The organism is Caballeronia sp. 11_S32 (assembly GCF_056930355.1).
Genome location: NZ_JBXOWH010000001.1, coordinates 849,492 through 1,772,237 on the forward strand (window position 1 = coordinate 849,492; position 922,746 = coordinate 1,772,237).

Sequence of the window (922,746 nt, forward strand, 5' to 3'; positions counted from 1 at the left end):
GCCGCCGCGATCCCGCATCTAGAGAAGCTTCACCTCAAGCTCGAATTAAGTCTGGCCGACACCGCAGTGGATGACGTCGATTCGCTGAAGGAACTGGACGATGTGGAATCGCTCGACCTCACGGGAACGCCGGTCTGGAACATCGACGCGCTAAAGGGAATGGGTTCCCTGAATAGACTCGTGGTACACCGCACCCAGATCGAGAACATCGATGCGCTTAAAGCATTGACTCGTCTGAAGTCACTCAATCTCTGGGACACCCGCGTCTCGAATCTCGATGCGCTGAAGGACTTGACCGAACTGCGGCAACTCGATCTTCGGGATACGCAGGTTCGGGACCTCGATGCCTTGGCGAAACTGCCTCACCTGGAAACACTCAAGCTGGGTGGCGCGAGGAATGTCAGGGACATCAAGCCGCTCGGCCAGCTGACCACGTTGAAAACGCTCGATCTCAACGAGACGCAAGTCGAGCGCCTCGATCCTTTGAAGAAGCTGCACGAACTTCAGGCGCTCTATCTCGCGAACACTCCAGTCCGCGAGATCGACGCGTTGACGGACATGCCCGAGCTGAAGACACTCGTGCTCGACGGCTCCAAAGTCGAGAATATCGATGCGACGCGGGGATTGCTCAAGTTGGAAACACTCGTTCTTGCCCGCACGCAAGTCACGAATATCGATGCGCTGAAGGGCCTGACGGGCCTGCAACGGCTCAATATCTCCGATACCAGCGTCAAGAACATCGATGCACTGAGCAATCTCAAGGGCCTTCGAACGCTCAATCTCTTTCGCACCGAGGTTCAAGACATCGGCGCGTTGAAGGGGTTGAAGGGTCTGCAAGAACTCTATCTCGCGAACACGCCGGTCAAGGACGTCGACGTATTGAAAGGCCTGACTGGGCTGCGGGAACTCGTTCTCTACGGCACCTTGGTCAGGAACGTGGATGAGCTCAAAGCAGCGTTACCAAACACTCGAGTTGTTTGGTGATCACCCCGGTTCGCCCCGACCTGTCACTGGCAATTACCAATCTGGTTTAGGGGAACTTCAGGGTAGCGGGACCGCGAGAAAAGCGAAACCCGGAAATGACGCCGGGCTCGTACCTGCTGTGCGCGTAACGGGACGAGGAGCCTGCTTAGCATTCGCCTTTCTTGGCGTGTCCGGGCGGGCAGTGCCAGCCCTTATCGTGATGATGGTGTTTTTCCCAGTCGTCGCGGCCCCAGTAGCGATGGCCATCCCAATAGCGGTCGCCATGCCAGCCCGGCGTAACGACGATGGCGGCAGTAGGCGGCGCGACCACAACAGGGGTACCCACGTTAATGCCTACGTTGACATCGGTCGCGTGTACCGCGCTGGTCAGGCCGATTGCAGCGGCAGCGAGTGCCAACTGTGCGAGTGCTGGTTTCTTCATGGAACAGTCCCCAAATTCAACGCGTGCTCTTCGGAGTTCGCTGGACAACAAAAAACCCACTCGAAGGCGGGTTTATTGGCACGGCGGATTCGCGCAGGGTTTGCCCAACTGTTGCCCAAAATCGGGAAGGGAAGGCATTCCCTAAAACTCCTGGAATCGCGGAAAGCCTTAGCGGGCTTTGGTTGCGGGGACAGGATTTGAACCTGTGACCTTCGGGTTATGAGCCCGACGAGCTGCCAGACTGCTCCACCCCGCGGCGCGGAGTGTACCCGCACCACTGCGGCGCGTCAATCATTGGAGCTCGGCGCGGGACTAGCACAACGCGCTCTCGTGGCACTCCTCGAAGAAATACAGCTGAGGTAGATGCTGCACGTGCAAGGTTCCACAACATAGAGGCGCCATTCCACTTCTGGCGCATCTAAACATAAGGATTGCATAGAGAAAGTTCGATAATCTGATAGACCACCGTGCAACATCGGGCCCGATTCACCATAACTATTCATATCAGAGCCGCACAGACCTCTCGCTGAATAGCGGGAGCTCTCCGTCATCTCGCAACGGCATTCCCCAACCGGTAGAGTTTTCGTAACGTCGTCGCTATCCGGATATACCGGCGCCCGCCGCCACTCACCCAGCAACGGACTTTACATGTTGTTACCGTCGCGCGGCGCACGTCCGGGCGGGCTTTCCGTATACTGCCGCGCAACCGACTTCCTCTTCGCGCTTGCCATGCCCGGCGCTGCAGCAATGCAAACCATACCGTGATGCCCATGCTCTCTACCAGGTCCGCTCTCACCGCCGCGCTTGTCGCTGCAGCAAGTCTTTCGTTGTCGGCATGCGTTGCCCCGGGCTACACCCCGTACGGCGCGCAGCAAGGCTACCAAGGCCAGTACGCAGCGCCCGCGTATAGCCAGCCCGCCTACGCGCAACCGGGCGCCGTGCAGCAATACGCCTACGCGACGCCTGCGCCGCAACAGCCCTATGACACGCAAAACAACGGCCAGTACGGTCCGCAGTACAACTCGCAATACGGCACCCAAAATGGCACTCAGTACGGCACGATTTCAAACATCCGGTCCTTGAGTAGCGCCACGGGTACTTCGGGTATCGCCGGAACCGTGGTCGGTGCGCTGCTTGGCGGTGTTCTGGGGAATCAGATCGGAGGTGGCCACGGTCGCGACGCCGCGACCGTCATCGGCGCGCTCGGCGGAGCCTACGCAGGAAATCAGATTGGCCAACAGATGGGCCAGCCCGCAGGATTCCAGATTGACGTGCAACTGAGCGACGGCTCAGTGCGCGCGTTCAACGTGCCGACGCCCGGCGACCTGCGCCCAGGCGACCGCGTGCAGGTCAACGGCAGCCAGCTCGCGCGCTACTGATTCCGGATGCTGTCGAAGAGCGAAAGCGACGAGACCTCTTGACGACGAAGCCCGCGCCGAACTGCTGTGCTACCTCACAGTCGGCCAGTTCTTTGCCTTCGGCCCCGAGGGCGTGTGGCTGCGCACCGATTACTTGATCGAATTGGCGCAGATCTGGCTGGCGTCGAACGTAGCGGAAGGTATCGGGCTAGCGCGCGCCCGACTGTTGGCGGCATCCCGTGCGATTGCTGGGGTGGAGAGCGGGCCGCCCTTTTCGAAGGAAGACGCAGATCTCCACCGGCGTTTCAACCTGCGCACCATTTGGCTTCTTGACTACCGGTCACCGGCCGTAGAACGCATCATTCGCACCGCGCGCTCTGGCCGATAGAAACGTTGCGCGCAGGCACTCGGAGTTTAAAGGGGCGAACAACGATTCAAGCCGTGCGCGCTCAAATAGCACAGCTTGAGTATCCCAGCCCGCGAGTCTCCCCATAGCACGTCTATGAAGTCGTTTCGACTACGGGCGTCGATTTTGCCGTTGATCGGGGCGCATGCTCCGCAATCTGTCCTCGCAGCTTGATGAGCGCCAGTACCGTATCGATTGTTGGCGTCGCTTGCCCGACAAGACGCCCCATTTCCTGGACGACAGTGAGGAGCGGATCGATCTCCATCGGCCTGTTTGCCTCGAGATCCTGGAGCATCGACGTCTTATGAGCGCCGACTGCCCCCGCACCGTCGATACGCCTTTCGACGTCGACACGAAAATGCACGCCAAAGCGATCGGCAATTGCTTTCGCTTCCAACATCATGGCCTTTGACACGGCTCGCGTAGCCGGATTACTCGTAATGACATCGAGCGTTGCATGGGTCAATGCGCTGATGGGGTTGAAGCAGAGATTACCCCAAAGCTTCAGCCAGATTTCATCACGGATAGACTCTCGGATGGGCGCATCCAGATCCGCCGCGCTCATGATTTCATGCAACTTTTGAATGCGATCGCTGCGCTCTCCATTGGGTTCGCCGATGGGGAATTTCTTGCCATATACATGGCGGATCACACCCGGTGCCACGACTTCCGCCGCCGGGTACACCACACAACCAATCGCACGCTCAGGTCCGAGCGCATTCCATTGCTTTCCCCCGGGATCAACGCTATCGAGCGTGGAACCTTCCAGATCGCCTCCGTGCTTGTAGAAGTACCAATAGGGAATCCCGTTGACCGCCGTGACGATTGCCGTTTCCGGCCCGAGCAAAGTCTGGATCTGACCTACGACACCAGGCACTGAATGCGCTTTCAATGCGATGATCACGTAATCCTGCGGACCTAGCTCTCGCGGATCCGACGCGCATCGGACCTTGACGACACGTTCCTCGCCATCGATTTGCAACCGTACGCCATTCTCCTGCATCGCTGCGAGGTGCGGACCACGCGCAACGAAGCTCACGTCAGCGCCAGCAGACGCTAGCTGTGCGCCAAGATATGCACCGATTGCACCGGCGCCATAGACACAGATCTTCATCGTTACTCCCGTCCCACGTCAAGAATGCTGAGAGCTGAAACACCTTTTCGTTTCAGCCGCCAAGGCCAAGCCGTTCCTATATGCAGTGCTCCGTCCGCGCAATCGACCAGTCTCAAGCGCCAAGATGACTGAGCAACGCATCGACACTGCCCTTCGCATCGCCGAAGAGCATCCGCGTGTTTTCTTTATAGAAAAGAGGGTTGTCGACACCAGCGTAGCCTGCTGCCATGCTTCGTTTGGACACGACTACGGTGCGCGCCTTCCACACTTCGAGCACAGGCATGCCGGCGATCGGACTGCCCGGGTCCTCGAGCGCGCCAGGGTTCACGATGTCGTTTGCGCCGATCACGAGCACGACATCCGTGTTGGAAAAGTCGTCGTTGATCTCCTCCATCTCGAGGACGATGTCATAGGGCACCTTCGCCTCTGCCAGCAGTACGTTCATGTGCCCTGGCAAGCGGCCCGCCACCGGATGAATGCCGAATCGCACGTTCACGCCTTTGCTGCGCAGCTTCTTCGTGATCTCGCTGATCGTCGCCTGTGCCTGCGCCACCGCCATGCCGTAGCCGGGCACGATGACGACCTCCGACGCATCGCGCAGCAGCGAGCCGACTTCGTCGACAGTGACCGGCGCGACTTCCCCCTCGATTGCCTTCGCTCCGGTTGATGTCGCCGTGCCGAACCCGCCCAGAATCACGGCGAGGAATTTGCGGTTCATCGCGCGGCACATGATGTAGCTCAGAATCGCCCCGCTCGATCCGACCAGCGCTCCGGTCACGATCAACAGATCGTTGCTGAGCATGAAGCCGGTCGCAGCTGCGGCCCAGCCCGAGTAGCTGTTCAGCATCGACACGACCACCGGCATGTCCGCGCCGCCGATCGCCATCACCAGATGCACGCCGATCAGCGCGGCGATCGCGGTCATCGTAAGCAGCGAGCTGATGCCCACTTCCGCGTCGGGCGCTGTGAGGAACACATAGCCAAGCGCAATGCACGCGAACACGCCCACGAGATTCAGCGTGTGCCGCATCGGCAGCAACAGCGGCTTGCCTCCCACCACACCCTGCAACTTCAGGAACGCAGCGATAGACCCCGTGAACGTCACCGCGCCGATAAACACGCCGAGATAAATCTCGACATTGTGGACCGATTGCGCCACGCCATCCGACTCCCCTCCGACTGCCGGCGACAGGTAGCTCGCAATGGCGACCAGCACGGCCGCCAGGCCCACGAAACTATGCAACGCCGCGACGAGTTGCGGCATCTGTGTCATCTCCACGCGCCGTGCAAGTATTGCGCCGCCCGCTATGCCCACCGTCATCAGCACGACTACGACGGGCAACGCGGCCCCGCCGTTGAGCCACAGCGTGGTGACGATTGCGATAGCCATGCCGACGACGCCATAGAGGTTGCCGCGCCGCGCGGTCGATGGATGGCTGAGCCCGCGCAGGCTCAGGATGAACAGCACGCTCGCCGCCAGATAGGCGATGCTTCCGATTCCATTCTGCATGTCGATCTCCTTTAGCGCTGGAACATGTTCAACATGCGTTGAGTGACGAGAAATCCACCAGCGATATTGATCGTCGCGACCAATATCGCGAGGCCGGCGAGAATCGCGACCAGATGATCCGGCGTGCCGACCTGCAGCAGCGCGCCCGTCACGATGATTCCACTGACCGCGTTTGTCACGCTCATCAGCGGCGTGTGCAATGCGGGCGTCACGTTCCACACGACCTGGAAGCCTACGAAGATCGCCAGCACGAACACGGTGAAATGCGCGACGAACGCAGGCGGAGCAACGGCGCCCAGCGCCGCAAGCAATGCAGCTGAAATAACGAGCCCGGCCACGCCGATCCATCCCGCGCGGCGCTTCTGTTCAATGGTCACGGCAATCGTTGCTGCGGGCTTTGCGGCAGCGGGCGGGGCAACCGCGGGCGCGGGCTTCTTGGGCGGCGGCCACTTCACCTCGCCGCGTAGGACAACCGTCACACCGCCGATCACCTCGTCATCGGTATCGAGCATGATCTCGCCGTTCTTCTGGGGCGTCAGATCGGTCAGAAGATGCCGCAGATTCGTGCCGTACAGCTGGCTCGATTGCGTTGCCATGCGCGACGGGAGATCCGTATAGCCAACGATCGTGACGCCCTCCACGGATGCCGCCTCGCCCGGTCGCGTCAGTTCGCAGTTGCCGCCCTGCTCTGCCGCCATGTCGACGATTACGCTGCCCTGGCGCATGCTGCGCACCATATCTGCGGTAATCAGTTTCGGCGCGGGCTTGCCCGGAATCAGCGCAGTCGTCACGATGATGTCGACATCCTTCGCCTGCGCGGCGAACAGCGCCATTTCGGCAGCGATGAATTCGGGGCTCATCTCTTTCGCGTAGCCGCCGCCGCCGCTGCCGTCCTCGACGTAGTCGAGCTCGAGGAACTCGGCGCCCATGCTCTCGACCTGCTGCCGCACTTCGGGCCGCGTATCGAAAGCACGGACGATCGCGCCAAGACTGCGCGCCGCGCCGATCGTCGCCAGTCCCGCCACGCCGGCGCCAATCACCATCACTTTCGCCGGCGCGATCTTGCCTGCCGCCGTGATCTGGCCCATGAAGCCACGGCCGAACTGGTGCGCAGCTTCGATGACCGCGCGATAGCCCGCCATATTGGCCATCGAACTCAATGCATCGAGCTTTTGCGCGCGCGAGATACGCGGCACGCAGTCCATCGCGAGCACGGTGACGTTGCGCGCGCTCAAGCGCGTCAATAGCGCCGCGTTCTGCGCCGGCCAGACAAAGCTGATCAGCGTCGATCCTTCGCGCAGCCACTCGACTTCATCGCCCACAGGTGCAATGGAAGGCGCGCGCACCCTGACGACGATGTCCGCGCCGGAATAAAGCGATGCCGCGTCCTGTGCAATATGCGCGCCCGCGGCGCGATATGCGTCGTCGGCGAATGCGGCAAGTTCACCCGCGCCGGACTCGACGGTAACCTCAAAACCGAGCTTCAGCAGATGTCCGACTACTTCTGGCGTCAACGCGACGCGACGCTCCCCGGGATAGCGCTCCCGTGGCACAGCAATCATCATTGGCATGACTGTGTTCCCAATCGACGGTTTGTATTCTTGAGTGGCGCACGCCTGCATGCGCCTGACAAGCCTTATCGTGCTTCAGCCGTCGCGAGGACTTCCGACACGTGGTTCGTCAATGTACCGATGCCTTCGATCGAGACCTCGACCGTCGCGCCATCGCGCATCGAACCCACGCCCAGCGAAGTGCCGCATGCGATGACGTCGCCTGGCAGCAAGGTCATATCGCGGGAAATGCGGCTCACCTGTTCCAGTGGCGAAAACGCCATATCGGCAAGTGGGTAGTTCTGTCGTTCGACGCCGTCTAGCGTAGTCACGACATGGGCGTTTTGCCAGTCGAGTCCGGTTGCGATCGCAGGGCCGATGCAACCGAAGGTGTCGTAGCCTTTCGCGCGGCACCATTGCGGAAAATTTGCATCTTCGAATAGCAGCTCGGCGGCTGTGACGTCGTTCACGCACGTATAGCCGAACACGTAATCGGCCGCTTCATCAATGCTCACATTGCTGCAGCGCTTTCCTATCACGATGCCGAGCTCGCCTTCATAGACGATCTTGCCGCCGTATCCCGCGGGGCGCTGAATCGTGTCGCCGGGTCCTGCGAGGGACGTCGAAGGCTTGATCAGAAACAGCGGGTGTGTGGGCAGCGCCTTGCCCAGCTTCGCGGAAAGCGCATGAAAGTTGTTCCATAACGCGACGATCCGGCTTGGCACGCACGGACTCGTCAGCGAAATCTCTTCGAGGTCGAACACCTGCCCTGTCCGACGCGGCGAAGCGAACATGTCTCCTTCGTATTCGATCACGCGCCCGTCCTCGAGCAAGCCAAAACCAGTGCGGCCGTCACCCTTGGCCGTCGCGCGCGTATAGCGGATCCACAAGCTCATAATCGTTTTTTCCCGATGTCGCAAAACCTTTCGCGCTGATGCGGCGATGTCATATGCACGCACGCAGCCGCTTGCGCCTCGCATCAGCGCAAAGCTGGCGCGAGGTACGAATAGTGGTCAGTTTCCTGGTCGGTCAGCCGCGAATACGGGCATCGAGTGAAGCGGCCGGTGGGATGAGTGGCCGCTTCCTTACTCAGCTACGTCCGTGCGCATTTTTTGGTGCGCGGAGGTGAGCTGTATTCTCCTGGTTGCTTTTTGGTTCTCGGAATCAGTGCATGCTCATGCGTTGGCGTTTGCCTCCAGCTCGGCGATACGCTTGCGCAGCGCACGATCTTCCTGAAACCGTGCAGTTTCATCGCGGATGATCGCGACGATGCCGTTCAATTCGCCTTGCGGCGAATGCAGCAGCGCGACGGTGAACGCAATCGACATGGCGCGTCCGGCTTTATCGACGGCGGGCACCTTGAGCAGATCGTGTCCGTAACGCGTCTCGCCAGTCGCCATCGTCTTGTGATAGCCGTCCCAATGACGACCGCGCAGGCGTTCCGGAATGATCAGATCCAGCGACTGACCCAATGCTTCGCTTTGGGTGAAGCCGAACATGCGTTCCGCCGCCGGATTCCATAGTGTGATCGCTCCGCTTGCATCCGAAATGATTACGGCGTCGCCGATCGCATTGACGAGTTGTTCGTAGTCGATGGTGTGGGTCATGGTGCCATCCGGATCGTGGGGTATCGATTGAAGCTCGGGCTCGAATCGATCCAGTCTATTTGAAGGGGCGCTGCCGTTCTTTCACCTTTGCTTTTTTGCCCACTGCCGCGAAAAAGAAAGATAGTAGAAGGCAGCGCTCACCTTTACCTGCCAGGACGACTACGTCAAACGGCGCCCGTGTTCTGCATGTGCGCAACCTGCTCCGTGCTATAGCCAAGCTCGCGCAGCACTTCTTCGGTGTGCTCGCCGAGGAGCGGCGAGCTCTTGATTTCCGGCTTCAGGTCCGAGAACTTGATCGGGCTGCCGACCGTGAGGTACTTGCCGCGCACCTTGTGATCCACTTCGACGATGGAACCGCTCTTGCGCAACGATTCGTCGTTCGCGAGTTCCTTCATCGTCAGTACCGGCGCGCACGGAATATCGAACTTGCGCAGGATATCGACTGCTTCGTACTTGGTCTTGTCGGCGAGCCATTCTTCGATCTTGCCGAAGATATCGAAGATGTGCGGCTGACGTGCTTCGGCCGTGTTGTAGTCCGGGTCGTCGATCCATTGCTCCTTGCCGATTGCGCGGCAGATCGGCGCCCATGCGTGGCCCTGAATCGTGAAATAGATGTAGGCGTTCGGATCGGTTTCCCAGCCCTTGCACTTGAGCACCCAGCCTGGCTGCCCGCCGCCGCCCGCATTGCCGCCACGCGGAACGACGTCGCTGAACGTGCCGTGCGGATATTGCGGATATTCCTCGAGATAGCCGATGCGATCCAGACGTTGCTGATCGCGCAGCTTCACGCGGCACAGATTGAGCACGCTGTCCTGCATCGACACGGCGACCTTCTGCCCCTTGCCCGTTTGCTGACGGCCGATGATCGCCGTCAGAATGCCGATCGCGAGGTGCATGCCGGTGTTGCTGTCGCCGAGCGCCGCCGCGCTGATGGTCGGCGGGCCGTCCCAGAAGCCCGTCGTCGACGCCGCGCCGCCCGCGCATTGCGCGACGTTTTCGTAGACTTTCAGGTCGTCGTAGTGGTGGCCGTCGCTGAAGCCCTTGACGGACGCCACGATCATCTTCGGATTCAACTCCTTGATGTTCTCCCAGGAGAAACCCATCCGGTCCAGCGCGCCCGGCCCGAAATTCTCGACCAGCACGTCCGATTCCTTGATCAGCTTGGTGAGCACTTCCTTGCCTTCGGGCTTCTTCGTATCGAGCGTCAACGAGCGCTTGTTGCTGTTGAGCATCGTGAAGTACAGCGCATCCGCGTCGGGAATGTCGCGCAACTGGTTACGCGTGACGTCGCCCGATCCGGGACGCTCGACCTTGATCACGTCCGCGCCGAACCATGCCAGCATCTGGGTACATGCGGGACCGGCCTGCACGTGCGTGAAGTCGATGATCTTGATGCCTTCGAGGGGTTTGTTGCTCAAGGGAGTTCTCCTGGGTAGCTCGTCTTGGTTACTTTTTCGATGCTGCGCTTTGCGGGTTCAGATTCGTCAGGCGACCGCTCTCCGTGCCGGCCGTTTCGTCGATCACTGCGTTGATCAGCGTCGGCTTGCCGGATTTGATCGCTTCTTCCAGTGCATGCGTGAGCTCTTCCGGCGTCGTCGCGTTGAAGCCGATGCCGCCGAATGCCTCGATCATCTTGTCGTAGCGTGCGTTCTTCACGAACACGGTCGGCGCGACATCCTTGCCGCCGGTGGGATTCACATCGGTGCCGCGATACACGCCGTTGTTGTTGAACACGATGGTGCAGACCGGCAAGTCGTATCGGCAGATGGTTTCGAGTTCCATGCCGCTGAAGCCGAACGCGCTGTCGCCTTCGATCGCGACGACCTGCTTGCCGCTCGTCACCGCCGCGCCGATCGAGAAGCCCATGCCGATGCCCATGATTCCCCACGTGCCCGAATCGAAACGCTTGCGCGGCTCATACATGTCGATGATGCTGCGCGCATAGTCGAGCGTGTTCGCGCCTTCGTTCACGACGTTGATGTCCGGGCGCGTCTTCAATACGTCGCGGATAGCGCGCAGCGCGCTGTGGAAGTTCATCGGCGACGGATTCTTCGCGAGTGTCGCCGCCATCTTTTCGAGGTTCTTGTTCTTGCGCTCGTTGATCGCGCCGGTCCATTCGCTCGACGGCTTCGGAAAGCCCGCGCCGATGCCCTCGACGAGCGCCGACACGCACGAGCCGATATCACCGATCACCGGTGCGGCGATCGCGACGTTGCTGTCGATTTCGGTCGGCGAGATATCGATCTGCACGAACTGCTTGGGCGCCGAGCCCCAGGTCTTGCCCTTGCCGTGCGCGAGCAGCCAGTTCAGACGCGCGCCGATCAGCACGACACAGTCCGCTTCCTGCAGCACGAACGAACGCGCTGCCGACGCCGATTGCGCATGCGTGTCCGGCAGCAGGCCCTTGGCCATCGACATCGGCAGATACGGAATGCCGCTCTTCTCCACCAGCTCGCGAATCTGCGCGTCGGCCTGCGCGTAGGCTGCGCCCTTGCCCAGCAGGATCAGCGGACGCTTCGCGCTCTTGATCACATCGAGGGCGCGCTTCACCGAATCCGGCGACGGCAACTGACGCGGCGCGGCATCGACGACCTTGATGAGCGATTGCTGGCCCTTGAGCGCGTCCATCGTCTGTGACAGCAGCTTGGCGGGCAGGTCGAGATACACGCCGCCCGGACGGCCCGACACGGCTGCACGGATCGCACGCGCGATGCCAATACCGATGTCCTCCGCATGCAGCACGCGGTAGGCAGCCTTTGCATACGGCTTCGCCGCGTTCAGCTGGTCCATCTCTTCGTAGTCGCCCTGCTGCAGGTCGACGATCTCCCGCTCGCTCGAGCCGCTGATGAGGATCATCGGGAAGCAGTTGGTGGTCGCGTTGGCGAGCGCGGTCAGGCCGTTCAGGAAGCCCGGCGCCGACACGGTCAGGCAGATGCCCGGCTTCTGCGTCATGTAGCCGGCGATCGCGGCCGCGTTGCCCGCATGCTGCTCATGGCGAAAACCAATGAAGCGCATGCCTTCCGCCTGAGCGAGTCGCGCAAGGTCGGTGATAGGAATCCCGACGAGGCCGAAGATCGTGTCGATGTCGTTCAGCTTCAGGGCATCGATGACGAGATGGAAACCGTCGGTCAATTGCGGCGCCTTCACTTCAGCGGCTTCCTGTGTTCTTGCCTCGAGTACGTCTGCCATTTGTCTCCCCCAGAGGGCCGGTTATGTTGGTGATATACTAGATACCAGATACGGTATTTGTCAAAGCTTTATTGTCTGTTTGGGATAGGGATGAACCATTAGAGGGGGTGTCCAGGAGGCGGCGTGCGGAGTGATTCGGTCGCAAGACACTTGGGGACCTGCCAACGAGCCGCAGAGCCGTGGGGGCACGGTTAGGTATGTCTTTTGCCAGCGAAGATCTGCGCGACGCATGACAAGGCCGCGGACACCTGTCACGCGGCCTTTCCTGTCCCGGGCGAACGCGTACCTCAATCAAGAAAATCGCAATTTGCTTCGACGAACGCGGCAAGGTCGAGAGAGTGATGCTTCACGAGCCGCTCGGCCAGTTCCGTATCTCGGGACTCGAGCGCCTCGATGATCCGTATGTGATCGACGATCGAACGCGACGCGCGGTCGCTCTGTGGGAGCGTCATCTTCCGAATGGCGCGCACGTGCGCGAAGATATTCTTGATCGTGTCGAAGATGACTTCCGACTTCGAAAGCCTCACGACGGCCGAATGGAACGCGATGTTCGCTTCCGAATACTCCTCGATATTCTCGGCAGGCGTCGAATCGCGGAAATCGTCGAACATCTGGCGAAGCTGAGCGATTTCCTCGTCGGTCGCACGCTGGATCGCGAGTTGCGCTGCGGCACTCTCGAGTGCGGCCCACATGTGAATCATCTCGACGATCTCGCGCTTGGTTTTGCGAAGGATGTACACACCGCGGCGGGATCCGGTGCGCAGAAAACCTTCCTGCTGGAGCAGCGCCATGGCTTCGCGGATCGGTGTACGCGACACCCCGAGCGCTTCCGTCAGCTCTCTTTCGTCAAGGCGAATTTCACTTCGCGAATGGTAGATATCTGCTTCGTCAATCACTTGGCGTAGTTTCACGTAAGCCTGATCGCGAAGTGAGACGGTTGCGCTGATAGGCTCCAGCGACAGCGTCAATCCGCCGAAGCAAGTCTCGGCCCCTTCCGGGGCTTGCGTTTCAGATCGCATGGATTGCTTGATTCCCAATTGCGCACATGCCCTGATTGATGGGTGTGCATCGACCGCTTGTTGGATCTCCCCGTGCGGCGGAGCATGTCCTGCTGCTCCTATCACTGTCCGCGACGGCACTTGAACAGCTTTTAGTCAGGGCTTTTCACGCACATGCGGCTGAGGCGCCCTCTTTTTCGTTCAGTACAGGCTGATCCGCATACCAGGTTCACCTAGGAAACGATTCGAATACAGCACCGTGATATACAACATACTACATTTAACATTTGTTCGAAACAAAAAGCGCTTCGGATGTCCGGCTTCAATGCTGGACGGGACGTCAGACGGCCGTTTTGCTCAGGCGTGACCACAGCGCGCCTGACACGCAGGAACGTGCAGCCACGCCAACGCGCGCGAAGTGCGAAGCTTCGGTGTGAGTTAGAGGGGAGCGCACAGAGAAGTCACACTGGCGGAGCGCATGCCTGCGTCGGCGATTGCGCACGCCAGATCTCGCTTGTCATCGACGCCTCGTCGAGGCCTCGATGACAGTGAGATTGACGGTGAGGTTATGCGGCATGACAGCCGAACGGCACTGTTGCCAGAGGATGCGCTGCCCGCGCGATGTGCGCGGGCAGCGTCCGCCATCGGTCAGTGCCTGACGCATGATGCGATTGAACGGCGTTGGCGAACGATTACCAGGTTCATTGCCCGCTCGCATGAAGCCGCGATGCTGCGCCGACGTTACAAGCAACGTCAACGGCTACGACCAAGCACACGCGTGCGGGGCGCCTTCATCGAGTTGACGACTTGCTCGGCGCATCCGTCCAGTCGGACTGAAAAGGCAAGTCGATATATGGCTGCGACGAAGTCTGCGTGACCGTGTTCTCTATCCAGCGGCGGCGCATTGGTGCGAGTACGAACTTCGCGCACACGCCCGCCGCGATCGACGTGATCGCGGTAGTGATAAACACGGTGTTCCACGAGCCGAGCGACGCCAGCACCGAAGCGATCGGCACTAGCATCGAAGCCGTCCCCTTGGCTGTGTACAGCGTACCTGCGTTGGCGGCGGCGTACTTGCTTCCGAACGTGTCCGCGCAGGTTGCCGGGAAGATCGAGAAAATCTCGCCCCAGCACAGGAACGTCAGCGCAGCGAACAGCATGAACAGGTAGGGACTCTGTCCGAACTGCATCAAGCCGAGTAGCGCGACGCCCTCGCCCAGAAAGATGATGAACATGGTGTTCTCGCGGCCGATCTTGTCCGAGATGAAACCGCACAGCGGGCGCGTGAAGCCGTTGCACAGGTTATCGATGGACAGCGTCATCGCGAGCAGCGGCAAGGTCGCGCCGAAAAGGCTGACTGGCAAGCTTGCGAAGCCGTATTCCTTGGCGATCGGCCCGAACTGCGCAGTGGCGATCACACCGCCCGCCGCCACCGCGACGAACATCAGATATAGCACCCAGAAGATGGGCGCTCGCACCATCTGCCCGGTCGTATAGTCGATTTTGGTCGCCACGATGCGCTTGGCCGGCACAATGTTCGCAGGCGGATTCGGCCGCACGAGCAACAGCGCCAGCACGAAAATGACGGCGCCTTGCAGAATGCCGAAGAACATGAACGCGCTTTCGTAGCCGGAGTTCTGGATCATGTTGGAGATCGGAATCACGGTCACGGCTGCGCCCGCGCCGAAGCCCGCCGCCGTCAGACCGGCCGCGAGACCACGCTTGTCCGGAAACCACTTCAGCGCCGTGCCGACGCACGTGCCGTACACGCAACCCGCACCGATACCTGCGACCACCGCGGCGATGTATAAATGCATGAGCGTGGTGGCATGGGCGTCGATGATCCAGCCAATCGCAGCGCAGATCGCGCCACCCATCACCACCGGGCGCGGTCCGAATTTATCGACGAGCCAGCCCTCGACCGGCACGAGCCACGTCTCCGTGACGATGAAGATCGTGAAGGCGGTTTGAATCGCCGCCTGCCCCCAATGGTGCTTTGCATCCATCGGCATGACGAACAACGTCCACGCGTACTGGAAATTGGCAACCAGCCCCATGCAGATGATACCGATCACCAACTGCACCCACCTGTTTTGACGCCGCCCGAGCGGCTGCCCGGCTACCGTCGTATCTGCGCTCACCATGTCTGTCTCCGTTATGTGTCATTGCGCTCGTTCGGCGCTTGATGTGGTGCTGAAAAACCGGTGCGTTACGTCGCTCGCGAGATGGTCGTGCAGGGGAAAGCCCAGTCGCCGCGCGCGAGTGCTGAGCCAGCGAGGCACCGATTTCTCTCAACGGGCAATGCGCCACTGTCGTGCCTTGCTCCCTCACGTGCACTCTTCCAGGCATTACCGATAGGGAAGATGGGAGCATCGTGCGGGAGAAAAGGTATAAGGGAAAATTATAAAAAATTACGGTTTGAATTCACTATCGTGAATGGATGATGGCTTTTCCGGGTACAGCACGACCTCTTTATTGCCGCCGAGGCGCCTATTTCTCGGATCAACTCGCTGTCCGAAGCGCCTCATTTCGGCGCGGCTATTGATGAGTTGTTTCTTATAGCTGGAGCGCATTCAAAATTGTGCATCGCACAATGAATTTTGCCGATACCACGCCTTTCTTGTCCCCGAAACCGCTTTCCCCCCATGGCCGCAGACTATCTTGTACCTCCTTAGGGCACAAAACTCGGCTTGACAGACGCTCTTACGATATATATCTTTAGATATGTTTTACGACATATCTGGAGTGCACCTATGAAATCTCGTTGCTTTCAACGCGCGCGTGAAGCCGGTTTCCGCGCATTCGGTTTCGATTCCCCCTTCGGCGCCCCCGAGTGGGCCGAACGCTTCGCCTTCGAACGTTGGGGCATGGTCGGCCGTCATCGCCACGGCGGCGGCGGACGCTTCGGCGGTGGACCCGGGGGAATGGGCGGCATGGGCGGCTTCGGCGGCGAAGACGGCATGCCGCGCGGCCGCAAGTTCTCGTCGGACGATCTGCAGCTGCTGCTGCTCGCGATGCTCGCCGAAGCACCACGTCACGGCTATGAACTCATCAAGGCGCTCGAAGACCGCTCGAACGGCTTCTACGCGCCGAGCCCGGGCATGGTCTATCCGGCGCTCACCTATCTCGAAGAGCTGGGCTATACGACCGTGGAACTGGAAGGCAATCGCAAGCGCTATGCGCTGTCCGATGCCGGCCGCGAATATCTCGCGTCGAATCGCGAGCGCGTGGACATCATGCTCGCAAAGCTCACCCACTTCGCCCGCAAGATGGATCTCGTGCGCCGTGCCTACATGGGCGAGGAAGCCGATGACACATCAGGCGACACCGGCTGGGTGCCCGAGCTGATCGCCGCGCGCCGCGCCCTGAAGAAGGCGCTGCTGTTGCGCACCGATGCATCGCAGGATGAGCAACGCCGCATCGCCGCGATCCTGGCCCGCGCGACGGCGGAAATCGAACAGAATCCGGCGCCCGGACAGGCGTAAGAAGGAGCCATACACGATGACAGATTCCATCCTGCAAGACCGGCCCGATCTCGAAGTCACGCGCGTGCGCCATGCGCTCAGGTTCCGGCTGCTGCAAGTCACGCGCGTCGAGGCGCTCAACCCGCATCTCGTGCGCGTGACCTTCACCGGCGATGCGCTCGAAGATTTCGTGAGCGCATCGTTCGACGATCACATCAAGGTGTTTTTCCCGCAACCGGGCGAGTCGATGCCCGCGATTCCGCAAGCCGGCCCCGACGGCCCCGTGTTCGATCCGTCGAAGCCGCGTCCCATCGCGCGCGATTTCACGCCGCGCCGTTTCGATCCTGCGGCGAGAGAGCTCGATATCGAATTCGCGCTGCACGAAGCCGGCCCCGCGACGGCATGGGCCGCGCAGGCCGTGCCGGGCCAGCATCTCGGCATAGGCGGGCCGCGCGGCTCGTTCGTGATTCCCACGCAGTTCGACTGGCATCTCATGATCGGCGATGAAACCGCGCTGCCCGCTATCGCGCGGCGTCTCGAAGAGCTACCGGAAGGCACGCGCGTCGCGACGCTGATCGAAGTGGCGGATCAATCGGCGCGCATCGAATTCGATACGCGCGCCGATCTCTACGCGCAATGGCGCTATCGCAACGAAAGCGAGCATCCGGGCGGCGCGCTGTTGCTCGCGTTGCGCGAAACCTATTTGCCCGATGGCGAAGGCTACGTGTGGGCCGCGGGCGAAGCCACGCTGATGCGCGCGGTGCGCAAGCTGCTATGCGAAGAGCGCGGCATCGACAAGAAGCGCATTCGCGCGTCCGCGTACTGGAAGCGCGGCGAGCAAGGCGTGCACGAGACGATCGACGGCTGATGCATCGTCGCTCAGCTCATGATGCCGATTTGCCAGGGCACGAACTCGTGATCGCCGAGACCGAGCAATTCGCTCTTCGTGCGCTGGCCTGAGGCTGACGCGAGCATCGCATCGAAGATCGCGCGGCCGGTGCTCTCGACGGATGCGACGCCATCGAGGATGCCGCCGCAATTCAGGTCCATGTCTTCGATGAGCCGCTCGTACATCGGCGTGTTGGTCGCGAGCTTGAGCGACGGCACCGGCTTCGCGCCGAACATCGAGCCGCGCCCCGTCGTGAACGCAATGAGATTCGCGCCGCCCGCGATCTGTCCGGTCGCGGAGACGGGATCGAAGCCGGGCGTGTCCATGAAGACGAGCCCGCGCTGCTTCACCGGCTCGGCATAGCGATAGACTTGCATCAACGGCCCCGTGCCGCCCTTCATCGACGAGCCGATCGACTTCTCGAAGATGTTCGCGAGCCCGCCCACCTGGTTGCCCGGACTGACCTTGCCGTTGATCTGCACGTCGCGTCCGACCGAATACTCTTCCTTCCACCAGCGAATGCGCTCGAGCAGCTTCTCGCCGACTTCGCGGCTCACCGCGCGTCGTGTCAGCGTATGTTCGACGCCATAGATCTCAGGCGTTTCGGAGAGGATCGCGGTGCCTCCATGCCGCACGAGCAGATCGACGGCGGCGCCGAGCGCGGGGTTCGCCGTGATCGAGGAAAAGCCGTCCGAGCCGCCGCATTGCAAACCGATCTTCAGATGACTCGCGCTGACCGTCGTGCGCTGCACGCGGTTCGCGTCGGGCAACAAGGCGCGCACGGCGTCGATGCCCGCCTCGATCGTCCTGCGCGTGCCGCCGCTCTCCTGCATGATGAAGGTATGCAGACGCGAACCCGCGCGCAAGCCTTCCTGCTCCATCAACCCGGCCAGTTGATTGCGTTCGCAACCCAGTCCGATGACAAGCGCCGCCGCGAGATTCGGATGCCGCGCATAGCCTGCCATCGTGCGGCGTAAAAGCGCCATCGGTTCGCCGCTCATCTCCATGCCGCAGCCGATGCCATGCGTGAACGCGACCACGCCATCGACGTTCGGATACTCGGCGAGCCGCTCAGGCGTGAACCATTCGGCGATCTTGTGCGCGACGGTGGCCGAGCAATTCACCGTCGACAAGATGCCGATGTAATTGCGCGTCGCGACTTCGCCGTTCTCGCGCACGATCCCTTCGAAGGTTGCGCGGTCCCGCTCCGCGATCATGTCCACCGCGCGATAGTCCACGCAGAACGCATGATCGCGATCGAACTCGCGGAACTCGACGTTATGGCTATGCACCATCGTGCCCGGCGCGATATCGGCGTTCGCAAAGCCGATCGTCACGTTGTACTTGCGCACGGCATCGCCTTTCCTTATCGCACGCGCGGCGATCTTGTAGCCCGCCGTGACCTGGCTTCTGCATACGAAGTCTTCGGATGGAACCGCGGTGCCGATCGCGACATCGGTGCGCGCTATCACGACGTTATCTTCGGGATGCAGGCGAATAACCGGTCCCGCGATTACTTTGTTCACTGTATCTGACATGGCTCGAACTCAGGCGACGCGTTTCCATTGACCATACTTGGCGACTTCCTTTTCGTCGAACGAGAAGCCGAGACCGGGCGCGTCGTGCAATTGCACGCGGCCATCGCGATGCGAAAGCTGCCGGTCGATCAGCCTGCGGAAGTTGAGCACCTGATCGTCCCAGAAGAACTCGACGTAGCGCGCATTGGGCGTTGCGGCGACGAGCGGCGCGTGCAGATCGTGGAACCAGTGCGGACACATCACGACGCCATGACTCGCCGCGGTCGCCGCGATCTTGCGCCATTCGGTGATGCCGCCGCATACGGCCGCATCGGTTTGCAGAATCGCGGCCGCGCCCTTGTCGAGCAGTTCCTTGTGATACCAGCGGCCGTAGCCGATCTCGCCGGTCGCGATCGGAATGCGCGTTGCTTTCGCGAGCCGTGCGTGATTCTCGACATCGTCGGGAGAGAAAGGCTCTTCGATGAAGTACGGGTCGAATTGCTCGAAACGCCTCACGTGCTGCAGCGCCTGCGTGACATCGGTCCAGCCGTTGTTCATGTCGATCATGAGTTCGACGTTCGGCCCCACCGCTTCACGCGCGGCCTTCACACGACGCTCCTCTTCCTGCGGCGACAGCCTGCCGCCCTTCATCTTCACCGCGCGAAAGCCCTTATCGACATAGCTTGCCATTTCTTCGCCGAGTTTCTCCGGCGTCTTTCCATCGAGGTAATAACCGCCGCTCGCATAAGCAGGCACAGACTCGAGTTCATTCGCGCCGAGATACTTATGCAGCGGCAGCTTATGCGTGCGCGCATTCAGATCCCATAGCGCGACATCGAGAATGCTCAATGCGCGCATCACGGTGCCCGCGCGTCCCTGAAGCAGTGCTTCGTTGTACATGGCCTGCCATAGCCCTTCCACCGCATACGAATCCTTGCCGATCAAGACCGGCGCGAGCAATTGCTCGACCGCGACCGTGAGCAGGTCGCCCGCCGCGCTGCCGATATAGCAAAAGCCGATGCCTTCCACGCCATCCGTCGAGCGGACCTTGACGAGCCCATAGTGACGCGTGGAAACCGTGCGCGTGGAAAACGATGTGACGCGATCGAGCGGCACCGCCGCCGCGCAAACCGCGATCGATTCGATGATGGGCATGAGGTCGTCTCCGTTGATATTCATTCATTGCGAATGCAATCAGTTTGATGGCGCGAGTGCGCAAGAGGAAGTATCCTTTGGCTTCTTCAAACCCAAAAATTTTTATCGATGGACTCGCGCTATCTGCAGAGCTTCGTGTTCGTCGTCGAGCTTGGCTCCATTGCCGAAGCCGCGCGCAGACTGGATCTCACGCCCGCCGCCGTGGCGCAGAGGGTGAAGATGCTGGAGGCCGAACTGGGCGCGACGCTCGTGCGGCGCTCGGGCCGCACGGTCGGTGCGACCGAAGCCGGCGAGCGCATCCTGGCGCGTGCGCGCGCCGTGCTGCACGACATTCGCGATCTGCGCGCGGATATCGACGATACGGATCAACTCGGCGGCCAGTTGCGCCTCGGCGGCATGGCAACCATGATGGCCAGCCTCATCCCGGACGCGCTCGCGGTCCTTCTGAATCGTTATCCGCAAATGGATTTCTATCTGGAGCCGGGCACCTCGCTCGATCTCTATCGCAAGGTGATAAGCGGCGATCTCGATGCCGCCGTGATCGCGCAGCCGCTCTTCAATCTGCCGAAGAGTTGCGACTGGCATACGTTCAGAAAGGAATCCCTCGTTCTACTGACGCCCGCTTCGATGCACGTCACGGATGTGCACGCCACCCTGCAAACCGAGCCGTTCGTGCGTTATGACCGCAATGTCGTCGGCGGGCAGCTTGCGGATGCCTATCTGCGGCAACACGGCATCAAGCCGCATCAGCGTTGCGAGCTCGATGGTCTCGCGGCCATCGCGACGCTCGTCGATCGCGGCCTCGGCGTGTCGCTCATACCGGACTGGGCGTCGCAGGAATTGAGCGGTCTCTCGCTGAAGAGATGGGCGTTGCCACATGCCGCGCCCAAGCGCCTGGTCGGCTTGCTGTGGGGACGTTCGTCCGCGCGGCTTCGTCTGGTGCAGGCCTTCCTCGCCGCCGCGGAATCCGTCGGACGAAATTGATATAGCGACGACCCATTAGCGTTACTCCCTTCCGGAAGCAAAAATCTCTATCGTTTGAAGCAAGCGGCGAGCGCGCTCAAAGTTATCGCAAAGCCGCGATAATCAAGGCACGGAGACATTCAACGCTCATCGGACGACAGTGCAACCATGACCGACACATTCAAGAAAAAGCCCAGCGACGGTTCCACCCAACCGAGCGGCCTGCGCAAGTCGCTGACAAGCTACGGAGACAACGGCTTCTCCCTCTTTCTGCGCAAGGCGTTCATCAAGGGCGCGGGTTATACCGACAGCGCGCTCGATCGCCCCGTAATCGGCATCGTCAACACGGGCAGCGCGTATAACCCGTGTCACGGCAACGCGCCGCAACTCATCGAAGCCGTGAAGCGCGGCGTGATGCTCGCGGGCGGCCTGCCGATGGACTTCCCAACGATCTCGATCGCCGAATCGTTCTCGCAGCCCACGAGCATGTACCTGCGCAATCTGATGTCGATCGATACGGAAGAGATGATCCGCGCGCAGCCCATGGACGCCGTCGTGCTGATCGGCGGATGCGACAAGACCGTGCCCGCGCAACTGATGGGCGCGGCATCGGCGGGCATTCCCGCGATTCAACTCATCACGGGTTCGATGCTCACGGGCTCGCATCGTGGCGAGCGCGTGGGCGCGTGCACCGACTGCCGCCGCTATTGGGGCCGATTTCGCGCAGAGGAGATCGACGAAGCGGAAATCGCCGCGGTCAACAATCAGCTCGTCGCGAGCGTCGGCACATGCTCGGTGATGGGCACGGCGAGCACGATGGCGTGCATCGCCGAAGCGCTCGGCATGACGGTGCCGGGCGGCGCATCGCCGCCGGCGGTGACATCGGATCGCATGCGCATCGCCGAGATGACCGGCACGCAAGCCGTGCAGATGGCGCGCGATAACCTCACCATCGACAAGATCCTCACCGCCGAAGCATTCGAAAACGCGATGCGCGTGCTGCTCGCCATCGGCGGCTCGACGAACGGCATCGTGCATCTGACTGCTATCGCCGGACGCATGGGTTATGACGTCGATCTGAAAGCGCTCGATCGCATGGGACGCGAGACGCCCGTGCTCCTCGATCTGAAGCCTTCCGGCGCGCATTACATGGAGGACTTCCACAAGGCCGGCGGCATGGCCACGTTGCTGCGCGAATTGAAACCGCTCCTGAACCTGAACACGCTCACGGTCACCGGGCGCACGCTCGGCGAAGAAATCGAAGCTGCCGGACCCGCGTTCGTGCAGGACGTCGTGCGCCCGTTCGACAAGCCGATCTACCCGCAAGGCGGGATCGCCGTGCTCGAAGGCAATCTCGCGCCGGGCGGCGCGATCATCAAGCAATCCGCGGCGAACGCAAAGCTGATGGAGCATGAAGGCCGCGCGGTCGTCTTCGAGAACGGCGCTGATCTGGCGGCGCGCATCGATTCCGAAGACCTCGACGTCACGCCCGACGATATTCTCGTGCTGAAGAACATCGGGCCCAAGGGCGCGCCGGGCATGCCCGAGGCGGGCTATATCCCGATTCCGCGCAAGCTCGCGGTGAAGGGGGTGAAAGATATCGTACGCGTCTCGGATGGACGCATGAGCGGCACGGCGTTCGGCACCATCGTACTGCATGTGACACCGGAGGCGGCGGTGGGCGGTCCGCTCGCGCACGTTCGATCAGGCGACCGCATTCGGCTCAGCGTGTCGAAACGCGAGATCAGCTTGCTGATCAGCGATGAAGAGCTTGCCGCGCGCGCGAAAGCATCGCCGGTCAGCGTGCCGAGTGCCGACCGCGGTTATCGCAAGCTGTTCTATGACACGGTGACGCAAGCGGACAAGGGCGTCGATTTCGATTTCCTGCGCGCAACGCAGATTCGAGGCGTGACACCGCGCCGATGAACGCGCTTTGCCAGGCACACCGTCAAGGCCACTTTCGAGTGGCCTTTTTTTCGTCCATCGCCATCCAAACACAAGACATAAAAAATTTTTGAGTTTGAAGCAAGCGGGCCCCTGTTCTTCCATCTTTTGCGCGCGGCGATACTGGCCTCCATCGCAAAGAACCTGAAAGGAGACGCTTCATCATGACCTCGCCGCATGGCTTTCACGGCGCATTGTCGCCAGTGCTCACGCCGTTCAACGAAGACGGCTCGCCTTCGGCCGAGCGCTTCATTCGGCACTGCCGCGCGCTGCTGAATGACGACGTCGGCCTCGCGGTCTTCGGCACCAATTCGGAAGCGAATTCATTGAATGTCGCGGAGAAGCGCGGCCTGCTCGATGCGCTCCTCGAAGCAGGCTTGCCCGCCGCACGCATGATGCCGGGCACGGGCGCATGCGCGCTGCCCGATACGATCGAACTGACGCGCCACGCGGTAGCGAACGGATGTGCGGGCGTGCTGATGCTGCCGCCGTTCTACTACAAAGGCGTGAGCGACGAAGGACTCTTTCGCGCGTATGCGAGCGTAATCGAAGCAATCGGCGATGCGCGCCTGAAGATCTATCTCTATCACATTCCGCCTGTCGCGCAGGTCGGCCTGAGTCTTGCCCTGATCGAGCGCCTGCTCAAGGCGTATCCCGGCGCGATCGCGGGCATCAAGGACAGCTCGGGCGACTGGAGCAATACGGCCGCGCTGATCGATGCGTTCTCCGCATCCGGCTTCGAAGTCTTCGCGGGCAGCGAGACCTTCCTCTTGCGCACGTTGCAGGCAGGCGGCGCGGGCTGCATCACCGCGACGGGCAATGTGAACGCCGCGGCTATCTCCCGTCTCGCGCGGGACTGGCAAGCCGTCGATGCACCCGCGCAGCAGCGCCGCCTCGACGAAACACGCGCAGTGTTCCAGCGCTTCCCGATGATCGCCGCGATGAAGTCCGCGATCGCGTGGCAATCCGGCGACGAAGGCTGGGCCACGTTGCGTGCCCCGCTCGTGGAACTGGATGCATCGCAACGCATGCAACTGGAAAGCGCGCTGACGGCGATCGGCTTTCGCATTCCGCATGCGGCGGAACTCGCGATATCGACCGAAGCCGCGCACTGAAGGCGCACACAAGCGAGCACATAAACAAAACAACGCTCTGCCCCAATCAGGAGACAAACTTGTATAACAGTACATCCCTGCCCGCGTCGATCGAAACGAACGATGCCGATTCGATCTTCAAGCGCGTCGCGTTACGCTTCATGCCGCTGCTGTTCGTCGGCTACGTGGTCGCGTATCTGGATCGCGTGAATGTCGGCTTCGCGAAGCTGCAAATGCTCAATACGTTGCATTTGAGCGAAGCGGTGTATGGCCTCGGCGCTGGCCTCTTCTTCGTAGGCTATTTCTTCTTCGAGGTGCCGAGCAATCTGCTCTTGCATCGCATCGGCGCGCGACGCTGGATAGCGCGGATCATGGTCACATGGGCCCTGCTTTCGATGGCCACCGCATGGGTCTCCACGCCGATGCAGTTCTATGCCGTGCGCTTTCTGCTCGGCGTCGCGGAAGCGGGCTTCTTTCCCGGCATGGTGCTCTATCTGACGTACTGGTTTCCATCGCATCGGCGCGGGAAGATGGTCGCGCTGCTGATGGCGGGCAATCCGGTGTCGGGACTCATCGGCGGCCCGGTGTCTGGCTACATCATGCATGCGATGCAGGGCACGTGGGGCTTGGCGGGCTGGCAGTGGCTCTTTATCATCGAAGCGCTGCCCTCGATCGTGCTGGGCTTCGTGATCCTGCGTCATCTCGACGATCGCGTAGCCGACGCAACGTGGCTCTCCGAACGCGAAAAGAGCGTGATCCTCGATGAAATCGCCGCCGACACCGCCACGCACACGCATGGCTCGGTGCGCGCCGTGTTCACGTCGGGCCGCGTGTACCTGATGTGCCTGATCCTCTTCGGCATCGTGATGGGCTCGTATGCGATCGGCTTCTGGCAGCCGACCATCCTGCGCTCGACGGGCATCGAGGACGCATTCATCATCGGTCTGCTCACGATGATTCCCTACTCCGTCGCGCTCGTTTCGATGATCGTGACAGGCAGGCACGCCGATCACACGCGCGAGCGGCGCTGGCATGTGGCAATACCCGCGCTCATCGCAGGATCGGGCTTCGTGTTGTGCGCGCTGTTCGGTTCGTCGTCCGCGATCTCGGTGCTCGGGCTCACGCTTGCGACGGCGGGCGTCATCACCGCCTTGCCGATGTTCTGGGCGCTGCCCACCGCGTTTCTAGGCGGCACGGGCGCGGCCGCGGGGATCGCGCTCATCAATTGCACGGGCAATCTCGCGGGCTTCATCAGCCCTGCTGTGATCGGCTGGCTCAAGACGGTCACGCATTCGCTATCATCGGGACTCTTCGTCGTCGCGGCATCGCTTGTGGTGTCGGCGCTCCTGATCCTGGTGTTCGTGCCCGCGCGGCTCGTCAATAAATGAGGCATCGATGTCTGATTGCATCGACATGAAAGTGAGCTTGCCGCCGGTGCTGCGCATCGGCGATTTTCCGGCGAACGCGCATGCACTGCTGCAAGCGCGCTTCGCGCCCGTCTCGCTCGCGGCTATCGACGCGGATGACGCGTTGCGCGAGCGCGTCGGCGCGATCGTCACACGCTCGAACTACGACATCGACATCGCGTTGATCGAGCGGCTGCCTTCGCTGAAGATCATCGCGACGAGCGGTGTGGGCTTCGATCGCATTCCCGTCGAGTTCGCGCGTGAGCGTGGCATCGTGGTTGCGAACACGCCGGATCTGCTCAACGCGGCAGTTGCCGAGCTGACCATCGGGCTCATGCTCGCACTGTTGCGGCAATTGCCGCAGGCCGATCGCTTCGTGCGCTCGGGCGCGTGGTCGAAGGGGGCGTTTCCTCTCGGGTCGAGCCTTGCGGGCAAGCGTGTCGGCATCTTAGGCATGGGACGCATCGGCAAGGAGATAGCGCGGCGGCTCGCGCCCTTCGATGTCGATATCGCGTACTACGGACGCACGAAGCAGGCGCTAGCGCATGAATGGTTCGCGCATCCGAATGAACTCGCGCGCTGGTCAGACATTCTCATCGCGGCGTGTCCCGGCGGCAGTGAGACGCGGCATCTCGTCGATGCCGCCGTGCTCGACGCACTCGGCGCGAAGGGCATGCTCGTGAACATCGCGCGCGGTTCCGTCGTCGATGAAGCCGCGCTCGTGCAAGCGCTGGAACGCAAAGCCATAGCGGGCGCGGCGCTCGATGTGTTCGAATGCGAGCCGCTCGAAGCGTCGGCGCTATGCGCTTTCGATAACGTCGTGCTGAGTCCGCATATCGGCAGCGCGACGCACGAAACGCGGCTCGCGATGGCGCAACTCACCATCGATAACATCGTGTCCTTCTTTGCAAGCGGAAAGGCCATTACGCCCGTTGTATCGGCTTGACGCGAGTGACCGTGCGTCGAGAGGCGTTACCATGCGATAAATCAAACTGATAGCTATCGCATTCACGCGCCCTTCGCACATGGACAATCGAGAACTGCTCAACCTCGCCTACCTGCGCGCATTCCGCCTCGTCGCGCAGACGGGCAGCGCCACGCGCGCCGCCGCCGCGCTGTTCCGTGCGCAATCGGCGGTCACGCGTTCGCTGCAGGAACTCGAAGCGGCGGTCGGCGAGACCTTGCTGGAGCGGCGTTCATCGGGCATGTTGCCCACACCCGCGGGCCGCGCGGTGCTGTCGAGATGCGAGCGCATCTTCGGAGAACTCGAGGAACTGGCGCAATGGTGCGCAACGCGGCAGTCGCGCCGCCGCAGCGCAGCGGGCGGCACGCTTCCCGCCTTTCTGCTCAATACGCGGCGTCTGCAACTGTTCTCCGCGCTCGCGCGCCATCGTCATATGCCGAGCGCCGCGCAGACCTTGGGTCTCAGTCAACCCGCGGTATCCAGCGCCATTCGCATCATGGAAACGGGCGCGGGCATGCAACTGTTCTACCGCAGCCCGCGCGGACTGCTGCTCACGAGCGAAGGCGAAACCCTCCTCCTGCATGTGCGTCGCGCGCTGAACGAACTGCGCCACATTCCCGACGATCTCGCGGCCCTGCGCGGCACGATTCAAGGTTATGTCACGGTGGGCGCGCTGCCGCTCGGACGAACGCTGATTCTGCCGGGCGCAATCGCGCGCGTGGCCGCGCAATATCCGGGCGTGCGCATCGTGACGGACGAGAGTTCATATGAAACGCTCGTCGCGGGACTGCGTGCGGGCGATATCGACTTCGTGCTCGGCGCGCTGCGTCAGAACGATGCATCGAGCGGGCTCGTCAACGAACGGTTGATGTCGGAGGACATCGTCGTGATCGCGCGGCGCGGGCATCCGCTTGCTGGCGCGAGCGGCTCGACGCTCAAGGATCTCATTGACGCGCAATGGATCTTGCCGCGCAGTCAGGCGCCCGCGCGCGGCATGTTCGAGGCGCAGTTCAAACGCTGGAAGCTCAAGCCGCCCATGCCCAGCGTCGAAACGGCGGATCTCGCGGTCATTCGCGGTCTTTTGATGCACACGGATATGCTCGCCGCCGTGTCCGCGCAGCAGTTGCACTACGAGTGCGAAGCGGGCCAGCTCGTGGTGATGGACATTCCCCTGCAAAACACGCAACGCGAGATCGGCCTCACGATGCGCGCGGGCGGCACGCCGTCGCCGGCAGCACGCGCATTGATCGATGCGATACGTCTGACCGTCGATCAGCTCGGCCATGACATGCGCCGCGGATCATCCGTGGTGTCCAAAACCGCTATCGGACGCGCCGAACAGAAGAGTTTATGACACTGAATGTGTCACCCCGATTGCGAAGTACTTACGAGGCCATCTAAATCATTTATCGCAGCAACGGCCCTTATTCGTGCTGTATCGTGTCGTTGACGCGACCACGGCAACGGCGAGGAGATGCGATGAACGAGCAGCAATGGATTGCGATGGACGAGTACTTGTGCAAGCAGACACAAACTCCCGACGAATCGCTCGAAGCAGCCTTGAAGTCCAGCGCGGAAGCGGGCTTGCCCGCGATCAACGTCGCGCCGAATCAGGGCAAGCTGCTGCAGATGCTCGCTGGCCTGTGCGGCGCACGGCGCATTCTCGAACTCGGCACGCTCGGCGGCTACAGCACGATCTGGCTCGCGCGCGCCCTGCCCGCCGACGGCACGCTGCTCACGCTCGAAGCCGACGCGCATCATGCGGATGTCGCGCGTAAAAATATCGAGCGTGCGGGCTTGTCGGGCGTCGTGTCGGTGATCGTCGGCGATGCCGCCGACACGCTCGAAGACTTCGCGCGCGACGGCATTCCGCCTTTCGATTTCATCTTCCTCGATGCCGACAAGCAAAGCTATCCCGAGTACCTGCGCCTCGTTTTGCGCCTCAGCCGTCCAGGCACGGTGATCGTTGCCGACAACGTAATACGCGGCGGCCGCGTCGCGGACGCCGGCAGCGCCGATCCGGACGTCATCGGCGTGCGCCAGTTCTTCGATATGCTGGCCAAGGATTCCCACGTGTCGTCCACGGCGATTCAGACAGTCGGCAGCAAGGGATGGGACGGATTCTCGATCTCGATCGTCTCCTGAGCGGCGTCTACAACGATTTGCGTTCAGCGACAATAAAAAATAATTCCCGGGCGGTTCCGGACTTTTTTTTCGCCCGAGAAAATAAATCGGATCGCCGATGGAATAAAACGCTCGTCCTGAAGGTTAGCGCATCGAGAGCTTATGAACATCGATGCCCAACATGGACGACCCGCTGACCTTCTCCGATAACGGCCTTTCGCCGGGCAGGTGCCTGAGAAGTGTCCTGCGGCACGTGTTCATCGGCACATGCGCTGCGATCGCCGTTGCAGGCTGGTGCACGCCAACTCACGTATCCGCCGATATGCTCGATGCCGCCGCCGTGATGGCGCTGATGGAAACCTCGAGCCAGCGCGGCACGAACGTGCGGCCGCTGGTATCGCACGATCCGCATTTCGTCGAACTGACGCCCGTCGGCCTCGAACCGATTGCGACCAGGGCGCGGCGTGCAGGCGAACTCACGCATATCGACGAACTCGACTACCGCAACGCGGCGGGCGATGCCGTGATCCTCCTGATCGCGTCCGCGCCATTCGCGAGCGACGAGCCGCAATGGAGCGCGCAGCGCGTGGGTGATATCCGTCTGCTTTCGTGGACCACGCAAGGTAAGCGCCACGTGCTCGCAGGGCGCGCGGACACGCGCGGACTCATGCGCGCCGCCGACGCGTTGACATTCGCGGCCCGGCAGGCGGAATAAAATGCGCTCGGTCTTGTTCATATATCCATAGGCGCGGCGGCGAATGCTCGCGCCATTCGATAGATGACGGATAAAACGATGGACATCCGCGACGAATTGATGGACCACGTTCCGAGATTGCGCCGCTATGCGCGCGCGCTCCTGACCAACCGGGATCTCGCGGACGACCTCGTGCAGGACACGATCGAGCGCGCTCTGTCACACACGAAGAGGTTCGAAGCGGGCACCGATCTGCGCGCGTGGCTATTCACCATCATGCATAACGTATTCGTGAATCAGGTGCGCAAGGCGTCGGCGCGCGCGATGCATGTTTCCATCGACGACGATGATGAGATAAGCGAACGCGAGTTCGCCGCGCCGGGCAACCAGATCCGCTCGCTCGAGGTGCGCGATCTCGACTACGCGTTGCAGCGTCTGCCCGCCGAGCAGCGTGAAGTCGTTCTGCTCGTCGGGCTGGAAGAGATGAGTTATGCGGAAGTGGCGAACGCGCTCGATATTCCCATCGGCACCGTGATGTCACGGTTATCGCGCGGACGCGAGCGCCTGCGCGCGTTGATGGCGGGCACGCAGCCCAGTGCGAAACTGAAGGTGGTGCGATGAGCGATCGACAAACCCCGATCAGCGAAGAAGATCTCCACGCGTATGTCGATGGCGCGCTTTCGGCCGAGCGCCGCGAACAGGTCGAGCGCGCGATCGAACTCAATCCCGCGTTGGCCGCGCGCGTGAGCGATTACTTCTCGCTCAACAACATGTTCCATGAGCGCTACGACCGCGTGCTCAACGAACCCATGCCCGCGCGCTTGCGCACGTTGAAGAAGCGGCCCGTACTGAGCGCGCCGAACTGGCCGCAATTCGCGGGCATGGCGGCGGCGCTCGTGCTGGGCATCGGCATTGGCATCGGCACGAACATGGCGCGCGATCCGGCGCCGCTGTCCGGCGTGAATGCATCGAACACGCGTAACGTGAGCGCCGAGGGCATGGAAAGCATGGCGCGTCAGGCCGCGATCGCGCATGTCGTGTACATGCCTGCTGTCGACCGTCCGGACGATATCGGCAAGGACCGCGATCAGGACTTCGTTCAGTATCTGTCGAACAAGCTCGGCACCGACGTGCATCCGCCTCTGCTCACGAAGAGCGGTTTCGAATTGATGGGCGGGCGCATTCTTCCCGACGAAAACGGCCCGACCGCGCAGTTCATGTATCGCGATGCCAAGGGCGAACGCGTGACGCTCTGCATCTCGCATCGCAAGACGCGCACGAACACCACAGCGTTCAAGCTGTATCAGGACGGGCCCGTGAACGTCTTTTACTGGATCGATGGCGATTTCGGTTATGCGGTGTCGGGCGGCATCGATCGCAAGGTGATGCTCGAGCTCGCGCACGATGTCTATGCCCAACTAACGCCATCGACGCCGGGTTGATCTCGCGCGCTCGCCTACTCGGATGTCATGCCTTGCCTCGTCAGTCCGAGCCATCGTCCGCGCACGGCAGGCATGCCCGCTTGCGACTGCGCACGCGGCAGCTTCCTGCATTCGACATGCATGCCGCGCGAAGGCGCCGCCGCCACGAACTTTTCGATCTCCTCGCGCACGTCGGGATCGATATAGTCCGCGCGCGATGCATCGAAGATCACCGTCGCGCCATCGGGAATTGCGCGCAGATGATGCTTGAGCGTCACCTTCGCGAGAAACGACACGTCCTTGCGGAACGAGAGCAGGTAGTGATCGTCATGCTGCGCAATCGTGATCGGACGCTTCAGATTCGCGCTGATCGCGAGCAGGAGACTGCACGCGATGCCGAGCAGAATACCCATCAGCAAATCCGTCAGCAATACGCCGGCAATGGTCACGATGAACGGCGCAAAACGTTCGATGCCTTGCTTCGCGACCGCCGCGAACAACGAAGGCTTGGCGAGCTTCAGCCCCGTGAAGATCAGGATGGCCGCGAGACAGGCGAGCGGAATCAGGTTGATCACGCTCGTGAGCGCGAACACGCTCACGAGCAGCAGCGCCCCATGCACGAAGGACGACCAGCGGCTCTGCGCGCCCGCATGCACGTTTGCCGAACTGCGCACGATGACCGACGTGATCGGCAACGCGCCGATCGCACCGGCCATCATGTTGCCGATGCCTTGCGCCTTCAGTTCACGGTCCGGATGCGCCGCGCGCTTCTTCGGATCGAGTTGCTCCACGGCTTCGAGGCTCAACAGCGTTTCGAGACTCGCGACGATAGCGAGCGTCAACGCAAGCCGCCACACATCGGGATTCACGAACTGCGAGAAGTTCGGCAATGCGAGCGCATGCGTGAACGCGGCGAACGACTCGAGCGACGGCAGCGCGACGCGATGTTGCGCGGGCGGTGCGAAGCCCGGCGCGAGCAGATCGAGCAGCAGCGTCACGCCGATGCCGAACGCGACCACCGCGAGCGGCGCGGGCACGGCACGCACGAGCGCGAAACGGCGCATCGCGCGTGTTTCCCAGCCTGCCAGCATCGCGAGCGATACGACGGCCACCATGCACGCCGCCATCGATATCGGGCCGAAGGGCGTGCCGAACATGCCGGGACCGCTCGCGGCCGGCGCGCCGTGATTCGCGAATCCGGCGGCCAGCGGAATCTGCTTGATGACGAGCAAGAGGCCGATCGCGGCGAGCATGCCCTTGATCACCGACGAAGGCACATAGGCAGCAAAGCGCCCTGCCTTCAGCATGCCGAAGCCGAACTGGATCGCGCCTGACAGCAGCACGGCGAGCAGAAACGCGGAAAAGCTGCCGAGTCCCGCGATGCCGTCGACGACGATCACGATGAGACCCGCGGCCGGGCCGCTCACGCTGAGTTGCGAACCGCTCAGCAGTGCGACGACGAGGCCGCCGATGATGCCGGACAGCAGCCCGGCGAACGGCGCGACGCCCGATGCATTGGCGATGCCTAAGCATAGCGGCATGGCGACGAGAAACACGACAGTGCCCGCGAATACATCGCGCGGGAAAGTGGCTAGACGGTTACTTGAGTTCATGATTTTTTCGAACGAGTTGGGGCCTGCGAAGGTCGCGAAAGCGACATCGCATCAGGAAGCGATCGATTGGATTGAGCCGCTCTAAGCGGCCTGAAGCGACGAGACCTGCACGCGTTCGGCGTCTTGCGTTTCGCCTTCTTCCGAGTAGCCGGAAGCGAGCACTTTGATGAGGCCGTCATGAAGGCCGAAGATCCATCCGTGAACGAGCGGCGGCTCGTCGCGGTCGCACACGACGGCGTGCTGCCGCAACAGACGCACCTGCTCGAGCACGTTCAGCTCGGCGAGACGATTCGCGCGTGCATCGAGCTCCGAGAATGCATCGAGCTCGTTGCGATGCCGCTCGCCCAATGCGCATAGCGGCGCGATACGGCGATTCACGTGCGGCAAGTCGCTCGATTGCGGCAGGAGCGAGGCGCGCACGCCGCCGCATCCGTAATGGCCGCATACGATCACGTGATCGACTTTCAGCACGCGCACCGCGTATTCCAGCACGCTCATCGTGTTGTCATCCGAAGGAGAAAACAGGTTCGCGATGTTGCGATGAACGAACAGATCGCCGGGATTGGCGTTCGTCACCGTTTCGGCCGGCACGCGGCTATCCGCGCAGCCGATCCACAACACCTTGGGACTCTGCCCTTGCGCTAGACGCGGAAAGAATTGCGCATCGGCATGCGCGGTCTCGCGTGCCCAGGCAATGTTTTCCAATAGCATTCGTTTCGGTCTATTCATGCATTTCTCTCCGGGATCAAAAAGGGCCGCATCTGCGTTGCAGCGCGGCGAGTTCCTTACGAATCACTTTCGCAGAAAAAGTTCGGCGGCGTCCAGAGAAAAAAATCAGTCGAATGGATCGCGCTTTTTCAGTTGAACCGATCAGCATTTCGTGGCATGCCTGACATCGAAAATGATGCATTCGATGGTCGGGTTTTATCGCTCTTTGGATTGAGCGTGCACCGCGTCTGTTAATCTCTATCGCTCCATGCTCAGCCCGCACGCAACATGAACAATCCAGCAGCAAGCAGCGACACGACACGGTTCGTCGAATTGAATGACGGCGCCAGTGCGCTGCGCATCGAGTATCAGTGGCTGAATGCCGAACGCGCCGATGCGCCCGTCGCACTATTCCTGCATGAAGGACTGGGATCGATCGCGCTGTGGAAAGACTGGCCGCAAATGCTGTGCGATCGCCTGAAGTGCCGGGGTCTTGTTTATTCGAGACCCGGCTATGGGCGTTCGACGCCGCGACAGCAGGGCGAAAAATGGCCGGTCGAGTTCCTGCATCTGCAGGCACATGATGTTCTGCCCGCACTGCTCGATGCGCTCGATATCAGCGCCGAAGAACGCTCGCGCATGTGGCTCATCGCGCATAGCGATGGCGGCACGATCGCGCTGCTCTATGCAAGCGCCTTTCCTGAAGCGCTAGCCGGTCTCGCCGTCATGGCGCCGCATGTGTTCGTCGAGCCGATGACAGTCGAGGGCATCGAAAAAGCCCGCGTCACCTATGAGACGACTTCGTTCCGAGAGAAGTTGAAGGCTTACCACTGCGACGTGGATTCAGCCTTTTATGGATGGAACGATGCGTGGTTGAATCCCGCGTTCCTGCATTGGGACATCACGGACGAGATAGCATCGATCAGCCGTCCCTTGCTCGCCATTCAAGGTTACGACGACGAATACGCATCGATGCTGCAACTCGACAAGATCAAAGCGGCGGTCGATCATGCGCAACTCGTGAAGCTCGCGCAGTGCCGCCACTCGCCGCATCGCGATGCGACCGATGCGGTGAACGATGCGATTGCCGCTTTCGTGCAGTCGCATCGCCGTTGAATCAACGCTTCATGCTTAGATAAGCGCGGCTGATCGCGGGCCGCGTATGCACCCATAAGCGCGACGCCAGCCATGACGCCGGCCGATCGCGCACTTCCAGTCGCTTGATGCTGTGCTCGGCATCGGAGGATGCGGAGCGATCCAGCGGATTCGCTCCGACATTCGTGCCGGTATGGCAGGTATAGAAGTGCCTGAAGCCCGCGTTCAATGCGACTTCGCGATAGTCGTCGTCGTAATAGCCTTGCGGCCAGCACAGATGATCGGATACTTCTCCGAGACGCGTGCGCAATGCGGCACGCGCCGCGCTCAGATCTTCATGCAAGCGCTCGCGTTTCTCGCCTGACGTGCCCGTGACCTGATCCCATCGCACATGCGTGTGCGTGTGGCTATGAAACTCGAAAGTGCCGGCTTCGCGCATCGCTTCGATTTCGGACCAGCGCAGAATGACATCGTCGGCGCGGCCGTTTTCTATGGCGCGTTCGCCCGCGTGATGATCGAGCAATGGCGGAAGCCCCGAACTACCATTCGTTGCATTCGGACGCACACCGCCTTCGCCGGGCCAACTGCTCACGAGAAAGCACAGCGCGGTGAAGCCGTGGCGCTTCAATACCGGATGCGCATGCACCCAGTTGTCGAGATAGCCATCGTCGAATGTTATGACAATGGATTTTGCGGGCACGTCCTCGCCGCTCAGGAAAGCCGCGAGCTCGGCCGAGCCGATCGTGCGATAGCCCGCGCTCGCAAGGTAATCCATTTGCGCCGCGAAATTCGCGGGCGTCACGGTGATCATGCCGGGCGACGTGCTGACGTGGTGATACATCAACACGGGCACGGCGCGCGCCTGCCTTTTGCTCATCGGCGATGTCCTCGCTCCTGCAACGCGCGCCGATAAAACAGCGCCGTTTCATACGCCATGTCACCGACAGTGAAGCCGCGCTCGGTGATGCGCAGACCTTCACGCTGAAGGCGCTGCCGCAACACGGGATCGTCGATCATGCGAGCGATAGCCGCGCGCAATGCAGCCGGATCATGAGGCGGAACGAGCAGCCCGTTCACGTTGTCTTCGATGAGTTCCGGCACGCCATCGACATGCGTGCCGATGACCGGCAAGCCCGCCGCCATCGCTTCGATGAAAGCCTGGCCCAGCGCTTCCTGATGCGTGGGCAGCACGAAAAGATCGGAGCCGCGGAAAATGTTGGGCACGTCGGTGCGAAAGCCCAGTACGTGAATGCGCTGCGCGAGCCCGAGGCTATCGACCATGCCCTTGATGCGCCCGAAGAGCGGACCATCGCCAGCCATCACGATATGCAGGTTCGGATGCGTGTCGAGCAGCGGGCGCACCGCGGCGATCAGATCTTCATGACCTTTCTTGTCGCGCATGATCGCAACCATGCATGCGATGAACGCGTCCCGCCCGAGGCCGAGTTCCTCGCGCAAGGTCGAATGCGCGACCGGCTGCGGCTTGGGTATGCCGTCATAGATCGTTTGCACGCGCTTCTCCGCGACGCCCGCGGAAATCAGATAGCGGCGGACGTAGTGGCTCACCGCGATCACACGATGCGGGATCCACGTATAAGTCGCAAGCGAGGAAATAGGCAATGCGAGATGACGTGTGCGCACGATGAGCGGTGTTCGCGCGAGACGCGCCGCCGTGCCGGCGACGAGACTGTCGTGACCGCTATGCGTATTGAGCACGTCGAATGCGCCGCGCCGCAGGAGCGCTTTGACGCGCAGCATCGACTGCATGTCGCCGCCGCCGCGCATGCGTGCGTGATGAACCGCGAAACCGAGTTCCGAGCATCGCTGTCCGAGCCGCGCGTCGCTCGGGCAAATCAGTTCGACGGTATTACCGCTTTCGCGCAAAGCCACCATCTCCTTCAGGGTGCGGATCTCCTGACCGCCCCATCCCGTCGACGACTCGCTATGTAAGATCTTCAAATGCCCGGTCTCCACACTCCGGCAGCAATATGCCGGAAATTTTTGGTAATAATTCGAATGCCTTTCTGCCCTTAGCCGTTCGTAAAGAAAAAGCAAGGGATTTGATAAACCTTGAAGAAGGTTTATCGATAGGGACGCCAGATTTGCAAGCTTGGTGAAAGCGCGTAGCCGGCAATGCTCGACAAGACCAATCGATATTTCTCTTGAGGTCGATTGGCGTGGTCCGCAAGCGACCGGATGACCTGACGAGCTAACGGCTAAGGAAAGAGATTGGTTGACGCGTAACTGGCGGTTTTGTCAGTTTCGGTCATTGTGATCTTATCGTGAAAGCGGGTTAGGCGAGCGTCTAATCCCTGCCAAGCGCGGGCCCTTAAGCCGGTGATAAGAAATGCGAAAGATGCGCAAACGTTTGTGCCTTGCTTCACTAAGAACTTGTTCGTAGCGGCGCCATGATACATGCCAATGACGGACGCACTTCCTCAATATTTCGAGTAAGGCTTACCACTGATTTCCCCGAGGCAAGAATTTGCTTCGCGGTGCCGAAGCGATTCATCGGTCAACTTTTCCCGGCAGCAAGCTGCGGCTCTAGCGTGATAACTTGTATCGATGTCCATGGAGAAAACTCATGCTGCTCTCCGATGAAGAACTGGCTCGCCTGCAATCCGTTGCGCCCTTCCTGCGAAACGAAGCGCATGCGGCGCTGCAGGCGGAAGCAAACTATGACGTGACGATGGAACTCGAATCGCATCTGCAACCGGGCCTGCGCATTCGCGCGCCGGATTCGCCGCAAACGATCGCTGACGTCGATGCGCCGCCGTATGCACTCGATCTGTTCGTCGGCTTGCCATTGCGTGAATTGCGCGCACTCGCCCATGCCGACGACGCTGCGCGCGAAGCGGAGCTTGCGCGATTCGGCGCGCGCTTTTCCCCGCGTCTCTTACGTGCGATCGCCAAGATGACGCCGCATGAAATCGATCTCGTTGCTGGCGTGCAGAGCGCAGCGGGCACGCTGTCCGTCATGCTCGACGAAGACTAGACAGTCTGCGTTTCGATTAGGTTTTGCGGCCAGACGGCAACCCTCAGACAGCGTCCTGCGCTTTCGCCGACGCTTCTTGCGCACGCCGCAAGCGCTCGCGGCTGTTCGACAGATGCATGCGCATCGCCGCGCGGGCCGCTTCGGGATCGCGACGCTCGATCGCATCGTAGATATCTTCGTGCTCGCGGTTCACCCGGTCCAGATAGCTGCCCGGATCGTTATGCGCGAGCGCCGCCGAATTGACGCGCGTGCGCGGAATGATCGTATTGCCGAGCTGGCTCAGGATGCTGTGGAAATAGCGGTTGCCGGTGGCCTTCGCCAGCTCGAGATGGAACGCGACATCGGCGGCAACCGCATTGCCCTCGCCCGCTTCGACTAGCCGCTCGAAATCGTCGAGCGCGCGGCGCATCTGCGCGAGGTTTTCATCGGTGCGGCGCATGGCGGCGAGACCGGCAGCCTCCGCTTCGAGGCTGATGCGCAGCTCGAGAATAGCCATCACGTCGCGCACGGTGAGGTCGCCCGCGGAATCGATCTGGAAGCGGTCCTGATCGCCCGCTTCGAGCACGAAGGTGCCGATGCCATGCCGCGTTTGCACGAGACGCGCCGCCTGCAGCCGGGAGATCGATTCGCGCACGACCGTGCGGCTCACCCCGAGCTGCGCCATGATCTCCGATTCCGTCGGCAGCTTGTCGCCGGGCTGCAGCGCGCCGCTGCGAATCCGCTCCGACAACTCGGCGACCACTTCCTCGGTGAGATTACGGGAACGGCGAAGCGCGCCGGACGCGAGTGCTTGGGACATTGGAAGGCCGATCTTTGTATGCTCGATGGCCCATTATAGGGCGCGCGGCAGCTTGTACGATGACTATTGACCCGGCCGGTATTTTGAATGCCAGATTCTCGGCCCGTTTTGCGATCTTTAGAATCTGCACTCGCTCCAATCCAGCGATGACGACACGCCAATCTTCAGTCGTCGAAACATGCTTGAAAATCATTGGATTGGGGCCAAAACAAACCGTTGATAATCCGTTTGTTGGGGCGTAAAGTTCAAGTACCGCATGAAGTGAAGACGCGCAAGCCAGACGGCATCAGCCTGCATCCGGCGGTGCCTGTTCGTCTGGAAGAAGCGCAGTTCGCTTTATCGTCCGGCTCGCGAATCCATGCCGCATCCGTTGGATTCGCCATCATCTCGCGCAGTCGCGGGCCTGAGCGCAGCGGTTCACCGGCTCGTCGCCGCGCGTGTCTATGCGCTCGATCACGTAATTCGGCGCGCGCATCGCGCTCACTCGTCATTCAGGCGGCAGCCGGGGCAGACCCGGCTTCACATTCGTCGGATTCACGGCGATACTGAGGCGCGGCATCGAGGGTTGCAGGCAAGGAGACGAGCAAATGATGCGTGAAGTCAGCGGAGCGTTCTTTGGCTCCCGTAAGCTGGATGAAGCACTGGAAGATCTACGCGCGGAAGGCATCGCGGGCGACCGGGTCCGCCTGGCGAGCATGAGCGGTTTCGCCGATTTCCATTCCTCGCAATCACAGAATGCCAGCTCGCAGACGCAGTGGATCGCGGCGGAGTACGCCGGCCACGGAGAGCATCTCGGGGTGGTCGATACGCACGAATATCCATTCGGCCTCGACGTTTCCGGCGACGACATCCTCCCGTCATTCGGCGCGGACGTGGGCGATCCCGACGCGGGTTGCAGCATTACACGCGTGATCGTCAGCATTCGCGACGAAGCCGAGATGCGCGCGGTCTGCGACATCTTCTCCCGCCTCGGCACCGACGATATCGACGTGGAAGGCGCCCCGGCCTGATCGGCGATATACGAAGTCCACACGATGGCGCTCGCGCGCCATCGTCTCAGCGCGTCATTGCGCAGGCGATGCGGGCTTCACCTTCTTCTTGTGCTTGAAGTGAAAGCCGCCCTTGTGCGTGCTGCCGGGTGCGGACGTGTTATCGCCACCCACGGTGGGCCCGGCCGTCGCCGCTCCGTGCGCGTTGCCGCCTCCCGAGCCGCCATTGCCGTTGCCGCCCGATTGCGCCATCGCCACGCCCGCCGTGCCCGACACGCCTATCGTCGCGCCCGCCGTCAGCGCGAGTACGAGCCTCCATCCAGCTGTCCTCATTTTTTCCCTCATCGATCGGTTGATCACGTCCGCGTGCATTTCGAATGCAAGATGCATAACGCAAAATGCCATCTGGTATCTGGCATGCTGCATGCACGCCCTCATCTCCGTCGCCGCACGCGGCCCTTTCGAACCGCTACTCACCCTGCCCATGGATGTCCGCAAAGCCCGATCACAGTCCGTCGCACGCGACGATGCCGCACCCGCATCGCGAGCAGGTTTCGTGCGCGTTCGCGGCGCGCGCGAGCACAACCTGAAGAACGTCGATGTCGACGTGCCGCGCGACGCGCTCGTCGTATTCACCGGCGTGTCGGGTTCGGGCAAGTCGTCGCTGGCGTTCGGCACGCTCTACGCCGAGGCGCAGCGGCGCTACTTCGAGTCGGTCGCGCCGTATGCGCGGCGGCTCATTGAACAGGTCGGCGTGCCGCAGGTCGATTCGATCGAAGGTTTGCCGCCCGCTGTCGCGCTCCAACAGCAGCGCGGCGCGCCGAATGCGCGTTCGTCGGTCGGCAGCGTGACGACGTTGTCGAGCCTCGTGCGCATGCTGTATTCGCGCACCGGCAGCTATCCGCCAAAGCAGCCGATGCTCTATGCGGAGGATTTCTCGCCGAACACGGTTCAGGGCGCGTGCCCCGTGTGTCACGGCCTCGGGCGCGTCTACGGAGTCACGGAAAAGTCGATGGTGCCGGACGACTCGCTCACGATCCGCGAGCGCGCCGTCGCAGCCTGGCCGCCCGCGTGGCACGGACAGAATCTGCGCGACATCCTCGTGACGCTCGGCTACGACGTCGATACGCCCTGGCGCGACTTGCCGAAGAAGGACCGCGACTGGATCCTCTTCACCGAGGAACAGCCGACGGTGCCCGTCTATGCGGGCCTCACGCCTAAGGAAACGCAAGCCGCCTTGAAGCGCGGCGCCGAGCCGAGTTACCAAGGCACGTTCACCGGCGCGCGCCGCTACGTGCTGCATACCTTCGCGCACACTCAAAGCGCGCTCATGAAAAAGCGCGTGTCGCGCTTCATGATCGGCAGCGATTGCTCCGCTTGTCACGGCAAGCGGCTCAAGAAAGAAGCGCTGTCCGTGACGTTCGAAGGACTCGATATCGCCGAGTTCGCGCGGCTGCCGATGAACCGCCTCGCCGATCTGCTCGCGCCAATCGCACGCGGCGAATGGCCGGCCCAAGACGACGCTCCGGGCGCGGCGCTCGCGAAGAAGCATCGCATCGCGGCGACAGCGAAGCGCGTCGCGGCAGGCGGCTCGGCGCACAAGGCCGCGCCGGACGTGCGCCGCACGGCCAATCTCTCCGATGAGAAACGCGCGGCCGCCGAGCGCATCGCCGCCGATTTGCTGGAGCGGCTCGCCACGCTGATCGATCTCGGTCTCGGCTATCTTTCGCTCGATCGCGCGACGCCCACGCTATCCTCCGGCGAACTGCAGCGGCTGCGGCTCGCGACGCAGCTCGCGTCGCAGCTCTTCGGCGTCGTGTACGTGCTCGACGAGCCATCGGCAGGCCTGCATCCCGCCGATAGCGAAGCGCTCTTCGCCGCGTTGCAGCGCCTGAAGGCCGCGGGCAACTCGCTCTTCGTCATCGAGCACGACCTGAACACGATGCGGCGCGCGGACTGGCTCGTCGATGTCGGTCCGGCTGCCGGCGAACGGGGCGGCCATGTGCTCTACAGCGGGCCGCCGGAAGGACTTGCATCGGTGGAAGAATCGCAAACGCGCAAGCATCTGTTCGCGCCGATGCGTACTATCGACCGTGCCGCGCGCGCGCCGCGCGGCTGGCTGCGGATCGAAGGCATCACGCGCAACAACCTGCATGGCATCGACGCGGCATTTCCGCTCGGCGCCTTCACCACGGTCACCGGTATCTCGGGCTCGGGCAAGTCGAGCCTCGTCAGTCAGGCGTTGCCCGAACTCGTCGCGCAACGGCTCGGGCGCGCGCTGGATGACCCGGAAGAAGACGAGCAGGACCCCCTCTTTGCCCAGGCCGATGCATCGGCGGGCGGACGCATCGTCGAAGGCATGGAGACGATCCGGCGGCTCGTGCGTGTCGATCAGAAACCGATCGGCCGCACGCCGCGTTCGAACCTCGCAACCTACACCGGCCTCTTCGATCACGTGCGCAAGCTGTTCGCCGACACGCCCGCCGCACGCAGACACCGCTACGGCGCGGGGCGCTTTTCGTTCAACGTCGCGCAAGGGCGTTGCCCGACTTGCGAGGGCGAAGGTTTCGTGAGCGTCGAATTGCTGTTTCTGCCGAGCGTCTATACGTCTTGCGCGACGTGTCACGGCTCGCGTTACAACCCGCAGACGCTCGAGATCGAATGGCACGGCAAGAACATCGCGGACGTGCTCGGCATGAGCGTCGACACGGCATGCGAGTTCTTCGCCGACGAGCCGAACGTCATGCGCGCGCTCACCGTGCTGCGCGACATCGGCCTCGGCTATTTGCGGCTCGGACAGCCCGCGACGGAGCTCTCGGGCGGCGAAGCGCAGCGCATCAAGCTCGCGACGGAGCTGCAACGCGCGCATCGCGGCGACACGCTCTATATCCTCGACGAACCAACGACCGGCCTTCATCCCGCCGATGTGGACCGGCTGATGGCGCAACTGCAAGGGCTCGTCGATGCGGGCAATACGGTGGTCGTCGTGGAGCACGACATGCGCGTGGCATCGCTCTCCGACTGGGTGATCGATATCGGCCCCGGCGCGGGCGAGGATGGCGGGCGGATCGTCGTGGCGGGCACGCCGCAATGCATCGCGGATCATGCCGCGAGCCGCACGGCGCGTTACCTGAAGGAAGCGCTGGATTCAGGCCGCGCGCTCTGACGGCGCGCCTTGCCGATACGCGTCGTCGAACACGGCTTCGAGGCCCGCATGCGCGCCTCGCAGTTCATCGATGACGCGCTTCGCCCAGTCGAAGTACTCACGCTTTCTTTGCTCGCTCCAGTCCGAAGGCGGCATCGCGAGAATGTCGCGCAGATTGCAGATCTTGTCCGCGAGCTTCACGAGTTGCGCGGACCGACTGATATGCGCCGCATGCTCGATCTGCAGGCGCTTTCGCTCCGCCTTCGGCAAGGACTTGTCGTCCGTCACTTCATCGACGATGCGCGCGACGTCCTCTCCGAACCATTGCACGAGTTCATCGCGCGATGTGTCGGTATCCTCGATCGTGTCGTGCAGCACTGCCGCGAGCAGCACGCGCTCGTCGTCGATGCCGCCTTCGTTGGCGAGCACGTTCGCCAGCGCGATCGGATGATTGATGTAAGGCGACGCCTCCGCGTCCTTGCGGCGTTGATTGCGATGCTTGTCCGCGGCGAACGCGATGGCCCGGATCAGCTGATTCATCGGATGGTCTCTCGTGTGGAATACACGAAGTATATGTCCCGCCCCGACGGCTCAGTCTCAATACAAGCCGATCCATCGCCACACATGAAAGCGCATGATCCCGACCAGTTCATGCAAGGCATTGCTCGAATCGAACCAGCCTCTCAGACGCGGCACCCACCACGTTCTCGCCTGGCGTACGGTCGCGACCGCCGGCTGCGGATGCAGATCGAAAGCATCGAACGCGAGCAGCGCGCGGCGCATATGCAGCGACGATGTTACGAGCACCGAAGTGTCGTATTGCCGCGACCGTAGTAGCTTCTCCGTATTGCGTGCGTTTTCGTATGTGTCGAGACTCGTATTCTCGATGATCAGATCCGAGCGCCTGACGCCGGCATCCACGAGCAAACCTCCATACAAATCCGCTTCGCTTTGTTCATGATGCTGAGGATTGCCTCCGCTCATGATAACGAAGCACGCCTTCTCCGTCTGAACGCAGCGCTTATAAAGCGATGCCGCGAGATCGATGCGCGTCATGGAATCGCCCTTGGGCACGAGACGCCGGTCACGGTCGTAACCGGTTCCACCGCCAAGCACGATGATCGCCGTGCGCGTTTCGAAGCGCGGCTCGTTCATCGAGTCGTAGCCCCGGCTCGCGAGCTGCACGAGCGGTCCCGCGAGCAAACTTCCGAGCAGCCAGAACACCGTGCCCGCGACGAGAACGATTGCGATGCGGCGCTTCTTCCAGACGACGAAGAACGCGAAAAATATCACCAGCAAAGCGATCAATACCAATTACCACACTCCATTCGACAAGGTTTCAAAACGCTTTCATTTAAGCATAGTTTTTGCAAGGTGTATCGCAGGCACAGGCATAAGTTACCTGCATGGCCGGACATGCCACGGCAGGCGTGAGTTTGAACGATTGCAGCGAATCGATGCGTGCTCGATAGCGCACAAAAAGCCGCATCGCTCATCGGAGCACACCGTGCGCCATCGCACGGACGTGTAGCCCTCGTAATCCGTTAAATACGATCAAACAAAAAAGAACGTCAGCGAGTGCGAGGACTTTCGTGAAATGGTCTTCACGAATAGAAGAACACCGCTGTCAATTCGCCCCGGAGCAATGCGACATTCGACAAAAACTCTTCGTCGTGCTCCGGATCAATCGCACCGCTGGCCGGGTACAAGGGAAAACACAGACAATGAAAACTGAATTGCGCCGCATCCTCGCTGAGTCCGCTCGTCTCGACGTGCCCATCGACACGCTTGCCGACGGCGATGATCTCTACGCCGCGGGTCTTTCCTCGCTCGCCACGGTTCACGTGATGCTTGCGATCGAAGACGAGTTCGGCATCGAGATTCCCGATCACATGCTCACGCGCCGCCTGTTCTCGAGCGTCGATTCGCTCGCGTCGGCTGTCGACGAACTGCGTCGCACGCAGGCGGCAGCATGAACGCGCCCGCACAGGAGCTGGAAATCGCCGAGCTCGCGCAAAGCGTGAGCGCGCGCAGCGAAAGCGAGTTGATCGAAGCCGCGAAGCGTGTCGCCGCCATCGCCGCGAAGCACGCCGATGCGGTCGACAGGGAAGCGCGCTTTCCCGCTGAAGCGGTCGCCGCGATGCGCGAGGAGCGGCTCTTCTCCGCGATGATCCCGAAGATTCACGGCGGCGACGGCCTTTCGCTCACCAGCGTCGCGCGCCTGTGCGAGGCGATGGCGCACGGTTGCGCGTCTTCCGCGATGATCTATGCGATGCATCAGAGCCAGGTCGTGTGCATCGTCGATCATGGCGTGAACGTGCCGTGGCAGCGCGACTTTCTCACACGCATGGTGAACGAGCAACTGCTGCTCGCATCGGCTACTTCGGAAGAGAACATTGGCGGCAACATGCGCACGAGCGCCTGCGCGGTCGATCTCGTCGACAACGCGTTCCGCATCGAAAAGCTCGCGCCGACCATTTCATACGGCAAGTATTCGGATGCGATTCTCGTGACGGCGCGCCGTCATCCGGATGCGCCGCCTTCGGATCAGGTCCTCATCGTCGCGCCGCGCGACACGTTCACGCTGGAGCAGCGCGGCACGTGGGACACGCTCGGCATGCGCGGCACGTGCAGTGAAGGGCATCGGCTCGTGGCGAGCGGCGTGGCCGAACAGATCCTGCCCACGCCGTTCTCGAAGATCGCCGACGAAAGCATGCTGCCCGTATCGCATACCTTGTGGTCAGCGGTATGGTGCGGCATCGCAAGCGACGCCGCGAATCGCGCGCATCAGTTCTTCCGCAATCAGGCGCGAGGCAAGCCCGCGTTGCCGCCTTCGGCCGCACGGCTCTCGCAAGTGCTCACGCTCATCAAGATGATGCAGGCGCGCCTGCGCGAATCGCTCGCCAATGTCGAGGCGGCGAGCGCGGCACGCAAGGCGAGCCAGAGCAATGACGACGACGCGCCGCTCGCGGCGTCGATCGGCATCAACGCTGACCTCAACATGCTCAAGCTGGCGATCTCGCAGTCGGCCGTGCATGTCGTGCAAGAGACGCTGATGATCTGCGGCATGGCGGGCTACAAGAACGACACGCCGTTCAGCGTGGGACGCCATCTGCGCGATCTGCATTCGGCGCCTCTCATGATCAGCAATGACCGCATCGAATTGAACACGGCGAATCTGCTGCTTGCGCAGCGCGCCGCAACGGGGACCCTTTGACGCTATGAACATGCCGACAGAACAGGCCGCCATCATGCAGGCCGACGAACAAGCACAATCACAAGAGACTCGGGCACCGTACGACAAATCGGACGTGACGTTGCGCGATCGCCTCATCGAGGCGGGCATTCTGCTCGACACGGGCGAAGACGGTCTCTATGGCCGCAGCGAAGTATTCGAGGATGTCGTCGAGCGTCTGAATCAGGCGATCACGATGCTCGGCGCCGACCAGCACGCGGAAGTGCTGCGCTTTCCGCCCGCGATGCGCCGCCGCGATTTCGAGGACAGCGAGTACCTGAAGAGCTTCCCGAATCTCGCGGGCACGATCCATTCGTTCCAGGGCAACGATCGCGGGCATCATCGCCTGCTCGAAGCGCTCGACAAGATCGTGCATATCGGCGAGGAAGAAGAGCGTTCCGACGACTGGATGGATCAGCAAAAGCCCACGCGCCTCGTGCTGACGCCGGCCGCATGCTATCCGATCTATCCGCTGGTCGCGAAGCGCGGCAAGCTCGCGGAAGAAGGCGCGATCTTCGACGCGTTCTCGTACTGCTTCCGTCACGAGCCGTCCATCGATCCGGGCCGCATGCAGATGTTCCGCATGCGCGAGTACATTCGCGTCGGCAGCCCCGAGCAGGTGATGGCGTTCCGTCAGAAGTGGATCGAGCGCGGCTCGCTGCTCGTGAATCTGCTCCAGTTGCCCTTCGAGATCGATCTGGCCAACGATCCGTTCTTCGGGCGCGGCGGCATGATCGTCGCGGACAGCCAGCGCGCGCAGCAGTTGAAGTTCGAACTGCTCGTGCCCGTCGCGACGCCCGATCGCCCGACCGCGTGCCTCTCGTTCAACTATCACCAGGATCACTTCGGCGAGCTCTGGCATATCAATCAGGCGGACGATCAGGTGGCGCATACGGCGTGTGTCGGCTTCGGCATGGAGCGCACGACGCTTGCCCTCTTCCGTCATCATGGTCTCGATGTCAAGGCGTGGCCCGAGCAAGTTCGCCAGTTGCTCTGGGGCGACAAGGCGCCGCTCATCGAAGCAGGCCTCGCGAACCTGGGAAACAACGCATGAACGCGCGATCGCCGGCGGAAGCCATGACGGAAACGCCCGCGCCTCTCGACAACGCATCGCGCCAGCACGCGCTGCATCGCGAAGAGCGCGTGTGGCTGGAGACGAACTGCTACGTCGATCTGTGGATCGAGCTGCTGCATCACTACGGCTGCGATCCGCGTGCGGCGCTCAGCTTCACCGTGACGCAGGCGTTCGAGGGCGATCAGTTCACGTTCCCGAAGTTCTCGCTCGACGATATCGCGCGGCTCTACGGCCTGCAGGCGCAAGAGCTCGCGATCTACGACACGGTGGAAGCGCACGTGCGCGAGCAGACGCGGCGCGGGCAGATGGTGGTGGTCGAAGTGGATTCGTACTATCTGCCCGATACGCGCGCAACCGCGTACAGGCAGACGCATACGAAGACGACCATCGCCATCGACAGGATCGACACCGACGCGAAGCGCATCACGTACTTCCATAACGCGGGCTACTTCGCGTTGTCGGGCGAGGACTACGACGGCATCTTCCGTCTCATGCCGAACCTCGCGGGCGATGTGCTGGCGCTCTTCCCGTACGTGGAGTTCGTGAAGCGCGCGCGTGCTCCGCTCGAAGGCGATGCGCTCGTGCAACGCTCGGTCGAGCTGCTCGCGCTGCGGCTCGTGGATCGTCCGGCGACCAACCCGGTCGCGCAATGGCGCGCGGCGTTTCCCGAGCACTTGAGCGCGTTGCTCGAACGCGACCCCGCGTACTATCACCTCTACACGTTCAACGTGATGCGTCAGCTCGGCTCGAACTTCGAGTTGCTGTCGAAGTATCTCGGCTGGCTGAACTGTCATGGTGTGGAGGTGCCGAGCGAGATTCAAACGAGCGCGCAGGCTATCGCGAGCGAAGCGATGGTCATGCAGTTCCGTCTCGCTCGCGCCCGCATGCGTTCGCGCACCGATCCGTGCGACGATTGCCTCGAATCGATGCAGGCTTCGTACGACAAGGTCATCGAGCCGCTCGCCGCGCGCTTTCTCTGAACGCCGAAGCCGCGCATTCGATGCGCGGCTTTGGCGTCTCTCTTCCGAATTCATCGACAAGGAAGTCTCATGCACGTCCTGACCGCGCACGCGCCGCGGCGTCTCGCCGAAGGCTGGCAGTGCGTGAGCACACCCGCGGGCGCATGCGCGACGCCCTCATCGCTCGATACCTTCACGCAGTGGATCGACGCGCCCGTGCCGGGCACGATCGCATCGGCCTTGCGCGCGTCGGGTGTCGGCGATGAAGCGCTCGCGCAGCCGTTCGCGCAAGCGGATCACTGGTATCGCGTGAGGCTATCCGGGAAGGGGAAGCGGCGCTTGCGCTTCAATGGGCTCGCGACCATCGCAGAGATATGGCTCGACGATCGCAAGCTGCTCGATACGGACTCCATGTTCATCGCGCATGATCTCGACGTCGATCTCGATGGCGAACATACGCTTCATCTGTGCTTTCGTTCCATTGCGCCCGCGCTCGCCGCGAAACGCGGACGTGCGCGCTGGCGTCCGAAGCTCGCACAACCGGCGACGTTGCGCAACGTGCGCACGACCCTGCTCGGGCATATGTCCGGCTGGTGCCCGACGATACAGCCAGCGGGACCGTGGCGCGCGGTGGAGCTGATCGGCGAGTCGCGTGCGTGCATCGACAATATCGACATGCGCACGAGCGTCGATGGCAGCGACGGCATGCTCGATGTCACCGTGCGCTTCTATCATGCGCAAGAGCCAACGGCGCTCACGCTCGAATGCGGTGGCGCACAGAGCGCGATGCAATGGCAGGACACACATACATTGCAGGGCCGCGTGCGCGTGCCGGACGTGCGCCTGTGGTATCCGCACACGCATGGCGAGCCATCGCTTCATGCGGCGAAGCTCGGCGATATCGACCTCGGCGAAGTAGGCTTTCGCACGGTCGCAGTCGATCGCGGCGCTGACGGCAAGGGCTTTCAGATCGTCGTGAACGGCGTGCCGGTGTTCGCGCGCGGCGCATGCTGGACTTCGGCGGATATCGTCGCACTCGATGCGCCTCGCGAGAAGCTCGACGCCATCTTCGCGCTGATCCGCGAAGCGGGCCTCAACATCGTTCGCGTGAGCGGCATCACGCTCTATGAATCCGACACATTCTACGAACTCGCCGATAAGCACGGCGTGCTCGTGTGGCAAGACTTCGCATTCGCCAACTTCGACTATCCCGACGACGAAGCCTTCCGCGGCAGCGTGCAACGCGAAGCCGGACAATTCCTCGCACGCACGCGCCGCTTCGCATCGCTTGCGGTGATGTGCGGCGGAAGCGAAGTGCATCAACAGGCGGCGATGCTCGGCCTGCCCTTCGACGCTTATCAGCAAAGCCTCTTCACCGAGCTATTGCCGGGCGCAGTCGCGGCGCAACGTCCCGATGTCGCGTACGTGGTGAACTCGCCGAGCGCCGCGCCCGGCGATACCGAATCGATGCCCTTCGGCACGCGCGGCGGCATCACGCATTACTACGGCGTGCCCGCGTATCAGCGTTCGTTCGACGATGTGCGCCGCGCGCAGGTGCGTTTCGCATCGGAATGCCTCGCGTTCGCCAACGTGCCCGACAATGTCGCATTGCGCGCGTTGCCGAATGCGCGTGCGCATGAACCGCGCTGGAAAGCGGGCGTGCCGCGCGATCCCGGCTCCGCGTGGGACTTCGACGATGTGCGCGAGCACTACATGCAATCGCTCTATCGCGTGGATGTGCCGCGCCTGCGCTATGAAAACCCCGAGCGCTATCTGGAGCTATCGCGCGCCGTCGTCGTAGATGTGATCGGCGCGGTGTTCTCCGAATGGCGCCGCGAAGGATCGACATGCGCGGGCGGCATCGTATGGAATCTGCTCGATGTGCGGCTGGGCGCGGGCTGGGGTGTCATCGATGTACTCGGTGCGCCGAAGAGCGCGCTGCATGGACTCGCGCGCGTGCTGCAACCGGTGCAGGCATTGATACTCGATGAAGGACTCGATGGCCTCGACGTGCATCTCGTCAACGACACCGCGCAAGAGATTCGCGCGCGCGTCGAGCTGGCGTGTCTGCGTGAAGGCTCGGTCAAGGTCGCGGGCGGTTCACGCGATGTCGTGTTGCGGCCGCGCAGCGTGCAACGTGTGTCGTCGAATGCGCTGATCGGCGCGTTCTTCGATATCGCCTATGCGTACCGCTTCGGTCCGCGCGCGCATGATGCGACGCATGTCGTGCTGCGCGATGCCGATACCGGCGACGTGCTCTCGGAAGCGTTCCACTTCCCCGATCCGTCGCCAGGCGAGCGCCGCGATATCGGCTTGAACGTGTCTGTCGAACGGGATGATCAAGGCTGGAGTCTCATCGTGGAGACGGCGCAGCTCGCGCGCTGGGTGCATGTGGACGATCCCAACTACTACGCGCGCACCGACTGGTTTCATCTCGCGCCGGGCAGAGCGCGACGCATTCCGCTCGTCGCGCGGCACGCTGACGTGCGAGCCGCGCCCGAGGGCGATGTATGCGCGGTCAACGCATCGCGCAGCGCGGCATACCGCGCTTCGTGAAAGCGCCCGTCACACCGCGCGCTTGCTGCGCCGGAACTGATCGAACAGCACCGCGAGCAGCAGGATGCCGCCGCGAATCAGATATTGATAGAACGTCGGCACGTTGAGCAGGCTCATCGCGTCCTGCACGGCGCCCATGATGAGCACGCCAACGAGCACGCCGGAAATCGTCGCGACGCCACCCGTCAACGATACGCCGCCGAGCACGCACGCCGAAATCACGCCGAGCTCGAGACCGACCGACGTCTTCGGATCGCCGAGACTCATGCGCGATGCGAGCATCACGCCCGCGAACCCCGTGACGAGCCCCTGCAGCACGAACACGGTGATCTTGATGCGCGTGACGGGCAGGCCCGCGAGCGTGGCCGCTTCGCTATTGCCGCCCACGGCCAGCACGTTCTTGCCGAACACGGTCTTCTTCAGCAGAAAGCCGAACACGACGAAGCCGATGATGTTGCTCCAGATCGGAAACGAGATGCCGAGGAACGAGCCGCCGCCGAGGTCGAAGAAGCTTTCCTCGGAGATCATCACGGCATCGCCGTTCGATGTGAGGAACGCAAGGCCGCGCACCGCTTCCATCATCGCGAGCGTCGCGATCAGCGAGTTGATCTTGAAGCGCGCGATCAGCACGCCATTGACCAACCCCACCGCGCCGCCCGCGAGCACGCCCGCCGCGATGCCGAGCGTCACGCTGTGTGTCGCCGTGATGACCGTCGATGCCATCACGCCCGCGAACGCGACGATCGACGCCACGGACAGATCCACCTCGCCCAGCGCGAGCACGAACATCATTGTCACGGCGATGGAGCCGATCAAGGTCACCGAGAGCAGCAAGCCTTGAATGTTTCGCGGCGTGAGAAAGCCCGGCACCGTCACGGACAGCACCGCGAACAGCACGAGGAACACCACCACGATGCCCGACTTGTTGATGAGATCCCACATGCGCGCCTGCGAAGGCGTGATCGGGGCGGCGCTATCGCTCGCGGAAGAAGTGCCTGGAGTTTGCATGAGTTGACTCATATCGTGTTCATCCTTCTGTGCGCGGCCGTCAACGCGGCAGCGCGAGCTTGATCAGTTCGTCGGGGGTCGCGTCGGTCTTGGGCAATGCACCGGCAATGCGCCCTTCCTTCATCACGATGATGCGATCCGCCACGCCGATGACTTCAGCCAGATCGCTCGACACCATGATCACCGTGCGCCCTGCTTCGGCGAGCTCGTACAGCAGGTTGTAGATTTCGGCACGCGCGCCCACATCGATGCCGCGCGTGGGCTCGTCCATCAGAAAGACGTCGATGCGCTCGGCGAGCCAGCGCGACAGAATCACCTTCTGCTGATTGCCGCCCGATAACGTGCCGATAGCCGTCTCGCCGCTCCTCGTCTTGATCGCGAGCTTCGCAATGTATTCCTGCGCGAGCGCGCGTTCACGCCGTGCATCGAGCAGAAAGCGGGCGGGACTGAAATGACGCCGCGCGCTGATGTTGAGGTTATCCGCCACCGATGCGATCGCGACGATGCCTTCCTGCTTGCGATCTTCCGGGCACAGCGCGATGCCGGCGCGCACCGCGTCGCGCGGACTCGCAAAGGCCACGCGCTTGCCCTTGAGTTCGACATGTCCCGCGCTCGGCTTCGTCGCGCCGTAGATGAGCTTCATCAGCTCGGAGCGGCCCGCGCCGACAAGCCCGAAGAAGCCGAGAATCTCGCCGCGCCGCGCCTTGAACGAAACCGGCTCCGACAGTCCCGGCCCGAGCAGTCCCTTCGCTTCGATCATCACATCACCCGCTTCACGCGGACGATAGCCGTAGACATCCGTGATCGAGCGGCCCACCATGCAGCCGATCAGGCGATCGCGATCGAGATCCGCGACGGACTCGAACGTCTCGATGCGCTTGCCATCGCGAAACACCGTCACGCGATCGCATAGCTCATACACTTCGTCCATGCGATGCGTGACGTAGATGATCGCGCGGCCATCGGCACGCAGCGCATCGATGATGCGAAAGAGCTGCGCTGTCTCACGTGCCGATAGCGAAGACGTCGGTTCATCGAACGCGATCACGCGCGCATCGCGCATCAGCGCCTTGCCGATCTCGATCATCTGACGCTGGCCGATGGAGAGGTTCTTTACCGGCGTGCGCGGATCGATGCGTTCTCCGAGCCGCTCCAGCTCCTTCATCGCGCGTTGCACGAGCGCGCGTTCATCGAGCACGCCGCCGCGATTCGGCAACTGCCCGAGCATCAGGTTCTCCGCGACCGTCAGCTCGGGCACGAGATGCAACTCCTGATAGATGATCGCGATGCCCGCTGCGATCGCCTCGCGCGTCGACGTGAAGCGCTGCTCGATGCCGTTCAGCATGAGCGTGCCCGAGAGGGGCTTGTTCACGCCGGATAGCACTTTGAGCAGCGTCGATTTGCCGGCGCCGTTCTCGCCCATCAAGCCGTGCACTTCGCCCGCGCGCACCGACAGCGATACGCCGTCGAGCGCGCGCACGCCGGGAAAGCTCACCGTGATGCCGTCGAGTTCGAGATAGCCGGCGGATGTCGCCGGCGCGCGCGTTTCATCAAGCGTCGTCGTATCCATGACGCCTTAGATGCCGAGTTCGGTTCGCACCGACTTCCAGTTTTCGCGCGTCATCAGCTTGCCGGTGGTTTGCGTGTCGGCGGCCGGCTGCTTGCCGTTGCGAATCCATTCGACGAGGTTCTGCGCGCTGTCCTTGCCGTGATTCGTCGAACTGACAGCGATCGTGCCGAAAAAGCCCGTCTGCTCCTTCTTCTGGAACTCCGCGAACGCTTCTCCCGCACCGTTGATGCCGACGCCGATCACATCCGCCGAGGGAATATGCAGTTGTTCGGTGGCGCGCACGCCGCCCAGCACGCTTTCTTCGTTCAGCGCGAAGATCACCCACTTCTTGATGTTCGGATGCTGTGCAAGCACCGGCGATGCCGCGTTGAAACCGCCTTCGTCGTCCGTGGTCTTCTGCGGCGCATCGAAGATGTTCTCCTTCTTGAAGCCGCCCGCGATGAGCGATTGCGTCGCGCCATCGGTGCGCAGTTTCGCGGTCGGCAATTCATAGTCGGTGATGCGCAATGCGCCCACTTCTTCCGGCTTCCAGCCGCGGCGTTTCATTTCGCCCGCGATCGCATCGCCGACCTGATTGCCGATCTTGAATGCCGACATGCCGAGATGCGGCACATTCGAAAGCGGCTTGCCCGACGAATCGACGAGCTGATCGTCCACGGACACGAACTTCATGTTGTAACGCTTCGCGCGCGCCTGAATCGCCGGTCCGAGACGCACGTCGGGCGCGCAGATCACGAAGCCCTGCGCACCTTGCGCGCCGAGGTTATCGATTGCGGCCAGCACTTTCTCGCCGTCCGGCGTGCCGATGTTCACCGACGTGAAGTTCTCCTTCTTGCCGAGCGCGGAAGCGGCCTTCTGCTCGTTGATGAACCATGCCTGCTCGGGCATCTTCACGAGAAAGCCTATCTTGAGCGGCTCGTCGGCTTGCGCGGCGCCGTGCATCGCGAACGGCGCGGCGAACATCGCGGCCATCATGGCGCGCAGGGTCAGGCGGCGGAAAGTGCTGGTCATGTCGTATGTCTCCTTCTATGCTGGATTTTGTGGTGGCGATAGTTGCATTGCTAACGGCCGAACGCCTCGGTTTCGACGAGACGCCCCGTGAGGAACGCATCGGCGACGAGACGCAGCGGCCGGACATCGACGTCGCTCTGCTTCGTTTCGATGAGTTCGTGAAAGTGCTCATACAGCGCGGGATATTCGCGTTCGGGGCCGAGCGCGATGTCCTTTCCCACGATGGCCAAACGCTTGCCGCCTTCGCGAATCGAGAGGCGGCCCGCATCCGTATCGACATCGATAGCCCATTCCTCGACGGGGCCATGACGCCAGTCGAACACGGCACGCACCGGCGCGCCGTTCGTCGCGATGCAATCGAGTTCCGCTGCGATGGGCGTGGACGTATCGCTCGGCGTGGTGAGCGTCGCCGCGCGCAACGCGATTTCGTGCGGCAGGATGCGCGTGACGATCGACAACGCGTTGATGCCCGGATCGAACACACCAAGACCGCCCGGCTCCCAGATCCATTGCTGTCCCGGATGCCAGCGGCGCACGTCCTCTTTCCAGCGCACTTCGACCGAGCGGATCGCGCCTGCATCCTTCGATGCGAGCCATGCGCGCGCAGGCTCGACGGCGCTGGCCGCGCGCGAATGCCATGAAGCGAAGAGCGTGCAGCCGCGCGAGCGCGCGATATCGTGCAAGGCATCCACTTCGCTCACGCTCGCGCCGGGAGGCTTTTCGAGCATGACGTGCTTGCCTGCTTCGAGCGCGGCGAGCGCCTGCGCATAACGCACTTGCGGCGGCGCGCACAGCGAGATCGCATCGAGCGAAGGCTCGGCGGCGAGCAGCGCATCGATATCCTGATAGTTGCGCACGCCTTCGACGCTCGCGTTGCGGCTTGCGCATGCGACGAGTTCGAATCCTGGCTGCGCGGCGATGGCGGGCAGATGCTGATCTCGCGCGATCTTGCCGATGCCGACGACGCCGAGCTTATAGACGGGTTTCATGCGATGCCTCCTTTTGGCCCAAGGACCTTCTTGTTCGAGCGAGAGCGTCAGGTTCCTGCGCCGTCACGCCGAAACAGCTTGGCCCAGTCTCCTTTAGGTTCATGCTTCGTTGTTTCCACAAACAAGCCGTCCAGGCGAATTTGTGTCAAGCGATTTTCTGACCCTACGCCTAGTGCCAGGCGCGGAGCAACCGCACACCAGGTTGATGTATTGCCCCACGAGAGATAAAACGTGCCGCGTCGAGGCTCGTAGAACACATCCGGATCCATCATCGTCGCGGCGTGTCCGTTTTCATCGAATATCGCTTCGATGTGCGGCGTTCCTGGAACGGCATCGATAAATGGAAATGCACATTCGACCCATTTCTCGGGATTGGTATAGAGATCGAACTCCTTGAGTCGCCTCTCCGAGTCAAGCAGCATCGATAACGTTCCTGCGGTAATAACGTACGTGCGAGGAACGATGTCGAAACGCCGCTCGAGTTCTTCACTGAGGTTCCGTCCCGTTTCAGTGGAAGGCGCAGACGCAACGTATTCGACCGCGCAACGAACGGTAAAGCTCTCGCTGTCCCATTGCACCGTCTGTCGGGAATCGACATGTGCCGAGGTATAAACGGTCGGAAGCGTCATTCGATGCTCTTATAAGCGAAGTGAAGCACTGTGTAATCACGTTCTCGAACAACCACATCAAGCATATACCGGGTGCCGTTAAGTATCATTGGACAGGTATATTGCAAAATTCCCGAGTTGAAGTGACGAACAGAATACTTCGCTTTCCGAACTAGAATTGTCATAGAGAGTCAATCCGACGGATCATTAGGAAAGGATCTCCGCGCGCTCGCTTTTCCATGCTTCGCCATGAGCTCCCCCCATCACCCCCAACGCAACACCATCGCATCGAGACGCCGTGCAATCGCAATCAACTCCTCCCGCGTCTCCCGCCCCATCGCAGGCAGCGGATGACGCGGCAACTCGCATGCGATAACACCGCCCTCTTTCATCAGTGCCTTTGCCGCGAGCAGTCCCGCCTGCCGGTTCTCGTGATTGATGAGCGGAAGCCAGCGCTGATACAGATCGAATGCATCATCCATGCGCCCGTTGCGATGCGCCTCGATGATCGGCCGAATGCCATCAGGAAAGCCGCCGCCCGTCATCGAGCCGGTCGCGCCCGCGTTGAGATCGGCGAGCAGCGTAATTGCTTCTTCACCGTCCCATGGCCCTTCTATTGCATCGCCTCCGAGCCTGATCAACTCGCGCAGCTTGTTCGCCGCGCCCGGCGTTTCGATCTTGAAGTACGACACCTGTTCGATCTCGCGAGCCATGCGCGCGAGAAACGCCGCCGACAGCGGCGTGCCCGCGGCCGGCGCGTCCTGAATCATGATGGGGATCGTCAACGCATCCGAAAGGCGCGCATAGAACTCGTGAATCGATGCCTCCGGCACGCGGAACGTCGCGCCGTGATACGGCGGCATCGCCATGATCATCGCGGCGCCGAGTTCCTGCGCACGCCGGCTGCGCTCGATGCATACGCGCGTGCCGTAATGCGATGTCGTGACGATCACCGGCACGCGGCCTGCCACATGTTCGAGGATCGTGCGCGTGAGCGTGTCGCGTTCGTCGTCGGCGAGCGAGAACTGCTCGGAGAAGTTGGCGAGGATCGCGAGGCCATCGGAACCTGCATCGATCATGAAATCGACCGCGCGCTTCTGGCTGTCGAGATCGAGTTCGCCCGATTCGGTGAAGGTCGTCGGCACGACCGGGAAGATACCGCGATAGCGTGGATTGGCGAGACTGGTCATGCTGTCGTCCGGAGTGAATTGAATCGAAGGCTCATGCTCAGTGCGAATGTCTCGGCACCGCCGCGCCGCGCTTGCCGACGAGAAAGTCCAGATCGCAACCTTCATCGGCCTGCAATACGTGATCGACATAAAGCCGCTGATAACCGCCTTCGCCATGCTTGCGCGGCGGCTCTCGATCGCTCATGCGGCGCGCGAGCTCTTCGTCGCCGATGTCGAGATGCAAGGTGCCCGCGTCGCAATCGAGCTCGATCCAGTCGCCGTCGCGCACCGCGGCAAGCGGCCCGCCCGCCGCCGCTTCCGGCGCGACGTGGAGCACCACCGTGCCGTATGCGGTGCCGCTCATGCGCGCGTCCGAGATACGCACCATGTCCTTCACGCCCTGACGCAGCAGCTTTGGCGGCAAGCCCATGTTGCCGACTTCGGCCATGCCCGGATAACCTTTCGGCCCGCAGTTCTTCAGCACGAGCACGGAGTCCTTGTCGACATCGAGTGATTCATCGACGATGCGCTCCTTGTAATGCTCGAGGTTCTCGAACACGACCGCGCGGCCGCGATGCTTCAACAGCTCGGGACTCGCCGCCGATGGCTTGAGCACCGCGCCGCGCGGCGCGAGATTGCCGCGCAGGATGCGAATGCCGCCATCGTCGATGAGCGGATTGCTTAGCTTGCGAATTACTTCGTCGTCGGTGATGGGCGCGGTCTTCACGTTCTCCCACAGCGACTTCCCGTTCACCGTCAGTGCATCGGGATGCGGAATCAGATTCGCTTCACCGAGACGCCGCAACACCGCAGGGAGCCCGCCCGCGTAATAGAACTCTTCCATCAGGAAGCGGCCCGAGGGCATCAGATCGACGATGGTCGGCGTATCGCGGCCGATGCGCGTCCAGTCCTCCAGCTCCAGCGGCACGCCGATGCGCCCCGCGATCGCTTTCAGATGGATGACCGCATTGGTCGAACCGCCGATGGCGGCATTCGTTCGGATCGCGTTTTCGAAGGCCTCGCGCGTGAGAATCTTCGAGAGCGTCAGACCTTCGAGCGCCATCTCCACGATGCGAATGCCCGACATATGGGCAAGCACGTAACGGCGCGCATCGACGGCGGGAATCGCGGCGTTATGCGGCAACGACGTGCCGAGCGCTTCGGCCATGCAGGCCATCGTCGATGCGGTGCCCATCGTGTTGCACGTGCCCGCCGAGCGCGACATGCCGGCTTCGGCCGAAAGAAACTGATGCAGATCGATCTCGCCGGCCTTGAGCGATTCATGCAGTTGCCAAACCGCCGTGCCCGAGCCGATGTTCTTGCCGTCGAGCTTGCCGTTCAGCATTGGGCCGCCCGTGACGACGATCGCGGGCACATCGCAGCTCGCCGCGCCCATCAGGAGCGCGGGCGTGGTCTTGTCGCATCCGGTGAGCAGCACGACGGCATCGATGGGATTGCCGCGTATCGCTTCTTCGACATCCATCGCCGCGAGATTGCGCGTGAGCATCGCGGTCGGACGCAGGTTCGATTCGCCGTTCGAGAACACCGGAAACTCGACGGGAAAGCCGCCCGCCTCATACACGCCGCGTTTCACGTGCTCCGCTATCTTGCGAAAGTGCGCGTTGCAGGGTGTGAGCTCCGACCACGTATTGCAGATGCCGATGATCGGCCTGCCGTCGAACTCGTGATCCGGAATGCCTTGGTTCTTCATCCAGCTTCGATACATGAAGCCGTTCTTGTCGTTAGTGCCGAACCACTGCGAAGAGCGCAGCCTGGGCTTCGATGCGGACATCGTTCTCATCCCCGTCAAATTCGATTTGGCGAAGTCTAAAAGCCCGCGCGATAATCGACCAATGAAAAGTTGGACGTTATCGATATACAAACCAGCATTCGTATAAACCCTTAAATGCTGAATCCAAGCCCTTGGTATGTGCGCAATCGCCTGAAGACACGGCAGCTTCTGCTCGTCGTGGCGCTTGCGGAAGAAGGCAATGTTCATCGCGCGGCGGCGGTGCTGAACATGACGCAGCCCGCCGCATCGAAGCTATTGCGCGAACTGGAAGAGACGCTCGGCGTCACGCTGTTCGAGCGCGAGCCGCGCGGCGTGAGGCCCACGCTGTATGGCGACGCGATCATCCGTCATGCGCGCGCGGTGCTCGGCAGTCTCGATCAGGCGCAGGAAGAACTCGTCGCGCTCGCGTCGGGGCGGCTCGGGCATGTGGCGATGGGCGCGATCACGTCCCCCGGCGTGCGGCTATTGCCCGCTGCGGTCGCGGCGGTGAAACGCGCGCATGCGGATATCCGTATTTCCGTCGAGATCGATACGAGCAATGTGCTGCTCGAAAAGCTCGCACAAGAGAAGCTCGATATCGTGATCGGCCGTCTTTCAGCCGAGCATGACAAGGTGCGGTTGCGTTACGAACAGCTTGCGGGCGAGCCGGTGCGCGCGGTCGTGCGCGCGGGGCATCCGTTGCTGAAGGAGAAAGCGCTCACATTGAGCGATGTGCGCGATGCCGCGTGGCTCGTGCCGCCTGCGGGCAGCGTGCTGCGGCATCGCTTCGAGCTGATGTTTCAGCGCGCGAGCCTCGCGCCGCCGTCCAACGTCGTCGAGACGGCGGCGATTCTCTTCGTCACGCAATTGCTGGAACAGAGCGACATGATCGCGGTGGTCGCGGAAGATGTCGCGCTGTATTACGCGCGGCATGGCATCGTCGCGATGCTGCCGCTGCCGATGGATTGCCAGATGGACGACTTCGGCATCGTCACGCGGGCGGACCGGCTCTTCACGCCCGCGACCGAAGTCATGGTCGATGCGTTACGCGCCGCCGCCCGCGATGTGTACGGCGCTCAGGCCGTCGCCGCCACTTCCACCGGCGCGCGATAACGCTCGATCAGACGCTCGCGCTTCTTCGCCGCCGCCGCCATGTTGCGCTCCTTCACGTGGCCGAAGCCGCGAATTTCGTCGGGCAGCTTGGCGAGTTGCAACGCGGTGTCGAGGCGGTCCGCGTCGAGCGTGGCGCAGAATTCATCGACGAGCGCGCGGTAATCCGCGATCATCTGGCGTTCGGTGCGGCGCTCTTCCGTCTTGCCGAACACATCGAGCGACGTGCCGCGCAAGCCCTTCATCTTCGCGAGCATGCGGAACGCGGGCAGCATCCATGCGCCGAAGCGCTGCTTCACGAGATGACCGTGCTCGTCGCGCTTGGCGAAGAGCGGCGGCGCGAGATGGAACATCAGCTTGTAATCACGGCCCGGCTCGCCTTCGAATTGCCCACGCAGCTTGTCGAGATACGCGGGATCGGCATAAAGGCGCGCGACTTCGTACTCGTCCTTATACGCCATGAGCTTCGCGAGATTCACGGCGACCGCGCGCGTCAGCGGCAGTTTCGCATTCAACGGCTTTTCCTTCTCGCGCATGCGCTCGATCACGCTGCGGTACGAACGCGCATACGCTTCGCTTTGATACGCGGTCAACAGCGCTTCGCGCGTTGCGATCACGTTTTCCAGCGACTCGGGCATCTTCATCACGATCGCATGCTGCGCGGGCTTGATCAGATCGCCGACGCCATGCTGCGCAACGTACCGTCCCCAGTCGAACGCGAGCAGGTTCTTCTCCACCGCCACGCCGTTCAGTTCGATCGCGCGCCTCAGGCTCGCCAGTTCGAGCGGCAGCCAGCCCTTCTGCCATGCGAAGCCGAGCAGGAGCGGATTCGAATAGATCGTATCGCCGAGCAGCTTCAATGCGAGCGCATTGGCGTCGATGAATGCGCAGCCCGCGCCGATGCTATCCGTCAGCGCCTGCTCCGTCTGCTTCGCGGGGAAGGTCCATTGCGCATTGGTGACGAACTCGGCGGTCGGCGTCGCGCCGCTATTGATCGCCGCCTGCGTGATGCCATTGCGCGTGCGAGACAGCACATCGTTCGATGCCGACACGATCGCATCGCAGCCGATCACGAGCCGCGCTTCGCCTGTTGCGATGCGGGTCGCATGCAAGGCTTGCGGCTCGGGTGCGATCTGCACGTGGCTCAACACCGCGCCGCCCTTTTGCGCGAGACCGGCCATGTCGAGCACGGTCACGCCTTTGCGTTCGATGTGCGCGGCCATGCCGATCAAGCCGCCAATCGTCACGACGCCCGTACCGCCGACACCCGTGACCAGAATGCCGTAAGGTTTCGACAGCACGGGCAAAGAAGGCAAAGGCAGGTTATCGAAATCGGGCTTCGCGCCGCCTGCCGCTTTCGGCTTGCGAACCTGCGCGCCTTCGGCAGTGACGAAGCTCGGGCAAAAACCCTTCACGCACGAGAAGTCCTTGTTGCAAGACGACTGATTGATCTTGCGCTTCGTGCCGAGCGGCGTGTCCATCGGCTCGACTGACAAACAATTCGATTGCACCGAGCAATCGCCGCAGCCTTCGCACACAGCATCGTTGATGAACGCGCGGCGCGCCGGATCGGGATACGTGCCGCGCTTGCGGCGGCGGCGCTTTTCGGTCGCGCAGGTCTGATCGTAGATGAGGATGGTCGTGCCTTGCGTATCGCGCAGCTCGCGTTGAATGCGGTCGAGCTCATCGCGATGATGCACCTTCACGCCCTGAGGCAATACGATATTCGCGTCGTATTTCTGCGGCTCATCGGTCACGATGACGATGCGCTTCGCCCCTTCCGCAAACACCTGATGCGCGATCTGCGGCACCGTCAGCACGCCGTCGACGGGCTGGCCGCCGGTCATCGCGACCGCATCGTTATAAAGAATCTTGTACGTGATGTTCGCGTTGGCCGCGATGGCCGCGCGCACCGCGAGCAGGCCCGAATGGAAGTACGTGCCGTCGCCGAGATTGACAAACATGTGCTTGTCGCCCGAGAAGTGCATCTGGCCGATCCAGGCGACGCCTTCGCCGCCCATCTGGCTGAAGGTCTCGGTCTTGCGATCCATCCACATCGACATGTAATGGCAGCCGATGCCCGCGAGCGCGCGCGATCCTTCCGGCACGCGCGTCGAGGTGTTGTGCGGACAACCCGAGCAAAACCACGGCTTGCGTTCCACATCCACACGCGGCTTCGCGGCCTCGCGCTCCTTCGCTTCGATCGTTTCGACGCGCGCAAGCATGCGTGCGCGGACGTCTTCAGGAAGATCCGCACGCGCGAGACGCCGCGCGATGGCTTTCGCGATCAGCGCGGGCGATAGCTCGTAATGCGCGGGCAGAAGCCAGTTTCCGCGCGGCACGGACCATTCGCCGCCTTCGTTGTCGCGTTCGTCGAACTTGCCGTAGATGCGCGGGCGCACGTCCTCGCGCCAGTTGTAGAGTTCTTCCTTCAGCGCGTATTCGAGAATCTGCCGCTTTTCTTCGACGACGAGAATCTCTTCGAGACCCGTTGCGAAGGCGCGGGCGTCTTGCGCGTCGAGCGGCCACACGCAGCCCACTTTCAGCACGCGCAAGCCGATCTGCGCGCAGGTTTCATCGTCGAGACCGAGATCGACGAGTGCCTGACGCACATCCAGATACGCCTTGCCCGCCGTGATGATGCCGAAGCGCGGCTTGTCCGAATCGATCACCACGCGGTTCAGCTTGTTCGCGCGCACGTAGGCCAACGCGGCGTACCACTTCTCGTCGAGCAGACGCGCTTCCTGCGCGAGCGGCGAATCCGGCCAGCGAATGTTGAGGCCGCTTTCGGGCATCGCGTAATCGGTGGGCGTGACGATCTCCACGCGGTCCGGATCGAGATCGATCGACGCGGTGGATTCGACCACGTCGGTCACGCATTTCATCGCGACCCACAGGCCGGAGTAGCGGCTCATCGCCCAGCCATGCAGGCCGTAGTCGAGATATTCCTGCACGTTCGACGGATACAGCACCGGAATGCCCGCCGCGATGAACGCATGATCCGACTGATGCGCCACCGACGACGATTTTGCCGCGTGATCGTCGCCCGCGAGCACCAGCACGCCGCCGTGCTTGTCGGTGCCCGCTGAATTCGCGTGCTTGAACACATCGCCGGTGCGGTCCACGCCCGGCCCCTTGCCGTACCACATGCCGAACACGCCATCGCGCGTCGCGCCCGGCCATAGATTCACTTGCTGCGTGCCCCAGATCGACGTCGCAGCGAGATCTTCGTTCACGCCCGGCTGGAACACGATGTCGTTGTCTTTCAGATGCTGCTTCGCCTTCCACAGCGACTGATCGAGCGCGCCGAGCGGCGAGCCGCGATAGCCCGATATGAAGCCCGCAGTGTTCAGCCCCGCCTTGCGGTCGCGCGCCTTTTGCAGCATCGGCAGACGCACGAGCGCCTGCGTGCCGCTGATATAGACGCGGCCTTTCTCCAGTGTGTACTTGTCGTCGAGCGAAACGTCTGCGGCGGATAGCGCGGCGCGATCGGGTGCATTCATGAGGGGCATGTCTCCAGGATTCGGAAATTGTTTTTTGCCGAGTATAGGAAGCCGATTTGCTATCGTAAAATCATGAATAAACAACTCTGGTATTCGAAAATCAGATGGCCTTCGATCTCACGCTCCGGCAATTGCGCTATTTCGTGGCCGCCGCGCAAACCGGCCAGTTCTCGATGGCGGCGGCGAACGAGCACGTTTCGCAATCGGCGATCACGAATGCGGTTCTGGCACTCGAAAGCGCGCTCGGCACGAAGTTGTTCGAGCGCCTGCCGCAAGGCGTCGCGCTCACGCCCGATGGTCAGGATTTTCATAACCACGCGCGCCGCGTGCTCGACGCCGCCCGTGACGCGATGCACATGCCGCCGTTTCGCGCACACGATATGCGCGGCGTCGCTCGCATCGCGGCGTCTTACACGGTGCTCGGGTATTTTTTGCCGGAACTGCTCGCGCGCTTTCGTGCGACGTATCCGTTCATCGATTTCGATCTGCGCGATATGGAACGGCCGCAGATCGAGGAAGCTGTCGCGAATGGGGATGTGGATATCGGCGTCGTGCTGCTATCGAATCTGCAGCGCCCGCAGCGTTTCGACAGTCAGGTCTTGATGCGCTCGCGGCGGCAATTGTGGGTTGCGCCTTCGCATCCGCTCGCGCAGCAGCATGCGGTGTCGCTGAAGGATATCGCCGCGCATCCCTACATTCTGATTACCGTCGACGAAGGCGAGCAATCCACGATGCGCTATTGGCACAAGAAGCGCCTCGAACCGAACATCGCATTTCGCACGAGTTCGATGGAGGCGCTGCGTGGACTGGTGGCGCACGGCTTCGGCGTCACCGTGCTATCGGATATGGTGTTTCGGCCGTGGTCGCTCGAAGGCAAGCGAATCGAGGCGCGGCCCGTCAACGATGCCATTCCTCATATGGAAGCGGGCATGATCTGGCGCAAGGGCGCCGTGCTGGACGCCCCCGCCACTGCCGTGCAGCAATTCCTGATTCACGCCTGCGGCGCTTAGGTCAATGAGAAATGCTTTCGAGCGATCTGCCGAGCGTGCGCGGACCCATCAAACCGATGGACAGCATCACGAGCAGCATCGCGCCCGCGATGAAGCCGAACACGCCGGTCACGCCCGCCTCCTTCAGCACGAACGCGATCACGAATGAACTGAACACCGCGGACAAGCGGCTCCATGAATACACGAAGCCCACTGCGCGCGCGCGTATCGACGTCGGATAAAGCTCCTGCTGATACGTGTGATACGTGAACGAAATGATGTTGCCCGCGAGCGTGAGCGTGATGCCGAGCACGACGATCATCGCGGCCGCCGACGCCTGACTGAACAGCAGGCCCGCGACGATATTCACGCCCGCCATGAACACGATCACATGCTTGCGTTCGAAACGATCGGCGATCCAGTAGCCGAGCAAGGGCCCGATGGGCGCTGCCAGCCCGATGACGGTCGTATAGAGCAGGCTCGACGTCACCGTCACGCCCTGCTTGACTAGCAAGGTCGGCACCCAGTTCGCGAAGCCGTAGAAGCCCACCGTCTGGAAGATATGGAAGATGATCAGCATTACCGTGCGCTTGCGATACGGCGGCTTCCACATATCGGCGAAACCGGCTTTCCTCGCGATGGGATCGGACGGCCCCGGCGCGGGCAGCGGCTTGCCGTATTGAAGCGCAACCTTGTCTTCGAGCTTGCGCAGGACCGCATCGGCTTCATCGACGCGGCCCTTGCTCGCGAGCCAGCGCGGGCTTTCCGGCAGATTGCGGCGGAAATACCAGACGAATAGCGCGCTCACGCCGCCCGCCAGCGCGACCCAGCGCCAGCCGTCGAAACCGAACGGCGCGCGCGGCACGAGCAGATAGGAAAGGAACGCGACCACGGGCACGGCGGAGAAGCCGATGGCCTGACACACCGCGAACGCCCTGCCGCGCAGATGCTTTGGCGCGAGTTCCGACATGTACGTGCCGATGGTCACGAGCTCCACGCCAATGCCCAGCCCCGAGACGAAGCGCCAGAAGTTGAGCCAGTGCGCGGTGTCCTGAAACGCCATCACCGTATTCGCGGCGACATACCAGAGCAGCGAATACGTGAAGATCGCGCGGCGTCCATAGCGGTCCGCAAGAAAGCCGCACGCGATCGTGCCGATGAACAGCCCGCAGAACAACGCGGCGATGAAGCTCGCGACGCCGGTCGTGCCGAACAGGCCCGCTGTCGTCGAGGTGAGAATGCCGCTCTTCACGAGCCCCGGCGCGATATAGCCTGTGAAGAGCAGATCGTAGAGCTCGAAGAAGAATCCGAGGCTCAAGAGAAACACGAGCTTCCACACCGCGCGCGTCGCGGGAAGCCGGTCGAGCCGTGCCGAGATTCCTGCCGTATCCGCGATGGCGGGCGCATCCGTTAGCGCGCGGCCGGCTGCGTCGTGCAGACGCGAAGTGCCCTGCATGATGGCCATTGCTGTCTCCTGTATGTATTTTGATGCCGCATCGATGGCGGCTCGATCGTGCTTAATTCATGAAGCGCTGCTGCAGTTCCTCGAACGATGCGATGCTGCCCAAAAGCGCGCTCGCCGCGACCGTGGGCGGGCTCGCGAGCCACACTTTCCCCGGCCCCGAGCGGCCCGGAAAATTTCGATTGATCGCGCTGATGGTGATCTGCTCCGCGTCCGTCGATGACCCCGGCCCGCAGTTCGCGCACGCACCGCACGAAGGCTGAAGCAGGATCGCGCCGACGCGCTCGAAGGCATCGACATAGCCTTGCGCGATGCAATAGTCGCGCACGTCCTGCGTGCCGAATTGCAGATACAGCTTCACGTGATCCGGCACGCGCAGGCCGCGCGCGGCGGCCCACGAAAGCACGTCATGATAGTGATCGAAGTCCTCGCGCTTGCCCGCCGTGCATGAGCCGCCGTACGCGATATCGATGCGCGGCCGGTCATCGAGCGACTGAAGCGCGATGCCGTTGCCCGGATCGCCGGGCGCCGCGAGCATCGGCGTGAGACGCGCGCAATCGATCTCGATCACATCGGCGTAGCGCGCGCCTTCGTCGCTGCGCATCCACGGCTCGACCGTGAAGTCGATGCCGCGACGTTCCTTCAGGAAGCGCACGGTTTCATCGTCTGGCGCGACGATGCCCGTGAAGCCGCCGAGTTCCGCTGTCATGTTGGTGAGCGTCGTGCGCTCGTCGGTCGAAAGGCGTGCGATGGCCGTGCCCGCGAACTCGAACACCTTGCCCACGCCCGCGCCGGCGCGAATGCGCGCATCGGCCAGAAGATGCAGCACGATGTCCTTTGCCGTCACGCCCGCGGGAATGGGCCCATGCAACTCGATACGCAAGGACTGCGGCACCGTCATGCGCACCGCACCGGTGACGAACGCATTCGCCATGTCCGTCGTGCCGACGCCGAACGCGACGCATCCCAGCGCGCCGCTATGCGGCGTATGCGAATCCGTTCCGGCGACGACCTGCCCCGGCAACGCGTAACGCTCGGCCATCATTGCGTGCGAGATGCCTTCCGAGCCTTCGTCGATCGTGCTTTCGGTCTCGTTCAGATAGCCGTGATTGCGCACGTCGTAGTCGCGCGCGAATGCGCGATGCGCCTCCGACAACTCGCGCACGTTCGGCAGCAGGCCGTTCCTGATATGCAGTTCGCTGCGATGCGAATACGAAAGATGATCCTCGAACGCGAGCATGCGGCGCGGCTCGTGCAGCGTCAAAGGACGGCCGAAGGTCGCGTGCAGCATATGCGCCGCCATGCCGGTGTAATACTCGTGGACGAAGCGCCAGTCCGCGCGCACGAAGATGCCGTTGCCCGGCTCCAGCGATGCGTTCGTCACATCGGTCGTCAATGCATGGCGCGCGAGAATCTTTTCGACGAGCGTGCGCGGCGTGTCATCGTTCGATGCTTGGCCGACATTCACTCGCTGCATATGCAACTTGCCGTAGCGAAGCAGGCCGCCGCTCTTCAGGATCGCGGCGGCCAGCGGATCGCGGCCCGCGACGAGCTCATCGATATCGATCGCCTCGCCGCGCCGGATGCGCGCGATCAAACCGAAATCCGTCGATGTGAACAGCCCGAGATTGTCCGCGTTCTGCCGATAGATGCGCTCGAAGCTGCGCGCGATCACGAGACGAATGCCCGCGTGATATTCGGCGAGCGGACTATGTTCGCGCGACGAACCCTTGCCGTAGCGATTGCCCGCGACGGTCACCTGAAAGCCGCCCGCGCGCACCGCGTCATGGCCGATGGGGTTGCGCCCGCCCGCATGAAAGCCCACATACGGACACTGGCCGAGCCGCTCGTCGAAGCGCGTGAGCACGCTGATCGGCGTGATCTCGTCAGTGGAAACGTCATCGCGCAGCGCGCCCGCTTCGTCGAGCCTCAGGTCTTCGCCCGCGAGCTGACGCTCGACTTTCGCCGGGTCGGCGCACAGAAACAGGATTCGCCCGCTCACATCCAGATTGGCCATCGCATTCTCCTTCGATGTCAATCTAGACGCACACCCGCGCGTGCACGAAGTGTTGCTTCGACACGGGGGGCATCGCGAGACGCGATGTCCGCGTTAACCCTCGCTATCGATAGGGGGATCGATAAGGGTATCGATCAGCGCCTGCACCGCCTTCAGACGCGAGGACTTGCGCGGCGCATGCACATGCAGGCATCGGCCGCTGCCCCACGTCTCGCGCAAGGGAACGCGCACGAAGCTGCGCGAGCCCGCGAACGCGGAAGCCGCGCTTGTCGGCACGATGCCGATGCCGAGACCCGCCTCCACCATGCGGCACTGCGCGTCGAAGCTGTTGACGGTGACCGTCACGTTGAGCGGCAGGCGCGCGGCATCGGCGTGTTCCTTCAAAGTCTGATCGAGCGAGCCGCCAGCCTGCAACGCGACGAGTGGAAAGCGCGTGACTTCCGCGAAGCTCAACGCATCGGCTTGCGCCAGTTCATGGCCGGGCGGCAGGACGACCATCAGCGGGTCGTCGGCGAAATGCCATGTATCCAGGCCCGCGGGGGTCTTGCTGCTCGCCGATATGCCAACGTCCGCGCGATCGTCGAGACAGGCGCGGATCACTTCATCGCTGATCTGCTCGGTCAGCGCGATCTCGACGAGCGGATAACGCGCCTTGAACAACGTCAGCCGCTCGGGCAAGAAGCCCACGATAGCCGAAGCGTTCGCATGCAGGCGCACGACACCCGCGATCTGCCCGCTCATCGACTGAACTTCACGCGCCATGCTTTCGAGCTGGCCGTGAATGGAACGCGCGCTCGCATACGCATGCTGTCCCGCTTCGGTCAGTTGCACGCCCGAAGGCGAGCGAATGAGAAGCGCGACGCCGATGGCCGCTTCGAGATCGGCGATGCGCCTGCTCAACGCCGAAGGCGCAATATGGCTGCGGCTCGCGGCGCGCGCGATCGATCCCTCCTCGACGACCGAGATGAAAAGTTCGAGACTGTAGGGATCGATTCTCATCGCGCGTTATCTATCGCGCGCCGGCCAGCGACGTGATGATCGCGTACGCGGCCTGCACGCGCGCCTCGTTCGGGATATTGCGATTCGCCAGCATCACGATGCCCACGCGCTGCTTCGGCACGAACGCGACATACGCGCCGAAGCCGTTGGTCGAGCCGGTCTTGTTGATCCACACGTCATCGCGCGGGGCTTGCGGCGGATCGATCCGGGTGACGGGCGTCGCGTTCAGGATCATCGACGCAGAGTTTCCATCCAGCAGCGACTGCAACGCGACGGGATACGGATACTGCTCCCAGATCAGGTCCTGCGTCAGCGGACCGGCCTTGAAATAGCCGGTATGCGTGGCATCGACAGCGCGCTGGAACACCGGATCGATGCGGACCATGTGCATATTGATTTGCAGAAAGCGCGTCATGTCGGCGGCCGTCGAGCGCACGCCGTAGGCCTCCGAGGACAGCACGCCGCCTTTCATGCGAATCGGCGCATCGTCCTTCGCGTAACCCTGCGCATAGTCGCGCTGCTTCGACGCGGGCACGTGCATATAGCTGCGCTTCAGGCCTAGCGCGGGGAAGAGACGCGTCTCCATCAGCGCGTCGAAGTCCTGCCGCATGCTCTTCGCCGTGATCAAACCGAGCGTGCCGATACCGGGATTCGCATACGTGCGGATCGTGCCGGGCGGTTGCGCCGCGCGCCACGTTTTGAAGTACCGCATCAGCTCGTCTTCGTTATGGACATCATCGGGCACCTGCAACGGCAGACCGCCCGGCGTGTGCGTGCCGAGATCGAGCAGCGTCACCTTGCCGAAATCGCTTCCCGCAAGTGCCGGAAGATGTTTGCCCACCGGATCGCTCAGCGAGAGATCGCCCTTTATTTGCGCATAGGACGCGAGCGTCGCGGTGAAGGTCTTGCTGATCGAGCCGAGCTCGAAGAGCGTATCGCGCATGACGGGCTGCTTCGCCGCCTTCGACGCCACGCCGTAATCGAACACATAAGGCTCGCCGTTCACGACGACGCCCACGGCCATGCCCGCGATATTGTGCTGCGCCATCAGCGGCTTGATAGTCTGATCGACGGTCGCCCTGATCGCCGTTGCATCTTCTGCATGAGCGGCGCCGGACATGACGCCAAAAGAAAAAATGGCTGCCGCCAAAAGAATCGGCGCACGAGACTTCATCGAATCGATCCTTCGCTTCTGATTGGTTTGATTGGAAGGAGACCGGCAGCTACTGCCGCGCGCGACGCCTGCCCGCGGCGAGATCGTCCGCGAGCGGCACGGACGAGAACAGCAGGAGCAGCGCGGCGAGCGGCACGGTGGTCGCGAAACCCAGGTGCGCGAAGCCGATCGCGCCCGCGAAGCCGCCGAGGATGAACATCGCGAAGAGCGAGCTCAGCAGCGCGAGACGCGCGTGATTGGCGCGCACATAAGCGGCGTCATCGCGCGCGATGCCACGGTTCCAGTAAAGACTCTTGCCGATCTCGATGCCGATATCCGTGACGAGCCCCGTCACGTGCGTCGTTCGGATCTCGGCCTTCGAGATCTTCGTGATCATCGCGTTCTGCAGGCCCATCACGAAGCACAGCAGTGCGACGGTCAGCGGCACGTCCCACACGCGATGCGCCTCCAGATTCGCGCCGAGGACGCCGAATACGAGCAGAAGCAGCGCTTCGAGAAGAAGCGGCGTGGCGAAAACGCTATGCGCGCGCCGCTGCCGTCCCCAGTTGATGAGCATCGCGGAAGTCGCCGCGCCGCAGAGAAATGCGCCGACCGCGCCGATCGCGGAGAAGACGAACGCCATCTGGCCGAGCACGAGGTTATCGGCGATCGACGAGACGAGCCCCGACATGTGCGACGTATATTGGCCCACCGCGAGAAAGCCGCCCGCGTTGGCCGCGCCCGCGACGAAAGCAAGCGCGCAGCCCAGGCGCCGGTTGGCGGAATCGGTGCGGCTCGGCGAGGTCAGTCCTCGAAGATAGGTGATCGGCATGGCGGCGCGTGCGGAAGGGTCCAGCCGAAAAGATAGCACGACAATTCGCGTACCCGGCCGCCTGTAACGTACGCAATCTGAAAGAAAAATCATAGGTCGATAGGATGCTAACGAATAAGCTTCTCGTTATAATCCGGCCGCATGACCCATCTCGACATACTGCGCCGCTCCGTGAGCAGCACGCTCGTGCTGGCCGCGCGACGCTGGCGCCGCACGAGCCACGGCGTGCTCGCCTCTTACGGCGTGTCGGAAGCATGCGCCGTGCCATTGCTCACGGCCAACCGGCTCGGCGAGGCGGTGCGTCAGGTGACGCTCGCGGAGCATGTCGGCATCGAAGGGCCGTCGCTCGTGCGGCTGCTCGATCAGCTTTGCGCGGCCGGCCTCGTGCGCCGCGACGAAGATCCCGAAGACAAGCGCGCCAAGACCATCACGCTCACCGATGAAGGCCGCGCCGTCACGGCGCGCATGGAAGAGCGCCTCGTCACGCTGCGCGCGCGGCTCCTGAAGGGCGTGTCACGCGAAGATCTGGAAACGACGCTGCGCGTGCTCAACGCGTTCAGCGCGTCGCCGGATGCGAAACTGCTCGCCGCCCTCGAAGCGGTCGACGAATCCGCGAAGCCGGTCCGGTCCGCCGGAAAGCGCGGAGCATAGCGCCATGTCCTTCCCTTCCGCGCGCGAGTGGCTCTTTTCCGCCAAGACCTTCGCCGCCGCGATGATCGCGCTCTATATTGCGCTCGCGCTCGAATTGCCGCGTCCCTACTGGGCCATGGCGACCGTCTATATCGTCTCGAATCCGTTCGTCGGCGCGACGCGCTCGAAGGCGCTCTATCGCGCGCTCGGCACGATGATCGGCGCGGCGGGCGCCGTGCTCATCGTGCCGCCTTTCGTCGAGTCGCCGTTTCTGTTCAGTGTGATCGTCGCGCTGTGGACGGGCACGCTGCTCTATCTCTCGATGTTCGATCGCACCGCGCGCAGCTACGTGTTTCTGCTGGCGGGCTACACGCTGCCGCTGATCGCGCTGCCCACCGTGACCAATCCGGCGAGCGTGTTCGATCTCGCGATCACGCGCACCGAGGAGATTCTGCTCGGCATCATGGTGGCGAGCATCGTTGGCAGCGTGGTGTTTCCGAGCCGCCTCGCGCCCACGCTCATCGCACGAACGGACGCGTGGTTCCGCGACGCCTCGTTTTACGCGAGCGAGACGCTTTCGGGGCATATCGCGGGCGCATCGATCTCGGCGGCGCGCCAGCGGCTCGCGGCGACCGTCAACGGTCTGGAGCTTCTGCTGAGCCAGCTGACCTACGATCACACGCGGCCCGATATCGTGCGGCGCGCGCGTGCGTTGCAGGGCCGCATGCAGATCTTCCTGCCGCTGATTTCGTCGATGGCGGATCCCCTGATCGAACTGATCGACAAGCACGGCAAGCATCCGGAAGGTCTGGAGGCGCTGCTCAAGGATGTCGCGGCATGGGTGAGCGCGCCCGTGCCGCGCAGTGAAGTCGACGTGCAGAACGCACCCGAACCGGACGCGCTGCGTGAGCGCATCGCGGCGATGCGGCCATCGGTCGAAGCGCTCGCGACCATGGACGGTGCGCTGCTGTCGAATGCGCTGTGGCGTCTCGGTCAGGTTGTCGACGTATGGCAGGACATTCGCGCGCTGCGCGCGGCCATTCTCAACGAGTCGAGCGAATGGCGTCCGCACTTTCGGCACTGGCGTCTCGGCGGCACGGCGCGCTTCTTCGATCGCGGCATGATGCTGTTTTCGACGGCCGTCGCGGTGAGCGCGATCATCGTCGCGTGCGGGCTTTGGATCGAGTCGGGCTGGAACGACGGCGCCTCCGCCGTGGCGCTCGCCGCCGTGTCCTGCTGCTTCTTCGCCGCGCTCGACGAACCGGCGCCGCAGCTCTTCAAGTTCTTCGTGGCAACGTGCATGAGCGTGGTGCTCGCCGGGCTCTACGTGTTCGTCGTGCTGCCGAACGTGCATGACTTCGCGATGCTCGTCGTGATTTTCGCGGGACCGTTCCTCGTCATCGGCACGCTGACCACGAACCCGCGCTTCAGTCTCGTCACGATGCTCGTCGCGGTGAACACGGCCACGTTCATCAGCATTCAGAGCGCGTACGAAGCGAACTTCTTCGTGTTTCTCAACAGCAACCTCGCGGGCGTCGCGGGCCTGCTCTTCGCTTATCTGTGGACGCGCACAACGCGTCCCTTCGGCGCGGAACTCGCCGCCGAGCGGCTCACGCGTTCGGCGTGGGCGGATATCGTGCTGAGCGCGTCGTCGTCGGTCGTGATCGAGGATCAGCGCAATCTCTATGCGCGCATGCTCGACCGTCTGATGCAATTGCTGCCGCGTCATGCGGCGACGGACTCGCATCGTCATCCGTCGATCGAAAGCTTCCGCGATTTCCGCGTCGCGTTGAATGCGCTCGATCTGCGCCGCACGCGCTCCAAGCTTCCCGCGGAATTGCAGACTTCTATCGACGATGTGCTCGACGCGTTGCGCCGCTACTTCGAGCAATGCATCGCGCGACGCACGCGCCAACCCGTGCCGCCCGAACTGATCCGCCGCATCGACGCGACGAGCGCCCAGGTCACGTCACGCGCGATCGCGCAATCGCCGAGCGCCGATGTCGTCGCGCAGAAGTGGCTGCGCGATACGCTGCATGCGCTCGTCGGCATGCGTCTGTCGCTGCATCCGCCCGCGACGCAAGCGCAGCCGGACACCGCCAACGGAACGCCACCGCGCGCGGAGCCGGCATGATGCTCGTCTCTCTTCATTCATCGGAACGCCACACATGATCGGCGAAATCGACATTCTCGGCGTGTTCGTGCCCGCCGTGCTCGTACTGATGTTCATTGCCTATCTCGTGAATCTGGCGATCCGCACCGTGCTCGCGCGCGTCGGCTTTTATCGTTTCGTGTGGCACCGTTCCATTTTCGATCTCGGCATCTATGTTCTGGTGCTGGGCGTTGTCGTCATCGTTTCGCAGCGGCTCATCTCGTGAAAAAAACCTGGTTCTCTCTCGGGCAGATATTGCTTACGCTCATCGTCGTCGCGATCGCGGCGGTCGTGTTGTGGAAGCTCGTCGACTACTACATGTTCGCGCCGTGGACGCGCGACGGCCACGTGCGCGCCGATGTGATCCAGGTCGCGCCCGACGTATCCGGTCTCATCACCGAGGTGAAGGTCGTCGACAATCAGCAGGTCAAAAAAGGCGATGTGCTCTTCGTGATCGATCCGGCACGCTATGCGCTCACGTTGCGCAACGCGCAGGCCACCGCGCAGCAACGCCGCGCGACGCTCGATCAGGCGCGCCGCGAAGATGCGCGCAATCGCGCGCTCGGCAATCTCGTCGCGCGTGAAGTCGTCGAAGAAACGCATTCGCGCGTCGAGCAGGCGACGGCCGCGCTCGCCGATGCCGAAGTCGCGATCGATACCGCGCGCCTCAATCTGCAACGCACGGAGATACTCAGTCCCGTCGATGGTTATCTGAACGATCGCGCGCCGCGCGCCGGCGAATACGTCGCGGCGGGACGCGCGGTGCTCTCGGTCGTCGACATGCATTCGTTCCGGGTGGATGGCTATTTCGAGGAAACGAAGCTGCGCGGCATCGATATCGGCCAGCCCGTCGATATCCAGGTCATGGGCGAGCCGAACATCCTGCGCGGTCATGTGCAGAGCATCGTCGCGGCAATCGAGGACCGCGACCGTCAGCAAAGCCCGAGTCTCCTGCCGAACGTGAACCCCGCGTTCAGTTGGGTGCGTCTCGCGCAGCGCATTCCCGTGCGCGTGACGCTCGATGAAATTCCGGCGGACTTCCGCATGATCGCGGGCCGCACGGCGACGGTGTCGGTGCGCGGCATCGGGCCGAAGATCGGCAGGCGCGCGGCGTCGGAGACGTCTCCCGCGTCCGCGCCCGCGCCGACTTCCAGCGTGTCGGGCGTACGGGGCGCATCGCAATGAACGGCCTGCGCGTCATGAAAGCGATCGCCATCGCGGCGTCATCGGCGTTCGCGCTCTTCGGCTGCACGACCGTCGGCCCCGACTACAAGCTGCCCGACAGCGCCGCCGCCAACGCGCCGTATGCGAACGCGGCCATCGACGGCGTCGATCAGGCACCCGTCACGCAAGGCGCGGTGCCCGCGAAATGGTGGCGTCTGTATGACGATCCCGTCGTCGATCAGCTCGTGACGCAGGCGCTCGCATCGAACACGGATCTGCGCGTCGCGGCGGCGAATCTCGCGCGCTCGCGCGCCGAAGTCGAGTTCGCGAACAAGCAGGGCGGATTCTCCGGCAAGGCATCGGCTGCGTTTCAGCGCGCGCAGGAATCGGCGGAACAATATCTGTTGACGGAGAAGCTTCCCGTCGTCAACGAAGGCGCGCTCGATCTCTCCATCTCGTATGAGATCGATCTCTTCGGCAAGCTCAGGCGCGGCGTGGAAGCGGCGAACGCGGACGATGAAGCCGTCGAGGCAGCGCAGGATCTCGCGCGTGTCACGGTGGTCGCGGATGTCGTGCACGCGTATGTCGAATCGTGCTCGGCGGCGGAAGAGCTCGAGATCGCGCGGAAGTCGCTCGCGTTGCAGAAGGAGCGCGTGAAGCTCACGCAGCGTCTGCGCGATGCGGGCCGCGGCAATCAATCGGAAGTCACGCGCGGACAGACGCAAGCCGATACGCTCGCCGCCGATATCCCGCGCTTCGTCGCGCGCCGGCGTGTCGCGCAATACCGGCTCGCGATGCTGCTCGCAAGTGCGCCATCGGACTTGCCCAAAGCCGCCCTCGCCTGCCAGAAGCTGCCGAAGCTGCGCGCGCCCATTCCCGTCGGCGATGGCGCCGCGCTGCTCAAGCGCCGCCCCGATGTGCGGCAGGCCGAGCGCCAGCTCGCGTCGTCGACGGCGCGCATCGGCGTTGCGACAGCGGCGTTGTATCCATCGGTGAGCATCGGCGCATCGGTGGGATCGGTCGGTATCGCGGAGGACCTGTTCGGCGCGAATACGAACCGCTGGGCATTCGGGCCCCTCATCAGCTGGACCTTTCCGATCAACGGTCAGCGCGCGCGCGTGCATCAGGCCGAAGCGGCGACGAGCGGCGCGCTCGCGCGCTTCGACGGCGTCGTGCTGAAGGCATTGCAGGAAACGCAGAGCAGCCTCGCGGTCTACGCATCCGACACCACGCGCGCCGATGCATTGCGCACCGCGTACAAGTCGGCGATCCAATCGGCCGATGAAACGAACCGGCTGTATCGCGCGGGACGCGAGTCCTTCCTCAACGATCTCGATGCGACGCGCACGCTCACCGGCGTCGCGGCGCAAGTCGCGGCCGCCGAAGGACAAGTCGCCGTGGATCAGGTGAATCTCTTCCGCGCGTTGGGCGGCGGCTGGGAAACCGACGAAGCCATCGCACAGAACTCGAAGACGAAATAAGCGATCGGGAGGCGATCGTGCGCGCGAGCGAATATCGATTCGTTACCGTCTGGAAGATCGAAGCCCCGCTTCACGAAGTATGGGACGCCATTCACGATCCGGCCGCATGGCCGCAATGGTGGACGTGTGTCGAGCGCGTGATCGAAGTGGAGAGCGGCGCGGACGATGGCGTCGGCGCGTTGCATCGTTATACGTGGAAGGGGCGCTTGCCGTATCGCGTGCGCTTCGACATGCGTGTCACGCGCGTCGAGCCGCTCGTGCTGCTCGAAGGCGAAGCGAGCGGCGATGTGCAAGGCTCGGGGCGCTGGCGGTTTTCATCGCGCGATGAGGTCACCATCGTGCGATACGAGTGGCGCGTGCGCACCGGACGCGGCTGGATGAACCTGCTTGCGCCCGTCGCGCGTCCACTCTTCAGATGGAACCACGACTACGTGATGCAGCAAGGCGGCGAGGCGCTGGCGAAGCGGCTTGGCGCGCGGCTCGTGGGCGTCGATCATCGTGAACCGAATAGCTGAGACACCACGCCGCGCAGCCAGCGATTGCCTGCTTCATGGTGATAGCGCGCGTGCCAGTGCTGACGCACGGCGAAGCTATCGACGGGAATCGGACAAGTGTGCACGGCGAGATCGTTCGCGCGCGCGAGCGTTTCGCCGATATGGCGCGGCAATGTGGCGATCAGATCCGTCGTCTGGATGATTGCGCCCAATCCAAGAAACCCCGGCAATTCCAGCACGACGCGCCGCTCGACGTGCTCCCGCGCGAGCGCCTGATCGAGCAGTTGCGCGCCCGTTCCCGCCGCGATGCCCACATGCCCTTCCGCGCGATATTGCTTCGCGCTCAATCTCGCGCGCAGCCGCGGATGATGCCGGTTCGTCAGGCACACCCAGTCCTGCTCATACAACTGCTGCTGATAGATGCCGCCGGAAAGCCACGGCACATAGCCGATGGCGAGATCCGCCTCGCCCGATTCCAGCGCGCGCTCGGTGTTGCCGTCGATGCGCGCGGCTTCCAGACGAATGCCCGGCGCCTGCGCGCGCATGTGCGCGAGCAGACGCGGCAATAGCGTGACGTGGCTCGCATCGGTCATGCAAATGCGGAAGCGCCTCTGTGCGGTGGCTGAGTCGAAGGCGATTTCCCACGCCGTGAAGCGCCGCAGCGATTCGAGAATTTCGCGGCACGTGCCGATGAGCGCATCGGCTTGCGGCGTCGGCGCCATGCCGCCCGGCGTGCGGATGAAGAGCGGGTCCTGCAAGTGCTCACGCAGCCTGCCGAGCCAGATGCTGATGGTCGGCTGGCTCTGGCCGAGCTGCTCCGCCACGCGGGTGACGCTGCGCACGTCGTAGAGAAGATCGAAGAGCTGCAGAAGCTTGATATCGGGGAGTTCTGTCGTATCCACGGCGCTTTCTCATTATTGCGTATGGCAATGACGCCATTGTAGCCATTGCATTGCCGGAATGATGCCACGCCCGTATCGTGATCTTCATCTCAAGGAGACGCCATTGAAGATCGCAATATTGGGAGCAGGCGCGCTGGGTTGCGCCATCGGCGCCGCGCTGACCGAAGCCGGAAACGAAACCTGGCTGCTGAACCGCGATGCGGAGCACGTGAACGCAATGCGCCGCGAAGGTCTGCGAGTCGACGACGCCAACGGTTCGCGAACCATCGCCGTGCGTGCAACGACGCGCGCCGAGGAAGCCGGACCTGTCGATGTCGTCGTCGTGCTGGTCAAGTCCTTTCACACCGAATCGGCGATGCGCGGCGCGCTCGCGCTCGTCGGTCCTGAAACGGTCGTGCTTTCGCTGCAGAACGGACTGGGGCACGAGGACGTGCTCGCCGATATCGTCGGACGTGAACGCGTGATGGCGGGCAAGACTTATGTCGGCGGCGTGCTGCTGGGCGCGGGGCATATTCAGTCGGGCGTCGCGGGCAAAGCGACCTACATAGGCGAACTCGATGGCCGCGTCTCGCAGCGCGCGAACGCTATCGCGCGCGTCTTCAACGATGCCGGGCTCATCACCACGGTCAGCGACAACATCGTCGGCACGATGTGGGACAAGCTGCTCGTCAATGTCGCGACCGGCGCGCTGACGGGACTCACCGGTCTCACATACGGACAGCTCTATCGCGAGCCGCTGCTCAAGGCGACCGCGCTCGCCGCGGTCGAAGAAGCGATGACGGTCGCGAAATCCGCCGGCGTCACGCTCGCGACGCGTGCCCCCGAAGACGCATGGACGCTCGCCGCCGATGGCCTGCCGTCCTCGTTCAAGACCTCCATGCTGCAGAGCCTCGAACGCGGCTCGATCACGGAAATCGACTTCATCAACGGCTCGGTCGTGCGCTGGGGGCAGCGTCACGGCGTGCCGACGCCTGTCAACGCGACGCTCGTGTCGTGCATCAAGGGCGTCGAGCGCGCGATGGCCGATAGACAACAACAGGAGACAGCGGCATGAACGCGCCGAAGGCTTATCTGGAACACGTCGCGATCTGGGTGAAGGACATTCACTGGCACATCCGTTTCTTCGAGGACGTGCTCGGCATGACGATGCGCGAAGTCGACGGCACGCGCGAAGCGCCGCGTCAGTACTGGACGCTCGGCGGCATGCAATTCATTCACGACCCGCAATACACGGCGCCCGAAGGACGCCTCGCGCATCTCGGCGTGATGTGCGAAGACCTCGAAGCCGCACTGAGCGCCGCGCATCGATACGCCGTGAGCGAGATGCCGCAAGGACGCAACTGGCTGCGTCTTCCCGATGGCCTTGCCATCGAATTCATTCAGGCCAGACCTGCCGCGTGTGTCGCGCGGGCACTGGCCATCGACCCGCGCGCGGAGGCGTGAACGTGACGATCATCGAAAAGTACTGGGACGACGCCACCGAAGGCGACGTGTGCGTGAGCCCGACCTACACCGTAACGAAGGCGCGCATTCTCGCGTATGCCGAGCTGACCGGCGACCACACGCCGGTTCACGTCGACGAGGACTATGCCAATGCGAGTCACTTCGGTTGCATCGTCGCGCATGGCTTGTTCGGTCTTTCCATCGCCGATGGGCTCAAGACGCAGAGCGATTATCGCTTTCTGCCGGGCATGTCGCTCGGCTGGACGTGGGACTTTCTTCTGCCGATCAAGGTGAACGACGTGCTGCATGTGAAGTTTCGCGTCGGCGCAATGCGCGCGAGCAAGAGCCGTCCTGGCTGGGGCATCGTCGTGCTGCCGTCGGAGCTGATCAATCAGAACGGCGAGACCGTTCAACGTGGCGAACATCGTCTGATGGTGCCGCGCCGTCCGGGAGCGCTCTGATGCAGGCACGTCCACTCGAAGGCATTCGCGTCGTCGACTACAGCCACTTTCTCGCGGGTCCGTATGTGGGCCGCTGTCTCGCCGCGCTCGGCGCGGAAGTGATCAAGGTCGAGCGTCCCGGCAGCGGCGATGCGGGACGCCAGCACGCCACCGTGCTCGATGACGAACAAAGCGGCTACTTCCTCCAGCTCAACATGGGCAAGCGCGGCGTGAGCGTCGACATGAAAGACCCACGCGGCAAGGCGTTCATGCAGCGTCTGTGCGATTCTGCGGATGTGTTCATAGAAAACTACCGGCCGGGCGCGCTGAAGAAGCTCGGGCTCGGTTATGAAGAACTGTCCGCGCGCAACCCGAAGCTCGTCTATTGCTCGATCTCGGCTTATGGACATACCGGCCCGGACGCGCATCGCGCGGGCTTCGGCCTCATCGCGGAGGCAAAGAGCGGCATCATGCAGATGATCGGCACGCCGGGCGAACGTCCGCCGCTGCTGCGCATTTCGCTCGGCGATATGTACACCGGCATTCACGCGGTCGCGGCCATCAATGCGGCGCTGCTCGGCCGCGAGAGGAGCGGCCGCGGTCAGCATATCGACATGGCGCTCTACGACACGCTCGTGTCGATGCACGAATACGCGGTGCAGTGCTACACGCTGCAAGGCGTGTTGCCCGAGCAGACGGGTCACGACATGCCAACATCCACGCTCTACGGCGTGTTCCGCGCAGCCGATGGGGATCTCGTGATCGCCGCGCAAGTGGACGATGCATGGAAGCGCTTTGCCGCATTGATCGAAACGTATGGCGGACCGAAAGGCTTCGGCGCGGATACGCGTTTGCATCATCTCGATGGCCGCAATACGAATCGCAAGGAGATTCTCTCGGTCGTCGAACCGTGGGTCGCAGGCCGTTCGGTAGCGCAAGTGCTCGAGTTGCTCGATGGCATCGACGTGCCATGCGCGAAGGTGCAACGCATCGACGAAGTGATCAACGACCCGCAGATTGCCGCGCGCGGGATGGTGATCGAGCAGGAGCATCCGCGATACGGCAAGCTGCGCATGCCCAACCTGCCGTTCCGTTTCTCCGACTGCGACACGACGATTCGCGATGTCGCGCCCGACCTCGGTCAACACAACGCCGAGATCGCGCGCACGCTCGGTTTCAGCGAGGCCGATATCGACGCGATGCAGACCGAAGGCGTGCTTTATTCGAAGCGAGGCCAATCATGACTGACCGCTATGCCGTGATAGGCAATCCGATCGGACATACGAAATCTCCCCTGATTCATGGGCTTTTCGCGGAGGTTACGCAACAGGATATCGCGTACGAAGCAATCGAAGCGCCGCGCGACGGCTTCGGCGACACCGTGCGCGCGTTCATCGCGAGCGGCGCGAAAGGCATCAACATCACCGCGCCCTTCAAGCTCGAAGCCTTTGCTATGTCCGATGAACGCAGCGAACGCGCGACGCTCGCGGGCGCGGCGAATGCGCTCAAGTTCGAGAACGGGCGCATCGTCGCGGAGAACTTCGACGGCGTGGGGCTGCTGCGCGATATCGAAGTGAATCTGAACATGCCGCTCGCCGGCAAGCGCGTGCTGCTGCTCGGCGCGGGCGGCGCGGCGCGCGGCGCATTGCTGCCGTTTCTGTCAGCGGGTCCGAAGGAGCTGGTCATCGCGAATCGCGACTACGGCAAGGCGAAGCGCCTCGTGTCGCAAGTCGGCGCGAACGTGCCGCTGCGCGCCTGCGGCTACAACGAACTCGAAGCCATGGGCAGTTTTGATCTCGTCGTCAACGCGACTTCGGCGAGTCTCACGGGCGAGCTTCCGCCGGTCGCTCCGAGCGTGTTCAGTCCACGCGGCACGGCGTACGAACTCGCTTACGGCAAGCGGCTCACGCCGTTCCTGCGCCTCGCGCGCAATGCGGGTGTGCTCGGCATCGCCGATGGCGTCGGCATGCTGGTCGAGCAGGCCGCCGAAGCGTTTGCATGGTGGCGCGGCGTGCGGCCCGAGACGCGATCCGTGATCGACCGTCTCACCGTGCCGCTCGAATAAGTATCCGAGGAACACACAGATGAAAAAAGTCCTGATGCTTCACGGCGTCAATCACAACATGTTCGGCAAGCGCGATCCCGTGCAATACGGCACGATCACGCTCGGACAGATAGATGAGCGTTTGCAAGCGCTTGCGGCCGAACTCGGCGTAACGATCGAATCTTTTCAGACCAACAGCGAAGGCGCAATGTGCGAGCGCATTCATCGCGCGTTCGAAGAGCAGCAAGACGCGGTGCTGATCAATGCGGGCGCGTGGACGCATTACAGCTACGGCATCCGCGATGCGCTCGCCATACTCGAGTGTCCCGTTGTCGAGATCCATATGTCGAACATTCATGCGCGCGAGCCGTTCAGGCATCACTCCGTCTTCGCGGAAGTCGTGAAGGGGCAGATTTGCGGGTTCGGCGTGGAAAGCTATCTGTTGGGTCTGCGCGCGGCGATCGCGTTGTGCTAAGTCTCGCATAAGGTTCGCCCGCTACGATTGCCCCATCCTTCGTAGCCCGCGAACCTGCCGCATGAATACACTCGAAGCGCTGAACCAGGCGTGGTTTCTCTCGATCAACGCGACGCCCGATACGCCGCAATGGCAGATCGATATCGCGCTGGCCATCGCCAACGACTTCCTTTATCTGATCCCGGTGCTGCTCGTGCTGCTGTGGCTGCTCGGCGATCGCCATCAGCGAAGCGCCGCCGTTCGCGCATGTTGCGTCGCGCTCCTCGCGCTCGGGTTCAATCAGCTGATCGGCCTGGTGTGGATGCATCCACGGCCGTTCATGATCGGTCTTGGCCATACGTTCATCGAACACGCGCCGGATTCGTCGTTTCCGAGCGACCATGCGACCTTGTTCGCGAGCGTCGCGCTGACATTTCTGCTTGGCGGACTGTGGCGTTGCGGTCTGCTGGTCACGCTCGCGGGCGTGGCAATCGCATGGGCGCGTGTGCGTATCGGCGTGCATTTTCCGCTCGATATGCTGGGCGCGGTAGGCGCCGCGTGCGTGGCCTATGCGTTCATTGCGCCGCTCTGGGCACGTGCGGGCGATGCGTTGATGCGCCTGCTGATCGCGCTTTATCGCAAGCTGCTGTCGTGGCCGATCCGGCGCGGCTGGCTCGCGCCGTAATAGACGACGGAGCCGACGCAGCCGACACAGCCGACGTCTTCAGGCCCAGCCTTCCAGCCGCAATGTCGAGCGCACGAGCCGTTCTTCCTCGCGCTCGATCTCCGCGAGACTCTCGCGCACGCTCTTGACATGCTGGCTCGCTGCACGGCGCGCCTGCTCCGGCAGCTTGCCCGTCACCGCGTTGTAGAGCCGCGCATGCTGACGATCGATCAGCCGCTTCTGCGGCTCGCGGTGATATAGATTGTTCACCGACGCGAAGACCGCGCTCAGCATCAGATCGTTCAACATGCCGAGCGTATGCACGAGCACCGCATTGTGCGACGCCTCGCAGATCGCCAGATGAAACGCGTGATCGAGCCGCGCGTGCGTCGATGCATCCGTGTCGTGCGTATCCGCCGCGACGAGTTCTTCATAGCGCCGCCGGATCATGATGTGATCGGCCTGCGTGCCGCGCAGCGCGGCGAGGCGCGCCGCCTCCGCTTCCAGCATCTCGCGCACTTCCAGCAGATCGTAGAGCGTGCGCGGCTGCGATCCGAGCAGATGCATCATCGGTGTCTGCGCGGGCTCCGCCGTCAGCCTGGCGACGAACGAGCCCTTGCCCTGCGACGTTTCGATCAATCCTCTCGCTCGCAGTATCTTCAGACCTTCGCGTAGCGCGGTGCGGGACACGCCGAGCTTTTCCGTCAGCCGCCGCTCAGACGGCAGCGTCTGTCCCACCTTCAGCACGCCGTCGACGATCAACGCCTCGATACGCTCCACGACCACATCCGCCAGTTTTCGTTTGCTCTCATCCGCTTCGTTCATGGTGCTCACCACTGGTATTACCAGCTTTAAATGCTAGCACGAGAGGCGCGAATTTTCTTTCTCCACGCCCAACAGCACGGACGATTCCACCGTATCTCGCAATTTGGACGCAACACAAAAACTGGTAATACCAGTGCGAAAATCATCGACATCCCGTCTACGAGCCGGAAGAATCGCCAAAAAGCACACGTGGGCACGAACCCGCGCCCCACCGGAGACACCGCATGACCTACGCCTACGACGAAAGGCTCGACGGGCCGCTCGCCGATCACGACAAAGCCGCCATCGTGCGCGATCTGATAGCGCTGCTTCCCAATCTGCAACTGCTGCATTCGAAAGAAGACCTGCGTCCCTTCGAATGCGACGGCCTCTCCGCGTATCGCATCACGCCGATGCTCGTCGCGCTGCCGGGCACTATCGACGAGGTTCAGGCGCTCCTGAAGTACGCGCACGCGCATGGAGTGCCGGTCGTCGCGCGCGGCGCGGGCACGGGGCTGTCGGGCGGCGCGTTGCCGCTGGAAAAAGGCATCCTGCTCGTGATGTCGCGCTTCAACCGAATCCTCGAAATCGATCCCGAAGCCTGCATCGCGCGCGTGCAGCCGGGCGTGCGCAATCTCGCGATTTCACAGGCCGCCGCGCCGCATGGTCTCTATTACGCGCCCGATCCTTCCTCGCAGATCGCGTGCTCGATCGGCGGCAATGTCGCGGAAAACGCGGGCGGCGTGCACTGCCTCAAGTACGGGCTCACGGTCCATAACATTCTTCGCGTGGAGATCATCACGATCGACGGCGAACGTCTCACGCTCGGCGCCGAAGCGCTCGATGCGCCCGGCTTCGATCTGCTCGCGCTCATCACCGGATCGGAAGGCATGCTCGGCGTGGTGGTGGAAGTGACGGTCAAGCTGCTCACGAAGCCGCAGAGTGCGAAGGTGCTGCTCGCGAGCTTCGACGACATCGAGAAAGCCGGCGACGCCGTCGCGCAGATCATCGCGGCAGGCGTGATTCCCGGCGGCCTCGAAATGATGGACAACCTCGCGATCCGCGCCGCAGAGGACTTCATTCACGCGGGCTATCCCGTCGATGCGAAAGCGCTGTTGCTCTGCGAAGTCGATGGCGCGGAATCGGACGTTGAGGAAGATTGCGCGCGCGTCGAAGCGCTGCTGCGCGCAGCCGGCGCGACGGACATTCGCCTCGCCGCGAACGAGGCGGAACGCCAGCGCTTCTGGGCGGGCCGCAAGAACGCGTTTCCGGCGGTGGGCCGCATTTCGCCCGATTACTACTGCATGGACGGCACGATTCCGCGCCGTGAACTGTCGCGCGTGCTGCGCGGCATCGCGGACTTGTCGGCGCAATACGGGCTGCGCGTGGCGAACGTATTTCACGCGGGCGACGGCAACATGCATCCGCTCATTCTTTTCGATGCCAACGCGCCCGGCGAAATGGATCGCGCCGAAGCCATCGGCGCGCGCATCCTCGAATTGTGCGTCGAAGTGGGCGGCAGCATTACGGGCGAACATGGCGTGGGCCGCGAGAAGATCAATCAGATGTGCGCGCAATTCAACGGCGACGAGCTCACGTTCTTTCATGCCGTCAAGGCCGCTTTCGATCCCGCCGGGCTGCTGAACCCCGGCAAGAACGTGCCGACACTGCATCGCTGCGCGGAGTTCGGCGCAATGCACGTGCATCACGGCGCGTTGCCTCATCCCGAACTGGAGCGCTTCTGATGCGACGCGACCTCATCTCCATCGACGACAGCGAACGCCTCGTCGACAAAGTGCAACGCGCAATCGCACGCAAGCAGCCGCTGCGCATTCGCGGCGGCGACAGCAAGGCGTTTCTCGGCAGAAGCGTCGAAGGCGAAGACATCGACACGCGAGCGCATCGCGGCATCGTGAGCTATGAGCCGAGCGAACTCGTGATCACCGCGCGCGCGGGCACGCCGCTCGCCGAATTGAACGCGATCCTCGACGAAGCCGGTCAAATGCTGCCGTGCGAGCCACCCGCGTTCGGTGACGCCGCAACGATCGGCGGCGTGGTGGCCACGGGGCTGTCCGGGCCGCGCCGTCCGTGGGCCGGCTCGGTGCGCGACTTCGTGCTCGGCTGCCGCATCGTCACGGGCGAAGGCAAGCATCTGCGATTCGGCGGGCAAGTGATGAAAAACGTCGCCGGTTACGACGTATCGCGTTTGATGAGCGGCAGCTTCGGCTGTCTCGGCCTCATCACGGAAGTCTCGATGAAAGTGCTGCCGAAGCCGCGCGAAACGCGGTGCCTTTCGCTCGCACTCGAAGCAGGCGAAGCCATGCGCGAACTTGCATCATGGCGCAAGGCCGCATTGCCGGTGAGCGGCGCATGTCATGTGGATGGCCGTCTGCATGTGCGTCTGGAAGGCGGCACGGGCTCGGTGCGCGCTGCGGTGGACCGCATCGGCGGGGCGCATCTCGAAGCGCAGTTCTGGTCCGATCTGCGCGAGCAGCGTCTCCCTTTCTTCAGGGATGAACGCCCGTTGTGGCGACTGTCCCTGCCGAACGCTACGCCGCTTATCGATATGCCCGGCGATGTCATGCTCGATTGGGGCGGCGCGCAGCGCTGGCTCAAAAGCGATGCGAGCGCCGATGTCATTCGCGGCATCGCGAGCGCGGCGGGCGGACACGCGACATGCTTCACGCCATGCCGCGCAGCCGATCCGTTTCATCCGCTCGCGGCACCGCTCGTGCGCTTTCACCGGCAACTGAAGCAGCGCCTCGATCCGCACGGCGTGTTCAATCCAGGCCGGATGTACGCCGACTACTGACGCTATCGACAGGCACCGCCATGCAAACGAATCTCAGCGACGAAGCCAGAACGCTCGCACGCGCGAAGGAAGCCGAAGACATCCTGCGCTCATGCGTGCATTGCGGCTTCTGCAATGCCACCTGCCCCACGTACCAGTTGTTGGGCAACGAGCTGGATGGTCCGCGCGGACGCATCTATCTCATCAAGCAGATGCTCGAAGGCGAGCCGGTCACCGACAAGACGCAACTGCATCTCGACCGCTGCCTCACGTGCCGCAATTGCGAAACGACATGTCCTTCGGGTGTCACGTATCACGCGCTGCTCGATATTGGCCGCGCGGAGCTGGAACGCCGCGTGCCGCGCCCCGTGCGCGAGCGCGTGTTGCGCAACGGCTTGCGTCACGTGATCCCGCGCCCCGCCGTGTTCGATGCGCTGCTTACGGCCGGACGCATCGCGCGTCCGTTGATGCCGGCATCGCTCAGGCAAAAGATTCCGGCGCGCACCGTCGCGGCGAAAGCGAGACCGGCCGTTCGTCATGCGCGCCGCGTGCTGATGCTCGAAGGCTGCGTGCAACCGTCGCTGTCGCCCAATACGAATGCGGCGGCCGCGCGCGTGCTCGATCGTCTCGGCATCAGCGTGATCGGAGCGCCTCGCGCGGGCTGCTGCGGCGCGACCGACTATCACCTCAACGCACAGGAAGCGGGTCTGATGCGCGCGCGGCGCAATATCGATGCATGGTGGCCCGCGATCGAAGCCGGCGCGGAAGCGATCGTGCAGACCGCGAGCGGCTGCGGCGCATTCATCAAGGAATACGGGCACTTGCTGCGCGACGATCCGCACTACGCCGCGAAGGCGGCGCGCGTTTCCGAGCTGGCGCGCGATCTCGTCGAGGTGCTCGGCGCGGAACCGCTCGATGCGCTCAAGTCCGCCGATAGAACGCGTATCGCGTTTCATTGTCCGTGCACGCTGCAGCATGCGCAGAAGCTCGGCGGCGCGGTTGAAGCGATCTTGACGCGTCTCGGCTACGACCTCACCGCGGTGCCCGATGCGCATCTGTGCTGCGGCTCGGCGGGCACCTATTCGATCACGCAGCCCGAACTGTCGACGCAACTGCGCGACCGCAAGATGGACGCGCTCGAAAGCGGCGCGCCCGAGATGATCGTCACGGCGAACATCGGCTGTCAGACGCATCTCGCGGGCGCGGGACGCACCGGCGTGCGTCACTGGATCGAACTGGTGGAAGACGCGGTGCGCTGAGGTTCACGTCTGGAATCGCGCGTCGCGATCGAGCAGCACGCTGCGCATGAAATGCAGACGCGCAAGCATCCGCCGCATGGGCACGCGCTCATGCGGCGACCCGCGTATGTCATCGATGATATGGATGGCCTTTGCGGTGCGGGCGTCGTGGCAATCGTGCTCGCACATGCATCGCTTGCAGACGCGAGGGCCAAGCGCAATAACGTCGATGGCACCGCGCGGGATCTGCGAAGAGACGCGCGCCGTGCCCGGCTTGCATTTCGTGTCCGCATGATGTGCTCCTTGCATCGCGGGACAAGGAAATCGCACGCCAGGCCCCGCCGATGCCCCGGCGGGGGCCGCATCGCCCAGCACTGTCACGCGCGCTTGAGACGTCCGTACGTGATGCTTCCGCTAAGCAGCGAATTGCGGGCGGACAGGTCGCTCAGTATGTCCACCTTTGCCGCATAGCCTAGATAGCCGTGAAGATCGCGGCCCGCGAAGTCCAGCGTGATGTAGGACTTGAACAGGATATCGGCGGACTGCGTTCTCGCCGGCCCGGAAAACGACTCCACCGAATAGAACCTGTGGTCGTGGAACGTGAAGGGATCGGACCAGTTGGAGACGGGAATGCGGGTCTTCTCCGGGGGCTCGTCCTCGTTGACGAGCGTGAGCAGAAAATCGGTGATGCGGTCGCCGAGCATCTTGCGGACCGAACCGTCCGAGCCCGTCATCTCGGCGATCGTCTGATCCACTTCGGTCTGCAACTCCTGCACCTGAATCAGCGCCGCCTGTATCTGCGCGCGATACTGCGCGGCGCTCGGTTTCTGCAACGCGTTCCTGAGCGCCTTTTCCAGTTTCGCGAGGTAGCGGCGAATGCCGATCACATACATGACCGGCTTGAGGACGCTGCCCAGGTCCTTCTTGTGCGTGTCGCCTTCGTACTTGTAGACGGCAGTGAGATTGCGATGATCCTTGAACTCGAAGAGCATCGCGACATCGTCCGTGATCACGAATTCGGTGACGAACGTAAGCATCCTGAGTTCCGGAATTTCATTGGTCAGCTCCGTGATCTGAGACATGAGCTTCTTTTTCAGCTTGCCGATGATTAGCTTGATCGCGAACTTCGCGGTCGCCGTCCCGAAATTGCCGACTGAATGTTCGATCTCGTCGAGCTTCTGCTCCAGCAGATTGCCGGGAACCTTATCTTTCTTGAGGCCGAGCTCATAGAGCTCACGGCATTGATAGCTGAAGTATTCGGGCGTGATTTTCTCGGAGACGCGCAACGGAAGCCACACCGAGCGGAAGCCGCCCTGGAAGTTTTCGACATCCGCATCTGAATATGTCTTTCTCGCCTCCGCCTCCGCCTTCTCGCGAACCGTCTTGGCGAACGTGTAGCCGTTGCCGTGGGGCAGCTTGACGACGCCGAAGTCCCGGAGGAGCGCGCTCTTCGTCTTCTGTTCGTTGAACGCGCGCTCCACGACATCGCAGACGGCCTGCGCGCGCTGCAGGGACAGTACGTCGTTGTGGGGCTTGCTTCCCGTCGCGCTGGCCCACCCGAAGGCTTTGACCTCCAACGCCACGAGGTTCTGATCGTTGAACGATTCGAGGCACTTGATGTAATGCGGCACGACGAAGTTTCTGATGAAGTCGATATGCTCCTGTCTCGGCTTGCTCACGTCGATGCGAAAATCATTCAGTAAGACGAACTGCTCGTCCCCGGAGACGGCGCAATGGGGCGTCGGAATAAAAAAGAAGGGAATCTGCGGAATGATGCCGTTGGCCATTTGCCTCGCTCCTCGGTGAAGATGCCGTCCATTCGGGATGGCTCGCGCAAAGAACGGGCGAGCGGGCGGATTTTTCAACGTCGCGGCACGCGCGCCGCGCCCCGCTTCACTCCGCCGCGTCCTCTTGCCCGATGCGCCGCTCGAGCCGCCGCGTCAGCTCCATGATCGAGACCGGCTCTGCTCCGGTCACGTCGCCGAGCGGCATGTAGCGCGCGGGCGTATGCAGCAGATAAGCCTGCATCTCGTCGATCGCGATGCTGTCGCGCGCGTCGTAGCCCAGGTCCCGCAACTGCCGCGTCAGCGCCGCGCGCTGGCCGAGCGTCAGGTCGCGCCACCAGAACTGCCGGCATGCGCCGGCGTACGCGGGATCCGAGAAGTACCGCCAGTGTCCGAGCTCGTGACTGAGAATGGCGGCGCGCAGCGGCGCATCGACGGCGTGGCGCGCAGGCTCGCCGCCGAGTCCCGGCAAGGTGATCAGGAAGTCGGCTTCGTCGGATGCGCGCCACGCGCTGCCGTCGTGGCGCAATATCTTCCACGCGACCAGCAGCATCAGCAGGCTGCGCTCCGGCTCCGTCAGAACGATGCGCTGACGCCGGCCCAGATCGAAGAAGCGCGCGAGTTCGATCGCGCTGAAGTTGTTGCCCGCCGTGAACGCGTCCGCATCGACACCCATGCGCCGCGCCTGCGCGAGCAGTTCGGTCTGGCTCAGCACCGCGTCGCGCGGCATGTCGCGCTGCTCGAACAGCGCGACGATGCGCGCGAACATGCGCCCCTGCTCGGCGATGCTGCGCGTTTGCAGCACGTGCAGCCCCGGCTGATCGACGACATCGATCAAGCGCTGCGTGCCATCGTCGGGCAGCGCCTCGGGCAGGCGCGCAAGCGATACGCGCACGACCGCCGGCGGCGTTTCGGCATCGATGTCGATGTCGGCATCGATGCCGGTGTCGTCCTGCAGGAGTGCCAGCCCGGCGCGCGCGGTCACGAGCCGCCCCGCGAGCCCCGCCGCCATGCCGAAGAAAGCGAGCCTGCGCAACGCGTCGCGACGCCGGATGCGCATGATGCGATTCTCCCGGCGCACGAACGCCTAGTCCCTGAGCGTCACGATCGTGACGCGGCGATTTTCGGGCGCGGCCGGATTGCGCAGATTGAGCGGCTCCGAAGCCCCCCTGCCCACCGAACTGAGCCGCTCCGCCGCGATCCCGTGGCTCGTCAGATACGCGACGACCGCCGCCGCGCGTTGCGCCGAAAGCTTGAGGTTGACGTCCTGCGCGCCGCGCGGATCGGCATGCCCTTCCACGCGGAAGCGATACGCCGCGAGCTGATCGGATTGCAGCGCGCGCTCCACCTTGTCGAGCGCCGCCATCGCGCTCGGCGTCAGCACGGCGGAGCTGCTCGCGAACGTGATCAGCATCGAGGCCGATGCGCGCCGCGGCGCGGCCTGCGGCGCGCCGAAACCGGCCTGCTCCTTGAACACGAAGCCGCGTTGGATGTCGTGGTCTTCGGGCGTGAGCGCCTGCTCGATCGCGATTTCGTCGACCTGCTGTTCGGTCATTACGGTCTCGGCGCGCGCCATCGGCGCATGCGGGCCGCAGGCCGCGGCGGCGCACAGCGCGAGGCGCACGGCGAGTTTCACAGGGAGGCGCATGGCCGTGTGGTCGATCGGTAGCGTGAGCATCGCGCATCTCCTGTTTCCGGTTCATCAGGATGACGAATGAGCACGCGCCCGTTTGAACGTTCAAGGCACGGACGCATCGACGATGAGCGGGAGCCATGCGGCGCCATGGGCGGGCGCGGCGCCATCGAGCATCGGCGCGAAACGGCCGGCGTCCGGCAAGCCATCCGCGCGGAATGCCACGGCGGGACGACGCGCCGAGCCCTGCGTCCACCACGCGCTCTCGCCGCGCGCGACGGACGCCGTCAGCCAGCCAGCGAAGCACGCGCCGTCGGCGGGACGCACGCGGTACGCGCGCGCATCGGGCGCGAAGGGCAGCGCGGTGAGCGCCGCGTCGAAGGCGCCGAAGGCGTCGCGGCGGCTCTCGCCGGCCAGTGTCGAGAGCGCGAGCGCGGCTGCGTCGTCGTACCAGCGCTGGGCGGCGCACAGCCAGGCGCAATCGTCGATGCGCGCCGCCACCGTGAGCGGAAAGAGCCGCCCGACGCGGTCCACGCCCGGCATCAGCACGCCCGCCCACGCCGGTTCGCCGCATACGCCCGCGCCGAGCGCGAACATCCACACGGGCGCGGTCAGATAGGCGTCGAGCCAGCGTCCGTCGAGCGTGTCGCGCGCGTGCAGCATGCCGCGCTGGATGCACGCGTCCCACGGTTCGATGAACTCGGCCGGCAAGCGCCGCGTGACGAAATCGCCATGCGTGCGCAGCTTGCCGAAGAAGCCCGCGGGCGCGCTCATCGCGGGTCCGTCACAGGTGATCCGGGCAGCGGAACTGCTCCGCCAGGCCCGGCGTGAAGGGGTTGTTCACGCTGCTCGCGCTCAGCTCCAGCACGGCCCTGCGCCCTTGCTCGCCGAACGTGACGCGGAACCGGTCCATTTGTCCGGCGGGCTTCAGATGCGCGCCATCGAGCAGTCTCAAAAGCGCCCACGGACCCTGCGCGCTCGCGCCGCCCGCGTCCTGCTGCGGCAGGAACTCGACATGCGCCTGCCCGGTGCCGCGTCCGCTCGGCCACTGGAAGTCCATCCAGCGCGCCTGCGCGGGCGTGGCCACGAACTGTTGTCCGTCGATGTCGAGCGTGAGCTGGTCGATCGCCGGGTCCATCGACACGGCACGCACCGCGAAGCGCACCGACACTTCGCGGCCGCCCGCGTGGAAGAAGGCGTCGCGGATCTGCGCGGCGCGCTGGAACTGCGCCAGCACGCCCTCGCCGATGCCGAGCGGCGCCACGCCCAAACGCCAGCGCCACTTCGCGCCGGACATGTCGGCGTAGGCGGCGAGGTTCTTCTGGAAGAAATCGTCGATCAGGCCGCCGGGCGCGAGGAGGCGCCCGAAGTCGTCGGGCGCGGCGTCGCGCACCGACGTGCGCACGAACGGATAACGGCCGTCCAGCGCCTGCCTGCACAAGCGGCCGACGTTCGCCTGCCAGAGCGCGTCGAGCCGCGCGTGCTCGCCGCCCGCAAGCAGCGCCGATGCGTCGCCGGCGAGGCGCGTGCCGATCGCGCTGAACGGCGGCGGCGCGTTTTGCGCGGCGGTCGTGAGGCGCGCGAGGGCGTCGCCGGGCGGCGCGGGCTGCCCCTGGCGGCGTGCGGCGTCGGCGGCGTTCAGATACGCGGCCGCGTCGCGCAGTACCGCCAACTGGGCTTCGAGCGCGGGTGCGCCGCCCGCGCCCGGCTCCGCGCCCGAGTCGGCGCCTTTGGCCGCGCCAGTCCATTCGTGCAGCGCCTGAAAGTGTGCGTCCACCGGATTGACCTGCGGCGGCGCGGGATCGGGCGCGGGGTCGGCTGGCGCATCGCCGAGCCCGCGCGCCACACGCTGCCTGAGCGCGTCGAACTGCTTGCCGAGCCCCGCCGCCTGCGAAGACGCCGCTTCGCCTACACTCGCGCCCACACTCGCGCCCGCCGTGCCGAGCGTCGTCTCGGCCGCCGCGCGCCGCATCAGCGCGCGCAGCGGCGAATCCGTCCCGGACAGCACGCTCGCCGTGCGCGCGGCGCGCTCGACGCTGTCCGGCGCGACGATGGTCAAGTCCGCGAGGAAGTCGTCCCAGCGGCGGATGTAGTCGTCCTCATAGAGACGCGTGACGGACGCGCGCAGATCGTCGGGGCCGCCGCGCGTTTCTACGGACTCCTGGCGCGCCAGCACCCAGTCGTCCTGCACGATGGCGCGCACGGCCGCATCGCGCAGTGCGGCGAAACGGCGCCAGCCCTCGCGCGTCCACGCGCCCGGCACGCCACGCGTGAGCGGCTGGCCGCTCACGCGCGCGAACACCAGCGGCGCGCTGCGGCCGCCCGCATCGACCACGCTCAGTTCCGCGAGACCCATCTGATCGAGATCGCGCCGCACATGGCTGTAGGCGCGCTGCGCGAGCGGCAGGCGCGCGAGCGTGGCCCGCGCGCGTGCGACCAGCTCGCGGTCCAGCGGCAAGTCCGGCTGGAACAGCGCGGGCGAGAACAACGCGGCGAGATGCGCGTCGAGGGAGGCGCGCTGCGCATCGGACGCATCCGCGAGCGGGCCGCGCCGCCAGTCGGCGTTCGCCCACTGGCGCACCGCGCCGGCGTCGAAGTGAGCCGGATCGCCGAGCATCAGATATGCGCGCAGCACGCCGTACTGATAGTCGAGCGCGTTGGCGTCGCCGCGGCGCAACTCGTCGGTCATGCGGCCCACGACGAGCGGCAGCAGCGTCGCTTGCAGCAGACGCCGATACACCGCCTGCGCCTCCATGCCGAGCTTGTCGCCCTGAAAAAGACCGAGGCGCTCGAGCCAGGGCACCGGCTCGTCGCGCTGCGCGTAGCCGCGCGGCAGATTGCGCGCGGCGTCGAGCAGCGGCAGGACGGAGCGAGGATCGTCGCTGGGGTTGACGGTCTTCGCCAGCGCCTGCACGCGGGCCGCCTGCTGGCGCGCATCGTCGATCAATGCCTGATTGCGCTGATAGCTGATCGCGAAGCCCGTGAGCGCCAGCGCGAACCCGGCGCCGATCGCCGCTATCGATGCGCGCTTCAGCCACGCATGACGGCGCTCCTGCCGCGGACTCGCCCCGACCAGCCCGGCTTCGCGGAACACCACCTCGCGCATGAGGCGCGTGATGAAGTACGAACGCCCTTGCGCGCGTCCCGGCACGACGACCCGCCGCTCCATGCCGAGCGCCAGTGCGATCGCGCTCAACATGCGGTCGATGGGCCGGCCTTCCTGCGTGCCGCTCGTGAAATACACGCCGCGCACGAGCGCGGGCCGGTCGAAGCGCGACGCGCCGAACGCTTCGGCGAGAAACCCCGTGAGCGCGCTGCGCAACCCGGCGAACTGTTGCGGAAAGGCATGAATGAGCGCGCGGCGCTGAACGTCCGGCTCCTGCTGCAAGCGCCGCAGCAAGTTGGCCTGCAACTGCTGCTCGAGCGCATCGAACTCGGCGGGAAAGCGCGCGATGGCGTCGTCGGCCCCGACGGGAAAGGTGGCGCCCCAGACCTGCTCGCGCTCGTCGCTGCCCAGATCGGCGAAATATTCCGTGAAGCCCGCCAGCAGGTCGCACTTGGTCACCATCACGTAGACGGGCAGGCCCGTGCCCAGCTCCGTCTGCAACTCGTTGATACGATCGCGCACCGAACTCGCGTGCCGGATCCGCGCGGGCTCGTCGAGACACAGCAGATCCGGCACCGACAGCGCGGCGATCACGCCATTGAGCGGCCGCCGCGGCCGGTACTTGCGCAAGAGCCGCAGAAAGCCGGACCACGCGGCGCGGTCGGCGGGGGCGTTGCTGTCCTGCGTCGTGAAGCGGCCGGCGGTGTCGAGCAGCACGGCTTCGTCGGTGAACCACCAGTCGCAGTTGCGCGTGCCGCCGACGCCGCCGATCGCCGCGCGCGCCGCCTGCCCGAGCCGTTCGGCGAGCGGAAAGCGCAGGCCCGAATGCTCGAGCGCGGTGGTCTTGCCGGTGCCCGGCGCGCCGACGAACATGTACCACGGCAACTCGTACAGATACTGCCGGCCGAAGCGTCCTTTCACGCGCGCGGCGCGCAGTACGCCCAGCGCTTCCTCGAAGCGCTGCTTGAGCGCGGCGAGATCGGCCTGCGATTCCTTCTGGCCGGCTGGCGGCTCCGGCATGTCCTCGACCGCGCGCACGAAGCGCACGTTGGCGAAGCGCCTCGCGACGCGGCGCGTGATCCAGTAAAGCGCCCAGACCAGCGCGAGCGCGAGCGCGACGCAGAGGCGGCTCTTGCGCGAGGCGAGCGGCTCGGCGCCGCCGAACGCGAGCATCGGCCCTTCGATCCAGACGATCGCCGCGAGCGCGAGCACGCCGACGAGCGACAGGATGACGGGGCGGCACAGCCAGCGGATGAGTTTCATGAGCCACCTGCTTCCAAGGAAAGATGTGGTGTCAGGGCGCGGCGCCCGGCGCGAGCAGCACGATCTCCACGCGCCGGTTGCGCGCCCGGCCCTCGGGCGTGTCGTTCGACGCGGCCGGCTCGGTGTCGCCGCGCCCCTCGGCGGAGAAGCGCTGCGGCGTGCCGGTGCGCGCGGCGAGCAGGGCCGCGACCGCCTCGGCGCGCGCCTGCGACAGATGCCAGTTCGAAGGAAAGCGCGCCGACAACATGCGCTGGTTGTCCGTATGACCGGCGACGATCACCCTGCCCCGCGCCTGCTTGAGCGCATCGCCGATACGCGCCATCAGCTCGCCGAGCGCGGCGTCGGGCTGCGCGCTGCCCGACGCGAACAGGCCGTCGCCGTTGATCAGCACCGTCGTGCGGCCGGGCGCCGCGCTCACGCGCACGAGCCCGCGCGCGATCTCCGGCGCGAGAAAGCGCGCCAGCTCCGGCGCGCCCGGGCTCGCCTGCGTCGGCGCCTGCGCCGGCGCCGGCGTCGATGCGAGCCGCGACGGCGCCCGCGGCGCGAGCCGGATCGCGTGGAGCGCATCGAAGACGGGATCCGACGCGGCATTGAGGCGCAAGCTCAGACCCAGGTCCAGCGCGACCAGCGCCACCGCCGCGAGCGCGCCGCCCACCCATACCGGCAGCAAATGCGTGAGCGCCTTCTGTTCGCGCGCCTGCGGCTGCCAGTGCGGCGACAGCGCGCGTTCGGGTGCGCCGCGTTCCTGGCGGATGAGATCGGCGAGCCGTTCGCGCACGCTCGCGAGCTGCGCGCGCCCGTCGCCGAGCAGCCGGTAGCGCCCTTCGAAGCCGAGACTGAGCATCACGTAGAGTTGCTCGAGCAAGTCCGCATGCGCGCGCGGATGGCGGGCGAAGCGCTGCAGGATCAGAAAGAAGCGGTCGCCGCCCGCCGTGTCGTTGTGAAAGAGCACGAGCAGGCTCTTCGCGCCCCACACGCCCGCGCCCCACGGCGTGCTCGCCACGGCCTCATCGACGAACGTGCACAGGCAATAGCGCGATGCGCCGAGCGTCTCGTCGTCGTAGCCGCTCGCGCCGGCCTGCGTCTCGAACGCGCGCACCATTTGGATAAGCTGCGTGCGCAGATCCTCGACATCCGGATGCGTCGGCAGCGCGCGCAGCATCAGCGCGACTTCGAGCAGCGGGTTCGACGCGCGCAAAAGCGGATTGAGCCCGCTCGCGAACGCCGCGAGCGGCGGCGCGCCCGGCGAACTTCCGGCGCCCGGCGCGGCGCTCGCGAAGCCGGCCGCGCGCGCCGCGCCCGGCCTCGGCACGAGGATGGTCGGACCGGAATCGGAATCGGGATCGAAACCGGCGGGCGCCGCCGCGAAGTCTTCAGTGCTCACGATCAGGCTTCCTCATCGAGCTTCCTCATTAGCCGCTGCGCGGCTTCCGTGACGAGCGGGCCCGCGCGCCGTCAGTTGCGGATCGCCCACATCTGCATGGCGAGCCCCGGAAAATCGCCCGCGACGAACAGCGCGAGCCCCGCCGACGCGGGCAGTTGCTTCCACAGTTCGCTACCGCCGTCGAGCGCGAAATAGGTGTACCCCGCGTGAAACGGCAGCTCGCGCGGCGCGACCGGCAGCGCGCGCAAGCCGATGCCCGGCAGATGCAGATTCACCAGATCGCGGATGCGCTCGATCGGCCCGATCTGCACCTGCGGCGCGAAGCCGCTCAGCATCGCTTCGGCCGGCACGTGCGCGTGCACGGCCAGCACGAAAGACGCGTTCGCGTACAGCGTCTTGTCGGCGACATCCGCGACGCGCACACCGTACTTGCGCTGCTCGAGCGGAATCGCCACCGCGCGCGCGTCCTCGGCCATGCGCAGCGACAAGCGCAGGTCGTCGATCACGGGCGCGAAGGTCTCTTGCAGATGGTCGTGGCGATACACCGGATAAGACGGCGGACGCCTGGCGGTTTTGGAAAACGTCGACAGATCGCCCGCCAGCTGGACGAACACGCGATACAGCAGCTCGGGATGAGTCGGCGCCGTCCGCGCGAGATGCGCGACGAGCGGCTCCGCGCGGTTGATCGCCTGCAGGAACAGCAGCTCCGCCACCTCGGCCGCGGCGGTCGTTCCGGGCTGCGCGAGGCGACCGGCGAGCGCCTCGGCGCGCTGATGCAGCATGCCGGCGAGATCGTCGGCGAAGGCGGCCAGGCGCGGTGCGACATGAAAGCCGAGACACGGCGGCGCGTAGTCGTCGTCGAGGAGCACGCGGTTGTCCGCGAGGCGCTCCGTCACCTTCGCGACGCCGAGCGACGTGTAGGCGTTCGCCACGTCCGGCGCCAGCGCGAGCCGCACGCGCAGCCGGCCGACGCGCAACAGCGCCGCGCCGCCATCGACGGCGCTGCTGTCGCGCACCTCCAGATCGAGGCCGTGATGCCGCGCGAAGCTGTCCGCGAGCGGCGCCTCCTCGCTCTCGGGCACGTCGGGGCGCGCGAGCGGCAGGGCGAGCACCACGAGCGCGTCGCGGGCGGTTTCGGGAATGTCGAGCGGCTCGGGCAGGCTGTCGTCGGCGGGCATGTCGAATGGCGTGCCGTCGGGCAGCACGCCGGACGCCGAGCGCAGCGCGAGCTTGCCCAGCGCGAGCAGCGGCGCATCGATTTCGAGCGACGTGAAGCCCCAGCCGAACGGCCGCAGCCCCACGCAACGCGCGGCCATCTGCGCGCGCAGATAACGGTCCTGCTGCTGCAGATGCTGCGGCTGAAGGAACATGCCTTCGGACCAGATCACCTTGTTGTTGAGCGACATATGCGGATTCATCCTTGCGGGTTGCGGGCGTGGCCGCGGCCCGACAGCGCGGCGATCTGCTGCTGATAGCCCTCGTTGAACGCCTGCTCGAGCAGGGTCTCGCCGCGCTGCGCGCCGTCGCGCCCGTTGCGCGCGTACAGCGCGACGTAGAGGTCCCACAGGCGCGCCTTGCGCCCCGGCAGCAAGCGCCGCGTGCGCGCGCCGCCGGCCTGCGCCTCGATGCGCGCGGGACTGAAGCGCGCCTCTGTGTCGTCGAGCGCGGCGCGCATGCCGGCCATCACCGCCAGTTCGTGCGCGGCGAGATCGGCGAAGGCCTGGCGCACCGCCTCGCCCGGCGGCAGATAGCCCGACGCGCGCCCGGAGAACATCTGCATGAGCACGCTGTCGACGTCGGGGAAAAACTTGAGCGGGTTGTTGCTGTGCGGCGCGATGACGGTCGGGTCGAGCCGCGCCTCGCGCTTGGTGCTGGTGCGCGAGCGCAGCGCCGTCATCGCGCCCGCGAGCGCTTCGCGCAGCATTTCGCCCGCGAGCCGCGCGAAGGCTTCGGCGCCCGATGCGAGCGCGCGGCTCGCGTCGAGGCCGAGGCCCTCGAGCAATGCGGCGAGCACCGCGTCGCCGCTGGCGGGGTGCGGCGCGCGCAGCGATGCGTCGCGCTCCGGCGGGCGCGCAGGCGCATCGGCGCGGAACTCGCCGCGTTCGGGCGCACCGATGTCGCCGATGTCGCCGATATCGCCGATATCGCCGATGTCACCGATGTCGTCCGGCAGCCCGCGCGGACCGCCCGGCGCGAGCTTCGGCAGCAGCACGTCGGCATCGTCCGGGGGCGCGGCGGGTTCGTCGGCGAGCGGATCGAAGGCCTCCGGCAGCAGCGCGCGCGGCGCGGCGGCGCGCACGAGCCGCGCCCCGAAGGACGGCGGCAACGCGTGCGAGCCGGGCGGCGCGTGATCGCTCATCGAACCGCCAGGTCCCGAAGACACATCGGCGGGCGCGCGGCCGAACAGATCGGCGCCGAAGAGCGGCGCGTACGCGGCGGCAGCGGCATCCGCGCGGGCATCGCCGTAAGCATCCCCGTGGGGCTGCGCGCCCGCGCGCCACGCGTCCTGGGCGCCGGGCACGCCGCGCCGCGCGCCCGGATCGTCACGCTCGGCGACGTCCGCGACCAGCGCGTACGCGCCGATCCGGATGCGGTCGCCCGGCGAAAGGCGCGCCTCCCGCGTGCCGCCGAGCGCGCGCTCGTTAAGGAGGCTCGGATTGCCGCCGAGATCGCAGAACAGGAACGCATCGCCGCGCCATTCGATGCGCGCCTGCTCGCGCGAAATCATCTTGTCGGGATCGGGCAGCACCAGCGCGCAGTGACTCGCCCGCCCGATGATGCCGCCCGCCGGCCCGAACTCGACGGCGATCGGGTCCGCGACCGGCTGGCCCTTCGAGGTCAGAACACGCAGCGAAAGGATGGTCTGGCTCATGATGGTTCTCTACGCGAATGGCGCGGCCGCGGTGGCATCAGGAACGCAGCCGCTTCGTGCCGTCGTCGGCGTCCTTCGGCGCGGTGGGCGCGGCCGGCGACGCGCCTTCCGCCGATTGCGCCGCGCCGCCCGAATTGAGCAGGATCGGCGTGCCCGACACCGCGACGCTCGCCGGGCCGATCACCACGAAGCCGCCGCCCGCCTTGAGCGTGATGCTCACGCCCGCCTCGATCACCACGTTCATGCCCGCCTTGATGTGCACGTTCATGCCCGCGTCGATGACGTGATCGGTGCCGATCTTCTGCTGCATCTTCTGCGCGACCTTCAGCGACGCCGCGCCGTCCACCTGCGCGTTGCTGTCGCCGCCGACGGCGTCGTGGCGCGTGCCCGTCACGGCGAAAAACTCGTCGCCGCTGACCTTCATGTGCCGGTCGCCGCCGATGTTCGCGAGCGCGTCGTGCCCGATCCACGTCTCCTCGTCCTTCTCGGCGTGGAAGAACATCTGCTCGGCGCCCTTGGTGTCGTCGAAGCGCAGCTCGTTGTAGCCGTCGCCGCCGCGCGTCGAATTGCTCTTGAGCGTGGAGATGGCGGCGTTGGCGGGCAGCTTGTACGGCGGCATCGTGTTGGCGTTGTAGACGCAGCCCGTCACGAGCGGCCGGTCCGGGTCGCCCTCGATGCACTCGACCAGCACTTCCTGGCCGATGCGCGGCAGAAAGAAGCTGCCCCAGCGCTTGCCCGCCCAGCCCTGCGCCACGCGCACCCAGCAGCGCCGTGTGCGGGCGGCGGCATCGGCGGGCGGGTCGAACTGCTCCCAGTGGAACTGGACCTTCACGCGGCCATACTTGTCGGTGAGAATTTCCTCGCCGTCCGGACCGACGACGACGGCCGTCTGCGGCCCCGCGACGAGCGCGCGCGGCGTGCTGCGCTCGCTGCGAAAGCAATATTCCTTGCGCAGCGCCGTGAACGCGCAATCGAAGAACGGCCGCACGGGCGCGCCGGCGGACGTCGAGGCGTTCTCGTCTGAATGGATCTCGTAGGTCGTGCCCGTCACGAGATATTCGCGGTTGAACGCATCGCACGGATGGCCGCGCAGCTTGAAGAAGCCGCCCGGCACGATGCCGCGCGCGCTCGAGCGCGCATCGATGCTGTCGTTGCGCGCCTGCGCGATCTCCATGCCGATGCGCGCATGACGTTCGCCGTCGCCCGGCTGAGCGTGGCCCGCGAGATGCTCCTGCATCGCGTAGACGGGCGGATCGTGCGCGGTGCTGCGCGTCGCGCGCGACACGAGACCCTGTTGCGCGCTGGCCGAGGGCTTTTCGAAGTCGTAGTCGTTGACTTCGTAGGTGCCGGTCTGCAACTGCCCGCCACAGGACCATTCGTACACGCATTCCTTTTCTTCGCCCGACGCGTGCCACGGATCGTAGGCAATCGCCGGGTAGCGCGCGAGCGGCGCGTGGACGTCGGCGGAATCGGCGAGCACGAGGAGGTGCCTGCCCTCGGCGTGCTCGAAGAAATAGAAGATGCCCTCGCGTTCGAGCAGCCGGCTCACGAAGTCGAAATCGCTTTCGCGGTATTGCGCGCAATGCTCGAGCGCCGGATAGGATGCCGTGCACCGGTCGACGAAATCGATCTGATAGTCCTGCAACAGCTTGCAGACGATCTGCGGCACGCTTTCGCCGGCAAAGAAGCGGCTGTGCGACGCGCGCGTGAGCAGCCACAGGCGCGGATGCACGTGCGCCTCGTAACGCGCGGGCCGGTTCTTCGTGCGATCGCCGGGCGCAGCGAGCCGCCACGCGGTGACGATGCCGTTCATCTGCCGCTCGCCGCCCGCGGGCAGATCCACGGCGACGGAGATATCGCGGCCGAGCATGTCCGCGGCGGCGATATCGGCGCTCGTGCTGTACAGCTCGATCCGGTACTCGCTCAGGCGGCCGAGCGCCTCCCGCCCCGACAGGCTCGCGAGGCTGACGGGCTTGCCCGCGCAGCGGACGGCGACATGGCGATGTGCGTCGATGGTCGTCATGGCGGGCTCACGGAATCATGGTCTGCATGGTCGCCGGATTCAGCACCGACACCACGCCGCCCCAGTTGCACATGCACTTCGACACGTTGTCGAGCGACGGCATGCCGTCGAGCAACACGGTCGGCGCGCCGGGCATCCAGGGCGTCATCGTCGCGGGGATGCACGGCATCGGCGTGAGCACGCCCAGCGCGGCGGCCGTCGCTGACGCCACCACCGGATTCGCCGGCGACGTGCACATGCCGAACGGCAGGATATTGACCATCGGCTGATGGTCGCCGATGTTCGCGGCGGGCGGCCCTTCGGCCATCACGCGATGAACAGGCAGCACGGCGAGGCTCGAGGGCGCGAGTCCGAACGAGCATTGCAGCATCGCGCCCATGGTGACTTGCTGAGGCATCGTGAGATCTCCGTCTGGCGGTCGTGGAACGGAAGCGGCGCGCGGGCTCAGTCGAACGCATAGCTGAACTCGCCGTCCTGCACGCCGATCTCCACGCGCGTGAGCGGGCGCTTGTCGATCATGCGGGTGAGGAACTCGGCGCTGATGCGCGGCAACAGCGTGTTGGTGACGATCGCGTCGATCATGCGGCCGCCGCTTTCCAGCTCGGTGCAGCGGCTCGTGATGAGCCGCACGACCTCGTCGCCATAGAGGAACGGCACGCCGTGGGCCTCGCGCACGCGCTTCTCGATGCGTCCGAGCTGGAGCCGGACGATCGCGCCGAGCATCGCGTCGGACAGCGGAAAGTACGGCACCACGACGAGCCGCCCGAGCAGCGCGGCGGGAAACGCGTCGAGGAGCGGCGTGCGCAGCGCGCGTGCGAGCGCGTCGGGTTCGGGCACGCGTTCCGCGTCCCGACACAGATGCGCGATCAGTTCGCTGCCGGCGTTCGTGGTGAGCAGGATCAGCGTGTTGCGAAAGTCGATCACACGGCCTTCGCCGTCTTCCATCCAGCCCTTGTCGAACACCTGAAAGAAAATCTCGTGGACGTCCGGATGCGCCTTTTCGACTTCGTCGAGCAGCACGACGCTGTAGGGGCGCCGCCGCACGGCCTCGGTCAGCACACCGCCCTCGCCGTAACCGACATAGCCCGGCGGCGCGCCCTTGAGCGAGGACACGGTGTGCGCCTCCTGGTACTCGCTCATGTTGATGGTGATGACGTTCTGCTCGCCGCCATAGAGCGCCTCGGCGAGCGCGAGCGCAGTCTCGGTCTTGCCGACGCCCGAAGTGCCCGCGAGCATGAACACGCCGACCGGCTTGCCCGGATTGTCGAGCCCGGCGCGCGAGGTCTGGATGCGCCGCGCGATGGTCCGCATCGCATGATCCTGCCCGATGATGCGCCGGCCGAGCGTATCCGCGAGCTGCAGCACGCTGGCGATCTCGTCGCGCACCATGCGGCCGACGGGAATGCCAGTCCAGTCCTGCACCACGGCGGCCACGGCCTGACGGTCCACGCCGGGCAGGATCAGCGGGTCTTCGCCCTGCGCCTCGTCGAGTTGCGCGTGAAGCGCGCGCAGCTCGGCGCGCGTGCAGTCGTCGGCGGTGCGGTCGTTCTCCGGTTCGACGGTCTGATCGCCGGTCTGGTCGTCGTGCAGGCGCGCGCGCAGCGCCAGGATGTCCTTCACGAGCGACTTCTCGCGGGCCCAGCGCGTCTCGAGTTCCGCGAGCCGCGTCCGTTCGGCATCGATGAGCGCGCGGGCCTGCGTCTCGCGCGCCGCCGCATCGACGCCGAGCGCCGTCTCGCGCGCGATGATCGCCAGCTCGGTTTCGAGCGCCGCGATGCGCTTGCGTGCATCGTCGACGCGCGCGGGCGTCGCGTGCTGGCTCACGGCCACGCGCGCGCAGGCCGTGTCGAGCAGGCTCACCGATTTGTCCGGCAACTGCCGCGCCGGAATATAGCGATGCGACAGCCGCACGGCGGCCTCGATCGCTTCGTCGAGCACCTGCACGCGATGATGCCGCGCGAGCGTCGCGGCGATGCCGCGCATCATCGTCACGGCGCGCCCCTCGTCCGGCTCGCCGATCTGCACGACCTGGAAGCGCCGCGTGAGCGCCGGGTCCTTCTCGATATGCTTCTTGTACTCGGCCCAGGTGGTCGCCGCCACGGTGCGCAGCGTGCCGCGCGCGAGCGCGGGCTTGAGCAGGTTGGCCGCGTCGCCGGTGCCGGCGGGACCGCCCGCGCCGACCAGCGTGTGCGCCTCGTCGATGAACAAAACCACCGGCTTCTCGGAGCGCTGCACTTCCTCGATCACCTGCCGCAGGCGGCTTTCGAATTCGCCCTTCACGCCCGCGCCCGCCTGCAAAAGCCCGACATCGAGCGTGCGCAGCGCGACGTTCGCGAGCGCCGGCGGCACGTCGCCGGCCACGATGCGCTGCGCGAGCCCTTCGACCACAGCCGTCTTGCCGACGCCCGCCTCGCCCGCGAGCAGCGGATTGTTCTGCCGGCGGCGCATGAGGATATCGACGACCTGGCGGATCTCCTCATCGCGCCCGACGATGGGATCGAGCCTGCCGTTGCGCGCTTCCTCGGTGAGATCGACGGTGAAGCGCCTGAGCGCCTCGCCCTGCCCCAGCACGGCGGGCGGCATCGCGTCGTGGCCGCCGTCCGCGGGCTGCCGCGCGGCGCTCGCGCTCATCGCCGTTTCGGGCGAGGCGGCGAGCAGCGTGCCGAAGCGTTCCGCGAGCTCGTCGAGGCGCACGCGCTCGAACTGGCGCGAGATGCCGCGCAGACTGTTGCGCAGCGACGGCGTCTTCAGCGCGCCGACGATCAGATGGCCGGTGCGCACGCGCGTCTCGCCGAACAGCAGCGAGCCGTACACCCAGCCGCGCTCGACGGCTTCCTCCAGTTGCGGCGCGATATCGATGACCGACGCGCCCCCACGCGGCAGCGCATCGAGCGCGCCGGTGAGATCGCGGGCGAGCGCGGCGGGCTCGATGTCGAAATGCGCGACGATGCGGTGCAGGTCCGAGTCCTGCAGCTTGAGCACCTGATGCAGCCAGTGCGCGACTTCGATATACGGATTGCCGCGCAGCTTGCAGAACAGCGATGCGCTTTCCATCGCGCGATAGCTGAGCGGGTTGAGCTTGCCGAACAATGCGGCCCGGCTGATTTCGGCCATGAGCGTGTCTCCTTTGAATGCAAACCTGGGTTTCAGCCGCCCGGCGAGGGATCGGGCGCGAAGACGAGATCGTCCGCGTCGCGCCGCGCCGGGCCGCTCCCGATCCATGTCGTGTGACCGAGCCGCGCCTGCCGCCCGAGCGCGAGAGGCGGCACCTCCGCGCGCTTCAGGACGAGGCGCACGTCCCAGTCGAGCGGATCGCGCAGATAGCCGCGCACCCATTGCACGAGCCGCGCGAGGCTCGCGCCGCCCGGCAGAAAGCGCAGATAGTCGGCGAGGCCGAGCGGCCCGATCACGATGCGGAACTTGTGCTGCCGGTCCCACGCGCGCGCGCCGAGCACCGTGGAGCGGCCGAGCAGGCATGCGCCGTCGGGCAGTCCCAGGCGCGAGCGTGCCGTGTGCGGCAGGCGCATCCAGTGCCCGACGCATTCGTCGATACGCACCGGCGCGTCGAAGAAGCGCGCGAGCACCTGCTGCAATCCGGCGGCGGGACGCGTCGGCAGCGCGAGGAGGCCGGCGAAGTGGAGCCGCGCGAAGTCGGGAACCGCGCCTTCGTTCGCGCCCGCAGCGGCGTGCGGCACGAGGCCGAACGTGCTGCCGACATACACGGAAAAGCGGTCGTGGCCCGCGCGGTCGAGCGACACGGCGGGCTGAGCCTGCGCCCACGCGCGATAGAACAGCGCCACCATGCGGTGATGAAACACATCGAGATAGCGGGCGAAAGCGGCGTCGCCCGCGAACCGGGCGCGCTCGCGCGCATATTCGGTGAGATGGATCGGCAGCGGACCGTTCGGCCCGAACAGCCCCATGAAGTTGACGAGGAGACGGCCGCTGCCGGGCGCGGGGCCCGCGCGAAAGCCGCCGAGCGTCGTCGGCGCGAAGCATAGTTCGGGTTCCTGAGCGAAGCGCACGAAGTCGTCGCGCGGATGCGGCGATTCGCCCACGCGCGGCTTCGGCGCGTGCGCGCATTCGAGCAGCCGCACCGCCTGGAAGAAGTCGAAGCGCGGCGCGGCGGCTTCGAGCACGCGGCCGATTTCTAGAGCGTCCGGCATCCGCCTCTCCTCGCGGGCCACCGCATGATCTCGCCGCGCCCCGATGTCTTCACGACGGTTTCGGCGAAGGAATTGAGCGACACGTACTGCGCGAAGAACCGCGCGAGCACCGCGCCGAGCAGGAAGGCGCCCGAAGCGCCGCCGCTTTCGTCGAACAGCAGCGTGACATCGATGCCGCGCCCGAACGCGATCGCCCGCGCATCGGGCAGCCGCCGCGTGACGGCGCGCGAGCCGACCGCGCGCAGCGCGTCGATCTGCCTGCGCGCGGCCGCGTGATTCGCGGGGCAATAGAGCGTGAGCAGCTCGCGCAGCGGCCGCGCGCTGTCCGGCTCGTCCGGATCGCCCGGATCGACCAGCGATGCATAGTTGAGTGCGAGATGCCCGAGCAGGCGCCACGCCACGGCGCCATCGGCGAGCGAGGGCTGCGGCTCGCCGGGCCCTTCGAGGCAGCGCACGCTTTCGACAGGCGCTTCCGCGTCGAGCGTGAAATCGGTCGCGCCGCGGCCGTGGGCGATCATGACCGGCAGGTCGCGATTGGTGCAGCGGACCGTGACGCCCAACTGGCGCAGATCGCTGCGGTACGGCGCGTTGCGCGTGTCGACCAGCGCGATGAACGTCTCGCTGCCGAGATAGCTGCTGCGCGCGCCGCGCTCGCGCTGGCTCGCCGACGGCAGGCGCTTCTCGCGGCGCACCTGATACCACGCGCCGCCTTCGTGCGCGTCGCCGAGATCGCGCGCGCGATAGAACGGCTCGAAGTGCTGCTCCGCCTCTGCATTCGACCGGTAGCCCGTCACCTGCATCACCTGATGCACTTCGAAGTCCATCGGCCGCGCGCGGTCGGGCAGGACGTGATATTCGAACTGCTCGCCGGTTACCGCGATGCGGTCGGCGCGCCGCTCGAACAGGTTGATCACCGGCGTGCAGTGCAGCGCGAAGTTCGATACATCGACGATCCGTTCGAGCGCGTCGTCGGAACCGGACAGCAGCACGACGACATCGATTTCCTTCGCCGCCGCGCGCCGCAGCGCGGGCTGCAGCCCGTCGATGGCGAAGAACAGGAAACGCTGCGGAAAGGCGAAGTATTCCTGCAGCAGCCGGTAGCCGGGGAACGACTGCGCGCTCACCGGCAGCAACGCCTCGTTCTCCTCGAAGCCGACGGTCGCGAGCGCCGAAGCCGGCAGCAGGACGCGCGTGCCCGGCTCGCCCGGGCGCTCGACCGACACGCCCGCCACGCTGCCGAACAGACGCTCGTGGATGCGCCGGGGGAGATCGTCGGCGCCGCGCAGAAACACGACGAGCCGCCCGAGCGTGATCTGGTCCAGGGTCAGCCCGGCGGTTGCGCGCAAGCGCAGGCGCAGCCCGCCTTTCACTTCGCTCGCACGCCCGACACCCGGCTGCATGCCCGCCGCGTCGCGCGAGCCGCTCAGCGTGAAGAAGCGCGCCTCGGCGATCTCGAGAGGCGAAAGCGTGAGCTCGTGCGCGGTGCGGTATTCGCAGCGTGTGGAGCCGGCCTTGTCGAGCACGCTGAAGAGCGCCGCGCCGCGCTCGACCTTCACGCCCGGCGCGAGCGCCGGATTGGCCAGATCGGGCTGGATCTGCACGACGGCCATCGACGGCGTCGGCGCGAGATAGTGCGGATACACCAGCTCCGCGAGATGCTGCGTGAAGCGCGGGAACTCCGCGTCGAGCTTCACCTGCACGCGCGCGGCGAGAAAGCTGAAGCCTTCGAGCAGGCGTTCGACATACGGGTCCGCGCATTCGAAGCCGTCGAGGCCGAGCCGGGCCGCGACGTTCGGGAAGTCGCGCGCGAATTCCGCGCCCATCTCGCGCACGTGCCGCAGTTCCTGACTGTAGTGGCGCAGCAGATCGGGCGTCATGGCGTGGCGCGCGCAAGTTCGTCCGAGATGCGCACTTCGCCGGATTCGAGATCCAGATCGGTGCGCAAATACAGGCGCTCGGGAAACGGCTGTCCCCACAGATCGCCTTCCAGCAGGAACGACAGGGTGTTCTGCCGCGCCGGCCGGTCGCGGCCGAGCGCCGTGACCCGCAGCGTGTCCGGGACGATGCGCGGCTCGAAGACCCGCACGAGCCTGTGGATCGCCTCTTCGAGCGCGGCGGCGTCGATGCCGTCCGCCGTCTTGCCCGCGATGTCCGGAAAGCCGAAGTTCAGCACCGAATCCGCGACGTGCGGATAGCCCGCCACGTCCTGCGCCGAACACAGCGCGCTCGCGTTGAAGAGCCACGCGAGGTCGCGCTCCACGCTGCGGCGCAGCGCGCGCATCGACAGCGGGCGAGGTTCGCGCGCCCCCGGCTTTCCGGCGGAATCGGGCTCGGTCAGGCGGTCGAGCAGCGACGGCAGCAGCCGGTCCTTTCTGGCGACTTCACTCATGGCGAGGTTCCGTTCGACGATGATCCGGCGCAGGCGCGCGGGCAGTTGCGGCGTGCCCGCGCGCCCCGGCCGCTTCAGCTTTGCGCGTTGGCGGGGATGTTCCAGGTGGCGTGCACGGGGCCGCCCTCCTTCGCTCCCTTGGCGTTCTGCGGCTGATACATCACCTTGAACTTGGCGAAGTTGAGCGTGACGTTCTCGGTGAAGCGCTCCTCGCCGCCCGAGCCGCCCGTCGAAAAAGAACTGACGAGCACGTCTTCGAGCGTGACGGTGTAGTACTCGAGCGCATCGCCGCCGGCCTTGCGCACCGTCAGCACGGCCTTGTCCATATGGTCGCCCTTGGTGCAGAACTGCATGATGGTGGGACTCGCCTTGTCCGCGTACTTCGTGAACGACAGGTCCTGGACCGTCACCTTGCCGGTGCCGCCGCCGGAGCCCATGTGCATCGTTCCGGTCTGATGCAGGCCCCAGTTCCACGCCAGCACTTCGATCTCGCCCTTGTGCTTCGTGTCCTGCGCTTCGCCCGAGATGTCGCCGAGCTTCATGAACATGTCGATTGCCATGACTTTCTCCGATTGATGAGTAGCGTTGATTCAGTGAGACCAACCATCAGGCCGCATTGCCTGACGGAAGCTTCGACACCAGCCGAAGCGACACCGTGAGTCCTTCGAGCTGATAATGCGGACGCAGATAGAACTTCGATGCGTAGTAGCCGGGATTGCCCTCGACTTCCTCCACCACGACCTTCGCCGCCGCGAGCGGCAGGCGCGCCTTCACTTCCTCGGGCGAGTGCAGCGGATCGCCGTCGACGTACTGGAGAATCCAGTTGTGGAGCCAGCGCTCCATCGCTTCCTTGCTCTTGAACGAGCCGACCTTGTCGCGCACGATGCACTTCAGGTAATGCGCGAAGCGGCTGCACGCGAACAGATACGGCAGGCGCGCGGCCAGGTTCGCGTTGGCGGTGGCCTCGGGGTCTTCGTAGACGGCGGGCTTGTGCAGCGATTGCGCGCCGATGAACGCCGCGAAGTCCGAGTTCTTCTTGTGCACGAGCGGCATGAAGCCGTTCTTCGCCAACTCCGCCTCGCGCCGGTCGCTGATGGCGATCTCCGTCGGGCATTTCATGTCGACGCCACCGTCGTCGGTGGGAAACGCGTGCACCGGCAGGTCGGGCACCGCGCCGCCCGATTCGATGCCGCGAATCCGCGAGAGCCAGCCGAATTCCTTGAACGAGCGGTTGATGTTCACCGCCATCGCATAGGCGGCGTTCGCCCAGGTGTACTTGCTGCTGTCCGCGCCCGCCGTGTCTTCCTCGAAGTCGAAACCTTCGACCGGGTTGGTCTTCGCGCCGTAGGGCGCGCGCGCGAGAAAGCGCGGCATCGCGAGACCGACGTAGCGCGAGTCCTCGGATTCGCGCAGCGAGCGCCACGCGGCATGCTGCGGCGTCTGGAAGATGTTGGTCAGATCGGTCGGATTGGAAAGCTCCTGCCACGAATCCATCAGCATGACGGCCGGGTCCGCGCTCGCGATGAACGGCGAGTGCGCCGCCGCCGCAATGCGGCTGATCTGCGTGAGCAGATCGACGTCGGGACCGCTGTTGTCGAAGTAGTAATCGGCGACAAGCGTGCCGTACGGCTCGCCGCCGAACTGGCCGTATTCCTCTTCATAGAGCTTCTTGAAGATCGGGCTCTGGTCCCAGATGGCGCCCTTGTACTTTCTGAGCGACTTGTGCAGATCGGCCTTCGAGATGTTCATCACGCGGATCTTGAGCAGCTCGTCGCTCTCCGTGTTGCTGACGAGATAGTGCAGGCCGCGCCACGCGCTTTCGACTGCCTGGAACTGCTCCGCATGGATGATCTCGTTGACCTGATCGGTGAGCATCCTGTCGATGCCCGCGATGAGCTTCTCGATGGTGCCCAGCACGTCGCCCGAGATCGTGTCGCTGTCGCGCAACGCCTGTTCCGCGAGCGTGCGCACCGCCGTTTCGACGGCTTCCTTCGCCTTGTCGCTGCGCGGCTTGAATTCCTTTTGCAGAAGCGATTCGAACTCGTTCGCCGCGAGCGTGCTGCTTTCGGCCCGATCCGCCTCTTCCGCGACCTGCTCCGCCATTTGCTCTGACATAGTGAATGTCTCCGGTTTGTCCACTCATGCGCCGTTCGATGACGCCGCGCCGTCCGCGCCGTCCGCGTTGCCCTCTGCCCCGTCCGGCGCGTCGCCGGCCGGCTTCGGCGCGCTGGCGAGCGCCTGGAGCAGCGCGGGATCGTTCAGGAGGCGCGCGATCAGCTCCTCGGCGCCGGTCTTGCCGTCCATGTAGGTGAGCAGGTTCTTGAGCTGGCCGCGCGCCTCCAGCAGCTTCGCGAGCGGCGCGACCTTGCGCGCGACGGCGTCGGGCGAGAAGTCGTCCATGCTCTCGAAGGTGATGTCGACGGCGAGATTGCCCTTGTCCGTCAGGCGGTTCGGCACCTGCATGGCGGCGCGCGGCTTCATCGACTTGAGGCGCTCGTCGAAGTTGCCGTTGTCGATCTCGAGAAACTTGCGGTCGGCGACGGGCGCGAGCGGCGCGGTCGCCTGCCCGCTCAGGTCGGCCATCACGCCCATCACGAAGGGCAGATTGACCTTCTTCTCGGAGCCGTTGACCTCCACGTCGTATTCGATCTGCACGCGCGGCGCGCGATTGTTCCTGAAGAACTTCTGGCTGCTTGGTTTGCTCACGGCCATTCCCCTTCTCAAAGTGTCTGCACGACGAAAATTCGCTACTCCTGCACTTCCCCGCTCACTTGCCGGGCCTGTCCGACGCCATCGGGCGCGAGGTCCAGCAGGATCTCCATGAAGCCTTTGTCGACGAGACGCCGGGCACGATGCAGGAGCAGCGGCACCGGGCTCGACGGTTCGTGTCTGCGGTAATAGGCGCAGATGCGCTCGATCGCCGCGACCACGTCCTTGCGGCTTTCGACCTCGCCCGGCGCCGCCGCGCGCGCGGCGCGCGCCGCGTCCGCGGCGGGCTCGCCGTCGGGCCCGGATTCGGGCGGCGCGGCGTGCGCGTCCGGCAGGCGCTCGCGGATGAACGCGGCCGCCTGGCGCAGCGGCGCGGCGAGCGCCGAAAGATCGAGCGCATACGCGGCGCCCGCGTGCGCCGTGAGCGCCGCTTCGATGCGCCTCACGTTCGCGGCGGCGGCATCGAGCGCGGCGAGCGTGGCGGCGGCGGCTTCGGCGTCGTCGGCGAGCGCCGCCTCCATCGATGCGATCGGGACCGGCTGCGCGTCGGCGGGCGGCGCGACGCCGGCCGCGCATTGCACGTCGCGCAGGCAGAAGCGGCCGTGGCGGCGCGAATCGGCGAGCGGCGCGTCGCGCAGATCCTTTAGCAATCCGAGCGGATCGGCGAGCAGCGCGAGCGCGCTGACACGCGCGGTCGGATCGTCGCCGTCGTCGGGATCGAGCCGCGGATACAACGCGCTCCAGCTTCGTTCGATCAGTCCCGCGATGATCGCAAGGCCATCCGCCAGCCCTTGTGCACGATGCCGCGCGAGCAGCGCGCGCGTCAGATGCACGGCCACGCGCAGATCGCGGCTCTTCGCCAGCAGCTCGCTTGCGAGCGCCAGCGCGGCGCGCCAGTCGGGCGGCGTCGGGGGCACTTTCGTGTCGCCGTATTCCGCTTCGGGCTTGCCGTCGACGGCGTCCTCCAGCGCGCGGAACGCCGGGTCGTACTCCACGTCGTCGCCGCACGGCGCGTCCGGCGAGATGTCTGCGGTGAAGGCGTCGATGTCGAGCGTGGTCATGGCGGGTTCGTGGCAAGCGGATCGATGGCCGCGGGCGCTTTGCAACGGCATCGGGCGATGCGCGGCGATGCGCCCGGCTTCGACAGAACGAAGCTGCCGCGCCTTTTTTAAAAGCGCTGCGCGTTTTTCGGCGCGCGCGTTTCAGCCGCGGCGGACGACGCCCGTCTTATGGACAGCGCCCGCGTGCGTGAACGCGCGGCCGGCGGAAGATCAGAGGCATAAGGAGGCCAGCGTGCAACTCGAAAGTGCCAGTCTCACCGAGCAGGGCGGCCGCGCGCGCAACGAGGATGCGCTCGGCGAATGGATCAGCGAGCGCCTCTACTACTGCGTGCTCGCCGACGGCGCGGGCGGTCACGGCGCGGGCGATATCGCCGCGCGCATCGTGATCGACACGACGCTCGCCGATCTGCGCTTTCTCACGGTGGCCGAATTGCCGCCCGACGGCGAGCGCCTGAGGCGCGCGCTGCTGCACGCGCACGCGAACATCGTCGAGGAGCAGGCGCGCGGCGGCGAACTCGCGGACATGTGCTCGACGGGCCTCGTGCTCGCCATCGACCGCGAGAGGCGCACGGCGGCGTGGGCGCATAGCGGCGACACGCGGCTCTACTGGTTTCGCGGCGGCGCTATCGGCGCGCGCACGCGCGATCACAGTCTCGCGCAGGAGCTGATGGACGCGAGCCTTGTGCCGTTCGGCGACGCGCGCCGCGCGCCGCATCGCAATGTGCTGGTGGCATCGCTCGGCACGCGCGACGGCGCCCGCATCGACTGCGTCGAGGGCACGCGCCGCGTGCTGGCGCGCGACGCCGTGCTGCTCTGCACGGACGGCCTGTGGACCTACGTCGACGACGCCTTCATGCTCGAAGCGCTGCGCGACGCGGATTCGCCGGCGCAATGGATCGGTCGCATGTCGGCGCGGGTGCGGGCAAGCGCGCCCGCGCGTCACGACAATTACTCGGCGCTCGCCGTATGGATCGGCGGCGAAAAGAGCGCGGCAATGAGCACGGAAGCGGGCACGGAAGCGGGCACGGAAGCGCGCGGCGGATCATGACGAGCGAGGACGAGGACAAGACGCTCATCGTCGGGCACATGCCCCGCGAGCGCGCGGACGCAGCGAGCGGCAACGCATTGCCGCCCGGCACGCAGCTCGCCGAGTTCACGATTCTCGATCTGATTGGCGCGGGCGGCTTCGGCATTGTCTATCGCGCGTGGGATACGCGGCTCGAGCGCACCGTCGCGGTGAAGGAATACTTTCCGGGCTCGCTCGCGGCGCGCGGCGGCGCGGGACGCATGACGGTGCGCTCCACGCGCCTCGAAGAGACGCTGGCCGCCGGCCTCGCGTGCTTCATCAAGGAGGCGCGGCTGCTCGCGAAGTTCAATCATCCGTCGCTCGTCAACGTGTTCCGCTACTGGGAAGCGAACGGCACGGCCTATATGGCGATGCCCTTCTACGAAGGCCTCACGCTCAGGGACACGCTGCGCGACCTGACCGAGCCGCCTTCGCAGGCCTGGCTGCTCGCGCTGCTCGGGCCGGTGCTGGAAGCGCTCGGCGTGCTGCACGGCGCGGGCTGCTGTCATCGCGACATCGCGCCCGACAATATTCTGCTGCGGGCCGGCAACGGCAGGCCGGTGCTGCTCGATTTCGGCGCGGCGCGGCGCGTCATCAACGACATGGGACAGGCGCCGACGGTGATTTACAAGCCGGGCTTCGCGCCGCTCGAACAGTTCGACACCGTCGCGACGATGCAGCAGGGACCGTGGACCGATCTCTATGCGCTCGCCGCCGTGGTGCACTGGGCGATTCGCGGTACGACGCCGCCGAGCCCGGTCGGACGGATGATGCACGACAGTCATGTGCCGCTCGCGCGGACCTTGGCGGGACGTTACTCCGAGGCCTTTCTGCGCGCGATCGATCATGCGCTCGCGGTGCGCCCTGAGCACCGGCCGCAGAGCGTCGAGGCGTTCGCGAGCGAGCTCGGCCTGAGTCTCGAAGCGCAGCGCACGCACGGACCGACGGTCGATATGCGCACGGGCGCCGCGTCGAGCGGCGCGTTGCCGTCGCGCCTCGCTCACGTCCGCCCGATGCGCTCGCGCGCGCCTTTGCTCGCGTCGGTCGCGATTGCGGTCGCGGCGCTAGCCGGCGGCGCGGCGTGGCATGCGCTGCGGCCCGCGCCGACGCCGCCCGCGAGCGGGCCGCTCAAGCCGGCCGAGCCGGAAAAGCCGCTTCAACCGGTCGAGCCGAAGAAGCCCGCGCCCGATATCGCGACGAGCGCGAGCGCAAGCGACACGACGCCGGCGTCTTCGATCGAGCCGCCGCCCGGCCCGGCTGCGTCGGCGTCGGCTTCGGCATTGGCGTCGGCATCGGCTTCAGCTTCGGCGTCGGCGTCGACTTCAGCTTCGGCGACGAACATCGCGCCGCCCCTCGCCGACTACACCGCCGCGGACGAGCTCGCGCGCATCGTCGCGCTGTCCGATCCATCGATCGCCGTCGTCGCGACGCCGCTGCGGGCATCGGTCGAAAGCGGCGAAGATCTCCAGTTCGAAGTGCGCAGCGCGATGGCGGGCTATCTCTATATCTTCAGCGTCGATCCGCTCGGGGAGTATCAGTTGCTTTTTCCCAACCGGCATCATCGCGGCAACCGGATCGAGGCGGGCAAGACGCTGCTGCTGCCGCATACCGACTGGCCGATGGTAGCCGACCATACGCCCGGCCGCGTGCGCTTCCTCGCGCTCGTCTCGCTCGCGCCGCGCAGTTTCGCGCGCGCGGGGCTGCGGCAGGGAAAGGATGTCGACACCTTCCCGAAGGATGCGCAAAAGCGAGCCGCATTGCTTCGGATGCCGGATTATTCACCCTTCGCGGGAGATGCGCGGTGCAAGCCGGGCGCGAACGCCTGTCCGGGCGCGTTCGGCGCGGCTGAATTCGGCATCGACGTGACCGTGCACTAACGCGCTTTCGGCGCCATGTCGCCGAAAGCGCGGCGGCCCCCGTCCGTTCAGAAATCGTCGCAGCCGTGCTTGCGCGTCACGCTGATGCAGTGATTGAGGTTCGGCTGCGCGCGCACCCGCTTCCACTCGAGCGCCAGCGGATCGGCCTTTTCGCCGGGCGCGTTGGTGAAGAACTCCGGCTGGTTCGAGCCGATGCAGATTTCCGCCTGGCCCTGGAGATTGTTCTCGTAGACGAAGGTTTCCTCGCGCGAGGAAAAAAGCGTCTGCAATCCGGCCAGGGCGGAGGGCCGGCTCGGGTCTGTGTCCGGGTCCGTCCTCGGCAGTGGGTCCCGGTCCGGAGGCGGGAAGCTCGGCTCGCGTTTCGGACGGATGGCCGGCGGATCGGACTCTTTCGCCTTGTCCACGTGCAAAGCGCCCGGCTTCGCCTCGATCTTGTACCCCACCTGCGACGTATAAGCCGGCGTGATCGTGTATGCGCCCACGGCCGACTGCTCCGTCGCGTTGGTCGTGAATCCCCGCGTGAGCGCGCCGGCTTCCGTGTCGCCGTTGACGAGCCCGCTCACCGTCGCCGTGAACGGCGGATTCTGCTCGCCCACGAGGCGCGTCTTGTCGTCGGCGGTGACGGTGATGGTCGGCTGCTGGGCGTAGACGAAGTGATTGCCCGTCGCCGGCACCGTGCCGCCCCACGAGCATCCGCCGCCGAGCGTGCAGCCATAGAGGTTGGGCTTGTCCGGCCCCGGCCGCACGGCGCCGCGCACCTCGCCTTGGCTGTTGAGCGCGTAGATGCGCCACGCATCGTCGGACGCGATCGTGCCCGTGCCGGCGTTGCGGAACTGGCCGCTCTCCATCGCCAGTTCAATGGTCCCTTTCGCGCGCAGGCTGGTGTTCGCCGATCCGTTGGCCGAACCGTTTTGCGCGCCGGCGCCGCCGCCCAGCGTAATGCCGCCCTGCTCCGCGACCGCCCGCAGCCTTCCGGTGAGCGTCGAGTCGGCCGCGTTCAGGGCGACGAAGCGGCCCGACGCGGGATCGAAGATGCGCGACGTCATCGAGCCGATGGTGAAGCCGTGCGCGTCGGTGAACGTCACGTTGCCCGCACCGGCGAACGACACCACGTTGACGTCGTTGGCCCGGTCGTCGAGCGTGAAGGTGCCCGGCCCGCCGAGCATGAGCCCGTTGGCCGCGATGCCGCCCGGATCGGTGACGCTGCCCGCCGATTGCAGCGTCAGCGTCTTGCCCGGCGTCGCGAGACCGGAGCCGAGCTGGATGCCCTGGCTGCCCGCGCCCGGATTGGCGAGCGTCAGGTTATTGGACAGCGAAGGCCGGCACGCCGGTCCGCCGCCCGGGCAGTCGCGGTTCACGGTGATGCGCCCGGTCTGTGTCGGGCTGCCGATCGCAATGGTGTCGAAACCCGCGAAGGTCTGCTTGAGCGTCGTGGCGTCCAGGCTCAGGCCCGATCCCATGCTGAAGAGATTGATCGGCGTGGCGTCGGCACGCGTGAGCCCGAACTTGTCGTCGATGCCGCCCGGCAGGATCGCCAGCGCGCCGTTCGCGCCGGTGGTGAACTTCACGTCGCCGAAGAACGCAACGCTGTTGCTCGTGCCGTTGTTGAGCGCGCGCAGCACGACGGTGCCGTTCCTGCCGGTCGCGATGGTCGGGCCGCCGCTCTGCACGCCGTCGAGAAAGCTGCTGAACAGCAGGCCGTAGTCGTCGTTGCTTGCCGCGCCGGTCAGGGAAATGGTCGCGCCGTCGCCGGTCGCGCGCAGCGTCGCCGCGTCGAGCGCGAGGCCGCGGTCCGCGAAGGGTGTCGGCGTACCGGCGGGGCGCGCGAGGCTGCCGCGAATATCGATGGAATTCGTGTCCGACTGCACCGTCGTCTCGCTCATGACGCGCACGCCGGCGATCTCGATCTTCGCCGTGCCGGTGGGGTCGGTGCCGATGCCATAGATGCGCACCGGCCCCGACACGCTGCGCACGAGCGAGCGCCGCGCGTCGGCGGGAAGCGGGCCCGGCGCCTGCGCCCGCAGCGCGCCGATCACCACGCCGCTCGTCGGCGCCGAGGTGCCGCCGCCGGGCGAGCCCTCGATCTCGATCGCGCCGCTGGACGTGCGCAGCGTCGAGCCGAGCAGCCTCACCGCCGCCGGTCCGCGCGAGTCGTTGGGCCCGGACGAGCCGAGCGTCGCGCCCGCGCCCTGGCCGTGAATCGTGATCGCGCCGCTCTTCTCGATATCGGAGCCGGTCGCGGGATTGGCCGAGCCGCCCACGCGCGTATCGATGATCGAATTCGCGATTTCCACCGCCACGCGCTGCTGCCCGGGCCGCGTGTTGATGCGCACGTCGCCCCCGTTGCTGAAGATGTTGGCCGATGTCTCCTGCGTGCCGAGGCGAATCGACTGCGGCGTGCCGAGATCCTCCACATTGGCGTCGAGCACGACATCGAGCTTGCCGCCGGTCGCGCCGATGGCCGCCGCGCCGTCGCGGATCGAGCCGGCGGCCTGTAGCTGCAAGGTGGCGTCTGCGCTGCCGTCCTTCGCGATCGGCGCATTCACGTTGATGTCGCCGGGCGTGCCGCGGCCTCCCTGCGTCCAGCCGCTCGTCGAGACCGTGACGGACGTGCCCCGGCTCAACTGCTCGCCGATCTTCGTGCCAGCCAGCAGGCTCGTCGCGGGCCCGGCCGAGAAATCGGGCGGCGTGCCAAGCGGCGGCGCGCTCGTGCCCGGCGTGCCCGACGCCACGATATCGATCGCCGCCGCATTGATGCGCCATGTGCCGCTCTTTCCGTCGCCCATCGCGCCCAGATTGACCCGCGCGCTCGATGCGTCGAGATAATGCGCCGATGTGTAAAGCGCGCCGCCGTTGCCGCCGCCCTCCGCCGCCGTCGCATCGAAACTGCCGTACAGGCGCGCCGCGTTGCCCGCGTTCACGAAAATCTGTCCGCCGTCGCCGCGTCCGCCGAACGAGCCCAGCCCGTACGCATCGACGAACGCGCCGGGCGCCATCCACACGGCGTTCGAGCCGCTCACGTTCACCACGCCGCCCGAGGTGCCGCGCGCGTTCACGCGGCTGCCCGTGAGCAGCGCGACGTCGCGCCCCTGTACGTCGATGCGCCCGCCGGGCTGAAACGAGCCGCCGCTCGCATCGACCTGGCCGGCGATCTGCGTGACGCCGTTGGCGCCGCCGTCGAGCAGCACGCGGCCGTTGCGCTCCTGAATGCTCAGTGCGCTGATGTAGCCCTGCTGGTTCAGCACCGCGCCCGTGAACGCCTCGGCGTCGTGCGCGCTCATCACGATCTGGCCGCCTTCGGCGAGCAAGCGCCCGGCCGGGCCGTTGGTCGCGAGCGCGCGCGCGACGCCTTCGCTCACGGTGATCTTCGTGAGCCCGTCGCCCGCGAAGTCGAGCGTGACCGCGTTGCCCGACGCGAGCGCCACCGTGCCCAGGCGCGCGCTGATCGTGCCGTCGTTGCGCACCTGGCCGCCGAGCAGCGCGATCGTGCCGCCCTGCGCCGCCGTCAGCACGCCCGCGTTGGTGACGGCGGCGCCGTTCTTGCCGGAGAAGGTGAAGCCCGTTTTCGCCGACATGAAGGTGTCCGGGTCGATGTCGAGCGACGAGGCGACCATCGAGCCGACGTTCACCGAGGCCGTGCGCGTGAAGGCCACGCCCGCCGGATTCACGAGGATGAAGCCGCCGGTCGCCTGCAGGCTGCCGGCGATCGTGCTCACCACCGGATCGAGGTTGACGACCCGTCCGAGCAGCATCGACGACTTGCCGGGCTGCACGATCCGCACGCTCTCCCCCTGGCCGATCGAGAAGGTGTCGAACTGCATCGCCGCGCGGTCGCTGCGCTGGTTGATCACCATATTCGACGTGTTCGCGCCCGAGACGCTGACGTCGCCCCGCACCGCCACGCCGCCCGACGGATTGCCGATGGCGTCCGAAATGAATGTGATGGCGCCGGCAAAGAGGCCGGCCGCCGCGAAGATCGCGTGGCGCAGCGTGCCGCTGCGTCTTCTGCGTGACGTGGTGCGCATCGTCGCCTCCTGTCCGATGGCGTTGCTCAGAATGCTTTCGAAACCTGCACGTAGAAGCGCGGGCGGTGATCGTTGCCGGTCGTGTCCGGCGACGACGTGCGCCACGCGAGCGTGCCCTGCACGGTGATGCCGCCCGGCGCGGCCCAGAACGCGCCGATGCCCGCCCCGCTTCTCGTGATGCTGTTGACCTGCTGGCCCGGGATCGGCTGCGCGTTGTACCAGCCGCGGCCGATGTCGTAGAAGGCGAACACCGTGAAGCCCGGCGTGACCGCGTAGCGCCCTTCCACCGTGGCGATGAAGCCTTCGTCCACCAGCGCCTCGTCCGGCGAATAGGCGCGCACGGCCTGCGGGCCGCCGAGCAGGAGCCGCGACGAGTTGTCGAGATTGCTGTTGGCCCACTGCCCGGACACGCCGACGAACAGATTGACGTGATCCGTGATCCGGTTGAGCCGGTTCGCGCTGAAGACGGCGTGCAGATTCGTGCCCTGCGTGTGCCGTCCGACGGGACTTTGATCGAGCGCCTTGGCCTCGCCCGAGCGGATATTGAGCGTGCCGAACACGAGGCTCGCGGACGCGCTGTTGAAGCCGCCGCCGAACAGCCCGTCGCGGCTTTCCCATGCGAGCCCGGCGCTCACGTCGGTGAGCGACTTCGGCGTGTCGAGGCCGAGCGAGCCGATCTTGTCGACGAGATTGCGATACTCGATCCCGCCGCGCAGCAGCAGCGTCTGATTGCGCGCGCGGATCAGCGGATGCGACACCGCCAGATCGATGACATCCGCCTCGCCGTGCGCGCCGAGCGCGCTGAAGTTCTGCCCGACGTTGTAGTAGAGATGCGCGTAGCCCACGCCGAGGCGCGTGCCGTACGCGTTGATCGGCGCGTCGTAGCCGATGCGCCCGTACATCGTGTCGAGCCGCTGCGTGCCGAGCAGCCGCAGGTCGAGGTTGTCGCCGATGCCGAATGGCGAGTTCAGCCGCGCGATCATGCCGAGACGCCCGGTGCCGGTGGACGGCGCGCCGTAGTTGTCGCCGCTGATCGCGAAGTCCCAGCGGCGCGCGGGAGCCACGTCGACATCGAGAATCACGCTGCCCGGCTCGTTGCCCGGCTCGAGCGCCGAGCCGACCTTGATGCCGGGAAGATCCGAAAGCAGCAGCATCGCGCGTTCGAGATCCTGCTCGCGCAACGCGCGGCCCTTTTCGATCGACGCGAGCCGGGCGCGCACGCTCGCCTCCGGCAGCGGCGTGCCCGGCGCCATGTTCACCTGGATGCGCTCGACGCGTCCTTCGATCGCCGTGAAGGAGACGTACCCGTCGGTCGCGTCCTGCGGCGGCACGATCACCTGCGCGAGCGGATAGCCGCGCCGGCGATACAGCGCGGTCATGCGCCGCGCGATGTCGTTCAGGTCCGCGAGCGTCGCCGGCTTGCCGATGCGGTCCTGCGCCAGCGCGGCGAGCTCGTCGGCGGGAATCGAATCGTTGCCGACGAGGCGAACGCCTCGCAGATCGACGGTCGCGGCGCTCGCCGCCGCCACGCCGGCCTCAGCCGGCGCGGATGACGGCAGCGCCGGCAGCGCGGTCGGCGGCGGCGGCTCGGACGGCCGGTTCTCGCGCGGTTCGACCTGATTGAGCACGGCGCCCGCGTTCGGCGCCTGATTCAGGCCGCCGCCGATGCCCGCGCCGGGAACCGGCTGCGTCTGTGCGGCGGCGCCGCCCGCAGCCAGCGATGTGACGGCGCAGAGCGCGGCGGCGACCGCGCGGCGCGGCGTGCGAAGGCGAAGCGCGCGGGGAGCGTGTAGCGCGTTCATTGCGGCACCGTCGCGCTTGCGATGCTGAGCCGCCAGTTGCCCATCAGGTCGAAGGGCGCCCAGTAGAACGGATGCGCGAAGCGCGGCGTGCGCAGCGCGGCGAGCTGCGCGTCGCGCATCGCGTCGGCGGCCTGCGCGCCCTGCGTGAGCTGCTTGTAGAAGGTGCGCATCATCAGCGAGGTCGAAGCGTCCGAGACCGGCCACATCGACACGATCAGGCTCGATGCCCCCGCCGAAAAGAACGCCCGCGTGAAGCCGGTGATCTCGTCGCCGCGCTCCACGCGCCCGAGCCCGGTCTCGCACGCCGACAACGTGACGAGCGCGGTGCGGTCGAGGCGCAGGTTGTAGATGTCCTTCGCGAGCAGCGAGGACGGACCGTCGGCGGGTTGCAGCGACGGCGCGAGCAGGATCCGCGAGTGCAGCGGATCGATGGCGTCGGCCTGCGCGTGCGTCGCGACGTGCAGCACGCGGCCGGCATCGGCGCTGCCGGTGAAGTTGTCGCGCGTCGCCTGGGTGCGCAGGAACACGGACTTGTCGGCGAAAAGCGGCGCGATCGTGCTGACTTCGGCCTCCGCGCCCGGCAGCGCGAAACCCCGCCCGATCTGCGGATTGCCGAACGCCACGAGACTGCTGCCCACGTCCCGCCCGCGCCCCGCGAGCTGCACCGCGATGCCCGCCGACGGCTCGATCGCCACCGCGTGCGTCTCGATGAGAAAGCGCCCGTCCTCGCGCAGCGCCTGGAACGGCAGATAGTGCAACGCATCGTGCGGCACGATGATGAGCCTTTCGCCGGGGCGCAGCGCAAGCGGCTGCAGCAGTTGCGCATGCAGGTCGCCTGCGAGCGCGAGCGCCGTGGGATTGCGCGCGACGATCGCATCGCGCAGCGCGCTGACCGCCTGCTGCAAGCCGGCCCGCGCGAGCGGGAGCGTGTAGCCCTTCAGGCCATCGGTGCGGATCACCCAGACGATCAGGCGATCCTGGAGGCTCTGAAACTCGATCAGCGCGTCGTCCGCCGCGAGCACGCCGCGCACTTCGTCGAGAGCCGGCGCGCGGCCCGCGAGCGCCGCCGCATCCGTGCCCGTGGCGACGCGGCCGCGCACCGTGTCGAGCAGCGCCCGGGCGCGGCCGCGCTCGGAGAGATGCCACGCTTCTTCGTAATCTCCCGACGCGGCCGCGAGCGAGATCGCCTGCTCGAAGACCGTCTGGATATTGCCGAACAGACCGGTCTTGAACTCGTCGCTGCGAAAGCGCGCGCGAATCCGTTCGGAGTCCTCGATGGCGGCCAGATAAGCCTTGCGCGCCGCCGCCGGTTCGCCCGCGGCCAGCGCCGCGCGGCCCAGGCCGTCATGCGCCCACAGACGGTCGTAGCTCGCGTCTTCCGCCGATGCCTGCGCGAGCGCCGCCTCGAAGGTGCGCGCGGCGTCCTGCGGCTTGCCCTGCGCGAGCAGCAGATTGCCCTCGATGCGCCGGACCATCGGCTGCAGCGAGGGCGCGGGCGTGCCGGCCTGCGCGAGCGCGTCGCGCGCGCCGTCGGTGTCCCCGGCGGCGATGCGCGCGTTCGCGAGCGACAGCAAAACGAGCGGCCGGAAGCGCTCCGATGCCGTGTCGAGCGCGCGCGCGTAGGCCGCGGCGGCCTCGTCGGATTTGCCGCGCCGCGCCGCGACGTCGCCCAGCACCTTGTTCGACGGCGCGTACACCTGCTCGGGATGACGCGGCTTCGCATCGAGCGCCTCGCGGGCGTAGCGCTCGGCGTCGTCCAGATCGCCCGCGTAGCTGTAGGCGATCGCGAGATCGCGCTTGGACAGCGCGACGAGATCCTGATTGTCGTTTTGCTGCGCGAGCACGAGCGCGCGCGACGCGGCCTCGATGCTGTCGCGGAAATCGCCGCGTTCGGCCGCCGCGACGCTCAGGCTGCAGTACTGATATTCCGGCAGCTTCACGCGGTCGCGTCCCAGCAGGAGGCGGCCTTCCGCCGTCAGCGACTTGAGCGATTCGGCATCGCGCTGGAATTCCTGCGCGGCGTGGAACGCTTCGTAGGAATCGGGGGCGGCGCTCGCGCCTTGCGCGCGCACGGCCAGCGGCGCGGCGAGGCTCGCGCAGCAGGCCAGCGCGAGCGTCCAGCGCGTCAGCGTGGTGGTTCTTTCGAGGTGAAGACGGCGGATGCTCACGTGACCTCCCGTTGCGGATCAGCGCCGGCGGCGGGACGCGTCATGGTCTATCCGGCGGCACCGGCAAAACGAGCGGTACGGCGCGTTTTTGAACGCATTGGCGTGGCGCGGGCGCGTGTGCATCGGCGTTCATCGGCGTTCGGCGCGGCCGGTTTCAGTTTCGCCGGCGCATGATCGTCTCAGTGACAGCGACCGGATCGATAAGGAGCCGCTCATGAGCACGCTGTCGGCATCGGTGGGATGGCAAGGCAGGAACCTCGCGCCGGACGTCGTCACGGTGCAGGATCTGCTGCGCGCTAAAGGCTACGATCCCGGCGCGCTGCGCGGCGTGTGCGGGCCCGAGACGATCGACGCGATACGGCGCTTTCAGGCGAGCTTTCTGCCGGTGCCCGATGGCCGCATCGATCCCGGGCACGCGAGCTGGCGCAAGTTGAGCGGCGCCGCGGCCGCCGCGCCCGGGGCCGCGGCGCAATGGAGCGGCGACAGTTCGCAATGGCCGCTCGAAAAGAAACTGCAAAGCCTGACGCCCGCGCTGCGCCCCAAGGTGCGCAACCTGCTGGCGGCGCTCGGGCAGCGCGGCTATCAGCCGAAGGTCTTTTACGGGTGGCGCTCGGTGCAGGTGCAGGAGCGGCTCTTTCGCGATGGCAATAGCAAGGTGAAGTTCAGCTTTCACAACGTGCAGCATCCCGATGGCACGCCCGACGCCTATGCCGCCGATATCATCGACAGCCGCTACGGCTGGAGCGCCCTCGCCGCGCAATCCGGCTTCTGGCGCGCGCTCGGCGAGGAAGCGAAGAAGCAGGGCCTTTTCTGGGGCGGCGACTGGTCGAGCTTTCGCGACTGGGCGCATGTGCAGCTCGTCGCGAATTCGCAGCTCGCGCGCGTGAAGCGGGAGAGCGGCTTGTGAGGCGCGCGCGCGTTCGCGGGACCGTCTGCGGGATCGCCGCGATGGCGGCGTGCTCGATGACTTGCGCCGCGCCGCTCTGGCTCGTGGTCGGCGCGAGCGATGCTTCGCCGGCCGGCATCGCGCGGCAGGGCGCGGCGCTGTCGGCGCGCTTTCCCGGCGGACTCATCGTGAACACGGCCGAGTGCGGCGACGCGCCCGGCCGCTTCGTCTGGGCCGCTGCCGTCGACGCTTCGCGGCGCGCGGCGCTCGCCCTGCGCTCGCGCATCGGCGAGCACCTCGCCCAGGCGTACGTGAAGCGCTGCGATGCGCGGCCGGACTCGCTCGCGGCATGGCGCATCGATGCCGTCGACCCTTCGATCGCGCGCGTGCCGGACGATGCCGTCAACTGGTCCGACGCGGATCGCGTGTCGCAAGTCGAGCGCATCGGCGACGGACGCGGCATCGTGCTCGCGCGCCGCTACGCGCCCGAGCCCGGCGATCCGCTCGAAGGCCGGCGCACGCGCGTGACGCTGATCGCGAACGGCGCGCGCACGGTGCTGAGCGAAGACTGCACGGATGCGTCGGGGTTCGGCGTGGCGGGCGCGCGTCTCGCGTTCCAGTGCGCACGCGAACAGGCCGGCGATCACGTGTTGCACGACGTTCTGGTGTTCGATGCGGGCCGCGCGGGCGCGACACTGCATCGCTGCCGCGATCCGCGCTGGATCGGACAGCGCGTGATCGCGTGCGACGCGGAATCGGTGGATGCCTCAGGAAGGCTCGTCCTGCGCGAAACGCGCGTGGAGCCGGGCGGCGCGCCGGCGGCGAAGTAGCGCGGCCGTTTCATTCGGGCCGGCCGAACTTGTCCTCGATTCGTCCGCCCGCGCCCAGCCTGATGATGCTCCTGCACTTCCCGCAGATGTACGAGCACGAGCCGGCGTCGCGCGGCCTGAACTTGCCGACCACCGCGCAACTCCACCGCAGTGCGCGTCCGCCGACGGCATTCAGATAGATCACCATGTTTTCCTCGGCGTGCAGATCGCCGCCGTTCTCCCGCCTGATCTGCCCGCTGAACAGCGACGGCACCGGCGTGACGTTCCAGGCGTGCAGCATCTCGCGCTGCCGGCGCGTCCATTGCGACGACGAGTTGATGCCAGCGAGAAGGAACACGCGCCCCTTCACCTCCACCTGCGCGATGTTGACCGTGGCGCCCGCCTGCCGCCCCGCGCCCTTCAACTGATTCGCCCAGTACGTCAGGCCCTGGGGATGGCCGAGGAAGTTATCGAGAAAGCTCGCCATGCCGCGTCTCCCGTCGCGATTCGCTGTCGCGCGGGACGTCCGCGCAGCGGGTTCATCGACAAGACGAGCGGCGCCGCCCGCGATTGCACGAACGCACGGCCCGACGCGCGCCGATGACAAACGCGCGCCGCCGGTTCGTCTCTTTACTGACGCTCTCCTGGCGTGTTCCTCCTCCCTACGACTTTCGATGTAGATCGTTCGGCCGATGTTGCAGCGCCGGCGCATTCCCTACCTTTGAATCACGGACCCGCCGCGCATCGCGCAACCGGCTCCGACGACTCGCGACAAGCCGCGCCGGGCCGCGAGCCGGATCGATCACCGGCGCTTCCTTCACTGAATCAAAGGCCGTGGAGGCGCCATGTCGACGTCCGCCGAAGTTCTTCGCTCCGTCCGGCCCGAAGAGGCCGAGCCCGCCCCCGGCGCGCCCGGGCAGGAGGCGCCGCCCCGCTCCGTCTTGCCGATGGCGCTCGTCATGCGCGCCATTGCGCGGCATCACAACGTGTCGCGCGCTCTCAGGATGCCATCATGGACGCGCTGAATCTCGCCGGCGCGGCCCTCATGCCCGACACCCCGTCGCTGCCCGACCTGTGGCACCGGCGGGCGAGCCTCAGCCGCATCGAGATGGAACGCATCTACGTGCTCGTGCGGGCGGCGCTGCACGGCTACCATCCGACCGAGCTGCGCGCGCTGCACGAAGACAAGGAAGAGCTGATCGCGCAGTTCATCTTTTCGCGCGTGCTGCGGCTCGAGCCCGAGCGCGCCGTGTCGCACGCCTGCCCGGAAAGCGCGCCGTCGAGCGGCTTCGCGCTGTGCGCGTATTTCCGCCGCTATCTGATCGATTGCCTGCGCAGCGCGAGCCATCAGCGCAATGTGTCGCTCGAAGTCGACGGCATGGCCGATCAGATCGATACGCAGGCACATTCGATCGACGATCCGGTCGAATGCCCGCTCGCGGAGCACGGGCTGAGCGAAGCCGCGGTGCGCGTGGCGGCGCGCGTGTTCGTCGCATCGCTCGACGACGCCGATCGCGTGATTCTCGCCGGCACGCTCGGCGCATACCGCGACCGCGACGGCGGCCTGAAGGGCGTCGCGGACGAACACGGCGTGCCGTCGTATCACTATCGCGCCCGCAAGCTCGGCGTGACGATGAAGAAAACCGCGACGCCCGCCGATTTCGCCCGCACGAAGATCGGCGGCTGGATCGAGGCCGCGCTCGGTATCGAGATCGCGCCGGACAACAGCGACGTCATCCTGGTCGTGCTGAACCTGCTCGCGCTCGAAGCAAACGTCTGACGTCGCTGCACCTCGCTCACGGCGGCGGCGGCGGGGGCGGAACGTTGCCCGCGCCGACGTTCGCCTCACTTGTGCGGCGCAGGATTTCATAGAGGTCGAAGGTGCGCCAGCGCAGCGCGGTCGTGCCGGGGATATACACCGCGCCCTGCTTCGTCGCGTAGCTGCGTACGGACAGGCGCGCGGGTGAAGTCGGCATCGGGAAAACAGGCGCGGCGGGCACGGCGGCGGTGAACGGCGCGGCGAGACGGCGCACCGCCTGAGGCGCGGCGGAACTCGTGCCGAGGACCGGGATCGTGCTGCCGCTGCGGGTGCCCGTTGCCAGCACGCCGGTCTGCACGGCGGAGCGGTCCGTGACCGCCGCCGCATCCGGCCCCGCGCGCCTGGGCATGCCAAACGTCACCATGTCGATGCCGGTATTGGAGTAGCGCGCCGTCGCGTAGTCGCTGCCGCGGTATCCGGCGATGACCGCCGGGCCGGAGCCGGTGCCGATCGAATTGATCGTATCGCCGCGCATGATCCAGGAGTTGCCGGGCTTGTCGACGTCCTGCTCCTCGGTGAAGGTGTTGAAACGCTGGTAGGGGACGTCGTCGAAGCGCGATTGCCGGCCGCGCGGCGGCAGGCCGTCGGGCGTCTCGTTGCGCTGAACCCAGGCTTTCGCCAGCAGGTGCGACGCGCCCTTGTTCTTCAGCCGGATGATCCAGTTGCCGTTCGGCGCGAGCTGGCGCGTGCCGCCGCGCGCGGCGGTCGGCGCGAGCGCGACAAGGATCATCGGCCCGCTGCCGCGCGCGCCGCGGCCGCGATGCACCACCGTGCAGAGCGTGTCGCCCGCGCGGGTCCAGGTCGCCACGTTGCCGACGGCGACCGGCGGGCTCTTCGCGCCGCCGGGCAACTCCAGCGTCAGTTCGACGTCCGGGTCCTTGCCGTCGTCCGTCGAGAGCCAGATTTCGACGAAGCTCGGCGTGTGGCAATCGGGAAAGACGCGCCAGAGCATCGTCTCCGCGTGTCCGGCCGCGATGAGCCGCCGGCCGTGGCAGCGAGCGAGATTGCTGTTGCCGGCCGGCACCACGATCGAGCACGCATCGGTGTCGACGAGCTCGTCCATCGCCGCCTCGATGAGCGAGCTGCCGTCGTGCGGACCCGCGATATAGCCATAGCTCAGATTGATGAACAGCCGGCAGTCCGCCCCGGCGATGCCTTGCGCGCGATCGACCACATAGCGGAAGGCGTCGAGCGCCTGCGCGTCGAGCCACAGCCCGGACGTGTCGCGGATATTGCGCCCCGGCAGCCGGAACTGCACGCCGATCAGCGCGGCCACCGAGGGCACGTCCTGCTCCATCTTGCGCGGATTGACCGGATGCACGCCGGCGGCGAGATCCAGCATGGACGTGCCATGCGCCCAGTAGGCGCCGACGTTCGCGTATTTGGCCTCCCGATAGACACGGTTCTCGTCGAAGCCGCCGCCGCCCCGCGCCGCCTGCATCAATGCGTCCATGTCGGCTTCCAGCAACTCGCTGCCATAACCGATGCCCGCCGCCGGCGTCGACGGGTCGTCGTCCTGATTCCAGAAGCAGCGCACGCGCGTTTTCGCGTGCGTGGCGTCCTCGTGAAAACGCTGATTCGCGAACGCGATGCCGTCGTCACACACGGCGACGACCGTACTGCCCATGCCGCTGCCCGGCGTGATCGGCGTGAGCCCGCCCGGCGCCGGTTTGGGCGCCTGATTGCGCGGCGCCCAGCCGGAGACGACCGGCAGCGCGAGCGTGAAGCGCTCGATCCGCGCCCGCACCGCCGGGTCGAGATGCTTGATGAAGTCGAGCTTCACGTGCGCGGTGCAAAAGCGCGTCTGCGCGAGCCCGGACGGCGGCGATCGGTAGAACGCCGACATCCAGATGAAGCTTTCGTTCTTGATCGCCTCGGCCAGTTCCTGCGCGGTCGCCGGGTCGCCGGGATTCGTCGCGGCGTCCCTCTTTTTGACTTCGATCGCGATCGGCACGAAGCCGTCCTTTCCGGGCACCTTGCCGAGGTCCGCGAAGCGCGTCGCGGCGGCCCAGATCAGATACGGATCGAGGCGCGCGAAACTGTTTTCGTCGAGTCCTTCGAAGATGCCGATCCATGCTTGCGTCGGGTGGACGTCCCACACGCCGGCGGTGGCCGCGCTCGCGGCCGTCGTGGTGCTCATGCGCGGTCTCCTTCAAATGCGGCTTCCCTTCAGCGCTTCGCCGTTCCATTCGTTTTTCGCCTGCTTCCACATCCACGCGAGGATGGGCGAGCGCACGACGCTCGTCACCTCCGGCTTCAGCACGACGTGCGGCGGAATCGTACCCGGGGTCGGCGGCGGCGGCTCATAGACCGGATCGAGTCGTTCGTTTGGATCGAAGTCGTTGTCGCCGACGAACAAGTCGCCCTGGAACACGCGCGGCATGTAGGCCGCGGGCTCCGGCAGTCCAGGCGCGCCGCCGATGCAGCGCGCGACGAAGTACTCGCCGAGCGTCGTGCCGAGCAGGTGTCCCGCCGCGCTGTCCACCGGAAAATGCACGCCCGCGATGGTGCGGTTGATCGCGACGCGGCTCGCCTGATAGAGCAGTTGATTGCGCAGCGTGAGCGACACCTGCGGCACCCCTGCCGCCGCCGGGCTCGGCGGCTCCTGCAGCAGGTCGCTGAAAAACGCCCACATGACCTCGGCGACGATGTACGCCTGCGTCGAATGCCCGCTCGGCAGCGTGCCGTGGCCGGGCGTGGCGATCATCGGCTGCACCTGCGGCGAGTAGTCGACGGCGCGCGTGCACGCGAGCGCGTGCTTGAAACGCATTTCCACGAAGATCGCGAAGCGGATCACGGTGGCGAGCATTTCGAGCGTTTTCGGCGTGCGTATCGGGCTCAGGTTGACGATCGATGCCCAGAACGCCGTCTGCGGCCCCATCTGGACGAGCGTCTCGTTGGCGCGCTCGGCCCGCAGGTCCGAATAGCGGTCCATGAAGGCGAGCTGCTTGACGAAGGTCTCCGTGCCGGGACGGTACATCTCCGCGATCGGCTCGATAGCGGGCGCCGCTGCGGCGGCCGGATCGAACGGCCGATGCCACAGCGAGACACCTCCGAGCTTCTTGGCCTCGGTGCCGGGCGTGCGCGCGAAGGCGAGATTCGTTGCGAGCTCGAAATCGTAGACCGACGCGCGCACCCAGTCGTCCCAGCGCCACATCTGCCCTTCGTCCTCGATGTGGTTGTTATCGTCCTGCTGCGCCTGAAGGATGAAATGCTTGTCCAGCCACGGCCCGACGATGCCATCGCGATGCACGATCAACGCCTGCGTGAGCAATTCGGTATCGCCGAGCACGCTGGGCTCCGTGCCGGCCACCCCCGCGCCCCCTGCCCCGCCTGCGCCTCCGGCCCCGCCCGCGCCACCCGCACCACCAGCGCCACCCGCGCCGCCCGCCCCACCCAATGCACTCATGTTGTTCTCCCCGCAAGAAGGCCGCCGATGCACGCCGCATCGGGCTTACGCCGATTCGAACGCATTCCAGGCAAGGCGCGCCGCCGCCGCACGCGGCAGGAACGCCCACGTCAACGCGCCGGCAGTCCGGCGCGCCGCAACGCCTCCGACCAGATCCGGCCGGTTTCGTAGCCTGCGCACGGCGAGCGCTCCAGATAGCGCTTCACCGTGAGATTCGGCTCGATCTCGAGCACGCGCGCCACCGTCGCGCGGGCGGCATCGAGCAGACCCAGTTCGGACTGGGCGATCGCCATCGCGCGCAAGGTCGACGTGTTGTTCGGCCCGCCCCTGAGCGAGCGCCGCGCAAGCTCGATCGCGCTGCGCCATTCCTGCGCCGACAAGGCGGCCGTCGCGGCGAGCGAATCGAAGAAGTTGCGCATCGGATCGAGCGGCGAGAGCGACAACGCGTAGCCCGTCGCCGCGACGGCTTCGTCGCCCTCGCCCTTGAACGCGTGCAGCGCTCCCTTGAGCAGCCACGCGAGCGAGTCGTTCGGATTCACTTCGAGCGCGCGCGCATAGCGTTCCTCGCCGATATCGAGCCGCTTGAGCAGATTCGTCTGCACAAAGCCTTCGACCGCGAGTGCGATGGATGACTGGGAATCGTTGTCGAGCGCGGCCTTCGCGCAATCGAGCGCCGCCTGGGCTTCGCCGAGCCGGTCGGTGGTCCAGCCGCGGTTGTAGCGGAGCACGTGCCATTTGCCGAGCCACGCGTGCGGAGTCGACTGCCGCCGCGCGCGCTCGGCGAGCACCTCGAGCATCTGGCCCGCGCGCTCGAACTCGTCGTAGACGCCGCGATGCATCAGCGCGATCGCATTGAGCAGCAGCGTCGAGCTTTCGAGCGTCGGCAGCGATTGCGAGCGGGCGCGCTCGAGTTCATGCGAGACGATCGCCGTGCCGACGCCCTGCCTCAGTTGCACGGCGAGATCGCTCTCGCCCAGCACGATCGCGCTGATGGCTTCGCTCAGGGTTTGCGCCCAGACGACGCGGTCTTCCTTGGCATCGGCGAGCTCGACCGTGAGCAGCAGCCGCTCGCGGCTCGTGCGATACGCGCCCGAGAGCACGTAGCGCGCGTCGAGCAGCGCGCTTGTTTCGCGCGCGTTCAGCCCGCGCTCGCGCAGCGCACTCGTCGACAGGCGCGAGATGACCTGAAGCCGGTCGGAACGCGACAGCGCGCCGATGATCTCGTCGGCGAGAATCTCCCCCAGCGCTTCGTGACCCGGCTCGACCACGCGCGCCGCGAAGGGAATCACCGCGATCGAGGACCGCAGCGTCTGAGCGTTAGCCGCCGCGCCCGGCGCGATCAACGGACGCGGGCCGGGGCCGCCGAGACGATACGCGCGCACCGGTTTCGCAAGATGCCGCAGATGGCATTCGCCGAGGTCTTCCATCTGCTCGTCGTAGCTGCCCGCGAGCCGCGCATGAATGCGCTCGGAGATGACGATCTCGCCGGGGCCGGCCAGATTGTAGAGACGCGCGGCCAGATTCACGCCGCAGCCGTAGACGTCGCGCTGATCGGCGAGCAGATCGGTTTCGTGCAGGCTCTCGCGCAGCATCAGCGGCTCGGCGCCGCCCTGCGCGGGCGTGGTGAGCCGGCACATGCGCTGAATGTCGAGCGCGCAGTGCGCGGCCGCGAGCGAATCTTCGAAGACGATCATGAGGCCGTCGCCCTCGGTGCGGATGAGCCTGCCGCGATGTCCCGGCACGATGCGCGTCTCGATCGCCATGCGCAGCCCGCGCCAGCGCGATACCGTGCCTTCCTCGTCTGCTTCGGCGAGGCGGCACGATTCCACCAGATCGGCGAAGAGAATCGTGCGCGTCACGCGTTGCAGATCGCTGGCCGTGGCGGCAATTTCCGTGTCCATGTCCTTGCACCGTGGCGACGACTACGGCGCGCCAGCACGCGCACGTCCGTTTCGACAAGAGAATAGTGCTGAAGAATATATAAGGATATCGAAGAATTATGGCCGTTTTTCTATTGATCCATTTTGACGGACAGATTCTTCAGGGCCCCGCGTTCCGACGCCGTTCAGATGCTTCGGGAAGCGAAATGACTCGTGTATGGCCTGGGCCGCATCTAATAACGTACTCACTGGCGCGGAGAATAGCAAGCAGTTTGCAGCGCGGGAATCAGGCGCGGCGCGCCTTGTCTGCCTGCAAGCGGCTCGCGAGCAACTGGATCAGATACAGCGCGAATTCAGGCTCCTGATAATAAAGCCGGATGGCATCGGCGGCCGAAACGGTGCGCAATTCGCAATCGGTCTTGCAGACCGCCGTCGACGTGCGCCTGTGCTCCGGCGAGAACAGCCCGATCTCGCCCAGCACGGCGCCCGCGCCGAGCTCGATGCCGAGATCGGAGAGCCGTATCGTGCCGTGCTCGACATAGAACAGCGCGCCACCCGCATCGCCCTTGTGAAACAGGATCTCGCCCGGCCGGAAGCGCTGGCTCTCCATGCTCGCGAGAAAACGGCCAACCGGCGCAGCGCCGTTGACCGCCTTGCTGACCTGCGCTTCGCGGATGCTTTCGAGGCGCGCGGCGGCCGCGCTCGCCTCGCCGCGGCTCGTGACATTGAGCGCCTTGTAGATGGTCGTCAGATGCGTCTTCACCGTGGCCTCGGCCATATCGAGCTGACGCGCGATCATCTTGTTGGAGCGTCCGCGCGCGACCAGCGCAAGCACTTCGATCTGGCGCGGCGTGAGGCGCAGCGCGACATCGGGCGCGGGCGCGCCGGCTCGCGCGGCGGCCTCGGGCCCTGCGAGCGTCTCGTGCAGCCCGGCGGATACCAGCGAGCGCGGCAGGTACACGCCGCCCGCGAGCGCGAGCCGCAACGCGCCGAAGAACAACTCCGTCGAAGCCGATTTCTCCACGCATCCCGATACGCCCGTGGCCATCAGCCGGTCGACGAGCGACTGCGTCGTTTCCGCGAGCAGGACTACGACCGGCGTCGCCCGCGCGCAGGCGCGCAGCGTCTCGATCTCGGCGGCATCGTGGCGCAGCATGGCGCCGTCGATCACCACGCAGCCGGGCGCGCGATCGCCGGGCCATTGCGCGCGAAGCTCGCCGCTCACGTGGACCGCGGCATCGGGCGCGAAGTCGCGCAGCAATCGTGCGATGCCGTCGCGGCACAGTCCCGCCGGCGCTGTGAGCAATATGTCCATTCGCCATCCTTTCCTGCGACGCTGCCGCAAGGCTGTTACGTGCGATGAATCGTGCGCGCGTCGCCGATCTCATCCTATACCCGCCTCACGCGCGCGCGCACGCGTTTGCGCGCCCGATGCTTCCGCGCCACAAACGAACGTTCGACTCGCGCCGCCGCGCGCGGCGGCGCCTTGGTATGGCTAAGTTTCGGCACCTATACTGAAGCCTCGCCGAGTTGCTGCATCGGCGACGCATGCGGCCAGCGCATGCCGCTTAAGCTTCGACCTTCGAGCGATGACGACATGAACGGCCTCTTCGCGCAATGCTTTCGTGCCGGCGCCTGGAAGGCGCTGCTTCACGCGATCCTGTTGACCGGCATGCTCGCCGCCGGCCCGTGCGCCGTGGCGAAGAGTCCCGGCAAGATGCTGGTCTATTGCTCGGAAGCAAGTCCCAAGGGTTTCGACGACGCCCGATATCAGTCGAGCGTCGAGGTCACCGCCGCTGCCTATACCTTGTATGACCGCCTGGTCGAGTTGAGGCTCGACGGTTCGGATAAAACCGATCCCGGTCTCGCGGAGAGCTGGGATCGCTCGGACGACGGCCTTCAGTACACCTTCCATCTGCGGCGCGGCGTGAAATTTCATAAGACGGCCTGGTTCACGCCGACGCGCGACTTCAACGCCGACGACGTGGTCTTCACGTTCAAGCGCATGCTCGATCCCGAGAACGCGTTTCAGAAGGCTAATCGCGTCTCCATTCCATATGCCGCCGGTGTCGGCCTCGTGAAGAACGTCAGGGAAGTCGAGAAGATCGATCCGTACACGGTGCGCTTCACGCTCAACAGCATCGATGCGCCCTTCATCCAGAAAGTGGCGATGCCGTTCACGTCGATCCTCTCGAAGGAATATGCCGACGCCCTGCTCGAGAGCGGCACGGCGGACAACATCGATAAGGAGCCTATCGGCACCGGCCCGTTCGTGCTGGATGAATTCACGAAGGACGCGCAAATCACATTCCACGGCAACCCGGATTACTGGCGCTCGAATACCGTGCTCGTGAACCAGCTCAAGTTCGTCATCACGACCGATGCCAACGTGCGCCTGCAAAAGCTCAGAGCGGGCGAATGCCACGTGATGAGCTATCCGCAACCCGCAGATGTCGCGGCAATTCGCGCGGACCCGAAACTGCAGATGCCGAGCCAGGCCGGCTTCAATCTCGGTTATCTCGCCTACAACACGTCGAAGAAGCCGCTCGACGATCCCGCGGTGCGCCGCGCGCTCGACATGTCGATCGATAAGCGGGCGATTCTCGCTTCGGTGTATCAGGGCGCGGGGCAGATCGCCACCAACCCGATGCCGCCCGCGCAATGGGGCTACGACGATACGCTGAGGGATGCGCCGTTCGATCCCGCGCGCGCCAAGGCACTGCTCGCCGAAGCCGGATACCCCAACGGCTTCTCGATCAAACTCTGGGCGATGCCGGTGCAGCGCCCATACAACCCGAACGCGCGCCTCATGGCGGAAATGATTCAGGCGGACTGGCTGAAGATCGGCGTGCGGGCGGAGATCGTCACTTTCGAGTGGACGAAATACCTGAGCGGTGCGCGTGCGGGCGAGCACGAAGCGCTGCTGATCGGCTGGAGCGGAGATTACAGCGATCCCGACGACTGGCTCGGCGTGCTGCTCGGCTGCGACGCGGTGCAGGGCGGCAACTTCGCCAAGTGGTGCTACAAGCCGTTCGACGACCTGGTGAAGCAGGCGCGCGCCACCTTCGACACGCCGTTGCGCACGGCGCTGTACAAGCAGGCGCAGCAGATCTTCAAACGAGAGGTGCCGTTCACGCCGATCGCGCACGCGACCGTTTATCAACCGCTCGCGCGCAACGTACATGGTTTTCGGATCGATCCGTTCGGTCCCACGCTCTTCGGGGGCGTGTCGCTCGAATAGCGCGGCGCGTCGCTCGCCCGCCGCCGCGGCGCTTCGCGCGCATGTGGCCGGCGCTTCAAAATTCCCTCGCGGGATCGTTCTGCTCATGATGGGCGCGCGTGCCGCGCCTGCCTCTCGGGGCTTTCTGCTTCAAGCGGAGGATGTCATGAGCAAGTCCGTGATCCGCAATTTTCGTTCGTTGCGCGCGCAGGCGGAAAAGTGGCTCGCCGCGGGCAGCGACACGCCCTTGCATGTGCTGCTGTTCGGCCGAACGCCCGTCGACGGGCGGCGCTTCGTCTGCATCGAGGCGCGACAGCCCTCGGGCGCGCGCGCGCTCTTCTTCTTTCGCCATGATGACGGCGACTGGCGCGTCTTTCCTCGCCAGTCGCCACAGCCGATGATGGCGGGAGACCCGCGTCACCCGCGTTCGTGGTGACGAGCGCAGGCCGGCACGTTCCAGACGATGCGAAGTCAGCGCGCCCCTGCGCCCGGCTTGCCCGTATGGTCGCGTTGCGGGATGTCGATCGGTTTGACCTCGACGAGCGCGGTGCGGTCTTTCTTCATTTCCAGCTTCTTCGCTGTTCCCGGCGATACATCGACGATTCGATCCCGCGCGTAAGGACTGCGTGCTCGATATCGAGTTCGTCGAAGCTCATATGCATGGCATCGATGCGCTGGGACGCGATCGAGCGGCACGCCGGCCTCACGCGCGCCCGAGATCACCAACGCGGCGAACATTTATATGCGCGCCGAAAACGCGATCCTCGTGTACGGAATGAGCATCACGCAGCATTGGCGCGGCACGAAAGCCGTGCAGCAGATTGCGAATCCGGCGCTGCTGCGCGGCAATGTCGGACGGCCGGGCGCAGGCATTTGTCCGGTGCGCGGACATTCGCAGGTGCAGGGCAATCGCACGGTGGGCTTCACGCCGCCCGCAAATCATGGCAACGATGTAGCCGCCATGCGCTTCAACACGGGAACGCTCACCATGCTTGATCACATACTCGACCTGTCGCGCGTGCAGTTTGCGATGACCGCGATCTTTCACACCCTCTGGCCGATTCTCACTATCGGCCTTTGCGCCTTTCTGCTCGCGCCGGACTTCGCGGTCGGCGTCGTGAGCGGCATTCCGATGAAGTTTCAGTTCGGCACCAACCGGACGGGCTTTTCGCAATACAGCGGGCAATTCATCGGCGATATTCTCCGCTTCGCTTTAATCCCGCCACGGTGTGGGGCGTGTCGCAGTTGTGGGTCGCGGCCATCGAAACTGGCATGTTCGGGTCGCACGGCGCCGGCTGCGCGCCGGACCCGATCACACCCTCACGCCGCCCGCGAACATGGCCGGACAAACAAAGGCGACGAACACCATCGCCGGTTATTGAACTCTAAAGTTCAACGCATGTTTTATGGCCCTTGGACCCTTCACAACGACGCCGCCTGATCCAGCACCGACGCGAGAATCATCGCACCGGCATTACCCGGCACGGGCCGCGGGTTCGGTCCATACACCTGATCGCCCGGACGGATCTCACATCCGCTCATCGCGCACACGCCAGCGGTGCGCGCGCGCATCGCGCGCCACACCTGGTCGCCATAACAACAGCGCGTCGAGTCGCGCCATTCGATCGTCGCGGTCGTCGTGGACGGACGTTCGATCAGCTTCACGGCGACGCGGCGATCGCCGGCCTGAACGAAGGGACGCCTGAGCGACGGCGCCTCGAAGGTCACACCCTCACTCAACGCGGTCAATTGGAAGATCGTTTGAGCCCACGGATCGAGGGCGATTGCAGCTTCAGCCATGTTCGGCTCCTTATCGAACGAATGCGTGCGATCGATCCGCCCGGAACGCCTCGAGCGTCGTCGTTTGCCAGTGCTTCGGCGTGGCGCCGACCGGGCGTTTGAAGACCGTGGTGAAATGCGTCTGTGAGCGCAAGCCGCAGCAGAACGCCACGTCGAACATGCTGTGGTTCGATGTGGGCGAAAGCAGGTTGAGAGTCATGATCGGTCCATGGCAAACAATGAAGTTGTGCGCCGATCGAAAGACCGGCATCGCGATGACTCAAAGTTAATCAACCGCAAACACCCCGCCTAGCCGTACATACGGTTGACGACCCCGCCCAATGGTTGAGTCAACCTATATCAAGGTTTAATTCCCGCGTTCAGAGCGCGCTCGACACGCTCGCCAACGAAGCGCAAAACCAGCAACGCGCCACAGCGACAGCGGAGCTTTCTCATCGCGCGGAGATAACACCTTCGTATGAGCCTTTCAGCCACGCGCATGAGGCAGCTCATGCGCGCGTCCCATGCGACACAGCCGGACGGTCAGGCAATCGATGCGAACATCATGCGAACGTTTGGCGGATGCACCGATGGTTGGTGCCGGCACCCTCCTTCGTAGGTGTATTCGACGCGCGATCGAGCTTATACAGTGTCATCAAGGTCGCGATACGAATACGGACCAACGGCCTTAACCATGGAATTCGAAGAAGCGATTTTATTTCGGATGCCAAATTATGAAGCTATCTCAATCCACCTTGGAGTCGATCATGAACAAGTATCTCGTCAGCCTGACCCTCGTTGCCGCCACGCTCGCCGCTCCCGCTCTCGCCTTCGCGCAGTCGAACGGTCCCGTCACGCGTGCACAGGTTCGCGCCGATCTCGTCGCTGTCGAAAAGGCGGGCTACAACCCCGCGGTCGCGAGCGATCCGTACTACCCCGCCGACATTCAAGCGGCCGAAGCGAAGGTCGCCGCGCAACATGCCGATGCCGCGCAAGCCTATGGCGGCGCGCAAACGGGCACGAGCGCATCGGGTGTCTCGAAGCATGCCGCGATGAAGAACACATGCGTCGGGCCGATCGAATTCTGCCAGCCGTATTTCGGCAGCTAATGCGCGCATCCGGATCGCTGATTTCTCATTCGCATAAGCGGAGCTTTTCATGAAGCGAATCTTGCAAGCAGCTTCCGCCCTGGCGTTGTCCGCCGGTGTGTTCGCATCGACGGGCGCGATGGCTCAGGATGCCGCTCATGCGCCGGTCAGGAACATCGTTCTTGTCCATGGCGCGTGGGTCGACGGCTCGGGCTGGAAGCCGGTCTACGACATCCTGACAAGGGACGGCTATCACGTCACGATGGTGCAGGAGCCCCTGACCTCGCTCGAAGCCGATGTCGCCGCGACCAGGCGTGTGCTCGACCTGCAGAACGGCCCGGCGATTCTCGTCGGCCACAGCTACGGCGGGTCGGTCATCACGGAGGCCGGAGTGCATCCCAACGTGGCTGGCCTCGTCTATGTCGCGGCGCATGCGCCGGACGTGGGCGAGGACGAAGGCACGCTCGGCAAGAAAACGCCCAGCTTCCTCGCGAAGCAGACGGGCGCCGTGGAAAAGACGGCGGACGGCTACACGTATCTGAACCCCGCCGTCTTCCCGAAAGACTTCGCCGCGGATCTGCCGCTCCGGCAGGCCCGCTTCGAATCGCACTCGCAGATGCTCACTTCGGCGCAGGTCTTCACGACGCCGCTGACGGCCGCGGCGTGGACCTCGAAGCCGAGCTGGGGCATCGTGGCGGGCAGCGACAAGATCATCAATCCGGATCTCGAGCGCTGGTACTACGAGCGCGCGCACAGTCACATGACGGTCATTCCGGGCGCGAGCCACTCCGTGTATGAATCGAAGCCGCAGCAGGTCGCGGCGGTGATCGAAGATGCCGCGAAGCATGCGGTTCAGTAAGTGACGCATACGCGGCTGTCGTGCATCGCGCATGACGGCCGCGCACATTCGTCTGCGTAATCAAACGCGCCCGCGCTTGCCGCTTCATCCGTCAATGCCTTAAATAGTGTGTGACCGCGCATGTCCCGCTTCAGGCATCGAACGATCAGACGGAGGAAGCAATGGTTCGTCTCGTGATGATTCTCCTCGGCGTCGACTACCTGCGCAGCCGCTGGCGCTCGGTGATGACGCTCGGGCTGCTCAGCATCGCGCTCGGCGTGGTCATCTTCACCGACGCGCTCGACGGCGCGCTCTACTTCCCCATCGTGCCCTTCGCGCTCATCATGCTGCTCGAAGGTCTCGCCACGCTGGCCGTCGCGTGGACCGGCATCGGCGGACAGCGCAAGCTGCGCCACGTGAAAGGCGCGACGTTCTGCGTCTCGGCGCTGCTCGTGCTGATCGGCGGCGAGCATGGCAACTTCGTGCTGTCGCTCATCTTCGGCACGCTCTTTCTGGTCGATGGCGCATTGCAGATCGTCTCGGCGCGCGTGGTCCGCTTTCGCCGATGGCGGCTCGCGACAGCGGGCGGCGTGCTCGAAATCGCCATCGCGATCTTCTTCTATCAGCCGTATCCCGATCACTATGCGGGCACCGTCGCGTACTGCGTCGCGTTCGGGCTTTTCTTCGGCGGCTGGAACATGATCCTGCTCGCAGCGCGCGTGCGGCGCCTGGCGGCGAATCCGGCGGCGGAAGACCCGGCGGATGTGGCTGCATCGGAAGTCGCGATGCGCGCCGCATCGTCATTTTCCGGCGCCGTCTGGGACGGACCGCCCGCGCCCCATGAAGCCGCGTTGACCGTGCATGTGTGGACGCCCGTCGGCACGGCGAAGTCGCAGCCGCGCAGGCAATTGATCGTCGACCGCTATATCGCCGCGGTCGATAGAAACGGCACCATCTCCACCGGCCACGCCGCGCTGGAAACGCCCGAGGGCGTGTATATCAGCCTCTATCCCGCCGTCGAGATCGACCGTTCGCCGAACGAATTCACGCGCACGCTGCGCGCGACACGCGAGAACGATGTGCCCGGCCTCTTTCAGCCGGACTATGCGACCGAATCGAAGGCCTGGTGTCCGTCGACTGAGCAGGTCCGCATCCGCAACTATGATCCGGTACGGCTCGAACGTTTCTGGCAGGAATATCGCCGCGACGCAACGTATAACCTCACGTATCGCAACTGTTCGAGCTCGGTCGCGCGTGCGCTGGAAGCGGCGATCGAGGGCGCGTCGGCGCGCGTGTGGGGCAAGGGCGGCGGATGGAAGCCGCTCCTGCGCATCATGGCGACGCCCGAGCTGTGGGTCGCGGCGCAAGTGAGGAAGCGCGCGGCGACGATGGCCTGGACGCCCGGCCTCACGCTCGATTACGCGCGTGCGCTCAGCATGCTCGCGGACCCGCGGCATTCGGGCTGGGTGAAGATGGCGCGCATCGCGGTCGCGACGATGTATCGCTCGCGGCAACGCTGGCGCGCCGAAGAGCATGCGGCGGCGCACGCGCGGGACGCCGCTTCGGTGACGGCGGAGCAAGGTCCGGGTTGAACGGCGTCGGCCTCTGCGCGTGACGCGGCTCGCGCTGCTTACTGCTCGCTTGCCTTATCGACAGCCTTGCGCGAACGGCTGCCGCGCGAAGACGGCTTGCGCGGCGGCTTTGCCGCTTCCGCTTCGACGACCGCTTCGCCTGCGGCTTCCTGCTGCACATCGAGTGCACTCGGTTTCGGCGCCGTCTTGCGCGCGCGACGCGGCGCGGCGGCCCGTTTCCGCGCGGGCGCGGGCGCGACTTCGGCTTCGGCTTGCGGCTCGGCCATTTGCTGCTCGGGCATGTGCGGCTCGACGATCGCCGGCGCTTCTTCCATGGCGGCTACGGGCTCCGGCGCGGGCATGGGCGCCTGCTTGCGTGCGCCGCGCTTGTTGCGACGGTTTCCGTTCCCCGTCGCCTCGTGTTCTCTTGTAGCCGCCGCCTCGGCTGGCCTGACATCCACCGCCGCGACCTGCGCGGAGCGGAACACGAACGCGCCGGATTTATCGTCGCGGCCAACTTCCAAAAGGCCGCGCGATTGCGCTTCGTCGAGCAGATTGCCGAACGCGCGAAAGCCGTATTGCGTTTCGCTGAAGCCCGGCTTGCGCCGCTTGATCGCGCTTTTCAATACCGATGCCCAGATCTTGCCGCTTTCGCCGCGCTCCGATGCGAGCGCCTCGAAGGTTTCGACCGCGATCGCAATAGCCTGCGACTTGCGCGACTCCGTCTCCGGCTTCGGCTGCCGCTCTTCATCGGACGCGCGTTTCGCTTCGCGCTGCTCGCGCTTGGCGATGGCGCGTTGCTGCTCGCGCACGAGGTCGTCGTAGAAGATGAATTCGTCGCAGTTCGCGACGAGCAGATCGGACGTCGATTGCTTCACGCCCACGCCGATCACCTTCTTCGCGTTCTCGCGCAGCTTCGACACGAGCGGCGAGAAGTCGGAATCCCCGCTGATGATGACGAAGGTATCGACGTGCGACTTGGTATAGCAGAGATCGAGCGCATCGACGACGAGGCGGATATCCGCCGAATTCTTGCCCGACTGGCGCACGTGCGGAATCTCGATCATCTCGAAACTGGCCTCGTGCATCGCCGATTTGAAGCCCTTGTAGCGGTCCCAGTCGCAATAAGCTTTCTTGACGACGATGCTTCCCTTCAGCAACAGGCGTTCCAGCACGGGTTTGATATCGAACTTCTCGTACTTCGCATCGCGAACGCCGAGCGCGACGTTCTCGAAATCGCAGAACAACGCCATGCTGACGCTTTCCTGAGGTCCAGCCATATGATTCTCCAGCTCGTGCGGCATGTTTGGAATGCGCACATGATAGCTTGTCGGCGCGTGGGCGAAGGTAATGCGCGCGTCAGGGCAAGTGTCTCGCCAGCAGATCGTCGAGTGTTTCGTGCGCTTCGCGCATGAGTCGCTCGACGACTTCGCCCGCCGAGATCCGCTCATTCACCAGCGCCGACGATTCCCCCGCGAAGAGCGCCATCTTTTCCAGATCGCCGGTGGTCGAGCGCAGCGGCGAAACCGTGCTGTACTTTTCGACCGCGCCCCATTCGTCGTGCGCAACGATCTCACGCGGCAGCGCATACGGATCGTTGCCGAAGAGATGATCGCTCGACGCATCCGTCACGCTGTTGGCAAGCACGCGCACCGGCGAACCGGCAGGCCAGTTGATCGCGTAGATATCGGTGTGGACGGTGTCGCCCGCGCGCGCGTCGATCACGCGTTGCTTGTGATACTCATGCGCGTACGATTCGTGCGTCGTGAGGAAGACGGTGCCGCAATGAATGCCGCTCGCGCCCAGTGCGAGCGCCGCGACGAGTCCCGCGCCCGTCGCGATGCCGCCCGATGCCGCGACCGGCACGCGCGTGTGCGCGGCGATTTCGGGCAGCAGCGTCATGATGCCGGTCGAGCCGCGCACGTGCCCGCCCGCCTCCACGCCCTGCGCGATGATCACATCGGCGCCCGCCTTTTCCGCGCGCAGCGCGTCCTCGAGCGAGCCGACCTGATACAGCACGAGCGCGCCGCTGTCCTTCACGCGCGCAACAATATCGGGGTACACGTCCCAGAAAAAGCACAGCGCCGGCACGCGCAATTCGAGGCATGCGTCGAGTTCGGCGGCCAGCAGTCCGGGCTTCGTGCCCGCGGGAATCAGATTCACGCCGAATGGCCGATCCGTCGCGGCACGCACCGCGGCGACTTCGTTCGCGATCGTCTCCGGCGATTCGCGCACCATGCCGAGCAGGCCGAAGCCTCCCGCATTCGACACGGCCGACGCGAGCTCGGCGCGCGCGGGCCCGCCCATTCCGGCGGAGATGATCGGATAGCGGCAGCCGAGCACACGGCTCAGCTCGGTATCGAATGGCGCAGCGTTCGCGGTCATATCGGCCTCGCGCGGATGAACGGTCCGAACGCGGGTGACGGACCCTCGCCAAGCCTAGTCCCGCCGCGCCCCGCTTTCAAGGTGGCGGAAACCTTGGCCGGGCCGCGCTTGTCCATCATGCTTGCGCCGGGATGCGGGACGATTGTCCGCCCGGCACGCTTTTCGTGCATGCGCTCGCGCGTCTCAAGCATCCCGTCAGCGCGCCGATAAGCACGACAACAGCCTTTGAAGCAAGGATGCGGGCAATGAAACTGCTGGCCCTTTTGATGAGCGCACTGGCCGCGCTCGCTCTCGCGCCGCACGCGCAAGCCGCGGGCGCGCAGCTGAGCTACACGACCTCGTGGATCGGCAACACGTTCGGCAACGGCGACGGCAAATGGATGCAGCAGGACATCCAGGCGCTGCACGTCGCGCCGGACGGCACCGTCTACACCAACTCGCCGTGGGACGAAAGCGGCGCCGAGATCGCCGCGTATCGCAACGGCGACCGTATCGCGGTCGCGGGCGCGACGCATGGCTGGGGCGCGGCGGGCGGCGATGCGGTGACATCGAACGGCGCGTATCTCTATGCCGCGATGTCCATCGGCAATCAGAACGGCGGTCTCGTCGGCGCGGACTATCCGCCGAACGGCTATACATGGTTCGGCATCACGCGGCGCGCGATCGGCAATATCGCACAGGGCGCGCCGTTCACGGGCGGCGCGGGCAACAGCGCGAACGCGACGAAGAACAGCTTCCTGATCGTCGATACGGTTCCCGCGGGCACCGATGCCGGCATACGCGGTCTTGCCGCGAACGACAGCGAGCTATTCGTCTCGGACCAGTACGCGAACCGCATCATCGTGTTCGATGCCGCCACGATGCGGCGCAAGCGCGCCTTCGATGTCGCATCGCCGGGGCGCATCGAGCTCGACCGCGATGGCTCGCTCTGGGTCATCGCCGGCGCGCTGACGGGCCAGCCGCGCGTCGCGCATTATTCGGCGGCGGGCGCGCTGCTCGGCGGCGCGCCGGTTCTGCCCGCCGGCACCGTGCCCGCCGACATCGCCATGTCGGCGGCAGGCGATCTCTACATCGCCGATACCGGACCCGCGCAGCAGATCCTCACGTACAGGAAGACGGCCGCATCGGCATTGCAGGCGGGCACGCCCATCGGCACGCTGAACGGCGTGAATCACGCGCCCGCGGGCATGATCGACGCGGGACGCTTCAACTTCGTGACAGGCATCGGTTTCGATGCGGCGGGCAATCTGTATGTCGGCCAGAACGGCGAAGGCCCGCGCGGCCTGAACTCGGCTTCGGTCGGAAGCGGCGCGGTGCTGCAGGCGTTCAAGGGCGCGTCGCGGTCGCTGCTGTGGGAGCTGGACGGCCTCGTGTTCGTCGATGGCGCGGCCACCGACCCCGGCGCGCCCGACACGGTCTACACCGGCTCGAAAATCTTCACGATGGACTGGACGAAGCCGCCCGGCAAACAGTGGACCTACAGCGCCTATACGGTCGACCGCTTCACCTATCCGGATGATCCCGAACTGCACATCGGGCGCGGCGTGCGCGGCGAGCCGATGGTGCGGCGGCTCAACGGCAACCGCCCATATCTTTACACGCTCGATCCGTACTCGCACGAGTTGTACGTGCATCGCTTCGATACGGCGCACGGCAGCATCGCGATTCCGTCGGGAATGTTCGCGCAAGGCAACATCGGCGGCGGCTTTCCGGCGAATCAGCCGGGTTGGGGCGAATGGATGTGGCGCGACATCGACGGCGACGGACGCCTCGGCGACAACGAATACACCGGCAATCCATCGACGGGCAGCACGGTCGGCAACAGCTTCATGTGGGTGGATTCGGCGGGCGCCGTCTGGTTCAGCACGCCGACGAGCGGCATTCGCCAAATGCCCATTCAAAACTTCGATGCATTCGGCAATCCGGTCTATTCGTACGCCGCGTCGAAAACTTTCGCGATGCCCGCGCCCTTCACGCGCATCGGGCGCGTGCTGTACGTCGCCGAGACGGACACGATGTACGTGTCAGGCTTCACGCAGTCGATTCCGTACGACGCGGCCCGCTGGAAAGAAGCCGGCCCCACGCTCGCGCGCTACGACAACTGGAGCACGGGCGCGCCCGTGATGACGTACGCGATCGCGCTTCCGTGGGACACGGCGAGCACGCCGCCGGTGACGACAGTCGGCGTGGCCACGGCGGGCGACTATCTGTTCGTCGCCGAGCTCTTTACGCAGAAAGTGAATGTGTACGATGCGCGCACCGGCTCGGCCGTCGGTTATATGACGCCGGGCGCGAATGTTGGCGGCACGAGCGGTTATGTCGATGTGGAACTCGGCATCAGCGCGACGCGGCGCGCGAACGGCGAGTATGTCGTCCTGCTGGAAGACGACGCGCGCGCGAAGATCCTGATGTATCAGTGGACTCCGTGAGCCGTCGGTTCAGGGCTTGGCGTAACGCGCGGCGAGCGTGGCGAGGTCGCGGCGGACCCAGTCGGCATCGGCGGCGAACTTTATTTCGGTCATGCCGGGTTGACGGAACAGCGTGAGCGCCACTTCAGCGCCCGCGCCGTTCTGATAGACGCGCAATGGAACGTAGACTTCCGCGCCATCCGGCAGATACACGCGATGATCCATGATGCCGAACGCGTTATGGTCCGTGAAGCGGATCGTCACGTCGCCTTCGGGACCGTGCGCGCGCCAGTGATCGCCCATGTCTTCGAGCGTCGACCGGGCAAGCCCCGACGCCCACGTCGGAAAGACTTCAGGACGCCAGATGGCGTCATAGAGCTCGCGCCAGTCGCGATCGATCGTCACGGTGATGGTCTGCGTTTCCATGTCACATGAGCATTGTCACATGAGCGTCACGTTTCGATCTTCGACATGACCGCGGTGGCCGGATCGTAGCGATAGCCCTTCTGCGCGAGTTGCTGCGCCATCTTGTCGCCGATCACCTTTTGCTGCGCCTCGCGGAACACGAGTTCATGATCCGGCTTCAGGCGCTCCAGTTCGACCGCGAGCCTGCGCATCAGCGCGACTTCGCCGGTGCTGCGGGCATCGATGAACAGGTTCTTCTCGTTGGCCACGTCGAGGCGCTGGCGCAGGTCTTTCGCATACGTGACCCATTGCTCGGCGTTGGCGCGCAGGTCGTCGTAGGCCTTCGAATGCGCCTTGGCCTGCGCCGAGACCTGACGCTGCAACGAAGCGAGTTCCGACTCTTCGCCCTGCTCTTTCTCGACGAGACGCTTCGCGAGATCGGTCGCGTTTTTCTCCGCGGACTCGGCACGCTCGCGCAATGCGTTGATATCGTTCGATACGCGCGCGAGTTCGGCGCCTTGCTCGGCCTTTTCTTCCATCAACGTGCTGATGCGCTTGCGGGCTTCGTCCAGTTCGCCGCCGACGCGGCCTACGTGATCGCGCTGCGCCGATATTTCCGCGCTGCGCGCCGCCGCGTTTTCGCGCTCCATCTCCAGCGCGCCGCGAGCCTCGTTCAGTTCGGCTTCCAGCGCGGCCACGCGCGCGAGGCTTTCGCTCGCCTGCGCCTCGGCGGCCTGCGCGCGCGACTGCGCGGCGCTCGCATCCTGCGACCAGCGCTCGGCTTGCGCCGACTTGTCCTGCGCCGCCAGGCTCAACGCCTCGTGCTGCTGCCGCGCCTCGTCGCGCTCGCCAGCGATGCGCGCGAGTTCATCGTCCTTGCCCGACATCAGCGCGTGCAGTTCTGCGTGATCCTGACGCGCGCGGTCCCGCTCCTCTGCGATGCGCGCGAGCGCTTCGTCCTTGCCCGCGATCGATGCGTGCGCCTCTTCGTGCTGCTGACGCGCCTGCTCCAGCTCCGCCGCGACACGCGCGAGCGCTTCGTCCTTGCCCGCGATCGATGCGTGCGCCTCTTCGTGCTGCCGACGCGCCTGATCCAGGTCCGCCGTGATGCGCGCGAACTCTTCGTCCTTGCCCGACATCAACGCATGCAGTTCCGCATGCGCCTGACGCGCGTGATCGCGCTCGCCAGCGATGCCCGCGATCGACGCGTGCGCCTCTTCGTGCTGCTGGCGAGCGTGATCCAGTTCCGCCGCGATCCGCGCGAGCTCTTCATCCTTGCCCGACAGCGCCGCGTTCGACGCCTCGTTCGCATGACGCTGCTCCTCGAGCGACGCCTTCACGGCGGCAAGCTCGGACTGCTCCGCCGCCGCGCGCTGCGCCGCTTCCTCGACGCGCGTCTCGGCGGTCTGCGCGCGCGCCGTGGCCGTGCCGAGTTCGTCACGCAGGCGCGCCGCAGACTCTTCCGATGCACGCAGCGCGCTCATCGTGTCCGTCATCTGCTGACGACTCTTCGCGGCCTCGTCGCCGGTCTTCTCGAATTCGGAGAGCGCCTCGTCGCGCTCCACGAGCGCGGTCGAGAGCCGCTGGTTGAGGGCGGAAAGCCGCTGGCCGGAGAACCGTTCGGTTTCGTCGCGCGAGACCGTCCAGAGACGGCGCGCGACGTTCACGAGTGTTTCGGCGAGGTCGTCGGGAAGTCCCGTGGGCGCCTGCTGCTCGGGCACGCCCGGTTGACGCGCTTCGCGCCAGCGCTGCAGGCCGGCCGCGATGGCGACGATCGAGCCGCCTTTCGCTTCCGTCCAAACGGTGACGGGGGAAACCTTGCGGCCTTCTTCGGTCAGGCGATCGGCAATCGATGCGATCTGCTCGTCGGTGATGTTGTCTACGTCTGGGGGCATAAGCGCCTCGAAAATCAATGGCGTCGCACGCAAAAAACTGCGATACGCTGTTACATTCCGCGGAATCCGCGCATGGCGGAAAGGGATGATACCCATTTTCCGCGCTCCCACATTCGCAGCACGTCATATACCGTCAAAAATGGGCTTTTGCAGGCGAGAGTGTATCGCTTGCATGGCCATGATTTCGGGGTGCAACACGTTATTAACAAAAACGTATCGGCCATGAGCAGAGCGCCCGGACGGCCGATCCGTCCGGGCGCTCCGGGCAAGCAGGTCCGCGCGTTCAGGATTTCGCAAAAATCGGACCGAGGCCGATGACGTCGCTATCCGCCGCGCGCGTGCCGGACGAGGCGCTGCCGCTCACCGAAGCGCCGTACGCGCCGATGCCCTTCGCGGCGTTCAGGCGCGCCTCCGCGGCCTGGATGTTTTGCGGATATTGCGTCTGGTCGCTCGCGGGGTTGTAGCCGGCCTTCTGCAGTTCGACGAGTTGCGCGCGCACGTCGGCACGGGTGAGCGGCTGGTTCGCTTGCGCGAACGAGAGCGCCGGCAGCGCGACAGCAGCAGCAACGATGAGCGATCGAATGACTTTCATGATGTACCTCCAGAGAATGGGATGAGAGGCCGTTTTGACGATCCGCCGTGTGTTGCAAATCGTTCGGGCTTGGAGGTATTAAAACCAGACGACGTATCTCGCGTGTTTCGCGAAAGACGGTTTATGCAACGCCGTGTGTCGCCCGGCGATGCCGATACGTTGCGATACAAACGCCCCGCGGTGCCGCGCGCGCGGACTACAATCGGCGTGGCCGTATCGCGGCGAGAAACGATCGGGACCACAGGGAGAAGACCATGCAGACGCCGCGCCCGTCGCTCAACGCCCTGCGCGCGTTCGAAGCCGTGGCGCGCCTGCGCAGCATGACGCTCGCCGCGCAGGAGTTGTGCGTCACGCATGGCGCGATCAGCCGCCAGGTGAAGGCGCTCGAAGATACGCTCGGCCTTACGCTGCTCGTGCGCTCGGCGCAGTCGTCGGAACCGACGCCCGAAGGCCGGCGCCTCGCCGAAGGACTCACGGCCGCGTTCGGTCTCATCGACGCGAGCATCGAGCAACTGAAGCCCGAGCCGCTCACGCTGTCTTGCTCGGCGACCATCATGATGAACTGGCTCATTCCGCGCATCGCGGGGTTTCATCGGCGCTATCCGCAGACCGAGCTGAAGTTCAACATGAACTACGACCAGATCGACTTCGTGCGCGACAAAATCAGCGTCGCGATACGCGCGAGCACGATCGAGCCGCCTAAGGACGCGATCACGCGCAAGCTGATCGACGAATGGATCGGGCCGGTCTGCTCGCCGCAGTATGCGCAGTCGGCCGGTCTCGCGGCGCCCGCCGATCTCGCGCGCGCGAAGCTGCTGTCCGCGCGCACGCGCCCCGAGGCGTGGCCAGACTGGTTTCGCGCGATGCACATCGCGCCCGTCTCCGGCGCGAGCGCGGATAGCTACGATCACTTCTATCTGCTGATCCAGGCGGCCGTGTGCGGGCTCGGCATCGCGCTCGTGCCGCAGATGCTCGTCATGAACGATCTCGTCTCCGGCAAGCTCGTCGCGCCGTTCGGCTTCGCGCCGGGGCCGCGCGAACTCGTGCTGTGGGTCGCGCCGCATCTGCGCGCGCATGCCGATGTCGCGCAGCTGGAGCGCTGGCTGATCGAAGAGATGAACGAGAGCCTGAAGGAAATGGCCGCGTTCCCGCGCACGCGGGACGGCGCGGCGCTCAGGACGTGATGAGCTTGCCGTAGAGCGCGCTCGCGCGCGAGAGATGCGCGTGCATCGCGTCCGCGGCGGCGTCGCCGTCGCGCGCGGCGATCGCCTCGACAATGCGTTCGTGCTCCGCGAGCGTCAACGCTTCGGCGCCCGGCGCGCGCACCATCGGCCGATAGTACTCGGATGCCCAGTTGAAGATCGATTCCACGATCGACGGATAGATCGGATTGCCCGCGATTTGCGCGATCTCGCGATGAAACGCCATGTCGCAGGCGAGGAACGCGTCGCGGTCGTGCACGGCTTCACGCTGCGCTTCGACGCGCTGCACGAGCCTCGCGATGTCATCCTCCGACGCCTTTTCCGCCGCCATGCGCGCGGTGCCGGTTTCGAGAAAGAGCCGCGCCGCTTTCAGATGCTCCAGCATGTCCGGCTGCGTGCGCAGGAGGTGCATCGTGCCGATCGCGATCTGCGCGATGAGGCTCTGCGCCGTCGGCACGACGACGCGCGCCCGCTCGCCATGCGCGATCTCGACGATGCCGGAGCGCTCCAGGCTCTGCAACGCCTCGCGGATCGCGGGACGGCCCACGCCATACGCTTCCATCAGCTCGCGCTCGGAAGGCAACTGCGCGCCGGGCGCGATCTCGCCCGAGCGGATACGGTCCATCAACCGGTCCAGTACGTCCTGATACAGCTTGCGCCGCTGAATGATGTCAGCCATCGGAATTGCCTGTCTTCGATGATTCTTTGCGCTGACCTTATCACGAAGCGTGCCGCTCACGAAGCGCCGTCGCGCACGTTTCCGAAGAAGGACACGCCGCCGATCTGCCCGCCTTTCAGCACGATTTCCAGCCCGTCGCGCGCGGGATCGCCGGACCATGCGCGGCACAGCGGCGCGCCCGGCGCCATGCCCGCCGCGACGCTCAATGCCGTGATGCCGAGCCGGCTCGCCACTTCGCCCGAGCTGTCGCCGCCCGCGACCACGACACGGCGCAATGGCGTGCGATCGAGCAGAAGGCGCATCACGTCGGCGAGCGTTTCGCCGACGCGGCGCGCGGCTTCGGCGCGATTCAGCGCGGCCTGCGCGGCGATGTCGTCGAAGCCGAGCACGGCGGGATCGTCGGGGCCTTCGGCGCTGAAGACGAGCGGGCTTCTGCCCTCGCTCACGGCGTGCGCCGCGAGGCCGACCACGCGTTCGATCTCGGCTTCGCGCGAGCTGGCATCGAGCGCGCGGCGCAAGTCCAGGCGCTCGACGCAAAAGCCATTGTCGCGCGCCCAGCGGATCTGCCCCGCCGTCACCGGCGAGCAGCTTCCGCTGACGGCGGCGATCACATCGACGGGAGATGCCTGCGGCAAGCCCGGCGTTTCCGGCACGAGCCCGTTGGCGCGCCAGTGCGCCGCGAGCGCGTATTGCAATCCCGATGACGACGCCGTGAACACGCCCTCACCGCGCGCTTCCCAGACGAGTTTTCCCGCCGCGGCGAGCGTTTCCTCGTCGAGGACGTCGATCATGACGATGGGCGTATCGTCATTCTCCAGCGCGTTCAGGCGCTCGCGAACATCGGGCGAACGCAATTGCACGAAGTCGATCAGGCCGATGCGCCGCTCCGTCTGCCGCGCGAGATGCACGCGCAGGTCCGCCTCGTTCATCGGCGTGACGGGATGGCGCGACATCGTCGGATGCCGGTCCAGCCGATAGCCCTCGCCCTCCACCGCCGCGAACAGATTGCCGAACGCCTGATAGCGCTTGAGACGCGGCGCGCCGACGATCATCGGCGACCACGCGCCGCGCATGTGCGTGACACCGATATCGATCGCGCGTCCGATCGAGCCCGTCTGCGGCGATGAATCGAACGTCGAGCAGACCTTGTATTGCAGGATCGGCGCGCCCAGTGCGGCGAGGTTCGCGAAGGCGCGCGGCAACTCGTCGTCCATCCATTGCGGACTGCGCCCGCGCGACGATCCCGCCAGCCCCACGCAGCGCACGTCCGGAAAGCGCGCGAGCAGTTCGGGCGTGGGCGGCTGCAGGCAGAGCAGCGTCGGCACGCCGGCGGCGGTCATCGCTTCCATTGCGTCGGTAGAGCCGGTGAAGTCGTCGCCGTAGTAGGCCAGAAGAAGGCCGTCGGGCCATGCAGCCTTGTTCCCGCCGCTCATTTCCAGAACCCCAGCGCAGCCTTCAATGCGGGATTGCGTTCTGCATGACGCGCGAGCGGCACACCTTCCATAGCCGCGACCCACGCCTCGCGCAACGCCTCGACGCCCGCCGCCACGCCGCCCGGATGACCGAAGATGCCGCCGCCCGCCGTGTGGATCAGATCCGCGCAACCGGTGGCCGCATACGTGTCCGCCGCCTGCAAGCCCGCCTGGCCAGAACTGAAGACGGGCATCGCGGTCATCGGCGCGGCGTCCATTACAGGCGTCAGCACCGCGCGCGCCGCCGCGATCACGCTTTCATCGGATTCGCTGAACTTGTTGCGCAAGCCGTTCACGTGCAGATGGTCCGCGCCCGCGAGACGCCACAGCATTTGCCACGGCGCGTAATCCCAGCCGAGCGCTTCGCTGCGCGTCAGATAACCCCAGCCCGCGCGATGCGCGTGAATCGGCAACTGGCTATGCTTGCGCAGCTCGGTCATGCCGACGAGACCGATAGAATTGAGCACCGCCATCACGCAGGTGCCGCCCTGTTCGAGCACGAGATCGTGGCGGCGCTTCATCTGGTCGAGATCGCCCGTCACGTTGAACGCGACCATCACCTTCTTGCCGGTGCGCTCGGCGTGATCGTTCACGACGCGCATCACCGCGCGCACGCGTTCGTCGAACGGACAATGCGAGCCGTCCGCTTGCAGTTCGTCATCCTTGATGAAGTCGATGCCGCCCGCGACCAGCGCCTTCACCTGTTCCGCCGTTTCCTGCGGCGAAAGCCCGACGCTCGGCTTGATGATCGTGCCGATGAGCGGCCCATGCGTCACGCCCGACAGCTTGCGCGTGCCTTCGATGCCGAACGCGGGCCCCGGATACGCCGCCGCGAACGATGCGGGCAGGCGCAAGCCGGTGAGACGCAAGCCCGACACCTGCCGCAGTTCGAACAGATTGCCCGCGATCGTCGACATCAGATTCGGCAGCGATGGCCCGAAGTTCTCGATCGGCCACGAGAGTTCCAGCAGGCATTGCGTATAACACTTCGATGCGGCGCCGCCCGTCAGACTCGGCGCCTCGCCATGGCCCAGCACTTCGAGCCGCTCGACGCGCGCGCCCGAGCGCGCCTTGAGTTCGGGCGTCTCGCCGGGCAGCGCGATGAAGGTGCCGCTCGACTGCTCGCCCGCGATCGTCTCGGCGGCAGTGCGCGGGTCGACGCCGGTTTCGAGCCAGTAAGTGGCGTGGATGCGTTCGGTCACAGTCATTCCCTCAAAAGTCGATTTCAACGATTCAGCCGCGCGATGCTCACGTGATCCGGCGAATGCTCTCCGCGATTTCCTCGCGATCGAACACGTTCTTCCAGTCGTCGCGCATGAGACGCGGCTTGCCGAACTCGATGGCCTTGTTGCACGCATCGGAGAACGCGCCGGGAATCTCGTTGAAGATCACCGCGCCGAGAATGTTCATGTGGCCGAGCAGGAAGTCGCGCGCCGCCTGTTCGGGCACGCCGCGCTTGATGGTTTCGTCCATCGCTTCGCGCATCACGTAGAGCAGCGTCGCGCAGATCGTCTCTGACAGGCCGGGCTCCAGGATCGCCATCTGATCGACGGTCAGGCGGTACGAACGCAGGATCGGCGCATAGATCACCTTCGCGACGGCCTCGCCGAGATCGAACGCTTCCTCCGGGCCTTGCATCAGCGCGCTGACGATCGACTGCTTCGCATGTGCGCCCCCGAAGTGATCGTGCAGCGACTTTTCGTCGAGGTCGTAGTTGAAGATGACCGGATGGCACGGATGCGCGACGAAGTACGTCAGGTCCTTGCGGTCCGGAAGATGGCCCGCGAAAGGCGCGGCGGCATCGAGCGTCATGACCATCGTGCCGGGTTTGAGCTTCGGCGCGATGTCGTGCGACAGCTTGCCGATCAGCGTATCGGGCACGGCGAGGATGACGACTTGCGCGCCGTCGAGCGCGGCATCGGCGGACACACATTCGATGCCCAGTTCGTCCTTCAGCCGCTTCTGTCCCGCCGCGCCCGGCTCGACGTGCGCGACGCGATAGTCCGACTTCAACAGATTGCTCGAGAGGCGCACGCCCATCTTTCCGCCTGCGCCGAACAGTGCGATCTTTTCCTTCATGTCGATATCTCCGATGTGGGATGAATGTTCAATGTGCGTTCGCGGCGACGGCATCCGGCGTCCGCTCCTGACTCGTGCGTCCGATGGCGAAAGCGAGCGCGGCGGACATCAGCATCATTGCGCCGACGATCAGCATCGGCAGTTGATACGAGCCTGTCATGTCCTTCGCCATGCCGGTGACGTACGGCGCGACGAAGCCCGCGAGATTGCCGACCGTGTTGATGAGCGCGATGCCCGCAGCGGCCGCCGCGCCGGACAGGAAGCGCGCCGGCAGCGCCCAGAAGTTCGGCAGCGCGGAGAAGATCGCGCAGGCCGTCACGGTGATCACGGCGATGGTCGCGGCGGGCGAACCCATCTGCAGCGCGAGCGGCACGCTCACCGCGCCGACCAGCGCCGGCACGCCGATATGCCACGAGCGCACGCCGCGTTTTGTCGCGTCACGGCTCCACAGGAACAGCGCGATGGCGGCGGGCAGATACGGAATCGCGGTGATCAGGCCCTTCTGGAACACGTTGAAGTGCGTGCCGAAGCGCGTCTCGAAGCCGCCGATGATCGTCGGCAGGAAGAATGCGAGCGCATACAGACCGTAGATCAGGCCGAAGTACATCAGCGCGAAGAGCCACACGCGGCCGCTCATCAGCGCGGCGACGGGACTGCCGTGGCCCTTCGCCGCCGATGCGCCCTTGGCGCGGTCTTCTTCGTCGAGACGCGTCGTGAGCCAGTCGCGTTCGGCGGGCGTGAGCCATTTGGCGTCGGCGGGTGTGTCGGTCAGATAGAACCACGCGATCACGCCGACGAGAATCGCCGGAATCGCGACGCCGAAGAACATGATGCGCCAGCCGGCGAGACCGAAGAGACCATGTGCTTCGATCAGCAGCGCAGCGAGCGGCGCGCCGATGACGATCGTGAGCGGCTGCGCGAGATAGAACAACGCGAGGATATGGCTGCGATGCTTCGCGGGCACCCACATGCTGAGAAAGAGAATCGCGCCGGGAAAGAAGCCCGCTTCGGCGACGCCCAGCAAGAAGCGCAGCGTATAGAGCCCGCTCACGCTGCCGACCCACGTGAACAGCAACGCGACGATGCCCCACGTGACCCTGATGCGCGCGAGCCAGCGGCGCGCGCCGAACTTGTGGAGCGCGAGATTGCTGGGAATCTCCAGCACGATATAGCCGATGAAGAACACGCCCGCCGCGAAACCGAACTGCGCGGCGGTGAGACCGAGATCCTTGGTCATCCCGTTCGGGCCGGCGAAGGAGATCGCGGTCCGGTCGAGAAAGTTGATGAAGAACATCAGCGCGACGAACGGCACGAGCCGCCACGACACTTTTCTGATCGCCGATTGCTCGACGGACTGCGTTTCTGCAACGTTCATGTCTCCTCCAGGCGTAGCGCACGGGTGTGGTCAACTGGTGTGATGAGTAGACCACCGAGCGCGGGAGGCGAGACATAGGGGGAAACGCCGAAATCGGTCGATTTTTTCTCACAGGGGTGTGTAAGAAAATCACCGCTCGATGAATCAAATCGCCGTTTCTGCGTGCACAAATCTCACGTCATGGCGCGAAACTCGACGGCACGACCCTGATCTCATCGTGTTGATTTCCGACGCCGCCACCTGTATAGTGTTGCTATACACTATACGCCGGCCGAATGTCCAGCGGACATTTCGAAGGGCTTTCCGGCCGGACGTCGCCAACATCCCTTGGAGTGACCCAAATGGCAAATCTTTTCAGGTATCGGGAGGACCATGATCAAGTCATGGCGACACAAGGGGCTCGAGGAATTCTTTTTCAGCGGAAGTAAGGCCGGCATCAGGCCCGACCACGCGTCGAGACTAAGACGTCAACTGGCTCAACTCGACATCGCGCAGTCGGCACAGGACATGAACCTCCCAGGCTGGAAGCTTCACGGACTCGATGGCTCTCTGGCGGGCCACTACTCCGTGAGCGTGAACGGAAATTGGCGAATGACGTTCAGGTTCGAAGGCGTCGACGTCGTCCTGGTGGACTACCAGGACTATCACTGAGGCTAAGGCAATGACTCAAATGTTCAATCCGCCGCACCCGGGCGAAACCCTTCGGGAGGACGTCCTCCCGGAGCTTGGCTTGACGGTGACCCAAGCAGCCGAGCAGCTCGGCATTACGCGCGTGGCACTATCGCGCGTATTGAACGGGCGCGCCGGAATCTCGCCGGAAATGGCCCTTCGTATCGAAGGCTGGCTCGGCGTGGAGAATGGTGGGCGCGCCGATCTCTGGTTGGCCCAGCAGGCCGCTTACGACCTATGGCAAGCACGATCCAAGGGCGCGCCCAAAGTCGAGCGCGCGCACGTCTGAGATCCTGTCAAAAACATCAAAGGGCGCCGCGGCGCCCTTTGTGTTTCCTGAAGTTCGTCGCGCAGCCCCGAACCGCAAGAAAGTTCCGTCGAAAAGCGCATCACGCCGCAACCCGCATCTCCCTCGTCCCGCCCTTCCCCCGGCTCACCGCCGCCAGCGCCGCGAGGCTTATCACCGCCGTGAACATCATGTAGAAGCTCGGCGCCGCCTTGCTGCCCGTCGCGCTCAGCAGCCAGATGATGATCGCCGGCGTGAAGCCGCCGAACACCGTCACGCCGATGTTGTAGCCGATCGACATACCCGTCGCGCGCGTCGAAACCGGAAAGATCTCCGACATCAACGCAGGCAGCGCGCCGAAGTAGATCGCCTTGAGCAGCGCGAGCCACGCGACGAGCACGAACAACGCCGGCACCGACACATGCGACACGACATACGCGAACGCCGGATACCCCGTCACGAACAGCAGCAACGCGGCCGTCGACATCTGCTTCACGCGGCCGATCTTGTCCGAGAGATGACCCGCGAACGGCGTGACGAGCGTCAGCATCAAGCCGGCGACGGTGCTCGCGGCAAAGCCCGTCGACGCATCGAGATGCAGTTCGCGCATCGCGAACGTCGGCACGTACTGCAGCAGATAGTTCACCGCCGTCGATACCGTCAACGCGCCGATCGATATCAGCAGCAAGGTCTTTTGCCGCGCGAACACATCGCGCACGGGCGTCGCGGTGTGCTGCGCTTCGGTGTAATCGGCCGCGTCTTCGAGATAGCGGCGCAGGAACAATCCCGCCGGCCCGATCAGCAAGCCGAAGAAGAACGGAATGCGCCAGCCCCACGCGGCAAGTTCCGCTGCCGGCATCAGCTTGGCGAGCGCGAAGCCGAAGATCGATGCGAGCAAGGTCGCGAGCCCTTGCGTCGCGAATTGCCAGCTCGCGAGCAGGCCGCGCCGGTTGGGCGCGTGCTCGATCAGCATCGCCGTCGACGGACCGAACTCGCCGCCCGCCGAGAAGCCCTGAATCAGCCGCGCGATGAACACGCCCGCGGGCGCGATCAGCCCGATCGACGCATACGACGGAATCACCGCGATGATCGCCGTGCCGATCATCATCAGGCCGACCGACATCATCAGCGCGGCCTTGCGACCGCGCTTGTCGGCATACGCGCCGAGCACCATGCCGCCGATCGGGCGCACCAGATACGACGCGCCGAACGAGCCGAACGTGAGCAGCATGGAAGCCGTCTCGTTCGCGGCCGGAAAGAAGTTCTTCGCGATGTAGACCGCGAAGAACGCATAGATCGCGATATCGAACCATTCGAGCGCGTTGCCGACCGAAGTCGCGAGCACGATCTGCGTCAGGCTCAGGGGCTTTTTGTTCATGATGTCAGCGTGTCATGGATAGCGTTCGATTAATGCGCGTTGCGCGTGGCGACGATCGCCGCGCCCGTCTCGCCGAGATCCCACCAGAGCCCCGCCATCAGGCAGAGCGATTCGCGCATCACCGGCGCGAGCACGTGCTCGTTCGCCGCGTGCTGGTTGCATGCGGGATACGAATGCGGCACCCACAACGTAGGCAGGCCGAGCGTCTTCGCGAAGACATCGTTGGGGACGGTGCCGCCGAGATTCGGCAGCAGCGCGGGCTTCTTGCCCGTGGTCGCGCGCATCGAATCGAGCGCCCAGTGAACCCAGGGATCATCGAGATCGAGGCGCGTCGCGGGCGAGGCGCGCGTCACTTTCACGCTGACTTCCGTAAAGCCGAGCTCCGCGAAGTGCCGTTCCAGATGCGTCTGCACGTTCTCCCAGTCCGTGCCGACCACGAAGCGCAACTGGCACACGGCCTTCGCGGAAGGCGGAATTGCGTTGACGGGCGCGTCGGCATTGCCGGATTTCATCGCGAGGACTTCGAGCGCGTTCCAGCCAATCACGCGTTCGGTCGGCGTGAGGCCGGGCTCGCCCCAGGTCGGATCGATATCGGGCGAGCTATCGTCGCGGCCCAGTTCGATATCGGCGAGCGCTTCGCGCACGGCATCGGAAATGGGCGGCGGCCGCAATCCGTCGACGGCGATGCGCCCGTGTCGATCGACGAGGCTCGCGAGCGCATGCGACAGCACGACCGCCGGATTGCGCAGCACGCCGCCCCAGTTGCCCGAGTGATGCCCGCCTTCGCGCAGATTCACCGTGAGCTCGAACGGCACGCCGCCGCGCGAGCCGAGAAAGAGCGTCGGGCGCTCCGCCGATACACGCGGGCCATCCGAAGCGATGAACACGTCCGCCGCGAGCGCGTCCTGGTGCGCGGCGCAGACTTCGCTCAAACCCGGCGAGCCGATCTCCTCGCCTGTTTCGAAGATCACCTTGACGTTGTAGCCGAGCTTGCCCTTGCGCGCCTGCAACACGGCCGCGAGCGCGGCGAAGTTGACCGAGTGCTGGCCTTTGTTGTCGGCGGTGCCGCGTCCATACCACCGGTCTTCATCGACGACGATATCCCACGGCTTCAGGCCCGTGCGCCACTGCTCGTCGTAGCCGCGCACGACGTCGCCGTGGCCGTAGGTCAGCACGGTCGGCAGATCGTCCGCTTCGTGGCGCTCGGCGATCAGAAACGGCGGCCCGCCCGCGACGGCATTTTCCACGACGCGCGCCGTGAAGCCGAGGCGCGCGAGCGTGTCGCTGACTTCATCGGTGAGGTAAGCGTCCAGCGCGGGATTCGCGCCGTTCTGGCTCTCGGTGCGAAATGCGACGCGGCGCTGCAGGTCCGCGAAAAACGCGCCCGAATCGAAGGCTTTGCACGCGATGGCGATGGCGGTCTCGCGACTGTTCTGAGGTTCTTTCACGACGTCTCCGGAAGATGGCTCACTGCAATTGCGGCCAGTCTAGAAACGCCAAAAATTCGCGACAATTTCAAAATTTGCGACTAGCATTGCCAAAAAGGCAAGGCTCGAGGAAAGCACCGTGCTGCATGGCATCGCACTCAAATACTTCGTGGAGGTCGCGCGCGCGGGGTCGCTCGCGGCGGCATCGGAACAGCTTCATGTCGCGGTATCGGCGATCAGCCGGCAGATCGCGAAGCTGGAGGAACAGGCGGGAACGCCGCTATTCGAGCGCATGCCGCGCGGCATGATCCTGACCGAAGCGGGCGAACTGCTCGCGCAGCACGCGCGCCGCGCGCTGATGGATGGCGACGCGGTGCTCGACGAGATATCGGAGATGCATGCGCTCGGGCGCGGAATCGTGCGCATTGGCTGCACGGAGGGCTTCACGCGCTGCTTTCTGCCCAGCGTGATGGCGTCGCATTATCGCGAGCATCCGCGCACGCGTTTCGTGATGCGCTCGGGCACGCCCGGGCAGGTGGAACATTGGGTGGCGAGCGGCGAAATCGATGTGGGGCTCGCGTTCTCGACATCGACATCGACGGCGTTGAGTGTCGAATACAGCGTGAAGGCGCCGGTCTGCGCGCTGCTGCCACCGACACATCCACTGGCCGGCAGGACGAGCATCACGCTCGACGACGTGCTTCAGTACCCCACCGCCGTGCTCGATCGCGGGACCACCGTGCGTCAGTTGATCGACTGGTGCTGTTCGGCGCGCGGCGTGCATCTGGAGCCGGTTTTAACGAGCAACAATTCGAGCGCGATGCATCACTTCGCCGCGCTCACCGGCGCGATCACGCTCGGCAGCGCGGTCGCGCTCAAAGGCGACCCCGGGCCGCCGACGCTCGTCGCCACGCCCATCGACGAGCCTTTATTGAACGAACGTCTGCTGCAAGTGACGGTGATGCGCGAGCGGCGTCTGCCGCCCGCGGTCGATCAGTTTCTCAAGACGCTGACCAACGCGTTGCGCGAGAGTCTGGGCGCGCCGGCGATGCGCGCAAAAAGGAAAAAGCGGTAACGGGTTACTGAGTCGCGACCCACCACGTCGTGCCGGCGGCATCGCGGAAGCCGCCGCGGAAATCGTCGTCGGCGCGTTTGCGCGTTGGGGCCTGCACGCTTTGCGCGCCGTGCTGCATCGCGCGGTCGTAGACGGCCTGGGCATCGCGCACATAGACGTGGATGTGCGGCCCCGCCGATTGCTGACCGGTCGCGCCGCCGCCTATCATCACGATACTGTCGTCTATGCGCACTTCGGCATGCATCAGCGAGCCATCGGGACGGTCGAAGCGACGGACCAATACGGCCTCGAAGACGCTTTGCAGAAACGCGATGATGGCTTCGGCGTTCTCGCAAATGAGATAGGGGCTGATGGAGGGATAAGTCGCGGGTTTCCATTCGCTCATGACGTGCCTCGAATCCTCGTGACGAGATCAGCCAGAGTAAATGAATCCCGCGACGGCTTCAAACGCCTTCCACCAAATCCACATCGTCCAGCTTCTTCGACACCGCCCTCGGCATGTCCGCCGTCGCCTTAGGCGCAGGCTCATACCGATGCACATCGTGCGTGACGAACCCGAGATCGTGACTCGGAATCTCGAACCACTCCGGATGTGCGAACGAACGGCGGATATCCTCGAGCCCGCTCGCCCAGTGCTCGTCCATCGTGTCGTTGCTGAACTCGTAGTCCTTGTAGTGCCCTTCGAAGAACTTGTTCTTGTAGATGAGATGCACGACATTCACCGCGCCGCCATCCGCGATCTTCTGCGCCTCGCGCAACAACGGATGCGAGCGGCGCGTCTTCTCGGGAATATGCTCGAGCAGCTCCTTGATGAGCCGCGCATGCTTCTGGTAACTCGACGCGAAATCCGTGATCGCGCGCGTTCTGCTCGAATACTGAATGTCCTTCGTACGCTCGCTCACGTCGAGAAAATCGCCGGGCAGCGTGCCGCGTGCGCTCCACAGATCCACCTGAAACACGAGCGAGTCCTTGTGCTGGCATTCGCTGATGATCTCCGTCAACGGCGTATTCGATACGAGGCCGCCGTCCCAATAGAACTCACCATCGATCTCGACAGCCGGAAAACCTGGCGGCAGCGCGCCCGACGCCATGAAATGCTCGGGCGTGAGCCGCATCTTCGTGTTGTCGAAGTAGACGAGATTGCCCGTGCGCACATTCACCGCGCCCACCGACACGCGCATGCCGCCATCGTTGATGCGATCGAAGTCCGCGAAACGCAAAAGCGTCGCACGCAATGCCGACGTGTCGTAATAGCTCACCTCGCTCGGGCGTTTGCTCTTCGTGCCCGGTGCGAAATTCGGCACCTGCACGCGCGGCGAGAAGAAGCCCTTTTGCCCTTCGGTCAGCGCGCGCGCGGCCGCCCACATGCTCGAGAACTTGCGGCCGAGATTGGCGAAGCCGAAGGTCGCGGGCAGAAACGCGCCCACGTGCCCGATCAGATCGGCGGGCTGGCAGATCGTGTCCCAGAACCCGCGCAGCGCGGCCACGCGGTTCTCGGGCGCATTGCCCGCGATGATCGCGGTATTCAACGCGCCGATCGATATGCCCGACGTCCAGGTCGGATCGATGCCGACCTCGGCAAGCCCTTCGAACACGCCGGCCTGATACGAACCCAGCGCGCCGCCGCCTTGCAGCACGAGGCAAACGTCGTCGTAGTCCGGCAGCGCGACGTGATTCGCCTGCGTGAGTGTGTTGCGTCGACTGCGGCGCATGGATTCTCCTTATCCTTATTGCATGAACCAGCCGTGGCTCACGACGATCGACTGGCCCGTCAGCGCATTCGATTCGAAGCCCGCGAGGAACGCGACCGTATTCGCGACATCGGCGACGGTCGTGAACTCGCCGTCGACCGTTTCCTTCAGCATGACGTTCTTCACGACATCGGCTTCCGAAATGCCGAGCGCCTTCGCCTGCTCGGGAATCTGCTTCTCGACGAGCGGCGTGCGCACGAAACCGGGGCACACCACGTTGGCGCGCACGCCGCGCGGACCACCTTCCTTCGCGACGACGCGCGCAAGACCCAGCAGGCCATGCTTCGCCGTGACATACGCCGACTTAAGCTTCGACGCTTCATGCGAATGCACCGAGCCCATGTAGATGATCGAGCCGCCCTTGCCCGAGGCATACATGTGCTTGATTGCGGCCTTCGTCGTGAGGAACGCGCCGTCGAGATGGATCGCGAGCATCTTCTTCCAGTCGGCGAATGCGTATTCCTCGATCGGCGCGACGATCTGGATGCCCGCGTTGGACACGAGCACGTCGATCCCGCCGAGCTTCGCGACCGCGTCTTCGATGCCCGCGTTCACGGCGTCTTCGCTCGTCACGTCCATCGACACGGCGATCGCCTTTCCGCCCGCGGCGACGATGCTGTCCGCAACCTGCTGCGCATTCGCGAGATTCAGATCGGCGATGACGACCGCCGCGCCGTCGGCCGCGAGCTTGCGCGCCGTCTGTTCACCAATGCCGCTCGCGGCGCCCGTCACGAGCGCGACTTTTCCTTGCAGTGCCATTTGCCTGTTCCTTTGTCGAAGTTATCGAAGTTGTTGAGTTTATTGATTGACGGCGAGCTTGAGGCCGTCGGCGGGGGCGAGATAGTCGTAGGCGACTTCGCCGATATCGAGCGTGAGGTTCGCGATCACATGCCGCGCGCCCACGATCTTGCGCACCGGCAGATCCGCTACTGGCGCGAGCGCGTGCGCGTGCAGTTCCAGCGCAGCCGGGCCTTCCCATGCGCCGAGCACGGACACGTCGCGCAGGAAGAAGCGAACCAGTTCGCACACGCGCGCGGTTCCGTCGACGTGCGGCAAGACTTTCAGCAGATAGTTGGGCGTGTCGGCGAGCTTCTTGCGCTCGGCTTCGAGATCGAGCGGACGATACTTGTAGCCCATCGTGCCCGTCGCGATGCGTTGCGTGCCGTAGTCGAGCGTGCCGAGCAGCGTGTCCTTGCCATCGACGGAAAGGCGCGGCGACGCGAGCTTCTTCGGAAAGCCCCAGATCTCGCGGCCGCCTGCGATCGGGCCTTCGTCGTCGAGATACATCGCGTGCGTGTAGCCGCCCTTGTTGCCGTCCGGGTCGATGACGGAAATCACCTGGCCGCTTTCGGTGTAATCGCCGAAGCCGGATGAATCCGGCATGCGAATGAATTCGTAATGTACGAGACCGCTATCCACCTTCAGCGGCTCCGGGACCACGGCGCGCAACGCGTCGAGGTCGGTTTCATAGGAGATGATGAAGTACTCGCGATTGAGAAAACGGAACGGGGGACGCGGGTAGGCGGGATTGTGCACCGGCATGGCGAAGGCATTCCTGCGGATGTCGTCTTCTTTCATCGGGTCGTCCGTAGTTGAGAACAGGCCCGATAGTAGACGGAATCGATGACACTTGTCGTCGACGTCAGGCAGCATGGGCGCGCCTCGCGCAGCACTGCGAACCGACAAAAATGCCGATGCATCAAGGCCTTATGCACGGCCACTGACGGATTGCATTTTTTTGTGCAATATACTGTTGCTTCAGCGGCCCGCATGCGGAGAAGGGCCGTGAGGCCGTACGGCTTGCAAACACATGAACCCGATCGAGCCGGCGTTCCTCTGGTTGCACCGAAGTATCGCGTCGTGCATGTGTCGCGATGCAAAGCGGCGCCAGCGTCGCTTTGCCTTTTCAGGCCCTCTCCTCCAAGCGAGTCTCCGATGAAAACGTCCTTGAAGAAATTCCTCGTGCTTCTGGTGCTGGCGGCTTTCGCGGCGCCGACGCTGTCGTTCGCGGCGGCCGAGTACCCGGACAACAAGCCGCGTCCCGCTTACAAGAAGAAGCACAAGTCCAAGAAGTCCTCGACGACGACAACCACGCCGCCCGCCACGCAATCGCAGTAAAAACGGCGACACTCACCCGGTCATTCATTCAGGCACGCCCTTCCGCTCAGGACGCGCGTGCTTTTTGATGTGCGCCGCCCGGCGCGCGATCAGACCGCATCCATGCGCTGCGCCGCGAGACTCAGCACGCGCTCGAGCACTTCGATATCGACGGGCTTTACGAGGTGCTCGTCGAAGCCCGCTTGCGCGGTGCGCCTGCGATCCTCCGCTTGCCCCCACCCCGTGACGGCGACGAGCATCACACTGTCATGCCGGCCCGATGCGCGGATCCGGCGCGCGACCGCATAGCCATCCATCTCCGGCATGCCGATGTCGAGCAGCACGAGCGCGGGCGCGACCCGATCCATCGCGTGCAGGGCCTGCGCGCCGCCGTAGAAAACCGAAGCCTCGCAGCCGAGCAGATTCAGCACGGAGCCGAGACTGTCGGCGGCGTCGCGGTTGTCGTCGATGACCATGACCCTCAGGCCGTCGCATGCGCTGACGGCGGCGCGCCTGCCGTCCGGCTTCACGGCTTCGTCGTTCGTCACGAGCGGCAGCGAAACGGCGAACGCGCTACCCGAGCCCACGCCTTCGCTTTCGACGGAAATCGCACCGCCATGCATTTCGACGAGATGCTTCGCGAGCGCGAGCCCGACGCCCAGGCCATCGCCGATGCCGGCCGACTGCCGCAGCCGCCCGAAGAGCGTGAAGAGCCGCGCCTGATCGCCCGCCGAGATGCCGATGCCGTGATCGGTGACGCGCACGACCGCCGTGCCGCCCTCGCTGCCGAGCGAGACCTGAATGAGGCCCGGTGTCGGCGAATACTTCGCGGCGTTGTTGATGAGATTCGAGAACACTTGCGCGAGGCGCACGCCATCGCCATCGACGATCAGGCGCTCCGGCGCGAAACACACTTGCAGCGCATGGCCGCCCGCTTCGACCGCGGGACGGCTCAGTTCGAGCGCGGCCTTCAGCGCATCGGCGAGATCGAGGCGATCGCGCTGAAGCGCGAGCGCGCCGCTCGTCACACGCGCGACTTCCATCAGATCGTCGACGAGTCGCACCATGTGATCGACCTGACGATCGAGCATCGAGAGCACGCTGCCCGCCTGCTCCGCGTTCCTGCTCACGCGCAGAATCTGCAGGCCGTTGCGGATCGGCGCGAGCGGATTGCGCAGCTCGTGCGCGAGCGTCGCGAGAAAGCGGTCCTTCATGCGATCCGCTTCGATGAGCCGCGCCTCGCTCTCGCGCAGCGCGCGCTCGGCATCCTTGCGCGCGGTGACGTCGCTCGCGGCGCCGAACCATTCCGTGAGCTGCCCCGCGCTATCGAAGATCGGCACCGCCCGCGACAGTGTCCAGCCGAACGAGCCATCGGCGCGCAACACGCGATGCTCCAGCTCGAAGAGACCCTGCGATGAAATGGCCGCATCGATCGCGCGCAGCACGGCCGGCTGATCGTCGGGATGAATGTACGTGTTGAGCCATTCCTCGCTGTCGGACAGGGTATCGGCGAGAAAGCCCCGGCCATCGAGGGCGCGCATGCTGGTCCAGTCGGCGTTCATGCGATACACCGAATACGACGCCGACGTCACGAGCGCCCTGAAGCGCGACTCGCTCACGCGCAAGGCTTCTTCCTGCACGGCGCGCTCGACGAGATCGGCGGCCTGACGCGCGATCACGTCGAGCAGACGCAGCTGCGTCACATCGGGCTCGTGCACGGTACGCCAATGTGTAGAGAGCATGCCGAGCAGCACGCCGCTGCGCGAGCGCAAGGGCGTGGTCTGCACTGCGCGGATGCCGGTCTCGCGAAAGATCATGTAGTCGATCGTGCCGCGCACCAGCTCGCTTTCCTCGATGTCGGGAATCACGACACGTTCGCTCTTCGCCCATGCAGCGCCGCAACTGGTCGTCGAATCGGCGTTCACTTCGCGCCAGCGTTCGCGCGCAAGCGGCGTGAAGCCGTGTTGCGCGATCAGTTGCAGCACTTCGCTGCCGTCCTCGCGCTGGCTCAGCAATTGAAGACTGCCGAAGTCGGAGCGAAGCAGTTCCTTCGCGGCATCCACGGTGCGCTGATATAAGCCGGCGGCGTCCTGATTCACGAGCAGATGAAGACACAGCTCGTGCAAAACGCGGCTTTCGCTCAGGTCCGCTTGCAGGAGATCGATGACGTCCTGCTGCGATTCAGTCTGCGCTGCGCGCCGCGAGGACGCGAACAGCACAGATGAATCATTGGCGAGCGGCTTCATGGCTGATTCGGGGACGAAAGCTATTAGAAGGCTGGCATTCTATAGCGAATATCGTTGCCGAAAATTGCTTCATGCGGCGACAGCGTGCTTCCCTTCCAGGGATCGGCAAAATAGACCGGATCACGGTTTGTCGTTTAAGTGGAAACCCTGCACGCGCGCATGGCGAAAGCAGTATTTGCCGGCGATGAATCAAGCACGAAGCAATTATTGCGCGCCTGACAGCAGACGCGCGCGCATCGCATCTAGACGCGCGGCGTCGATGTGTCCGCGCATCGCCATTGCTTCCAGTGCCGCAAGCGCCGATGCCGGACCGCATATCGATGCGGCTTTCGCATCAGCATCGAGTTCGAAGGCGGCTGCGCGCTTCGCGCCTTGTGCTCGCCACATCTTCGAGCAAGCAATGAACGCGAACACGAAGCCGAGGCCGGGCACGCACACGCGCCACAGGTCTTCATCGGGCGAAGTCGCGAACATGAAGCATGGGATGGTTAGCAGCGCCGCGACGCAGAGACCCGTCCACGCGAAGTCGAGCAGCATCGCTTTGCGTTGCGTCGCATGACCGACTTCATGCGCGACGACGATGCGCAGCAACGGTTCAGGCAATACAAGCGTCGCGCGATCGATCTCGATGCGGTTGAACAGGGCTTCGTAGCAAGGCCCACGGGATGTGTTGACGAAGCGCACGCGTGGCGGCGCAACGTGCAGCAGCGTCGCGTCCTGGGCCACGAGGGAGAGAATGTGTTGTTGCGCGCGGAGTTGCATCACATCGGACGGGCGAATCGTTGATGCCGTTCGATCATTTTGATCGAAATGCGCGCGCGTGTCTTTCGCGTCAATGCCGCCGGCTAACGCAGCACAGGCATCCGAATGGCCCGATGATTCCGCGGCTCGAACACAACTGTCTGCTCGATGCGCGCGGCAACCAGTTTCCATCCAGTGAGTTCCTCTTCGAGCACGGCAAGCGTCAGAAGCATGCGTTCGCGGTCGTGCTTCGTGGGCGCGCGCGTCGCGCTTTCGCGCAGGGACGCGAGCGCGACCTCACGCTCCGCGATCTGCCGCGCGACTCTATTCATCAGAAGGTTGAGCGATTCGTCCATTTTCAAATGACAGGATGAGGTCGCCGACCTCTGCGCAAGACCCGCGCCCGGGCCGGCGGACCATATAACGCCGCATGCGTGCAAGCCGATGTCGCCCCCGTGCTACAAGCCTCCGCTTGCCCGTCCGTATAGTGAGCCGTCGATCCGGCGCGCAAACTTTCGAGGCGGACAGCGTGAGCACTGAAGAACTGGGCAGCATGAGTCCGGCCAACGAGCGCGAGAAGCGCGACGACGCCGGGCTTCCCTTCGGCAGCATCGTTTCGTCCATCGCCAGTCTGCTGCTCGGCTTCGCGCTGCTCGTCATGGGCAACGGCTTGCTCGGCACGCTCGTCGCGTTGCGCATGGTGCATGCGAATTTCCCCTCGTCGACGATCGGCTTCGTCCAGGCCGCCTATTACGCCGGCTTCATGCTCGGCGCGTGGCACGGCTCGGCGTTGATCGCGCGCGTCGGGCATCATCGCGCGTTCGCGGCCTTCGCGGCCCTCGCCGCTTGCAGCGCACTCGGCTATGCCGTGAGCGCGCAGCCGCTCGTCTGGATGACGCTGCGCTTCATGACGGGCGTATCGCTCGTCGGCATCTTCGCCGTGATGGAGAGCTGGCTCAACGGTGTCGCGCCGAATGCCTTTCGCGGGCGCATCTTCTCGATGTATCTCATCACCACGTATCTCTGCGTGGGCGCGGGCCAGTTTCTCATCGGCATTGCGAGTCCGAATGGCTTCGAGTTGTTCAGTCTCGTGGCCGGGCTCTTCGCGTTGTCGCTCGTGCCCGCAAGTCTCGCGCGCGTATCCGTTGCTGCCGACGAGCGCAGCACGCCCGCCGGTCCGCTCGAATCGCCGCCGAAAACGAAGCTCAACGCATTGCCGACGCTCTGGCGCGACGCGCCGCTCGCGTTATGGGGATGCTTCGCCTCGGGCCTGCTCAACAGCACGTTCTATGCGCTCTATCCGGTGTACATGCGCGGCGCGGGCTATAGCGTAGAAGAGGTATCGCGCTTCATGGGCGTGGCGTTGATCGCAGCCCTTCTGCCGCAATGGCCGGTCGCGCAACTGTCCGACAGGCTCGACCGCAAGCGCGTGATCTGCGCGATCGCATCGACGCTGATGCTCGCGAGCGCGGCGCTCTTCGTCTTTCACGGCGCAGCGCTCGTTCAGCCTGTCGCGTATCTGCATGTGAGCCTCATCTTCACGATCTACGGTGTATCGGTCGCGCACGCGAACGACTGGATCGCTTCACATCAGCGCGTAGCCGCCAGCGCCGGGCTGTTGTTGACATTCGCGCTCGGCGGCAGCATCGGCCCGATCGCCGCTTCCTTCGTGATGAGTTGCGTGGGCCCCGCCGGCATCTATCTCTTCTCGATGATCGTCACCGCCGCGCTCGTCGCCTTCGCATGGCGCAGCCTTCGCGCACGCCGCAGCGCAGCATTGCAATGACCAGAGCGTACAGTCGAACTACTTTCATAGCTCACTGATTTAAAAAGAAAAAACATGATCACGCGTACGCCATGCCGCTTTTGTGACAAACAATGTCGGGTCGATGTTAGCCCTTTGTCCCCGCTCCGCTCTATCGTTTAGGCCATGGCAGCACAAACATAAACATGGCTCTCAACGAAGAGCTCAGGAGACATAGTGGAAACCCTTGCCTTTATCTGGGACAACCTGGCGAGCATCGCCAGGATGACCGGCGAGCACATCGAGATCGTCGGAGTAGGCGTCGGACTCGCGATCTTCACCGGCGTGCCGCTCGGCATCGCCATCACGATCAACGAACGCCTCGCGAAGATAGTGTTGTACGTAGCCGCGATCATCATGACGATTCCCTCGGTCGCGCTCTTCGGCCTCATGATCCCCATCCTCTCCGTGATCGGCCAGGGCATCGGCTTTTTGCCGACGGTCATCGCCCTCTTCCTCTATTCGCAGTTGCCGATCGTGCGCAATACCTACACCGCGATCACCAACATCGATCCGGCCTTGCGCGAAGCCGCGCGCGGCATGGGCATGACGACCGGCGAGCGTTTGCGCAAGGTCGAGATTCCCATCGCGCTGCCGATCATCATGGCCGGCGTGCGCATGGCGGTGGTGATCAACGTGGGCATCGCGGCGATCGCGGCGTATATCGGCGCGGGCGGTCTCGGCAAGCTCATCAGCCGCGGCATTTCGCAATCGGATCCGCGTCAGCTGATCGCGGGCGCGATCCTCGTGAGCGTGCTCGCCATCGCCGCCGATATCGGTCTCTCGTGGGTGCAGCGCTGGCTCACGCCGAAAGGACTTCGCGCGCCTTCGCGCACCGCCAGCCTCGCGCTGCGCCTCTCCGCCATGACGGGCTTTCGCAAACAAACCGGACACGCGCAATAAATCATGATCAAGCTCTCCAACCTTACCAAGCGATATGACGGCGCGGCGAGCGCGGTCGTCGACGGCATCAACATGGAAGTCGGCGCGGGCGAAATCTGCGTGCTGCTCGGGCCATCGGGATGCGGCAAGACCACGACGCTCAAGATGATCAACCGTCTCGTGCGTCCTACGTCCGGCAAGATCTATCTCGAAGGACGCGATACCGACGAATTCGAAGTGGTCGAGTTGCGCCGCCGTATCGGTTATGTGATCCAGCAGATCGGGCTCTTTCCGAACATGACGGTCGAAGAGAACATCTGCGTGGTGCCCACGCTGCTCGGCTGGGACAAGACGAAGGCGCGCCGCCGCGCGGCGGAGTTGCTCGAGATCGTCGCGCTCGATCCGGCCACGTATCTGACGCGCTACCCGAAGGATCTGTCGGGCGGGCAGGCGCAACGCGTGGGCGTGGCGCGCGCGCTCGCCACCGATCCGCCGGTCATGCTGATGGACGAGCCCTTCGGCGCAATCGATCCGATCAACCGCGAGCTGATCCAGGATGAATTCCTGCGCATCCAGAAGCAGGTGAAGAAAACGATCATGTTCGTGAGCCACGATATCGACGAAGCCGTGAAAATGGCCGACAAGATCGCGATCTTCCGCAACGGTCATCTCGAACAGTTCGATTCACCCGACAACATTCTCGCGCGGCCCGCGACGCCGTTCATCGCGGGCTTCGTCGGCACGGACCGCGCGCTGAAGCGTCTGCGCCTGCTGCGCGCGCACGATGCGCTCTCGGCCTGCGATTGCCTCGTGCGCGTCGGCGAAGACAGCACGCGCGCCAAGGCGATGATGGAGAAGCACGGCGTCGAACAGATCGTGCTCGTCGATGCAGCGGACAAGCCGCACGGCTATCTCACGATCGACCGTCTGCTCAAGGTCGAAGGCCCGATCACCGCGGCGCATGCGATTCCCGTTCAAGCTACCGCGAGTCAGAAGGACGATCTGCGCACCGTCGTTTCAACGATGTTCGCAAGCGGCGCATCGTGGATGCCCACCGTCGATGACGATGGCCGCTTCGTCGGCTATGTGAGCCAGGAGCGCATCGTCGACATGTTGAAGCTTCCCGCAGGAGAGCACGCATGAAACGCGTCTTGTCAGTCGCGCTGCTTGCCGCATCGAGCACGCAGGCGCATGCGGATAGCTGGTGGGAAAGCATCAGCCAGTATCGCAGCGACATCGTTTATCAGGGCTTGCACATGATGATGATGGTTGCGGTGGCGGGCGTGCTCGCGATCATCGTCGCGATTCCGGCAGGCGTCTATCTGAGCCGTCCTTCGCAGAAGCGCGGCGCGGCCATCGTCATGCAGTCGCTCAATGCCGGGCAAGCCGTGCCGAAACTCGCGCTGCTCGCGCTCGCGATGAGCGTCATGGGAATCGGCGCGGTGCCCGCGATCTTCGGCCTGTGGGTCGCGACGCTTCTGCCGATCGCACTGAACACGTACGAGGGCTTGCGCGCGGTGCCGCCCGCGCTCATCGAAGCCGCGACCGGCATGGGCATGACGCCGTGGCAAATCCTCTGGCGCGTCGAGCTTCCCAATGCGCTCTACGTGATCTTCGCGGGCATTCGCACGGCATTGGCGATCACGGTCGGCACGGCGCCGCTCGCGTTTCTGATCGGCGGCGGCGGCCTAGGCGAGCTGATCTTCACGGGCATCGACCTGAACGACTTCGGCATGCTGCTCGCGGGCGCCGTTCCCACCGCGCTGCTCGCGATTTTCACCGACGCGTTCATCGGTCAAATGCAGCGCATGCTCGTTTCACGCGGCGTGAATCCACAGGCCTGATTTTTCAATCATGAGAGAGACCATGAAAAAGTTATTCGCGGTATGGTTCGGCATCCTTATTTCGATGTTCGCAAGCGTTTCCGCAAGCGCTGCATCGGTTGTGGTCGGCGGCAAGAACTTCACCGAACAGCAGTTGATGGCCGAGATGACCGCGCGCTATCTGGAAGCCAAAGGCTTCACAGTGACGAAGAAAGACGGCATGGGCAGCGCCGTGTTGCGTCAGGCTCAGGAAAACGGTCAGGTCGATGTGTACTGGGAGTACACCGGCACGTCGCTCATCACCTACAACAAGATCAATGACCGTCTTTCGGCCGAGGATACCTACAAGAAGGTCAAGGAGCTCGATGCAGCGAAGGGCCTCGTATGGCTGAATCCTTCGAAGGCGAACAACACCTATGCGTTCGCGATGAATCAGGACGAAGCGAAGAAACTCGGCATCGTCACGATGAGCGATCTCGCGAAAGCGATGAAGGGCGGCAAGACGCTCACCTTCGCGTGCAACTCCGAATTCTATGCGCGCCCTGACGGTTTGCGTCCGCTGCAGAAGCAATACGGCTTCGAGTTCAGCCAGGGCGATGTCAAGCGCATGGACACGGGCCTCACGTATCAGGCGCTGAAGGATCATCAGGTCGACGTGGCGTTGGTCTTCGCCACCGATGGCCGCGTGCCCGCGTTCAACTTCGTCTTGCTGAAGGACGACAAGGGCTACTTCCCTTCCTACGCGTTGACACCCGTGATCCGCAAGGCGACGCTCGATGCGAACCCGACGCTCGGGCCGCTGCTCAACGCGCTGTCCGCGAAGCTCGACGCGCCCACCATGGCGCGCCTCAACGCGAGCGTCGACGTGCAGAAGAAGTCGTTCTCCGATGTCGCGAATCAGTTCCTCAAAGAGTCCGGGCTGATCTGATTCACGCCTGCGCAAAACAAAGGACCGAACTCATGACCACGATCAAAGTGGCCGCCGCGCAAACCGACACGGCGTACGGCGACGTGCAGGCGAATCTCGCGCGGCATCTCCATCACATCGCAGATGCAAGGCAGCGCGGCGTGCGTCTGCTCGTCTTTCCGGAACTGTCGCTGCATGGTCATAGCGGCGGCAAGGACGCGCTGCGCCTCGCCATGACCCGCGACGATCCCGTGATCAGGCAACTCGCCGAAGCGAGCGCGGGCATGCATGTCGTGTTCGGCTTCATCGAGGAAGCGCCGGGCGGACAGTTCCACAACAGCCAGGCGACCGTCGCGAATGGCACGCTGGTTCATGTCCATCGCAAGACGATGCTGGCCACATACGGCAAGCTGCGCGACGGTCTCTACTTCGCGGCAGGCCCGAAGCCGGAAAGCTATGCAATCGACGATGAATGGCGCATCGCGACGCCCATCTGCAACGACCTGTGGAATCCGGCGGTCGTGCACGGGCTCATGTGCGACGGCGTCACGCTCCTCGCCGCGCCGATCAGCTCGGCGCGCGAGGCGGTGGGCGAAGGCTTCGATAACCCGTCGGGCTGGGACATCAACCTGCGCTTCTATGCGCTCACTTACGGCGTGCCTATCGTGATGGCGAATCGCGTCGGCACCGAGGGCATGATGACCTTCTGGGGCGGCTCGCGCATTCTCGATCCCTTCGGCAAAACCATCGCGCAGGCGGAATGCGAAGAGGAATGTCTCGTCGTCGGCGAGCTCGACTACGAAGCAATCCGCCGCGCGCGCTTTCTTCTGCCGACGGTGCGCGATGCGCGCATCCATGCGCAGCGAATCCAGTCAAACACACAAAACGACCATGCGTGATTTTCTCTTGAACGATGCGGACCGGGCCTTCCGCGCCGAAGTCCGCGACTTCCTGCATCGCGAGCTTTTGCCGCGTGCCGGCGATATCGAAGACCGTCAGGATTGGGATGCGGTCAAACATGTCGTGCGCGCGCTAGGCGCGGCAGGCTATCTGAAGCTGATGTTCCCGGACCTCTATCGAGGCAAGCTGGAGCATCCCGGTCTCACGCACGCAACCATTCTTTCCGAGGAAGCGTCGTACATCAACTACGCCTTCGAGACGACGATCGCGACGGCCCTGTCATGCGCGTATCCGCTGCATCGTCATGCAGGCGAGCGTCTGCGGGATACCTATCTCACGCCGATTCTGGAAGGCACCGCGATCGGCGCGATCTGCGTGACCGAACCGAATGTCGGCAGCGATTCGGCGGGCATGGAGACGCGCATCGACTTCGACGAGACCCGTAACGAGTGGGTCATCAACGGGTTCAAGCGCTATATCTCCAATGCTTCCGTCGCGGACGTTTATATCGTGTATGGACTGACCGGTGACGGCATGACCGCGGTCGCGGTGCCGAAGCATGCGCGCGGCATGAGCTTCCCTCGCAACTATACGTTCATGGGACGTCGCGGCTGCATCGTCGGCGAAGTCCGGTTCGACGATTGCCGCGTGAGCGCCGATCATCTTCTCGGCGAAAAAGGCGGCGGCTTTCGCATCATGCGCGGCATGTTCAACTTCGAGCGCGCGATTCTCGGCGGCTCGGGCCTCGGCGTCGCGCGCAGCGCCTTCGATATCGCCACGGCGCACGCGCAAACGCGCAAATCCTTCGGTCAGCCGCTCGGCTGCAAGCAGCTCATCTGGGACAAGATCGCGCAGATGAGCTGGCGCATCGATGCATCGGAGCTCATCACCTATCGCGCGACGAAGATGTATGACGCAGGCGCCGACGGCAAGGCGCTGATGAAGGAAGCCGCGATGGCCAAGCTCGTCGCGACCGAAACCGCGAACTATTGCGCGAACGAAACCGTGCAGATTCTCGGCGGCGACGGCATCACCAAGGAATATGGCCGCGCCGAGCAGCTCTATCGCGATGCGCGGGCGCTCACCATCGTCGGCGGCACGTCAGAGGTCGCCAAGTATCTGATCGCGGGCCGCGATCTTCCCGACATCCGGATCACCCTCTAGAGAGCAACATCACGCATCATGCTCACGATCACGTCGCTTTTCGAAAACACGGTTGCCAAGTATCCGGACCGTCCCGCGCTCACCTGCGGCGCCGTTTCACTCACGTATGCACAGTGGAGCGCGCGCGTGCGCCGTCTCGCACAGGCGCTCTTCGATCTCGGCGTGCGCCAGATGGACCGCGTCGCGATCCTGCAGAAGACCTCCGATGCGACGCCGACCGCCTATATGGCGTGCCAGTTGCTCGGCGCGATCGCGGTCCCGATGAACTTTCGCCTCTCCGCCAACGAAGCCGCGTTCATTCTGCGCGACGCGGGCGCGCGCGCATTGATCTATGACGACTCGATGCTGCCCGTCGTCGCAAAGATCGAGCAGGCGTTGCCGGACCTGCGCACGTATGTATGCGTGAACAACGGCGTGGAGATGCCGTTGCATCATCACGCGTTCGAAGCGTTGATCGAAGGTGTGGCGCAACTCGATGCCCCGCTGCCGCGCCTTCAGCCAAACGACATTTCCGCCCTCGTCTACACGTCCGGCACCACGGGCCGCCCGAAAGGCGCGATCCACACGCACGGCAACGATGTGTCCATCGCGACGAACTGCGTGATGGAGTACAGCCTCACGAGCACCGATGCCGCCTTGCATATCGCGCCGCTCTATCACGTTGGCGGCATGCAGGCGTACTTCGTGCCGCATCTGATGGTCGGCGCGCATAACGTGATCCTGCCGCGCTACGAGCCTCTGGCGACCCTGCAGGCCATCGCGCATTACGGCATCACGACGCTCTTCGCCGTGCCCACGCAGATTCAGGACATGCTGTTCCATCCGGACTTCGCGTCGATCGACACGCACAGCCTGCGCATGATCACGACCGGCGGCGCGGCGATTCCCGCGAAGACGATGCAGCGCGTGATCGACGAGTTCTGCCCGAACATCTTCAACGGTTACGGCATGACCGAAGCGAGTCTCACGCTCCTTCTCCATCCGCGCGATGCGCTCACGTATCTCGGCTCGTGCGGCAAGCCCACGCTCATCAGCACATGCCGCGTGATCCGCAACGACCCCGAGCGCGTCGTCACGCCGAACGAAACCGTCGCGGCGGGCGAAGTCGGGCAGTTGATCGTGAAGGGACCGCAACTCGCATCGGGCTACTGGAACAATCCGGTCGAGACCGACAAGAAGTTCAAGTCGGGCTGGCTCTATACCGGCGATCTCTTCAGCATCGACGAAGCAGGCTATTTCCACTTTCAGGGCCGCGCCGACGACATGATCGTGTCGGGCGGCGAGAACATTTATCCGCGCGAAATCGAGGAAGTGCTGTACCACTGCCCCGGCGTGCAGGAAGCTGCCGTGATCGGCGTGCCCGATGACAAGTGGGGGCAGGCGGTAACAGCCTTCATCGTGCGCAGCGTGTCGACGTTGACGGAAGACGACGTGGTCGCGTTCTGCAAGTCCGGCGACGATCTCGCGCCCTACAAGCGGCCCAAGAAGATCTTCTTCGTCGAGAAGCTGCCGCTGAATCCGAGCGGCAAGGTGCTGCGTCACGTACTCGCCGGACCTGTTTATCAAAGCATGCTTTCAGGAGCCTCGCAATGAACGAACCCGTACTGTACGAGCAGGACGGCCATATCGTCACGATGACGCTGAATCGTCCCGAGACGCGCAACGCCATCACCGAAAAAGAAGTTGTCGACGCAATCATCGCGTGCCTGGAGCGTGCGCAAGGCGACATGTCCGTCCGCGCGATCGTCCTGACGGGCGCGGGCCCGGCGTTCTCGTCGGGCGGCAACATCAAGCATATGCGCGATGAAGTCGGCACGTTTTCGGGCACGTCCGCGCATATCCGCGAGAACTATCGGCGCGGCATTCAGCGCATTCCGCGCGCGTTTCATGAACTCGATGTGCCGGTCATCGCCGCCGTCAACGGTCCCGCGCATGGCGCCGGCTGCGATCTCGCATTGATGTGCGATATCCGCATCGCGGGCGAAAGCGCGCTCTTTGCCGAGAGCTTCGCGAAGGTCGGCATCATTCCCGGCGATGGCGGCGCGTGGCTATTGCCGCGTGCCGTAGGGCTCTCGCGCGCGAACGAGATGATCTTCACCGGCCGCGCGATCGATGCGAAGCGCGCCGAGGAATGGGGACTCGTGTCGCGCGTCGTGCCCGATGCCGAGTTGATGGACACCGCACTCACGCTCGCACGCGAGATCGCAGGCAATGCACCGGATATCCTGCGCATGTCGAAGCGCCTGGTGCGCGAAGGTCAGCGCATGGACCTGCCGAGCCTGCTGGAGATGTCGGCGGCATTTCAGGGCATTGCGCATCGCACCGCGGATCATCGCGAAGCAATCGCCGCCACGTTCGAGCGCCGCGCGCCGGTCTATACGGGAGACTGATGGATGGGCACATCCGCCATCGCGTTCATTCATGAATTGACGTTCGATGTGCTGCCTCCGAAGATCATCGAACAGGCGAAGCTCTGCGTGCTGGATCTGCTCGGCGTCGCGCTCGCGGGAAGACAGACGGCGTTGTCGCGCATCGCGAGCGATCATGCTGCGGAGTTCTTCGCTCCGGCCACGCTGCGCTCGCGCATTCTTTTCGATGGCCGCGCCGCCAGCCCTATCGGCGCGGGTCTCGCGGGCGCCATGATGATCGACAGTTGCGATGGCCACGACGGCCACGCGCAAACCAAGGGCCATGTCGGCGTGACCGTCCTGCCCGCGCTGCTCGCGCTCGCCGATATACGGCCTGGCATGACGGGCCGCGAATTTATCGCGTGCATGGTGCTCGGCTATGAGCTCGGCACGCGTGCGGGCATTGCGCTGCACGCGAGCGCCTGCGATTATCATACGTCGGGTGCATGGAATGCTCTGGCCGCCGCGGCGCTCGCCGCGCGCGTCTTGCCGCTCGATATGCGGCAGACGCGCGAGGCGCTCGGCATCGCGGAGTATCACGGGCCGCGCAGTCAGATGATGCGCTGCATCGATCACCCGACAATGGTGAAGGACGGTTCCGGCTGGGGCTGCATGGCGGGCCTCTCCGCGGCGTTTCTCGCGCAACGCGGCTTCACGGGCGCGCCGGCCCTCACTATCGAACAGGAAGAAACCCGCGGCATCTGGAGCGATCTCGGCGAACGCTGGCGCATCATGGAGCAATATTTCAAACCGCAGCCCGTCTGCCGATGGGCGCATCCCGCCATCGACGCGGCGCTCGCGCTCAGGTCGAAGCACCGTTTCACGAGCGAGCAGATTCGCGCGGTGAAGGTGCGCACGTTTCATCATGCGACGCGCCTGGCGCACGCCGCGCCCGTATCGACCGAAGAGGCGCAATACAGTCTGCTCTTTCCCGTGGCGGTTGCATTGAAGCACGGCGCGGTTCGTTTCGATGCGCTGAACGGCGACGCCCTTCGCGATGCGGAAGTCCTTCGCCTGAGCCATCTCATCCGTACCGAGGAATGCGCGGACTACACCACGCGCTTCCCGGACCAGCGCTTCGCCGAAGTAAGCATCGATTTGTTCGACGGAAGACGTTTCGATTCGGGTCCCACGCAGGCGCTGGGCGATCCCGCCTTACCACTCGATGCAAACGCGATACGCGCCAAATTCCGCGCCTTCGCCGACGCCGCCTGTGGCGCGAACATGGCGCGTGAACTGGCGCGCACCATCGATGCACTCGACGCCAAAGACGCGAACGTGACCCCGTTGCTCGATCTCGTGCTCGAGGCCCACGCCTGACCCATGAACGCGAACGACATTCCTCCGGCCACGCGCTCGCTCAAGACCGGGCGCGCGGCCGCTTCCGTCGGCGACGAGCAAACGAAGCCCCAGCGCATGGGCTTCTTTCTCGTCCCGCATTTCTCGATGATGGCGCTCAGCTCAGTCACCGAGCCATTGCGCGCGGCCAACCGCGTGAGCGGCAAGGAGCTCTATAGCTGGCATCTGATCAGCGCCGATGGCGAGCCGGTCTCGTCGAGCTCGGGCTTTGCGCTGCTGCCCGACTTCGCGGTCACGTCGTCGCCGGAACTGAGTCATGTGTTCGTCGTCGCGAGCATCGGCGTGTCGAACTATCGCAACGCGCAGGTCTTCGAGTTCCTGCGGCGCTATGCGGCAAAGGGATCGACGCTCGGCGGCATCAGCCTCGGCACGATGATCCTCGCGCGCGCGGGCCTGCTCGACAAGCGCCGCTGCACGATTCACTGGGAAGCACTCAAGGAACTCGCCGAAGAGTTTCCGTCGCTCGACGTAAGCCGCGATCTCTACTGCATCGAAGGCGACCGCATGACATGCAGCGGCGGCACCGCCGCCATCGATATGATGCTCGATCTGATCGCGCGCCAGCACGGGCATCAGCTCGCAGCCGAAGTCGCCGATCAGTTCATCCACACGCGCATGCGCACCGCCCAGGAAAGCCAGAAGATGGCGATTCAATGGCGCTATGGCGTGGAGGACAGACGCATCGTGCATGCCGTCACGCTGATGGAACAGAACATCGAGCGCCCCATTCCGATGAAAACCATCGCCTCGCTCGCGGGCATCTCGCCGCGCACCTTCGAGCGCATGTGGATCAGGCATTTCAACGTGCGGCCATCGCAGTTCTATCTCGAACTCCGGCTAAAGGCCGCGCAAAAGCTGATTCGCGAGTCGTCGCTTTCGCTGCTCGATGTCGCGATGCAATGCGGGTTCGCGAGCGCGTCGCATCTTGGCCGCTGCTACAAGCAGTTCTTCGCGAAGACGCCCGGACAGGAGCGCGCCGCAAGCGACGCGCGCTGAGTCTTCTATCCCGCGTCGCCCGCACTGATCACCGATTGCATGCTCGTGAGGAGCTTCACGAGATAGCGCATCAGGCCGACCGTATCGCCGAATTCCATGAAGCCGGGTTTGACGCCATCGCTGAATAGCAGCGTGCCGTCGAGCGTGTGATCGACGATCAGGCCGGCGTAAGCGGCGTGCGGCATGTATTCGTCGGCGGCGATGCGAAACACGTTGCCATTCACGGCCGCATCGCGCACGCGCATGAGGAACTGGACTTCCGGCGCACGCGAAGCCGAGAAACGATGAATGTCGAAGTATTCCGCGACCGCGAGAATCGCGTTCGTGCTCGGGACGATCAACGCGAACGCGATGCGTTTCTCGGCCGTATCGAACGAAGGCCAGGACAGGTCGCCTTCGGGCGGCGGTGCTTTCATCGGCGTGCCGGCTTCGCTATGCATGTGCGCTTCCGGATGCGAACGCCTGCGCGCCAAAAGCGGCTGCGCCTTGGCGAAATCGGGCGGCGGCGCGCCGCGCTCGATCCAGTCGGACAGCAAGCTTGCGTAAGCGACGAGCGCCTTCGATTGCGCTTCGATGAAAGCGACGCCGATCCTGCAGGCGTCCGGATGTCGGCTTTCGGGCATGGCATCTCCTGTGCGTTTTGTTGTGCTCGCCGAGCAATGATCGCGCCTGTTCCGCTCGAAGGCGAGGGAAATTATTGACCGTTAGTTGCGAGACGATCCAAGACGGTGGGCAAAACGAGTCAGGCTCGTATCTCATGAGCACGCCCGCGCCCTCACCCATTAATTCGGATGCCGAATCTTATATTGCACGATGAAACCATCTCCGGCCATTCATCGCGGCACCGCGCGACTTGCACGACATTCAACTTGAGCTTGCAACAACTTCGCTTCTGGCGCGCCAATGGATGTGGCATCGTCATTCCACGCGCCAGTCACAACCCAAATGAAGGAGAGCAATCGATGTCCCCGATTCAAGCCGCACGCATCAGCAAGGAAGAACTCATCGCGCGATGCCTTCCCTTTCTCGAAGAAGTCAAGGACATGACGACGGACTCGAACGTCGAGCAATGGCTCAACACGAAATACGGCGTCGAAAGCGCGCTGTACAAGGACTTGGCCCGGCTGATCAGGCTCGGCGTCGAGGAAGGGTGGGCGGCGGATGTGGAGATATCGGGGCCGCGATATCGGCGTGCGCGACTCGTCGCGCCATGCCCGGAGACCTTCTTCTTCAGCATCACGGCCGTATTGATGGACAGCACCGGCAACCATCAGAACAATCCAGAAGGCACCTTCCGCGGCGATTACCACGGGCATCCGTACGGCGAATTCAACATGGTCGTGCCGCTCGACGAAGGCGCGGCGCTCGCGGGTCCGAACGGATGGTGCCATGGCGGGTGGACCGCGCCCGCGCCGGGCAGTCATCACTATCCGGAAGCGAAGGGCGGCGCCGTGATCGCGCTATTCTTTCTGCCCGCGGGACGGATTGCCTACGATCTCCAACCGCCCGCGCATTGAGACGCTGTGCGCTCGATGAACCACGTCGCGGGCTTTACTTGGCGGGTTCCTCGGCCTTCGGAGAGGAAGCCGAGCGCGCCGCGCGATTGGCTTCCAGATGAACCGCGCGCGCCGCATCCGCCGACGACACGGCGCCCGCGTTGCCGCCTGCGAGATCGATTCGCGGCGCGCCCTCGACGAGGGAAGTCCAATACCGGTTGCCGCGGCACCAGATTTTGATCGCGCTACGCAGCTCGCGCTCGCTCAGGCCGAGCTCTTGCGCGTGCTTCATGAGATCGTCGAATATACCGACCTTCAGCGGCACCTTGGGCGCGGGATTCTTCGGGAATGCTAGTGGAAAGCGCTTTTGCAGCTTGCCTATCGTATGCACGACAGGGTCCACCGGTTTCGCCGGTGCGGCCGGCGCAGGCGCCGGACGCCGCGCGCGCGGCGGCTTTTTCTTCGCTGCGTTGTTTGCAGCCTGTTTTGCGAGTTGCTCTTTCAGTCCGGCGAGTTGTTCGAAGCCCATCAGATCGTGCCCGTGAAATACGTTTCGGGGATTTTAACAGCCTCCGATGACGACCTCATTGCGGGCTGCGCCCGGCAGCTTGCGAAAGAGGCCGCCGGGCGCACACAGGGCGCTCATTGTCCGCCCGAATAGACGTTGCAGAACGGTTGCGGCGTGCAATTGGTTGCCGCGCCGCCGGACCACTTCGAAGCTTTCCCGCTGGCACTCTGGCCCATGGCCGTGCCGCCGTAAGCGGTCTCGCCGGAAGCTGCGGCGCCTTGCGCGTTCTGTTGCGCGGGCGCGGGGATGGACTGCAAGGTGTCCGTGTGCTCCTGTGCCTGCGTGATGCTTCCGAGCGAAAACGCGGACACGAGCGCGGCCGAAACGAGAACGGTCTTCATGTTTACCTCCTTCAACGAAGGCTTGCTACTACCTGACGAGAGAGCCGTCAGGTCAACCCGATGAATCGAGTGCGCGAAGAATCGCGCACTCTTAGACCTTATACCTAAGGCACAGCGAAGTTAATCCCTTCGCCTGGTTTTGAGCATGAACGTTCGCACGAAGCCGCTATTGCGGCTCATGCTATTGAACGCCGCGCCTCAGCGGCTTCGTACTTGCCGCGATACGTCGATGAGTTGCTGCCGGAGCCATTGCAGCCCGGGGTCTGCGTCGTTGCGTTCGTGCCAGACCGCGCGCACGCTGACATCAGGACAGGCATAAGGCGTTGCGCGCATCTGGAGCTCGCCGCCGCGTTCCAGTTCGCGGCCAAGCGACGACGGCACCAGCGCGAGCATGTCGCTATGACGCAGCAGGGCCGGAATCGCGAGCGAATGCGCGACGGCCATGCGTACACGCGGCACATCGGCGTGATCGGCGAAACCACGATCGAGCGCCTCGCGATCGAACATCTCCGATTGCCGAGCGAGTCCCCGCTCGACGATGAAGCCGCTCACCGCGCCCTCCTCCTCGCCACCCTGCGAGATGGCGACGAGCGGATAGGTCAGCAAGTCCATGCGCGTGAGCGGCCGGTTCGCGATCGCGTGCTCGCGATGCAGCAGCAGCACATCCGTCTGATCCCATACGCCGATCGAGCGAAAGCGCCGCGGCACATCCGCGAAGATGCCCACCGCGAGATCGATGCGGCCGACATCGATCTGGCCCGCGAGATCGAGACGCGTCGACGGCCTGACGACGAGATCGACGAGCGGCGCGTCCACACGCAGCCGCTGACTGAGCCGCGCGAGCAGCAGCGCCGTGATGTAGTCGTTCGCGGCCAGCACGAACGTGCGTCGCGCCACGGCCGGATCGAAATCATCGACGCCCAGCGCCGCCGCGATCTGCGCGAGTGCGCCGCGCACCGGCGTCGCCATGGCTAGCGCGCGCACGGTGGGTTCCATGCCGCGTCCGGTGCGCACGAAGAGATCGTCGCCGAGGACGTCGCGCATGCGTCCAAGCGCGTGACTGATCGCGGATTGACTGAGATTCAGGCGCTTGCCCGCGAGCACGAGATTACGGTCTTCGAAGATCGCGTCGAACACGCGCAACAGATTGAGATCGATGCGGTCCGCCGGCATGGCATCAATCCTCGTCCCGCATCGCATAGCGCCTGCAGCTCGCGCCGAACGACTCGAACAACGCGCGCGAAAGTGTGTCGCTCGCGACCATCGCTTCGGGATGCCACTGCACGCCGAGCGCGAACGCCTGGCCATCGAGACGGATCGCTTCGATGAGGCCATCCGGCGCGCGCGCCTCGACAGCAAGACGTGCTCCGAGCTTCGCCACGCCCTGACGATGCAGCGAGTTCACGCGCACACGCTGCGCCCCGCCCGCGAGCTTCGATAACGCGCCGTCATCGACGAGCTCGATTTCATGACGATAGCGATAGCGCGTGAGCAGATCTTCGCTCGGGTCTTCGAGATGATCTTTCGAATGACCCGACACATGAATGTCCGAATACAGGGTGCCGCCGAACGCGACGTTCATCTCCTGAAAGCCGCGGCATATGCCGAGCAAGGGCATGCCGCGCGCCGCCGCGCCGCGCATCAATTCCAGCGCGACATGATCGCGGTCGGGATCGACGAGCATATCGGCGTCGGCGGCAGCGCCGTATCGCATCGACTCGACATTCGAGGCGCCGCCGGGAAACAGCAGGCCGCTCACGCCATCGAGATAGTCCGTGACCGACTCGATATCACGCGACGCGGGAATCAAGACAGGACTCACGTTCGAGCACGTCATCAACGCGCGCACATAACTGTGCTTCGCGCTATGCAGGTCGTAATCGCCGACGAAGAACCGGTCGCAAACGACACCGACGAGCGGTTTCATTGCACCACTCCTTTCAAATCGAACGCTGGATCTTGCGCGTCCTGCGGCGAAATGCGTGCGCCCTTCGCAAGCAGCTTGCGCGCGAGCATATGGTCTTGCGGACGATTGATGCTGTCCACCGCCATCAGCGCATCGTCGCGAAAGTAGAAGATCGAGAACTTCCGTTCTTCCACGGAGCCGCGCAACGCCTGATGCGTGAAGCCCGCGTTGATGCCCGCCATCTGCAGCTTCAGATCGTATTGATCGGACCAGAACCACGGCACCGCGCGATATGGCTGCGGCCGCCCTGCGATCGCGAGCGCCGCCACTTTCGCCATATCGTTCGCGTTCTGCACCGATTCGATGCGGCAGGCGCGCGCGTCCTGCGCCCAATGCGGCACGAATGCAGCGCAATCGCCCGCGGCGACGATCGCCGGATCGCTCGTGCGCGCGCATTCATCGACGACGATGCCGCCCGCCACCGTCAAGCCGCACTCCGCGGCAAGCTCCGTGTTCGGTATCACGCCGATGCCGACCACGACGAGATCGCACTGCAGGTGAGTGTCGTCATCGAGCACGACGGACACCGCATCATGCAGCGGCCGCAGCGCGACGACCTTGCGCCCGAACTCGAACGCGACGCCTTTGTCGGCATGCGCGCGCTGCATGTACGCCGATATCCACGGCGACGCGACGCGCGCGAGCAGGCGCGGCTCCGTTTCCACGACCGTCACGTCGATGCCCTTCTGACGCAACGAAGCCGCCGCTTCGAGACCGATATATCCGCCGCCGATCACGACCGCGCGCCGCGCGGTGCATGCCGTTTGCGCGAGCCGCCGCGCATCGCGAAGATCGCGCAGATAGTGCACGGCATTGAGCATCGCGCCGGGGCAATCGAGCTTGCGCACGCGCGCGCCCGTCGTCAGCGCGAGATGATCGTAGGCGATACGCATGCCGTCATGCATTTCCACCTCACGACGCGTGCGATCGATATGCGTCGCGCGCATCGACGGCATCCATTCGATCTTCTCTTCGTCGAAGAAAGCTTGCGAGCGCAGAGGCAAACGCTCCTCGCTGAAACCGCCCGTGAGAAAGCCCTTCGACAAGGGCGGGCGTTGATAAGGCGCATCGGCTTCGTCGCCGACGAGCACGATGCGCCCCGCGAAACCGGAATCGCGCGCGGAGGCCGCGAGCTGAACACCCGCATACGACGCACCGACGATCACGAGCGTGTCATTCATGTCTTCACCCTTGCCTTTGCGGAATCTGCACGACGAGGCCGTTCATCGCGGCGCTCATCACGAGCTGACAACTGAGACGGCTTTCAGGACGACGCGCGGCCGCGACGCCGTCGAGCAATTCGAGTTCCGATTCGTCGGGCGATGCAAGTTCCGCCGTCGACGATGCATCGATATAAACATGACACGTCGCGCAAGACAAGCATCCGCCGCATTCGGCGTCGATGCCGCGCACGTTGTTATGAATCGCGGCTTCCATGACGCTCGTGCCGTCGGGCACCTCGATCTCGCGTCGTTCACCGTCGCGCAAAATATAAGTAACGATAGGCATGACATTTCTCCTTTGCGGGCGCACCGTCAGAACGCTTCGAAATACTCGCGGTGTTCCCACTCGGTGACCTCCAGATTGAAGCGGTCGATCTCCGCCTGCTTCAGCTTGCAGAAATAATCGATGAACGCGCTGCCGAAGCCTTCGCGCAGACACTCGTCGGCGCGCAAGGCATCGAGCGCATCGCTCAATGTGCGCGGCAGTGCGTCGGCTTGTGCTTCATAGGGTGTATCGGCTGATGGCGGCAACTCGAGCTTGCGCCGTATGCCATCGAGACCCGAGATGACCTGCGAGCCGAAATACAAATAAGGATTCGCAGTGGGCTCGCCCACACGGTTCTCGATACGGCTCGCGGGATCGTTCGCGCCACCGAGCACGCGCAGCATCACGCCGCGATTGTCGCGTCCCCAGATCGCGCGATCGGGCGCGTTCGAATAAGGCCGATATCGCCGATAGCCGTTGATGGTCGGCGTCGACAATGAAGTCGCGCCTCTGGCATGGGCAAGCAAGCCCGCGAGATAGCGTTGACCGGTGATCGACAAAGGATGCGATTCATCTTCCGGCATGAACGCGTTCCTGCCGTCGCCCACATGCACGAGCGATTGATGCAGATGCCATCCGCTCGACACCACATTCGGAATGCGCGGACGGCACATGAAGGTCGCGTGATAACCGTTGCGCTGGCAGATCTGCTTCACCGCGCTGCGAAAGAGCACCATGTCGTCGGCGCTCCTGATGCCCTTCGTCGGCGCGAACGTGAACTCGAACTGGCTCGGTCCGTATTCCACTTCGAGCGAACGCACGTCGAGGCCAAGTCCCTCGACATTGCGGCGAAGCAATTCCATCACATCGTCGACGGCGTCATAGCGCAACTCCGTCAGATATTGATAACCATGCGACAGCAGTTCGACATCGGGCGGCACACCAGGCTGTCCCGAATGCTCAGGCTTCATGTGCGGGTCCGTGACCTTGAATACGTGGAACTCCACTTCCAGACCCGAGATGAATTCATAGCCGTGATTCGAAAGCTGATCGAGCGCGCGGCGAAAGAGATGCCGCGTGCCGAACGGCACGGGCATGCCGTTGGCGAAATGCACATCGCATAGCACCCACCCCGTATGCGGCGCCCACGGCAGCACGCGGAACGTTTCGGGATCGGCGACCATCAGCGTGTCGCACGCGCCCTGCATCTCGGGCATGTCGAAGCCGCCGCCCGCCGTGAACACAGGAAACACCGTGCGATGCGACGTGTCCTTGGCAAAGAGCGTCGTCGTCAGCGTGACGCCGCTTTTCATCGCCTTGATCGCCTCGTCGACGACGAGCGTCTTGCCGCGCAGCAAGCCATGTTGATCGGGAAAGGAGAAGCGCACGACTTTCACAGCGCTTTTCTTCAGTTGCTCGATGAGTCCGGCGTACGCGGCATGCTGCGCGTCCGTCCACAAACCATGAGTTTCTACGAAAGACATATCCGTTCCGCGCGGCCGCGTGATGCGCCGCGCGCTCCATTCAGGTTGCGGGTCGGTTCGTTCAGGCCTTCGGCGCGGGCCACGGCGAACTCACGCGGCGCTTTACGTCGGACTCTTTCCAGTATTCGTCCCAGCGATCCGCTGGCCCGATGCCGTCGATCGATGCGGGACCGGTGAGATGCGCGGCGTCTTCCTGGTCGATCAGCATCAGCGTCTTCTCGCCCGCTTGCGTCTTTTCGATCGCATCGACGAGCAAGCGGCGATACGCGATGATTCCCTTGTCGGTCGTGCCGAGATGCTCGCGCGTGCGGTCCTGAATCGCGCCCTGCGATTCGACGGCCCATTGATCGTGCACGTTGATGTCGAAGCCCATGCCCGTGTAGGTCTCGCTCAACTGCTCCTTCGGATCGAAGCCGTAGTTGTTGCGCTTGTTCTTGCGCGACGTGTAATCGGGCAGCTCGTACAGTTCGAGCCGCTGCTCGCGCATCTGCGCCTTGTCGGTCGGCGCGCCGAAGCTCGTGAAAATCGCGTACCAGTAACAGTTTTCATCGTCGACAGGCACGTGCCATTGCGTGATCGTCATCTCCGAGCTCATCGGAATCACGAAGGCTTGCGGGAACACCACGTTGGTTACGCGCACATGGGTATGCGCTTCGTCGAGGGCGCGCTTCGCGATGAGACGCAGCCCGTAATCCGCCGGGCTCACGAGAATCTCAGGCGATTCGAACTCGCGCAGCACCTTGGTGATCGGCATGCTCGAATCCGCCGACGCGCCGCGAAACTGCTTGCCGTAACTCTCGCTCACATCCTCGTCCTCGAAGAAGCGATGCAGAAACGACGCGTGAGCCGGATCGATGCCCACTTCGAGCGCCTGCAGCCAGTTGCATTCGAAGAGGCCCTTGAATGCGAAGGTGTAGGCATCGGGCGCGGCGAAGCAATCGAAGTTCGGAAACGCCGGCGGCTCGTCCTTGCCGATATAGCCGAACAAAACACCGGCCTTCTCGATGACCGGATACGCCGACTGGCGCACCTTGTTGCAGAGCGTGCTGCCGACAGGTTCGCCCGGCGTCGAGAGACAACGGCCATTCACATCGAAGAGCCAGCCGTGGAAAGCGCAACGCAGGCCGCCGCCTTCGAGACGGCCCGCCGCGAGATCGGCGCCGCGATGCGGGCAATCGCGGTCCAGCATGCCGTAATGGCCTTGTTCGTCCTTGAACACGACGAAGTCCTGACCCATCAGGCGCACGGCTTTTACAGGGCGTTCGGCTGGCAATTCCTCGACGAGCGCCACGGGCTGCCAGTACCGGCGCAGCAGTTGGCCGGCGGGCGTGCCCTTGCCGACGCGGGTGATCGTTTCGTTTTGCTGCGAACTCATCATGGCTTTGTCTCCAGTTCGATTGAATTCACGCGTCGGCTTCTTGCATGCAGAGCAGCGTGTTCTTGGATTGGAGAATAGGCCTAATGAGCACATATGCACAAGCAATGTATGCAGCACGCTCGTTCAAGCTTAGTCGTTCGGCGGGATTAAATAACGCTATCTAATTGTTTTAATTATATTTTATTCAATTTATCCGGATTTACCCTAGATGCCCGGAAAGGCGGACAATCGTGGTCGTTGCATACATCGAAAAACACTAGCTCAATCAAATGTACATATCCACCGCACGGCAAGCGCCCGATCGCCTAGAATCATCCACAACGGCGAACGGAGAGAAAGCGATGGAATCCCTGCAAGAGCGCGTATTGGTGCACCTGCGCGACCTGATCCTGAAAGGCGAATTCGCACCCGGCGAGCGCCTGGGCGAAGTCGCGCTCGCCGAGCGGCTGAAAGCGTCGCGCACGCCGGTCCGGCTCGCGCTCACCACCCTGGAGCAGGAAGGGCTCGTCGAGCCGTCGCCGGGAGGCGGCTATGTGATGCGACGCATCACCGCCGCCGAAATCGCCGATGCCATTGCGGTGCGCGGCCATCTCGAAGGCATGGCGGCGCGTCTCGTCGCGGAGCATGGCGTGCCGCGCCAGTTGTCGAATGCGCTCGCGGAATGCCTGCGCGCGGGCGATCGTCTGCTTGCGAAGCCCGAGCTGGATCTCGACGACTACGCGGCCTATACCGACATGAACAACCGCTTCCACAAATTGATCGTCGAGGGATCGGGCAATGCGGCGCTGATGCGCGCCATCGATATGAACAATCGCCTGCCGTTCGCCGCCGCGAGCGCAATGCTGCCGATGCAATCGGCCATCGAGGAAGGACGCGACTGGCTCTTCATGGCGCATCAGCAGCACCATAGTCTGGTCGAAGCACTGGAGCGCGGCGAAGGCACGCGCGCGCAATCGCTCGCGACCGAGCACGTGCAGATAGCGCAGAAGAATCTGGCCTATGCGCTGGAGCGCCCCGAGGTCTGCGTGAAACTCGCGCCCGCGTTGCAACTCGTGGCGGAAGCCGTCTTATGAAGGTTTCGATGCGGCGCGTTCATAGCGTGCGAGGAACATATCGGTGGCCGCTTCCGCCACCTTCTTCTGTTCGTTCCTGGTGAGCGGCGGCTGGCCCATCGTCACTTGCGGCCAGAACGCGAAGCCTTTCACGATGCCATGCAACTGCTGTCCGGCGAAAACCGGGTCCTTGACCGCGAGCCGGCCATCCGCGGCGGCTTTCCTGATCCACACCGTCACGTCTTCCTCGCGCTCGCCGATGCGCGCGACCATGTCCCGCGCGCGTTCGGGCGAGTGAATGCCGGCCGCGATCGCCACGCGCGCGAGCGATAAGAACGCCTCGTCATTCATGAGGCGCAGCTTGCGGCTGAGCAATGCGAGCAATTGCGCGCGCAGCGGTTCATCGGCGTCATAGACAGGCGCGTCGCCCGTTTCACTCGCGTCCCACAGACGATGCAGGATCGCGGCGAACAGCGCTTCCTTGCTCTCGAAGTGGTTGTACACCGTGCGCTTCGACACGCCCGCGCGCGCGGCGATGCGGTCCATGCTGGTGGCGTCGTAGCCCGCCGCGATGAACTCCTCCACGGCCGCGTTCACGATCGCGGCGCGCTTGCGGTCGGTAAGGCGCTGGGGAATGGCGCTCATGTCGTTCGAATCCATTCCCATATTTTACACCGTCCGGTTTACTTTTTTCTCGAAATTAAACTACACTGTACAGTCTACTTTCTGCTCCGGGCTCGCCTCCCGTCACGTCCTATGACTTCGTTTGCCGATCGCATCAGCCGTGCCCTGGGTCTCGCCGCTGCAAAGCGTGGACGCGCGTTGTCGAGTGCTTCGCCGCAGCATGACGGCGAGCGCTTTCGCAACGTGAAGCCGCGTCCGGCCGAGGGCTTCGGCAAAACCCTGCGCATCATGTGGAACGTGCTTCTGAACAAGCCGCGCAACACGGTGCCCGTGCAGACGCCAATCGTCGATACGCTCACGCGCGCGCAACTCGATGCCGCGCCGGATCGCAGCCTCTATCGGCTCGGCCATTCGACGATGCTCTTCAAGCTGCGCGGCGAATACTGGCTGACCGACCCGGTCTTCGGCGAGCGCGCGTCGCCGTTCAAACGCGTCGGGCCGAAGCGCTTTCACGCGCCGCCCATCTCGCTCGGTGATCTGCCGCCGTTGCGCGGCGTGATCCTGTCGCACGATCACTATGATCATCTCGATCGCGACACCGTGCTCGCGCTCGCCGCGACGACGCAGGTCTTTCTCACTCCGCTCGGCGTCGGCGACCGGCTGATCGAATGGGGCATCGATGCTTCTCAGGTGCGTCAACTCGACTGGTGGCAAAGCGCGCAGATCAACGGTCTCTCGTTCACCGCGACGCCCGCGCAGCATTTTTCCGGCCGCAGCCTTTTCGACGGCAACAGCACGCTGTGGGCGTCGTGGGTCATCATCGACGATGATGTGCGCGTGTTCTTCAGCGGCGACACCGGTTATTTCGACGGCTTCAGGACCATTGGCGAGCGCCTCGGCCCGTTCGACATCACGCTGATCGAAACCGGCGCATACGATGCGCAATGGCCGTACGTCCACATGCAGCCCGAGGAAACCGTGCAGGCGCATATCGACTTGCGCGGACGCTGGCTCGTGCCGATTCACAATGGCACGTTCGATCTCGCGATGCATCCGTGGCAGGAGCCTTTCGAGCGCGTGACGGGCCTCGCGCTCGCGCGCGGCGTCGCGGTGGCGACACCGCGGATGGGCGAAAGGCTCGATGTGGAAGCGCCGCATCGCGGAGAACGTTGGTGGCGCGACGCGGCCGAGGTGCAGAAGGCTCCTTCGTCGTGGCGCCTGTGCGCGTCGCGCGCGTCGGGACCGCTATCGCATGACGCCTAGCGCGTGACAAGCGCGCGGATCACATCGACGAGCGGCGTCGTGCCTTTCACACTATCTTCGCGACGCCCTTCGAAATCGATCCAGCCTTCGTTGAAACCATCGAGCATGCGGATGCGCGGCGTCGGATGCTTCATGCCCTGACTCACGAACAGCGACTCCCATGATTCCCGCGGCACCGCCTGCGCACGCACGGGTTGGCCGAGCACTTCGGCGAATGCGGCGGCAATATCATTCGGGCTCGTGCGCTGCGGCCCTTCCAGTTCGACGATGCGCGTGCCGCTCCACTCTTCCTGCAAGAGCCTCGCCGCAAGCTCGCCGATATCGTCGGTGGCAATCATCGGAATCGCGCGATCGAGCGGTTGCAGGAACGATCGAACGATGCCTTCGTTGCGCGCCGAATCGACATCCCACGCGCAGTTTTCCATGAACCAGCCAGGCCGCAGGAAGGTCACCGGCACCGGTTGCTTCTTCAGTGCTTCTTCCAGCAACGTGCGCTGCGTCAGAAGATTGGTCTGCGTGGCCTGAGCGCCGATGGTCGAGAGGCACACGATCTTGCGCGGCCTGGCTCGCGTCACCGCCGCGACGATCGCATCGTTCACTTCACGCGCTTCGGGAAAGCCTGGCGCCGGATCGAACTCCGGCGGCGGCAGAATGAACACGCCTTGCGCGCCTTCGAACGCGCGTGCAAGCGCGTTGGCATCGGTCATGTCGGCGAGTGCGATCTCGCAACCGCGCGCCGCCCACGCCACGCCCTTTTTCCCGTCGCGCATGACCGCGCGCACGGGCTTGCCCGCTTCCAGCAGCACTTTCGCGAGCGCGCCGCCGACTTGTCCTGTGATTCCGGTGATGACATACATGGTCCGACTCCTATGTGCAATTCGTTGAGCTGCGATGGATTGCATGTTAGTGAACGGACCGCATCGAAAACATGGCTTACGCGTCATGAGATCGATGACGCGATGTCATCCACGGCGCAGCATTGATGCGTCACGCGACGGGCGGAAGATTCTCCTGAAGATAGATGGATATCGGTGTTTGCAGCGGCAGCCCCGAAGACGCCCCACGGTTGTAGTGCCCGAGTATGACCTCGACCGCACGCACCGCTTCAACAAACGGGCTCTGATCGAGCACCGCATCCATCACGCCTTCGACGAGCAGCGAGCGGCTGATGTCCGTGAGTTCATGGCCGATCAGCACAGTCGAATGTTCTCGTTTCATCGCCCTCAACGCGCGCGCGATGCCTTCATCGCCTACCGAAATGTTGTAGATGCCGCGCAACGCGGAATGCTTCCTGAACGCGTCGCGCGTGAGACGTTCGGTCGAATCCGCGTCTTCGCGGCTCTCCACGGTAGCCACGACTTCGCACGCGGGAAAGCGGCGGCGCAGTACCGAGCGAAACGCGCCGTCGCGTTCCTCGTGACCGAGAAACGTGCGCAGTCCTGCGATCACCATCACTTCGCCGCCCTGGTCGCCGAGAAAGCGGCCCATCAATTCACCGGCGATGCGGCCCGCGCAGCGATTGTCGATGCCGACATACGCCGTGCGGCCCGTATCGGGCAAATCGCTCGCGAGCGTCACGACAGGAATGCGGCGCGCGATGCGCGACACCGCATCGACGACGACGGGATGCTCATAAGCGACCACGATCATCCCATCGGCTTTCTGCGACGCGCGATTGATCACCGTGGCGAGCGACTTCGGCTCGAGGTCATCGAAGAACGTCAGATGACACACCACGCGATGCGTCTCGAACGACTTTTGCGCAAGCTCGAAACCCTGGCGCAGCGCGACGTAATAAGGCGAAGTGGGCTTCTGCGTGAGAATCGCGATACGCAGCCAGCGCACGGACACTTCGTCGAGCGCACGGTCGATCTTCAGCTTGCGCGCGGCTTCCAACACGCGCGATTCCTTTTCTCGCGCCACGCCGCCGCGCCCGTTCAGCACGCGCTCGACGGTCGAATAGCTCACGCCCGAGGCTTTGGCCACATCGTCCATCGTCGGCTTTCGTCGATTGTTCACCGGGCCGTCCTTTTGAAGAAAAGTCCTCAAGAAACCGTTTGAGAGCGGAAAGTCGATCAACTAAATTCTAGCCATCGAATGCGAATAGAGGCGCAAAAGAAACGACCATGCTTCGATCAACAAGGATTCAGGAGACAACCCCATGAACGTGAATCGCTTTCGTATCGCTCATCGCGTGTCCGCGCTCTTCGCGGCCATCGCGCTCGTTTCAGGTTTCGCAGCTTCATCGACGGCATCGGCGGACGAGCGCTTCGTGATGGTCAGTCATGGATCGGACTCGAACGTCTGGTGGAACACCGTGAAAAACGGCATGCGCGACGCGAGCGAGGACTTCAGCGTGCCCGTCGATTACCGCAACCCGCCTTCGGGCGATACCGGCGACATGGTCCGCATCCTCGAACAGGCTTCCGCGCGCAACTATGCTGGCGTGATCACCACGGTGCCGAACTACGAGATGATCCAGAAGGGCCTGACCGGCGTGAAGGCGAAGCACATTCCGCTCGTGACGATCAACGGCGGCCCCGAGCTCGGCATGAAGCTCGGCGCGATCATGCATATCGGACAGCCCGAATACGATGCGGGCAAAGCCGCCGGCGAGCGCGCGAAAGCAGCGGGCATCCATGACTTCCTGTGCGTGAATCATGGCGCGGACATTCAGGCCTTATGGGACCGCTGCAAAGGTTTCGCGGATGCGATCGGCGCGGACTACAAAAAATCGACGATGGATAGCGGCGAAGATCCCACCGTGATTCAAAGCAAGGTCGCGGCGTACCTGCGTTCGCATCCTGACACGAAGGCGGTTCTCGCGCTCGGGCCCGATCAGGCGAGCGGCGTGCTGCGCGGCATCAACGACGCGGGCATGACGGGCAAGATCTATGTCGCGACCTTCGATCTTTCGCCCGACATCCTCAAGGCGATTCAGGCCGGAAAGATCGCATTCGCAATCGATCAGCAGCCGTATCTGCAAGGTTATCTCTCGGTCGCCGCCATGGCCATTTCCATTCGCGACAAGACGACGGACCCGGCGCGCATCGTCGCCGCATTGAAGGACGACAAGAAGGTCGCCGCACGTCTCGCCAAGTACGACCTGAAGCCGGTCTATACAGGATCGACAGTCAGCTCTGGGCCGAGCTTCGTCACGAAGGACAACCTCGCGCCGGTGCAGAAGTATGCCGGCTCCTACCGATAATCAGCATCGCGGCGGAGTAACTCAATGAATATCGACATGAATTCGTGGCATCGCGTCGACATCGATCGCAAGGCGCTCAAGGAGCTTTCCACACGTACCGATGCGCGCGGGCTCGTGCAGGTGGGCGGCTTTCTCGCGCTCGTCGTCGCAACGGGCGTGCTTGCGTGGTTCTCGCTCGGCTCGGTCTGGATGATTCCCGCGTTTCTGCTCTACGGCACGGTGTTCGCGTTCAGCGAGGCCGCCGCGCACGAACTGGGCCACGGCACCGCGTTCAAGACGCGCTGGATGAACGAGGCCGCATACTGGATCATCTGCTTCATGTCGTGGCGCGAACAGGTCTATAGCCGCTGGCTGCATGCGAAGCATCATACGTTCACGCATATCACGGCCGCGCCTTATAAGGATCCGGAACTCGCGTTCAAGCGTCCGCATAGCTATATCAAACTCATCACAGACTTCGTGCGTGTTTCGCATGGCATCCAGTTTCTCGGCGCGATCGTTCTGCATAGCTTCGGTGTTATCACGAAGGGTGCGAAGGAAGTTGTGCCTGAAGCCGAGTACAGAAAGATGTGCGCGAATTCGCGCATACTGCTGGCGTGCTATGTCGCGATCTTCGTATGGGCGATCCTCGCGCAAAGCTGGCTGCCGGTGATGTTCCTGTTCCTGCCGCGCGCCTACGGCACCTGGCTGCATGAGCTGTGCGCCCTCACGCAACACACGGGCCTGAAGGAGAACGTGCTCGATCATCGCGTGTCGAGCCGCACGGTGAAGCTCAATCCGGCCGTGCGCTTTCTGTATTGGAACATGAACTATCACATCGAGCATCACATGTTTCCGAGCGTGCCGTTTCATGCATTGCCGAAGTTCCACACGGCCGTCGCAGAGCAGATGCCGACGCCTTATGCGGGATTGTGGCCCGCATGGCGCGAAATACTGACGATCTTCGCGAAGCAGCGGCGCGATCCCGAGTTCGTCGTCGTGCGCGATCTGCCGGCAGGCAAGCGCGGCAACGTGGTCGCATGAAGGAGCACGCGATGAACATCCTGCAATGGCATCCGGTTTGCGCGTGCGACGAGATCGACGAAGAAGACGTGCGCGAGTTCGAGCACGAAGGCAAGGTCTACGCGGTCTATCACACACTGACAGGCTTCTACGCGACCGCGGGCTTCTGCACGCATGAAACCGCACGCCTCGCCGATGGCTTCGTTTTCGGCGAGATCATCGAATGCCCGATGCACATGGGCCGCTTCGATATCCCGAGCGGCAAGGCGCAAGGCGCGCCGGTATGCGTGAATCTCGTCACCCATCCGGTGAAGACCGAGGACGGTCAGATATTCATCGGGCTGGAGGCGGCATAGCGGAAGTGCCGGGCGCCATAGCTTCATCCCATGCCCGGCACATTGAAGCTGGTAGTTCCATTCGGCGGAACATTTCCCTAAGGTCTCCCTATCCAACCCGGATTCGCTGGCTCATCCCGGCAACGGGGACGACAATGAAGCTCGACTACGATGACGCGCTCCCGCCCTTCTGGCACTGGATATTCTTCAGACCGGTCGTCAGGCAGTCGCTCATCGCCGAAGACGGTCATCCGCGCAAAGGCGGACGTCTGCGCTTTCCCGCGCCGGTGATCGTCGGCAAGAACATCACGCGCGAATCGACGGTTCTCGATATCAGTGAAAAACAGGGCCGCACGGGCAAGCTCGGCTTCGTGACGTCGGGCATCGCATGATGTGCGACGATACGGCCGCGATCGAGAAAGAGCACGATGCCGTGCATCGCGAGCGGGGCACGGCCGCTCAATGCCCCGGCCCTTTCTGCTCGATGCAACTCAGCACGAGGGTGCTGTTCGCGCCCGCCTCGGGGCTCAGCATCGCGGTATGAAATTCGCTGTCCGTGCAGCGCCAGTCGGCTTGCAGATCCTTTCTGCACACGCGCCTGGCGTCGCTGATGCGCTTTCGGTCCGGCACATACTCGCATGTGTCGCGGCCATCGCATTGACGCGTGAGATCGCGCGTCGCATTGCCGCTCACGGCGCCGCAGTTCGCGCCATACGTTCCGGATATGATCTTGATCGTCCTTGCCTCAACGCTCGAAGCGCCGGCCAACAGGACTATTCCAGCTATCGCGCAATATGTGACTCGCGCTACCGCCCTATCCTTGTACATGGCGCGCCCTCCTTCCGATACCGGCTGCGGGAAAAGCTATGCCGTACCGTTTCCGAATACCTTCGATAGTACGCTCGCCACGACCCGATCGCACTGTGCGCCGCCGAATTCGAACACATCGCGTTCGGCGAGATCGAATGCCTGCGCCAGCGATTCACGCAGCAGGCTGCGCGCGCGAAAATGCCGGCTGCGCACCGTCGCCTCGGGTATGTTCAAACACTGCGCGGTCTCCTCGACGCTCATCTCTTCGATCGAGCGCAGCACGAACACCATGCGAAAGAGTTCGGGCAATTCGTCCAGCTTGCGTTCGAGCAGCGCGCGAACTTGCGAGCGCGCGAGCGCCTCGTCAGGGGCATCATCGTCGTGCGTGGTCATTGCATCGGCATGTTCGATGTAGTCGGGCGCGTCCACGATCGGAATCACGTTCTGACGCCGCGCCGAACGCCGCATGCGCGCGAAACATTCATTCAGCACGAGCCGCGAGAGCCATGTAAAGAGTTGCGAATCCCCGCGGAACTGGCTCATCGATCTATACGCGTGCAGATACGCATCCTGCAGCGCATCCTCGGCTTCGGCGTCGTTGCGCAAGGTCGCGCGCGCCAGGCGATAAAGACGCCGGTTATGCCGACGCATCAGCAATTCGAACGCGGAGCGATCTCCCGCGACGACGCGGCGCGCAATGCTCAGATCGTCATCGGAGGCATTGGCTGTGGTGGTTTGCGCGGGCTCGCTCATTGTCGTCTCATCGAACGTTCAGAATCGCGTGCATCGTCGGATGCAGCGTGCACGAATACGCATAACTTCCCGCATCGCCCGCGATATAACTCCACGACGCATCCGGCGCGATGTCGTGCGAATCGAATGACTTCTTGTCAGCGGTCGCGGTATGAGGAAACAGGTCCTTGTTGACCCATACGACGCGATCGCCGCGCGCCACCGTCAGCGCGGGCGGCTCGAAACGCATCTGCTCGATCACGACGACATACGTCGCGGCCATTGCCTCCGCAGGCAGCGCGAGCACCCCCGCCAGCAGGAGGAGCAAGCGCCGGTCACGCACCGCTCTTTCCCAGTTCAGCCTGCACGTGCCGCGCGTGTTCCAGATGCGCGACGAATGCGGGCCGCACCTTCACGAGCAGCGCCTTCAACTCTTCGTTCTTCGCGCTTGGAATCAAGGTCTTGTCGAGCGCATCGAGCACGCTTTCATGATAAGCGACCTCGTGATCGATATACGACTTGTCGAAGCCGCCATCCGAAAGCGTCTTCAGCTTCGCGAGATTCGCGTCGCCGCCCTGCTTCAGGCTCTGGCTCGTCGGGTTGTCCTCCGGCGTCACCTTGAGCTTCTTCACGAGATCGGTCGCGGCCTTGTTAACGCCGCTATGATCCGTGACCATCTGCTGCGCGAATGCCTTCACGTCCTTCGATCTGCTCTTCGATTCCGCGAGCTTGCCCGCATCGAAATCGACCTGATTGGCCGTCACGACGATCGACGCGATCTGCGGATCCGTAGGTCCGGAATTTTGCGCGTAAGGCGCGATGCTTGCACACGCAAGCATCGCCGCCAGTGCGGTGTGGATGAGTTTCATGTGACGTCTCCCGGCATCTGGTTGCGGATACCGGCTTGGATGTCACGTCGAAAGCCTGCGTTCCCGGCGTTCCCGGCGTGCGTGCGCGGCGCTCAGCCTTGCGAGCGCTTGAGGCGCATCGACACCGAAAAGCGCTCGGCCGGATGCACCGTGACCGACACCTCGAAGGTCGCGCCGGTTGCATCGAGATAGCGGCGCACGATCTCCAGGGCCGCCGTGCCCGCTTCCACGCGCAGGCGCTTCGCCATCTCCGCCGTCACGGTAATGGCGCGCACGTCCTGCTGGATTTCATCGATACAGCGGCCATAACGCGCCTCGATCAGCGAACTGATGAGCGTATCGGGGTTCTCCTTCGCGGCCGCGGCAACATCCTCGTACTCCGGATCGATATACACGTCCGTCCAGCCGACAGGCGGGCTGTCCTTGTCGCCATCGATACGCAAGCTCGAAACGCGCAGCCACGGCGCGCCCGCCGCGCACCGCAAGGTCTTCGCCAGTTTTGCCGATGCAACGATCTGCTGCGTCGACTGCACGAGGCGCAAGTGCTCGGAGCCGAATTGCACGAGATCGTCGACGGATGCGAGCGAAGGACGGAAATCGTTGCGCGGCTGCATCGACTCGACGCGCGTGCCCGCATTCTTGCGCCGCGAGACGAGCCCGAGCTGCTGCAGCTCGTGCAGCGCGGCGCGCACCGTATGCCGGCTCGTCTGATAGTGGTCGCGCAATTCGAGTTCGGTCGGCAGATAAGAGCCGACGGGAAAGCGGCCCGACGCGATTCCCTCGGTCAGTTCGCGTGCGATATCGGCGAAATGCGGTCTGTTCATTGCTGCGTGGATGGTGGTTTTCGGTGGTCAGGGTAAATCATAGCTTGCCCGATATGTTCGAACATATTAATCTGCATATGTCCGGACATATTAAGCGTCCCGTTTCAATCAAATCTGCTTCCCAAGAGGTCGTCATGACGAGTTCCGTTTCTCCCCTGGCCAGCACCGTGTTCGATTCCGTGCTGTTCCGCGATGCGTTCGGCACCGCGAAAATGCGCGCCGTGTTCTCGGACCGCGCGCTGGTGCAGCGTTATATCGAAGTCGAAGTGGCGCTCGCGAAGGCCGAGGCGCGCACGGGCGTCATTCCGCACGAGGCGGCCGACGTGATCGCGCGCGAATCGAGCATCGAGCGCATCGACTTCGATCACATGCGCGAGGAAACGGACATCGTCGGCTATCCGATTCTTCCGCTCGTGCATCAGATGGTCGCGATGTGCGGCGACGCCGGACGTTATGTTCATTGGGGCGCGACGACTCAGGACATCATGGACACCGCCGTCGCGCTGCAAGTGCGCGATGCGCTCGATTCGATCGACGGCGATATCCGTGAACTGCGGGCGATTCTCGCGGATCTGGCGAAGAAGCATCGCGATACGCCGATGGCCGGCCGCACGCACCTGCAGCAGGCGCTGCCCGTGACGTTCGGCTACAAGGTCGCGATCTGGCTCGCGATGTTCGATCGTCATCAGGAACGCGTCGCGCAAATGCGTGAGCGCGTGGCCGTCGTCGAGTTCGCGGGCGCGGCGGGTACGCTGGCATCGCTCGGCGATAAAGGCTTCGCGGTGCAGAAGGCGCTCGCCGAAGAGCTGAAGCTCGGCGTGCCCGCGACGACATGGCATGTCGCGCGCGACGGTTTCGCAGAAGCGGTCAACCTGCTCGCGCTCGTCACGGGTTCGCTGGGCAAGATCGCAATCGACATCATGATCATGGCGTCGACCGAATTCGCGGAAGTGTACGAGCCCTTCGTGAAGGGACGCGGCGCGAGCAGCACCATGCCGCAGAAGCGCAATCCGATTTCGAGCGAACTGATGCTGGCCGCGGCGAAAGCGGTCCGCCAGCATGCGGGCCTGATGGTCGATGCGATGATCCAGGACTTCGAGCGCGCCACCGGCCCATGGCACGCCGAATGGATCGCGATTCCGGAGAGCTTCATTCTCACGTCGGGCGCGCTGCATCAGGCGAAGTTCGCGCTGGGCGGGCTTATCGTCGATGAAGCGCGCATGAAGCACAACCTCGGCATCAGCAAGGGTTTGATCGTCGCGGAAGCCGTGATGATGGGCATGGCGCCCTACACCGGGCGTCAGCAGGCGCACGACATCGTGTACGACGCATGCCGCACCGTGAACGAACAAGGCGGCACGCTCGCCGAAGCGCTTGCGGCATTGCCCGAAGTGACGAAGCACTTCGACCGCGCCGCGATCGACCGCATGACCGATCCCGCGAACTACCTCGGCCTCGCGCCGCAGATGGTCGATCGGGCCATCGCTTTGTCGAACGAGATCTGATTACCGAAAGTCATGGAGGAGCATGCGATGCATAACGAACACGCATCACACGACGACGCGACCGTCGCACCGCCGAAGAAGCTGCCGTGGTATCGCAAGCTCGGCATGCAGGTGCTGCTGTCGCTCGTGATCGGCATTGCCGTCGGTCTCGTCTTTCCGAAATTCGGCGCGCAACTCAAGGTGCTCGGCGATATCTTTCTCGCGCTCATCAAGGCCGGCGTCGCGCCGCTCGTGTTTCTCACGATCGTGCATGGCATCGCTTCGGCCGGCGATGTGAAAAGCGCGGGACGCGTCGGCTGGCGATCGATCGTCTATTTCGAAGTCGTATCGACGATCGCGCTCGCTTTCGGCCTGCTCGCGGGCAATCTGCTCCAGACCGGCAAGGCGATGACGTCCGTCACGGTCGGCGCCGTGCCCGCGACAGCCGCCAAGGCCGCGCCGCAAGGCTTCACCGAGTTCGTCATGCATATCGTGCCGGACAACTTCGTCGGCGCGTTCGCCAGGGGCGAGTTGCTGCAGGTGGTCGTGCTCGCGGTCATGGTCGGCATCGGCATTCTCGCGATTCCCGAGCGCCGCCGCGTGCGCATCAACGAAGGGCTCGATCTCATTTCCGAAGTGCTGTTCTCGTTCATCAATCTCGTGATGAAGCTTGCGCCGCTCGGCACGTTCGGCGCGGTCGCCTATTCGGTGGGAAGCAACGGCACGGCGGTGCTGATCGCGCTCGCGCAGCTGGTTCTGAGCTTCTATGCGGTGGTCGTGCTGTTCATCGTCGTGGTGATGGGCATTATCGCGAAGCTCGCGGGCTTCAGCCTGTGGCGCTTCCTGCGCTACATCAAGGACGAGATTTTCATCGTGCTCGGCACGGCTTCATCGGAAAGCGCCTTGCCGCGTCTTTTGATCAAGCTCGAGAGACTCGGCTGCGCGAAGCAGACCGTGGGGCTCGTGCTGCCGACCGGCTATGCGTTCAATCTCGACGGCACGTCGATCTTCATGTCGATGGGCGTGATGTTCATCGCGCATGCCTACGGCGTGCCGATCACGATCGATCATCAGATCGGCATCCTGCTGCTGATGCTGCTGACTTCGAAGGGCGCGGCCACCGTGTCCGGAGGATCGTTCGTGGTGTTCGCGGCGACGGTCACGTCGACTGGCATCCTTCCGGTCGAAGGCCTCGCGCTCATCTTCGGCGTGTATCGCTTCATGTCGATGGCGATCGCGACGTGCAACACCATCGGCAACAGCCTCGCGACGGTGGTGATCGCGAAGTGGTCCCGCACCTTCGATGCCGCGGTGAGCGAACGGCATCTCTATCCGGAGCGTTATCCGGAGATCGCGGAAGCGGACGAGCGGCTCGCAGACGGCAATCTTCTGCCAGAAGACATGAACGACGCGAATCCTCATCCCGACGGCATCCCGCTGAGAAGCGCGGGTTCGCGTTGAAACCGGCGCGATGAGTTTTGCAGCGCGGCAATCGCCGCGCTTTTTTTTTCACTTCGCTTATCATCGGAACACCGCGCATCGAACGCTATTGGATGGTCATCCGGTCGGAGGTCTCATGCCACCGCTACGCGCAATCCATCTGCTGCAAACGAAGGAAGGCTCCCGCCTGCACGGCCCAGAACTCGACCGCTGGCGCCGCTGGGGGCCGTACCTGAGCGAACGTCAATGGGGCACCGTCCGCGAGGATTACAGCGAATACGGCACCGCATGGGACTACTTTCCGCACGACCATGCGCGTAGCCGCATGTATCGCTGGGGCGAGGACGGCATCGCCGGCTTCGGCAACGATCCGCTCGACTGGTGCGTGTCGCTCGCGCTGTGGAACGGGCGCGATCCGATTCTCAAGGAACGGCTCTTCGGGCTGACGAACGAGCAAGGCAATCACGGCGAGGATGTGAAGGAGCTGTACTTCTATCTCGACGGCACGCCGACGCATTCGTACATGAAGATGCTGTACAAGTATCCTCACGACGCGTATCCGTATCAACAGCTCATCGACGAAAACAGGCGGCGCGGCCCGGCGCTGCCTGAATACGAAGTTCTCGACACAGGCGTGTTCGACAACGATCGTTACTTCGATGTCTGCGTCGAATATGCGAAGAACACGCCGGACGATATCGTGATGCGCGTCACGGTCGAAAATCGTGCGGACGAAGCCGGGACGCTGCATGTGCTGCCGCAGTTGTGGGCCCGCAACCGATGGTCATGGTCGAGCAAATGGGGCAAGCCGTCGCTTGTGCTGGAACAGGACGAGAAGGAAGGCGCGCGGGTCGTCGCGCACAATCCGTCGCATGGCACGATGTTCGTCACGGCTTCAGCGCGCGCGCCTGTCGAATGGATCTTCTGCGAGAACGAAACGAACGTTCGTCGCATCTTCGGAATCGAGGGCGCGGGACCGTTCAAGGACGGCTTCAACGACTACCTCGTCGAAGGCGATGAACAGGCGATCCGGCGAGACCGCGGCACGCGCGTCGCCGCGCATGCGAATCTGCAACTCGCGCCGCATGAGCGCTCGGTGATTTATCTGCGCTGGCGTCCCGCGTCGGTTTCGAATGATCCGCCGCTCGATATGGAACAGCTTTTCGCGCGCCGTGAAGCGGAAGCCGACGAATTCTATGCGACGCTGCAACACGATATAGACGATGCCGACGCGCGCCTCGTGCAACGTCAGGCGCTCGCCGGCATGTTATGGACGAAGCAGTATTACCAGTTCGACGTCACGCGCTGGCACGACGGCGATCCGGGCCAGCCCACGCCGCCGAAAGGACGCAGGCACGGACGCAATGCGGACTGGCGCCATATGTGCAATGGCGACATCGTGTCGATGCCGGACAAGTGGGAGTATCCGTGGTACGCATCGTGGGACCTCGCGTTTCATGCTGTCGCGTTCGCGACGATCGATCCGGACTTCGCGAAAAAGCAGTTGCTGCTGCTCGTTAAAGAGCGCTACATGCACCCGAACGGGCAATTGCCGGCCTATGAATGGGCATTCGGCGATGCGAACCCGCCCGTTCATGCATGGGCGACGTGGCGCGTGTACGAGCTCGATCGCGAGATGACGGGCATAGGCGATCACGCCTTTCTCGAAGTCATGTTCCACAAGCTGCTGCTCAACTTCGCATGGTGGGTCAACCGCAAGGACGCCGACGACCGCAACATCTTTCAGGGCGGTTTTCTGGGGCTCGACAATATCGGCATCTTCGATCGATCGCAGCCGCTGCCGACGGGCGGCCGCATCGACCAGGCCGACGGCACCGCGTGGATGGCCTCGTATGCGCTCGATCTCATGCAGATCGGACTCGAACTCGCGATGACGAACGAGTCGTATGTCGAGATCGGCGTGAAGTTCTTCGAGCACTTTCTGTATATCGCCGAAGCGGTCAGTTGCGGCGAAGGCTGCAACACCGGCTTATGGGACGGCAAGGACGAATTTTTCTACGACGTGCTGCATCTTCCGAACGGCGCGCGCGTGCCCATGCGCATTCGCTCGATCGTCGGGCTGATACCGCTCTTCGCCGTGCACGTGCTCGAAGAGCGCGTGTATGGCGACTTGCCGGGACTGCGCGAACGGCTCGTGTGGTTCCTGGATCATCGGCCGAATCTCGCGAAGCTCGTGTCGCGCTGGACCGAGCCTGGCAAGGGCAATACCACGCTGCTTTCGCTGTTGCGCGGACATCGCATGAAATCGCTCTTGCGGCGCACGCTCGATCAGAGCGAATTCCTATCCGATTATGGCGTGCGGGCGTTGTCCCGCGTGCATTGCCATGCGCCTTATATTTTCGATCGCGACGGCGTGAACGTCTGCGTCAAATACTTGCCCGCGGAATCGGACTCGCGTGTGTTCGGCGGCAATTCGAACTGGCGCGGGCCGATATGGATGCCGGTCAATTACCTCTTGATCGAATCGCTGTACGAGTTTCATCGCTACTACGGCGACGAGTTTCGCGTGGAGCATCCGACGGGTTCCGGCGAGACGCATTCGCTGAGCGAGATCGCCGACGATCTCTCACGGCGCATCACGCGTATCTTCATGAAGGATGCGGACGGCAAGCGTCCGGTGATGGCCGCGTATCCGATGTTGCAGGCCGACCCGCGCTCGCAGGACCTGATCCTCTTTCACGAGTACTTTCATGGCGACAACGGACGCGGTGTCGGCGCTTCGCATCAGACGGGATGGAGCGGGCTCGTCGCGCTGCTGTTGCAGCCGCGTCTGATGAAGCTGTCGCACGTGGGCCCGGAAGCGCCGGTCATGAGCGTGCGCCTGCATGAGGAAGCTGCGGCGGCGATGGGGCGCTAGCGCGTTGCGCTGTCGCGGCGATTGAACGGACCGCTTCATGCGTTGACCGTGTGGCGAATCTTTCATGCGCTCGCCTATACTGGGATTGTCGGTTCGACTCTTTCTTTCATGTCCCCAGAGAGCCGGAGGACGTCATCATGTTCAAGCATCTGCTGGTTCCCACAGACGGTTCGCCGCTATCCGAGGCGGCAATACACATGGCGGCGGCGCTCGCCAAGGAGAATGGCGCGCGCATCACCGGCCTCTACATGGTGCGGCCGTTTCATATGACCGTTTATAGCGCCGAGATGGTGGGCGCGGATCAGGATGAATTCCAGGCCGCGGATCGGGCGCGCGCGCAGCAGTATCTCGAGAGCGTGAAGAAGATCGCCGCCGAGGCAGGCGTGGAGTGCGATACGGAAGCGCCTTCGGGAACGCATCCTTATGAAGCTATTCTCGACACCGCGAAGGTGCGACGCTGCGATCTCATCGTGATGGCGTCGCATGGGCACGGCGGGATTCGCGGGATGTTGCTCGGCAGCGAGACACAGAAGGTGCTGACGCATAGTCATTTGCCGATTCTGGTGGTGAGGCCGCCGGAGTGAGGGGGTGGTCGATTCGCCCGGCTCGATCGCACGCTTCACTCAGCCGACGCCCTCTCATCCGCCACGGCCGATCGCACACGCGGACGCAGAACGTTCACGAAGGTATTCGTCCGCTCCGCTAACCAGGCGAACGCTGCTTTGCGCACTTCAGACTGCTTCAATGGTCCGAACACGCGACGGTCTCTGATGCTTGGCCGACTGTCCCTGTCGATCAAATCCGCGGTTCCGCCCAGCTCTGTTTTGACAACATCCCACTCGTTGGTGATCGTCTGCACCGCCCGCTCACCTGCCGTGTTCTGGCGCGACGAAAGGAACACCCCGACCATGCCACGATGCACATCGCGATAGGCCGTGATCCAGGCACTTCCGCCGGGCGCCGGCAACGTGAAGCTGATATAGCCTTGCCGCGCGGGCTTCGGGATCGGCTGCTCGGGATCGTCGAGTTTGAGTATGCCGAGAAACTCTTTCCAGAAGCTTTGCTGTTCATCCGAAAGCGCAAGCCGATCGCGGTCGACGTCTTCCTCGCCGTCATCGTCCGCTTCCGCCAACCTGTGGCCATCAGGTACGGTGACGACAGTCCGCGTAATCAGCGTGGTGCGCGCGAGCACGCGAGGTACGATCAATCGTCCGCCGTCGGGCATCAGGTAGATGGGCATCTCCACGAGACCCAGCGAGAAATGCAGTCCGGCGTGCGCCTGAAGATACTCCGCGAGCGCCTCGACACCCTCGCGTATGCCATCGCCGACGATCAGAAGAAGAAAACGCCCACGGCGTAGATTACTGGTAAGCGCATCGTTGAACGCGATTTCTTCGACACCCGGATCGACAGCACGCACCATGTCGAGAAGAGGATTTCCGTCACACTTCAGACACTGCTTGACTGCCCGTTGCAAATCCGACGATGACCAGCGACTGAGCTCTTTCGCGTAATCGAGAATCTGTCCAACCACTTCACGCCGCGCCTCCGGATTGCGCCATAGTTTGCACTCGACCAGCACGGGCAATCCCGAAGGCGTGACCATGAAGACATCGATCGGCCCGGCGGATGTGTATAGCTCGCGGCAGACAGGCACGGGCCCGGAGAAGATTGCGTCGATCTCCGCGATGGGAAGGCAGGCGGGATGTGCATGCACATACGCCTGAATATCGGCTTCACTGACGTCCGCCGCGCCGCTTCGGCGGCGGTCGGGTTGCAAGCGGATGGCGGTATTCGAGCCAGGGGAAATCAGAAGAGGAGACGCAGTTTGCCTTGACATTCGTTTCGTTTTCTTGGGCGCGCTACTGTCTGCTTCAAAGGGCTAATGCGCGGTGCGGCGACTATAAATGTTCGCAAATCAACTCTCCTCACAAGCCGGCCAACCGCGCGCCCTACCCCTCCAGATTCCCAAAACAAACATACTTCGCCTCGAGATACTCCTCCACCCCCGACGACGCCCCTTCGCGCCCCATCCCCGATTCCTTGATCCCGCCGAACGGCGCGACCTCGTTGAACACGAGACTATCGTTCACGCCGACGACGCCGCATTCCAGCGCCTCCATCACCCTGAACGCGCGGCTGATATCCGCCGTATAAAAGTAAGCCGCGAGCCCGGTGCGCGTGTCGTTGGCGAGCGTGATGACGTCGTCCTCGTCCCTGAACTGCAGCACGCTCGCGATCGGTCCGAGGATCTCGTCGCCGCACACGCCCATCGACGGCTCGACATCCGTCAGAATCGTCGGCCTGAAAAAGTTCGATCCCGGCTCCACGCGCGTGCCGCCCGCCGCGATCGTCGCGCCGAGCCTCACGGCTTCGTCGACGAGACTTTCGATCCGCGTCACCGCGGCCTCGCTGATAAGCGGGCCGATCTGCGCGCCCTCGTCCAAGCCGTCGCTCACCTTGAGCAACGCCACCTTCGACACGAGCTTCGCCACGAAGGTCTCGTACACGTCCTCATGCACGAAGAAGCGGTTCGCGCACATCGCCGCTTGCCCCGTGTGACGGAAGCGCGCATCGAGCGCGCCTTTCACGGCGAGGTCGATGTCCGCGTCATCGAACACGATGAACGGACAGTTCCCGCCCAGCTCGAGCGACATCTTCTTGACGGTGGGCGCGCACAAGGCCATCAGCCGCTTGCCTTCGTCGATGGAGCCCGTGAACGATACCTTCCTCACATCCGGATTCGCGAGCAAGGTGCTTCTGACCGGCTCGCCCTCGCCCGTCAGCACCGAAAGCACGCCGCGCGGCAATCCGGCGTTCTCGCCGAGCACGCACAGCGCGAGCGCGGAGAAAGGCGTCTGCGGATCGGGATGGTGAATGACCGTGCAGCCCGCGGCGAGCGCCGCGCCGACGCGCCGGGCGACCATCGACGAGGGAAAGGTCCATGACGTGATCGCGCCGCACACGCCGACCGGCTGATGCAGCACGCGGATACGCTGATTGCGACGCGGCGCGGGAATGTTGTCGCCATAGATGCGGCGCGCTTCCTCCGCGAACCAGTCGAGGTAATTCGCGGCCTGCGTGATCTCGGAGCGCGCTTCGTGAAGCGGCTTGCCTTGCTCGCTGCAAAGAATGATGGCGAGATCATCGCGATGATGTTCGACGAGGCGCGCCCACTCTCTCAGCACCGACGCGCGCTCGCGGCTGCTCCAGCTGCGCCAGTCCTGCAAGGCCGCGTTCGCGCATTCGATGGCTTGCGCCACCTGCTCCGCCGTGACCTGCGGCACGGTGCCGATGATCGCGCCCGTCGAGGGATTGGTGACAGGCACGCGCGGCAGCGAAGTGTTGTCGACCCACGCGCCGCCGATATACGCCGATTGCTCGAAAAGACTTGGGCACTGCAATTCCATGGCTCGCTCCATGCGTTCTGCGCTTCGTGCATTCCGGTTGCACCGAGCTTAACGCATTTTCTGGGCCATTCGATAACGCAGGGCTTCGCTGTCGTATCAGTGCTGCCGCATGTCGCGCCGGCGATGAATCGAGTAAAGAAAAACGACCGGTCGGTCGACCGGTCGCCGAGGGCGGCGGCGCATCATCGATGCGCGCGCCACCGCGCCTTCCTCAATGGCTCGCGCCCTCCACCGCGCCGATGCCCGTCTCGGAGCGTACCGTCTGCGCTTCGAAGCCAGCCTGATCGATGCGCGCACGCGCCGACTTGTCGGTTACCGAGAAGAGCCAGATGCCGAGGAAGCCGATCGCCATCGAGAACAATGCCGGCGATGCATACGGGAACGGCGCATTCGCGTAGTGGAACACATCGACCCATACCGCCTTCGAGAGCACCGTCATCACGACCGCCGAAAGCAGGCCGAGGAAACCGCCGACCGCCGCGCCGCGCGTCGTGCAGCCGCGCCACAGCACCGACATGAAGAGCACCGGGAAGTTGGCCGACGCGGCGACAGCGAACGCGAGCGACACCATGAACGCGATGTTCTGCTTCTCGAACACGATGCCGAGCACGACCGCGACGATGCCGAGCACGATCGTCGTGATGCGCGAAACCTTCAGCTCGTTCTTGCTCGACGCCTTGCCCTTCTTGAACACGGTCGCATAGAGATCGTGCGACACCGCCGATGCGCCCGCGAGCGTCAGACCCGCGACCACCGCGAGAATGGTTGCGAACGCAACTGCCGAGATGAAGCCGAGGAACACGTTGCCGCCGACCGCGCTCGCCAGATGCACCGCCGCCATGTTCGTGCCGCCGAGGAGCTTGCCGCCCGCATCCTTGAACACCGGGTTGGTGCTCACCAGCACGATCGCGCCGAAGCCGATGATGAACGTGAGAATGTAGAAGTAGCCGATCCACGTCGTCGCCCAGAACACCGACTTGCGCGCTTCCTTCGCATTCGGAACGGTGAAGAAGCGCATGAGGATGTGCGGCAGGCCCGCCGTGCCGAACATCAGCGCGATGCCGAAGGAAATCGCCGAGATCGGGTCCTTGATGAAGTTGCCCGGACCCATGATCGACTCTTTCTTCTCGTGCACCTCGACGGCCTTCGCGAAGAGCGCCTCGGGGCTGAAGTGGAATTGCCACAGCACCATGAACGCCATGAACGAAGCGCCCGCGAGCAGCAGACAGGCCTTGATGATCTGCACCCATGTGGTCGCGGTCATGCCGCCGAAGAGCACGTACACCATCATCAGCGCGCCGACGATCACTACCGCGATCCAGTATTCGAGCCCGAACAGCAGCTTGATGAGCTGACCCGCGCCCACCATCTGCGCGATCAGATAGAACGCCACCACGACGAGCGTGCCCGACGCGGCGAATGCGCGAATGGGCGTCTGCTTGAAGCGGTACGCGGCGACATCGGCGAAGGTGAAGCGGCCGAGGTTGCGCAGGCGCTCCGCCATCAGGAACGTGATGATCGGCCAGCCGACGAGAAAGCCGATCGAATAGATGAGGCCGTCATAGCCGTTGCTATAGACGGCCGCCGAAATGCCGAGAAACGAAGCCGCCGACATGAAGTCGCCCGCGATCGCGAGACCGTTCTGGAAGCCCGTGATGCCGCCGCCCGCCGTATAGAACTCCGCGGCCGAGCGCGTCTTCTTCGCGGCCCATTTGGTGATGAAGAGCGTCGCGATCACGAACGCGATGAACATGCAGATGGCGGTCCAGTTCGTCGCCTGCTTGACGGCCTGGCCGAGATCGCCGCCGGCGGCGAAGGAACTGGCGGATGCGGCGAAAAGCGCGCCGGCCGCGAGGAAACGTTGTGGCTTCATGCGGCCTCCCGCTTGATCTTGTCGGTGAGTTCGTCGTACGTGCTGTTTGCGTGACGCACATAGAGGCCCGTGATGACCACGGTGAAGACGATCACGAAAAGGCCTATTGGCATGCCCCAGGTCATCACGCCCGCGCCCATCTTCGCGGCGAGCAGATCCTTGTTGAAGGCGATCAGCAGCACGTAGCCGTAATACACGATCAATACGAGCGCCGTCAGCGTCCAGCCGAGCTTCGAGCGCTTTCGCACGAGTTCGTGATATGCGGCGCTCGACTTGATTTTTTCCACGATCTTGAGGTCCATCTCCGTCTCCTGCATGAAGGTCTTCTCTCTGCCTGCAAATGCGCCCGCGTTCGGCGCAACGCACGAACGATCAGCGAACCATAGAATTAAGGAAATCCCCGAGCGGGGACATCATGCGATGCTTTCGCGCATGCTGTTTCAGGCAAGTTGTGCTTTCGATGCGCTGGAGACTAAGGTAAGAGCGTCCGCTTACCCGTTTCTTACGTGAGGCGTTTTCTTTGGGCGGGGTTTACGCGAAGCAATGGGCGTCGCTATTCGTTCGATAGCCGATCGATCGTTCGCTGAGGCAAGCTGAGCGGGCTGTCGTCCTTCAAGCCGACACCCGTCAGCTTGCGTGCGCGCGCTTCGTTCAGCAGCCAGGCTAGCTTGAACGCGGCCGTGTCGTAGTTCAATCCTTCGGGCCGCACGTTCGAAATGCAATTGCGCGCGGCATCGCTGCGGCCCGCAGCAGGATCGTAGGTCACATACACGCCGAGACTCGCGGGCGAAGTGAGCCCCGGCCTTTCGCCGATCAACACCGCGACGATGCGCGCCCTCAATATGGACCCGATGCAATCGCCGAGCGCGACGCGCGCCTGGGTCGCGATGACGACGGGACCGATGCGCCATCCATCGAGCCGCGCGATCGTACTTTCTATGAGCGGTATCGCATGCATCGATGCCGCGTTCGACGAAAGCCCGTCCGCGATCACGAACACGAGGTCCGCGTCTTTCGCCTGCGACTCCAGGCTCGCCGTGCTTTCGTCGCTCAACATGCGGCCGAGATCGGGACGGCGCAGATAGACATCGCGCGTGGGCGCCGCGCTACGAACCTCCGCCGCTTCATATCCCTTCGATATCAACTGGCCCCGCAACGCATCGACATCGAGCGGCCGATGCACCGCATCGCGCGCTTGCGCATGCGCGAGACCGAAGGCGAGCAACGGCGCGGTCGGCACGCTGCTGCCCGCCCGTCCCAACGCGATGCGCGCATCGGTGAAGCGGCGCAGCGCTTCCCACGGATTCACGCTGACGCTCATCACGCCCTCATCCAGTCGACCAGCGCGGGCCATTCCGCGCGCGCCTGAAGCATCCCTCGTCCATTCGTGATCTGGATCGCGCGCAGCCACGCTTCGAACTCCGGCGCTCGTTTCAGGCCAAGCACCTCTCGCACGTAAAGCGCATCATGAAACGACGTGCTCTGATAGTTGAGCATGACGTCGTCGGCGCCGGGCACGCCCATGATGAAGTTCACGTTCGCCGCGCCGAGCAGCGTAAGCAGATTGTCCATGTCGTCCTGGTCAGCTTCGGCGTGGTTCGTGTAGCAGACGTCGCATCCCATCGGCACGCCGAGCAGCTTCGCGCAGAAGTGATCTTCGAGTCCCGCGCGAATGATCTGCTTGCCGTCGTAGAGATACTCCGGACCGATGAAGCCCACCACGGTATTCACGAGAAAGGGCTTGAACTTGCGCGCGACCGCATAAGCGCGCGCTTCGCATGTCTGCTGGTCGACACCATGATGCGCATTCGCGGACAAAGCGCTGCCCTGCCCCGTCTCGAAGTACATGAGGTTATCGCCGATGGTCCCGCGCTTGAGCGACAAGCCCGCTTCATACGCCTCCTGCAGCAACGCGAGCGATATGCCGAACGACGCATTCGCCTTCTGCGTGCCCGCAATCGACTGAAACACGAGATCGACGGGCGCGTCCTTCCCGATCGCCGCGAGCGTGTTGGTCACATGCGTCAGCACGCAGGTTTGCGTCGGCACGTCGTAGCGTTCGCGGAATGCGTCCATCATCGCGAGCAGTTTGCCGATGGCCTGCGGCGAATCGGATGCGGGATTGATGCCGATCATCGCATCGCCGCAGCCGTACATGAGGCCATCGATCATGGATGCCGCAATGCCCTGTACATCATCGGTCGGATGATTCGGCTGCAGCCGCACCGACATATGGCCCGGCAAACCCACGGTATTCCTGAAGCGCGTGACGACCGGGCGCTTTTTCGCGGCGAGGATGAGATCCTGATTGCGCATCAGCTTCGATACGGCCGCGACCATCTCGGGCGTCAATCCCTGCGATACCGCGACGAGCGCGGCGGTATCGGTCGAATCGGCGAGCAGCCATTCGCGGAACTCGCCGACCGTGAGATGCGACACGGCAGCGAATGCATCCATCGAATGCTCGTCGATGATGAGCCGCGTGACTTCGTCGTCCTCGTAGGGGATCAATGCTTCGTCGAGGAAGGCGCGAAGCGGCACCGCAGCCAGCGCCATCTTCGCGACGGCGCGCTCTTCCTCGGTCGCGGCGGCGATGCCCGCAAGCTCGTCGCCCGAGCGTCGCGGGCTCGCCTTCGCGAGCAGCGTTTTCAGATCGCCGAAGCAATATGTTCGAGCGCCGGCGGTTTCCCTGAAGCTCATACGCCGTTCCCGCCGACCGTTCTCAAGCTCTTCCATTGCCCCTGCTCGACCTGAAAGAGCGTATAAGGCGGCTTGATCAGATCGCCATAGGGATCGAAGGAAATCGTGCCGGTCACGCCGTTCACATTGACCTTCGCGAGCGCTTCGACGATCCTCGCGCGATCGAGCGAATTCGCATCGTGGATGGCCTTGATCATCGCGAGCGCGGCATCGTAGGCGAAAGGCGCGTACAACTCGACATCCTGATTGAAGCGCGCCTTGTAGCGCTTGCCGAACTCCTGCGCGGAAGGCAGCTTGTCGAGCGCGGGACCGGGCTCGAGATCCTGCGTGCCGTTGCCCGACGCACCCGCGATCTGCAGAAATGCATTGCTCTTCAGCGCGCCCGCGCCGAAGAGTTGCGTCGTCATGCCGAGCGAGCGCATCTGCTTGACGAGCATCGCGCCCTGTTCATCGAGCCCGCCGAAGAAGATCAGATCGACGTTCTGGCTTTTCATCGTCGTGAGAATCGCGCGGAAGTCCACGGCCTTGTCGTTCGTGTACTCACGCGCGACCACCTTGCCGTTCGCTTCTTTCACGCCTTTCTCGAAGGCATCGGCGAGACCCTGCCCGAACGCGGTGCGATCGTCGATGATGCCGATGCGCTTCGGCTTCATCTGCTCCACGACGAAGCGCCCCGCGACCACGCCGCCCACGCCATCGTGGCCCATCGTGCGGAACACGTTCTTGAACCCCTGTTTCGTGAGTTGCGGGTTGGTCGAGCCGGGCGTGATCATCGCGACATTCGCCTGGTGATACACGGTCGATGCCGGAATGCTGCATCCCGAGTTGTAATGCCCGATCACGCCGACGATGCCGCTATCCACCGCTTTCTGCGCGACCTGAATCGCAACGCGCGGATCGGCCTGGTCGTCATACACTTCGAGCTCGAACTTGACGGGCTTGCCGCCAATGGTCGGATGCTTCGCGTTCTCTTCATCGACGGCGAGTTGCGCGCCGAACTGCAAATCCTTGCCGACACGCGCGACCGGCCCGGTCAACGGCCCCACGAATGCGATCTTCACGACTTCGGGATCGGCGGCCCACGACATCGGCACATACGCCGCAAGCACGCAGGCGGCGACACTCGAAAGCAAAAAGCGGCGGTTCATTTTGTCAGCTCCATTCGGATAAACGTCGCGCCACGGTCGGACGGCCTGCTCGCGGCGCGACACCGCGCAGCCGGCCTCAAAGGTTGCGTCCCGCTCAGTGAAAGCGCGACGCGCGATAACTCGCGAGATCGAGCGGCGGTGCGCGCCGCGCGACCAGATCGGCGACGATGCGTCCGCTCACGCCCGCGAGCGTCAAGCCCAGATGCTGATGCCCGAATGCATAGATCACGCGCTCGCTCGCCTTCGATGCGCCGATCACGGGCACGCCATCGGGCAGCGTCGGACGAAAGCCGAGCCATTCGCGATCGGGCGTGCCGAGCAGAGGCAACGCGCGCTTCGACGACACCGTGACGAGATCCAGCAACGCGCGGTTGCGATGTTCCGTGAAGCCCGCGAGCTCGACCGTGCCCGCGACGCGGATGCCGTCGCTCATGGGCGTCATGTAGAAGCCGCGTTCGGCCCAGCCGCATGGCCGCGAGATCAGGTTCGATGCGCACGCATAGCGCACGTGATAGCCGCGCTCCGTGTCGAGCGGGACGTCGTCGCCGCATTGGCGCGCGAACTCGCGTGAACGTGCGCCCGTTGCGATGACGACGTGATCGAAGCGGCGCGCATCGCCGTTCGAACGCAATGAAACGCCTTGCGCGCCCGGTTCGACCGCGTCCACTTTCGTGCGTTCGAGCTTCGCGCCGCGCGCCGCGAGCCGCTCGTGCAGAGCCAGAAGAAAGCCAGCCGGATCGGTGAAATGCCAGCTATCGCGAAACAGCACGCCGCGCGCGAAGATCGGCGCGAGTTGCGGTTCCAGTTCGCGGATCGCGCCGCTTTCGAGCACGTCGAAGCCGACGCCGAGCCGCTCGCGCAATGCGAGCGAATCGCGCGAGGCATCGAACGAGGCCGCGCTCGAATAGAGATACAGGCACTCGCGCGGCTTGACGAAACGCGCGAGGCCGTCTTCCGCCAGCAAGGGCGCATAGCCTTCCTGCGCACGCGAAAGCAGCGCCGATAAAGCCTTCGCGCTCGCTTCGTAATTCGCGCGCCGCGAGCTCATCAGAAAGCGCGCGAGCCACGGCGCGAGTTGCGGCAGATAGCGCCAGCGCAATCTGAACGGGCTGTCGTTCGATAACAGAAAGCGCGGGATATCGCGGAATACGGACGGATTGTTCACCGGCACGCATCCGTAAGGCGCGAACGTGCCCGCGTTGCCGAACGACGCGCCCTGCGCCACGCCCGACGGATCGAAGAGCGTGACGTCGTGCCCGTCGCGCACAAGCCAGGCCGCGCTCGCCATGCCGATGAACCCCGCGCCGATGATCGCCACATTCGCCATCAGTCACGCCCCTTCCATGCCAGATTGCTTTCGTTCGACAGAAAGCCCGTCGCGCAATCGCGCGCTTCATCTCGATGATGACGCTTCGCCGTGAAGACATACGCCGCCGACGCCACCGCGAGGCTCGCGAGACTCGCCATCAGTTGCGGACGAAGATCGCTATCCGCGCCCATCGCCGCGAGCACGCCGACTATCGCAACGACGACCGCATACGACAGCCACGGAAAGAGCCACATCTTCAGCGTGAGACGCTCGGGCGCTTCCTGCTGAATGCGCCGGCGAATGCGGATCTGCGCGAGCGCCGTCGCGAGATAGACGAACAGCATCACAGCGCCCGATGCGTTCACGAGGAACAGGAACACGCCCTGCGGCGACACGATCGCCGCGATGATCGCCACATAACCCACGACGCTCGACAGCACCACGGCAAGACGCGGCACCTTGTGCGGCGTGAGCCTGAGCAGCGACTTGGGCGCATCGCCGCGTTCGGCGAGACGGAACAGGATGCGCGACGACACATACAGGCCCGAATTCAGCGCGGACAGCACGGCGACGAGCACGATCGCGTTCATGATGTCGGCGGCGTAGGGAATGCGCATCGTCTCCAGGGCGGCGACGAACGGCGAATGCCCGGTCACGATGCTGCCCCACGGCACGATGCACGCAATCAGGAACAGCGAGCCGACATAGAACGTGATGACGCGCAGGATCACCGAGCGCGTCATCGCGGCGACGCTCTTCGCGGGATCGTCGGATTCCGCCGCGGCGATGGTCGCGATCTCCGCGCCGCCGACCGCGAAGATCACCGTCGGCACGGCGGCGAACACGGACATCGTGCCGAACGGCAGGAAGCCGCGATTGCCGACGAGATGCGTCACCGCGCTGCCCGTGTGCCCGAAGCCAAGCAGATAGCCCGCGCCGATCGCGATGAACACGATGATCGCCGCGACCTTGATCGACGCGAACCAGAACTCGAACTCGCCATACGACTTGACCGAGAGCAGGTTGATCGCGGTCATCACGGACAGCAGCACGAGCCCGATGGCCCAGACGGGCGCGGGTATCCAGCGCTGCAGGATCGCCGCACCGGCGACCGCCTCCACCGCGACGACGATCACCCAGAAATACCAGTAGAGCCAGCCGCTCGTGAAACCGGCCCAGTTGCCGAGGCCGATGCGCGCGTATTCGGTGAACGAGCCGACGCCGGGCACCGCAAGCGCCATTTCGCCGAGCATGCGCATGACCATGAGCACGACGATGCCCGCGACGAGATAGGACACGCACGCCGCCGGGCCGACGGTGGCGAGCGTCGCGCTGCTGCCGACGAATAGTCCCGCGCCGATGATGCCGCCGAGCGCGATCATCGTGACGTGACGCTGGCGCAGCGCCGAGCCGAGTTTCGCGTGACTGCCGGATGCGGTCGATCGAGTGGATTGAGGCAAGGACATCAAGAATCTCCTGCGGACAAAGATCGGATGAAGCGGACGTGCGCCCGACGCAAAAATCGGACACACACCATACAAACTCTGAATCTAGAATCACACAATACTTTTTTGTATGCAATTAAAAGCGCGATTGTGTGGCGCCGGGATTTTCCCTAGGTGTCGACTGGATCGGTACTTGCAGAGTGACATCAGGCCGCAGCCAGGCCTACGACGGCATTGTGCGAGGCCAACTCTGGGTTAGAATCGGCACACTTCCGCACAAATTGCGGACAAAGCACGGTTTGTATGGAGACAGAGATTCATGGCCTCTGACAAGGATCAGACGCTGGCCACAAACGGCGAAGCCGACGGCGCGACGAAGCGCTCGACGTACATCGAGGTGTCCAGCTCCATCGAAAAGGAAATTCGCAGCGGCGTGTATCCGCCGGGCAGCCGCCTGCCGCCGCAGCGGCAACTGGCGAGCGAACTGGGCATCAACGTGTCCACGGTGTCGCGCGCGTATAAGGAACTGCAGTTGCGCGGCCTCGTCATCGGCAGCAAGCGGCGCGGCTCGCTCGTGACCGGCGGCGCGATGCCGAGCGTCGAGACGCCGCCCGCGAGCACGGCAAGCTCGGTCATCGACCTGACGGTCAACCGGCCCGCGACCGGCGAATTCCTCGCGTGCCTCGCGCGCACGATGGCCGAGCTGCCGCGCGACCCGCGCTTTGCGCAGGTGCAGGAATATCAGCCGCCGCAGGGGCCGTCATGGGCGCGGGCGGCGGGCGCGCGCTGGATGAGCGCGCCGGGCTTCACGCCGACCGCCGATCAGGTCGTCGTGACGAGCGGCGCGCAGCATGGGCTGTATGCGGTGCTCAACAGCCTGATCGGCACGGATGGCGTGATCCTCGCGGACCAGCTCACCTATTACGGGCTGAAGGCGCTCGCGCCGGTGTTCCAGTTCGAAATCGTCGGCATTCCGAGCGACCGCGACGGCCTGCTGATCGACGAAGTGGAGCGCGTGTGCCGGCGCGTGCCGGTGAAGGCCATTTTCACGGTGCCGAACCTGCAGAATCCCACTGTCATCACGATGAGCCTCGAGCGGCGCATGGCGCTCGTCGATGTCGCGCGCCGGCATGGCGTGGCGATCATCGAGGACGACGTCTACGGCCCGCTCGTCGCGCAACGCTTGCCGACGCTCGCGAGCCTGTGTCCCGAACTGACGTTCCATATTTCGGCGACGTCGAAGATTCTCGCGCCCGGCTTGCGTCTCGGCTATCTGCTGAGCCCGAAGGACAACGCCGCGCTGTGTGCGGAGGCCGTGCGCACGACGGCGTGGATGCCCGCGCCCCTGTCCATGCTGATCGCCACCGTATGGATGGAAGACGGCACCGCGCAGCACATCATGAACGCGCAACTCGCCGAGATTCGCGCGCGGCATGATCTCGCGCGCGAGCTGCTGCCGCAGGAATTGTTGCAGTCCGATCCGGCCTGCATGTTCGTGTGGCTGAAGCTGCCGCTGCCCTGGCGCGCCGACGACTTCGCCGCGAATGCGAAGGCGCGCGGCGTGGTGGTGATGCCGTCGTCGGCGTTCGCCGTGGACAGGTCGGAAATCGAGCACGGCGTGCGCATCAATCTCGCTTGCGCGGAGAGTCGCGATCAGCTCGTCAACGGATTGCGGACGCTGGCGAGCACGTTGCGGGACCGGCCGAGGGCGTTGTTCGGTCATCTGTGAAACACATGACACCGGCATGACGGCATCGATCCGAAAGCTGCGACGTTTCCCCTCAGTGTTTCATAAATCGGCATGACGAATCGGGCGGACTGGTAAGCGATCCATAGCTTCCGCCGCCGACAACGCTCCGCAAGGCCGGTCGCGGCAATTCAGTAATTGCTGCGCATGCCGTTCCTGGCGTCGAGTCAAAATGGCATTAAAGGCTATGGCGTTTTCAGCCGAGTTCAGCTATTACTAGACTCGTCACGCACGTCACGTTAAGCGACGGCGAAGCATGAGCAGCTCTCTCGCTAAAAATCGACCGTCAAAACCGGAGGCAGCTACGACACACCACAAGCATCAGGCTCGCGCTCGTTGACGTCGCCAAAGAGTCCTGTCCCGCGCGATTTCATCGCATGGCGAACACGCTCCTGGAAGACCCGCGTTTTCCAGACGCGCATTCGCTGAAACGCACACCGCGAGCATGTCGCGGCGAGGCGCCTTAAGGCGCGCTCGCTCATCAACGATCGGCCATCCCAAGAGGGAGGCGCCTATGGCGTTCGTGTCGGAACTGGTACTGGACTGCTGCTCGTTCGTTCAACCGTCGCGCCCCATGCGCGCACTGCGTCTTTTCGCAGTCGCCGCAGCCGCGTCGCTCGCGCTCGCCGCGTGCAAGAAGCAGGCTCCCGAAGCGCAGAAGCCCCCCGTCGATGTCACCGTCGTGACGGTGGCCGCGCAATCGACTTCCGTCGACTTCGAATTCACCGCGCAGACGCAAAGTTCGCGCGAAGTGGAAATACGGGCGCGCGTCGACGGCTTTCTGGAAAAGCGCATGTACACCGAAGGCTCGCTCGTCAGCGAAGGCCAGGTGATGTTCCTCATGGACAAGCGCCCGTTCGAGGCCGCGCTGCAAACCGCCAAGGGCTCGCTCGCGCAGCAGCAGGCGCGGCTCCTCGTGACGCAGCAGAATCTAGCGCGCGTGAAACCGCTCGCCGCGATGAACGCGTTGAGCAAGAAGGATCTCGACGACGCCGTCGGCAACGAGAAGAGCGCCGAGGCCGCCGTGATCGCCGCGAAAGGCGAAGTGCAGACCGCCGAACTGAACCTCAGTTACACGACGATCCGCTCGCCGCTCAAAGGGCTCTCGAGCTTCGCGCGCGTGCAGGAAGGCAGCTACGTGACGCCGACGCAATCGGGCCTGCTCACCCTCGTCTATCAGCTCGACCCGATGTGGGTGAACTTCAGCATCTCGGAGAACGAGTTGCTGACCTACCGCGAGCAGATCCATAAAGGCCAGTTGCGCTTTCCGCCCGACGACAAGTTCGACGTGACCGTGATTCTGGCCGACGGCTCGGTCTATCCGCAGACGGGCCGCATCGACTTCACCAATCCGGCGTTCAACACGGAGACGGGCACGTTCCTCGTGCGCGCGGTGTTTTCCAACCCGAAGGGCACGCTGCGGCCCGGCCAGTTCGTGAAGGCGCGCGTGGCGGGCGCGGTGCGGCCCAACGCGATACTGCTGCCGCAGCGCGCGGTCTTGCAGGGCGCGAAAAGCCATTTCGTCTGGGTGCTGGACAACGAGTCGAAGCCGCGCCAGCGTGTCGTCGAAGTCGGCGAATGGCACGGCGACAACTGGTTCATCACGGATGGCCTGAAAGCGGGCGAACGCGTCGTCGTCGATGGCGCGATCCGGGTCGGCGCGGATTCGCATATCCGCATCGTCGCCGCCCCCGCCCCCGCCGCGGGCGCGGCGCCGGCGTCGGGCGCGCAGGAGGCGTCGCTCGACAAGACCAAGACCGACAGCGGCGGGACCGGCAAGTGAAGTGATCTGATCAGACGACTATCGGAAGCACGCGCGGAAGAGGCCAATGAACATTTCACATTTCTGCATTGACCGTCCGATTTTCGCGTCGGTCATATCGATTGTCATCACGCTGGGCGGCGCGCTGACCATGCTCGCGCTGCCCACTGCGCAATATCCCGACATCACGCCGCCGCAGATCACGATCTCCGCGACCTATCCGGGCGCGAGCGCCGACGTCGTCGCGAACAACGTGGCCGCGCCGATCGAGCAGCAGGTCAACGGCGCGGACAACATGATCTACATGAGCTCGTCGAGTTCGTCGACGGGCAATCTGACGATCAACGCGTACTTCCAGATCGGCACGAATCCGGAGCTCGCGCAGGTCGACGTGCAGAACCGCGTGAACCTCGCGCTGCCGCAACTGCCGCAGTCGGTGACGGCGCAGGGCGTGCAGGTGCAGAAGAAGTCGCAGGCGTTCATGATGGTGCTCGCCATCTATTCGCCCGACGAGCGCTATGACGCGACCTACATCGCGAACTACGCGAACGTGTATGTCCTCGACGCGCTGAAGCGCATTCCCGGCGCGAACCAGTCGAGCATCTTCGGCACGCCCGATTACGCGATGCGCATCTGGCTCAAGCCCGACCGCATGGCGCAGCTCGGCATCACCGCCGGCGACGTGCAGCGCGCGGTCGCGAACCAGAACCAGCAGTTCGCGGTCGGCCGTCTCGGCCAGTCGCCGACAGGCTCGCCCGTCGAGCAGTCCTTCGCGGTGACGACCACGGGACGCCTCACGGAGCCAGCGGAGTTCGAGAACATCATCATCCGCGCGCAATCGGGCGGCGCCGCGATCGTGCGTCTGAAGGACGTGGGCCGCGCCGAGCTCGGGCAGAAGGACTATTCGATCCGCAGCCGCTTCCAGGGCAAATCCGCGACGGTGATCGCCGTGTATCAGCAGCCGGGGGCGAACGCGCTCGACGTGTCGAAGGCGGTGCGCGCGACGCTCGCCGAGATGAAGAAAACGTTCCCGGAGGGCATCGACTACGAAATCGCGATGGACACGACCGAGTTCACGCGCGCGTCCATCTCCGATGTGATTCACACGTTCTTCGAGGCGGTCGTGCTGGTCGTGATCGTCGTGTTCGTGTTCCTGCAAAGCCTGCGCGCCACGCTGATTCCGGTTATCGCGGTGCCGGTGTCGATCGTCGGCACGTTCATGGGCATGGAAGCGCTCGGCTTCTCCATCAACATGCTGACACTGTTCGGCATGGTGCTCGCCATCGGGATTGTCGTGGACGATGCGATCGTCGTGATCGAGAACGTCGAGCGCAACATGACAGTGTTCAAGCTCGATCCGAAGACCGCCGCGAAAAAGGCCATGGACGAAGTAGCCGGGCCGGTGGTGGCCATCGTGCTCGTGCTGTGCGCGGTGTTCGTGCCGGTGGCGTTCCTCGGCGGCATCACCGGGCAGATGTACAAGCAGTTCGCCATCACGATAGCGATATCGGTGGTGTTATCGGGCATCGTCGCGCTGACCTTGTCGCCTGCCCTCGCGGCCTTGCTGCTGAAGCCCGGACACCACGAGAAGAAAGGCTTCTTCCGCTGGTTCGATAACCAGTTCGCGCGCATGACGCGCGGCTACACGAGCATGGTGCGGCTCATCATCAAGCGCTTCGTGATCGCGCTGCTGCTATTCGTCGGCATGATCGCGCTCGCCGTCGTGATGATGAAGGACATCCCCACCGCGTTCCTGCCGCCGGAGGATCAGGGCTATCTGCTCGGCGCGGTGATCATGCCCGATGCCGCCTCGCTCGACCGCACCGGCCAGGTGTCCGATCGCGTCACCGAGTATTTCATGAAGCAGCCGGCGGTCGGCAGCATCACGACCGTCGATGGCTTCAGCCTGCTCGACAGCCAGAACAAGAACAACTCGTCGACCTTCTTCGTCGGCTTCAAGAGTTTCGACGAGCGCTACAAATCGGCGAATATCCGCACGCAGAACGCGCGCGCCGTGCTCATCGACGCCTACAAGCATTTGTCGCAGATCAAGGAGGGCATCGTCGTGCCGCTGAATCCGCCGTCGATTCCAGGCCTCGGCACGACGGGCGGCACCGAGATATGGATCCAGAGCAAGGGCGACTCGACCATTTCGCAGTTCGCGGCGGTCGTCGACGATTTCGTCGCGAAGGCGAAGGCGCGGCCCGAGCTGACGGGCGTGACCAACACCTTCAACGCGTCGTCGCAACAACTGCTCGCCAGTGTCGACCGCGACAAGGCCGAAACGCTCGGCGTGCCCGTCGAGGACGTCTATAGCGCGATGCAGACGATGTTCGGCTCGCTCTATGTGTCGCAGTTCAACCGGTCGAGCCGGCTGTGGCAGGTGATTCTTCAGGCGGAACCGCAGTATCGGCTGAAGCCGGACGATCTCACGCAGATCTTCGTGAAGAGCAAGACCGGCGAGATGGTGCCGCTCAAGTCCGTGGTCACCACACGCTACGTCACCGGGCCCGATCTCATCACGCGCTTCAACAACTTCCCGGCGGTGAAGATCACGGCGAACGCGGCGCCCGGCTATGCGTCGGGGCAAGTGATCCAGGCGCTCGAGGAAGTCGCGGCGGGCCTGCCGTCCGATTACGGCATCGGGTGGAGCGGCGAGGCGTACGAGGCGAAACAGGCGGGCGGCACCTCGGGGCTCGTCTTCGTGTTCGGCCTGATCATGGTCTTCCTGATCCTCGCCGCGCAGTACGAGAAGTGGAGCCTGCCGTTCGGCGTGCTGATGGCGGTGCCGTTCGCGATCTTCGGCGCGCTGCTCGCGATCCTGTTGCGCGGCCTCAACAACGACGTCTACTTCCAGATCGGCCTCACCATGCTGGTCGCGCTCGCGGCGAAGAACGCGATTCTCATCTTCGAGTTCGCCGTGCTGAACCGCGAATCGGGCAAGTCCGTCTACGACGCGGCGATGGTCGCCGCCGAAGAGCGCCTGCGCCCGATCGTGATGACCTCGCTCGCGTTCATTCTCGGCTGCGTACCGCTCGCGATCGCGACGGGCGCATCGGCCAACAGCCGTCATTCCATCGGCACGGGCGTGATCGGCGGGATGCTCGGCGCCACCGCCATCGCCGTGTTCTTCATCCCGATGTTCTTCTGGGGACTCGAAACGCTGTCTGGGCGCTCGAAGAAGAAGAGTGGCGAAAAGAGCGCCGAAGCGCCCGCCACCGCCGCCGACACCAAGCAGGCCCAGAACGCATCGGGAAGCGGCCCGAATGCCTCGCCGTCCGCTCCGGACAAGGGAGACTGACATGCGGCGCGCCCGGCTCATTCCCTCTTTCGCGAGCGTTGCCGCCGCGCTCTCGCTGAGCGGCTGCCTGCTCGGCCCGGACTACTCGCGGCAACCGGTCGAGACGCCCGCGACCTATCGCTTCGCCGCGGCCGAAGTCTCGGACACCGCGAACACCGAATGGTGGAGGCAGTTCCAGGACCCGGTGCTCGACGATCTGATCTCGACCGCGCTCGCGAACAACAAGGACGTGAAGATCGCGGCGGCGCGCGTCGAACAGTTCATGGGCCAGTTCGTCACGACGCGTTCCGCGCTGTTCCCACAGGTCGGGGCGGGCGCCATGGCGTCGCGGCAGCGCGCGTCGGCGGCGGGGCCGCAGCCGCTGAACGGCTTCGGGCCGGTCTACAACAGCTTCGAACTGTCCATCTCGGCGGCGTGGGAGATCGATCTCTTCGGGCGCAACCGGCGGCTGACCGAGGCCGCGCGCGCGAACCTGCTGTCGAGCGAGGAAGGACGGCGCGCGACGATCCTGTCGCTGGTGGCGTCGGTGGCGTCGTCGTATCTGAATCTGCGCAGCCTCGACAAGCAGCTCGAAATCGCGAAGGCGACGACCGAGAGCCGCGCCGAATCCGTGCATGTGTTCACGCTGCGCTTCGAAGGCGGCGAAGTCTCGCAGATGGAGCTCGCGCAAAGCCAGTCCGAATACGAAGCGTCTCTTTCGACGATCCCGCAGCTCGAAACGCAGATCGCGCAGCAGGAAGATGCGCTCTCGGTCCTGCTCGGCGCGAACCCCGGACCGATCGTGCGCGGCCGGACGCTCGGCGAGCTGGCGACGCCCGTGATTCCGGCGGGCCTGCCGTCGGATCTGCTGGAGCGCCGGCCGGATCTGCTTCAGGCGGAGCAGGATCTGATCGCGGCCAATGCGCTGATCGGTGCGGCGCGCGCGCTGTACTTCCCGCAGATTTCGCTGACGGGTCTGCTCGGCACCGCGAGCGGCCAGTTCTCGTCGCTCTTCACGGGGCCGGCGCGCGTGTGGTCGTTCGCGGGCCAGGTCACGCAGCCTATCTTCACGGCGGGCAACATCTCCGGCCAGGTGCAATCGGCGGAGGCGCAGCAGCAGGCGGCGCTGCTCACGTACCAAAAGGCGATACAGGTCGCGTTCCAGGAAGTCGACGATGCGCTGATCTCGTCGCAGAAACTGCATGAGCAATTCGAAGTGCAAGGCCGTCAGGTGACGGCGCTCTCCACCTATTCGCGTCTCGCGCGGGCGCGCTATGAAGGCGGCTACACGAGCTACATCGAAGTGCTCGACGCCGAGCGCAGCCTCTTCAACGCGCAACTCTCGCAGACGCAGACGCAGGCCGCCGCGCTCGCATCGTTCGTCACGCTGTACAAGGTGATGGGCGGCGGCTGGGTCGTCACGGCGGACAAGATGACGACGCAGCAGACCGCCGCGCCCGCCGACGCAACCCAATCGGGCCAACCCGCAGGCCAACCCGCATCGCAGACAGTGCAATGAACACGGTGACATCCGACGATCGCAACAAGCGCGCGCTGATTGCCTGCCACGAGTGCGATCTCATGCAGCGCGAAAGCGACGTGCCGCCCGGCGGCACGCTGCGCTGCTGCCGATGCCGCGCGGTGCTGTACCGCCGCCGCGGGCGCGGCTTCGACCGCGCGCTCGCCTACGCGCTCGCGGCCTGCGTGCTGTGGGTGATCTCGAACGCGTTTCCGATCGTCGGCCTTGCGGTCAACGGCGATCTCGTCGAGACGACGCTCATCGGCGCGGTGCGCGTGCTCTACCGCGACGGCATGTGGCCGCTCGCCGGCCTCATCTTCATCACGACGGTCCTGATGCCCGCGCTCCAGGCGCTCGGCATGGTGTGGCTGATCCTGCCGCTCCATCTGAACCGCAGGCCGTGGCACGCCGACGTCGTGTTCCGCCTCCTGCGCATCGCACGCGACTGGGGCATGACCGAAGTGCTGATGCTCGGCCTGCTCGTCGCGGTCGTGAAGCTCGCGCATATCGCGTCGGTGGTGACGGCGCCGGCGCTGTGGTCGCTCGCCGCGCTGATGCTGCTGCTCGTCGCGGCGGCATCGGAATTCGACGAGCGCGCGTTGTGGATGCGCCTCGAAGGCGCGCCGCCCGGCATGCCCGCCGACACGCCGCTCTCCGGGCGCACGGCGGCGGAGAGCGGCATCTGCGTCTGTCACGATTGCGGCCTGTCCACGCGCGGCATCCAACGTCATGAACATTTGTGCTGCCCGCGCTGCGGCGCGCGCCTGCATCTGCGCAAGCCCGCCAGCCTGTCGCGCACGTGGGCGTACCTGATCGCGGCGGCGATCCTCTACATCCCCGCGAACCTGCTGCCCGTGATGAACACGAGCTCGCTCTTCGGCGCGCAGAAGGACACGATCATGAGCGGCGTCGCGTATCTGTGGCATTCGGGATCGTGGCCGCTCGCGATCATCGTGTTCATCGCGAGCATTGCCGTGCCGATGCTCAAGATTCTCGCCATCGGCTATCTCGCCACGACTGCGAATCTGCGCATGTCGATGCGCAACGTGCAGCGCGCGCGCATCTACCGCATCGTCGAGCTGGTGGGACGCTGGTCGATGCTCGATATCTACGTGATCGCCGTGCTCGTCGCGCTCGTGCAGTTCAGCGCGATGGCGACGATCGAGGCCGGGCCCGCCGCGATCGCGTTCGGCGCCGTCGTCGTGTTGACGATGTTCGCCGCGATGTCGTTCGATCCGCGCCTGATCTGGGATTCAGCGCCACCACGGGACGAACGACAATGAACACACCCGGCGATATCCCCGAGGCGGAAGTCGCGCCGAAGAAGCGCTGGCGCATTCCATGGGTCTGGGTCGTGCCTGCGATCGCGGTGGCGGTCGGCATCTGGCTCGCGGTGCAGGCCGTGCTCGCGCAGGGCCCGACCGTCACCATCAGCTTCAAGACCGGCGAAGGGCTCGAGGCGGGCAAGACGAAGATCAAGTTCAAGGACGTGGACATCGGCCTCGTGAAGTCGGTGGCGCTGTCGAAGGACTACAAGCACGTCATCGCCACCGCCGAACTGACGCGCGATGCGTCCAAGATGCTCGTCGACGACACGCGCTTCTGGGTCGTGCGCCCCCGCGTGGCGGGCGGCTCGGTGTCGGGCATCAGCACCTTGCTGTCGGGCGCGTATATCGGCATGGATATCGGCCGCACGAAGCAGGACCGGCGCGATTATGTCGGGCTCGAAACGCCGCCGGTCTTCGCGAGCGACGTGCCCGGCCGCAAGTTCGTGCTGAAGGCGCCGGACCTCGGTTCCGTCGATGTCGGCACGCCGGTCTATTTCCGCCGCCTGCAGGTGGGCCAGGTCACGTCGTTCGAACTCGACAAGGATGGCAGCGGCGTCACCCTGAATGTGTTCATCAACGCGCCCTACGACCGTTACGTGAACGCCGATTCGCGTTTCTGGCAGGCGGGCGGCATCGACGTGACGCTCGGCACCGACGGGCTCAAGGTCAACACGCAATCGCTGGTGTCGATCCTGATCGGCGGGCTCGCGTTCGAGACGCCGGCCGTGTCGCTGAACTGGGCCGAGGCGCAGCCCGACACCGTTTTCAGGCTCTACCCGACGCGCGGGGAAGCGTTGCGCGTGCAGGAGCGCATCGTCGAGACTTACGCGTTCAACTTCCAGGGCTCGGTGCGCGGGCTCGCGATCGGCGCGCCGGTCGAGTTCCGCGGCATACAGATCGGCGAAGTGTCGGCCATCTATACGCGCTTCGATCCGGTGACGAAGCAGATCAGCATTCCGGTCGAAGTGAAGCTCTATCCGGAGCGCTTCACGTCGCGCTTCGCGAAGGAGCCGAAGGGCGGACGCGTGGCGAGCGATCCGAAGGCGCTCGCGGATCTGCTGGTCTCGCGCGGCTTGCGCGGGCAGTTGCGCACGGGCAGCCTGCTGACGGGCCAGCTGTATGTGTCGCTCGATTTCTTCCCGACCGCGCCGAAGGCGAGCGTCGACTGGAACCGCACGCCGCCCGAACTGCCGACCACGCCGAGCGGCCTCGATTCGCTGCAGGATTCGATCAACCGCATCATGACGCGCATCGACAAGCTGCCGATCGAGGAACTCACCGCGAGCGCGCGGCAGACCCTCAACAGCACGACCGCGCTGATGCAGGGCATCAACTCGCAGGTCGTGCCGCAAGCCGCGACGACGCTCGCCGCCGCGCGCGCCGCGCTCGATGCCGCGCATTCGACGCTCATGCCGGATTCGGGCCTGCAGCAGGACACGACCGAGGCGATCCGCGAGCTGACGCGCACCGCCGTTTCGTTCCGCAGTCTCGCGGATTATCTGCAGCAGCATCCCGAAGCGTTGCTGCGCGGCAAGCCGGAGGACAAGAAGTGATGCGGCCTTTACTCCTGTCTCTCCTGCTCGCTGCCCTCGTCGCCGGCTGCCGTTCGCCGAGCACGAGCTTCTATCGCCTGAGCGCCGATCCCTCGCTCACGGCCACGACCCCGCGCGCGGTCTCGCGGCCCGTGATCGTCGGACCGGTGACGGTGCCCGATCTCGTCGATCGTCCGCAGATCGTCACGCGCAACACGAACAACGAGGTCGCGCTCAACGAATACGCGCGCTGGGGCGAGCCGATCAAGAGCAGCATCGCGGACGCTATCGCCGGCGATCTCGCGCTCCTGCTCGGCTCCGACAAGGTGACGGTCGCCTCGCGCGCGATATTCGACCCGGAGGCGCTGCGCGTGCGCGTCGATATCCAGCAGTTCGAATCCGTGCCCGGCGATGCCGTCGTGATCGACGCGCACTGGGCCGTGCGCCGCTTCGGCGACGAAAACGCCGCGGCGAGCGGCCGCTCGCTCGTGCGCGAGCCGGTCAGCGGGCAGGACTGGGATGCGCTCGCGGCGGCGCACAGCCGCGCGCTCGCGAGCGTGAGCCGCGACATCGCGACCGCGATCGCCCGCAACGCGTCGCCTTGAAACGCGCGGTCACAGCACCCAGTGCTCCGCGCCGTCGAGGGCGGTGCCCGCGGGCGGCATGTCGCGCCGCGCGATGCGCACGAACTGGACCGCGCGCGTTTGCGGCGGCTGCATCGGCATATGCGCGAGGTTGATGGTCACGTTCGCGCCGCATTCCTCGCTGCCCTCTTCCACGAGCAGGTTCATCTGATTGATGCAGAGCGTGCGCGTGTCGACGCTGATGAGCGCCGAAGGCTCGGCAAGCAGATCGACGAGCGTGCGCAGTTGCACATCGACGGCCTCGGCGCGCGAGCCGAGCGCGGCGAGCGCCGCTTCGTTTTCGGCGACATCGCGTTGCAGGCGCGCCATGTCGCCGGACGCCTCCCCCGAATTCACGAGACCGCTCATGCCCGCGCCGCGCCGGCCGAGCATCTGCATTCTCGCGTTGAGCAGCGCGCGATGTTCGTTGAGCGCGTCGCGCTGCGCTTCCTGCGCCGTGAAGCGCGACAGGGCTTCTAGCGTGAGCTGCTCGACGATGCGCAGCACGATGTTGCTGCGAAGCGCGTCGTCGGTTTCATCGCAGATGCGGATGCGCTTGTCCTCGAAACCGATCGTCGTGCGCGCGACGTCCGAGCGCATCACGCCGCCTTCGAGCGCCGCGCCGAGCACGCGCCGCTCGACCATCCTGCTGCTCAGCACCGCATGCACGTGATCCGCCGCGAAGTGCTCGTCGAACCAGCCGCGCACTTCATTCGACAGGCCGATGACGCTCACGATATCCTCGGGCGTCGCGAACATCGCGCGCAGCATAGGATCGCCGGCCCAGGCGCCGGGCGTCGCGTCGCGCGCTTTGGGCAGCGCGCCAACGAGCTCGCGCGCATAGCCGAGCGTCTTGCCGATGACCGGCGCAAGCCGCGCTTCATAACGATTCGCGAGCCTCACCTGCGGCGCGATCGCGACAATGCGTTCGAGCGCTTCCCGCACGTCTTCACGCGACGCGCCGTGGTCGCCCGTATCGCGATGAAAGAGCCAGCCGAAGAGATTCATCCCATGATGTGCACGCCGCCGTCCACGTAAAGCGTTTCTCCCGACAGGCGCCGCGCGAAAGGCGTCGCGAGGAAGGCGCACGTGAAGCCGACGTCCATGATGTCGACCAGCTCGCCGAGCGGCGCGCGCTCCGCGGCCTCGGTCAGCAGCAGATCGAAGTCCTTGAGTCCCGATGCGGCGCGCGTCTTGAGCGGCCCCGGCGAGATCGCGTGCACGCGCACGCCCTGCGGGCCGAGCTCGTAGGCGAGATAGCGCGCGCACGCTTCGAGCGCGGCCTTCACCGGGCCCATCACGTTGTAATTGGCGACAACCTTGTTCGCGCCGTGATAGCTCATCGTGAACATCGTGCCGCCGTCTTTCATGAGCGGCGCCGCGAGCCGCGCCATGCGCACGAACGAATGACAGGAGATGTCCATCGCTTTCGCGAAGCCTTCCGCCGAGCAGTTCAGAAGGCCGCCTTGCAGATCCTCCTTCGGCGCCCATGCGATCGAGTGCACGAGGATATCGAGCTTGCCCCATTCGCTGCCGATGCGCTCGAACACCGCGTCGAGCTCGTCCTGGCTCGACGCGTTGAGCGGCATGAAGATCGGCGCTTCGAGCGCCTGCGCGACCGGCTCGACATAGGGCCGCGCTTTCTCGTCGGCATACGTGATGGCGAGATCGGCGCCCAGCTCGCGAAACGCCTTCGCGCAACCGTAGGCGATCGAATGCTCGTTGGCGATGCCTGTGACGAGTGCCTTCATGCCCTTCAAAACAGGCTGCGGAACGTTCAGCGTCATGCGGATGCTCCTTCGATCAGCGCCAGCGCATGGCGCGCGATCATCAGTTCCTCGTTGGTCGGAATCACCCACGCGCTCAGCTTGCTCGACGCCGTGCTGATGCGCGGGCCGCCGCTGTCGTTGGCCTGCGCGTCGAGCTCGATGCCCCACCACGCCGCCTGTTCGCACACGCGCTGCCGTATCTCTTTCGAATGCTCGCCGATGCCCGCCGTGAACACGATCGCATCGAGCCCTTGCAGCGCCGCGCTCATCGAGCCGAGTTCGCGGCCGATGCGATACACGTACAGATCGATGGCAAAGCGCGCGCGTTCGTCGCTGCTCGCGAGGAGCGCGCGCATGTCGCCCGAGATGCCGGAGACACCGAGCAAACCCGACTTGCGATACAGCAGGTCTTCGATGTCGCGCGCGTTCATGCCCAGCTCGTCGAGCAGATAAAGAATCACGCCCGGATCGAGATTGCCGCTGCGCGTGCCCATCATGAGGCCGTCGACGGCGGTGAAGCCCATCGTGCTCGCGACGCTCTTGCCCGCGTGCATCGCGCAGAGGCTCGCGCCATTGCCCAGATGCGCGACGACCGTGCGCCCTTTCGCCGCATCGGGCGCGATTCCCGGCAGCGCGCTCGCGATGTATTCATACGAGAGACCATGAAAGCCGTAACGCTTCACGCCGTTCTTCGTGATCGATTCGGGCAGCGCGAACGCCTGCGCGAGCGGCGCCTGTGTCGCGTGGAACGCGGTATCGAAGCAGGCGACTTGCGGCAGCCCCGGATTGCGCTCCGCGATGATGCGGATGGGCTTCAGGTTATGCGGCTGATGCAGCGGCGCGAGCGGCGTGAGCGTGTCGAGTTCGTCGAGCACCGCGTCGCTCGTCAGCACCGGTTTCGTGAAACGCGCGCCGCCATGCACCACGCGATGCCCCACGCCGATCAGATGATGCCCCGCGCCGTGTCCGCGCAGAAAAGCCCCGAGATGCGCGATGGCATCGGCATGTTCGAGCTTCGTGCCTTCGCCCCACGCGTGCTCGCCGGTCTTCTCGCCGTTCGCATTGAACGCGACGAAGTGCGGCGAGCTGAACAGACCTTCCACCTGCCCATGCGTGACGAGCTCCAGCGCGCCGCCCTCCACGTCGAAGGCGCTGAACTTGATGCTCGACGAACCGGCGTTGAGAACGAGAATGACATCGGCCATGGGCTCACCCCGCCACTTGCGCTTCTTCGCGGCGCTTCGACGCCACGAGCGATGCGATCGCGCACGACGCGAGCCGCGATTGCAGCGAATCCGCGCGGCTCGTCAGGATGATCGGCACGCGCGCGCCGAGCACGATGCCCGCCGCATCCGCGCCCGCGAGAAACGACAGGCTCTTCGCGAGCATGTTGCCCGCTTCGAGATCCGGCACGATCAGCACGTTCGCGCGGCCCGCGACGGGCGAATCGATCTTCTTCGTCTGCGCCGCTTCGAGATCGATCGCGTTGTCGAGCGCGAGCGGACCGTCGACGAGCGCGCCCGTGATCTGATGACGGTCGACCATCTTGCAGAGCGCCGCCGCCTCGATCGTGGAGGGCACTTTCGGGTTCACCGTTTCCATCGCGGAGAGAATCGCGACGCGCACCTGCTCCAGACGCAACGCATGGCCGAGATCGATCGCGTTCTGCAGGATATCGACTTTATCGGCGAGCGTCGGCGCGATGTTGATCGCCGCGTCGCTGATGATGAGCACGTTCTCGTGTCCCGGCACGTCCATGATGAAGCAGTGCGACACGCGCCGCTGCGTGCGCAGTCCGCCGTCGCGCTTCACGACCGCGGCCATCACTTCGTCGGTGTGCAGGCTGCCCTTCATGATCGCCTCGGCCTTCGCCTCGCGCACGAGCTCCACCGCCTTTTCGGCGGACGCGTGACTGTGCGGCGCATCGACGATGGGAAAGCCCGCGATGTTCAGCCCGCATTCCGCCGCGACCTCGCGGATGCGCTCTTGCGGCCCGACCAGAAATGGCGCGATCAGACCCATCTCGTGCGCCTTCACCGCGCTTTCGAGCGATGTCCGGTCGCAGGGATGCGCGATGGCCGTCGCGAGCGGCGGCAATGTCCGGCAAACCTCGATCAGCCGCTCGTACTTCTCATGCTTGTGATCCATAACGTCTCCCGTGAAAACGTGAGATGCGCCGCCGGTGTCTCAATGCGCGGGCGCGGAACGTCTTGCCGTGCGCGCGGCCTTGAGGGGGAGCGCCGCGCGGATGCGCGCGAGCATGTCCTGCTGCGCGGCCGTCGGCTCGAAGCCTTGCAGACGGCTATCGGCGTGCAGCTTGTCGATGAGCGTGAGGAGCTTCTTGCGATCGTCGTTGTCGTCCAGAAGATCGGGCAGGGTCGAGAGCGCCTGCTCCGGCTCGTAGCGCACGACGATCTCCTGCTCGCCGCGCATGCGCCGCCATTCATCGCGCGGCATCTGCGGCAGGTATTCCGCATAATCCGCCGCGAGTTCCTGACGAAGCACCATGCGCGCGAGCGGCAGCGGTTCGTCGTGACGCACCAGCAGGCACGCGACACGCGCCACGGCTTCCGCATAGCCGCCATGCGCGATGGATTCGAGCGCTTCCTGAACGAAAGGCAGTTCGCGCGGATCGGCCGGCTGCGCATCGGCCTGGTGGGCCTGCGCTTCATGCTCTTGCGCCCGGTGCACGGAAAACATGTTGCCGTACACGGAGAAGAACATCGCTTCGGTGGCCGCATCGCGCATCGCGCGATAGAAGTCGAGGCCCGCGCTGATCATGTCGGAGCCGCAATGTTCCGCGCGGCGCAACACGTCGCGTTCGGTATCGGGCTTGCGCGCGGCCCTGACCGCATCCGCCGCCGGGCCGAGCCATGCGAGCCACGGGTTGTAATCGGAGAACATCCAGCGTTGCGCGCGCAATGGATGGAACGCGCGCAGCATCTTGGCGGTCGTGTCGTTCGCCATCGCCTGCACGAAGGGTTGCGCGAAGAGTTCATATGCGCGCTGATTGAAATCCGATACCTGTTTCACCGCTTCGAACGGCAACTCGTCGACCCGCTCGAAGCGATTGAAGCGCTCGGTCACATCCTCGAGACGGCGCTCGTGGAAGCTCACCTCGTATTCGATCTTGCCGTCGTCGCCCTTTCGTTCGGCGATCTCCATGCCATACAGCCCCGGCGGAAACGATTCGATCGCCTCCAGCACCGATGCGATCTGCGTGTATTCCTTCTTCGCGACCTTGCCGCTCACGAAGATGCCCAGGTGGCCGATGCTCTTGTGCATCAGCCCGACGATCACCTGTCCGCGCGCCTTGATTTCATCGGTGCTGCCGTAGACATCGGCGACCCAGTTGAATGCCTGCTGCGGCGGCGTGATGTTGTCGCCCATCGACGCGAAGAGAATGATCGGCGTCTTGATCGCGCGCAGGTCGAACGACGTGCCCGACACGCCGCGCACTTCGCCCGACCACAGCTTGTTGCCGACGAAGAGATTGCGCGTGATCCATTCGATCTCTTCGCGGTTCATCAGGTAATAGCCGCCCCACCAGCGCTCGAAGTCGAGAAAGCGCGGCGGCTCGGTATCGATCTTGTCGAACAGCGTGTAATACTTGTCCCAGAAGCTGTTCGCGGGATTGAGGTTCTCGAAGTTCTCGACGAGATACGCGCCGTCGAACTTGCCGTTGCCGAGATCAGCCGTCAGCGACGCGAGCCACGTGCCGCCCAGCATGCCGCCCGAATAGCGCATCGGGTTGTCGCCCTCGCCTTCGCTCCACGCGCCGCTCCAGTACGACATCGGCGCGCCGTTGATGACGAGCGGTCCGGTGTCGTCGGGCTGCGAGCTCGCGAGCATCATCGCGGCCCAGCCGCCCTGGCAATTGCCGACAATGGCAGGCTTCGGGCTGTCGGGGTGCAGTTCGCGCACGTGCTTCACGAACTGCTGCTCGGCCGCGCAGACATCGAGCAAGGTCTGGCCCGGCTGCGGATCGCGGAAGAACGTGACGAAGTACACCGGATGCCCCGCGCGCAGCGCGACGCCCACTTGCGAATCGTCCTTGAAACCGCCGATGCCGGGACCGTGCCCCGCGCGCGGATCGATGATGAGATAGGGCCGCTTCAGCGGATCGATGCTCACGCCTTCGGGTGGCACGATGCGCAGCAGCGCGTAATTCACGGGCCGCGCGAAGGTGCGGCCATCGATCAGCATTTCATGTTCGAAATGCAGCACGGGTTCGAGGCCGCGCTTCGTCTGCTCGATGAAATTATTGCCGCGCTGACGCAGCGTGTCCCAGAAGAGGATCGAGCGCTGCATGAGATCGACCGCATAGCCGAAGCCGTTGTACTGGCCGAGTTCGCCTGCCACGGCATCGCCGAATTGATTCGCGCCGCCGTTGCCGTAGAGACGCATGCCCGCATCGCGTGCGCGCTCGCTGAATTGCTGCTGCGCCAGTTCCGCGCGCTTCTGAAACACGCGTGTGACCTTCTCCGCGATTTCCTGGCTTTGCGCCAGTTGACTTGCATACGTCATGACGTTGACCTCCGTGACGGGAACGTGCAAGGGATAACGCTGGAAGCGAATGAATCGACCGGCCTGACGAACGCAGGGACCGATGATTTGAATACCACCATTAAAATATATGCGCAACGTGCGACAGGGAAGTGGCAAAAATTCGCGACTTATCGACGCGTGACGTTATCGTCAGCAACGTGACGATTCCCTGATATTTCGCAACACCCGTTGAGATTGCGAAGCGTGCGCGCTTCGCCGTGCGGCAAGCGCGAGCGTGCCGCGCGCGCACGGTTTCCGGCAGCGAAACGGCCATCCGGAACCAATGCACGCGCGCCGCGCGCGCTCAGAAGCGCTCGGGCACGTACCTGAGCGGCCGGTCGCTCTCGCGATAATCCCCCGGCTTTTGCCGCTTCGGCAGCTTCACTTTCTCTCGCGGCACGGCCTTGTAAGGAATGCTCGACAGCAAGTGGCTGATGAGATTGAGGCGCGCACGGCGCTTGTCGTCGGAATGCACGACGTGCCAGGGCGCGATATCGGTATCCGTGGCCTCGAACATTTCGTCGCGGGCGCGCGAATAGTCGTACCAGCGGCTATACGAGCGCAGGTCCATCGGCGAAAGCTTCCAGATCTTGCGCTCGTCGTGAATACGCGCCTCGAGACGCCGCGTCTGCTCTTCCTGACCAACTTCGAGCCAGTATTTGAGCAGAATGACGCCCGAATCGATGATCGCGCGTTCCACGAGCGGCACGCCTTTCAGGAAGGTCGTCGCCTGCTCCTCGGTGCAGAAACCCATCACGCGCTCGACGCCCGCGCGGTTGTACCAGCTCCGGTCGAACAGCATGATCTCGCCCGCCGCCGGCAGATGCGGCAGATAGCGCTGCACATACATCTGCGTTTTCTCGCGCTCGGTGGGCGCGGGCAGCGCGACCACGCGGAAGATGCGCGGGCTCACGCGCTCGGTGATCGCCTTGATCGTGCCGCCCTTGCCCGCGCCGTCGCGTCCCTCGAACACGACGCAAATCTTCGTGCCGGAATAGACGACCCATTCCTGCAATTTCACGAGCTCGACATGCAGGCGCGCCAGTTCCTTCTCGTACTGCTTGCGGCTAAGGCGTTCATGCGCGGCCTTCGGCTCCTTGACAGCCTTGTCTTCCTTCATCGCGGTCTCCCCATGATTCACGATGCGCTTGCGCGGCCACGGCAGGGCGGCCGTCGCTACGATCGCGCGCGGCATGCGCTTTCAGGCATGTAACGACGCCGTCAGGTTTCGTTGCGCTCGGGCATGACCTGCACCACGAGCGTGCGATTCTTCCAGAACATGTTGTGGATGCGCGGCTGGAACGTGCGCAGCACGTGCGGCTCGATCCCATCGAAGCTTACGACCGCGGCCGGATGCTCGCCGGTGCCGGGCACGCGCTGGATCGAATCGTACGGGGGAAAGCCGTAGTTGCAGAGAAAATCCCGGATTTCGTCGTCGGTCGTCGACTCTTCTACATTGCCTAGCCAGAGTTCACCCATTGCGAAGTTCTCCATTGAGTCCTGCGATGCTTCCAACGCCTGGCGCATGAACGAGCGGTCAGGCCGATTTGTCGCGCTTTCCCGGCTTGCGCTGCGCAAGCGGATTCAGCGCGACGACGAAGGTCACGATGCCGATGCCGAGCGCCCACATGCCGTAGCGGAATTCGGGCTTCACCTCATACAGGAGGCCGTGAATCGTGAAGTAAAGCCCGGCGAGCCAGATGAAGACGCCGATCGAGGCTACCACCATGCGCGGCTCGTTCAGTCTCATCGATTACCCCCGGATGCATTTGGCGAGATAGCTTCAGTTTAGGAAATCCTTGGCCGCCTTGTGAACACTCTCGTACGGAACGTGCTTGGCGCGCGGCGATCGGTACGATACATTTGCTGCGTGTCACCGTGGAACCGGGCAACGTCTCCGTTCATGCGACCGAAGGCGGCCAAGTGGCCGAATGAACCATACGACCAACCAGCCGTTCAACGTTCAAGCAGACGCCGGACCATGCGAAAGCCGATACTCTCTCCGAGCCGGTTGCGTATCTTCTCGACGCTCGTCATTCTGCTCGCCATGACAGCAGGCAGCGCGCGGGCGCAAGGCTCGCCCGATCGCACCGTCGTCGGGACGAACGTGCAGCGGTACGCGAACGCCGTGCTCGCGGTCATGTCGTACACCGCGGTGCCGGACGTCACCACAAGCTCGCTTTCCATCAACAGCGGCGCGAGCGGCAATCCGGGCTTCGGCCAGACGCAGCTCGGCGGCGGATTCACCCTCAGCAAGTCGTTTCCGCTCTATCTCGAAGGCACGGTCGCCTACAGCCGCTACGATCCGACGTTCATCGCCAGCGACGGCGACGTGGAGCGCGCCGTGCCGGCCAAGTGGAACACGGTCAGCACGACCGTCGGCGTCGGCTGGGACTTCCCGATCACGAGCGAGCTGCGCCTGCGGCCGATCATCAACGGCATGATCGGGCGCGTCGCGAGCGATCTGCGCGTCGCGCAAACGGTTTTCAATCACGTCGCCGATGCCAATCTGCAGTTCCTCGAAGACGGCGCGCTCAACGCGTACGGCGTCGGCGGCTCGCTCATGCTCGACCTGGAACATTACCGCGAGCACTACGAGATCGATCTCGAACTTCGCGCCACCGATATCTATATACGCAGCTTCGGCGGGTCGTCGCCGGCCGTGCAGGGTTCGGCGACCGCGCAGCAGTTCAGCCTGTGGGCGCGCTGGCGTGCGCCGACGGGGCTCGCCGCGCTCGACCGGCCCGTGCGCTACGTGCTCGAAACCGCCTACTCGCATTACTTCGGCGACAGCGCCGGCGTGCTCGGCTTCAACGATCTGACATCACTCGGGGTCGGCCTGGAACTGGACAGCAGCCGGTATCCGGTCATCGTCACGCGCACGCGCGCGATGGTGCGTTATGTGTTCGGCCATAACGTTCACGGCGTGTCGTTCGGCTTCGCGGTGAGCTTCTGAACGGCGCGCGTCACTGCTTCTTGCTCACTGCTTCTTGCTCACTGCTTCTTGCTCACTGCTTCTTGATCTGCCACTGAGCGCCGCCTTTCTTGCAGGCGGTCGGCGTCCAGGTCTGCGTCTGTCCCTTCGCGACCGCGGTGAGCGTGACCTTGCGGCACGTCTCGCCCTCGCCCTGGACGGTATCGCGCGGCGTGACCGTGCCCTCGATATGCACGGTGTTACCCGTGCCTTCGTTGCTCCATTTGAGCGTTTCGCCGTCCTTCTTGGTGTCGAGCGCCTGCTGGGCCGCGCGATTGAGCGCTTTCCGGTCAGCGGGCTTCATATAGCTGATCGGCGTGTCCTTGAGGAAATTCAGGTTCGCGGCCTGCGCGCACGTGCATGACAAGAAGAGCGCGGCAAGCACGCCACCGGTGAGACCGCCTGGTTTGGCGCTCATGTGCCTCTCCGTTCAGAACTTGTTGCGCTGGCTGGGATCGAATTTCGGGTCCGGCTGTTTCTGCGTCTGCCTGAGCACGCCCTGCGGATCGAAATAGAAATTGAAGATCATGTGGTTGATGTTGTTCTCCATGTATCTATACGACCACACCTCACGATCCATCCGCTTGAAATACGCCGTTTCGAACGGACGGCCGAACGTGGTCATCACGTCGTTGCGCGTCCACTTGCCGACCTCGGCGCGATAAAACTCGTTTTCCTGAAGCACCTGCCGCACACTGACGGCGTTGCCCGACGCATCGAGATCGACGGCGGTGGTCGTCGATCCCATCGGCTGCGTGGGCCACATCAGACGCTTGCCGCCGTTGGGCAGATCATAGGTTTCCTTCGGGGGCCCGAGCTTCGCGATGACCGCCTGCTGGTCCATGCCGGTCTGAACACGCTGCTCGGGCTGCGCGCAGCCCGCGAGCGCGAGCGCGACGGCACACGCGCCGTGCGTCAACGCGAATGCAAAGCGTTTTTTCATTGGTCTCTCCCGCGTTGCCCTCGGCGGCGTCCCCGGCTATTTTGTCGCGGCCGGTTCGACGGAAATCGCGAACGCTTCCGTGTAGACCGCTTTCACCTGATCGCCCTTCTTCACGCGCTTCAGGCGCTCCGGGTCCTGCACGTGCAGGTCCACCAGCTCGCCCTTCGGCCCGCGCAAGGTGACGGTTTTCGTGTGCTTGTCGACGGCCACCACGTCCGCGATGATCGTCACTTCGCGCCCGACCTCGCCGCCCGGCTTCGCGCCCTGCGGCGCGCGCTGCTCCGTCTCGCTCTCGGAGCGCGACGCCTGCGTCTTCTTGTCGAGGAGGCTCAATGTGAGCGATTCCCGATACTGCGTGGTGACGACATCGCCGATCTTGAGCTGATCGAAGTTGCGCGCCTCCTTCGTGACTTCGAGCTCGATCACCTTGCCCGCTGTGGTTTTCAGCGTGACGGTGCGGGTCGCTGGATCGATGCCGACGATCGTGGCCGTCACCTTGGCGACGCCCTGCACCGTGGCGCCGCTGGCATCGCGCGTGACGCTCATGTCGGTCACGGGTTCAGCGGAAAACGCGCTTGCGGAGATCGCAAGGCACGACAGGACAGCGAGGCTCACGCGCTTCATGTTTGCGCTCCCTTTGTTATTGACGGCGAAAAGACGCTACTGGATCGTGTAGCCGCGTCCCTGCATGCAGGCCGCCCACGCGCGATAGTACGTGGACATCGCGCCCTGGCTCTGCGCCTGCGCATTGGCTTCCTGCGTGCGCTTGTTCTGCCGCGCGCGCGCGCCGCCCGCCATGGTTCCGGCTGTCGCGCCGATGGCCGCGCCCTTGCCCGCATCGCCCGCGATCGCGCCGATCACCGCGCCGCCCGCTGCGCCGCGCGCCGCGCCGCCCACACGCTCGCCGCCGCCCACGGCCGGTCCGCCTTGCGGAGGCGGCGCCGCCGATGCGGTGGCGGGGTCGATTCCCGTGTTGCTCTTTGCCCAGCTATAGCACGCGCCATCGTCGCTTTGCTGCTTCTGCGCACTTTGCCCTTTGGCGGGATACGCGATCGGCTTGCTCTGCGCGATGGCATCGAGCGCCATGACGGCGATCACGATGGCGCAGCCCGCACGCAATTTCGTTGCATTCATGGGGACTCCTTGCTTGATTTGATCGGCAAATGACTGTATCACTCCCGGGATCGCTCGAGATCTGCGCCCGTTCATCATTCATCAAGGCTCCTGCACGCGCGTCCAGGATGCGTCGGGATCGAATTCGCTGAGCGGCGGCGCCGAAGCGCCACGATTCTTTTGATACACGACCCCGTTGTTATTGACAATGAAAGTCATCACGCCGCTTGCGCCATATTGCGCGGGATACGCGGCCATCGCGAAACCCGCCAGCATGCGCCCGTTGATGATATAGCTGAACGCGCCGCCTGGCGCGTGCTTTCCCTGCTTCGTGAGGATGCGAAAGTAGTATCCATGATAAGCGTCCCCCGGGTTTCGATCCCTGAAATAATTCGCGCTCGCCGCGATCAAGGGCCCGAAGGGACTCGGCTCCTCGCCCTTCGATTCATCGGCGGGCCAGTAGAGCCCGTCGCGCTTGCCGGGCGAACTGCCGAGCTTGCGCGCGTACTGCAGCACGCCGTCGCCCAGGCGATCTCGCGTCGCGTACTCGCGTTGCGCATCGAGATAGGCGCGCAGCACCTTGATCGCCTCACGCTCGTTCGCGCCGATACGCCTGTCCAGCACTTCCTGCTCGCCCTCTTCCGTCGCGAAGCGCCACGCACCTTTCTCGCGCACGAGCGGAATCGGCATCGGCCACGCTTCGTCGCCGATACGCAAAATGCGCCGGTCCGGCGATGTTTCTTCCAGCATGTGATACGCGTTGAATTCCGCGAGCGCATTGGCGCGCAACGCGCGATTTTCGGCTTCGTCGGGCGTCACGACGAGCGTCTTGTGCGCGTTGCCGAAGATCGCGATGAGCGCAGCATCGTCGTTCGATTTCAGCGCCTGTTCCAGCGCGCTGACCGCTTCGTCGGGCGTCGCGAAGGTCTGCTGCCGGTCTGCGGCAAAAATGCGCGGCGGCGCGAGCAGCATCGCAATCGTTGCAAGTGCAAGCAACAGACGAGTCGGTCCGTTCATGACCCGCTCCTATCGACGACCCGCGCGGCCGCCGCCGCCGCCGAATCCGCCGCGGCCCCCGCCGGAGAAGCCTCCGCCGCCCTGGAAGCCGCCGCCTCCGCCGCCCTGGAAACTGCGGCCTCCCTGACCGCCTGACATCGACTGCCGGCTTGCCGCGCCGCGCGCGCTGTCCGCACGCGCGCTTTGCGCGGAGCCGTACCCGCTGAACGCATCGCCGCCGCGTCCCTGATAGTTGCCCGTGTTCTGCGCACGCGGCGTGTTTTGCGTCGCCGTCGGCGTAGGCGCGGCGGCGCGCTGCGTGCCGCCGGATGCGCCGGGACTGCCGCTGCCCGCGCGCGATGGCGCATCGCCCACACGTTGCGTCGATGCGCGCGCGCCGGTGCCCGACACCTGCCCGGGCTTTTTCTCCGAGCGCCACGTGCTCGACTGCTGCGTCCCAGTTCCGCTGCGGTTCGCCGCGCGATTGCTCAACTCGTTCCTGACTTCAGTGCGATTGACGTTGCTCTCGCGATTGATGTTGATCGTGTTGTTGCCGCCGTTGTAGTTGGTCTCGTAGTGCCCGCCATGCCACGCCGCCGTGATCGCCGCGCCCCAGATCAGGCCGGTCGCGAAAGCCGCGCCGGGCGCGTACGGATAGTAATAGACGGGATACGGCGCGGGCGCATAGGTATAGACAGGCGTCGGGCTGCTCACGATCACCGTCGACGGGTTGTACTGCGGCACGTAGATGACTTCCGGATTCGACGGCACGATCTTGATCACTTCCTTCTCGACGACCACCGTCTGCTTGTCATCGGTCTTCAGATTGCCCACCGATTGCGTCTGCCGGCGAAAGCGCTGCACCGCCTGAAGGACGGCGCTCTGATCCGCGACGACCGCTTCGCCCAGCGCGACGGTCCAGTCGAGATCCGTGCTCATCTTCTTCACGACTTCCGGGTAATTGAGAAGCGCTTTCACCGGGTCTTGCCATGCTTCGTTCACAGGCAGATCCTTTTGCGTTTTTCTGCGATCGAGAAAACGGTCCGCCTGGACGACTTCCACCGGATAAGTGGATGCGGGAAGAATGATCGCGATGAGATCGTCGGGATAGAGCGCGATCGGGCCGACGAGCTTGTCGAGGTCGGCGGGATTCATCGCAACGGGCACGTCTGCGCTCGCCGCCGGCGCCTGCGCGCGCACGCTTTCGCCGCACGCGAGCGCGGACGCCACGAGAAGCACAACGATGAAGCTGCGCATCATCTTGTACTCGCCCCGAACCGTAGTGCGGCTGATGCAACACCGCGTTTTTTCGGCTATCCGGATCACGGCAGAACCGGGAATCGAATGCGTGCGGAATGCCGTGACCGTAACAGCGTCTTAGTATTTTCGTATTGCCGATTGCAGCGTGATGCGCGTTGAAAGACCGATCGTGCCAAGGACAATGATTGGAAGATATGCGAACCCTGTAGCGATTTCAAGAATCGGGGCGTAGGTGTTTATTCGATCTCGAGCCGCGCGCCCGTGCTTTTAATTACCCGCCTAAAGCGATGATCGCCATGGTCAGGAGCACGCCCAGCGTCATCATCGAAAGGCCGGCTTTCCAGCCGCGCCAGCCCGCATAACCGCCCAATGCAAAGCCGCAGATGAACAGCATCGCGAGTGTCAGGATGCGCGAAATCAGCAATGCGGTGGGAACATGCTCGAAGATGACGAAAGGCACGGCTACAGGAAAAGTGGACAGCACGATGATGATGAAAATGGCCAGCGCCGCGAGAAAGTCGTCGCGCATGAAGCGCGCATGCTCCGGCAGGGGGGCGTTCGCGGCTATGCGCTTGCGTATCGATTCGAGATCGGCGTCGGAGAAGAAGCTGTCGAGCGCCGCGGGCACCCTGTCGCGCAACGCGCGCACGCCTGCCGCCGCATCGTGGTCGCGCTGTATCGCGAGTGCGAGCGCATGCCTGCGCCCGCGGTTCACGATCGTGCGCACCAGATACATGACGGCATCGGCGAGGCCCCACGCCAGGTTGCAGCCGAGCGCCGTGTAGAGCATCTTGCGCCCGGCGTCCTCTCCGCTCGTCGCCGCCGACACCGTGCCGACGAACGTCAACGCCATAAAGAGGCCGAAGCACAACTCCGACACGCGATCAACGGTATCGAGCACGGGCTCTCGCGCGCGCTCCTCGGGCGACGTCTCCGCAGGCATGGGCATGCTCCGCTATCGGACCTTGACTTCGTTTTCCAAAGGCTGATTCTTCTCGAACGCCGTGACGCTCTGCAATGTGGTCTCGCAGATCGTCGTCAACGCTTCGCGCGTCAGATAAGCCTGATGCCCGGTCACGATGACATTGGGGAACGAGACGAGCCGCTGAAAGATATCGTCGGTGATGATCTCGCTCGACAGATCGCGGAAGAAGAGATCCGCTTCCTGTTCGTAGACATCGATCGCGAGGCCGCCCAGCTGGCCGCTCTTCAACGCTTCGATGACGGCTTCCGTGTCGATCAGCCCGCCGCGGCTCGTATTGACCAGCAACGCGCCGGGCTTCGCGCGCTTGAGCGACTCCGCATTGATGATGTGATGCGTCTGCGGCGTCAGCGGACAAAAGAGCGCGACGATGTCCGCGCGCTCGCCGATCTCGCCGGCCGTCGCATACTTCAGCCCCAGCGCCTCGAACTGCTTCGACGGATAGGGATCGTAGCCGAATACGTGGCAGCCGAAGCCCTGCATGATCTTCGCGAACACGCAGCCGATCTTGCCGGTGCCGACCACCGCGACCGTCTTGCCGCACAGATCGAAGCCGATCAGGCCGTCGAGCGAAAAGTTCGAATCGCGCGTGCGGTTGTATGCGCGATGCACCTTGCGGTTGATCGCGAGCAACAGCGCGACGGCATGCTCCGCCACCGAGTTCGGCGAGTAGTTGACGACGCGGACCACCTTCATGCCGAGCTTCGCCGCCGCTTCGAGATCCACGTTGTTGAAGCCCGTGCAGCGCAGCGCGATGAGCCGCGTGCCGCCCTTGTGCAGCGCTTCGAGCACCTCGGCATTCGCCTTGTCATTCACGAACACGCACACGGCGCCATAACCCGCCGCGAGTTCGACGGTATCCATGTCCAGCGACACGTCGATGTACTTGAGCTTGTGATTCTCTGCCTTGTTCGCTTCGTCGAGATACTGCCGCTCGTAAGGCGTCGAACTGAATATCGCCACTTCCATGGTGTGCTCCTCCTCAACTGTCGTTCGGGCGCCGCGCGGCAAAGTTTAGCCAGCCGCGAGCGATATGGCGATCTGCACGAAAAGGACCTTGACGATGGTCATCGACGGGAAAATCATCGCGTACATGATGTCGGGCTGATCCGTCGGCGCAATGCGATTGGCGAAGGCGAGAATCGCCGGGTTGCCGGTCGCGCCGCAGATCACGCCCACTGACGTATCGAAGGGCAGCCTGAAGATCCATAGGCAACACACGGCGGTGACGCCGACGAGAACCAGCAGCGTGATCACGCCGTAAAGCAGCAAGAGCGGCCCGGCGGTGCCCACTGTCGCGACGAACTTCGGCCCGCACGATATGCCCACCTGCGCGAGAAAGATCGTGAGGCCGAGATTGCGCAGCACGAGATTCGCCGAGAGCGGCATCACCCAGACGAACGGGCCGTTGCGCCGCGCCTTGCCGAGACACAGCGCGACCAGCAGCAGCGCGGCGAGCCCCAGGCTGAAGGCGGAAAGCCCGGGCACGGGCAGCGGAATCGCGCCGGCGAGCAGGCCCACCGCCGCGCCGATGCCGAGGCAGATGAAGCTCAGATCCGCCGTGCCCTTGATCGAATCGCCGAAGAACGCGCGCATGGTCGCCTGATGCGCGCGGTTGACGAGCAGGCCCACGCGGTCGCCCGCTTCGAGGATCAGATCGGGCGTCGAGAGCATGTCGGCGTCGCCCCGGCGCACATGCGCGATCGCGCAGTTCACGCCGTCGGGGAAACGTATGTCGCCGAGCGCCATGCCGACGACCGCCGGATTCGACGCGAACACGCGCATATAGTCGAGATCTTCCCGATGGCTCGCCATGCGTCCCGGCTGAAGTTCGCCGCACAGCGCGGTGGCTTCGTCGAGCAGACGCCGCTCGGTGGCGGTGGCGAGCAGCACGTCGTCGGCGCGCAGCGTGAAATCGGCCGTGGGAAGCTGATTGTGATGCGCGCGCCGCACCGCCGCGATCACGACACCCGAAGGCAAGCGGCTCGTGAGCTCGGCCATCTTGAGACCGAAGAGGTTCGCGTTTTTCAGCGCGATCTCCGCCGTTTCGAGAATCTTCGCGGGCGGCTTCTGAATCTTCATCTTCAGCGCAACGTTCAGCATGTAAAGGAACAGAATCGGCCCGGCGACCCCGAATGGATAGGAGACGCTATAGGCGACGGCGGCATCGTTGCTCTTCATCGATGCGATCGCGACCTGCAGGCTCGCCGTGCTGGTGCCGCTGCCGGCGAACATGCCGAGTGAATCGGCGAGCTTGATGCCGAAGTGAATGAACGCGCACGACACGAGACCCGACGCGATCACGCCGATGCACGCGGCCACGTTCGCCTTCATGCCGTCGCGGCTCGTGAGCCCGCGGAAGAACTGCGCTCCGTACTGGATGCCGATGCCGTAGAGAAACAGCAGCAGCCCAAGCGTGCCCAGCAACGCGGGCGGCGCCGATTTCGGCGCGAATGCACCGATCGCGAGCCCGACGAACAGCACTGCGCCGGAGCCGAGCGCCACGCCCTTGATGTTGATCTCGCCGATGAGATAGCCCAGCGCGATCGTCAGAAAGAGCGCGAACAGCGACTGATTTTCGAGGAAGGTTCTGACTGCATCCATGCCGCCTCCTGTGGATGGACAAAGCAACTCAGCAGTACACGAACATTAAAGGCGCTTTGTGGCGCGCAGTCCAGCACCACCGTGCACATTCATGACGATTCGAGCACGACGACGCTGCGCGCCTGCACCCGGCATGCGCCGCGCTCGACATCCGCTGTTTCTGCATCCGGCACAATATCCTGCGGCGATTCACGAGCCGTATCGACGATGCGCCGCCAGCTCCGGTTGTCGAGGACGGGCAGCGCGGCATCGCGCGCATCGTCGTGCATGTTGAAGACAATGTGCAGCATCGGCTCGCCCGGCGCCTGCCCCGCGAGCGTGAAGGCGACGAAGCGCGCGCCGGGATCGTGCCACGCAGGCGCGTCGAGCCGCTCGCCATGCCACGCGACATCGGGATGAACCTGCCCGTTCGCCGGGCGTCCCGTGAGAAAGCGGCGGCGGCGCAGGCTCGCGTGACGCTTGCGCAGCGCGATCATCTCGCGCACGAAGCGCAGCATGTCGAGCGCATCGTCCGAGAGATGCCAGTCCATCCACGAGAGCGCGTTGTCCTGACAGAACGCGTTGTTGTTGCCGCGCTGGCTGCGCAGGATTTCGTCGCCGGCGAGGAGCATCGGCACGCCCTGGCTCAATAGCAGCATCGCGATGAAATTGCGCGCCTGCCGCAGACGCAGCCCGAGGATCGCCGGATCGGCCGTGTCGCCCTCCGCGCCGCAATTCCACGAGAGATTGTCGTTGCTGCCGTCGCGATTGTCCTCGCCGTTCGCCTCGTTGTGCTTCGTGTCGTAGCTGACGAGATCGTTCAGTGTGAAGCCGTCGTGACAGGTGACGAAGTTGATGCTGTTCGTGGGCAGCCTGCCGTCGTCCTGATAGATATCCGCGCTGCCCGCGATGCACGTGCACACTTCGCCGACGAGGCCCGGATCGCCGCGCACGAAGCGCCGGATCACATCGCGGTAACGTCCGTTCCACTCGGTCCACGCCATGCCCGGAAACGCGCCGACGTGATAGAGGCCGCCCGCGTCCCACGCTTCGGCGATCAGCGGCACGCGCGCGAGCACGGGCGACGCCTCCATCGCCCAGGGCAAGGGCGGCGTGCGCAACAGCTCGCCCTCTGCCCCGCGCGCGAAGACGCTCGCGAGATCGAAGCGGAAGCCGTCGACGCCCAGCTCGCGCACCCAGTATTCGAGGCAGCGCATGATGAACGCCGATACGAGGGGATGATTGCAGTTGACGGTGTTGCCGCAGCCCGTGAAGTCGCGATAGTGCCGCGCATCGTTCTTGTCGATCTGATAAAAGGCCTCGTTGGCGAAGACCTTGAAGTGGATCACCGGCCCGTTGTTGCCGGCTTCCGATGTGTGATTGAACACGACATCGAGCAGCACGCGGATGCCCGCCGCATGCAAGGCATCGACGAATTCGCGGAACTCCTGCGGCGCGCGCGCGGGCTCCACGCAATAGCGCGGATGCGGACTGTAGAAGCTGTGCGTGCTGTAGCCCCAGTAATTGCAGAGGCCGCGTTCGGCGGCCACGACGGGAATGTCCTGCTCGTCGAAGGCCATCACCGGCAGCAGTTCGACATGCGTGACGCCGAGCGCCTTCAAATAAGGGATTTTCTCGATGAGACCCGCGAACGTGCCCGGATGCCGCACGCCGCTCGACGAATGCCGCGTGAAGCCGCCGACGTGCAGCTCGTAGATGATCGCATCGTCGAGCGTGCGGATGTCGATATCGTCGTCGCGCGGATCGAGCGGCTCCGTGACGATGCCCCTGAGCGACGCATGTTCGGCCGCATCCGGCGCGGTGGCTTGGCGGCGGTCATAGAAGCGGTCGCTCACGCCGCGCGCGTACGGATCGAGCAGTTCCTTGCGGCTCGCGGCTTCGTCGCTCATCTGCGGCACGCCGAGCGGACCGTGCGCGCGCCACGTGTAGCAGCAGCGCAGCGGAAGATCCTCGACGAGCACGTGCCAGAAGAAGAACGTCCGGTGCTCTTCGGCGGTGAGCGTGACGACCTGAAACGGCTCCGTGCTTTCCGGACCGTCGTAAAGCAGCAGCTCCACGCGCGTCGCGTGCCGGCAAAAGGCGCAGAAGTTGACGCCGCCCGGCACGACCGTCGCGCCGATAGGAAAGCGCGAGCCGGGCTTCGTGCCGTAGCGGCGCTGAAAGTGCGCGTCAGGACTGAGCAAGATCGATCCTCACGGGACGCGTCTTCCAGATGCGCTCGCAATACTCGCTGATCGCGCGGTCCGACGAGAACTTGCCCGAGCGCGCCGTATTCATGATCGACATGCGCGTCCATTGCCGCGTGTCGCGCCATGCTTCGCTCACGCGGTCCTGACACGCGACGTAATCCGCGAAATCGGCAAGCACGAGGAAAGGATCGTGTTGCAGAAGGTTATCGAGCAGCGGGCGGAACATGTCCTTATCGCCGCGCGAAAAGCGGCCTTGCGCAATCTGATCGAGCGCATCGCGCAAGTCGTCGTTTCCCTGCGCGTATTGCGCCGGATGATATCCCGCGCGCTTCGACTCTTCGACCTGCTGCGCGGTGAGGCCGAAGAGAAAGAAGTTCTCCGCGCCCGCCTCTTCGCGAATCTCCACGTTCGCGCCATCCAGCGTGCCGATGGTCAGCGCGCCGTTGATCATGAACTTCATGTTGCCCGTGCCGGACGCTTCCTTGCCCGCGGTCGAGATCTGCTCGGAGAGATCGGCGGCGGGATAGACCCAGTGGCCGTTCTTCACATTGAAGTCCGGATAGAAGACGACTTTCATCCGGCCTTTGATCGCCGCATCGTTGTTCACGACTTCCGCGATGCCGTTGATGAGCCGGATAATGAGCTTCGCCATCGCGTAGCCGGGCGCGGCCTTTCCGCCGAAGATGAAGCAGCGCGGCGCGGTGTCGAGATCCGGATTGCGGCACAGACGCCGATAAAGACTGATGATGTAAAGCGCATTCAAATGCTGGCGCTTGTACTCGTGGATGCGCTTCACCTGGATATCGAAGAGCGCGTCAGGATCGACGTCGATGCCCGTCGTGTTCCTGATGCGCGCCGCGAGCGCCGTCTTGTTGCCGCGCCGTATCGCGCGCCATGCGTCGTGAAAGGCGGAGTCGTCGGCGTGGGCGGCGAGCGCGTCGAGGCGTGCGAGATCGCGGGTCCAGTCGTCGCCGATCGTCTGGTCGAGCAGGCGCGCCAAGCCCGGATTGCTCAGCATCAGGAAGCGGCGCGGCGTGACGCCGTTCGTCACATTCGTGAAATGCCCGGGAAACATCTCGGCGAAATCGCGCAGCACGGTTTGCTTCAGCAGGTCGGAATGCAGCGCGGCCACGCCGTTGACCGCATGACTGCCGACGGTCGCGAGATTGGCCATGCGCACTTTCCTGTCGCCGGTTTCGTCGATGAGCGACATGCGCTTCACGCGCGCTTCATCGCCCGGGTATGCGCGGCGCACTTCATCGAGAAAGCGGCGATTGATTTCGTAGATGATTTCGAGCGGACGCGGCAGCAGGCTTTGAAAGAGCGGCAAGCCCCATGTTTCGAGCGCCTCGGGCAACAGCGTGTGATTCGTGTAAGCCAGCGTGCGCTGCGTGATGTCCCACGCGGCATCCCATGAAAGCAGGCGCTCGTCGATCAGGAGACGCATCAGCTCCGCCACCGCGACGGACGGATGCGTATCGTTGAGCTGCGCGGCGAAGAGGTCCGCGAAGCGGTCGATCGGCGTGCCCTTCGCATCCATCAGACGCAGCATGTCCTGAAGCGAGCACGAGACGAAGAAATATTGCTGCGCGAGCCGCAGGCGCTTGCCGGCCTCGGGTTCGTCGTTCGGATAGAGCACCTTCGAAAGCGTCTCCGAAACGACCTTTTCCTCCACGGCCTCGTAATACTCGCCCGCATTGAAGTCCTGGAAGTCGAAAGACTCGACGGCCTCGCTCTTCCACAAACGCAGGATATTGCACGTATCGACGCGATAACCCTGCATCGGCATGTCGCACGCCACGCCTTTCACCTGTCGCGCCGGAATCCAGCGCATGCGCAGCCTGCCCTCTGCATCCGTCGTGCTTTCCGTGTGCCCGCCGAAAGAGACGTAATAGCTGACGTCCGGACGCACGATCTCCCACGGATTGCCCTTCTGCAGCCATTTGTCCGTGCTTTCCGCCTGCCAGCCGTCTCGGATCTCCTGATCGAAGATGCCGAATTCATAACGGATGCCATAGCCGATCGCGGGTATTTCCAGCGTCGCCAGCGAATCCAGATAACACGCGGCGAGACGTCCCAGGCCGCCGTTGCCGAGGCCCGGTTCTTCTTCGATTGCGAGCAGATCGTCGAGATGCTGGCCAAGCGCGCGCATTGCGTCGTGCGCTTCCGCTTCCATGCCGAGATTCAGGAGGTTATTGCCGAGCTGCGGCCCGATCAGAAACTCCGCGGAAAGATAGCAGGCGACCTTCACGTCCTTCGCCGCATAAGTCTTCGTCGATGCGGCCCAGCGCGCGAGCATGCGATCCCTCACGCTGAACGCGAGCGCCATATACCAGTCCTGCGGCGTGGCGATGTCGGGATAGCGCGCCTGGCGGCAGATCAGGTTCCTCACGACATCGTGCTGAAACGCATAACCGGGCACATCGCTCGCGGCGGCTTTGGCGTTCGCGACTGCTTCGGCTGCAGGAACATCGCCCATGGTCGTCCCCCGTTCGGCTGATCACTCTGAGCAAGAATATGTTAGGCGCCGGGGAATACAAGCAGCACGCGCGATCGAATATTGCATCGATGCGTCTTAAGCGCTTCATTATTTTTACCCGCGCAACGATCGCGATGTGTGCGTCGCGCACTTGGACCCCGATCCAATTCCATGTACAACGGAATCAGTGCACACGCCGCATGGATCGCTCATGTCATCCGATCAAACCGTTCGATCAGCACAGCGCGCCGGCGGCATCGCGCAGGGCTGGCTGCGTTATCTGCCCGGCGTCGCGATGCTCAGGGAATATCGCGTGGGCTGGCTTCGCAACGACATCGTCGCCGGTCTCGTGCTGACGACGATGCTCGTGCCGGTCGGCGTCGCGTATGCCGAGGCGTCGGGCGTGCCCGGCGTATGCGGCCTGTACGCGACGATCATCCCGCTCATCGCGTATGCGATCTTCGGCCCGAGCCGGATTCTCGTGCTCGGCCCCGATTCGGCGCTCGCGGCGCCCGTGCTCGCCGTCGTCGTGCTGAGCGCATCGGGCGATCCATCGCGCGCGATGGCCGTGGCGGGCATGATGGCGATCGTCTCGGGGCTGGTGTGCATCTTCTTCGGCGTGCTGAAACTCGGCTTCGTGACGGAGCTGCTGTCGAAGCCTATCCGGTACGGCTATATGAACGGCATCGCGCTGACGGTGCTGATCAGCCAGTTGCCGAAGCTCTTTGCGATATCCATCGACGATCACGGCCCGATTCGCGATCTGCTCAGCCTCGGCAAGGCGCTCGCTGCGGGCCAGGCGAACTGGTATAGCTTTGCCGTCGGCGCGGGCAGTCTCGTGCTCATTCTTTTGCTCAAGCGCTTCGACAAGGTGCCGGGCATCCTGATCGCCGTCGTGCTCGCGACGCTGTGCGTGTACGTGTTTCAACTCGACCGCATGGGCGTGAAAGTGCTCGGGCCGATTCCGCAAGGGCTGCCCGCGTTCTCGTTGCCGTGGCTGAGCGATGCCGATTTCGTCCGCATCGTGCTCGGCGGCTGCGCGGTCGCGCTCATCTCCTTCGCCGATACCAGCGTGCTGTCGCGCACCTTCGCCGCGCGCGCCAACACGCGAGTCGATCCGAATCAGGAGATGATCGGGCTCGGCGTGGCCAATCTCGCCACCGGGCTGTTTCAGGGCTTTCCAATCAGCAGCAGCTCGTCGCGCACGCCGGTGGCCGAAGCGGCGGGGGCGCGAACGCAGGTGACAGGCATCGTCGGCGCGCTGGCCGTCGCGGCCGTTCTGCTCGCGGGGCCGAACCTGCTGCGCCATCTGCCGAACAGCGCGCTCGCCGCCGTCGTGATCGCCGCCGCGATCGGCCTGTTCGAGTTCACGGACCTGAAGCGCATTTACCGCATTCAGCAGTGGGAGTTTTGGCTGTCGATCTCCTGCTTCGTGGGCGTGGCCGTGTTCGGCGCGATTCCCGGCATCTGCATCGCCGTGGTGATCGCGGTCATCGAATTCCTGTGGGACGGATGGCGCCCGCACTTCGCCGTGCTCGGGCGCGTGGAAGGCCTGCGCGGCTATCACGACATGAAGCGCTATCCGCATGCCGCGCAGATTCCGGGGCTGCTGCTGTTTCGCTGGGACGCGCCGCTCTTCTTCGCGAACGCGGAGCTGTTCCAGCAACGTGTGATGGAAGCGGTGGCGCAAGCGCCCACGCCGGCGAAGCGCGTCGTGGTGACGGCGGAGCCGGTGACGAGCGTGGACGTCACTTCCGCCGACATGCTGCGCGAGCTGCATCGCGCGTTGAAGGAGCGCGGCATCGAGCTGCATTTCGCCGAGATGAAAGACCCCGTCCGCGACAAGCTCAGGCGCTTCGAACTGACGCCGATCTTCCCCGACGCGTGCTTCCATCCGACCATAGGCAGCGCGGTCGATGCGTATATCGATGCCGCGCGCGGCGATGAGGCGCTGGCCGACTGAAGGCAGCTTACTGCACGCCCTCGAGAAGACCGAGCGCGATGGCGCGCCGCACCGCGTGCTTGCGCGAGCTCGCGTCGAGCTTGCCGAACAGATTCTTCAGATGCCACTTGACCGTACCCTCGCCGACCGCCGCCGCGAGCGCGATTTCCTTGTTGGTCAGGTTGCGCGCGAGCAGTTCGAGAATTTCGCGCTCCTTCGGCGTGAGGATCACGCTCGGCAACGCGCGCGGGCCGCCCTCGCCCGAGCGCGGCGGCACGCGCACGACATGCGGCGGCACGATCGGCCGCTCGCCCGGCCCAGTCGCGCCCGCCTCGCTGACGCGCCGGGCCCAGTCGGCGAGCGCGGGATGCGCGTCGATCAGCACGCGCCCGAGGCGATACGCCCGCGAAAGGTTCAGCGCTTCGACGAACAGCGTGTGCCCGTCGCCGCTCGCGCGCTCGAGCGCGAACGCGCGCAGGGCCATCAGTTCGATGCGCTGGCGGCCGAGCTTCATCGTCGTGGCGATCTGCTCGGCGCGCTCGAACGGCTCGATCGCGGCCTGCCAGTCCTGCCGGGCGAGCGCGGCGCTGCCGTGCGCCATCGCCTGGAGCGTCTGCACCGACTGACGCCAGATGGGGCCGCGCGCGCCGATGTGTTCATCGACGATCGCATCGATACGCTCGACGAGCGCGTCGCAGGTTTGCGCGCGGTAGCGGCCCGCGTGCGCGCTCACCTGCTCGCCGAGGCTCGTGAGGCAAAGACGCGGCAGATTGCGCGCGACGCCCATCGCGTGGAGCATTTCGAGCAGATCGAGCGCGCGATGCTCGTCGCCGCGCAAGGCCGCGATGCGCGCCGCCGTGCGATACGCGAGCACGACGGTCTCGGGCATCGCCGCGCGCTCGAGCACGTCGAGGCGGTTGGCGAGCAGCGCGCCGGCCTCGTCGATGCGATCGTCCTCATACGCGATCGATGCGCACGTCGCCGCGAACATGCACGTGAGCGGATGTCTGCGCCCGAGGTCCTCTTCGGCGCTCGCGAGCGCGGGCAGGAGGACGCTTTCGGCGAGCTTCACCTGGCCTTCCCGCATCCACGTGAGGCCGACCATGTGATCGCCCCAGCGCGCGAGATAGCCGAGGCCCTTGCCGATCTGCGCGCGCGTCACCGCCTGCTGCAGACGCCTCGCCTGCGCGGGCTCGCCGAGCAGCATCGCGCGGGCGGCGAGGCGGTTCGCGTGCGCCTGCGCGAGCCACGAGTCCTTTGGAGGCGGCTTCTGCGCCCACGGCTCGAAGAGCGCGAGGAAGCGGTCGGGATCGTCGGCGTACCAAGCGGCCGCGCTCAGAATCAGCGCGCATTCGTAGCGCAGGGCATCGTCGGCGCCCGGCGATGCGAGCACGCGCTCCACCTGCACTTCCGCCTCCTGATGACGCTCGCCGAGCGCGAGCGCCCACGCGACGGCCAGGCGCAGCCGCGGCCGCTTTTCCAGCTCCGGCTCCGGCAGGCGCTCCAGCCAGTCGAGCACGGTGCCGAGCTGGCCCTGTTTCACGGCATCGTGCAGCGATTGCTCCGCGAGCTCGTACGCATGCTCGCGATCGCCCGCCGCGTGCGCGTGACGCGCGGCCTGTTCGAGCATGCCGCGCCCGGCGAGCCAGTGCGCCGCGCGCCGATGCAGTTCCGCGCGTTCCGGCTCCGGGAGCGCGGCGAAGCGCGTTTGCAGCACGTCGCGCACGAGCGGATGCAGGCGGCACCACTCGCTTTCCTCGGCGGTGACGAACACCGGCGTGTCGCGGGTGAGGCGCGCGAGGTGTTGCGGGGCGTCGTCGTCGTCGGTCAGGGCGGCGCACAGGTCGGGATGCAGCACGTCCGCCACGCTGATGCGCGTGAGAAAGCGTTCGTCCTCGCGCGAGAGCTCCTTGAGCAGCGCCGCGACGAGCGGTTCGCGCAGGCCGCGCGGCCCCGCCGCGAGATTGTCGAGCGCCGCGCGGGGATCGTGCGCGCGTGCCATCGCGGTGAGCGCGAGCTGCAGGCCGAGCGGCCAGCCATCGGTGATTTCGAACAGGCGCGCGCTGGCATCGGCGTCCACGCGCGCGCCGAAGCGCTGCGTGACGAGCGCGATGGTCTCGTCGACGCGAAAGCGCAGCGCCTCCGGACCGACGAGCTCGGCCTGCCCGTAGGCCAGCAATTCCGCCGCCGGCTTGTCGAGACCCTGCCGCCCCGCCGCGACGATGCGCAGATTCTGCGGCGCGTTGTGCATCACGTAATCGAGCAGTTGCGCGCCGGAAGGCGGCAGCCTGTCGGCCTCATCGACGATCAGCACGACATCGAGCGAAAGCTGCGCGAGCTCGGCGAGCCACGCGGTCGCGAGATCGAACGCCCCGGCGGGCGCGCCCGGGCTTTCGGCGATCCCCCGGCCAAAGGTAGGGCGCGCGCAGCCCGTGCGGACCGCGTGGACGAGCGCGCGCAAAAAGCGCTCGGCGTCGTCGCGGTCGTCGGCGAGCAGCCATGCGACGGCCGCGCCGCGCGCCAGAAACTCGCGCCGCCATTGCGCGAGCAGCGAGGTCTTGCCGTAGCCCGCGCCCGCCTGCACGAGCACGATCTGGCGGCCGGCGCCCGGCGCGCCGGCCGTGCTTTCGGCGGTGAGGCGCGCGCGCGCGAGCAGGCCGGATGGCGCGCGCGGGGCCATTGTCTTCAGTACGAGTTCGGTGGATGGGGCGTCGTTGGGCATAGTGAATTTTTGTAATTCGCTCAAGGATGGTTCGTTTGGCGCGCCTGCGTCAAGCCCCTCCCGACGCGAGAGGGGCGCGGGGGCGCTCCCCGCACTACGATGCATCCAATCGTGCAACTGTAAGCGGAAGGATCATCATGTACCGACACCTGCTCGTGCCCGTCGAGCGCAGCGACGCGTGCGTCGAGGCGATTGGCCATACGGCCGAGCTCGCGCGTTCGCTCGGCGCGCGCATCACGTTCGCCTGCCGGACGGCCGCAAAAGGCGGCGATGCGGCGCAGCATCGGCATGCCGAGGCGCTGCTCGCCCGCGCTCAGGCCGCGGCGCGCGCCCAGGGCGTGGCGGCGTCGGTGCTCGCCGTGCCTGGCGGCGCGACCTTCGGCGATCTGGGCCAGGAGGCATCGCGTGATTACGACCTCGTTTGCATCGCGCAGGGCAGCGCCGTGCCGCCGGTTCCGGGCGTCGCCATTCTGGTCTGCCCGAGCGACGCGCGCCCGGCGGTGGCCAAAGTGGTCGGCGCGCTGCTCGCCGCGCATCGCCTGCAATCGGATGCTTACGACGACGCGCTCGCCGCGCTGCGCACGAAGCGGTTCGATCCGCGAACGATTGAAGGACTTTGCGAAGAACACTGCGAGGAAACGGCATTGACGTCGGCATTGCGCGAGCGCACCTCCGCGCTCGATGCCGAGCTCGACGAACTCGCGCGCCTCGCCGAACGCGAAGCGGCGCTGCTCACGGGTATCGCGGCATCGCCCATGAGCGACGTGGTTATCGAAGATGCCCTGCATGCGTGCGCGCGCTTCGCGTGGGAACGCATGGGACGTATCGAAGGCGCCGTGCTGCCGGCAGCGCGCCGCTATCTGCGCGACGCCGACTGGACCGCGCTCGCCCACAAGGCGCGCTGACACTACCGCAACGAAATTCTGGAGATGAAAACCATGGCACATGCAATCCGCTTTCACGAAACCGGCGGCCCCGAAGTCCTGCGCTGGGAAGAAGTCAGCGTCGGCGAGCCCGGCCCGACGGAAGTCCGTCTGCGCCACGAGGCGGTCGGCCTCAATTTCGCGGATACCTACTTCCGCTCCGGCCTGTATCCGGTGCCGCTGCCCGCGGGCATGGGCGTCGAGGCCGCGGGCGTCGTCGAGAAAGTCGGCGCGAACGTCACGCATCTGAAGGAAGGCGATCGCGTGACCTACACTGGTTTCGTCAACACGCTCGGCGCGTACAGCACGGAGCGCATCATCTCGGCCGCGCCGCTCATCAAGCTGCCCGATGCGATCGACTGCACGCGCGCCGCCGCGATGACGATGCGCGGCCTCACCTCCGCGTATCTGATGACGCGCATCCGCCGCTTCGAGCGCGGCGACACGCTGCTCTTGCACGCGGCGGCGGGCGGCGTCGGACTGATCGTGTCGCAATGGGCGAAGCTGCTCGGCGTGACGGTGATCGGCACGGTGTCGAGCGAAGAGAAGGCGCGCGTCGCGCGCGAGCACGGCGTGACGCATGTGATCGACTACAGCCGGGAAGACGTCGCCGCGCGCGTGCGTGAGCTGACCGACGGCAAAGGCGTGAACGCGGTGTTCGACAGCGTCGGCAAGACCACCTTCAACGCATCGCTCGATTCGCTCGCGCGCCGCGGCCTGATGGTCTGCGTCGGCACGGCATCGGGGCCGATTCCGCCCTTCGATCCGCAACTGCTCGCGATCAAAGGCTCACTGTTTCTGACGCGCCCGGCGCTCGCGGACTACATCGCCGATCCGGCCGAAAAGGACGCGCTCGCCGCCGAACTGTTCGATCACGTCGCGAACGGGCGCATTCGCATCGAAATCAATCAGCGCTACGCGCTCGCTGACGCACAGGACGCGCACCGCGATCTCGAAGCGCGCAAGACCACGGGTTCGTCCGTGTTCGTCGTCTGAGGAGACATCATGCGTATTGAACAACTCACGTGCGCCATCGGCGCTGAACTCAAGGACGTCCGGCTCGCGGACGCCATTCACGACGATTCGCTCTTCGCCGAGATCCGCGCCGCGCTGCTCGCGCACCGCGTGCTGTTTCTGCGCGATCAGGAGATCACGCGTGCCGAGCATGTCGCGTTCGCGCGCCGCTTCGGCGAGCTGGAGGATCATCCGGTCGCGGGCAGCGATCCGGAGAATCCCGGGCTCGTGCGCATCTACAAGAATCCGGATCAGCCCAACGACCGCTATGAAAACGCATGGCACGCGGATGCCACGTGGCGCGAAGCGCCGCAATTCGGCGCGGTGCTGCGCTGCGTGGAATGCCCGCCGGTCGGCGGCGACACGATGTGGGCCAACATGGCGCTCGCATATGAAAGACTGCCCGCGCAAGTGAAGGAGCAGATTGCGGATCTGCGCGCGCGGCACAGCATCGAGGCGAGCTTCGGCGCGGCCATGCCCATCGAGAAACGTCTCGCGCTCAAGGCGCAGTTTCCCGATGCCGAGCATCCGGTCGTGCGCACGCATCCCGAGACCGGCGAGAAAGTGCTGTTCGTCAGCGCGTTCACGACGCACTTCACCAACTATCACACGCCCGAGCGCGTGCGCTTCGGCCAGGATGCGAATCCGGGCGCGGGCCAACTGCTCGCGTATCTGATCAGCCAGGCGTATATCCCCGAATATCAGGTGCGCTGGCGCTGGTCGAAGAACAGCATGGCGATCTGGGACAACCGCAGCACGCAACACTATGCGGTGATGGACTACCCGCCGTGTCATCGCAAGATGGAGCGCGCGGGCATCATCGGCGACGTGCCTTTCTGACATTCGGTGCCGGCCTTCAGGTCCGGCATGGCTGACCGTTTAATTCGCATACCTTAGCGGAGTACAACATGCAATTCTTCGATGATTCGCTGCATCCCGAGAATCAGGATAAGGTCGTGATCACCGTCGCGCCGTATGGGCCGGAGTGGATGCCCGCGGACTTTCCCGAAGACATTCCCGTGACGATGGACGAGCACGTGCAGAAGGCCGTCGACTGCTACAACGCCGGCGCGACCGTGCTGCATCTTCATGTGCGCGAGGAAGACGGCAAGGGCAGCAAGCGTCTCTCGAAGTTCAACGAGCTGCTCGGCCGCCTGCGCGAAGCGGTGCCCGACATGATCCTGCAAGTGGGCGGCTCGATTTCGTTCGCCCCCGAGGACGACGGCGCCGCCGCCAAATGGCTTTCCGACGATACGCGTCACATGCTCGCCGATCTCACGCCGGCGCCCGATCAGGTGACCGTCGCGATCAACACGGTGCAGATGAACATCACCGAGCTCATGAACCGCAAGGACATCGCGGGGACGTCGCTCGCCGAGCCCGCGTACTGGGAAGCGTATCGCGAGATGACGGTGCCGGCCGGTCCCGGCTGGGTCGAAGAGCATCTGCGCCGCCTGCAGGAAGCGGGCATTCAGCCGCACTTCCAGCTCACGGGCATGCACTCGCTCGAAACGCTCGAGCGCATCATCCGGCGCGGCGCGTATCGCGGGCCGCTCAACGTGACGTGGGTGGGCATCGGCGGCGGCTTCGACGGCCCGAATCCGTACAACTTCATGGAGTTCGTGCGGCGCTGCCCGGATGGCTCGTGCATCACGCTCGAATCGCTGATGAAGAACGTGCTGCCGATCAACACGATGGCCATGGCGATGGGCCTGCATCCCCGCTGCGGCATCGAGGACACGATCATCGATCAGCACGGCAACCGCATGACGTCCGTGCAGCAGATCGAGCAATGCGTGCGCATCGCGCGCGAGCTCGGCCGTGAGATCGCGAGCGGCAAGGAAGCGCGCGAGATCTACAAGATCGGCGTGCAGTACGACAGCGTCGACGAGACGCTCGCGAGCCTCGGCATGAGCCCGAACCGCCGCGCGGGTCAGCTCAACGTGCCGCTGCGCGCCGCGTAAAACGCGGTCCGGCCATGCGCCGGACCGCGTTTTCGGAGGACGGTTTATCGCGGAGATTGGCCGGCCAGGTGCCGGAGGATATCGGCGGCCGCCCTGGCCGCCACTTCGCAGCCCAGTACGATATGCGCGTCGGCCGTATCTTCGATGAAGTCGTGGCTGACTCCGCCGATGCTCGGCACGAACAGCATGCACGCCGGCACATGATGCGCGATGACCTGCGCATCGTGCGACGCGCCGCTCGGCATGCGCTCCCATTGCCCCGGCGCGAGCGCTTCGGCGGCGCCGGCGATATGCGCCTGCAATGCGGCGTCCATCATCACCGGTTCTTCGGGCGGCTCGCTGTCGGTCATGGCGACGCTCACTTTCCCTTCAGCATTGAAGTCGCGGATGAGCGCCGCGAGCGCGGTCTCCATCGCGCGCAAACGCTCGGCGTTGGCGTCGCGGAATTGCAGATACATATCCGCCGCGCCCGGCACCACGCTGAATGAGCCCGGATCGAGGTCGATGCGTCCGACGGTCCACACCGTATCGGCATCGGCGATCTGACCGAAGGCTTCGTCCATGCGCGCGATGAACGCGACGAGCGCTGCGCCCGCATCCCGGCGAATCGACATCGGCGTCGTGCCTGCGTGATTGCGCTGGCCCGTGAAACGCAGCTTGAGTTCGCGTATGCCGACGATCGTCGTCACCACGCCGATCGACTTGCCATGCGCCTCCAGACGCCCGCCCTGCTCGATGTGCGGCTCCATGTACGCCTTGTGCCGCGTCTTGTCGAGGCGCACGCGCGGCGCTTCGGCGAGTCCCGCCTGCTTCAGTGCATCGCCGAGCAGCACGCCTTCGCGATTGCGCGCGCTGCCGATGGCTTCATCGACCGGTTCGCCGACGAAGCTGCGGCTGCCGAGAAAGCCTGAGAACGTGCCCTCTTCATCGATCCACGATGCGACGTCCAGCGCGAAATGACGCGTCGCCTCGCATTCGGCGAGCGCGCGTGCGATCTCCAGGCCGTAGATGACGCCGAGCGCGCCGTCGAGCCAGCCGCCGGTCGGCTGCGTGTCCGTGTGCGAGCCGATCAGAAGCGCCGGGCCCGCGTTGCGCGAGCGGCCGAAGACCGTTCCAACGCCATCGATCGCCGCGCGCAGGCCCGCGTCGTTCATGCGCTCCGCGAGCCAGCGGCGCGCGTCCATATCGACCGGCGACAGCGAAAGGCGCACGACGCCCGGTCCTGTCGCGCCGAACGTGCGCAGATGTTTGAGGTCGTTCAGCAAGCGGTCCGGATCGATCTTCAACACGGTGTGTCCTTGTTCTGCGTGAAAAAGGCGTAAGTTATCAGACCTGCGCCCGAGCTTCGCGCCGCACTTCCTGCGGCGGCACGCCGAAGCCGCGCATGAACGCCTCGCGCATGTGACGCCGGTCCCTGAAGCCCGTCTCGAGCGCGATGGTTTCGAGCGAATGCCGGCTCTTTTCGATCATCAGCCGCGCCGCTTCCAGCCGCAGCCCCTCGATGGCCTTCGCGGGCGATTGCCCCGTCTCCAGCGTGAACACGCGGCTGAATTGCCGCGGGCTCAGATGCGCTTCGCCCGCCAGTTCCTCGACCGTCAACGGACGGTTCAGGTTCTCGCGCGCATAGTTCAGCGCGTTCTGGATGCGATCCGACTTCGGCGCGAGATCGAGCATCTCGGAATGCTGCGACTGACCGCCCGCGCGACGCTGATACATCACGAGCTTGTGCGCGACCGAGCGCGCCACGTCCGCGCCGAGATCCTTCTCGACCATCGCGAGCGCGAGATCGAGGCCGGCCGTCATGCCCGCCGACGTCCAGACCGGGCCATCGACGATGAAGATGCGGTCCTCCTCCACGCGCACATCCGGAAAGCGGCTCTGCATCTCGCGCGCGTAGGCCCAGTGCGTGGTCGCGCGCCGGTTCGCGAGCAGGCCCGCCTCCGCCAGCACGAAGCCGCCCGTGCAGATGCCCGCGATACGCCGTGCGCGCTTGCCCGCGCGGCGGCGCAGGAACGCGAGCACGTCGGCGGGCGACGGCGTGGTGAGCGGCTCGTTTACGCCCGCGACTATCCATGTGTCGATGGCGGTGCGCGGCGTGACCGGCTTTGTGTCGACCTTCATGCCGAGCGACGAGCGCACTTCGCCGCCTGATATCGAATAGTTTTCGATGCTGTAAAACGCCTCGCGCGCGGTGACGTTCGCGTACTCGAACACCGACTGCGACGCGAGCGCCATGATCTGAAAGCCTTCGCTCAGCAAGTATCCGACGCGATGCATGTCCGTTCACCCACCAATGTCTTGAATCCGTACCATATACGTCATTTGCGCCACCGTCAAACGCGCCGACAATTCACTCACGCAATCACCACTTTCTTCGAACGGAGTGAAATCATGACGCAGGCACACCTCGGCACGGCGCTCGTCACGGGCGCGTCTTCCGGCATCGGCGCGGTCTATGCGGAGCGGCTCGCGCGGCGCGGCTACGACCTGATTCTCGTCGCGCGCAATCGCGACCGCCTCGCGACTCTCGCCCGGCGCATCACGAACGAGACGCGCCGCAGCGTCGAAATTCTCGACGCCGATCTGAACGACCGCCAAGCGCTCGCCGCCGTCGAATCGAAGCTGAAGGAAGACGCGAGCATCACGCTGCTCGTGAACAACGCGGGCATCGGCACGCATACGCCCTTGCTCGACAGCGACGTCGACGCGATGACGCGCATGATCGCTCTGAACGTCACGGCGCTCACGCGCCTCACCTATGCGGCGGTGCCCGGCTTCGTCGCGCGCGGCAAGGGCGCGGTCATCAATATCGCGTCGATCGTCAGTATTGCGCCGGAGATTCTCAACGGCGTGTATGGCGGCACGAAGGCTTTCGTGCTCGCGTTCAGCCAGTCGCTGCATCGCGAACTATCGGGCAAGGGCGTGCGCGTTCAGGCCGTGCTGCCCGGCGCCACCGCCACGGACTTCTGGGAAACGGGCGGCCTGCCGCTCGACAAGCTCGACAAGGCGATCGTGATGTCCGCGACCGATATGGTCGATGCGGCGCTCGTCGGTTTCGATCGCGGCGAGCTCGTGACGATTCCGTCGCTGCACGACGGCGCGAAGTGGGATGCGTATGAAGCCGCGCGGCAGGCGATGGCGCCCGAGCTTTCGACAAACTCGCCCGCTGCGCGTTACGCCGCGTAGCCGCTTCAATCGCCGGGCGTGAGCGTGCGTGGCGTCAGCACGCACATGATGAGCGGTATCACGGCGATCGCGGCGCCCGCGAAGAATGTCATCGAGGCGCCGTGGCGGTCCCAGATCCAGCCGGCGATCACGCTCGACAGCACCATGCAGACGCCGCTCGCGAGATTGAACACGCCGAACGCGGTGCCGCGCAGCGCGGGCGGCGCCGATTCGGCGACCATCGCCGCGAGAATGCCCTGCGTGAAGCCCATGTGCAGCCCCCACACGGCGACGCCCGCGAACAGCGCGATCATCGAGTCGCGGGCGCCGAGCAGCACATCGGCCGCGATCAGCAGAACGAGGCCGCAGGCGAGCAGCGCGCGGCGGTCCCAGCGATCCGACAGCACGCCGGCCGGATAGGCGCTGAGCGAATAGGCGAGGCTCATCACGACCATCACGCCGGGAATCCAGGCGATTTCGAGCCCGGCCTGCTGCGCGCGCAGCACGAGGAACGCCTCGCTGAAGCGCGCGAGCGTGAAGGTCGCGCCGATGCCGACGACATACCAGTAGCGTCCGGAAAACGCGCGCATCGACTTCCAGTGCAGCGGCGAACGGAACGCGCGTTGCGCGGGCGCGGATTCGGGTTCGCGAACGCCGACGAGAATGATGCCGACCGCGACGAACGCCGGAATGGCGGCGAACCACAGCACGGTGCGGATGTGATCGGAGAACGCGAGCATCAGCACGATGGCGAGGAGCGGCCCGGCGAACGCGCCGATGGTGTCCATCGACTGGCGCAGGCCGAAGCACGCGCCACGGATCTCGGGCGGCGCGACATCGGCCACCAGCGCATCGCGCGGCGCGCCACGGATGCCCTTGCCGAAGCGGTCCAGCAGGCGTGCCGTCGCGACCAGCGCGGGGGTTTCGGCGAGCGGGAACAGCGGCTTCGTCAACGCGGCGAGGCCGTAACCGAAGAGCAGCAAGCCCTTGCGGCGACCGAGCCAGTCGCTCAGCGAGCCGGAAAAGACCTTCACGATCATCGATGTCGCTTCGGCCGCGCCTTCGAGCGCGCCGAGCGCGGTGACGCTCATGCCCATCGTGGTCACGAGGTAGATCGGCAGCAGCGCATGAATCGGCTCGGACGACAGATCCATGAAAAGGCTGACGAGGCCGAGCGCCCAGATGGTTCTGGGCATGGGAGGACGTCGTGGCGATGTGGCACGGGATGGCATCGGCTGAGACTCGGAGGGCGAGTTGATTCGGCTCCATCGTGCCAAAAAAATGCCCCGCTCGAAGCGGGGCATGTCGATCTTACGGCCAGCACGGTTCGAATCAGGTCACCGGCGCCGGATTGAACAACACGAGCGCGTTATGCAACTTCAGCGCCTCGGCCTTCGTCTGCGTCTTCCCGCTCGCGACATCGAGCATCAGGCGGAACAGCTCCCAGCCCACATCCGCGATGGTCGCTTCGCCCGTCGCGATGGTGCCCGCGTTCACGTCCATCAGATCGTGCCAGCGGCGCGCGAGATCCGAGCGCGTCGCGACCTTGAGCACCGGCACTTCCGCGAGGCTGTACGGCGTGCCGCGCCCCGTCGTGAACACATGCAGATTGATGCCCGCCGCGAGTTGCAGCGTGCCGCAGATGAAATCGCTCGCGGGCGTGGCCGCGTAGATCAAACCCTTCTGCTTCACCTTCTCGCCCGGCGACAGCACGCCGGAAATCGCCGAGCTTCCCGACTTGACGATGGAGCCCATCGCCTTCTCGACGATATTCGAAAGCCCGCCCTTCTTGTTGCCCGGCGTCGTGTTCGCGCTGCGGTCCGCGCCGCCTCGCTTCAGGTAATCGTCGTACCACTGCATCTCGCGGATGATGGCCTGCGCGACCTCGCCGTTCGCTGCGCGCGCCGTCAGTTGCGCGACGCCGTCGCGCACTTCCGTGACTTCCGAGAACATCACGGTCGCGCCCGCGCGCACCAGGAGATCGGTCGCGAAGCCGACAGCCGGATTCGCCGTCAGGCCCGAGAACGCATCGCTGCCGCCGCACTGCACGCCGACGACGAGATCCGCCGCCGGACACGTCTCGCGCCGGCGATTGTTCAGCCGCTTCAGGTGGGTCTCCGCCATGCGCATGATCGACTCGATCATCGACGCAAAGCCGACGTGCGATTCGTCCTGCAGCACGACCGTGCCGCCGTTGTCGTCGTGCGTGTTGTCGCCAATGTCCGCCACGTCTTCCGTTTCCGCCGAAGCCGAAGCGATCGGAATGGTGCCCGGCGGCATCAGGCGCTCCGGCTGCAGCTTCTCGCAGCCGAGCGAAACCATCATCACTTCGCCGCCGAAGTTCGGGTTCAACGCGATGTTGCGCACGGTGCGGATGGGCACCATTGCGTCGGGCGCGTCGATTGCCACGCCGCAGCCGTAGGTGTGGCCGAGGCTCACGACATCGTCGACATTCGGGTATTGCGGCAGCAGCTCCCCCTTGATGCGCGTGACCGCATGCTGCACGACATCCGCGACGCATTGCACGGTGGTCGTGATCGCCAGGATGTTGCGCGTCCCGACCGAGCCGTCCGCATTGCGATAGCCCTCGAACGTGAAGCCTTCGAGCGGCGATTCGTCCGGCGCCTTGATCGTCGCGATGGGCAGGTCGTGCAGTTCGGGCGGCGTCGGCATGCGCGTGACGTGCTCGTTGATCCAGCTTCCCTTCGGCAGCGCCTTCGTCGCATAGCCGATCACCACGTTGTAGCGGATCACCGCGTCGCCTTCCGCGAGATCCTTCAGCGCGACCTTGTGACCTTGCGGCACGCGCTCGCGCAGCACGAGGCCATCGGCGAACGTGGCGCCTTCGCCGAGACCGCCGTCGTTCACGACGATCGCGACGTTGTCGTCCGGATGGACGCGAATATAGAGAGGGGACTGATTCATTCTGACGAATCCTTGAGCGAACACCGCGTGGCTGCGGCTTGGAGTTATGTCATCCTACAACATAGACCGTCACAATTGGTAAGTATTTACCCGTAGCGCTTGATCTTATTGGCTTAAATCGATTGTACGACGACTGTCTATGTTGTACGATGACTTATAAGCTCGGCAACCGCCGGTCGCTGACCAACGAGATACACACCATGACGACACCGCAAGAACTGAAGCAAATCGTTTCCGAAGGCCTGCTCTCCTTCCCCATCACGGACTTCGACAAGCAAGGCAACTTCCGCGCGGATACCTACGCGGAGCGCCTCGAATGGCTGGCTCCGTATGGTGCTTCGGCGCTGTTCGTCGCGGGCGGCACGGGCGAGTTCTTCTCGCTGACGCAACCCGAATATTCGCAGATCGTGAAGACGGCCACCGAAGTGTGCCGCGGCAAGGTGCCGATCCTCGCGGGCGCGGGCGGCCCGACCCGCACGGCCATCGCGTTCGCGCAGGAAGCCGAGAAGCAAGGCGCGCAAGGCATTCTGCTGATGCCGCACTATCTGACGGAAGCGTCGCAGGAAGGTATTCGCGCCCACGCCGAAGAGGTTTGCCGCGCCGTGCCGAACATGGGCGTCATCATCTACAACCGTGCGAACTCGAAGCTCAACGCCGACATGCTGGAGCAGTTGGCGGACTCGTGCCCGAACCTGATCGGCTTCAAGGACGGCGTGGGTGAAATCGAGAACATGGTGACGATCCGCCGCCGCCTCGGCGACCGCTTCTCGTACCTCGGCGGCCTGCCGACGGCCGAAGTCTACGCCGCCGCGTACAAGGCGCTGGGCGTGCCGGTGTACTCGTCGGCGGTGTTCAACTTCATCCCGAAGACCGCGATGGAGTTCTACCGCGCGATCGCCGCGGACGACCACGCGACCGTCGGCAAGCTGATCGACGACTTCTTCCTGCCGTACCTGAAGATCCGCAACCGCAAGGCAGGCTATGCGGTTTCGATCGTCAAGGCGGGCGCGAAGCTCGTGGGCCACGACGCGGGTCCGGTGCGCGCGCCGCTGACCGATCTGACCGAAGAAGAGCTGGAGCAGCTCGACGTGCTGATCAAGAAGCTCGGCGCGCAGTAAGCGATACGACAACCGGAGCAAGGCGCTGAAGCGCCGGCTCCAGTCGCAGGAGACAAGCGAAGCGGGGGAACGCGTGGCGCTGCAACGGCGCCGTGCGTCGCTTCGCACATGAGGGCCGCTCGAGCGGCCCTCCGTGCATCAGCACGTTCGAGTTCAAGGGGAAGTCCATGTCGATGAGCCGCACCGCGAATCCCGCGGACGTCATGAAGCGCACCAAGGTGCGCTATCTCATTCTGTTGCTGATCTTCGTGATCACGACGTTCAACTACGCGGACCGCGCGACCCTGTCCGTGACCGGCTCGGCGATGCGCGCCGAATTCGGCTTCGATGCGATCCGCATGGGTTACATCTTCTCGGCCTTCAGCTGGGCGTATGTGCTCTCGCAAGTGCCCGCGGGCTGGCTGCTCGATCGCTTCGGCGCGCGGCGCGTGTATGCCGCGAGCATCTTCCTGTGGTCGCTCTTCACGCTGCTGCAAAGCTCGATCGGCCTGCTCGGCAGCGCGGCCACCGCGGTGACCGCCCTCTTCGTGCTGCGTTTCGCGATGGGCGCGGCGGAAGCGCCCGCCTTCCCGGCCAATGCGAAAGTCGTCGCGAGCTGGTTTCCGACGAAGGAGCGCGGCACGGCATCGGCTATCTTCAACTCCGCGCAGTACTTCGCGGCTGTCGTGTTCACGCCGTTGATGGCCTGGCTCACGCACGCATTCGGCTGGCATCACGTGTATATCGTGATGGGCGTCGCGGGTCTGGCGCTCGCGCTCACGTGGCTCTCCGTGATGAAGAATCCGGCGGATCATCCGCGCGTGAACAGGCAGGAACTGGCGTACATCGAGGAAGGCGGCGGTCTCGTGCATGGCCATCATCGCGCGGGCGGCGCATCGCGTGCGTCGGGCAGTCGCGTGGGCTGGCCGGTCGTCAAGCAGCTGCTCACCAATCGCATGCTGCTCGGCGTGTATCTCGCGCAGTACTGCATCAACGTGCTGACGTACTTCTTTCTCACGTGGTTCCCCATCTACCTCGTGCAGGCGCGTCACATGACGATTCTGCAGGCGGGATTCGTCGCGTCCCTGCCGGCGATCTGCGGCTTCACGGGTGGCGTGCTCGGCGGCGTGATCTCCGATGGCCTCATCCGCCGCGGCAAGTCGCTGACCGTCGCGCGCAAGGTGCCGATCGTCGGCGGCATGCTGCTGTCGTCGTGCATCATCGGCTGCAATTATGTCGATACGGACTGGGTCGTCGTCGCGCTGATGTCGCTCGCGTTCTTCGGCAAGGGCATCGGCGCATTGGGCTGGGCCGTGGTCGCGGATACGTCGCCGAAGGAAGCCATCGGCCTTTCCGGCTCGATCTTCAATATGTTCGGCAACGTGGCGGGCATCGTGACGCCGATCGTGATCGGCTATCTCGTCGCGCAGTCGGGCTCGTTCAATGGCGCGCTGGCGTTCGTCGGGATCAATGCGTTGATCACGGTCTTCAGTTATCTCGTGATCGTGAAGGACATCAAGCGCGTCGAACTGCGCGTTTGATGAGCCTGAACTGAGACGAGCCCGTTGCGTCGATGACGCAACGGGCTCGTTTCATTTGGGCGGCCGCTCAGCTTGCCTGAATCACGTCGATGCGCAGCGCCTCGCCGCCATTGACGATCCCGAGCAGGCGATCCACATTCGGATGCGCGCCCGGACGATTGCGCGCATCGGCGGTATGTTCGGCGAACACCGCGAGCGCGTGTTCCGCTGCGTTGGCGTCCAGCGTGCCGAACGCCTGCTTCAGATAGTTGTAGACCGCGAGCGAGCCTTGCTTGCCCGGCTTGTTCTCGATGCTGGCGACCACTTCGCCTTTGCCGTCGATGAGATCGATGCGCTCGATGCCTTCAATGGCGGGCAGTTGCGCCAGGTTATCCTTGAATACATTGCTCGGCTGGATCACGAAAAGCACTCCATGTTATGAGTTGATGATGCGGGGCGCAGTATCTTAGCCCATCAGCGCAAGGGTTCGATCAGGCTCGCGAGTTCGATTCTTCCGCCTTCGATCACGCGCGCCGTGATGCCGCCGAAGCCGCGCACCGCGTTGTAGCCTCCCACGCCGAAAGTCTCTTCCATGCGCGAACACGGATGACATTCGCCGCTCGCTTCGAGCACGGCATCCCCGATGCGAAAGCGCCGGTCCTTCAGCGCATTGAGGTTGATGCCCGACGTGACGATATTGCGCCGCAGATCGCCGGGGAATATGCCATCGAGACCGAGATGACTCGCGATCGCGCGCAGGCTTTCCGCTTCGATCAGCGTCACTTGCCGGCTGCCGTCCTTGCGGCTGTAGTGATCGCCATCGAGACCGATGCCCGCCAATGCAAGCGCCGAATCGACCACCTGAAGCGCCGCGCGCCGCGACACGCGCAAGCCGATCCAGACGACACGTCCCGGCTTCGCGGGTGCGTTCATGAGCCGGGCAAGAGGAGAATCGGGATTGAGCGGCATGAGTTCGAATGGAGAATGAACCGTTCGATTCTACGCGCGCTGAAACTTGGCCCAGTCCAAAGATCATTTCTTGGCCCTTCAGCCTGTGTCATCGCACCGATATCGTACGTGTCATGCAACGGAGAACACGCATGGACACATCGATTACCTTCCGGCATCTCGACACGCCCGACGACTGGACGCTCGCCTTCGACGTCATGAAGGAACTGCGTCCGCATCTGACGGACGCCGCCGCCTTTTGCGAACAAATGCGCCGTCAACGCGAGGAAAGCTATCGTCTGCTCGCTGCATGTGATAGCGAAGGCGCGATTCTCGGCCTCGCCGGTTATCGCACGCAGACGAACACGCTGTATGGGCGCTTCGTCTATGTCGACGATCTCGTCGTCACCGCGCGGCTGCAAAGCGGAGGAATCGGCGCGCGCCTGCTCGACAAGGTCCGCGAGATCGCGCGTCATTCGCGCTGCGCGCATTTCGTGCTCGATACCGGCCTGCACATGGCGCTCGCGCAACGCTTCTACTATCGCAACGGCCTGCTCGCGAAGGGCATGCACTTCGTTCAGCCGCTGACTGAAAACGACAAGGAAGCCGCGCGATGAAAGTCCTCTTCATCAACGCCAGCCCGCACGGAGAAGCGAGTCACGGCTACCGGCTCGCGCTGGACATGATCGACACGTTGCGCAAAAAAACGCGCGTAGATATGGTCGAGCGCGATCTCGCCGCCATGCCGCTGCCGCCCATCACGCGGAACTATGCGCGCGCGATCACCTCGCGTCATCCGGATGCGAGCCAGTTCGACATCTCCGAGCAATTGGTCCGCGAAATCGAAACGACAGACGCGCTCATCATCAACACGCCGATGCACAACTTCACCGTGCCCGCCGCATTGAAGCTATGGATCGACTATGTGCTGCGCATTCATCGCACGTTCGCGTCGACGCCCGAAGGCAAGGTCGGTCTGATGCGCGACCGGCCCACGTTCGTGATCGTCGGATCGGGTGGCTTTCATTGCGGCGAGCACGCGCGTCAGCCTGATTTCCTCACGCCATATCTGCGTTACGCGCTCGGCTCGATCGGCTTGCAAAGAGTCCACTTCCTGTTGCTGCAAGGACTCGTTCGCGGCGATGACGCCGTGGCCGAAGTGTTGCAGGCCGCGCGCGACGAGATCGCGCGTCACGCGCTCTTCGCATCCGACGACGACACCGTCATGCTCTAACCGTCGTAGGCTCGCCGCAGCATGCGCGCGAGACGCGCGGCTTCGGCGGCATCGGCGACATTCGCGAAGCCGGCGACGATCCCCCGCAACGTATGCTTCGTGCGCCCGCCCAGATACCACGCCGATAACGCGATCACCGCGAGACCCGCTTCGCGCGCGCGGGCGGCTATCGCCATGTCATCGATGGGGCCATCGCGTCCCGCCTGAAAGATCGCGACGAGATGCATGCCGCCCGTCGGCAAGTCGATGCTCGCTTTGTCGCCGAATGCCTTCAGAATCGCATTCGCGAGCAACATGCGGCGCTCGGCATACAGTGCGCGCATGCGCTTCAGATGCCGCGCGAAATGCCCTTGCGCGATGAAGTCCGAGACCGCCGCCTGGTAGAGATAAGGCGATCCCGCATTCATGCTCTTCGTGAGTTGCGCAATGCGCGCGACGGCCCGCTCGGGCGCGACCACATACGAAAGCCGCAAGCCCGGAAACAGCACCTTGCTGAAGGTGCCGCAATAGATCACGCGATCGTCGCGATCGAGACTCTTCAGCGCGGGCAAAGGACGGCCCGCATAACGGAACTCGCTGTCGTAATCATCTTCGACGATCCAGCTTCCCGAACGGCTCGCCCAGTCGAGCAGTTTCATGCGCCGCGCGAGCGAGAGCGTCACGCCGAGCGGACTCTGATGCGCAGGCGTCACAATGGCGAAGCGCGCGTCGCCGGCGAGCGCGATGCCGGCATCGACGTCGAGCCCTTCGTGATCGACGGGCACGGGCACGAGCTTCATGCCCGCATCGACGAGAAAGTTACGCGCGAGCAGATAGCCCGGCTCTTCGAACCACGCGCGGTCTTGGGGCTTTGCGAGACCGCGCAGGACGAGCTCGAGCGTTGCGCGATAGCCGTTCGTCACGAAGACCTGCTCCGGGTCGCACTCGACGCCGCGCGACAGGCCGAGATAAGTCGCGATGCGCTCGCGCAACGGGCGATATCCCGATGGCTCGGGATACGTGAGCGTGGCGAGATCGCCGCTGCGCGCGCGATAGGCGACGAGCCGGCTCCATAGCTTGCGCGGGAACGCATCGAGCGCGGGCAGGCCGGGGCGAAGCGGTTTGGCGTCGTTGCCGATATCGGCGGCCGGTTCAGTTCGCGTGGCGCGCGGCGCCGCTGCGCGCTCGCGGCTCTTGCGCGCCGCCGACAGCGTGACCGCGCCCGGCAGCGACGACGACACGAACGTGCCCGCCGCGCCGCGCATCTGCAAATAACCCTCATCGACGAGAATGTTATAGGCCATCTCGACGGTGCCGCGCGCAGTATTCAGTTGCGTCGCGAGTCCGCGCAATGCGGGCACGCGATCACCCGGCCTCAAATGCCCCGCCGCGATCGCCGACTTGAAACGCTCGCATATCTGCAGATAAATCGGCGCGGCCTCACGCCGGTCGATTTCAATTTTCAACGCAAGGTCGGCTGTGGGCATGGCGCGGCTCATGGACTAGTTGGATCGACGATTCTTGTCCCTTTCTGCTAAGCCATGATTGTCACACAATGACTTCACTTTCACTTGATTAGCGAGGTGCATCATGAAGATCGTCGTCATCGGTGGTTCGGGCCTGATCGGCGCGAAAACGGTCGCGATTCTGCGCGCGAAGGGTCACGAGGCGCTCGCCGCGTCGCCGCGCAACGGCGTCGATTCGGTGACGGGCGCGGGACTGAATGAAGCGCTTCGCGGCGCGCAGGTCGTCATCGACGTGAGCAACGCGCCTTCGTGGGCGCCCGACGATGTGATGGCGTTCTTCCGCGCCTCGACCACCAATCTCGTGAAGGCCGAAGCGGCGGCGGGCGTGAAGCATCATGTCGCGCTGTCCGTGGTCGGGACGGATCGCATGCCGGACAACGCCTATTTCCTCGCGAAAGTGGCGCAGGAAAAGCTGATCGCGGAATCGGGCGTGCCGTATTCCATCGTGCGCGCGACGCAGTTTCTCGAGTTTCTCGGCGGCATCGCGGATGCGGGCATGGAGGACGGCAAGGTGCATCTGTCGACGGGACAGTTCCAGCCGATCGCAGCCGACGATGTCGCGGCCAACGTCGCGGATGTCGCGCTCGGCGCGCCGTTGAACGGCATCGTGGATATCGCCGGGCCGGAGCGCGCGCCGCTGCATGAGATCGTCGCGCGATATCTGAAGGCGCAGGGCGATGCGCGCGAGGTCATTGTCGATCCGAAGGCCACGTACTTCGGCGGCACGATCGACGAAGATTCGCTCGTGCCCACAGGTGAAGCGCGCCGTGGCAGCATCGGTCTGGAACAATGGCTGCAACGCGCGCGCGCGTGATGAAGATAAGCGGGCGCACTCGTCTACCGCCCATTGCACACGAAATATCGCCACGACTCGACGCAGGGCCGGCCGTCCATTTGGCTTAAGGGCGAGCACCAAGTATCGCGCGGTTCATACGGATGCCTAATATTCATCCGATGTCATATGACACCCGCGACTCGGTCGCTCTCCCCAGAGGCCTAAAAATTGAACAGGAATTCCGCCCTATCCACGCTGGTCCGCTCCGGCGCCGCGTGGCTCCCCGCCGTTTCGCTCGCGCTGGCGCTCTCCGCTTGCGGCGGCTCGGATGCAACGACTTCGTCGACTCAGACTTCCGACGCGGTGCACAACGTCACGAATAGCGACGACGACGGTGCCGCCGCATCGGGCGCATCGGGCGCATCGGGCGCATCGGGCGCATCGGCGGCGTCGGACGCATCGGCCGCATCGAGCCCGTCAGCGGCGTCGGAGACATCCGCCGCGCCGGCCGATCCCGCGTCCGGGGCATCCTCGCCTTCGACGGACACGGCCGCCACGCCGCCGGACCAGACCGCGTCCGCCGTCACGCCAACGGGCTTCCAGGTCGGCACGACGACCTACGACCCCGCCCTGCCGCCCGAGCCGACGCTACCGCTCGCCGCGCAACTCTGCGCGACGCTGCCCGCCGCGCTGACGGCGCAATCGAACGGCCTGCTGCCCGACAGCGCCGACGCCACCGATACCGCGCCCGACACCGCGCGCATTCAGGCCGCGCTCGATTCATGCAAGAACCCGTCGAGCACCGGTCTCGCCACGAACAAGGCCGTGCGCCTCGTGCCGGGCTCGAACGGCGCGAACGCGTTCATCGCCGGCGCGCTGAGCCTGCCGAGCGGCGTCACGCTGTGGATAGACAGCGGCGTCACGCTCTTCGCATCGCGCGATCCGCGTCAGTACGACAAGGTCAAGGGCACCGCCAGTTGCGGCATGATCACCGCGAGCGACAACGGCTGTCTCGCGCTCATCAACGCGAGCAAGATCGCGTATGGCGCGGTCGTGGGAGATGGCGTCATCGACGGGCGCGGCGGCAGCCCGCTCATCAGCAGCGTGCCGAACGACCCGAATCTGATGAAGCGTCCCGACGGCAGCGGCACGATGAGCTGGTGGGATATCGGCTGGATGGCGAACAAGGTGCTGAATCAGGCGCAGAACAACCCGCGCCTCATCCAGATCAGCAATGGCCGCAACTTCACGCTGTATCGCGTGACGCTGCAGAATGCGCCGAAGTTTCATGTCGTGCCGAGCGGAGTGGAAGGCTTCACGGCGTGGGGTGTCAAGATCTACACGCCGACCGCCGCCTACGAGGCGATGAAGAACTATCTCGGCATGGCTTACAGCCCGGATACCGCGAAGAACACGGACGGCATCGATCCAGCAAGTTCCGGCCCGATCACGAGCAATGCGGGCAATCCGGGCAAGCTCACGGGCGACGCGAGCAACATGCTGATCGCGTACACGTCTATCCGCACCGGCGACGACAACATCGCGATCAAGGGCGGCACCGGCACGGTCAACGGCCGCACCTACGACATCACGGTCGCGCATAGCCATTTCTATTCGGGGCACGGCATGTCCATCGGCAGCGAGACGGCGGGCACGGCCAACGGTGCGACGAACCCCGGCGTGACGCCGGTGGACGGCATCCTGCCGAGCGTGAGCAATGTCAACGTCTACGATCTCGTGATCGACGGCGCGGACAACGGCCTGCGCATCAAGTCGGACTGGAGCCGCAGCGGCCTCGTCTCCGATATCCGCTATTCGAACGTGTGCATTCGCACGCCGGACTCGTCGGCGGACGGCAAGCCGCAAGCGCTGATCTTCTCGCCGTACTACAGCCCGACGAAGAACGGCGGGCTCTATCCGAACTTCAGGAACATTGCCCTCGACGGCGTGCGCATCGTCAATGCATCGAGCTACACGTTCCAGGGCTTCAACACGGCGAGCCCGGTGCTGCAGGGCTCGGGATGGTCGGCGGGCACGATCGGCTGGCCGAATCCGGCTGTCGTCAATCCGCTGACGATCTCGCTCAGCAATGTCGTCGCGGATGTCGCGCCGCTCTCCTTCACTGCCGCGGATGCGCTCGTTTCCATCGGCGAAGGCGGCACCTCGCTGCCGTTCGCGAACGGAGGCAATGTGAGCGTCACGCGCGCGGCGTTGAACCAGGCGATCGCGCCCGTCGATTGCAGCAAGGCATTCGTGCCGTTCCCTGGCTCGACTCGCTAGCGCACGTTCTCATCCAGCACGAGCAGGTTGTCGTGCGAAAAGCCGAGCGCGACCGGCTGGCCGCGCTCCGGCAGGATCCGGTTGGGATCGTTGAAGAGATCGAGCGAAACCACGGCCCCGCTGACCCGCGCGCGAATGCGGACCACGGCGCCAAGAAAGCTGATCTCTTCGACGGTGGCCGCCAGCGAGTTCCGGCCGTGCGCTGGCGGCTCAAGCAGGATCGCCTCGGGCCGCAGCGCGAGCAGCCGCTCCTTGCCCGCATCGTCGGGAGGAAGCGGCCTCGAGGTCACGAGCTCTTGTCCTTCCACCGCAATGCGCCCCGTCGCAGGATCGATCACGCGGCCAGCGAGAATGTTGAGCGTTCCCACGAACGACGCGACAAAGCGTGTGCGCGGAAAATTGTAGATATCGAGCGGCGCGCCGATCTGCTCGACGCGCCCGTCGTTCATCACGACGATGCGGTCCGAGATCGACAGCGCTTCTTCCTGATCGTGCGTGACGAAGATCGACGTGATGCCGAGTTCACGCTGCAGCGCCCGAATGTCGTCGCGCAGCGAGACGCGGATTTTCGCGTCGAGCGCGGACAGCGGTTCGTCGAGGAGCAGCACCTGAGGCTTGCTCGCAAGCGCCCGCGCCAGCGCCACGCGCTGTTGCTGCCCGCCGGACAACTGCCACGGATAGCGCGCGGCGAGATGCGGCAGCTTGATGAGTTCGAGCATGTCGGCGACGCGCGCATCCATCTCCTTTTGCGAACGCTTCGCCACCTTCAGCGCGAAACCGATGTTCTGCGCCACCGTCATGTTGGGAAACAGCGCATACGACTGAAACACCATGCCGACCGCGCGATCGCGCGTGCGCACATGCGTAACGTCGCGTCCGTCGAGACGGATGGTGCCGTGCGTGGGCGTTTCGAATCCGGCGATCATGCGCAGCACCGTGGTCTTTCCGCAGCCCGACGGCCCGAGAAAGGTGATGAATTCGCCCTTCTCGATCTGCATGTCGAACCGATGCAGCGCGACGTTCGTCCCGAACGCCTTGTGAAGATTGTCGATTTCGAGGAATGCCATGGGTCGCGGCCTCATCGGCTCAAGTTTTATGGCCGGCCAGTGCGCGCGCCGAGCCGAATACCTGGATCAATCCCATCGATGCCCACGTGATGATGAAGGCGATGATCGCCAGCGCCGAGGGCTCGTAGGCGCGATTCGCGCCGATCAGTTGCAGGTACGGTCCGAACGCCGGGCGATCCAGCAGGCTCGCGATCGTGAATTCGCCGATCACGACAGCAAACGTCAGAAACGCGCCCGACAGAATGCCCGAGCGCACGTTGGGAAAGATCACGCGGAACAGGATAGTCGTCCAGCCCGCGCCGAGACACTCGGCGGCCTCGGTCAGCGAGCGGACATCCACGGCGCGCATGCCCGCATCGACGGCACGGTACATATAGGGCAGCGACAACGTGACATAACCGAACACGAGCAGCAGATCGGTCGCGCGCTCGTTGCTGGTGAGCGGCAGTATCGAGCTGCTGTTGTAGATGCGCAGATAGCCGAAGACGATCACGATGGCCGGTATCACGAGCGGCAGCAAGGTGATGAACTCGACGACAGGCCGCAGCTTCGGCAGACGCAGTTGCACCCAGTACGCCGTCGGCACGACGAGCAGCACGCCGATCACGATGGTAAGCAGGCCCATCAGCACCGAATAGCCGAACGACGCCTGAAAATGCGGATCGCCGAGCACGACCCGGTAGGCATCCAGGCTGTATGTATCGCGGCGCATGCGCAGACTGAATTCGAAGGTCGCGGCGAGCGGGATCAGGAAATACAGCGCGCCGACGATCACCGCGATCCAGGCCCCTGCGCGCGATTGCGTGGTCATCGGCGCCCCCTTTCGGCGCGCGCGCGCAGCCAGATGTAGCCGCCGTTCGACAGGCCCGTGACCACGATCATGCCGAGCGCGAGCGCGTAACCGAGATTCTGGTTATGCAGCACGTCGCCGCGAATCTGCGCGTACAGCAGGATCGGAACGATGTTGAGCGAACTGCCCGTCAGCGCGTAAGCCGTGGCGACCGCGCCGAACGCGTTCGCGAACAGGAGCAAGGCCGCGCCGAGCAGACTCGGCCACAAAACCGGCAAACCGACATACCGCCAATACTGTGCCGCCGTCCCGCCGAGACAGTCGCACGCTTCACGCCACTCGCGTTTCAGACCATCGAGCGCCGGCGTGATGATGAGCACCATCAACGGAATCTGGAAGTACAGGTAGGTGATGGTCAGCCCGAAGAAGCTGAGAATGCTGAAGCCGGTGGAATAGAGATTGAAGCCGAGATACTTGCGCGCCAGCACCGTCACGAGTCCCACGCGCCCCAATGTGCAGATGAACGCGAAAGCAAGCGGCACGCCCGCGAAGTTGGACGCAACGCCCGAGAATGTCATGAGCGTGGGCCGGATCCATTCGGGCAGCCGGCCGTGCACCGCGGCCCAGGCGAGCAGCGCGCCGAAGAGCGTTCCCCCGGCGGCGGATGCGACGCTCACCTTCACGCTGATCCAGTAGGCATCGAGCACGCCTGGCTGAAACAGCTCGCGAAGATTGGCCAGCGTGAAGTGGCCCTGAGCGTCCTGAAACGCGCCGATCATCAGAAAGGCGGTGGGCAGCAAGAGAAACAGCAGCGCGAATCCGAAGAACGGCGCGACGCCCGCATAGGCCAGCCAGCCGGCCCCGCTGCCCGCGCGCGAAGGTCCGGACTTTGGCGCGGGCGCGGCCGGGGTCAGCAAGTCCGGGCCGGATGCGCCCGGCTGCGGAGAGGCGCTCATTTCGGCGATCCAGGCACGGCTACTTCACGTTCGCCCCAACGACCTGATCCCAACCTTTGGTCACCGCGTCCTTCGTGGCATTCTGCTGCTCGAGCGTCGGGAAGACCGCGTTGCTGTATGCCGATGCGGGCGGCAGCTTCGCGAGCAGCGCCTGCGGCACCTTTTTCTGCGCGACGAGTTCGTTATAGCGCATCGGGTGACAATAGCCGGCCAGCCAGCCGAGCTGCCCTTCATCGGAGTAAAGGAATTCCATCCATAGCTTCGCGGCGTTCGGATGAGGCGCATAGGCGCTGATCGCCTGGACATAGACGCCCGCCACCACGCCTGTCTTCGGCACGATCACCTGCACTTTCGGATTGCCCTTGAGCGTGTCCCGATCGGCGAGCGCGTTGTAGTCCCAACGCACGATGATCGGCGTCGTGCCCTGCGCCAGCGAAGCGGCCTTGCCGATCACCGGCACGAAGTTGCCGCTCTTGTTCAGATCGGCGAAAAACTTGAGGCCCGCCTGGTCGGCTTTGCCTGCATCGCCCTTGCTCTGCGAGAGGCCGGCCGCATAAACGGCCTGAATGGCCTGATTGGCCGAACGCGGATCGCCGGCGAGGGAGACTGCGTTGCGGTACTCCGGCTTAAGCAGGTCGCCCCAATCGGCCGGCGGCTTGTCGATCATGTCCGCGTTGACTTCGAACGCAAGCACGCCGTAGTAGTCGCCATACCAGTAGCCGTCCGCATCCTTGGAAGCGGCCGGAATCGAATCCCACGTCGATACCTTGTAAGGCTGCAACAAGCCTTCTTTCTTGGCGGACGGCCCGAACGAAAGGCCGACGTCGATGACATCGGGCGCTTGCGGTCCCTTGTTGCCCTTGTTCGCCTTGATCGCTTCGATCTCGTCGCCCGAGCCGGCATCGGGGTTGAGCTCGTTGACGCGGATGCCGTACTTCTTCTGGAACGCGGCGATCAGCGCGCCGTACCCGCACCAGTCATGCGGCAATGCGATCGTCGTCAACTGACCTTCCTGCTTCGCGGCGGCAACGAGCGCGTCAGGTGGCGCAGCCGACGCCGGACCGATGCCGCCCCCCGCCAGTGCTGCCGCTGCGGAGATAGAAAGGACACGGCCCGCCCAGATACGCTTCATCGTCATCGCTGCTCCCCGTGAGGAAGGTAGTGCGTTGAAGAGATCCGCCGATTGCTGATGCAGGCTAGATTTAAATCCCTAAATTTGCAAGCCGTCAAAAAGTAGCGCCGCGCCAGGGAAATTCGTGTCCGTCGATACCACGATTGAGCATTCCATATGCGGCGGAAAAACCGTCATCGGCGCATGTCACCCAGGCTCATCTGCCTGCGAAGCAAGGGAAAACCCTCGCTAACCGAAGCGCCCCGCCCCGCGCGGCGTGCAGGGCAAGGCGGAAAGGATCGTTAGCCTGGGGATAACGAACGCATTCCGAGTGTCATTGAACGCCCATCTCCCGCTCTCTAGACTCGCCTCAAGTCCTGAGCGAGAGCATCCATGTCCAGTCAAAGTCCTTCCCACTCCCGTTGGGCCACGCGCCGCGCGGAAAAACATCGCCGGCTTGCGCGGGTTGCGTCGATCGCGGACGGCAACGTGCTGCCCGCCGGGCGCATCGTCGATATCCTGCAAAACCTGATCGCGCCGGGCGACCGTGTCGTCGTCGAGGGCAACAATCAGAAGCAGGCGGATTTTCTGTCGCGCTCGCTCGCGAAAGTCGATCCGGAAGTCATTCACGACCTGCACCTCATCATTCCGAGCGTGAGCCGGGCCGAGCATCTCGATCTCTTCGAGCGCGGCATCGCAAGAAAGCTCGACTTTGCCTATGCGGGCGCGCAAAGCCTGCGCATCTCGCAGTTCCTGCAGGACGGCATCCTCGAGATCGGCGCGATTCATACCTACATCGAGTTGTATGCGCGGCTCTATGTCGACCTCACGCCCAACGTCGTGCTGATTGCCGGCTTCAAGGCGGATCGCGACGGCAATCTCTATACGGGCGCAAGCACCGAAGACACGCCCGCGCTCGTCGAAGCCGCCGCGTTTCGCGACGGCATCGTGATCGCGCAGGTCAACGAGATCGTGGACGATCCGAAGGACCTGCCGCGCGTCGATATTCCGGGTTCGTGGATCGACTTCGTCGTGCAGGCGGACAAGCCGTTTTTCATCGAGCCGCTCTTCACGCGCGACCCGCGCCTCATCACGCCGATCCAGATCCTGATGGCGATGATGGCGATTCGCGGCATCTACGAGCGGCATCGGGTGCAGTCGCTCAATCACGGCATCGGCTTCAACACGGCGGCGATCGAACTGATCCTGCCGACCTACGGCGAAAAGCTCGGCCTGAAGGGCAAGATCTGCCGCCACTGGACCCTCAACCCGCACCCGACACTGATCCCCGCGATCGAAACCGGCTGGGTCGACAGCGTGCATTGCTTCGGCGGCGAACTGGGCATGGAAGCCTACGTCGCGCAACGGCCCGATATCTTCTTCACGGGTCGCGACGGCTCGATGCGCTCCAACCGCGCGATGTGCCAGCTCGCGGGGCAATACGCGGTCGACATGTTCATCGGCTCGACGTTGCAGATGGATGGCCTCGGCAACTCGTCGACGGTGACGCACGGGCGGCTCACCGGTTTCGGCGGTGCACCGAACATGGGCCACGATCCGCACGGCCGGCGCCACGCGACACCCGCATGGCTCGATCTGCTGCAGACGGACAACCCGCTCGAACGAGGCCGCAAGCTCGTCGTGCAGATGGTCGAGACATTCCAGGCCGGTGGCCAGCCGAGCATCGTCGAGTCGATCGACGCGGTCGAAGTCGGGCGCGAATCCGGAATGCCGCTCGCGCCCGTCATGATCTACGGCGACGATGTCACGCACGTGCTGACCGAGGAAGGCATCGCGTATCTCTACAAGGCGCGCTCGCTCGAACATCGCAAGCAGATGATCGCGGCGGTGGCGGGCGTGACGCCGGTCGGTCTCGCGAACAGCGCGGACAAGCTCGCCGAGCTGCGCCGCGATGGCTTCGTCGCGTTGCCCGAAGACCTCGGCATTCATCGCGGCGAAGCGAGCCGTTCACTGCTCGCGGCGAAGAGCGTGGCGGATCTCGTCGACTGGTCGGACGGGCTTTATGACCCGCCGGCGCGCTTCCGGAGCTGGTGATGCACGAGAACCTCGCCATGAACGCGGCGCGGCCTTTACGCCACGCGCCGGACTTCGCCGATCGCCTCGGCGCGCATGTGGTCGAAGCGCTGATCGACGAAGTGACGCTCGCGCCGAAGCCCGGACTCGTCGATATCCGCAGCCGCGGCGCGCATCACGATCTCGACTGGAAACTGATGTGCGTATCGGCGCTGGCGCTGCAGCCGACCTTCGTCGAGCTGGCGCGCGCGGGCATCGAAACGAGGCCGATGGTCGCGCTGCGCGAGCGCATCGGCGCAATTGGCCGCGAAGGCGAAGCGCGCATGCTCGACGCGACGGGCGGCGTCAATACGCATCGCGGCGCGATCTGGGCGCTCGGGCTGCTCGTCACCGCCGCGGCGCGCGAGCCGTCGGACCTGGCAGCCGATGCAGTCGCCCGGCGCGCCGGATCGATCGCGTGTGTTCCGGATCGCCATGCGCCCGTCCTGACGGGCAACAAGGGCGAGCAGGCGTGCCGCGACTACGACGTCGGCGGTGCGCGCGGGCAAGCGCAGGCGGGCTTTCCGCATGTTGTCGAGATCGCCCTGCCGGAACTGGAACGCTCACGCGAACGCGGCGACAGCGAAACGGCCGCGCGACTGAACGCGCTGCTCGCGGTAATGGCGAGTCTCGACGACACCTGCGTGCTCGCGCGCGGCGGACGAAGTGCACTCGCCGAGATGCAGGACGGCGCGCGGCTCGTGCTGGCGCATGGCGGCGCGGCGCACATCGACGGCCGCCGCCGGCTGAAGACGCTGGACCGGCGGCTCGTCGAACTGCATGTATCGCCCGGCGGCGCGGCCGATCTGCTCGCCGCCGCCCTCTTTCTCGACCGGCTTGGAAGCGAAGCCGGTCATCCGACGAAGGCATAGGAACGCATATGGAAACCATCGTCCTCGAATTCCCGGCGGGCCAGCCCGCGCAACGCCGCGCGCTGGCGGGCGTGGTCGCATCGGGGGACCTCGAAGTCCTGCTCGAAGCGAACGCGGCGCACCGCACCGTGGTGAACATCACGACATCCGTCGACGGCAAGGAACATCTCTGGCAGTCGGTGCTGGAACGCATTCTCGGCGACGGCTCGCTGCCCGCCGCAAAGCTCGAAATCAACGACTCGGGCGCGACGCCCGGTGTCGTGCAGATGCGCATCGGGCAAGTCTTCGAACAACTGAAATCGACCGGCGGAGCGTGAAACATATGGATGCGCAACAACTGCTCGAACGCCAGAGCTTCATCGAACTCGATGCGCGCGGCCGCGCGAAAAAGCTGCTGGACGAAGGCACCTTCAGCGAACTGCTCGATCCGTTCGAGCGTGTGAGCTCGCCCTGGCTCAAGCGGCAAGGCATCGTGACGCAGGCCGACGACGGCACGGTCGTCGCGAAGGGAACCATCGACGGTCAACCTGCTGTCGTGCTCGCCATCGATGGCGGCTTTCAGGGCGGCAGCATGGGCGAGGTGTCGGCGGCGAAGATCGCGGGCAGCCTCGAACTCGCCGCCGAGGACAACCGCAGCGGCATTCCGACGCGCGCCGTCATCCTCTTCGAAACAGGCGGCGTGCGCTTGCAGGAAGCGAATCTCGGGCTGGCGGCCATTGCGGAGATCCACGCGGGCATCGTCGATTTGCGGCGCTACCAGCCGGTGATCGGCGTCACGGCGGGGCCGATCGGCTGCTACGGCGGGATGTCGATCGCGGCGGGTCTTTGCAGCTATCTGATCGGCACGCGCGAGGCGCGGCTCGGGCTCAACGGACCCGCTGTGATCGAGCAGGAAGCGGGCATCGCGGAATTCGATTCGCGCGACCGCCCGATGATCTGGAGCTTCACGGGCTGCGAGCAAAGACATCGCACGGGGCTGGTCGATGTGTACACCGCCGACGACGCCGATGCGATCCGCGCCGCCGTCATCGAGCGGTTTCGCGCCGGACGTCCCGCGGCATGCCGCAGCGAGCGCGTCACCGGCTTTCTCGCGCGGCTTTCCGAAATCGATCCGGACGTGCAGGCCACGCCGGAACATGTGGCCGCCATCTACGGCAAGGGGTTCGGGTCATGAGCACACAAGAGCTTTCGAAGCGCGGCGCGGTCTGGCTGGATGCACTCACTGCCAGCGCGCCGTTGCAGGCGGGCTATCCGCCTTCGGTGCGGGTTGCCGATGCGCGTATCGGCAATCATCCCGCGCGGTTCATCGCGGTGGTGCCGGACCCGGACAACCCGTTTCCGCGCGCACGCAGCGGCGAGGTGGGCCTCGTGGAAGCATGGGAGATCGCGCGGGCGGTGCGTGAAGCCGTCGATGCCGATGCACAGCATGATGAAAAGCGCGCGATCGTCGCCGTCATCGATGTGGCGAGCCAGGCCTACGGACGCCGCGAGGAAGCATACGGCATCCATCAGGCGCTCGCCGCCGCCGCCGATGCCTACGCGAGCGCCCGTCTCGCCGGCCATCCGGTGATCGGGCTGATCGTGGCACGCGCGATGTCCGGCGCGTTTCTCGCGCACGGCTATCAGGCCAACAGGCTGATCGCGCTCGCCGATCCGAAGGTGATGGTTCACGCGATGGGCAAGGAATCGGCCGCGCGCGTCACGCTGCGCTCGGTGGCCGAGCTGGAGGCGTTCACGGCGCGCGTGCCGCCGATGGCCTATGACATCGACAACTACGCGTCGCTCGGATTGCTCTGGAAGCTGCTCTCCGTAAGCAACGCCGACGCCCCCACCGGCGCCGACCAGTCGACGGTCGAAAAGGCGCTGCAAGCCGCCTTCGACGACATTCGCGCCGACCCGTCACGCGGCCTCGAAAGCCGCCTTCGCAGCGAGCACCGCGCGGCCTCGTCGACGGTTCGCCGCAAGCTGCGGGAACAGTGGCGCTAAAGCATCGGAAACCAAACAGACAAATACAGGAGACACGAAATGATCATCTATGGAACCGCGCTGCTCGCGTTCTGCCATCTGGCGGGACTTTTTCTCGGCGACCTGCTCGGGGTCGCGATCGGCGTCAAGACGAATGTCGGCGGTGTCGGCATCGCAATGCTGCTCCTGATCTTCCTGCGCCTCTATCTGCACGGAAAGGGCTTGCTGCCGAAGGAAACCGAAGCGGGCGTCGGCTTCTGGGGCGCGATGTACATCCCGGTCGTCGTCGCGATGGCGGCGAACCAGAACGTCGTCGCCGCGCTCAAGGGCGGACCCGTCGCGCTGCTGTCGGCATTGGGCGCCGCGGCTGTCTGCGCGGGCTGCATCGCCGTGCTGTCCCGCACCGGTCACGACAGCACGTCGTTCGTGAACGCGCCGCATCTCGAAGAAATCTGAAGCAGGAGTCAGCCATGTTCCAAATGATCGACAAGGTTCTGATGCATAACGGCCTCATCACGGCGTTCGCGCTGGTGGGGCTCATCATGTGGGTGTCGTCGCTGATCTCGCGCAAGCTGACCTTCGGGCGCGTGCACGGCTCGGCCATCGCCATCGTGATCGGCCTCGTGCTCGCCTATTTCGGCGGCGCGTTCACCGGAGGACAAAAAGGTCTCGCGGACTTGCCGCTCTTTACCGGCGTCGGCCTGATGGGCGGCGCTATGCTGCGGGACTTCGCCATCGTCGCGACGGCGTTCGAAGTGCAGGCCAACGAGGCGCGCAAGGCCGGGCTCATCGGCGTGGTGTCGCTGCTTCTGGGGACCGTGCTGCCGTTCATCGTCGGCGCGAGCATTGCGCATGCGTTCGGCTACACCGACGCCGTGAGCATGACCACCATCGGCGCGGGCGCGGTCACATACATCGTCGGACCGGTGACGGGCGCGGCGATCGGCGCAAGCTCGGATGTGATCGCACTCAGCATCGCGACGGGTCTCATCAAGGCGATCATCGTGATGATCGGCACGCCGCTCGCAGCGGGCTTCATGGGGCTGAAGACGCCGCGCTCCGCCATGATCTTCGGCGGGCTGGCCGGCACGGTGAGCGGCGTCAGCGCGGGACTGGCCGCGACCGACCGGCGGCTCGTTCCCTACGGCGCGCTGATCGCGACGTTCCATACGGGCGTCGGCTGCCTGCTCGGGCCGTCGCTGCTGTTCTTCGCGACCAAAGCGCTGATGGGCGCGTGATGCGAAGGAGAGCCACTGTGCCGATCGCCGATGAAGTCATTCGCCCGCACGATCTTCTGTGGATCGCCGCGCCAAAGGACATCCGCACGGCATCGAAGCTGCCTGCGTGGGCTTCGTCCGAGTGGCTCTCGATCGCGCCGGCCGTGGTGCGGCGCGAAGCGGTCGGCGAGCAGGACATCGTGCCCGTGGGGCTTCGGGGGCGCACGCGCAGCGAGCGGTTCGCGGCGTTCGTTACGCGCGAGCGGATCGCACGGCGCGTGACACCCGAGGCGCTCGCTCAGGCGCGTGCCTGGCGCATCGATACCGCGATCGCGAGCCTGCCCTGCGTGCGCGCCCTCGCCAGCATCGCGCCCGAACTCGACCGGCTTCAATTGTCGTGGGGCATCATCGGAAGCGTGGGCTTTGCGCTGGCGAGCGGCGTGAGCACGTTGAGACAGGACAGCGACCTCGATCTGCTGCTGCGCGCCACGCGGCCGCTGCCGCGCGATGAAGCGCAGGTGCTCCTGTCGATGCTGACGCGCATGCCCGCACGCATCGATATGCAGGTGGACACCGGTCACGGCGGGTTCGCGCTCGCTGAGTGGGCGGGTCGAGCGGACCGCGTGCTGCTGAAGACGGGACGTGGCCCTCTGCTCGTAGCCGATCCCTGGGCCGAGCACGCATCATGAGCGTGCTATTCACGTTCCCCGGCCAGGGCTCGCAGCGCGCCGGCATGCTGCACGCGCTGCCGGATCACATCGACATTGCCCGCACGCTCGAAGAAGCCAGCGACACGCTCGGCCATGACGTCCGATTCATCGACGATGCAGTGTCGCTGCGCTCCACCGTCGCCGTGCAGCTTTGTCTGCTGATCGCGGGCGTCGGTCAGGCGCGCGTCATGCAGGCCTATGGCCATGTGCCCGACATGGTGTCGGGGCTTTCCATCGGCGCATATCCCGCCGCGGTGATCGCGGGCGCTCTGTCCTTTTCCGATGCGCTCAGGCTCGTCGCATTGCGCGGCCAGTTGATGGAACAGGCCTATCCGCGAGGCTACGGCATGACGGCGATCGTCGGCCTGACGCAGCGCCCGCTCGAACGGCTGATCGCGCAACTGAGCAGCGACGCCGAGCCCGTCTTCCTTGCAAACATCAACGCGGAAACACAGATGGTCGTCGCGGGCAGCGACGCCGCGATGAATCGTCTCGCGGCACTCGCAAGGGACCACGGCGCGCAACGCTGCGAGCGTCTCGATGTCGCGGTGCCGTCGCATTGCGCCCTGCTCGACGCGCCCGCAGCCGCGCTCGCCAAAGCCTTCGCTCCGGTCGAGGTGCGCGCGCCGCGCATCGTGTATCTGAGCAGCAGTGTCGCGCGGCCGCTTTTCGACGGCGCACGCATTGCCGCCGATCTTGCGGGCAACATGGCGCGGCAGGTGCGCTGGCACGACACGATGAGACTCGCGTGGGAACGCGGCGCGCGCCTCGCGATCGAGATGCCGCCCGCCAATGTCCTGACGCGGCTGGCCGGTTCGGTTTTCACCGAAGGCATCGCGGTGTGTTGCAGCGAGACCTCGTTGCCTGATCTCGGCGCGCTCATCGACAGGGCATGCGCAAGCGGCGAGCAGTGAAGCGTCAGTCAGCGCTTCTCGTGCGCAGACGACAGACGGCCATCAGCGCGAGCAAATTCGGATCGCGCTCGCGCGCGCGCAGGAAACTGACGCCGATGGTCTGGCGCATCAGATATTGCGGTTTGAGCGGAATGAATTGCACCTTGTCACCGAAGACGCCGCGCACGCGCCCGGGAAGGAGCGTATAGCCGACTCCGCCGCTCACCAGATTCATCAGCGAGAAGATGTCGCCGGTTCGCATCGTCACGTTCGGCGTGAAGTCCGCGACGCGAAACGCCTCGACGAAGCCGTGATATGTCGCGAAGCCTTCGCCCAGCGAAACGAAGGTCTCGTCGCGGCAATCCCGAAGATCGACCGCTTCCTGCTTTGCATAGGGCGAACCGGCGGGCGCGGCGAAAAAAATGTCGTCTTCGAAAAGAGGAATGGATTCGATCTCGGGTTCGCCGTCGGGCACCGCCATCAGCGCCGCATCGATTTCGCTTCGCTTCAGCTTGTCGAGCAGTTCGACATTCGGGCCGAGCACCAGCTCGACGTGAAGCGCGGGCCTGCGCACTTTGATATCGACGACGATGCCGGGCACGGTCTTGATGGTCAGCGAGTAAAGCGAACCGATTCTCAGGCGGTCTGACGAATAGCCCGCGGCCTCGCGCGTCGCACGAATGCCATCGGACAGCAGCGTCATCACCTCCTGCGCGACATCGGCGAGTATCTGCGCCGCTTCCGTCGACTTGAGATTGCGGCCCTCATGGCGGAACAGCGCACATCGCACGCCTTGCTCGAGGGAATGCAGCGCGCGGTGCACGCTGACGGTGCTCACGTTCAGCGCCTCGGCCGCCTTCGCCAGGTTGCCGGTTTCCATGAACGCGAGCAGAACTTCGAGCTTGCGGAAGGTGATCTCATCGTCGATTCGGTCGCGCATCTTGGATCATGGAACGGTCGAAATTTTCGATTATCGCCCTCCAGTTGCGCCGGACGAATAGCGTTTATCCCTCATCCCTCCGGGTTCACGCGGCGTCGCCTTGCATCATGCGCCCGGCGACGCGCACGCGAGTACGCTCCCGACGCCCGAGCCACTGCGCGATTTCCCCGACGATGCCGCGCCGGAACAGCAGCACGCAAGCGACGAACATCGCCCCGGTCACGATGCTGACCGATTCGCCCAGCCCCTGAAACCACGCGATATGCGTGACCTCCGCGAGCCACGTCCCGAACGCGGCGAGCTTCGTCTCCAGCCCGACGACGATCACCGCGCCGACCGCCGGCCCGAGCCGCGTGCCGAGACCGCCGAGCAAGGTCATGAGGATGACGGTGCCCGACATCGTCCAGTGCACGTCCGAGAGGGTGGCGAAGCCGAGCACGAGCGTCTTCATCGCGCCCGCGAGACCCGCGCACGCAGCCGATATGACGAACGCCAGCAGCTTGAAGCGATCGACATCGTAGCCGAGCGAAACCGTGCGCGCCTCGTTCTCCTTCAACGCGCCGAGAATGCGGCCGAACGGTGAATCGATCACCCGGCCGATGAACGCAAACGCCATCGCACCGATGAGCAGCACGACGTAATAGAGCGTGAGGTCGTCGTCGAGCGGCAGCGCGCCGAACAGCCGCCCGCGCGGCACGCCCTGCATGCCATCCTCGCCACCGGTGAACGGCGCCTGCACGCAAAAGAAATAGATCATCTGCGCGAGCGCGAGCGTGACCATCGCAAAGTAGATGCCCTTGCGGCGGATCGCGAGCAATCCCATCACGAAGCCGAGCGCAGCGCCTACGCCCGCGCCGAGCAGCAACGCGGCTTCAGGCGGCAAGCCGTGATCGCGCAACGCGCTGCCCGCGACATAGGCCGCGACGCCGAAAAACGCCGCATGACCGAACGACAGCAGACCGACATAGCCGAGCAGCAGATTCAGCGATGTGGCGAAGAGCGCGAAGCACATCAGCTTCATCAGAAAGACCGGATACGCGCCGAGCCACGGCGCGGCCGCGAGCACGGCCAAGACGGCGAAGAATGCAAAACGCTTATGCATGAGACACCTCACTTCGATTGACCGAACAGCCCGGCGGGACGCACGAGCAGAACCAGCGCCATGACGGCGAACACGACCGTCGCAGACGCTTCCGGATAGAACAGCTTCGTCAGGCTTTCGAGCACGCCGAGCGCGAGGCTCGTCAGCACCGATCCGGCGATCGATCCCATTCCGCCGATCACGACGATCGCGAACACGGTGATGATTACGCTCTGCCCCATCAGCGGCGACACCTGCATGACCGGCGCGGCGAGCACGCCCGCAAACGCGGCGATCGCGACGCCGAAGCCGTAGCTCAGCGAGACCATGCGCGGCACATCGACGCCGAACGCCGCGACGAGCCGCGGATTCTCCGTCGCCGCGCGCAGCAACGCGCCGAGTTGCGTACGCTCGATCGCCCACCATGCCCCGCCACACACCGCGAGCGATGCGACGACGACCCATGCGCGATACGCCGGCAGCATCATGAAGCCGAGATCGACGGCGCGCGTGAGACTATCGGGCGCGGCGTACGACATGCCGGAAACGCCGTAGACGGAACGCGATGTCCCTTCGAAGATCAGCGTGACGCCGAGCGTGAGCAACAGTCCATAGAGATGATCGAGCTTGTAGAGCCGGCGCAGCATCGAGCGCTCGACCATCACGCCCACCGCGCCCACGGCCAGCGGCGCGATGACGAGCATCAGCCAGTAATCGAGGCCGAAATAGTTCGTGCCCATCCACGCGAACAGCGCGCCGAGCATGAAGAACGCGCCGTGCGTGAAATTGATCACGTTCAAGAGGCCGAAGATGAGCGACAGGCCCAGACTCAGCACGGCATAGAAGCAGCCGTTCATCAGCCCGAGGACGAGCTGGCCCGATACCGCCTGCAGCGGCATACCGAAGATTTCCATGACGTTCGCTCCGATCAGATGTTGAGCAGCGCTTGCAGCGTGGCCGCTTTTTCCGCAAGACGCGCCGACTCGAAGGCATCGACGATGCGGCCGTGCTCCATCACATAGAAGCGATCGGCGAGCGGCGCGGCGAAGCGGAAGTTCTGCTCGACGAGCAGAATCGTGAAGCCGCGCGCCTTGAGCAGCCTGATGACGCGCGCGAGTGTCTGCACGATCACGGGCGCGAGCCCTTCGGAGATTTCATCGAGCAGAAGCATGTTGGCGCCCGTGCGAAGAATGCGCGCGACCGCGAGCATCTGCTGCTCGCCGCCCGACAGACGCGTGCCCTGGCTCGCGCGACGCTCGGCCAGGTTCGGGAACATCGCGTAGATTTCCTCGAGCGACATCGGCGTGCCCTTCGCATCGGGCAGACGCGGCGGCAGCAGCAGGTTCTCCTCGCACGACAGCCCCGCGAAGATGCCACGCTCCTCCGGGCAATAGCCGACACCGAGGCGCGCCACGTCCTGCGGTTGCCTGCCGATCGTCTCCCGGCCATCGATGCGAACCGAGCCGCTGCGCGTATCGGTGAGTCCCATGATCGCCTTCAGCGTCGTGCTGCGGCCCGAGCCGTTGCGCCCGAGCAGCGTGACCACTTCGCCGCGCGCCGCGCGAAGGTCCACGCCGTGCAGAATGTGCGATTCGCCGTACCACGCTTCGAGGCCGGTCACGCGAAGCGCGTCTTCGTCTTCGCATGCCACGGCCATGTTGCCATCGTCATGCAGGTCTTCAATGTGCGAGCGATTCATTCTCGGTCCCCATGTACGCTTCCTTCACTTGCGGATCAGCGGAGACGGACGCGTAATCGCCTTCCGCCAGAATCTCGCCGCGCTGAAGCACGGTGATGGTGTGCGCGATGCTCGACACCATCTTCATGTTGTGCTCGACCATCAGGATCGTTCGTCCGCTCGATACCTTCGCGATGAGCGCCGTCACGCGATCCACGTCCTCGTGTCCCATGCCCTGCGTCGGCTCGTCGAGCAGCATGAGCACGGGGTCCATTGCGAGCGTCGTCGCGATTTCGAGCGCGCGCTTGTGGCCGTACGACAACTCGACGGTTTTCACGTCGGCGTATGCGGCAAGGCCGACTTCATCGAGCAATTCGAGCGCGCGTTCGCGCAGGCGCGCGAGCATCGCGCTGCTCTTCCAGAAGCGGAACGACACGCCGAGCGGCCGTTGCAATGCAATGGTCACGTTCTCGACGGGCGTCAGATGCGGGAACACCGCCGAGATCTGAAACGACCGGATCACGCCGCTTCGCGCGATCGTCGCGGGTGCCGCCTTCGTGATCTCACGGCCATCGAAGAAGATCTGTCCCGAGCTTGGCGTCAGGAACTTCGTCAACAGGTTGAAGCAGGTGGTCTTGCCGGCGCCGTTCGGCCCGATCAGCGCGTGGATCGTGCCTCGCCGCACGCGCAAGTCGATGCCATTGACGGCCGTGAAGCCGTTGAACTGCCTGGTCAAGCCCTTTGTCTCCAGAATCATGTCTGCATGCGTCATCGCGGCTCTCCTCATAGGGTGATGCAAGGCGTCAGCCGACCACCGGCAGCGTCTCGATCTCATACGCGTGCCGCAGCGTGCGCCCGAGAACGGGGTCTTCGAGCACGGTCTCGAAGCGCTGCGCCGGACGAATGCCGCCGATGGCCGCGAGCGTGCCGCACAGCATCGCGGTGCCGTCGGCGAACGCGCCGCCGCGTTGCGCGAACTGATCGAGCAGGTCCTGCGGCGAGCGCATCGCGGTCACCTTGCCTTCCTGATAGAGCACGCGCTCGCCGCCGATCGTCGCGTACGAACGCAGCAGCAACTGGTCCCAGTGACCGGCCACATCGCTCAGGCGCCAGAGCGTCTTCGAGCACGGCTTGTCGCACATCTGCTTCGACACCGTGATGCCGTAGGCTTCGACCTGCCGGTCCGTGTGATCCGATGCCACGCCCACATACACCTCGCCGCCGTCCTTCACGAGCACGAACTCCGCTTCGCCGCTGCTCTCCTCGCCCGTGACCTGCATCATCGGCGCGGGACCCAGGCGATCCGCCGCGACGCGATAAAACACCGGCGTATACGCGGGCCGTTTGATGCCCAGCTCTTCCAGCTCGCGGATGTGCTTCTCCATCGCTTCGGTGTCGCGTCCGGTCCAGCCCGCGATGACGAGCGTATCGATTGAAATGGCGCGCTCGATGCTGCCGTCGCGGTCTTCGATGTTGAATGTGATGGCTTTCATGTCTGGCTCCTTTATTTCCCGGCGGCGACTTTCCCCGCGACGAACGGGCAATGGCTCGCGCCGAGCGGCGCATAAGCGTCCTGCGCGGAAATGGTCTGCTTGATCGTGTAGTAATCCCAGGGCTTCTTCGATTGCTCAGGGCTCTTGACCTCGGCGATGTACATGTCGTGCACCATGAGGCCATCCGCGCGAATCACGCCGTTCTTCGCGAAGAAATCGTTCACGGGCGTGTTGCGCATTTGCGCGAGCACGGCGTCGGATGCATCGGTGCCGCTCACCTGCACGGCCTTCAGGTAATGCAGCGTCGACGAATACACGCCCGCCTGGATGAACGTCGGCATGCGGCCGGTTTTCGCGTAGAAGCGCTGCGACCAGGCGCGGCTCGCGTCGTCGCGGTCCCAGTAGAACGGCGTCGTCAGCATCATTCCCTGCGCGGACTTGAGGCCGAGACTGTGGACATCGCTGATGAACATCTGCAGGCCGGCGATCTTCTGCTTGCCCGGCGCGTTGATGCCGAACTCGCGCGCCGTCTTGATCGCGTTGACGGTGTCCGCGCCCGCGTTGGCGAGGCCGATCACCTTCGCGTGCGACGCCTGCGCCTGCAGCAGATTCGACGACAGATCCGCCGCGTGCATCGGGTGCTTCGATTCGCCGAGCACCTTGCCGCCCGCCGCGTTCAATGCCGCCGCCGAATCGTTCTTCAGCGACGCGCCGAGCGCATAGTCGACGGTCAGGAAGTACCACGAGTTGTCGCCGGCGCGCGCCATCGCCTTCACGAGGCTCGTCGTCAGCGCATAGGTGTCGTACGAGTACTGGATCGTGTACGGCGAGCATGCTTCGTTGCTCAGCTTGGTCGTGCCCGCGCCGCTCGCAATTGCAATGCGATGCTTATCCTTCGCCACGTTCGACACCGCAAGCGCAACCGACGATGGCAACAGGTCCTGCACCATATCGACCTGCTGGTTGTCGAACCATTCGCGCGCCACGGTCGCGGCGACATCCGTCTTGTTCTGATGATCCGCGCTGATCACCTTGATGGGCGCGCCGAGCACCTTGCCGCCGAAATCGTCGACGGCCATCTGCGCCGCGACGACCGAGCCTTTGCCGCCGATATCCGAAAAGATCGACGACATGTCGGTGAGCACGCCGATCTTCACCACGCCGTCGCTGATATCGGCCGCGCTGGCCGTCATCGAGACGGCGGCGGACAACGCGGTGCACGCGAGTTGCCTGAACATGGAAGTCTCCTTGATATGTATTTGGATGTGCGTCGCGTCAATGCGAACGCACGACTGCTTCGACACCGGCGCCCATCGCGAGCAACTGGCGGTCGCTCATGTGCCGGCCCATCAACATCAGTCCCACGGGTGCGTTGCCGTTCGCGTGACACGGGATCGAGAGCGAGCACAGGTCGAGCATGTTGGCGATCGACGGATTGCGCAGCAGCAAGCGATTCGTCACCGTGTAGGCAGGCTCATCGTCGAGATCGGCGATGCGCGGTGCGACGATCGGCACCGTCGGGCAGACGATGGCGTCGAAGGGGCGCAGTTCGTCGTCGGCTTGCAGGCATAGCTGCTCGCGCAGCGCGCGATTGCGCAGATACTCCGCGGTGCTGTGCTCGCTGCCGAGCCTGATGCGAGCAATCACGCGCGGGTCGTATTCGTCGGCATGACGTTTGATCATCCCGACGTGCCATGCCCACGCCTCAGCCGCGACAAGGCCGCCATGCTGGCCGAGCGCCGCGAGATGCTTCCAGCTGTCGAACGAGACTTCACGCACGATCGCGCCCGCCGCCGTCAAACGTGCGACCGCACCCTCGAACGTAGCGGCGACGTGAGCATCCATCTCGTCGAGCACGATGTCCTTCGGCATGGCGAGCCGCAGCCCGCTCAACGGCAGCGGCGCCATCGAAGCGGGTTCAGTGTCGCCTGCCATGATCGAATCGAGTGCCGCGCAGCACGCCACGCTGCGTGCGATCGAACCGATCGAGTCATAGCTCGACGACAACGGCAACGCGCCTTGCAGCGGAATGCGCGCGGCTGTTGGCTTGAAACCGGCGAGTCCGCACAGCGCGGCGGGAATGCGGCACGACCCGCCGGTATCCGATCCGATCGCGGCAGCTGCCATGCCATCCGCCACCGATACCGCCGCGCCCGACGACGAGCCGCCCGGAATGCGCGCCGCGTCCCGGTCGAACGGATTCGCGGGCGTGCCGTAATGCGGATTGATGCCGAGGCCCGAGTAAGCGAACTCCGTCATGTTGGTGCGGCCCACGAACACGGCGCCCGCTGCACGCAATCGGCCGATCGCGAGCGCGTCGCGCGTGGCGGCCCGCTCCGGCAGAATCCGGCTGCCGGAGCGCGTGATTTCGCCTTGCACGTCGAAGAGATCCTTCACCGAGATCGGAATGCCCGCGAGCGGACCGGCGACACCATGAAGGCGCAGCGCATCGCTTGCCGCCGCCTGTGCCTTCGCCGCGGCACTCACGCCGTAGGGAAAGACGCGCTGACCTTCGCCCGCGTCATCGCCGATTCGTTCGATGCACGACGCGAGAAGCGATGTGGCATCGACACGGCCATCGGCGAGCTGGGCGCGCAATGTTTCGAGAGTGGGCAGCATGATCAGGCCGGATCGTAGTAGTGCACTTCGAGGAGCACGCAGCCGCCGTTCGACTTGAACGGCCCATGCCACGCGCCCGGCGGACGCACCGCATACGTGTAGCCTTCGAAAGGCTTGCCGCCCTCGCCTTTATCGTCATTGCCGACCGTGAGATCGCCTTCGACGAGAAACACTTCCTCCCAGTAGTCGTGCACGAACGGCTTCGTCGTGTACATGCCCGCGGGCAAGCGCAGAAGACGCGTGCGGCTGCCGCGCTTGTTGCCGGTATCGAGCGCGCCGGACAGAATCAGCTCCTGTGCGCCGGAACCGGGCGCATAGCCTTCCGGCAGTTGCCAGCCGTCGGCCATGTCGAGCCCGTGGAACTCGTCGTGAAGTTTGTTGATAGCCATGTGTGCTTCTCCTTTGGGAAAGTCTGGATTCAGGCGGCCTGGCGCGTCTTTGCCAGTTCGGCATCGAGCGAATAGCTCGACAGCATGTTGTCGACGAGACCGGTGGCGCGGCGCCAGTCGTAGCTGCGATACGCGTGACCCTTCGTCACGAACGACGCGCCCGCATAGAACAACTCGTATTGGTTGTGACGCGATGCGAACTCCGAGCCGACCGCGTCCCACGCGAGCTTGAAGAACTTCACGCGTTCTTCGGCGCTGCAAACGGGCGACTTCTGCGTCTTCTCGATGATGCGTGCGAGATCGGGATTCTCGAAGTCGTGCACGCTCGACGGCAGCATGATCATTCCGCCGCCCGCGAGTTCGCGCAGCGTGGTGAGGATCTTCGAATAGAGTTGCTGTGTCAGCACCTGCGAGCTGTAAAGCATGTTTCGATCGGGCACGTAGTAACCGTTGACGATGCTGCCCTTCGCTTCCATGCCGTACACATAAGCTTCGACCATCGACGCTTCCGAAGCGAGCTGGCCCAGCGTCTCGCGCACTTGAGGAAACGCATTCGTGCCGTTGACTTCCGAGATCTTGAGACCGAGACCGACGAGGAAGCGCAGCTTCGTCATCAGGCGCACCTGACACTGATAGTTCTGGTAGACGTGCGCGGGCGTCGCATGAAACTGCTTCGCGCACATCGAGACATCGCCCGCGACGAAAATCCGCTCCCACGGCACCTTGACGTCGTCGAAATAGAGCACTGCGTCGTTCTCGTCGTAGCGGCTCGACAGCGGGTTGTCGAACACCGATTGAGCATGCTCTTCGTACGACTTGCGAGACATCACCTTCATGCCCTTCGCGTTCATCGGAATCGCGAACGAAAGCGCATACATCTCGTCGCCTTCGCGCAGCGGCTGAATGCAACTGCAGAAGACTTCGTTCGCCATGATGCCGCTCGTCGCGAGCATCTTCGCGCCGCGCACCGTGATGCCTTCCGCATCCTGATCGACGATGCCCACCGCGAGATACTTGTCTTCCTGTTCGTGCGCCGATTTCGACTGATTCGCCTGCGGATTCACGATCACGTAGGTCAGGAAGAGATCGTTGTCGCGGGCGTACTTGTAGTAGTCGCGCAGCGCGCCGGCGCGGGCCGGGTCGTACTGCTCGAACAGATCGATGCCCATGACCATGCCCGAGATGCACGAGGCGACGTGATCCGGCGAGCGGCCCATGAAGCCGAAATGCAGTTCCGTCCACGCTTCGAGCGCGGAGCGCCGCTCGACCAGTTGATCGTAGGACGTCGGCAGTTCCCAGATGCGGCTCACGTGATTGCCCGAATCCGGCGAAACGAACGTCATCTTCTCGACGTTTTCCGGGCGCGCCTGATAGTCGTAAAGACTCGCGTAGCTGCGAATCGAATTGCGGAACGCGGGGTGCGCGGTGACGTCACCGACTGCCTTGCCGTCGAGATAGACCTGACGTCCGTCGCGCAATGACGCAATGTGTTGAGTGCCGTTCTTGATCATGGTGTTCTCCAGGATGAGTTCGTCCGCCGTTTCAGGCCGACGCTGCGTGTACGCCGTTGAGCGTGTGATAGCGGCCGCCGAAGAAAATGAGCGGACGTCCTTGCGAGCGCGTCTGATGACGCGTCACGCGGCCGACGAAGATCACGTGGTCGCCGCCGTCGTATTGCGCATAGGGCTCGCATTCGAAGGTCGCGAGACTGTCGGGAAGCAGGACCGGCTCGTCGCACGGGTCGTTTGCTGCATCGCGCCAGCTCCATTTGTCGCCGTTTGCCTTCGCGAAGCGGTTCGACAAGTCCTGCTGCGACTCTTCGAGCACGTTGACCGCGTAGCTGCCGGCCACGCACAGATCGGCGAGGCTCAAGCTTCGGCGGTCCACCGAAAACAGAATCAGCGGCGGATCGAGCGACACCGAATTGAACGACGCGACCGTCATGCCGATCGGCGCTCCTTCGCGCCTCGGCGCCGTGATGACCGCGACACCCGTCGCGAACATGGACAACGCGGACCGGAACCGACGCTGCACTTCCGGATCGATGCTCGCCCGTACGATGCTGTCTTTCATCTCGCTCTCCTTCGCGCCGCGCCGCCGGCGACGCTTTCGTGAAACCACACAAAGCCTTGTTATTTAGCTTTGTTTCTTAGCTTTCATTAAATGTCAATGAATCGCGTCGTTCAAGCTATCGTTTACCCTCGGCAAAAAAGCTTTGTATGAAAGACAACCCTACTCGACGAATGGGTGTTGACCCGAGGAAGCAAGGGGCCGGGCTACACTTCGGCGAACTTCCTGAAGATGGCCCTGCACTGGAGCACGATCGATGACCTCACGCCCCATCTACATGGACTACAGCGCGACGACGCCCGTCGATCCGCGCGTGGTCGAAAAAATGGTTCCGTACCTTTACGAACGCTTCGGCAATCCGGCATCGCGCAGCCACGGTTATGGCTGGGAAGCGGAAGAAGCGGTGGAGACAGCGCGCCGCCATGTCGCCGGACTGCTGCATGCGGACCCGCGCGAAATCATCTGGACTTCGGGCGCGACCGAAGGGAACAATCTCGCAATCAAGGGCGCGGCGAACTTCTACAAGGCGCGGGGCCGTCACATCGTGACGGTGAAGACAGAGCACAAGGCAGTGCTGGATACCTGCCGCGAGCTGGAGCGGCAAGGGTTCGACGTCACGTATCTGGACGTCGGGCAGGACGGATCGCTCGATGTCGCCACGGTGCGCGCGGCGTTACGCGCGGATACGGTTCTCGTGTCCGTCATGATGGTCAACAACGAGACCGGCGTGATACAGCCGATCGCCGACATCGGCGCGATGTGCCGGGAGAAAGGCATCGTGTTTCATTGCGACGCGGTGCAGGCGGCGGGCAAGATCGCCATCGATGTCGGCGCGCTCAACGTCGATCTGCTGACGGTCACCGCGCACAAGGTCTATGGTCCTAAAGGCATCGGCGCGCTGTATGTGCGGCGCAAGCCGCGCGTGCGGATCGAAGCGCAGATGCACGGCGGCGGTCACGAACGCGGCATGCGATCGGGCACGCTGCCGACGCATCAGATCGTCGGCATGGGTGAAGCGTTTCGGCTCGCGAAAGAAGAGATGGACGGTGAAAGCCGGCGCATCGGTGCGTTGCGCGACCGGCTGCTCGCGGGCCTTCTGCAACTGGACGAAGTCTATGTCAACGGCGACATGACGCGGCGCATCGCGCACAACCTGAACGTCAGCTTCAATTTCGTCGAAGGCGAATCGCTCATCATGGGCATCAAGGGTGTCGCGGTGTCGTCGGGGTCGGCGTGCACGTCGGCGTCGCTGGAACCGTCATACGTGTTGCGCGCGCTCGGCCGCAGCGATGAACTGGCGCATAGCTCGATCCGCTTCACGCTCGGCCGCTTCACGACCGAGGCGGAAGTCGACGAGGTGATCCGCCAGGTTCAGGAGACCGTGATCAGGCTGCGCGCGCTGAGCCCGCTGTGGGACATGCATCTGGAAGGCATCGACCTGAACACGATCCAGTGGGCCGAGCACTGATCAGCCGGGCCGCGGCACGGTCACGACTTTTCCTGCCGCGCGATCAGATGCGAGAGATCGAGCGTCGCGCGATCGCCATTGGCGACGAGCCGGTCGACGACCGAGCACAGGGCCTTGAACTCGGTCTTCGTCACGCCTTCGAACAGCACGTTGTTGATGCGCTGCTGCGTCGCGGCGAGTTCGCGAAGCAGCTTCAGCCCGTTCGATGTCACGGTGAGGCGCATCTTGCGCTTGTCGTCGGGGTCCGAGCGTTTGTCGATGAAGCCGAGCTTCTTGAGCTTGCCGGTTTCTATCGTGACGAAAGCGCCGCTCAGATGCAGATGGTCCGCGAGCCGGTTCACCGTCACCGACTCGCCGTGCGAAAGATGCGCGACGGAGACGAGCAGCGAATACTGGATGCCGGTCAGGCCGATGAGCGTCCCGAAGCCGTCGCGCACGGACAAAAGCCGGGCCGCGAACGGCAGGAGACCGTTGATCAGATGGCGGAATTCCGTGTCCGTCCCGTCAACGAGACACGCTGGATTGGTTATTGTCAGAGCGGATTCGTCGATCTGCTTCGGCATGACACTCAAACTCCTGGATGCTAATGTAGTTACCTTTTAAAAATAATTATACGGCAAAGCTTGGAAAAGGAGATTTTAGCCATGAACCCTGCAATATCGGCCGATTCTGTCCGGCCGCTGCTCGAGTGTTATATCCGCGCGAAAGACCAGAACCGGCCCGAGTTGATCTTCGACTGCTTCGCAGCCGACGCCGAGCTGACGTTCGACATAGCGACCGATGCAATCGATTTTCCCCGCAGCGTGACCGGCGCCGCCGCGATCGCCAAGACGCTGGTCGTTGACTTCGGCGAGCGGTTCGATCGTTGCCGCACTTATTATGTGTGTGCCGCGCCGGAAGTGGATGCGGATGGCGTCTGCACGATGCCGTGGCTCGTCGCGATGCGGCAGAAGGACAACGGCGCGCTGCGGCTCGGAAGAGGCGAATATCGGTGGCGCATCGCGCGCATGGGCGACGGGTCCGACAGAATCGCCGGGTTGCACATCGCCATCGAGCGCATGGATACGATCGACGATCCGGGCTCGGCCAGGCTTCGGTCGTTGCAGGACGCGCTGAGTTATCCGTGGCTGACGCCAGCGGAACTGTTGGAACAAGGAGCGTTGCAGATTCCGCCCATCACGCCGGCGAAAACCGCGCTTGTCGTCATGCATTACCAGACCGACATTCTCGGTCTGTTTCCATCCGTCGCGCCGGACTTGGTCGCCAATACACGCAAACTATGCAACGCGGCGCGGAGCAAAGGCGTCTGCGTCTACTTCGCCAACCTGCGCTTCAGTCCGGGCTATCCAGAAGTCAGCTCATTGAACAAGAATGGGCAGGGAATCAAACGGCTTGGTCTCTTTGTGGAGGACCGGACCGCGCCGGAGTTGGGCCAAAGGGCCGATGAACCGGTCATTCTCGCGCACCGCGCCAGCGTTTTCTTTGGCACCGATCTGGAGGCGCAACTCTCCGCACGAGGCGTCGACTCGCTGATCATGGTTGGCATTGCATCGACCGGTGTCGTGCTGTCGTCGGTCTCGTATGCGAGCGACGCGGACTTCCGCCTGTACACGGTCAAGGATTGTTGTTACGACCCGGATCAGGTGGTACATGAGCATTTGTTCTCCACCGCATTCGATTCGCGCACGACGGTGCTGTCGCTCGCGGAGGCGTTGCGCTTGCTCGCCTAGCGGTTCGAAGTCCGCTTTGAAGCAGATCCGGGGCAGAACGCCGCTGCGCTCGAATCACGCCTGAATGGCGAGCGGCTCCTCCGTCGATGGGCCGAAGCGGCCTCACGACGCAGGCCATCGCGCCATTCGACATCGCGCTCTGGGACTTGAAGGCCAAGCGCGCGGGGCTGCCGCTCGCGAATGCGAACCAGCAGTGGGATCACCTCAAGGCGCAGCGCGCGTGCCGCAAGTTCGAGCCGCTCGATCTGACGTGGATCGAAGAGCCGCTCGACGCTTATGATTTCGATGGCCACGCGGCGCTGGCGGCATCGCTCGATATGGCAATCGCGACCGGCGAAATGCTCACGAGCTTCGTCGAACATGCGCAACTCATCGAGAAGAACGGCGCCTACTTCGTGCAGCCCGATGCGCCGCGTGTCGGCGGCATCACGCCGTTCCTGCAGATCATGCATTGCGCGAGCCTGCGCGGACTCAAGCTCGCGCCGCACTTCGCGATGGAAATCCACCTGCATCTCGCGGCGGCCTATCCGGAAGAGCCGTGGCTCGAACACTTCGAATGGCTCGAACCGATGTTCAATGAGCGGCTCGAATTGCGCGGCGGGCGCATGCATGTGCCGAATCGGCCGGGCCTCGGCTTCAGCCTCAGTGAACAGGCGCTGAAGTGGACGGTCGGCAGCGAGGAATTCGTGCGGAGCTGATGTTCGTATCGGAAGAAATGCCGCGGCCGAAGGCACTGCACCGATTACCTAGGTAATTGACACGTATGGACCTACGTAATTTGAGCCTCTACTCTCGTTTCGATACCGGAAGGAACCGAAACTTCAGAGGAGAGGAACAATGTCACGTCAGGGCACTCAGGAAGTCGACACCAGGACGTTACGGCGCGTCATCGCGGCGGCGTCCATTGGCAACTTCGTCGAATGGTTCGATTTCGCCGCGTACGGATTTCTCGCAACCATTCTGACGCGGGAGTTCTTTCCGAGTGGCGATCCTACCGTCGGGCTTCTGAAAACGTTCGCGGTGTTTGCGGTCGCGTTCGCGTTTCGTCCGCTTGGCGGACTCTTCTTCGGCATCGTCGGCGACCGGATCGGGCGCAAGCAAACGCTCGCTTTCACCATCCTGCTGATGGCCGGTTCGACGACGTTGATCGGCCTTCTCCCCACTTACGCGAGCATCGGCTATTGGGCACCGCTCCTGCTCACGATCATTCGCTGCGTGCAAGGGTTTTCCGCAGGGGGCGAATACGCGGGGGCCTGTGCTTATGTGATGGAACATGCGCCGCGCCGCCGCCGTGCGTTCTTCGGCAGCTTCGTTCCGGTTTCGACCTTCTCGTCGTTCGCTTGCGCAGCCGTCGTTGCCTATCTGCTCGAATCGTCGCTGTCTCCGCAAGCGATGGTGGACTGGGGCTGGCGCATTCCCTTCCTGGTCGCGGCGCCGGTCGGTCTCATCGGCGTCTATCTGCGCGTCAATCTGAATGAAACGCCCGCGTTTCAGGCGCTCGAAGGCAAGCACGAAGTCGCGCATGCGCCCTTGCTGGAAACCTTGCACTCGCAGTCGTGGAACATCCTGAAGCTTGGCGCTTTCGTATCGGTGACGGCGCTGTCCTTCTATACGTTCACGACCTATTTCGCGACCTATCTTCAAATCGCCGGGCACCTGACTCGCGGCACCTCGCTCCTCGTGACCGTGCTCGCCCTCGTCTTCGCAGCGGCCTTGTGCCCGCTCGCTGGCCTCTTCTCGGATTTGGTGGGCCGCCGCGCGACGATCGCAAGCACCTGCATTTTCATCATCGCGTCGGTTTATCCGGCGTTCTCGCTGGGTGGATCGGGTGCTTTGTCGCCGTCGCTGCTCGGCGTCGCGCTCCTCGCGATCGGCGCCGTGCTCTCGGGCGTGGTGACCGCACCGCTCATGTCGGAAGTATTCGCGACGAAGACGCGCTACACGGCGTCCGCGATCACCTACAACCTCGCATACACGATCTTCGGCGGCACCGCACCGCTGGTCGCGACATGGTTGATCTCCGCCACCGGCACGAATCTGTCTCCTGCGTATTACCTGATCGCCGTCTCGATCTTCGCGATGATCGGTGGTCTCGCGCTGCCTGAAACGTCGAAGACCGCGCTCGAGGAAGCCGGCCCCGCGACCGAGAGCGATGCAACGCCGGCCAAGCGCAGCTTCGAACGAACCATTTGAACGCGTCACGCCTCTCCTTTTTCCCGCGAAACCGAACGGACATGCAATGAGTAGCCTCCACGATTCGAGCATCATCATCGACGGCCTGAACATTTCGAAGTTCGAGCGTTCCGTGTTCGAAGACATGCGCAAGGGCGGCGTCACCGCCGTGAACTGCACGGTCTCCGTGTGGGACGACTTTCAGAAGACCATCGACAACATCGCGGAGATGAAGCAGCAGATCCGCGAATACAGCGAAATTCTCACACTGGTACGCACGACCGACGACATCCTGCGCGCGAAGAAGGAGAACAAGACCGGCATCATCTTCGGCTTCCAGAACTCGTATGCGTTCGAGGACAACCTCGGCTATATCGAAGTGTTCAAGGAACTGGGCGTGAACGTGGTGCAGCTCTGCTACAACACGCAGAATCTCGTCGGCACCGGCTCTTATGAACCGGACGGCGGATTGTCCGGCTATGGCCGCGAAGTGATTCAGGAGATGAATCGCGTGGGCATCATGGTGGATCTATCGCACGTGGGCGCGAAGACTTCTTCCGATGCTATCGCGTGCTCGAAAAAGCCCGTCACCTACTCGCATTGCTGCCCCTCCGGATTGAAAGAGCATCCCCGCAACAAGACAGATGATCAACTGCGCGAGATCGCCGAAGCAAACGGCTTCGTCGGCGTGACGATGTTCATGCCGTTTCTGCGGCGCGGCGCGGATGCGACCGTCGACGATTATCTCGAAGCTATCGAATATGTGATCGATGTGATTGGCGAAGACAAGGTGGGCATTGGCACGGACTTCACGCAGGGCTACAGCACCGAGTTCTTCGACTGGATCACGCACGACAAGGGCCGTTATCGCCGTCTGACGGATTTCGGCAAGGTCGTCAATCCTGAAGGCATTCGGACGATCGGCGAGTTTCCCAATCTGACTGCTGCGATGGAGCGCGCGGGCTGGAGCCAGTCGCGCATCAAGAAGGTGATGGGCGAAAACTGGCTGCGCGTGTTCGGCGAAGTGTGGAACGGCTGAATCGAACGGAGAAAACGAGCACGCCATGCAGCCTCAATTGCCTATCGACGTCGATCCGCAAACCGGCGTCTGGACCACCGATGCGCTGCCGATGCTTTACGTGCCGCGTCATTTCTTCACCAACAATCATGTTGCAGTCGAGGAAGCGCTCGGCCTCGAGACGTATGCCGGGATTCTTTACAAGGCCGGCTACAAGTCCGCGTATCACTGGTGCGATAAGGAAGCGGAGAAGCACGGCATCACCGGCATGGCCGTGTTCGAGCATTACCTGAAGCGTCTGTCGCAGCGCGGCTGGGGCGTGTTCAGCATCGTCGAAGCCGATCCGGCGACGTCGACCGCGCGCATTCATCTGCATCACTCATCCTTCGTGCTCGCGCAGCCAGGCAAGCACGGAAAGCTTTGCTACATGTTCGCAGGCTGGTTCGCCGGTGCGATGGACTGGGTCAACGACACGGCGCCCGACAGCACGAGCAAAGGTCCGCGCGCGCATTCGACCGAAACACAATGCGCAGGCGAAGGCCACGATTGCTGCGTCTTTCACGTCGTGTGACCGTTCGCACACGCGCTACACTTGGATAGGAGCCGACTACTACAAACGCTGTCAAGCGCGATGGAACATGCCGAACATGACCGACACGATGTCCAGTCTCGACTACGAGGATCTCTTCAGGCATTTGCCCGTCGCGGTCATCGTGGCACGTGAGCGCATCATGGTGGACTGCAATACGCGAGCGCTGGAACTGTTCAGGGCGCAACGCAGCGATATCATCGATCAGTCGTTTTCCAAGCTCTATCCGCAGCAGAAAGACTTCGCGACGACGGGCCGGCGCCTCGCACCGCTCATCGCGAAGCGCGCGGTATTCAGCGATGACCGCATCATGCGCCGCATCGACGGCAGTCATTTCTGGGTCACGGTGTGCGGCTTCGGCTATAACCCGAAGCGGCCTTTCGAACTGGCAATCTGGACTTTCACTGATCTGTCGGAGAACGCGAAGCAGACGGATGTCGCGAGCACGTTGACGGAGCGCGAGCGCGATGTCGCCGCGTTTCTCGTGCACGGCCTGACGAGCAAGGAGATCGGCAAGGAGCTGAACATCAGCCCGCGCACCGTCGACATCCATCGCGCGAGCCTCTTGCGAAAATACGAAGTGCGGGCGACCCCCGATCTCATCGCCCGGCTGCTGGCGTGAACCGTGGCTAGCCTATATGCAAAGTCGGACGGGACACGAGATGCACTTATCACGATGTTCATCGGAAAATTTATTGTCATGAAGCTTGCGCGCCTCGCATTCGTACTGCTCGGTCTCTTCTGGGGATCCAACTTCATCTATATGAAGTGGGCTTCATCGACGATCAGCCCGATGCAGATCGCCTTTCTGCGCGTGTTATTCGGCTTCCTTCCGTTGGCACTGGTCGCCTGGCGAAGAAAGGTCATCCACGTTCGGCAGATACGCCATCTTCACCACTTCATCGTGATGGGGTTCATCGCGACGGCGTTCTATTACTTCGCCATCACCAAGGGCACGGCACTCCTTCCGTCCGGTATCGCTGCCGTGCTAGGCAATGCGGCCACGCTGTTTACCGCGATCTTCTCTGCGTTCTTCCTTCGAAACGAGAAGATGAACAGCATGATGACGTTCGGCGTTCTGCTGGGATTTTTCGGCATCACGCTGATCGCCCGGCCATGGGAAGGCGCCAACGGCTCGATTGAGTTGTCCGGTGTGTTCTGGCTCGTCACGAGCTCGCTCGTGCTCGGGCTCTCCTATGTCTACGTACGTGTGTTTCTGAGTCCATTGGCGCTGCCTCCGCTGGCGCTGGCAACCTGGCAAATGGGGCTCGCGGTGCTGGTGCTCGCCGCGGTGACGGATTTCGGCGGCATCACACACATCCTCGATGATCCCGTGGCGGCGACCGGCCTCATTGTCGGCGGCGGGATTCTCGGTACTGGGGTTTCCTTCTTCCTGTATTACTACCTGCTGGACCAGTTCGGTGCAGTTGCGTCATCGGGCGCGACCTACATGGCGCCGGCGGTCGCGCTGTTGATCGGCTGGGCCGTCGGCGAAAAATTCGGTCTGTTGGAGTTCGCGGCACTGGTACTCATCATCTCGAGCGTGATGATTCTGCACGTTGGCCGTCAACGTACGTTTCGACGTGCCGCCGGATAGAGGCTCCTGTCGTCGCATCCCGGTCAGCGCTAGAGACGAGCGAGTGCTCCGCCTGCCCAAGAACACCTCACAGCAAGGCGGGTCCCTCACTATATTTCGCTTACGAAGGGCTAAGGCACGTCGCTCATGCGCGTAAAGCTTCGCAACTCACTCGCTCGTCGCGTCAACCAGGCCGATGGCTTCGACGAAAGCATCGCGACAGCCCTTCCTCTGAAAGTTGGAAAGCGCCTGCATCTTGTCGAGAACGCACCGCCAGGCGTCCAGCAATGCGCCGCGCGACCTGTCCCACGCTTCGGGCTTGTGATACACCGCTACAAAGCGATATCTGTTCTGCCATGTAAAAACACTGCACTCGTCCGTAAAACTGCCTTCCCAGGCGTCACAGCTATGCGGAAACTGATTGAGTGCGGACATCGGCAGGCTGGGTTTTTGTCCCTTCGAATTAGGGCTCGCGGCCAACTCCCAGAGTATCTTCGATCCGCCGGGCAGCCCGTTGCCTGTCATCGCTCCATTCAGATCGAGAAAGGCCTGCAGGCTGAAATGTTCCTGGCCCGAGGTGCTTAGGCACAGCACGCCTCCGTCCAGAAATTCCAGCGGATTGCGTACCAGCCGTCGATCCGACATATCATCCTCGCGCTGGTAGAGCGCGTCGAGCACCGCATCGAACGCCTCGGTGAACCAGTCAATCACTCCGGTGAGCACTTGTCCGCACACGATCAGATCTTCGGTCTTCATGGTCGTAATATTGATTTTGTTTGCCGCTTGCGGGATGAACGCGTCACGATCGGCGCGATGATGCGCACTCAACGACTCCAGCGCGGGAAATGCGCTCGGTGACCGGTAGCTCATGCCGTTCCACGCCGATGCGTTCGCAACGAGACTGCGGTAATACAACGCGAGGCGCGCCACATCGCGGGATAGCCTGGTGAGCAGGCGCCATTCAGCGCCGTTGGCCTTGCGCACCATCACCGCGAACCAGATAACGCGATGATCTTCCAGCATATAGCCCCAGCGCCGCTTTCGGTTGTGTCCCGAGAGCCATCGCGGCAAGTCCCGGCCATCGGGTTGAGCAAGTATCGCTTCCTTCGCGCACACCGCCGACCGCAACAACCAGAACTCGTCTCCGATCGACTCGAGCATGACCTTACCGTCCGCGCCCGACGCCGCCGTGAGCGCATACGACACATCGACCTCGCAAACGAGCGTGTTCAGGGACGCATCGAAGACGAAGCCCGGATCGCGCACGCCAGGTACGGCAGACGGTGGCGCATCGGCGAGCAGCGCAGCGGGCGAACCGTCCACATCGCCCGGCATCGGCGCCAGAAACTCTTCCGTGAGCCGCACCTGAGCCGCTTGCGCCGCTTGCACCGATGCTGTGTCATAGCGCAGAAGATTCGGCCCGCCGTGGATTACGCGGCGTGCGCGCACGCAGTCGAGTGCAGGCAGCGGGACGACGGCGTCCCCATCCACACTTAGCGTGGATGCGTCCGGCTGATTCGGCCGCTTATGTGGGATTTCGATCCGCACACACGACGAAGCCGCCTCCGTAATCCGGACAAACCTTGCGCTTTCGGGAAAGAACACTGCATCGCCCTGGGTTCGCGTGGCCTGCGTCGACGCGGCGATGAGCACGGAGTCGTCCACACCCAGCTTGCCCACATCAAGTTCACCGATCTCTTCCTTGCGCTTGCCAAGGTCCATTCGCAAGTCGCTGGCAATCTTGTCCCTGATGACCCGCTCGACCTGATACCGGTCGAGCGTACCCTCCAGATACGGAAACGATACGTTCAGGCGAGGAACGTCTTCCGCCGTCCCTTGTCCTCTTGCGTATCGGGCTATGCGCCTTCCAATCAGGCTGCCGAGACGGTCGATACGCCCGGTGCGCTGTTCGAGATCGCCCGACGTCCAGGCGACGCCGTAATGCATCACCTTGTCGCAGAAGAGATGCAGGTTGACGCCTTCCTTGAGCACGTCGGTACAGATGAGGACGTTCGGATGAACCGGCAGGTTGAATTGCGCCACTGCATTGGCATGCTTCAGCCGGCCCGAGCGGCCGACAACCGGCGACATGAACCTGAACACGGCATGTACACGTTCGCGGCAAATGGCTTTCCAGTCGGACGCCGCGCCCGCGCGAATCGCTTTATCCACGATCAGGTCGAAGTGCTCGATCCAGCGGCGAAACTTCTCTTTCCAGTTGCCGATGTAAGCCGCCAGTCCGCGCACGAGCGGGTCATCGCCATGCTCGAGCAGCCATATCAGCTTGTCGGCAAGTTCGGTCTCGCCGTCGCCGGTCCTTAGAACATGTGTATGGAGGATGTACAGATCGACGATGAAATCGGTCTGACGCATGGATTGAAGCAGACACAGCTGCAGCGCGGCGAGCTTCCACGCATCGGCGCACGACTCTTTCGTATCGGCGAAGAGCCATGCGTGCGCAGGGCTTACGAGCAATTCATTCACGCGCGCCTCGCCGAGCACCGCAACGAGAAATCGATTCCAGCGCTGAGCGTTGTCGGTCCAGTATCTTGAAGTGGCGACGCGCGCGCCGTCGTCGAGGTCATCAGGACGCTTGAGCAGAAAGGCCCGCAGCGGATTCTGCGACGGATCTTTCGCGCTCAGCAAGCGCGACCAGAACGACACGAGCTTGCCATGCCCCTCGTCGGCCCCCGATGCGCGTTTCAGCGCTTCGAAGTAAGGCAGATTCGGCGTTTCATGCAACGCACTCGTGTCCGGCTGGCTCTGCTCGTCGCCCTCGTCTTCGTCATCCGGCATCGCAACCGGGAGGTCGTCTTCGCCGGTCTCGACCGGGCTCGTGTGGTCGTCGCCGCGGCTGCGCCAGAATGAGTCGGCGTCCCATAACTTACCGCGAAGCGGCATGTGTCCATTGTCGAGCAGCGTCCGCCATTCGCCGATACGCCGATCGACGGCATCCTGAAACCGCGCGTGCATCAGATCGCGCAGTTCCTCCACCGAGTCGATACGGCGTACGAAGACGAGCGTCTTGTCGTTGCTGGCGTCCACGAGGCTGCGGTCAAAGAGCGCCTCGGCCGCGCGGTTGAGTTTCGCATGCGGCAACGTCACGCCCTGGCGGGAGCCTCCCGCTTTGCCGGAACCGGTCATCGCACTCGCAAAACTGGCGGCCAGCTTGTCGATTTCCGTGCGATCCGGCGCGGCATTCGCTTCGTCCCCGGGACCGGCGTTCCTTACCTTCGGCGCGTCCTTCATGGGCTCGAATTCGGGTTCCGGCGCGGCGCCCTCCTTCTTCGGTTTCCTCTTCGCGGTGAGGCGCCGCACGGACGCCGACAGCGACTCGAACGACGCGCACTCGCCCTGCCGAAACCTGTTGTTCCTGCCCGCCAGCACGCCGGCGAGCCGCTTCTGGACAAGCGCCATCGTCATCGAAAGGAACGGGTCATCATTGCCGGAATAGGCAATCCGCTCGTACTTGCGATACTGAACCTTGCCGTGGTGATGACCCGACAGGTCCGCATAAGTGCGCGTCCGGCGAATCATGATCTTGCCGAGCAGATCCACCACCTCGAGCGGCGTGCCGCTCTTCGGGTCGAGTTGCACCGTCGCGCGGCTGCATCCATGCTGGTCGCACGTACGGCAATCCACGGGGATCTTTATCGGCCGCTTGCTGCCATCGGCTTCGAGAACCGTCGTCCTGCGGCAAAGATACGTGTCGAGACTCTTGATGTCGCCGGGCCGGGAATGCAGTGGCGTGGCGCTCATGAACAGCCAGCGGTTCGCGTTGTGCCTGAAGATTGCGGCGATATGCGTGTTCTGCTGATTGTCAATGTGACGCAGATACTGCGATTCGTCGAAGATGACGAGATCGACCGGCCGGTTCGGCGTTGGCTCGAGCGTTTCGCGGATGGCCTCGCCCTCCGTTAGCAGCCTTCCGATACGAAGACTGTATGCATGAGCGAGCCTGTGCGTCGCCTTCTGTTTCCAGTCCTTGATCTCGTCGCGCGAGGCATTCGGTTTCGACGGAAAATCCCGCCCGATGTCGAGCTCCGCATCGTTCAGCGCCTCGGGACTCCTTCCGCCGATCAGTTCGGCATATTCATCGAGAAGCGACTGCGGGTTGGCGCCGTGCAGCGTGAGCGGCCTGCTGAACGACGAATAGCGCAGGAGATGGATTCGTGCATCGCCGACCCGCAACGCGCCGACGAAATCGCGCAAATTGTCGTGCGCATGCAGTCTTTCGATTTGCCGTGCACCGGCGTCGATCAGCCGGTCGTCGAGAAGGCGGTAACAGGTACGCAGGAACTCGGACCACTCGCTCTCCCACTGCCGTTGCATGGTCGCGCTCGAGCAGACGATGACGATGCGCGAATCCGGCCGCGCAAGAAATTGCGTTGCGATGACGCCCATCGCCTGACGCGTCTTTCCCATGCCGACCTCATCGCCCAGATAAGCGAAGCCCGTCGTCACGAGCAGATGCCAGAGACCGGCCACGCCTTCGCTCTGGATTCTCGCTTGCGGGCTGACGACGCCCGGCTGCGTCATGTCGTGGCCGTCGAAATCGATGTACGAGCGAACGATGTCCGCGGTCAACTGCTTCGGGACGCGATTCCGGTCATTACTCATGCGTGGCACCTTTCGCATGTTCCGCCTTGTTTCTCAACTCATCATGGAACCACTCGAGGAACGCCTGGCTGCGCTCGGGTGTGACCTCGCCGAACATCGACCTGAAGGAAGACGAATTTCCAAGCAACTCGGTCATGCCGACTGTCAGAGTGTCGATTTCAGTGTTGAGACCACGGCGCGAATCGTCATCCAGCCTGTGCCGGCCGCTCGCTTCCAGTCGCTCCACCACGTCGCGCAGTTCCGCGAGTTGAATGTAACGGCCAATTTTTTCTTCGGGCGTCTCCGCCGCCTGCAGCGTGATCGCGCGATAAAGCGTTGTTGCTCCGTAGGGCGCGAGCGAGTCGAACGGATTGCGCCAGTTTCCCGCGCTGTCGGGTGTGCCGTAGTACTCGAGCATCTTCCATGTCCCCTGAAACAGGCCGAAGAAATCGAAGGTAGGTTCCGCCGATTCTTCTTCGCCGTCGCCGCCCTCCGTGCCGAGCGCGGCGCGCTCGCGCATCCTGCTCTCCGGCAGAGCGGGATTCAGCTTGCGCAGCAGTTCCAGCACCTTCTTCAGACGCGGACGCGCCTGATAACCCAGTTCGTCGTCGAATGCGCGCAGTTGCGTAACGAGCCCGCGAAACGTGGCATCGACCTCATTCGCATGGGCATAGGACACATGGAACGAACGCACGGGATGGACTCCGGAAAACGGACCGAGCGACGCCACCTGCGTCTGCCCGCGCGTCGCCGTGGCGAACAGGTGCGTGAAGCCATCCACGCGAAGCACGATGTCGCGGACTGTCTCGTCGCTCGTCACCGTCAGTTGGGCGTGGAACCGCTTTGTCCTCCAGTCGCATGTCACGATGGCCTCGAACGGCGGAAGCGGCGGCGCGCTGTCTTCTTCGTCCCGTTCGCCGGACGATGTGAGTTCGGTTTCGCCGAGGTTTTCGAAGGCGCCGTGCCAGGGATCCGCGTGGGGCGCCAGCGAATAGCGAAGCATCGCTTCGACGTTGAACAATGTCTGGTCGCGATCCGCGAGCATGGCGGCCCGCGTGAAGTTGGCCGATCCGATGCACAGCACGCGCGCGTCGTCGTCCTCGAGCATCAGCGCCTTGGCGTGCGTATAGCGTTCGCGCTCCGTCGCGAAGCGCTCGAACGACCGCGCGTAGCTCCGCGGAGGTGCGAGCGTTTCAATGGGAAAGCGGTATTTCCCTTCGGCATCGACGGAAGGCGTAAAGACACACTGCTCCACGCCGAGTCTTGCGACGATACGATCCACGCCGCTCCAATACGGCGATACGACTCTCGCCTTGCGCCATCGGCGAGCGCCTTTCAGATCGTCGATCATCGCGCGTGACGCACGTCCTTCGAATGGCAAGGACAGATGCAGAGCGGGCATGTCCGGCGTGTCGGACGCGAGCTGACCGGGTTCGCCCAGCGCGTAATGCAAGTGGTCGAGGATCTCGCGGATCTCGCCTTCCTCCTTCCCTTTCTCTGCATCGGGTCCCGACACGGCAACCTGCCTTTGCGCCTGCACGGCGAGCCACGCGATGAGTGGGCGCAACGCCGACGCATGCTGTTGCGCGACCATGGTCCGGCCGATCACCTCGCGATTGATTGCCCAGCCCGAGAGCGTGAGGTTGCCACTGCCTACCGAGAGCCACATGCCTCGCTGGCCTGTGTCTTTCAGCGTGCCGGCCATCAGCATGAGCTTGGGATGGAAGCGGCCCTCGGGCAAACCAACCGGCAACAGTCCATAACGAAGGTCGCCTTTGGGCTCGGGACCCGTCGAGCGATCGCAAACCACGAGGCAGCGAAGCTGTTTCAGATCCTCGTTGATCGCGTAGCGCGTCTCGGATGCGCCCTTGAGTTCATCGACGCTATCGCCGAGAAGCAGCGGCAATACATTGGCTTCGAAGAACTGCGACGCGAAGTTGAACGTCGTGAACAACACGTAGCGCGTCTGATCAGTGTCGAAGCGATCGCGGATGTTCTCCAGCGTGGCGCGCATCACGCGGTCGATGCGGACGGAACCGTGACTCATGCGGCTGCTCCGAAGGCCTGGCCGTACAAACTCGACGCCGCGTTGAGATAGTAGTCGTTCATCCAGGGCGTCCCTGCCGACAAGCGCTTTTTTGCGCTCCTCGGGTCGCGATCGCCAGCCACGGGCAATACGATCACATCGCCTTCAATTAGCACGAGCGGCTCGCGTGCGCGCTCGGTCATGCAGCGCTTGTGATAGTCCACCAGCTCCCGCACGAATGCGATCAAGGAGGCACCTCGTCCGGCGCCTTCATCGGACGCGAGAAGAGCGGCGAGCGTCTGCATCTGTTTCATGCGTGGCGTCAGCAGCACGGCGCCGAGCGGCAGAAAAGCAGTCGCGCGCTCGCGCATGGCATCGAAGTCGCCGCCCAGATCTTGCGCAATCGCTCCGACCTTCTTGCCCGGCGATCCGCGCAACACGTCGAACACATCCTGCATCACCAGAATGAACGGCTCGCAGCGGCGCACATAGTCGAGGTCCTGATCGAGTTCGTCGGAACCAAGTGCGCTGAACAGCGCATGGAAGTCCGAAGCGTTCTCTGCAACCGCATTCCTGATCGTGCGGAAATCGTCGAGCAGCTTGAGCTGGCTGGTCTTGCCGAACAGGCTCCTCTGCAACAGCGTGCGCAGCGTGTTGCCAGCGAAAAGCTTCTCCAGTGCCTTCGACACGTGCGTTCCCTTCAGATGCGCTTCAGGCACGAGCGGAACACTCGCTGAGGCGAGCGGCCCGGTCAGAATTCTGATCAGCTCGTCGCTCGCCTTCGCCGTCCAGCAGCATTTCAGCTCCGCGACGAGCTCGGGTACGACCTTCCAGTCGTCATCCACGAGGCCAGCCCGACGGCACGTGCCACGATAGTACTGGTAGAGGCCGTTGGCCACCGTCTTGCCCGTCTTGATCGTCACGCGAAAATCGTGTTTGTTGGTGCTGAGTGCGTTACGGCCGAAGCAGAAACGCAGCTCGTTGCTATACAGCCAGTATTCGATCAGCCCTTCCATCAGCCGGAAGAAATTGCGCGGCGCATCCCGGCCTGAGAGCAAAGGCTGGAGTGTTTCCTCGTTCGCGAGCCATTGGATGAGCACGACGGCCTTGATGCCATTGATCTGCCAGACTGGCGATGCGATATGCGGCACCAGCCGTCTGCCGAACGCGCTCCACACCGGCAGCAGTCCGAGCGGATCGCGTCCTCCGGATGATCGGCTCAGCGCGGGATCGGGGTCCGTGAAATAGGGCAAGTCAGCGTTGCTGGCCAAGGCGCCGCCGCGATCGACTTCGGTCATGCTGGATCTCGTTTGCAAGTATTGATTGGTGATGTCGCGACTCGCACTCAGTGCGGCCAGCTACGTAACACGTCAGCGACCAGCACGATGACGGCGATCGTCGATATTCCCAGCGCGGCGAAGGCGAGCTTCGTAAGCTTTTTCTGGCCCTGCCCAATGACGGAGATCGCGGTCGTGTCGCGGTCGGATGCGATCGTTCTAGTCTGATACGTCGGGGACGAATGCACATTCGGACTCGATGCGCGGAATATGCCGCGCCTGACTGCGCTCATGCGCTGCGTGCCCCATCGGCGAGCCGTGTAGCCGTGCCGCCGGTTTGTCGAAGGCGAGAATGAGCGCCTCGAAACATATGCCCATATAGCGTCGTGGAATTTTCTTATTGATCAAGTGCACGGTCCAGGGCATGACCGATGTGTCCGGCCAGCATTCGTTCATTGCCGATAAACTTGTTTTCTCTCTTTATCGGCAGAGAACCTAATTTCTTTTGTGCTTGGTACGGCCGGGCTTCAGGGCCGATGCGGAAAAAGCAAACGGTCGCCGGACATCGTCACGTGCCCTTCCTCGACGAGAATGGCGGCCAGATACGACGCGACCTGTCGTCGACGACCGCGATTTTCGATCAGCCATGCGCCGAGCGAACCTGCCGCCGGCTTGTCGCGCGAGGCCCCGACGAGGACCGGCTCCTGATTGCGGCCGAAGTGCTCCATCATGTGCTTCAGCGTTTCCGGTTTCACCGTATCCGGCGTCAGGCTCTCGCCCATGACAATCCGATAGCCCGTCGCCAGCGTGCCCTCGTATCTGAAACGCGCTTCTTTTACAAGCGTGCAAAGTTCTTTCATACGTTCTCCCTGTGCTTTCTATCTTTCGAATGTGGTAGCTGGCAGCGCATCGCAAAGGCAGTTCATCCGCGTTACCCCGGACATCTCATGTCCGGATGCGTTGAAGCCTTCGATGTGTCTCCCGGCTTCACGATGCGGTCCGTATCGATGCGTTCGCCGGCGCCCTTCAGAACTGTCAGCGCGCGTGCGGCACGGCCGAATTCGCGCCGCGCACGAAGGAAAGGGAGGATGAATTGCCCGATGAAGCACGCAAGCGCGAGGCCAAGCGTCGACAAGACGAGCACATGAAGTACGAAGGATGACGAAACAGAAGCGATGCTCATGAGCACATGAATCTGAAAATGGCCAAGTCAAAGCGAATCTGGACGCGCGAACGTTCGGATGTGATGACAGCGTCGTGATTGGCGCAACAGTCGACCGATGAGTAACCGGCGCGCGCGACGGCAAGAGAACGAGCGGACCGGCGTCAGCCAGACGAAGACTAACTGGACTGATTCACGCTTTATATCTCTCAGTGTTTTTTTCTATCTTGTGCGCTCGACAGAAATCGAAAAGCAAAGTCTCGAGCAGGTTTGTTTGGCTCCGGTTTTCATGTTTAGCGGCAGCCTCGAGCAATTCCTTGAAGCGTGCCGATACACGATAGCTAACCGATATTCTTTTTGTGAGCATATAGGTCTCCAAACGCAACGCTACGTACTATACATGAGATGTTTCAAAGTGTAACGTGATGTAAGGAAGCTGACGTTCAACTCGACGTGGCCATGTATGCGAAGGGATCAGCAGCGAAGCGGATCGGCAATGGGCGATCGAACGTATCGATACGACTCGAGCGGTCGAGTCGACAACTGGGTAAGCGTGTTTTCAAGGACTGTCGACGCTGCTGCTAGATAAGCAACGGAACACTGTCGCGCGCAGAATCAAATATCGACGCTACTCACGCGCTCGTCCTGGCCACAATAAAACGGATGCGCCTGATACCTGGCGAGGCCGCTCAAATGGCCGGCGGTTTGTCGAGATTCGTCTCCATCGTTCTGACTGCTTCCACGCATTGCGCGAAAGCCTGCGCATACATTGCGGATCTCCAGAGACAGATGTTCTCGCGCAGTCACGCTGTCGCTTCACAGCGAGAAGGTTGAATTCGAGCCTTCGCAGGCCACTTCCCCTACAATACGGCGACTAATTCCACGTGAGCAAGCGCGGTGGACCGACTAGAAGCCATGGAAATGCTGGTGACCGCGGTGGACGGAGGCAGCCTGTCGGCGGCGGCTCGCGAACTGAAAATCCCTGTCAGCACGCTTACCCGCAGGGTCGCCGATCTTGAAGCGATGCTCGGAACCCGGCTGCTCATACGAACCACCCGCAAGCTCACGTTGACCGACGCGGGCATGTCCTACGTCGCGGCGGCGCGGCGCATCCTCGAACTCGTGCGTGAACAGGAGCACGAAGCCACCGGCGAATTTGCAACCGCACGAGGCGAACTGGTCGTCACCGCGCCCGTGCAACTTGGCCGTCTGCATGTGCTGCCGGTCATCAACCGGTTCCTCGCACAGTATCCGGACATTACGGTTCGGCTCCTTCTCTCCGACCGGAACATCGACCTCATCGACTCGCATGCCGATCTCGCCGTGCGCATCGGCGAGCTACCGGACAGCAATATGATCGCCACGCGCATCGGCTCACTGCGGCCGATCGTGTGCGCAAGTCCGGCCTTCCTCGCCAGGAACACGCCGCCGCGCGAACCCGACGAACTCGTGAAGTATGCGTGCGTCGTCTTCAATAGCCCGTACTTGTCCCCTTGGCGGTTCCGGCTTCCGTCGACTCAAAAGGTCTACCTGCTGGAAGTGAAGCCACGGCTCGAAGTCACGTCACCCGACGCTGCAGTGAGTGCCGCAGCGGACGACGCGGGCATCACCTACGTGTTCGAGCACGACGCCGACGAGGCGCTTCGCAGCGGACAGCTCGAAATACTCCTGCCACAGTTCGAGATCGAGCCCGTGCCCGTGCATCTGGTTCATGTGTCCCGAAACCTGATGGCGATCAAGCTGCGGCATTTCATCGACTTCGCAGCGCCGAAACTCAGGGAATCCTTGTCCCGCTTCGGCAAGCAAAAGCGGCTCTGATCCTCAGTCGTAAAAGCTCACGACTCCTCGTTCGGGTCGCCGAGCACGCGATCATTGCGGTTTTGGATGACATGCCGCGTTTTCTTCGTTGCGCCGGGACCGGCAGCGAAGCGGACGTCCCGATAGCCCAGCGCACGCCCGCCCGCTCCGCGAACCTCCAACGTCTCGACGGGATCTCCGCTCGCATGCTCGACCAGTTCGATAGGCGGCTTGCCGTTTGGCCTCAGCCATCTGTCGCCCCACTGCATGAGCGCGACCAGCACTGGATACAAGTCCGCCCCTTTCGAGGTTAACCGGTAACCGAACGTATTCGCGCGTTCCGCAATCGGGAAGCGTTCGAGAATGTCCAGCTCGATCAGCCGCTCGAGCCGTGCCGTCAGAACGTTTCGGGCGATACCAAGCCCGCTCTGGAATTCATCGAAGCGCCTGCTGCCCTGCGTGCACTCGCGCACGATCAGCAATGTCCACCACTCGCCCACTTCGTCAAGAGCGCGAGCGATCGAGCAATCCATTTCGTCGAAGCGTTTTCTGTACATGATGGGCACATCCTAACTCAAGTTTCATCACGCAACTTAACCATTTTTCGGGGAACAGCTTCCCACTTCCGGTCGGTAGTGCGATCCAGCTGGCTTCCCTATAGTTTCATCACGCAACGCAATTTGCAATCTCTATCTTTCGGGAAGTTGAAAATGGATCGACGCCTACTCACACTTGCACTCGGTATGTTCGCGCTGGGTACCGATAGTTTCGTCTTCGCGGGCATCCTGCCCGAAATTGCCCATTCGTTCGGCGTGAGCATTGGCGCAGCGGGTCAGTTGATCAGCGTCTATGCACTGAGCTATGCGCTGCTGGGTCCGACCATCGCCGCGCTTGCTGCAAACGTAGGACGTAAGCGGTTGCTTCTGAGCGGTATCGGCCTCTTTGTTATTGCCAACCTCGGCACCATCGTGGCGCCGAACCTTGGCATTGCATTAGCTACGCGTGCATTAGCCGGCCTCGGCGCGGCAATGTTCTCGCCGACAGCCAGCGGCACCGGCGCGGCACTGGTGCCGCCGGAGCGACGCGGATACGCGTTGTCCATCATCGTGGCAGGCCTGACCACCGCTACCGCGCTCGGCTCGCCCATCGGCGCGGTCATCGGCGGCCTCGCCGGCTGGCACTGGACGCTGGTTCTCGTCGCCGCGCTCGGAGCTGCGGCGTTCTTCGGCATCCTCGCGTTCATGCCCGACGTGCCGCTGCCGCCGGCCATCTCGCTGCGCGCGCGTCTGTCGCCGCTGACCGATGCGCGGGTCGGACTGACGCTCGCGACGACGGTGCTGGCTCAGATCGGCACCTTCATCATCTTCAGCTACTTCTCCGTGGTGTTCGACCGTGCAACCGGCCACAGCCCCGTGGTGCTGGGCGCGCTGCTGGTGCTGTGGGGCCTCGCGGGGACGTTCTCGAACCTGCTGACGGGACGCATTCTCGACCGGATCGGTTCGCACAGGGTCGTAATGATCAAGCTGGCCATCGTCGCGGTCGTCATCTTCACGATGCCTATCACCAGCGCACACCTTTGGAGTGCGGCTATCGCAGTGACCATCTGGGGCGCATGCGCGTGGGGCGTCCTGGTGCCGCAACAGTTCCGCCTCGCAAGCCTGAATCCGCCGATGACCGCGGTGCTGGTCGGCCTCAACACGTCAGCGACGTATGTGGGCGTATCCATCGCCGGCACGCTCGGCGCCGCAGCAATCCCGCTCACCGGCAGCCACAACCTGGGCTACCTCGCCGCCATTCCCGTCTTGATCGCGATCCTGGTTTCCGGGCTTGCGACGCGCCGCATCGCCTCGTTCGCAAGCTCAAAACGCGCGATGGCGGCCTGAGTCCGGTCATCGCACTGCGCAGCTCCCATTCATTCGAGATTCAAGGAAACAGTCATGTCCAAAGCAAGCACGTTCCGTCAGTTGCACGACCATTCGACACCGCTCCGTTTGCCGAATGCCTGGGACGCCGGTAGCGCGCGTCTCATCGAGGCGCAGGGCGCATCCGCGATCGCCACGACGAGCGCAGGCTTTGCGTGGGCGCTGGGTTATCCCGACGGGCGCATGCTTCCGTTCGATGAAGTCGTCGCCTCGGTTCGGCGTATCGTGCGCGTTCTTGAAGTGCCCTTGTCGGTCGACGTCGAAAACGGCTACACCGACGATCCCAAAACCGTCGCGGACCATGTTATGCAACTCATGGATCTGGGCATTGCCGGCATCAATATCGAAGACGGCCCCGACGCCGCGTCGCTGCTGGCCGCGAAGATCGAGGCGATCAAGAACGCCGTTGCCAAAGCCGGCCTGGACCTCTTCGTCAACGCGCGCAGTGACGTCTTCCTTGCCAACCTCGTCGAGCAAGCGAAGCAGCCGCAAGAGGCAATTGCTCGCGGGAATCTGTATGCATCGGCGGGCGCGGATGGTCTTTTCCTTCCAGCGCTCGTGCAGCCGTCCGACATCCAGACGATAGTCGGCGCAACCCGGCTGCCTCTGAATGTCATGGCGCTCCCAGGCCTGGCCGATGCCGCGACCCTCGGAAAACTCGGGGTGCGCCGGCTCAGTGCGGGCAGCGGCATCTCGCAGGTCGTGCTCGGCAAGGCGAAGGCAATGGCACAAGACTTTCTGGCGCATGGTCGTTCCGATGCACTCAATGACGGGCCGTTGCCGTACTCCGAAATTCAGCATCTTTTCGCCTGACTGGCCGCACTGCAAGCGGCAGGCGTGTTTTCGAAGCCCGATCTCTGCATCGATAGACCGACATGTACGGATACGAGTCGCTTCTATTTTGTATCGATCAACACACAATGGAGAGTATCATGATGCTTAGTGGAAAACGTGCTCTGGTCACCGGAGCAAGTCGCGGTATCGGGGCTTCGATCGCCAAGGCTTTGGCGGCTGCCGGCGCGGATGTAGCGATCACGTATGAAAAGTCGTCTGAACAGGCCGCGGGCGTTGTGAAGGCGATTGAGGCCGAGGGCCGCCGCAGCATCGCGATTCAGGCCGATAGCGCCGATGCATCGGCGGTTCATGCGTCCGTGCAAAAGACGGTCGAAGCGCTGGGCGGCCTCGATATTCTGGTCAACAACGCAGGCATTCTTCGGATGGGCACTGTGAAGGAAATTTCCATCGAAGACATCGACGCGACGCTCAACGTGAATGTGCGAGCGCCGATCCTCGCCGCAAAAGCGGCCATTCCTCATCTCAAAGCGAATGGGCGCATCATTTCCATCGGCAGTTATTTTGCCGACCGCGTCCCCGCGCCGATGCTCGGCGTCTACTCCGCTTCCAAGTCCGCGCTCGTTGCGCTTACCCAGGGCCTGGCGCGAGAACTCGGCCCGCACGGGATTACGGCGAACCTCGTGCAGCCCGGCTCCATCGATACGGACATGAACCCTGTCGAAGGCCCATTCGGGGCGACGTTGAAATCGCTGACGGCCACCGGTGATTACGGAAAAGGCGAGGACATCGCGCAAGCCGTGGTCTTCCTTGCGAGCGCCAATGCCAGCTATATCACCGGTGCGACGCTAACTGTCGATGGCGGTGCCAACGCCTGAGGGCGTGGACGGCACGCGTACGAGTTGTCGCTAATGTTCGACGGCACGTACCGCTGGTACGAGAGCTGGATGAGGCCGCTTTACTGCACGTTGCGCGGCCTCCTCACTCAGAAGGGCAGTTGACCTGCCGGCATACGTTCCTTAGATGATTTGCATCGCGCTTAGCGGCAATCAAGTCCGCTTGACGACCAGACGGCGCACGCAAGCGCGCGCCGTCTGTCTGCGCTATCGACGATTACTGAATCGGCGTCAGGTTATCACCCGACACTTTGTAGACCGTCACCGGCGCATCGATCCATTCGCCCGTCTTGTCGAAGCTGACGTTGCCGACGAGCGTCGAGAACTGCGTCTTCCTTAGCACTTCGACGAACTTCCTGGGATCGGTCGAGTTCGCCGACTTCATCGCCTGCGCGACTACCATCGTGGCCGAATAGAAGGCAGGCGAATAGACGTCGTTTTTTACGCCGAACGTCTTCTCGTATCGCGCGGCAAACTCTGGTCCTCCTTTGAGAGTGGCCAGCGGCGCGCCTCCTTCCGCACAGTAGCCCCGACCGTCGAGCGTACCTGCAGCAAGCTTCGGCATGTCGACCGAGCAGATCCCGTCGCCGCCGAGCACAGGCACGTCGAGTCCAAGCTGCCTGGATTGCCTTCCGATGGATGCGGCCTGCGAATAATAGCCCCCGTAGAAAATCGCATCCGGACGCGCCGCCTTAATATGCGTCAAGATGGCGTTGAAGTCGGTCGCTTTGTCGTTCGAGTACTCACGTGCCACGACATTCATGCCGTGCTTCTTGGCGGTGGCCACGAAGACGTCGGCTACACCCGATCCATAAGCGGTACGATCGTCGATTACCGCCACCTTCTTCGCGCGCAGAGTCGTCGCGGCGTAGTCCGCGATGCGTGCACCCATCACGTTGTCATTCGCCGCGAGGCGAAAAACATAGGGGAAGTTTTGCTGGGTGATGGCCGGGTTGGATGCCGCACCGGTTATCATTGGTATATTCGCGCCGTTGTATATGCGCGAAGCGGGGATCGTTACCCCGGAATTGTAGTGGCCGAGCACTGCCTTGACGCCGCTATCGACCAGCTTCTGCGCAACCGACACTCCGGTTTTCGGATCAGCCGCATCGTCTTCGGAGATGATCTCGAAGGTCACCGGCTGACCGTTCACTACGATTGGATTCTTGTTTAGTTCTTCGACCGCGAGGCGAACACCGCGCTCGTCGTCCTTGCCAAAGTTCGATTGGCCGCCTGTCAATGGGCCGGCAACTCCAAGCCTCACGACCTCCGCGCTGACCGTCGTACAGAACGTCGTTAAAGCCAAGGCAATCGCTGCGGTCAATTGAGTTCTTTTCATAAAACGCTCTCCAGTGAAGGGCCCTGCGTCTGATCGGAGCGTCATCGGTCGTCGCTATCGTTGGCCGCGGACCGTGCAACGCCGAACGAATTTTTCTCGTCCAATATTTGCGTCGACATCCACACTTGCTCAGGCAGCGCCTGTGCTGTATAGGTCCCGCCACCCATACACTATTCAAAGGTCCAGCCGCGAGAGAAGGCTTTTTTCCTACGACCGCAGCCGAAATGTGCGGTAAGGGCGAAGCCGAGCGGCCTCGCGGACATCACCGAGGTAAGCGGTCACGCCTCGCAAGGGCGTCCCGTCATCATGCCCACGCCAGACCGCGGTGCACGACAGCTACCCGCCACGATACCTGTACGGGCGCGCGTGAATGCACAGTCTCGAGTGGTGCGCTCAGCGAGAAGCGCTTCAACCGCCGAGGGAATCCGCAAGAAAATTGAACAGACGATCGAAGTTGCAATGGGCCACGTTGAACCGAAGCCAGCTCGTTTTGACGCGGCCCGCGAAGAAGAGGTGGCCGGGCGCGAGCAGTATCCGCTCCTTCAAGGCCGACTCCGCAAGTTGCGCGGAGTCGCGCTCGTCGCCGGTGGGTTTCGCCCACACGAACATGCCGGAGCGTGGTTCGCAAAAGACCTCGAAACCGGTTGCTTCGAGCCTGCGGCATGTTTTCTCCTGCGCGGCGGCGAGACGGTCCCGCAGTTGCTCGGTCTGCTTGCGGTAGTGCCCTTCGGACAGGATTGAACTGACGAGCCGCTCAGTGACGGTCGGTGTCGACATGCCCGACACCAGCTTCTGATAAAGCAGGCCTTCGAGAATGGCGTGATCAGCGACGACGAAGCCTACGCGTAATCCCGCTCCAATGGTCTTCGAAAAGCTTCCGACATAGATCACGTTCCTCAACTGATCCATTGACGCCAGCGTGAAGTGAGAGCCCTGCACGAGGTCGGCAGATACATCGTCTTCGACGATCAGGCAGTCGTGGCGCTCGGCCACTTTCAGCACCTTGTAGGCTGCGGCCGAACTATAGCTCGCGCCTGTCGGGTTATGCAGACGGCTGTTCGTGAAGTAGAGTTTCGGACCATGGGTGGCGAACGCCGCTTCCAGCGCGGCGATATCGGGTCCCACGGGCGTCATCGGAATGCCGATGGTTTCGACGTCGCGCATGCGCAACGCGACCAGAAGGTCGCTATAGCACGGTTCGTCCACCATCACGACATCGCCCGGTTGCGTGAACTGGCGGATGACCAGATCGAGTGCCTGATTCGCGCCCAGGGTCGTCATGACACCGGCGACATCGGTTTCGATTTCGTATTCCGCCAATTGCCGCACGATCTGCTCGCGCAAGCGATCGAAACCGCGCGCCTGACCATAGCCCAGCAGTTGTTCCGGGTGCAACGCAAGTTGCCTCAACGAACGCGCGATACCTTCGCCATCGAACCAGGTTTCGGGAAGCCAGCCGGCGCCAGCGTGGATCGCGCCCTCGTTCGCGCCGAGAAAATTGCGCACCAGCCAGCCGTTCGTCACTTTCTCGTCAAGCTTCTCCGCGGCCTTCTGCGGCGTGCCCGGACGCCTGTCCGACACGTAAAAGCCCGACCCGCGCCGCGCGACCAGCACACCTTGCGCGACCAGCCGGTCGTACGCCTCCACCACCGTGAAGGTCGACACGCCATGCGCGCCGGCGAATGCGCGAATGCTCGGCACGCGCGCACCGGGACGCCAGCGCTTCTCTTCGACTTCGTGAATGATGCCCGCCACGATTTGCATCGTGAGCGAGGTCTCCGAACTGGGATCCAAGGTCAGAACCGGCTTCATACGCGAACTCGAGAGCAGGAGGAAAACAGCGATGACGTGTGCAGGTCGCGACGCCTGTACAGCGATTCGGCGTCTCGATCAAGTGTACATGTATCTGTGCAGGGTGATTGCCTAAATTGCAGATCAGTTCGTCGCCTTCGCTGCTGGCGGCGTGGCAACCCTCACCGATCTCCCGTATGAACAAGATACGCAACTCCGAAGAGATTCTGTCGCACGGCGACGTGCGTTCCCGTCAGATCGTGCTCGACATCGCCGACCGCACGCTCAAGCGTCTGGACAGCTATCGACGCATTCAAAGCATCATGCGTCTCGATGGCGACACGTTGCACATCGGCACGCGTTCGTGGGATTTGTCGAAGAAGCGCAACGTGTATCTGATCGGCGCCGGCAAGGCTTGCAATCACATGGCGATGGCGGTCGATCACGTGCTCGGCGACCGGCTGACGTACGGCATCGCCATCGTCAAGATTCACGAGCAGTCCGACCGCTTCAACAAGACCGAGGTGTTCGTTGGTGGACACCCTTTGCCGAACGAGGAAGGCCATCGTGCGTCGAAGAAGATCATCGAGCTGGTGGACCAGGCCGGCCCGGACGATCTCTTCATCGCGGTGATCAGCGGCGGCAGTTCGGCGCTGATGTCCTGTCCGATCGAAGGCATCACGCTGCAGGATGAAATCGACACGACGGACGTGCTGCTCAAATCGGGCGCGGGCATCTACGAGATCAACGCGGTGCGCCGGCATATCTCGGCGCTCAACGGCGGCATGCTCGCCAAACGCATTCAGGTGGTCGGCGCGGAACTGATCGGCTTCGGCATCAGCGATGCGGTCGGCTCTCCCGCCACGGGCGATATCGCCGTGCCCTATGCCGCGTACAAGAGCACGCCGATTGGTCCCGACATGACGACGCTCGACGACGCGCGCGCGACGATCGTCAATCGCGACGTGGCGCATCGTTTGCCCAAGAGCGTCGTCGATTATCTGACGAACGCGGGCCCCGAAGGCGAAACGCCCAAGGCATTTCCCGACAACACTTATTTCCTGCTCAACACGCTGCCGGACTCCTGCATCTATGCCAAGGAAGTCTGCGAGGAAATGGGCATTCCGGCGATGATCGTGTCGTCGTTCCTCGAAGGCGAAAGCCGCGACGCCGGGACTTTCTTCGCCTCCATCGCGCGCGAAATCCAGACTTACGGCAATCCTGTCAAGCCGCCTTGCGTGCTGTTGAGCTCGGGCGAGGTGACGACGCATATCGGTGATAACAGCGTCATCAAGGGTCATGGCGGACCGGGCCAGGAAATGACCGTGGGCTTCGCCATTGCGGCTGAGAAAACGAAAGGCGCGTGCCTGCTGTCGATCGATAGCGAAGGCACGGACGGCACCGCACAGGTTGCGGGCGGTATCACGGATTCGACCAGCTTCAAGGCTGCTGCCGCCAAGGACATCAGTCTCTATCAGGCGTTGCGCGAACACAGTTGCTACGAAGCGCTCTCCTCCATCGGCTCCGCCGTTTTCACGGGCAACACGGGAACGAACCTGTGTGACCTGAACATTCTCTACGTTCCGGCATCGAAGGAGAGCGCGTAAATGGACAACAAGATCGTATCGATTCGCGCGCAACAGATCATCGATTGCAAATGCCGGCCCGCGGTTGAAGTCGAAATTCGCACCGGGAGCGGCGCGATGGGTCGTGGTGCGGCGCCTACCGGGACTTCGGTGGGCATGCATGAGTCATTCGTCCTGCGCGACGGCGATCCATCCACGTACAAAGGACTGAGCGTGCACAAGGCCGTCGATTACGCGGAGAACGTGATTGGCCCGGCGCTCATCGGCATGGACGTGTCGGATCAGCGCGCCATCGACGAGAAAATGATCGCGCTCGATGGCACGCCGGACAAACATCGTCTGGGCGGCAATACCATTTATTCGGTGTCTATCGCGGCGTTCCGCGCCGCCGCCGCTGCGCGCGCCATTCCGCTTTATGAGCATATTGCCGGCAGAGACATCAGGACGGTGCCGGTGCCCTGTTTCAATGTCGTCAATGGCGGGCGTTACGAAGGCTTCACGCAAGGGTTCAACGAGTTTCTGATCGTGCCCTACGGTACCGACAGCATCGACTTCTCGATCGAAATGGCGGTCACGGTGTTTCAGAAACTCGGCGAGGTGCTGACGTCGTATCTCGGACACAAGCCGCAGGTGGCCAGCTCGTATGGTTATGCCGCGCCATCGGAAGATCCGGAGATGATCCTCACGCTGATGCAGAAAGCCATCGACGAATGCGGTTATAGCGACCGCATCGCGTTCGCACTGGATTGCGCATCGAGCGAAACGTACGACAAGCCGACGGGGCGCTATCTGCTCAAGGGAGAGCGAGTGTCTTCCGACGAGCTGATTGCGTACGCAAAGTACCTGACCGAGCGGTTCAACCTGGTCTTCATCGAAGACTTGCTCGACGAGAATGACTGGGCGGGCTACAGCAAAGCCGTGCGTGAGCTCAAGCGGACGATCGTGCTTGGCGACGATCTCACCGTGACGAATCTCGAGCTGCTGCGTCGCGCGCATGACACGCACGCCGTGGATGGTTTCGTTCTCAAGCCGAATCAGGTGGGCACCATCACCGAAGCGATGGACGCGTATCGGTTCGCGCAAGAGCACGGAATGATCGCGGTGCCGTCGGGCCGTTCGGGTGGCGTCGTCGACGACGTGGTCATGGATTTCTCCGTCGGCCTGGAAGTCCCCTTTCAGAAAAACGGCGCACCGCGCTCAGGCGAACGCATCGAGAAGCTGAATTTCCTGATGCGCGCCAATGCACGAAGCTCCGCTTGCCGTCTTTACGACATCGCTCCGCTGCTGCGGTTCTGATGGACCTTTCACAACAGAATGCTTCCTGCCAACAAAGGTATTCCCATGTATCCGAAGATCGACTTTCTTTATCTTTCCGAGCCCGACATGGTCGCTGCGGGCGTTCTCGATGCCGCGCGTTGCGTGTCCGTTTGCGAAGAGACATTCAGCCTGCTCGGCAAGGGCGACTATTTGATGGGTGGCGCCAATCACAATAGCCACGGCATGAACATCGTTTTCCCGAAAGAGACCAAGTTCCCGAATATGCCTGTGGCGGGACCGGATCGCCGCTTCGCCGCCATGCCCGGCTATCTGGGTGGCCGCTTTGATGTGTGCGGCAACAAGTGGTACGGCTCCAATCACGCCAACGCGCAGAAAGGCCTGCCGCGTTCGATCCTCACGATGATGCTCAACGACAAGGACACGGGCGCGCCCCTGTCGCTCATGTCGGCCAACCTGTTGAGCGCCGCGCGCACGGGCGCCGTGCCGGGCGTGGCGGCGAAGTATCTCGTGAACAAGGATGCGAAGACCGCTTCGGTCATCGGCTGCGGGCCGATCAACAAGGCGTGTTTCGCCGCGATCATGACGCAGCTCGCTGGCATCGAAAAGGTCATCTGCTTCGACGTGTTTCTCGACAAGGCCAACGAGTTCGCACGCTGGGTCGAGGCGACTTATCACATCGCCGCCATCGGCGTGGATGAAGCCGAGAAAGGCTTCCGCGACGCCGACGTCATTACTGTCGCTGCCTCGCGCCTGAAGCCGCTGTACTTCAAGGACGAATGGATCAAGGAAGGCGCCGCGCTCCTCGTGTCCGGCCCGTTCAATACCGACGAATCGTTCCTCACGAACTGCAAGATCGTCTTCGATCACACGCCGCTCCAGGAAGCTTATGTCGAGGATGCGATCGCGTCGGGCAACAAGGAGGCGTATTACAGCGGCGTTATCGGCGGTCCCTTTTATCGCCTCATCGACGCCGGTAAGCTGCCGTCGCTCGCCGACTCGACCGGTCTCGGCGATGTTGTCAACGGTGTGAAGCCCGGCCGCGAAAGCGCGAAGGACAGAGTTATCTTCATCGCTTGCGGCATGGCTGTATTCGATATCAGCTGGGGCTTCGAACTGTACAAGAATGCGACCGACAAGGGAATTGGGCAGTCGCTCAACCTGTGGGAGAAGCCGAGTCAAGCTTGACGTATTCACCCAGAGGCCTCCGCGATAATCGGGGCTCTCGATATCGTTCATGACGCAGTATTCATCAGCAGCCCGGATTCGCACTCCGGGCTGCTTCCACATCAATGTAGCGTGCAACGCGAACGTCGCACGCTACGCACATGAAGAGAACTTGAATGACAAGATATCGCTTCGAATGCATTGAAGGTCACACAGAGGGAATGCCCGTGCGGATGGTGACGGGCGGCGCGCCGGCAGTGAAGCGCTCGTCGATGTATGAAGTCCGCGAAGCCTTCATCGCCGATTACGATTGGGTTCGTCGTGCCCTGATGATGGAACCGCGCGGGCATGCTCATATGTCCGGCACCATCCTGTATCCGCCGATGTCGCCCGATGCAGACATGAGCCTGCTCTTCATCGAAACATCGGGGTTTCTGCCGATGTGCGGACACGCGTCAATCGGTTCGATCTCGTTCGCGATCGAAGCGGGTCTGGTGCGGCCACGCGAGTCGGGCAAAATAGTCGTCGACGTACCCGCTGGCAAGCTGACGGCGAGCTATCGGATGGAGGGCGAGCGCGTCAAGACGGTGCGCTTTACGAACGTCCCCAGCTTCCTGCTTCACCGCGACGTGGAAGTGAATCACCCGGTACTGGGCAAGCTCGTTGTGGACATTGCCTACGGCGGAAACTTTTACCCTATCGTCGAAGTGCAGCCCAACTTCCCCGGTTGCGAGCACTTTTCGCCTGCAGAGCTGCTGGAATACGGGCGACAGATGCAGGACGTGGTCAATCGGACCATCGATGTCGTTCATCCGGACAAGCCCGCGATTCGCGGCGTGAAGCACTGCATGTGGACGGGCGCGCCGCAAGCGGACAACGCAGATGGTCGCGCGGTCGTCATTGCCGGGGCGACGCTCATCGATCGATCGCCGTGCGGAACCGGAACTTCTGCGCGTGTCGCCCAACGCTACGCCCGCGGACTGCTGCAAGAAGGACAGACGTTCACGCATCAGAGCCTGATCCTGAGCGCCTTCGTGGGCCGTGTCGAAGCGGTCACCACGCTGGAAAGCGGTCTCGACGCAGTGTTGCCGAGTGTTGAAGGACAGGCGTGGATTACCGGGCGCGGGGAACACTACGTGGATGAATCCCAGCCCTACGCTCACGGATTCACGCTCGAGGATTTCGCGCGCTAGAGACGTGTTCCCCTGGAAACGAAAACCGGGATGGGCGCTGCGGCGAGCAGCGCCCATCCCGGCATACGGCACCCATCGCGCCGGCTCATCGATCCGCTTAGACCGGCGCGCGTCCTGCAACTGCCTCGCCCTCATCCTCGATGTCGCTGAGGCTATCCAGGCGATTGATGTCGATGCCTGCCGTCTCCGGTCCGATAGCGATCATCGCCAGCGCAATGAGGTTCACCGTGCCGCACATCACCACCACGCCCCAGGGCGACCCGTGGCAGAGCTTCAACAGCCAGACCGCCAGCACCGGAACGGAGCCACCGGCCAGCAGACCAGCACCGGTCAGCGCGAGCGCGGACGCCGAGTAACGCACATTGGTCGGGAAGACTTCCACGAAGGTCGCAGCCTGAACGCCCGTCTGCGCCTGCGTGAAGCCCATGAACAGCCCCATGGCCAGCGCCATCACGACAAGATTCTTCGTTGCGAGCATGGGATAGAAACACAGGAGCAGGATGAAAGTGGCGCTCAGGGCGAACAGCAGGACCGGCTTTCGCCCGAATCGATCGCTGAGGCGGCCGCCGATGATCGAACCGGCCACCGCGCACACATTGCCGATCATCAGCAGCAGGAAACTCGTCTGCTTCGACACGCCGAGTGTGTTGTTCAGATAGCTGAGCGTGAAGACCACGGCAAGAAAGAAGAGCGCCGTCGGGCCGCAGAAGAACAGCATCATGCGCACGATGGTCTTGTAGTGCAGACGAACGGCGTCTTGCAAGGGCCGCCCGCGGCTGGCAATGCCCAAACGCTTCATCTCGATGAAGGCCGGCGTCTCGCTCACGCGCAGGCGGATGTAGATGCCCACCAGCACCAGGACCACGCTGGCGATGAACGGAATACGCCAGCCGTAACTTTCGAAGGCGGCAGGTTCCATCGTCGCGGACAGCGCCAGCAGCACCCCATTTGCGACGATCTGGCTGAGCGGCGCGCACATGCCGATCAAGCCCGAGTATCGGCCACGCCGGTCCGCTGGCGCGTGTTCGAGCGCCATCAACTGGCCGCCGCTGGTTTCACCGCCTAGGGCAAAGCCCTGGATCACGCGAAGCAGCACCAGCAGCAGCGGCGCGTAGATACCGATTTGTGCGTAGGTCGGCAACAGCCCCATCAAGACCGAAGTGATGCCCATTGCGGCGACGGTTCCCAGCATCAGGTTCCGGCGCCCGATCTTGTCCCCGAAGTGACCGCAAATCACGGCGCCCAGCGGACGCGCCGCCATGCCGACGCTAAAGGTCGCAAGCGACGCGAGAACCGCCACCGTCGAATCCAGCGCAGGAAAGAACAGGTTTGGAAGGACCGTGGCGGCAATCGCACCATAGAGCGTGAAATCAAACCATTCCAGTGCGCTACCCAGCGTGGCCGCCCTGACGGCCCGATTGGCCATGGCGAGCGTCGAGCGCTCGGACGTCTTGTCTTGCATGAGTGCTAGTCTCGTGGCTTGAATGGATGATGTCTTTGGCAAGCCCTCCGATGCATCGAGGGCTTGCATATATGAAGCGCCGACGCTCAGGCAGCGCGTTTGACGAGATCCCGAAGCTCTGCCGGGAACAACAAGTCACGCGCAACGGAATCGTCAGCGCGAAGCAATTCCGCCGCTTTGTGCGCGCCGAAGAAGTCCAGGAAGAGTGGCGTTTGCAGAATCAGCATGTCGAAGCCCGGAAGCACCGTCATTCCCTGATTCATCGCGGCTCTGAGCAATGGCGTCGGCTGGTTCTTCATCAGAATGTCGCAGACCTGGGTGCCCGGTTCGAGGCGATCAGTCGGAACAGGCAACGGATCGTTTGCCTTGAGACCAAGCGGCGACGCATTGATGACGACTTCAAAGCCAGCGGGGTCATTGCTGTCCTTGACCGACACTGGCACGCCATACTGTTTCTGGATGGACTGAGCCAGTTGGCGGGCTTTGGACGTTTCAGGATCGTAAAGGCCAATCTTCGACACAGCGCCTTCCGACAACGCGGCCGCAATCGCGCTTGCCGCGCCGCCTGCACCGACCAGGAACACTGATTTGCCGCGATAGTCCATTGCGTATCGCTCCATCGACTTGACGAAGCCCAGTCCGTCGAACAATTCTCCTTCGAGCTCGCCTGACTCATTACGTCGGATCGCATTGACTGCGTTTGCGACCTGCGCACCCTTCGAACAACGATCGACGATCGACGCGGCGGCCGTCTTGTGCGGAATCGACAAGACCATGCCGCGCGTATTCGCCGAACTAAACAGCGAACGGATCGTCGCCTCCAGGTTTTGTGGAGAGACCTGGAGCGGGACCATTACCGCGTCATCACCGGCGAGCGGCAGCACTTTGTTGAAAATCTCGGGCGTGCGCACCTGTTCGATCGGGTCCGCCACCATGAAGAAAACGCCAGTTTTTCCGGTGATCATGAACGTCCTTTTCTATTCTGTAATGCTAACCAACCTATCAGGAGATGCAGCAGGAAATGCGCCTCGCCATCGCGAGGCGTGAACGCACTACTTCTTCGGGAAGCCTTCGCCCCACGTGTCGCTGAGCATGAAGCCAGCAGCCAGCGGATCATCGGGATCCACGCCAATCTGCTCGATGCCATAGATCCATGCGCGTCCGCTGATCTTAGGAAGCACAGCGGGCCTGCCGCCGACTTCCGTTTTCCCCAGCAACTCGACTCCGAACTCGCTGCCGATCGTCGAACGAGACTTCAGCTTTCCACCCACATCCACCTTTCCGCGCGCGGCGAGCGTCGCAAGATTCGCCGAACTGCCCGTGCCGCACGGCGAACGGTCGATGCGCCCGGGCGGCAGCGTCGTGCAGGTCTGATACTCTGCATCGCTAACCCGGTTGCGGAACATCACGTAAGCGATCTGATTGATCTCCGGATAGAGCGGATGCTGGATGCTCACCTGTTCGTTGATGATGTTCCGCAACTTGACGCCAAAATCCGCCAGCTTGCGAGCGTTCTCCGGTGCAATCGTGAGGCCCACCTGTTCTACATCGACAAGTGCGTAGTACACGCCACCGAAAGCAACGTCGACCTTGATCCTGCCGAAATCGGCCGTCTCGACCGGCAGGTCCAGGTGCTCGACAAACGCCGGCACCATGTTCAGCGAGACGTCAACGCAGCGGCCATCGCGGCACGTCGCCCGCGCTGTGACGAGACCTGCGGGCGTGTCGAGCACGACGGTCGTTTCCGGCTCTTGCATGGGTACGATCCCCATCTCGAGCAATGTCGTCACCACGCAAATGGAGTTGCTGCCGGACATCGGGTGAGCCTTGTCGGACTGAAGCACGATGAATCCTGCATGCGCTTCGGGTCTCGTCGGCGGCAGCAGCAAATTGACCGACATCTGCAGGCAACCGCGTGGTTCGAGCACGACCAGTTTTCGAAGGCTGTCATCGACCTCATTGATGTAGTTCATCTTGTCGAGCATGGTCGCGCCCGGGATGTTCACGACGCCGCCCGTGATGACCTTTCCGATCTCGCCCTCGCAATGTACGCCGACGAGTTGCAGTGTCTTTTTCCAGCGCATGGTTCACACCTTCCTGAAATGTTCGGCCGTCTGGCCTTGCTCGTCAGCGTTCCGCTGACTCATGATTTGATCCGCTCGGCTTTCCGTGCTCAGAATCGGTAAGCGCTGAACGGCGCGAGATCCTGTTTCGGCGTTCGCCCGGTCGCCAGGTCGGCAATCAAACGTCCCGTCGTGGCGCCGAGTGTAAGTCCCAGTTGTCCGTGGCCAATCGCCATCAGCACATTCGGAAGACGCCGTGACCGGTCGATGATCGGTTTCGTGTCCGGCAGAAACGGGCGATAACCCACGCCGAATTCGTGTCGCTGAACGTTCAGTTCAGGAAGAACGCGACGCGCCTTGGCAAGAATGATTTCCGCGCGCTTGAAGTTCGGCTTGGCGTTCTTTCCCGAGAACTCGATCGTGCCACCGATTTGCAGCCCGCGGCGCATCGGCGTGAAGCAGAATCCGCCATCGGCGTAGATCACCGAATGCCGGAACTCGACGCCTGGTTCGGGCAACAGCGCCTGATAACCTGCGACGCCTTCGAGCGGGACATCGATGCCGAGTTGGGAAAAAAAGCGCGTCGCACTCGCGCCCGCCGCAACCACGACTTGATCTGCGGCAACGCGCTCGCCGTTTGCCAGCGTGACGCCCGTGGCACGTCCCGAGTCTTCGTCGATCGACAGGGCTGTTGTTCGGATCCGTCGTCCACCGTTATGCTCGAAGCTATCGGTGAGCGCCGCGATGAAGCCCTCGGTGTCGCTCACAAAACGCCATTGCGGCAGAAGAATGCCATGCGAGAAGCGTCCGGCCAACGTTGGCTCGAGATCGCCGATTTCCGCTGCGTTTAGCACTTGCGACGAGAAGCCGAGCGACTGCCGAAGCTCCATATGCCCACGCTCGCGTTCCACACCTTCTGGGCCATCGAACACCTGCATGATGGGCCGCTGAAGAAGGAGCGCCTTGTCATCGCATTCATCGAGCAACTGCGCGTAATCCGCGAATACGTCCTTCGTCAGCGAGGCCATCGCCTGGGCAATGCTCTCGATCCGGGAATGGCGCGCGCAGGCCATGAACCGGAGGAGCCAGGGGATGATGCCCGGCAAGGCGCTCGGACGCAAAGCCAGCGGACCGGTCTGGTCCATCAGCCATCCTGGCACCTTCATGAGAAGTCCGGGCTTCGAGAGCGGAATGATCTCGCCGACCGAGATCTGGCCACAGCTCCACTTGGCCGTACTGTCGCCCGGCGCGGCGGGGTCGATCAGCGTGACCTGAAACCCGTTGCGCTGAAGGTAAAGCGCACAACAGGTGCCTACGATGCCGCCGCCGATCACGACCGCCTGCTCACTGGATGCGGGCGACGGCATGGGGCTCGGGAAACGCTCGCGGGGTACAGAATTCATCTTGGATTTCGTCCGTGCTGCGGAAAGAACGCGCTTTTATATTGAATACCTTCCGCTTTCAATAAGCAAAGCGGCGAAGGAACCTTGTCTCGATCAGGCCGACCAGCCGGGTCAGCGGAAACGCCACCAGGAAGTAAATGATCCCGACGGTCGTGAGGAATTCAAGCGGACGCGCGGTCGAGTTCGAGATGCTTTGACCAACGTACATCAGGTCCGCGACACCCACCGACGAGATCAGCGCGCTCTCCTTGAACAGACTGATGATGTTCGACAGAAGCGGCGGAATGGCGCGCAACAACGCCTGCGGAAAGATCACATGCACGATTTTCGTCTGCGGTGAAAGGCTCAACGCGATGCAGGCATCGTGCTGCTCGCCCGAGATCGACTTAAGCGCGCCGCGAAATGTCTCGCTGGTGATCGCGGTCATATAGAGCGTCAGCGAGATAATGACCGAAAGATACGGGGGGATCGGCAAGCGAAACACCACGGGAAAACAGAAGAAGATCCAGAAGAGCTGGATGAGAAGCGGTGTTCCGCGAAAAAGCTCCACATACAGCCATGTCGGCGCCTTGATCCAACGCGATGGCGATAGCCGAAGCAGGCTGAGAAAAAAGCCCAGCAGGCTTCCCAGCACAGCACAGCCGCTCGTGAAGGCGATGGTAAGGCCCAGCCCCTTCAGCAGCACGAGCCAGTATGACGCCACAATGCCGAGATCCAGATTCATTCCAATCTCCTTAACGCGTTACGGCGGCGTCCTGCCGGCGCTCGATAACATGAACAAGTCGCGAAATCGGAAGCGATAGCGCGAAGTAGATCAGCGCGACGACTGTATAGGTTTCCAGCGGCCGATAGGCTTCGGTTGCCAGGCTCTTCGCGATATACATGAGGTCCGCCACGGCAACGATCGCAACCAGCGCACTTTGCTGGAGCGTCCCGATACCGTTGGTCATCAGGACCGGCAGCGCACTGCGCAATGCCTGAGGCAGGACGACGTAGAAGGTTCGTTGCCACGGCTTCAAACCCAACGCAACGCAAGCATCGAGGTGCTCCTTCGGAACCGCCTGCACCCCCGCGCGGTAGGCTTCCGCGTTGAAGGCCGTCAGGTTCAGACCGAGTGCGAGCACGCCCATTGCGATGGGATCGATGAAGAAATCGACCAACATCGGAATGCAATAAAAGAACCAGACGATCTGAAGCAGCGCCGGCGTGCAACGAAAGAACTCGATGAAAAGCTGAGCCGGCCAGCGCACGAACTGCCAGCGGCTCATGACCATCAGGCAAAGAAAGAAGCCCAGCACAAGCCCCATGACGTTGGCAGCCAGCGCCAGCTCAAGCGTGACCTTCAGGCCTTGAAGAAGAGCGGCCGCGCTTCCCTGAAGAAAACTGAAATTGAATTGGTAGCCCATGTCCGCTCCCTCAATCCAGATGAAGGACTTTCTCGAGGAACTCGCGAGTACGCGCTTCCTTCGGGCATTTGAACATCTCGGCCGGCGCGCCTTCCTCGACCACCTTGCCGCTCGCGCAGAACACGACGCGCGTCGCGATGTCACGGGCGAAGTGCATGTCGTGCGTCACGATGATCATCGCCATCTTCTGTTCGGCGAGCTGGAGCATCACGTTCTGCACTTCAATCACCATTTCGGGATCGAGCGCCGATGTCACTTCATCGAAGAGCATCAGTTTTGGCTCGAGCATCAGCGCGCGCGCAATCGCCACACGCTGTTTCTGACCGCCCGAGAGCTGGCTGGGATAAGCGTGCAGCTTGCTTTCGAGACCGAGCCGCGCGAGGTACTTGCGTGCACGCTCCGTCGCCTCGGCCTTGCTCAGACCGAGCGTCTTCACCGGCGCGAGGATCAGGTTGCCCAGCACGGAGAGGTGCGGAAAGAGCGTGTAATGCTGGAACACCATGCCGATCTGCTTTTGCAGCTTCGCATCGATCCGTTTGCCACCGACGTCGGCGCCACGGATGTATGGCTTTCCCTGAAACGTGATCTCGCCGCCCTGAACGCCTTCCAGGCCCATCATGACGCGAAGAAGGGAGCTCTTTCCGCTGCCGCTGGGTCCGATCACGACCAGCCGGTCGTCGGCGCGCATGTTCAGGCTCATCCGATCCATGACGACCAGATTTTCGCCGTATGACTTGTACACGTTCTTCAACTGTACGAAATCGCCCGACAACGACGACAAAGACGCGATGGTTCCGTGATGCGTCGGGGCCGCCAGCGGTTGTGCTTGTGTCTTAGATAACATGATGAGGACTTCCTCCTGCGAAGCGCAACGCTGGCGCTCGGGACTCCATTCAAATGTACGAAAGCCGACAGCACACTTCCGTGTCCTGAATCCGATGACGAAGCCGCGGCACGCACGGCTCCGTCCACGGACACCAATCACTTGGTGGCGGCTACCGTCTCTTTAACCGAGGCTTCTACCAGTTTGTTCACCGTGCCCGCCTGCTTCTGCTGCTCGATGAATTGATTGAGAACGGCGACGTCGGCGGCCGGCGTATCCTTGCGAATACCGAAAGCGATTCCTTGCTGCGCCAGCAGTGGATTCGGCTTGAAAGCGACTGCCCAGTCCGGATGAGCACGCGTCAGCAAGAGGTTCGTCATGTTGTCATCGGCGAGCAGGTCCGCGCGCTTGGACATCAGCGCGAGGCGCGTTTCGTCGAAGCCCGGCAGGCGCATGATCGTCGCCTGCTTCAGGACGGCGGAGATCGCCTTGTCCTGCGCCGTGCCCGACATCACGGTGACCGTCATGCCCGGCTTGTCGATGTCGGCAATCGTGTTGATCGACTTCGGCACCTTCGGGTTGTTCTTGTTGTAGGCAAAGGTCACGCTGTAGTCGACAACCGGTGCCGAGAAGGAGATGGCCTTCCTGCGCTCGGGCGTATCGTTGAGCGACAGCGAGATGTCCCACTTTTCCGATTGAAGCCCGGCAACGATATTGTCCCAGGTCGTGTCGACGTACTCGACCTTCACTTTCAGGACCTTCTCGCCGAACTGGCGGCAAAGATCGGGGAAGATGCCGCTGTAAGACTCCGTCTTCGGATCCTTCATCGTGTACGGCGGCGAGGTCGCGATACCGCAGCGCAGAACGCCGGCCTTTCGCACGCTCTGCCAGGTATTGGCATCCTGCGCATGGGTTGTCGAGCTCGTTGCAAGCGCGCCCACAGCGGTCGCACAGACGAGTGCGCGACCAAGCATTTGAGAAATCCGCAGCATTTTCAACCTCAGCAATTTAGGGGTTCAGTCAATACAGTGATCGGGTCTTGCTGGTTTTTGCCTACTTGAGTTCGAAAATTCCATCGAGCTCGACTGCCACGCCTCGCGGCAACGAAATGCAGCCCACTGCGGCCCGGGTATGCCCGCCGGCATCGCCCAGGACGGCAATCATGAGATCGGATGCGCCGTTGATGACCTTCGGGTGATCGGTGAAGTCTTCGGCCGCGTTGACGAACCCGCCGAGCCGAACGCAGCCCGCGACGCGACTGAAATCGCCCTCAACCGCGCGATCTACCTGCGCGAGCATGTTGACGGCGCAAAGCCGCGCGGCGGCCTGTCCTTGTTCGATCGTGACGTCTCGTCCCAGCTTGCCGACGTACTGATCGACGCCATCGAGCACCGGCACCTGGCCCGACACGTACAGGAGATTCCCCACCTTCTTGACCGGAAGAAAATTCGCTCCCGGCTTCGGCGCGGATTGAGGCAACTCGATGCCCAACTCGCGCAGGCGATCTTTCAGACTTTGATTCATCGGGTCGTCTCCTGAAGTCACTTCGTATTGCGCGCGGCGTCCGAGCGCACCCGGTCGATCCGGTCGCCGTCGAACACGACCTTGTGACGTTGCTCCGCGTATTCGCGCGAGATCTTGCCGTTCGCGAGGTCCGCTTCGATCTTGTCGAGGGTTCGCGTCATCGGATCGCCATAGCCGCCGCCGCCGGCCTGCTCGTGGCGGATGATCGCGCCGCGATGCAGCGTCCGCGTGAACTTGCTGGGAAGCGGGGACAGCCCTTCGTCCGAACGAAGGTAGTTCGCCGAGCAGGCTCCCGAACCGCCGCCGAACAGGCCATAAGGTGCATGGTTGGCGCGGTCCGATCGAATTTGCGCGACCACTTCGTCGGCTTCGATCCGATACTCGCGCACGAGTCCGAGACCACCGCGGTATTCGCCCGCGCCACCCGAATCGGTTGCAAAGCCGTAGGCTTCCATCACAATCGGATAACGTGCTTCGAGCGTTTCGATCGGCATGTTCGACATGTTCTGCGACGGGTTCGTCACGCCTTCCACGCCGTCCTTGTTGAAGCGGCCGCCCCATGCACCGTTGATCATGTCGACCAGGATGAACGGCTCGCTCGCGCCCTTCGCATAGCCGCTCAACGCGATGACCGTGTTGCCACCCTCGCCCGCCGCCATGACCTTCTTCGGTGCGATCTGCGCAAGCGCGCCGAGCACGCAGTCGACCACGCGATAACCCGTCAGTGCGCGCGCGGCCACCGGCGCCGGCATGCGCGGATTGAGAATCGAGCCTTCCGGCGCGGTGATCTCGATGCAGCGATAAACACCCGCGTTGTTGGGCACGTCGGCGTCGAGCGCGCAGCGCACACTGAGATACGTCGCTGACTTCACGAACGAGAGCGTCGAGTTGATCGCCCCGCGAACCTGCGGCGACGAGCCCGCGAAGTCGACGCTGACCTTCGATCCCGCAACCGTGATCGCGCACTTGATGGGGATCGCGTCCTCGGTGAAGCCATCGTTGTCGATATAGTCGGTGAAGTGATACACGCCGTCGGGCCATGCTTCGATCGCCTGGCGCGTGAGTCTTTCACCATAGTCGAGCAGCTCGTCGAAGTAGCCTTGCAGGTTCTCTTCGCCGTAACGGTCGATCATGCGCAGCAGTTCACGTTCGCCGATGTTGCAGGTGGCGAGCTGCGCATCGAGATCACCGAGCACGAGATCCGGAAGCCGCACGTTCTTCTTGATGATGTTGATGAGCGTCTCGTTCGGCTCGCCGCGGGTGTAGAGCTTGGTCGGCGGAATGCGAATGCCTTCCTGGAAGATCTCGGTGGAGTCGGCCGCGTTCGAACCCGGCACGCGCCCGCCCACGTCGCAATGGTGCGCGATGACGACGGAGAATCCCTGCAGCCGCTTCTCGTGAAAGATCGGCTTGAACATGAAGATATCCGGCAGGTGCATGCCGCCTTCATACGGATCGTTCAGGATGATGACGTCGCCGGGTTCGACGCTCGCTGCATACTTGCTGATGATCACGTCCACCGCGTCGGGCACCGCGCCGAGATGCAATGCAACCGTCTTTGCCTGCGCAAGGATGCGTCCCTTCGCGTCGCACATGGTCACTGAATAGTCGAGCACGTCGCGAATGATCGGCGAGCGTGCGGTTCGCATCACGGCGAAGGCCATGTCGTCGACGATGGTGTCGAGCGCGTTTTTGACGACCGCGAAGGTGATCGGGTCAACGTTACGTTGGGTCATGGTTACTCCTGTGAAATCAGTCGAGCGAGGCAATCACGCTGCCTACCTTGTCGGTGCTCACGCGCCAGCCCGGCGGGATCACAATCGTGGTGTCGGAGCTTTCGAGAATCACAGGCCCCGTAATCGGCTTGTCCAGTTTCGAGCGCGGAACGATCGGCGTTTCGATCCAGCCGGTCTTGCGGTCGAAGTAGACCTGGCGCGTGCTCGCCGTCTGCGCGCCGCTCGCGGATTTCGAGCTGCGGATGTCGTTGAAGTCGAGCGTGCTCGTGGCCACGCCGCGCGCGAGCAGCCGAACGTTCGCGCATTCGATCGCATCGTTCGACGCGTATCCGTAGATGGCCGCGTAGGCATCACGGAAACCCTTGCGCAGCGCTTCCCGCGCGCTTTCGCCACGCGCCTCGGGAATCCGCACAGGGATCTCGTAGTCCTGACCCTTGAAGCGCATGTCGAGATCGAACACGTACTCGATGCGATCCGCCGAATAGCCTTCTTCCGCGAGTGCGCGACGCGCGTCCTCGCGCATGTCAGCGACGACGCCCGCGAGCGCGTCGATATCCAGCGTGTCGAGCAGGCTCAGCGACGGGCGCACGAAGTAACGTTCCACCGCGCCGGCCAGCATGCCCATCGCGGTGAAGACGCCCGGCGCTGCCGGGAACACGACGCGCTTCATGTCGAGCGCGCGAGCCAGATCGCACGCGTGCACCGGACCCGATCCACCGAAGGCAACCAGAGCGAAATCGCGAGGATCGACACCGCGTTCGACCGTCACGGCCTTGATGGTCCGCGCCATGTTGACGTTGACGACCTCGCGAATGCCGACCGCCGCCTCCTCCACGCCGATGCCCAGCGGCGTCGCGAGCAGCGTGTCGACAGCTTCACGCGCTGCCTGAATGTTGAGCTCCATCGTCCCGCCAGCCAGCTTCTGCGGCAGGAAGCCCAGAATCGCGTTCGCATCGGTTACCGTCGGCTTTTCACCGCCGATGCCGTAGCACACCGGTCCGGGAAACGCACCGGCTGAAACGGGGCCTACGTTGAGCAGGCCGCCAGCATCGATCCACGCGATCGATCCCGCGCCGCTGCCGACTTCGGCCACGTCGATCGTCGGCACGCGCATCATGTAACCGCCCGCCTTGATGAAGCGGCTAGGCGTCGAGATGCCCGCCCGGAATTCGTATTCGTTGGTGCGCGCGAGCTGCCCCTCATGGATCAGCGAAGCCGATGCGGTCGTGCCGCCCATGTCGAACACAACGAGTTCCTGCTCGTTGATGGCGTCGCCCAGGCGTCCCGCGCCGACCACGCCAGCCGATCGGCCAGATGAGATGAAGAAAACCGGCGTGTCCTGCGCGATGCGAGCGCTCGACAACCCGCCGTTCGAGTTGCTCACCAGAAGCGGAGCATTGACGCCGATACGCTTGAGCCCCGACTCCAGCCGCTGGAGATACGTCCGCAACGCCGGCAGCACGTAGGCGTTGACAACCGTCGTCGAAGTGCGTTCGTATTCGCGCAGCTCGGGAAGCACCGAAATCGACGCAGTCACGCTGATGTCAGGGAACGCTTGCTGGAATGCCTCCAGCGCCGCCTTCTCATTGGCGCCGTTCTTATATGAATTGATGAAGCAGATCGCGACGGATTCAACGCCTTCGCTCTGGAAGAACTTGCCCGCCTCGATCACCTGATCGACAGGCGTCGGGCGCAGCACGTCGCCGGAAGCCAAGACCCGCTCATCGATCTCCAGGCGATAGCGGCGCTCGACGAGCGGCACCGGCTTGTCCCACGAAAGATCGAACATGGTCGGCGTACGCACACGGCCGATTTCGAGCACGTCCCTGAAGCCCTTCGTCGTGATGAGGCCGCACTTCGCACCGACCTTTTGTAGCATGGTGTTCGAACCGACTGTCGTGCCATGCAGCACCTCGGTGACATCGGACGTCTTCATGCCCGCCTGCTCGAGAATGCGCTGCACGCCCGTCAGTACCGCTTCCTCCGGCGCCGCGGGCGTCGAAGAGACCTTGGTGAAAGTCACATAGCCCTTGTCGTCGAGCAACACAAGGTCCGTGAAGGTGCCGCCGATGTCGACGCCAATTCTCGCGCTTGCCATATCGATTCCCGATCGTTCTCGAGCCAGCATCGACGTCGGATGTTGATGCTGGCTCGGGTTACCAAGTTGAAGGTGCACACCGGATACCGTCTGCAGATTGAAGCCAACGGTGATCAGGCTCAAATGGAATTGATGATTGGCGACAATTATCGGTTGGGTCGGTCGACACAGCCTCTACAAACTTATTGTCGCGATGAACGCATCACATCCATGCCTCGCATTGTCGATCAAAAAACGACAATGTCAACGTGAAAAAAAAACGCGGCACTGCGAGAATTGCGGAAAGCTCCACTGGGCGGGCTTCTTGGCGTCATCTCGGGGTAAACATGAATGCGAAACCGGCGGCAGAATTTCTTGACAGTTCAGTCTGTCGATGTGACGATTGTCGGCATTAGATCGACTGAAATTTGACAGAATTTCGAGCCAACTTCGGCGCATTCGTGAGGTGAATATGGAGAAGAATCGGGAGGTCGTCGTCGTAACCGGCGGCGCCAGTGGAATTGGCGAAGCCTGCGCGCGTCGCTTTGCGCATGCCGGGTATCGCGTGGTGCTGGCGGACGTGAACTCAGACGGTGGCAATCGTGTAGCCAGTGAGTTGCGGCATGCAGAGTGCGACGCTCATTTCCATCACGTCGACCTTGCGAGCGAGGAGTCTGTCGCGGCATTCGCGTCCAAGGTGATTGCGCAATCTGGCGCGCCCGTCGCCCTCATAAACGCGGGAGGCATCCTTCAGAACGCCGTGCGCGTTCTGGATATGGATCTTGCCGAGTTCGATCGTCTCTTCCAGATCAACGTTCGTGGAACTCTGATCGCATCGCGTGCCTTTGGCGCCTTCATGTGTGAAGCAGGTCGCGGATCAGTCATCAACCTTTGCTCGATGACGACGTTTCGCTCCTCTGCACAAGTCGCCTACACCGTCGGAAAGTCCGGACTGAAGGCATTGACCGAGACGATGGCAGCCGAGTGGGGGCCGCGCGGCGTCCGGGTCAATGCGGTTGCGCCGGGCTACACCTTGACTCAGGCCATGCAGGCCCGTATCGACAGCGGGCAGCGTGATCCGGCGGCGGTTATCGAGCGCTCGGCCCTGCGCCGTTTCGTCAAGCCGTCAGAAGTCGCTGATGCCGTGTTCTTCCTCTGTTCGAACGAAGCAGCCGCGATTACGGGCGTGACATTACCCATCGATTGTGGATGGCTTGCCTCCACCGCCTATCTCGCCTTTGCATCACAGCCCGATTAACGACCGCCTGGAATTCGCTGAAGGAACCGCAATGCCTATCATCCATGTACAAATGCTCGCAGGCAGGACGCTCGAGCAGAAATCTGAACTCGCCGACGTACTCACGCGCGAAACCGCACGCATCGCCCGATGTACGGCGGCCGACGTGCAGATTGTTTTCGACGAGGTAGCACACGCGAGTTGGGCGGTCGGAGGCCGCCTGGTTGCGGTCAACGCGAATGCGCGCGCCGAACAGACCTGAGAGACGACGCCGGCTTCGACGTCATATTTCGCGGCCGGCTCGCGTTTTCGCCACAACCGGCCGACGAGGTCTTCGTGAGGTAAGCATGTGCCTCGAGCCGCCTTACTTGGCGGGGTAGGCAACAGGCATTTCCGCCGTCAGGTTCCTGTCAAGAAACTGCATGAAACGCCCCTTGAATTGCACGGCGTGCTGGTGTGCCGCGGCCTCGGCTGCATTGGCATCGCCCGCTTCGATTGCGGCCACCATATCCGTATGATCGCTCGCCATTTCCTCGGAACTGACGTTTGCCAACGTCTGAAATTGAAAGTGCAGATTGAGCATGCGTCGTCCTTCTTCGAGGAGCCTGCGATACAGGTCAGCGAAGTAGACGTTGCGGCCAGCCTTGGCAACCGCCATGTGAAATTCGTAGTTCGTCTCGATCACATCCAGACTGTTGCGCTTCTTGATGCTGAGTGCCGCGGCCTTCTCGTAGGCCTTCGCCGCAAGCTGGATCTTCCGAAGATCCTCATCCGTCCGGTGCAAAGCGGCGAGACGGGTGGTAACGCGCTGCAACAGATCCAGAGCGTCCAGAAATTCAGGTACACGTCCGAAGTCCATGGGAGTGACCACGTTGCCTCGATTGGGCAAGATCGTGACGAGACCTTCCGCGGACAAGCGCACGAGTGCCTCACGCACCGGCGATCTAGAAACGCCGAAACGCTCGGCGACGCCGAGCTCGTCGAGATGCGTGCCCGGCGCGAGTTTCATCGTCAGAATTTCATTGCGCAAAGTGACGTACACACGCGCCGTGCCCGTCTCCCTGGGGCTTTGAACCTCTCCTGCCGTCGCTTTTGTCATTTCGTCCTTCCACCGTGTCTGTCGCAGAGCAGGGATTGTTCGCACTCTTGTCGACGTAATGCCGACAATTGTACTCTTCTTTCTGAACGAGTCGAGCAGACCGATACGGGTTCCAAGGGCAGCACCGCTAGTTGTCGATTGGCTACAATGATTGGCGGCGGCCGGTGGCGGCGTCATGTCGATGAAAAGCCCAACGTGCCCGACGAAGTCGCGTATTTAATCGGTGAGTCCAAGCCTTATGTCTTCAGTTCTAAACGTGCGCAAGGTTGTGAAGCAGTCGATGGGATCTCAAGCTGTCGATATTCTTCGCGAGTCGATCATCAGCGGGGATTTGCCAGCCGGCGCCCGCATCACCGAGATTCAGCTTTCCGAGGAGATGGACCTATCGCGAGCGACCGTTCGTGCCGCTCTCCATCAATTGGCGAAGGAAGGACTGACAACGCTCGTCCCGTACACAGGATGGACCGTCATCAAATTGGCGCCGAAGGACGTATGGGAGCTTTATACGCTGAGATCGAGCCTTGAGCGTCTCGCGGCTCAACTCGTTGCGTCCACGCTGAATGCCCGCAAGCGTGAGAAGATCCGCGCCTGCTTCGCCGCGCTCGAGCGTAGCTGCGCATCGTCGAACAGGCGCGTCATTGCGGAAGCGGATTTCGCGTTTCACAAGACGATCATCGACCTCTCCGAGCATGGGCGACTGAAGGACCAATATGAAGTGATCGAGCGGCAAATCCGCATCTACATTCGTTCCAGCGATTCACTCGTCGAGACTGGTGATGCCATCATCGAACAACATCGGCCGATCACCGTCGCCATTCTAGCCGAAGACGCCGAAGAGGCTGGCAAGCTATCCGAAGCGCACAATATGACGGAAGGAAAGAAGCTTATCGCTCATCTGCTGAGTCTCGACAGCCCGGAAATCGGCACGAACCCGTTAAGTCCCACAGGGCGCCTCAAGAACCTGAAACCACGTCGCGGCAGACTGGACTGATCGGTCTTTGGCAAAGCTAGAACAACGTTCCCGGAGGATCGATGTATCGTCGTAATGTACTGGTAGCGTTTGCTTATGTTCTGATCGCGGGCGTAAGCGTGGCGAGGACCGCGCAGTCCGAAGAGATCAAGTCTGTGAAGATCGGAATCGCTGCGCCTCTGACTGGGTTCTCGGCGTCCAACGGAAAGGATGAAGAGAATGCCGCTCGTCTCGCCTTCGAGGAAGCGAACGCGCAAGGACTCGTCATTGGCGGCGCGAAAATCGCATTCGAGATCGACGGCCAGGACGATGCCGCCGATCCCAAGACAGCCGTGCTGGTCGCCCAGCGTTTCGTCGACGAAGGTGTGAGTGGCGTCATTGGTCACTACAATTCCGGATGCTCCGTAGCGGCATCGTCAGTGTACCGGCGCGCTGGCATTCCACAGATTTCGCCGACGTCGAGTTCGCCGTCGTACACCGCGCAAGGGTTCGAGACCACGTTCCGGACGATCAGCAACGACGATCAGATGGCGTTGCTTGCCGCGAACTACTCAGTGGAACAGTTGAAGGCGAAGCGTATCGCGGTTATCGATGACAGCACCGACTACGGCACAAACCTTGTCACGGAATACGTCAAGGCTATCCAGAAGCGTGGCGCGAAACTCGTCTCGTGGCAATACACCACAGCAAACTCCATCGACTTCCGGGCGTTGCTCACAACGATCAAGGGCTTGAACCCCGACTTGATCTTCTATGTCGGTCAGGACATTCAAGCCGCCGGTCTGGCGAAGCAGATCCGCCAGCTTGGCATCAAGGCCAGATTCATGGGAGAAGGTGGATTCACGAACGAGCATTTCCTTCAGCTTGCCGGGCAAGGCGCGAAAGGAATGCTCAGTTGGGAATACGGGCTTCCGCGGGACCGGATGCCTCGGGCGGCCGAACTCGACGCCAAGCTGAAGGCTCGGTTTGGCGTGGGAATCGTGCAGTTCGCTCCCCTCGCCTACGACGCCGCATGGGCAATGATCAACGCGATGAAAGCGGCCGACTCCACCGACCCCAAGATATACATCAAAGCTTTGAAAACGAATTCCTTCGGTGGAGTGACCGGGACTATCGCTTTTACTCAGACCGGTGATCTCAAGAATGCCTCAGCAACGCTCTATGAAGAACAGGGCGGACAATGGGTCGTCTTAGCGGTCGAGAAGACCTCTGCGAAGTAATCCGCAGTCTGCCTGCAGAGCACCGACGCTCTGGCTTCCAACAGATATGGCGTTATCAGCGCCTAGGTGCTGAGACAACTGTGAACGACATCAATGTCGCTGTGGCGAGTGTAGCGGCCGCTTCGACGTCGCGAAGTCGAAGCCGGCCAATGGCAGACAACGGTCAATTCCCCGCCTGCTAGCCGCTTTGACTTCGCTCGCGTGCCGAATCCCAATACGCCTTCGTGACGCTATTGTGCGGCGAGACGATTGCCCGCGCCTCGAGCCGGATTTGGATTCCCGCGCCGGGATCGCATGCGAGCAGCGCAACACGGTCATCGCGCGATTTCTGAGCGCTTGGTCGAGCACGCGTCGGCGTAGAACACGACGGTGACAGCGACGGCGCCGACGCCCCGTAGCACCACGGTACGCGTCCGGGGCTACCGTCGATACCAATGGCCGCGAGACCCAGCATCGTGAACGGCGAACGCGGCGTTAGCGGGTTCGCCGTAGCGGCCAGCGTAGACCACGCTGCTCGCAATACCTGCTCGATCGCCGATGTTGACACGGCCCCGTCCGCAATCAGACCGACCGGGTAACGCCGCCGTCCACGCGGATGTTCTGACCGGTGATGTAAGCAGCCCCGTCCGATGCGAGGAACGCGACTGTCGCGGCGATTTCTTCCGCCTTGCCATACCGCTTCAGTGGGACGCTGTCGCGGCGTTCATCGGTGGCCGGCAGGCTGTCGATCCAGCCCGGCAGAATGTTGTTCATCCGGATATTGAATGCCGCCTGTTCGGTCGCAAACAGCTTGGTATAAGCGGCAAGACCCGCGCGAAACACTGTCGACGTCGGGAACAGCGCGCTGGGCTCGAACGCCCAGGCAGTGGAGATGTTCACGATGACCCCGCCGCCCTGCTTTTGCATGATCGGGGTCACGATACGCGTCGGGCGGATCACGTTCATCAGGTACGTGTCCATGCCTTTATGCCAGTCGTCGTCGGAGATCTCCAGCAGCGGCGCGCGCGGACCATGACCGCCGCCGTTGACGAGCACATCGATGCGCCCCCAGCGCTCCATCGTCAGCGCCACCAGGCGCTCCAGGTCCGCGTTCGACTGGTTCGATCCAGTTACGCCGACACCCCCCAATTCGTTGGCCAGTGCTTCGCCCTTTCCGGAAGAAGACAGGACCGCAACCTGATAGCCGTCGGACGCCAGCCGACGGGCGGTCGCAGCGCCCATGCCGCTGCCCGCGGCCACGATAACAGCCACTTTTTCTATCGTCATAATGGAAGCTCCTTTAGCGCGGTGGTATTGTGACCGCGTGTGCGCGAATGCAGACCCGATAGAAGCGTAGCACTTACTTCCTACCCATAAGCGATAGTTTTTCTGGCGACTTGCAGGAGAAAAACTACTACATGAACGATTCGAACGCCCCCCTTCCTTCGCTTAATGCGTTGCGCGCCTTCGAGGCGGCGAGCCGACACTTGAGCTTCCGGCGCGCGGCGGAGGATCTCGGCGTGACCGAAGGCGCCGTCGGCCAGCATATACGCGGTCTGGAAAGCGATCTTGGCGTGAAACTATTCGAGCGCCGCCCTCGCGCGCTGATCCTGACGGAGAATGGCCAGCTCTATGCGTCGACGGTGCGGCGCGCGTTCGACCTGCTGATCGACGCGACTCGCGCAATCCGTCCGCAGTCGCTGAAGATCGCAATCAGTGTGACGCCGACGTTTGCCGCCAAGTGGCTCATCCCGCGACTGCCGGGTTTCACGAACGCGCACCCCGGTATCGATCTGCGCATCGTCGCGTCGGACCGGTTGTCCCACTTTCACGCTGACGGCGTGGACATCGCGGTGCGCTACGGTTCGCCGCCGTTCGGTCCCGGTCTTACGGCGGACCTGCTGTTCGAGGACGTGCTCATCGCGGTAGCGCATCCGGAACTGGTGCGAGGCCACCCGCGAGATCACAATCGGTTTCCTGACGACGTTGCCCTGCTTCACGATGCGCACCCGATGTGGCCGCAATTTCTCGCACGTGTGAACGAACAGCAAAGCACCTCGCGCCGAAAGAATATCCGCTTCAATCAGACGTCGCTCGCCGTCGACGCAGCAATGGAAGGACAGGGTATCGCGCTCGCGCATCCGGCTTTCGTTTCGCGGGATATCGCCGCCGGCCGCCTGATACGCGTGGGCGATGGAGAACTGTTCACTGGAGCGGGGTTTTACATCGTGACGCCGCGCAAGCCGCTTCATCCTGAGCCGGTCGCGACGCTGCGAAGGTGGCTGCATGGTCAGGCAGCCTCGGCACTCTCATCCTTCTCGGGTTGATGCCGATCCCTCCAGGTTCAACCGAACGGCATTACGGTCACTGGGCGGCATTTTTTCGAACAAAAGAAAACTACCTTTCGGCGGCGGTCTGCACACCGAGCTCGGCATCTATCCGGGCGAATCTTTCGGACTCCGGTGCAAACGACTTTCTTCGCCTCCACCGGGCGCGCGGCCCCGTCTTAGCTTAGCCGAGCATCTGCGCTCCCCGCCATATCTGACACTGCTGTCGGACAACTTCATGCAACGAGTCATGCGCACCGTAAACGCGGCGCAACCAGTCAGCATCGCTCAGGCCGGAGGTCAGATTGCGCCTGATGATTTCGAGGCCTTCCTCTGCGCCGAGAACCTGCGCATGACCTTCGATCGCGTCTAGCGTGGCGACAATCTCGCTTCGAATCGAACCGCGATGCCGCGTCTCCGGGTTCACGCAGGTTCCGTCCAGACCAAAGCGACATGCCATGAACCGATTCGTGCGATAGACTTCGTAATCCCGCTCGCTAAGGCGCGCAGGCCTGTCGACCAGAAGATACCGAGCAAGCGCCTGAATATAGGCCGCGATCGCCGCTGCCCATTCAACGCGCAGCGGCGTATCCATGACACGAACTTCGATCGTGCCATAACCTGGACTCGGACGAATGTCCCAGTAGAAGTCTTTTAGACTTTTGACGAGACCCGTGTTCGTCATGCGATCGAAGTATTGTTCGAATTCGGACCACCTCGTTACGAAGGGAGCCTGGCCGGCCAGAGGGAATGGTGCGACCGAATTGAGCCGGGCGCACTGAAACTGCGTGTCGCTTCCTTGTACAAAAGGAGAAGAGGCGGCCAAGGCTATGAAGTGTGGAACATAACGCGAAAGCGAATGCAGTAGAACGAGCGCCGAGTCAGCGTCGGGACAGCCTACATGCACGTGCTGACCGAAGATCGTGAATTGCTGGTAAAGGGCCCCGTACAGTCCCATCAGGTACTCGGAGCGCTCGCGTCCGTCCGAACGCTGGTCGAACCAGTTCTGGAAGAAGTTTGTCCCTCCTCCGCAGACTCCGACATTCAGAAAGTCGGCGGCCCGTACCAGCGTGTCGCGAAGAACCTGCAACTCGCTTCTCGCCTGATCAAAGCTCCTGCACACTCCAGTGGACAACTCGATCATCCCTTCTGTGGTCTCCGGATTGATCGCCCCCGCAAAGCTTTCCTCTTTTACTCGACCCAGCAGTTCCGTGGTTGCCTTCGTCAGATTGTAGTCATGCGTATTAACGACCTGAACCTCGAGTTCGACGCCAATGGTGAACGAATCTGAAGACGCGAATGGCTGCAGCATGAGATGTCCTGTTGAACGGGAATGAAGAACAAGAGCAGCGTAGCCATTCTACGCATGTTGGCTCGCAAGGAAGAGTGGGGGCCTCTCCGCCGCTGCCGCCGAATGGCTGATCGATACACTTCGCGCACAAAGTCAGTGCATGCATTACCTGCTTACCTGAGAATGCCGCAACCGATGTTTCGATGGCGCTGGTGGCGTGATCTGCTCGAGGATTCACTCACGCGCGTGCGGAGCAACGATCCGTGGAACACTCGATTGACCGCGATCTCAAGAGTCAGTTCGCGTTGCAGACGAATGCAAACCAGCGACTACTTCGTATGATGCTATGGATACCCAATCAATAGAAGGTTACAGAGTGCAAGGTTCATCCTTACCTGTGCGCTGTCCGGTCTTCGAGCCATCATCGATGCATTCGCTACACAGCGAGATCACCATTCACATCATGCGATGCGTAACGCCCTGTGACTTTCCCGAAATCTGATTGGCACTTCCGAAGATCGTGGATTACACTATTTTTTGCTATGCGCCCTTGATGCATGGCTGACTCACGAAGTCACACTTGCGCGGACTTTCGTGCACGTCTTCTGCGCGTGTCCGCCGACGCCGAGCGAAACTAACGGCTCGGTGAGGCGTTTCGCCGTTCATTACCGATCCCGCGCCTCGGCTCTGGCCTCGACACGTCAGAACGCCCGGCCACAAACTACCGCCACTCGTTCTCATTGCTTCCTCCGCAAACGGCGGCAGCCGGGATTCACTGCGGCATTCTTTTATTCACTTTGAATTGGGTGCTGAACCGAGCTCGACGACATTCTTCTGCGCCGTGATCTCGAGCGCCCGATTCGCTGGCAAGGAGATGACCGTGAAGATCAAGCATTCAAGCATTGCTTCGGCAGCAGCCATTGTCCTTCTCTCGCTGAGCGGCGCGGCGCATGCCGACGGCGGCCATTGTTCGAACGAAACGCTAAGGGGCGCGTATGGTTTCATCGGTCACGGAGTGATTCTCGGATTGATAGGCGATGATGGTTTGGTACATCCGTACGCTTCCCCGTCGATACTCGATGACGTCGCCCTGGTGACATTCGACGGTGTTGGCCATTTCACTCGCACCGACTTCGGGGTTATCGGCGGGCTGCCGAAGGGCGGGCAGACCACGTTCAATCCGAACCAGATGGGCGCCTACACGGTGCACCACGATTGCACGGGCACCATGAAGATCATCTATACCGCCGGGGGAGCCGTGCCGGCCGGTGTGGAGACGGATCTGAACATCGTCGTCGCGTCGGACGGGACGCTCATCGAATCCGTTGTCTACAGAGCGGTCACCGTGGCAGGCTCCAGCGCGGACGGCAGCGTAAAGTGTCCACCGAATTGCCAGCAAGGCGTGCAAGAGAGCTTCGAGGGGAAGAAGGTCTCAGTCTTCGGCTTTCGTTAGTCGAGGTTAGTCGAGACCCGGATGGGTGCTCTTCGAACTGGCGATTCGCCCGCGATGCCGACATCGAATCTAACGACTTCCGCTTATTCAAGTCGGCATCGCAAGGCACTCGCGATATCAGCGGTCGGCATGACCGCGGCTTGCTGAGGCAACACCTTCTCTATCAGAAAGGTGTGAGCCTGTTCGTCGCCATCCGCGCAGGCGTCATTTGCCACCACGAGCTGGTAGTCCAGATCGAACGCCTGCCGAACCGTGGACAGCACTACGCCAGAAGTTGCGACGCCCGCGAGGATGATCGTCTCGATCCCTCGCGCGCGCAGCATCAATTCGAGATCGGTTCCACTGAAGGCTCCAATACGGTGTTTCAAAACGACCGGCTCCGCACTCTGCGGCGTCAAATCAGGGTGAATCTTCGTGCCTTCGCCATCGGGATCGACCAGTCCGCTCTCCTTGAGCATGGAAAACAGCTTGTTGCGCGGGCTGATCTCGGGATAGCCCGGGCGAAAGGAGACCTTCACGTGAGCGGTGAAAACGCCGACGGAGCGCGACGCGTCGAGAAGTTTGGATGCATTGCTCACGACCTCGCTGGCGGCATTTGGCTTCAGAAAATTGTCGAGAACAAATCCTTGAAAATCCATCAGCAGCAAGGCGGACGTCTTCGGATTGATGGATAGCAATTCCGACATCGAGACCTCTTTCAGTAGAATTAAAAAAGAATGCGCTAGTCACATACGCGCATTCCAGCGACTTTCCAATTGCACATGGCGCCAAGAAGCAGGAGAAGGCTAGTTCCAAGGAACACCGCCTTCAATCCGATTTGTCCGCCGATGAATCCGCCGATCAGCGGCCCCGAGACCTGCCCTGCGAATTGCGACGACAGCGAATAGCCCATGGCGGTCCCCACGAAGCTATCCGGGACGTCAGCAGTCCCGCAGCCGTGAGCGCGAAGATGATGACCTTTGAATGCCCGATACTATCGGCAACCTTACCGAGCTGGGAGGCAGAGACAATACTTCCGGGCGCGGCAGTCGACATCACAAGGCCTGAAACGAGGGTGATGTGAGCCGGGTCCTGAACCAGAGTCGCGACATAAACCGTGATGATTGGCTCAATCGACATATTGGCCACCATGAGAAGGAGGCCGGTGCCAAGCATGGCGACGACCACGCCCTTTTGCGGTACTTGCGACCGTCCGCCCTTGCGCTGTTCCTTCGATACCCGAGGCTTGCGCGGTAGACGGTCTCAAACGAACCAAAGAGGCAGATCGCGAGATTGCGCAGCCAATGCACCTCGGGTTGGTCAGAATCCATATACTTGGCGGTCACGGAAGGGTTTCAACCCAGCATGGTACACTGATTTGGTACACCAAGTTGGAGCACAACAGTTCAACGAGATTTCGGCGATGCGCAAGAGTGGAGGTGCAGGTTGACGACGCAGACACAGCTGGTCGAAGAGCAGCTTCGAAGGATGATCCTGGATATGGATATTGGCCCAGGCGAGCGCTTGACCGAACGCTGGCTGGAAGCGCAGTTTCAGACATCGCGGACATCCGTTCGCACGGCGCTGCTTCGGCTCGAGGCAGAGGGGCTCGTCAGTCGCAATGGACGCGCGTGGATGATCCCGCCCATCGACCTCGATGAAGTCAGACAACTGTTCGTCTACCGCGAGATTCTGGAGGTCGCCGCACTGCGCCTCGGCGGCCCTTCAGCGACTTCCGCGGAACTGTCCGAGATCGAGGCTATCCTCGATTCGATCGGTCCGACGTCCACGCCGGAGGAGCGGGACAATGCGGCGCGACAGTTTCACCTCAGGATCGGCGGACTTGCGCGCAATGAGTTCGTGACGCGTGGCATCGCCGATTGCATGACCCGCTTGCTGCGCGTGCGCTGGATCGAGAACGATGCCTTGCACCCCGGCACGACCGAACATCGGGCAGTGTTGAAAGCGCTGCAGAAGGGTCAGGTGGACAAAGCAATCGAGCTTACGCAGAAGCACATCAGTGCGGCGCGTGACAGGTTGCTGGACTCGCTGACGGCCGGGCGAAGAAGCCTTCGGGCGCGGGGAATAGTCGTTTCGTGAACAGGTAATGTCAGAAGCCGGGAGCGTCGTTCTTTATCCGCCGCTTCCTCGCCGGACGGCGCTCGAGCATATGCTAAATTTATCGTTTTGACCACGCTGCGTTCCAACAAGAGCGCCACGCAACGGAAAGTCTTATCAAACATGCTGAAAAATCGGGATTCGGTTGCGGAACTCGCGTTCGATCTTCGCGAGACTTTAGGACGGGGCGCCAGACTCATTCGGGTCGAGTCTGGTCCGCCGCTCTCGCAGCTTACGGTGCTGGGGCACCTTCAGCGCCAGGGAACGATGAGCATCAACGACCTTGCAGCGGCCGAGCGCGTGCGCCCGCAATCGATGTCTCTCACCGTCCAGGCGCTGGAAAAAGCAGGCTTGGTAGGCCGCAAGCCCCACCCCACTGACGGTCGAGCGACGATCATTCAACTCACGAAGAAAGGCAGCAAGACACTCGAGAACATATTCGCGGTGCGGGAAGACTGGTTGAACGCCGTGATCCTCGAAAAGCTATCCGCGGATGAGCGGCAAGAATTGCAGAAGGGCTTATCGCTCATCAAGAGAATCATCGAGACGCGTGAGTAATTCGCACCTGTGCGAATGACTCACCTGGCAACCGCTCAAACCTGAAGGCACATATATTTGATGACGACGTAGTCATCGATACCGTAACGCGACCCCTCTCGGCCAAGACCGGATTGCTTCACACCGCCAAACGGTGCGACCTCATTCGACAACAAGCCGGTATTGATTCCGACCATACCGTATTCCAGGGCTTCGGCTACCCGGTAGACTCGCGCAACATCGCGGCTATAGAAATAGGCGGCCAGTCCGAACTCCGTATCGTTGGCCAGGCGCACGGCTTCGTCGTCGGTCGTGAACTTGAAGATCGGCGCGAGCGGGCCGAAAGTCTCTTCCTTCGCCACCTTCATGTCCGATGTAACGCCCATGAGCACGGTCGGCTCGAAGAAGCCGAATCCGAGTGCATGTCGCTTGCCGCCCGTCGTGACGCATGCGCCTTTCGAAACCGCATCTTCGATGTGCATCTCCACCTTCTCCACCGCCCTCTCGTCGATGAGCGGTCCAAGCATGACGCCGTCGTCCGTGCCCCGGCCGATCTTCAACTTCCTGACCGCCTCGGATAACTTTTGTCCGAAGGCCTCGTAGACGCGCTCATGCACGTAAAAGCGGTTCGTGCAGACGCAGGTTTGTCCGCTGTTGCGATACTTCGATGCCATCGCGCCCTGCACCGCGGCATCGATATCGGCGTCCTCGAACACGATGAATGGCGCGTTGCCGCCAAGTTCGAGCGTCACCTTCTTGACCGTGGGCGCGCTTTGCGCCATGAGGAGGCGCCCGACCGCTGTCGATCCGGTGAACGACAGTTTGCGCACGACCGGATTGCTCGTCATTTCCTGACCGATTTCCTTCGGGTCGCCCGTGAGGATGTTGAGCACGCCCCTGGGTATTCCAGCGCGCTCGGCCAGCGCGGCTAGCGCGAACGCCGAGAAGGGCGTCGCCTCGGCGGGCTTGACCACGATAGGACAACCCGCGGCAAGCGCCGGACCGACCTTGCGCGTAATCATCGCAGCGGGAAAATTCCACGGTGTGATGGCCGCGCAAACGCCTATCGGCTCCTTCGTCACGATGATGCGCTTGTCGGACGCGGGCGTGGCGAGGGTATCACCGGCCACCCGCTTGCCCTCTTCCGCGAACCATTCGATGAAGGACGCTGCATAGGCGATCTCGCCCTTCGCCTCGGCAAGCGGCTTGCCCTGCTCGGTCGTGAGAATGAGGGCGAGGTCGTCGGCGCTCTCGATCATCAAATCGTACCAGCGGCGCATGATGACGGCCCGTTCCTTGGCCGTCTTCTTGCGCCATGCCGGCCAGGCCGCGTTCGCGGCATCGATGGCACGACGCGTCTCGCTCGCCCCCATCTTCGGCACCGGGCCCAGCGACGCTCCGTTCGACGGATCGCGCACGTCGAACGTTGCGCCATTGTCGGCCTGCTGCCATTCACCGTCGATGTAGGCTGCATGACGCAACAGTGCCGGGTCCTTGAGTTGTTCCTTCAGGCTCATTTTCTTGAACGTCCCTGATTAGCTATGGCGCAACGTCGCGAGGATGCTCTCAGCGTCGCTGACCTCAAACTTCCCCGCGTCTTCGACATTGAGCGTCTTGACCACGCCGTCGTCGACTATCATCGCGTAGCGCCTGGACCTGAGTCCCATGCCGCGTTCGGTCAGATCCTGAACCAGTCCGAGCGCAGTCGTGAAGTGCGCACAGCCGTCGGCGACCATCTTCACCTTGCCCGCGGCTCGAAGATCGCGTCCCCATGCGCCCATCACAAACGCATCATTGACCGAGACACACCATATTTCGTCGATACCGGCCGCGAACAGCGCCGACGCCTTGTCGACGTAACCCGGCGCGTGTCTGGCCGAGCACGTTGGCGTGAACGCACCGGGCAATCCAAAGATCACCACGCGCTTGCCAGCGCTCCGTTCGCGCGTCGAGAACGCGTTGGGTCCAACCGGGCAGCCGTCTGACGCCTCTTCGATGAATTCGAAGAGTTTCGCATCGGGCAACATGTCGCCCACTTTGGTCATGTTTGATCCTTTCCTGATAAGACAGCGGCGGATTTAGCTATCGCGGTCTGAACTTTCGCAGACAACGATGCGGAACCTGCGGTCTGCCGGTGTAGCTCGAAAACGACTCGGGCACTTCGGCAACGTAGATCGCACCTGTCGAGTCGACCGCAATCGCGTGTGGCGCGAGAAATTGCACGCCAGGACAAGTCAAGAACGTTTTGATGGAGCCATCCGCCGAGCGAATCGTCACTCGCCCCGGCAACTCTTCCTCCGCCCGCCCGAGCCGCCAGGACTTCAGATCTTTGGGGCCTCGCGGGAGCTCGGTCATGTACACATATCCACGCTGATCGAAGGCCACGTCGGTCGGTCTCTGAACGTTGGTCCATATCTCGAGCAGTTGGCCCTCTCGCGTAAAGATCTGGATCCGGTCGTTTTCCCGGTCGCAAACGACAACGCGACCTGCGCTATCGATCACGACGCTGTGCGGAATCACGAAACACCCTGCCTCCGCTCCAGCCTCTCCCCAGGAACAAACATGTCGGCGGTTCGCGGAGAAGCGGTGAATCCGGCAATTGCGATAGCCGTCGCTGATGAACAATTCGCCATCGCTTGCCGGCGCGACCTTGGTCGGCCTGTTGAACGGCGGGCCACCCTTCATTCGTTCGTAAGCGGCCTCCGCGCCCGGCGCTGTCGCGTCATAACCGGTTTCCGATGGGACGCCGCTACCGATGGCCTCGAGCAGGCGCCCAGAGAGGTCGAACACGAAGACTCGGTGGGCGCCATCGTCAGCGATGTAGATCCTGTCATCGCTGCCGATCGAGATAAGGTGGGGACGGTTCGAGAAGCAATCGTTGCCCCAGCGATTCAGGACGGTTCCATCGGGGCTCAAGACGGTGATGGCATCTGCGCCACGTCGCAACACATACACGCGGTCTTCAGAATCGAGCGCGACGCCAGTGACGTCGTGCTCCCAACTCTCCGCGCCCCAGCCCGCGACTTCCTCGAAATCCATCACTATTCATCCCTTCGATGCTTGCACCCAGTTCGGAACATGCGGTGGGACTTCATCAGGCGCGCCTTCGAGCAGCGCGGGTACCGGATCTTCGTCCATGAGCCAGTCCGAGAAGTCGTACGATTGCCATGCTGTGTCCTGCGAATCGAAGGACGAGATTTCCAGCGGGTTGCCGCTGGGGTCCGCGAAGTAAATGGAGGAAATGAATCGATGGGTGTTGTTCACACCGCGTCGTTCCGAGACTTCAGACACCGGAATGCCGCTGGCGAGCAAGTGCTCACGAAACCACTCCACGTCGGCATGCTTCGGCACGTCGAAGGACAGATGATCCAGCTTCTGCGGCTCGACCGGCTTGCTCCATCGCGCCTTCACCGCGGCGGGCCACAGCACTGAGCTCACGGGTGCCGGCGGACGCTTCGCGACACCGGGCGCCTCGTAAAGCGAAAAGAGCTCGCCGTTGCCCATTTCGAAGAAAACCTGCCGCAGCGAGATATTCACCGCCACGGGCGACGAATCGGCCGGCTTGACGGCTGAGCCGCTCGAATGATGCGCGGCCGAACGCAGGCCTTCACCCGTGGTGGTGAAGCGAACGGTTCGAACGACACGCATGCCCAAGATGTCCCGATAGAATCGCACGCCTTCGTTCATGTCATGCGTGAAGAGGACGAGGTGATTGATGCCCTTGATCCGGCCTGCGGCCGGCCCCGACTCTTGCAGGACGCGACGGTGGCGCGGCAGTGTCTCACCGCTCGACGTTTCAGTTTTTTCAGTCGTCAAATCAGCCATTGATAAATACTCCAATCTTTTGTTGGTCCGTGCGCAACTCGAATTAAAGTCGCCATGTTCCCGGGGTTACGCGTCAAGCACGAGGCGAGCCGAGCACGATCTCGAAACACACACTATGATGGTCTGTCCCGCGGCCCGCTCTTTCGCGCTCAGCACCGAGTCGCGGTGATCAGGCGCGCCCGAAATCACTCGGGTCTCACACGAGCCGCACACACCTTCCTGGCAAGAGGAGTCGATCTCCACGCCAAGCTCCTCGGCCTTTTCCAGGATCGAGCAACCCGGCGGCACCGTCGCTATGACGCCGGAACGGGCAAATTCGACTTCGAATGAAGTGTCTTCGTCGATGGACCCGTCGGCTCGGGCAGAGAACCGCTCGTAGTGGACGCGTTCGCTCGGCCATTCGGCGCAGCCCTCATCGATCGCGTTGAGCATTGGCTCCGGGCCGCAGCAATAGAGAACCGTGTCCGGATCGGACTGAGCGATGAGCGCGCTCAAGTCTGCCTGTCCACGGCTATCGCTTTCGTGAAGCGAGACCCGGTCGCCACCGATCGCGCGAACGTCGTCCACAAAGGCCATCGACTCGGCCGAACGTCCGCAGTACAGAAGGCGCCAGTCCGCGCCTGCTGCGGAGACGTCGGCGATCATGGGCAGGATGGGCGTGATGCCGATTCCACCCGCGATGAACAGGTAGCGCTTTGCAGGCACGAGCGGAAAGTTGTTGCGCGGTCCCGATACACGAATCGTGTCCCCTTCCGCGATGCCTTCATGGATATGAGCCGATCCTCCGCGGCCGTCCGATGCGAGCCGCACGGCTACCTGCCAGTGGCCTCGGTCGCTGGTTTGCCCACACAAGGAATACTGCCGCACATACTCCACGCCTTTGGAAGCGAAATGGAGGTCCACATGTGCGCCGGGCTCCCAACCCGGGAGATCGGCGCCGTCCTGGCGCGCAAACGTCAGACGATGGACTCCATCGGCCACCACGTCCTTGCGGGTGATCACAAGTTCGAAGTCGCGTTCAGACATGACAAACCCTCAGTGAATGGACGAGCCTCATGAAATCGATGAGCCTCGTCCGTCGAGAAGTGCTCGCGATCCTTGCCGGATCGCTCAGACTTCGAGAACGACCGTGGCGCCTTCAATCGAAACGGGCACCGTTTCCACACCCGCTTTCAACCGCTCGAGTTCTTCCGGCGACTCGACCTTCACCGGATAGCTGCGCACTTTCTGCCTGGACTCGAAAATCGTGCGGCCGGTTTTGATTTCGAATTCCCAGTGATGCCACGGACAAGCCACAATCTCGCCGTCGCGCACCCAGTGCATTTCAGGCAAGCCATCCGCCGGCAACTCCGCCTGTGAAGTACCGCGCACCCTTCCCTTGCACAACGGACCACCCATGTGCGGGCAGGTGTTCTTCAATGCGTAGAACTGACCGCCTACATTAAAGACACCGATACCGCTCTTCACTTTGTCCGGATAGACGATGGTCGATGAACCCGGCGGAAAATCACTCACTGGACCGACTACGTACCGCATGATCTTGTCTCCTTTTCACTCGTGCTGGTCACGAGCTCAATTCAGCTGAAACGCGCGTTGCCAGACGCGGATAGAACCGTGCCGCGTTGTCCGCGAGGACACGAGCGCGCTCCGTTTCGGACCAGTTCGGGAACACGTCATTCGCGTTCACTCCGTCCCAATAGGGATGGCGGCTGCCGAACACCACCAGCGAAGCGTTGTCACCGCCAATGGTTCCGCTTGCAGCCACGCTGTGCGGCGAAATTTCGTCGTCAGCCTGAGTGACAAAGCGGGCTTGACGTTCGAGATACGTCGTCGGGTCCTTGCTCACCCAGGGCACCTCGACACGATCCGACTGCCAGTCCTTATCGGTTCGGATCACCAGTGAGCGCGCGGCGTGCACGCTGACATCGCCGAACACGACACGAAGTTCGGGCAGTCGTTCGAAGACGCCGGCAACGATGAAGCTGGTCAGTTGAACAATGGACGACATCGGGCGAATCGCGTGATTCTCAGCGAAATAGCTCGGGAAACCCACTTGTGACGGCGGCGGTTCCACGAGCGTCGCGAAGTCATCGTGGACGAAGACGACGAGGCCTCGCTCGGCAGCCGCACGCCAGATCGGGAAGAAGCGCTGCTCACCGTAAGTCGCCAACGCACGAGCGGGAACGACAAGCTGCACGAAGCGGTCATCATCGGCATAACGATCGATCTCACGCAGCGCGGTGTCCGTATCGTTCAGCGAGACGCGGATAGAGCCAAGGAAGCGGCCTTCAGCTTCCGGCGCGTTCAACCACTTCTCCGTGAGCAATCTGTTTGCGGCGCTCGCAACTGCCGCGGCCTGCTGCGGGTTCGGCCAGTAACCGCGCGTCGTCGGGCTCAGTACCGCGTAATCGACGCCGCGGCGACGCAAGTCAGCAGCTACGGCTGCCGGACTCGATGCCTCTTGCGCCGGCACCGAGAACTGATCGAATGGTGCGCGGTACTTCTCACCGAAAAGCGGCGGCAATTTCAGCAGGTTCCACGGTGCGCCTACTTCCTTGTTGAACTCGATGTTGTCCAGAACCGGATGGACTGCGCAATCGATAATCATCGTGCACCTCCGGCAGCCACGTCGAAACGGTCCACCGGACGCGTCGTCGGAAGGTCATAAACCAGGCGGGCGTTCTCTGACATGATTCGCTTCTTCACCTCGGCGTCGATCGAGCGCGGGAGCGCCTTGCTCGGCGGGTCGTAGTCATAGTGGGGATAATCGCTCGAGAACATCACGAGTTCTGCTGCGTTCGCCTGCTCATAGAGCGCGGCGATCTTGTGCGGGTCCGTGTTCTCTTCGATCGGCTGCGTTGCAAAGCGGCAGTGGTCGACGACATATTGATGCGGCGTCTTCTTCAGGCCGAGTTCCTTCGACGTCGTCGCCCAATGGCGCTCCATACGATCCACGAACGGCTGATACCACAGGAAGCCGCCCTCGACGAAGAGGACCTTCATGTCGGGATGGCGGTCGAACACGCCGTTGCAGATCCAGCTCGCCAGGTGCGTGGCATACGCCATCGGCGCAATCAGCGAGTGATATTCGACGAAGTATTGCAGCGGCCCCGTCGAGGTCCAGCCGAGCGGCTGCGTGGCGCCACCGCGGAAGTGCATCGAAATGGGCAGGTTGTGGCGTGCAGCTGCTTCCCAGATCGGGTCATACATCGGATGACCGAAGGGACGCGGACCATAGTGGCCGATCATCACCTGACGAAAGCCGGGATGACCACCCCATTTGTCGATTTCCCTGGCCGCGCCAATGGGGTCATCCACGGAGATCGAGATCGAGCCCACATAGCGCTTCTCGGCGTTGTACTTGGACAGCCAGGTATCGGCCATCCAGCTGTTCACAGCGCCGGCCAACGCGGTATCCAGTTTCGGGTCGGTCGTGAAGCCGCGGAAGCTCCACGGCAGCAAGATCGCATAGTCGGTCGGGTCATCGACAAACATTTGCTGCCCGACCATTTCGGGGTCCGAGCCGATGTCTCCGATCGACGGATACGCGTCCTTGCGGCCACCGCCGTCGAGCGTCTTGTACGTCGAGCGGCTGAAGGGCACGCTGTCGATAAGATTGGGCATATCGCGCCAGGGCGCGTCCAGATAGGGAATCAGCTCTTCGAACGAGCGCGGTTCGACATGGACATCCGTATCGATCACTTTGATTTCAATATGCTCGATTTGCCTGTCCTGCGATTCCGGCCGCTCAAGTGTTGCCGTCGTCATCATGTTTCCTCCCGACAATGGGTTGTCGTCGTCAGTTCGTTACCTTGCGACGATGTGGGGTTCGTCGTGATATTCAGTCTGCCTGTATATTTTTATCCTGTCAACGAAACCCGTTTAGGGAGAACCCTCAGGGAGCTCGCAAGGTATACAGTCAGACTGATTACCAATAAAAAATGCCTTGGCCCGCGCGAGGACACGGACCAAGGCAAAAGCGCCGCGCTGTGGTTGCGCGGCCCTGAGAGACGGACGTTGCAGGCGCTCCGGCCGAGCGCCCCGTTTCGACCTGTCGCGAACTAGTCCGGAAGGCGTCGCGCCCGGTAGGCGTAGTAGATCTGGACCGCCGACGAGACAGCGAGGAAACCAAAGCTCACCGCTCTTAGAAACTCCGCGCCCGTAAAGCGATCCGCTTGGTGGGTGAGCACCCAGCCTGCCAACGCCGGCCCCAACGAGATGCCGCCGACTGCGACGATGTAATAGACCCCGTTCATTTGCCCGGTCCTGTCCAGCTTCGACATGACGCCAAGAATCAACGGATTGATGACCCAGTATGAGAAGGCGAAGAGCAGCACTGAGCAGATGAACACGGCGAGCGATCGTGGAAACGCGAGCTGCAGGACGATCGCGCTGCACAGTGCGACGAAGAAGAGCGAGATGATCGGAGCAGACGCTTTCCGGTCTCCGGCAACGACCGCCATGGCAGACCCTAGCGCGCTGACGATCGCGGCCCAGCCCAGTACCGCGGACATCTGCGATCGTCCAATTTCGGCGGTTTCGCCCAGCACGGCGATGAATGGATAGAACGTGCCGATGCCGAGATAAAAGACAAAGAAGGTGGTCGCGAGGATCACTTTTTCCGGTAGCCCGAGCGTTCGCACGCCCTCGACCGCCACCGCCTTCTTCTTCTCGACTCGCTCATGGCTTTCCGGAACATATCCGATGAGCACCAGGGCAAGAGGAACCGTGCCTGCCAGAATGACGAAGATCGAATTCGCCCCGCAGATTCTGTCGATAAACGGCATGGCAAACGCGGCGGCGGCACCGTACAGCTGGGTAGTCGTCGAATAGAGTGCCGCTGTCTTCCCCGGACGCCCGGAGAGTGCAATAAGAATCCCGAGCCGTCCAAGGCCGAAGCCCGCCCCTACGCCAGACAGGCAGCGCAAGGCGTAAAGCAAGATGCCAGGATCAGCCTTGAACGGGATGCTTGCTACGTTAGCCAGCATCATCAAGGCCAGCGCACCGAATAAATAGCCCCGTCGCCGCAGGGCGAAGGGAAAAGCTGTCGCGAGGACAGTGCCGGCACTGGTGGAGATCATCTCGGCCGTCAGCAGATAACCAGATGTCGCCTTATCGAAGCCAACAGACTGAACGAAAGCCTGGATGATAAGCGGCTTGAGAGAGGAAGCCGCATGTCCGGCAACGCCGACCATCACGATTGCGATGATTGGCAGTGTCACCCAAAAGGCGGCGCGCGAGAAGAGTCCTCTGTCGTCAGTCGGTAGCGCGGAAATCGACTCCGCTTCGCGTAGATTGGTTGCTGCAGGGTCGCTCATTTGAACTGTCTCCTGTTCGTTAAACAACTAGTCAAACTGCATTCGATCAAGCTTTCAGATATCGTGGGCAATGCCGCTCTTCGGTCCGAAGGACAATATTTTGTTACGTAGGATGTCGAAATTATTCCTATGCTTGAAGACACTGTTAGGCGCTTACCGTGTCTCTATTCCCGCATCGTTTGATCAGTCTGCCTGTATACTTTGAGCGCGTATGTAAGGGCATTTACTTAGGGATCGGTCGCGCGGACTACGTCTCGCGCAATGCATGTGAAAATGCTGGCGACGGCCGCGCGCGAGGCCTGACATCCACTTTTTCTGGTCGATTTAACGGGGTGTTCAGGCTGCTTCAAGAAAGTTATGCGGCCATTCTTGCGACCACTTGTCCACGAGTGACCGCAATGATTATTCGCGATAGCTCATTCAGTCTCCAGTCGCGCATGCGTGAGGCTCAATGGGCCATCAGTTGCCAAAGCAGCGCCAAATTCAGCGCCACGATAATCCCGGCACACAACCACGCCAGCGCAAGCGGAATTCCCTTGACGCGGAACCGGCCCATGAGCGCGGCATCCGATGCAAAGCTCACTAAGGGAATCACGGCCAAAGGCAATTGCACGCTCAGCACCACTTGACTCGCAACCAGCAATTGGTTCGATCCATGTTCACCAAAAGCGCCCACGGCAAGCAGCGCCGGCCCTATAGCGAGCACTCGCGTGAAGAGCGCACGTGCCCAGCGCGCACTCTTTAGCCGCAGGAAGCCCTCCATGACCGCCTGACCTGCAAGTGTGCCCGTGACAGTCGCGTTGAGTCCGCAAGCAAGCAGCGCCGCCGCGAAGATGACCCCTGCCCACTGGTTGCCAACGAGAGGTGCGATCAGCCGATGAGCGTCGGCGAGATCGCTCACATCGTAATGACCGCTCGCGTGAAACACGGCCGACGCGACAATCAGCAGGGATGCGTTGACAGTGAACGCCAGACCGAGCGATGCGAACGTGTCTACATTGACCGCTCTCATGGCGTCTGCGGTCGACTGTTCGTCTCTGTCGTTCGCGTGTTCCTTCACGAGCGCAGAGTGTAGATAGAGATTGTGGGGCATCACCGTTGCGCCCAGTATGCCTGCAGCGAACCAGATCATGCCCGCGTCCCGCAGCAATTCGGTCGATGGTTTGAGACCAGCGAGCGCTGCATGCCACGAGGGATTTGCGAGAGCGAGTTCGACGATGAAACACAATCCAACGAAGAAGATCAGCAAACTTACGACGACCTGCAGCGGGCGTTGGCCGCGGCTCTGAAGTGCCAGCATGGCGAATGTGGCGAATCCCGACATCAGCACGCCTACAGTCAGCGAAACACCAAGTAACAGTTGCAACGCCACTGCGCTGCCTACGACTTCCGCGACATCGCAAGCGATGATCGCGATTTCACAAGCGATCCAAAGCAGGATCGTGGTTCGACGGCTATAACGCTCACGGCACAACTGAGCGAGGTCACGTCCGGTTACGACACCGACTCTCGACGCTACCCACTGCAACAGCAATCCCATCAGGCTCGCTGCGAGGACGACGCTCAGCAGTTGATAGCCGTATTTCGCCCCGCTGCCGAGCGCGGTGGCCCAATTTCCCGGGTCCATGTATCCCACGGCAACCAGGGCTCCCGCACCGATGAACGACATCCATCGCCCGCGAGCGTCGCGTGAACCGTCAGGCGGCTCGCCCCGTCGCGCACCACCGCTTTCCGGGAGGTTATTGGACGACGGGAGCTCGACCGCCCCAGAGTGATTCAATACAAGCGAGTTCATATATCTGCGATGTTCGTCTCACAAGACCATATACTCAGTCTGCCTGTATACTTTTGAGGTGTCAATAACACGGTGGATAGGGAAGAACCCGGGATGCCTACTTCGTGGAATTGGCGGCAGCGTCTGGCGGAAAGAATGAGCACCCGCCAGGCTGCGAAAGAACCTCTTATGCCGGAGTGGACGCGATTATTCGACGGAGGGATCCGTCATTAGATTGAAGATCCCCGGCGTGTGCCCGCACCGCTTCGCAACACGACGAAGCGATGCAAGCGTGGACAAATCACGTCAAAGATCTGGCCTGATCTTTCCGACGCAACGATCTCCGTCCCGGACGATTTCAACGCTCGCACCGAATGGTTTGGAAAGACCATCGAGACGGGACAAGATTCGTGCAGCTTCGTCGCCGGACGCTAGCTGTGGGCAACCGCGCCGGCTCCTCGGCGCATCTCTTCCAAGCGTAATCGGATGGAGTTCGCTGTCAGCGAGAACACCGTTCTCATAGGTGAAGCGCGCCACAACCGACTCCCAGAAAAGCGGCTGCTTGCCGTAGCCCGTTACCACGTCGAACAGATCCGCGGGCGTCGATGTCAGGGGCATGCCCTGCTGCTCATAGACCTCGAGCGGAAACGAAGAGAACGTTTCCACGTTGAAAATGAAGTTGCCGAGCGAGTAACAAATGGGCCGGCCGGCATAGAGCTCGACACCGCGGAGCATATGAGGGCCATGCGCAAATACGCCATGTGCGCCGGAATCGATCAATTTATGCGCGAGCGGCTGGAGGAACTCCGCGGGGGTGTCGCTGTTCCAGCGCCCCTGAAGGCCCTCGTGACAATGAAGACCAACGAACACGAGGTCTGCCTGACGAGCGGCTTCCCGCACGGAGGCAGTGAGCGCTTCGACATCCCGTTCCAGCGCGTCCGTTACCACTCGGGACGTCTCGCCCGGCGCAAAATTGACGCCCTCCACTGCGAAGCCGCCGGGCGGCGGCGGGTCATATACGTTCTTGTCGGGATAGGGAAAATGTATTCCCGGCGCAGTTGTCCCTGTCGCCGTGACATTCACGCCCGCCTCGGCGAGGATGTCGCGCAGTTCGTCGAAACGTTCCTTCTTGATGTAGTGAGTCTTTTGAACGCGAACCGGCGCAATGCCAGGGCGCCCGACGTCACCAACGCTCGGGTCCGCTGCAAGGTTGAGACGCGCATTGCTCGAGCCCGCAGCGATGTAGGCAACGCGGCAGCCCGGCGCACTGAAATAGCGCGGCGCCCGCGCCTCGCGCAGCGTGCGCCCTACCCCGGCGTAAGTCAGTCCGCGAGCCTCGAGCGCCTCGATCGAGGAAACCAGTCCGGAAACGCCGTAATCGGTCGCGTGATTGTGCGCCATCCCGTAGATGTCAATGCCGAGCCACTCGAACTCCGACAGAAGCTCCGGCTCGACACCGCACGGAATGCCGTGCATGGTCGTCGAAGCCATCCGGCCGCGGCCCGGAAAGACCATCTCGACGTTCGTGATCGCAACATCGGTATTGCGCAGCATTTCGACGAGAGCCAGGAAATCGGCATCGGGATTAGGCGATATGCGCTGCGTGAGCATGGCGTCGCCCGTGGCGAGAACACTTACTTTTGACACGAAGAACTCCTTTTGGTGTACCAACTCGGGATACATTGATCTCGACGTCGCCGAATGTCAACGCAAAATTTGGGGGTGTCAGGCGGTAGGTAGATTCCCTTACATACGGGTCCAATATATACAGGCAGACTGAGAATATATAAGCAGGGAGACTGATTATTGTGTCGACGCCCCGGCGGGGATGCATCGTGGGCTGTCCGGTGTGGCCTTGTCGGCGTCGCGGCAATCGAGCCCCATGTCCACATCGGCTTGTTCGCGGTGGCAGGTGGTGCTTCGATCGTCAGGCCTGTCACAATAGGGAGAGACCTTTGAAATGAGCGATCCTGCAACGGGCAGACTTCAGAAGGCGGAGGCTCACTCCGTTGACCTTATGGGAAGCAATGGCATGTCCCGCGCCAGCCTGTGGGTGGCATTGCCCATCGTCGCGATCGTTGTCGTGGGCGTTGCGGGACATGCGGCGTCCTCGCTCAAGCCGCTCATCATTCAGGCCTTCGTTCAATCTGTCGGATTCGACAAAGCGACCTCCGGCTATCTTCTGACGGCCGAGATGATCTCGACGAGCGCCGGCACGGTGCTGGCGACGGCTTTTCCGTTCGCCCTGCGTAGGCGAGAGTACCTGTTCGGCGCCCTCGCGTTGATGATGCTGGCGAACGTAGCAAGCATCGCGTTCAAGACTGACCCGGGCTTCATTCTTTACGCTCTGCGTTGCCTGTCGGGTGTAGGCGCGGGTTTCGGCCTGGGACGGCTTGGCATCTTGATTGCCCTGTCCGGGCGACCGGGCAAGACCGCCGCGCTGTATTCGACGAGTACCCAGCTATATGGCGCGGCGGCTGCGTTTGCCATGCCGTTCATGGATCGGCTCTGTGGATCGAACTCGATTTTCCTGATCCTGGCTGGCACGGTCCCGCTCGCGCTGGCGCTCATTGGCTTTATTCCGGAAAGTCACGACCGCGTCGAAAAAAAGAAGACGGCGGCGGTCGAGGGAGCACGAGCCCTCGGGCTTGGCGAGAAAGCAATTCTCGCCACGACCTTCGGTGTGTTTTATCTCGGTGTGGGAACGTTTTGGCCCTTCATCTCGGTTCTCGGCGAAACGTCCGGTATTGCTCGTACAACGATGTCCGCGGTCCTCGGCTGGTCCGCCATTGTGAGCGCGTTGGGGTCGGCCATGGCGGTGTTCGTCGGCGACCGCAAAGCCTCGGCTCCGATCATCAGCCTTTTCTTCGTCGTGCTGTGCTGCTCCGTAGTAATCCAGCTCATCTTCCCTCGGTCGCTTGTCGTTTTCATCTCATCGGTATTATTTTTCGCCTTTGCGTATTGGGTCATCAATCCAATGATCCTCGGCGTGATGTCGAAGCTGGATAAGACCGGGCAGATGAACGGCGTCTATTACATCGTCGCGGTCGGAGGCATCGCGTTGGGCCCGGCGTTGGCGGGTTGGATTCTCACTCACGAAAGCAACCGGTTCATGAGCGTGGAGTTCCTACGAACCGCGAGCCTCTCTCTGCTTGCGGTTTCTTCGGCGGTACAGATCTACTACGCCTTCCGCGCCAGGCGCCTGCCAGACTGAAAACCGAGCCCCCGCTGAAAGAGATGGATCGCGAGGCGGTCCAGCCCGAATTCGCGTTTCATCCGATCGTTGTCTGGAGATTTTCGATGCACAAACTATCCGCAGGCGCATTGCGTGTCCGTATCAGGATCATTCTGGGTGTGACCTTTATCGTCGCGGGCGTCGCGCTGCAATTGCTGCACGCTTCCAACTGCCTTCGTGCTGGATAGGGTCGATCATCCATCAGCATGGCTCTCTCGAACGGTCTCTCGCCGGCATGACGCATTGCTCTGACTGAGACCGCTGGTTTCAAAGCGCGAGCGGATTACTGACCACCCTTATAGACGTCACAGTAAGATGCCGGGCCGACGCAAGCTTGCTGCGGTGTCCCGGTTGTTCTCGCCATCGCACCGGAAGCGGATTTACCGGCCGCGCCCCCGTAGCCGGACGCGTCGCCGGAAGGGGCGGCACTGCCGTAAGTTTGCGATGCGGACGCGGACTGGTTGTCCGTCGCATCCTGAGCTTGCGCTACGCTTACGGAGAGCGCGGCCACGAGCGCGGCCGCTAAAAGCAGTTTATTCGACATGGCAAATCTCCTTGACTAGTCAAAGCAAAGCGTGACCGTGCTGCTGCATGGCGCTCGGTCCATGCCTTTGACGCGGTCGGACGTCTCGCTGCTCGCGCGAGTCGAGCGTCGCTGATAAAGCGGGGGACCGTGTTAGAGAGACGGGCGTCAGTCAAACGGCTTCTTCGCAGAGGAATGACAGGGACGTTCCGGGTGCCACGTACGCCCAAAGAGTGCAGCCAGATCGACATGGCAAGCGCACGAAAAAAGATTGGTGCACACTTAAAACGATCCAGCTCTGCCGGAAATGAAATGGCCTCGATTGGCGTGCGGCCGTAGAGCGCCAGAGTGCGTGACGAGCGAGGACGGCATCGGCGTCATCGGAGTCGATCATGAAATGGGGATATCTGCGAACGCCCGATAGTCGGCCGTATTGCCTGTCCCTGGCTCGTGACGCGCGCTATGCATGGTGCAAGGATGCCGCGCATCCCTAGAGGCATGACTCACGGAGCCGGCGGCTCGCGCCTTGCCGCGCTGCTCCTCCCCGAAGGCGTCCAGCCCGGCGCCCTGAGCCTGCTGACTGCCCGTGGGCTGCGTGGCATGTGCGACGGCTTTATCGCGGTGCTGCTACCGGGCTATTTGCTGGCGCTCGGCTTTGGACAACTGGCTGTTGGCCTGATCAGCACGACGACGTTGTTCGGCTCCGCCTTCGCGACGATCGTAGTGGGCTTCGTGGGCAATCGATTTGCGTCGCGCGTCCAGTTGCGTTTTGCGGCCGCGCTGATGATGGCCACGGGTTTCGCGTTTGCGGGCCTGTCATCGCTATGGCCGCTGCTCATCGTTGCGTTCATCGGCACGCTGAATCCGAGTTCGGGCGATGTCAGCCTGTTTCTCCCGCTCGAACATGCGAGCCTGGCCGAGTCCGCAACCGGTGACGCACGGACCACGGTGTTCGCGCGCTATAGCCTCGTTGGCGCGTTGTCCGCCGCACTCGGAGCACTGGCCGCCGGCGTGCCGGATTGGCTCGCCGCCCGCCACGCGGCCTCACCGCTCACGGCGATGCGCATCATGTTCATCGTCTACGCGATGTCGGGAGCGATTATCTGGCTGCTCTACCGGCACATGCCGGCGCGCCAGTCCAGCGGCGACACGCGACGCATACCGCTCGGTCCATCGCGCGCAATCGTCACGCGCCTTGCGTTGCTGTTCAGCGTCGACGCCTTTGCTGGCGGACTGCTCGTCAATTCGCTGCTGACCTTGTGGCTGATTCAGCGGTTTGGACTTTCGCTCGGCGCCGCGGGTCGGTTCTTCTTCTGGGCCGGTCTGCTCAGCGCGGGTTCGCAGCTTGCCGCGGCGCCCTTGTCACGTCGCATCGGCCTGCTCAACACCATGGTGTTCACGCATATTCCCTCGAGCATTTGCCTCATTGCGGCAGCATTTTCGTCGTCGCTCATGCTGACCCTGGCGCTGCTTCTCGTGCGCAGTGCGCTCTCGCAGATGGACGTACCCACGCGCAGCGCTTATGTGATGTCGGTCGTCACACCGGGCGAGCGCCCCGCTGCCGCGAGTTTTACCGCGGTTCCGCGAAGCCTGGCAGCCGCGCTCGCGCCCACCCTGTCGGGTGCACTGCTGGGGCTCGGGTGGCTTGGCGCGCCGCTCGTCGCGTGCGGCGCGCTCAAAATTGCCTACGATCTTTCGCTGCTCTTCCTCTTCCGTCGCGTCAAGCCGGATCGCTGATTTCCCTGGATGACAGGAAGCATTCGAGCGAACCCGGTAAAGAAACGTTTACCGTTGCCGATAACCTGAACCATGGGTAGCCGGACGACCGTTCGGGCCGATTACATCCGACAGAGAGAGAAATGGTCTTCAGCTACAGGGACATGATGGTCACGCCGGCAGCGGTCCGGCAGGGCAATATGTTTGCCGCGACGGCGCGAATCCAGGATTTGAACGGAGCGGAGCGTTCCGTGCGACTGCCGGGCGAGTTCGCCAACGTGGAAGAGGCGATCCGCTTCGCGATCGCGGCGGGCTTCGAATATATCGATTGCGAGCAGCGCTGCTGATTCGCCCCGCAGCGCGCCCGCGCGCTTTCAATCGGGTAAAATACCGACGCCGCGACATGTGCTCGCGGCGTTTCTTTTTCCAGCCCACGCAAAGACACCTATGTAGCGCTCCGCGACACTCCTTCGTCACACACATCTGACCGACAGGGGTTCGCGGACCTATGGCGCGTCGCCCGCGTTTCGCCTTTGCGATGCGCCGCGACGCCGCATCCGACTTTCACGCGCATCGAATCGCCGCCTCGTTCGGCGAACCGCGAGATGCCACGCGTCCGGTCTTTCCAGCAATCGATTCAACGACACCCTATCCATGAAGACACACACACTGCGCGAAGAGTGGTTCTCGAACGTGCGCGCCGATGTGCTCGCCGGCATTGTCGTCGCGCTCGCGCTCATTCCCGAAGCGCTGGCCTTTTCCATCATCGCGGGCGTCGATCCGAAAGTAGGGCTCTACGCCGCGTTCAGCATCGCGGTGGTATCCGCGATCGCGGGCGGGCGTCCCGGCATGATCTCGGCGGCGACGGGCGCGGTCGCGCTGCTGCTGTCGTCGCTCGTGAAAGCGCACGGCGTCGAGTATGTGCTCGCGGCGGGCATGCTCGCGGGCCTGTTGCAGATCGGCGCGGGATTCGCGAGACTCGGCGCGCTGATGCGCTTCGTGTCGCGCTCGGTCATCACGGGCTTTGTGAATGCGCTCGCGATTCTCATCTTTCTCGCGCAGTTGCCGCAATTGCACGCACAGCCGTGGTACGTCCACGCGATGGCCGCGGGCGGCCTCGCGATCATCTATCTGCTGCCGCGCCTGACCAAGGCGGTGCCGTCGCCGCTCGTCTGCATCGTCGTGCTGACGATCATTTCGATGGCGCTGCATCTCGAACTGCGCACCGTCGGCGACATGGGCTCGTTCCCCGATCGCCTGCCGGAATTCGCGTTCCCGCGCGTGCCCTTCTCGCTCGACACGCTGCGCATCATCTTTCCGTATTCGGTGGCGATCGCGATTGTCGGCTTGCTGGAATCGCTGATGACGGCCGCCATCGTCGACGATTACACCGATACCCCGAGCGACAAGAATCGCGAATGCCGCGGCCAGGGCTGCGCGAATATCGTCGCGGGCTTTCTCGGCGGCATGCCGGGCTGCGCGATGATCGGCCAGACGGTCATCAACATGAAATCGGGCGGACGCCAGCGTCTTTCGACCTTCGTGGCCGGCGCGTTCCTGCTTGTGCTCGTCGTGTTCCTCGGGCCGTGGGTCAAGCAGATTCCGATGGCCGCGCTCGTCGCCGTGATGATCTTCGTGTCGATCAGCACGTTCAGCTGGAAATCCATTGCGAATCTGCGCACGCATCCGAAGAGCTCGTCGGCCGTGATGCTCGCGACGGTGATCGTCGTCGTGGCGACGGGCAATCTCGCGATCGGCGTGGGCGTCGGCGTGCTGCTCTCGGCGCTCTTCTTTACGTCCAAGGTGCGCCGCGTGCTCGCGGTGGAGTCCACGCTCGATGAAGCCACGGGCGAGCGCCGCTATGCGGTGCGCGGACAGGTGTTCTTCGCGTCGTCGGAAGCCCTCGTTTCGGAGTTCGATTTCAAGGAAAACGTGCGCTCGGTGCGGCTCGATCTGTCGCACGCGCACTTCTGGGACATCACGGCAATCGACGCGCTGGATCGCGTCGTGCACAAGTTCCGCCGCAACGGCATCGCGGTCGATGTGACCGGCCTGAACCGCGCGAGCGCGACGATGATCGAGAAATACGCGACGCACGACAAAACGTCCTCGACGCACTTCGAGCCGACGCATTGACGCTGCGTCATCGATGCGGGCATCCGCGCGTATCGCGCGCGGGTGCATGCGCGCTTACAACTTTCCTCGCATCTTTGGAAAATATTTCAAATAGCCGTCCGTTGCCTTTCCTTGATCTTGGAATGTTCGTCTCCTACTCTGATTGCATGGTTCCTACGGATAGCTAAAGAGCCTCATGCAATCCGACGAACAACCGAATTAAAAGAACGATAAGCCTCTTCAGCAAATCGCCGATGCGCAAAGCATCGTTCGCGCCCCTCATGCGTCGTCGGAGCTCGCTTCGGGAACGGCAATCTGAACATTCGATCCGGAGATCAGCATCATGAGCGATTCGGCCTTGGCCTCGCCCATCGGGCATGTGCGTCTGTTCTTTCGCCACGATGAAAAAACAACGGCCCCGACGAGCCTTTCCGCGGTTGAGCAGATTGGCAAGTCGCTCTGGCTGGCCGGCGACGAGTCATCGTCACTCGAGCGTCTTATCAGCGAGGATGCCGCCAACTATGACGACCATGTGAGCATTCCACTCGGTTCGCATTTCCCCTTGCCTGTCGCGGTGGATCAGGAAATCGATCTCGAAGCGCTGTCCTGGGACAAGAGCACCGGCCGTCTGTGGCTGGCCGGTTCGCATAGCTGGCGCCGCAAGCAGCCCAAACCTGACGACAGCAGCGAAAAGGCCTTCGATAAGCTGGCGCATATCGACCAGCAGAAAAACCGTTATTTGCTCGGTTCGATCAAGTTGGCGGAAGCTCCAGGAAAGGACGGAATCTGGGAGCCGGTGCCAAACAGCGGCCTCGCATTGCCCTTCACTGCAAGCGGCAATTCCTTGACCGACTTGTTGAAGAACGATCGACTGCTCGGCCCGTTCATGCCGATTCCATCGAAGGACAATGGCTTCGATATCGAGGGCATGGCCGTGAAGAACGATGAGGTCCTGATCGGTTTGCGCGGCCCTGTTCTGCGCGGCTGGGCCTCCATTCTGCACTTGAAGTTCGATTCAGCCGCAGCCAGGAACAACGCGCTCGCATTCGAGCCCTCGAACGGCCAGAAGTACCTTCATCACGTACTGGATCTCGACGGTCTGGGCGTGCGCGATCTATGCGTTCTGGACGACGATGTGCTGATTCTGGCCGGTCCCACGATGTCACTCGATGGCCCCGTTCGCGTGTTTCTTTGGCGCGCGCCGTTTTCGCTGAGCGGCAATACGCGTGTCGATGGCGCGCAACTGGAGCGCTTGTTCGACGTGCCTTGGGGAAATCGAATGGACCACGCGGAAGGACTGACGGTCTTCAAGCGAGACCACGACCAGCCGCGTCTGTTGGTGGTCTACGACAGCCCCCGCGAAGGGCGGCTGCATGAAGGAAAGTACTTCGAAGCCGATCTCTTCCGCATTCCCTGAAAGAACACGGAGCGCGATTGCCCGCACTCCGTGTGAGGCGCATCAGCTCAGCTTGATCGACGTGGGGTCGGCGGTCAGATAACCGACCGACGCGCCGAAGCGATCCTTATAGTTCGCGCGCACGAGCGGATCGAGCGTCGACTGCACTTTCGCGTGCAGGCTGCTGCTCCAGTCGCCCGCGTGCTGGAAGTTGCTCATGATGTACGTCCAGCCGTTGATCTCGTCGACGGCATGCAGGCCAGTCGATTCCGCGCCCGACGGCGCCGACAGAATGCGCGACAGCGACTTCGTATCGACGTTGTACGCCCACAGGAAATTGTTGACGTGCATGCCGCTGTCCTCGCCGATGAAGAGCGTGCGCAGCTTCTCCGAGAACTTGATGTTGTCCGGATTCGCGATGCGTTCCGGATTCGCGGTATTGCCGAGCGCATCTGCCGCGGCGAGGTCTTCGCCGACGAGCGCGGCGGGCGCGGCCATATCGACGGGCACCCATTCGCTGTTGATCGCGGCGCCCGCGATATCGCGCTGGCCTGCCTTCATGTTCAGCGCATACACCGCGCCGGAGTTGATGGACTTGTCGAGCGCGATGTCGGTCGAATGCGCGTTGCCCTTCACCATCGACGAAACGATCTGCGACATCGCCGAGTAAAGCACCTTGTCCTTCGCGTTGACGGTCGTGCCTTCGAGCTTCGTGAAGCCCATGCTCGCGCCCTTCAGTGCGGCATAGCGGTGCGTCTCGAGGAATGCCGCGGCCTTTTCCATGCCCGGCTTGATGCGGATCCAGTTGAACTTGCCGCCGTAGTGGATGCGTGTGTACGAAGGATCGGTCGGCGGATTCTTCTCGTCCGTGACGATATCCATGATGTCGGCGATCGTCAGCGTGTTGGCGAGGTTCTCGATTTCATCGCTCGTCGCGTGGCCTATGTTGAGCCACGTGAGCGTCGCCGAGCCGGCGCCCGCCGATGACGTCTGCGTCCACTTCGCCACATAGAGCGTGCCCGCCGAGAGATCGGCTTCCTTGTCCGCGACGAACATGAAGAGGCCGCCGTTGGTTGCGTCGTCGCCCATCAGGACGGTGCGCTTGTCGGGCATCACCTGAATCAGCTCGTGCGAGATGCGGCCGAGGCAATAGTGCTTCTTGATCGTGCCGGTGCCGTCCGGATGCACCGTCACTTCCGGCAAATGGCCATAGTGATAGGCACGGGCTTTGGTCTCGTCGCCATAGAGGTTCTTGCTGTATGCCTTGAATTGCGAGTTGGTCGCGAGCGTGGCCGCATCCGGCTCGTACTCTTCGCTCGACAAATGCGTATTCCAAGGCGACAGGCTCGCGCCGCACGTGATCCAGAGTCCGTTCGCTTTCGACGTATCGACGTTCGCGTAGCTCACGAGCGTGAGCTTGCCCGTCGCCGGGTCCTGGTCGAGCGTGAGCACGGCGATCGGCGAAGGAAGCCGGCCGTACATGTCGGCATCGGCCTGATCGCGCGACGTGTATTCGAACTGCACCACGGCGAAGACCGCGTTGCCTTTCACGCCCTTCACGGCCGGATTGTCGATCTTGATGAGCGACGTGCCGTCCGGGCAGTCGGAGAAGAACTGGCGCTCCTTGCCCGACGACGAACGGTCGATGATCGGCTGATTATCGATGTCGAAGTAGCCGCCCGCGACGATCGTGCCGCCCGTCGTGTTCGTCACGGTATCGCCGGTCATGAAAAACGGCTGATACGCGAGCTTGTACGTGCGGCTGCTGCCGTCGCTGAAGTTCGCGGTCATCGTCGAGGCTACCGTGGTCTTGGCCATCGCGTTGGGATCGGCGAGTGTGGGCGCGGCCATGCTGCCGAACGCGGCCGTCGTGAAGGCGGCCTTCGTCGTGGAGGTGGGCGTAGCCGCGTTGCTGTCGCTGCCGCCGCATGCGGTCAGCAAGGAAGCTGTGGCCGCGCCGCCAAGCGGCAGCATCGGTGCGCCGGCGAGGATCTTGAGGGCCTTGCGGCGGGAGAGGTCGAGTGGCTGCGCCATGTGTGGTTTCGAATCCTTGATTGTGGGTTGTGTACCGGCGAACGAAGTCCCCGCCTCGGGCCGTTGCGGCCTGACGTGCCGGTTGACGCGCTACTGTAGGAAATGAATGTGAAATGCGTTTGACAGGCGTGTGTAATTAGATTGTTCATGGCCTGAAAGCGGCAATGCGGGTGTCGGCGCGGCCACGACTTCACGAGTTCGCAGACATCCCAAAATTTCCCCGTGCTAGCATCTCGATCCCGTCAGTTTGCTTACAGTCAAGCTCCCGGGAATACATGAGCATCAGCAACAGGAACAACATGTTTTTGAACAAAAAATCACAAACAATTCCCGCAGTAGTCCTTGCAATCTTTTTGGCGGCATGTGGCGGCGGTGGTAACGACAGTTCGTCGGATTCCGCCCAGCAACCGCAGGACTCCCAGCCATCGGCGCAGACGCCTGCCGCCAGCGCTGACTGGACGTATCAAGGCTCCGTTCCGATGGTGACCGGATCGAACGACCAGGTCGCTGTGCTGCGAGCACCCGCGACCATGACCGCGAACAGCATCGTCAGCCCGACCTTCAGTGCGTCGGCCGCGCCGCTGTCGGTTCAGGTGCAACAGGCAGGCGGCGCCTTCACGACGCTGGGTTCGTCGGCCAGTTCCGTGACGCTCACGCAGAAAGGCACGGTTGCCGATATCGACGGCGCGGGCGGATATATCGCGATCGGCCGCTGGACCAACGGCTCCGATTCGAGCGGCGCAAGTTTCAATTCAAACCAGGGCGCGCATTACATCGTCGGCAATCCGCTCCAGGTGACGAAGTCCACCGGCACGCTCGCCTGCACGAACCTGATGGCCACGTCGCCGACGTCGGTCACAGGCAACACGGCACCCGGCAAGCTCGTGTCCGCGAGCGCCACGCTCGATCTCTCGACGCTTAGCCTGAGCGGCTTCACGACGACCATCACGATTGGCTCCGACGCCAACGCGAGCGTCGCGAAGGGAACAGTCATGAGACAGTTGATGGGCAACGACGAGGCGCATCCGCTCGTCGCCGTCCTGTATGCCGTCAAGTTGCCGAACACGGGCGACGTCAACGGCGCCGTCGTGTTGTCCTGCAACTAATACCGCAGAAATTCTGACGGTATCGCAAGAAAAAAGGCCACGATTCGTGGCCTTTTTCGTCAGTCTCCCTTCTCCCACAGGTCTCGGACCCACTCCCGCATCATCAACGATTCGGCCCATCGGTCCGTCATGTCATTTCCATCCCGCCCGATGATCGCGTAAGGCTTCGGCCCCAGCTCGCAAGTGAACGCGAGCGTCTCATCCGGCCCGGCGCGCTTGCGCCACGACGCAAACCCGTACCGCCACCAGTCGAGAAACAGATCCACCCACATGCGATGCGGCTCGAAAGAGACTTCGATCTGCACCTGCTCCCGGCTCGCGACGCGCCCATGAAACGCCCACGAATGATCGAGGATGCGATGAATCAGCGCATGATTCTCCTCCGACACCGGCCACGCGAACTCACGCCCGACGAGGTAATGCGAAAGATCCGCGAGCAGCCTCAGGTCCGGAAGCGCATCGAGCAGATCGAGCGTGAACAGCAGATCCGTCGTCATGCGGTCGCGATGCGTTTCGATATACATCGGCACGCGCGCTTCTTCTGCGAGCCGCTGCCATCCTTCGAGCAAGCCGATGCATTCGCGCACCGTGCGCGGCCGCACGTCGGGCTGCACGTCGATGTGATGCACGCCGAACTCCACCGCGTTCTCGAGCACGGGCTTCAGATCGTCGACCGTGCGAGGAAAGCACTGCCCTTCCGCCGATAATCCGTATTCCGCGCGCAACTGCGCGAGACGCTTCACGTCCTCGCGTTTCGTGTAGTGCGCGCTCACGCCATCGAAGCCCGCGTGCGCGATCATGCGCACGTTTTCTTCGAGCGTGCGTTCGTGACCATCGGTATGACGGCGCTCCATCGCCCAGAGCGACTGAAAGATCAGCAGCCGTTGGCTCATTGCATCGCCGCCGTCAAAAGCGAGCGCAGCTTGATGGATCGATCCGCGAGCACGCTGGCTTCAACGCGCGCACGCCGGGCGATCAGTTCCTGCGCGATCCGCACGTCGCGCGCGATCTGCCCTGCCTGTCCAATGCCGCTCGCGCCGACGATCACGCCCTCGCCATCCAGCGCGAAATAGACACGCGCGTCATCGCCCGCTTCGCGCACGACGGTCGTCGCGCCTTGCGCGGGCATGCCTGCGATCTGTATCGTCGTGTCGTATTGATCGGACCAGAACCACGGCACCGCGTCGAACGTTTCCGCATGGCCGAGCATGTTGCGCGCCGCCGTGCGCGCCTGATCTTCCGCGTTGCGCCAGCATTCGAGCCGGATGCGGCGATTGAACAACGGATGAGGAAACGAGCACACATCGCCCGCTGCGTAGATATGCGGGTCGCTCGTGCGCAGCGTTGCATCGACGGCGATGCCATTGTCGATATCCAGCCCCGCCGCCTGCGCGAGCGCCGTGCGCGGGACGACGCCGATGCCCGCGATCACCGCATCGCATGCGATGAACGCGCCGTCCGCGAGCATCACGCCTTCCACCCGCGATGTTCCCTCGATACGCTCGATCCTCACATCGAAACGCACATCGACGCCCATGCGCACGTGCCGCTCGATCACGGCGTGCGCCACCGCTTCGGGCACGGCGCGCATCAACGCGCGCGGCGCGGCTTCGAGCACGCACACGGAACAACCCCGTGCGATGGCCGTCGCAGCGACTTCTAGCCCGATGAACCCCGCGCCGATCACGACGATGCGCTTGCCCGCGCCCAACTCTCCCGCAATGCAGAGCGCGTCCGGCACGTTGCGCAGCACGTGTACACCTTCGAGCGTCGCGCCGGGCAGATCGAGCTTGCGCGGCGCGGCGCCCGTTGCGATCAGCAGGCGCTCGTAAGCGATCTCACGGCCATTGCGCAGCATCACTTCCTTCGCAACGCGATCGATGCGCGCAACGGGTGCATCCACACACAAGTCGATACCTTGCTCATCGAAGAACGCGTGGCTGAAGATGCCGCATTCCTCGACGCTTTTCTGCCCGAGCAACACCGCCTTCGACAGCGGCGGCCGTTCGTACGGCGCGATGCCTTCATCGCCGAGCAGCATGATGGAGGCGGCCCATCCGTTCTCGCGCAGCGCATGCGCGGTGCGCGCGCCGCACTGCCCCGCGCCGATGATGACCATCGTTTTGGTCGGTTGACGTTCGGACATCGTTGCCCTCGGCTGATGTGGTTTGGCGAGATGATCGGACGCGCCGCATGGAACATCCTGACCTGCATTTCAGTCTCGAATTGAGCACGCGTCAAATGAAGTTTTGCCTCATTTTGAGCATTAAAGGGTTTTTACGGGGTCATTCAGGTGGATTAGCCGATCTTGCAGCCTCAAAATGAGGCATCATTCGACAAACAAGGACGCCGACGAGACCCACGATGAAAGGCAAGCCGACGCTCAAGCAACTCATGGAAGCGACGCAACTGAGCCGCGCCACCATCGACCGCGCGCTCAACGGCCGCCCCGGCGTGCATCCGCGCACCAGAAGCGCGGTCGCGGCGGCGCTGGAGCAGTTGGGCGGGCGCGAGCGCACGATCTCGACATCGCCGGAAGGCGCGCGCAAGACGCGCGAGTTCAGCCTGATCGTCCAGGCAGGCGACGCATTCACCGACGAATTCACGCGCTGCGCATCCGCATACCAGCGAGAAGGCGTGCGCGTGAAGGTCGTGCGCTGCGTGGGCATGTCGGAAGCGGACGTCGCCGCGGCGATCCGCGAGGAAGCCGGGCATGCGCACGGCATCGGCATTACGTGCGTGAACACGGATGCGACGGCGTCCGCGCTGCGCGAATGCATGGCGGCGGGCAAGCCTGTCGTGACGATGATCACCGACGTCGACGCCGACGCGCGTCATGCCTATGTCGGCGTGAACAATCGCGCGGCGGGACAGTCGGCGGCATTTCTGATCGGGCGGCACTTGCAGGGGCAAGCCGCGCCCGCGGTCGCGGTGGTGGTCGCGACCTTCTCGTACACGTGTCACGAAGATCGCGAGATCGGCTTTCGCTCGCTCTTGCGGCAACGCTTTCCGAATGTGAATCTCGTCGAAGTGATCAAGGGCGCGGACTCGGGCCCCGCGACCTTCGAGGCGACGAAGCGATTTCTCGACACACACGGCGAGCTCGCGGGCATCTACAACGTCGCGGGCGGCAACGAAGGCCTCGCCGCCGCGCTGCGCGAACACGGGCTCGTGGGCCGCACGCTTTACGTCACGCACGAAGTCAACCGCATTACCGAGCCGTTGTTGCGCTCGGAAGTCATCGACTATCTGTTGACGCAGGACATGACGCTGCTCATCGATACGACGGTCGAGCATCTGAGCGCCGCATGCGAAGCGCGCCGTGCTCAGGCGCAGGCCATTCTGCCGATACGAACCTACAGCAAGTATTCGCTCTAGCCCGCTTCGCGCCTACATGCGGTCCGCTTCGATCACCGCATCGGCGAAGGCCTTCGGCGCTTCCTGCGGCAAGTTATGCCCGATGCCGCCCGCGACGTTCCGATGCTTGTACTTGCCGGTGAACTTCTTCGCATACGCGGCAGGATCGGGATGCGGCGCACCGTTGGCATCGCCTTCCATCGTGATGGTCGGCACGCTGATCGTCGGCGCCGTCGCGAGACGTTGTTCGAGCGCGTCGTATTGCGCTTCGCCCTTCACGAGCCCCAGCCGCCAGCGATAGTTGTGAATCACCACCGCGACGTGATCCGGATTCTCGAAGGACTTCGCGGAACGGTCGTACGTGGCGTCATCGAAGTTCCATTTCGGCGATGCCAGTTGCCAGATGAGCTTGTTGAAATCGTGGCGGTTCGCTTCATAGCCGGCCTGGCCGCGCTCCGTCGCGAAGTAGAACTGATACCACCACGCGAACTCCGCCTTCGGCGGCAGCGGCGCGCGATTCGCCTGCTGGCTGCCGATCAGATAGCCGCTCACCGACACCATCGACTTCACACGCTCAGGCCACAGCGCCGCGATGATGTTCGCGGTGCGCGCGCCCCAGTCGAACGCGCCGAACGTGGCCTGCTGGATCTTGAGCGCGTCCATCAGCGCGACGATGTCCACCGCGACCACCGCCTGCTGACCGTTGCGCGGCGTGTCGGCGGACAGGAAGCGCGTCGTGCCGTAGCCGCGCAGATACGGCACGATCACGCGATAACCCTGCGCCGTGAGCATCGGCGTGACTTCGGCGAAACTGTAGATGTCGTAGGGCCAGCCGTGCAGCAGAATCACGACTGGACCATTCGCCGGCCCCGCTTCCGCATAGCCGATATTGAGCGCGCCCGCGTCGATCTGGCGGATATCGGCGAAGCCGGCGGACGAAGACGAGCGTGGGGCGGTTTGAGCGCGAACCATATCGCTCAGGCCGAGTTGCATGACGCCGACGCTCGCGACAGCCGTGCCGAGAAAACGGCGGCGCCACGCGTTGATCTGATCATCCGGCATGTTGGCATTCTCCTTTTTCGATGTTTTCAATAAGCGCAAAAGAACCCGAAACCGTCATGCAGCCGATGCGCGCAGCGCGGAAAGCGTCGGCCCCATCGGGCGCACGCGCATGCGCGCATCGAGATTGCGCCACGGCAGGTCGGCCGGATCGGCGGCCATCGGACCGGGCGCCTTCGCGACGAGAATCCGCTCGGCGATCGGCTCGAAATCCGCGCGAAAATGCACCGAGCTCTTGTTCACCAGAATCTTCATGCGCTCCGGCTCGATGCCCGCGACACGAAAGAGGTTGCGGTCGAATACCTGCATCTTGATGCTGCTCACTGCGATACGCACGCCGCCGATGCGCAGGCATGCGGTCGGTCCCAGCTCGCCGGTCATGCCGTTGAGCATCGGGCCGTCGAAGCGAAAGCGTCCGTCCGACAGATACTCGACTTCGAATTCGCCTTCAAGCGGCGAATCGCCCGGCACGTTCGAGCCGCCGCCGAGCGCGAGCCTGATGCGCGCGCCAACGCCCGCGCGGTGCGCCGCCCGCGCCGCCTTTTCGTCCCAGATCACGCCGACGGCCGCGTCGCGCGCGCCGTTGCGCAAGAGCGCGCGGACCATGCCCATCGTGTTCGAATCACCGCCGACGCCCGGATTGTCCTGCGTATCGGCGATGATCACGGGCTTCGTCGCGGCGCGGCTCGCATCGATGGCTTCGCGCGCGGCTTCGTCGGGAGACAGGAACGGCACGTCCCAGCGCGCTTCTTCATCGACGAGTTTCGACCAGAGCGCAGCGACGGCTTTGTCCGCCGCTTCCTGATCGAGCGCATAGCCCCAGAACACGGGCCCGCATTCATCGAAGTCCGACGCCGGAAAGCCCGGCGCGAACGACAGCGACACCGCATCCTTTTCGAGCGCTTCGAGCATGCCGTACATGCCGCGCGCAGGCTCGACGAGCGTGCACATGCCGTTCACCGGAATCAGGAACGGCACGCGGCGCATCGCGCGTTTGAACGGCCTGCCATGTTCGATACGCTGCGCCAGCAGATGCGCCGCGCGCAATCCGGTCTCGGCCATATCGACGTGCGGATACGTGCGATACGCGACGAGCGCATCGGCGAGTTCGACCATGCGCGCCGTGACGTTCGCGTGCAGATCGAGCGAGACGACGAGCGGCATGTCATTACCGACGATGTTGCGCACGCGCGCCAGCAGTTCGCCTTCGCCATCGTCGAGATGCTCGGTGACCATCGCGCCGTGCAGATCGAGATAGATCGCGTCGAAGCCGCCTTTGCGCACATGATCGACGATCGCGCCCGCGATGCGCTCATACGCATCTTCCGTCACATGCGCCGATGCGCTCGCGCCCGCCCAGATCACCGGAATCAATTCATGTCCTTGCACCTCGGCCCACTGAATGAAGCCGCCGATCGGCACGTTCACGTCGCGCAGCTTGAGCACATCGTCGCCGTGCGCCATCGGCGGGAAGCCTTCGCCCTGAATGAAGCTCTGGTAGCTCGCCTTCGTCGGCGCGAAGGTGTTCGTTTCGTGCTGGAATCCTGCGATCAAGATCTTCATGATCCTTGTCCTTTCGATGGTCGATTGATGTTCAGGCCGTGCGTGCCTTGGCCGCCGCAACCGTGCGCTTGTTCGTGAGAATCAGCACGCATGAAAGCGCCGCCATGCACGCCATCACGAGCAGCCCGCCGTTCGTGCTGCCGGTCGCGGACTTCACCCAGCCGATCACCGCCGGACCCCAGAAGCCGCCCGACAGGCCGATCGTGTTGATGAGCGCGATGCCGCCCGCCGCGGCGGGGCCGGATATCGTTTCGGAGGGAATCGCCCAGAAGACCGTGTAGGCCATCCACATGCAGGCGGTGGCGAGCGTGAGCAGCGCGAGCGTCGCGACGAGATTGCCGGATGCGTACGGCGTCATCGCCAGGAGCGCCGCGCTTGCGAGCGCCGGCAGCGCGCTGTGATAGCGCCGCTCGCCGACCTTGTCGGAGCGCCGGCCCGCGGCGTACATCGCGATCGCGGCGGCGACATACGGAATCGCGGCATACCAGCCGAGACGGATCGTGTCGGTCACGCCCTGCTCTTTCAGCAGCGTCGGCAGCCAGAAGCTGATCGCATAGATCGGGAAGATGATGCAGAAGTACGCGAGCGCCAGCAGATAGATGCGCGGGTTCCTCGCGACCTCCCTGAACGATTCGATGCGATGCGACGAGCCGCCATGCGCGCCCACTTCCGCTTCGAGGAGGCGCTGTTCGTTCTGCGTGAGCCACTTCGCATCGGCGGGACGGTTCGCGAGCACGCGCCACACGAGCACGCCCAGCGCGATGCACGGCAGGCCTTCGACGAGGAACATCCATTGCCATCCCGCCAGACCGCCGACGCCCGCGAGCGATGAAATCAGCCACGCCGAAAGCGGCCCGCCGACGACACCGCCGAGCGGCCCCGCCACGAACACGAGCGCGATCGCGCGCGCCATGCGCTTCGGCCCGTACCAGCACGAGAGGTAATAGATCATGCCCGGCGCGAAGCCCGCTTCGAACACGCCGAGCAGGAAACGCATCCCGTAGAACGCGGGCACGTTGCGCACGAAGAGCATGCACGCCGACGTGATGCCCCACAGCACGAGAATGCGGCTGAACGTGATGCGCGCGCCGATCTTCGGCAGCAGCAGGTTGCTCGGCAATTCGAACAGCACATAGCCGATGAAGAAAATCCCGGCGCCGACGCCATACGCCGCGTCGGAGAAGCCGAGATCGCTTTGCATCTGAAGTTTCGCGAAACCCACGTTCACGCGGTCCAGATACGCGAACATGTAACACACGATGAGCAGCGGCAGGAGCCGCCAGTTGATTCTGCTGTAGAGCGCCGAAACGGCATCGCCGCCTCGCAGGGTCTGAATCGTCGACATGCGCGTCTCCTTGTTTGTCTCGCCCGTCTTTCCGGGTGAGGCCATGTTGAGCGCGTGCGACCGTGCGAGCAAGAGCAACTAAGTTCACGTATCGTTGCCCTGTGAGCAACACAACATCCTTTCGATACGGACGGCCACCATGCGCGAAATCAACCAGCAACGCCTGCGTTACTTTCATGAAGTGCTGTCGCACGGCACGATTCGCGGCGCGGCGGATCATCTGAATACATCGCCGTCCGTCATCGCGCGGCAGATCAAACTGCTGGAAGACGAACTCGACACGACGCTCTTCGAGCGCGAGCCGCGCGGCGTGCGCCCGACCGAGGCGGCGTTTCATCTGCTCGAATTCTGGCGCGGCTATCGCTCGCAACAGGAGAAGCTGGAAGACCAGTTGCACGCGCTCAAAGGCCTGCAGCAAGGGCAGATTCGCCTCGCGGTGAGCGAGGGTTATGTCGATACGCTCGTCGATGACGTGCTCGCCCCGTTCTGCGCGCGTTATCCGCGCCTCGAAATCGACGTGCAGATGCTCGCCGTCGACGATCTGCTCGAAGAAGTCGCGCAAAGCCGCGCGCATATCGGGCTCGCGTACAACCCGCCGCCGCACGAGCGCATCGAGATTCGCGCGAGTTCGCCGCAGCCGGTCGTGCTGCTTGCGCGGCGCGATCATCCGCTGGCGCGGCGCGGCGGCGTCGCGCGAATTCGCGATCTGCTCGACTATCCGCTCGCGCTGATGCCGCCCACTTTCGGCATTGGCCATGTCGTGAAGATGCTGGAAACGACCGACAACCTCGCCATCCGTCCGACGCTCACGACGAATTCGCTCGGCGCGTTGAAGCGCTTCGTCGCGGCGGAGAATTTCATGACGCTGATCGGCGAGTTCGCGGCGTACCGCGAGCTGGCGAGCGGCGAGCTCACGACAATCCCGATCGCGCATCCGTTATTCGAAAGCGCGCAGGCGAAGCTGCTCGTGAAAACGGGACGGCCGCTCGCGGCGGGGCCGCAGGAATTGCTCGACTGGATTCTCAGCCGGATGCCGATGTTCGCGCAGCCCGCGCCCGTCGCGGCGAAACGCCGTCGATCACGCCGATAAGGCGCTGTCCGGCACATCCGCGAGGCGCGCGGCGGGCGATGCCGCGATGATCCACGCCTGCACGACAAACCCCGCCGCCGCCGCGACCAGACACGGCCCCATGCCGAGGCGCGCGCTGATCGCCGCGCCGAGCAGCGCGCCCAGCGGACGCGCGCCGTAGGTCGCCGTGCTGTTGAGCGCCGACACGCGGCCCATCATGCTCGCGGGCGTGATGGCCTGGCGCAGCGTCGTCGAGCCGACGGTCCACAGGATCGGCCCCGCGCCCAGCAGGAAGAAGCTCGATACCGCGAGCCAGAACGACGGCGCCGCGAGCGTCGCGACCATCGCGAGCGATGCAGCGAGCCCGCAAAACGGCCCGACGAGCAGCATCCGGCCGAACGCGATGCGCCGCGCGACGGCGGGCGCAGCCAGCGCGCCGCACACCATGCCGACGCCGTACGCGCCGAGCGTCACGCCGACGGCCGACGCGCTCAGGCCCAGCCGCTCAACCGCATAAGGCACGTAGACCGACTGCAGCGTGAAGAAGCCGAGGTTGAAGAACACGGCGGTGGCGAGCATCGGGCGCAGCAGCGCATCGCGGGCGACGAAGCGCGCGCCTTCGCGAAGCTCTGTCAGAAAGTGGCGCGCGGCGGCGGGCGGGCGCGCCGGTTCGCGCAATCCCGCAAGCAACATCGCCGCCGATGCCGACAATCCCGCCGCGCAGCCATACGCCCATCCCGCGCCGATCCATCCGACGATCAGCCCGCCCAGCGCCGGCCCCGCCGAGTACGCGACGCTGCGCGCCAGCTCGATGCGCCCGTTCGCGGCGGGCAGCGCGGCGCGCCCGACCAGCGCCGGGACCAGCGCGGGCGCGGCCACGTTATAGGCGACCGTGCCCGTCGCGCCGAGAAAACCCAGCAGCGCGAGCAGCGGCAAGGTCAATGCATGCGCGAGCACGAGCAGCAGCACGCAGAGCATCGCGAGCGCGCGGGCGCATTCGGCCACGGTCATCAGCGTGCGGCGCGAGCGGCGGTCCGCGATCACGCCGAGCGGCATCGACAGCAACAGGAACGGCAGCGTCTGCGCGCTTTGCAGGAGGCCGATATCGACGGCGGACGCGCCGAGCGCGAACACGGCGACAAGCGGCGCGGCGGCGAGGCCGATCTGCTCCGCCGATTGCGCGAGCAGGTTCGACCAGGCAAGGCGTTGGAAGGAAGGCGGGAAGCGCATCGGAGGTGCTCCGTGACGGATGGGGATGGTCCATCGTCGCGGCGATGACGCGCGGCGGCACTCCAGATCTTGCGCTGTGATTCGGTTGGATGACGCCGGTTTCCTCGCGCTATGGCGCGCCGCCGTCGAGCTTCGCCTTTTCGGCGGCGATCTGATCGGCGATCTTCGCGGCCAGATCGTCGAGCGAAGTGATCGATTCGGTCTGGTTGATGATGAAGCGCGCCGCCGCGCCGTAGGGCTTGGGCGCGGCCGCGGACTTCTGCCCTTTCAACTCGCCGCTCGTGTCGATCTGCGTGGGCGGCGCGCCGGGGTTCGCCGCGAGATCCGCGAGCTGTACGGCGACGTGCGTGTTGGGCGTCTTGTCCGATGAACCCATCGACGGCAAGGTGGCGCCGAATCCTGTCGACAGCGTTTCATCGAACTCGCCGGTCACCAGCCAGCCCGACGCGGGCCGCGCCGCTTGCGCCGTCACATGACACGCGGCGATGCCCTTCGCATTCAACGCCTTGACGATGCCATCCGCCAGCGCCGAAGCATTCTCGTGAATCTTCATGGAATTGCGCGCGGCGCGCAGGCGCGAGCCGGGGAAATGCGAGGAGCCGCCCTGCTGGCTCACGGGCGTGAAGTCGGTCACATACACCGGCTTGCCCGCGCCCGGACTCGCGCACGGCGTCGCGTCCTGGCCGAACGCGAGCGTGCTGATCGCGAAACCCATCGCGGCCAGTGAAACGCGCAACGAAGATGTCTTCATCGGTTCTCTCCGTGATCAGCGGGCGATCCTGGCCTGCAAGGTCACGCGCGCAGCGCTATCGGATTGCGTCCATCGCGATGATAACGCCGGCGGAAAAAGACGCGCGGCTCACTGCGCCGTCGCGGCTTCGTTCGCTTCGGCCCGTTCCACCAGATCTTCGAGCGGAACCGGACGGCTGAGCAGAAAGCCCTGCACCTTGTCGCATCGCACGTCGCGCAGCGTGTCGAGCTGCTCCTCTGTCTCGACGCCTTCCGCGACCACCGTCACGCCGAGCTTGTGCGCGAGATCGATCACGCCTTCGACCACGGTGCGCACCATCACATCGGTCGCGATGTTGTCGACGAAGGATTTGTCGAGTTTCAGCACGTCCGGACGAAAGCGCGCGAGATAGCTGAGACTCGAATAGCCGGTGCCGAAATCGTCGATGGCGATACGCACGCCCATCGCGCGGACGCTGGACAGGACGTCCTGCGCATCGTCGACATTGTCGATCAGCGCGGACTCCGTGATCTCGAGCGTGATGCGGTTCGAATCGATGCCGCCACGCTTGATCGCGTGTCTCAGCACGGACACGAGACGCGGATCGCGGAACTGCTTCGGCGACACGTTGAGCGCCACCGAACTCGAGGCAGGCAGCGCGAGCGCCAGTTGCGACGCCGCCAGCACCGCCTCGCGGATGACCCAGTGCCCCGCCTCGACGATGAGCGCGCTCTCTTCCAGCACCGACACGAACGCGCCGGGGCCGAGCAGGCCGAGTTGCGGATGATTCCAGCGCAGCAGCGCCTCGACGCCGACGAGCGCGCCCGAATCGACGCGATATTGCGGCTGATAGTGCAGCACGAACTGATTCTCGCGGATCGCGCCGTGCAGCTCCGCTTCGAGATGCGCGCGCGCGAGATCGTCCTTCTCGCGATCGCCGAACACGCGGAACGTGTTGCGGCCCGCGCGCTTGGCGGCGTACATCGCCATGTCGGCGCTGATGAAAAGCGCTTCGGGCGTGCGCCCATGCTCGGGATAGAGCGCGACGCCGATCGAGCATGTCATCGTCAGGCTCTTGCAATCGGTCTTGATCGGACGATGACACGCGAGCGAGAGCTTGCGGCATGCGCGCGCGATGCTCTCCTGTTCGAACGTGCCGGGCAGGATCACCGTGAACTCGTCGCCGCCCGGACGCGCGGCCACGGCGCCATCGGGCAGCGTCTCGTGAATGCGCTTGGCGATGGTGCGCAGCACGGCGTCGCCGGCGATATGGCCCGCCGTATCGTTGATGGACTTGAAGCGATCGATATCCACGAAGAGATACGCGAAGGGCGCGTCGGATTCGCAGCGCTTCACGAGCGCATCCATCATCGCGTTGCGGTTGCTCAGGCCCGTGAGGCTGTCGGTGTTCGCGAGCCGATGCAGTTCCTGAAGACGCTGGCGTTCGTCTGTGGCATCGACGCATACGCTCACGACGCGCGACACCGCGCCATCCTCGGTCACCGGATAGATATCCGCGCGCACCCAGCGCGTGCGGTCATGCGGCAGGCACAGGCGGAAATAGCTCTGCGTCGCCGCGCCCGTGTTCACGGCGGTGCGCATCTCGTCGCGCAATGCGGGCAGATCGTCGGGATGCACGCGCTGCGACCATGCGGTCTGATCGGCTTCGAGCGCGGACACCGGCATTTCCCACATGCGCTCGAAGGCCGAGCTCACGTGCAGGAGTTCGCGAAAATCGTGCGTCGCGGTCCAGAAGACGGCATCGACATGATCTTCCATGTCCTTCTGCACGCGCGCGTTGCCGCGCAACTCGTCGATGAGCTTCACTTCCGCGGTGATATCGCGGGATTTGCACAGCACGGCCGTGATCTTGCCGTGCTCGCCGTAGACAGGCGCGAGCGTGGACGTCCACGACTTCAGCGTGCCGGTCATCGTGCGGCACGCGCCGGAGAACGACGTCGATTCGCCGCGTTTCGCGCGTTCGAAAGCCTCGCGACCATCGGGGCCGTCCCACAGCGCGAGCCAGTCGATGCCGACGACATCGTCCGCGGATTCCGCTCCGATAAGGCGCAGGCCGACATCGGAGACGCACATGATCCGGCCTTCGAGGGAAAGCAGCTTGAGGCAATCCTCGGCGATGGACAGCAGGCCATGCGCGACCTGATGCGCCACGAAGATCTTGCGCTTCGCTTCCCGCATGCGATGCATGACGAGCGTCGCGCCGAACACGAGCGCCGCGAGCAGCACGTTCCATGGAAGCGGCATGAAGAAGGTGCCGCACGCCGCGATGAGCACGCCGAGCGGAGCGAGACCGAGTCCATCGAAACGGCGGGCGTAGTCGATGTACGGCAAGTTTCTGGCGACACTCTCGCCAATGGTCCCGAGAAAATCGGTCGCTCTGCTCTGCACCGCTGCTACCCTGTTGCGCTAAATGTTCGTTGGGTGTTTATCGGCGGGCGGGCACAAAGCTTTAGTAAGGCGAAGGCGGTAGATTTTGCAGAGCGCGCCTACCCCGCGCCTTTCAACGCCCCCGCGATCTCCTTCGCCAGCGCCTCCGCCCGATAAGGCTTGGCCAGCAAGGTCACGTTCGGCCGCAACACGCCATCGCGCGAAATGATGTCGCGCGTATAGCCCGACGCGTAAATCACCGGCACCGGGCGCCGCTGCGAAAACGCCCATTCCGCGAGATCGGCGCACTTCACTCTTCCGGGCATCACGACGTCCGTCAGAATCACATCCACGTTCACGCCGCTTTCGAGCACGCTCATCGCGGCATCGCCGTTCGCTGCGCGCAGCACCGTGTAATGCATCGCTTCGAGAATCGCAACGGTCGATGTCAACACCGCCGCGTCATCATCCACGACGAGCACGGTCGCGCCGCCCGCATGTTCCGCCGGCGCATCGCCTCCGGGCTGCGCGGTTTCGTCGCCGAAGCTGCGCGGGAAAAACATCTCCACCGTCGTGCCCACGCCGACCGAGCTCGACACCGCGATATGCCCGCCCGACTGCTTGACGAAGCCGAACACCATCGACAGACCGAGACCCGTGCCGTGGCCTTCGGGTTTCGTCGTGTAGAACGGCTCGAACGCGCGCTCGAGCACTTCGGGCCCCATGCCCGCGCCGGTATCCGATGCGGACAGCTTCACATATTCGCCCGGATGCAAGTCCTTGCCTTCGCACGCTGCCGCGTCCAGCACTTCGTTCGAGCACGCGAGCGTGAGCTTGCCGTCGCCGCGCATTGCGTCGCGCGCATTGATCGCGAGATTGAGCAGCGCGTTCTCGAGCTGATTGCGGTCCGCGCAGAAGTTCCACGCGCGTTCGGCCAGCAACGCGCCGATGAGCACCGACGGCCCCACCGCATGCTGCAAAAGCTCGTGCATTTCATCGAACAGACGCCGCGGATTGATCACGACGGGCGACTGCGGCTGCCGCCGCGCGAACGACAGCAATTGCGACGCGAGCTTCGCGCCGCGCTGCACGGCTTCCATCGCGGCCTGCACGCGCTCGGGCACGCGGCTGTCGGTCGGAGGAAGATACTGCAGCAATTGCAGGTTGCCGCTGATCGCCTGCAGCGTGTTGTTGAAATCATGCGCGACGCCGCCCGTCATCGCGCCGAGCGCCTCCATCTTCAGGCTCTGACGCAGTTGCGCTTCCACGGCGATGCGCTCGGCCACCGCTTCCGAGATCTTGTCCTCGAGGCCGCGCGTCAGTTCCTTGAGGCTCTCCTCGGCGATCTTGCGATCATGTATGTCGATGATCACGCCCGTGAAGCGCACCGGCCGGGCGGCTGCATCGTATTCGCATCGTCCGGTGGCGAGAATCCATGTCCAGCCCGAATCGCCCGAACGGATGCGATATTCCGCTCGATATGGCTCGTTGTCGCGCACGGTCCGCGCGACGAGCGACATGATGCGCTCGCGGTCCTCCGGATGAATGACCGCGAACGCGGCCGCGATCGGCACGCCGACCGTGACCTGATCGAGCGAAAACGAAAACGTCCGTGCGAAGCGTTCGTCGCCCTTCACGCGGTCGTCGGCGATCTCCCAGACGAACGTGCCGAGCACCGCGCCCGAATTGAGCGCCAGTTGCAGCCGTTCATTGGCTTCCCGAAACGCCGCTTCCGCCTCGGCGCGCGTGCGTTCGAGCACTACGCGCCCGGTCGTGTCGACGACGATCGCCAGCACGCCGACCGGCACGCCTTCATTCGATGCGACCGGGCTGTAATGCAGATCGAGCCACACCTCGGCATCGCGTCCGTCGCGCGGCAGCACGAAGCTGATGTCGCGATAGGACAGGGATTCGCCGCGCAGCCCCGTATCCACCACGTTGCGGTTGAACGCGGCCGCTTCCGGCCATGCTTCTTCGATCGGCAGGCCGAGAATGCGCGGATGCCGCCCGCCGGAGAAGCTCGCGTAGGCGTCGTTATAGAGCAGCGTGCCTTCCTCGCCCCACAGCACCGCCATCGGCAACGCGTTGCGCAGCATTACCTGCACGACGGAGCGCAGCACTTGCGGCCATGCGTCGATGGCGCCGAGCGGCGTGGCGCTCCAGTCGAAATCGCGAATGGCGCGTGCCGTCTCGCCGATCCAGGAATCGAGCTGACGATGGTCGGAGATATTCGAGGTCAATGCCTGCCTTTACGTATCGAAAGAATCGTACCGCGCTTGGCGGATTCGACAGCATAAAGGCTAATCGCAGCGGCTCTAAGCGCTTTCGGCCTCGGCGTCGCATCGATGCATCGATGCATCGTGAGTCAAAGGGCAGTTCGTCCGCCATGCGCCTCGCATCGAAGGGGCGGACGAAAACTGGACGCTGGCGAAATCAAACGCGCTTGGGCTTGCGCACGGCCCGCACCTTGCCCGTGCGTCCGCCGCCGCAGAAGAAGCGCTCGTGACCGTCCGATTCGAGTCCCGACACGCCCACGCCTTCCGGCATCTCCAGCCGCTCGATGACATCGCCCGATTGCGGATCGATGTGCCGCAGCTCGCTCTCGTCGCCTTCCCACGTGGCGTGCCACAACTCGCCGTCGATCCACGTCACGCCCGTGACGAAGCGGTTCGACTCGATGGTGCGCAGAATCGCGCCATCGCGCGGATCGACCTGATGAATCTTGCGCTCGTTGTATTGCCCGACCCACAGCGTGCCCTCGGCCCACGCGAGACCCGAGTCCGCGCCGCCGCCGGGCGCGGGAATCGTCGACAGCACGCGGCCTGTCTTCGGATCGATCTTCTGGATGCGGTCCTCGGCGATCTGAAACAGATGCTCGCCGTCGAAGGCCGTGCCCGCGTGCGCGGCGACATTCAGCGAGCGCTCTTTCTCGCCGCTCTCGGGATCGAAGGCGTTGAGCGTGTCGCCGGCGGCGAACCACACACGCTCGCCGTCCCAGGTGACGCCGTGCACGCCTTCGATATCCGCAAAAGGCCCGTATTCGCGGATGATTTCCGCCTTTGCGCGTTTCATGTCGCCGTCCTCCTGATGTGGTCGTGACTTCATGCTAATCACTCGCGAGCTCGACGGGGAGTAACAAGGCCGTCGTGAATCCCGGCATCGGCGGCGTGGTCCAGCGGCGCGCGCGGCCCCGTCCGAACGATTGCACCTTGCCGCTCGCGGCGAGCGCATCGAGCGAGCGCTGCACCGTGCGCTGACTCGCGCCGAGCGCGATCGCGAGCGCCGAGCTCGACCACGATTCGCCATCGGCGAGAAACGCGAGCAGCGGCGCGTATTCGTCCTCGACGGGCAGCGCGAGCACGGCCACGCCGCGCGCATGACGCGGCTTGAGTGCGAAGCCGCGCGGCGTCGCATCGATGTCCGCGTGCGCGCGCAGCATCGTGCGCAGCCTGCCCACCTCGACGCGCAGCCGCGCGCGATGCGTCTCGTCGGCTTCCCTGATGCGAAACGCGCGCAGGATCAGCGCATCGCGCGGCACATCGCCGGGCCACGCCTGTGCAAGCTGGCGCGCGAGCGTGAAGAGCACGGGGCGCGTCGCGAGCGAAATCGACGTGCCGTTTTCGCGCACGCACAAACGACACGCATCGACGACGAACGCATTCAAAGCGAACAGCGTCTCCACTTCGTCGAGCAGCAACAGCCGTTCTTCTCCTTGCGCGATGACACGCGCGGCGGGTGCGCGCAGGATGCGCCACGCGCTGTCCACTTCGGCGGCCAGCGCGGGAATGCCCGCGTGCCGCGCGGCATCGGTCGCGCGATCGAGCGCGGCGCGCGCCGCTTTTGTCTGAAGACGCCGCATCGCGATGCCCGCGACGATCAGCTCATGCGCCGTCCGCGACGCGGCCGGGAGCGCTTCCGGTTCCAGCTCGGCGAGCATGCGCGCGGCATCGTCGATCCGTCCGATGAGAAGCGCGCGGCGCACTTCCAGATAGCGCGCATGCGCGGCGTTCACGCGGTCGCCGTGCGCTTCGAGAATGGCGCGCGCGTGATCGAGCGCCTTCGCGGGCCACGCGAGATCGCGCGATGCCAGCGCAATCTCCGCTTCCGCGACGATGCAGCGCGAGCGCGCCAGCGCCTCCTTCGCGCCGAACGCGCGCGCTGCGCTTTTGACGAGCGCGCGCGCCCGCGCGAAGTCGCCGAGCTGCGCCATCGCGATGCCGCGCAACGCGAGCGCGCTCGCGTCGTCGCGCAGCGCGATACGGTTCAGCGCGCCGAGCGGATCACCCGCCGCGAGCGCGCGCGCCGCCGCCGTGATCAGCGAATCCATGCGAATCCCGACACACTTGTCACTCCTTTGCGAAGGATGCCCGCGACTAATCTAACACCGTACCCGACGCGCGCCGGACGGACGCAAAGGAGCAAGAGCATGAACGCGCTGACCGACATCATCGAACGAGAGGACGCGCGTGTTGCGCGCCGCCGCTTCTTCGCCGCCGCCGCGCTCGTTTTCACGGCGAGCGTGCTCATCACTTATGCGATGCACAGGTCGATGTCACCGATGAGCGACATCCCGATGCCCGGCGGCTGGATGCTCTCGCCCACCTTCACGCCGATGTGCGGCCGCTCGTGGCTGCGCGCGGCGGCATCGTTCACCGGCATGTGGATCGCAATGATGACGGCGATGATGCTGCCTTCGTTCGCGCCGCTTCTGTGGCGTTATCGCGCGATGCTCGAACGCGCGGGATCGACGCGCGCCACGCGGCGCTCGCTGATCATGGCGACGGCTTACTTCGGTCTGTGGACGGCGCTCGGCATAGCGGTCTTCGCGCTCGGCGCGATGTTCACCGAACTCATGATGCGCGCGGCATCGATCGCGCGTTGGGTTCCCCATGCGAGCGGCGCCGTCCTGTTGCTGGCGGGCGCTTATCAAAGCTCGAAGCGGCATGCGCATCTGCTGGCATGCTGCCGCAGCGTTGCCAGCGTTGCGGGAGCGCACGCCGCCTCATGGCGCGACGGCATGCGTCACGGTCTTCATTGCGTCGCGTGCTGCGCCGGCCTGACCGCCGCGCTGTTCGTCTTCGGCGTGATGGACCCGCGCGCGATGTTGCTCGTCACGCTCGCGATCACGGCCGAACGCGTGCTGCCTTCGACCATGCGCGTGGGGCGAGTCATCGGCATCGTGCTCGTGCTGCTTGGTTCCATGACGATCGTCGCTGCGGCAATGACTCGATAACTTTCCCGCAATCGCCTCGCATTTTTTACTTAATTTTTTCCAATTAATTTTCTTCTAACTTGCTGACATCCACACAACATTTCGAAACATGAAGCGTCTTCTGAACAATAGACGCAATAACAAAGAGACAAGCGAGAAGAAGACATGACGAGCGCATTGACGGTCTCGATTTGCCTGCCGACTTGCGATCGGCCTGAACTGATCGTCGAATGTCTGAACTCGTGCATCGCGCAAAGCTATCCGCACATCGAGATTCTGATCGGCGACGATTCGCACGACGATCGCACCGAACGCCTGATCCGCACGCGGTACGCGCACGATGCGCGCATTCGCTACGTGCGTCACGATCCGCCGCTCGGACAGGCGCGCAATGTCGCGAGTCTTTTCGCGCGCGCGGCAGGCACGCTCATCATGCTGATTCACGATGACGATTACCTCGTCACCGACGGCGTCGCGCGTCTAGTCGCGCTGTGGCGCGCGCATCCGCATCTGGAAGCCGCATTCGGCGATCAATATGAAGTCGATGCCGCGGGCCGCGTCGATCCGCGGCGAAGCGCGCGTCTCAATGCCGCGTTTCATCGCACCCGGCACACGCAAGGCATGCAGGCGCTGCCCGGACGAACCGGCCTCGTGCAGATGTTCCCCAACAACGGATGGATCGCGCTCGCGACACTCGTGCGGCGCGTGGGTTATCGCGACGATGCGGGCGCCTGCTGCGATTTCGTATTCGGCGTCGAATTGTGTCTCGCGGCATCGCAGGTTTTTTATACGCACGAATATGTGTCGTATTACCGCAAGACGCCGCGTTCGATATCGAACAGCACGCGCGTCTCCACGTCCGCCGCCGCGCTCACGGCGTATTCTTTCGTGCATGGCCTGTCGCTCGATGCGTCGCTCGAAGCCGCGCGCCGCGCCGCGTTGCGCAGGCTCGCGCCGATCGTCGTGTCGCTGCACGCGAAGCACGATGCGCCGTTCGCCGCGCTGCGCGTCGCGCTCGATCATCCCGATGCCTACGCCTACGGCCTCAGCCCGAGGCTCTGCTATCACCTGTCATTGATCGCGCGCGCACTGCTCCCGCCACGCCTTCATCGCGACAGACGGCTCGCCACGACATGCACGCCCAGCACGCAAACAATGCCGATGACGCCGCCCGCGAGCACATGCGTGAGCCGTTCGAAGGCATCGGCGGCGGACTGATTCGCCAGCATGATGGCGAGCGCCACGAACATGCAGCGAAAGAAATACGCGACGATATAGCGCTGAAACGCGACGAGCGTGAGAAATACGGCGAGCGTCGCGAGCGTGACGGCCATGCTCGAATGCGGCACCACGTAGCGCCCGAGCGCGACGCCGACAGGCACGCCGGCCACCACGCCGATCGCACGGTTCGTAAGCTTCGCGCGCGCCGTATCCACCGCGCCCGTCACGATGCTGGCCGCGCCCCAGATCACCCATTGCGCGTTCTCCATGCGCCAATAGACGACCATCACCGCCGCGATGCCGACACCCGCGAGCATCGCGGTGAGATCTTCGCCGAAGGGCGCGCTCGAGCCGAAGTCATCGAGATTGGACCAGCGCGACGCCGGCTTGCCGCGCGAACGGATATAGGCCGACAGAACGGCGGGCCCCAGCGCGACGATCAGATAAGGCAGCCACGCGGGCGCCGCGCGCATCAACGCATCGACGGTGCGCCCGCCGTGAAGCTCGTTCGCGAGGATCAGCACCGGAATGAAGGTCCAGTTGCCGAGCGCGCGCAACTTCTTGCCCCGCGCTGCAAGCAGGATCACGCCCGCGGCGAGCATCATGCATGCGATGACGAAGAACGCCGGCACCAGCTCGGCGAGCAGCATCAGATACGTGCCCGCGATGATCGCAAGCCCGTGCGCGGCAACGCCCAACGGCCTGAGCGCGAGCTTGTCTTCCGCGATGATGGTCGCGATCGCGAGCAGCGACGCCTTCATCCACAATGCGTTGCCCGTCGCCAGGGCGAGCACGACGAAGGGCAACAGCGCGGCGGCCGCGCGCAGGAGCGGCCAGATATTGATCTCGCTGGAGGGACGAAATTGCTGCGGCGCGTCGGCGGGCATGCGCGGATTCCCGGGTGAGTCCGCATGAAGTGTAGGACGGTTTTCGGCATCCTCTAAAGGACGTCGCTTTCATTGCAGCGTAATAACCGCTGGTAATCACCCCATCAGCGGAATTCAATAGACGGCTATCGCACAGTTTGCGAGACTGCGGTGTGGCATTGCGGCGTAGGCTGAGACGGCCCCACGCAGGCTTGTTCCGCGTCCAGAACAATCACAGGAGACACACTTCGATGGCTGCACCGACTTATCGCGGCGTTTTTCCCGTCGCGCCGACCATCTTCGACGATCAAGGCCGGCTCGATCTCGAAGGCCAGAAGCGCGCGATCGACTTCATGATCGACGCCGGTTCGCACGGCGTATGCATACTCGCGAACTTCTCCGAGCAGTTTGCGCTATCGGACGCGGAGCGCGATACCGTTCAACGCACCGTGCTCGAACACGTGGCGGGCCGCGTGCCTGTCATTGTCACGACGACGCATTTCAGCTCGCGCATCTGCGCCGAGCGCAGCCGTGCCGCGCAGGACGCGGGCGCCGCGATGGTCATGATCATGCCGCCGTATCATGGCGCGACCATTCGCGTGGGCGAGCGCGGCATTCACGAGTTCTACCGCGAAGTGTCCAATGCGATCGACATTCCGATCATGATTCAGGACGCGCCCGTCGCGGGCACGCCGCTCTCCGCATCGTTTCTCGCAAAGCTCGCGCGCGATGTCGAGCACGTGTCGTACTTCAAGGTCGAAACGGCGCAGGCCGCGTCGAAGCTGCGCGAATTGATCGAACTCGGCGGCGATGCGATCGTCGGTCCGTGGGACGGCGAGGAAGCCATCACGCTGATGCCCGACTTCGACGCGGGCGCAACCGGCGCGATGACGGGCGGCGGCTATCCGGACGGCATTCGCAAGATCGTCGACGCCTATTTCGCGGGCGATACCGAAAAGGCCGCCGAGTTGTATCAGCAGTGGCTTCCGCTCATCAACTACGAGAACCGGCAATGCGGTCTCGCCGCGTGCAAGACCTTGATGAAGGAAGGCGGCGTGATTCGCTCGGACGCGGTGCGTCATCCGCTCGCGCCGATGCATCCCGCCGTGCGAGAAGGGCTGCTGAAAGTCGCGCGCAGGCTCGATCCGCTCGTGTTGCGCTGGGGGCACTGACTAACGGCGGGTTGCGGTCGAACGTTTCTTCTTCGGCTCCGCCTTCATCGCGGGAACGCCCACGCGCTCCCGCAAATACTCCACGGTCCGCGCGCAACGCGCGGGCAGCGGCCATTCGGCGCGGCGAATGAGCCACATCGTATCGTGCACCGGCGCGCCGCACTCCACGACGGCGATCGCTTCCGGCCTGCCGAACGCGATGCGCGCATAACGCGGTATCACGGTAAAGCCAAGCCCGCGCGCGACGAACTCCAGAATGAGGCTGATCTGATTGCTATAGCCTTGCCGCCGCAGGCTGCCGACACCCGGATTGCCCGGAAACCGCCGGCTCAAGAGACGAATCGCCGTGGCATGCCCTTCCGGATAGTCGATGAAGCCGAGCCGTTCGAGATCGCTCCACTCATGCACCTCCACGTTCGCGGGCACGACGAGTTCGAGCGGCTCCTCGATGAACTTGGTCGCCGCAAGACGCGGATCGTCCGGCTTCAGTGCCACGATGCCGAGATCGTAGCGGCTCTCCAGCACGGCTTCGAGCACTTCCGCATCCGGCGCGAAACGATGGCGCATCTTCCATTCGGGGCGCTGCTGCTGCAGATCGAGCAATAGCGGAAACAGCACGAGCCCGATGCTGCCCCGCGTGATGAGGCCGATCTCTCCCGCTTCGTCTTCGCTGTCTGACAGGCGCGACGCGAGACGCTTGCCCGCCAGCTCCATTTCATCGCAGTAGTCGATGAGCGCCCTGCCCGCCGGCGTCAGCTCGATGCCGCGCGGACGGCGAACCACGAGCAGTCCCAGTTCGTCTTCGAGATGGCGGAGATGCTGGCTCACGGCGGCCTGCGTCAGATCGAGCCGTTCAGCGGCACGCGTGAAGTTGCCGAGATCGGCGAGCGCAAGAAAGGTGCGCAGCCATTGCGGATTGAGTATCACGAAAATTTATTGAATCGATAATCTGCGGATAGTTTTCATTATGACACTGACGGTTTATTCTCGAGCCCTCAACTCAATTCGACTTCGGTCATCCGAATCAGAGAATCTCAGATGTCAGCACTCTTCACTCCTTTCAAGCTGAAGGACGTCACGCTGCGCAACCGCATCGCCATTCCGCCGATGTGCCAGTACAGCGCCATCGACGGCTTCGTCAACGACTGGCACCTCAGCCATTATGCGAGCCTTGCGCGCGGCGGCGCGGGCCTCGTGATCGTCGAGGCGACGGGCGTGTCGCCGGAAGGCCGCATCACGCCGGGCTGCACGGGCCTCTGGGACGACGCGCACATCGAAGGCATGAAGCGCATTGCCGCGGTGATCAAGGCGGCGGGCGCGGTGCCCGGCATCCAGATCGCGCATGCGGGCCGCAAGGCGAGTGCGAACCGTCCGTGGGAAGGCGACGATCACATTTCCCCCGACGATGCGCGCGGCTGGGACACGCTCGCGCCTTCGGCCGTCCCGTTCGGCGCGGGCCTGCCGAAAGTGCCGAAGGCGATGAGCCTCGACGATATCGAGCGCGTGAAGGCGGACTTCGCGGCGGCCGCGCGCCGTGCACGCGAAGCGGGCTTCGAATGGCTCGAACTGCACTTCGCGCATGGTTATCTCGCGCAGAGCTTCTTCTCCGTCGATGCGAACCAGCGCGACGACCAGTACGGCGGCGATCTCGCGGGACGCAGCCGCTTCCTCGTCGAGACCTTCGATGCGGTGCGCGAAGTGTGGCCTGAAAACCTGCCGTTGACAGCGCGTTTCGGCGTCGTCGAATACGATGGCCGCGATGAAGCCACGCTGAAGGAATCGATCGAACTGACGAGGACATTGCGCCGCAAAGGCCTCGATCTGATGAGCGTGAGCGTCGGCTTTTCCACGCCTGCTGCGCGCATTCCGTGGGGTCCGGCGTTTCTCGGCCCGATCGCCGAACGTGTGCGGCGTGAAGCGGAGATTCCCGTTGCGTCGGCATGGGGATTCGATTCGCCGCCCAACGCGGAACACGCTGTCGAATCCGGACAGCTCGACCTCGTGATGATCGGCCGCGCGCATCTTTCGAATCCGCATTGGCCGTATCAGGCGGCGAAGCAGTTGAAGGTCGAACGGCCTTCGTGGGCCTTGCCCGCGCCGTATGCGCATTGGCTCGAACGCTACGCCGTGGCGGAATGAGCGTGTGATGTGAACAGGCGCGCGGCGGCCAACTCAGCCGCTGCGCGCCTTTCTAGTTGCGATCGCAACTACTTCGCAGGCTCCATGCCGCGCGATGTTTTTGTGGCGTCAGCTTCAGGCGAGGCCGTGTACGCGAGAAACGAGCGCGCCAACTCCGGCGCATTGGCGTTCGCACATACCGCGCCCTCGAACACCGTCAGCGTCTGAATCTCCGGTGGCAGCATGCCGAGCACGTCGATGCCCGTCACGCCGATCATTTCACTCATCTGCTGAAAGCCCAGCTCGACCTCGCCCCGCGCGATCAGCGAGCCCACCGCGACACCCGGCGGCGCCTGCACGATGCGCGAAGCGATGCTTTCCGCAATGCCCCAACGCTCGAACAAACGCGTCAGATAGACGCCGCTCGGCCCCGTCGAATAACCGATGCTGCGCGCTGCCAGCACTGCCTTGCGCACGGCGGCTTCATCGTCGATGGAAGGATGCCGCGCGCCGGATGCGACCGCGATCGCAATACCCGAGCGCGCGATGCGTACGCGGCTTCCCGCATCGATACGTCCCGAAGCCGCGAGACGTTCGATCGCATCGGATGCGAGCACGACGATATCGAACGCCTCGCCTTCCCCGATACGCTTTCCCGCCGCGACCCCGCCCACCGATTCGATCGCGACACGTTGCCCCGTTTTCGCTTCGAACGCGGCGGCGAGATCGTTGAGCATCTGGCGCGTCGCCATCGACGAAATGCCGGTGAGTGTCATCGCCGTATCAGCCATCAGTCGATATAGCGCAGACCCGCTTTTGCCAGCGGCTCGCGCATCTTGTACATATCGAGACCGAGCACGCCGCTCGCGAGTTTCGCGCGCTTCTCTTCTTCGAACGCCTCGCGCGCGATAGCCTTGTCGAGCACTTGTTGCGCCGATGCGCCCGGAACCACGACGACGCCATCGTCATCCGCGACGATCACATCCCCGGGCGTGACCATTGCGCCCGCGCACACGACCGGAATGTTCACCGAGCCGAGCGTCGCTTTAACCGTGCCCTTCGCGGAAATTGCCTTGCTCCACACGGGAAAGTTCATCTCGGTGAGCACGCGCACATCGCGCACGCCGCCGTCGATGATCAGCGCACGCGCGCCGCGCGCCTTGAAACTCGTCGCGAGCAGATCGCCGAAGAAGCCATCGGTGTTGTCGGTCGTGCATGCGGCCACGACGACATCGCCCGGCCTGATCTGTTCGGCTGCCACATGCAGCATCCAGTTGTCGCCCGGTTGCAGCAGCACGGTCACGGCCGTGCCGCTTGCCTGCGCGCCTACGTAGATCGGCCGCATGCAGGTCTTCATCAGGCCGACACGCCCCATTGCTTCGTGCACGGTCGCCGAGCCGAGCGCGCCGAGCTTGTCGGCAGCGTCCGCGTTCGCGCGATCGATGTTGCGATACACCACGCCCAGTTCGTACATGTTCACCGCCCCTTCGCTTTGAGCGCCGCATCCAGTCGCGGATATACGCGGCGCGCGTTACCTTCGTAAATCTTGTAGCGCGCTTCGGGCTCGATCTGCGCAGCCTCGACATAGCGCTTCGTATCGTCGAAATAGTGTCCCGTTTCAGGATCGATGCCACGCACCGCGCCGATCATCTCGCTTGCAAACAAAATATTGTCGACGGGAATCACGCGCGTCAGCAGGTCGATGCCCGGCTGGTGATACACGCAGGTATCGAAGAACACGTTGTTGAGCAAATGATCCTTCAGCAAGGGCTTTTTCAGCTCCTGCGCGAGACCGCGGAAACGCCCCCAGTGATACGGCACCGCGCCGCCGCCGTGCGGAATCACGAACTTGAGCGTCGGGAAATCGCGGAACAGATCGGACGTGAGGCACTGCATGAACGCGGTCGTGTCCGCATTCAGGTAATGCGCGCCCGTCGTATGAAAACACGCGTTGCAGCTCGTGCTCACGTGAATCATCGCGGGGATGTCGTACTCGACCATCTTCTCGTAGACCGGATACCAGTAGCGGTCCGAGAGCGGCGGGCTCGTCCAGTGCCCGCCCGATGGGTCCGGGTTCAGGTTGATCGCGACATTGCCGTATTGCTCGACGCACTTCACGAGTTCGGGAATGCACGTCGATACATCGACACCCGGGCTTTGCGGCAGCATCGCCGCGGGCACGAAGCTATCCGGAAACAACTGGCTCACGCGATAGCAAAGCTCGTTGCAGATCGCGGCCCACGTGCTCGACACTTCGAAGCCGCCAATGTGATGCGCCATGAAGCTCGCGCGCGGGCTGAACACGGTGAGATCGAGACCGCGTTCGCGCATCAAGCGAAGCTGATTGCTTTCGATCGATTCGCGCAGTTCATCGTCGCTGATATGCAGCTCCGATGCCGCCGGCATCGCCGAAGGATTCGTGATGCCGGCGATCTGCCGGTTGCGCCACGCTTCCAGCGCTTTTGGCGCGGTGGTGTAGTGGCCGTGAATGTCGATGATCATCCTTTACTCCAGGTACTAGTGTGCTGCGGTCGTTTGTGCGTGCGCTTCGTCGGCATGCGTGCGTTGTGCGACGAGAATTGCGATGGCGGCGAGCGTCGCGGGCACGGCGAGCATCGCGAGAATGGCGCCGAACTCCCAGCCGAGGCCGAGCAGCGCGCCGCCGAACGCGGAGCCGAAGATGCTGCCGAAGCGGCCCATGCCGAGCATCCAGCTCACGCCGGTTGCGCGCGCTACAGTCGGATAACGCCCCGGCGCGAAGGCGTTGAGGCCCGTTTGCGCGCCGCTCATGCAGAAGCCCGCTGCGAACACGAGCACCGCGAGCGAAGACGACAGCGCGCCGATCCACGCAAGCCCGAGCACGCACACCGCGCCGCCGAGATAGGCCGCGCTAATGACCGGCGCGGGCCGTGCCTTGTCCATGATCCATCCGACGATGATCGCGCCGATCGTGCCGCCGATCTGGAACATCGCCGTGACGTTGGCGGCTGCCGAGACGGTGAGGCCCGCGTCCTTCATCAGCGTCGGCAACCAGCCGGTCAGCAGATAGATCACGAGCAGGCCCATGAAATACGTGGCCCACAGCGCGGCGGTCATCAGGCCGTAGCCATGCGAGAACAACACGCCGATGGGCCTTTTGGTGGGCAGCGGCGGTTCGTTCGACACGAAGGTTTCGCCACCGTCGAAGCGCGCGCCGCACACGCGTCCGAGCACCTTGCCGATGCGTTGCGACGTCGCACCCCGCACCGCGAGCAGACGCGCCGATTCGGGCAGCAGCCAGATCTGCAGCGGAATCAATGCGAGCGGCAGCGCGCCGCCAAAGATCAGCACCGAGCGCCAGCCATGCACGGGAATAAGCCAGCCCGCGACGAAGCCAATCAACGCCGAGCCGAGATTGAAGCCCGTGAACATGATCGTGATGAGCAATGCGCGCTTGCGTTGCGGCGCGTATTCGGAGAGCAGCGTTGTCGTGTTCGGCATCGCGGCGCCGAGGCCGATGCCCGTCAATACACGCAAAAGCGCCATGCTCGACGGCGAAGTCGTGAACGCGGTCGCGATCGTGAACACGCTGAAGAGGAACACGGAGGTGATCAACACCCACTTGCGTCCGATGCGATCCGATGCCGGACCCGCCGCCAATGCACCGATCACGAGGCCGATGGGCGCCGCGCTCATCACGAGCCCGAACGCGGGCCGCGAGATATGCCAGTCCGCAATGATCGAAGGCGCGACGAAGCCCATGATCGCGACGTCCATGCCGTCCGCCATCACGATCAGAAAGCACAGCGCCACCAGCAGCCACTGGTACGCGGAAATGGGCCGTTCGTCGATGAAGCCCTTGATGTCGATCGTTTTACCGCTTTTCATGTTTGTCTCCGTCCCCTTTGTTGACCTATTGCTTGCCCTTTTCCGCCTTGTCCCAGTCGAGCTTGCCCGCGCCCTTGCCCGCGACCGAGTACAGCGCGCCGGGCGCATTGCGTGTCTTCTGGAATTCTTCGAGCGTTTCGCCGCGCATCGCGGCATAGATATGCAGGTTAGATACGCCCGTCACCGCGCCGAGCTTTTCGAGCATGAAGAAGATCACGCCGTAATGAAGCAGCCCGCGCCAGTCGCGTCGGCGAATGAGGTCGCGCTCTTGCTCACTGAGGCCTGCAGCCTCGAAGCTCGCTTCCTCGTCCTTCTTGAACGCCTCGCGATGCGCGGGCTCGACCATGCGATGCAGATAATCGTTGATGCGATATGCGCGGACCGCCGTTTCGATAGAGAACGGATATGTGCCTTCGAGCTTCTCGACATCGGTCAGTTGCACGGCCATCTTCTGACGATGCCGCTCGACGATAGCGGGCTTCGTCTCGCTGTCCTCGCCTTCGTAGATCGCGGTCGCGATGCCGGCCATCGACGGCAGGTAATAGCTGCGATGCTTGCACACGACATTCGACGACAATGCGCCGCGCATCGTGAGCCACATGATCACTTCGGCGCCTTCGTAGCCGCCGAGCGCCGCGTATTCGGCGATGGTCATTTCCGCGAGTTGTTCGGGATCGCGCTCGAAGAGATCGAGGAAGCGCGCATCCCATTCCGTGTTGTTGAAGCCCGAGCGCTCGCCGTGCACCTGATGCGAGAGACCGCCCGTTGCGAGAATCGCAACCTTGATATCTTCCGGATAACTTTCGATTGCGCGGCGCAGCGCCTGGCCGAGCTTGTAGAACCGTCGTGCGCTCGGCACGGGCAATTGCAGCACGCCCATTTGCAGCGGCACGAGCTTGACCGGCCATTCGGGCTTGTGCGGGCACAGCATCGAAAGCGGCGAGAAGCAGCCGTGATCGAGCGGCTTGTTCTGGAAGAACGACATATCGAACTCGTCGGTCATGAGCGACGTGCCGATATGCGCCGCGAGCGCCGGATCACCTTTGATCGGCGGCAGATCGCGCGCGCCGCCGCCTTCGTCCGCGACGCGCCATTCCGGGCCCACGCCCAGCGCGAACGCGGAGTAGTGGTCGAAAAAGAACGACGTGACGTGGTCGTTGTAGATCGTGACGATGACATCGGGCTGCTTCTCCGCGAGCCAGTTCGCGACGGGCGCGAAGTTCTCGAAGATCGGCGCCCAGACGGGATCGTCGCGCTTGTTCTTGTCGAACGCGAAACCGATGGTCGGTGTGTGCGAGGCGGCGATGCCTCCGATGATCCGTGCCATGTGCGCTACTCCTTCAGAATGCGTGGCCGAGCGGGCTTGCTATAGGGAAACTGAAGCCGAAGGGTAGCGGGGAATGGCGCGTGGCGGGTGCTACGTGTTAACCAGAGGTTTGCCTGTCTGGACGGGGTTCCAGCATGGGGAAAGGCCGCTGGGGCGCGGCGGATCGAGCGATGTGCCGTGACCGCGTGACGGTCAGGCCGATAAATAAAACCGATGGCTCGTGAAGCAGGACGCAAGATGGCCGGTCCAACCCATGAGACCATGCGCGATACAGGGTCTATAACCGGAGCTATCGATATGAACGGAGCCGAGCTTACGGATATCTATCGCGGCTACATTGCCTGCCTTAACGCGCAAGACTGGCCGCGGCTCGGCACGTTCGTTCATGACGCGCTGCGCTATAACGGGCGGGCGCTGACCGTCGATGATTATCGCGAGATGCTGAGGAAAGACTTCCGGGAGATTCCCGATCTCTTCTTCGATATTCAACTGCTGATTGCCGAGCCGCCGCATGTGGCGTGCCGCCTTCGGTTCGACTGCACGCCGAAGGCGGACTTCATGGGTTTGCACGTCGATGGGAAACGCGTTGTGTTCTGCGAGAACGTGTTCTATGCGTTTCGCGAAGGGCGGATCGAGAATGTGTGGTCGGTGATCGATAAGGCGGCGATCGAAGGGCAGCTTTAGCTCACTTCCGTAAAGAACGTCCCCACGATATCGTCGCGCAACTTACCGACACCGCGATCCCCCACCTTCCGCGGCCTCGGCAATCCCACCTCGATTACCTCGCCGATTCGTCCCGGCCGCGCCTGCATCACCACGATCCGGTCCGAAAGCAACACCGCCTCTTCCACGTCATGCGTGACGAGCACCATCGTGATCCGCTCGTGCTCCCATATCCGCTGCAATTCCACCTGCAAACGCGCGCGCGTGAGTGCATCGAGCGCGCCGAACGGTTCATCGAGCAAGAGCAGGCGCGGCCGGTTCACGAGCCCTCGCGCAATCGCGACACGCTGCGCCATGCCACCCGACAACTGATGCGGATAATGCCGTTCATAACCGTTCAACCCGACGAGCGCGACATGCTCCGCCGCCGCACGCGCCTTCTCCGCCTTCGATAGCGGCGCGTTGCGCAACGCAACGGCCACGTTCTGCTCCACGTTCAGCCACGGAAACAGCCGATGATCCTGAAACACGATCCCGCGCGACAGGTCCGTCGTCACGACGCGCTCGCCGCCGAACTCGATCTCGCCTTCATGATCGCCATCGAGTCCCGCGATGAGCCGCAGCAACGTCGACTTCCCGCAGCCGCTCGCCCCGACGATGCTCACGAACTCGCCGCTCGCAATCGAAAGATCGATACGATCGAGAACCGGCGGCGCATCGTCGCCATTGAACCGCTTGCCAACATGCCGCAGCGTCAATCCGCTGTCTTGCTCGATTACAGTTACCATCGTCATCTGGATTCTCCTCAAGCTGCGCGCGATGCATCGAACCAGCGCCGCTGCACGCCACGCGCGAGCGCATTCAACGCCCACCCCGTCAAACCGACCACGATCACGCCGAACACGACGAGATCCATTCGAAACTGCTCGCTGCCATCGACGAGCGTATTGCCTATGCCACTGCCCGCGACGAGCAGATATTCCGCGCCCAGCGTCGCGAGCCACGAATAGATGAGCGCGAGATAGACGCCCGTGAAGATCGAAGGCAACGCGGCGGGCAACACGACATGCGTCAAGGTCTGCAACTTGCCGTAGCGATATGCGCGCGCCACGTCGAGCCAGTTCGCCGGCACCGCGCGAATGCCGTCGCTCGTATGCATCACGACAGGCACCAGCGCGGCGAGCGACAGGAACACGACCTTCGCGACATCGCCCAAGCCGAACCACACGGATATCAGCGGAATCCACGCGAAGAGCGACACTTGCTTGAACGTATTGAAGCTCGGGGCAATCGCGCGATTCGCGAGCCGCGATATGCCAAGCAGCGCGCCGAGCACGAGGCCGAGCGTCGTGCCGATGGCAAAGCCCGTCAACTCACGCGCAAGCGACGCCGACAACGCGCGCAAGAGCGCCCCGCTTCGAACTTGCGTCACGGCGGTATCCCAGACCTGCGCGGGCGAAACCATCACGCCGTGCCCCACTTGCGCGCCGCGCGACACGAACCACCACACAGCGAGCGCGGCGATCGGCGGCACGAGGCCGCGCCACGATCCCTTGAGGGTGCCCGCTTCCCAATCCAGTGTCGACATGATGTTTTCCTCAGTGGGTCCGGCCGCGCTGCAGCTTGCGCTCGAACGCATTGAGCAGACGATCCGCGGCATAACCGATCGCACCGACGATCAGCACCGCGGCGAGCACGAGATCGAGCTGAAACAGCTGACGTCCATACACGATCAGATAACCGAGCCCTTCCGACGACGCGACCAGTTCGACGACGACGAGCGTCAGCCACGCCTTCGTGAACGCGAGCCGCACACCTGTGCCGATGACCGGAATCGCCGAAGGCAAGGTCACGCGCGTAATGACTTGCCAGCGCGTATAGCGATACACCGAAGCCACTTCCTGCAATGCGCGCGGCGTGCCGCGAAAGCCTTGCAATGTCGAGAGCGTGACGGGAACGAGCGCGGCATGCCCGATCAGCAAATACTTCAGCGGCTCGCCGATCCCGACGACGATCATCAGGAACGGCAGCCAGCCGAGCACGGGCACCTGCACGATCGCGTTGAAGCTCGGCAGAACGTACGCCTCCAGCGTGCGCGACAACCCGAGCAAACCGCCCAGCGCGATGCCGAGCGCGACGCCGCCACCGAACCCGACCGCCGCGCGTGTCATGCTCGCGGACAAATGCATCCACAATTCGCCGGACTTCACGAGCGCGCCGAGGGTTTCGAAGACGAGCGCGGGCGGCGGCAGCACTTGCGCCGAGATCCAGCCATAGTGCGAACCCAGGACCCACAGCAACGCGCACACGAAAGGCACGATCCACGGCAACGCGGTCCAGCCGATCGCGCGCAGCGTATCGTTCGATACGGGCTTGCGTGCGCGATCCGCAGGCAGGAAAACACGAGTCAGGGCATTGGCCATTTACCGATTCTCCGCAAGACTTTGAGCGACGGCCTTGCCCGATGCGTCGAAACGCGGCCAGTACGCTTCGAGCTTCAGCGACTTCAACGCCTGATTCAAATACTTCGGCTCGAACCAGCCGTTCACGCTGACGGGCTGACGAATCAGGTTCAGGCGCAATGCATCATCGGCGACGGATTGATAACGTGCGACCAGAAACGGATCGATGAGCGGCGACATGCGGTCCTTCAACGGCTGGTTCGCATATTCGGACGCCCACGATTCCGTAGGCACGCCGCTCTTCGCCCACAACGCAAACAGCGCATTGCGATTGGCTTCGTCGGAAGACCATTGCGCTGCCTGAACGACCGCTGTCACGACCTTCTGCACCGTGTCCGGATGCGCACGCTCGAAATCTTCGAGCACCAGCAGATGCGCCTGTCGCGTGAGTTGCAGGCCATCGTCGCGCGATGCATAGACGATCTTCGCGAGCCCTTGGCGTTGCAGCTTGAACAGCGAGTAATCGAGGAACACGGCGTCGACGCCCTTCGATGCGAGCGCGGCCTGTGCGGCAGCGGTGTCGAGATTGATCACGCGCAGATCGCGCTCGGTGAGGCCGTTCTGCTTGAGCACGTTATCGGCAACGAGTTGCAGATTCGTGCCGCGAAAAATGCCAACGCGCTTGCCCTTCAGATCCTTCACGCTCTTGATGTCGGAATCGGGCGGCACGGCGAGATACACGCCCGTGCGCACATTCGACGCCAGCAGCAAATGCGTCTTCAGGCCATTCGCGCGGCCGAGCACGGAAGGCAGATCGCCCTGATACGCAAAGTCGAGCTGCTTGTTCGCGAGCGCCTCGTTGACCGCCGGCCCCGCACCCTTGAAGAAAATCCATTCAACCTTGACGTGTTCTGACTGCAACGCATCTTCGACACGATGCTGCAATAGCGCGGTCGCCGCGGGCGAGCCGCCGAAAACAGGCGGATCGCCGCTGCCCTGTTGCGCGACGCCAATGCGCACGACCGAAGGATCGGCGGCATGCGCCGGACCGATGAGCGCGGCAACGAGCGCCGCCGCGCCGACGAGGAGCTTGAATCGTAGTGTCATCGTGCAATGAAGAAGAGTGGACCGCTGACGATGACGCTTCATCGCCAGTGCGTGCGATGCAAAGCGCTTCAGGACGCGCGCGTCTCCTGCCTGACAATGCGGCTCCTGCGTCCGTCGATGCCCACGGGAACATCGCCATGCACGGTCGCGCGGCGGACCACGCGATGTGCGTCGTCGTAATCGGCCACCGCGTAGTGCTGCGTCGCGCGGTTGTCCCAGATCGCGACATCGCCTTGCGTCCAGCGCCAGCGCACGGTGTTTTCGAGGCGCGTCACATGGTCGTGGAAGAGCTCGATCAAACGATCCGAATCGCGCTGCGAAAGGCCTATGAAGCGCTGTACGAAGTGGCCGAGCACGAGCGTGCGCTCGCCGGTTTCAGGATGCACGCGCACGACCGGATGCTCCGTTTCATAGAGCGTCGAGGTGAACTGCTTGCGATACTCGCGCTCGGATTCGGTGTCGGGCACGTTGCGTGTCGCCGCATAGTCGTAAGCGTTCGAATGCAGCGCCCAGAGCTTGTCGGCGAGATCGCGCAGCGCTTCCGGCAGGTTCGCATACGCGGCGGCCGTATTGGCCCACACGGTATCGCCGCCGGCGGGCGGAATCACTACGCCGCGCAGGATCGAGATTTTCGGATACGCATCGACAAAAGTGACATCCGTATGCCAGGAGTTCGCGCGCGTGCCATGCTTCGAATCGAGTTCGAGCAGACGGCTGCCGCTCGAAAGCGATGGCACGGTGGGATGCGCGACGGTCTCGCCGAAACGCGCGGCGAATGCTTCCTGCGCGGCGTCGTCGAGATGCGACTGGCCGCGGAAAAACAGCACCTTATGTTCGAGCAGCGCCTTGTTGATCGCGTCGATGGCGGCATCGTCGAGATCGGCGGAAAGCGTCACGCCGCGCACTTCCGCGCCGATTCGCCCGCCTATCGGGCGCACCTGGAACGGCTCATTCGATGTGACGGGCTGAAGCGTGGAATCGGCGGCAAGCGTGGGGGTATGCGACATCGAAAACTCCGTTGGTGTGCGTTTGTCGGATGCAGGCCGCATTCAATGCGACGGAAACATTGAAGCATCGACAGGACGTTCGACCAACGAAGCGTTTCGACTAAGCTTTACAGCGATCAGCGCGATGCATATTGCTGCAGGACCGCGATGCTTTCGCGCAGTTCCGCTTGCAGACGCGCCATCAACTCCGCCGCGGGCAATTCACGCACGAGCGCGGCTGCTTGTCCGGCCCATTGCGCGCCGTAACCGAACTCGCCTTTTGCCTTTGCCGCCGCGTGCAGCGACTTGCCGGCGTCGTAGGTGATGGGATAGGCGGGAATCGCGGGCGCTTCCTCGCTGCGGCCCAGTTCCGTGAACTTGTTGACGAGGCTGCGCGCCTTGCGGCCCGAGATTGCCGATGTGAACGTCGTGCGGTTCGACGCATCGCTCATAATCGCGCGACGGTATCCCGCATCGATCGATGTCTCCGTGCACGGCACGAACGCGGTGCCGAGCTGTGCGGCCTGCGCGCCCAATGCGAGCGCCGCGGCAATGCCCGCGCCGTCCATGATGCCGCCGGCCGCGATCACGGGTAAGTCGAACTTGCTCGCGAGAAGACGCGTGAGCGCGAAGGTGCCGAGATTGTCGTCGTCGGCTTCGGTGTCGAAGGTGCCGCGATGCCCGCCCGCTTCGATCCCTTGCGCGACGATCGCATCCATGCCCGCCGCCACGACCTGCTCCGCTTCACGCACATTAGTTGCAGATGCAATCAGTTTGATGCCCGCTCCGCGCAACGCATCGATATATTCCTTCGACGGCAAGCCGAAATGAAAGCTCACGATAGCCGGCTTCTCTTCGACGAACACCTCGAGCATGGCTTCATCTACGACGAAGCTCGTATAGATCTCGCTCAGCTTTTCGGGCGGCGTCGCGCCGTATTGCGCGAACACGGGCGCGAGCCAGTCTGTCCACGCCTTCTCCACGGCGCCATTCGCGGTCGCGGGCGCATGACAGAACACGTTGATGTTGAACGGCTTGTCGGTAAGCTCGCGCGTTTCGCGGATCACCTTGCGCGCGCCTTGCGCGTTCATCGCGCCGACGCCGAGCGAGCCGAGCCCGCCCGCGTTCGATACGGCTGCCGCCAGCGCGGGCGTGCTCACGCCTGCCATCGGCGCCTGAATGATGGGCGTGTCGATGCCGAGTAGCGATGTCAATGCGTTCTTGCTCATGGAGTTGCGTCCTTTAAACGTTGCATGGTTCAACGCGTGACGAGCTTCTCGACGATGAAATCGACGAAAACCCGCACGCGCGACGACAAATGCCTTGCATGGGGATACAGCAGGATGAACGGCCTGCTGCATCCACCGAAATCGGGCAGCACTTCGGTGAGCGTGCCCGCGCGCAAATGGTCCTCGACGGTGAAGCGGTAGATTTGAAAGAGGCCCGCGCCGTTGATCGCGAGCGGAATGCCCGCGAGCGCATCGCCAGATGTGCCGTAGCCGCCTTGCGTCGTCATTTCCACGGGCTCGCCGTTCTGCATGAATAGCCACGGCACGGGACGCCCGGTGCTCGGCATATCGAACTGAATGCATTCGTGCTCGAGCATGTCTTCGATCGTCTTCGGCGTGCCCTTGCGCTTCAGATAAGCTGGCGATGCCACCACGACGAGTTCCGCATCTTCGAGCTTGCGCGCGATGAGACCGGAGTCGCGCGGCGCGCGTCCGCGTATCGCGAGGTCGAAGCCTTCATCGGCGAAATCGATGTTGCGGTTGCTCAGATGCGCTTCGACCGTCACATCGGGATAACGCTTGCGAAACTCCGCAAGCAGCGGCAGCACGCGATAGTGGCCGTAAGGCGTCGGCATGCTGATGCGCAGCACGCCCTTCGGGCTGGCCTGCTGGCCGGTGGCTTCGCGCTCCGCTTCGGCAAGACGATTGAGCGCGTCGCGGCATTGCTCGAAGTAGCGGCGGCCCGCATCGGTCAGGCGAATCTGGCGCGTCGTGCGCACGAAAAGCCGCACGTCGAGGCGCTTTTCCAGCCGCGCGACGGAACGGCTCACCGCGGCGGGCGTCACGCTCGCGGCGGTGGCCGCGAGCGTGAAGCTGCCGAGCTCCGCCGCGAGGCAGAATAGCTCGATGCTGCCGAGAAGAAGATCGTCGAATTGCCGCTGCATGTCGGATGACCTGGCGTCATTGTCGGTGAATCTTCGCCGCTTGGAGTGGCGCGGTCAACCGACACCATTTCATTTGAGTTGTGACGCGCGGGAATGGATCGGCCATGCAAGGGCCCCAAAACGAATCGCCCGCTTCTTCCATTCAGGAAAAAGCGGGCGATATTCACACACTCAGCGCACCAGCAGCGATCGACGTTTTACTTTGCCGTCGGCATCGCGAACTCCGCGCCCTTCTCCGTGCTCTCCGGCCAGCGCTGCATGATCGACTTCTGCTTCGTATAGAAGCGCACGCCTTCCTCGCCATACGCGTGCATGTCGCCGAAAAGGCTGCGCTTCCAGCCGCCGAAGCCGTGCCATGCCATCGGCACCGGAATCGGCACGTTGATGCCCACCATGCCCACTTCGATGCGCCGGCCGAATTCACGCGCGACATGGCCATCGCGCGTATAGCATGCAACGCCGTTGCCGAACTCGTGCTCGTTGATCAGATCCACCGCTTCGCTGAAGTCCTTCACGCGCACGCACGCGAGCACCGGACCGAAGATTTCTTCCTTGTAGATGCGCATTTCCGGCGTGACGTGATCGAACAACGTGCCGCCCGTGAAGAAGCCGTCTTCGTGGCCCGGCACCTTGTAGCCGCGTCCATCGACAACGAGCTTCGCGCCTTCATCGATGCCCAGCTGGATATAGCCTTCGATGCGCTCCAAAGCCTGGCGCGTGACGATCGGGCCCATTTCCGCATCGTCTTCCATGCCGTTCTTGATCTTGAGTTGCTGCGCGCGCTCGGCGAGACGCGGCACGATCTTGTCGGCGACATCGCCCACCAGCACCGCGACCGAGATCGCCATGCAGCGCTCGCCCGCCGAACCGTAGCCCGCGCCGATCAGCGCATCGACAGCCTGATCGAGATCGGCATCGGGCATCACGACCATATGATTCTTCGCGCCGCCAAGAGCCTGCACGCGCTTGCCGTGCTTCGCGCCCGTTTCATAGATGTAGTTCGCGATCGGCGTGGAGCCGACGAAGCTGATCGCCTTCACTTGCGGATGCGTGAGCAGCGCATCGACGACGACCTTGTCGCCCTGCACGACGTTGAAGATGCCATCGGGCAAACCGGCTTGCTTCAACAATTCGGCCATGAACAGCGACGCCGACGGATCGCGCTCGCTCGGCTTCAGGATGAACGCATTGCCCGCCGCGATCGCCACGGGGAACATCCAGCACGGAACCATGCACGGGAAGTTGAACGGCGTGATGCCCGCCACGATGCCGAGCGGCTGGCGGGTCGTCCAGTTGTCCATGCCCGTCGAAACTTGCTCGGTGTAGTCGCCCTTCAGCAGTTGCGGAATGCCGCACGCGAATTCGATCACGTCGATGCCGCGCGACACTTCGCCCTGCGCATCCGAAAAGACCTTGCCGTGCTCGGCGGTGATGATCGCGGCGAGCTCGTCGCGATGCTTGTTCATCAGTTCGAGGAACTTCAGCATGACGCGCGCACGGCGGATCGGCGGCGTGTCGCGCCAGGCCGGGAACGCGGCTTTCGCGCTCGCGACGGCTGCATCGACATCCGCGGTCTCACCCAGCACGAGCTTGCGCGGACGCTCGCCCGTCGCGGGATTGAACACCGGCTGCGTGCGCGTGGCCGAGCCATGCGTGCGCTCGCCGTGAATGTAGTGGACCACGTCGGCCGTATCGTTGAACGCTTGCATCTTGTCTCCTTCACTGAATGATCTATCGATGGACACAGTGTAGGAAGCATCGCGTCCCGTGCAAAGACGCTATGATTGAACTCATTGTTTATATCGGCAAACAATCGGCTCATGGACGAGCAAAAGATCGAGGGACTCTGGACCCATTTGCACTGGCTCACCGTGCTCGCGGAACAGGGCAGCTACACGGCGGCTGCGGCGCGTCTGAACGTATCGAAAGCCGCGATGAGCCAGCGCATCGCCGAACTGGAGCGCGCGGCGGGCGTGCCGCTCGTCACGCGCACGACGCGCAGCGTGCGTTTTACCGAAGCGGGCCGCAGGCTCGTCGACGATACGCGCGAGCAGTACGAGCGCATCGCATCGAGTTTCCTGAGCGTGAAGGAGACGGCGGGCGTCGCGCGCGGCCTGATCCGCGTGACGGCGCCGATGGCCTTTTCGCGGCAGCAGCTCGTTCCGAGAATGTCGGGGTTTCTGCACGCGCATCCGGACGTGCGCGTGCAACTGGAAGCGTCGGACAAATTGAGCTCGATCGCGACCGAAGGCTTCGATCTCGCGGTGCGGCACAGCGCGCAGGTGCCTGACACGCATGTCGCGTGGAAGCTGTGCGATACGCATTCGGTGATCGTCGCGACGCGCGCATATCTGAAGCGGCGCGGCACGCCCGCGACGCCGAACGATCTCGCCACGCACGATTGCCTCGTGTATCCGCGGCCGCAGGCGTCGAGCATCTGGTCGTTCGAGAGGAAAGGCGGCCGCAAGAGTTCGACCGGCCCTTATACGCTGGCCGTGAGCGGGCCTTTCTCGGCGAATAACAGCGAGGTTCTGCGCGACGCCGCGCTCGACGATATCGGCATTGCGCTGCTGCCGGATTTCACCGCGCAGGCCGCCGTGCAGGCGGGCAAGCTCGTCGTGCTCTTGCCGGAGTGGCGCCCCGTTGGCGCGTTCGCGGATCAGCTCTTCGTGGTGCGGCCCTATGCGCCGCATGTGCCGCGCGCGGTCGCGCTTTTCATCGGATATTTGCGCGAGGCTTTTGCGGGCGGGTTTCCGCTCTAGCCTGCACGGCCGAAGGCATAAAAACAAAACGCGCCCGCTGTCTCGCGGGCGCGTCTTCTCAGACCCCTTGCTGCTTAGTGATGCGCAAACGTCGGGAAGACATCGGCTTGAACCGAGCGCGCGCCCGATTGCGCCGAACCTGCCGACACGCCGCCGTACGCGCTTTGCGCGGTGCCGTTCTGCGCCGCGACGCGCGCTTCAGCCGCCTGAATGTCAGCGGGATACTGCGAGTCGCTCACGAAGGCGGGGTTATAACCGGCCTTTTCCAGTTGAACGATCTCGGCGCGGACTTGCTCGCGCGTCACGGGTTGATTCGATTGCGCGAACGATGCGACCGGTGCGGCAAAAGCAAGGGCGACCGCTGCAATACCAATGAGCTTGTTCATGATTATTTCCTCCGTACTGAAGTTATCGAGTTGTCGCCCACGCTGCTGTGGTTGCTCGTTTGCGACCGTTAGAGAGAGTTTAAGTAGCGCTCTTCTTAGGGTAAATACCTAAATCACGAAATCACTTTTGGCGAAAACCCGACTAATCCAATAACGAACGGACAGAACCGAATTTGCATGTATCGGCTATAACCAAGAGGAAAGCACCACTGTTTACAGTATTGGTGACACGAACGATCGTTCATTCAGGGGAATGACCTTGAAACGAATCCTTGTGATCGGCGCGGGTTTCGCCGGTCTGTGGAGCGCGCTTTCGGCGGCGCGCAAGCTGGATGAACTCCATCGCAGCGATGAAACCGAGGTCGCCATCGTCAATCCGGCGCCCTTTCATAGCGTGCGGGTGCGCAACTATGAGCAGCCGCTCGATCCGACGCTCGTGCAGCTCGACACCGTGCTCGGGCCCGCGGGCGTGCGGCTGATCCAGGCGAAGGCGACGGACATCGACAGCGCGAACCGGCGCGTGACGATCGAACGCGAGGGCGCGCCTGAAGCGCTCGATTACGATCGGCTCATCCTCGCCGCGGGCAGCGTGCTCGTGCGGCCGCCCATTCCTGGCCTCGACCGCTTTTCATTCGATGTCGATACTTACGCGGGCGCGTGCAAGCTGCAGGCGCATCTGCTCACCTTGCCCGCGCTGCCCGACTCGCCCGGCCGCTATACGGCGGTCGTCGTCGGCGCGGGGTTGACGGGCATCGAGCTCGCGGCGGAGCTGCCCGCGCGGCTCTCCGAGATCGTCGCGGAAAGCGATCGCGGCCGGGTGCGCGTCGTGCTCGCCGACCGCTCGGCGACGATCGGCCGATCGATGGGCGGCGCGCAGCCTGTCATCGAAGGCGCATTGAAGACGCTCGATGTCGAGATGCGGCCGGGCGTGTCGCTCGAATCGCTCGACGGGCAGAGCGTGACGCTCACCGATGGCGCCGCGAGCGAGCGCATCGAGGCGGCAACCGTGGTCTGGTGCGGCGGCATGCATGCGAACGCGCTCGCGGGGCAATTGCCGGTCACGCTCGATCCGCTCGGGCGCGTGCCGGTCGATGCCTTCCTGCGTGCGGAAGGCGTGCCGGGCGTGTTCGCGGCGGGCGATTGCGCGCGCATCCTGATCGACGGCACGCGGCCATCGGTCATGTCGTGCCAGCATGGCCGGCCCATGGGACGTTACGCGGGAAACAACGCCGTTTGCGATCTATACGGCATCGAGATGCTGCCGCTTTCGATCGACTGGTACACGACCATCTGCGATCTCGGGCCGTGGGGCGCGGTGTACACGGAGGGATGGGACAGGAAGCTCGTCTCCCAGGGCGAGCAGGCGAAGGCGACGAAGCGCACGATCAACGCGGACCGCATCTATCCGCCGAACACCGGCGTGCGCGAGGATATCTTCCGGGCGGCGGCGCCCGTCGTGCAGACACCGCCGCCTACCGAACGCGCAGACAAGCGATAAAGAATCAGACCTTTTCGACGGACGCCGTATAGATTTCGCTGATCGACTCTTCGAGCGTCTTGTCGAACTCGCTTTCGCTCATCGGCTTCTTCAGCTCGTTGATGAGCGCACGCGAAAAGCTCGCGATCATGCCGTGGTTCTGCGCGAGCTTCTTGCACGCGTCGGTGCGCGTATAGCCGCCCGACAGCGCGACGACACGCACGACACGCGGATGCTCGATCAGCGGACGATAGAAATCCGGCTCGTCGGGGATGGTCAGCTTGATCATCACGCTGCTCGATTCCGGCAGCGCGTCGAGACCCTTCAGCAATTCGTCGCGCAGAATCTTTTCCGCGCCCTTCTTGTCCGGGCTCTTGATCGAGACTTCCGGCTCGAGAATCGGCACGAGACCATGCTTGATGATCTGCGCGCCCACTTCGAACTGCTGCTTCGCCACGGCGGCAATGCCCTTCTCGTCGGCCTTGTGGATCACCGAGCGCATCTTCGTGCCGAACACGCCGAGCTTCACGGCGCGCGCGAGAAGATCATCGAGGCCGGGAATCGGCTTCATGATCTGGACGCCGTCCGCTTCGGCTTCGAGACCCTTGTCGACCTTCAGGAACGGCACGACGCCGCGATCTTCCCAAAGGAAGGTGGGAACCGGCTTGCCGTCCGCTTCGCCGTCCATCGTGCGCTCGAACAGAATCGCGCCGATCACCTTATCGCCCGTGAACGAAGGCGCGGTCATGATGCGCACGCGCATTTCATGCATCAGCTTGAACATCTCGGCGTCGCCGTTATAGGCGTCGTCCGGAATTCCATATTGCCGCAGCGCGCCAGGCGTCGATCCGCCGCTCTGATCCAGAGCAGCGATGAAACCATTCTTCTCAGCCATCTGCGCGAGCATCTTTTCGTTAGCCACGAACATTTCCTCCTCGAAGTTCAAACACCGGACTGTGTGCGTGCACGGTCCGGGCTTATGGTTCAGCTTTTGCAAGTGTAATGGTTTTGATGCGTGCTCAAGTCGTGCAAATCCGCCATTTGCGCGCAAATGGGGCGTTATCGTGCGTTGGCGCACGGCCCGGCATGGAAAAAACTCATGAAGCGGCGGAGTTGAGATCCCCCGCATTTCCGGAGCGCCAGACGATGTTCAGCGCGCGGCGCATAAAAGATGGCGCGCGTTCGAAGTCCGTGGCTTGCGGCATTTGCGCATGATCGTTCGATGTTTCCGCCACGGCTTCGAAGGTCTCGACGACCTCCGTCTCTCGTGAGGGCGCAAGCTTCTCTCGCGCATCGCCGCAGCGCTGGTTCAGCACGCGGCGCATCTCGGGGTCGTCGATGAGCGCTTGCGCTGTCGCCATGCCGCGCTCGAATTGCAGCGCATAGGCGATATCGGTGAAATCCTCATAGCGGCCGCTATCGGCCAGCTCGTACGCCAGTTCGAGTGTGCGCTGGCGTTTCCATGCGTCGAGATCGTCGTGGCTTGTGCTCACAGATGCCCTCTTCTTCGCGATGAGGTGCCAAAGATGTTAGCCCGTGCCGCAGCGAATCGGCGTTGTCCCGCCACAACATGCGCAAGAAAGACGCGCGAGAAATCGTACAAAAAGCGCTTGCCTAAAGCACTCGATTCGCGATAGTCCTTGCTTGACACGGCTCGTCCACGGTATTTAATTCACTCACCCGCGGCTTTCAAGAAAGCGCGCGGCCGCCGACATTTCCTGTCTGCGCTGTGAAGCTGTCCCGACGTATGGATGTTCGCTCCATGCGGAGCGCGATGTGCCTTTATCGGAGCCGCGTCATGAACCCGCTTTCAGGAAGTCCGGCACGCCTTGCCGCTCTCGTCATTCCGTGCGCGCTCGCCGCGCTGATGGTATCCATCGCCGCATGCGGCGGCTCGGATTCCGACAATACTTCCGTGCCCGACGAAATCACGCAGGTAATGCAAAAGCCCATGTATCAGGGCTCGACGTGGGCATTGCGCGTCGTCGACGTGAATTCGGGCGATGTCGTCTACGACATGAATTCGAACGCGCAGCTCTATGTCGGTTCGGTGCGCAAGCTCTTTTCGCTCGGCGCACTGCTCGATCAGTATGGCGCGGCACATCAGTTCCAGACGCCGGTGTATCGCACGGGCGCGGTCGATTCGAGCGGCACGCTCAACGGCAATCTGGTGCTCGTCGCGAGCGGCGATCTCTCGATGGGCGGACGCACGAACGCCGACGGCACGCTCGCCTGGACAAACTTCGACCACAACGAAGCAAACAATCTCGGCAACGCGCAGATCACCGCGCCCGATCCTCTCGCAGGCTACGCCGGGCTCGCAGCGGAGGTGGCGTCAAAGGGCATCAGGAAGATCAACGGCGACGTCGTGATCGACGACCGCCTTTTCGAGCCCTTCAATTTCCGCGACGAGTTCTTTGTGCGGCCGATCTTCGTGAACGACGACGTGGTCGATGTGCTCATCGGACAAGGCGGCGCGGGTTCGTCGACGCCGGTGAGCTATCGGCCGATGTCCACCGCGTTCACCGTGCAGTCCACGCTGATGACCGGCGCCGCCGGCACAGCCGACACCGTCAAGCTCACGCCGGAATTCCCCACCTGCTTCGGCGCGCTGAACTGCAGCGGCCTGCTCAGCGGGAACATTCCCGCTGATTTCGTTCCGCCGATCGTGCCCAGCTTCCCGCTGGTCCAGACGTTCCGCATCACGCAGCCATCGAACTATGCGCGCACGGTGTTCATCGAGGCGTTGGCGCGCGCGGGCGTGACTGTCGCCGCGCCCGCCGTCGCAAACAATCCGGTGCAACTGCTGCCCGCGAAGAACGCGTATTCCGCCGATACGCGCGTCGCGCAGCTCACGTCGCAGGTGTTCAGCGAGTATTCGAAGTGGATCCTGAAGGTCAGCTACAACATCGGGGCGGACACGAGCCTGATGCTGTTCGGCCTCGCGAGCAACGGCTCGACCACGCTGACCGCGGCGCTGGCGGCGGAAAATGCCACGCTTTCGAATTCGCCATTCAACGTGCCGATGAGCCAGACGCATTTCATCGACGGCAGCGGCGGCGGCGAGACCACGGCGACGCCGGTCGCGGTCATCGCGATGCTACGCGCGATGAACAACCGCCCGTCCTTCCCGGCGTACCGGGATTCGCTGCCATTCCTGGGTATCGACGGCTCGCTCGCGAGCACGACCGCCTTCGAAAGCGATCCGACGCTAGCGGGCGCGAAAGGCAAGGTCTACGCGAAGACGGGCACCTACGCGGCGGGCACGATTGGGCCGAACGGCCAGCCGCAGATCACGCTGAAGGGACAGGCGCTCGCGGGCTATGTCGATGCGAAGAGCGGCCGGCGGCTCGCGTTCGCGCTCGTCGTGAACAATGTGCCGATCGCCAATGTGCCGCAGATCGTCAATGTGTTCAACGACCAGGGCACGATCTCCGCGATCCTCTGGAAGCTGCAGTAGTAGACAGCTTTCGCCGGCCCGCGCTCACCACGCCCCGGCAAACGCCTGCACGGCGCGATTGAACGCGCCGGGGCTCGCGGCGTTCATCCCGTGCGATGCGCCGGCGATCGTCTGGCGCTCCGCGAACTCGATCCACTCTTCCAGCTTTTCGACGTTGTTGCGGAACATGCGCGGGCTCTTTTGCCCGTCGATGAGCAGCGTGCGGCACTTGATGTCGCGCGCCGCTTCGCGCGTGTACGCGGGCAAGGGATCGCGGAATTGTTTCGGCAGCGTGAGCGCGTTGTCGAGCGCCATGCGGCGGAAGCTGTCCGTGCTCTTCTTCCAGAAGCCCGGCATGCTCACCGAATCGACGAACATTTCCAGACCCTTGTCGAACTCGCCCTGCTCGATCAGTTCCGCGACGCGCGCGCGCAGTGCGTTGGTCGCGGGCGGCAGCGTCGCGGGCACGGCCTGCGGCGTGGATTGCAGCGGGCCGCCCGGATCGGCGAGCGTGAGCGTCTTCACGAGCCGCGGATACTCACGCGCCAAATGAAACGCGACACAGCCGCCGCGCGAATGCCCGACGAGATGCACCGGCGCCAGATCGAGCGATTCGATGAACTCGGCCATTTCCGCGACATGCGCTTCCCAGCCGAACTCGCCGCGCACGAAGGCATCGACGGCGGGCCAGTAATGCGAGAGGCTCGGCGCGATGCAGCGGAACTGCTTCGCGAGCGGCAGAATCTGCGCGTCCCAGTAGCGGTAATCGCACAGCGACCCATGCACGAAGACGAGCGGCTCGCCTTCGCCGCACTCGATGAACGGCACGGAGATACCCGACGCCGTCGTTGCGAACGACGGTTCAGGCAAGCCTTGCACTGCGGTGAGGACGGAAAGATCGGTTCGCGCGTTCATGGATTCGCTCCTTTGATGCGACTATGCGCCGCGCCGAAGCAAAAGAAAAACGCATAATTTTGATAGAATCGTTCAGAATTTCTGATAGCAAACGGTCGTTCGACCATGAAAGCACTCGATCTGGACGTTCTTTCGATGATCATCGCCGTCGCGGATACCGGCAATATCAGCCGCGCGGCGGAGCTCGTGCATCGCTCGCAATCGGCCGTGAGCATGCAGATCAAGACGCTGGAAACCGCGCTCGGCAAGGAGCTGTTCGTGCGCAAGCCGCGCAACGTGGTGCCGACGCAGGACGGCGAAGTGCTGCTGACCTACGCGCGCCGCATGATCGCGCTGCGCGACGAGGCGTGGGCCGCCGTCGTGAGGCCGGACGTGACCGGGCGCGTGGTGATCGGCGTGCCGGACGATTACGCATCGTCGCTCTTTCCGCCGATCCTCAAGAAATTCTCCGCGACCTATCCGAAGGTCGAGATTCAGGTGGTCGGCCTGCCGAGCCTCGCGCTCGCGCCAATGGTCAAGGACGGCACCGTCGATCTCGTCTGCGCGACGCGCGTGAAAGGCCTTTCCGGCGAGTTCCTGCGTCACGAACCGATGGTCTGGGCCGCCGCGCCGGGCACCGAAATATGGAAGGAGCGGCCCTTGCCGATCGCCGTGTTCCTGCCGGGCAGCGTCGCGCGCGAGAACGCGATCCGCAGCCTGGAGCGCGCGCGCATCGGCTATCGCACCTCGTATGAAAGCCCGAGCCTGCTCGGCCTTTTGACCATGGCCGAGGCCGGTCTCGCCGTGACGCCGCTCGCGAAGTGCGCGGTGCCCGCGCATTTCACGCTGCTCGGGCCGGCGCAAGGCTTGCCCGACATCGGCACGCTCGAAGTCGTCCTGGCGCGCAGCGCGGCGTCCAAACGCCCGCCTTGCGACTTTCTCGCCGAGCGCATCATCGCGGAGCTGCGGCGCTGATTTCCGCTTCGATCGCGCGCATGCGGCGCGACGTCCACGCGCGCAGCATGGTGTTCGATGCGACCATCGGCAACGATGCCGCCATGATGCGGTACACGTCGTTGCGCCGGATCTTCGAGATCTTGCCGGGATCGAGCCATGCATCGTTACGCGCGAGCAGCACGAGCGTATCGAGGCCGATCATGATCGGCCACAGGCATGCGAGGCGCAGGCGGATTGCCGTCGATGGAATCGCGAGCGTGTAATCGACCGCGTCCTGAAACAGCGCAAGCGAGGTGCGCAGCAGTTCGAAGAGCACGGTCCGCGCACGCACCGATTCCTCCGGACGCAAGAGGTCGTGCGGCGTCAGCCCATGACGCGCGAGCATTGCTTCAGGCAGATAGCATCGGCCAATGCGCAGATCGCGCGCGCAATCGCGCAACACGTTCGTCATCTGCAGCGCCTTGCCGAAGCGCACGCCGAGCGCGAGCATTGTTTCGGGCGCGGCCTTCAACGTGCCGGGCATATGCGCGTAAGTCATCTTCGTCCAGAACTCGCCGACGCAGCCCGCGACGAGATACGTGTAACGGTCCAGCTCGCTGAATTCCCGCAGCGCGACGATGCGGCCCGACGTTTCATCGGGGAACGTGCGCAGGTCGAACTCCATGCCGGTGCTGAGCGTCGTGACGATGTCGCGAACCGCGGCCTGATCCTGCGCGCCGAGTTGCGGCAGGATCGCGAGCGCGGCGCCCAGGCGTTCGAGCAATACGCCTTCATCGGGCTGCGCCTGCTGACCCGCAACTTCATCCGCGATGCGCGCGAGCGCGCCATCATCGGGCGCGCCATTGACTTGCGCGCGCAGTGAAAGCAGCAGTTCGAGACGGCGTTGCGGCGAGATCAGCGACGTATCCGCGATGGTATCCGCCGCGCGCGCGAGCAGATAAGCGAGCCCGATGGGATCGCGCATCGCCGTCGGCAAAATGCGCAACGTGAGATAGAACGACCGCGACACGCTCTTGAGAAGCGGGCCCAGAAGAAAGGCCCGGGGCGAATTGTTCATGTTGGATCGGATAGCTTCGGCGAGAAGCGCGATGATCGCGCGCCGCCGCATTGTATCCGTCCGCGTGAAATCGCGGCTGTGCCGCGCGCTATCGGCGATGCGTGTGCTTCTTGTGGCGCCGTGGATGAGGCGCGATGCGCAGCATCATGCGCTCGGGCGTTTTCGGCTTCGCGGCTTGTGCGAAGGATCGGTCGACCGGTTCGAGAATGACTTCCGCACTGCCCGCGTGCTGCAGACCGAGCTCCGTCGCCGCGGCGAACGAGAGGTCGATCATGCGGCCCTTCACGAACGGACCGCGATCGTTGATGCGCACGACCACCGTCCTCGTCCTCGCGAGATTGCTGACGCGCACGTACGATCCGAGCGGCAATGTGCGATGCGCCGCCGTCATCGTGCGCATGTCGTAGCGCTCGCCGCTGGCCGTGCGGCGCCCCTGAAACCTGCTGCTGTAATACGACGCCCGGCCGATCTCCGGCGCGACGTTCATTCTGGCGCTGCGATAGTCGAGCGGTTCGCTCTTCAGCGAGTTGTTTTCGTGACCGCTCATCGAGCTCGCGACACGTGCGCCTTCGGCCAGAACCGCCGATGCGTCCGCTGCTTCCGACGGCGCCGCTTCAGTCTTCTGGACCGGCGGCGCGCCCGCGTGTCCCGCGCATGCGCTCAATGTCGCGCACGCTCCGGAAGCAGCGGCGGCCGCGAGCCCGACCGCGCGCCACTGCATGATGATTCGGTTGTCCTGCATGAGCGAGCTTCTCCATGTATTGCCGACCCATCGAGACCGGCTCGCTCAAAACGTCCTCCTCGCCCGAAAGTTGACGCAGACGCCGAAGATATGACCCATCTTTACAGAAGAAGTCTCAGCTTACGGCGCGCGCTTCATTTTCTTACGCTTCTTCCCGCTTACATCGCATTCGACATCGCTTCCAGCTCGGACCTCTCCGGGCCGATCAGTTCCGGCATGAGCGCCCACACTTCCGCGCGCAAATATTCCTCGAAGTGCTCGCGCACTTCGGGATGCCGCAGCGCGAACTGCACCGTCGCCTTCAGATAGCCAAGCTTGCTGCCGCAGTCGAAGCGCGTGCCGTAATAGCGATAACCGAGAACCTGCTCGACCGCGAGAAGCGAGCCGATTGCATCGGTCAGCTGAATCTCGCCGCCTACATTGGGCTTCGTCTTGCGCAAGTGCTCGAAGATGCTCGGCATCAGCACATAACGTCCGACCACGCCGAGATTCGAAGGCGCGAGCGCGGGCTGCGGCTTCTCGACGATGCCCGACATCTTGATGACGTCCTCTTCCCACTCGCGCCCTTCGATCACGCCATACGACGCGCTGTCTTCACGAGCGATGCGCTCCACGCCGATCACCGAGCTGTGGTAATGATCGAAGACTTCGACGAGCTGCTTCATCACGGGCTGCGCGCCGTGCAGCAAGTCATCCGCGAGAATGACCGCGAATGGCTCGCCGCCGACGAGACGCTGCGCGCACAGCACGGCATGACCGAGGCCGAGCGCTTCGGGCTGGCGCACGTAAAAGCAATCGACATTCGCGGGCTTGATGCTACGCACCGCGTCGAGCAGCACGGCCTTGTTGCGCGCTTCGAGTTCCGCCTCCAGCTCGTATGACTTGTCGAAGTGATCTTCGATCGCGCGCTTGCCGCGGCCCGTGACGAAGATCATCTCCGTCATGCCAGCCGCAATGGCTTCCTCCACCGCGTATTGAATGAGCGGCTTGTCGACCACTGGCAGCATTTCCTTCGGGCTGGCCTTGGTCGCCGGTAAAAAGCGTGTGCCGAGACCCGCGACTGGAAACACCGCCTTGGTCACTTTAAGCATGACTGCTCCCTCCAGATCGAAACCGGTAATTGAAGTGTCCCCGCCTTGCTGAGAACCGGCACTGTCGGCCGGTTTGATCGATCGCTGCGTGTTATTCCGCTTCTTCCATCTGAGGCGCGGAAATGCGATTCGAACCGAGCTTGCGCAACGGACTCAACGGGTCGTTGCGCAGCGCGTCGCGATAAGCCGAGGCAGCCACGAGAACCAGCAGCACGGCCATGCCGGCGATTGCATGCATATCCATGATCGACATCCATTCGGCGTTTAGATGAGAATCAAACGTATCAGAAAAAAATCGATAAATAATCGGCGGCGCGAACGCGAATTTTTTAGTTGGGCACCGGAAAAATGCCTGCTCTAAGATGCGCTGATCCAATCTCGCGGGCCATGGCTTTCCGATGAGCGATTCTTCCGTATTCGCGGCATCCACCGCGCGTGAATCGAGTGCAACCCTCGATGACAAAGATGTGGCAATCAACGCATGGCGCGGTGTCGCCGCTTTGCTCGTCGCCTATTTTCATTGCCGCCAGGTAACGTGGATCGGCATGCAGCAGTTTCATCGCTTATCGCCCGCGATCGACGCGAATACTGTCCTTAGCTATCTGACCTTCCCGATTGCATGGGGATCGGCGGGCGTGCCGATATTCTTCGTCATCAGCGGCTATTGCATTCATCGTGCGATGGCGCGCCGGTTGATTGCGAATCCATCGGCGCCGCTCGATACCGGCAATTTCCTGCTGCGCCGATTCGCGCGCATCTATCCGGTGCTGTTGGCCGCCTTGTTACTGACGCTGGCGCTCGATTCCCTCAGCACGACGTTCTTGCCCGTCAGCCGGAAGATCAATCCGTTCGACTTGCACGCGTTCGCCGTCAATCTGCTTTCCCTGCAAGGCATTGCGGGCAAGACGTACGGCTCCAACGGCGCACTCTGGACGCTCTCCATCGAAGTGCAGTTCTATCTCGTCTATCCGCTCTTGCTCGCGTTGCGCAGGCGGATCGGAATGCGCGGTGTGCTGATCTTTGTGGGGCTGGTGAACATCGCGTCCGCGCTGCTGTTCGAGCGGAATCAGATTGTGTTGTTCGCGTCTTACTGGTTCGCGTGGACGATCGGCGCATGGATCGCCGAAGCAAAAGCGCTTGGCACGCGTGCGTGGCCTCGCATGGGCATCGCCGCCGCCGTGATCGCGCTCGCGGGATGCGCCGCGTTCAGCCTCGCGCAATATGCGGCGTTCCAGCTTTGGGCCATTGCATTCGCGGTGTATCTCTTCTCCGCGCTCGACAAACCCATGCGCGATACGTTCGCGGTGCGCGGCCTGTCGTGGCTCGGCGAATTCAGCTTCTCGCTCTATGTCGTGCATCTGCCGGTCTTCGTGCTGCTTGCGTCCGTGTTCTTTCGCTCGGCTTTGCAGACTCAGATCTGGGCTTCGATTGCCTTTACCGCAGTTGCGGTGGGCGTTGCCTTCGTTTTCTACTTCCTCGTGGAGCGGCCCGCGATGATGTGGTCCGCCGCGCTCAAGCGCACGCGGCGCTGAGCGCGTCGGCCCTCTTCAGCGCTTGCGCGCTCTTTGCGCCACATCGGTCAGGATCTTTTCGACGCTTTCGACATACCGTTGCGTCCCGAAGCGGCTCGTCGCGTTGACATAACCCTGCTCGACGAGCCGGTCGCGCAAAGGCGCATTACTCTTCAACCTTTCAAGAACGCGCGCAAGCTCGGCGGCATCGCCCGGCGAGCAGAGAATGCCGTTCTCGCCATCCTCGACGATATCCATCACGCCGCCCGCGCGCGTCGCGACGACGGGGCGCTTCGACAGCATGCCTTCGATAATCACTCGGCCGAAGGGCTCCGGCATGATCGACGTATGCGTGACGATATCGACGGCCTTCATGCACGCGGCGATATCGTTCTGAAAGCCGAGGAAATGCACGCGATCCGCGAGATCGTGTTCCAGCACGAAGGCACGGAGTTCGGCTTCATAGTCGTTCTCGCCGAAAAGCGCGGCCCCAACGAACACCGCGTGCATGTCAGGAGACTCGCGCAGCGCTTCGAGCAAAACGTGCTGGCCCTTCCATCGCGCGAGCCGGCTGAAGCAGCCCACGAGAAACGCATCTTGCGGCAAGCCAAAGCGCGCGCGCAGTTCATGCTGCTCGACCGATTCCAGATCCGCGAAAGGCTCCGCCGATATGCCATTGAACACTACGTCGAGCCGCTCTTCCCGCAAACGCGTGAGCGCGGTCACCGCCGCCGCCGATGCGGTCGAATTGGCGATCACGTGCTCCAGCATCAGCTTCGTACACCACTTGATGATGGCGAGCTGCGTGCGGCCGAAATGCTCCTCGCTGACGATATCGCGCAAATGCCAGACGACGGGCCTGCGTGAAATGAGCCCCGCGATCGCTCCGATCACCATGGCGCGCTGCGTATTGACGTAAATGACGTCCGCGTTGCGCGACTTTTCGAGCGTGCCGCGCAAGAGTCTGAGCACGCCGCGAAGCATGCCCGCGCCGGGACGCGCCTTGCCGTCCTTGCGCAGATCGCCGAGCGATTTGCCATCGAGCACATCCACCTTCACGCCGACCGCCTCGAGCGCGATGCGAAACGGACCATCGTCGAAGAGCACGGTCTGCACGTCGCCGCGCATGTTCTTCACGACTTCGAGCATCGATAACTCCGCGCCGCCCAGTGCGCCGCTTTGATCGACAGCGAGCACGCGCAGGTCGCTTTGCGGTTGATCCTTGACTGGCTCGAGCGGCTTTTCTTCGTCACGCAAGGGCGGCAAGACGAACTGCGGCGCGATGCGCGCCACATGCGCGCGCAACTCTTCGCGAAAGCGTGCATTCGAAAATCGCTCGGCGTTCGTGCGGCAATCGGCGGGCGTGAACGTGAACACGCCGGTCTCGAATGCATCGACCACATCGATGATCGCTTCCGGCGTCTGCGTTGCAAAGAACATGCCGGTGGGTTGCGCGCTCGACACATCGCGCACCGTTTCGAGCGCGCCGCCCTTGCCGAACGCGATCACGGGCGTGCCGCACGCCTGCGCTTCCACGACCGATATCCCGAAGTCTTCCTCGGCGGCAAATACGAACGCCTTTGCGCGGCGCATCCGGTCGTGCAGCACGGAGAACGGCTGATAACCCATGATCTCGACATTGGGCGTCGCCCTGGCGCGAATCTTCGCCATGTCGGGACCATCGCCGATCACGACGAGCTTGCGCCCCGGCATGCGCGCGAATGCTTCGATGATCAGATCGATCTTCTTGTACGGCACCATGCGCGATGCGGTGAGATAGAAATCCTCCTTCTCCGCGCATAGCTCGAACGAAGCCACATCGACCGGCGGAAAGATCACCTTCGACGAACGCCGATACACCTTGTGAATGCGCCGCGCAATGAACTCCGAATTGGCGATGAAATGATTCACCGAGTTGGACGTGCGGATATCCCAGTTGCGCATGTAATGCAGAATGAGCCGTGCGAAAAGCGACTTCGCACCCGCGGTCAGATTCGATTGCTGAAGATATTGATGCTGCAAGTCCCACGCGTAGCGTATCGGTGAATGCACATAGCTCACGTGAACCTGATCGGGTCCGGTGAGCACGCCTTTGGCCACGGCATGACTGCTCGAGATCACGAGGTCATAGCCGGAAAGATCGAGTTGCTCGATGGCGAGCGGCATTAGCGGCAGGTATGCGCGATAACGCTTCTTCGCGAACGGCAGTTTCTGGATGAACGAGGTTGTCGCGCGCTTGCCACGCAGGAACGCGCGATCCTCCAGAAAATCGACGACGCTGAAGATATCCGCATCTGGAAAGCACGCGATGATCTGTTCCAGCACGCGTTCCGCGCCCGCGTAGGTGACGAGCCAGTCATGCACGATCGCGACGCGCGGCGTGTTGTCATCGAGAGACGTGCTGCGCTCGCGGTCTGGAGCGGGCGTCATTGCGGGCGCGCTATCGCGCAGAAAGTGACGGGTTTTTGCGCGTCCGATGAACGCGTCTTCGAATTCCAATGTCATGCGTCACTCCTCGCCTTCAGAGGTGATTGAATGCGTTCGATGAACTTGCGTGTGAAAGCCGAGGCCAACGCGCGCAATGCGGGACGCGTCAGCAAGGACCATCCCGCGTCGGCGAGCGCAAGCAACAGCGCTGCCGCGATGGCCTGGAACGGGTGATTCATCGCGTCGATCAAATAAGCGAGGACGAGCCCCGCGATCAGGAACGCGAGATGCGCGAGCATGTCGAGGGCGATCGGTTTCGCGCGAATGCGTGACATCCATAGCAACACCGCGTAGTCCGCAAGGGAGCGCAGTGCAACGACGCTGGCTGCACCCACGGGCCCGAATCGCTCGATGCCGTACCAGAGCAGCGCGACGAAGAACGGCAACTGACAAAGCCCCGCACGCGCCGCCGTCGCCGGGTCGAGCTGCGACTGAATCAGGATGCGCGTGACGCTCGCCTGGCCAACGAGCCACACCGCGATCACGAGAATCCGCCCCACGGGCGCGCTCGCAATCGCGAGACCGGACCCGATCCATACATGCAGGAACGGTTCGAGCGCGAGCATGGCGAAGAGCGCGAGCGGCGTGAACACGCCGTTCAGGAACTCGAGCGATGTCGCGGCCATGCTGTGGGCATCGCCGCGTTCAATAGCTGAAAGACGCGGGAAAAGCGTGCGCACCATTGCATTGGGCAGCATGTTCAGGCGCGTGACGAGATTCTGCGGCACCGTGTAATACGTGACGAAGCGCGCGCCGAGATGCGCGCCGAGCAGAACCCGGTCGAGCGAATCGGTGAGCATCGTGGTGATAGACGATATGAGCATCCAGCCGCCGAAGCGGAACAGTCCGCCCGCTACACGGCGTTGCGGCCCATCCACGCGGCGAATGCCGAGCAGCCTGAAGCTCGCTCTCGCAAGCAACAGCGCCGCGAGCAGGCGCGCGACAACGGCCGCCGCGATCACCGTTTGCAGATTCGGCGCGATGAACCATGCCGCGCCCAGCGGCAACAATTGAAAGAGAAACGTGCCGAAGGTCTGATTCGCGTTATAGACGCCGAAGCGTTCCATTGCGTTGATCGCGCCCGCGAACACCCATGACACGTTCGCAACCGGAATCGCGAGCGCGAGCCAGGGCAACGCGCGATAAACCTCATGCTGCAATGCAGGCGCCGAATGTGCCACATACGCCGTATAGAGAAACGCGCCAAAGTAGATTGCAAGGCCCCCGATCACGCCGGTCGCGAAGTTGAGCCACACGGCGCTCCAGAACACGCGCGCCCTTTGATCGGCGTCGCCCGCCGCGTGTGCCTTCGCGATCTGATGTTGCGCGGCCATGCTCATGCCGAGATCGAGAATGCTGAAATAGCCGATGAGCGTCCATACGAGACTGATCACGCCATAACGCTCCACGCCCACGAGCCGGATATACGCCGGCACGGTCGCGAGCGATACGAAAGTCGGCAGAATCAACCCGATGAAGTTGATCGCCACATTCCTGACCATGCTCTTTTCCATCGACTCTCCTCGCGCGCTCAGGACTTCGGTGTCCAGCGGTACATCATCACCTTGCCGCGCGCGTCTTCTTCGACGAACACGAGGTATTCGCCATTGCCGCGCCGATGCGCGCTCACGCCGTGGGGCACATCCACCCAGCCCGATGCGCGGCCCACTTCCGGACCCGGCCTGATCACGCCGACTTCCTTGCCCGAATCCTTGTCATATACGTGGACGTCGCCGACCGGCTCGACCGCGAACACGTATTGCCCTTCCATCGTCACGCCGATGATTGTCGAAAGAGGCTTTGCCTGCGTATCCCACGGAAGATCGATCGAATAGCGCATGCGCGGAGTGTTCGACCAATGGTCATAACGCACCAGCCGACGCCCGACTTCCTTCCAGTAGCGGCCGTCATACGGCGCATCCGATGTGTAGCCGGTCACGTACATCGTGTCCGATGCCGCGTCGTACACGGCGCGACGCAATTCCGTGAAAGGCGCCGGAATCGCATACGTCTGCATGTTCGCGTAGTCGTAAATGGGATTGCGTTGCTTGTCGAGGCCGCCGAAGCGCAAGCGATGAATGCCCTTCACATCGCTCGTGCGCCAGATATCGCCTTTCGTATCGACCCACCATCCCCAGCCGCCGGTGATGCGCGCCGCGCCCGGATTGCGCGTGAACTCGCCGTCATCGAAGCGGCCGTCCCCGTTGAGATCGCGCCAGATCCATTCGCCGCCTTCGGGCCGATTCGGTATGTTCTGCACGGGTCGTGGCCGCCCCGAGATAAAGCCCGATGGAATCGCGAGCTCGCCGTCACGCTTCTCGTCGAAGCGATAGATCTTCAGGTGATCCGCGTACATGTCCGTCAAGTACAGGAACGTTCGGCCTTCGAGCCTGCGCGCTATCGGCAGGCCGGGCCATTGATCGACGTGAAAGACAGGATCGTCCGGATACTTGAAACGCCCCGACAGAAACCCGGCGTATTTCCATTCCTGCCCAGTGGGTTTCGACAAGTCGAGCTCGAACCGCTTGTTGCCCGTATAGACGCTATTGGGTCTCCCCGGATCGATCCATGCGCCATCGACGAACAGCAGGCCCAGCATCTGCCAGCGCAAGGCACCGCCCGGCGAATAGCTTTCGAGCGTCGCGCCGAGCCCCGCGCCTATGGGACCATCATGAACGCCGATGCCATTGGTGGACACATACACGTTGCCCGCCGCATCCACGCCCACGCCCGTCAGTCCGTTGAAGCGCTTCGGCCCGGGCTTGCCAGCAATGCCCGAGAAGATGCCGCCGCGCTCGCCCAACGCGCCCGATTCGCGATACGCGCTGCCTTCCTTCGTGAAGAAGAGCACCTGCTGCCGCGGTCCGTTATCGGCGATCAACAAGCGTCCTTCCTTGTCCCGCGCGATATCCACCGCAACGCTATCCGCCTGAAGATGTGGCGCATCGTTTAGAAGCTCGCCCGAAGCGCTGTAATGCGCGATACGCGGATGATCGCCATGACTCTCGACGATCGCCCACAGCGATCCATCCGATGCGAGCGCGATGCGTCCCGGCTGCGGCGCACTCCATTGCGCCTGCTTTTGCATCGATTGTGCGCCGTAGCGCTCGATGCGATCCTGCTCCGTGTTCGCCACGTACAACAACGAATCGCTTGCGGCCAGCCCGCCGATTTCCTGACGCGCGTCGCCGGGCGTATCGTTGATCGTCAGAAAGCCGCGGGCGAGCATCGCGCGCGGATCTTTATCGCTTGCCAGGGCTTTTCTCGCTACGCCGACATCGAACGGAGCGGGACGCTTCACATCGTCGATATCGCGTCGCGACACGCCTATCCAATGCCGCCCCGAAGGCGGCCAGACGCCTTCCTTCACGAGCCGCCCCTTCTCATTGCCGACACCGGCGGCGATGAACACATGGTGCGAATTCACAGCGACCGCGTTGCCGCCCGATCCGCCCCAGCCATGCGTGCCGCCCGCGAAACCGAGCATCTTTCCATCGCGGTATACGCTGGCCTCCGCGCCACTTTCATCCCACGGCGAATTGGTGAAAACGCGTCCGTCCGGCGCGACCGCGATGGCTGTGATGTTGATCTGCGTCCAGGTGCCATCGCCGAAACCGGATGTATTGCCGATCCACGACGATTTCGCGTCGAGCACGCGCACCGGGGCCGCTTCGACATTTGCCGCGACCAGCGCGAACGCGATGCACAAACATGTGCAAGCCGATTTCAACGACACGATGCGCCGCAAGTAATCCTCCAGAGTGCCGCTCAAGCAGCCACGTTCCGATGCAATCGAGGTTAGGGGCCAAATAAAACTAAAAAAACCGAAATTAATTTCCCGATTTTTTAAAGCCCTGGCCTTCGCACATGCGTGACGCGTAAAGATCGTCGGCGCGGATATTTTTCCGTTTTCTTTTCCCTAGAATCGGCTCACGACATCATCGACGAGGCATAACTCATGGCCACTCAACTCAAAGCGATCATCACGGGCGTATCGGGACAGGACGGCGCGTATCTCGCGAAGCTATTGCTCGACAAAGGTTATGAAGTGGTCGGCACCTATCGGCGCACGAGCTCGGTGAACTTCTGGCGCATCGCGGAGCTGGGCATAGAGCGTCATCCGAAGCTCAGGCTCGTCGAGCACGATCTGACGGACCTCGGCTCGAATCTTCGCCTGCTCGAAACCGCCGAAGCCGGCGAGCTGTATAACCTCGCGGCGCAAAGCTTCGTCGGCGTATCGTTCGACCAGCCGACGACCACGGCGGGCGTCACCGGTCTGGGCGCGCTCAATCTGCTGGAAGCGATCCGCGTGATCGATCCGGCGATCCGCTATTACCAGGCATCGACATCCGAGATGTTCGGCAAGGTGCAGGCAATTCCGCAATGCGAGGAAACGCCTTTCTATCCGCGCAGTCCTTATGGCGTCGCGAAGCTTTTCGCGCACTGGACGACGATCAACTATCGCGAGTCGTACAACATCTTCGGATGCAGCGGCATTCTGTTCAATCATGAATCGCCGTTGCGCGGACGCGAATTCGTCACGCGCAAGATCACGGACACGGTCGCGAAGATTCGCCTCGGCACGGAAGAACTGCTCGAACTCGGCAATCTCGATGCGAAGCGCGACTGGGGCTTCGCGGCGGAGTACGTTGAAGGCATGTGGCGCATGCTTCAGGCAAGCGAGCCGGATACCTATGTGCTCGCGACCAACCGCACCGAGACCGTGCGCGATTTCGTGCGCATGGCGTTCAGCGCGGCGGGCTATCAACTCGAATGGACCGGCAAGGGTGAGCGCGAACGCGGCATCGATGTCGCGACGGGCCGCACGCTGGTGCGCGTGAACCCGAAATTCTACCGGCCGGCGGAAGTCGAGCTGCTTATCGGCAGCGCGGAAAAGGCGCGCGAAAAACTCGGCTGGGTGCCGACGACGACCCTCGAAACGCTGTGCAAGATGATGGTCGACGCCGATCTGAAGCGCAACGAACTTCAGCCGACCTTCTGAGCGCGCCATGGCACGACGCGCACTCATCACTGGGCTTTCGGGCTTCACGGGCCGCCACATGGCGGTGGAATTGACGCAAGCGGGCTATGACGTGTGGGGCACGACAACGTCATCGCCCGATGACGAAGTGACGGATGCCATTGGCATTCCGGTCGATCTGCTCGACGCCGATGCGCTCAAGTCCTTCGTCGCGGATGCGCGCCCCGATGTCGTCGTGCATCTCGCGGGCGCCGCGCACGTCACGGGCAATGCGCCGGGCAGGACGTATCTCGTGAATATCGTGGGGACGCGCAATCTGCTTTCAGCGCTCGCGGCACTCGACAATAAACCGCGTGCGGTTCTGCTTGCCAGCACGGCGAACGTGTATGGCAATGCTTCGGTCGAGATCATCGACGAAAACGTGACCGTTCAGCCGGCGAACGACTATGCCGTGAGCAAGCTCGCGATGGAGCATGCGGCGCGGCTCTGGCTCGATCGTCTGCCGCTCTTTTTCACGCGGCCATTCAACTACACGGGTGTCGGGCAGAGCGAGGACTATGTTTTGCCGAAGATCGTCGGGCATCATGCGCGGCGTGAGGCGCGCATATCGCTCGGCAATCTTCAAGTAAGCCGTGACTTTTCGGATGTGCGCGATGTCGTCGCGATCTATGCGAAGCTGCTGGAGGCCGCGCCCGTCGGCGAGACGTTCAACATTTGCTCGGGGCGCGGCCATTCGCTTGGGCAAATGCTGCAAATGCTTGCGCACATCGCGCGATATGAGATCGATGTTATCGCCGATCCGAAGTTCATGCGGCGCAATGAGATCGAGCGGCTGGTCGGATCGAATCACAAGTTGCGGAACGTGATCGGGCTGGTGCCGTGTACGCCGATAGAGGATACGCTCGCGTGGATGCATGAAGCTATGCGTGCTCGTGTGGCGGAATGAAGCTTCATGGTGCGTTCAACTGCCGAACGCACCATGAAATCAGCTTAATGCACCGGCCCCACCTCGATCGCTTCCTCATAAACCGCGGCCACTCTTCTGGCAATCACGGAACGATCGAAGTTCTCCCACGCATACCGCTTGCATGCCGCTTCATCCGGCAAATCGAGCGTGCCGTCGAACGTGGCGATAAGACCATCCGCGATGGCAGCCGCGCCCGTCGATTCCAGCACGAGATCTTCCGATAACCCTCGCACCGCCTCCGGCAATCCGCCTACTGGCGTCACGAGCACGGGCGTCCCCGAAGCAAGCGATTCCACGGTGATCAAGCCGAACCCCTCCAACGCGACAGTCGGCACGATACTCACATCCGCCGCGCGATAAAGCGATGCAAGCTGCTCATCGGGCACGAAGCCGAGCAGACGCACGTTGTGATCGAGACCGGCTGCATCGATGCGTGACTGCAACTCATCCGCCAGACGCCCCTTCCCCGCGATGAGCAACAACACGTCCGGCACTTTCTGCTTGACGCGCTCGATTGCCTCGATGAGCGATTCCAGCCCCATGCGTCTGACGAGCCTGCGCACCGCGAGCACGATCGGCCGCCCGAGCGGCAATTGCAGGCGCCTGCGCGCTTCGGAGCGCGTCATCTTCACATCGAACTGCGCGACGTCCACGCAACCCGGCACGACGCGAATACGCTCCTCCGGCACGCCATAGCGCGCGTTCAATATCTGCCCGAAGGCTTCCGACAACACAATCAAACGCGACGAGCGCGCATACACGCGCCGCTCCAGCATGAACTTCGCGCGCTGCCCGAGCGAATCCGATCCTTCGACATGACTCTCATCCGCCCACGGCCCCTGAAAATGCGAAACCTGCGCGATGCCGCGCGTCACATCGAGGGCCGGAAACGTGTAAAGCGCGAAATGCGAGGACACGACATCGGGCCGCTCGTCACGCAAGGTCTCGCGCAACGCACTGCGGGCATTCATCAGGCGGCGCGGCAACGACTGCGCCGCCGGGCCGAAGCCGCGAATCGCGCCGCCCGTATCGGCAGCCACACGCGGCGAGCCCGCGACCACGCCACGCACTTCGACACCCGCCGCCGGCAATGCGCCGACCAGCGTGTAATACATGCGGTCGAGTCCGCCCGCGCGTTCGGGAAACCAGTGCATTCCGATTTGCAGCGACTTGATGGATTGCGTGCTCATAGATGTTCTTGCTCTCCGAAAGTGATCAGGCGCGCGATTGCGCCGAAGCGGCATTCAAAGGCGCAGTTGAGTTGTTGCGCTCGCGCTGCGCGAAGTTGCGGTAAAGATCGAGATAGCGCCGCGCCATGCGCGCCCAGTTGAAGCCCGCTGCAAGCTCGCGCGCCGCCTCGCCCATGCGCGCGCGCCGCTCGGGCGACGAGGCCAGCGCGCCGATCGCTTTCGCGAGCGCGTTCGCATCGTCGGGATCGGCGAGCACGATGCCGCACTCCTCACCGATGATCTCCGCGCCGCCCGCCGTACTCGCCGTGATCACGGGCAAGCCCGCAGCGAGCGCTTCGAGCAGCGAAAGACTCATCGCCTCATAGCGCGACGGAAAGACGAAGGCATCGACGGAGTGCATCAGCGTCGGCATATCCTTCACGAGCCCGAGAAAATGCACGCGATCGGCAATGCCCAACGCGCGCGCCTGATCCGGATAAGGACTGCCCGGCAGATAACCGGCCACGACGAGTTGCACATGCGCCGGAAGCGAAACGAGCGCATGCAGCACCGTTTGCAAGTTCTTGCGCGGCGTGCGCAAGTCGCCAACGAAGAGCAGAAGGAACGCATCGCTCTTCAGCTTGAACGCATCACGATCAGGCTTGGCCAGGCTGAAGGCATTGGTATCCACGCCGTTATAAACGACCTCGACGCGATCCTTATCGATGCCGCCGGCGCGAATCTCCTGCGCCACTTTCTCCGACACCGCCGCGACCACACGCGTTCGCCGATATGCCCAGGCTTCGAGCCATGCGTTCAGACGGCTATAGACCACCTGATAGGCGGACCACGCGCCGCCGCTCAGGCGGAACGGATAGTAAGGGCTTTTCATCCAGCCGCCATGCACGAAATGCGCGGTGTTCACATCGGCGCGCGACCAGGTGATGAAGCCGTTCACGTGCAGCACGTCGTATTCGTCGCGATGCGTGCGCAGCCAGATCGCGCTCTTGATCGCGAACACCTGCTGCTTGACGAGGCGCGTCGGCCATGCGCGGCCCGCGATCACGCGCACCCAGCGCAGGCGCGCGTGCTCCAGCAACTCGGGCGCGACGTGCGATGCAACGAGCGTCACCTCGTGCCCTTCGGCAAGCGCCGCGCGCGCGATTTCGTAATTGACGCGCCCTTGTCCGTCGTTATGTCGCACGACGTGCGTGACGATCGCGATTCTCATTGGCTGGCCCTTGAATGTGAAGGAAGAAAGCATTGCGGCGACGCGTGAGCTTCGAATGATGGCGCGCGGCGATGATCGAGAACAGGGACGTGAAGAGCAGCGATCCGCCCGTGCTCACGAACGTGTTGGCGAAGAGCAGAATGCCGATCATCGAAAAGGCAAGGCTCAAGGCGGCTTGCGCGAACTTGTCGTCGCGTAGCGAGAAGGAAGCGCGCAATGCGCGCACGAGCAACAGCGCGACGCCCGCCGTGTACAGCAGTCCGCCCGGCCAGCCGAGCACGAACGGCACGTTCATCACGCCGCTATCGAAGCTGCCGTATTTGCCGAGATCGCCGTTCGCGCTCGCGAGTTTCGTCGATGTGCCCGTCGCGCCGAAACCTTCGCCGGTTACATCGGTGAAGGCCGTGACCATGAACGTCGTATAGAACTCGTTGCGCGCCGCGTAGCTGCTGTCGTCGCTCAGGTTGGTCATGGTTTGCAGGCGCGTACCGAGCCGATCCGCGATGGGCCCGATCGTCATCAACGGCACCGACAGCACGACGAGCACGATCGCGCCGAGCAGAATGCGCAAGCGCACGCGATTGCTCGCCTTGATAAGCTGCAGCGCCATCGAGATGATCCATCCGCCCCACGCGGAGCGCACGAGCGACAGCCCGAACGACACGAAGCCGAGGCCGCCCGCGATCCATCGGGCGCGCTGCGTGCCGGCCATGACGAAAGTGAGCGCGGCCATCGCGACGAGCGCGAACGGGCCCGACGAATTCATCGTGCTGAACACGCGCACGCCGAGTGGCACGGGCTCGCCTTGCGAAGCCATCTGCGAGCCGATCATCCAGAGCGAATCCCACGGCGGCATGATGAAGAACTGCACGATGCCATACGCGCCCATCACCAGCAGACCGTAAATGAAGGTATCCAGCAGCACCTTGCGATACTTCGGATACTCATGCGCGTTCACCATGATGTGAAAGCCGATCAGCACCGGATACAGCCAGTTCGCGAGATCATAGGTCGCGGCCATTGGTCCGCTCGACGCAACGCCGATCATGTACGCATACGCGATGCCGAGCAGCATCAGCAGCATCGGCAGTCCGCGACGTTGTGCGAGCACACGGTATTGGCGCAACAGCGTGATGCCGCAGATCATCGTGACGACGAGCGGCGCGATCTGGATCAGGCTCGTCGGCGTGAACGCGCCTTTGCCCCAGTCCGCGAGACGCCGCACTTCGGGGCTCAGGAACCAGACCCACCACATGAAGCCCATATAGCGCGCCGGGCTTCTGAAATAGAGCCACAGCGCGGCAAGCGTCGACATCAACGGGAATGCGAGCGTGAGCACGGTGCCCTGGCGCGCGAGCACGAGCAACGCGGTCAGGCCCCAGACGATAGCCTGCGCGGTCCACTCGGGCGGACCCTTGCGCGCCGCGCGCATCGTGCCGATGCGGCCCGCCAGATCGCGCGGTGCGCGCGGCAGCGACGGTGCGTTCATCGCGTCAGCTCGCGCGAGGCGAATACGGCACTTCCCGCGGACGCCGCATCGCTCGCGCCGTGGCCGCGTTCGAGCGCCTCGCGTGTCAGCCGGACGTGTTGAAGCGCGAATTCGCGCGTCGTGTAATCGCGCGCGATGAAATGCCTGAGTGCCGCCTGCGCGCGCGCCAGTGCAAGCGATGGATTCGTGCGCAATTCATCGAGCGTATGTCTGAGCGCGACCGCATCGTGCGCAGGCACGTACGAAACGTGCCCTGTGCCGAAGTAATCGCGCAAGCCGCCTACGTCCGTGACGATCACCGGTTTGCCGAGCGCGACCGATTCGAGCAGCACCGTGAGTCCCGATGCATGCGTGTTCGCCCGCAACGGCACGACGATCACATCGGCCCATTCGTAGAGCTCACGCGCCGCGTTCAGGCCGATGGCAGGCGCCACGTGGACATTCGATGCACGCAACGAGGCCGGCACACGGCGGCGCGTCGCGATCCGCACCTCGTAGCGCTCGTCATTGCGAAACGCGGCGGCGAGCGTCGTCCAGTCCCGGTCGCGGTCATTGCCGATCGCGCCGATCCGCAGTGGCGCATGCGGCGTCCATGCTCGCGGCTCGCTGAGCGCGAAGTCCTGCGTGTTCAGGCCATAGAAGACCTGTGTCGCGTCACGGCCGAAATATTCGCGAACGAGGGCGGCATTCACGCTGGAATGGGTCGTGAGGATATCGGCGCGCGCGATCAGCTTGCGATAAAGCCAGCGCCGCAATGCGCCGTATTCCGGCCATTTGTCGAGCAGCCAGATCGATTGCGCGAGCAACAGCGGTTGGCCCTTGCGCTTTCCCTTGAGCAGCAGCAGGAGCGCCGCCGAAAGATACTCTTGCTCCGTATGCGTCCACACGGCATCGCAGGAAAGAATCGCCTCTCGATTGCGCCATGTATGAATGAAGTCGAAGCCCATTGCCGCTTTCAATGCGCGTCGGAGGAAGCGCATCGGCTTCAACTCGTCGGTATCGTGCGAATAGGAAAGCTCGAAACCCGGCGACTCCGCATGGTGATAGCCATACAGACAGCCGATGCCATCGCCCTTGCGATAGTGCCGTGGGTCCGCGCCATGAAAGAGATGCACGTGCACATGCGTCATAGCGTCCTCGCAGCGGGAATCGTCGGCGTGGATGAATGGCTCGTGCGGCGTGCCTGCCACGCGCCCTTGCGTACCGCGCGCCAGCGATCCCACGCGAGCCGCGCGCCGCCGCGCATCGCGATGAACGCATGAAGCACGCCCGGATAGACGCGCGTGCCGATGAGCGCATACCGCAGCCACGCGATCTCGCGATCGAACGACTCGAGTTCTTCGTTCAGAATCAGGTGGAAGTTATAGGCGGCATCGGTCAGTGCACCGAGCGTTTGCGCATCGCGCCGATCGTCGTCGAAACGCTCGGCCGGGTAATGATCCACGGCAATGAGCGGGTCGTACATTACGTTCCAGCCCGCGCGCCGCACGCTCATGCTGAACGCCATGTCGTTGTGGACCTGCGCGCCCGCGCCGCGCAAACGCGTATCGAAGCGCAGCGCCGATACCGCCGCGCGACGATAGCTCATGTTCGCGCCCTTCAGCATGCGCACGGGCCGCGCCGCGCCGACACCGAGATGATGATTCCCCACCACGCGTCCCGTGCGGCTAATAACGCCGACCTCATGACGCGATGCATCGAGCACGCGGCCTTTCTCATGCACCCAGTCGCGTCCGCCGATCGCACCCAGACGTTCATCGGCTTCGAATGCGCTGGCGATGCGCTCGATCCACTCGGGACGCGGCGCGGCATCGTCGTCGGTGATTGCGATGATGTCCCCATTGGCCGCGTCCAGTCCGCGATTGAGCGCCGCAACCTGACCGCCCGCGCCGGTATCGATCACACGCAGCACGAAACGGTTCGCGCTCTTCAGCTCGATCGCAAGACGCCGCGCGGTCGCTTCATCTTCTGGGCGCGCGATCACCAGCACTTCGTCAGGCATGCGCGTCTGTGCGCGCAGCGCGGCAAGACAGCGCTTCAGGTCGGCTGGCCGCCGATAGGTCGGCACTACCACGGAGACTTTCATCGTCATTTATCCCTCTCCTCTGACACGCGTCATGTGCCGGCGTACTCTTCGACCGCCGCATAATGGGCGCGGCCATAGCCACGCGCGCGCTGCGGCGTGCCGTTGAGAATCGCGCCCTGCACCGCGATGCCCGCCGTGCGCAAGCGGCGCGATGCCTCGGTGATTTCCGCTTCGTTATGCGCGCCCGAACGCAGCACGAGGAAGTTCGTGCCCGCGAGCTTGCCGACGATCAACGCATCGGTCACGGCGAGCACGGGCGGCGTGTCGATGAGAATCGCGTCATACGTGCGTCCGAGCGCATCGAGATATTGCTGAAGGCGCGGCGACATCAATAGCTCCGACGGATTCTCGGGACGCTTGCCCGCCGAGATGAAATCGAGCGAGGGAATGCGCGTCGTACGGATCGCTTCTTCGAGGCCGATCGAGCCCGCGAGCAATTCCGCGAGACCCGGCACGCGTTCACCGTCGAACGAGCGTTCGAGCTTGCCGCGTCGCATATCGCCGTCGATAAGCAATACCTTCTTGCCTGTCGCTGCGAGCAGCACCGCGAGGTTCATCGTGAGAAAGCTCTTGCCGACGCCCGATGCCGGACCCGTCATCATCACCACGCGATTGCGCGCTTCCATCAACGAGAACTGAATCGACGTGCGCAGGCTGCGCATGATTTCGACGCAGACATCGTTGGGGCGCATCGTCGCGAGAATCGGCGCTTCGTGGTCGCGCTCGCGGCGGCGCTTCGCATCGGTATCGAACTTCGTCTGTTCGATGCTTTGCGGCACGAGGCCGAAGATCGGCAACGCCGAGACGCGTTCCAGGCGTTCGGGATCGTCGATACCCTTGAAGATCGCGCGGCGCGCGAACACGAAGCCCGTGCCGAGAATGAGACCGAGTATCACCGCCGCCGACATGATCAGCACTTTCTTCGGCTTGACCGGATCGCCGGGGCGAAGCGCCGCATCGACGATATGCACGTTGCCGCCCGTGCCCGCGCGCTGCACCGAAAGCTCCTGCACGCGGTTGAGCAGCAGCACATAGATGTCTTCCGCCACTTTCGCATCGCGCTGCAACGCGACGGCCTTTACTTCCGATTGCGGCAGATCACGGAAACGCGATGCGTACCGCTCGCGTTGCGCTTCGAGTTGCGCGAGCTGCTGACGTGCCGTCGTCAGCGACGGATGGAGGTTGCCGTAGCGCTGCTCCAGCGTCGCGATCTGCAGGCGCAATGCGGACACCTGCGCTTCGTAATTGATGCTGCCTTCGAGATAGACCTTCGCTTCGTCGCTTGCATTGATGACGCCCGCCTGCCGCTGATATTCCGTGAGCGCCGCTTCCGCATGCTGCAAATCGGCCTTCAGACGCGGCTCTTCGGTCCTGAGGAATTCGAGCATCTTGCTGGCGTCGGCCTGTTTGCTCTCGATATGCTGCCGAAGATAAGACTGCGCCAGCGCATTCGCGATTTCGGCGGCCTTATCGGGATTCTGATTCTCCAGCGAAATCTGAATGACGCCTGTTTGCTTGCCCTGCTCCGTCACGGTGATGCCCGACTGAAAGCTCGCAATAGCCGTGAGATCGTTCGCGCGCATCACTTTGAAACGCGTGCCGTTTCGCGCGACGAGCTTCGTCACGAGCAAGGTCACGCCATTGCCGCTCGCGGATTCGCCGGCTTTGCCTTGCAGAAGCACACGTCCTTGTGGATCGGCGAGTGAATAGCGCGAATCGCCGAGCGCCGTGAGAATGAGATTCTTGCCTTCCCATTGCGGCTCGACATCGATCGAATCGACCTCCGCGATCTCGCCGCCCCACGCATACGACGACAAGCCGAACCACGGCTTCGCCGGTTCGCCCGGTGTCGAAAAGCGCGCGGCGAGGCTGCCGAGCACGGGCAGCGTCATCGGCGAAATGGAGAAGTTGAGCTTGCATTGCGCGACGACAGGCGCGACGACGCCGCGGCTCTTGATGATCTCGATCTCCGCATCGGTAGGCAGCGCGCTCGAACCGGAGTTGATCGCCTGGCCCGTTTGCGTCTGCGTCAACGCCTGCGACGTGTTGTCGTTCGTTTCGACGCGCACGTGGGCATCGGCGGAATACACCGGCTTCGCGATATAGCAGTACACGGCGGCGGCCAGCACCACGAATGCGAAGACGCCGATGAGCCACCAGATATCGTCGATGACGGCCTGAATCAGATTGCCGAGAACGACGTCCTCTTCATCCGGCTTCGGCAAATAGGGATGATCCTGCATGTTCACGATTCGATTCCCCTTATCGATTCCCTTAGCGCGTCAACTGCTTCATATAGAAGAGCGTCTGCAAGGTCGGCAACACCTGGTTGATCAGGCGGTTGAACTGCACCGCGCCCGCCGTGCCTACATAAACCACATCGAGTGGGCGAAGCTGAAACTGCGTGGAAAGCAACAGCGAATCCGGCTGGGACATGTCGAGGCGATAGATATCGGGCCGCGACGGGTTGCTGCGCACGCCGCGAACGATATAGATCTGGCGCACGTTCGCATCGGTATCGAGCACGCCGCCGGCTTGCGTGAGCGCATCGGCAACCGACGCGCGGCCGCGCACCATGTTCACCGGCATCGGCGTCTTTACTTCGCCCATTACGAAGATGCGGCTGTCGTAGCGGTCCGGAATGTTGAGGATGTCGCCCGCCTGCAGCATCACGTTCTGGCTGATATCGCCGCGGTCGAGCATGCCGTTCGCATCGAGCACATAGAGCTTGCCGTTGCGCGTGAGGCGCACGCGCTGCAAGTCGGCTTCAGCTGTCGTGCCGCCCGAGCGCGTGATCGCATCGACGAGCGTGAGCGGCACGTCGCTCACCGCGAGCGGACCGGGTTGCTTCACTTCGCCCGTCACCGCGATCTTCTGGCTGCGATACGCGAGCACGCGCACGTCGAGTTGCGGATTCTTGATGTACGGCGATAGCGCGGCAGCCATTTCATCGCGGATCTCGCCCGTCGTCTTGCCCGCGACGCGCATCTTGCCGATGAACGGAAAGAAGATCGTGCCGTTGGCGGACACGGTCTGTCCGTAGGGATCGGCCTGGCCCGGCAATGCCTGCGTATAGGGCTGCTGCAACGCGCCCGCGACGGTCTGCGTGGTGTTGCCGCCCGTCGATAGGGTGCTGCCTTGCGGCGTCGTGAGCTCCGGGTGATCCCATAGCGTGACGCCGAGAATGTCCTGCGGCGCGATGCGATACACGTATTGCGCGGCATCGGCGAAACGGGCGGGCGGCAGCGGCTGCGCGGCTTCGGGCGACGCCTCTTCCTGCGCGATGGTGTCGGCCGTGATGAGGTGAACGGGGTACGTGGCCGTCGGTGTCGGGTCCTTGTCTTCAAGTCGCGAGGTATCGAGGAAGTTGCCAGGTGCGGTGCTGCACGCGGACAAGAGCGCCGACATAAAGAACGTCAGCAAAAGAACACGGGAAATCAGCATATTTTGTTGAGCCATCCGAGCACTAGCCGTTCGATGAGTCCAAAGCTCTCGCGATACGCGGCCTCATGACCGCCATACGGGTCCATCACTTCCGAGTCTTCCCACTTGCCGAGCAGGTGCACCTTGCCGCGCGTCGTCGGCGCGAGGCGCGCGATTGCGTCGATCTGTTTGCGCTCGGGCACGAGGATCAGATCGGCATCGCGCGCCATGCGCCGATCGAGCCGCCGCGAGCGATGCGACGACGAATCGAGTCCTTGCTCCGCGAGCAGGCGCTGCATCGTCGGGTCGATGTCGTCGCCTTCCTGCGCATAGAGACCGGCCGAGCGGAACTCGATCGGCCTCGCACCGCGCTTCGATAAATGCGCGCGAAACAACATCTCCGCAGCCGGACTGCGGCAGATGTTCGCGTGACAGACGATCAGAACGCTTCCGAACATAAGCGGCTTTATGCAACGTTCGCCGCCACGTTCGCGTCGATCCGCCGCACGCCGCGCCCGATCGCGTGATACTCGATGCCCATTTCGTGCATCGTGTCCGGCTCGTAGAGATTGCGGCCGTCGAAGATCACGGGCGCTTTCAGGCGGCGCTTGATCGTGTCGAAGTCGGGGCTCTTGAACAGCTTCCATTCGGTGACGATCACGAGCGCATCCGCGCCATCGAGCGCTTCCTTGTGATTCGCCGCATACGAAAGGCGTGCGCGCGCTTCGGGCTGACCTTGCAGATCGATGGCGAAGACGCGCCGCGCTTCATCGACGGCGACGGGATCGTACGCAACCACCTTCGCGCCGCGCGCAAGCAACGCGGCGGCCAGCACGCGGCTCGGCGCGTCGCGCATGTCGTCGGTGTTCGGCTTGAACGCGAGGCCCCACATCGCGAACGTGCGGCCCGAAAGATCATCGCCGAAACGCTCGACGATCTTGCGCGTGAGCGTGTCCTTCTGCGCTTCGTTCACGTTGGACACGGCCTTCAGGATGCTCATGTCATGGCCGAACTCGGATGCGGTCTGAATCAGCGAGCGCACGTCCTTCGGAAAGCAGGAACCGCCATAACCGCAGCCCGCATAAAGAAAGTCATAGCCGATGCGCGGGTCCGAGCCGATGCCGCGCCGCACCGCTTCGATATCCGCGCCCACGCGATCCGCGAAGTTCGCGAGCTCGTTCATGAATGAGATGCGCGTGGCCAGCATCGCGTTCGCGGCGTACTTCGTGAATTCGGCCGATTGCACGTCCATATAGAGCGTGCGTTCGTGATTGCGATTGAACGGCGCATAGAGACGCTTCATGCGATCGCGCGCGCGTTCGCCGGGCACGTCGTCGTCGCAGCCGATCACGATGCGATCGGGCCGCGTGAAGTCTTCGATCGCCGCGCCTTCCTTCAGGAACTCGGGATTCGACACGACCGAGAACATGTGGCTCACACCGCGCGCGTTCAACTCGCGCGCGATGGTTTCTTTCACGCGCAGCGCGGTGCCCACCGGCACGGTCGATTTATCGACGACCGTCCTGAAGCCATTCATGTAGCGGCCGATATCGCGCGCGGCGGCGAGCACGTATTGCAGATCCGCCGAGCCGTCCTCATCGGAAGGCGTGCCGACCGCGATGAACAGCATCTCGCCATGCTCCACCGCATCGCGCACGTTCGACGTGAAGCCGAGCCGTCCCGCGTCGCGATTGCGATCGATCACATCCTGCAGGCCGGGCTCGTGAATCGGAATGCCGCCGCTGTTGAGAATGGCGATCTTGCGTTCGTCGACATCGAGGCACAGCACGTCGTTGCCGATATCCGCGAGGCATGCGCCCGTCACGAGTCCCACGTAGCCGCTGCCGATGATCGTCAGTTTCATGATCCAACTCCCGGTGTGTTTTCCTGCTCGGTTTCAATAAGCGTTCGCGCCCGCGAATCCCTTCCACAGCGTCATCGCGACGATCTTCATGTCGAGACCGAAGGTCCAGTGCTGCATGTAATAGAGATCGAGCTTCACGCGGCCCGACATCTTTTCGATGCGGTCCGTCTCGCCGCGATAGCCGTTCACTTGCGCCCATCCAGTGATGCCCGGCTTGATGCGATAGCGATGCATATAACCTTTGACGAGATCCTTGTAGATGTCGTCGTGCTCGAGCGCATGCGGGCGCGGCCCGACCACGGACATTTCGCCCTTCAGCACGTTGATGAATTGCGGCAGCTCGTCGAGACTCGTGCGCCGCAGGAATGCGCCGACCTTCGTCACGCGCCTGTCGCCACGCCGGGCCTGCGTGATTTGTCCCGCGACTTCCTGATGCACTTTCATCGAACGGAACTTGTAGATCTCGAACTCGCGGCCATCGATGCCCTTGCGCTTCTGCCTGAAGAACACCGGCCCCGGCGATGAGAGCTTCACGCAGACGGCGATCACCGCAAGCAGCGGAGACATGCCGATGAGCACGCACGCGGCGAACACGCGATCGAACACGCGCTTCGGCAGGACCTTGATATCCGTGATCGGAGATGCGGCGAGATTGATCGCGGGCACGCCGAGCAGATCGACGAACGCGTGGCCGAAGAACGAGAGGCTGCGCACATCGGGGATGAAGCGCACGTTGACGAAATCGTCCCGAAACTCGGTGACGATGCGGTGAATCGTTTGCTCCTGCGAGATGGGCAAAGCGAGCCACAATTCGCGGATCCGGCGCTCGCGCACCTGCTCGGCGAGCGTCTCGAAGTCACGCTGAATGCGCACTCCCGCAAGCGAGTCACCTTCGATCGCGCCGGAGTTCACATCGATATCGAACACGCAAACGGGACTGAATCCCGCATCGGGACGTCCGCGCATCTGTTCGATGAGAAAGTGCGCATAGGGCGCGGAGCCGACGATCGCCACCGTCTTCTGATTGAAACCCTCGCGCCGCAAGAGCTTCAATGCCGTATGGATGAGCGCCTTCGATACGATCAGCAGACCGACCGTGCATGCGGCCCAATACATCAGCCATAGACGCGACAGCGATTCCGCGCGATGGATGCTGAAGGTAAGCAGCACGCCCGCGCTTTCGACGAGCATCCACGCAACCGTCACGCGCAACAGCAGGTCGTAGACCGGCTTGCCGCGCCATGATTGATAGATGCCGAAAGACGGAAACGTCATGATCATCAGCACGCAGGAGAAGCCGAGCATCGTGCGTTCGGCGTCATCGAGCCAGACGAATTCGCTTGCATTCAGCGCCGCGCCAAGCGACGCGCCCAACACCGCCATGGCTATGTCGACGACTCTCGATATCACGCTCAGCATCGCATTCACCCCGGTTAGAAGAAAGCAGCACGATTTCCGCGATCGCTCACTGCATGGCATATGGAACTTGAATAAATATGTCACTGCAACCGCGAAAATATCTCTGCACGATCGAGCGGATTTTTTTTCTCTTTTTTTATGGATGAAACGCTTGTTCGGCGTAGCTTTCGCGCACGTCTCCCTAAACCGGGGAAATAATTCGAGCTTCTTGAGATCACTCGCTTAGCGCTTTATTCGGCTAAGAAAGTCCGCTTTTTTTAGCGCTTATTTCTTTTATCGTCGCATTTGCTCCGTGCTAAAAATTGGCAAGTCCGCTTATGCGTTTCTTGCGCCAGGAGGCACTTCATGAATGCGTCAGACACCGCGCTTTCGAGCGCATCCACGCTCGCCGCCGAACCCGGCGTGCGCCTCGGCATCCAGCCGGTGATTCTCGCGGGCGGCTCGGGCACGCGCCTGTGGCCGATGTCGCGCGAGCACTTTCCGAAGCAGTTGATCGGCTTGATCGGAGAGCAGTCGTTGCTGCAAGCGACTGTCAACCGGCTCGATGGTTTGTCGGCGCCAAAGAAGGACATGCATATGGCCGATGCCATCGTCGTGTGCAATGAGGAGCATCGCTTCACCACCGCCGAGCAATTGCGGCAGCATGGCCGTCGCGCGCGTCTCGTGCTCGAACCCGTGCCCCGCAACACCGCACCCGCGCTGACCGCCGCCGCGATGCACGCATTGCGTGAAGGCGAGGACAGCGTGCTCGTCGTGATGCCCGCGGATCATGTCGTCACGGACAAGGACGCGTTTCATCGCGCCATTCGCGCCGGCGCGCAATGCGCGGAGGAAGGCGCGATCGTCACGCTGAGCGTCGTGCCCTCGCATGCGGAAACCGGCTACGGCTATATCAAGACCGGCGCGCCAATGTTCGGACGCGGCGCGTTCACGCTCGAACGCTTCGTCGAGAAGCCGCATTTCGAGCTGGCGCAGCAGTATCTCGGTTCGGGCGAATATGGCTGGAACGCGGGCATTTTCATCGTGCGGGCATCGACGTGGGTCGCGGCGATCGAACACTATCAGCCAGCGATTCATGCGGCCTGTCTAGCAGCGTTCGAACGCGGCATCGACGATGGCGAGTTCTTCCGCCTCGATCACGAAGCGTTCGCGTCGTCGCCGTCCGATTCGATCGACTATGCGGTGATGGAGCACCTCGCAAGCGAACGCGGCGACGAAAGGTTCGCGGGCGCGGTCGTGCCGCTCGATGCGGGCTGGTCCGAAGTCGGTTCGTGGGATGCGATCTGGAACATCATGCCGAAGGACGATGCGTCGAACGTGGCGCGCGGACGTGTGATGTTCGAAGGCGCGTCATCGACCTACGCGCATTCGGAAGGGCGGCTCATCGCGTGTGTGGGAACGCGGGATCTCATTGTCGTCGAGACGGTGGACGCGATTCTCGTCGCCGATAAATCACGCGCGCAGGACGTGAAGGCGATCGTCGGGCGCATCAAGTCGGAGCGCGGCAGCGAAGCGGCGGATCATCGCAAGGTGCATCGGCCGTGGGGACATTACGATTCGGTGGATCAGGGCGATCGCTTTCAGGTGAAGCGGATCGTCGTGAAGCCGGGCGCGAGGTTGTCCTTGCAGATGCATCATCATCGCGCTGAGCACTGGATCGTCGTGCGCGGCACCGCGCTCGTCACGCGCGGCACGGAGACGTTCATTCTCGCGGAAAACGAGTCGACTTATATTCCCATCGGCGTGCAGCATCGGCTGGAAAATCCGGGGAAGATGCCGCTCGAGATCATCGAGGTGCAGTCGGGAACGTATCTCGGCGAAGACGATATCGTGCGCTTCGAGGATACCTACGGGCGCAGTTGAACGTACATCGCCTCCAGGGAGGCGATGTACTACTTCATCCACGCAGATCAGCCGCCGCGTGTACTTCCGAGAGTGCCTCGCGCGCGGCCATCACCACTTCGCCACGCGTCGCCTGCGCGGCGATCCAGCGCTTCGCCCATTCGAGCGCATAGATGCGCGCTTCTTCCGTCGATGCGAAGCGCGGCCCGATCAAACCCGAGCGCTCGACGCGGCGCCCATCCTTCACGATCTCGGCCCAGCCGCGAAACATGCTGCCCGACACGGGGCGCGCAATGGGATAGATGCTATAGCCGCGCGCATCATTGACGGGCGCGCAGACCGTCTCGAACGGCAGCGGCGTCTCAAAGGGCCGCGCGGGACGCGGCATGCGCGTGCGTGCCTGCGCCGGCGCCGATGCATTGGCCTGCGCGACGTCGCGTGCCTCGGGCAAGCGGCGCGGCGCGCTCGCTGCGCGACTGAACGGCGACGCATCCGGCGATTGCCACGATTCCGGGTTCTGCCAGAACACGCCTCTCAGGCGGTCGCAATCATAGACGGGCTGCTGCGGCCGCGGCGCCGGCTCCGCCACCGGCTGACGCGGCACATAAGCGAACGAACGTCCGGCGGCCGCCAGTACTTTCACCATTTCGATGAGCGTGCCGTTCATTTGCCACTCGACGAAGCGGCGGCGGCAGGTAGGCACGGTCGGATAGTGACTCGGCAATCTCGACCAGGTTTCGCCGGTCGTGAGGATCCACAAAACGGCATTGACGATGGTGCGCGGATGGGCTCTCGGACGGCCGCGACGATGCTCCCGCACCTCGCTCTCGCCGATCAACGCTGAGACCATCACCCACTCTTCATTGCTGAGTTCGCTGAAAAACATTGCTTTGCTCCATGCAGTCGACTTCGCTGCGGATATTGGACGGCGCGCTAACGAACATCAAACGGCAAGCCCTCCCAGGGGCTTCTTTGCACACCCGATCCAAGGATCTCGAGGTACTCGCAAACGTTTGCTCAAACAACAAAATGGTGCATCCGGCTGGTTTTGCATCGGTCTAGTGCAACGATCGATCCAAATCAGCGCACGATGCCTCTGGTCTCACTCGTGTATGAAGATATGTGCACGAAGCATACCATTACTATGGTTTGCCCGAATATGACAGCAACAGACATTTCGCGCGACACTTAGCAGTTTTTCCGCTAACGCCCGCAGCTAGCGCGAAAGCGCGCTCTGGCTGGCCTCGGAGGACTCGGTTTTGCGCGTGAAGCGACGGTTCTTCAGGCGCAGAATCGGCTCTTCGATAAAGCGCCATGACAGCTTCGCGAGTGTCAATGTCAATATGAACGATGCAATTGCGCTCAACGCATGCGCCCACCACGGAATGCCGGACGCGCCGAACATCGCGATTATCCTGTTGCTCTTGGTGAAGTTCGGAATGAAGCCGTGGTAAAGATAGAAGCCATAGCTGATTCTGCCGAGCGCGGCGAGCGGCGCCCATTCCAGCGCGCGGATCAACGCCGCGCTTTCGCTGCTCGCGATCGAACACACGAGCGCCGCAATGCACGCCCCATAGAGCACATACAGGCCCGCGAAGCGCATCGGGCTCGCGATAGCTTCCCAGGCCGGCTCCACGCTGCATAGCATCGCGACGCATGCGCCGAGCGCGAGCGCGACGGGAAGCGGCTTGACGCAACGCCTGAACGCGTCACCCCTTCGAAGCAGCGCGCCGCCTATTCCACCCAGCGCAAGCAGCCAGAAATTCGTGAGCGGATGCGTGTATATGACGATCGCGGGCTCATCCGCGGCTTTCATCCATATGAGCGCGGCGATGCCCATCACGCAGAGCGCGCAGCAAATGCGAACGTGCCATTTCGCTCGCACGGCAAGCAGAAGCGGTGCGAACACGAGGTAAAACTGCTCCTCGATCGACAGGCTCCACAAATGGGAATAGCGTCCGGGCCAGTAATGCAGCACGTCCGCGATCCAGAAGTTCGACAGATAGGCGAAATGGAACGGCACGCCGGCCAACAGATCGGGGCCCGCGAAGCCGATCGATATCATCAGCGCGAGCGTGGCGAGCAGCAGATAGTAGATCGGGAAGATTCGCAGCGTGCGCCGGTAAAGAAAGCGCTTGAGCTCGGCGGCGAAAGAACTCGTACCGGCATCGATATAACGCCGTTGTGTCGTCAGTATGTCAGTGATGAGAAAACCACTCAGCGCGAAGAATATCCATACGCCGAGATGTCCCAGGCCGCTGCCTTCCGCCATCGCCTTGTGATGGATGAAGACCAGCAGGACGGCAAGCGCGCGCAGGCCGTCGAATCCGCGAATTCTTTCGTTCATGAGGCGCGTCGCCAATGCGGTGAAGCGCAGCCTGAGGCCGCACGATGTCGGCTCATCATAAAGGCGAGAAAAAGAAAAAAATCCTTTAGCGATTTCCGGCGATACCGCTCTGCTTTATTAGCGCGGCACATCGTGGGCGCAAGAAATATTTCCTAACAACGCAAATTATTTATTGCCTATTTTTTTAGCCGATGCTTGGGTCCTCAAGCGCGGCGACGGCATGCCGTCCTCGACTCACATCGAGAGGACCTTTTCATGAAGCATCATGTGCGGGAACTGACCGGCTTGCGCTGCGTCGCGGTGACCATGGTCGTCATCGGGCATGCGCAGCACATGATCGACGGCGGCTATACGGGCTTCCTGACGCCGTTGCGACTGATATCGGACGGGCGGCTCGGCGTGCTCATCTTCTTCGTGCTGAGCGGCTATCTGATCACCGGCATCCTGAACGCCGAGTGGAAAGCGAGCGGCTCCATTCGGCTGCTTCCGTTCTATGCAAGGCGCGCGCTGAGAATATGGCCCGCGTTCTATAGCTATCTCGGGATCGTCGCGATGCTGTCGTTTGCCGGTCTCGTCGATGTCGATCATCGGCAGATCGCGGTGGCGGCGCTGCATCTCTGGAATTATTCGGGCATCGCGGGGATGAGTTCGTTGAATGCGGCGCATGCGGAAGGCGCATGGTATCTCGGCCACTTCTGGACGCTCGCGCTCGAAGAACAGTTCTACTGGTTCTGGCCGCCCTTGCTGTTCTATATCCTCAAACGCGGCGATCAGCGCGCGCTCGTCGCATTGATCGTGCTCGTGCCGCTCGTGAGAATCGCGACTTATTTCGCCGCGCCGGGCCTGCGCGGGCAATTGAGCATGATGCTGCACACAGGTATCGATCCGATTCTGATCGGCTGTTTCGTCGCGTTGAACAAGGACGCGCTCAAGGCGCGAGTCGAGGCGCTGCCGTGGGGAACATTCATTTCGTCCGCGATTGTCCTGCTTCTGCTCTTCGCCATGCCGCCCTTGCAGGCGAAGCTCGGCGGACTCTGGCGCGCCACCTACGGCACGACGATCGAATCGGCAATGGTCGGCTTCGTCATCGTCGTCCTGGTTTCGTGGAGGGACTTCTGGTTTTCGCGCCTCTTGCGCACGGCGCCTTTCGTTTATGTCGGCACGATCTCGTTCAGCCTCTACCTCTGGCAGCAGTTGTTCAGCAACGTGCATTCGCCGGTTGCGTACCGCTTTCCGCTTTGCGTGATCGGCGCGCTCGTGGCCGCGACTGCGAGCTACTACCTGATCGAAGCGCCGTTCGTGCGCATCAAGGATCGCTTCGACGCGCGCCGGCGCGGGCTCGCCGATGCGTCGATGCAGGCGGAATAGGCCACACCGCGCGCATCGCCGCAAAGTACTTCCTGCGATCAGGTCCGCGGACCATAATCGAGCCTCGGATACCAGTCCGTCCCGCGCCCCTCGGGCGTCATGTCGAGCACGGTCCAAAGCGGCATCAGATCCGGCGCGCCGCGCGGATCTTCGCCGGGGTCGGCGGTACCGAAGTCCATCTCGCCGCTCCAGAAATGACGAATCGCGCCATCGCGGCGTGTGAACACGTTGAGCGCGGGCTCATCTCCGCCTTCCGAAGAAATCGCGTGATAGTCACGGCTGAAGTTGCCGTTGGTATCGGAAAAGAGCCTGAGGTCGCGCCAGCCGCGCTCCTCTTTAAACCCGACGAGCTTCGCGAGCGGCGAACGCGCGATCACCGCGAGCGCCACGCGCTGCTCGATATCGCGCGCCTCGCCTTCCCACGCCGAAAGCAGCGAGGTGCACATAGGACAAGGCCGTTCGCGCTGCGGCCCGAACATATAGCTATACGTGACGAGCGTGTCCTTGTCGCCGAAAAGTCCCGCGAAATCGACCGGACCGCGCTCGCCTTCGAAGCGGTAATCGCCCGTCACTTCCCCGCCGGGCGGCAGCGCGCGACGCAATTGCGCGACGCGTTCGATATGCCGCCGCAATTCGATCTCCTCGGCCAGCAGTTCGGTCCGCGCGCGCCGGTACTCGGCGCTCTCGTTGGGAAACCTCATCGTGGCGCGCTTCGCGAGTTCATCGGCGGGAACGTAAGTCTTGACTGTGCTCATTCTCGATCTCCTGTGGCAGCAACTCAATCGCGATCCGGCGCACCGAGCGGAAACAATGGCCGATACGGCCGCGCTTCATCGACCGCGCGCGCGAACGAAGGCCGCGCGAGCAGGCGCTTGCGATACGCGATCACATTCGGATACGCGTCGCCGATGCGATGCGACCAGTCCGCATAGAACAGGAACGGCGCGGCGCCGCAGTCGGCGAGGCTGAACGTGTCGCCCGCCGCCCATTCGCGCGCGGCCATCAGACGTTCGAGGAACGCGTAGGACGTGTCGAGCATCGCGCGGGCATCGGCGACGCCGCGTGCATCGCGCTCGGAAGGATCGCGCATGGCATCGAACACGATCTTCTGCTGCGGCGTCGACACGTAGTTGTCGAAGAATCGATCCATCCAGCGCGTTTCGAGCGCGGCGCGTGGATCGTCGGGTATGAGGCGCACCGGGCCAGGGTGATGCAAACCCAGATATTCGATGATCACGGTCGATTCGATCACGGGCCTTCCGTCATCGACGAGCACGGGGAAGCGCTTCATCGGCCATATTTCGGTGAGCTCGCGCATCGATTGCGGCGTCTGCGGCGTGAGCGCGCGCCATTCGAACGGCGTGCCGTTCTCGTACAGCGCGACGAGGACTTTCTGGCAATACGAGGAAAACGGGTGCGCGTACAGTTGCAAGGTCATCTGACAGCCTCCGGTGTTCGAGCGGGTTCAGGAGCGCGGCGCGACGGTAATATGCCGATTCACAGCGCCGCTTATTTCCTCGACGAGCGACACGCGTGCCATTCGACAGGGAATCCGACATTTTTTGTTGTGCGGCGCAGCGTGGGAGCGGCCGATTTGCTAACGTGCGCGGTCCGAGGCATTCGCAAGAAGGGCCATCTCCCCTCAATTGTCCGTCGAGTCCGGCCGAAGAGCATGAAGCACGAATACAAGATCAGGATCGTCGTAGCAGACGATCGCCCCGTGGTCCTTTACGGGCTGCAAAGCTGGTTCGAGTCGCACGAGCGCTTCCAGGTCACGGCCTGCGTCAGAAACGCCGATCAATTATTCGCGCGGCTGAAATCGGCAAACTATGACCTGATCGTGGTGGGCTGCGGCATCGAAGGCTCCGGCGCGGACGATTTCGCGCTCATGCCCGCGCTGCGGCAAACGTTCCCCGACACGCCAGTCATCGCCCTCACCGACGAAGCCGCCACGCCCGCGCTCGCCGCGCTGCAGCGCTCAGGCGTGTTGGGTATCGCGAGCACGCGCGATGAAGCGCGCGTCTTCGAGCGCGTATGCGAACGCGTGCTCTCCGGCGCGAAAAATGTCGTCTCGCCGCGCATTGCGGCGTGGCTCGGCTCGCGCGAGGCACCCGCTTCCGCCGTCGATTCGAGCCCGGACTATGGCGCCACGCGCATACGCGTCAGGCAATTCATCGCACCGGCCTGAACACGGCGCCATCCCCGGCCGGGCCTTTGGAAAGCGCGAGGTGACTCTTCACCTTTGGAAGCCCGAGGTCTTGCCCGTCCTCGAATCCCTTCTCGTATGAGCGTTGATCGAGCGCCTCGAAGAGCGGTTCGAGTTCATCTACGTGTGTGCGGATCAGTTCCATCAGCGGCCTGACGAGCGCCGCGTTGACGGGTGTCGCGCCCTCGTCCGTTCCTCTCGTACCGCTGACCACTTGCACGAGGGCGCGCAGCGATCTTGCCCGCTGCATGCAGTAGTCGCTCAATGGCATTGAATAAGTGACGACTGCATGACCTTTGTCATTCACCGCGACGCTTACCTTGGACTCCATTGCCTCTCTCCGTCTGGAAATTTTGGGAAGTCCTACTCTAGAAGCGGCCGCGCGGCGCAAACCACTAGAGAAATCCGATTCAGGTTGACGCATATTGCGCGCGGTGACTAAAATCGCGCATCTCAAAAACGGGGCGATCCTTTGGACACCTGCAGTAGTCAATCTTCGAACTGTTTCGCTGCCTGACCGGCAGGACGCCGCTCCCCGCTTCCTTTCAAGCTCATAGCCGCCGTCCCGCCATCAGGCAGACGGTGCGCGCCGCAGTACTTTCTCTCGTGCACCCTTCGTTGACGCCATTCGGGCGATGACGCATCACGCGTTCGCCTTCGTGCGTCCTCGTTCGCGCTCCCCGGTCGTTTCCGGGCCGGGCGCGGGCGCGTTCATCATTCGACCGACGAGGAAATCGCCATGTCCGACAGCGACTGTTGCCCCTTGCGCAGCCCCTTAAGCAGCCCATCACGATCCATAGCCGAGGCAGGCCCTTAGCGCGTCGACCCCGCGTCGATCGTGCGCCGGCCCGCCGCCATCGCGCCGCCCGGCGCACCGAGAACACGCATGAACTTCCTCCTCTTGTCACAACTGCCGCGCGTCGATGAATCGCGCATCCACTACGACGCCATGCTCAACCTCGACGAACCCGCCACGCGCGGCGGCATGCTCGCGCGTCTAAGGCATCTCGTGCGGCGTTTCATCGCGATCTTTCACGCGAACGACATCTGCGCGTGAGACGCTTATCCGTTTATTTCCGGAAAAGGTCTCGCCTCTGACCCGATGAGCGTCGATTTCGCCTTGCGCCTGTTCGCCGCCTTCGCCTGCGGCGTCGCGATCGGTCTCGAACGGCAGTTGCGCCAGCGCACGGCGGGATTGCGCACGATCACGCTCGTCGCGAGCGGAGCGTGTTTGTTCGTCACGCTCGGCATGCTGACGGGCAACGGCGTCGCGGGCGTCACGCAGATCGCCGCCTACGTGGTGTCGGGTGTGGGCTTTCTCGGCGGCGGCGTGATCATGCGCGACAAGGGCTCGATTCAAGGCATCAATACGGCGGCGACGCTGTGGTGCGCCGCGGCCGTCGGCGTGCTGTGCGGCACGGGTCATTACGGTCCGGCGGTCGCGGGTACGGGCGTCGTGCTCGTCACCAACACGCTGCTGCGCGAAGTGAGCCGCGCGATCAACGCGACGCCCGTATCGAGCGCGGACCTCGTGCGCGAATACGTGCTGACCGTGATCGGACGCCAGGAGGACGAAATCCACATTCGTACGTTGCTCTCGAACGCGATGGAATCGCAGCCGCTGTCGTTTCTGAGCCTGACGAGCGAGGATACCGACGGCGAGGCTCCGCGGATCAAGGTGATCGCAACGGTGCGCATGCATCCGAAAGACCAGGCGAAGCTCGAGCGCATGGCGAGCCGCATGAGCATGGAGCGTGGCGTATCGAGCATAAGCTGGTCGGCGGCGGAGGTGGAGACGGCGCCGGAGTGAGCTTGCTTGCGCATCGCGGTGCGGCGGCCCTGCCTACCTCGGTTCGCAAAACGCCTTCGCATAGAGCTCGGCGCTGCGATCGAGATTGCCCGTCGCCGAATACAGCAACGGCTGGCCGTCCGCATCGAGCACCGCGCCATCGACTACTCGTCCGAGCATCAGCCGATGATCCCCGGCCTCGATCTCGCTGATGACCTGGCAGTCGAAATAGGCAAGCGCGTCCCGCAATAGGGGCGCTCCCGTCAGACAGGCGCGCCATGGCGTCGACGATAGCTTGTCGACCGTGCGGCCCGATTGTGTGCCGAAGTGGTCGGCCAATGGCTGCTGGTCCGCGCGCAATACGTTTATCGCGAAGACGCGGCCGCTGCTCAGGATCGGATACGACGCATGCTCCGGGTTGATGCAGAGCGCGACGAGCAGCGGGGAAAACGATACCTGTATCACGGAGCTCGCCGTGAACGCATTCCGCAGATCGCCGTGCGCGACGCCGATCACATATACGCCTGCCGTCAGACGCCGGAAGAGGTTTGGCATGTCATCGGCCATGATCGCACCCTTTCGATTCCTTGCTGCTGCGACTTCCACGCGACAAATGGAACGCCATGATGCGTTCGTCAAAGATTCCCCGCATACGATGATATTCCGTTAGCGAACGGCCCATCGCGGCCCGGTTCAGACCGGATGCGGCAGTGTCTTTTCGAAGCGTACGGCTTCACCCTGCCGAAGACAGTCGTCGCCGGCGGACATTCGGCGATACCCGCTGGCCTCGCAAACACGCGATGCACATCGCTCGGCGGGCATGGTCGCAAGCCACACCGTTTGATAGCCAAGCAGGCGCGCCTCCTCTTCGAGATACGACAGCAGCGTCGCTTCCAGACCGCAATATTGCGGGCGGACATAGAGCAGGCGCACCTCGGCGATCTTGTAGCTTTGCCGTCGAATGGCGCCGCATCCCATTGCTTCGCCCATGGCGTTTCTCGCGATCACGAAGCGCGCGCGGATACCTCGCAGGTCGCCGGGGTCCATGCTGTGCTGCCCGCTCTCGCCCGTCATCGCCGCAAGATAAGCCGCCCGTTCGTCGCACAGGATGCGTGCCTCGAGCGAGTCCGGGTCCTCGCTGCCGATGTAGACCGTCTGTGAGTCACTCATGTTTGCCTCGAAATGGAAGGAACCGGAGACGGTTCCTCTTAGCTATTCCAGCAACGAACATTCCCCTGCAAAAACCGCTCGCACGCAGGCCAGGTTCCGCTCATCGAGAGGTCGAAAGCCGCGCCTTGCGTCCGCACTCCGTTGCGGCGAACGCGCGAGATTTTCGCGGATGAAACGGGAACCGCCACGCGCGTCCTTCGTCTGAGACGTGAGATGCGGCATGGTCCGCCGGTCAGCGCGTATCGCCGGATTTTTTATCGCGCATGCACGCAGCTGTCATATCGCAGTGAGCTAATCAGACGTACGAAAGCAAGCCTTTTCTTTTTACCGATTTACTTTCGACTTCCAGGAGTGCGGTCAATGTTCCACTATCCCGGTTATTTCGCTTACCAGATTCCGTCGCTCGCGCGTGCCAACTTGCAGGCGTTTCTCAATGTGACCGGACGCTTCGCGAGCGGTCTGCAGGCGCTCGCCGAACTGAACGTACAGACGGTTCGTAAGGTGGCCGAGGAAAGCAATGCGCTTCTGCGCGCGGGCGATGAGGCCGGCGCGGGAGACGTGCTCGGCTGGCAGTCGGTCATGCTCGCGCAATTTCCTCAAAAGGCCGCTTCTTATGGACAGCATGTGCTGTCGATCATCACGTCGACGCAAGACGACATGATCGGCGAAGTGCGCAACCAGTTTGAACGCAACGGCATCGACTTCAATGACATGGCGAACGCCGCCGCCGATGATGTCGAAACGGCCGCGCAATCGTCGGGCGAACTGGTCACGAATCTCGCCGACACCGCGAATGACGCTGCGCGGCAAACGAACGCTGTCGTGCTCGATGCGAGCGGTGAAGTCGTGAAGACTTCGCGTGCGTCTGCGAGGCGTTCGCTCTGATCCGGCGATGATGCGCGACACGCGCTCACTCATCCTTCTGAATATGCGTGGCGAGGTGGTCGATCAACAACCGCACGGCAGGCAACAGGCCTCTGCGTGACGGAAACACGGCATGGACCAGCCCGCCTTTGGGCGTCCAGCCTGGAATCACATCGACCAGCTCGCCTTTTTCGAGCGCATCTTCGACGACCATATACGGCAACTGCACGATGCCCACACCCTTTAGCGCGGCTTGCCGGAGCACGGTCATATCGTCGGTGATATAGCGGGGCGCGTGAGCGACGCGCGCCTCCGCTCCTTCCGGGCCAATCAGAGCCCATGCATGATCGCGCTGCGGTCCCCAATCGAGGCTAGGCATGCCGACGATCTCCGCCGGATGCGCAAGCTTTCCGTGCTCCTTCACAAGCGCCGGAGCCGCAACGAGACGCTGCGGACTTCCGGACAGCACGCGCATGACGAGCCCGCTGTCTTCGAGCGGCGGGAAACGCACGCGTAGCGCGAGATCGAGGCCTTCTCCGAGGACATCGACCCTGCGATTGGTTGCATCGAGAAGGACTTGCACCTTCGGGTACTGCATCATGAAGTCGGCCACGAGTTGCCCGATGCGATATTCGAGCAGCGTCGTGGGGCAACTCATGCGCACGGTGCCCTGGGGTTCCGAGAGTTTGCGCTCCATGACTTCGCGGGCGGCATCTGCTTCGACGATGACTGCGAGGCAGCGCTCGTAGAATTCCCGTCCCGTCTCCGTCACGGAGAAATGCCGCGTGGACCGGTTGAGCAGGCGAACGCCGTATCTTGCTTCGAGATCGGCGATGCGCCGGCTCAGCTTGGACTTGGGCATGTTGAGCGCTCGGCCCGCTTGCGTGAAACCGTGGTTATCGACCACTTTGACGAAGTAGAAGATGTCGTTCAGATCATCCATTACTGTCCCTTCGGCAGAACAATAAAGGCATCTTAAGGCATTGACTGCCAAGAAGACGTTCGTTGTTCTGCTCATGGAACACAGTCGGCATTTTTCGGGACTGGAAGCCGAGTGGTCGCTCGCATAGCATTCCCTTTGCATGCAGATCCGACGCATCGCGCATCGATCATCGGCATCGCCTTTTCACTTCCCGCACTGTTTCCGGAGGCAAACATGGCAAGCGAACCCATTCGCGACCCCGCGAACGATCATCTTCTGACGCCGCAGAATGCAGCATTCATCGTCATCGATTACCAGCCGGTTCAGGTGAACTCCATTGCGTCGATGGATCGTCAGCAACTGGTCGATAACATCGTGGGCGCTTCGAAGGCCGCGGTCGCCTACAAGCTGCCTATCATCCATTCCACGGTGAACGTCAAGACCGGCCTGAACAAGCCGCCCATTCCGCAACTGCGCGCGGCCCTCAGCGACTATCCGACCTACGATCGAACGAGCATCAACTCGTGGGAAGACGTCGAATTCCGCGCTGCCGTCGAAGCGACCGGCCGCAAGAAGCTCATCATGACTGCGCTGTGGACGGAAGCCTGCCTGACGTTCCCCGCACTCGATGCGTTGAAAGCCGGCTACGAAGTGTATGTCGTCGTCGATGCGGTCGGCGGAACGTCGGTGGCGGCGCATGAAGCTGCATTGCGCCGTATCGAACAGGCAGGCGGCAAGATGATCAGCGTCGCCCAGCTATTCTGCGAGCTTCAACGCGACTGGGCGCGCAGTGAGACCGTGCCGGCCTTCATGAATCTTTTCATCGAAACGGGCGGCACCGCGGGCATCCAGTTCGCATACGACAAGAACTGACTTCCACCACGCGACGGCCGGCTTCGCTGCCGGCCACGCGTGATGTGCCACGCTATCTGGAGCCGCCTGTCTCAACGGGCGCGGCGGGCAATGCGGCGGGCAATGCGTCGATCAACCTTGCGAGAAACGTCTCGTGATCCCACGATTTCTCGGGACGCGAGAGACCCATACGGACCACGACGAGCCTGCGGCTCGGCACCACACTCACGAACTGGCCTTCGTGACCAACGAGGTGGAACGCGTCGGGCGGCAGCGTTGGCGGTGGCGATGCGTGACTGTCGAAGGGCTCCGGCACCTTGACCCAGATATGAGCGCCGTAATCGCGGCGCGGCGACTGCAACGTGACCTCGCGCATGTAGCGCACCCAGCCTGGCGGAAGTATTCGCTTGCCGTCCCATACGCCGTCCTGCAGCAGAAGTTGCCCGAAGCGCGCCCAATCGCTTGCGCTCGCGCACATGAACGACGCACCGACGAGCATGCCCGCCGCGTCCGCCTCGAACACAGCCGTGCGCATGCCGAGCGGCTCGAACAACGCACGACGCGGGAATTCCAGATAATCGCGCTCGGTGCCGCCAAGCGCCTGCCGAATCACCCGCGAGAGGATCTCGGTCGTGCCGCTCGAGTATTCCCATCGTGCGCCGGGTGCGAAAGCGAGCGGCTTTCGCGCGGCGTAGGCGCTTTGATCCGCTTCGGCGAACAGCATGATGGCGACGTCCGAGAGCGGGTCGTCGTAGTCTTCGTTGAACTGCAGACCGCTCGTCATCCGTAGCAATTCATCGAGCGTGATGCGCGCGCGTGAGTCTTCATCGCCGCGCCACTCCGGCAGCAGCCCGGTGGCGTCCGGCGAGAGCTTGCCTTCACCTACCAGCACGCCGATCAACGCCGCAGTGACGCTCTTGCTCATGGACCAGCCGATGAGCGGCGTTTGTGCCGAGAAGCCCGGTGCGAACCGTTGTGCAATGATCCTGCCGTCTTGCATCACCACCAGTGCGCGCGTGCGCCGGGGATTGAGCGGGTCGGGTTCGTCGAACGCGCTGTCCACGACGGCATGCAGCGCGTTGTCGTGGACATGCGCTGCGGGCTGCGCATCGGGCTGCGCATGGGGCAGCGCCCGGTTCGATGTCGGCTCGATCATCGTCGCGGGGCCGGCGAGTGCGTCACCGAGCTTCAGCGTGCAGCCGAGTCCGGGTCTGAACCACGCTTCGCGCGCAGCCATGCCGAGAAAGGTCGCGCGGGCGCGGCGCGCCTGCACATCGATTGTCGGATGCACCAGATGCAGAAGCGGATGGACCCCGGCCTGAATGTCCTCGTCGATGACCTGGCTCGCGGGGCGCCCCGACACGAACACGCCGGTACAGAGAATCTTGGCGGCATAACCGGTGCCGATAGGTGCAATGCGTGAAAGTGTGAAGCCCGCGTACGCCAGAGATGCGATCAACGCGAGACCGAGCGTCCACCAAAGAATCGCGATTCGACCGACCGATCTGATCATGGCACGAAGGGTTCGCTCCGGGGCTAACGATGAAACATCGTCGCTCCGATTCTAGCGGCAACTGAAGTGCCAATGTTTCTGCAAGCGCGTACATGCTATGCCCGCGCTTCTGCAACCCTCATACCACATCAATGCGACAGGCGACGCCGCGTGATGCGCCCGCGTTCGTAATGAATTTTTCACACAATTTCGGCTGCCGCGACCTAGTGTGTTTCTGTACACGAATCGGTGTACCTCCCGGCGAGCGATAGCAAGCGTTCATTTTGCGGCGGGGCAAGTCATTGCCATATGCATTGGAGGATCACAGTACGAAGGTCATCGTGGTGGTGATGTAAAGCTGGCGGTGCCAACGCGTTTCCCCCTTTTTCGCGAGGCAAGAAATGAAATCCAACTTCAGACGCCTATCCCTTTTACTATCCCAAGGAATCGCAGGCGGCGCTGTCATCGCGCTCACGTGCGGCATCAGCCCAGGCGCTCATGCACAAGCGCTAGGCCCACTCGTCCAGGTGACCTTCGGCGATCCGTTCAGCGGATGCACCGCAGACCAGGTGCATGCGCAGCAGTCGGCATTCGGGAGCGGCCTCTTCCCGGACACGTCGATCGAGCCTTGGGTGGCGGTCGATCCGACCAACCCGGATCGCCTGCTCGTCGGCCATCAGCAGGACCGCTGGGATGACGGCGGCTCGCGCGGACTCGTCGGCGTCGTCTCCAACGATGGCGGCACAAACTGGGCCAATACGATTCCGTCCGGCGTTACCGACTGCAGCGGGGGCAAATATCGACGCGCCTCCGATCCGTGGGTCGACTTTACCCCGGCCGGGACGGCCTTCTTCTTCTCGCTGGTCCTCGACCCCATGAAGCCGACGACTCCGTTCGGCGCACGCAATAGCGCGATGCTGGTCAGCCGCTCCCTCGATCACGGCGCGACGTGGCAAACTCCCGTTACGCTGATCCGCAACAACTCGCCGCATGTGCTCAACGACAAGAACTCCCTCACCGCCGATCCGACAGCGAACGGCAATGTCTATGCGGTGTGGGATCAGCTGAGCGTGTTCCCGCCGACCAAGGACGCCGCCCAGTTGCTGGCGGAAAACGATGGTGTCCAGATCGCGCGCAAATTGCGGAAATCCGCCGCGTCCGCAGCGGGCGGCGCGCCCTTCTTCACCTTCAATTACACCGGCCCGAGTTTCTTCTCGCGATCCGTCGACAATGGCGTGACCTGGAGCACGGCCACCCCGATCTATCAGCCGGGCACGAATGCACAGACGATCAACAACATCGTGCGCGTGTTGCCGAATGGGACACTGCTCGATTTCTTCACAGGGCTCGGTGTCACGCCAGCGGGTTCGAGCATCGGCTACGTGAAGTCCACGAACAAGGGCGTGAGCTGGACCGCGCCGACGTTCCCCATCAACATCCAGTCTGCCGGCGTGGTCACTCCGAACAGCGGCCAACCGGTGCGCGATGCTTCCATTCTCTTCAGTGTCGCTGTGAATCCGACGTCGGGGGCCCTCTATCTCGTCTGGCAGGACGGTAGTCTTTCGACCGCTTCATGCACCACGCCCACCGGGACGATCTCGAAGATAGACGCGATCCTCTTCAGCGAGTCGGTTGACGACGGGGCTAACTGGTCGACACCCGTGAAGATCAACAAGACCCCGGCGAATGCCGCGAACCCGTGTCGACAACAAGCCTTCATCCCTGCCGTGGTGGTGGCGGGCGACGGCACGGTCGTGGTGACCTACTACGACTTTCGTAACGACACGAACACACCCGGCTTCGAGGGCACCGACTATTTCGCGCTCTTCTGCTCCGTCGGGTGCACGAACCCCGCCAACTGGGTCGCTGAGCGAAGGCTGACCACGGCCTCGTTCAACATGCTCGACGCTCCGTTCGCAGGCGGTCATTTCCTCGGCGATTACATGGGCCTGGCTGCGAGCGGACCGAAGACCATTCATCCCGTATTCGGCATAGCCACCGCCCCCAATGTGACGGCCGAATTCACGCGCAAAATCACCCTGCCGTGAGCGCAAACCGGGGACTGGCGGCGCTCGGCTCCAGTCCCCGGGACCAAGCGCGCCACGGTGTCAGCGGCGACTCGACGACTGCGCGATCCGGCCAGCCAGCTCGGCCAGCGACACGGCGCGCAGACCGTAGTTCGTCATGTCGATGTCCTCGTGAATGCCGCCGCCGACATGACGCGTCAGCGTCACGCCGATCTTATGGGCCTCTATCGGTCCGTTCTCGCTGTCGAGCGAGCGATTCGCGAGCAAGACCTGCATCGCGAAGGGCTCGACTCAGCCGGCCTCGCATCGCCTGAGCACACAGCGGATAGACACGCCCGGCGCCGGCGCACCGCGCCTATCAATGAGCCGGTCTCGCGTGGCCATGCTTCTGCATCGGCTCGTCATATTCGCGCGAGATGTCCTTGTTCGTGTAGTCGCCCATGCGCCAGGCCGCGGCAAGACTGAACAACGCGCATACGAAGATGTAGCCCGCGATCGCATAGCCCGAGTGGTAGTACGCGAAAAGCGCGGTGGCGATCAACGGCGCGGGACCGCCCGCGATCAACGAAGCCAGTTGATATCCTAGCGATGCGCCGCTGTAGCGCAGCCGTCCCGTGAAAGACTCGGCAATCAAGGCCGCTTGCGGCCCGTACATCATCGAATGCGGCACCAGTGAGAGCACGATGGCGGCGAAGATCCACGCCGAAGCCCTGGTGTCGACCATGGCGAAGTAGACGAAGCCGAACAGGCCCGCGAACGCCGCGCCGATCATATACATCCGTCGCCGCCCGATGAGATCGGATATGTGACCGAACAACGGGATCGTGAAGAATTCAAGAACCGATGCGGCCAGGACGGCCGTGAGCAAAAGGTCGCGTGTCGCGCCGAGCGTCCGCACGCCATAAGTGAAGACGAAGGCCGTGAAGATATAGAAAGGCGCCTGTTCGGCCATTCTCACGAAAGCGGAGAGAAGGATATCTTTCGGCTGCCGGCGTATGACTTCGAGCATCGGCGTCTTCTCGATCTTCTGCTCGGCCAGAAGTTTGGCGAAGATCGGTGTCTCGAGGATATTCAGGCGGATATAAAGACCGATCGCGACCAGCACGATACTGAGGACGAACGGCACTCTCCATCCCCACGTGAGAAATGCGCTGCCGGAAATCTCGCTCATGGCCAGCACGACGAGATTCGCGATGAACAGCCCCGCGGGCACGCCGAATTGCGGCCACGAAGCGACGAAGCCGCGATGCGAGTTCGTGCGCGCCCATTCCATCGACATCAACACGGAGCCGCCCCATTCGCCGCCGACGCCCACGCCCTGGATGAAGCGCAACACGGTCAGAATGACAGCACCCCAGATGCCGATGGTCGCGTAGGTCGGCACGAACGCGACTGCGAACGTGGCGAGCCCCATGAGCAGCAGCGTGACGATCAATGTGGCCTTGCGTCCAATGCGATCGCCGTAATGGCCGAAGATCGCCGCGCCGACCGGCCTCGCGACAAAGCCGACGGCGTAAATCAGAAAGGCCTGCAAGGTGCCGACGAGCGGGTCCGATTCCGGAAAATACAGTTTGGCGAAAATGAGACCGGTGACAATGCTATAGAGAAAGAAGTCGTACCATTCGATCGTCGTTCCGATCGTGCTGGCAATGACAGCGCGGCGTAGCTGGCGGCGGTAATCGTCGTCGGAAAGGGGCATGGCCCCTGGTTGATTGGCAGCCATTTTGGATCCCCACATGTGGGCAAGCGCTCAGCGAGCGGTTACGGCATTACGGCATAAATCATTCCGCAATAGTATGAATTTTTCCAGCGGTACAGCCTGAGCGGCTATAACCCCCAAAGGATGTCTGCGTCATGCTGATGCGCCAGCCTCAACATGTCGAGGAACGGAAGGGCGCGGTGCCGTAATCCCTCACTGGTGCTTCGCCCCTTGTCCCCAACCGATGCATGGAAATTCGCACCGTGCTCGTCAGCGGTTTTTGCATCGCTTTCGAGGGCCGCTTCGAGGCGAGCGATCGCCGCGGGCATTTCGTCGTGCATGATGACGCCCCTCTCGTCGAGGCGCTTGCCAATGGCCCCAAGAAGGTATCCCGCCAAATCACGCAGCATCATAACGTCAGGTGTTGCTTTCGATTGAAATGTAACCAGCATGGCCGTCCTCCCTGCTTCTTCGCGCTGCCCCAGCCCGGTGTCCAAATTTCAATATATCACGTTGTGACATATATTGAATGTTCGTAAATACGGCAGCCGGCGTGCTGGATCGAATCCAACGGCAACGCTCCCTATGTCACACGCGCATACGCCCGGATGTATGCGCGCAACATATCCTCGACGGTAGTTTGCAGATTCGTCAGTTCGGGCCGCTCGCCGAGCGCGGCAAGGGCATCACACAAAGTTCCTCGCGTAAGCTCACGATTCCCTTCTTTAAGTATAAGAAGTCCATTGAGTGCCAGCGTTGCCGAAAAATGACGTGATCCCACGGTTTCAGAGATTTCCATTGCTTCCTCCGCTCTCTTGCCTCGGCTCTATCATTTCCATCATCTGCGCGACATGATGAGAATGATCGTCCGATGAGCGTCGCGTCGCAATCGATGGGCCGACTCCGCGTGAAAGATGCGGGCGTCCACGAGGGCGGTCGCTTCGCGCATTCGTCCTCGACATCACGTATTGCGGCGATCCGCTCGAGGCATCGCCTGGTCTTCACGGCTTTGCCCTCCGCTGATACGTTCGACGTGCTCGAGTATCACTTTTCTATGGTCAACCAGAGCTTGCCGGGTTCCTTGCATGGTCATCAGCAGTTCGAGCGCCAATGAGGTGTCGTGGCCGTCCCTCTTGAGCTCCTGGATCAGGTCTTTTTGACGTTGAATCCGCTGGTTGGCCATCAGGATGTCGCTGTCAGCCTGGTGCAGCCTCTCGATTTCCCCCTGAAGACTCATCACGCCCTCCCATTCTGAAAACCGGACGCCGACCGCACGGCACAGTCTGCACGATATGCGGTTGCATACCTCGTGCCACGCCTGACGCGCGGACGCGTGCGCGAGCAGGGCCGCGCGCCGTGCGCAACGCGGGGGCACCCGTCAGGCGATGCGCGCATTCTGCACGATGATCCACGCGGACCACGCAATCAACGCGACGCCGAGCGGCTTGCCGATGACCCCGCCCCAGCGCAGATTCTTTTCGGCCGCCATGATCGCGCCCAGCGCCAGCATCCAGCCGACGCTCCCCGTGCCGACAGCGAACATCAGCAGCATCAACGCCCAGCAGCAGCCCACGCAAAATACCCCGTGGCTCATGCCGAGCAGAAAGCTCTCGCGGCGCGCGCTGCGGCCACGCCAATGCTCGGTGATGAACATCAGCGGCGAGCGGCATTTGTCGAGACATCGATGCTTGAGGCTGCTGAACTGATACAAGCCCGCGAGCGCGACGATCCCAGCGCCGATCAGCCAGCTGTCCGCGAGCATCATCGGCGATTGATCCGCAAGTCGATGGAGCGCCGCGTCGAAGCCGTGCGCGACGAAGCCGAACAGCGCCCAAGCCGTCGCGTAACCGACGATCAAAAGCGCCATGAGCGCATTCCGGTTTTCGCGCGCGATTGTCATTCGCCGGAAGGTGTCGAAGAGCGGGAAGGCGGTCGGCAGCATCATCGCCGCGATCATCAGGAGCCATGCGATGCTATGCAGCAACGCGGCGAGCGTGAGGCTCGCGCCGGGCACCGCGCGGCATATCGCGCCGACGACAGGCAGTTCGGCCCAGCTCGCGTGACGCAGATAGCGCGCATAGGGCCCCGCGTCCCACATCCATAATGCAATCCACGCGCTGATCGTCAATGCGACGAAGAGCGGCGCGAAAAGCCGGGAGCGCAGACGCATCTTCACGACGCGAAGCTGAACGATCCCTGAATGGCGTTGTGCCCCGTCAATGACAGGTCGAGATTGAGCTTCTCGTGCCGCAGCCGAAACGAACTCGCCTTGCCAACGAAGGCGGGCGATCCGGGTATTGTCGAAAAGATGCTTTCGACCAGTTTGGTCGGCTCGCCGGTCGGTCCGCGATAGGGCTCCAGCTCGGCCTCGATCGTATCGCCGACCTTCATCCGGCCCTTGCCTTCGACGACCGTGTATTCGATCGAAGCGCGTTCGATGGACACCATCTCGCCGATCAGCTTCACGATATCCGCGAGCGGTCCGCCGCGCTCCCCGCGGTGAACGCTGACCAGCGCGTCGAATTGCGCGTCGCTCGCACGGTCGTCGACGAACATCGCCACGCGCCAGTCGCCTTTCAGCACGTTGCCGGGGATGAACGCCGCGAACGCTACGGTCACGCCCGATACATCGACACCATCGATCGTGCCTTTCTCGTAGTGGTAAGCAATCGCGCTGCGGCACGTCCCGTTATCGGGATCTTCCCCGATCCAGCACGGACACAATACCTTGCATTCGCACACTTCGAGGATGCTGCCCATCAGTTGATAGCTCATTCGCGCCTCCTCTGCCGGTTGAATCCGGCCGGGAAGAACATCGCCGGACATCCTTCGTTGTAGGCGTTAAACGGACAGGAATCAAAGCGTCCGCGTCCGCGCGCTGGTGCTCTCCACGCAACATTAAAACGGCGACAGCCGCAGCTTTTTGAAAGGCATCGATGGCCTCATCGGAACTCGATAATCGAGAATCGATGCGTTCGCCGAGGAGGCTCGCATTCGTGAAAGCCCAGTCCTATAACAGTGGTGATGACGCCGGGTCTTTCTGCTGCGGAGGTTTGTATGAAGCTGCTTACCTCATTGCTCCTCGTCGCGCTTTTCACGTCCGCAGCGCATGCGGAGGAAGGCGATGCGGAAGACCGTGCGCTCATCGAAAAGTGGACGGCTGAACAAAAGAATACGCCGCGCGCGGAGCGTGTATCCGCTCAGGCGCAGGACAAAGCGCCGCCTGGCGACGCACGCGCCGCCAAGGCTGCTTCAAGCCCGTGAGTCTATCTTGCGCACGTCTCAACTCAGGCCGTGCGCCCGATGCCACGAGCCGACAAAGCTCCCAAGGCCACCCCACCGCATTGACCTGCGCAAGCACGATGGCAGCAGCAAGCGCAAGGCGACGAACGATGCCGTGCCTGCCACGAACGCCAATGCCGCGGTCACCGCAGGTGATCATGATTTCGGGCAATCCAGCGCCACGCACCGAATCGCTCTAGCAATAGATTGCTTCGCATGACAAAGCGCGATAACGGGCAGTGATGTACTGGGCGCAAAACCGGCAACTGTCCCGCAGCGTGACTAGGGCTATGAGCAAGTTCTCCGGTCGAAGCGGATGAAACACAGCTAGGCCAGGCCGACGAACATCTAGCGCTTGCGGAGCGCCAAATACAGCACCAAGAACTGATCATTCAACAACTGGACAAGGACAGTCACGATACTTCCTTAGCCCTCAAGCTCCTGCGCACCATGCGCGATACTCGAAACGTCATGCAGAGCCACAAGGCTTGCATGAGCACGCAGTATCCGCCCCAAAGACGCATGGGAAGCTTTCAAGCGCTCCCTGGGGATCGTCAGGTAGACAAACTTCAATACGAACGGACGCACTATTCAAAGTCAGTTGCCGCCTGTGGTGAGCATACGAAATCGAGGTACTCGTCAGCGCTGCGGCGAGTGGTACGACTGTTCTCCAAGCACGAATGTTTAGCACTGTTCTTCGCACAGGGCTTAAAAATCAACACACTAAAGCTTGATGCTCGCGCGTCAAACTGTGAAATTTTCAGGGCGCTAAACTAGGCGTAGATCGTCGAAAGGGCTGCTATGACGAAGCATCCAGTCCAGCGTGCTGCGGGCTCTGAGTTTCGAGTGGTAGGTGTTGGCGCGTCGGCCGGCGGCATCTCGGAACTGCAGACGTTTCTGAGTTCCCTACCGGCTGAAGCTGGGCTGAGCCTGGTGCTCGTGCAGCACCTGGCGCCTGGACAGCATGACCGGCTCCTGGATCTTCTCTCGCAGTGGTCCGCGCTGCCGGCGAGTCGCGCCTGCGACGGGGAATCTCTGCGCCCGGGTCGTCTCTATGTGGCCAGCGCCGATGAAGTGCTCACGGTGGAAGGCGGCGTCTTCCATTCACCGCCCGCACAAGGCGGGCATCGCGGTCCCGGAATCGATAACATCGACGCGTTTCTCGACAGCCTTGCCCGGGACTACGGTCCGAGCGCAATTGCCGTCATCCTGTCCGGCATGGGGAACGATGGTGCCGCGGGTGCATCGAGCGTTCTGCAGGAAGGCGGAATGGTGATCGTTCAGGACCCGCTTACAGCCATGCATGACAGCATGCCGCGCGCCGTTCTCGAGCGCAGCGCCGCTCACTATGTCCTTCCAGTCGGCGAAATCGGACCGCTTCTGCTGCAGTGCGCTTCGCCGGGATACATGCGGCCCATCAAAACGGTCGATCCGGCAGACGCGACGTTCGACACCCTCGACGGAATCGTCGGGTTGATCCGCTGCCAGGAAGGGATCGATCTGGGTGGCTACAAGGCGTCCCCGCTGCTCTGGCGTATCCGCAAACGCATGAACGAGCGTCGCGTGACCGCGCTGCGCGACTATGAATCCCTGTTACGCGACGATCCCGCGGAACTGCACACCCTGATGCGCCGTTTGCCGATCCATGCCACCGGGTTCTTTCGCGATCCTGACGCCTGGGAGGCACTGAAACACGACGTGATTCTGCCGCTCATGGATAGCTGCAAGCGCAAGCCTTTGCGCGTATGGACCACGGCGTGCGCGACAGGCGAGGAGGCTTACTCCATCGCCATTCTGCTGACAGAAGCCATGGCAATTGGGAGAGGACGTCCGGGGTTTCAGATCTTTGCGACTGACGCATCGCCGGAAATCGTCGCGCGCGCAAGCCAGGGCATTTTTTCACAGCAGACCATGCAGCATATCTCCGAAGCGCGCAGGTCAGCGTTCTTTTATGGAGCGGATGGCATCTTTCGCGTCAAGCGGCACCTGCGCGAGCGGATGGTATTCGCACCGCACGATCTCCTCGCCGATCCGCCCTTGCCCGATATCGATCTCGTCACATGCCGCAACCTGCTTATCTATCTGAACGGCGACGCAATCGACCGCGTTATCGCCCTGCTCCATGCAGGGCTGCGTATCGGCGGCTATCTTTTTCTCGGCAATAGCGAAGTTCTGCCCGCGCACCAGCAGGGTTTCGAAGCGGTCTCCAAACGCCTGGGAATTTACCGGAAGATCGGCGCCGCGCCCGGCGTCGATATCCGCTTCACGACGCAGCACGAGGCGCTCGGCGATCGTGCGGCCGCCACCGCCATTGCGCACCGCGCGGCGATTGAGCAGTTCGACCTGCCATCGGTGTTGATCGACCATGAATTCCGCGTTCTGCAATTCTACGGAGACACCGGTGACTATCTGCGTCAGCCTACTGGTCGTCCCACCGACAATTTGCTTGATCTGTTGGAAAGCAACGTCGTCGCCGAAGTCAAAGCCGCGGCGGCGGAAGCCATCGCTGGCAGCCGGTCCGTGACTCTCCAGAGCATGCCCGATCGAATCACCGGCGAGTATTTGTCGAGCTTGCGGATGACGCCAATGCGAACCGTCAACGGCGCCGCTGAGCCCCGGTTGCTGGTCTCGTTCATCCCCGCCGGAACCGACCTCGCGAGCCAGGGCCACGGCGATGTCCTTTCGTTCCGTGGCACAGGCAGCATTCGGGGAATGGAATTGCAGAGCAGCGCGCTGCGCGTGTCGTACGCAGAACTCGACGCTTCGCGCGAAGAACTTCAGGTACTCAACGAAGAGCTTCATGTATCGAACGAACAACTCAAGGAGAAAGTTGCCGAACTCGAAATGCAAAGCCGCGTGCTGAGTGCCGGCGCGGTGATGACGCTCTTTCTCGACGACCGGCTGGGCATACAGTGGTTCACTCCCGCAATCACGGCGTTGCTGCCGCTGATGTCAAACGATGTCGGCCGCCGCGTAACCGATCTGAATGCCAGGTTCGATGATCCTGCATTCCTCGACGACGTGCGCTCCGTGCTGGGCACGCACGAGCCGCGCGAAGCGGAGATCAGCAGCCACGACGCGCGGTGGTATCTGCGGCGTATTCGCCCGTATCTCACGTCGGCGGAGTCGGTTGCTGGTGTTGCGATCACGTTCACGGACATCACGGAGCGCAAGTGCGCGGAGGAGGCGCTGCACGAGAGCGCCAGGCGCAGCGCCTTTCTCGTCCGGCTCGCCGATGCGTTTCGGTCGCTATCCCTCTCCAGCGACATGCAACATACCGCGGCGCGCGTGTTGCGCGAGCAGCTGGATGCGTCCCGTGTCATCTGGGTCGAGAGCGACGCCGACGGAGCCCTGAGGATCGCGGCCATCGACAGCGCACCGGACGCAATCGATCCCGATGAGCGATATGTGATCGGCGGCGATCCGGGCCACATGCCGGGCGAGTTGCTCTCGGCCCGAAAAAACTGGAGCGACGGGACTGCTGCCGTGCGCACCGCAGAAGCGGCGCACGGCATCGTGGACGGCAACCCAGGAATCGGCGCGTGGGCCAACGTACCTTTGACGTACGCTGGATGCGTCACGGGCACGCTTATCGTGCATCTGCGAGATGCACATCCATGGTCGGGGGAAGAGTTGACCTTCCTGGAACTCGTCGCCGAGCGGGCCTGGGCCGCCGTCGAGCGCGCGCGGGCAGAAGAAGAGGTTCGCGCGCGCAATGCCGAACTCGAACGCTTCGATGCGGTAACGGTGGACCGCGAGCTGAGAATGATCGAACTGAAGGAAAAGGTCAACGCACTGCAGCGGCGCCTCGGCGAAGCGGCCGACTATCCTTTGGACTTCGGCCCCATTGGAGGATTCGACGATGCGTGATGCACTGAGCAATGGCGGCGAGATGGGTGCGCGCACGCGCGCGTTCGACTGGTCGACGACGTCGCTCGGACCGGCTGAAAGCTGGCCGCAGAGTCTCAAGACGGCCGTGTCGATCATGTTGGGCTGCCAGTATCCGCTACTGATCTGGTGGGGGCCGGAGCTCCTTCACTTTTACAACGACGCCTACCTGCCGGTGCTTGGCAAGCGCCATCCAGGCGCGCTTGGCCGACCGGCCGCCGAAGTCTGGTCCGAGGCGTGGCCGCTCGTTGGACCTCAGGCCGATGCCGTGATGCAGGAAGGCCGCTCTTACTGGAACGAGGAGCTGCTCATCGTCATGACGCGCAACGGTTATCCCGAGGAGGTTTTCATGACCTTCTCGTACGGTCCGATCATGGACGACGACGGTCGCGTGGGCGGCGTGTTCTGCGCCTGCACGGAAGAGACACCGCGCGTGCTCGGCCGACGCCGTCTGGCCACGCTGCAGGCGCTCGCCGATCGCTCAAACCGAGCAAAAACCGAAGTCGATGCGTGCAAAATGGCGGCCGCCGAAATGTCGCGCAATGCCAACGACCTGCCGTTCGCGTTGCTGTATCTGCTCTCCGACGACGGCAAGTCGCTCCGTCTCGCGGGACATTCGGGCCTTGACGCGGGTGGGCCGGCAAGCCCCCTGACGATCGACCTCGCGCACGCCGACGCGCTTTGGCCGCTACTCGAGGCGTTAACGTCCGGCAAGGCCGTCGCAGTGGAAGACCTGGAAGTTCGGTTTGGCCCGCTGCCCGGCGGGCCTTGGCCTGAGCCAACTCAGCGGGCGCTCGTCTTGCCGATGCCCCGGCCGGGACAGCAGCGGCTGGCCGACTGCTTCATCGCTGGCCTCAGTCCGCGACTTCCGCTCGACGAAGAATATCGCGCATTCCTCGGTCTCGTGGCGGCGCAGTCGGCGACCGCGATCGCCAACGCGCACGCATACGAAACGGAACGTCAGCGCGCCGAGGCGCTGGCGGAAATTGATCGCGCAAAGACCCTGTTCTTCGCGAACGTCAGCCATGAGTTCCGCACGCCGCTGACCCTCATGCTTGGTCCGCTCGAAACGCTCCTCGGCGGCCAGGAGCCTTTGGCGCCATCACAGCGGGACGACATCGAGATCGCGCATCGTAACGCGCTGCGGCTGCTCAAGCTCGTCAACACGTTGCTCGACTTCTCGCGCATCGAGTCCGGGCGTGCGCAGCCGGGGTTCGAGCCGGTCGACGTCGCGAGTTTCAGCGCCGAACTCGCGAGCAACTTCCGCTCGGCGATCGAGCGCGCAGGCATGCGGCTCGTGATCGATTGCCCGCCGCTCGCGGAGCCGGCGTGGATCGATCGGGACATGTGGGAAAAGATCGTGCTCAACCTGCTGTCGAACGCGTTCAAGTTCACTTTCGATGGCGAGATCGCGGTGCGCGTCGCCCGAAGATCCCGCGATGAGCTCGTTCTGACCGTCAGTGATACTGGCACAGGCATCCACGCGACCGAACTGCCGCACCTATTCGAGCGCTTTCACCGCATCCGCGGGGCGCGCGCCCGCTCTCACGAAGGCTCGGGAATCGGACTGGCGCTCGTCATGGAACTGGTAAAGCTGCATGGCGGAACCATCGGCGTGAACAGCGAAGTCGATCGCGGTACAACCTTCGAGGTTCGCATTCCAGCAGGCGCTCGGGGGCAGGCCGCGCATTCCCCGGTGACGGCGCCTGTTCGCGGGACCACGGCCATCGGCGCCGGCCCGTTCGTCGAAGAGGCGTTGCGCTGGCTGCCGGACGGCACGGCTACCGTTACTTCCATCACACGCGAAGCCGAATCTGGGCGGCAGGATCGCCCCCGGCTCGCGATCGACCCTCAAACGGGTGGCGGACGGCGCATCACCATCCTGGTCGCGGACGATAACGCCGACATGCGCGACTACGTGAGGCGTCTGCTCGCCGACGATTACGACGTTGCGACCGTGCCGGATGGCGAATCCGCGCTGCGCTTCGTGCGCGCTCATCCACCCGGCCTCGCGCTCGTCGACATCATGATGCCAGGCATGAATGGCCTGGACCTGCTGCGCGCAATGAGATCCGAACCTCGAACACGACATATCCCGATAATTTTGCTGTCGGCGCGCGCCGGCGAGGAGTCGAAGATCGAAGGGCTCGATGCTGGCGCCGACGATTACCTGGTCAAGCCGTTCGCGGCGCGGGAACTGCGAGCACGGGTTCAGGCTCACGCGAACCTTGCCGGCGAACGCCGCCGCACGGCGGACGAGCTCAACGCGCGCTTCGGCGACCTTCAGCGCGCGAACTCTAAAATTCGCGATGCGCGGCGCGCGACGCTCAACGTGCTGGAAGACGCGGTCGAAGCACGCAATCGCGCGGAGCAGCTATATGGCGAACTGCGTGAGCAGACCATGTGGATCAACGGTCAGCGCGAGGCACTCGAGGCGGCAGTGAATGGCGAACCGCTCGCGACGTCCCTGGGCATTCTCGCCCACGTCGTCACCGCCTCGCTCGGAGACGGCACGCGCGCTGCCTTCTACCTCGCCGACGACACCGGCAAGGTATTGCATCACATCGTCGGCATGGGATCCGAATATGCCGCGGCAGTCAACGGCTTCGCGATCGGGCCGGAATCGCTTGCGTGCGGGCTGGCCACGCACATCGGCGAACCCGTCATTACCGTCGATGTGCTAAAGGATCCGCGTTGGGAAACATGGCGATGGCTCGCTGAGCGCTTCGACTATCGCGGCTGCTGGAGCTTCCCAGTCAACACGGCTGCGGGGAAATTCATCGGCACCATGGCGCTGTATCATCCTCAACCTCGTGACATGACGAGCCGGGACCTGCAAATGGCCGCACTGCTGACGAGTACTGCGTCGATCGTAATAGCGCGGCACAAGGAAGCCGAGACACGAAAGTTTGCCGAATTGGCGTTTCGCCGCAGCGAGCAGCAATTGCGCGCCTATCTGGCTGGGAGTTTCGACGTCGTCTACCGCATGAGCGCCGACTGGCGCGTGATGTGGCATCTCGAAGGAAAGGCCTTGATCGCCGACACCGCCGAACCCAACGATACATGGCTCAACCGGTATATCCATCCCGACGACCGGAAAGTCGTGATGCAGACGGTCGATCGCGCGATACGGACCCGATCCGTGTTCGAGCTGGAGCATCGGGTCATTCGCGTTGACGGCACGCTCGGACGGGTTCTCTCCCGTGCGATTCCGGTGCTCGACGAGCATGGCGAAATCGCCGAATGGATCGGGACGGCCGCGGAAGTCAACGCGGCTGGACATGCGGAATAGCTCCACTTGGGACAGAGCCGCATCACTGCACGGGAGGCGGTCCAAGACACGAACGCCGATGCTCAATCGCTCGACACTCAACCTCTTCTTGCGCACTGGGCGTCAGTTGTAGCGCAAAAAGCTGAGCAAAAAGAGCAGCACAGACGAGCGGCTCTGTTGCGCCATCGATCGATGGTAGCCAGTCGCGCAGTCGCTCGGCGCCGCCAAAACGTCGAGCTTATGATTAACAGCGACGAAACGAGATCAGCCTCGCAATTCGAGCTTGTAGAAGAAGTTTTCGATGGCGTATCGCGACCGATTGAACAAACCGAGATCGGTTACCCGGTTCTTGATGTACACGTAATGCCGACAGTTCTTTTCTTTGCTGATGCGATCGATTCCTTGCATCTCCGATGAAAACTGTGCCAGCGACACCGTCGTCGGCTGCTTGAAGCGCGACGCTCCGGGCAGGGCCATCGCATCGGGCTGGCGCTTTTCCGGCCACGCAGGCGTGACGCGCAAGCCGTCTGTACCGATCTCGATGGTGAACAGGAACTCGGCCTTTCCTGTCTGCTCGTCGGCCCAGCAAGGCGGATAGTCGCGTCCGCCGCGCGCGTCGAGCCTCGCTTTGAGAAACGCGACCTGGCCGCGAAGATCCGCGTTCTCCTTCGTCACGCGAATCACGCCGCCACTGCTGGACGCGCCCATCATTTCCTTTCGCGCCGCTACGAGATCGCGGGCAAGCATCTGCTCCTCGCCTGACGCGTAAGACTCGCCCATCTGCTCCTGAAGCTGCTTTTCGACTTCTTTCTTGAGCGCGACGCCGGCTGCGGCCTCGGCGGCGATATCTTTGTCACCGATCTGCTGTTCGAGTGTCGCCTTCAACGCGAGTGCGTCGGTCACAGCCTGACGCGCGTGTTCGTTGACGGCAGCCTTGTCTTGTACCGCGTCGAGCGTCTTCTTCAGTTCGGTCAGCGCGCTCAGCGCCTTGTCGAGATCGTCGACTCGTCGTTTCAGCGCTTCGCGTTCGTCGATCAGTTTCGATTCGGCGATGAGCGACGTGATCACCTCATCAGGTCTCATGCCCGATCTGGACAGCGCCTCGCTCAGTTTCCTGCGTGCTTCGTCGAAGGCTTTGCGGTGCATATCGAGTTGCCCGGATCGATCCAGCGAAAGCTGCAGTTTCGCTGCGTGCTCGTCCGCCTGCACGAGCATATAGCCGAGCAATAGCATCAGGATGAAGGCGAGTGTGAATGCGATCTCCGTTAGCGATAATTGGAAGATCTGATCGGATTTGGCGCGCACGGCGATCTCTCCGGTTCGCTCAGGCGGAAGCCGCGCCGTTGAGCAGCGTGATCTCCGGCGCGTGTCCGTTCGCGCGCGCCACGCCGCCCGTCGCAATGTGTCGCTCCGGCGCTTCCGAAACGTGCGCCGCCGGGCTTCGCCCAAGCTCCGATAGTTGCGCGACGAGACTCTGGACCTCGCGCACGAGCCCGTTCATTCGCTCCGTCGTCGCGACTATGGCGTGCTCTGCCGCGCCCGTGGATGCGGCCTTGAGCGCCTCCCGTTCCACCTTCCAGTCGCGCGCCGCCAGTCCGATGGACTGATCGACAGCCTGAAGCGCGGCGACGACCCGTTCCATGCGTGTTGCATGTTCGGCGAGCATCCGTATGGCGGCCGACGTTGCGTCCTTGTGCTCGCCGACGTTCGCATGCAATGCCGACAGGCCCCGTTGCGTGGCGTCGAGCGTGGCGATGTGCGTCGTCGAGGTGTCCAGCATGCTTTGCTGCGTGCGGGTCAATTGCGCGAGCACGGCGGCGGCGGAATGCACATCGCCGTTGAGCGACTTCACGGAAGCGAGAAGGCCATGTGTCGATTCGAGTGCGGTATCGATCTGTCCCGATACCGCCGTGATTCGATGGGTAACACACTCTGTCGCATCGCCGAGCTTCTTCACGGGTTCGGCGAGGCCCTTGGCAAAGTAGTCGTCCGGAAAAGTCGTGCGTTCGAGACGCGCCTCTACGGCATCCGCGAACTGCACCACTCGGTCTTCTATGCTCTGAATGTTCTGCAGCATACCGAGCGAATAGTTGTCGAAGAGACGCGTGAGCCTGCCACTCGCCTCCTGCACGTCTCGTTGCGATTGTGTGAAGGCCTTCGTGTGCGCGTCGGTGAGCTGCTCGAAAAATTCCGACAACTTCGTGCCATACGATTTCGATAACTCTTCGATGCCCGACGCGACGCAAGCGACGGATTGTGTCGTCGTATCGTCCACTTGCCGCTCGAAGACCCGAAGCTTCTCCAACACGATCGTCAATTGGTCTCGAAGCTGATACGTGGCATCGACGACCTTATTTTCGGCGAGCTTCATCGCATCGTCCATGTCCAGCCGAAAGCTGACGAGCACGACACGCACGGCGAGTCCGAGCACCGTGCTCGTCATGGCGGCGCCGAAGCGGACAGCGATGGCGGACATCTGCGTGCCGATGTTGGGCAGATCGAACAGACTAAAGATGATCGACGTGATCGTGAAGATGAAGCCGAGGTAATAGCAACTGTCGGCGAATTTCTCGGGTGTCAGCGCCGGATCGGGGCTGATCACGCCGATCAGCACGTATAACAACATGATGGCGATCGGCACCGCCAGCCCGAGGATCCACGGCGAATGCAGATACCAGCCCAGCGTGGACGACGCGAGCTTGAACATAAGCGCAACAGCGAACAAATTTCGCGCGCGCACGGCGGTGAGACGGTCCATCGTAGTCAGCCCTCCAGAGGTGTGACGGCGACGATGCGCGCACCGGCCGAAGCGAAATAGTCTTCCCAGAACTTCAGGTTGCGGCGCGTTTGCAGGCGCGGCGTGTTGATCAGATAGTCGAGTTCGACATCAACGCCGCTGAGATTCGTGCTCACCTTCCGGCCATAATCGGAATCACGAAACGATGCGAATTCAGGCGTCTCGCGATACATCGAAAACTCCGGTGTGTTGTGCAGCATGTCGGATACGACGATCAACTTGCGCGGACCCTTGACATCTTCCTTTCGAAATCCGTTGATCGAGGTCATCTCGAGCATCTCGAAGATGGGCGAATACTTTGCGGACTTCGTCGTCTGCAACTGATCGGCGAGTGCAAGCATCGGTTCGCGGAAGCTCGTTTCGAATCGCTTTTCCAGGTGCGCCTTATTCGCCGTATATTCGCTTGCGCCGGCTCCGTCGCCGGGATTGCACTGGCTGAAGACCGGCTTCGGCGACGACTTGTAGTCCTCGCCGAGCACGAACACCGAGAGCAGGTAACCCGCGGGCACACGCTGCGCGACGAGCCGCTCCAGCAGTCCTTCGAAAGCCTGCTTCTGCGTGAAGCTGAGCGGATCGGTCCTGTCGACGAGGAGCACGATCTGCCCCGCCGGCCCGTTTGCGGGGCAGAGTCGCTTGTCCAGTCCGGCGGGACGCAAATGCACCCAGAGCGCTGCAGCGGCGAAGACAACAATGACAAAGAGCCCGCCGAGAGCGGCCCACAGATAGCTTCGCCCGCTGGATTCTTCCAGCGCGAACAGATCGTCTTTCATGCGGCCGCCTCCGCAACAGGCGCGCGTGCGGCTGCGACCGGTCCACGGAACTGTTCGTCGATCGGCCGAAGTCCATCGGACTTCCTGACGAAAGCAGTCTGGATCGCTGCCTTGATCGAGGGTAGCGCTTCGATCAGTTCGTCGACGCGCGCATGCTGCGAAGCGTACGTCGCCTGGCATTCGGCAATGCGGAAGTCGGGCAGCGGGATGTCCTTGAACTCCGGCAAAGGCGGGAAATCAGGCAACGCTGCATGGCCTTTCCAGTGCATGCGTAGCTCCGCCTGAAATATGCGCACGAGTGCTTCCTTGCATTGCGTCGCTTCGATCAGAGCGAAGTCGAGTTGATGCTGCGCCATCTTCCGTTGCTCGATGTTCGCGTCCTGGTAACAGACGTGGATCTTTGCCTCGCTCACGGCCTTGTCGAGTGCGTCCGTTATGCCGCATTTGATCTCTTCGATTTTGCGACGCACCGCCGAGAGGCGGGTTTCATATGCGATCTTCGCCGTGAGGAAGTCGCGATCGCGCTTGCCATAGCCGGGATAGCGGTCGTCCATCCAAAATCCTTCGACGAGTGCGAAGCCCGCGAAGAACAGGCTGACGCAGACGAGCACCCACGACTGCATATCGTCGAGACCGAACGGGGTCTGCACCAGTGAAGCCAACGCCGCCTTCTCGGGAGATGGCAGATCGGCAACCAGCGCACCGCGAACATGTGCAATCGCGAAGCTCACACATGACATCGAGAGCAACGCGGCCACGAGGGACGCGATGCCCAGGAGCTTGCGAGCGGCCTTCCGATGAAACAGGTTGCGAATGAGCGCAAGACCGAACATGAACGCCACACCCACATTGAGCAATGCCAACACCGCCGCCTGAAGGAACCCGCCGATCAAGCCCGTGTCGAGTCCGGTCGCGAAAAACGATGAGTTGAACACGGCCTCGGCCGTGACCAGGACGGGAACGAGAACGATGTGCAGCACTTTCTGGCCGCCCTTCGGATAGTTCGCGCCCCACGTAATGCCATGCTTCTCCCGGAAGCTCTGCAGGTCGGCCTCGGCGCGGCTCGCGCGGTCGCTCAGCAGGTTCAGCGCCGGACGTGCCCGGTCGAGAAGCACGTCGGCCTTGGCGGCGAACGTGGTCTCCGATTGCAGTGCATCTTCGACGAGCATCGTCACGTCATGCGAGGCGAACTGCTCGCCGAGATAGATCGCCCGGCGTCCCGCATTCTCGATGTGCACGTGGCGACCCTTATCAACGCGCGCAACAATGGCCGCTTCGACGCCGGAGCCCAGCATTGCCGACGAGCCCGCTTCCGCGAGACGGCGCGCCTCGCTGCGCAGGTTCAGTTCCTGTGCGATGGGCTCGACGGCGAATTGTTCGATCGCGACAGGCTGCTTTTTGCTTCGGCCGGCACAGAGCAACCGCCACAGGCGTTTCCATAGACGCATGATTGGTCTTTGTTCTCTTTTTATTAGACCGCCCGACGCGAGAAGCCGTCGAACTCCCGTAGTAAGAGCCGAGCTTATCGAAGCATTCCTTTACGACGATGGTCGGTTCCCAACACTCGAGAGAACTTCTTTATTGGTTTTGATGAGTCCCGCACACTTGTCTTGATCCTCGGCCGTTGCCACGGCATTCACACCCGGAACTTAAGCGTTGCTCCGTTGTAGATCCAGGCGCAATGGGCGTTAGTCCAGGTCCACTACTTCGTCGAGACGGTAGCGCGGCGATCTATGTTCTGATCGTCGGCGACACGCTGTCAGTGCATTTACGGCATCGCTTTAATTGACGCCGCGATCGACGACCGGTCTCGCTCGTCGAAGAACCGTTCCACTGCTAACCGCGTAGGCCGAACCATACGCGTAGCTCAAGCGTCAAGCTTCAGAAAACTGCGGCCGTTCCAGCGGAACGGAAGATGGTGGTAAGCCCTGCCGCACGAGCAGGACGAGCACTTCGGCCTTTTTGCCGACGTTGGACGAGGCTTCCTTAGACTTCGGCAATATGGCGGGTTGCCGCCGCTAAGGGTTTCGCGCAGCGGACGGCCTATTCTTGCATTCGCCAACTCACAGTTTGGACCCTCTTCGGCCGTCGAAGCTTCGGGACGCTGAGGGTCCCTTGTGCAAGTACAGCAGCCGCTAGCTCTCGGAGTCGTCGACGCGTCGTCGGCCATAGCCGAAGCTCGCCCTTCATCCGCCCTGCGGCTGCAACGCGCCGCTTCGCTGACGTTCATGATCCGGCGTGGTCGAACGTCGGCTTCCGGGAACGGCGAACGAGTGTTGACGACCTTGCGCGGGCGTTGTCTATCTTTGGCTGGTTGCCCTGGAGCAGACATCGGCGCAACATTGGACTGAGCGTCTCCCTGGCACCGACCCTATGGCAAGGGTGGACACGGCTCTTGGCGACACGAATGAACTGCGCAGCAGTGATTCACTGATTCGACATTGACTGGGAAGCGAATGGACTGCACCGATGGCTCCCTGCCGGACTTTCAAGCTATTTTTCAGGCAGGTCCCGATCCGTACCTCGTCGTGGATCGCGACTTTCGCATCGTTGCGGTCGCCGATGCGTACCTGAAGGCGACGATGACGCGTCGGCAGGACATCCTGGGGCGTCACATGTTCGACGTCTTTCCGGACAACCCTGACGAGATCGCCGCGACCGGAGTGAGCAATCTCAGGGCCTCGTTCGCGCAAGTACTGCGCAGCGGCGTGGCCCACTTCATGGCCGTGCAGAAGTACGACATCCGCGAGCCGAACGACACCGGCTCGGGGAGCATCTTTGCGGAGCATTATTGGCAGCCCGCCAATTTCCCGGTGCTCGACGATCGCGCACGCGTGCGCTACATCATCCATCGCGTCGTCGACGTCACCGAGCTCCACCGGCTGAAGTATTCGAGCCGGGACGTCCAGGAACGCCTGGAGCGCGACCTGTACTTGCGCGCACGAGAGATCGAGCACGGCAATGAGCTGCTGCGCGAATCGCTCCTGCAGAAGGAGACGCTGCTGCGCGAGATCCATCACCGCGTGAAGAACAACCTGCAAGTCATCGCCGCGTTGCTCCGATTGCAGGCCCAGCACGTTACGGACGAGGCCGCGCAGACCGCACTCTCGGAGATGGGCGGGCGCATCCGCGCCATTGCCGACATTCACCAGACGCTCTATAGCTCCTTTGATCTCGCGCGTGTCGACATGTCGGAGTTCGCCACCCAGCTCGCGAAGAACCTCCTGGCCGTGTACGGGGTCGACCGAGAGCGGGTGCGCCTGCAGTTGGAGATTGCATCGTCGAGCCTGGACATCGGGCTGGCAGTGCCGTGCGGGCTGATACTGAACGAGTTGATCAGCAATGCCCTGAAGCACGCCTTTCCGTTCGGCCGCAGAGGCACTGTCGTTGCAACGCTAGACGAGCATGCGGAGTTGCTGAGCGTATCCGACGACGGCGTCGGCCTTGGGGGAGGACCGGCGAAGGTCACCTTGGGTATGCAACTGGTGCACCTACTCGCGGAACAGATCGGAGCGCAAGTTCGCGTCGAGTCGGAGCGCGGAACGCGGGTCACCGTGACACGCGCCGCTACGTGATCTGTTCCCGGTCGCGCCGTTCGAGCGCCAGTTGCAGCGCAACGTGCACTTCAGCAGCCTCATAGGGCTTCATCACGTATCCGTAGGCGTTCGTGCGCTTGATGCTCGCGAGCGTTTCGGCATCCGCGTAGGCGGTCAGGTAGACGACGGGAATCTGCAACCGCTCCCAGATCAGCGACGCGGCCTGCGTTCCGTCCATCGCACCGGAAAGGCGGATATCCATCAGGATCACGTCGGGAAGGGTTCGCCCGGCCGCTTCGACCGCCGCCTCGCCCGTCATGACCGACGCGCAGACCTCGTAGTGCAGCGCGTGAAGATCGTTCTCGAGGCTCTTCGCGACGATGCGCTCGTCTTCGACGATCATCACCCGCGCCTGGAAATCGCCGGCCACTGGAGGCGCGCGGCGCGGGCGGGTGGCGAAGTCCAGCACCAACTCCGCAATGTCGGCCAACCGCGCCGTGTAGTCCACGGGGACTGTCTCGCGGACGCGCGTTGGCAGCTCCGGCGATTGTGCCTCGGTCGGGTCCTGGACGACGACGAGGCCGCCTCGACGCCAGATCTCCCACGCCCCCGCGACACCGTCCTCCATCGTGCCAGTGAGCACGACGCCGACGACGCGCCGCCCGTAGGCCACCGCCGCGGATCGAAACAGAGCGTTAATCGAGGGACGGTGGTAGCTTTCGCGCGGGCTCGGCTGAATGACGACGCGGCCCCGCTCCAATGTCATGTTCGCGTCGGGCGGCGCGACGTAGACCCGGCCGGTATCAACCAACTCGCCGTCTGCCGCGAAGCTCACCGGCAAGCGACTGCGTCGCCCGATCAGGCGGTCAAGCTCCCCAGGGTACCCCGCTCCCAGGTGTTGGACGACAAAGAACGCGGCGGGAATCTTCGCAGGGAAGTGAGAGAAGAACTCCGGCAGCGACGCGACGCCACCCTGAGAGGAACCGACCACGACGATGTCGCGAGCGCGAAGAGGTTTCGGGGAGTCGGGGGTCGGCTCAGCGTCCGCTAGTTTCATGACGTCAGCCCTGTGGGCGCGTCGTGCGGTTCACGTGCACGCGACGCCATCATGTCATGGCCTTCATTGCGGGTCAGGCCAGCCGGACCTTCATGCGACGTGTTCTCCAAACGTGCCAGGTTCGTCTTGAATATTGCAAGCGTTGCCTTCATGGTCTCCGGTAGCTCCTTGGCTAAGCCAATCAAAGCGCCGTTCAGGTCCATGCGAGCGATCCGACGATTGGCGCACCGGTCACTCGTTCGTCCAGCGCTTGGATGTTAGCCATAGCCCGCTCCTCTGATACTGATCGATGTCGCGGCCGTTGTGAAGGGGCCGCCGCGAGTTCGTGCGATCAGCGCTAAAGCGCCGTAAATTGGCGCACCTCTCGGGTCCAATAGCGGATGGAGCACCAAAGTTCTGCCCAATCGGGCGTCTGATTGCGGGCAAGATCCGGCCATCTGAATGCCGGATCGGCGATGGTTGCGAACGTCAGCTTCTTGCCGACTCCGGAAAATTTGGCACTCGCCAATCTTGCATTGTCTGCAGAATGCGACTTGTCCACCGCTTCCGCGAATAACTGTGTAGATAACGTGCCCATCTACGCGCTATGTGCTCCATGTTGCACACGCAAAGCCTCAGTGATGCGACCAACGACGTGGAGCGTTACGTCGATGCCGCTTCCCGCGTGCGAGCGATGGGCATCAGCAACTCGCTCGTCAGGATCGAGACGACTAGCGCGCCGCCCGGTCTTGCGCCAACTGCTGCACTAATGATCGTCGCCCTCGTGTGCTGAAAATGGAGTCAACATTACATTTCAGCCTATCTCATGCCGATCTTCCCCAACCCGCCGACCATATTCTCCATTTCATCCTGTCGTAAGGTTTACCCCGATTTAAACGCAAACCAACAAAAGGGACATTTTGACTGCAGCACGTAATCCATGCGAAACCCAATTGACGCCACCTTGAAGCGCCGCCTCTGCGACTGGCGTCGCGCACGCCGCAAAGGAGAGCGATTTGGTCCTGGAACTGGAGCAAGTCAGTGTCGTTTCTGGCGGGCAACCGTATTTGTACGGCGTGGATTTGCGCCTCGTCCCAGGCGCCATCAATGTGCTTCTCGGACCCACGCAGGCCGGTAAAACCACGCTGATGCGCGTGATGGCGGGTCTGGACAGGCCGAACGACGGCCGAGTGCTTGTCGACGGCCAGAACGTGACAGGCGTCAGCGTGCGCCAGCGTAATCTCGCGATGGTCTATCAGCAGTTCATCAACTACCCGGCCATGACGGTGTTCGAAAACATCGCCTCGCCTTTGCGCCTGCAAAAGACCGACCCTGCTGAAATCCGCCGGCGCGTGCGGGAAGTCGCAGCCAAACTGCATATCGATCATTTGCTGGAGCGGCGGCCAGGCGAACTGTCAGGCGGCCAACAGCAGCGCTGCGCGCTCGCGCGTGCACTCGTGAAGCGTACGTCGCTGGTTCTGCTCGACGAGCCGCTCGTCAATCTCGATTACAAACTGCGCGAGGAATTGCGCATGGAATTGGCTACGCTTTTCGCTGACGGCAACACCACCGTCGTCTACGCGACCACCGAACCTCTCGAAGCGTTACTGCTGGGCGGCTATACGGCGATCATCGATAAAGGCCGAGTTCTGCAGTTCGGTCCCACTCTCGATGTCTATAACGCACCGGTCAACGTCGCGGCCGCAGCCGTTTTCAACGACCCGCCGATGAACATGCTGACGTGCGACTGCGGCAACGGCCGCGCGCGTCTGCCGATCGGCGTGGAGGTTCCAGTCCAGCACGGTCCCGCTGTGAGCGGCGCATGCCGCATCGGCATCCGGCCAGGGCATCTGCGTCTTCAGGCGAAGGCCTCTCATGCGATCGCCGTTCCGTGCCGGCTCGAACTCGCAGAACTGAGCGGCTCCGAAACGTACCTGCACTTGCGCACGCTGACCGGCGCGGTCAACCTGGTTGCGCAGTTGCAGGGCGTGCATCAGATCGAGCTTGGCACGCAGCTCGACGTTTTCATCGACCCTCAAGAACTGTTTGTGTTCGGCGCAGAGACCCAACTGGTGTCCAGCCCGGAGGCAGCGCATGGCGTGCATTGAGTTTAGAAATCTCGCACACGCGTACAGACCGAGCCCCGCGACGGTCGACGACTACGCGCTTCAGCCCATGAGCATGGTCTGGGACGACGGCGGCGCTTATGCATTGCTCGGTCCATCGGGTTGCGGCAAGACTACGCTGCTGAATATCGTTTCGGGGCTCGTCAAGCCGTCGGAGGGCAAGGTCTTGTTCGACGGACGCGACGTGACGGCGCTCGGCGCACGTCAGCGCAACATCGCCCAGGTGTTCCAGTTCCCCGTGGTCTACGACACGATGACCGTGTTCGATAATCTCGCGTTTCCGCTGCGTAATCGCAAGTTGTCAGCCGCCGAGGTCACGAAGCGCGTGCACGAAGTCGCGGATATCCTCGATATGACACGCGACCTGCCGCTCAAGGCGAGCAATCTGGCCGCCGACGCCAAGCAGAAGATCTCGCTCGGGCGCGGCCTCGTTCGCAAGGACGTCGCGGCGATCCTCTTTGACGAACCGTTGACTGTGATCGACCCCGCGATGAAGTGGATGCTGCGCCGCCAGTTGAAGAAGATCCACCAGCAACTCAGGCTCACGCTTATCTACGTGACGCACGATCAGGTAGAAGCGCTGACTTTCGCCGACGAAGTCGTGGTCATGACCAATGGCCGCATCGTTCAGAAGGGAGGAGCCGATGCGCTTTTTCTGCGGCCGGACCACGCTTTTGTTGGCTACTTCATCGGCAGCCCGGGCATGAACCTTTGTCCGATCGAGCTCGACGCCGACGGCGCAACAATCGGCTCGCAGCGCCTGCCGCTCGACGCCGGCACGCTTGCGACGCTACGGGACGCGCATCAGCAGACAAACGGCGCGCTCAAACTGGGGATTCGCCCGGAGTTCGTCCGCCTATCGCAGGAAGGAGGAGCCGGCGCGGTGCACGCGCGGGTGCTGCGCGCGCAGCAGCTCGGCAACTATCAACTGGTTACCTTGCAATGCGACGGCCATGTTTTCAATGCGAGGCTCGAGCCGCATTTGCGGATTGTCGACGGACCTGCCTGGCTGCATCTCGTTGCGCCTGAAACGGTGTACTTCTGCAACGACGAAAGAATCGAAACGCGCATCGTCGAAGGGGCCGCGCGATGAACAAACCCGTCAATCAGAAGGCATGGTTGCTGGTCATTCCGGTGTTCATCTGCGTCGCGTTCTCCGCGATCCTGCCGCTGATGACGGTGGTCAACTATTCGGTGCAGGACATCATCGGCCCGACGCAGCATGTGTTCGTCGGTACGGAGTGGTTTCGCAACATCATGACCGATCCGGATTTGCGCGAAGCGCTCGGCAGACAGGTCATTTTCTCCGCGTGCGTTCTGCTGTTCGAGATTCCATTGGGCGTGGGCCTCGCGCTTTCGATGCCGGCTTCGGGATGGCGCGCATCGGCCACACTCATCGTGCTTGCCATGCCGTTGCTGATTCCGTGGAACGTGGTGGGCACGATCTGGCAGATCTTCGGGCGCCCGGATATCGGACTGCTCGGCTACTGGCTCAATAGTCTTGGCTTCGACTACAACTACACGGCGAGTCCCACGGCCGCATGGATCACCGTGCTGGTGATGGACATCTGGCACTGGACCCCGCTCGTCGCGCTGCTGTGCTATGCGGGCTTGCGCGCGATTCCGGACGCCTTCTATCAGGCCGCGGAAATAGACGGCGCAAGCCGCTTTGCGGTATTCCGCTACATCGAATTGCCGAAGATGCGCGGCGTGCTGATGATCGCCGTGCTGCTGCGCTTCATGGACAGCTTCATGATCTACACCGAGCCGTTCGTGCTGACAGGCGGCGGTCCCGGCGATTCCACAACATTCCTCAGTCAGTATCTGACCCAAAAAGCGGTCGGTCAGTTCGATCTTGGCCCGGCTGCGGCTTTCTCGCTGATCTATTTCCTGATCATTCTGCTGCTGTGCTTCATTCTCTACAACTGGATGAGCCGCGTAGGCAAAGGTGGACCGGCCGCGCAAGGAGACGACCATGCAGGATAAGCGCCGCTGGCCGCGGACGTTGATGCTCGTCGTCTATATGCTGTTCGCGCTGATTCCGCTTTACTGGATGTTGTCGATCTCTCTGCGCACGAACGAGGAGACCATGTCGACGTTCGCCACGCTGCCGCAGCACGTGACGTTCGACAACTACAAGGTGATCTTCACTGATCCTTCGTGGTACTGGGGCTACATCAATTCGATCATCTACGTGCTGATGAACACGGTGATGTCGGTGTTGGTCGCGCTGCCTGCCGCGTACGCGTTCTCACGCTATCGCTTTCTCGGCGACAAGCACATGTTCTTCTGGCTGCTCACCAACCGCATGACGCCGCCCGCCGTATTTTTGCTGCCGTTTTTCCAGCTCTATTCGAGCGTCGGCCTGACCGACACATACATTGCCGTCGCACTTGCGCACATGCTGTTCAACGTGCCCCTTGCCGTGTGGATTCTCGAAGGCTTCATGTCGGGCGTCTCGCGAGAAATAGACGAAACCGCGTACATAGACGGTTATACCTTTCCCGCTTTCTTCGTGAAGATCTTCCTGCCGCTCATCAAGTCGGGAGTCGGCGTCACGGCTTTTTTCTGCTTCATGTTCAGCTGGGTCGAACTGCTGCTCGCGCGCACGCTGACTTCGGTCAACGCGAAACCTATCGCTGCCGTGATGACGCGGACCGTGTCGGCGGCCGGTATGGACTGGGGCGTGCTGTCGGCGGCGGGCGTGCTGACTATCGTTCCCGGCGCGCTGGTGATCTACTTCGTGCGCAACTACATCGCGAAGGGCTTCGCGATGGGGAGGGTGTGATGTTCACCTGGATGTACTGGACTCCTGAGGTGGCGATCTTCTTCGCCTGCATCGTCGTCATGCTGGGCGGCATGACGGTATGGGAACTGCGCTCGCCAACTCATGAACGCAAGGGCTTTCTGCCTATCGCGACAACTCGCGGTGATCGCCTGTTCATCGGCCTGTTGGCTGCCGCGTATGTCAATCTCGCGTGGCTCGCCATCAGTGCCGAGGGCTCGAGTTCCTGGCCGGGCTTCACAGTCTCGGTGCTGATGGTGCTCGTGATCATGTGGAAGGGCTAGAAAGCAGATGCATGCAATGAAGACTGACAACTGCCGGTTCCGCTGATGCCCCCAGCGGGCGCCGACAAGATCGAAGGGGCACGGAAGACACAGGAGAAGACCATGCATCAGAGGAGACGGACCGTCGCGCTGGCATTGGCAAGCATCGTGTCAGGCGCCTTCGCGAATCAGGCTCTGGCGGGCACGCCTGAGGCGCAGAAATGGGTGGACAGCGAGTTTCAACCAAGCACGCTTTCGAAACAGCAGCAGATGGACGAGATGAAATGGTTCATCGACACCGCGGCGAAACTCAAATCGCAAGGCGTCAAGGAGGTTCATGTCGTGTCGGAAACAATCGACACGCATACCTACGAATCCAAAACGCTTGCCGCCGCGTTCAGTGAAATCACCGGCATTCAGGTGAAGCACGACATCATTCAGGAAGGGGACGTCGTCGAGAAATTGCAGACCTCGATGCAATCCGGGCAAAGCATTTACGACGGCTGGATCTCGGACTCGGACTTGATCGGCACGCACTATCGCTATGGCGTGATCGTTCCGCTATCCGATTACATGGCGGGCGAAGGTAAGGAATACACCAACCCCGGACTTGACCTGAAAGACTTTATCGGCACGAGTTTTACGACCGCGCCTGACAAAAAACTCTATCAGCTTCCCGACCAGCAGTTCGCGAACCTTTACTGGTTCCGCGCGGACTGGTTCGCACGCAAGGATTTCCAGGACAAGTTCAAGGCGAAGTACGGCTACGATCTCGGCGTGCCGGTCAACTGGTCCGCGTATGAAGACATCGCCGAATTCTTTACGAACGATGTGAAAAACATCGACGGAGAGAAAGTTTACGGTCATATGGATTACGGCAAGAAAGACCCATCGCTCGGCTGGCGCTTCACGGACGCATGGCTTTCCATGGCCGGCGAAGCCGACAAAGGGATTCCGAACGGCATGCCCGTCGACGAATGGGGCATTCGCGTGACGCCTGACGGCTGTCATGCGGTAGGCGCGTCGGTGTCGCGCGGCGGCGGCACCAACAGCCCGGCAGCAGTCTATGCGACGACCAAATACATCGACTGGCTCAAGAAATACGCGCCGCCAGAAGCGTCGGGCATGACCTTCAGCGAGGCTGGCCCTGTGCCCGCGCAAGGCAGGATCGCGCAACAGGTGTTCTGGTACACCGCGTTCACGGCTTCGATGCTCAAGCCGGGCAACGTCACGAATGCGGACGGCACGCCGAAGTGGCGCATGGCGCCGTCCCCGCACGGCGCTTACTGGAAGGACGGCATGCAAAACGGATATCAGGACGTCGGCTCGTGGACGTTCTTCAAGTCGACGCCGCCGAATCAGCGGGCTGCCGCGTGGCTGTACGCGCAGTTCGTGACGTCGAAGACCGTGTCGCTCAAGAAGTCGATTGTCGGTCTCACGTTCATTCGAGACTCCGACATTCATAGCGACTACTTCACGAAGAACGCGGACAAGTACGGCGGCTTGATCGAGTTCTATCGCAGCCCGGCGCGCGTCGCGTGGACGCCGACCGGCAACAACGTGCCCGACTATCCAAAGATGGCGCAACTCTGGTGGAAGAATGTCGGCACCGCTGTCGCCGGTGAAAAAACGCCGCAAGCTGCAATGGACAACCTCGCGAAAGAAATGGACCAGGTGTTGTCCCGTTTGCAGCGGGCCGGGATGAAGGTTTGCGCGCCGGAGCTCAATGCGCAAAGCGATCCGTCTAAGTGGCTGTCCGACCAGCACGCGCCGTGGAAACGGCTCGCCAACGAAAAACCGAAGGGCGAAACAGTGAAGTATGAGCAACTGCTGTCGGCTTGGAAGGCGGGCAAGGTGCGGTAACAATTCCGACGGCCCTCGGCGCTCTTATGAATGGGCGGCGCTTGATAGCGCCGCCTTTTTTATGTGTTGCCGAACTTTCGGCATGCGGCCGGAACCATCATCAACGAGCCCATGCCTACCACGAGCTGGTATGAGGCAGCGGGTGGAGACAGGGAACTTCGGGACGGCGAAGCGGCATCGCGAGGCAGGGCATCCGCGCATCACTCGCAGCATCTCCGGTTGATTGCAGCGCGACATAGCAGGTCGGTGTCGTCATGCTGCAGATACCGCCGCCCGATGCATCGGGACCGTACCGTCTGGAACTGGCGCGCGAGTATCTGGTCGAGCCGCTGAAGGGCGGGAACATCGGCCAAGTACATCGCGATGTCGCTTGGACGAATGGCGATCCGTGTTTGCATGATCCGGGTTTCGACCTGCTCGTGGAGTCGGATGCTGCATTTCCCGATACGCCCGCCAGTGCGCCTGGTCTCGTGGAACCAGCCATCGGCAGGCATGTGCGAGTCTCATCGAGGACGGCGCGATTTTGCAGACTGGCATCGGCGCGACTCCGGAGGCGGTGCTCGCGCAACTTGGCGAGCAGCGCGATCTTGGCGTGCATACGGGCAGCATCGGCGACGGAATCGGCGTGGCAACCTCGAGCGAGCGCACGGATACTTGTGCGCCACTCACGCGTGCGGCGCTTCTCGCGATCGTCAAGGACGCTTTCGCGGGCGCCGCGGCTCGCTTGCGCGCAGGCGACGACGCCTTCCGCGCGCGTGCTGATCTACTTGAACAGGCCTCCGCGCATTGGCTAAGGCACAGCGCCGGATCACATATGGCCGACCAGAAAGTCCATCTACGCATGGTCCGCGAAATTCTTCCGCATGCATCCGTGACCACAGCGAGCATCTACCTACATGTCGACGATGATCGGCGCCATCAAGAGACCGCCGAAAAGCACCGCTTAGACTGGTAGCGGAGCAGTGGATCGATTCCGAGTCGCCTCTCGTCCTCCCGCCCTCTTATCCTTTATCTGATTTTGCAACTGCAAGACCGACCTGGCCGTGGAACCACATGTCTTCCAACCTTAGTTCACCGCTGACAAGCGAAGCCTTACGTTCATTCTGCATTGGCGTGGAAAAGCTGCGACCTGCGTCGTCGCACGCTATGCCTTCAAAGCGTATTTCTGGCTTTCGCCGGACGCGGACGAAGCTCGAACATTCAAGGTATCTAGCGGCGGATTTTCTCGGATTGAAGCAGTCGCCCGTCGCAAAAGTTGCTGACCCGTATGACCTCAGACCTTGATCTAACGGGCGTTGAATTCTCAAAGGAGTGATCGTCGGCCGTGATTGGAGACTACGGGTGCGATCTTTCGTGAGACGCTCAATGAATCTGAAGCGAAATTTGGGGCTCGCCATTAGTTGCGAATGATCCATATCCGTCAACTCACAGTTTCGACCCGTTGCCGTCCGTCAAGCCGACTACACCTTTGGTGCCGCCTTAGAGTGCACAACATCCGCTCATCGACTCGTGCAAGGTGACGCTTTTTTTTTGCAGCTTGGCGGACGTGTCCCAGATCGGTGCTAAACGACAACTGGCGCTACGGCGGACATCAAGCTCTGGTAATGAGCAAACGCCGCACTTATGTTTGCCAACAACGGATGAAAACCAGTCCAATCCAATTCTTTCGCTCTCGGCGCGACGAACTCATACGCAAACGGAGCTTTGCCGACAGTTGTCGAATTGTCAGCGTCTTTTGAAAAATCAAATTTCTTACCATTGAGCCCTTTTCCCAGGTCTAATGGTGAAAATAAGCCTTCTGTGTCCCTTTTCTCCGATCCATTACGAGGTACCAAAACTACGTAAAGATTTTCGAACACATGGATAAACGCATCATCTCGATTACACGCTTTACTCGAACAATCTTTTATCGCCTTTAAGATTTCATTAGCGCCGCTGTCATTGTCCACTACAAATATAACGGGTTTGTTGCCGCGAGGAGACTGGAATTTTTTCGACTCTTTGTAGTATGCTCGGATTAAATTGCTAAGATTTGGCCCGCCGCCACTCGCCACGCCAAGTATCGCTGCCGTTGAAAAGTTCGGCATGTACACTTGCCCTTTCCTTTTATGTTTTCTGTCGTATTTGAAAAATTGAAATGCTAAAACATCCTTTCCAGCATCATTCTTTCTTACGAGTTGCGGAAACGCCGCCTTGCTTTGATGAACGGCATTACTTATATAGACAATGTCTGTTTTTCCCTCGCAAACCACAAGTGGCGTAGCAGCTTTATAAAAGCGAGTGTAAAGCAAGAATTTACGATATATTGTCAGATTTCGCAACGGCAAAGGCTCAGGTGTCGTCTTCGCAGATAGTTGATACGGAGGAAGATGATTGTGCGGATTGTCTTTTAGCTCGGTTCGAAAAACGCTGTCAACGGAATGAATGAATCCGAGCATTCCATGTAGTTGCGCAGAGGTCCCATCCTTCTCAGTAATAACTTCATTTCCGTCATCGTCTTTCGATATTGTTTTGATTTTGTAACTTCCGCGATTGACGAGAGAAAAAACGTAAGCACGAACTAAGTGTCGATATTCTGCTACCACATTTACTTTCTTATTAACGACGAGCCCCGTTACCTGCTGTCGGGAGTTTTTGTGTTGCATTCGCGTCTTGCTTTCATTAATTTCGAACCCGCACAGCCCAATTAATCTACGAAGCTCTCGCCCAAGGATCCATTCGTCCGAAGTTGATTCATCAAGAAGCGCGATTTGCTGCGGGAAGTCTTTTTTATTTGTGGAAAACGTGATGTCATCCGCGTATCGCGTGTAGTAACATCCATTTTTTTGGGCAAGACGAGCGAGATGAGAATCCAAGATTCCAGCGATAAGATTTGAAATGACTGGCGAGCAGGGGCTTCCCTGTGGTAAGACTCCGTCAGCGCACGCGATATGAGCTATTGTGGTCGCAACATCCTTGTGAAATTTGAAATTTCTGTCATTTATGAGGAACCCACGAATTCTTTGCCCTGTGATGGTGGGAAAAAAATTTTTTAAATCAAGATTAAAAACATATCGCTTATTGCGATGTACCGAAGCGTTGGTTAATATGCTTTTGTCTGGGTAAAAACCATGGGAGGATTTATTCTCGCGTCCAGTGACTTTGGTAATATCAGATATGCAATTCTGAAGGTGGTTCGCAAGTCTTCGCTGAAGCGATTTAAGCTCTTTTATTGGCGCCCGAATCTCACGCATCCCGCCACTTCGCTTGAGCACGGAGAATGTGGTGTATTTGTCCGCACTTTTTTTAGCGTACAGAAGATATGTAAGATGTTGGTGTTCGATATCGAGCAATCTTGCGACTGCTTCGCGTGAATGCGCCGCTTGAAAGCGCTCTAAGGTTGTTGCTTCGGGAATCAGCATCGAGAAGATGGCCTCGCAGACACTCAATCGCCATTTGGCGATACCGTACAATCATCGTTTTCCCGCTATGTTGCATATACGGGCATAGGTCTTCACATTGTTGCCAAGGGCCACGATTACATGGCATAAATTCTGTCCGCGAGGCCGGCCAGAATTGTAGCGCATTATTCGACAGACATTCTATTCGGGTTCAAATGAGTGACTCGTGCGGTCGAAGCGTATGGCGGCTCCAACTTTTTGAGGATGGAGCCGTCAATCTCAAGCACGTTTCTTCTGGATGGGCAAGAGTGCACAGTGCGTCCGGTAGATGAGCTTCACGGCTCCGAACCGACGGAAGCAGACCTTCGAATGTTCGACTGCGGCGCTGACCAATGACCGCTATTGGCCGTTCGCAGACGTCTTCTCATGCAATTAACCCGATCCGTGCTAGAAGGAGCGCCCATTCCCGCGCCAATCGCCAGCATTACTTACTCGTATATCTCTGTGCGAGCGCCTCATACAGCGGCGGCGCGAACAGCTTCGACACCTGACTCGAAATCAATGCGGTGGCCATCAGTGACAGCACGAGCGCGTGTCCATTGATCATCTCGATGACGATCACGAATGCCGTGATCGGACTCTGCGTGACGGCGGCGAGATAGCCGACCATGCCGAGCGCGATCAGCATCGGCAATTCCATGCCGCCGAACACGAGATGAAGCGCGTTGCCTATGCCCGCTCCTATCGCGAGCGACGGCGCGAAGAGTCCGCCCGGCGCGCCGGGAAGGTAGGAACCGACCATCGACGCCATTTTCAGTATCGGGTAGCTCACGCCGAGCTGCGAGTTGCCTTCGAGCATGCCGCGCGCTTCCGCATAACCGCTGCCGAATGTGTGACCGCCGGCGGCAACGCCGACCACGGCGATGAACAGGCCGCACGCCGCGCCGAAAGCCACCGGATGAGACAGCCGCCAGTCGATCAGCCGCGCCGGCATCCAGCGCTGCGTATTCAGCAGGAGCCAGCAGAAGATGCCGCCCGCGACGCCCGTCACCGCGCCGAGCAGGACGACGGCAAGCGCGAGCGAATCAGGGAAATGCCCGCTCAGATCGATCGTGCCGAAGTATGTGTAGTTGCCCTGCAGCGCGAGCGAGACGACACCCGCGAAGATGATCGCGGTGATCAGCACGCCGCTCGTGCGCTGCTCGAAGCTGCGCGTAAGTTCTTCGATGGCGAAGACCACGCCCGCGAGCGGCGCATTGAACGCGGCCGATAGTCCGGCCGCCGCGCCGGCGAGCGCCAGATTACGTTCGAGCGCGCCCCCACGCATGCTGCGCAGCCGCGCGGGATAAAAGCGACGCAGGCTGAACATGAGCGCCGCGCCCACGTGAATGGTCGGCCCTTCCCGCCCGATGGTGAAGCCACCGAGAATCGAAAGGAACGACAACGCGATCTTGCCGATGAGAATGCGGATGGTCAGCAGCCGAGGTCCCAGTTCGCGCCCGTCATGCAGCATCGCGATGACTTGCGGAATGCCGCTGCCTTCGGCGCCCGCGAAGAAGCGGCGCGTCGCCCAGACGCAAAACGCGGCGATGGCAGGGGTGATCAGCAACGGCAGCCACCAGTAGGTGGCCGTGATGCGCAGAAAGGCGTCGTATCCGAAGTCGATCAGGCGCGCGTACATGACCGCGACGAGCCCGGTCGCGACCGCGCCGAGCCAGAACACGCCATAGTGCAGCCAGAGCCGCCTGCCGCGCAGGATCGTGCGTCGGTCGATGAATCCAGGAATGCGCATCGAGAATGGTCGAAAAAATTTAAGGCACATTGTGACATAAATTCTCAGCCGCCCTCCTCCGTGGCCGGCAAGGAAGACCAGCCACTCAGTCTTCGTTTGCGCCGAACACCCAGCCGAACGAGCCGTAATGAGCCTTGTGTTCGGCCGCGAGCTTGAGGAGACATCGCTCGCCTTTTGCCGTCAGATGAACCTGCACCTGCCTGCGGTCGGTCTTGTCGGTTTTGCGTCTGACCAGCCCCGAAGCCTCGCAACGCGACACCAGCGCGGCCGTGCCATTGGGCGCCGCCTGCAAGCGCTCCGCGAGTTCGCCGACCGTGGCCCACTCCCGCTCGGGAAAGCCTCGCACGTGCAGAAGCAATTGATATTGAAGCGTCGTGATTCCCGCTGCATTCGAGATTTCCTCCGACACGCGCAGGAACTTGCGCAGTTCGTAGCGGAAGACGGACATTGCTTTCAAGTCCTGTTTGTCCGGGAGGCTGACTTTCTTTTCGCTGTTCGACGACATTGACGATTTCGACTCGACGTAGGTATGACGATCCGCGTCCGATCATACCTAGTTTAGTGCTCGAGGCGGGATACGCATCGTCCGTCAACGGGAAAGCCGGGCGCGTGCTTCGCCCGGTCCCGGCTCCCAATCGACGTTACTGCGACATCGCGCCCGATGCCGGGTGATCCATGCCCATCGCATCGTGCTTCTTCGTCTTGTCGCCCTTGCCCATGGAGTCGTGCGACATGGCGCCCTTGCTCATCGAATCGTGTGACATGCTGTTCTTCTTCATCGTGTCGTGCGACATCGCGTCGTTCGACATCGCGCCGCTCGCCTGCGCGAAGACGCTGGTCGCGCTCACCGCGAGCGCTGCTGCGAGTACTGCCGTCATCAATCGTTTCATGGCTAATCTCCTTGGTGGGTCAAACATGGCGTCCGGACAATCCGGAACCGGTGGATGGCGCGGCGCTCACGAGCCGCCGAACCAGTTGTATCCCTGGTCGACCCAGTAGCCGCCCGGATACGTATTGGTCACAAAAATTTCGACGATATGCTTCGGGTTCTTGTAGCCGAGCTTGGTCGGCATGCGCAGCTTCATCGGATAGCCGTATTTCGCGGGCAGGCGCTGGCCGTCGTACTCGAAGGTCAGCAGCGTCTGTGGATGCAGCGCCGTCGGCATGTCGATGCTTTCGTAGTAGTCGTCGGCGCAGCGGAAGCCGACGTACTTCGCCGTCGTATCCGCGCCCACGCGCCGCAGAAATTCGGCGAACGGCGTGCCGCCCCAGCGCCCGATCGCGCTCCAGCCTTCGACGCAGATGTGTCGGGTGATCTGCTCCGCATGCGGCAGCGCGTACAGTTGCGGCAACGTCCACACGCGCTGTCCCGTCACGAGCCCGCTCACTTTCAGGCGATAGTCGTCGCCGTTCACCTCGGGCACGTCTTCGATCCCATAGAACGCGTTGAACGGAAACGGACGCGTGAGCTGCGCCTCCGTGTACGTCGGCGCGGGGCGCTGCGGATCGAACAGAAGCGCTTGCGCACGATCGTTCAGGCGCGACACCGCGGCGAGAAATTTGCTGATCGAGTCCTCATCGGTGATCGAGCAGCCTGCGAGCAGCGAAAGGCCGCCCAGGGTCAACATGCGTTTGCCGAACAGGCGGCGCGAGGGCATGTCCAGTTCGCGGCGCGCATCGGCCAGCACGGCTGCACGATCGACCTTGATGATTCGTTTGTCTTCGGTTTTCATGGCGTATTCCCGAGCTGGATCAGCGGCCGCGCAGCATTGTCAGCAGCGAGCGCGGCACGAGCGCGACCATCGCCACATGCACGACGACGAACGCGGCCATCACCGCCATCGCGCAGAAATGCACGATGCGCGCGTTGTCGTAGCCGCCCATCAGTTCGCGCAACAAGGGGAATTGCACGGACTTCCAGATTGCGAGCCCCGAGAGCACGAGCACGATCAGGTCGACGACGACCGCGAGATAGGCGAGCTTCTGGACCGCGTTGTACTGACGCAAATCGGCATGTGAGAGCCTGCCGCGCAATGCGGCGATGAGGTCGTGCAACACCGCGCGCGGCGATAACGGAAAGAACTTCGAAATGAAGCGGCCGCTCGCGATGTTCAGCGCGACATACACGATGCCGTTGAACACCAGCAGCCACATGGCCGCGAAGTGCCACTGCAACGCGCCGCCGAGCCAGCCGCCGAGCGTGATCGACGGCGGAATGACGATCTGCCGGAACACCGGTGACGCGTCGTATATGCGCCAGCCTGAAAACATCATGATCAGCGCGGCGAATGCGTTGAGCCAGTGCGTGATGCGCAGCCAGAGCGGATGAACCGGTTCATCGCGGGTCTGGGCTAGTGGTGGTGCTTTCATCGTTTCCATGGCGGTCACCTTGATGGCGGGTCTCAAGTTCGTTGAGTGTTAATTCGCCGCGGATGCATCGCCGGTTACAGCGGTTTCGTCGAATGAACGTCTTCGTGTGATGAGTTGGCCAAGTGCCCGGGAAAAGTTGCGGATCGCGTTGTAACCAGAGACGGCGCAACAGCGAATTAACCAGGAACAGGAAATGGATGGCGACCATGGATCAGGAAGGCGCTATTGCAGCGCATCACGGCTTCGGCTACGCTCGACTGGTCGATGTAAACAACGGTGGCCCCTTCGCATCTGAAGCTATGGGCGCCTCTCCCGTTTCTTCGTCCCGCAGCATCCGACCCACAGGAACCATGTCGCAAGATGCGGAAAGCCGGCTGAAAGCGCTGTTCACCGCCAGCCTCGATGGCGATCAGAATGCGTATCGCAGCTTCCTGCAGGCGCTCACGCGGCATCTGCGCGGCTACCTGCGAAAGCGCATTGCGCATCGTCCCGATGACGTCGAAGACCTCGTCCAGGAGATCCTGCTGGCGGTTCATAATGCGCGCCACACGTATCGCCCTGACGAGCCGTTGACGGCGTGGCTGCATGCGATCGCCCGCTATAAGCTCATGGACTTCTTTCGCGCCCATGCGCGCCGTGAGTCGCTGAACGTTCCGCTCGACGATCACGAGGATCTGCTCGCCGCGACCGACGACGAACCCGCTCAGGCGCGCCATGACATCGGCACGCTGCTCGAGCATCTGCCGGATAAACAACGCTTGCCTATCGTTCACATGAAGCTCGAAGGTCTTTCGGTGACCGAGACCGCACGAATCACGGGTCTTTCGGAATCGGCCGTGAAAGTGGGCGTGCATCGCGGTCTCAAGGCACTTGCCGCCAAAATCCGGGGACTACGATGAAAACCGATGAACTGATCACGCTTCTGTCGAATCAGGTCACGCGAGTCGACCGCGCGGCCGTTTCCCGCCGCTTCATTCAGGCACTGCTGCTCGGGGCGGCGGGCTCGCTGGTTCTGATGAGCATCGTGTTCGGCGTGCGCCACGATATCGCCAGCGTCGCACGCACGGGCATCTTTTGGGCGAAGCTGGCGTTTCCGCTGGCGATCGCCGTCGGCGCGATGCTCACCATCGGCCGCATCGGCCGGCCTGGTGCGCGCATTGGGTATTCGTGGATGATCGTGGCGCTGCCCTTCATGGCGGTCTGGATCGCCGGCTGGATGCTTCTCGACGGAGTGGATTCCACTGCGCGCTGGGCGCTGGTGCTAGGTCAGACGTGGCGAACCTGTCCGTTCAATATCCTGCTTCTCTCGGTGCCCACGTTCCCCGCGGCGATCTGGGCCATGCGCGCGCTCGCGCCGACACGGCTGCGGCTCGCGGGCGCTGTCGCCGGGCTATTGGCGAGTTCGACAGCGACGATCGTCTATTGCCTGCATTGCCCTGAAATGAGTCCCGCATTCTGGGGCGTGTGGTACGCCACCGGCATGTTGATGCCGGCGCTCATCGGTGCATGGCTGGGCCCGAGGCTTTTGCGCTGGTGATGCACATTCAGTACCGGCGATATCGGTCTACCCGAACACCCGTGCCCATGCCGTCCGGATGCGGCGCGCGCGGTCTTCGAGAAGATAAGAAGCCGCGAGCGCCAAAAGCCCTGAAACCGCGCCTGTAAGAACATGCTCGACGTAAGGCAAACGGTAGTGGCTTGCATGTGCATATGTATCGCCGATTGCCGTCAGCACGCCGACCAGCGCGGCGTTGCCATAGCGGTTGCCATAGAGCTTTGCAGCCGGGGTGAAGGTCAGAAGCACCGCCAGGAGCGCGGTAAGGAATCCGGTCTTGAACGCTATCGCCCAATGCGCAACGCTCGCGATATTGCCCCAGCTGCCCGGCATGCACGTCATGCAGGCGCCGGTCGGCTGCCAGAAGCGTTGAATGATCAGTTTGACCCGGCGTTTCCACTCGCTTGACATGATCGACCTCCTCACCGGCTTCAATGAAGATATGCCTGGCTCGAAAGCGCGCCGTTGATCGCCTCGAGCGCGTAGAGGAAACCAGCCTGCGCGCCTTCTTGCCGGAGCCGCTGGAGCTCTTTCACCACTGCCTGGTCCCGATTTCCGCTGCCATATGAGACCAGAGCGCGTGCGCGCGCCACCACGAATGCGGAAAAGGGGGATGGCTCACGGCGTGCGTAATCCTCGAGAGCCGCAGCATGATGCGCGGCTGCACTCCAGCGTTTCCGGTCGAGGCATGCGTCTATCGCGTCACGGCGGAAGAGAAAGTGGTTGTGGCTGACCGCGCCGGCGGCGAGCACGGCTTCCCCCTCCGCGAGCGCGCTTTCGAAGATATCGACGTCCTGCGTCGCCCGCGCGAGTACGCCGAGATACGCTGCGCCCAGATACGCCATGCCCGTTTCCCGGCTGATGGACAACGCCTCTCCGATATCGTCGAGCGCCTCGCGCCGACGCCCCGCGACACGATTCAATTCCGCGCGCAACGCGAGCGCCTCGCCTTCGAAACGCCTCGATTTCAGCTCACGTGCACACTGTAGTGCCGGGGCGACATGCTCCCAGGCACGATCCCATTCCGCGAGATCGTGCAGGCAGTGCCAGGCCGCGTGATGTGCAACCGCAAGCGCCCGAAGATGACCGACCTTTTCCGCTGCGGCGGCGCTGGCGAGCGCGGCATCGAGCCCTGCCTTCGCCTCGCCTGCAAACCACGCCGTGATGGCGCGCATCGGCAGATTGGCGACCTCGATCCGTCCGAAACCGTGGCGCTGGCAGAGTTCGATGCAGCGGCTGAAGGCGTCGCGCGCGCTGATCATCCGGCCGCGCATGTACTCCGCATCTCCGAGACCGCCGAGCGCGGCCGCCTCCTGTTCCGAATCGCCCGACTCCTGCGCGAGCACGAGGCTGAGTCCGTGCTCGCGCGCGCAGCCGTCGATCTCGCCGCGCGGAAAGCACAGATTGCCGCGCAGGAAATGAATACGCGCCTTTTCGCGCTTTAGCCCCTCGGCGGCGGCGTCCGTGGCGGCGCAGTCGAGATCGGCCCATGCACCGTCCAGATCATCCAGGACCCGCTTCACGGTGGCCCGCCCGATCCATGCCTGACAACGCTCCGCGCCGGTCGTGGCGAACTCGAAGGCTGATTCGAACGCCGCGAGTGCCGACGTCATGTCGCCGGTGTCGTGCAGGATAGTGCCGCGCAGGCATTCGAGCACGACGCGCTCGCCATGCGCTTGCGCGAGTTCGAGCCCTCGTCCGACGAGTTGGAGCGCGGATTCATAGCGGTACGAGGATGCCTGCGATCGCGCCGCGTCGCAATAAGCGAGCGCGGCTTCGCGGTCCATCGCACGGTCGAGATGTTCGGCCCGCAGGACGGGATCACGCTCGCCGTACCATTGCGCGGCGCGGCGATGCAACGCACGGCACCGACTCTTGAGCAGCCCGTCATAGATGGCATCACGAATGAGTGCGTGGTGGAATATGAATCCCGCGCTCTGCCGTCGCAGCAGGCGGCTTGCGACAAGAGGTTCCAGAACGGCGCCTGCGCCGGTTCCATCGACGAGACAATCGACCGCCTCCTCTTCGAAGATCTGGCCGAGCACCGAGGCGGCCTGCAGAATGGCTTTTTCGGCGGAATCGAGCCGATCCAGCCGCGCCTGCACCAGACTTCGCACCGAGCCCGGCACGCCAGTCTCCGTCCCGCTCGCGGCGCTGTCGAGCAACTGCTCGAGAAAGAGCGGGTTGCCCGCGGCACGCGCGATGCAGCGTTCGGCCAGATCTGCTTGTGCATTGGGAAACGATTCGGCCATGATCCGAGCCTCGCCGGCGCTCAGCGGACCCAGTTCGACAAGCAAATATGGCGCACCGTCTGCGGCGAGCCACGAATCATCGAGCGCTTCGCCGGAAGGTCGCGCCGTCAGTAACAACACGGCGGGACACTCCGCTGCGGTTGCCGAAAGCGCCGCGAGGTCTCGTAACGTCGAACTATCCGACCAGTGAATATCTTCGACAGAGAGGAGCCGCGGCTGCCGGCGGCTCGCGCGCTGCACAAGCCGTTTCATGACGTTCCGGCGGCCGCGAATGCGCATCGCGTTGTCCATTGCCTCGTAGACTGCCCGGTCCGCGAACGCCACCGGAAGATCGACGAGGTCGTTTAGAAAGAGTGCGTCGCCGGCGTCGATCAGACCGTCGTTAAACGCGCGGTCAACGTCAGCCATAGGGGTGCCGCCATCGTTTGAACCGCCGAATGCCAACAGGCCGCGCACGAGAGACTGGATCGCACCCTGTCCGTTCCTCGCGCCGAAATCGAGCACGAAACCGCCATGGCAAGCGAATCCCGAGTCCCGGGCTTCGCGTTCGAATTCCTCGAGCAGGCGCGTCTTGCCGATCCCGGCCTCACCGCGTATCAGAACCGTGCGACCGCCGCCGGTCTCGCGGCACGATCGAAGCACTGCTCGAAACACCCGCAACTGATCGCTCCGGCCAACGATCGGCCGGCCTAACGTCGAGCGTCGAAGCCCGGCAATACACCAGGCCGTAACCGGATCTGTGAAGCCCTTGACGGATAGCGCGCCGCGTTCGACGCAGTCGAGCCGGTTCGCCAGAGCGCGCCGTACCGCATCAGATACCAGAATCTCCCCTCGTCCAGCCGCGTCGGTGAGACGCGAGGCCAGGTTGACGGTCTCGCCGGTGACGGTGTACTCCCTGTGCATGGCGCTACCCGTGCCGCTTGCAATGACCTCGCCGCTGGCAATGCCGATATGCACGAATACCGGGCGTGCGAGGGCGCGTGAAAGGCCGGGCATGGCCTCGCCGATCGCGAGCGCTGCCCGCACTGCACGCTCGACGTCGTTTCCATGTGCGACCGGCGCGCCGAACAGTGCCATGACGGAATCACCGACATGCTTGTCGACGTGGCCGCCGTATTGCCCGATGATGCGATCGACCTCCTCGAAATATCGCTCGAGCACGGCGAGCACTTCTTCCGCATCGAGATGCCGGCTCATATCCGTGAAGCCACACAGATCGGCGAAGAGCACGGCGACCTGCCGCCGCTCTCCTTGCGCGTCGCCCAGACTCACCGCCGCGGGCGCGGGCTCGACTTTCGCCCGGAGTGCCGCCAGTGCATCGAGCAGTTTGCGGCGATGGCCCACCGAAGCGACCCCTAGTTCCTTCAGATCGTCAGCGGAAAGCTTGCGCAGCACGTCGGCATCGATGGCGTTCTCGCGAAACGCCCGTTCATATCGCTCCATTCCGAGGCTGCGCAACCAGGCGGCAACGTCCACGATCTCTCCCGGTCGGAAGGTCTCCAAACCACTGAAAAGATAGCATGCGGCCAGATTCGTGCAGCGTTTAGAGCGACTGTGCGCGATGTCGAGCGATGCAGTCGTTCAGGTGCGATCGGTCCACTGCGGGCCACCTTGGCCGACGAGAGGAACTTCAGTGCGGATTGCATCGAGCTCCTTGCCGAGCGGCGCGACATTGCCCATGCGACGATCGATTATAGCGACGCCGATGAATCGGAACCGGCGCTCTTCTAAACACGATGGGATTCCGCTGCGGTCAGCAAGCGCGGCGATCGCATCGGCTTGCAGTCGATGAGTCAATAGGCCAACCTCTGGCAGGTCCAGTTGGACACGGCTACAGCCAGGTCGCCGGCGCAACCAATCGCGTCCGAGTCTGGTTGAGGACATAGGCGGGGAAATCCTGGCCGGGCATGCGGAATAAAGTGCCCGTCGCCGCGCTCAATGCTGGCTTGCTCCGTCCCGCCTACGTATCAACTCTATGTCCCACAGGGCGTCATTCCGCAGCGCGTATAGCGCACTTAACGACTCTTGATAGTCGCGGATGGATTTCAACGCATTCTCGTGCACGGGTCCATCGTCGTCCGCCGGAAGCCGCCCCATGTAAAAACGAAGGCGTGTCAGCGCCTGTTCAATGGCGGCTATCGAGGTTTCGAGTCTCCCTAAACGCTCCTGTGCTTCCTCCAAGGTTCGCATAAGCGCCTCTCTAACCAAAAGGGGCTCTCTGAGAGGAAGACGCCTCATGTAACCCCTTACTTCCTCGGTTATGGTTCCACGATTGCTTCCTTGATTCATGAGGCTACTCAAGGGAGAAATGATGAACCTCGAACCCGAAGAAGCACAACTACGTCAGGCTGACGAACATCTTGCGCTTGCGGAGCGCCATATACAGCACCAAGAATTGATCATTCACGAACTGGAGAAAGACGGTCACGATACTTCCTTGGCTCTCAAGCTGCTGCGCACCATGCGCGATACTCGAAATCTCATGCGGAGCCACAAGGCTTGCGTAGTTGCAAGTATCGAACGTATCAGAGGCCGTTAAGGCGCGCTTAGGAGCGTTATGAAGTGCGACCCTTGGTAGAAGATCTGCTGTATCCGCCTCGGAGACGCATGAAAGCGATTTCTGGTGATCGTCGGTCAGACCGATTTGAAATGCGAACGGACGCATTATTTGTCGGCATCCAGATGCATTCATCAGCTTTTCATTCACGCCACTGAGAGACCTCCCCGGACAGATTTTGGGCATTCGCTGCACCGCCTGGGCAATCACGCGGAATATCGTGGCGCAACAGCGCATGCGCTTGCTGCAATCGCTTGGCATGTGCATGGAATAAATAGCACGCAATCAGGAACGGGACGATACGAAGTTTCGCCATCCCGATGACGCGCTTTTCGATTTCCCCCACCTGGATTCCTGTTATCCATCTCGACGATTTACATTTCTCGGCTTGCTCTCACGCCGGCATTGCGGTCCGTGCGCGCTCATGCGTCCTCGTCGATGGCATGAGCACGCTTTCGGCTCTCGATTTCCCGGCTCAGAACTTGTGGCGCAGACCGACCCGAATCAGTGCCTGATGATCGTTGCTGGACGGTGAGCTTTGGTTGTTGATCGATGCCACCGCCTCACGATTGCGCGAATCCGTTCCCGACGCCTTCTGATAAACGCCGATGAAATACACATCGGTGCGCTTCGAAAGGAAGTAATCGACGCCGACCTCGCCCTGATGATACGTCGCGCCTTCGTTGCGGCCGGTGGCGCTCGACACGCTGCTCCCGTCCGTATAGCTATACGCCGCGCCGATCAACAACGCTGGCGTCAACTGGTACTTCAGGTTCAGCTCGGCGCTGTTGAATGTCGCATTGCCGCTGTATCCCGACGGACTCGGGCCACTCGATGTATCGCCGAGCCCCTTGAACGCGATGTTCGAGTACACGCCGCCGACGGTCAACGCGCCGATGTTGTACGCCGCGCCCGCGCTGATCGCCTGATACGTGTGTGCCGACAGATAGCCGCTGAACACCGGATAAACCGAGTTCGCGACCGTTGTCGATGGCGTGCCCGATGTCGAATTGCCGAAGAAGCTCACGTTCGGATTGCGTGCATTGATATAGCCGACGCCTAGCGTCAGCGGGCCGCTCGCGTATCCCGCGCCCAGCGACCAGATCTGATTGCGTGTTGCATCGCCCGCCACGCCGCCCAGACTATACATGCCGCCGAATGAAAATCCTCCGTACGACACGCTCTTGAGCTTGATCGCGTTGTTGGTCCGGCTCGCATTGTTGAGGTTGTCCAGATCGGCGGGATGGGCGCCGATATTGCCCGCCCATTGCGATGCCGCTTCGAGCGGCCCGACGAAATCGACGTTGAGATCGTATTGCCGTCCCAGTGTCACCGTTCCCCACGCACTGGAAATGCCGACAAACGCCTGGCGCCCGAATTCGAGTCCGCCCTGTCCGAGCTTGCCGTTGCTCGGATCGAAACCGTTCTCCAGCGTGAAGATCGCCTTGAGGCCGCCGCCCAGATCCTCCACGCCCTTCAGTCCCCATCGGCTGCCCGACAGCACGCCGCTTTGCATCGCATAGGAACGGTTGCCGTTCATATTGGTATTGAAGGTGAGGCCTTCGTCGATTACGCCATACAAGGTCACGCTGCTCTGCGCATTGGCCAAAGCGGACAGGGTCATACATGCCGCACCGAGCATAAACTTCTTGTTCATATAAGTAATCCTAATTGCATTGATGAGAACGGTGATCCGAAAAAACCGCGCGCACTCAGCGCGCGGTTTCGAGACGGCGAATCTTTCCGGTGATGAAGAGATACGCGAACGCCCCAACCAGCCCATGCGCCGCGACGAAGTACATCGCGCCGGTGAACGTGCCCGTCAACTGCAAGGCATACCCGATCACGATAGGCGTCACGATCCCCGAGATGCTGCCGAACAGATTGAACAGCCCGCCCGCCAGGCCGACGAGATGCGGCGGCGAAGTATCGGAGACGACGGCCCAGTTCACCGCCGCGAGACCCTTGCCGAAGATCGCGAGCGACATCAGCGCGACGACGGTATAAGGCGATTCGACGAAGTTGCACAGCGCGAGACACGACGCGAGCAACATGCCGACGACGAACGGCGTCTTGCGCGCGACGCTGACACCCAGGCCACGACGCAGCAGCCGATCCGACAGATACCCGCCCGCAATGCCGCCGATGAATCCCGCGATCGCCGGCAGTGTCGCGAGAAAGCCCACTTCGACAATATTCATCCCGCGTCCCTTCACGAGATAGATCGGGAACCACGTGATGAAAAAGTACTGCAACGAGGTGAGGCAATACTGGCTCAGATACACTCCGATCATCAAGCGGCTGCGCAGGAAGAACCGTACCGCGCTAAACTCGATACGCGGCTTGCCGACCGTTTTCTTCTCGTCGGCTGCGACATTCGCGCCGCCTTCGCGCAGATAGTCGATCTCGGCGGCGTTCGCACGCGGATGCGCGAGCGGCTGGCGCATCACCTGGAACCAGAAGATCGCGAGCACGAGGCCAAGCGCACCCATGATCCAGAAGACGCTCGGCCAGCCGGCGCGGTGCGTGAGAAAGCCCATCATCGGCACGAAGACGACGACCGCGATGTATTGCGCCGAGTTGTAGATGGACGTCGCGAGCCCGCGTTCACGCACCGGAAACCACGCCGCGACGATGTAGCTGTTCGCGGGCGATACCGGTGACTCGACGAGGCCCAACAGAAAGCGCAACACGAACAATCCGGCGATGGCCGCCGCCGTCGACAGCGAGCCGAGAAAGCCTTGCGCGACCGTGCACAGCGACCACAGGACGAGGCTGATGCCGTAGACCTTGATCGAATCGAAACGATCGAGCAGCCAGCCCGCGGGCAACTGCGCCATCACGTATGCCCACGCGAACGCCGAAAACACATAGCCCAGCGCGACCGGTCCGATTCCGAGATCCGCTGACATCGCCGCGCCGGTGATCGACAGGTTGGCGCGGTCGCCGAGATTGACGGCACTCGCGATGACGAGCATCGCCAGCACCCAGTACCGGACCGACGTGCGCTGCGTCACCGCGCTGCCGGCGGCGACGCTTTCGCTCTTCATTTGCATGTCTCCTCTTCCTTATTCTGAGCGTGTTATCCGCGTCGCGCCGCGAGCCTTCTTTCGAGCCGCGCCTGCAAGCGGTCGAGTTCGCCCACATCGGCGGCGGAAAGCTTCGGGCCCGGCGTGCGCATCGTCGCGCAGCGGATCGCGCCGCGGCGGCGCATCATTTCCTTGCGCGCGCAGACGCCCCAGAAGCCCATCGCTTCGTAACGCAGCAGCGGCAGATAGATGTCGAACACATCGTCGGCTTCATCGAGCTTGCCGGCGGTGTGAAGTGCGTAGACTTCGGAGAGCATCTCGGGGTACGAGAAGCCGGCCATCGGGCCATCGGCGCCGCGTCCGAGTTCGAGGGGCAGGTACATTGCGTTGTTGCCGGTCAGGATCGCGACGCGGCGTCCGCCGCCCGCGCGCAGCCGCGAAATCTTGTTCAGATCCGGAAGATCCTCTTCCTTCACCAGTTCGATTTCCTTGTGCGTCTCGGTGAGCTGAAGCATGGCCGGCACCGACATCGCCACTTTCGATGCGAACGGGAAGTCCTGAAGCACCGTCGGCACGCCCTCGTTGCGGCGGAACACTTCGGCGAAGTAGCCATGCAGTTCTTCATCGGTCTGAATGCCGGACGGCGGCGCGATCATCACGCCGGCCGCGCCGAGATCCATCACGCGCGCGGACAGATCGGTCAGTTGCGCGAGGCTCGGATTGCTCACGCCAACCACGCACGGCAGCGAACCCGCGCGCTCGATGAAACGCTGCGCCACTTGCAGCGCTTCGCCGGCGTTGAGCTTGCCCGCTTCGCCGCTCACGCCGAGCACGGTGAAACCCTGCGCGCCGTGCCTGATATAGAAATCGACGAGCGTGTCGATGCTTTCCAGATCCACGGCACCGCGCTCGTCGAACGGCGTCTGCGTGACGATGAAAACCCCTTTTGAATCGCGCAACATGAGTGACTCCAATGTCAAATGAATGATGATGTTCAGGCGATGCGTGCGACGGGCATCGTCAGATCGAGTTTGTCGGACCAGCTATTCATGCGGGCGATGACGTCATCCGCGAGCGAGATGCCCTCGCTCATCTGCTGGCGGCGCAGCGCGAGCGCGCGTTCGCCGGGCAGGCGCACGGGCGGTGAACCTTCGCGCACGCGGCTTGCGTGACAGGCCTCGGCGAGATACGTAGTTTCGTCGAGAAATGCGTCGAGTCCGCCGAGCAGGCGCGGATTCAACACCTGAAGAAACACGCCCTGGCCGAACTTGTCGGGCTTCGTGCGGCGGCCCGAGCCCGGCAGCGCGAGCGTCAATGCTTCGACGGCAAGACCCAGACCGAAGCCCTTGTAGCCGAACTCCAGTCCGCCGAGCGGCAGCACCGTGCCCGGCGGATTCTGCGTGAGCACGTTGGGATCGTTGGTCGGGTTGCCGTTCGCATCGAGCAGCCATTCACCGGGCAAGGATTCGCCGCGTTGCGCGAACGCCGTGAAGAACGTGTTGCTGCCGAGCGACGTGCATTGATCGATGAGAATGGGATCGCCGCGCGTCGGAATGCCGTATGCGATCGGGTTCGTCGTCAACACGGGGTCCATGCCGCCGAACGGCGCGACCGATGCGATGCCCGCATTCGTCGCCGACAACGTCACGAAAAGATGGCGTTCGACGAGCGGCAACAGATAGCTTTGCAGGCAGCCGATATGCGAGCACTCGGCGATAGTCGCGACCACCACCGCACGCGACGCCGCGCGTTCGATGACCTCTTCGATCGCGCGGTGCATCACCCATGCGCCGGGCAACCGGTTCGCGTGCCAGGAGAACGCGCTGTCGGTATCGGACAGCACGCGCACGTCGCCTTCGGTTGCGATGTGGCCCGCCTGCAGGCGTTCGAGGTATGTCGCGAGCAGCCAGAGGCCGTGACTGCGATGCCCGAGCAATTCGGCATCGACCATTCTTGTGGCGACCTGATCCGCATGTTCCGCGCGCATGCCGCAGCGCTGCAACGCGTGGGACGCGTACTTCGTCAAATCGGCGTGCGAATACCGCGCGCCGCTACTCGTTGCGGTTGTTGAGCTTGCCATGGCGTTCGTGTCTATCGTGCTTGCTGAATGACGAGCGCATCGGCGGCGGGCCGGCCGTCGAGCACTGCGAGGATATTGTCGAGACCGCGCAATCCGAGATCGTTTCTCGTCTGCACGGTGGCCGATCCGCTGTGCGGCGTGAGGAACACTTGCGGCAGGTCGAGAAAGCGCTTGTCGAAGCGTGGTTCGTTCTGAAACACATCGAGACCGGCGGCGGCGATGTGTCCGCTCTTCAATGCATCGATGAACGCGTCTTCGTCGATCAGCGATCCGCGCGCCGTGTTCACGACGATGGCACCGCGCGGCAACATCGCGATCTCCCGCTCGCCGATCAACGGCGATGCGCCCGGACTCGCGGGAAGATGCAGCGAAAGAATCTGCGTGTGCGGCAACATCTCGCCGAGCGATGCGAAATAGCGCGCGCCTTGCTCGACCTCCGGCGCGGCGCGTCGCCGGCTGTGGTAGAGAATCGTCATGCCGAACGCGCGCGCACGCTGCGCAACCGCCTGCCCGATGCGCCCCATGCCCACGATGCCGAGCACGCTTGTGCTCACGCGATGCCCGAGCAGTTCGCTCAGGCCGAGCGAACGCCCCCAGCCATCGTGCATGACCTGAAGATGCTCCCGCGCGCGGCGGCATGCGGCGAGGATATGCAGCATGGTCGCATCCGCCGTGCATTCGGTCACGACAGGCGCATTTGTCACGACGATGTTCGCCTTGGCCGCCGCTTCGAGCTCGACATGATCGAAGCCCACGCTGGTCGTCGCCGCCACGCGCAGGCTGCGCGGCAAGCGTTCGATCAGCGCGCGATCCAGACGCAATGCGCCCGAGAACAACAAGCCTTGCGCTTCGTGCGCATGCGCCTGGCTCACGAGTTCATCGACGGAAAGCGCGTGTTGCGGAACGATTGCATCGAACATGAACTTCGCGCGTTCCTCGACGGCGGGCTGCATCGGCCGCGAAAGGATGATCCGATGCTTCATGCCTTCACCGTCTCAGGCAGCTTGAGCCGCTTCAATTTCCCGACGATGAAGATGTAGCTCAGCGCGCCGACCAGCGCATGGGTGCCGACGAAGTACATCGCGCCGGTGAACGAACCCGTGATCGCGAGGATGTAGCCGATGGCGATCGGCGTGACGATGCCCGCGATGTTCCCCGCCACGCCGAACAGCCCGCCCGCGATGCCGACGATTTCGGGCGGCGCGGTATCGACGACGACAGCCAGACCGATCTGCGCGAGACCCTTGCCGAAGAGCGCGAGCGACATCAACGCGACGATCACGGCGGTCGAATCCGTGAAGTTGCAGAACACCAGCATGCTCGCGAGCAACATGCCCGACACGAACGGAATCTTGCGCGCCGCCGTCACACTGCCGCCGCTCTTGAGCACGCGATCGGAAATCGCACCGCCGAGCACGCTGCCGACGAATCCGCAAATAGCGGGCAATGTGGCGACGAAGCCGACATGCAGCAGATCCATGCCGCGCCCTTTGACGAGGTAAATCGGGAACCATGTGATGAAGAAATACTGCAGCGACGTGATGCAGTACTGGCCGAGATACACGCCCGCCATCATGCGGCTCTTGAGCAGCACCTTGATCGAGCCGGCTGGCGCGTGCGTCTTCTTGCGCTTGTTGGCTTCGATGTCGATCATCGCGCCGTTGTCGCGCAGATAGTCGAGTTCCTCGGACGTCACTTTCGTATGCTTGTCCGGCGCGCGCATCACGGCGAACCAGAACACGGCGAGCAGCATGCCGAAGCCGCCCATGAACCAGAAGACCCAATGCCAGCTCAGCGCGTGGCTCAGCATGCCCATCAGCGGCACGAACAGCACGACGGCGACGTATTGCGCCGAACTGAAGATCGATGTCGCGAGGCCGCGCTCACGCAATGGAAACCACGCCGCGACGATGTAGTTGTTGGCCGGATAGATCGGCGCTTCGACGAGGCCGACCAGAAAGCGGCACGCGAACAGTGCGCCGATGGCGAGCGTCGTCGGTAGAAAGCCGACATAGCCTTGCAAGAATGTGAAGAACGACCAGAGGAAGAGCGCCGCGCCGTAGACCTTGATCGAGTTGAAGCGGTCGAGCAGCCAGCCGCCGGGCAACTGACCGAGCACGTAAGCCCATGCGAACGCCGAGAATACATAGCCCATCGTCACGCTGCCGAGGCCGAGTTCCTTGGCCATCGGCGCGCCTGCGATCGAAAGGTTCGCGCGATCGCCGAGATTGACCGCGGTGACGAGCAGAATGAGCGCGAGCACGTAATAGCGCACATAGCGGTGCCGCGCGCGCACGGCGCTGAGAACAGCCTGCGTTGACATCGAATGTCTCCTGAGTGTCGAGCAGCGACGCCGCTCATCGATGAGGCGGCCTCGATGCGGCCGCCTTTGCCTTGGCTGCTGATGCAGCTCTAGTGCTTCTCTCGGGAATCAGCGCTTGTTCAGTTCGAACACGTGATGCTGCTTCGTATGACGCTTGATGTAATCCCAGTCGTAGGTCACGCCGAGACCCGGGCCGGCCGGCACCGGCACCGTGCCGTCGCGGTCGATACAGTCGATCTGATCGCTGTAATCGCACGCATAGACTTGCGGAATGTTGTTCGCGCAGTCCGGGCCGACGAGCGCGACCTCGTAGTAGTTCGAGTTGCGGATCGCGCCCATCACGTGGCGATGCGCCGGGCCGACCGCGTGCACTTCGACATCGAGGCCGAAGGCTTCCGCGAGACGCGCCGTCTTGATCGCGCCCGTGATGCCCATGTCGTATTCCGGATCGACGCGCAGAAAATCCGTGCCGCCCGCGATGATGAAATCCGCCTTCGGTTCGAGGCCGCGAATGTGTTCGGTGATGAGCAGCGGCGTCTTCAGCATCTCGCGCAGCTTCTTGTGCGAGAACGCGGAAAGACCGGCATCGCGATACGGATCCTCGAACCAGAAGTAGTCCGCTTCGTCGCACGCGCGGCCGACGTAGAGCGCATCGGCGAAGGTCTTCAGATCGCACGCGCCGTCGTACATCAGATCCATCTCGTTGCCCACAGCCTTGCGCGTCGCGAGAATCGCGGCGGCTTCCTCGCGCGGATTGCCGTCGAACCAGCCGTGAATCTTGTAGCCGCGATAGCCCATCTCGCGGCATTGCACGGCGAATTCGCCGTACGCTTCGGGGCTGTCCAGGCCGCCGTTGCGGTCGCCGTGGAACGTGCTCGCATACGCCTTCAGACGCGAGCGATAGCCGCCGAGCATGTTCGCAATCGACGTGTTCAGCTGCTTGCCCGCGAGGTCCCACAGCGCGATGTCCACCGGGCCGTGACCCATGTGATCGAAGTGATGCAGCTTGCGCTTGAACTCGTCGTACAGCGCCTCGCGCATGGCCGGATCGCGGCCGAGCAGATCGGGGGCGAGCATGATCGATTGCGCCAGCGCCGGGCGCGTGCCGCCCCACATCGCGACGTATTCGCCACGTGCGCCGTCGTCCGTTTCGATCACGATGGCGTACTTCGACAGCTTCATCCGGCCGCCCTTCTTGTAGGCAACGTGGTTGTGCGTGTGCTCGGACGCGGCGGCGAGGTTTTCGACCTCATATTCAAAGTCGAAGATCTCGACGCGGTTGATTTGGGTCATTCCAGTCTCCGGGTGTTCAGCGCAAGATAGCGCTATCTGATGCGTAAGATAGCGCTATCTCAGACGGATGACAAGCGGAGTTTTCGCGGAAGGCGGCGTGTGTTGTTTAGTGGGGGAAAGGGTTTACGCGGATGCCCGGCGGACGATCGAGAAGCCGACGTCGACGACGCGTTCGGCCACATCCTTCGACGCGCGCTCGAAGATCAGGCGCGCCGCTTCCTGCCCGATGACCTTGCCATCGGCGCGGATGGTGGTCAGCGGCGGGTCGGTGTCGGCGGCGAAGTTCATGTCGCCGTAGCCCATCACGGCGAGCTCTTCCGGCACCTTCATGCCGCGCGATTTCGCCTCGGTCAGGACGCCGAGCGCGACCATGTCGGACGTGCAGAACACGGCGTCCGGGCGCGTCGTGCGCGACAAGAGGTCGACGAGCGCGCGCCGCCCTTCGCCCAGCGTGCTCGGCGCGGGGATCAGGACCGATTCCACGCGCGCGGAGGCATCGCGTTCCTTGACGGCTTCGAGGAAGCCTTGCGCGCGCATCGCGGCCCGGTCGTCGTTCGCGCTGATGATCGCGACGTGCCGCCGCCCTTCGCCCAGGAGATATTCGGCGGCGGCGCGGCCCACCGCGGGCTGCGAGAATCCCACCACCATGTCGAGCGATTGCGCGGGCATGTCCCATGTTTCGATGACCGGAATCGCCGACGCGACCAGGCGCTTGCGGCCTTCCTTCGACCGCACCGCACCGACGGTGACGATGGCATCGGGCCGGCGCGCGATCAGCGCATCGAGCAGCGCGGGCTCCAGTTGATGCTCGTAATCGCTCTCGCCGAGAATCACCTGATAGCCTTTGCTCGCGAGCGCGCCGCGCAGCGACTGCACGAACTCGAGATAAATCGTCGATGCGATGCTCGGCACGATAACCGCGACGAGCAGACTGCGCGCCGACGCGAGCGCGCCCGCAAGCAGATTCGGCACATAGCCCGTTTCGATGACGGCGAGGCGCACGCGCTCCACCATATCGGGGTTCACGGTCTCCGGCGAGTTGAGCGCGCGCGACGCGGTCATTTGCGCCACACCCGCCGCACGGGCGACATCGGCCAGCGTCACGCGTCCGCTGCCCCGGCGCACGCGGCGTTTGACCGTCGATGAAGGATTGTCCTCTGGCAAAGCTCGTGTCCTCGAACTGACGCGGAATCGGTTGCGTTCGATGTGTTGCGTCGAACGTGCATCAAGTTCGAGAGTATGCCTTAGGCGTGCGAGCCCACGTGATCAGACGGCCTGACGGATTCGGCACAGACTGCCGAAGAGTCATTTCTCACTCATCCCCGTCAACCATTTTGCTTTCAGTCAAATATGACCCGTTGACTAACGTTGCACAGTTGAAAGCGTTCGCTGAACACGCATTCAAGCGCGGGCTCTATAAGATCCCATCGGCCTTGGTCCGACCACTTTCCCCAACCCCCACCCTCTCCCGCACCATCGTCGGCGGACATCACAAACGTCGCGCCCACCTCAACGCCCCATTTCAACAAACAGTGCCCCACACCGATCGCACCGGAGGATCGACATGGATACCCTCATCGCCACATCCCGAGCCCTCAAACTCCACGCAACCGACGACGTCGCCATCGCCCGCGACGCCCTCACAGCAGGCACCGCCCTGCCCGAATTCAACGACATCGTCCTGCTCGACGATATCCCCGCCGCCCACAAGATCGCATTGCGCCCGATCACCAAGGGCGACGCGGTGCGCCGCTACGGCCAGGTGATCGGTTTCGCCACCGCCGACATCGCACCCGGCCAGCACGTGCATACGCAAAACGTCTCGATCGGCCCATTCGACCGCGACTACGCCTACGGCAGCGACGTCAAACCCGTCGACGCCCCCGAGACGCCGCTCACCTTCATGGGTTTTCTCCGCGCCGACGGGCGCGTTGCAACGCGCAATTACATCGGTGTGGTCAGCACGGTCAACTGCTCGGCCACCGTCACCAAACGCGTCGCCCAATATTTCGCGGCACCGGGCGCACTCGCGAACTATCCAAACGTCGACGGCGTCGTGCCCGTCACGCACAGCTTCGGCTGTTGCATCGATCACAACGGCGAGGGCATCGCGCAACTGCGCCGAACCATCGGCGGATATGTGAAGCACGCGAATTTCGCCGCCGTGCTCGTCATCGGACTTGGCTGCGAAGCCAATCAGATGGGCGCCATGTTCGTCGCCGAGAACGTGCAGAGCGGACCGCGCATCGTTCCGCTCGTGATGCAGGAGCTGGGCGGCACACAAGCAACGATCGACGCCGCGATCGAGGCGGTCCACGCGCTTCTCCCCGCCGCGAACGAAGTCACGCGCGAACCGGTGCCGGTGTCGGAGTTGAGCATCGCCCTGCAATGCGGCGGCTCGGACGGCTATTCGGGCATCACGGCAAACCCCGCGCTCGGCGCAGCCGTCGACCTGCTAGTGCGGCACGGCGGCACCGCGATCCTGAGCGAAACCCCCGAGATCTACGGCGCGGAACATCTGCTCACTCGCCGCGCGATCTCGCGAGAGGTCGGCGAGATGATCGTCGAGCGCATTCATTGGTGGGAAGGCTACGCGGAACGCGAGAAAGGCAGCATCGACAACAATCCGACGCCGGGCAACAAGGCAGGCGGCCTGACGACGATCCTCGAAAAATCGCTGGGCGCCGTGGCCAAAAGCGGATCGACGCCGCTCATGGGCGTGTATCGCTATGCGGAGCACATCGAGACGCACGGCCTCGTCTTCATGGATGCCCCCGGCTATGACCCGATGGGCGCGACCGGCCAGATCGCAAGCGGCGCCAATCTCGTGCTCTTCACGACTGGACGCGGTTCGTGCTTCGGCGCGAAACCCGCACCATCGATCAAGCTGGCGACCAACACGAAGATGTTCAACCGCATGCGCGACGACATGGACATCAACTGCGGCGACATCATGGACGGCAGCGCCACGGTGCAGGAGAAAGGCGAAGAGATCTTCCGCGCGATCCTGCGCGTCGCGAGCGGCGAGAAGAGCCGAAGCGAGGCACTGGGCGTGGGTGACGACGAGTTCGTGCCCTGGATGATCGGCGCACAGATGTGAGCGCCCCGCGCACGCCGCGCCGCGCGTGGGGCGTGGCGTGCGCGATATCGACTTGCCAGTCATTGCACCACCAGTCTGGACGGCAATTCCACGACGAACGCCTTCGACTCGATCTACCGCGTCTCCGACGATAGACGTGGATGGCGCGAGCGGTCCGCTCTCGTTGCACTGCTCAGCGCCCCGCTCTTCACCCTCCACCGCTCCGCCAATGACACCTGCGCCCTCTAGCAGACGGCAACACTTTATAAAATGCAAATTATAAATTATATTATCTGCGAGCCACCGGCAGACGTACCGAGGTTTCCACGTACCGCGTGCGCCCCACTCGTCCAACCCATGCGGGAGAGATTCCGATGTCCTATCCACTCAGGCCTGACTTCCGGCTTGATTTTTCCGACTTACGCGCATCCGCTGCCGGGCTCACCCGTCCCGAGTGCGTGCTCGCGCTTCAGACGGGCGAACTGATCGCAGCGCACGGCTCAGGCGGCTACACGCACTGGCGCCCCGGCGGCTCACCGCGTCATGTCCTGCCGGCCGACGGCAATCCACGTTGCTACGTCCCCAACGGCATCGCGCTATCGACGCGCGGCAAGGTGCTGTTCGCCAACCTCGGCAGCGAGCTCGGCGGCATCTTCAGCATCGATGGCAATGGCGCGGTCGAACCCGTCGTCGAGACGGTGGACGGCGCGCCCATGCCGCCGACGAACTTCGTTCTCGAAGACGACAGCGGCGCGATCTGGTTCACGGTCAGCACGCGCATGCGTCCGCGTGCGCGTGCGTGGACGCGCAACGTCGCCGACGGTTTCATCGGCGTGGCGGACGCGAAGGGCTCGCGCATCGTGGCGGACGGGCTCGGCTATACGAACGAAATCGCCTTCTCTCCAGACGGCAAGTGGCTGTACGTGAACGAAACCTACGCGCAGAGGACGAGCCGCTTCCCACTGCTGCCGGGACCGGCGCTGGGACCGAAGGAAATCGTCTGCCAATACGAAGGCGCCGACTTTCCGGACGGCCTGTGCTTCGACGCATTCGGCGGAGTGTGGGTCACGTGTGTCGGCAGCAACCGGGTCATCGTCGTTCGGCCGGACGGGTCGACCCAGATCGTGCTCGAAGACCTCGACGCGGAATACACGGATTACCTCGCATCGCGCTACGCGGCCATTTCGCTCACGCCCGGCGACATGGCGACCACCGGCAAATCGCGGCTGAAAAGCGTATCGAGCCTCGTGTTCGGCGGCCCCGACAGAAAGACCGCCTACCTTGGTTGCCTGCTCGGCGATGCGGTATTGAGCTTCGAAAGTCCCATCGCTGGCGCGCCAACGACGAACTGGAACCGCTCGCTGCGCTGAAGCGCGGGCTGCATCGTTGCACGACCTGCATACAGAACCAGACAAAACCGGAGACTGAATTGAACACGACGAACGACGGCCCCAAGGCCGACATCTCGACTCGCAGAAGGCGCGCGGTCATCGCGACGCTGATCGGCAATTTCATGGAGTGGTTCGACTTCGCGGTGTATGGCTTCGTCGCGGTCAACATCGGTCACGCGTTTTTCCCGGCGGGCAACACGACAGTGGCGCTGCTCTCGTCGCTCGCGGTGTTCGGCATCGCCTTCCTGCTTCGTCCGCTGGGCGGCATCGTGCTCGGCATGATCGGCGATCGTGTCGGCCGCCGGGAGTCGCTCGCCATCGCGATCATCGTGATGAGCGCGGCGACGTTCGTGCTCGCGATCCTCCCGACCTATGAGCGCATCGGCATGTGGGCCACCGTCGCGCTCCTGCTCACGCGCTGCGTGCAGGGCATGTCCGTCGGCGGCGAATGGATGGGCGCCGGCACCTTTCTCGTGGAATATGCGCCGGCGAACCGGCGCGGCATCGCGGCCAGCGTGATTTCGGCGACGGCCGCGTTCGGCGTCGCCGCGGGCAGTCTCGTGGTGTTCGCCATATCGAGCAAGCTCGATGCGCAAGCATTCGATGCGTGGGGCTGGCGCATCCCGTTCGTGCTCGCGGTGCCTGTCGGACTGGTCGGCCTCTATATGCGGCTGAAGCTCGAGGACACGCCGGTGTTCGAGGAAATCAAGGCGCGCTCATCGGGCGGGGTCGCCAGAACGCCGTTCCTCGCTTCGCTGAAGGAGGATATCCGGATGATCGGCATCGCGTTTCTGTTCGCGAGCATCACCGGACTCGGCTTTTACTACTTCGTCACGTACATGGTCAACTATCTGCCCGTGACCGGTCATCTGGGGCGCACCGAATCGGTGATGGTGAGCGGCGCGAGCCTCGTGCTGTACGGGCTGTTCTGTCCGCTGGCCGGCTGGCTGTCCGATGTGATCGGCCGTCGCAAGACTTTCCTCATCGGCATCTTCGGGCACATGGCGTTCGGCTTGCCGGTGTTCTTCATGCTGTCGTCAGGCAGCCTGCTGATCGCTTTCGCGGGACTCGTGATCTTCGCGTCGTTTCAGGCGCTCATCAACGTGATGAATACGGTCGTCGTGGTGGAACTGTTCCCGCCGCGCACGCGGATGACGAGCGGCGCGCTCGCGCTCAATCTCGGCGCCGGGCCGGTCGCGGGCACCGGTCCGCTGATCGCGGCGGCACTGGTCGCAAGCACGGGCATCGCGGTTTCGCCGGCGTTCTATCTGTGCGCGATCGCGCTGATCGCGTTCGTCGTCCTGTATTTCACGCTTCCGGAGACCTGCCGCCGCTCGCTGGTCGAGGAGGAGCCGATCGCCCCGCTCGCCGCTGAAACGGGACAGCCGCTGAGCCCGGCCCGCGCGGGACATTGATCGCGGCGATCGCGCCATCCGGTCAGCGCCGATACAGCGCGCTGGCCGGTCGGCGTCGTCAGGCGGCAGTCGAGGGCGTCGTCAGATTTTTCTCGACACGGACCCAGCCTGCCTCGATGTGCTCGGCCATCGCATCCGCCACGCCCTTCGCGTCGCCTTCTTCGAGCTTGCGCAGGATCTCGACGTGCTCGTGCGGCAACTGCTTGAACCGCCCGGCCTGATCGTAATGGAAGTTGAACGGAAATTTGGCCCACAGCACGCGGACGAACTGCAACGTCTGCTGACAGTCCGCGATCTCGTAGAGCCGGAAGTGAAACCGCACGTTCGCGGCGCGGATCGCGAAGCGCTCCCCGCTCTTGACCAGCGCGACGAACTCCTTGTGCATTGCACGCAGCTCGGCGATGTCCTCCTTGGTCGCGCGCTCGGCGGCCCTGAAGGCAAGCATGCGCTCGAGCACGACGCGCAATTCGAAGATCTCGCGCGCGCGCAACGGATCGATGTCGGGCACTGACAGGCCACGATGCGGTTCGCTGACGACGAAGCCTTCCATTTCGAGGGCCTTGAGCGCCTCGCGCACCGGCGTGATCGATACGCCGAGCTCGGCGGCGATATCCGCCTGCTTCAGCTTGTGGCCGCGCGGGTACTCACCCGAGATGATCCGTTCTCTCAAACGTTCTGCCACGTGATCGAGTTTTGTGAGGAAAGCCATGATTGTCCAGAGAAGGTGCGATCGCGCTTCGCCCCCGCCGCTTGAGCCGACACGCTCAGCCCGCAAGGCAACGCCAGGCCGTATTGTACGACGCCGCCGCCCCCGCGCCGATGCCGATGCATTTTGTGCGCGCGCCGGCACACGTCGAGGCTCGGCGCACGTTGGCCGCGCCGGATTCGCGGCCTGAGCATCCACATCGAAAGACGTGACTGCGATATAGAATATATTTTATAATTTGCATCGACAAATTCGGGTAACACGGCCCCGCAAAGGAGAACCATGTCGCATCACACCGCTTCTGGACCCACCATGCCCGACCCCGGTACGCTCCCCGGCATGCTGACGGGCCTCAGGGTCATCGAAGTCGCAGACGAAACCGGCGAATACTGTGGTCTGCTGCTGGCAGGACTGGGCGCCGAGGTCATCAAGATCGAACCGCCTCAGGGCAATTCGACACGCGGCATCGGGCCGTTTTACGAGGACGTCGAAGATCCCGAGCGCTCGCTTCACTTCTGGGCCTACAACCGCGGCAAGAAATCGGTTGCGCTCGACACGGCGAGCCCAGCGGGCCGCGCGCGGCTGCTCGAACTGCTGGCTCACGCGGACATCCTGCTCGACAGCACATGCGGCCGCCTCGCGCGCGACCTGGAACTCGGCGAGCCGATGACGAAGCGATTTCCCTCGCTGATCCACGCGCGCATCACGCCCTTCGGCGACACCGGCCCGTGGAAGGAGTACCGCGCATCGGACCTCGTTCATCTCGCGCTCGGCGGTGTGATGATGAACTGCGGCTACGACCGGAATCCGGACGGCACCTACTCCACGCCCCCCATCGCTCCGCAGGTCTGGCATGCGTATCACATTGCAGGCGACCAGACGGCGGTCGCGATTCTCGCCGCGCTGATGCACCGCTTGCGCACCGGCGAAGGTCAGGATGTCTCGTGCGCGATCCATCAGGCCGTGTCGATCAACACCGAGCTCGACCTGATGTCGTGGGTAATGCGGCATGCGCCGCTTTATCGGCAGACCGCGCGGCACGCATCCGAGACGCCGAGCGACGTGCCGAACATCAGCCGCACGTCGGACGGCCGCTGGAACATGACATGGGGCGTATCCGCGCGCGACAAGGCGCGGCTCGTGCCGTTCCTCCAGCAGTTCGACAAGGCCGAGGACCTGCAGCCGCCCCCGAGCGACACCGACATGACGGCCCGCAACACGCCCGGTTCGACCGAGGTCGACGCCGATACGCGCCACATGCTCGAAGTCATCCAGCGCTTCGTCGGGTCGTACGACTACGAACAATTGCCGTGGCGCGAAGCTCAGGACTCGGGGCTGCTGTGGGCGCCGGTGCGCAAGCCTCACGAGAATGCCGAGGACGAGCACTGGCTCGCGCGCGCTTCGTTCAGCGACATCGAGCATCCGGAGATAGGCCGCAGCTTCCGCTACCCGACCAGCAAGTGGCTCGGCACGGCAACCGCATGGCAGCCGGGCGCGCGCGCGCCGTTCATCGGCGAGCATAACGACGACGCCACGTTCGCGAAGCCGCTCGCGCGCGCCGAGACGGCGAAGCTGCCCGCGCGGCCTCGCGATCCTTCGCCGTCCGGCGTGACACTCTCGCGGCATGGCAAGCCTTTTCCGCTGCAGGGCGTGCGTATCTTCGATTTCTCGTGGTTCCTCGCCTCGGCGGGCGGCACGCGCTTCCTGAACGCGCTCGGCGCGGAAAGCATCAAGGTCGAATGGAAAGAGAATCCCGATACGCGGCTCGCCGCGATGGCGCCGGTCGGCGGCCGTGAGGCGCGCGAAAAGGCCACCGGCCCGCTGCCGGGCGTCACGGACCCAGACATGGGCGGGCAGTTCAACAACAAGAACGCGGGCAAGCGCGGCATGTCGTTGAACATCCGGCATCCGAAGGGACTCGCTATCGCGAAGGATCTGATCCGCCAGTGCGATATCGTCGCCGAAGGTTTTTCGCCCGGCGTGCTGCAACGCCTCGGCCTCGGCTACGACGTGCTGAAGTCGATCCGTCCGGACATCATCTATGTGCAGCAGTCGGGCATGGGCACGATCGGCCGCTATGGCCGGTTCCGCACGGTCGGGCCCGTCGCGGCGTCGTTCGCGGGCAGCACCGAGATGTCTGGCCTGCCCGATCCCGCGATGCCCGCCGGATGGGGCTATTCGTATCTCGACTGGATCGGCGCATACGGCTTCGCGCTCGCCGCGCTCGGCGCGCTCTATCACCGCGAGCGCACCGGCGAAGGCCAGTGGATCGACTCGTCGCAGTGCGAATCCGGCATCTTCCAGACCGCGTCGTCCGTGCTCGACTGGTCGGCCAATGGCCGCGTCTGGACGCGCTACGGCAACCGCTCTCCGTACAAGCGCGCCGCGCCGCACGGCGCGTACCGCTGCGCGGGCGATGACGCGTGGATCACGATCGCCTGCTTCGGCGATGCGCAATGGAACGCCTTCATAGACGCCGCGCAACTGCCGGCCCTCGCCGACGACGCGCGCTTCGCGACGCTCACGGGCCGGCTCGCTCATCAGGACGAACTCGACGCGCTCGTCGGCGCGTGGACGTCGAGTCAGGAGCCTTATGCGTGCATGCAGCGGCTGCAGCGCGCGGGCGTGCCGGCCGGCGTGTGCCAGACGGCCGCCGGCCGCTGCGATACCGATCCGCAACTCGCCGAGCTCGACTGGCTGACGGAAGTGACCGGCACGCGCATCGGCCGCTGGCCGGTCATCGAATTCCCGGTCAAGCTCGCCGCGACACCCGCGTACAGCGGCGGCGTGATCGACCGCGGCGCGCCGTGCTACGGCGAGGACAACGCACACGTCCTCAGCCAGTGGCTCGGCTACAGCGCGTCGGACATCGACGCGCTGCGCGAGGAAGGCGTGATCTGAGCGCCTCTGCCCCGAACATCCCATATTGAACGGAGACACAGCATGAATCCGATGCAGGGCCTCAGTAACCGGATCGCCGTCGTCGGCGTCGGCAACACGCCTTATGGCGACTTCCCCGCCGTCGACGATTACGCGCTCGGCGCCGAGGCATTCAAGGCCGCGATCGCCGATTGCGGGCTCGACAAGAACGAGATCGACGGCTTGCTCACCTGCCGCGTGCCGTTCTATGCGCGCATGGGCGAGATCCTCGGCCTCAATCCGCGCTGGACGATGACGCTGCCAGGCCATGGCCGCATGTCCGGCATGGCGATCGCCGAAGCGATGCTCGCGCTCGAAACGGGCGCGGCGAAATATGTCGCGCTCATCTATACGAACATCGGCCGCTCGCGCCGCATGAACTATGGCGGCGACGAATTCGCATCGTTCTGGGACCCGTGGGGCCTCACGTCGCCGGGCGCCTCGCATGGGCTGATGTTCCGCATGCATATGGAGCGCTACGGCACGACGACGCGCCAGCTCGGGGAAGTGTCCGTCGCGTTTCGCAACAACGCGATCCTGAATCCGGACGCGGTGATGCGCAAGCCCATCACGCTGGACGATCACGCGTCGATACGCCGGATCGTCGAGCCGCTCGGCCTGCTCGACTACTGTCTCATCAACGACGGCGCCGTCTGCATGATCCTCACGACACGCGAGCGCGCGAACGATCTCAGGAAGCCGCCGGTGCTGATTTCGGGCGTCGGCGCGCGCGACGCGTTCGAGCGTTCGGCAATCGGCAACTTCGATCCCGAGTTCTGGTATGACGAAGTGCGCGAGGCAGGCACTCAGGCCTACGAGATGGCCGGCGTCACGAAGGACGATGTCGATGCATTGATGTGCTACGACAACTTCACGCCGACGGTGCTGTTCAGCCTCGAAGGGCTCGGCTTCTGCGAACGCGGCGAGGCTGGCGCGTTCGTCGAGAACGGCGCGCTCGGCGTGCATGGCCGGCTGCCGACGAATACCGACGGCGGTCACTTGTCCAATTCGTACATGCAGGGCTGGGCGCTCAACGTCGAAGCGGTGCGGCAGCTGCGCGGCGAATGCGGCGAGCGACAGGTGAAGGACTGCGAGGTTGTCCAGTACGTCGCGGCCACGCCGTGCACGCGATCGATCATCTACACGAAGGGATAAGCCATGACGAACCCCTATGACAAGCCGTTACCGGCGATCGACGAGTATTCGAAGGGCTACTGGAACTTCGCGCGCCAGCATCGGCTCTCGGTGCAGGTGTGCCGGCAATGCGGCCATCGGCATTTTCCGGCATCGCCCGTGTGCCCCTCGTGTCTGTCCGATGCGCAGGCGTGGGAAGCGGTCAGCGGCCGCGGCACGCTCGTATCGTGGGTCACGTTTCATCGCGCGTACTGGGACGCCTTTCGCAGCGAGCTGCCGTATCACGTCTGCCTCGTTCAGCTCGACGACGGCCCGATCGTGGTCGGCAATTTCGGCAACGGCATTCCCGAGGACGTGAAGATGGGCATGCCGATGAAAGTGCAGTTCGAGGACGTGACGCCCGAGGTATCGCTCGCGCGCTTCGTTCCCGCATGACGCACGCGCTTCGCTGGAGGAACGCATGAAGAAACTGATGAACGAACCGGGCGCGTATGTCGACGAAATGCTCGACGGCTTGTGCGCCGCCCATCCCGAAACGTACCGCCGCGCCGGCGAAAGCGGCCGCGTGATCACGCGCGCGACGCCGGGCTTCGAGGGCAAGGTCGGCGTCGTGTCCGGCGGCGGCTCGGGTCATATGCCGCTTTTCACGGGCTACGTCGGCGAAGGGCTGCTCGACGCCTGCGCAATCGGCAACGTGTTCGCCGGTCCGACCGTCGGTGACTGTATCGACGCGATGCATGCCGCCGACCGCGGTGCGGGCGTGCTTTGCCTGTACGGCAACTATGGCGGCGACCGGATGAACTTCGATATGGCCTGCGAGCTGACCGGACTCGACGGAATGCAAAGCGAGACGGTGCTCGCCACCGACGATGTCGCGAGCGCATCCGCCGAGGAAAGCGGCAAGCGCCGCGGGGTCGCGGGTATCGTCTACGCGTACAAGATCGCCGGCGCGCGCGCGGAGCAACGCGGCGCCACGCTCGACGACGTGGCCGGCAGCGCCCGCAAGGCCATCGCCGGATGCCGCACGATCGGCGTTGCGCTGACGCCTTGCATCGTGCCGGAAGTCGGCACACCGAACTTCACGATCGGCGAAGGCGAGATCGAAATGGGGATGGGCATTCACGGCGAGCCCGGCATCTGGCGCGGCGAGCTGAAACAGGCCGACGCGCTGGCGGGCGAAATGCTCGAACGCGTGCTCGCCGATCTCGACGTGGGCGCGGGCGAGCGCGTTTCCGTCATGCTCAACTCGCTCGGCGCGACGCCGCACGAGGAGCTTTACATCCTCTATCGCGCGGTGGCGCGGCTGCTCGATGCGAAGCGCGTGAGCATCGTCGCGCCGCTCGTCGGGCGCTATGCGACGTCCATGGAAATGACGGGCGCATCGCTCACGATCCAGCGCCTCGACGCCGACCTCGAAGCGCTGCTGCGCGCGCCCGCGCACTGCCCGTTCTGGAGCAACTGACGATGTCTCTCACGACTTCACAGATGGAAGCCGCGCTGCGCCGCTGGGCGGACCGGATCGGCGAAGTGGCGCCCGAGCTGAATCGGCTCGACGGCCAGCTCGGCGACGGCGACCTCGGCGCGACGCTCGAAAAATGCGCCGCGCGCGTGCGTACGGCGCTCGACGCGGGCCCGTACGCGGATCTCGGCCTGCTGTTCAAGGCCTGCGCGCAAGCTTGCGCGCGTGCGTCGGGATCGAGCTTCGGCACGCTTCTGACCGTGGCATTCCTGACGCTCGCGCGTAGGCTCGATAACCAGGCGACGCTCGCCTGGCGCGACCTGCCGGCGGCGCTGCAAGCCGCGCTCGATGCAATGTCCCAGCGCGGCGGCGCGAAGCTCGGCGACAAGACCGTGCTCGATACGCTCGCGGCCGCTCACGACGCCATCGACGGTCTCGACGATCCTCGTGCGCAGTATGCCGCCGCGAGCGCGGCTGTGGACGAGACGATCGCGTCGTTCAGAGCGCAGCCGAACCGGATCGGGCGCGCGCGGATGTTCGCGGAGCGCTCGATCGGTCTCGACGATCCGGGAATGATCGCGTTTCGGCACATGCTCAGCGCAATCGCGCCCGCTGCCAGCACTTGAAACTCGCGGCGATATGCGCGGGCTTGCGCCCGCGCCGCTGTCAGGCGTTCAGATAGATCGTCTTCGTGCGAACGTAGGCTTCGAGCCCGTACTTGCCGTCCTCGCCGCCCAGCCCGCTATCGCCGTAACCATGATGGAAACCTTGCGGCGATTCGCCGAGCGAGCGGTTCACGTAGATCTCGCCGAAGTTCAGTTCGGCGGTGGTGCGCATCAGCACGCCGAGATCCTTCGTGAACAGATAGGCGGAAAGACCGTAGCTGGAATCGTTCGCGAGTTTGAGCGCCTCGTCGAAATCGCGCACCTTGAGCACCGACATGACCGGACCGAATACCTCGCTGCGCACGATGTCCATCTCGTGCGTCACGTCCGTCAGCAGCGTAGGGCCGTAGAAATGGCCGCGCTCGTACACGCCGCCGCTCAGCCGGGCGCCGCCGATCTGCACGCGTGCGCCCTGATGCACCGCCTTCGCAACCATCGCCTCGACCTTTTCGAGCTCGGCGGCGCTGATCTTCGGGCCCATCGTCGTCTCTTCGAGCGAAGGATCGCCGACCTTGATCTCGCCGATCTTCCGGCTCACGAGTTCGAGGAAGCGGTCGTAGACGGCTTCGTGCACATAAGTGCGTTCGTTGCAGGTGCAGACCTGGCCCGCGTTGAGAAAGCGCGCCTCGACGGCGGCACTCGCGGCCGCTTCGAGATCGGCGTCTTCGAGCACGATGAACGGCGCCTTGCCGCCGAGTTCGAGACGCACTTCCTTCAGCGTCGGTGCGGCCGCGGCCATGATCTTTTTGCCGGCCGCGGTGCTGCCCGTCATCGTGACCATTTTCACGGTCGGATTCGCGACGAGGCGCTGTCCCGCCGGAATGCCGCCGCTCACGATGTTGACGACGCCTGCCGGGAACTTCGCTTCGGCGACGAGCCTGGCGATTTCGAGCGATGTAACCGGCGTCAGTTCATGCGGCTTGAGCACGATCGTATTGCCAGCCGCGAGCGCAGGCGCGACCTTGCGCGCGAGCAGCCCTGCCGGGAAATTCCACGCCGAAATGCCGGCGATCACGCCATGCGGCTGCTTGTCGATCAGGATCTTTTCGCCCGGACGGCTCCCCGGCACGATGTCGCCTTCGAGGCGGCGCGCGTTCTCGGCGGCGAAGCGAATCAGCGAGATCGCGAAATCGATCTCGCCGCGCGCCTCGCGAATCGGCTTGCCGACTTCCTGCGTCAAGAGCCGCGCGAGGCGCTCGTGGTCACGCTGGATCAGCGTGTTCAGGCGCAACAGGAAGTCCGCGCGCTCCACCGCCGTGCGGCGGCTCCATGCGGGAAATGCCGCGGACGCGGACTGGACCGCGCGGTCCACATCCGCGTCCGTCGCGTCGGCAACCGTGGCAATGGGTTCGCCTGTCGCCGGATTGCGCACCGTCAGGCGCGCCGTGCCGCTCGACGGAACCCAGTCTCCATCGATGAATAGGGAATACTGATTGATCTCGTCCATTCGTTCTCACCTGTAAGCAGACGCGCGACGCGCGCCGAAATTCGCGGGGAAGCGAAGCGCGACCCCACCATGTTGAAACAACCCTGGGCAACCACCAAGATGGTCAGACCACCGATGCAGCAGCCACACACGACCGAGCACATGGCCGGGCGGCGCGAGACGCTCGCGCGCGTCACCCGACAGCTCGAAAGCGCCATCGAAGAAGCCGGCTTGCGCAACGAGCCGCGTCTGCCGCCGGAGCGCGAACTGGCGCTGACGCTCGGCGTATCGCGATCGACGCTCCGGGAGGCCATCCAGCGGTTGATCGCAAAAGGCGCGATCGATGCGCGTCACGGCCGCGGCCTGTTCATTCGCCGCGCGACGCCCGCGTCCGACATGCTGGACCCTTCCATGTTCGGCGAAAACGCGGCTTCGAGACGCGACACGCTCGAGTTCCGGCTCGTCGTCGAATGCGCCGCTGCGAGGCTCGCCGCGACGCGTGCGGCCGATAGCGAACTGCACGAGTTGCAGACGCTGCTCCAGCGCATGAGCGACGCCGTGCACGCGAGAGACGTGGAGGCCGAAGCGCTCGCAGACGCGCAGTTCCATCTGGCGCTGGTCCGCGCTTCGCACAACCGGATGCTGGCCACGCTCTGCCTGAACGCAGGCTCGACGTTGCGCAGCCACATCGCGAGAAACACGCTGCTCGCGTCGGCTTCCGAGGACGAATCGCATCGGCTCGCGACGGCGCGGCTCGCGCAGCATCGCGCGATCTACGATGCGGTCAGCGCGCACCGGCCTCATACGGCCGCCGAAGCGATGAAAGCGCATATCGAGGAGGTCGGCCGGCAGTTCGAAGACTGCGATTGAGGGACACGCAGCGAGACATTCGCGCATCAATACGACCGCGGCAACCCGAGAACATGCTCGCCGAGATACGCAAGAATGAGGTTCGTCGAGATCGGCGCGGTTTGATAGAGCCGCACTTCGCGCCACTTGCGTTCGATGTCGTACTCCTCGGCATAACCGAAGCCGCCGTGCGTCTGCAGCGCCGTATCGGCGGCGTGCCATGTCGCTTCGGAAGCGAGCAGCTTGGCCATGTTCGCTTCGGCCCCGCACGGCTGCCCCGCCTCGAATAGCGCCGCGGCCTTGCGCGCCATCAGATCGGCGGCTTCGAGCTCCATGTAGGCGCGCGCGAGCGGGAACTGCACACCCTGGTTCTGTCCGATCGCACGGCCGAACACCTTGCGCTCATTCGCATAATCGACGGCCTTTTTCAGCAGCCAGCGGCCGTCACCGATGCACTCCTGCGCGACGAGAATCCGCTCCGCATTCATGCCGTCGAGGATATAGCGAAAGCCCTTGCCTTCCTCGCCGATCAGGTTTTCGACCGGCACTTCGAGATTCTCGATGAAGATCTCGGTCGTGTTGTGATTGATCATCGCGGGAATGGGCCGGATATCGATGCCCTTGCCTTTCGCCTCGCGCAGATCGACGAGCAGCGTCGACAAACCGTCGGTGCGCTTCTGGCACTGCGCCGCCGGCGTCGTGCGCACGAGCAGCAGCATCAGATCCGAATGGAGCGCGCGCGAAGTCCATACCTTTTGTCCGTTCACGACATAGACATCGCCGCGCCGTTCCGCGCGCGTTCTCAGTTGCGTCGTATCGGATCCGGTGGTGGGCTCGGTCACGCCGAACGCCTGCAGCCGCAGCGCGCCCGAGGCGATATCAGGCAGATAGCGGCGCTTCTGCGCCTCGCTGCCGTGCCTCAACAGCGTGCCCATGATGTACATCTGGGCGTGCGCGGGACTCGCAACGCAGCCGCTTGCGTTGATCTCCTCGAGAATCACGGCGGCCGCGCGCAACGGCATGCCGGACCCGCCGTACTCCTCGGGGATCAGTGCGCCCAGAAAACCGCCAGCAGTCAGCGCATCGACGAATTCGGTCGGATATCCGCGCTCGTTGTCGAGCTTGCGCCAGTATTCGCCCGGAAAATCGCGGCAGATGCGGCGGACCGCATCGCGCAGATCCGCGTAATCCTCGCGTGTGACGGAAATGCTGATGTCCTTGCCTGATTCGTGATTCGCGTCTGTCGTCATCGAAATGTCCTTCGTGAGAAACGTGAGAGGGATGCCGGGGTGCCGTGTGCCCTACCGGTTGACGAGCGCCCGTGGCAGACGCAGCACCAGCGCCGCGCCGAGCACGAGCCACGCGGCCAGCATGGCGACGCCGTACCGCGCGTCATGCGTGAAGTCGTTCAGCAAGCCGGTCAGCAACGGGCTCACGAAGCCGGCCAGCGCGCCGACCGAGTTGATGAGCCCTATGCCCGCCGCGCCGGATGCGCCTTTCAGAAACGACGTCGGCAGACACCAGAACAGCGGCAGCGTCGCCATGACGCCACCGGTCGCGATAGTCAGCGCGGCCAGCGCGAGCGTCGTGTCGTGCTGGAGAAACGTGCTGAGCACGAAGCCAGCGGCGCCGACCAGCGCGGGCGCGGCGACATGCCAGCGGCGCTCGCGCAGCCGGTCTCCGGTGCGCGAGAGCACCAGCATCGCGATGACGCCCGCCAGATAGGGAATCGCGCTGAGATAGCCGATCTGAAAGTTGTCGTGCAGACCAAGACGCTTGATCAGCGTCGGCAGCCAGAAGCTCACGCCGTACTGCCCGGTCGCGATGCAGAAGTTGATCAGCACGCAAAGCCATACACGCGCGTCGGTGAACATCTGGCGCAGGGAGGCATCGGGCTTTGAATCGTGCTCGGCGTCGAGTTGCGACTGCACCCACGCTTTCTCGCCCGGGTTCAGCCAGTCGACATCCGCCACGCGGTCGGGAAGCGCTTTCCAAAGTACGCCCGCGAGCACAACGGACGGCATCGCCTCGATCAGAAACAGCCATTGCCACGAAGCGAGGCCGCCGGTTCCACCCATGCTGCTCATGATCCAGCCCGACAGCGGTCCACCAAGCACGCCCGATACCGGAATGCCGGTCATGAAGATCGCAACGACGCCAGCCCGCCGACGCGACGGAAACCATTGCGTCAGATACAGCACCACGCCAGGAAAGAAGCCCGCTTCCGCGATGCCCAGCAGAAAGCGCATTGCGTAGAACGCTCCTGGCGTGCGGACGAACAGCATCGCCGCCGAGATGACGCCCCAGGTCACCATGATGCGGGCGAGCCACCGCCGCGCGCCCACGCGATAGAGAATCATGTTGCTCGGCGTTTCGAATGCCAGATAGCCGATAAAAAACATGCCGGCGCCGAGCCCGTACACCGTATCGCTGAAGCCTAAGTCCGACGCCATCTGCAGCTTCGCGAAACCGATGTTGACGCGGTCGAGGTAGCACGCGACATAACAGATGAACAGCAAGGGCAGAAGCCGGCGCGTGATGCGCACATAGATCGAGACACTCGGTGCCGCAGCGTGATGCGAAGACACCGCCGAAGCGGGATCGACAGATTGCATGCTTGTCTCCTGATTGACGACGATTTAGTCGGCTTGTGGGCTTTGGTCTCGTCTCCGACGCGATCCTTCTATGGGCTTCGTTGACGGATGCAACTAATATAATGCAATATATAATCTATATTTACACGGGATGCAATGCGATGCCGGTCTCGATCGCACCCGCGCACTTGCCGAAGGAGCGTCATGTATTTCGAGTTCTCCCGATTCAAACCGCTCGAGCGCTACAAGCTGCTGTCATCGACCGTCACGCCGCGCCCGATCGCATGGGTGTCGACCATCGACGCGAACGGCAAGCCCAACGCCGCGCCCTTCTCGTTTTTCAACGTCTTCGCCGAAGACCCGCCGACACTCGGTTTCGCGATCAATCACCGTTCCGATTCGGACCGCAAGGACACCGGCGAGAACGTGCGCTTGCAGAAGGAATTCGTCGTCAACCTCGTGAGCGCGGACTGCATCGAACAGATGAACATCACCGCGATCGAGTTCGGCCCGGCCGTGGACGAGTTCGCTGAAGCCGGGCTCACGCCGGCGCCGTCCACGCTGATCCGCACGCCGCGCATCGCTGAAAGCCGCGTGTCGTTCGAATGCCGGCTGATGCAGATCATCGCGCTCGGAACGCGGCGTTCGCTCGTGCTCGGCGAAGTGCTCGCAATGCATGTCCCCGACGAAGCAGTGCTCGACGCGCAACGCTGCTGGATCGATACGGAGCGGCTGCAACTCGTCGGCCGCATGCATGGCCACCATTACTTGCGCATGGCCGACGTCTTCGAGATGCCCACGATTCCCGTCGACACATGGAATGCGAAAGGCGGCAGCCGCTAGCCGCACTTCGATACGACCGATTCGATCATCGCGCGGCCGGGACGTCCCGCGCGAACCAGCCAGAGGAAGGAGACAAACTTGAGTCCAGAATTCGAAATAGTCGACTACGAACGCTTTCGCCTGAGCATCGTCGCGAATGCGCGTATCGAAGTGCTGCACACCGGCATGCGCTGGCCCGAAGGTCCGGTGTGGTTCGCCGACAGCGAATGCCTACTGTGGAGCGACATCCCGAACAATCGCATCATGCGCTGGGTGGAAGGCGCGCCGGCAACGGTGTATCGCTATCCGTCGAACAACGCCAACGGCAACACGCGCGACCGCCAGGGGCGTCTTCTGACCTGCGAGAGCGGCGGCCGCCGCGTCACGCGCACGGAGCACGACGGCACGATCACGGTGCTTGCGGACCGCTTCGAAGGCAAGCGCCTCAACTCGCCGAACGACATCGTCGTGAAGTCCGACGACAGCATCTGGTTCAGCGACCCGGACTACGGCATCCTCAGCGATTACACCGGCGACAAGGCGAAGAGCGAGATCGGCGCGAACCACGTGTTCCGGCTCGATCCGAAGACGCGCGAACTGACTATCGCCACCAGCGAGCTTGTGAAGCCGAACGGGCTCGCGTTCTCGCCGGACGAGTCGATTCTCTACATCGCCGATTCGGGCGTCTCGCACGATCCGGACGGCCCGCATCATATCGTCGCGTTCGATGTCGTCGATGGTGTGCGGCTCGCTCGTCCGCGCGTGTTCGCGACGATCTCCCCCGGCGTGGCGGATGGCTTTCGCGTGGATACCGAAGGCAACGTGTGGACCACGGCCGGCGACGGCGTGCACTGCTATGCACCCGACGGCGCGCTGCTCGGCAAGATCCATCTGCCGGAAGTCGCGACGAACCTCACGTTCGGCGGTCCGAAACGCAATCGCCTGTTCGTGACGACCGCGTCATCGCTGATCGCGGTCTATGTCGGCCAGCGCGGCGCGCAGTGGCCCTGATCCTTTCATCGTCGTAATTGATACGGGCTGCCCGCGGCAGCCCGTATCGCATGCAACCATTGCCGCCCTCAGATGCCGAGATACGCGCTTTGCACGGCGGGGTCCTTCATCAACTGCTCGGTCGGGCCGGTGTTGACCGAACGGCCCAGTTCGAAGATCACCGCGCGCGACGCGAGATGCATCGCCCAGTGCGCGTTCTGCTCCGCGAGGATCACGGTAAGCTGCTCCGCGCGCCGGATTTCATCGAGCACATCGCCGATTCTTTCCACGACGATCGGCGCAAGCCCGAGCGAAGGCTCGTCGAGCAGGAAGAGCTTCGGCTTCGACATCAACGCGCGGCCGATGGCGAGCATCTGCTGCTCGCCTCCGCTCAGGCTGGCCGCATGCTGTTTCCAGCGTTCCTTCAAACGCGGAAAGTAGGCATAGATCTGCTCGATGCGCTGATCGGCCTCGTCGCGCGAGCGTGTGAACGCACCCATGCGAAGGTTCTCGGCGACCGACAACTGCCCGAACACGCGCCGCCCTTCGGGCGAAATCGCGATACCGCGACGCACGATCTCGCTCGTCTTGAGCCCGCGCATATCCTCGCCTTCGAAGGTAATCGAGCCAGACGCATAGTGCGCCATGCCGAGAATCGCCTTGATCGCGCTGCTCTTGCCGGCGCCGTTGCTGCCGACGAGCGCGAAAATCTCGCCGGCCTCGACCGAGAATGACACGCCATGCGTGCCGATCACGCGCCCGTAACGGACGTTCAAATCAGATACCGTGAGCTGCGGCATGTCCCCTCCCCAGATACGCTTCGATCACCTTCGAATCGGCCAGCACTTCGAGCGGTGCGCCGGTCGTCAGCTCATGGCCCTGATGCATCGCCATCACGCGATCGCACAGGCCCTTCATGAATCGGATGTTGTGATCGATGACGATCACGGTGATGCCGCGGTCGCGGATTTTCAGGATCGTGTCGCGCACGTGATCGGCCTCCTCCGCGCTCAGCCCCGCGACCGGCTCGTCGAGCATCACGATACGCGGCTGCGCCGCAAGCGTGATGACCATGCCGAGCGTCTTCTGATAGCCGTACGGCAGGCTGCCGGCTTGCAAGGAGGCGACGTCGGCGAGGTTGAGCCATTCGAGCAGCTCGGCTACGCGATGCTCGCTTTCGGCGCGCATCGCACGCGCACGGCGCGTATTGAAGAACGCCGCCATCGCGCCCGGATACATCCCGAGGAAAGCGCCGCGCACGGCGTTTTCATAAACCGTGCGCCCGCCGTACACCGTGGTCGACTGGAACGTGCGCACGAGCCCCTTGCGCGCGAGCACGTGCGGCAACAGTCCTGTCACGTCCTCGCCGTCGAGCCGGACGTGACCGCTGCTCGGCCGGATCATGCCGCTCACGAGATTGATCGCCGTGGTTTTTCCGGCGCCGTTCGGCCCGATGATGCCGAGTATCTCGTGCTCGTTCACGTGAAACGTCAGTTCCGACACCGCAGCGAGTCCGCCGAAATGCCGCGACAGCTTTTCTATCTGGAGCAGGCGCGCGCTCATTGCTGACCTCCGCGTCCGAAGCCGAGGCGTTTGAGCAGCACGCCCGCATCGGCAATGCCGCCTGAAAAGAACGCCATCACGAGGATCAGCACGATGCCGAAGACCACGTGCTGCAGTTCCACGTAACCACGCAGGAATTCGGGCAGCAGCACGACGAACACAGTGCCGACGATCGGCCCGATCAGCGTGTACATTCCGCCGATGACGTTGATGACCACGAGATTCAACGACTGCTCCACCGCGAACGAAGTCGGATCGATGTAGTGAACGAAATGCGCCTGCAGCGCGCCCGCGACGCCAACGATCCCGCAGGCGAGCACGAACACCGCGACCTTCGTGCTGAGCACGGGCACGCCCGAGCAGCGCGCGAGCGATTCGCCTTCCCGCACCGAATCGATCATCCGGCCGATTTCGGACGCAAGCAGCCGGCCGACGATCCCGATGATGACGACAGCAAAGCCGAGCGCGAGGTAATAGAACGGCACCGCGTTCGAGAAGAACTCGCTCGGCGCCGGCACGCCGGAGATGCCGTTCGAGCCGCCCGTCACGCTCGTCCAGTTGACGAACACGGTGCGCACGATCTCACCGAAGAGCAGCGTGACGAGCACGAAGTACTTGCCCGTCAGGCGCAGGAGGATCGGGCCGACTATCAGCGCAAGCACAGCGGGCGCGAGAAAGGCGAGGCACACCGACACCGGGAACGACAGGCCGAAGTTCATCGTCGAAATGGCCGATACATACGCGCCAATGCCCATGAATGCGGCATGACCGAGCGACACATGACCCGTGCGCACGATGAGGTGCAATGAACTGGCGGCGATGGCGGTGATGAACGTGGTGACGGCGACCGAGAGGACGAACTTGTCCTGCCCGAAAAGCGGCAAAGCCACGAGTGCGATGAGCACGATGACGATCACCGCGGGATGAGCGAGCCAGCGGCGCGCCGGCCGCATGGCGGCCGCCTGTGGCGGCGGCTGCATCGCGAGCCCGGGCCGCAGCGCGGATTGAAGAACGGATGGTTTGTTCATGCTTCTTTCGCTCCAAGCAGGCCCCACGGGCGGAAGATCAGCAGCAGGATCACAGCGCCGAAAGACACGAATATCGAAGTAGCGCTGCCGTAGAAGGTGCCGAGAAAGCTGTTTGCGAGACCGAGCAGCAGGCCGCCGAGCGCAACGCCGGGGATACTGCCCATGCCCCCGAGAATCACGACGATGAACGCGATCATCAACTGCGGCTCGCCGACGAACGGCGACAGCGCATAGGTCTGCGCGTAAAACCCGCCCGCGAGCGCGGCCATGAAGATGGCGATGAAGAAGGCGAGACGATAGATCGCGGTGCTGTTCACGCCCTGCGCTTCGGCGATATCGACGTCCTGCGCGGCCGCCCGCATCGCGAGACCATAACGCGAATAGTGGGTGAACACGTAGAAGGCGAGCAGCGCGACCGCCGCGATGCCGGCGATGATGAGCTTCTGAGCGGGAAACACGAGGCCGCCGAACTGCAGCAACGCATCGGTGCTCGGCGGAACCGAGCGTTCCTCGGCGTTCCAGACGATCACCGCCGTGTACATGATCGCCATGTCGAGCCCGAGCAGGCCGATCATGCTCTGGAACATCCGCTGGTAGAAGAAGCGGTACACGATGCGTTCGAGCAGCAGCGCGACGGTCGCGACGATCAGCGCCGAGAGCGGCGCCGCGATCAGATACGGCAGGCCGAAGCCGCCGTACAGGTAATACAGTGCATAGCCGCCGAGCATGGCGAACGCGCCGTGCGCGAAGTTCACGACGCGCATGATGCCGAACAGCAGGGTGAATCCGAGCGCAATGAGGATGTAGATGGCGCTCAGGCCGATACCGTCCACGAATACCTGGCCAAGAACTGCGGGAGAGAACATGAAACGCTCCTGAATCTCGTCAGCGATGAAACCCGGCACGCGCTTGCCGGCGGACCTTGCCGGCCAGCGCGCAGGGGCGCCTTTACGGCGTGATGACGGCCTTCACCGATGCCTTGCCGTTCGTCACCTCCTTGATGACGAACGTGTGCAGCAACTGATGATCGACGCCGTAGTCCTTCGCGCCGGTCCACACGACCTTGCCGAAGATCGGCGCGTCGTAGCCCGTCATCTTCTCGAGCTGATCGCGGATCTGCGTGGTGTCGGTCGAATCCGCGCGGCGCATTGCTTCGAAGAGCACGTTCGCCGCGTTGTAGTACACCGGGGCCAGGCCGTTCATCACGCCGCTGTATTTCTTTTGATAAGCGGCGACGAACGGCTTCACGCGCGGCAGCGATTCGTCGATCACGTCGTACTTCATCATGCCGTTGGCGAGCGGACCGGCAATCTGGATCAGCTCGTCGATACCCGCGCCGCCCGACTGGATGATGATGCCCTTGTAGCCCACCTGCCTCGCCTGCTTGACGAGCAGCCCCGCCTCACCCGGCGCATTCGCGTTGAGATCGAACACATCGACGTTCTGCGCCATCATGCGAAGCAACAGGGGCGTGAATTCCTTCGTGCCCCGCTCGTACGCATCCGTCCACACCTCGAAGCCGTTCTTCTTGTACGCGTCGGTGAGAATCGGCACGCCCGACTGGCCCGTCGCGTCGTTCGGCGCGATCATGCCGATCTTCTTCGCGTTCGGCGAGTTCTTGTGCAGCCATTGAACGATCGGTCCCGAGAACTCCTGCGTGCTGTTGTTGACGCGGAATACGTACGCGCCCTTCCACTGATTGCGCAGGATCTGCGGCGCATAACCATCGACGAACTGCAGGACCTTCGCGGGCTGCGTGACCGGCAGCGAGCCGAGCGCGCCCGGCGACCCTACCGGCCCGAAAATCACCTTCACCTGGTCGCGGTTCACCAGCCGGTCTGCGGCCGTCTTCGCTTGCGCGGCGTTGTACTGGTCGTCGTACGCGATCAGTTCGAGCTTGTAGGTCTTCCCGGCGAGCTTCAGCCCGCCTGCCGCGTTCAACTGGTCGATCGCGATCTGCACGCCGCGCTGGAGCCCGAGGCCCCACGCGGTCCCGCCCCCCGACAACGACGCGATCACGCCGATCTTCATCGTCTCCTGGGCGTGCGCGACGCACGCGGCGCCGCTCATGGCCGCCGCGCACAGCGCGCGAATCGCGATGGTCTTCAGCGTCTTACTGATCATACGGATATCTCCTTATAGATTTCGTACCGCCTGCTCGGCGGCTGCGTTTGCCGCGCGACGGGGAACGCGCCGTTCCACGGCCGCTGCGGTTCAGGCCGTTCTTGATGTCATTCGCCGTCGAAGGCAAAACGGAACTGGTCGCCGTGCGTGACGATGCGGCCCGCCGTCGGCGATGGGAAATGCCCGGTCATCAGCAGCGTGTCGGTATCCGCATAGCGATGCATCAGCGCGAGCCGGGTGTCGTGAGCCTGCTTCGCGTCGAAATCGGCGAGATTCGTCAGCGATGGGTCGGCGAACTGGATCGCGTGATGGATAACGTCGCCCGTGAACACGGCGCGCTCGCGGCCGCGATCGCCGACATTGACGAACACGTGACCCGGCGTATGGCCGCAGGCGGGCGACAGCCAGACGCCTTCGCCCAGTTCGCGTTCGACCACATGATCGAGCTCGACCAGATCGGCGCGTCCGTGCTCGTGGATGGGCAGCACGCTGTCCTCGAACGAACCGCGATTGACCGGCGTTTCCGGATGCTTGCAATGCTGGTCGAACAGATATTCGAATTCGACGCGCGCCATCAGGTAACGCGCGTTCGGAAAGGTCGGCACCCAGCGGCCGTTTTCGAGCCGCGTGTTCCAGCCAACGTGATCGGCGTGCAGGTGCGTGCAGAGCACGATGTCGATCTCTTCCGGCCTCACGCCGATCGCGGCGAGATTGGCGAGATAGGGCGTGTTCAGATCGTTCCAGGCGGGCATCGACGGCCGCTGCTTGTGGTTGCCGTTGCAGGCGTCCACGAGGATCGTGTGGTGTCGCGTGCGGATGACATAACTATGAAAGCTCATGTACAGCCGGGTCGAGCCCGGTTCCACGAGGTTCGGTCCGAGCCAATCACGATTGGCTTCGACGAAGGCCTCGTCGATAGACGGGAACAACCAGCGCGCTTCGAGCGGCAGCCGGCTGATTTCGTCGAACTTGCGGATTTCGGTGTTGCCGATTCTCTGCACTTGCACTGCTGTCTCCTGGTATTTCGGTTTTCGGTTCACCAGCATGGATGCATTATATATTTTGCAATCGCCTCGTAAATATTTTTTATATTCTGCATTTTATGAAAACTCGCCATGCATCGCGAGTGGCGACTCTTTCAACTTATATATAGTGATCCTTATCGTTTCATGCAGAACGTGAGATCTTCACGCGCCGCCCTGCTGCGCGGCGCGAGAGAACCCGGCTAACCGGCGATGCGGTAGAAGCGGGCTGCGGTGTCGTGAAACAGCGCGGCCCGGTCGGACTCAGGCAGATTCGCTGTCACCCGCTTGTAGGCATTCCACGCAACGCCATAGCCGAAACAGCCCTTGTCGACCGGGAAGTTGCTCTCGAACATGCAGCGCGAAGCGCCAAACGCCTCGATGCACGTCTCGACATATGGCCGGATCGCCTCCGCCACTGACGCGGAATCAGGGGGCAGCGCCGCCCTTTCAAAGTCGAAGCCGAAAAGCGGCATGCCGAAGCCGCCCAGCTTCACGTGCACGTTCGAGTAGCGCGACAGCCGCGAGATGTCGTCGCGCCATGCGGCGAATACTTCGTCGCGATGCCCGCGATAAGGTCCGAGCGCCAGCGGGCCACCGACGTGATTGAGCACGATCGGCGTATCGCCGAATTTGTCGGCGAGCTGGCATAGCTCGGGCAGTTGCGTGTGAATCAGCCATGCGTCGAATGCAAGCTGACGCGGCGCCAACTGCGCGATGCCGGCCTGGAACGACGGATCGAGCAGCAGCCGTGCTGGCGGCGTCGCCGCCGATGGACGCACGTCCGGGTTTGCGTGCCACACGGCGATATTGCGGATGCTGCGCAAGCGCCCTTCCGACGCATCGATCAGATGATCGAGCGCCGGCCCCGCCGCCGCGCCGAGCGTCAGATCGACGTTGCCGACGAACGTCGCCCCGACGCGCGTGAAGGTGCCCAGCGCCTCGGCTTCGCGCGCTTCGGCCAGAGCAAAGCGCATTTCGCCCGCCGAAGCTCGTTCCGCCGGTGCATCCATGTCGTAGTGCGTCTTGCATTCGACGAACACCGTCGCGCGGACGTTGTGGCCGCTCGCGAGATCGTCGATCAGATCCCGCGATCGATAACGCTTGTCCGGAAATTCCCAGAGATGATGGTGCGCATCGATGATCGGCAGGTCGGGTTCCAGCGCCGGTTCAGTGCGAAGCGCCAGCCATTCCGGACGTATCGCAATGTGCGGCGCGGCCTTCGCGGTATCGCGTGGCGCGGTGAGCGGTTCGTTCATGTCAGCCTCCGATCTGCCCCGTCACGTCGCCTTGCAGCGCCGCGCCGGGACGCTCGCCGATCGGCGAACGCGTGAGAAACCACGACGACAGCGCGCCCATCACGAGCAGGCCGCCCGCCGCCGCGAATGCGGTATCGAACCGCCCCGTCGCCTGCACCACGTAGCCGGTCACGATCGGCGCGAGGAAGCCGAACACGTTTCCGCCGATCAGCAGCAGCCCGGTTGCGCGGCCGAGGTCGGCCTTCGAGCGCAGCAGGTCGCCGAGCAGCGTGATGTTGAGCGCGTTGCCCGTCGCGACACTGCCCAGCGCCATCGTGATGAGCAGCAGGATCCCTTCGATGCTGGACACCCACGGCACGAACAGGATGACCGCGCCGCCAAGCACGACCGAGCCGAGCACGATGCGCCGGCGGCCGGCTTCCACCGCGCGCGGGGTCAGCAGGCGGTCGCTCATCATCCCGAGCGCCACGGAGACGACGATCGAGCCGATGTACGGCAGCGCCATCACGGTGCCGCTCTTGAGGAGGGTCATGCCTCGTTCAGCCTGCAGATAGTTCGGCAGCCAGGTCAGAAACAGGTATTGCGTGTAGGCGCCCGCGCCCTGCGTGAGCATGAGGCCCCACATCGTGCGGCTCGCGATGATGCGGCTCAATCCGATCGGCTGCGCCGCGACCGCCTGCGTCTGCGATGTGGTCTCGCGCTCGCGGCGAATCGTTTCACGCTCGTCTTCCGAGATCCACGTGGCCTCTTCGGGCTGACGGAAGAAGGCGAGCCACACAGCCAGCCACACGAAACCCACGAGGCCGCAGATGGCGAAAGATATGCGCCAGTCCAGCACCGATACGAGCCACGACAAGCCCACCGCGCCAAGCGCCGGACCGAAGTAGGCGCCCGAGTTGAACACGGTCATCGCCGTGCCGCGCTCGCTGCTCGGCACCCATTCGCGGATGATGCGCGAAGCCGCCGGATAACAGCACGATTCACCGACACCCATCACCACGCGCGCGGCGATGACGCCGCCCATCGATGTGGCCGCGCCTGTCAGCGCGGTCGCGGCGGACCAGAGCGCCATGCTGAAAGCTGTCACCGAACGCGAGCCGAAACGATCGACGAGCAAGCCCATCGGAATCAGGCAGAGCGTGTAACCCCAGAGAAAGGAAGAAAACAGATAGCCGAGCTGAACCTTGTCGATGCCCAGCGCGGCCTGGACGTGGCCAGCCGAAACGGACAGCGCAACGCGATCCAGATAGTTGATCGCAGCAAGCGCGAACAGCATCAGATACACCCAGTAGCGAGATCTCCAGCGCACATTCGTCTCCTTTTATGGTCGCCGGGCTTCGCTGGCCGGCAACGCGATTCCTGAAAGTAATGTGTCAAATATAAATTATATTTTCCATCCGGACAACGCGCTTCTTTTCGATCGAGGGTTTGCACCGACGCTCGTGTCGTCGTCCAGGCGAAGCAGAAAGTTTGTTATCCGAAGAAGGTCGGCTACCGGCCGCCCGATACCAGCAGGTTGGCGCTCAACACATAACCCGCGTCGTCGTTCAGCAGCCAGAGAATCGCGTTGGCGATTTCCTCCGGCGACGCGCCGCGCCCGAGCGGCACTTCGTCCGCCAGACGCTCGATCCGCCCGGGTTCGTTGAAATCGGTGAACGTGAGGCCCGGAGAAACCGCATTGACGCGGATGCCCTCGCGCGCCACTTCTTTCGCGAGACCCACGGTCAGCGAATTGACGGCGCCTTTCGATGCCGCATAGTGGACGCGCCGCCCCGCCGATCCGTGCGTGGCCGCCACCGACGACACGTTGACGATTCTCCCGCCCGCGCCGCCGCGCTCCGTCGACATGCGCCGCACGGCCTCACGGCAACACAGGAAATAGCCCATCACGTTGACGGCGAGGGTTTGCTGCAACGCGGACACGTCGAGGTCCGCGAGACGGGTCGAACCGCCGCTCACGCCCGCATTGTTGACGAGATCGGTGACCGGGCCATAGCGTCGCGCAACCTCATCGAACATGGCGACGACGGCGCTTTCGTCGGCTGTGTCGGCTTGCCAGGCGAACGCTTCGCCGCCGGAAGAAACGATCTCGTCGGCGAGCCGTTCGGCGGTCTCGACCCCATTGCGATAATTGATGCAGACGCGATAGCCGCTGCGCGCGGCGCCACGCGATACAGCCGCGCCGATTCCGCGCGAGCCGCCGGTCACGATCAGCGTGCGGCGTCCGTCCGTATCGGCGGAAGATGAAGCGGGATTACGAGAAGTGCTCATGGTTGCCCTGCGTCTCCTGGAAAAGGTCCGGCTTCCCGTCCCGGCGCGGTCATTCGTTGGCCGGTTCCGTGGCGTTCTTCTCCACACGATGCCAGCCGGCCTCGATGTGCTCGACCATCGCCGCCAGCGCGCCAGCGCGATCGCCCGCTTCGAGCCGGCGCAGGATCTCTTCGTGCTCGTGCAGCAGTTGCTTGAAGCGGGCTGCCTGGTCGTCGTGGAAGTTGAACGGATACTTGGCCCATAACACCCGGACGAACTGCAGCGTCTGCGGGCGATCGGCGATTTCATAGATTCGAAAGTGAAACCGGACGTTTGCCGCACGCACCGGGAACGGCTCGCGCGCCTTCGTCAACTTGCTCAGCTCGCGGTGGATCGTGCGCAGCTCGGCGATCTCGTTGTCCGTGATCTTTTCGAGCGCCCACTCCGTGAGCCGGCGCTCGAGCACCACGCGCAGCTCGAAAATCTCGCGCACGCTCTTGCGATCGATCTCCGGCACGAGCAGCCCCTTGTGCGGGATGCTCAACACGAAGCCTTCCATTTCGAGCGCCTTGAGCGCCTCGCGCACCGGCGTGATCGATACGCCAAGCTCCTCGGCGATCTCCGCCTGCTTGAGCTTCTCTCCCCGCCGGTACTCGCCCGAGATGATCCGCTCTCTCAGCCGCTCGGCCACCTGATCCAGCTTTGTTCGAAACACCATATGAACCCCAGAGTGTCCTGCCTTGTCCGCTCGCGGCCGCGCCGCCGGATCGGCGGCTGGCCTGAGCCTGTCGTGTCTGCCGGAGCGATTCACCGTCCGGCAAGGAGGACATTGTAAGGGGCAAATAAAATATATGGCCCTCGGCCAGCCGAACCGGGCGCGCGCCAGAACGCTTCCGAACCGCCTTGCCAGACGCTCGAATGCGCGCTCGCTCAGGAGCGGGTGCCGTCCTCATCCAGCACGAATCTGGGCAGCACGAAACCGTCGGGCATCGGCTTGAAGATCATGCGGACTTTCTTGCCGATCCAGCTTCCCTCGGGCAGCGGCGCTTCGAGGTTCGAGACGAGCACGGCGCCTTCATCGAGACGCACGGCAATCACGTTGTACGGCGCCGGATACGCATCCAGATAGGTCTTGTGAAAGACCACCCAGGACAGCACCGTGCCCCGCCCCGACACGGCGCGCCATTCGAGCTCGCTGGACAGGCAGTGCGGGCAGACCGGCGCGGGCGGGTAAAGCACGCCGCCGCACGAGGTGCAGTGCTGGAGCTTGAGCGCGCCGTCGCGGATGCTCTGCCACATCGGCGCGTCGTACATGCCCATCACCGGTTGCGGCGTGCGCGGCACTTCAGCGGGTGTTTCAGTCATGTGGAATTCCTATCGGCTATAGATGATCGAAACGGCCTTGCCCGCGACATCGGACGTGTAATGCGCGTGCCGGCAGTCGTCGATCTGACGCTCGCCGCACTCGCCGCGCACCTGGCGTACGCATTCGATCTGATGCGCCCAGCCCTGCATATACGTTTCAGACAGGTGCCCGCCACCGGTATTGGTCGGCAGCTTGCCGCCGGGACCGATGCCCTCTTCGCGCAGAAACCGCCCGGCGTCGCCGACGGCGCAGTAGCCGTAGCCTTCGAGCGCGAGCGGCACATGCACGGAGAAGCTGTCGTACACCTGGAACAGGTCCATGTCCTTGGGACCGAAACCCGCCATCTCGTACGCCTGACGCGCGCAGTCCTGCTGCGCGGACAGATAGAAGTCGGTCAGGCGCGGCTCGAGGCTGGTGGCGCCGCGGTTCAGGTCGCGCCGCCCGATCGCCTCGATGTACACCGGCGGCTTCCTGAAGCGCGCCGCCCGCTCGGCCGTCGTGACGATCAGCGCGACGCCGCCGTCGTTGATCATGCAGTAGTCGTACAGGCGCAGCGGTTCGCAGATGTGCTTCGACTCGCGATACTCGTCGAGCGTGATCCGCTTGCGCATCACGGCGTTCGGATTCATCGAGGTCCACGCGCGCTGCGCGACCGCCACGTGCCCAAGGTCATCGGGCTCGAAGCCGCGTGCTTCGCAGAACGCGCGGAACGTCAGCGCATATAGCGCGCCCTGCGACGTGAGGCCCCACGGCGAGTGATACACATAAGAGAGAAACGCATCGCCGCCCATGGCCTGCGGGCCGCCGTACTGGATCTGCGCCGAACGCTGATCGTTGCCGTACACGAGGGCGACGGTCTCGGCGAGGCCGGCCTGAATCGCCGTCACCGCCTGAGCGACCGACAGCACGGCATCGGCCTGATCGCCCCAGCGCGGATCGATGCCGAGCACTTCCGACATCCGCTCGTATGCCGTGGTCGGACCGACGATAAGACCGTCGATTTCATCCTTGCCAATGCCCGCGTCGTCCAGCGCCTGGCGAAGCGCGATGGCGCCGTAGCCGTAGCTGTCGGTGGGCTTCTCGCCGCCGCGCACGCGCTTCCAGTCGCCCACCCAATCCGAATGGCCGACGCCGACCACCGCTGCCGCCCGGCGCAGCGCTTTCGACGGGCTTGCCGCTTTCCATTCGCTCACGAAAACACTCCTTGATCGTTCAGTTCGTCCAGTTGCTTCCCGGACATGCCGAGCAGGCGGCCGAGCACCTCGCGCGTATGCTGGCCGAGCAGCGGCGGCGGCTGGAGCTCGACGCGCTCGCCGTCGATGAGATACGGCGGCGAGTTGAGCAGCACCGCGCCGATCTCCGGGTGCTGCACGTGCTGCCAGTAATTCCGATGAGCAAGCTGCGGATCGGCTTCGATGAGCCTGCGCGAATGCGCGACCTCGGCTACGGCGATCCGCTGCGCGCGCAAGGCCGCGACGATCTCCTCGGGCGAATGCGCCGCGCACCAGTCGGCGACGGCCTGCTCCACGCGAGGCAGCGAGGCCAGGCGACCGGTTGCGGTGGCGAGCGACGCATCGTCGGCCAGTTCCGCGCGCCCGATGATCGCGGTGAGCGCGCGCCACTGCGCGTCGTCCGTGACGGCCACAGCTACCCACTGGTCGTCGCCGCGCGCGCGGAAGATATTGTGCGGCGCATGGCTGCGGCTGCGATTGCCGATCTGCGGCGGCTCGCGTCCCGTGGCGCTCGCCTCGACGATCGCGGGGCCGACGAAATTGATCGTCGATTCGACCTGCGAGAGGTCGATCTTCATCCCGCGCCCGGTCTTGCGCCGGTGCGCGAGCGCGGCGAGCACCGCGAACGCCGCGTGATACGGGTTCGCGGCATGATCCGGATAGTGCGTGCCCGGACCAACGGGATCGGCCGGGCCGTAGGCGGTCTGCCACATGATGCTAGTGACGGCGCTGATCGTCATGCCCACGCCGAGCAGGTTCGCGCGTGGGCCGTCCTGTCCGTACATCGGCATCGACAGATAGATGATGTCGGGCTTGATCTCGCGAAGCGCTTCGTAGCCGAAGCCGAAGCGGTCCATCGCGCCGGGGCCGAAGTTATTCGACACGACATCCGAATGCGCGACCAGCTCGCGCACGATGCGCTTGCCTTCTTCGGTCTTCAGGTTCAGAGAGATGCTCTTCTTGCCCGTGTTGCGCGACGCGAAGTAGCCGCTGCGGTTCAGCCCGAAAACGCCATCCTTGTACGGACCGGCCGTGCGCACTGAATCGAGGCGCGTGGTGCTTTCGATCTTCAATACTTCCGCGCCGAAGTCGGAGAACACCTTCGTGCCGAACGGTCCTGCTCCGGCCCATGTGAGATCGGTAAAGCGAACGCCTTTAAGGAAGTCAGGCTTCATGAAATCTCCTCTTCTTGTGTCACGCCGGCTGCGGCTGTTCGGTGCCGGCGATGGCGGGCCTGAGCTTCCATACGGGCTCGGACAATCGGTAAGGTGCGCCGGGAAAGCTCACCCGGGCGCCGGCGAGCGACAACTCGACTTGCTCGAAGTACTCGCGGTGCCTGAGCTGAGGATCGTCGAGCACGTCGGTCACCTTGGCCACCGGACCCATCACGATCTTGCGTTTCAGCGCCTCCTGCGTGAGCTCATCCTTCGTGTAGTTCCGCGTGAACGACTCCAGCGTCTGACGGAATATCGACTTCGCTTCACCCGTGAGCCGCCACACGCGATCCGCCCAGCGCTCCTTCGTGAGCTCTTCCGCCGACGGATGTCCCGTCTCCTCGATCCAGCCCACTAGCGCGTTCCACGACACGCCCAGCGAGCGCGGCGCCGCCAGGAAAATCAGCCCATCGCGGCAGGCGAACATGTCTTCGCTCGCGTCACGCGTGCCTTCGCCGCCGCGCATCGACACCTTGCGCTCGAAGTCCCACATCTGGATGGAGTTCTGCAACGAGTGGGCGATGCACTCCTGCGCCGATACGTCCACCTCGTGGCCGCGGCCCGTGGCGAGCGTGTCGTACAGCGCCAGCGATGTCGCCGTTGCCGCGTATACGCCAGTGACCATCGTCGCCTGCAGGCCCGGCAAGCGCAGCGGCGCGTCGGTCAGCCGGCCCGACAGCCATGCGATGCCGCCCGCCGACTGAAGCGTCAGATCGGTCGCGGGCGCATCCGCCCACGGACCCGTGCGTCCGAAAGGCGAGATCGACGTCACGACGGCAGACGGCGCCTGCTGCCGAACCCACGACAGTTCGTCATACAGCGGACCGCCGCGCTCGAGCAGAATCACTTTCGCCGCCTGCGCGAGCGCCGCGAAGGCTTCGCGCCCTTTCGCGGAAGCCAGATCCAGCGTCACGCTCTCCTTACCCGCGTTCAGAAACTCGAATTCATAGACGGCCGGCTCGCGTTCGATCGCGTCCGCCGATGTCGACGCCCGCCGGTCCGGCAATCCGCCCGGCGGTTCGATACGCGTCACTCGCGCACCGAGATCCCCGAATAGCCGGCCCACGTAGCGGCCGAATTCCCACGTCAGGTCCAGTATCCGGATGTCTTCAAATGGACTATTCACTGCTCCTCCTTGGTTCCCCGTGCGCAAAATATAATTTATATTCTATATGCGCGCAAGCGGGATCGATGGAAGTCTTCGCTCGCGGATGCATTGCGATACCGTACGCAACTGGCGGACGCATCGACTCGATGCAGTCGCCTCCTTCACACGCGAAGCCGGCTCGCTCCGGCTTCGCCCTTCGTCGAGTTTGCTGATGCCACTGTCCACTATTGAAGAGCGGGAATTGCTGCACACGCGGCGTATCGAAGCGAATGGCTATGCGAGGCCGGGCGGTCTCTACGACCTCGAAGCTCGCCTCGTCGATGTCAAGACGCACGACAAGACTGGACCCGCCGGAACCCGCCGCGCCGGCGAGCCGATTCACGACATGTCGCTGAGAATCACGATCGATACCGATATGCATATCGTCGCGGCCGAGGCGTGCTTCGACGCGCTTCCTTATGAGAACGTGTGCGACCGCATTGCGCCCGATTACGGAAAGCTCGTGGGATTACGCATCGCGCCAGGGTTGAGCGCGGCGGTGAAGGAACGTCTTGGCGGCACACGCGGCTGCACGCATATGACGGATCTGATCGGCGTGCTGGCTACGCTCGCATTCCAGACCATGGCGAATCAACGCGCGCGGGACGCGCAGCAACACAAGCGGCCGTTTCAACTGAACCGGTGTCATGCGCTCGCGACGAGCGGCGAAGTCGTGCGGCGCTACTATCCGCGCTGGTTCGAATCCGCAAACAAGGAGGATTGAGCGGGTTCACTCCCGCGAAAAAACACCTGCCGCTCATGTGATTTTTTCTCCGCGCGCGCGGAGATCATTTCGTTTGATGCGTGCCGAATGGAAGCCTATATTTCTGGTCACCCTTCACGACACGCAAAGACCAGAACAATGACGAAAGAGACACCTGTTGCGATCATCACGGGCGCGGCCAGCGGCATCGGCCAGGCTACCGCGCACATGCTGGCGAGCCGCGGTTATCGCGTGGCGATCGCGGACTTGCGCGAACCCGCCGCCGACGACGCCGCGCAATCCATCCGCGCGGGCGGCTTCGAGGCGATGCCCGTCAAGGTCGATGTCGCCGACGAAGCCAGCGTGAAAGCGATGGTCGAGACCGTGGTCGCGGAGTGGGGCCGCATCGACGTGCTCGTGAACAGCGCGGGACTCGAAAGCGCGAAGCCGTTTCTCGACATCGCGCCGGACGAATTCCGCCGCGTGCTCGACGTGAACACCACGGGCACGTGGCTGTGCTGCCAGGAAGTGATCCGTCAGATGGTCGCGCAGAAGAGCGGCTCGATCGTGAATCTCAGTTCGATCGCCGGACAGAAAGGCGGCGGCATGCTCGGCACCGCCGCGTACGCGACATCGAAAGGCGCCATTCTCGCGATGACGAAATCGCTGGCGCGCGAGTTCGCGAAGTCGGGCATACGCGTGAACGCGGTCGCGCCTGCTTTCACGCTGACGGACTTCGTGCGCCGTCAACTCGCGACGAAGCCCGAAGGCTTTATCGATTCGATCTACGCCGTCACGCCGATGGGGCGCGGCGCGCAGCCGGAGGAAATCGCATCGGTGGTGGCGTTCCTTGCGTCGCCCGACGCATCGTTCGTGACGGGCGCCGTCTATAACGCCGACGGCGGCAGCGCGATGTAAAGCGGCTAGGCTGACGTCTGCCCTTCCGCGCGCTGCAGCTCGTCGCCGATCCAGCTTGAAAGCGCGATTGTCTGCGGCCGCGCTTCGAGATGCGGCGCGACCCACAGCACGAGCTTGCGCGGTCCCGTCACGAAGCCGAACGGCGCGACGAGCGCGCCCGAATCCAGTTCGTCGCGCACCAGCATGCGCGGCACCGTCGCTACGCCAAGCCCGCATTTCGCGGCCTGAATCAACAGATAGAAGTGCTCGAACGATTCCGCTATCTGCGGCCGGCGCGCGGGCGTGTGACTGCTCGCCTCGAACCAGTCGTCCCACGCGCCGGGGCGCGTCGCGGTCGCGAGCAGACGCGCGCGTTCGAGATCGTCCGCGCTGGTGATGCGTGTCTCGCGCATGTACTCGGGCGAGCACACGACGCCGATCCATTCATCGACGAGCGGCTTCGGCACGATATCCTTCGGCGGCTTGATGGTCGAGAGGCGAATCGCGACGCTGATGTTGTCGCGCGCGAAATCCACTTCGCCCGATCCCATGCTGAAACCCAGCTCGATTTGCGGCTCCTTGCGATGGAGCCTGGAAAGCCGAGGCAATAGCCAGTACATCATGATCGACTGCGAACACGACAGCGTGAGCGGGCCAGGCCGCACCTGATCGACGCTCGACTGAATCAGGTCGAACCCGCGCGAGAGTCCTTCCGCGAGACGCGCGCCTTCGGGCGTGGGTTCGGTCGCATGCGCATTGCGCAACAGCAGCAGCACGCCGAGCGTGTCTTCGAGCGAACGGATGTGACGGCTGATCGCGCCATGCGTAACGGACAGTTCCGCGGCCGCTTCGCCGAAGCTGCGCAGCCGCGCGGTGGCTTCGAACGCGCGCAGCGCGTTGAGGGAAGGACGGGGCACGTGCAGATGACCTCGCGATACGAAGCCCGCGCGCTTCGAGGTGAATCGAAACGAACGCGAAGCGTGATGAACATGCGAACCAGAGACGTGAAGCAATTGAGCGCGTTGCTATTGTGAGTTTTTTGCAGCGCGCGCAGAAATCATATCGTTTGATGCTTTCGAGCGTCAATCTTATAGTCGATCGACAGTCCACAAGCGCGCTTCGCCGCACGATACGTCGTGCGGCAAGCCGAAAACGGAGACATCCGGCGCACTCCTTTCCTATCGCGCCTGCCGCAACGTGAACCCATAACATGTCCAAAAACCCCCATTCGCGCGCGGAATTCACGGCGCGTTATTTCGTGGAAAGCTCGGTGCCTATTGCGAAGGCCGCGGAGGTTATCGCGGGCGAGCAGTCGAGCGGCACTTTTCTCGCGCTGCCCGGCGAAACCGATGCACTGAAGGAACGTGCGCGCGCCCGCGTGGTCCGCGTGGATTCCTTGCCGCCGGTGCTCGAGCCTTCTTTGAAAAGCGCGTACGTCGAACGCAAGGAACCGGCGAAGCTCTACTATCGCGGCGAGATAGACATCGCGTTTCCCATCGACAATGTGGGGGCGAATCTGCCGGCGCTGTTGTCGACCATCGCGGGCAATCTCTTCGAACTCGGGGAAATCACGGGCTTGCGTCTGCTCGATATCGACATGCCCGAGAATTACACGCAGCGCTTCGCCGGGCCGGCATTCGGTATCGAAGGCACGCGGCGTCTTGCGGGCGTGCATGCGAGACCGCTGATCGGCACCATCATCAAGCCGAGCATCGGGCTCTTGCCTGACGAAACCGCGAGGATCGTCGACGATCTTTGCGCCGCCGATATCGACTTCATCAAGGATGACGAACTGCTCGCCGACCCTTCCTACGCGAGCTTCGACGCGCGCCTCGCCGCCGTGATGCCGGTGCTGCGCAAGCACGCCGACCGGCTCGGGCGCATGCCGATGTACGCAATCAACATCTCCGGCACGATCGACGAAATGCTGCGCCGTCACGATCAGGTGCTCGAAGCGGGCGGCACGTGCGTAATGGTGTGTGTGAACTGGGTGGGCTTCGCGGGCGTCGAGCATGTGCGGCGTCACGCGCGATTGCCGATACACGGGCATCGCAACGGCTGGGGTGCGTTCACGCGCTACCCGCAGCTTGGCTTCTCGTTCACTGCGTATCAGAAGCTGTGGCGGCTCGCGGGCGTCGATCATCTGCATGTGAACGGCGTGCGCAGCAAATTCTGGGAGCCGGATGCATCCGTGATCGATTCCGCGCGTGCATGCCTCGCGCCTTTCGCCGGCGTGAAGCCGGTGATGCCGGTATTCTCGTCGGGCCAATGGGCATCGCAGGCGCCGGACCTGTTCGGCGCGCTGCGTTCGGTGGACCTGATGCATCTCGCGGGCGGCGGCATCATCGGGCATCCGCAGGGCATCGCGGCGGGCGTCGCCAGCATGCGCGAAGGCTGGGAAGCCGCCGTCGAAGGCGTCGATCTGAACACGTATGCGAAGACGCATCCCGCGCTCCTCGCCGCCCTTTCCCACTTCAAGGCAATCTGAACCGACGATGACCGCTGCCAGGCTACGCCTCGCCTTCTATGGCGACGATTTCACCGGCTCCACCGATGCGCTCGAAGTGCTGGCGTTCGCCGGCCTGCGCTGCGCCTTGTTCCTGAAACCGCCGACGCGCGAGCAACTGGCCGCGCTCGGCGGCTTCGATGCGATCGGCGTTGCCGGCGACAGCCGCGCGATGACGCCCGCCGAAATGGATTCCGCGTTGCCGCCCGTATTCAAGGCACTTTTCGCATTGAACGCACCGATCATCCATTACAAGGTGTGCTCGACCTTCGACAGCGCGCCGGGCATCGGCAGCATTGGACGGGTGATGGAGCTTGCGCGCGCGTCGTTCGGGCCCCGCACGATTCCGATCGTCGCGGGCACGCCTGCGTTGAAGCGCTTTTGCGTCTTCGGCAATCTGTTCGCGCGCTCGGGAACCGATGGACAGATCTATCGCATCGATCGTCATCCGATCATGAGCGCGCATCCCGTAACGCCGATGGACGAAGGCGATCTGCTTCGCCACTTCGCGCGGCAAACGGAGCTACCGCTTTCGGGCTTTCATCTGCCGAACTTCGAAGGTACGCGCGCGCAGATCGATCAGGCGTTCAAGCAAGCGCTCGATGCCGCGCCCGCGGGCTTGCTGCTCGATACGGGATCGCCCGCGCATCTGACGGAAGTCGGGCGTTTGCTCTGGCAGGAAGGGCAACGGCATGGGCCCGTGTTCGCGGTCGGTTCCTCGGGCCTCGAATACGCGCTTACGCAATGGTGGAATGAAACCGGCGCGTTGCAGGCGCAGACGCACTCTCACGATCGCATCGAGGCCGCCGCGCCGATTCTCGCGCTGTCGGGCAGTGCATCGCCGTTGTCGGCGGCGCAGATCGATGCGGCCATCTACGCCGGTTTCGCCGATATCGAAATCGATGCGCGCGCGCTCATCGATACGCAAGACGGCGCGCGCACGTTCGACGCCATCGTGAGCCGCGCGCTGCATGCGCTGCGCGATGGACAGAGCGTGATCATGCACACGGCGCGCGGGCCACGCGATCCGCGCATCGGCGGCATGCTGGATGCGCTCGTGGCACAAGGCATGTCGCTCGACGATGCACGTCATCGCGGCGGACGTCTGCTCGGTCAGCGGCTCGGCGCAATCGCGGATGCCGTGCTGCGCGCGATGCCGCTGCGTCGTCTGATTCTTTCGGGCGGGGATACGTCGAGTCAGGTCACACAAGTGCTCGGGCCGGATGCGCTGGAGATCGATGCGCGTTTGACGCCGGGCGCGCCGCTGTGCCGCGTGATTTCCGGCAAGCCGCATCTGCGTGATTTGCGTGTGGCGCTGAAAGGCGGACAGATGGGCGATGAGAAGTTCTTCATCACGGCGCGGGATGGCAATGTAGCTTGAGTTCTTGTGCGGGAAGCGAAAGGGGCGGCGATGAAAACATCGCCGCCCCTTTCACTTTTCATGGCCGGAATAAGAAGCGGCGATGCCCTGAAGCATCGCCGCTTGCCCCTCACCACTCAAACCCTCAAGCCGTCTTCAGGAACCCGATCGAGATCCACGGCACCAGCGCAATCACGATAATGCCGATGAACAGCGCGATCATATAACCCACGATTGGCCGAATCCCCTCATCCGGATGAATCTTGCTGACCGCGCACGCGCCGTAATAACCGACACCGAACGGCGGCGCAAACAGCCCGAGACCCATCGACAGAATCACGACCATCGCGTATTGCACTTCGTGAATGCCGACATCGCGCGCGATCGGGAACAGGAGCGGCCCGAACAGCACGATCGCCGGAATGCCTTCGAGCACGCTGCCGAGCAGCACGAACATCACGATGGACACCGCCATGAAGCTCATCGCGCCGCCCGGCAGATGTTCCATGAACGACGCGAGGCTATGCGAGAAGCCCGACTGCGTGAGCGACCAGGCCATCGCCGTCGCGGTGCCGATGATGATCAGGATCGCGCCCGACAGCGCCGCCGTTTCGACGAGCATCGGCATGATGCGCTTCAAATCGAAGCGCCGATAGATCAGCAAGCCCGCGATCAGCGAATACACGATGCCGACCGTCGACACTTCCGTCGCCGTCGCCACGCCTTCGACCACGGCGAAGCGGATCACCACCGGCAACGCGAGCGCCGGCAGCGCGATCACGAGCGTCTTGCCGATCTCCGCGCCCGTCGCGCGTTTCGCCGACGCCGGCTTCACGCCGCGCGCGCGCCACCATACGAGCACGCACAGCGCGATCGCGAGCACGAGGCCTGGCAGCAGACCGCCCGTGAAGAGCGCGGATATCGACACGCCCGTCACCGAGCCGATCGTGATCAGCACGATGGAAGGCGGCACGGTTTCCGTCTGCGCGCCCGTCGCCGACAGCAGAGCGACCAATTCGCCCGGCTTTTCGCCGCGCTTTTTCATCTCGGGAAAGAGAATCGGCGCGACGGCGGCCATGTCCGCGGCCTTCGAACCGGAGATGCCCGAGATCAGATACATTGCGCCGACCAGCACGTACGACAAACCACCGCGCACGTGACCGAGCAAGGACGCGAGGAAGTTGATCATCGCGCGCGCCATGCCGGTCATTTCAATCAGCAAGCCGAGGAAGATGAACATCGGCACCGCGAGCAGCAGCAGTTGCGACATGCCTTCGTCCATGCGGCTCACGACGATTTCGAGCGGCATCGACGTGGACAGCGACAGATACGAGAACACCGCGAGCCCGAACGAGAATGCGATGGGCATGCCCGAGAGCACCGTGAATCCGACCACGCCGACGAAGAAGATCAGCAGGTTCAGATTGCCGAGCGATTGCAGCACGGGACCGGCCGTATGCAGCACGGTCACGACCGCCGCCGTCACGGCAATGCCGATTGCCGCCGTTTTCCAGCCGCGCGCGAGCAGCTTGACGAGCGACATCAGCAGCATGCACACGACCCCGTACACGATGGCCGCGACGCGCAAGCCGTCGTTGATCTCCAGCGCCGGCGTAACGATGCCCCATTGCTGGTTGATGAACGCGTACACGGGCGCGGCGATCATCGCGAGGAACAGCAGGCTCGCGATGAGCGCGACGTTGTCCCAGATCGCGCCCCACTCCTCGCCCGCGCGATTGACGATCGCCGTCATGCGCATGTGCGATCCGCGATGCAGCGCGGTCGCGGCGCCCGTCATCGCGAGCCAGAGAAACAGTATGGCCGCGAGTTCATCGCCCCAGACGAGCGGCTGGTGAAAAACGTAGCGCGCAACCACGCCGCTGAAAAGCAGCACGATTTCCGCGAGCACGAGCAGCGCCGCGGGAATCGACACGATCAGCCCGAGGACATGATCGGCGAGCGCGAGGCCACGCGGCATCGACGGAAGGCTGCGCAGCGCTTCACTGCCGTCGTTCGGGCCTTGCGCGAATTCATCGGCCATATGCGTTCTCATGCGAGTTTCCCGGTGACTTTCTCGAGCAGCGCCCACTCCTCTTCGCCGAAGAACTTCTTTTGCTCGGCGTAGAAGCCCGATTTCTGCAAGACCTCGCGGAAGCTGTTCAGGTCGGGCGCATTGAATTGCAGGCCCTTGCTTTCCAGCGTCTTTTGCAGCGATGCGTTCAATTGCGCGACGTCCTTGCGCTGAAGCATGGCGTACGCATTCAAATGCTTCGAGGTGATGTCGCGAACGTTCGCCGGCAGCTTCTCCCACGCCGCGCGGTTGCCGAGGAACCAGAAGCCGTCCCACATGTGGCTCGTCATCGAGCAGTACTTCTGCACTTCGTAGAGCTTGGCCGTGTCGACCACCGCGAGCGCGTTCTCCTGACCTTCGACCACCTTCGTCTGCAGCGACGAATACACCTCGTTGAAGCTGATGGATGTCGGCGCGGAATTGAGCGAGCGGAACAGCGAGATCCACAAGCGGCCCGGCGGCACGCGGATCTTCAGGCCTTGCAGATCGCCCGGCGTCTTGATCGCCTTCGAGCTCGTGGTGATCTGGCGAAAACCGTTGTCCCACACCTTGTCCTGCACGATGAGACCGGCCTTCGTGATGAGGCCGCGCAGATGCGCGCCGAGTTCGCCGTCGAGCGCGGCGAACACCTGGTCGTAGTCCTTGAACGCGAAGCCCGTGCCCGTGATCGCGGTCTTCGGCACCAGCGACGACAACGCGTTCGCGCCCGACAGCGTGAAGAATTCGAGCGCGCCCGCGCGCAGTTGCGCGAACATGTCCGGATCGCCGCCGAGCTGGTTGTTCGCGAACACGCGAATCTCCATGCGGCCGTCGGTCTCCTTCTTGATGGCATCGGCGGCTTGCTGGATACGCACGTTCAGCGGATGCGAAGCCGGCAGATCCGTGCCGACCTTGTAGCTGAATTCCGCCGCCTGCGCGCGCCTGATCCACGGCGCGCCCATCATGCCCGAGGCGGCTACCGCTGCGGTTCCTGCGCTCGTGACGAGGAAGCTGCGACGATCGAGTTTCATGGGTTGTCTCCTGTTGTGTGATATTTGTATGGACGCCGGTTTCATCGTTGGAACCGGCGTATCTGCTGCGAGATTTCCTGCGGCGCTGCTGCGTGCTATCGGGTCAGTCGACCGTGATGACGGGCTTCACCTCCTCGAAATTCTTCATGCGCGTGAGCGCGGTGTTGACTTCATCGAGCTTGTATCGGCCCGTGATCATTTCGTGGAACGGGAACGCATGCTGATGCTTTTCGAGGAACTGGAGCGCGAGCGAATAGCTGCGGGCATCGCCTGAAAAGGAACCGATGACCTGCAGGTTCTTCTTCACGATCATCGAAGGCGCCATCGTCGTCGATGCCTCGCCGAGCTGGCCGACCACCAGATAACGTCCGCCCTTGCGCGCGAGCGCGAGGCCTTCCGCGAACGCCGCGGGCACGCCGGTGAACTCCATGACGATGTCCGCGCCGCGTCCTTCGGTTTGGGCGAGCACGGCATCGAGCCGCTCTTGCGGCGTGGTGCCTTCGACGGGAATGCACACGTCCGCGCCGAAGCGCTCGGCCATCTTCAGACGCGCCGAAGGCGAGCCGATCACGATGATCTTCTTCGCGCCGCGCACGCGTGCGTTGGCGGTGGCGAGCAGGCCGAGCGGACCGGCGCCTTGAATCAGCACGGTATCGGTCGGCTCGATTTCACCGATTTGCGAGAACGCGTTCATCACCGAGCGCAGCGCACAACTCGACAGACTCGCGAGTTCGTTCGGCACCGAATCCGGCACACGCAGGCGGCCCGCCTGCGGCAGCACATAGCCGTATTGCGAGAAGCCGCCGAGCAGATATGGCGATTCCTCGATGTTCTCGTACATGTATGCGCGGCGATTCGTGCAGAGCGTCGGCTTGCGCGCGGTTGTGCAGAAGTAGCAGCCGCCGCAGGACGTATGCGTATAGACGACGCGGTCGCCGACCTTCAGCGGCGTGCCGACGGAATCGGTCGTCACGCCCGCGCCCGCGCGCACCACGCGCCCGACCATCTCGTGACCGATGATCACCGGCAGATTCACCTTCAGCGAGAGCGAGCCTTGCCACAGATGCACATCGGTGCCGCAAATCGAGCACATTTCGATCTTGACGAGCGCGGCGTTCGGCTCGGTATCGCGCGGCAGCGGCACTTCCTCGATCTTCAGCGGCGCCTTGAATTCGCGCAGCACGGCCGCGCGGGAGAATTCGGGAACAGCGGTCATGCGCTTGTGTCTCCTCGTTTGATTGACGTGAGCCTCATCAGCCGTGCTTCAGCACGACGGTCTTCGCGACGGTGTATTCCTTGAGCGCTTCGAGGCCCTTCTCGCGGCCATGACCGCTGCGCTTCACGCCGCCGAACGGCAGTTCGATGCCGCCGCCCGCGCCATAGTTGTTGATGAACACCTGGCCCACGCGCAGCTTCTTCGCGACGCGCATCTGCCGTGCGCCGTTCTCGGTCCACAGGCCCGCGACGAGTCCGTATGCGGTGCCGTTGGCGATCGCAATGGCTTCGGCTTCGTCCTCGAACGGAATCGCCGCGAGCACCGGGCCGAACACTTCGTCCTGCGCGAGCTCGTGCGTCGTCGGCACCGGGCCGAAGAGCGTCGGCGTGACGAAATAGCCGGTTTCTACGGCACTTTCGTCGAGCGAACCTTGCGCGATCACCGCTATGCCGTCGGCGCGCGCGCGATCGATGAAGCCCTTCACCTTGGTCTGCTGCGTGCCGTTGATGACCGGCCCGCACTGAAGATCCGCCGCCGGCGCGCCGACGCGCACCTCCGCCATCTTCTCTTTGAGCATCGCGACGAAGCGGTCATACGCCGAGCGTTGGATCAGCACGCGGCTGCCTGCCGAGCACGTCTGCCCCGCGTTCTGCGTGATGACGCCGATGATGGTCTTCGCCGCGTTCTCGAAATCGGCATCGTCGAACACGATCTGCGGCGACTTGCCGCCGAGTTCGAGCACGCACGGCACGTGATTCTTCGCGGCCGCCGTCTGGATCAGCGTGCCGACTTCGGGCGAGCCGGTGAACGAGAGAAAATCGACATCGGAATGCTGCGACAGCGCCGCACCCGCTTCCTCGCCGAGACCGGTCACGAGGTTGATCACGCCCGCAGGCAAGCCCGCTTCGTGTGCCAGCGCGGTCAGGCGCGCGCAGCTCATGCTCGCGTCTTCGGCGGGTTTCAATACGACTGTGTTGCCCGTGGCGAGCGCCGGCCCGATGGTGCGGCCGAACATCGACGCGGGATAGTTCCACGGAATGATCAGCCCGCACACGCCGCGCGGCTCGCGCTGCACAGTGACCTGATAGCCGTCGAGGAACGGCAGCACATCACCGAGAATCTTGTCGGCGGCGCCCGCGTAGAACTCGAAATAGCGTGCGGTCGCGCGGATATCCGTGCGCGCCTGCGTAATCGGCTTGCCCGTGTCGCGCGCTTCGAGCTGCGCGAGTTCTTCGAGATTGTCGAGAATCAGCGCGGACAACCTGCTCATGATGCGGCCGCGCTCGAAGCCGGCCATCGTGCTCCACGGCCCGGCGAGCGCATCGCGCGCCGCCGCTACCGCGCGATCCACTTCCGGCTTGCCGCCGCGGGAAATCGAAGCGAACACTTCGCCGTCAATCGGCGAGCGTACTTCGAGCGAAGCTTGCGATTGAGCGGCGCTCCACTCCCCGCCGATGAAAATGGTCCTGGCCTCCGTTGGCATTGCTATGTCTCCTGTTCGATTTAACGGTTAGCGATCGAGTGATACGTCATTGCTTAGTGAAAAAAAGTATAGGGAGATCGCTTCGACCGCTACAAATACGAATTGGCAATAGAGGATATAATTCACGCCTATATCCAGTGGCAAACCATGCAAGCCACGCATAACGGAGACAAGCACGATGGACATTCGCCAGATGCGCTATTTCGTGGCTTGCGTCGATGCCGGCAGCCTCTCGAAAGCGGCGCTCGCGCTGTCGATCTCGCAGCCCTCGCTGAGCCAGCAGATCGCGGAAATGGAAAGCGATCTGGGCGTCCCGCTTCTGATGCGCAGCTACTCCGGCGTCGCGCCCACCGAAGCCGGCGTGACGCTGTACCGCCACGCGCAATCGATCATCAAGCAGATCGCGCAGATGCGCGGCGACGTGAAGCGCGGCGAGCACGCGCTCTCCGGCCAGGTTGCGGTGGGACTGCCGACGAGCGTCGCATCCGTGCTCGCGGTGCCGCTTTTCGAGCGCATGCGCGCGACCTATCCCGGCATCCAGCTGCAGATTTTCGAGAGCATGAGCGGCTACCTGAACGAGCTGCTCGCCAATGGCCGGCTCGATATCGCCGTGCTCTTTCGCGAAACGGAAACCCGTGGCGTCTCCGTGATTCCGCTCTTCAACGAGCGCCTCGCCGTGCATGGCGCGGCGTGGGTCGGCAATCCGCGCGCGAAGACCGTGCCGCTCGAACTGCTTTCCGGCGTGCCGCTCGTGCTGCCCGGCAAATCGCATGGCCTGCGCCTGCTCGTCGAGCGGGCATTCGACAGCGCGGGCCTCGATCTGAACGTCGTCGCCGATATCGATTCGCTGCCGACCATGCTCGAGATCGCGCGGCGTGGCGAAGCCGCGACCATCCTGTCGAGCTATCTCGGACGCGAACGCGCCGGGAAGGCACAAGGCGCGCACAAGGACCTGCTCACACGCTTTCTCGTCAAGCCGACACTCGAACGCTCCGTCGCGCTGTGCCGCCTCAATGCGGTGCCGCAGACGGCGGCATCGCGCGCGGTGCAGGAATGCATGCAGCAGATCGTCGCGGAACTGGCGCCCGGCATCGAGACGGCCGCGAGCGAGAGATAGGTCCCGAACGCGGGCATATTGGATTCGCCTATACCCCATAGTTCCAAACAGTATTTCCTCCTGATGCGTCACGCGCGCTACGATTTTTCGCACGGTGGCTGAAGCGCCGCCGACGTGACCGACACAATCAGGAGACAACGCATGTCGCTTCCGCTTTCGGGCATCACCGTGGTGTCGCTCGAACAGGCCATCGCCGCGCCGCTCGCGTCCCGCCATCTCGCGGACTGGGGCGCGCGCATCATCAAGATCGAACGGCCCGGCAACGGTGATTTCTGCCGCGACTACGACACCGTGATGAACGGCATGTCGAGCCAGTTCGTCTGGACCAATCGTTCGAAGGAAAGCGTCGCGCTCGACATCAAGAGCGATGAAGGCGCCGATGCGCTCTTCGCGCTGCTCGAAACCTCCGACGTGTTCCTGCAAAACCTCGCGCCGGGCGCGGCCGCGAAGCTCGGTCTCGACGCGAAGTCGCTCGTTGCGCGCTTTCCGCGCCTGATCGCGTGCGATATTTCCGGCTACGGCAGCGGCGGCCCGTACAGCAGCAAGAAGGCCTACGACCTGCTCGTGCAATGCGAATCCGGTTTCCTCGCGATCAACGGCAGCGAAGCGGAGCCGGCCAAATGCGGCCTCGCGATCGCCGATATCGCCACCGGCATGTATGCGCTGAACGGCGTGCTGATGGCGCTTTATCATCGCGAACGCACGGGCAAGGGCACGGCGTTCGAAGTGTCGCTCTTCGATTCGATGACGGAATGGATGAGCTATCCCGCGTACTACGTGACGGGCAGCGGCAAGCCCCTGAAGCGCAACGGCATGCGTCACGCGACCATTGCGCCCTACGGCCCGTTCCGCACCGGCGATGGCCGCAGCATCTTCTTCGGCATTCAGAACGAACGCGAGTGGCTGTCGTTCTGCGATGTCGTGCTCGGCGACAAGGCGATCGCCGTCGATGCGCGCTTCAACAGCAATCCGCAGCGCCTCGCCAATCGCGACGCGCTCGAAGCGCTGATCGAGGCGCGTTTCTCCGAGTGGACGAGCGACGAAGTGCTCGCGCGCCTCGACCGAGCCGCGATCGCCAACGCGCGCATGAATTCGGTGGAAGAATTCGTCGATCATCCGCAAGTCAATGCACGCAAGCGCACGCGCGAAGTCGGCTCGCCGACCGGGCCGCTCACGATGTTCCTGCCCGCCATCACGATTCCCGGCGTCGAACCCGTGATGAAGCCGATTCCCGCCGTCGGCGAACACACGCAAAGCGTGCTCGATGAACTGCGTCTCGACAAACGGAGCAACGCATGAGTGATGCGAATGAATATCGCCTGACGCGCACCGTGCTCGCTGTGCCCGCGAATCGCAGGCGTCATGTGGAGTCGGCTGCGCGCTCTTCGGCGGATGCGGTGTTTCTCGATCTCGAAGACGCCGTGCCCGAGTCGGAAAAGGCGGAAGCGCTTCAAGGCGCAACGCGTGCGCTGCGCGAACTCGACTGGGGCACGAAGACCGTGCTAGTGCGCGTGAATGCATACGGCAGCCGTCATATCGAGGAAGAGATCCGCGCGCTCGCGCCCATCGCGCGGCTCGATTCCATCATCGTGCCGAAGGCCGAGCGTCCCGCGCATATCGAAGCGATCACGCGCATGATCGACAGCGCCGAAGGCAATGCACGCACGGCGCCGCTCGCCATCGATCTGCTGATCGAAACCGCGCTCGGCCTCGTGATGGTCGAAGCGCTCGCGCAAAGCAGCACGCGCATCGCGGCGCTGCATCTGGGCGTCGGCGATTTCGCGGGTTCCATCGGCGCGCGCAGTGCGGAGATCGGCGGCTCGCCGGCGGGTTATCGGCAGACGTCGCTCGTGCATGAACGCCATGTCGAAACGCCGCTCGATCTCTTCGCCTATCCGATGATGCGCGTGCTCGTCGCCGCGCGCGCCTTCGGGCTGCGCGCGATCGACGGCCCATGCGGCGCGTATCGCGATGAAACCCTCACGCGCGCGTGGGCCGAGAAAGCGGCTGCGCTCGGTTTCGACGGCAAGCAAGTGATTCACCCCTCGCAGATTGATGCGACGCGCGGCGCGTTCACGCCGTCGCCGGAAGAACTCGCGTTCGCTGCCCGCGTCGTCGACGCGATGCAGCAGGCGGAAGCCGACGGACGCGGCGCGGTATCCGTCGACGGCAAGATGATCGACTATGCGAACCTGCGCATGGCGCAGCGCATTCTGATGCTCGGCGCCGCGGATCGGCGCTGAGCGTATTGCTCGCCGTCCGAAGTGCGGCAGAACCTTCGGACGGCGTGTCTCAGGCTCTTTAAACCGCGCCCGCGCCCCACGACAGGAAGCCGCCGTCCACCGGCAGCACCACGCCGTTGGTGTAAGCCGCTTCATCGGATGCGAGATAGCAGATCGCCGCCGCGATTTCCGATGTCGTGCCGTAACGGCGCATTGGGATCGCGCGTGAGTATTCCTCGCGGAACTGATCGCTGTGCAGGACCTTGGTCATCGGTGTATCCACGGGACCGGGCGCGACCGCGTTCGCCGTGATGCCGTAATCGCACAGCTCGACGGCCATCTGACGCGTCAGCGCGATCACCGCGCCCTTCGACGTGCCGTATGCGGTGCGGCCCTTGCCGACCGCGCGCATGCCCGCCACCGAAGCGATATTGACAATGCGCCCCCAGCGCCGCTCGACCATCAGCCGCGCGGCATGCTGCGCGCACAGCAGCGTGCCGGTCACGTTGACCTGCATCGTGTTGAGAAAAGCGTCGAGCGGATAGTCGATGAACGGAACCAGCTTTGCGATGCCCGCGCCGTTCACGAGCACGTCGCAGCGCCCATGCGTCTTCGCGATGTGCTCGAACGCCGTGGCGATCGACTCGGGCTTGCCGGCGTCCATCTGCACGGCCGAAATCGATAGCTCCTGCGCATTGAGACGCGCGGCGGTTTCCTCGGCGCTTTCCTTGTTGAGGTCGGCCAGCACCACGTGATAGCCGCGCTTGCCAAGCTGCTCCGCCGTTTCAGCGCCAATGCCCATTGCGCCGCCCGTCACGACCGCGACGCGTCCGTTCGTCTTCTCCACGTTGTCTCCAGTTTGTAGTTCGCCGTGTATGTGCGACCCATTATCGGAGACGTGTCAGAGCGGCTCAATGGATATTAATGCAGCGTATTGTGAGGAAAGGTCACTCAACCGGCACGCGGGCATCGTGTGAGATTCAATGGTCCGGCGCCACGCTCTGCCCCATGCGCTCACGCATCGCGCCGCAATGCGCGACGAGATTCTCCCGCGTGCCGACGAATTCCTTGAGCGGCGTATCGATGTCATAAAACCAGATGTTCGCGACGAAGCCATACAACGCGGCATCGGTGCTCACGGGCGCGGCGCCGAACATGAACGGGCCATCGCCCAGTTGGTTCGCGATCGCCTGAAGACTCGCGATGCCGCGCGCATACGCGGCATCCGGCTCGTATCGCCCGATGCCCTGATACCGATAGCGCTCGAAGTTGTATTTGCGCGCGCCTTCGAGCGCTTCCCCGCCGATATCCGGATGCTGCGCGAGCAGCGCATCGCGAAACCGCGGCCAGTAGCGGTCGTCACGCCAGCGCGAATAGGACATCACCCAGTAGAGATCGTCGAGCGTGCGGCGGATCAGCAGATCGAGATCGCGTTGCGGGGCGCTCAGCGCGTGGTCGAGCGTGAGTGCGTATTTGCGCGTCAGATGCGCGATGATCGCATCGCTGTCGCCGACGGTTTCATCGTCATCGACGAGATACGGAAGCTGGCCGCGTGGCGCCGCGCTCGTGTCGAGCACATGACGATGCTCGAATGGCAGGCCCGTCAGCTTCAGGAACGCGAACACCTTCAACCCGAACGGATTGTTGTCTTCGAGGCCGAACAACTGAGGATAGGAGTAGAGCGTAATCATCGACACGTCTCCGCGCACACCGCATTGATCGATCGAACCGGCGAAGCGTCGCCCTGCAAGGACGCGCCAACTTCGCTACGATTCCCGGTTGGCCTTGCATCTTCCCGTCACACACGAAAAATACTATGCCCACGCCGCCTCATGCCATCGGTTTTACGCTCGATCCGCTCGATCGGGTGTCTGAAAAGCGCGACGACGAAGCCTTCGTCGCCGGTCTGCGCGACGATCCCTCCACGCGCTTTCTGCTCTTCGTGAACAACGTGCCGCTGTTCAAGCGCGCCGGTCGCGCCGAAGGCGGGCACGATCCGCTTTTCGGCGCAGCGGAAGCCGCCGCGCTCGGCGCGCCTTCGCAAACGGTGTTTCTCGGCCGCGACGCGGATCAGCGCGCGCTTTTCGCGCATTCATTCGATGCCGAACCGCCGGCGCTGCCCGATGTGGAAGCGATCGAGCTTCGTCCCATCGCGATGCAAGGTCTCGTGCCCCCGCCGATGGTCAGCGCGCTCGGCGAAGCACGCTCGATGCTCGACTGGCATCGGCGGCATCGCTTCTGCGCGAACTGCGGCCAGCCGACCGATTCCGCCGGCGCGGGCTGGCGGCGCATCTGCCCGAGTTGCAAGGCGCAGCATTTTCCGCGCGTCGATCCTGTCGTCATCATGCTCGTCACCGATGGCGAGCGTTGCCTCCTCGGCCGTCAGCCGCAATTCCTGCCGGGCATGTATTCGGCGCTCGCGGGCTTCGTCGAGCCGGGCGAGACCTTCGAGCACGCGGTGTATCGCGAGGTGCTGGAGGAAGCGGGCATCCGCTGCACGGACGTGCGCTATTACGCATCGCAGCCGTGGCCGTTTCCGTCGTCGCTGATGATCGGGTGCTTCGCGCGCGCAGCGAGCGTCGAGATCGTCATCGACAAGAACGAGCTGGAAGATGCGCGCTGGTTCACGCGTAAGGACGTCGCCGCGATGCTCGACGGCACGCATGAAAAAGGGCTTTCGGCGCCGAAGCCGTTTGCGATCGCGCATCATCTGCTGAAAGCTTTCGCGACGGGCGAGCTCGACTGAGCGGCAGCTTCGCGGCGCGCGTGCGGCAAACGGTGCAGAATCGCAAGCTGTGCCGCGGCTGGGTCGTGGCTGGGTCGTGGCGGCGGGCGGGCGAATTCTTCAGACACCGGGTGAACGACATGAACTCGAAAGTTGGCGTCCATATCTGGCTGATCCGGCATGGCGAAACCGAATGGAGCAAGTCGGGCCAGCACACCGGCACCACCGACGTGCCGCTCACCGATGTCGGCCGCAAGCAGGCGGCCGCGCTCGCGCCGATTCTTTCATCGCAATCGTTCGATCTGGTGCTGACGAGCCCGATGGGCCGCGCGATAGAGACCTGCCGCCTCGCCGGTCTGAGCGATCGCGCGCAGATCGAGCCGGAGTTGCACGAGTGGAACTACGGCATCTACGAAGGGCTGAAAACGCCGGACATCCGCAAGGAGATTCCGGACTGGTCCGTGTGGACGTCGCCGATTCCCGAGGGCGAGAATCTCGCCGATGTCGGCAGGCGCGCGCAGGCGCTCATCGACAAGCTGATCGCGACGAACGCGACGAACATCGCGCTCTTTTCGCACGCGCATTTCTCGCGTGTATTCGGCGCGCAATGGGCGACGGGCTCGCCGTCGCTCGGGGCGCATCTCGCGATGGACACCGCCGCGATGAGCGTGCTCGGCTTCGAGCGCGACGTGCGCGCGATCATCAAGTGGAATCTTCTGCCCTGACGGGGCGCGTCGTCACAGCGTTTCGCGCTCGACCAGTTCGAAGCCCACGTCGACGAGCGTTCGTTCCGTTGCGCCGTCGAGCCTGTCGATCAGACAGCGCGCCGCCGTCGCGCCGATGCGCTTGCCGTCCACGCGCACGGTCGTGAGCGCGGGCATGGCGTCGGCGCTGAATTCGAGGTCGCCGAAGCCGCACACGCAAATGCGCCCGGGGATGTCGATCGCGAGCCGCCGCGCTTCGGAGACTACGCCGAGCGCGAGCAGATCGGAGCTGCAGAAGATCGCATCGACGCCCGCGCGTGTTTCGAGCACGCGCCGCAGGCCTTCCTTGCCGAGCGCGACGGAACTAGGCGCAGGCATCAGCATCTCGGCGACATCGTTGACGCCGTGTTTCGCGAGCGTTTCGACGAAGCCGCGCCGCCGCACGAGCGCGCGCTGATCGTTCGCGGATACGAGTGCGGGGCGGCGCGTGCCGCGTGCGACGAAGCGTTCGGCGACCGCCACGCCGATCTGGTAATGCGAGAAGCCTACGAGCATATCGATGGGGTCGTCGCTCATGTCCCACGTTTCGACGATCGGAATGCCGATCTTGCGCAGGCGTTCCCTGAGCGTCGACGTGTGCGCGACGCCTGTCAGGAAGACGCCTTCGGGGCGGCGGCTCAGGATGGCGTCGAGGAGCTGGTCTTCGTCTTCGTCGCTGTAGCCGGAGAGGCCGAGCAGCACTTGATAGCCGGCGCGCGACATCGTATCGCTGAAGGCTTGCACGGTTGCGGAGAAGAGCGAATGCGCCAGGGTCGGCACGATCGCCGCGATCAAACGCGATTTCGCCGATGACAAACCGCCGGCCAGGCGGTTCGGCACATAGCCGAGTTCGGCGACTGCGCGTCGCACGCGGGTCAGGGTTTCCGGTGCCACCGTGTGGGGGGCGTTGAAGACTCGGGAGACTGTGATGGGAGAGACGCCGGCGGTCGTCGCCACGTCGGTGATGCGGACGGTTTTTTGCCCCGTCCGGGGGCGGCGGTTTTTGAGTTTGTTAGGCTGCATTTTTTCGTTTCGCCGGATCCCGGTTTCGCGTCGGTTTATTAGCTCTGCCCCTGTGCGGGGCGGCAGACGGTTTTTTGCCCCGTCCGGGGGCGGCGGTTTTTGAGTTTGTTAGGCTGCATTTTTTCGTTTCGCCGGATCCCGGTTTCGCGTCGGTTTATTAGCACTGCCCCTGTGCGGGGCGGCAGACGGTTTTTTGCCCCGTCCGGGGGCGGCGGTTTTTGAAGTTTGTTGGGCTGTATTTTTTCGTTTCGCCGGATCCCGGTTTCGCGTTGGTTTATTAGCACTGCCCCTGTGCGGGGCGGCAGTCACTTTCTTTGCTGCTGCAAAGAAAGTAACCAAAGAAACAGCTATCCCCATCCAAAGTGCTTCATGCCGGCCCCGGCACAGAACGGCGCACGTGGTCCGGCAGTAGCGAGTGCCCTCATAGGCCTAACCGGGCTTGGATCGCGCACGGTCTGTCACATCGCAACGCTCAACTGACTGGTAAGGCGCCAAATAGCTCCGGCCCGCTTCGCGGCCGACCGGTCAATCGGGTCGGCGCGCGCTTCTTTGCTAACTCTGCCATCTCACTGCATTCGCCCACCGTTGGTTTCCCTTGCATACCCAGCGGCAGCGCGTAGCGCTGTGCCGGAGCTATTTCGTGCTGAACCAGCGCGCCAAAACAACTAGCTCGTCAGATCGTGCGCGGTCCACGCCCGGTTAGACCTACGAGGGCACTCGCTATTGCCGGACCACATACCATCTTCTGTGCCGGGGCCGGCATGAAGCACTTTGGATGGGACAAGCTGTTTCTTTGGTTACTTTCTTTGCAGCAGCAAAGAAAGTGACTGCCGCCCCGCACAGGGGCAGAGCAAATAGACCAACGCGAAACCGGGATCCGGCGAAAGAAAGCACAGGCAAACCACCCGCCACCCCGCACAGGGGCAACGCAAATAGACCCACCCGACCACGGGATCCGGCGAAAACAAAGACATCAGCCGCCGCGCCGCCCGCGCCACTCTTTATAAGCAGCAAGCGTCCCCTCATCCGGCGGATAGGTACCGCGCAAGACAGCGCCGCCCTCCACACGGGAGGACAAAAACTCCTCCATGATTTCCTGCTCGGTCGCATCGCGGGCGACTTCCTCCGCCATATATCGCGGCACGATGACGACGCCATCGACATCCCCGACGACGATATCCCCCGGATACACCGCGACACCGCCGCAAGCGATCGGCACATTCATATCGACAGCGTGATGCTTCGCGAGATTGAGCGGCGCGCTCGCACCCGCGCAGAACAGCGGCAATCCGATATCGCCGATCGTGCCGCTATCCCGCACGCAGCCGTCCGACACCATGCCCGCGACACCGCGAACCCTGAGACGCATCGTGAGGATCGATCCCGTCGACGCAACGCCGCGCTCGCCGCGGCAATCCTGCACGAGCACGCTGCCCGGCGGCGCGGTCTCCACGGCCTTGCGCTGCGGATGATCCGGGTCCTGAAACACGCCCACATGATCGATATCCTCGCGCGCCGGAATGTTGCGCAGCGTAAACGCCGGCCCGACCATGTTCGGCGCGCCCTTCGCGGGCTTCACGAGCGGCGCGACGCCTTGCAGGAACACGTTGCGCAGGCCGCGCTTGAAAAGCTGCGTCGTGAGCGTCGCTGTGCTGACGTGGCGCAGCAGTTCGATGGTTTCATCGGAAATGGCGATGTCTTGTGTCGTCATGATGTTGCGCTTCTCAGTGAATGTCCGGCTCGCCGCCGGTCGCGGTTTTCTCTTCGAGGAAATCGAAATCGCAGCCCTTGTCCGCCTGCGTCACATGCAGTTGATGCATCACGCCGAATCCCCGTTCGAACGGACGCTTCGGCCGCGTCCACGCGGCACGTCGCGCGGCGAGTTCTTCGTCGCTGACATCGAGATGCAAACGCCGCGCAGGCACGTCCAGTTCGACGGTATCGCCATCCCGCACCAGCGCAAGCGGCCCGCCTACGAACGATTCCGGCGCCACATGCAGCACGCACGCCCCGTAGCTCGTCCCGCTCATGCGCGCATCGGAGATGCGGACCATGTCGCGCACGCCCTGCTTCAAAAGCTTCTGCGGAATCGGCAACTGGCCCCACTCCGGCATGCCCGGCGCGCCAACCGGCCCCGCGTGCTGAAGCACGATCACCGAATCGGCCGTGACATCGAGGGCTTCATCGTCGATGCGCGCGGCCATATCGGCGTAGTCCCTGAACACGACCGCCGGCCCGCGATGCTTCAGCAAATGCGCTTCCATCGCCGCCGGTTTGATCACAGCGCCGTCCGGCGCGAGATTACCCGTCAGCACGGCAAGCCCATCGTTCGGAACCAGCGGATTGTCGCGACGGCGAATCACGTCGTCGTTGAAAATCTCGGCGCCCTCGATGTTCTCGCCGAGCGTCGTGCCATTGACAGTTAGTTGCGAGCGATCGATCAGATCGCCGAGTTCGGCGAGCAGCGCGCGCAGGCCGCCCGCATAGAAGAAGTCTTCCATCAGATACTTGCCGGCCGGGCGGATGTTGCCGATCACCGGCGTCACGCGCGCGAGCTCATCGAAGCGCGCGGTCGTCAGCGGCACGCCCGCGCGACGCGCCACCGCCACCAGATGCACGATCGCGTTGGTCGAGCCGGACATCGCGAGCACGGTCGTCACCGCGTTGTCGAAGGACTTCGGCGTGAGAATGTCCGACGGCTTCAGGTCCGTCCATACCATTTCGACGATGCGCTGCCCCGTCAGCGACGCATACTGCGCATGCCGCGAATCCACCGCCGGAATCGACGCGAAGCCCGGCAGCGTCATGCCGAGCGCTTCGGCGGCGCTCGTCATCGTCGATGCCGTGCCCATCGTCATGCAATGTCCCGGCGAGCGCGCGATGCCGCTTTCCACGCCCTTCCATTCATCCTCGGTGATCCTGCCCGCGCGCAACTCCGCCCAGTATTTCCACGTGTCCGAGCCGCTGCCGAGCGTGCGGCCGTTCCAGTCGCCGCGCAGCATCGGGCCGGCGGGAAGGTAGATCGCGGGCACATTCATGCTGATCGCGCCCATCAGCAGGCCAGGCGTGGTCTTGTCGCAGCCGCCCATCAGCACGCAGCCGTCGAACGGATACGAACGCAGCACTTCCTCGACTTCCATCGCCAGGAAGTTGCGGTAGAGCATCGTCGTCGGCTTCTGGAACGGCTCGGCGAGCGTCATCACGGGCATCTCGACGGGAAAGCCACCCGCCTGCCAGATGCCGCGCTTCACCTCCTCGACGCGCTGCTTGAAATGCGTGTGGCACGGGTTGATCTCGCTCCACGTGTTGAGCACCGCGATGACCGGCTTGCCCATGTAATCGGACGAGTGATAGCCCATTTGCGCGGTGCGTGAGCGGTGGCCGAACGAGCGCAGATCGTTCACGCCGTACCAGCGGTGACTGCGCAGTTCTTCCGGCTTCTTGCGATTCGAAGTCAAGCAGCGTCTCCTTGATGGTAGCGTTACCATTCGAAGCGAAAATGGTAGCGCTGTCATCGGGGAGCGTCGCTTAGGGTTTTTCCGGGGAAATGGCGCTACTTGGCATCGAAATGAACCGTCGCGATCAGCTCGGACAGCCCGAGCCACAGAATCTCCACGCCGATGCAGAAGATGACGAACGCGAAGAGACGCATCGCGACCTGCGTGCCGGTGGTGCCGAGCAGCCGTTCGAGATGGCCGGCGAAGCGCACGCACAGATAGATGCTCGCGCACACGAGCACGAGCCCGATACCCACGCCGGCGAGATGCACCGGCTGAAGTCCGTGACGCGGCGAGCCGGTGCCAAGCGCGATGGCGACCGCGATCGCCCCCGGCCCGACGGTGATCGGCAGCGTCAGCGGATAAAACGCCTTCGCCCGCAGCGATGCGCCGCTGCGCGGCCTGGGCGCGGATTCGGGGGCGTCGTCGTCATCGGGCGCCTGGAGCAGCGTCCAGCCCGCCATCGCCACGACCAGGCCGCCCGCCACGCGCAGCACCGGAATCGAGATGCCGAAGAACGACAGCACGTACGCGCCGATAGAAAGCGACGCCAGCAGGATCGCGAAACTGTTGATGCAGATGCGCCGCGCGAGCTCGCTGCGCTCATCATCGCTCATGTGCGGCAGCACGCTCAGCACGACGAGCGCCACCGCGGGCGGATTGATGATCGGGAACAATCCGGCGACGATCACGAGAACCGTCTTGGCGAATTCGTTGAGCATGCGCGTCGTTGTCCGTTCGTCGTTGGCCGCGTGGCACGCCTTGAGCAAGCCTGGACATTGTGCACGCGAAGCCCGACGGCGTGCGCGGGAATCGACGCCGCGTGAGTGTCAGCGCGACGAATCAGGCGAACGGCACCGTGAGAATCAACGCGCATTCCGTGAGAAACGAGCCGAGCCCGACGCCGATCAGCACGCGCGCGACGACCGTCCATATGCGGTTATTCACATTGCCGGAACAGCGCCAGGCGAGCGTGCACCACAGCAGATACAGCACCGAGCAGGCGGCGAACAGGCCCAGCATGCCGGGCCAGAACCAGACGGTGATCAGCAGGAATGTTTCGGGAGCGATGCCGCTCGTCCAGAGGTCGAGGTAGACGAACCACCATGCGAGGTGAATCGGCACGCCCAACAGCCACCAGACTTTCCAGAAGCGTTCTTCTCCGCGCCAGGCCTTGCGCAACATGCGTCGTCATCAGAGGAAAGAGGCACGCATTCTACTCCACGCGTGCCCCGTTTCAGGCTGGCTACGCCGACAGGCTGCGGCGCTTCGCTTCCATGCGCGTGATGAGCCGTTGCAGCACGTTCTCCGCCGCGCCCGAGAGCCGCACGAAGCGAAAGCCGACGACATGGCGCACATCGCCGCGTGGCGTGGTCACGGTGCGCGGCGACACGAGTTCGAGATCGACGGGCAAGGCCGCGCCCGGGCCGAGATGCAGAACGACATCGTTGAACACGGTGCCGATCTCCGTCTCCGCGAGACGCGGCGACTCCATGCGCAGCGCGATGCCGCCGAGCGACAGATCGTGCACTTCGTAGCGGAAGGACTCGCCGTCTGCGAATGCGCCTTTCGCGTAGAAGGGATCGAGAATCGGCGCCGGCACACGGAAATATTCTCGGCGCTGGAACTGGTAGAGCTTCTCGGGAAACGGCGCTTCGAACGCCGGCCGCCCTTCGTGCGTCACGGCATGCGCGGCGGCCGTCGTGAATTCGACGCGCACGCCGTCCGGCGCGCCCTTGAAATACAGCTGCCGCGCATCGAGCAGCGCGCGATTGTCCGATGCGTCGCCGCCCCAGTCGAACACGATGCGCGCCCCGCGCACATCCACTTCCAGCAATTGCGTGACGATCTGCCCTTGCGCGCTCGTCACTGTCAGCATGTCGCGGCGCTGCGCGAGAGTGCGCAGGCAAATGGAAATTTCAGATGGCGTGTGACGCGCGAAGCGCTCCTGGTCCTCGGCGAATTTTTCAATATCGCATGCGTGCGGCAACGGTTCGGCGAGCATGATGGTCCAATCTATTTATCAGTTTGGGACAGCGAACGGCGATTACGTATGACCCATATGTTGCACCAAAAAAATCGGGTTCAGTACGCCGGTATCGACTAGATTTTCACGGTAATTCAGCGTTTTGCAGAGCAGCAAACCGATTTTGCTTACGCGTTGCTTTCGAAAATGAAGAAGGCCGGGTGTCATGACCCGGCCTTCTTGCGCTTCACACCGGGCGCTTCACACCGGGCGCGTCACGCAAGCGCATCGGGCTCGCTTGCGAGTGTGCGGCGTCTCATCGGCGCGAGCGCGGCGCCGAGCCGCTCGCCCTGGCGCTCGTTGATCACGCTCATCAGGATTTCGCCGAAACGCGGCTCGTCGACGCCCGAGATGATGTACTGCCAGCGATACGCATCGACCAGTCCGGCATGCAAGCGCGCTTCTTCTTCGTCGGACAGCGCGCGGTCGAGCAGCGTGACGAAGTAATGCGCGTCGGCGGCGGCCTGCGCCTGCATCATTCCGTCGATGGCCGCGACGAGGTCGATCAGATCGCCGACCGCGGCATCGCGCGCGGCGTCGTCCATGCGCGCGTCCTCGCGCAGCCACTCCAGTTCGTCGATGATCGCGTGCTGCGACTCTTCCTTCCAGTGGAACAGGAAGATGTCCTTGAAGAGCGGCGACAGGCTGCTGTCGCTTTCCATGCTCTGCCGGTAATGCACCTGCGTGACGATTTCGATGCAACAGGTCAGCGCGAGAATCGACCAGGTGGCTTTGCCGAGCACGAAGGCGGCCACTTCGTCGGCTTGCGGAATGAAGCGGTAGCCCGGCGGCAGCGCTTCGGCCGCGAGCTTCTCCACGCGGCGGAACAACTCCTGATGCTTCAGTTCCTCATCGGTGAAACGGACGATCGCTTCCAGCGCGCTCTGATCGCCGAGCGCGTGACCGCGGCCCACTTCGAGCATCTTCGCGCCGATGAATCGCTCGATCATGCCGAACATGTTCGCGTAAGTGCGGCCCTGAACCTGCGACATCAGGCGGCGTTCGCGCGCGTCCAGAAACGGCAGGCGGTTCACTTCGGACAGCCCGTCGGGCATGAACTTGTGCGCGGGATCGAAGTGACGGCCGCGCAATACGTCGCGATCGATGTCCCAGCGGATGCGGCGGGACACTTCGATGCACTTCGCGTAGCGCTGTTGCTGGCTCGATTGGGTGGACTCGTGCTGAACGGCTTTCATGTGCGAACTCCGGGATGACTCTGCGTCGATGACTGCGATGAATGTGCGCCAGAGAGGCGGCGCTTCGTCGAACAGGTCGGCGTAAAAGTCAAGCATCGAGGTCATGCATCGCGTCACCGTTCTGCGATGCATTCTCGGGAGAAGCACGCGCGTTCGCATGAGGCGCATGTCCCGGTTGCGGGCCTGAAAGCTGGCTTTTGGCGGATAGAAAGGGGGACTTTTGTCCCGAAGCGCGTGAACGAAACGCTTCAGACGGCGGGCGCGTCGAAGCCCGCGCGCCGCGCGAGCACGATGGCCTGCGCGCGGTTCTCGACTTCCAGCTTCGCGAAAATGCTGGTGATGTGATTGCGCACGGTCTTCTCGCTCAACGCGAGACGCGCGGCAATTTGCGCGTTGTCGCGGCCGCCCGCGAGCAACTCGACGATATCGCGTTCGCGCGGCGTCAACGCGGAGAAGGCGCCGTCGGTCACCTGCGCCGACGACGGCACGAACGCGCGCACTTCATCGCGCCAGCGCTGCCACGCGGGCTCGGATTCGAGCACGAGGTGATTCTCGCTTTCGAGCGGCACGAAGCGCGCGCCAGGAATCTGGCCGGCGAGCAGGCGGCTTTCGTCGAACGGCACGCGCGCATCGCCGTTCGCGTGCAGCACGAGTGTCGGACATTGCACGCGCGGCAGCAGGTCCACCACGTCGATCTCGTTGAACACGCGCATGATGCGCGCGGCGTTGCGCGGCGTGGTCGTGAGGCGCTCGAGCTCGTTGAACCAGTGATGCTGCTCCGGCGTGCCGCCCGGAATGAACTGCGTCGTGAAGAACTGGCGGAACGCCGGATTCTGCTTGCCCCAGCCGAGTTCCGCGAGCTTCACGAGCATTTCGGCTTCCTCGTGCAGCGCGGGATCGCACGAGCGCTTGAGCCGGCCGCGCGCGTAGCCGCCATGCAGCACGAGATGCGTGACACGCTCCGGATGCGCGACCGCATACGCAATGGCGATCGACGCGCCCTGCGATATCCCGAGCAGCGGAAAGCGTTCGAGCCCGCTTGCATCGACGACGGCTTCCAGATCGCGCAGCCACGCGGCGAAGGAGATCTCGGCGACATCGCGGTCCGAGAGGCCGCAGCCGCGCTGATCGTAGCGAATCAGCGTGTGCTGGCTGCTCAGCTCGAGCATCAGATGGCTCCATACCGGGCTCGTGAAATCCAGATCCAGATGACTGAGCCAGTTCGCAGCCTTGATGAGCGGCGGCCCGGAGCCGCACGTCGCGAACGCGATGCGCACGCCATCGCTCCCGGTGCACAGGCGGATCTGCTGCCGTGGTGTGGGCGGACGCGTCACCATCGAAGTGATGTGTATGTAGGGACTACGTACAAAGACGATGACCGCGCAAAAGCACCGCGCGATCACTCATGCTCGCGCGCAATCGATTAGAAAGTCAAGAACGCAAGCGCGTTGCGCGTGCTCATGATCGACGCGCACAGCGGCGCTGGCTCGCGAGATCGCCACCATGCATCGCGAGCGCGCGCAGCGACGGCCACATATGCATGTAATGCACCATGAAACTATCGCGGCTCTGATGCTGATATGGCGTGTTGAGCGTCGTGCAGTCGAGCAGATCCCGATCCTCGGCCATGCCGTGCCGCTGTAGAACCCTGATGAACACGTCCTGATCGCCGCCGCTCGCATAGATCGACGATTTGTCCGCGACCGCGCCGATGCTCTGCTCGATTTCCGTCAGCACGGCGAGGTTCTGCGGCGTATTGCGAAAGCCCATGATGCCCGAGTTGAACTGCCAGCTCACATCCATGGCGATCACGCGGTCGCGGTTCTTCAGCAGCGGTTCGAGCGGCTTGTCCTGATCGATGATGAGCACGTCGGCGTCGATCCAGAAAAGCCACTCGTGATCCGCGAGATGGCGGCGCAGCACCCACGGCTTGAGCCAGTTGCCGCTCGCGCCGGGGCCCGCTTCCGCCGGCACGTCGCGATAAAGATGAAGCGCATGGCCGTGCCGCTCGCAGTAACGGCGCAGGTTGCGCTCGGCGATCGCGCCGTACTCGCGGATATTCGGCGTGTAGAGCATCGCAAGCGCGACGGGCGCATGACGATTCAGCGCCTCGTAGCTCGCGGCGGCGGCGCTGTCATCCTGCGGCGGCAGCGCGAGATACGGCACCCCTTTCGCCTGGCAATCGTTGATGTGCTCCGCGAGCAGATCGCGCAAATCCGCGAAAACCGGGTGATTCTTCGGCGCGTCGGGAATGTCCTCCAGCGCGATCGCGAACGCGGACCATTCGGTCCAAACCGGATGCACGTGCAGCGCCGCCGGAATGACCGGGACGATTCCGCCGATCGATACGTTGAACGGCAGCGGTTCGAGCGCGCGCAGCAGGTCGGACTCGCTCGCGAGCGCACCGCCAAACTTCGCGCCGTGACAGATGCGCTCCACCTGCTCGCGAGCGGCGGCCGTGTTGCGCCAGAGTTGAAACGCCGCCATCACGTAACTGGCGTCGCCATTGCCGGACGTCATGACGATCCAGTCGCGGCCCGCATTCGCGATCAATGTCTCGCATGAGACGTCGCGCAACAGCAGGCAGTCCTGCGTCAGGAGCAAGACGAGATCGCCTTCGGCGCAGGCGCGCAGCGTACGCAAGAGAATCTGATATTTGCGCTGCATGCGCAGATGCTGCCAGCCGGTGCCGCTCGTATCGACATATTCGTGCGCATAGGACCGGCGCGCACAATAGCGGCGATGATTCTCGAACGACGCACGCGCGTGGTCCTCCGCGAAAAAACTGATGACGTGGGTTGACATGTCGATGCTCCGTGATGCGCGTGTCGCGTCCTGCGAACAGGCGTTCCAGCCGGAGAATTTTGTCTCGCCGCTCGGTGTGCGGGCAAGCGCGGGGACAGTTTGTTTCATCCCCGTTCGCGTGGATGGCGATCGTTTCGCGTAACGACGCAAGCGACCGATGCTAGTGCATTGCATCATTGAATTGGCACCCCAAGTGTGTTCAGATGCGGGTCATGGGCAAAATGAATCTGACCGATACCGAACGCGAGCAACTGCTGTCGGCGGCGCGCAGCCGAACGGTGCGTGCGGCGGACGTACGACGCGCGAAGTTGATCCTGATGCTCGAGGACGGCGAATCGCGCGACAGCATCATGCGCACACTGGGTTGCGACTCGCGCTTCATCGCGCGCTGGTCGGGGCGCTTTCTTAGCGAGCGACTGTCTGGCATGTACGCCCGACATCCCGGGCGCGCTCCCAAGCAGCCGCCAGCCAGACTTGAGGCGCGTGTGCTCAACCGTACTCTCAAGCACAAACCCACCGACGGCTCGACACACTGGAGCAGCTATAAGCTTGCGGCAGAGCTCGGCGACGTGTCGGTCTCGACCGTGCAGCGCATCTGGCGCAAGCATGGGGTCAAGCCGCAGCAGTTGGAGCGGCACATGGTCTCCAACGACCCGGACTTCGAGGCCAAAGCAGCCGACGTGATCGGGCTTTACCTGAACCCGCCGGCGCACGCAGCGGTGTTCTGTGTGGACGAGAAGACCGCGATTCAGGCACTCGACCGCAAGGACCGGATGCTGCCGCTGTCGCCGGGGCGCGCCGAGAGTCACGGCTTCGAGTACAAGCGCAACGGCACGCTCAGCCTGTTCGCGGCGTTCAATACTGCGACCGGCGAGGTGCTGGGCAGAACAGCGCCGCGCCACACCAGCGAACAGTTTGTGGCCTTCCTGACCGACGTCGTGGCCAGCCAGCCCAAACGCAGAGAAATCCATGTCATCTGTGACAACGTGAGTAGCCATAAGACGGAGCGGGTGGCCACCTTCCTCAACGCGCATCGCAACGTACGTCTGCACTTCACGCCGACCTACTCGTCGTGGCTTAACCAAGTGGAAAACTGGTTCTCGCGCATCCAGCGTGATGTGATCGCCCGGGGCATCTTCACTTCAGTAAAGGATCTGAATCGCAAACTCATGCGCTACATCCGCGAGCACAACAAAAATCCGAAGCCGATCAAGTGGAAGTATGACGATCCTTCGCGTCGAATCCGCCAGGTGCCAAATCAATGACGCAGTCGACTAGCAACCGCGATGCGTGGTTTCAGCGCTTCGCGCGCAGCGGCAGTGTCCCGATGAACTGATCGATTGCCGCGAAGAGCGCTGTCTTGCGCACGCCGTCCTGCGCCTGGATCGACAGGCCCGCGAAGAGCGTCATGCACAGCGCGGCGAGCGCCTGCGTGTCGGTGCGCGCGTCGAGCTCGCCGCTTTCGACGCCTTTCGCGAGCCGCGCCGCGACGATCGACGCCGCCTTGCGCCTGAGCTTCTTCATCTCGGCGCGCAATTGCGCGTGCTCGGCGCCGACGGACATCGCGCCCAGAAAGATCATGCAGCCGCGCGGACTCGATGTGCCGGTGTACAGATCGACACTCGCGCGAAACATCGCGCGCAGGCCGTCGCGCACCGATTCGTGCGCCTGCAACTGCCTGAGCGACGCGCCGCCTTCCGCATCCGCGTAAAGGTTCACCGCCTCGCGATACAGGTCTTCCTTGCTGCCGAACGCCGCGTAGAGGCTCGGCGAATTGATGCCCATTGCATCGACGAGGTCGGACATGGAGCAGGTGTCGAAGCCCTTGGCCCAGAACACTTCCATCGCGCTTCGCAATGCGGCTTCGCGATCGAACTCGCGCGGCCGGCCGCGCGCCCTGTGCTGCGTCTCCCGCACTTCCGACGACATGTCTCGCTCCTTCGTGCACGCCGATTGATGCGCGCATTGCAATTCTGAATTATGTGTCGATCGTAACAAAATATCTGGATTTTGTCCTCCGCCGATGGTTAAATATCTGTATCGATCGTTATATAAATAACGGAACCTTCCCGGGAGTATCGTCATGAAATCGACTTTGTCCGCGCTCGCCGCCGCTTTGTTACTGGCCAGTCCGCTCGTCGCTCTCGCGCAAACCAGCGCGCAAGCGGCTTCACCCGCGCCATATTCCGTGTTCGTCGATCAGCCGACCGGCTTCACGTTCGTGAAGATGCCGTCCGGATGGAAGTTCGTCGGTGCGGTGTCAAAGGAAGAGGCGCAGCATGTGCCGGCGAATGTGCTGACGTCGGTGCTGCCCGCTGAATCCGCGCGGGCGATGAATACCGCGTCGGTAAAGTAAGCGCCGCCGCGATGCGTCGAGGTATGTGTCAACGCATCGCGGCAGCGCGCCTAAGCATCGATCCGCCTTGGCGCTCGGGCGCATCAATTTTGCGGGCGCGTCGAGCGGCAGCGAGGCTTGGTATACCTCGCAGGCATCTTTAGAAATCAATGAGCAGTTGCTACAAGCAACATGTTGCTGTCGTTCTGCGGCGGCGAAACGCATGTAGAGCCAATCGAACTGTCTACCCCAAACGACGCAAGCGCAGCAATGAGACTCTCGACCGCAGCATCGGTACTCGCCTGACTCACGCTATCCGCAGTAGTCGTCGGACTCGCATCTTGAGAACTCTCATTCGTCGGCATTGTCCTCGGCTCGATGGACGGTGAACCTTCCATGGCCTCGGAATCGCCACCACCCTGCAAGTCAACCGGTGCACGGGACAGAGCGGCCCCTAGCCCCCCGCCGGTTACGCATACGTTCAAATCTCCATTTTCGTCGATGTAAGAGGCGCAACCACTTGGGGGATTATTGAAGGAGTTTTCGGCGTACCACGGATCTATGATGGGTGGGTACGATCCTCCGGTTCCAGGATAGATGTCTGCGCCGCCTCCGCTACTGCCGCCGCCACCCGTCGCAGTCGAGCCGCCGGAAGATGGGGGCAGTATCGGGCCATAAGTCCCCGCCATGCCGGCTCCCGTTCCGCGCGTATAGCCATTGACCGTGTCGCAAAAGACTGGGACAGAGGCGCCGGCAACGAAATTTCCAGTGGTGCCGTTGAGATCGATGATCGTATTGGGATTTGCGTTAATTATATTGCCTGTGCCTCGAACATAAATCCTTGCCTGAGTAAGCGGGTCCGCTGTGCGCAAGGCTGAAGCATCGATGTAATTGTTGTCCCCATAGACGTAGATCACCTTGCCGATATTCTGGCTCCCAAGCTGTATCACGCTTTGACTTGCGATCATCTTGTTGTTGAGCCCGTTGTCGACTATGACAGAGTTGAGTCCAACACCGACCGTATTGTCGCTGCCGTTTAATGCCACGGCGCTGTGCGCGCCAAGCCCTAACGAATTGCTCGATCCGTTGACGAGGACACTAGTATTGTCCAACGCGCTAATCGTTGCTCCTTGTGCGTTATTGACGGTGTAGCCGGTTCCACCCAACAGTCCAACGTAGGAACCAGTTCCCGAAAGGTTTATCTGGTTTGAGCCGCCCGAGATATTGCCTGAAAATCCTGACGCGCAATTGATTACCGCTCCGTAACCGTTGATGTGCTGGCCTCGTCCACCGATGTTCACCGTCCCGCTCGAACCAATGTAGGCCAGGTTGTTGTCGTTGCCGCTTACCGTGGTGACACTGTTCGCGCCGTTGGTTACCAGTGCCATGAGCCCATGGTCTTGGTCTTGGTCTTGGTCTTGGTCTTGGTCTTGGTCTTGGTCTTGGTCTTGGTCTTGGTCTTGGTCTTGGTCTTGGTCTTGGTCTTGGTCTTGGTCTTGGTCTTGGTCTTGGTCTTGGTCTTGGTCTTGGTTGGCTTCCAACGCGTTATCGTTATTATGTTTCAAGCAAAACACCTTCCTTTACTTCCAGAACAGATTGATACATCAGACGCTTGGGCACACTCCGTCATCCAATAATATCGTCGATTTCTTTACACTACTGACAAGTCGCGATATTCCGTTTGAAGCGGCCGTCTGACCGGACACGGAGGATAAGGCAAGCGCCCACAAATCCACTTCAAGCATTCGTCAAATTTCGTTGATCTTTGCAACTGATTGAACATGCGCGGACCGCAGCGATACCGCTCAAGATGAGTGAGTGCATCGACCTGTCTTGCTCGCTAGCGCAATTGCGCTAGATTCAATGCTGCTAGGAAAGTGCCGGGCTACGATCTCCAGCAAGTCATGACGGCAATCCGGCATTCAGGTGCCCGGGCGAGATCGAGAAAACGCCGGCCGGATCTTTCCCGCCGTGATAGAGGCGCTTCTCGATAAACCGCGTTGGAGCTTTCCCGGCCTCAACCTAAGACTTACCTTGCATGTCCCAGAACGGCCCCAGATGGCTCCTGCTGCACCCGGCACGGTGCTCAACGAAGACAGGCGCTTCGCTCAGGCTCATATCGGCAGGATGACGAACAGCGCAGAAGCTGGCTGGGGCGGCGAGGCATATTCGGCGCGTTCACGATACTTGCCGCGTTCTGTTGTGTTCACCGCTAAGGCTCGAGTGCTCCAGTCTCTTTTCGTCATGGTGGGCAACCGCGCGGGAGACCCAACCAGGATCAAGCATCAATGCTTGATGCTCGCCCCTTCAACCGCCGCATCCGCGGCGGTTTTACTTTTGCTCGAAACTCGGATCAACGCTCCATCGTCGCCATATCGATCACGAAGCGATACTTCACATCGCTCTTCAACATACGCTCGTAGGCCTTGTTGATCTCGTCCATGCGGATCATCTCGATGTCGGACGTGATGCCATGCTTGCCGCAGAAATCGAGCATTTCCTGCGTCTCCGCGATCCCGCCGATGAGCGATCCCGCGAGCGAGCGGCGCTTGAAGATCATGTTCATCACAGAAGGCGACGGATGCGGATGCTCCGGCGCGCCGACGAGTGTCATCGTGCCGTCACGCTTGAGCAGCGCCATGAACTGATCGAGATCATGCGATGCGGCCACCGTGTTCAGAATGAAATCGAAGCTGTTCGCGTGCGCGGCCATCTGATCCGGGTCCTTCGAGATCACGACTTCGTGCGCGCCCAGACGTTTCGCGTCGTCGATCTTGCCCGGCGAAGTGGTGAAGAGCACGACATGCGCGCCCATCGCCGCGGCGAGCTTCACGCCCATGTGCCCAAGACCGCCGAGCCCCACGATGCCGACCTTGTGCCCCTTCTGCACGTTCCAGTGACGCAGCGGCGAGTAAGTCGTGATGCCCGCGCACAGCAACGGCGCGACCGCCGCGAGCTCGAGGTTCTCGGGAATGCGCAGCGTAAACGCCTCATCGACCACGATGCTCGTCGAATAGCCGCCGGCCGTGAAGCCGCCGGACTTTTTATCGGGCGAGTTGTAAGTTTGAATGAAGCTGTCGGGGCCGTCGCAGAACTGTTCGAGTCCTTCCTTGCAGGCATCGCAGACGCGGCACGAATCGACCATGCAACCGACGCCCGCGAGTTCGCCGGCCTTGAACTTCGTCACGTCGGACCCGACCTCGACGACGCGCCCGACGATCTCATGCCCCGGCACGACAGGATAGTTCGTGCCGCCCCATTCGTTTCTCGCCATGTGCAGGTCGGAATGACACACGCCGCAGAACAGAATGTCGATGCGAACATCGTTCGGACCAACATCGCGGCGCTGAATTTCCAGCGGGCCGAGCGGTTTGTCGGCTGCGGATGCGGCATAGGAATACGCTTTCAGCATGGTTTGCTTCCCTCTTGATTTCGAATCGTGTGAACAGGATCGGCACTTGCTCCCGAAGGAAAAGCGCAGCCGATGAGACATGCCTGATGGTGTTTTATGTGCGGCATCGAACGGCTGGCGTCGTGCTTCGCACAGGTTGCGGATGACTTGCCGTGGTCGCCGATGTTTCGGCGGCAACGCGCAACGCCGTTACTGTATGCCTATCAGTGAATCTCTGCCGAGATGACGGCGCGCTTCTCGCGTCGCTGGAGAATTTGACAATCCGGCACCCTTCCATCGGCTCCCTGCCTTATCGGGATTGTTCGATTGAAAGCTCGCGTCATAAGCTTGTCATGCGCGCGGAGATGACGAATCTTTTCGCGCGGCGCCGGGCGTCTCGCGTGCCCGGCGCCTTCCCGCGAATTCATTCGAGCGGCGCAATGGCGTGCGTCACGCGGCGTCCCAGCACCGGCACCTTGAGAGAGCGAGACCATGAAGGCGAAGGCAATCACGGCGAGCATCGATTTGCCGGGCGGCGCGGTCAGCGCCGAATTCCATACCGATACGGGGCGGCTCAGGATCTTCGAACGCGGCGTGTTGCGCGCTGAATCGTTTCCGCCGCACTCGTGGTTCACGGTGGCTTCGGTCGCGGGCAGTAGCCGCTGGGGAACGCGTCCGCGCGAAGCAGATCTCTATCTCGTGGTCGAGAGCTACATCCTGCAGCGCTTCGGCAAGACGGCCTATGACAACGAGGCGTCCTGCGCGCGGTAAGGCGCGCATCAGTGCGCATGCGCGCGATTGATCAGGACTTCGTATATCTGCTTGGCGGACGGTAACCCGGAATCTGACGCAACGCGCGGTCGCATGCCGCTGAAAGCCCCGACATTCGCTCCACGTTCGCGCGCATCTCGACTTGCGTCCGCGTAATGGTCTCGCGAAGCTGCTCCAGCCGAGGCATGATACGCTGCGCGAGCTCGAGGCACTGCTCCTCGTTATCCATCGATGCTTGCGCTTCCTCGCGCGCTTCACGCAACTCCATCACCGACACTTTGTTCTGCGCAAGCAGGCGCGCGTATGTCTCCGCAAGTTCGCCGAATCCTATGGACCGCATGCGCTCGACGAAATCGCGCGTCGACTGCATGGCGAGTTCGCCCGCGTCGTAGGCCATGAACTGAACGTCGTTGATGCACAGAGAGAGGCGCCCTTCCGGTGTCGCGAATTCGAGCTTGGTCGGCATGATGCGTGTCACACGTTTTTGAAGTTGCCCGGATTTTATCCATCTGAAGGAAGGGCGACTTTCAGATCACGGCTAAAGCGCGCTCCAAAGCATGAAACGCCAAGTTGCACGCCGCGCGCTCACGCGCTCATTGCATTGCAACACGTTCAATAACGCGAAACGACGCGCGCGCATTGCACCGGATTCCGTTACGTTCGTCTGACCGGATCTATTCGACTGTTCCACGAGCCGCGTGACATCGATCGTCATTTTGGACTTGAAAAGATGCATTCCTTATACCAACAATGAAGTCATCTTTCGAGCCGGCCCCACCCATGCCAACCGAGATCTGACGCGCCCCATGGATGAGAAAGAGGAAATACGGAAATCCGAAGAGTTGCGCAGCTTTTTGTTTCTGACCGTCGTCATGGTTCCCGTGCTCACGGTCATGATCATTGCCGCTTACGGATTCGCGGTCTGGTTCTACCAAATGCTGATTGGCGGCCCGCCACATCATTAACGAGCGTCGCGATTATTTAAATTAAATGGAGCACATGCCCGTCAATGCCAACGACCGTTACAACGATGAGACGGACACGTCTTGCGAGTTTCATATCGCAGGGGTCGTTGTATACGCGCGAATAGAAGCCTTGCAACGCGTCACCGACGCGCTCGCGGCCTTACCCGGCGCCCAGGTGCACGGCTCGAGCGAAGGCAAGATCGTTCTCACGCTCGAAAGCGATCGCTCCTCCTGCGTCGCCGAACAACTGCAAGCGGTGCAGTCGATACCCGATGTCGTGAGCACCGCGCTCGTCTATCAGCATCACGAACACGCCGATTCGCTCAACGAGGACATCGCCGATGAAACTGACTCGTCGCGCGTTCATTAAGCAGACGGCCGCCGCCACGGCCGCCGCGTCCGCGGGCATCACGCTGCCCGGCATGGAAGCCGTCGCGCAGAGCGACGACATCAAGTGGTCGAAGGCGCCCTGCCGCTTCTGCGGCACCGGATGCGGCGTGCTCGTCGGCGTGAAGGGCAATCAGGTCGTCGCGACGCAGGCGGACCCGCAGGCCGAGGTCAATCGCGGGCTCAACTGCGTGAAAGGCTACTTCCTGTCGAAGATCATGTACGGACAGGACCGTCTGACCACGCCGCTCATGCGCATGAAAGACGGCAAGTTCGACAAGAACGGCGAGTTCCTGCCCGTTTCGTGGGACGTCGCGTTCAACGTGATGGCCGATCAGTTCAAGCGCGTGCTGAAAGAAAAAGGGCCGACGGCCATCGGCATGTTCGGCTCGGGGCAATGGACCGTGTGGGAAGGCTACGCGGGCGTCAAGCTGATGAAAGCGGGCTTTCGCAGCAACAACATCGATCCGAACGCGCGGCACTGCATGGCCTCGGCCGTGACGGGCTTCATGCGGACCTTCGGCATGGACGAGCCGATGGGCTGCTACGACGACATCGAGGCAACCGATGCCTTCGTGCTGTGGGGCTCCAACATGGCCGAGATGCATCCGGTGCTGTGGACGCGCGTCACGGCGCGGCGGCTTTCGAGCCCGGACGTGCGCGTCGTCACGCTGTCGACGTTCGAGCACCGCTCGTTCGATCTCGCCGACGAGACGATCGTCTTCACGCCGCAGTCCGATCTCGCGATCATGAACTACATCGCGAATTACATCATCAAGAACGGCAAGGTGAATCGCGAGTTCGTCGACAAGCACACGGTCTTCAAGAAGGGCAACACGGATATCGGCTACGGCTTGCGGCCCGATCATCCGCTGCAGAAGGCGGCGAAGAACGCGGGCGATCCGAACGGCTCGCAGCCGATCACGTTCGACGAATTCGCGCAGTTCGTCTCGCGCTACGACGCGGCCTACGTGACGAAGCTCTCGGGCGTGCCGAAGAACAAGCTCGACCAGCTCGCGCAGTTGTACGCGGACCCGAAGACGAAAGTCGTGTCCTTCTGGACAATGGGTTTCAATCAGCACACGCGCGGCACGTGGGCCAATAACATGGTCTACAACCTGCACTTGCTGACGGGCAAGATCTCCACGCCGGGCAACAGTCCGTTCTCGCTGACCGGACAGCCGTCCGCATGCGGCACGGCGCGCGAAGTCGGCACGTTCTCGCACCGTCTGCCCGCCGACATGGTCGTGACCAACCCGAAGCATCGCGAGGAAGCGGAGCATATCTGGAAGCTGCCGGAGGGAACCATTCCCGACAAGCCGGGCTTTCATGCGGTGCTGCAAAACCGCATGCTGCGCGACGGCAAGATCAACGCCTACTGGGTGATGGTCAACAACAACATGCAGGCCGCCGCGAACATGAACAACGAGGGGCTGCCGGGGTATCGCAAGGACTCGAATTTCGTCGTCGTGTCGGATGTTTATCCGACGGTCACGGCGGTCGCCGCCGACCTGATTCTGCCGTCCGCGATGTGGGTCGAGAAAGAAGGCGCGTATGGCAACGCGGAGCGGCGCACGCAGTTCTGGCATCAGATGGTGCAGGCGCCCGGCGGAGCGCATTCGGATCTCTGGCAGATCGTCGAATTCTCCAAGCGCTTCAAGGTGGAGGAAGTCTGGCCCGCCGAGCTGATCGCGAAGATGCCGGAATACAAGGGCAAGACGCTCTACGACATTCTTTATCGCAACGGCCAGGTCGACAAGTTTCCCGCGTCGCAAGTGGACCCGAAGTACCGCAACAACGAAGCCGCGGCGTTCGGCTTCTATATCCAGAAGGGATTGTTCGAGGAATACGCGAGCTTCGGCCGCGGGCACGGCCACGATCTCGCGCCGTTCGACGACTATCACCAGGCGCGCGGCATCCGCTGGCCGGTCGTCAACGGCAAGGAGACGCGCTGGCGCTACAAGGAAGGCACCGATCCCTACGTGAAGGCCGGCACCGGGTGGCAGTTCTACGGCAATCCGGATGGCCGCGCGGTCATCTACGCGCTGCCCTACGAGCCGCCCGCCGAATCGCCGGACAAGGAATATCCGTTCTGGCTCGCGACCGGGCGCGTGCTCGAGCACTGGCATTCCGGCTCGATGACACGCCGCGTGCCCGAGCTCTATCGCGCGTTCCCGAATGCGGTGTGCTTCATGCATCCCGATGACGCGAAGGCGCTCGGCATCCGGCGCGGCGTGGAAGTGCGCGTGATCTCGCGGCGCGGCGAAATGCTCACGCGCGTCGAAACACGCGGCCGCGACAAGCCTCCGCGCGGGCTCGTGTTCGTCCCGTGGTTCGATGCGAGTCAGCTCATCAACAAAGTGACGCTCGACGCCACCGATCCGATCTCGTTCCAGACCGACTTCAAGAAGTGCGCGGTCAAGATCGTCAGGGCCTAGGAGCACGCCATGCGCACGTTCATCGCCGTCGTCATCGCATCGCTCACCGCGCTGGCCGCGCTCGCGATCGCGCAGCCCACGGTCCCCGATGTGCCGTTCCACGACGCGCTGCGCGGCACGGCGCCGCTCGACACGGAGCCGAAGCCGCCGCTCATCGCGCCGACCGAAAACAAGGACGTGATACGCGGCCTCAACTACGCACAGCAACCGCCGACGATCCCGCACAAGATCGACAACTACCAGGTCGACAAGAATGCGAACCGCTGTCTCGCGTGTCATGCGCGCAGCCGCGTCGAAGAGAGCGGCGCCGTGCCCGTCGCGATTTCGCATTACATGGACCGCGACGGCGCCGTGTCCGGGCATCTGTCGCCACGCCGCTATTTCTGCACGCAATGCCACGTTCCGCAGGCCGACACCAAGCTGCTGATCGGTAATACGTTCGTCGCCGTCGAAGACATCAAGCAGCAGCCGGCATCCAAGAAACAGAAACGATGAGCGACCATCATGTGGGCACTGATCAAGCGCTACTGGATCACCATCCGAAGGCCGAGCCTGTACTACAGCCTCGGCTTTCTGACGTTGGGCGGATTCGTCGCGGGCGTGATCTTCTGGGGCGCCTTCAACACGGCGATGGAGCTCACCAACACCGAAGTCTTCTGCACCGGCTGTCACGAGATGCGTGACAACACCTATGCCGAGCTGAAGAACACGATCCACTTCAGCAACCGCACGGGCGTTCACGCGAAGTGCTCGGACTGCCACGTGCCGCATAACTGGACGGACAAGATCGCGCGCAAGATGCAGGCGTCGAAGGAAGTGTGGGCGAAGATCTTCGGCACCGTGAACACGCGCGAGAAGTTCCTCGACAAGCGGCTCGAACTGGCCGAGCACGAATGGTCGCGCTTCAAGGCCAACGATTCGCTCGAATGCCGCAACTGCCATTCGTTCCAGTACATGGACTTCACGCGGCAGAGCCCACGCGCGCAGGAGGCGCATCAACGTTTCCTGGAGACGGGGGAGAAGACGTGCATCGATTGTCATAAAGGTATCGCGCATGAACTGCCGGACATGGCGAAGGCTCAGGATATCGAGAACCGCAAGAAGCAGTGAGCGCGGCGGCCAGCGCTATCGACGAGAGAGGAGGCATCGATGCTCAGCGCCCGGCAACTCGACGTGATGCGCGGCAGCCGCACCATCGTGGCGGGCGTGGATCTATGCGTCGATGGCGGCGCGGCCCTGCTTATCCACGGCGCGAACGGCAGCGGCAAGAGCTCGCTTATCGCCGCACTCGCGGGACTGCTGCCGCCCGCGGCGGGCAACGTGTCGTGGCGCGGCGTGAACGTGCGCGACGATCCCGCGCGCTTTCGGCGCGACCTCGCGTATCTCGGCCACGCCGACGGCTTCAATGGCGAGCTGACCGTCGCGGAGAATCTTCGCTTTGCCGCCTTGCTCGGCGCGCACGCGGCGCCTATCGACGAGTGCGACGTGCTCGGCCGCGCCGGCGTGCTGCCGCTCATGCACACGCGCCTGAACCGTCTGTCGCAAGGCCAGAGAAGGCGCGTCGCGCTCGCGCGGCTCGTGCTCGCGGGCAAGCCGCTCTGGCTTCTCGACGAACCCACCGACGCCATCGACGACACCGGGGCGCTCTGGTTCGCCGCGTGCATCGACGATCATCTGCGCGAGGGCGGCACGCTCGTCGCGACGACGCATCGCCCGCTTGCCGTCGATGCCGCGCGCACGCGGCATCTGCATCTCGAGCGGAGCGCCGCATGATCGCACTGGCGCTGCAGGTGATCCGCCGCGAGCTGATCCTCAACTGGCGCTCGCGCACGGTGACGCTTTCCGTGCTGCTCTTTTTCGTGTTGGCATCGAGCCTGTTTCCGCTCGGCATCGGTCCCGATCCGAAGCTCCTGCATGCGATCGCGCCGGGCGTGCTGTGGGTCACCGCGCTGTTCGCGGCGCTGCTATCCGCCGGCCAGCTCTTCAGCAACGACTTCGCGAGCGGCGCGCTCGAACAGATGCTGCTTTCGCCGCAGCCGCTCGCGGGCATCGTGCTCGGCAAGATCGCCGCGCACTGGCTCACGACGGGCCTCGCGCTCGTCGTGCTCGCGCCGGTTGTCGCGCTCGAATACGGGCTCGATGCGCGCACGATCGTCATGCTGATGGCGTCGCTGCTGATCGGCACGCCCCTGCTCTCGCTCATCGGCTCGATGGGCGCGGCGCTCACGCTCGGCGTGCGCGGCGGCAGCGTCGTGCTCGCATTGCTGATTCTGCCGCTCTATGTGCCCGTGCTCGTGTTCGGCGTCGGCGCGGCCGATCCGGCCGCAAGCGCCGCGTGGTCGAACGCGAACTTCTCGCTGCTCGCGGCGGCGCTGTGCGTCGCGCTCTGGCTGTGTCCGTGGGCGAGCGCGGCGGCCCTGCGTCTGTCGATGGAATAGCGCCTATGAACTGGTTCCGCTACGCGTCTCCACGCAACTTCGAACGCTTCGCCGCGCGCGCGACGCCGTGGTTCGGCGTCGCGTCGGTGGTGTTCATCGTGGCGGGGCTCGTGATAGGCCTCGCCATCGCGCCTGCCGATGCGCTGCAGCGCGACATCTACCGCATCATGTTCGTGCACGTGCCCGCCGCGTGGATGTCGATGTTCATCTACCTCGTGATGGCCGTCTACAGCGCGCTGCATCTCGCGATGAACGCGCGCCTTTCCGCGATGATGGCGCGTGCCCTCGCGCCGACGGGCGCGCTCTTCACCGTGATCGCGCTGATCTCCGGCGCGCTGTGGGGCAAGCCGACATGGGGCACTTGGTGGGTCTGGGACGCGCGCCTCACGTCCGAGCTGATCCTGTTCTTTCTCTACGTGGGTTTTCTCGCGCTGCACGCCGCGATCGACGGCACGCGCCGCGCCGACCGCGCGTGTTCGGTGCTCGCGCTGATCGGCGTGGTGAACATCCCGATCATCTATTTCTCGGTGCAATGGTGGTACACGCTGCATCAGGGGCCATCGCTCGGCTTCGGCAGCGGCGTGGCGATGGAGAAGTCGATGGCATGGGGCATCGTCGTGATGACGGCGGGATTCTGGTCGTATGCGATCGCCGTGTCGCTTGCGCGCGTGCGCGTCATCATGCGCGCCGCCGAACGCGTGCGCGCGAGCGATGAACGTCCGTCGCGAATCGAGGAGCACATCGCATGACCAGCATGAACATCCTGACGATGCTCATCGCCAACCCGATCCTGTCCACCGCGCTGGCGATCACGTTCCTGCTGATGGGCGCGGAAGCCTGGCTCGTGCATCGCGCGCTGCGCGAGCCGGAGGTACGCCGATGAAGACGCGGCATCGGCGCTTCGCGTTCATCGCGCTCGGCATCGCGAGCGCGGGGCTTGCGTGCGCGTTCGTGCTCAATGCGTTTCGCGCCAATGTGATGTTCTTCGTGAGCCCGAGCCAGATCGCCGCGCACGAAGAGACGCGCACGCAGCGTTTCCGGCTGGGCGGGCTCGTCGAACGCGGCTCGATCGCGCGCGATGCCGATGGCCGCACCGTGCGCTTCATCGTCACGGACGAGCGCGCGTCGATTCCGGTCACCTACACGGGCGCGCTGCCCGATCTCTTCCGCGAAGGCAGCGGCGTGGTTGCGCAAGGCAAGCTCGGCGCCGATGGCCGCTTTCTCGCCGACGAAGTCCTCGCGAAGCACGACGAAAAGTACTCGCCGCCGCAGCTCGAACGCGCATTGCGCGAAGTGCGCGCCTCGGCGGACACGAACGCGGGAACGCGCCGATGATTCCCGAGCTCGGCCACTTCGCGCTGATTCTCGCGATGCTGCTCGCGCTCGTCGCGGGCATCGTGCCGATGCTCGGCGCGCGTCTTCGCATCGAGCGATGGATGCGCGTCGCCGCGCCCGCCGTGTGCGGGCAATTCGGCTTCGTCGCGATCGCGTTCGGCTGTCTCGCGGCGTCGTTTCTTCGTGACGATTTCTCCGTCATCTATGTCATTGGCAATTCGAATTCGGCATTGCCGGCGATCTATCGCTTCACGGCGGTCTGGGGCGGCCACGAAGGTTCGCTGCTGCTCTGGGCGCTGTTGCTGACGCTCTGGATGATCGCGGTCGCGGCGTTCGGCCGCCGCCTGCCTCTTCCGTTCGCCGCGCGCGTGCTCGGCGTGATGAGCTGGATCAACGCGGGCTTTCTGCTCTTCATGCTGCTGACGTCGAATCCGTTCACGCGCATCATGCCGCCCGCGATGAACGGCCGCGACCTCAATCCGCTCTTGCAAGACCCCGGCATGGTGATTCATCCGCCGCTCCTGTACATGGGCTATGTCGGCTTCTCGGTCGCGTTCGCGTTCGCGATCGCCGCGCTCTTCGAAGGCAAGCTCGATGCCTCGTGGGCGCGCACATCGCGTGCATGGACGCTGGCCGCGTGGATGTTCCTCACGCTCGGCATCATGCTCGGCAGCGCGTGGGCGTACTACGAACTCGGCTGGGGCGGATGGTGGTTCTGGGACCCGGTCGAGAACGCGTCGTTCATGCCGTGGCTCGTCGGCACCGCGCTGATTCATTCGCTCGCCGCCACCGCGAAGCGCGGCGCGTTCCGCGCGTGGAGCGCGCTGCTCGCCATCTGCGCGTTCTCGCTTTCGCTGCTCGGCACCTTCCTCGTGCGCTCGGGCGTCGTGACGTCGGTGCATGGATTCGCGTCCGATCCCGCGCGCGGCGTGTTCATCCTCGCGCTGCTCGCGCTGTTCTGCGGCGGCGGCCTCGCGCTCTTCGCGTGGCGCGCGCCGCGTGCGGCATCGAGGGCGGTGGGCTTCGAAGCGGTGTCGCGCGAGGCGCTGCTGCTGTCGAACAATCTGCTGATGCTCGTCGCCGCCGCGTCGGTGATGCTCGGCACACTCTATCCGATGGTCCTCGACGCGCTCGGCCTCGACAAGATCTCCGTCGGCGCGCCGTACTTCGACAGCGTATTCGTTCCGCTGATGACGCCCGCCGTCTTCCTGATGGGCGTCGGGCCGCTCGCGCGCTGGAAAGTCGCGCGTCTGCCCGAGATCGCGGTGCGCCTGCGCTGGGCCGCGCTCGTGAGCGTGGCGACGGCGTTCCTGCCCGGCGTGTCGCGTCCTTTCGTGAGCCTCGGCTTCCTGCTCGCCGCATGGACCTTCACGACGATCGCGACGAGCGCGTATGAGCGCATCGCGAAGGGAAGACAGCGCGTGCGGCTCGCGACCGTCGGCATGTGGCTCGCGCATGCGGGCGTCGGCGTGTTCATCATCGGCGTGACGATGGTGAAGGGCTTTCCGGTCGAACACGATGCCCGTCTGGATAAAGGCCAAAGCGTCGATGTGGGCGGCTATCGCTTCCGTCTCGACGACGTGCGCACGCTCGACGGCCCGAACTATCGCGCGACGCGCGCGACGATCAGCGTGACCCGCGACGGCCGCGCCATCGCGACGCTGAATCCCGAAAAGCGCGAGTTCGTCGTATCGAACACGCCGACGACGGAAGCCGCCATCGATCAGGGCGTGCTGCGCGATCTCTACGTCGCGCTGGATCAGCCGGCCGGCGCCGACGCGTGGACCGTGCGAATCCAGATCAAGCCGTTCGTGCGCTGGATCTGGGGCGGCTGCATTCTGATGGCGCTCGGCGGACTGCTCGCGGCGGCGGACCAGCGTTTCGTGCGGCAACGCGCGCCGCAACCGCAACGCGCCGCGACGATGGCCGATGAAGCGCCACGCGCAATCGGCGAGACCGGACGATGAAGCGCTTCCTGATTCCGTTCGTCGTCTTCGGCCTTCTCGTCGCGGTATTGGCGGCGGGATTGCGGCACGATCCGCGCCATCTGCCATCCGCGCTCATCGGCAAGCCCGCGCCCGCGTTCGATTTGCCGAAGCTCGATGCGTCGAGCCAGACGATGTCATCCGAAGCGCTGCGCGGTCAGGTGTGGATTCTGAACGTGTGGGCGTCGTGGTGCGAAGCGTGCCGCGACGAGCATCCCGTGCTCATGGACTTCGCGGCGAGCGGCGCGGCGCCGGTCTATGGGCTGAACTTCCAGGACGAACGCGGGCCCGCGCTGCAATGGCTGGAGACGGCGGGCAATCCGTACGTCACTTCGTTCGTGGATCGCGACGGTCGCACGGGCATCGACTATGGCGTGTATGGCGTGCCGGAGACCTTCGTCATCGATCGCGCGGGTGTCGTGCGATATCGGCAGGCCGGGCCGCTCACGCGCGCATCGCTCGATCGCGTGATTCTGCCGCTCGTCGGCAAGCTGCAAAAGGAGAAGATGCGTGATTAGCCGCTTCGCGCTGCTTCTCCTCGCGTGCATGTGCTGCGCCCACGCGCAGGAATCGCCCGACGACGAACGCGCGCGCCATCTCGCGGAACGCTTTCGCTGCGTCGTGTGCCAGAACCAGAGCCTCGCCGATTCCAACGCGAACCTCGCCGCCGATCTGCGCGCGCGCATTCGCGAGCAGGTCGAGCAAGGCGCGAGCGACGAGCAGATTCAGGCCTACATGGTGCGCCGATACGGCGACTTCGTGCTGTATCGCCCGCCGGTGAAGCCGGTGACGTGGGCGTTGTGGTTCGGTCCGTTCGCTGTGCTGCTGGCGGGCGCGCTCGCGATGGCAATGCATATCCGCCGCGCCCGAAACGCGCGGCGCCAAAGGAGTTCGAACCGATGATCGCATTCTGGATGATCGTTGCGGCGATGCTGCTCGGCGCGCTCGCCTGCGTCGTGCCGCCGCTGTTGCGCGCGCCCGCCGCCTCGCAGGGCGCGACGCACGCGGCGCACGCGGCGCTTGCCGGCTTGCTGATCGCGCTGGTGCCGGCATCGGCGCTGACGCTTTACATGCGCGTGGGCGATCCCGCCGCGCTCGCGATCCAGACGGCGCCGGCCGCATCGAAGGGCGATCACGCGGACGCGCCCGTTTCGATGCAAGCCGCCGTCAGCCGCCTCGCCGCGCGCCTGCGCGACGATCCGAACGACGCGCAAGGCTGGGCGATGCTCGCGCGCTCGTACATGGCGCTCGATCGTCCCGGCGACGCGACCGAGGCATACCGCCGCGCCGTCGCGCTGCGCCCGCGCGATGCGGAGCTGCTCGCCGATTACGCCGATGCGATGGCGAGCGCGAACGGCGGCGATCTCAACGACGCGACACTGAAGGTCATCGACGCGGCGCTCGCGCTCGATGCCGACGAACCCAAAGCGCTCGCGCTGGCCGCATCGGCGGCGTTCGATCGGCGCGACTACGCGAGCGCCATGCAGTTCTGGGAACGTTTGAGCAAGGTGCCGGATCTCGCGCCGGAGATCGCGCAGCAGGCGCGGAAGAATATTGACGAGACCCGCGTGCTCGCCGCGAAGGGAAGTGTTGCGAAAGCGGCTTCGGTGGAAATCCGCGTGCGGCTGAGCGCGGAGTTGGAAAAGCGCGTTCGTCCGACCGATACGGTCTTCGTCTACGCGCTTGCCGACGATGGATCGCGCATGCCGCTCGCCGTGCGGCGTCTGAGCGCGAATCAGTTGCCCGCGACCGTGCGTCTCGACGATTCCATGTCGATGACGCCGAGCCGCCGTCTCTCCGATTTCTCGCGCATCAGCATCGATGCGCGGGTGTCGGCGTCGGGGCAGGCGCGGCCCGCATCCGGCGATATGACGGGGACGAGCGGGCCGGTGTTATCGAAGGATGCGGGCGTCATCGACGTGACGATCGCCGATATCGTGCGCTAATGAGCTTTAGCGCCCCGGTTGAATCGACTTCGCGTTCGCTTCGACCTCGATGCCCCAGTCGCCCTGCTCGTACCAGTCTTCGCCGAGAAGCTCAGCGGGATGCTGCGTGCGGCTCGAGCCGTTGCCGCAGCGCATGGCGTCCGTTGCGCAATAGTGGTCGCAGCCCCAGCAATTGCGTTCGGGATGCTTCGGGTTCAGGGGAAAGCGCTTGGACATCGTGTCGATACTCCTTCTGTTGCAGCGTGCGAGCCGTCGATATCAAGACTAGAGCCGCGCCTTGGCTAAGCCAATAGGAACGCGACGATCGGTCGCGGCTCGCAGCGAAACTGCCTGTTTCGGCTTTTCAACACGCGGCGGGCGCCGCCTTCGTCGCACCTGTCAGCAGCAGCTCGATCAGATCGCGCACGCTGCGGATCGCCGCACCGAACGGCAGCCTTTCACGCCCGCGGAAAAACAGGCCATTGCCGACATCGCCGCGCAATGCCGCCGCGAGACGCGTATCGATGCAGAAGTGCCCGAACTTTTCGATGCCGTCGCGCAGGCCGCACGCCGTGAGACATTCGAGCGACGACGGGCACGTCTGCTTGCGCGCGCCGATCTTCGTGCGGATGCGTTCCTCGTTGCGCAGATAGCGCATGAGCCACGGCGTCTTCACTGCGCGCGCGGGCAAGCCGGTCACGCTGACGAATTCGACGATGTCCTCCGGCTCCGCTTCGGCCAGCACGCGCTTGAACGCCGGGTGCGCGTCGCCCTCTTCGGTGACCGCGAAAGGCGTGCCGATCTGCACGCCGTTCGCGCCGGCCGCGAGCCACTTGCTCACCGCCTCATGACTGTTGATGCCGCCCGCGACGATCACCGGCACATCCGAGCGCTTCAGCCCGAGCGACGCGAACGATGCATCGAGCTCCGAGAGCACGCGCTCGAAACCGAAGCGCTCGTCGTCCATGTCGGCGACGTCGGTCACGCCGAGATGGCCGCCCGCGTGCGCCGGATGCTCGATCACGATGGCGTCGGGCAAGCGGCCCTTCTTCATCCACTTCTTGAGCACGAGCGTGACGCCGCGGCTGTCGGACAGAATCGGGATCAGCGCGATTTCGCAGCCTTGCGTGAGATCGGGAAGGTCGAGCGGCAGGCCCGCGCCCATCACGATGGCATCGGCGCCTTCCTCGCACGCGACGCGTACATAGTCGGCATGCGAGCGCACGGCCTTCATCACGTTGACGGCGATCATGCCGCGCCCTTCCGACAACGCACGCGCCGCGTTGATTTCACGCGCGAGCGCGGTGAGATTGGCGCGCTCGAGCATCTCGCGCGAAGCGTCTTCGCGGCACATGGCGAGCAGATCGTCGTGGTGATGGCGCAGGTCGATGCTCGCGATGGTGCCGAGCGCGCCTTCGCGCGCCACGCTGCCCGCCAGACGGTGCGCGGACACGCCAACGCCCATGCCGCCCTGCACGATCGGCAGCAGGCTGCGGCCGCGGATCGTGAGCGGCGCGAATGAATGTGCGTGAGTGGTCATGTGTGATTCGCTTTGAAATGATTTCATGTTGTACGGCTCGATGTGTTGCGCGGTGCGCTGCGTGGCGCCGGGCGCTCACGCGGCTTCCGTGGTCCGCGGCGCATCCGGCGCGCCATGCCCGACCGCGTAGATCGCCACCTGCACGCGGCTCGTGAGATTGAGTTTGCGAAGAATGTTGCGCACGTGAATCTTCACCGTGCTCTCCGCGAGCATCAGCGTGCGTGCGATTTCCTTGTTGCTCGCGCCGCGCGCCAGTTCTCGCATGATGTCGCGCTCGCGCGTCGTGAGCGAATCCGCCGCAACCGCTTGCGCCGGCGCTGGCGCGGGTTTCGGCGCGCGCATGCTGGCGACGAGCTTCGCCGTCATGTCATCCGCGATGACGGGCTGGCCCGCCGCCGCCTTGCGGATCGCGTCCGCGAGGGTGTCCGGCTCGATGCTCTTCAACAGATAGCCGCACGCGCCTGCGCGCAATGCGAGCGTGAGTTCCTCGACAGCCTCCGACACGGTCAGCATGACGACCGCGCTATGCGGCAAATCCTGCACGAGCAGCTTCAGCGTTTCGAGCCCGGAAAGCCCGGGCATGTTGAGATCGAGCAGAATGACATCCGGATGGAACTGCTTCGCGCGCTTGAGGCCCTCGAGCCCGTCCGCCGCTTCGCCGACGACTTCGAAATCGGACTGCCGTTGCAAAAGCGCGTGGACGCCTGAGCGGAACAGCGCGTGATCGTCGATCAACAGGATGCGGATGGTCATGGCACAACTCGGAGCAGCACGCAAAACAGACGCCTTCGACGAAGCTCAGGCGGCCTGACGCGCCTCGCCCGGAAGAATGAGTTCGACGCGTGCGCCGCGTCCCGGTGCTCCGGTCAGTCGAAGCGTGGCGCCGAGCCTTCGCGCGCGCTCGCGCATTATGTGAAAGCCGACGTGCGTCTCGCCCAGGGCGGCCATCTCATCGGGATCGTAGCCTTGGCCGTCATCATCGACAAGGAGGGTGAAATCACGACCATTGACGATCGTCACGTTTACGCGCTGTGCCTCCGCGTGCTTGCGAATATTCGAGAGTGCCTCCTGAAGAATGAACAGCACCTGCAATTGCTGATCCGGCGGCATGGGCAGGCCGCCTTCGTCGCGATAGTCGAGCGCGGGTGTGATGCCCGTCTGCATGCCGAAGCGATCGATGGATTCGTCCACCGCGCGCCGCAACTCGCCGCTGCCGAGCCTGGTGCGGAAGTTGATCAGCAGCTCGCGTACGTCGTCGTAACTTTCGTCCACGCCGCCCGCGAGCAGCGGCACGATGTCGCGAATCTCGTCGATGCGCGCCTCGCGCGTCGCCGCATCGAGCAGATGCACCTGCATCTTCAGAAAATTGAGGCTCTGCGCGATGCTGTCGTGCAGCCCTTGCGCGACGAGATTGCGCTCTTCCGATACCGCGAGCTGCCGCGCCAGCGCTGCGAGCCGCCGGCTCTTGAGGGCGGTGCCGAAATGCGCGCCGAGCGTTTCGAGCAACTGCGCCTCCGAAGCCGGAATGGCTCGCTCGCCGCTGAAATGCAACGAGAAGACGCCGAGCTTCTCCCCTTGCGACACGATGTCGAACGCGGCCACGCTCGCGAAACCCGCGCGCTCGCAGGACCGCTCATCACATACGCAGGCATTCGCGGAGAAACAGCGTTCGTCCTGAAGCAGATCGTCGGGGAGTCCTTCCGATCCAATCAGACGCACCTGATCGCCCTGCGCCGAGACGAGACGAACCGCCGCACCGTCCGCGTCGAATTGACGCGTGAGGCGCGCGAGAAAGCCGCGGCACAACGCATCGACGTCATTCGGCTGGTTGAGGAACGCCGCCATTTCATAAAGCGTCGTGAGCTCGCGATTCTGCGCGGCGAGCTCCGCCGTCTTCGCTTCGACGCGTCCCGCAAGGTCGTGATAGAGCGTCTGCAGTTCGGCGGCCATGCGATTGAAGCCCGCGGCGAGACGTCCGAATTCGTCTTGCGTCTCGACGGGCAGACGCGCGTCGAACTCGCGGCCCTCGATGCGCGCAAGCCCTTCCTGAAGCCGTTGAACCGGCACGACGATCCACAGATAGAGCAGATAGACGATCGCCACCGTGCCGAGGCATGCCATCGCGGCGAGCGCCATCTGCGACATGCGCAACCACGCCGTCTTGCGCGCGTTTTCCTGTTCGATGAGACCGACCAGCTCATCCGCGCCCGCGACGAAGCCCGGCAGTTCGCGCAGATAACGCGGCACCGCTTCAGGATTGCCGGCCATGCCCTGACGCACGTCCGGTTCGAGCCGCGCATGCCACGCGCTCGCCACCTTTTCGAACTGGCGATGTACGTTCGCGTCATGCGGGAGAAAGAGCGGGCGCGCTGCGTCGCCGTGTCGCAGGCGATCGAGCGTCGCGTTCATCTGATCGATGTGCGATTGCAACGTCGAGGACGGCATCGCCTCGCGCTCGAGCAGTGCAATCGCCACCGCGTTCGAGCGCATGCGCAGGCTGCCCGCATCGTTGATGGCGGCGCCCGCGCCCTGCAGTTGCCACGAGAGCCAGAGCGTCCCGCCGATCATCGCGAGCACGAGAATCAGCGCCACCATCGACAGCGTGACGATGCGCGTGGTCAGACGTTCGCGAAACGATGGCAAGGACGTTCTCCAGTTCAGGGCTCAGCGGCTGCGGACCAGCTGCCACGCCCGCGTGAGATAGCCGAGCGAAGCGAAGCCGCTCCAGACGTGCACGAGACGCGTGAACGGGAAGATCACGAAAAGGCTCATGCCCATGAACAAATGTACACGGAAGAGCAGCGGCGCAGAAGCGACATAACTCGCCGCATCGGCTTGGAACGTCACGATGTGCTGCGCCCAGGTCATGAGACGCACCATCATCGAGCCATCCATGTGACCGGCCGACACGCCGATCGTCGAAAGGCCGAGCAGCAGCGTGACGAGAATCCACAGCAGCAGCACGCGGTCGCCGATCTTCGTCACGGCGGAAAGCCGTGCGCTCGTCAGGCGGCGATGCAGCAGGATCAGCAGGCCCGCGAGACACATCGTGCCCATCACGCCGCCCGCGACCATCGCGAAGGCCTGCTTGACGCTGTGCTCGATGCCGAGCGCGTCCCATACGGCGACCGGCGTGAGCAGGCCGACGAGATGACCGAAGAACAGCCCCAGGATTCCGATGTGAAACAGGATATTGCCAACCCTGAGATTGCCGCGCTCGACGAGCTGCGTGCTGTCCGCTTTCCACGTGTACTGCTCGCGCTCGAAGCGCACGAGGCTGCCGAACAGAAAGATGCTGGCGGCGATGTACGGATAAATGCCGAACACGAAGGCGTTGAACATGTTCATCGTGCGTCCTTTGCGATGGATGCGCCCGCGCCGGTCACGGCGCCGCGCGGATGAAAGCGGATGGTCTGCGTCTGCCCGCGCACGGGCGCGAGCAGCGGCTCGACGCCGTCCGGACCGGGCCCGAAGGTTTCGAGCATCTCGTCCATGTCGCGCACGGGCGGCTCTGCGAGCGGACGCGGCTCGACCGCGCTCGATTCACGCAAGACCGCGAACACCGCGGCATACGGGCTCTGATCGCGCGCGAGGCGCTCGCCGATCGCGTTGAGCACATGAATCGCGTCATCGAGCAATGCCTGCGCGCGCGTCGGCTCCACCGCGCCCAGCACTTCGAGAAAGAGCGGCACGTAGTCGGGCAACTCGTTCGCTTCGATATCGAGGCCGAGACCGCGATACTCGTCGAGCAGATCGACCATTGCCTGACCGCGATCGCGGCTCTCGCCGTGGATATGCTCGAAGAGATGCAGCGAGTGCGACGGATTGCGGTCGAACGTCGCGACATACGTCTGCTGCGACTCGATCAACGGACGCTTCAGCGACGCGATGAGCGGCGCGAGACACGCCCCGGCCTGCGGCCAGTCGTGCAGCGCGGATTCGATTTCAGGCAGCGCGTCGAGCAGCGCGGGCTCGGGATAATCGAGCAGGGCGGAAAGAATGGAATAGAGCGACATCGTTTGATCCTCCTTCAGCCTTCCGACAAAGCCTTCTTGCGCGACTTCGGCAGCGCCGCGTAGCTCACTTCGCCGTGCGTTCTCGAACCGAACAGCGATCCGTCCGACGCGCCCGGCGAGCCGCAATTGCCGAACGAAAAGCCGCAACTGCCCTTTTCGTCGAAGCTGTCCTGCGCCATTTCCTTGTGCGACGACGGCACGACGAAACGGTCCTCGTAGTTCGCGATCGCCATCAGTTGATACATCTCTTCCACTTGGGCAGCCGTGAGTCCGACGTCGTTCAGCACGGCTTCGTCCTTCACGCCGTTCACGTTTTGCGCGCGCTTATAGGCGCGCATCGCGAGCATGCGATCGAGCGCGGCGACGATGGGCGCCTCATCGCCGGCGGTGAGCAGGTTCGCGAGATAACGCATTGGAATGCGCAGGCTCTTCACGTCGGGAATCACGCCGTTCAGACCCATGTGGCCCGCGTCCGCGGCTGATTGAATCGGGGAAAGCGGCGGCACGTACCACACCATCGGCAGCGTGCGGTACTCGGGATGCAGCGGGAACGCCACCTTCCACTCGCACGCCATGCGATACACCGGCGAGCGCTTCGCGGCGTCGAGCCAGCTTTGCGCGATGCCCTGACGCAGCGCTTCGGCCTGAACGTGCGGATCGTGTGGATCGAGAAACAGATCGAGCTGCGACTGATACAGGTCCGTCGTCGCTTCGACGGATGCCGCCTCGGCAATGCGGTCCGCGTCATAGAGCATCACGCCGAGATAGCGGATGCGCCCCACGCACGTTTCCGAGCATACGGTCGGCTCGCCCGCTTCGATGCGCGGATAGCAGAACACGCACTTCTCCGCCTTGCCCGACTTCCAGTTGAAGTACATCTTCTTGTATGGGCAGCCGGACACGCACATGCGCCATCCACGGCACTTGTCCTGGTCGACGAGCACGATGCCATCGTCCTCGCGCTTGTACACCGAGCCCGACGGGCACGACGCCACGCAAGCGGGGTTCAGGCAGTGCTCGCACAGGCGCGGCAGATACATCATGAAGGTGTTCTCGAAGGTCGAGTACATCTCCTTCTGCACGTTCTCGAAGAGCGCGTCGCGGCCGCGCGATTCGAACTCGCCGCCGAGATCGTCTTCCCAGTTCGGCCCCCAATGGATCTTGTCCATCTTCTTGCCGGTGATCGCCGACACGGGGCGCGCGGTGGGCGGCGTCTCCGAGAGCGGCGCGTTCTGCAGGCGCTCGTAGTCGTAGGTGAACGGCTCGTAGTAGTCGTCGATCGCGGGAAGATTCGGGTTCGCGAAGAGGTTCGCCAGCACTTTCAGCTTCCCGCCCTGACGCGGCTCGAGGCTGCCGTCGCTCTTGCGAACCCAGCCGCCGTTCCACTTCTCCTGGTTCTCCCACTGCTTCGGATAGCCGATGCCCGGCTTCGTCTCGACGTTGTTGAACCATGCGTACTCAACGCCATCGCGCGAGGTCCACACGTTCTTGCACGTCACCGAACACGTATGGCAGCCGATGCACTTGTCGAGATTCAAAACCATCGCCACCTGGGCGCGGATCTTCATGATGCTGCTCCTTCCTTGAGCGGGCCTTCGAGCCATTCCACTTTTTTCATCTTCCGCACGATCACGTACTCGTCGCGGTTGCTGCCCACGGTGCCGTAGTAGTTGAAACCGTAGGCCTGTTGCGCGTATCCGCCGATCATGTGCGTCGGTTTAAGCACGGTGCGCGTCACCGAGTTATGAATGCCGCCGCGCATGCCGCTCGTCTCCGCGCCCGGCACGTTGATGATCTTTTCCTGCGCGTGATACATGAGGCACATGCCGCGCGGCACGCGCTGACTCACGACGACGCGCGCCGTCAGCGTGCCGTTCACGTTGAACACTTCGACCCAGTCGTTGTCCGCAAGGCCGGCTTCCTTCGCTTCCGCTTCCGAGACCCACACGTGCGGACCGCCGCGCGACAGCGTGAGCATGCGCAGGTTGTCGGTGTAGGTGGAGTGAATGCCCCACTTCTGGTGCGGCGTGATCCAGTTGAGCACGAGTTCATGCTCGCCGTTGGGCTTCGCGCCGAGCATCGGCGAGATGGTCTTCGTGTCGATCGCGGGCTTGTAGACGCACGAGCCTTCGCCGAAGTCCAGCATCCAGCGATGATCCTGATAGAACTGTTGCCGCCCCGTGAGCGTGCGCCATGGAATCAGCTCGTGCACGTTCGTGTAGCCCGCGTTGTAGCTGACTTCCTCCGATTCGAGCCCGGACCACGTCGGCGCGGAGATGATCTTGCGCGGCTGCGCCTGAACATCGCGGAAACGGATCTTGTCGTGCTCGCGGCCGACCGCGAGATGCGTGTGGTCGCGGCCCGTGATCTTCGAGAGCGCTTCCCACGCCTTCACCGCGACGTGGCCGTTCGTTTCCGGCGCGAACGTCAGGATCATCTCGGCGGCATCGACTGCGGTTTCGAGGCGCGGACGTCCCTTGTTCTCGCCCGACAGCGACGCGAGTTCGCTGACTTCATGCGCCGTGTTCCAGTTGATGCCCTTGCCGCCATTGCCGAGCTTTTCCAGCAACGGCCCAACCGATGTGAACTTGTCGTAGATCGCGCTGTAATCGCGCTCGACGAGCGTCATCGAAGGCGCGGTCTTGCCGGGAATCAGATCGCATTCGCCATGACGCCAGTCCTTCGGCTCGAACGCCTGGCCGAGTTCGCCCGGCGTGTCGTGCATGAGCGGCGTGCAGACGAGATCCGTGCGCGTGCCCAGATGCTTGCCGCCGATCTCCGCGAACTTCTTCGCGATCGCCTTATAGATTTCCCAGTCGCTCTTGCTCTCCCACAACGGCTGCACCGCCTCCGACAACGGATGGATGAACGGATGCATGTCCGATGTGTTGAGGTCGTTCTTCTCGTAGAAGGTCGCGCTCGGCAGCACGATGTCCGCGTAGAGGCACGTGGTGCTCATGCGGAAATCGAGCACGGTCAGCAGATCGAGCTTGCCTTCGGCGGCGTCGCGCACATTGACTTCGGCGGGCTTGATCGCGTCGGCTTCATCGGCGAACAGCGCGTTCTGCGTGCCGAGCAGATACTTCAGGAAGTATTCGTGTCCCTTGCCCGAGCTGCCGAGAATATTCGAGCGCCACACGAACATGTTGCGCGGGAAGTTCGCGGGATTGTCAGGATCGTCGCAGGCGAAATCGAGCGCTCCCGACTTCAGTTGCTCGACCGTATATTCAATCGGATCGCGGCCCGCGCGCTTCGCGGCATCGACGATATCGAGCGGATTCGCGCCGAGCTGCGGCGCCGAAGGCAGCCATCCCATGCGTTCGGACTTCGCGTTCATGTCGAGCATCGAGAGATTCTCGTAACGCGACTTGTCGGCGGTCGGCCCGAGAATCTCGTCGAGCGCGACTTTCTCGTGACGCCACTGGCTCGTGTGGTTATAGAAGAACGACGTGCCGTTCATCTGACGCGGCGGACGCGACCAGTCGAGCGCGAACGCGAGCGGCGCCCAGCCGAACTGCGGGCGCAGCTTTTCCTGGCCGACGTAATGCGCCCAGCCGCCGCCGCTCTTGCCGACGCAGCCGCACATCATCAAAAGATTGATGATGCCGCGATAGATCATGTCGTTGTGATACCAGTGATTCAGCGCCGCGCCGACGATCACCATGCTCTTGCCCTGCGTGCGGTCCGCGTTGTCCGCGAACTCGCGCGCCACCTGAATGACGAGATGGCGCGGCACGGTCGTGTGCTTCTCCTGCCATGCGGGCGTGTAGGGCACATCGTCATCGTAGGATGTGGCGACGTTCGGGCCGCCGAGACCCTGATCGACGCCGTAGTTCGCCATCTGCAAGTCGTACACCGTGGCGACGCACGCGCTGGCGCCGTCCGCGAGTGTGATGCGTTTGACGGGCACGCGTCGCGCGAGCAGCGCGTCATGTTCCGCGCCGAAGTACGGGAAGCTCACATCGGCCACTTCGTCGTGCGCGCCGATGAGCGACAGGCGCGGATCGATATCGCGGCCCGAACCGCCGTCCTTCAGCTCGAGATTCCAGCGCCCAACCTTCGCGCCGTCGTTGTGATTCGACTCGCCCCAGCGGAAGCCGATCGAGCCGTTCGGCGCGACGATCTCGCCGCTCGTCTCATCGATGACGAGCGTCTTCCATTGCGGATTGTTCGCTTCGTCGAGATCGTTCTTCAACTGCGATGCGCGCAGGAAATGATCGGGAACCAGCGTGCCTTCGTGTTCGCGCAGCACGACGAGCATCGGCATGTCGGTATAGCGCTTCACGTAGTCGCGGAAGTACGCGGACTTGCCGCTCGCGTGGAATTCCTTCAGCACGACATGGCCCATCGCCATCGCGAGCGCGGCGTCGGTGCCCTGCTTCGGCGCGAGCCAGATATCGCCGAACTTCACCATCTCGCCGTAATCGGACGAGACCGCGACGGTCTTCGTGCCCTTGTAGCGCACCTCCGTGTAGAAGTGCGCGTCAGGCGTGCGCGTTTGCGGCACGTTCGAGCCCCACACCATCAGATACGTGGAGTTGTACCAGTCGGCCGATTCGGGCACGTCCGTCTGTTCGCCCCAGATCTGCGGCGATGCGGGCGGCAGGTCGCAATACCAGTCATAGAAAGAGAGGCACGCACCGCCGATCAAACTCAGATAGCGCGCGCCGGCGGCGTAGGAAACCATCGACATCGCGGGAATCGGCGAGAAGCCGATCACGCGGTCAGGGCCGTACTTGCCGATGGTGTACGCATTCGCCGCCGCGATGATCTCGCTCGCCGTGTCCCAGTCCGCGCGCACGAAGCCGCCCAAGCCGCGCACGCTCTTGTAGCGCTGCGCCTTCGCCTTGTCTTCGCAGATCGACGCCCATGCCGCGACGGGATCGAGCGTCTTGCGCGCCTCGCGCCACATCTCGATAAGACGGCCGCGGATCATCGGATGCTTCACGCGCTGCGCGGAGTACACGTACCAGCTATACGACGCGCCCCGCGGACAGCCGCGCGGTTCATGATTCGGCAGATCGGGACGCGTGCGCGGATAGTCCGTCTGCTGCGTTTCCCATGTGATCAGACCGTTCTTGACATAGACCTTCCACGAGCACGAGCCCGTGCAGTTCACGCCATGCGTGGAACGCACGATCTTGTCGTGCTGCCATCGGCTGCGATAGCCGTTTTCCCATTTGCGGTCTTCGTTCACCACCGCGCCGTGTCCGTTCGCAAACGTGGACTTGATGCGCGACATGAACTTCAGCCGGTCCAGAAAGTGACTCATCCGTATCTCCGGGCATGTTGGCCGCGAGCGGCCATGTATTCGTTGATTCGAGTGTAAGGACGCGCCGCGTGCGCGCCCATTCCTCGAATGGGGCGGCGCCGCGCGTCATGCGGACTAGTACGCCTACGCCTTTAGGACTAGTTCAGCACGGCATCCCGGCATTGCGGCGCGCGTAGCAGAACCACGTCACGGCCGCGCACAGCGCATAGAAGCCGATGAAGCACCACAGTGCGGTGTCGGGCGAGCCGGTCGCGCTCATCGACGTGCCGAAGCTGCGCGGAATGAAGAAGCCGCCGTACGCGCCGATCGCGCCCGCGAAGCCGAGCACGGCAGCCGATTCCTTGCCCGCTTCGTGCATCGCCTGCTTCTTCACTGCGTCGGACTGGCCTTCGGCTTCGCGCTGCTTCTGCGTGAGGAAGATCACCGGAATCATGCGGAAGGTCGAGCCGTTGCCGATTCCCGTCAGCGCGAACAGCGCGATGAACATCGCGAGGAAGCCGACGAAGCTGCCGTCCGAGCCGCCATGCGGCAGGCACGTCATCACGCCGAAGACGGCGGCGATCATCGCGATGAAGGTCCACAGCGTCACGCGCGCGCCGCCGAGGCGGTCCGAAATCCAGCCGCCGAGCGGACGCGTAAGCGCGCCCGCGAGCGGCCCGAGGAACGCATACGCGGTCGGATTGACCGACGGAAACTCCGCCTTCGTCAACAGCGCGAGGCCCGCCGAGAAGCCGATGAACGAGCCGAACGTGCCGACATACAGCAGGCACATCAGCCAGTTGTGCTTGCGTCTGAAGATGACGGCCTGCTCGCTGAACGATGCCTTCGCGTCCGCGATATCGTTCATGCCGAACCATGCCGCAAGCGACGCGACCACGATGAACGGCACCCAGATGAAGCCCGCGTTCTGCAGCCAGACGCTGTGCTCGACGCCCTTCACGACATAGTCATGACCCTGGCCCGCGAACGCGCCGAACACGCTCGCCGAGATCACGAGCGGCGTGACGAACTGCACGATCGAGACGCCGAGATTGCCGATGCCCGCGTTCATGCCGGTCGCGAAGCCCTTCTTCTCCTTCGGAAAGAAGAAGCTGATGTTGGCCATCGACGAACTGAAGTTCGCGCCGCCGAGGCCGCACAGCAGCGCGAGGATGAGCAGCGTCGGATACGTCGTCGACGGATCGCGCAGCGCGAAGCCCATGCCGATTGCGGGAATCAGCAGGCTCGCCGTGGAAAACGCGGTGAAGCGCCGTCCGCCGAAGATCGGCACGAGGAACGAATAGAAGATACGCAGGGTCGCGCCGGAAAGCGGCGGCAACGCGGTAAGCCAGAACAACTGGTCTTTCGTGAAATGAAAGCCGCCCTTGTCTAGACTGACGACGACGACGCTCCACAGCGACCACACGACGAAGGCGAGCGCGAGCGCGGGAATCGAGATCCAGAGATTGCGGCGGGCGACCGATTCGCCGGTCGCGCGCCAGAAGGCCGCGTTCTCCGGCTCCCAGACGGTGAGTAGATATCTTGACATGACGATTTCTCGATGATGACGGCGCGGCACGCCGCGCCTTGTGAAAATTCAGTGCGCGCTTGCGGCGAGTTCCGGGCTTTCATTGCGCGGACGCTCGAACGTGAAGTGCATCCAGATCAGGCTGATGGCGGTCGCGCCGAACATGAGCATGAAGCAGGTGGTGCGCACGCCCGTGAGGTCGACCAGCATCCCGAAGAGAATCGGCAGCAGGAAACCGGCGAGGCCGCCCGCGAGACCGACGACGCCCGACACCGCGCCGATGTTCGCGGAGAATTCGTCCGACACGAACTTGAACACCGACGCTTTGCCGACCGCCATCGCGACGCCCACGACGAACATCAGCGCGGTGTACGCGGCCGGGCCCATCGCGATATGGAACGTGAGCGGGCCGTCCTTCGCGTGGACGACGAAATCCGTCACCGGATAGCTCAGCACGAAGAAGCACGCGAGCGCGACCCACATGACGATCCACGTCGTGCGATACGCGCCGAAGCGGTCGGACATCCAGCCGCCCAGCGCGCGCAGCATGCCGCCGGGCAGCGAGAAGCACGCGGCGAGGAACGCGGCCCGCTCGATGCCATAACCGTACTGGTTCACGTAGTACTGCGGCATCCACAACGCGAGCCCCACATAGCCGCCGAACACGACCGAATAGAACTGCGCGTAACGCAGCACGCGCCGGTCTTTCAGCACGGTCAGCTGCGCGACGAAGCCCTGCGCGCTCGCGCTGCGATGCGCGGGGTTCGACGCGGACACGAGCCAGAACAGGAGCGCCGTGACGAGCATCGCGATCGAATAGACCTTGGGCACGATGGTCCACGTGCCGGCGGCCATGATGAGCACCGGCGCGACGAACTTGGTGAGCGCGGCGCCGGAGTTGCCGGCGCCGAAGATGCCCATCGCGAGGCCCTGGCGCGACTTCGGGAACCAGCGCGCGACATACGGCGTGCCGACCGAAAACGATGCGCCCGCGAAGCCGACGAACAAGCCCAGCACGAGGAACTGCCACAACTCGGTGGCGTAGGCGACGAGCCAGATCGGGACGATGGTCACGACCATCGTCCAGAAGAAAACGGTGCGGCCGCCGAAGCGGTCGGTCCAGATGCCGAGCGGCACGCGCGCGAGCGAACCCGTGAGCACCGGCATCGCGGCGATGAGGCCGAACTCGGTATCGGTGAGATGAAGCTGCTTCTTGAGCGGAATGCCGAGGATGGCGAAGACCATCCAGATGGCGAAGCAGATCGTGAATGCGAAGGTGCTTGCGCCGAGCACGCGCCATGCGCGCGTATCGGTGGATGCGGTGGTCGGCAGGGCTGCCTTGGCGACGCTCATCGTCGTTTCCTTGTCGTTGTAGCCATGTCGACAAGGTTAGGGAGCCTCGCGCGAGACGCCTATTCGCCGCTGGGATGCGGCGTCGATGTGTCGCTAGTCCCGAGGGAGTAATCCGAACGATGCGCGCTGCAAACATCCTTTATTACACCCGCAACCGCACCTCTTCGTTGTAGACTGCCCTCCCGATCCAGCTTGGCCCGGCAGGGCCGGGTCCCACGCGACACCCTGTCGCATCAGCTTGATCTGAAACAATTTTCCAAACATTCGCGCCATCGCGAAAAATCGCGCGTGGCATGATCTTGACGCGGCGCAACGCCGCGTAACGGCGTTCTTCCGGGACGCTTCGATCAAAGAAACCAGCGAATGCAATGAATGAAAATACCCAACGTTTAGCAGTGCCGTTGTTATCGGGGTTGATAGCCAGTCTGAGTCTTTCGGGGTGCAAGCTGGAGGTGTTGGACTCGAAAGGCGTAGTTGGCGCGGCGGAAGCTTCGCTCATCGCGACCGCGACCTACACCATGCTTCTCGTGGTGGTCCCGGTGATTCTGCTCACCCTGTTCATCGCGTGGCGCTATCGGGCGTCGAACAAGAACGCCACCTACGCTCCGAAGTGGGCGCACTCCACGGCCATCGAAGTCGTGGTCTGGTCCATTCCGGCCATCATCATCCTGTACCTCGGGATCCTGACGTGGAAGACCACGCATGAGCTCGACCCGTACAAGCCGCTGCAATCGGATGTCAAGCCGATCAACGTCGAGGTCGTCGCGCTCGACTGGAAGTGGCTGTTCATCTATCCGGACCTCGGCGTCGCGTCGGTGAACCAGCTCGCGTTCCCGGTCGGCACGCCGGTGAACTTCCGCATCACCTCGGATTCGGTGATGAACTCGTTCTTCATCCCGCAGCTCGGCGGCCAGATCTACGCGATGGCCGGCATGCAGACCCGTCTGCACCTGCTCGCCGATCACGCCGGCGACTATGCGGGCATCTCGGCGAACTACAGCGGCGCAGGCTTTTCCGATATGAAGTTCCGCGCGCTCGCCATGTCCAGCGCCGACTTCGACGCGTGGCTCAAGAAAGTCAAGACCGCGCCCGAGGCATTGAGCATGGACGTCTACGCCGGCGTCGCGCGTCCGAGCGAGAAGGTCGCAGTGCGCTATTTCTCGACCGTCGATCCGAAGCTCTTCAATAACATCGTCGCCAAATACAACTACGGCCGCTTCGATGTGAATGGCGCAAATTGTGTAACCAAGGGGTAAGCCATGTTCGGCAAACTAACGCTTGAGGCGATCCCGTACCACGAACCCATCATCATGGGGGCGACCGTCTTCATGGCGATCCTCGCAATCGGTACGGTTGGCCTTATCACCAAACTCGGCAAATGGGGCTGGCTCTGGCGCGAGTATCTGACTTCGGTCGATCACAAGCGCATCGGTGTCATGTATCTCGTCGTCGCCGGGCTGATGCTCGTGCGCGGCTTCGCCGACGCTGTCATGATGCGCCTGCAGCAGGCCATCGCTCTCGACGGGCCCGGCTATCTGCCGCCGCATCACTTCGACCAGGTCTTCTCGGCGCACGGCACCATCATGATCTTCTTCATGGCCATGGCGCTGCTGGTCGCGTTCTTCAACCTCGTCGTGCCCCTGCAGATCGGCGCGCGCGACGTGGCGTTCCCGTTCATCAACTCGCTCTCGTTCTGGATGACGGCCGTGGCCGCCATTCTGATCAACGTGTCGCTTTTCATCGGCGAGTTCTCGACGACCGGCTGGCTCGCGTATCCGCCGCTCTCCGAGACGCAGTTCAGTCCCGGCGTCGGCGTGGATTACTACATCTGGGCGTTGCAGTTGTCCGGCGTCGGCACGCTCTTGACCGGCGTGAACTTCTTCGTGACGATCGTGAAGATGCGCGCGCCCGGCATGACGTGGATGAAGATGCCGGTCTTCACGTGGACGGCGTTCTGCTCGAACGTGCTGATCATGGCGACGTTTCCGATCCTGACCGTGGCGCTCGCGCTGCTCGGCCTCGACCGCTACCTCGGCATGCACTTCTTCACGAACGACGGCGGCGGCAACCCGATGGTCTACCTGAACCTGATCTGGGCCTGGGGTCACCCTGAGGTCTACATCCTGGTTCTGCCCGCGTTCGGCATCTATTCGGAAGTGGTCGCTACGTTCTCGAAGAAGCCGCTGTTCGGCTACAAGACGATGGTCTGGGCGACGTGCTGCATCATGGTGCTGTCGTTCCTCGTGTGGCTGCACCACTTCTTCACGATGGGTTCCGGCGCGAACGTCAATGCCTTCTTCGGCATTATGACGATGGTCATCTCCATCCCGACGGGCGTGAAGATCTTCAACTGGCTCTTCACGATGTACCGCGGCCGCGTGCAATTCACGACGCCGGTGTTGTGGACCATCGGCTTCGTCATCACGTTCACGCTCGGCGGCATGACCGGCGTGATGCTGGCGATTCCGGGCGCGGACTTCGTGCTGCACAACAGCCTGTTCCTGATCGCGCACTTCCATAACGCGATCATCGGCGGTGTGGTGTTCGGCTACTTCGCGGGCGTGCAGTACTGGTGGCCGAAGGTCTTCGGCTTCAAGCTCGACGAAAAGCTCGGCCGCAATGCGTTCGTCTGCTGGTTCGTGGGCTTCTTCGTCGCGTTCGTGCCGATCTACATCCTCGGCTTCATGGGTATGACGCGCCGCCTGAACCACTACGACAACCCGGCATGGCAGCCGTACCTGATCGTGGCTGCTGTCGGCGTGGGCATCATCGCGCTGGGCGTCGTGTTCCAGGTCTTGCAGATCGTGGTGAGCATCCTGCGCCGCAATCAGCCCGCCTATCGCGATGTGAATGGCGATCCGTGGGACGCGCGCACGCTCGAATGGACGATCAGTTCGCCGCCGCCGGTCTACAACTTCGCGAACATTCCGGCTGTGCGCGAGCTCGACGATTTCGCCGATGCGAAGGAGCACGGCCGCATCGACACGCGTCCGTATGGCGACATCCATATGCCGTCGAACACGAGCGCGGGTCTCGTGATCGGTCTGTTCGCCCTGGCGCTGGGTTTCGCCGGGATCTGGCACATCTGGTGGCTGGCTATCGCGAGCTTTGTCGGCATCGCCGCGACGGCGATCGGTTACAGCTTCCGTGAGAACGCCGGCTTCATCATCCCGGCGGCGACCGTGAAGTCGACCGAAGAGCGCAATCGCCCGCCGAAGGCACCTGCGAAGGCAGGCGCGGCGCGCGAACTGGAACTGGAGGCAATGTAAATGTCGCAATCGACACTTCCCGCGCATCACGCGCACGAGCATGAACACCAGTCGCATTCGGTGTTCGGCTTCTGGGCCTATCTGATGACCGACTGCGTGCTGTTCGCGTCGCTCTTCGCGACCTTCGCGATGTTCGCGATGCAAACGGCAGGCGGCCCCACGCCCAAGGAGCTTTTCAACCTGAAGGACGTCGCGTACGAAACGGCGCTGCTTCTCACGAGCAGCCTGACCTTCGGTCTCGCGATGATCTCGGCGCACCGCAGAAGGTCGGGTGCGGTGCTCGCGTGGCTCTTCGTCACGGCGCTGCTCGGCGCGGGCTTCCTGTGGCTGGAGCTGCATGAGTTCGCGCATCTGATCGCGAAAGGCGCGGGTCCGCAGCGCAGCGCGTTCTGGTCGGCGTTCTTCACGCTCGTCGGCACGCACGGTTTGCACGTGACCATCGGCCTTGTGTGGCTCGCGGTGCTGGCCGTCCAGATCATGCGCAAGCCGCAGATGAGCGGGCGCGAACTGCGCCGCCTCGCCTGCCTGAGCCTTTTCTGGCACTTCCTCGACATCGTCTGGATTTGCGTGTTTTCCTTCGTCTATCTTGGGAGCGTCGTCTGATGGCACATACGCATACCGAATCAAGCGATTTCCCGCACGTCACCGTGCGCGGTTATCTCATCGGCTTCGTGCTGGCTGTGGTGCTGACCGTGGCGTCGTTCTGGGCCGCGACCTCGGGCGGGTTCAAGGGCGAAAGCGCGCTCGTCGCGCTTGCTGTTCTCGCCGCCATTCAGATGATCGTGCATGTGGTGTTCTTCCTGCACGTGAACGCGTCGAAGGGACAGCGCTGGCATGCGCTGTCGTTCGCTTACACCATCGCGATGTCGCTGGTGATCGTCGTCGGCACGGTGTGGGTGATGCATAACGTGCACATGCTGATGATGGCGCGGTAAGCCTCGGCTTCATCGTGCGATCAAAGGCGGGCCCGCTTGCGGGTCCGCCTTTTTTTCATTTCGGTGCGCATAGGAATACGCGGCACGGTGTTTGCGTCAGTCGTGGTCAAGCAGGCGGTATCCGTCTGCGTGTACATTCCAGTCCGATCAAGGAGGGACCGATCATGAGCAAGGCAACCAGCAAGTTAATCGCGGCCGTCGCCGCACTCACGCTGTCGGGCGGCGCTTTTGCGCAGGCGGCCGGAGGAGGCACGAGCGGCGCCGGTTCGACTGGCAGCACGGCTAGCCCGGCGAACCAGGTGAACCGTGCCACGGACGGCGGATACGGCACGCCAGGCGCCACCAATTCGGAAAGCGGCATGACCGCCAGGTCGCCGAATTCGGGCCTGCCGAGCAGCACGAACAGCACGACGAATAGCGCGCCCACGAGCAACAACACGCTGGCGACCCCGAGCGTCAAATCGCCGGCCGCTAAGCAATAACGGCCGTTAAAGAGGGCGGCCAGCCGCGAATAAGCGGTCGCACGGGCGCGCGAGTCATTGCGACCAGCGGCTCAGTTTCGCGGCTAGCCGTCGCTAGTCGATACGACCGAACTGCACGGTCTCAGGCTGTCGCGCGGCCTGCTCTGCCAAACGGCGTCGGATTCGCATCCAAATCGAATGACCGTTTCGCGGACGTTCGAACGACGAACGCCATTCACTTCCCCTCAAACACGTTTCTCCCGCTGCGTTCTCAGCGCGCAACGCGCCTTAGCAGCGCTAACTCATCACGCGTTGAAGAATCTTGACAATCCGCGCAAGCGGCGCGAATATCTGTCCATAATTTGATTTCATCATCCACAATATGGACAAGGAGACGCGATGAGCGCGCCAAAGCCGGCGGCGGACGCCATGACGCCGTATCAACTTCCCTTCCCCAAGGAAGCGCAAAAGGAAATCGTTATCCCCGCCGCGATTCCGACCGATGAGCGCGAATGGGTCCCGCAAGCCGAAAATGTCTGGTTCCGCCCGCTGTGCCTGAACGTATCGACGGGCTACTGGATGAACCTCCTGCGCGTGCGCAAGTCCGGCGTGCTGTCGCGCCATCGTCATCCGCAAGCGGTGCACGGCATGGTGCTGAAAGGCCGCTGGCGTTATCTGGAGCACGACTGGGAAGCGACCGAAGGCAGCTACGTCTTCGAGCCGCCCGGTGAAACGCACACGCTCTACGTGCCGGAAGACGTCGAGGAAATGATCACGTACTTCCAGGTGAACGGCGTGATGTTCTACTGCGACCCGTACGGCAACTACACCGGCTACGAGGACGTGTTCACCAAGGTCGACATGTGCCGCAAGCATTACGAATCGGTCGGGCTGGGCGCCGACTTCGTCGACCAGTTCATTCGTTAAGACGCCCTATCCTTCAACACGCCGAAGCGCTCACAGAAAGCGCATTCGGAGGAGACATCATGCTGGAAAAATCACCGCGCCTGAAGCGCATTCAGGTCATTGCGATCACGTTTCTGATGCTCGCTGGGATCGTCAACTATCTCGATCGCAGCACGCTGTCGATCGCGAATCATTCGGTCACGCAGGAACTCGGCCTGTCCGCCTCCCAGATGGGCCTGCTGCTTTCCGCGTTCTCGTTCGCCTACGCGTTCTCGCAGTTGCCCATCGGCGTGATGCTCGACCGCTTCGGCGCGCGCATCATGCTCGGCCTCGGCATGTTCGTGTGGTCCGTCGCGCAGTTGTTCGGCGGGCTCGTGACGAACCTGCATCAGTTCCTCGCGGCGCGCATCGCGCTCGGCATCGGCGAGGCGCCGCAGTTTCCCGCGGGCGCGAAAGTCGTCTCCGAATGGTTCGCGCAGCGCGAGCGTGGCAAGCCGACGGGCATCTTCGTCACGTCATCGACGATCGGACCCGCGCTCGCGCCGCCGATCCTCACCGTGCTGCTGCTCGCCTTCGGCTGGCGCAACATGTTCGTCATCATGGGCGCGCTCGGCATCGCCGTGTCGATCGGCTGGTACATCGTCTATCGCAATCGCAAGGACGTGAAGCTCGAATCGCAGGAACTCGCGCATCTCACCGAAGGCGAACCGGCGCAGCGCACGGAACGCAACATGACCTTCGCCGAATGGCGCGGTCTCTTCGGCCGTGCCACCACGTGGGGCATGATCTTCGGCTTCATGGGCGTGATCTACATGGTGTGGCTGTATCTCACGTGGCTGCCCGCGTATCTCGAGCATGAGCGTCATCTGACCATCGCGAAGACCGGCTGGGTCGTGACGATTCCCTATCTCGCGGGCACGCTCGGCATGCTGTCGTCGGGCTTCATCGCCGATGGCCTGATGGCGCGCGGCGTCGCACCGATCCGCAGCCGCAAGTGGCCGATCTGCACGGGCCTCATCGGCGGCGCGCTCTTCACGGTGCCTGCCGCGTTCACCCCGAACCTGACGCTCGCGATCGTCTATCTCTCGGCGGCGATGTTCTTCGTCAACATGGCGAGCGGCGCGGCATGGGCGCTCGTTTCCGTCGCGGCGCCGCGCCACATGGTCGCGTCGCTCGGCAGCATCCAGAACTTCGGCGGCTACTTCGGCGGCTCGTTCGCGCCGTTCATCACCGGACTCGTCGTCGACAAGACGCACTCGTTCGTGAACGCGTTCCTGATCAGCGCGGGCGTCGCGTTCGCTGCCGCGCTCGTCTACATGTTCGTCGTGCGTTCGCCGATTCAGGACGTCGAGCAACCCGCCGAAGCCGTTCCCGCCGTATGAGCCAAACCGACATGACTTTTCAAGCTGATCTCTTCAAGGGCAAGACCGTCGTCGTGACCGGCGGCACGCAGGGCATCGGCGCGGGGATCGCGCAGCAGTTCGCGGCGCTCGGCGCGCGCGTGATCGCGGCGGGCCTCGCGCCCACCGATGGCCAGCGCGACGCCCTGGGCTCCAGCATCGAAATCGCCGCACTCGATGTCGCCGATGCCGCCAGCGCCGCCGCGCTCTTCGGGCGGCTCGACACACTCGATGTGCTCGTCAACTGCGCGGGCATGATCCGTCGCGGCGACGAGCACGACATCGAAACCTTCGAGCGCGTGATCGCCGTGAACCTGAACGGCACGATGCGCATGTGCGCCGCCGCGCGCGCCTTGCTCGCGAAGAGCAAAGGGTCGATCGTCAACACGGCGTCGATGCTGACGTTCTTCGGCGGCGGCCTCGTGCCCGCGTACAGCGCGAGCAAGGGCGGCGTCGCGCAACTGACGAAGTCGCTCGCGATCGCCTACGCCGCCGACGGCATTCGCGTGAACGCGGTCGCGCCCGGCTGGATCGCGACACCGCTGACGCAGGCGCTGCAGGACGACGACGGCCGCTCGCAAGCGATCCTCGATCGCACGCCGATGAAGCGCTGGGGCTTGCCGGAAGACGTCGCGCGCGTGACGGCGTTTCTCGCCTCGCCCGCGGCGTCGTTCATGACGGGCGCGATCGTTCCGGTCGATGGCGGCTATCTCGTGGCATGATTCCCGGATCATGCCTGCAGACACCTCTTCCCAAGACGCCAAAGCCACCGGCACCGCCGCCTTCTCGAAGTTCATGGCGGTGCTGCAACTCATCGCCGATGCCGCCGAGCCGCCGTCCATCGCGCGTCTCACGGCGGCGAGCGGCTATCCGCGCCCGACGGTGTATCGCATCGTCGGCGCGCTGATCGCGGAAGGTCTGGTCGTCGAGAGCGCGCGTGGCGGCTGCTACGCGCTCGGCCCGCGCCTGATGTCGCTCGCGAGCCGGAGCTGGGAGCGCTCGGATTTGCGCATCGCCGCCACCGACACGCTGCAGGCGCTGCGCGATGCGACGCAGGAAACCGTGCACCTCGCCGTTCGAAGCGGCTCGGAAATGGTGTATATCGAGAAGCTGGAAAGTCCGCACGCGGTACGCATGGCGTCGCGCATCGGCACGCGCGTGACGCTCTATTCGAGCTCCGTCGGCAAGGCGTATCTGTCGACCTTTCCGCCCGCCGAACGCGATGCGCTTTTGCAAGGCATCGCGTTCGAGCGCTTCACGCCGAATACGATCGTGGATCGTAGCGCGCTCGATGCCGAACTCGACGTGACGCAGGCACGCGGTTACTCCGAAGACCGCGAAGAAAACGAGGCGCAGATTTTCTGCTATGGCAGCGCGATCGTCGGCGCGAACGGCGCGACGCTCGGCTGCGTGAGCGTCAGCATTCCGCTGTTCAGAAAGAGCGCGACGCCGCTCGAAACCTATGTCGCGCCGCTGAAGGAAGCGTGCCGCGCGATCGCGGAGCGCATGAGCCCCGGCACCCGCTAGCGGAATATCGTGCCGCGCGTGCGCCGCGACGCCGCCGCACGCTGCGCGATGAGTGCCGGCAAGCGCGGCAGCGTGTGCGGCCAATGCGTCGCCTCCCGCACGAGACGCGCCGCGAGACTCCTGAAGCTGAACTGATCCGCCGCGAGCCGCACGATGACTCTGCGCGCGATCTTCCATACATCGACATCCGGCGCGATCTCCTGCGCCATGCGCTCGATCCTTTCCGCCGAACGCGACAGCAGCATGGCCCGCGATGCGATCCGCCCATGCGCCGCGCTGAACATATGCTCGGCGGGCGCCTTGCCGATCGCGCCGAACAGATGCGCGACACCGGCGTTGCTTCTCGCATGCGGCGACGCGAAACGCTCCGCCTCGCGCCGATACGTCGCTTCGACGCGCACTTCATGATGCGTCGCGTTCGCGGCTGGCCGGCCGTGTTCGAGATGCGCGCGCGCCGCCGCCTTGTGATCGCCCTCCATGAGCGCATGGGACACGCCGACGAGGAAATCGCGCTCGTGCGCGGCGAAGATCATCATCGGATTGTCGGCTTCGAGGACGATCTGGCCGCGCGTCTCGCGCTCGATGCTCACGCGCGCGCCGGCCGCATCCAGTCCCGCGTGATACAGCCCGACGCCGAGCGCCATTTCGAAGAACGCTTCGATGAGCGTCGCGAGAACATCGGCCTGATCGAGCCCGCACGATGCGAGCGCCTCGGCATCCGACAGCGCGGCGGTTTCTATCGCGCGCGTCGTCAGCACGGCGTCGTTGCAATAGTCCCAGAGCACTTCGGGCACGGCGATCCGGTCGTCGTCGCGCAGGCGAAAGCGCAGATAGCTCTGATCCGCCGCGCGCTGGCGCAAGTCGATCATTGCGTCCACGCTTTCGCGCGCCCGGCGCACCCATTCCACCGGATGCAGTTCGCGCGCCTTCGACGAGCGACGCTCCGCGAAGCGCGCCGCCGCGAGCGCGAGATCCAGATCGTCGTCGAGCTCGGCACGCGCGTCCGCCCGCAGCAGCGTGACGCGCACAGGCACCGTGCCGATGCGCGCCGCATGCGTCTGCTCCGCGACGCCCGAGCGCAACGGCACGTCGCTCAGTTCCGTGAGTTCGAAGGCGAGCGTGGCGGGAAACGCGGCTTCGCAAGCCGCCCGAAAGCGGGCCGCATCGTAAGGCGTGAAAAGTCCGTCCAGCTCGGACAGCGCGACGCGCACCGCCGTTTCCGCCAGCGCGGGATGACGCGCGAGCGCGCCGGACGCGTTTTCCAGCACGCGCGACAGTTGCGAGAGCGCGGGCACGCCCGCGCCGAGCGGCGCGGCGCGCGCGCCATGAAACGCGAAAAAACGCGCCACGCGCGTCATTGCGGCGCCGTCGCCGGTCAGATGGCTTTCACGCACGAACGCCCGGCCAAGCCGCCAGAGCGTCGCGATTCGTCGAACGGACAAATTCAGGCTCGCTGAGTGTGAGTTGACGTTGCTGAAAGGCTGCGATGCCATCGTGCGTGGCATCCGAATTGCTCAATGTGTATCACGATTACGACAAATATGCACGCAGATCAAGCAAGGTGCCGCTCGCAATCGACCGCGTGCTTTTGCTTCGCTATCCTATTCATATTCAGCCATTGCCGTTCCCACCCATGAACTTCGCCAACGAATCAGACTTTGCTGCCCTGCGTCGCGCGCTGACCGGACGGAGCGGCGTGCGCAGTTTCGTCGTCGCGCACGATGACCGCATCGTGTTCGAGCACTATCGCCATGACGTCGCGCCGGACAGCCTGCAGGACATCAACTCGGTGACCAAGACCGTCGTCGGCCTGACGGTCGGCGCTGCGCTGCGTGAACGCGTGCTGCCCGATCTCGACACGCCCGTCAGCCGCATTCTTCCGCAGTTGCGCGCACACGGTCTCGACCGCCGCGTTCAGCGCATCACGTTACATCACCTTCTGACGATGACAGCCGGCTTCGAATGGGATCAGAGCGTCATCGACGAATGCGTGCTCGGCCCCTGCGAGCGCTTCGATCGCGACGAAAGCCGTCTGCGCTTCATTCTGTCGCGTCCCATCGCGCCGCCCGGCATGCACTTCCAATACGACTCGCATGCGATGCAATTGCTGTCGCTCGTCATCGAATCCGCGACGGGGCGCACGCTCGAGTGCTACACGCGCGACGCACTCTTCACCCCGCTCGACATCACCGCGAGCGAATGGATGGCCGATGAAGACGGGCACACGTTCGGCGGCCGCGGACTCATGCTGCGCACGCGCGACATGATCAAGCTCGGCCTGTTGATGATGCATCGGGGCGCATGGCGCGGCGCGCAACTCATCGACGAAGCGTTCATCGAGGAAGCCACGTCCGTGCAAAGCGACGGCGGCCCGCCGATGGAAGACGCGCAGTACGGCTATCTCTGCTGGATCGATCCGCGCTATGTCTTCGCGGCGGGGTATGGCGAGCAGTTCATCTTCGTGGCGCGGCGTGAGGGGATCGTCGCGGCCGCTACCTGCGAAAACGACGACGCGTCCAAAGGCGTGCGCGATCTGTTTGCGCAGCATGTGCTCGACGCGTTCTGATCCGGTTCGGTCCGATGCGCAGGCACTAGCTGGCTGACATCCGGCGCCGATCTGCGCGTTCCCTCAAGAAACGGCGCCGCAGCATGCGTTTGCAGGGGCGCCTTGCTGTTGCATCGTCGTAAATCCATGCGCGGCACATCGACTGTATCTTTTTGTGGATACGCATCTAGGAATTATTCCACTTTGGTATCTTATTAATAGGCCAAGTTACAAGGTTTCATTTTTGAGACCGAGGCCGCGTAGAGCGCCCGTGCGCAAAAATCCAAAATGAAAAACAGAGAGGCGTCATGCAACACCATTCCGAGCCGCCGATGGCGAAAGCGATGTACATCCTGGGACAAATCGGCGCGATCATTTGCCACGAACGCGGGCCGCGCCCGCAGACAGCAGTGCTGACGAAGATGGCGTCGCGCCCGGCCGAGGGCTTCTCGATCGCCGTCGCGAGAATGAACGAGATGTGCGCGCCGCGACGCGGATATCGCCGCACGCTACTGCAATGGAAGCACAGGGAGATCCGGCGTCTGAGCAAGATGCTGCCCGATCCTCTGCCGACGGCCGCATCCGCGCATACGCAGATGCCGTTCTGGGCCGGCTACTGCCAATACTGGGAAGACGTGCTGAAAGAGCACGTTCAACGCGATATCGACCGGCTCGCGCTACAGCTGCACGAGATTCAGCGCAAGCCCGCCGATGCGTGATCGTCCGCGCCTTCCCGCGTCGAGAAATAATCGCGAATCACGGCGATCATGCCGTCCAGCTCCGTCGGCTTGACGAAGTAGCCGTTGAACCCGGTGCGCTGCGCGCGCATCAGGTCGTCGGGGTCCGTGCGGCTCGTATGTGCGATCAGCAGCATCGAAAGATCGATCGCGCGGATTGCTTCGGCGGCCTCCCAGCCGTCGCCGAGCGGCATCATCAGGTCGAGCAGCACCACGCCGGGGCGCCACTTGCGCGCCAGCGACACCGCGTCGAGTCCCGTGTGCACCGCGCGCACGCTGAACTCGGCGTCTTCGAGCGCAAGACAGATCGCGCGCGTCGCCTCCAGATCGTCATCGGCGATGAGCACGCGCGGCTCGTCATGGCGCGTCGCGGGCAGCGGAATCTGCCACAGTGCTTGCGAAGGAACACGGTCGTATCGTTGCATCGTATTGGCCTCGGAATGGACGGAGATAACAGCAACGATCATTCCCTCGCGGGTTTCCGAAAGCGCATCGTCAAGCGGCATGCAGACCGTCGACGTTACACTTCGGGAATACCCGGTGGCTGTCACGACGCGCCGATGCACGGGCGGCGTGCAGGATTTGCATCGCCGTGGCGCGAGCCGCGACGATGGTGCGCACATCCCCTAAACGAGAGGCTAATCGATGTTCGTCGTGTATTGGCTCGGCGGCAACCCTGATATCGAGGGCGCGGCGCGCTTCAAACGATTCGACGCCAGCGCGCTCGCCGACGCGCTGCGCTTCGCGGAAGGCCTGCGCAAGCGCCAGGGCGATGGCGAGGACATCGGCTTCGTCACGCTATGCAGTGAAAACCCGCATTCGGTCGGCAAGCCGGGCGTCGCCGATCCGCCCGCCGATTACGACTGGAAAAAGCGCCGCCGTTAATTTTTGCGAGGTGGCGGCTTCGTCGCCCTGCCATCCGCTGCCAAGCGATTTGTAAACTGCGATGAGATCCGTCGTCACATTCACCGTCGATTGCGCGAGCTGTTCGCGCGGCTGTGCGAGCGGGCGCTCGTCGTGAGTTCCTGCGCCTGAGCCTGCGCAAGCTGCGCGGGATACTGCACGCGCGCGACTTCGAGTTGTGTCTCGGACGCGTGCAGTTGCGCCCGAGCGAGGCCGAGTTGCGCGTTCGCCTGATCGAGTTGCGCCTGATAATCGCGCGGATCGATCTTGATGAGCAGATCGCCCTTGTGCACGAAGCAGTTGTCGTCGAGGTTCATCGTCACGACATAGCCCGATACCTTCGGCGCGATCTTGACCGCGTCGCCGTCGGTGTACGCGTCGTCGGTGCTGATCTGATTGCGCGTCATGAACCACCAGATGACCGCACCGATCGCGAGCACCACGACCGCGATGCCCAGAATGATCAGCGGCTTCTTTCCGGGCTTCTTGCGCTCCTTGCCGTTCTTGTCCTTCGAATCGCCATGCGAAGGCGCGCGCTCGTCATCGCGCTTCAGCTTGCACGAATGCCGCGGGCGCTCGGACGCCCGACGCGTATTGCATTCGAGGGCTGACGATCAGCAAGCGCTGCTCCCCGGCGGCTACGACGCGGCGCGAACCGAACGTGCGCACGGGCTGGCACGAAAGCGCCGGGCGCGCGGTTTTTAAGTCCTCTCGTAAAAGATGCAGGCGCGCGCTCATTCGCAGCTAACTTTGCGCGCCGATCATCCTGTCTGACACTTCGACACAGACAGGAGCCTGATCATGTACAAGCACATTCTCGTTGCCGTGGGTACGAGCCTCAGCGAAAGCGCCCTGATCACCGCCATTACGCGCGCCCGCGACTGCAACGCGCGGCTCACCGCGTTGCATATCGTCGATCAGGCGCCGTGGTGGGCCATCGTCACCGCGGAAAGCAATCCGGGCGAGACACTCGACGTCATCGACGATCACGCGCGCGCCGTCACACGCTATGCCGCGCGGCTGATCGATAGCGCGGGCATCGACGGCGTCGCGCGCAGCGTCACGCAGCCGCTCGACGGCACGAGCGTCGGCGAGCTGATCGCGAAACAGGCGGTCGAGGCGGGCGCGGATCTGATCGTGCTCGGTGGCGAAGCGGAGACCGCATGGCGGCACGGCGAAGCGCGTCTGCGCGACGTGGTCTGCTCGTACGCGCGCTGCGACGTGCTCATCGCGGCGCACGCGCCGGCGCCCGCGTATGCGGACAACGAAATGGAGTCGATCGAGGCGCGCTTCGCGGCGTCACACGGTCGGCCGCAGGCGCGCGCGTCGCATCGTCAGAGTGCGCCGCGCAAGTGAGCCGCAAGCTGAACGATGCCGATGGAAATCTGCTTCTCACGTTTCGGATCGAGCCGGCCGACCGGCACGCTCGTCGACACCGCGACGCGCTTGCCCGCCGGCGTCATCCCGACATACGCCGCGAAGCACGCGAGGCCCTCGGCCACTTCCTCGCGCTCGACGGCCAGCCCGCTCGCGCGGATCGCGGCCAGTTCGCGCAACAGCGCCGGGCGCCGCGTGATAGTGCGCGGCGTCACCGCTTCGAGACGCTCGGGAAGGCGCTCGATCACGGCTTCATCGGTCATGCCGGCGAGCAGCGCCTTGCCGAGCGCGCAACAATGCGCGGGCAGGCGTGAGCCGAGGTCGGACACGAGCCGCACCGGCCGATGCGCGTCCTCGCGCGCGATATAGACCACCTGCACGCCGTCGAGCACCGCGAGCTGCACGACCTCGTTGTGCTTGTTGATGAATGCGCCCGCGCCTTCGCGAAACGCCGCCTGCAGCTTGTCGTGGCGCACATACGCGTTGCCGAGTTCGAAGAGCCCGACGCCGATCATGTAGCCGTCGTCCCGCTTTTCGATCCATTGCATGCGCGCGAGCGTTTCGAGCAGCAGATAAAGCGTGCTGCGCGAGAGGCCCGTCTGTTCGGCGAGCGCCGTTGCGCGCACCGGCTTCGCGGCGGCGGCGAGCGCTTCGAGAATGTCGTTCGCGCGACGCAGCGCGGGAACATCGTAGGCTTTTTCCATGTGCGGCTTCATCCGTTGCGAACGGATATATTCCAACAGGTTGGATAAACAATCAACCTGATGGACACCATTGGACGCGCGGGCTACGATCGGCTTTCCTTTTCCGCCCCCCATTCGAATTCATGCAAACCGTCAACGTTTCCTCCTGCCTGCCCGAAGACTTCGCCGACGCCGTGCTGATCGGCCGCGTCTGGCGTCCCGCGCCCGTGAACGGTCCCGCCGTCGTCGCGGTGCGCAAGGGCGAAGTGTTCGACATCACGCGCGCCGCGCCGACCACCGCCGATCTCTTCGATAACGCCGATGCGCTCGACATCGCCCGTAACGCCGAAGGCGAGCATCTCGGCAACGTGCAGGATCTGTTGCAAGCGACACTGGCTGCGTCATCCGGTGGCCTTCGCCTGCTCGCACCTTGCGATGTGCAGGCGGTGAAAGCATGCGGCGTCACGTTCGCGGTGAGCTTGCTCGAGCGCGTGATCGAAGAGCAGGCCGGCGGCGACGCGAGCAAGGCGCAGGAAGTGCGCGACACGATCAACAAGCTGATCGGCGCGGATCTGTCGAAGATCAAGCCCGGCTCGGACGCGGCGATGAAGCTGAAGGCCGAACTCGAGCGTCGCGGCGCGTGGTCGCAATACATGGAAGTGGGCATCGGGCCGGACGCGGAAGTGTTCTCGAAGTCGCAGCCGATGTCGTCGGTCGGTTTCGGCGCGGACGTCGGCCTGTATCCGACATCGCAATGGAACAATCCGGAGCCGGAGATCGTGCTGGCGGTGAATGCGCGCGGCGAGATCGTGGGCGCGACGCTCGGCAACGACGTGAATCTGCGCGATATCGAAGGCCGCAGCGCGTTGCTGCTCGGCAAGGCGAAGGACAACAACGCGTCGTGCGCAATCGGCCCGTTCGTGCGTCTGTTCGACGAGCGCTTCACGCTGGATTCGGTGCGCGCGACGAGCGTATCGCTGCGCATCGACGGCGCGGACGATGGCTTCGTGCTCGAAGGCGTGAGCCACATGAGCGAGATCAGCCGCGATCCGGCCGATCTCGTCAAGCAGACGCACGGCGCGCATCATCAGTATCCGGATGGCTTCATGCTGTTCCTCGGCACGATGTTCTCGCCGATCAAGGACCGCGATACCGAAGGCGGCGGGTTCACGCATCATCTCGGCGATGTCGTGACGATTTCGACGCCCAACCTCGGAGCGCTCGTCAATACGGTCAGGCTTTCGACGGAGATCGAGCCGTGGACGTTCGGCGTGCGGGCGTTGTATCAGAGTCTGGCGGCGCGGGGGCTGTTGGGGAAGGCAGCGCAGTGACGCTCAGGGCGTCTCACGACGCCCCGAACCGAAACCCCTTCCCCCGCCCCTTCGTCACGAGCTGAACCGGCGTCTCCATATACGGCGACAAATCCTTTTGCCGCCGTCTCTCCACAAGCGCCTTCACGGCGACATCCACGCCGAATACCGCCTGCCGCGCGCCGAATTGCTCCACGGTCGCAAGCAGGCGGCCGTCATCGAGCATGGGCTGCACGGCGTCGATATTGTTGTAGCCCGTCACCAGCACGCGGTCCTTCTTGCCGGCGATGCGGACCGCATCGATCGCGCCCATCGCGATGTTGTCGTTTGCGCAGAGCAGGCCGCGCAGCGCCGGATGCGCGTACAGCATTTGCAGCGCGGCCGCCTTGCCGCTCGCCATAGTCCACTCGCCGCCGTCCGTATCGGCGACACGCATGCCCGCCGCGCTCATCGCGTCCTTGAAGCCGAGCGTGCGCTGCTGCGCATTGCGATCGTTCGACGGTCCTTCGATGATGCCGACCTCATCGCCCGCCTTCAGCTTCGAGCCGAGATACGCGCCGACGAGCCGCGCGCCGCGCCGGCTGTCCGGCCCGACGAACGGAATCGTGATGTTCGCCGCGTCCTGCGCGGCTTCGTCGAATGGATTGTCGATCGCGATCACGATGACACCCGCCGCGATCGCCTTCGCCGCGACAGGCACGAGCGCCTTCGAATCGGCGGGCGCGATGACGATCGCGTTCGTCTTCGCTTCGACGAGCGTTTCGACGATGTGGATCTGCCCGGCCACGTCGTTGTCGGTGAGCGTGCCGTGCGTCGTGAGATCGAGCTGCGAGGTGTAGTGCCGCTGGTAATTGCGCGCGCCTTCGATCATCGAGACGACGAAGGGATCGTTCAGCGACTTCATCACGAGCGCGACCGTCGCCTTGTCCGATGCCGCCCGCGCATCGCGAACGCGCGCGAGCCCGCATGCGCTCAGGGCGCACGCGGCGAGCAGGCGGCGGCGGGCAAGGCTCGTCATGGAATTTATCGAGACGGCTGAAACGTCTCATTGTAGACGCACGCGCGCGGCCGCCGGCCGCAGCCCCATCGCGTGTAAGGGCACGGTTTCAGCGCGCCGCCGCCTCGGCGAGCGCGGCCACGCCGCTGACCGGCTTCATCTGTTCGGCATCGAGTCCGTGGCGCGCGCGCAGATAGTCCGTCGCGTTGTATGACAGCCAGGCGCGGCCCTCCGCGTCTTCCCAGGACAGGATCTTGAGCGGCAGATCGAGCGCGGCGGTCGGCACGGCCTGCATGAGCGGCGTGCCCGCCCGCGGATTGCCGAACACGAGCAACTGACTCGGTGGCATCGTGAGGCCGGCGCGCGCGGCGTCGCCGCTGAAGTCGATGCGCGCGAAGAGCATCAGCCCGCGGGCGCGGATCAGCGCTTCGAGCTTGTCGGCGGTCGCGACGGCGCCGTGCGCGCTCGCAATCGTGACGACGCCGTTATCGATAGCGTCGGCGGACATATCAACGCTCCGCCCGCTTGCCCCACGCGAGCGCGACGAACGCCGTGCACAGCGCTTCCATGCCGAGCGCGTCTTCGTCGTCGAAGCGCTTCGGCACGGGACTGTCGACATCCCATACGCCGATCAGCGTGCCATCGCTCGCGATGAGCGGCACGACGATCTCCGAGCGCGACGCCGAATCGCACGCGATATGCCCTGGAAACGCATGCACATCCGGCACGACCTGCGTGCGCCGGTCGCGCGCCGCCGTGCCGCACACGCCACGCCCGATCGCAATGCGCACGCATGCCGGCTTGCCCTGAAACGGCCCGACGACGAGCTCGGCGCCATCGAAAAGATAGAAGCCCGCCCAGTTCAGATCGGGCAGCGTGTGATAGACGAGCGACGAGAAATTCGCGGCATTGGCGATGAAGTCGGTTTCATCGGCGATGAGCGCGCGGGTCTGCTGAAGCAGGTCGTCGTACTGCGCGGCCTTGGTCGCGTGCGTGGCTTGCGAGATCGAAAACATGGAACGCCGGCGGAAATGTCGAAAAGTGTCGCCGACGATAGCACATCGATCCGTGCGTCGCTTCGCCCGCGCCATGCGTCGAAAGCGGGTTTATCGGCGTCTGTAAGCTCGCCGCAAATCATCTGCCTGTTTCTTGGCACTGCCGGTCGCATCGCCTAGTGTGAAAGCGCACCGGGTCCGCGGTTTGCAACTGCGGGGCATCGCCTTTCATGCTCAACCGTCTTCGACGAACGCTTAACAACTGCTTCGGGATTTCCCTGCTTTACTTCGATGCGTCTTCGTTCTTAAATAAATCAACTTGATTTAATTAATGGCCGCGACTCGATGGCCATCTTTCGGAGACAGCGCGTGAAATCCCCAAGCGGCAGAGGAAGCAACTCCGCGAACGTGCGCCGGTACAACGAGCGCCTGCTCCTGCAGGCGCTGCGGCGCGCCGAGCCGGCGTCGAAGGCGGATCTCGCGCGTCACGCGAATCTGACGAGCACGGCGGTCGGCAGTATCGTCGAGTCGCTGGAAAATGCGGGCCTGATCGAATACACGGGACGGCGCCTCGAAGGCCAGCGCGGCCAGCCCGCGTCGCTGATCCGGCTCGATCCGCGTGGCGCGTTCGGCATTGGCGTGCGGCTGGATCGCACGGGCATCGAGACGGTGCTCGTGAATTTCGCCGGCGATGTGCTCGCCCGCAGAGCGCTCGATGCCGTGCTGCCGCATCCGTCCGAGGTGCTGAGCATCGTGCGGCGCGACATCGAAAGCATGCTCGGCCTGCTTTCCGCGACGGAGCGCGAGCGCCTGACGGGCGTCGGCATCGCGCAGCCGTTCAATCTCGGAAGCTGGCTGCGCGAACTCGGCTTGCCCGCCGAAACGTTCCGCGCCTGGGACGAAACCGATTTCGCCGATGAACTCGGCCGCGCGCTCTCGCTGCCGGTTTTCAGCGAGAACGACGGCAACGCCGCCGCGACCGCCGAACTCTTCTACGGCCACGGCCGCCGCTGCGACGACTTCGTCTACCTGTTTCTCGGCTCGGCGATCGGCGGCGGCATCGCGATCAACGGCGATTGTCTGCGCGGCGCGTCGGGCAATGCGGGCGATATCGGCGTGATTCCGGTGCCACCGAGCCGCCTGCCCTCCGCGCCGCAGCCGAACGGCCCGTGGGACATCCTGCTGTCGCGCGCGTCGCTGAACGCGCTCGTGCGGCATCTCAACTACTGCGGCGCGGCGGCGGACAACCGCGTCGATTTGGAGGCGTGCATCGAGCGGCGTCTTCCCGCCGTCGACGAATGGATCGACGACTGCATCGAAGCGCTCGCGCCCGCCCTGCGCGCGACGCTCTGCGTGCTCGACGTGCCGATGGTCGTGATCGACTCCGATATCGACGGCGGCCTGCTCGACAGACTCGTCAAGCGACTTTCGACGACGCTCGCCGCCAACGCGCCCGAAGCGCGCGGGACCCCTTCGCTCGTGCGCGGTTCCTTCGGCCCGGATGCGGGCGCGATCGGCGCAGCCACGCTGCCGATGTTCTTCAACTTCTCACCGCGCGCGGCCATCCGCCACGCGGGCATCAAATCGCAAGAGGTGAACCATGCCGCATGACTCTTCCAGCCGACCGCCGCTTCTCGAGATGCGCGGCATCAGCAAGACCTTTCCCGGCGTGCGCGCGCTCAACGACGTGCGTTTGTCGGTCTATCCCGGCGAAGTGCATTCGCTGATGGGCGAAAACGGCGCCGGTAAATCCACGCTGATGAAGATCCTCTCGGGCGCGTATCAGGCCGATGCGGGCGGCGAGATTCTCATCGACGGCAAGACGGTCACCATCGACGGGCCACTGGCCGCGCGCGCGCTCGGCGTCGCGGTGATCTATCAGGAGCTGAGTCTTGCGCCGAATCTTTCGGTTGCCGAGAACATCTATGCGGGGCGCGAACTGCGGCGCGGCAGACTGGTCGACCGCGCCGGCATGGAGCGCGGCTGCGAGGACGTGCTGAAGCGCCTCGGCGCGAACTTCAAGCCGCATACGCTCGTCGGCGATCTGTCGATCGCGGAGCGGCAGCTCGTCGAAATCGCGCGCGCCGTGCATGCGCATGCGCGCATCCTCGTGATGGACGAGCCGACCACGCCGCTGTCGTCGCGCGAAACCGATCGTCTCTTCGAGCTGGTTCGGCAACTGCGCGAGGAAGGCATCGCGATCATCTACATCAGCCATCGGATGGCGGAGATCTATGAGCTGTCCGACCGCGTTTCGGTGCTGCGCGACGGCGCCTATGTCGGCACGCTGATGCGCGACGAACTTTCCGCCGACAGCCTCGTGAAGATGATGGTGGGCCGCGACATCTCCGGCTTCTACAAGAAGCAGCATGCGCCCTACGATCCGGGCAACGTGGTGCTGTCCGTGCGCGATATCGCCGACAGCAACCGCGTGCGCGGCTGCAGCCTCGATCTGCACGCGGGCGAAGTGCTCGGCATCGCGGGGCTCGTCGGCGCAGGACGCACGGAACTGGCGCGCCTGATCTTCGGCGCGGAGGAAAAGACGCGCGGCGAAGTGTCGATGCATGGCAAGCCCGTGAAGCTGCGCACACCGCGCGACGCGATCGATGCGGGCCTCGTCTACCTCACCGAAGACCGCAAGGGCCAGGGGCTTTTCCTCGACATGAGCGTGCGCGACAACATCAACATCACGATCGCCGGCCGCGACGCCAAAGCGGGCGTGATGGACCTCGCACGCGGCAACACGCGCGCGAAGGACGCCATCGCCGCGCTCACGATCCGCGTGCCGAACATGCGCGTGAACGTTGGCGCGCTGTCGGGCGGCAATCAGCAAAAAGTGCTGCTCTCGCGTCTGCTCGAAACGAAACCGGAAGTGCTGATCCTCGATGAGCCGACGCGCGGCGTCGATATCGGCGCGAAGTCGGAGATTTATCGAATCATCAATGATCTCGCGCGCTCGGGCGTCGGCGTGATCGTCATCTCGAGCGAGCTGCCGGAAGTGATCGGCGTGGCGGACCGCGTGCTCGTGATGCGCGAAGGCGAAATCGCGGGCGAACTCGGCGGCCATTCGGGCAAGCCGATTTCACAGGAAGGAATCATCGAACTGGCGACGGGCTCGAAGGTCGCGCTCGATCAGGCTGCTTAAGGAAATCTGGAGAGAGACATGGCTAACACGACGAAACACCACGACACGAGCGCCGCGCCGGTTGCGAAGGCTGAGAGCGTCTCGCAGCGGCAAAACCGCATCGAGCATCGCGAACGCATGCAGGTTTTGATGCGCACCGCGGGCATGCTGCCCGTGCTGATCCTGCTGTGCATCGGCTTTGGCATCGTGACGGATGGCTTCTTCAGCTTCCAGAACCTGTCGATCGTCACGCAGCAGGCCTCGATCAACATCGTGCTCGCGGCGGGCATGACCTTCGTGATTCTGACGGGCGGCATCGACTTGTCGGTGGGTTCGATTCTGTCGGCGGGAGCGGTGGCGGCGCTGCTGGCATCGAATATTCCGGGCTGGGGATGGCTCGGTATTCCGGCCGCGCTCGCGGTGGGTCTCGGCTTCGGCGTCATCAACGGTCTGCTGATCGCGCTGCTCAAGCTGCCGCCCTTTATCGTGACGCTCGGTTCGCTCACTGCCGTGCGCGGCATCGCGCGCCTGATCGGTCACGACACGACCATCTTCAATCCGCAACTGCCGTTCGCGTTCATCGGCAACGACACGCTGTTCGGTGTGCCCTGGCTCGTGATCATCGCGCTTCTCGTCGTGATCGTGTCGTGGTTCATCCTGCGCCGCACGGTGCTCGGCCTGCGCATCTATTCGGTGGGCGGCAATCCCGAAGCGGCGCGCCTCTCGGGTATCAAGGTGTGGGGCATCGAGCTCTTCGTCTACGCGATCTCGGGCTTGCTCGCGGGTCTCGGCGCCGTGATGTCGGCCGCGCGTCTTTACGCCGCGAACGGTTTGCAGCTCGGCCAGTCGTATGAACTCGATGCAATCGCGGCGGTGATTCTCGGCGGCACGAGCTTCGTCGGCGGCGTGGGCTCGATCGTCGGCACGCTGGTCGGCGCGCTGATCATCGCGGTGCTCTCCAACGGCCTCGTGCTGCTCGGCGTGTCGGATATCTGGCAGTACATCATCAAGGGCCTCGTGATCATCGGCGCTGTGGCGCTCGATCGTTACCGTCAGCGCGGCTCGGCTCGCACCTGAATTTTCATCGATCATCCGGGCGCTTGCAGGTCCGCTCGCGCCCGCCCCGATACCAACGGACCAACTGGAGACAACAACATGCGCAAGCACAATAAGCTTTTCGCCAGCGTCGCCCTCGCTCTCGGGTTTTGCATGACGGCTTCCGTCAACGCGGCCGACAAGCCTTTGAAGTCCATCGGCATCACGGTCGGCTCGCTCGGCAATCCGTACTTCGTCACGATCTCGAGGGGCGCGGAAGCGAAGGCCAAGACCATCAATCCGAACGTCAAGGTGACGGCGGTGTCGTCGGACTACGACATGAACAAGCAGTTCACGCAGATCGACAACTTCATCTCGGCGCACGTCGACATGATTCTCCTCAACGCCGTCGATCCGAAGGCGATCGAGCCGGCGGTGAAGAAGGCGCAGAAGGCGGGCATCGTGGTGATCGCGGTGGACGTCGCGGCGGCGGGCGCGGACGCGACCGTGCAGACCAACAACGTGCAGGCGGGCGAGATTTCCTGCGAATTTCTGGCGAAGAAGCTGGGCGGCAAGGGCAACGTGGTGATCGAGAACGGGCCGCAGGTGTCGGCGGTGATCGATCGCGTGAACGGGTGCAAGACCGTGCTTTCGAAGAATCCGGGCATCAAGATTCTGTCAGACGATCAGGACGCGAAAGGCTCGCGTGAAGGCGGCATGAACGCGATGCAGGGCTATCTCACGCGTTTCCCGAAGCTCGATGGTGTGTTCGCGATCAACGATCCGCAAGCGATCGGCACGGACCTCGCGGCGAAGCAACTGCATCGGAACAATATCGTGATTACGTCGGTGGACGGCGCGCCGGATATCGAAACGGCGCTCAAGACGGACACGATGGTTCAGGCATCCGCGAGCCAGGACCCGTGGGCCATGGCGCAGCAGGCGGTGAGCGTCGGGTATGACCTGATGAACGGGAAAAAGCCGGCCAACTCGACAATCCTGTTGCCGTCGACGCTGGTTACGCGGGAGAACATCGGTAGTTATAAGGGGTGGTCGTCGCCGCGTTGAGGGTTGTTTCAAGCGCGTGCTGGCGTGGAAGGCTCAGCCCGCCACGTCAGCACGCGCTTCGATCATTCGCCATCGAAGACCGTCGAGCGCGCAATCACACGATGGGTGCCTCGAGGGCAGTCGCACATCACGATATCGCCGTCGGCCACGGCTCGCGCGGCGCCGAAACCCCAGTTCACAGCCGTTCCGAGTATCTGTCCGCTCTTGCCGCAGCGCGGACAGGAGGCCAGTCCCATGTGACGGGCGATGGGTTGTCCATCGTCCAGCATCGAATCGTCACCGTCCAGCACGCGACCGCCGGTGGTGGTCAAGTTTCCCTTCAACGCGATCATCCTGGCCATCGCCGCCTCCTTAGTTCTCTTCGGCCATCGAATTCAACATGCGCAGCCGCGTCCTGCCATCCGGCGTGAAGTGCGTGCCGAAGCGCACGAGTCCTTCTCGGCGCAGATGACACGCCATCGTGAAGCTCAGCAGCATGCCCGGCTCCGGCTCGTTGATCTCGATGTCGATCGATCCAAGGCGCGGCTCGTATTCCAGCAGCGTTGCCTCGATCTCGCTTCTCAACCGGTGCGCCGACGCGGGCAAATGCCGATAAATCTCCGAGAGATCGTCGAGTCCATATCGCGGCAGATGCGCAAGCGCCTTGCGACGGCTGTTCAGAATGCGCTGGATGTTGTCGCGCACCGAATAAAACGTCTGCGCTTCCGGCGGCAACTCATCGATCGCCCTGCCGTCAGCGAAATGACCTGTGATTCGCTCGAACAGGCCGGGTGCTGCGCGTGTCATCGGCTCTCCTTTTGCATCATGTGAGTGACGGACGCATCGAGCCAACTGTCGATCCCGAACCAGACCAGGCCTATCATCGCGCAGGCCAGCGCGATGACCGCGAGCGGGGAAATCCGCCGCATCCACGGGCGATGAACAGCCGCCTTGATCACGACGGAGCCGTCATCCCCTGAGTCTTGCGATGTGCCGAGCCGATCGGCGATGGCACGCCTGAGCCGAATGCGCGCGTCATCGCCATCGAGCGCGAAGCGTCCCTTGAAGCCGAGGTCCAGCACCGCGGCGAAGATCGCGAACAAGGACTGCACCGGCCGCCTTTCACGCAGACGCTGCTCGATGCGCCGCACCAGTTCTTCGCCCGCCTCGTTCGTGTGAAACTCCTCCAGCTGCAGCGGCGTTTGCTCCCACTCGTCGCGCGCCGCGCCCTCGAGACAGCGCAGCGCCACTTCGTCGAGCAAGGCGCATTGCGCATAGACGGCATCTTCGATCTCGTCGGACGAGAGCCGGCGTGCGCGAAGCTCTTCTTTCAGGCGGACAATCTGGTCTTTGCATTCATCACGCAGCGATTCTTCCGATCCCGACGAATGCTCGTTCCTGCCTTCGAGATCCGAGATGGTCAGCGCCGTATCGCGTAGCGCGACGGGCAGCAACGCGGTGTCGTCAGCCGATAGAGACATCATCGCGCTCATGTCGGCAGCACCGCGTAGAGTTCGATCGACACATCCGGAATCGACGCCGGCACATAGAACTGGCAAGCGCGCGCCGCGATCATGCGCCTGAACGCGGGATGCTGCGAATCGAGCGCGAAATACTGATTCTCGATGCGCACCGGAATCGCCGCGGGCAACCGCGACATCGATTTGAGCGGAATGCCCAGCAGCGCCGAATTGACGATCTGCTCGACCTCATCGGGCGCGCCCGCCTTGCACAGGCGCGGAAACTGCTCGATGAGCGCGTGCGCGGGCAGTCCCGCCTGCACGGACAAGTAATAGTCCGCGTCTTCGACCAGGCGCTCGTCCTTGATCTGGCCGGTCCACATCGTGCCGCGTACACGCTCCAGTGCTATCGGCACCACGCGCGACGGGATGACGGTATCGAGCAGCGTGCGGATCAGCGACTCGAGTTCCGCGAATACGGGCTCGGGCGCGCGATGATCGTAAGGCGGGATCGCTTGCAGCGTCTCGGTGGTCGAGAACGTCAGAAGCGAGCCCGCGAGGCGCGACAGCAGAGCGTAGAGCTTCTCGGGATGTTGATCGGGGGCTTGAGCAAGCCGTGCAAGTTCGGGCCACGTGGTATTCACGCTATGCAGCAGCCAGAACAGCGATACGTCCGCGACGGCATAGTCCGCGATCTGGTCCGAACGCTCGCGCCGGCGCACCGCAAGGCTCGCGCTCTTCGCGCTCAGGATTTCCGAGAGCCGCTTCATGCGCACCGTGAGCGTGGCATTTGCCGACAGGAAAAGACACGGCGGCACGAAGGACGCGTCGGCCTCGAATCTGCCCTGTGCGTTGCGGATGAGTCGCGCCACCGGACACGTCACGTAGTCGCTGCTTTCCTCGAAGTCGAATAACAAAGAGACGACATGGCGCTCGACGCTGATTTCCTCCTTGCCTTCGCCGTGCAGGTCATCCACGTGCTTGTACTCCCGCATGAAGCGCCGCGGGCGTGCGGGCTTCGCATCGGGCTCGACGCAGTTGTTGCCTTGTGCATCGACGAGCGCAACGCCAGCGAGCACTGTCATGGATTCGTATTGCGTCGGGACATCGTCGAGATGGCGCGCGGCCGGCAGCCAGTCGGACGTTTCGCTGTCGATGAGCGTGCCGTCCGGCAAGCGCAACGACAGGCTCGTGAGCTGCAGACGATTGATGCTCAATGCCTGTGCGTCGATGGCCACGTTCACCACGCCCCACGGATCGGGACTGGCGATCGTCGCGATCCGCTGGTTGGCGAACTGCTCCCACAGGGCTTGTTGCTGAAAGTGCTGCGGCGTCATGAAAACGCCCTGCGCCCAAAGCGGTCTGGTGATCTTCATATTGTTGTTGTCTGAAATGGCAAGGGCCGTCGGCACGCCTCGCGCCGACGGAGATTCGAATTCGGTTAGTTCTTCGCTTTGGGCATTTGCGAGACGAGCGCGAGCTTGATATCCATGCCCTCGATCTGAAAGTGCGGCACGATGAAGAGCTTGATGCGGAAAAAGCCGGGATTGTCCTCGAGTTCCTCGACTTCGACATTGGCCTCGCGCAACGGGTGCGAGGCCTGGAGGTCATCGCCGGGTGCCGTCATTTCGGTGACGAGCGTCTTGACCCAGTTGTTCAACTCCAGCTCCAGCAGCCGCCTGTCCTTGGTCGTGCCGATGTTCTCCCGCTGAATCAGCTTCAGATAGTGCGCGATTCTCGAAAGCAGAAAGATGTAAGGCAAGCGCGCATTGACCCGGCTGTTGGCGCTCGCCTCCTTGGTATCGTAGTTCTCGGGCTCCTGAACCGAATGCGCCGAGTAGAAGCACGCGTAATCATGGTTCTGGTAATGCGACAGCGGAATCAAGCCCAGGTTGGCGAATTCGAACTCGCGCGCCTCGGGGATCAGCGCTTCGGTGGGAATCTTGGCGAGGCCGCCCGTGCCGAGCTCGTAGAGTTGGGTCGGGAGGTTCTCGACCAGGCCACCCGCTTGCGGGCCGCGAATCTGGATGCACCAGCCATTGCGGATGAAACTGCGCACCAGGTTCGTCGCGAAGGCAAACGAAGCGTTTGCCCACAGATAGCCGCTCTGGTCAGCGCCCTTCACGTCTTCGGTGTAGTTGAATGCGCGCACCGGCGCGGAATCCGGCCCGTAGGGAAGCCGCGCGAGAAAGCGCGGCAGCGTCAGCCCGAGGTAGCGCGCGTCCTCGGATTTGCGCAAGTTTTTCCAGCGCAGATACTCGGCGCGGTCGAAATAGTCCTCGATGTCGCGAATGCCCGGTACCGTTTCCATCGTCTCCTTGCCGAAGAACTGCGGCGAGACCGCGCCGATGAAGGGCATATGGGCGGCCGCGGCCACCTTCGACAGATCCCGCAGCAGTGCGACATCCGGCGCCCGATGGTCGAACTCGAAGTTCGAGATGAGCGCGGAGATCGGATTGGCGCCGGGGGTGTCGTATTCCTGGGTGTAGGTATGCCAGAACAGGCCGCTGTGCGTCACATCCGGCGCATCTTCGAAGTCCTGGCGCAGCGCGTCCTTGGAGACGTCGAGCACCTCGATGCCCACGGCCTTGCGGAAGTCGGTCTGGTCCACGAGGAACTTCAGTCCCCGCCAAGCCGACTCCAGGCGCTGGAAATCCGCGTGATGGAGGACGCGATCGAGCACGTGGCCGATCCGCTCGTCCGCCTCCCCCATGGCGAAGTCCAGCAGGCTCGGCTCGACCGCACCGGTCTGCAGGGCGAGGAACACCGCGCGCAGGGAAGCGACGAGCCCATCGTTGGCCGATCCGAAATCGATTGATTCGGCCAACGACGGATGGACGCTCGTGTCACCGGCCGCGGCCATGCCGAGCGGCGTCTGAGCTTGAAAGGAAGGATGGACCATGACGCGGATCTTTCTATTCTTGGCACCAGGTTGTTTCTTGCCGGCTTGGCAGTCACTCGAGCCTCGTGCCTTCTCTTGGTGTCGAGTTTTGAATCGAACGACGTATAGCATGCCTTACCATTCCAATCTGTAGAAGTTTGACAAATAGCAGATAGGCACCCTGATTTATGTGAAAAAAAGCGCGGCAAGGCTGTTCAGATTGTTCTGGTTCGGCTATCTTCGTGCCCTAAATTGGACACAATGTATCCATGCGCACGAACGGCTTTCAACGCTTGCAACGCAGCAAGCTTCGATAGCACTGCACATTAAGGAGAGCCTGTTGATGGCCAACCTGTTGAATGAAGGGAGAAATCTCGTCGGAGATCAATGGATTCCGGGCCAGCAACAGTACTTTCTGGAAGTGCCGGGCGCCGAGAAGGCGGACGGCTTCTCACGCGCTGATTGCCCGGCAGGTTGCACAATCGCTCTTCCTCGGCAAAGGTTCGGAACTCGCCAACACCCTCGCCTACGCGCAACTCATCGCCGCGAGCCTGGGCGAGCAATGGGGCGGCATGGGCGCGGAGCTGTTCGTGCGTCCGGTCTCCCAAGCAACGCAGACCGTGCTCGAACCCGCGCAGACGAGTCTGAACGATGCGTGGCGGGACACAGTCGTCGCGACCTGGAACAAGTCGTTCGCGGGCCGCTATCCATTCGCCAACACGACGAACGATGCGTCGTTGCCGGAACTCGCGCGCTTCCTGCGTCCGCAAGGTGGTCTGATCGGCGCCTTCCTGACGACTCAGTTGGCCGGCGTGTTGCAACTGCAGGGCGATCAATGGGCGCCGGTGTCCGGCGCGGGCGGCTCAGGCGGCGCCGCGCGCGCGGTCGATCCGGCGTTCCTGAAAGCGATCAACACGCTGCAACGCATCGCGGGACACCTGCTCGCCCAAGGCGAGCCGTCGTACCGGTTCGAACTCAAGCCAATCCCGACACCGGGTATCACCGATACGCTGCTCACCATCGACGCGCAGAAGCTGCACTACTACAACCAGGTTGAGACCTGGAACGGGATGTCGTGGCCGACCAACGACCCGCAGAGCGCGGGCACGCGCCTCGAATGGCAGACCGAAACGGCGGGAACCAACAAGCGCTTCGAATTTGCCGGGCGCTGGGCATGGGTGCGCATGCTGGAGCGCGCACACGTCGAGCCGATCGATACCGCGACATATCAGGTGACGTGGCAGGCGACGCCACAGTTCGAAGACACGCGCTCGAGATCATCGAAAACGAGCGACGCCGACGATCACGACGCCCTGACCGCGCACGGACCGTTCGCCGCTACATCGGCGGACATCACGCATCCGTTGAGCTACATGATGCGAACCGACGTGGGCAAGGGGCCGCTGGAACTGCTGGAGTTGCGCGGCTTCGCGTTGCCTTCACGCGTGTTCGTGAAGCGCGAGACGCCAGTCAAAAGCGCCGGGACGGCCGATGCCCCCCCGCCGCTTCCCAAGGCCGCCATCGAAGCCGCCAGGAAAGCCGGGACTCCATTGCCCGGCGGCCGAGGCGCGCCGTGACGGTGCGTCGAGACGAGGCGCGGCGCGAGCGGATCGTCGTCGCCCCGGCGCTGATTCGCGCGGACCGGCTCAATGAGCCCAGCAAACACACCCACCTATCTTTATGTTCACCAATTTGTTGAATGCGCTGTTCGGCACGCGCCAACCCTCCGATCTCGCGCGCGCCGCGCAATCGCAATGGGACGCGTGGCTTTCCCCCATCCGGCCCGATGCGCCCGTCGGAGAAGACCCCGGTTACGACGACGATTTCCAGGCCATCAAGGACGAAGTCGCGAAGCTGTCGAACGTCGACGATGCGCTCATCATCGAGTCGGCCGAGCGCCTCATCAAGCAGCGCGCGAAAGACGTGCGACTCGCCGTCTACTACGTCTACAGCCGCATGCGCCGCGATGGCGCAGAGGGTGTTGCCGCGGGCTTCGAACTTTTATCGGCGCTTGTCGATCGCTTCGGCGATGCACTCCTGCCCACACGCGTCACGTCTCGCCGCGCCGCCTTCGAATGGCTATGCGGCAGCACCTTCGCTGACCGCCTCGACAACGTCCAGGGACTGACCGGCCCGTTGCTCGAGCGCACACTCTCGGCGCTCGCGCTCATCGACGAACGTCTGCAATCGTGGCCGGATGACGCGCGCCCGGCGCTCGGCGCGCTTTTCAGGCGCTTCGAAGGCCGCATCGAGTCGCCCGCAGCAAGCGATGGGGCATCGGCCCCGCCCGCGCCGGCATCGACAGCGTCAAGCGCGCTGCCCGCATCGTCCGACGTGTCGTCGACGCGGGATCTGCTCGATCGTGCCCGCCAGATGGCGCAGTTCCTGCGCGAGCAGCCGCAGGGCTATCTGGCGGCGTATCGATTGATGCGCTGCGTGCGCTGGGACACGCTCACCGAGGCGCCGCCGTTCGAAGCCGGCGGCAAGACGCGCCTGATCGCGCCGCGCGCCGAGTTGCGCGCCAATCTGAAGCGGCTGCTGCTGCAAAAGCAATGGCCGGAGTTGCTCGAACGTGTCGAAGCGGCGTTTGCCGAAGGAGCGAATCATTTCTGGCTGGACCTGCAGTACTACGCCTTCGTCGCGCAGGAGCAAGCCGGCGGCGAGTACGCGCGGGTACGCGAAACCGCCGCCACCGATTGCGCGCTGATGCTCGAACGTCTGCCCGGCCTGGAACATCTGCTGTACGCCGATGGCTCACCCTTCGCCGACGACGCCACGCTCGAATGGATCGCCCGTTACGCGACCGTGCGCGACATCGAGCGCGGTGATGCCGTCGCGCCGGTCAGCGCCAGCGCGGCGCACACCGATTGGGCCGAAACCGAAGCGCACGCGAACGACATGGCCGCGCAGCAGGGCCTCGACACCGCGCTCGCCTGGCTGCAGCGACGCGCATCGCAAGACGAAACGCAGATCGCGGGTGGCGAGCGCGAGCGCTTCACGCGGCAGCTCGTCATGGCGCGCGTGGCCGAGCGGGCCGAGCGCTCCGATACCGCCTTGCATCTGCTCACCACATTGGATGCGGACGTTGCCCGCTATCGGTTGGCGCGTTGGGAACCGTCGCTCGCGTTCGAGGTGAAACATCACCTGCTGCGCATTCTGAAGAGCCGCTTCAATCGCAAGGATGCGGATAAACCGACGCTGGCCACGCGCATCGAAACGCTGACGGCTGATTTGACCGCAATCGACGCTGCACGCGCCGTGGCGTTGGCATAAAAGAGGAACGCGATCACCATGTCATCCCCCACCAAGGACAATGAAATCCTCCGCTACTACGAAGCGGAGATGCGCTATCTGCGCGAGGCGGGTAAAGAGTTCGCCCGCGCCTTCCCGGATCGCGCGCGCGAACTCGATCTCGACCGTCTGGGCGAACGCGACCCGCACGTCGAGCGCCTGTTCGAAGGCTTCGCGTTCCTCATGGGCCGTCTGCGCCACAAGCTCGACGACGAATTGCCCGAGCTCACCGAAGGGCTCGTCAGCATGCTGTGGCCGCACTATCTGCGCATGATCCCGTCGCTCGCGATTCTCGAGCTGCAACCGAACTTGGGCGCGCTGCAAAAGCACGAGATCATCGACGCGGGGCTCGAAGCGACATCCGATCCGATCTCGACCGGCGCAGCGGGCAACGATGCGCAGATCACGTGTGTGTATCGCACCACCCAACCGGTCGATATCTATCCGCTGTCGCTGACCGAAGCGGGCACCTACGCGCGCGAGGACGGGCGCTCGGTCATCCGTTTGCGCTTCGCGATTCAGCAGCAGGCGCAGCGCGACCGGCTCGACGTGCCGCGCCTGCGTCTGTATCTCCACGCCGACCGTCCGGTCGCGCACGCGCTTTATGCAGCACTGGCCGCTAAACCAGTGGCCGTGCAGGTGCGCGTGCCGGGGTTTCCGGAAGATCGTCCCGGCGCGCCGCAAACCCTGCCCGGTCTGCGCCTCGCGCCCGCGGGCTTCTCTATCGACGAGCGCTTGTGGCCCAAAGCGGACAATGCCTTCGGCGGCTATCAACTGCTGCTCGAATACTTCACCTTCCCCGAGAAGTTCATGTTCATCGATCTGCTCGGTCTGGACATGAATGCGATTCCGGCGTCCGTGCGCACCTTCGACATCGAAGTGGTCCTCGATAAGCCCTATCCGGACGACATGCGCTTCACCGAGGAGAACGTGCGGCTCTATTGCACGCCGGTGATCAATCTGTTCCCGGTCGCGGCCGATCCGGTGAACGTCACGCAACTGGAAACCGAATACCGCTTGCGCGCGCGTGCGCAATATGGCTCGCTCGTCGATATCTATTCGGTCGAGACGGTGGAAGGCATCGAGCGCGGAAAGCGCTTCGAGTATGTGCCGTTCGCGGCGTTCAAGCATCGCGGCGGCATGCTGCGGCATGAGACGCCGGAGCGGTACTTTCACACACGCATGCGCCGGGGGCCGTCCGGGCGCTTCGACACGTGGATCGTGCTGGGCGGGCACGCCTGGGAAAACGCACGTGCGCTGCCCAAGGAGTCGCTCTCGGTGACGGTCACCGGCACCAACGGCATGCTGCCGCGCAAAGCCTTGCGCGAATCGGGCATCACGCGCATGCGCGGCGGCTTCACGAACATCGGCGCGGTGCGCAATCTCACGGCGCCGACGCTGCCGGTGTATCCGCCCACGGGCGATCGCTTCCAGTGGCGCGTGCTTTCGCATCTGGCGCCGAACTATCTGTCCTTGCTCGATGCGGAGATTCTGCGCGGCTCGCTTGCGCTCTACGACTGGACCGAGGGCGAACTGAACCGCAGGCGCATCGAGGCGATCTCCGAAGTGCGGCATCGTCCGCTGCAAAAGCTCGTGAAGGGCGGTTTGATGCGCGGCGTCGAGATCACGGTGACGCTCGATAGCAGCCGTTTCGCGGGCGACGGCGATATCGAACTTTTCGGCGGAATGTTGAACCGCTTTCTCGGCCTCTATGCGACGCTGAACCTGTACACGAAGCTCGTGATCGTCTCGCAACCCACGGGCAAACGCATCGAATGGCCCGAGACGAAGGGCGAAGGAGCACCGTTTTGAACGCGCGAGAGACATCGACGAAGCCGTCGAACCCGCAGCGGCCCCTGCTGCCCGCGCTGCTTGCCGATGCGCCGCGGATGAACTTCTTCCGCTTCTGCGAGCTGATCGAGCTGGCTGCGCCCGAAGCCGCCGCCATCGGCACGACGGATTCGCCCTCGGCCGAGCCCGTGCGCTTCCGTTCGCGCGCGCGGCTGGGTTTTCCGAGCCGCGAGATCGACCGCGTCGAATACGACGCCGACGATGCCGCCGCGCCGCCATCGATCCGCACGACCTTTCTCGGGCTGTACGGCGTCGATGCGCGCATGCCGGCATACTTCGTCGATGAAGTCGCCCAGAACCGCGACGGCGCGGAGCCGCTCGCGGCGTTTCTCGACATCTTCCATCACCGGATTCTCACGCAGTACTACCGCGTGTGGAGGAAGTATCGCTATCCGGTCGGCTATCGGCAGGGCGGCAGCGATCCGGTCTCGCGTTATCTGCTGAGCTACGTGGGGCTCGGATTCGGCACGGGGCGCGCGCATCAGGCCAATTCATTCGTCGATCCGCGCAAGCTCACGTCGATGCTCGGTGTCATCGCGCAGCGAACCCGCACCGCAGAAGGCCTCGCGGGCGTGCTGCGGCATGCCGCGCCCGATGCGAGCATCACGGTCGAAGAGTTTTATCCGGTGTGGCGCGAAGTCAATGATCACGAGCCTGCCGCGCTCGGCGAGCAGTGTCTGCTCGGACGCGGCTTTTACGATCGTTCCAACGCGGTGCGCGTGATCATCACCCCCAATACGCGCGAGACCGTGCTCGATCTGACGCCGGGCAATCACGCGCACCGGGAAATCATGGCGCTGTTGCGTTTCTATCTCGGTTACGAAGGCGAAGCGCACCTGGAGATGCACGTGCGACCCGAACTGATGCCGGAGCCGGTGCTGGCGCCGAAGCAAACGAGCCTTGGATTGACGACGCAACTGACAGCGCCTTCGACTCACGGCAAACAGCGCACCACGCGCGTTCATCTGGGCCGCTGGAACGGCTCGACAGCATAAGCAATGAGGCGGAACAAGAATATGCAGCACCATGAAACGGGCACATCGCTCAACGACAAGCTCAAGAATTCAATCACGCGAATACCCGCGGCGGGCGCCGCCGTCATGCTCCTTGCGCTTGCCGGCTGTGGCGCCTGGCAAGCCACCAGGGACAGCACGGTGGACGCGGCGCAATGGCTCTTCACCACGCAAGTCAAGACCATGAACGTCGATATCGACGCGCGTGCGGCGGTGAATGAAACCACCACCGGACAGCCGCTTTCGACGGTGGTGCGGTTCTATCAGTTGAAGGATTCGAAGACCTTCGCCCAGCTCGAATACGTCCAGCTTCAGAACAGCGACCTGGAGTTGCTGAAGGCGGATCTCGTCGCGACGAAGGATGTCGTGATGCGGCCGGGCGCTGCCGCAAGCATCAGCGAACCGATGGACAAGGACGCCGAATACGTCGGCGTGGTGGCATTCTTCCGCTCGCCCAGCAGCGATGGCGTGTGGAAGCTGCTGATTCCGAAGAAACAATGGAAGGATACGGACCCGGTGAAGATTCGGGTGCAAGGCAACCGGCTCGCGTATGAGGGCGCGAAACCGAAACCCGTCAAGCACGACTCGCCACAGCAATCCATGTCGACGGCGGCATCGGGGGTCTCGAACGCATCGTCGGCGGCCAAGGCTGCGTCGCAAGACCTGAGTTCCGCCACCGAGTCCCTCAAGAGCGCGAAAGCCGGTGCAAGCGCGGCATCACGAAGCGCCGCTGGACTGCTTTCGAATTGAGCATGCGGCAGCTTGAGGACAGTCGGCACTCACTAGCGCGCTTCACCTGATCGGCACCACGCGCAGCGCGCTCGGCTTGTCCGCCGCGCTCGACCGATCGACCGCAATCAGCCGCTTTCTCGCCACATCCACGGCGACGCCGCGCGGCGATTCGAAACCATCGGCGATAACAGTCGCACGGCCGCGCTTCGAGACGCTGCACACGGCGTGCGCGCCGCACTTCGTGTACAGCGTGCCATCGGGCGACGCGGCCATCAGGTCGGGTGCCTCGACGGTCGCGAAGACATCGCTTGCGGAGAGGGGCGCGCTCGCCGCCCGCGCCGCCTGCAGATCCACCCGGTAGATGCGATTCGCCGCCTGATCGCTGATATAGAGCAGGTCCCCGACCGCCGCGAGGCCCACGGGTTTCCCCAACCCGGTGACGATATCGCGCTCGATCACCTGCCGCGGCGCCGTGCCGCGCGTAATCACGCTCACGCCGCCTTCGGGCGGCGCGCTGCCCTCCTTCACGAACCAGTTCGACAGAAACGTGCCGGCATCGAGCACGAGCAAGCCCAGACGCCGACGCGCCGAATTGGTATCCGACGCGAGCGCGACCCGGCCGCTCGGCGCGACATCGAAGATCGCGGCAGCGGTTCCAAAACCGAATTGCTCGACGAGCAAATGCCCGTTCGGCGCAAACGCGATCTGGCTCAAGCCGGTTCGCTCACCTTGAGCCGCCGGAATGCGCGCGTACGACGAGAACGCGGGCGCGTCCTCGTCGCCGATGTGGGTCGTCATCACGATGCCGTTGGTTCGATCGTCGGTGACGAACACGGCACCGTCCGCATCGCGCACCGCGACGCCGTTCGGCGTGCCGGCGAGCGGCACAGACTGCGCGGTCGTGCCCGGCGCGACCGAGCCGCACGCCACGAGGAAGGTCGTCGTTGCGATTACCGTCATCAACCGCGGCTTCATGCGCTTCTCCCGTCGATCACGCGATGAACATGACCGGCATATCGCGGCTTGCGAGCCGGCACCTTCGCCGCGCGCCCGCCCGATCGGGTTTTCAGGAACGCGGCGTGAAGGACGTATCGTACGCCGGGAATCCTCATTGCCCCTATCGCCGATACGAGTCAGCGCGCGACGCCGGTTTCGCGCAACATGAGGGATAGCGGGATGCAAACTGCCGTCGCCACGGCCAGGGCGATGAACGCTTCATTCGAGGCCCCGCCTGTCCCGCTGCTCGCGGCGGCGTGAACCTGGATCGCCGCCAGCGCATTGATGCCCAGCGACGCGCCGACATTCCTGAGCAACTGCACGGTCGACGTGTATGAACCCAGCTCCGCCGCGGGCGCGGCATTCTGTGCCAGCACCAGGGTCGTCGTCGCGACGAAGCCAATGCCGAGCCCGATCAGCGCCTCCGGAACAACGGCCAGATGCCAGGACAAAGTGCCCATGCCCCAGACTAGCCATGCGGCCCCGGCCAGTAACAGGCAGCTGCCCAGGCTGGCCGCCCGGTGGAACCCGATGCGTTTCAGCAACCAGCCGCAGCAGGCCGCACCGACCACCCAGCCGACCGCCGCCGCCATCACCACCACGCCGCTTGCCAGTTCGCCGCCTGCGTGGGCGCGGTGAAGATACAGCGGCACCAGCGTGACCGAGGCATACAAGGCCGTGCTCGCCAGCACCACCAGGCAAGCCGTGGCGATCAGCATGCGCTGCCTGAAGAAGGCTCTCGGCAACGGACTCTTCAGCCGTGTCCGTCGCACGCCCCAGGCCAGCGCGGCGAATGCGGCGATGGTCACCGCCCAGTAGGCGGGCGCCAGCTTGCCGCCGCCCTCGGAGATGCTCAGCAACAGGCCGACGATGAACGTCGCGAACAGCGACTGGCCGGGCAGATCGAGCTTCTCGGTCTGCCGCCGACGCTGGACCTGTCTGCTCGACAGCAGGCACAGCGCGCAGGCCATGCACAGCGGCAGGTTGAGCCAGAACACCATGCGCCAGTCCCAGGCCGCCGCCATTCCCGCGCCGACGAGCGGCCCGAGGATCGCGGCCAGGCCCCACACGCCGCTCAACATGCCCTGCATCTTGTCGCGCCGTTCGGGACCGTAGAGCTCGGCGATCAGCACATAAGTCACGACGATCATCATGCCGCCGCCGATGCCCTGCGCGACCCGCGCCGCGATCAGCACATACATGTCGCCGGCGAGCGCGGCCGCTGCCGAGGCCAGGGCGAAGATCGCGATCGCGACGTACATCGTCGCCGTTGGCCCATGGCGATCCGTCAGCGCGCCGGCGAACGGCGTCACCAGCGCGACCGCGACCATGAACCCCGACATCAGCCAGGGGAACAGCGTCGGCCGGCCCAGGCTGTCGCCGATGGCAGGCAGCAAGGTACCGACGACCGTGCTGTCCATCGCCGCCACGAACAGCGCGATCAACGCGGCGGCGAGTCCCCATTTCACATCCCGGGCGGATGGCGCCGCGCCGGGCACTTCCTCCAGATAGCTCTGCATGGCGTCATCCCCTCGAAGTCATGCGGCCATGGCAACGTGTACGCCGTCACTGTAGGAAAATTCGCGGATGGTCTTCCGCAATTGTGTATCCAGGTGATCGTCGACTTTGCGGATCAGCTCCCCGCCCTGCACCAGTTGCCGGAACGCCAGCGTGAGCTGGAGCTGGACCCGGGCGGTGGGATTGTCCTGGGTATAGTCCACGCCGAACTGCTGCTTGATCTGCTCACCGGTGGCGATCGCCATACGCGTGTTGAGATCTTCGGTCTGGTTGATGATCTCGTGCATGCGGCGGCGTTCCGCGTCGCTCAGGGAAGGCACCACATGATCGAACACGAAATGATCGGCGCGGATGTGCCGGGCTTCGTCCAGTCCGTGCAGATGCAGCAGGTTGGTCAGGAAGTAGTTCCGGTCGGGATCGAGCGCCTTCATGCGGTTCTCGACGATCGTCATCACCGACTCGCCCACGTAGGCGGTCGCGCACAGCGCGGATAGCTTGACCAGCGGCGAATCATTGCCTTCGAAGGGCTTCATCCGCTCGGAATACAGATTCTGTGCGATCTTGTAGTCCTGCCCGCTCAGGCGGCGAACGTACTGGTAAAAGGTATTGGCGTGGTGGATCTCCTCGGCGGCGAAGCATGACAGCGCATGGTAGACCTCCCCGCCCCGGTTGAACCCGATGTTCGGCGTGCTCTGCAGCTCCGCCAGCACCCGGGTCAGCACCGAGGAAACCTGCATTTCCAGTTCGGTAAGCTGACCCAGCTCCTTGTAGATATAGGCGCAGGCCTTGTACTCATGGCCCGGCGCGCCGAAGATCACACGCGACAGAAAATCCATTTCGTCAGGCGTGTTGGCCAACTGCCAGGGCAGCAGATTGGGATGCAGCGTTTCGATGTGGGCGTACCGGTTGATGCCGCTGATTTCGTTCAACATGTCAGATTCCTTCGTCGAGTAAAGTGCATTCATGGTCTTTGCAACTGTCTTCGATGCGCACGACGCGTAGCGCATCGTCCTTCCCTACAAATAGCTCAAGGCGTTGTAGATCGTGCGGGCTTCATCGACGATCTTCCGGCGCCCATGCATCACGCGGGTGTTGTCGATCAACGCCACGTCGCCGTCGCGCCAGCCGATGTCGAAAGTCAGCCGCCGGCACAGCGTATCGGCGCGCTGGAGCACGGCCGGATGGATATCGCTGCCGTCGGCCATGGTGATGCGCGGCGGCTCGTAATTGAACGACGGCCCGTAGATGCTATTGGCGAAGGCCCGCGTAGGCTGCCGCGCGACCACGCTGTAACGGATAGCCGGAACGGTGAAGCGGTAGGTCGCCGTGCCATCCGCTTCGACCCCGAACTCGGTGCCTTGCGCGCCCGCGGCGAGCGACTTGAGATCGTCGAAAGTGACATCATCGATACCGGTCAGCCCCGGCCGGTCGTCACGCAGCGCATGAAAGACATATGTACGCCAAAGCTTTTCGCCGACTCGCCGGGAATAGAGGATCGGCTGCTGCTCGAAGGCGCCGCGTGTCTCCGGGTCCATCTGCTCGAGCACCTGCACGCCGTCGCAGATCGTGGTCTGCGAGCCCGCCATCGGTGCGCGTTCGCAATAGAACCAGCACAGGTCCGGCCAGAACGGACTGTTGCCGTTCTCGCAGTGCAGCCCGATGGCATCCACGCCCGCATCGACCTTCTGCGCCGTACCGCCCTTGAAGCGGCGGGCGGGATCCAGGCTGACCCGGCTGCTGCAACTGCGCACCCATTCGCCGAAGACGTCGACATCGCCACGGAAGCCCCGGAACAGCACGAAGCCGTGTTCGGCCAGCAGCGTCTTGCTCTCGGCTGCGGCGACGCCGAGCATGGATTCCTGCCCTTCTGCCACGCAAATCACGCCGACTCCGCTGTCGTGCGGAAATAGTTTCATGCCTGACCTCCGGAAAGTTCGAGTTCGATGAACGCCTGCACTTCGGCCCGTTTCGGTCGGCCCGTCACGGTGAACAGGCGGCGTCTGACAGCGGCGCTGTCGGCGATCAGAATCGGATCGGCCACACGTTCGATGCCGCTGATATGGCGCTGCGAATAGCGCTCGATATCCTCCCGCGCGATCCCGAGGTTGGACTCGGCATCGATCAGAAACATGCCCTGCAGCGTTTCGCCGGTACAGAACACCACCACGTCGTTGACATGCGGAAGCGTCCGGTAACGGGACTCGACCCATTCGGGCGAAATGTTCCGCCCGTTGGCGGTGATGATCACGTTCTTCTTCCGCCCGGCGATGGTGATGTAGTCCTCGTCGTCGATCGTGGCGATGTCGCCGGTATGCAGCCAACCGTCGCCATCGAGTTCGCAACTGCTCGGGTCGGTGCCCAGATATCCCGCGAATAGCGAGGCGCTCCTGATCAGCAGTTCGCCGTCATCGGCCAGCTTCACCTGTACATGCGGCAGCGGCCGTCCCACGGTTCCATAGCGGTTATGTGTGCGCGTGTTCAACGACACCACCGAACTGTTCTCGCTCAGGCCGTAACCTTGCAGAACCTGGATGCCCCGACTGTCGAGCAGCGTCAGCACTTCCGGTGCGACGGGCGCGCCGCCAGCGGCCAGACAGGGCGCGCCCGGCGTTCCGAAAAGCTCCAGCATCAGAGCGTCGTCGTCGAGGGTTTCCATCTCGCGCACCCGATTCGCCAGGGCTTCGGCCAAGGCCGGCGTCAGGGTCAACGCCGTTGCCTTCGCGCTGCGGATCAGCGGCAGGCGGTCGACCGCACGCACGCCCGGCGTGCCAAGCGGCGCAACTTCCGGTGCCGGCAGGACCACCGTGCCGCCCGCGCTCAAAGGCAGATAAAGCCCCGACACCTGTTCGATCAGCAGACTGAACGGCACCAGCGAGAGATAGCGCTGGTAGTCGCTGCGCGGCACGCACGTCCACAGCGAATCGATCAGGCTGTCGAGCCCATGCGCCCGGATCTGCACGCCCTTGGGCCGGCTCGTGGTTCCCGAGGTATGGATGACCTTGCAGACCTGATCCCCCGCCGGTGCCGTCCAGGGCGCCGCGCGGGTCGCGCCGCGCAGCAGCTCCTCGACGCGCAGTAGATGACTGGCCGGGAATCGCACGTCGCTCTGCACGCTCCAGGCATCGAGTTGCCGCTGGCCCAGTTCGTCCGTCAACACAAGCTCGCATTCGCCCAGCAGATAAGCCGACTGCTCCGCGGTGAACGCGAGCGGCACCGGGACTTCGACGAACCTCCCGAGCGCCAGCGCCAGATCGGCGACGGGCCATTCGATGCTGTTCGACAGAGCGAGGCCTATCCGCGCGCCTGGCGGCAGGCTGGCGCTCAGCATCGCGCAGAGCCCGGACGCGCAGCGAACCAGTTCGGCATATGTCACCGCGCGCTGCACGCGACCGCTGCCGTCGGTTGCGATTTCGCTGATCGCGGGCTTCTGCGGAGTCCAGGCCGCGTGTTCGAATATTTCCGAAAGGATTTTCATGCGGCTGCCTCGACCAATGGCTTGATCTGATCGGCGGCGCTGTTATCAAGCTGATAGCGCCCGCACAGGCGATTGAATATGTGGCCGATGGTGTTCACGCGCATCAGCACGGTTTGCGGTCTGGTTTGGTAATAAGCACCCCACATCGATGCATCTTTTGGTGTCAATCGCGCAGCGCTGGCCTCGGCAATCGGATCAAACGGCACGCCTTGGCGTTCGAAGATCTTTCGCAAATGTGCGGTGGCCGTGCAGATGGCCACTTCGTAGCCGAAAAGCCAGGTGATGACGGCGAGGGCGCGGACTAGCTCGGAACCCGCCGCCCGCCCGCTGGACGCGAGCGAACTGATCTCGACGATCTTGCTTCTCTCCACGGCAAAGCCGAATTGATGCTCTATCTGCTGCTCGATGGCACGGTCCAGATAGCGCTCGGAGAACAGCTGACCGCCACGGGCAGAGGTGATTCCCGCACAGGAGACCAGTTCCCAACCGCCTTCGCATTGATGGTTCTTTCGCGATACGACAACGAAACGCTCAGGTGACGGTTGAATAATCGCTCCATAGTGTTCTTTATAAACTTCCTGTGCCAGCGCCACAGCCTGCTTCCAAAGATCATCACTTCGGCGCAGCACGCTTACGCGATGCACTATTCCTTCGCTTTCAAAGCTCAGCATATCGACCTCACGTCAGTGTTTATTGCAGGGTAAATCGATGCGTCATTCATGAGCTATGCGTTCCACTGAAATGAGTTCGACAGCTTTCACTGCATCACGCGCAGTTAAACTTGATGCTTATTCACCCGATCCCGACTTCGCCCCGCCCGAGGGCTTAAACGACTTACCCTCCGGGACTTTGAAGACGTTGCCCGTCCGGACTGCGAAATTAGAGTGGGTTTTCAAACTTCAGCTGGCTGACATAGCAAAGCGGATATTCCGTCCGCCGTAAGATGGCTCCGTTAGCTGATTTCTGAAGTCATGCGCCGGCTATGCCGCCTTACGCTGACACTCAGTTCCGAGATGATTTCTGACGCCACCTTTATGATCTGGCTTTGACTAAATCCCGCTTTCGTCATCTCTCGATAAAACAACTTGGCCACGATTCTGGCCATCTGATGCGGGCATTGAGTGAGGCCGGCCATGCCGGAAATGGAAGTTATTTCCTGATGCCCGGTTGAAATGCGAATGCGCTGTGTATCCGACTTCGACTGCAGCTTGGCTGTGCGGTGCAGGCCGCTCGCCAGAGCGGCTACGGTACTGAGCGTCTGCTCATCCCCCTCACTGAAGTGCGGCTTTCGGCTTGCTCTTTCTACCCTAACAACGCCTATCGTCCGTCCGTCAAACAATATCGGGGATTGCATCACGCTGTTAGCGTACGCAGCATCGAGTTCCGGCCCGGCAGCCGAACCTCTTGCCGAAATCGTCATGCAGAAATCCTCCGCGAGAGTCTTTATTTCGGCCTTGTCTTCGTTTAATTCGATTCGACAAGATTCGGCTTGCAGGACAGTAGCGGTCATCGCTGCCAATTCACGAAGTTTGTCCCGAAGGTTACCGACACATTCGCGCTGCCCCATTGCTTTAGTTTCTAATAGTGGCTTTCCCATCATGTATACATTTCCTATAAAACATGGCGCTTCGATCACGTCGCAGACTTGGCATCGGCTGATCATAAAATCATCAAGTCATGGAGATTATTCAACGCTATGGAATCAGTTATTTGCCGATCCGCGAACTGGAATGAAGCGTAAGGGATATCGAGTGCGGCGCGTTATAACGATCGTGCTAGTCGGTAGGAAAATCGTGCGCGTGCGCGAGGGGTGTCGCGGCTTTATAAGGCTTCGTTGGAAGTGCAGTGCCTCCATACATATGCAAATGCCACGCTCCCGCTTCGCACGATGGCGAATCGCATAGGCGGCCGCTGCTTTGAGGCAATACAGATTGGTCGCAAAGGTGACTTCGCGCCGGAGGAAAGTGCCTGGTGACCGCGCTGGTGGATCGAATCCCCAGCCGAGGATGACATGCGGGTCGCTGCCGTTCATTGAACGGGCAGCACCGGTGTGATTTTCAATCGATCGAGCGCAGCGCGATTACGGCGTGGGTGGATGCAGCCGTCCGTCGTCTCCGAGCACCAGACCTTGCCAGGTCGCGGGCTTGCCGGAAATCTCCCAGGCCTGAATCTGTTGCGGTGTTCTGCCGATGCCGCCGCGCACGGTGGCGAGCGTCTCGGGTTCGAGTTCCTTCGTCATTGGCAGGTCTTTGATGGTCAGCGTGTTCATCGCAGTCTCCTTCGGTGGCATGGCCAGCCGGTTGGCGGGCTCACGCGTTCAAAGGCACAGAACATGCCAGTCGCGCGAAGGCCGTCGCGACGGTGAGGTGCGCTCAACGGTGACGGACGGGGACCAACAATCGCGCACGGTGTGTTGGCGCGGAACCGTCAATCGCTGGCTCGCGGCGACGCCCCGGGGCGCTTATGCCTGGCCGGGTTTCACCATGAGCGGCAGACGCACCTGAAAGGTCGTTCGTCCCGGGCGTGAACTGACGAGCAATGCGCCACGGTGCCGGTTGACCACCGTCTGATACGAAATCTCGAGGCCCAGACCCATGCCTTGGCCCGGCGGCTTGGTGGTGAAAAAAGGTTCGAACAGATGCGGCATGACGTCGTCTGCGATGCCGGTCCCGTTGTCGGTGACCTCGACCACTGCCTCGTCCATCTCGCGGTACGTCCGGACGATGATGTCGCCCCTGCCGCTCGTCGCGTCGATGGCGTTGTCGATCAGGTTGGTCCACACCTGATTCAGCTCGCTGCCATACACAGTCAGTCGCGGCAGGCTGCGATCGTAATCGCGCTGCACCGTGATGCCCTGCTTGAGCCGGTGTTGCATGATGATGAGCGTGTCTTCGATCCCCTCGTGAATATCCACCTCCTGCAGCGGCGCCTGATCCATGCGCGAATAGGATTTCATCGCCCGGATGATCTCCGAGATTCGGAGCGAACCCACGCGGATATCGTCCATCAGCGCGTCGAGCTCCAATGTCGAAGCCAGCCAGTTGATCGCAGCGGAGAACTGCTCTTTGGTCAGCACGACTGCGAGCGGGCCGAGTTCCTCCTGCAGGATTCCCGAGCCGATGAGGCATGGCGCCTGAAGCCAGGGTTTGGCCACGCCCTGCGCGACGAGCCATTCGCAGAGCGCATCGACTGCCTGATTCTGCTTCAGGGCGTCGATACCCGACGCAACGCTCGCGACCTCCCGGCGATCGCCCAGGCCCTCCAGGATTTTCAGTGCCTCGACAGGGATCGCGTTATTCCTCAAATCGACGTCCGCAGCCTTTAGCGTGGCCAGCGCGGCGACGGCACAGTCGGCCGTTCGCACCAGCGCGGCCGCGGGATTGTTCAACTCGTGCGCGAGGCCAGCGGCAAGCGTGCCAAGGGCAGCGAGTTTTTCGCGGTTGCGCAGCGTCGCCTCCAGGTTGGCGAGGCGATCGAAGGAGCTGTGGAAGATCAGCTGGCAGAACGTCTCCGAGCCGACCAGCAATTCGCGGAACGCGCGCTCCGGCAGCAGCGCGAGGCGTCCGTCCGTGACCGCGTTGAGCGTGCTGGGCGCGGGCGCACCCGAGAGCAGCGAGACGGCCCCGAAAAAGCTTGGCGCGATGTAGCGCGCCGTGGGAATGTGCTGCCCGCGTGACAGCTTCGTAGCGGCGACCTCGCCCTGCAGCACGATGTGAAAGTTGGATCTCTTCTCGCCTTCGCCGGCAAGAACCTCCCCCGCCGCGAAGCTCACTTCGGTGAGCTGTTCGCGTAGCCACTGCAAGAGCGCTTCTGACAGATCCGCGAAGAGCGGATGCGAGCGCAGTTCCTCCAGCTGGATCATGACGCTGACCTAAGAGGCGAACAGAACGAGTCCCAAGTGAAGTGGGCACTCACGACACATCGTGACGCCGCCATGCGGCTTCAGAAGGATTGTAGTGCGCACGCGTCGACGTCGCGGCGTGTCGTTGGATCGGGTAGCGGCGACCGGAGCAGCCGCCGGATCGGTTGCGAAAAGAGCGGTTGGCGAAACGAGGGCGGGCCGCCCGTCGTCACGCCTGGTTGACGGCGTCCTTGAACGCTTTACCCGCCGTGAACTTGACCGTCTTCGCTGCTGCGATCTCGATCGTCTCACCCGTCTGCGGATTCCGGCCGGTCCGAGCGGCGCGCTCGCCCGACCCGAACGACCCGAACCCGATCAGCTGAACGGAGTCTCCTTCGGCCACCGCTTTCGCGATCGTGTCGAACACGGCATCGATCGTCTCGGCGGCGGCGCTCTTGCTCATGCCGGCCTCGGAGGCCACGGCGTCAATCAATTCCTGCTTATTCATAAGTCTTTCTTCTCCTTCAATTGAAAAAGGCGTTGCCAAGGGGATGTCATCTTACCAACGGATGGGCCCGCTCACGCCCGTCACGTCCGCCCGATGCGGTGCCGCGCTCGATCATCCGCGGCACAAGGAACGATCTTACGCCCCGACGACTCCCGTCACGTCGAATCGAGCAGCACGCCTATTTGCGCTTCGCCATGCTTCGCGCCGGCTCAAGTTTCGGAAGCGCTTCCGCACCGCTTCCGGATCTTTCGTGAACCGCGGCCCCGGTGCTCGACTCCCTGACGACGAGTTCGGGTTCCGCGAAATACTGCACCGGTGGTTCCGCATGCTCCCCGGTTTCATGGAGTCTCGCGAGCAGGATGCGGCTCGCCATCGTGCCGAGCTTGTCCGCCCCCGCTGACAATGTCGTCAAGGGAGGGTTGGTGTGTTCGGCGGAAACGACGTTGTCGCACCCGACGACAGCCAGAGCCTTGCCTGCGCGCTTGCCCATCCGGTCGAGTTCGTGCAGCACGCCGAATGCCACCTGATCGTTGTAACAAACGACGGCGGTCGGCGCCGGCTTCATGTCGAAGATCGCGCGCACGGCATTCCGGCCACCGGCTGGCGTCAGCTCCACGTCGATGATCCACTCTTCGCCGACGGGCAGCCCGTGTTTGCTCATCGCGGACAAATAGCCCTGCCGGCGCTGATTGGCGACCGCGTACCCCTTTCTGTTTCCGGCGAACGCAATACGCGTGTGACCCTGTTCGATCAGATGCTCGGTCGCCAGTTCGAAGCCGTGCGTGTTATCGACGCCGACCGTATCGACATCCGCGCCCATCGGACGCATGACGAGCACGAGCGGAATGCCCCACGACTGGATTTCGGCGGGCATGTCGTCCGGCGTCCCCAGCGCGGGCGACATGATGAGCCCGGCGATGTTCTGCTCGCGCATCGAGCGCAGCACGCGCGTCTGCGTCTCGACGCTTTCCGCCGTGTGCGCCATCAGCGTCGTATAGCCCGACTGTGCGAGCACGCGCTCGATCGCCACGAGCAGCTCGACGAAAAACGGATTCGTCAGATCGTTGATCACCATGCCGATCGTCGTGCTGCGCCGCCCGCGCAGATTCGCCGCGCCACGGTTGTACACGTAGCCCAGCGCCCTCGCCGCCTCGCGCACCTTTTCCGCCGTCTCGGCCTTGATGCGCGGACTCTCCTGCAACACCAGCGACACCGTCGATTTCGATACCCCGGCCGCCGCGGCGATGTCCTGAATGGTCGGGCCGGATTTCATGTTGCTTTGCACAATTGGAACGTTCCAAAAAGCGTTTGACAGCGTGATTTGAGTCTACTACAGTTTGTTGGAACGATCCAACGCACCGAAATTGGAACGTTCCAACAAAGAGAAACATGACGTGTCCCGTCCCGCTTCGCTGAATAAAAGTTCGAGGAGATTTGCCGTGCGTTCCAGCAAGCTTGTTTCATTGGCCCACGCAGCGAGCCTGATCGGCGATGGCGACATCGTCACCGTGAGCTCGTCGAGCGGTCTCGGCTGCCCCGACGCGATGCTCGCCGCGATCGGCGCGCGCTTCGAAGCCGAAGGGCATCCCCGCAACCTGACGATGCTGCACCCCATCGCCGCCGGCGACATGTACGGGATCAAGGGCATCGATCACATCGCGAAGGAAGGACTGATTCAGACGGTCATTGCAGGCTCCTTCCCGAGCGGCCCGTCCAGCCTGCCGATGCCCGCCATCTGGCATCTCGTCACCGACAACGCCATCCGCGCCTATAACCTGCCGAGCGGCGTGCTCTTCGACATGCATCGCGAAGTCGCGGCGAAGCGGCCCGGCGTGCTGACCAAGGTCGGTCTCGATACCTACGTCGATCCCGATCGTCAGGGCGGCGCGATGAATGCGCAGGCGGCCGAACATCCGATCGTCGAGAAAGTCACGTTCGCGGGCGACGAATGGCTGTACTACCGGAACTTCGTGCCGCGCGTCGCCATCGTGCGGGCAACCACGGCGGACGAGCGCGGCAACCTCTCGTTCGAGCATGAAGGCGCGCTGCTCGGCGGACGCGATCAGGCGCTTGCCGCGCGCAACAACGGCGGCATCGTGATCGCGCAGGTCAAGCGTGTGGTGAAGGCCGGTTCGCTGCACACGCAGCAGGTTCACATTCCGTGCAATCTCGTGGACTACGTGGTCGTCGATCCCGAGCAGAAGCAGACCACGCAGATCGAATACGACCCGGAAATCAGTGGCGAAGTGAAGCTGCCGGACAGCGCGTTCGCGTTCGCCGATTGGAACGCCGACAAGGTGATCGCGCGCCGTGCCGCGATGGAGCTCGCCCAGAACGATGCCGTGAATCTGGGCTTCGGCATCTCCGCGAACGTGCCGCGCATTCTGCTCGAAGAAGGCTATCGCGACGATGTGACGTGGGTGATCGAACAGGGCGCGGTCGGCGGCGTGCCGCTTCTGGGTTTCGCGTTCGGCTGCTCGGGCAATGCCGATGCGATCATGCCGTCGCCGTCGCAATTCGTGTACTTCCAGGGCGGCGGCTTCGACGTCTCGCTGCTGTCCTTCCTGCAAGTGGACCGCTTCGGCAACGTGAACGTGTCGAAGCTGCCGAGCAAGCCTTATCTCACCGCCGGCTGCGGCGGCTTCATCGACATCACGACGCACGCGAAGCGAATCGTCTTCAGCGGCTATTTCACGGCGGGCGCGAAGATCGAAGTGGGCGATGGCCGCCTGAAGATTCTCAAGGAAGGCAAGAAGAAGTTCATTGCCGATGTCGATCACGTGACGTTCAGCGGCCGCATGGGACGGCGGCGCAATCAGGACGCGCTGTACGTCACCGAGCGCTGCGTGATCCGGCTCGGCGATACGGGGCTCGAAGTGATCGAGATTGCGCCGGGCGTCGATCTGCGGAGGGACGTGCTCGATCAATGCGACATCGAACTGGCTGTCTCTCCTGCCCTCAAGACCATGGATGCGTCGATTTTCACGGACGCGCCGTTCGGCCTTCGACTGAAGGAGGCGCGTCATGGCTGATCCGCAACTCATTCACATCGAGACGCAGAAGGCCGTCGCTATCGTCACGCTGAACCGGCCCGACAAGCTGAACGCGCTGACGCCCGAGATGCTCGAGCAACTCGAACTTGCGGCGGCGCAGCTCGAAGCGGATGCCAACGTGCGCGCCGTCGTTCTCACGGGCGCGGGTGATCGGGCGTTCTGCGTCGGCGCCGATATCAACCAGTGGTCCGCGCTCGCGCCGCTCGACATGTGGCGCGTGTGGGTCGCGCGCGGTCATCGCATCTTCGATCGCTGGGCTGCGCTGCGTCTGCCGGTCGTTGCAGCGATCAACGGCCCCGCGTTGGGCGGCGGTCTCGAACTGGCCGCGGTCGCCGACGTGCGCGTGGCCGATCCCGCCGCCACCTTCGCGCTGCCCGAAGCCAGCATCGCGACCTGCCCCGGATGGTCGGGCACACAGCGGCTCGTCTCACTGATCGGCCCGAGTCATGTGAAGTCGCTTGCGCTCACCGGCCGGCGTATCGATGCGCAGCGCGCGTATGGCATCGGACTGATCGATGAAATCTCCGCGCCGAAAGAATCGCTCGAAGCGGCCATCGCCATCGCTGAAAAGATCGCGGCGCTCGCGCCCGTCTCCGTGCAACTGACGAAGCAACTGATCAACGCCGCCTCGGGATTCGGGGCCGGCGCAACCCTGGAAGCCATGGCAGGCGCGCTGTCCGCGACGACGCACGACGCGCGCGAAGGCATGGCGAGTTTCCGCGAACGGCGCCCGGCGCAATACGAGGGTCAATGACATGACGTACGACACCGCAACCACGCTCCTGAAGAGCGATAACGCAATGGCTCATGAGGTCTTTCACGGCCGCATGTATATCGGCGGCAAGTGGCTCGAGTCCGCGAGCGAACAGCGCTTCGAACGTCGCAGCCCCGCGCACGGGCACGTCGTCAGCACGTTCCCGGAAGCCACGTCGGCGGATGTCGAGCGCGCCATCGCAGCCGCCGACGCCGCCTTCCGCCACGGTCGATGGCCGAAGCTCAAAGGCGCTGAGCGAGCCCGCGTACTTCTCGCCGTCGCCGATGGCATCAAGGCCCGCGTCGAAAAGATGTCGCTGCTCGAATCGCTCGAAACGGGCAAGCCGCTTGCGCAGGCGCGCGGCGAAGTGTCGGGCTGCGCCGATCTCTGGCAGTACGCGGCGAGCCTCGCACGCACGACCAGCGGCGATGCTTACGACACCCTCGGCGAAGACATGCTCGGCATCGTGCTGCGTCAGCCCATTGGCGTGGTCGGTCTCATCACGCCGTGGAATTTCCCGCTGTGGATTCTTTCGCAGAAGCTTCCGTTCGCGCTGGCCGCCGGTTGTACGTGTGTCGTCAAGCCGAGCGAACTGACATCGAGCACGACCGTCATGCTGATGGAGATTCTCGAGGAAGCGGGCGTGCCTTCCGGCGTCGTCAATGTGGTGACGGGGAAAGGGCCGTCCGTCGGCCAGCCGCTCGCGGAGCACGACGCCATCGACATGTTGTCGTTCACGGGATCGACGCGGGTCGGCAGCCTGCTCGGCGGGCTCGCATCGAAGAAGCTGAAGAAGGTCGCGCTCGAACTCGGCGGCAAGAATCCGCAGATCGTTTTCGCCGATTGCGACTGGGACGCGATGATCGACGCCGTCGTATTCGGCGTGTATTTCAACGCGGGCGAATGCTGCAACAGCGGCAGCCGCGTGCTGGTGCATGAATCCATTGCGGAGCGATTTGCAGAGGCCGTCGTCGAGCGCGCGCGGCAGGTGCCGGTTGGCGATCCGCTGCATCCCGATTGCAAGATCGGCGCGATCGTCAGCGAGAACCAGTTGGGCGAAATCCTCGGCAATATCGAAAAGGGTGTTGCGGCAGGCGCGCGCCTGCGTCTGGGCGGCAAGCGCTACGACGCGCAAGGACTCTATCTCGAGCCGACCATCATCAGCGACGTCACACCCGACATGAGCATCGCGCGGGAGGAGATCTTCGGCCCCGTGCTCGCGATCATCCCCTTCTCCGATGCCACGCAAGCAATCGAGATCGCCAACGACACCGCCTACGGCCTCTCCGCCGCCGTCTGGAGCAGCGACATCGACACGTGCCTGACCGTTGCGCGCGGCGTCGATGCGGGCACGGTCTGGGTCAACACCTTTCTCGATGGTTATCCCGAACTGCCCTTCGGCGGCTTCAAGTCGAGCGGCGTCGGACGCGAGTTGGGCAAGCAGGCCGTCGAAGATTACACCGAGACGAAGACGATCCAGCTTCATATCGGCGAGCGCAGGAACTGGTGGTTGCCGCGTCCCGCCGCCTGATCGCGAAGCCACCCGACATCACGCCACGGCATGCCCGCCGTGGCGCCCACAAGAAAGCCCGTCAAGAGAGCGTTTCATCATGGAGACAGAGATGTTCAAGAAGCGTATTGCTGCAATCGCAGTGGGTCTCGTTGCCTGCCACGCGCTGTCCGCGGCCGCCGCCGATACCAAGCAGGTGGAAGTCATGCACTGGTGGACTTCCGGCGGTGAAGCCAAGGCGCTCACCGTTCTCAAGGACGGCCTGAAAACCAGGGGCTACGCGTGGAAGGACAGCCCCATCGCGGGCGGCGGCGGCGAAGCTGCGCGCACGGTGCTGAAGGCGCGCGTCGCATCGGGCAATCCGCCGGATGCGATCCAGATGCTCGGCTTCACGATCCCCGAGTATGCGCAGGAAGACTATCTGCAGAGCCTCGATGCCGTTGCATCGAAGGAAGGCTGGGACAAGCTCGTGCCCGCGCCGATCCAGAAGTTTTCGAAACCCGACGGACACTGGATCGCCGCGCCCGTCGACGTGCATCGCACGAACTGGATCTGGGCGAACAAAAAGATCTTCGACGAACTGAAGCTCACGCCGCCGAAGACGTTCGATGAACTCGTCGCCGCTGCGGACAAGATCCGCAAGGCCGGCTACATTCCGCTCGCGCATGGCGGACAGGCATGGCAGGAAGCGACCCTCTTCGACAGCGCCGTGATGTCCGCGGGCGGGCCGAAGTTCTACCAGCAGGCGCTCGTCAAGCTCGACCCCGGCGCGCTCGGCTCGAAGACCATGGAAAAGGCCTTCGACCAGATGCGCGCGCTGCGCGGCATGGTCGATCCCAACTTCCCGGGCCGCGACTGGAACCTCGCCACGTCGATGGTCATCAGCGGCAAGGCCGCGATGCAGATCATGGGCGACTGGGCGAAGGGCGAGTTCGCATCCGCGGGCAAGCAGCCGAATGCCGACTATCTGTGCTTCCAGTATCCGGGCACGGAAGGCGCCTTCATCTTCAACACCGACCAGTTCGCCACCTTCAAGAAGGGCGACGCGAGTCTGCCGGGTGAATACGCGTTCGCATCGACGATCATGGACCGCGGCGTGCAGGCGAAATTCAACCAGATCAAAGGCTCGATTCCCGCGCGCCTCGACGTGCCTCAGGACGGCTTCGACGAATGCGGCAAGAAGTCGATGAACGACATGCGCGCCGCGCTCAAGACCGATTCGATGGTCGGCAGCTTCGCGCACGGACACGCCATGCCGGATGGCCCGAAGAACGCGGTCTATGACGTCGTCACGCACTTCTTCAATTCGAACCAGTCCTCCACCGACGCGGTGAAGGCGCTCGTTGCGGCCGTGAAGAACGCGCAGTAAGCCAACTGGTCCTCGCGCGCAAGCGGCGCTGCGCGCCGTTATCCGCGAGGCTCGTCATCTCCGACGACAGGTGTTGCCATGCTCTTGCACAATCGCGCCCACGGGGCGCCCGCTCTGGAAGATCTGAAGCACGGCTCGGACTACAGTCCGACGAACAGGCGATCGACATTGCGCAATCGCTTCGAAGCGGTTCTGCCGAAGCTCGTCCTCAGTCCGACGCTCATCATCACGCTGATCTTCGTGTACGGATTCATCGTGTGGACCACGCTGCTTTCGTTTACACGCTCACGCGCTTTCGCCAACTTTCACTGGGCCGGACTGCTTCAATATGGCCGCGTGTGGGAGCATCCGCGCTGGCATGTGGCGATAGGCAATCTCGGCATCTATGCATCGCTCTATGTCATGCTTTGCATGGCGCTCGGCCTCGGGCTCGCAATTCTGCTCGATCAGCGCATTCGCGCCGAAGGCGGTCTGCGCGCGCTCTTTCTCTATCCGATGGCGCTCTCGTTCATCGTCACGGGCACCGCGTGGAAGTGGATTCTCAATCCGGGTCTCGGCCTGACCAAGCTGTTCCATGACTGGGGATGGACGAGCTTCCACTTCGACTGGATCATCAGCGACGACATGGCGATCTACACCATCGTCATCGCCGCCGTGTGGCAGGCCTCGGGCTTCGTGATGGCGATGTTTCTCGCCGGCCTGCGCGGCATCGATCAGGAACAGGTGAAAGCCGCGTCCATCGACGGCGCGCGCATGCCGGCCATCTATCGCCGCATCATCATTCCGCAGTTGCGGCCCGTGTTCGTATCGGCGTTCGTGATCCTCGTGCATCTGGCCGTCAAGAGCTATGAACTCGTCATCGCGTTGACGGGCGCCGGCCCCGGCTACTCGACCGAACTGCCCTCGACCTTCATGTACTCGTTCACGTTCACCCGTAACGAGCTCGGCATGGGCGCGGCGAGCGCGGTGATGATGCTGTGCACCGTCGCCGCCATCATGGTGCCCTATCTCTATTCCGAAATGCGACCGCGCCGCAAGAGCGCGGGCCACTGATTCATCCGCCAGCCTTTCAGGAGACAACGATGACTACCAAGACATGGGACTCGCCACAGATGGTGGTGGGCAAGCACAACTACGTCTCGCGAATCGTGATTTATTCGCTGCTTGCGATTGCGGCCGTGGTCTATCTCGTGCCGCTGCTCGTGATGCTGCTGACCTCGTTCAAGCCGCTTCCCGAAGTGTATTCCGGCAATATCCTCGCGCTGCCGCATCAATGGACCATCGCCGCGTGGGAAAAAGCGTGGGGCTCGGCCTGCGTGGGACTCGACTGCTCCGGCGTCAAGGGCTTCTTCTGGAATTCATTCCGGATGGTATTCGCGGCCGTGGCGGTATCCACGCTGCTCGGCGCATTGAATGGCTATGTGCTGACCAAATGGCGCTTCAAGGGCGACAACCTGCTGTTCGGCCTGATCCTGTTCGGATGCTTCATCCCGTTCCAGATCGTGCTGATTCCGATGGCGTCGTTTCTCGGCAAGATCGGTCTCGCGCAATCCATCACGGGGCTCGTGTTCGTGCATGTGGTCTATGGCCTCTGCTTCACGACGCTCTACTTCCGCAACTACTACATCGCGTTCCCGGATGAACTGGTGAAAGCCGCGATGATCGACGGCGCGCGCTTCTTTCGCATCTTCTTTCGCATCCTGCTGCCCAACTCGGTGCCGATCATCACGGTCACCGTGATCTGGCAGTTCACGAACATCTGGAACGACTTCCTGTTCGGCGCTTCGTTCACGACAGGCAGCTCCGCGCCGATCACCGTCGCGCTGAACAACATCGTGAATACGTCGACGGGCGTCAAGGAATACAACGTCCACATGGCCACGGCCATGATCGCCGCACTGCCGACGCTGTTCGTCTACATCGTGGGTGGTCGCTATTTCGTTCGCGGTCTGATGGCCGGCTCGGTCAAGGGGTAAATCATGTCTTCTCTGCACGTATCCAAGGTTCGCAAGGCCTACGGCTCCACCGAGATCCTCAAGGAGATCAATATCGATGTCGACGACGGCGACTTCCTCGTGCTCGTCGGCCCGTCGGGCTGCGGCAAGTCCACGCTGCTTTCGCTGATCGCGGGACTCGACACGCTCTCGGGCGGCGAAATCCGTATCGGCAACGACAAGGTCAACGACCTGCATCCGAGCGAGCGCGACATCGCGATGGTGTTTCAAAGCTATGCGCTCTATCCGAACATGACCGTCGGACAGAACATCAGCTTCGGTCTTGAGATGCGCAAGGTTTCGAAGATCGAGCGCGAGAAGGCCGTGCAGGATGCCGCGCGTCTTTTGCAGATCGAGCATCTGCTCGACCGCCGTCCGGGCCAGCTTTCGGGTGGCCAGCGTCAGCGGGTCGCGATGGGCCGCGCGCTCGTGCGTCATCCGAAAATCTTTCTGTTCGATGAACCGCTGTCGAATCTCGACGCGAAACTGCGCGTCGATATGCGCACCGAGATCAAGAAGCTGCATCAGCGCCTCGGCGCGACCATCGTCTACGTGACGCACGATCAGATCGAAGCGATGACGCTCGCCACGCGCATCGCCGTGATGAAAGGCGGCGTGCTGCAACAGCTCGGCACGCCCGCCGAGGTCTACAACACTCCGGCGAATACGTTCGTCGCAACTTTCATGGGCTCGCCGTCCATGAACCTGATTCCCGCGCGCATCGAGCGGGCGGATGGTTCGCTTCAGCTTCGCGTCGGCAGATCGAGCGCGATCGCGCTCGATCTGCCGACGCAGAGCGCGGCCGTCGACCGCTATGTCGGCAAGAAGGTGATTGCGGGTCTGCGTCCTGAGGCGATCGGCGTCGAGAACGAGCGCGCCGCCGCGGCGCTGCGAACCGTGCCGGTGACGATCAACGTGCTCGAACCGACAGGCCCCGACACGCTCGCCGTGCTCGATTTCGGCGGCATGGAAGTGTCCGCGCGTCTTGGCGCCGACATGCCGCACGCGTCAGGCGAGCGATGCGAATTGCGCGTCGACCTGTCGAAGCTCGTGCTGTTCGATGCCGACACGGAAGTGCGGATTCACTGACGGATGGTGCAGCCATGAGCAAGCCAGAGGGAAACTGTTCGACCGCATTGGTGACGGGCGCGCGGCGCGGTATCGGCAGATCGATCTGCGTGGCGCTCGCGCGGCGCGGCTTCGATATCGTGCTGACGGATGTCGTGCATGACGAAGACGCGGATATGACCTGCGCGCTGGTGCGCGACGAAAGCCGCGACGCCCTGTTCATACGAAGCGACCTGAGCGATGTGGCATCGCATGCGCGTGTCGTCGAAGAAGCCGTGCGCTTCAAAGGCGGCATCGAATGTCTCGTGAACAACGCGGGCATCGGTTCGCCCAGCCGCGGCGATCTGCTGGATGTATCGCCGCAAGCCTTCGATGCCGTGCTCGGCGTCAACCTGCGCGGCACGTTTTTCATGACGCAGGCGGTTGCGCGCCATATGGCGTCGGTAACGTCGAGCATCGCGCGGTCGATCGTCACGGTGTCGTCCGTATCGGCGGAAATGGCCTCGCCCGAGCGTGCCGAATACTGCGTATCCAAATCCGCGCTGCGGATGATGACGCGCCTGTTCGCCTTGCGGCTCGCGAGCGCGAATGTCGGCGTATTCGAAGTGCGGCCCGGCATCATCCGCACGCCGATGACGGCGGGCGTCGCGCAAAAGTACGAAGCGCGTTTCGGCGAAGGTCTCGTGCCCGCCGGACGCTGGGGCGAAAGCGACGAAGTAGGCCAGGCCGTCGCGACGCTCGCCGATGGCGCGCTGCCCTTCGCAACCGGCAGCGTCGTCAACGTGGATGGCGGTTTGTCCATCCCTGCCTTCTGAGCGACCGACATGAATACGACGACATACGACTATGTGATCGCGGGCGGCGGCTCGGCGGGCTGCGTGCTCGCCAACCGCCTGAGCGCCGATCCTTCGATCAGGGTGCTGCTGCTCGAAGCGGGCGGTTCCGACCGGCATCCTTTCTTCTCGATGCCGGCAGGCTTCGCGAAGATGACGCGCGGCATCGGCTCGTGGGGCTGGTTCACGGTGCCGCAAAAGCATCTCAACAATCGGGTGCTGCGCTTCACGCAGGCGAAGGTGATCGGGGGCGGCTCGTCCATCAACGCGCAGATCTACACGCGCGGCGTCCCGGCGGACTATGACGACTGGGAACGGAAAGCGGGCGCGACGGGCTGGTCGTATCGCGACGTGCTGCCGTATTTCAGGAAGTCGGAAAACAACCAGCGCTTCGCCAACGAGTACCACAGCTACGGCGGCCCGCTCGGCGTGTCGAACCCGATCAGTCCCTTGCCGATCTGCGAGGCTTTCTTCCAGGCGGGACAGGAACTCGGCATACCGTTCAATCCCGACTTCAATGGCGCAAGCCAGGAAGGGCTGGGCTATTACCAGCTCACGCAACTGAACGCGCGCCGCTCGTCGGCCGCTGCCGGATTCATTCGTCCCGTTCTCGGGCGGCCCAACCTCACGGTATGGATGCAGGCGCGGACGCTTCGCGTGATCGTCGAAGGCGGCCGTGCGACGGGCGTCGAATACGTGTCCGGCGACAGCCGCGACCCGAAGGTCGTGCGTGCATCGCGCGAGGTGATCGTGGCGTCGGGCGCGATCGGCTCGCCGAAGCTGCTGATGCAGTCGGGCATTGGTCCCGCCGATCATCTCGAGTCTGTCGGCATCCGGCCTGTGCATCATCTTCGAGGCATCGGCTCGAATCTTCAGGACCATCTCGATCTGTTCGTCATCGCGGAATGCACGGGCGATCATACCTACGACAAGTACAACAAGCCGCACCACGCCGCGTGGGCCGCGCTGCAATATCTGCTGCTGAAGAAAGGGCCGGTTGCGTCGAGTCTTTTCGAAACGGGCGGCTTCTGGTATGCGGACAACGACGCGCGCGACCGTTCGCCCGACATCCAGTTTCATCTGGGCTTAGGCTCCGGCATCGAAGCCGGCATGGCCAAGCTGAAGAACGCGGGCGTCACGCTGAACACGGCGTATCTTCGCCCTCGCTCGCGCGGCACGGTTCGTCTCGCCAGCAATGATCCGGCCGCCGCGCCTTTGCTCGACCCCAACTACTGGGCCGATCCGCACGATCGCGACATGGCGATCAAGGGCTTGCGTCTCGCCCGCGACATCCTGCGCGCGCCCGCGTTGAAGCGCTATGTGCAAAGCGAGATCCTGCCGGGCGCGCGCGCGAACACCGAGCAGGAACTGTTCGACTATGCCTGCGCGAATGCGAAGACCGATCACCATCCAGTAGGCACCTGCCGTATGGGGCGGGCCGATGATCCGGACAGCGTCGTCACGCCGGATCTACGTCTGATCGGGCTCGAAGGGCTGCGCGTCGTCGACGCGTCCGTCATGCCCTATCTGCCCTCGTGCAACACGAATGCTCCGACGATCATGGTCGCCGAAAAAGCCGCCGACATGATCGTTCAATCCCAGACATCGAGAGGAATCCATGAAGATCAATCTGCCGACCAGGGAAGGTTCAATCCAGCCATACGCGATGCAGCACCGCGACGACCGGCTTCCGCCATCCAGCGCGCCGACGTTTGACCGCATCGCGTATGCGGCGGCGCATGTCGTCGTCGATCCTTCTTACGCTTATGAACCCTGGGGCGATGCGCCGCGCATCGACTGGGACGCCACGCTCGCATTTCGCAGCTATCTCTACGGCCTCGGCTTCAAGGTGGCGGAAGCGATGGACACGGCGCAACGCGGCATGGGCATCGGCTGGAAGACGGCAGCGGAGCTGATCCGCCGCAGCATCGCGCATGCGCGCGGCATTCCGGGCGCGGATCTCGCGTGCGGTGCGGGCACGGATCATCTCGATGGCGGCCGTGCGCATACGCTCACCGACATCGTCAACGCCTATGCGGAGCAGTTCGACGTGATCGAATCGGCGGGTGGCCGGCCTATCATGATGGCGAGCCGCGCGCTCTGCGCCACGGCGCGGTCCGCCGACGACTACCAGCACGTCTACGACGCCGTCCTCTCCGCGTCGCGCAACAAGGTGGTGCTGCACTGGCTCGGCGATGCTTTCGACGCGTCGCTCGCGGGTTACTGGGGCAGCCGCGATGTATCGACGGCGATGAACACCGTCCTCGACATCATCGGGCGTCATCGTGACAAGATCGAAGGCATCAAGATTTCCCTGCTCAATGCGGACTACGAGCGTCAGCTACGATCGCGGCTTCCCGAAGGCGTCCTGATGTTCACCGGCGACGACTATAACTACGGCGAGCTCATCGCCGGAGACGGCACGCGGCACTCGCATGCGCTGCTCGGCATCTTCGATCCGATCGCGCCCGTGGCGTCGGCGGCGCTCGCGAAGCTCGCTGCAGGCGATCTCGACGGCTACCGGCATCTGATCGATCCGACTGTCGCGCTCTCGCGCGAGCTGTTCGCAGCGCCGACACAATACTACAAGGCGGGCGTCGTCTTCCTCGCATGGCTCAACGGTCATCAACGCCACTTCTCGATGGCGGGCGGCATGCAGTCGGCGCGATCCGCCGTGCATTACGCGGAAGTGTTCAGGAAGGCCGACGCGGCAGGCGTCCTTGTCAGGCCCGAACTGGCCCATCAGCGCATGAGCCGATTTCTCGCGCTGAATGCGGGCATCGACAACGCTCTGTAAATGGAAATGCCCACGCCTGCGAGACAGGCGTGGGCATCGAGGTTCATCGTTTCAGTCTGGGGTCATGGCAAAACCGGCGCCTGCATCGTCACGTGCCGTCCCGTTTTCGCCGCCTCGTCGAGAGCGAGTGCCGTGGCAAGCGATTGATACCCGTCACGGCCGCTGGCCGCTGGGCTTTCGCCCAGCAAGACGGCTCGATGAAACTGCGCAACGCCTGTCGTGTACAGATCCGCGTGCGAGATCCCGATGATCTCCTCGCCACGCGCGGTGCGCAGCATGATCTCCCCGACCGGGCGTTGAGTCATGACATCGCGTGCGAACAGCGACCCCTCGGTGCCATGCACCTCGAGTCCCGTATTCGCGAACGGCACGGTGAATGCATCGTGGATCTGGGCAAGCACGCCGTTGTCGAAGCGGATGATACCCATCACGCCATCCGCGAGCCCCTCCTTGCCCATGCTTCCCGACGCGGTCATCGCGCTCACTTCCACCGGCTCCGCGTCGAGCAGGAACCGCAACGTATCGGCGTCATGCACCGAGATGTCGAGCACGACGCCACCGCCCGCATCCGCCCGCTCGATGCGCCAGCCGCGCAGATGAGGCGGCAGCGATACGGCGTGAAAAACGCGGGCAAACAACGGTCTGCCGATAGCGCCGGCGCGAATCAGCTCGCGCATGCGCCGATGACTCGCGGCGCAGCGAAGATGATGGTTGGTGGCGAGGACCACCCGTTTCTCCGCGCATCTTTCAATCATTTCGCGCGCATCGGCGGTGGACATCGCGAGCGGCTTTTCACACAGGACGTGCTTGCCTGCCGACGCGGCTTCGAGCACTTGCTGCAAGTGCTTTTCATTGGTGCTGCTGATGTAGACCGCGTCGATCGCCGGGTCCGAGAGCACCTGCTTCAAGTCCGCGCTTGCCCTCGGAATGCCATGTTTGTCCGCGAATTGCCGCGCCCGAGCGAGGTCGCCGCTGACGACCGCCTCGATCGAGCCGTCGGGCTGGGAGCGAATCGCGTTGATCATCCATTCTTCGGCAATCGTGCTCGCGCCGATCAAAGCCCACCGAATCGTTGCCATGCCTCTTCTCCTTTCAAGTTGCACTAGATGATCGACGATGCCGACACAGACTCGCCCGATTCGGCGACGGTCGGTTTCTTCCGCGCGGCGTGGCCAAGACTTCGGCACAGTGCTTCGCCGACACGCAGCGCCTGCGCGGCAATCGTGAGTGCCGGATTCAACGCAGCGGAAGACGGAAAGAAACTCGCATCCACGACATAAAGGTTGTCATGGTCATGCGCCTTGCACAGCGGATCGAGCGATGACGATGCCGGATCGATGCCGAAGCGCACCGTGCCGCATTGATGCGACGGCGTGTCCTCACCGAATCGGCGGCTGACGACGAACGGAAAGCCCGAACGACGCAGCAGCTCCTTTGTTTTCCTGACGAGCCGCATGTGCGGCTTAAGGTTCGTGCGCTTCCACGACAGCCGGATGTCTCCGTCATTCGTCAGTTCGATACGGCTCTCACGGTCGGGCAAGTCTTCCGACATCGCATAGAGATCGAGGCTGTGCTCGCTCAGGTATCGCAACGCGCGCTTCGGCATATAAGGCATGGCGCCGCGCAGCATGGGCTCGCGAATCTTCCCGAGCATCTGGATGTTGCCGAGCGGCCAGCTGTCGTGCTCGCCCGCAAAATAGAAATCGTTGACGGACAACGTCTTCGGAAATCGCGTGTCGTTGATACGGCGCGGATCGATCGCCAGGACGGCCGTGCAGTTATGGTTCATGTAATACCGGCCGACCACGCCGGACGCGTTCGCGAGGCCATTCGGCATGCGGTCGTTCGCCGAGGCGAGCAGCAACGCAGCACTGTTGATCGCGCCCGCAGACAGCACGAAGCTGCCGCCCGTCACCGTCTTCCGCCCTTCGCGCGTTTCGACTTCCGCCGCCACGATTCTTTTGCCGGTCGCGTCGGTCACGAGGCGCGTGACGCGCGCGCCGGTCATCAGCGTGACCGAGCCGCGCCGGATGGCAGGACGCAACAGGCACTTCTCGGCGTCGCCTTTCGCATCGATGCGGCAGGGAAAGGCATCGCAGGTTCCGCAACGCACGCAAGGCCCGCCATCGCCCAGATCGATCGAGGACGGCATATGGAACGGATGCAGTCCCAGCCGTTCGAATTGCCGGCGCAATGCCGCGATGACAGGTTCGTCCGGAACCGGCGGATGCGGATACGGGCCGGCGTGCGGCGGTTCTGTCGGATCGCCGCTTGCATCCCCTCTGATGCCGAACAGCGATTCGGCGAGGTCGTAATAGGGAGCGAGGTCCGAATAGGAGATCGGCCACGCGGGCGAAACGCCCTCCTCGTGCTGCACTTCCCGGAAGTCGTCCTCCCTGAAGCGAAACATCGCCGTGCCGAAGAACTTCGTGTGTCCGCCGACGAAATAGTACTGGCCCGGGCGATATCGCTCGTTCGCGCCGTTCAGCCAGGTTTCGCGCGTCCTGTAGCGAAGCTGCCCGAAAACCGCTTCGGCGTCCCAGTTCGCGAGCTCACGCGGCAGATCCTCGCCGCGCTCGATGATCAGGATGCGCGCGTCCGTCGCCGCGAGTTGCCACGCGACGGCACTCCCGCCCACGCCCGAACCGATGATGACAATGTCGGCGTCCATTCCTGTCTCCGTAGACTGCTTCGAGGCGCGAAGTACCGCCATGCTGGCGGGTCGGGTCAGAGGTCGAATCCGAGTTGCTGCTTGCCAAGCGCGGTCAGGCTGTCCGCAGTGGCTCGGCCGACGAAACCGGTCTCGAAGTCATCCGCCGGAAAGTCGGGCGGACTCTCCCCGCTGATGAAAGCCGGCAGTTGCCTTTTGAGGTACTCGTCGTTCTTCGCGCAGCCGGGCGCCGCCGCGATGTACATCACGTTGCTGTATCCCTTGCCGCGATGTTCGTCTTCCACCGCATGAATCACGTCGCTGTGCCAGAAGACGGTATCGCCCGCCTGCATCGGCGGAATCGATGAAAGCGCTTCATGCAGCGGCGCATGCCAGGTCGGACTGATCGACAATGCGCGGCCCGGCATCGCGCCGCACAGGTCGTCGTCGGCGACATCGTCCTGCAGCGCGCGCAGCAGCACGTACACCATGGCATTCGCTATCGGCACCAGCTGCAACGTTCCGTCGCCCGGCCCCTGCGGGGTGAGCGCCGTCCAGCCCTGAAAAGTGCGGAACATCGAACACACGGTCGGGGACGGAATCTCGCGCGCCTCGGGGCGATACGCTGCGTCGAAGGCGTCGTAGCGGCGCCAGTCGCCACTGAAAACATGTCGATAGACGCGACGGAAATTGTCGTCGAGCCATCGTTCGACAGACCCGCCATCGCAATGAGGAGAAAGCCCGAGCGACGCGGAGCCGGGCGGCCGCCGGCGCAGACGGTCCGCATACACGGGAACCTGGTCGGGATCGAAATGCACGCGCCCTTCGCTCTCCCATTTCCACAGCCGGTTCAGGAACACGCGCGTCTGCATGAGTTCCGGTGACTGGCGCGCCTCGACCTGCGGGCCGGACCAGTAGATGCCGTAGATTTGCGGCTTGCTCGATGCGAGTTCGCCGAAGTATTTGTCCTCCGCCCGATGCGCGAGTTTCTCGTCCAGACGGTTCTCTTCCACATAGCCGGCAATCGCTTCGTCCCATTCGGCGGCGCGCTGCGGACTGAAGACGCCGCGCACCACACACGCGCCGCTGTCCCTGATCGCCGCGAGCGCCTCTTCACTCACCTGTCGCGCGACGATGTCCGCATGGCGAATCTCCGGAATCACCGGTTCACCGCGCCGTCGCCGCTCCGCGATCACTTCCGCCTTGCGCCTGATATCGGCTTCGACCTCCTGGAACACTTCCTTGTAGCGCGGCAGATTTTCGCGAAGTTGCTTCTTCACCGCGCGGATTGCCGCCGGCAGATCTTCAATATGCAGGGATTCCACAGCGCGTCTCCGGATGTCTTCGAGTGCCTAAAGCTTAGACGTGAGCGCGGTTTCGTTGCGATACAATCGAGACAACCTTTTTGCACTTCCGGCCATGAAACCCGCATACGAGCACGTCAAGATGGATGCCGGTTGTTCGATCCGGGTTTTCCATCGCAAGCTGCCTCGAATACCGTTCGAATGGCATCACCATCCGGAGTACGAGCTCACGCTCACGATGAACAGCCGTGGAAAGCGCTATATCGGCGACTCGATCGTGGATTACGAAGGCAATGATCTCGTGCTGGTTCCTCCGGATTTGCCGCATACGTGGGCGTCGAACAAGTCGATCGATTCAGGCGCGCCGCAGGTGGCAATCGTGATCTGGTTCAGCGGCGATTGGGCGCGGCGTCTCGCGGACTGCTGCCCCGAATACGAGCCGCTTCGAAGACTGCTGCGCAGAGGGGCGTCCGGCCTCGCGTTCGCGCAAGAGGCGAGTGAGACTGTCAATCGAAGGCTCGCCGCGTTGTTGTCGCAATGGCCCAGGGAACGCCTCGGCGCCGCGCTCGATGTCTTGTGCGAACTCGCGGACATGGACGCCGCGCCGCTCGCTTCGCCCAGCGCATTCGACAAAGGCCAGGTAAGAGCACCTTCGGGCCACGAACCCGAACGTATCAATCGCGTGCTGGGTGTCATCGACGCCCGGTTCGCGGAGCGCCTGACGCTGCGTGAACTCGCGGACGCCGCAACGCTTTCGGACCGCACGCTGAACCGCTACTTCGCCCAGCATCTCGGCGAGAGCGTCGGCAAATATTTGAGCCGCGTTCGCATCGGTCACGCATGCCGGATGCTCGCGGATACGTCATGGCCGGTTTCGGTGATCGCTTCGCGATCGGGATTTCCAAACGTCGCCAACTTCAACAGGCAATTCCGCGCGGTGAAGCAGATCACGCCAGCCGCTTATCGCAAGGCATTCTCGGGGACGCAAGGAGAACCGCACGATCCGTCGTCGCTGGAATCCAGATCGCCTTCGCTGGAGAAACGCAGATAGATCTCGTTTGTCCATCTGCGTTTAAAGCGAGCGACGGTGCGCCGAAAGCTCACGAAGCTTCGGCGCACATACCCTTCGATTGATTTAAGCAGAACACGATAAGTCGACTGCACCGCGTTAGCTGTAACGCCTTCGAAAAGAGCGGGATGCTACTGCCCGCCGAAATAGATCTGCTTCAGCTCTTCGGCAGAGGCTGGACGAGCGACGGTGCGCGAACCGGATCCCGATGATCCGGACATCGCGCCGCCATACGCGGTTGCGCCGCTTTGGGCCGATACGCGCGCCTCTGCCGCCTGGATTTCCACCGGATAGTTCGGATCTTCACCTCTGGCCGGCGTATATCCGGCCTGTTCGAGCTGTTGCAACTCGGTTCGTACCTGAGCACGCGTGAGTGGCGCATCCGTCTGAGAGAACGCGACAAGTGGTACGGAAAGCGCCGACACAGCGGCGACCGCGATAGCGATTGATCTCATGGCGACCTCCTTGTGAACGCCAGCCAGCAGGATTCGCATGCGAACTCCTCTAGCTGGCAATCGAAGTCTAGGCGGCCAATCCTTCAACTTCGATACGATCGCGCGGGCTTCGCGCGATAGCGGCAGCCGCGCCTGGCAAAGCGATGCGGGGAGATCCGGCACGAATCATCGGCGGAAACGCCCGAAGCGTCTCGCGGGCACTAAGGGTAAACATTCACGTTCAAAACGCTTGAAATAGTTGGTGTACGGAGTATATTCACCATCACAGGTGACTCGAACAGAACGGAGGTAGACATCATGCAATTTCATCTCGACGGATTCCGGGTCGGCGACCCGACTATCGAGCCAGCCGCAGAAGGCGCGCCGCGCGTCGACATGCCCGACACGGTCGACGTGCTCATCGTCGGAAGCGGCCCGGCCGGACTCGTGCTCGCGGCACAACTGGCGCAATTCCCGGATATCAGGACGCGCGTCGTCGAGCGTCGCAGCGGACCGCTGTTGATGGGGCAGGCGGACGGCGTGGCGTGCCGCACCGTCGAGATGTTCAATGCATTCGGGCTGAGCGACCGCTTGCTGCGCGAAGCGTACTGGGTCAACGAAACGGTGTTCTGGCGGCCCGACGCAAATGATCGAGGTGCGATCAAGCGTACCGGACGCGTTCAGGATACCGAAACAGGCATGTCTGAGTTTCCGCACGTGATCGTCAATCAGGCTCGCGTACAGGATTATTTGCTCGGCGTGATGCACCGCTCCGAGCAGCGCCTCGAACCGGATTACGATCTGGAAGCAGTCGACGTGCAACGCGACGATGCCGGCGAATATCCGGTGCGCGTCACGCTGCGCCGCACCGATGAAGCGCGGCTCGGCGAGGAAGTGACCGTGCGGGCACGCTACGTCGTGGGTTGCGACGGCGCGCGCAGCCGCGTGCGTACGGCCATCGGACAGGCGCTGCACGGCGATGCCGCCAATCATGCGTGGGGCGTGATGGACGCGCTTGCCGTCACCGACTTCCCGGACATCCGCCTGAAAGCGGCGATTCAGTCCGCAAGCAAAGGCAATCTGTTGATCATTCCGCGTGAAGGCGGCTATCTGGTCCGCTTTTATGTCGATCTCGGCGAAGTCACGCCCGACAACCGCGACACGATCAAGCAAACTTCGGTCGATCACATCATCGAGACGGCTCAGCGGATTTTGCATCCCTACTCGCTCGATGTGAAAGAAGTCGCTTGGTTCTCGGTGTATGAAGTGGGACAGCGTCTGACGGACCGCTTCGACGATGCCCTCGCGGAGGACGGAAGCGCCCGCGAGCCGCGCATCTTCATCGCGGGCGACGCCTGTCATACGCATAGCGCGAAAGCCGGCCAGGGCATGAACGTGTCGATGCAGGACGGCTTCAATCTCGGCTGGAAACTCGGCGCGGTATTGCAGGGACGCAGCGACGCGAGCCTGTTGCGCACGTATTCCGACGAGCGCCAGCCCATTGCGCAAGAGTTGATCAACTTCGACAAGGAATGGTCCGCGATGATGGCCGCTCCGCCAAAGGATCCGAACCACCCCGAGGCGGGTGGCGTCGATCCTGCCGAGCTTCAGGCCTATTTCATGCGCGCGGGCCGGTACACGGCAGGGCTCGCGACGCATTACCGGGCGGGCACGCTCACGGGCGAAACGACGCATCAGGTGCTCGCCAAGGGCTTTCAGATCGGGACGCGCTTTCACTCGTCGCCGGTCGTGCGTGTCGCGGATGCGAAGCCCGTTCATCTCGGACACGCGGCACGCGCGGACGGTCGCTGGCGTCTGTACGCATTCTCGGACGCGAATCGAAGCGCGCTCCGTGCCTTGTGCGAGCATCTCGCGACATCGCCCGATTCGGTCTTGCAGCGCGTCACGCCAAAGGATGCCGACGTGGACAGCGTGCTCGACCTGCGCGCGGTGCTGCAGGAGCCTCATCGCGAAGTGCGTCTGGATGGCTTGCCTTCCATCTTGCTGCCGCGCAAGGGACGCTACGGTCTCGTCGACTATGAGAAAGCATTTACGAGCGACGCGACGACTGATATCTTCGACGAGCGCGGAATCGACCGCGAACGGGGCGCGCTCGTCGTGGTCCGTCCGGATCAATACGTCGCCCATGCTCTTCCGCTGGACGCATACGAAGAACTGGCTTCCTTCTTCCGGCCGATTTTCCGCACGCGCTAACTCTTTCCGACACAGCAAAATTGCCGATCAAACACGACGACCCCAAAGCGCTTTCGACCTTCACTGGCAGCCTCGTGCGCCGCGCCCAGCAGCGTCACGTAGCGGTATGGCTCAGCGAAGTCTCGGCTGAGATCACGAGCGTCCAGTACGCGGCGCTCGAGATCCTGCAGAAAGCGCCGGGCGTCAATCAACGGCAACTCGGCGACGAGCTCGACGTGGACCGTTCTACGATCGCCGATCTCGTCGCGCGGATGGTTCGCAACGGCCTGATCGAGCGGTCCGATGATCCCGTCGACAAGCGCAGCTATGTGCTGTTCCTCACCGCGGCCGGCAAGAAGCAGCTTTCGATCTTGCGGCCGCGTGTCGAGGAAGTCGAGCGCATACTCACGGCAAAGCTGACGCCGCGCGAAAGCGTGGAACTGAGGCGTCTGCTTGCGGCGCTGTTGCCGTAGTGTCATGGCGCATGCGGCGCCACCGGTTTTCGCGAGGTTCATACAACGAAGACGCCGTCCCACCACGGAGGTTGCCATGCGATATCTATCCGTCGAACAGCAGAAGGACCCGCTCCTTCTCGTCGCCCGCGTGCTGTTGATGATTCTCTTCGTGCTGTTCGGCTGGCAGAAGCTGATTGGCTTTTCCGGCACCGTCGCCTACATGACATCGACGGGCGCGCCGCTTCCGACCGTCTCGGCAATCGTCGCGGTCGTGATGGAACTCGTGGTCGGCATTGCGATCATCCTCGGCTTTTTCACGCGTCCGCTTGCGCTGCTCCTCGCGCTCTATACGCTCGGCACGGCCTTGATCGGCCATCATTACTGGACGATGCAGGGTATGGAACGCTATGCCAACACGATCAACTTCTACAAGAACATCAGCATCATGGGCGGTCTGATCCTGCTGGCCATCACGGGTCCTGGGCGATTCTCGCTCGACCGGAAATGAACGAACGGATCATGGTTTTTGCTATCCGGGCAACCGATAACGCCGATGGCCGCGTCATGAAACGTCCGTCCGTTTTCGTTCGTGTATCCTCACGGGCATGGCCACGACTCTGAAAACAACGGAAAGCGCGAAGGAGACGGAAACGGCGAACCAGCCGGCCGAAGTGCGCTTTCGCATGCGCATCATGAAAGGCGAGACCATCGCGATCGGTCCGGGCAAGGTCTCGCTGCTGGAAGCGGTGCGCAAGCACGGCTCGATATCCGCGGCGGCGCGCAGCCTCGACATGTCGTACCGGCGCGCGTGGCTGCTCATCGACGAACTCAACCGCTCGCTTCAGTCGCCCGCGACGATCTCCGAGCAAGGCGGGCAAAGCGGCGGCGGTTGCGTGCTGACGCCGGTCGGCGAGAGCATCGTCCGGCTTTATCGCGATATCGAAGCTCAGGCGCAAACCGCATGCGCCGAGCAGATCGGTTCGCTCACGAGGCTGCTCAAACCTTAGCCGTGACGCAGACAGAACGCGGACGGCGGCGGTGAAGACGCTTCTGTGTGCCGCGTGCTCGCGGTGAGCCGCGCGACGAACTCCACGAAGCTCGCGACACTCGCCGTGCGCAACGGCGAATACTCGACGCCATGCCGCTCGCAGACGCGCTTCAGCATGCTCATCGAATCGTGATCGATGCAGTCGACGGGAAACAGCACGACATCCGCGTTCGGCAGCGCCGCGGCGAGCAAGCCCTTGCGATCCTCGATGCCGCCATCGTGGACGGTCAACTCGCCGCCCGCTTCTTCGACCAGCGCCTTCAGCACCGCATTCGAATTCGGCCTTCCGCCGACATATACGATGCGCTTGCCATTCGCCCACTCGATCCCGCGACGGCGCGCGCCGGACTGATCGCCGGCATCGAGCGTCGCGCGTTCCAGCGCCGCGCATTCGGACTGCACGACCCGCAGCAACGCCTGTGCCTCGCCCAGCTTGTTGCGCAACACGCGCGTCTCGGCCTCCTCCCGCTGCGCGCGCTGCTCCGCGGCTTCGCGGCGGCTCGTGTGCAGCGCTAGCCGGCGCTCGCCGTCATCGACCTTCTCTCGCAAGCGCCCGACTTCGGCTTCCAGGTGCGCGGCCGACCTGTCAGGCTTGCGTTCCGCGAGCGCGGCGAGTTGCAGCGCGTGATCATTCGATTGCCTGATCGACGCATCACGCTCCGCGTTCAGTTCCAGCAGGCGCGCCTGCTGACGTTCGAGCTTGTCCCTGAGTTCGACGTTTTCGGCTTCCAGCGCGACGAGCCGCCGGATATCCGCGCGATTCGCCGCGCCGACCAGATGCGACAACATGTGCAGCTCGCCGAACGCGGACTGGCGCACGTCGATGGTCGCGTGCGGATGCGACATCAGCGCCCAATATGCGGGCGGGATGTCGCCGGACTTGAGCGCATCGTTCCAGAGATCGAGCAGCGTCTTTGGATCGCGCGCGGCGTCGAAGCGCCGGATCGCGCCGGCGTAACGTTCGTCGAGCGCCTTGTTGAGCGCCTTTGCGCCCGCGCCGCCCGCGATCGCGAGTTCCACCGCCGCGTGATGAATCTCCAGATCGCTCGCGTGATGGTGGTCGAGATCGGTGAACTTCGGCACGAGCTTGCGCAGCTCGCCCGTCGAAAGGCATGTGCCGATCACCGAGCAATGCAGATGCGAATCCAGTTCGGCAAGACGGGCGCGGCGGCGCGACGTGCGCAAGTCGGCCTCGGTCGGCTGGCAGCAGGCGTCGCGATGCGCGTGCGCGCTCGTGCGCGCGAGTTCAAACGGAGGGGTCTGCATGATCACCTCTTTCTCGATCGGCGGGGCCGGAAGGTGCGTCGTTTCAGGTCCCGCGCCAGGTCTTCCGGTTCGATATCCGCTTCGCAATATACCACCGAATATAACGAGCGGAAAAAGACGGATCGGCGCATGAGCCGCTCACCGCGCGCGCGGTGCGGACAGGGCGTATCCTACGACTTCGGCGCGCCGGGCCGGCCAGGCAAGGCCGCGTTCACAAGGCACGCTTCGCCGGACGTTTCCAAACGCGAAAAATCGCTCACAGGGAGAATCTGAATGGCCAGGGTTGAAGTCAAGGTTCCGCAGCTTTCCGAATCCGTCACCGAAGCGACGATGTTGCCGTGGAAGAAGAAAGCGGGCGACGCCGTGGCGCAAGACGAAATCCTCGTCGAACTGGAAACGGACAAGGTCGTGCTCGAAGTGCCCGCTCCTTCCGCCGGCACGCTCGCGGAAGTGGTGAAGAAGGAAGGCGATGTCGTCCACGCTGACGAAGTGCTCGCGGTCATCGATACGGAAGCAAAAGCCTCCGCGGCGACGCCCGCGCCTGAAAAGCCGGCGGCACAAGCTGCACAATCTGCTCAACCCGCGCAAGCTGCCACGCCCGTGCCGGCCGCCGCGCCGGGCGCGAAGGCCGACTTCGATGTCATCGTGATCGGCGCCGGCCCTGGCGGCTATATCGCCGCGATCCGCGCCGCGCAACTCGGCCGCAAGGTCGCGTGCGTCGAGGAATGGATCAACCCGGCGGGCAAGCCGAAGCTCGGCGGCACCTGTCTCAACGTAGGCTGCATTCCTTCGAAGGCGCTGCTGGCGTCATCGGAAGAATTCGAGAACGCAAAGCTGCATTTCGGCGATCACGGCATCAGCATGGACAACCTTTCCGTCGATGTCGCCAAAATGGTCGGGCGCAAGGAGGCGATCGTCGAGAAGATCACGGGCGGCGTCGAATTCCTGTTCCGCAAGAACAAGATCACCTGGCTCAAAGGTCACGGCAAGCTCGCCGGGAAAGACGGCGGCAACTTCAAGATCGAAGTCAGCGGCGATGGAAAGAGCGAAAGCCATACCGCGCAACACGTGATCGTCGCAACGGGTTCGAAGGCGCGGCATCTGCCGAACGTGCCCGTCGACAACAAGATTGTCTCCGACAACGAAGGCGCGCTCGCCTTCACTTCCGTGCCGAAGAAGCTCGCCGTGATCGGCGCGGGCGTGATCGGCCTGGAGCTCGGCTCGGTGTGGCGCAGGCTCGGCGCGGAAGTGACGATTCTCGAAGCGCTGCCCGAATTCCTAGGCACGACGGATACCGCGTTGCAAAAGGAAGCCGCCAAGCTCTTCAAGAAGCAGGGCTTGACGATTCACCTCGGCGTGAACATCGACGGCGTGAAGACCACGGATTCGAGCGTCTCCATCTCATACAAGGACAAGGACGGCAACGCGCAGACGCTGGAGGCGGATCGCCTGATCGTGTCGATCGGCCGCGTGCCGAACACGAACAATCTCGGTCTCGATTCGATCGGCCTTGCCGCCGATGAACGCGGCTTCATTCCCGTCGACCGTCATTGCGCGACGAAAGTGCCGAACGTCTACGCGATCGGCGATGTCGTGCGCGGCCCGATGCTCGCGCACAAGGCCGAGGACGAAGGCGTGCTGGTGGCGGAAATCATCGACGGACAGAAGCCGCATATCGACTACAACTGCATTCCGTGGGTGATCTACACGCATCCGGAAATCGCGTGGGTCGGGCAAACGGAGCAGGCGCTCAAGGCGGAAGGACGCGAGATCAAGGCCGGCCAGTTCCCCATGATGGCGAACGGCCGCGCGCTCGGGATCGGCGAGACGGACGGCTTCATCAAGGTCATCGCCGATGCGAAAACCGACGAGATTCTCGGCGTGCATATCATCTCCGCGAACGCGTCCGATCTGATTGCGGAAGCGGTCGTCGCGATGGAGTTCAAGGCGGCATCGGAAGATATCGGGCGAATTTGCCATCCGCATCCTTCATTGTCGGAAGTGATGCGGGAGGCCGCGCTCGCCGTCGACAAGCGCGCGCTCAACATCTGAGCGCACGGATGCGAGTGAAGCCGGTCGACCTTGATCGGCTTCGCCGGCGCTGAACGCTTGCAAGTCCCGCCTTACAATGAATCCGCGACACCGATCTCAGGAGAGGGATATGAAAGCGACGCTTGGCAGCAAACTCGCCGTCTCATTGATGGCGGCCGCTTTCGGCGTGAGCATGGCGCCGATCGCGAGCGCGCAGGACAACGCGGACACGACGGCCACCGGCGCCACGCAAGCCGCGCCGCCCACGAAGGCCGAGAAGAAAGCGGCGCGCAAGCAGGCGCGCGCGAAGAAGAACGCTGAGCTCAAGCAGCTCGAAGAGGCGGGCTACAACCCGGCAAAACGCGACGACAACAGTTATCCGCAGGACATTCAAAACGCGCAGAAGAAGGCGGGAATTGGTACGGGTGCGAGCCAGTAATATTCTGCTTCAGGGCCGCTTCCATTTCTGATTGCTTGCGGCCCTGACGTTTCCTTCATGCCGCGCGAGCCGGTTTCGGCTTGCCTTCTTTCACTTCACCGCTTGCGCTGGCCCGCGCTGCGCGCATAGCCCCGCCTCCGAAATTCGCCGCCCGCCAGCGAAGCCCCTGCATTTCTTTTCTCCGCGCGACGCGCGCTAATCTCACGCGAATCAGCCCCGCTGCTTTAAAACGAGGGCGGGCTGATTCGTTTCTCAGGTATGAGTCCGGCACGAGAGGCGCCGTTACGCGCTTGGACATCGCTCCGCGCGCCGGGGGCTTCTCGCTGTTCACGCACGGCTATGAGCCGTCGATAACAGTCGGCTGCCAAGGAGTCGGCACGATGAATCACGATCTTTACATGGGCAGCCTGTCGGCCATGTTTCTCTTCTGGAATGGCGCTCGCGTGCTTACCTACGTCCCTACGATCGTCAGACTGCTCCTGACACCGACCAACGCGCGCAGTCACAGCCTGCTGACCTGGATGTGCTGGGTATTGAGCAATGGGACATTCGCGCTCATGCTGCTCGAGCACAATGGCGGAGTGCCAGAGGCGATGTTCTGGATCAACACCGGCAATACGGGGATGTGCCTGATCGTCTGCGTGATCATCTTCTGCAAGCAGCGCGGACTCTCTCTCGGACGGCGGAAACGACGACCGCCCGACACCAACGCCTGACCGCCCGACATCGAAGACTCGTCCGCTTTCATCTGACTGACAGACCAAGCGGCCTGCGCGAACACGCGTGCAGGAAGCAAATTTTTCCGTGTCCATCTGCAACGGCAGATTTTTTTACTGCAACGGGATTTACATTCATCTCATAAGACGATAACCTTGCTGCCGTTGATCCGGTTTTCGGCAACGGTTGCCGCCAGAGAGCAAGAGTTTCGTAATTTCGGAAATTCTGACCTCGCTCCCGCAAACGTTTCCCACCTTCCGGCGACGCCCGCCTTCGAACTGAGCTCGTTTGTCATTTCGTAAGGCCTACGCGGGCGAACAAATCTGTTTGCTCGACTCTGCCATCCAGAGCGCTTGCCGTGCCGCGCGCTGGACCTTATCAGCGAATCCGTGCCATTCCGGTTGTTCTTTGCGCCTTGACTCCGATGTCAAGCGGCCGGTCTTGCGTTGCGCCTATCGTTTGGATGACTAATCAACGTCATCTCGATATCGCGGATTTCCGTGACTCCAACGCCACGCCGTTGGGGTCGCAAAACGCCGAAAGGGTCCGACAGCGTGCTCGAGTTCACGGGCATTGCGCTAACAAATAAGCAATGCTAAACGTAATGACGAATCGAAAGCAAAACTCTCTTCGCCCCTTCAACGTGTTCTCGGCAAAGGCCACCACCTTCGCGGCCGCGATTCTCACGAGCGTGCTGCTCGCCGCTTGCGGCGGCGGTGACGCCGGCACCGACCTGGACGCCACTGCCAAGAGCGAGCTGCCGGAGTCGACTGCGAAGGCTACGACCAGCACCTCCATCTTCTACGGCATGAACGGCCGCAACACGAACGGCGGCGCGTACGACGCCACCGCCGTATCGACTCAGCTCGCGCAACTGCAAGACCTCGGCGCGAAAATCTATCGCAACTCGGTGTACAACCTGGCTTCGGCGAAGGTCGTCGCGAAGATGGCTCAAACGATGGCGGCAGGCGGCGTGACCGTGTATCCCGTCATCATGCTGGGTACGGGCTACAGCTCCGAGCAGGCAGCCTATAACGCGGGTTACACGCTCGGCCAACAAGTCGCCGGAACCTACAAGTACAAGTACTACGAAGTCGCGAACGAGCTCGAAGCGCAAGCGCTCAACGGCAACGTCGACGGTACGAACTGGACGCACTACCGGAATCAGCCTTTCGTCGTCGCGCGCGGCGTGCTTCGTGGCCTGATTGCAGGCGTGAAGTCGGTGGACGGCTCGGCGAAGATCATCGTGAACGGCACGTGGCTGCACTACTCGTTCTTCCAGATGATGATGGACGGCTCGCAACCTGACGGCACACATGGCCATCCCACGGTGAACTGGGATATCACCGCATGGCACTGGTATTCGGACCAGGGCGACATGACGCGCGCATGCGGCGGCACGGGCTGCTACGACATGCTCGGCGTGCTCCATTCGTTCGGCAAGCCGATCTGGATCACCGAATTCGGTGTGCGTCCGAATTACGGCTCGTATCAGCAGATCGCGTCGTATATGGCGGGCAGCAAGATGATGGGCCTGTTCCAGAGCGTGGCGTCGAAGTACAACATTCAGTCGATCCAGGCGTTCGAACTCTATGACGACAACGAAGGCGACTTCGGCCTGATGCGTTCCGACGGCCAGACGACGAAGGATGCGTACTGGGCATACAAGAACTTCGTTGCCAGCCATCCGATGTAATTTGCGCGGGGCCTGAAAGCCCCGCTGAATTAGCAGCACTTCTCGCCGTTACAGGCGTACTTCACGAGCGACCCATTGCGGTCGCTCGTTCCGTTTTGGGCCACGAGGCCGCGTCGAACGTTTATCGGCATGACTATATGACTGGTATTCGGCCACAACGCCTTGCTCGCACGTCCGCTCCGCCCTACTCTCGGTGAACGCCTACCCTCCCGATCGCCACGGGGTCGGCGATATTCATACGATCCATACAGTGACGCATCTTCCGTTGGGAGGTGCGGGTTCTATCGGAGGAGACATGCGCGACAACCTGATTCCCGTCATCGTGGGCCGAAAATGGCGAATTGCCGAGGGTTACCATGCCGTTGAACTTCGGACCACGTCGCAATCGGTTCTTCCAGCGTTCGACGAGGGTTCGTGTGTCACGCTTTCTCGGAATCGCGCGGGCGACAGGGGAAGCGTTCACCCCTTGCTCCGCGTTTCGTCGCTTTCGGATGGCTATGTGATCGGCGCGCGGCAAGAGCGTGATGGCAAAGCGGATGGCTCACTATCCGGCTTTCCGTTGAATGAGCGAGACGAGGTATTCGTCGGAGTGCCCCAAAGCCCGCCGACCGTTCTGGACGAGCGCGTGCGATCGATCCTTTTTTCGGGCGGGATAGGTGCCGCATCGATCGTGGGGATCGCGAAGCGGCTCGCATCGGCGGGGCAAAGATTCGAAGTGCACAACTTCGCTCGCACGGTCGACCGCGCGGTGCTTCGGGAAGAGTTCGACGCGCTTCGCGGTCACGGCGAGGTCTATCACTATTTCGACCTGTCCAATGATCGGTTCGAGGAGACGAGCGCTCACGCGATGAGCCCGGCTCGAGCGAATACACAGATCTATTGCAGCGGGCCGCCTGCATTTATGGATTTCATCGAGCGTCAGGCGCGCGACTGGGTGTACGCGGCCAACATTCATAAGATCGTGCTTGGCAAGCAAGCCGCATAGCCGACGATTCTGCTCATGGTCGAGCGGCCGGAAGTGCCAGGTGCAGTCACCCGCGCGCGGCATTCTCCTGCACGCACGTGAACGAAACCGTCGACGTCTGCTCTTCGAGTGAACGTACGCCGCTCGTCGCTTCCGATCTGATCACGACGCGTTGCGAACGCTGCTTGCAGTAGTCGCTGGCGGCGTCCATGGCCGCGTTGCGCGCGGTCACCCACGACATGCGCGTGCCTGTCGCCTTGCCCGTGACCGTGTAAGTGTTGGGCTGCGCGCCAGCGGTGACGCCGTTCGTCGTGCCGCACGCCGCGAGCAGAATGAAAAGCGCAACCGCGCCGGACGCGCGCCGCGCTGAGACAAATGATCGTAGGGAATCGAACATACGCTTATGGACCGTGAATATTGAGATACGGCCCGAATGGTACAAGCGTCTGCGGATTTCTTCACAGATCAGAGGAAAGGCGCTGCTCGATCGGGTCCGCGTTGAGCGCTCACGCGAGCAGTGTCGCGCCTTTTCACGCTCGACCGCTCATGCGGCCCGCCGGTCCCTCAAGCCTGCGCGATGCGATCCAGCAGGTGCTGCAAGCGCGAGTGCTGACACGGCGCGAGGCCCGGTGTGGAAAGCGCCTGCACGACGCGTCCGCGCCAATAGGTCTTCGAAAAGAGCGAATTCGCGCCTTCGAGGCTCAGCACTTGTTCGAGGTGTTCGATCGCCGAGTCGAGATGACCGACGCTATAGAAATGCGTGCCTGCGCTGATGTGGTTCATGGCGCGGTCCATCGGAAGAGCGAGTGTTTCGAATGAGGGGTGGATCGATGCGCGTGCGCGATGTGTCGCACGCGTGGACATTGTCGCGCGGGTTCGTGACGAACGTGCGACGCAGGCAAAATTTGTTCACTAAAACATGGAGCGGCACGCGAATCGTCGCGCGCCGCTCGCATGCATCAGCTCATGTGCTGGCCGCCGTTGATCGCGATGTTCGAGCCGGTCACGAAGCCCGCGTCATCGGAGCACAGGAACGTGACGAGCGCGGCCACTTCTTCGGGCTTGCCGAGACGGCCGGCCGGAATCTGCGGAAGAATCTTCGTGTCGAGAATCTCCTGCGGAATCGCGGTCACCATCTTGGTCGCGAGATAACCCGGCGAAATCGTGTTGACGGTCACGCCCTTCTTCGCGACTTCGAGCGCGAGCGACTTCGTGAAGCCGTGCATGCCCGCCTTCGCAGCCGCGTAGTTCGTCTGGCCGATCTGGCCTTTCGAGCCGTTCACCGACGAGATGTTGATGATGCGGCCCCAGCCGCGCGAGACCATCTCTTCGCAAACCGGCTTGGTCATGTTGAAGACCGAGTCAAGATTGGTGCGCAGCACGGCGTCCCAGTTCACCTTGGTCATCTTCTTGAACGTCGTGTCCTGCGTGATGCCGGCATTGTTCACGAGGATGTCGATCGGGCCGACTTCGGCCTGGATCTTCGCCACGCAGTGCTGGGCGGAATCGTAATCGGCGACGTCGACGCCATAGGCGCGGAAGTTGTAGCCCTGGCGATCCATCTCCGTAAGCCATTCGGCGGTCTTCGCGTTGCCCGGCGAATGCGTTACGACGACCGCGTAGCCGGCGTCGTGCAGCTTCATGCTGATCGCTTCGCCAAGACCGCCCATGCCGCCCGTCACCACTGCGATTCGCTTAGTCATGCTGATACTCCTCGTCAATTCTCTCAGGTTGAATAATGCTCGGAATGTCACCGGCGCTGCCTTGTTGCCTCGACGCTTATTTTGATTGGATGACGCGTCGGGCCGCGTGCGCGCAGCACCGGTGTACTGCTTTCGTTACGGACGTTCGACCGCCAGCGCGACACCCATCCCGCCGCCGATGCACAGCGACGCCAGACCCTTCTTCGCATCGCGCTTCTGCATTTCGTGCAGCAGCGTGACAAGAATCCGGCAGCCCGACGCGCCGATCGGGTGACCGATCGCGATTGCGCCGCCGTTCACGTTGATCTTCGACTGGTCCCAGCCCATCTGCTTGTGCACCGCGAGCGCCTGCGCCGCGAACGCCTCGTTGATTTCCATCAGGTCCAGATCGTTCACGCTCCAGCCCGCGCGCTCCAGACAGCGCTTCGATGCCGGCACCGGGCCCATGCCCATGACCTTCGGATCGACGCCCGCGTTGGCGTACGCCTTGATACGCGCAAGCGGCGTCAAGCCGAGCGCTTCAGCCTTCTTCGCCGACATCACCACGACCGCGGCCGCGCCGTCATTGAGGCCCGATGCGTTCGCCGCCGTCACCGTGCCTTCCTTCGAGAACGCCGGCTTCAGGCCCGCGAGCGCGTCGGCGGTGACGCCGTGACGCACGAATTCGTCGGTGTTGAACTGCAGCGGCTCGCCCTTGCGTTGCGGAATCGCGATCGGCACGATTTCGTCGTTGAAGCGCCCGGCCTTCTGCGCGGCTTCCGCCTTGTTCTGCGACAGCGCCGCGAACGCATCCTGCTGCTCGCGCGTAATGCCGAATTCCTTCGCGACGTTCTCCGCCGTCGTGCCCATGTGATAGTTGTTATAGACGTCCCACAGGCCGTCGACGATCATCGTGTCGATCAGCTTGGCATCGCCCATGCGGAAGCCGTCGCGCGAGCCCGGCAGCACGTGCGGCGCCGCGCTCATGTTTTCCTGACCGCCCGCCACCACGATCTCTGCGTCGCCCGCGATGATCGCGTTCGCGGCCAGCATCACCGCCTTCAGGCCCGAGCCGCAGACCTTGTTGATCGTCATGCCCGGCACCATGTCGGGCAGGCCGGCCTTGATCAGCGACTGGCGCGCCGGGTTCTGGCCCGAGCCTGCCGCGAGCACCTGGCCCATGATCACTTCGCTCACCTGGTCCGGCTTCACGCCCGCGCGCTCCAGCACGGCCTTGATCACCGTCGCGCCCAGTTCCGGCGCCGCGATCTTCGCGAGCGAACCGCCGAACTTGCCTACCGCCGTACGCGCGGCCGATACGATCACTACGTCAGTCATTTTCTATCCTCGTCAAACAGCGAAAACATGAGCGGACTTTCCGGTCGCGATGAGCTTCGCGCGACGCGAAAAAACGCATCCATATGGAAATGGACTGGGTGAGTCCGATTCGAACTCGGGCGGATTGGTGCGCATCGTCGAGACGGAGCGACGTCCGACCGTCCGATGCATGAGCGAGCGATGACGCCGAGCGCCGCGCCGACTACGGGATGACCTCGCCCGTGGGACAAGGTACGCTCCGCAGAAAAAATCCCGAACGGGATGCGGCAAACTCGAAGCCTATTGCATGGTCCATTTATATGGGCCTTTAATAAAATCTCTCAGGTTCAGCACCGGCCTTCTCTTTCGCCTGGCTGCCGTGAATCGCGTGAGCGTGATTCCGCCGCGCGAGCATTCGCGCCGATTCGCAACAGGCATATTGGAAGTTATTCGGTCGTGCGTGCTTGTGCGACGCACCAAATTAGTAACAATTCTAAACGCAAAACATGCGTAAAAAATTTCATATTAGTAGGTATAAACCCTAGTTTGAGTAAAAAGTCCCTTAACAAACTGGTCGAATATCTCGTATTTGCTCGAACGCACGTGCATTAATCATCCTATATGACGACGAAAATTGCGCAGGTTGTATGATCAATTCAGGGCGTTCGGGCAAATACGTCACACTTACGCAGGGCCTGTGTTAGCTGCTCGCAAGCAATTATTTCTGCGCGTGCGGCCGATTCATGTCTCGGACGTCAGGGCCGACAGCGTGATTCCTTATATGCGAATTAACTACTGGGTATAACCAATTCATCTTTATCGAGTGCCGATCATTCCTCGATAACGCTGATATATGACTGCGTGATGAAACAGTGTGCAGTTAATCGATCGCGGATTGGCGCGGCATAATGTCATCCGTCGGCGAATGAAACGATTTCGCGCGGACAACGAATGCCGCGCGCGAAATTCCGCTAAATCGTCAAAGCGCGAGAACGAGCTTTTTGCTTCGCGCCCGCGAGCAGCACGCCATCATCCGATTGTTCGACTGACGTTCGCCTTTGGTGAGCACGACGTCGCGATGATCGACTTCACCGTCGAGCACGCGCACTTCGCACGATCCGCACAGCCCTTCCTCGCAGTCGCTCTGCACATCGACGTTCGCGCGCCTGAGCGTCGTGAGGAGCGTCTGATCGGCGGGCACGTTCAGCACGAGGCCCGAATCCTTCAATTCGACCTCGAATGCCTGTTCCTTCTCCGGATCGAGCGTGCCGAGCTTGGATTCGAAGTGCTCTATTTTCAACGCGTCCTCGGGCCACGCCGCGCTCGCTTTGCCGAGCGCGTCGAGCATCCGCGCCGGGCCGCACGCGTAGACCAGCGTGCCTTCATCCACGGCGAGCGTCGAGAAATCGTTGCGGGCGCCTTCTTCCGACACGTACACGAAGAGGCGCGCGCCGTGCAGCGCGCGCAACTCGTCGAGCAAGGCCATCGACGCTTGCGAGCGTCCGCTGTAATGCAGCGCGTAGTCGATGCCGAGCGCACGCGCGCGGCGCGCCATCGCGCTGATCGGCGTGATGCCGATGCCGCCCGCGATCAGCACGAGCTTTTTCGCGGTTTCGTCGAGCCGGAAGTGATTGCGCGGACCGCGGATGCGCCAGTGCGCGCCCGGCTTCACGTTGTCATGCACCCATGCCGAGCCACCGCGGCTCGCGGTCTCGCGCAGCACCGCGATATCGAAGGCGCGACGATCGTCGGGGTCGCCGCAGAGCGAATACTGGCGCGAAAGGCCGGTTTCGCCGCAGACCACATCGATATGCGAGCCCGCGGTCCAGCGCGGCAGATCGCGACCGTCCGCGGAAACCAGCCGCACGCGCACGATGCGATCCGCGCACGCGTCGATCGAATCCACGATCACCGCGCGGCTCACAGCATGCGACGACGGTTCGCCGATGCGCACCACCGCGCGCGCATCGCGCACCGACGGGTCCGCGCGCTCGGGATTCATCGCCGGATTCCATTCGACGTAAAGATGCTCCGGCCCGCGAAACGACGTGTTCGGCACATAGGTGAAGCGCTGCTCGGCGAGGCGCATGTGCGGCAGGCGGCGCGTGAGTTCGTCGAGGAAAATCTGCATCTCCATGCGCGCGAGGTTCTTGCCCATGCACTGATGCGCGCCGTAGCCAAAGGTCAGCTGATCGCTGGCGTTTTCGCGGCGGATGTCGAAGAGATCGGCATCGGCGAATTGATGTTGATCGTGATTCGCCGACGACGTGACGATCAAAAGCTTCGAGCCCGCCGCAATGTCGATGCCGCCGATCGTCACGTCCTTCGTCGCGAGCCGCCGCCACGCGGCGACGGAGCCGTTATGACGCAGGCACTCTTCGACCGCGTTCGGGATCAGGCTCGGGTCTTCGCAGATATCGCGCCACGCCTGCGGATGCTGCAGCAGCAGCTTGAGCGCATTCGCGGTGGCGTTGGCGGTCGTTTCGTGCGCGGCGACGATGCCGGCCATCATCATCGAATGCAGATACGAGTCCGTCACGACTTCGGGCAATTCCTTCTGCTTGCGAATGCCGTATTGCATCCAGCCGGGGCCGGACGGGTCCTCGCGCATCTTGTCGAGCACCTTGCCCGCGTACTGCCAGAACTTGCCGACCGCGTGCGCGACTTCCACCTGTTCCTCGGGCTTCGGCCGTCCCCAGGTGTTGACCGTATGCGCGATCGAATACCGGCGCAGCGTGTCCATGTCTTCCTCGGGCACGCCGAGAAAATGCAGCGCGACGGTGAGCGGCACCTCCCACAACATCTGATCGACGAGATCGGCCCGGCCATCGTCGATGAAGCGGTCGACGTATTCACGCGCGAGCGCACGGACCATCGGTTCGTGATGCGCGAGCGCCTCGGGCGTGAACGGGTCCATGAGCGCGCGGCGGCGCGGCATGTGCGCGGGCTCGTCCTCGTTCACGAGCGTGCGGTTCAGCGCGAAGCCGTAGGACGCGAGCACCGCGTTCGCTTCGGGGCCCGTCGGCGTGATCTTTTCCAGCGCGATCGACGGGCTGAACGTGAGGTTGTCGCGGAAGATCGCCTTGATGTCGTCGTAGCGCGTGACGACCCAATAGCCGAGTTTCGGGCTGTAGAACACCGGTTCCTGTTCGCGCGCCCAGCGCACGTATTCGGGCGGGTCTTGCTGATAGCCGTCGCCGAACGGATCGAACTCGGCGGCGCGCGCGCTCACCGGGCAGCCGTTCGGGGCGCGGGCGCTGTCATGGAAGGGACATTGGGGCGTGCGGTTGCCGCCGGCCACGTCGGTCATGCTTGTCTCCAGATACATTGTTTTTTGGCGTGACCATAGTATGCAACGGCTTAGCACTTCAAACCGGCTTACCCTCGCTCGACGCCCAGTTGGGCATCAGTTCGTTGCTCGGCAGCGTTTCATCGATCAGCTTGCGGGCGGTCTGCCGTCCCGCGACAGGCAGGCCCTCCGGATTCAGCACGCCGATCTGCACGAGCACCGAAGCCTGATCCCAGTAGATGTGCTCGTTATAAAGCTTGTCGCCGCGAAAGCGGATCACGGCGAGCATCGGAACTTCGAAGTATTTCCCGGTCGGCGCGAGGCCGGGCAGCAGCCAGTCGATCTCGCGGTCGTGCGTCGCGCAAAACACGAACTCGTCGACGACGCGGTCCGCGCCGATCGTGCGCGATACGGGAATCAGCTTTGTATCGGCCGGATTCGAATGGACGAAGTGATAGGTGTAGAAGCGCTTGAGCTGATCGTGCCCGACGCCGCCCGTCATCGTCGGCACGTGGTTCACGTAAGGCTCGGCGACCATCGTCGGCATGACGGCGTCGACATCGCGCGTGCCGAACTCGAAGTAGCAATGCTGCTCCCACAAGTGATCGAGATCGAAGAGCGGGCCCAGCACCTTGCGCAGCATCGCAAGCGTGCGCGAATACGCCATCAGCGCGGCGGGCTTGTCGAAATGTTCACTGCCCGACACGGTGAACCCCGGCGCGGTGCCCGGATACACATAGCGCTCGATGTGCGGCCTGCCCGCGAGCGCCGCTTCGATCTCGCGCTGCATCGGTATGTCGTGCCCGGAGAAGTGGAAGACCATCGGGCAGCGGATCGTCGGGATATCGCCGAGGCAAGCTGCGAAGTCGTCGGCGTCGTAGCAGGCGGCGCAATCGACATCGGCCTGCGCGGCGATGCGCGTCGCGAGCCGGCCGCCGCGCCCGAAGCCGACCACACCGACCTTGCCCGCATGCTGCGGCAGCGCGCGCAGATGATCGACGAGCGCCGCGAAGTTTTCCGCCGCGATGCCGCCGGGCTTCGGATCGTAGCCGGGAAGTTGCGGCGCGAGCACGACATAACCTTCTTCGGCGTACAGATCGGCGGTCTGCCTGATGAAGTCGTCGAGGCCCGCCATGTCGTGCAGCAGCACGATGCCCGGCCCCGAACCCTTCACGGGCTGCGTCATGTAGGCGGGAATCGTCGTACCGTCGCGAAGCGTGATGTCGATGAACGTGCCGCTCATTGTCTGCGTCTCCTTATATATAGAGGGGTTCGTCGCCGCGCTCGCCGCGCGTTCACGACAGCAGCGTGTCGGCGAGCAGTTTGACGTTCAGCACGACGATCGCGCCCGCGACCAGCCAAGCCAGTGCGCTCGTCCAGCGCGAGATCGCGAAGACGCCCATCTTGCGGCGGTCCGACACGAATCGCACGAGCGGAATCACCGCGAACGGCAGTTGCATCGACAGGATCACCTGGCTCAGCACGAGCAGCTGGCCCGTGCCCTTCTCACCGTAGATGGCCGTCACGACAATCACCGGAACGATGGCGATGCCGCGTGTGATGAGTCGCCGCGCCCAGTTCGGAATGTGCAGACGCAGGAAACCCTCCATCACGATCTGGCCGGCGAGCGTCGCGGTGACCGTCGAGTTCAGGCCCGACGCGAGCAGCGCGACCGCAAAGAGCGTCGATGCGATCGAGAGGCCGAGCAGCGGCGACAGCAGGCGAAACGCGTCGCCGATTTCGGCCACGTCGTCGTGGCCGCTCGCATGGAAGACGGCGGCGGCGACGATCAGAATCGCGGCGTTGATGAAGAGCGCGAGCGTCAGCGCGATGGTGCTGTCGATCGTTGCCCAGCGGATCGCATCGCGCCGCGCCGCAACCGACTTGCCGTACGCGCGCGTCTGCACGACCGACGAATGCAGATACAGGTTGTGCGGCATGACCGTCGCGCCGAGAATGCCGATCGCCACATAGAGCATTTCGCGATCGGCGACGATACGCGGCGACGGCACGAAGCCGCGCAGCACATCTGCGAGCGGCGGCGAGGCTGCGGCGATCTGCAACGCGAAGCAGCCCGCGATCACGATCAGCAGCGAAATGACGAACGCCTCCAGCAAGCGAAAGCCCTTGTTGATCAGCAGAAGCAGCAGGAAAGCATCGAGCGCGGTGAGGAGCGCGCCCGCGATCAGCGGAATGCCGAAGAGCAGTTGCAGCGCGATTGCGGTGCCGATCACTTCGGCCAGGTCGCACGCGACGATCGCGGCCTCGCACGCGAGCCACAGCGCGAAATTCACCGGCTTCGAATAATGGTCGCGGCACGCCTGAGCGAGGTCGCGGCCCGTGGCGACGCCCAACCGCACGGCCAGCGCCTGGAGCAGAATCGCCATCAGGTTCGACAGCAGAATGACGGTGAGCAGCGTGTAGCCGAAGCGCGAACCGCCCGCGATGTCGGTCGCCCAGTTGCCCGGATCCATATAGCCGACGGAAATCATGTAGCCCGGACCGGCGAACGCGAGAAAGCGGCGTATCCATCGGCCGGTCGTCGGAACATGTATCGTCGCGTACACCTCCGGCAGGCTCGGGCGGAAGGCGTCGTCCTGCTCGGGCGGCTTCGAAGCGGGGCGTACAGGATCAAGCATCGGCTCGTTTCTCCTGCGGATACCGGCGGTGGGCGTGCTGAAAATATGCGCCGGGCGGGATGAACATTCAAGCATGCCGGGATGACGGAAGGCACGGCTCGTGCCAGATTCATCGTCGATGCTGATAATTCGACTTATCAGATGTAGCGATTTTCCTTGTCAAATTCGAAGCTGGTTGATAACCTCGCCGCAAATGATTGAAAAGAAAGCAGAAATGCCTAGCGCTAGCGCAACCTCTGGACAACGTTTGGCAGATGGCGCGGTCAATCCCGCTTCGGAGTCGGTCCGCATGCACGCGCCGAGACGTCTCACGCGCCAGCATTTCGCGCTTTATCGCGGCTATCTCGATGGCGTCTCCGAGGCGCAGTTGCACGCATCATACGGCGATGCTGCTACAGACGTACGCACCACGCGACGGCTCATCGACGCGCTGCGCGACACGCTTTCGGTCCTCGCCCGACGCGCGCGCGACATCGAGGCCGCGCACCTGCTGCGCCTTCGTCCGGGAAGCATTCCGCTTTTCGAGCCACCGCCCGCCACTGCCGCGCCCACGCTCGACGACTTCCGGGAACGGATCGACCCCGGGGGCGTCTATGGCGAATCCGAGCTGCTGGCACTGTACGAGGAGGAATATCCACCGGGCACCTCGCCCGCCGTCGATCGGCGGGCGGCGCGCAACGCAAGACTGCGGCGGCGTCAGGCGGAGGCGCTTGCGCGCATGGAGGCTTCGCTCGCGCAGGATCCGAGTCCCGAACATCCCATCGACGGCTGGTTCGAGCCCGCGATCGCGGCGCGACTGAGTGCGGCGGGGCTCACGACACTCGCGGACGTCATCGAACTGATCGAACAGCGGCGCCATCGCTGGTATGTGGCCGTGCCGCGGCTCGGTCCGAAAGGCGCGCAACGGGTCGTCGACTGGCTGCAGCTTCACGCGCAGGCGCTTCGGCGCACGCTGTCGCCAGCCGCATTGGTGCCGCGGCGGCAGTGGCACCCAAGCGATGTCAATCGCGCCAGGCAGCTCGACATCGGAGAAACCGATGCGGTGGTCGTCGCGCCGCTCGAGGCGCTACGCGTTCCGGCGGCGCTGGATGGGTCGAAAGGGTCGAATCGGTCTGCCGCAAGCACACATTTCGATACCGATTTGCGCGCCGTTTCCGCATGGCTCGACGCCCGGTCGAGCAGCGCGCACACGCGGCGCGCATATCGGCGCGAGGCCGAGCGCCTGCTGCTGTGGGCGCTGGTGGAAAAAGGCAAGCCGCTTTCATCGCTCGATGGTGTCGAATGCGCCGAATATATCGGCGCGTTTCTGCCCGATCCGCAGCCGGCCACCCGCTGGATCGCCGCGCAGCGCGGCGAGCGGTGCTTTGCCAACTGGCGGCCGTTCGCCGGTCCGCTGTCCGACCGCAGCCGGGAGACGGCACGTTCTATCTTGAGCGCGATGTGCGAATGGCTCGTCGGCGAGCGTTATCTGGCGGTCAACCCGTTCGCCGGGTTCGCGCGCGTGGCGGCGCCGCCTGTTTTCGAATCGGCTACGCGCACGCTCAACGTCGAGCAGTGGAAAGGCGTGCTGCAGTCGGTCGAGCGAAGCGAATTTTCGTTTTCCGAGCATCGCGACAGATTGGCGCTCCTGCTGGCTTACGCCACCGGCCTGCGCCGCGCGGAACTCGCCGCAGCTACGACGGATGCCCTGAGCGTCGGGCGTTTGTCCGGCGTGGAAGGCCCGGTCTGGCGTCTCGCCGTCGGTCAGAATCGCGGTTCCTCGCGCACGGTGCTCCTGCCGCCGGTTGTCGTAGAGGCCCTGAAGGAAAATCTCGCTCTGCGCGGCTTGCCGACCCCGCTCGATTGCGCCGTGGGCACGCCGATTTTGGCTCAGGCGCGGGGCGGTCAGCCCCTCACGCCAGACGGTATCGGGAAGATCTTCAAGAGCATTTTCTCGAATGCCGCCGCGTTACTGGAGTCTCGAGCGCCCGGCAGCGGCCGGGACTTGAAGCGCGCCAGCACGCACTGGCTGCGCCACACTCATTCCACGCATGCGCTCGGGCACGGCGCGAAACTGCGCGAAGTCAGCGCCGGCCTCGGTCATGCCGATCTCTCGACGACCTCGCTATATCTCGAAAACGAAGACATCGGGCGGTTTCTAGGCGTCGAAGGGCTGATTCGCAGCGCCTCGGCGGGAAAGTAAACCTCGGTCTAGCCCCGATTTCGCGTTTACACAAGCCGCCGGCGTTGTAAAAATGCCCTGTGCGGGCGATCAAGTACTTCAGAGTTTACTTGAGGTTTACCGGTTCGCCGTTTATTCTTCGGTTTGCAGCTTGTTTTCCACAAACCGAAGAATTATTTGCTTACCCAGGCCCGCCAGTGACTGCGAATTCCATGCTAAGCGCTCGGCTTCCCGAAGTCGATCAATCCGTTTCGATCGAAACGCTCTTGGGGGTGGCCGCCCAAGCCACTGACATTCTCAATCAGATCCGCGATGCAATGTTGGAGCCGTATCCGCGCAAGAGCGCGCCAACATTCACGAGCGCGCAGGTCGCTTCGCTCTGCGGTATCGACAAGCAGCGGTTCCAGTACCTGACGACCAAAGGCGAATTGCCTGCGGGCACGTCCAAGGGCGCGGGCCGCAGCAAGGAGTTCACGCTCGAGGAGGCGTTGACCTGGATTCGGGCGACGAAGGAGCGCACGCGCCGGCCGGAAGGCAAACGCGGGCGCATCGTGACTATCGCGAATTTCAAGGGCGGGGTCGCAAAGACGACCACCGCCGTGTCGGCCGCGCAGGCATTGACGCTGCTCGGGCGGCGCGTGCTTGTCATCGACTGCGATCCGCAGGGCACCACGACGCAACTGTGCGGATGGGCGCCCGACGCCGAGATTTCCGACGATCAGACCCTTCTTCCGCTCATCTACGGTGACCAGCAGACGCTGCACTACGCCGTGCAGGAAACGTACTGGCACAACCTCGATCTCATTCCGGCGTCGTCGTCACTATTCGACGCCGAGTTCGAGATTCCCGCGAAGGTTCTGAACGACAGTACGTTCGAATTCTGGGAAATCGTGCGCAAGGGTTTGATGCCGCTCACCGATGAGTACGACGCCATCGTGATCGACACGCCTCCCGCGCTCAGCTATCTGACCATCAACGCATTGCTCGCGTCGGATGCCATCTTGCTGCCCTGCCCGCCGGAGGCGCTCGACTTCGCAAGCTCGACGCAATTCTGGCATCTCTTCGCCGATATCGCGAAGAAGCTGCCCGGTGTGCTCGAGCAGAAGCGCTTCGATTTCGTCAACGTGATCATGACGAAGGCGAAGTCCGATGACGTCTCGCGCGTCGTGCGTGGCTGGCTGCAGAAAGCCTATGGCGATCGCGTGCTGCCCTTCGAGATTCCGGAGTCGACGGTGCCGAAGGGCGCGTCGGCGCAACTGTCGACGGTCTACGACCTGTCGAAGCCGGACGGCAGCACTGCCGCCTACAACCGATTCAAAGAGCCGCTCGACCGGCTCGCCGAACACCTCGACGCGCAGTTCGTTCGCGCGTGGAACCAGCCGGAGGCATAAATGGGCATCGGGGACAGACTCCTCGCCAAGACAGCGAACATCGGCAGCAAGCCGGCGGAAACGACACAGCCGCGTCCGGTCAGCACCGAACCGCGCACGTCGCCGGGGCGGCTGATGGACGCGCAACATCGCATCAATACGGCGCAGGCTCGTATCAAGGAACTCGAGACTCAACTCGAGGAGCGGGCCGCACTGGAAGTGCCGCTCGACGCGCTCGTCGAAGTCAGTGGACGGCGCCGCAAGCTCACCGCCGAACAGTTTCAGGAACTGAAGAGCAATCTCGCGCAGCACGCGCTCGCCACGCCAATTTTGGTGCGCACGCTGCCAGATGACCGTTATGAGATCGTCGCGGGTCACAACCGCGTGGCCGCGTATCGCGAGCTCGGACGGCCGACGATTCGCGCCAACGTTGCGTCGATCGATGAAGGCGAGATCGAATTCGCGGCGTTCTTTTCGAACCTGCTGTCGCCGTCGCTGACGGACTTCGAGAAGTATTGGAACTTCAAGCGGCTGCAAGAGTTGAGCGGGCTGTCACGCACCGAGATATCGGAAAGCGCCGGACTGAGCAAGAGCCACGTCACACGGATCTTTTCGTTCGATGCGCTTCCCGAGGCTGCCAAGGTGGCACTCGCCGAGAAGCCCGAGCGACTCGGAAGCAATGCGGCGCAGAAGCTCGCCGCACTCACGGAAGCAGGCAAGTCGGACAAGGTGGTAGAAGCGGTCCGCCGTCTGATCGACGACGAAAATTTCACTCAAGACAAGGCTGTCGCACTTGCAGCAGAGAAGCCCCGCGCTGTAGCTCCGAGTGCCACGGTGGTTAGATCGGGCCGAAGGAAGGTTTGCGAGGTTTCCACCAGGAACGGAGTCGTTGGCGTGCGCTTCTTCGAGAAGGACGCAACAGATGCGGAACAGTGGGGGCAGAGAATCGCCGACTTCATCAACAAAACGTTGAGTGAGTCGGAGCAGGATTGAGGCTCTACTAGGTTTTCGTTTTAAATCAGCAACTTAGTGAATCAAGCGAAGCTGCGGATTGTTAAACCTAGTAGAACCTCCTTAAAAATCAATGCCTTGATGAAAAGCACTGACGAGGCTGCTATGTAACGAACAAGCTGTACAAAGACAAAAGCCTTCGGCGCCAACCGAAGGCTTTTGAATATCGGGCTTAACTGCTTATCACCCGTTCCGCTTCCCGACGCCAATCGGGTCACGAGTACACACCTCGAAGTTTAGCGGAACGCGATCGGCAGTCAAGCGTTTGTCTTCCATTTTTCGAAATGGACGTACTTGACATGCGTATCGCGCAACATTCCGTTGCAGGCGAGGCTGTTTCTCGCCCGCAGAATTCCGAATCGACCTCCGCGCCGGCGGATCAGCAGGCTCTCGACGAATATGCCTGCGACCGATCCAATCTGCCGTGGGTCATCTTTCGAGCCGCACATCGCGCGACTCACACCACCGCCCTGCCCGCACGCGCTCGCGCCCTGTTCGCTGCTTTGGCCCGCACGGTCGACGCATCGCGTCCCTACGCCCCGATCTTCGCACGCCGAGAATTGCTCACAGGCCGTGCTCAGCAGTCGATGCGCACCTTCTATCGAAGCATGGACGATCTCGAAAGCGCCGGATTCATCACACGCCCGCCGCAGACACGGTACGGAGCCGCCGGATTGTTTGGTCGCGCCTACATCCATCTGACGCCAAAGGCAGCAGCCCTGCTCGGTCTCGTCGAGCCGGTCACGCAAGCCGACAAGGTGAGCGCCGTCGACCAGGAGGACGCAAGCGGCGCCGAAGCTTCGTTTTCTTTGGGCACTCCGTCTGTCACGGTGGCAGACGGCCCTATATATAAGGATCTAATCCCTGATACTCAAAAGAGACAACCAGGACGCCTCCCCGCCGACCTCCAGCGTCTGCTGTCACTGGGCTTTCGTGAATTCCTGATCTTCAAGCTGATGCGAGAGGCGAAGCTTTGCGGCAAGCTGCTGTCCGATGTCGTGGAAGCCAGCTGGAATCATTTGCGCCGGGCTGCACGGCCGATCAGCTACCTGCGCGCCTTGTTGCGCGCCCCGGTCGATTTCGCCTTCCGCGTACGGAGCCAACATAACGCGGCCGCCGAGAACGAGCAGCAGCGTATCCGCGCGAAACGCACTGAAGACGCCGTTGCCGGTCTGGCTGGTCGAACGTTCGCTAGCAGAGACGGACTCCGTCGATATCGGATTGCCGATGACACGAAGTCCATCGTCATCCATCATCGCGACGAGCCGCAGCCGCGCGTGCACGCCGGCGCGTGGGCCCACGATTTCGTCACAGCGCTCGATGCCGGCCATATCGTGCCAGCGAGCGCTGGCGACGCGCATCACCCGATGCCGGACACCCGTCGATGCACGCAAGCGCACTCGTCGACAGCGAACCCAGCCCACACCGATGCCGCCGAGCACAGCCGCAATTTCGAATCGCATCTCGCTGATCTCAAAGCATTACTGCGCTTGAAGCGGGCGGGTATCGCCCCAACTATCAAAGCACGGGACGAGGCGAAACCGACGAATCCAAACCGGTCAACTTCATCCCCGTTGAGTTCGCTTTTGAAGGCAGTATCGCGTGCGGCCTCGACGACGAGGCCGGCGGAGACATCCGGCACGCCCTGCTGACGCTATGCACGAGAATTCGAGAAGCCATGACGCATTTCATCAGACGAATAACGGTGAAAGGCGCATCCAGAAAACTTTTAGAAAACCTGCTGCGTCGCAACAAATGCTGGTATACTCTAAGGTTGCGCCTGAGAGGGCGATTGAAAAACGCAAACCGCGTTCGGATGCGGTCTGTGTGCTTTGCTCGATGCGATTTTCAGCAAGCCGTCCGTGGTCGAAGCTGTCGTCGATATCATCGCGAGCCGTCACGCTCGCTTCCGGGGATCTGTCGTCGCCGAGCAAACCTGTCGAGGAGAAAGTATGGCAAGTTTTGATCGGGAAGAATCGGAGCTGGATATCGTCGCGCCGGCGCGAAAGGGCGCGGGCCGACGGGCGAACAAAGCAAAGGGCCAGGCCGGCACGATGCAGCCCGATGTCACAATGACCGCGGAGCAGAACGAAGAACGTCAGCGCCAGATGCGCGCGCTCATTCAGTTGGGCAAGGAGCGTGGTTATCTCACGCACGCCGAGATCAACGACCACCTACCGGATAACTTCGCTGAAACTGCGGCGATGGAAACTGTCGTCAGCACGTTCAACGACATGGGTGTCGCTGTCTACGAACAGGCACCCGATGCCGAGACGCTGCTCCTGAGCGACAACGCGCCGAGCGTCGTGTCCGACGAGCAATCGGACGAAGAAGCGGAAAACGCGCTGTCCACTGTCGATTCCGAATTTGGCCGCACGACCGATCCGGTCCGCATGTACATGCGCGAAATGGGCGCGACCGAGCTGCTTACGCGCGCGGGCGAAATCGCCATTGCGAAGCGCATCGAAGACGGTCTGCACGAGATGATTCAGGCGATCGCGGCGTGTCCGTCGACGGTTGCGAGCATCCTCGCGGACGCGGCGCAAGTCGAATCGGGCGAGCTGAAAATCGACGAACTGGTCGACGGCCTGAAGGAAGAAGATTCGGCGGACGAAGACATTTCGTCTCCCGAAACAAACGACTCGACCGAAATCGATACGGACACCGACGAATCCGACGGCGACGAAGATGATGACGACGATATGGACGGCGACGATGCGGGCGCATCGAACGAAGCGCGTCTGAAGCAGCTGAAGGCCGATTGCCTCGAAATCTTCGGGCGCGTGCGCGAGCTGGCGGAACAGGCAAGCAATCCTAAGGGCACCGGCGCCGTTGCGGCAAAGGCCGTCGAAAAAGCGCGCGCCGAAATCCAGCGCGAGCTCGGCTCGATCCGCTTCACGGCGAAGACCATCGATCGCCTGTGCGCCAACGTTCAGCAGCAAGTCGCGCAAGTCCGCGATATCGAACGCCGCGTGCTGCAGATCGCAGTGGACCGTTGCGGCATGCCGCGTGAGAAGTTCGTCGAATCGTTCGTCGGTCATGAGACGGACCTCGAATGGACATCGCGTGCGGCAGCGGGCTCGAAGCAATATGGTGCATCGCTCGAGCGCAGCCTGCCGGCGATTCAGGCCGAGCAGCAAAAGCTCATCGATATCGAAGGCGTGGTCGCAATGCCGCTCCAGCAACTGAAGCAGATCAACCGTCGGATGACGGCTGCCGAGTTGAAGATGCGTCAGGCGAAGCGCGAGATGATCGAAGCGAACCTGCGTCTCGTCATTTCGATTGCGAAGAAGTACGTCAATCGCGGCATGCAGTTCCTCGATCTGATCCAGGAAGGCAACATCGGTCTGATGAAGGCGGTGGACAAGTTCGAGTATCGCCGCGGCTGGAAGTTTTCGACGTATGCCACGTGGTGGGTTCGCCAGGCCGTGACGCGTTCGCTCGCCGATCAGGCGCGCACGATCCGCGTGCCGGTTCACATGATCGAAACGATCAACAAGCTGAACCGCATTTCGCGCGAGATCCTGCAGCAGACGGGTCAGGAAGCGCATCCGTCGGTGCTCGCCGAGCGCATGGAAATGCCCGAGGAAAAGATTCGCGGCATTCTCAAGATCGCGAAGCAGCCGGTGTCGCTGGAAACGCCGGTCGGTGAAGATGCCGATGCGACGCTCGGCGACATGATCGAAGACCAGGGCGCGGCATCGCCGGCGGACGCGGCAGTGCACGCGAACATGCGCGCCGCGATCGACGACGCGCTGAACGCACTGTCGCCGCGTGAGGCGAAAGTGCTGCGCATGCGCTTCGGCATCGATACGGCTTCGGACTACACGCTCGAAGAACTGGGCAAGCAGTTCGACGTGACGCGCGAGCGTATTCGTCAGATCGAAAGCAAGGCGATGCGCAAGCTCATGCACCCGAGCCGCGCCGACAAGCTGCGTCCGTTCCTCGATCGCTGATCGTCCGAGCCGCCCGGGCTCACGTCCGGGTGCACTCGAAAGCGCGTGCCGCCGAATCGGGCGGCACGCGCTTTTTTATTTCCGGAAAGCATCAACCGTGTTTCGTGTTCTTCGGCACGGTCGACGATGCGCACGCCTGCAGCGCGGCGATCGCCTTATTGGCGAGCGTGAGCGTTTCCTCGCACGCGAGGCGATCGCGGAAAATCGAGCATCCGCCGCCCGCGTTCACACGCGCGACCGCGTTGCGGATCTTGTCCAAGGCCGATTGCGGTGAACCCGTATCCCTGATGATCGATGCGATATCGAACGCGCTGCCGGCGTCGGTCTCGACATAGCCAGGACATTGCGTCTGCGCATGTGCCGCGGCGCAGATCAGGCCGACTAGCGCGGCGGCGTGAAAGCGTCGCGCGCAGACGGCGCGAACAGCAAATTCGCGAGCGGGGAAAGAGCGGGGAAGGGCATCCATGAGCGTCACCATCGTCAAACGTCGCATCGAAGAACGTGCGCGTCGGGCGAATTCGCGTCGGATGAAATGGATGGGCGCTTGTCCACAGTTTTGGTGCACTCACTTGTGGAGATCGCGTAGTTCGCTCGTAAGGCACTGATTAGCAAGAGCTTCCATTCTACGCTCGATCACGTGCTTCTTTGAAGGTTCCATTTTTTACCCACGCTTTTTTCTTATCCCGCCGTTATGTACGGCGGGATATAGTTCATTTCGGACTGTATTTTAGAGGTGGAAAATAAAACGAATGTTCTGTCACAAATAACAAAGGGAGCAATTAATATCTCTCGATCACAACATTCTTGTAAGAAGTTATCTCAAGTGCTATGCGAGGCGTTAATCGAAAAGCGCGGCTTTTGTACTACGCCGCATCATAGAGAATTGTTGTCTCTATTTTCCTCGCAACCGAACGGAGCGCTTCTATGCGCCGATGCCCGCTGTCTCAGGCCAGCTAAGGCTCTCGCAGTACGAGCCGCCGCACCGCGAGGCAAGCCCGGCAATGTCACTGTAGCGTTTGACACATCGCTAATTGCATTCGACGCTCACGGCACGTATTGCACTGAGTGAGTGCGAACATTCTAGTCTTTCGCTGTATGGCGTTACCAGCATAGGAAACAAATGCTGACCTGTTTTAATTTTCAAAATGAACGTGCAGAGCGCTAGCACTGAGTCATGCGAACAAGTAACTTGATCCACCCTACAGCATGGCGCTAATCGTGCAGTAGTAGAGTTATATGCCGCTGAACGAGCTGTGCGGGATGATTGATCCGATCGAACGGGAGTTGCGCCCGAAGGGCACTCAAGAAACTGGAGTCACGTTTGCTCGCGGAGCAGCAGCGCGCCGGTATCGGGAGGGAGAAGAAGGCCGACCCCTACGGGCCGGTGGACATGCGGGATCTGACCTTTCACAACTGGCGGCGGGAGAATAAATCATAGGGTGTGATTTTTGCCCCGCCCGTGCGGCGGGGTGTCCCTCTATTTACCTCTTCCGATAAGGTTTAACCCACGTGTAGCTCGCGTTGGCCTGCCCGCCCTTTAACAGACGCTTGATTGGAAATGAGTCTCCCGCAAAGCGAAGGTCTACGGCACCGGACCCCTCATATCCTGTGGCATTCCAAAAGGTGGCATCCTCGCCCGCCTCTTTGTCGAGCCACACCTGCCACCACCCTGTCTCGGGACACATCATGCCCGAGCGCAAGTTCATTGCGCCGTATTTCAGGCACTTGGCGTGGTTGCGCTCCTCTAGTTCTTCAGGGGTGAGATACCAGCGCGTGATTTCAAGCTTCTCGAAATTTTCTGTATTCTTCAATGTTGATCCGGGTTCGTCAGGCTTTCGCTTATAGTCAAAAACCGCTATGACATCAAATTCCGAATCGGCTGGTAAAGGTACGCGATAGTTCAGGTGTACAAGGTCGGGATTACTGATGCCCGGTATCGGCTCGACGAAATGTATCAACGTCTCCTTGCGGGCCCCGTCAATTAACTCACCTACTCTCGTAGGTTGCACGCCGAGCGCGTCTCTCAATTCATCCCGTGGTAGGCTTATCCGAGTGGCGACACTTGGCTCGATTTCGAATCTTCTCGCGCGAGAAACCTTCTCTTGTTCAAAACGTTCATTGACTTCAAAAGTTGCGCCGTATTCACTGTTTTCATACAAATATGTTGGGAGTTCGTCATCTTCAAGGTGGCGCAATGGACCCACTTGCCTTGCTATATCATCGATACTGATTCTCCCCGCAACCCATTGCGCGCCCAGTTTTGCAACGGCAATCATTTGAGAACGCGACTTCGCCGTGATGTCATGCTGAATAAACTGATAGGAGGGCATGGGTTTAGCCTCCATTTGAAGCGGGTCCGCTTCCAGAGACCGTTTTTCGGTTGTTAGCGGCGTTGTGCCTGCCTGAGCCGGTGTTATATGCAAATGCGTAAGCACGGCTGCACCGATTATCAGACATGCCATCTTGCGCTTTGCCTGAGACCCAGTATTCGCCTGCAATTTCTCCGCAGTAAAAGGCATTATCTTCCCAAGGCCGCGATCGATACCCCTCGGCCGTATGCTCATAAACCAGATTGTCCACATTGATTGCTGTGCCTCCTGCACCGACTTGGTTTAAAACATCCTTCGCTTGCTCGAACGCGGCATCATATTCCCGAGCGAGTTCTTCATCATTAGTGGCGGTAGGTATGGGATACCATTTACCGAACCTTCGTGCGTTGCTCGATTTCCAAACGCCGAGATTCCAGACGTACATTCCCGTTACCATCTGCTTGATTCCGGAGAGCACGAGCATATCGTCGGGTATTGGTTGTTGTCTCGCCAGCTTTAAGATTGCCTCACCCTTCCGATTGCCTGTCGTAATAATGCCCGGCCAATTTACGATGTTTGGCGTTTTGGGAAAGTTGTTTGGCGTCTGAACTGCCATTGCATATATCCAGAAATGCTGTTGACAGTGACGCGTTTCGTGAAAAACCGTATCCACAAATTCCTTGAGTTTTCTCTTTGTTTCGGAGACTCGCTGTGAGCGCTCTTGTTGCTCAAGTTTCTCAAACAGATATTTGAACGTTTGTGTATTTATTATGAGGGTCCAACTTTGGTCCGAGAATACACCTTTTGCGTCGCCATCTAATGATTCGTTGGTTACTGTTACAGAAGGCAGCGCTTTTTTTGGAATCGCGAAGACACCCGATTTTGCTGACGTGAGCGCCACCGCGATTACTTCTTCGATTGATATGCGGATGGCGTTGCGAGAGTTCTCGTCCAAAGCGAGGTCTTTCCTGATCCCTTTCTCTCCGTTCGGCATGGTAACTTGAACATCAATCCACGCTGGCACGATGGTGAATTTCTGCGTACCCTTGCCAAGATAGTTATCGCCCCACTTGAATTTTTCAAGTAGCACATCTGCAAGCTGCTCCGCGTACTCAGCGATCACTGGAAAATCGAGACTTGTCTTCGAGCCATTGCTACTTTTCTTGCTGTAGCGCATGCCCCAGTTATACGGATGGCACAACGCGAAATAGTTATCAGAGGAAGTTTCTTCTATGTGGTTACGCTGAAGCGTCCGGCCATTTACTTCGGTATCGCCTTTCTTTGCGGTAACGATAGCAGGCTGCTGCGGCTCGACGGGTCGAGTCAACATGGTTTCGAAGATCGCGGCTGGATTGCCGGTGCCATCGTTATGAAGGATTTCAACGATCGCTGGTTGAATCGAGTCCGCGAAAACCTGCGTCAGTTCGCCCGCATCATTTGTGCGCCCTTCGATGAGATGTCCGCTGTCCAGCAAGATGCGATAGGGCTGGTTCGGGATACGCAAGCCAGAACGGTTGTCAACCAGCACGAACGGCTCGGCCACCTTCGCATCGTCGATATCGGCCAGCGGCATTTGTACCGGCTACCTCTTCCGATAAGGTTTAACCCACGTGTAGTTCGCGTTGGCCTGCCCGCCCTTTAACAGACGCTTGATTGGAAATGGGTCTCCCGCAAAGCGAAGGTCTACGGCACCGGACCCCTCATATCCTGTGGCATTCCAAAAGGTGGCATCCTCGCCCGCGTCTTTGTCGAGCCACACCTGCCACCACCCTGTCTCGGGACACATCATGCCCGAGCGCAGGTTCATTGCGCCGTATTTCAGGCGCTTGGCATGGTTGCGTTCCTCCAGTTGTTCAGGCATCAGGTAGCGACGGTAAATCTTGAACGAGCGAAAGTTCGTGGTGGTTTCGAACTTGGCTTCGGCAGGCTGTTCGGGAATGACCCGGTACACGAATAGTGCATGAACGTCAAAAGGTGAATCGTTTGGCATGGGCAGTCGCAAATTAAGGCCCACTTCGTCTGGATCTTGCGTGTCAAAAATTGGAATGCGCAAGTATTCGGTCTCTTCCTTACGAGCACCATCAATCAGTTCGCCCGGTTGCTTGCGATGCAGTCCGAGCCGCTGTTCAAAGATTTCCCGGGGGATGCTGGCGGACATCCATGACTCTGGGCCAATCTCGAATGTTCTTCCCATCCCTGTTTGCTCAGCTTCCGCTTCTTCATTTAATTCGAAGTCGGCACCAAATCCGCGTCCGTCGTAGTAGTAGCGAAGCCGGTTGTTTATGTTGTATTGCTTGAACTTGCCGAGCATCTCCTGAACCTGCTCAATGGTGATCTTTCCTGCCACCCATTGCGCGCCAATCTCAGACACTCTGAGGATGTCCGCAATCTGTGCCGGCGTGACGGGGGTTTGTGGCTTTCGCTTTGGTGCAACTCGCATTCGTTTACCCTCCGTTCTTGTTGTTGGTAGTTGAAACGGTTGAACGCGTATGGACTTCGTGAATGTCGAGCGTGCAGGATACGACCAGATACTCGGCGTTGGCCTTTTTCTGCGGGTAGCCGATGAGTTGAAAGTACCGGCCCGGAATGAGTCCCGTGAGATGTCCATGCCCATGCGCGCGTGCGCCCGCGCAGCGCAGGGCATCGAGCCGCACGTGCGCGAGATACTGGGCTTCGGCGAGTGGGTCGTTCGGGGCGTTCGCGAGCCCGCCTTCGAGTGGCTGACTGAAGTTGCCCCAGTCATAGTGTTCGGCGCGGGGGTAGTTCAGATCGCGCTGATCCTCCGCGACGTGCTCCATCGGGGGAAAGGCACGCACGCCGCCTGAGCGAGTGTAGTCGTAGTCCTTGATCGCCACGTGCGCGGTCGTCATCTCGCTCGTCAACGAAAGCCGGTCGATGTGTTCTTCGTCAAGCCGGTTGTCCGACGCAGCGTGAAAGCGCAGTGTCTCGTAGGCAAGCTCGTGACGCCGATGAGTGCTCATCGAATCCGACAGGACCAGACGATGAAAGCCCTCGGTGTGCTCGAACCAGAACCAGATGCCCCATTCTTCCCATAAGCGGCACAGGAATTGGTAATCACTTTCGAAGGCTTGGCGCTGGTAGTCCCGCTTGGGAAACATGCCATTCGAGAATTCCCACGCGCTGATGCGGTAGTCGACCCGGTACGCGTAGCCGTTCAGCACCTCGCGTGTGACCTCGACGACGTTCATGCCGAGGAACACCCGGCTCGTCTGGTTCAGCGTGGCAAGGTGCAGCCACGGGCGCAAGGTCAGCTCGTAGATCATCGAGCTTCCATCGGGGCCGACGATGCGCGCCGCACTCACAAGGCCGGTGATCTCACGCGTGTATGCGCCGAGACTGCAGCCGGAGACGCTGGAAATGGTCTTACCCTTGCCGGTGACTTCGATCGATACCGTGGCTTCGGCCCCGACAATCGCCGCAATGTCGAAGTGTTGGTCGGTCGTAAGCAAGTTGTGGCGCCCGTCCGATATACGGGCGGTGACGACATATTCGAAGAGTTCGCTTAGCCCTTCGGTGCCGCGAAGACGTGTCGGTGTGAGAAACGGCGTGCCGAAATAATCCGGCTCGGGCAGCGCGTCGCAGTGCAATCCAAGCACATGCATCTGTAAGTTTTCTGCCATGTATTACCCCGCGATCAGCGTTGCACCGCACGCTGTCTTGTCGCCCAACTGAGCGACACGCCTGCCCCGATGGGTCATGCTGCCGCTCGCGAGGATCGGGAATGTGCCGCTGCATTTTGGGCACTCTGTCAAATGCCCATCGAGCGCGACGCGCGCGCCTTTCACTGTGAACGTTTCGGCGGCTTCGATAATGGCTTCGCCGTGATCGGTCTGTCCATTCAGTACTGCTACATCGCGCCCTTGAACATCTCTCATGATTTCGTTATCCCGAAAAAAACCCCGCGTGAAGCGGGGCAAATGGGTTGCTGATGCTCGATATATTAACTTGCTGCGCGAGCGACGTCGGGAGTCGCCTGAATCATTCTACGTAATCCATATTAAATTGGACGTGCAGAATGGGCGCTTTTTTTCGTAACGCTTCGTTGCCTTCACCAGAGCATCCTGCAAATGGTGCAAACAGGTGTCGAACCATACACCCCGGTACTGGCGCAGTGTCGTTGACATTCCGTTGGCGACGCGCTGGATTCCAGCACGCATCTGGCTATATTGCCCGGTGCGCTGTGTTTGGGGTGGCCCGAGCGACCCATCAGGCTTGCATCGCTTTGTTGCCGGGTGTTCGCGTTCTTGCAACATACCGATTTCCTGTTCGCCTATCCCACCTTCTGTCTCTCGGATAGAGGCGGGCGGGTGCCCAAATGACGGGCTTAGGAGTCTCGGCTACCAAACCACGAATCGAACTGCCCCCGATAAGGGGCAATCCGTCACGGCCCGCCCGTAGGCGAACAGCAACCTATCGGAAACACCTTTGCTTCAACAACTTAAGTGTTCTACCTGAAGGTAGGGAGGTGATGCACCGCAACCCAAAAGATTTCCACAGTTTTGGTGCACAAGCATGTGGATATCCTGAGCATCGCCGGCCCAACGTCTTGATGCGTAACGCATTTCATGCGCCGTGCGAAATTCGCGCGCTGCTTCGCCTCCCATTGCGAACCGGTTATGCAAACCGCGTCGGTGACGGCGAAAGTCGCTCTTTGCACGATCGCGAGCGCCATAAAAAAACCGCGCGAGCAATGCATGCACGCGCGGCGAATTTCAAAGCCTCAAACCTGGAAGGCCTGCACGGTCTGCCTGAGCTCGCGCGCTTGCACATCCAGCGAGAGGGCGGCCGTCGCCGCTTCGCTGACGAGCGCCGCGTTCTTTTGCATGAGCCGGTCCATCTGCGAGACGGCGTCGTTCACTTCGTCGATGCCGCTGCTTTGCTCGCGCGAAGCAGTCGCAATCGCTTCGACCAGCGTGGATACGCTGTCGACAGATTCCAGCAAATCGGCGAGTGTCGTGCCGGCGCGCTTCACCGTCGAGCCGCTCGATTCGACATGCGCGTTCACCTCGCGCGTCAACTGCGAGATTTCCTTCGCCGCGCCCGACGAACGGCGTGCGAGCGCGCGCACTTCCTCCGCGACGACCGCGAAGCCGCGTCCGAGCGAGCCCGCCCGCGCCGCTTCGACTGCCGCATTCAGCGCGAGCAAATTCGTCTGAAACGCGATCGATTCGATGACATCCGTGATCTGTCCGATCTGTGACGAACGCGAAGCCAGATCGGTCATGCGCGCGATGGCATCGGAGACGGCGCGCTCACCGTCCTTCGCACGGGCCGACGCTTCCTTCGCGAGCTCGCGCGCGCGGTTCGCGTGATCGGCGTTCGCACGCACCGTGGACGCGATCTGCTCCATGCTCGCGGATGTCTGCTGCAAGCTCGCCGCATGCTCTTCGGTGCGCGTGGACAGCGCGTGATTCCCTTCGGTGATGCCCGCCGCCGCGATACCGATTGTGTCCGTCGAACGCTTGATGTCGCCGACTATCGACGCGAGCTGGCTGCGCATCAGGCTCATCGCGTGCATCAGACTTTGCGTGTCGCCGGGCGCGACGGGCACGTTCATCAGCAAATCGCCCTGCGACACGCGCCGCGCGACGCTGGCCGCGAGCGCCGGTTCGCCGCCGAGTTGACGGATCAGCGTGCGCGCCATCGAAAAGCACAGCCATCCGACGAGCGCGACGCCCGCGACGATGCACCCGCCGACCGTCCACTGCACGATGCGGCTCACGCGCTGCGCTTCGTCGTACTCCTGCTGCGCGGCGGTGAGCTGGAACGCACGCAGATCCGTGCTTTCCTTCTTGACGCGCGCGGCCGAAGGCTCGATCTGCTGCGTGACAATCCATTGCGCCTCGGAGAGATTGTTCGCGGCGAGCAGATTCGTCGTCGGGAGAAAGCCTTTGTCGCGCAACGTCGCCCAATCGGCGGCGAGGCGTTTGGCGAGCGGCGCTTCGGTGGCATCGAGCGGATAGCGCAGATAGCGGCCGAGCAGGGCGTCGATCTTCGTGATGCGCTGCTGCGTCGCCGCAACGACGGTCTGCGTCTTTTGCGCCGACGGATCGAGCACGGCGTCGCTGATCGCAAACTGGCTTTGCGTGATGAGCTCGTCGATGGTCGAGATGGTTTGCAGCGCCTGCGCGCGGCCTTCGAAGACGTGACGCAGCGCGGCATTGCCTTGCTGGACGCCGAATAATCCGACGCTGCCGACGGCGACGAGCACGGCGGCAACCGCGCCCGTGACGATCGCGAGGCGCGCCTTGACGGTGAGCTTTGACATGTTCGGTAGAGGAGAGAAGTGCGCGAGGAAGTCTGCGGGCCTGGAGCGCGGCGTTGCGCGGCGCGAAGCGGCCAATGATCAGACGTTTTTGGAAAGCGCAATCTACCGGGGCTATAAGACGGTTGTGTGACAGCCGGATGAATGCCGCGGCGCATACGTTTGCGTGCGCGAATGCGACAAAACACGAGGATGCCCGCGCCAAGTCGCGCGGGCGTGAACGAGCGTCAGTCGCGCTTCGGAATCTCGAGGCCGCGCTGCACGGCGGGCCGCGCGAGGAACGCGCCGAGCGCGCGCTCGACGTTCGCGAACTCGTGAAAATCCACGAGCTCGCGCGCTTCGTAGAAGCCGATCAGATTGCGCACCCACGGAAACACCGAAATATCCGCGATGCTGTACGCGTTGCCCATGATCCAGTCGCGTCCGTCGAGCCGCTTGTCGAGCACCGCGAGCAGCCGCTTCGACTCCGCGACATAACGCGCGCGCGGCCGCTTGTCCTCGTATTCCTTGCCGGCGAACTTATGGAAGAAGCCGACCTGACCGAACATCGGGCCGATGCCGCCCATCTGGAACATGAGCCATTGCAGCGTCTCGTAGCGCTTCGCGATGTCGTCGGGCATGAGCTGTCCGCTCTTCGCCGCGAGATAGACGAGAATCGCGCCGGATTCGAACAGCGGCATCGGCTCGCCGTTCGGTCCGTCCGGATCGATGATCGCGGGAATCTTGTTGTTCGGATTCAGCGACAGAAACTCGTCTGACATCTGATCGTTCTTGTCGAAGCGCACGAGATGCGGCTCGTAGGGCAGGCCGGTCTCCTCGAGCATGATCGAGACTTTCACGCCATTCGGCGTCGGCAGCGAGTAGAGCTGAATGCGCTCGGGATGCTGAGCAGGCCATTTGCGGGTGATGGGGAAATCCGAAAGCACTGTCATGTAAGGTCCTCGAAGGTCGAATCGCTGAATATAACGATTTCGCGAATTTCTCGTTCGCGCGGTCTTTTGCGCGCTGTCATCGGATCGACGCATCGAAAAGAAAAGATTGAGGGATCTCGTACAGACTCGGCATGTCGAAGCGCAGAATCTGTCTTTACGTCGACTACAGAATCGATTGTAGGAATCACTGCACGAGCACGAGGATTTGCGCGTAGCGCCACGGTCAAGAAGTCAACCAACACACAATAAACCCAGCCCTTGCGGGAATGATGCAGCGCGTGCGCGAGGTGCGGGCCGGTTCGCTGGCTCGCTTATTGCATCGATGCGGATGCCCGAGCATCAGTGTCGGCCTTACGAACCGTTCGTTTAACGCTGCCATGAAAACCGTTCCTCTCGCAACGCTCACCGCATTCGCTGCCGTGGTCGGGGGACTGCTGCCCAGCCTATGCTATGCAACGCCTCTCGAAAGCCAGCTCGACTGCAAATCCAGTGCGCACAGGTTCATCGCGCCGCTTGTCGCCGACAAATCCATCGATGCGCGGCCCATGCGCGTCGAGGCGAACTCGGTCAACGCCTTCAAACCGACGCCGGGCAGCGAGCTGACCGCCTACGGCTTTCGCGTCTACGCCGTGCTTGGCTACGAGCAGGGCGACGACATGTTCAAGCGCGGCAGCGGCCAGCCGATCAACGATTCCGCATACGGCGTGGTCGTGCTCGCGGGTGCGGAGACGGTCGAGGCGAAAGTGCGGGAATCGGGCAGCACGGCCGTCATCAAACAGGTCGTGCCGATGATGATGACCGCCATCTTCTGCGACGGCAGCAGCATGCACAACACCACGACGGCAACGGCAACGGCGACGGCAACGGCGGACCCGGTTACGACGGAAGCATCGCGTAATCGCTGATTCATCGTCGATAATGTTCTCCCGATTAGCGCGCGCATGTGTCGCGCGCATAACAACAGGAGAACGCCGACATGTCTGACGCAGCCAACCAGTCTCAACGAATCGCCATCGTCACCGGAGCAGGCAGCGGCATTGGGCGCGCGGCGGCGCTAGCCCTGCTCGGCGACGGCTGGTCGGTCGTGCTGGCGGGAAGGCGTCCCGCGCCGCTCGAAGCGGTGATCGGCGAGTCCAACGCGGGCGACCGCGCGCTCGCCGTGCCGACCGATGTTTCCGATCCGCAATCGGTGGAAAAACTCTTCGCGGCGGCGGTGGAGCGCTTCGGCCGCGTCGATCTGCTGTTCAATAACGCCGGGGTGTCGAATCCGCCGGGGCCGTTCGAGGACTGGACGCCCGAGCAATGGCGCGGTGTCGTCGATATCAATCTGAACGGCATGTTCTATTGCCTGCAGCAGGCGTTCCGCACGATGAAGGCACAAACGCCGATGGGCGGCCGCATCATCAATAACGGCTCGATTTCGGCGACCGCGCCGCGCCCCAACTCGGCGGCTTACACGGCGACGAAGCACGCGGTCGAGGGCCTTACGAAATCGGCATCGCTCGATGGCCGCAAGTACGACATCGCGGTGGGTCAGATCGATGTCGGCAACGCGATGACCGAACTCGCCGCGCGCATGTCGAAGGGCGTGCCGCAAGCGAACGGCGAGATCGCCATCGAACCGATGATGGACGTGAAGATCGTCGGCCAGTCGGTCCTGTACATGGCGAATCTGCCGCTCGAGGCCAACGTCCTGTTCCACACCGTGATGGCGACCAAGATGCCGTTCGTCGGCCGCGGCTGACGCGTCCTTCTACGCGGTCCGATACCAGACGCGAATGCCCGAGTACCAGTGGCTCACGCTGGTATCGTCGCCGGCGCCGAACGTCGAGAGGCTCTCGACGTTCAGCACGTCGATACCGTTCTCATCGATCCATTTGTTCGCGCGCTCGACGAGCGCCGCGCCGTTCTCATACACATTGCCCTTGATGATGTGATGCTGCACGATCTGTCGCTCGAAATCTTCGTAAGCGATCTTCGCCATCCGTCGTCTCCTGTATTTTCGTTTTGATGCGCTCGGTTATCGGCGCGCCTTTGTTGCGGCGCAGCGCTCCCGCCGCATGACGCGTTCCGCCGATTCAAGCATCATATGGCCTGAGACACGCTCGTGCGAATCGGTGAATGCCGCGCTCGCGAGCGAAAGAATGAGAGCAATGCCAGGAGGCGAATAAAAACGAAAGCGCGCTGCCATGCGCCGATAAACGCCTGACGCGTCCGGAGACAAGGAGAGCACGCATGGACATGCGGCAACGCGAGCACATCGAGGCAGTCGTCGCGGCCACCACGCGGGCCGACGCGCTCGGTTCCGCGCGCACGCACGACGGCATCATTCAGAGTTCATGGCGGCGTTGCGTGCATCAGTACGGGCTCGATCCGTCGCGGATGCAGGAAGCGCGCATCTTGCCGCAGACGCGGTTGCGCGAGCATCAGCAGCGCATCGACGATTTCGCGCGTATTGCCCGTCACGGCCTGGAGACGCTTTACGAGCAGGTCGCGGGCATGGGCTACGTCGTGCTGCTGACGGATGCGCTCGGCGTGACCGTCGATTACATCGGCGACGCCAACACCGATTCCGCGCTGCGCCATGCCGGGCTCTATCTCGGCGCGGAATGGAGCGAAGCGGGCGCGGGCACGTGCGCGGTCGGCACCGCGCTCACGACGGGCCAGGCGCTCACGGTTCATCAGATCGATCATTTCGACGCGACGCACATCCCGCTCACCTGCACCGCCGCGCCGCTCTTCGATTCGCGCGGCACGCTCTCCGCGATCCTCGATATCTCCGCGCTCACATCGCCGCAAGCGCGCGACAGCCAGAACCTCGCGCTGCAGCTCGTGCGGATCTACGCGGGCCATATCGAGAACGCGAACTTCCTGCGCACGCATCGGCAGGACTGGATTCTGAAGCTGAACACATCGCCGGAATTCGTCGATGTCGACCCCGAATATCTGATCGCGCTCGATGCGAGCGGGCGCATCGTTGGCCACAATCGCCGCGCGCACGCGATGCTCGCCGCGGAAATCGGCCGGCCGATCGCGCCGGGCGAGGCGGCGGCATCGCTGATTGGCGTGCCGTTCGACACGCTCTTCGATGCGCGCATCGAAGAGCTGGGCCGCTTCGTGTACTCGCGGCCGAGCGAGTTGCGCGCCGTGCCGCTCGCGCGCTCGGGCGCGCTGCTTTACCTGAGCGTGATGCCGCCCGCGCCGTGCTTCACGCCGACGACGAACGCGGCTTCGCCACGCAGCGTGGAAGTGCCCGCGCCGCTGGCCGCGCTATGCGGTGGCGATGCCGCGCTCACGCGCCAACTGGAACGCGCCGCGAAACTCGTCGATTCGCCGATCAACCTGCTCGTCAATGGCGAAACCGGCAGCGGCAAGGAATTCTTCGCGAAGGCGCTGCATCGCGCGAGCGCGCGGCGCGCGGGGCCGTTCGTCGCGGTGAATTGCGCGGCGATTCCGGAGACGCTCATCGAAAGCGAACTGTTCGGGCATCTGCCGAACAGCTTTTCGGGCGCGGGCGCGAAGGGCAAGCGCGGGCTGATTCAGGAAGCCGATGGCGGCACGCTCTTTCTCGATGAAATCGGCGACATGCCGCGCGAGCTGCAATCGCGTCTTCTGCGCGTGCTGGCCGAAGGCGAAGTGCTCGCGATCGGCGCATCGCGGCCCGTGTCGGTCGATGTGCGCGTGATCTCCGCGACGCATCATTCGCTCGACGCGCTCATGCACGACGGACGATTCCGCGAAGACCTGTACTACCGCCTGAACGGCGCGCGCTTCACGCTGCCGCCGCTGCGCGAACGAACCGATCTCGACTGGCTGATCCGCAAGCTACTCGACGAAGGCAATGACGCCGCGCGCGGTCCCGTCGCGTTGTCGCCGGCGGTGCGCGAGCGGCTGCATCGGCATGAGTGGCCGGGCAATCTGCGCGAGCTGTGTAACGTGCTGCGTTATGCGCGCGCGGTGTGCTCGAACGGACTGATCGACATCGACGATCTGCCGGAAGGATTCGCGGGCGCCGCCGCGCCGGTCGAGCTGCCGCCGCGCGTCGTCGAGGAATTCGATCCGCATCGGCTTCCGCCCGAAGGCATGCTGCTGATGCAGTACTTGCGCGCGGCAAGCTGGAATCTGAGCGCGGTCGCGCGGCAGATCGGCGTGAGCCGCATGACGCTGTATCGGCGCATGGCGCGCTACGGCATCAAGTCGCCGAATCAGCGCGACGCGAACGGCCACTGAACACGCGATACGCCTGTACCCCCCGATACATCTGCCGCTGTGACACCTGTCACGGCGGCACCCCGTACACCCCCGCCTATCGCCCGTTTTCTTCGGGTATTCCCTCGCTTTTTCAATTGGCATAGCGCTTGCCTTTATCCGCCGCACAACGATTCCAGGCGGACCACAAGGAGACATAGCGCATGCGTGATAGCGCAACGCCACTCGTCGGCATCATCGCCAATCCGGTTTCGGCGCGCGACATTCGCCGCGTCATCGCGAACGCGAACAGCCTTCAGCTTGCCGATCGCGTGAACATCGTGTTGCGGCTGCTGTCGTCGCTTGCGGCGTGCGGCGTCGGGCGCGTGTTGATGATGCCGGACCGCGAAGGCCTCAAGGTCATGCTCCAGCGCCATCTCGCGCGCAAGCATGGCCCCGACGCCGCGCTCGCCCAAGTCGAATTCCTCGATATGCCCGTGACCGCGCGCGTCGACGACACCTTCCGCGCCGCGCGCATGATGCGCGAGGCCGGCGTCGATGCGCTCATCGTGCTCGGCGGCGACGGCACGCACCGCGCGGTCGTGCGTGAGTGCGGGCAAGTGCCGATCGCGGGTCTTTCGACCGGCACGAACAACGCGTATCCGGAAATGCGTGAGCCGACGATAGCCGGACTCGCAGCGGGCCTCTACGCGACGGGCCGCGTTCCGTCGAACGAAGCGCTCGCATCGAACAAGCGGCTCGACATCGAGATACGCGATTCGAACGGCGACGTGCGCCGCGATATCGCGCTCGTCGATGCCGTGATCTCGCACGAGCATTTCATCGGCGCGCGGGCGCTGTGGAAGATCGACACGCTCGCCGCCGTCTACGTCTCTTACGCCGACCCGCAGGCGATCGGCATGTCGGCCATCGCCGGACTGCTCGAACCGCTCGGGCGTCACGACGCGGGCGGCGTCGCGATCGAGCTCGCCGCGCCGGGCAAAGGCGAATTCGATCTGCACGCGCCCATCGCGCCGGGCCTCGTCGAGCCCGTGCCGATCGCGAGCTGGACGCGTCTTTCGGACGGCGTGCCGCATCGCGTGACGCAGCGCACCGGCATCGTCGCGCTCGACGGCGAACGCGAGCTCGCCTTTAGCCCCGGCGACGAAGTGACCGTCACGCTCCGGGAAAACGCCTTTCGCAGCATCGATGTCGCCGCGTGCATGCGCTACGCGGCGGCGTCCGGGCTGATGCGTCAGTCGCCTCAGTCCATGAGCAATACCCGCTAGACCCACCCAACGAAGGAGACAGAGATGACAGCTACGCAACACGCGGGCGGCTTGCCGCTCTCCAAGGAAGAACTGCTGAGCGCGTATCGCAAGATGCGCACGATCCGCGATTTCGAAGAGCGCTTGCACGTCGATTTCGGACGCGGCGATATTCCCGGTTTCGTGCATCTCTACGCGGGCGAAGAGGCGGCGGGCGTCGGCATCATGACGCATCTGAACGACGGCGACCGAATCGCGAGCACGCACCGCGGACATGGACACTGCATCGCGAAGGGCGTCGATCCGGTCGCGATGATGAAGGAGATCTACGGCAAGAAGGGCGGTTCGTGCAACGGCAAGGGCGGCTCGATGCACATCGCCGATCTCTCCAAGGGGATGATGGGCGCGAACGGCATTCTCGGGGCGGGCGCGCCATTGATCTGCGGCGCCGCGCTCGCGGCGAAGTTTCGCGGCAAGGGCGAAGTGGGCATCACGTTCGCGGGCGATGGCGCGTCCAATCAGGGCACCTTCCTCGAAAGCCTGAATCTCGCGGCGGTGTGGAATCTGCCCGTGATCTTCGTGATCGAGAACAACGGCTATGCGGAATCGACCGCGCGCGATTACGGCACGGCGGTGGATAGCTACGTCGACCGCGCGGCGGGCTTCGGCATTCCCGGCGTGACCGTCGACGGCACCGATTTCTTCGCGGTGTACGAAGCGGCGGGCGAAGTCATCAAACGTGCGCGCGAAGGCGGCGGGCCCGCGCTGCTCGAATGCAAGATGATCCGCTTCTACGGCCACTTCGAAGGCGACGCGCAGACCTACGGCGCGCCGGGCGAGCTCGACGATATCCGCTCGAACAAGGACTGCCTGAAGAAGTTCGCGGCCGCCGTCACGCAAGCCGACGTGATTTCCCCCGGAGAACTCGATGCGATCGACAAGGAAGTCGCCGCGCTGATTGATCGCGCGGTGCAGGAAGCGAAGGACGCGCCTTTGCCGACCGCCGCCGATCTGCTCACCGATGTCTACGTCAAATATTGAATTCAGGAGACGACAATCATGGCCCGCAAATTGAGCATGAAGATGGCGATCAACGAAGCGCTCGATCAGGAAATGCAGCGCGATCCGAGCGTGATCGTGCTGGGTGAGGATATCGTAGGCGGCGCAGGCGCGGACGGCGAGAAAGACGCGTGGGGCGGCGTGCTAGGCGTGACGAAGGGACTCTACGCGAAGCACGGCGACAGATTGCTCGACACGCCCTTGTCGGAATCGGCATACGTCGGCGCGGCGATCGGCGCGGCGGCGTGCGGCATGCGTCCGGTCGCGGAGCTGATGTTCATCGACTTCATGGGCGTGTGCTTCGACCAGATCTTCAATCAGGCCGCGAAATTCCGCTACATGTTCGGCGGCAAGGCGGAAACGCCCGTCGTGATTCGCGCGATGGTCGGCGCGGGCTTTCGCGCGGCGGCTCAGCATAGCCAGATGTTGACTTCGCTGTTCACGCACATTCCGGGCTTGAAAGTCGTGTGCCCGAGCACGCCGTACGACACGAAGGGATTGCTGATCCAGGCGATCCGCGACAACGACCCGGTCATCTTCTGCGAGCACAAGAACCTCTACGGCTTCGAAGGCGAAGTGCCCGAGAACTCATACGCGATTCCGTTCGGCGAAGCGAATGTCGTGCGCGACGGCAAGGACGTGTCCATCGTCACGTACGGCCTGATGGTGCATCGCGCGCTCGAGGCGGCATCGGCGTTGGCGAAGGAGGGCATCGAAGCGGAAGTCGTCGATCTGCGCACGCTGTCGCCGCTCGATATCGACACCGTGCTGGAGACGGTCGAGAACACGGGACGGCTCGTCGTCGTCGATGAAGCGAATCCGCGCTGCAACATCGCCACCGATATTTCCGCGCAGGTCGCGCAGCAGGCGTTCGGCGCGCTGAAGTCGGGCATCCAGATGGTCTGCGCGCCGCATACGCCGGTGCCGTTCTCGCCGACGCTCGAAGACCTCTACATTCCGAGCGCCGCGCAGATCGCCGACGCCGCACGAAAAACCATGAAGGGAGGAAAGCACTGATGTCTGCAATCACACCGATCGTGATGCCCAAGTGGGGCTTGTCGATGAAGGAAGGCACGGTCAACGAATGGCTCGTGGAGGAGGGCACGGAGATCACCGTCGGCATGCCGATTCTCGATGTCGAAACCGACAAGATCGCGAATGCCGTCGAAGCGCCCGATGCCGGTTTGCTGCGGCGCCGCGTGGCATCGGCGGGCGATACGCTGCCGGTGAAGGCGCTGCTCGGCGTGCTCGCGCCCGCTGACGTGAGCGACGCCGATATCGACGCGTACGTCTCCTCATACGTGACGCCCGCCGAGGACGACGAGGAAGGCGAGGAAGCCGCGGCGTATCACTTCGTCGATGTCGAAGGCATCCGCGTGCGCTACGCATCGCGCGGCGGCGACGACGCGAGCCGGCCCGCGGTGCTGTTCATCCACGGCTTCGGCGGCGATCTGGACAACTGGCTCTTCAATCTCGATGCGCTCGCGGAGAAGCATCGCGTGTTCGCTCTGGATTTGCCGGGCCACGGTCAATCGACGCCCAAGGTGCCGGGCACGACATTGGCCGATCTCGCGGGCTTCGTCGGCAAGTTCATGGATGCGGTGAGCATCGAAAAAGCGCATCTCGTCGGCCATTCTATGGGCGGCGGCATCGCGGCGCAGATGGCCGTCGATCAGCCTGCGCGGGTGGAGTCGGTGTCGCTGATTTCGCCGGCCGGTTTCGGCGATGAAGTGAACAACGCGTACACCGAAGGCTTCGTCACGGCCGAATCGCGCCGCGAGCTGAAGCCGGTCGTCGAACTGCTGTTCGCGAATCCGGAGCTGGTGAGCCGCCAGATGCTCGACGATCTGCTGAAATACAAGCGGCTCGACGGCGTGAGCGACGCGCTTACATCCCTGAACGGCGGATTGTTCGCGGGCGGCAAGCAGACCGCGCAGCCGGCCAGCAAGCTCGCCGCGACCGGCAAGCGGGTGCTCGTGATCTGGGGCGCGCAAGACCAGATCATCCCGGCCGCGCACGCGAAAAATGCGCCGGAAGGCGCGACCGTGCGCGTGTTCGATGACGCCGGGCACATGAGCCAGATGGAGAAGGCGAACGAGGTGAACGCGTTGTTGAAGGAGCAGGTGGGAAAGGGCGCGTGATCGCATCCTGACCTGCAGGCGCCCCGTCTGCGAAGGCCGCCGACGGGGCGCGCTCGCTTTTCCCGGTTATTGGCTACCATGCGTGGATGGCGCTGTTCGCGGCGCGCTCCGACATCGATTCCATGTCCTTCGAACTGATCGATCCCGCTTCCCTTTCCGGCGATCCTCTCGACGCCGAGGAAGCACTTCTCGCGCGCGCAGCCGCCGGCGACGCCGTCGCGCACATCTGGGAAGCGCCCGTTTCGCTGGTCGCGCCGCGCAGCTACCAGCGTTACGCCGCGCTCGCCGATGCGCGCGAAGCCTTTGCGCGGCGCGGCTGTCCGGTATGGCTGCGTCTTTCGGGCGGCGGGCTCGTTCCGCAAGGTCCGGGCATTCTCAATCTGAGCCTCGCGTATCCGGTGCGCGCGCCTATGGGCACGCTCTCCGAAACCATCTATGTGCATCTGTGCAGGATCGTCGCGGATGCGCTCAACTCGCTCGGCGTGCTGACGCACTGGCAAGCGGTCGAAGGCTCGTTCTGCGATGGCCGCTTCAATCTCGCGTGGGGCCCCGGCGGCGACGCCCGCAAAATCGCGGGCACCGCGCAATACTGGCGGCGCGTGCCGCACGGCGACAAGGATCAGCCGCTCTACGCCGTGCTCGCGCACGCCGTGCTGCTCGTCGATGTCGATCCCATCGAAATCAACGAGCGCGCCAATGCCTTCGAAGCGATGATCGGCAGCGGACGCTGCTATGAAGAATTGAAAGTCGTGACGGTTGCGCAGGCGCTCGCCTACGAATGTTTTTCGATGCCCGCCGATCTGCGCGAGCGTGTGCGCGCGGCATTGATCGAACGCGTGAAGGACGCGCCGCTGCCTGAGCAATAAAACGCATCGAGGTGGCCATGCCGCTCAGAAGTGCTTCGAACGGGTTCTTCTTCGCCCTGTGGGTGGCCGTGTGCGCCGCCGCGCCCGAATTCCTGTGGCAAGGCCTCTTTTCCCTGTTCGGCCATTTCTCCCTCACCGATGCCGCCGCCGCGCTGCTGATCGGCGCGATTCTCGCGTTCTTCGTCGAACCGGTTCTGGAGCGCTTGCGTGGTTTCGGCGATGCACCCGCGCACGCGGAGAAATCACCGGCTTTTGCCGCGTGCGAGGCGTTGAGCTTCGCGGTCGTCGCCGTCTGCGTGCATGAAGCGATCACCGTGTATGTCGCGGCGAGCCATTCGAACGAGCAGGCGGGCGAGAACCTCGCGAAAGCCGTCGCGACCGCGTTGCAATGGGCCATCACGCCGTTTTTCATCACCATCGCGTGGATGGCGGCGCGTGGGCCGTCGTGGATTGCGTGGCCGATGGCGGCGTTCGCGGTAATCGTCAGCCTGATCGTCGGCGTGATATTCGGATGGAGCGCGCACGTGCTCGTGACGAGCGTGATTCCGGCCGTCTGCGTGCTGATCGCGGGATGCATCATCGTGCGCGAGCAGTGGGATGCGTCAACCTTCCGCCGCTGCGCCCGCGCGACCGGCGTGATTGCGCTCGTCTGGCTCGCGCTGACGGGCACGCTGCAACTCGTGCTGTGGCTCGCGCACGTGCAGGCGTTTCGCGTGTATGAACGGTCGGAGTTCTGGAGCGACTTGCGCTTCTATATTGGCTGGGTGACGGGCCTGCTCGTCGCGCCGGCGTTCGTGCCCGAAGCGCCGCTCGTGCGGCGCTAGACCCTCAACTGTGCGGCGGCGGAGGCGGCTGCCAGCCCGGCGGCGGCGGTGGAGGCGGCGGCGTGGTGTAAGCGCCGGAAGGCGGCACGGTGTGCACGGCGCCGCGCACCGGCACCTTGTCGCCGGCAGCGTACATGCACTGCAGATACGCGTAGTCGTAACGCTGCTGGACGTTGTAGCCCGAAGCTTGCGACGCGCCGACGCCATACGCGCTGCCGGTCAGCAAGCCCGCGCCCGCGCCGATGGCCGCGCCCGAGCCGCCGCCGAACGCCGCTCCCGCCGCCGCGCCGAGCGCGGTGCCGACGATAGCGCTGCCCACTGCGCTATTGGTGGCGGCCTGATTCGCGTCCACGCCGCCGACCTGCTGGAGCGCGAACTGGCGGCACGAGGCATCGTCGGCGCGGAACTGGTCGAACGTTTTGGTGCTGCCGGGCAGCGCCATCACGCTGGGTCCGGTCGGCATCACGGTGCAGGCCGAAAGGCCGGTTGCGCCAATCGCCGCCAGGAGCAGGGCGAGCCTTGAGTAGTTCATAGATTCTTGCAAATTCGCTTCGTGGTCGATGTTCGGAATGCCGGAAGCATCAGTTCGATGGCGGCGGCGTTGCCGGAACCGGGCGCCATGCGGCGGCGCATTGCTTCACGTACGGATAGTAGGCCTTGGCGGTGTCGCAGTAGTACCACATGCCGGGCTGCTGGGCGGGCGCGCCCGGATCGGCGACCGGCTGGCCCTGTTCGACATATTGAACCGGCGCCGACGGCGCGACGACCACGGGCGGCGGCGGATAGTAGTAATACGGAGCCGGCGCGACCGGATACGGGTAATACACGGGTCCGCCGACCCACACGCCGACGCGCGACCAGGCTTGCGCATTGGCGGCCACGCCCGCGCTCGCGATCAGCGACAGCGCAATAAAAGCCTTCAGGCGATTCACGACCTTCTCCAGAAAAATTGTTCGCGGCGTCGATAACCTTGACGGAAATCCGCCCTCGGCCGTCGATCGCACATGGCGAATCTTTAAACGCTATTCCAGTTGCGGGGGAAATTCAATTACAGCCCACCGCGCGTATTTTTCAGCGCGTTACCCGGTAATAAAGTGTCGTAGTTCTAAGCGCGCAGCACGGTGATTCCCGCCTGCTCGATGGGCTCGACGAGCTTCGCGTCGGTCGTGTTCTCGACGATGATCGTCTGCGCCAGTTCGATACCGCCGATCCGGTACGGCGACGCCGCATTGAGCTTCGCCGCCGACGCGAGCACGACGGTTTCCGCCGCGCGCGCCGCGAGCGCCCGCTTGATGTGCGCTTCCTCGAAATCGCCGGTGGTGAGGCCGGCGGCCGGATGCACGCCTGTGACACCCATGAAATAGATGTCCGCGTGAACGTGTGACATGGCTTCGACGGCGGCCGCGCCCACGGTGACGATCGAATGCTTGTACAGCTTGCCGCCGATCAGCACGACCTCCACCGACGCATGCTCAGCCAGCGCGACCGCGACGCTCGGGCTATGCGTGACGACCGTCGCGGACAGATTTTCCGGCAGATGACGCACCAGCAGCGCAGACGTCGTGCCGCCATCGATGATGACGACTTGCCCCGGCGCGATCATCTCCGCCGCTTTCCGTGCGATGCGCCGCTTCGCGTCCGACTCCATTTCCTCGCGGCGCGCGAACGGCGCAACCGCGGGCGACGCGGGCAGCGCGCCGCCATGCACGCGTTGCAGCAGGCCTTCGGCGGCGAGCTCGCGCAGGTCGCGTCGCACCGTGTCCTCGGAGATGCCGAAGCGCGTGCTCAGATCGCTGGCGAGCACTTGTCCATCGCGCTTGAGCGCATCGAGGATCGCTTTCTTGCGTTGGCTGGTCAACATTGTTTTGCACGAATTTGCTTGATGTTGCACGAAACTGCACGCTACCATGAGCTTAACGAATTGTCGATCAGGTGAGCCCGATGGAAACCCAAGACCGTATCCGCATCCTCAAGACGGAAGTGCTATCCGACGACTGGTACGTCCTCAGGAAAGTCACGTTCGACTTCCTGCGCCGCGACGGCACCTGGCAGCGTCAAAGCCGCGAAACCTATGACCGCGGCAACGGGGCGACCATCCTGTTGCGCGACCGCAAAACCGGCAACGTGCTGCTGACGCGCCAGTTCCGCATGCCTGCGTTCGTCAACGGGCATCACGGCATGCTGGTCGAGACGCCCGGCGGCCTGCTCGACGACGCGTCGCCGGAAGAGCGCATTCGCGCCGAAGTGGAGGAGGAAACGGGCTACCGCGTGCATCACGTCGAAAAAATCTTCGAGGCGTTCATGAGCCCCGGATCGGTGACCGAAAAGCTCTACTTCTATCTGGGCGATTACGACAGTTCGATGCGCGTGTCGGACGGCGGCGGCGTGGAGGAGGAGGGCGAGGAGATCGAGACGATCGAAGTGCCGCTGCAAACCGCGCTGGAGATGATCGGGCGCGGCGAGATCATGGACGGCAAGACGATCATGCTTTTGCAATACGCCGCGCTGAAGGCGCGCTCAGGCGAGTAGCGACACCGCTTTCACCTGCGCCCACAACTGCATGCCGCGGGCGACGCCGAGCCGGTCCAGCGAGTAGCGCGTCACGCGGGCAAGCAGCGGCGAGCCGCCGACATCGAGCCGCACGACCGCCTGGGATGGATTCGCATCGTCCGCAATGCCGACGACCGTCGCGGGCAGCACGTTCAGCACGCTGCTGCGCGCGTGCTCGTGCGTACCGGTGATGAGACTCACGTCGCGCGCCTTCACGGCCACGCGCATGGTTTTACCTTCGGCCAGCGGCGCGTGCACGACCGTCAGCTTCGCGCGCGAGCCCGGCAAGACGAGCGTGAGCAGGCCATACGCGCTGTCGTATCCATCGACGACGCCTTCGAACACGACCGATGCGTCGTCGGCGAGCGCGAGCGGCAGGTCGAGGCGCGCGAGCGTATCGGAGATCGGGCCGCTCGCGAGCGCGCGCCCGCTTTCGAGCAGCACGAGATGATCCGCGAGCCGCGCGACTTCTTCCGGCGCGTGGCTCACATAGAGCACGGGGATATCGAGCTCGTCGTGCAGGCGTTCCAGATACGGCAGGATTTCGAGCTTGCGTTTTTGATCGAGCGAGGCGAGCGGTTCGTCGAGCAGCAGAAGACGCGGGCTCGTCAACAGCGCCCGCGCGATGCCCACGCGCTGCCGTTCGCCGCCCGACAAGCCGGCCGGCATGCGCTCCAGCAAATGTCCGATGCCGAGCAGCTCCGCCGCCTGAGAAAGATCGACGCGCCGTGTTGCCGCGCGCACGCGTTCGAGCCCGAAGCGCAGATTCTTCTTCACGCTCAGATGCGGAAAGAGGCTTGCCTCCTGAAAGACATAGCCGAGCGGACGCTTGTGCGTTGGCAGAAAGACGTTGCGTTCGGTATCGAGCCAGACTTCGCCGTTGACGACGAGCCGCCCGATGCGCGGCCGCGCGAGTCCCGCGAGACAGCGCAAGAGCGTGGTCTTGCCCGAGCCGGAATGGCCGAAGATCGCGGTGACGCCGCGCCCGGGAAGCGTGAGATCGAGATCGAGCGTGAAGCGGCCTTGCTCGACGAGAAAGCGCGCGTCGATGGCTTCGCTGGAACTGCTGCGCGCGCGTTCGAGCGTCAGGCGGGATGAAGTGAGTTCAGACATGAGCCGCAACGGAACGTCGGCTGGAATAGAGCAGCAGAAGAACGATGAACGAGAATATCACCATGCCGCCCGCGAGCCAGTGCGCCTGAGCGTATTCGAGCGCTTCGACGTGATCGAAGATCTGCACGGACACGACGCGCGTTTTCCCCGGAATATTGCCGCCGATCATCAGCACGACGCCGAATTCGCCAACGGTATGCGCGAAGCCGAGGATCGTCGCCGTGACGATGCCCGGCCGCGCGAGCGGCAGCGCCACCGTGAAGAACGTATCCCACGGTCCCGCGCGCAGCGTGGCGGCGGCTTCGAGCGGGCGCCGGCCGATCGCCTCGAACGCGTTCTGCAACGGCTGCACGACGAAAGGCAGCGAATAGATCACCGAGCCGACCACGAGCCCCGCGAACGTGAACGGCAGCAAGCCGATGCCGAGCGCCTGCGTAAGCTTGCCGACATGACCGTTCGGCCCCATCAGCACGAGCAGATAGAAGCCGATGACGGTCGGCGGCAGCACGAGCGGCAGCGCCACCACCGCGCCGACAATGCCCTTCAGCTTCGAGTGCGTATGCGTGAGCCACCACGCGATCGGCGTGCCGACCACGAGCAGCAGCGCCGTGGTCAGCGCCGCGAGTTCGAGCGTCAGCGTGATGGCCTGGAGGTCGGCGCTATCGAGCGGCATCGGCGGAATTACAGTTGATAACCGTAGGACTTGATGACTTCGGCGGCCTTCGGACCCTTCAGATAATCGAGGAATTGCTTCGCGACCGGATTGTCCTTGCCCTTGTTCAGGATAACCGCGTCCTGCCTGATCGGCTCATGCAGATTGCCCGGCACGATCCAGGCCGAACCGCTCGTGATCTTGCCGTTCTTGTAGATCTGCGACAGCGCGACGAAGCCGAGCTCCGCATTGCCCGTCGCGACGAACTGCTGCGTCTGCGAGATGTTCTGACCTTCGACGACCTTCGGCTTGATTTCGGCGGTCAAGCCCAGCTTGTCGAGCGTCTGATAGCCCGCGAGACCGTACGGCGCGGCCTTCGGATTCGCGATCGCGATATGCGTGAACGCGTTCTTCTTCAGCACTTCGCCCTTGTCGTCGACGTAGCCGTCCTTCGCGGACCACAGCGCGAGCGCGCCCGTCGCATAGGTGAAGCGGCTGCCGGGCACGGTCGCGCCTTCGCTGTCGAGCTTGGCGGGCGTGGTGTCGTCGGCGGCGAGGAACACTTCGAACGGCGCGCCGTTCTTGATCTGCGCGTAGAACTGACCCGTCGCGCCGAAGGACGCGACGACCTTGTTGCCCGTATCCTTTTCGAACTCGGCGGCGATCGCCTGCACGGGCGCCGTGAAGTTGGCCGCGACCGCGACCTGCACTTCACCCGCGAGCGCGGATGTTGCAGCGATGCCCGCGGCGAGCGGCACGAACGCGGAAAACAAAGCGCGCAGAATGCGAGTCTTCACGTAAAGCTCCTTGAATCGAGTTGAATTTCTGGTTATGGATCGACTTCGGCGGCACCTCGAATGGCCGCGAGCGTGCGGCGGCGTGGCTTCGCGAGCACCGTAATATATACGACTATATTACGTCCGCGCATGTTCGCGGCGTGACATATCGGTCATGAGTCTTGTCGGATGATTGTCGAGCGGCGGCTTTGTGAGTCGGGCTCAAAGAATTGAGTTGACCGGCCGCGCGCTTTTCGCCGACACTTCTCGATAAAGACAGGTTCGCAGTAAAGATAAATTGAGCAGCGCTCAATTCGAGCGTATCAAGGAGACGACACATGACCGACGCATCCAATCTGCAACGCCTGACGCTGGGCATCGAAGGACATGTCGCGCGCGTGACGCTCGATCGCCCCGACGTGCGCAATGCGTTCGACGACGCGACCATCGTCGAGCTGACCGCCGCCTTCCGCGCGCTCGACGACGACGCCAACGTGCGCGTCATCGTGCTCGCGGCGAGTGGACCGGCGTTCTGCGCGGGCGCCGACCTCAACTGGATGAAGCGCATGGCGGGCTATTCGGAGGCGGAAAACCGCGCCGATGCGCTCGGCCTCGCGACAATGCTCAACACGATCTATACCTGCTCGAAGCCGGTGATCGCGCGCGTGCAGGGCGATGCGTATGCGGGCGGCATGGGCCTCGTCGCCGTGTGCGATATCGCCGTCGCCGCCGACAGCGCGCACTTCTGTCTCTCCGAAGCGAAGCTCGGCCTGATGCCCGCGACGATCGCGCCCTACGTGATCCGCGCGATGGGCGCGCGCGCGGCGCATCGCTATTTCGTGTCGGCCGAGCGTTTCGACGCAGCCGTTGCGCTGCGGCTCGGTTTCGTGCACGAAGCCGTCGCCGCCGATCAGCTCGATGCGCGCGTCGATGCGATCGCCGCGAGCATCGCCGCGAACAGCCCGAACGGCGTGCGCGAGTGCAAGAAGCTCGTTGCGGATTTCGCCGGCAAGCACATCGACGAAGCGTTGATCGCGGAGACGGCCGAACGCATCGCGCGCATCCGCGCATCCGACGAAGGGCGCGAAGGCGTACGCAGTTTCCTCGAGAAGCGCAAGCCGTCGTGGCTCGGCTGAGCGGGGTATCGACGTGATTACGCTGCATCATTGCGTGAGCGCGCGCTCGTTTCGGCCGCTGTGGGCGCTGGAAGAGATCGGCGTGCCGTACGAACTGAAGATGCTGCCGTTTCCGCCGCGCGTGTTCGCGCGCGGTTTCAAGGACGTGAACCCGCTCGGCACGATTCCCGCCTTCGGGGACGACGCGCTCTTCATGACGGAATCGGCGGCGATTTGCCAGTATCTCGCGGCGCGTTACTCGCCGGGCGCGCTGGATGTCGCGCCGCACGAGGCCGATTTCGGCCGCTATCTCAACTTTCTGCATTTCGGCGAAGCGACGCTCACGTTTCCGCAGACGCTCGTGCTGCGCTACGCCCATCTGGAGCCGCCGGAGCGCCGGCAGCCGCAAATCGTCGACGATTACGCACGATGGTTCCACGCGCGCCTGCGCACGCTCGCGCCGCTGCTGGAAGCGCAGCCGTATCTGTGCGCGGGGCGCTTCACGGCGGCGGACATTTCCGTCGGCTATGCGTTGATGCTCGCGGAACTGCTCGACCTGAGCGAAGGCTTCGCGCCGCCCGTCGCGCAATACTGGCGCCGCCTGCGCGAGCGCGAAGGCTTCATCCGAGCGATGCAGGCGCAGGAAGCCGCCGCGCTCGCTCAGAACGTTTCGACCATCCCGGCGCCGAAACTGCGGCCGTAGTCACCCTCCTTCAAGTCCCCCCGTCCGTAGGGCTGTGCGAAGCGCCGCACGGCTCTACTCTTCACATCACGCGCTGACGTTCACGCGCGCCGATTCCGAGAGATTTCCTTGACGAGGTTGGCGATGGTCGTCTTTTCCTGGTTTCTGTCGATGCTCCTTGCGCTGTTCGCGACGGCCACGATCGCGATGGCGCTGCCGAGTTCCGCCGCTGATGAGCTGAACGCCACCGCGCCGCAGTCGCTGTTCAGCATCGAAATGAATCGCGTCGACGCGATGCTCGCGTCCTGCATGCCGAATGCCGAGTAAGTCCGGCGATGCCAACGGGGCGCATCGCCGGGCGTCGGATGTAAGTGTTGTCGAATCAATGTGTTGCGCTAGTACATAGAACGATATCCACAGGCTTGTGCACGTTTTCTGTGGAAAAGATAGCGATTCGCAATCCCTTGCGCGGGACGCGTTGGGGAGACCAGGACAAATTACAAAGAATCGAGGCCGAAGAGCCTGGGAAGCAAACCCCTGCCTTGCGCGCGAGGCGCGTCGGGGAGACCACGTAGATAGAAGAAGTGCGAGTGTCCGGGCCGGAGCCGCGCCTCGATGATGCAGGCGCGGTTCCGCGCGCGGAGTGTTGCGGCTCGCCGATTCCGCCGATAATGGCCGTTCCGAAACAACCGGCGTCGAACCAGGAACCGCATGACCCGCGAACCGCTGCCCGCGTGGGGCGACGACTACCGGCGCTGGCTCGCCGAACTGAAACTGCGCGTCGAGCGGGCACGCCAGCGCGCCGCGGCCAGTGCGAACCGGGCACTGGTCACGCTGTATTGGCAGATCGGCCGCGACATCCTCGACCGGCAGCAGCGGCAAGGCTGGGGCGCGGGCGTCATCGATCAACTCGCGCGCGATCTGAAGTCGGCGTTTCCCGATATGCGCGGCTTCTCTCCGCGCAATCTCAAGTACATGCGTGCGCTGGCCCAGGCATGGCCGGATGAGGCATTTGTGCAGCAGCCTGCTGCACAATTGCCGTGGTTCCATCTCTGCACCTTGCTGGACAAGGTCAAGAATCCCGAGGATCGAAGCTGGTACGCCGAAAAGGCGCTGGAGCACGGCTGGTCGCGCCAGGTGCTCGTCATGCAGGTCGAAACGGCCGCGCACGCGCGCAGCGGCAGCGCCGTCACGAATTTCGGCGAGCGCCTGCCGCCGCCGCAATCCGACCTGGCGCGCGAGGCGCTGAAAGATCCGTACATCTTCGACTTTCTGGGTCTTGCGGAGAACGCGCAGGAGCGCGACATCGAGCAGGCGCTCACGCGGCATATCACGCGCTTTCTGCTGGAACTGGGCGCGGGCTTCGCGTTCGTCGGACGGCAATACCGTCTGGACGTGGGCGGAGACGAGTTTTTCATCGACTTGCTGTTCTACCACCTCAAGCTGCGCTGCTATGTCGTCGTCGAGCTGAAAACGACGCCGTTCAAGCCGGAGTACGCGGGCCAGCTCAATTTCTATCTGTCAGCCGTGGATGCTCAGCTGAAAGGGCCCGACGATCAGCCGACCATCGGGCTTCTGCTGTGCAAGGAGAAGAACCGGCTCGTCGCGGAGTACGCGTTGCGCGGCGTCGCCAAGCCGATGGGCGTGGCCGAATATCAGTTGCTTCGGGAAGTGCCGGCGTCGCTCGAAACGACATTGCCGTCGATCGATCAGATCGAGGCCGAACTGCGCGGCGAGATGCCGGACGGGAAATAGGGCCGGGCTGCGGGTCGCATGCGCAAAAAAAAAGCCCGCTTCAGTTGAGCGGGCTTGAATCCACATCGGTTGAGACATGGAGGAGACAGGTCTTAGTATAAACCCTTAACTCACCGCGTCAATACCTAAAACAAAAAAAATCGCAATCGGGTTTGTACCGCAGCAAATTTGCAACACTTCGCCGCCGTCACTGCTTGCCGAGGCTGTGGTAATAAGCCGCCAGATTGGCGACATCCGCGTCCGACAAGGTTTTCGCCATCATCGACATCATCTCGTTCTTGCGTTCGCCCGTGCGGAAGTCGTTGAGCGCCTTCACGAGATATTCCTCCGTCTGTCCGGCGAGATTGGGCGCTTCCGGCAGTTTCGACATGCCGTCGATACCGTGGCACGCCGCGCACTGCGCCGCTTTCGTGCGCCCCGCCTTGACATCGCCGGCGGCGAACGACGCGTGCGATGTCACCAAAAGCACGCCGCCGAGCGCCGCCATCCTCGCTGCCCGCCTCATTTGGCCCCCGTGTACGAGATGCGATAGATCGCGCCCGCGTAGTCATCGGAGACGAGGAGCGAGCCGTCCTGCAGCATTTGCACGTCGACCGGGCGGCCCATGTACTCGCCGCTCGGCGTGAGCCAGCCTTCCGCGAAGACTTCTGCCTCGCCTGCCGTGCCGTCGTCCTTGATGGGGATGTACATGACGCGCGCGCCGATCGGCTTCGTGCGGTTCCACGAGCCGTGCTCCGCGTCGAAGATGCCGCCCTGATACTTCTGTGGGAACATCTTGCCGTTGTAGAACGACATGCCGAGGTCGGCGGCGTGCGCGGCGAACTCGACCTGCGGGAACACGACACCCGCCGGCGGATTCTGGTCCTTGTACTCGGTGGTGCGCACCTTGCCGCCGCCGTACCACGGGAAGCCGAAGTTCTCGCCGGCTTTCGTCGCGTGATCCAGCTCGCCGGGCGGCGTGTCGTCGCCCATGCCGTCGACCTGGTTATCCGTGAACCACAGCGTCTTGTCCTTCGGATTGAAATCGAGGCCGACCGAATTGCGCACGCCGTGCGCGTAGACCTCGCGATTCTTGCCATCCTGATCGATGCGGATGATGCCCGCGAGTCCATTCTTGTCGAGCTCGGCGAGCTTGTCTTTCGGCGGCACGTTCCACGGCTGGCCGAGCGCGATATACAGCTTCTTGTCCGGTCCGATGCGGCACGCGCGCGCGCCGTGGTTGAAGCTTTCGAACTGCGTCGGGATCAGCTTGCCCTGCGGCACGACGACCGCCGCGGCCACGTCCGGCCCGCCTTCGCCGAAAAACTGCGCGGCGGGAAAGCCCAGCACGCGATTCTGCTCGACGACGTAAAGCACGCCGTCGGGCGAGAAGCAGACGCCGTTCGGCACCTTGAACGGCACCGACGACGCGAACTGCACGACATCGCTCGCGACGCGCTGCTTCGTGCGATCGGTCACCTGCCACACGCGGTTCTTGCGCGAGCCGACGAACACGACGCCCGTCGACGGCTCGATCGCCATGTGCCGCGCTTCTGGCACGATCGCGTACAGGTCGATCTTGAAGCCCGGCGGCAGCTTGATCTGCTCGAGATTCTTGCGCAGCGCGTCAGCGGTTTGTCCGGTTTGCGGGATCTTTTCCGGCGGCGCGGCGTTGCCCGTCTGACCGAAGTTCGAAAGCGTCTTGACGTTGTCCTGCGCGGCGTTCGCGTACGGCAGGCAGGCGAACATCGCACCGACGGCCAGCGGCAAAAGCTTGAGCGTTGCGTTCATCTGGTTGTCTCCTGTTGTTATCGACCAGTCCGGTCTCATGCAAAACAAGATCGTTCTCGGAAATTGCACTGAACAACACACGAATACTTTCGCCGGGGCGCGCAGCCCGCAAAGCAACCAGACGCGAACGCGGCGACGCTGCCTGCAGCGAAAAGAATCTTAGGATAGAAAACGCTTTTGTAAGCAGTGGCCACGTAATTTTCCTGGCCGCAGCCCGCTTTCGTGCGGCATCTATTTCCGGCCGTCGAAGAGGAACACGTTCGAGCGGTCCGGGCTCGGCAACGCAACGAGAAGGCGCGCGCCGTCGAGCACCGCGTTACCGGTCACGGTCGCGTCGGGAAGCGGGCAGGGCGCGGGACCGAACGTCACCGAGACGTCGTAGGCATTCGTGCCCTCGTGCGGCGCCACCTTTCCCTTGAAGATGCAGCCGGATGTCGTCGTGCCGGCCAGATAGCCGTCGCCGGCGACGGTGATGCGCGTCTGCGTCGTTCCGCCGAGCGACATGCCGCGTCCGCTATAGAGGCCGCCAGCGTTGGCACGGCTCGGCGCGATGTCGAGCATCGGCGCGGCGCTGCCGGAAAACGCGAGGCCCGCGCTGCCGTCCGCGTTCGCGACGGTTCCGTCGACGGCGGGCGCGTGCGAGAAGTCCGCGCGGAACACCACGGGCGACGCGGGCGCCTTGCCCACGCGATAGTCGAATGCCGAATTGCTGAGGAAGCGCCCGTCGCCCGACTGGGTGCCGCTTTTCGCGACCGCGACGCCCGCGAGACCGGTGCCGCCCGCGGCTCCGTAGAAGAGATAGGCGGTGCCGTCGAAGAGCATGAGCAGCGTGGCCTCGGCGGTGCTGCCCTTGAGCGAGCCATGGTAGACGCCGCCGGACGGCAACGTCGTGGTGGCAGCGCCGGGAGGCAGGGCGGCGCTGGACTGGGTGTTCGCGCCGTCGGTGGAACAGGCAGCCAGAGCGACGGCGCAAACCACGAAGGGAATCGCGTTTCTTGTCATTCAGGACTCCGGTCGCGAGCGGGGAGAGTCCTGTATAAGCGCTTCAATCATGCAGGTCAAGCGCGTCGCTCGCCCTCATTCAAGGCTCATTCAGCGTTTTTACGATGCTTTCCATGGCACCGCGCTGCATAAAACGCGAGCCGATCCAACAAGACATTGCCCGAACTGAGGAGCAAAACATGAACAAATCGACTCTCGCTGTATGCGCAATGGCAGTCGCCTGCACGGTGGGCATGAGCGGTTGCGCATCGATGGGCAGTTCCGCCGACGTCTATAACAGCATGCAGACCCAGCACGAAGAAACCGTGCGCATGGCGACGGTGGAAAGCGTGCGCGGCGTGACGATCGAGAACAATGACGGCCGGCCGAGCCCGTTCGGCGCGATCGGCGGCGGTCTGCTCGGCGCGGTCGCGGGCAGCGCGGTCGGGCACGGACATGGTTCGCTGCTCGCAGGCGTGATCGGCGGCATTGCGGGCGCGGTCGCGGGCGATCAGGTTCAGGATCATCTCGAGCGGCAGAAAGGTCTCGAGATCACCGTGCGTCTCGACAACGGCGATCTCCGCGCGATCACCCAGGACGCAGACGGCCAGATGTTCTATGCCGGCCAGCGCGTGCGTCTCTTGTCGAGCGGCGGCATCACGCGCGTAACGGCGTAACGGCGTAACGGCGTAACGGCGTAACGGCGTAACGGCGTAATGCGGGGCGGGTCGGCTGCTCGTTCCGCGATTGGCCGACCGCCTGGATCGGCATGAAAGTAAGTCGACCGGCGCACTAAGCCCGACGATAGATCGACGCCTGCATGCCGCTCTTCGCGCGGCTCCAGATCTGCTCGTCAGTGAGCGCGGTCTCGATCAGTTCGACGGGCACCTCGCCGTCCCGGATTACCGCGACGCGAAAGCCGTCGATCGGTTCGTACGGACCGAGCAGCACCGTCTTGCCTTCGATCGCCTTTGCCAGATCGCTCACCTTGAACGCTGCGTGCGGCACGGTGCGCATCAATTCGGGCAGCGTGCTGCCTGCTTCGAAGCGGTGATATTGCACGCGCATGAGTTCGCATCCGGCATCGCTCGTGTACATGCGGAACTGCGCGCTGTAGCGTTCGCCTGCGCGCGGTTCTTCTGTCGGGATACCCACGTGATGGAACTCGTAGGTGACGCCTTCTCGCGTGGACATCGGGTGCTCCGGAGATTGGATTCAATACGCGCCGGCCATCGGCAAAAGCAGATAGGGCAGGAGGTCTTCATAACGCATCGGCTCGGATGATGCCGTGGCGTCTTCGAGCGGAGCCTCGCGCTCCCCGTCTTCGGGGATCAGCGCAGCGGCGGCGATGGGCGTCGGTTCGATCTTCATCTTTCCCTCCTCTCGTGCAGCGTGTGAGGGAAGTGTGATCGGGAAGAGTTAGGCGATCGTGAGGTCGGCCGTGCCACGCCAGCTGTCGCTGTCACTTGCCGTGGCCGTCATGGATTCGCAGCCCAAATCAATTCGGGTTCCCGATGCGACCGTTCGTGCCTGGCCTGCCACCCGCGCTTCGCCACTCCCGACAGGCAGCCAGTCGGTCACGATCGATCAGACGTCGTCGCGCGGCGTCATCGAATGGCGCAGCTATTCTATTGGGTCTTCACACGGTGATCTTCGACAATGGCAGCGACGCGACGCTCAATTGGGTGACGGGCGACGATCCTTCCACGATTTTTGGGATGCCTATGCGGGATAAGAAGCGCCCGTCGTTTGCCGCCAGTTACTTTTGATAGCCGACATAGTAGATACCGATGACAGCCCCTTTGGCATCGTGTATCGGTTCATAGCCTGTTATATAGGGTTTGCCCAAGATATTGGCATCGCCAAAGTACGCGCCGCCGCCGCGAATGGCCGCGATGGCCTTTCCGCTCGGATCGAGGACAGTGCCGATTGCCCGTGACCCATCATCTTTCTGCACGTTCGTTGCCACACGAACGTAGTCTTCGCCGCTCTTCACAAACAACGTGGCAGTCCCGCCCATCTCCTTCTTGACCTCGTCGACCACCGTGAAGTTGTTGTTCATTTTCGTGGTCCCAAAGTACAAAGCCGGGACCGGCTTACCTGCAACAGCCTCCTCTCCTTTGATTCCCGGTGCTCCTAACTTGGCCGTCTTAGTCTTCAGCAAGGCCATAGCTTGCTTTACGTTCTCCGGCGACTGCGCATGACTCATGGTCGGGAGAACGATCGACATTGCAATTGCAGACACCGCCAGCGTTAGAAAGCGCCGGATGAAGCCCACTCTTACATTACTTGGCATCATGTTGGCCTCCGATTTTTGTTGCCGATAAGTTTGGCGACAACATGCCAAGGACGACGGACTGACTGCTCCGTTCCGTAATCCCATTTGAGTATAGTGACTGCTTGCAATTCGCCGATGTATTAATTTCACGACCATCATCGAGATGGCAATTGGCATGGAAGAGGGGGCGAGACTTCGCCGTGAGCTTTCAATTTGAAATGAACGGAAGATACCCGACGCGCGATGACAGTTGGCTTTCCCGCATGTCGATTTCGGGAATCCGATAGCCAGCGAGAAGAAGTGACGACTGATCATCCGCACAACTACCGACACGTTCCATTGACCGGATTTCCTACACTTCCATTGCCTTGCAATTCAAACGATAGCTAAAGCGGCGCGCGCAATCCGGTCGATACCGACGAACCTACGTCGGACATCTCATCTTGTTGGAAGAATTCTCGATTACGCGTTCAACAGACGAGGCGAAAGTATTTCGGGTTGCTAATAAAGATGTTTTCGTATTACGAGTCGTGTGTGCCTCTGTCGTCAAGAAGGTTTGTCATTGGGAGATCCGCCATGCATCGAAATACCAGTCATTCTCTTTTGGCGGCACTGTTTGCGGCCTCTACTATTTCGGCGCCGTGTTTCGCGCATGACGACGCCGATTCGTCTTCCGGGCGATGCGCGCTTGCGTAAGGAAACGTAGAGCTTGTGCAAAAAAAGCTCTTTTCAGTCACGTTCGTTAGCAGCGGGGTCTACACGACTTTTGGCAATGACTGAGCCAAGAAGGAGAGCATGAGCCGCGCAAGCGGCTTCATGCATCATCGTCAGACGCCGATCACGCCAAGTGCTTTGAAGGATGCGCAAATAGCTTTCGTTCAGCGACGCCGTTGCTAATAGCCTTTTGCGATCTACGGTCGGCCAGTCACGCGCTGCACCATCGCGTAGAGCACCGACATCTGCAAGCCGCTCTTCAGTGCGTAGTTCGGGTCGTATTGATTGGAGTAGCCCCACCAATCGAAGCATGCGTTCGGATTGGTCGGGCCCGGCGCGGACGACGCGATCGTGTCGGGGTACACGACCACCAGCTTGTTCGTGTCGGCCCACTCATTGATGCCGGCCTCCGTTACCCAACGATCTCCGATAAGCGACGCCTGCTGCAGACAGCCGTGGAGAGCGAGCACGAATCCGCACTTGCTCCCTTGCGCGCACGCTTTGGGAACAAAAACGCTGCCTGTCGAACTCATCGAAAGGTTTGGGGACGCTCCGAATTCCGTTTGATCGAATGAAGACAGCGTACCCGACAACTTTCCGTTGTTGCGCGGTTTCAATGGGCCGAGGAATAGCGTCAGCCACGTTTCCACCGAATCGTAGACCGCGCCATTGGCCGAGCAGCGCACCATATACGGACTTCCGAGCGTGCCGCATGGAAGTTCGGCATCAGGCGATTCCCAGCCGTGCGCAGCGGGATACGTGTTGTCGAAATGGACATTGGCCCCATAACGATGGTATTCCGAGTCGAGGTCGGCCATCTCCAGCGGATTGACGACCTTGTCTTGCGTGCCGGACCAGAGGTAGACCGGCTGTCCACGCAGATTCGCCGCCGGGTCGATGGTCCCGAGCGACGATTGCGCGTCCAGGTACGCTTCGGATATCGTCAGCGTGCTGTTGTACGACGCCTGGTTCGATGGAAGCGTCAGCCCGCCACAGTTTGCCAGAGCCGTCGCAGCCCCTCCGGCGGCGGCGCACCAGTACACACCGCCAGCGTAGACAGCGGCCCCTTTGAAGGTCGACGAGTGGGCAACGTGCATCTGCACTGCCGCAAAGCCGCCCGACGAGATGCCTGCGATGAACACCTTCGCCGGATCGATCTGGTAGCGCTGAAGCTTTACGGAATTACTCCGTGCCTTTGCAGTGGGGCTCGCGAGGGCGGCCGATGTTTTCGCCGATGTTCCCAAAGCGCCGCCATCTGAGCCCGGCGAATTGCCTCCGCCCCCGCACGCAGCAAGACCGATCGCCACTGCAACAGCCGGGGCTAACCGTAGACCCAGAGCCTTCGTCATCATTGTCGTCTCCCTGTCGCAGCAAAATAATCGGCAACATCGCGCGGCCAGCCGAACGACGCACCCGACGATGCCCCGGCACCGCAACAATCGCTCCCGTAACGCGGACAATCCCGAGCCTCATGCTTCGCCACGAAGCGCCGCCATCTGCGGCATTCCCTGAGTGCCTCACTGATGCGGGTTTGCACTTAGCCTGCAATAAACAAATGGAATTGCTTTGCCGGGAAATTTGATTGGATTTCTGCCCGATGCAGTCATATCGTGCCTCAGTCCAATGCTGCAATAACGCACCTGCGGGCTTGAAAAACAGAGTCGCTCAGCGAACAGACCTTGTCAGGAGACTTAGATATGGAGCAATCCTCCCCCGTTCCAACCGCGCCTCAGTCGGATGCCGCCGACGCTCATGATGTCGGCACCAGCGACAGGGCCTCGGCAAGAGTGCGGAGAATTCAACGTACCGCGCTCGCTTTGCTCCTGCTAAGTGGGATCATCAACTACATCGATCGCGCGACGCTGTCGATTGCCAATCCGCTCATCCGGCAGGACCTCGGACTTTCGATAGCGGAGATGGGCTTGCTGCTTTCCGCTTTTCTGTGGGCCTATGCGTTCGCGCAGTTGCCAGCAGGCGCGTTCGTGGATCGCTTCGGCGCGCGCGTCATGCTTTCCGTCAGTCTCGCCATGTGGTCCGTCGCGCAGGCGTTCGGCGGAATCGTCACCAGTTTTGGCCAGTTCTTCGCTGCTCGCATGGTGCTCGGTATAGGAGAAGCGCCGCAATTTCCGACGAGCGCGAAGGTCGTGCGCGACTGGTTTGGCCAGAAAGAGCGAGGGACGGCGACAGGCATCTGGAACAGCTCGTCGACGCTCGGAACCGCCATATCGGCGCCGTTGCTCACTGTCGTCATGTTGACTGTCGGGTGGCGCTGGATGTTCGGCATCATGGGGATCGCCGGGCTCGTCCTTGCACTGTGTTTCTACCTTGTGCATCGTGACCCGAACCACGTGGAATTGACCAAACGTGAACGGGCGTATCTGTCCGACGTGGACGGGGAAGTTTCATCCAGACCGACCTGGCGCGAATGGCGCCGCCTGTTTGAATTCGGGACCACCTGGGGCATGCTTCTGGGGTTCTTCGGCACGATCTACGTGCTCTGGCTCTACAACGCGTGGCTGCCGACGTACCTCCAGATGGAGCTGCATCTGACCATCGCGAAGTCGGGATGGGTCGCGGCGGTTCCCTATCTCTTCGGCGTAGTGGGCAGTCTTTCTGGCGGCAGGGTGTGCGATGTGCTCGCGAGACGAGGGGTCTCCGCGATCAATAGCCGGAAGTACCCCATGGCCGCCTCGTTGCTGGGCGTAGCCTTCTTCACGATACTGACCGGTCTGACGCATAGCGCAACGCTAGCCGTCGTCTTCATCTCGATCTCGATGTTGCTTCTCTATATTTCGAGCAGCGCGGCGTGGGCGATGGCTTCCGTTGCGGCACCGGCCAACTGCACCGCATCGATCGGCGCCATGCAGAATTTCGGAGGCTATTTCGGTGGCGCACTGGCACCGGTGATAACTGGCTTCATCGTGCAGCAGACGCACTCGTTTCAACCTGCGCTGTTCGTGGGAGCGGGCGTTGCGGGTGTTGCGGTGATCGGCTATTGGCTGCTCGTGCGCGCGCCGATACCGGCGGCCGCGTTAAGCCACAGCAACTGAAGAGCGAGCACGTCTCGCCCGGGCGTTTGCATCGCGCCCAGTTTGCCCGTCAGTTCGGCGACACGCGCCGCTGACGGGCTTCGCTCTTACTCAAAGATCGCGGCACGCCTGATCCACGCAACCGCGAGCCACGTTCAAGCGAATCATTCAGTCAGCGCAGCAGGGAACGGCACGCCATAGCGCTGTGCGCAGGGTTCGAGGCCAGGCGGGATTGTCGGATGAAGGGCAACCCCATGCTGCAACTGTTCGCGCTTGCGACTCAAGCCTCGATCGCCCGGCATGCGCACGCCGGCGAACCCGGGGCGCGGTGGATTATCTCGGCAAGCGTCACCAACCCAATCCATCTGCCTGTTGAACGCGGCATGGCCGCCAAACGCAGCCGGATCGTATAGGGACAAAAACACGGTGGCGCCCCAGCCATCGGCAGGATCGGCTCGGCCATGGCCTGCCAGACCACCCGTCAGCGCCTCTATCAGCAGCGCCATGCCGAAGCCTTTATGTCCCCACGTCATGCCCCCGACCGGCAGGATGGTTCCCGGCGGATCAGCGGAGAGTACGCCGGGATCGCGGCTGGGTTCTCCATGTGCATCGAGAAAGCAGGCTTCGTCGAATAGTTGCCCTGCTTTGTGCAAGCGCGCGGTCATGCCGTTCGTCACGGTCGATGACGATATGTCGATCAAAAAGGGCGTATCCGAGGTTGGAATGCCGGCTGCGATCGGATTCGGCGTAAAGACCGCGCGCGTGCCGCCGTGAGGGGCCACGCTCTGGACAGCCGGGTCTGAACTGCTGAGCACGATCATGAACCCATCGGCGGTGGCCTTTTCGAGGTAGCTCGCAAGGCACGCGATATGGTGACTGCGACGAATGACCAACGTCGCGCTGCCATACTCTCTTGCCCTCGGAGCCAGCGTTTCGATGCCCGAGAGAACGAGCCACGGCCCGGGAAGACGCCGACCATCCCACAGCAGGCTAGGGCCTCGATCCGAGATGACGTCCGGCTCACCGGAGCAGGCCATCGAGCCACGTTCGATCTCGCCGACATACGCGGCAAGCAATGCCAGACCATGCGTGTCATGCCCCATCAGATCACCGTCTACGAGCGTGCTCGCAACGGCTCGAGCCTTCGGATCTTCCATCCCCGCTCTGCTCAACAGATCCTGTGCGAAGCGTTGGAGTTCAATGGCGGGATATCGGACTATTTCGTTCATCGTTTTCGCATCGGTTAAAGGTTATCGAGCGGACCACGCCCCGCTTTCTCCGGCGATTGTCCATTGGGCATTCGTCAAGCGTCCAATCGCTAATTGAGTAGAATCGATTCCATCTGGTTATGAGGTCACATGCGTATACCCTTATGGCGCAAGATCCCGCTATCTCGGCTTCCCAGGTATTGACCAAGCTACGGTTCAGGCACCTTCAGTTGCTGGACCTGCTCGGCCGTACTCACAACCTGCGCGTTGCGGCTGAACAGATGCACATCACGCAGCCGGCAGCCACAAAGATTCTGAGCGATGTCGAGGCGATGTTCGGCGCACAGCTCTTCGAACGGCTGCCGCGCGAGATGCGGCCCACCGATCTCGGCGATCTCGCAGTGCGTTACGCCAGCACTGCGCTAGCCAACCTGGGAAAGTTTTCGAGCGAGTTCGCGACGCTCAAGGACGGCGGCTACGGTCACCTCACGGTGGGTTTCATTCCGGCTTCCGCCGCTCAGCTGGTTGTCGCCGCGATCAAGGAGATCCAGCGCCGGCGGCCACGACTCATCATCAAGCTGGTCGAACAGAGCAGCGATCAGCTCGCGATGTGGCTCGAAGAAAAGCGGCTCGATGTCATGGTCGGCCGCCCGACCGCGCCGCGCCATGAAGCGCTTTTCGATGTAGTCGATCTTTTGGCGGAACCGGTGCGCGCGGTGGTCGGGCAGCATCATCCGTTGCTGCAGCAACGCCACCTGGAGATTGCCGATCTGGGCGACTGGCCGTGGATCTTGTATCCGCGAGGCACGTCGATGCGGCAACTGTTCGACGAGACATTCGCGGCTGCCGGGATCGTCGCACCGGTAGGCATCGTGGAAACACCTTCGATGTTCTCCACGCTAGAGCTATTGCAAGCCACCGACATGATCTCCCTGCAGCCGGAGGTCGTGATGGACAGGTACGTCCAGAGTGGGCTCCTCGGATATCTGCGCGTGCCAATCCGGCGGACAATGACGAACTACAGCGTCATCACGCGGAAGAACGAAGTGGCTTCACAGGCGATGAACGAATTCATTGCCATTCTGGTAGCCATCGCCAGGCAAATCGATCTGCGCCGAGACGCTGAAGACCAGATCAGCGGTTCCACGGAGACGGCCTGTGCGGATATGAGGGTTCACGGCTCGTCTCACCGGTGACGTGGAAACTTCGATGCGGTACGGTAGCCGCAACGAGGAGGATGAATCCATGAACGCGAAACTCCAACGCCTCGGCATGCGCGCCCTGCTGGCCGCGTCGATCCTGATTTTTGCATCGACAGTTCAGGCGGCCGACATCATAGTCATGAGCGATGTCCCCCTCGAGCCTGCGTTGACCAAGGTGGTGGAGCTCTATCGCCACGAGACACACAACCAGGTCAGCATGGTTTTCGATCCATCGCCCGCCGTGAAAAAGCGGATCGAGGCTGGCCAAGCGGCCGACGTTGTCATCGTTCAGCCGGACTTTGCCGAGGACCTTACGAAATCGGGTAAAGCGATTCCCGGGGACAGGGCAATAGTCGCTCACGTTGGTGTCGGCCTCGGTAACCGCGCGGATAGCCCGGCGCAGGACATTTCAACCGTTGAGAAACTCAAGAATACCTTGCTCGGTGCGGACCTCGTTGCCTTCAACAATGTCAAATCGGGACAGGCGTTTGCAAGCGCCCTCGATCGCATGGGGATTGCCGAAGCGCTCAAGCCCAGGATCGTGCGTACGTCGCCCACCGGTATTTTCGAGCCCGTATTGAAGGGAAAGGGCAACGATTTCGTGGCGGGCACCATACCGCTCATCGCGACGACACGCGGCATAAAGCTCCTCGGCCCGCTCCCGGGGGAACTGCAGAGCACGCTCTCGTACACCGCCGTGCTCATGGCGCAGACCAGGGAACGCGACGTAGCCGAAGGGTTCATCAAGTTCCTCTCCTCACCGGAGGCGCAGGAGACTTTCGCCGCAAACGGCGCCAAGTGAGTGACCGGCGGGCCGCACCGCTTTAAGACCCCTCCAATGACCATTCGCCCAACCCGGAAGCGCCGGATCATCGTCTTCGGCGCATTCGATCGCCACAACTTCGGCGATCTGCTGTTCGCGCATATCGTCGCGGGCTTGCTCGCCGAGCGCGATTCGGACATCGAACCCGTATTCGCTGGCTGCGGGCAGCGAGACTTGCGTGCCTGCGGCGGCCACGACGTCGCTTCGATATCGCAACTGACGGCGCGTTGGCGCGACGAGCCCGTCGCGCTGATTCACGCTGGCGGCGAACTGCTGCCCTGCGACGCATGGGAAGCCGCCGTGATGCTGAAGCAGCCGGAAGAAGCGCAGGCGTGCATCGCCCGATACGGCTCGAACGCCGATGACCGCCGCGCATGGGCGCGCGCCGAACTCGGAACGGATGCGCTCGCACCCTACGTGATCGGCCGGGAGACGTTTCCGCAAGCCGCGTCGATCTGCTTCAACGCGATCGGCGGCGTGACGCTCGACGCCCGCTACGCCGCCCTGCGCGCCGACGTGCTGACGAAGCTGCGAACCGGCGATTACATCAGCGTACGCGACGCGCGAACGCAAGCCACCTTGCGAAACGCGGGCATCGACGCGCACCTTGTCCCCGACCCCGCGACGCTCGTTGCGGAACTGTTCCACGAGCGCATCCGCGCGCACGCCGATGCACGCGGCGGCTATCTTGCGGTTCAGTTCAGCGCGGATTTCGGCGATGACACCACGCTCACGCAAATCGCGCATGAGCTGGATCGGATCGGGGCAACGACCGGCCTCGGCATCGTCCTCTTTCGCGCGGGCGCGGCGCCGTGGCACGACGACATCGCGGTCTACGCGCGCATGGTGCAACGCATGCGTCATCCGGCGGTCAGGATCTTCGAATCACTGAACGTCTGGGACATCTGCGCGCTGATCGCCGGAAGCGAGGGTTTCGCGGGTAGCAGCCTGCACGGCCGGATCGTCGCGATGGCGTACGGCTTGCCGCGCGTCAATCTTCAGCACGGCGAGCCGGGCAAGCATCGCGCGTATGTGTCGACGTGGGAGATCGCGAACGCGCCGGGCGTCGTGGCTATTGGCGAATTGCACGCGGCGATGCGCGAAGCCCTGGCGATGGATCGCGAAGCGCTGCGTCATCAGGCGTCGGTGCTTGCGCGAGCGCACCGCGCCGGATTCGCGCCGATCGCGCAAACCGCGCTTGGCTCATGAAGCCGCGAATGTCAGATAAGCCCGCACCGCAGGCGCCCGCTCGAAGCGCCGATACAGCATCGCCACTTCCGACGCCACGGCCTTTCCCGCGATGTCCCGATACTCGACGTCCGGCACCGTCACGCATTGCGCGAGCGAGCGCGGCACGACGGCGACATCGCCGCCCAGCGAAACATGCGCGAGCACGGCCGCGAGCGTGCCCGGCCGCGCGACGATCCGCGCCGTGAAGCGTCCGCGCCGCGCCACGTCGAGCGTGCCGGATTCCTGCTCGGGCACGACGAACGACTGATCGCGCAACTGCGACGGCGCGATGACCTTCGACGCCGCCAGCGGCGACGAGGCGGGCAGCGCGACGATGAACGCATCGCGATGCACGGTGCGTGCCTCGACGCCCTCCGGATACGGCACCGGCGGCCGCACGTAAGCGATATCGATACGCCCTTCCATCAACAGCGCGCCGGCCTCGCGCATCACGATTTCCTCGATGCCGATCTCGACGAGCGGATAACGCTCCCGAAAGCCGCGCACGGCCGCCTGCAGCACGCCCGAATAGACCGCCGAGCCGACATAACCGATGACGATCTTCCCCAGCTCACCGCGCTCCGCGAGCGCCGCGCGTTCGGCCCCGCGCGCGAGATGGTCGAGCGCGCTGACCGCTTCGCTCAAATAAGCCTCGCCGGCGGCGGTCAGCGCGACCGAACGCTTCGTCCGATGAAACAGCCGCGCGCCCAAGAGCCGCTCGGCTTCCTGAATCTGCCTGGTGAGCGCGGGCGGCGCGATGCCGAGCTCTTCGGCCGCGCGCGCGAAATGCAGATGCCGCGCGACGCTCAGGAAACAGCGTACATGACGCAATTCGACGGGCATTTTAGTCTTCACGAATTCGATAATTATCGAGCGATTCTATGCCAATGACAGGAAAGACTGGCGCCACTAGCATCGACGGACCGTTTGGTCTTTCTTCGCATTGCCATGTCGAACACGTCCGAAAACCGCTTCATCCTGCTCACCGCGTCCGCGACCTGCGCGCTGATCACGCTCGACACCAACGTCGTCGCGGTGGCGCTGCCGTCCATCGCGCGCGATTTCCACGCCGGTTTCGCCGATGTCGAATGGGTCGTGAGCGCCTACATGGTCGCGTTCGCCGCGTGTCTGCTGCCCGCGGGCGCGCTCGCCGACCGCGTCGGCCGCAAAAAGATGCTGATCGCCGGGCTCGCCGTGTTCTCTCTCGCGTCGCTCGGCTGCGGGCTGGCGCCGTCGGCGCTGATGCTCAACATCGCGCGCGCGGCGAAGGGCGTCGGCGCGGCGATGCTGCTGACCTCGGCGCTCGCGATCATCGCGAACACGTTCCACGAAGGCGCGGCGCGCGCCCGCGCGTGGGCCGTGTGGGGCACGTGCATGGGCGTGTCGACGACCATCGCGCCGCTCGTCGGCGGCGTCATCACGCAGTGGGCCGGCTGGCGGTGGATTTTCCTGATGAACCTGCCGATCTGCGCGCTGCTTGCCGCGTGCGCGTGGCGCGGCATGCGCGAGTCGCGCAACCCGCAGGCGGGCGCGCTCGATCTCGCGGGCAGCGCGCTCTTCGCCGCCGCGCTTTCGCTCGGCATCTGGGCGCTGATCGACGCGCAAGCCGACGGCTGGACGAACTGGCGCACCGAGGCGCGGCTCGCGGCCTGCGCGGCGCTCTTCGCCGTGTTCGTGCGCGTGCAGCGTTCGCGCCCGCACGCGATGATCGACCTCGCGCTTTTCCGTCAGCCGCGCTTCGTCGCCGCCGTGCTCGCGATGTTCGGCTACGCCGCCTGCGCGCAAGTGATGATGACCTTCCTGCCGCTCTATCTGCAAAACGCGTTCGGTTTGCCGGCAGTGCGCGCGGGCATCGGGATGCTGCCTTTCGCGATCGCGATGGTGGTCGGGCCGCACATCGGCGCATCGCTCGGCAGGCGTGTGCCGGGCATGGCGCTGCTGTCGCTCGGCCTCGCGACCATCGGCGCTGGCAATCTGCTGACGGCGCTGTTCGCGGGGATGTCGAGTTACGGGCTGATCGCGGCCGGCATGATCGTCACGGGCCTCGGCGCGGGCGTGCTCAACGGCGACACGCAAAAAGCGATCATGGCGTGCGTGCCGGCGAACCGCACCGGCATGGCCTCGGGCATCAGCACGACGACGCGCTTCACGGCGATCGTCACGTCGGTGGGCGTGCTCGGCGCCGTGCTCGCGACGCGCACGCACGCCGCGCTCGATGCGCACGCGTCGAGCCTCGCCGATCCGCGGCGCGTGCTCGATTCGGCGTTCCTTTCGCGCCTGCTCGCGGGCGATCTCGCGCATGCGGGCGACGGCCTCGCCGGACCGGAAGGCGCGGCCATCGCGCGGATCGCGCGGGAGAGTTTCGCGAGCGGCTTTGCGGCTTCCCTTGGCGTGGCTGGCGTGTGCGCCCTGACCATCGCGGCGGCCGTCTGGCTGCTCGCGGGCCGCGCGCGCGTCGAAGGCGGCGCGCGGGCGCCGGAAAAGGCGGGGTCGGCACTGGCCGAATAGCGCGGCGAGAGACTTCCGGCCAGACGCCGGCGAACGGTGCGATGGCGGCTTTTCGTCCGGCGCCGTCCCGTGCCCCCGAATGAATAGCATCCCGAAGGTCTTCAAAACAAAAACGATCGACGCCCGCCGCGCGGTGTTCGAGTTCGCGCGGGCGCTGTGGCATTTGCCGCTCGCTGCTCGCCATGCGCCGCGTTTCCGTCCTATGCTTCTTCAGGCAGCATTCAAACGGAGTGAAAACGCGATGAACAACCTGGAAGGAAAGATCGTCGCCGTCACGGGCGGCTTCGGCAGCCTGGGACTCGCGACCGCGGGCGTGCTCGCCGGGCGCGGCGCGCGCGTCGCGTTGATCGGCCACGGCGGCCCATCCGATGCATTGCCCGCCCCGCTCGACAAGGCGTGCGTCGTGACTGGCATCGATCTGACGGATGCGAAGTCGGCGCAAAAGGCCATCGACACCATCGTTCAGCAGATGGGCGCACTGCACGCGCTCGTGAACGTGGCGGGCGCGTTCAGCTGGCAAACCATCGCGGACGGCAGCGTCGACACCTGGCAATCGATGTTCGACGTGAACGTGAAGACCGCGCTCAACGCCTCGAAGGCCGCGCTCGCGCCGTTGAGCGCGGGCGAAGGCGGGCGCATCGTCAATATCGGCGCACTGGCCGCGCTCAAGGCGGGGATGGGCATGGGCGCCTACGCGGCGTCGAAGTCCGCGCTGATCCGCCTCACCGAAGCGCTCGCAGAAGAGCTGAAGGACAAGGGCGTGACGGTGAACGCGGTGCTGCCGTCGATCATCGATACGGCGCCGAATCGCCGTGACATGCCCGACGCCGATTTTGCCCGCTGGGTGAAGCCGGAAGCGCTCGGCGCGGTGATCGCGTTTCTGCTTTCGCCCGACGCGCAATGCATCACGGGCGCGGCGATTCCGGTGACGGGGCGCGTCTGAACCGGTGCGCGATCAGCGCGTCTGCATCTTGAACGCTTCGCCCTGCATGCCGGCGCGATCCACCGCCGCAATGCGATTGCGGCCGTTGTCCTTCGCCTGATAGAGCTGCGCGTCGGTCAGATTGATGAACGTCGTCACGTCCATGCGCTCGCCCGGCACGACGGTGCCCACGCCGAAGCTCGCCGTCACCTGCTGATTGTGCGGCGAACGCACGTGCGCGATGGCTTCCTCGGCGATCAGCGCGCGGCAACGCTCCGCGATGCGCATCGCGGTTTCGGCGTCCGTCCCGGCGAGAATCAGCGCGAATTCCTCGCCGCCGAAGCGGCCGAGAAAATGCTGCTCGCCGGCCGCGACGCTGAGCACGCGCGCGACGCGCTTCAGGCATTCGTCGCCTTGCAGGTGGCCGTAGTAATCGTTGTAGGACTTGAAGAAATCGATATCGATCATGACGAGCGACAGCGGCTTGCCCGATGCTTTCGCGGCGTGCCACTCGCGCGCCATCACGTCATCGAAGCGGCGGCGGTTGCCGACGCCCGTCAGGCTGTCGCTGAACGACAGGCGCTCCAGTTCCTTTTGCATCTGCGCGAGCTTTTCCTCGCTGCGCTTGCGTTCGCTGATATCGAACATGAAGCCGATCAGCGCCTGCACCTCGCCCTGCTCGTTGCGCTCGACATGCACGACATCGCGCAGCCACACGTAGCCGCCGTCGCGCGTGAGAGCGCGGTAATCGGCTTCGTGATCGGTGCCCGCCTTCGACTGCGACACGCAGAAGCTGACCACCGCTTCGCGATCGTCGGGATGCATGCGCTCGGCCCAGTCGTGAACCGTCTTCCACGACGACGGCGCAAAGCCGAGCAGCGCCTCGATCTGCGGTCCGATGTAGACGAATTCCATCGTCGCCCAGTCGATCTTCCAGGGAATCGCCTTGGTCGATTCGAGCAGCGTGCGGTAGACAGCGTGATCGTCCTCGCCGAGCGCGCGCTCCGGCGGCGCGAGGGTGTCTTCGTGCCGCAGGAAAGCGGCTTTGAGCGGGCTCTCGGATGATTCGCGATTCATGATGTCCTGTGGCTGCGCTGCCTGATTGACGTTTGCGCGTGTTATCGGCAACGTCTTGCGCATTCTGAAGGACATCCGTCAACGACCCGCCGATGCACGCCCAGCGTTTCAGACTTTACTGGTGTGAAGTACGCGTGCGCGTGCCTATGCTACGTCGCGTAGCTCATTGCTACACAAGGTGGTCTCGTACGTTCGCCCCGACTCGCTCGGGGCTTTTTTTCGCCTTGAGTTTCGCCCTGAGGCGTGAAAACTACCGCGAACGCGAGAGCATCGTTCCGCGGCAGCCGGAGGCGAGACAGCGGCACGCATAGAGCCGTTTGAGTGCCGCGGTGCGCCGGCCATCGACGGTCAGGCAATAGTCGATGAACAACTCCTGCCCTTTCGCGATCGGCCGGATCGCGCGGATGAACACGCGCTCGCCGTCCTGCTCCGCTTCGCAATTCGGCGCGCAACTGTGATTGAGCCAGCGCGCGGAATTGCCGCCGCGCGCGCCGTCGATGACGCTGCCGTCATCGAGGCCGAACAGAAACGTATGGCCGTCTTCCGCGCCCGATTTTTCATGGATGCGCTGCGCCTCCTTCCACGACAAACGCAAGCCTTTGTATTCGAGCAGAAGCGTGCCCGTGGGCAAATCGGCGAGAGCGAAGACGCCCCGGCCATGAACGGGCGAAGTCCGAACAGTGATTCGACGCATGGTGTGGCGGTTCGCAGTGAGGAGGTTGAATATTTGAGAGAAGGCGTGAGCATCGTTATGATGTGGCCGTCATAAATCGTTGTCACGTCCATGCCCGCAGTTTCTCCCCGCAAGAGCAGAAAGCGCAAGCCGTTACGCGGCACGCTTGCGCGATATCGCAACCGGATTGTCGAAGTACTCGGGGAGGCGCGCGGCCAGCGCGTCATGATACGGTCGATTCATGACGATGGCGTCGAGCGGCGCACTGCGGTGAAGTGGATCAACCTCGTGCCGCTGGAGAGCGAACTGTTCTAACGCACAGGCTTGCGGAGGCTCAGCCGCGCAACAACCCGCGCGCCTGCTCGAGCAGCGCCGCCGCGGCGAGAAACTCCTTGCGGCCCGCCATGGTGAGCGCGGCCATCGCCGTGTCCTTGAAAAGCTCGTCATCGGAAATGGCCGGCACGCCTCCTTCACCGATGCGTCCCCGCCGCAGCCGCATGAACGCCAGCATCTCGAACGCCTGCGCGCGTTGCTCGTCACTCACGCCGGCCGCGACGAGTTCCGCCGCGCCGGTCAGTTGAGCCATCGCACTTTCGTAGTCTGCCCGTTCCATCGTCACGATCCTCGAAAAAGCCCGCCGATAATTTTCGCGCGTTTTGGTTCAAACTATCGCATCTCACCTCAACTCAACTCGATAGAACGAACGGAGACGACGCATGGCGGTAAGCGAAGCGGTAATGGCATTGCGTGAAGCGCTCGGCGCACAGGTCGTGGCGCTGCCCGACGAATTCGGCGACCGGCGCGTCGCGGACTGGAGCGGGTTGCCCGGCGCGACGCCGCTCGCGATCATCCGTCCGCGCACCACCGACGAAGTCGCGCAGGCGCTCGCCATCTGCTCGAAGCACAAACAGCCGGTCGTCACGCAAGGCGGCCTGACGGGGCTCGTCGGCGGCGCGAATCTGCTGGGCGGCGAAGTGGCGCTGAGTCTCGAACGCATGAACCGCATCGTCGAGATCGATGAAATCTCCGCGACGATGACCGTCGAAGCCGGCACGCCGCTGCAAGTCGTGCAGGAAGCGGCGAGCGCGGCGGGCTTTTACTTTCCGCTCGATCTCGGGGCGCGCGGCAGTTGTTCCATCGGCGGCAATCTCGCGACGAACGCGGGCGGCAATCGCGTCATCAAGTACGGGATGATGCGCGATCAGGTGCTCGGCGTGGAAGCCGTGCTCGCGAGCGGCGCGATCGTCGGCGGCTTGAACAAGATGATCAAGAACAACAGCGGCTACGACTTGCGTCACTTGCTGATCGGCAGCGAAGGCACGCTCGCGGTCATCACGCGCATCGTATTGCGGCTGCGGCCGAAGCCCACGGCGACCGCCACCGCATGGTGCGGCCTGCCGGATTTCGCCGCCGTCACCACGCTGCTCACGCGCGCGCAGGCGAGTCTCGCGCCGGGCGTGTCCGCATTCGAGGTGATGTGGGCGGGCTATCACGATACCGTCATCGCCAATCTGAAGAATCTGCGCGCGCCGCTCGCCGATGCGCATCCGTTCTACGTGCTGCTGGAAAGCGTCGGCACCGATCCTGTGCGGCACGGCGAAGCCTTCGAGGAGTTTCTCGGCGGCATGCTCGAGGCGGGCATCGTGACCGACGCGGCGATCGCATCCAACGAAGCGCACGCGCGCGACTTCTGGGCGATCCGCGATGCGCCCGGCGAATACGATCGCTTCATCCCGAACTACGCGGCGTACGACGTGAGCTTCTCCATCGCGCAAGTGGGCGATGCCGCCGCGCAATGCGAGGCGCGTCTGCGCGCGCGCTGGCCCGACGCGATCGTGATGACCTACGGCCATCTCGGCGACGGCAACATCCATATCGTCGTGGACGTGCCCGGCAGAGGGAAGCAGGATCACGACGACCTCGACGCCGTCATCTACGACGTCACGCGCGAGTTCGAAGGCTCGGTTTCGGCTGAGCACGGCATCGGCGTGAAGAAGCGCGATTATCTGCATCTCGCGCGGCGCGAAGCCGATATCGCGTCGATGCGCGCGATCAAGGCGTCGCTCGATCCGCTCGGCCTGCTCAATCCGGGCAAGGTGTTCTAACGGCGCTTGTGCGTATGCCGGTGATGAATGTCGGGGAAGTGCGCGTGCGTGTGCGTGATCGGCAGATGCACGTGCGCATGCGTATGCGGTTCATCGCCGGAATACGGAAAGTCGTGCTCATGCCGATGATGCTCGTCGTGCACATGCCGATGCGTATGTTCCAGCCGCTCGTGCGTGTGCTCGTGCTCGTGCCGCTCGCGCACGTGCAGCCAGACGCCGAGCGTCATTAGCGCGGCGGCGATCCAGAACGCGATGCCGGGCGTCTGCGGCCACATCGCGAGCGAAAGCGCGACGCCGAATACCGGCGCGACCGAGAAGTATGCGCCGGTGCGCGCCGTTCCCAAATGGCGTAGCGCGATCACGAACAGCACGAGACTCACGCCGTAGCCGCCGAAGCCGGTTGTCATCGCGGCAATGGCGATGTGCGGCGCGGGCAGATGCGCGCCCATCGCGAGCGCGATACCGAGGTTCGTCGCGCCCGCGGCCAGTCCTTTCGCGCAGGCGATGACCATGGCGTCGGCGTTCGAGATCTTGCGCGTCAGGTTGTTGTCGATGGCCCAGCACAGGCACGCGAGCGCGATCAGAAGCGCACCCGTCGATGCATCCGCCGCGCCCGGCGACCACGCGAGCGCGACACCGCCCGCGACGATCGCCACCATGCCGAGAAACACCGGCAGATCCACATTTTCGCGAAACACGATCCACGCGATCGCCGCCGTCAGCACGCCCTCGAGATTGAGCATGAGCGCGCTCGTCGCGGCGGGCGTGCTCGTCAGGCCGAGCATCAGCAATGCGGGACCGGCGACGCCGCCGAACACGATCGCGCCGAAGAGCCACGTCAGTTCGTGCGCGCTCACGCCTTTGCTCCGGGCGCGAGAGAACGCGCGGACGAGCAGGATCGCGCCGAGACCGACGCCGCTGCCGAGATAGAACAGGCCCGCGACCATGAACGGCGGCATCGGGCCGAGCAGCGCTTTGGCGATCGGCGTGGTCGCGCCGAAGAGCGCGGCGGCGGTGAGGGCGGTGAGGATCGCGGTGAATCGGCTTTGCATGGTGTGGCTCATTGGGGCGCGCGCTATGTTTCAAAAGTTTAGTCGGCGCGGATTCTCCCGACGATTCGCTCCTCCGCGCTCTCATTCTTCGCTCATTCTCCGCGCGCAGAATGCGTTCCATCGACAAATCGACTGAGACGCGGGAGATGAGACATGAAAGCGATCAGATATGTAATGGTGGCCGCGAAACTGACTTTCGGCCTGGTGACGGTGGCGCAGGCGCATCCGTTCATTGGCGTGGGAATCGTGGGCGGTCCGGTGTTTCCGGTCGCGTCCAGCGCGCAAAGTGCGCCGCCGCTGCCGGTCTATGCGCGCGCGACGAATTCCGGCCCCGCGCCGCTGCCGCCCGAAGCGCCGCCGGTGCGCTACGCGCAACCGGCCATCGGCAATATCGCGGCGATCATGGGGCGGGCCAATGCAGTGAGTCTTCAGAGCGGCGTGTGATGTCGCAATCGCGCTCACAAGCATGGCAAAACTGCTCGTTTGTCTCGCAACGCGCGCGGCGTTAGGCTATATGGTTCCAGGTCACACAGGTCCACGAGCACATGACCGCAACCATCGACTACGCCGCTATCGCCGATGCCGCGCGCGACGGCTACATGAACCGCGTCATATCGAGCGTCAACGATCACGACGTCCATATCAGCGTGATGGACGCGCCTTATCGATGGCACTTTCATCCGAACTCCGATGAAACCTTCGTTTCGGTGGAAGGCACGCTCGTCATCGAATTCGAGGAAGGCGCCGTCGAGCTGCGCGCCGGTCAACTGCTGACCGTGCCCGCCGGCAAGCCGCATTGCACGCGGCCGGGCGGCGCGCGATCGGTCAATCTGACCATCGAAAGGAAGGACACGGAAACGGTGTTCTGCGACGCGCCCGCCTAACGCAACGCGCGTGCCTTCAGATGCTCGACGAGACGCTGAGCCGCTGGCTGCAATGCGTCGAAGTCCCGGAAACACACGACGAAGCGCCGCTTCGCGAACGCATCGGAGAGCGGTATCGCTTCGATGCCGAGCGCCTGCCGATAGGTTCCCGCCACTTCCATCGGCACGACGCTGATGCCAAGCCCCGCCGCGACGACGCGAAACGCCGCGTCGAAGCTCGATACGATCACGCGATACGACATCGACTTGCCTGCCTGCGCGGCGGCGCGTTGCAGCATCGTGTGAACGGCGGTCGCGGGCGGCAGGCCGACATGCTCGAATTCGAGCGATTCCTCGAAGCTCACCGAACGCCGCCCCGCGAACGGATGATCGGCGGGCACCGCGAGCGCGAGCTGATCGTGCCGATACGCACGATGCTGCAAGCCGCGCAGATCGACGCTGTCCCAGCACACGCCCACCGACGCCACGCCTTCGCGCAATTGCCGCACGAGATCGTGCGACAAGCGCTCTTCCACATCGACCTTGATGTTCTGATTCGCGGGTTCGCGCATGAACGACGCGATATCGTCGAGCAGCGCTTCCGCAATCGCCGATGCCGACGCGCAAATGCTCACGCGTCCCTTCAGGCCGCCGCCGAACGCGGCGACATCGTTCGCGATGCGCTCCATCGTGAAGAGCACGCTGCGCGCGTGCTCCAAGAGCGCGATGCCCGCGGGCGTCGGCTCGACGCCGCGCCGCGAGCGCGACAGCAGCGGCACGCCGAGCGACGTCTCCAGTTGCGCGACGCGCTTGCTGATCGCCGATGGCTCTATATGCGATTCCTGCGCCGCGCGCGCGATGTTCTGGTGCTCGCAGACCGACACGAAGAGGCGCAGCGTTTTCAGATCGATATCGCGCATGGGGATTGGCAGCTCATATGACGTTCCGAACGGGAAGCATGGGCCTTCCAAAATACCGCTTTTATGGCGTTTGCGGAATCTCTAAAGTCGAGACCATACACAAAGACGATACGGAGACAAAGCCATGCCCGCGTTCCCATCGAGCGCCGTGATCCGCGAAGTCGGCCTGCGCGACGGCCTGCAGAGCATTCGAACGATCGTGCCGACAGAACGCAAGATCGAATGGATCGGCAACGCCTACGCTGCCGGCCAGCGCGAAATCGAAGTCGGCTCGTTCGTGCCCGCGCGCCTTCTGCCGCAACTCGCCGATACGGCCGAACTCGTCGCCTACGCGAAGACGTTGCCCGGTCTTTTCGTGTCCGTGCTCGTGCCCAATCTCAAGGGCGCCGAGCGCGCCATCGAAAGCCGGGCCGATCTGATGCTCGTGCCGCTTTCCGCGAGCCGCGCGCATAGCCTCGCGAATCTGCGCAAGACGCCGGAGGAAGTCGTCACGGAAGTGGCGCGCATGCGCGCCGCGCGCGATGCATCGGGCTCGAAGACGATGATCGAAGGCGGCATCGGCACGGCGTTCGGCTGCACGATCCAGGGCCGCGTCGATCATGCCGACGTGCTGCGCTACATGCAGGCGCTGCTCGATGCGGGCGCGGATCGCGTCTCTATCGCCGATACGGTCGGTTATGCCGGTCCCGCCGCCGTGCGCGCGCTCTTCGAGAAGGCGCGGGACATCGCGGGCGAGCGCTTCTGGTGCGGCCACTTTCACGACACGCGCGGCCTCGCGCTCGCCAACGTCTACGCCGCGCTCGAAACCGGCGTCGCGCGCTTCGATGCGACGCTCGCGGGCATCGGCGGCTGTCCGCATGCGCCGGGCGCGAGCGGCAATGCATCGAGCGAGGATCTCGCGTTCATGCTCGCCGACATGGGCATCGATACCGGCATCGACATTCCCGGGCTTTTGAACCTGCGCGCGAAGCTCGCGAGCTGGCTCGATGGCGAAACGCTGCATGGCGCGCTCGCGCTCGCGGGCTTGCCCGTCACATATGAAATCGACACCGAAATTGAAGCCTGAGGACGATATGAGTCATTCAACCCTGCCGCTCGAAGGCGTTCGCGTGATCGAGTTCACGCATATGGTGATGGGCCCGACCTGCGGCATGATCCTCGCGGATCTCGGCGCGGAAGTCATCAAGATCGAGCCGCCCGGCGGCGACAAGACACGCAATCTGCCGGGTCTCGGCATCGGCTTTTTTCGCTCGTTCAATCGCAACAAGAAGAGCGTCGTCATCGACATCAACACGGTAGAGGGGCGCGAAGCCGCGATCGAACTGATCGGTGAATGCGACGTGCTGCTCGAAAACTTCCGTCCCGGTCTGATGGCGAAGCTCGGGCTCGATTACGGGACCTTGTCGAAAGCGCATCCGAAGCTCATCTATGTTTCGCACAAGGGCTTTCTGCCGGGCCCGTATGAAAAGCGTCTCGCCCTCGATGAAGTCGTGCAGATGATGGGCGGCCTCGCGTACATGACCGGCCCGGCGGGCAGGCCGCTGCGCGCGGGGACATCGGTGAACGACATCATGGGCGGCATGTTCGGCGCGATCGGCGTGCTCGCCGCGCTGCGCGAGCGCGATCTCACCGGACGCGGCCAGGAAGTGCAGAGCGCGCTCTTCGAGAACTGCGTGTTCCTCTCGGCGCAGCACATGCAGCAATACGCGATGACCCGCGAGGCGCCGCCGCCGATGCCGTCGCGCGTATCGGCGTGGAGCGTGTACGACGTGTTCACGCTGGCCGAAGGCGAGCAGTTGTTCATCGGCGCGGTGAGCGACAAGCAGTTCGTCACGCTCTGCGATGTCCTGGAGCGTCCCGATCTCGCGCAGGAGCCGGAGTTCGCGACCAACGCGATGCGCGTCGCGGTGCGGCCGCATCTGCTGGAACGGCTCGGCGAGATTCTCGCGCATCATCGCGCGGACGAACTGGCGCCGAAGCTCGAAGCGGCCGGCATTCCGTACGCGCCGATCATGCGCCCCGAGCAACTGCTCGACGATCCGCATCTGAAGGCGAGCGGCGGCCTCGTGCCGATGCAGACCGACGACGGTGGCAGCACCGACGTCGTATTGCTTCCGCTCACGATGGGCGGACGCCGTCCCGGCGTGCGTCAGCCGCTCGCGCGCGTGGGCGAGCATACGGATGAAGTGCTGGGCCGGTTGACGAAGCGCGTCACGGTTTAAGGCATCGCGAGAGGCGCACAAAAAAACCAGCGCCGTCGCCAACACAGGAGACAAGACAATGCAGCCAACTTTCAGCGCGGTCGCCGAGCCGCTCGCATCGCCGAACATTCATGTCGATACGACGCCCGGCGCGCAAATCTCCGCGCGCATGGATCGCCTGCCGATCACACGGCATCTGTGGATGCTCGTGTTCCTCATTTCGCTCGGCGGCTTCTTCGAAATCTACGACCTGATCTTCACCGGCTACATTGCGCCGGGCATGGCGAAGAGCGGTCTGTTGCAAACGACGACGCATGCGTTCTTCGGCTTCACGGGCATCGCGGGGTTCATCGCGGCGACGTTCGCGGGGCTTTTCGTCGGAACGTTCTTTTTGGGCTGGCTGCCGGACCGTTACGGACGGCGCAGCGTGTTCACCATCTCGCTGCTGTGGTATTCGATCGGCTCGGCGATCATGGCGTTCCAGACGACGCCCGAAGGCGTGATCTTCTGGCGCTTCGTGACGGGCATCGGCGTGGGCGTGGAGATCATCACCATCGACAGTTACGTGACCGAGCTCGTGCCGCAACACATGCGCGGCCGCGCGATGGCGTTCAACCAGATGGTGATGTTCGCCGCCGCGCCCGTCGCCGCGATTCTCTCGTACTGGCTCGTGCCGGAGACCGTGTTCGGGCTCGATGGATGGCGCGTCGTCGTGCTCGCGGGGTCGGTGGGCGCGGTGATCGTGTGGTTCATCCGGCGCGCGGTGCCCGAAAGCCCGCGCTGGCTCGCGATGCACGGCAAGATCGAGGAAAGCGAGCGCGTGGTCGGCAAAATCGAGCGCGTCGTCGAGCGTGAATCCGGCGCCGCGCTGCCGCCGCCCGCGCCTGTCGTCGAGCAGCCGGCACATAGGCGGGCATCGCTCGGCGAGTTGTTCAACGCGCCGTATCGCTCGCGTCTCATCATGCTCATCGTCTTCAACTTCTGCCAGGCGATCGGTTACTACGGGTTCGCGAACTGGGTGCCGACGCTGCTGATCGGCCAGGGCATCACCGTGACGAAGAGCTTGTTGTACTCGTTCATCATCGCGTTCGCGCTGCCGATCGGCCCGCTGCTCGCCATGCTTTACGCCGACCGTATCCAGCGCAAGTATCTGATTGTCGGCGGCGCGCTCGTCGTGATCGCGAGCGGCATCGCGTTCGGGCAGATGAAGTCGCCCGCCGCGCTCATCGCGCTCGGCGTGCTGATCTCGCTCGCCGGCCAAACCATCTCGGTGTGCTATCACGCGTATCAGACCGAGCTCTTTCCGACGGCCGTGCGCTGCCGTGCAAGCGGTATCGTGTACTCGGCGAGCCGCGCGGGCGCGATGATGTCGGGTTTCATCATCGCGTTTCTGTTGAAGGACTTCGGCGTGCCCGGCGTGTTCACCGGCATCACGGTGTGCATGTTGATCGTCGCGCTCGCGATTGGCCTGTTCGGACCGAAGACGAACGGGCTGCGTCTTGAGGAGCTGAATCACTGAAGTGCCCGCATTCAGGCGCGCGCGCGGGCGCCCACCCGCTCGCGCAATGACGGCGCCTCACAGGCACGTCGCATGCTCAGTGCACTTCAGACGCCGTGCATGCTCGCGCGGCGTGTCCATTTGCGTCGTCCGGAAGTGGCGGGGTGCACTGATGATACGGTCCTACAACCACAAGGGTTTCGTGCTCGAAGTCGCGATCGAAACGAATTGCCGGCTCTTGCCTGCGCCCGAGACCGTGCGCTATCTGGCCATCGTGACCATCAGCCGGTCGGGAAGACCGGTTACCGCATTCTCGCCGTTGTGTATCGAGAGCCGACGCTATGCGAGCTTCGCCTCCGCCGAGGACGCGCTGATGAGCGCCCATACGGCGGCACGCGCATTCGTCGACGATTGGGTGCGAGCAGCTTCGTGAATTCCTGATGCGGGCCATGACGAAGCTAGCCGTCTTCGTCATGTGAAGCTGAGTGGAGTGGAGCTAGGCGGCGGCGCGCCGGCTCTGCTGTCCTTCCTGTGCGTCCGCAGCGGACGAAGCGTTATTGAGCGCGTTGTCCAGCAACGCGAGCTTGCGTTGAAGCGATGCCACACGCTGGCTTTGCGACGGGACGAGGTCGTATTCGGCATCGAGTTGCGCGATGCGCATATCCCAGTATTTGGCGGGCAGGCGTTCGGATGCCGCGCTGCGCTCGACGAAGTTCGCCAGAATCATTTCCAGATGCAGGAGCTCACGCTCCGCGAGTTGGGCTGGCCGTCGCTGTCGAAAGGCTGGGACGGTTGTTGCGTTGGCACTTCTTTTCATTTCACTGTTCCGGCTAGATTTGCAGAGACTTCTATTTAAGCAATCAATGTTCCGGAGGGGCTTTTCAAGTCGCTTCAATTTGTTTCGAAATGAAACGGCTCGGCAACGTTTCATGGAAGGACCGCGCCGGCAAACGTTTTCGTCTGGTTACATGTCTGCCCCTTGTAGACTGGGATTCCGGCGATGAGGGGGTGGCGTGTTCCCGGGAATCTGGCGGACGCCGCCGCAAATATCATGCAAACTTTTCAAACATACCGGGATATTCCGCTGGGCATACAGAAGTCTAAATGCGAGTCGTTTCCATGTGGACTAATGGCTTCCTTGATAGCGAATTGAAAGAAAATCCGCGCAAGATTTACTTCGGGTAACTGAGTTTTTTAGACGTGAGGATAGTGGACGACTTCCAAGCGCGCGTATTTACCGGCGATTATCGGAATCGAAAGAGCGATAAAACGGAGTGGCTTCCTCTCGCGAAACCACTCCGTGTCCTCAGAATAACTGCTCGGAGATCTGTAGACGCCGGATAGCTTAACAACGGCCAGAGCCGCTATTAACCGCATGCGGCGCAATGGACCTCTCCGGAATGCGCAGTAATAACGTGGTCCGTGTGCAACAGCGGAATCACGGCCTTGAGCGCGTCTTGCCAGCTAAGCAATTGAGCTTAAAAGAATATGAAGGTCCTTGCGCACCGATTCGCAGAATTCGCAAAAGATTATTGCGTGCGATACGCGGACAAATTCAAGAGCCCGTCGCATAAAGTGTCTCCCAGTTTCTCAGGGGCAAGCGGCCATCGATACGGCTCTTCATACCCAGGAAGCTTTCGCTTTAAACAGGACACTAGAGAACCATGAAAAAAACCCTTCTCATCGCGGGCATTCTCGGCACATTCGCAGCGGCGGCCCACGCGCAGAGCAGCGTTACCTTGTACGGCACGCTGGATGCAGGTCTCGTCTATACGAACAATGCCGGTGGCCACAACAACTGGCAGCAAGGCAGCGGCTCGGTTTCCGATACGTACTACGGCCTGAAAGGCAGCGAAGATCTCGGCGGCGGGTTGCACGCGCTCTTCAAGCTGGAGAGCGGTTTCAACCTCAATAATGGCCGTTACACCGAAAGCAATACGATGTTCAACCGACAGGCCTATGTCGGCTTGCAACACGACCAGTTCGGTACGGTAACGCTCGGCCGTCAATATGATTCCATGGTCGATTATCTGTCGCCGTTCTCGGAAGCGGGCGCGGGCTATGGCAATAACCTGAGCGCGCACCCGTTCGATAACGATAACCTCGATCATTCGTTCTCGATCAAGAACTCGGTCAAATATCAAAGCGCCAATTACGCGGGCTTCAAGTTCGGCGGCCTGTATGGTTTCTCGAACGACGCAGGCCAGTTCGCGAACAATCGCGCATGGAGCGTCGGCGCTTCGTACGGCAACGGCCCGCTGAATGTCGCCGCGGCCTATTTGCAGACGAACAACTCGCGCAACAATGCGAACGCGAATGGCGCGGTCTCCGCCGGCCAGGGCAACAATGCCAATCTGACGGCCGAGTTGCAGCGCACGTTCGGCGCGGGCGTGGACTACACCTACGGCCCGGCGACGGTCGGCTTCGTGTGGACCAACACGCACTACGACAACCTGCTCGCCGCATCGCAAGGCGGCTCGACGTTCGCGTTGCCGGGCAATACGAACCTGCATATGAACAACTTCGAGCTGAACGGCCGTTACGCGCTGACGCCGGCGCTGAGCCTCGACGCCGCGTACACGTACACGGACGGCAAGGTGACGGGCGGCAACGGCACGGGCGATCCGAAGTGGCACACGGTTTCGCTGCAAGCCGATTACTCGCTCTCGAAGCGCACCGACGTGTACGTCGAGGGCGTGTATCAGCATGCATCGGGTGAACTGGGCAACGCCGGCGCCAATGTCGCGATGATCAACACGCTGTCGCCGTCGTCGACGGGCAATCAGGTCGCCGCGACGGTGGGTCTGCGTCACCGCTTCTAAGCCGCCGACAAGCATCAGGGCGTCGTAGAAACGAAACGGCCGCGATCGACGAGATCGCGGCCGTTTTGCATTGCGCGCTACTTTCTGTCCTGCTCCGAGCGCTTGATGAGCTGGCCGATGTCGTGTCCCGTGCCGCCCGTGCCCGCGGCGAGCCGCGCCAGCGCGGTCGCGGCCGTGTCGCGCCGCACGCCGCTCTCGGGACGGAACTGCTTCGGCAGCGCCATGTAGAAGGTCGCGCCGCGATCGGGCGTGCCTTCGGCCCACGCCTTGCCGCCGTGCCGCTCGATGATGCGCCGCACGTTCGCGAGCCCGATGCCGGTGCCGTCGAACTGTTCCTTCACATGCAGGCGCTGAAACACGCCGAAGAGCTTGTCGACGTAACGCATATCGAAGCCCACGCCGTTGTCGCGCACGAAATACACGACATGACCGATCAACTCGCCTGCCCCTTCCTGCGCGCCGATTTCGATCGCCGGCTGCTCGCGCTGCGCGCTGAACTTCACCGCGTTGGAAATGACGTTCACGAACGCCACATGCAGAAAGACGTGATCGGCTTCGACGGGCGGCAGCGCGTCCACTGTCCAGCGCACGCGCGAGGACGCATGTTCGTCGATGTCGTTCTGAATCACCGCATGCGCGAGCGTGTGGACATCGACATTGTGCGGACGCAGCGCCGCGCGGCCGAGCTGGGCGAACGAAAGCAGATCGTCGACGAGACGGCCGCCGAAGCGCGCCGATGTCACGATGCGGTCGAGATAGCCGCGCCCGCGCTCCGAAAGCTGGTCGCCGTCGATCTGCTGCAGCAGATCCGCGAAGCTCACGATATGACGCAGCGGCGCGCGCAGATCGTGCGACACCGTGTACGAGAACCCTTCGAGTTCGTGATTGGCGCGGCCGAGCTCGGTCGCGAGCTGCGCGATTTCCTCCGCGCGCCGCAGCACGATGCCGAGCACCGCGGCGCGGAATTCGAGCGCGATCTCGCGCTCGGCGGGGCGCCACGGCAGCGAGCGATTGCGCACGACATCGGTCCACGTATCGAAGCTCATGCGCGGTGAGAGCGATGGTGCGAGGCCCGTGAGCTTCGCGCGCGGATCGCCGGCCCATTCGATCGTCTGCACGACTTCGCGGCGAAACCAGATCACGTAGTTGCGATAGATCTTCGAGATCGACACCGCGAGAAAGCCCGCGACGTCCGGTGAATCGCGCAAGACCGGGCACTCCTGCGATGCGTGGTCCGACATCACGACGTCTTCGCTCTGATCGTCCAGCCAGTCGACGAGCGCGTGGACGTGATGCTCGTCCGGCGTTACGCCGACGAGCGACGTGCGCCCTTCGAAGATCACCGCCGCGCCCGACGAACGCGTGAAGCCGAGCAGATCGGGCGCATCGCTGACGAGCGCGTCGACGAAGCTGTCGGTGTTCGCCATCGACGAAAGCAGCTTCGACAGCATGCGGCGCAGTTCGAGCCGGTATTGCGCTTCGGCCTGCGTCTCGCGCGCCTCGATCTGCAGCGACACGATCTGCGCCACATGCTCGCACGCGGTCCGCACTTCGAAGGGCGGCAGGCGCGGCGTCGCGTGATGACAGGAGATGAGGCCCCACAGCTTGTCGTCGACGAGTATCGACATCGACATCGACGCGAGCGTGCCCATGTTGCGCATGTATTGCAAATGCACGGGCGACACGCTGCGCAAGGACGCGTAAGTGAGATCAGTGGCGCGGCCTGTCGCCGGATGCAGCGCGGGCACGAGCGGCGCGGCATCGTAATGCGCGTTCGCGATGAGCCGGATGCGATTCCTGCGATACAGTTCGCGCGCCTGAGCCGGAATGTCCGACGCCGGAAAGTGCTGGTTCAGATACGACGGATAGCCCGGCTGAACGGCTTCCGCGAGCACGTTGCCGTGGCCTTCCTCGTCGAACTGATAGACGAGGGTTCGTCCGAATCCGGTGATGCGCGCAATCTCCGTCGCGGCGAACTGGCAAAGCTGTCCGACCGTATGCATCGATTGCACTTCGGTGACGAAGGAGCGCACGAGCGGGTAGATCGACGAGAACACATCGGCGGTGTCCTGCGCGGGCTCGACCTCGACGAACAGCAGCCCGTCATGCCGATGCACGACGATCGCGACCGGGCCGCGCGGCGTCCAGCCGTCGATCACGGCGTTGCCCACATGGGTCGCCGCGCCATCGCGCGTGAGCCGCCTGAGCCCCGCGCTCGCACGTTCGGCCGCGGGTTGTCCGAGCACCATCGACAATGCGCGTCCGAGGCATGCGTCGGGCGCGATGTGCGCGAACTCCGCGACGTTGCCGCTCACCTGCAGGATGTGGCAGTGCGCGTCCACGCTGAAGAGCACGCCATGAGGCTGAATGCCCCCGGGAATGTGAATCGGCTCGCGCGCGCATTGCGCGTGAACCGACGCATCGAGCGAATCGGAATCGGTGATGTCTGTTTTGGAGGGTTTGTCCATCATCGTCCTGACAATGCGGTTTCGGCTGTCTATGAGCCGAGCATCCCTGAATCATAGATGCGTTGAGCGCTCGGAAGAAAGACTAGCGGCGCGTGATGACATGCATCGCGTGCGTCAGCGGTGATTTCTACTCGCTGCGCGTTGCGCCTCGTGTCATTTCTACGCGATGCATGTGGGCGCAAAGAAGCAGCCAGCGCACATGTTTCGTGCGCGAAGCGCCGTGGACGTGATGGCTGCACGAAACGTTCCGCGCCATCGTTCGATCGCGCATCACTGCTGCGCGCCGCCCGCTGATACCATTCGAAGCCCCACGAGAGACGCCGGAGGAGACGTGCATCGGATCGCCGCGACGGCCTTATCGGTTGCGATCGTCTGCATCGTGCATGCGCGCGATGCCGCTGCGCAGTCCTATCGCGATGTCGCGCCGCTCGCGCCGCCTGCCGCCGAACGGCCGCGCGCGTTGCCGTCGCCGCCGGAACCCGGCGATGGTTCGCAGGACATCGCGATTCGGGACCTGCGCGGCATCGCGTTCGTGCGCGCCGATGCCGATGCTCGTGCGCCTGCCGCGGTCACGCAATCAGGTGCAGGCGGCGCGATCACGTCGACGGACGTTCCCCTCCTCACGCCCGACTTTCTCGATGCCTTCGCGGCCGATCTCAAGAAGCCGCTGACCTTCGCGCGTCTGGCCGACATTCGCCGCGCGGTCGTGCAGCGCTATCGCGCCGCGGGCCAGCCGCTCGTCGATGTGTACGTGCCCGAGCAGGACGTGAGCAATGGTGTCGTGAAGATCGCGATTGCGGCGTTTCGCGCGGGGCATGTGATACCGAAAGGCAATCGCTATTTCTCCGATGCGCTGCTCGTGCGCGAGATGCCGCTTGCGAGCGGCGAGCCGATCCGCGAAGCCGATGTCGCTTCGGGGCTCGCGCTGCTCAACGCGAATCCGTACCGTCGTGTCGATGTGATCTACGCGCCCGGCACCGCGCTCAACACGACCGATGTCGTGCTGCAAACCGAAGACCGTCTGCCGTTTCGCATCTACGGCGGCTATAACAACGACGGCGTGCGCGATCTCGGCCGCGACCGCATTCTCGCGGGATTCGATTACGGCAACCTGTTCGGCATCGATGCGCGCATCGGCTACCAGATGACCGCGAGTAACGATCTGCTGAGCGGCAATCCGGATATCGAAGGGCGGCCCGATCGCCCGCGTTACATCGCGCATGCGTTCAATGTGATCGCGCCGCTGCCATGGCTGGACCGCGTCGAGCTGTTCGGCGTATTCGCCGAGAGCACGCCGCGTTTGCCCGACAGCTACGGGCAGACCGGCCTGAGTTCGCAGCTCAGCTTTCGATATGACTGGCGCCTGCCGCCGCTCGACAACGCGGGCGCCTGGCAACAGCAGGTTCAGTTGGGCTACGACTTCAAGCGCTCGAACAACGACCTCGAATTCGGCGGCTTTCAGGTGTTCAATGCGAACACGCATATCCATCAGTTTGTCATCGCCTACGATCTCTCGAATAGCGACGCCACGGGCGACACGCACCTGAATGCATCGCTCTTTGCGAGTCCCGGCTACTTCGACAGCAACAGCAACGACGAAGCCTACGATGCCGCGCGGCTCGGCGCGAAGCCGCGTTATCAATATCTGCAACTGTCCGCGCAGCGCGACCTGCCGCTCGGCAAGTCGGGATTTTCGGCGTCGGCGCGCGGGCTCGTTCAATGGACCGGCAGCACGCTTTTGCCGAGCGAAGAACTCGGCCTCGGCGGAGACGCCACCGTGCGCGGCTATGAGCCTTATGCGGCTCAGGGCGATCGCGGATGGAACCTGCAAACGGAGCTGCGCGCCCCGGCGATGTCGTGGGGCATCGCGGCGATGCAGCCGTTCGTGTTCTTCGACGCGGGGCACGTGTGGAATCGCATCCCCGAAGCGGGCGAGGTCAACGATGCGTCTCTGGCGAGCGTCGGAGCAGGGGTTCGCATGCAGATCGGGCGCTTCGTGAGCTTTCGGGGAACGTATGGGTTTCCATTGAAATCGGTGGTGCCGAATGGATCGAAGGCGCCGGTGGGCGAGCTATTTCTCGTGATCGGAAGTTAGCGCATCGGACGGCGCGACCGGGCCGTCCGATGCGCGCGCTTCAAGGCTGCGCCTGCTGCCACTGCAGCACGGGATGCGTCGCCCCGGTGGGCATCGCCCAGACGCCGCCCGCCGGAATATTCCAGTCGAGGAAGTTGGACGCGTTGCTCATCTGCGCCGTGGTGAGGCCGTTCGAATCGGGCGGTACGGTGCCCGAGTTCGATCCGGCGGCCTTCGTTCGGATCGTCGTGTCCTTGTTCCAGTAGACGTTGTTATGGATCGCGCCCTGGTTGTAGCCCGCGATGCCGCCTTCCGGATCGCCCGGAGGCCCGCCGCCGCCGACTTGTCCCACCGCGAACGATTCGTTGATCACGCCCGTGGCGCCGTTGACGTACACGAGCCCGCCGCCGCCGAATCCGCCGACGCCGCCGGTCGCATAAGACTGCGTGATCAGTCCGTTGTTGTACGCGGCGAGACCGCCGGTCGAGCCATGATTGCCGCCGCGGGTGAAGCCGGTCGCATACGACTGCGCGATCGTGCCGTTGTTCACGCCCACGAGCCCGCCCGCCGGGATCTGATAGCCGACATCCGCGGTGCTCGACGAACGCTCGATGATCCCGTTGTTCACACCGACGACCCCGCCCGCACCGAAGCCGCCGAAGCCGTTTTGCCCGACAGTGCCCGTCGTGTTGACGTAGGTGACGAGGCCGTTGTTCTGCCCCGCGAGCAGGCCGAGCGCGCCTGACGTGTAACCGCCCGTGGTGCTGTTGGTGAGATTCAGATTGCGCACGACCCCGCTCGCGCCGATCACGCCGAACATGCCGGCGTACTGGTTTTCGAAATCCGACTCCGTCCGAAGCTTGTCGATCGTGTGGCCGAAGCCGTCGAACTGGCCGGTGAAGGGCGCGGTCGTCGTCAGGCCGATCGGCGTGAAGGAGTTCGGATAGAGCGTGCCGCTCGCGTCGATATTCTTGCCGAGCGCATAGTTGCCCGCGAGATCTTGCGATACCTTTTGCAGATCCGCGAGATCGTTGACGAGCTTGTACGCGGTCGCCTGCGTACGGAGCCCGCTGAACGGCGCGGCGGTCCAGCCGCTGTTGGTGAGCACGGTGCCGGGCGCGTAGCTGCCGTTCATGTCATAGAGCGCGCTGACGATGCCGCCGCTTTTCGACCAGTCGATCGTGCCGCCGTTCGTCACGCTGCCGCCGTTGCCGATGCCGTTCGCATCCGCGCGCAGCGTGAGATTGCCGTTGCCCGTGTTGCCGATAGCCGCGCCCGTGCCGATCGTCACGCTGTGCGCCGCGCCGAGCGTGAGCGATGCATTGCCGTTCCACCGCACATTGCCGACCACGGCGAGATCGCCGCCGCTGGCTTCGGCATCGACGGACGTGCCGTTGCCCAGGCTGCGCGCGAGCGCGTCCGCGTTCGCCTGATCCACGGTGAAGGTCGGCGCGCCGAGCTTCCACGTGCGCGCCTGCACGTTGGCGCCCGCGATTTCGAGCGTGTTGGCGCGCGCTTCGACCGTGCCGCCGCTGCCGTCCGCGTTTGCCGCGGCGATGTTGCCGTTCGCGTGCACCGTGCCCTTGTCGGCGACGAGCCATACGTGGCCGTCGCGCGTCGCGGTGCCGGTTGCGCGGATCGCGGCGCTGTTGCCCGCGAGCGCATAGACGTTGCCATCGGCGGCCTGCAGGCTGGCCTGCGCGGCCTGGATCGCGCCGGCGTTGATCGCCGTGCCGCCGCTGCCCGCCTGCACGAAGACCTGTTGTGCGCCGGACGCGTCCTGCAACAGCACCTGGCTGCCCGTCGCGAGCTCGGCCGTGCCTTGCGGCGCGCTGATGCTGCCGAAATTTGCCGTGAGCGTGCGCGACACGAGGAACACATCGCCGCCGGACGATCCGATCTTGCCGAGATTGATGACGACGCCATTGCCGCCGCCCGAGAGCGTGAGCGGGCCGCCCTGCATGAACGCGTCGTTGCCGATGTCCAAGGCCGATGCGACGAAGCGCCCGCCCGTCGCGACGACCCCGCCCGGACCGACCAGCACGCCCTGCGGATTGACGAGATATACGCTGCCCGTGGCGTTGAGCTGGCCGAGGATCACGGACGGATCGCCGCCCGTCACGCGATTGAGCGTCGCGCCGCTGCCGTTGTTGAATGTCACCCGCCGCCCGCCGCCGATGGAAAAGCTGTTCCAGTCGATCACGCCGCGCGATGACGTCTGATCGATCGTCAGCGACTGACCGCCGCCGCTGATCGCGCCGCTGCCTTTGACGAACTGGCCGCCGCTCGGCAAGGGCGGCGCTGCACCGGCGGGGTTCGCGCACGCGAGTCCCGCGACGAGCGGCACGAGCATCGCGAGCGGCCGCAGGCGCGCGCGGCCAAGTCGGGCTTGGGAAAGAAGCGGACGATTGCTGCGCTGCATATCACCCTCCGTTCAGTGTCGATTGTTTTCATCGTTTTGGCCGCTGACGGTGTAGCCGCTTGTCGCCCGGTGATCCGCAACACGGCCGGGAGGCGCGAACATCGATGTGCAGGCAGGCGCGCCGATGGTAGCGCCGCGCCTTGTGCGCCAATGTGGGGTTCCGCACATTCTTGCGGGTCAAAAAAATGACGATACGCGAACGCGAGACGCGCCGGACCATGCGCGCGAGGCGGCACGAAAATTGAACGTCGAATTAGACTGAGGGAAGAATGAAGGCGCGTCAGGGCGACGGCTTGCGGCGGCCCGTCAACTCGGCCCGGCATTCGTGATAGATGCGCTGCACGAGCGCGCTTTCGTAGTCGAGATCCTCGCCTTCGAGAATGCGCGCGATGTCGCCGCGGGAGGCATCGGCGTCGAGCATGGTCGAGAAGCGCGCGGCCAGCGCCTGCGCCGCGACCGAAAGCCTCGCGGTCTCTATCCAGTCCGCCGCGCGATGATGCCGCTCGAGCCAGCGATGCGCCGCGCGCACCTGAAACGAGGTATCGGGCCAGGCGCCTTCGATGTAGTACGCGCCGAGAAATCCGCACGTGAGCCAGCACAGCAGATGCACCCGGTCATCGGGTCCGAGGGGATAGCGCACTTGGCTCATGATGGCGGCATCCAGATGACCCTTCGGAATGACGCATCGACGATAGCACGGCGCGCCCATGCCCGGCATGCGGCGCGCGTATGTCCGGATGCGGCCCGCATGCTCACGTAAGCAGCTAACTTAGGCCGCGAGCGACGCGCCGCGGCATCAGATCGTGACGGTCACGACGAGGCCGCGCGGCACGGCATCCGCGAGTTCGATCTGCGCGCCCATGCGCGCCGCGATCGTGCCGACGATCGACAGCCCGAGGCCCGAACCGTCCGCGTCGCTGCCGAGCACGCGATAGAACGGATCGAACACGCGCGGGCGTTCCTCGGGCGCGATGCCGGGACCGCTGTCCTCCACGCGAATCCACGGCCGCGCGTTCGAGATGCCCGTCGCGAGATCCACGCGGCCGCCCGCTGGCGTATAGCGGATCGCGTTCTCGACGAGATTCTTCACCATGATCGTGAGATCGGCCTGCGGCGCGTGGACGAAAACATCGTCGACGCTCGACACGCCGATATCGATCTGCTTCGCCTCCGCGAGCGGCATCAGGTCTTCCAGCACGTTGCGAAAGGCTTCCTGCACGCGCAGGCGCGTGGCGTCGGCGTCGGTGCGTTGCTGAAGGCGTGCGAGCGTCAACAGTTGATGCAGCAGCGAGCGCGTGCGCGCGAGACCGCGCCTGAGCGCGTCGAGCCGCTCGCGCGCCGAATCGGGCAATTCGGATGCGCTCAGGCGCTCGGCCTGCAGCGACAGCGCGGTCAGCGGCGAGCGCAGTTCGTGCGCGGCATCGGCGACAAAGCGGCGCTGCAGCGCCACCGACGCCTCCACGCGCGCGAGCAGCCGGTTGATCGCGACGACAAAGGGCGCGATCTCGCTCGGCAGCGCGTCGCCGGACAGCGCGGAGAGATCGTGCTCGGGCCGCGTGTCGAGGCTGGCGGAGAGCGCGGCGAGCGGGCGGAACATGCGCCGCACGATCAGATGCAGCGCCGCCAGCAGCACGAGCGCGAGCGCGGCGAAGGGCATCACGGTGGCGAGCGCGCTGTTGCGGGCGATTTCATCGCGGCCCTTCGTCTTCTGACCGATGACGACGCGCGTGCCGTCTTCGAGCGTCTTGATGGCGAGACGCCACGGCGTGCCATCGACGAGCGCGTTCTGCAAGCCGTCGGGCAAATCCGGCGCGACCGAGAGCGGCGCGCGCTCGCCGAGCGTCTGGATGACGAGCTTCGCTTCCGGCTCCGCGCCCGCGACCCTGGGGAGCGCTTCGCGCTCCATCACCGGGAGGGTGCGCGGCGTGACGAGCGCGGCGATCTGCTTCAGCTGGCCGTCCTGCAACTCGTTGGCCTCATGAAGCGCCGTCTTGAACGCGATGACGCCGCCCGCTGCCGCGATTGCGACGATGAGCGCCGACAGCCAGGCCGACAGCCTGAACTGAAGCGAGCGCCTCATGACTGCTTCGAGACCATCCAGCCGACGCCGCGCACGTTCTTGATCGCGGTGGCGCCGAGCTTCTTGCGCAGCGAGTGAATCAGGAATTCCACGGCGTTGCTTTCCACTTCCTCGTTCCAGCCGTAGATGCGGTCTTCGAGCTCCGCGCGCGAGAGGATTGCGCCGGGACGGAGCATGAGCGCCTGCAGGAGCGCGAATTCGCGGCTGGAAAGGCGCGTGGCGGTATCGCCGGACGTGGCTTCGCGTGTTGCCGGATCGAGCGTGAGCACGCCGTTCGTCATGATCGGCGCGGCCTGTCCGCCACGGCGGCGGATCACGGCGCGCATGCGCGCTCGCAGCTCGGCGATATCGAAGGGCTTGATGAGGTAATCGTCGGCGCCTTCATCGAGGCCGCGTATGCGGTCTTCGACGGAATCGCGCGCCGTGATGATGATGATCGGCACGTGATCCGCCCCGCGGCGCACGGCGCGCAGAACGTCGAGGCCATCGGCGCCGGGCAGGCCGAGGTCGAGCAGGATCGCGTCGTACACGTGTGTCGCGAAGCTCGTGAGCGCGAGCTTGCCGTCGCGCACCCAATCGACGGCGTAGCTGCTTTCGCGCAATTCGTCCTGAACGGCTTCGCCGATCATGTGGTCGTCTTCGACGAGCAATACCCTCATGGCGTGTCTCCGTGCGGTCATGGAGTTGGACCACGCGAAGCGGTGCGGGGTAGCGAGAGATTCATCTTGCGGCGCATTCGCGTTCACGAAAGCCGCAAGGTTAGTGGAGGAAAGCTTAGGAGACACTTAGGGATTAGGCGGGATTCGGCGGGATTCGTTGGGTTCGGCGCCGTCCGCGCACGCGCGGGCGCGGACGGCGCATTTCGATTCGTACTACGCCACGTCAGAACGCGTGCCGCAACGCCACGCGCGCGACGAACTGCTCCGAATTCGACGACAAGCCCTGCGTGCCCGGAATGAACGCCTGATCCATCACCGAATCGGTCGATTTGCCCGCGATCTTCTGATACGCGCCCTGCACGTACACATCCGTGCGCTTCGACAGGAAGTAATCGGCCATCAGACCGGCCGAGTGGATGCGCGGCTTCACGGTGCCCGCCGTCGAATCGTACGTCTCGATCGAGTACACGTATTGCGCGCCGACGAAGAACGCCGGCGTGAACTGATACTTCCCGTTCACTTCGAAGTTCTGATACCTGAGGTTCTTCAGGGCATTGCCGTCAGATGCGAGCGGCAAGCCGATATACCCGTTCGTCACCGGATCGCGATAGCTCGAGTTCGTGTACGCAAAGCCCGCCGTTGCGTTGCCGAACGTGTAATTGATGCCCGCGCCGAAGATCTGCATGCGCGATGCGATGAAGCTCGCATCGTTGGTCGCGATCGCGCCGTTCGTGCTCAGACCCGTGCCGTCCGCGCGCAGGTAAGCCGCGCCGAACAGCAGGCCGCCGTTCGCATACGATGCCCCGACGCTGTACTGCCGGTTGTTCGCGAAGTTCGTGTCGTTGCTGAAGCTGTACGTGCCGCCGAACTGCAAGCCGCCGATCGACGGGCTCGTGTACTTCACCGTGTTGTTCACGCGAAACGAGTTGTCGGTGTTGTCGTTGTCGAACGGATGCGCGAAGAGATAGCCCGCCCAGTTGCCGTTGGCTGTCGTCGGCGCGAGATAGTCGACGACGGAATCGTACTGACGGCCGAGCTTGACCGAGCCGAAACGCTGATTGCTCACGCCGACATAAGCCTGCCGGCCGAACATGCGGCCGCCTTGCCCGGCCGCGCCGTTGCTGATGTTCACGCCGCTTTCCAGCTGGAATACGGCCTTCGTTCCGCCGCCCAGATCCTCGACGCCGCGCATGCCCCAGCGGCTGCCCGCCGCGTAGCCGCTCGTGAGTTCATAGACATGCTGCCCGCCGACATTGCTCGTGTAGTCGAACCCTTCGTCGAGGATGCCGTACAAGGTGACGCTGCTTTGCGCATGAGCGGTGGAGGCGATGCACGCGAGCGCGGCCAGCGAAATTGCTTTGATTCTCATGAAAGTCTCAAGTTTTTTACTTTTTCGTGAAGAAGTCCCAACCATCGAAAAGGCGGAACCACGAGCGACGGATTGTGCGCGACGGAAGAGGGACTGCAAAAGGATTTAGTCGAACAGCAATCGTGAGTTTTTCGAATGTTCTTCCAGAAAATTCTTCGCTTGTCGTTGCAGCGCGAGGCACGGAAAAATGAGCCGCAAATGCGTTGGAATGCCGCAGGCGTGGCCCGCGGTGACACGGCGCACAGCAACCAAGGAAATCGCCAGACATGAAGCTAGAACGGAATTTCGTGAACGGACGTTTCATCGAGTCCATGAGCGATGACGTCACCGCCGTCCTGAATCCCGCGACCGAAGAGGTGCTGGGCCACGTTCAGAGCGCATCGCGCGAAGAGGCGCTCAGGGCCGTCGAGCAGGCCGCGCAGGCGCAACGCCTGTGGCGCCTGATGCCCGCCGCCGAGCGCGCCGCCGACATGCAGCGCCTCGCGGACGCGATCGTCGAAGCCTCCGCCGATATCGGCGCGGCGCTCGCGATGGAGTCCGGCAAGAGCCTGACCGATGCGACCAACGAAGCCGTCTACGCCGCGCAGATCACGCGCTATCACGCGGAGTGGGCGCGCCGCATCGAAGGCGAAGTCATTCCGAGCGATACGCCGAACGAGAACCTCGTGCTGCATCGCGAGCCGATCGGCGTGGTCGCGTGCCTGATTCCGTTCAACTTCCCGATCTACACGCTGATGCGCAAGATCGCGCCCGCGCTGATCGCTGGCAATACGGTCGTCGTGCGTCCGAGCAACAACACGCCGCTGTCGGCGTTCGAGCTCGCGCGGGCCGTCGAGCGCGCGGCGCTGCCGGCGGGCGTCGTCAATATTCTTGCGATGGATCACGCGACGGCCGAAGCCGTCTGCACGCATCCGAAGGTCGGCATGATCACGCTGACGGGCAGCGTCAACGCGGGCCGCAAGGTGCTCGAATACTGCAAGGCGAACATCGCGAAGCCTTCGCTGGAGCTTGGCGGCAAGACGCCCGCGATCGTCGAGCCGGATGCCGATCTGCCGAAGGCCGCGCGCGAACTCGTCGCGTCGAAGCTCACGCACAGCGGCCAGCTTTGCACGGCCATCGAGCGCGTCTATGTGCACGAAAGCATCCACGATGAATTCGTCGGCCTGCTGCGCGAGCAGATGAACGCGAAGCATATCGGCGATCGCTACGAGGACGCGAACTACATGGGCCCGCTCGTGAACAAGGCGTCGCGCGACGGCGTTCACGCGATGGTGGTCCGCGCGGTCGAAGCAGGCGCGAAGCTGGAAACCGGCGGCGCGGTGCCGAGCCGCAAAGGCTTCTTCTATCCGCCGACGCTGCTTTCGAACTGCCGCCAGGACATGGAGATCGTTCAGGAAGAGACCTTCGGCCCCGTGCTCGCGGTGCTGAAGTACAGCGCGATCGACGAAGCGCTCGCGATGGCGAACGATCACCAGTTCGGTCTTTCGTCGGTGCTCTATACGGAGAACTATCGCACGGCGATGAAGATCGCCAACGCGATCGAAGCCGGCGAGCTTTACATCAACCGCACGCCGGCCGATCCGTACCAGGGCTTTCACTCGGGCTGGAAGCGCTCCGGCATCGGCGGCGACGACGGCAAGCACGGCATGCTCGAGTTCACGCAGACGCGTCTCGTCGTCATGAAGTACTGATCCTCGCGGCCGCCGCCGGCCGCATTCGTTTTCTTATCTTCAACAAAAACATATTGAAGGCCCGGCCGCGCGGCTTCCACACGCCGCGCGCCGCCGCCTTCCAAGGAGCACGTCTGTGTCATCGAATCCCGTTCAATCCGGCCAGAGCGTGGCCGCGCCGCGCGAAGCCACGCGCGCGAACCGTTATCTGCAGCTTGCGCTGCTCGTGATCGCGGCCGGCGCAATCTACCCGATTCTGTATCTGCGGCAGGTTTATCAGCCGACGATGCTCGAAGTCTTCCATATCACCGAAGCCCAACTCGGCTATCTGTACTCCGCACTCGGCACGATCTTCCTCGTCTGCTATCTGCCGAGCGGCTGGCTCGCAGACCGTGTCGCACCGCGCGTGCTCATCTGCTTCTCGCTGATCGCGACGGGCGCGCTCGGGCTGTGGTACTCGACAGCGCCGTCGTTCGCCTCGCTGATCATGATCTTCGGCTGCTGGGGCCTGACGACGGGCCTCACGTTCTGGGCCGCTATCATCAAGCGCGTGTCGCTGATCGCGGGCGCCGACGAGCAAGGCCGCTTCTTCGGCTTTCTCGACGGCGGCCGCGGGCTGATCGAAGCGCTGCTCGCGACCATCGCGATCACGCTGTTCGCATGGATCACGCAGACGCGCGGCGAATCGACGGCGGCGGGCTTTCGCCTCGTCGTCTATATGTACGCATTCCTGTGCATCGGGCTCGGCGTAGTGCTCGGCCTCGTGCGCGATCCTGAAGGCGCGCAGCCCGCGCAAGCCACGCGCGAAAAGCGCAACGTGTTCCGCGACCTCGGCGTGCTGCTGAAGAACCCGCAACTGTTGCTGCTTTCGGCGATCGTGTTCTGCGGCTATCAGGTGTTCTGGGCCACGTACAGCTTCTCCGCGTATCTGCATGAGAAGGAGATCGGCTTGTCGGTGGTCGCGGCGGGCTTCATCACCACGGCCAAGCTGTGGATGCGCCCGATCGGCGGCATCGGCGGCGGCTTTCTCGGCGATCGCTTCTCGAAGACATCCGTGCTCGTGTTCGCGCTGTTCGCGGCCGCCGCGGCGCTGCTCGTGTTGATGGCCGCGCCTTCGATAGGCAGCCACGCGCTCATCGCGGTTGTCGTGCTCTTCATCGGCGTGATGACATACGCGATTCGCGGCCTCTACTGGTCGCTGCTCGACCAATGCAAGGTGCCCGCGGAAACGATGGGCCTCGCCATCGGCCTCGTCTCGGTGATCGGCTATTCCCCCGATGCGGTGCTGCCGCTCATCAATGGCTATCTCACGCAGAACTATCCCGGCGCGCACGGCTATCAGCTCTACTTCGGCTATATCGCGTGCATGTCGACGCTGGGCGGCGTGGCCGGGCTCGTCTTCAAACATCGACTCAACAAACTGGGAGCGCAACAATGAAGATCGCCGCGCTGGAAACGTATGTCGTCGCGGTGCCGCCACCGCATATCGGCGGCATGTACTGGATTTTCGTGAAGCTGCGCACGGCGTGCGGCATCGAGGGCGTCGGCGAGATTTACTCCGCGACGTTCCATCCGAAAGCGATGACGCCGATCATCGAAGACGTATTCGAGCGCTATCTGCTCGGTCACGATCCGCATCATGTCGAGCGCTTCTATCGCGAGGCGTATTCGAGCGGCTTCACGCAGCGCCCCGATCTCACGATGATGGGCGTCGTGAGCGGCCTCGAAATGGCGTGCTGGGACATCATCGGCAAGGCGGCGGGCAAACCGGTCTATGAGCTGCTCGGCGGGCGCGTGCACGAGCGCCTGCGTTCGTACACGTATCTCTATCCGAAGAACGCGCGCGGCGAATACGACTACGACGACCCCGACCTCGCCGCCGAATGCGCCGCGCACAACGTCGCGCTGGGCTTTACCGCGGTGAAGTTCGACCCGGCCGGCCCGTACACCGCGTACTCCGGACATCAGATTTCGCTCGAAGTGATGGACCGCTGCGAGACCTTCTGCCGCAAGGTGCGCGAGGCGGTCGGCAGCAAGGCCGATCTGCTGTTCGGCACGCATGGCCAGATGGTGCCGTCCTCGGCGATCCGTCTCGCGCAGCGCCTCGAAAAGTTCGATCCGCTGTGGTTCGAGGAGCCTGTGCCGCCGGGGCAGGAAGGCGCGATGGCGCAAGTCGCGGAAAAGACCAGCATTCCGATCGCGGCGGGCGAGCGTCTCACGACCAAGTACGAATTCTTCAAGCTGCTCGAAGCGCGTGCGGCGTCGATTCTGCAGTTCAACGTCGGGCGCGTGGGCGGTCTGCTCGAAGCGAAGAAGATCGCGAGTCTCGCCGAGGTGTATTACGCGCAGATCGCGCCGCATCTCTACAACGGCCCGGTGGGCGCGGCGGCGAGCATTCAGATCGCCGCCTGCTCGCCGAATTTCCTGATTCAGGAAAGCATCGGCACATGGGACGGCTTCCACGCGGATGTGCTCAAGACGAAGATCCGCTGGGAAGACGGCTACATCATTCCGTCGACGGAGCCGGGTCTCGGCGTCGAACTGAACATGGACGTCGTGCGCGCGCATACGCCGTACACCGGCGAGCGCCTGCATCTGCAGATGGCCGCGAAGGCCGCCGACGTGAAGGATCTCGCGCCCGCGAAGGGCTGAAGGCAAAGCATGAAGAGCATGGATTTCGATTACATCATCGTCGGCGCGGGATCGGCGGGCTGCATTCTCGCCAATCGGCTCACCGAGTCCGGCGAGCATTCGGTGCTGCTGCTCGAAGCGGGCGGCGCGGACGATTCGTTCTGGTTCAGGATTCCGGTCGGGTTCACGAAGACCTATTACAACCCGGAATTCAACTGGATGTACTACAGCGAGCCGGAAGCGCAACTGAAGGACCGCTCGCTGTATTGCCCGCGCGGCAAGGTGCAGGGCGGCTCGGGCTCGATCAACGCGATGATCTACGTGCGCGGCCAGCCGCACGATTTCGACGACTGGGCGCGCGCGGGCAATGCGGGCTGGGGTTATCGCGATGTGCTGCCGTACTTCCGCCGCCTGGAATCGCATTGGGCGGGCGACACGGAATATCACGGCGCGCACGGCAAAATCAGCATTTCGTCGATGAAGGAAGGCGCGCACCCGATCTGCGGCACGTTCCTTCAAGGCGCGCGGCAGGCGGGTTACCCCGTGACCGGCGACATCAACGGCGCGGATTACGAAGGCGCGACCATCTACGACATCAACGCGCGCCATGGCGAGCGCTCGTCGAGCAGCTTCGAGTATCTGCATCCGGTGCTCGGACGCAAGAATCTGCGCGTGGAGCGTAATGTCAGCGTGAGCCGCGTGCTGTTCGAGGGCAAGCGCGCGACGGGCGTGGCGGCATCGCGCAACGGCGAGTCATTCCAGTTCCGCGCGAAGCGTGAAGTGATCCTGTCGGCGGGCGCGGTGGATTCGCCCAAGCTGATGCAGCTCTCCGGTCTCGGCGAGGCATCGCTGCTCGCGAGGCACGGCATTCCGGTCGTGCACGATCTGCCCGCGGTCGGCAAGAACCTGCAGGATCACCTGTGCGTGAGCTTCTACTATCGCGCGACGGTCAAGACGCTGAACGACGAGCTCGGTTCGCTCTTCGGCAAGGTCAAGGCCGCGATGCGGTATCTGACGTCGCGCAAGGGTCCGCTTTCGATGAGCGTCAACCAGTCGGGCGGCTTCTTCAAGGGCGATGACGACGAGACGCAGCCGAACCTCCAGCTGTATTTCAATCCGCTCTCGTATCGCATTCCGAAGAGCAGCAAGGCGCAGCTCGAACCCGAGCCGTATTCGGGCTTCCTGCTGTGCTTCAACCCGTGCCGGCCGACGAGCCGCGGCTCGATCGAGATCGCGTCGAGTCGGGTGGAGGATGCCGCGAAGATCCGCATCAACGCACTGACGACGCCGAAGGACATCCGCGAAGCCGTGCAGGGCAGCAAGCTCGTGCGCAAGATCATGAGTTCGGCCGCGTTGCGCGCGATCACGGGGGAGGAAATCTCGCCGGGACCGGACGTGAAGAGCGACGCCGACATGCTGGAATACTTCCGCGAGCAGTCGGGCTCGATCTACCATCTGTGCGGTTCCTGCGCGATGGGACCCGACGCGGGCACCGCGGTCGTCGACGAGCGGTTGCGCGTGCATGGCATCGAGGGCTTGCGTATCGTGGATGCGTCGATTTTCCCGAACATCACGTCGGGCAACCTCAATGCGCCCACCATGATGGTCGCGGAGAAAGGCGCCGACATGATCCTCGACGACGCCCGCGTGACCGTCACGCAGGTTCCGGTACCGGCGGAGCCCGCGGCGATCGTCTGATCCGCGCGGAGCGTGAGAGCGTGGTGTCGAGAGACATTAGTTGCGGATAAATTGAGACATTAAATGCAGATACACGCTATCGTGGCTTTCCTGGCGCGGCAGAGCCGTGCCAACCACCGCGGGCGCAATTTCAATAAGTTTTACGGTTCAGTTTGCTGTCAAGTTTCGTCGCAGTTGCTCAATAGTTGGGGATAAAGAGCGCTAATGTATCCCGCGGCCGCGGCGTCCGCGGTGGTTATTGGAGGATTGTCCTATTTCGTCGGATCGCCTTGCTTACCTCTCGCGAGGTAAGCTTTTTCTGCCAGTCTAGCTGCATCGGCGAGTGGATCATCGCTCAAATGCGTATCGTCCACGGTCGCGTCCTCGGACGTACCGGACGGAATTCCTTCGGCGCCAGCTTCATCTGCCAACTGCCCATTCACGCCATATGCAATTTTCTGTTGTTCCAACAACTGTTGCGCGCGGAAGGCAGTGGAGTTGCGCTTCGCTGCGCTCTTGGTCGCTCCGACAGCGCCTGCGAACTCATCGGTGCGAGAGCGCTCGATGTCGTCTAACTGCTGCTGAGTCTTCACGCTGACCCTCTGAACCGACTTTCGTTTCGTCGGCTGAGTCAGCTTCGCTTTCTCATGTGCCGCCTCGGCTCGTCGTATATCGTCGTCCATCTTCGCAAAAGTCAGTTCCAACCATGTCAGGTCTTCTCCAAACCGGATCTTGTCCTCCTCGATCATCTCGATCTCGAAGACTTGCCCTTCCGGAATTCGGCACAGGATCTTGCCGGCCTTGCGATAAGGGCTCTTGACTCCGACAACAAACGCTTCCTTTCCCGGTCTGCGTGAGTGCACGATCGCAGCATCCTTGAGCTCGGCGGACGAGTAGCGAGCTTTCTCCCAGTGAACAAGCGCGTCATTGCAGGTCCTTGGCGTCCACGGTATGAAGATATCGAAAACTTCATCTGCACTTCGAATGCGAGTCCCCTTTCCATGCCGCCTCTTCTGATGGTATTCGTGAAGCTTGGCAGGAGTTATGTCGCAGCCCGTGTCTCGCATCGTCGCCGTGCGAAGTTTCGATTTATCGGTCGTTCGGTTATATATATCGATCGCCTGCAGGACGACCCTCTCAAGCGGACGAGGCAAAATGGGCGAAAGCTTAGACCTCTCACGACGTTTTGCCCTTTCGAAAAGATTGTTTTCGCGCGAGTAGCCTTGTTCGGTCTGTTCTGACACGATGTGTATCAGTATCTCATTGAAGCGCTCGCCGACTGGCCTTAGATCCGGCCTAGCCCCAGGGGGGTTGAACATTATTCCGCCGTAGGCATTTGATACCGACGAGCGAACTGCGCGCGACTTCCCCGGACCATTGTCATTGCAGATTCCGTCGAAATTTCCAGTCAGCAGCCCCGGAAGCGGATCTAATCCAAGTTCAGACAAATAGTAGTTCATAGGAAGTAACGCGGAAATAAGGCATCTCAGGTAACCCTCGCCGGTTTCACCTTGGGTACATATGGCATATCCCCGGACGGCTCCGGTCAAACGTGAGATAGCGAGGATCAAGATCAAAGATACGGCTTGGATCTTTCCCAAAACACGGGCGCCGACGGGAATCTTAAAGTGAAACCCGTCGATATCCAGGATCTCGATAACAGATTGAGTTAGCTCGCTTGACGTTCCCGGCCGCGGATCCACATCTTTGGATGTAGCTTGCGGTCCATTTCTTAGTGCAAGCAATCTATTGTCTTGGACGATTTCCTTATATCTGTACCTCATGCGACGATATGATGGAGTATCGTCAACGGGACGATACTTATAGCGTCGGGGGATCATTCGGCTATGGGTCGTGGCTAAGCTCACCTTGTCACCCCCCGCCCAATCGAGTTGGAGGCCCTCCTTCATGTTCTCGATATCTTGCGCGTCGACGCGTCTTGCTTTTCGGACGTAATTTTTGCCCTTTGCCTCGGCGCGGGCTTTGTCGAGCTTTTCTTTTGCCGACAGCGGCCCAGGTTTTGTCGCAGGTGAAAGGCGTCTCTTCCCAGGACCTCCGCGGTCTTCGGTTCGGGCAAGCAGCGTGTTCCAGCCTTTCCCGTCATCTGCCCCGTAATCTCCTCCGTACCAAAAGAACTTCGTCACTACTTTTAGGACGTACGATCTGAATCCTTTCCCTCCGCCGATTGCTTTGCGCATCTCTTCGATACGTTGACTTCGAAGCGAGGAGTCGATGATTATGAAGTCATTGACAATGAAGTTGGATGGTCGTCCCTTTCCAACTGTGTCGACCATGAGGAGTGCTTTGACCAAGGACACGCGATCCTCCCAACCGACCAAGGAGCTCACGGGCACGTTGGCGAGTGGCAAATCCATGCATCGTGGGCGGATCAACTTTTCTATGGGCCTCACTCTTGACGCCCAGTCATGAGCGTCTACATTAATGGGTCTCGGAATGCGGCATGCGGGTGGAGGCGTCCCAACGTTGATCGTCTGAGCATAGAGGGTTCTCGAGTCTGGTTCCCATGCAACGGCGATGTAAGCTACGCCCTCTTCGTCGTCCGAAAGCGTGTAGATCGCGTAGCGGTAAAGGTTTGCGGGCCAAACCGCCTCGTGAAGCTGCCGCAGCTGTGACAAGACAATGTCGTCGGCAACTGGAGGTTTAAGGGGCGGGTTTTCCTTTTTCATCGAGATCCTCACGAAGGAACAGCGGCAAGTCCTCACGCAGATATTTGTTGTGATCCACGTACAAAAATCCGAAGGAGGCGGCCACTGCAAACAACTCGAAGGCATGGTCGATTGACACGCCCATGTGTCGAGCGTGACGCTCGAGAATGTGTGCAAGCGTTCCCCGGAGCGACCGTGTTTTCATGCGACCTGCGAGTATTCGTGCTTCATCGTAGTAATCCCAGATGTTCATTTGTGTAATCCAGCGACTCATCAAAAAATTATTACCATAGGCCTTCTTCGTGAAGCGGTTGCCGCGGATCATTTGCCAAGTCCATTCACGTTCTAGGATGGCCGACTTTTCGTTCACTTCCCTTGTTAGCGTCGGTGGCTCAAGTTCATCGTCACTGTCTTTGATGGAGACTATGTGGTAATGCAAACCCAAGTCAGGTGGGAGTACCAAGGTCAGGTTGATGTCACATCTCTTGAGATCAGCCCTCCGCATACGGACAGCGTTCGCTTTTGCCCGGTAATACGCGTCGCGGTCGTACACTGGATATTCTTCTCGGATGTCTCTGACGTATGGAAAAAAGCTGAAATGCAGAATGGCGCGCAGTTCGTTCATCGACAGGGCTATATGGGTCCGAAGAACCTTGACTCCGGGCCATGTGCTGCGGGTTCCAAACGTCAGGTCCCCGGGTTCGGCGAACGGTACATATTTGGCTCCGTGCAGCACGCCGTGCGAATCTCGCTTTGGAAGCGTGACCAAAGGTGGCATCTCGAAGGGCAGAGGCAGATCGAACACATTGAACTTTTCCATACGTAGTCTTCAGATGGCAGGTGTTCTGAGGTCGACGGACTGGTCGATCCGTCATTGATGCGGCCTGTCAACTCCCTTCGCTGCGCGTGCTCGAGCTTTCCAGGTGAACACCGGTGTGCGAGATGCAGCAGCGAGATCTCGGAGCGTTTCGCGAGCTTTGCGAAAACGGTCCTGGCAATTTGCCGCTCTCGAACCATGGTGGCGGACACTATCCAGTTCCGGTACATTGACTTTTCAGCCTTCCAGTTCCGGTAGAGAAATCACGGGTCGGAGCTTCGAAAAAGGCAACCAGTCGCTATATTTAATAAGTGAAGCTGGGCTGGGCTTTGGTTGCGCCAGGATAGCTTTAACTGCATCGATGTCCGGCGTTTCCAATAGCAGAGCGAGCTTGCCGTACTTAATGAAGATTTTTTCGTTGAACACCTTCGCTTCAAGGGTAGCAAGATGCAGGGCGATGCCTCTGAGCGCGTTCGCTAACAGCCCTGGGAAACCCAGGGTCAGTAAGTAGGCGGCGTCCGGAAGCCAGTGCGGCATAGGACCGATCCGAAGGACCCCCAACGTCGCATCGAACTGCGCTCGACATATCGATACCCAGCGCTCGTCGCGAGAGCTCCTTATTGGAACGAGTTCGACCGGCTCGGCGCCTGTTAAATCCCCGCGTGAACCTGGCAGCCAGCGAAGACCAAGGGCTACTGCGCCTGGTGTCGCGAGGCAGAGGACTGGAATTCCCGTTGTTCGTGTGAACTGGGCTATCCCACTCCACGTTGCAGCCGCTCCTGTTTTAGTGGCGCCATCAACGTTGATGCGCTCAACAATGAGCAAGCCTAGGTTTGCCGCAACGCCCAGAGTACATATCGCCGGAAGAATATCTCTCTCACGAAAGCGCATAGAACGTACGCTGTCTGCCAACACTGTGTTGAATGCCGCGTCGAACGCCCCAAAGAATCCTTGAGCGAACCCACCAAGTTCTCCATTGAGCGGCCAGTGCATTCGCAGGCAAGGAAGCTGGAGGTAGTCTGTGAACCGGTCCGCTGCTGGAATTCGGACGGCGCGCGGTTTGCTTCCAATTTCAGACTGGAGGATGTCCGCGAGCAAGCGTCGACCCATTCGTACCGGGGCGATTAAGATCATGCCTCGTTGCTTTGCATGTGGGGCGATACCAAAGCGTAAAGGGACGAGGTGTCTACCTCTCTTAGGTTCGGTCCGGAAAAAGGCGGCTGCATTTGTAGCGTACTCGCGATACTCTGGATTGCGAAGGTCCCGGTCGTGATAAGAACTCCACATAAGGGAGACGACGCTTACGAATGCTCGACCGACTTCTGGATTGCTCACAAACGTATCGGCGGCTCCCCCTACAATTAACTCGTGTGGCGTCGAACTTTCGGGCTCTAGATTTGGATAACGCGTAGTAAGCGTCATCGCTTCTTGAAGCGTTGGAATGGCTCGTATGTTCTGCTGGAGAGGGTTTCCCTCGATCTTCGTGACCGGTGCGATCTCAGAGCTGCTCGATGAGTTACCGTCCGTGCTCATTGCGTCCTCCCCATGACCACCGATTTCCCGATTGCCGGGCGACGACACGCCGGGCACATGAATATGGGTAATGCTCTTGTGGGGCGCAAAGGGCCACGCGCCCCACAAAGTGGGCACTATCGCTCGATGCCAGATCCACCATGCGTAGCTACTTAGAACGGCCGAGAAATCGCTCACATGGCATCCGTTCTCTCACCGCCAGGTCGATTGGTCGCCCAGGCTGTGTAAGCTCAGGTTCGAGAGGGGCCGCTTCCGAAGTCTTTCGGAGCACAAGCTGTCAGATGCTCTTTATCAGCTTCGCTGTTAGGCGCGGTGCCTGGCGCGGAAGAGGGTCTCGCTTCGCTCTCCGTCGGTTCCGTGCTTGACGGCGCGTCTGAGGTGGCTGGCGCGTTCGCGACAGCAGGTGGCGACACTCGCTTCGAACTGGGGAGTACCGGCGGGGGGAGTCCGGTCAGGTCGCGCGAAGTCGTGACGCGTACTTTTCGCACTATCGTGCGATTCGGTTGCTGCGGTGTTTTCTTCGTCATGGAGCGTCCTTGTGCCTTTGTATAGGCGTGTGTTGACAAGGCGCACCCGTTTGTGAGATTCTACGCGCGTGTGATCGCGTGAACCCTGACTAAGGGTGCACCAGCCAGACGGCGCATTAGGGGGCCAGCCCTGATGCGCCGTAGTTTTTTGTGCGATGGTTTAGTTCGTCGCTCTCAGCACTTGTCTAAGTCTCCAACGTTTACTTGCGGTTAGACTCCGTCTCGCCCTCGAGCACTTGACAAAATAGCTATTTCGCAGTACTATGGAAATTGGGTCGTTTTATGCTACGCTTAACTGTGTGCAGTTGCAAGTGCTTCCTCCGCCCTCGCGACTTCGCTCGGCCCAATTTGTAGTCCGCACGCCGTCCCTACGCTTACAGAAAATATAACTCCTCGCGTACTTACGGTCGATCCTTAACTAATCGATCGAAAACCCGCTGCGTCAAGCCGCAACTGATCCGCGCCCGATATTTCCACTTCGGCCGGTCGGCATCTGTGGGGTTGCAAGCGTCGCGCAAACTGGCCTTTACTAAGCTGCTGATCGCATCGTTGCATTGGATGCGCCGCCCACCATTGGACTTGCGGAGGGGTGGGACTTGATGCGCGAGCAGCCAATCGTGATCGTACAGATTGAGCCATCGCCACAGAGCGGGTGCCGCCAACCTTGCTTGTGTGCGCGTCAATCCTATCCCTCGTGCGAGGTGCTGTTCCCAGAGCGTCCGTTTCGCCCGTCGCTCGACCTCATTAGGCGGCGAACTCCTGCCATCGACTTGTTTGGGAGCCCTGAGGCGGGCTGTCGGTCGTTTGCAGGCGATCACATCCAAAGCCATCCGCAGTAGAGCGACCGCGACGGGATGCGCCGGGCGGTCGTCGTAGAGCAACGAGCGCAGCGCAGGCGAAAGCATGCCGAGCTCTCTGATCCAAACGATAATGCGCTCGTCCTCAAATCCGTCCGAGAAAAAGGCAAGGAAGTCGTTGCTGAAGTCCTTCGCTCGCAACCGTCCGTGCTCGGGGACGTATCCCCTCTCGCGTATGAGGATCCGTACATCCTCAACGGCGGACTGGACCTTCGCGGACTGGTACGTTCGGTACAGAATTTTTCCCAGCCGCAGACTGTTTGAGCGTCGACTTCGTTCATCCAATACCCTCATGTTGATCTCGTGCGCGCTGCACGGGTCAGCCAATGTCAGCGCGGTGTCGTGAATAGCGCATCGAGTCAAAAGTGGAATGCAGTGGAATGTGAATGAGCATCGTCGCCCTGTCGCTTGAAGTGACAGCGCGGTGCACTCCTTGCATTCAAGGCCGTACCTGTTGGCGCTTTGTATCGGCAACGGCAGACTCGGGCAGCATAAGCGAGGCTGATCGGTCGAACAGACCTGCCACTCTAACCTCTGAGCTAACGACGCCGTCAAGCACGACATGAACAGAGGGTAGAGCGTTCGCTCCATCAATACCTGGCGAGGTTCACCATAGAGCCGGTTCGTGAGGTTACAAAATTGCCCTATGCGGCAAGGAGCGGTGTGGAGCAGGGGATTGCCGCGGCGGAATACGGTGGTGACGATTTGACGAATGCGCGGACTAAAAGTCGTGTCAGCAGTTGCGGTTGCGAGGCTGAGGGCCGTCTCAGATGGGCCAGCTTCATACAACGTCATTAACATGGCAGGCCAGTCCTTTTCCGTCATTTGCGTGTGTCACCTGCAACGACCGGAGTTCATGCAGAGGCAACCAGTCTCCGAATATGCGGACGTCCGGCAGTCTTTCTCCGCGGCGCCTGCGGAACGCCGCGATTTGGTCAAGGCTGGGCTGATCCAGCATAAGTGCGCGCTTTCCAGAAGACGTGAGCATGTTTCGTGTGATGGTCCGGGCGTCCGAGGCAGCAGCGCTTTCGACAGCCATGCTTGTCAGTACCTTAGAAGCGAGTCCCGGATAGCCATGCGTCAGCCTATGCACAGCATTCGGTAGCCAATTGGGCATAGGCCCTGGATACACACTTCCTCTTCCTACGGTGAAAGCGTAGATCGACCCGCAAACTTGTAGCCAGAAGTCATCGGTGCAACTCTCGGACGGGCAAATCTCGAACGGTGCATTGCAGGAGAGTCCTGATCGAAGTGCAGCGAGCGCTGCGCCTGGTGTCGCCATACACAAAACCGGAATTCCAGTCGTCCTGCTGAATTCTGCAATCGCGCTCCAAGTGAGGGCCGCGGTTTTTGTGATCGCCTCCGCAGTATTAATCCGCTCGACGACTAATAGACCAAGATTCGTGACGACTGCTAGGCAGCGGACGACAACAAGAAGGTGCCGGTCACTGAATAAAGGAGTAGCCGCCAGCCGAGCATAGTCTGTGTCCAAGGCAGCGTCGAAAGCCGCAAGTACGGCGTTAGCGAACTCGTGGACGCTCCCGTGCACGGGCCAGACGACGCGAACCAAAGGTAACTGCACGACCTCGGTTTGTCCTCCTCCGAGCGAAATTCGGTGAAACGCGGGTTCACGGCCGAACATCGCTTCAATTAGATCTGCCAACACGCGGCGGCCCGTTCGCACCGGGGCGGCCACAAGGATACTGCGGGATGTTGCTCCTGGCGCGGAACCGAATGTGATCGGGCTGTCATGACCTCGGCGGTCGCGCCGAAAATGTAAGGCGCGATTTGCGGATATAGTGAAATCGCGAAAATGCGGGTTCAGGAGATCGCGGTCGAGGTAGGACGTACGTATTTGCATGAGCACATCCTTCAAGATCTCCTGTCGGACCATGTCAGCGATGCACGGCTCGGATCCGGACGATGCTGGTAAGTTTACAGACCCACATCGCGCCGGCTTCTGCGAAAACATATTACCCGCGACAGCCTCCGCCTCAACGACGTTGCGTACAAACGGATTTGCCGCTCGTGACTCGGAATGGCTCATTTGTCGACCTGTTTCCCTGCGGCAGCCGGTGAGTTTCCATCGCTCGCGATGTACATGCCGGCTAACATACAACGGGCTATGGCTGTGCGATCTGACGGTCTTCCTGAACTCTCACGAACACTCGGCTCCGTGACATGAAACGACCTTGCTCATGCGGATTGCGCGGAGTTAGTCGTTTACTACGAGGCTGGTGTTACGATTGTTAAGCCTGCGTGGCTCCGAGGAGATGTGTGAGGCGTGTCGTCACGTCACCAACATGACGGCAACTCGCAGGAGGGACCCATATTGATCGGTCTCCGTACTCGTCGGGAATCGCACTGCGCGAAGCATCAATAATCGTTACCTTGGAAGGCGCGCGTCGCTTGATGTCTGCTCGAAGCATGTCCGCACGACCGTGGTATGCGATGAAATGCCTGTGAAGTCGATTTCCGGGAATGGTTGCACCGACGGTTCGGTGGGCAATCGAATCCGGCAATAGAGCGATAAGTGACCGAAAGCCGTAATCGTTAACTAGCCAGGTGTTGAGTACGATCGACAGGTCATGCTGTCTCACGACGAGGTCCGAAATTGGATGAAGCAGAGGAAGAGGTTGAGCCGAGAGAATTGACCGGGGTCGATGCTGGCCGCAGCTTCGCCCATAGATACGAAGCACTACCCCCTCGATTCCGAGGTAGAGAAATGAGGCCATGACGTGATTCTCCAAAACTGCCCATTCAGCGCGAACCAAGGATTCACGATGGGGCGAGGAATCACCGTCTCAACTGTCTGTAATTTTACTTTTGAGCGAGAGAACTAGCGTGCGTTTACACACGAAGCACAACATACCAACCAGAGTACTACATGCGAGCGCGAAATCAAGGCGTGCGTGATGAGCAGATCGAAGCTGCATGGGCCGGCCTCGTTTCGAGGGCGACGCGAGTTGCGTTGGCTCGGCAAGATCTCAGCTACGCCGAACTCGCATCGAGGCTATCGGCGCTTGGACTGACCGAGTCCGCTCGCTCCGTTGAAGGAAAAGTTCAGAGGGGACGGTTTCGCTTTTCCTTCTTCCTGCAAGCTGTGTACGCCTCTGGCGCGACATACCCCCTTTCTTGGGCACCGGTGATGTCATCGACGGCGTCCTGGCAGGAGCGCGCGACCTCGCTGCTCCGCGCCGAACTAGATGCGCAGCCGTGGTTGGACTGGCCCAAAGTTTCTCGACGTCTCGAAGAAATCGGTATCTGGATCGATGCAGATGAGCTAGAGACGCAAGTTCGAGAAGGCACGTTCTCGGCTACACTTTTCTTTCAATGTGCTACGGTCTGCCGCTTCGACGGAGTCCAGCTCTATCTGGACAGTTCCTACCTGAACACCATCGCTCGTGACGGGGCGTCGGCCAGTTGAAAAGGATGATCGAGATTGTCTTGATGTTTTCCACTGTTCCACTACACTCAACATCACGATACGACGTGCGGAACCGCACGCCAGAACGGTTGGCAAAAAGTCAAATAATTGTCGTCTGACCGAAGCTCTCCGGAAACTCGGGCGCTAGAGTGCGCGCGCGTCCGGGGTTACTGCTACCCGGGAAGCGGCTATGCCGAACGTAACCCCTCGACGTGCGGGTAACCGATATGAGGTTCGACTCGTCAATTGGCGCGTCATGGTGGTGTACCCCGAGAACACGCGTCATGTCGTTGGCATCGACGAACGGGAAAGCACAGGCCGAGTGAGTTCCGCAATCAAGGACTTCGATGCCAAGACTGGGCGCGTGAACACATATTCGCGGCGCGTGTATGTTCTCGTGGGCTCAAGCAGGCATGACGCAAAAGCCCAGTGCGTCTGGGATCAATGGTGCTCAGTCAACGGCGTGTCTGGGTGCAAAGAGATAACCGACATCTTTTGTGGACAGAGGCGCTATGACAACGCCTGAGGAGCGAACCCGCGCGATTCTGGGAGGGCGTGAACTCTTGGCGACCCTAGCACAGGGACGCGGCTCCTATTCGCCAGATCTTGTCCGGACGTTAGCGATGACATTACTGAGGCATTATCCGCTCGACGTTGATATTGACGTCTCGGCCGCGGCGTTACCTCATTTGTGGGCCGAACCGGCAAAGGCTCGTCGCGGGCCGATTCACTAGCTAACATCGTTCCTTGTTCTTTGGAATGACCGAATAGTCGACAGTGGAAGGCTCGGAGGCGCAACAATGAGTAGTGCACCGACGGTGTACGCTCGGGAACCGTGAGGCCTCGCCGCCTCGGAAACACTACGACGTAGGCGTTGACGGCGCGGCAAAGAGGGAATGCTGATGGTGAGTCTGCACGTAGCAATCGCGACGCGCCTCTGCTCGACGATGGAGCATGCGCTCTAAGCGCTACATACTGCGCCGAACTCGTCCGAACGTTGGCCATGACGCTGCTGCGGCACCACCTCAACGAGGCCGAGATCTGAGGGGTCGCGATCGCGCTGCAGAACCTCTGGACAGCGCCGGCGAAGGTGGCAATGCAGCGGCAGTGTGGATGATAAGGAAAACCAAGAGGGCGGCGCAGCTTGCTGCGACGAAACGAGCGGGATAGTCGAAGAGCGGGTCACCCGCCGCTCGCGATTGCGGTCGGGGTCCGCTTGAGGTCTCTCTGCTCGGGCGCCGCGAGCGACCGTCTGTCCCCGACCGCGCTTTTGATCGTGCATCTCGCCTGCTTCCACGTCGTCAGGTCGACAAACTACTCGAAATCCCGAAAGAGGGCTGGTCGGAAGCGAACTGGGGGAGGAACGACGATGCCACGTTCAGCACGAAAGAATAGCGACCGTCCAACGCTCCGCGACGCTCGGATGGAATACCTATTCCGCCGTGCTGCCGTGGCGGCAGTCCTGTTCGATCCTATAGCGGCCGAAGCGCTCGTAAGCCTCCCAGATGCCGAGGTCGGGCGACTCTTTAAGATCCATCTCGCGCGAATAATGGGCCTGGCCACCGTCTTGAATATGGACCTTTGTTCGCTCCGTGAACAGGACGAGAAACAACGCAGCAAACGCAAACGCGGTGCGATCTCCCGGATCTCGTCGCGGAACGCCCTTGTCGCTGAAGGCAAGTTGCTTCGCGCACAAATTGTCTGCGAAGCTTTGGGTATCACGGTGCGGAGGCTGAACAAACGTGTCGCCTCGGGACGCATCTTCAGCGTTGAGGTTGGTGGCGAGCAGTACTACCCGGCGTTTTTCCTCGCAAAGGAGCTCGACCGGAAGGATCTATCGAAGGTCGCGCGGCGGCTTGGCGGTTTAACCGGCTGGAGCAAGTGGAGTTTCTTCACAGAGCCGAAGGAGTCGCTTGGCGGCCTCACACCGCTACAGGCACTTTTGCGCGGCGACGTGAAGCAGGTGAGGCGCACGGCAAAGCTCGTCGAAAAGCAGTCCCGGACGCTTGAGAACGGTGTACCGGACACCCGAGAATCATGAAGCTCGTGGAACAGCTTTGGGCGTTTGCGTTGATGTATCCGGCGCTGCTGGTCGTTCCCGCGATTGGATTCGTGCTTAGCCTGGTGATAGTGCGCATCAAGACCCGATATATAAATGAGGGCGTTCTGTTTTGTTGGTCACCCGGCGCGCCGCGCGAGGGTGAAAGAACGAACGCAACCGAAGAGGGAGAGATGTCTACGGAGAACGAGCTCGATCTTTCGATAGCTCTCGAGAAGATTCACGAACTCGCCGTGGCAGAGGGTGACCTCGGGTACGAGTATTGGCATGGGGTCGGCAAGCTTCTGAAGCGGGCGAATAGTATGCAAGCGGAAATAGATTCGCTCAGCAAGGAGCTCGAACTTTGCCGGGCGAGGCTTCCGAAAGCAGAGTGAGGCGGAAGAGCGTCTCTGCGACCAAGGCACATCCCCGCCCGGACCGCAGCCATAAAGCCCTACGATTCGCCACCGGTCGCAAGGTGGGATGCCGTTTCGCGGCGACCAGCCAAGAGTATGTTGACAGCGCCGCGATATTGTGTCGGCGGCAGGGCCGTTCCGCCATGACTTTATCCACAGAGTAGATAGCGCAAGTTGCTTGAATCGCTTGCGCAACCCTCTATATTTAAGGTTGGATAGGCATTAGTAGCGTTGAAGGATGGCCTCCGATCACCCCTGCCCGGTAAGCCTGTTCCTCAGACGTTCGACCAATGAGGATGGAACACCCTGCCTACTTGTAACGGATGCGCAGGGCCGTGCGAATCGCCCGTTAAGTTACTTCGTTCGATACGCTCAAAGACGGTATGCGCCGACCACCGTTAGCGTTTATGCGCACGCGATGCTCCACTACTTTTCGTGGCTAATTGGGAAGCGGCGGCGGTGGGATAGCAACGTCGCGGGGGTCCGCGCACTCTGCGCGCAGTTTCTCTGCGAGGTCCTGCGCTGTCATGCCCGCGAGCGACGCGGGCAGTTTGTCGCGGTACATGCGACTGTCGCTAATCCTGCGGAAGTGCGCGCCTTCCTGGCGGCGGCGCGAGCGTTTTATCGGTTCGCCATCGACGCCGGCCTATATGCCCAGCCCGACCCGCTAGGCCGTAGTGCAGACACGACGGGTGTGGCGTTGCTCCGACACCGTCGCGACGATTATCCGGCGATGCCACAGGCCAGCGGCGTTCAGCCGTTCGAGGCTGCACCTCGAGGTCGTCACACAGCAGCGTATTTCGTGCTCGTAAACGAACGCTGGATCCCGCAGATCATCGATGATCCGCTATTCCCGCGCCGCATCCTCGATGCCGGCCGTGCGGCCGGTTGGGGCCTGCGCGACCAGCTGGTCACGCGTTTGCTGTTCGAGACCGGCGCGCGGATCAGCGAGGTATGCGGCTTGACTCTGGGTGACTGGCATAGCCATGGATTGCGCCGCGAGGTTAGCGCTTTCAGTAAAGGCAGCGGTCAACGGCGCGTTAAGACACTGCGCTTCAGCGAAGCGTCTGCCAAACTGCTGCGCCGGTATGTGGATCACGACCGCTGTGCTGTCGATCCCGATCACTGCAATCTGGCCGATTACCTCACCCACGACGCACCTGCACGGTGGTCCATCAGGCCACTTTTCCTGACCTCACACCATACCGCGCTGACCGCGGCCACCTTCCGCGATCTCGCGTGGCGCCCCGCGTGTCGCCGAGCCAACATCAGCGCAAATGTCCATCAAACACGGCATTGGTATGTCACGCAAGCGATGCGAGAAATCTACCGCACGTTTGCCGCTGGCCTCGCTCGCGACCGTGCCATTGACGCCCTTATCACGTACATGAACTGGCGTAGCGGACGCGCGACGCTTGAGCGCTACGATCACTACTTCCGCGACCTTGAGCATGCGGACCTTCAGAACACGCTGCATGCAACCATTGATCGTGCATTGCGCGCGCGTAAGCCGACCTTCGACCTTCCGAGCTCCCCCATCGCACCACGCTCGGTGCCGGATATAGTGGCAGATCCACACTGGCAATTCCTTCAGCATCTGGGAGGTGCGAACGATGAACTCCCGCCGTGAAACACGAGTCGACATGCGAATTGACCAGTTTCAGTCACTGCCTGACCTGCCACGGCTGATCAAGCATGCACCCGCGACTGAAGGTGATATGCAGAGTGGCGCCGAACTTGGACGGGTACCGCCTCCCGTCGTTCACTATCTGCTGCGTCATGTACTCGGCAAACCGTGGTACGGTCATCTTGCGCTAGCAGCGCTCGTGATGGCCGCACAGCGCTATGAACACAGCACGATCTACAGCGCGGTGTCGATAGTGAGCGCGAAGCTGCAACTCATCTTCGGTTATCGGCATCAAGGGCACCTGCTTAGCGACATGCCCGCATTTTTTGCCAGCCTTGACACCTATATGCGACCGTATCTGGATGGCACCGTCGGAGACGATCCGCAAGAAGTCCGTATCAGCTTCTTTCAGCGGTATCAGTCCGTCGCCAGCGCGGAACTGCTGTGGTTGCGGGGGTTATCCACTGCTCAACGCAGGCGCTTTGAGCCTTGGCTGCTTAAACATGCGAACCGGTCACTACATGATCCGTGGCTTAATATGAAGCCGATCGAGCAGGCCCGTCAGCAGCGGCGTAAAGAAGACACCGATGTATTGATGCAGGTGTATCCCGATATTCGAAGTGAAGCGCACCTGCGATGGAACTGGTTCATCCGGTTTCGTACCGCCTATCGCAACGCACTGCGTAACGCCGAATCGTCAGGTCTTCCGTGCAAGCCGACCGAATATACCTACATAGACGGCAACTGGCGCATGCACATGAGGATATGGACGGTGGACGCGCTTCTGGCTGCGTATCCGATGCTTGCGCGTCGCGCTAGCGCAGCCGTGCCGCCTCCTGATACACGTTTGCCCGAACTCGTTTCAATGCAGGAGGTCGGGACCGACCGCGAACTGGACGTCAGTGCCACGGTGTGGTTCGCTGATCTGCTCCGTTATGCATCAGATCGTGCACGAAGTACCGAAGCCGCTGCATGGCGCCAGGCGTGGGGATATGCCGCTCTCTCATTCAACACCCTCAACCCCGGCGTGCTTTTTCCACCGTGGCAAGTATTTCTTGTCCGGGCGCAAGCGTGCTTGGGCCGGGTGCTGATACCAGTTGAACAGGTCTTTCACGCGTTGACTTTCGGCGTCATGGCGGTCGACGTGCTCACGACCACTGGCGCCCGCATGAACGAGCTTATGCAAATCAGCCTGAACCGGCACTGTCTCGTGCGCTTGATTCAGCCCGCTCCGCCGGGCGCAGCGGATGAGTCGCCGAGGATTCGATACCTGTTTCGACTGATTCCAAAGGGCGAGCGCCGCAATGTCCGGCACGACTTTTTCGTGGGCGCGGAAACCGTCAGGCTGCTCGCCAAGATAGGCCAGATCCTGGCAGCACACTACGGCCTACTCAGCACAGATCCCCTCCCTCCGGTCCCATTCGACCCGCTGAATAGGCGAGCCCACCGTTTTGGCGTTGAACCTTATCTATTTCAGTTTGAGCACCGACATCTTTCGGCGATCACGATCAGTTCGTGCTTGCGATTCATGGTGCACGGAATGTTACTGCGGACGGCTTCGGGCAGGACAGTTTTTCTCCGACCTCATCTCCTGAGACACGGATTCGCCACGCATGCAGTCCAAATTCAAAAGATCCCGGTGGATATTGTCGGTGCCTGGTTGCACCAGAAGAGCATTCCCGTCACTCGATACTATTCGCAACCGACAGCGACAATGATCGCGGACGCCGCCGACCGGTATTTGGCCGCGATCGCCAGCAACATCGACGTCGAAGAGGCGGTCCTCCGCTCTCCTGCTGAATTACAACAACTGTATCGCGACGCCGCGATGCGGACCGGCACGCTCGCCGAAGTCGTCGGAGGGCATTGCGGGGCGCATGGCCTCTGCAAGGTGCAGTTTGCTTGCATTGGCTGCGCGGCCAAGATACCGGATCCGTCGAAGCGTTCGCAGGTTGAGCAGCGGCGCAACTGGGCCGAACATGAGATCAGTTACTACCGCAAGGAAGGGCTGCTTGCCGACGTGAACCGGCTTGGGCAGCTCATTGCTGCCGCAGACACCGAGCTTCGGGAAATGGACCTCATCGAGCACTACCGGGCCGACGAGGCACGGCGCCCTGAAACGGAGGAACATCATGCCATCAAGCCAACGTCCGTGGCTGGCCCGCATTCACCAGGCGCGTCGAGCACACACGCTCGATCTCGTGCGACGCGCCATCGCCGCTCTGCAGGGTGAGCGTCGGGCAGTCACCATCTCGGCCATCGTCACTTCGTCGCGAGCGCTTGATCCGGACGGAAAAGGTATCAGTCATAGCGCATTGCTCAACAATGCAGGTGCACGTCGTCTGTATGAGGACCACCGGGACTGGCGACCACGGAAGCCGCGCCGACGCCCCGCAGCTCCCGTCGACGCACAAGTGCTGCCTATGCCGGCGAAGCTCGACCGGGATATCCGCTCGACTCGACAGCGCCTTGAACGTCTGACCAAGATTGAACTAATCGACCGACTCATCGCGGCGGAACGCGCCTACGCGGCACTGTACTTCTGCTCATTGAAACTGCAGGCCCGAGCCGTTGAGGAGGAGTGGCAAGCGCTGGAAGCGCGAAGGTTGTCCACTGTTTTGCGGGATAACGCTGTGGATAAGAGCGGCGAAGCCCTTACCACACAGCGTAGGCGTCGAGCCAGCCGAACGTGATGCAAATAATGTGTTTACCAAACCCACAAGGGCCGATGGTCTACGTCCCTTCGGACATGACTTCTGCAGAGGTCGCCTGCCTGGACTCTTGGAGCAAAATGACGCATCAGCACACGCGTCCGACGAGAACCTACAGTAAGCGAAGTTTGACTGACGTACTGACGGGTTAAGATAGCTCCGTTCTCAACCTTTCTGACATCAGTCATGGCGCCACGGGACGGTAAATATCTGGCCACTTGCAAGGAGCGGAATGCGTTGTCAGCTGCGATAAACGGCCATAGTGCTGTTTGGCCACAGGCGCAGTGCACGATAGCAAAGGGAATCGCAATTTTTAATCGTGACGGGAAGGAAGTGTGGAGTTGCAACGCCGCGTACGCGGAAGTGCATTTCAAACTTGACCGAATCACCTGACCTTCGCTGGGACTGTCGGAATTCTCCAGGGACATACTTCTTCGATCCGATCTTCGCTCTTGCCCACAACTCGCAGATGAACGATATACGACACTAGCGCATAGCGTCATGCGTGTGAAACCTGACTCTTCCGCAAGTAGAGCGCGGTCGTTATAAAGAATTTGTGGGCAAGCCTGTGGAAAACAGAAGCACTACTCAGGCGTGTGTTCACGCTAGCACCGGTCAGAGAGATCGCAAACTACATGCCGCTGATGCTGCGACCACTTCACGGTGCGAAGGCTCACCGTGTCCGAAGCGGCGTACGCCGTTTCAGGATCTTTGCCATTCATTGCGAGTGCCCACGGCCTCTCCAAGGATATAGAAGGACTCGTCGTGATCCACGCGATCATTCGGCGGTAACGATGTTTTGGCATTCCGATCGAGCGCGTCATGCCGTTGTCTGGCGCTGGCGCTTCCAGGCATTGAGATGATCCGGCTGTACGCTTTGCATGCATAGAAAAAAGGATCTTGCGCTTGGAATTGTCAATGTCGAGTGGGTATTAATCGCGACTGCTCTCGTTCAGCCCGACGGTCACTCGCTTGCAGTTATGGAACACGTGATCGGCCTCGTGCAACACGAAGTCGGCATACGGGCTGGTCTCGGCGAAGTACGCCATTGAGACGTAGCAGGCCGTCTCTTCGCTCAGCCCACCATGTCGAGCGCCCGTTTCGAGAGAGCATGGGCACCGATGCTGGCCAAGGTAGATGCTCGCTAATTTCCACGCTGTCGACATCCACTTTTGCTGCGTGAGGACAGCGGCGATGTCGTCGGGTGTGAGTAAGACAACGCTGGGTTCGAGGACGTCCAGGATGATGCAGCGCTCGAATGGGCCGGGGCTCCGACATGAGTTACTGGCGCTGCTTCGGTGACGGGCAGCAGGCCGGCGTCTGCGAACCAGTTGCACGGGTACTCCAAGCACGATTCGCCGACCGAGTCGACTGGTCTCGCGTCGCGGTCGATTCCTCCTCGAGCCGCGCTGTGGGCTCAGGTCGAAAACGGGCACGAATCCCACGGACCGCGCCTCGACTGGGTTCAAGCGCCGTCATTGCCGAAGACCTGCGCTTCCCTGATGCGATACCGGAAGGCATCGCCTATCGGAAGGTCCGCGGGTTGACTGCGCTTTATATACTGGGTTTGACGCTTTGCGCGTCAGGCACAAGCCGAAGACGTTGACCTAGGCCCGCGGAAGATTCGCGAGGTTGCCCTGGAATGGGTGATTTTGCCCTGATTGACTCGGTTCAAATGCAAGCACGGCGGCGGAAATTTGTCGATCGTTGTTTTCCAATTTTCGACCTGCGGCAACATGGTCGCCCGCTGCCGTGTCGACGCCCGACAGCAGAAAAATCCGCGAGTTGTCACCTACGTTGTTGAGACCATGCGTTGGTTGTCCAGAGTCGCTGAAGCAGGGGCCTCTCGTCTGGCCGTGACGCTCCGCTTTCTTGTGGTCGAGCGCCCCTTGCGGAAGACGTCCCTGCGAGCCATAAAGCGAGTGGCAACGCGGGGGTGCGTCTGGCAATGGACGCAGCGATGGTAAAAATATGAAAGTGATGTTATCCTGCCATATGAGATAAATTACATAAAAGACGAGCTTTCCACGGTTTCAAGGCGGTAGTTCGTCGGGGACATCGCCGATGAAACATTCTTCTTAGGATTGTAGGAAGACGCACATATTGGGATTATTTGTCGATCTCAATGCTGTCACAGTTGGCCTGCGCCGATTGCGAGTAATGTCGAAAAGGGTGGATCTATGTCGAAGGACCGAGTTGGCTTTATAGGGCTTGGCCGTATGGGGGGCGCGATAGCGGAGCGCCTGCTCGAGGCCGGTATCCCGCTCATCGTCTATGACGTGAGCCCAGAAAGTGTTGCTCCGTTCGTTGCGGGTGGTGCGAAAGGAGCGGGTTCTGTGAGCGAGGTGGCTGACCAGGCTCGAGTGGTGTTCTCTTGTTTGCCGACCACGCAACTATCGTTGGACATCGCTCTCGGACCAATCAGCGAAGGCCGTGGCGTCGAGGTGTATATCGATACCGGAACCATCGGAATAGAGGTCGCCCGGAAGATCGGGGATGGCTTGCCTAAACGGATCGGGTTCCTTGACGCGCCCGTCAGTGGGGGGCCGAACGGAGCTCGCGCCGGGACACTGACGACGATGGTCTCGGGTCCCAGCGGGTCTTTCGCATTGGCCAAAGAATATCTGGCCGTCATGGCGAAGAACGTCTTTCACGTGGGCGATCTTGCGGGGCAGGCGCAATTAGCCAAGCTCATCAACAACCACCTTTCTGCGGCGGGACGCCTAGCTGCGTTCGAGGGTCTGGTAGTCGGTATGAAGGCTGGTATCGATCCGATGCGTTTGCTCGAAGTGATTAATGCCAGCACGGGCCGCAATCACACCACGTCGGACAAAATTCCTGCTGCCGTACGGTCTGGCGAGTTCGCCTATGGGGCAAGGCTTGCCAACAGCATCAAGGATGAGTCGCTACTGATCGATGAGGCCGAAGCTCTCGGCGTTCCCCTATGGCTTGCGCCCCGCATGGTGGAAACCCTGAAAACAGCCGCGCAGGCGGGCTTCTTGGACAAAGACAGCATGTTCTTGATTCAGTTCATGGGAGAGCACGCCGGAATCGATGCGCGAGCCATCCTTGAGGCTGCCGGCAGATGAAGGCCCGCCCTTAGGACGGCCACCGAGCGATGCTCGGCGAAGCAGCAATATTTTTACTTTCGAACTCGCGTGGAAAGGGAACGCAATGAAACACTATTCACATCATTACATCGACGGCAAATGGATCGCTCCGTCGGGGCCGGGACAGCGCGACATGGTGGACCCCGCCACCGAAGAGGTGTTTGCCACGGTCGCCAATGGTGCTACGGCTGAGGACGTTGATCGTGCCGTAGTTGCCGCCCGGCGCGCGTTTGAGACTTTCTCGCGTACTACCGTGGCTGAGCGGGTCGACATGATCGATCGTCTCATCGTCGCGTATGAGGCGAGGGTCGCCGATCTCGCCGACGTGGTCGCCAGTGAAATTGGGGCGCCCGCGTCTGTGCGTGCCCAGGTTTCAGGGCCGATCGGGCATATGAAGGTGGCGCGCGACCTGCTGCAATCGTATCGGTTCGAGACGCATATGGGTGACACCATCATCCGGCGCGAGCCGGTCGGAGTCTGTGCACTAATTTCGCCCTGGAACTGGCCCATTCAGACTCCGGTCATTAAATTCATCTACGCGCTAGCTGCCGGCTGCACTTCCATCATGAAAGGTTCGGATGCGTCTCCGCTTAGCGGTATCCTTCTGGCCGAAGTCGTAGACAAGGCAGGTCTTCCCCCGGGTGTATTCAATCTTCTCCTTGGCCGCGGTCGAATTGTCGGCGAGGCCCTATCCGCTCATCCCGGTGTGGACTTCGTGTCGTTCACCGGATCCACGGGAGCCGGGATCAAAGTCGGCGAAGCGGCTGCTCGCACTGTCAAGCGGGTCTCCTTGGAACTCGGGGGCAAGTCAGCCAATATCGTGCTGAAGGACGCTGATCTCGAGGCTGCGGCTCGCTGGAACGTCGGACGCTGTTTTTTCAACACCGGCCAGAGTTGTCACGCTCCAAGCCGAATGCTTGTCCATGAAAGACAGGTCGAAACGGTGCTTCCGTTTCTGCTCGATGAAATCTCGAAGTTCCGTCTAGGTGATCCGCGTGACCCAAACACGACAATGGGGCCGGTGGTTAACCAAGCGCAGTACGAATCGGTGCGGCGTTTCATCCAGACGGGCATCGACGAGGGCGCCAAGTTGGTCTGCGGTGGCACGGATCGCCCCGAAGGCCTTGATCGTGGTTTCTTCGTGCAGCCGACGGTGTTTAGTGACGTAACCCCGAGTATGACCATTGCAAAAGAAGAAATCTTTGGGCCGGTATTGGCGGTGATGCCGTACCGCACGGAGGATGAAGCCTTGGAGATTGCCAACGACTCAATTTTTGGGTTGGGTGGGTATGTATTTGCGGGCGACCGAAAGCGAGGATACGAATTTTCCAGTGGTTTGCGCGCCGGGAGGATTTGCTTCAATGGCGCGGCGACCAACTCGCTGACGCCCATGGGCGGCTACAAACAATCGGGCATTGGCCGCTCGATGGGAGTCTTCGGGCTCGAAGAGTATCTCGAGATCAAGTCGGTATACGGTTTTGCCGCCGAAGCTGTCGAATTGCCCGAATTGATCCGCTGATCTCGTTGCTCAGTTTGACCTCGGGCGCCGCGACGCGCTTAAAAAGCAGGGGTCCGAGGTATTGCTTGTTCGAGATATAAGTCCCATGGGCAGGACGCACGAACCCGTGCCGTCGCGGTTCTCTTTAAGCGACGCGACACGGGGTTCTACAAGCGGTTTCGTGTATGGTCATCTCGTGCAGGGGCGACAGCTCAGACGGCCCTCACTCCATACGTAGCGGCGAGGCCTCCTCGTTGGGAGGCGACACCCATGATCACGGTTTTGTCGCGACGCATCTTCTACATGCTCAAAAGGATTACTGAGGATTCGCTTTTTGAGTGGTTGCCGAGAGAGCGTGCGACTCTATCCGGAGAGCGTAGAGGAACTGCTGTACGAGCGCGCCACATCGATCGGCGTCCCAGATCGCACCGATGTCCGGGAAGCGAATAATCGGCTCAATACGCACACTTTGCAGGCCCATTTGACTGTAGAGCCGTAGCTCAGAACTCAGCAGAATCGAGAGGTAGTTGCTGTCGCCCATCAGCAGTTGCGCGCGGATCGACGACCCGGCCTCGACGCATGGCGTTGGCGGAGCGACGCGCTGCGTAGCGAACGCAGCGTCAAATGTAGCTCTCATTTCCGAACCCGACGGCGGCAGAATCCAAGGATATGCCAAGAGGTCTTTCCAGCAGAGCGCGACGGGCTCCAGGCATGGGTGCCCACTTCGAGCCACGATGTTGATGCTCTCGGAGATGAGGGGCTCTCTGGCCAAACCCGTTTGCAGTGCCTGTGCGCCGAGTGCGCCGATGATCACGTCGATGCTTCTGTGGGCGAGCATCTCCAATAGCGCTGAAAACGGCGCCTCGACCACGGAGACGAAAATACCTGGTCGCTCGCTCTGAAGTCGAACGATCGTGCTGGGGAGCAGCACGCGTGGAAGGCCGCTTCCGATGTGCACCCGTCCGTTCATTCCTGAGTCGACCGCTTTCAGTTCCGCATCCGTTCGATACACCTCTCCAAGCATTCGCTCGGCGTGTCCCCGAAAAACTTCTCCGAGACCCGTGAGTTCGAGGCGCCGGTTGCGCAGAAACAGCGGATGTCCGACCACGCTCTCAAGATCCGCCAGCCAGTGCGACAAGGCTGGTTGTGTCATGTGAAGCCGAGCCGCCGCAGTCGTGATGCTGCCGGTCTCATGGAGCGCCAAGAAGACCTCTAGATGCCGAAATTTAAGCTTCCGAGCCCACTGAACGCTATGAAGGGTGTTCTCCATCTAAGAGGGACGCATATGTTCTTGTTTATGGATGCATCCAGTTTATTCATTTCCCTGCTGACGCGCCAGATTCAATAATGCTAAGCAAGCCAGCAGACATGGTTGGCGGAGGCAAACGAGAAGCCTCCGCTCATGCGGTGTTAGGCATAAGCCTTCCCGCCCACAAATCGTTTCCAGGAGACAACGTGAGAAAGGACAGTTCGAAGCGCATACTCGGCGCCGCCTCGATCGGAAATTTTGGCGAAATCTATGACTTTGCGGTTTTCGGTTTTTCAGTGCCGATCTTGTCGGCTCACTTCTTTCCAGGAAGCGACCGTACCGCCGCAATTTTGAGCACCTTCGCAGTTTATGCGGTGGCTTTCTTCGCTCGGCCGCTGGGCGGCTTGATGTTCGGTTACATGGCTGATCGCGTCGGCCGGGTTAAGGTCCTTGCCGCCACCGTCTGGTTAATGGCCCTCGGGACTGCTGTCATCGGGATCCTTCCGACCTATTCGGACATCGGCATCGCTGCGCCAATGCTCCTTGTGGCGTGCCGCATTGCACAAGGCCTTGCATTGGGCGGGGAAACGACCGGCAGCACCAGTTATATCTTGGAGTCGGCTCCGGCCGACCGCAGAGCGCGCTGGGTCGGCTTCACGTTCATCTTCTCCCATCTGCCAAACACAGTCGTCGCGCTGATGCTGGTCGGCATTCAACTGTGGGCTGGATCGAAGGCGTATGCGGATTGGGTTTGGCGTGTCCCGTTCTTGGCTGGTGGCCTTATCGGTATCGTTGGCTTCTGGCTTCGACGCAACTTGCAAGAGCCTGAGGAATTTAAGCAAGCAACTGCGAAAAAGCACGGATCAAATCCGCTGCGCGGTGCAACTCGCCTTGGTCTGAAGGGAATGCTCTATGTCGTGATGATCCAACCGGTCCAGACGGTAAGTTCTTATCTTCTGCTCGGCTTCATGTACACGTTCCTTGTGAGGGAGGCGAAGCTCGACTCAACGTCAGCGTTGCTGTCGAACGGCGTAGCAGTCGCCGTCCTTGCTGTGCTCATTCCCATCGGCGGCCTCCTAAGTGATCGATTTGGGCGAAAGCGAATCCTCACGCTTGGCGCAGTCTGGTTGGCCATCGCCGCTTACCCGGCGGTCCACTTTGCGTCGACAGGCACGCTCTCGGGGGCGCTAATCGGCCAAATTCTTCTGGCGATCGGAATCGGCATCTATGACGGTCCTTGCTTTACCGCTGCGCCCGAATTTTTCCCGACCTCATTCCGAGCCACCGGCCACGCTATTTCTTATCAGCTTGCTGTTGCAGTCTTTGGTGGTACGACGCCTTTCGTAAGCGCCTGGCTCGTTCACGCGTTCGAAACCCCAATGGCGCCGGCATATTACGTCGCTGCGATCGCAGTGGTCTGCCTCATTGCAATTCAGTTCGTGCCGGAGACTCGAGGTATCTCGCTGCGTACCTCTATTACCGATTCTCCTAACGAGGTTAAGGGCGCAGTGGCCCATGACCTTCGATGATTGAGAGCACCGTTGCTCACGCGACATCACGTACTAAAACGCGATAATTTTTTCCCGAATGAAAGCATGAATACCACGGAAATCTACGACTACATCATTGTAGGGGCAGGGTCGGCTGGTTGCGTCGTTGCGCGTGAGCTCACCAACAACCCCGACAATAGGGTTCTTGTATTGGAGGTGGGCCCGCATTCAGACCGATTCTGGGTGCATACCCCCGCGGGGATGGCAAAGCTCTACTACAACGAGAAACTCAACTGGAACTATTTTACCGAGCCGATGCCTGCGCTACGTGGCCGGAAGATGTACTGGCCGCGTGGCAAGGGACTTGGCGGTTCGAGTTCGATCAACGGAATGATCTACATTCGAGGTCATCAACAGGACTTCGACAATTGGCGGGATCTCGGAAATCGCGGTTGGGGCTACGACGATGTACTGCCTTACTTCAAGGGGATCGAACATAACGAACGCGGCGCCGATGCTTATCGTGGAGTCGACGGTCCCTTATGGATTAGCGATCCAGCAGTGAAAATGCCGAGTTCGTTCGACTTCATTGAATCGGCGCAGCGCTGCGGCGTACCGCGGACAGACGATTTGAATGGCGCACTTCACGATGGTGTTGGCTTCATGCAGCACACGATCCGTGAGGGGCGACGCCAGTCCGCGTATGTCGCCTTTCTAAAGCCCATCATCGATCGACCGAACCTGACAGTTCAGACCGGGTGCCTGGTCGAGCGCATCTTGTTTGAGAACAACCAGGCTGTCGGCGTGCAAGTGTTGATCAACGGAGAAAGACGCACTATTAACGCAGCCAGGGAGGTGATCCTTTCAGCCGGATCTTTGAATTCGCCACAGGTTCTGATGCTTTCAGGGATAGGTCCGGGCGAGGAGCTGCAGCGGCACGGCATTCCGCAAGTTCACCATTTGCCGGGTGTCGGGCAAAACCTCCAGGATCACTTCTATGTACACACTACTTGGCGCTCGACCGAACCGAGTTCATATAACCGGAACATCCGTGGCATCTGGAAGTATCTCGAAGGAGCGCGTTATCTACTGACGCGTGGCGGATTCCTGGCTCTCGGAACTTCGCAAGTCGCTGCGTTTGTAAAAAGCCGGCCGGAGGTTGACTATGCGGATCTTCAAATCAGCTTCCGCCCGATGACGTTCACGTATCATCCGGACGGACGGGTCGAGGTTGATCGAGAGCCAGGCATGGGCGTGTCGGTGTTCATTCTCCGTCCGCGGACGACGGGCGCTGTGACTCTCCGCTCGTCGAACCCTGCCGACGCGCCAAAACTTACGCCGAACTTCTTGACCGATGAGGACGATGTCCGCGCGATGATCAGCGGTGTGAAGCAGATCCGCGCAATCATGGCGCAGGAGCCGATTGCTTCGCGGGTCACGCTTGAACATCTGCCTGGCCCAGGTATTCAAACAGATGCGCAATTGCTGGACTTTATGGCCGAGACCGGAAACACCGCAGCTCATCAGACGAGCACCTGCAAAATGGGTAGGGACGCGATGGCCGTGGTGGACGAGCGCCTGCGCGTCCGAGGCATCGAGCGGTTGCGCGTGGTGGACGCGTCCATTATGCCTCACGTCACTTCGGGCAATACCAATGCGCCGTCGCTGATGATCGGAGCGAAAGGGGCTGACATGATTAGACAGGATGCAATTCCGCGACGCGCGGTTCGGGCGGCGTAAGGCGCGTCACCAATCGAGTCGATCTCCGCGCGTGTTTGAGATAGAGAAAACCCGCTATTGATTTGAGCGGGTCACGCGCCGGAGCGGTTCCACACCACCCTAATGTCGAGAGTCGAACCTTAGGACCTCAACATCGTCCCGCGCGAAGCATGCGCGGGATCCACCGTCGCTCACCGCTCTGTTCGGATCGGTCGAGAGGCTAGCTGCCGACGCAACGCGGAGTCGATGACGGGCGGCTGTCCGCGGATCCAGGCGAATTCCGGACAGTCTCCGTTGTCAGCTCGCTTTGGTGCCGCCCAGCGCGCGCAGGGTTCGAACTCCGACGTTATTAGCACGCTCGTGCACGAATCGGGAATGCAAAGGGCATCGATGAAAGCGATGATGGAGTATCAGCATGCGGGACATCCTATATCCTGCGCCGAATTGTGACCGGCGATCGAGAAGCCGTGCCGAATTTGTCGCACGTCGGGGCCAGTGCGGTCGCGCCAGAGCATGCCATTGACCACTATAAGTATGTCGCGTAATATGGGATTAGCTTACATCGTGGCTGTTTCCATTAGGCGAGCGGGCTCTGATTGACCGGATTGCCTTCAGACGGGCGATTTAAACGAGATGAATGGTACGAAGCACGAGAACTGCCGTGGCGTAGAGGACGAGCACCCGCCCGATGACATGGGGTCGGTTAGGTGGGATCGCGAGGTCGATCTCCTCGTGGTCGGCAGCGGCGCAGGCGGCCTCAGCGCCGCCATATTCGGGCGTCAGTTGGGACTAGAGACGCTCCTCTGCGAGAAAACCATGCAGCTAGGCGGAACGACCGCGACTTCGGGCGGAATCGTTTGGGCGCCCGGAAGCCACCACGCCGTCCAACGGGGAATCCGCGATTCGAGCGATCTTGTCAGGACATACTTGAAGGGCGAACTCGGAAGCTCCTACAAGGCCGAACTGGTCGATGCTTTTTTAGAGAGCGTCCCTGAAGCAATTGCGGGGCTGGAGAAAGCAGGCGTCAATTTCTCTCTAACGCACTGGCCCGACTACCACCCAGAGCGGATTGGAGCAGCAGAAGTAGGTCGAACACTGGAAGCGCAGCGATTCGATGGAAGAAAACTCGGCAACAACTTCCGGCTCATTCGCCCGCCGCTGCCACCTCTGATGTTGCTAGGTGGCATGCAGGTGGACAAACGAAAAATCGACGACTTTCTAAATCCTTTCCGCTCCTTCGCAACGTTCTCGCGCGTCGTAGAAACGTTCTTGCGATACGCTTCGGACCGTCTACGCTTTCCTCGTGGCACCGAGCTTTGCGCAGGTAATGCCATGGTGGCATCCATGGTCCACAGCATCCTGGCGAGTAGAACCGAGATATGGACAAGCGCTAAGTTAACCCGACTTGTCCGATCGAGTTCAGGTATCGCGGGCGCTTTTGTTCAGTGCGGAGATCAGCTAAGAGCAATCCGCGCTAGGAAAGGCGTCATTTTGGCAACGGGAGGTTTTCCGAACAACGCGGAGATGCGCCGGGAACTCTCGGCCGATTTCCCACACGACCTCACGTTCGGGTTCGAAGCAAATGTCGGCGAAGGCATTTTTGCTGCACGAACGCTTGGCGCCACACTAGATCGAGAAGTTGAAAGTTCGGGCTACTGGCAACCGTCTTCGCAAATCAGACGTAAGGATGGCATCACGAGCGGAGTTCTGTATGGATATCTCGACCGTGGCCGCCCTGGTGTTATCGCTGTTGATCGATTTGGGAAGCGGTTTGTCAACGAGTCCAATTCCTACCATGATGTCGGGCTTGCGCTCTTGAAGAACGGCTACGGAAAGGGAAACTTTTTTCACTTCGTGTGCGACCGCTCGTTTGTATGGCATCACGGTCTCGGCTTAATCCGTCCGTTCAACGGGCGCTTGAAGAAGTATGAGAAGTTTGGCTACGTGAGCCTTGCTGCCACGATCTCGGAGCTTGCGATGAAGATCGGTGTGGATCCATCAGGGCTAGCGCAGACAGTCAGCGATCACAATAAGTATGCCGAAGCCGGAGTCGATCCAGACTTCGGAAAAGGGTCAACTGCATACAACCGTTTGTTTGGACACACCCGCGCGGCGCCTAATCCAAATTTAGCCCCAATCTTGAAGCCACCATTTGTTGCCCTGCGTATCGTTCCGTCGTCGTTGGGTACAGCTATCGGACTGAAGACCTCGGGGAACGCTCAAGTTCTTGATGCAGCGGGAGCGCCCATCCCAGGTCTATACGCATGTGGGAACGACATGGCGTCTGTGACTCGCGGATGCTACCCCGCTGGTGGGATCACATTAGGTCCAGCAATTGCCTTCGCCTACCGAGCCGCGGCGCATGCTGCAAACGCTACTAGCGAAACTAAGCGATCAGTCTTACAGGGTCGCGAGACGTAAAGGCCTCGCATCTAATGAAATGGTGATGTTGGAGCCAGTTGGACCAAACTCACGGAGAGTTTTATGCTATCAACAGCTGTGACCGCCATGTTGCCGACCTTTCTCGGAGACCGCATCCAGCTCGCTTTTGTGATTTCCGACTTGAACAGCGCATTGAACTTTTGGACGGAAACCCTCAAGATCGGCCCATTTGTTGTAATTGAGAACTCTGTCGCCGGCCGCACGGTGGTCCATCGGGGAGAGCGTACCCCCATGAACACTACACTCGCATTCTCGTATTTGGGCGACATACAGATTGAACTCGTTTGCCCGGAAGACGATCATCCTTCGCCGTTCAATGAATTCCTAAACAGCGGTCGACAGGGATTACAACACATAGCTTTCTGGCCGGAGAATTTCGAAGAGGCTCGCAAGGATCTAGAGTCCAATGGGTTTGTCGAAGCCTGTTCGATGTATCTACCGGACGGATCGCGGAACGTCTGCTATTACGATGCCCCAAATGAAATCGGCACAATGATTGAAATTGTGCCGTTGACAGAGGAGAGGAGAGCCTATTTCAGCCGAATCCAAAACCTCGCCCGAGGTTGGGATGGCACTCGTCCAGTGAGGCGCTTCAAAAGTCGCGAGGATTTCCTAGCTTCCAACGAAGGCGCAGACAAGAGCTAAACGAAAAGACTTACGCGCAGATGCTGTCGTAAAGCCTCCATTCTTGACGATTGGTGCCCACGCCACCGGGAAATTATATACATCAGGAGATGCCGTATGAGCAGTGCCGAGAAGCCGACCCAACTTAGTTGTATCGGATCACTTTTCGAAAACGGCGAAGCGCCGCCAGACGCAGGAGGCGCCGCATCAGCCCTCCATGGCGCGGTAGACGCCTTCTGGTCGACTGTCTACAAGAGCCCACATCTGTCCGCGCGTATGAAGGAACTCGTCCTTCTAGCGCTTCATGCCGCGCCGAGCGCCCTAAATGCGGCAGCGGTAAATCGCCAAGTGCAGCGAGCTTTAGATGTCGGTGCGTCTGAAAACGACATCGCGGACGTCTTAGTAACGATTATTCCACTCGCCAATCATCCGCTTTATACGGGCATTCCAATCCTCATGGAGGAACTGAGAAACGCGGGGCGCGAGACAGAATGTGTTGCTCCGGAGATGTCCGACCGTGTTCAGGCGCTCAAAGACGATTTCATCGAGCGGCGAGGTTATTGGACGCAAAAGAGGGACTTGATTGGCCGCTGGATGCCCGACTACTTCATCTCATTTATTAACGCTTGCATGGAGCCGTGGAAGAGCGGATCACTTACGCCCGCGGAGCGCGAACTCTTGTACATTGCTATCGATTGTTCAATCACGCACACATACGAAGCGGGACTGCGGATGCATATCCAAAATGCCTTGCGCTACGGTGCGACGCGCGATCAGATTCTAGAAGTATTTCAACTCGCGGGTCTGCTTGGGACGGAGGGATATGTCCTTGGCATCAAGCGTGCAAGACGGAAGGCGTTATAGGCTTGTCGGGCAATTCAGCCATTTAGATGTCCCGCGACGAGTGGTCCATCGGTCGTTCAAATCGCGACGTTAGGAGTTGAGACCACTCTCACGAGTGCGTAAGTAGCAGTCACTAATCTGCTTCTCGAATGGCACTCAGCCCGTTTCGAACAAGTGAGGTTTGTTTCGAGCTAAGAGCCACGGATGAGCGCACAGCGCGTCGATGAGCGGTAAGAAGGCCTTACCGCACCGTGGGAATTCGCGACTCGACGTTAAGGCGGTAGTGGCGGAGAATCAGTTTGCGTCGGACCTCCCAGCGATCCGGCAGACTTCTGGCATTTGGGAAATAAACTTCGGAGGAGACGAATGCGCATTGGATATATCGGCTTAGGCGCGATGGGCGGCGCCTTGGCTCGACATCTCGTAGGGAAATATGAGTTGAGCGTCCTCGACTTGAACGCAAAGATTGTTGCGTCTTTTGTCGAGGAAGGCGCAACTGCCGCCGCCTCGCCTGCAGAACTTGCGCGTGCCAGCGATGTAGTACTGCTTTGCTTGCCCCGTAGCTCGGACGTTGAGAAAGTGATCTTCGGCCCGGGTGGGCTTGCCGAAGGACTGGACCGCGGAAAGATTGTTATTGATCAAACAAGCGGTGTGCCAAGCGAAACCCGAGAATTTGCTCGTCGTCTGCAGGAGATGGGCGTGTCGCTGTTCGACGCCCCTGTGTCAGGCGCGATGGCAACCGCAATCGCAGGCACGATCTCGATCATTGCTTCCGGCCCGGCAGAAGCTTTTGCGAAGGCGCTGCCAATCTTGCAAACAATCAGTCCAAATGTCTTTCATTGCGGAGAACGGGTCGGTAACGGGCAGACAATGAAGACGGTCAACAACATGATGAACGTCAGCGCGCGCCTTGCAACCCTCGAAGCTGTCGCTATGGGACGCAAGCTAGGTCTCACGCTCGAAACCATGACGGAAGCAATCAACGCCACGACTGCACGAAACTTCACCTCGCAAGGTATGCTTCCGGCGATTGCCCAAGGCCGGCAGTCGACGAAATTCGCCCTCGCCCTTCAAGTCAAGGACATTCACCAGGCGATTTCGATCGGAGCTGACCAAGGAGTGCCGATGCCCATAGGCGGTGTCGCCCGAGCTCTGCTGCAGACTGGGTTGAACTCGTTGGGAAAGGACGCGCAACTGGAAGAGATGATCGGCTTCATCCAGTCGATGGCGGACACCCAATACGTCGAAACGACCGCGAACGCGACAACGGAAGGGACCAAGTGATGAAAATCGGACTGGTAGGGTGCGGACCGCTAGCAGGCTTCATTGGCCATCAACTGGCCGAGAAGTTCCATGTAGTGACGTTTGATGTGTCTGACGAAGCTAGCTTCCGCATCGCGAAAGCGGAGGCTGCTGCGAGCGCCGCCGCAATCGCCCGTGAATCGGACGTGATCCTGGTATGTGCTGAGTCCAGTGACGCGATCAATGCGATGCTTTTTGGACCAGACGGTGTCGCTGGCAAAATCAAGCCGGGTAGCACAATTGTCGATTTCGGCCAAGCGGACCCAGACAAAACGCGCTCGCTAGCGGAAGACCTAAAAGAAGCCGGAGTGACGCTTGTTGACGCTGCGCTTCATACGGAGAATACGCAGTTGATTCAAGAATCTTCCGCGATCCTCTGCGGGGGCGAGAAAGAGGCGGTCGAGTCTTTGCAAGAGGTGTTGAAGGCGGTTTGTCCGACGGTCGTGTATTGCGGTGACGTGGGAAGCGGGCAAGCTGCTCGGCTGGTCGTCGCAACTGTCGCTGCATGTAACAGACTGATCACTTACGAATGCGCGGCCATGGGAGCTGCGAATGGGCTCACGCTTGCCGACATGGGCACCGTCCTGAACAAAAGCTCGGGCTACAACAGTGCGTCGGCACGGGTTCTTCCAGCGCTTGTTTCGGGCGCCCGTGTCGCTGACATTACGCTCGGAGCCGTGTCTCATGACCTTGCGCTCGCGTCGACGGTGGCTATGAGATACGGGGCGCCGATGTTCATCGGTACGCTGGTCCGCTCGCTCGTCGATGCGGCATCAAACCGGTTGGGAAAGGCAAGCTCCCTAGACGACTTGGCGACAGTTTGGCAAGCCGATGCACGCCTCCCTAGCGCGGCGGCTCGTTAGGCTTCAGCTGTTACAGCGAACGCAACGGCGTATTCACTTGCCGTTGCGACCGCCGGTCTCGAAACGTATTCAAGAAGCGCGCATACCCTGCATCGCGACGCCGACGCGAGGTACAGGACGCACGCGCGTCGGAGAGCCGGCTACACGCCGTTGGACGGCGCTATTTAGCGAGCGCCTCTACGATTTCAATCATCCGGTCGAGCGTCGGGTCTTTTTCGCCTTTCATCCATGCAAAGATGAAGTTGACCGGATAGTTGACGTTTTCTAGCGGAACGACGGCGAGGCTGTTTGGGTATGTGAAGCCTTTGCCCATGACGGCGAGCCCAATTCCCATTCCGCACGAAATCAAGTTCAGTTGAGACGCGATCGTGCTCACCTCTTGTACTACCTTCGGTTCAAAACCGGCCTTCTGGCACATCGTATAGAGTTGTCCGTAACTCGGACTGCTACTTGACCGCGGATCAACGACGAACTGTTCCTTCGCGAGTTCTTTGAGGCCTACCGAGGATTTACTTGCGAGCCAGTGGTCAGTCGAAACTGCCACACCCAAGCTGCTGGTTTGAATTCGCACCGATTCCAGTACAGTTCCGTCTCTACTCGACACCTCAGTACGTCGTTTGTGAACCGGGCCAGGGCCGGGTCCCAAATGCATGAATCCAGCGTTGATCTTCTTCTCTGCAATCGCTTTAGATTGCAAGCCTGAAGACATCTCAATCAGAGACAGCGTAACGTCCGGATAAGTTTCTCGGAACTGCTTTACGGCGGCCCTGAAGATAGAGTGCATCAAGGTTAGCGAGCCATACCCTATGGAAAGGGTACCTCTCTTTCCTTCTCCGACGCGCTTCGTCAACGTAAATGCTTCGTTCAATTCGTCGATCACCCGCACGCAGTGTGGAAGCAATGTCCGCCCTGCCGCAGTGAGACGTACATGATGAGCAAGGCGTTCGAACAGAGGCGTTCCAAGCTCCCCTTCCAGATCTGCGATGATCTGGGACACGGCCGGTCTCGTTACATGCAGACGCTCTGCCGCACGACCGAAGTGCTGTTCTTCTGCCGCAGCAATGAAGTAACGCAAATGTCGAAGCTCCATCTTTCACTCAACTCCTTTGTGTTTCGAAAGCTGCCAGCTGGCGGCTTCACGTCCCTTGTTATTTCTCAAAAGTGAGGTTAGCGCGGCTTACCGTCAGTGCACAATAGGTGACTTGACCGAGACGCTCCCGGGATCGAAACTTCTAGACATGGATACGGCCCGCGAAACAGTTGGTGGCAACTTGATGCAGTGCTGACTCACTGTCGGAGACCGTTCGCGCATGGAGTTCGTAGTTGTTTGGACGGCGCTGTCGAACGAGTCGTCGGGTCTGACTTGGACCCTTCTGCGCCGATGCCTAGTTTGGCCAACGTTGATGTGCCTCAAAATTCTCGGAGTGGGAGGATTTGACTTTCCGTACGATTGGCACCGAGGCGCGCAGAAGCTGATCTTGCCGCAGCATAGCTGGATCGCAAGGACTCTCAGTCGATAACATGGAGGGCTCGATGCACCGGCGCCAACCTCTCTGCGTCTGTCTCGAACCCTTTTCTCACCATGGCTGTGTCGGAAAAGTCGGTCGGTGCTTGCGGGCCATACTTCTTGAGCGACCGCGTTAGGGATGTAACTTGGTCGGAGTTAGTTGAAAAGTACGTTTTGCAAGCGTTCAACCGGCGCAGGTGGGTTTCACCGATTGGAGCCGCATCCGTAATGGCGGCGTGAAGAAAGGTACTGCAATGAAATCGTACGACAACATTTACATTGACGGCGAATGGGTACAACCGCGTAGTGGTCGGGACTGGCAGCTTATAAACCCGGCGACAGAAGAGACGTTCGCGACGGTTGCGTTAGCTGGGGTTGAAGACGTAGATCGAGCAGTGAGGGCGGCAAAAGCTGCGTTTCCGGCATTTAGCACGACCCGCAAGCAAGAGCGCATCGATCTTCTGGAGCGAATCATCGATCTGTTCGCAGCTCGGGAGGATGAGCTCGCTGCGACGGTAACGCTTGAGCTGGGCACGCCGGTCGGTCAGAAGCTTCACGTGCCAGCCGCACTTGGGTCATTCAAGCAGGCAGTTCAAACACTGCGCGACTACGACTTCGAGACGCATCTCGGGCCGAACATTGTCCAACGTGAAGCAATTGGCGTCTGTGGGTTGATCACAGCATGGAATTGGCCACTCCAGTTGCTCGCTACGAAGCTTGCGTACGCACTCGCCGCGGGATGCACCACTGTTTTGAAGCCGAGCGAGTTCACTCCGATCAGCGCAATCTTGCTCACCGAGATCTTGCACGAGGCGGGCGCTCCAAAGGGCGTGTTCAACCTGGTACTCGGGGACGGGCCAACGGTGGGCAACGCCATTAGCAAACACATGGACATCGATATGGTGTCCTTCACAGGATCGGCGCGCGCAGGTGTACTGATTGCGGAAGCGGCGGCTCCGTCGGTAAAGCGCGTCGCACAGGAGTTGGGTGGAAAGTCGGCAAATATTGTTCTCGACGATGCAGACCTTAAGGCAGCGGCCAGTTGGAATGTCACGCGCGCCTTCTCCAATAGCGGACAGTCATGCCACGCGCCCTCGCGTGTGCTCGTGCACGAAAGCCAGATTGAGCAGGTCGTCGTATTCTTGCAAGCAGAGGCTAACTCCGTGCGAGTTGGCGATCCGCTGGATTCAATGACCACCATGGGGCCGGTGGTCAATAAAGCGCAGTTTGATCGAGTGCAGCATTACATCCGTGTAGGGCTGGAGGAAGGTGCCCGCCTGGTTAGCGGCGGTCCAGGCCGACCTGACGGTCTTGAGCGGGGCTACTTTGTGAAACCGACGATTTTTGCGGACGTTAAGCCCGGCATGCAAATCGAACAAGAGGAGATCTTCGGGCCAGTGCTCGTCGTAATCCCCTATTCGACAGACGAGGAGGCAATCGAGATCGCTAACGGAACGCCCTACGGCCTGGGCGGATACGTCTTCTCGTCGAATCGTGCGCGCGGAAGAGCGATTGGTTCACGAATCAGAGCCGGCCGCGTATTTTTCAACGGTAAGCCTAGCAACACGGAGGCACCGATGGGCGGATATAAGCGATCGGGAAATGGACGGGAAATGGGCATATTTGGCATTGAGGAGTATCTGGAAGTAAAGGCAATGATCGGTTTTGAATAACGAATACGGTCAACGACGAAGCGGTTGGACGCTTCGCGCGACCGAACAGACAAGACAATCTCAAAAAAGGAGTGAGACATGCGTAGCAATCTCAAGAAGTTGGGCGCTGCTGGCCTCTTCGCAGCGTTGACGATGACGTTTCAAGCTCAGGCGTATGCAAAGGACGTAACGCTGGGGCTGATCGTTACAAACCAGCAAAACCCCGCGGAAGTTTCCCAAATCAAGGGTTTCAAGAAGTCCGCTGAATCCCTTGGCGCGAAAGCTGTGATCCTCGACGCGAGAGGTAGCGTTGAAAAAATGTCGAATGCTGTCGACGACTTGATCACGCAGCAAGTGAGCGGTATCGCAGTCATTCCACTCGATGGCGTTGTGGCTCAACACTGGGCGGACCAAGCGAAAGCGGCGAACATCCCGTTCGTCGCGGATGCGGTGCAGGTTGGCGACCCGAACAAGCGGCCATTCAAAGACGTGTATCCGAGCCTCTCCGCTCTCGTTGGTCAAGATTATATTGATTCTGGTAACCGGATGGCGCAGGCCGCTGCGAAACTTCTGCCGTCTGGTCGCGTCATTAAGATCGGCGTCGTCGAGGGCCAAACTGGTTATGCTCTCGTTAAGCAGCTAAGCGATGGTTTCAAAGCTGGCCTCACATCGAGCGGGGTGAAGTACAACATCGTCATGTCGCAACCGACGGACTGGAGTCCCGCTCAGGGCGAACGGGTCTGTCAGAATGCTCTGGTTGGAAATCCGGACATCGACCTGTTCTTTAGTCAGGCGGAAGACATGGCAATTGGCTGCGCAAAGGCGATTTCTGCTGCAGGGTCCCATGCAAAACTTGTCACTGTGGCAGGCGGTTCGAAGGTTGGTAGCCCTCTGATTGAGTCGGGCGCAATTTCGATCTCAATGTGCGAAAAGTGGGAGGAGACGGGCGCGCTGACAGCTAAGTCTCTCTATGAGGCTGCGACCGATCCGTCGAAGTGGAAGGCGAGGCTCGTTGAGTACAAGCCTGTAATCATCACGGCGAGCAACCTCAAGGCTGTGTGCAGTCCGCCTCAGTGGTAAGAACTGTCGAGCTAAACCAAGCGGCAAATTAGCGATGTGCGTCAGCAATGCTGGCGCACCTCCTATCGGCCAGTCCGAAAGAATTATGGTGTCTCAACCCTGCGCGTCGCAAGGACGACTTCGAGCACCCGTTTATTGCTCACCTCCCAACGGGGTCACGCGATGCTAGGGGGTTATGCCGGCGCCCCGTGTGTATGCGACCACGTGGCGCCCCCCACGTTTAGGTGATCTCGGGGCCGTACAGGACGCGTCTCGACCAAGGCAAAGTGATGAAACGCATGAGCAATTCATCCATGCCATGAAGGTTCGGTTCGACATCCTAAGCCGGTTCGCCCCTACTCAGAGCCTATAAGTTAACTTTAGCTTTCGCCGTTCTCCGATGCAGGCGACCGTTGCGTTGATCTCTCGCAACACTGTTTCGCTTTCGTGCTCGCGCCGTGTCCTTCTTCTCCGATTGTCGTCGAAACAGCAAAATCAATCTTGCATCGTGCACCTTCGGCACAGAAGGTCGGGATCGAGTTTGCTTATGTGCTTATTCGCAAAAGCATCCGTTTGGGAAAGTCTACAAACTGCAAAATGAAAGGTCGTCAGATGAAATACTACCAACATTGGATTGACGGAAAGGAATCACCTCCGGCAGGCGGTGAATGGCTGGACTCGATCGATCCCTATCGAAACGAGACCTGGGCCAAAGTCGCGAGAGGAAACAACGAAGATGCTGACCGAGCGGTTAAAGCCGCAAAGAACGCAATGGAGGAAGGGCCATGGGGACGCATGACCGCGACCCAGCGGGGCGATATTCTGAGACGGATAGGCGACTTGTTGTCCGACCCAGGCCACGCAAAGAGGTTTGCCGAAATCGAGTCACGAGACAACGGCAAGATCCTCGCGGAAATGCAGGGCCAGCTCCGGTATTTGCCAGGTCACTGGTACTACTTTGCCGGCTTGGCGGACAAAGTCGAAGGCGCCGTGTTGCCAGTTGATAAAGCCGATATGCTCGCCATGACGTATCGCGAACCAGTTGGAGTAGTGGCTGCGCTTACCGCGTGGAACTCTCCGCTGATGTTCTTCACCATCAAGTGTGCGCCCGCTCTAGCAGCAGGATGTGCTGTAGTCGTAAAGCCTTCCGAGCATGCGTCGGTGAGTTCACTAGAATTCGCAGAGCTGACAAAGATGGCGGGGCTGCCGGATGGAGTGATTAACGTCGTGACAGGGCTTGGACATGACCTCGGAGATGCGTTAGTCCAGCACCCCGACGTTTCGAAGGTCACGTTCACCGGATCCGATGCTACCGGAGCGGTAGTTTACGCGGCAGCGGCGAAGAGCATGAAACGCGTTTCAATGGAACTTGGAGGAAAGTCGCCGAATATTGTGTTCGATGACGCGGACCTTGATAGCGCTGTTGTTGGAGCCGTGTCGGGGATATTTGGAGCGGCAGGGCAAATGTGCACGGCTGGCTCACGTCTTCTTGTTCACAACTCTATACGCGAGGAGTTTACGCGGCGTGTCGTCGAGATGGCTCGGAGCTTAAAGTTGGGGGACCCAATGCTGAGCGATACCGATATCGGCCCGATAGCCACGAAAGATCAGTTCCAGAAGATACAGCACTACGTTGATGTGGCCAGGGCAGAAGGAGCACGTTGTCTGATCGGAGGCAAACCAGTCATAGGCTTGGGCAGCGGGCAGTTCTTTGAGCCCACCGTCTTCTCAAATGTGACAAGCGATATGCGCATTGCTCAGGAGGAAGTATTCGGTCCGGTTCTCTCGATCATTAGCTTCGAGGACGAGCTCGACGCTGTACGGATCGGGAACGATGTGAACTACGGTCTTGCAGCAGGTGTGTGGACCCGAGACGTTGGACGAGCCATCAGGATGTCCAAGGCGCTAAAAGCCGGGATGGTTTGGGTGAACACGTACCGCGCATATAGCTTCACCGTGCCAATTGGCGGTATGAAACGTTCAGGCCTTGGCCGCGAAAGCGGTGCAGCGGCAATCAGTGAGTTTCTTGAGACAAAGAGCGTGATGATCTCAACCTCTACTGGTTTAAGCGGCAATCCGTTTATTCAGCGTTGAGTGTGTTCGATCTGCTTCCGAATGGCTGCGTCCCCTATTTGATCTGCACGCGGACTGCGGACGCAGTCTAATCCGCACTCGATTGGCATCATTCTGGCGAACGAAAGCAAGGGTAAGCGCTCCTTACCGGAGCGACGAAATAAACGCCTGTACAAGGTTGTTCAGGCAAAGCAGACTATCGAGCAGAGATGCAGCGAGGACTCAAGGAAGTTCGGCCCGTCTCGCCCTACTTCGCGCTTGGAAACGCTCAACGCAAATGATTGTGCCGATTCGGCAGCCGTGAAGATTCCTACCTAACAATTTGTCTATCAGAGTGCTCGATATGTCTCGAACCCGCGATATCTCCCATGATTTTGCCGACCTGGTTGTAAATACCCGGTATGAGAGTTTGTCCCTTGAAGCAATCGAGGCAGCCAAGAAAAGCATTTTCGATACGTTGGGGGTGACTATCGCCGCTAGCGGAATGGAGCCTGCGGTCAGAAGCCTGGTCGAGATGGTCGAAGAATCCGGCGGCCGTCCCGAAGCGTCAATTCTTGGCTACGGAGAAAAGAAAGTTCCCGCGATGCTGGCAGCGTTCGCCAATGGCGCTATGGCGCACAGCTTAGACTTCGATGATCAGACCCCGTGGGGTGCACACTCGGACAGCTCCATCGTGCCGTCGACGCTTGCAGTCGCGCAGCGAAAAGGCGGCGTATCCGGTAAGGATCTCATCGCAGCGGTCGCCGTGGGACAAGACATTTTTGCACGATTCCGCCAGTTTATTGGCTGGCGCCAAGATTGGAATTTTACGTCGGCCGTCGGCGTATTTTCGGCCGCAGCCGCAGCTTGCCACGTGCTGAAGTTGGATCGCAAACAGGTCGCACATGCCTTCGGCATTGCCAGCATGCAGGCTTGCGGAACGATGGAGTTGATCTTCGGTGTGGGCAGCGATCTTCGCGGCATGTACGCCGGCTTCACATCGAAAGGTGCCGTGATTGCAGCGACGTTGGCGCAAAAAGGAATAACAGGCATTGAGGACGTGTTCGAAGGCAAGGCGGGGATTTTCAACACGTATTTCGGTGGTCGCTATGACCGAGACAAGATGCTTCAAGGCTTGGGCACTCAATACATGGGGGGAACCACGTTGTATAAAGCGTGGCCTGCTGTGGGAAACTCGCACACATATATTCACGCGACGCTCGAGTTGATGAAAGAGCAACGATTGAAGGCGGTCGACGTCGAAGAGATCCGTGTCTATGTGGGTGACTTCACGCAGGAGATGTGCAAACCTCTGCAGACTCGTCGCGCACCGTCAACGTTGGTCGATGCGAAGTTTAGCCTTCCTTTTCTGGTGGGAATTGTGGCCACAAAAGGGAAGCTAGGGGTAGCGCAACTTAGCCCGGACGGACTTAAAGACCCAGAAGTCCTCGCGATGGCGCAGCGAGTCGTGGCAATCGATGATCCCAGCCAGGACTGGAAAATGAAGTTGCCCGACGGTCGCATTGAAGTTACGACACGCGACGGTCGAACGTTCGAAAGGCTCGGTAGTGCGGTTCCGGGAAGCGCCGAAGCGCCCATGACCTGGGAGCAGTTGATCGCCAAGTTCCGGGATTGCGTGTCGGTCGCGGCCGTTCCTCTGCAAGAGCAACGGATCGAGAAGGCCATCGCTATGGCGCGTGACCTCGACTCAGCGGAAGACGCCACGGATTTGCTGCGGATACTTTGCTGACGTGGCATCGATATTGACCCCAGACCGTTTTTCTCGCGATGTCTGATACTAAAGAAGGCGCGGCCTTGTTCCTGTCATCGCGAGAGGCGCCGCGGACTTGCATTCGGAACCCTCGTGTTTTCGGTTGATCCCGGGCAAGAAGGCTCTGCGAGAACAATGGCAGGACTCTTGCCGTTGGTCGCCGTCGTTTTCGTCCTATTCCTGTTGACTGGCGTCGCCTTACCGGTACTGCCGTTCTACGTAACGCAGGAGCTTGGCGGGAGTACGTTTGTGGTGGGCTTGATATCTGGCACTCAGTTCGCCGCGTCATTAGTCTCCCGTCTTTATTCCGGGCAGTACGCCGACCGTCGCGGTGCGAAGGGAGCAGTTCTTATCGGATTGATCTCGGCAGCGACGGCGGGCTTCTTCTGTCTGGTATCTGCTGCACTTCGACCGATGCCGTCGCTTTCGGTCGGCACCCTCTTCCTCGGCCGTGCGTCGCTTGGTGTGGCCGAGAGTTTCGTAACGACCGGAGTACTGGCTTGGAGCCTGGCAATCGTTGACGCCCGAGCTGCGGGTCGCGTGATGTCGTATGTCGGAACCGCGATGTATGCCGCGTTGGCGGTCGGCGCGCCCATCGGTAAAATGCTGTATGCAGCCTTCGGCTTTCCCGCAGTGGGATTGGTTACGTGTCTGGTTCCAGTCGCCGTATGGCGCTGTGCATCGCAATTGCGCGGAATAACACCGAAACATCAGGAAGCTGAGCCGGTGACAAAAGTCATTCGCTCAGTATGGCTACCGGGCCTAGGTCTCGCTTGCAGTAGTTTTGGCTTTTCTGCTATAACCGCGTTCGTGGGACTTTTGTTTTCTGAGCGGGGGTGGCAGCCCGTATGGCTGCCGTTCACCGCATTTGCGGCGGCGTTCATGACCGCTCGAATCTTTCTTGGTCATCTACCCGACAAACTCGGTGGGGCGCGCGTCGCGATTGTTTGTGTGCTTGTAGAAGGGAGTTCATTGTCGCTGGTTGGATTTGCGCAGAGCTCGCCCATGGCAGTCTTAGGAGCAGCTCTTACTGGCTTAGGATATTCGCTGGTGTATCCGGGCCTGGGAGTGGAGGCGGTGGCGCGAACGCCTCCGAATAGTCGAGGCGCAGCGATGGGCGGTTACACCGCCTTCTTAGATCTCGCTCTAGGCTTAGCGGGCCCGATGTTAGGGGTATTTGGGAACCACGCAGGTCTTAAAGTCGTGTTCCTCGTTAGCTCGGCGTTCGTCTTCTTGGCGTTGATTCCCTGCGTGACATTCGCAACTAAGCCACGAAGTCTGGAGAATCGGCGCCGCCGAGATGCTCGATTGGGGTGATTCTCGGGGCAATATTCCGCTGATCACCGATTGTCGAATTGCTTGCGAGCGGCCCCTTCGGTGAGCCGCTCGAGCGGTCTTGTTGGGGCGGCAAGCATTCCTTACACGTCGAGACGATACGTTTTAATGGCGTTGTCTCTAAAGATTTTCTGCCTCTCGGATCGTGACATGCCGTCTGTGGCCCAGTCCACGAGATCGACCCACTCGCGGTAGCAGGCCGCGAGTTCGAGAACCGGCCAGTCGCCGCCGAACAAGACCCGATCCACGCCGAAACTTTCAAGGATATGGTGTATATAGGGCAGCAATTGCTCTGGGCTCCACGTCGCATGGTCCGCCTCAGTGAGTAATCCTGATAGCTTACAAACAACATTCGGGCATCCGGCCAGGTCGCGAATATCTTCCGACCATGGTCGGATACCATGCGACTTGATGTCTGGCTTTCCGGCGTGATTGAGCACAAACTTTACGTCCGGGCAAGCGCTCACCATTCTCACCACATCGGAGAGTTGATGGTGATAGACGCAGATTTCGAAAGTCAAGTTGTACTCTGGTAAGAGATTAAGCGCGTTAAGGAATGGGGGCGTAAGAATCACTTTGTGGTCGGGGAGGTTCTGTACGAGACGCCTCACTCCACGCACATGCGGCAGCATCGATATCTCTCTCAGTTCAGACTCGATCCGTGCACCCTGCTCTAGGGGAAGGCAAGCTACGCTAGCCTTCATTCTGCTGTCATGTGTCGCAAGGGACTCAACCCATTTCACCTCATCTAGATAGTGAGGCATGTCGACGTCTGCCTCGATAAACACGAAGGCCTCAATTTGATAAGGCTTGACATAGCTCGAAAGGTCGTCAAGCAGCCAGTCGCGGTTCAGCTTGGCTGCAGAAGCCGCCCAGGTCGATCCGGATGACCAAGAGTAGTCGAACTGCTTTCTGTCCAGCAAATGAATGTGGGAGTCAATTATCGGGAAGTCGATCACATGCACCTCAGGTCGTTAGGGCGACGCGCGGTCGATGAAAAAATATCGAACAAGGTGAGCGCTACGGCTACTGGGAGAAACGTTAGGTAGTCATTCCGCTGGGCGGGAACGTTTGCACGACAGGTAGTTGAGGTGTCAGTGAAGCACTTGGCTCAGAAATATTGTTACGGTTTCGTGTTTCCCAGTCCGTCCTGGCCGGCGATCCAGTGGATTAGGTGTTCTCTGAAACCCTCGGCCGCAGGAGATAACGCCCGTGATAACGATTGATAGAGACATACAGTACGCGTCACTAGGGGATGAACAATTGGGCGCATTACCAACCCGAATTGACGTGCCATCAATCCAACATACTCGGGCGCAAGCGTCAATGCCTCCCCTTGTGCGGCTATCCCGAAAGCGGTGCTGGCATTGTCGACAATGTCGACGGGAATGAGTCGCTCGGCTGGTGTTCCTTCGACTTGAGTGAGCGCCACTGTCCGCTCGTGGTCGTGGCCGGCGACAACTAGCGTTTGCTGACGAAGTTTAAGCCAGGAGACCTGTTCCTCCCGCGCGAGCGGATGCTCCTTCGAACACCACATCACCCATGGGCTTTTAAAGAGGTCGATACGGGCGATGTCTTCGCCTGTCAACTGGTCAGATCCAATGGCTAGATCGACTTGGGCGTTCATCAACATGTCAATAAGTGAGTCGACCGGAGCATCGCGGATCCGCACGATGACCTTGGGACGGTCTTGCCTGTATGCGCTAATGCAGGCTGGAAGTACCGTGCTCGCAATGATCATTGGGGCTGCGATTCGGACGACACCCGCAGCTCGGTTCCGGATATCGTCGGCGGCCGACTGCGCGAAGTCCATGTTCTTTAGGACGCTTACCGCTGAGGGTAAGAATTCACGCCCTGCGGAAGATAACGAGACGGTGCGCGTGGTTCGGTCAAACAGGCGAAATCCCAAAGCAGTCTCAAGCTCTCCGACCAGTTGACTAACTGCCGACGGAGATAGAGCCATGCGTTCACCGGCTCGACCAAAGCTTCGGACGTCAGCAACTGTGACGAAGGCCGCGAGTTGCCTTGGGGTGAACCGAGCAGAAGTCATGTAGCGGATCCCACGTGATTATTCAGATTAGCTTAATGGTAGGCCACAATTCATCGCTTGTTCATAGGGGTGTGTCCCATCAGACTACAGGCAGGTTACGGACATCGTCAGACGCATATGGAGGCTTCGCACTGAGGAGCCTCGTGCGTACGGACAAATTCGCGCCTACTGATCGGCAGTCTCGCGATCGGTCTTCCCTAGTCAACTGACATCAAGCCATGCTTACTGACATGCCACCATCCAACGACCTCTGTCACATCTTTGCCAATCACGTTGTCGACGCGCGATACGAAAACCTTTCGAGTAAAGCGGTCGAGGCCGCGAAGAAGTCGATTCTCGACATTCTCGGTGTGACCCTTGCCGGTAGCGGCATGGAACCAGCGACACGCGGCGTCGCGGAGGTCGTGCTCGAGGCCGGGGGACGCGCTGAGTCAACAGTTCTCGGTTTCGGCGGAAGGGCTCCAGCGGCGATGGCAGCTTTCGTAAATGGCGTTATGGCACATAGCCTGGACTTCGATGATCAGACGCCATGGGGTGCACATCCTGACAGTTCGGTCGTGCCGGCAGTGCTTGCACTGGCTGAGCGGAATGGAGGCATCTCAGGGCGCGATCTAATTACGGCGGTTGCCATCGGCCAGGATCTATTCGTTCGTTTGCGTTGCAACGTCGCATGGCGTCAAGATTGGAACCTGTCATCGGTCGTCGGCGTGTTTTCGGCGGCCGCCGCGGCCGGGTACGTGTTGAAATTGAACCCTTCGCAGGTTAGTCACGCGCTCGGGATCGCGAGTATGCAAGCGGGTGGCACGATGGAATTGGTGTTTGGGATCGGAAGTGACCTTCGAGGCATGTACGCTGGTTTCACAGCCAAGGGTGCGGTACTCGCTGCGTTGATGGCACAGAAGGGGATCACCGGCATCACGGATCTATTCGAAGGGAAGGCGGGAATCTTCAATGTTTATTTCGGCGGCAATTATGACCGCAGCAAGATGCTGGCTGACTTAGGTGCCGATTTCCTAGGCGCGTCGATGCTGTACAAGGCTTGGCCAGCTGTGGGGAATGTCCATACGTACATTCACGCCACAATCGAGTTAATGAGGGAACATCAGCTTTCGGCCGAGGATATCGAGCAGATCAACGTTTTCGTTGGGGACTTCCACCAGCGCATGTGCTATCCACTGGATCAGCGGCGGGCACCTCGGACTTTGATTGATGCCAAGTTCAGCCTGCCATTTTGCGTCGCGCTCGCGGTCGCAAGAGGAAGGATCGGCATCGCCGACTTCAGCGAACAGGCGTTGCAAGATCAACGAGTCCGCGCAATCGCGAGCAAGGTCGTTCCCGTCGAAGACAGCAGTTTGGATTGGAAAGTGAAGATTCCAGACGGGCGGATTGAAGTCCTTACGCGCGATGGACGTAAGCTGGAGCGCGTTGGGGACTACGTTCCGGGTAGTTCGGAACTACCCATGTGCTGGGATCAGATCACGAAAAAGTTCAGCGAATGTGCGTCCGTCGCTGCTAACCCCGTATCGAAAGAACGAATCGAAGCCGCGCAGGAAATGGTTAAAACTCTCGAGCTTCAGAGTGACGCCGCGCAGTTGGTGAAGATTTTGACGTAACGAGTGGCGCAATCGACGGGACGGAAAAAAATTCTATACAACTAGGAGTGTGTAATGAAGCGATTTGAAGGAAAAACTGTTGTCGTCACTGGCGCAGGAAGCGGAATTGGAGCGGCATGCGTTCGACGTCTCCACGATGAAGGAGCAGCCGTTGCACTTGGCGATCTGGACGGATCAGCTGTCGATAAACTGGCATCTGATATTGGGGGCAGCGGCCGGATCTTCAGCTTGTCCCTGGATGTAGCTGATGCAAAAGGCGCTGAACATTTCATTCGAAAGGCGAAGGAAGCGCTGGGAGGACTTCACGGTTTGATTAATTGCGCGGGTATTAAGGGCGTCGGAAACGTGCTCGACTGCGATCTCGACACGTGGAAGCAAGTTATGTCGGTCAATCTTGATGGGACCTTTATCATGAGTCAGGCGTTCGCGCGGGCCGTACGGGACGATCGCACCTCCCGAGCTATCGTGAACATTTCTTCCGGCGCGGGTGTTCTTGGTGTCCCAAACCGACTACCGTATGTCGCATCAAAGTTTGGCGTTTCCGGCATTACTAAAACGATGGGGGCAGAGCTTGGCCCCTATGGGATCAGGGTCAACGCTATTGCTCCCGGAATGATCCGAACGCCGTTCACCGCGTATATGTTCGAGGACCCGGAGAAGGTAAAGCGAATTCGGGCTGCGCACGCAATTGGGCGTGAGGGCCAACCTGAAGAAATTGCGGCAGTAGCTGCGTTTCTGCTAACTGACGATGCAAGCTTCATGACGGGCGCGGTCGTCTCCGTGGACGGCGGGCAGACGGCCTGCATCCCGTCGTTTTAGCGCGCTCCTTGGGAGTGAGAGTGCGAAAGCGTGCTGCCGTACGCGATCGTCCGGACTTGGGGAGGAAACGCATGAAAACGTATCAACACTGGATCAACGGAGAAAGTGTGCGCCCAGCCAGTGGTGAATGGCTTGACTCGATCGACCCGTATCGAGGTGATGTATGGGCGAGGATACCAAGGGGGAACAGCAAGGATGTGGACCTTGCAGTGCAGTCGGCCAAGAAGGCGATGGAGGTAGGACCGTGGCAGAGTATGTCGCCGTCAGAACGCGGAGATATTCTACGAAAAATTGGAGACCTGCTCTGCGACGCCGACGTCGCGCAAATGCTGGCGGAGACCGAGTCACGTGACAACGGGAAGATACTGGCTGAGATGCAGGGGCAATTACGGTACTTGCCCCGACACTGGTTCTACTTTGCCGGTCTCGCGGACAAGGTAGAGGGTGCAGTGATTCCCGTGGACAAGCGCGATATGCTCGCTATGACCTATCGGGAACCGGTCGGAGTAGTGGCGGCGCTTACAGCGTGGAACTCGCCCCTGATGTTCTTCACTATCAAATGCGCACCCGCATTAGCGGCGGGGTGCTCAGTAGTGCTGAAGCCTTCCGAGTACGCTTCTGCTAGTTCACTTGAATTTGCGGCGTTGACTAAGAAAGCCGGGCTACCCGACGGTGTTCTTAACGTCGTCACTGGACTCGGACACGAACTGGGAACCGCGTTAGTCGAACATCCTGATATTTCGAAGGTCACGTTCACGGGTTCTGACGCAACCGGGGCGAAGGTCTACGAGAGCGCGGCGAGGACAATGAAACGCGTCTCGATGGAACTTGGCGGAAAGTCACCGAATATCGTGTTTGAGGATGCCGACATGGACAGTGCGGTCGTCGGCGCGGTCGCAGGCATCTTCGGAGCGGCTGGGCAGATGTGCACCGCGGGATCTCGGTTGCTCGTGCAGAACACCGTCCGCGAAGAGTTCACGGAACGCGTGGTGGAGATGGCGCGAACGCTGAAACTTGGCGACCCTATGTCAGCCGACACGGACATAGGTCCAATTGCAACCGCCGCTCAGTTTAAGAAGATCAATGATTACGTCGACTTGGCCAATAGGGAAGGCGCACGGTGCATCTTGGGCGGCAGAGCGCTTACCGACACAGGGCCGGCACAATTCTTTGAACCTACTGTCTTTACCGACGTGAAGAGCAGTATGCGAATCGCCCAGGAAGAGGTTTTCGGCCCAGTGCTTTCTGTTCTCGGATTTGACGACGAATGCGATGCAGTCAAGATCGGGAATGACGTGATCTACGGCCTTGCTGCAGGGGTTTGGACGCGGGACCTAGGACGAGCGGTTCGTATGTCCAGAGCGCTTAAGGCTGGGATGGTCTGGGTCAATACATACCGTGCGTACAGTTTCACGGTTCCTATTGGAGGGCAGAAACAATCAGGGCTTGGACGCGAAAGCGGGTTGGAAGCGATCAACGAATATCTTGAGACAAAGAGCGTCATGATCTCGACTGCGTCCGGCTTAACGGGAAATCCGTTTGTGCAACGATGATACATCGCGGTCCAGACAACGAAGACATTGCTGGGGGCACAGCGATGTCTTTCAAGACTCAGCGATGATCTGCACGCTGATGCCCGCACTATAAACGCTGGTTAGGAGACGATGATGAAATGCTCTGATTTTCGCGCGGCGAACCTCGCTCTGATTGGTGGAGTTGCGCTGAGCACCTATGGCATAACGTGCAACGCAGTTACTTTTGGTTATGTAGCGGCCGGTTTGCAGTATCCGTACAACGTCGCCGTTGCGAAAGGGTTTCAAGATGCGGCTAAAAAAGAGGGAGTCGAGGTAATTGTACTAGACGCGAAAACGAGCGTCGAGCGGCAGAGTAATGCAATCGATGACCTGATCGCACAGAATGTAAGCGGAATCGCTGTCTTGCCGCTTGACGGGGTGGTCGCGGAACGCTGGGCAGATCGCGCGGCCGCTCACAAGATACCATTCGTATCGGTCGCGACGGAGATCGGAGATCCCCAAAAGAGATCGATAAAGGACGTTTACCCAGGAGCTACTGCATTAGTCGCGAGCGATGAGATTCACACGGGAGAGGTTGCAGGTGAGATTGCGGCGACGTTGCTACCACGAGACCGTGTCGTAAAGGTAGCAATAGTGGAGGGCGCTCCGGGCTATCCTCAGGTCTGGCAGCGAAGCAAGGGATTCAAGCAGGCTCTAGATAAGTCAGGAATCAAGTATGAGGTGGTCGCTTCACAACCAACGGATTGGACCGCAGAGAAAGGAGAAGCCGTTTGTCAGAACATTCTGATTGCTCATCCCGACGTCGACGTCTTCTACAATCAGGCCGATGACATGGTCATTGGATGTGCTAAGGCCGTCAGGGCGGTGGGGTCGCATGCTAAGTTGATTGGTTGGGGGGGATCACGGTTGGGGCTGAGCGCAATAAAGGCCGGCGAGGTTGATGGCACTGTTTGTCTAGAACCGGAGAAAATGGGCCGCCTAGCGTTCGCTGCTACTTATCAAGCAGTCACGCATCCGGAAACGCCGAAAGGGCGATTCATACAGGTGGATACGCCCCCTGTGACAAGAGCAAATCTAGCCACCTGTAAGGCCCAGTGGTAGTTCGGTTTGGCGCACTCTGTGTTTAACGTGCTAACCGACCTTCGGCGCGTCTTGTTCGGCACCTCGGCACGTCTCACCCTCTGACATCAGAGGACCGACCGCCGAGGGTCCGTTGTCGTCCGGCAAAAAAACGCCGACCAGGGTCGGCGTAAAGTCGCACTTGCGACCTGAGAGACTGTCTGAAATCGATACTGTACTTCTGTTCTTTCTGTTACAGGCCGGCGGTCTGTCCACCGTCGACGACCACTGCGTGCCCGATGGCGAAACCGGCTACGTCCGAGCATAACCAAAGTACGGTGTTTGCGATCTCTTCTGGCTTGCCGAGCCGGCCAATAGGCTCTTGTGCGATCATTCGCTTAACGCCTTCGTCAGTACCTTTCGTGAAGCGCCCGATCATGGGGGTGTCAATGATGCCGGGACACACGGCGTTGATGCGAACGCCATCTTTCGCGTACTCCAGCGCTGCCGACTTAGTAAGACCAATTACCGCGTGTTTCGAAGCGCAATAGACGCCCTGACCTCGGATGCCGATCACGCCAGCGCCTGAGGACGTATTCACAATTGAACCACCACCGTTTTTCAGCATAAGCGGAATCTGATACTTCATGCAGTAAAACACCCCGCCAAGGTTCACTCGCATGTTGCGCTCGAAAACCTCTTCGGTCACATCCACGGTGTACGACGTCGGTTGCTCCACGCCAGCATTGTTGAATGCGAAATCGAGTTTTCCGAAAGCATCGATGGTCTTGTCCAGTGCTGCCTTAACTTGGTCGGGTTGAGATACGTCACATTTCACCGCCAGTGACCGGACGCCAAGTTCCTCGACTGCTTTCGCCGTTTCTTTTGCCCCTTCCTCCGAAAGGTCCACGAGTACTACGTGTGCGCCTTCCTCGGCGAACGCCAACGCGGTCGCTCGACCGATCCCGTTAGCGGCACCCGTCACGAAGGCGACTTTTCCTTCAAAATTCCATTTTCTGTTTGCTGCCATCGTCTGCTCCTGTCTCCAGATTGAATACTGCCGTTGGATTAGTGTCGACGTCCCGCTCCTTGGACCGGCCACTATTCCTGCGATGTCTCGGACCGTCGCACGCGTTCAGATCGACGCTCTTTTTTCGGGGAGTGGAGCGTGTTCGCGCGCGATGCGGTGCTTCCTTGATCACTCGGACCTTAGTTGGGGCTAACGCCTGGTACCTCGACGTCGACCTTGTAGATCGCGCTGCGTGGCTCTCTTCTCTGCAGCTGCTCGTCCGTTCCGAGATAGACGCAGCAGTAGAGGGTCTTGCCCTCAGTGCCCCCTAGCGCACAAGCGACAGCGTTTCCCTCGAATTTCACGACATCGGTGATTTCGCCCCCGTCGAGCAAGCGCACGAACTCCCCGGTGTTGTAGCATGCGACCCAGATTCCGCCTTCGGCATCCACGCATATCCCGTCTGGTTGCCGGCCGTCGAGGTCCGCAAAAAGGCGCCGGTTCGAAAGGCTGCCATCCGGTGCACGGTCGAACGCAGTTAGGCGACTCGACCACGTTTCAGCGACAACGAACGTACGCCCATCGTCCTTGATGATGGAGCCGTTTGGAAATTCTAGGCCGCTAGCACCCACCCGGATGGATTTGTCAGGCTCGACGATATGGATGTCGGTCAAGGCTTTCGGTGCCCCGTTGAAGAGGTCGTAGCCGAAATTTCCTACATAGACCCGACCTTCTTCATCGACTACCAGGTCATTTAGATCGCCCGTCGCAATGTTCGACAGGTCAGCGTAGACCGACACGCCCTCATCCGTTACTGACAGAATTTTTTTCTCTGCGCAGGAGACGACAATCGGCGAGCGATCCGGCAAGAAACCGATGCCGCACGGCCGCCCTGGAACGTCGCAGACGAACTTCCGGCCGCCGTCCTGCTGGACGGTGTAAAGCTTCAAGGCAAAGACGTCCGATACCCATATTTGGCCGCCGTGCCATCGCGGTGCTTCTAGGAACACGAAATTGTCCGCTAGCAGCGTTGCCTGATGTTCTCTCATGCGTGTCTCGATGTATTAGTTGGACCACGCCAGCTTGATGTGGCGCTCGGTTCGAACACAGATTATTGCTGACTGTGGGGTGGGGTCCAGTTGGTTTTTTTGGGGGCGACGGTAAGCTTGGCTAACCAGCTCAACGGAGACCCCGGCCACTGGGGCACTGCGTGCTGCCAAGTCGTACGTCGCCGTGTAACGGCAGCGCTGGCCGTTTTCCATCGACGGAGGTGCAGGCACTCATCGCGCTGCATTTCTCGGACTGTAATGAAAGAGTGACGCGCCAAACCGCGAGTGTCGCGGATCGCGCAGGCGAGCATAAAATCCACGAATTCGTTGCCCGCCTATTGGCCCGGACTCAGGCGACCAAAGAGAAAGGGACGAAAATGTGAGCGCAGAGTTGCTTAGACGCGGCTGGAGCCGGTCTATCTCGTCCCGTCACTGCGATGCCACGGAGGCCGTCGCAAGGCGCGCCGGCGTCACAATCATCCAGGCGATGACTGGCATTGCGAGCGGCGCGCGAAATGCAGAGATCTACCACGGTCGACGAGACTCCTGAGATCACTTGCTTTTCGTCAATACGTATAGCTTGTTGTCTTCTATCCAGTCTTTGGCCGTCTCCAAATAGGCGTTCACGTGTACAGAGTTGCAGTGCGCTTGGAAGCTCGCCATATCTGTCCATCTCTCGACGAAAACGAAACATCGGCTATCTGTTGATTCTTGGAACATGTCGTACTGCAGCATTCCGGCTTCCCTGTGGGTTGGAGCTAGAAGCGCTGCAAGCGCCTCTGCAACTCGCTCGCGATGCTCAGCCTTTGCCACCGTGACGGCGACAGCAGAGATCTCTGACATGACGGTTTCCCTTACGTATATTCGAACGATGAGCATATCGTCTGGAAGGTCGCGTGAGAAGCATTGCGCCTACCCGACACCTTCTTCTAACCGTGTGTTCGCCTCGTTCTACATGTTTCGGCGCATAAGGACTTTCCCGGAGTGCGGGTTTGGAGGAAACAGCGGGATTCAGCCTCGCGGGGCGTCGGAGCCCACTGCGCGTGGCTTTGCGGACCCCCGAAAAGCACCGAATGGTGTAGTCAGCGAAACTTACCGTCAGCCGTAGAAAAATCAACTAGACCTTTCGTGCGGTGCGGAAATAACCTTCGTGCAAGCAAGTCGGTTCTTGCAAAAGATGCCCATCGGAAAGGAACGAAAGAATGGCAACTCTAGACCTTCACGCGACCAGCGGCGCCCCGAAAGTCGGCTACCCGCGAGTTGCGTTGTTTATTGATGGCGAATGGATCAGCGATCGCGATGTCTCCGTTGAGGTGCGAAATCCAAGCACCGAGGAAGTACTCGCTCGGGTGCCGAAAGCAACTGCGGTGGATTTAGAGCGTGCGCTGATCGCAGCAGACCGCGGTTTCAAGATTTGGCGGAACACGCCGGCTCAACAGCGGGTGAAGATCATCCTGAAGGCTGCTGGCATCTTGCGTGAGCAGCTCAATGAAATCGCTCAAAGCATTACCTTAGACAACGGGAAACTTTTCTCGGACGCGTACGCAGAGGCGGACCGATCCCTGAACTTTATTGAATGGAACGCTGCCCAATCCCTCAGAGACTACGGCCTCGTAGTCCCTGGTGAGCCGCGGATGCAAAAGTACGTGCTGCGGCAACCTATCGGGCCTGTCGCCGCCTTCACCCCTTGGAACGTGCCGATAAGCTCTGCTGCGCGGAAAGTGAGCGCTGCGCTCTCGGCCGGATGCTCCGTGATCTTGAAGGCCGCGGAAGAGACGCCCGGAGCCGCCTGTATTGTGGTACGAGCGTTCGAGGAAGCAGGACTGCCTCCCGGCGTGCTTAACTTGGTGTTCGGCAATCCGTCAGACATCTCAAAGACGCTGATCGCATCTCCTATCGTCCGTCTCGTAACGTTCACCGGATCCGTTCAGGTAGGCAAGCACCTTACGCAACTGGCGGCAGCTGCGATGAAGCCTGTACTTATGGAGCTAGGGGGCAATGCCCCGGTCCTGGTCTGCGAGGGCGTCGACGGAGCTGAAGTGGGAAAACTAGCGGCGCGCGGCAAGATCAACGCGAGCGGGCAAATTTGCGCGTCGCCGTCTAGATTCATTGTGCACCAAAGTGTCTATGAAGACTTTGTGTCGGCCTTCGCAGATTCAGTAAAGAGGGTTCGGGTTGGCGACGGCTTTGGCTCTGACGTGCAGATGGGTCCGGTCGCAAATGCGCGCAGATTGGCTGCGATGGAAGCTCTCGTCGCTGACGCAAGTAAGCGGGGGGCACGTATCGCGGCCGGGGGAGCGCGGATCGGTGACAAAGGCTACTTTTTCCAACCTACCGTCCTAGCGGACGTTCCTTTCGACGCAGATGCAATGACGACCGAGCCTTTCGGCCCGCTTGGCGCGTGCGTCTCCGTCACAGATCTTGATCAAGCAATTTCTGTGGCAAACAGCCTGTCGGTCGGCCTCGCTGCATATGCGTTCACGAACTCTCTCAGCGACGCTGAGCGGATTAGCCGGGAGCTCGAGTGCGGAGTACTCTCCATCAATCACTTCGGTACGCCTGATGCCGACACGCCGTTCGGAGGTGTCAAAGATAGCGGGATCGGACGGGAAGGCGGCCCCACCACACTCGATGCTTATATGGTTACTAAAACGGTTCTTCAGAAGGCTGTGAGAATCTAAGAGCGAGATTACAAGCCGCTCAAAATAAGCTGTTCACGAGACGTTTCGAAACCTGCTCGCCAGTTGCACCGGTTCACATGAAGGCCGCCGCGAATCTGCTTCCGGCGCGTCTTCCAAACGGGATTGGCGGCATAGCGGTTCAAGGAGGAGGCAGCGATGCAAAACACCGATGACGCACCGCTCCTGCAGTTGGAGCAAGTCACCAAGACTTTCCCAAACGGATTAGTCGCACTTAGGGGCGTCGACCTCAAAGTCTTCCGGGGTAAGGTCCACGGGCTGCTGGGCGCCAATGGTGCTGGCAAGTCCACGTTGATCAAGATCCTTTCTGGCGCACTTCCCTCAACGGGCGGGAAAATCGTATGGCGAGGCGTGCCGGTCGAGTATACGAGCCCGAAGCAAGCTAACGAACTTGGCATCGCCACGATACATCAGCATATCCCGCTGGTCCTGACGCTATCGGTCCTTGAGAACGTCTTTCTCGGGGAAGAGGGACGCTGGCGGAGAGACACGTTATACCGCAAGCGGTTCTTCGACATTTGTCAGCGCGTCGGATACTGGCTAAATCCCGACCAGCTTGTGAGCGAGCTCTCGATCGGCCAGCGTCAGATGGTGGCGATTCTCCAAGCACTAGGCACCGGCGCCGAACTCATCGTGATGGACGAGCCTACCGCTTCCCTCGCAGCATCCGAGCGCGAGGTAGTTTACAAAATCGTTCGCCATCTCTCCAAGGTCGAAAACAAAGCAATCCTTTTTGTTTCGCATTTTCTAGACGAGGTTGTGGCGCTAACGGATTGCGTGACGATCCTTCGAGATGGACAAGCAGTAGTTGACAGCGATACGTGTGAACTCGACGAGTCACGGATCGCCGAGTGCATCGTTGGTCGCCAAATTGTTGCGCTCGAACGTGCACCATCCGAGAAGATCAAAACTGACGCCCGGTTGCTTCTAGAGATCAGTGATCTCGCGTCTCCGGGTAAGCTCGAGCCGACTTCGTTCAAACTTAGAGAAGGAGAAGTCCTGGGAGTCGCTGGCCTGTTAGGCTCCGGGCGCAGCGAACTTCTCCACGCGATTTTTGGGGCCGACCCTGACGCGACTGGGCAGGTCAAGGTCGCCGGTAGATTGTTGCGGCGTTCTACCATGGCAGCCGTGAAGGCAGGAATAGGCTTAGTGCCTGAGGATCGAATGGCGCAAGGGCTTGTGCCGAACTTCGAGATTTGGCGGAACACGACATTACCGGCATTAGAAGGCTTTTCGTGGCGTCGTTGGTTGCCACAGCGCGAACGCGAGCGGCAGTGCGGCGTTGATGCGATTCGCCGTCTACAGATAAAGGCGCCTTCTCCGGACGTTCTTGTCACTGAGCTTAGCGGCGGAAACGCTCAAAAGGTCACGATCGCAAAATGGCTGTTCAGTGACGTCAAGGTCTTTCTGCTCGACGAGCCCACTGCAGGGATCGACATCGGTGCAAAGACAGACATTCTCTTACTGGTTCGACAGTTGGCTGCGGCCGGGAAGGCGGTGATTATCGTCTCATCCGAATTTGAAGAGATTCTTGCAGTGAGTGGCCGAGTGCTTGTCATGCGCGATGGACGCTGCATCGCTGAGCGCAAGGCCGACGACACATCAGAGCACGAATTGATGCTCTTGGCTGGTGGGCAGAGCGCGACATCAGATAACAGCACGGGTCGGCAGGCCACGCATTCAATACAGAGTGAGCAATCATGAGTCTGACTTCTACGCATCAATCCGCTGGGACCCATGGTGCCCCCGGAACTACAGTTTCTACCGAGCAGACGGACGCTTCCGCCCTTACGCAAAGTCCCTCGGCGGACTGGCGGCGGCTGTTCAGCCTGCGGGAAATGGGCGTGTACTACGCGCTAATCTTGCTGGTTGCCGTGCTATCGGCTGTGACAGCTTACACCGGTCGACCGAACTACTTGAGCCTCGCCAACGTAACGAACGTCTTATATCAGACTTCGATCGTTGGGGTCATGGCCGTCGCAATGACGGTGATTTTGATAACTGGAAACTTCGACCTCTCTGTGGCCTCCGTGGCTGCATTGTCCGCCGCCGTCCTGATAGGCCTAGCGGACTCGATTGGCTTTGTGCCCGCGGCTTTCGCAGCGATGGGCGTTGCAGTGTTGGTGGGATTACTGAACGGCTCAATCGTCCAGTATCTGGGCATCAATGCATTCATCGTCACACTCGGAACGTTGACCGCAATACGGGGGGTCGTCCAGATTTACACGGATGGGCGATCTCTGTCCCTGGAGACGCCCACCGCTATCGACGCGATGCACGCCTTCGAGTCGGGGCGCGTTCCCGTCGGAATTCCCTTGTTGATCATCGGTGTGTTGCTCGTGGCCGCGGGGATCGTAGCGGCGATGAAAATGCGTCGACAGGGAAGAGGCTTGTCGGTCGCGGCATTTGGCATGATCCTTGGAGGAATCTGCCTGCTCGCCTTGGATTGGGCAAACGGTATGAAACTGGCTATGCCTAAGCCGGTGATTTACATGGTCGTCTACACCACTGTCGTTTGGTTCGTGCTCAGCATGACCAACATTGGCAGGCGCGTATACGCCGTGGGCGGTAACCCTGAGGCCGCCCGATTGTCTGGCATCAACGTGAAGCGCTACAAGATGATGGGCTTCATTCTCTGCAGCGCGACGGCTGGTTTTGGCGGAATTCTGTTTGGCAGCCGACTCGGCGCCGTCAATCCGACTGCAATGCAGGGTAGCGAACTGACGGTGATCGCATCAGCCATTTTGGGTGGTACATCGCTTTTCGGCGGTGCTGGGTCGGTCGTTAAGACGCTTGCCGGTGCATTGCTTCTGTTTTCGCTCACGAACGGCTTCAACATTCTCAACCTGGGCGCCAACTATCAGGGTGTCATTGAGGGAACGGTCGTGGTGACTGCGGCGGCGATTTATACCGTCGGCGGCAACCGTCGTCGGAAAAGGTAACGTCAGATATCTCAAGCTGCTTTTCAATACTTGGCTCGTGGCGCTATGCCACGAGCCAAAGCTCAAGACCGTCCAATTTCGAGGGCCGGGCGTATAAGACGAGCCATAAAAGCTCCATTCGATGCCGAGCTGCACGATTGCATGGTGCGCTCGGCCCCGTAGTCGTTGAAACACATCGATTTATCCTTAAACGTGCTGCACCGGAATATCGTCCCCGAGGACGCGTCGTGTCTTGTCGCACGAAAGGCCGACGATTACGGACTAAGCACTCGCAAGGACTAAACATGAGTGACGGAATTCAAAGAAAGGTTCTCGTCATAACGGGTGCAAGCAGTGGCCTTGGCGCTGCGGCAGTACGCATATTAGCGCGCGAGGGCGCAGCTCGTTCTTGGCGCGAGGCGGATCGCCCGCATTGCGGCGTTGGGGAGCGAGATTGAGGGCTTCGGTGGAAAAGCCTTGTCAGTCGGATTGGACGTCACCGATAGGGATCAGGTCCGCAGCTTTGTAGACAAAGCCGTGGAGCCTTCGGTCGAATCGATGTAACGGTAAATAACGCCAGACTCATGCTGCCGTCACCTCTGGACAGTTAGAAGCTCGACGATTGGGACAGGATGATATTCGTCGCACCCTTGATTGGTATTAGACGTTGAAAACAATTTATGAATCTACTTATTAAGTAGTACATATTTAATACTTTGTTTTGTCATGCAGCGGGTTCAGGCGAGACCCTGCGTGTGGTGGAATCGTTCCGCTTGTTTAATTTGAGTCTTTGGAGGAGAACAATGAAGAAGACAGTTATTGCAGCGTCGGCACTTACAATGGCAACCATAGTCCACGCCCAGAGCAGCGTCACGTTGTATGGACGTATTGATTCTGGCCTGGAATACATGACGGGTGTTCCCACCGCGCCATCTGCCACGGGTGCGGCTACAGGCTCGACGCATCGCTTCCGTGCAGAGAGCGGTGATTGGGGAGCCAGTTTCTGGGGTTTGAAGGGAGCGGAAGACTTGGGTGGCGGAAATAAGGCCGTATTTCAATTGGAGGGCGGCTTTAATTCGATGACAGGGGCCGGTCCGGGCGGCGGAGGTCTGTTTAACCGATGGGCCACGGTCGGTGTGGCGAACTCGAATTACGGTACTCTGCTCTTAGGTCGAGAACTTTTTATTGCGAACGATCTCTGGGATTTTGACCCTTTTGGCCAGTCGGATTGGTCTTCCGCGTCGCTTGTTCGTGGTCGCAACTGGCCTATCTCCAGCAACAACATCTCATACCAGTCGCCGAAATTTGGTGGCTTTGATTTTCATGGTCAGTATTCTTTGTCAAATGCAACGAACTGGAACGGAAACGGCACCACACCCCAGGGTCGCCAGGCGGGCGCTGTGGTGACCTACACCAATGCGCTCTTCCAGATCCGAGGCATGTACGACGAAATTCGAAACCCGTCCAATGGCCTTCTGTATGGACCTGGCTTCGACGGCGTCAACCAAGCGAACACGGGCAACGGTGTATTCTCGGCGTCGCGAGAGTACACAGCCGCGGTAAATGTTTTTCTCGGGCAGTTCAAGGTTCAAGGTGCCTATCAGGCAATCCGGTCTTCCAACGCAGCGAATGTTTTGCCAGGTCAGCCAACGACGTTGGATCATGAGTGGGGTGGCATAACCTGGCAGGCTACGCCGGCTGCCGCGTTAATCGCCGCGGTCTACCATGTCAACGGAAACAACGGCTCCGGCAATGCAACGCTCTACACGATCGGCGGCTCGTATAACTTGTCGAAGCGGACGCTGCTGGACTTCCAAGTCGCGTCTGTCCAAAACAGCAAGGCAGCGAACTTTGGATTGAACGCTAACAACGCGGGGACATCGGTCAGTACCGATAATCCGTTGCCTGGCCACAGCCAGACAGGTGTGTACGCCGGGATTCAACATTCGTTCTAAGTACAAACTTTTACCGCTGCGAGAGGCGGGTTTTGGCGCGATACCAACGTGGTATCGCGCCTTTTTTAGTGTCAGGAATGCGCCAATTCGAAATCGGACGGGTGTGCAAAGAGGATTTTCCGTAAGAAAGTCGCGATCCGAAAACGGCTGGCCAGGAGGATGGTCATTCTTCAGCGTCTATAAAGGCGGTGACGTTAGAAGAATGTTCGACGTGCGCGTATTCGCCGGCGTTAGGTAACCTGCTACGCAGATTCGCGAACCCTTTTGAACGGTTTGAACTATCAATTCCTGCTTGCCGCCGTGTATGAGACACCGCCAGGCGTTCGATTGGGCAATGGCGGGCGCCTGGCTTCGGTGCATTGAGAGAGGCTAGGGGACGTAGTCCGCTTTGGCATTCACTGCACATGTGAGTTAGTACTTCTTCGAATTCGTGAAGACTGCTCATTAGGGTACGCAGAAGGCGGTAGATAGTCCTCGCTAGGATTCGATTTTAAACTTCTTGGGCAACAGCGCTGGGCACGGAGAATTTGCTCAACCGGTGCCCTTTACCAGGCGTAGGCGGTAGTGTGCATCTTCAAACGCGACTACGGCAACGAACACGACTTACGAGGAGATGATGATGACAACGTTCGACGCAAGACTTTCAGGGCAATTCGAGATTGGCGGGGAGTTGATGGTCAACCGTCTCGGCTTCGGTGCGATGCGCATTGTCGGCGAGGACGTATGGGGCGATCCTGAAGACCGGGAGGAGGTCGTTCGTTTACTGAAGCGGCTGCCTGAACTCCACGTCGATTTTGTCGACACGGCCGACAGCTATGGCCCGTTCATCAGCGAAGAATTGCTGGCGGAAGCCCTGCATCCATACGAAGGACTGGTGATTGCAACTAAGGGCGGATTGGTTCGTCCCGGCATCACCGAAGGTGAATGGCCGAATATGGGCGGTAACCCAAACTATCTCGGCCATGCTGTGCGGCAGAGCCTGCGTCGGCTCAAGGTTGACCGCATCGACTTGTGGCAGCAGCACCGGATCGACCGCGCAGTGTCTCTCGACCAGCAGTTCGCCACGATCAGGTCCTTTATCGACGCCGGCTTTATCCGTTTTGCCGGGTTGAGCCAGGTCACTGTGCCCGAGATTGAGCAGGCACGCCGGTTCTTTCCGGTGGCTACTGTCCAGAACCGTTACAACCTGATTGATCGTGAATCGGAGAACGTTCTGGATTATTGCGAGGCGAATGGTATCGGCTTCATCCCGTGGTTTCCACTTGCTGCGGGCGATCTCGCAAAGCCCGGCGGCGTTGTTGATGTGATCGCCAGGACCAAGGACGCTACGCCGAGCCAGATCGCGCTCGCTTGGCTCTTAAAGCGCAGTCCGGTCATGCTGCCGATTCCGGGAACTGGGAAGGTCAAACATCTGGAGGAAAATGTCGGCGCTGCCTCGATCGAACTCACAAGTGAGGAATTCAAAACCCTCAGCCACGCGTGCTAGAGAGCGGCCTTTCGCGGCCGATCCCCGCTTTACGGATGCTTCCGCGAATCTGATGAGGCTCACGCGGTCCTAGGCCGGCGCGTTGCCGGAGTTGTAATCAACGAGTTCAAGGAGCTCGGCAGCGACCTTGGGCCATAATGGACTGAAAGCCGCAGCGCAATAGCGGCTCTCAGTGTTTCAGTATTAATTCGAGTCACCTGCCAGCAGTGCAGCTAGAGCAGTCGAGTCGGCGACATCCTCGAGATTCATTATGCAGTCAATCGCCGACTCTGTTCGTTTCTTATCCAAAACTCCGAACGCGTTGGCCCTGAACTTCTCTGCTAGGTCGTCGTCACTTGCGCGGAACTCTGCTACGTCGTTGGTAAGCCACTTTGCGAAATCGACGGCGTGCTCGTAGACGCGACCCCGAGCGTGGACCTCCACCAGGGCCGGGCGGCGTTTAAGGTTGCTTCTGCCTTCGATCTCGAGATCCTCGTACCGGGTCACTTCGCAGCGGTCGTAGACGCCGTGTTCCACCCGTTTCATGAAATCTCGAATGTCATGCCTCGCTAGCGTTTCACGCGACTGCCATTTAGGACCTCGAGTTATGCGATGCGCGGCAACAGCGATATTGTAGGGAAGGCTGGACGCTGCTTCCACATGGTCTTGAACGTCAATATTGACGTATTTTGGAAGGCCGGAGAATGCCTCGCTCTTTACTACAACCTTGGTAATCTCGGAAGCCGCGAGGTCATGCTGGTCGATAGTTTTCACGAAGGCGTCGAGAGGCGATTGGTGTGAACCGCAACACGGCCAATATTTATAGCCGATCGCCTGAAATGCCCATTCGCTCCCGAGTCCGGACGTCAGCTTTTCCCAGTCGCTTGACTGCGAACCGTTCATCGCCCAAAAGCCGTACTCTCCGTCTAGCACAGTGTCGTCGCCGCGATATCCCATCTCGGCTAATTGGGCGGTCACTACTCCGGCTTGAGCCGTCCATCCGGACGGGCCGTATTTCGCGAGACCCGGGTGAACCGTGTGGTTGTATTTGACGTGAGAAGCGATTGGCGCGTGATAGCCGGCTAGCCCCAGAGCATGTCTCATCTTTTCGGTGTCTAGGCCAATAATGCGAGCTGCTCCAGCCGTTGCGCCAAACTGCGTGCAGCCGACCCCAAAGCTGCGAACTGGAAATCCACCCGCCGTTGCGCGTAAGTTGCCCATTGAACGCGCGATCCTGCACGTTAATTCGTGAGCGACCGTCAACGCTGCAATAAAATCTTTCCCAGAAGCATGAGTGATCTCCGCCATCGACAATACTGATGGAATTACATATGGTGTTACATGCGCAGGCGGTTGCAAGGCACAATAATCCAATGCGTTCATAAGCTCGCCGTTGACAAACGCAGCCATTGCACCGGGAACTTTCAGGCGAGTACCGAGCACCGTCGCTTCCGGTTGACCTCCAGCTTGTTGCGCCAATCTGAGCGCCATACTGCCCTTGTCAAGGCCCAGCCCACCTAGTCCGCAACCAATCGTGTCGAGAAGCAGTCTTTTGATTTCATGGCTTACTTCGCTAGGAAGATCACTAAATTTTAGTCCTGAACTGAATTCAGCCAGAGTCGCGGTGTAAATTTCGGGCATTGTGGTTTTCGCTTGCCTATAAAGAATCAAACGTGAGGTAGTTAATTCGGAATTATGAGCCTTGCTTGAGCCGAATCGGTTAATCGTAGCGATCGCCGACTACGTCGCCTGGTCGCTACTCTGCAACGCCCGCCAACGTGCTGTCTAGACGGCTTTTATTTCGTCGCGTTAACTTGAACTAACGCCCTGCTCATTTAGCTTTGTTTGAAGACCTAGGCCCGATGCGTATGGCGTGGTGAGCAAAGGATTATGTTGGTAATTACCCTAACCGCAGAGTAAGTTCGACTTACATTTCAGCAATTTAAAATAACTGGACGCTGATGGGATCGCGGATGACACTTTGCTCATTAGAAGACAGCGGCCGGTGCCTCGACTTTGCACACGCTGTCGAACGTCCAGGCGACTAGCTGTCGTAGTGGCTCATAAATTCAAAACCCTGTGTCGGAGAAAACGTAATGTTGAACTATGGCCTTTCGGGGCGGGTTGTGGTAGTTAGCGGCGCTACATCGGGAATCGGTCTCGCTTCCGCCGTTGCCTTGGCCCGAGACGGTGCACACGTCGCGATTCTCGGAACGAACCAAGAGCGCATGACCGACGCCGTCGCGAAGGTCCGTGCTGCGGGCGGCGGAAAGTCAAAGGTCGTGGGGGTCTTGGTCGATGTGCGGAACCCCGCAACACTTACCGACGCAGCCGCCGTGGTAAATGCGGAGCTCGGACAAGCATCTGCGTTGATTGCTTCCGCTGGTATCGCAGGTGCGGTCAAAGCTGAGGATATGACACTCGAGGAGTTGAACAACGTCCTCGCCGTCAATGTCGGTGGCGTGCTTTCCACCTGCCAAGCGTTCGTCCGCGGAATGATCGAACATCGCAGCGGCAGCATCGTACTGATCGGCTCTGTGAATTCACTGGGGGGGCAGCCGGGGCGCATGCATTACACCGCCAGTAAGCACGCAGTGCTGGGCATGGTAAAGAACTTAGCGATCGAATGGGGTCGCTTTGGGGTTCGCGTGAATGGCATCGCACCTGGACCGGTCGATACGCCGCTACTGCGCCGAAACTTGCCTCCATCCTTCATCTCAAGTGTTTTTGAAGACCGTATACCGCTCGGGCGCATGGCGCGTGCTGACGAGATCGCTGGAGCGTCGCTCATGCTTTTGTCGGACGCAGCCAGTTTCGTCAACGGTGCAATGCTGGTGGTGGACGGCGGGATGACCGCCGGACCGTACACGCGTCGGCAGGGCGCGGATATGGGTTCTCGCCGGTTACTAGAGGCTGGCGTCTACAGCGAAGACTGAACACTCCCGTGTGAGCCTATCGCGCGCATTTGCGAGTTGCGGAAATTTCGACACCGCCGTTCCGCGCCGATAGGCTCCTCATTGGTCAAGCTTCAAGGATTGGAATCGATACGACAGTAGCGATGCTCACAGGAAGCGCAACAAGCACTCATCATCAGGTTCAAGGCGCAAATGCAAGACACAGACAACGATACGGAGACAGTTGATTACTGCATTGTAGGCGGTGGCCCCGCGGGCTGCGTCCTGGCTAGCAGATTGTCCGAGGATAGCCGTACCAGCGTCATGCTACTTGAGGCAGGCAAGCGTGATTGGCACCCGTTCATTCACATCCCAGCCGCCTTCATCTTTGTCTACCGTGATCGGCGGTATAACTGGCAATACGAAAGCGAGCCTGACGCGAATCTTGCCAACCGCTCACTGACTATTACTCAAGGTCGGGTTTTGGGCGGGTCAAGTTCGATCAACGGAATGCTTCACGTTCGAGGGCAGAAGGAAGAGTTTGACCAATGGGCGCAATCCGGCTGCCGTGGTTGGAGCTATGAGGAATTGCTTCCATACTATAGAAAATCAGAAAACTATTTAGGTGAAGTGCGAAGCGATGCTCCCCTCCGTGGCTTCGAGGGCCTGCACGCCGTATCCGACGCCGGCGCGATTCATCCTCTGTCGCGCGCGTTCGTCGAGGGTGCACAGGAACTGGGTATGCATTTCATTGCAGACATGAATGGAGCAACCCGAGAGGGAGTTTCCTATTTTCAACACAATCGCAACGGGCGTTTTCGGAGCCAGCCCGCTCAGACGTATTTAAGAATCGCTCGAAAGAGGCCGAATCTGCAGGTCAAGATTGAAGCGATGGGAACAAAGGTACTCTTCAATGGGAAGAGGGCCGTCGGTGTCAAATATTTTCAAGGTGGACAAGAGAAGACTGTCTTCGCGCGAAAAGAGGTGATCCTCTCAGCTGGTGCTTTCAAGTCGCCGCACTTGCTGCAGTTGTCGGGTGTGGGAGACCCCGAGCTGTTGGGTAAAATCGGAGTGTCCCCGATCGTCGCAAATCGCTCTGTTGGTCGGAACCTTCGTGACCACTTCCTGCTCAGTGTCGTTCAGCGTGCACACAATATAACAACGTTTAATGAACGCGCTCGCGGGATGACCCTTGTCAAGGAAGTATTGAAATACACCTTCCAGGGAAGCGGAATGTTGACGCTCGGAACTGGTACCGCCGCTTGTTTTTTCCGGAGTCGGCCGGGTCTGTCAGCGCCCGACGCCCAGCTAATGTTCGCGCCAGGCAGCTACGCGAGTCCTGGGGTTCTCGAAAAAGAACCCGGAATGTCAATTGGATTATGGCCTTCTCATCCGCAGAGTGAGGGAAGCGTGACGGCGCGAAGTTCAAATCCGCTCGACGCACCTTCCATCCACCTTAATTTCCTCTCATCCGAAGACGACCAGCGAATCGTTGTCGAATGCGTACGAAAGAGTCGCGAAATCTTCGCAAGTCAAGCGATGTCTCGGTGGAGCGTCAGGGAAGTGAATCCTGGGGCTGATGTGCGCACTGACGAGGAGATCGTTGAGTTTGCTCGACAAAACGGGCGCTCCGGTATGCACTTCGCTGGGACCTGCCGAATGGGCGCTGATGACGGGGCAGTCGTCGACCCAGAACTGCGAGTCAAAGGTGTCGACGGTTTGAGAGTCGTCGATGCGTCGGTAATGCCGAATTGCACGGTGGGCAATATTAACGCGACGGTAGTCGCTATCGCGGAGCGCGCAGCGGATCTGATCATTGCATCTCGATTGAATTCCTGAATGTTCGATGAAACAGACAGGCAGTGGAGAGACGCTTCTGCGCGCACGTCATTCGACGTTTGCTTTGAATTGAATTACCAACACTAGACGAAGGCGGATTGGCTATGAATGAACGTCGTAGGTTCGAAGGACAAGTCGTTGTCGTAACAGGAGCCGCTCGCGGAATTGGATTCGTAACGGCTGAGATGCTTGCAGGAGAGGGTGCGCACGTTGTGCTATCTGATCTCGAACAGGGTGCCGTAGAAGCGGCGGCGGCCAAGATCGCACAAGGTGGGAGCCACGTTTGGGGCATCGCGGGGGATGTTAGCAACACCTCAAGAGTGCGCGAGATGGTGACGCAAATTGTGGAGAAGCATGGTCGTATCGACGTACTTGTGAACAACGCAGCAATTACGTCGTATCACGCGCCTGAAGTATTGCCAGAAGATGTGTGGCGACGCGAGTTGGATGTTGTTCTGGGCGGGACGTTCTTCTGGTCTCAAGCGGTTGCTGTCGCTGCGATGATTCCAGCGAAGAAGGGGGTAATCGTCAACGTCGGGTCGGGCGCTAGTCTCGCCGGTATTCCGAAGTGTGCGGCCTACGTATCAGCGAAGCATGGCGTGGTGGGTCTTACGAAGGCGCTAGCCGTGGATTGGGGGCAACACGGAATTCGGGTGAATTGTGTGTGCCCTGGCCTTACCTTTACGGAACTGTCGAAATATGTAACGAGCAAAAATCCGGAGATGATGAAGCAACGCGAACTCCGTATTCCGACAGGTAGGGGCGCGCAACCAGAGGATGTGGCTAGGACGATTCTGTTTTTGGGTTCTCCGGAAGCGGACGCAATTAGCGGCGTTTCACTCAGTGTCGACGGAGGCACTCTTGCCATGTCCTCGGGCTTCTCGCCGCCGAGAGACTCCGTTTCCTGACAGGTCATCAAGAGCAGCGCAAGAGCTACCTGAAGCTGAGAGATGGTGTTAGCAAGTAGGTGTTGCGGAGCCTCAGACTTAAGACGCTTCACCCTTTGCTGCGGTTCCTTGAGATCCGAAGTGTGAGGTACTAACGGTTCGCCGATCTTACGTTGAGTGATTTCCCTAGAAGTGATTTGAGCATGAGGAGACAAAAAATGGCACAGCTGGATATTTCATATGAGCCCTCTGAGGCGCCAGCCAGCGTGGAGATGACAAAGCGACAAAGACGCAGCATGATTATTCGAGCTGTCGTTGGAGTTTCATTCGAATACTACGATTACGTCGTGTTCGCTGCGTTTGCTCCCTTCTTTTCGAACCAGTTCTTCGTGTCCGGAAGTCCGATTGCCGCGATTTTAAACACGCTCTTGGTGTTTGCGTTGGGATTCGCGATTCGGCCGATCGGCGCAATCATCGCGGGGCGGGTCGCGGATCGCTTCGGGCGGAAGCCTGTGATGATAACCGCACTCGCTCTTGCGGCCATAGGCAGCCTTGCGATCGCCGTCACGCCCACCTATGAGAAGATCGGGGTTGTGGCTATGGTGGTCCTTGTCGTGGCCAGGCTGTTGCAAGGCCTTGCCCATGGTATGGAAAGCATCTCAGCGTATATTTACACCGCTGAGATGGCCAACCCGAAGCACCGGGCATTTCAGAGTAGCGCCTATGCGATGGCACAAAATCTTGGTGTTATGCAAGGCACGCTGTTTGGCGTCATCCTGACATCCACACTCAGTGATGCCGACATGCATTCATGGGGATGGAGAGTTCCCTTTGCGATTGGCGCGATCTATGGTCTGTTCATCATCTTTCTGAGACGTGGCATGGAGGAGTCTTCTGCCTTTGAGAAGACAAAACAGCAGGCTGCCTCGGAAGATCAAGGCTACTGGAAGAATGTGTGGACGTATCGTCGGACCGTACTCAACTTGTTCTTGATCTGGCCGGCCGCAGCAACGGCAGCCTACGCGCTGTCGGTGAGCTTCAGCCAGTATGCAATTACAGCTGTGAACGCTAATCCTCGTGATGCTTATTGGGCCGCGCTAATTGCACAAACGATATTTCTGTTTGCGCTTCCATGCTGGGGGCTTATCTCTGACAAGCTCGGACGTCGATTTAACTATTCGGTGGCGCTGGCCGGAAGTATTCTTCTCGCTTTTCCGCTCCAATGGATGTTGGGTTCGTCGTTGTGGCAAATTGCTGTACCGATGTCCATTGGGCTGTTCGTTTGGGCTGCTGCCGCTGGAACCGAATTGGCATATATTAACGAGTTGATCCCGAACCGCGTTCGGGCACAAGTGATGAGTCTGCCGTCATCGCTTGGTGCCGTGCTTTTCGGTGGAACGGCCCCATATTTGCGGTCCTGGGCGGCGGCGTACGTCTCTCCTTTCGCTTTCACTGCTTATTTCATGGTGCTTTGCCTTATCGCACTTATCGCCGTGCGGAAGCTCCCAGAGACTTTGGGCCGTGACCTAGCGCAATGAAATAGGGGGCGCCCCCGGCAGAGCCCGCGTGTCTGCGGGCCTGCTTCTCAGCTAATTGGGAGTATTGTGAGTTCCCGAAGTGCACGCCTCGCAAGCGTTCAAAATTACGAAGAAGAGAATTGAAATGATTCCATTCGAGCTTTACGCAATCTTGTATGCGCGCAATGGTCCGAGAAAAGAAAGTCAAAATTTGATTGGTGGAGATATCCACGAAGAACACTCGAATTTGGACTACTTTGTCTGGGTTGCGAAGCGCGCCGACCGTGCGTTCCTCATAGATACAGGGATGAGCGAGGCTACGGCGACGCGTCGAGGAGAGCAGTTGTTCCGTCAACCTTGCGATGCGATTCGCCTTCTCGGACTGGATGCTGCAAAGGTTGAGGATATCATTCTCACACACTTGCATTACGACCATGCGGGCATGCTCGACCGATTTACAAATGCGACGTTCTATGTGCAGGACACGGAGGTTTCATACGCTACCGGCCGATGCATGTGTTCAAAGCTACTTCGGCGAGGATATGAAGTCGACGACGTCGTTAGCCTTGTCAGATGCGTCCACACAGGAAAGGTGGAGTTCGTCGACGAGTTTCACGAGATCACCAACGGACTAACAGTTCACCGGGTTGGTGGTCATACAGGCGGGTCCCAAGTCGTGCGTGTATGGACCGAGCGAGGGTGGGTGGTACTTGCCTCGGATGCCTCACACCTGTTCCAAAACTACAAGAACGAAGCACCTTTTCCTTCGGTGTACAGGGTGGACGAAATGATGGAGGGGTATCGAACGATCAAGCGTCTCGCAGGCGGCTCTCTGTCACACGTCATCCCTGGGCACGATCCCCTCGTCATGAAAATGTATCCGGCACCATGCAAGGAACTTGAGGGTATCGTCGTTCGCTTGGATAAACCTCCTGTACTACCGATGCCTCTCTGAGCGCTGCCGGAAGACAATCAGAAAGAGCGTTTTGAGAGGCGATAAGCCGGCGACTAAGCTCAAAACGCTCATTCGTCTACTTCACATCGATTGTTTAATTTTGAAGCTTGACTCGTAACGCACCGGTTTAAAAGTGCCGCGTGCGGTACGGTCTTCCGCGTAATACATCTTTCAAATAGGAGTGCGAAGTTACTAGCGATTATCTCCTGGTCGTCAAAGTGATGAATTCCTGAGGAGGAACTCCGAGTCGCGAAGGAGGATGCGTGCAGGGAATGCAGCAGGCATAGAAGATTTCTTGAAACCACAGGTCAAATTGGAGACGAGCAATGAAGAATATAGTATCGAGATGTATTTTCGCGGGGGCGGTAGTCGCGGTACCCCAGATCGTAGTAGCTCAATCGAGCGTGACATTGTATGGAAGCGTAGATACTGGCATCGCCTATGTAAGCAGCCAGACGTCGCTCGGATCGACAAGTGGCGGACGATCCGTTGTTAAGATGTCGCAAGGTGTCTGGAACGCGAGCAAGTACGGTTTTCTAGGCACCGAGGACCTCGGTGGAGATTTGAAAGCTATCTTTCGATTGGAAGGTGCATTCAACAGCGCAAACGGCGCTCAGCAATACACGAACGCGATGTTTGGAAGATCCGCTTACGTCGGAATCACTAAACCGGCCTATGGTACGCTGACGTTGGGACGTCAGTATGCAGCGTACTATCAAGCGCTCTCGCACTACAGCCCGACGACTGTGCTCACTGGTTACTTTGGAGCTCACCCTGGAGACGTCGATGGTCTGGATACGGGCTATCGCGCCAACAATACTATCGAATATCAATCGCCGAAATATCTTGGTTTCACTGCCTACGGCTCTTACTCACTGGGTGGGGTCCCTGGCTCCTTGAATAGCGGGTCGACCTGGGCGGGCGCGTTGCAGTATGAGAACGGTCCAATCGGAATAGCAGCCGGCTTCCAGCGCACGAACAATTCGTCTCCAGGCGGCGGCGCTTGGGGACCGGATTCGACGATGTCGAACAATGGCGCCGAGCAGGGCGTTTCGGCGATCACGAACGGATACCAAACGGCACAGGCACAACAGCGGTTCGCAGTTGACGGCACATATGTGTTCAATAGTTCGTGGGATGTGTCGTTATCGTACTCCAACGTACAATACATTCCGGGCATCCGATCGGTGTTTACTGACACCCAGATCTTCAACACTGGAGGCATTGTAGTTCATTGGAAACCGGGTGCCGCGGTGGATCTGGGTGCCGGCTACAGCTATACGCGCGCCACGAAAGCGAACGCCATTCAGAGTTCGGCGACGTATCAGCAGTTCAATCTATCCCAGTACTATAGTCTCTCTAAACGTACCGGCCTTTATGCGCTCGAAGCGTATCAACGAGCTGGCGGCCAGACGCTGGGAACGCCTGGCAGCAGTCAGGTGATAAATGCGACTGCAAGCGTGGGGGATGGTATGAACGGGACGCCGTCTTCGTCTAGGAGTCAATTCGCTGCGGCTATCGGGATCGTACATCGCTTTTGACTTGAATGTTGCTGTGGTGAAAACGCCGTTGAACTACTTTGTCGGATCTGTACGCAGGGGCAGGTCGACGTTGCGCGGATATAGCCGGGCAGATCGAGACGAACCGGGCGCGAGTTCAATGGCTCTCTAAAGTCAATGTTCGTTGGCGGTGACGTTGGACGGGACGGTGGAGCAGGGGAAGCAGTCAACACGTCGGGCGCCTTGCCAGGTTCTATCGTCGCTCCTTACGTTTGCGTGACGGAACGGCACTCCCTGGGTATTAGTTTATGCCTCGACAGAGAAAAACTGATCTGGCGAGAACAACCGCTTGCACATGGAGCTTAGACCGAAATAAGCCCGTTCCCCGTTCCTTTTTTAGCGAGTATTACTTAGCCAAGCTCGAGACAATCTCGATCATCCGGTCAAGGGTGGGATCTTTCCTGCCTTTGACCCAGCCAAAAACAAAGTTAATTGGATAGTCAACGTCTTTCAGTGGCACAATCGAAAGGCTGCTTGGATAAGAAAAGCCCTTACCCATGACGACAAGGCCGACGCCCATCCCGCAGGAAATCAAGTTCAACTGCGATGCGATTGTTCCAACTTCTTGCACCACATTCGGTTCGAAGCCAGCTTTTTGGCATAGGGCGTAGAGTTGTCCGTAGTTGGGGCTACTTGTCGATCTCGGATCGATGATGAACTGCTCGTCGGCCAGTTCTCCAAAGCTGAGGGACTTTCTAGTTGCGAGCTTGTGATCGGTTGAAACTGCTACTCCCAACGCGTTTTCCTGGATGTGTATAACGTCAAGCACTGTTCCGTCTCGACTCGATATGATTTCAGTGTGGCGTTTGCGGATTGGGTTCGAGCTCGGCCCAACATGCATGAAACGCGCCTGGATTTTATCATTCGCCATGGCTCTAGACTGCAGATCGGCCGACATCTCAACCAGCGACAGCGTCACATCAGGATAGCTCTCGCGGAATTGTTTTACGGCGGCACGAAAGATAGAATGCATCAGGGTCAGCGTACCGTATCCGATCGCGAGCGTGCCCGTCTTTCCTTCTCCGACACGTTTAGCGATCGCGAGGCTCTCTCTCAGTTCATCTATAACTCGGACGAAGTGCGGAAGTAGCGTTTTGCCCGCGGCGGTCAGATGAACATGGCCCGCAAGCCGTTCAAAAAGAGGAACACCAAGCTCCTCTTCAAGATCAGCGATGATCTGAGATACAGCGGGTCTTGTAACGTTTAGACGGTCCGCCGCGCGCCCGAAATGCTGTTCTTCCGCTGCTGCGATGAAGTAACGCAAATGTCGTAGTTCCATTCTTGCCCGAAATCTCCAATTTTTTGGGTCTGTCCGACGTCGGCGGTTGCTGATTGAACGAACTCGGTACGGGCCCCCCAACGCTGTGCCGCCTAGGCGCTTCGTATCACAGGTTAGCGCGGCTTACCAAGAGTGCACAATAGGTGACTTGACCGAGTCGCGGTCCGCGTCGATGATATCAACGTGTCCTGAAAGGCTCCGACGGAAGGGCGACGGGATGCTCATCATTCTGTTGATGCGCAACTCACCACTTGGCTGAGGCGGGCGTCGCAAGGCGGCTTAAGATTGTCGGTTGGCTGAGTTAACGCGGCGAGATCTAAGCTAATTATCGGGGACGGCGTCCGGACCATAGAATTGAGATGGGACGCTTGAGCGCGTGCCGTCGAGATGTCCAACGAGCGAACCGGTTGTGCTGACGAATCGGAAGGGACACGAGCGTTTGAAACTCACTTTGAAAGAGACGGCGCTTCAAAACTGCATGGAAACGTTTGTTCACTTGTCGATTCCGCAGATTTTGGTCGACTGTCTATGTGAGTCAGCATCCGTCGACGCGGACGAAAAATCAGGTCATGCGTGGCGCTCCATGCCGCTTAGAGCATTTACCAAAAAAGGGTCTCATTGATATGCTTACCTCGATTCACCTCAGTTACATTTTAGGGGACCTTCAATTCGACGAGCGATTTTCCGCGGCTAGACAGTTGGGATTCAACGCCGTCGAGTACCCATTTCCATATGAGGTTGATCCAGATCGATACGCGGCGCTGTTGAGAGGTAACGGGCTTCAGCAAATTTCGATCGGCGCTCCCGCCTGCAATTACAAAGCTGGCGAGCCCGGGTTTTCGCTCACACCTTCGCTGAAGTCCGAATTCGACCGTTCCATTGATACTGTCATAGGCTACGCAAAGACAATTGGTTGCACCAACGTACACGTCTTTGCGGGACCTCGCGCTCATGATGTTTCAAAGGAACTGGCGTTCGAAACTTACTGCAATCGCGTTGCAGAAGCTCATGACAAGCTCCAGGCCGAAGGTCTCAACGTTGTGATCGAAGCAGTGAACTCAAAGGATTTCAGAGGTTACTTCATCGACCATCTTGGCATTTTGCTTCGTGCTTTGGAGTTGATAGATCGTCCGAATGCGAAAATCATTATGGACGTCTATCACGCCCATGTGAACGGTGAAGATCCTATCGATTTCATCGACACCTATTCGGATCGGATCGCGCATATTCAGCTTGCCGACTATCCATGCCGTCACGAACCCGGAACAGGCAAGATCGATTTTAATAAAATATTCGAGGCGCTTCGAAAGGTTCAGTACACTGGATCGATCGGATTGGAGTACGTGCCTACAAGACCTGTGTTCGAAGGTGTGCCGCTCGCGAAAGAGCTGGGTCTCGTCGCGTCTGCGAGCTGACCGAAGAGGGTCGGGAATCGCGCAGCGCTTGGTCGTCTCTTGGCGACCAAGCGTTGGAAGGGAATAGATAGCAACATGCCGTCTGCGATGTCGTTACATCTAAACAGCTCTAGAAGCCATTCTTGGTCTCAGACTGCGACGAGTCTCCGATCTCACCGCATGTCGGAAACAACCGCCCAGTCTCACCGGCCAGTTCGGGACGAGATCGATCCGTATGCGCGAGGAGGGGGGACGAGTTCGGAACCTTCCTCAGCGAGAAGGTGCCGCATTTTCTCCCCGGCATCGACCACCGCTTTACACAGCGTCGGCAAGCTTTTCCGATCCAGATGCTCTTCTGCACCCGCGATCCCGATACTTCCCACGACTGAACCGTCCGCATTGAAGACGGGCGAAGAGATCCCAAAGACGCCGGTATTGAACTCGCCGTAGCTAATTAAGAAGCCTTCTCGTCGAATCGCTGCCAAGCTCTCCCTAAAGCTCTGCCAGTCAGTGCCGAGGCCAGCGATCGCGATCGCCCTTTGATGATGTTGAAATATGCTGCGCAGGCGATGTGGCGGCAGATACGGGAGAATGATCTTGGAGGCGGCGCCAGAGAAAAGCGGGCGCTTCTGACCGCGTGAGAAGAGGTTGGGAGGACTTCCCTGAGCCAGTTCCTCGCGGATACACATCACCGAATCGCTATAAAGCGCGCACAACAAAGACGAATGTCCGGTCGACTCCATAAGTGGTCGCAGAACGCGTATTCCGCTCTTGTAGAGCGGATCGCTCATGCGAATCTGTCGATCGAACTCTACAATGCGCGGTCCGAGGACATACCGTCCATTAGCAACGGCTTCGATTAGACCCGCAGCGTGTAATGCCTTTATGTAGCGATAAGACGTTGATCGAGAGGTCCCCAGATATGAAACAAGATCTGATACCGGACGTACAGGGGTTGAGGCTGTGAACAGGTCCAGTAATCCGAGCATTCGCTCAAAACTACTTTGTTGATCAGATTCTTTGAGCGGCGTCACGTTTCCGCTGGCCTTTTTCTCAGGTCCCCCTTTCGTGGAGCGTGTCGCCATAATCTCTTTCCTGACGTTCAAAAAATGTTCCGCGATCGCAGTCTGGAGAGCAACGATCGCAGGACTGACCAAGCGCGCCTCGTTGGTACGCTCGGCGCGAGATTAGGCAAATTATACTTCGTCGGCGATCAAAGATCGCGCGCATCTGGACGGCGGAGTCAAGTGCGGCGGGACAAGCGGGAAATTTGACTCGCATCCGTCAGCTTGTCGATGTCCCAACAAGCACCCATTACGCGCGACGCTTTTATTGGAGAAAGTGTCAAATGGGCCTGACCGAGAAATTTCTCGACTAGATCGTCATCAGACATGGGATTCGAGATGCTGCCTTTACAACGCTCGATGGTGATTGTCTCCTGTTCGCCGTTCTTGCAAGCTACATTCAGAACTGAAGCTTCTGATGTCAATGCATTGTCGCTCTGTAGTTCGATAATGCCGCGCAGTCGGGTCACCTCTGAGTCCTCGATGGCAGTGGTCTGAACCTCAGTAAGCGTTGCCCGACCGCACGCAAGTGCGGCGGCTGTCCAGTGACTGATACTTACCTTCGCCTCCAGCGGGTTAGTCGGATGTCGACGATATCCAAGCGCTAGCGCGTCAGGATGCACATACAGTCGGACAGACTCGATCGATTCACTGCTTTTGTCTCGTTCGTGGCGCCATTTGAGCGCGGCGTCGATCGCGGGATGGATTACGATTCCACATGGATATGGTTTGTAGGTGAGCGCCTCGATTTCGTACCGCCGGCCTAACAGGTCTGTCAGATATGGTAGGTGGGCTGGTCTTGCAAAAAGGCTCGTGTACCCGTATTTCCCGGTGAGAGGCTCCAGCGGTGCGCTCAATCCCTCACGCGCTAAAAGCACTGAGCGAAGTCCGGACTGGGCTGCGTGTCCGAAGATGAGCGTAGCTGACATTGTTCCGTGCGAGGCGCGGTAGCCGGACGCTTGCAAACTAGAAATGCTAATGGCGGCAAGTGTTGAGTCTGTATCGAGTCCTAAAGCCTTCGAAGCTGCAGCGGCTGCGCCAATTCCTGCTGCGATGCCTGTTTGAGACCAGCCCATCTCAACGGAAGCAGGCGCGACGGAGGTGGCCTTGCTGATGCGAGACGCGATATCGACGCCGAGTACAAAAGCCAGCAGAAACTCTCTGCCGCTCAGGGGGCGATGCTCCGCAATGGCAAGGAGTGTGGCCGCGACGACTCCGCTGGGATGCAGGATAGTCTCCGCGTGAGTGTCGTCGAAGGAGTAAGCAGCCGAACTCAGGGAATTCAGGAGTGTTGCTGTGAGGATGTCCGTACGCTCGGGCCGTCCCAGTAGACTTGCTTGTTCCTTCCCTCCGAACGGTAGTAGAGCGCGCGCGGCGGTATCGACGATCGGGTGTTGTGCACCGCTAAGGCAGCACCCAATGATGTTCACGAGTGCTCTTCGTGCCGCGTGGAGGGCGCTCTGCGGCAGGTCCTCGTACGACGTCTCGCAAACAAAGCGAGCCAGTTGCGCCGTTGCGCCATCCGACATGATTTTCTCCAATCTCGGCTACTTTTTCTCTTCCGGCCAGTCAGCGGCGAGTTTTGCATCACCGTCCGGCTGGCAAGTTCTGCGACTGCATGCCCACCAATAATTTCTTGCTGTCTTCATGGCGCGGTCCGCTGCCGCCGCATTCGGGCCACCCCGATCCCAGGTTTATCGTGAATTCTCTGTCAAGGGATTTGCACCAAGGGACTCGCGCCAGCCGGTAGCGGCAGCTTGGCGGTGTTAAGTACAAAGGCCAACATCGTGTAATAGCCACATACCGCCAGAAGATCGAGCGCGGTGGATTTGCCGAACCGGTCCGCCACCGCGTCGAAGGCCGCATTCGTTGGCGTCCCGTCCCAGACCGTCGGTTCCGCGAATTCCAGGACGAGGGCTTCGTCCGCAGTCAACTCACCCGGTCTGTTGCGAAGGGCGATTGCGTTGATGATATCTTCGCGCAGCCCGGCATCTCGAGCGATTCGAGCGTGGGCAGCCCATTCGTAATCGCAATTCCAACGGCGCGCGGTCACGAGAATTGCGATCTCTACCAGCGGCTGAGGCAAACCTGTGCCATAGCGAAGATGTTCTCCTAACGCTTGCACACGGCTGGCCAGCTCCGCATTGTGGATCAAGACCAGAAAGGGACCTTTAAGAGCACCACGCGGACCACTAGCGATGCTATCAGCGACTTCTAACTGTCGCGCCGTCATTTGTTCCCGTTGGAGCACTTCAAATCGGTCCATGCTGCTGTTCCCCGTTGGTAGCGTAAGCTTGAACATCGAAAGCACGATCGTGCTGGAGTGAGGGCATCCGGCCGCGCACCGATTCGACTTTTGAGATATCGATCGTCGCGCAGATGACTTCGGGCTCGTCGCCCGCCTCAGCGATTACTCGTCCGTTGGGATCGACAATCATTGCGTGCCCGTAGGTCTCATGGCCGCCGGGATGGGTCCCGCAAGTCGCTGCCGCCACGACATAGGCGCCGTTCTCAATTGCTCTGGCCTGCAGCAAGGCTTTCCAATGGAGTTCGCCTGTCGCCTTTGTGAATGCCGCGGGTACCACGAGGATTTGCGCGCCCGATTGAGCGAGCGTCCGGTAGAGAGTCGGAAAGCGAACGTCGTAGCAGATGGACATGCCAAGCTTTGCCCACGGAGTGTCTACGACAATTGCCTTGGTGCCGGGTTCGTACGACGAGGACTCAAGGATGGTGCGGCCGCCGGGCAGCGTCGCGTCAAACATGTGAATCTTGTCATATCGACTAACCACGGTTCCGCTCGCGGAAATCAGGAAGGACCGGTTAGCTAGCTTGCCACCGTCTGTCGCCAAGGCGAGGGAGCCAACTAGAAGCCAGACCCCTTCCTCTTTCGCCAGCTGACGAAATCGCGGGAGAGCAGGATCGTCTTCTTCGCGAAGCGCGTTGCTCCGCATAGCATTCCCACTGGCGTGCAAGAAGGTCACATATTCGGGGAGGACGACCAGTGACGCTCCCTTGTTCACCGCCGTGCGTACCGCTTTCTCGGCTTCCTCTATGCCGACCAGTCGATCATCACCCGGATTGACTTGCACGCAGCCGACCACAAAGGTATCGATGCTCATACTTACACCAGGCCGAGGATAGAGCGAGCCTCTGCAGGGGTAGCCAATCGGCTTCCCAGCAAATCAGTGATTGTGGCTGCCTTCTTAACCAAGCTTGCGTTGTCAGGAGCAATCACGCCCTTGGACAAATACACGTTGTCCTCGAGGCCCACCCGAATGTGGCCGCCAAGGAGCAGAGCCTGCGCGACCATCGGGAATTCGAACCGGCCGACGCCAAAAGCAGCCCACGCAGACCCGACCGGCAGCAGGCTCTTCAATGCTGCCAGAACTTCTGTCGTTGCCGGCGCTCCCCAAGGTACCCCAGTCACCATCTGAAACAGCGGCCGCGGTTCCAGGAGGCCCCTGCGAATCATGTCGAGTGCGAACGCGATATGACCGCTGTCGAACACTTCGAGTTCGGGCTTGACACCGGCTTCACGAATCGCAGCTGCAATCGTCTCGACGTGCGCAGGCACGTTCACCAGTGCTCCCTTCCCAAAATTTAGGGTGCCCATGTCGAGACTGCAGATTTCCGGCTTTAGCTCAAGGATGTGCTGCACTCGGTCAACGGGCGGACGAAGATTAGATCCCGGCTCTGCGCGATTCGCTTCTGAATTGCTTGGCACAAACCGCGCGCCAGGACCCGTCGTCAGATTGATGATCACTTCGCTCCCGCTTTCGCGGATGCGCTCCACGACCTCTCTGTAGAGTTCGATCGCCATGCTCGGTTTCCCGCTCTGCGGATCACGTACATGGATATGCGCGATTGCAGCACCGGCTTTGCACGCGTCAATTGCTGCCTCAGCGATCTGTTTTGGCGAGACGGGTACCGCGGGGAATCGCCCGGCAGTGTCATCGCCCCCTGTCACGGCGCACGTAAGTATCACTGGCTGTTCCAAAGTCTCTCTCCTTCGAGGGTGGTACGGTCGGATTCAATGAAATCCCGTTAGGTGAGATATAGTCTAGTCGAGACGGCAGCGAAGTCAAGTCGGAATCGTCTAGCCCAACCGATTGAAGCGAGATTGGGCGGACAAAAAATCACGTTGCAAAAGATGCCGCCATTTGAGACTATGTTCAATATCCTGTTTGGAGAACCACCATGACGGCTGAATACGCAAATCACGAGGTTTCGACTGATGAATCCGCGAAACGAGTGGTGGAGGCGATAGAGACACACGTCTACGCCGGCACCGCCGGGCATTCCGCTTGGTTCAGCGATGATCTTGGTAGGACCTGGGTCCATCCCAACAGTCACTCGGGCATGTATCTGGAGGCTCGCGTCTGGGCGTTAAGCACTCATCCATCGCAGCCGGAGTCAATGCACGCCGGTACCGACGAAGGTGTTTTTCGGTGGAGCGAGACAACGGCTCGGTGGGAGCGACTCTCCACCAAACTGGGCGATGTGTGGGCGATCGTTCACGATCCCGCTGACCCTTCAGTCCTCTTCGCCGGAACACGGCCGGCTGGCCTCTTCCGCTCGACTGACAGCGGTGTCACCTGGAACAGCTTGGAAGTTCCCAATATCGCGACGTACTCGGATGTAAATATGGGGCCGACGCGGGTCACGCAGATCCTGTTCGATCCGTTTGTTCCAGACACTGTGTGGGCGACAATCGAAATTGGCGGCATCTATCGCAGCGATGATCGCGGCAAGACGTGGCGTCTGTTGACGAAGGGCCTGATCTCAGGCGATGTTCACGGAATTGCGGTTGCACGCAAGCCATCTGGCGCCGCACGCGTGCTCGCTTCCACCAACCGCGGTCTGCATATCAGCGACGATAATGGCGAAAACTGGCGGTTGGTACAACTGGATTCGCCATGGCAATACAGTCGCGCAATCGTGACCAGCCCGAATGATCCCGCGACGCTGTTCTTGGCTAACGGTAACGGGCCGCCGGGCAATGATGGCCGACTCTTTCGCAGTCGAGACGCCGGTGACACTTGGGAACGCATTCCCCTTCCAGGCGAGTTAAACAGCACGGTCTGGTGTATTGCCACACAACCCTCGGATCCCTCGCTAATGTTCGTGTGCACGAACCTCGGACAACTGTTCCGTAGCACTGATGCAGGCGATTCGTGGACGCGGCTGCCGCACGAGTTTGGAGAGATCCGAGCGTTACATTGGCGTACCGTGCCTCGGGGAACGCGCGCTGCCGAGCATTCGATCACGCGTCCGATCGCACCGAAGGCTGCCGCCAAAGCGGACTGAGGACAGCGTCGATGGCCCAAGTCCCGCAAATATCTTGCGGAGTTTTAATGGTGCCGGGAGCGTATTGAGCGCTAAACCCGGACAGAGAAGGAATCCCCTGTCAGCGCAGTCGAGGGCCACGCATTCATCGGTGTGACCGCATCGGCAGACAAGGGCCCACACAGGGTTATCCGAGGGAAATGAAATGGATCTTGAACTACGAGGCAAGCACGTCCTCATTACTGGAGGTGCTGGCGGAATTGGATTTGCGTGCGCCGAGGAGTTCCTCAAGGAAGGCTGTACGCTTAGCTTAGTCGGTCGTGAGCAGGATGAGCTCGACAAAGCGCTTTCCCGACTCGCTCCCAATGAGGCGCGTGTTAGTGCGTATCTCGCTGAACTCTCCAATACTGAAGACGCCTTGAGGGTCATCGACGAGGCGGAAAACGCCCGGGGTCCGGTCGAAGTCTTGGTGAACGCGGCAGGTGCGGCGCGTCAGAAGCCTTTTGCCGAACTGGAGCCAAAAGACTTCAGCGATGCCATGGCTGCGAAGTTCCTTACCTACATGAACGTGACGACCCCGCTCATCAAGCGCATGGGATCGCGAGGCGGTGGAGCGATCGTCAGCGTTGTCGGCATGGGAGGGAAGCTACCTATCACAACCCATCTTCCCGGCGGCGCGGCGAACGCGGCATTGATGCTGGCAAGCGCAGGGCTGGCCATGGCGTACGGCCCACAAGGTGTACGAGTGAACGCGGTAAATCCTTCCAAAACCGCCACTCCCCGACTTGCACATAATCTTGAGGCACAGGCAAGGCAGGGCAATGTGTCGGTCGAGGAAGCGATGCAGAAAGCTCAAGAAGCGATGCCTCTCGGGCGACTCGCAACGCCGCAGGACGTAGCAAACGTAGTCGTCTTTCTGGCGTCACCTCGAGCCGGGTATATCTCTGGCGCGATCCTGTCTGTTGACGGAGCATCGCGTCCAATGATCGTTTAATGGGTAGAGAGTGCACCACGCGATCGCGTGAGGTGCACATAGGATGCACAACTCGATCGAAGTGTCGTGGAAGCGGGTGCGGCTCTTTTCGCTATCCACGATTTCATTAGTTATACAAATATAACAGGCGACAAATCTTCGGAAAGTGTGCGAGTAAAGCTAGGGGTCTTCAGACCATATCAAGGTAGAGACCATCGAAGGAGGGATCGCATGGGAAGGTCAAGGCTGCGGGTAGACTGTCCGCGTATCGTTATTGTTGGCGGCGGAGCGGGAGGCCTAGAGCTTGCCACTCGTTTGGGCGACAAGCTTGGAAAGAGCGGTGCATCGCAAATCGTGCTGATTGACCAGAATCCCACTCATATTTGGAAGCCGCTCCTTCATGAAGTTGCTGCCGGAAGTATGGACGCGAACACTCATCTGTTGGAGTACGCTGCGCAAGCACGCTGGCACGGGTTCGAGTTCCAACAAGGAAAATTAATCGACTTGGATCAACAGTGTAAGTCGATCATTGTCTCGGGACATGTGGATACCGATGGCATTGAAGTATTGCCCGAGCGCGTGATTCACTACGACTTGCTTGTTCTCTCGATCGGCAGCGTGACCCATTTTTTCAATGTGCCGGGGACGGCAGAACACGCAATCGCGCTCGACACCGCGTTTCAAGCTGAGCGCTTTCGGAAGAAACTGGTCGCCGCCTGCATGCGGGCGCAAAACCACGTCAATGGTGAAATCCCGCGCGTAGATATCGCAATTGTCGGTGCCGGAGCGACGGGCGTTGAATTGTCCGCTGAACTCCGCAATACTGCGGAGGTTCTATCGGCGTATGGTCTACACAAGCTAGATCCCCGGCGAGACGTTCGCATCCATCTTATTGAGGGCGGCCCGCGCATACTGCCAGCGCTGTCGCCTCGAGTGTCGGCGGAAATCGCCAAACTGCTCCGCAAGTTGGACGTAGACGTCAGCACCAGCGATCAAGTCACAGAGGTGACGGCTCGTTCCGTGTTGACGGCTAGCGGCAGATCGATCCCTTCTGATCTTACAGTCTGGGCGGCTGGCATTCGAGCGCCGGCGATTCTGGCAGAACTCGGTTTGCCGGTCAACCGATTGGGTCAGGTTCTTGTGTCCCAAACGCTTCAAGTGGAAGGAGCCGTCGACATCTACGCATTCGGCGACTGCGCATCTTGTCCGTCTCCGAATCTTCCTGGTAACGTCCCTCCCCGCGCGCAGGTAGCGCATCAGCAGGCCAACTACCTTTATAAGGCCATGCGCCGCCGCCTAGAGGGCGGAGCGGTGGGCGTGTTTTCGTTCAGAGATATGGGGTCTCTGGTATCGCTGGGTCATTTCAGCGCCGTGGGCAGTCTTATGGGAGGAATTATTGGCGGCACCATGTTCGTGGAAGGAATGTTAGCGCGAGTCATGTACGCGTCGTTATACCGTCGCCACGTGCTGACGTTGCACGGCTTTCTCAGGATGTCCCTCGATACTGCTAGTCACTGGTTGCGAAGTCGAACAAATCCGCGGGTGAAGCTGCACTAATAAGAATCGGCTGAACTCGGCCGAAATAATTAGCTATGCTCGTTGTCAAGAGCTAAGGAGACGTCGATGGGATATACAACGGTAAATGCGGGGGCACGGCTCGATCGCCTGCCTGTTGGGCGTTTCCATACGAAGGTTTTGTGGCTCGTAGGGCTTGGCATGTTCGCCGATTCTTTCGATAACCAGCTATCAGGGGCTGTATTGGCCTCGATGCTCAGCACCCATTGGTCAACGCTGGAATTGAATTCGGCTTTCATGTCAGCGACGTTTGCGGGCCTGACTATTGGCGCCGCGTTAGTTGGATGGTTAAGTGACCGTTACGGACGTCTGTTTGCTTACCAATTCAATCTGGCAATCTTTGGTGCTATGGCTCTGATTTCAGCGTTCGCGCCGTCAATGGAGGTGCTCATCGCGTGTAGGTTCATCATGGGTGTCGGTATGGGAGCCGAATACGTGATGGGCTATGGCCTAATTGCTGAATTTGTGCCTCCGCATCAGCGAGGGCGTTACCTTGGTTGGCTCGGTTTGATCGGTGGATCTGGCGTTTTCGTCACCGCGATGGTAAGTATGGGGGTCATCCCACTTTTGGGATGGAGAGCGATGTTTGTAATTGGAGGCGTTGGTGCGTTGTATGTCTGGTGGCTGCGACGCCACCTTCCGGAGTCTCCTCGTTGGCTGGAACGCATGGGGCGTAACGAAGAAGCAGAAGCTATCCTTCAGCGCATCGAACAAGAGGCAGGTGTCACTCCTCTAGCTTTAGGGGTACCGCAACGATCGCCATCCGAAAAAAGGGCAATTCCGATATCCGTACTGTTCTCCCGCGGAGTAATCAAGCGTACTGCCCTAGCTATCTTTGTGAACGTCGCCGTCTTGTTCGGTGCGAACCTGCTAACAGGATGGATGCCGACATTCTTCGTAAGCAGAGGAATGAGCGTGACCAACTCTCTCGGATTCCACACCGCAATGATGGCCGGATTTGTCGCCGGCCCTTTGGTCTGCGCGTTGGTCGCCGACCGCCTTGGACGACGTTGGGGACTCGTACTCTTCTCGTTTCTGTGCGCTTGCGTCGGGGCGGTATATCCATTTCTTACCACGCCCGCTGCAATCATTGTTTGCGGCTTCCTTTTGATCTCGGCGGTGGCAGTAGCGTTGACACTTGGTCTCGGGGGAACGCCGGAGCTCTTCCCAACGGAATACCGATTCCGTGGCGGCGGTGTCGCGCAAACGTTCGGAAGACTGAGCCTAGTTTTCGGGCCGTTTATCGTACTCGCGCTCTTTAACAAGTACGGAATTTCAGGAGCAGTGGGGATGATTTCGGGAGTCTATCTCCTTGTCGCGCTGGTTATGGCGATCTGTGGCATTGAGACAAATCAGCGGTCCCTTGAAGATCTTGAGCCCGACGCGGACTGGCGCGAAGGGGTGGAAGGTTTAGCGGCTTCCTCTGTGAAGAACTGAAAGCAGCAGTTCTTGTCGGAGCCCCTAAAAGAAAAGGCAGCCATGTAAGGCATCATTTTTCAGGCTGATCGTACTCGGGAACTCAAACACTTCCCTGATCCCACTCCTCTCGGAGACGTCCTTGAGATTCATGGCTTTACTGGTCTGCGTGGCGCAACGGACTCTCCAGTCAAATAATCCGGGTGCCAACGTAAATAGTTCTCGAACTGTCATCTGGCATCAATTCGCGATATGTTGGATTGGCTCCGGGGAGCTGTGCCGCCTCGTACGGGGTGCAGTGTCGGGAAGAAGGACTATGCTCCTACGGAGCTTGGCACGTTGCACAGATCTGCAATCCAAGAAGCCAGAGATGAGTGCGCAGGCGATACTCGCCCGCCGTCCGGGAGGCGACTTTGATTGAAAATTAACAAAACTCGGGTCGCGTTAACATGGGTCGGGAAAACATCAACGATTTGATCGCATTTTTGGCGGTAGCGCGTGAGAAAAGCTTCACCCGCGCAGCAGTTAAACTCGGAGTTTCTCAGTCAGCTTTAAGTCACACGATCCGTACCTTGGAGGCTCGCGTTGGCGTCAGGCTGCTAACTCGAACAACGCGCAGCGTATCGACAACCGAAGCGGGCGAAGGCCTACTGCAGGTAGTCGCTCCACGTATCGATGAAATTGAGACAAAACTGGATTCGTTATCTGAGTTCCGAGACAAGCCGGCAGGTATTGTTAGGATTACAGCTACGGATCATCCACTCGATACAATCGTATGGCCGAAGCTCAGAAAGATTCTGCCGGGCTATCCCGACCTTCGCGTAGAGGTCACCGCAGACTACCGTCTCGCGAACATCGTAGATGAGCGTTACGATATTGGCGTGAGATACGGTGATCAGGTTGCGAAGGATATGATAGCCGTGCGAATAAGTGACGATATTCCCACTGCGATGGTTGCCTCCCCAGCCTACTTGAAGAGCCGTAAGTCTCCCAAGACACCCCAGGATTTGCTCGAGCATAACTGCATCACGTTACGGTTGGCGACAGCGCAAAGTCTGTACGCGTGGGAACTTAAGAAAGGCAAGCACGAGACACAGGCGCGTGTTAACGGGCAGATTACTTGCAATACTCAGCCGCAGATGGTTCAAGCGGCCCTAGATGGATTCGGAATCGCTTTCGTTGCCGAAGACGTTGTACTCGAGCATCTGCATAGCGGACGACTACAACGCCTGATGAAGGACTGGTGTCCCGTATTCCCCGCTTACCACGCGTACTATCCTAGTCGTCGGCAGGCTTCACGGGCCTTTACAGTCGTGATCGAGGCATTGAAGGCAAATTCCTAATCTCGTAGAAGGCACCTGTGAACCGGTGGAGATGCGCCACGCGGGGGAGTACGGGCTCTCGAAGAAAACTTACCCGCTCGCGGATGCCGCTGATATCCGACACATGCGTCATCGACCGCCCTTTGACCTAAACCTCTGGGATTATTTTCCACAATCGTTACCTCCTCCCTGGGTGAAGACGCACGAAACAAAAACGGTCGGCGACGCGTCTCAACGCTCATTGCAGAAAACACTAACGCAGCGAAGTGGGAAATTGCATGACAAGCTAGTCTTACTCACGTGGATGCCCATGTGCCGAGGCGCTTCATGCAATATTACCGATAGCCCGAAGCCGGCAGCTGCTCGGCGACTTCTTCACATTCCGCCCACGGCTCCGCGCGCGCCCTTTGACGGCCCCTTTTGTCCACACGCACATCCATCTGCCCCCTCGGGGATTCATGAAGGCAGTTCATAAGATCATGCGGCGTCATCGCATTGGAAAGTCGATAGTTAGGGAATACACTCAAAGCTACCGAACAGCTGACAGTCTTTTACAGCTCTGCGGTATATCCTCTGAATCCCTTATTTTTGAAGACTCATGAATCGCATCTTATTCACTATCGCTTTTCTCGCTAGTTTGGCAATGGCGGCGCCCGCCTTCGCTTCAGGCTACGGCCCGGCTCCGTTCTATCGTCCGGCTGCGGGAGTCCCGAGTTCGCAGCAGGGCCCGAGCGCACAGACAATCGCTGCAGAACAAGCAGCGCACGGCGTGGACAATCAGTCTTATGGGAGTTCGTGCGAAAGCCACACTCAGTCAGGTAAGCGATAAAACTGTCCGGTCTCGTTGGGGGAGGTCGGTTTGGGATTAGCTTACTTTTCGACATATATGCGGACGTCGTCCTGCGGTACGTGCGCATTTGTCCATGTAGGACTGAGCGGTCGCCGCTGCTCTTACGCATCCGGCGTAAGCCTGGGGTTGCTTCAAGTGTCGAAACCAAAGCATCAATTCAGGCGCTTCGAAGTGAACCTCATCTTAAGGAATTGGCTTCGCTTTTCGAGAGCCCCGAGATCGAGTTGCTGAATACGTGGGTCTCGAAGCGCTGCTCGACTTATTTACTTTTTCCTGCTACCGCAGTGAAAGCGGGCGGACATTAAGTCCTTCGCTTACGCTTCATACGTCATTTGAATCGTAGGCGCAGGTAAGGCAGATGCCGTGTTGCCGCGGAGGGCTGAGCGACGGACGCTTGGCAGGATGGATTGATATTTTAGCGCGCTCAGTCGACATCGATGGGGGCGTCGCCGTGCACGAACGTGGTAGTTGCGGAGGACTAGATTCGTTGCCATTTAGTGAACAAAAATCGAAATCCGTATACACACTAACTTTTAATCTTTACGCGAGGGCCGATGAGAAAACTATTGTTACTGCTGCTGGCACTAATGGCTAGCTTCTTTTCTTACTCTGCAATAGGACAAAACATGTCGAATGGCGCAAACAATTTCTACGAAAGCAGCGAACTTAACTCCGAAAAAGTCACCTTTCTAAACCAGTATCGAATGAAGGTCGTAGGGAATCTCTACACTCCAAAGACTTTAAAACAAGGTTCTAAGTATCCCGCGGTGATTGTTGGACATCCGATGGGAGCGGTTAAAGAACAGAGCGCAAATTTGTACGCGCAAAAATTGGCTGAGCAGGGGTTCGTCACGTTGTCGCTCGATTTGTCTTTTTGGGGTGAAAGCGAGGGCGAGCCACGCAACGCAGTCTTGCCAGATGTTTATGCGGAAGACTTCAGTGCCGCGGTCGACTTCCTTGGCACAAGGTCTCTTGTCGACAAAAATCGGATTGGCGTTCTCGGTATCTGCGGCAGCGGCAGCTTCGTCATTAGTGCGGCCAAGATTGATCCGCGAATGAAGGCCATCGCCACTGTCAGTATGTATGACATGGGCGGAGTGAACCGAAACGCGCTTCATCACTCGTTGACCATTGAACAACGAAAGAAGCTTATCGCTGCAGCCGCTGAGCAGCGTGACGCTGAGTTCGCCGGCGGAAACACCGAATACACGAGCGGAACGGACCATCAGTTGACGAAAGACACGCATCCGATTCAGCGAGAATTCTACGACTTTTATCGAACGCCGCGGGGTGAATACACGCCGAAGGGGGGATCGCCCGCACTAACAACGCATCCGACGCTGACGAGCAATGTCAAGTTCATGAACTTCTATCCTTTCAATGACATCGACACCATCTCTCCTAGACCCATGCTTTTCATTGCAGGTTCGGATGCGCATTCTCGGGAATTCAGTGAGGAGGCTTTTAAGCTAGCTGGCGAACCTAAGGAACTCGTCATCGTACCCGGTGCAGGCCACGTTGACCTTTACGATCGTGTCAATCTCATTCCGTTCGACAAATTGACGCATTTCTTCCGTAGCAACTTGAAGTAAGTTTGATTGTCGAACGCTCTATCTGAGAAAGAGGCTCCTCACTGCCCTACCTTGCGGGGCCTCGATTCTAAGCAGGGTTACATGGCTCAGCGTTACCGACCCGCAACCGGTATGCCGCTGTCCATCCCGCATCGCTCAATTCGTCAGGGTACCTGGCAATTCCAACGGAAGTCCGCTATCAGCCCGCGGTGAAGCCGGGCTCGTCAGACTCCTTCTGCGCGAAATTTGCTAATGAATGGGGAGGAGGTTGTGTTCACTCAAATGTTGAACGGTCCCCGTAGCTAAGATAGACCCTTTCGCGCCTTCGATCACATGCTCAATGCGTGTTAATCGACTCTGCCAGTGCGCCCTTCGCGTTTTTGAAAGGCGCGACTTGCCGATTTCCAATGCGATTGATCCCGGCGGCTTCGCTCCTTGCCCCGATCGCTGTCCGGGGCGTCCGGCAGTTTGCTTTTGCGCTTCTGAGAATCGAACAAGGGGAGGCAGGCAATCCCGCAGGCGCGCTCCTGAGGCCGCCCTCCAGTTGCAAATTGCTAGGTCGCTCCGCTTGAAACGAGCAATTGCGCTATGGAGCGAGACGCGTGGAAGGACGCTCCGAAGGCAGGGTCCCGCGAAACATCACTAGGCGCCTGAATTTCGCTGAACCGATACATCTAGCGACCAGCTCGGCCACCGAAGTATTGTTCTGAGGCTCGTGAAATCTCAACATCCTTTGCGTAGGGCGGACGTCCGATGACGCTCGCCAGGAGAGGATGCGGACGTCGGAGACGCCGATTTAAGCTTTCGTTTCCGATGGACAACGTCGAACGGTCCTCTACGCCGGAGCGAGATGCGTCGCATGCTTACTTGTTTATGGATGCATCCAGTTTATTCATTTCCTTGCCGACTCGGTAGATCCGATAATGCTTCGCAAGCCACACAGATAGGGTAGGCAGCGAAACGATCTCGTCCGCGGCGAGCGATGAGGTTCCCGCAACCCTTAGCGATGTGATGCCGACCCACGAGGTCATGCGGGGAGAGGAGGCAATTACTTGTCGCTTCTCGGTTCTGTGGCCGTCAAGCCGTAGATTCGGACAGACCCGCAATTGCACATGGTCATGGCGAAGACCGCGATTTCCGGAGGTTAACTGGCGAAAATGTTTAACGGTAGTCGTGATGCTGTGGTCATGGAAGCGCCGTCTTATCGCGCGTTTACCTTATACGATGATAGTTCACTGGCGCTGTTGTTTGTTGCAAGGACGCAAACGATTTTTGGGAAGAATATCCTGCGATCGAACGTGGTTTCGGTGCGCGTTGCCGACCATTTGAAGGCGCTGTTCGCTGGAGTTGGCCTGATTTCTAACAAGATTAACGCGGATGTCTTTAAATTAGTAAAGCTAAGTATTGCGTGCATTGAATGTGTTCTTCAGAAAGAACGGGACCTAGTTGGAGATAGGATGATTCTGCAACTACGTCGGAGGGCTTTAACTTTCAATATATAGGAGACGCTTAGATTATGAAGAAAAAAATCGCCATCAGTTATCAATTCGCAGTCTTTGGATCTGTGATGGTTCTGCACGGCTATGCGTATGCTCAAAATAGCGTGACTTTGTACGGCGCGATCGACAACGGCATCAGCTACCAGACGAGCCAGACCTCGTTGGGGTCAACGTCGGGGGGACGGTCAGCTGTCAAGATGATGAACGGTGTTTGGCTTGGAAGCCGATTTGGACTGAAGGGTGCGGAAGATCTTGGCGGTGGAAACAAGGCGATATTCACCCTAGAACAAGGATTTAATAGCGGCAACGGGGCTCAGGCTACAAACGGACTTATGTTCAGTCGCCAAGCGTTCGTCGGGTTGACGAATCCAAACTATGGTTCGCTGACAGCTGGGCGCCAGTACGCATCCTACTATCAGTTGATGGCTCCCTTCGGCCCGACTCAGGTTCTCACTGGGTACTTCGGTGCACATCCAGGGGATATTGACGGCTTGGACACAGGGTATAGAGCGAACAATACGCTTCTGTACACGTCACCACAATGGTACGGACTGACCGTGAGTGGCTCCTATTCGTTTGCTGGTGTCCCCGGTAGCGTAGATCAGGGATCGACCTGGACGACAGCGATCGCGTACGCCCAAGGACCAATCGGCGTAGGAGTCGGTTTCTCGCGAATAAACAACTCGACTCCTGGCGGTGGCGCTTATGGTGCCGATTCAGCAACGTCGAATCTCGGCGCGCAGCCAGGTATTTCAGCTCTAACCAATGGGTATCAGACCGCCCGAGCGCAGCAACGTTTCGCTGCCGGCGCGAGCTATGTCTTCAACGAGGCTTTCGACGTCAGAGCGATCTACACGAACGTGCAATATATCCCTGGAACCGGATCGAAGTTTCATGACCAAGCGGTCTTTAACACGGGCGGTGTCACTTTGCACTGGAAGCCTTCGGTGGCATGGGATTTTGCATCTGGTTACAGCTATACCCGCGCAACGAGTGCAAACGGAATCACGAGCAGCGCGCAATATCAGCAATTCAATCTATCCGAATACTACGCACTGTCGAAGCGGACGGGCCTTTACGGCGTGCAAGGTTACACCCGAGCAAATGGAAGTACGCTAGGGACAAACGGCGCCGGGAATATCATCGATGCAACAGCAACGGTCGGCGATGGTTTCAATTCGACCCCTTCGTCGTCTCGCTCGATGTTTGCGGTAGGCGTCGGGCTTGTACATAGATTCTAGGTTTCATCATTCGGCACATGTAACGTGACGCCGCCCAACGGGGCGGCACCGCAGCGCTCGGGCGACGGCACTTCAGTGCCTTTCATACATGGGAGGCTGGATTCGGTCCTTGCAGATCGGAGCTTTCGCGATGAAATTGGCAGACAAGCACCCTATACACGCGTAGCAACGGCACGTATGTGGCGGGGCACCACCAGACAACCCCAACGATACCAAGTACCACAACTGGTCATCGAAGGGAAATGTCAATCTGTACACGGGCAAGGAAGGAACGATCGATCCGTCCAAATAAGAAAGCGGCGGCGGGTCAACGATCTGCACGTCTGCGCCATCGAGGTGTTAGTGCCCGTCGATGGCGAGAAAGCATTTTCTCCGTTCGCTCTATGGTGTCCGTCTGCAACACATGGCCTTTTTGTCCAACCATGTCAACAGATGCGGCATCGATTTCTTGAGAACGCGCTGAACTTGCCGGGTTGAGCCGGCCGACGTCGCCTGACTGAGCAGCAAGGCCGGGCGCGGGCAAATAGCGATTCAGGGATTGAGTTAGCTGGTGCATCGCGGACTGGCTTCAGCTTACTCCATGCCGCATGCCGCATGCCGCATGCCGCATGCCGCATGCCGCATGCCGCACCCTCGCCGACATTGCCCATGCTTCATCACCGTTCGCGATGTTACCTAAGACCCGTATAGAAGACGCGACCGCGCTCGGTAGAGAGGAAAGTGACAATTAGATTAGAAAAACTTTCCGGATGAAAAGATCAAATGTCTAGCCATTATCGTCTTATTCGGCGCATAGTTTAGGGCAGATCCGACAAATGCGCAGTGTCGGTCTTCGCCAGCATACGCTGCTCTTCAATTGCCAGGAAGACCGACTACGGCGACAGCGCGGCCAGGGAGGCATGTTGGAACTGCGGCAACCCCGCTGTTTCGTTTGCGTGGCTGATTGCAGCAGCAAGAGGCAGGCCGCAATCGACCTCAACATGTTCACCCGGCGCAGACGCGCAACTTGCGCTTCTAAAACCTTTGTAGGGATTGTCCATTAGCGATTTTAGGAGTTTGTCTCATAGCGCCCATCCAATCGATGAGCGATGCGTCTCTTGGGTTCTACGTAATCGTCGATGTGCATTCCAGAACTCCACGCGCAATAGCTCGCGCGCGCATCAGATAGGATTACTAGATTATGATAATCGCCGATTTGCGTGTGATCTTCGAGATGGAAAAAGAAGCAGTCAATGGAGTTGAGAAGTCGCCGATGCCTCAAGCGATTTGCAGCCGTTAATCGTGTTGGCAAGGAGTATCCACATAACGTCAAAGATAGCGAAGCAAGCGATATACGCGGCATAAAGTGCTTCTCACCCGTTCCGAAAGAAAAGGAGGATGGAAATGTCGAAGGTCTGGTTGATAACCGGAAGCGCCCGAGGTCTCGGCCGCTCGATCACCGAGGCCGCGCTAGCGTCGGGCGCCAAGGTTTTGGCAACTGCTCGGAATCCCGGCCTGCTCACTGAATTGGAGGCCAGATATTCACCGGCGTCCTTCAGGACCTTTCGATTGGATGTCACTAACGCGAAGGAGGCGCACGCAGCCGTCGAATTTGCGGTCAGTGAGTTCGGTCGCCTCGATGTGCTCGTGAACAATGCGGGCTATGGCCATATTGTGCCCTTCGAGCAGATGACTTCGGTCGATTTTCGCGAACAGGTTGAGACGAATTTCTACGGAGTAGTCAATCTTGTTCGTGCTGCGCTTCCTAAGATGCGCGTTCAACGCTCTGGGCACGTAATCAATATCTCTTCAGTAGGTGGGCGCGTGAGCTCGCCCGGCCTTTCAGCCTACCAGGCCGCCAAATGGGCACTGGGAGGATTTACCGAGGTTCTCGCGAAAGAGGCTGCGCCGTTCGGGGTCAACTTCGTTGCCCTCGAGCCAGGTGGAATGCGTACCGACTGGAGCCTCATCGCCGCTGGAGTGGAATATTCCTTGATTCAGGAATACGAGCCGAGTGTCGGAGCGCGACTGAAAATCGGCAAGGCAAGCGCAGGGGCCGAGATCGGCGACCCCGCTAGAGTCGCGGCGGTAGTGGTGGATCTCGTAAAACGTGACACCGTGCCCCCCCATCTTTTGCTTGGCAGTGACGCTTTGCGCGCATTGCGGCAAGCAGACGCAATACGGCAGAAAGACGCAGAGGATTGGGTGAATGTAAGTGTTTCCACCGATTTCCCAAACGTCGAAATATCGTCCTAAGTTGGCGAAGCGGAATCTTATACCCTCGGCTCCCTAGTTCGGTCGCATCCTAACGCGCGTCAGGAAAAGAGCAATAGTCCTCGCCATGTGTTCAGCACTCACTTGGACGTAGAGCTATGGCCGTGAAGTCCGCACTGTGAAGTCCTGGAGGGTTAGCCCTCGAATGACCACGGGACGCAGAAGACAGACGTTTTTCTTCGTCGTTAGGTTTTCTTACGACCGCGGAACTTAAAGCGTCTGTACTTAAGAAAGCAAATATGACATCTTTGCCTTCAGCTGGCGCTGTGTAGTGCACGACAAAATGGCTTTGCGCAGAGAATGCTTCTCGCATTCCTTGAGGACGAAAACAATGTTATGCCGAGCGTTTAGGCATCGAGAGGATGGGCATGCTTTCTTGTTAGTGAGAGTTCAGCATGATGCTTGCCTTAACATGTGGAAGCCGAACTAGTTCGCAGTCCAGTCGAGACGCGAACGTTAAGAAAAGGTCGAGGAGATCAAGTGATAGGACAACAGGTCACCACTGAGAACGTGCTTGGAGTTCGTGAGTCGCTCTCGAGTTTGCATGTCTACGAAGTGTTGGACGCCCCGTTCGCGCGGCTTGTGAATCTCCATGCGGGTCTTGAACGTCTCTGGACAGGTGGCGGCTGGACGGAGGGGCCAGCTTATTTCGCGGCAGGCAGATTTCTTGTCCTATCTGACATCCCAAACGATCGTATGCTGAGGTACGACGAGACCGACGGTTCAGTGAGCGTCTTTCGCAATCCCTCTGGAAAGGCAAACGGAAACTCCGTTGATCGTCTTGGTCGTCTAGTCACTTGCGAACATAGCGGGCGACGCGTGAGCCGCACCGAGCATGACGGTACCGTCGTCACCATTGCCGACTCTTGGCAAGGCAAGCGCCTCAATTCACCGAATGATGTTGTGGTGAAGACCGATGGATCGGTTTGGTTTACTGATCCTATGTACGGTATCGAAAATGACCATGATGGGAGCAGAGCAGACAGCGATGTCGGAGCGTGCCACGTCTATCGGGTGGATCCATCGACTGGGAAGGTCGAGGCTGTAGTTACCGACATGATACGACCGAACGGACTGGCCTTCTCCCCGGACGAGCGAGTTCTCTATGTTGTCGACAGTGGTCGCACGGAAGGGCCCGAATACCCGGCGCACATTCGGGCGTTTCAGGTCCGCGACAATGGCTCAGTTCACGGTGGGAACGTTTTTGCAGAGTCCAATCAAGGCATATTTGACGGACTCCGCCTCGACTGTGAGGGCAACGTATGGGCGAGCGCGGGCGACGGCGTGCAGTGCTTTAACCGCGAGGGATGCCTGATTGGAAAGATCAAAGTGCCCGAAGTGGTGGCCAATCTGTGTTTCGCAGGTCCGAAACTTACGCGCTTGTACATCTGTGCGAATACTTCACTTTATTCCGTTCCTCTGAGGGTGAACGGGGTGAACACCGCATAAGAGGGACCGCACGCATCATCGAGCAAGAAAAACCGAGCGATACAGCAGCATGTCCGGGTTGTTGATGCAGCTATTGAACGAATAAGCCGTAAGGCAAACTATGCGGCGCGCACATGCAATAAGAGCCGCAACAAATATTGGCGACACGGGTATCGGTGCGTTAAACGCGGTATTTCACGGTGCCGCGATGCAGTCAAATCACTTTAATATCAAGCTAACTTTTCCGGGCGAATGTATGACATCGATTTGGAACCCGTTTTCAGCTGAATTTATTCGTGATCCGTTCCCAGTCTACGCAAAGCTCCGTGAGGAGCATCCGGTCTATTTGAACGACACTTACGGATTCTACGCGCTTTCAAGGTTCGAAGATGTCGTTGAGGCGAACAGGAACTGGGCTGCGTACAGTAATGCAAATGGTGTCGATCTCGATAGAACCGGAAGTATTTTCTTTGCGGAAGGAAATGTGGTCGAAGCGGATCCGCCCGACCATACTGCGCTCAGGACTGTCCTAAAAGATTACCTAACGCCAACGTTCTTTCGAGAAAAGGAAAGAGGGGTCGTTCGACGCGTTGAGAATTTGGTTAAAGGATTGAAGGGGAAAGAGGAAGTTGATCTCGCAGCGGAGTTTTGCGTGCAACTGCCACTCGGAGTTATCTCTGAATTACTAGGCATAGATTCGACGAATCAGCAATGGGTCTATGAGCATTTTATCGGGTTGCTCCATCGTGAAGATGGCCGAGAAACGATTCCAGAGTCTTCGTTACAAACAGCCCGTGAGGTCAGAGAATTTCTCACCTGTGAGCTTCGCGCGCGCCGGAAGTCACCACGGGGCGATCTGATGTCAACGATAGCGCACGCGGAAAAAGCGGGGGTGCCGCTGAACGAGTCCGAGCAGATTGGAATGAGCACATTGATCTTCTTCGCCGGCATGTCTACCACCAAGAATCTTCTCACCAACATCTTCTGGCATTTGGCAAAGGATGCAAACCTGAGAGCACGAGTGGAATCCGCTGTGTCGAACGCGGCATTGACCGTCGAAGAGTTTCTGAGATACGAGAGTCCGATTCAGGCCAGCGCGCGCACCGCTACACGGGATGTTGAAATTCACGGCATCACCATCCCAAGAGGTGCAACGGTCACGCTGCTCTATGGTTCGGCGAATAGGGACGATACTGTGTTCGACAACGCTGACGCGTTGGACATCAATCGGAAGATCCCAAAGCATATGGCGTTTGGAGGCGGGGTGCACCTATGTCTTGGCGCACCGCTGGCAAGAATTGAAGCAAGGGTAGCTCTACAGTATGGGCTGACCAAGATGCCCGGGTTCACATTGGCGGATACACCTCAGCGATGCTTGATGTGGAACGAGCGTGGATTAGAAACTTTGCCAGTAAAGTTTGAAGCGAACTGGAACCATTAACTTTTTTCCATTGATTCAGTTGCCGACCATGTTGTCAATAGATCGCCCGGGACCAAGTATAGCAATTATAGGAAGCGGCCCGTCCGGATGCTTCCTTGCGAGCTTTCTTATCAAAGCCACGCCGACAGCGGAAATCACCATTTTTGACAGATTGCCCGTTCCATATGGCTTGGTGCGATATGGCGTTGCTGCAGATCATCAGGGTACCAAATCTGTTACCCGTCAGTTCGACCGGCTTTTCATGAATGGTTCGATAAGATTTGCCGGAAATGTTGAACTCGGTGTCGACATAGATTTGAATACGTTACAGGAAAGTTTCGACATAGTAGTACTCGCGACTGGCGTTCACGCGGATCGAACGCTAAAAATCGAAGGGGAGCATCGCACGAATGTCTTCCGCGCCGGCGCACTTACTCGATTACTGAATTCACACCCTGACGAGCACAACAAGAACATTGCACTAGGACGCCGCGTCGTCATCGTTGGGAACGGAAATGTCGCGCTCGATATTTTGCGGATTTTGATTCAAACAGAGAACGACCTGTCGGATAGCGATGTGAATGACGAAGCGCTGGCAATGCTTCAGACATCGTTCATTCGTGAAATACACTTGATCGGACGGTCACCTGCTAGATATGCAAAGTTTAGCGGACCCGGGATTCGCGAACTGTCCCGAATTGAAGGAGTCGAGTTCAACGTAGCGGATGTGCAACCAGCCATTGAAAGTGGCGCTACAGAATCTGAAGACGCGCTACTTGCTGCTATTCGTATGCTGGAGGAAAAACAGGGCGGCATTCAGAAGCGGTTGACAGTGAATTTCAGATTCGGCTGGACTCCACTGCGGATCGATAGTGAAGGCATCGTATTCGAAGCGTCTGCCGGCGAGAAAGTCGAACTCAAAATCGCAGCAGACAGCGTTATCACCGCAGTTGGATTTGCCCACCGAGATCTTCGGTGGCATCGGGACATTCTGCCACCAGACGAGTGGGCGGACCCCACGGTAGGAAAGATTCGGGACGGGCTTTATTGCACGGGCTGGTTTCGAAGGGGCCCGCAGGGAACGATCCCAGAAAATCGTAGCGACGCTCGTCAGGTGTCGGCTGCGATTGCGGCGTCGCTCGCTGGAAGCAACCAAGGGTGGAAACCAGGACTCGATGGGCTACCGCGTGAGCTCGTCGAAAAATCGGTCACGTTTGATGGATGGAAGGCGATCGATCGAGCGGAGCTAACGGCAGCCATCGACGGGCGCATTCGACGCAAGATTAGTGATTGGGGCGAACTCCTACGAGTGGCTCGATGTGGGGATACCGATACAAGTACAGGAGTAGAGACATTGTGAACATTCAAGTCCTTTTCGGCACAGAGTCCGGCACAGCAGAATTTGTTGCAGGCGACATCGAAAATAAGCTTCGAGAGACCATGACCACATCGGTCTACGACCTCGCAGAATTCGATCTGTTAGCGTTCTCGAAGGACACTTTCTACATAATCGTCTGTTCAACGTATGGAGAGGGTGATCCTCCGAGCAGCGCTCGCCCTTTTTTAACTCGACTTGAAAACGAGTCGCCCAACCTTAAGGGAATTCGTTTTGCCATGTTCGGCCTCGGAGATAGTAGCTATTCGGAAACATTCAATCATGGCGGCAACGTGATTTCCGAGGCACTCGAGAAGTTCGGTGCCGCCAGAGTCGGTGAATTTGGCAGACACGACGCGTCTGGCCGAGAGCATGCAAGCGATGTTGCCCTTGATTGGCTGGACAGGATCATTCCTCATGCAACTCCGATCGCATGTTGAGATCGGGGAGACGTGCGATCCTTTAGGGTGAGTAAAAGTAGACCAAATTCCAATCAAATACCGGAGACAAAATGCAGTCGATTAAGACAAAGGCTATTCAAAGAACGGCAGCTGCTGTCGCACTGTGCGCCGTTACCGGCGCGCTTGCCAACTCAGCGTACGCCTCGAGCACCAAACCGCTTATCGTGGTTGCTATGCAAAAGCAGCAGGAGCAGAGATGGGCGTTCGACCGTGTTGCCATGGAGGCGGAGGCAAAAAAGGTCGGAGCAGACATTGTTTTCCAGTACGCTAACGGCGACCCGATCAAGCAAATGTCCGAGGTAGAAAACATGCTTAATAGGCAGCCGGATGCCTTAATTTTGAACCCAGTTAACAGTAGGACAGCTGGCGAGATCGTCAACTCGGCACATGCCGCTGGGGTACCTGTGATCGCTTACGATACCGGGGTGGAAACCGCCAAGGTAGATTATTACGTTACTCGCGATAACTACAAGGTGGGTCAGCTTCAAATTCAAGCAGCAATGAAATTCGCTCCGTCTGGAAATTACGCGATCGTCAGGGGAGACGCCAGCGATCAGACTGGACGAGATATTTCGAAAGCATACGACGACCGGCTTAAAGGTCAGCAGGCAATTAAGGTTGTATTTGATCAAAACATCGCGAGCTGGAGTCCAGCGAAAGCGCAGATTGCGGCTGAAGATGCGATGTCCGCAAACAAAGATCACATTCAAGCGTTCGTGGTTACTAATGACGGGATGGCCAGCGGTGTCGCCCAAGTACTCAAATCGCGTAATCTTCAGGGGAAGATCTTTCTTAGCGGTAACGACGCCGAGTCTGCATCTTTGAAGCTTATTGCGCAAGGGATGCAGACGATGACAGTCTACACGGATATTAACGAAATGGCACGATCGGCCGTAAGCGCTGCAGTGGCGCTTGCAAAAAAGCAAAATCCGACATTCGATGCAATGGTCGACATCGGGGCAGGAAAAGTGCCAACTCGACTAATTCCAGTGATGGCCATCACGAAGGACAATCTCTGTGAAGCGATCAAGGACACGCCCAAGGGATGGACTTCAGTACAGCAGGTATTTGGCCGAGATGACGCTTGCCACTAAGGCATCCGGCAATAAGTCTTCACTACATCCGAGAGACAAGGCATGGATTCTTGGTTTTCGAATAAGGTGGCGCTCGTGACTGGCGCCGGTGCAGGCATTGGTCGCGCAACGGCGAAAGCCTTTGCGGACGCAGGAGCCTTAGTAGCGTTATCCGACATCTCCGAGCAGGCGGTACAAAGCGTGGCTGACGAGATCAGATCCGAGGGGGGGAGCGCGATCCCGATCGTTTGCGATGTGGCCAACGAAGAGGAAGTGGAATCAATGATTCGCCGCACCGTATTTGAGTTCGGAAGACTGGACGTTGCATTCAACAATGCAGGTGTTCAGTTTGCCGCCGCAGAAACAGCGGATGCCTCCGGCCTCGAATTTGACAGAGTCATTTCGGTGAATTTGAGGGGCGTATGGAATTGCATGAAATATGAACTAGCGCACATGCGTGAACGCCAGTCTGGAGCCATTGTTAATTGCTCTTCAATCTGCGGTTTGGTAGGGGTTCCTGGTCGTGGTGATTACCACGCCTCGAAACACGGAATTATCGGACTGACAAAGACGGCTGCTCTGGAATATGCAGCACGCGGCATCCGCGTCAATGCCGTATGTCCTGGAACGATTGAAACGCCGCTGGTGAAGACCATGTTAGAGGGCGATCCCGACGCCCTAAACAAGATTTTGAAAGTTGATCAACCGATTGGCAGACTGGGACAGCCCGAAGAAGTCGCGTCCGCCGTGCTTTGGCTGTGTAGCCCCGGAGCAAGCTTTGTGATTGGGCATGCATTGGTAGTAGATGGAGGTTGGACGGCTCAGTGAGTTCCGACCACTGCTGTGATGCGCGGAATGGAGTTGCTCCGGCGGTGTTTTTCGTTCACGGAAGCACGTCGAAGATCAGGTCCGAGTCCGATTTATAAGGATGATTTGTCTGGCGTGATTCTGTTGACTTAGGAGATCTTAAGGTTAAGGGGTCTAGTCATACGTAAAGTAAGGATGTGATGTCGCGCTGTGTAACCATTTGGAGTGCGAAAGATGTGTAACGAGTCGGCTTTAAGGATTGAGAACCTGACTAAAGAATTCTTTGGTGTCGCTGCTGTATCCGATGTGTCTCTCTCGATTCGCCGAGGCGAGACCATAGCATTGCTCGGGGAAAACGGTGCTGGAAAATCGACGTTGATGAAGGTTATTTCCGGTGTATATCCATTTGGAAGCTACTCCGGAAATGTCATCTTGGGCGACGAGGAGTGTCGATTTAGTGGCGTCAGCGATGCAGAAGCAAGTGGTGTCGTGCTAGTGCCTCAGGAGCTTCGCATTGCTCCGAAGCTCAGCATCGCGGAGAATGCCGCAATGGGCGCTCTGCCCAATCGGCACGGCATAATCGACAGAAAGGCTCTACGCGAGCACGCGCGAACATGTCTAAAATTTTTCGATATCGACGCAGATATTGATATGCCGGTCCGGATGTTGTCGGCCTCGGAACAACGCCTTCTTATGATCTCGTCTTCGTTGACAAAGGCGTCGCCGCGCGTACTGATTCTGGACGAACCGACTGCTGCTCTAACGCCGGGTGAAGCCATTCATCTCTATGACAAGATTCGCCAGGTTGGTCAGGCCGGCGTGGCAACAATCTTCATCACGCATCGCCTGGACGAGATTGAAGAGGTCTGCGAGCGAGCGCTAGTGATGCGCAACGGTCGGCTAGTATTTGAGACGTCGAAAATAAAAGGGGGGAGATCTGAAATTGTTCATGCCATGATCGGACGGGAACACGAGAGCAAGCCACCGCGGAAAGTCGTTACCGGCGAAAAGAAGCTTGAAATATCCAATTTGCAGGTGACGAATAGAGCCAGCCCCAAGCGCTTTGTCGACGGTGCATCGTTTCACGTTTGCTCAGGCGAAATTGTGGGGCTTTTCGGTCTTGTCGGCGCGGGACGCTCTGAGCTGTGCATGGCCGTTTATGGAGCCTGGGAGGGAAACGTCGATGGAACTATCACCATTAATGGGCAGACGGGGCGACCAGGTTCTCCCAGTCAAGCGCTAAGACGTGGCTGCGCGATGTTGACCGAGGATAGAAAACTCTCGGGACTGTTTGAAGGCCAGTCAGTTCTATGGAATATGAGTGCGGCAAGCCTCAAAAGTGTGAGTAGCCGGAATGTAATCGCAAAACAAAGAGAACTTCAGCGAAACTGGAAATTGGCGCGAAACCTGGAACTCCGACCACTTAGCATGAGTAGGCGAGTCGAAACATATAGCGGTGGTAACCAGCAGAAGGTAATGCTTGCGCGCTGGCTCGCTGCCGAACCAGAACTACTCATCGTTGACGAGCCGACTATCGGAGTGGACATTGGGGCGCGCTTCGAGATTTACCGAATCCTTAGGGAGTTGGCAGACGATGGAAAGGCAATTTTACTAGTGTCCAGCGATATCGAAGAGGTAGTGAACGAGACGGATCGAGTTATCGTTATGCACAAAGGGCGCGTCACAGGTCATTTTCCGGCAGGAAGCAGCCGGCAGCAACTCTTGAATGCCGCGACGATGTAAGACGAGACCCTGGATCAACAGAGATGAAGGAGACTAAGATGAGTGACGTAACTGATATTTCGTTCAAGCCATCAAGATTCCAAGCCGCAAGGCTACTGCTAACCGGTAATTCGCGATGGATTCCAATGATCCTTGTAGCAGTGATTGTTGGTGTATCTCTCCAAGTTGCGACAGATGGTGTGTTTCTCTCGCCAAGAAACTTGACGATGCTGATGAGGCACGGAGCTATCACATCCATTCTTGCAATGGCAGTGGCGATCTTAATTATCGAGGGAGAGATCGACCTCTCGATCGGAAGCGCTGTTTATTTGTGCAGCACGGCTGCCGCGGCATTGCAGGTAACTCATGCCTGGGCGGTAGTTCCCACTTTACTGGCGACTTTGGGCATTGCGTTGCTTTTAGGATGCTGGCAGGGGCTCTGGACCGTCGGATTTGGCGTACCATCTTTCGTGGTTACTCTCGGGGGGCTATTAGGGTTTCGGGGTCTGGCCTATTACTTAACGAATGCAGCTACCATATCGCCTGTTTCGTCGAGCTACGCGTCGCTTAGCGAAGCATTTATTCCAATCCGTGCTTCATTAATTTTGATTTCACTCCTCTACGTCGCCGGTGTTGCGGTAATCGTGAGGGGAGGTCGTGTGCAGGAAGAGAAGGGTGGCAGTACGCTGCTGAAGATCATGATCCTATCTATCGTCTGCGTAGGGTTGGCCTGGGTGTTCGGAAGCTATCAGGGAATTCCAACGGCGTTTCTCTGGCTTGCCGGGTGTGCAGGAGCAATGCACTTCTTGATGTCGCGAACAGTGTTTGGACGCAATATATATCTAATTGGATCGAACCGAGAAGCTGCGCGCCTTGCCGGTGTCAATGTCAAAATGCACATCTTGGGCGGATTTCTCTTAATGAGCGTTTTCTACGCGATCGCAGGTACTTTATCTACCGCTCGACTTTCGGGTTCAACCCCGGCACTCGGTCAGTATCTCGAATTGGATGCGATCGCGGCTGCGGTGATTGGCGGAGTGTCGCTGCAAGGCGGCGTCGGCTCGGTTCCTGGGGCCGTTGCGGGCGCGACGTTGTTAATCATTATCGATAACGGAATGAGCCTTCTCGATGTCTCTTCTTTTGTTCAAATGGTAGTAAAGGCCCTTCTCCTGTTGTTGGCGTTGGGAGCGGACCGTCTGTTCAATAGAAAGTAAAGTGATAGGCCGGGAGAACCATCGGTTCGGCCGGAGGCGGAGTGTCCGCTTGAGTACCGATGCGACAGCTGGACGTTCGTTGCGCAACTTCGGCTAGTTGAGACACCACTAAGATAGTGGTGTCCAGCGTTGAGATGTGAGGTAAGGGCGAGGAGGCTATTTCCGAACACTCTCTACCTCATATCTCGCCCACCACCGGGCTTGAGGAGTGGAAGCCGTCTCCGGTTGGCCTTAGTCTAGCTGACCATCTCGTGCCGATTTCGTTTGGACCACAATGCCTAAATGGAGGAACAAATTGGAGGCGGTTGGAGAAACGAACTGGAGCGCGATTGTAGCGATTGGTTGTAGCGTGGCGTGCATGTTGACTGCTGAGTTTTTGCCGGTCAGCTTGCTGACGCCTATGGCTCACGGTTTAGGAATTTCCACTGGATTGGCTGGGCAGTCGATGTCGGCCGTCGCGTTGGCTGCAATGATGAGCGGCTTGTTAGTAACGACGCTTGCTCGTGATATAGACCGGCGCAACTTGTTCTTAGGATTTTCGACAGCGTTGGCTTTGTCTTGTGCAATTGTCGCGGCTTCGCCTACCTTCAGCGGCGTTCTCGCGGGAAGATTTCTTCTTGGGCTGGCTCTCGGAGCGTTCTGGGCGATGTCGACGTCATTGATAATGCGCCTGGCCCGGCCAGACGACGTACCGAAAGCTCTGTCGGCAGTGTTCGCTGGGGTATCAGTGTCGATGGTGATCGCCGCTCCGGCGGGCAGCCTTCTGGAGAAGTTAGTGGGATGGCGTGGAGTCTTTGCCATCACCGCGTTTTTAGGTGCCGGATGTACGTTGTGGCAACATTTATCATTGCCGTCGCTGCCTGTATCGGACCGGCGTAGCACTATTGCGGACGTGCTCCGGTTGCTTGGAAGACCGGGGATCGCAATGGCTATGGTGGCGATGTCCACGATATTCGCGGGGCAGTTTGCGTTCTTTACGTTCGTCCGGCCGTTATATGAGGCGCGAGGTGAGGTAGATGCTTCAGAGATATCAATGATGTTCATCGTCTTAGGACTTGCAAATTTAGCCGGTACATTGGCGTGTTCGTTTGTTTTGCGGACCAGCTTGCGTGCAGCGTTGCTCATCGCGCCTATTGCGATGGCTTTAGCGGGCTTAAGTGCGTTGAACGCACAAAGTGCACCAGTTGCTTTAGTCGCTGTCAGCGCTTGGGGTCTGTCCATGGGATGGGTGCCGGTATCATGGTCCACTTGGGTCGCGCAATATCTGAATGACGATGTAGAGAATGCTGGCGGACTTCAGATTGCTTTAATTCAGATCGCAAATGTCACGGGTGCTTCAGTAGGGGGCCTGACGTACGACTCTATCGGTATCGCGGGGCCCGTTCTGGTCAGTGCGGCGTTTCTCACGGTCGGAGCAATTGTCGCGTCAATCTCCCTTGGCAAAGTCCGGAAATACGTCCCTGTGAAAGCGACGTCACTTCGTCACCCTGAATAGCTCCGGCGTGTCGGGGAGTGACGCTGGAAATACCGCTGACCCGCGAAATTCGTGTCCGTTTGCTCGCATGTATAGCTGGCTTGATAAGCGATCGTCGTCCGCTCGGAGATCTGCATCGTTGTCTCGCGGTCGGTTTCGTAGTCGCACGATGTCGACAACCTAAATATCACCATTAGAAAGTCGTGTGAAACGAAGTTGAAGCGTATCTGAACAGATCGATATGTATAACTAAATTAATCATAGAAGGTACATTTTTTTACTTGGGCGTGTCGATGGGGCTGGTCGGTTGAAAGGTTATCGCGGGAAAGGGCTTTTTTAAGGCCGATGAGTATGCGTAAGACGGCGTGCACAGGGAGAGTGAGCAGTCGGGTGGGATGAAAGCGCTTAAATTTTCGGAAGTAATGCTATTTCACTAAGGAGTCGATACTCGATAAACACACTTCATCCAGTCTAAGAACTGAAGTTACATAAGAAGTAGAAGGGAAATCAAACCCTATATTGGACGAGACACTTAAAGGTTGACACATGAAGAATGGAGTCGTTGTACTTTCTTTACTGGCATTTGCCAGTGGCGCCTATGCTCAGACGAGCGTCACACTGTACGGCCGCATCGACAACGGCCTGACGTATCGCACCGGTCAGCCAGGAGGCTCATTGTTTGGCATGGAAAGCGGCGGCTATGGGGAATCATGGTGGGGACTAGAGGGTTCGGAAGACCTCGGTGCGGGCACAAAGGCAACTTTCGAGCTGGAAAGCGGTATTAACACTGCCAACGGTAGCATTAACAATGGTGGCCTATTTGCTCGCCACGCGCTCGTGGGACTTAGCAATAACACTTATGGCACATTCAAGCTTGGCAACATTGGCGCATGGTGGATGTCGCAAGACAATTGGTATGTAGATCCGCAATTGAGGTCTGCCTATAGCGTTTGGAATCTAGACCGAGGGCGCAGTTCGGCGCAAGCAGGCAACGGTGCCCAGTATACGTCGCCATCGCTCGGCGGTCTAACTTTGAAGGCCCAGTATGCGCTGACCAACTCTCCCGGTAACTGGAACGGATGTAGCGGAAACACTTGTGGGAGCCAGCCGAGCAACGATGGGAATGCGCAAGGACGCGCCGCAGGCATAGAGGCGAGGTACGTCACCAACAACTTCGAGCTGCTCGCACTTTACGACGAAATTCGAGATACAAACGGGCAGTTCACGAGCGTTTATGCCGCCTCGCGTGAGCTGACAGTGGGGGGCACCGTAACGTGGGGTCCGCTCAAGGCTTACATTGGTTATCAGCTTCTGCGTGCGCCCGATGCAACCCTCGGGAACCAAAGCCTGACGACTGGCACAGTCACCGGTACGCTTCCGTCAGGCATTACCGGAGCTCCGACTACGGTCAATCACGAGTGGATTGGGCTTAACTACACGCCCTCGCCGGACGTTATCCTTACGGGAGGCGTTTACCACGCCAATGCGAATAACGGCAATGGGAATGCGACGCTGTACACGCTTGGGGGTACCTATCTCCTATCTAAGCGAACATTCTTATACAGTGAGTTCGGGTACGTTACGAATAGTGCGACTTCGAACCTCGGTTTGGCTGGCACCGCCTACTACGGACCAAATACGACCCAGGGCGGTGCGAGCACTACCTCACCCAATTACGGTAGGAGCCAATTCGGCGCAGTGGCCGGTATCATGCACTTGTTTTGATGTATCGTTTTTATGTCTTGAATTGGTGTAGAGCCGGTATGAAATTAGACATCTTTTCATGCCGGCAACCTCACGGGCAGGAAGAAGGGACTACGACGAGTCGGCAGTCATGGGATGGGGCGATGTCTTGGACTGACCATGATCTCGCGTCCGCCCTGGCTTGAGAAGGCCACGCTACGTGCGCGGACCGCAGGCCCCGATACTCCGACCGGCAAACAGGAGCGCCATGGAGCGCGGACGCAATAAGGCTTCGGCATGGCTTGCAGGCACCAAGGGCGGAGCGATGTACCTTATCGACAATGCTGACGAGACTGTGGCGTCCGTCGCTGCTCCGGCAAAGAAGAGCGGCGCCATAGGAGTGGTGACGAAGAAGGTTGGAGCCAAGAAGACGATGATCAAGAAGGTTGCCACCGACAAGGTCGAGTCAAAGAAGGCGTAGCCAAGAAGGCAGCCTCGAAGTAGACCGCCGTGAAAAAGACGACAGCGAAAAAGGGTGAGTGCAAGCGTGTAAGCAGATCTGGCTGCGGATCGGAGGAGCACGATCATGGCCGTAGACTCGCGGCACTGTTCATGAAATATGCCGATCCAGGCATCGCTCCATCGTGCTTGAAGTTGAATTCACGGCGGAGCTCGCCAACGCGAACGACACATATCTCGCGGAGCGGTCGGACGCGTTTCTCAACTTGATCGGTGGGAAGACAACAGGTCGCGCGGTCGAGTCTGAAAGGTGGAATGGCATACGCTGCAGTCGGTGCTGCGCCATGAGCTGAACGTTCGCTTCTCCTATCCGTCTCGTTTTGGCAGCCCTGCGCTCTCCGGCTTCACACTTAACGTGGCACCAGGTTAGCACGTTGCGCTGGTCGGGCCTTCAGGGGCGGGCAAGACTACGCTGTTTCAGCTACGCCTGCGCCTTTACGACCCGCAATCTGGAAACATCCTGATAAGCGGTGTTCCGACGCGGCAAGTATCGCTTGCCGCGCCACGGCGGGGAATTGGTGTAGTCCTGCAGGAATCTGTGATCTTTTCGGGGAGCGTGCTCGACAACATCCGCTAAGGCAAGCCAGGCGCGACGCTCGCTGAAGTGGAGCGAGCTGCCGAAATGGCTGCTGCTACCGACTCCATCCAGGAGCTGCCGCAAGTGTATGACACGTTTCTGGGCGAGCGGGGCGTACGGCTATCGGGTGGACATCATCAGCGAATCGCCATTGCGCGAGCGATTCTGAAGGATCCGCCAATTTTGCTTCTCGATGAAGCGACCAGCGCGCTCGATGCGGCGAGCGAACGGCTGGTGCACACGGCCTTGAACAATGCGGCGCGGAATCGCACGACGCTGGTCATCGCTCACCGCCTTGCCACCGTGCAACAATCCGACCGGATTGTCGTCCTCGAACAAGGCCGCATTGTTGCGCAAGGCAGACACGCGGAGCTGCTGGAGCACTCGCAGCTCTATGCCCGACTTGCGGCATTACAGTTTGGCGAGCCATCGCTAGGGGCCAAGATGCACATTGGGTTGAAGGATCGCATCAACGCCAACTAGCTTCTCGAGAGGAGAAACTCAACCTTCGCTCAGCGAGTGCGGTACGTCCTCGTGTACACCGTGCCCGGCTTACTTCTTGACCCAGGATGCCGTTCGAGCTTGCGGTACTCCTTCCTCGAAAAAGGTAGCGGCTGGGAAACGTAGCTCGAGTAGATTCTGCCCCGGGGACGGTCGCCGTCGAACCACCGACTTTCGAGAGGGATACTCCGATCTTATTTCACCTTCTTGGTACTTCAGTTACTTCACAGGAAGCATATTTTACTTTCGAAATATGCACCCTGGTGAAGTTGAGCCTAGCCCCCATCCTACTGGGAGCCTTCAGACCCAACTCGTCAGCATCAACTTGATGCACCCCGGAGCCAGCGTCGCCCGTCAGCCGTTTGTCTCAAGGCGCTAACTTCGCCACCTTGCCCGGGGTCTCAAGACTATCCCACAGTCCCGAGGTCTCCCGTGGCCGCTGTCGTAATGTCTCCGACCAGCCACGCGGCAGCCAAGAAAAGAAGGCTGCAATCAATATACGTTGGCGGGATGGGGATGATTAACGGCGTGGGTATCCACATGTAGAACCTATCTAACGCCGCGCAAGGCTACTTTCGGATTTCTGTAGTTTCGTCCGGGCGATCGCGCAGAGCGTCAATGACAAGTCTTAAGGCGGGGGAAATCTGCTTCCGGCTGGCGTAGTAAAGGTGATAGCCGGGAAACGTGCACCACCAGTCTTGCAGCACGGGCAGCAGCAGGCCTTGCTTAATATAAGGCTGTACAAGATCGAATGGTACATAGGCGAGGCCATTACCATCAAGTGCCGCCTGCAGTATCAGCAAGGTATTGTTGAAGGTCGTCTGTCCTTCCACACGCACGCTGAGCGACTTCCGTCCTTTCTTAAATTCCCACGCATACAGTCCGCCGTGTGTGGGCAGTCGAAGGTTGATGCAACGGTGCATGGTCAGGTCATGCGGCGTGGAGGGAAGCTCCCTTCCTTCCAGATAGGCGGGCGATGCGACCACTGCCATGCACAGGTCGGGCGCAATCCGGACCGCGACCATGTCCTTGTCCACGCGATCGCCATTGCGTATGCCGGCATCGAAGCGGTCCGCCGCGATGTCGGTCATTGCATAGTCCACGCTTAACTCGATGTGAATGTCAGGGTACTTGCGCAGTAGAGGCAGCAGCTTCGGCCACAGAATGGTGGAGATCGAATGGTCATGGGCGGTGATGCGAACGGTACCGGCCGGCGCATTGCGCAGGCACGCGAGCGACGCAAGCTCGGTTTCAATCTCGCCGAGGCGAGGCGCCAGCACATTCAGCAGGCGCTCGCCAGCGTCGGTGGGCGACACGCTGCGAGTAGTGCGTGTCAGCAGGCGCACGCCCAGCCTCGCTTCCAATGCCGAAATGGCGTGACTCAGCGCCGAGCGCGACAGGCCCGCTTGCGCCGCCGCCCGCGTAAAACTGCGTTCTCTTGCGACGGTGACGAACAGTTGCAGATCGTTGAGATTTTCCATTGTCATTGGTGAGCCACATGCACCAGTGTATGCGGATTTGCCTATCTTCTCATCTAATGGTCGCAACAGTAAATTAAGTCCATACAGCCAATCATCTCAACAAGATCTGTCATGAGAATGTTCTGCAAGCTTTGCTTCGCCGCCGGCTTTCTGCCGATGAGTATCACAGAGGCGACGCCCGCCGCAGCCGCTACGCCCATTGACGTGCAACAGATTTCGCGCGCAGGAACCCAGGCCGTCAGCGAAGGCTCCGCCGAGTATTTCACCGGACGCGTGCGCGTGGAGCCCGTCTGGCCCTCAAGCAAGGAAATCACCGCATCGGGCGCGAACGTGAGCTTTGAACCGGGAGCACGATCGGCATGGCACACCCATCCAGCAGGGCAGCGCCTCGTTGTTTTGTCCGGCAAAGGTCTGACACAGGAATGGGGCAAGCCCGTTCAGATCCTTCACCCCGGCGATGTCGTCTGGTGCCCGCCGGATGTCAAGCACTGGCATGGCGCCACGGCGAACACAGCGATGACGCATCTTGCTGTGACCGGGACGCTGGACGGCAAGAATGTAGACTGGATGGAGAAAGTCACTGATGAAGAGTACGGCCGACGGTGAGCGGGGACCGGTGCGATGCCGGATGGCTATGCTCGCGCTAGCGATGTGTATTGGCGCCGCATCGGCGCACTCTTCAACGACTGAGACCGGCAATATGAACGCATCCTCTACGATCGTCCCTGGCGACGCGTCAACCCTTGACGAACGGCAGCGGGCAATCATCCCTATCGCAGCATTCGCCAGCGCTGGGGGCATTGAACACCTGAGCGAGGCACTGAACCAAGGCTTGGACGCGGGTTTGACCGTGAACGACGTCAAGGAGATTCTCGTTCAGCTCTACGCGTATGCAGGCTTTCCGCGCAGCCTCAACGCGCTTGGCGAACTGATGAAGGTGTTGGAGACTCGCAAGGCTCGCGGCATTCAGGATGCCGGCGGCAGCTTGCCCAGCCACGTGGCGCCAACCGGGGATGCTCTGGTCCAGGCCGGGACCGCGAACCAGACCAGCCTTTCGGGCGGACCGGTCAAAGGCCCATTATTCGAGTTTGCCCCAGCAATAGACCTCTATCTGAAGACGCATCTTTTTGGCGATATATTCGAGCGCGACAATCTCAACTGGCAAAGCCGCGAACTAGCAACGATCGGGATGCTGTCTGCGTTGCCAGGTCTGGAGTCTCAACTGCAGGCGCATATGCGAATCGCGATGAACGTCGGTCTCAGCGGGCAGCACCTGCGCGAGCTCACGGAAGTGCTGGCGGACCGTGTCAGTGCGGAGGCAGCATCACGTGCGCGCAGCGCACTCGAGGCGCAGCTGGCGAGCGTGGCCAAGCAGCCATAACGCACGGAGAAATGCGGCTATCCGGTTCCGGTATCCTAAGTGATCGCGAAATTCCGGGAGGTGCACATGAAGGTCGAGGGGTGTTGTCACTGTGGTGCGATCCAGTACGAAGCCGAGGTGCAACCTGGAACCGTTGTCGTCTGCCATTGTGCAGACTGTCAGATGCAGTCGGGATCGGCGTTTCGCGCAAACATTCCCGCCCCGGCCCATACCTTTCGATTGCTCCGGGGTGTTCCCAAACGGTATATCAACGTGGCACCAAGCGGTGCACGACGGATACACGCATTTTGCGAGAACTGTGGCGGCCCTATATATTCATCGGCGGAAGTCGATCCCACGCATTACTCGTTGCGCATAGGTGCGCTGAAACAGCGCTTCGAACTTGGCGTGCCAGTCAGGCAAATCTGGGCGCAGCGCCGATTCGCTTGGGTATCTCCGCTGGACGGCGTGGTGACGTTCGATAGCCAACCTTGACGCTCCGGCGTGATGCCGTAGACAGCGGTAGCCAAATAACGCTCCCTGCGTTTGAAGGCATGCGAACGTCCGCTCACAAGATGATGAAGTCGCGCGAGTGCCTGTGCGGCAAGTCAGCGAACGACTCTTTGTGGCGGGGGCGCCTGCCGGATGACGGGGGGTACGAGCTTCGGCCTTTGCGGACATTGACGCTCGGTGCGTTCAACATCTGGGGTCGGCCGGATTGCTGACGTTGGCGCGTCGTGACGCAGGACTGCAACTGCCTGCATGAACGAACTAGCACTCACAACACTCTCCGGCCATTCGGAACATGGCTATCTCCACGTCCCGGAACCAGTGGACAACGGAAATTCAACTACTCGTTGCCGGCGATGCTCCTGCACTATGTACGGCTGTCCTACCCGATCAGGCTCGCGTCACATCATGCCTCACAGACACTTCCACGGTAGAACGGCCTAGGCGAGTCGCTGTTGTTAATTTCGCATGTCAATCGCGATATCCGCGTCTTTGGCTTTTCGATAGTCAATGAAATTTCCTGAGGGTGACGTAGCAGCAAACCCGACGGTGAATCACGCCGATATCGACGCGACGATGCGTTGTTGGCTGCCCGCCGGACGCGCAAGACGTACCGGACTTGACTCACCGGTATGTGTCGACTAGACCGATAATTCGAGGCCGTAAAAATGACGGCTACGGGCGCACCCTTCCGCCTCAGATTGTCGTTTCCCTTCATCTAGTCGATGCGGCCGCCGACAACGCACTCCCGTTGGCCACGCGCATCCGATTGACGGCTACCAAATGATCCCGCCGAGCACAACTCCTAATGGAAAACGCTGATGACGCTATAAGCTCGCTTCAGCGAGTCCTGCGCGTCTTCGCGGTGACGCAGGTATGAGGGCCTGCATGCCTCAGTTAGGGATAGTCGGGCCGAGTTTCCTAGATGCCGCCTTTCGCCGGCTTGTCGCCCACCAGCCTTACTTGAATGCGCGCGTCCGGGCTCTTGAAGTCTTCTTCATTCATAGGGCAATTCCCTCCATCCTTTTTCGTCTGGCAGATAGTAGCCTTTGATCGACAGCACCTGCTCCACGGTCCATGGACAGGTCTTGGGCATCAGGTCAAAGTTAAGACCCATCGCTTTGTGGACTTCGAGGACCGCGCTTCCCCACAGATGATCGATCAGCTCGGGGACATCGACGTTCGGGTCGTCATCAAGGGCGGTTGCGATCCATGTGCGGTGCTCGCCGATCTTTTCCTGCCAGTTGATGCATCGCAATCCTTCGAAGCAGTTCCACCTGATCATGGCCGCTAACAGCGGCTCCAGATGCCGCTCAAGTTCATCTTTGATCTGGCGCGAGAGGCTTTCGACCTCTTCGATCAGGTTCTCCAGATCAAGTTCGTGAAACCGCTTCTCGCGCAGCAGTTTCGCCTGATGTAAAGCCCACTTCGAGAAGTCTTGATCGTACGCAGCCATAGCGCGCCTCCCTGTGCACTATTCCATTGTATGCGGGGCGGCCTGCGTCGGTGCTTCGCTCAACACGGGCGGGTATGGGCAAATCGACGCCGACGTTCGTTGTGTACGACGTACACCTCATACTATTTAGAGAACAACCGCTGTTCATCCCGTCGCTTGGATGCGATACCATTTAGACGCCAAAGCGGGGGACCGACATGGGCGCCGACCTCAGAACCGTAGCCGACGAGATGTGCGAAGCGAGCAAGCGGACTGATGAACGGTTACGCTTGCAGGAGGAAGATCGGGAGCAGTGGTCGGATACCCTTTATCTTCTTGATGATCATGGTGCTTCTTTCGCGGTACACGTTTCTTCCCTGGCGTCATCACGGAGGTCATCGTTGCCACGGCCGAGGCGGGCGCTATTGCATTGAGGTTGTGATGAACATTGACCGCTTGCTGCTGATTCTGGTCGCGCTCGGTACGATGATGAACAGCGCGGCGCCGATTATCTACCTGCTCAAGCCCTGAGGTGCGCCATGCCGACCGATGAAGAGTGCATGCGGCGTTCGCGGGATACCGTGGACCAGATTCACGAATCCGTACAACGCATGGTTGAGGACAACAAACGCTGGGCCAAAGAACGCGAAGCCGAGCGCGAAGCCGACTTGGCCTACCGCAAGAAGCACGGCGGGAAGTCGAAGGACGACGTGATGATGAAGTGGGTCGTCGGCGTGCCCGTCGTCCTGTTCGTGCTCACGTTCCTCGTGTTTATGTATGCGATGCTGCCCCTGCTCATCAAAATCGTCATCAGAGCAACGGCCGAATGGAGTGCCCTGCTGCACTAACTTTATCCACAGGTATTTTATAACGACCGCGCTCTACTTGCGGAAGAGTCAGGTTTCACACGCATGACGCTATGCGCTAGTGTCGTATATCGTTCATCTGCGAGTTGTGGGCAAGAGCGAAGATCGGATCGAAGAAGTATGTCCCTGGAGAATTCCGACAGTCCCAGCGAAGGTCAGGTGATTCGGTCAAGTTTGAAATGCACTTCCGCGTACGCGGCGTTGCAACTCCACACTTCCTTCCCGTCACGATTAAAAATTGCGATTCCCTTTGCTATCGTGCACTGCGCCTGTGGCCAAACAGCACTATGGCCGTTTATCGCAGCTGACAACGCATTCCGCTCCTTGCAAGTGGCCAGATATTTACCGTCCCGTGGCGCCATGACTGATGTCAGAAAGGTTGAGAACGGAGCTATCTTAACCCGTCAGTACGTCAGTCAAACTTCGCTTACTGTAGGTTCTCGTCGGACGCGTGTGCTGATGCGTCATTTTGCTCCAAGAGTCCAGGCAGGCGACCTCTGCAGAAGTCATGTCCGAAGGGACGTAGACCATCGGCCCTTGTGGGTTTGGTAAACACATTATTTGCATCACGTTCGGCTGGCTCGACGCCTACGCTGTGTGGTAAGGGCTTCGCCGCTCTTATCCACAGCGTTATCCCGCAAAACAGTGGACAACCTTCGCGCTTCCAGCGCTTGCCACTCCTCCTCAACGGCTCGGGCCTGCAGTTTCAATGAGCAGAAGTACAGTGCCGCGTAGGCGCGTTCCGCCGCGATGAGTCGGTCGATTAGTTCAATCTTGGTCAGACGTTCAAGGCGCTGTCGAGTCGAGCGGATATCCCGGTCGAGCTTCGCCGGCATAGGCAGCACTTGTGCGTCGACGGGAGCTGCGGGGCGTCGGCGCGGCTTCCGTGGTCGCCAGTCCCGGTGGTCCTCATACAGACGACGTGCACCTGCATTGTTGAGCAATGCGCTATGACTGATACCTTTTCCGTCCGGATCAAGCGCTCGCGACGAAGTGACGATGGCCGAGATGGTGACTGCCCGACGCTCACCCTGCAGAGCGGCGATGGCGCGTCGCACGAGATCGAGCGTGTGTGCTCGACGCGCCTGGTGAATGCGGGCCAGCCACGGACGTTGGCTTGATGGCATGATGTTCCTCCGTTTCAGGGCGCCGTGCCTCGTCGGCCCGGTAGTGCTCGATGAGGTCCATTTCCCGAAGCTCGGTGTCTGCGGCAGCAATGAGCTGCCCAAGCCGGTTCACGTCGGCAAGCAGCCCTTCCTTGCGGTAGTAACTGATCTCATGTTCGGCCCAGTTGCGCCGCTGCTCAACCTGCGAACGCTTCGACGGATCCGGTATCTTGGCCGCGCAGCCAATGCAAGCAAACTGCACCTTGCAGAGGCCATGCGCCCCGCAATGCCCTCCGACGACTTCGGCGAGCGTGCCGGTCCGCATCGCGGCGTCGCGATACAGTTGTTGTAATTCAGCAGGAGAGCGGAGGACCGCCTCTTCGACGTCGATGTTGCTGGCGATCGCGGCCAAATACCGGTCGGCGGCGTCCGCGATCATTGTCGCTGTCGGTTGCGAATAGTATCGAGTGACGGGAATGCTCTTCTGGTGCAACCAGGCACCGACAATATCCACCGGGATCTTTTGAATTTGGACTGCATGCGTGGCGAATCCGTGTCTCAGGAGATGAGGTCGGAGAAAAACTGTCCTGCCCGAAGCCGTCCGCAGTAACATTCCGTGCACCATGAATCGCAAGCACGAACTGATCGTGATCGCCGAAAGATGTCGGTGCTCAAACTGAAATAGATAAGGTTCAACGCCAAAACGGTGGGCTCGCCTATTCAGCGGGTCGAATGGGACCGGAGGGAGGGGATCTGTGCTGAGTAGGCCGTAGTGTGCTGCCAGGATCTGGCCTATCTTGGCGAGCAGCCTGACGGTTTCCGCGCCCACGAAAAAGTCGTGCCGGACATTGCGGCGCTCGCCCTTTGGAATCAGTCGAAACAGGTATCGAATCCTCGGCGACTCATCCGCTGCGCCCGGCGGAGCGGGCTGAATCAAGCGCACGAGACAGTGCCGGTTCAGGCTGATTTGCATAAGCTCGTTCATGCGGGCGCCAGTGGTCGTGAGCACGTCGACCGCCATGACGCCGAAAGTCAACGCGTGAAAGACCTGTTCAACTGGTATCAGCACCCGGCCCAAGCACGCTTGCGCCCGGACAAGAAATACTTGCCACGGTGGAAAAAGCACGCCGGGGTTGAGGGTGTTGAATGAGAGAGCGGCATATCCCCACGCCTGGCGCCATGCAGCGGCTTCGGTACTTCGTGCACGATCTGATGCATAACGGAGCAGATCAGCGAACCACACCGTGGCACTGACGTCCAGTTCGCGGTCGGTCCCGACCTCCTGCATTGAAACGAGTTCGGGCAAACGTGTATCAGGAGGCGGCACGGCTGCGCTAGCGCGACGCGCAAGCATCGGATACGCAGCCAGAAGCGCGTCCACCGTCCATATCCTCATGTGCATGCGCCAGTTGCCGTCTATGTAGGTATATTCGGTCGGCTTGCACGGAAGACCTGACGATTCGGCGTTACGCAGTGCGTTGCGATAGGCGGTACGAAACCGGATGAACCAGTTCCATCGCAGGTGCGCTTCACTTCGAATATCGGGATACACCTGCATCAATACATCGGTGTCTTCTTTACGCCGCTGCTGACGGGCCTGCTCGATCGGCTTCATATTAAGCCACGGATCATGTAGTGACCGGTTCGCATGTTTAAGCAGCCAAGGCTCAAAGCGCCTGCGTTGAGCAGTGGATAACCCCCGCAACCACAGCAGTTCCGCGCTGGCGACGGACTGATACCGCTGAAAGAAGCTGATACGGACTTCTTGCGGATCGTCTCCGACGGTGCCATCCAGATACGGTCGCATATAGGTGTCAAGGCTGGCAAAAAATGCGGGCATGTCGCTAAGCAGGTGCCCTTGATGCCGATAACCGAAGATGAGTTGCAGCTTCGCGCTCACTATCGACACCGCGCTGTAGATCGTGCTGTGTTCATAGCGCTGTGCGGCCATCACGAGCGCTGCTAGCGCAAGATGACCGTACCACGGTTTGCCGAGTACATGACGCAGCAGATAGTGAACGACGGGAGGCGGTACCCGTCCAAGTTCGGCGCCACTCTGCATATCACCTTCAGTCGCGGGTGCATGCTTGATCAGCCGTGGCAGGTCAGGCAGTGACTGAAACTGGTCAATTCGCATGTCGACTCGTGTTTCACGGCGGGAGTTCATCGTTCGCACCTCCCAGATGCTGAAGGAATTGCCAGTGTGGATCTGCCACTATATCCGGCACCGAGCGTGGTGCGATGGGGGAGCTCGGAAGGTCGAAGGTCGGCTTACGCGCGCGCAATGCACGATCAATGGTTGCATGCAGCGTGTTCTGAAGGTCCGCATGCTCAAGGTCGCGGAAGTAGTGATCGTAGCGCTCAAGCGTCGCGCGTCCGCTACGCCAGTTCATGTACGTGATAAGGGCGTCAATGGCACGGTCGCGAGCGAGGCCAGCGGCAAACGTGCGGTAGATTTCTCGCATCGCTTGCGTGACATACCAATGCCGTGTTTGATGGACATTTGCGCTGATGTTGGCTCGGCGACACGCGGGGCGCCACGCGAGATCGCGGAAGGTGGCCGCGGTCAGCGCGGTATGGTGTGAGGTCAGGAAAAGTGGCCTGATGGACCACCGTGCAGGTGCGTCGTGGGTGAGGTAATCGGCCAGATTGCAGTGATCGGGATCGACAGCACAGCGGTCGTGATCCACATACCGGCGCAGCAGTTTGGCAGACGCTTCGCTGAAGCGCAGTGTCTTAACGCGCCGTTGACCGCTGCCTTTACTGAAAGCGCTAACCTCGCGGCGCAATCCATGGCTATGCCAGTCACCCAGAGTCAAGCCGCATACCTCGCTGATCCGCGCGCCGGTCTCGAACAGCAAACGCGTGACCAGCTGGTCGCGCAGGCCCCAACCGGCCGCACGGCCGGCATCGAGGATGCGGCGCGGGAATAGCGGATCATCGATGATCTGCGGGATCCAGCGTTCGTTTACGAGCACGAAATACGCTGCTGTGTGACGACCTCGAGGTGCAGCCTCGAACGGCTGAACGCCGCTGGCCTGTGGCATCGCCGGATAATCGTCGCGACGGTGTCGGAGCAACGCCACACCCGTCGTGTCTGCACTACGGCCTAGCGGGTCGGGCTGGGCATATAGGCCGGCGTCGATGGCGAACCGATAAAACGCTCGCGCCGCCGCCAGGAAGGCGCGCACTTCCGCAGGATTAGCGACAGTCGCATGTACCGCGACAAACTGCCCGCGTCGCTCGCGGGCATGACAGCGCAGGACCTCGCAGAGAAACTGCGCGCAGAGTGCGCGGACCCCCGCGACGTTGCTATCCCACCGCCGCCGCTTCCCAATTAGCCACGAAAAGTAGTGGAGCATCGCGTGCGCATAAACGCTAACGGTGGTCGGCGCATACCGTCTTTGAGCGTATCGAACGAAGTAACTTAACGGGCGATTCGCACGGCCCTGCGCATCCGTTACAAGTAGGCAGGGTGTTCCATCCTCATTGGTCGAACGTCTGAGGAACAGGCTTACCGGGCAGGGGTGATCGGAGGCCATCCTTCAACGCTACTAATGCCTATCCAACCTTAAATATAGAGGGTTGCGCAAGCGATTCAAGCAACTTGCGCTATCTACTCTGTGGACAACCCTGTGGAGCACACATGGATACACTCAAATTCGTGTACGCGTTGCAAGCCGAAGGCATGGACGAGAAGCAGGCCGGCGTCATCGCGCACGAGCTGTACGCGCTCTACGCGCATTCGGTGCTGGGCGGGAAGTACAACGAGGTGGACTACGGCGACTATGACGCGCTCAAGGAGAGGGCACGAAAGGTCAGGGAAGAGAAGGCAGCCCACGCCGAGAAGGTACGCAAGTTCAACGAAGAGCTGCGTCAGGAGCGCGAAGCCCGAGCGGCCCGACAGGCGGTAGAACCGGCAGCTGACGCGAAGTTTCAGGAGAGTTTTCGGGAGACGAATGCCTACCTGAAGGTCCGGCTCGAGCTGAACCAAGAGCAGAAGCGACTCGACTTCGTGCTGGAGCACGGCGTGCCGATGCAGCGTGCCGGTCAGTTTTGCTATCACGGCTGGTCCCACCTCGGCTGGTTCACGACCCAGCGCGCAGCGATCGACGCGGCAGTCAAATACCCACCGGAGGCCGAGTAACCTTGACGCAAGAGCAAGAAGAGGCTGTCGTCAACTACTACCGCGCCGTGGCTCCTGTTTGGGCGCTAACGATCTAGTGCCGCCGAGCGTCGCACAGACGTTTCGTTAGCGAATGGAAGCAGCTGGGCTGTCCGACAGCGCAATGGTGGAAGTGATTCATGACCAGAACGGCTGGAAAAAGCTCTACGTTCCGCGTCGTTCGTCTGAGGACACCGTGCTGAATGTGCGATACGAAGATAAGAACATCGCGAAGCAGCGCGGCGCCGAGTGGAACCCGATTCGCAATGTGTGGATCGCCCGCAAGGGTTCCGACCTCAAGAAGTTCAGACGATGAATCAAATGATCAGCGACGGCATACTGGAAGCGTTCAACATTCCGGGTCTGCATATCCAAGCGAGCCTGAACCGCGCGAGTTGGAGGTGTTCTCCATGAGTATGCACGAGCTGTTGAACAACGGGGACCGCGCGATGCAAGTGATGGGGATGTTGCTCGCACTCGGGATGGAAAAGCCGAAACTGACCACCATGGCCGACATGGATCGGATCAAAGCGCTCAACGCCGCGAGTGGCGCCAACGCCAACAAGGTGCAGTGAGTAGAAGCCCCCTATATCGTCATCACATGGGCTTCTCGTCGATTTGCGACGACGTCGCCACACGCCTTTCGGTTACGTGCGGCACTTCTTGCAGGGCCGCGACAGCCTCGCTCTAAGGGCGAGCCGTAATAGCACGGAGTTTTTAGGGCGCGAAGCGCCGCCAAGAATTTGGGAGGGGCGATGAAGGACTCGAAAAGCGCGGAGTACATGCACGGCTATTACGAAGGAAAGGCCGACACGTATAAGGAAGTCAACGATGCGACGTGGCGCTGGGTTTTCAGGATCGGCATCGGCCTAAACGTCATCCTGTGGGGTTCTGTGCTAGTCGATGCGGTGTGTCATCCATAGGTGTGGGGCTTCCACATCGCCAGATGAAGGGCAGGGCATCTACCCAGTGCCACCCATTTGCCCCGCGCCCGTGACACAGGGACTTTCCAACTCGGCTGAGCATTCCAGCGACGCACGACGCTCGCAACCGACAGCGCGCTGGCCGGTGCGATGGCGAGCCAGTTGGCGGAACGTAGCCACTTGCCGATTTCGTACACGATGAAGGTCCCATCGACCTCAGTGTGTCTTCGCGCACGTAAGGACCGCGTTGAGTGGCCTCCCAAGTCCTGACCTTCCGTAGGATGTCGAATCCGCCGTGTTCCGCGGTTTGAAGGTTTCAGGAGAAAAAGCGACGATGTTTTTGAAATCGGGCAACGAAATCTCGGAGAAACTCACTGAGCTGGATGCGGCCACAACTCGGGCCGAGGTACCGCTTCTGATGGCGGTCGCGTTTTGGGGCGTTGGTGCAGGGTTTAAGCCAACAGGGAACTTCGAAATCGTGTGCGACCTGGAATCCGGCGCCTGCAACCCGGAAGCGATTCGCGCGCTCCAGTCCCGGGAAAAAGGCCCGGTGTGCATGCGCAGATCCTTGCATGCGAAAGTCGTGATAGGGGTGGCCGGCGCCGTCGTATCGTCGGCGAACATTTCGACGAACGGATTGGGAGCAAATGGTCAAAAGGCGGGCACGATCGAGGCAGGCTACTTCATCCCCAGTCCGTCTCTCGAATATGACGCGGTGAAGGTGTGGTTTTATGAACTTTGGAATGATCGGGAAACACAGTTGGTCCAGAAGGAGGACCTCGACGCGGCGCAACGTAAGTGGGACGCTCGCCAGAAGTTGAACCGTGAGTTGAAGTCGATCGAAGACGCGGAAAAGAAGGGCCACGGCAATATTGGCCAGAGCAATCTCCTGAAAGCAAAAGTGGATACTGATCTGCGGCTGCGCTCAGTTACGCGGGATGTGCTCGATCTTACCGAGAAAATGTTTCGCGATATGGCGCCCGGCCGACGAGGGACCGTCGCAAGTCTCGCTTGCCACCTTATTCTTCATCGCATGAATGACACGCGAGACCGTCAGCGAGCCGGAAAAGTAGCGGGGCTCGCCGATCGCGACTGGTTCTTTCAGACTTTCAAGCCAGACGGAGAGACGGTAGATCAAGTATCTTCATGGCTCCGAGAAGTCCCCAGACGACCTGAATTTCGAGATGCAGTCAAACGCGCGGCCGTGGAAGTACTCATGGATCCGGGCTGGCCCAAGGCCTGAAGGGTCGCATGCTGTCATGGAACGCTCAGGCGGTTCCGTGTTCGTCCGGTGGCGAGTGGCCGCCTTTGACCCGGACAGGTGCTCGCGCGGCAGTCGCAGTTCGAAGATAGCAACAAAGCCCGATTGATGTTCGCGCCCTCGACAAATCGCCCCATCTTTGCCCGTTCGCGCGAATAAGTTGGATTGAGGAAATGAAACAGATCAGGGCAGCGTGTAGCGGGTCGCATTTCTTGATTTCATCACCGATTGCTGGTCCGCCCGGCGCAGCTAGGATCGATAAAAGAGCGCCTCTTCTCCTACGTCCGGGAAACGCGCCGCAACCGATCTGCGATAACCGGTTCAATTCTCCAAGAGCAAATTTGTCATCTTCTCCAGTATGCTCATCTTAGAATTTTCTCCTCCGACGAGGATTCCATTGGTCATAGTGTGAAGATAGAGGTCGACGATCGGTCTGCTCAACAGCAACTCGTTCACAGCATTTCCGTCGTCCGTCCACACCATAAGGTCTCGCATGTTAGATAGCGAGTCACCCGAACCAGTGATGCCCCCTTCTGGTGGAATAAAAATTCGCACAAACCGCCCAAGATCTTGCAGTGCAATACGCTGCCCGGCCCGTTGCCCGCGTCGACGTTGGGACTGTCCATCGTGAAACGACATGTAGTACGGGAGCATGTTGAGCGATTGCGACTTTGAATAGAATTTCGCCGACGCTCCCGCTCGCCTTAGCTGATCCAAGCGGTCGTCCTGGTCGGCGAGCGCGTGCTCAATCCCGATGTATTTCTCGTTCAGGAGGATCTTGGGGACGAACGTGCCGGCCCAGACGCGCAGACGTTCCTGTGTCTCCCCATCGATCACCCAGAACTGTCGGTCACGCACATTGCCGTTCTCATCTTGAAGGAACGGGTAGTGGCCAACGAAACGAATCGCTGCCTCCTTGTCGGAATCCCAAGGCGAGCGACGGGTGCCGACGACCCACATTCCATCGTCGCGAACATCGAGTCGCACCTCCGCGATCAGCGTCTTGGTATCGCGCCGTCCGATTCTACGAATGCGACGTGTTGCAAGAAGGGTCAATTTTGTAACGCTCGGCGGTTTGGCAAGCACTGGAATCGGCTTTCGGCCGATCAAGCACTCTTTAAGGGACAGCTCAACTAGACAACGCTTCAGTGCCTCTCGCAATGGTCGAAGGCGTTTTTCACCGGTTGGCAAGGCATCGAGATCGGAAAGACTGCAATCCAAGCCCTGACTGACCACCGACGCAGCGTCCGACATCATCACGTTCTCGAATTTGCTAGTCGTGTAAGGGTCCGCCGTTACACCGCCGCGAGAAAGCAGCGAATACGCATCGCTAGGACGTTCCAGATGGCGCCGGAGCGCGTCGACCGACTCTTCGCTGTTTGTGACATAGACACTGCTGTCGCCACTCGGGCCGATTCGATTGAGGTACAGATAGTTAAGAGTGGAATCAAGCGCGGGTGGAATGTTTTTGGAGACCGAGACCCGCAATGGGGAGAAGTGAACCTTCTTCCCGCCAGCCGCGTGAAATTCGAATGGCAACGAAGACGGCAGATCCTCAAACACGCGTAACGTATTTTTCGAAACACGCTCCTCAGTCGCGTTTACAACTACCAATGGCTGACGCAAGTCTGCGAGTAGCGACAACGGAATGAAGCCATTCTCTACAACGTGAGATGCAGCGAAGCGCTCAACCTGTGCCGGTACGTCCGCTCGTCTAAGTATCTCAGCGATCCGCTCAGTCAGAATATTCAGGAAGTAGAGCCGGGAGTCGCGGAACCTCATCGGATCAAGGCTGATTCCGACCATTGGATACTTCCGCGCGTCAAGCGAGACATAATCCGCCTCACTCAAACGGAAAACATTCACGCGGAAGCCGTGTCCCACACACAGCGGCTTTGTCGCGGAAGGCGGATGAGACTGGCCCGCAGAACGCGTGCGCGCGAAGACTTGGGAAACGACATCGCAAAGGAGCCTGTTATGCTGGGGCCGAATCTTCAGCCGAACCTCGGCCAAATGCATGCGTCGCTCATTCGGCTGGATAAGACCGCCGAGGTAGACGCCAGCGCCGAACGCACCAGTAACAAAGGTTCCGCTCCGCTCCGTTGCCGCCGCCTCCAAAAGCGACTTCAACAGAACAAGTTCGATGAATTTCTCGGGCTCCGCCCGGGCCGCTGCCATCATGCTCGCCTTGGTGAGCCTAGGACGAGGACCCAGATACCACGCGTCCGAGCCAGTCATCGTGAACGAAACGCGTCTTGTATCGGCATCGTCCAATTTGAGGCTCCGGACGATTTCTTGGCGCACTCGTCTCGCACGTTCTCGATAAGCGGCGCTGGTTTCCTGAGCGCCCGCTTGTGCAGCTGTCAATTTGCCAAGTTCAATGCGAATAGGTACCAACAGATTATCGTTGTCTGCCTCGTGGCGAGCCAATGCCGCCGCCACGTCGGCGACACTAGACCCGAGGTCAATGGAACTTAGGCGTGCGCTTGCTGCTTGCGGAAGTTGAGATATTGGCATCCTGGTGCTCTGAGCAGCGAAATTATTGTCCGAGCAGTACACCGACCAGATTCTGGTTAGGCATCCACTTCCCACCCACCTGCACATACAGCGACATGAATCTGATGCTTCCGCGCTCTCTTCGCTCAACGAGATGTTTCAGTGCTCCGCGCAAGTTGAGATAGATAGTCCGCACAGTTTTATCCGGGAACAACTTGCTAATGCGCTCGTGCTTCTCCACGGCAATTTCACGAAGCTCATCCGTGAGCAAGAAATCGGAAATCCAACTCCAATTCTTCACATCGATGGCAATCAATTCGTCGCGTCCCACTACTTCCAAGTAATAGTCGAAGACCTGAAAAATACTCGCCTCGAGCGGATGGCCGATGACGTTGAGATATCTCAACTGGCGGTCGCCGGTGTCAAGCTGCCCCGGCAGCACTTTGAATTGCAGATCAACGAAGGACTCAAGCTCCCTCTCTGCCAGATAGCCCTTCATGATTTCGTCGATGAACCAAGGCTGCGGACACAGACGTAGACTGTCGATTTCCTGGCGCGACGCGAATGCCCGTCCTGCTCGCATCAGCCGCTTGCCTGTCTCCGACAGGTGCTCGGACAGTCCTCCGGGCGCAACCGCATCGACCCAGTTGTATGTGTCCTCTGCATCATCGGCATCCGTGATCACGCGTTCGGTTTTGCCGTTCACTTTCGCCCGTCTCGTAAAGGGCTCCGCCTTGGCAGGAAGCATAAAATAGGCGCCGTCAACGAAGCTCGCGGGAACGTCTTTACGGCGCAGATTGGCCAGGTATGCTTCCGGATCTGTGAACATCCGATCGTCAAAGAGATCAGTCCACGTGCGTCGGACCTGTGGATCTGAACGGAAGCGAACCGGTGCTCCACTCGTGAACTTTCGAAACGCAGCAGCCAACTCTAGACTTCTGGTCGTATGTGCCTTTCGCGCCTGGATCGAGCTAAAGATTCGCACCGACCGGTTACGGTCAACGATTGCTTCCAAGACCGCTCGTTGAGCGGGCGATGCTCGCACAGCAAGTTCAGGGACAATGCGCGTACCCAAATGGATCATCTGCGCGACTTGTCCACTAATAAAAATCTGCTGCGTCGGCATTTCGGCTGTCGGACAGCGTTCGCCGCGACCGAGCGCCTGAAACGCCGTCCGACTGATATCAACGAAATGCTCGGGCCGTAATCGCTTCCACTGATCTCGGCTGTAACCGCTCAGGAGGCCCTTGACTGTCATCGAAGGCCATTTTTCTTCGTCGTCGCGAATGACTTGCAGGTAGCTCTGGAAGTTCTCCATGGAGAAGCCACGGCTCTTCGTCCTGGTGTGCTCTGTATAGAACGGGTCGTTCAGCAGACAGAAGAGTTCAAAATCCTTCTTGATACCGTTTTGCGTGACAACGAAGTTCAGCCCGCGTGAGGCAGAGGCATATGCACTCCACATCAAAACCTTCTTGTCCGTGATGTCTAACGCCTCCACGAGTTCAGGGCTGAGTTGTCCGGCGTCGTCATCTTCGTCGAATCCGAACAGGTTTGCCTCGCGCTTCTGGAAGCGTGCTGCTTCGTAGAGAATGACGAGGACGGGTTCGCCACCCGAGAGCGGTTTGACGAGGAACAAGTTCCGCTCTTTGCTGCTCTCGCAGGTAACGCCGCTTCCTTCGCTCTTGGCAAGATTTATCAGGCTTTCTTTGATTCGGTTGATTGTTTGGCAGAGCACGAAGCCCGAGCGAACATCAGACGAGAGCAATACGTCCAACGTCGCAACCAATCCGTCAATTTCAGCCTTCTTGTAGCTGTTCAGGTGCTGGTAGCCGAGTTCGTTCTTATACGGATATGCGTGCTGGAACGCAAAACGCAATGCCCGAAAATCGGCTGAGACAGGGAACCCCCCTTCTGGCTGTGCATCGTCGAAGATAGTCACCTTCCGATTTCGTTGGTCTCGAAGTGCGCCCGCCTGTTCCTTCACAAACGTCAACTCGGCCGGCGTCATTTCCTCGTAGTATCCATCGATTTGTTGCAGCAATCGACGAACCTTCTGTCGATTGAAGGCGCCACTTGATGTATGTGTCAGCCCACCGGTCGCGCTCATGATGAAGATCCCGTTGTTCCGCCCCAATGCGTCCGACAGGTCTTGCTCCGGCGTATCGCGCATTGACGAGATGGTCACCGTGAGACTAACGTCCCGTTCGACGTTGTATTCATCCGGTTGGAACTTGCTCTCCATCAGCGTGACAACGCTCTTCGTACCCGAGTAAAAGAATTCTTCAGAGAGCAGTTCGTCACCAAACAAATCCTGCTTAAACGCCTCCTCGAGGTTCCGCCCTTCGAACAGCTTCCTGATCTCACTACGAAATCGCGCGAGATTCGGATATCGCACGAGGTCTTGCTGGCTGAATTTGACCTGGTTGCGACCGGTCGCGTTCATGCAACGCGCAATGAACAGGATTAGTTCCAGATAGTTGAACAATGAAAATCGACTTCTTTCCGGATTCTTCTCGACGTCTTCGCGATAGACGAGTTGGACCGTCTGCTCCGCTGTGTCGTGAAGAAGTTCGACACGACGCAGGAACTCGGTATCGAGCACGTTCGAGTGTCCATCAAAGAAAGTCTGGTTCGGCTGATCGAGTAACTCGCCATATGAACACCGGTTCATCGTGAAGTATTTCTTCCCCACGACGAGACTGACGAGTCGGCGATATGCGTCGTAATTGGATAAACCTTCGAGCGTGTCGACATACCTGCGTAGCGCTGCGAGCACACGCGCCTTCTCCCGGAAGCGACGGAAATCGTTGTGCGTGTCGTTGCTATCCACTAACTCCCGGAGGATGTCGGCGAGGTATTCGTCGGTCCACTGAGTTCGAGATTTGAATAGGCCAGGATATGCCTCCTCTAAGGTATCTCTGAATATCTCGACCTGGCGAGCCATGGGGATGTACTCAGCGTTCCCATCCCGCTTCTGCCGCTTGAGCTCCTTGACCACCGCTGGGCTAACTTCCGCGAATTTCTCCAGATTCTCGTACACCCGCATGGCTAGAGTACGTACGGTCACTCCGCGTTCATCCGGTACTTCGAAGGCAAGCGGCCAGCGCAGGTCAAAGTACGCAAAAAACTCCGAGACCACGATGTTCAGATCATGGCGACCTTCCGAGTTAACCACAGATTTACGTTTCTTAAACAGAAACCAGTAGGCGCTTTCTTCTTCGTCGATAATCGTTAGGGCACGAACCGGACGCCCTCCGAACACCGCCTTGCTCAACGCACTTCCCTCCGCGTTGAGTTCGTTCGAAAAGCAGTGAAGTGTATCGAACGTTACCCAACGTTTCCGACCGAGCTTCGGGTCATCAATGTATACCTGTTGCCCGACCGTTGACTTTAAAGTCGTCGCAACGATAACGCCCGGGTGGTCAAGAAATCGCTGAAGTGGATGAAGGCGAGCCAACATTGCGTCGACGGACCGCACCGACAGAATTGAGGCGCGATCTTTTCCTTGGTCTCTGGCGTCGATAGCCAAGGCGACAAGAGCTTGGGTCAGGCGATCGGCGGCTGTAATGACAGTCGAGGCTTGCGCGCGAAACCTCTCACGAATCTCGTAGTAGCCGTCGTCACTCGAACTCATCCCGTGGAAGTCAGACTCGGCGCAAAACAGCGCCTTCCGTCGTAGCTCCTCAAGCTCGTCATACCAGCTGTCGCCGCCGTCAGCCTTTTTCGCCCGCAACTCTTCGACGAGCGATGGATCCCCCGTGACCCATTGATGCAAATGTAAAACGGCTTGAAAGAAGGTGCGATCGTTCTGATGCGCGTCCCTTGAATACAACAAGTGAATCGGCACAGGCGAATCAGATCCGCGCGGATTACCTCGCTCAGCCCTTAGCCGGGCATCGTGATCAGCGACGTCATGGCAAAATCCCTTTACCAAGGAGCGATACGGTGCAATGAAAACCGGGATCACACCTTCGGTTAACGCCTTCACCGCAAGGGCCGCCGCCCAATAGGTCTTCCCTAGACCTGTAAAGAAATTCACGTCCTTAACGAATGGACGCTCGCCTGCCCGTACGAGTGGCTCTTCGAAACCAAGCCGGAACAAATCGTCGCCTTGCGATATTTTGCGTCGGGCCATCCCGTCTTTCCTTTTTTTTGGACGTTTGGGTCGGTTCAGAAAAAGACGCTCGGGCGGAACGCTCGAGCGAGGTTGCACCGGCGCCTACGCTGGTCTACACACCGCCGTGACGTCCGAGGCTTTAGCAAGCGAAGAAGCCGTGCGCTTGCTTTTTGACGGCAGGATGTTGCGGCAACCCCGAAGTCATAAAGTACAATTCGAAACCAAACGCAGTCAGTGTTTTTGCCCACACTGCTTAGTGCAATTTCGGAAGAAAATATTAGAAGCTTCGATATTTCGCACACGGTGCGCGACGGATGAGCCGCTGACCGCGCGCGCTGCCATAAAAATTCAATACGACTTGCAGACTCGTGACCGTCCGGATTTCACATCGGTTCTGATCAGACGGATTCAATCGACTCGCCTTCATTCATGAATTCGACATCGTGCATCTCGTGTTGCGTGTGGACGAGCTAGCGCATCGCTGATTGGCGCGCCCCGCACGAACTCGCCCATAGGTTCACCACGATCAGCTTGCGTTTCTCATCGCCCAGTTGCCGATAGCCGTGCGAACGTCTATGGCCGATCGCCTGTCTGATATTCTTGATAAGGGACTTGGCGACACTAATGTCGGAAAAGCGAAGACGAGCTGCCCCTCAGTAGCCAACATTCCAACGTCCGCAAAGGCCGATTGGGCAAAGCACCGCTCCGACCGGCGGCGCAAGGGGAAGGAAGGAAGACAATATTACTCCCATCAACTCAATGGGAGCCTGTCATGGGAAGCAATCAAAGCCGTGAGCCCTGGAACAAAGGCAAGTTGGTCGGTCAGAAGCCGCCGCCTGAAGCCGAAAGACGTCTGGGCAATCCGGATACACCTCCAAAACGCGCACGCAGTTCGGGACTTTAGCGCCCAACCGGACTACCGTGCGCCTGGAGGTGCTGTTCATCGCGCTTGAGGACGAGAGCGATGTGGCCGCGATTCGCTCGCCTGAGGTGAGCTTGTTCATCCTCGCGGAAGCCACGGAGCTAGGCGAAGTCATCCTGCGCATCGCCGTGCAGCGCGTCGGACGCTACCCCAGCGTGAAAGGCGGCGTGCCCTGCGCGGAGCCCGGTGTGGTGCTCGACTTCAACTTGCCGGATGAGCGTCACTGGCTCTACAGGAAATTTGAGAAGGGCGAACCCGCGCCGGAAGTCGAGTTACCGGACGGCCGCACTTTCGTGCCGACCATCGAGTTCTTTAAGCAGCCCCCTGCGGTGTTCTGTACCAACTTCGATGAAGTCGACCGGGGCAAGGTGCCCCCGCAGTTCCGGCTTTAATCCCGCTGCGGAGAACCTGCACAACTTGCCCGTCGACTACTACGCTAACCAGCTCACGACCCTGACCTGGGCCGAAGCAAAAAGCTACTTGTTGATGCTGTGGATTGCGGTGTCGAGCTGCAAGCTCGTTCACGCGGAGTTCAGCGAGACCGTTCACGTGGGCAAGGTCAGGACCGAGCCGGTACGCGGCGAGGACGTGCTGACCGGCATTGACACAAGCGGCCTGCACCCTGGCGCGGTGTTCGGCCAGCCCTAGGCCGGCACGCTGGTGGTGCTGGACGAAGCCTATGGCGAGGATATGGCGTTCGAGGCTTTCGTGCAGTCGGTGCTGCTGCCGCTGATCGCGAAGCGCTACGCAGGCTGCCGGTTGCTGGCGATCTGCGACCCGAGCAATCCACGCGACGCGCGAACCGGCGTCACCCCCGTGCAGCTTTTGCAGCGCTACCAGTTACGCGCCCAGCCCGCCGTGACGAATCGCTTCGAGCTCAGGAAGGAAGCCGTCGCGAGACTGTTGAATCGAAGAAGCGGCGCAGTGATCGACCCCGCGTGCGAGCTGCTGATCGAGGGGCTGGGAAAGAGTTACGTCTACCGCAGGCTGCACGCGACCGGTACCGCAGGCGTGGCCTATGCCGACGAACCCGAGAAAGGCCGCACCAGTCACGTGGTCGAGGCGTTCCAGTATCTCTGCACGCACGTGGCGCGCGTGGCCGTCGATGATGAGGGGGACACCGTGGCGTGGCGGGGGAGGATTAGGAAAAGGCGGGTGGTCTGAGATAATCGCGGCGTCGCTACTCACAGAGGCCGCCATGAAGAAGCTGCTCGCGCTATTCGCCGTTCTTCCTGCAACGAAATGCAATGCTGCGGACGAAGCCTCTGGTTGGGTCGTACAGCTTACCGACGCCATTGCCAAGGGAATTTCAAAGGTGCCTCCAGAAGCGCCGAAGATTACGGATTGGTTTCAGGTAGGGTTCGGCGCTGTGGGTATTGTGGTATCGATAGCAAGTCTCATAATCATCGGCTTATTAACGCGGAGTTCTTCCAGGGCAGCCGAGAAGAGCGCAAAGGCTGCCGAGCTGAGTGCAGACGCCGCAGCGAAAAGCGCAAATGAAAGCACGGCGGCGCAGCGGCCGCGCTTGATTGTTACTTCGATGAAGGGGCAAGGCGTCCGGACCCTTGAGAATAACTCACTGAGCTTCGACGTTAAGATTGTCTTGACCAACTATGCCCCAACTGCCGCAGAGGTCACAAGGCTTAGTCTACGTTGCCAATGTGAGCTTCAGCCGGAAACTAAGCCGCGCTATCCTATTTCGAGTAGCGTAGAGCAAGAGGATTTTGGAACGGTGGTCACTTCTAGTAGTCCGCTAACACTTTCGTTGCCAGTTTCTTTAGATGAACCATCTCGTCATCAACTGGCGCGTGGTGACGTCCATCTATGGGTATATGGGCAAGTTAGCTATCGAGACTACCTCGATACATATTGGGAGACAGGATTCATCGGGATGTTGCGCTGGACATCGAGTACCGCGTTCGATGAAGAACACCTAGTCTTTCAGCATCCTCCGTCCGAGGCGCGGGTTCATAAGTACGTTTTCACCCGGCCCGACAGTGCTGGTGAACAGATTGCGAAAGGAACCACCTTTACCGATCTACTAAGCCGAGCAAGTTGACATACCCTGTAGTGATGGCATACGCCGTCCGACGAAGGCGCGCGTGGCCATCGATGATGAAGGCAAGACGGGGCGTGGCGCGGCAGGCTCAAGAAACGGAGGGTAGCTTAAAAGTTCTGATGCAAACGGAGGGAATATGTTTCCTCATCCAACTTTGCAGTGAAAAACTTGATATGGGGCGCAGTGTGTCGCACCAGCTCTTTGACCTGGCGCTTGTCGAAATCGCTCGTGTTGCAGCCGAAGGTAATGGATTCGATCAAGGTCGGAAAGATGTCGAATGGACCGGGTCCGGGTTCTCTACCGATGAACCGTACCACGTCGTCCTCATGCTTCGAAACCGCGCATAAGCTCAGCCCTGTTCGTTCTTCCTACATCGTTGCTGAGAAGACGCCACTCTTTCTCGTAAGCCCAATGCACCGATTTCCGGTGGTATACAGCTTGGAATTCTTCGGATGACATGCCGACTTGGCTGTAATAGGGACGAACGCTCGAATATTCTACCCTGCTCGTGAGTTGAAAGAGTCCCTGACCGGCGTTGAAACCAATACAGATTCCAGTGTGTTTGTTTGCGTAATGTGCCCACATTAATGGGTTGTCATTTTCTTCGGTTAGACAGTAGACACCCACGTTTCTCACACGGCGTTCCATTTTGCTTCGTGTGTGTGACTTGAGGCGATCACCAGGCATTCGTCTCAAGTGACGAAGATTCTCTCTCCGTTGGACTCGCGAGTGGCCTTGGCGAAGGCCTGCCGCTAACAGGTCTCGTTGCCACCTGCGATCAGACGGGGACAGCGGAACTAACGTCGGATTCGCGTCAAATGGATCATTGAAATCGTTCGGATGAGAGAGAAAAATTGTCCCACGTCGAATCAAATTCTCGAACCAAGTCCAACGAAGATCGTGCAGTGCCGTGTACTTATAGAGGCTTGACGGTGGCATTGTGATTCACTTGACGGAATTTAGTTGACTGCCTTTCGCGAGCAACAGTATAAGCCGAGCGTTGTTGCTCGGAGTCAGTAATGTCCACACTCACGCGCGATACGCCCAAACGCCGGGGCCGTCCCCCCGGCTCGGGCAACGCCAATAAACGTGCGCAGGAGCGCCGCGACGCCGCGCGCGCCGAGGCCGACGAGGCCACGCCCACCGATCCGCGCCTGCTCGATCCCGTCGCGATGCTGGTGCGCGAACGCTTCGACCGTGCCAAACGCTGGCGTGCGACCGACCGCATCGGCGAGTTCAGCGTCGATCAGACGCTGCATAATTCCTATCGCCAGTATCACGGCATTCTCGACCCGTGCGACGCACAGCTCGTCGAGGACTCAGGCATTGACATTCAGGTGCCCGATGTTGAAGCGCGCTTCGCGCTGCAGATTGACGAGGCGGTGGCAGCCGCGCTTCGCTAAAGCGTGCACGGGACGACCTCAGCGCATGTCGTTTTCAGGCAGCCATAGATAGGGGCGCAGGCGGTTGCGGTCCTGGCGCGTGACGCCGCAAGGTCAGCAACCTTCGTAGCTGCTGACGTTGAACAGAACCTGCCTCAATGTCCGCAAAGGCCGAACTGTGTGAGTGGTTGTTCCGAAAGATCAGAGTGCTGTGGTAGTTCCAAAAAACACGTTTGCCCCCCGGCCGAGGGGCGTATGGTGGGCCGCATCCAGACCTACGCAACCAGACATTGTTCCGACAAGGTTGTGCCTCGGCGCGCCGCGGCGCTTTCTCGATACAATGGCGTTAAACCCGAATGCCGGTTTACAGTCGTTTAAATTACAAGGCAGCGCATGAAGAACGAAGTTGTCGCCCAGTCCCGGATCCGCGAAGCAATAATAAAAGTCCGGCCTGAGCGTATCGCCGTTGCTTATCTCGGCCGAGATTATGAGAGTTATCTCGGTGGACCGGACCGCCTTCCCCGGGAAATCGTTATCTCGCCCACCCTGGGTACGCATGCGCCGTCGGTCGCAATGCTTGGTGAACGACTCGGCTGGGATAACGTGCATCTTTACACCCAACTTCATGCGAAGATCTATCTAGGGAAAGACGCGACCCTTGTTGGGAGTTGCAACCTGACCCGCAACGGATTGCACGGCCAATTGCTCGATGAGATTGCCATTGTGATCACCGATGATGAATTGCGCGCGTGTCTCGGCGACGAGTACGCACGGATCAAAGCCGCCGCGATTTCGGAGTTCAAAACCAAAAAGCAGAAGATAGACGCGATACGTGAGCTCGAGCGGCTGACGAACAAAGGGCAACGCAACGGAGTCGTTCCATTTGATGGCGCCTCCGACAAGAGATCAGTTCTCGATTATCTCGAAGGTAACGACGACTTCTATGTCGCGTGGTGGGCTGGCGAGGGGGCGCTTGAAATCAACGACAAGACTGTCGCAACGGCGCTAGGCGTTGCGGACACATCAGTCGTCTACGACAAGCTAAGCTTCGCCCCTGATGATGACTTAGTCGAAAACCGCTGGGTGCTCTGCTGGCGCGCCAAAAAAAACGGCAAACCGCGCAAAAATCCCGAAATTTCCTGGCTCTACATTCATCACGTTATACCCGGAGGTGCCGACGATGAGGACTACTCTAAGCTTGTTGTGCAAAGGTCAGAAGACGGCGCCTTAAATCCGACGACTCCGAAACCGCCATTCGACGAAACCGACCGCGACTTTGTGGAAGCGTTTTGCGAGACAATGGACTCCGGCAAATTTCCCGAATTTACCCGACCGTGCAATCCAACAATCACATGGTCGATTAATCCAACCCTTGCGAGCTTCCGAGAGTTCATCTTCGACGTCCAACGACGCACAGCGCAAGTGAAGTTGCGTAAGAATATGACGGCGTGAAGCTGACGCCAGTCAGGGAACGAGCAAACATCGGCTAAGAGAAAGAATCGCTCGTGTGTGCCGTGGAGGGTGGGAGGTGTCATCCAGTGACAATAGCCGCGCGTGGAACGACTATCGCTTTATGGCCGAGAGGGGCGATGCCGCGCAACGCGCATCAGGCCGCAAAGACGAAGAGACTGTCGTGCGGCCGCCCCCGGCTTTTCAAATGACTTTTCATTCGGAGATTTCGAGCGCATCGTCGACCTCCATACCGAGGTGTCGAACTGTGCTTTCAGTTTGCCTTCGTCCAAGCAGACGTTGAACAGCTCTCAGCTCTTCGTCCGCTTGTGAAATAAAGGGACTCGTCCGCCGCGTCGAGTGTGCGCTGCGAGCGATTGAAACAAGGCCGATCGGAGCGACCCATCAGTGTACCTTCCTGGCGTATTGTCGCATTGATATGTGCGGAGACCGAGAATGCCGGCTCAGGAACAGATACTCTTAGAATCTCAGCTTGGCCTTCTCGATCCATGCGGGGACTGCAGCCCGAGCAAGGTTTGCGAGCTCAAGCGGAAAGGTGCCCTTCTCGCCCGGATGACCCGCGGGGAGAGTATGCCAACAACCTCCTAAAGGTTTGCGCTGGCGCGCCGTAGAAGCATGCAAACAATATCGGGAGAGAAGCGATGAAAAGGATTTTGATTGCTTTGTTGGCTGCGTCCTTGTCTGGATCCGCTCTTGCTGCCTGCTACGGCTCGGCCGCTCTCAGCACGTGCAACGACGCCAACGGCAATTCGTACACCGTCAACCGAATGGGCAATACGACGACCGTCAACGGGTATAACGCTCAGACCGGCAGTTCGTGGAATCAAACGTCCAACACCGTCGGCAATACGACGTACATCAACGGCAACGCGGCCAACGGCGCCCACTGGAACGAGAACATCACAAATATGGGCGGCGGAAACAGGATGATCAATGGCACGGACTCAAACGGTCAGAGCTTCAGCCATTACTGCACCGCTTACGGCTGCAATTGAGACGTCAGGCGTCAAGCATCGCGATCGAGGTTCTCTCGCTCTAGGAATTCCACGATGCTCCAAAGTTCTGCCGCAGGCCTACTTCCATTACTATGTGAGGCCGCGCGTGGCGCGGGCCCGGATGTGCCCCCGGCTAATCTACGGAAGGCGACTTCACGAAGATCGCTCGCAACAGAACCGCGGTAAGTCAGATCGTTCGCTGTGCGGCTGGATGGAAGCGTCGGTCATTGCCTTCACTTTCGCTGTATTTTACGCTTGATTTTGTTGCGAGTAACACTATATTGCTTTACAGCCATCCGGGTAGAGCGGCGTTTGGCGATGGGGAGATCGTCATGAAGAAGACCCTTCTATACGCTGCGTCTGTTGGTCTCTTGGGCTTCGCATCGTTGTGGCTCGTTGCCTTGACCGCTCCGAAAGTGGAGCAGGCGCTGATTCCTGAGCCCGTGTCTGTCGATCCACAAGGACCGGCAGGAGGAGGAGAAACGCGAAGGGGTGGCGTAGACCCCGCAGCATTAGCAGCCGCGACATTGGCACCGGCAATCTCGACAATCGCACAAACCGGTCCATACGGACCCACCAGCATCATTTTAGGCACGGCAATTTTGCTGCTGATCTTTGGATACGACATTGATCCATACAGGTCTGGCCGTCAGAGCTTGGCCTTTGCCTCCGTGATTGCGCTTAATACTGTGTTGGCGTTGGGCTACCCCATGGAATGCATCTTCTCGCCATGTCCTTTGGGTCGGGTGCATGATTTGTTTCACGATCCAGAGACGGAACAGAAGTTTTCTGATGTTCCGCCCCTTGTGTCGATCGCCGTCTGGGCAAGCCTTACCGCATTCGTTTTCTGGTACGACCGGGTGCATCGGGGTGGAAGGAAGTAGCCGTCGTTCTTGGCTCCTGCGAGGGCGCGTCAAGAATCAAGAAACTGATTTGTACCATATCGCGGACCGCAAATGCAGATCTACGTTCCAGCATCGCATCGCCAACGACAGCAAGACGACACGCAGCGGCCGCACCACGCCTGACCGGCGAGCGTCTGCTATGGCCGACGCACCAACATTCGTCGTCTCGCATGGCTCGGCCACGATGGGTCATTCGCGCGACGCATCGCGTGGTCGCTCGGCGTCGGCACCACTCCGGAGAAGGTCATTCGACGGAGGAGGTAGACCAATCGCCCCCCGCTGCCTTCGGATAGCAAGAAAGGAAAGCGCGAGAGAAACAACCTCGCCTCCTGCTTAGTCTGCCCTGCGGTGACATCGACGTCTGCTTTCGGTCACAGGCTGGCGGACGGCTTCACCTCAAGTTTTGCGTTGTACTGCCGATAGCTCATTTGCCGACGAAACGCAGCGGTCAGCGATTCGTCGCGCCCACATAGCAACGTTTACGAGTTACAAACAAAGGAAAGACGCTGGGTCAAAGACTATATGTTCGTTGAATCTGCGATCGTCGAGGGCCCGCACCCAGAACTGCGAGCGAACGCTTGCCGAAGCGCATTTGTTATCGTTGGGATCTAAAAATGAGAAATATGCTTCGTTCTATGATCCTTTTGGCGATTTTGATTGCGCCAGTTCATGCAAAGGCCGATGACGGCGCACAGGACGGAACCTATGATGCAATGGTGACTACCAAGAGCGGGACCTACACGGTTCCGGTGGAAGTCAATGGTGGCGAAATCACCCACGTGAACTGGCCTAACGGAGGGCATATGGACGTCATCAACGGTGAACTCGATGACGGGGTCGCAGACGGCTTGAATCTCCGCGGCGATCCGGTCCACGTCGAAATAAACGATTCAAACTACGAAGCCGACAGTTCCGATACCGAATAGGTTATCTGCGCCAGTGTCAATGTTTTTTGTGAAGGTCAAGCCGCGACAGTGCTGTACGATTGAAACGATGACAATGCAAGGACTCTGTTGCTCGACCGTGCCTGTCGCGGAATAAGGCACGGAACAGCGTGCGTCGTGGCGCCCAACCTCGCATTGAGCACAACGTTCGAGCGATAAAGTGGTGTCTCCATCTAACTTGCCACATCCCGAATAGTGATAATGCGCGTAGATACCTTCCACAACGAGCTACTTCGAGCAGGACGCGAACTGCATGCGGATGAAATCGTCGATGGCTTCTCTTATTGGATTTTCAATTCGCGAGGCGTGAAAAAGCGAGTGATTCGGTTAATGGAAACCGCGCATGGGCTCGAACTCAAGCGCGCCGCGACGTTTCGCGCGACGAAAAGCCCCGATGCGGAAGGACCTTTCGATGGGACATTGTCCGAGCTGCTCCATATCGTCGATAGCGAGGTTGCACTAATTCAGGCTGGCGATTTGCCTACTGCAAGCAAAACGCGATCCGCCGAGGGCGACCCTCCTGCCGCGAAAGTCCTACGATCAGGCAAAAGAAACGCGGAAGTGAGACTGACCGCAGGATTGGTAACGACCACACCATCCAATCAAGCTTTTATCCCGCTCGACCCCGAGGTCATCCAGGATGGGGTCGATGTCTCGAAAGCTCTCATTTATCGCTGGCAAATCTTCGACAAGAGCGAAGCGCTCATAGGCGTCTATATCGGCCTTGCGCGGGCAATGCGAGGGACGGCGCGATTCAATCGTTATCGCAATCACGTACGGAGAATTCAGCTCGGCCTGCCTTATGCGACCAACCCAGATGAGGACTACCGGAAGGTCCACTACGCCCTCGCGAATGCGGTTAAAGCGGGCGCGCGAATCGTCTTCACCTACCTGCGCAACAGCGAACCGGATGAGAGTCTCGAGATGCTTGAGTCTCGCCTGATTGTCGAGCACGACAGTTTCGGCTTGTCGGCGCATCAACTCAACGAAAAGCCTTGAAAGAGACTCTGACGGGACGTGACCGCACGAGTCCCGACGAGTCCAGAGCAAGATTGTTCGCAAAGAAGAACTGCTGCAAACGAGGCGCAGCGGGCAAAGTTAGTCGCTAGATTCTTCTCATTGCTTTCTCCTTAAGGTGTTTGGCAGCTACTACCGAGGCTTGAATGAAGGATCAGAGAATCGCGTATCTATCCTTGTCGATGCCGTTCCTAAACCGGGCCAAAGGGAACTTCAAGCGGAAGATGAGCTATAACGGGTCGATGTGTCGGCAACACTATTGCGACAAGTCTTCTTATCGCGAGGCGCGTGGCACGACCACAAACCTCCGTTAGATACAGCGTCTCGGGGGAAGGATGATGGCGCATGGCGGACCGGCGTTCGGCCATTATAGGTAGTCTGTGTCCCGCCCTTGATCGATAGTGGCGGGGCATGCATCTGTAAGCTACGAATAAGTCGGCCAATCGCCTGGACGATTACCGCAATATCTTCGAGCCCGCAGATGCGCTTGCGCTCGATAACGAATTCTCAGGGTTCGCCGTCGCACCGGCTCACTATAATGACTTCGCTGAGCTCAAGCCTGCATGCCCCTGTCACCAATCTACCACTTGTGGAGGCGCAGATGGCAACGCAATCGACTCGGCACTTCGTTGCCTCCGTCGGCATCGACTGGGGAGACACGAAGCATGACTTCTGCCTGCAGATATGCGGCGAAGATAACGTGGAATTCGGTTGCATTCCGCATCGGGTGGAGTGCATCGACGACTGGGCAAGAGCGTTGCATCAACGCTTCGGCGGCCCGATCGCCGTCGCGCTCGAATTGGCTAAAGGCCCGATCGTCGCCGCGTTGCAGAAGTATGATTTCTTCACTTTGTTTCCGATCAATCCGACGACGCTAGCGAAGTATCGGCAGGCGTTCAAGCCGAGTCGCGCAAAGGACGATCCTTCCGATGCAGAACTCGCCCTGGACCTGCTGCGGCGTCATCCCGAGCGGTTCACACCGCTAACACCGCAGAGCGCCAGCATGCGATCGTTAGCGAGTCTAATCGAGCAGCGCCGTTTGTTGGTCAGCGATAGGGTCCGCTTCACCAATCGCTTGCGCAGTGCGCTGAAGCAATATTTTCCCCAGACGCTCGACTGGTTCGAGCAAATCGACACGATGCTGTTCTGTGACTTCTTGTCTCAATGGCCAACGTTATTGACGGTCAAGCGTGCGCACAGCAAAACGCTTGAAGCGTTCTTCCATTCGCACAACTGCCGTCGGGCCCTGTTGATTGAGCAACGTATCAAGTCGATTCGCAGTGCGGCAGCACTTACCAATGACACCGGCATCATCACGCCCTATAGGCTGCACTCGCTAGCATTGGTCGCACAGTTGCGAACCACACTCGCAGCCATCGACATGTTCGATAAAGAGATCGCAGCGCTTGCTCCGACACTACCGGACTTCGCATTGTTTGAGTCGCTTCCAGGCGCGGGGCCGCATCTGACGCCGCGCCTGCTCGTTGCGTTCGGGGAGCAACGCGAACGCTTTCACAGCGCGCATGAGTTGCAGCAGTATGCGGGCATCGCACCCGTCACCGAGCGCAGTGGCAAGAAAAGCTGGGTGCATTGGCGCTGGCAATGTCCGAGATTCCTGCGCCAGACGTTTGTCGAATGGGCCGACCAGACAGTCAACAAATCGTTTTGGGCCGGCGCTTATTATCGCCAGCAGCGCGCCAAGGGAGCTTCGCACCAGGCTGCGGTGAGGGCACTGGCATTCAAATGGATACGCGTCCTTTATCGATGCTGGCAAACTGGCCGAGTCTATGATGAGAGTGTCTATCTGAACGCGTTGAGGAAGCGTGGCTCCCCGCTGCTCCTGCACGCGGCGTCTAATGAAACCCTCGGGTGTCTAGCTCAAATCACTTGACGGACCGGCTCAGGGCATGTTGCGGACGTTCGACGAGGCTCTCCTGGACGTCAGCAGACTGGCACGTTGCCGACGTTGACGGCGCCGCGCAGCGGAATGGCCACTTCCGGCGTCCGACAACTTGCAGTTTTGGTTTCGTTTGTTCGACGCCTGCCCTCGACCAAAGGCTCATGAGCCAACGGCAACGCGTGCAGCCAGGCAGGAGCTGAATTACCTCGAGGGAGGAAACTTCGGAGTGATCCGAGGGCGCCAGCGTCTCGCTATGGCGATTGACCAGCCTGCCCTGTCTGTGTGGCAGATCGAAGTCGGGCGATGTGAACGCTGTAAGCTGCGTCGATGCAGAACTGGGCGGTGATGCCGCGTTCGCTTGCGAGCTTGGAATTCGGTTACAAGTGGGCACGAAGCAGAGTCGACAGCTGACATCAAGGATCGCGAGCGTGAGATGCAACTCCGTGCTCGCGGAGTCTTCGCCATTGATGGTCTGCCAATAAAGGCGCCGCAAGGCTTTGTACCGTGCCGGGCCTTGGGCTTCAACTCGGATCACAACTGGAACATTAACCCACCACAGACCAGCGGAACACGCTCCTTATCACAGTACTCCGCGCGCCGCTTATGTGCGCTAACGCATAAATATTCAATTGCCAGCCTCGTCGAACTCCGCTCCAATGGGTGTCCCGAAACGCACGGAGACCACCATGTCTGGTGACCAAGATTTCGACTTGCGGACATACCTCGACCACGACGTGCTCGCCGCGCACACCCGGCATCTGGAGAATGGTCGGAGGTGGCTTAGCGCGCCGACGCGCGAGGTCGCAGACTGGGGTCTCGATGCCTCGACTGCGCGTGCAATCAGCACGGGCCTTCGTGATGACAAGGGTCCAATTGCGACTTATGAATCATGGGCTGCGGTGCAGATGGCTCGGGTGACAAGCGATCCAGTGCTGCTGGCATCGTTGGGCACGAAGGACGGATTCGAAGCATGGCACGCCGGCTTGGCCCAATCCTTGAATGCGCATTGGCGAGTCTGCGTCACAGTGAACAACAAGATCCTTCGCGACCTGGAAGGAGATGACCACGTCCCAGCCAACGAAGAACTGAGCGTTGCGCATCGCTACAAATTGGTAGACCTGTTTGTGAAATGCCTGAGCACCAAAGCAGACCAACATCCGCAGTTGGCGCAGCACTGTCTCACTTTCGGCAACATTCCGCTCGATCGCAAAAGCCTCGCCGTAATCAGCGCAGCGTTCAGCGGCCTGCTCGTCGGTGCCGGAGATGCCTTCCGCATGGGCGACATTGTGTCCGAGGAAATGTATCGTACCTGCCAGCGATTAACACACCTTATTTGTGATGTCGCGGGTGGTACGCCGCTGCTTTTGGACATCTTCGCGTGGCATTCGCCCTTCGCCCAGAATCTGTATGCGAAGCGACCCCGTCGCCTTACGCGGAAAAAGAATACGCGGGCAAAGAACAAGGCCCGCACCGGCAAATAAATCGGCGCTGTCGGATCGAACGCTCGACGCCCCGCAATCAGCGCTTGCGCCCCCTCAAACGCATAGAGTTACGCAACCAGTTGCACCACCGCCCGATATGCAGCCGTGACGGAGAGCCTCGTGACTACAGTGGCTTTTTCAAATGAGCACGAAGTCAAGTGCCGACGCGTGGACGCCAAGCAAAGGAATATAAGCGCCAAGGGGTTGCGCGCGCTCAGTGGCTACCAGCCACTCTGCGGCGGACGCTCTGACTTGCCTCGGTTCTCAAGGCCATTTACTTCAATTCCCCACTGCGACCTTACCTGCTTGCCTGATGTCGAGCCTCAGCATCCCTTGACTTCGGCTGGGTGTCCCTTGGCGTCGGAGGCGAAGTGCATCGTGGCAAGAGTCAATGCTCGGACAGTAAAAATCCGACCGGTACTGGCGATGGTCGTCTACGGTCTTGAACTTGTTGGGCTCTTCGTAGAGGTTGTCGACGCTGATGAAGATGGCCAGTTAGAGACCGTCGCCGGTCATCGTCGTCCAAAACGTCCTGCGATCCGTCGGCGCGAACAGCGGCAGATTTCAGCCGAAGAAGACCAGGAAGAGGTCCAATTAGGCCTAAGACGTGGGCGAGCGCTCATGCTCAGATCGACGATCTCGCTAAGGTTGCTAAATCTTCTCACGTTGTGGGTCGCCCAAATATCCGCGTCGAGTTTCGCACCGGTCGCCTTCGCAAAGCAGGTTTGCGATCGTCCTCAGCTTTCCTCGTCCCTCAGCGCGTCATCCCGCTGACCAACCTTCACCTTGGTCAGCACGCGAGGCTTCCGCATCTGCGGGCAAGCAGCTCGACTCGCTTGTTAAGAGTCTATTAGAGAAAACCCTCGAAATCGCCTCAAATCATCGATCCTCGCTGCGACCACAGAGGAGCGGCAGCAGGTTTGATACTCCATATATTTTGTGCATTTTCCTTCGGGGATCAAGAAAGCCCCTGATTAAGCCGTTATAGAATGATCGATCTCGGGTTTCTCCTCCTACCGTATGACTAGTGCAGAGAGAGCTTGCAAATTTAGGGCCAGACTGGGGGGAGCAGCTGGCGCTGGCTTTTGTCCGCGCTGTGGTTTGCTGGTGCGATGCGTCGGTCATCACGGTGATACATCGTTCAGTCGTTTCGAAATCAAAAGACTCCGTTCCGGGGAGCGGTAAGAATGCAGAAGATCAATCTGGAAGGCATCTCAAACAACACAAGTGGCATGCCCGATTGTTGGTACATCGACTCTTTGGGAAAGCCTAGTCCAGAGGTTTTTCAGAAGCGCTTCGGTTTGCCCAGAAGCAGGCGCAACGACAAGTCAATAGTCGCGCTCAGTCGCGAAAAACGTTTGACACACTTCGTCGACTGTCTGCTGCACTTCAGAAACCTTAGCCTGCCATTTGTGCTCTCAGGGGATCCCGCCGTGAGCCCAGAGGCTCACGCCATGGCGCGGTACGACCCTGAATGGCATCTTCGAAACGAGCAGGACCTGACAGAGGTGAGCAAGCTAGAGGAGAGTGATCTAGCCAGCAAACTCGAAGCTCTCTTGGCGGTACGGCGCAATAAGCGGTTCAGACCTAATCAAGTCAAATTGCAAGCGTTGGCTAATCGCACCAACGTATCCGTCGACCGTGCCCTGGAGATTATGTGTAAATGTGCGCTCGAAGCGTGGCTAAGAGCGCGAAATGATCTTGCCGATTGGGACAGGATAGATCGGGGGCGTAAAGAAGAGCTCGCGGAGGTTGTGTTTGCTGGTTTCACTTTCTTCGGCAAGGCGGCGCTTGAAGACGTGTCTGCCGTGGAGCCGAAAATTTTTGATTATTACCGTAGTTTCCTTGGCATGCCGGTCGGGAGCAGGTCTTCGAAGGCGCAAACGCGGATCCTCTCTGAATCTCCCGTCGTACCTGCCGGTGTTCAGTCCGCGGGCTTGGAGCCCGCTATCGATAATTACGAGGTTGAGACAAGGTCAGCACTTAATGCTTTGGGACAAGAGGCTGCGTACGCAGTGGATGCCACGAGGGCCGGACTGCCCGACAACTCAGACGCGCACGAAGTCGCTAAACAACTCCATGTGACGGATCAAGCTGAAGCACTCGCTGCTTCTGCGGAGATTCCTGGATCCATCGATGAGCTCTTCTCGATGGTCATAGCGATGAGCCGAAGGGCACAATCAGATCCCGACTCTGCCTCATCGAGCGGCCAGAATATCCGCGACATTCTTGACAAACATCTACAACGATTGGTAGATCTGCGGCGCCGATTGAGCGACGACGAAGTCCTTGCGCTAATTGATCGGTACTGTGTTCTTGTTTTGCGCTTGCTCGAAGTTCTGAATTTCGAGGAAAGTGAGCAGCGTGAACTAGTTCCCGCGCTCCATAGCGCATGGAAGAGTACCGTTATCTCCGCCCTTGAAGACGGTCGGCCGCGTGCTTGGTTTGAAGTAAATGTGCTCGAACGGGCAGAAATGCCCGAGTTCGTCGACCGCTTTATGGAGGAGCAGAAACGGATAGCCGCGGCGGCTGCCGAGATTCAAGACATTCGAAATCAGCTCGTCGACGCAAAATTTACCGCGCGCGCTTCGTTGAAAGCGAAAGAGACTCAGAAGACGAACGAAATCAACAGTGCTAATCAAGAGCTCGAGACCATTCGCGTCGAAGTCGCTCACTACCTTGTTCCCGATGGACGGTCGCTTGACGACCTGATGGAGGACGAGCAACTCTTCGAGCAGACGAAGCTCGATCTCACTCAACTCGACAGCCAGGCGGTGCTAGAACTGGAGGCAGTCGTGTCAGGGAGGACGGTTTCAGAAACGTCAGTCGCGCATGATGCAACGATTGCGTCTTCGCTGGAATCGACACCAAGCGAGCACCGAAGCGATGACCCTTCGGTGGGGGGGCAGCACGACGTTGACCTCGAATCCGAGACAAGCGTCAACCAGGACGATTCGACAAAAATTGACGCCGATATAGGCGTGCAAACTGAGGCGACTAATAAAACTGGTACGCACAAAGAAGACTCGCTTCAACCTGAGGAGGAGGACCCGTCGGTCTTCAACGATGAAAATATCGCCGACGAACTGGATCTTGAAGCAATTGCCTCAACAAAGGTGCCAGAGGGAACTGCGTGTGTAGACAACGTTAGTTCACCCGCCATTCCGAACAGTGTTGATCAGGCGCTGAAGCACCTGCATTGGACGGAGTCAGCAGAAGAGGCACAGAAAGCGTTCCGAATCGCTTACGACCAGTATTCTCAAGTCCCACGTTACGTTATCGAATCGGTAGCCCTTCACTGGATCGGTGCAGGGCACCTCAACGTAGCAGCACAGATCTTGCGCGACGCCAGCGATTCGACGCTTGTCGAGGATCGAGTGCTCGACTCAGCGCTTCTGCGCTCTGCGTTCTATGGCATGAATTTGTGGCCGAAAGACCGAGAAGCACTAAGCTTTACCCAGCGCGATCTCAACTTGCTGAATCACAAGGATTTAGAGGAACAGCTAGAGCGTAAGCCGACCGGCAAGATTGTTCCTTATCTGCTCGTTTGCGCTACTTTGCAGCCGGCGCTCTTCGCCGGAGGACAGACCCAAGCGGCAACATTTCTACGTCTTGCTGCCGAACATTTTGAAAGTCATCTGAGTCGACTGCTGTCCGACACCGCTGAATTTTCGCTTCGGGGTGGCCGAGTTGATCTCGACCTCCTGCGCAATGAACAGGCTCAAGACACTCGTCTTGCTGCGGATCGTTTGATCGAACAGGTGAATGCTTGGGTCGAGGTCAATCAGCAGCGAACAAATCGATGGCACATTCTTCGGCAGGCCTTGAGAAACTGCATCAAACGGCCGGAACTTGCAAATGCGATTCAGGCCATCAAGAATGGGGAGAAAGGCGATCCGGCCGCAGTTCATCAGTTCGTCCAGACTTTCTCTTCGCACACGGAGGCAAGACGCCTTCTGGACGAACTTGTCGTTGAGATCCGTGCGGATGCTCCTGTTGCCGACAGAATCGACAGTCCCGCGTACTCAACGTTCTGCTATCAGATGGACGGTCTAGTCGCCATCGCAAATGCTTGGCTACTGGAGGTGGCTCCGGCGGACGTGCGTCCGAAGGAAGTGGAAGACTTTCTTCAGAAATTTCGTACGCTTCTGGAGCGATCGATTCACACGCTTGAAAATCACCCTGGTTTTGCCGACCTCGAACATCGGGCGGGCAGCCTCGTCCTACTCTCGTGTTTGAGAAATCTACAAAAGCGAATTCAAGTAGAGACTCATGACGCTTGGCGTTTCGACTTGACGGACGCGGTGTTCCGTTTGCCAGAAACTCTTGCTCGCCTCGATATGGGCGATGCTGGCGTGGACCATCGTCTCGAATGGTTTGCCATGCGCTTTGCCTCCGAAAGTTGGTTGGTTGACATGCTGGCGCTTGCGAAGCGCCAGAAGGCTCATTGGGTTCGTCTTTTGGTGCTGCGGCAACTGGACGCCGGCGGCCATTCGAACGCTGGCGAAATTGATGCAGCCAGCAACGATATAGCTGGGGTTCGCGCTGAAATAAAGGTCGCTATCGAGCGTTTTCGAAATCTTTCCCTGCAGGCGACCTCGGTCGATCTGTTAAGCGAGGGGGAGCATCTCGCAGATGTCGACCAGGTCAACGAATGGCTTCAGGCGCTCTCTGATCGACGACCTTACGTGGACGCATCAGATGTCGCGCAGGAGGTTCAGCAGCGCGTGCGATCGCTTGAAAAACTTCTGAATGGCGCCGCTGCGGGCCTTGAGGAGGAGCTCAACCGGGAACTCTTGGGCATTCGAGTGAAGCTTGGCCAAGACGCCGTTCCGGAAGGATGGGAAGGTAGATCGCGCCAAGCGCTGGAAAAGCGCAGCTTGTCGTTGGTTCGGGAGCTCATCAATCAGCTGAAGGAACACAGCGAGCGAAACGCACGTCTCGTAGAAACATCGCTGTTTGACAACGCGCAGCTGAGCGCGTTTTTGCGGGTTGAGGGGCAACTATCGCGTCTGCTCCAAGAGCATCCTAACGCGCGCGAAGCCGGCGAGCGAGTCATTGCGGAAGCGCCTGGATGCTTGGATTACTCTGTCTTCAGAGCAGACTTCAAAGATGCAATCGGTCTCTTGCTCGAATGGCGAAGCAAAGGCAAAAATCGTAAGAGTAAGCTCGAACGGCAAACTTACGATGGCATCGTTCGCCTTCTGAGCTTCTTGGGACTCGATGAGGCTGTCAGCTCAAAGGACGATGCTTTGACTAGTTGCGAGTACACGCCAACCGGCGAGTTTCGTCGACTGAAGGTGCGTATTGCTCGGCCCACCCTTCCCAAGGGCTTTCCGCTGTTCGACGGCGATAACAGTTCGGCCCAACCGTTGGACATCATCTTTGTCCAAGGCGATTGGAGTCAGGCGGGATTGTTAGAGTTGGTCGAAATGCACGGCCAACCCGATCGATCAATCTTAATGGTCGGGCATCCCTTATCACTGGATGAACGCCGTGCATTCGCAGCGTTCTGCCGCGATCGGAAATGCACGATCTTCCTTCTGGATCCGGTTGTGTTGTCGTACGTGGCGACGTCCCGGCATCGACAGTCGACTTTCGAAACGTTCCTACGCGTGAGTGCACCGTGGACGTTTTACAATCCTTACACGAAGGGAGATGCACGCCTCCCCGCGCCGCCGGAGATGCGATTCGGGCGCGAAGCCAACATCGCATCGCTCGTTGAACCGCGAGGCGCGGCCCTGGTCTATGGTGGGCGGCAGTTGGGCAAAACGACCCTGCTGAGTGCTGCGGTCCAGGAGTTCAAGAAAAAAGATCAGAAGCATAATCACGCCTACTACATTCCTATGGATGGGATGTTTCAGCACGTAGTAGAGCGTGGAATCAACGTTAAACGACGTCTCTTCGACCAACTAGTACGCAAACTGGTGGACGACAAAGTTCTGTCGAATACTCCGGGGAGTTCGCAAGCAGATCCAGAGGAGCGTCTACGCCAAGAGTTTCTGCGGCCAGGAGCTACGAGAGTACTGTTCTGTCTGGACGAAATCGACTCTGTTCTAAACAAGGACGCCGCAACCAATTTTGAGTTGGTGAGATCGCTGAAGGCACTCGTCAACGACCCGCATCATCGCTTTCGAGTTGTTCTGGCCGGCCTGAATAACGTCAATCGATTCCGGACCTATCCAAATGTGCCACTGGAGCAGCTCGGAAGCCCGCTTGAGGTTGGAATCCTTTCATCGCAGGACGCTAGAAATCTCATACTGCAGCCGTTGACCGCGCTTGGATATCGGTTCCAAGAACCGGAACTGGTCGACCGCATCATGGCATTCACGAATTGCCATCCAAGCCTCCTCCACATCTTTTGTAGTGCACTTGTGGAGCAACTTGGGCGCGATCGCAGCCGGACGGACGGAATTCGCCCGATTCTGGCGACCGACATCGAAAACATCGAAAGCAACTCGGACGTTCGTCGACTCTCTGGAGAGAGATTCGATATGACGCTGAACCTCGACAAGCGATATACGGTTGCCGTGTATGGGTTGATTGCAGACTACGATAAGAGTCTGGCGAAATTCACCGTCAGCAAAGCGCTCGAAATTGCTCGTACATGGGTCCCGGAAGAGTTTCAACAGATGAGCGAATCTGGGTTCGAGATCATCCTTCAAGAGCTCGTCGGTCTTGGCGTGTTGCGAGTCGATGATAAATCGAGGAAGCAATACGCCCTGCGGAATCAGTCGATCCTTCAACTTCTCGGGTCTAAAGACGATATCGCGCATAAGCTGCAACAGGCCATTACTGGTCTTAAGAATCATGAGCAAGACGTTCTGACCTGTCACGCTACCGGGTCTCAGACAGACAAGGTTCCGTCGCCTCTGTCGTTGCGCGATGAGCGCATGATCCTTTCGGCTAGACCCCCCGAAGGAGCGCCTTTCTATTCAGTGTCGCTCGTGATGGGATCGCCGGCTCTCGGGCTCTCGGTCCCAACAATGCAAGAGGGCTTTAATGCCATCAATGAATTCCAGTCAGGCGCGGTTGTCGCAAAGTATGAAACGCAGGTCGTAAAAGACGCTACAACCGTCGATTTGAAAAAGTTTGCAGAACGCATTCATACCGCGATCGACTTATGGGCTTCGGTAAATCCGGCCGTTGTCATCGTCCCACTCGAAGGCTGCGCAATCGATCGAATGGTGGATCTGGTAAGCATAGCAAACGAACGAGCAGGGAAAGCAACTCGTCTCAAGCACCCTCTGCGCATCGTCTTTTTGCTTGGTCCGAAGGCAATGTGGAATTGGCACGCGCATTCCTGGCTTACGCTTGGACCCGACGAGATCGGCGGAACAGTCGACCTGGATCGCTGGACCGCTCAAGCATGCGAAAGTCTGCTGGAGCAACAAGGGATGTCGTCCACTCTGGAGCAAGGCGAAACTCTCAGAGCATCAACCGAAGGGTGGCACGACCAGATCATCAACTTCGTCAGCATTCGAAAGCGAAAGGAATCGGCCTCCAGCCTCACAGACCTTGCCCGAACCTTCGTAAAGGTTGACGAGCTTCCCGGTAAGGATTTCGACAGGTTCATCTCGTCGGTTGGAATGAACAGCCAAGCCTGGTCACTTCCACTTGGCGTAAAGCTTGAGGAGTTTGACTTGCTATCGGGCTTCTCCCGAGCAGACCTGGAAACGGCCATCGGGATGCTTGGCGATGAGGACACAGAGCTGACACTTAGTCCAGATCAAGCAGAGGCCGTTATTCGTTGGTGGACATCGCTCAGGGTGCTCGAAGTGAATACTTTGCAGAAATCGCGCGACGCTGCACGTGAAGGTGTGGTGACCTATGCCTTTATTCCTTCCATCCAACGCGCTATCTCCGAGCACGGTGTCAAGGCGAACGGAGCCAAAGAGGCACAAGCGTGAGGGGCTCGGGAGATGTCGCTTTATACGATACCGAGTCTTGGGTCGATCTCGTAGAGCGCTCGTGGCCGGCTGTCACAGCATCCGACTTGTTGCGAGGCAACGAAGAGATTTGGAGGCATGATGGACTCAACGTTCCTTCCAAAGACGAGGCTGTGGCACTTGCGACGATGGGTCGGCTTGTCCGCTTTGGACAATCGATACAGTTGAGCTTGCCCATTGGGCAGGGATCGATGCTCCCGCAGGTAGCGTTCTATCTCCATCGATTGCGCTTGGATGCAGCAGGAGGTTTGCTACGGTCCTCCTGGTTCAATCGAATGTCTATTGAACGACGCACTGATCTGCTCGTGTTCGGACGCCATCGGAACATGTTGCGCTCATTCAGCACATCCGCAGTGATGCGTCCGCAGTTGGTCGGAGGATCTATTGCGGTTGAGTCCTCTGAACTTCAGCGAACCCTATTGATAAACGGGCAGCGTGATCTGCTGGAGGCGCTCGAACTTTTGGAAAAAAAGGCCAACCCGTTCGCGATAATCGTTGATGCCAGTCCCCACGGATGCGAAGCGAATGCGATTAGCCTTACTAAAGTCTTGCCTGAGTACTTTAAATCAGTCCCGGTGGTGATGTTGAACTACACGGGGCAAACCATAGCTGATTCGGTGCCAATGCACGCCTGGAACACACGCTTGTCGGACGCTTCCAGGCTGCGAGGATCTAAGCCCTGCTCGGGAGCGTTTGGAGCAGTTGAAGTGACCGCTGCTGTCGATCCCACTATGGACGCGTTCGTATCCAAAATTGGGTTTATGGTTTGGAATCTGAAGCGAAAGCTTGAGGAGATCGGAGGTGTCTCCCAGGAATTTCAGGCATTGGTAGCCGTGGACCGTGCACTTCGTGGTCTGAATGTGCCTTTGTCTGTTCATGAAGCGGGTATGCTCCGCCACGCCCGGGGAGGCCATTTTGCCATCCGCACCATTGAATCCTCGATAGAAATTGCATCACGGCTGCAAGGACGCAGAGGCGACATACAAGACCTGCACAACCAGGTTTTGGCTACAGTGCGTCGGATGACTGCGGATCTTCGAGAGGCGGTCCCGGGGCGCTCGGAGGCGATCGTTAAATTTTGCGGCGAGAGCATCGCCAACCGTCAGAAAATCACGGTCATGGTCGGGAACAAGAGAGATGCCGAGATTCTCATAAACTATCTCGAAACCCGTCTCGGGACGGAGGCGGTAGATTGGTTGACGGTGTCCGCCATGGACGGCGCAGGGGCTTTTGCACCGCAAGAACAGGATCTCTTGGTGTATGCGTCGACGCTTTATCCATCTCGAATTCATTGGTTGGGTCTGCAGGCAAAGCGGAAGTTGGTGCTGTGTCATCCTTTCGAGCGCGAAAGATTACAAACTCAGTTGGCAAAATGGTGGGCCGAGCATGCGATGCCCAGTCCGACAAAGGGTGACAAATACGCGCTCTGGGGATTTCAGTGGCCTGCGCGACGCTTTCTTCGAGACGAAATGACGTGGGATTCGACGGCTCCCAACGATCACATTTCATACAGCGAACTCGACATCAACGGGACATATCCAGTCAAGCCTCGCATTGCACAGTTGGATGCTCGTCGAGGATATGACGATTGGTTGAATGCGCTCATGCAAGAGCCTGCATCGATAGAAAGCGCTGATGATCGCCCGCCCGAAGCGACGCGCAATGTTGTCGTGGTTCAGTTTGAGGGGCAGACAGAACCCGTTCGGTGCAACGCTAATCAGTCCGTGATGCGTCTGCGCGGTGACGAACTAGACCGTTGCGCGGCGCATGAGCTTTGTGTCGGCGATGAGGTGTTGATGCTCGAGATGAGCAAAGAGCGAATCGCAACGCAGAACGACCTATTTGAAATGTTTGTCGAGAACAACCATGGACTCCAGCAGACGCTCCGCATCGCGGACAAGTGGCAAACCTATGTTGACACGAGTTTAATGCAATTTGAGGGATCAGTTTCTGATCTCAATAAGTATTTGAAATCGAGGAAAGTCAACGTTCATAACAGTACGGTCCAAAACTGGGTTCATGGCGGCGTGATCGGACCGCAAGACAATTCTGCGATTTTTGCTTTGGCCGAGCTTATCCAGGTAAAGAATCCAAAGCAGATGGCTCAGATGGTTGGGCGCGCGATAAATGTCATTCGCGCTGAGCACCGTCGGATTGGAAGTGATCTCAGGCGAGCTATCAATGTGTCTCGCGCGCGAGACGTTTCAGGCGTTCAGATTGGCTCCCGACGGTTTTCCCGCGACGTCTTCGATGCTTTGGTGCAAGTTGCGACCGTCTCAAGCATCGAACAACCTCCGCACGAAAAAGTAGGCATCGATCCCCGGACGATCCGTGACGTGGCGCTCGAGTTCGCAATGTTGCATCCGCGAAAGATCCTGTTTACGAAAGGATGTGATCGCGGAATGCGAACGTCAGATTTCGCAAATGTGAAGGCATTCCGAAGGGTGCTGCAAATCCTTGTAGACGGATTCTATCCAATGTATGCGGACCACTCGAAATCGCTGCAGGAGGTTGAAGATATGCTTGCGGCCATACCCGCTTCATACGCCGGCGGTATGTCGGACGTGACGAAGGGAAAGCACGAGCAGTATTACTTCCGGCCTTACGAAGGATCGAAAGTCGATATATCGCGGCATATTAAGCTTGGTCGGGCGTTCGATCCAAGATACACCATGCGGATCCATTTCCACTGGGACGAGCGACACGCGAAGATCGTCGTGCACCATGCCGGCGAACACTTGCCGACGCTCAGCAACTAAGCGGGCGTAAGAGGAGAACAGCAAAAGATGGCGTTGACCTATAAAGAGAAGATGCGCATTTCGCAGCGACTTCTCGAAGCGATGCGGTTGCGGCTGACAAGAAAAAATACTGAGATACTCCCACGAGAGGGAGTGGTGTCAGACGAGGACCCTGCAGACCACTCGTTGCTCGGTGGCCTTGCTCCGCGACCCGATCCGGACTATCACCGAGAACAAGCGCCGTGCGCCATGGGCATGGTGTTGATGGCGGAGCCTGATGAGACCGAACACGTTAATTTGAAACTCAGCGGCCGTTTCGACGTTACGCACCGGTACATACCGAGCCTGGAGAAGATGCTCGAGCATCTTCAGGTCGGGGCAGATGGGGACAAACCTCGACAACGATTGCCAGAGTGCTACAAGCGATATTCGGTAACATTCAACGAGGTGACGCTCAAGCTGTCTGCTGAAAACGTCAATGTGTGGATGGAGTCCTCGCTCGATTCGATTTTGCATCCGCTACAGGAGTCTTGGAAAGATGATCGAAGAATCTTTCGCTCTTGCGACGTCAATGACAGAGGCTGGGCGAGCCTAGTTGTTCCGTGGACGAGAACCCATTGCGAGACAGATGAGGCCTTAGCTGATCTTGTACATCGAAATCTCTTCACAAGTCAGAATATCCTCGAACATCGTGTTGTTTTGAGAGCACGCCTGCGTCCACCCCCGCCGAATTTTGTCACCAGCGGGCGGCGTTATCTGCTCGAAATTTACCTGCAAAACAATACTGATGCGGCGGTGGGGAGGCAGCACGGCCTGTCCAAGCCATGTTTGCTCGACGTTATGTTTGAGGCTCAGCTTGAAAGTGGTCGTCAGTACGACGTCCCGCACAGATTGCAGCCGGAAGATTACCGCTATCAAGCCGAAGATGGAGTCGCAGGCTACGGCGTTACATGCGCTGTGCGCAAATTGGATGGAGACCTCTTTAGAACCGATTCGATGCCTGTGTTTGCGCAACCTCGCGTAGACGCACCGACCCCTCAGGAAGTTGGCATGGCGCTGCCGCCGAGCTTCTCTCTTCTGACGGAACAACCTCTTGCAGTGCTTAACGGGTTCTTAGCAGCTCTCCAAAGCTACAACCTTGTTTGGGATTCGGTTGAAGAAGAGCTGACGAGCGAGGGCAAGCTGGAGGAGTTGAAAGAGGTACTGGTCGACCGAGCTGCCTACCGGCAAGAGATGGATCTTATTCGAGACGGTATCAATCTGCTTCGTGAGCAT

The 922,746-nt window shown here is 62.2% G+C and carries 793 protein-coding genes, 1 tRNA gene and 9 pseudogenes (2 of these 803 running past the window's edge); 381 read left to right on the top strand and 422 right to left on the bottom strand.

The window, feature by feature from the left end; translation table 11 throughout:
- Positions 1-984: the 3' portion of a leucine-rich repeat domain-containing protein gene (locus tag AC1Z32_RS03950; protein ID WP_483477392.1), read on the top strand. It extends 282 nt beyond the left edge of the window; 984 of the gene's 1,266 nt are visible here — the last part of the coding sequence; its start codon lies off the left edge, out of view; it ends in the stop codon at positions 982-984.
- A gap of 145 nt (positions 985-1,129) precedes the next feature.
- On the opposite strand, the gene AC1Z32_RS03955 is transcribed toward AC1Z32_RS03950, so the two are convergent.
- Entirely contained in the window at positions 1,130-1,405 is a 276-nt protein-coding gene (locus tag AC1Z32_RS03955; protein ID WP_483477393.1) for a hypothetical protein, read from the bottom strand.
- Between the two features lie 179 nt (positions 1,406-1,584).
- Positions 1,585-1,661 (bottom strand) — tRNA-Met (locus AC1Z32_RS03960).
- Between the two features lie 505 nt (positions 1,662-2,166).
- Here AC1Z32_RS03960 and AC1Z32_RS03965 point away from each other — a divergent pair.
- Positions 2,167-2,784 (top strand): outer membrane lipoprotein, encoded by a 618-nt coding sequence (locus AC1Z32_RS03965; protein WP_483477394.1) that lies wholly within the window; start codon positions 2,167-2,169, stop codon positions 2,782-2,784.
- A gap of 479 nt (positions 2,785-3,263) precedes the next feature.
- On the opposite strand, the gene AC1Z32_RS03970 is transcribed toward AC1Z32_RS03965, so the two are convergent.
- From AC1Z32_RS03970 to oxlT, 9 genes are all read right to left on the bottom strand, one after another.
- Positions 3,264-4,283 (bottom strand): 2-dehydropantoate 2-reductase, encoded by a 1,020-nt coding sequence (locus AC1Z32_RS03970; protein ID WP_483477395.1) that lies wholly within the window; start codon positions 4,281-4,283, stop codon positions 3,264-3,266.
- Positions 4,284-4,395: 112 nt separating this feature from the next.
- Positions 4,396-5,793, bottom strand: coding sequence for an NAD(P)(+) transhydrogenase (Re/Si-specific) subunit beta (locus tag AC1Z32_RS03975; protein ID WP_483477396.1), 1,398 nt, complete (start codon positions 5,791-5,793; stop codon positions 4,396-4,398).
- Between the two features lie 11 nt (positions 5,794-5,804).
- Positions 5,805-7,364, bottom strand: a complete 1,560-nt coding sequence (locus tag AC1Z32_RS03980) for a Re/Si-specific NAD(P)(+) transhydrogenase subunit alpha (protein WP_483477397.1) — start codon at positions 7,362-7,364, stop codon at positions 5,805-5,807.
- 65 nt (positions 7,365-7,429) lie between these two features.
- Positions 7,430-8,239, bottom strand: a complete 810-nt coding sequence (locus AC1Z32_RS03985) for a fumarylacetoacetate hydrolase family protein (protein WP_483477398.1) — start codon at positions 8,237-8,239, stop codon at positions 7,430-7,432.
- Positions 8,240-8,518: 279 nt separating this feature from the next.
- Positions 8,519-8,950, bottom strand: coding sequence for a PAS domain S-box protein (locus AC1Z32_RS03990; RefSeq protein ID WP_483477399.1), 432 nt, complete (start codon positions 8,948-8,950; stop codon positions 8,519-8,521).
- 164 nt (positions 8,951-9,114) lie between these two features.
- On the bottom strand, positions 9,115-10,368 hold the full coding sequence (gene frc / locus AC1Z32_RS03995) for a formyl-CoA transferase (RefSeq protein ID WP_483477400.1): 1,254 nt from the start codon (positions 10,366-10,368) through the stop codon (positions 9,115-9,117).
- 28 nt (positions 10,369-10,396) lie between these two features.
- Positions 10,397-12,139 (bottom strand): oxalyl-CoA decarboxylase, encoded by a 1,743-nt coding sequence (gene oxc, locus AC1Z32_RS04000; protein WP_483477401.1) that lies wholly within the window; start codon positions 12,137-12,139, stop codon positions 10,397-10,399.
- A gap of 287 nt (positions 12,140-12,426) precedes the next feature.
- Complete coding sequence (locus AC1Z32_RS04005; RefSeq protein WP_483477402.1) at positions 12,427-13,158, bottom strand: GntR family transcriptional regulator; 732 nt, start codon at positions 13,156-13,158, stop codon at positions 12,427-12,429.
- A gap of 770 nt (positions 13,159-13,928) precedes the next feature.
- Positions 13,929-15,281 (bottom strand): oxalate/formate MFS antiporter, encoded by a 1,353-nt coding sequence (gene oxlT, locus AC1Z32_RS04010; protein ID WP_483477403.1) that lies wholly within the window; start codon positions 15,279-15,281, stop codon positions 13,929-13,931.
- 609 nt (positions 15,282-15,890) lie between these two features.
- Between oxlT and AC1Z32_RS04015 the strand changes: the two genes are divergently transcribed.
- Both AC1Z32_RS04015 and AC1Z32_RS04020 read left to right on the top strand, forming a co-directional pair.
- Entirely contained in the window at positions 15,891-16,622 is a 732-nt protein-coding gene (locus AC1Z32_RS04015) for a PadR family transcriptional regulator (protein WP_483477404.1), read from the top strand.
- A 16-nt stretch (positions 16,623-16,638) separates the two neighbouring features.
- On the top strand, positions 16,639-17,469 hold the full coding sequence (locus AC1Z32_RS04020) for a siderophore-interacting protein (RefSeq protein ID WP_483477405.1): 831 nt from the start codon (positions 16,639-16,641) through the stop codon (positions 17,467-17,469).
- An 11-nt stretch (positions 17,470-17,480) separates the two neighbouring features.
- On the opposite strand, the gene AC1Z32_RS04025 is transcribed toward AC1Z32_RS04020, so the two are convergent.
- The gene (locus AC1Z32_RS04025; protein WP_483477406.1) at positions 17,481-19,028 is read right to left on the bottom strand and encodes a UxaA family hydrolase; all 1,548 of its coding nucleotides are present in this window, start codon (positions 19,026-19,028) and stop codon (positions 17,481-17,483) included.
- A gap of 9 nt (positions 19,029-19,037) precedes the next feature.
- On the bottom strand, positions 19,038-20,162 hold the full coding sequence (locus tag AC1Z32_RS04030; protein WP_483477407.1) for a mandelate racemase/muconate lactonizing enzyme family protein: 1,125 nt from the start codon (positions 20,160-20,162) through the stop codon (positions 19,038-19,040).
- A 108-nt stretch (positions 20,163-20,270) separates the two neighbouring features.
- Between AC1Z32_RS04030 and AC1Z32_RS04035 the strand changes: the two genes are divergently transcribed.
- The 10 genes from AC1Z32_RS04035 to AC1Z32_RS04080 all read left to right on the top strand — a co-directional run bounded on the left by AC1Z32_RS04035 (position 20,271) and on the right by AC1Z32_RS04080 (position 30,793).
- Positions 20,271-21,146 (top strand): LysR substrate-binding domain-containing protein, encoded by an 876-nt coding sequence (locus AC1Z32_RS04035; RefSeq protein ID WP_483477408.1) that lies wholly within the window; start codon positions 20,271-20,273, stop codon positions 21,144-21,146.
- A 147-nt stretch (positions 21,147-21,293) separates the two neighbouring features.
- Positions 21,294-23,051 (top strand): IlvD/Edd family dehydratase, encoded by a 1,758-nt coding sequence (locus AC1Z32_RS04040; protein WP_483477409.1) that lies wholly within the window; start codon positions 21,294-21,296, stop codon positions 23,049-23,051.
- A gap of 182 nt (positions 23,052-23,233) precedes the next feature.
- Positions 23,234-24,184 (top strand): dihydrodipicolinate synthase family protein, encoded by a 951-nt coding sequence (locus AC1Z32_RS04045; RefSeq protein WP_483477410.1) that lies wholly within the window; start codon positions 23,234-23,236, stop codon positions 24,182-24,184.
- A gap of 59 nt (positions 24,185-24,243) precedes the next feature.
- Positions 24,244-25,551 (top strand): MFS transporter, encoded by a 1,308-nt coding sequence (locus AC1Z32_RS04050; RefSeq protein WP_483477411.1) that lies wholly within the window; start codon positions 24,244-24,246, stop codon positions 25,549-25,551.
- A 7-nt stretch (positions 25,552-25,558) separates the two neighbouring features.
- The gene (locus AC1Z32_RS04055; protein ID WP_483477412.1) at positions 25,559-26,515 is read left to right on the top strand and encodes a 2-hydroxyacid dehydrogenase; all 957 of its coding nucleotides are present in this window, start codon (positions 25,559-25,561) and stop codon (positions 26,513-26,515) included.
- 79 nt (positions 26,516-26,594) lie between these two features.
- Positions 26,595-27,887: a LysR family transcriptional regulator gene (locus AC1Z32_RS04060; protein ID WP_483477413.1), complete on the top strand. Its 1,293-nt coding sequence runs from the start codon at positions 26,595-26,597 to the stop codon at positions 27,885-27,887.
- A gap of 125 nt (positions 27,888-28,012) precedes the next feature.
- Positions 28,013-28,678 carry an O-methyltransferase gene (locus AC1Z32_RS04065; protein ID WP_483477414.1) on the top strand — a complete coding sequence of 222 codons (666 nt, stop codon included), beginning with the start codon at positions 28,013-28,015 and terminating at the stop codon, positions 28,676-28,678.
- Positions 28,679-28,838: 160 nt separating this feature from the next.
- Positions 28,839-29,372, top strand: a complete 534-nt coding sequence (locus AC1Z32_RS04070) for an anti-sigma factor (protein WP_483477415.1) — start codon at positions 28,839-28,841, stop codon at positions 29,370-29,372.
- Between the two features lie 78 nt (positions 29,373-29,450).
- Complete coding sequence (locus AC1Z32_RS04075) at positions 29,451-29,972, top strand: RNA polymerase sigma factor (RefSeq protein WP_483477416.1); 522 nt, start codon at positions 29,451-29,453, stop codon at positions 29,970-29,972.
- Entirely contained in the window at positions 29,969-30,793 is an 825-nt protein-coding gene (locus tag AC1Z32_RS04080; RefSeq protein ID WP_483477417.1) for an anti-sigma factor family protein, read from the top strand. Before AC1Z32_RS04075 ends, AC1Z32_RS04080 begins: the two co-directional genes overlap by 4 nt.
- Before the next feature lie 14 nt (positions 30,794-30,807).
- Here the strand turns inward: AC1Z32_RS04080 and AC1Z32_RS04085 are convergent, their stop codons facing one another.
- Together AC1Z32_RS04085 and AC1Z32_RS04090 are read right to left on the bottom strand one after the other, a co-directional pair.
- Positions 30,808-32,385, bottom strand: a complete 1,578-nt coding sequence (locus AC1Z32_RS04085; RefSeq protein WP_483477418.1) for a SulP family inorganic anion transporter — start codon at positions 32,383-32,385, stop codon at positions 30,808-30,810.
- 81 nt (positions 32,386-32,466) lie between these two features.
- Positions 32,467-33,114, bottom strand: coding sequence for a carbonic anhydrase (locus AC1Z32_RS04090; RefSeq protein WP_483477419.1), 648 nt, complete (start codon positions 33,112-33,114; stop codon positions 32,467-32,469).
- A 267-nt stretch (positions 33,115-33,381) separates the two neighbouring features.
- On the opposite strand from AC1Z32_RS04090, the gene AC1Z32_RS04095 reads away from it, so the two are divergent.
- Entirely contained in the window at positions 33,382-34,209 is an 828-nt protein-coding gene (locus AC1Z32_RS04095; RefSeq protein ID WP_483477420.1) for an alpha/beta fold hydrolase, read from the top strand.
- Between the two features lies 1 nt (position 34,210).
- On the opposite strand, the gene AC1Z32_RS04100 is transcribed toward AC1Z32_RS04095, so the two are convergent.
- Both AC1Z32_RS04100 and AC1Z32_RS04105 read right to left on the bottom strand, forming a co-directional pair.
- Positions 34,211-35,065, bottom strand: a complete 855-nt coding sequence (locus tag AC1Z32_RS04100; protein ID WP_483477421.1) for a polysaccharide deacetylase family protein — start codon at positions 35,063-35,065, stop codon at positions 34,211-34,213.
- On the bottom strand, positions 35,062-36,147 hold the full coding sequence (locus AC1Z32_RS04105; RefSeq protein ID WP_483477422.1) for a glycosyltransferase: 1,086 nt from the start codon (positions 36,145-36,147) through the stop codon (positions 35,062-35,064). Before AC1Z32_RS04105 ends, AC1Z32_RS04100 begins: the two co-directional genes overlap by 4 nt.
- A 625-nt stretch (positions 36,148-36,772) precedes the next feature.
- Between AC1Z32_RS04105 and AC1Z32_RS04110 the strand changes: the two genes are divergently transcribed.
- A complete protein-coding gene (locus AC1Z32_RS04110) occupies positions 36,773-37,183 on the top strand; it encodes a hypothetical protein (protein ID WP_483477423.1) in 411 nt (136 codons plus the stop codon).
- A 43-nt stretch (positions 37,184-37,226) separates the two neighbouring features.
- Here AC1Z32_RS04110 and AC1Z32_RS04115 read toward each other — a convergent pair whose 3' ends face one another.
- The gene (locus tag AC1Z32_RS04115; protein WP_483477424.1) at positions 37,227-37,982 is read right to left on the bottom strand and encodes a FadR/GntR family transcriptional regulator; all 756 of its coding nucleotides are present in this window, start codon (positions 37,980-37,982) and stop codon (positions 37,227-37,229) included.
- A 587-nt stretch (positions 37,983-38,569) separates the two neighbouring features.
- Here AC1Z32_RS04115 and AC1Z32_RS04120 point away from each other — a divergent pair.
- Positions 38,570-38,992: a hypothetical protein gene (locus tag AC1Z32_RS04120; RefSeq protein ID WP_483477425.1), complete on the top strand. Its 423-nt coding sequence runs from the start codon at positions 38,570-38,572 to the stop codon at positions 38,990-38,992.
- A gap of 54 nt (positions 38,993-39,046) precedes the next feature.
- Here the strand turns inward: AC1Z32_RS04120 and AC1Z32_RS04125 are convergent, their stop codons facing one another.
- On the bottom strand, positions 39,047-39,304 hold the full coding sequence (locus tag AC1Z32_RS04125; RefSeq protein WP_483477426.1) for a hypothetical protein: 258 nt from the start codon (positions 39,302-39,304) through the stop codon (positions 39,047-39,049).
- Positions 39,305-39,455: 151 nt separating this feature from the next.
- Here AC1Z32_RS04125 and AC1Z32_RS04130 point away from each other — a divergent pair, with 151 nt between their 5' ends.
- Positions 39,456-42,137, top strand: coding sequence for an excinuclease ABC subunit UvrA (locus AC1Z32_RS04130; protein ID WP_483478198.1), 2,682 nt, complete (start codon positions 39,456-39,458; stop codon positions 42,135-42,137).
- Here AC1Z32_RS04130 and AC1Z32_RS04135 read toward each other — a convergent pair.
- Positions 42,120-42,656, bottom strand: a complete 537-nt coding sequence (locus AC1Z32_RS04135; protein ID WP_483477427.1) for an HD domain-containing protein — start codon at positions 42,654-42,656, stop codon at positions 42,120-42,122. The two genes, AC1Z32_RS04130 and AC1Z32_RS04135, sit on opposite strands and share 18 nt — an antisense overlap.
- Before the next feature lie 57 nt (positions 42,657-42,713).
- Positions 42,714-43,430, bottom strand: coding sequence for a YdcF family protein (locus AC1Z32_RS04140; protein ID WP_483477428.1), 717 nt, complete (start codon positions 43,428-43,430; stop codon positions 42,714-42,716).
- 410 nt (positions 43,431-43,840) lie between these two features.
- Between AC1Z32_RS04140 and AC1Z32_RS04145 the strand changes: the two genes are divergently transcribed.
- The 5 genes from AC1Z32_RS04145 (at position 43,841) to AC1Z32_RS04165 (ending at position 49,941) form a co-directional block, all read left to right on the top strand.
- Entirely contained in the window at positions 43,841-44,092 is a 252-nt protein-coding gene (locus AC1Z32_RS04145) for an acyl carrier protein (protein ID WP_061159162.1), read from the top strand.
- Positions 44,089-45,333: an acyl-CoA dehydrogenase family protein gene (locus tag AC1Z32_RS04150; RefSeq protein ID WP_483477429.1), complete on the top strand. Its 1,245-nt coding sequence runs from the start codon at positions 44,089-44,091 to the stop codon at positions 45,331-45,333. Before AC1Z32_RS04145 ends, AC1Z32_RS04150 begins: the two co-directional genes overlap by 4 nt.
- Positions 45,334-45,337: 4 nt before the next feature.
- Positions 45,338-46,405, top strand: a complete 1,068-nt coding sequence (locus AC1Z32_RS04155) for an amino acid--[acyl-carrier-protein] ligase (protein WP_483477430.1) — start codon at positions 45,338-45,340, stop codon at positions 46,403-46,405.
- On the top strand, positions 46,402-47,406 hold the full coding sequence (locus tag AC1Z32_RS04160; RefSeq protein WP_483477431.1) for a DUF1839 family protein: 1,005 nt from the start codon (positions 46,402-46,404) through the stop codon (positions 47,404-47,406). Before AC1Z32_RS04155 ends, AC1Z32_RS04160 begins: the two co-directional genes overlap by 4 nt.
- Positions 47,407-47,475: 69 nt before the next feature.
- Complete coding sequence (locus AC1Z32_RS04165) at positions 47,476-49,941, top strand: glycosyl hydrolase 2 galactose-binding domain-containing protein (RefSeq protein ID WP_483477432.1); 2,466 nt, start codon at positions 47,476-47,478, stop codon at positions 49,939-49,941.
- A 9-nt stretch (positions 49,942-49,950) separates the two neighbouring features.
- Here the strand turns inward: AC1Z32_RS04165 and araH are convergent, their stop codons facing one another.
- The 7 genes from araH to AC1Z32_RS04200 form a co-directional block, all read right to left on the bottom strand.
- Entirely contained in the window at positions 49,951-50,961 is a 1,011-nt protein-coding gene (gene araH / locus AC1Z32_RS04170) for an L-arabinose ABC transporter permease AraH (protein ID WP_483477433.1), read from the bottom strand.
- Positions 50,962-50,989: 28 nt separating this feature from the next.
- The gene (gene araG, locus AC1Z32_RS04175) at positions 50,990-52,519 is read right to left on the bottom strand and encodes an L-arabinose ABC transporter ATP-binding protein AraG (protein WP_483477434.1); all 1,530 of its coding nucleotides are present in this window, start codon (positions 52,517-52,519) and stop codon (positions 50,990-50,992) included.
- A 6-nt stretch (positions 52,520-52,525) separates the two neighbouring features.
- Positions 52,526-53,530, bottom strand: a complete 1,005-nt coding sequence (locus AC1Z32_RS04180; RefSeq protein WP_062601845.1) for an arabinose ABC transporter substrate-binding protein — start codon at positions 53,528-53,530, stop codon at positions 52,526-52,528.
- A 50-nt stretch (positions 53,531-53,580) separates the two neighbouring features.
- Positions 53,581-54,519: a Gfo/Idh/MocA family protein gene (locus tag AC1Z32_RS04185; protein ID WP_483477435.1), complete on the bottom strand. Its 939-nt coding sequence runs from the start codon at positions 54,517-54,519 to the stop codon at positions 53,581-53,583.
- A 47-nt stretch (positions 54,520-54,566) separates the two neighbouring features.
- The gene (locus tag AC1Z32_RS04190) at positions 54,567-55,148 is read right to left on the bottom strand and encodes a hypothetical protein (protein WP_483477436.1); all 582 of its coding nucleotides are present in this window, start codon (positions 55,146-55,148) and stop codon (positions 54,567-54,569) included.
- Between the two features lie 242 nt (positions 55,149-55,390).
- Positions 55,391-56,317, bottom strand: a complete 927-nt coding sequence (locus AC1Z32_RS04195; RefSeq protein ID WP_483477437.1) for a dihydrodipicolinate synthase family protein — start codon at positions 56,315-56,317, stop codon at positions 55,391-55,393.
- 37 nt (positions 56,318-56,354) lie between these two features.
- Positions 56,355-58,088 carry an IlvD/Edd family dehydratase gene (locus tag AC1Z32_RS04200; protein WP_483477438.1) on the bottom strand — a complete coding sequence of 578 codons (1,734 nt, stop codon included), beginning with the start codon at positions 58,086-58,088 and terminating at the stop codon, positions 56,355-56,357.
- A 114-nt stretch (positions 58,089-58,202) separates the two neighbouring features.
- Between AC1Z32_RS04200 and AC1Z32_RS04205 the strand changes: the two genes are divergently transcribed.
- Entirely contained in the window at positions 58,203-59,180 is a 978-nt protein-coding gene (locus AC1Z32_RS04205; protein ID WP_483477439.1) for a LysR substrate-binding domain-containing protein, read from the top strand.
- Here the strand turns inward: AC1Z32_RS04205 and AC1Z32_RS04210 are convergent.
- Complete coding sequence (locus AC1Z32_RS04210; protein WP_483477440.1) at positions 59,144-62,680, bottom strand: indolepyruvate ferredoxin oxidoreductase family protein; 3,537 nt, start codon at positions 62,678-62,680, stop codon at positions 59,144-59,146. The genes AC1Z32_RS04205 and AC1Z32_RS04210 overlap by 37 nt on opposite strands.
- Before the next feature lie 104 nt (positions 62,681-62,784).
- On the opposite strand from AC1Z32_RS04210, the gene AC1Z32_RS04215 reads away from it, so the two are divergent.
- Positions 62,785-63,690 carry a LysR family transcriptional regulator gene (locus AC1Z32_RS04215; RefSeq protein ID WP_483477441.1) on the top strand — a complete coding sequence of 302 codons (906 nt, stop codon included), beginning with the start codon at positions 62,785-62,787 and terminating at the stop codon, positions 63,688-63,690.
- A 1-nt stretch (position 63,691) separates the two neighbouring features.
- Here AC1Z32_RS04215 and AC1Z32_RS04220 read toward each other — a convergent pair whose 3' ends face one another.
- From AC1Z32_RS04220 to AC1Z32_RS04240, 5 genes are all read right to left on the bottom strand, one after another.
- Positions 63,692-65,134, bottom strand: coding sequence for an MFS transporter (locus AC1Z32_RS04220; RefSeq protein ID WP_483477442.1), 1,443 nt, complete (start codon positions 65,132-65,134; stop codon positions 63,692-63,694).
- 52 nt (positions 65,135-65,186) lie between these two features.
- Positions 65,187-67,148 (bottom strand): aconitase family protein, encoded by a 1,962-nt coding sequence (locus AC1Z32_RS04225; protein ID WP_483477443.1) that lies wholly within the window; start codon positions 67,146-67,148, stop codon positions 65,187-65,189.
- Positions 67,149-67,241: 93 nt separating this feature from the next.
- Complete coding sequence (locus AC1Z32_RS04230; protein ID WP_483477444.1) at positions 67,242-68,147, bottom strand: LysR family transcriptional regulator; 906 nt, start codon at positions 68,145-68,147, stop codon at positions 67,242-67,244.
- 10 nt (positions 68,148-68,157) lie between these two features.
- Complete coding sequence (gene ampC / locus AC1Z32_RS04235) at positions 68,158-69,321, bottom strand: class C beta-lactamase (RefSeq protein WP_483477445.1); 1,164 nt, start codon at positions 69,319-69,321, stop codon at positions 68,158-68,160.
- Between the two features lie 49 nt (positions 69,322-69,370).
- Positions 69,371-70,132, bottom strand: a complete 762-nt coding sequence (locus AC1Z32_RS04240; RefSeq protein WP_483477446.1) for a YoaK family protein — start codon at positions 70,130-70,132, stop codon at positions 69,371-69,373.
- Between the two features lie 141 nt (positions 70,133-70,273).
- On the opposite strand from AC1Z32_RS04240, the gene AC1Z32_RS04245 reads away from it, so the two are divergent.
- The 6 genes from AC1Z32_RS04245 to AC1Z32_RS04270 are packed head-to-tail and all read left to right on the top strand — an operon-like array spanning position 70,274 to position 76,074.
- Positions 70,274-70,783, top strand: a complete 510-nt coding sequence (locus AC1Z32_RS04245; RefSeq protein WP_483477447.1) for a MarR family winged helix-turn-helix transcriptional regulator — start codon at positions 70,274-70,276, stop codon at positions 70,781-70,783.
- A 4-nt stretch (positions 70,784-70,787) separates the two neighbouring features.
- A complete protein-coding gene (locus AC1Z32_RS04250) occupies positions 70,788-72,896 on the top strand; it encodes an FUSC family protein (RefSeq protein ID WP_483477448.1) in 2,109 nt (702 codons plus the stop codon).
- 34 nt (positions 72,897-72,930) lie between these two features.
- Positions 72,931-73,140, top strand: a complete 210-nt coding sequence (locus tag AC1Z32_RS04255) for a DUF1656 domain-containing protein (protein ID WP_061159180.1) — start codon at positions 72,931-72,933, stop codon at positions 73,138-73,140.
- Complete coding sequence (locus AC1Z32_RS04260) at positions 73,137-74,099, top strand: efflux RND transporter periplasmic adaptor subunit (protein WP_483477449.1); 963 nt, start codon at positions 73,137-73,139, stop codon at positions 74,097-74,099. Before AC1Z32_RS04255 ends, AC1Z32_RS04260 begins: the two co-directional genes overlap by 4 nt.
- A gap of 14 nt (positions 74,100-74,113) precedes the next feature.
- Positions 74,114-75,559, top strand: a complete 1,446-nt coding sequence (locus AC1Z32_RS04265; protein ID WP_483477450.1) for an efflux transporter outer membrane subunit — start codon at positions 74,114-74,116, stop codon at positions 75,557-75,559.
- 17 nt (positions 75,560-75,576) lie between these two features.
- Positions 75,577-76,074, top strand: coding sequence for an SRPBCC family protein (locus AC1Z32_RS04270; protein ID WP_483477451.1), 498 nt, complete (start codon positions 75,577-75,579; stop codon positions 76,072-76,074).
- Here AC1Z32_RS04270 and AC1Z32_RS04275 read toward each other — a convergent pair.
- Positions 76,053-76,955: a LysR family transcriptional regulator gene (locus tag AC1Z32_RS04275; protein WP_483477452.1), complete on the bottom strand. Its 903-nt coding sequence runs from the start codon at positions 76,953-76,955 to the stop codon at positions 76,053-76,055. The genes AC1Z32_RS04270 and AC1Z32_RS04275 overlap by 22 nt on opposite strands.
- A 103-nt stretch (positions 76,956-77,058) precedes the next feature.
- Between AC1Z32_RS04275 and AC1Z32_RS04280 the strand changes: the two genes are divergently transcribed.
- The 7 genes from AC1Z32_RS04280 (at position 77,059) to AC1Z32_RS04310 (ending at position 82,021) form a co-directional block, all read left to right on the top strand.
- Positions 77,059-78,009 carry a ketopantoate reductase family protein gene (locus tag AC1Z32_RS04280; RefSeq protein ID WP_483477453.1) on the top strand — a complete coding sequence of 317 codons (951 nt, stop codon included), beginning with the start codon at positions 77,059-77,061 and terminating at the stop codon, positions 78,007-78,009.
- Positions 78,006-78,398: a VOC family protein gene (locus AC1Z32_RS04285; protein ID WP_483477454.1), complete on the top strand. Its 393-nt coding sequence runs from the start codon at positions 78,006-78,008 to the stop codon at positions 78,396-78,398. The genes AC1Z32_RS04280 and AC1Z32_RS04285 overlap by 4 nt, the downstream gene beginning before the upstream one ends.
- A 2-nt stretch (positions 78,399-78,400) precedes the next feature.
- Positions 78,401-78,859 (top strand): MaoC family dehydratase, encoded by a 459-nt coding sequence (locus tag AC1Z32_RS04290; RefSeq protein WP_483477455.1) that lies wholly within the window; start codon positions 78,401-78,403, stop codon positions 78,857-78,859.
- A complete protein-coding gene (locus tag AC1Z32_RS04295; RefSeq protein WP_483477456.1) occupies positions 78,859-80,082 on the top strand; it encodes a CaiB/BaiF CoA transferase family protein in 1,224 nt (407 codons plus the stop codon). The genes AC1Z32_RS04290 and AC1Z32_RS04295 overlap by 1 nt, the downstream gene beginning before the upstream one ends.
- Positions 80,079-80,903: a shikimate dehydrogenase gene (gene aroE / locus AC1Z32_RS04300; protein ID WP_483477457.1), complete on the top strand. Its 825-nt coding sequence runs from the start codon at positions 80,079-80,081 to the stop codon at positions 80,901-80,903. The genes AC1Z32_RS04295 and aroE overlap by 4 nt, the downstream gene beginning before the upstream one ends.
- Before the next feature lie 19 nt (positions 80,904-80,922).
- Positions 80,923-81,357, top strand: coding sequence for a type II 3-dehydroquinate dehydratase (aroQ, locus tag AC1Z32_RS04305; RefSeq protein ID WP_483477458.1), 435 nt, complete (start codon positions 80,923-80,925; stop codon positions 81,355-81,357).
- A 61-nt stretch (positions 81,358-81,418) separates the two neighbouring features.
- Positions 81,419-82,021 (top strand): phosphatase PAP2 family protein, encoded by a 603-nt coding sequence (locus AC1Z32_RS04310; RefSeq protein ID WP_483477459.1) that lies wholly within the window; start codon positions 81,419-81,421, stop codon positions 82,019-82,021.
- Positions 82,022-82,060: 39 nt separating this feature from the next.
- Here the strand turns inward: AC1Z32_RS04310 and glcC are convergent, their stop codons facing one another.
- Complete coding sequence (gene glcC / locus AC1Z32_RS04315; RefSeq protein WP_483477460.1) at positions 82,061-82,825, bottom strand: transcriptional regulator GlcC; 765 nt, start codon at positions 82,823-82,825, stop codon at positions 82,061-82,063.
- A 224-nt stretch (positions 82,826-83,049) separates the two neighbouring features.
- Here glcC and glcD point away from each other — a divergent pair, with 224 nt between their 5' ends.
- From glcD to glcF, 3 genes are read left to right on the top strand one after another with little or no spacing between them, the layout of a single operon-like run.
- Positions 83,050-84,549, top strand: coding sequence for a glycolate oxidase subunit GlcD (glcD, locus tag AC1Z32_RS04320; RefSeq protein ID WP_483477461.1), 1,500 nt, complete (start codon positions 83,050-83,052; stop codon positions 84,547-84,549).
- Positions 84,549-85,616: a glycolate oxidase subunit GlcE gene (glcE, locus tag AC1Z32_RS04325; protein ID WP_483477462.1), complete on the top strand. Its 1,068-nt coding sequence runs from the start codon at positions 84,549-84,551 to the stop codon at positions 85,614-85,616. Before glcD ends, glcE begins: the two co-directional genes overlap by 1 nt.
- A 20-nt stretch (positions 85,617-85,636) precedes the next feature.
- On the top strand, positions 85,637-86,854 hold the full coding sequence (gene glcF / locus AC1Z32_RS04330) for a glycolate oxidase subunit GlcF (RefSeq protein ID WP_483477463.1): 1,218 nt from the start codon (positions 85,637-85,639) through the stop codon (positions 86,852-86,854).
- A 356-nt stretch (positions 86,855-87,210) separates the two neighbouring features.
- Here glcF and AC1Z32_RS04335 read toward each other — a convergent pair whose 3' ends face one another.
- From AC1Z32_RS04335 to tssA (AC1Z32_RS04420), 18 genes are all read right to left on the bottom strand, one after another.
- The gene (locus tag AC1Z32_RS04335) at positions 87,211-88,620 is read right to left on the bottom strand and encodes a hypothetical protein (protein WP_483477464.1); all 1,410 of its coding nucleotides are present in this window, start codon (positions 88,618-88,620) and stop codon (positions 87,211-87,213) included.
- 106 nt (positions 88,621-88,726) lie between these two features.
- Positions 88,727-89,677 (bottom strand): hypothetical protein, encoded by a 951-nt coding sequence (locus tag AC1Z32_RS04340; RefSeq protein WP_483477465.1) that lies wholly within the window; start codon positions 89,675-89,677, stop codon positions 88,727-88,729.
- A gap of 27 nt (positions 89,678-89,704) precedes the next feature.
- Positions 89,705-90,295: an OmpA family protein gene (locus AC1Z32_RS04345; RefSeq protein ID WP_483477466.1), complete on the bottom strand. Its 591-nt coding sequence runs from the start codon at positions 90,293-90,295 to the stop codon at positions 89,705-89,707.
- Between the two features lie 60 nt (positions 90,296-90,355).
- Positions 90,356-91,024: a type VI secretion system-associated protein TagF gene (gene tagF, locus AC1Z32_RS04350; RefSeq protein ID WP_483477467.1), complete on the bottom strand. Its 669-nt coding sequence runs from the start codon at positions 91,022-91,024 to the stop codon at positions 90,356-90,358.
- Positions 91,025-91,034: 10 nt separating this feature from the next.
- On the bottom strand, positions 91,035-94,619 hold the full coding sequence (gene tssM / locus AC1Z32_RS04355; protein WP_483477468.1) for a type VI secretion system membrane subunit TssM: 3,585 nt from the start codon (positions 94,617-94,619) through the stop codon (positions 91,035-91,037).
- A gap of 31 nt (positions 94,620-94,650) precedes the next feature.
- On the bottom strand, positions 94,651-96,003 hold the full coding sequence (gene tssL, locus AC1Z32_RS04360) for a type VI secretion system protein TssL, long form (protein ID WP_483477469.1): 1,353 nt from the start codon (positions 96,001-96,003) through the stop codon (positions 94,651-94,653).
- 71 nt (positions 96,004-96,074) lie between these two features.
- Positions 96,075-97,409, bottom strand: coding sequence for a type VI secretion system baseplate subunit TssK (tssK, locus tag AC1Z32_RS04365; RefSeq protein WP_483477470.1), 1,335 nt, complete (start codon positions 97,407-97,409; stop codon positions 96,075-96,077).
- 8 nt (positions 97,410-97,417) lie between these two features.
- Positions 97,418-98,875, bottom strand: coding sequence for a type VI secretion system-associated FHA domain protein TagH (gene tagH, locus AC1Z32_RS04370; RefSeq protein WP_483477471.1), 1,458 nt, complete (start codon positions 98,873-98,875; stop codon positions 97,418-97,420).
- Positions 98,876-98,912: 37 nt separating this feature from the next.
- Positions 98,913-100,898, bottom strand: a complete 1,986-nt coding sequence (locus AC1Z32_RS04375; protein ID WP_483477472.1) for a type VI secretion system Vgr family protein — start codon at positions 100,896-100,898, stop codon at positions 98,913-98,915.
- Between the two features lie 7 nt (positions 100,899-100,905).
- Entirely contained in the window at positions 100,906-101,295 is a 390-nt protein-coding gene (locus AC1Z32_RS04380) for a DUF4280 domain-containing protein (RefSeq protein ID WP_483477473.1), read from the bottom strand.
- Positions 101,296-101,342: 47 nt separating this feature from the next.
- Positions 101,343-104,012: a type VI secretion system ATPase TssH gene (gene tssH, locus AC1Z32_RS04385; protein ID WP_483477474.1), complete on the bottom strand. Its 2,670-nt coding sequence runs from the start codon at positions 104,010-104,012 to the stop codon at positions 101,343-101,345.
- Between the two features lie 32 nt (positions 104,013-104,044).
- Positions 104,045-105,064 carry a type VI secretion system baseplate subunit TssG gene (gene tssG, locus AC1Z32_RS04390; protein ID WP_483477475.1) on the bottom strand — a complete coding sequence of 340 codons (1,020 nt, stop codon included), beginning with the start codon at positions 105,062-105,064 and terminating at the stop codon, positions 104,045-104,047.
- Positions 105,049-106,941: a type VI secretion system baseplate subunit TssF gene (gene tssF, locus AC1Z32_RS04395; RefSeq protein WP_483477476.1), complete on the bottom strand. Its 1,893-nt coding sequence runs from the start codon at positions 106,939-106,941 to the stop codon at positions 105,049-105,051. The genes tssG (AC1Z32_RS04390) and tssF (AC1Z32_RS04395) overlap by 16 nt, the downstream gene beginning before the upstream one ends.
- On the bottom strand, positions 106,938-107,453 hold the full coding sequence (gene tssE / locus AC1Z32_RS04400; RefSeq protein WP_483477477.1) for a type VI secretion system baseplate subunit TssE: 516 nt from the start codon (positions 107,451-107,453) through the stop codon (positions 106,938-106,940). The genes tssF (AC1Z32_RS04395) and tssE (AC1Z32_RS04400) overlap by 4 nt, the downstream gene beginning before the upstream one ends.
- Before the next feature lie 74 nt (positions 107,454-107,527).
- Entirely contained in the window at positions 107,528-108,013 is a 486-nt protein-coding gene (locus AC1Z32_RS04405) for an Hcp family type VI secretion system effector (protein WP_483477478.1), read from the bottom strand.
- A 46-nt stretch (positions 108,014-108,059) separates the two neighbouring features.
- Positions 108,060-109,556, bottom strand: a complete 1,497-nt coding sequence (gene tssC, locus AC1Z32_RS04410; protein ID WP_483478199.1) for a type VI secretion system contractile sheath large subunit — start codon at positions 109,554-109,556, stop codon at positions 108,060-108,062.
- A gap of 36 nt (positions 109,557-109,592) precedes the next feature.
- Entirely contained in the window at positions 109,593-110,165 is a 573-nt protein-coding gene (tssB, locus tag AC1Z32_RS04415; RefSeq protein WP_483477479.1) for a type VI secretion system contractile sheath small subunit, read from the bottom strand.
- Positions 110,166-110,200: 35 nt separating this feature from the next.
- Positions 110,201-111,223, bottom strand: coding sequence for a type VI secretion system protein TssA (gene tssA / locus AC1Z32_RS04420; RefSeq protein ID WP_483477480.1), 1,023 nt, complete (start codon positions 111,221-111,223; stop codon positions 110,201-110,203).
- Positions 111,224-111,455: 232 nt separating this feature from the next.
- Between tssA (AC1Z32_RS04420) and AC1Z32_RS04425 the strand changes: the two genes are divergently transcribed.
- A complete protein-coding gene (locus tag AC1Z32_RS04425; RefSeq protein ID WP_483477481.1) occupies positions 111,456-112,271 on the top strand; it encodes a PP2C family protein-serine/threonine phosphatase in 816 nt (271 codons plus the stop codon).
- On the top strand, positions 112,268-114,166 hold the full coding sequence (locus AC1Z32_RS04430; protein ID WP_483477482.1) for a protein kinase domain-containing protein: 1,899 nt from the start codon (positions 112,268-112,270) through the stop codon (positions 114,164-114,166). Before AC1Z32_RS04425 ends, AC1Z32_RS04430 begins: the two co-directional genes overlap by 4 nt.
- A 47-nt stretch (positions 114,167-114,213) precedes the next feature.
- Here the strand turns inward: AC1Z32_RS04430 and AC1Z32_RS04435 are convergent, their stop codons facing one another.
- The 3 genes from AC1Z32_RS04435 to AC1Z32_RS04445 are packed head-to-tail and all read right to left on the bottom strand — an operon-like array spanning position 114,214 to position 122,161.
- On the bottom strand, positions 114,214-118,191 hold the full coding sequence (locus AC1Z32_RS04435) for a two-partner secretion domain-containing protein (RefSeq protein WP_483477483.1): 3,978 nt from the start codon (positions 118,189-118,191) through the stop codon (positions 114,214-114,216).
- Between the two features lie 26 nt (positions 118,192-118,217).
- On the bottom strand, positions 118,218-119,993 hold the full coding sequence (locus AC1Z32_RS04440; RefSeq protein WP_483477484.1) for a ShlB/FhaC/HecB family hemolysin secretion/activation protein: 1,776 nt from the start codon (positions 119,991-119,993) through the stop codon (positions 118,218-118,220).
- Positions 119,990-122,161: a CHAT domain-containing protein gene (locus AC1Z32_RS04445; RefSeq protein WP_483477485.1), complete on the bottom strand. Its 2,172-nt coding sequence runs from the start codon at positions 122,159-122,161 to the stop codon at positions 119,990-119,992. The genes AC1Z32_RS04440 and AC1Z32_RS04445 overlap by 4 nt, the downstream gene beginning before the upstream one ends.
- Before the next feature lie 214 nt (positions 122,162-122,375).
- Between AC1Z32_RS04445 and AC1Z32_RS04450 the strand changes: the two genes are divergently transcribed.
- Both AC1Z32_RS04450 and AC1Z32_RS04455 read left to right on the top strand, forming a co-directional pair.
- A complete protein-coding gene (locus tag AC1Z32_RS04450; RefSeq protein WP_483477486.1) occupies positions 122,376-123,068 on the top strand; it encodes a peptidoglycan-binding protein in 693 nt (230 codons plus the stop codon).
- 56 nt (positions 123,069-123,124) lie between these two features.
- Positions 123,125-123,877 (top strand): hypothetical protein, encoded by a 753-nt coding sequence (locus AC1Z32_RS04455; protein ID WP_483477487.1) that lies wholly within the window; start codon positions 123,125-123,127, stop codon positions 123,875-123,877.
- 10 nt (positions 123,878-123,887) lie between these two features.
- Here AC1Z32_RS04455 and AC1Z32_RS04460 read toward each other — a convergent pair whose 3' ends face one another.
- Complete coding sequence (locus AC1Z32_RS04460) at positions 123,888-124,343, bottom strand: hypothetical protein (RefSeq protein WP_483477488.1); 456 nt, start codon at positions 124,341-124,343, stop codon at positions 123,888-123,890.
- A gap of 525 nt (positions 124,344-124,868) precedes the next feature.
- Between AC1Z32_RS04460 and AC1Z32_RS04465 the strand changes: the two genes are divergently transcribed.
- Positions 124,869-125,636: a hypothetical protein gene (locus AC1Z32_RS04465; RefSeq protein ID WP_483477489.1), complete on the top strand. Its 768-nt coding sequence runs from the start codon at positions 124,869-124,871 to the stop codon at positions 125,634-125,636.
- Between the two features lie 16 nt (positions 125,637-125,652).
- Here the strand turns inward: AC1Z32_RS04465 and AC1Z32_RS04470 are convergent, their stop codons facing one another.
- The 4 genes from AC1Z32_RS04470 to AC1Z32_RS04485 form a co-directional block, all read right to left on the bottom strand.
- A complete protein-coding gene (locus AC1Z32_RS04470; RefSeq protein ID WP_483477490.1) occupies positions 125,653-127,815 on the bottom strand; it encodes a S8/S53 family peptidase in 2,163 nt (720 codons plus the stop codon).
- A gap of 12 nt (positions 127,816-127,827) precedes the next feature.
- Positions 127,828-129,084, bottom strand: a complete 1,257-nt coding sequence (locus AC1Z32_RS04475) for a phosphatase PAP2 family protein (RefSeq protein ID WP_483477491.1) — start codon at positions 129,082-129,084, stop codon at positions 127,828-127,830.
- Between the two features lie 110 nt (positions 129,085-129,194).
- Positions 129,195-130,985 carry an adenylate/guanylate cyclase domain-containing protein gene (locus tag AC1Z32_RS04480; protein WP_483477492.1) on the bottom strand — a complete coding sequence of 597 codons (1,791 nt, stop codon included), beginning with the start codon at positions 130,983-130,985 and terminating at the stop codon, positions 129,195-129,197.
- A gap of 265 nt (positions 130,986-131,250) precedes the next feature.
- A complete protein-coding gene (locus tag AC1Z32_RS04485) occupies positions 131,251-132,279 on the bottom strand; it encodes a LuxR C-terminal-related transcriptional regulator (protein WP_483477493.1) in 1,029 nt (342 codons plus the stop codon).
- Positions 132,280-132,561: 282 nt separating this feature from the next.
- Here AC1Z32_RS04485 and AC1Z32_RS04490 point away from each other — a divergent pair, with 282 nt between their 5' ends.
- From AC1Z32_RS04490 to AC1Z32_RS04505, 4 genes and pseudogenes are all read left to right on the top strand, one after another.
- Entirely contained in the window at positions 132,562-134,205 is a 1,644-nt protein-coding gene (locus AC1Z32_RS04490; RefSeq protein ID WP_483477494.1) for an ABC transporter substrate-binding protein, read from the top strand.
- Positions 134,206-134,350: 145 nt separating this feature from the next.
- Positions 134,351-134,620: a hypothetical protein gene (locus tag AC1Z32_RS04495; RefSeq protein WP_483477495.1), complete on the top strand. Its 270-nt coding sequence runs from the start codon at positions 134,351-134,353 to the stop codon at positions 134,618-134,620.
- Positions 134,621-134,810: 190 nt separating this feature from the next.
- A pseudogene (locus AC1Z32_RS04500) lies at positions 134,811-135,145 on the top strand (FdhF/YdeP family oxidoreductase); the annotation flags it as partial.
- Positions 135,146-135,172: 27 nt separating this feature from the next.
- Positions 135,173-135,394, top strand: a pseudogene (locus AC1Z32_RS04505) (cytochrome ubiquinol oxidase subunit I); the annotation flags it as partial.
- A gap of 212 nt (positions 135,395-135,606) precedes the next feature.
- Here the strand turns inward: AC1Z32_RS04505 and AC1Z32_RS04510 are convergent.
- Positions 135,607-135,984 carry a DUF3331 domain-containing protein gene (locus AC1Z32_RS04510; RefSeq protein WP_483477496.1) on the bottom strand — a complete coding sequence of 126 codons (378 nt, stop codon included), beginning with the start codon at positions 135,982-135,984 and terminating at the stop codon, positions 135,607-135,609.
- 10 nt (positions 135,985-135,994) lie between these two features.
- Entirely contained in the window at positions 135,995-136,183 is a 189-nt protein-coding gene (locus tag AC1Z32_RS04515; protein WP_483477497.1) for an AraC family transcriptional regulator, read from the bottom strand.
- 547 nt (positions 136,184-136,730) lie between these two features.
- On the opposite strand from AC1Z32_RS04515, the gene AC1Z32_RS04520 reads away from it, so the two are divergent.
- From AC1Z32_RS04520 to AC1Z32_RS04530, 3 genes are all read left to right on the top strand, one after another.
- The gene (locus AC1Z32_RS04520; protein ID WP_483477498.1) at positions 136,731-137,072 is read left to right on the top strand and encodes a DUF4148 domain-containing protein; all 342 of its coding nucleotides are present in this window, start codon (positions 136,731-136,733) and stop codon (positions 137,070-137,072) included.
- Positions 137,073-137,121: 49 nt separating this feature from the next.
- The gene (locus tag AC1Z32_RS04525; protein WP_483477499.1) at positions 137,122-137,910 is read left to right on the top strand and encodes an alpha/beta hydrolase; all 789 of its coding nucleotides are present in this window, start codon (positions 137,122-137,124) and stop codon (positions 137,908-137,910) included.
- Between the two features lie 161 nt (positions 137,911-138,071).
- Positions 138,072-139,481: an HdeD family acid-resistance protein gene (locus AC1Z32_RS04530; RefSeq protein WP_483477500.1), complete on the top strand. Its 1,410-nt coding sequence runs from the start codon at positions 138,072-138,074 to the stop codon at positions 139,479-139,481.
- A 38-nt stretch (positions 139,482-139,519) separates the two neighbouring features.
- Here the strand turns inward: AC1Z32_RS04530 and AC1Z32_RS04535 are convergent, their stop codons facing one another.
- Both AC1Z32_RS04535 and AC1Z32_RS04540 read right to left on the bottom strand, forming a co-directional pair.
- Entirely contained in the window at positions 139,520-140,740 is a 1,221-nt protein-coding gene (locus AC1Z32_RS04535; protein ID WP_483477501.1) for an NYN domain-containing protein, read from the bottom strand.
- Between the two features lie 79 nt (positions 140,741-140,819).
- The gene (locus AC1Z32_RS04540) at positions 140,820-141,845 is read right to left on the bottom strand and encodes an NAD(P)H-dependent flavin oxidoreductase (protein ID WP_483477502.1); all 1,026 of its coding nucleotides are present in this window, start codon (positions 141,843-141,845) and stop codon (positions 140,820-140,822) included.
- Between the two features lie 245 nt (positions 141,846-142,090).
- On the opposite strand from AC1Z32_RS04540, the gene AC1Z32_RS04545 reads away from it, so the two are divergent.
- Complete coding sequence (locus AC1Z32_RS04545; protein ID WP_483477503.1) at positions 142,091-144,274, top strand: NHL repeat-containing protein; 2,184 nt, start codon at positions 142,091-142,093, stop codon at positions 144,272-144,274.
- 9 nt (positions 144,275-144,283) lie between these two features.
- Here the strand turns inward: AC1Z32_RS04545 and AC1Z32_RS04550 are convergent, their stop codons facing one another.
- From AC1Z32_RS04550 to AC1Z32_RS04560, 3 genes are all read right to left on the bottom strand, one after another.
- Complete coding sequence (locus AC1Z32_RS04550) at positions 144,284-144,679, bottom strand: polyketide cyclase (RefSeq protein ID WP_483477504.1); 396 nt, start codon at positions 144,677-144,679, stop codon at positions 144,284-144,286.
- A 26-nt stretch (positions 144,680-144,705) separates the two neighbouring features.
- Positions 144,706-146,553 carry a DNA-binding protein gene (locus AC1Z32_RS04555; protein WP_483477505.1) on the bottom strand — a complete coding sequence of 616 codons (1,848 nt, stop codon included), beginning with the start codon at positions 146,551-146,553 and terminating at the stop codon, positions 144,706-144,708.
- Between the two features lie 283 nt (positions 146,554-146,836).
- A complete protein-coding gene (locus AC1Z32_RS04560) occupies positions 146,837-147,145 on the bottom strand; it encodes a DUF4148 domain-containing protein (RefSeq protein WP_483477506.1) in 309 nt (102 codons plus the stop codon).
- 254 nt (positions 147,146-147,399) lie between these two features.
- Here AC1Z32_RS04560 and AC1Z32_RS04565 point away from each other — a divergent pair, with 254 nt between their 5' ends.
- Positions 147,400-148,329, top strand: coding sequence for a LysR substrate-binding domain-containing protein (locus tag AC1Z32_RS04565; RefSeq protein ID WP_483477507.1), 930 nt, complete (start codon positions 147,400-147,402; stop codon positions 148,327-148,329).
- Here the strand turns inward: AC1Z32_RS04565 and nanR are convergent.
- The 5 genes from nanR to AC1Z32_RS04590 are packed head-to-tail and all read right to left on the bottom strand — an operon-like array spanning position 148,319 to position 153,952.
- A complete protein-coding gene (nanR, locus tag AC1Z32_RS04570) occupies positions 148,319-149,026 on the bottom strand; it encodes a transcriptional regulator NanR (RefSeq protein ID WP_483477508.1) in 708 nt (235 codons plus the stop codon). The genes AC1Z32_RS04565 and nanR overlap by 11 nt on opposite strands.
- A 56-nt stretch (positions 149,027-149,082) precedes the next feature.
- Complete coding sequence (gene oiaK / locus AC1Z32_RS04575; RefSeq protein WP_483477509.1) at positions 149,083-150,459, bottom strand: 3-oxo-isoapionate kinase OiaK; 1,377 nt, start codon at positions 150,457-150,459, stop codon at positions 149,083-149,085.
- Positions 150,456-151,706 carry a ribulose-bisphosphate carboxylase large subunit family protein gene (locus tag AC1Z32_RS04580; RefSeq protein ID WP_483477510.1) on the bottom strand — a complete coding sequence of 417 codons (1,251 nt, stop codon included), beginning with the start codon at positions 151,704-151,706 and terminating at the stop codon, positions 150,456-150,458. The genes oiaK and AC1Z32_RS04580 overlap by 4 nt, the downstream gene beginning before the upstream one ends.
- Before the next feature lie 40 nt (positions 151,707-151,746).
- Positions 151,747-152,577 carry a phosphogluconate dehydrogenase C-terminal domain-containing protein gene (locus tag AC1Z32_RS04585; RefSeq protein ID WP_062601935.1) on the bottom strand — a complete coding sequence of 277 codons (831 nt, stop codon included), beginning with the start codon at positions 152,575-152,577 and terminating at the stop codon, positions 151,747-151,749.
- 28 nt (positions 152,578-152,605) lie between these two features.
- Complete coding sequence (locus AC1Z32_RS04590; RefSeq protein ID WP_483477511.1) at positions 152,606-153,952, bottom strand: MFS transporter; 1,347 nt, start codon at positions 153,950-153,952, stop codon at positions 152,606-152,608.
- A gap of 372 nt (positions 153,953-154,324) precedes the next feature.
- Here AC1Z32_RS04590 and AC1Z32_RS04595 point away from each other — a divergent pair, with 372 nt between their 5' ends.
- Both AC1Z32_RS04595 and AC1Z32_RS04600 read left to right on the top strand, forming a co-directional pair.
- Positions 154,325-154,603: a type II toxin-antitoxin system RelE/ParE family toxin gene (locus AC1Z32_RS04595; RefSeq protein WP_483477512.1), complete on the top strand. Its 279-nt coding sequence runs from the start codon at positions 154,325-154,327 to the stop codon at positions 154,601-154,603.
- 10 nt (positions 154,604-154,613) lie between these two features.
- Positions 154,614-154,910 (top strand): HigA family addiction module antitoxin, encoded by a 297-nt coding sequence (locus AC1Z32_RS04600; RefSeq protein ID WP_483477513.1) that lies wholly within the window; start codon positions 154,614-154,616, stop codon positions 154,908-154,910.
- Positions 154,911-155,010: 100 nt separating this feature from the next.
- Here AC1Z32_RS04600 and AC1Z32_RS04605 read toward each other — a convergent pair whose 3' ends face one another.
- Together AC1Z32_RS04605 and AC1Z32_RS04610 are read right to left on the bottom strand one after the other, a co-directional pair.
- Positions 155,011-156,288 carry an MFS transporter gene (locus tag AC1Z32_RS04605; protein WP_483478200.1) on the bottom strand — a complete coding sequence of 426 codons (1,278 nt, stop codon included), beginning with the start codon at positions 156,286-156,288 and terminating at the stop codon, positions 155,011-155,013.
- Positions 156,289-156,314: 26 nt separating this feature from the next.
- On the bottom strand, positions 156,315-157,733 hold the full coding sequence (locus AC1Z32_RS04610; RefSeq protein WP_483477514.1) for a M20 family metallopeptidase: 1,419 nt from the start codon (positions 157,731-157,733) through the stop codon (positions 156,315-156,317).
- Between the two features lie 118 nt (positions 157,734-157,851).
- Here AC1Z32_RS04610 and AC1Z32_RS04615 point away from each other — a divergent pair, with 118 nt between their 5' ends.
- Positions 157,852-158,787 carry a LysR family transcriptional regulator gene (locus AC1Z32_RS04615; protein ID WP_483477515.1) on the top strand — a complete coding sequence of 312 codons (936 nt, stop codon included), beginning with the start codon at positions 157,852-157,854 and terminating at the stop codon, positions 158,785-158,787.
- A gap of 4 nt (positions 158,788-158,791) precedes the next feature.
- Here AC1Z32_RS04615 and AC1Z32_RS04620 read toward each other — a convergent pair whose 3' ends face one another.
- From AC1Z32_RS04620 to AC1Z32_RS04635, 4 genes are read right to left on the bottom strand one after another with little or no spacing between them, the layout of a single operon-like run.
- The gene (locus AC1Z32_RS04620; protein ID WP_483477516.1) at positions 158,792-159,172 is read right to left on the bottom strand and encodes a VOC family protein; all 381 of its coding nucleotides are present in this window, start codon (positions 159,170-159,172) and stop codon (positions 158,792-158,794) included.
- A 58-nt stretch (positions 159,173-159,230) separates the two neighbouring features.
- Complete coding sequence (locus AC1Z32_RS04625; protein WP_483477517.1) at positions 159,231-160,499, bottom strand: DUF3734 domain-containing protein; 1,269 nt, start codon at positions 160,497-160,499, stop codon at positions 159,231-159,233.
- 15 nt (positions 160,500-160,514) lie between these two features.
- Positions 160,515-161,297, bottom strand: coding sequence for a 3-hydroxybutyrate dehydrogenase (locus AC1Z32_RS04630; RefSeq protein ID WP_062601954.1), 783 nt, complete (start codon positions 161,295-161,297; stop codon positions 160,515-160,517).
- 39 nt (positions 161,298-161,336) lie between these two features.
- Positions 161,337-162,116, bottom strand: a complete 780-nt coding sequence (locus AC1Z32_RS04635) for an acetoacetate decarboxylase (protein WP_483477518.1) — start codon at positions 162,114-162,116, stop codon at positions 161,337-161,339.
- Between the two features lie 357 nt (positions 162,117-162,473).
- Between AC1Z32_RS04635 and AC1Z32_RS04640 the strand changes: the two genes are divergently transcribed.
- A complete protein-coding gene (locus tag AC1Z32_RS04640) occupies positions 162,474-162,656 on the top strand; it encodes a hypothetical protein (RefSeq protein ID WP_483477519.1) in 183 nt (60 codons plus the stop codon).
- A gap of 89 nt (positions 162,657-162,745) precedes the next feature.
- Here the strand turns inward: AC1Z32_RS04640 and AC1Z32_RS04645 are convergent, their stop codons facing one another.
- From AC1Z32_RS04645 to AC1Z32_RS04655, 3 genes are all read right to left on the bottom strand, one after another.
- Positions 162,746-164,881 carry a hybrid sensor histidine kinase/response regulator gene (locus AC1Z32_RS04645; protein ID WP_483477520.1) on the bottom strand — a complete coding sequence of 712 codons (2,136 nt, stop codon included), beginning with the start codon at positions 164,879-164,881 and terminating at the stop codon, positions 162,746-162,748.
- Positions 164,882-165,085: 204 nt separating this feature from the next.
- The gene (locus tag AC1Z32_RS04650; RefSeq protein ID WP_483478201.1) at positions 165,086-165,643 is read right to left on the bottom strand and encodes a hypothetical protein; all 558 of its coding nucleotides are present in this window, start codon (positions 165,641-165,643) and stop codon (positions 165,086-165,088) included.
- Positions 165,644-165,726: 83 nt separating this feature from the next.
- Entirely contained in the window at positions 165,727-165,954 is a 228-nt protein-coding gene (locus AC1Z32_RS04655; RefSeq protein ID WP_483477521.1) for a hypothetical protein, read from the bottom strand.
- A gap of 197 nt (positions 165,955-166,151) precedes the next feature.
- On the opposite strand from AC1Z32_RS04655, the gene AC1Z32_RS04660 reads away from it, so the two are divergent.
- From AC1Z32_RS04660 to AC1Z32_RS04710, 11 genes are all read left to right on the top strand, one after another.
- On the top strand, positions 166,152-167,408 hold the full coding sequence (locus AC1Z32_RS04660) for an MFS transporter (RefSeq protein WP_483477522.1): 1,257 nt from the start codon (positions 166,152-166,154) through the stop codon (positions 167,406-167,408).
- Between the two features lie 195 nt (positions 167,409-167,603).
- Entirely contained in the window at positions 167,604-168,329 is a 726-nt protein-coding gene (locus AC1Z32_RS04665; RefSeq protein WP_483477523.1) for an ABC transporter permease, read from the top strand.
- Between the two features lie 3 nt (positions 168,330-168,332).
- Positions 168,333-169,451: an ABC transporter ATP-binding protein gene (locus AC1Z32_RS04670; RefSeq protein ID WP_483477524.1), complete on the top strand. Its 1,119-nt coding sequence runs from the start codon at positions 168,333-168,335 to the stop codon at positions 169,449-169,451.
- Positions 169,448-170,152 (top strand): ABC transporter permease, encoded by a 705-nt coding sequence (locus AC1Z32_RS04675; RefSeq protein WP_483477525.1) that lies wholly within the window; start codon positions 169,448-169,450, stop codon positions 170,150-170,152. Before AC1Z32_RS04670 ends, AC1Z32_RS04675 begins: the two co-directional genes overlap by 4 nt.
- A gap of 22 nt (positions 170,153-170,174) precedes the next feature.
- Positions 170,175-171,059 carry a glycine betaine ABC transporter substrate-binding protein gene (locus tag AC1Z32_RS04680; RefSeq protein ID WP_483477526.1) on the top strand — a complete coding sequence of 295 codons (885 nt, stop codon included), beginning with the start codon at positions 170,175-170,177 and terminating at the stop codon, positions 171,057-171,059.
- Between the two features lie 32 nt (positions 171,060-171,091).
- Positions 171,092-171,937: a nitrilase-related carbon-nitrogen hydrolase gene (locus AC1Z32_RS04685; RefSeq protein ID WP_483477527.1), complete on the top strand. Its 846-nt coding sequence runs from the start codon at positions 171,092-171,094 to the stop codon at positions 171,935-171,937.
- Complete coding sequence (locus AC1Z32_RS04690) at positions 171,930-173,102, top strand: acyl-CoA dehydrogenase family protein (protein ID WP_483477528.1); 1,173 nt, start codon at positions 171,930-171,932, stop codon at positions 173,100-173,102. Before AC1Z32_RS04685 ends, AC1Z32_RS04690 begins: the two co-directional genes overlap by 8 nt.
- 18 nt (positions 173,103-173,120) lie before the next feature.
- A complete protein-coding gene (locus tag AC1Z32_RS04695) occupies positions 173,121-174,695 on the top strand; it encodes a class I adenylate-forming enzyme family protein (RefSeq protein ID WP_483477529.1) in 1,575 nt (524 codons plus the stop codon).
- Complete coding sequence (locus tag AC1Z32_RS04700; RefSeq protein WP_483477530.1) at positions 174,692-175,492, top strand: crotonase/enoyl-CoA hydratase family protein; 801 nt, start codon at positions 174,692-174,694, stop codon at positions 175,490-175,492. Before AC1Z32_RS04695 ends, AC1Z32_RS04700 begins: the two co-directional genes overlap by 4 nt.
- Before the next feature lie 3 nt (positions 175,493-175,495).
- Complete coding sequence (locus AC1Z32_RS04705) at positions 175,496-176,830, top strand: MmgE/PrpD family protein (RefSeq protein WP_483477531.1); 1,335 nt, start codon at positions 175,496-175,498, stop codon at positions 176,828-176,830.
- Between the two features lie 3 nt (positions 176,831-176,833).
- Entirely contained in the window at positions 176,834-177,865 is a 1,032-nt protein-coding gene (locus AC1Z32_RS04710) for a GlxA family transcriptional regulator (protein ID WP_483477532.1), read from the top strand.
- A 5-nt stretch (positions 177,866-177,870) separates the two neighbouring features.
- On the opposite strand, the gene AC1Z32_RS04715 is transcribed toward AC1Z32_RS04710, so the two are convergent.
- Positions 177,871-178,488: a hypothetical protein gene (locus tag AC1Z32_RS04715; protein ID WP_483477533.1), complete on the bottom strand. Its 618-nt coding sequence runs from the start codon at positions 178,486-178,488 to the stop codon at positions 177,871-177,873.
- A 339-nt stretch (positions 178,489-178,827) separates the two neighbouring features.
- Between AC1Z32_RS04715 and AC1Z32_RS04720 the strand changes: the two genes are divergently transcribed.
- Positions 178,828-179,382: a 4-hydroxylaminobenzoate lyase gene (locus AC1Z32_RS04720; RefSeq protein ID WP_483477534.1), complete on the top strand. Its 555-nt coding sequence runs from the start codon at positions 178,828-178,830 to the stop codon at positions 179,380-179,382.
- A 34-nt stretch (positions 179,383-179,416) separates the two neighbouring features.
- On the opposite strand, the gene AC1Z32_RS04725 is transcribed toward AC1Z32_RS04720, so the two are convergent.
- The 8 genes from AC1Z32_RS04725 to AC1Z32_RS04760 all read right to left on the bottom strand — a co-directional run bounded on the left by AC1Z32_RS04725 (position 179,417) and on the right by AC1Z32_RS04760 (position 186,586).
- Positions 179,417-179,890, bottom strand: a complete 474-nt coding sequence (locus tag AC1Z32_RS04725) for a ProQ/FinO family protein (protein WP_483477535.1) — start codon at positions 179,888-179,890, stop codon at positions 179,417-179,419.
- 113 nt (positions 179,891-180,003) lie between these two features.
- A complete protein-coding gene (locus AC1Z32_RS04730; RefSeq protein ID WP_483477536.1) occupies positions 180,004-180,270 on the bottom strand; it encodes a hypothetical protein in 267 nt (88 codons plus the stop codon).
- 198 nt (positions 180,271-180,468) lie between these two features.
- Positions 180,469-181,443 (bottom strand): LysR family transcriptional regulator, encoded by a 975-nt coding sequence (locus AC1Z32_RS04735; protein ID WP_483477537.1) that lies wholly within the window; start codon positions 181,441-181,443, stop codon positions 180,469-180,471.
- Between the two features lie 4 nt (positions 181,444-181,447).
- On the bottom strand, positions 181,448-182,197 hold the full coding sequence (locus AC1Z32_RS04740) for a gamma-glutamyl-gamma-aminobutyrate hydrolase family protein (RefSeq protein ID WP_483477538.1): 750 nt from the start codon (positions 182,195-182,197) through the stop codon (positions 181,448-181,450).
- Positions 182,194-183,417 (bottom strand): NAD(P)/FAD-dependent oxidoreductase, encoded by a 1,224-nt coding sequence (locus tag AC1Z32_RS04745; protein WP_483477539.1) that lies wholly within the window; start codon positions 183,415-183,417, stop codon positions 182,194-182,196. The genes AC1Z32_RS04740 and AC1Z32_RS04745 overlap by 4 nt, the downstream gene beginning before the upstream one ends.
- 4 nt (positions 183,418-183,421) lie before the next feature.
- Positions 183,422-183,745 (bottom strand): 2Fe-2S iron-sulfur cluster-binding protein, encoded by a 324-nt coding sequence (locus AC1Z32_RS04750; protein WP_483477540.1) that lies wholly within the window; start codon positions 183,743-183,745, stop codon positions 183,422-183,424.
- 26 nt (positions 183,746-183,771) lie between these two features.
- The gene (locus AC1Z32_RS04755; protein ID WP_483477541.1) at positions 183,772-185,208 is read right to left on the bottom strand and encodes a glutamine synthetase family protein; all 1,437 of its coding nucleotides are present in this window, start codon (positions 185,206-185,208) and stop codon (positions 183,772-183,774) included.
- 61 nt (positions 185,209-185,269) lie between these two features.
- Positions 185,270-186,586, bottom strand: a complete 1,317-nt coding sequence (locus tag AC1Z32_RS04760; RefSeq protein WP_483477542.1) for a Rieske 2Fe-2S domain-containing protein — start codon at positions 186,584-186,586, stop codon at positions 185,270-185,272.
- 341 nt (positions 186,587-186,927) lie between these two features.
- On the opposite strand from AC1Z32_RS04760, the gene AC1Z32_RS04765 reads away from it, so the two are divergent.
- Entirely contained in the window at positions 186,928-187,659 is a 732-nt protein-coding gene (locus AC1Z32_RS04765; RefSeq protein WP_483477543.1) for a GntR family transcriptional regulator, read from the top strand.
- Here the strand turns inward: AC1Z32_RS04765 and AC1Z32_RS04770 are convergent.
- The gene (locus tag AC1Z32_RS04770) at positions 187,654-188,298 is read right to left on the bottom strand and encodes a TetR/AcrR family transcriptional regulator (protein ID WP_483477544.1); all 645 of its coding nucleotides are present in this window, start codon (positions 188,296-188,298) and stop codon (positions 187,654-187,656) included. The genes AC1Z32_RS04765 and AC1Z32_RS04770 overlap by 6 nt on opposite strands.
- A gap of 96 nt (positions 188,299-188,394) precedes the next feature.
- Between AC1Z32_RS04770 and AC1Z32_RS04775 the strand changes: the two genes are divergently transcribed.
- Entirely contained in the window at positions 188,395-189,525 is a 1,131-nt protein-coding gene (locus AC1Z32_RS04775; RefSeq protein ID WP_483477545.1) for an MBL fold metallo-hydrolase, read from the top strand.
- On the opposite strand, the gene AC1Z32_RS04780 is transcribed toward AC1Z32_RS04775, so the two are convergent.
- Positions 189,522-190,382: an NmrA family NAD(P)-binding protein gene (locus AC1Z32_RS04780; protein ID WP_483477546.1), complete on the bottom strand. Its 861-nt coding sequence runs from the start codon at positions 190,380-190,382 to the stop codon at positions 189,522-189,524. The two genes, AC1Z32_RS04775 and AC1Z32_RS04780, sit on opposite strands and share 4 nt — an antisense overlap.
- A 130-nt stretch (positions 190,383-190,512) precedes the next feature.
- Positions 190,513-191,544, bottom strand: coding sequence for a LacI family DNA-binding transcriptional regulator (locus tag AC1Z32_RS04785; RefSeq protein WP_483477547.1), 1,032 nt, complete (start codon positions 191,542-191,544; stop codon positions 190,513-190,515).
- A 142-nt stretch (positions 191,545-191,686) separates the two neighbouring features.
- Between AC1Z32_RS04785 and AC1Z32_RS04790 the strand changes: the two genes are divergently transcribed.
- From AC1Z32_RS04790 to AC1Z32_RS04805, 4 genes are all read left to right on the top strand, one after another.
- Positions 191,687-192,733 (top strand): sugar ABC transporter substrate-binding protein, encoded by a 1,047-nt coding sequence (locus AC1Z32_RS04790; protein WP_483477548.1) that lies wholly within the window; start codon positions 191,687-191,689, stop codon positions 192,731-192,733.
- Between the two features lie 24 nt (positions 192,734-192,757).
- Entirely contained in the window at positions 192,758-193,756 is a 999-nt protein-coding gene (locus AC1Z32_RS04795; RefSeq protein WP_483477549.1) for a fatty acid desaturase, read from the top strand.
- A gap of 11 nt (positions 193,757-193,767) precedes the next feature.
- The gene (locus AC1Z32_RS04800) at positions 193,768-194,091 is read left to right on the top strand and encodes a non-heme iron oxygenase ferredoxin subunit (RefSeq protein ID WP_483477550.1); all 324 of its coding nucleotides are present in this window, start codon (positions 193,768-193,770) and stop codon (positions 194,089-194,091) included.
- A 134-nt stretch (positions 194,092-194,225) separates the two neighbouring features.
- Complete coding sequence (locus AC1Z32_RS04805; RefSeq protein ID WP_483477551.1) at positions 194,226-194,462, top strand: hypothetical protein; 237 nt, start codon at positions 194,226-194,228, stop codon at positions 194,460-194,462.
- Between the two features lie 67 nt (positions 194,463-194,529).
- Here AC1Z32_RS04805 and AC1Z32_RS04810 read toward each other — a convergent pair whose 3' ends face one another.
- The 5 genes from AC1Z32_RS04810 to AC1Z32_RS04830 all read right to left on the bottom strand — a co-directional run bounded on the left by AC1Z32_RS04810 (position 194,530) and on the right by AC1Z32_RS04830 (position 197,305).
- A complete protein-coding gene (locus AC1Z32_RS04810) occupies positions 194,530-194,838 on the bottom strand; it encodes a hypothetical protein (RefSeq protein ID WP_483477552.1) in 309 nt (102 codons plus the stop codon).
- 96 nt (positions 194,839-194,934) lie between these two features.
- Positions 194,935-195,633, bottom strand: coding sequence for an RNA polymerase sigma factor (locus tag AC1Z32_RS04815; protein ID WP_483477553.1), 699 nt, complete (start codon positions 195,631-195,633; stop codon positions 194,935-194,937).
- Positions 195,634-195,640: 7 nt separating this feature from the next.
- Positions 195,641-195,895 (bottom strand): cupredoxin domain-containing protein, encoded by a 255-nt coding sequence (locus AC1Z32_RS04820; RefSeq protein WP_483478202.1) that lies wholly within the window; start codon positions 195,893-195,895, stop codon positions 195,641-195,643.
- Positions 195,896-195,947: 52 nt separating this feature from the next.
- Positions 195,948-196,481 (bottom strand): DUF4142 domain-containing protein, encoded by a 534-nt coding sequence (locus AC1Z32_RS04825; protein WP_483477554.1) that lies wholly within the window; start codon positions 196,479-196,481, stop codon positions 195,948-195,950.
- Between the two features lie 92 nt (positions 196,482-196,573).
- Entirely contained in the window at positions 196,574-197,305 is a 732-nt protein-coding gene (locus tag AC1Z32_RS04830) for a GntR family transcriptional regulator (RefSeq protein WP_483477555.1), read from the bottom strand.
- A gap of 134 nt (positions 197,306-197,439) precedes the next feature.
- On the opposite strand from AC1Z32_RS04830, the gene AC1Z32_RS04835 reads away from it, so the two are divergent.
- The 4 genes from AC1Z32_RS04835 (at position 197,440) to AC1Z32_RS04850 (ending at position 203,691) form a co-directional block, all read left to right on the top strand.
- Entirely contained in the window at positions 197,440-198,810 is a 1,371-nt protein-coding gene (locus AC1Z32_RS04835; RefSeq protein ID WP_483477556.1) for a class-II fumarase/aspartase family protein, read from the top strand.
- Positions 198,811-198,837: 27 nt separating this feature from the next.
- Positions 198,838-200,250: a cation:dicarboxylate symporter family transporter gene (locus tag AC1Z32_RS04840; protein WP_483477557.1), complete on the top strand. Its 1,413-nt coding sequence runs from the start codon at positions 198,838-198,840 to the stop codon at positions 200,248-200,250.
- A gap of 115 nt (positions 200,251-200,365) precedes the next feature.
- Positions 200,366-203,107 (top strand): MGH1-like glycoside hydrolase domain-containing protein, encoded by a 2,742-nt coding sequence (locus AC1Z32_RS04845; RefSeq protein WP_483477558.1) that lies wholly within the window; start codon positions 200,366-200,368, stop codon positions 203,105-203,107.
- Positions 203,108-203,244: 137 nt separating this feature from the next.
- A complete protein-coding gene (locus AC1Z32_RS04850) occupies positions 203,245-203,691 on the top strand; it encodes a universal stress protein (protein WP_483477559.1) in 447 nt (148 codons plus the stop codon).
- Between the two features lie 35 nt (positions 203,692-203,726).
- Here the strand turns inward: AC1Z32_RS04850 and AC1Z32_RS04855 are convergent, their stop codons facing one another.
- From AC1Z32_RS04855 to AC1Z32_RS04895, 9 genes are all read right to left on the bottom strand, one after another.
- The gene (locus tag AC1Z32_RS04855; RefSeq protein ID WP_483477560.1) at positions 203,727-204,947 is read right to left on the bottom strand and encodes a hypothetical protein; all 1,221 of its coding nucleotides are present in this window, start codon (positions 204,945-204,947) and stop codon (positions 203,727-203,729) included.
- Positions 204,948-205,059: 112 nt separating this feature from the next.
- Entirely contained in the window at positions 205,060-206,517 is a 1,458-nt protein-coding gene (locus AC1Z32_RS04860) for an NAD-dependent succinate-semialdehyde dehydrogenase (RefSeq protein ID WP_483477561.1), read from the bottom strand.
- Positions 206,518-206,728: 211 nt separating this feature from the next.
- Positions 206,729-208,390 (bottom strand): cation acetate symporter, encoded by a 1,662-nt coding sequence (locus AC1Z32_RS04865; RefSeq protein ID WP_483477562.1) that lies wholly within the window; start codon positions 208,388-208,390, stop codon positions 206,729-206,731.
- Entirely contained in the window at positions 208,387-208,692 is a 306-nt protein-coding gene (locus AC1Z32_RS04870) for a DUF485 domain-containing protein (RefSeq protein WP_062602410.1), read from the bottom strand. Before AC1Z32_RS04870 ends, AC1Z32_RS04865 begins: the two co-directional genes overlap by 4 nt.
- Positions 208,693-208,943: 251 nt before the next feature.
- Positions 208,944-209,711, bottom strand: coding sequence for an ethanolamine ammonia-lyase subunit EutC (gene eutC, locus AC1Z32_RS04875; RefSeq protein WP_483477563.1), 768 nt, complete (start codon positions 209,709-209,711; stop codon positions 208,944-208,946).
- Positions 209,711-211,090: an ethanolamine ammonia-lyase subunit EutB gene (locus AC1Z32_RS04880; RefSeq protein ID WP_483477564.1), complete on the bottom strand. Its 1,380-nt coding sequence runs from the start codon at positions 211,088-211,090 to the stop codon at positions 209,711-209,713. The genes eutC and AC1Z32_RS04880 overlap by 1 nt, the downstream gene beginning before the upstream one ends.
- On the bottom strand, positions 211,087-212,238 hold the full coding sequence (locus AC1Z32_RS04885; protein WP_483477565.1) for a branched-chain amino acid ABC transporter substrate-binding protein: 1,152 nt from the start codon (positions 212,236-212,238) through the stop codon (positions 211,087-211,089). Before AC1Z32_RS04885 ends, AC1Z32_RS04880 begins: the two co-directional genes overlap by 4 nt.
- A 94-nt stretch (positions 212,239-212,332) precedes the next feature.
- Positions 212,333-213,565 (bottom strand): NAD(P)/FAD-dependent oxidoreductase, encoded by a 1,233-nt coding sequence (locus AC1Z32_RS04890; protein WP_483477566.1) that lies wholly within the window; start codon positions 213,563-213,565, stop codon positions 212,333-212,335.
- Positions 213,565-215,013 (bottom strand): amino acid permease, encoded by a 1,449-nt coding sequence (locus AC1Z32_RS04895; protein ID WP_483477567.1) that lies wholly within the window; start codon positions 215,011-215,013, stop codon positions 213,565-213,567. Before AC1Z32_RS04895 ends, AC1Z32_RS04890 begins: the two co-directional genes overlap by 1 nt.
- A 298-nt stretch (positions 215,014-215,311) precedes the next feature.
- On the opposite strand from AC1Z32_RS04895, the gene AC1Z32_RS04900 reads away from it, so the two are divergent.
- From AC1Z32_RS04900 to AC1Z32_RS04930, 7 genes are all read left to right on the top strand, one after another.
- Positions 215,312-216,721 carry an aminotransferase-like domain-containing protein gene (locus tag AC1Z32_RS04900; protein ID WP_483477568.1) on the top strand — a complete coding sequence of 470 codons (1,410 nt, stop codon included), beginning with the start codon at positions 215,312-215,314 and terminating at the stop codon, positions 216,719-216,721.
- A 532-nt stretch (positions 216,722-217,253) separates the two neighbouring features.
- Positions 217,254-218,522, top strand: a complete 1,269-nt coding sequence (locus AC1Z32_RS04905) for an efflux RND transporter periplasmic adaptor subunit (RefSeq protein WP_483477569.1) — start codon at positions 217,254-217,256, stop codon at positions 218,520-218,522.
- A gap of 46 nt (positions 218,523-218,568) precedes the next feature.
- Positions 218,569-221,802 (top strand): efflux RND transporter permease subunit, encoded by a 3,234-nt coding sequence (locus AC1Z32_RS04910; protein ID WP_483477570.1) that lies wholly within the window; start codon positions 218,569-218,571, stop codon positions 221,800-221,802.
- Between the two features lies 1 nt (position 221,803).
- Positions 221,804-223,300 carry an efflux transporter outer membrane subunit gene (locus AC1Z32_RS04915; RefSeq protein WP_483477571.1) on the top strand — a complete coding sequence of 499 codons (1,497 nt, stop codon included), beginning with the start codon at positions 221,804-221,806 and terminating at the stop codon, positions 223,298-223,300.
- Positions 223,297-224,583: a paraquat-inducible protein A gene (locus AC1Z32_RS04920; protein ID WP_483477572.1), complete on the top strand. Its 1,287-nt coding sequence runs from the start codon at positions 223,297-223,299 to the stop codon at positions 224,581-224,583. Before AC1Z32_RS04915 ends, AC1Z32_RS04920 begins: the two co-directional genes overlap by 4 nt.
- Complete coding sequence (locus AC1Z32_RS04925) at positions 224,580-226,181, top strand: PqiB family protein (RefSeq protein WP_483477573.1); 1,602 nt, start codon at positions 224,580-224,582, stop codon at positions 226,179-226,181. The genes AC1Z32_RS04920 and AC1Z32_RS04925 overlap by 4 nt, the downstream gene beginning before the upstream one ends.
- Positions 226,181-226,765 (top strand): PqiC family protein, encoded by a 585-nt coding sequence (locus AC1Z32_RS04930; RefSeq protein WP_483477574.1) that lies wholly within the window; start codon positions 226,181-226,183, stop codon positions 226,763-226,765. The genes AC1Z32_RS04925 and AC1Z32_RS04930 overlap by 1 nt, the downstream gene beginning before the upstream one ends.
- A gap of 9 nt (positions 226,766-226,774) precedes the next feature.
- Here the strand turns inward: AC1Z32_RS04930 and AC1Z32_RS04935 are convergent, their stop codons facing one another.
- The 8 genes from AC1Z32_RS04935 to AC1Z32_RS04970 form a co-directional block, all read right to left on the bottom strand.
- A complete protein-coding gene (locus tag AC1Z32_RS04935) occupies positions 226,775-227,791 on the bottom strand; it encodes a hypothetical protein (RefSeq protein ID WP_483477575.1) in 1,017 nt (338 codons plus the stop codon).
- On the bottom strand, positions 227,788-228,570 hold the full coding sequence (gene fabI, locus AC1Z32_RS04940) for an enoyl-ACP reductase FabI (RefSeq protein WP_483477576.1): 783 nt from the start codon (positions 228,568-228,570) through the stop codon (positions 227,788-227,790). Before fabI ends, AC1Z32_RS04935 begins: the two co-directional genes overlap by 4 nt.
- A complete protein-coding gene (locus tag AC1Z32_RS04945; RefSeq protein WP_483477577.1) occupies positions 228,567-229,757 on the bottom strand; it encodes an acetate/propionate family kinase in 1,191 nt (396 codons plus the stop codon). Before AC1Z32_RS04945 ends, fabI begins: the two co-directional genes overlap by 4 nt.
- Before the next feature lie 4 nt (positions 229,758-229,761).
- On the bottom strand, positions 229,762-230,700 hold the full coding sequence (locus AC1Z32_RS04950) for a phosphate acetyltransferase (protein ID WP_483477578.1): 939 nt from the start codon (positions 230,698-230,700) through the stop codon (positions 229,762-229,764).
- Between the two features lie 39 nt (positions 230,701-230,739).
- On the bottom strand, positions 230,740-233,079 hold the full coding sequence (locus AC1Z32_RS04955; protein ID WP_483477579.1) for a DUF3141 domain-containing protein: 2,340 nt from the start codon (positions 233,077-233,079) through the stop codon (positions 230,740-230,742).
- Positions 233,080-233,404: 325 nt separating this feature from the next.
- On the bottom strand, positions 233,405-234,220 hold the full coding sequence (ppk2, locus tag AC1Z32_RS04960; protein WP_483478203.1) for a polyphosphate kinase 2: 816 nt from the start codon (positions 234,218-234,220) through the stop codon (positions 233,405-233,407).
- A gap of 101 nt (positions 234,221-234,321) precedes the next feature.
- Complete coding sequence (locus AC1Z32_RS04965) at positions 234,322-234,579, bottom strand: RNA-binding protein (RefSeq protein WP_483477580.1); 258 nt, start codon at positions 234,577-234,579, stop codon at positions 234,322-234,324.
- A 58-nt stretch (positions 234,580-234,637) separates the two neighbouring features.
- Positions 234,638-234,850, bottom strand: a complete 213-nt coding sequence (locus AC1Z32_RS04970) for a DUF2964 family protein (protein ID WP_483477581.1) — start codon at positions 234,848-234,850, stop codon at positions 234,638-234,640.
- Between the two features lie 231 nt (positions 234,851-235,081).
- Here AC1Z32_RS04970 and AC1Z32_RS04975 point away from each other — a divergent pair, with 231 nt between their 5' ends.
- The gene (locus AC1Z32_RS04975; RefSeq protein WP_483477582.1) at positions 235,082-236,056 is read left to right on the top strand and encodes a hypothetical protein; all 975 of its coding nucleotides are present in this window, start codon (positions 235,082-235,084) and stop codon (positions 236,054-236,056) included.
- A gap of 52 nt (positions 236,057-236,108) precedes the next feature.
- On the opposite strand, the gene AC1Z32_RS04980 is transcribed toward AC1Z32_RS04975, so the two are convergent.
- The 11 genes from AC1Z32_RS04980 to AC1Z32_RS05030 all read right to left on the bottom strand — a co-directional run bounded on the left by AC1Z32_RS04980 (position 236,109) and on the right by AC1Z32_RS05030 (position 248,640).
- Entirely contained in the window at positions 236,109-236,492 is a 384-nt protein-coding gene (locus AC1Z32_RS04980) for an RT0821/Lpp0805 family surface protein (protein WP_483477583.1), read from the bottom strand.
- 12 nt (positions 236,493-236,504) lie between these two features.
- Positions 236,505-237,017, bottom strand: coding sequence for a hypothetical protein (locus AC1Z32_RS04985; protein WP_483477584.1), 513 nt, complete (start codon positions 237,015-237,017; stop codon positions 236,505-236,507).
- A gap of 36 nt (positions 237,018-237,053) precedes the next feature.
- Positions 237,054-237,641: a hypothetical protein gene (locus AC1Z32_RS04990; protein WP_483477585.1), complete on the bottom strand. Its 588-nt coding sequence runs from the start codon at positions 237,639-237,641 to the stop codon at positions 237,054-237,056.
- Positions 237,642-237,677: 36 nt separating this feature from the next.
- Entirely contained in the window at positions 237,678-238,151 is a 474-nt protein-coding gene (locus AC1Z32_RS04995) for a glycine zipper family protein (protein ID WP_483477586.1), read from the bottom strand.
- Between the two features lie 81 nt (positions 238,152-238,232).
- Positions 238,233-239,147, bottom strand: coding sequence for a DUF2950 domain-containing protein (locus AC1Z32_RS05000; protein ID WP_483477587.1), 915 nt, complete (start codon positions 239,145-239,147; stop codon positions 238,233-238,235).
- Between the two features lie 9 nt (positions 239,148-239,156).
- Positions 239,157-240,386, bottom strand: a complete 1,230-nt coding sequence (locus AC1Z32_RS05005; protein ID WP_483477588.1) for a DUF3300 domain-containing protein — start codon at positions 240,384-240,386, stop codon at positions 239,157-239,159.
- 271 nt (positions 240,387-240,657) lie between these two features.
- Positions 240,658-241,329, bottom strand: a complete 672-nt coding sequence (locus AC1Z32_RS05010) for a VIT1/CCC1 transporter family protein (RefSeq protein ID WP_483477589.1) — start codon at positions 241,327-241,329, stop codon at positions 240,658-240,660.
- A gap of 12 nt (positions 241,330-241,341) precedes the next feature.
- Positions 241,342-242,337 (bottom strand): 2-hydroxyacid dehydrogenase, encoded by a 996-nt coding sequence (locus AC1Z32_RS05015; RefSeq protein ID WP_483477590.1) that lies wholly within the window; start codon positions 242,335-242,337, stop codon positions 241,342-241,344.
- A gap of 45 nt (positions 242,338-242,382) precedes the next feature.
- Positions 242,383-243,972 carry an aspartate:alanine exchanger family transporter gene (locus tag AC1Z32_RS05020; protein WP_483477591.1) on the bottom strand — a complete coding sequence of 530 codons (1,590 nt, stop codon included), beginning with the start codon at positions 243,970-243,972 and terminating at the stop codon, positions 242,383-242,385.
- A gap of 89 nt (positions 243,973-244,061) precedes the next feature.
- On the bottom strand, positions 244,062-246,158 hold the full coding sequence (gene glgX, locus AC1Z32_RS05025) for a glycogen debranching protein GlgX (RefSeq protein WP_483478204.1): 2,097 nt from the start codon (positions 246,156-246,158) through the stop codon (positions 244,062-244,064).
- Positions 246,142-248,640 (bottom strand): glycogen/starch/alpha-glucan phosphorylase, encoded by a 2,499-nt coding sequence (locus AC1Z32_RS05030; protein ID WP_483477592.1) that lies wholly within the window; start codon positions 248,638-248,640, stop codon positions 246,142-246,144. The genes glgX and AC1Z32_RS05030 overlap by 17 nt, the downstream gene beginning before the upstream one ends.
- A gap of 211 nt (positions 248,641-248,851) precedes the next feature.
- Here AC1Z32_RS05030 and AC1Z32_RS05035 point away from each other — a divergent pair, with 211 nt between their 5' ends.
- Positions 248,852-250,603: a SulP family inorganic anion transporter gene (locus AC1Z32_RS05035; RefSeq protein ID WP_483477593.1), complete on the top strand. Its 1,752-nt coding sequence runs from the start codon at positions 248,852-248,854 to the stop codon at positions 250,601-250,603.
- A 7-nt stretch (positions 250,604-250,610) separates the two neighbouring features.
- Here the strand turns inward: AC1Z32_RS05035 and AC1Z32_RS05040 are convergent, their stop codons facing one another.
- Positions 250,611-253,304, bottom strand: coding sequence for a winged helix-turn-helix domain-containing protein (locus AC1Z32_RS05040; RefSeq protein ID WP_483477594.1), 2,694 nt, complete (start codon positions 253,302-253,304; stop codon positions 250,611-250,613).
- A 137-nt stretch (positions 253,305-253,441) separates the two neighbouring features.
- Between AC1Z32_RS05040 and AC1Z32_RS05045 the strand changes: the two genes are divergently transcribed.
- The 4 genes from AC1Z32_RS05045 to AC1Z32_RS05060 all read left to right on the top strand — a co-directional run bounded on the left by AC1Z32_RS05045 (position 253,442) and on the right by AC1Z32_RS05060 (position 257,205).
- Positions 253,442-254,209: a universal stress protein gene (locus AC1Z32_RS05045; protein WP_483477595.1), complete on the top strand. Its 768-nt coding sequence runs from the start codon at positions 253,442-253,444 to the stop codon at positions 254,207-254,209.
- A gap of 33 nt (positions 254,210-254,242) precedes the next feature.
- Positions 254,243-255,223: a quinone oxidoreductase family protein gene (locus AC1Z32_RS05050; protein WP_483477596.1), complete on the top strand. Its 981-nt coding sequence runs from the start codon at positions 254,243-254,245 to the stop codon at positions 255,221-255,223.
- A gap of 9 nt (positions 255,224-255,232) precedes the next feature.
- A complete protein-coding gene (locus tag AC1Z32_RS05055; RefSeq protein ID WP_483477597.1) occupies positions 255,233-256,081 on the top strand; it encodes a TauD/TfdA dioxygenase family protein in 849 nt (282 codons plus the stop codon).
- 68 nt (positions 256,082-256,149) lie between these two features.
- A complete protein-coding gene (locus AC1Z32_RS05060) occupies positions 256,150-257,205 on the top strand; it encodes a beta-keto acid cleavage family enzyme (protein WP_483477598.1) in 1,056 nt (351 codons plus the stop codon).
- Between the two features lie 44 nt (positions 257,206-257,249).
- Here AC1Z32_RS05060 and AC1Z32_RS05065 read toward each other — a convergent pair whose 3' ends face one another.
- Both AC1Z32_RS05065 and AC1Z32_RS05070 read right to left on the bottom strand, forming a co-directional pair.
- Positions 257,250-258,494, bottom strand: a complete 1,245-nt coding sequence (locus AC1Z32_RS05065) for a Zn-dependent hydrolase (protein WP_483477599.1) — start codon at positions 258,492-258,494, stop codon at positions 257,250-257,252.
- Positions 258,495-258,531: 37 nt separating this feature from the next.
- Positions 258,532-259,482, bottom strand: a complete 951-nt coding sequence (locus AC1Z32_RS05070) for a GlxA family transcriptional regulator (protein WP_483477600.1) — start codon at positions 259,480-259,482, stop codon at positions 258,532-258,534.
- 114 nt (positions 259,483-259,596) lie between these two features.
- Here AC1Z32_RS05070 and AC1Z32_RS05075 point away from each other — a divergent pair, with 114 nt between their 5' ends.
- Positions 259,597-260,391 (top strand): SDR family NAD(P)-dependent oxidoreductase, encoded by a 795-nt coding sequence (locus AC1Z32_RS05075; protein ID WP_483477601.1) that lies wholly within the window; start codon positions 259,597-259,599, stop codon positions 260,389-260,391.
- Between the two features lie 5 nt (positions 260,392-260,396).
- Here the strand turns inward: AC1Z32_RS05075 and AC1Z32_RS05080 are convergent, their stop codons facing one another.
- Entirely contained in the window at positions 260,397-261,602 is a 1,206-nt protein-coding gene (locus AC1Z32_RS05080; RefSeq protein WP_483477602.1) for an MFS transporter, read from the bottom strand.
- Between the two features lie 100 nt (positions 261,603-261,702).
- Complete coding sequence (gene garD / locus AC1Z32_RS05085; protein WP_483477603.1) at positions 261,703-263,295, bottom strand: galactarate dehydratase; 1,593 nt, start codon at positions 263,293-263,295, stop codon at positions 261,703-261,705.
- 200 nt (positions 263,296-263,495) lie between these two features.
- Between garD and kdgD the strand changes: the two genes are divergently transcribed.
- Both kdgD and AC1Z32_RS05095 read left to right on the top strand, forming a co-directional pair.
- A complete protein-coding gene (kdgD, locus tag AC1Z32_RS05090; RefSeq protein ID WP_483477604.1) occupies positions 263,496-264,413 on the top strand; it encodes a 5-dehydro-4-deoxyglucarate dehydratase in 918 nt (305 codons plus the stop codon).
- A gap of 167 nt (positions 264,414-264,580) precedes the next feature.
- Positions 264,581-265,933, top strand: coding sequence for an MFS transporter (locus AC1Z32_RS05095; protein ID WP_483477605.1), 1,353 nt, complete (start codon positions 264,581-264,583; stop codon positions 265,931-265,933).
- A 67-nt stretch (positions 265,934-266,000) separates the two neighbouring features.
- On the opposite strand, the gene AC1Z32_RS05100 is transcribed toward AC1Z32_RS05095, so the two are convergent.
- Both AC1Z32_RS05100 and AC1Z32_RS05105 read right to left on the bottom strand, forming a co-directional pair.
- Complete coding sequence (locus AC1Z32_RS05100; protein WP_483477606.1) at positions 266,001-266,333, bottom strand: DUF2322 family protein; 333 nt, start codon at positions 266,331-266,333, stop codon at positions 266,001-266,003.
- Between the two features lie 53 nt (positions 266,334-266,386).
- Complete coding sequence (locus AC1Z32_RS05105) at positions 266,387-266,881, bottom strand: MOSC domain-containing protein (protein ID WP_483477607.1); 495 nt, start codon at positions 266,879-266,881, stop codon at positions 266,387-266,389.
- Between the two features lie 131 nt (positions 266,882-267,012).
- Here AC1Z32_RS05105 and AC1Z32_RS05110 point away from each other — a divergent pair, with 131 nt between their 5' ends.
- Entirely contained in the window at positions 267,013-267,477 is a 465-nt protein-coding gene (locus AC1Z32_RS05110; RefSeq protein ID WP_483477608.1) for a GNAT family N-acetyltransferase, read from the top strand.
- Entirely contained in the window at positions 267,474-268,094 is a 621-nt protein-coding gene (locus AC1Z32_RS05115; RefSeq protein ID WP_483477609.1) for an FMN-dependent NADH-azoreductase, read from the top strand. Before AC1Z32_RS05110 ends, AC1Z32_RS05115 begins: the two co-directional genes overlap by 4 nt.
- Here the strand turns inward: AC1Z32_RS05115 and pdxR are convergent.
- Entirely contained in the window at positions 268,091-269,560 is a 1,470-nt protein-coding gene (gene pdxR, locus AC1Z32_RS05120; protein ID WP_483477610.1) for a MocR-like pyridoxine biosynthesis transcription factor PdxR, read from the bottom strand. The genes AC1Z32_RS05115 and pdxR overlap by 4 nt on opposite strands.
- Before the next feature lie 103 nt (positions 269,561-269,663).
- Here pdxR and AC1Z32_RS05125 point away from each other — a divergent pair, with 103 nt between their 5' ends.
- Both AC1Z32_RS05125 and AC1Z32_RS05130 read left to right on the top strand, forming a co-directional pair.
- The gene (locus AC1Z32_RS05125) at positions 269,664-270,413 is read left to right on the top strand and encodes an SDR family oxidoreductase (RefSeq protein WP_483477611.1); all 750 of its coding nucleotides are present in this window, start codon (positions 269,664-269,666) and stop codon (positions 270,411-270,413) included.
- A 189-nt stretch (positions 270,414-270,602) separates the two neighbouring features.
- A complete protein-coding gene (locus tag AC1Z32_RS05130; protein ID WP_483477612.1) occupies positions 270,603-272,654 on the top strand; it encodes a glycoside hydrolase family 28 protein in 2,052 nt (683 codons plus the stop codon).
- On the opposite strand, the gene AC1Z32_RS05135 is transcribed toward AC1Z32_RS05130, so the two are convergent.
- The 4 genes from AC1Z32_RS05135 to AC1Z32_RS05150 are packed head-to-tail and all read right to left on the bottom strand — an operon-like array spanning position 272,651 to position 276,605.
- A complete protein-coding gene (locus AC1Z32_RS05135) occupies positions 272,651-273,721 on the bottom strand; it encodes an ABC transporter ATP-binding protein (protein WP_483477613.1) in 1,071 nt (356 codons plus the stop codon). The two genes, AC1Z32_RS05130 and AC1Z32_RS05135, sit on opposite strands and share 4 nt — an antisense overlap.
- Positions 273,722-273,740: 19 nt before the next feature.
- Entirely contained in the window at positions 273,741-274,532 is a 792-nt protein-coding gene (locus tag AC1Z32_RS05140; RefSeq protein ID WP_483477614.1) for an ABC transporter permease, read from the bottom strand.
- Complete coding sequence (locus tag AC1Z32_RS05145; RefSeq protein WP_483477615.1) at positions 274,529-275,467, bottom strand: ABC transporter permease; 939 nt, start codon at positions 275,465-275,467, stop codon at positions 274,529-274,531. Before AC1Z32_RS05145 ends, AC1Z32_RS05140 begins: the two co-directional genes overlap by 4 nt.
- 19 nt (positions 275,468-275,486) lie before the next feature.
- Positions 275,487-276,605, bottom strand: coding sequence for an ABC transporter substrate-binding protein (locus AC1Z32_RS05150; protein ID WP_483477616.1), 1,119 nt, complete (start codon positions 276,603-276,605; stop codon positions 275,487-275,489).
- Between the two features lie 366 nt (positions 276,606-276,971).
- On the opposite strand from AC1Z32_RS05150, the gene mdcA reads away from it, so the two are divergent.
- Genes mdcA through mdcH form a run of 9 tightly spaced genes read left to right on the top strand, consistent with a single transcriptional unit; the run spans position 276,972 to position 284,329 of the window.
- Positions 276,972-278,633 carry a malonate decarboxylase subunit alpha gene (gene mdcA, locus AC1Z32_RS05155; protein ID WP_483477617.1) on the top strand — a complete coding sequence of 554 codons (1,662 nt, stop codon included), beginning with the start codon at positions 276,972-276,974 and terminating at the stop codon, positions 278,631-278,633.
- Positions 278,633-279,523 carry a triphosphoribosyl-dephospho-CoA synthase gene (locus tag AC1Z32_RS05160; RefSeq protein ID WP_483477618.1) on the top strand — a complete coding sequence of 297 codons (891 nt, stop codon included), beginning with the start codon at positions 278,633-278,635 and terminating at the stop codon, positions 279,521-279,523. The genes mdcA and AC1Z32_RS05160 overlap by 1 nt, the downstream gene beginning before the upstream one ends.
- 8 nt (positions 279,524-279,531) lie before the next feature.
- Positions 279,532-279,840, top strand: a complete 309-nt coding sequence (locus AC1Z32_RS05165; RefSeq protein ID WP_483477619.1) for a malonate decarboxylase subunit delta — start codon at positions 279,532-279,534, stop codon at positions 279,838-279,840.
- 5 nt (positions 279,841-279,845) lie between these two features.
- Positions 279,846-280,697 carry a biotin-independent malonate decarboxylase subunit beta gene (locus AC1Z32_RS05170; protein ID WP_483477620.1) on the top strand — a complete coding sequence of 284 codons (852 nt, stop codon included), beginning with the start codon at positions 279,846-279,848 and terminating at the stop codon, positions 280,695-280,697.
- On the top strand, positions 280,694-281,509 hold the full coding sequence (gene mdcE / locus AC1Z32_RS05175) for a biotin-independent malonate decarboxylase subunit gamma (protein ID WP_483477621.1): 816 nt from the start codon (positions 280,694-280,696) through the stop codon (positions 281,507-281,509). The genes AC1Z32_RS05170 and mdcE overlap by 4 nt, the downstream gene beginning before the upstream one ends.
- Positions 281,510-281,548: 39 nt before the next feature.
- The gene (madL, locus tag AC1Z32_RS05180) at positions 281,549-281,944 is read left to right on the top strand and encodes a malonate transporter subunit MadL (protein ID WP_062602162.1); all 396 of its coding nucleotides are present in this window, start codon (positions 281,549-281,551) and stop codon (positions 281,942-281,944) included.
- Positions 281,945-281,958: 14 nt separating this feature from the next.
- Positions 281,959-282,726 (top strand): malonate transporter subunit MadM, encoded by a 768-nt coding sequence (madM, locus tag AC1Z32_RS05185; protein WP_483477622.1) that lies wholly within the window; start codon positions 281,959-281,961, stop codon positions 282,724-282,726.
- A 17-nt stretch (positions 282,727-282,743) separates the two neighbouring features.
- Positions 282,744-283,394 carry a malonate decarboxylase holo-ACP synthase gene (locus AC1Z32_RS05190; protein ID WP_483477623.1) on the top strand — a complete coding sequence of 217 codons (651 nt, stop codon included), beginning with the start codon at positions 282,744-282,746 and terminating at the stop codon, positions 283,392-283,394.
- On the top strand, positions 283,391-284,329 hold the full coding sequence (mdcH, locus tag AC1Z32_RS05195; protein ID WP_483477624.1) for a malonate decarboxylase subunit epsilon: 939 nt from the start codon (positions 283,391-283,393) through the stop codon (positions 284,327-284,329). Before AC1Z32_RS05190 ends, mdcH begins: the two co-directional genes overlap by 4 nt.
- A gap of 4 nt (positions 284,330-284,333) precedes the next feature.
- Here mdcH and AC1Z32_RS05200 read toward each other — a convergent pair whose 3' ends face one another.
- The 11 genes from AC1Z32_RS05200 to AC1Z32_RS05250 all read right to left on the bottom strand — a co-directional run bounded on the left by AC1Z32_RS05200 (position 284,334) and on the right by AC1Z32_RS05250 (position 294,581).
- The gene (locus AC1Z32_RS05200) at positions 284,334-285,248 is read right to left on the bottom strand and encodes a LysR family transcriptional regulator (RefSeq protein ID WP_483477625.1); all 915 of its coding nucleotides are present in this window, start codon (positions 285,246-285,248) and stop codon (positions 284,334-284,336) included.
- A gap of 85 nt (positions 285,249-285,333) precedes the next feature.
- Complete coding sequence (locus AC1Z32_RS05205) at positions 285,334-286,350, bottom strand: branched-chain amino acid ABC transporter permease (RefSeq protein ID WP_483477626.1); 1,017 nt, start codon at positions 286,348-286,350, stop codon at positions 285,334-285,336.
- An 8-nt stretch (positions 286,351-286,358) separates the two neighbouring features.
- Entirely contained in the window at positions 286,359-287,243 is an 885-nt protein-coding gene (locus tag AC1Z32_RS05210) for a branched-chain amino acid ABC transporter permease (RefSeq protein ID WP_483477627.1), read from the bottom strand.
- A gap of 14 nt (positions 287,244-287,257) precedes the next feature.
- Entirely contained in the window at positions 287,258-287,986 is a 729-nt protein-coding gene (locus tag AC1Z32_RS05215) for an ABC transporter ATP-binding protein (RefSeq protein WP_483478205.1), read from the bottom strand.
- A gap of 22 nt (positions 287,987-288,008) precedes the next feature.
- Complete coding sequence (locus tag AC1Z32_RS05220) at positions 288,009-288,779, bottom strand: ABC transporter ATP-binding protein (protein WP_483477628.1); 771 nt, start codon at positions 288,777-288,779, stop codon at positions 288,009-288,011.
- A 31-nt stretch (positions 288,780-288,810) separates the two neighbouring features.
- Positions 288,811-289,500 carry a DUF2848 domain-containing protein gene (locus AC1Z32_RS05225; protein WP_483477629.1) on the bottom strand — a complete coding sequence of 230 codons (690 nt, stop codon included), beginning with the start codon at positions 289,498-289,500 and terminating at the stop codon, positions 288,811-288,813.
- Between the two features lie 11 nt (positions 289,501-289,511).
- On the bottom strand, positions 289,512-290,738 hold the full coding sequence (locus tag AC1Z32_RS05230; RefSeq protein ID WP_483477630.1) for an ABC transporter substrate-binding protein: 1,227 nt from the start codon (positions 290,736-290,738) through the stop codon (positions 289,512-289,514).
- A gap of 37 nt (positions 290,739-290,775) precedes the next feature.
- Complete coding sequence (locus AC1Z32_RS05235) at positions 290,776-292,119, bottom strand: amidase (protein WP_483477631.1); 1,344 nt, start codon at positions 292,117-292,119, stop codon at positions 290,776-290,778.
- Positions 292,120-292,121: 2 nt separating this feature from the next.
- Entirely contained in the window at positions 292,122-292,508 is a 387-nt protein-coding gene (locus AC1Z32_RS05240; protein ID WP_483477632.1) for a cupin, read from the bottom strand.
- A gap of 29 nt (positions 292,509-292,537) precedes the next feature.
- Positions 292,538-294,019, bottom strand: coding sequence for a 4-hydroxyphenylacetate 3-hydroxylase family protein (locus AC1Z32_RS05245; protein ID WP_483477633.1), 1,482 nt, complete (start codon positions 294,017-294,019; stop codon positions 292,538-292,540).
- 31 nt (positions 294,020-294,050) lie between these two features.
- Positions 294,051-294,581: a flavin reductase family protein gene (locus tag AC1Z32_RS05250; protein WP_483477634.1), complete on the bottom strand. Its 531-nt coding sequence runs from the start codon at positions 294,579-294,581 to the stop codon at positions 294,051-294,053.
- 253 nt (positions 294,582-294,834) lie between these two features.
- Here AC1Z32_RS05250 and AC1Z32_RS05255 point away from each other — a divergent pair, with 253 nt between their 5' ends.
- Positions 294,835-296,046, top strand: coding sequence for an IscS subfamily cysteine desulfurase (locus AC1Z32_RS05255; RefSeq protein ID WP_483477635.1), 1,212 nt, complete (start codon positions 294,835-294,837; stop codon positions 296,044-296,046).
- A 20-nt stretch (positions 296,047-296,066) separates the two neighbouring features.
- Here AC1Z32_RS05255 and AC1Z32_RS05260 read toward each other — a convergent pair whose 3' ends face one another.
- Positions 296,067-296,609 carry a MarR family winged helix-turn-helix transcriptional regulator gene (locus tag AC1Z32_RS05260; RefSeq protein WP_483477636.1) on the bottom strand — a complete coding sequence of 181 codons (543 nt, stop codon included), beginning with the start codon at positions 296,607-296,609 and terminating at the stop codon, positions 296,067-296,069.
- Between the two features lie 564 nt (positions 296,610-297,173).
- On the opposite strand from AC1Z32_RS05260, the gene AC1Z32_RS05265 reads away from it, so the two are divergent.
- From AC1Z32_RS05265 to AC1Z32_RS05295, 7 genes and pseudogenes are all read left to right on the top strand, one after another.
- The gene (locus AC1Z32_RS05265; RefSeq protein WP_483478206.1) at positions 297,174-297,776 is read left to right on the top strand and encodes a cysteine hydrolase family protein; all 603 of its coding nucleotides are present in this window, start codon (positions 297,174-297,176) and stop codon (positions 297,774-297,776) included.
- 74 nt (positions 297,777-297,850) lie between these two features.
- A pseudogene (locus AC1Z32_RS05270) lies at positions 297,851-298,474 on the top strand (enolase C-terminal domain-like protein); the annotation flags it as partial.
- A gap of 139 nt (positions 298,475-298,613) precedes the next feature.
- Positions 298,614-299,969 (top strand): MFS transporter, encoded by a 1,356-nt coding sequence (locus AC1Z32_RS05275; protein WP_483477637.1) that lies wholly within the window; start codon positions 298,614-298,616, stop codon positions 299,967-299,969.
- 46 nt (positions 299,970-300,015) lie between these two features.
- Complete coding sequence (locus AC1Z32_RS05280; RefSeq protein ID WP_483477638.1) at positions 300,016-300,987, top strand: dipeptidase; 972 nt, start codon at positions 300,016-300,018, stop codon at positions 300,985-300,987.
- A 25-nt stretch (positions 300,988-301,012) separates the two neighbouring features.
- The gene (locus tag AC1Z32_RS05285; protein WP_483477639.1) at positions 301,013-301,537 is read left to right on the top strand and encodes a DUF5943 domain-containing protein; all 525 of its coding nucleotides are present in this window, start codon (positions 301,013-301,015) and stop codon (positions 301,535-301,537) included.
- Positions 301,538-301,604: 67 nt separating this feature from the next.
- Positions 301,605-302,177, top strand: coding sequence for a helix-turn-helix transcriptional regulator (locus AC1Z32_RS05290; protein WP_483477640.1), 573 nt, complete (start codon positions 301,605-301,607; stop codon positions 302,175-302,177).
- Between the two features lie 54 nt (positions 302,178-302,231).
- Complete coding sequence (locus AC1Z32_RS05295; protein WP_483477641.1) at positions 302,232-303,152, top strand: DMT family transporter; 921 nt, start codon at positions 302,232-302,234, stop codon at positions 303,150-303,152.
- 147 nt (positions 303,153-303,299) lie between these two features.
- Here AC1Z32_RS05295 and AC1Z32_RS05300 read toward each other — a convergent pair whose 3' ends face one another.
- The 5 genes from AC1Z32_RS05300 to AC1Z32_RS05320 form a co-directional block, all read right to left on the bottom strand.
- Positions 303,300-307,751 (bottom strand): helicase-related protein, encoded by a 4,452-nt coding sequence (locus tag AC1Z32_RS05300; RefSeq protein ID WP_483477642.1) that lies wholly within the window; start codon positions 307,749-307,751, stop codon positions 303,300-303,302.
- On the bottom strand, positions 307,744-309,777 hold the full coding sequence (locus AC1Z32_RS05305) for a phospholipase D-like domain-containing protein (protein ID WP_483477643.1): 2,034 nt from the start codon (positions 309,775-309,777) through the stop codon (positions 307,744-307,746). The genes AC1Z32_RS05300 and AC1Z32_RS05305 overlap by 8 nt, the downstream gene beginning before the upstream one ends.
- Positions 309,774-311,054 (bottom strand): hypothetical protein, encoded by a 1,281-nt coding sequence (locus AC1Z32_RS05310; protein ID WP_483477644.1) that lies wholly within the window; start codon positions 311,052-311,054, stop codon positions 309,774-309,776. Before AC1Z32_RS05310 ends, AC1Z32_RS05305 begins: the two co-directional genes overlap by 4 nt.
- Positions 311,055-311,101: 47 nt before the next feature.
- Entirely contained in the window at positions 311,102-311,326 is a 225-nt protein-coding gene (locus AC1Z32_RS05315) for a hypothetical protein (RefSeq protein ID WP_483477645.1), read from the bottom strand.
- A 234-nt stretch (positions 311,327-311,560) separates the two neighbouring features.
- Positions 311,561-311,893: a hypothetical protein gene (locus AC1Z32_RS05320; protein ID WP_483477646.1), complete on the bottom strand. Its 333-nt coding sequence runs from the start codon at positions 311,891-311,893 to the stop codon at positions 311,561-311,563.
- Positions 311,894-313,110: 1,217 nt separating this feature from the next.
- On the opposite strand from AC1Z32_RS05320, the gene AC1Z32_RS05325 reads away from it, so the two are divergent.
- Entirely contained in the window at positions 313,111-314,013 is a 903-nt protein-coding gene (locus tag AC1Z32_RS05325) for a LysR family transcriptional regulator (RefSeq protein ID WP_483477647.1), read from the top strand.
- A 17-nt stretch (positions 314,014-314,030) separates the two neighbouring features.
- Here the strand turns inward: AC1Z32_RS05325 and AC1Z32_RS05330 are convergent, their stop codons facing one another.
- Entirely contained in the window at positions 314,031-314,549 is a 519-nt protein-coding gene (locus AC1Z32_RS05330) for a winged helix-turn-helix transcriptional regulator (protein ID WP_483478207.1), read from the bottom strand.
- 153 nt (positions 314,550-314,702) lie between these two features.
- Here AC1Z32_RS05330 and AC1Z32_RS05335 point away from each other — a divergent pair, with 153 nt between their 5' ends.
- From AC1Z32_RS05335 to AC1Z32_RS05345, 3 genes are all read left to right on the top strand, one after another.
- Entirely contained in the window at positions 314,703-315,875 is a 1,173-nt protein-coding gene (locus AC1Z32_RS05335; RefSeq protein WP_483477648.1) for an MFS transporter, read from the top strand.
- A 54-nt stretch (positions 315,876-315,929) separates the two neighbouring features.
- Positions 315,930-316,727 carry an isocitrate lyase/PEP mutase family protein gene (locus tag AC1Z32_RS05340; RefSeq protein ID WP_483477649.1) on the top strand — a complete coding sequence of 266 codons (798 nt, stop codon included), beginning with the start codon at positions 315,930-315,932 and terminating at the stop codon, positions 316,725-316,727.
- Positions 316,728-316,843: 116 nt separating this feature from the next.
- Positions 316,844-317,584: an SDR family oxidoreductase gene (locus AC1Z32_RS05345; RefSeq protein ID WP_483478208.1), complete on the top strand. Its 741-nt coding sequence runs from the start codon at positions 316,844-316,846 to the stop codon at positions 317,582-317,584.
- 235 nt (positions 317,585-317,819) lie between these two features.
- On the opposite strand, the gene AC1Z32_RS05350 is transcribed toward AC1Z32_RS05345, so the two are convergent.
- Both AC1Z32_RS05350 and AC1Z32_RS05355 read right to left on the bottom strand, forming a co-directional pair.
- Complete coding sequence (locus AC1Z32_RS05350; protein ID WP_483477650.1) at positions 317,820-318,941, bottom strand: branched-chain amino acid ABC transporter substrate-binding protein; 1,122 nt, start codon at positions 318,939-318,941, stop codon at positions 317,820-317,822.
- A gap of 408 nt (positions 318,942-319,349) precedes the next feature.
- Entirely contained in the window at positions 319,350-320,753 is a 1,404-nt protein-coding gene (locus AC1Z32_RS05355) for an aminotransferase-like domain-containing protein (protein ID WP_483477651.1), read from the bottom strand.
- A gap of 176 nt (positions 320,754-320,929) precedes the next feature.
- On the opposite strand from AC1Z32_RS05355, the gene AC1Z32_RS05360 reads away from it, so the two are divergent.
- The 4 genes from AC1Z32_RS05360 to AC1Z32_RS05375 all read left to right on the top strand — a co-directional run bounded on the left by AC1Z32_RS05360 (position 320,930) and on the right by AC1Z32_RS05375 (position 325,953).
- Positions 320,930-322,339, top strand: coding sequence for a glycerate kinase type-2 family protein (locus tag AC1Z32_RS05360; protein ID WP_483477652.1), 1,410 nt, complete (start codon positions 320,930-320,932; stop codon positions 322,337-322,339).
- Positions 322,340-323,614 (top strand): phosphopyruvate hydratase, encoded by a 1,275-nt coding sequence (gene eno / locus AC1Z32_RS05365; protein ID WP_483477653.1) that lies wholly within the window; start codon positions 322,340-322,342, stop codon positions 323,612-323,614.
- 45 nt (positions 323,615-323,659) lie between these two features.
- Positions 323,660-324,781 carry a tyramine oxidase subunit B gene (locus AC1Z32_RS05370; protein ID WP_483477654.1) on the top strand — a complete coding sequence of 374 codons (1,122 nt, stop codon included), beginning with the start codon at positions 323,660-323,662 and terminating at the stop codon, positions 324,779-324,781.
- Between the two features lie 155 nt (positions 324,782-324,936).
- Positions 324,937-325,953 (top strand): 4-hydroxyproline epimerase, encoded by a 1,017-nt coding sequence (locus AC1Z32_RS05375; RefSeq protein ID WP_483477655.1) that lies wholly within the window; start codon positions 324,937-324,939, stop codon positions 325,951-325,953.
- A 97-nt stretch (positions 325,954-326,050) separates the two neighbouring features.
- Here AC1Z32_RS05375 and AC1Z32_RS05380 read toward each other — a convergent pair whose 3' ends face one another.
- The 11 genes from AC1Z32_RS05380 to AC1Z32_RS05430 form a co-directional block, all read right to left on the bottom strand.
- Complete coding sequence (locus AC1Z32_RS05380; protein WP_483477656.1) at positions 326,051-327,415, bottom strand: MFS transporter; 1,365 nt, start codon at positions 327,413-327,415, stop codon at positions 326,051-326,053.
- Positions 327,416-327,501: 86 nt separating this feature from the next.
- Complete coding sequence (locus AC1Z32_RS05385) at positions 327,502-328,380, bottom strand: shikimate dehydrogenase family protein (protein ID WP_483477657.1); 879 nt, start codon at positions 328,378-328,380, stop codon at positions 327,502-327,504.
- Between the two features lie 87 nt (positions 328,381-328,467).
- On the bottom strand, positions 328,468-329,499 hold the full coding sequence (locus tag AC1Z32_RS05390) for a proline racemase family protein (RefSeq protein ID WP_483477658.1): 1,032 nt from the start codon (positions 329,497-329,499) through the stop codon (positions 328,468-328,470).
- Between the two features lie 89 nt (positions 329,500-329,588).
- Positions 329,589-330,881, bottom strand: coding sequence for an NAD(P)/FAD-dependent oxidoreductase (locus AC1Z32_RS05395; RefSeq protein ID WP_483477659.1), 1,293 nt, complete (start codon positions 330,879-330,881; stop codon positions 329,589-329,591).
- Positions 330,882-330,939: 58 nt separating this feature from the next.
- Positions 330,940-331,605, bottom strand: coding sequence for an amino acid ABC transporter permease (locus AC1Z32_RS05400; RefSeq protein WP_483477660.1), 666 nt, complete (start codon positions 331,603-331,605; stop codon positions 330,940-330,942).
- A gap of 10 nt (positions 331,606-331,615) precedes the next feature.
- Positions 331,616-332,287: an amino acid ABC transporter permease gene (locus tag AC1Z32_RS05405; RefSeq protein WP_483477661.1), complete on the bottom strand. Its 672-nt coding sequence runs from the start codon at positions 332,285-332,287 to the stop codon at positions 331,616-331,618.
- Positions 332,288-332,297: 10 nt separating this feature from the next.
- On the bottom strand, positions 332,298-333,131 hold the full coding sequence (locus AC1Z32_RS05410; protein WP_483477662.1) for an amino acid ABC transporter ATP-binding protein: 834 nt from the start codon (positions 333,129-333,131) through the stop codon (positions 332,298-332,300).
- Positions 333,132-333,268: 137 nt separating this feature from the next.
- Complete coding sequence (locus tag AC1Z32_RS05415; protein WP_483477663.1) at positions 333,269-334,102, bottom strand: substrate-binding periplasmic protein; 834 nt, start codon at positions 334,100-334,102, stop codon at positions 333,269-333,271.
- A gap of 61 nt (positions 334,103-334,163) precedes the next feature.
- Positions 334,164-334,634 (bottom strand): RidA family protein, encoded by a 471-nt coding sequence (locus AC1Z32_RS05420; RefSeq protein ID WP_483477664.1) that lies wholly within the window; start codon positions 334,632-334,634, stop codon positions 334,164-334,166.
- A 17-nt stretch (positions 334,635-334,651) separates the two neighbouring features.
- The gene (locus tag AC1Z32_RS05425) at positions 334,652-336,370 is read right to left on the bottom strand and encodes a hydantoinase B/oxoprolinase family protein (RefSeq protein WP_483477665.1); all 1,719 of its coding nucleotides are present in this window, start codon (positions 336,368-336,370) and stop codon (positions 334,652-334,654) included.
- Between the two features lie 16 nt (positions 336,371-336,386).
- On the bottom strand, positions 336,387-338,468 hold the full coding sequence (locus AC1Z32_RS05430; protein ID WP_483477666.1) for a hydantoinase/oxoprolinase family protein: 2,082 nt from the start codon (positions 338,466-338,468) through the stop codon (positions 336,387-336,389).
- A 451-nt stretch (positions 338,469-338,919) separates the two neighbouring features.
- Here AC1Z32_RS05430 and AC1Z32_RS05435 point away from each other — a divergent pair, with 451 nt between their 5' ends.
- Both AC1Z32_RS05435 and AC1Z32_RS05440 read left to right on the top strand, forming a co-directional pair.
- The gene (locus tag AC1Z32_RS05435) at positions 338,920-339,705 is read left to right on the top strand and encodes an SDR family NAD(P)-dependent oxidoreductase (RefSeq protein WP_483477667.1); all 786 of its coding nucleotides are present in this window, start codon (positions 338,920-338,922) and stop codon (positions 339,703-339,705) included.
- Positions 339,706-339,736: 31 nt separating this feature from the next.
- Positions 339,737-339,946, top strand: a complete 210-nt coding sequence (locus AC1Z32_RS05440) for a tautomerase family protein (protein WP_483477668.1) — start codon at positions 339,737-339,739, stop codon at positions 339,944-339,946.
- A 102-nt stretch (positions 339,947-340,048) separates the two neighbouring features.
- Here AC1Z32_RS05440 and AC1Z32_RS05445 read toward each other — a convergent pair whose 3' ends face one another.
- A complete protein-coding gene (locus AC1Z32_RS05445) occupies positions 340,049-340,783 on the bottom strand; it encodes a GntR family transcriptional regulator (protein WP_483477669.1) in 735 nt (244 codons plus the stop codon).
- A gap of 238 nt (positions 340,784-341,021) precedes the next feature.
- Here AC1Z32_RS05445 and AC1Z32_RS05450 point away from each other — a divergent pair, with 238 nt between their 5' ends.
- On the top strand, positions 341,022-341,774 hold the full coding sequence (locus AC1Z32_RS05450) for a GntR family transcriptional regulator (RefSeq protein ID WP_483477670.1): 753 nt from the start codon (positions 341,022-341,024) through the stop codon (positions 341,772-341,774).
- A 41-nt stretch (positions 341,775-341,815) separates the two neighbouring features.
- Positions 341,816-342,973, top strand: coding sequence for a branched-chain amino acid ABC transporter substrate-binding protein (locus AC1Z32_RS05455; protein ID WP_483477671.1), 1,158 nt, complete (start codon positions 341,816-341,818; stop codon positions 342,971-342,973).
- A 561-nt stretch (positions 342,974-343,534) separates the two neighbouring features.
- Here AC1Z32_RS05455 and AC1Z32_RS05460 read toward each other — a convergent pair.
- A complete protein-coding gene (locus AC1Z32_RS05460) occupies positions 343,535-344,239 on the bottom strand; it encodes an SDR family oxidoreductase (RefSeq protein ID WP_483477672.1) in 705 nt (234 codons plus the stop codon).
- Between the two features lie 131 nt (positions 344,240-344,370).
- On the opposite strand from AC1Z32_RS05460, the gene AC1Z32_RS05465 reads away from it, so the two are divergent.
- On the top strand, positions 344,371-345,279 hold the full coding sequence (locus AC1Z32_RS05465) for a LysR substrate-binding domain-containing protein (protein WP_483477673.1): 909 nt from the start codon (positions 344,371-344,373) through the stop codon (positions 345,277-345,279).
- A gap of 184 nt (positions 345,280-345,463) precedes the next feature.
- On the opposite strand, the gene AC1Z32_RS05470 is transcribed toward AC1Z32_RS05465, so the two are convergent.
- Positions 345,464-346,591, bottom strand: a complete 1,128-nt coding sequence (locus AC1Z32_RS05470) for a YbdK family carboxylate-amine ligase (protein WP_483477674.1) — start codon at positions 346,589-346,591, stop codon at positions 345,464-345,466.
- A gap of 859 nt (positions 346,592-347,450) precedes the next feature.
- Here AC1Z32_RS05470 and AC1Z32_RS05475 point away from each other — a divergent pair.
- The gene (locus AC1Z32_RS05475; RefSeq protein ID WP_483477675.1) at positions 347,451-348,023 is read left to right on the top strand and encodes a hypothetical protein; all 573 of its coding nucleotides are present in this window, start codon (positions 347,451-347,453) and stop codon (positions 348,021-348,023) included.
- 83 nt (positions 348,024-348,106) lie between these two features.
- Here the strand turns inward: AC1Z32_RS05475 and AC1Z32_RS05480 are convergent, their stop codons facing one another.
- Positions 348,107-348,709, bottom strand: coding sequence for a cysteine hydrolase family protein (locus tag AC1Z32_RS05480; protein ID WP_483477676.1), 603 nt, complete (start codon positions 348,707-348,709; stop codon positions 348,107-348,109).
- A gap of 35 nt (positions 348,710-348,744) precedes the next feature.
- Positions 348,745-349,256, bottom strand: a pseudogene (locus AC1Z32_RS05485) (MFS transporter); the annotation flags it as partial.
- A gap of 192 nt (positions 349,257-349,448) precedes the next feature.
- On the opposite strand from AC1Z32_RS05485, the gene AC1Z32_RS05490 reads away from it, so the two are divergent.
- Both AC1Z32_RS05490 and AC1Z32_RS05495 read left to right on the top strand, forming a co-directional pair.
- Entirely contained in the window at positions 349,449-350,102 is a 654-nt protein-coding gene (locus tag AC1Z32_RS05490; protein ID WP_483477677.1) for a GntR family transcriptional regulator, read from the top strand.
- 141 nt (positions 350,103-350,243) lie between these two features.
- On the top strand, positions 350,244-350,678 hold the full coding sequence (locus AC1Z32_RS05495) for a MarR family winged helix-turn-helix transcriptional regulator (protein WP_483477678.1): 435 nt from the start codon (positions 350,244-350,246) through the stop codon (positions 350,676-350,678).
- 35 nt (positions 350,679-350,713) lie between these two features.
- Here the strand turns inward: AC1Z32_RS05495 and AC1Z32_RS05500 are convergent, their stop codons facing one another.
- The 11 genes from AC1Z32_RS05500 to AC1Z32_RS05550 form a co-directional block, all read right to left on the bottom strand.
- Positions 350,714-352,174 carry an NAD-dependent succinate-semialdehyde dehydrogenase gene (locus AC1Z32_RS05500; RefSeq protein ID WP_483477679.1) on the bottom strand — a complete coding sequence of 487 codons (1,461 nt, stop codon included), beginning with the start codon at positions 352,172-352,174 and terminating at the stop codon, positions 350,714-350,716.
- A gap of 18 nt (positions 352,175-352,192) precedes the next feature.
- Positions 352,193-352,702, bottom strand: coding sequence for a redoxin family protein (locus AC1Z32_RS05505; protein ID WP_483477680.1), 510 nt, complete (start codon positions 352,700-352,702; stop codon positions 352,193-352,195).
- Positions 352,703-352,739: 37 nt separating this feature from the next.
- Positions 352,740-353,696: a peptidyl-alpha-hydroxyglycine alpha-amidating lyase family protein gene (locus AC1Z32_RS05510; protein WP_483477681.1), complete on the bottom strand. Its 957-nt coding sequence runs from the start codon at positions 353,694-353,696 to the stop codon at positions 352,740-352,742.
- Positions 353,697-353,702: 6 nt separating this feature from the next.
- Positions 353,703-354,482 (bottom strand): VOC family protein, encoded by a 780-nt coding sequence (locus AC1Z32_RS05515; RefSeq protein WP_483477682.1) that lies wholly within the window; start codon positions 354,480-354,482, stop codon positions 353,703-353,705.
- Between the two features lie 66 nt (positions 354,483-354,548).
- Complete coding sequence (locus tag AC1Z32_RS05520; protein ID WP_483477683.1) at positions 354,549-355,508, bottom strand: PDR/VanB family oxidoreductase; 960 nt, start codon at positions 355,506-355,508, stop codon at positions 354,549-354,551.
- 84 nt (positions 355,509-355,592) lie between these two features.
- On the bottom strand, positions 355,593-356,018 hold the full coding sequence (locus AC1Z32_RS05525; RefSeq protein ID WP_483477684.1) for a Rieske (2Fe-2S) protein: 426 nt from the start codon (positions 356,016-356,018) through the stop codon (positions 355,593-355,595).
- Between the two features lie 28 nt (positions 356,019-356,046).
- Positions 356,047-357,090 (bottom strand): amidohydrolase family protein, encoded by a 1,044-nt coding sequence (locus AC1Z32_RS05530; protein ID WP_483477685.1) that lies wholly within the window; start codon positions 357,088-357,090, stop codon positions 356,047-356,049.
- Entirely contained in the window at positions 357,087-358,253 is a 1,167-nt protein-coding gene (locus AC1Z32_RS05535; protein WP_483477686.1) for an amidohydrolase family protein, read from the bottom strand. The genes AC1Z32_RS05530 and AC1Z32_RS05535 overlap by 4 nt, the downstream gene beginning before the upstream one ends.
- 290 nt (positions 358,254-358,543) lie before the next feature.
- The gene (locus AC1Z32_RS05540; RefSeq protein WP_483477687.1) at positions 358,544-359,800 is read right to left on the bottom strand and encodes an MFS transporter; all 1,257 of its coding nucleotides are present in this window, start codon (positions 359,798-359,800) and stop codon (positions 358,544-358,546) included.
- Positions 359,801-360,248: 448 nt separating this feature from the next.
- Positions 360,249-361,595 (bottom strand): Nramp family divalent metal transporter, encoded by a 1,347-nt coding sequence (locus AC1Z32_RS05545; RefSeq protein ID WP_483477688.1) that lies wholly within the window; start codon positions 361,593-361,595, stop codon positions 360,249-360,251.
- A 285-nt stretch (positions 361,596-361,880) separates the two neighbouring features.
- The gene (locus AC1Z32_RS05550; RefSeq protein ID WP_483477689.1) at positions 361,881-363,221 is read right to left on the bottom strand and encodes a CapA family protein; all 1,341 of its coding nucleotides are present in this window, start codon (positions 363,219-363,221) and stop codon (positions 361,881-361,883) included.
- A gap of 313 nt (positions 363,222-363,534) precedes the next feature.
- Here AC1Z32_RS05550 and AC1Z32_RS05555 point away from each other — a divergent pair, with 313 nt between their 5' ends.
- Both AC1Z32_RS05555 and AC1Z32_RS05560 read left to right on the top strand, forming a co-directional pair.
- Positions 363,535-364,788 (top strand): MFS transporter, encoded by a 1,254-nt coding sequence (locus tag AC1Z32_RS05555; protein ID WP_483477690.1) that lies wholly within the window; start codon positions 363,535-363,537, stop codon positions 364,786-364,788.
- Between the two features lie 86 nt (positions 364,789-364,874).
- Positions 364,875-364,997, top strand: coding sequence for a hypothetical protein (locus AC1Z32_RS05560; protein WP_483477691.1), 123 nt, complete (start codon positions 364,875-364,877; stop codon positions 364,995-364,997).
- A 95-nt stretch (positions 364,998-365,092) separates the two neighbouring features.
- Here AC1Z32_RS05560 and AC1Z32_RS05565 read toward each other — a convergent pair whose 3' ends face one another.
- Entirely contained in the window at positions 365,093-365,353 is a 261-nt protein-coding gene (locus AC1Z32_RS05565; RefSeq protein WP_483477692.1) for a hypothetical protein, read from the bottom strand.
- A 477-nt stretch (positions 365,354-365,830) separates the two neighbouring features.
- Here AC1Z32_RS05565 and AC1Z32_RS05570 point away from each other — a divergent pair, with 477 nt between their 5' ends.
- From AC1Z32_RS05570 to AC1Z32_RS05585, 4 genes are all read left to right on the top strand, one after another.
- Positions 365,831-367,069: an MFS transporter gene (locus tag AC1Z32_RS05570; RefSeq protein WP_483477693.1), complete on the top strand. Its 1,239-nt coding sequence runs from the start codon at positions 365,831-365,833 to the stop codon at positions 367,067-367,069.
- Between the two features lie 143 nt (positions 367,070-367,212).
- Positions 367,213-367,395 (top strand): hypothetical protein, encoded by a 183-nt coding sequence (locus AC1Z32_RS05575; protein ID WP_483477694.1) that lies wholly within the window; start codon positions 367,213-367,215, stop codon positions 367,393-367,395.
- 307 nt (positions 367,396-367,702) lie between these two features.
- The gene (locus AC1Z32_RS05580; protein ID WP_483477695.1) at positions 367,703-369,184 is read left to right on the top strand and encodes a SulP family inorganic anion transporter; all 1,482 of its coding nucleotides are present in this window, start codon (positions 367,703-367,705) and stop codon (positions 369,182-369,184) included.
- A 322-nt stretch (positions 369,185-369,506) separates the two neighbouring features.
- A complete protein-coding gene (locus AC1Z32_RS05585) occupies positions 369,507-370,580 on the top strand; it encodes a DUF3616 domain-containing protein (RefSeq protein ID WP_483477696.1) in 1,074 nt (357 codons plus the stop codon).
- A 42-nt stretch (positions 370,581-370,622) separates the two neighbouring features.
- Here AC1Z32_RS05585 and AC1Z32_RS05590 read toward each other — a convergent pair whose 3' ends face one another.
- The gene (locus AC1Z32_RS05590) at positions 370,623-372,593 is read right to left on the bottom strand and encodes a PhoX family protein (RefSeq protein ID WP_483477697.1); all 1,971 of its coding nucleotides are present in this window, start codon (positions 372,591-372,593) and stop codon (positions 370,623-370,625) included.
- A 530-nt stretch (positions 372,594-373,123) separates the two neighbouring features.
- Here AC1Z32_RS05590 and AC1Z32_RS05595 point away from each other — a divergent pair.
- Positions 373,124-373,699, top strand: coding sequence for a hypothetical protein (locus AC1Z32_RS05595; RefSeq protein WP_483477698.1), 576 nt, complete (start codon positions 373,124-373,126; stop codon positions 373,697-373,699).
- A gap of 59 nt (positions 373,700-373,758) precedes the next feature.
- Here the strand turns inward: AC1Z32_RS05595 and AC1Z32_RS05600 are convergent, their stop codons facing one another.
- A complete protein-coding gene (locus tag AC1Z32_RS05600) occupies positions 373,759-374,592 on the bottom strand; it encodes a sugar phosphate isomerase/epimerase (RefSeq protein ID WP_483477699.1) in 834 nt (277 codons plus the stop codon).
- A complete protein-coding gene (locus AC1Z32_RS05605; protein WP_483477700.1) occupies positions 374,589-375,845 on the bottom strand; it encodes an NAD(P)/FAD-dependent oxidoreductase in 1,257 nt (418 codons plus the stop codon). The genes AC1Z32_RS05600 and AC1Z32_RS05605 overlap by 4 nt, the downstream gene beginning before the upstream one ends.
- 218 nt (positions 375,846-376,063) lie before the next feature.
- On the opposite strand from AC1Z32_RS05605, the gene AC1Z32_RS05610 reads away from it, so the two are divergent.
- Complete coding sequence (locus AC1Z32_RS05610) at positions 376,064-377,077, top strand: LacI family DNA-binding transcriptional regulator (protein ID WP_483477701.1); 1,014 nt, start codon at positions 376,064-376,066, stop codon at positions 377,075-377,077.
- 12 nt (positions 377,078-377,089) lie between these two features.
- Here AC1Z32_RS05610 and AC1Z32_RS05615 read toward each other — a convergent pair whose 3' ends face one another.
- The 3 genes from AC1Z32_RS05615 to AC1Z32_RS05625 are packed head-to-tail and all read right to left on the bottom strand — an operon-like array spanning position 377,090 to position 381,023.
- A complete protein-coding gene (locus tag AC1Z32_RS05615; RefSeq protein ID WP_483477702.1) occupies positions 377,090-378,118 on the bottom strand; it encodes an alpha/beta fold hydrolase in 1,029 nt (342 codons plus the stop codon).
- Positions 378,119-378,172: 54 nt separating this feature from the next.
- Positions 378,173-379,678, bottom strand: a complete 1,506-nt coding sequence (locus AC1Z32_RS05620; RefSeq protein ID WP_483477703.1) for a M81 family metallopeptidase — start codon at positions 379,676-379,678, stop codon at positions 378,173-378,175.
- Between the two features lie 31 nt (positions 379,679-379,709).
- Positions 379,710-381,023, bottom strand: coding sequence for an MFS transporter (locus AC1Z32_RS05625; protein ID WP_483477704.1), 1,314 nt, complete (start codon positions 381,021-381,023; stop codon positions 379,710-379,712).
- Positions 381,024-381,162: 139 nt separating this feature from the next.
- On the opposite strand from AC1Z32_RS05625, the gene AC1Z32_RS05630 reads away from it, so the two are divergent.
- The gene (locus AC1Z32_RS05630; protein WP_483477705.1) at positions 381,163-382,113 is read left to right on the top strand and encodes a LysR family transcriptional regulator; all 951 of its coding nucleotides are present in this window, start codon (positions 381,163-381,165) and stop codon (positions 382,111-382,113) included.
- On the opposite strand, the gene AC1Z32_RS05635 is transcribed toward AC1Z32_RS05630, so the two are convergent.
- The 6 genes from AC1Z32_RS05635 to AC1Z32_RS05660 form a co-directional block, all read right to left on the bottom strand.
- Positions 382,102-383,322, bottom strand: coding sequence for an MFS transporter (locus AC1Z32_RS05635; RefSeq protein WP_483477706.1), 1,221 nt, complete (start codon positions 383,320-383,322; stop codon positions 382,102-382,104). The genes AC1Z32_RS05630 and AC1Z32_RS05635 overlap by 12 nt on opposite strands.
- A gap of 109 nt (positions 383,323-383,431) precedes the next feature.
- On the bottom strand, positions 383,432-384,073 hold the full coding sequence (locus tag AC1Z32_RS05640; protein ID WP_483477707.1) for a hypothetical protein: 642 nt from the start codon (positions 384,071-384,073) through the stop codon (positions 383,432-383,434).
- Positions 384,074-384,181: 108 nt separating this feature from the next.
- Complete coding sequence (locus tag AC1Z32_RS05645) at positions 384,182-386,461, bottom strand: EAL domain-containing protein (RefSeq protein ID WP_483477708.1); 2,280 nt, start codon at positions 386,459-386,461, stop codon at positions 384,182-384,184.
- Positions 386,462-386,559: 98 nt separating this feature from the next.
- Positions 386,560-388,680 (bottom strand): hybrid sensor histidine kinase/response regulator, encoded by a 2,121-nt coding sequence (locus AC1Z32_RS05650; protein WP_483477709.1) that lies wholly within the window; start codon positions 388,678-388,680, stop codon positions 386,560-386,562.
- A gap of 193 nt (positions 388,681-388,873) precedes the next feature.
- On the bottom strand, positions 388,874-389,512 hold the full coding sequence (locus AC1Z32_RS05655) for a Vgb family protein (RefSeq protein ID WP_483477710.1): 639 nt from the start codon (positions 389,510-389,512) through the stop codon (positions 388,874-388,876).
- A gap of 34 nt (positions 389,513-389,546) precedes the next feature.
- Positions 389,547-390,767 carry a helix-turn-helix domain-containing protein gene (locus AC1Z32_RS05660; protein ID WP_483477711.1) on the bottom strand — a complete coding sequence of 407 codons (1,221 nt, stop codon included), beginning with the start codon at positions 390,765-390,767 and terminating at the stop codon, positions 389,547-389,549.
- Between the two features lie 99 nt (positions 390,768-390,866).
- Between AC1Z32_RS05660 and AC1Z32_RS05665 the strand changes: the two genes are divergently transcribed.
- Both AC1Z32_RS05665 and AC1Z32_RS05670 read left to right on the top strand, forming a co-directional pair.
- Positions 390,867-391,673, top strand: a complete 807-nt coding sequence (locus tag AC1Z32_RS05665) for a DUF2182 domain-containing protein (RefSeq protein ID WP_483477712.1) — start codon at positions 390,867-390,869, stop codon at positions 391,671-391,673.
- A 144-nt stretch (positions 391,674-391,817) separates the two neighbouring features.
- Entirely contained in the window at positions 391,818-392,870 is a 1,053-nt protein-coding gene (locus AC1Z32_RS05670) for a glycosyltransferase family 2 protein (protein ID WP_483477713.1), read from the top strand.
- On the opposite strand, the gene AC1Z32_RS05675 is transcribed toward AC1Z32_RS05670, so the two are convergent.
- Complete coding sequence (locus tag AC1Z32_RS05675) at positions 392,759-393,760, bottom strand: FUSC family protein (protein ID WP_483477714.1); 1,002 nt, start codon at positions 393,758-393,760, stop codon at positions 392,759-392,761. The two genes, AC1Z32_RS05670 and AC1Z32_RS05675, sit on opposite strands and share 112 nt — an antisense overlap.
- A gap of 230 nt (positions 393,761-393,990) precedes the next feature.
- On the opposite strand from AC1Z32_RS05675, the gene AC1Z32_RS05680 reads away from it, so the two are divergent.
- Positions 393,991-394,911, top strand: coding sequence for a dihydrodipicolinate synthase family protein (locus AC1Z32_RS05680; protein ID WP_483477715.1), 921 nt, complete (start codon positions 393,991-393,993; stop codon positions 394,909-394,911).
- On the opposite strand, the gene AC1Z32_RS05685 is transcribed toward AC1Z32_RS05680, so the two are convergent.
- Positions 394,912-395,835, bottom strand: a complete 924-nt coding sequence (locus AC1Z32_RS05685) for a LysR family transcriptional regulator (RefSeq protein ID WP_483478209.1) — start codon at positions 395,833-395,835, stop codon at positions 394,912-394,914.
- A 114-nt stretch (positions 395,836-395,949) separates the two neighbouring features.
- Between AC1Z32_RS05685 and AC1Z32_RS05690 the strand changes: the two genes are divergently transcribed.
- A complete protein-coding gene (locus tag AC1Z32_RS05690) occupies positions 395,950-397,050 on the top strand; it encodes an NADH:flavin oxidoreductase/NADH oxidase (RefSeq protein WP_483477716.1) in 1,101 nt (366 codons plus the stop codon).
- Between the two features lie 68 nt (positions 397,051-397,118).
- Here AC1Z32_RS05690 and AC1Z32_RS05695 read toward each other — a convergent pair whose 3' ends face one another.
- From AC1Z32_RS05695 to AC1Z32_RS05715, 5 genes are read right to left on the bottom strand one after another with little or no spacing between them, the layout of a single operon-like run.
- Complete coding sequence (locus AC1Z32_RS05695) at positions 397,119-397,805, bottom strand: substrate-binding domain-containing protein (RefSeq protein ID WP_483477717.1); 687 nt, start codon at positions 397,803-397,805, stop codon at positions 397,119-397,121.
- A gap of 14 nt (positions 397,806-397,819) precedes the next feature.
- Positions 397,820-398,503, bottom strand: a complete 684-nt coding sequence (ligK, locus tag AC1Z32_RS05700) for a 4-carboxy-4-hydroxy-2-oxoadipate aldolase/oxaloacetate decarboxylase (RefSeq protein WP_483477718.1) — start codon at positions 398,501-398,503, stop codon at positions 397,820-397,822.
- 2 nt (positions 398,504-398,505) lie between these two features.
- A complete protein-coding gene (locus tag AC1Z32_RS05705; protein WP_483477719.1) occupies positions 398,506-399,531 on the bottom strand; it encodes an amidohydrolase family protein in 1,026 nt (341 codons plus the stop codon).
- 15 nt (positions 399,532-399,546) lie between these two features.
- The gene (locus tag AC1Z32_RS05710) at positions 399,547-400,896 is read right to left on the bottom strand and encodes an MFS transporter (RefSeq protein WP_483477720.1); all 1,350 of its coding nucleotides are present in this window, start codon (positions 400,894-400,896) and stop codon (positions 399,547-399,549) included.
- Between the two features lie 25 nt (positions 400,897-400,921).
- Positions 400,922-402,223 carry a gallate dioxygenase gene (locus AC1Z32_RS05715; RefSeq protein ID WP_483477721.1) on the bottom strand — a complete coding sequence of 434 codons (1,302 nt, stop codon included), beginning with the start codon at positions 402,221-402,223 and terminating at the stop codon, positions 400,922-400,924.
- 297 nt (positions 402,224-402,520) lie between these two features.
- Here AC1Z32_RS05715 and AC1Z32_RS05720 point away from each other — a divergent pair, with 297 nt between their 5' ends.
- Positions 402,521-402,907, top strand: coding sequence for an ester cyclase (locus AC1Z32_RS05720; RefSeq protein WP_483477722.1), 387 nt, complete (start codon positions 402,521-402,523; stop codon positions 402,905-402,907).
- Here AC1Z32_RS05720 and AC1Z32_RS05725 read toward each other — a convergent pair.
- From AC1Z32_RS05725 to AC1Z32_RS05760, 8 genes are all read right to left on the bottom strand, one after another.
- Positions 402,904-403,674, bottom strand: coding sequence for an ABC transporter ATP-binding protein (locus AC1Z32_RS05725; RefSeq protein ID WP_483478210.1), 771 nt, complete (start codon positions 403,672-403,674; stop codon positions 402,904-402,906). The genes AC1Z32_RS05720 and AC1Z32_RS05725 overlap by 4 nt on opposite strands.
- Before the next feature lie 17 nt (positions 403,675-403,691).
- Entirely contained in the window at positions 403,692-404,474 is a 783-nt protein-coding gene (locus AC1Z32_RS05730; protein WP_483477723.1) for an ABC transporter permease, read from the bottom strand.
- Positions 404,475-404,484: 10 nt separating this feature from the next.
- Positions 404,485-405,309, bottom strand: coding sequence for an ABC transporter permease (locus AC1Z32_RS05735; protein ID WP_483477724.1), 825 nt, complete (start codon positions 405,307-405,309; stop codon positions 404,485-404,487).
- Positions 405,310-406,395 carry an ABC transporter substrate-binding protein gene (locus AC1Z32_RS05740; RefSeq protein ID WP_483477725.1) on the bottom strand — a complete coding sequence of 362 codons (1,086 nt, stop codon included), beginning with the start codon at positions 406,393-406,395 and terminating at the stop codon, positions 405,310-405,312. It lies immediately after the preceding gene.
- Positions 406,396-406,463: 68 nt separating this feature from the next.
- Positions 406,464-407,402, bottom strand: a complete 939-nt coding sequence (locus AC1Z32_RS05745; RefSeq protein ID WP_483477726.1) for a TauD/TfdA dioxygenase family protein — start codon at positions 407,400-407,402, stop codon at positions 406,464-406,466.
- Positions 407,403-407,518: 116 nt separating this feature from the next.
- Positions 407,519-408,610 (bottom strand): NAD(P)H-dependent flavin oxidoreductase, encoded by a 1,092-nt coding sequence (locus tag AC1Z32_RS05750; protein ID WP_483477727.1) that lies wholly within the window; start codon positions 408,608-408,610, stop codon positions 407,519-407,521.
- A gap of 29 nt (positions 408,611-408,639) precedes the next feature.
- Entirely contained in the window at positions 408,640-409,554 is a 915-nt protein-coding gene (locus AC1Z32_RS05755) for a LysR substrate-binding domain-containing protein (protein ID WP_483477728.1), read from the bottom strand.
- Positions 409,555-409,751: 197 nt separating this feature from the next.
- On the bottom strand, positions 409,752-411,263 hold the full coding sequence (locus AC1Z32_RS05760; RefSeq protein WP_483477729.1) for a CoA-acylating methylmalonate-semialdehyde dehydrogenase: 1,512 nt from the start codon (positions 411,261-411,263) through the stop codon (positions 409,752-409,754).
- Between the two features lie 111 nt (positions 411,264-411,374).
- Between AC1Z32_RS05760 and AC1Z32_RS05765 the strand changes: the two genes are divergently transcribed.
- Positions 411,375-412,316 carry a LysR family transcriptional regulator gene (locus AC1Z32_RS05765; protein ID WP_483477730.1) on the top strand — a complete coding sequence of 314 codons (942 nt, stop codon included), beginning with the start codon at positions 411,375-411,377 and terminating at the stop codon, positions 412,314-412,316.
- Positions 412,317-412,390: 74 nt separating this feature from the next.
- Here the strand turns inward: AC1Z32_RS05765 and AC1Z32_RS05770 are convergent, their stop codons facing one another.
- A complete protein-coding gene (locus AC1Z32_RS05770; RefSeq protein WP_483477731.1) occupies positions 412,391-412,702 on the bottom strand; it encodes a DUF4148 domain-containing protein in 312 nt (103 codons plus the stop codon).
- A 259-nt stretch (positions 412,703-412,961) separates the two neighbouring features.
- Here AC1Z32_RS05770 and AC1Z32_RS05775 point away from each other — a divergent pair, with 259 nt between their 5' ends.
- Entirely contained in the window at positions 412,962-414,200 is a 1,239-nt protein-coding gene (locus tag AC1Z32_RS05775) for an NAD(P)/FAD-dependent oxidoreductase (RefSeq protein ID WP_483477732.1), read from the top strand.
- A gap of 4 nt (positions 414,201-414,204) precedes the next feature.
- Here AC1Z32_RS05775 and AC1Z32_RS05780 read toward each other — a convergent pair whose 3' ends face one another.
- Together AC1Z32_RS05780 and AC1Z32_RS05785 are read right to left on the bottom strand one after the other, a co-directional pair.
- Positions 414,205-415,101 carry a fructose bisphosphate aldolase gene (locus tag AC1Z32_RS05780; RefSeq protein WP_483477733.1) on the bottom strand — a complete coding sequence of 299 codons (897 nt, stop codon included), beginning with the start codon at positions 415,099-415,101 and terminating at the stop codon, positions 414,205-414,207.
- A gap of 175 nt (positions 415,102-415,276) precedes the next feature.
- Positions 415,277-415,672 (bottom strand): hypothetical protein, encoded by a 396-nt coding sequence (locus AC1Z32_RS05785; RefSeq protein WP_483477734.1) that lies wholly within the window; start codon positions 415,670-415,672, stop codon positions 415,277-415,279.
- 305 nt (positions 415,673-415,977) lie between these two features.
- Between AC1Z32_RS05785 and AC1Z32_RS05790 the strand changes: the two genes are divergently transcribed.
- Entirely contained in the window at positions 415,978-417,639 is a 1,662-nt protein-coding gene (locus tag AC1Z32_RS05790; protein WP_483477735.1) for a D-alanyl-D-alanine carboxypeptidase/D-alanyl-D-alanine-endopeptidase, read from the top strand.
- Positions 417,640-417,663: 24 nt separating this feature from the next.
- Here the strand turns inward: AC1Z32_RS05790 and AC1Z32_RS05795 are convergent, their stop codons facing one another.
- A complete protein-coding gene (locus AC1Z32_RS05795) occupies positions 417,664-418,533 on the bottom strand; it encodes an alpha/beta fold hydrolase (protein ID WP_483477736.1) in 870 nt (289 codons plus the stop codon).
- Positions 418,534-418,638: 105 nt separating this feature from the next.
- Between AC1Z32_RS05795 and AC1Z32_RS05800 the strand changes: the two genes are divergently transcribed.
- Positions 418,639-419,487 (top strand): LysR substrate-binding domain-containing protein, encoded by an 849-nt coding sequence (locus AC1Z32_RS05800; protein ID WP_062602331.1) that lies wholly within the window; start codon positions 418,639-418,641, stop codon positions 419,485-419,487.
- On the opposite strand, the gene AC1Z32_RS05805 is transcribed toward AC1Z32_RS05800, so the two are convergent.
- The 4 genes from AC1Z32_RS05805 to AC1Z32_RS05820 form a co-directional block, all read right to left on the bottom strand.
- Complete coding sequence (locus AC1Z32_RS05805) at positions 419,465-420,526, bottom strand: phytoene/squalene synthase family protein (RefSeq protein ID WP_483477737.1); 1,062 nt, start codon at positions 420,524-420,526, stop codon at positions 419,465-419,467. The genes AC1Z32_RS05800 and AC1Z32_RS05805 overlap by 23 nt on opposite strands.
- Before the next feature lie 88 nt (positions 420,527-420,614).
- Entirely contained in the window at positions 420,615-421,268 is a 654-nt protein-coding gene (locus tag AC1Z32_RS05810; RefSeq protein WP_483477738.1) for a septal ring lytic transglycosylase RlpA family protein, read from the bottom strand.
- A 158-nt stretch (positions 421,269-421,426) separates the two neighbouring features.
- Positions 421,427-422,359 (bottom strand): UTP--glucose-1-phosphate uridylyltransferase GalU, encoded by a 933-nt coding sequence (gene galU, locus AC1Z32_RS05815; protein ID WP_483477739.1) that lies wholly within the window; start codon positions 422,357-422,359, stop codon positions 421,427-421,429.
- A 91-nt stretch (positions 422,360-422,450) separates the two neighbouring features.
- Positions 422,451-422,735: a hypothetical protein gene (locus AC1Z32_RS05820; RefSeq protein ID WP_483477740.1), complete on the bottom strand. Its 285-nt coding sequence runs from the start codon at positions 422,733-422,735 to the stop codon at positions 422,451-422,453.
- 22 nt (positions 422,736-422,757) lie between these two features.
- Here AC1Z32_RS05820 and AC1Z32_RS05825 point away from each other — a divergent pair, with 22 nt between their 5' ends.
- A complete protein-coding gene (locus tag AC1Z32_RS05825) occupies positions 422,758-423,891 on the top strand; it encodes an acyltransferase family protein (RefSeq protein ID WP_483477741.1) in 1,134 nt (377 codons plus the stop codon).
- Positions 423,892-423,906: 15 nt separating this feature from the next.
- Here the strand turns inward: AC1Z32_RS05825 and AC1Z32_RS05830 are convergent, their stop codons facing one another.
- Genes AC1Z32_RS05830 through AC1Z32_RS05840 form a run of 3 tightly spaced genes read right to left on the bottom strand, consistent with a single transcriptional unit; the run spans position 423,907 to position 430,105 of the window.
- Complete coding sequence (locus AC1Z32_RS05830; RefSeq protein ID WP_483477742.1) at positions 423,907-426,375, bottom strand: glycosyltransferase family 4 protein; 2,469 nt, start codon at positions 426,373-426,375, stop codon at positions 423,907-423,909.
- Entirely contained in the window at positions 426,372-427,871 is a 1,500-nt protein-coding gene (locus tag AC1Z32_RS05835) for an oligosaccharide flippase family protein (protein WP_483477743.1), read from the bottom strand. Before AC1Z32_RS05835 ends, AC1Z32_RS05830 begins: the two co-directional genes overlap by 4 nt.
- Positions 427,872-427,888: 17 nt before the next feature.
- On the bottom strand, positions 427,889-430,105 hold the full coding sequence (locus tag AC1Z32_RS05840; protein ID WP_483478211.1) for an NHL repeat-containing protein: 2,217 nt from the start codon (positions 430,103-430,105) through the stop codon (positions 427,889-427,891).
- A gap of 210 nt (positions 430,106-430,315) precedes the next feature.
- Between AC1Z32_RS05840 and gmd the strand changes: the two genes are divergently transcribed.
- Positions 430,316-431,359: a GDP-mannose 4,6-dehydratase gene (gene gmd, locus AC1Z32_RS05845; protein WP_483477744.1), complete on the top strand. Its 1,044-nt coding sequence runs from the start codon at positions 430,316-430,318 to the stop codon at positions 431,357-431,359.
- A 7-nt stretch (positions 431,360-431,366) separates the two neighbouring features.
- Entirely contained in the window at positions 431,367-432,284 is a 918-nt protein-coding gene (locus AC1Z32_RS05850; protein ID WP_483477745.1) for a GDP-mannose 4,6-dehydratase, read from the top strand.
- 44 nt (positions 432,285-432,328) lie between these two features.
- On the opposite strand, the gene AC1Z32_RS05855 is transcribed toward AC1Z32_RS05850, so the two are convergent.
- The 10 genes from AC1Z32_RS05855 to AC1Z32_RS05900 are packed head-to-tail and all read right to left on the bottom strand — an operon-like array spanning position 432,329 to position 444,986.
- Complete coding sequence (locus tag AC1Z32_RS05855; protein ID WP_483477746.1) at positions 432,329-433,495, bottom strand: glycosyltransferase family 4 protein; 1,167 nt, start codon at positions 433,493-433,495, stop codon at positions 432,329-432,331.
- Positions 433,496-433,520: 25 nt separating this feature from the next.
- Positions 433,521-434,705 carry a glycosyltransferase family 4 protein gene (locus AC1Z32_RS05860; RefSeq protein ID WP_483477747.1) on the bottom strand — a complete coding sequence of 395 codons (1,185 nt, stop codon included), beginning with the start codon at positions 434,703-434,705 and terminating at the stop codon, positions 433,521-433,523.
- Positions 434,668-436,194, bottom strand: a complete 1,527-nt coding sequence (locus AC1Z32_RS05865; protein WP_483477748.1) for a glucose-6-phosphate isomerase — start codon at positions 436,192-436,194, stop codon at positions 434,668-434,670. Before AC1Z32_RS05865 ends, AC1Z32_RS05860 begins: the two co-directional genes overlap by 38 nt.
- Complete coding sequence (locus AC1Z32_RS05870) at positions 436,191-437,324, bottom strand: glycosyltransferase (protein WP_483477749.1); 1,134 nt, start codon at positions 437,322-437,324, stop codon at positions 436,191-436,193. The genes AC1Z32_RS05865 and AC1Z32_RS05870 overlap by 4 nt, the downstream gene beginning before the upstream one ends.
- Positions 437,321-438,280 (bottom strand): glycosyltransferase family 2 protein, encoded by a 960-nt coding sequence (locus AC1Z32_RS05875; protein ID WP_483478212.1) that lies wholly within the window; start codon positions 438,278-438,280, stop codon positions 437,321-437,323. Before AC1Z32_RS05875 ends, AC1Z32_RS05870 begins: the two co-directional genes overlap by 4 nt.
- Before the next feature lie 29 nt (positions 438,281-438,309).
- Positions 438,310-440,532 (bottom strand): polysaccharide biosynthesis tyrosine autokinase, encoded by a 2,223-nt coding sequence (locus AC1Z32_RS05880; RefSeq protein ID WP_483478213.1) that lies wholly within the window; start codon positions 440,530-440,532, stop codon positions 438,310-438,312.
- A 22-nt stretch (positions 440,533-440,554) separates the two neighbouring features.
- Positions 440,555-441,739 (bottom strand): polysaccharide biosynthesis/export family protein, encoded by a 1,185-nt coding sequence (locus AC1Z32_RS05885; RefSeq protein ID WP_483477750.1) that lies wholly within the window; start codon positions 441,737-441,739, stop codon positions 440,555-440,557.
- The gene (locus AC1Z32_RS05890; RefSeq protein ID WP_483477751.1) at positions 441,718-442,161 is read right to left on the bottom strand and encodes a low molecular weight protein-tyrosine-phosphatase; all 444 of its coding nucleotides are present in this window, start codon (positions 442,159-442,161) and stop codon (positions 441,718-441,720) included. The genes AC1Z32_RS05885 and AC1Z32_RS05890 overlap by 22 nt, the downstream gene beginning before the upstream one ends.
- Before the next feature lie 8 nt (positions 442,162-442,169).
- Entirely contained in the window at positions 442,170-443,567 is a 1,398-nt protein-coding gene (locus tag AC1Z32_RS05895; RefSeq protein WP_483477752.1) for a UDP-glucose dehydrogenase family protein, read from the bottom strand.
- A 33-nt stretch (positions 443,568-443,600) separates the two neighbouring features.
- Complete coding sequence (locus AC1Z32_RS05900) at positions 443,601-444,986, bottom strand: undecaprenyl-phosphate glucose phosphotransferase (protein ID WP_483477753.1); 1,386 nt, start codon at positions 444,984-444,986, stop codon at positions 443,601-443,603.
- Positions 444,987-445,331: 345 nt separating this feature from the next.
- Between AC1Z32_RS05900 and AC1Z32_RS05905 the strand changes: the two genes are divergently transcribed.
- A complete protein-coding gene (locus AC1Z32_RS05905) occupies positions 445,332-446,849 on the top strand; it encodes a mannose-1-phosphate guanylyltransferase/mannose-6-phosphate isomerase (protein ID WP_483477754.1) in 1,518 nt (505 codons plus the stop codon).
- 34 nt (positions 446,850-446,883) lie between these two features.
- Here AC1Z32_RS05905 and AC1Z32_RS05910 read toward each other — a convergent pair whose 3' ends face one another.
- Both AC1Z32_RS05910 and AC1Z32_RS05915 read right to left on the bottom strand, forming a co-directional pair.
- On the bottom strand, positions 446,884-447,714 hold the full coding sequence (locus AC1Z32_RS05910; protein WP_483477755.1) for a transposase: 831 nt from the start codon (positions 447,712-447,714) through the stop codon (positions 446,884-446,886).
- Positions 447,715-448,044: 330 nt separating this feature from the next.
- On the bottom strand, positions 448,045-449,175 hold the full coding sequence (locus AC1Z32_RS05915; RefSeq protein ID WP_483477756.1) for an acyltransferase family protein: 1,131 nt from the start codon (positions 449,173-449,175) through the stop codon (positions 448,045-448,047).
- A gap of 255 nt (positions 449,176-449,430) precedes the next feature.
- Between AC1Z32_RS05915 and AC1Z32_RS05920 the strand changes: the two genes are divergently transcribed.
- A complete protein-coding gene (locus AC1Z32_RS05920) occupies positions 449,431-450,543 on the top strand; it encodes an acyltransferase family protein (RefSeq protein WP_483477757.1) in 1,113 nt (370 codons plus the stop codon).
- 38 nt (positions 450,544-450,581) lie between these two features.
- Here the strand turns inward: AC1Z32_RS05920 and AC1Z32_RS05925 are convergent, their stop codons facing one another.
- Both AC1Z32_RS05925 and AC1Z32_RS05930 read right to left on the bottom strand, forming a co-directional pair.
- Positions 450,582-451,298, bottom strand: coding sequence for a DUF899 family protein (locus AC1Z32_RS05925; RefSeq protein ID WP_483477758.1), 717 nt, complete (start codon positions 451,296-451,298; stop codon positions 450,582-450,584).
- Between the two features lie 23 nt (positions 451,299-451,321).
- Entirely contained in the window at positions 451,322-451,981 is a 660-nt protein-coding gene (locus AC1Z32_RS05930) for a glutathione S-transferase family protein (RefSeq protein WP_483477759.1), read from the bottom strand.
- A 234-nt stretch (positions 451,982-452,215) separates the two neighbouring features.
- Here AC1Z32_RS05930 and AC1Z32_RS05935 point away from each other — a divergent pair, with 234 nt between their 5' ends.
- Entirely contained in the window at positions 452,216-452,731 is a 516-nt protein-coding gene (locus AC1Z32_RS05935; protein WP_483477760.1) for a response regulator, read from the top strand.
- Here the strand turns inward: AC1Z32_RS05935 and AC1Z32_RS05940 are convergent.
- Positions 452,715-453,080: a hypothetical protein gene (locus AC1Z32_RS05940; RefSeq protein ID WP_483477761.1), complete on the bottom strand. Its 366-nt coding sequence runs from the start codon at positions 453,078-453,080 to the stop codon at positions 452,715-452,717. The two genes, AC1Z32_RS05935 and AC1Z32_RS05940, sit on opposite strands and share 17 nt — an antisense overlap.
- 555 nt (positions 453,081-453,635) lie before the next feature.
- Between AC1Z32_RS05940 and AC1Z32_RS05945 the strand changes: the two genes are divergently transcribed.
- The gene (locus tag AC1Z32_RS05945) at positions 453,636-453,806 is read left to right on the top strand and encodes a hypothetical protein (protein ID WP_483478235.1); all 171 of its coding nucleotides are present in this window, start codon (positions 453,636-453,638) and stop codon (positions 453,804-453,806) included.
- Positions 453,807-453,851: 45 nt separating this feature from the next.
- Positions 453,852-454,559 carry an MgtC/SapB family protein gene (locus tag AC1Z32_RS05950; protein WP_483477762.1) on the top strand — a complete coding sequence of 236 codons (708 nt, stop codon included), beginning with the start codon at positions 453,852-453,854 and terminating at the stop codon, positions 454,557-454,559.
- A gap of 33 nt (positions 454,560-454,592) precedes the next feature.
- Here AC1Z32_RS05950 and AC1Z32_RS05955 read toward each other — a convergent pair whose 3' ends face one another.
- Together AC1Z32_RS05955 and AC1Z32_RS05960 are read right to left on the bottom strand one after the other, a co-directional pair.
- Positions 454,593-455,093 carry a flavin reductase family protein gene (locus AC1Z32_RS05955; RefSeq protein WP_483477763.1) on the bottom strand — a complete coding sequence of 167 codons (501 nt, stop codon included), beginning with the start codon at positions 455,091-455,093 and terminating at the stop codon, positions 454,593-454,595.
- 138 nt (positions 455,094-455,231) lie between these two features.
- Positions 455,232-455,708: a GNAT family N-acetyltransferase gene (locus tag AC1Z32_RS05960; protein ID WP_483477764.1), complete on the bottom strand. Its 477-nt coding sequence runs from the start codon at positions 455,706-455,708 to the stop codon at positions 455,232-455,234.
- Between the two features lie 360 nt (positions 455,709-456,068).
- Between AC1Z32_RS05960 and AC1Z32_RS05965 the strand changes: the two genes are divergently transcribed.
- On the top strand, positions 456,069-456,593 hold the full coding sequence (locus AC1Z32_RS05965; RefSeq protein WP_483477765.1) for a phasin family protein: 525 nt from the start codon (positions 456,069-456,071) through the stop codon (positions 456,591-456,593).
- A gap of 25 nt (positions 456,594-456,618) precedes the next feature.
- Here AC1Z32_RS05965 and AC1Z32_RS05970 read toward each other — a convergent pair whose 3' ends face one another.
- Positions 456,619-457,515 (bottom strand): LysR substrate-binding domain-containing protein, encoded by an 897-nt coding sequence (locus tag AC1Z32_RS05970; protein ID WP_483478214.1) that lies wholly within the window; start codon positions 457,513-457,515, stop codon positions 456,619-456,621.
- 213 nt (positions 457,516-457,728) lie between these two features.
- Between AC1Z32_RS05970 and AC1Z32_RS05975 the strand changes: the two genes are divergently transcribed.
- Positions 457,729-458,367, top strand: coding sequence for a hydrolase (locus AC1Z32_RS05975; RefSeq protein WP_483477766.1), 639 nt, complete (start codon positions 457,729-457,731; stop codon positions 458,365-458,367).
- A gap of 52 nt (positions 458,368-458,419) precedes the next feature.
- Here AC1Z32_RS05975 and AC1Z32_RS05980 read toward each other — a convergent pair whose 3' ends face one another.
- On the bottom strand, positions 458,420-459,859 hold the full coding sequence (locus AC1Z32_RS05980; protein WP_483477767.1) for a serine hydrolase domain-containing protein: 1,440 nt from the start codon (positions 459,857-459,859) through the stop codon (positions 458,420-458,422).
- 380 nt (positions 459,860-460,239) lie between these two features.
- Here AC1Z32_RS05980 and AC1Z32_RS05985 point away from each other — a divergent pair, with 380 nt between their 5' ends.
- A complete protein-coding gene (locus tag AC1Z32_RS05985) occupies positions 460,240-461,886 on the top strand; it encodes a sialidase family protein (RefSeq protein ID WP_483477768.1) in 1,647 nt (548 codons plus the stop codon).
- 60 nt (positions 461,887-461,946) lie between these two features.
- Here the strand turns inward: AC1Z32_RS05985 and AC1Z32_RS05990 are convergent, their stop codons facing one another.
- The 7 genes from AC1Z32_RS05990 to AC1Z32_RS06020 form a co-directional block, all read right to left on the bottom strand.
- On the bottom strand, positions 461,947-462,141 hold the full coding sequence (locus AC1Z32_RS05990; RefSeq protein ID WP_483477769.1) for a glycogen debranching N-terminal domain-containing protein: 195 nt from the start codon (positions 462,139-462,141) through the stop codon (positions 461,947-461,949).
- 82 nt (positions 462,142-462,223) lie between these two features.
- Entirely contained in the window at positions 462,224-463,588 is a 1,365-nt protein-coding gene (locus tag AC1Z32_RS05995) for an MFS transporter (protein WP_483477770.1), read from the bottom strand.
- Positions 463,589-463,692: 104 nt separating this feature from the next.
- Positions 463,693-464,016 (bottom strand): DUF1840 domain-containing protein, encoded by a 324-nt coding sequence (locus AC1Z32_RS06000; RefSeq protein WP_483477771.1) that lies wholly within the window; start codon positions 464,014-464,016, stop codon positions 463,693-463,695.
- Between the two features lie 131 nt (positions 464,017-464,147).
- Complete coding sequence (locus AC1Z32_RS06005; protein WP_483477772.1) at positions 464,148-464,363, bottom strand: hypothetical protein; 216 nt, start codon at positions 464,361-464,363, stop codon at positions 464,148-464,150.
- 162 nt (positions 464,364-464,525) lie between these two features.
- Positions 464,526-464,801 (bottom strand): hypothetical protein, encoded by a 276-nt coding sequence (locus AC1Z32_RS06010; RefSeq protein WP_483477773.1) that lies wholly within the window; start codon positions 464,799-464,801, stop codon positions 464,526-464,528.
- Between the two features lie 141 nt (positions 464,802-464,942).
- Positions 464,943-465,734 carry a DUF2182 domain-containing protein gene (locus tag AC1Z32_RS06015; RefSeq protein ID WP_483477774.1) on the bottom strand — a complete coding sequence of 264 codons (792 nt, stop codon included), beginning with the start codon at positions 465,732-465,734 and terminating at the stop codon, positions 464,943-464,945.
- 2 nt (positions 465,735-465,736) lie between these two features.
- The gene (locus AC1Z32_RS06020) at positions 465,737-466,339 is read right to left on the bottom strand and encodes a DUF1326 domain-containing protein (RefSeq protein WP_483477775.1); all 603 of its coding nucleotides are present in this window, start codon (positions 466,337-466,339) and stop codon (positions 465,737-465,739) included.
- A gap of 282 nt (positions 466,340-466,621) precedes the next feature.
- Here AC1Z32_RS06020 and AC1Z32_RS06025 point away from each other — a divergent pair, with 282 nt between their 5' ends.
- From AC1Z32_RS06025 to AC1Z32_RS06035, 3 genes are all read left to right on the top strand, one after another.
- Positions 466,622-466,828, top strand: coding sequence for a hypothetical protein (locus AC1Z32_RS06025; RefSeq protein ID WP_483477776.1), 207 nt, complete (start codon positions 466,622-466,624; stop codon positions 466,826-466,828).
- A gap of 819 nt (positions 466,829-467,647) precedes the next feature.
- Positions 467,648-470,716, top strand: a complete 3,069-nt coding sequence (locus AC1Z32_RS06030) for a CheR family methyltransferase (RefSeq protein ID WP_483477777.1) — start codon at positions 467,648-467,650, stop codon at positions 470,714-470,716.
- Positions 470,709-474,026 (top strand): response regulator, encoded by a 3,318-nt coding sequence (locus AC1Z32_RS06035; protein ID WP_483477778.1) that lies wholly within the window; start codon positions 470,709-470,711, stop codon positions 474,024-474,026. Before AC1Z32_RS06030 ends, AC1Z32_RS06035 begins: the two co-directional genes overlap by 8 nt.
- A 243-nt stretch (positions 474,027-474,269) precedes the next feature.
- On the opposite strand, the gene AC1Z32_RS06040 is transcribed toward AC1Z32_RS06035, so the two are convergent.
- The 4 genes from AC1Z32_RS06040 to AC1Z32_RS06055 are packed head-to-tail and all read right to left on the bottom strand — an operon-like array spanning position 474,270 to position 479,020.
- Positions 474,270-475,310, bottom strand: coding sequence for a hypothetical protein (locus AC1Z32_RS06040; RefSeq protein ID WP_483477779.1), 1,041 nt, complete (start codon positions 475,308-475,310; stop codon positions 474,270-474,272).
- A gap of 19 nt (positions 475,311-475,329) precedes the next feature.
- Positions 475,330-476,763, bottom strand: coding sequence for a hypothetical protein (locus tag AC1Z32_RS06045; protein WP_483477780.1), 1,434 nt, complete (start codon positions 476,761-476,763; stop codon positions 475,330-475,332).
- Between the two features lie 5 nt (positions 476,764-476,768).
- The gene (locus AC1Z32_RS06050; protein WP_483477781.1) at positions 476,769-477,572 is read right to left on the bottom strand and encodes a hypothetical protein; all 804 of its coding nucleotides are present in this window, start codon (positions 477,570-477,572) and stop codon (positions 476,769-476,771) included.
- Positions 477,569-479,020, bottom strand: a complete 1,452-nt coding sequence (locus AC1Z32_RS06055) for a hypothetical protein (protein ID WP_483477782.1) — start codon at positions 479,018-479,020, stop codon at positions 477,569-477,571. Before AC1Z32_RS06055 ends, AC1Z32_RS06050 begins: the two co-directional genes overlap by 4 nt.
- Before the next feature lie 1,008 nt (positions 479,021-480,028).
- Here AC1Z32_RS06055 and AC1Z32_RS06060 point away from each other — a divergent pair.
- Entirely contained in the window at positions 480,029-481,147 is a 1,119-nt protein-coding gene (locus tag AC1Z32_RS06060; protein ID WP_483477783.1) for a sensor histidine kinase, read from the top strand.
- Here AC1Z32_RS06060 and AC1Z32_RS06065 read toward each other — a convergent pair.
- Together AC1Z32_RS06065 and AC1Z32_RS06070 are read right to left on the bottom strand one after the other, a co-directional pair.
- Complete coding sequence (locus AC1Z32_RS06065; RefSeq protein WP_483477784.1) at positions 481,140-482,165, bottom strand: chemotaxis protein CheB; 1,026 nt, start codon at positions 482,163-482,165, stop codon at positions 481,140-481,142. The two genes, AC1Z32_RS06060 and AC1Z32_RS06065, sit on opposite strands and share 8 nt — an antisense overlap.
- Entirely contained in the window at positions 482,162-482,368 is a 207-nt protein-coding gene (locus AC1Z32_RS06070; protein ID WP_483477785.1) for a hypothetical protein, read from the bottom strand. Before AC1Z32_RS06070 ends, AC1Z32_RS06065 begins: the two co-directional genes overlap by 4 nt.
- Positions 482,369-482,760: 392 nt before the next feature.
- Between AC1Z32_RS06070 and AC1Z32_RS06075 the strand changes: the two genes are divergently transcribed.
- From AC1Z32_RS06075 to AC1Z32_RS06110, 8 genes and pseudogenes are all read left to right on the top strand, one after another.
- Positions 482,761-482,937: a hypothetical protein gene (locus tag AC1Z32_RS06075; RefSeq protein WP_483477786.1), complete on the top strand. Its 177-nt coding sequence runs from the start codon at positions 482,761-482,763 to the stop codon at positions 482,935-482,937.
- A gap of 223 nt (positions 482,938-483,160) precedes the next feature.
- A complete protein-coding gene (locus AC1Z32_RS06080) occupies positions 483,161-484,252 on the top strand; it encodes an ABC transporter ATP-binding protein (protein WP_483477787.1) in 1,092 nt (363 codons plus the stop codon).
- A complete protein-coding gene (locus AC1Z32_RS06085) occupies positions 484,239-485,363 on the top strand; it encodes an ABC transporter ATP-binding protein (protein WP_483477788.1) in 1,125 nt (374 codons plus the stop codon). The genes AC1Z32_RS06080 and AC1Z32_RS06085 overlap by 14 nt, the downstream gene beginning before the upstream one ends.
- Positions 485,360-486,256 (top strand): carbohydrate ABC transporter permease, encoded by an 897-nt coding sequence (locus tag AC1Z32_RS06090; protein ID WP_483477789.1) that lies wholly within the window; start codon positions 485,360-485,362, stop codon positions 486,254-486,256. The genes AC1Z32_RS06085 and AC1Z32_RS06090 overlap by 4 nt, the downstream gene beginning before the upstream one ends.
- Positions 486,246-487,058 (top strand): carbohydrate ABC transporter permease, encoded by an 813-nt coding sequence (locus AC1Z32_RS06095; RefSeq protein ID WP_483477790.1) that lies wholly within the window; start codon positions 486,246-486,248, stop codon positions 487,056-487,058. The genes AC1Z32_RS06090 and AC1Z32_RS06095 overlap by 11 nt, the downstream gene beginning before the upstream one ends.
- Complete coding sequence (locus tag AC1Z32_RS06100; RefSeq protein ID WP_483477791.1) at positions 487,058-487,339, top strand: DUF2160 domain-containing protein; 282 nt, start codon at positions 487,058-487,060, stop codon at positions 487,337-487,339. The genes AC1Z32_RS06095 and AC1Z32_RS06100 overlap by 1 nt, the downstream gene beginning before the upstream one ends.
- A gap of 102 nt (positions 487,340-487,441) precedes the next feature.
- Positions 487,442-489,181 carry an ABC transporter substrate-binding protein gene (locus AC1Z32_RS06105; RefSeq protein WP_483477792.1) on the top strand — a complete coding sequence of 580 codons (1,740 nt, stop codon included), beginning with the start codon at positions 487,442-487,444 and terminating at the stop codon, positions 489,179-489,181.
- 643 nt (positions 489,182-489,824) lie between these two features.
- Positions 489,825-490,136 (top strand): annotated as a pseudogene (locus AC1Z32_RS06110) (tyrosine-type recombinase/integrase); the annotation flags it as partial.
- A 607-nt stretch (positions 490,137-490,743) separates the two neighbouring features.
- On the opposite strand, the gene AC1Z32_RS06115 reads toward AC1Z32_RS06110, so the two are convergent.
- From AC1Z32_RS06115 to AC1Z32_RS06140, 6 genes are all read right to left on the bottom strand, one after another.
- Positions 490,744-492,582, bottom strand: a complete 1,839-nt coding sequence (locus tag AC1Z32_RS06115) for a retron Ec67 family RNA-directed DNA polymerase/endonuclease (RefSeq protein ID WP_483477793.1) — start codon at positions 492,580-492,582, stop codon at positions 490,744-490,746.
- Between the two features lie 463 nt (positions 492,583-493,045).
- A complete protein-coding gene (locus tag AC1Z32_RS06120) occupies positions 493,046-494,353 on the bottom strand; it encodes a chloride channel protein (protein WP_483477794.1) in 1,308 nt (435 codons plus the stop codon).
- 85 nt (positions 494,354-494,438) lie between these two features.
- Complete coding sequence (locus AC1Z32_RS06125; protein ID WP_483477795.1) at positions 494,439-494,858, bottom strand: MarR family winged helix-turn-helix transcriptional regulator; 420 nt, start codon at positions 494,856-494,858, stop codon at positions 494,439-494,441.
- Positions 494,859-494,994: 136 nt separating this feature from the next.
- Positions 494,995-495,243 carry a pentapeptide MXKDX repeat protein gene (locus tag AC1Z32_RS06130; protein ID WP_483477796.1) on the bottom strand — a complete coding sequence of 83 codons (249 nt, stop codon included), beginning with the start codon at positions 495,241-495,243 and terminating at the stop codon, positions 494,995-494,997.
- Positions 495,244-495,309: 66 nt separating this feature from the next.
- Positions 495,310-496,086 (bottom strand): molybdopterin-dependent oxidoreductase, encoded by a 777-nt coding sequence (locus AC1Z32_RS06135; RefSeq protein WP_483477797.1) that lies wholly within the window; start codon positions 496,084-496,086, stop codon positions 495,310-495,312.
- 19 nt (positions 496,087-496,105) lie between these two features.
- Positions 496,106-496,732 (bottom strand): cytochrome b/b6 domain-containing protein, encoded by a 627-nt coding sequence (locus AC1Z32_RS06140; RefSeq protein WP_483477798.1) that lies wholly within the window; start codon positions 496,730-496,732, stop codon positions 496,106-496,108.
- Positions 496,733-497,073: 341 nt separating this feature from the next.
- Here AC1Z32_RS06140 and AC1Z32_RS06145 point away from each other — a divergent pair, with 341 nt between their 5' ends.
- Positions 497,074-497,622: a sigma-70 family RNA polymerase sigma factor gene (locus AC1Z32_RS06145; RefSeq protein WP_483478215.1), complete on the top strand. Its 549-nt coding sequence runs from the start codon at positions 497,074-497,076 to the stop codon at positions 497,620-497,622.
- Positions 497,619-498,260, top strand: coding sequence for a DUF1109 domain-containing protein (locus tag AC1Z32_RS06150; RefSeq protein WP_483477799.1), 642 nt, complete (start codon positions 497,619-497,621; stop codon positions 498,258-498,260). Before AC1Z32_RS06145 ends, AC1Z32_RS06150 begins: the two co-directional genes overlap by 4 nt.
- 27 nt (positions 498,261-498,287) lie before the next feature.
- Here the strand turns inward: AC1Z32_RS06150 and AC1Z32_RS06155 are convergent, their stop codons facing one another.
- The 3 genes from AC1Z32_RS06155 to AC1Z32_RS06165 form a co-directional block, all read right to left on the bottom strand.
- On the bottom strand, positions 498,288-498,689 hold the full coding sequence (locus tag AC1Z32_RS06155) for a hypothetical protein (RefSeq protein WP_483477800.1): 402 nt from the start codon (positions 498,687-498,689) through the stop codon (positions 498,288-498,290).
- Between the two features lie 20 nt (positions 498,690-498,709).
- Positions 498,710-502,006, bottom strand: coding sequence for an adenylate/guanylate cyclase domain-containing protein (locus AC1Z32_RS06160; protein WP_483477801.1), 3,297 nt, complete (start codon positions 502,004-502,006; stop codon positions 498,710-498,712).
- Positions 502,007-502,111: 105 nt separating this feature from the next.
- Entirely contained in the window at positions 502,112-502,327 is a 216-nt protein-coding gene (locus tag AC1Z32_RS06165; protein WP_483477802.1) for a hypothetical protein, read from the bottom strand.
- Positions 502,328-502,841: 514 nt separating this feature from the next.
- Here AC1Z32_RS06165 and AC1Z32_RS06170 point away from each other — a divergent pair.
- A complete protein-coding gene (locus tag AC1Z32_RS06170) occupies positions 502,842-503,069 on the top strand; it encodes a hypothetical protein (RefSeq protein WP_483477803.1) in 228 nt (75 codons plus the stop codon).
- 160 nt (positions 503,070-503,229) lie between these two features.
- Here the strand turns inward: AC1Z32_RS06170 and AC1Z32_RS06175 are convergent, their stop codons facing one another.
- From AC1Z32_RS06175 to AC1Z32_RS06215, 9 genes are all read right to left on the bottom strand, one after another.
- Entirely contained in the window at positions 503,230-503,433 is a 204-nt protein-coding gene (locus AC1Z32_RS06175) for a hypothetical protein (protein ID WP_483477804.1), read from the bottom strand.
- Between the two features lie 129 nt (positions 503,434-503,562).
- A complete protein-coding gene (locus AC1Z32_RS06180; protein ID WP_483477805.1) occupies positions 503,563-504,744 on the bottom strand; it encodes a porin in 1,182 nt (393 codons plus the stop codon).
- A 55-nt stretch (positions 504,745-504,799) separates the two neighbouring features.
- Complete coding sequence (locus AC1Z32_RS06185) at positions 504,800-506,137, bottom strand: MFS transporter (protein WP_483477806.1); 1,338 nt, start codon at positions 506,135-506,137, stop codon at positions 504,800-504,802.
- A 32-nt stretch (positions 506,138-506,169) separates the two neighbouring features.
- Entirely contained in the window at positions 506,170-507,078 is a 909-nt protein-coding gene (locus AC1Z32_RS06190) for a dihydrodipicolinate synthase family protein (RefSeq protein WP_483477807.1), read from the bottom strand.
- A gap of 32 nt (positions 507,079-507,110) precedes the next feature.
- Entirely contained in the window at positions 507,111-508,196 is a 1,086-nt protein-coding gene (locus tag AC1Z32_RS06195; protein ID WP_483477808.1) for an Ldh family oxidoreductase, read from the bottom strand.
- Between the two features lie 11 nt (positions 508,197-508,207).
- The gene (locus AC1Z32_RS06200; RefSeq protein ID WP_483477809.1) at positions 508,208-509,179 is read right to left on the bottom strand and encodes a 2-hydroxyacid dehydrogenase; all 972 of its coding nucleotides are present in this window, start codon (positions 509,177-509,179) and stop codon (positions 508,208-508,210) included.
- Positions 509,176-510,519: an MFS transporter gene (locus tag AC1Z32_RS06205; RefSeq protein ID WP_483477810.1), complete on the bottom strand. Its 1,344-nt coding sequence runs from the start codon at positions 510,517-510,519 to the stop codon at positions 509,176-509,178. The genes AC1Z32_RS06200 and AC1Z32_RS06205 overlap by 4 nt, the downstream gene beginning before the upstream one ends.
- A 108-nt stretch (positions 510,520-510,627) precedes the next feature.
- The gene (locus AC1Z32_RS06210) at positions 510,628-511,812 is read right to left on the bottom strand and encodes an enolase C-terminal domain-like protein (protein ID WP_483477811.1); all 1,185 of its coding nucleotides are present in this window, start codon (positions 511,810-511,812) and stop codon (positions 510,628-510,630) included.
- Between the two features lie 123 nt (positions 511,813-511,935).
- Positions 511,936-512,976 carry a LacI family DNA-binding transcriptional regulator gene (locus AC1Z32_RS06215; protein WP_483477812.1) on the bottom strand — a complete coding sequence of 347 codons (1,041 nt, stop codon included), beginning with the start codon at positions 512,974-512,976 and terminating at the stop codon, positions 511,936-511,938.
- A 400-nt stretch (positions 512,977-513,376) separates the two neighbouring features.
- On the opposite strand from AC1Z32_RS06215, the gene AC1Z32_RS06220 reads away from it, so the two are divergent.
- From AC1Z32_RS06220 to AC1Z32_RS06230, 3 genes are all read left to right on the top strand, one after another.
- Positions 513,377-514,912: a UxaA family hydrolase gene (locus AC1Z32_RS06220; protein ID WP_483477813.1), complete on the top strand. Its 1,536-nt coding sequence runs from the start codon at positions 513,377-513,379 to the stop codon at positions 514,910-514,912.
- 353 nt (positions 514,913-515,265) lie between these two features.
- The gene (locus AC1Z32_RS06225) at positions 515,266-516,261 is read left to right on the top strand and encodes an SMP-30/gluconolactonase/LRE family protein (protein WP_483477814.1); all 996 of its coding nucleotides are present in this window, start codon (positions 515,266-515,268) and stop codon (positions 516,259-516,261) included.
- A gap of 59 nt (positions 516,262-516,320) precedes the next feature.
- Positions 516,321-517,697 carry an MFS transporter gene (locus tag AC1Z32_RS06230; protein WP_483477815.1) on the top strand — a complete coding sequence of 459 codons (1,377 nt, stop codon included), beginning with the start codon at positions 516,321-516,323 and terminating at the stop codon, positions 517,695-517,697.
- Positions 517,698-517,755: 58 nt separating this feature from the next.
- On the opposite strand, the gene AC1Z32_RS06235 is transcribed toward AC1Z32_RS06230, so the two are convergent.
- Positions 517,756-518,406: a GntR family transcriptional regulator gene (locus tag AC1Z32_RS06235; protein ID WP_483477816.1), complete on the bottom strand. Its 651-nt coding sequence runs from the start codon at positions 518,404-518,406 to the stop codon at positions 517,756-517,758.
- A 309-nt stretch (positions 518,407-518,715) separates the two neighbouring features.
- Here AC1Z32_RS06235 and AC1Z32_RS06240 point away from each other — a divergent pair, with 309 nt between their 5' ends.
- From AC1Z32_RS06240 to AC1Z32_RS06260, 5 genes are read left to right on the top strand one after another with little or no spacing between them, the layout of a single operon-like run.
- Entirely contained in the window at positions 518,716-521,304 is a 2,589-nt protein-coding gene (locus tag AC1Z32_RS06240; RefSeq protein ID WP_483477817.1) for a CaiB/BaiF CoA transferase family protein, read from the top strand.
- 42 nt (positions 521,305-521,346) lie between these two features.
- Positions 521,347-522,477 carry a thiolase family protein gene (locus AC1Z32_RS06245; RefSeq protein ID WP_483477818.1) on the top strand — a complete coding sequence of 377 codons (1,131 nt, stop codon included), beginning with the start codon at positions 521,347-521,349 and terminating at the stop codon, positions 522,475-522,477.
- Positions 522,478-522,480: 3 nt separating this feature from the next.
- Positions 522,481-522,891, top strand: coding sequence for a Zn-ribbon domain-containing OB-fold protein (locus AC1Z32_RS06250; protein WP_483477819.1), 411 nt, complete (start codon positions 522,481-522,483; stop codon positions 522,889-522,891).
- A gap of 25 nt (positions 522,892-522,916) precedes the next feature.
- Positions 522,917-523,918, top strand: coding sequence for a dihydroxyacetone kinase subunit DhaK (locus AC1Z32_RS06255; protein WP_483477820.1), 1,002 nt, complete (start codon positions 522,917-522,919; stop codon positions 523,916-523,918).
- 2 nt (positions 523,919-523,920) lie between these two features.
- Positions 523,921-524,541 carry a DAK2 domain-containing protein gene (locus tag AC1Z32_RS06260; protein WP_483477821.1) on the top strand — a complete coding sequence of 207 codons (621 nt, stop codon included), beginning with the start codon at positions 523,921-523,923 and terminating at the stop codon, positions 524,539-524,541.
- Between the two features lie 40 nt (positions 524,542-524,581).
- Here AC1Z32_RS06260 and aldA (AC1Z32_RS06265) read toward each other — a convergent pair whose 3' ends face one another.
- Complete coding sequence (gene aldA / locus AC1Z32_RS06265) at positions 524,582-526,027, bottom strand: aldehyde dehydrogenase (protein ID WP_483477822.1); 1,446 nt, start codon at positions 526,025-526,027, stop codon at positions 524,582-524,584.
- Between the two features lie 114 nt (positions 526,028-526,141).
- Between aldA (AC1Z32_RS06265) and AC1Z32_RS06270 the strand changes: the two genes are divergently transcribed.
- The gene (locus AC1Z32_RS06270; protein WP_483477823.1) at positions 526,142-526,876 is read left to right on the top strand and encodes a FadR/GntR family transcriptional regulator; all 735 of its coding nucleotides are present in this window, start codon (positions 526,142-526,144) and stop codon (positions 526,874-526,876) included.
- A gap of 26 nt (positions 526,877-526,902) precedes the next feature.
- On the opposite strand, the gene AC1Z32_RS06275 is transcribed toward AC1Z32_RS06270, so the two are convergent.
- Together AC1Z32_RS06275 and AC1Z32_RS06280 are read right to left on the bottom strand one after the other, a co-directional pair.
- The gene (locus AC1Z32_RS06275; RefSeq protein WP_483477824.1) at positions 526,903-528,105 is read right to left on the bottom strand and encodes an acyl-CoA dehydrogenase family protein; all 1,203 of its coding nucleotides are present in this window, start codon (positions 528,103-528,105) and stop codon (positions 526,903-526,905) included.
- A gap of 51 nt (positions 528,106-528,156) precedes the next feature.
- Entirely contained in the window at positions 528,157-529,470 is a 1,314-nt protein-coding gene (locus AC1Z32_RS06280; RefSeq protein WP_483477825.1) for an MFS transporter, read from the bottom strand.
- 183 nt (positions 529,471-529,653) lie between these two features.
- Between AC1Z32_RS06280 and AC1Z32_RS06285 the strand changes: the two genes are divergently transcribed.
- Together AC1Z32_RS06285 and AC1Z32_RS06290 are read left to right on the top strand one after the other, a co-directional pair.
- Complete coding sequence (locus tag AC1Z32_RS06285) at positions 529,654-530,292, top strand: flavin reductase family protein (RefSeq protein ID WP_483477826.1); 639 nt, start codon at positions 529,654-529,656, stop codon at positions 530,290-530,292.
- Between the two features lie 78 nt (positions 530,293-530,370).
- Positions 530,371-531,282: an SMP-30/gluconolactonase/LRE family protein gene (locus AC1Z32_RS06290; RefSeq protein ID WP_483477827.1), complete on the top strand. Its 912-nt coding sequence runs from the start codon at positions 530,371-530,373 to the stop codon at positions 531,280-531,282.
- Positions 531,283-531,350: 68 nt separating this feature from the next.
- On the opposite strand, the gene AC1Z32_RS06295 is transcribed toward AC1Z32_RS06290, so the two are convergent.
- The 14 genes from AC1Z32_RS06295 to AC1Z32_RS06360 all read right to left on the bottom strand — a co-directional run bounded on the left by AC1Z32_RS06295 (position 531,351) and on the right by AC1Z32_RS06360 (position 545,445).
- On the bottom strand, positions 531,351-532,061 hold the full coding sequence (locus AC1Z32_RS06295) for an ABC transporter ATP-binding protein (RefSeq protein ID WP_483477828.1): 711 nt from the start codon (positions 532,059-532,061) through the stop codon (positions 531,351-531,353).
- The gene (locus AC1Z32_RS06300) at positions 532,039-532,824 is read right to left on the bottom strand and encodes an ABC transporter ATP-binding protein (RefSeq protein ID WP_483477829.1); all 786 of its coding nucleotides are present in this window, start codon (positions 532,822-532,824) and stop codon (positions 532,039-532,041) included. The genes AC1Z32_RS06295 and AC1Z32_RS06300 overlap by 23 nt, the downstream gene beginning before the upstream one ends.
- A complete protein-coding gene (locus AC1Z32_RS06305) occupies positions 532,821-533,852 on the bottom strand; it encodes a branched-chain amino acid ABC transporter permease (protein ID WP_483477830.1) in 1,032 nt (343 codons plus the stop codon). Before AC1Z32_RS06305 ends, AC1Z32_RS06300 begins: the two co-directional genes overlap by 4 nt.
- Entirely contained in the window at positions 533,849-534,718 is an 870-nt protein-coding gene (locus tag AC1Z32_RS06310; RefSeq protein ID WP_483477831.1) for a branched-chain amino acid ABC transporter permease, read from the bottom strand. Before AC1Z32_RS06310 ends, AC1Z32_RS06305 begins: the two co-directional genes overlap by 4 nt.
- 82 nt (positions 534,719-534,800) lie before the next feature.
- Positions 534,801-535,976, bottom strand: coding sequence for an ABC transporter substrate-binding protein (locus AC1Z32_RS06315; protein WP_483477832.1), 1,176 nt, complete (start codon positions 535,974-535,976; stop codon positions 534,801-534,803).
- Between the two features lie 107 nt (positions 535,977-536,083).
- On the bottom strand, positions 536,084-536,983 hold the full coding sequence (locus tag AC1Z32_RS06320) for an MBL fold metallo-hydrolase (RefSeq protein WP_483477833.1): 900 nt from the start codon (positions 536,981-536,983) through the stop codon (positions 536,084-536,086).
- 218 nt (positions 536,984-537,201) lie between these two features.
- The gene (locus AC1Z32_RS06325; protein ID WP_483477834.1) at positions 537,202-538,257 is read right to left on the bottom strand and encodes an amidohydrolase family protein; all 1,056 of its coding nucleotides are present in this window, start codon (positions 538,255-538,257) and stop codon (positions 537,202-537,204) included.
- A gap of 1 nt (position 538,258) precedes the next feature.
- Positions 538,259-539,566, bottom strand: coding sequence for an MFS transporter (locus AC1Z32_RS06330; RefSeq protein WP_483477835.1), 1,308 nt, complete (start codon positions 539,564-539,566; stop codon positions 538,259-538,261).
- Positions 539,567-539,748: 182 nt separating this feature from the next.
- Positions 539,749-540,528, bottom strand: coding sequence for an SDR family oxidoreductase (locus AC1Z32_RS06335; protein ID WP_483477836.1), 780 nt, complete (start codon positions 540,526-540,528; stop codon positions 539,749-539,751).
- A 49-nt stretch (positions 540,529-540,577) separates the two neighbouring features.
- Entirely contained in the window at positions 540,578-541,225 is a 648-nt protein-coding gene (locus AC1Z32_RS06340) for a GntR family transcriptional regulator (RefSeq protein ID WP_483477837.1), read from the bottom strand.
- A 212-nt stretch (positions 541,226-541,437) separates the two neighbouring features.
- Positions 541,438-541,872, bottom strand: a complete 435-nt coding sequence (locus AC1Z32_RS06345) for a Zn-ribbon domain-containing OB-fold protein (protein ID WP_483477838.1) — start codon at positions 541,870-541,872, stop codon at positions 541,438-541,440.
- A gap of 9 nt (positions 541,873-541,881) precedes the next feature.
- A complete protein-coding gene (locus AC1Z32_RS06350) occupies positions 541,882-543,066 on the bottom strand; it encodes a thiolase family protein (protein ID WP_483477839.1) in 1,185 nt (394 codons plus the stop codon).
- The gene (locus tag AC1Z32_RS06355) at positions 543,063-544,280 is read right to left on the bottom strand and encodes a CaiB/BaiF CoA transferase family protein (RefSeq protein WP_483477840.1); all 1,218 of its coding nucleotides are present in this window, start codon (positions 544,278-544,280) and stop codon (positions 543,063-543,065) included. Before AC1Z32_RS06355 ends, AC1Z32_RS06350 begins: the two co-directional genes overlap by 4 nt.
- A gap of 19 nt (positions 544,281-544,299) precedes the next feature.
- Positions 544,300-545,445, bottom strand: coding sequence for a CoA transferase (locus tag AC1Z32_RS06360; protein WP_483477841.1), 1,146 nt, complete (start codon positions 545,443-545,445; stop codon positions 544,300-544,302).
- Positions 545,446-545,638: 193 nt separating this feature from the next.
- Between AC1Z32_RS06360 and AC1Z32_RS06365 the strand changes: the two genes are divergently transcribed.
- Both AC1Z32_RS06365 and AC1Z32_RS06370 read left to right on the top strand, forming a co-directional pair.
- Positions 545,639-546,190, top strand: a complete 552-nt coding sequence (locus AC1Z32_RS06365; RefSeq protein WP_483477842.1) for a DUF2889 domain-containing protein — start codon at positions 545,639-545,641, stop codon at positions 546,188-546,190.
- Positions 546,191-546,328: 138 nt separating this feature from the next.
- The gene (locus AC1Z32_RS06370; RefSeq protein WP_483477843.1) at positions 546,329-547,087 is read left to right on the top strand and encodes an SDR family NAD(P)-dependent oxidoreductase; all 759 of its coding nucleotides are present in this window, start codon (positions 546,329-546,331) and stop codon (positions 547,085-547,087) included.
- Between the two features lie 5 nt (positions 547,088-547,092).
- On the opposite strand, the gene AC1Z32_RS06375 is transcribed toward AC1Z32_RS06370, so the two are convergent.
- Positions 547,093-547,983, bottom strand: a complete 891-nt coding sequence (locus tag AC1Z32_RS06375) for a LysR substrate-binding domain-containing protein (RefSeq protein WP_483477844.1) — start codon at positions 547,981-547,983, stop codon at positions 547,093-547,095.
- 293 nt (positions 547,984-548,276) lie between these two features.
- Between AC1Z32_RS06375 and AC1Z32_RS06380 the strand changes: the two genes are divergently transcribed.
- Both AC1Z32_RS06380 and AC1Z32_RS06385 read left to right on the top strand, forming a co-directional pair.
- Positions 548,277-549,554 carry a ribulose-bisphosphate carboxylase large subunit family protein gene (locus AC1Z32_RS06380; protein ID WP_483477845.1) on the top strand — a complete coding sequence of 426 codons (1,278 nt, stop codon included), beginning with the start codon at positions 548,277-548,279 and terminating at the stop codon, positions 549,552-549,554.
- Positions 549,555-549,561: 7 nt separating this feature from the next.
- Complete coding sequence (locus AC1Z32_RS06385; RefSeq protein ID WP_483477846.1) at positions 549,562-550,953, top strand: four-carbon acid sugar kinase family protein; 1,392 nt, start codon at positions 549,562-549,564, stop codon at positions 550,951-550,953.
- 124 nt (positions 550,954-551,077) lie between these two features.
- On the opposite strand, the gene AC1Z32_RS06390 is transcribed toward AC1Z32_RS06385, so the two are convergent.
- The 4 genes from AC1Z32_RS06390 to AC1Z32_RS06405 form a co-directional block, all read right to left on the bottom strand.
- Complete coding sequence (locus tag AC1Z32_RS06390) at positions 551,078-552,910, bottom strand: TRAP transporter large permease (RefSeq protein ID WP_483478216.1); 1,833 nt, start codon at positions 552,908-552,910, stop codon at positions 551,078-551,080.
- Between the two features lie 71 nt (positions 552,911-552,981).
- Positions 552,982-554,013, bottom strand: coding sequence for a TRAP transporter substrate-binding protein (locus tag AC1Z32_RS06395; protein WP_483477847.1), 1,032 nt, complete (start codon positions 554,011-554,013; stop codon positions 552,982-552,984).
- 103 nt (positions 554,014-554,116) lie between these two features.
- Entirely contained in the window at positions 554,117-555,229 is a 1,113-nt protein-coding gene (locus AC1Z32_RS06400) for a zinc-binding dehydrogenase (RefSeq protein ID WP_483477848.1), read from the bottom strand.
- Positions 555,230-555,266: 37 nt separating this feature from the next.
- Complete coding sequence (locus AC1Z32_RS06405; protein ID WP_483477849.1) at positions 555,267-556,712, bottom strand: aldehyde dehydrogenase family protein; 1,446 nt, start codon at positions 556,710-556,712, stop codon at positions 555,267-555,269.
- 178 nt (positions 556,713-556,890) lie between these two features.
- Here AC1Z32_RS06405 and AC1Z32_RS06410 point away from each other — a divergent pair, with 178 nt between their 5' ends.
- From AC1Z32_RS06410 to AC1Z32_RS06420, 3 genes are all read left to right on the top strand, one after another.
- Entirely contained in the window at positions 556,891-557,829 is a 939-nt protein-coding gene (locus tag AC1Z32_RS06410) for a LysR substrate-binding domain-containing protein (RefSeq protein ID WP_483477850.1), read from the top strand.
- Between the two features lie 141 nt (positions 557,830-557,970).
- A complete protein-coding gene (locus tag AC1Z32_RS06415; protein ID WP_483477851.1) occupies positions 557,971-559,128 on the top strand; it encodes a CaiB/BaiF CoA transferase family protein in 1,158 nt (385 codons plus the stop codon).
- The gene (locus AC1Z32_RS06420) at positions 559,125-560,072 is read left to right on the top strand and encodes an HpcH/HpaI aldolase/citrate lyase family protein (RefSeq protein WP_483477852.1); all 948 of its coding nucleotides are present in this window, start codon (positions 559,125-559,127) and stop codon (positions 560,070-560,072) included. The genes AC1Z32_RS06415 and AC1Z32_RS06420 overlap by 4 nt, the downstream gene beginning before the upstream one ends.
- Before the next feature lie 58 nt (positions 560,073-560,130).
- On the opposite strand, the gene AC1Z32_RS06425 is transcribed toward AC1Z32_RS06420, so the two are convergent.
- Positions 560,131-560,898, bottom strand: a complete 768-nt coding sequence (locus AC1Z32_RS06425) for an SDR family NAD(P)-dependent oxidoreductase (protein ID WP_483477853.1) — start codon at positions 560,896-560,898, stop codon at positions 560,131-560,133.
- A gap of 133 nt (positions 560,899-561,031) precedes the next feature.
- The gene (locus AC1Z32_RS06430) at positions 561,032-561,742 is read right to left on the bottom strand and encodes a glutathione S-transferase C-terminal domain-containing protein (RefSeq protein WP_483477854.1); all 711 of its coding nucleotides are present in this window, start codon (positions 561,740-561,742) and stop codon (positions 561,032-561,034) included.
- Between the two features lie 125 nt (positions 561,743-561,867).
- Between AC1Z32_RS06430 and nudC the strand changes: the two genes are divergently transcribed.
- Both nudC and AC1Z32_RS06440 read left to right on the top strand, forming a co-directional pair.
- On the top strand, positions 561,868-562,797 hold the full coding sequence (nudC, locus tag AC1Z32_RS06435; RefSeq protein WP_483477855.1) for an NAD(+) diphosphatase: 930 nt from the start codon (positions 561,868-561,870) through the stop codon (positions 562,795-562,797).
- Between the two features lie 119 nt (positions 562,798-562,916).
- Positions 562,917-563,501, top strand: coding sequence for a histidine phosphatase family protein (locus AC1Z32_RS06440; RefSeq protein ID WP_483477856.1), 585 nt, complete (start codon positions 562,917-562,919; stop codon positions 563,499-563,501).
- A gap of 12 nt (positions 563,502-563,513) precedes the next feature.
- On the opposite strand, the gene AC1Z32_RS06445 is transcribed toward AC1Z32_RS06440, so the two are convergent.
- From AC1Z32_RS06445 to AC1Z32_RS06485, 9 genes are all read right to left on the bottom strand, one after another.
- Entirely contained in the window at positions 563,514-564,542 is a 1,029-nt protein-coding gene (locus tag AC1Z32_RS06445; protein ID WP_483477857.1) for a LacI family DNA-binding transcriptional regulator, read from the bottom strand.
- Between the two features lie 973 nt (positions 564,543-565,515).
- The gene (locus AC1Z32_RS06450) at positions 565,516-566,253 is read right to left on the bottom strand and encodes a ribonuclease activity regulator RraA (RefSeq protein WP_483477858.1); all 738 of its coding nucleotides are present in this window, start codon (positions 566,251-566,253) and stop codon (positions 565,516-565,518) included.
- Positions 566,254-566,266: 13 nt separating this feature from the next.
- Positions 566,267-568,000, bottom strand: a complete 1,734-nt coding sequence (araD, locus tag AC1Z32_RS06455) for an L-arabinonate dehydratase (RefSeq protein ID WP_483477859.1) — start codon at positions 567,998-568,000, stop codon at positions 566,267-566,269.
- Positions 568,001-568,095: 95 nt separating this feature from the next.
- Positions 568,096-568,761 (bottom strand): MarC family protein, encoded by a 666-nt coding sequence (locus AC1Z32_RS06460; RefSeq protein ID WP_483477860.1) that lies wholly within the window; start codon positions 568,759-568,761, stop codon positions 568,096-568,098.
- Positions 568,762-568,882: 121 nt separating this feature from the next.
- On the bottom strand, positions 568,883-569,224 hold the full coding sequence (locus AC1Z32_RS06465) for a hypothetical protein (RefSeq protein ID WP_483477861.1): 342 nt from the start codon (positions 569,222-569,224) through the stop codon (positions 568,883-568,885).
- A gap of 61 nt (positions 569,225-569,285) precedes the next feature.
- Positions 569,286-570,044 carry a flagellar brake protein gene (locus AC1Z32_RS06470; RefSeq protein WP_483477862.1) on the bottom strand — a complete coding sequence of 253 codons (759 nt, stop codon included), beginning with the start codon at positions 570,042-570,044 and terminating at the stop codon, positions 569,286-569,288.
- A gap of 236 nt (positions 570,045-570,280) precedes the next feature.
- Positions 570,281-571,261, bottom strand: coding sequence for a hypothetical protein (locus tag AC1Z32_RS06475; protein WP_483477863.1), 981 nt, complete (start codon positions 571,259-571,261; stop codon positions 570,281-570,283).
- A gap of 248 nt (positions 571,262-571,509) precedes the next feature.
- Positions 571,510-572,598: an alpha/beta fold hydrolase gene (locus tag AC1Z32_RS06480; protein WP_483477864.1), complete on the bottom strand. Its 1,089-nt coding sequence runs from the start codon at positions 572,596-572,598 to the stop codon at positions 571,510-571,512.
- Positions 572,599-572,719: 121 nt separating this feature from the next.
- Positions 572,720-574,066, bottom strand: coding sequence for a glycosyltransferase family protein (locus tag AC1Z32_RS06485; RefSeq protein ID WP_483477865.1), 1,347 nt, complete (start codon positions 574,064-574,066; stop codon positions 572,720-572,722).
- Between the two features lie 203 nt (positions 574,067-574,269).
- On the opposite strand from AC1Z32_RS06485, the gene AC1Z32_RS06490 reads away from it, so the two are divergent.
- Positions 574,270-575,331 (top strand): IS630 family transposase, encoded by a 1,062-nt coding sequence (locus tag AC1Z32_RS06490; protein ID WP_483476817.1) that lies wholly within the window; start codon positions 574,270-574,272, stop codon positions 575,329-575,331.
- Between the two features lie 31 nt (positions 575,332-575,362).
- Here AC1Z32_RS06490 and AC1Z32_RS06495 read toward each other — a convergent pair whose 3' ends face one another.
- Positions 575,363-575,995, bottom strand: a complete 633-nt coding sequence (locus tag AC1Z32_RS06495) for a TetR/AcrR family transcriptional regulator (protein WP_483477866.1) — start codon at positions 575,993-575,995, stop codon at positions 575,363-575,365.
- Between the two features lie 154 nt (positions 575,996-576,149).
- Between AC1Z32_RS06495 and AC1Z32_RS06500 the strand changes: the two genes are divergently transcribed.
- Positions 576,150-576,422 carry a hypothetical protein gene (locus AC1Z32_RS06500; protein ID WP_483477867.1) on the top strand — a complete coding sequence of 91 codons (273 nt, stop codon included), beginning with the start codon at positions 576,150-576,152 and terminating at the stop codon, positions 576,420-576,422.
- Positions 576,423-576,568: 146 nt separating this feature from the next.
- On the opposite strand, the gene AC1Z32_RS06505 is transcribed toward AC1Z32_RS06500, so the two are convergent.
- Together AC1Z32_RS06505 and AC1Z32_RS06510 are read right to left on the bottom strand one after the other, a co-directional pair.
- Complete coding sequence (locus AC1Z32_RS06505) at positions 576,569-577,789, bottom strand: hypothetical protein (protein WP_483477868.1); 1,221 nt, start codon at positions 577,787-577,789, stop codon at positions 576,569-576,571.
- Between the two features lie 965 nt (positions 577,790-578,754).
- Complete coding sequence (locus AC1Z32_RS06510) at positions 578,755-579,813, bottom strand: NAD(P)-dependent alcohol dehydrogenase (RefSeq protein ID WP_062608925.1); 1,059 nt, start codon at positions 579,811-579,813, stop codon at positions 578,755-578,757.
- A gap of 471 nt (positions 579,814-580,284) precedes the next feature.
- Here AC1Z32_RS06510 and AC1Z32_RS06515 point away from each other — a divergent pair, with 471 nt between their 5' ends.
- The gene (locus AC1Z32_RS06515) at positions 580,285-580,563 is read left to right on the top strand and encodes a hypothetical protein (RefSeq protein ID WP_483477869.1); all 279 of its coding nucleotides are present in this window, start codon (positions 580,285-580,287) and stop codon (positions 580,561-580,563) included.
- 31 nt (positions 580,564-580,594) lie between these two features.
- Here AC1Z32_RS06515 and AC1Z32_RS06520 read toward each other — a convergent pair whose 3' ends face one another.
- Complete coding sequence (locus AC1Z32_RS06520; protein ID WP_483477870.1) at positions 580,595-581,029, bottom strand: hypothetical protein; 435 nt, start codon at positions 581,027-581,029, stop codon at positions 580,595-580,597.
- A 340-nt stretch (positions 581,030-581,369) separates the two neighbouring features.
- Here AC1Z32_RS06520 and napE point away from each other — a divergent pair, with 340 nt between their 5' ends.
- The 14 genes from napE to AC1Z32_RS06590 are packed head-to-tail and all read left to right on the top strand — an operon-like array spanning position 581,370 to position 592,057.
- On the top strand, positions 581,370-581,528 hold the full coding sequence (napE, locus tag AC1Z32_RS06525; protein ID WP_483478217.1) for a periplasmic nitrate reductase, NapE protein: 159 nt from the start codon (positions 581,370-581,372) through the stop codon (positions 581,526-581,528).
- A 34-nt stretch (positions 581,529-581,562) separates the two neighbouring features.
- Positions 581,563-581,898: a chaperone NapD gene (locus AC1Z32_RS06530; protein WP_483477871.1), complete on the top strand. Its 336-nt coding sequence runs from the start codon at positions 581,563-581,565 to the stop codon at positions 581,896-581,898.
- The gene (napA, locus tag AC1Z32_RS06535; protein WP_483477872.1) at positions 581,870-584,353 is read left to right on the top strand and encodes a periplasmic nitrate reductase subunit alpha; all 2,484 of its coding nucleotides are present in this window, start codon (positions 581,870-581,872) and stop codon (positions 584,351-584,353) included. Before AC1Z32_RS06530 ends, napA begins: the two co-directional genes overlap by 29 nt.
- Positions 584,354-584,362: 9 nt before the next feature.
- Positions 584,363-584,848 (top strand): nitrate reductase cytochrome c-type subunit, encoded by a 486-nt coding sequence (locus AC1Z32_RS06540; protein ID WP_483477873.1) that lies wholly within the window; start codon positions 584,363-584,365, stop codon positions 584,846-584,848.
- A 9-nt stretch (positions 584,849-584,857) separates the two neighbouring features.
- Positions 584,858-585,463, top strand: a complete 606-nt coding sequence (locus AC1Z32_RS06545; protein ID WP_483477874.1) for a NapC/NirT family cytochrome c — start codon at positions 584,858-584,860, stop codon at positions 585,461-585,463.
- A gap of 39 nt (positions 585,464-585,502) precedes the next feature.
- Positions 585,503-586,126 (top strand): cytochrome c biogenesis heme-transporting ATPase CcmA, encoded by a 624-nt coding sequence (gene ccmA / locus AC1Z32_RS06550; protein WP_483477875.1) that lies wholly within the window; start codon positions 585,503-585,505, stop codon positions 586,124-586,126.
- A complete protein-coding gene (ccmB, locus tag AC1Z32_RS06555; protein ID WP_483477876.1) occupies positions 586,123-586,791 on the top strand; it encodes a heme exporter protein CcmB in 669 nt (222 codons plus the stop codon). Before ccmA ends, ccmB begins: the two co-directional genes overlap by 4 nt.
- Positions 586,792-586,796: 5 nt before the next feature.
- On the top strand, positions 586,797-587,540 hold the full coding sequence (ccmC, locus tag AC1Z32_RS06560) for a heme ABC transporter permease CcmC (RefSeq protein ID WP_483477877.1): 744 nt from the start codon (positions 586,797-586,799) through the stop codon (positions 587,538-587,540).
- Positions 587,537-587,674: a hypothetical protein gene (locus tag AC1Z32_RS06565; protein ID WP_483477878.1), complete on the top strand. Its 138-nt coding sequence runs from the start codon at positions 587,537-587,539 to the stop codon at positions 587,672-587,674. The genes ccmC and AC1Z32_RS06565 overlap by 4 nt, the downstream gene beginning before the upstream one ends.
- Positions 587,671-588,126 (top strand): cytochrome c maturation protein CcmE, encoded by a 456-nt coding sequence (gene ccmE / locus AC1Z32_RS06570; protein WP_483477879.1) that lies wholly within the window; start codon positions 587,671-587,673, stop codon positions 588,124-588,126. Before AC1Z32_RS06565 ends, ccmE begins: the two co-directional genes overlap by 4 nt.
- Positions 588,123-590,093, top strand: a complete 1,971-nt coding sequence (locus AC1Z32_RS06575; protein ID WP_483477880.1) for a heme lyase CcmF/NrfE family subunit — start codon at positions 588,123-588,125, stop codon at positions 590,091-590,093. The genes ccmE and AC1Z32_RS06575 overlap by 4 nt, the downstream gene beginning before the upstream one ends.
- Entirely contained in the window at positions 590,090-590,629 is a 540-nt protein-coding gene (locus AC1Z32_RS06580; protein WP_483477881.1) for a DsbE family thiol:disulfide interchange protein, read from the top strand. The genes AC1Z32_RS06575 and AC1Z32_RS06580 overlap by 4 nt, the downstream gene beginning before the upstream one ends.
- Positions 590,622-591,014, top strand: a complete 393-nt coding sequence (locus AC1Z32_RS06585; protein WP_483477882.1) for a cytochrome c-type biogenesis protein — start codon at positions 590,622-590,624, stop codon at positions 591,012-591,014. The genes AC1Z32_RS06580 and AC1Z32_RS06585 overlap by 8 nt, the downstream gene beginning before the upstream one ends.
- Positions 591,011-592,057 carry a tetratricopeptide repeat protein gene (locus AC1Z32_RS06590; protein WP_483477883.1) on the top strand — a complete coding sequence of 349 codons (1,047 nt, stop codon included), beginning with the start codon at positions 591,011-591,013 and terminating at the stop codon, positions 592,055-592,057. Before AC1Z32_RS06585 ends, AC1Z32_RS06590 begins: the two co-directional genes overlap by 4 nt.
- Before the next feature lie 6 nt (positions 592,058-592,063).
- Here AC1Z32_RS06590 and AC1Z32_RS06595 read toward each other — a convergent pair whose 3' ends face one another.
- The 11 genes from AC1Z32_RS06595 to AC1Z32_RS06645 form a co-directional block, all read right to left on the bottom strand.
- Positions 592,064-592,273, bottom strand: coding sequence for a DUF3079 domain-containing protein (locus AC1Z32_RS06595; protein WP_483477884.1), 210 nt, complete (start codon positions 592,271-592,273; stop codon positions 592,064-592,066).
- Between the two features lie 127 nt (positions 592,274-592,400).
- A complete protein-coding gene (locus AC1Z32_RS06600; RefSeq protein ID WP_483477885.1) occupies positions 592,401-593,576 on the bottom strand; it encodes an NAD(P)H-dependent flavin oxidoreductase in 1,176 nt (391 codons plus the stop codon).
- A gap of 75 nt (positions 593,577-593,651) precedes the next feature.
- Positions 593,652-594,329 carry a response regulator gene (locus AC1Z32_RS06605; protein ID WP_483477886.1) on the bottom strand — a complete coding sequence of 226 codons (678 nt, stop codon included), beginning with the start codon at positions 594,327-594,329 and terminating at the stop codon, positions 593,652-593,654.
- Between the two features lie 45 nt (positions 594,330-594,374).
- Positions 594,375-596,171 carry a type IV pili methyl-accepting chemotaxis transducer N-terminal domain-containing protein gene (locus tag AC1Z32_RS06610; RefSeq protein ID WP_483478218.1) on the bottom strand — a complete coding sequence of 599 codons (1,797 nt, stop codon included), beginning with the start codon at positions 596,169-596,171 and terminating at the stop codon, positions 594,375-594,377.
- Positions 596,172-596,240: 69 nt separating this feature from the next.
- Complete coding sequence (gene narI, locus AC1Z32_RS06615) at positions 596,241-596,924, bottom strand: respiratory nitrate reductase subunit gamma (protein WP_483477887.1); 684 nt, start codon at positions 596,922-596,924, stop codon at positions 596,241-596,243.
- Positions 596,921-597,592 (bottom strand): nitrate reductase molybdenum cofactor assembly chaperone, encoded by a 672-nt coding sequence (narJ, locus tag AC1Z32_RS06620; protein ID WP_483477888.1) that lies wholly within the window; start codon positions 597,590-597,592, stop codon positions 596,921-596,923. The genes narI and narJ overlap by 4 nt, the downstream gene beginning before the upstream one ends.
- Before the next feature lie 14 nt (positions 597,593-597,606).
- A complete protein-coding gene (gene narH, locus AC1Z32_RS06625; protein ID WP_483477889.1) occupies positions 597,607-599,160 on the bottom strand; it encodes a nitrate reductase subunit beta in 1,554 nt (517 codons plus the stop codon).
- Positions 599,157-602,864, bottom strand: a complete 3,708-nt coding sequence (locus AC1Z32_RS06630; protein ID WP_483477890.1) for a nitrate reductase subunit alpha — start codon at positions 602,862-602,864, stop codon at positions 599,157-599,159. Before AC1Z32_RS06630 ends, narH begins: the two co-directional genes overlap by 4 nt.
- A 142-nt stretch (positions 602,865-603,006) precedes the next feature.
- Entirely contained in the window at positions 603,007-604,392 is a 1,386-nt protein-coding gene (locus AC1Z32_RS06635) for a NarK family nitrate/nitrite MFS transporter (RefSeq protein ID WP_483477891.1), read from the bottom strand.
- Between the two features lie 48 nt (positions 604,393-604,440).
- Positions 604,441-605,724, bottom strand: a complete 1,284-nt coding sequence (locus tag AC1Z32_RS06640) for an MFS transporter (RefSeq protein WP_483477892.1) — start codon at positions 605,722-605,724, stop codon at positions 604,441-604,443.
- Between the two features lie 142 nt (positions 605,725-605,866).
- Positions 605,867-606,223, bottom strand: coding sequence for a hypothetical protein (locus AC1Z32_RS06645; RefSeq protein WP_483478236.1), 357 nt, complete (start codon positions 606,221-606,223; stop codon positions 605,867-605,869).
- Between AC1Z32_RS06645 and cyoA the strand changes: the two genes are divergently transcribed.
- From cyoA to AC1Z32_RS06690, 9 genes are all read left to right on the top strand, one after another.
- Positions 606,177-606,980, top strand: coding sequence for a ubiquinol oxidase subunit II (gene cyoA / locus AC1Z32_RS06650; protein ID WP_483477893.1), 804 nt, complete (start codon positions 606,177-606,179; stop codon positions 606,978-606,980). The genes AC1Z32_RS06645 and cyoA overlap by 47 nt on opposite strands.
- Positions 606,981-606,983: 3 nt before the next feature.
- Positions 606,984-608,993, top strand: coding sequence for a cytochrome o ubiquinol oxidase subunit I (cyoB, locus tag AC1Z32_RS06655; RefSeq protein ID WP_483477894.1), 2,010 nt, complete (start codon positions 606,984-606,986; stop codon positions 608,991-608,993).
- Positions 608,994-609,596, top strand: coding sequence for a cytochrome o ubiquinol oxidase subunit III (gene cyoC / locus AC1Z32_RS06660; protein ID WP_483477895.1), 603 nt, complete (start codon positions 608,994-608,996; stop codon positions 609,594-609,596).
- The gene (gene cyoD / locus AC1Z32_RS06665) at positions 609,596-609,928 is read left to right on the top strand and encodes a cytochrome o ubiquinol oxidase subunit IV (RefSeq protein ID WP_483477896.1); all 333 of its coding nucleotides are present in this window, start codon (positions 609,596-609,598) and stop codon (positions 609,926-609,928) included. The genes cyoC and cyoD overlap by 1 nt, the downstream gene beginning before the upstream one ends.
- A gap of 164 nt (positions 609,929-610,092) precedes the next feature.
- Entirely contained in the window at positions 610,093-610,410 is a 318-nt protein-coding gene (locus AC1Z32_RS06670; RefSeq protein ID WP_483477897.1) for a hypothetical protein, read from the top strand.
- 378 nt (positions 610,411-610,788) lie between these two features.
- The gene (locus AC1Z32_RS06675) at positions 610,789-611,316 is read left to right on the top strand and encodes a 2,4'-dihydroxyacetophenone dioxygenase family protein (RefSeq protein ID WP_483477898.1); all 528 of its coding nucleotides are present in this window, start codon (positions 610,789-610,791) and stop codon (positions 611,314-611,316) included.
- 59 nt (positions 611,317-611,375) lie between these two features.
- Positions 611,376-612,677, top strand: coding sequence for an MFS transporter (locus AC1Z32_RS06680; RefSeq protein ID WP_483477899.1), 1,302 nt, complete (start codon positions 611,376-611,378; stop codon positions 612,675-612,677).
- An 11-nt stretch (positions 612,678-612,688) separates the two neighbouring features.
- Positions 612,689-613,417: an SDR family NAD(P)-dependent oxidoreductase gene (locus AC1Z32_RS06685; protein ID WP_483477900.1), complete on the top strand. Its 729-nt coding sequence runs from the start codon at positions 612,689-612,691 to the stop codon at positions 613,415-613,417.
- A 10-nt stretch (positions 613,418-613,427) separates the two neighbouring features.
- Positions 613,428-614,222 carry an IclR family transcriptional regulator gene (locus AC1Z32_RS06690; protein WP_483477901.1) on the top strand — a complete coding sequence of 265 codons (795 nt, stop codon included), beginning with the start codon at positions 613,428-613,430 and terminating at the stop codon, positions 614,220-614,222.
- Here the strand turns inward: AC1Z32_RS06690 and AC1Z32_RS06695 are convergent.
- The gene (locus AC1Z32_RS06695; protein ID WP_483477902.1) at positions 614,219-615,664 is read right to left on the bottom strand and encodes an AarF/UbiB family protein; all 1,446 of its coding nucleotides are present in this window, start codon (positions 615,662-615,664) and stop codon (positions 614,219-614,221) included. The genes AC1Z32_RS06690 and AC1Z32_RS06695 overlap by 4 nt on opposite strands.
- Before the next feature lie 191 nt (positions 615,665-615,855).
- Here AC1Z32_RS06695 and AC1Z32_RS06700 point away from each other — a divergent pair, with 191 nt between their 5' ends.
- Positions 615,856-616,788 (top strand): serine hydrolase domain-containing protein, encoded by a 933-nt coding sequence (locus AC1Z32_RS06700; RefSeq protein WP_483477903.1) that lies wholly within the window; start codon positions 615,856-615,858, stop codon positions 616,786-616,788.
- 287 nt (positions 616,789-617,075) lie between these two features.
- A complete protein-coding gene (locus tag AC1Z32_RS06705) occupies positions 617,076-617,486 on the top strand; it encodes a hypothetical protein (RefSeq protein WP_483477904.1) in 411 nt (136 codons plus the stop codon).
- On the opposite strand, the gene AC1Z32_RS06710 is transcribed toward AC1Z32_RS06705, so the two are convergent.
- A complete protein-coding gene (locus tag AC1Z32_RS06710; protein WP_483477905.1) occupies positions 617,462-617,929 on the bottom strand; it encodes a response regulator in 468 nt (155 codons plus the stop codon). The genes AC1Z32_RS06705 and AC1Z32_RS06710 overlap by 25 nt on opposite strands.
- Positions 617,930-618,149: 220 nt before the next feature.
- Here AC1Z32_RS06710 and AC1Z32_RS06715 point away from each other — a divergent pair, with 220 nt between their 5' ends.
- A complete protein-coding gene (locus tag AC1Z32_RS06715) occupies positions 618,150-618,389 on the top strand; it encodes a hypothetical protein (RefSeq protein WP_483477906.1) in 240 nt (79 codons plus the stop codon).
- 140 nt (positions 618,390-618,529) lie between these two features.
- Here AC1Z32_RS06715 and AC1Z32_RS06720 read toward each other — a convergent pair.
- Positions 618,530-618,961 (bottom strand): annotated as a pseudogene (locus tag AC1Z32_RS06720) (HlyD family secretion protein); the annotation flags it as partial.
- A gap of 247 nt (positions 618,962-619,208) precedes the next feature.
- Between AC1Z32_RS06720 and AC1Z32_RS06725 the strand changes: the two are divergent.
- Positions 619,209-619,763, top strand: a complete 555-nt coding sequence (locus AC1Z32_RS06725; RefSeq protein WP_483477907.1) for a universal stress protein — start codon at positions 619,209-619,211, stop codon at positions 619,761-619,763.
- Here AC1Z32_RS06725 and AC1Z32_RS06730 read toward each other — a convergent pair.
- Positions 619,742-620,488 carry an IclR family transcriptional regulator gene (locus AC1Z32_RS06730; protein ID WP_483477908.1) on the bottom strand — a complete coding sequence of 249 codons (747 nt, stop codon included), beginning with the start codon at positions 620,486-620,488 and terminating at the stop codon, positions 619,742-619,744. The two genes, AC1Z32_RS06725 and AC1Z32_RS06730, sit on opposite strands and share 22 nt — an antisense overlap.
- A gap of 122 nt (positions 620,489-620,610) precedes the next feature.
- Here AC1Z32_RS06730 and AC1Z32_RS06735 point away from each other — a divergent pair, with 122 nt between their 5' ends.
- Positions 620,611-621,798, top strand: coding sequence for a fumarylacetoacetate hydrolase family protein (locus AC1Z32_RS06735; protein WP_483477909.1), 1,188 nt, complete (start codon positions 620,611-620,613; stop codon positions 621,796-621,798).
- Between the two features lie 13 nt (positions 621,799-621,811).
- On the opposite strand, the gene AC1Z32_RS06740 is transcribed toward AC1Z32_RS06735, so the two are convergent.
- The 3 genes from AC1Z32_RS06740 to AC1Z32_RS06750 all read right to left on the bottom strand — a co-directional run bounded on the left by AC1Z32_RS06740 (position 621,812) and on the right by AC1Z32_RS06750 (position 623,790).
- Positions 621,812-622,795, bottom strand: coding sequence for a substrate-binding domain-containing protein (locus AC1Z32_RS06740; RefSeq protein WP_483477910.1), 984 nt, complete (start codon positions 622,793-622,795; stop codon positions 621,812-621,814).
- Positions 622,796-622,883: 88 nt separating this feature from the next.
- The gene (locus AC1Z32_RS06745; protein WP_483477911.1) at positions 622,884-623,282 is read right to left on the bottom strand and encodes a DUF302 domain-containing protein; all 399 of its coding nucleotides are present in this window, start codon (positions 623,280-623,282) and stop codon (positions 622,884-622,886) included.
- 1 nt (position 623,283) lies between these two features.
- Positions 623,284-623,790, bottom strand: a complete 507-nt coding sequence (locus AC1Z32_RS06750) for a GAF domain-containing protein (RefSeq protein ID WP_483477912.1) — start codon at positions 623,788-623,790, stop codon at positions 623,284-623,286.
- Between the two features lie 348 nt (positions 623,791-624,138).
- Between AC1Z32_RS06750 and AC1Z32_RS06755 the strand changes: the two genes are divergently transcribed.
- From AC1Z32_RS06755 to AC1Z32_RS06770, 4 genes are all read left to right on the top strand, one after another.
- Positions 624,139-625,380 carry an ROK family transcriptional regulator gene (locus AC1Z32_RS06755; protein WP_483477913.1) on the top strand — a complete coding sequence of 414 codons (1,242 nt, stop codon included), beginning with the start codon at positions 624,139-624,141 and terminating at the stop codon, positions 625,378-625,380.
- Positions 625,370-626,914: a sugar ABC transporter ATP-binding protein gene (locus AC1Z32_RS06760; protein ID WP_483477914.1), complete on the top strand. Its 1,545-nt coding sequence runs from the start codon at positions 625,370-625,372 to the stop codon at positions 626,912-626,914. Before AC1Z32_RS06755 ends, AC1Z32_RS06760 begins: the two co-directional genes overlap by 11 nt.
- Positions 626,915-626,932: 18 nt before the next feature.
- Positions 626,933-627,970 carry an ABC transporter permease subunit gene (locus AC1Z32_RS06765; protein WP_483477915.1) on the top strand — a complete coding sequence of 346 codons (1,038 nt, stop codon included), beginning with the start codon at positions 626,933-626,935 and terminating at the stop codon, positions 627,968-627,970.
- 78 nt (positions 627,971-628,048) lie between these two features.
- A complete protein-coding gene (locus AC1Z32_RS06770; protein ID WP_483477916.1) occupies positions 628,049-628,996 on the top strand; it encodes an ABC transporter substrate-binding protein in 948 nt (315 codons plus the stop codon).
- Between the two features lie 62 nt (positions 628,997-629,058).
- On the opposite strand, the gene AC1Z32_RS06775 is transcribed toward AC1Z32_RS06770, so the two are convergent.
- The 5 genes from AC1Z32_RS06775 to tssC (AC1Z32_RS06795) form a co-directional block, all read right to left on the bottom strand.
- Entirely contained in the window at positions 629,059-629,337 is a 279-nt protein-coding gene (locus AC1Z32_RS06775) for a PAAR domain-containing protein (RefSeq protein ID WP_483477917.1), read from the bottom strand.
- Between the two features lie 10 nt (positions 629,338-629,347).
- Positions 629,348-629,782, bottom strand: a complete 435-nt coding sequence (gene tssE / locus AC1Z32_RS06780; protein ID WP_483477918.1) for a type VI secretion system baseplate subunit TssE — start codon at positions 629,780-629,782, stop codon at positions 629,348-629,350.
- On the bottom strand, positions 629,779-630,468 hold the full coding sequence (locus tag AC1Z32_RS06785; protein WP_483477919.1) for a DotU/TssL family secretion system protein: 690 nt from the start codon (positions 630,466-630,468) through the stop codon (positions 629,779-629,781). The genes tssE (AC1Z32_RS06780) and AC1Z32_RS06785 overlap by 4 nt, the downstream gene beginning before the upstream one ends.
- The gene (gene tssK, locus AC1Z32_RS06790; RefSeq protein ID WP_483477920.1) at positions 630,465-631,811 is read right to left on the bottom strand and encodes a type VI secretion system baseplate subunit TssK; all 1,347 of its coding nucleotides are present in this window, start codon (positions 631,809-631,811) and stop codon (positions 630,465-630,467) included. The genes AC1Z32_RS06785 and tssK (AC1Z32_RS06790) overlap by 4 nt, the downstream gene beginning before the upstream one ends.
- Positions 631,812-631,876: 65 nt before the next feature.
- Complete coding sequence (tssC, locus tag AC1Z32_RS06795; protein ID WP_483478219.1) at positions 631,877-633,298, bottom strand: type VI secretion system contractile sheath large subunit; 1,422 nt, start codon at positions 633,296-633,298, stop codon at positions 631,877-631,879.
- A 482-nt stretch (positions 633,299-633,780) separates the two neighbouring features.
- Between tssC (AC1Z32_RS06795) and AC1Z32_RS06800 the strand changes: the two are divergent.
- From AC1Z32_RS06800 to tssJ, 5 genes and pseudogenes are all read left to right on the top strand, one after another.
- Positions 633,781-634,893 (top strand): annotated as a pseudogene (locus tag AC1Z32_RS06800) (type VI secretion IcmF C-terminal domain-containing protein); the annotation flags it as partial.
- Between the two features lie 103 nt (positions 634,894-634,996).
- Positions 634,997-636,589, top strand: a complete 1,593-nt coding sequence (tssA, locus tag AC1Z32_RS06805) for a type VI secretion system protein TssA (protein WP_483477921.1) — start codon at positions 634,997-634,999, stop codon at positions 636,587-636,589.
- An 18-nt stretch (positions 636,590-636,607) separates the two neighbouring features.
- Positions 636,608-638,419, top strand: a complete 1,812-nt coding sequence (tssF, locus tag AC1Z32_RS06810; protein WP_483477922.1) for a type VI secretion system baseplate subunit TssF — start codon at positions 636,608-636,610, stop codon at positions 638,417-638,419.
- 77 nt (positions 638,420-638,496) lie between these two features.
- On the top strand, positions 638,497-639,453 hold the full coding sequence (tssG, locus tag AC1Z32_RS06815; protein WP_483478220.1) for a type VI secretion system baseplate subunit TssG: 957 nt from the start codon (positions 638,497-638,499) through the stop codon (positions 639,451-639,453).
- Positions 639,454-639,474: 21 nt separating this feature from the next.
- Positions 639,475-640,221 carry a type VI secretion system lipoprotein TssJ gene (gene tssJ, locus AC1Z32_RS06820; protein ID WP_483477923.1) on the top strand — a complete coding sequence of 249 codons (747 nt, stop codon included), beginning with the start codon at positions 639,475-639,477 and terminating at the stop codon, positions 640,219-640,221.
- A 42-nt stretch (positions 640,222-640,263) separates the two neighbouring features.
- On the opposite strand, the gene AC1Z32_RS06825 is transcribed toward tssJ, so the two are convergent.
- The 11 genes from AC1Z32_RS06825 to AC1Z32_RS06875 form a co-directional block, all read right to left on the bottom strand.
- A complete protein-coding gene (locus AC1Z32_RS06825) occupies positions 640,264-641,178 on the bottom strand; it encodes an SMP-30/gluconolactonase/LRE family protein (protein ID WP_483477924.1) in 915 nt (304 codons plus the stop codon).
- 158 nt (positions 641,179-641,336) lie between these two features.
- Entirely contained in the window at positions 641,337-642,719 is a 1,383-nt protein-coding gene (locus tag AC1Z32_RS06830) for an MFS transporter (protein WP_483477925.1), read from the bottom strand.
- Positions 642,720-642,737: 18 nt separating this feature from the next.
- On the bottom strand, positions 642,738-643,649 hold the full coding sequence (locus AC1Z32_RS06835; RefSeq protein ID WP_483477926.1) for a hypothetical protein: 912 nt from the start codon (positions 643,647-643,649) through the stop codon (positions 642,738-642,740).
- Positions 643,650-643,733: 84 nt separating this feature from the next.
- A complete protein-coding gene (locus AC1Z32_RS06840; protein WP_483477927.1) occupies positions 643,734-644,570 on the bottom strand; it encodes a TauD/TfdA family dioxygenase in 837 nt (278 codons plus the stop codon).
- A 59-nt stretch (positions 644,571-644,629) separates the two neighbouring features.
- On the bottom strand, positions 644,630-646,192 hold the full coding sequence (locus AC1Z32_RS06845; RefSeq protein WP_483477928.1) for an AMP-binding protein: 1,563 nt from the start codon (positions 646,190-646,192) through the stop codon (positions 644,630-644,632).
- Positions 646,189-646,863: a thermostable hemolysin gene (locus AC1Z32_RS06850; protein ID WP_483477929.1), complete on the bottom strand. Its 675-nt coding sequence runs from the start codon at positions 646,861-646,863 to the stop codon at positions 646,189-646,191. The genes AC1Z32_RS06845 and AC1Z32_RS06850 overlap by 4 nt, the downstream gene beginning before the upstream one ends.
- Before the next feature lie 281 nt (positions 646,864-647,144).
- A complete protein-coding gene (locus AC1Z32_RS06855; RefSeq protein WP_483477930.1) occupies positions 647,145-647,792 on the bottom strand; it encodes a GAF domain-containing protein in 648 nt (215 codons plus the stop codon).
- A 480-nt stretch (positions 647,793-648,272) separates the two neighbouring features.
- On the bottom strand, positions 648,273-648,461 hold the full coding sequence (locus AC1Z32_RS06860; protein WP_483477931.1) for a hypothetical protein: 189 nt from the start codon (positions 648,459-648,461) through the stop codon (positions 648,273-648,275).
- Positions 648,462-648,653: 192 nt separating this feature from the next.
- Positions 648,654-650,054: a sensor histidine kinase gene (locus AC1Z32_RS06865; protein ID WP_483477932.1), complete on the bottom strand. Its 1,401-nt coding sequence runs from the start codon at positions 650,052-650,054 to the stop codon at positions 648,654-648,656.
- A 208-nt stretch (positions 650,055-650,262) separates the two neighbouring features.
- Positions 650,263-650,541 carry an HU family DNA-binding protein gene (locus AC1Z32_RS06870; RefSeq protein ID WP_483477933.1) on the bottom strand — a complete coding sequence of 93 codons (279 nt, stop codon included), beginning with the start codon at positions 650,539-650,541 and terminating at the stop codon, positions 650,263-650,265.
- A 178-nt stretch (positions 650,542-650,719) separates the two neighbouring features.
- On the bottom strand, positions 650,720-651,814 hold the full coding sequence (locus tag AC1Z32_RS06875) for a LacI family DNA-binding transcriptional regulator (protein WP_483477934.1): 1,095 nt from the start codon (positions 651,812-651,814) through the stop codon (positions 650,720-650,722).
- A gap of 166 nt (positions 651,815-651,980) precedes the next feature.
- Between AC1Z32_RS06875 and AC1Z32_RS06880 the strand changes: the two genes are divergently transcribed.
- The 10 genes from AC1Z32_RS06880 (at position 651,981) to AC1Z32_RS06925 (ending at position 663,919) form a co-directional block, all read left to right on the top strand.
- Complete coding sequence (locus tag AC1Z32_RS06880; protein ID WP_483477935.1) at positions 651,981-653,573, top strand: acyl CoA:acetate/3-ketoacid CoA transferase; 1,593 nt, start codon at positions 651,981-651,983, stop codon at positions 653,571-653,573.
- On the top strand, positions 653,566-654,348 hold the full coding sequence (locus tag AC1Z32_RS06885) for an enoyl-CoA hydratase/isomerase family protein (RefSeq protein ID WP_483477936.1): 783 nt from the start codon (positions 653,566-653,568) through the stop codon (positions 654,346-654,348). Before AC1Z32_RS06880 ends, AC1Z32_RS06885 begins: the two co-directional genes overlap by 8 nt.
- Position 654,349: 1 nt before the next feature.
- Positions 654,350-655,879 carry an aldehyde dehydrogenase family protein gene (locus tag AC1Z32_RS06890; protein ID WP_483477937.1) on the top strand — a complete coding sequence of 510 codons (1,530 nt, stop codon included), beginning with the start codon at positions 654,350-654,352 and terminating at the stop codon, positions 655,877-655,879.
- Positions 655,880-655,970: 91 nt separating this feature from the next.
- The gene (locus tag AC1Z32_RS06895) at positions 655,971-657,227 is read left to right on the top strand and encodes an ABC transporter substrate-binding protein (RefSeq protein ID WP_483477938.1); all 1,257 of its coding nucleotides are present in this window, start codon (positions 655,971-655,973) and stop codon (positions 657,225-657,227) included.
- 78 nt (positions 657,228-657,305) lie between these two features.
- Positions 657,306-658,280: a carbohydrate ABC transporter permease gene (locus AC1Z32_RS06900; RefSeq protein ID WP_483477939.1), complete on the top strand. Its 975-nt coding sequence runs from the start codon at positions 657,306-657,308 to the stop codon at positions 658,278-658,280.
- A gap of 59 nt (positions 658,281-658,339) precedes the next feature.
- Entirely contained in the window at positions 658,340-659,203 is an 864-nt protein-coding gene (locus AC1Z32_RS06905; RefSeq protein ID WP_483478221.1) for a carbohydrate ABC transporter permease, read from the top strand.
- Positions 659,204-659,206: 3 nt separating this feature from the next.
- Complete coding sequence (locus tag AC1Z32_RS06910; protein ID WP_483477940.1) at positions 659,207-660,310, top strand: ABC transporter ATP-binding protein; 1,104 nt, start codon at positions 659,207-659,209, stop codon at positions 660,308-660,310.
- Positions 660,311-660,324: 14 nt separating this feature from the next.
- Positions 660,325-661,104 carry a 3-ketoacyl-ACP reductase gene (locus AC1Z32_RS06915; protein WP_483477941.1) on the top strand — a complete coding sequence of 260 codons (780 nt, stop codon included), beginning with the start codon at positions 660,325-660,327 and terminating at the stop codon, positions 661,102-661,104.
- Between the two features lie 9 nt (positions 661,105-661,113).
- Positions 661,114-662,838 (top strand): GMC family oxidoreductase, encoded by a 1,725-nt coding sequence (locus tag AC1Z32_RS06920; RefSeq protein WP_483477942.1) that lies wholly within the window; start codon positions 661,114-661,116, stop codon positions 662,836-662,838.
- Positions 662,741-663,919: a dihydrodipicolinate synthase family protein gene (locus tag AC1Z32_RS06925; RefSeq protein ID WP_483477943.1), complete on the top strand. Its 1,179-nt coding sequence runs from the start codon at positions 662,741-662,743 to the stop codon at positions 663,917-663,919. The genes AC1Z32_RS06920 and AC1Z32_RS06925 overlap by 98 nt, the downstream gene beginning before the upstream one ends.
- Positions 663,920-663,981: 62 nt before the next feature.
- Here the strand turns inward: AC1Z32_RS06925 and AC1Z32_RS06930 are convergent, their stop codons facing one another.
- From AC1Z32_RS06930 to AC1Z32_RS06940, 3 genes are read right to left on the bottom strand one after another with little or no spacing between them, the layout of a single operon-like run.
- A complete protein-coding gene (locus tag AC1Z32_RS06930; protein WP_483477944.1) occupies positions 663,982-664,998 on the bottom strand; it encodes a Gfo/Idh/MocA family protein in 1,017 nt (338 codons plus the stop codon).
- A 23-nt stretch (positions 664,999-665,021) separates the two neighbouring features.
- The gene (locus AC1Z32_RS06935) at positions 665,022-666,590 is read right to left on the bottom strand and encodes a GMC oxidoreductase (protein WP_483477945.1); all 1,569 of its coding nucleotides are present in this window, start codon (positions 666,588-666,590) and stop codon (positions 665,022-665,024) included.
- Between the two features lie 56 nt (positions 666,591-666,646).
- Complete coding sequence (locus AC1Z32_RS06940) at positions 666,647-667,894, bottom strand: DUF1479 domain-containing protein (protein ID WP_483477946.1); 1,248 nt, start codon at positions 667,892-667,894, stop codon at positions 666,647-666,649.
- Positions 667,895-667,988: 94 nt separating this feature from the next.
- Here AC1Z32_RS06940 and AC1Z32_RS06945 point away from each other — a divergent pair, with 94 nt between their 5' ends.
- Positions 667,989-668,924, top strand: coding sequence for a helix-turn-helix domain-containing protein (locus AC1Z32_RS06945; RefSeq protein ID WP_483477947.1), 936 nt, complete (start codon positions 667,989-667,991; stop codon positions 668,922-668,924).
- Between the two features lie 149 nt (positions 668,925-669,073).
- On the opposite strand, the gene AC1Z32_RS06950 is transcribed toward AC1Z32_RS06945, so the two are convergent.
- Positions 669,074-669,397, bottom strand: a complete 324-nt coding sequence (locus AC1Z32_RS06950; protein WP_483478222.1) for a DUF4148 domain-containing protein — start codon at positions 669,395-669,397, stop codon at positions 669,074-669,076.
- Positions 669,398-669,694: 297 nt separating this feature from the next.
- On the opposite strand from AC1Z32_RS06950, the gene AC1Z32_RS06955 reads away from it, so the two are divergent.
- The 4 genes from AC1Z32_RS06955 (at position 669,695) to AC1Z32_RS06970 (ending at position 673,031) form a co-directional block, all read left to right on the top strand.
- On the top strand, positions 669,695-671,590 hold the full coding sequence (locus AC1Z32_RS06955) for an FAD-binding monooxygenase (RefSeq protein WP_483477948.1): 1,896 nt from the start codon (positions 669,695-669,697) through the stop codon (positions 671,588-671,590).
- A 20-nt stretch (positions 671,591-671,610) separates the two neighbouring features.
- Entirely contained in the window at positions 671,611-672,042 is a 432-nt protein-coding gene (locus AC1Z32_RS06960; protein WP_062611133.1) for a MarR family winged helix-turn-helix transcriptional regulator, read from the top strand.
- 76 nt (positions 672,043-672,118) lie between these two features.
- Positions 672,119-672,532, top strand: a complete 414-nt coding sequence (locus tag AC1Z32_RS06965; protein ID WP_483477949.1) for a DoxX family protein — start codon at positions 672,119-672,121, stop codon at positions 672,530-672,532.
- Between the two features lie 97 nt (positions 672,533-672,629).
- Positions 672,630-673,031: a winged helix-turn-helix domain-containing protein gene (locus AC1Z32_RS06970; protein ID WP_483477950.1), complete on the top strand. Its 402-nt coding sequence runs from the start codon at positions 672,630-672,632 to the stop codon at positions 673,029-673,031.
- On the opposite strand, the gene AC1Z32_RS06975 is transcribed toward AC1Z32_RS06970, so the two are convergent.
- Complete coding sequence (locus AC1Z32_RS06975; protein ID WP_483477951.1) at positions 673,028-674,338, bottom strand: DUF2325 domain-containing protein; 1,311 nt, start codon at positions 674,336-674,338, stop codon at positions 673,028-673,030. The two genes, AC1Z32_RS06970 and AC1Z32_RS06975, sit on opposite strands and share 4 nt — an antisense overlap.
- Positions 674,339-674,611: 273 nt before the next feature.
- Here AC1Z32_RS06975 and lpdA point away from each other — a divergent pair, with 273 nt between their 5' ends.
- From lpdA to AC1Z32_RS07000, 5 genes are all read left to right on the top strand, one after another.
- On the top strand, positions 674,612-676,390 hold the full coding sequence (gene lpdA, locus AC1Z32_RS06980; RefSeq protein ID WP_483477952.1) for a dihydrolipoyl dehydrogenase: 1,779 nt from the start codon (positions 674,612-674,614) through the stop codon (positions 676,388-676,390).
- A gap of 109 nt (positions 676,391-676,499) precedes the next feature.
- Complete coding sequence (locus tag AC1Z32_RS06985) at positions 676,500-676,808, top strand: hypothetical protein (RefSeq protein WP_483477953.1); 309 nt, start codon at positions 676,500-676,502, stop codon at positions 676,806-676,808.
- Positions 676,809-677,188: 380 nt separating this feature from the next.
- On the top strand, positions 677,189-677,524 hold the full coding sequence (locus AC1Z32_RS06990) for a hypothetical protein (RefSeq protein ID WP_483477954.1): 336 nt from the start codon (positions 677,189-677,191) through the stop codon (positions 677,522-677,524).
- 605 nt (positions 677,525-678,129) lie between these two features.
- Positions 678,130-679,221, top strand: a complete 1,092-nt coding sequence (locus AC1Z32_RS06995) for a glycosyl hydrolase (protein WP_483477955.1) — start codon at positions 678,130-678,132, stop codon at positions 679,219-679,221.
- A 295-nt stretch (positions 679,222-679,516) separates the two neighbouring features.
- Positions 679,517-680,206, top strand: a complete 690-nt coding sequence (locus AC1Z32_RS07000) for a ferredoxin reductase domain-containing protein (RefSeq protein WP_483477956.1) — start codon at positions 679,517-679,519, stop codon at positions 680,204-680,206.
- A 46-nt stretch (positions 680,207-680,252) separates the two neighbouring features.
- On the opposite strand, the gene AC1Z32_RS07005 is transcribed toward AC1Z32_RS07000, so the two are convergent.
- From AC1Z32_RS07005 to AC1Z32_RS07035, 7 genes are all read right to left on the bottom strand, one after another.
- A complete protein-coding gene (locus AC1Z32_RS07005) occupies positions 680,253-680,582 on the bottom strand; it encodes a hypothetical protein (RefSeq protein ID WP_483477957.1) in 330 nt (109 codons plus the stop codon).
- 167 nt (positions 680,583-680,749) lie between these two features.
- On the bottom strand, positions 680,750-680,968 hold the full coding sequence (locus AC1Z32_RS07010; protein WP_483477958.1) for a hypothetical protein: 219 nt from the start codon (positions 680,966-680,968) through the stop codon (positions 680,750-680,752).
- A gap of 176 nt (positions 680,969-681,144) precedes the next feature.
- Positions 681,145-681,888: an acetoacetyl-CoA reductase gene (gene phbB / locus AC1Z32_RS07015; protein WP_483477959.1), complete on the bottom strand. Its 744-nt coding sequence runs from the start codon at positions 681,886-681,888 to the stop codon at positions 681,145-681,147.
- Between the two features lie 135 nt (positions 681,889-682,023).
- A complete protein-coding gene (locus AC1Z32_RS07020) occupies positions 682,024-683,205 on the bottom strand; it encodes an acetyl-CoA C-acetyltransferase (protein ID WP_483477960.1) in 1,182 nt (393 codons plus the stop codon).
- A 958-nt stretch (positions 683,206-684,163) separates the two neighbouring features.
- On the bottom strand, positions 684,164-686,494 hold the full coding sequence (locus tag AC1Z32_RS07025; RefSeq protein ID WP_483477961.1) for a cytochrome P450: 2,331 nt from the start codon (positions 686,492-686,494) through the stop codon (positions 684,164-684,166).
- Positions 686,495-686,552: 58 nt separating this feature from the next.
- Positions 686,553-687,716, bottom strand: a complete 1,164-nt coding sequence (locus AC1Z32_RS07030) for a dienelactone hydrolase family protein (RefSeq protein WP_483477962.1) — start codon at positions 687,714-687,716, stop codon at positions 686,553-686,555.
- A gap of 52 nt (positions 687,717-687,768) precedes the next feature.
- Complete coding sequence (locus tag AC1Z32_RS07035) at positions 687,769-689,112, bottom strand: Nramp family divalent metal transporter (RefSeq protein ID WP_483477963.1); 1,344 nt, start codon at positions 689,110-689,112, stop codon at positions 687,769-687,771.
- A gap of 289 nt (positions 689,113-689,401) precedes the next feature.
- On the opposite strand from AC1Z32_RS07035, the gene AC1Z32_RS07040 reads away from it, so the two are divergent.
- The 4 genes from AC1Z32_RS07040 to AC1Z32_RS07055 all read left to right on the top strand — a co-directional run bounded on the left by AC1Z32_RS07040 (position 689,402) and on the right by AC1Z32_RS07055 (position 695,306).
- Entirely contained in the window at positions 689,402-691,294 is a 1,893-nt protein-coding gene (locus AC1Z32_RS07040) for a phage integrase family protein (protein ID WP_483477964.1), read from the top strand.
- Between the two features lie 191 nt (positions 691,295-691,485).
- On the top strand, positions 691,486-692,664 hold the full coding sequence (locus AC1Z32_RS07045) for a ParA family protein (RefSeq protein WP_483477965.1): 1,179 nt from the start codon (positions 691,486-691,488) through the stop codon (positions 692,662-692,664).
- Positions 692,665-693,636 (top strand): ParB/RepB/Spo0J family partition protein, encoded by a 972-nt coding sequence (locus tag AC1Z32_RS07050; protein WP_483477966.1) that lies wholly within the window; start codon positions 692,665-692,667, stop codon positions 693,634-693,636.
- A 302-nt stretch (positions 693,637-693,938) separates the two neighbouring features.
- Positions 693,939-695,306, top strand: coding sequence for a replication protein O (locus tag AC1Z32_RS07055; RefSeq protein ID WP_483477967.1), 1,368 nt, complete (start codon positions 693,939-693,941; stop codon positions 695,304-695,306).
- Between the two features lie 39 nt (positions 695,307-695,345).
- Here AC1Z32_RS07055 and AC1Z32_RS07060 read toward each other — a convergent pair whose 3' ends face one another.
- The gene (locus tag AC1Z32_RS07060) at positions 695,346-695,828 is read right to left on the bottom strand and encodes a hypothetical protein (RefSeq protein WP_483478237.1); all 483 of its coding nucleotides are present in this window, start codon (positions 695,826-695,828) and stop codon (positions 695,346-695,348) included.
- Here AC1Z32_RS07060 and rpoD point away from each other — a divergent pair.
- Entirely contained in the window at positions 695,709-697,610 is a 1,902-nt protein-coding gene (gene rpoD, locus AC1Z32_RS07065) for an RNA polymerase sigma factor RpoD (RefSeq protein ID WP_483478223.1), read from the top strand. The two genes, AC1Z32_RS07060 and rpoD, sit on opposite strands and share 120 nt — an antisense overlap.
- Positions 697,611-697,701: 91 nt before the next feature.
- On the opposite strand, the gene AC1Z32_RS07070 is transcribed toward rpoD, so the two are convergent.
- The 6 genes from AC1Z32_RS07070 to AC1Z32_RS07095 all read right to left on the bottom strand — a co-directional run bounded on the left by AC1Z32_RS07070 (position 697,702) and on the right by AC1Z32_RS07095 (position 703,725).
- A complete protein-coding gene (locus tag AC1Z32_RS07070; protein WP_483477968.1) occupies positions 697,702-698,076 on the bottom strand; it encodes a hypothetical protein in 375 nt (124 codons plus the stop codon).
- 1,015 nt (positions 698,077-699,091) lie between these two features.
- Entirely contained in the window at positions 699,092-699,940 is an 849-nt protein-coding gene (locus AC1Z32_RS07075; RefSeq protein WP_483477969.1) for a hypothetical protein, read from the bottom strand.
- 4 nt (positions 699,941-699,944) lie between these two features.
- Positions 699,945-701,492: a hypothetical protein gene (locus AC1Z32_RS07080; protein ID WP_483477970.1), complete on the bottom strand. Its 1,548-nt coding sequence runs from the start codon at positions 701,490-701,492 to the stop codon at positions 699,945-699,947.
- Positions 701,493-701,501: 9 nt separating this feature from the next.
- Positions 701,502-702,359: a hypothetical protein gene (locus AC1Z32_RS07085; RefSeq protein ID WP_483477971.1), complete on the bottom strand. Its 858-nt coding sequence runs from the start codon at positions 702,357-702,359 to the stop codon at positions 701,502-701,504.
- A 4-nt stretch (positions 702,360-702,363) separates the two neighbouring features.
- Positions 702,364-703,560: a type VI secretion system Vgr family protein gene (locus tag AC1Z32_RS07090; RefSeq protein WP_483477972.1), complete on the bottom strand. Its 1,197-nt coding sequence runs from the start codon at positions 703,558-703,560 to the stop codon at positions 702,364-702,366.
- Between the two features lie 3 nt (positions 703,561-703,563).
- On the bottom strand, positions 703,564-703,725 hold the full coding sequence (locus AC1Z32_RS07095) for a PAAR domain-containing protein (RefSeq protein ID WP_483478224.1): 162 nt from the start codon (positions 703,723-703,725) through the stop codon (positions 703,564-703,566).
- Here AC1Z32_RS07095 and AC1Z32_RS07100 point away from each other — a divergent pair.
- Positions 703,693-703,869 carry a hypothetical protein gene (locus tag AC1Z32_RS07100; RefSeq protein WP_483478238.1) on the top strand — a complete coding sequence of 59 codons (177 nt, stop codon included), beginning with the start codon at positions 703,693-703,695 and terminating at the stop codon, positions 703,867-703,869. The two genes, AC1Z32_RS07095 and AC1Z32_RS07100, sit on opposite strands and share 33 nt — an antisense overlap.
- 791 nt (positions 703,870-704,660) lie before the next feature.
- Here the strand turns inward: AC1Z32_RS07100 and AC1Z32_RS07105 are convergent.
- Together AC1Z32_RS07105 and AC1Z32_RS07110 are read right to left on the bottom strand one after the other, a co-directional pair.
- Positions 704,661-706,208 (bottom strand): methyl-accepting chemotaxis protein, encoded by a 1,548-nt coding sequence (locus AC1Z32_RS07105; protein WP_483477973.1) that lies wholly within the window; start codon positions 706,206-706,208, stop codon positions 704,661-704,663.
- Positions 706,209-706,432: 224 nt separating this feature from the next.
- The gene (locus AC1Z32_RS07110; protein WP_483477974.1) at positions 706,433-707,137 is read right to left on the bottom strand and encodes a glutathione S-transferase N-terminal domain-containing protein; all 705 of its coding nucleotides are present in this window, start codon (positions 707,135-707,137) and stop codon (positions 706,433-706,435) included.
- A 266-nt stretch (positions 707,138-707,403) separates the two neighbouring features.
- On the opposite strand from AC1Z32_RS07110, the gene AC1Z32_RS07115 reads away from it, so the two are divergent.
- Together AC1Z32_RS07115 and AC1Z32_RS07120 are read left to right on the top strand one after the other, a co-directional pair.
- Complete coding sequence (locus AC1Z32_RS07115; RefSeq protein WP_483477975.1) at positions 707,404-708,042, top strand: hypothetical protein; 639 nt, start codon at positions 707,404-707,406, stop codon at positions 708,040-708,042.
- A 71-nt stretch (positions 708,043-708,113) separates the two neighbouring features.
- A complete protein-coding gene (locus AC1Z32_RS07120) occupies positions 708,114-708,881 on the top strand; it encodes an SDR family oxidoreductase (RefSeq protein WP_483477976.1) in 768 nt (255 codons plus the stop codon).
- A gap of 9 nt (positions 708,882-708,890) precedes the next feature.
- Here the strand turns inward: AC1Z32_RS07120 and AC1Z32_RS07125 are convergent, their stop codons facing one another.
- Positions 708,891-709,121 (bottom strand): hypothetical protein, encoded by a 231-nt coding sequence (locus AC1Z32_RS07125; protein WP_483477977.1) that lies wholly within the window; start codon positions 709,119-709,121, stop codon positions 708,891-708,893.
- A 251-nt stretch (positions 709,122-709,372) separates the two neighbouring features.
- Here AC1Z32_RS07125 and AC1Z32_RS07130 point away from each other — a divergent pair, with 251 nt between their 5' ends.
- The 7 genes from AC1Z32_RS07130 to AC1Z32_RS07160 all read left to right on the top strand — a co-directional run bounded on the left by AC1Z32_RS07130 (position 709,373) and on the right by AC1Z32_RS07160 (position 717,483).
- On the top strand, positions 709,373-711,367 hold the full coding sequence (locus tag AC1Z32_RS07130; protein WP_483477978.1) for a sigma-54-dependent Fis family transcriptional regulator: 1,995 nt from the start codon (positions 709,373-709,375) through the stop codon (positions 711,365-711,367).
- A gap of 182 nt (positions 711,368-711,549) precedes the next feature.
- Positions 711,550-712,614 (top strand): ATP-NAD kinase family protein, encoded by a 1,065-nt coding sequence (locus AC1Z32_RS07135; RefSeq protein ID WP_483477979.1) that lies wholly within the window; start codon positions 711,550-711,552, stop codon positions 712,612-712,614.
- Positions 712,615-712,638: 24 nt separating this feature from the next.
- Positions 712,639-713,634, top strand: coding sequence for a thiamine pyrophosphate-dependent dehydrogenase E1 component subunit alpha (locus tag AC1Z32_RS07140; protein WP_483477980.1), 996 nt, complete (start codon positions 712,639-712,641; stop codon positions 713,632-713,634).
- Positions 713,635-713,652: 18 nt separating this feature from the next.
- A complete protein-coding gene (locus tag AC1Z32_RS07145) occupies positions 713,653-714,669 on the top strand; it encodes an alpha-ketoacid dehydrogenase subunit beta (RefSeq protein WP_062609977.1) in 1,017 nt (338 codons plus the stop codon).
- Complete coding sequence (locus tag AC1Z32_RS07150; RefSeq protein WP_483477981.1) at positions 714,669-715,793, top strand: acetoin dehydrogenase dihydrolipoyllysine-residue acetyltransferase subunit; 1,125 nt, start codon at positions 714,669-714,671, stop codon at positions 715,791-715,793. Before AC1Z32_RS07145 ends, AC1Z32_RS07150 begins: the two co-directional genes overlap by 1 nt.
- Positions 715,794-715,915: 122 nt before the next feature.
- Positions 715,916-716,659 carry a lipoyl protein ligase domain-containing protein gene (locus tag AC1Z32_RS07155; protein WP_483477982.1) on the top strand — a complete coding sequence of 248 codons (744 nt, stop codon included), beginning with the start codon at positions 715,916-715,918 and terminating at the stop codon, positions 716,657-716,659.
- Between the two features lie 17 nt (positions 716,660-716,676).
- Positions 716,677-717,483, top strand: a complete 807-nt coding sequence (locus AC1Z32_RS07160) for a hypothetical protein (protein WP_483477983.1) — start codon at positions 716,677-716,679, stop codon at positions 717,481-717,483.
- 4 nt (positions 717,484-717,487) lie between these two features.
- Here AC1Z32_RS07160 and AC1Z32_RS07165 read toward each other — a convergent pair whose 3' ends face one another.
- The 3 genes from AC1Z32_RS07165 to AC1Z32_RS07175 form a co-directional block, all read right to left on the bottom strand.
- Entirely contained in the window at positions 717,488-718,015 is a 528-nt protein-coding gene (locus AC1Z32_RS07165) for a YMGG-like glycine zipper-containing protein (RefSeq protein ID WP_483477984.1), read from the bottom strand.
- 49 nt (positions 718,016-718,064) lie between these two features.
- The gene (locus AC1Z32_RS07170; RefSeq protein ID WP_483477985.1) at positions 718,065-718,415 is read right to left on the bottom strand and encodes a hypothetical protein; all 351 of its coding nucleotides are present in this window, start codon (positions 718,413-718,415) and stop codon (positions 718,065-718,067) included.
- Between the two features lie 173 nt (positions 718,416-718,588).
- Positions 718,589-719,392 (bottom strand): DeoR/GlpR family DNA-binding transcription regulator, encoded by an 804-nt coding sequence (locus AC1Z32_RS07175; protein WP_483477986.1) that lies wholly within the window; start codon positions 719,390-719,392, stop codon positions 718,589-718,591.
- A 32-nt stretch (positions 719,393-719,424) separates the two neighbouring features.
- On the opposite strand from AC1Z32_RS07175, the gene AC1Z32_RS07180 reads away from it, so the two are divergent.
- Positions 719,425-720,012, top strand: coding sequence for an NUDIX domain-containing protein (locus tag AC1Z32_RS07180; protein ID WP_483477987.1), 588 nt, complete (start codon positions 719,425-719,427; stop codon positions 720,010-720,012).
- On the opposite strand, the gene modC is transcribed toward AC1Z32_RS07180, so the two are convergent.
- Genes modC through modA form a run of 3 tightly spaced genes read right to left on the bottom strand, consistent with a single transcriptional unit; the run spans position 720,001 to position 722,595 of the window.
- Complete coding sequence (modC, locus tag AC1Z32_RS07185) at positions 720,001-721,146, bottom strand: molybdenum ABC transporter ATP-binding protein (protein WP_483477988.1); 1,146 nt, start codon at positions 721,144-721,146, stop codon at positions 720,001-720,003. The genes AC1Z32_RS07180 and modC overlap by 12 nt on opposite strands.
- Positions 721,139-721,819 carry a molybdate ABC transporter permease subunit gene (gene modB / locus AC1Z32_RS07190; protein ID WP_483477989.1) on the bottom strand — a complete coding sequence of 227 codons (681 nt, stop codon included), beginning with the start codon at positions 721,817-721,819 and terminating at the stop codon, positions 721,139-721,141. The genes modC and modB overlap by 8 nt, the downstream gene beginning before the upstream one ends.
- Before the next feature lie 8 nt (positions 721,820-721,827).
- Positions 721,828-722,595, bottom strand: a complete 768-nt coding sequence (gene modA, locus AC1Z32_RS07195) for a molybdate ABC transporter substrate-binding protein (RefSeq protein ID WP_483477990.1) — start codon at positions 722,593-722,595, stop codon at positions 721,828-721,830.
- Between the two features lie 317 nt (positions 722,596-722,912).
- Here modA and AC1Z32_RS07200 point away from each other — a divergent pair, with 317 nt between their 5' ends.
- The 4 genes from AC1Z32_RS07200 (at position 722,913) to AC1Z32_RS07215 (ending at position 726,126) form a co-directional block, all read left to right on the top strand.
- Entirely contained in the window at positions 722,913-723,710 is a 798-nt protein-coding gene (locus tag AC1Z32_RS07200) for an enoyl-CoA hydratase/isomerase family protein (protein WP_483477991.1), read from the top strand.
- Positions 723,711-723,723: 13 nt separating this feature from the next.
- Entirely contained in the window at positions 723,724-724,392 is a 669-nt protein-coding gene (locus AC1Z32_RS07205) for a glutathione S-transferase family protein (RefSeq protein WP_483477992.1), read from the top strand.
- A gap of 123 nt (positions 724,393-724,515) precedes the next feature.
- Positions 724,516-724,698 carry a hypothetical protein gene (locus tag AC1Z32_RS07210; protein WP_483477993.1) on the top strand — a complete coding sequence of 61 codons (183 nt, stop codon included), beginning with the start codon at positions 724,516-724,518 and terminating at the stop codon, positions 724,696-724,698.
- 384 nt (positions 724,699-725,082) lie between these two features.
- Positions 725,083-726,126 (top strand): PDDEXK nuclease domain-containing protein, encoded by a 1,044-nt coding sequence (locus tag AC1Z32_RS07215; RefSeq protein ID WP_483477994.1) that lies wholly within the window; start codon positions 725,083-725,085, stop codon positions 726,124-726,126.
- Between the two features lie 187 nt (positions 726,127-726,313).
- Here the strand turns inward: AC1Z32_RS07215 and AC1Z32_RS07220 are convergent, their stop codons facing one another.
- The 3 genes from AC1Z32_RS07220 to AC1Z32_RS07230 form a co-directional block, all read right to left on the bottom strand.
- A complete protein-coding gene (locus AC1Z32_RS07220) occupies positions 726,314-726,613 on the bottom strand; it encodes a c-type cytochrome (protein WP_483477995.1) in 300 nt (99 codons plus the stop codon).
- Between the two features lie 14 nt (positions 726,614-726,627).
- Complete coding sequence (locus AC1Z32_RS07225) at positions 726,628-727,896, bottom strand: PQQ-dependent sugar dehydrogenase (RefSeq protein WP_483477996.1); 1,269 nt, start codon at positions 727,894-727,896, stop codon at positions 726,628-726,630.
- A gap of 231 nt (positions 727,897-728,127) precedes the next feature.
- A complete protein-coding gene (locus tag AC1Z32_RS07230) occupies positions 728,128-728,898 on the bottom strand; it encodes a hypothetical protein (protein WP_483477997.1) in 771 nt (256 codons plus the stop codon).
- A gap of 179 nt (positions 728,899-729,077) precedes the next feature.
- On the opposite strand from AC1Z32_RS07230, the gene AC1Z32_RS07235 reads away from it, so the two are divergent.
- A complete protein-coding gene (locus AC1Z32_RS07235) occupies positions 729,078-729,554 on the top strand; it encodes an outer membrane lipoprotein (protein WP_483477998.1) in 477 nt (158 codons plus the stop codon).
- A 115-nt stretch (positions 729,555-729,669) separates the two neighbouring features.
- Here AC1Z32_RS07235 and AC1Z32_RS07240 read toward each other — a convergent pair whose 3' ends face one another.
- The 3 genes from AC1Z32_RS07240 to AC1Z32_RS07250 all read right to left on the bottom strand — a co-directional run bounded on the left by AC1Z32_RS07240 (position 729,670) and on the right by AC1Z32_RS07250 (position 731,176).
- Positions 729,670-730,071, bottom strand: a complete 402-nt coding sequence (locus AC1Z32_RS07240) for a hypothetical protein (RefSeq protein ID WP_483477999.1) — start codon at positions 730,069-730,071, stop codon at positions 729,670-729,672.
- Between the two features lie 21 nt (positions 730,072-730,092).
- On the bottom strand, positions 730,093-730,248 hold the full coding sequence (locus AC1Z32_RS07245) for a hypothetical protein (protein WP_483478000.1): 156 nt from the start codon (positions 730,246-730,248) through the stop codon (positions 730,093-730,095).
- Between the two features lie 388 nt (positions 730,249-730,636).
- On the bottom strand, positions 730,637-731,176 hold the full coding sequence (locus tag AC1Z32_RS07250) for a Cache 3/Cache 2 fusion domain-containing protein (RefSeq protein WP_483478001.1): 540 nt from the start codon (positions 731,174-731,176) through the stop codon (positions 730,637-730,639).
- A gap of 422 nt (positions 731,177-731,598) precedes the next feature.
- Between AC1Z32_RS07250 and AC1Z32_RS07255 the strand changes: the two genes are divergently transcribed.
- Positions 731,599-731,811, top strand: a complete 213-nt coding sequence (locus AC1Z32_RS07255; protein ID WP_483478002.1) for a hypothetical protein — start codon at positions 731,599-731,601, stop codon at positions 731,809-731,811.
- A 255-nt stretch (positions 731,812-732,066) separates the two neighbouring features.
- On the opposite strand, the gene AC1Z32_RS07260 is transcribed toward AC1Z32_RS07255, so the two are convergent.
- Positions 732,067-733,221, bottom strand: a complete 1,155-nt coding sequence (locus AC1Z32_RS07260; protein WP_483478003.1) for an extracellular catalytic domain type 2 short-chain-length polyhydroxyalkanoate depolymerase — start codon at positions 733,219-733,221, stop codon at positions 732,067-732,069.
- A gap of 345 nt (positions 733,222-733,566) precedes the next feature.
- Between AC1Z32_RS07260 and AC1Z32_RS07265 the strand changes: the two genes are divergently transcribed.
- Entirely contained in the window at positions 733,567-734,919 is a 1,353-nt protein-coding gene (locus tag AC1Z32_RS07265; protein WP_483478004.1) for an MFS transporter, read from the top strand.
- A gap of 143 nt (positions 734,920-735,062) precedes the next feature.
- On the opposite strand, the gene AC1Z32_RS07270 is transcribed toward AC1Z32_RS07265, so the two are convergent.
- Entirely contained in the window at positions 735,063-736,127 is a 1,065-nt protein-coding gene (locus AC1Z32_RS07270; RefSeq protein ID WP_483478005.1) for an Ldh family oxidoreductase, read from the bottom strand.
- Positions 736,128-736,270: 143 nt separating this feature from the next.
- Here AC1Z32_RS07270 and AC1Z32_RS07275 point away from each other — a divergent pair, with 143 nt between their 5' ends.
- Genes AC1Z32_RS07275 through AC1Z32_RS07285 form a run of 3 tightly spaced genes read left to right on the top strand, consistent with a single transcriptional unit; the run spans position 736,271 to position 739,340 of the window.
- Complete coding sequence (locus AC1Z32_RS07275) at positions 736,271-737,302, top strand: LysR family transcriptional regulator (protein ID WP_483478006.1); 1,032 nt, start codon at positions 736,271-736,273, stop codon at positions 737,300-737,302.
- Between the two features lie 49 nt (positions 737,303-737,351).
- Positions 737,352-738,110 (top strand): molybdate ABC transporter substrate-binding protein, encoded by a 759-nt coding sequence (locus AC1Z32_RS07280; RefSeq protein ID WP_483478007.1) that lies wholly within the window; start codon positions 737,352-737,354, stop codon positions 738,108-738,110.
- Between the two features lie 36 nt (positions 738,111-738,146).
- Complete coding sequence (locus AC1Z32_RS07285; protein ID WP_483478008.1) at positions 738,147-739,340, top strand: polysaccharide pyruvyl transferase family protein; 1,194 nt, start codon at positions 738,147-738,149, stop codon at positions 739,338-739,340.
- On the opposite strand, the gene AC1Z32_RS07290 is transcribed toward AC1Z32_RS07285, so the two are convergent.
- Positions 739,335-740,204, bottom strand: a complete 870-nt coding sequence (locus AC1Z32_RS07290; protein WP_483478009.1) for a LysR family transcriptional regulator — start codon at positions 740,202-740,204, stop codon at positions 739,335-739,337. The genes AC1Z32_RS07285 and AC1Z32_RS07290 overlap by 6 nt on opposite strands.
- A gap of 105 nt (positions 740,205-740,309) precedes the next feature.
- Here AC1Z32_RS07290 and AC1Z32_RS07295 point away from each other — a divergent pair, with 105 nt between their 5' ends.
- Positions 740,310-741,869, top strand: a complete 1,560-nt coding sequence (locus AC1Z32_RS07295) for an MFS transporter (RefSeq protein ID WP_483478010.1) — start codon at positions 740,310-740,312, stop codon at positions 741,867-741,869.
- Between the two features lie 241 nt (positions 741,870-742,110).
- The gene (locus AC1Z32_RS07300; RefSeq protein WP_483478011.1) at positions 742,111-742,812 is read left to right on the top strand and encodes an SDR family NAD(P)-dependent oxidoreductase; all 702 of its coding nucleotides are present in this window, start codon (positions 742,111-742,113) and stop codon (positions 742,810-742,812) included.
- A gap of 12 nt (positions 742,813-742,824) precedes the next feature.
- Here the strand turns inward: AC1Z32_RS07300 and AC1Z32_RS07305 are convergent, their stop codons facing one another.
- The 3 genes from AC1Z32_RS07305 to AC1Z32_RS07315 form a co-directional block, all read right to left on the bottom strand.
- On the bottom strand, positions 742,825-743,868 hold the full coding sequence (locus AC1Z32_RS07305) for a sensor domain-containing diguanylate cyclase (RefSeq protein WP_483478012.1): 1,044 nt from the start codon (positions 743,866-743,868) through the stop codon (positions 742,825-742,827).
- A 250-nt stretch (positions 743,869-744,118) separates the two neighbouring features.
- Positions 744,119-744,562: an SET domain-containing protein gene (locus AC1Z32_RS07310; RefSeq protein WP_483478013.1), complete on the bottom strand. Its 444-nt coding sequence runs from the start codon at positions 744,560-744,562 to the stop codon at positions 744,119-744,121.
- 313 nt (positions 744,563-744,875) lie between these two features.
- A complete protein-coding gene (locus AC1Z32_RS07315; protein ID WP_483478014.1) occupies positions 744,876-745,127 on the bottom strand; it encodes a hypothetical protein in 252 nt (83 codons plus the stop codon).
- Positions 745,128-745,257: 130 nt separating this feature from the next.
- On the opposite strand from AC1Z32_RS07315, the gene AC1Z32_RS07320 reads away from it, so the two are divergent.
- Positions 745,258-746,646, top strand: coding sequence for an FAD-binding oxidoreductase (locus tag AC1Z32_RS07320; RefSeq protein WP_483478015.1), 1,389 nt, complete (start codon positions 745,258-745,260; stop codon positions 746,644-746,646).
- Here the strand turns inward: AC1Z32_RS07320 and AC1Z32_RS07325 are convergent.
- Positions 746,643-747,698 (bottom strand): DMT family transporter, encoded by a 1,056-nt coding sequence (locus AC1Z32_RS07325; protein ID WP_483478016.1) that lies wholly within the window; start codon positions 747,696-747,698, stop codon positions 746,643-746,645. The genes AC1Z32_RS07320 and AC1Z32_RS07325 overlap by 4 nt on opposite strands.
- A 153-nt stretch (positions 747,699-747,851) precedes the next feature.
- Between AC1Z32_RS07325 and AC1Z32_RS07330 the strand changes: the two genes are divergently transcribed.
- Entirely contained in the window at positions 747,852-748,142 is a 291-nt protein-coding gene (locus AC1Z32_RS07330) for a hypothetical protein (protein WP_483478017.1), read from the top strand.
- A 101-nt stretch (positions 748,143-748,243) separates the two neighbouring features.
- A complete protein-coding gene (locus tag AC1Z32_RS07335; RefSeq protein WP_483478018.1) occupies positions 748,244-748,582 on the top strand; it encodes a cupin domain-containing protein in 339 nt (112 codons plus the stop codon).
- On the opposite strand, the gene AC1Z32_RS07340 is transcribed toward AC1Z32_RS07335, so the two are convergent.
- On the bottom strand, positions 748,579-749,481 hold the full coding sequence (locus AC1Z32_RS07340) for a LysR family transcriptional regulator (protein WP_483478019.1): 903 nt from the start codon (positions 749,479-749,481) through the stop codon (positions 748,579-748,581). The two genes, AC1Z32_RS07335 and AC1Z32_RS07340, sit on opposite strands and share 4 nt — an antisense overlap.
- A gap of 124 nt (positions 749,482-749,605) precedes the next feature.
- On the opposite strand from AC1Z32_RS07340, the gene AC1Z32_RS07345 reads away from it, so the two are divergent.
- The 4 genes from AC1Z32_RS07345 (at position 749,606) to AC1Z32_RS07360 (ending at position 753,613) form a co-directional block, all read left to right on the top strand.
- On the top strand, positions 749,606-750,547 hold the full coding sequence (locus tag AC1Z32_RS07345) for a hydroxymethylglutaryl-CoA lyase (RefSeq protein WP_483478020.1): 942 nt from the start codon (positions 749,606-749,608) through the stop codon (positions 750,545-750,547).
- Between the two features lie 7 nt (positions 750,548-750,554).
- A complete protein-coding gene (locus tag AC1Z32_RS07350) occupies positions 750,555-751,703 on the top strand; it encodes a CaiB/BaiF CoA transferase family protein (RefSeq protein WP_483478021.1) in 1,149 nt (382 codons plus the stop codon).
- Positions 751,704-751,761: 58 nt separating this feature from the next.
- Positions 751,762-753,201: an MFS transporter gene (locus AC1Z32_RS07355; RefSeq protein WP_483478022.1), complete on the top strand. Its 1,440-nt coding sequence runs from the start codon at positions 751,762-751,764 to the stop codon at positions 753,199-753,201.
- Between the two features lie 151 nt (positions 753,202-753,352).
- Complete coding sequence (locus AC1Z32_RS07360; RefSeq protein WP_483478023.1) at positions 753,353-753,613, top strand: hypothetical protein; 261 nt, start codon at positions 753,353-753,355, stop codon at positions 753,611-753,613.
- A 63-nt stretch (positions 753,614-753,676) separates the two neighbouring features.
- Here the strand turns inward: AC1Z32_RS07360 and AC1Z32_RS07365 are convergent, their stop codons facing one another.
- The gene (locus tag AC1Z32_RS07365) at positions 753,677-753,907 is read right to left on the bottom strand and encodes a hypothetical protein (protein WP_483478024.1); all 231 of its coding nucleotides are present in this window, start codon (positions 753,905-753,907) and stop codon (positions 753,677-753,679) included.
- 937 nt (positions 753,908-754,844) lie between these two features.
- Between AC1Z32_RS07365 and AC1Z32_RS07370 the strand changes: the two genes are divergently transcribed.
- Entirely contained in the window at positions 754,845-756,002 is a 1,158-nt protein-coding gene (locus AC1Z32_RS07370; RefSeq protein ID WP_483478025.1) for a porin, read from the top strand.
- Between the two features lie 77 nt (positions 756,003-756,079).
- Here AC1Z32_RS07370 and AC1Z32_RS07375 read toward each other — a convergent pair whose 3' ends face one another.
- On the bottom strand, positions 756,080-758,470 hold the full coding sequence (locus AC1Z32_RS07375) for an ATP-binding protein (RefSeq protein WP_483478026.1): 2,391 nt from the start codon (positions 758,468-758,470) through the stop codon (positions 756,080-756,082).
- 229 nt (positions 758,471-758,699) lie between these two features.
- Between AC1Z32_RS07375 and AC1Z32_RS07380 the strand changes: the two genes are divergently transcribed.
- Complete coding sequence (locus AC1Z32_RS07380) at positions 758,700-760,565, top strand: ShlB/FhaC/HecB family hemolysin secretion/activation protein (RefSeq protein ID WP_483478027.1); 1,866 nt, start codon at positions 758,700-758,702, stop codon at positions 760,563-760,565.
- 40 nt (positions 760,566-760,605) lie between these two features.
- Here the strand turns inward: AC1Z32_RS07380 and AC1Z32_RS07385 are convergent, their stop codons facing one another.
- The 5 genes from AC1Z32_RS07385 to AC1Z32_RS07405 all read right to left on the bottom strand — a co-directional run bounded on the left by AC1Z32_RS07385 (position 760,606) and on the right by AC1Z32_RS07405 (position 767,074).
- Entirely contained in the window at positions 760,606-762,966 is a 2,361-nt protein-coding gene (locus tag AC1Z32_RS07385; RefSeq protein ID WP_483478028.1) for a two-partner secretion domain-containing protein, read from the bottom strand.
- 280 nt (positions 762,967-763,246) lie between these two features.
- Positions 763,247-763,615, bottom strand: a complete 369-nt coding sequence (locus AC1Z32_RS07390) for a hypothetical protein (RefSeq protein WP_483478029.1) — start codon at positions 763,613-763,615, stop codon at positions 763,247-763,249.
- 147 nt (positions 763,616-763,762) lie between these two features.
- A complete protein-coding gene (locus tag AC1Z32_RS07395; RefSeq protein ID WP_483478030.1) occupies positions 763,763-765,046 on the bottom strand; it encodes an ATP-binding protein in 1,284 nt (427 codons plus the stop codon).
- A complete protein-coding gene (locus AC1Z32_RS07400; RefSeq protein ID WP_483478031.1) occupies positions 765,043-765,705 on the bottom strand; it encodes a response regulator transcription factor in 663 nt (220 codons plus the stop codon). The genes AC1Z32_RS07395 and AC1Z32_RS07400 overlap by 4 nt, the downstream gene beginning before the upstream one ends.
- Before the next feature lie 223 nt (positions 765,706-765,928).
- On the bottom strand, positions 765,929-767,074 hold the full coding sequence (locus AC1Z32_RS07405) for a porin (protein WP_483478032.1): 1,146 nt from the start codon (positions 767,072-767,074) through the stop codon (positions 765,929-765,931).
- Between the two features lie 266 nt (positions 767,075-767,340).
- On the opposite strand from AC1Z32_RS07405, the gene aldA (AC1Z32_RS07410) reads away from it, so the two are divergent.
- The 4 genes from aldA (AC1Z32_RS07410) (at position 767,341) to AC1Z32_RS07425 (ending at position 773,073) form a co-directional block, all read left to right on the top strand.
- Positions 767,341-768,765 carry an aldehyde dehydrogenase gene (gene aldA / locus AC1Z32_RS07410; RefSeq protein ID WP_483478033.1) on the top strand — a complete coding sequence of 475 codons (1,425 nt, stop codon included), beginning with the start codon at positions 767,341-767,343 and terminating at the stop codon, positions 768,763-768,765.
- A gap of 115 nt (positions 768,766-768,880) precedes the next feature.
- Entirely contained in the window at positions 768,881-770,182 is a 1,302-nt protein-coding gene (locus tag AC1Z32_RS07415; protein WP_483478034.1) for an MFS transporter, read from the top strand.
- Positions 770,179-771,396, top strand: coding sequence for a mandelate racemase/muconate lactonizing enzyme family protein (locus tag AC1Z32_RS07420; RefSeq protein WP_483478035.1), 1,218 nt, complete (start codon positions 770,179-770,181; stop codon positions 771,394-771,396). The genes AC1Z32_RS07415 and AC1Z32_RS07420 overlap by 4 nt, the downstream gene beginning before the upstream one ends.
- Positions 771,397-771,414: 18 nt before the next feature.
- Positions 771,415-773,073 (top strand): GMC family oxidoreductase, encoded by a 1,659-nt coding sequence (locus AC1Z32_RS07425; protein ID WP_483478225.1) that lies wholly within the window; start codon positions 771,415-771,417, stop codon positions 773,071-773,073.
- A 251-nt stretch (positions 773,074-773,324) separates the two neighbouring features.
- Here AC1Z32_RS07425 and AC1Z32_RS07430 read toward each other — a convergent pair whose 3' ends face one another.
- The 4 genes from AC1Z32_RS07430 to AC1Z32_RS07445 form a co-directional block, all read right to left on the bottom strand.
- A complete protein-coding gene (locus AC1Z32_RS07430) occupies positions 773,325-775,364 on the bottom strand; it encodes a hypothetical protein (protein WP_483478036.1) in 2,040 nt (679 codons plus the stop codon).
- Positions 775,365-775,713: 349 nt separating this feature from the next.
- Positions 775,714-776,538 carry a PDDEXK family nuclease gene (locus AC1Z32_RS07435; protein WP_483478037.1) on the bottom strand — a complete coding sequence of 275 codons (825 nt, stop codon included), beginning with the start codon at positions 776,536-776,538 and terminating at the stop codon, positions 775,714-775,716.
- A gap of 234 nt (positions 776,539-776,772) precedes the next feature.
- The gene (locus AC1Z32_RS07440; RefSeq protein ID WP_483478038.1) at positions 776,773-777,669 is read right to left on the bottom strand and encodes a hypothetical protein; all 897 of its coding nucleotides are present in this window, start codon (positions 777,667-777,669) and stop codon (positions 776,773-776,775) included.
- Between the two features lie 1,327 nt (positions 777,670-778,996).
- Positions 778,997-779,746, bottom strand: a complete 750-nt coding sequence (locus AC1Z32_RS07445) for a hypothetical protein (RefSeq protein WP_483478039.1) — start codon at positions 779,744-779,746, stop codon at positions 778,997-778,999.
- A 2,593-nt stretch (positions 779,747-782,339) separates the two neighbouring features.
- Between AC1Z32_RS07445 and AC1Z32_RS07450 the strand changes: the two genes are divergently transcribed.
- The 9 genes and pseudogenes from AC1Z32_RS07450 to AC1Z32_RS07490 all read left to right on the top strand — a co-directional run bounded on the left by AC1Z32_RS07450 (position 782,340) and on the right by AC1Z32_RS07490 (position 794,300).
- Complete coding sequence (locus tag AC1Z32_RS07450; RefSeq protein ID WP_483478040.1) at positions 782,340-782,879, top strand: DUF6471 domain-containing protein; 540 nt, start codon at positions 782,340-782,342, stop codon at positions 782,877-782,879.
- Between the two features lie 512 nt (positions 782,880-783,391).
- Positions 783,392-783,613 (top strand): BPSL0761 family protein, encoded by a 222-nt coding sequence (locus AC1Z32_RS07455; protein WP_483478041.1) that lies wholly within the window; start codon positions 783,392-783,394, stop codon positions 783,611-783,613.
- 689 nt (positions 783,614-784,302) lie between these two features.
- Positions 784,303-784,920 (top strand): hypothetical protein, encoded by a 618-nt coding sequence (locus tag AC1Z32_RS07460; RefSeq protein WP_483478042.1) that lies wholly within the window; start codon positions 784,303-784,305, stop codon positions 784,918-784,920.
- Positions 784,917-785,312, top strand: a complete 396-nt coding sequence (locus AC1Z32_RS07465) for a hypothetical protein (protein WP_483478043.1) — start codon at positions 784,917-784,919, stop codon at positions 785,310-785,312. The genes AC1Z32_RS07460 and AC1Z32_RS07465 overlap by 4 nt, the downstream gene beginning before the upstream one ends.
- Positions 785,313-785,751: 439 nt before the next feature.
- Complete coding sequence (locus AC1Z32_RS07470; protein ID WP_483478044.1) at positions 785,752-786,963, top strand: tyrosine-type recombinase/integrase; 1,212 nt, start codon at positions 785,752-785,754, stop codon at positions 786,961-786,963.
- Positions 786,947-789,193: a hypothetical protein gene (locus tag AC1Z32_RS07475; protein WP_483478045.1), complete on the top strand. Its 2,247-nt coding sequence runs from the start codon at positions 786,947-786,949 to the stop codon at positions 789,191-789,193. The genes AC1Z32_RS07470 and AC1Z32_RS07475 overlap by 17 nt, the downstream gene beginning before the upstream one ends.
- A gap of 1,736 nt (positions 789,194-790,929) precedes the next feature.
- Positions 790,930-791,141 (top strand): annotated as a pseudogene (locus tag AC1Z32_RS07480) (IS5/IS1182 family transposase); the annotation flags it as partial.
- Between the two features lie 680 nt (positions 791,142-791,821).
- Entirely contained in the window at positions 791,822-792,760 is a 939-nt protein-coding gene (locus tag AC1Z32_RS07485; protein ID WP_483478226.1) for an NAD(P)-dependent oxidoreductase, read from the top strand.
- Positions 792,761-792,845: 85 nt separating this feature from the next.
- Complete coding sequence (locus AC1Z32_RS07490; RefSeq protein ID WP_483478046.1) at positions 792,846-794,300, top strand: aldehyde dehydrogenase family protein; 1,455 nt, start codon at positions 792,846-792,848, stop codon at positions 794,298-794,300.
- Between the two features lie 295 nt (positions 794,301-794,595).
- On the opposite strand, the gene AC1Z32_RS07495 is transcribed toward AC1Z32_RS07490, so the two are convergent.
- Complete coding sequence (locus tag AC1Z32_RS07495; protein WP_483478047.1) at positions 794,596-795,549, bottom strand: LysR substrate-binding domain-containing protein; 954 nt, start codon at positions 795,547-795,549, stop codon at positions 794,596-794,598.
- A gap of 185 nt (positions 795,550-795,734) precedes the next feature.
- On the opposite strand from AC1Z32_RS07495, the gene AC1Z32_RS07500 reads away from it, so the two are divergent.
- The 7 genes from AC1Z32_RS07500 (at position 795,735) to AC1Z32_RS07530 (ending at position 804,811) form a co-directional block, all read left to right on the top strand.
- Complete coding sequence (locus AC1Z32_RS07500) at positions 795,735-797,057, top strand: MFS transporter (RefSeq protein WP_483478048.1); 1,323 nt, start codon at positions 795,735-795,737, stop codon at positions 797,055-797,057.
- A gap of 66 nt (positions 797,058-797,123) precedes the next feature.
- The gene (locus AC1Z32_RS07505) at positions 797,124-798,758 is read left to right on the top strand and encodes a GMC family oxidoreductase (protein ID WP_483478049.1); all 1,635 of its coding nucleotides are present in this window, start codon (positions 797,124-797,126) and stop codon (positions 798,756-798,758) included.
- A gap of 672 nt (positions 798,759-799,430) precedes the next feature.
- On the top strand, positions 799,431-801,158 hold the full coding sequence (locus tag AC1Z32_RS07510) for an FAD-binding protein (RefSeq protein ID WP_483478227.1): 1,728 nt from the start codon (positions 799,431-799,433) through the stop codon (positions 801,156-801,158).
- Between the two features lie 63 nt (positions 801,159-801,221).
- Complete coding sequence (locus tag AC1Z32_RS07515) at positions 801,222-801,824, top strand: VOC family protein (RefSeq protein ID WP_483478050.1); 603 nt, start codon at positions 801,222-801,224, stop codon at positions 801,822-801,824.
- A gap of 96 nt (positions 801,825-801,920) precedes the next feature.
- Complete coding sequence (locus AC1Z32_RS07520) at positions 801,921-802,667, top strand: carboxymuconolactone decarboxylase family protein (protein ID WP_483478051.1); 747 nt, start codon at positions 801,921-801,923, stop codon at positions 802,665-802,667.
- A gap of 345 nt (positions 802,668-803,012) precedes the next feature.
- The gene (locus tag AC1Z32_RS07525) at positions 803,013-803,930 is read left to right on the top strand and encodes an NAD(P)-dependent oxidoreductase (protein ID WP_483478052.1); all 918 of its coding nucleotides are present in this window, start codon (positions 803,013-803,015) and stop codon (positions 803,928-803,930) included.
- Entirely contained in the window at positions 803,930-804,811 is an 882-nt protein-coding gene (locus AC1Z32_RS07530; protein WP_483478053.1) for an NAD(P)-dependent oxidoreductase, read from the top strand. The genes AC1Z32_RS07525 and AC1Z32_RS07530 overlap by 1 nt, the downstream gene beginning before the upstream one ends.
- A 160-nt stretch (positions 804,812-804,971) precedes the next feature.
- Here AC1Z32_RS07530 and AC1Z32_RS07535 read toward each other — a convergent pair whose 3' ends face one another.
- The gene (locus tag AC1Z32_RS07535) at positions 804,972-805,901 is read right to left on the bottom strand and encodes a LysR substrate-binding domain-containing protein (RefSeq protein ID WP_483478054.1); all 930 of its coding nucleotides are present in this window, start codon (positions 805,899-805,901) and stop codon (positions 804,972-804,974) included.
- Between the two features lie 671 nt (positions 805,902-806,572).
- On the opposite strand from AC1Z32_RS07535, the gene AC1Z32_RS07540 reads away from it, so the two are divergent.
- The 5 genes from AC1Z32_RS07540 (at position 806,573) to AC1Z32_RS07560 (ending at position 814,169) form a co-directional block, all read left to right on the top strand.
- The gene (locus AC1Z32_RS07540; RefSeq protein WP_483478228.1) at positions 806,573-807,991 is read left to right on the top strand and encodes an aldehyde dehydrogenase family protein; all 1,419 of its coding nucleotides are present in this window, start codon (positions 806,573-806,575) and stop codon (positions 807,989-807,991) included.
- Between the two features lie 78 nt (positions 807,992-808,069).
- A complete protein-coding gene (locus AC1Z32_RS07545) occupies positions 808,070-809,050 on the top strand; it encodes a sugar ABC transporter substrate-binding protein (RefSeq protein WP_483478055.1) in 981 nt (326 codons plus the stop codon).
- 591 nt (positions 809,051-809,641) lie between these two features.
- Positions 809,642-811,123 (top strand): aldehyde dehydrogenase, encoded by a 1,482-nt coding sequence (locus tag AC1Z32_RS07550; RefSeq protein WP_483478056.1) that lies wholly within the window; start codon positions 809,642-809,644, stop codon positions 811,121-811,123.
- Positions 811,124-811,445: 322 nt separating this feature from the next.
- The gene (locus tag AC1Z32_RS07555; RefSeq protein ID WP_483478057.1) at positions 811,446-812,831 is read left to right on the top strand and encodes an MmgE/PrpD family protein; all 1,386 of its coding nucleotides are present in this window, start codon (positions 811,446-811,448) and stop codon (positions 812,829-812,831) included.
- A gap of 156 nt (positions 812,832-812,987) precedes the next feature.
- Positions 812,988-814,169 carry an arabinose transporter gene (locus tag AC1Z32_RS07560; protein ID WP_483478058.1) on the top strand — a complete coding sequence of 394 codons (1,182 nt, stop codon included), beginning with the start codon at positions 812,988-812,990 and terminating at the stop codon, positions 814,167-814,169.
- A gap of 101 nt (positions 814,170-814,270) precedes the next feature.
- Here the strand turns inward: AC1Z32_RS07560 and AC1Z32_RS07565 are convergent, their stop codons facing one another.
- Together AC1Z32_RS07565 and AC1Z32_RS07570 are read right to left on the bottom strand one after the other, a co-directional pair.
- On the bottom strand, positions 814,271-815,152 hold the full coding sequence (locus tag AC1Z32_RS07565) for an amidohydrolase family protein (RefSeq protein ID WP_483478059.1): 882 nt from the start codon (positions 815,150-815,152) through the stop codon (positions 814,271-814,273).
- A gap of 158 nt (positions 815,153-815,310) precedes the next feature.
- Positions 815,311-816,237 (bottom strand): LysR family transcriptional regulator, encoded by a 927-nt coding sequence (locus AC1Z32_RS07570; protein ID WP_483478060.1) that lies wholly within the window; start codon positions 816,235-816,237, stop codon positions 815,311-815,313.
- A gap of 218 nt (positions 816,238-816,455) precedes the next feature.
- Here AC1Z32_RS07570 and AC1Z32_RS07575 point away from each other — a divergent pair, with 218 nt between their 5' ends.
- From AC1Z32_RS07575 to AC1Z32_RS07590, 4 genes are all read left to right on the top strand, one after another.
- Positions 816,456-817,850 (top strand): MmgE/PrpD family protein, encoded by a 1,395-nt coding sequence (locus tag AC1Z32_RS07575; protein WP_483478061.1) that lies wholly within the window; start codon positions 816,456-816,458, stop codon positions 817,848-817,850.
- Between the two features lie 54 nt (positions 817,851-817,904).
- On the top strand, positions 817,905-818,669 hold the full coding sequence (locus AC1Z32_RS07580; RefSeq protein ID WP_483478062.1) for an SDR family NAD(P)-dependent oxidoreductase: 765 nt from the start codon (positions 817,905-817,907) through the stop codon (positions 818,667-818,669).
- A gap of 71 nt (positions 818,670-818,740) precedes the next feature.
- Positions 818,741-820,222, top strand: coding sequence for an aldehyde dehydrogenase (locus tag AC1Z32_RS07585; protein WP_483478063.1), 1,482 nt, complete (start codon positions 818,741-818,743; stop codon positions 820,220-820,222).
- A gap of 114 nt (positions 820,223-820,336) precedes the next feature.
- Complete coding sequence (locus tag AC1Z32_RS07590; RefSeq protein WP_483478064.1) at positions 820,337-821,305, top strand: sugar ABC transporter substrate-binding protein; 969 nt, start codon at positions 820,337-820,339, stop codon at positions 821,303-821,305.
- Positions 821,306-821,516: 211 nt separating this feature from the next.
- Here the strand turns inward: AC1Z32_RS07590 and AC1Z32_RS07595 are convergent, their stop codons facing one another.
- The 3 genes from AC1Z32_RS07595 to AC1Z32_RS07605 all read right to left on the bottom strand — a co-directional run bounded on the left by AC1Z32_RS07595 (position 821,517) and on the right by AC1Z32_RS07605 (position 824,164).
- Entirely contained in the window at positions 821,517-822,293 is a 777-nt protein-coding gene (locus AC1Z32_RS07595; RefSeq protein ID WP_483478065.1) for an SDR family oxidoreductase, read from the bottom strand.
- Positions 822,294-822,472: 179 nt separating this feature from the next.
- Positions 822,473-823,321, bottom strand: coding sequence for an SMP-30/gluconolactonase/LRE family protein (locus AC1Z32_RS07600; RefSeq protein WP_483478066.1), 849 nt, complete (start codon positions 823,319-823,321; stop codon positions 822,473-822,475).
- Positions 823,322-823,873: 552 nt separating this feature from the next.
- On the bottom strand, positions 823,874-824,164 hold the full coding sequence (locus AC1Z32_RS07605; RefSeq protein ID WP_483478067.1) for a putative quinol monooxygenase: 291 nt from the start codon (positions 824,162-824,164) through the stop codon (positions 823,874-823,876).
- Positions 824,165-824,523: 359 nt separating this feature from the next.
- On the opposite strand from AC1Z32_RS07605, the gene AC1Z32_RS07610 reads away from it, so the two are divergent.
- The 5 genes from AC1Z32_RS07610 to AC1Z32_RS07630 all read left to right on the top strand — a co-directional run bounded on the left by AC1Z32_RS07610 (position 824,524) and on the right by AC1Z32_RS07630 (position 832,382).
- Entirely contained in the window at positions 824,524-826,002 is a 1,479-nt protein-coding gene (locus tag AC1Z32_RS07610) for an NAD-dependent succinate-semialdehyde dehydrogenase (protein ID WP_483478068.1), read from the top strand.
- Positions 826,003-826,158: 156 nt separating this feature from the next.
- Positions 826,159-827,724, top strand: coding sequence for a sugar ABC transporter ATP-binding protein (locus tag AC1Z32_RS07615; protein WP_483478069.1), 1,566 nt, complete (start codon positions 826,159-826,161; stop codon positions 827,722-827,724).
- Positions 827,721-828,962: an ABC transporter permease subunit gene (locus AC1Z32_RS07620; RefSeq protein WP_483478070.1), complete on the top strand. Its 1,242-nt coding sequence runs from the start codon at positions 827,721-827,723 to the stop codon at positions 828,960-828,962. The genes AC1Z32_RS07615 and AC1Z32_RS07620 overlap by 4 nt, the downstream gene beginning before the upstream one ends.
- A 782-nt stretch (positions 828,963-829,744) precedes the next feature.
- Positions 829,745-830,896, top strand: coding sequence for a porin (locus AC1Z32_RS07625; protein WP_483478071.1), 1,152 nt, complete (start codon positions 829,745-829,747; stop codon positions 830,894-830,896).
- Between the two features lie 619 nt (positions 830,897-831,515).
- Positions 831,516-832,382, top strand: a complete 867-nt coding sequence (locus tag AC1Z32_RS07630; protein WP_483478072.1) for an aldo/keto reductase — start codon at positions 831,516-831,518, stop codon at positions 832,380-832,382.
- Positions 832,383-832,565: 183 nt separating this feature from the next.
- Here AC1Z32_RS07630 and AC1Z32_RS07635 read toward each other — a convergent pair whose 3' ends face one another.
- Positions 832,566-834,002, bottom strand: a complete 1,437-nt coding sequence (locus AC1Z32_RS07635) for an MmgE/PrpD family protein (RefSeq protein WP_483478073.1) — start codon at positions 834,000-834,002, stop codon at positions 832,566-832,568.
- A gap of 455 nt (positions 834,003-834,457) precedes the next feature.
- Between AC1Z32_RS07635 and AC1Z32_RS07640 the strand changes: the two genes are divergently transcribed.
- The 6 genes from AC1Z32_RS07640 to AC1Z32_RS07665 all read left to right on the top strand — a co-directional run bounded on the left by AC1Z32_RS07640 (position 834,458) and on the right by AC1Z32_RS07665 (position 841,994).
- Complete coding sequence (locus AC1Z32_RS07640) at positions 834,458-835,297, top strand: SDR family NAD(P)-dependent oxidoreductase (RefSeq protein WP_483478074.1); 840 nt, start codon at positions 834,458-834,460, stop codon at positions 835,295-835,297.
- 171 nt (positions 835,298-835,468) lie between these two features.
- Complete coding sequence (locus AC1Z32_RS07645) at positions 835,469-837,094, top strand: GMC family oxidoreductase (RefSeq protein WP_483478075.1); 1,626 nt, start codon at positions 835,469-835,471, stop codon at positions 837,092-837,094.
- 104 nt (positions 837,095-837,198) lie between these two features.
- Positions 837,199-838,002, top strand: a complete 804-nt coding sequence (locus tag AC1Z32_RS07650; protein ID WP_483478076.1) for an SDR family NAD(P)-dependent oxidoreductase — start codon at positions 837,199-837,201, stop codon at positions 838,000-838,002.
- A gap of 197 nt (positions 838,003-838,199) precedes the next feature.
- Positions 838,200-839,519 (top strand): MFS transporter, encoded by a 1,320-nt coding sequence (locus AC1Z32_RS07655; protein ID WP_483478077.1) that lies wholly within the window; start codon positions 838,200-838,202, stop codon positions 839,517-839,519.
- Positions 839,520-839,643: 124 nt separating this feature from the next.
- Positions 839,644-840,453, top strand: a complete 810-nt coding sequence (locus tag AC1Z32_RS07660; protein ID WP_483478078.1) for an N-acyl homoserine lactonase family protein — start codon at positions 839,644-839,646, stop codon at positions 840,451-840,453.
- Positions 840,454-840,779: 326 nt separating this feature from the next.
- Positions 840,780-841,994, top strand: a complete 1,215-nt coding sequence (locus AC1Z32_RS07665) for a porin (RefSeq protein WP_483478079.1) — start codon at positions 840,780-840,782, stop codon at positions 841,992-841,994.
- Between the two features lie 364 nt (positions 841,995-842,358).
- On the opposite strand, the gene AC1Z32_RS07670 is transcribed toward AC1Z32_RS07665, so the two are convergent.
- Positions 842,359-843,291 (bottom strand): LysR family transcriptional regulator, encoded by a 933-nt coding sequence (locus AC1Z32_RS07670; protein WP_483478080.1) that lies wholly within the window; start codon positions 843,289-843,291, stop codon positions 842,359-842,361.
- A gap of 530 nt (positions 843,292-843,821) precedes the next feature.
- Here AC1Z32_RS07670 and AC1Z32_RS07675 point away from each other — a divergent pair.
- On the top strand, positions 843,822-844,706 hold the full coding sequence (locus tag AC1Z32_RS07675) for a hydroxypyruvate isomerase family protein (protein WP_483478081.1): 885 nt from the start codon (positions 843,822-843,824) through the stop codon (positions 844,704-844,706).
- 182 nt (positions 844,707-844,888) lie between these two features.
- On the opposite strand, the gene AC1Z32_RS07680 is transcribed toward AC1Z32_RS07675, so the two are convergent.
- The 5 genes from AC1Z32_RS07680 to AC1Z32_RS07700 all read right to left on the bottom strand — a co-directional run bounded on the left by AC1Z32_RS07680 (position 844,889) and on the right by AC1Z32_RS07700 (position 849,746).
- Entirely contained in the window at positions 844,889-845,842 is a 954-nt protein-coding gene (locus AC1Z32_RS07680) for an IclR family transcriptional regulator (protein WP_483478082.1), read from the bottom strand.
- Between the two features lie 86 nt (positions 845,843-845,928).
- A complete protein-coding gene (locus tag AC1Z32_RS07685; RefSeq protein ID WP_483478083.1) occupies positions 845,929-847,278 on the bottom strand; it encodes an MmgE/PrpD family protein in 1,350 nt (449 codons plus the stop codon).
- 182 nt (positions 847,279-847,460) lie between these two features.
- Positions 847,461-848,015 (bottom strand): carboxymuconolactone decarboxylase family protein, encoded by a 555-nt coding sequence (locus AC1Z32_RS07690; protein ID WP_483478084.1) that lies wholly within the window; start codon positions 848,013-848,015, stop codon positions 847,461-847,463.
- A complete protein-coding gene (locus AC1Z32_RS07695) occupies positions 848,002-848,868 on the bottom strand; it encodes a carbon-nitrogen hydrolase family protein (RefSeq protein ID WP_483478085.1) in 867 nt (288 codons plus the stop codon). Before AC1Z32_RS07695 ends, AC1Z32_RS07690 begins: the two co-directional genes overlap by 14 nt.
- Before the next feature lie 2 nt (positions 848,869-848,870).
- Positions 848,871-849,746: a beta-keto acid cleavage family enzyme gene (locus tag AC1Z32_RS07700; RefSeq protein WP_483478086.1), complete on the bottom strand. Its 876-nt coding sequence runs from the start codon at positions 849,744-849,746 to the stop codon at positions 848,871-848,873.
- 200 nt (positions 849,747-849,946) lie between these two features.
- Here AC1Z32_RS07700 and AC1Z32_RS07705 point away from each other — a divergent pair, with 200 nt between their 5' ends.
- The 20 genes and pseudogenes from AC1Z32_RS07705 to AC1Z32_RS07800 form a co-directional block, all read left to right on the top strand.
- Entirely contained in the window at positions 849,947-851,056 is a 1,110-nt protein-coding gene (locus AC1Z32_RS07705) for a WD40/YVTN/BNR-like repeat-containing protein (protein WP_483478087.1), read from the top strand.
- A gap of 184 nt (positions 851,057-851,240) precedes the next feature.
- The gene (locus AC1Z32_RS07710) at positions 851,241-852,029 is read left to right on the top strand and encodes an SDR family oxidoreductase (protein WP_483478088.1); all 789 of its coding nucleotides are present in this window, start codon (positions 851,241-851,243) and stop codon (positions 852,027-852,029) included.
- 210 nt (positions 852,030-852,239) lie between these two features.
- Positions 852,240-853,565, top strand: coding sequence for an NAD(P)/FAD-dependent oxidoreductase (locus tag AC1Z32_RS07715; protein ID WP_483478089.1), 1,326 nt, complete (start codon positions 852,240-852,242; stop codon positions 853,563-853,565).
- A gap of 66 nt (positions 853,566-853,631) precedes the next feature.
- Positions 853,632-855,020 carry an MFS transporter gene (locus tag AC1Z32_RS07720; RefSeq protein ID WP_483478090.1) on the top strand — a complete coding sequence of 463 codons (1,389 nt, stop codon included), beginning with the start codon at positions 853,632-853,634 and terminating at the stop codon, positions 855,018-855,020.
- A 428-nt stretch (positions 855,021-855,448) separates the two neighbouring features.
- The gene (locus AC1Z32_RS07725) at positions 855,449-856,342 is read left to right on the top strand and encodes a LysR family transcriptional regulator (RefSeq protein WP_483478091.1); all 894 of its coding nucleotides are present in this window, start codon (positions 855,449-855,451) and stop codon (positions 856,340-856,342) included.
- 1,383 nt (positions 856,343-857,725) lie between these two features.
- On the top strand, positions 857,726-858,763 hold the full coding sequence (locus AC1Z32_RS07730; RefSeq protein ID WP_483478092.1) for an alpha/beta hydrolase: 1,038 nt from the start codon (positions 857,726-857,728) through the stop codon (positions 858,761-858,763).
- Positions 858,764-860,309: 1,546 nt separating this feature from the next.
- Entirely contained in the window at positions 860,310-861,482 is a 1,173-nt protein-coding gene (locus tag AC1Z32_RS07735) for a porin (RefSeq protein ID WP_483478229.1), read from the top strand.
- Between the two features lie 1,383 nt (positions 861,483-862,865).
- Positions 862,866-863,717 (top strand): SDR family NAD(P)-dependent oxidoreductase, encoded by an 852-nt coding sequence (locus tag AC1Z32_RS07740; RefSeq protein WP_483478093.1) that lies wholly within the window; start codon positions 862,866-862,868, stop codon positions 863,715-863,717.
- Between the two features lie 498 nt (positions 863,718-864,215).
- Entirely contained in the window at positions 864,216-865,184 is a 969-nt protein-coding gene (locus AC1Z32_RS07745) for an SMP-30/gluconolactonase/LRE family protein (RefSeq protein WP_483478094.1), read from the top strand.
- Between the two features lie 100 nt (positions 865,185-865,284).
- The gene (locus tag AC1Z32_RS07750) at positions 865,285-866,604 is read left to right on the top strand and encodes a cytochrome P450 (RefSeq protein WP_483478095.1); all 1,320 of its coding nucleotides are present in this window, start codon (positions 865,285-865,287) and stop codon (positions 866,602-866,604) included.
- Positions 866,582-867,943: an FAD-dependent oxidoreductase gene (locus tag AC1Z32_RS07755; protein WP_483478096.1), complete on the top strand. Its 1,362-nt coding sequence runs from the start codon at positions 866,582-866,584 to the stop codon at positions 867,941-867,943. The genes AC1Z32_RS07750 and AC1Z32_RS07755 overlap by 23 nt, the downstream gene beginning before the upstream one ends.
- Complete coding sequence (locus AC1Z32_RS07760) at positions 867,940-868,398, top strand: flavodoxin domain-containing protein (RefSeq protein ID WP_483478097.1); 459 nt, start codon at positions 867,940-867,942, stop codon at positions 868,396-868,398. The genes AC1Z32_RS07755 and AC1Z32_RS07760 overlap by 4 nt, the downstream gene beginning before the upstream one ends.
- Before the next feature lie 71 nt (positions 868,399-868,469).
- Entirely contained in the window at positions 868,470-869,513 is a 1,044-nt protein-coding gene (locus AC1Z32_RS07765; protein WP_483478098.1) for a substrate-binding domain-containing protein, read from the top strand.
- 42 nt (positions 869,514-869,555) lie between these two features.
- Positions 869,556-870,320: a glucose 1-dehydrogenase gene (locus tag AC1Z32_RS07770; RefSeq protein ID WP_483478099.1), complete on the top strand. Its 765-nt coding sequence runs from the start codon at positions 869,556-869,558 to the stop codon at positions 870,318-870,320.
- A 213-nt stretch (positions 870,321-870,533) separates the two neighbouring features.
- Entirely contained in the window at positions 870,534-872,042 is a 1,509-nt protein-coding gene (locus tag AC1Z32_RS07775) for a sugar ABC transporter ATP-binding protein (RefSeq protein WP_483478100.1), read from the top strand.
- Between the two features lie 38 nt (positions 872,043-872,080).
- Entirely contained in the window at positions 872,081-873,235 is a 1,155-nt protein-coding gene (locus tag AC1Z32_RS07780) for a sugar ABC transporter permease (protein WP_483478101.1), read from the top strand.
- Between the two features lie 295 nt (positions 873,236-873,530).
- A complete protein-coding gene (locus AC1Z32_RS07785; protein WP_483478102.1) occupies positions 873,531-874,730 on the top strand; it encodes an MFS transporter in 1,200 nt (399 codons plus the stop codon).
- 525 nt (positions 874,731-875,255) lie between these two features.
- A complete protein-coding gene (locus AC1Z32_RS07790; protein ID WP_483478103.1) occupies positions 875,256-876,434 on the top strand; it encodes a porin in 1,179 nt (392 codons plus the stop codon).
- A 226-nt stretch (positions 876,435-876,660) separates the two neighbouring features.
- A complete protein-coding gene (locus AC1Z32_RS07795; RefSeq protein WP_483478104.1) occupies positions 876,661-876,873 on the top strand; it encodes a hypothetical protein in 213 nt (70 codons plus the stop codon).
- Between the two features lie 330 nt (positions 876,874-877,203).
- Positions 877,204-877,971 (top strand): annotated as a pseudogene (locus tag AC1Z32_RS07800) (ABC transporter ATP-binding protein); the annotation flags it as partial.
- Positions 877,972-878,558: 587 nt separating this feature from the next.
- On the opposite strand, the gene AC1Z32_RS07805 reads toward AC1Z32_RS07800, so the two are convergent.
- Positions 878,559-879,476, bottom strand: a complete 918-nt coding sequence (locus AC1Z32_RS07805) for a LysR family transcriptional regulator (protein ID WP_483478105.1) — start codon at positions 879,474-879,476, stop codon at positions 878,559-878,561.
- A 105-nt stretch (positions 879,477-879,581) separates the two neighbouring features.
- Between AC1Z32_RS07805 and AC1Z32_RS07810 the strand changes: the two genes are divergently transcribed.
- From AC1Z32_RS07810 to AC1Z32_RS07820, 3 genes are all read left to right on the top strand, one after another.
- Positions 879,582-880,076 (top strand): (R)-mandelonitrile lyase, encoded by a 495-nt coding sequence (locus AC1Z32_RS07810; protein WP_483478106.1) that lies wholly within the window; start codon positions 879,582-879,584, stop codon positions 880,074-880,076.
- Between the two features lie 94 nt (positions 880,077-880,170).
- On the top strand, positions 880,171-880,851 hold the full coding sequence (locus AC1Z32_RS07815) for a carboxymuconolactone decarboxylase family protein (protein WP_483478107.1): 681 nt from the start codon (positions 880,171-880,173) through the stop codon (positions 880,849-880,851).
- 66 nt (positions 880,852-880,917) lie between these two features.
- Positions 880,918-881,325, top strand: a complete 408-nt coding sequence (locus AC1Z32_RS07820) for a GFA family protein (protein ID WP_483478230.1) — start codon at positions 880,918-880,920, stop codon at positions 881,323-881,325.
- A 1,012-nt stretch (positions 881,326-882,337) separates the two neighbouring features.
- On the opposite strand, the gene AC1Z32_RS07825 is transcribed toward AC1Z32_RS07820, so the two are convergent.
- Positions 882,338-882,796: a DUF29 domain-containing protein gene (locus AC1Z32_RS07825; RefSeq protein ID WP_483478108.1), complete on the bottom strand. Its 459-nt coding sequence runs from the start codon at positions 882,794-882,796 to the stop codon at positions 882,338-882,340.
- A gap of 518 nt (positions 882,797-883,314) precedes the next feature.
- On the opposite strand from AC1Z32_RS07825, the gene AC1Z32_RS07830 reads away from it, so the two are divergent.
- On the top strand, positions 883,315-883,623 hold the full coding sequence (locus AC1Z32_RS07830) for a hypothetical protein (protein WP_483478109.1): 309 nt from the start codon (positions 883,315-883,317) through the stop codon (positions 883,621-883,623).
- 1,044 nt (positions 883,624-884,667) lie between these two features.
- On the opposite strand, the gene AC1Z32_RS07835 is transcribed toward AC1Z32_RS07830, so the two are convergent.
- Positions 884,668-886,914 carry a hypothetical protein gene (locus tag AC1Z32_RS07835; RefSeq protein WP_483478045.1) on the bottom strand — a complete coding sequence of 749 codons (2,247 nt, stop codon included), beginning with the start codon at positions 886,912-886,914 and terminating at the stop codon, positions 884,668-884,670.
- Positions 886,898-888,109 carry a tyrosine-type recombinase/integrase gene (locus AC1Z32_RS07840; RefSeq protein ID WP_483478044.1) on the bottom strand — a complete coding sequence of 404 codons (1,212 nt, stop codon included), beginning with the start codon at positions 888,107-888,109 and terminating at the stop codon, positions 886,898-886,900. Before AC1Z32_RS07840 ends, AC1Z32_RS07835 begins: the two co-directional genes overlap by 17 nt.
- 284 nt (positions 888,110-888,393) lie before the next feature.
- Here AC1Z32_RS07840 and AC1Z32_RS07845 point away from each other — a divergent pair, with 284 nt between their 5' ends.
- From AC1Z32_RS07845 to AC1Z32_RS07865, 5 genes are all read left to right on the top strand, one after another.
- Positions 888,394-888,894 carry a hypothetical protein gene (locus tag AC1Z32_RS07845; protein WP_483478110.1) on the top strand — a complete coding sequence of 167 codons (501 nt, stop codon included), beginning with the start codon at positions 888,394-888,396 and terminating at the stop codon, positions 888,892-888,894.
- A 142-nt stretch (positions 888,895-889,036) separates the two neighbouring features.
- Positions 889,037-889,228: a DUF5710 domain-containing protein gene (locus tag AC1Z32_RS07850; RefSeq protein ID WP_483478111.1), complete on the top strand. Its 192-nt coding sequence runs from the start codon at positions 889,037-889,039 to the stop codon at positions 889,226-889,228.
- 94 nt (positions 889,229-889,322) lie between these two features.
- On the top strand, positions 889,323-889,487 hold the full coding sequence (locus tag AC1Z32_RS07855) for a hypothetical protein (RefSeq protein ID WP_483478112.1): 165 nt from the start codon (positions 889,323-889,325) through the stop codon (positions 889,485-889,487).
- A 180-nt stretch (positions 889,488-889,667) separates the two neighbouring features.
- Positions 889,668-889,835: a hypothetical protein gene (locus AC1Z32_RS07860; protein ID WP_483478113.1), complete on the top strand. Its 168-nt coding sequence runs from the start codon at positions 889,668-889,670 to the stop codon at positions 889,833-889,835.
- A 295-nt stretch (positions 889,836-890,130) separates the two neighbouring features.
- Complete coding sequence (locus AC1Z32_RS07865; protein WP_483478114.1) at positions 890,131-891,078, top strand: hypothetical protein; 948 nt, start codon at positions 890,131-890,133, stop codon at positions 891,076-891,078.
- Positions 891,079-891,417: 339 nt separating this feature from the next.
- Here the strand turns inward: AC1Z32_RS07865 and AC1Z32_RS07870 are convergent, their stop codons facing one another.
- Both AC1Z32_RS07870 and AC1Z32_RS07875 read right to left on the bottom strand, forming a co-directional pair.
- Positions 891,418-893,613, bottom strand: coding sequence for a hypothetical protein (locus tag AC1Z32_RS07870; protein ID WP_483478115.1), 2,196 nt, complete (start codon positions 893,611-893,613; stop codon positions 891,418-891,420).
- 22 nt (positions 893,614-893,635) lie between these two features.
- Positions 893,636-897,727, bottom strand: a complete 4,092-nt coding sequence (locus AC1Z32_RS07875) for a hypothetical protein (protein ID WP_483478116.1) — start codon at positions 897,725-897,727, stop codon at positions 893,636-893,638.
- Positions 897,728-898,630: 903 nt separating this feature from the next.
- Between AC1Z32_RS07875 and AC1Z32_RS07880 the strand changes: the two genes are divergently transcribed.
- Genes AC1Z32_RS07880 through AC1Z32_RS07900 form a run of 5 tightly spaced genes read left to right on the top strand, consistent with a single transcriptional unit; the run spans position 898,631 to position 901,037 of the window.
- The gene (locus tag AC1Z32_RS07880; protein ID WP_483478117.1) at positions 898,631-899,023 is read left to right on the top strand and encodes a hypothetical protein; all 393 of its coding nucleotides are present in this window, start codon (positions 898,631-898,633) and stop codon (positions 899,021-899,023) included.
- A gap of 25 nt (positions 899,024-899,048) precedes the next feature.
- Positions 899,049-899,279 carry a hypothetical protein gene (locus tag AC1Z32_RS07885; RefSeq protein WP_483478118.1) on the top strand — a complete coding sequence of 77 codons (231 nt, stop codon included), beginning with the start codon at positions 899,049-899,051 and terminating at the stop codon, positions 899,277-899,279.
- A 12-nt stretch (positions 899,280-899,291) separates the two neighbouring features.
- Positions 899,292-899,795 carry a hypothetical protein gene (locus tag AC1Z32_RS07890; RefSeq protein WP_483478119.1) on the top strand — a complete coding sequence of 168 codons (504 nt, stop codon included), beginning with the start codon at positions 899,292-899,294 and terminating at the stop codon, positions 899,793-899,795.
- Between the two features lie 34 nt (positions 899,796-899,829).
- Positions 899,830-900,690, top strand: coding sequence for a hypothetical protein (locus AC1Z32_RS07895; RefSeq protein ID WP_483478120.1), 861 nt, complete (start codon positions 899,830-899,832; stop codon positions 900,688-900,690).
- A gap of 53 nt (positions 900,691-900,743) precedes the next feature.
- A complete protein-coding gene (locus tag AC1Z32_RS07900; protein ID WP_483478239.1) occupies positions 900,744-901,037 on the top strand; it encodes a hypothetical protein in 294 nt (97 codons plus the stop codon).
- Here AC1Z32_RS07900 and AC1Z32_RS07905 read toward each other — a convergent pair.
- Complete coding sequence (locus AC1Z32_RS07905; protein ID WP_483478121.1) at positions 901,015-901,629, bottom strand: DUF2971 domain-containing protein; 615 nt, start codon at positions 901,627-901,629, stop codon at positions 901,015-901,017. The genes AC1Z32_RS07900 and AC1Z32_RS07905 overlap by 23 nt on opposite strands.
- A gap of 80 nt (positions 901,630-901,709) precedes the next feature.
- Here AC1Z32_RS07905 and AC1Z32_RS07910 point away from each other — a divergent pair, with 80 nt between their 5' ends.
- From AC1Z32_RS07910 to AC1Z32_RS07960, 11 genes are all read left to right on the top strand, one after another.
- Positions 901,710-902,093 carry a hypothetical protein gene (locus tag AC1Z32_RS07910; protein WP_483478122.1) on the top strand — a complete coding sequence of 128 codons (384 nt, stop codon included), beginning with the start codon at positions 901,710-901,712 and terminating at the stop codon, positions 902,091-902,093.
- A 372-nt stretch (positions 902,094-902,465) separates the two neighbouring features.
- The gene (locus tag AC1Z32_RS07915) at positions 902,466-903,524 is read left to right on the top strand and encodes a phospholipase D family protein (RefSeq protein WP_483478123.1); all 1,059 of its coding nucleotides are present in this window, start codon (positions 902,466-902,468) and stop codon (positions 903,522-903,524) included.
- A 659-nt stretch (positions 903,525-904,183) separates the two neighbouring features.
- Positions 904,184-904,537 carry a hypothetical protein gene (locus AC1Z32_RS07920; RefSeq protein ID WP_483478124.1) on the top strand — a complete coding sequence of 118 codons (354 nt, stop codon included), beginning with the start codon at positions 904,184-904,186 and terminating at the stop codon, positions 904,535-904,537.
- A 332-nt stretch (positions 904,538-904,869) separates the two neighbouring features.
- The gene (locus tag AC1Z32_RS07925; RefSeq protein WP_483478125.1) at positions 904,870-905,421 is read left to right on the top strand and encodes a hypothetical protein; all 552 of its coding nucleotides are present in this window, start codon (positions 904,870-904,872) and stop codon (positions 905,419-905,421) included.
- Positions 905,422-906,020: 599 nt separating this feature from the next.
- Complete coding sequence (locus AC1Z32_RS07930; protein WP_483478126.1) at positions 906,021-906,368, top strand: hypothetical protein; 348 nt, start codon at positions 906,021-906,023, stop codon at positions 906,366-906,368.
- A 219-nt stretch (positions 906,369-906,587) separates the two neighbouring features.
- Entirely contained in the window at positions 906,588-907,385 is a 798-nt protein-coding gene (locus AC1Z32_RS07935; RefSeq protein ID WP_483478127.1) for a hypothetical protein, read from the top strand.
- Between the two features lie 619 nt (positions 907,386-908,004).
- Positions 908,005-909,294 carry an IS110 family RNA-guided transposase gene (locus AC1Z32_RS07940; protein WP_483478128.1) on the top strand — a complete coding sequence of 430 codons (1,290 nt, stop codon included), beginning with the start codon at positions 908,005-908,007 and terminating at the stop codon, positions 909,292-909,294.
- A 695-nt stretch (positions 909,295-909,989) separates the two neighbouring features.
- Positions 909,990-910,784: a hypothetical protein gene (locus AC1Z32_RS07945; protein WP_483478129.1), complete on the top strand. Its 795-nt coding sequence runs from the start codon at positions 909,990-909,992 to the stop codon at positions 910,782-910,784.
- Between the two features lie 1,187 nt (positions 910,785-911,971).
- Positions 911,972-918,694: an ATP-binding protein gene (locus AC1Z32_RS07950; RefSeq protein WP_483478130.1), complete on the top strand. Its 6,723-nt coding sequence runs from the start codon at positions 911,972-911,974 to the stop codon at positions 918,692-918,694.
- Between the two features lie 314 nt (positions 918,695-919,008).
- Entirely contained in the window at positions 919,009-921,492 is a 2,484-nt protein-coding gene (locus tag AC1Z32_RS07955) for a DISARM anti-phage system protein DrmE domain-containing protein (protein ID WP_483478131.1), read from the top strand.
- Between the two features lie 27 nt (positions 921,493-921,519).
- Positions 921,520-922,746, top strand: partial view of a helicase C-terminal domain-containing protein gene (locus AC1Z32_RS07960; RefSeq protein WP_483478132.1) — the 5' portion only. 2,316 nt of this gene lie beyond the right edge of the window; only the first 1,227 of its 3,543 coding nucleotides appear in the window; it begins with the start codon at positions 921,520-921,522; its stop codon lies beyond the right edge, outside the window.

Coding starts and splice junctions, on each gene's coding strand:
- AC1Z32_RS07365 (WP_483478024.1), bottom strand. CDS start 753,907: ATGATTCTGGCGAACTTCGTCGAGCGCAGCGCGGCATCCGAACGCCTG.
- AC1Z32_RS05375 (WP_483477655.1), top strand. CDS start 324,937: ATGACAAGATATCGCTTCGAATGCATTGAAGGTCACACAGAGGGAATG.
- AC1Z32_RS07390 (WP_483478029.1), bottom strand. CDS start 763,615: ATGAGCCAAGTGCGCTATCCCCTCGGACCCGATGACCGGGTGCATCTG.
- AC1Z32_RS07330 (WP_483478017.1), top strand. CDS start 747,852: ATGAAAGCGATCAGATATGTAATGGTGGCCGCGAAACTGACTTTCGGC.
- AC1Z32_RS07825 (WP_483478108.1), bottom strand. CDS start 882,796: ATGGCTGCGTACGATCAAGACTTCTCGAAGTGGGCTTTACATCAGGCG.
- AC1Z32_RS06025 (WP_483477776.1), top strand. CDS start 466,622: ATGAAGCTGCTTACCTCATTGCTCCTCGTCGCGCTTTTCACGTCCGCA.
- AC1Z32_RS05695 (WP_483477717.1), bottom strand. CDS start 397,805: ATGACACTCACCGGCATTTCGTCGATGGCGACGCGCCAGATGCTCAAC.
- AC1Z32_RS04130 (WP_483478198.1), top strand. CDS start 39,456: ATGGATGTCCGCAAAGCCCGATCACAGTCCGTCGCACGCGACGATGCC.
- AC1Z32_RS04980 (WP_483477583.1), bottom strand. CDS start 236,492: ATGAGCGCCAAACCAGGCGGTCTCACCGGTGGCGTGCTTGCCGCGCTC.
- AC1Z32_RS05070 (WP_483477600.1), bottom strand. CDS start 259,482: ATGCATCGCGTCGGATACTTGCTGAGCGAAGGCTTTCAGATCATGGCG.
- AC1Z32_RS07850 (WP_483478111.1), top strand. CDS start 889,037: ATGGTGGAAGTGATTCATGACCAGAACGGCTGGAAAAAGCTCTACGTT.
- AC1Z32_RS07875 (WP_483478116.1), bottom strand. CDS start 897,727: ATGGCCCGACGCAAAATATCGCAAGGCGACGATTTGTTCCGGCTTGGT.
- AC1Z32_RS06710 (WP_483477905.1), bottom strand. CDS start 617,929: ATGCAACGATACGACCGTGTTCCTTCGCAAGCACTGTGGCAGATTCCG.
- AC1Z32_RS05150 (WP_483477616.1), bottom strand. CDS start 276,605: ATGACGATGAAGCGTATCTGGGCGGGCCGTGTCCTTTCTATCTCCGCA.
- mdcA (WP_483477617.1), top strand. CDS start 276,972: ATGTCCAGTCAAAGTCCTTCCCACTCCCGTTGGGCCACGCGCCGCGCG.
- AC1Z32_RS04990 (WP_483477585.1), bottom strand. CDS start 237,641: ATGAAGCGCGTGAGCCTCGCTGTCCTGTCGTGCCTTGCGATCTCCGCA.
- AC1Z32_RS05075 (WP_483477601.1), top strand. CDS start 259,597: ATGACGCAGGCACACCTCGGCACGGCGCTCGTCACGGGCGCGTCTTCC.
- glcE (WP_483477462.1), top strand. CDS start 84,549: ATGCGACGCGACCTCATCTCCATCGACGACAGCGAACGCCTCGTCGAC.
- AC1Z32_RS05830 (WP_483477742.1), bottom strand. CDS start 426,375: ATGACATTGGAATTCGAAGACGCGTTCATCGGACGCGCAAAAACCCGT.
- AC1Z32_RS07395 (WP_483478030.1), bottom strand. CDS start 765,046: ATGAGGCGCTCGCTTCAGTTCAGGCTGTCGGCCTGGCTGTCGGCGCTC.
- AC1Z32_RS06245 (WP_483477818.1), top strand. CDS start 521,347: ATGAATCCGATGCAGGGCCTCAGTAACCGGATCGCCGTCGTCGGCGTC.
- AC1Z32_RS05435 (WP_483477667.1), top strand. CDS start 338,920: ATGGAGAAGAATCGGGAGGTCGTCGTCGTAACCGGCGGCGCCAGTGGA.
- tssA (WP_483477921.1), top strand. CDS start 634,997: ATGTTCACCAATTTGTTGAATGCGCTGTTCGGCACGCGCCAACCCTCC.
- AC1Z32_RS06675 (WP_483477898.1), top strand. CDS start 610,789: ATGAGCGCGCCAAAGCCGGCGGCGGACGCCATGACGCCGTATCAACTT.
- AC1Z32_RS06335 (WP_483477836.1), bottom strand. CDS start 540,528: ATGAGCACTTCTCGTAATCCCGCTTCATCTTCCGCCGATACGGACGGA.
- AC1Z32_RS04200 (WP_483477438.1), bottom strand. CDS start 58,088: ATGTCCGCATCGAAGCCCAGGCTGCGCTCTTCGCAGTGGTTCGGCACT.
- AC1Z32_RS05655 (WP_483477710.1), bottom strand. CDS start 389,512: ATGAAACGCGCAAAGGCGGAAATCATCCGCGAATACGGGCCTTTTGCG.
- AC1Z32_RS07280 (WP_483478007.1), top strand. CDS start 737,352: ATGAACGCGAAACTCCAACGCCTCGGCATGCGCGCCCTGCTGGCCGCG.
- AC1Z32_RS05910 (WP_483477755.1), bottom strand. CDS start 447,714: ATGTTTTTCAGCGAACTCAGCAATGAAGAGTGGGTGATGGTCTCAGCG.
- AC1Z32_RS05310 (WP_483477644.1), bottom strand. CDS start 311,054: ATGACCGAAGTCGATCGCGGCGGCGCCTTGGCCAGCAACGCTGACTTG.
- AC1Z32_RS06445 (WP_483477857.1), bottom strand. CDS start 564,542: ATGCAGCCTAACAAACTCAAAAACCGCCGCCCCCGGACGGGGCAAAAA.
- AC1Z32_RS04020 (WP_483477405.1), top strand. CDS start 16,639: ATGACAGATTCCATCCTGCAAGACCGGCCCGATCTCGAAGTCACGCGC.
- AC1Z32_RS07830 (WP_483478109.1), top strand. CDS start 883,315: ATGCCGACCGATGAAGAGTGCATGCGGCGTTCGCGGGATACCGTGGAC.
- AC1Z32_RS04250 (WP_483477448.1), top strand. CDS start 70,788: ATGTCCTTCCCTTCCGCGCGCGAGTGGCTCTTTTCCGCCAAGACCTTC.
- AC1Z32_RS04565 (WP_483477507.1), top strand. CDS start 147,400: ATGCAGACGCCGCGCCCGTCGCTCAACGCCCTGCGCGCGTTCGAAGCC.
- AC1Z32_RS06410 (WP_483477850.1), top strand. CDS start 556,891: ATGGACATTCGCCAGATGCGCTATTTCGTGGCTTGCGTCGATGCCGGC.
- AC1Z32_RS06005 (WP_483477772.1), bottom strand. CDS start 464,363: ATGGAAATCTCTGAAACCGTGGGATCACGTCATTTTTCGGCAACGCTG.
- AC1Z32_RS05620 (WP_483477703.1), bottom strand. CDS start 379,678: ATGAAGATCTTGATCGCAGGATTCCAGCACGAAACGAACACCTTCGCG.
- AC1Z32_RS07920 (WP_483478124.1), top strand. CDS start 904,184: ATGAAAAGGATTTTGATTGCTTTGTTGGCTGCGTCCTTGTCTGGATCC.
- AC1Z32_RS05710 (WP_483477720.1), bottom strand. CDS start 400,896: ATGAAAAGCGGTAAAACGATCGACATCAAGGGCTTCATCGACGAACGG.
- AC1Z32_RS07420 (WP_483478035.1), top strand. CDS start 770,179: ATGAAGATCGCCGCGCTGGAAACGTATGTCGTCGCGGTGCCGCCACCG.
- AC1Z32_RS06450 (WP_483477858.1), bottom strand. CDS start 566,253: ATGACGACACAAGACATCGCCATTTCCGATGAAACCATCGAACTGCTG.
- AC1Z32_RS04855 (WP_483477560.1), bottom strand. CDS start 204,947: ATGTCAAGGCAAACTGCGTCTCCTCTTCTGATTTCCCCTGGCTCGAAT.
- AC1Z32_RS07645 (WP_483478075.1), top strand. CDS start 835,469: ATGCAAGACACAGACAACGATACGGAGACAGTTGATTACTGCATTGTA.
- AC1Z32_RS03980 (WP_483477397.1), bottom strand. CDS start 7,364: ATGCCAATGATGATTGCTGTGCCACGGGAGCGCTATCCCGGGGAGCGT.
- AC1Z32_RS05535 (WP_483477686.1), bottom strand. CDS start 358,253: ATGATGACGACGGCAACACTTGAGCGGCCGGAATCGCAGGACAGGCAA.
- AC1Z32_RS06340 (WP_483477837.1), bottom strand. CDS start 541,225: ATGGTGTTTCGAACAAAGCTGGATCAGGTGGCCGAGCGGCTGAGAGAG.
- AC1Z32_RS07535 (WP_483478054.1), bottom strand. CDS start 805,901: ATGGAGCTTCGACATTTGCGTTACTTCATTGCTGCGGCAGAAGAACAG.
- AC1Z32_RS06105 (WP_483477792.1), top strand. CDS start 487,442: ATGCATCAGAGGAGACGGACCGTCGCGCTGGCATTGGCAAGCATCGTG.
- AC1Z32_RS07085 (WP_483477971.1), bottom strand. CDS start 702,359: ATGCGAGTTGCACCAAAGCGAAAGCCACAAACCCCCGTCACGCCGGCA.
- AC1Z32_RS06520 (WP_483477870.1), bottom strand. CDS start 581,029: ATGCCGACCAAGCTCGAATTCGCGACACCGGAAGGGCGCCTCTCTCTG.
- AC1Z32_RS04780 (WP_483477546.1), bottom strand. CDS start 190,382: ATGTATGTCATCACCGGAATCACAGGACAAGTCGGCGGCGCGCTCGCG.
- AC1Z32_RS05395 (WP_483477659.1), bottom strand. CDS start 330,881: ATGAATTCTGTACCCCGCGAGCGTTTCCCGAGCCCCATGCCGTCGCCC.
- AC1Z32_RS05040 (WP_483477594.1), bottom strand. CDS start 253,304: ATGCCCAACGACGCCCCATCCACCGAACTCGTACTGAAGACAATGGCC.
- AC1Z32_RS04210 (WP_483477440.1), bottom strand. CDS start 62,680: ATGAATGCACCCGATCGCGCCGCGCTATCCGCCGCAGACGTTTCGCTC.
- AC1Z32_RS04625 (WP_483477517.1), bottom strand. CDS start 160,499: ATGCGCCGCAGTCGACGCAACACACTCACGCAGGCGAATCACGTCGCG.
- AC1Z32_RS07765 (WP_483478098.1), top strand. CDS start 868,470: ATGCAGTCGATTAAGACAAAGGCTATTCAAAGAACGGCAGCTGCTGTC.
- AC1Z32_RS06595 (WP_483477884.1), bottom strand. CDS start 592,273: ATGTCCAAGCGCTTTCCCCTGAACCCGAAGCATCCCGAACGCAATTGC.
- modB (WP_483477989.1), bottom strand. CDS start 721,819: ATGCCGCTCGATAGCGCCGACCTCCAGGCCATCACGCTGACGCTCGAA.
- AC1Z32_RS05860 (WP_483477747.1), bottom strand. CDS start 434,705: ATGAGAATCGCGATCGTCACGCACGTCGTGCGACATAACGACGGACAA.
- AC1Z32_RS07140 (WP_483477980.1), top strand. CDS start 712,639: ATGACAGCTACGCAACACGCGGGCGGCTTGCCGCTCTCCAAGGAAGAA.
- AC1Z32_RS07935 (WP_483478127.1), top strand. CDS start 906,588: ATGCGCGTAGATACCTTCCACAACGAGCTACTTCGAGCAGGACGCGAA.
- phbB (WP_483477959.1), bottom strand. CDS start 681,888: ATGACTAAGCGAATCGCAGTGGTGACGGGCGGCATGGGCGGTCTTGGC.
- AC1Z32_RS04100 (WP_483477421.1), bottom strand. CDS start 35,065: ATGAGCAAAAGGCAGGCGCGCGCCGTGCCCGTGTTGATGTATCACCAC.
- AC1Z32_RS06030 (WP_483477777.1), top strand. CDS start 467,648: ATGACGAAGCATCCAGTCCAGCGTGCTGCGGGCTCTGAGTTTCGAGTG.
- AC1Z32_RS05115 (WP_483477609.1), top strand. CDS start 267,474: ATGAAAGTCCTCTTCATCAACGCCAGCCCGCACGGAGAAGCGAGTCAC.
- AC1Z32_RS06865 (WP_483477932.1), bottom strand. CDS start 650,054: ATGATCCAGCTGGAGGAACTGCGCTCGCATCCGCTCTTCGCGGATCTG.
- AC1Z32_RS07860 (WP_483478113.1), top strand. CDS start 889,668: ATGAAGGACTCGAAAAGCGCGGAGTACATGCACGGCTATTACGAAGGA.
- AC1Z32_RS07425 (WP_483478225.1), top strand. CDS start 771,415: ATGGATTTCGATTACATCATCGTCGGCGCGGGATCGGCGGGCTGCATT.
- AC1Z32_RS06100 (WP_483477791.1), top strand. CDS start 487,058: ATGTTCACCTGGATGTACTGGACTCCTGAGGTGGCGATCTTCTTCGCC.
- AC1Z32_RS05985 (WP_483477768.1), top strand. CDS start 460,240: ATGAAATCCAACTTCAGACGCCTATCCCTTTTACTATCCCAAGGAATC.
- AC1Z32_RS04440 (WP_483477484.1), bottom strand. CDS start 119,993: ATGAACGCGCTACACGCTCCCCGCGCGCTTCGCCTTCGCACGCCGCGC.
- AC1Z32_RS05605 (WP_483477700.1), bottom strand. CDS start 375,845: ATGTCCGAACGTCAACCGACCAAAACGATGGTCATCATCGGCGCGGGG.
- AC1Z32_RS04310 (WP_483477459.1), top strand. CDS start 81,419: ATGAATACACTCGAAGCGCTGAACCAGGCGTGGTTTCTCTCGATCAAC.
- AC1Z32_RS06715 (WP_483477906.1), top strand. CDS start 618,150: ATGTTCGTCGTGTATTGGCTCGGCGGCAACCCTGATATCGAGGGCGCG.
- AC1Z32_RS04970 (WP_483477581.1), bottom strand. CDS start 234,850: ATGAGACTGAACGAGCCGCGCATGGTGGTAGCCTCGATCGGCGTCTTC.
- AC1Z32_RS05565 (WP_483477692.1), bottom strand. CDS start 365,353: ATGTCGAATAAACTGCTTTTAGCGGCCGCGCTCGTGGCCGCGCTCTCC.
- AC1Z32_RS06395 (WP_483477847.1), bottom strand. CDS start 554,013: ATGAAACTCGATCGTCGCAGCTTCCTCGTCACGAGCGCAGGAACCGCA.
- AC1Z32_RS06225 (WP_483477814.1), top strand. CDS start 515,266: ATGTCCTATCCACTCAGGCCTGACTTCCGGCTTGATTTTTCCGACTTA.
- AC1Z32_RS05415 (WP_483477663.1), bottom strand. CDS start 334,102: ATGCTGCGGATTTCTCAAATGCTTGGTCGCGCACTCGTCTGTGCGACC.
- AC1Z32_RS04295 (WP_483477456.1), top strand. CDS start 78,859: ATGCAGGCACGTCCACTCGAAGGCATTCGCGTCGTCGACTACAGCCAC.
- AC1Z32_RS07285 (WP_483478008.1), top strand. CDS start 738,147: ATGACCATTCGCCCAACCCGGAAGCGCCGGATCATCGTCTTCGGCGCA.
- AC1Z32_RS06465 (WP_483477861.1), bottom strand. CDS start 569,224: ATGTTGCGCAAGGCCTGGCGCGGAGAAGAACGCTTCTGGAAAGTCTGG.
- AC1Z32_RS05280 (WP_483477638.1), top strand. CDS start 300,016: ATGAGTAGCCTCCACGATTCGAGCATCATCATCGACGGCCTGAACATT.
- AC1Z32_RS05790 (WP_483477735.1), top strand. CDS start 415,978: ATGAACCCGCTTTCAGGAAGTCCGGCACGCCTTGCCGCTCTCGTCATT.
- AC1Z32_RS05455 (WP_483477671.1), top strand. CDS start 341,816: ATGTATCGTCGTAATGTACTGGTAGCGTTTGCTTATGTTCTGATCGCG.
- pdxR (WP_483477610.1), bottom strand. CDS start 269,560: ATGCCCACAGCCGACCTTGCGTTGAAAATTGAAATCGACCGGCGTGAG.
- AC1Z32_RS07235 (WP_483477998.1), top strand. CDS start 729,078: ATGAACAAATCGACTCTCGCTGTATGCGCAATGGCAGTCGCCTGCACG.
- AC1Z32_RS05470 (WP_483477674.1), bottom strand. CDS start 346,591: ATGCTGCAGCCATTCGCGTCTTCAGATTCGTTCACCATTGGCGTCGAA.
- AC1Z32_RS06635 (WP_483477891.1), bottom strand. CDS start 604,392: ATGTCAAGATATCTACTCACCGTCTGGGAGCCGGAGAACGCGGCCTTC.
- AC1Z32_RS07340 (WP_483478019.1), bottom strand. CDS start 749,481: ATGCGCGATATCGATCTGAAAACGCTGCGCCTCTTCGTGTCGGTCTGC.
- AC1Z32_RS05445 (WP_483477669.1), bottom strand. CDS start 340,783: ATGACAAAAGCGACGGCAGGAGAGGTTCAAAGCCCCAGGGAGACGGGC.
- AC1Z32_RS07900 (WP_483478239.1), top strand. CDS start 900,744: ATGATGAAGGCAAGACGGGGCGTGGCGCGGCAGGCTCAAGAAACGGAG.
- AC1Z32_RS06200 (WP_483477809.1), bottom strand. CDS start 509,179: ATGAAGCATCGGATCATCCTTTCGCGGCCGATGCAGCCCGCCGTCGAG.
- AC1Z32_RS04025 (WP_483477406.1), bottom strand. CDS start 19,028: ATGTCAGATACAGTGAACAAAGTAATCGCGGGACCGGTTATTCGCCTG.
- AC1Z32_RS04525 (WP_483477499.1), top strand. CDS start 137,122: ATGAAGCGAATCTTGCAAGCAGCTTCCGCCCTGGCGTTGTCCGCCGGT.
- AC1Z32_RS05930 (WP_483477759.1), bottom strand. CDS start 451,981: ATGACCTTGCAACTGTACGCGCACCCGTTTTCCTCGTATTGCCAGAAA.
- AC1Z32_RS07240 (WP_483477999.1), bottom strand. CDS start 730,071: ATGTCCACGCGAGAAGGCGTCACCTACGAGTTCCATCACGTGGGTATC.
- AC1Z32_RS05390 (WP_483477658.1), bottom strand. CDS start 329,499: ATGCGCTGGAAAAAGACACTGCAACTCGTCGGCGTACATTGCGAGGGC.
- oxlT (WP_483477403.1), bottom strand. CDS start 15,281: ATGGTGAGCGCAGATACGACGGTAGCCGGGCAGCCGCTCGGGCGGCGT.
- AC1Z32_RS07370 (WP_483478025.1), top strand. CDS start 754,845: ATGAAAAAAACCCTTCTCATCGCGGGCATTCTCGGCACATTCGCAGCG.
- AC1Z32_RS07100 (WP_483478238.1), top strand. CDS start 703,693: ATGCCCATCGAGCGCGACGCGCGCGCCTTTCACTGTGAACGTTTCGGC.
- AC1Z32_RS07180 (WP_483477987.1), top strand. CDS start 719,425: ATGGAAACCCAAGACCGTATCCGCATCCTCAAGACGGAAGTGCTATCC.
- AC1Z32_RS07715 (WP_483478089.1), top strand. CDS start 852,240: ATGGGAAGGTCAAGGCTGCGGGTAGACTGTCCGCGTATCGTTATTGTT.
- AC1Z32_RS04955 (WP_483477579.1), bottom strand. CDS start 233,079: ATGACGTATGCAAGTCAACTGGCGCAAAGCCAGGAAATCGCGGAGAAG.
- AC1Z32_RS07555 (WP_483478057.1), top strand. CDS start 811,446: ATGTCTCGAACCCGCGATATCTCCCATGATTTTGCCGACCTGGTTGTA.
- AC1Z32_RS07105 (WP_483477973.1), bottom strand. CDS start 706,208: ATGTCAAAGCTCACCGTCAAGGCGCGCCTCGCGATCGTCACGGGCGCG.
- AC1Z32_RS04965 (WP_483477580.1), bottom strand. CDS start 234,579: ATGGGTGAACTCTGGCTAGGCAATGTAGAAGAGTCGACGACCGACGAC.
- AC1Z32_RS07405 (WP_483478032.1), bottom strand. CDS start 767,074: ATGAGAATCAAAGCAATTTCGCTGGCCGCGCTCGCGTGCATCGCCTCC.
- AC1Z32_RS04545 (WP_483477503.1), top strand. CDS start 142,091: ATGAAACTGCTGGCCCTTTTGATGAGCGCACTGGCCGCGCTCGCTCTC.
- AC1Z32_RS04760 (WP_483477542.1), bottom strand. CDS start 186,586: ATGATGAGTTCGCAGCAAAACGAAACGATCACCCGCGTCGGCAAGGGC.
- AC1Z32_RS07050 (WP_483477966.1), top strand. CDS start 692,665: ATGGGCATCGGGGACAGACTCCTCGCCAAGACAGCGAACATCGGCAGC.
- AC1Z32_RS06995 (WP_483477955.1), top strand. CDS start 678,130: ATGACGAATCGAAAGCAAAACTCTCTTCGCCCCTTCAACGTGTTCTCG.
- AC1Z32_RS07490 (WP_483478046.1), top strand. CDS start 792,846: ATGAAACACTATTCACATCATTACATCGACGGCAAATGGATCGCTCCG.
- AC1Z32_RS04110 (WP_483477423.1), top strand. CDS start 36,773: ATGCTGCTCTCCGATGAAGAACTGGCTCGCCTGCAATCCGTTGCGCCC.
- glcD (WP_483477461.1), top strand. CDS start 83,050: ATGACCTACGCCTACGACGAAAGGCTCGACGGGCCGCTCGCCGATCAC.
- ccmB (WP_483477876.1), top strand. CDS start 586,123: ATGATCGCACTGGCGCTGCAGGTGATCCGCCGCGAGCTGATCCTCAAC.
- AC1Z32_RS04800 (WP_483477550.1), top strand. CDS start 193,768: ATGAACATCCTGCAATGGCATCCGGTTTGCGCGTGCGACGAGATCGAC.
- AC1Z32_RS07305 (WP_483478012.1), bottom strand. CDS start 743,868: ATGAATCGCGAATCATCCGAGAGCCCGCTCAAAGCCGCTTTCCTGCGG.
- AC1Z32_RS04655 (WP_483477521.1), bottom strand. CDS start 165,954: ATGAATAGAGTCGCGCGGCAGATCGCGGAGCGTGAGGTCGCGCTCGCG.
- AC1Z32_RS07775 (WP_483478100.1), top strand. CDS start 870,534: ATGTGTAACGAGTCGGCTTTAAGGATTGAGAACCTGACTAAAGAATTC.
- AC1Z32_RS05615 (WP_483477702.1), bottom strand. CDS start 378,118: ATGCCGGATGATCAGATCAACGCGTGGCGCCGCCGTTTTCTCGGCACG.
- AC1Z32_RS07725 (WP_483478091.1), top strand. CDS start 855,449: ATGGGTCGGGAAAACATCAACGATTTGATCGCATTTTTGGCGGTAGCG.
- AC1Z32_RS05870 (WP_483477749.1), bottom strand. CDS start 437,324: ATGACGCATGTGCACGTGCATCTCTTTCATGGCGCGGACCCACGGCAC.
- AC1Z32_RS05980 (WP_483477767.1), bottom strand. CDS start 459,859: ATGATCAGATCGGTCGGTCGAATCGCGATTCTTTGGTGGACGCTCGGT.
- galU (WP_483477739.1), bottom strand. CDS start 422,359: ATGCTTAAAGTGACCAAGGCGGTGTTTCCAGTCGCGGGTCTCGGCACA.
- AC1Z32_RS04845 (WP_483477558.1), top strand. CDS start 200,366: ATGCCACCGCTACGCGCAATCCATCTGCTGCAAACGAAGGAAGGCTCC.
- AC1Z32_RS06145 (WP_483478215.1), top strand. CDS start 497,074: ATGTCGCAAGATGCGGAAAGCCGGCTGAAAGCGCTGTTCACCGCCAGC.
- mdcH (WP_483477624.1), top strand. CDS start 283,391: ATGAGCGTGCTATTCACGTTCCCCGGCCAGGGCTCGCAGCGCGCCGGC.
- AC1Z32_RS04535 (WP_483477501.1), bottom strand. CDS start 140,740: ATGGCTGGACCTCAGGAAAGCGTCAGCATGGCGTTGTTCTGCGATTTC.
- AC1Z32_RS07640 (WP_483478074.1), top strand. CDS start 834,458: ATGTTGAACTATGGCCTTTCGGGGCGGGTTGTGGTAGTTAGCGGCGCT.
- AC1Z32_RS06180 (WP_483477805.1), bottom strand. CDS start 504,744: ATGAACAAGAAGTTTATGCTCGGTGCGGCATGTATGACCCTGTCCGCT.
- tssK (WP_483477470.1), bottom strand. CDS start 97,409: ATGTCGCTCAACAACAAGGTGATCTGGTCCGAAGGCATGTTCCTTCAG.
- AC1Z32_RS05225 (WP_483477629.1), bottom strand. CDS start 289,500: ATGAAAGCCATCACATTCAACATCGAAGACCGCGACGGCAGCATCGAG.
- AC1Z32_RS04820 (WP_483478202.1), bottom strand. CDS start 195,895: ATGGCCGCGACGTATGTCGTCGTGATCGAGCAGATGCGTTTCGAGCCG.
- AC1Z32_RS07530 (WP_483478053.1), top strand. CDS start 803,930: ATGAAAATCGGACTGGTAGGGTGCGGACCGCTAGCAGGCTTCATTGGC.
- AC1Z32_RS05800 (WP_062602331.1), top strand. CDS start 418,639: ATGAAAGCACTCGATCTGGACGTTCTTTCGATGATCATCGCCGTCGCG.
- modC (WP_483477988.1), bottom strand. CDS start 721,146: ATGTCTGAACTCACTTCATCCCGCCTGACGCTCGAACGCGCGCGCAGC.
- AC1Z32_RS04115 (WP_483477424.1), bottom strand. CDS start 37,982: ATGTCCCAAGCACTCGCGTCCGGCGCGCTTCGCCGTTCCCGTAATCTC.
- AC1Z32_RS05970 (WP_483478214.1), bottom strand. CDS start 457,515: ATGGATGATCTGAACGACATCTTCTACTTCGTCAAAGTGGTCGATAAC.
- AC1Z32_RS04745 (WP_483477539.1), bottom strand. CDS start 183,417: ATGAATGACACGCTCGTGATCGTCGGTGCGTCGTATGCGGGTGTTCAG.
- AC1Z32_RS07505 (WP_483478049.1), top strand. CDS start 797,124: ATGAATACCACGGAAATCTACGACTACATCATTGTAGGGGCAGGGTCG.
- AC1Z32_RS06490 (WP_483476817.1), top strand. CDS start 574,270: ATGCGGGTCATGGGCAAAATGAATCTGACCGATACCGAACGCGAGCAA.
- AC1Z32_RS06785 (WP_483477919.1), bottom strand. CDS start 630,468: ATGAGCGCGATGATGTCTCTATCGGCTGACGACACCGCGTTGCTGCCC.
- AC1Z32_RS06210 (WP_483477811.1), bottom strand. CDS start 511,812: ATGACCCAAATCAACCGCGTCGAGATCTTCGACTTTGAATATGAGGTC.
- AC1Z32_RS06130 (WP_483477796.1), bottom strand. CDS start 495,243: ATGAAACGATTGATGACGGCAGTACTCGCAGCAGCGCTCGCGGTGAGC.
- AC1Z32_RS07625 (WP_483478071.1), top strand. CDS start 829,745: ATGAAGAAGACAGTTATTGCAGCGTCGGCACTTACAATGGCAACCATA.
- tssB (WP_483477479.1), bottom strand. CDS start 110,165: ATGGCCGTGAGCAAACCAAGCAGCCAGAAGTTCTTCAGGAACAATCGC.
- AC1Z32_RS04095 (WP_483477420.1), top strand. CDS start 33,382: ATGAACAATCCAGCAGCAAGCAGCGACACGACACGGTTCGTCGAATTG.
- AC1Z32_RS05935 (WP_483477760.1), top strand. CDS start 452,216: ATGAAGCACGAATACAAGATCAGGATCGTCGTAGCAGACGATCGCCCC.
- AC1Z32_RS07730 (WP_483478092.1), top strand. CDS start 857,726: ATGAGAAAACTATTGTTACTGCTGCTGGCACTAATGGCTAGCTTCTTT.
- AC1Z32_RS05400 (WP_483477660.1), bottom strand. CDS start 331,605: ATGAATCTGGATCTCGGCATTGTGGCGTCATACTGGCTCGTGCTGCTG.
- tssJ (WP_483477923.1), top strand. CDS start 639,475: ATGCAGCACCATGAAACGGGCACATCGCTCAACGACAAGCTCAAGAAT.
- AC1Z32_RS05030 (WP_483477592.1), bottom strand. CDS start 248,640: ATGGGCGATGTTCCTGCAGCCGAAGCAGTCGCGAACGCCAAAGCCGCC.
- AC1Z32_RS06240 (WP_483477817.1), top strand. CDS start 518,716: ATGCCCGACCCCGGTACGCTCCCCGGCATGCTGACGGGCCTCAGGGTC.
- AC1Z32_RS07915 (WP_483478123.1), top strand. CDS start 902,466: ATGAAGAACGAAGTTGTCGCCCAGTCCCGGATCCGCGAAGCAATAATA.
- AC1Z32_RS05125 (WP_483477611.1), top strand. CDS start 269,664: ATGAAGATCGTCGTCATCGGTGGTTCGGGCCTGATCGGCGCGAAAACG.
- AC1Z32_RS07435 (WP_483478037.1), bottom strand. CDS start 776,538: ATGGAAAAGTTCAATGTGTTCGATCTGCCTCTGCCCTTCGAGATGCCA.
- AC1Z32_RS07650 (WP_483478076.1), top strand. CDS start 837,199: ATGAATGAACGTCGTAGGTTCGAAGGACAAGTCGTTGTCGTAACAGGA.
- AC1Z32_RS06890 (WP_483477937.1), top strand. CDS start 654,350: ATGACGTACGACACCGCAACCACGCTCCTGAAGAGCGATAACGCAATG.
- AC1Z32_RS05680 (WP_483477715.1), top strand. CDS start 393,991: ATGGCTGCACCGACTTATCGCGGCGTTTTTCCCGTCGCGCCGACCATC.
- aldA (WP_483477822.1), bottom strand. CDS start 526,027: ATGGACGAGATCAATCAGTATTCCCTATTCATCGATGGAGACTGGGTT.
- AC1Z32_RS06605 (WP_483477886.1), bottom strand. CDS start 594,329: ATGACCATCCGCATCCTGTTGATCGACGATCACGCGCTGTTCCGCTCA.
- AC1Z32_RS06505 (WP_483477868.1), bottom strand. CDS start 577,789: ATGGCACTGGTAACCAACGGCGCGAACAGTGTCACCACGGTAAGCGGC.
- AC1Z32_RS04030 (WP_483477407.1), bottom strand. CDS start 20,162: ATGCCCATCATCGAATCGATCGCGGTTTGCGCGGCGGCGGTGCCGCTC.
- AC1Z32_RS07030 (WP_483477962.1), bottom strand. CDS start 687,716: ATGAGCGGCACGTTCATCGACATCACGCTTCGCGACGGTACGACGATT.
- AC1Z32_RS07245 (WP_483478000.1), bottom strand. CDS start 730,248: ATGAAGATCGAACCGACGCCCATCGCCGCCGCTGCGCTGATCCCCGAA.
- AC1Z32_RS04160 (WP_483477431.1), top strand. CDS start 46,402: ATGAACGCGCGATCGCCGGCGGAAGCCATGACGGAAACGCCCGCGCCT.
- AC1Z32_RS07445 (WP_483478039.1), bottom strand. CDS start 779,746: ATGAGGGTATTGGATGAACGAAGTCGACGCTCAAACAGTCTGCGGCTG.
- AC1Z32_RS05450 (WP_483477670.1), top strand. CDS start 341,022: ATGTCTTCAGTTCTAAACGTGCGCAAGGTTGTGAAGCAGTCGATGGGA.
- AC1Z32_RS06875 (WP_483477934.1), bottom strand. CDS start 651,814: ATGAAATCCGGCCCGACCATTCAGGACATCGCCGCGGCGGCCGGGGTA.
- AC1Z32_RS05810 (WP_483477738.1), bottom strand. CDS start 421,268: ATGCAGGACAACCGAATCATCATGCAGTGGCGCGCGGTCGGGCTCGCG.
- AC1Z32_RS06405 (WP_483477849.1), bottom strand. CDS start 556,712: ATGCCAACGGAGGCCAGGACCATTTTCATCGGCGGGGAGTGGAGCGCC.
- AC1Z32_RS07790 (WP_483478103.1), top strand. CDS start 875,256: ATGAAGAATGGAGTCGTTGTACTTTCTTTACTGGCATTTGCCAGTGGC.
- AC1Z32_RS06670 (WP_483477897.1), top strand. CDS start 610,093: ATGAGCAAGGCAACCAGCAAGTTAATCGCGGCCGTCGCCGCACTCACG.
- AC1Z32_RS07910 (WP_483478122.1), top strand. CDS start 901,710: ATGTCCACACTCACGCGCGATACGCCCAAACGCCGGGGCCGTCCCCCC.
- AC1Z32_RS04190 (WP_483477436.1), bottom strand. CDS start 55,148: ATGACGCTTCCGACCGTTTATACCTCGGCACATGTCGATTCCCGACAG.
- AC1Z32_RS06285 (WP_483477826.1), top strand. CDS start 529,654: ATGTATTTCGAGTTCTCCCGATTCAAACCGCTCGAGCGCTACAAGCTG.
- AC1Z32_RS05045 (WP_483477595.1), top strand. CDS start 253,442: ATGTACCGACACCTGCTCGTGCCCGTCGAGCGCAGCGACGCGTGCGTC.
- oxc (WP_483477401.1), bottom strand. CDS start 12,139: ATGGCAGACGTACTCGAGGCAAGAACACAGGAAGCCGCTGAAGTGAAG.
- AC1Z32_RS07250 (WP_483478001.1), bottom strand. CDS start 731,176: ATGATGCCAAGTAATGTAAGAGTGGGCTTCATCCGGCGCTTTCTAACG.
- AC1Z32_RS07160 (WP_483477983.1), top strand. CDS start 716,677: ATGCCGCTCAGAAGTGCTTCGAACGGGTTCTTCTTCGCCCTGTGGGTG.
- AC1Z32_RS06745 (WP_483477911.1), bottom strand. CDS start 623,282: ATGTCCGCCGACGCTATCGATAACGGCGTCGTCACGATTGCGAGCGCG.
- AC1Z32_RS05950 (WP_483477762.1), top strand. CDS start 453,852: ATGAGCGTCGATTTCGCCTTGCGCCTGTTCGCCGCCTTCGCCTGCGGC.
- AC1Z32_RS05370 (WP_483477654.1), top strand. CDS start 323,660: ATGTATCCGAAGATCGACTTTCTTTATCTTTCCGAGCCCGACATGGTC.
- AC1Z32_RS05835 (WP_483477743.1), bottom strand. CDS start 427,871: ATGGAAAAGAGCATGGTCAGGAATGTGGCGATCAACTTCATCGGGTTG.
- AC1Z32_RS04225 (WP_483477443.1), bottom strand. CDS start 67,148: ATGGCCAATCTGGATGTGAGCGGGCGAATCCTGTTTCTGTGCGCCGAC.
- AC1Z32_RS06235 (WP_483477816.1), bottom strand. CDS start 518,406: ATGGCTTTCCTCACAAAACTCGATCACGTGGCAGAACGTTTGAGAGAA.
- tssC (WP_483478199.1), bottom strand. CDS start 109,556: ATGGCGGAGCAGGTCGCGGAAGAGGCGGATCGGGCCGAAAGCAGCACG.
- AC1Z32_RS04585 (WP_062601935.1), bottom strand. CDS start 152,577: ATGAAGGAAAAGATCGCACTGTTCGGCGCAGGCGGAAAGATGGGCGTG.
- AC1Z32_RS05895 (WP_483477752.1), bottom strand. CDS start 443,567: ATGAAACTGACGATCATCGGCAGCGGCTACGTGGGACTCGTGACGGGC.
- AC1Z32_RS06370 (WP_483477843.1), top strand. CDS start 546,329: ATGACGAAAGAGACACCTGTTGCGATCATCACGGGCGCGGCCAGCGGC.
- AC1Z32_RS04755 (WP_483477541.1), bottom strand. CDS start 185,208: ATGTCTTTCGTAGAAACTCATGGTTTGTGGACGGACGCGCAGCATGCC.
- AC1Z32_RS04860 (WP_483477561.1), bottom strand. CDS start 206,517: ATGGAATTGCAGTGCCCAAGTCTTTTCGAGCAATCGGCGTATATCGGC.
- AC1Z32_RS05360 (WP_483477652.1), top strand. CDS start 320,930: ATGAACAAGATACGCAACTCCGAAGAGATTCTGTCGCACGGCGACGTG.
- AC1Z32_RS06495 (WP_483477866.1), bottom strand. CDS start 575,995: ATGTCGTCGGAAGTGCGGGAGACGCAGCACAGGGCGCGCGGCCGGCCG.
- AC1Z32_RS07925 (WP_483478125.1), top strand. CDS start 904,870: ATGAAGAAGACCCTTCTATACGCTGCGTCTGTTGGTCTCTTGGGCTTC.
- eutC (WP_483477563.1), bottom strand. CDS start 209,711: ATGAGCGTCAGCGTGAATCCGTGGGAAGCGCTGCGCCGCTTCACCGAT.
- AC1Z32_RS04490 (WP_483477494.1), top strand. CDS start 132,562: ATGAACGGCCTCTTCGCGCAATGCTTTCGTGCCGGCGCCTGGAAGGCG.
- AC1Z32_RS04825 (WP_483477554.1), bottom strand. CDS start 196,481: ATGAAACTCATCCACACCGCACTGGCGGCGATGCTTGCGTGTGCAAGC.
- AC1Z32_RS06990 (WP_483477954.1), top strand. CDS start 677,189: ATGAATCACGATCTTTACATGGGCAGCCTGTCGGCCATGTTTCTCTTC.
- AC1Z32_RS05705 (WP_483477719.1), bottom strand. CDS start 399,531: ATGATCATCGACATTCACGGCCACTACACCACCGCGCCAAAAGCGCTG.
- AC1Z32_RS04900 (WP_483477568.1), top strand. CDS start 215,312: ATGGCCTCTGACAAGGATCAGACGCTGGCCACAAACGGCGAAGCCGAC.
- AC1Z32_RS04065 (WP_483477414.1), top strand. CDS start 28,013: ATGAACGAGCAGCAATGGATTGCGATGGACGAGTACTTGTGCAAGCAG.
- AC1Z32_RS07560 (WP_483478058.1), top strand. CDS start 812,988: ATGGCAGGACTCTTGCCGTTGGTCGCCGTCGTTTTCGTCCTATTCCTG.
- AC1Z32_RS06075 (WP_483477786.1), top strand. CDS start 482,761: ATGTTGCACACGCAAAGCCTCAGTGATGCGACCAACGACGTGGAGCGT.
- aroE (WP_483477457.1), top strand. CDS start 80,079: ATGACTGACCGCTATGCCGTGATAGGCAATCCGATCGGACATACGAAA.
- AC1Z32_RS05525 (WP_483477684.1), bottom strand. CDS start 356,018: ATGCGGTACGTAGTCGGTCCAGTGAGTGATTTTCCGCCGGGTTCATCG.
- AC1Z32_RS04080 (WP_483477417.1), top strand. CDS start 29,969: ATGAGCGATCGACAAACCCCGATCAGCGAAGAAGATCTCCACGCGTAT.
- AC1Z32_RS04165 (WP_483477432.1), top strand. CDS start 47,476: ATGCACGTCCTGACCGCGCACGCGCCGCGGCGTCTCGCCGAAGGCTGG.
- AC1Z32_RS04195 (WP_483477437.1), bottom strand. CDS start 56,317: ATGACCAGTCTCGCCAATCCACGCTATCGCGGTATCTTCCCGGTCGTG.
- AC1Z32_RS04040 (WP_483477409.1), top strand. CDS start 21,294: ATGACCGACACATTCAAGAAAAAGCCCAGCGACGGTTCCACCCAACCG.
- AC1Z32_RS06015 (WP_483477774.1), bottom strand. CDS start 465,734: ATGCGTCTGCGCTCCCGGCTTTTCGCGCCGCTCTTCGTCGCATTGACG.
- AC1Z32_RS04340 (WP_483477465.1), bottom strand. CDS start 89,677: ATGCGCATCCGGCGTCGCGACGCGTTGCGCAGGCTCGCTTTCTTCGGC.
- AC1Z32_RS06420 (WP_483477852.1), top strand. CDS start 559,125: ATGAGTGATGCGAATGAATATCGCCTGACGCGCACCGTGCTCGCTGTG.
- AC1Z32_RS07230 (WP_483477997.1), bottom strand. CDS start 728,898: ATGACAAGAAACGCGATTCCCTTCGTGGTTTGCGCCGTCGCTCTGGCT.
- AC1Z32_RS05380 (WP_483477656.1), bottom strand. CDS start 327,415: ATGCAAGACAAGACGTCCGAGCGCTCGACGCTCGCCATGGCCAATCGG.
- AC1Z32_RS04880 (WP_483477564.1), bottom strand. CDS start 211,090: ATGAGCTTCAGGGAAACCGCCGGCGCTCGAACATATTGCTTCGGCGAT.
- AC1Z32_RS06700 (WP_483477903.1), top strand. CDS start 615,856: ATGAACTTCGCCAACGAATCAGACTTTGCTGCCCTGCGTCGCGCGCTG.
- AC1Z32_RS07385 (WP_483478028.1), bottom strand. CDS start 762,966: ATGCAGCGCAGCAATCGTCCGCTTCTTTCCCAAGCCCGACTTGGCCGC.
- AC1Z32_RS07575 (WP_483478061.1), top strand. CDS start 816,456: ATGCTTACTGACATGCCACCATCCAACGACCTCTGTCACATCTTTGCC.
- AC1Z32_RS06680 (WP_483477899.1), top strand. CDS start 611,376: ATGCTGGAAAAATCACCGCGCCTGAAGCGCATTCAGGTCATTGCGATC.
- AC1Z32_RS04945 (WP_483477577.1), bottom strand. CDS start 229,757: ATGGCCGATGTCATTCTCGTTCTCAACGCCGGTTCGTCGAGCATCAAG.
- AC1Z32_RS06575 (WP_483477880.1), top strand. CDS start 588,123: ATGATTCCCGAGCTCGGCCACTTCGCGCTGATTCTCGCGATGCTGCTC.
- AC1Z32_RS07290 (WP_483478009.1), bottom strand. CDS start 740,204: ATGCCCGTCGAATTGCGTCATGTACGCTGTTTCCTGAGCGTCGCGCGG.
- AC1Z32_RS05245 (WP_483477633.1), bottom strand. CDS start 294,019: ATGATCAAGAACGGCACTCAACACATTGCGTCATTGCGCGACGGACGT.
- AC1Z32_RS06325 (WP_483477834.1), bottom strand. CDS start 538,257: ATGAACGAACCGCTCACCGCGCCACGCGATACCGCGAAGGCCGCGCCG.
- AC1Z32_RS04995 (WP_483477586.1), bottom strand. CDS start 238,151: ATGAATGCAACGAAATTGCGTGCGGGCTGCGCCATCGTGATCGCCGTC.
- AC1Z32_RS07040 (WP_483477964.1), top strand. CDS start 689,402: ATGCACGCGCCGAGACGTCTCACGCGCCAGCATTTCGCGCTTTATCGC.
- AC1Z32_RS05770 (WP_483477731.1), bottom strand. CDS start 412,702: ATGAACAAGCTCATTGGTATTGCAGCGGTCGCCCTTGCTTTTGCCGCA.
- AC1Z32_RS07135 (WP_483477979.1), top strand. CDS start 711,550: ATGCGTGATAGCGCAACGCCACTCGTCGGCATCATCGCCAATCCGGTT.
- AC1Z32_RS04765 (WP_483477543.1), top strand. CDS start 186,928: ATGGAATCCCTGCAAGAGCGCGTATTGGTGCACCTGCGCGACCTGATC.
- AC1Z32_RS07145 (WP_062609977.1), top strand. CDS start 713,653: ATGGCCCGCAAATTGAGCATGAAGATGGCGATCAACGAAGCGCTCGAT.
- AC1Z32_RS06310 (WP_483477831.1), bottom strand. CDS start 534,718: ATGTTCTCTCCCGCAGTTCTTGGCCAGGTATTCGTGGACGGTATCGGC.
- AC1Z32_RS05355 (WP_483477651.1), bottom strand. CDS start 320,753: ATGAAGCCGGTTCTGACCTTGGATCCCAGTTCGGAGACCTCGCTCACG.
- AC1Z32_RS06010 (WP_483477773.1), bottom strand. CDS start 464,801: ATGAGTCTTCAGGGGGAAATCGAGAGGCTGCACCAGGCTGACAGCGAC.
- AC1Z32_RS05165 (WP_483477619.1), top strand. CDS start 279,532: ATGGAAACCATCGTCCTCGAATTCCCGGCGGGCCAGCCCGCGCAACGC.
- AC1Z32_RS06460 (WP_483477860.1), bottom strand. CDS start 568,761: ATGCTCAACGAATTCGCCAAGACGGTTCTCGTGATCGTCGCCGGATTG.
- AC1Z32_RS04230 (WP_483477444.1), bottom strand. CDS start 68,147: ATGAGAATCGATCCCTACAGTCTCGAACTTTTCATCTCGGTCGTCGAG.
- AC1Z32_RS06935 (WP_483477945.1), bottom strand. CDS start 666,590: ATGGACGCCGACATTGTCATCATCGGTTCGGGCGTGGGCGGGAGTGCC.
- AC1Z32_RS07550 (WP_483478056.1), top strand. CDS start 809,642: ATGAAATACTACCAACATTGGATTGACGGAAAGGAATCACCTCCGGCA.
- AC1Z32_RS05965 (WP_483477765.1), top strand. CDS start 456,069: ATGTTCCACTATCCCGGTTATTTCGCTTACCAGATTCCGTCGCTCGCG.
- narH (WP_483477889.1), bottom strand. CDS start 599,160: ATGAAGATCCGCGCCCAGGTGGCGATGGTTTTGAATCTCGACAAGTGC.
- ppk2 (WP_483478203.1), bottom strand. CDS start 234,220: ATGAAGGAAGACAAGGCTGTCAAGGAGCCGAAGGCCGCGCATGAACGC.
- AC1Z32_RS07045 (WP_483477965.1), top strand. CDS start 691,486: ATGCTAAGCGCTCGGCTTCCCGAAGTCGATCAATCCGTTTCGATCGAA.
- AC1Z32_RS07325 (WP_483478016.1), bottom strand. CDS start 747,698: ATGCAAAGCCGATTCACCGCGATCCTCACCGCCCTCACCGCCGCCGCG.
- AC1Z32_RS04185 (WP_483477435.1), bottom strand. CDS start 54,519: ATGAAACCCGTCTATAAGCTCGGCGTCGTCGGCATCGGCAAGATCGCG.
- glcC (WP_483477460.1), bottom strand. CDS start 82,825: ATGAACGAAGCGGATGAGAGCAAACGAAAACTGGCGGATGTGGTCGTG.
- AC1Z32_RS04510 (WP_483477496.1), bottom strand. CDS start 135,984: ATGGCTGAAGCTGCAATCGCCCTCGATCCGTGGGCTCAAACGATCTTC.
- AC1Z32_RS07525 (WP_483478052.1), top strand. CDS start 803,013: ATGCGCATTGGATATATCGGCTTAGGCGCGATGGGCGGCGCCTTGGCT.
- AC1Z32_RS05975 (WP_483477766.1), top strand. CDS start 457,729: ATGGCAAGCGAACCCATTCGCGACCCCGCGAACGATCATCTTCTGACG.
- AC1Z32_RS07605 (WP_483478067.1), bottom strand. CDS start 824,164: ATGTCAGAGATCTCTGCTGTCGCCGTCACGGTGGCAAAGGCTGAGCAT.
- AC1Z32_RS04345 (WP_483477466.1), bottom strand. CDS start 90,295: ATGCTCACGCTACCGATCGACCACACGGCCATGCGCCTCCCTGTGAAA.
- AC1Z32_RS05720 (WP_483477722.1), top strand. CDS start 402,521: ATGAACGGAGCCGAGCTTACGGATATCTATCGCGGCTACATTGCCTGC.
- AC1Z32_RS05740 (WP_483477725.1), bottom strand. CDS start 406,395: ATGACACTACGATTCAAGCTCCTCGTCGGCGCGGCGGCGCTCGTTGCC.
- AC1Z32_RS07600 (WP_483478066.1), bottom strand. CDS start 823,321: ATGAGAGAACATCAGGCAACGCTGCTAGCGGACAATTTCGTGTTCCTA.
- AC1Z32_RS06925 (WP_483477943.1), top strand. CDS start 662,741: ATGAAGATCAATCTGCCGACCAGGGAAGGTTCAATCCAGCCATACGCG.
- AC1Z32_RS06610 (WP_483478218.1), bottom strand. CDS start 596,171: ATGGTGGCGCTGATTCTCGTGCTCGCGATGATCGGCGGGACGCTCTGG.
- AC1Z32_RS07540 (WP_483478228.1), top strand. CDS start 806,573: ATGAAATCGTACGACAACATTTACATTGACGGCGAATGGGTACAACCG.
- AC1Z32_RS05825 (WP_483477741.1), top strand. CDS start 422,758: ATGAGCGATTCTTCCGTATTCGCGGCATCCACCGCGCGTGAATCGAGT.
- AC1Z32_RS06480 (WP_483477864.1), bottom strand. CDS start 572,598: ATGGTGACGCGTCCGCCCACACCACGGCAGCAGATCCGCCTGTGCACC.
- AC1Z32_RS07025 (WP_483477961.1), bottom strand. CDS start 686,494: ATGACCGACGTGGCCGGCGGCAACCGCACGCCCCAATGTCCCTTCCAT.
- AC1Z32_RS07670 (WP_483478080.1), bottom strand. CDS start 843,291: ATGGAACTACGACATTTGCGTTACTTCATCGCAGCAGCGGAAGAACAG.
- AC1Z32_RS04085 (WP_483477418.1), bottom strand. CDS start 32,385: ATGAACTCAAGTAACCGTCTAGCCACTTTCCCGCGCGATGTATTCGCG.
- AC1Z32_RS07585 (WP_483478063.1), top strand. CDS start 818,741: ATGAAAACGTATCAACACTGGATCAACGGAGAAAGTGTGCGCCCAGCC.
- AC1Z32_RS07150 (WP_483477981.1), top strand. CDS start 714,669: ATGTCTGCAATCACACCGATCGTGATGCCCAAGTGGGGCTTGTCGATG.
- AC1Z32_RS04495 (WP_483477495.1), top strand. CDS start 134,351: ATGAGCAAGTCCGTGATCCGCAATTTTCGTTCGTTGCGCGCGCAGGCG.
- AC1Z32_RS07320 (WP_483478015.1), top strand. CDS start 745,258: ATGGCGGTAAGCGAAGCGGTAATGGCATTGCGTGAAGCGCTCGGCGCA.
- AC1Z32_RS05385 (WP_483477657.1), bottom strand. CDS start 328,380: ATGATCACCGGAAAAACTGGCGTTTTCTTCATGGTGGCGGACCCGATC.
- AC1Z32_RS07835 (WP_483478045.1), bottom strand. CDS start 886,914: ATGAACTCCCGCCGTGAAACACGAGTCGACATGCGAATTGACCAGTTT.
- AC1Z32_RS06115 (WP_483477793.1), bottom strand. CDS start 492,582: ATGCTGATTCCCGAAGCAACAACCTTAGAGCGCTTTCAAGCGGCGCAT.
- AC1Z32_RS04645 (WP_483477520.1), bottom strand. CDS start 164,881: ATGAAGCCGCTCGCCAATGATTCATCTGTGCTGTTCGCGTCCTCGCGG.
- AC1Z32_RS06770 (WP_483477916.1), top strand. CDS start 628,049: ATGCGCAAGCACAATAAGCTTTTCGCCAGCGTCGCCCTCGCTCTCGGG.
- AC1Z32_RS04930 (WP_483477574.1), top strand. CDS start 226,181: ATGCGGCCTTTACTCCTGTCTCTCCTGCTCGCTGCCCTCGTCGCCGGC.
- AC1Z32_RS04520 (WP_483477498.1), top strand. CDS start 136,731: ATGAACAAGTATCTCGTCAGCCTGACCCTCGTTGCCGCCACGCTCGCC.
- AC1Z32_RS05630 (WP_483477705.1), top strand. CDS start 381,163: ATGCGCGAAATCAACCAGCAACGCCTGCGTTACTTTCATGAAGTGCTG.
- nanR (WP_483477508.1), bottom strand. CDS start 149,026: ATGGCTGACATCATTCAGCGGCGCAAGCTGTATCAGGACGTACTGGAC.
- AC1Z32_RS05320 (WP_483477646.1), bottom strand. CDS start 311,893: ATGAAAGAACTTTGCACGCTTGTAAAAGAAGCGCGTTTCAGATACGAG.
- AC1Z32_RS07310 (WP_483478013.1), bottom strand. CDS start 744,562: ATGCGTCGAATCACTGTTCGGACTTCGCCCGTTCATGGCCGGGGCGTC.
- AC1Z32_RS04550 (WP_483477504.1), bottom strand. CDS start 144,679: ATGGAAACGCAGACCATCACCGTGACGATCGATCGCGACTGGCGCGAG.
- AC1Z32_RS05170 (WP_483477620.1), top strand. CDS start 279,846: ATGGATGCGCAACAACTGCTCGAACGCCAGAGCTTCATCGAACTCGAT.
- AC1Z32_RS04475 (WP_483477491.1), bottom strand. CDS start 129,084: ATGAGTGCATTGGGTGGGGCGGGCGGCGCGGGTGGCGCTGGTGGTGCG.
- AC1Z32_RS07075 (WP_483477969.1), bottom strand. CDS start 699,940: ATGCCCTCCTATCAGTTTATTCAGCATGACATCACGGCGAAGTCGCGT.
- AC1Z32_RS05610 (WP_483477701.1), top strand. CDS start 376,064: ATGAAAGGCAAGCCGACGCTCAAGCAACTCATGGAAGCGACGCAACTG.
- AC1Z32_RS05585 (WP_483477696.1), top strand. CDS start 369,507: ATGAGCGATTCGGCCTTGGCCTCGCCCATCGGGCATGTGCGTCTGTTC.
- AC1Z32_RS06415 (WP_483477851.1), top strand. CDS start 557,971: ATGTCGCTTCCGCTTTCGGGCATCACCGTGGTGTCGCTCGAACAGGCC.
- AC1Z32_RS04045 (WP_483477410.1), top strand. CDS start 23,234: ATGACCTCGCCGCATGGCTTTCACGGCGCATTGTCGCCAGTGCTCACG.
- AC1Z32_RS07355 (WP_483478022.1), top strand. CDS start 751,762: ATGCAGCCAACTTTCAGCGCGGTCGCCGAGCCGCTCGCATCGCCGAAC.
- AC1Z32_RS06735 (WP_483477909.1), top strand. CDS start 620,611: ATGCAAACCGTCAACGTTTCCTCCTGCCTGCCCGAAGACTTCGCCGAC.
- AC1Z32_RS07375 (WP_483478026.1), bottom strand. CDS start 758,470: ATGGACAAACCCTCCAAAACAGACATCACCGATTCCGATTCGCTCGAT.
- tssE (WP_483477918.1), bottom strand. CDS start 629,782: ATGACACGCGCAGCACCCGGCCTGTTCGAGCGAATCACAGGTCATTTC.
- tssE (WP_483477477.1), bottom strand. CDS start 107,453: ATGAGTGAAGTCGCCAGAAAGGACCGGCTGCTGCCGTCGCTGCTCGAC.
- AC1Z32_RS06170 (WP_483477803.1), top strand. CDS start 502,842: ATGAACCTCGAACCCGAAGAAGCACAACTACGTCAGGCTGACGAACAT.
- AC1Z32_RS04530 (WP_483477500.1), top strand. CDS start 138,072: ATGGTTCGTCTCGTGATGATTCTCCTCGGCGTCGACTACCTGCGCAGC.
- AC1Z32_RS06315 (WP_483477832.1), bottom strand. CDS start 535,976: ATGATCAGTAAGACGCTGAAGACCATCGCGATTCGCGCGCTGTGCGCG.
- AC1Z32_RS04485 (WP_483477493.1), bottom strand. CDS start 132,279: ATGGACATATTGCTCACAGCGCCGGCGGGACTGTGCCGCGACGGCATC.
- AC1Z32_RS04620 (WP_483477516.1), bottom strand. CDS start 159,172: ATGAGCGAATGGAAACCCGCGACTTATCCCTCCATCAGCCCCTATCTC.
- AC1Z32_RS06930 (WP_483477944.1), bottom strand. CDS start 664,998: ATGGCAACGATTCGGTGGGCTTTGATCGGCGCGAGCACGATTGCCGAA.
- AC1Z32_RS07820 (WP_483478230.1), top strand. CDS start 880,918: ATGAAGGTCGAGGGGTGTTGTCACTGTGGTGCGATCCAGTACGAAGCC.
- napE (WP_483478217.1), top strand. CDS start 581,370: ATGGATGAGAAAGAGGAAATACGGAAATCCGAAGAGTTGCGCAGCTTT.
- AC1Z32_RS05580 (WP_483477695.1), top strand. CDS start 367,703: ATGAAGACACACACACTGCGCGAAGAGTGGTTCTCGAACGTGCGCGCC.
- AC1Z32_RS05465 (WP_483477673.1), top strand. CDS start 344,371: ATGAACGATTCGAACGCCCCCCTTCCTTCGCTTAATGCGTTGCGCGCC.
- AC1Z32_RS07225 (WP_483477996.1), bottom strand. CDS start 727,896: ATGAACGCAACGCTCAAGCTTTTGCCGCTGGCCGTCGGTGCGATGTTC.
- AC1Z32_RS05995 (WP_483477770.1), bottom strand. CDS start 463,588: ATGGCTGCCAATCAACCAGGGGCCATGCCCCTTTCCGACGACGATTAC.
- AC1Z32_RS05330 (WP_483478207.1), bottom strand. CDS start 314,549: ATGTACAGAAAACGCTTCGACGAAATGGATTGCTCGATCGCTCGCGCT.
- tssH (WP_483477474.1), bottom strand. CDS start 104,012: ATGGCCGAAATCAGCCGGGCCGCATTGTTCGGCAAGCTCAACCCGCTC.
- AC1Z32_RS05295 (WP_483477641.1), top strand. CDS start 302,232: ATGTTCATCGGAAAATTTATTGTCATGAAGCTTGCGCGCCTCGCATTC.
- AC1Z32_RS07710 (WP_483478088.1), top strand. CDS start 851,241: ATGGATCTTGAACTACGAGGCAAGCACGTCCTCATTACTGGAGGTGCT.
- AC1Z32_RS07810 (WP_483478106.1), top strand. CDS start 879,582: ATGAGAATGTTCTGCAAGCTTTGCTTCGCCGCCGGCTTTCTGCCGATG.
- AC1Z32_RS04735 (WP_483477537.1), bottom strand. CDS start 181,443: ATGCCGGCGGACCGCATCGATCTCAATCTGTTGCGCGTGTTCGACGCG.
- AC1Z32_RS06135 (WP_483477797.1), bottom strand. CDS start 496,086: ATGAAAACCGAAGACAAACGAATCATCAAGGTCGATCGTGCAGCCGTG.
- glcF (WP_483477463.1), top strand. CDS start 85,637: ATGCAAACGAATCTCAGCGACGAAGCCAGAACGCTCGCACGCGCGAAG.
- gmd (WP_483477744.1), top strand. CDS start 430,316: ATGGCCACTCAACTCAAAGCGATCATCACGGGCGTATCGGGACAGGAC.
- AC1Z32_RS05515 (WP_483477682.1), bottom strand. CDS start 354,482: ATGGCTGATTTGACGACTGAAAAAACTGAAACGTCGAGCGGTGAGACA.
- AC1Z32_RS04650 (WP_483478201.1), bottom strand. CDS start 165,643: ATGCAACTCCGCGCGCAACAACACATTCTCTCCCTCGTGGCCCAGGAC.
- AC1Z32_RS07610 (WP_483478068.1), top strand. CDS start 824,524: ATGGCAACTCTAGACCTTCACGCGACCAGCGGCGCCCCGAAAGTCGGC.
- AC1Z32_RS05765 (WP_483477730.1), top strand. CDS start 411,375: ATGGACGAGCAAAAGATCGAGGGACTCTGGACCCATTTGCACTGGCTC.
- AC1Z32_RS05110 (WP_483477608.1), top strand. CDS start 267,013: ATGGACACATCGATTACCTTCCGGCATCTCGACACGCCCGACGACTGG.
- AC1Z32_RS07955 (WP_483478131.1), top strand. CDS start 919,009: ATGTCTATTGAACGACGCACTGATCTGCTCGTGTTCGGACGCCATCGG.
- AC1Z32_RS06295 (WP_483477828.1), bottom strand. CDS start 532,061: ATGCCGCAGCTCACGGTATCTGATTTGAACGTCCGTTACGGGCGCGTG.
- AC1Z32_RS05055 (WP_483477597.1), top strand. CDS start 255,233: ATGCGTATTGAACAACTCACGTGCGCCATCGGCGCTGAACTCAAGGAC.
- ligK (WP_483477718.1), bottom strand. CDS start 398,503: ATGTACGAACTGGGCGTGGTGTATCGCAACATCGATCGCGCGAACGCG.
- cyoB (WP_483477894.1), top strand. CDS start 606,984: ATGTTCGGCAAACTAACGCTTGAGGCGATCCCGTACCACGAACCCATC.
- AC1Z32_RS06910 (WP_483477940.1), top strand. CDS start 659,207: ATGTCTTCTCTGCACGTATCCAAGGTTCGCAAGGCCTACGGCTCCACC.
- AC1Z32_RS06305 (WP_483477830.1), bottom strand. CDS start 533,852: ATGAACAAACCATCCGTTCTTCAATCCGCGCTGCGGCCCGGGCTCGCG.
- AC1Z32_RS06975 (WP_483477951.1), bottom strand. CDS start 674,338: ATGCAGACCCCTCCGTTTGAACTCGCGCGCACGAGCGCGCACGCGCAT.
- AC1Z32_RS07945 (WP_483478129.1), top strand. CDS start 909,990: ATGTCTGGTGACCAAGATTTCGACTTGCGGACATACCTCGACCACGAC.
- AC1Z32_RS06905 (WP_483478221.1), top strand. CDS start 658,340: ATGGTGGTGGGCAAGCACAACTACGTCTCGCGAATCGTGATTTATTCG.
- AC1Z32_RS05430 (WP_483477666.1), bottom strand. CDS start 338,468: ATGGCAAGCGCGAGAATTGGCGTCGACATCGGCGGCACCTTCACGGAC.
- AC1Z32_RS04465 (WP_483477489.1), top strand. CDS start 124,869: ATGGACGCGCTGAATCTCGCCGGCGCGGCCCTCATGCCCGACACCCCG.
- AC1Z32_RS06095 (WP_483477790.1), top strand. CDS start 486,246: ATGCAGGATAAGCGCCGCTGGCCGCGGACGTTGATGCTCGTCGTCTAT.
- AC1Z32_RS06205 (WP_483477810.1), bottom strand. CDS start 510,519: ATGTCAACGCAGGCTGTTCTCAGCGCCGTGCGCGCGCGGCACCGCTAT.
- AC1Z32_RS05675 (WP_483477714.1), bottom strand. CDS start 393,760: ATGCCCGCCGACGCGCCGCAGCAATTTCGTCCCTCCAGCGAGATCAAT.
- AC1Z32_RS07380 (WP_483478027.1), top strand. CDS start 758,700: ATGGCTGCACGAAACGTTCCGCGCCATCGTTCGATCGCGCATCACTGC.
- AC1Z32_RS05160 (WP_483477618.1), top strand. CDS start 278,633: ATGCACGAGAACCTCGCCATGAACGCGGCGCGGCCTTTACGCCACGCG.
- AC1Z32_RS06640 (WP_483477892.1), bottom strand. CDS start 605,724: ATGAGCGTCGCCAAGGCAGCCCTGCCGACCACCGCATCCACCGATACG.
- AC1Z32_RS07350 (WP_483478021.1), top strand. CDS start 750,555: ATGAGTCATTCAACCCTGCCGCTCGAAGGCGTTCGCGTGATCGAGTTC.
- AC1Z32_RS04600 (WP_483477513.1), top strand. CDS start 154,614: ATGACTCAAATGTTCAATCCGCCGCACCCGGGCGAAACCCTTCGGGAG.
- AC1Z32_RS05010 (WP_483477589.1), bottom strand. CDS start 241,329: ATGCCTGCGGAGACGTCGCCCGAGGAGCGCGCGCGAGAGCCCGTGCTC.
- AC1Z32_RS06020 (WP_483477775.1), bottom strand. CDS start 466,339: ATGAGCTATCAACTGATGGGCAGCATCCTCGAAGTGTGCGAATGCAAG.
- kdgD (WP_483477604.1), top strand. CDS start 263,496: ATGACGACACCGCAAGAACTGAAGCAAATCGTTTCCGAAGGCCTGCTC.
- AC1Z32_RS04840 (WP_483477557.1), top strand. CDS start 198,838: ATGCATAACGAACACGCATCACACGACGACGCGACCGTCGCACCGCCG.
- AC1Z32_RS06000 (WP_483477771.1), bottom strand. CDS start 464,016: ATGCTGGTTACATTTCAATCGAAAGCAACACCTGACGTTATGATGCTG.
- AC1Z32_RS04015 (WP_483477404.1), top strand. CDS start 15,891: ATGAAATCTCGTTGCTTTCAACGCGCGCGTGAAGCCGGTTTCCGCGCA.
- AC1Z32_RS03970 (WP_483477395.1), bottom strand. CDS start 4,283: ATGAAGATCTGTGTCTATGGCGCCGGTGCAATCGGTGCATATCTTGGC.
- cyoD (WP_483477896.1), top strand. CDS start 609,596: ATGGCACATACGCATACCGAATCAAGCGATTTCCCGCACGTCACCGTG.
- AC1Z32_RS06965 (WP_483477949.1), top strand. CDS start 672,119: ATGCGATATCTATCCGTCGAACAGCAGAAGGACCCGCTCCTTCTCGTC.
- AC1Z32_RS07265 (WP_483478004.1), top strand. CDS start 733,567: ATGGAGCAATCCTCCCCCGTTCCAACCGCGCCTCAGTCGGATGCCGCC.
- AC1Z32_RS05560 (WP_483477691.1), top strand. CDS start 364,875: ATGCACAAACTATCCGCAGGCGCATTGCGTGTCCGTATCAGGATCATT.
- AC1Z32_RS07950 (WP_483478130.1), top strand. CDS start 911,972: ATGCAGAAGATCAATCTGGAAGGCATCTCAAACAACACAAGTGGCATG.
- AC1Z32_RS05305 (WP_483477643.1), bottom strand. CDS start 309,777: ATGAGTCACGGTTCCGTCCGCATCGACCGCGTGATGCGCGCCACGCTG.
- AC1Z32_RS04515 (WP_483477497.1), bottom strand. CDS start 136,183: ATGACTCTCAACCTGCTTTCGCCCACATCGAACCACAGCATGTTCGAC.
- AC1Z32_RS04890 (WP_483477566.1), bottom strand. CDS start 213,565: ATGGCGAATGTGGCGATCATCGGCGCGGGGTTCATCGGCATGGCGAGC.
- AC1Z32_RS06260 (WP_483477821.1), top strand. CDS start 523,921: ATGTCTCTCACGACTTCACAGATGGAAGCCGCGCTGCGCCGCTGGGCG.
- AC1Z32_RS07665 (WP_483478079.1), top strand. CDS start 840,780: ATGAAGAATATAGTATCGAGATGTATTTTCGCGGGGGCGGTAGTCGCG.
- AC1Z32_RS05080 (WP_483477602.1), bottom strand. CDS start 261,602: ATGCCATCCCGTGCCACATCGCCACGACGTCCTCCCATGCCCAGAACC.
- fabI (WP_483477576.1), bottom strand. CDS start 228,570: ATGACGCTGAACGTTCCGCAGCCTGTTTTGAAGGGCATGAAGGCACTC.
- AC1Z32_RS06345 (WP_483477838.1), bottom strand. CDS start 541,872: ATGACTGAAACACCCGCTGAAGTGCCGCGCACGCCGCAACCGGTGATG.
- AC1Z32_RS06385 (WP_483477846.1), top strand. CDS start 549,562: ATGACCGCTGCCAGGCTACGCCTCGCCTTCTATGGCGACGATTTCACC.
- AC1Z32_RS04720 (WP_483477534.1), top strand. CDS start 178,828: ATGTCCCCGATTCAAGCCGCACGCATCAGCAAGGAAGAACTCATCGCG.
- AC1Z32_RS05905 (WP_483477754.1), top strand. CDS start 445,332: ATGAATGCGTCAGACACCGCGCTTTCGAGCGCATCCACGCTCGCCGCC.
- lpdA (WP_483477952.1), top strand. CDS start 674,612: ATGGCCAGGGTTGAAGTCAAGGTTCCGCAGCTTTCCGAATCCGTCACC.
- AC1Z32_RS05805 (WP_483477737.1), bottom strand. CDS start 420,526: ATGAACAATTCGCCCCGGGCCTTTCTTCTGGGCCCGCTTCTCAAGAGC.
- AC1Z32_RS06565 (WP_483477878.1), top strand. CDS start 587,537: ATGACCAGCATGAACATCCTGACGATGCTCATCGCCAACCCGATCCTG.
- AC1Z32_RS07770 (WP_483478099.1), top strand. CDS start 869,556: ATGGATTCTTGGTTTTCGAATAAGGTGGCGCTCGTGACTGGCGCCGGT.
- AC1Z32_RS04145 (WP_061159162.1), top strand. CDS start 43,841: ATGAAAACTGAATTGCGCCGCATCCTCGCTGAGTCCGCTCGTCTCGAC.
- rpoD (WP_483478223.1), top strand. CDS start 695,709: ATGCAGCCCGATGTCACAATGACCGCGGAGCAGAACGAAGAACGTCAG.
- AC1Z32_RS06185 (WP_483477806.1), bottom strand. CDS start 506,137: ATGAAGAGCGAAAGCGTCGCCGCCGGCAGCGCGGTGACGCAGCGCACG.
- AC1Z32_RS06850 (WP_483477929.1), bottom strand. CDS start 646,863: ATGCTGAGCTTTGAAAGCGAAGGAATAGTGCATCGCGTAAGCGTGCTG.
- AC1Z32_RS07475 (WP_483478045.1), top strand. CDS start 786,947: ATGAACTCCCGCCGTGAAACACGAGTCGACATGCGAATTGACCAGTTT.
- AC1Z32_RS04910 (WP_483477570.1), top strand. CDS start 218,569: ATGAACATTTCACATTTCTGCATTGACCGTCCGATTTTCGCGTCGGTC.
- AC1Z32_RS07855 (WP_483478112.1), top strand. CDS start 889,323: ATGAGTATGCACGAGCTGTTGAACAACGGGGACCGCGCGATGCAAGTG.
- AC1Z32_RS05715 (WP_483477721.1), bottom strand. CDS start 402,223: ATGGCACGGATCATCGGAGGCATCGCCGCCTCGCACACACCGACCATC.
- AC1Z32_RS05640 (WP_483477707.1), bottom strand. CDS start 384,073: ATGAAGACATCTTCGTTGCGCGTTTCACTGGCCGCGATGGGTTTCGCG.
- AC1Z32_RS06945 (WP_483477947.1), top strand. CDS start 667,989: ATGAAACCCGCATACGAGCACGTCAAGATGGATGCCGGTTGTTCGATC.
- AC1Z32_RS05915 (WP_483477756.1), bottom strand. CDS start 449,175: ATGAACGAAAGAATTCGCGGATTCGACGGCCTGCGCGCGCTTGCCGTC.
- AC1Z32_RS06485 (WP_483477865.1), bottom strand. CDS start 574,066: ATGTCAACCCACGTCATCAGTTTTTTCGCGGAGGACCACGCGCGTGCG.
- AC1Z32_RS04135 (WP_483477427.1), bottom strand. CDS start 42,656: ATGAATCAGCTGATCCGGGCCATCGCGTTCGCCGCGGACAAGCATCGC.
- oiaK (WP_483477509.1), bottom strand. CDS start 150,459: ATGAGCGGCGGGAACAAGGCTGCATGGCCCGACGGCCTTCTTCTGGCC.
- AC1Z32_RS03975 (WP_483477396.1), bottom strand. CDS start 5,793: ATGCAGAATGGAATCGGAAGCATCGCCTATCTGGCGGCGAGCGTGCTG.
- AC1Z32_RS04750 (WP_483477540.1), bottom strand. CDS start 183,745: ATGCCTATCGTTACTTATATTTTGCGCGACGGTGAACGACGCGAGATC.
- AC1Z32_RS04055 (WP_483477412.1), top strand. CDS start 25,559: ATGTCTGATTGCATCGACATGAAAGTGAGCTTGCCGCCGGTGCTGCGC.
- AC1Z32_RS05240 (WP_483477632.1), bottom strand. CDS start 292,508: ATGGCTATCAACAAACTTCACGACGAGTTCCACGGGCTCGACATGGCC.
- AC1Z32_RS04640 (WP_483477519.1), top strand. CDS start 162,474: ATGAAAACGTCCTTGAAGAAATTCCTCGTGCTTCTGGTGCTGGCGGCT.
- AC1Z32_RS05725 (WP_483478210.1), bottom strand. CDS start 403,674: ATGGTAACTGTAATCGAGCAAGACAGCGGATTGACGCTGCGGCATGTT.
- AC1Z32_RS06355 (WP_483477840.1), bottom strand. CDS start 544,280: ATGAAGCCTGACTTCCTTAAAGGCGTTCGCTTTACCGATCTCACATGG.
- AC1Z32_RS04180 (WP_062601845.1), bottom strand. CDS start 53,530: ATGACCAGCACTTTCCGCCGCCTGACCCTGCGCGCCATGATGGCCGCG.
- AC1Z32_RS04155 (WP_483477430.1), top strand. CDS start 45,338: ATGAACATGCCGACAGAACAGGCCGCCATCATGCAGGCCGACGAACAA.
- AC1Z32_RS06845 (WP_483477928.1), bottom strand. CDS start 646,192: ATGAAAATCCTTTCGGAAATATTCGAACACGCGGCCTGGACTCCGCAG.
- AC1Z32_RS07705 (WP_483478087.1), top strand. CDS start 849,947: ATGACGGCTGAATACGCAAATCACGAGGTTTCGACTGATGAATCCGCG.
- AC1Z32_RS07895 (WP_483478120.1), top strand. CDS start 899,830: ATGAAGAAGCTGCTCGCGCTATTCGCCGTTCTTCCTGCAACGAAATGC.
- AC1Z32_RS07295 (WP_483478010.1), top strand. CDS start 740,310: ATGTCGAACACGTCCGAAAACCGCTTCATCCTGCTCACCGCGTCCGCG.
- AC1Z32_RS07055 (WP_483477967.1), top strand. CDS start 693,939: ATGGACGTACTTGACATGCGTATCGCGCAACATTCCGTTGCAGGCGAG.
- AC1Z32_RS04725 (WP_483477535.1), bottom strand. CDS start 179,890: ATGGGCTTCGAACAACTCGCCGGACTGAAAGAGCAACTCGCAAAACAG.
- AC1Z32_RS04265 (WP_483477450.1), top strand. CDS start 74,114: ATGAAAGCGATCGCCATCGCGGCGTCATCGGCGTTCGCGCTCTTCGGC.
- AC1Z32_RS06970 (WP_483477950.1), top strand. CDS start 672,630: ATGGCCACGACTCTGAAAACAACGGAAAGCGCGAAGGAGACGGAAACG.
- AC1Z32_RS05035 (WP_483477593.1), top strand. CDS start 248,852: ATGTCATCCGATCAAACCGTTCGATCAGCACAGCGCGCCGGCGGCATC.
- AC1Z32_RS07000 (WP_483477956.1), top strand. CDS start 679,517: ATGCGCGACAACCTGATTCCCGTCATCGTGGGCCGAAAATGGCGAATT.
- AC1Z32_RS05420 (WP_483477664.1), bottom strand. CDS start 334,634: ATGAATCAAAGTCTGAAAGATCGCCTGCGCGAGTTGGGCATCGAGTTG.
- AC1Z32_RS04285 (WP_483477454.1), top strand. CDS start 78,006: ATGAACGCGCCGAAGGCTTATCTGGAACACGTCGCGATCTGGGTGAAG.
- AC1Z32_RS04540 (WP_483477502.1), bottom strand. CDS start 141,845: ATGACCGCGAACGCTGCGCCATTCGATACCGAGCTGAGCCGTGTGCTC.
- AC1Z32_RS04220 (WP_483477442.1), bottom strand. CDS start 65,134: ATGGCCATCATGCAGGGCACTTCGCGTCTGCACGACGCAGCCGGCCGC.
- araG (WP_483477434.1), bottom strand. CDS start 52,519: ATGGATACGACGACGCTTGATGAAACGCGCGCGCCGGCGACATCCGCC.
- ccmE (WP_483477879.1), top strand. CDS start 587,671: ATGAAGACGCGGCATCGGCGCTTCGCGTTCATCGCGCTCGGCATCGCG.
- AC1Z32_RS05500 (WP_483477679.1), bottom strand. CDS start 352,174: ATGAGCCTGAAGGAACAACTCAAGGACCCGGCACTGTTGCGTCATGCA.
- tssA (WP_483477480.1), bottom strand. CDS start 111,223: ATGACCACGCTCGACATCGACGCCTTCACCGCAGACATCTCGCCGGAC.
- AC1Z32_RS06380 (WP_483477845.1), top strand. CDS start 548,277: ATGTCCAAAAACCCCCATTCGCGCGCGGAATTCACGGCGCGTTATTTC.
- AC1Z32_RS07815 (WP_483478107.1), top strand. CDS start 880,171: ATGAACGCATCCTCTACGATCGTCCCTGGCGACGCGTCAACCCTTGAC.
- AC1Z32_RS04150 (WP_483477429.1), top strand. CDS start 44,089: ATGAACGCGCCCGCACAGGAGCTGGAAATCGCCGAGCTCGCGCAAAGC.
- AC1Z32_RS07115 (WP_483477975.1), top strand. CDS start 707,404: ATGATGCAGCGCGTGCGCGAGGTGCGGGCCGGTTCGCTGGCTCGCTTA.
- AC1Z32_RS04935 (WP_483477575.1), bottom strand. CDS start 227,791: ATGAATCTCTTCGGCTGGCTCTTTCATCGCGATACGGGCGACCACGGC.
- AC1Z32_RS04975 (WP_483477582.1), top strand. CDS start 235,082: ATGCGAAAGCCGATACTCTCTCCGAGCCGGTTGCGTATCTTCTCGACG.
- AC1Z32_RS07750 (WP_483478095.1), top strand. CDS start 865,285: ATGCGGCGCGCACATGCAATAAGAGCCGCAACAAATATTGGCGACACG.
- AC1Z32_RS04590 (WP_483477511.1), bottom strand. CDS start 153,952: ATGAACGTTGCAGAAACGCAGTCCGTCGAGCAATCGGCGATCAGAAAA.
- AC1Z32_RS04905 (WP_483477569.1), top strand. CDS start 217,254: ATGGCGTTCGTGTCGGAACTGGTACTGGACTGCTGCTCGTTCGTTCAA.
- AC1Z32_RS06190 (WP_483477807.1), bottom strand. CDS start 507,078: ATGTTGCGCGATTCAAAAGGGGTTTTCATCGTCACGCAGACGCCGTTC.
- AC1Z32_RS05215 (WP_483478205.1), bottom strand. CDS start 287,986: ATGGCCGTGGCATGCGAAGACGAAGACGCGCTTCGCGTGACCGGCCTC.
- AC1Z32_RS05235 (WP_483477631.1), bottom strand. CDS start 292,119: ATGCTGCCCACTCTCGAAACATTGCGCGCCCAGCTCGCCGATGGCCGT.
- AC1Z32_RS04920 (WP_483477572.1), top strand. CDS start 223,297: ATGAACACGGTGACATCCGACGATCGCAACAAGCGCGCGCTGATTGCC.
- mdcE (WP_483477621.1), top strand. CDS start 280,694: ATGAGCACACAAGAGCTTTCGAAGCGCGGCGCGGTCTGGCTGGATGCA.
- AC1Z32_RS05545 (WP_483477688.1), bottom strand. CDS start 361,595: ATGAACTCGCTTGTATTGAATCACTCTGGGGCGGTCGAGCTCCCGTCG.
- AC1Z32_RS06050 (WP_483477781.1), bottom strand. CDS start 477,572: ATGAAAGACGATCTGTTCGCGCTGGAAGAATCCAGCGGGCGAAGCTAT.
- AC1Z32_RS07440 (WP_483478038.1), bottom strand. CDS start 777,669: ATGATCTTAATCGCCCCGGTACGAATGGGTCGACGCTTGCTCGCGGAC.
- AC1Z32_RS06060 (WP_483477783.1), top strand. CDS start 480,029: ATGGACTGCACCGATGGCTCCCTGCCGGACTTTCAAGCTATTTTTCAG.
- AC1Z32_RS04685 (WP_483477527.1), top strand. CDS start 171,092: ATGACCACGATCAAAGTGGCCGCCGCGCAAACCGACACGGCGTACGGC.
- AC1Z32_RS04035 (WP_483477408.1), top strand. CDS start 20,271: ATGGACTCGCGCTATCTGCAGAGCTTCGTGTTCGTCGTCGAGCTTGGC.
- AC1Z32_RS04240 (WP_483477446.1), bottom strand. CDS start 70,132: ATGCCGATCACCTATCTTCGAGGACTGACCTCGCCGAGCCGCACCGAT.
- AC1Z32_RS05990 (WP_483477769.1), bottom strand. CDS start 462,141: ATGCAGGTCTTGCTCGCGAATCGCTCGCTCGACAGCGAGAACGGACCG.
- AC1Z32_RS04470 (WP_483477490.1), bottom strand. CDS start 127,815: ATGAGCACCACGACGGCCGCGAGCGCGGCCACCGCCGGCGTGTGGGAC.
- AC1Z32_RS06150 (WP_483477799.1), top strand. CDS start 497,619: ATGAAAACCGATGAACTGATCACGCTTCTGTCGAATCAGGTCACGCGA.
- AC1Z32_RS05900 (WP_483477753.1), bottom strand. CDS start 444,986: ATGCTGAGCGTGATATCGAGAGTCGTCGACATAGCCATGGCGGTGTTG.
- AC1Z32_RS07510 (WP_483478227.1), top strand. CDS start 799,431: ATGGGGTCGGTTAGGTGGGATCGCGAGGTCGATCTCCTCGTGGTCGGC.
- AC1Z32_RS05760 (WP_483477729.1), bottom strand. CDS start 411,263: ATGCAAGCGTTCAACGATACGGCCGACGTGGTCCACTACATTCACGGC.
- AC1Z32_RS04850 (WP_483477559.1), top strand. CDS start 203,245: ATGTTCAAGCATCTGCTGGTTCCCACAGACGGTTCGCCGCTATCCGAG.
- AC1Z32_RS05690 (WP_483477716.1), top strand. CDS start 395,950: ATGTCAGCACTCTTCACTCCTTTCAAGCTGAAGGACGTCACGCTGCGC.
- AC1Z32_RS05405 (WP_483477661.1), bottom strand. CDS start 332,287: ATGGGCTACCAATTCAATTTCAGTTTTCTTCAGGGAAGCGCGGCCGCT.
- AC1Z32_RS04730 (WP_483477536.1), bottom strand. CDS start 180,270: ATGAAGACCGTTCTCGTTTCGGCCGCGCTCGTGTCCGCGTTTTCGCTC.
- AC1Z32_RS06895 (WP_483477938.1), top strand. CDS start 655,971: ATGTTCAAGAAGCGTATTGCTGCAATCGCAGTGGGTCTCGTTGCCTGC.
- AC1Z32_RS05325 (WP_483477647.1), top strand. CDS start 313,111: ATGGAAATGCTGGTGACCGCGGTGGACGGAGGCAGCCTGTCGGCGGCG.
- AC1Z32_RS07360 (WP_483478023.1), top strand. CDS start 753,353: ATGATACGGTCCTACAACCACAAGGGTTTCGTGCTCGAAGTCGCGATC.
- AC1Z32_RS07345 (WP_483478020.1), top strand. CDS start 749,606: ATGCCCGCGTTCCCATCGAGCGCCGTGATCCGCGAAGTCGGCCTGCGC.
- AC1Z32_RS07010 (WP_483477958.1), bottom strand. CDS start 680,968: ATGAACCACATCAGCGCAGGCACGCATTTCTATAGCGTCGGTCATCTC.
- AC1Z32_RS05205 (WP_483477626.1), bottom strand. CDS start 286,350: ATGCATAAGCGTTTTGCATTCTTCGCCGTCTTGGCCGTGCTCGCGGCC.
- AC1Z32_RS07870 (WP_483478115.1), bottom strand. CDS start 893,613: ATGCCAATATCTCAACTTCCGCAAGCAGCAAGCGCACGCCTAAGTTCC.
- AC1Z32_RS04555 (WP_483477505.1), bottom strand. CDS start 146,553: ATGCCCCCAGACGTAGACAACATCACCGACGAGCAGATCGCATCGATT.
- AC1Z32_RS07155 (WP_483477982.1), top strand. CDS start 715,916: ATGTCCTTCGAACTGATCGATCCCGCTTCCCTTTCCGGCGATCCTCTC.
- AC1Z32_RS07125 (WP_483477977.1), bottom strand. CDS start 709,121: ATGGCGAAGATCGCTTACGAAGATTTCGAGCGACAGATCGTGCAGCAT.
- AC1Z32_RS04335 (WP_483477464.1), bottom strand. CDS start 88,620: ATGGCCAACGGCATCATTCCGCAGATTCCCTTCTTTTTTATTCCGACG.
- AC1Z32_RS04380 (WP_483477473.1), bottom strand. CDS start 101,295: ATGCCTCAGCAAGTCACCATGGGCGCGATGCTGCAATGCTCGTTCGGA.
- AC1Z32_RS07215 (WP_483477994.1), top strand. CDS start 725,083: ATGACCCGCGAACCGCTGCCCGCGTGGGGCGACGACTACCGGCGCTGG.
- AC1Z32_RS06580 (WP_483477881.1), top strand. CDS start 590,090: ATGAAGCGCTTCCTGATTCCGTTCGTCGTCTTCGGCCTTCTCGTCGCG.
- AC1Z32_RS05625 (WP_483477704.1), bottom strand. CDS start 381,023: ATGTCGACGATTCAGACCCTGCGAGGCGGCGATGCCGTTTCGGCGCTC.
- AC1Z32_RS07020 (WP_483477960.1), bottom strand. CDS start 683,205: ATGACTGACGTAGTGATCGTATCGGCCGCGCGTACGGCGGTAGGCAAG.
- AC1Z32_RS06365 (WP_483477842.1), top strand. CDS start 545,639: ATGCCACTGTCCACTATTGAAGAGCGGGAATTGCTGCACACGCGGCGT.
- AC1Z32_RS05595 (WP_483477698.1), top strand. CDS start 373,124: ATGACCGCGAACAGCATCGTCAGCCCGACCTTCAGTGCGTCGGCCGCG.
- AC1Z32_RS06900 (WP_483477939.1), top strand. CDS start 657,306: ATGCTCTTGCACAATCGCGCCCACGGGGCGCCCGCTCTGGAAGATCTG.
- AC1Z32_RS05890 (WP_483477751.1), bottom strand. CDS start 442,161: ATGTTCGGAAGCGTTCTGATCGTCTGTCACGCGAACATCTGCCGCAGT.
- AC1Z32_RS06390 (WP_483478216.1), bottom strand. CDS start 552,910: ATGCCGCGTGGCCTCGCGCTCGCCGATCATGTCCTCGGGCTGATCGTG.
- AC1Z32_RS06090 (WP_483477789.1), top strand. CDS start 485,360: ATGAACAAACCCGTCAATCAGAAGGCATGGTTGCTGGTCATTCCGGTG.
- AC1Z32_RS04985 (WP_483477584.1), bottom strand. CDS start 237,017: ATGAAAAAACGCTTTGCATTCGCGTTGACGCACGGCGCGTGTGCCGTC.
- AC1Z32_RS07165 (WP_483477984.1), bottom strand. CDS start 718,015: ATGAACTACTCAAGGCTCGCCCTGCTCCTGGCGGCGATTGGCGCAACC.
- AC1Z32_RS06725 (WP_483477907.1), top strand. CDS start 619,209: ATGTACAAGCACATTCTCGTTGCCGTGGGTACGAGCCTCAGCGAAAGC.
- AC1Z32_RS06470 (WP_483477862.1), bottom strand. CDS start 570,044: ATGCTCGCCGAACCGTTGCCGCACGCATGCGATATTGAAAAATTCGCC.
- AC1Z32_RS07545 (WP_483478055.1), top strand. CDS start 808,070: ATGCGTAGCAATCTCAAGAAGTTGGGCGCTGCTGGCCTCTTCGCAGCG.
- AC1Z32_RS07090 (WP_483477972.1), bottom strand. CDS start 703,560: ATGGCAGAAAACTTACAGATGCATGTGCTTGGATTGCACTGCGACGCG.
- AC1Z32_RS07795 (WP_483478104.1), top strand. CDS start 876,661: ATGGAGCGCGGACGCAATAAGGCTTCGGCATGGCTTGCAGGCACCAAG.
- AC1Z32_RS06540 (WP_483477873.1), top strand. CDS start 584,363: ATGCGCACGTTCATCGCCGTCGTCATCGCATCGCTCACCGCGCTGGCC.
- AC1Z32_RS07655 (WP_483478077.1), top strand. CDS start 838,200: ATGGCACAGCTGGATATTTCATATGAGCCCTCTGAGGCGCCAGCCAGC.
- AC1Z32_RS04480 (WP_483477492.1), bottom strand. CDS start 130,985: ATGGACACGGAAATTGCCGCCACGGCCAGCGATCTGCAACGCGTGACG.
- AC1Z32_RS04005 (WP_483477402.1), bottom strand. CDS start 13,158: ATGCGATCTGAAACGCAAGCCCCGGAAGGGGCCGAGACTTGCTTCGGC.
- AC1Z32_RS05570 (WP_483477693.1), top strand. CDS start 365,831: ATGACTCACGGAGCCGGCGGCTCGCGCCTTGCCGCGCTGCTCCTCCCC.
- ccmC (WP_483477877.1), top strand. CDS start 586,797: ATGAACTGGTTCCGCTACGCGTCTCCACGCAACTTCGAACGCTTCGCC.
- AC1Z32_RS06270 (WP_483477823.1), top strand. CDS start 526,142: ATGCAGCAGCCACACACGACCGAGCACATGGCCGGGCGGCGCGAGACG.
- AC1Z32_RS05940 (WP_483477761.1), bottom strand. CDS start 453,080: ATGGAGTCCAAGGTAAGCGTCGCGGTGAATGACAAAGGTCATGCAGTC.
- AC1Z32_RS05145 (WP_483477615.1), bottom strand. CDS start 275,467: ATGAGCGCCTCTCCGCAGCCGGGCGCATCCGGCCCGGACTTGCTGACC.
- AC1Z32_RS06510 (WP_062608925.1), bottom strand. CDS start 579,813: ATGCTGAAAGCGTATTCCTATGCCGCATCCGCAGCCGACAAACCGCTC.
- AC1Z32_RS05665 (WP_483477712.1), top strand. CDS start 390,867: ATGAACGCGCTGACCGACATCATCGAACGAGAGGACGCGCGTGTTGCG.
- AC1Z32_RS07845 (WP_483478110.1), top strand. CDS start 888,394: ATGGATACACTCAAATTCGTGTACGCGTTGCAAGCCGAAGGCATGGAC.
- AC1Z32_RS07615 (WP_483478069.1), top strand. CDS start 826,159: ATGCAAAACACCGATGACGCACCGCTCCTGCAGTTGGAGCAAGTCACC.
- AC1Z32_RS07200 (WP_483477991.1), top strand. CDS start 722,913: ATGACCGACGCATCCAATCTGCAACGCCTGACGCTGGGCATCGAAGGA.
- AC1Z32_RS04790 (WP_483477548.1), top strand. CDS start 191,687: ATGAACGTGAATCGCTTTCGTATCGCTCATCGCGTGTCCGCGCTCTTC.
- AC1Z32_RS06515 (WP_483477869.1), top strand. CDS start 580,285: ATGAAGGCGAAGGCAATCACGGCGAGCATCGATTTGCCGGGCGGCGCG.
- AC1Z32_RS05590 (WP_483477697.1), bottom strand. CDS start 372,593: ATGGCGCAGCCACTCGACCTCTCCCGCCGCAAGGCCCTCAAGATCCTC.
- AC1Z32_RS05060 (WP_483477598.1), top strand. CDS start 256,150: ATGCAATTCTTCGATGATTCGCTGCATCCCGAGAATCAGGATAAGGTC.
- AC1Z32_RS04950 (WP_483477578.1), bottom strand. CDS start 230,700: ATGGATCACAAGCATGAGAAGTACGAGCGGCTGATCGAGGTTTGCCGG.
- AC1Z32_RS07635 (WP_483478073.1), bottom strand. CDS start 834,002: ATGCCCGAAATTTACACCGCGACTCTGGCTGAATTCAGTTCAGGACTA.
- AC1Z32_RS07400 (WP_483478031.1), bottom strand. CDS start 765,705: ATGAGGGTATTGCTCGTCGAAGACGACCACATGATCGGCGAAGCCGTT.
- AC1Z32_RS06885 (WP_483477936.1), top strand. CDS start 653,566: ATGGCTGATCCGCAACTCATTCACATCGAGACGCAGAAGGCCGTCGCT.
- AC1Z32_RS07740 (WP_483478093.1), top strand. CDS start 862,866: ATGTCGAAGGTCTGGTTGATAACCGGAAGCGCCCGAGGTCTCGGCCGC.
- AC1Z32_RS06840 (WP_483477927.1), bottom strand. CDS start 644,570: ATGCTCGGCGTCGCCGCAGCCGAGAGCAAGACGCTGCTGGCCGAACAC.
- AC1Z32_RS06045 (WP_483477780.1), bottom strand. CDS start 476,763: ATGGACCGTCTCACCGCCGTGCGCGCGCGAAATTTGTTCGCTGTTGCG.
- AC1Z32_RS04125 (WP_483477426.1), bottom strand. CDS start 39,304: ATGAGGACAGCTGGATGGAGGCTCGTACTCGCGCTGACGGCGGGCGCG.
- AC1Z32_RS04830 (WP_483477555.1), bottom strand. CDS start 197,305: ATGAACAGACCGCATTTCGCCGATATCGCACGCGAACTGACCGAGGGA.
- AC1Z32_RS03990 (WP_483477399.1), bottom strand. CDS start 8,950: ATGACCCACACCATCGACTACGAACAACTCGTCAATGCGATCGGCGAC.
- AC1Z32_RS04635 (WP_483477518.1), bottom strand. CDS start 162,116: ATGAAAGAAGACGACATCCGCAGGAATGCCTTCGCCATGCCGGTGCAC.
- AC1Z32_RS05015 (WP_483477590.1), bottom strand. CDS start 242,337: ATGGAAGTGGCGATATTCAGTTCGACGCCTTACGAGCGGCAGTATCTC.
- AC1Z32_RS05505 (WP_483477680.1), bottom strand. CDS start 352,702: ATGACCAAAGTGGGCGACATGTTGCCCGATGCGAAACTCTTCGAATTC.
- AC1Z32_RS05425 (WP_483477665.1), bottom strand. CDS start 336,370: ATGACCCAACGTAACGTTGACCCGATCACCTTCGCGGTCGTCAAAAAC.
- AC1Z32_RS04450 (WP_483477486.1), top strand. CDS start 122,376: ATGAGCACGCTGTCGGCATCGGTGGGATGGCAAGGCAGGAACCTCGCG.
- eno (WP_483477653.1), top strand. CDS start 322,340: ATGGACAACAAGATCGTATCGATTCGCGCGCAACAGATCATCGATTGC.
- AC1Z32_RS07315 (WP_483478014.1), bottom strand. CDS start 745,127: ATGGCTCAACTGACCGGCGCGGCGGAACTCGTCGCGGCCGGCGTGAGT.
- AC1Z32_RS04805 (WP_483477551.1), top strand. CDS start 194,226: ATGAAGCTCGACTACGATGACGCGCTCCCGCCCTTCTGGCACTGGATA.
- AC1Z32_RS03955 (WP_483477393.1), bottom strand. CDS start 1,405: ATGAAGAAACCAGCACTCGCACAGTTGGCACTCGCTGCCGCTGCAATC.
- AC1Z32_RS07335 (WP_483478018.1), top strand. CDS start 748,244: ATGACCGCAACCATCGACTACGCCGCTATCGCCGATGCCGCGCGCGAC.
- AC1Z32_RS05260 (WP_483477636.1), bottom strand. CDS start 296,609: ATGCCGAAGCAGATCGACGAATCCGCTCTGACAATAACCAATCCAGCG.
- AC1Z32_RS05660 (WP_483477711.1), bottom strand. CDS start 390,767: ATGGATTCGCTGATCACGGCGGCGGCGCGCGCGCTCGCGGCGGGTGAT.
- AC1Z32_RS06430 (WP_483477854.1), bottom strand. CDS start 561,742: ATGATTACGCTCTACTCCTATCCTCAGTTGTTCGGCCTCGAAGACAAC.
- AC1Z32_RS04695 (WP_483477529.1), top strand. CDS start 173,121: ATGCTCACGATCACGTCGCTTTTCGAAAACACGGTTGCCAAGTATCCG.
- AC1Z32_RS07460 (WP_483478042.1), top strand. CDS start 784,303: ATGGAATACCTATTCCGCCGTGCTGCCGTGGCGGCAGTCCTGTTCGAT.
- araH (WP_483477433.1), bottom strand. CDS start 50,961: ATGAGTCAACTCATGCAAACTCCAGGCACTTCTTCCGCGAGCGATAGC.
- AC1Z32_RS06985 (WP_483477953.1), top strand. CDS start 676,500: ATGAAAGCGACGCTTGGCAGCAAACTCGCCGTCTCATTGATGGCGGCC.
- AC1Z32_RS06685 (WP_483477900.1), top strand. CDS start 612,689: ATGACTTTTCAAGCTGATCTCTTCAAGGGCAAGACCGTCGTCGTGACC.
- AC1Z32_RS06705 (WP_483477904.1), top strand. CDS start 617,076: ATGCAACACCATTCCGAGCCGCCGATGGCGAAAGCGATGTACATCCTG.
- tssK (WP_483477920.1), bottom strand. CDS start 631,811: ATGAAGATCACCAGACCGCTTTGGGCGCAGGGCGTTTTCATGACGCCG.
- AC1Z32_RS06400 (WP_483477848.1), bottom strand. CDS start 555,229: ATGACCGCTGTTCCCGAATTCTCCCGCGCGGCCGTGCTGCGCGAATTC.
- AC1Z32_RS06740 (WP_483477910.1), bottom strand. CDS start 622,795: ATGACGAGCCTTGCCCGCCGCCGCCTGCTCGCCGCGTGCGCCCTGAGC.
- AC1Z32_RS04090 (WP_483477419.1), bottom strand. CDS start 33,114: ATGAATAGACCGAAACGAATGCTATTGGAAAACATTGCCTGGGCACGC.
- AC1Z32_RS05250 (WP_483477634.1), bottom strand. CDS start 294,581: ATGAAAGACAGCATCGTACGGGCGAGCATCGATCCGGAAGTGCAGCGT.
- AC1Z32_RS04455 (WP_483477487.1), top strand. CDS start 123,125: ATGACTTGCGCCGCGCCGCTCTGGCTCGTGGTCGGCGCGAGCGATGCT.
- AC1Z32_RS05540 (WP_483477687.1), bottom strand. CDS start 359,800: ATGAGCGACCCTGCAGCAACCAATCTACGCGAAGCGGAGTCGATTTCC.
- AC1Z32_RS07220 (WP_483477995.1), bottom strand. CDS start 726,613: ATGGCGGCGCTCGGCGGCGTGCTTTTGGTGACATCGCACGCGTCGTTC.
- AC1Z32_RS05945 (WP_483478235.1), top strand. CDS start 453,636: ATGAACTTCCTCCTCTTGTCACAACTGCCGCGCGTCGATGAATCGCGC.
- AC1Z32_RS07780 (WP_483478101.1), top strand. CDS start 872,081: ATGAGTGACGTAACTGATATTTCGTTCAAGCCATCAAGATTCCAAGCC.
- AC1Z32_RS06530 (WP_483477871.1), top strand. CDS start 581,563: ATGCCCGTCAATGCCAACGACCGTTACAACGATGAGACGGACACGTCT.
- AC1Z32_RS07520 (WP_483478051.1), top strand. CDS start 801,921: ATGAGCAGTGCCGAGAAGCCGACCCAACTTAGTTGTATCGGATCACTT.
- AC1Z32_RS06830 (WP_483477925.1), bottom strand. CDS start 642,719: ATGCAGAGCTATCTGGAGGAAGTGCCCGGCGCGGCGCCATCCGCCCGG.
- AC1Z32_RS05220 (WP_483477628.1), bottom strand. CDS start 288,779: ATGACGCATGCAGACATGATTCTGGAGACAAAGGGCTTGACCAGGCAG.
- AC1Z32_RS05020 (WP_483477591.1), bottom strand. CDS start 243,972: ATGGATGCAGTCAGAACCTTCCTCGAAAATCAGTCGCTGTTCGCGCTC.
- tagH (WP_483477471.1), bottom strand. CDS start 98,875: ATGAGCCAGACCATCCTTTCGCTGCGTGTTCTGACCTCGAAGGGCCAG.
- AC1Z32_RS07275 (WP_483478006.1), top strand. CDS start 736,271: ATGGCGCAAGATCCCGCTATCTCGGCTTCCCAGGTATTGACCAAGCTA.
- AC1Z32_RS06590 (WP_483477883.1), top strand. CDS start 591,011: ATGATCGCATTCTGGATGATCGTTGCGGCGATGCTGCTCGGCGCGCTC.
- AC1Z32_RS05875 (WP_483478212.1), bottom strand. CDS start 438,280: ATGAAAGTCTCCGTGGTAGTGCCGACCTATCGGCGGCCAGCCGACCTG.
- AC1Z32_RS05495 (WP_483477678.1), top strand. CDS start 350,244: ATGCTGAAAAATCGGGATTCGGTTGCGGAACTCGCGTTCGATCTTCGC.
- AC1Z32_RS05510 (WP_483477681.1), bottom strand. CDS start 353,696: ATGGATTTCGAGGAAGTCGCGGGCTGGGGCGCGGAGAGTTGGGAGCAC.
- AC1Z32_RS06125 (WP_483477795.1), bottom strand. CDS start 494,858: ATGTCGTCGAACAGCGAAAAGAAAGTCAGCCTCCCGGACAAACAGGAC.
- AC1Z32_RS05635 (WP_483477706.1), bottom strand. CDS start 383,322: ATGCGCTTCCCGCCTTCCTTCCAACGCCTTGCCTGGTCGAACCTGCTC.
- AC1Z32_RS06645 (WP_483478236.1), bottom strand. CDS start 606,223: ATGAGCGAAGCTTCCGCCGCGCCAACTACGCCTTTCGAGTCCAACACC.
- AC1Z32_RS06140 (WP_483477798.1), bottom strand. CDS start 496,732: ATGGAAACGATGAAAGCACCACCACTAGCCCAGACCCGCGATGAACCG.
- AC1Z32_RS05140 (WP_483477614.1), bottom strand. CDS start 274,532: ATGACCACGCAATCGCGCGCAGGGGCCTGGATCGCGGTGATCGTCGGC.
- AC1Z32_RS04680 (WP_483477526.1), top strand. CDS start 170,175: ATGAAAAAGTTATTCGCGGTATGGTTCGGCATCCTTATTTCGATGTTC.
- AC1Z32_RS07620 (WP_483478070.1), top strand. CDS start 827,721: ATGAGTCTGACTTCTACGCATCAATCCGCTGGGACCCATGGTGCCCCC.
- AC1Z32_RS05300 (WP_483477642.1), bottom strand. CDS start 307,751: ATGAGTAATGACCGGAATCGCGTCCCGAAGCAGTTGACCGCGGACATC.
- tssM (WP_483477468.1), bottom strand. CDS start 94,619: ATGAAACTCATCCGCTGGCTGTGCCGCCCCGTCATCCTGTCGCTCGTC.
- AC1Z32_RS04630 (WP_062601954.1), bottom strand. CDS start 161,297: ATGGCACTGCAAGGAAAAGTCGCGCTCGTGACGGGCGCCGCGAGCGGC.
- AC1Z32_RS07695 (WP_483478085.1), bottom strand. CDS start 848,868: ATGAGCATCGATACCTTTGTGGTCGGCTGCGTGCAAGTCAATCCGGGT.
- nudC (WP_483477855.1), top strand. CDS start 561,868: ATGCCCACGCCGCCTCATGCCATCGGTTTTACGCTCGATCCGCTCGAT.
- AC1Z32_RS06870 (WP_483477933.1), bottom strand. CDS start 650,541: ATGAATAAGCAGGAATTGATTGACGCCGTGGCCTCCGAGGCCGGCATG.
- AC1Z32_RS06280 (WP_483477825.1), bottom strand. CDS start 529,470: ATGCAATCTGTCGATCCCGCTTCGGCGGTGTCTTCGCATCACGCTGCG.
- napA (WP_483477872.1), top strand. CDS start 581,870: ATGAAACTGACTCGTCGCGCGTTCATTAAGCAGACGGCCGCCGCCACG.
- AC1Z32_RS07470 (WP_483478044.1), top strand. CDS start 785,752: ATGCTCCACTACTTTTCGTGGCTAATTGGGAAGCGGCGGCGGTGGGAT.
- AC1Z32_RS04670 (WP_483477524.1), top strand. CDS start 168,333: ATGATCAAGCTCTCCAACCTTACCAAGCGATATGACGGCGCGGCGAGC.
- AC1Z32_RS07070 (WP_483477968.1), bottom strand. CDS start 698,076: ATGGATGCCCTTCCCCGCTCTTTCCCCGCTCGCGAATTTGCTGTTCGC.
- AC1Z32_RS05530 (WP_483477685.1), bottom strand. CDS start 357,090: ATGATTATCGATTGCGCAGTCCATCCGGTTCTGGACAACATCGAGTTC.
- AC1Z32_RS05600 (WP_483477699.1), bottom strand. CDS start 374,592: ATGAGCCAACGGCTGCTGATCTTTCAGTCGCTCTGGGCGATGGAGCGC.
- AC1Z32_RS06500 (WP_483477867.1), top strand. CDS start 576,150: ATGAAATCGACTTTGTCCGCGCTCGCCGCCGCTTTGTTACTGGCCAGT.
- AC1Z32_RS04255 (WP_061159180.1), top strand. CDS start 72,931: ATGATCGGCGAAATCGACATTCTCGGCGTGTTCGTGCCCGCCGTGCTC.
- AC1Z32_RS06120 (WP_483477794.1), bottom strand. CDS start 494,353: ATGCGCATTCCTGGATTCATCGACCGACGCACGATCCTGCGCGGCAGG.
- AC1Z32_RS07940 (WP_483478128.1), top strand. CDS start 908,005: ATGGCAACGCAATCGACTCGGCACTTCGTTGCCTCCGTCGGCATCGAC.
- AC1Z32_RS04795 (WP_483477549.1), top strand. CDS start 192,758: ATGAATATCGACATGAATTCGTGGCATCGCGTCGACATCGATCGCAAG.
- ccmA (WP_483477875.1), top strand. CDS start 585,503: ATGCTCAGCGCCCGGCAACTCGACGTGATGCGCGGCAGCCGCACCATC.
- AC1Z32_RS05955 (WP_483477763.1), bottom strand. CDS start 455,093: ATGCCAAACCTCTTCCGGCGTCTGACGGCAGGCGTATATGTGATCGGC.
- AC1Z32_RS04770 (WP_483477544.1), bottom strand. CDS start 188,298: ATGGATTCGAACGACATGAGCGCCATTCCCCAGCGCCTTACCGACCGC.
- AC1Z32_RS07595 (WP_483478065.1), bottom strand. CDS start 822,293: ATGGCAGCAAACAGAAAATGGAATTTTGAAGGAAAAGTCGCCTTCGTG.
- AC1Z32_RS05335 (WP_483477648.1), top strand. CDS start 314,703: ATGGATCGACGCCTACTCACACTTGCACTCGGTATGTTCGCGCTGGGT.
- AC1Z32_RS06255 (WP_483477820.1), top strand. CDS start 522,917: ATGAAGAAACTGATGAACGAACCGGGCGCGTATGTCGACGAAATGCTC.
- AC1Z32_RS06055 (WP_483477782.1), bottom strand. CDS start 479,020: ATGCGTCTATGGAAACGCCTGTGGCGGTTGCTCTGTGCCGGCCGAAGC.
- AC1Z32_RS04740 (WP_483477538.1), bottom strand. CDS start 182,197: ATGAAACCGCTCGTCGGTGTCGTTTGCGACCGGTTCTTCGTCGGCGAT.
- AC1Z32_RS07450 (WP_483478040.1), top strand. CDS start 782,340: ATGCGAGCGCGAAATCAAGGCGTGCGTGATGAGCAGATCGAAGCTGCA.
- AC1Z32_RS05745 (WP_483477726.1), bottom strand. CDS start 407,402: ATGTCGCATACCCCCACGCTTGCCGCCGATTCCACGCTTCAGCCCGTC.
- AC1Z32_RS07120 (WP_483477976.1), top strand. CDS start 708,114: ATGTCTGACGCAGCCAACCAGTCTCAACGAATCGCCATCGTCACCGGA.
- AC1Z32_RS05255 (WP_483477635.1), top strand. CDS start 294,835: ATGACCTCACGCCCCATCTACATGGACTACAGCGCGACGACGCCCGTC.
- AC1Z32_RS06155 (WP_483477800.1), bottom strand. CDS start 498,689: ATGTCAAGCGAGTGGAAACGCCGGGTCAAACTGATCATTCAACGCTTC.
- AC1Z32_RS05410 (WP_483477662.1), bottom strand. CDS start 333,131: ATGTTATCTAAGACACAAGCACAACCGCTGGCGGCCCCGACGCATCAC.
- AC1Z32_RS05440 (WP_483477668.1), top strand. CDS start 339,737: ATGCCTATCATCCATGTACAAATGCTCGCAGGCAGGACGCTCGAGCAG.
- madM (WP_483477622.1), top strand. CDS start 281,959: ATGTTCCAAATGATCGACAAGGTTCTGATGCATAACGGCCTCATCACG.
- AC1Z32_RS05750 (WP_483477727.1), bottom strand. CDS start 408,610: ATGAGCAAGAACGCATTGACATCGCTACTCGGCATCGACACGCCCATC.
- garD (WP_483477603.1), bottom strand. CDS start 263,295: ATGAATCAGTCCCCTCTCTATATTCGCGTCCATCCGGACGACAACGTC.
- tssG (WP_483477475.1), bottom strand. CDS start 105,064: ATGCCGGACGCTCTAGAAATCGGCCGCGTGCTCGAAGCCGCCGCGCCG.
- AC1Z32_RS06250 (WP_483477819.1), top strand. CDS start 522,481: ATGACGAACCCCTATGACAAGCCGTTACCGGCGATCGACGAGTATTCG.
- AC1Z32_RS06220 (WP_483477813.1), top strand. CDS start 513,377: ATGGATACCCTCATCGCCACATCCCGAGCCCTCAAACTCCACGCAACC.
- AC1Z32_RS07570 (WP_483478060.1), bottom strand. CDS start 816,237: ATGACTTCTGCTCGGTTCACCCCAAGGCAACTCGCGGCCTTCGTCACA.
- AC1Z32_RS05285 (WP_483477639.1), top strand. CDS start 301,013: ATGCAGCCTCAATTGCCTATCGACGTCGATCCGCAAACCGGCGTCTGG.
- AC1Z32_RS07735 (WP_483478229.1), top strand. CDS start 860,310: ATGGTTCTGCACGGCTATGCGTATGCTCAAAATAGCGTGACTTTGTAC.
- aldA (WP_483478033.1), top strand. CDS start 767,341: ATGAAGCTAGAACGGAATTTCGTGAACGGACGTTTCATCGAGTCCATG.
- AC1Z32_RS07300 (WP_483478011.1), top strand. CDS start 742,111: ATGAACAACCTGGAAGGAAAGATCGTCGCCGTCACGGGCGGCTTCGGC.
- AC1Z32_RS04405 (WP_483477478.1), bottom strand. CDS start 108,013: ATGGCAATCGACATGTTCATGAAGCTCGGCGACATCTCGGGCGAAGCG.
- AC1Z32_RS06085 (WP_483477788.1), top strand. CDS start 484,239: ATGGCGTGCATTGAGTTTAGAAATCTCGCACACGCGTACAGACCGAGC.
- AC1Z32_RS05865 (WP_483477748.1), bottom strand. CDS start 436,194: ATGAACGCACCGTCGCTGCCGCGCGCACCGCGCGATCTGGCGGGCCGC.
- AC1Z32_RS05340 (WP_483477649.1), top strand. CDS start 315,930: ATGTCCAAAGCAAGCACGTTCCGTCAGTTGCACGACCATTCGACACCG.
- AC1Z32_RS07130 (WP_483477978.1), top strand. CDS start 709,373: ATGGACATGCGGCAACGCGAGCACATCGAGGCAGTCGTCGCGGCCACC.
- AC1Z32_RS07660 (WP_483478078.1), top strand. CDS start 839,644: ATGATTCCATTCGAGCTTTACGCAATCTTGTATGCGCGCAATGGTCCG.
- AC1Z32_RS06690 (WP_483477901.1), top strand. CDS start 613,428: ATGCCTGCAGACACCTCTTCCCAAGACGCCAAAGCCACCGGCACCGCC.
- AC1Z32_RS04205 (WP_483477439.1), top strand. CDS start 58,203: ATGCTGAATCCAAGCCCTTGGTATGTGCGCAATCGCCTGAAGACACGG.
- AC1Z32_RS06035 (WP_483477778.1), top strand. CDS start 470,709: ATGCGTGATGCACTGAGCAATGGCGGCGAGATGGGTGCGCGCACGCGC.
- AC1Z32_RS06600 (WP_483477885.1), bottom strand. CDS start 593,576: ATGACCACTCACGCACATTCATTCGCGCCGCTCACGATCCGCGGCCGC.
- AC1Z32_RS06920 (WP_483477942.1), top strand. CDS start 661,114: ATGAATACGACGACATACGACTATGTGATCGCGGGCGGCGGCTCGGCG.
- AC1Z32_RS06070 (WP_483477785.1), bottom strand. CDS start 482,368: ATGGACCTGAACGGCGCTTTGATTGGCTTAGCCAAGGAGCTACCGGAG.
- AC1Z32_RS04915 (WP_483477571.1), top strand. CDS start 221,804: ATGCGGCGCGCCCGGCTCATTCCCTCTTTCGCGAGCGTTGCCGCCGCG.
- AC1Z32_RS07720 (WP_483478090.1), top strand. CDS start 853,632: ATGGGATATACAACGGTAAATGCGGGGGCACGGCTCGATCGCCTGCCT.
- AC1Z32_RS04430 (WP_483477482.1), top strand. CDS start 112,268: ATGACGAGCGAGGACGAGGACAAGACGCTCATCGTCGGGCACATGCCC.
- AC1Z32_RS04460 (WP_483477488.1), bottom strand. CDS start 124,343: ATGGCGAGCTTTCTCGATAACTTCCTCGGCCATCCCCAGGGCCTGACG.
- AC1Z32_RS05000 (WP_483477587.1), bottom strand. CDS start 239,147: ATGAACGGACCGACTCGTCTGTTGCTTGCACTTGCAACGATTGCGATG.
- AC1Z32_RS04075 (WP_483477416.1), top strand. CDS start 29,451: ATGGACATCCGCGACGAATTGATGGACCACGTTCCGAGATTGCGCCGC.
- AC1Z32_RS05735 (WP_483477724.1), bottom strand. CDS start 405,309: ATGGCCAATGCCCTGACTCGTGTTTTCCTGCCTGCGGATCGCGCACGC.
- AC1Z32_RS04710 (WP_483477532.1), top strand. CDS start 176,834: ATGAACGCGAACGACATTCCTCCGGCCACGCGCTCGCTCAAGACCGGG.
- narJ (WP_483477888.1), bottom strand. CDS start 597,592: ATGTCGCTCTATTCCATTCTTTCCGCCCTGCTCGATTATCCCGAGCCC.
- AC1Z32_RS04120 (WP_483477425.1), top strand. CDS start 38,570: ATGATGCGTGAAGTCAGCGGAGCGTTCTTTGGCTCCCGTAAGCTGGAT.
- AC1Z32_RS04775 (WP_483477545.1), top strand. CDS start 188,395: ATGACTTCGTTTGCCGATCGCATCAGCCGTGCCCTGGGTCTCGCCGCT.
- AC1Z32_RS04815 (WP_483477553.1), bottom strand. CDS start 195,633: ATGAGCGAGCCCGCGCAAACCACCACAGCCAATGCCTCCGATGACGAT.
- AC1Z32_RS06630 (WP_483477890.1), bottom strand. CDS start 602,864: ATGAGTCACTTTCTGGACCGGCTGAAGTTCATGTCGCGCATCAAGTCC.
- AC1Z32_RS05755 (WP_483477728.1), bottom strand. CDS start 409,554: ATGCAGCGGCAATTCGACGATCTTCTTCTCGGCAGCATCGAGCTATTC.
- AC1Z32_RS06855 (WP_483477930.1), bottom strand. CDS start 647,792: ATGATGGGAAAGCCACTATTAGAAACTAAAGCAATGGGGCAGCGCGAA.
- AC1Z32_RS05105 (WP_483477607.1), bottom strand. CDS start 266,881: ATGCCGCTCAATCCCGATTCTCCTCTTGCCCGGCTCATGAACGCACCC.
- AC1Z32_RS07035 (WP_483477963.1), bottom strand. CDS start 689,112: ATGCTTGATCCTGTACGCCCCGCTTCGAAGCCGCCCGAGCAGGACGAC.
- AC1Z32_RS05920 (WP_483477757.1), top strand. CDS start 449,431: ATGAAGCATCATGTGCGGGAACTGACCGGCTTGCGCTGCGTCGCGGTG.
- AC1Z32_RS07270 (WP_483478005.1), bottom strand. CDS start 736,127: ATGAACGAAATAGTCCGATATCCCGCCATTGAACTCCAACGCTTCGCA.
- AC1Z32_RS07840 (WP_483478044.1), bottom strand. CDS start 888,109: ATGCTCCACTACTTTTCGTGGCTAATTGGGAAGCGGCGGCGGTGGGAT.
- AC1Z32_RS07005 (WP_483477957.1), bottom strand. CDS start 680,582: ATGTTCGATTCCCTACGATCATTTGTCTCAGCGCGGCGCGCGTCCGGC.
- AC1Z32_RS05850 (WP_483477745.1), top strand. CDS start 431,367: ATGGCACGACGCGCACTCATCACTGGGCTTTCGGGCTTCACGGGCCGC.
- tssF (WP_483477476.1), bottom strand. CDS start 106,941: ATGACGCCCGATCTGCTGCGCCACTACAGTCAGGAACTGCGGCACGTG.
- AC1Z32_RS05885 (WP_483477750.1), bottom strand. CDS start 441,739: ATGGCTCAACAAAATATGCTGATTTCCCGTGTTCTTTTGCTGACGTTC.
- AC1Z32_RS06750 (WP_483477912.1), bottom strand. CDS start 623,790: ATGTTTTCGATCTCGCAAGCCACGCACGCGACCAAGGCCGCGCAGTAC.
- AC1Z32_RS05555 (WP_483477690.1), top strand. CDS start 363,535: ATGAGCGATCCTGCAACGGGCAGACTTCAGAAGGCGGAGGCTCACTCC.
- AC1Z32_RS07805 (WP_483478105.1), bottom strand. CDS start 879,476: ATGACAATGGAAAATCTCAACGATCTGCAACTGTTCGTCACCGTCGCA.
- AC1Z32_RS04835 (WP_483477556.1), top strand. CDS start 197,440: ATGACGAGTTCCGTTTCTCCCCTGGCCAGCACCGTGTTCGATTCCGTG.
- AC1Z32_RS05050 (WP_483477596.1), top strand. CDS start 254,243: ATGGCACATGCAATCCGCTTTCACGAAACCGGCGGCCCCGAAGTCCTG.
- AC1Z32_RS05730 (WP_483477723.1), bottom strand. CDS start 404,474: ATGTCGACACTGGATTGGGAAGCGGGCACCCTCAAGGGATCGTGGCGC.
- AC1Z32_RS05200 (WP_483477625.1), bottom strand. CDS start 285,248: ATGCGCGACCGAATCGACGATGAGATCACCTTCCGCAAGCTCGAAGTT.
- AC1Z32_RS06775 (WP_483477917.1), bottom strand. CDS start 629,337: ATGGCCAGGATGATCGCGTTGAAGGGAAACTTGACCACCACCGGCGGT.
- AC1Z32_RS07175 (WP_483477986.1), bottom strand. CDS start 719,392: ATGGTAGCGTGCAGTTTCGTGCAACATCAAGCAAATTCGTGCAAAACA.
- AC1Z32_RS06195 (WP_483477808.1), bottom strand. CDS start 508,196: ATGGCAAGCTCAACAACCGCAACGAGTAGCGGCGCGCGGTATTCGCAC.
- AC1Z32_RS04895 (WP_483477567.1), bottom strand. CDS start 215,013: ATGTCCTTGCCTCAATCCACTCGATCGACCGCATCCGGCAGTCACGCG.
- tssG (WP_483478220.1), top strand. CDS start 638,497: ATGAACTTCTTCCGCTTCTGCGAGCTGATCGAGCTGGCTGCGCCCGAA.
- AC1Z32_RS07110 (WP_483477974.1), bottom strand. CDS start 707,137: ATGACAGTGCTTTCGGATTTCCCCATCACCCGCAAATGGCCTGCTCAG.
- AC1Z32_RS07590 (WP_483478064.1), top strand. CDS start 820,337: ATGAAATGCTCTGATTTTCGCGCGGCGAACCTCGCTCTGATTGGTGGA.
- AC1Z32_RS04865 (WP_483477562.1), bottom strand. CDS start 208,390: ATGAAGCCACAACGTTTCCTCGCGGCCGGCGCGCTTTTCGCCGCATCC.
- AC1Z32_RS06065 (WP_483477784.1), bottom strand. CDS start 482,165: ATGAAACTAGCGGACGCTGAGCCGACCCCCGACTCCCCGAAACCTCTT.
- AC1Z32_RS05480 (WP_483477676.1), bottom strand. CDS start 348,709: ATGTCGGAATTGCTATCCATCAATCCGAAGACGTCCGCCTTGCTGCTG.
- AC1Z32_RS06915 (WP_483477941.1), top strand. CDS start 660,325: ATGAGCAAGCCAGAGGGAAACTGTTCGACCGCATTGGTGACGGGCGCG.
- AC1Z32_RS05230 (WP_483477630.1), bottom strand. CDS start 290,738: ATGTTCAGGCAACTCGCGTGCACCGCGTTGTCCGCCGCCGTCTCGATG.
- AC1Z32_RS04715 (WP_483477533.1), bottom strand. CDS start 178,488: ATGCCCGAAAGCCGACATCCGGACGCCTGCAGGATCGGCGTCGCTTTC.
- AC1Z32_RS04925 (WP_483477573.1), top strand. CDS start 224,580: ATGAACACACCCGGCGATATCCCCGAGGCGGAAGTCGCGCCGAAGAAG.
- ampC (WP_483477445.1), bottom strand. CDS start 69,321: ATGAAGTCTCGTGCGCCGATTCTTTTGGCGGCAGCCATTTTTTCTTTT.
- narI (WP_483477887.1), bottom strand. CDS start 596,924: ATGAACATGTTCAACGCCTTCGTGTTCGGCATTTATCCGTACATCGCC.
- AC1Z32_RS06825 (WP_483477924.1), bottom strand. CDS start 641,178: ATGAAGCCGCGGTTGATGACGGTAATCGCAACGACGACCTTCCTCGTG.
- AC1Z32_RS07630 (WP_483478072.1), top strand. CDS start 831,516: ATGACAACGTTCGACGCAAGACTTTCAGGGCAATTCGAGATTGGCGGG.
- madL (WP_062602162.1), top strand. CDS start 281,549: ATGATCATCTATGGAACCGCGCTGCTCGCGTTCTGCCATCTGGCGGGA.
- AC1Z32_RS05290 (WP_483477640.1), top strand. CDS start 301,605: ATGCCGAACATGACCGACACGATGTCCAGTCTCGACTACGAGGATCTC.
- AC1Z32_RS07905 (WP_483478121.1), bottom strand. CDS start 901,629: ATGCCACCGTCAAGCCTCTATAAGTACACGGCACTGCACGATCTTCGT.
- AC1Z32_RS05795 (WP_483477736.1), bottom strand. CDS start 418,533: ATGAACGCGCGAACCGATCTTTCCGTCCTCACCGCAGTGCAAGGCTTG.
- AC1Z32_RS04675 (WP_483477525.1), top strand. CDS start 169,448: ATGAAACGCGTCTTGTCAGTCGCGCTGCTTGCCGCATCGAGCACGCAG.
- AC1Z32_RS04070 (WP_483477415.1), top strand. CDS start 28,839: ATGGACGACCCGCTGACCTTCTCCGATAACGGCCTTTCGCCGGGCAGG.
- AC1Z32_RS07260 (WP_483478003.1), bottom strand. CDS start 733,221: ATGATGACGAAGGCTCTGGGTCTACGGTTAGCCCCGGCTGTTGCAGTG.
- AC1Z32_RS05960 (WP_483477764.1), bottom strand. CDS start 455,708: ATGAGTGACTCACAGACGGTCTACATCGGCAGCGAGGACCCGGACTCG.
- AC1Z32_RS06835 (WP_483477926.1), bottom strand. CDS start 643,649: ATGTTGAACGAAATCAGCGGCATCAACCGGTACGCCCACATCGAAACG.
- AC1Z32_RS07455 (WP_483478041.1), top strand. CDS start 783,392: ATGACAACGCCTGAGGAGCGAACCCGCGCGATTCTGGGAGGGCGTGAA.
- AC1Z32_RS05925 (WP_483477758.1), bottom strand. CDS start 451,298: ATGAGCACAGTCAAGACTTACGTTCCCGCCGATGAACTCGCGAAGCGC.
- AC1Z32_RS06730 (WP_483477908.1), bottom strand. CDS start 620,488: ATGGAAAAAGCCTACGATGTTCCCGCGCTGCGTCGCGCGAACGACATT.
- AC1Z32_RS04885 (WP_483477565.1), bottom strand. CDS start 212,238: ATGAACCGCCGCTTTTTGCTTTCGAGTGTCGCCGCCTGCGTGCTTGCG.
- AC1Z32_RS05315 (WP_483477645.1), bottom strand. CDS start 311,326: ATGAGCGCAGTCAGGCGCGGCATATTCCGCGCATCGAGTCCGAATGTG.
- AC1Z32_RS06955 (WP_483477948.1), top strand. CDS start 669,695: ATGCAATTTCATCTCGACGGATTCCGGGTCGGCGACCCGACTATCGAG.
- tssF (WP_483477922.1), top strand. CDS start 636,608: ATGTCATCCCCCACCAAGGACAATGAAATCCTCCGCTACTACGAAGCG.
- AC1Z32_RS04060 (WP_483477413.1), top strand. CDS start 26,595: ATGGACAATCGAGAACTGCTCAACCTCGCCTACCTGCGCGCATTCCGC.
- cyoC (WP_483477895.1), top strand. CDS start 608,994: ATGTCGCAATCGACACTTCCCGCGCATCACGCGCACGAGCATGAACAC.
- AC1Z32_RS06545 (WP_483477874.1), top strand. CDS start 584,858: ATGTGGGCACTGATCAAGCGCTACTGGATCACCATCCGAAGGCCGAGC.
- AC1Z32_RS06475 (WP_483477863.1), bottom strand. CDS start 571,261: ATGAAAGCCGTTCAGCACGAGTCCACCCAATCGAGCCAGCAACAGCGC.
- AC1Z32_RS07495 (WP_483478047.1), bottom strand. CDS start 795,549: ATGGAGAACACCCTTCATAGCGTTCAGTGGGCTCGGAAGCTTAAATTT.
- aroQ (WP_483477458.1), top strand. CDS start 80,923: ATGAAAAAAGTCCTGATGCTTCACGGCGTCAATCACAACATGTTCGGC.
- AC1Z32_RS06860 (WP_483477931.1), bottom strand. CDS start 648,461: ATGAACACGCTGACCATCAAAGACCTGCCAATGACGAAGGAACTCGAA.
- AC1Z32_RS05095 (WP_483477605.1), top strand. CDS start 264,581: ATGTCGATGAGCCGCACCGCGAATCCCGCGGACGTCATGAAGCGCACC.
- AC1Z32_RS06950 (WP_483478222.1), bottom strand. CDS start 669,397: ATGAGATCAATCGCTATCGCGGTCGCCGCTGTGTCGGCGCTTTCCGTA.
- AC1Z32_RS03985 (WP_483477398.1), bottom strand. CDS start 8,239: ATGAGCTTGTGGATCCGCTATACGCGCGCGACGGCCAAGGGTGACGGC.
- AC1Z32_RS04870 (WP_062602410.1), bottom strand. CDS start 208,692: ATGGACCTCAAGATCGTGGAAAAAATCAAGTCGAGCGCCGCATATCAC.
- AC1Z32_RS07690 (WP_483478084.1), bottom strand. CDS start 848,015: ATGGACCGATTTGAAGTGCTCCAACGGGAACAAATGACGGCGCGACAG.
- AC1Z32_RS05135 (WP_483477613.1), bottom strand. CDS start 273,721: ATGGCATTCCTCGAAATCGACAATCTTCACAAGGCGTTCGGGACGAAC.
- AC1Z32_RS06765 (WP_483477915.1), top strand. CDS start 626,933: ATGGCTAACACGACGAAACACCACGACACGAGCGCCGCGCCGGTTGCG.
- AC1Z32_RS04435 (WP_483477483.1), bottom strand. CDS start 118,191: ATGCGCACCACGTCACGCAGAAGACGCAGCGGCACGCTGCGCCACGCG.
- AC1Z32_RS06440 (WP_483477856.1), top strand. CDS start 562,917: ATGAACTCGAAAGTTGGCGTCCATATCTGGCTGATCCGGCATGGCGAA.
- AC1Z32_RS04690 (WP_483477528.1), top strand. CDS start 171,930: ATGCGTGATTTTCTCTTGAACGATGCGGACCGGGCCTTCCGCGCCGAA.
- tssC (WP_483478219.1), bottom strand. CDS start 633,298: ATGGCCGCGGCCGGTGACACGAGCGTCCATCCGTCGTTGGCCGAATCA.
- AC1Z32_RS05005 (WP_483477588.1), bottom strand. CDS start 240,386: ATGATGCGCAGCTTCATCGTTGTGCTTCTCGTGGCGTCCGCGCTCGCG.
- AC1Z32_RS05520 (WP_483477683.1), bottom strand. CDS start 355,508: ATGTCTGAACGCGACTTCGAACTTGTGATCACCCGCAAGGACGTGGTG.
- AC1Z32_RS06275 (WP_483477824.1), bottom strand. CDS start 528,105: ATGACGACAGACGCGAATCACGAATCAGGCAAGGACATCAGCATTTCC.
- AC1Z32_RS05670 (WP_483477713.1), top strand. CDS start 391,818: ATGACGAGCGCATTGACGGTCTCGATTTGCCTGCCGACTTGCGATCGG.
- AC1Z32_RS07465 (WP_483478043.1), top strand. CDS start 784,917: ATGAAGCTCGTGGAACAGCTTTGGGCGTTTGCGTTGATGTATCCGGCG.
- AC1Z32_RS05210 (WP_483477627.1), bottom strand. CDS start 287,243: ATGGAAATCTTCGGTATGCCGCTGCAGGCGGTATCGGGCCAGCTCGTC.
- AC1Z32_RS04700 (WP_483477530.1), top strand. CDS start 174,692: ATGAACGAACCCGTACTGTACGAGCAGGACGGCCATATCGTCACGATG.
- AC1Z32_RS04580 (WP_483477510.1), bottom strand. CDS start 151,706: ATGACTGTGACCGAACGCATCCACGCCACTTACTGGCTCGAAACCGGC.
- AC1Z32_RS06760 (WP_483477914.1), top strand. CDS start 625,370: ATGCCGCATGACTCTTCCAGCCGACCGCCGCTTCTCGAGATGCGCGGC.
- tagF (WP_483477467.1), bottom strand. CDS start 91,024: ATGAGCGCGCCCGCGGGCTTCTTCGGCAAGCTGCGCACGCATGGCGAT.
- AC1Z32_RS05575 (WP_483477694.1), top strand. CDS start 367,213: ATGATGGTCACGCCGGCAGCGGTCCGGCAGGGCAATATGTTTGCCGCG.
- AC1Z32_RS07685 (WP_483478083.1), bottom strand. CDS start 847,278: ATGTCGGATGGCGCAACGGCGCAACTGGCTCGCTTTGTTTGCGAGACG.
- AC1Z32_RS04705 (WP_483477531.1), top strand. CDS start 175,496: ATGGGCACATCCGCCATCGCGTTCATTCATGAATTGACGTTCGATGTG.
- AC1Z32_RS07210 (WP_483477993.1), top strand. CDS start 724,516: ATGGTCGTCTTTTCCTGGTTTCTGTCGATGCTCCTTGCGCTGTTCGCG.
- AC1Z32_RS04215 (WP_483477441.1), top strand. CDS start 62,785: ATGGCCTTCGATCTCACGCTCCGGCAATTGCGCTATTTCGTGGCCGCC.
- AC1Z32_RS06300 (WP_483477829.1), bottom strand. CDS start 532,824: ATGAGCGCGCGCCTGCTCCAGATAGAAAAGCTGTCGCGGCATTTCGGC.
- AC1Z32_RS07580 (WP_483478062.1), top strand. CDS start 817,905: ATGAAGCGATTTGAAGGAAAAACTGTTGTCGTCACTGGCGCAGGAAGC.
- AC1Z32_RS07515 (WP_483478050.1), top strand. CDS start 801,222: ATGCTATCAACAGCTGTGACCGCCATGTTGCCGACCTTTCTCGGAGAC.
- AC1Z32_RS04375 (WP_483477472.1), bottom strand. CDS start 100,898: ATGACGACCATCGACGCACATCGCCATGTCGCCGTCCGCTGCGCGGGC.
- AC1Z32_RS05350 (WP_483477650.1), bottom strand. CDS start 318,941: ATGAAAAGAACTCAATTGACCGCAGCGATTGCCTTGGCTTTAACGACG.
- AC1Z32_RS04245 (WP_483477447.1), top strand. CDS start 70,274: ATGACCCATCTCGACATACTGCGCCGCTCCGTGAGCAGCACGCTCGTG.
- AC1Z32_RS04595 (WP_483477512.1), top strand. CDS start 154,325: ATGATCAAGTCATGGCGACACAAGGGGCTCGAGGAATTCTTTTTCAGC.
- AC1Z32_RS04560 (WP_483477506.1), bottom strand. CDS start 147,145: ATGAAAGTCATTCGATCGCTCATCGTTGCTGCTGCTGTCGCGCTGCCG.
- AC1Z32_RS05275 (WP_483477637.1), top strand. CDS start 298,614: ATGTCACGTCAGGGCACTCAGGAAGTCGACACCAGGACGTTACGGCGC.
- AC1Z32_RS05460 (WP_483477672.1), bottom strand. CDS start 344,239: ATGACGATAGAAAAAGTGGCTGTTATCGTGGCCGCGGGCAGCGGCATG.
- AC1Z32_RS05855 (WP_483477746.1), bottom strand. CDS start 433,495: ATGAGCACGCAATCCATCAAGTCGCTGCAAATCGGAATGCACTGGTTT.
- AC1Z32_RS07080 (WP_483477970.1), bottom strand. CDS start 701,492: ATGCCGCTGGCCGATATCGACGATGCGAAGGTGGCCGAGCCGTTCGTG.